Here is a 700,276-nt window from a genome sequence, read left to right as displayed (position 1 = left end):
TCGGAAGTCAGCGGCTGGATCCGTGATCCTGATTGGGTGACCAAAACCTCAGTCAAAACAATCACCTGCTTACCTTCCCCGCTGCCTCGTCGCCGTGTGCTCCGTGGCAGCGGATGCGTACTTTATAGATCAGACCCCGAGCGCGCAACCCCTTGTTTCAAAAAAGAGGCTACTTTCTTTCATCGGGTTTTTCGGATGTTGCTGAAGGCCCTGACACCTCTGACTCATCAGCCGGTGCTGATGTTTCAGGAGCTTCGGCATTGGCCGCTTCCATCTCTTCTTCAGTGGTGGCGATGCCGCTGCTGATGGGTTTGGCGTGACCGGTACGACGCATGATGGCCAGTATCGGACCCGATGCCGCATAGCTGCCAAACAGCAGTAGCAGCATGACAGCAGGCTCCAGCGAGATCAGAACAAAGGCCAGAACGATGGCCAGCAGTGCCACAAAGGGAACGGGGCTTTTGAAGTCCACTTCCTTGAAGCTGTAGTAGCGGATGTTACTGACCATCAAAATACCGACCGCCGCCACAATAATGGCCATAAGTACCTTGAAGCCAAAAGCGGTGGCTTCGAAGCTGTGAAAGGTCCAGACAAACCCTGCCACTACTGCTGCCGCCGAAGGACTGGGCAGACCTATAAACCACTTCTTGTCGGTGCTGCCGATCTGTACGTTAAAACGTGCCAGACGCAGCGCAGCGCCGGCCACATAGACAAAGGCCGCTATCCAGCCAAGGTTGCCCACGTCCTGAAGTATCCAGGCAAAGGCCACGATCGCCGGGGCCACGCCAAAAGAAAGCATGTCGGCGAGACTATCGTATTCTTCCCCGAAAGCGCTTTGCGTATTGGTCATGCGAGCCACCCGACCATCGAAGCCGTCGAGCACCATGGAGACAAAGATGGCGATGGCCGCCGAGCCGAAGTTGCCATTAAGCGCAGCCACAACGGAAAAGAAGCCCGAAAAGAGCGCGGCAGTAGTAAAGAGGTTGGGCAACAGGTAAATACCGCGCCGGCGTATGCGCTCACCGTTTTGCACGATGTCTTCAACCACTTCCGTGTCATCCTTGAACTCTGAGAAAGGATCGCGGGGCGGTCGATTGTTTGGTGGGGGCGTCTGCGTCATGACAATGAGGTCCTTTGAAAAGATACGACCATCAAAGCATAGAAGATGACCAGGTGTTAACACGGAGAGGAAATGGAAAGTTTAAGAAGCCTCATGACGCACTTCCCCTACCCCGGCCGCCTGGAATGGTTGAGCCGCCGTCCCGAGCGTCACGGTGATATCGATGTAAAAGACACGCTTACCCTGATCGAGGGTCGAGGCATTGGGGGGGATCATTACAGCGCTCGCGGCGGCAAGCGCGAAGTCACGCTCTTTCAGGCCGAGCATTTACCGGTCGTTGCTGCCTTTTGTGGCATGGCGACACTGGCTCCCGAGCAGCTCAGGCGCAACCTTGTGGTGTCGGGACTTAACCTGCTGGCCTGCCGACAGCAGCAGCTGGTTATTGGTGACGACGTGATCCTTGAGATTACCGGGCTATGCGCGCCCTGCAGTCGCATGGAAAGGACTCTGGGGCCGGGCGGCTATAATGCCCTGCGCGGCCATGGCGGCATGACCGCCCGTATCGTGCAGGGCGGCATCATTTATCGCGGCGACAGCGTCACGGTGATACCCGCCACTACCGAGGCCGCACAGGGTCAGCTTTTCCAGCATTCCTGAGTAACGCCTCTCAAATGACAGGCATAAAAAAACGGATGCGCTATCGCATCCGTTTTCTCGAGGTTTCAACTCTCTCGAGGGTTCTTCAAATCAGTTTTTCGACTTGTCGACCATCTTGTTGGCAGCAATCCAGGGCATCATGCCACGCAGTTTGGTGCCGACCTCTTCGATCTGGTGCTCGGCACCGCGACGGCGCTTGGCCTTGAGGGTCGGGAAGCCGGCCTGGTGATCCAGAATGAAGTCCTTGGCAAAGGTCCCTTCCTGAATGTCCTTGAGCACCTGACGCATGGCATTTTTGGTGTCTTCGGTCACGATTTTCGGACCAGTGACGTAGTCGCCATACTCGGCCGTGTTGGAGATCGAGTAACGCATGTCGGCCATGCCGCCTTCATACATCAGATCAACAATCAGCTTGAGCTCGTGCAGACACTCGAAGTAGGCCATTTCCGGTGCGTAACCTGCTTCCACCAGCGTTTCAAAGCCGGCCTGTACCAGCGCAGTGGCGCCACCGCAGAGAACAGCCTGCTCACCGAACAGGTCGGTTTCGGTCTCTTCCTGGAAAGTGGTGTGGATAATCCCGGCACGACCGCCGCCGTTGGCGCTGGCGTAGGACAGGGCCAGTTCACGCGCCTTGCCGGACTTGTCCTGATAGACCGCAATCAGGCTTGGCACACCGCCACCCTGGGTATAGGTCTGGCGAACTGTATGACCCGGCGCCTTGGGCGCGATCATGATGACGTCCAGATCTTCGCGCGGCTCGATCTGCTGATAATGCACGTTGAAACCGTGTGCAAAGGCCAACGCAGCGCCTTCTTTCAGGTTGGGCTCGACGTCACGATAGTAGATCTGCTTCTGATGCTCATCGGGCGCCAGGAACATGACGATATCAGCGCCGGAGACTGCATCCGCCACTTCAGCGACTTTCAGACCCGACCCTTCTGCCTTCTGCCAGGAACCGGAGCCCTTGCGCAGCGCGACGGTGACATCAACGCCGGACTCCTTGAGGTTATTGGCGTGGGCATGGCCCTGCGAGCCGTATCCCAGGATGGTGACCTTCTTGCCCTGGATGAGAGAGAGATCGCAATCCTTGTCGTAATAAACCTGCATTACCTTCACCTCTTAATGGACGGCAGCGCCATCGGTTGACATAAACGATATCGATTAACGTAAACGTTGTGCAAAAACTTCGGCGTCAGATGCTCAGCACCTTGTCACCACGTGCAATTCCGGACACGCCGGTACGCGCCACTTCCAACACTCCCAGAGGCGTCACGGCCTGCAGGAAGGCATCCATCTTGTTGGCATCGCCGGTAATCTGCACGGTATAGATGCTTGGCGTCACATCCACGATCTGAGCCCGGAAGATGTCCGCCGTGCGTTTGACCTCGTCGCGCGCACTCCCCTGCGCCTTGACCTTGACCAGCATCAGTTCGCGCTCGATATGCGCGCCTTCGGTCAGATCCACCAGCTTGATCACATCGATCAGACGATTGAGGTGCTTGGTGATCTGCTCGATGATGCGTTCATCGCCATTGGTGGTCACCGTCAGACGCGACATCGTCGGGTCCTCGGTGGGTGCCACGTTGAGCGTTTCGATATTGAAGTTACGCTGGGAAAAGAGCCCGATCACGCGTGACAGCGCCCCTGGCTCGTTTTCAAGCAGCATCGATATGATATGGCGCATCAGGTTCGCTCCGTCTTCGATAGCAGCATGTCACACATGGCCCCCTGCGGAACCTGCATCGGATAGACGTGCTCGCGCGGGTCGACATGGATATCGAGAAACACCAGTTCATCCTTTGAGCGAAACGCTTCTTCAAGCGCCGGCTCAAGCTCCTCGGGCGTTCTTACCGTGATGGCCTTGAAGCCATAGGCCTCGATCAGCTTTTCAAAATCAGGCAGTGACTCCATATAGGAATGGGCATGGCGAGATTTGTAGTTCAAATCCTGCCACTGGCGCACCATCCCCAGCGAGGCATTGTTGAGATTGACAATCTTGACCGGAATGCCGAACTGCTTACAGGTCGACAGTTCCTGCATCATCATCTGAAAGCTGCCCTCCCCCGTGAACAATACGACATGCTCATCGGGATAGTTGAGCTTGATGCCCATGGCCGCCGGCAGCCCAAAGCCCATTGTTCCCAGACCGCTTGACGAGATCCAGCGATTGGGCTGATTGAACTTGTAGTACTGAGCGGCAAACATCTGATGCTGACCGACATCGGTCACGACATAGGCATCACCGTGCGTGACGCGATGCACGGCTTCTACCACCTGCTGGGGCTTGAGTGGCTCACCGGCAGCGGCAGGCTCATAGAGCTTCCCGCGACGCTCTTCACGCCAGGCGTTGATTGTCTCCCACCACTCGTCCAGCGGCTCCTGCGCCTCTGTACGCTGACCGATCTGGTTGAGCATCTCGTTGAGCACGTTATCGGCAGCCCCGACAATGGGCACATCGGCATGCACGGTCTTGGAAATGGAGCTGGGATCAACATCAATGTGCACGATGCGGGCATCGGGACAGAAGCGAGTGACGTTATTGGTCACGCGATCATCAAAGCGCACGCCGACACCCAGTACCAGATCACTGTTGTGCATGGCCATGTTGGACTCATAGGAGCCATGCATGCCCGGCCAGCCCAGCGACTGAGGATCGTTTTGCGGGAAGGCACCAAGCCCCATCAATGAGGTGATCACGGGAATATTGAGCCGATGCGCCAGCGCCGTCAGGGCCTCGGAGGCACGGCCGGTAATCACCCCGCCACCGGCGAAGATCACGGGACGCCGGGCGCTCATGATCAACTCGACCGCCTTGCGAATCTGCCCCGTATGGCCGCGTGACACAGGATTGTAGGAACGCAGCTTGACCTTGCGAGGATAGACATACTCGTAACGTTCGGTCGGCGCGGTCATATCCTTGGGGATATCAACCACGACCGGGCCCGGACGACCCGAAGAGGCAATATAAAAGGCCTTTTTGAGTACAGTCGGTATATCGGAAGGATGACGAATCGAAAAACTGTGCTTCACTATGGGACGCGTGACCCCGACAATGTCGGTTTCCTGAAAGGCATCCTCGCCAATCAGGTGGCTGGCCACCTGACCACACAGCACGACCATCGGTATGGAGTCCATGTAGGCCGTGGCAATCCCCGTGACCGCGTTGGTCGCTCCGGGGCCCGAGGTGACCAGCACCACACCGGGTTTACCCGAGGCTCGGGCATAGCCGTCAGCCATATGGGTTGCCGCCTGTTCATGGCGAACAAGAATATGTTTGACATCATCCTGGCGAAACAGCGCATCATAGATATGTAGCGCCGCACCGCCGGGGTAGCCGTAGATATATTCAACGCCCTCATCCTTGAGGAAGCGGGCGAGCATATCGGCTCCGGAAAGCAATTCCACGTTTGAGTTCCCCTATAAGGTCTCGAGTGCGTTCACGATGCGATGCGCATCGGCGTTCGAGGACGGCTTGGCCGCCTGCCGCGGCCCGGGGCCAGCGACACCTGATGCTGCAGCCTGGTGATCGGTTGCAACGAGGACCTGCTCAATCTTATGTCGGGTCGACATATAGGGGCGTTGATCAGGCAGGGGGTTGGCCCGCCTGTTCAGGTCCTTGGGCAGGCAGGCAGTCGCCACGCGGCTGTCCTCCATGATCCAGGGGTTGCCCGGAGAATTCATGCCTGCAATCAGGAACCTTCAAGACTCTATCAGTGATGCTCCGGTGTCAACTGATGGATGCGCATTTATAGCGCTCAGCCCCCGAATAGGGGCTACATATTGCACGATATCATTGCATGGAAGCACAACAGTTTTGATTAGTGTCTGCCGTTATGATGTGTACCCGGGAAATGGCCTCATGATGAACTATCCTGTGTTAACACCGGTCATCATAAAGGGGCGCATTGTGTACCGAAGGCGTCCCGAAACTGTCAGGACAGTGCCACTTTCAACCTGCCAGCCACGATCGGGCAGAAACGTCATTTATTGTTTCAGGAATTTGCCATGACCATGACCGCTGCCGCATTGACACCCTCAATGCCGGATACGCCGGAAGTTGCCGAACTTCCGCCATTGCCAGAGCACCTCTGGGGCAGACTGTTCCACGATGTACAGAGTCGTGGTCTGTTCGATGACAGCAAGACCTTTGTGGACATGATCCCGACCAAACCGGCCGAGGAGATCACGGCTGACTACACCCGGCTTCGAGAGCGCTACTCGGACTGCGGTGATGCCCCCTGCGTCAGCAACAAGACCCTGCGCGAATTTGTGGAAGCGCGTTTTGAGCGCATCGAAACCCAGGCCAACGTCGAACCGCCTCAGCGTCAGGACAACATACGCGATCATATCGATGCGCTCTGGAATGTACTGACCCGGCAGCCACGGCCTCGCTATAACCCCAGCTCGTCGCGACTGCCCCTGCCCCACGCCTACGTGGTGCCCGGCGGGCGCTTCAACGAGATCTATTACTGGGACACCTATTTCACCATGCTGGGCCTGCGCCAGAGCGGTCGTATCGATCTCATGCGAGACATGGTCAATAACGCTGCCTTTTTGATCAACGCCTACGGTCATGTGCCCAACGGCAATCGTACCTATTATCTATCCCGCTCCCAGCCGCCTTTTTTCTGCGGCATGGTCGGCCAGCTTGCCCAGCATGATGGCGAAGGCGTGTATGAGCACTATCTGCCCCAGATGGAGCGTGAATATATCTACTGGATGGATGGCGTCGAGGCACTACACCACGGCGAAGCCTACCGTCGCTGTGTCAAGCTCCCCGAAGGCACGCTGCTCAATCGCCACTGGGACGACCTGAACACGCCGCGCGAAGAGTCCTTTCGTGAGGACATGGATACGGCCGACCGCACCAGCCGCGACCATATCGAGGTATGGCGAAATCTCCGTGCCGGTGCCGAAAGCGGCTGGGACTTCAGCTCCCGCTGGCTGAGTGATCCCCATGACCTGGGCACCATTCGCACCGTGGATATCCTGCCGCTGGATCTTAACTGCCTGCTTCACAACATGGAGTCCGTGCTGGCGTCGACACACCGAAGGCTCGGCCACTACCAGCGCGCCGACCTGTTCCAGAGTGCGGCCAATTCACGTCTCGATGCACTGCGCCGGCTGTTCTGGTCCGAGGAAGAAAAGCGTTTCGGAGACTATCTCTGGCATGCCAACGCACTGACCGACAGCATCAACGCATCCATCGTCTTTACGCTTTATTTTGGCATCGCGACCGAGGAACAGGCCGCCCATGTCGCCAATACGCTGGAATATCAGCTGCTGCAGCCAGGCGGTTTGATGACCTCGACCATTGATACCGTTCAACAGTGGGATGCCCCCAACGGCTGGGCACCGCTTCAGTGGATGGCCATCAAGGGGCTCAAGCGCTACGGTCACGATCGACTGGCGGACACGATTGCCAAACGCTGGATGCACAACAACTTCTACCGCTTCGAAAAGGACCACAAGCTGTTGGAGAAGTACAACGTCATGGACATCGACGGTGCCCCGGATGGCGGTGAATACCCCTCGCAGGATGGTTTCGGATGGACCAATGGCGTGCTGCGCGCCCTGTTGGCCATTTACCCGGAAGCCACGCTGCAAAACACGGCGCCCTGATCAGGTTAAACCGACGGGGTCTTCCAACTGGCCATAAAAAAGGGCGGCTACCTCGGGTAGCCGCCCTTTTGTCATTGCGTGTCGATAGCGCTTATTCAGCACCCTGCTGGTCAAGTATCAGTTCCCCGTCATGCGCTTCCACAAGCACGGTGTCGCCCGGGGCATAGCGCCCGGACAGCAGTGCCTGCGCCAGCGGGTTTTCGATCCGATTCTGGATGGCACGACGCAGCGGACGCGCGCCATACACCGGATCGAAGCCCGCCTCGGCCAGCTGAACCATGGCCTCTTCGCTGATTGAAAGCGAGACATCACGATCCGCCAGCCGCCGACGCAACTGATCAAGCTGAATATTGGCAATCGACTTGATCTGGGTTTGGCCCAGCGCATGGAACACGACCACCTCATCGATACGGTTGATCAGCTCGGGGCGGAAGTGCGAAGCCACTTCATCCATGACCGCGGCACGCATGCGCTCATAGCCGGCATCATCCTGTTCGCTCGCATAGCTCTGAATGATGCTGGAACCCAGATTCGAGGTCATGACGATCACGGTATTGCGGAAATCCACCGTCCGCCCCTGACCATCGGTCAGGCGGCCATCCTCAAGCACCTGCAAAAGGATATTGAAGACATCCGGGTGGGCCTTCTCCACCTCATCAAGCAACAGCACCGAATAGGGCTTGCGCCGCACGGCCTCGGTCAGATAACCGCCCTGTTCATAACCCACATAGCCCGGAGGTGCCCCAATCAGGCGCGCCACGGAGTGCTTCTCCATGAACTCCGACATATCGATGCGCACCATGGCTTCTTGGGTATCGAACAAAAAGCCGGCCAGCGACTTGCACAGTTCTGTCTTGCCCACCCCGGTCGGCCCCAGAAACAAAAAGGAGCCGTTGGGGCGATTGGGATCACTGATGCCGGCGCGTGAGCGACGCACCGCGTTGGACACGGCCGTGACCGCCTCATCCTGCCCGATGACGCGCTCATGCAGCGCTTCTTCCATACGCAGGAGCTTGTCGCGTTCACCCTCGAGCATTTTCGATACCGGAATGCCGGTCCAGCGCGACACGACTTCGGCAATTTCTTCTTCGGTCACGATCGAGCGAAGCAGTCTCAAGGGCGTACTTTCGGCTTCGCCGGCCTCACTGATTTTGCGCTCCAGATCCGGAATCAGGCCGTACTGGATTTCCGACATGCGTCCCAGATCGCCCTGACGACGCGCGGCTTCCAGATCGGTTCGGGCCTGCTCAAGCTCGGCCTTGTACTGCGCCGCACCCTGAAGGCTGGCCTTCTCGGCCTTCCAGACTTCTTCGAGATCGGCATATTCCCGCGACATGGTCTCGATCTGACCTTCCAGCAGTTCAAGGCGCTTGCGGGTGGCCTCGTCGGTTTCCTTTTTCAGCGCCTCACGCTCGATCTTGAGCTGAATCAGACGGCGCTCGAGACGGTCCATTTCCTCGGGCTTGGAATCCATCTCCATGCGGATGCGAGAGGCCGCCTCGTCGATCAGGTCGATCGCCTTGTCCGGCAACTGACGGTCGGTGATATAGCGCGTTGACAGGCGTGCCGCAGCGATGATGGCCGGATCGGTAATGTCTACCCCGTGATGGACCTCGTAGCGCTCCTTGAGCCCACGCAGGATGGCAATGGTGTCTTCCTCTGAAGGCTCATCGACCAGTACCTTCTGGAAACGACGCTCAAGGGCAGCGTCCTTTTCGATGTCCTGGCGATATTCATTCAGCGTGGTGGCGCCCACGCAGTGCAGCTCGCCGCGGGCCAGGGCAGGCTTCAGCATGTTGCCCGCATCCATCGAGCCCTCGGTCTTGCCGGCACCCACCATGGTGTGGAGCTCATCAATGAAGAGAATAACCCGCCCTTCTTCCTTGGCCAGCTCATTGAGCACGGCCTTGAGACGCTCTTCAAAGTCACCGCGATACTTGGCGCCCGCCAGCAGCGCACCAAGATCCAGTGACAATACCCGCTTGTTCTTGAGACTCTCCGGCACCTCGCCGTTGACGATGCGCTGGGCCAGACCTTCGACAATGGCGGTCTTGCCCACGCCGGGCTCGCCAATCAGTACCGGATTGTTCTTGGTCCGGCGCTGCAGCACCTGAATGGTGCGACGGATTTCATCATCACGGCCAATTACCGGGTCCAGCTTGCCGCTGGCAGCCCGCTCGGTGAGGTCAGTGGTGTACTTGTCCAGCGCCTCCCGCTTTTCTTCGGCTTCAGCATCGTTGATGTTGTCGCCGCCGCGCAGCTCGTCTATGGCGCGACGCACACCCTGCTCGTTGAGACCGGCGCCGCTCAGGGCACGGCTGACCGCCGACCTTGTCTGCAGTGCTGCCAAAAGCACCAGCTCGGTGGCGATGAACTGATCACCGCGCTTTTGCGCTTCACGGTCGGCAAGGTTAAAAAGCTGGCCCAGCTCCTGGCCCATGGTGACATTGCCATCGAACTGGCTGACCGCTGGCAGATCTTCCACATGTCTGACCAGAGCGTCGCGGACGCGCCCCGGGTCACCGCCTGCCTTCTGAATCAGGCCCTTGAAACCCGAGTCGCGACTATCCAGCAGTGCCAGCAATACATGCCCCGGCTGAAGCTGATTGTGTCCTTTCCCTGCTGCCAGAGACTGGGCGTCGGCCAGCGCGGCCTGCAATTTACTGGTGAGTTTGTCGATTCGCATCCTGTGTCCTCTCATCCGGCGCTCTGGCCGATCAGGGCTGCACAGTCGCAGCACCGGCACCTCAAAGCGCGTGTATCAGTATATTGCCAACAAAGATGGGGGCGCCGAAAACCGTTTCAAGCAGGGTCAGTAAAAATATTATGTTAAATCCACGACAGGCCTGCCGGAGCGCCATCAGCGCCCTAGCGAAGCCAGATAATGCTGCTCATGCGGCCGGTCAGACCGTTGTCGCGACGATGGGAATAAAAGCGCGGGTCGGAAGCCGTACAGAAATGGCCGCCGCTGATATCGGTGACGCCCAATGCTTCCAGACGCAGGCGCGCCAGACGATAGAGGTCACACATGAAGTGACCCAGCCGATAGGGGCTTGCCTCGAAAGCGCTGGAAGCCTCGGGATGCACATTAACGAAGGCGTCATGCACTTCGCGCCCGACTTCATACTGCATGTTGGAAATGGCAGGGCCGAGCCAGACCATAACCTCCTCGGGAGCGCAGCCAAGGGCGGCCATGGTGGCCTCCAGCACACCACCGGCCAGACCGCGCCAGCCGGCATGAGCGGCCGCCACTCGAGTACCGCGGCGATCACAGAACAGCACCGGCAGACAGTCGGCGGTCTGAATCACACAGGCATACTGCTGATCACGTGCGATCGCGGCATCGGCCTGTGGCGGAGGCGTTTGAAAGGACTGCTGAACCCGCGCGCCGTGGACCTGATCCAGCCACAACAAGGGACGATGATCTCCGATTCTTGCGCCCAGCAGCTGACGCAACCAGGCCACTGTCTCAGGGTCATCTCCCACATGAGAAGCTGCATTGAAGGCGGCATAGGGGCCCTGACTGGGGCCCGTTTCACGGGTGGTGACAAACGCGCCGACCGAGCCCGGTGCTACCCAGTCCGGCACGATAAGCGTGGGCTGATCGCGACTGTCCTGATTCATGTTTGTGCCTGATCCTCGCGCAGAATATCGAGCAGCATGAACATGTCATCCGGCAATTCCACACCGAACTCGACAGTTTCATGGCCTGTCGGATGCGTAAAGGCAAGCCGACGCGCGTGCAGGGCCTGTCGCGAGAAGTGACGCAGCGTCTCCTTGAGCGCCTCACCGGCCCCGGCCGGCAGCTTGAGGCGCCCGCCATAGACCGGGTCACCCACCAGCGGAAAGCGTTGATGGGCCATGTGAACACGAATCTGGTGGGTACGCCCGGTTTCCAGGCGGCAGCGAACATGGGTATGACCGCGAAATCGTTCGACAACCCGGTAGTGGGTCACTGCCGGCTTGCCGCCGTTGGCCACCACGGCCTGACGCTTGCGATCCGCCGGGTGCCGACCGATGGGGGCATCCACCTTGCCCCCGGCGATCATGGCGCCGATCACGATGGCGTCGTATTCCCGCTTGACCCGACGCGCCTGCAGCTGCTCGACCAGAGAGGTCTGCGCGGCCAGCGTTTTGGCCACTACCATTAATCCGCTGGTGTCCTTGTCCAGACGATGAACGATGCCGGCACGCGGCAGGGTCGCAAGCTCTGGGGCATGATGAAGCAGCGCATTGAGCAGCGTGCCGCTGTAGTTGCCCGCTGCCGGATGCACCACCAGTCCGACCGGCTTGTTGAGCACCAGCACGTCGTCATCTTCATGCACGATGTCCAGCGCGATCGCTTCGGCCTCCCAGACCGGGTTTTCTTCCAGGACGGCATTGAGCACCAGCGTGGCACCTGCCATGACCGGTGCACGCGGACGCATCTGCTGTCCATCCACGGTCAGGGCGCCCCCCTTGATCCAGGTCTTGAGGCGCTCTCGGGAAAACTCGTCAAAGAGCTCTGCGGCCGCCTGATCCAGTCGCAGACCGGTCATGGTGTCGGGGACAATGTGTGTTTGTTCGATGGTCTGTGACATGCAATTCTCTGCAGGAGCATGGGCCGGGCATTTCGCCGCGGCTTTACAATGCTTTATAGTGCGGGGTCATTGGTACCGGGAACAGGCAGCGCGTCATTCGCGTAATGCGCTGCCGGTCCGTATAGTAGGCCACACACACTTCATTCAGTAGCTGTTGGGCGGATTCTACCATGCCGCCACGGTTTGTTTGAGACGAGGACGACAATGCGCGCCATTTCCCTGAGCGCCCTTGCGCTGGCTGCCGTCATGCTGGCCGGTTGCGCCAGCAGCCAGAGCCAGGAGCAGGATAAAGAGCTTACCGAGCAGCAGCTCTACCAAAACATTCAGAGCTCGCTCGACAATGGCCGCTACTCCGCTGCCGTCACTCAGCTTGAAACGCTGGATAACCGCTACCCGTTTGGCGAATATGCGCAGCAGGCACAGCTGGAGCTGATCTACGGCTACTATCAGGTCGGCAACTGGGAAGCCTCACGTGCGGCGGCCAGCCGCTTCATTCGGCTGCATCCCGACCACCCTCAGGTGGACTATGCCTATTACATGCGTGGCATGGCAGCATGGGAATCAGGACGTTTCAGTCTGGAAAGTCTGGATCTGATCGACATTTCCAAGCGAGACCTGGGCGCCACGCGTGATGCCTATGTCGATTTCGGTGAGGTGGTCCGCCGCTTTCCGGACAGTGCCTACGCTCCGGATGCCCGTCAGCGCATCATATTTTTGCGCAACGTTCTGGCACGTCACGAGCTTCAAATCGGTGATTTCTACCTGCGCAAGCAGGCCTACCTGGCTGCCGTCAATCGCGGGCGCTGGGTACTGGAACACTATCCGCAGACCCCTGCCACACGTGACGCGCTGGCCGTCATGGTAGAGGGCTACATGGGTCTGGACATGAAAAAGGAAGCTCGTCAGGCACTGGCAGAGCTGATTCATAACGACCCTGATAATGCACGCCTCAATGGCAATACCTTCAAGCCGCGCTACCTGAACGGTTCGCTGAGCCTTGAAGAGCACTGATCGGTCACCTGCCCCTTGATCGTCAGAGCGCCCCGCCCTTCAGCGGGGCGCTCTGGTATTCGGCCGGGCCCAACGTTGGCGCCCACACGATACTCTTTTACACTACACAACCATGATGGTGTCATGGCGTGAAGATGGCGGCCTCACCCGATCAGGTATTCCTTGATCAGACCCAGGCCTGCCGTCTGCCTTCACCTCTTTCAGGAGTCCGAACCCTTTCATGGCCCGACTGATCATTGTGGCTGCCCTGCTCTGGCTGGGATGGCTTTTCTATCGACGTCTGAAGCGTCAGCGCAAACCGCATCCGCCGACACCGGCCTCGGGAGAGGCGATGGTACGTTGCGCCTATTGCCATGTTCATGTGGCGCGCCATGATGCGCTGGAAGATCCTCACACCAACGAACTATCGCGCCATCTGCCGGGCGAGAAGCACTGGTTTTGCTGTCAGGACCATCAGGCACGGTTTATCAGCAACGGCCCCCTGCCGCGTCGACGCTCATCCTGAGCAAGGCAGGGTATAAGGCTCAGGATCCACAGGTAATGGCGACCCCACAATGTGCGCGCAGACAAGATCCGCCGTGGCCGGGGAAAGCACCACGCCGTTGCCGCCATGTCCGGCGTTGACATAAAGCCCTTCAATGCCATCCGCGGCGCCAACAAAAGGAATGCTGTCCGGCGAGCCCGGTCGCAGTCCGGCCCAATGGTGAGTCACCTCAACCTCCTTTAGCGCCGGTAACATCTCAAGCGCCATGGCATGGATACGCGTATAGCCTTCAACGGTCGTGGCGCGATCAAAGCCTGCGTCTTCAAAGGTACTGCCGGCCAGGATCTGATGATCGCGTCGGGGGATCAGATAAAAGCCGTTCATCAGCATGACGGCCTGAAGCAGCGGCCGTGCGGCATTGAACAACAGCATCTGCCCTCGCACCGGCGCAATGGGCAGACGGACATGACGCGCCATCAGCTGTCGAGTCCAGGGACCGCCGGCCATGACGACCCTTGGCGCCAGATGTCGTCCCTGTGGCCCTTCCACGCCCTCGACACGCTCCCCGGCCGTCAGCAGAGAAGTGACTTCAAAGTGCTCGACCAGCGTGGCGCGCGGATGATTCAGCAGCCACTGTCGCAGCGCCTGACCCAGCCGCGGCGTGCGAATACTGCCGCGTCCGGCCATCCAGAAAGCGGGCTCAAGGGATGGGGTGACCTGACGACCCAAAAGGCTGTACGCCGCGGGCGATGAGAGGGAGGCAAGCAGATCATGATGACGGCCCGACCACATCCGGGCCCTTTCGGCATCCTCGACCCGAACATGCATGACGCCATGGGCCGTATATTGCGGGTCAATGCCGGTCGCATCCGCCAGCAGGCCGGCAAGCTCACGCCACTGTGATGCTGCCAGCACATCAAGACGCGCGATGGGGTCGCGGTAGCGCCAGGGATACAGCGGTATCAATATGCCGCCGCCCGCCCAGGACGCTTCCCGCGCACACTGTCCACGCTCCACGAGCGTGACACGAAAGCCTTGCTGTATCAGCTTGAGGGCACTCATCATCCCATTGATGCCGCCGCCGACCACGATCACATCGCTTGCGTTCACATGTCCCTCATCCCTGTGTGTGTCATGAGCGGGTTACCCTGCACAAACCATTAATTATAAAAATCTAAATAACCTATCCCATCTGCCGTTAAACCATACTGGTCCATCAAAAGGGATAATGTTTTGCGTGCTCAGCGAGGAGTCACCTTATTGGACGCTGTTGTCACCATGGCCTTGATGGCGCTGATGATTGGTTGGGGCATTCCTTCCATGCAACAGTGGCATGCCGGAAACCTGCTGGATGCCCAAATGCGCGATGTACAGGGACTGATGCAACAGGCGCAAATGGCCAGTCTGGATCATGGTAGACCATGGACACTGTGTGGCAGCCACGATGGCCAGCGCTGTGATGGACAATGGACATATCTGCTGGTGCTGGATGCCGAGGGCATTGTTCATTATCGCACCAGAAAACACGACCCTGTCACGCTGCGCTGGAAGGGACTGTCCAGAGCGCTCGTTTTTCATCCAAGGCTTTCAAGCAGTATTCTCAACGGCACGTTTTATCTTTGCCATGCCCACAAGGCGCGGCGGCTGATCGTTAATCGACTGGGCCGCACGCGCTTTGAGAGCACGGACTCCGAAGATGATTGTCAAACCAGGCGCTAAAGCCCCAGTCGCCAGGGCCCCGGTCGCTATTGGAGCCAAAGCCTATCGAGTGGCATCGGGCGGTGCAAATAATAGCCCTGACCATAATCGATGCCCATTTTGACGAGTCTCTCTGCACTGGCGCCATCCTCGATAAACTCGGCCACGGTCAGTGCCCCCAGGCGCTGGGCAATCTGATTGATGGCATCAACGATCACCTGATCAAGAGCATTGTCATTGACGTGACGAATGAAGCCGCCATCGATCTTGATGATATCGACCACGAAGTTGCGCAGGTAGCCAAAGGAGCTCAGTCCGCTGCCAAAATCATCGAGCGCCACACGACACCCCGCCTTGCGTAACGCATCAATGACATCACGCGCCAGGTCAAGATGGTTCATGAGCGCCGTTTCCGTGATCTCAAATATCAGCGCTTGAGGCGAGAGCGGAGAAATGGACAAAATGCCCTGTAGCCAGGGCAGAAACGCCGGATCATTCAAGGAGTTGGCCGATAGATTGATGCTCAGCGAGCGGCCATTGAGCACCTGCTTTAATCGCTCACCATCATGTACCAGTGCACGCTCAATGACCCAGCGATCCACGGCCGCCATGATGCCATATCGTTCGGCCACCGGAATAAAGGCACCCGGAGCCACCACTTCACCTTCCCGACCCAGCATTCTGACCAGTATTTCCAGATAGTCGCTGCCTTCGGCCTGCAAGGGCACGATTCGCTGACAAAACAGCACGAAGCGATCGTTTTCGATCGCCTCGCGCAGTCCCGCGGCCATGAAGATATCGCGATGATACTGTTCAATATCCTGCTGACCCGGATGATAGACGGTGGCCCGATTGCGACCATATTGTCTTGAGGTGTAACAGGCCACATTAACCCGACCAAGCAGGACACCAAAGCTTTCGGCATGACTGTCTACCGGGATCAGCCCGGCACTGACACTCACTTCATGAGTCCGGCCATCCCATGAAAACCGCAGAGCGCTGATGGCCTCGATGACGGTGTCTACCCATGACGACGAGGCCTCGAGATCGCGCCCATGAAGCAGCAGCGCGAACTCATCGCCACCCAGGCGCGCCAGCACATCCTGCTCACCGAGATGCTGCTCGATCAGACGCGCGATTTCGATCAGCAGCGCATCACCTGCCAGATGACCTGCCGAATCATTGATCACCCTGAAATGGTCCAGATTCAGCACCACCAGAATGGCCGGCGTCGACGCTTCCTGACGAATGGCGTCCTCAACGGCCTGCTCGAAACGCCGGCGATTGTAGAGTCCGGTCAGCGCATCATGGCTGTCAGTAAAGGTCAGGCGACGCTGGAGTTCGCGGGCGCGGGACAGATCCTGAAACACCACGATGACGCCCATGGCGCTGCCGCCGGCCGCCCGCACCGGCGCGACCGTCGCCTTTACTTCGAGAACCCTGTGCTCCTTGTTGATCAGGATCGCATCTTCATCGGTCATGCAGACTTCATTGCGCGACAGGCAGGTATTGATCAATTCCAGCGACTGAGGCGTCATGTCCGCCCCGTGCAGATGAAACACTTCCTGAAGCGGGCACTGCCTGGCCTGCGAGAAGTGCCAGCCGGTAATCTCTTCGGCAACGGGGTTCATGAAGACGACACTGCCGGCCATGTCGGTGGCAATGACACCATCACCGATGGAATCAAGCGTGACCTGCAAGCGCTCCTTCTCTTCCTGCAGATCACGGGCCAGCTGTTCACGCTCGAGTTCCGCCTGACGGACAGCATGGATATCAATCAGCGTCCCGATCATCTTCAGAGGGTGGTCGTACTCATCAAACTGCATGACCTTGCCGCGAGACTGGTACCAGCGATAGCTGCCGTCTTTCTGGCGTACGCGATATTCCGCCACATACAGAGGTGTATGTCCCGCCACATGCGCTGCAAACGCCTGTTCCACACGCACCACATCATCCGGATGGGTTTTCTCACGCCAGCGCTCCATAGAACAGTCAGCACAATCTCCCTGTCCGAGCAGTCGATTCGCCTCCAGAGAAGCACTGATCTGGCGGCGCACCAGATCGACCTCCCAGACGCCCTGACCGCTCCCCTCCAGCGCAGACTTCCAGCGCTGCTCGCTTTGTAATAACTGTGCTCGTTCCCGACGAGAATCCTGCAGCGCCATGGCCAGCAAAAGAGCCGGCAGTACCGTCAAGACAATGGTGATGTAGTGAAGCATACCAATGTGGGAGACCCCGTTTTGCTGATAGAAAAAAACCAGCAAAACCAGCGAAATGACGCTGACCACGTTCAGCAGAGTGCTTCGAAAAAAATCAAACAGCAGCGCTCCGAGCAATAGCGCCACGATACTCCAGACCATTTCATCCGGAAAAAACAGGACGATACCGGCATTGAGCAGCACGGTTAAGAGCAGCACCGCGTTAAACGCGGTCAGAACACCTGAAGAAAGCAAGCCATGCCAGCGGCTAATAGAGCTTTTAAGGACCACCGGCAGCATGACAAGCATGCCCAGACAGCCGGAGAGATAGTGGATCCACCACATCTGAAAAAAACCCAGATCATGATGGGAAGCTGTCAATGCCAACATCAAGGAGCTGACCAGCGGAATTAAAAATGCACCGATCAGCAAAACACTCAAAAACGAGGAAGCAGTGGCTATAAGAAGTGGCCCTCTAAAGTGCCAGCGTAGCCAGAAAGCACCCACCAGTATTTCAATACAGTTTATAACGGTATAAAAAAGGACGTCGCCGGGTACGTGGCAAAAATATTGGGCCAGCAGGTCAGCCAGAGCAATACCGAACAGTGGGACGAACCAGTCCCGCGGATGCAGGCGTACCAGGGCTCCGATGGCCAGAGGGCCGGCCAGCCATGGCGCCACTACGGCCGCTTCAATATTGGAAAGTTCCGTGGCCCCCAGCGCGAGCATGAAATAGGCCAGCATGAACAGCATGAGTCGTAGCCAGCGCGCAAGGCGCCGGTGATCGCTATTCCCAAAGACCTGCTCGTAGATTCCCAGCATCTGTTCCCTGCACCCTGCCCTTCGGGGCCATTGTTATGCGACTGCCTGATGCATTTTTTTCGTATACACGGTATGCGCCACGGTTACTGCTGGTACCACCACAGTGGTGACGTGACCAGACATTCACGAAAGGCGCCGTCCTCGGCATCATACTGACCGCAGCCATTCTCGTCGCCGTTGGCCGATGTGCCTTTGTCGTCTTTCAACACCTCTGCGACCAAACGGGCTCTCTCGCTGTCCAGAACGCGAGTTCGCAGCCCCTCTATCAAAAAGGCGGGCGTTTCCTGCAGGTAGCTCCCCATATCGGCACTTTTGACCGTGGCCGCCTGCTGTTCATGTCGATGCCCATCGTCATGCCAGACCGGCAGGGAAAAACCGTAGAGTTGTGAAGTACCGCGCGCAGCCATGCACATGTCGGCAGACACTTCGGGCTGGTAGGTCGTAAAAAGCGTATTACCGGCGATCGTGGAAGCATCTGATAACACCTTTTCCTCGACAGGCAGCATCAGCCGCCAGCCTCGAAAGGCTTTCATGTTCAGATACCCCTGCTGGTCCACCGGTGCACGAAGCGTATAGGTGGAGGCCTCGGCCAACGCTTCAATTAGATCATTATTGTTGAGTATGCCGGGTGTGCTGGTCTCAAGGGAACCATCAAGCCATCGACTGACGTCAATAATATAAAAGGCGTCTCGACTACCACGGCGAAGCGGGTTGGCACGGTCGCCACTGCCCAGCATCAAAAGATCCACGGGCTTTTGATCCAGATAGGTGCGCACGAGATTGGCCCGATTAAAAAAACTCCGATCGACACCGTCTTGATCATGACGCCCAAGAGCAGCCAACTGGTGAAGCTGCCAGTCTGCTATTGTTCTTTTTCTGCCCCTGCCGTTATCGCCCAATTGCAGGTCAGCGAACCAGATACTGCCTCCGGTATCGCCAAAAAAAGCGCCATCTAACGCCCCATCAAAGTCTCGATCCACTGGAGTAATGGTGGCCGGCACACTATCTGCCGGCCCCTTGAGCGAGGCGATAATGGTTCCTTTTTGGGCATCAATGACCGCCATGCCTGTGCCAAAGCGGGCTGTAGCGGGGCTGGCCTGATGACCTGCCATGATGTCGTAGCCCATGCCCACCAGAAATACAGCGCGACCATCTGCCAGCGTGGCCGCCACCGGCGTGGACCAGCTCTGCCCCCAGTCGGGCGCCACGGTGTGCCAGGCCATTTTCGGCGCATCCGGGTCGATCACATCCAGGCCGTAATAACCGCGACCGCCGCGGCCAAATCCAAACGCCAGTACCGCATTTTCAAGCGTCACATGACGCTTGCCCGCCGAATTAGGCGCCACATCGTAGTCAAGCCAGGCCCCCGGGGAGCCATCCACGCCGTAATGGGTCGACTGGGAAAAATATTGTTGACCGCCACCGCTCTCCGGCCACGGATATTCGGGTCGGGTGTTGAGCATTCGATACACGGCCATACTCGCCGATTCGCGCGGCCAGAAGGCCCAGCGCTCACTCCCGTTGGCGTCGTCTATCGCGTGGAGCAGCCCCTCGTTGGTGCCGGCAAAGATACGGATACGCTGTTTATCGATCGGGCAATCAGAGGCCGTATCGGCGCAGCCATAGTTGATGGCCAGCGGCTGCGAGTGAACGATATCGCCCATTACCCACGGCCTGATATTCGTCTCGCTGTCATTGGTGACATCCAGCCCATACACCCAGTCCGCCAGCTGCCGAGGGGTATAGCCGGCCTGCCCCAGCACCGCCAGGGCACGGTTATCAACTCCGTCGGCATCAAGACTTTTTTGCGTATTGGGCCTTGCCAGGGAGCCGAAAACGGCATTTTTGCCGACATCGGTATAGAGCGTTCTACCGGTCACAACCTGCTCTCGAATGCGCGCGCCGGCGCCTCCCTGCTCAACGCTATCCGGCGCGGCAATTTCGGTAATCCCACGACTCCAGAGATCCCTTTTAACCGGATTGGCCGGCTGACGGGTGTCCACGGCAAACTTTTTCAGGTTACCGGTCCAGGGAACGTAGCCACGCGGCAGAAAGCCGGGGGAATAGACAAGTTCCAGATTTTCGTTCCCATCAATGTTGGCGGCCGTACTAAAACGCTGGGTCTGAATCTCGTTTTCGATGATGCTGCCCAGAATTCGGCTGAAGGCCAGATCCAGACCATCGCGATCGTTGGCTTCATAATATCCCTGCGAGATGCCAGGCGGCGGTTGAGCCGCATCTTCAAGGAGCCGCTGCTGTGTGGTAAAGCCGATGGTAAAGGTATAGGCGTGCTGCGTGCCGGATAAATTGGAAGCCAGATCCTTCTCGGCCATGAAGCGTGTCAATTGGGGCAGGCAGTTTTCCTGTCGCGATACCCGCGTCGAGTCCAGCGGATCCACGGCGTCATAAACGCCACAGGTCTTGCCGGTCAGTGTGTGTATGGCGGCATTGGCACTGGTATCCCATTGCGGAATGCCGTCAGTCATATAAATGACATAGACATTTTCACAGGCCCTCAGCGGACGGCGGTAATTACCGTTGTTATCTTCGGCATTGCGATCGCGCAGGGGTTCTACACTGTTACTGTCCTTGCCATACGTGACTGACTGGCCCTGAATATAACGGTATACCTCGGCCATGGTCTCGCACAATGGAGTGGATGTATTGGCCTGCAAGGCATTGATGGTGTTTAAAAGCGACAGGCGCTCGCTGCCACTCTGGCGGGGCGTATTGGTAAAGGCCTGAACAACACGACCACCGTTATAAAGCTCCTGAACCTGGCAGTTGGTGCCAAACCAGTTGCACTGGATTTGCGCACGATTATCGTTGAAGACACTCAGGGAGAAGTTAATACCCGGATGCTTGCTGACCAGCCCACTGACGATGTCCTTTGTCACTTGCAGACGGGACTGTCGGCTGTTACCTACCGTTTCCTTCATGCTCGCCGAGGTATCAATAATCAGCATGACTTGCGGCTGTCCGCCGCCGCCACTCGCCTGATAGGCCGGCAGATAGATGTCCACGTCATCGCCACGCGCCACCTGCGAGACGGCCAGACAGGTCATCAGCACGACGAACATCAGCCACTGCTGCCAGCACTTGTACGAACAGATTCCCATCATGGCGCACCTCCCGTACTCAAGGTCACCACACCCTGATAGATCCCACGATCCTGGTCCCGGGAAGCATCAAAATCTTCCGGCACAACGCGCAGGTTGAAATAGCCGTAGTGTTTCAGCGCCTGGTTGCCGGGGGCGGCAAGGCTTGTGGCATAGCGCCGTTCGAGCTGTTCACGAACGGCGCTTGAAAGCCCCACCTGGTCATCATCAAGACACAGGCGCTGAACGCTCCACTGTGCATCGGCTTCCGGCGCCGCCACACGGTTGCTACAGGGCGTTGCCAGATAGGCCGGCATGAGCGTTTCAAGACGCGCCAGCTGCGCTTCGATCTCTCCGTCCTGCTGTTGAAAACGCTGCACGCCGGTCTCGGCGTAGTGCGCCAGCCGGGTATCCAGCAGCCCGCGCTGGGCCAGCGAGACGGCCAGTACCGTCATGGCCGCCAGTAGAATCAAACCGATAACCAGTGTAAAGCCGCCCTGGCGTTGATCAGAGACCATATGCCCCCCTGAGACGGCCATTGCGCAGCGTCGCTGTGGTCACAAAAAGGCGCCGCTGATAGTGGTCGGCCCCAAAGGTAATAGCGCGCCCGGCCACCAGAAACTCACGCGCCGGCATCGGCTGCGCCATTTTTTCGCTGCGCATCACCATGTAAATCCGCGCTGCGACCACGCGGTCCCAGTCCCCGGGCTTCCACTGAGACACGGCTTCGCTGTTATAAAAACGATTGGCGCTGCCATCGCCGCTATCATCACGGCCCCACTCCACCTCAAGGGCTTCAACATGGCGCACAATTTCGCTGCTGGCGTAATTTCCCGACGCGCTGCGTCGGTAGACGTAGAGTGCCGGCACGCTTTCTCCGCTATACGCATCATCGACCATACGCAGGTAATAGATACCGGCGTGATAGTGCCAGTTGCCCTGACAGGGCTGATCAAGGGTGAGGTGTCGCAGGGGATCGAGCGTCAGGCAACTGCCGTTGCCATGATCGGCGTATCGGATCGCCACAACGGCGGAAGGACGTGAAGCGCTGCTATCCAGGGTTACAGCGCTTTGCGGCACAAGACCCAGCGTTTTGGCCTGAGTGACTTCACCGCCCCAGACCGGCAGGGCACAGGCAATCTCGGTGAAGTGACTTATATCGCTGCACTTGTCATCACGCTGCGGCGACATGATCTCACCCCAGAACCCGGTGCGGCGCAGTTCCTCGCCCAGCAGCTGCGTGGCCATGCGTCCTCTGACCTGCAGGTCGGCCATGGCATGCTGCTGTTGAAAGGTGCGCGCGGTCTGCATGTAGAGCACGATCACGGCTGAGAGCACCATCAGGCCCAGCGCCATGGCGATCATCATTTCAAGCAGGGTGACGCCTCGCTGAGCATGCGCAGATGGAGAGGCAAATGTCATCAGCCGCGGCCCGGGGAATAACGGCTGCTGGCGGTGACACTTTGACGGGCGCTGGTAATGTCGGCACTGCCACAGATCCCATCGCCATGATGACCCATTCCGGTACCGTGCCAGGCCAGTGTGACGGTGGCATCAAATCGCTGCGCCTGCGTCGTGACACTGATGCAGGCATGAGCCTGCGGTAGACCGTCAAGGCGGCGGTGCTCACCCTGCGCCTGCATGAGCTGATGCTCCCAGTCGGCGAGATCAAAACGTGCCAGTGCCTGACTGTCGCAGTTCATCTGCCGGCAATCACTACCACCCTGCTGCTGTTGATCACCGATGGGAGCATTGGCGCGCTCCCCGACGTTGTAGACGACCATCGCCTCACGGGTAGCATTGGCGCGCAGCCGCTCCAGCATGTCGTTGACCAGCAGCGTGGCGCGGCCACGCTGCAGGGCCTGTTCGTTGGCCTGCTGGGCGTGCAACACAAGGCCCATAACGCCCATGGCGCCAAGACTCAGCACCACCATGGCGACCAGGACTTCCAGCAGGGAAAAGCCGCGCTGGGCGGGCATACACGTGTGAGACATCATGTCGAATCCGGGCGCTGAACAGCGCTCCTATCGGCATGATCGTGTCAGAACTTGAGAAGAGAGGAGCCTGCTTCAATGAGAATTGAAGCAGGCGGAAGCGACTATCTCAGGACCGGCGCCGGTTGGCCAGTTCGCGTTTGAGACGCTCAACGGGTCTGGTGATCAAAAACCCGAAGGAGACGGCACCTTCTTTTGTCTCCACAGCGTGATGCATGCGGTGAGCCTGAATACGCTTTTTCCAGAAGTGCTGACGGCGACTGAACGGCACCGGGAAGCGCCGATGCACCAGCCCATCATGAAACATGAAATAGACCAGCCCGTAAGCGGCAATGCCCAGCCCAAGCGCCAGCTGGAAGGCATGGCCATTGAGCCCGTTGTAGATCAGTACTACCGAGGGCAGTGCAAAAAAGACCGCAAACAGATCGTTAAGCTCAAAAAGCCCATGGCGTTCGCTGTGGTGTGAGCGATGCAAGCACCACAGAAAGCCGTGCATGATATAGCGATGCGTAAACCAGGCCACGAACTCCATGCCGGCAAACGCCAGCACAAACAGCATCACCCAGAGCAGCAGATCTCCCATACAGGCCTCCCAGTGGATGTCAGGCGCTGACGATCACCTTCTCGCGCAGCTCCTTCGGCATGGAGAAGGTAATGGTCTCCTCACGCCCGGCAAGCTCTTCGGGCTCCTGACCGCCCAGTTCCTTGAGACGATCGATCACGCCTCTGACCAGCACCTCGGGCGCACTGGCCCCGGCGGTCACCCCTACCACCTGACAGTTTGCAAACCACTCGCCCTGCATCGACCCGGCATCATCGATCAACCATGCCGGCGTCCCCATGCGCTCGGCCAGTTCGGCCAGGCGATTGGAATTCGAGCTGTTGGCACTGCCGACCACCAGCAGAACGTCACACTGCTCGGCCAGCTCGCGCACGGCGTCCTGACGATTCTGGGTGGCGTAACAGATGTCATCCTTGCGCGGGCCCTGGATGGCCGGGAAGGTTTCCTTCAGAGCATCGATGACCTTTGAAGTGTCATCCATCGACAGCGTCGTCTGGGTCACAAAGGACAGATTTTCGGGGTTTTTGACCTTCAGCGCCCGAGCATCAGCCTCATCTTCGACCAGATAGATGGCGCCGCCGTAGCTTTCGTCATAACGCCCCATGGTGCCTTCGACTTCCGGATGCCCGGCGTGGCCGATCAAAATGCACTCATGGCCGCGTCTGGCGTACCGCAGCACTTCCATATGGACCTTGGTCACCAGCGGGCAGGTAGCATCAAAGATCCGCAGACCGCGGCGCTCGGCCTCCTGCTGCACGGCACGTGACACGCCATGCGCCGAGAAGATGACGATATTGTCGTCGGGGATGGCATCAAGTTCCTCGACAAAGATGGCGCCGCGCTCGCGCAGCGTCTCCACCACGTAGCGGTTATGAACCACTTCATGGCGAACATAAATCGGTGCGCCGAACACATCAAGCGCCCGATTGACGATATCGATGGCGCGATCGACGCCTGCACAAAAACCACGTGGATTGGCCAGCCTGATCTGCATGGGCCACCTCGCTATTGAATAATGGTGTCAGTGTCGCACATCAGGACGCTGATGGGCGAACGGCGATGGGGTCGACTGACCCCATCATGAAATGCTGTCAGTGGGTCGTGGCGGGCGTGATATCGAGCACTTCGACGTCAAAGGTCAACGTACGTCCGGCCAGCGGATGGTTGAAATCCACCTCGACCTGGCGCTCATCCACTGACTTGATGACCCCGGGCAGCTCGCCCCCACCGGTCGGGTCAGCAAAGGACATGACCACCCCCTCCTCCAACGCCTCCTGATCCTCGAAGTCTGCACGCTTGAGCATCTGCACGTTTTGAGGGTTCCAGGGGCCAAAGGCGTGTTCCGGCGCCACATCGCTTGTGCGGGTTTCCCCCACTCGCATGCCCCGGATCGGCTTTTCAAATCCGGGGGGCAGATTGCCGTCGCCGAAGACAAACTCGGCCTGGCGCTTGCCACGAGTGGTATCCACCTCGGTGCCATCTTCCAGCCGCAGGGTAAAATGGATGGCGATCGTCATGTTGTCATCGGCGACCAGCGCTGCGTCGCTGTCGCCCTGCCCTGCAGACTTATCCTTCATGATGACGCTCCGCTGATGAAGTGTCTTTTTTGTCACGCTTGAACGAGCCGATGATAATGCCCAAGGCTCCCAGCGTGATGGCCGTATCCGCCAGATTAAAGGCCGGGTAGTACCAGCCCTGCCAGTGAAAGGATAGAAAATCCACCACGTAGCCGTGCACCACCCGATCAAAAAGATTGCCGATGGCGCCGCCGATAATCAGCGAGATCGACACCTGATTGAGCCGGTCATGGCGCTCAAGCCGAGCCAGCCAGATACTCAACGCAATCACGGCGCCGACAGCGATCAGCGCAAACAGCCAGCGCTGCCAGCCCGCATGCTCCGACAGAAAGCTGAAGGCCGCGCCGGTATTGTGCAAAAGCGTCAAATTGAAAAACGGCAGCACTTCCACCGGGCGCGCGTAGGCAAGCGACATGCTGGCCCACGCCTTGGCCCCCAGATCCAGCACGATGACGGCCAGCGATAGCCACCACCAGCGCAGCGTATAGCGCGCATGCGCATATTGCCCCTTAGGCATAACGACGCACCTCACCGGGGCCATCCGGCAGATTGGAAATCGAGCGCGCCGACAGCGTCGGATAGTCCGGATTGGCACCCACGTCGGCACGGCGCTCCCAGCTGCGTTCATCCTTGTCGAACTCGCTCAGGCGAATGGCAACCTTCAGGCCGTCAAGCTCGGTCGTACGTGCATCGCCGCCTGCCGACAGGGGCGCCAGCGTGGCCTCGGAGGTGATCAGAACAAAGCGCAGTTCCTCCTCGAAGCGTGACAGCAGCGCATGAAGTTCATCATCCACATACAGGGTAACTTCACTGTCCAGCGCCCCCTTGATGATGCCCTCGTTACGCGCGTCCTCGAGCTGCTTGTTGACCGCCTGCTTGACCTCGATCACACGATCCCAGAAGGCGCGCCCCATGGTCGCGTCTTCCGGCAGCGTGGCAAGGCCTTCGTAATAAGTTTCCAGCAGCACGCTGTCACCACGCTCGCCGGGAATATGCTCAAAGATCTCTTCGGCCGTGAAGGAAAGAATCGGCGCAATCCAGCGCGATAGCGCCTCGATCACATGATAGAGCGCACTCTGACAGCTGCGGCGAGCCAGCGAATCAGGCTGAGTGGTGTACTGACGATCCTTGATGATGTCGAGATAGAAACCGCCCAGGTCGCGGGCGCAGAAATCATGTACCTGCTGGTAGACGTCGCGGAAACGATACTCCTCGAAGGCCTTTTCGATGCGCGCCTGCAAAAGCACTGCACGATCAATGACCCAGCGGTCCAGCGCAATCATGTCGTCAAACGCCACCATGTCGCGCTTCGGGTCAAAGCCGTTGAGGTTGCTCAGCAAAAAGCGCGAGGTATTGCGAATGCGACGGTACACATCGGCGGTACGCTTGAGAATCTCGTCAGACACCGCCATCTCGCCCGAGTAGTCGGTCGAGGCCACCCACAGGCGCAGAATGTCGGCGCCGAGCTTGTCCATGACCGTCTGCGGGGCGACCACGTTGCCCAGCGATTTCGACTGCTTGCGTCCCTGAGCGTCCACCGTGAAGCCGTGGGTCAAAAGCTGACGATAAGGCGCATGGCCGTCAATCGCCGCGCCGGTCAGAAGCGAGGAGTGGAACCAGCCGCGATGCTGATCCGACCCTTCAAGGTACAGATCGGCCAGCGGGCCGCTGTCATGCCCCTGGGGATGCGAGCCGCGCAGCACATGACGATGAGTGGTGCCCGAGTCAAACCAGACATCCAGCGTATCCATCACCTTCTCAAACTCATTGGCCTCGTCGCCAAGAAGCTCGGTCGGGTCGAGACGAAACCAGGCATCAATGCCCTCTTTCTCGACGCGCTGGGCCACTTCTTCCATGAGCTCGACAGTGCGCGGATGCAGCTCACCGGTTTGCTTGTGCAAAAAGAACGGAATCGGCACGCCCCAGTTACGCTGACGCGAAATACACCAGTCCGGACGATTGGCGATCATGCTGTGTAGACGCGCCTTGCCCCAGGCCGGTGTAAACCGGGTCGCCTCGATGCTTTCAAGGGCAAGCTCGCGAAGCGTTTTGCCCTCCCGACCCTGGATATCCATGCCCACGAACCACTGCGCCGTGGCGCGGTAGATCACCGGGGACTTGTGGCGCCAGCAGTGCATGTAGCTGTGCGTGATGGGCTTGTGCGCCATCAACGCGCCGACTTCGCCGAGCTTTTCGATGATGTTCGGGTTGGCTTTCCAGATCATCTGGCCGCCAAAAAACGGCAGGTCGTCGACATAGACACCGTTGCCCTGCACCGGGTTGAGCATGTCGTCAAAGCTCATGCCATGGGCACGGCAGGTGTTGAAGTCATCCACGCCGTAGGACGGGGCCGAGTGAACGATACCCGTGCTGCCAATTTCGGACTCGACGTAGTCGGCCAGATAAACCGGTGACAGACGATCATAAAAGGGGTGACGGAAGTTGATCAGCTCAAGCGACTTGCCCGCGGTCGTGGCGATCACGTCACCGCTCAGGCCAAAGCGCTCCAGAGAGCTCTCGACCAGCTCTTCAGCCATCACCAGTAGACGCTCACCGGTATCGACCAGCGCATAGGTGAAGTCCGGATGCACGTTGAGCGCCTGGTTGGCGGGAATGGTCCAGGGCGTGGTGGTCCAGATGACCGCGGCAGCCGGCCTTGCCAGCGCTTCAAGGCCAAAGGCCTCTGCCAGCTTATCGACATCTTCCACCGGAAAGGCCACATCAATGGCATCGGACTTCTTGTCCTGATATTCCACTTCGGCCTCGGCCAGTGCCGAGCCACAGTCAAAACACCAGTTGACCGGCTTGAGCCCCTTGAAGACAAACCCTGTCTCGACCATGTCAGCCAGCGCCCGGATCTCGCCGGCTTCGTTGACATAATCCATGGTGCGATAGGGATGATCCCAGTCACCAATCACGCCCAGACGAACAAAATCGGCCAGCTGGGTTTCGACCTGGGCGCTCGCATATTCGCGACACAGCGCCCGCGCCTTCTCGGGCTCCAGATGCTTGCCATGGGTGGTCTCTACCTTGTGCTCGATCGGTAGACCGTGACAGTCCCAGCCCGGCACATAAGGCGCATCAAAGCCTGCCAGGTTCTTCGACTTGACGATGATGTCCTTCAGGATCTTGTTGAGCGCATGCCCGATATGGATGCTGCCGTTGGCATAGGGAGGGCCATCATGCAGCACGAACAAAGGGGCACCGGCGCGCGCTTCACGCAGGCGCTGGTACAGATTCATGTCCTGCCACTGCGAAACCCGGCCCGGCTCCTGCTTGGGCAGCATGCCACGCATGGGGAAATCGGTATGGGGCAGATTCAACGTATGCTTGTAGTCGCTCATAACCTGATGGTCAGCCGTCACTGTTCATGTTTGCTGCGTTCCGCCGCCAGTGGCGCCGAGGCCATGGGATAGCGGCAGGAAGGCAATGATGCATCCACCCCTTCTGCGTCGGGCGAGGTACCCACGGCGTCAGAAGCGTGCTGCCGGAAATCGTACTGCTTGAAATAGTTGCGCGCCTGATCGATATCAAGATGAATGCGGCGCTTGAGTTCATCGATGGAAGCGAAGGTCTCTTCGCCCCGCAGTCTGGCGCAGGGCATGACGATCAGACGCTGTCCATAAAGGGACTCATCAAGATCGAAAAGATGCACTTCAAGAACCGGGCGATCCGCCCCGACCGTGGGTCGCCAGCCGATATTGAGCACACCGGGCACCTCACGCCCATCCTCGAGCCGGGTCATGGCCGCCATGACCCCGCGCAGGATCAGCGGGCCCGGCAGCATGGGCAGATTGGCCGTGGGGACGCCAATGGTACGCCCCAGCTGACGGTCCTTGACCACCCGGCCTTCCAGACTGAAGGGACGCCCCAGAAGCTGCTCGGCCTGCTCGAAATTGCCCGAGGCCAAGAGGGTGCGCACACGAGTGCTCGACACCCGCTCTCCTCCAATCTGAAAGGTGCGCGTGTGCTCAACCGAAAAACCGGCCTGCTCGCCAAGTGTTTTGAGCAGGTCAAAATCCCCGGCACGATCACAGCCAAAGCGAAAATCATCGCCCACCACCAGATGGCGAACACCCAGCCCCTGTATCAACACACGATCCACGAACTCGCGAGCCGACAGTTCACGCAGGCGGCAATTAAAGGGCAGGCACAGCACCCGATCGGCCCCGTACTGACCCAGCAGGCGCACCTTGTCGCTTAACCGGGTCAGCCGGGGCGGCGCTTGATCACCGGAAAAATACTCGCGCGGCTGAGGCTCGAACACTACGACCACGGCCGGCAGGTCATGCGCCCGGGCATGTGCCTTCAACTGATCCAGAATGGCCTGATGACCACGATGGACCCCATCGAAGTTGCCGATGGTGACAACACTGCCCCGGTGCCGGGGGCGTAGATTATGTAAACCTCTGATCAGTTCCATGCCCACTGCTGCCCGCCGTGATAAACCTTCGATTATAGCGCTGTACACGCCCAACGGACAGGCATCAGCCGCGCAGTTTGAAATGGCGCACGCGGACTCCGGCAACACCCAGCCAGGCAAAGTAGACCGCCAAAGCCCCAACGATCAGGCCCAGCAGTACCGCAAGACGCTGCTCGATTCCCCACGACAGCCATTGTTGCCAGTCGGGCGTCAACCACCAGAGCCCGCCGGTGAGCAGCACACAGCCGACCAGCAGCTGCAGGGACAGTCGCCCCCAGCCGGGCTGAAACTTCAGCACATCGCGCTGCAGAAGACCACGCCCCAGCAGGACAGCATTGAGCCAGGCCGACATTGCCGTGGCCAGCGCAAGCCCTGCATGCGCCAGCGGCCACATCAACATCAGATTGAAAGCCATGTTGGCCACCATGGCAATGATCCCGATCTTGACCGGCGTTTTAGTGTCCTGACGCGCGTAGTAGCCGGGCGCCAGCACCTTGATCAGCATGAAGGCGACCAGGCCCAGCGCATAGGCACGCAGACTGCGCGAGGCCATGACGATATCGTGATCGGTCATCGCGCCATAGTGAAAGAGCGTGATCAACAGCGGCTCGGCCAGCACGATCAGCGCCAGCGCCGCCGGCAGTCCGATCAGCAGCACGGCGCGAATGCCCCAGTCGATCATGCGGGCAAAATGCGTGGGATCATCACTGGCATGCTGACGTGACAGGGCCGGCAGAATCACGGTGCCTATCGCAATGCCAAAGACGCCAAGCGGCAGCTCCACCAGTCGGTCGGAGTAGTAGAGCCAGGAGACGCTGCCGCCCACCAGTATTGATGCCAGCACGGTATCGAGCAGCAGATTGATCTGCGATACCGACACCCCGAACATGGCCGGGCCCATCAGGCGCAGGATGCGACGAACGCCGGTATGGCGGAAGTTGGGCCGCAGGCGCGGCAGCAGCCCCAGCCGCAGCAAAAAGGGAATCTGAAACAGCAGCTGCGCAATGCCTGCAATCAACACGCCCCACGCCAGCGCCATGACCGGGACATCCAGCAGTGGGGCCAGCCACAGCCCTGCCCCGATCATCGACAGGTTCAAAAGCACGGGGGTAAAGGCCGGCACGGCAAAGCGGCCGTAGCTGTTGAGGACACTGCCCGAAAAGGCGGTGAGCGAAATCAGCAGCAGATAGGGAAAGGTCAGGCGCAGCATCTCGGCCGTCAGTGCCAGCTTGCCATGGCCATCATCATGGAATCCGGGCGCAAAGACCCAGACCAGCCAGGGAGAACACAGCACTGCCAGTACCGTAATACCCAGCAGGACCACGGCAAGCGTCCCGGCCGTGGCGTCCAGAAGCTCTCTGACCTCCTGACGCTCGCGCTGGGAGGCATACTCCGACAATACCGGCACGAAGGCCTGATTGAAGGCGCCCTCTGCAAACAGGCGACGCAGGAAGTTGGGAATCCTGAAAGCGATAAAGAAGGCGTCAGCACCACTGCCGGCACCAAACAACGTGGCCACGACCACATCACGCGCCAGACCCAGCACCCGTGACAGCATTGTCATGACGCCTACTACCATGCCCGAACGCAACAGCCCAGCGCCCTTTGCTCCGCTCACTTCAGCACTCACGAGATATGATCTCCCCATCTGAAAAGGGCCACATGATGATCCCAGGCTTTCATCGCGGCATTGCCCGGATACGCAAAAAACCGGCCGAAGCCGGTTTTTTGCAGGTACTGCTGTCTACAACAGGGCGTTTCCCTGTTATCAGGCAGCCAGCGCCTTGATACGCGCGTTCAGACGGCTCTTGGTACGAGCGGCGCGGTTCTTGTCATAGGCATGCTTGTCAGCGATACGGTCGATCACGCGCTGTGCAACGCGGAACTCGGCCATGGCGACACTGTGATCACCGCTGTTGATTGCCTTGATAACACGCTTGATGTGCGTGCGAACCATGGAACGCTGGCTGGCATTTTTCTGGCGGCGGCGCTCGGACTGGACGGCGCGCTTACGAGCCTGACGGGTATTGGCCATCGTCTACTCCCTGGAGTGTTGACGTTGATAAATTTTGATAAAAGTGCCTCTTGGGCGGGCACCTTCACAAGAGAGGCGGCATTCTAGCAGCGCCCTCGAAGCAATACCAGCCCCAGGTCAGGGGTCGCAAAGGATCACCATGTTGTCACGATGAATAAGCTCGGGAGCCTCGATATAGCCCAGATGCGCCACGATGTCGTGGGTCGGCACACCCAGTATTCGCCCGGTATCCTGAGCATCGTAATTGGCCAGCCCCTTGGCAATCGGCTCGCCGTCACCATCCACACACAGCACCATGTCGCCGCGACGAAAATTTCCATCCACGGCCGTGACGCCTACCGGCAAAAGACTTGAGCCCCGCTGACGGACGCGGGTCACAGCCCCCTGGTCCAGCGTCAGCGTGCCCCGAACCTGCAGCTGCCCGGCCAGCCAGCGCTTGCGAGCCGTCATTGGCGCATGCTCCGGCACCAGCAGCGTGCCAATGCCCTCGCCTTCAAGCAGACGCGACAGCACCCGAGGCTGGCGACCGCTGGCAATCAGCGTCAATGCTCCGGAACGCGCAGCCAGTCTGGCAGCACGAATCTTGGTGGCCATGCCGCCTCGACCCAGCTTGCCACCATCACCGGCCACGGCTACCCAGCGCGGGTCATCTGCCTTGCCCTCGCTGATCAGTTGCGCATCGGCATCCTTTCGAGGGTCGGCATTATAGAGACCCTCCTGATCGGTCAGGATGATCAGGGCATCGGCTTCCAGCAGATTGACCACCAGCGCGCCCAGCGTGTCATTGTCGCCAAAGCGAATCTCGTCGGTCACAACCGTGTCGTTTTCGTTGACGATGGCCACCACGCCCAGATCAATCAGGGTACGCAGGGCCGAGCGCGCATTGAGATAGCGCTTGCGGTTGGACAGATCATCATGGGTCAACAGAATCTGCGCAGTGCGAATGTCAAAGCGGGCAAAGTGGTCTTCATAGCTGCGCACCAGTCCGGTCTGCCCGACGGCGGCAGCGGCCTGCAGATCATGAAGCGCACTGGGTCGGACCTGCCAGCCCAGCCGGACCATGCCTTCGGCCACGGCACCGGAAGACACCAGTACCACTTCAACGCCGCGTCGATGCAGCTCGGCAAGCTGATCCACCCAGCCACCGATGGCCGCTTCATCCAGCCCGCGACCATCGTTGGTCAACAGCGCACTGCCGATCTTGACCACCACACGACGCAGCCGCGTGACCTGACTGCGACTACCTTCCAGGGCCTGTTCTGTCATCGCACTCTCCAGCTCCGGCGTCATGCCCGGCGGACCTCAGGGCTGATATTCCACTTCGACGTCAAAATCATCATCGTCGAAATCATCGTCATCACCATCACCGCTGTCGACATCACGACGCTGACGGCCGGCCATGAAGGCCATGCGCGCTTCGGTACGGGCCACGGCCTCGGCTTCCATGCGCTCGCGAATGGCGCGCATGCGTCCGGCATAACCTTCATCTTCCTGCTCGAGCTGGCGCTGCTCGACCAGCCAGCGATGCACGGCCTGTACCAGAGCATCGGTGCCCTGCCCGGCAATGGCAGAAATACGAAAGATCGGGCCGTCCCAGTTCAGACGCTCGACAATCCGCTCAAGCATCGCTTCGCGGGTATCCTCATCGACCAGATCACACTTGTTGAGCACCAGCCAGCGCGGGCTTTCGGCCAGCGTCGGAGAGTACTGCTCAAGCTCGTGAATGATTTTTTCAGCCGACTCGACCGGATCACTTTCATCAAAGGGCGCCACATCGATGACATGCAGCAGAAGGCGCGTGCGGGTCAGGTGCTTGAGAAAGCGAAGCCCCAGGCCCGCGCCGTCGGCGGCACCCTCGATCAGCCCCGGCACATCGGCCATGACAAAGTGTTCTTGGAGCCCCAGCTTGACGACGCCCAGATTGGGCACCAGCGTCGTAAACGGATAGTCCGCCACCTTGGGACGCGCCGCCGATACGGAGCGGATCAGAGTCGACTTGCCGGCATTGGGCATGCCCAGCAGGCCAACATCGGCCATCAGCTTGAGCTCGAGACGCAGCTCACGACGCTCGCCTTCACCTGACGGCACGCTCTGACGCGGGGTACGGTTGGTCGAGGACTTGAAGTGCACATTGCCCAGCCCTCGGCGGCCACCCTGCGCCACCTTGAGTTCCTGACCCACGGCCGTGATATCACCGATCACCTCAAGGGTTTCAACATCGATGATGGTGGTACCCACCGGCACCTGCACGATCAGATCTTCCCCCTTGCGGCCGTTCATCTGGCTGCCACGGCCAGGCTGTCCGTTGGGGGCCTTGTGAAAACGCTGAAACTTGAAGTCGATCAGCGTATTGAGCGACTCATCACCGACCAGGATGACACTGCCGCCGTGACCACCATCACCACCGTCCGGCCCACCGCGCGGCACGTACTTTTCGCGGCGAAAGCTGACGCAGCCACTGCCACCATTACCGGCTTCCACCGTGATCGAGGCTTCATCGACGAACTGCATGCCACTACTCCCGGCGACTCGTCGCCCTGTATACAAAAACCATGATCGAAAAATAAAGGACTGTCGTATGCACTCATACCGTGGCGGTTATATTACGCCGGGTACGGGTCGAGAGCCCATGGGCCCGTCGTGTTGACGAACCCACATGATAAAAAAAAGCCCCGCCTGAGCGGGGCTTTTGAGCAATCAGCAGTCTCAGGCGGAGACGATGCTGACGTGCTTGCGCTTTTTCGGACCCTTGGTCTCGAACTTCACATGACCGTCGCGCAGTGCGAACAGAGTGAAGTCACGACCGACGCCGACACCTTCACCGGCGTGGAAACGAGTGCCACGCTGGCGAACGATGATGCTGCCGGCAGAGGCTTCCTGACCACCGAAGAGCTTGACGCCGAGACGTTTGGACTCGGAATCGCGACCGTTACGTGTACTACCTGCGGCCTTCTTGTGAGCCATGAGTATGACCTCCTGAAAATGCGGAAAATGCTTACGCAGTAATCCCGGTGATTTTGACTTCAGTGTACCACTGACGGTGGCCCTGACGCTTCATGCTGTGCTTGCGGCGACGGAACTTGAGGATATGAACCTTCTCGCCGCGGCCGTGAGAGACGATCTCTGCCTTGACAACAGCGCCCGACACCAGCGGTGCACCGATCTTGACATCGTCACCGCCGACCATCAGCACCTGATCGAAATCGATGCTGTCACCAGTGGCCGCATCCAGCTTTTCCAGCTTGATACGCTGGCCTTCCTGGACGCGATACTGCTTGCCGCCGCTCTTGATTACTGCGTACATGGAATTCTCCAATTGACTCATCCGGTTGGCTGCTTCATCGACCTGTGGCAAGTGGCCCCGAACCCGTCTTCAACAAGGACGACCGAGCCATCTTACAGGGAGCACGATGAGATAAGGGCGCGAATTATAACCGCCCGCGCGAGGCAACTCAAGGCCCGCCATGATGCATCTTGACGCCCATGAAGGGGTTACCTAGCATACCGGGCATTCATGTCGCTTCGACGCCCAAAGGGCCTTCGAGAAGACTGCCCGGCAAACCCAAGCCCCCCTGTTGTCCTGCCGGCCCGGGCCCATGCCTGCAGGGAATAGAAGCCCGAGGTTCACTGTGAACAGCCAAGTCGTTTCACCCAGCGCTTCCAGGACCCATGAACCCGTCATGGAAGACTTCGCAGCTGTTGACCGCACCATTCGCGCGCAGCTTGCCTCCCATGTTCCCCTGATCGAAACGATCGGCAACTACATTATTGAAAGTGGCGGGAAACGCGTTCGCCCACTGCTGGCCCTTCTATCGGCCAGAGCACTGGGATATGAAGGCCAGCAGCACATCACGCTGGCAGCCCTGATCGAATTCATGCATACCTCAACGCTTTTGCATGATGACGTCGTGGATGAATCCCACCTGCGCCGCGGTCGCGCCACGGCCAACGACACCTGGGGCAATGCCCCCTCGGTACTGGTCGGCGATTTTCTCTATTCGCGCTCGTTTGAAATGATGGTCGAGGTCGGCTCGATGCCAATCATGGCCGTGCTCTCCAACGCCACCTCCATCATCGCCGAAGGCGAAGTGCTGCAGCTGACCAATATCGGCAATGCCGACATTGACGAAGCCGCCTACTTCGACACCATCCAGGGCAAGACCGCGATGCTGTTCGAAGCGGCGTCCCATACCGGCGCCATGGTGGCTGATGGCACCGAGGCACAGGTCGAGGCACTCAAGCTCTATGGCCGCTATCTGGGGCTGGCCTTTCAGCTCATCGATGATCTGCTGGACTATCAGGGCAATGCCAGCGAGATGGGCAAGAACGTGGGCGATGATCTTGCCGAGGGCAAACCGACCCTGCCCCTGATTCGCGCCATGGTGGTGGGCAGCCCGGCGCAGGCCAACGTGGTACGTCGCGCCATCAGCGAAGGTGGACTGTCCTATCTCGATGAAGTACTGGCCATCGTGCGGGACACCGGCGCACTGGAGTACACCCGTCAGCGCGCCAATGAGATGGTGGATCTCGCACTCGAGCAGCTCACGCTGCTGCCGCCATCGCCGTATCGCGAAAGCCTGGAACTGCTGGTTCGACAGGCCGTGGATCGTCATGCCTGATGAGGGCTTGCATTACCTGAAACACGCAGTATAATGCGCACCGTCATGACGAGCTCATGACACTCGGAATATAGCTCAGCTTGGTAGAGCGCTGCCTTCGGGAGGCAGAGGTCGTAGGTTCGAATCCTGCTATTCCGACCATATATTTAAAGCGCCTGTCGTTACCAACGATAGGCGCTTTTTCATGTCCGGAAACAAAACCACGTCTGGCGGTGTCCATACGACACACCTGTATACTCGGGCCAAAGCTCGACAGACTGTGACGCATACGTCATGACTGACCATGTTTTGTCTGGCCCCATTGATTTCGTTTTGGAGACCCCATGAGCGATAGTCTGTTTCCCGATCAGCAGCCTGCCAATGTCCATCACCTGCGCGTCGGCGAGATCGTCGTCACCACGCTGATGGATGCCTATATGCAGGGCTCGCTGGAGCTGATCCAGCATGTTGATGCCTCGCGCGCCGAAACGCTTCAGGCCCAAAGCCAGCGCCCCAACCCGCCGCGCATTACGCTCAACGCCTATCTGTTGCACATTGGTGATCAGCGCGTGCTGGTGGACACCGGCTTTGGTGCACTGGCCGATGGCGAAGGTGCCCGCCTGTCCCAGGGGCTGGCTGACATCGGCGTACTGCCTGATGCCATTGATGCCGTGTTGGTGACGCACCTGCATCCTGACCACATCGGCGGGCTGATCACGTCAGACGATCAACCAGCCTTTGCCAATGCACGCATTCTGGTACCGGGCGAAGAGCTGGATTTCTGGCAGCAACAGGCACCCGCAGATGCCTCCGACATGTTTGCCCAGCAGTTTGACGTAGCCCACCGCGTGCTTGAGATCAATCGTGACCGGATCGAGCGTATCGACAGTGATCAGGTGATGGGCGGCGTCACCCGCGTGGCCCTGCCGGGCCATACGCCGGGACACAGCGGCTATCTGATCGAATCCGGCAGCGACCGGCTGCTGCTGTGGGGTGATATCGTGCACCTGCCGCACATTCAGCTCCCTGAACCCAATGCCGGCGTTTTATTTGATGTCGACGGGGAACGGGCCGTGGCGACACGCAAGGACATCCTTGCCCGAGTCGCGAAGGAAAAACTCATGGTGGCCGGCCACCATCTGGACTTCCCCGGTATCGGTCACATTGTGGAAGACACGCAGGGCTATCGCTTTTTGCCCCATGTCTGGTCGCCCACCCCCTGATATCAGCAAAATGCCCCGACCATGGCCGGGGCATTCTCATATCGTTTCAATTATCGCTATCGTGAAATCGCCCGTGTTTGAGCGTTATCTGCGCGCTCACATGGCTGGCAAAGTCGATCAGCTGTCGCCGGTCGCGATAGGTCATCTGGCGCGGCTTGTGATCAATGATACATACCGCGCCCAGCGGCTCTCGGTGTGATGAGCGAATTACCGCGCCAGCATAGAACCGCAGCGCCATTTCACCGGTGACCAGTGGGTTATCAAAAAAGCGTTGATCCGCCATGGCGTCTTCGACCACCAGAATATGGCCTGCCTCGATCGCGTGGCTGCAGAAGGTAATCTCTCGGGAAACCTCCTCAAGACCCTCCAGACCGACTTCCGACTTGAACCAGACCCGCTTTTCGTCCACCAGCGAGATCATGGAAATCGGCACGTCAAAATCACGTGCCAGAAGCCGGGTAATGACGTCAAAACGCTCCTCACGGGGCGTTTCAAGTATCCCGAGTCCTTTCAACGCAGCCAGACGCCGCCTTTCCTGTTCCTGCTTCCAATGCCTGTATCGATTCGGCACGTTGACGCTCCTCAAGAGCAGCGCCTGCGACTTTTAACTTCACGGCGCGCTCACTTCCGTTACACGACACTCCATGGCGTTTTGTATCGACCGGGCAGCGCGTAACTGAATCGCGACACAAGCATTTTAAGCCATGCCTATGTCTGCTCCTGGGCATCCAGTGCCTGAAGGCTTGTCTCGATATAGAGACGGCGCAGGGCTCTGGCAATCTCTCCTGGCTGGCCCTCGCCTATCGGGCGCTGATCAATCGACACCACCGGATACACCAGCGACGTGGCCGATGTCATAAAGGCTTCCCGAGCGTTTTGCGCTTCCTTGATGGTAAAGCCGCGCTCTTCGACCTTCATGTCATGCTGTTGCGCCAGCTGCATGATGGTCCGGCGCGTAATGCCGTGCAAAAGCGACCGCGACAGCTCGCGGGTGATCAGCGTGTTGTCATGATCGACAATCCAGGCATTGCTGGAAGAACCTTCTGTCACCAGCCCCGAGTCCACCAGCCAGGCATCATCGGCCCCGCGCTTTTTGGCTTCCATCTTGGCCATGGAGGGGTACAAAAGCTGCACGGTCTTGATATCGCGCCGCCCCCAGCGCATGTCCGGCAGGGAGATGACCTTGAGGCCTCTCTCGGCAAGCGGACTGTCGATGATCGCCTTTTGCTGGGTAAAGGCTACCAGGGTGGCCGGCGTCTGGGCATCGGGGTAGGCAAAGTCCCGGTCGGCAACGCCACGGGTGACCTGCAGATACACCAGCCCTTCCTGCAGACCATTTTTATCGATGAGCTGACGATGAATGTCACGCAGGGCATTGTCGTTGAGCGACAGATGCATGTTCAGCTCATTGAGCGAGCGATGCAGACGCGCCACGTGCCCCTCGAAATCCACCAGCCTGCCATTGAGGACAGCCGTCACTTCATAAATACCATCGGCAAACAGAAAGCCGCGATCAAACACTGACACGCTGGCTTCGTTTTCCGGTACGTACCGGCCATTGACGTAGACTGTTCGAGACATAAGCCCTTCCACTGTACGTTGTCCTGCGCCATAAGCGCGCAGGGATTGCGTTGTTGTCAGATCATTGCATGACCCGGTGCCCTGATCATATCAGTGCTGCTGGGGGGCTGCGCGATGTGAGCGGCGCGCGGCGTTTCCGCCGGCAACACCTGACACCCGGGCCGGGAGGTGCAACCGGCCGGTCGGATGCGTAAAATACGCGCCGCAGTCCATTCGGGGCTGTAACACCCCCTGGTCCGCCCCTTGCGAGGGCGACTGCCTGGAGAATTGCATGACACCCTCTGATCTACCCGATGAGGGCCCCATCGTGGTGGCTGCCCTCTACAAGTTTGTCTCCCTGCCCGATTATGAAGCGCTTCGCGAGCCGCTGCTCGAGGCCATGCGCGCCAATGACGTCAAGGGCACACTGTTGCTGGCCGAAGAAGGCATCAACGGCACCGTGTCCGGCACACGAGACAATATCGATGCGCTGCTGACGTGGCTCAGAAGCGATCCACGGCTTGAGGATCTCGAGCACAAGGAATCCCGGGCGCAGGAGCAGCCGTTTTACCGTACCAAGGTCAAGCTCAAGCGTGAGATCGTGACGCTGGGCGTGGACGGCGTGGACCCCAATCGCCGCGCGGGCACCTATGTCGAGCCTGAGCAGTGGAACGATCTGATCAGCGACCCGGAAGTGCTGCTGATCGATACGCGCAATGACTATGAAGTCGAGATTGGCACGTTTGAAGGCGCCGTGGATCCGAAAACCCGCTCATTTCGCGAGTTTCCCGACTACGTGAAGGCGCATTACGACCCCGAAAAGCACAAGAAGGTCGCCATGTTCTGCACCGGTGGCATTCGCTGTGAGAAGGCGTCCAGCTACATGCTGGAGCAGGGATTTGAAGAGGTGTATCACCTCAAGGGTGGCATTCTGAAATATCTGGAAACGGTGCCCGAGCAGGATTCCCGCTGGCGCGGCGACTGCTTTGTTTTCGATAACCGGGTAACCGTGCGCCATGACCTCAGCGAAGGCGAGTTTGACCAGTGTCATGCCTGCCGAAGGCCCATCTCCGCCGAGGATCAGCAGTCCGAGTACTACGAACCGGGCATCAGCTGCCCGCACTGCTGGGACAACCTCCCCGAAAAGACTCGTGCAGGTGCCCGCGAACGCCAGCGCCAGATCGAACTGGCGAAGGCACGCGGAGAGGCCCATCCCATCGGACGCAACCCGCGCATCGACCAGACCTCCTGATTAACGCGCCGGCGTCATGTTCTGATCGCCCACCCGGGCCATCCGGGTGGGCGGCTCCTGCCCCTTTCAAGGCTCGGACGGCGCCTCGGTGCTTTCGGGTTCCCTGCTCTCGGGTTCCAGATAACGCTGCCAGAGGGTTTGCACGGCGTCACGGTGCTCGACGAACCCGGCCTCCGGGACCAGCGAGCCGGAGCGGGTCAATGCCGCGCGATGGCTGGCATCGCGATAGGCAAGCCAGGCGCGCCTGAGCTTTTCGGCCCCTTCAAACGGTAAATGGCCGGACGATTCCAGCGTTTCCAGAATGCGCATGTTATCGGTATAGGTCAGCAGCGCCTTTTCACGGTGCCCCATGGCCAGCACCGCAAACTGGTTCATGAACTCGATGTCGACCATGCCGCCCGGGTCCTGCTTGAGATGAAACCAGCCGGCACTGCGCGATTGCGGGCTGCTGCCCAGGTGCTGACGCATCTTCTCGCGCATGGCGACCACTTCCCGCTTGAGGGTGTCCACATCGGTCTCGCTGGAAAGCGTCTCAAGACGAATCTCTTCAAAACGACGCGCCAGCGCCGGGCTGCCGGCCACGCCGCGGGCGCGCACCAGCGCCTGATGCTCCCAGACCCAGGCCTCGCGACGCTGGTAGTCGGCAAAGGCTTCCAGCGAAGACACCAGAAGGCCCGAATTGCCTGAAGGTCGAAGGCGCATGTCCACGTCATAGAGCACGCCGGCCGGCGTCGTGGTGGTCAGCATGTGAATGATGCGCTGGCCCATGCGGGCATAGAAAACCGGATTGTCGAGGCTGCGCGCGCCATTGGTACTGCCGCGCGGGTCGGCGTCGTGTAAAAAAACCAGGTCCAGATCGGAACCGTAGCCCAGCTCTATCCCCCCGAGCTTGCCATAGCCCACCACCAGAAAATCGACGTCGTCGGCACCGGCATGACTGCCGTCGCGGCGACGAGGGTAGCCATAGCGTGCCGTCAGCCCCTGCCAGGCCAGCTTCACGATGGCTTCCAGCACGACTTCGGCAATCATCGTCAGATGATCGCTGACCACCATTAGTGGGCGCGCACCCGCCACATCGGCTGCCGCCACGTTAAGCACGCGAGCATGACGAAACAGACGCAGCGCCTCGAGCTGGCTCTCTTCGTCATTGGGAGGCAGCCGTGACAGGGTCTGACGCAGTTCGTCTTCGAGCTCGCTGCGCTCGGGGGGCGTATAGAGATTGCGCGGGTCGAGCAACTCATCGAGCAGTACCGGATAGCGGGCCAGCTGCTCGCCGATCCAGGCGCTGGCACTGCACAGGCGGACAAACTGTGTCAGTGCGTCAGGGTTTTCCTTTAAAAGTGACAGATAGGCCGTGCGGCGCAGGACCGACTCCACCAGCGCCAGCACCCGTTCCAGCGTAATGTCAGGGGTTTCGGTGGCCGCCACGTTGGACAGCAGCACCGGCATCAGTGCTTCAAGGCGTTCAAAACCGATACGCTGCATGCCGGTCACGGCACGTCCATGGCGCAGCTTGAGAAGCCGTTCACGGGCCCGGGGCGGGTCGCGAAAACCGGACTCGGACAACAGTGCAATCGCCGCTTCATCGTCAAAGGCTTCCTGCCAGAGCGCTCGCCACTCCTCCAGTGCGCCGGCCTCGATCAATTCGTGATCTTCCTCTTCAGGCGGGGCGATCACTTCATTGAAGCGTTCACGCACCCGGCGACGCACCTCATCAAGATCCGCTACCAGGCCTTCCCAGTGCTCATGGCCCATGGCAAAGGCGATGCGGGCGCGAGGAAGATCTTCATCGGGCAGCGACTGGGTCTGACGGTCTTCCAGCCCCTGCAGGGCATGTTCGAGATCGCGCAAAAAGACATAGTCGGCCTGCAGGGCACGCACGTCATGACGCGACATGATTTCAAGACGCTCAAGCTCTGCCAGTGCCCGCTTGAGAGAAGGGGTTTGCAGCTCGGTCACCCGGCCACCGCGAATCAGCTGAAAGGCCTGAACGACAAACTCGACCTCACGAATGCCGCCGGCCCCCAGTTTGATGTCATCCTCGCGGCCACGTCGTCTGACCTCGCGATTGATCAACGCCTTCATCTCGCGCAGTGATTCGATCGCCCCGAAGTCGATGTACTTGCGGTAGACGAAGGGGCGAAGCTCGACCAGAAGTCGCTGACCAGCGTCGAGATCGCCGGCCACCGGACGCGCCTTGAGCATGGCGTAGCGCTCCCACTCACGCCCCTGGCTCTGGTAGTAGGACAGAAGGCTTGCAAAGCTACCGGTTAACGGTCCGCCATCCCCCAAAGGGCGCAGTCGCATGTCGACGCGAAAGACAAAACCATCGGCCGTGATGGCATCGAGAGAGGCAATGACCTTCTGTCCCAGTCGGGTGAAATACTCCTGGTGCTCCAGCGGACGCTCCCCGCCCTGCGTTTGACCCTTTTCGGGGTAGGCGAAGATCAGATCAATGTCAGAGGAGAGGTTGAGTTCACCGGCGCCCAGTTTGCCCATGCCCAGCACGACCATGCGCTGCGCGCGACCCTCACTGTCCGGTGACGGTTCGCCATAGCGCCCGGCCATTGCCTTTTCGTGCCAGCGTAGTGCCGCCTCCATGCAGACCTCAGCCAGTCGCGACACGGCGGCCGCGATCCCCCAGGCATCGGCGTAATCGTTACGATCGCGCCAGATGATCGCCACCATGCGTTCGCGTCGAAACCGTCGCAGTATCCGCTGCAGATCCGCCTCGGTAGCGGCACCTTCCAGCGCGCTGTCAAGCCAGTACTCGAGCGTCTCCCGCCCCGGCGCGGCGACAAGCTCTTCATGCGAGAGCAGGCGGTCGAGCATGACGCCATCATGTGAGAGGGCCCGGGCCACAAAATCGCTGGCCGTGATGGTCGTGACCAGTTCACGCAGGCGCTCTTCGCCCAAACGTGCCAGCAAGGCCTCATCAAATGTCTCGAGGGTACGACGTGCCTGAGACTGCAGTGCTTCAGGCAGGCCTGTCAGGGCAGCTTGCAGGGACATGGAAGGGCCTCTCTTTGATCCGTTACCTGTCAGCATAACGAAGATTGCAGTCGGAGCCATCACCCCGCATGCTTGTCGTGTCTGTTCGAGACACGAAACGCGCTGTCTCGCGATCGCTGGATGCTCAAGGAGTTGCCATGGCTGAGGTTATCCCCTTCACCGGACACTACCGTCACGACCATCGTGAGCCGCATGGCTGCTTCGATGGGCACCTGCATATCATCGACCCTCGCTTTCCCCTGATCGATAACCAGGGATACCGACCTGCCCCCTTCACCGTCGAAAATTATCAAAAGGCCACCCGCGGGCTGGATATTCGCGGCGGCGCCATCGTCTCCGGCTCCTTTCAGGGCACGGATCAGAGCTATCTGCTGGCGGCCCTGGAAGCGCTGGGCGGTGATTTTGTGGGCGTGACACAGCTGCCCGACGACATCAGCGATGCACGGCTGCTCGAACTCGACGAAGCCGGCGTGCGCGCGATTCGATTCAATCTCAGGCGGGGGGGCCGCCAGGATATCGGCGCCATGATCCGCCAGGCCAGACGCGTTTTCGACGTGGTCGGCTGGCACTGCGAGATCTACGCCGATGCCCGGCATCTTGCTCCCCATTTGACCCTGCTGCGCGCATTGCCGGCGATGGTCATCGATCATCTGGGGCTGTCGCAGGAGGGCCTGCCGACCCTTCTGGCACTCGTCGAGGCCGGCGCACGCGTCAAGGCCACAGGCTTTGGGCGTGTCTCACTGGATGTCCCGGCAACGCTTGCCGCCATTGCCGATATCAACCCGCATGCCCTGATCTTTGGCACCGACCTGCCGGGCACGCGTGCCCCACGCCCTTTCAGGGAGGGCGATATCGAGCTTTTGCACAACACGCTGGGCGATACCAACGCCATGCTGGCCCTGCATGACAACGCCGTGGCCCTTTACCGGCCGCGCGGCAGTGACAGCGTGGCCTGATACCGTATTATTCTTTCTCGCCTTTTGTCTGTTGCCGGAGCCTGACTACCTTGCTTGCCGATCGCCTGCCTGCCTCTTCCCCCTTTCGCTGGATGCTGCTGTTGAGTGCCTGTGCCCTGGCGAGCTTTTTGCTCCAGTGGTTGCACATGCCGGCCGGCGCACTGATTGGCCCCATGGTGGTCTCCGTTGTTTTCGGGGTCATGATTGGCGGACTGAAACTGCCGCGGGTACTGTTCAAGTCAGGCCAGGGCGTCATCGGGCTGCTGATCGCCCAGGCCATGACGCTGACGGTGCTTTCCACCATCGCCGAGAGCTGGCCGGCCATGATGCTGGCCACCGCCGTGACGCTGGTGCTCAGCACCGTGGTCGGCATTTTGCTGGTGCGCTACGGCGGGCTGCCCGGCACCACGGCCGCCTGGGGCACCACGCCCGGGGCGGCAGCGGCGATGGTCGCCATGTCGGAGCAGGCCAACGCCGACCCACGCATTGTCGCCACCATGCAGTATGTGCGCGTGATCTGCGTGATCATGGCCGGCGCGCTGGTCAGCCATTTTCTGGGCGTCTCGGAAACCGACCACGCCCCTTCTCATGGCATGACATGGGATCTTCATGGCCTGCTGGCGCTGTCGGTTTCAATGGCACTGATTGCCGTGGGCATCCTCGTCTGTGATCGCCTGCTGCCAGCCGGCGCCCTGCTGGGTCCGATGCTGTTGGGCACCGTGGTACAGGTCTCCGGCGTCATCGACATCCAGTTACCGCTGCCGCTGCTGGAGGCCGCCTACGCCTGTATCGGCATCTATGTGGGTCTGCGCTTTGATCGCCAGACCATCCGCAACGTCATGCACGCCTTCAAGTGGATGCTGCTGGCCTCAATCATGCTGATCGCCTTTTGCGCCCTTTCTGCGCTGATGCTGGTGCCCATGATGCACAGCGATTTTCTGACGCTGTATCTGGCCACCAGTCCGGGTGGACTGGACTCGATGACCATCATTGCACTCGACACCCACGCCGATGTGGCGATCGTGGCCGCCCTGCAGGCACTCAGGCTGTTTACCGTGGTGCTTGTTGGTCCTTCCATGGCGCGATTTATTGCCCGCTTTGCGCGTGAACCCTCGCCACATCCGCACTAGGCTTTAATCGCTACATCGGGGCGCTGTTTCGCTATTTCTACAGAAGACCTCACTACAGAAGACCTCACCCGGAGTCACCTGCGATGCCCATCCTTCACGTTGTTGCCGGCTGTCTGCTTGATCAAAAGCAACGCCTGCTGGTCGTCAGAAAGCACGGCACCCAACACTTCATGCTGCCCGGCGGCAAGCCCGAGCCTGGCGAGACGCCTCTGATCACCCTGGCCAGAGAGTGTCAGGAGGAACTGGGTACCTCGATCGGAGAAGGTGAGCTGGTCATGCTGGGGCGCTTTCGCACTCAGGCTGTCAACGAGCCCGATACCCATGTCGATGCAGATGTCTTCATGATCGAAGAGATGGCCGGCACACCCAAGGCCTGCGGCGAACTCGAGGAGATCCGCTGGATGGCCCTCGATGACAAGACGCTGCCGCTTGCTCCCCTGCTCACTAACGAGGTGCTGCCGGCACTGCGCCAACGGTTTGACTGACATGACAGATAACGACGCCTCTGGAATCGCCGAGCTGCACTCGCCAAAGCGCCATGTGGCCCTGGCCCTTCTCAGCGCCCGTGACGAGGTCCTGCTGGTACGTCATACGCCCGAGACACGCTATGGCCTGCCCATGGCCTGCGTGGCCCGGGAAGCCGACGACAGCGCATTAACAAACGCCGTGACAGGGCTTCAGACGACGCTGTTTGCAGAGGGCTCGCCGGTCGCCGACAGCGCCTGGCTGGGCCGCTTTGCCGCACCTGACGACGAAGGCCGCCTCAATATGCTGGAAGTCTACGTAGCTCGCCTGGGTCAGGCCCGGCTGAAACGCGACACCGATCAGGCCATGGCCTGGGCACCGCTATTGTCACCGCCCCCCGAGAACATGATCGACCCGGCCATCAAGCTGCAGGTCATGCCGGCGCTGGCGCTGCTGATAGAGTCTTGAGAAAACGCCTCACGCTGAGCTGCCACTGGTTCTGATGGGCATGCAGTGGTATAGCTGGCAGGTGACCCACCAACATCCAACAAGAGTGTCATGGCATGGACAAGATTGAGATGCACCACACCCTGATGGCCGCCCGGGCACGTCAGAAGATGAACTGGGACGATCTGGGCGAGGCCGTGGGCCGGTCTCCGGTCTGGGTCGCGTCTGTCTGTTATGGCATGAACAGCGCCCCGCCCGACATCGCGCAAGGTCTTGCGAACGCCCTTGGCCTTGAAGATGAGGCACTCATCGAAGCCCTGAAAGCCTATCCGACCAAGACCTGGGATGGCGCCGTTCCGCAGGACCCGCTGATCTATCGTCTTTATGAAGTGGTCGGCGTGTACGGGCCGACACTCAAGGATGTCATTCAGGAAAAGTTTGGAGATGGCATCATGAGTGCCATCGACTTCTCGATGGATGTTGAACGCGAGGAAGATCCAAGGGGTGATCGGGTCAAAATCACCATGAACGGCAAGTTTCTGCCCTACAAGAGCTGGTAGCCACTTGGCGATTCAGGCCGCGTCGATCACCTCGACGCGGTCAGCCTTTGACAGGCGAAGGCGCCTCGGCATCCGGTGACATCAGCCACTGTCTGAACGGCAAAGCCGCAGGTCAGACCAGGCGCGTGAACAGCAGGCTGCCCCAGACCAGAAATGCAAACAAAACACAGAGAAAGACAGCAGCCGACCCAAGGTCCTTGGCACGCCCGGAGAGTTCGTGATGCTCCACACCGATGCGATCCACCACGGTCTCCACGGCCGAATTAAGCAGCTCCACGGCCATCACCAGTACCGCACTGCCTATCAATAAAAGCCATTCCAGCAGCGACTGCCCCAACCAGAAGGTGGCCGGCAACAACAGTGCGGTCACGATCAACTCCTGACGAAAGGCCGCCTCGTTACACCAGGCCGCCGTCAGTCCTTTCCAGGAGTAGCGCGTGGAATGAAATAGCCGCTTGATACCGGTATGCGCGGGCTTCATGCAGAGGGTTCCTGTCCATGGATCACAGGCATTGCAGGCAACCTGCCATCTTTAAGGGGAAGGAAGCATCCTACCAAAGCAGTGCACCGGAGGGCCACGACCAGTGCCGGTCCCATGATCTGGCAAGACTGTCTAAAACCTGCCCAATGTTATGGCGCCCATACCGCTCGACCCACCAGGCTATTAACAGGCCCACCAAAGGAAGACGCGACCATGGTCGACAATCCATTGCATGACAGGCATCTGCCACTAACGTCCGTAAGCAGCGGCAAGGGACATGAAGTGCTGGCAGATGTGTACTGCTATCCGGTTCAGATCGTGAATGTGTATTTTGTGGCCGACCCCGCCCGGGACGACTGGGTGCTTGTCGATGCCGGCATGCCCCGCTGTGAAGATGACATTATTCGTGCCGCCGCCGAACGCTTTGGCAAGAATGTGCCCCCTCGCGCCATCATTTTGACCCATGGCCACTTTGATCATGTGGGCGCCGTGGTGGAACTGGCAGAGCATTGGGACGTGCCTGTCTATGCACACTCGCTCGAGCTGCCCTATCTCACCGGCCAGAAGCACTACGCCCCGCCCGACACCCACGCCGGTGGCGGGATCATTCCGTCACTGGCCGGCTTTTTCCCCCGCGAACCGATTGATCTGGGTGCGCGCATCCGGCCCCTGCCGGAAGATGGCAGCGTTCCCTGTCTTGCCGACTGGCGGTGGCTGCACACCCCGGGCCATACGCAGGGTCATATCTCGCTGTTTCGAGACAGCGACCGCGCCCTGCTGGCCGGCGATGCTTTCGTAACCGTCAGGCAGGAGTCGCTCTATCAGGTGTTCACCCAGCACCGCGAAATCAGCGGGCCACCACGCTATTTCACACCGGACTGGGAAGCGGCGCGCCGCTCGGTCAGGATACTGGCCGAGCTGAGCCCGAAAGTGGCCATGACAGGCCACGGTCACGTCATGTCAGGGGAGGCACTACGGGATGGACTGCGCTGTTTGCTCAATAATTTCGAGGAAAGGGCAATGCCCGACCGATAGGTCAGTCGGGCACGGTGTCAATGATTGGCGATCATGACATCGATATCGCTGGCGACCGCTTCCAGCGTGGTCGTCCAGTTGATATAGGGCGTGGGGGCCCGGCCATTGACCATGACCGTAAAGGCGCCCCATCGGCCGGACTGCGTCCGAAAATAGCCGGCCACTGCCCGCACCGGCACCGGCTCGTTGAGGGTACCGGTCTTGATCATGACGCTTTGCTGAAAGCGCTCGCTGCCACGACGAATGAAGTTCATGGGACCGTTAACGGGGGTCTGCATGCCGGCCACAAACACCGGAAAGAGTGCTGGCTGATGGTACATGTGGTCGAGCAGTGCCGTGACGCCGCGGGCGCTGGTATGGCTTTCAGGCGTCAGGCCGCTGCCGGAGCGCAGGCTGACAGGGCCGTGTCCGGGGATATCACGGGCAAAGGCGTCCAAAGTCGTTGCAGCACTTTGCATGGTGGGCGTGCCATTGACCAGATCCAGTGCCAGCACATCGGCCATGAAATTATTGGAATAATTGAGCATGCGCAGCAGCTGCTCCTGTAGCGGCTTGCCCTCCACGGCAGACAACACACGCGTATCACTGGAAGGTCGGCTGACCGTGGGCGAAAAACCGCCGGTCACGGCGATGCCGGCCCCCTGCATGATCGATTCAAGCGTGGCCAGCGTCTGCTCGACAGGATCGGCGCTGGAGCGATAGACACTGGCAGGGTCACTGTCCATGCGAATCTGGCCGGAGATTACCAGTGTGTCCTTGCCGCCGCTGGTCGTACGCTCGGCACTGATGCCGGTGTTGCCCTGTGACACGGTCGTGATGCGGTTGTCGACGCGCGTCAGCGGCGTTGCCCCAGCACAGCTGGTGACGCGTGCCGGTACGCCTTCGGCATCGCCTGGCATCACCCGCATGCACCAGGTGGCAAAGTTCACCGCCGTGGAAGTGAGCTGAGCATCAAAGGCATGCCGGGTCCGGGTGCGGGCATCGCACCGGTCCGTGGTCACGCAGGTCACCGGCCCAAAGCGCCATTGACTGGCCAGCACTCGACCATCGATGCGATGGATGCCGCGGCTTGCCAGCCCCTGCACTAAAAGCCAGTAATCCTCGCTGGTCATGCCCGGGTCGCCGCCGCCATCGAGTATCAGATCGCCCTTGAGCACGCCATCGACAATGGCGCCGCTACTGCGAAGCTCGGTCGTGAAACGCTTTTGCGGCCCCCACTGCGTCAATGCTGCAGCGGCTGTATAGAGTTTGGAGACAGACGCCGGCGTCATCTGCTGATCGGGCGCAATGCTGCCCAGCGTTTCGCCGCTGTCCAGCAAACGGGCCTGAGCCCCCACCACAAAACCCTTCTCGGCCAGTGCCTGCGTGGCGGGAAAGCCATCGGCCCGGGCTTCCATAGGTAGCGCCTGGCCAGCCATCAAAATCATTGGAGAAAGCAGCAGACAGGATAAAAGACGTAGGACAGCCGGACGATGAACGCCTACGGCAGTAGACCTTGCAGGCATGAAGAATTCCCTGTTTCACGAGCATCTTGTTTAATCCTCAGAGTACTGGGCATGCCTGTGTCGTGGCAATGTATCAGGAAAGGGTCTGCGGTATTTTTGAGCGCCTAGTGGGCATTCATGTTTGAAAAGCCCTGTAGCACGACCACTCCCGCGATGATAAGCGCTACCCCCAGCATGGCGGGCGCATCGGGGCGTTCGCCGAAGACAAACATGGCTACCAGCAGCGTCAACACCATGCCAAGCCCCGCCCAGACGGCGTAGGCCACACCCACGGGCATGGTTTTAAAGACCAGTGACAGAAGATAAAACGCCAGCCCATAGCCCACGACCGTCATCAGCGTAGGCACCGGTCGGCTAAATGTCTCGGAGGCCTTGAGCGCGTTGGTGGCAACCACTTCGGCGCAGATGGCAAGTATCAGATAAAGCCAGGGCATGATGTCTTCCTCTCAAATTGAATCAGGGCAGCGAAGCGCTGGCGGGGGCAAAGCCGTCATCGAACACTGGAGCTGCCAAAGGGTATGTCCGCTGTCAAAGTACTTGTGCTCAAAGGCGCTGATAAAGTCACTCTCCGGCGTCAGCAACAGACGCTCGACCCCGGGCTTTTGCCCCGTGACCAGCCCCACGGCACAGGCAAACTCCTCGACGTAGATTTGCCAGTTACTGCGTAGCTCAAGCACCCCGCCCAGTGCCAGCACCACAGGAAAGACCGGATGTGCGTGCCAGCGTTTTTTGAGCTGCGATCCCTTGGGGTAAGGATTGGGGTAGAAGATGCAATGGCGTATCGGCCGCCAGCCGGCTAGATGTGCCAGTCGCCAGAAATCGACCAGATCGGCGCGCACCAGCATGGCGTTGGCAGGGAAGGCGCCCAGCTCACGGGAGTAATCGCGCGACAGCCGATCGGCACTGCGATCAATGCCCAGCACGCAGGCGCTTGGATAATATCGAGCCAGCTGCCGGGTCGAGTGGCCCGTGCCACAGCCCGCGTCCAGAATCAACGGCCCGCCATGAGCCTGATAAAACCGGCGCGCGCCTTCAAAGGCCGCTCGGGTGTGCTCGGCGATCGGACGCTGCCATTCGTTGGCAAGCGCTCGCCGGACATGATGGCAAAGATCGGGATGCAGGTCTGCCTGCGTGGAGTGTACCGGTGTGGAGTTGGCGAACATGGCAACGTTTAACAATACTGATGGAACTTTATTGGCACCCTTTGGCGCCAACCCCTGATCTAAAGCATTTCGGACCAACATGCAGGCATGGCTTCAGCAGTTTCTGGACACGCACGGCTATATGGCCATTACGCTGCTGACTCTGATCATCAACGCCTTCCCGCCCCTGCCTGCCGAGTCGACACTGCCCATGCTGGCGCACATCATGTCATTTGATGACGTGACACTGATGCCGGCCATCGGGGCCGCCACTCTGGGACTGGTCATGGGGACAATGCCGCTCTATCTGCTGGGTCGATGGCTCGATGAGCGCCAGTGCATGCGCTTTTTGGCCCGCCATGGGCACTGGCTGGCGCTGGCACCACAGGACATCAGGCGCTCAAGCCGGCGATTCGGGCGTTATGGTCCGCTGGTCGTGCTGTTCGGGCGCCTGATTCCCGGGATGCGCTCTCTGGTATCGATACCGGCGGGCTTTCATCGCATGCCGCTTGTGCCCTACCTGATCTATACCACGCTGGGATCCTTTTTGTGGGCGTGCTGTCTGGCAGGCGGTAGCCACTGGCTTTTGCAGTATACGACCCTGTCGGGCAGCCTCTGGATCGTCATGGGTGTGCTACTGGTCGTGGGCGGGCTCTATGTGGTGCGTCTGTGGCGCCATTATCGGCACACCAAACCATAGTACAATGGTCAACGGGGCCAGCCTGGGCGTTTGAAGCAATACGTCCAGTAGCCTGCCACGCTGACATGACAACTCGTTGACCGGCCGACATGACGTCCTGCCCGGGGCGATGCTATCATGATTGCCCTGTTTTGGCGGACTCACCACACCGTGTGGTGGAGATATATCGCCATCCATTCAGCGACGCGGTCGCCATGGCTTTATCGCTTCCTTATAGGCATCAACACGAGGGTTTCGGCTTGTCACAGTTACCGGTGATCGTCGGCATGGGCGGTATAAATCCCGCTGGCAGAACGTCCGGTCATCAGTCCTTTTACCGGACCGTGATCGATGCACTGCCTGAAAAGACCCGACAGTACACCTTCTCGGGACTCTCCTGTCTGATGGGACAACGCCCGTCAAACGGACCGGAAGATCACGGTACACCCCTTAATGCTGCTGCCTTGACCGCACACCAGGAATCATATGTGCGTCGTCACACCTTGATTCGCCGTATCGAGGACGAGCGCTTTGCCGGCGCCGGCATCCCGGCCAATCGTCAGGCCAGCATGACCCTTGATGCACCGTTAACGGTCAGTCTCAGCCGTCGACAGCTGCCCGAAAATCCCCCGGCGCACTGGCAGATCGAAGCGCTCGACGACCGTCAGGTGCGCGTGACCGTGCCTGCCGGCGAGTTTGACGTGCTGCTGCCGGAGCGTCGCGACGCGCTGGTCAAAAGCGCAGGTCAACTGCCGACCGGCTTTGACCCGGCAAGTTTCTATCGCAGCGTGCACCATCCGCGCGCCCTGTCGATGACTATCTTTGCCGCCTCTGACTGTCTGGGTCAGAGCGGCTTTGAGTGGGACAGCCTGAGCCAGCAGCTCGACCCCGATCAGATCGCCGTCTATGCCGGCAATTCGATCGGACAGCTGGATGCCCAGGGCTGGGGCGGTCTGCTCAATAGCTTCGTCACCGGTCAGCGTGCCACTTCCAAGCAGATGCCGCTGGGCTATGGGCAGATGCCGGCGGATTTCCTTAATGCCTATGTGCTGGGCAGCGTCGGTGCCACCGGTGCCATGCAGGGCGCCTGTGCGACCTTTTTGTACAATCTGCGCCTTGGTGTGGATGACATTCGCATGGGCCGGCGCCGACTGGTCATGGTGGGTACGGCCGATGCGCCCATCACGCCGGAAGTTGTCGAAGGCTTTCGCGTCATGAGTGCGCTGGCCGATGATGCCAGCGTCAAGGCCCTTGATGCGCTCGAGCTTCTGACCGATGAGGACTATCAGCGCGTCTGCCGGCCGTTTGCCCGCAACTGTGGCTTTACCATTGCCGAGTCCGCCCAGTTTGTCATGCTCATGGACGACAGCCTGGCACTCGAACTGGGGGCCGATATTCTAGGCGCTGTCCCGGAAGTTTTCATCAATGCCGATGGCTACAAGCGCTCCATTTCGGCACCCGGCATTGGCAACTACATCACGCTTGGCAAGAGCGTGGCGCTGGCAAGCAACATTCTGGGCGAGAAGGCCGTGCGCGAGCGCAGCTATATTCACTCCCACGGCACCAGCACGCCCAAGAATCGAATTACCGAATCCCATGTGCTTGACAGCGTGGCGCGCGCCAACGGCATTGAGCACTGGCCGGTCACCGCCATCAAGGCGTATCTGGGGCACTCTCAGGGGAGCGCGGCCGGCGATCAGCTGACAAGCGCTCTGGGCAGCTTCAGGACCGGGCTGCTGCCGGGCATCTTCACTCTCGACGCCGTGGCCGACGATGTCCATGCCGAGCGTCTGGACATTTTCCGCGAGCACCGCGAGTTTCGCGCCGATGTCAGTTTCATCAACGCCAAGGGCTTTGGCGGCAACAATGCCACTGCGCCCCTGCTGTCGCCGGAGGTCACCGAAAAACTTCTGACCCAGCGCCACGGCGAAGCGGCCATGACCCAGTGGCGCCGACGGCGTGAAAAGGTGCAGGAACGCCAGGCGCTGTTCGAGGCTCAGTCACAAAAGGGTGAATTCTCACCGATCTATCGCTTCGGTGAAGGTGTCCTTGAAGGCCCAGAACTCGAAGTCGGCGCCCGGGACATCTATATTCCCGGCTACCACAAGCCGGTATCACTTGAGGTCGACAACCCGTTTGGCACGCTGGACCATTGAACCGGACCGGCGCCTGTGCCGGTCCGGCAGGCGCAGTTGTCGGCCATAACGCTTTAACGTAGTCTCCCGGCCCCAGCGGGTCAGAGCGACCAGACAACACGAGAGCGTCTCATCAAGGGATATCTCCGGCGCCATGTGGCAGGCAGGTCGGAGATACATGGAGTGCGTACATGAACATTGTGGTGTATCCCGGCACCTTTGACCCGATCACCAATGGTCACACTGACCTCATTGAACGCGCGGCATCAATGTTTGATCGGGTTATCGTGGCTGTGGCGCACAGCCCGCGAAAGCAGCCGACCCTGTCACTCGATGAACGGGTCACACTGGCCAGGGAAATACTGGGGCATCTCGATAATATCGAAGTTGTAGGGTTCAGCTGCCTGTTGACCCAGCTGGTGGACCGAGTCGGGGCTCGCATCATCCTGCGCGGGCTGCGCGCCGTTTCAGATTTCGAGTACGAGCTGCAGCTGGCCAATATGAATCGGGCACTGGCGCCTCATGTTGAAAGTCTTTTTTTGACGCCTGAAGTCGAGAATTCCTATATTTCATCCACCATCGTTCGTGAAATCGCCCGCCTTGGCGGCGACGTTTCCTCGATGGTGCATCCCCGCATCGCCCAGGCGCTTGCAGAACACTTTCGCAGCGCCTGAACCGGCAAACGGCCTCGGGCCGGCGGATGACAGCCGCGCAGCGTCCACAAACGGCGCGCGCGAACCAGGAGGTTACCATGTCCCTGATGATCACCGATGAGTGCATCAACTGCGACGTTTGCGAGCCGGAATGCCCCAATAATGCCATTTCGCCCGGCGAAGAGATCTACGTGATCGATCCGGGACTATGCACCGAGTGCGTCGGCCATTTCGACGAGCCGCAATGCCAGCAGGTCTGTCCGGTCGACTGCATTCCGCTGGATCCCGAACGTGAAGAGTCACGGGACCAGCTGATGGAAAAATACGAACGCATAACCGCCGTCGAAGGCTGAAAGGCAAAGAGCATCCGTGAATTGATTGGCAGTGAATATAAAAGAGGGCGGTCCATGGACCGCCCTCTTTTTGTTTGCAGCGCGACATGTTTAAAACGTGTAGGTCGCAAACAGCTCAAAAAGCTGTGACGTATTGTCGTTGCCGCCAAAGCGCGAGCGTGCACCTTCTTCAGGGAAGGCCACTGCATAGACGCCCGAGAGGGTCACCTGCTCACTGAGGTTCCAGTCAGCGTAAAGATTGATCTCCCTGGCAAAGTCGGCATCGCTGGCACCCACGGATTGCGGATCATCCAGTCGGAAGCGATAGCCGATGATGCCGGTTTCCAGATCATCACGCGGAGAAACCGACGCTCTCAGCATGTCGATTTTCATGTTGGTATTGAACAGCATGTATTCGCCGGTGATCTCGCCCATGAACCAGTTGCCCCACCCGCCGGCAAACTCATAAAACAGGGTGTCGTAGTTTTCGCTGAACCGGGCATGGCGATAAGCGATTTCAGGCGACCAGGGGGCATCCTGAAAGGTATAGGTGGCCTGAACATACCAGCCATCATCATCAATATCGGCATCCCGATTTTTCTGGCTGACATACTGTCCGCCAAGCGCAAGGCCCGGCACGCTGGCCAGCGGCTTACCCTTGAGGCGCACGTTCCAGACATCCATACCTTCACGTCCGGCAATGTCGCTGTCGTAGGTGCGAAGCCAGGCACCGCCGATTTTGGCGCGATCGGTAAAGGTATATTCCGCGTTGATACCGTTGGCCGAAGTCTCTTCATCGGGGCCGCCCTGCACGTACTGATCCTGCTCCAGATGGAACAGGTCGCCGTGCCATCCGTGGCTGTCGATCGAGGCAATGGCCGCATTCTTGAACCCCTGGCTTGGGCCACTCCAGTAGCCGCCGTACTTGCCGGTATCGGTATAGCCATCACCGACCAGAAAGCCTTCGCCGAACATGAACTGCTGTCGACCAAACGAGAAGGTCAGAGCATCCTCCCCCAGCGAACCCTTCAGCAGCGACCCGCTTCGCCAGCCGATATAGGCCTGATCAAGACGCGTATGTTCGGGGTGGTCGGGCGTGGCCCCCGAAGCATCACCGTAGGCATTGCCTCGCGTCATGCTGCCAACGCCGACCACACCGCCAAAGACCACACTTTGACCGGTATCGATCTCGCCGCGCAGTGTTGGAGTGGCCGACAGTTCCCACCAGCTCGGGTGCTTGCCGGTCGGCGTGGCACCATCGATTCCGCGGGAAGACCCGAAATTGACGTTGCGGGTGGTGGCACCGTAGCCATAAAAGCTCAGCCCGCCACTGAGACGAATGCCGTGGTCACGATCATTGAAAAGCTCATGTCTTGCCGTGGGCTGTTGAATGCCGGGATCAATGTAATCCAGGTCCGTAACCGCCTGCGCATGAGCATGGGCAGCCCCCATGGCCGTACCCGCCAGCATCATGGCAAGCGTGGTCGCACCGCGGCAAGGCGATGTATATCGTCGAAAATTCATGACATTTCCCGAATATCGATCCCTGAATGGCTCAGCCGCGATGCTGCGCCGTCCTGCCGGGTCGAGATTATTATGATGAAAGGCTCGCATGACCCTGTCCGGAAACCCATATCCTTGCCGGACAGACATGCCGTCACCGGGTTTTAAAACCCTGTTCTGAAACAGGGCTTACCTTAGGCAAATATCCTCATGCTTTAAAGGATGAGTGCCATTTTTCCCTGATTCTGTCGGTTTACTGACGCCACGACCGGCATGTGGCAAGCTCCCCGGGCACAAATCAGCCGGTATCCTTATGTCTCTTTCGCCTTCCCCGGGCTTTTCACAGCGCCTGCACGACGTCTGGCGTCTTTCATGGCCCATTATCATCTCCAATGCCAGCGTACCGCTGCTGGGACTGGTGGATACGGCCGTGATCGGTCACCTCCCTCACGCGCGATATCTGGCCGCTGTCACGCTTGGCAGCACGCTATTCAGCTTTTTATTCTGGGGATTTGGCTTTTTGCGCATGGGGACGACCGGTTTGACCTCTCAGGCGGTCGGGCGCGGAGAGGACCAGGTCGTTCGCAATCTGCTCGGACAGTCACTGCTGATTGCCGTGGTCATCGGCATGGCATTGATCGCCCTGTCAGCACCGCTGATCGATCTTGGCCTCTGGCTTTTACAGCCGGACAGCGACGCTACGGCACGGCTGTCTGCCGATTATGCCCATGTTCGTATTCTCTCGGCACCGGCGGTATTGATGAACTACGCCATCATCGGCTGGTTTCTGGGACGTCAGAATGCCCGCGTGACCCTGCTGCTGATGCTGATCACCAACAGTGTCAACATCGTGCTCGATATCGTGCTGGTGGTCGGGTTCGACATGAACGTCAAGGGCGTAGCCACCGCCTCACTGATCGGAGATTACACTGCCCTGGTTTTCGGGCTGTGGCTGGTTCGGCGCGCTCTGAAAACGCTGGCAGGACAGTTTGATGCCACCCCGCTCAAGCGCCTCAAGGCCTACGGCGAGCTCTTTCGCGTTAATCGCCATCTGTTTGTACGCACGCTGTGTCTCTTGTTTGCCATGGCCTTTTTTACCTCACAGGGCGCACAGCTGGGCGATCAGACGCTGGCCGCCAATGCCATCCTGATGCAGCTGGTCATGATGATCTCCTACGGGCTCGACGGGTTTGCCAATGCCGCGGAAGCCCTGACAGGCAAGGCTGCTGGCAAGGAAAACTGGCGCGAGTTTGCCCGCTCGGTGCGCGCCTGCGCGGTGTTCTCACTGCTGACGGCGGCGCTGGCAGCGCTGGCCTTTGCATTGTCCGGCCCCTGGCTGATTGCACGCCTGACCGACATCGAACCCATTCGCCAGCTGGCCGGCGAGTATCTGCCGTGGCTGGTGATCATGCCGCTGCTGGCCGTGTGGAGCTATCTGCTCGATGGGGTTTTCATCGGCACGACCGACACTCGCGCCATGCGCGATACGATCATTGTGGCCCTGGCGATCTATCTACCGGTGTGGTGGCTGACTCAGCCGCTCGGCAATCACGGACTCTGGCTGTCCTTTACCATCTTTACGCTGGTGCGTTCGCTGGGACTGGTCATGGTTTATCTTTCAAGACGCAAGGGCCAATGGGCAGATCAGGATCGTTTTAACGAATAGACCCCAGGAAAGTGCGATTCTCAAACGTTAACGCCCTGTGCTGATTGCCCTAACATGCAGGCCTGCGCATCTCAACGCTGGACGGTCGAATGGCAACGCTCAAGACAGCTCTTAAACACCTGCTGACCGGCCCGATGGGCAGCCTTTTCTGGGTCCTGCTGGGGCTCATGCTGCTGCTTGCCCTATTGCCGGGAACGCAGGCCTTTGGGCTGTCGCAGAACTATCTGGGGTTTCACTCTCTCGTTGAGCTGACCTGCGTGATCGTGGCCGTTCTGTCTGCACTGGCCATTTTTAACAGCTATAAAACCCTGTCGACCCAGTACCTGTGTGTCGGTAGCCTGCTGGCGCTTTCTGCCTTGATGGATGCCCTCCATCTACTCTCCATGCCCGGCATGCCCGCCATTTTCTCGCCCAACACCCTGGACAAGGCAATCTACTTCTGGCTTCTGGGCCGATTGAGTGCGATCAGCGCTCTGCTGCTGCTGTCCCTGTCTCATCTGTCCGACAAGCCTTCCCGCTTTCCACATCTGATCCTGACCCTTTTCACCGCGACCGGGGTTTTGACATTAGTCGCCATCTTTGGCTATGCGCAGCAAATACCCGTCCTTTATATGCCGGGAAAAGGGCTGACCCTTCTCAAGATCCTGCTGGAGTGGGGGCTGGCCGGCATGAGCGTGCTCGCCGGTATCATCCTGCTACGCTCCTCACGCCTGCGTCAGCGGCGTGATCGGGAAATGCTCACGCTGGCGGCGTGGGTCACGGCGCTGGCCGAAATATGTTTTACGCTCTACGCCTCGGCCAACGATGAATTCAACATTCTTGGGCATATCTATAAGGCCGTTTCCTACGTTCTGATCTTTCGCGCGCTTTTTTTGAGCCATCTGCGCTATCCATGGAAGGCTCTGAACGAGACCAGAACCCGTCTGGCCGAACAGGAGCAGCGCTGGAATCTGGCCCTGACCGGGTCCGATACGGGCGTTTGGGACATGAACCTCGTCACCGACGAGCTATTTGCCTCACCCCAGTTCCATCAGATTCTGGGCTATCGCAACGGTGCCCTGCCGCGTGATGTTCAGGCCTGGCGTGATCGTCTGTTTCACCCCGATGATCTGGATCATGTGATGGCAAGCCTTGACGACCACATATTCGGGCGCAGTGCGCACTGGCGCTGCGAATATCGCTTTCTGGATGCACATAATCGATGGCGCTGGCTGCTGGCCAACGGCCAGGTCATGGCCTTTGATGAAGATCAGCAGCCCACCCGAATCGTGGGAACGGTTATCGACATTCAGACGCGTCGCGAGCAGGAGCAGCGTCTTGCGAACACCCGCCAGCGTCTACAGACCCTCTTTGATACCACGCCCACCAGCATGCTGGTGGTCGATGCCCAGGGCACCATTCATCAACACAACCCTATGCTGGAGCAGCTGCTGGCGCCGCACGAGCTTGTTACCGGTCAGGAAAACATCTGGCAATGGGTCAGCGCTGAAGAACACGCAGACACCCTGCAGCACTGGCACGAATGGCAACAGCAGGACGCTACGCAGCGACGCGAGTCGACCTGGCATCGCGAGCTGAGGATGAGCATTTTTAGTCATGACCGGACAGGGCAGCCGCTATGGACCGAGTGGGTCATCGCACCCTTGCCGGAAGATAATCTTTATCTGCTGTTGATCGAGGACATCAGTGCCCGCAAGCAGGCCACCGAGCTGCTGGTCGAAAATGCGAGCCTTTATCGCAGTACCTTTGAAAGCGGCAACGCCATCAAGCTGCTGGTGGACCCTGAAAGCGGCGCCATTGTCGATGCCAACAGTGCCGCCAGCGATTATTATGGCTATTCGCCGGAAGTGCTCAAAACGCTGGTGATGAAGGACGTGTCTCTGACCCCTATGGAAACCCGCCAGCAGCGTGCCCGGCAGACACTAGTGCAACAGGAAGGGCATTTCGAGACCCGCCACCGCATGGCCGACGCCACCATACGCGACGTGGAAGTGTTTGTGGCCTCGGTGGTGATCGGCGGGAAAACGCTGATTTATGAAATGGTGCATGACATCACGGCGCGCAAGGAGGCCGAACAGGGCATGGTGCTGCTGAATCAGCGCCTGGCCCGCGACGGCCTGTATCGTCAGTATCTCAATGAACTGAGCACGCGACTTTTCGAGCTCAACGACATTGCCAGCGTCATCCCGCTGCTGGAAGAGTGCCTGCCCCGATGCTTCCCGGACACTCGTGGCGAACTGGCCCTTCGCATTGAAGAGCTGGATCAGGCGCACTGCCTTGCCTGGGGCGGCGCCCTTTGCGCGCAACCAACCTTTGAATACCGCCAGCGCCTGACCACGTCGACCGGTGCGCTCGGCCGCATGACCCTGCAGGCCGAGCCGCTGGATGACGAGGACCGGCATCGTCTCGAGCGCATGACCGATGAAACCGCCCGCATCCTGACGCTGACGCTGATCAATCTGCGTCTGCGCAATCAGCTGACCGACCACGCCTACCGCGATGCGCTGACCGGGCTTTACAACCGCCGCTACCTCAACGAGACGCTGCCCGGTCTGCTTGAAAGCGCCAGCGATGAGACCCCGGTGGCACTGGCCCTGCTGGACCTGGATCACTTCAAGCGTCTCAATGATACATGGGGACATGATGCCGGTGATCAGGTGCTGGTGGCGCTGGGCGAGATTCTGACCCAGCGGCTGCGCGCCACGGACATCTCCTGTCGCTACGGCGGTGAGGAGTTCATTGTGGTCCTGCCGGGAGCGTCTGCCAGCATCGCATTGATGCGCTTGAACGAAGTCCTTGAGCAGTTTGGCCAGTGGTCCATGCAGATCGGTGATGAGCGAATCAGTCACCTCACCTTTTCGGCAGGGCTGATCGACGCCCCGCGCCAGGGCCGTGACATGAGCACTCTGATCGAAATGGCCGACCAGGCACTGTACAGCGCCAAGCATGCCGGACGCGGGCGCGTGCATTCGGCTGAACATGAGACGCTGATGTCGTAGAACCTGCAGACAGCTGTCTGTTCAGAGGGCTGTCTTGCCTGCCAGTATGCCCGCTTTTCTGCCACGCACGAGAACCATCACCATCACGTGCACCAGCGCCTCATCATGCGCTTTGACGCCTGACCCATTATCATGGGCAGTGTTTGAACAATGCTGCTGACGCCTGACGGAATTTTATCGGTCTTGATTTCCGGCTACGCTGTCGGTAGTCACTACATTCACTGCACGCAGGATGATGATCGCTCATGACCACCCAGCAGCAGATTATTGACGCGCTCGATATCGGGCAGCACTTCGATGCTCAACAGGAAGTGGAACGACGCATCGACTTTCTGACGCGGTCTTTGGAAAAGGCCGGTGCCGTGGCCCTGGTCCTTGGGATCAGCGGCGGCGTGGACTCCACCACGACCGGCCGTCTTTGCCAGCTTGCCGTGGAGCGCATCCGCGAGCGCAGCGGCAAGGCCACCTTTTATGCCATGCGCCTGCCCTACGGCGAGCAGCATGATGAAGATGATGCTCAGGCTGCCATTCACTACATTCGAGCCGATGAGCAGCTGGACGTGAACATCAAGCCTTCGGCAGATGGCATGCTTGAAGGCCTCGAACAGGGCGGTCTTGGGTTCAAGGACGAGCATCAGCGTGATTTTGTCCATGGCAACATCAAGGCGCGGGCCCGCATGATCGCGCAGTATGCCGTGGCCGGTCGCCATAATGGTCTGGTGGTCGGCACCGATCACGGCGCCGAAGCGGTCATGGGCTTTTTTACCAAACACGGTGATGGCGCCTGCGATATCACACCGCTGTTTGGTCTCAACAAGCGTCGGGTACGAGCGATACTCAGCGTACTCGACGGGCCTGAATCGCTGGTCAACAAGGTCCCCACTGCAGATCTTGAAACCCTTTCTCCAGGTCGGACCGACGAAGATGCCCTGGGCGTCACCTATGATCAGATCGATGATTTTCTGGAAGGCAGGGAGATCGATGGACAAGCCGCACAGCGTATCATCAGCACCTATGATCGCACCGCACACAAGCGCGAGCTGCCAGGCGCACCGTAAATTCTTTCTAGTCTGAAATCCGGATGCTGCCGGAGGTTTGAGCGCCGGCGACTTGACGCGAGGCGCTCAAGCATCTGAGATAGCCCCTCACGCAAGGAGGCACACATGCATCAAGAGGATTCCCCATCAGAGGGTGGCACGCAGCGCGATCGCTATCCGCCGGCCAACAGCTGGGCCGATCAGCCGCGCAGCGATGCCCCTGAAGAGGACAAGCACGAGCCGCCTCGAGACATTCCTAGCTGGCTGGAGAAGTGCTATCTCATCTGGGATCTAATCATCATGGTGCTGGTGTCGACCAGCCTGCTGCTGATCCTTTTTGACACGCTGTATCTGACCAGCCCCTTTCGCGATCTGCTTTCGGCCATCTCGCCGACACTTGAGCAATGGGGTGGCTGGCTACATGCCAATTTTGAAACGATCGATCTGTGGTTCGTGGCCGTCTTCGTATTCGATGTTTTGGCAAGCTGGGCCCTTGCCATCTGGGACAGGCGTTATCACCGCTGGTTTTTTTATCCCTTCGTGCACTGGTACGACGTGCTTGGCTGCATCCCGGTCGGTGGTCTGCGCCTGCTGCGCGTACTGCGTATCATCGGGCTTCTGGTTCGGCTGCAGCGCACGCGTCTGATCGATATTCGCACCTGGGGTATCTATCGCTTTTTCTACAAGTATTACGAAATCGCACTTGAAGAGATCTCCGATCGCGTGATCGTCAGGATGCTGACCGACGTGCAGGAAGGCTTTCTCTCCAAGGGCAATATTTCCCGTCGCGTGACCGACGAAGTCCTGCTGCCCCGCAAACAGCAGCTGATCGATGACGTGGCCCATCGCGTGCAACGCGTACTGGGCGAAAGCTATGCCCAGCATCGCGAGGACATCAATACCTGGGTCAGCGGTCTGATTCATCGCGCAGTGACGGAAAACCCCACCATCCGCAGCCTGCAACGTCTACCAATGGGGGCACAGGTGGTCGAGGCCATGGATGAAGCGATGGCCGATGTCACCAGCCGGCTAATCAGGGAGGCGGTCATCGGCATTCGTTCACCGGACTTCCGCTCACTGATCGAGGAGCTGGCCAATCGCACCATCGATCGCAGCGTGCCCGCCAGCGCCAGTGACTATCAGGCGCTAGAACAGGTACTGGTCGAGGTGCTGGATGTGCTGAAAAGTGAAGTGAAGGTACAGCGCTGGAAGGAGCGCTATTACTAGCGTTAAAAAAGCGACGTGGCACCAGCGTGTGTTGGATGGCACGCTGGTCGCTGCTTCCAAAGGGCACTTCAGGCGTTGGGGCGGGTCACCATTTTCTTCAGGGTATTGTCGCGGCGAATGAGGCCATGCCAGACCACGGCCAGCAGCACATGCCCGGCAATCAGCACGCCCAGCGTCCAGGCCATCCAGACATGCCATTGCGCCGTCAGCTCTGCCAGCCCTTCCATCTCGCGTCCACCACTCATGAGCTGCGCTCCAAACACCAGCAACGGCTTGCCGGAGGCCCAGTTCATGGTCAATCCCAGCAGCGGGACAACAATCATCAGCAGATACATGAGAAGCTGACCAAAGGCGACCAGCATTTCAGCACCCCGGTCATGAGGTGGGCGATTGGAAAGGTTATAAAGGCCCCATGTCGAGCGCAGGACCACCAGCAGCATCAGCATAAATCCGATGCTTTTGTGCGTTCCGACCATGAAGGCAACCCAGGGCGCGCGGCCGACCAGGCTGGCGGCGATCATGCCGGCAAACTGCCACAGCAAAAGAGCGGCCATCAGCCAGTGAAAAAGACGGCTGATCCGCCCATAATATTCACGAGTATCTCGCCAGGCGATGGAAGACACAAAAGGCTCCTTGAAGCGTGGGCCACGCGACACGCGCGACAGTCCGGCCTACATTAGTGCAGCGGGCTTGTCTGGTGCTGAAAAATGCTGACGAAAGCATTCATCCTCCAGTGCCGTTAATGTGTGTATTACCATAACGCCTGCCCGCCATTGTACCGGTAACATGATGCCCCATTTTTCATATCTTCGACCGCACTTTTCTGGTGGAGCCCTGGCCTGCCTGATGCTGATGTGCGCCCTGTTGAGTGGCTGCGGCGCCCCGGCCATGGCGCCAGTCGAACTGACGCTGCGTGAACAGGCACCGCTGGCCGGACTGGCCGCCAATCAGGACACCTCTGGTCACTGGCCGGATGAAAGGTGGTGGCATGATTTCAACGACCCACAGCTCAACGCCCTGATCGAGCGTGCCATGCGCAAGGCCCCATCACTGGACAGCGCCCGGGCACGCTTTGAGACCGCCTCTCGCCAGCTGGAAGGCCGTCAGGCCGATACCCGCATACAGATTGAAGGCAGCGCCCGGGCCAACCAGAGCTACAGCCATACCGACCTTGAATATCCAGCCTTGGGGCTACCCGGCTTCGAGAGCGGAAGTACCGGCAACAGCCAGCGCAGCAATGTGGGTCTGGCCAGCCTGTCATTTGGCTGGGATTTCGACTGGTGGGGCAAAAAACGTGCCGCCATCGAGGCGGCGCTTGACCAGCGCCACGCCGCTCGGCTTGAACAGGCTGCCGCCGCCAGCGCCCTGCAGGCCGGCATCACGCGTGCCTACATGGACTGGCAGCTACGCCAGGCCCAGCTGTCGGCGCTGGATACCCTGCTGAACAGCGCCCGCGACAGCGTTCGAATTACCGCTTTGCGCGTCGGACGCGACATCGAAAACCCGGCACGACTGGATCAGGCAAACGAACAGCTTTCCACGCTGGAACAGCAGCGCGCAGGCCTCGATGGCGCTGCCCGTCTGGATCAGGTTCAACTGGCCGCGCTGATGGGCGTCTCTCCGGATCAGCTCAATGACCTGGCCCCGCGACCGCTTCCCCAGCTGGACACCGCCCTGCCCAATGAGGCCGGACTTGAGCTGATTGCGCGTCGCCCGGACATCATGGCAAGTCGCTGGCAGGTCGAGGCCGGCATGCGCGGCATTGATCAGGCGCGTGCGGACTATTATCCCAACGTCAGCCTGTCGGCTCTGGCAGGTTTTCTGCGCGTGCACCCGCTGGGCACCGGACGCAATGAAGATGTCTCGGTGGCCTCTTTTGGGCCGGCCGTGACGCTGCCCATCTTCGAAGCGGGCCGGCTTGATGCCCGCTATAACGCCAGCCGTGCCCAGCTTGAAAGTGCCATTGCCGATTACAACCAGCGTGTGGTGGATGCCGCGCAGGAAGTAGCCCGCCAGACCGTCACCCTGTCGCGCATCGAGGCTCAGCGCGACGCTCAGGCAACGGCGCTTGAAAGCTTTCAGCATCGCCTTGAGCTTGCTCGCGAGCGGGACGCCCGCGGCGTTGAAGACCCACGCGCACTGATCGAGGCACAGCAGGGGCTGGTTCGTGAACAGATGAACCGTCTGACGCTCGAAGGCGAGCTGCTGGATACCCGCATACAGCTGATCCACGCCCTGGGCGGGGGCTATCACGGACGCGTGCCCGAACGTGACGCACGCTATTTGACGACGGGAAGTGCCACTGATGAGCCATAACAACGACGCCACGACCGATCATGGCCCCTCCGAGCAGACACCTCACGAGGGTAATGGCCGCGACAGTGATGGCCATGACAGCACTGAAAACGAGGCACCGGTCTCACGCAAAAAACGCAACATCATCCTGCTGGTGATCGCACTGGTGTTCATACTCGCCGGCATCGGCTGGTATCTGCTGGATGCGCTGGTGCTCAGTACCCGGGTGATTACCGATGACGCCTATGTGCAGGGTGACCAGGTCAATATTTCCGCCCAGATCAACGCCACGGTCACCGCCATCAGCGTCGAGGACACCGAGCCGGTCAAACGCGGTCAGATACTGATTACCCTGGATGACAGCGATACCCGCAACGCGCTTGATCAGGCCGCCGGACAGCTGGCACAGGCCGTGCGCCAGTATCGCCAGCAGCGGGCACAGGCCGTTCAGTTTGATGCCGCTACGGTTACGGCGCGCGCGCAGTTTGAACGGGCCCGCGACGAATATCAGCGCCGCAAGCCGCTGCTGGCGCAGCGCGCCGCCTCAAAAGAAGAAGTCGACAGTGCCCGGCGCCATTACGACGCTGCCCGGGCGCAGCTTGAACAGGCCCAGGCCCAGGCACGCGCGGCCCACGCCCTGATTGATGGCAACGACCTCTGGCATGCCCCGGGCGTCCTGCAGGCACGCGCCGCCTATCGCAACGCATGGCTTGCCCAGAAAAGAACGCAGGTCATCTCACCGGTAGCGGGTCGCGTTGCCAGCCGACAGGTACAGCTGGGCCAGAGTGTGCAGGCCAGTCAGCCGCTTTTGACGGTCGTGCCGCTGCATGATCTGTGGGTGGATGCCAACTTCAAGGAGACCCAGCTCGGACGGGTGCGCATCGGTCAGCCAGCGAGCGTCACTACCGACTTCTACGGCGATGACGTCGTCTATCACGGCCATGTAGCGGGATTGTCGGCCGGCACCGGAGCAGCGTTTTCCCTGCTGCCGGCCCAGAATGCCACCGGCAACTGGATCAAGGTGGTCCAGCGCGTGCCGGTGCGTATCGCCCTTGATGGCGATACGCTCGAATCTCATCCGCTGCGAGTCGGGCTTTCGACCTACGCCCGGATTGATCTGAACGATGATGCTGATGGCCCCATGCTTGCCGATGCGCCCGAAGTTCGTTCACCACAACACACCGAGGTGTTTGACGCGCGCCAGCATCAGGCCGATGACGCCGCCATGGCCATTATTCGCGACAACGCCGGCGACCTGCTCACCGACACTGATAAAAGCACCACCCCATGAGCGAGGCGGCCACCGCACCCAGCCAGCAGGAAGCGATGGCGCCCCTGCGCGGCATCAAGCTGGTGCTGCTGACGCTGGCGATGGGCCTTGCCACCTTCATGGAAGTGCTCGACATCTCCATCGTCAACGTCTCGGTGCATACCATTGCCGGTGACATGGGCGTCAGTACCAGTGAAGGCACCTGGGCGATCAGTGCCTACGCACTGTCCAGTGCCATTGCCCAGCCGCTGACCGGTTGGCTGGCGCGCCGTTTTGGCGAGGTGCGCCTGTTTTGCACCTCCATCTCGTTGTTCATCGTGTTCTCCGCGCTCTGCGGATTTGCCAATAGCATGATCATGCTGGTGGTCTTTCGTTTGCTGCAGGGTGCCGTCTCCGGCCCGCTGGTCCCCCTGACCCAGACGCTGCTGTTGAAGAACTATCCGGCCGAGAAGCGCAGTATGGCCATTGGGCTCTGGGCCATGACGGTCGTGGTGGCCCCAATCTGCGGCCCGATTCTCGGCGGCTGGCTGACCGACAACTACTCATGGCCGTGGATTTTCTATATCAATATCCCGGTCGGCATCTTCTCGCTGGTGCTCAGCCTGTGGCTGTTACGCGGGCGAGAATCGAAAACCACCCGCGTACCGGTCGATGTCATCGGGCTGGGCCTTTTGATTGTGGGCGTGGGGGCATTGCAGTTCATGCTCGACAACGGCAACGACCACGACTGGTTCGCCTCGCCCATGATCCTGACTCTGGGGCTTGTGGCGCTGGTTGGCATCACCTTTCTGGTGGCCTGGGTGCTGATGCATCGCCGTCCAGTGGTCAACCTGCGCCTTTTTGGACAGCGCAATTTCGCCATTGGCACGCTGTGCCTGTCGCTGGGCATGTTTGCCTTTTTTGGCACCACCGTTGTTACGCCCAACTGGGTGCAGCAGGTCATGGGCTACAACGCCACCTGGGCAGGCCTTGCTGTCGCGCCCATCGGCATTCTTGCGCTGTTTGCCTCCCCGCTGGTGGGCCGCTTTCAAAGCCATTTTGACCTGCGCTTTCTGGTGACCTTCGGTTTTGCCGTCTTTGCTTTTTGCTCGTTCTGGGCGGCAGGCTTCAACAACCAGATCGCCTATGGTGAGCTGGCCATGCCGCGCTTTGTGATGGGCGCAGGCGTGGCGTTCTTTTTCGTACCCATCAATCAGATCATCTTTGCCGGACTTCGCGATGATCAGATTGCCGATGCTTCCGGCCTTTCCAACTTCTGCCGGACCCTGGCCACCAGTATCTCCACGGCGGTATCGGTCACGCTCTACGATCACCGCAGCATCTATCATCATGCGCGTCTGACAGAGTCAGTGGTTCCCGGAAGCCCGGCGACCGAGCATTACCTGAATCAGCTGGGCACGCTGGGCCTGCAGGATCAAGGCGCCTGGGCCATGATTAACGAAGTCGTCAATGCTCAGGCCGCCACCATGGCGTTCAACGATGTCATCTGGCTATTCGGCGTCATCTTTGTGGTGGCCATCGGCCTGATCTGGCTGGCACGCCCTCCCTTCCCCTCCGGCGGGCCGATGCACTGAGTTTATCGGCCTCCCGGTCATTTCCTATTAAGCATCGATTAAGTTCATGTACCAGGATAGTGGCAGCCGACTATCCTTGGTGCTGACGCTGTCCGACATTCCCGCCGCCAGTCAAAAGAAGGGCATCCAACAGGCTTTACCCCTCCTGCTGGCCGTCACGGTATCGTCAGCGCCGTCTGTCATCTTTCAACCGTATTGGCACGGAGGCCATCATGGTGAAAAAGCACACCGCGCATCAAAGTAACGCCCAGGTTTACGGCAGTCAGGACGCAGGCACCTCGCCTGGTGGCGGCTGGCTCGCCCTCAAGGCCGTTGAAGAGCACATGTTTCGCCAGCAGGTACCCTTTACCGGTAATCGTTTGATGCTGGCAATGAACAAGCACACCGGCTTCAAGTGCCCCAGCTGCGCCTGGCCCGACCCGGTCAGACCGGCGATGGCCGAATTCTGTGAAAACGGCGCCAAGGCCGTCGCCTGGGAGACCACCCGCAAACGCGTGCGCCCGGAATTTTTCGAGCGCCATACAGTGACCGAGCTGTCGAGCTGGAGCGATCACGAGCTCGAAAGTCAGGGCCGGCTGACACATCCGATGCGCTACAACGCCGACACGGACAAGTATGAGGCGGTCGACTGGGAGACCGCCTTCCGGGAAATCGGCGAGTCGCTCAAGTCACAGGAAGATCCCTGGCGGGTGCAGCTTTACACCTCGGGCCATGCGCCCAACGAATCGGCATTCATGTTTCAGCTGTTCGGGCGCATGTACGGCATCAACAACTTTCCGGACTGCTCCAACATGTGCCACGAGACCACTACGGTCTCACTGCCCGAAAGCCTTGGCGTCGGCAAGGCCACGACCACGTTGGACGATTTCGATCACACTGATGCCGTGTTCATCTTTGGTCAAAATACCGGCACCAACAGCCCACGCATGATGGGCAACCTGCATGAGCTGGTCGGCCGTGGCGGCGCCGTGGTGACCTTCAACCCGCTGCGCGAAAAGGCGCTGGTGCGCTTTGCCAACCCGCAAAGTCCGATGGACATGTTGAAACCCTCGGGCACAACCATCAGCTCGCAGTACCATCAGGTGCGCATCGGAGGCGACATTGCTGCCATCCAGGGCATGTGCAAGGTCATCATTGAAGCCGATGACCGGGCGCAGGCCAGAGGTGAGAAACGCGTGCTTGATCACGAATTCATCGAGGCGCACACCCACGGTCTCGAAGTCTTCGCCGATCACTGTCGCGCCCTTGACTGGGAGCGCATCAAGCGCCATTCAGGGCTGACACGTGAAGCCATTGAGGCCGCCGCCGAGGTCTACATGACCGCCGAGCGCGTCATCTGTTGCTGGGGCATGGGCATCACCCAGCAAACGCATGGCGGTGACGGTGTACAGCAAATCGTCAACCTGCTGCTGCTGCGGGGCAACATCGGCCGACGCGGTACGGGCGCCTGTCCGGTACGCGGGCACTCCAACGTACAGGGCGACCGCACCGTCGGCATCTACCAGAAGCCGACCGAGGCGTTTTTGAGCCAGCTCGACAAGGTCTTTGATATCGAGTCACCGCGCCGACACGGCGATGACGTGGCTGCCTGCTGCGAATCGATTCTGGCCGGCGGCGTTGATACCTTCATCGGACTGGGCGGGAACTTCTTTCGCGCCATTCCCGATATCGACCGGGTCGCTGAAAAGACACTCAATACCCTGAAGATGACCGTGCAGATCTCGACCAAGCTCAATCGCAGTCATCTGATCCACGGCAAAAAGGCCTTTATCCTGCCGTGTCTGGCCCGCACCGAAAAGGACATTCAGGCAGGCATTCTGCAGACCGTGACCCTTGAAGACGGCATGAGCAACGTCAACGGCTCAACCGGTCAGATCGATCCAGCCTCGCCCTATCTGAAATCCGAAGTGGCGATCATTGCCGGTATGGCCCGCGCCACCCTGCCCCCGCACACAAAGGTCGACTGGGAGTGGCTCAGCGAGGACTATGCCCGCATTCGCGATCGCATCGAGGCCGTTTTTCCGGACATGTTCAAAAATTACAACGACCGCGTGGGCGAGCCGGGCGGCTTTCACCTGTATAACGCTGCCCGAGAGCGCGTCTGGGAAACCGACAGCGGTCGTGCCAACTTCCTGTTCCCGGGAGATACCCTCGATACAGGCATGACCTCACCAAAGGCGGATTATTTTCAGCTGATCACCACCCGTGGCCACGATCAGTTCAACACCACGGTGTACTCGCTGGATGACCGCTACCGCGATGTTTATGGCACACGCATGGTGGTCATGATGAATCCGGCAGATATCGAGCGACTCGGCCTTGAGGAGGGCAACCTGATCGAGTTTCGCGCCGTGGCCGAAGACGGCATCGAACGCCACGTTTCGGGCTTTCGCATCATGCCCTATGACGTGCCCCAGGGCTGCGCGGCAGCCTACTATCCCGAGACCAACGGTCTGATTCCGATTGCCAACCGCGACGAGCGAAGCCATACCATTGCAGCCAAATCGGTGCCGGTCACCATCCACTTGATGGATACCGAACAGGTGCAGCAGCAGACCGGCATGCTGGCCACCGCCTGATCGCATCATCAAGGCGTGACCCTGGGGCTCTGTCACATTCGTGGCAGGGCCCTTTGTCATGGCATGTGTCATGGCATGATCAAAGGCTTAAGGATGGTGCTGAAAGCTTGTGCCACAATGGCTGCAACTTTCTCATGCACCATTGAATTACGGGGACGAGGCCATGATGACCGTCTACGGCGACTATCGCTCGGGCAATTGCTACAAGGTCAGGCTGACACTGGCACTACTGGACATCAGTCACCGCTGGTTTGATGTCGACTTTTTGACCGGCGAGACGCTTAGCGACAACTTTGCCGTTCGTAACCCCGCGCGTCGTGTTCCCATGCTGGAGCTGCACGACGGACGCACGCTCGTCGAATCCAACGCCATTCTCTATTACCTGGGCCATAACAGCGCGTTGGTGCCTGACGATGAGTTCGACCGGGCGCGCATGCTTCAGTGGATGTTTTTCGAGCAGCATCGCCATGAACCGTCACTCTCCGTGGCCCGACTGATTCACTGGTATCAGGGCGACCCAAGCGAGCGTCTCGAAGAGCTGATGGCACGTCAGGAAAACGCTCGTCAGGCGCTGGACATCATGGAGCAGACCCTCAGCACGCAGCCTTTTCTGGCCGGAGAGACGCTCACACTGGCCGATATTGCCCTGTTTGCCCACACCCATATCGCTGACCAGGCAGGCCTTTTGCTGCTGGACTGGCCTCATGTGGTGGACTGGTGCGGACGCATCGAAGAAATCTCCGGCTTTATCTCGATGCAGGATCTGCCCGATGACAACACGCCGGCATCCATCATGTAGCACCGGCAGGCACCCGCCTTTCAGCGCCTGATCAGGCTTTTCAGGGCCCTGGCACTCAAGCCAAGGCAATGGCTGACGATAAACAACGACATAAAGGCCACTGATGAATGCTGATGAATGACAATGGGATCATTGTTATGCGTGGCCACGACGCAGGCGTTATTTCAAAGATACCCAGGACATCATGAGCGACACTTCCAACGACAGTGCCGGGGTACTGTTTGCCCGTCAGCCTATCTATGACCATCAGCTGACGCTGGCAGGCTACGAACTCCTGTTTCGCCCCTATGGCGGCGGCCCGATCGTGGCGGCCGATTTTGATGGCAATCGCGCCACCAGCCAGGTGCTGATCAATGCCTTTACGGCGGCCGATATCAACGAGGTGTGTGATCATCAGCCTGCCTATGTCAACTTCTCGACCGACAGCCTGACCCGGGATATCCCCTTTGATTCCCGCGCACTGATCATCGAGATTCTGGAAGATGTCACCGACACCCCGGCAGTGATCGAGGCCCTGACGCGTCTGCGTGAAGAAGGCCATGTCATGGCGCTTGATGACTATAGCCTTTCTGATGCCAGCCACCCGCTGCTGCCCTTTGTCGACATCGTGAAACTCGACTATCCCGTCTACACCCCCGAGACGCTGACAGCCGTCATTCAGGCCCTTAAGGCACGCTATCCGGCGCATCAGCTGCTGGCCGAGAAAATCGAAACGAAGGAAGACTATCGCATCGCCATGGAGGCCGGGTGCACCCTCTTTCAGGGATATTTTCTGGCGCGTCCCGAGCCGGTATATGGTCGGGTCATGCCGGTCAATCGACTGAACATCCTGAAGCTTCTGGCCGAGCTCAACGCGCCTGACATCTCCATGAACAACATGGCCGAGACGGTACAGCGCGAGCCGTTTTTGAGCGTCCGCCTGTTGCGGATGGCCAACTCCGCCTTTGCCCAGCAAAGCCGCCCGGTCACGTCACTGCACGGTGCTGTCATGGCGCTGGGGCTTTCCCGCATTCGCAGTCTGGCGAGCCTGCTGGTCCTGTCACGCTTTGATGACAAGCCATATGCCCTGCAAAAGCTGGCGATGATGCGCGCGCACTTCTGTCATTATCTGGCGCAGCAGCTGCCCGGTCAGACCAGCGAGATGGGCTTTACCGCAGGGCTTTTTTCCTGTCTCGACAGCTTCATGGATCAGCCGCTGGAAGAGATCCTGGCGCAGATCCCCGTTCATCCTGATATCGAAGCGGCCCTGATACATCGCACTGGCTCACTGGGGTTGATCCTTCAAACGGCCATCGACTATCAAAAAGCGCAATGGGAGGTCATTGACTGGCCTCATCTGGCGCAGCTGGGTCTGTCTCCCGAGCGGGTCGCCGCGGCCTATCAGCAGGCATTAACGCTTGCCAATCGGCGCGAGTGACGCCCACGCAGAACCCATCAGGGCAAACGCCTGCAGCACTCAACGCGAGACGCGCCCTGTTTCCGCTTTTGAAGTGATGTGCTCACGCGCCACATGATCCGGTAGCAGCAGGTTCAAAACGATGGCGACCAGGCCACCGGCGCTGATGGATGATCCCAGCAGCAGACGCACAACATCCGGCAATTGATCAAACAGTTCAGGGTGGCTCGCCACGCCGAGCCCGACACCAAAGGCCACCGCCATGATGCTCAGGCTGCGCCGGTCCAGGGTGACGCGGGCCAGAATACGAATGCCGGCAGCTGCCACACTTCCAAACATCATCAGAAGCGCCCCACCCAGTACCGGCTGCGGAATCTGCGAAAGCACCGCCCCGAGCATCGGGAAGAGTCCCAGCACGACCAGAATCGCGCCCACATACTGCCCGACGTGGCGGCTGGCCACACCGCTAAGCTGAATCACTCCGTTATTCTGGGAAAAGGTCGTATTGGGAAAGGTATTGAAGACTGCTGCCAGCATCGAGTTGACCCCATCTCCCAGCACGCCACCGCTGATGCGCTCAAGATATCGCGGCCCTTCGATCGGCTGACGAGAGATCAGACAGTTGGCCGTTAAATCACCCACCGACTCGATGGCGGTAATCAGATAAATCATGGCGATCGGCAGAAATACTGACCATTCGAAATCGAAACCGTAGCGAAACGGGATGGGCAAACTGATCAACGGTTGCTGTTGAAGTGCCGTGAAACCGGCCAGGCCCGTCAACCAGGCCACAAGGGTGCCGATGGCCAGCGCAATGGCGATGGCCGAGAGCCTTAGCCAGGCACTGCGGGCATGCCCCAGCATCACGATGATTAAAAGGGTCAATGCACCGATTCCCAGGTAGCCGGGATCGCCGAAATTGTCGGCACCGCTCCCACCACCCAGACTCGTCATGCCTACCGGAATCAGACTCATGCCGATAATCGTAATGACGATACCGGTAATCAGCGGCGTAAAGATCCGGCGCAGCTGGTGCAGAAACCGGCTCAGAATGATCTCAACGAACGCGCCAAAAAAGCAGAGCCCAAAAATCATGGCAAGCATGTCATCCGGGCTGCCACCCCGTGACTTCACCAGCAGACCAGCCGCCGTGACCGCACCGAGAAAGGAAAAGCTGGTGCCCTGAACGCAGATCATGCCTGCCCCGACCCCCCAGGGCCGTCGAGCCTGCAAAAAGGTGCCCACGCCCGACACCATCAACCCCATGCTGAGCAGATAGGGCAACTGCTGATCAAGCCCGAGAATGCCGGCAATCACCAGCGTGGGGGTCACAATCGCGATAAAGCATGCCAGTACGTGCTGAACCGCCGCCAGCAGCGCGGGCCCAGGTGCGGGTCGGTCATCAAGGGCATAGATTAGATCATCCGGGGCAGCTGACTGCGGGGTGGATTGCGACATGGCAGGATCACCTTGAGGGCAAAGGACAGGCTCTGTCATGCAAGAGTCCGGCCAAACGCGTCGCAACCCGCGAACAATGGGTCAAATACCCGAGCGCCTGCCACAACCCCCCTTGACTCGCCGCGTCTCCTCTGATGCCCGGGCGCGCCATTGCGGTGCACCAGCGCACCATGACAATGCATTGCGGCGCTCACAAATCCGCTTTTCTGACATCTTCACCGAGGCCGTTTGCAAAGTGGACGACCCACGTTAGTCTAAAAGCATGACAAGGGGCGGATCGTTCCAATCACCTTTTAAAAACTTGCCTTCCAAAAACAACAGCAGGTAATGCCATGAACATCGTGATCATCGGCGCAGGCATGGGCGGTCTGACCGCCGCTCTGGCGCTGCAGCAACAGGGCCATCAGATCAGCGTATACGACCGGGTCCGGGAACTTCGCCCGGCGGGTGCCGCCCTGTCGATCTGGTCCAACGGTGCAAAAATTTTGCATCAGCTGGGGCTTGGGCACGGTATCGAGCAGGCCAGCGGCGACATGCAGGCGATGCGCTACTTCAGTCATGACGGCACCCTGCTGACCGGCTTCAGCCTTGCCCCTCTCTATGAGGCCGTCGGTCAGCCGGCCTGCCCGGTTGCCCGTAGCGAGCTGCAGCGTCAGCTGCTTGATGCCGTGGGACACGACAATGTCCATCTGGGCGAACACTGTATCGATTTCAGCACCGACGCAGAGGGAGTGACCATTCATTTCGATAACGAGCAGACGCGTCGCGCTGATCTGTTGATCGTGGCCGATGGCACTCACTCAAGGCTTCGCAATCGCGTGGCGGGCAAAACGATAGAGCGGCGCTACTGTGGCTATGTGAACTGGAACGTTCGCGTACCGGCACAATCCGATCTTGCGCCACTGGATCACTGGGACCAGTACATCGGCCATCATCAGCGCGTCTCCCTGATGCCGATGGGCAGCGGCGGCAATACTGATTGTCAGCCCGAGTTCTACTGCTTTTTTGATGTGCCGCTTGCGCTCGAGGATCTGGATGACCACAACGATTACAGGGCCGAACTGCGCCGTCACTTCTCTGGCTGGGCGCCGCAGGTCATCAACCTGATCGAGCGGTTTGACCCGGCACTGATGGCACGGGTACCCATCCACGATATTGACCCGCTTGAAACGCTGGTAGGTGAACGCGTGGCACTGCTGGGCGACGCCGCCCATGCCATGGCTCCGGATCTTGGTCAGGGCGGCTGCCAGGCCATGGAGGATGCCTGGGTGCTGGCCGATGCGCTTGGCCGGCATGCCGATCCAGCCGCCGCACTGGCCGCTTATGATCGTGCCCGCGTAGACCGCGTCGGCGACATCATCCTGCGCGCGCGCAAGCGTGCCGACATGACCCACGGTCACGACCCCATCGTCACCCATCAGTGGTATCAGGCGCTGGCCGCGGAGGATGGCCGCCATATCATGGCGGGCATGCAGAAAACCATCGAGGGCGGACCGCTGCCCTGATTCAAAGGCTTCCAGCAGGACGCTCGGGATCGCTCAGACCACAGCCGGCAAGCACCATGTGGCAGAGAAAGTCGCCGATGCGCTGCTCATCGCTGTTATCCAGCGCTTTACGACCGGTCAGCGCCAGCACCTGCGCCTCATAGTCGGCGTAGTGCTGAGTGGTCGACCAGATCAAAAAGATCAGTGCGTGCGGATCAACGCGCTGATCCATCTGTCCGCGTTCGATCCAGCGGGCAAGAATGGTGGCCCGCGCATCCACCCATGTCCGCAGCGGACCATCCAGATACGTCTGCAGCATTGGTGCGCCCTGCAAAACCTCGCTGGCAAACAGGCGCGAGGCCTGAGGATAACGCCGCACCAATGCCAGCTTGGCGCGGACAAAGGACGTCAGCACCTGCGCTGGATCATCATTAATATCGATCTCTTCAAGCAAACTGTTCCAGCGCGCCATGGTCCGCTCCAGCAGCGCCACATAGAGACCACGCTTGCTTTTGAAGTAATACAGCAGGTTGGCGCGCGCCAGCCCGGCCTCTTGTGCGATGGCACTCAGACTGCCGCCGCGGTAGCCATGCGTGGCAAATACGCCTTCGGCGGCATCCAGAATGCGCGCCTGATTACGCACCCGAACGGCTCCTGCGCCCAGCGTGTCCGGAGCCGTGCTCCCCTGCCTTTTGCCGGCCATTATCGTTCCTTGCATCAAGCCTGAAAGTGACGGCGATGTTGGGTATGCACTCGATGGTGCTCCATGCCCTGTCAGAGGATCACTCAATAAAAAGTCGTTTTCTGAACAATTGGTCAGTAAATTGCATGGTGATGGTCAGCAGATGCCATGGAGATGCCATAATGCTTACCCTGACGCTCAACGGCCAGCCCCGGCGGCTGGACAATATACCGGCTCAGGCCACCGCACTGTCCGTGCTGCGTGACCGACTCGCCACCTGCGGTACCAAGGAAGGCTGCGCCTCGGGCGACTGCGGCGCCTGCACCATCGCCATCGGCACGCGGGATGACAGGGGCGAGATGCACTATCACAGTGCCAATGCCTGTATCCTGCCGGCCCACCAACTGCACGGATGCCACGTGCTGACAGTGGAAGGGCTCTCCCGGAATGACGAGCTTCATCCGGTACAGCAGGCCATGGTCGACCATCATGCCAGCCAATGCGGCTTCTGTACGCCCGGCATTGTCATGTCGCTGTTCTGCCTGGAGCACCAGCGCCGCCAGCAGGGGCTCGACACTCCGCCAAACGATGACACCATCGATGCCGCCCTGGGTGGCAATCTCTGTCGCTGCACCGGCTATCGCGCCATTCGTGATGCTGCCCGGGCCATGCACACCCTGCCCGGCCCAGCCGCCGACGACGGCGGCCGGCTCATCGCCACTCGATCTGACGGGGAAGGTTTCTACCGTCCCGAGAACCGCCAGGAGCTGATCACGCTTTTATCGCAGCACCCGCAGGCGCGACTGATCGCCGGCGGCACTGACCTAATGCTCGAGCACACGCTGGCCCTCAAGCCCCTGCCCGAGCTGATCGATCTTTCCAGCGTCGCCGAGCTGGGACACATCAAAGAAGATGACCGCGGCTGGTGGATCGGCGCCGGCGTCACCTACCATCAGTTAACACCGCTGCTTGCCGAGCATTACCCGGCCTTTCACGCTCTGCTGGAGCGACTCGGCTCGCAGCAGATTCGCCATCGGGCGACCCTGGCCGGCAATCTCGCCAATGCATCCCCCATCGGTGACACGCCACCGATCCTGCTGGCGCTGGGCGCTCGACTGCGAATCAACGGCATTTCGGGCGCCCGTGAAGTCTCTATCGATGATTTTTTTACCGGCTATCGACGCACGGCGCTGACCGAGGGCGAGTATCTGGACGCTATCTATCTGCCGCGCCTGCAGGGCGGTGAGCAGCTGCTGGCCTGGAAGCTCAGCAAGCGTCGCGAGGATGATATCTCCGCTGTCATGCTTGCCCTTCGCGTTACGGTCGCAGACGACGGCCAGCTGCGCGACGTTCGACTCGCCTGTGGCGGCATGGCCGCGACCTCACAACGGGCCCCTCATGTCGAGGCTGCACTGGAGGGACAGGTCTTCGACGGCGACGTTCTGGCCAATGCCTGCAAGGCCATCGCCGAGGACTTTTCGCCAATCAATGATGTTCGCGCCAGTCGCGAATATCGTCTCGCCGCCGCCGCCGGTCTGCTGACTCGCGCCTATCATCGGCTCGCGCGCCGTCACGAGGCCATCCCCATGACGCTGGAGGAGATCTGATCATGCGCAAACTGATTCAGTTCGGCAGTCTGCCACCGGCAAAGGCCGATACAGCACCCGGCCACGACAGCGCCATCGGCCACGTCACAGGCCTGGCCGCCTATATCGATGACCTGCCGGGCCCGAAGGGCATGCATCACCTGGCCGTGGGGCTTTCACCGCATGCCAGCGCCCGTCTTTTGCACATGGACCTGAGTGCCGTGCGCTGCCAGCCCGGGGTGATCGATGTGATCACGGCCGCCGACATTCCGGGCCACAATGAGGTCGGTGCCGTCTACCCGGGTGACCCGCTGCTGGCTGAAAATGAAGTGCGCTATGCCGGTCAGATGGTCTTTGCCGTGGTGGCTGACACGCTTTACCACGCCCGCTGCGCTGTGGCCCATGCCCTGATCGACTATCAGCTTCAGCCCCCGGCGCTGGATCCGGTTGCCTCGATCCGGGACGGCCTGACCGTACTCCCCGAACATATTCATGAGCGCCCGCTACCGCCCCCGGCACTTGATCGTGGCGCCGCCATGAGCGATGACATCCAGACCAGCGGCAACGTGGACCACGCGCTGGAAAAAGCGGCGCACGTGCTGGAAGGCGAGCAGTTCATCGGCGGTCAGGAGCATTTTTATCTTGAAGGCCAGATCGCCCAGGCCGAGGCGCTGGATGACAACGGCCTGCGCGTGCTGACCTCCAGCCAGCATCCCAGTGAAGTCCAGAAGCTGGTCGCCGAGGTCCTGGCGATGCCGCTGCATGCCATCGTTGCCGAGGTGCGCCGCATGGGCGGCGGATTTGGCGGCAAGGAAAGCCAGGCCGCCGCTCTGGGCGCCATGGCAGCGCTGGCCGCCCATCGCAACGGCTGTGCGGTACGCTTTCGCCTGCCGCGCGCCGATGACATGCAGGCCACCGGCAAGCGCCACCCGTTTCACAACCGTTACCGGGTCGGCTTTGACGACACCGGACGCCTGACCGGGGCCGACATTACCCTGATCGGCAACTGCGGCCACTCACCGGATCTCTCCGAGGGAGTGGTGGACCGCGCCATGTTTCACGCCGACAACGCCTACTATCTGGGCGATGCGCGCGTGACCGGCCATCGGGCCATGACCCATACCGCCTCCAACACCGCCTTTCGCGGCTTTGGTGGCCCGCAGGGCATGATGCCGATCGAAGGCGCCATGGACGACATTGCCCGCTCTCTGGGAGTCGATCCGCTGGACGTGCGAAAGCGCAATCTCTATGACAACGAGCGCTGCGAAACGCACTACGGCCAACAAATCGATCAACCGCTGATCAAGGAGCTGATCGAGACACTCGAGGCCTCCAGCGACTACCGCACGCGACGCCGCGACATCACCGCCTTCAATGCCAAAAGCCCGATCATTCGCAAGGGGCTGGCCCTGACGCCGGTCAAGTTCGGCATCTCCTTTACCGCCCAACATCTGAATCAGGCCGGCGCGCTTTTAATGATCTATACCGACGGCAGCGTGCTGGTCAATCACGGCGGTACCGAGATGGGTCAGGGGCTGCACACCAAGGTGTGTCAGGTCGTGGCCAGGGAGCTTGGGATCGCTTATCACCGGGTGCGCATCAGCGCCACGCGTACCGACAAGGTGCCCAACACCTCGCCCACGGCCGCCTCATCCGGGGCCGATCTTAATGCCATGGCCGCACGTGATGCTGCCATTACCCTGCGCGAGCGCCTTGTTGATTTCGCAGCCGACTGGCAGGCCCTGAAGCGCGAGCAGCTCAGGCTCGAAGCAGACGGACTGCTCGCCGGGAAAGCGCGCATCGAATGGCCCGAACTCATCCAGCAGGCCTATCTGGCGCGGGTATCGCTCTCGGCCACCGGTTTTTACGCCACGCCCGAGATTCACTATGACCGAAAGACCGGACGCGGACGGCCCTTTTACTACTTTGCCTGGGGGGCCGCGGTCAGCGAAGTGCACGTCGATACCCTGACCGGCGAGTACCGGGTGGCCCGGGTCGATATTCTCCACGACGTGGGCGACTCGCTTAATCCGGCCATCGACCGAGGCCAGATCGAGGGCGGTTTTGTCCAGGGCATGGGGTGGCTGACCACCGAAGAACTCAAGTGGGACGCCGAAGGGCACCTGCTGACCACCGGGCCTGCCACCTACAAGATTCCTGCCTGCGGCGACGCCCCCCGCGACTTTCGCGTCGCTCTGCTCGAGGGGCATCCCAATTCGCAGGCAACCATTTATCGCTCCAAGGCCGTCGGTGAGCCACCGCTGATGCTGGCCATTTCAGTATGGTCTGCACTGCGCGATGCCATTGCCAGCCTCACCGATGATCGTTCAAGTCCGCGACTGGATACGCCGGCCACCCCGGAGCGAGTACTGATGGCGTGTCGGGCGATACGTGAGGCACGCGTGCGCAGTGCCCCGTCGCCCCGGGAGGAGGCATCTCATGTCATGGCCGAAAAGTGAGCGCGAACCCTGTGTGCATCACTGGTACGAGGCACTGGCCGACTGTCAGCGTCGCGGCCTGGCACACGCCTGCGCACAGATCGTAACCAGCGCCGGGTCCACGCCTCGTGAGCCGGGCAGCCAGCTGGTAGTGACCGAATCGCAAAGCTTTGACACTCTGGGCGGCGGGCGCTTCGAGCAGGAGGTGATCGAGACCGCACGCCTGGCACTGGCGCGGGGGGAGTCGGGCTGTCGACTGGAAAGTTTCTCGCTCGGCGCGCGTTCAGGACAGTGCTGCGGCGGTCATGTCGAGGTACTGATCACTCTCTACCCGGCGCCAGCCATGCAGGTGGCACTCTTTGGCGCCGGCCATGTGGCACAGGCGCTGGAGCCCCTGCTGGGAGAGCTGGGCTGGCACGTTGACTGGTTTGATAACCGCTCACCACAGGTGCTGGGAAACATGGCGCACGCCCCCACCACCTGCTGCCATTTTGGGCTGAGTGCCGACGAGCAGCTGGAGCGGCTGCGCCCCGGAAAGCACTGCCTGATCATGACCCATGATCACGCTCTGGATGAAACCCTGCTGGCCGCCATGATGGCGCGTAACGATCAGGTGTCACTGGGGCTGATCGGCTCTGACAGCAAACGGGCGCGCTTTGCCCGCCGGCTGCGCAACCGAGGACTGCCCAGCGCGTGTATTGAGGCCCTGCGATGCCCGCTGGGTAACAGTGGCGGCGACAAACGACCTCGGGCCATCGCCATCGCCATCGCCGCCGAGCTGCTCACGCTGAATCAGGCCTCGCCTGCGCCGATCCTGCGCGGCTTGCCGCGAGAGGCATTGGCTCGCCTTGAAACGGCAGTCGCCGTCAAAGGCACCGAATGATAACTGCCGGTCGACGTGTCTAGCTGCCCCGATAGGTGCTGTAACCCCACGGCGTGATCAGCAGTGGCACGTGGTAGCGCTGCGCATTGGCAAGCGTCACGGTGACCGGGACCTGATCCAGAAACGGCGAGTCCACGCCACGGGCAAGATAATAGTCACGTACGTGAAAATGCAGGCTGTACTGACCGCCCTCGCCGTCTTCAAGCAGCGGTGCGTCCAGTCGGCCATCCTGATTGGTAACGCCATGCGCACAGGGGGTCGTGGCACCATGGGCGTACAGGTCGATGTGCAGACCGGCGGCCGGTAAGCCGCCGTGCTGATCGAGGACATGCGTGCTCAGAGTCGTCATTGTCATTACCGGATCATGAAAAAAACACAACTGTCTGTCCCTCGAGCCTGCCGGGATTTGTCACCAAAGGGAAGCCTGATATGTCCATTACGCTGGAAACTCTCAATCATCTGCCCGAAGCGCAGTTTGTCTCGCATCTGGAAGGGCTTTATGAACATTCGTCCTGGATCGTGCGCGACATTGCCATCCAGCGCCCCTTTGCCAGCAGTGATGCCCTGATCGATGCCGCCCAGGCCCACATTCGTCAGGCCCCGACCCGGGCACAGCATGAATTGATCTGCGCCCACCCGGAGCTGGGCAGTCGCCAGCTGGCCCGTCTAAGTGCGGCGTCACAAAGCGAGCAGCGCAACGCCAGGCTGGCAGAAGATGAGACGCGCCTTGAGCAACTGCGCACCCTCAACGAGGCCTATCGCCAGCGTCACGGCTTCCCATTTGTCGTGGCCGTGGCCGGCATGACACCCGAGGCCATTGTTTCAACTCTGGAAACACGCCTGCCGCGCGACAGCGACAGCGAAATCAACGAGAGTCTTATCCAGATCGGGCATATCGCCCACCAGCGTCTGATCCGGCTACTCGAGACAGATTAACCGCAGCTAAAGGACTGGATAACGCCCTGGTCGTTGACATGAATGTTTAGACGATCCTGGCGGTAATCCATGGTCTTCATGGTATCCGGTGCCAGCACGCGAAACTGCTGGGCCTGACTCTGGTCAACGATGTGCTGGCGCACGTTCTGATCCAGTGTGGCACCGGTCAGTGCCTTGAGATGATCGGCCCCACACGCCTTCAGGGCCTCATCGGAGGGCTGGGACACCGTCTCGGCATCACTGCCGTTGCGGGCGGCAGGTGCATCCTCGCTGCCACCACCGAACCAGGCGCAGCCGTTCAGTCCCAGAAAGGTTGTGGTGACAAGCGCGGCAAGCAGAGCGTGTTTCATGGTGATCTCCGATCAAGAGTGGCCGATGCCCGCCCGGGGTCTGTCAGCGGGGCCATGGCAGGCAGCGAAAGCGTTTTATCATCGGCAACATCCTGCATGAAGGCCAGCCCCATCCGATAGAGCACAGCCTCCTGACGCTCGCCCCCCAGAAGGGAAAGGTTGACGGGCACACCGGCACTGGTCATGCCCATCGGCATCGTCAGTTCAGGGAAGCCGGTGGCAGAGGCAATATAGCCCAGCGCAAACGGCTCACGGGTCGTACATTCATAATCATTGTGTTTGCCGTCTGTCAGCGGCGGCGCCGGGCAGGCTTCGGTGGGAAAGACCAGGGCATCGAGGTGATTGTTGGCCATGAACTGTGCCAGGTGTTCGCGAAGCTCGGGAAGACGCCGCGAGACCACCTCCAGATACTCCGGAGAGCCCTCAAATCGCTCATCCAGGCGATACTGCATGCCGCGAATCCGGCGCGGCGTGACCGGCGGGTGATTCCCGGCGTGTTGATTAAGTGCCTCGCACCGCCTCATGATTTCCTTGAGCGTGTGAGGCTGGTCCTGGTCGAACTGACGCAGGTAGCGCTCCAGCTGGGGCTGGAACTCCGCCTGATGCACCGGGCCCACCGCCGTGGGCCAGAGATCGAGATAGTGCCTTTCAAGCGTGGCGCGCACAGGCGTTGCCCCCAGCGCCTTGAGGCGCTTGAGCGCGTGGGCAAAGTGCGCCTCGATCTCGGCATTGCCTGCCTGGCGATTCTCGATCACGCCGACGCGCAGCCCCTGAAGGGGTGTGGGATTCTCGGGCGCCGGAACAGGATCAAGGCCCTTGAGCGGCGCGCGCTCATTGAACCAGGTGGCATCATCGTGCTCATCACGGCCCGCCATGGCCGCCAGTACCCAGGCATTGCCCTGCACGGTGCGGGTCATGGGCGCCGGCGTATCAAAGGACATGGCCAGCGGAATAATGCCATCACGGCTCACCCGACCCAGCGTTGGGCGCATGGCCACAAGCCCTGCTGCATGTGCCGGGCCGCGCACGGAGCCTTCCGTATCGGTGCCAATGGAGAAAGGGGCAAACCCGGCCGCCACGGCAGCGGCCGAACCGCTGCTGGACCCCAGTACACTGCGATCCAGCCGCCAGGGGTTACGGGTAATGCCGCCCCTGGAGCTGTAGCCCGGCTCGCCATAGCTGGCAGCGAACTCGGTCATGTTGGTCTTGCCCAGCAAAATGGCCCCGGCCTGCTCCAGGCGCTGGACCATATGCGCACTGTCTTTCGGGTAGGCGTGCGAGAGCACCATGGAGCCGCCCGAGGTGGGCAGCCCCTTCACATCGACATTGTCCTTGACCACAAAGGGAATGCCGTAAAGCGGCCCATGGCCACTTTCGTAACGGTGGCGATCAAGCATGCGGGCCCGGGCGATGGCCCCGGGCGCCAGATCCAGCATGGCATTGATGGTGGGCCCCTGATCATCCAGCGCGCCGATACGGGCCAGATAAAACCGGGTCAGCTGCTCCGAGCTCACCTCGCCACGATCCAGCATGGCACGCAGCTCAGGCAGGGTTTTCTGTTCAAGATGCAGGGATCGATCACTGATCGCGGGATCAACGCCGTCGCCCGCGCTGGCCGATGACGCCATCAAAAGCCCCATCAACATGCCGGAAACCGTGCACCACCAGAGACGTCGGCCGAACCCGAGCCGAAACATCGCATGCTCCCCACGTGCCGGGCACGTCTTGTTCAGGAAGCCCGCATCGTGCCTGCCTGGTGCCGACAGAAGCAAGGCGCCATCGCCTGGCAACGCCGTCTGGACCGAGAGCTGCGCACATCGGCAAAGGCTCAGGGGCCGGCCACGGCGCACCCATCAATGAGCGAAAGCCAGAGCCCCGGGCCGGCCCCACGACGCGCAGTGATATCGATCAACCCGCGGTTTTCCAGCGAGGAAGCGCTGCGCCGCACCAGCGCATGGGCCACCTCAAGCTCCCGGGACAGTCGCCCGCTGTCCAGCGGCACTTGCCCGACATCTCCGGCGCTTTCCAGACGCGCCAGCAGCAGTGCCTCCAGCCCATCAAGGCCCGGGTAGCGCTGCAGCCAGCGCGTCAGGTGCCCGACCTGTTCGCAGGTGAGGGACTCGATATTCATCAGACCAGCCGCTGACTCTTCTCAAGCCGGATGGCCACCGACTTGGAGTTGGGGGTATTGCTCTTGATGCCGACGCTGTCGAGTGGGATCAGCGGATTGGTTTCGGGATAATAGGCCGCGGCACAGCCAGTGGGGGTGTCGTATTTCACCACGCGAAAGCCATCGGCACGGCGCTCGATACCATCCTCGCACTCTCCGATCAGATTGACCCAGTCGCCGTCGGCCACGCCCAGGCGCACCATGTCGGCAGGACTGATGAAAATCACCTGACGCGTGCCTTCCACGCCACGGTAGCGATCGTTGTAGCCATAGATCGTGGTGTTGTACTGATCGTGACTGCGCATGGTCTGCAGGGTAATCCAGCCTTCGCGTCGGGCCAGTTTCTGATGCAGCACCGCCTCGGGCAGGGGTTCACTACAGAACCGGGCAAGACCGGTCTCGGTCGGAAACTCACGCTGCGCACCCGGGTTACCCAGCCAGAAGCCACGCTCCTGACGCACGCGGGCGTTGAAGTCTTCAAAGCCCGGCAGCACGGCCGCCACGTGATCACGGATGCGGTCGTAGTCACCGGCCAGCGCGTCCCAGTCCACCACGTCACTGCCCAGCAGTCTTTTGGCAATGCCGGTGAGGATGGCAATCTCGGAGCGCAGCTCTTTGGATGCCGGCTTGTGAATCCCGGCCGAGCCGTGAACCATGCTCATCGAGTCTTCCACGGTAATCAGCTGCGATTTGCCGTCGGCGCGGCGGTCCACTTCAACACGACCGATGACCGGCAGAATCAGCGCGTCACGGCCGGTCACCAGATGGCTGCGGTTGAGCCTGGTGCTCATGTGGACTGTCAGGTCGCAGCGCTCAAGTGCTGCCTCGCAGACATGGGAGTCGGAGGTGGCGCGGGCAAAGTTGCCCCCCAGTCCAACAAAGACCCGGCACTGCCCGTCACGCATGGCGCGAATGGCAGATACCGTGTCATGGCCGTGCCGGCGCGGCATCGCCACGTTGTAAAACCCTTCAAGCGCATCCAGAAACGCATCATCGGGCTTTTCATAGATGCCCATGGTGCGATCACCCTGCACGTTGGAGTGTCCGCGAACCGGGCAGGTGCCGGCCCCGGGCTTGCCGATGTTGCCCTTGAGCAGCAGGAAATTGATGATCTCGCGCACCGTGGCGACCGAATGCTCGTGCTGGGTAATCCCCATTGCCCAGGCACAGATGGTGGCGTTCGACCGGATATAGACCTCGGCGGCCTCGGTAATCTCTTCGCGGCTCAGGCCCGACTGTGCTTCGATGGCCGCCCAGGGCGTGGCCTCGACCACGGCGCGCCAGCCCTCCAGCCCGTCGGTATGCTGCGCGATGAAGTCATGATCGAGCACGTTGCCATCACGGTCATCGCGTTCGAACACGATTTTGGCCATGCCGCGAATGGCGGCCATGTCGCCGCCCAGCGCCGGACACAGATAAAGCGAGCTGACCCGACCACTGCCGCCGGTCGCCATTTCCAGCTTGCGCTGCGGGTCGGCAAAGCGCTCCAGACCGCGCTCCTTGAGCGTATTGAAGGCCACGATCTGACAGCCGTTATCAGCTGCCTCACGCAGGGTGCCCAGCATGCGCGGATGATTGGTGCCCGGGTTCTGGCCAAAGGTAAAAATCGCCTCGGCACGCTCGAAATCTTCCAGCAACACGCTGCCTTTGCCCGTGCCCAGCGCCTCGGAAAGCCCCGTACCGCTGGCCTCGTGACACATGTTGGAGCAGTCCGGCAGGTTGTTGGTGCCATAAAGGCGCGCCAGCAGCTGAAAGACCCAGGCCGACTCGTTGCACGCCTTGCCCGAGGTGTAAAAAAGCGCCTGATCGGAATGGTCCAGTGCCTTGAGGCGATCGGCCACCAGCTGACAGGCATCCTCCCAGCGGATCGACTCGTAGTGGTCGGTCTCCGGGTTGTAGCGCATCGGGGAGGTCAACCGCCCCTGATCCTCCAGGCGATAGTCGTCCCACGTCTTCATCTCGGTCACCGACCAGCGCTTGAAAAAGCGCGGCGTGACCCGCTTGGCGGTGGTTTCCCAGGTGACGGCCTTGACGCCGTTTTCACAGAACTCGAACGACGAGGCGTGCTCGGGGTCGCCCCAGGCACAGCCCGGACAGTCAAAGCCATCGGGCTGGTTGAGCTTTAACAGCGCACGCACGTTGGAGAGCGGCGCACGACTGTGGCGAAGATGCCGACCAACGGAGATCAGCGCCCCCCAGCCTGCGGCCGGGTGGGTGTATTCGAAGATACGTTCCTTGGGGAGGCTCACGGACAACTCTTTATGGCAGACGGTGATGACAGACGGGTCACGGAAAAGGGACAGCTTGCAGGCCCGGGCGGGCCGAGGATCAGCCGCTGCTGAGCAGGGTCAGGCGGCGGCCTCGATGGCAGCAGATCAGATTCAGCGCACACAGGCGGGCGATATCAACGGCAAGCGGTGAAGGATGGGAGAGCGTGGCCAGCGTCGGGATGCCGGCACGCACCGCCTTTTGCACCAGCTCCAGACTGCAGCGACTCGAGAGCAGCACCATGGCGATCGGCCTGCCCTCGACCAGCGAGGCGCCAATCAGCTTGTCGAGCGCGTTGTGTCGACCGATATCGACACCGCTACCCAGCCACTGACCTTCGCGATCAAAACCCAGCGCCATGTGAAGCCCTGGCTTGCCCTCATCGGACAGCTGGGCCAGCGCTTTTTCAAGCTGCGCCGGCGGGGGCGGCGTGCTGGCAGGCAGACGCTGCAGTCCCTCCATCATCTGCGCCTCTTCGGCACTGCCGCACCGGCCGCAGCTCGAGGAGGCCGAGGTGATGCGCCGGCGCTCGCCGGCCAGTCGTTCGATGTGGGTCGCCACGCTCATGCGCACCCGCACGCCGTGGCGCAGTCGATCGATGGTGATATCGCCGACCTGCGAGGCCCGCGTAATCATCCCTTCACTGAAGGCAAACCCTACCGCCCAGTGTTCAAGCGCTTCGGGCGTGGCCAGCACGGAGGCGTAGGCGGTCTCGTTGAATGACAGCGTGACCGGCAGCTCCGAAGGCCCCTGAAGCTGCTCGCTGGGGGTCTGGGTAGCGTTCTCGTAATCAGAAAGCGACATGGCAGTACGGCTCCTCTGACGGGCGAGCGTTGCAAGGGATACGGCGGGCCCGGGCGGGGCATCGGCACACGAATGTCTCGATGACAGTGACGAAAGTATAACGCCGCGCGCGCGATGCGCTCCAATGGAGCAGCGACATGAATCGATCGAGGTCGTCTATCAATGGTGTAAAACGGCCCGTGTCTCAAAACGATTGATGTTTCAAAACGATCAATGCCTCAAAACGGTCAACGTTTCAAAAAAGATCATCGACTGAAGAGCTGTCCTGTCTGGCACGCTGTCAGGGGATAAAGCGCCGCTGTCCTCAGAAGTCGTCCGGAGACTCGCGCAGCCACTCCAGCAGTGCCCGCAAGCGTCGTGAGGGTGGCGCTCCCGCGCGCCAAAGAAGCCCCACCGGAGGATCTTCTTCGGTCGCCGGCAGCAGCCGGTGGATCAGTCCTGAATGACGTTGGGCATCGGGACCGTGCTGCTCGACCACCCCTACGCCGGCCCCCTGCGCCACCAGCCGCTCAAGCGCCGCCATGGATTCCGCTTCCAGCACGGGCGACAGCGTTATCCCCTCCCGGCGGGCGTGAATGTCGACCCGATGGCGATGCTGCATGTCCGGGGTCAAAAGACACAGCGGAAAGGCGCCAAGGTCCGCCCACGCCGGTTGTTCCGGCAGAGTGAAACAGTCCTTGCGCGCCAGTAGCGCGTAGCGCTCGGTATAGAGCCTTCGTGCCACAAAGGGTTCGGCGGCGGGCACATCCAGATAGCCCACTGCCACATCGATGTCCCCTTCCATGAGCGATTGCATCAGGGGCAGCGTGGCCCGCTCCATCAGGCGCAGCGATAGGGCCGGATACTGCTGCCGCAGCGGCACGATCCAGCGGCTGACGGCATCGAGCGCCGATGGGATCAGCCCCAGTCGCAGCAGACCGCTGGGCGGGCTTTTGGGATCAAGCTCGGCGTTGAGCTCGTCAAGCGAGGCAAGGATGCGGCGGGCGTGGCTAAGCACATGCTCCCCTTCCGGGGTCAGCCCCTCGAAGCGGTGGCCACGAATGATCAGGGCGCACCCAAGCTCCTCTTCCAGCTGCTTGAGCCGTGCCGAGAGCGTGGGCTGGGTCACGTTGCAGGCGGTGGCGGCACGCCCGAAATGGCGTTCGCGGGCCAGAGCAACCAGAAAGCCGAGCTGTCGATGATCCATGCCGGGCTAGCGCTTCGCGCGACGGACATCGATCCAGTCGCGCGCCTGCACCAGACTTTCCAGCACCACGGTGGCCCGGGAAAAATCCTGATCCTTTGAGTAGGCATTGGGAATGGCGATGACATCAATGCCGGCGGCGCGCGCGGACTCGACGCCGTGGCACGTATCCTCGATGGCCACTGCCGCACCCGCATCAATGCCCAGCCGTTCCAGCCCGGTCAGATAGCTCTCGGGATGGGGCTTGGAGTGGGTCACATCGGTACGCGTGACGATATGATCAAAGAGCTGGGCCAGCGTGTAATGCTCAAGCGTGGGCATGATTTCCACTCGACCACTGCCGGTGATCAGCGCCATCGACAGGCCCGCTTCGCGACACCATTCAAGCATCTCGGTGGCATGGCCCATCAGCGCCAGCGGCTTGCGGGTAAAGGTATCGACCGTACGGCTGACCTTGCGCTCCACCAGCGCGTCACGCTCGATATCAAGCCCGCGGGTGCGAATCAGCCGTTCGGCTTCCTGGGGTACCGGGACCCCCGAGCTCTCGCGCCGATACTCGACCTCATCAATATGGGCCTCAAATTCGGCAAGAATCTCGTTCCAGATGCCATGGTGGGCGCTTTCGGAATCGACCAGCGTGCCGTCGAAATCAAACAGTACCGCGCGATAGGACGTGGATGACGGCATGCCGTGCTCCCTGTAGTGGTGTTGGTGCATGGTCCAGCAACATGAGCGCCCGGGCAACTGCAGGGTTTCGGGTTCGTTGCTAGAATCATTCTCATTCACGCATCAGTGCCTGAGCTGGAAGGTTCGGCAACCCCGGAGGACCATCGTCATGTTTGATGCGCTGTTCAAGGAGCGACTGGCCCGCTTTGGCACCGCCCTGACCTGTCGACGCTCGGGCATGCAAGACGTCATGCCGGTGCGTCGGCTGCTGGAAAAAGACGTACTGGAAGGGATCCTGACGCGCTTTAGCGAGCATCACGGGCCCAGCGAGCGCCGTGCCGTGGCCACGCAGTGGTCAAAGCACTATCTGAGCCAGCTGATCATTCCCATCACGGTGGTGGAACTGTGCCGGGACATTCACCTGCCCACAAGCCTTGATGACATGGGAGTCGTGCTGGCAGAAGACGGCACGCCCGAGCAATTTGTACTGCCCCATGAGGGCACCATCAGTCTGGACAACGGCTGCGCGCGCTTTTGCCCGCTGATCGCCCGCCATCTCACGCCGTTGATCGAAACATTGGCACGCCAGGTACATTTCTCGCCTCGCGTGCTGTGGAGCAACGCCGCAGTCTATTTCGAATTTGGCGTCAATGAACTGGCGCGCCAGGGGCTGGCGAGTGACTTCGAGATCAATGGGGCACGCGCCATGATGGCGCAGCGCCAGCTGCCGGGCCGCCAGCGCAACCCTTTCTACCGCCCGGTGGAATACATCGATATGATCGACGACAGCGGCACCGTCGAGCCGTGGCGCTGCCGGCGCATGTGCTGCCTGCGCTATCTCGATGACACGCTCGGGCTGTGCGGCAACTGCCCGCGGCTGAAAGCCACCCGAGCGGAGAAAGACCCGACTCAGGCCTGAGCGCTGTCCTGCTCGGCGCCGTCATCGGCATGCTCGCGATGAGCCGTGCCGGCATCGCGACGCAGGCGCAGTTCGTCTTCATACATCTGTTCCATGACGTGCAGCAGGCCGCCCAGTATCCACCAGACGCCGAAGATGGCCAGCAGAAAGGCCACAGCGGCCACGACAGGATTCTGGAACAGCGCATAAAGCGCAGCGGCCGCCAGACAGAAGGCGTAGCCGCCTACCGCGCGACGCAGCGATTTATCAAGGCGCTGCCAGAACGTGTTCTGGCTATATCCCATGCCCCGACGCCAGAGAATGTCGGTCATCACGTGGAAGGTGATGGCAGCCGACACCAGCAAAAGCGCAAAGCTCACGATCTGGAAGATGCCAAAGGCCGGGCTGGTAATCACGGCAAAAAGCCACAGGATAGGCAGTGACACTACTGCCCACATCACGATCGCTCGCTTGCGCAACGCTTGATTGTTCATCGTCCTCATGTCCTGTCTGGTCGGTGGTGCAAGGTCCGGCACGGCCTGCCCGGTCGTCATGTCCTGCGTGTGACACCGGCGCCGGTGAGTTGGTTCATCGCCATTTGTTCTGGCCTGAACGCACGCCGCTAACGGGCGAACAGCGCCACAGTGTGCCCTGGATACCTGAACGACACCTTGCCGTTATGATGATTCGCGCCCCTGCGGCGTCCATGTCACCGGCCCCGCATCGTCTTCCAGATCGAAATGTACCTCACCGCTCAGGTGATTGAGAATCACCGCCGAGCGCCAGGCCATCAGCGACAGCTGCGGCTCGGCAATCCCGTAGCGGGTGCGTCCGGCGTTCACGGCGTAGATGCGACTGTCGCCGCCTCCCTGCCAGTCGAGCATGAAGTGTTGTCCCATGCTCGGCTCGCCGTGCGCATCGCGCTGGATCCGATCCAGCAGCGGCGCCATGCACTCGGGCAGACTGGATTCAAAACCGGTGGCAAAAATCACCACATCGGCATCAAAGCGCTCCAGCACGCCGGTCGTGCCATGTCGGGCCTGGAGCATGAAGACCCCATCATCACACGTCATGTCGATCGCCTCGCGATGGGGCAAAAGGTGCGCCCAGCGCGGCTCGTTCATGACATCAAAACGGTGATAAAGCGTCTGATAGATCTCGGTCAAGGCCGCCGGTGTGATGCCATCGCTGGCATATTTCTGCGCGTTGACCTCACGTCTGCGGACCTCATCCTCCAGCCCGGCGAACTGTGAGGTGTAGCCGGGCGTGAAGTATTCATTGGTGAAGGCAGTTTCATCGAGCGGCTGAAAGTTGCGCCGACGCGATAGCCAGTGCAGCGACCGCAGCGGCCCCCAGTGGCCACGCAGGGCGTTGATAAAGATATCCGCACCACTCTGCCCGCCGCCAACGATCACCATCCGCTGATTGGTGAAATCACGTGCCCGCCAGGCCATCGATTCCGCGTGCAGGCAGCGCTCACCCTGATGCGCGCGCGCAAACGCCGGCAGCCAGGGGGCCTTGCCATTGCCCAGACACAGGTGCCGTGCCCGGAAGGTGCGGGTGTCGGTTTTGAGCTGGAAATGCTCACCGTCATGGTCGATCTCGCGCACGCGGTGATCCAGCCAGACGTTGTCGAGCCCCTCGGCGGCCCAGCGCAGGTAATCGGAGAACTCCGCACGCGAAACCGTGGACAGCTCGGCATTCAAAAAGCGATAAAAGCGGCGATGCTGGACCAGATAGTTGAGAAATGACCAGCGGCTGGTCGGGTCGATCGCCGTGACCAGATCCTTGAGAAAGCCGGTCTGCAGATGCGTATCCGGCAGCATCATGCCTTCATGCCAGACGTAACGCCGCTGGCGGTCAAAAAAGCGCGTCGAAAGCATTGGCAGACCATCGGCCAGCGCAGCAATGCTTAAATTGAACGGGCCGGCGCCGATGCCGGCCAGATCCAGAAGCTCGGGGGTATCAGCCATGTTGGGCAATGTCTCGGGTAGTTACGCGCCCTGACGCGACAGTGCCGTCTCGCCGTGGCGGCGTAGCGGGTCGTCGTCACTCAGGCAGTGATAGAGCGGGTTATCGATCAAATGATCCATGTCCGGCAGCATGCGCGCCGCCGAATGATCATTGGCATGCAGAAACTTCGAACGATTAAGCCCCAGTCGCAAAATGCGCGGCTTGAACAGGCTGAACAGGTCAAAGCGCGGCTGCATTTCGTCGTGGCGCGCCATGTAGTCTCCCAGCGCTTTCGCACAGAGCTGGTAAAAGCGCGTCTCGCTGACGCCGGCCTGTATGGCCAAAGGCGCCACGAAACGCAACAGCGTCACGAAATGCCCGGTCTGAAGGTCGTGAATCAGCTTTTCCGGCCCCAGGCGCACAGTGACCTCCACCAGTTCCCGGGGCAGGTCGTGCGCTTCGGGAAAGTCCTCATCGACCAGGCGCAGGTCGCCCTGAAAATCCTTGAGCGCCAGCCGATGCGGCACGCCGTCGCGCAGGATCAGGGTCAGATTCTGACCGTGGGCGATGATAATGACCCCGAACCGGCAGATCAGATGATACATCGGGATCAGCGTGGCCTCGAACATACGGGAAAGCCACTGCTCGGCCTCAAGGTTTGAGGCCTCGATATAGGCGGCAAGCCAGGCGCGACCGCTGGCGTCGCACTGCATCAGCTCCGACATCAAAAGCGCGTGCTCGCCCTCATTAATTCGCGGGGCCAGACCTTCACGCCAGATCACCCCGCACAGTTCGCGAAAGCGATACGGCGCCTCATCGAGGCGGCCGTATTGATCGTGTTCGACCACTGCCGAGGCCGGCTCGGCCAGAATCTCGAGCCCGGCCCGCTGAAACTCCTCGTCATCCGCCGCGCGCGCCTGGAGCCAGCCTGATGCAGCAGGGCCTGCCAGCATGTATTGCCCTGGAATGCCGCGATAGCTTGAGGTGTTCATGATGGTAATTGGCAGCTTGAGATCATAGCGCCCGGGGCGGCTGGCATTGGTCAGCGTGCGCAGCGACTGCTGGGCCACAAAGTGATCGCCAAAGGCGCCCAGCCAGGCCATGTCCCCACGACCGATATCGCCGACGTGCAGCATGGAGAGCATGCGCGCCCACTGCCATGGGTGTACCGGCATCAGCGCATACGCGTCGGCCTTCTCCCCCAGCACCGCACACTTGCCATCGCGCGCGGCCAGAAGCAGGCGGCGCTGATCGTCATCCAGCACGCTTTCAAGCAGCTCGTCCGCATCGATGGCCATGCGGCTGCTTTTGAGACGCCTGCGGCGTACCATCAGCCAATCGACCTGAAAGGGATGGCCGTATTCCGGCGCGTAGCGCTCAAGCGATTGCACGCCCCAGCCGCGCCGCCCCTTGTTGAACAAGAACTTGGGGTGGCCATCGAGCACGGCCTGACGCTGCGGCTCAAAAAGCCGAATGGCGTCATCGGCGTTCAAGCGCTGATGCACCTCGATCAGATAGCAGTCACCGTGCAGGGTGTTGTAAAGATCTTCCAGATGCTCGGCCAGCTGGGCATCATTCATGCCCATGCCGGGGGCCAGCGCCAGCAGGAACTCGGCCGCCTCCGGTATCTCACTGATATCTTTCGGGCCGCAAAGGCTGTCGACCTCGATCAGCAGCTGCCCCCATAGATTGGTCTCGGCCTGAAAGTGCCAGCGCCCGCAGGCTCGGCTCTCGGCCGACGTGCTGCGCGCATCAGAAGACACCGTCTTGACCTCCAGCCACCAGCCCTCATGCCCTGTTTCGGGCACCAGCACCTGTTCATAGGCCAGCTCGCTGATCATTTTGGCGATCAGCGCGCGATTGGCACGCGACCAGTGACGGCGGATCGCCTCGTCAGGATCGATGGCGGCAAGCTGCGGGGGCAGGATCGATACCGGTGCCGATCGGGTCGAGTCAGACAACATCACATCACCTGTCCAAAAAAGTGAGCGCGCGTGCCCATGACCAGCATGGCGCGCTTGTCGGGCAGATCAAATTCACGCTGGCTGAAAAGCCCGAGACGCTCAAGATGGCGGAAGATGCGCTCGTTGCCGGCATCCGGCTCCAGCACAACGCGCTCGGTGCGGGGCTCGCTCAGATACGCGTAGTGCTGAAGCCCGGTCAGCCAGGTATCCACGAACTGCGCGCCCCGGAAGTCTTCTTCGCCCACCAGCACATGCAGGCCCCGGTCAAAGGCCTGCCAGTCGTAGTACTCGCCCAGCACGTCTTCAGGCGCCCAGTAGAGTTCGAAATAACCGAACGCGTCACCGTCCAGCTCACCGATCAACGACAGTCGATGCGGCTCGGCCAGCCGGTGCGACAGCCATTCGGCAAAGGCCTCACGCGGCTTGTCCTGCTGCCAGAAACGGGCCACCCGCTCACGGTGCATCCACTGATGCAGACGATCGAGATCACGCTCGCCGTCGCACACCCGCAGGGTCAGACGCTTTTCCAGCCGCGGGTCGAGGCGTTCATACACCTCACCGCGTGGCTTGACCGGTCGCCAGGGCCGACCCAGTTCGATGTCGAAGGGCTGCGCGGCGTAGTCGGACTGCAGCCACTGCCATGGGCGCTGATAGAAGCTTTCCCGCAGCACCCGTGGCGCGCCCAGCGCCTGACACAGGGGGTACCAGTACGGATCGGCACGCCAGGCGTCATCAAGGATCAGGAGCCGACACGCCGGGCGGGTCGCGAAATGATGATCGATGGCGTCCAGAAGCGAGCGCTCCTGCGAGGGCGCCAGCCTTTCGCTGGCAGACAGATCGTCACGGCTGGACATAATGGTTTCTCGCGGTATCAGGGTCATGGGTCAGGACGCACAGGCCTCAATCGACAGCGGACTTGATCGACAAGGGGTTGGGCATGTCCAGATAGATGGTTGCCGGGTCGTCCAGCGTGGACTCGTTGAGGCCGGACAGATAGCAGAAGAAGTTGCTTTTGACCTCCAGCATGTTCGAGTCCAGCAGATGATCAAGCAGCGTGGTATCCCCATTGCCGGCGCGCTCACGCAGCGCGGTCAGATGAGCGCGCAGGTGCGCGACCAGCACGGACTCCTCGACAAACCCCGCCTCGGCCAGCACCGCCGTGACCGAAAGTGTCGAATTGACGATGACATAATAGGGAAAATAGCGCGTAAGCATGTCCGCCGTGATGCGATGATCCTGACTGACGCTCTCCTCGGGGTGACAGGCCTCAAAGTGCGCCGTGACCCCACTGCCCTGGCAGTCACGATAGTCCACGCCCACCGGACGCTCACGATCAAGGCGCACCACGATGTTTTGCTGATGGGCCAGCAGCACGATGCCCTCCTCGACCACCAGCCGGATCAGCGGCGACAGTACCCGCTCACAGAAAGCGCCAAACCACTGGATCGCCGCCTCGCGCTCGCCGAGGTTGTCCAGTGCGGCCAGACGCCTGACGCCATTGGCCAGCAGCGTCTGCCCTGCCCTGCCCAGCGGCTGGGTCAGTGTGGCGAGCACCACACTCGGCGCGTCAGAACCCTGGATGCGATTTTCACGCAACAGCGCCAGGCTCGCCTCATCGATCTCGCCGTCGTCGTTTTTCCAGCCCAGCCAGGCCGGTTCCTGCATCAGATGAAAGTGCTCGCGAATATCAGGCTTCACCCCGGGCCACCAGCGATCCAGCCGCAGCCCACGCATCACCTCGTTGCCGTGCAGCACCCGCAGGGAGTTGGTCAACTTCGCCGACAGCGAGCCCTTGACCATCCAGTCGGTCTGCGGGCAGTAAAGCGAACGATGCGACGAGGTCGGATACCAGCGCCGCGTGGTGGCAGCGTCATCACGCTCCTCCCCCAGCACGATCAGCTCACCGGCATCGATCAGGGCTGCGATATCTTCACGGCCTTGCAGAAAACGTGACTGCCAGGGATGCACCGGCAGGGCACTGAACCCCACGGGCAGGCGCTCGGCCAGCGTTTCGGGCAAAAGATCGTGCATCATGGCTGCGGCCGCCATTTCACGGCTGCTGTTCCCTACCGCACGCGTTGGGGATACCCCCCACCAGACCAGCCCGAAACAGGCCCGATGTTCCGGGGTATAGTCACGCGCCTGCTCGGCATCAAAGGGGGCCTGAGACTTGGGCGCCGGGTGAAAGTCGTGACCGACCAGCAACCCCTGCTCGGCCTCGAGAAACCCGAGAGGCCCCTGGCCGAGATGTTCAAGATCATCGCGCCCGGCCAGAGCGGCGGCGATGGTATTGCGACTGCCCATCACGCTTTCGAAAAACGTATCGCGGCGCGCGTCATCAAGGCGTCCCACCAGCGGATGCTCACGCAGCCACGGGCTTTCGAGCAGATATGCCACGGCCTGCTCGAAAGTAATCGCCTCAAGCGCGTCACCGGTCGCGCGCATCACCGGTAGCTGGACGCGACAGCGCCCTGAAAGGCTTCGATGCTCAAGCGTCAGACGCAGACAGCGGTTGTGATCGTCGGTCAGGGGAATGACGGCGATCTCGTCGCTGCCATGGTCCACCAGCCACCAGTGCGAGGTTTCACGCAGCAGGGCATTGAAAAAGCTGGTCGCCGCCAGCCGATCGGCCCATTCGCTGTGGATATCGGACGTCGGGTGACGAGAAAAGTCCTGCATCGAGCACTCCTGTCAGGGGTCACGTTGACCGGCAAGTTCTGGCGTGGCAGCAAGCATAGTCGATCCCGCGAAAGCCTGCGCCAGGCCTGTGAATCGGCCATGGCACGCGCCTCACAGGGACAAATGATTTTGATAATGCTTCTCATTTGAGCTAAGGTATCGGTTTGTTACCGCACCGATACATGCCTTCCGGTGCCCGTCCACTGACAACGCGACTTGTCAGGAGTCCACGTGAATCAGCCATTACCTTCCCGGTTTCCTCTGGATCAGGCCCCCTGGGGGCTGCTTGAGGGGCTCAAACCCGGCGACGCCTTTTTTTCTTCACCGGCCACGACCCTGCTCGGGCGCGGCACTGCCCATGCGCGTCATACGCCTGATGCCAGACCGGAGACTCTGGACGCCGCCGCTCGCGAGCTGTTTGATACGGCGCGCGCTCAGGGGCATCCGGATCCCGTCATCATGGGCCTGATTCCGTTTAATCACGCTGACAGCGCGCGTCTTTTTGTCCCCCGGGAGCTTTTGCGTGCCGCCCCCGGCACGTTTGAGCAGTGCCCGGCCAGTGCGCCGCTTGAGACCCGGGCTCTGGCGATCACGCCGGAGCCTTCGCCCGAACATTACTGCCAGGCCGTGGACAGTGCGCTGACGCTTTTTGAGACCACCGCGCTCAACAAGGTCGTGCTGGCCCGGTCACTGCGCGCGGACACTCAGGCACCGGTGGATGCTCAGGCCCTGTTGAAGCGGCTTTTAAGCATCAATCCGCGAGGCTATAACTTTGCCCTGCCGGCCGGTGACACCGAGAGCCTGGTCGGCGCAAGCCCCGAGCTTTTGATTCGCCGTGTGGGCAACCGGATCATCGCCAATCCGCTGGCGGGGTCCGTTCCCCGTCACAGTGATCCGCAGGAAGATCAGCGCCGCGCCGAGGGGCTTTACGTCTCCGACAAGGACCTGCGTGAACACGCGCTGGTCGTGGAGGCCATCGTGACCGCCCTTCGCCCGCTGTGCCGCACGCTGGAGGTGCCTGAAGGCCCGGAAGTCATCGCCACCGATCGCATGTGGCATCTTTCCACCACGATTGAAGGAGAGCTGGCCGACCCGACCATGACCTCGCTGAGCGTGGCGGCCGCGCTGCATCCCACCCCGGCAGTCTGCGGCGCCCCCTGGCAGGATGCGCATCAGGCCATCGCGTCTTTTGAAGGCTTTGAGCGCGGCTATTTCACCGGCCTGGTCGGCTGGTGTGATGCCACCGGCGATGGCGAATGGGCCATTGCCATACGCTGCGCCGAACTGGCCCCCGACCATGTGCGCGTGTTTGCCGGCGCAGGCGTCGTGCCGGGCTCCAGTCCTCAGGGAGAGCTTGAGGAAACAGCGGCAAAAATGCGGACCATGCTTGATGCCATGGGCCTTGATTACGAAGACGATGCCACGAACGTGACGGCCTGATCATGACCAACCCGACATCTTCCTCGACAACAGCGCCGACCCGGCGCGCCACGCTTGACGACATCATCGAACGCTGCCCGGACTATCCGCTCGAGCGCCAGCGCCTTTACCGTGACCAGGGCTGCTGGATCGATGAAACCTTCGGCGCCATGCTGCGCCGCCTGAGCGCTGAACACGGCCCGCGAGAGGCACTCGTCGAAGGTAATCTGCGCCTGAGCTACACCGAACTCGATCAGCGTGTGGACGGCCTTGCGCGCGGTCTTCGCCGCCTAGGCATCGAGCGCGGTGACCGGGTCGTCATCCAGCTGCCCAATCGTCATGAGTTCGTGGTGGCCTGCTTTGCCCTTTTCCGTCTGGGCGCACTGCCGGTCTTTGCCCTGCCGGCGCATCGACGCTTTGAGGTCGAGCATTTCTGTCGCGCGGCCACGGCAAAAGCACTGTTGATCTGCGATAAGGACGCAGGCTTTGACTATCGCGCCATGGCGCGAGATGTGCGTTTGACGGTCCCCACGCTTAAGCAGGTGATCGTGTGCGGCGAGGCGCAGGAGTTCACAGCGTTTGATGATCTCCTCGAGCACGAGGGCGAGCCGGTCGAAGACGTGCCGAGCGCCCACGACCTGGCCTTTTTCCAGCTCTCTGGCGGCACCACCGGCGTACCCAAGCTGATTCCGCGGCGCCATGACGACTATCACTACAGCCTGCGCGAGAGCAATCGCGCCTGTGCGGTAACGCTTGATACGGTCTATCTGGTGGCGCTGCCGATTGCGCACAATTTCCCCATGAGTTCGCCGGGCTTTCTGGGTGTGCTGCTCGGCGGTGGCCGGCTGGTCATCGCCCCGCGCCCCAGCCCGGACGAGTGCTTTGCCCTGATCGAGCGCGAGCGGGTCACCATGACCTCGCTGGTGCCGCCGCTGGCCATGCTGTGGCTCGACAGCGCCCCTCACGCTCAGGCGGACCTGTCGAGTCTCGACATCCTGCAGGTGGGCGGGGCGAAGCTGGTCAGTGAGGCTGCGCGCCGCGTCGCACCGGCACTGGGCTGTCGGCTACAGCAGGTCTTTGGCATGGCCGAGGGGCTGGTCAACTACACCGGCCTTGATGATCCGATCGAGTTGATCAACACCACCCAGGGTCAGCCGATGTCCGAGCTTGATGAGGTGCTGGTGGTCGATGACGACGATCAGCCGATCCCGCCGGGCGGCGTGGGCCATCTGATCACGCGTGGCCCCTATACCATTCCGGGCTATTTCGTGGCGCCGGCCGAAGGCGATGAGCCTGAAGGCGCTCACAACCAGCGCGCCTTCACGCACGATGGCTTTTATCGCACCGGCGATCGCGTTCAGATGACGCCGGACGGCTATCTGATTGTCGAAGGTCGGGACAAGGATCAGATCAACCGCGGCGGCGAGAAGGTGGCCGCCGAGGAAGTCGAAAATCAGCTGCTGGCCCATGACAATGTCCACGATGTGGCCGTGGTGGCCATGCCGGACCCCTATCTGGGCGAGCGCGTCTGCGCCTTTGTCGTACCACGCGGGGAGACCCCGAAGCCGATGGTACTGGCACGCTTTCTGCGCGACCGTGGCCTTGCCCATTACAAGGTGCCCGAGCGCTTTGAATTTCTTGAGGCCTTCCCCCAGACCGGGGTGGGCAAGATCAGCAAAAAGGCGCTGCGCCAGACGCTCAAGGCGCACTGGTTTGCCAGTGAACCTGCCGCCGGCGAGTAACGACGAACCGCAGCGCTGAACGATTACAGGAGAGGTAACATGGCCATTCCCGCCATCGCGAGCTATTCACTGCCCACGACCAGCGAGCTGCCCGACAACCGGGTGAACTGGCAGGTCGACCCGGCACGCGCCGTACTGCTGATTCACGACATGCAGCGCTATTTTCTGGCCAAGTACGATGTGAGCGCCGCGCCTGTCCCCGAGGTGATCCACCATCTGGCGACGCTGATCAAGGCCGCCCGCGCGGCAGGCGTGCCGGTGGTCTATACCGCCCAGCCCACCGATCAGCCCGACAGCGACCGCGCCCTGCTCAACGACTTCTGGGGCCCGGGCCTGCCGGCCCACCCCGAGCAGTATCCGGTGGTGGATGAACTGGCCCCGCAGAACGGTGATGTGGTGCTGACCAAGTGGCGCTACAGTGCCTTTCAGCGCAGCGACCTGCGAGAACGCATGCGCACCTGGGGCCGTGATCAGCTGATCATCGGCGGGGTCTATGCCCACATCGGCTGCATGGCCACCGCGCTGGAAGGCTTCATGCAGGACGTGCAGTGCTTCATGCTCACCGACGGCGTAGCAGATTTCTCCCGCGAACGTCATGACATGGCGCTTGAGTACGTGGCCGGGCGCTGCGGCGTGGTCACCACCAGTGCCCGTGCCCTTGAGGCGCTCGAGTCCGGCCAGGGCAGTCAGCAGGCCGAAGTCGCCATGACGCAGGCCGCGCTGACCGAGCGGGTCGCGACACTGGCCGGCGTCAGCGCCGAAGAGATTCCGGCCGATGACAACCTGCTCTTTTACGGGCTGGACTCAATGCGCATGATGACGTTTGTCGAGGAACTGCGCCGGGAAGGCTTTGATGTCAGTTTCATGGATCTGGTCGAGGCGCCGACCATCGTCGACTGGGTCGCGCTGCTCAACCGTCAGGGGGTGAGTGCATGAGTGTTGCCGACATGACCGCCGCACAGGCGGCGAAGGCACCACCGGCAAGGGGCAAAAAGCGCCCGCCGATGCTGCTGGAAGTGATACGCCGTGAAGTGATCACCGAACACATGATCCGCATCGTGCTGGGCGGTGAGGCACTGGAAGGCTTTCCCGCCCATCGCGGCGGCGGCCACATCAAGGTTTTTCTGCCGCTTGAGCACCAGCGTGCACCGGTACTGCCGCAGCTGACCGAGGCCGGCGTGGTCTGGCCGGCGGCGGAAGAAAAACCGATTACCCGCACCTACAGCGTGCGCCATTTTGACGTCGAGCGTCGCGAGCTGAGCGTGGATTTCGTCGCCCATGGCGATGAAGGCCCGGCCTCGCGCTGGGCGCTGGCGGCACGTCCTGGAGACCTGATCGGTATCAGCGGCCCCGGTGGACCGGACCCGTTGCTGCCGCCGGCCGACTGGTCACTGATTGCCGGTGACATGACGGCCCTGCCGGCCATCGGCGCCCTGCTTGAAGCCATGGGCGAAGAAGCACGCGGCGTGGTATTCATCGAAGTGGAAAGCCCTACTGAGCGCCAGACACTGCACCACCCGCAGGGCGTCGAGGTGCACTGGCTGTATCGCGGCGATATTCCGTCCTGCCTTTCCACACTGCAGATCGATGCCGTGCGCGCCATGGATTTCCCCGAATCCGGCAGCGTTTCGGCCTGGGTCGGCGGTGAGAATTCGGCCGTGCTCTCCCTTCGCGAGCATCTGATGGGCGTACGCGGACTGAAAAAATCACAGCTTTATGCCGTGCCCTACTGGCGCCACTGCTGGAACGAGGAACGCTATCACCAGGAGCGTCATCGCATCATGGATGAACTCAAATGAGCGGCGAATTCCAGGACGATCATATCGTCATTACCGGTGCCGCCCGCGGCATCGGCGCCACGCTGGCACAGGATCTTCTTGAACAGGGGGCGAGCGTTGCCCTGCTGGACAGCCTTGAAGACACCCTCAACGACACGGCCACCCGGCTGGGTGAGGCATTCGGCAGCGAGCGGGTCAGCACGTACGTGGTGGACGTCAGCGACTCGACTGCGGTGGATAAAGCCATTGCCGAGATCGAAGCGCACGCGCCCATCACGCACCTGGCGCATGTGGCCGGCGTACTGCAGATGGGCCGCGTCACGGAACTGACCGATGCGCAGTGGCTGCATGCGCTGAACATCAATACCACTGGCGTATTCAATGTCACCCGCGCCGTGGCCCGGCGAATGTCCGAGCGACAAAAGGGGGCGATCGTGGTGGTCGGCTCCAACGCCGCCGATACGCCGCGCCAGGCCATGGGCGCCTACTGCGCCTCCAAGGCCGCCACCCATCAGCTGGTGCGCTGTCTGGGTCTGGAAATGGCCGAGCATAACGTGCGCTGCAACATCGTCTCGCCCGGCTCCACCGACACCGACATGCAGCGCGGCATGTGGATCGATGACAGCGGTCGCGATAACGTGATTCGCGGCTCTTTGGAAGGCTGGAAGCTGGGCATTCCGCTCCGACGGATTGCCGAACCTGGAGACGTCAGCGAAGCGATCCGCTTTTTGCTGTCCGACCGCGCCCGCCACATCACCCTGCATGACATGCGCATCGATGGGGGTGCCACGCTGGGCATTCGGTAAGACGCCTGAAGCTGACGCACATTAAAAAACCCGGCTCATGGCCGGGTTTTTTAATGCGGTACGTCCTGAGGAAGCGGCGCCGGCATAACCGACGCCGAATCGATCAGAAGTCGTAGCGCAGCGAAGCCACCACATTCGAGGGAGCGCCGTACATATTAAAGGTGCCTGTACTACCCACGCGCTCGTAATACTTCCTGTCGAGAATGTTGTTGAAGTTCAGCTGGCCCGACAGGCTCTGAGTGAAGTCGTAGCCGACCATGGCATCGACCACCGCATAACCCGGCGCTTCAACGCCTTGGCTTGAGTGGAAACCATCCATCGCCGTCACGCCACCACCGATGCGGAAACCGTCTAGCGCCCCGCCTTCAAAGCCGTACTGGGTCCAGAGATTGACCGTGTTGTGCGGCATCAGCAGGAAGGTCGCCTCTTCATCACCGTCTTTAACCTCGGTGTCCAGATAGGTATAACCGGCGATCACGTCCCACTGATCGGTGATGCTGCCAGTCAGCTCGAGCTCTGCCCCCTGGATACGACGCTTGCCGGTATCGGCATTATAAGTTTGCCCTGTAACACCGGCCGCATAGTTTTCATCGTAAAGGCGGAAAGCGCTCATGCGAGCGTTGAGGTCGCCGTTAAAGTAACTGCCCTTGATGCCCACTTCATATTGCGTACCCTCACGCGCCTTGAGCAGATCATTGTTGGCATCCGTTTGCGTCTGTGGCTTGAAGACCTCGGAGTAGCTGGCATAGAGCGAGTGGTGACGATCCAGATCGTAAACCAGACCGCCATAGGGTGTAAGCTTGCTATCATCGCTGCGGCTGCTTACCGAATCATTGTTGCCATGATTGGTGACACGAGCCTGATAGGAGCTCAACCGAGCACCACCGATCAAGGCCAGATCCTGAATCGGTCGGAAGGTCAGCTTCGAATAGAATCCGTACTCTTCAAGCGTTTCACGTTGGTCAGAAATGCGCGCACCGCGCCGATCAGGATCAAGAAAATCAAGCTCGGTAATGTTTCTGATGCCGTCAAACGAAGTAGGCCCATCACCCAATCCATCATTGAAATAAGTATTGTTGGGGCCCCCTCTTGCAGCCACGGCACTTCGAACCGTATCTGTTTCGTAGCGCTTGTAATCCGTGCCTACGACGAACTCGCTGACATTACCCAATGCATCAAAGGGCTGACTGTAGCTGGCGTCCATGGACAGTGACTGCTGGTCTATATCACCGCCCGTCCCTCTGGCGTCAAAGCCACCACTTTCGTCAACGCCGGTACCGCCAAATACATAGTTGTAATTGGCCTGCCTGGTGGAATAACGCGCAGCAAGTTGACCATAGCCGCCGTTATCGAACTGGTGGGTCAGCTCGGCAATGTAATCATTGCTTTGCATCTCAAAGCTGTTCCAGTCCGCCCCTGCGAAGGTTGAGCGCTTGATGTCCAGCAGATTCCCGTCTGCGTCGGTTGGAAGACCGTTATTGACGGTGATGTCCTTGTGCTGGCGAAGGTAAGCCAGCGACAGCATGGTGTCCTCGTCCAGATCGACATCCAGCGCACCATAAAAGGTCTGGTTGGTATTATCGTTGTGATCGACAAAGCCGTTGGTGTCGCTGTTATCAATCACCAGTCGGCCACGCACGCTGCCATCGGCATTGATCGGGCCGGACAGGTCTGTCTCTACGTAATTTTGATCCCAGCTGCCGTAGCGGCCGGTGACATGCCCCTGAAAGTCGTAGGTTGGGCGCTTGCGTACCAGATTGACGATGCCGCCCATCTCGCTGGTGCTGTTAAAGAGCCCGGACGGCCCGCGCATGATCTCGACCCGGTCAAAGGAAGACAGGTTCGGCACCGTACCGTTGATGCTGGCCATGGGGGCCGGCAAGCCATCGATGTTGTACTCGTCGTACTCATAGCCGCGGGCATAAATCGAGGAACGGCCATCATCGTTTGAAAGCACTCGCATGCCCGGCGTACGCTTGGCCATCTGGTCGAGCGTGTCGAAGTTTTGATCCTCGATTGCCTCGCGGGTCACCACACTGATCGACTGGGGAATGTCACGCAGGGCGGCCGGCGTTTTGGTGCCGACCGTTGCGGCATCCACGCCATAGCCACCGGTCTGTTCGGACGGGAGCATGTCATAGAGCCGGTTGCCTTCCACGGTAATGGTGTCAAGGCGCGAGCCGTCACCGCCGGACGCCGTGGCAGTGGTCGTGGTGACCGTCGTGGTCTCTGCTGCATCACTGCCCTGCTGCTCGGCCGCCCATACACCACCCGCCACCGGCAATAACACTGCACCGGCCAGCAGTGAGGTCAGATAACGTACTTCCCCTGTGCCGGGACAGAACTTCCCCGTTCGACTCATGACTGTTCCCCTGACTGTTATGGTCACTACCGTGCTTTTTTTGATGGGCACTGATGTTATAAGCACCAAAGCCCGCGCTCAGGCGTGCGACGGCGTAAATTCAAGCGAAGTCACAGTAGAGTTAATGATAAAGATTATCAAGTGTATGTTCATATCATTTGAACTTTAATAGAACAACGGGGTCGTCGTGAGTGCCAGACCCAGCGAACAGCGCTCAAATTCGCCTGGATCTCGTGACAGGCAAGGCAGTGTCAGAAGGCGAAAGCAGGATCAAAAAGGACCGGCCAGAAAGGGGCGTTTAAAAGGGGCTGGTCAGAAAGGAGAGACTTGAGACGTCTGAGCGGGAATACAAGGCAGCAACAGAGAGCGAAGACCCGATACGACGGGCAGGTGACGTTGCGTCCCTGCCCGGGAAGCCACTATCAGTTGGCGGCGTCCTGAATGGACTGTCCACCTTCCGAGATATCTTCACCTGCGCCGCCCACCGTGTTGCAGCCAGACAGCGCCGCTGCGGAAAAGAGGGCGATCAGCATCATGCTCATCCATTTTTTCATGTAACAGCTCCTTGTTCACCGGGTGATATGGGCGCCCGGGTCCATATTGGCTGGACTCGTCATCGCGTTCCCATGACATGAGCCTGGCAGTTTTCAAGCCGGTTTGCATTTCAGGCAACGATCGCCTCCAATGCCTCGACATCCCGTCCTTTTGCCCTCCACTCATGGAGCCCTGTCATGGCCTTTGTGTTGCACGAAAGACTTGCCGCTGACACCCTGTTTGTGGCCTCGCTTGAACTCTGCGAGCTGCGCCTGATGAACGATGCCCGCTTTGTCTGGGCACTTCTGATACCACAGCGAGACTCCATTCGTGAAAGCTTTGAACTGCCGGCATCAGAGCGGGCACTGCTGTGGCAGGAGGTCGACCGGCTGGGCGAGTTCATGATGCGCCACACCGGCGCCGACAAGATCAATATCGGCGCACTGGGCAATATGGTGTCGCAGCTTCACGTGCATGTGATCGCCCGATCACGCCATGACGACGCATGGCCCGGGCCGGTCTGGGGCGCAGGTCAGGCGCAGCCGCTGGAAGACGATACCCGTCAGACGCGCCTGACACTGCTGCAGCGCTTTGCTGCCGATTTGAAAGACGACCAGGGCCGCGAAGCTTAAGGCGTCAGGACGGCAGAACCTGACAGAGGCCCTTCCCCGAGACGTTCGGCAATGGCCGTTGCCAGCCGATCAAACTCTCCCACGCCCAGCGCAACCCTGCCCTGCCAACCCTTGAGCAGGAGCTCACTGCCACGCGGGTCCTTTACCACTTGCGCCTCGACACGCCACTCCGGACGCGCAGCGTAGCTGGCCCGAAGCTCGCCGAGCGCATGATCGGCGTAGACAATCACAAAGCCGCGCTCGGCCAGTGCCGCCATGGTGGACTGCATCACCTGTTCGGGCGGAGCCATGAAGTGTTCAGCACGCTCGGGTGGTGGTAGCGAGGTAGTCGTGGCACAGGCGCTGAGCAGGCTTAGCAGTGCCAGCATGATCAATCCGCGCATCGCTCGCTGAGCGCCACGGTCGTATTTGAAGATCATGGGGTATCTCCCGAGCTCGCCAGCGCCTGATCGATGGCTGCGTGCGTCTGCTGGCAAAAGGGTTCCGGAGAGGCCGGCCGGGCATCGATCACAAACCCGTCCGGTGACACGACTGTCACGCTGCGCACGGCCAGATAGCGCTGACCATCGGCACTGACTGACACGCGCTCGACGCTGGAAGGATCAGAGCGAAAGACGTCATAGGGGTCATTGAACCCGCTGCCCAGCATGAACCCGCCGCGACGCCCGCCAAACCATCCAAAGCTGCTCCCACGCCATAGGCGCGTGGCGCCAAGCCCTGGCTGACGACGAATGCGCTCGGCACTGACCAGCCCCAGCTCGACATCGCTGGCACGCACCTCGTACCCCTGCGCCTCAAGCGCACTGGCGATGGCACGAACCTGTGTCAGCCGCGTGCCCCCATAAGTGGCGTAGCAGGATTCCGGTACGGCTTGTTCTCGAACGTTGAGCGGCTGTGTCGAGGACAGCGAGGTGCAGCCCGCCAGCGCCAGGCTCAAAAGTGACAGCTTCACAAACGACTGAATGGATGACATGGCGTGCATCCCTGGTGAAAGGTCCCTGACACCCGAGCGGGGTCATATGGGAGAAAGGCACTGAATTTCAGCCCTTTGTTAGACAGTAGAGCGAATATGCAAGGCCCGCAATGTCGACCTGTAGCGGTTCAGCAATGTTGTCCGCAAGACACCATGTGCCATGCGGGCCCCTTGTATTTTATATACTCATCAGGAGGATGGCCCCGCGCGTGATGTCGCCACTTCTGTGGTGGCTGCCCTGCCTGACGGGCTATGCTCATGATTCAATCATCACTGCCGGAGAGTCTGCATGCATATCCTGATCGCCCCCGACAGCTTCAAGGATGCCCTGGGCGCTACGGACGCCGCCAATGCCATCGCTGAAGGCATTCGTCAGGCCGCTTCCGATGCCGACTGGACGCTGTGCCCGCTGGGCGATGGGGGCGAAGGCACGCTGGAAGCCCTGCTGACCGCCAGCGGTGCCGAAGCGCGCAGTGTTGACGTCCATGACGCCCTGAACCGTCCACGCACGGCGCAGTGGGGCTGGATCCATGATCGCCGCACGGCGATTATCGAACTGGCCGAGGCCAGCGGCCTGCAGCACCTGACCCTTGAGGAGCGCGACGCCCTGCACACCACGACCCGGGGCGTGGGCGAACTGATCACGGCAGCGCTGGAGGAAGGCGCCGAACACCTGATTCTGACGCTGGGCGGCAGCGCCACCAACGACGGCGGCGCCGGCATGATGAGCGCACTCGGCGTGCGCTTTCTGGACGACAACGACCAGCCTCTTGCGCCCGGGGGCGCAGCGCTGGCCAGGCTTGCCCGCATCGATCTTTCTGGCATCGATCCACGTCTGGCAAAGCTTACGGTGGAGGCCGCCGTGGATGTGAACAATCCACTATGCGGCGATCAGGGCGCCAGTGCGATTTTCGGACCGCAAAAGGGCGCTACCGAAGCGCAGGTCGACCAGCTTGATCACGCCCTGGCAAGGCTTGCCGAGGTGACGGCCGGCGCTATCGACCGTGACCACCGCGACAGTGCCGGCGCCGGCGCGGCCGGCGGTATGGGCTTTGCAGCACTTGCCTTTCTCAACGCCACCTTGCGCCCGGGGATCGAACTGGTCATGGAGCAGGTCGGCTTCGAGCAGGCGCTGGAACGCGCCGATCTGGTGATTACCGGTGAGGGTCGACTGGATGGCCAGAGCCTTTCGGGCAAGACGCCCATTGGTGTTTCCCGCGCTGCCCGGCGTCAGGGCGTGCCCTGCGTGGTGCTGGCCGGCAAGCTGGACAGCGGCTGGGAGAAGGCGCTTGAGGAAGGGGTGACGGCCGCATTTGCACTGGCCGATGGTCCAATGGCGCTGGACGAAGCGCTTAAGCGCACGCCCGAACTTCTAAGTGCGCGCACCGCCTCGATCATTCGGCTGTGGCAGCACAGACGCTGAACCCACAATAACGCAGGGCCGGCTCAATCCTCATCAAAGCGCAACGTTCCGGTATCATTCGAAGCGACCGCCTCATCTGACGCGGCAAACGGAGTGTGATGCCCGGCGTGCTGCGCTTCCTGCACCTCGCGCCCGCGCTGGGCACTCTCGCTGACGCTTTCCGGCCAAGGCTTGCGATTGCGCACGCCCAGCGCGTTGAGCCTGCCGGCCTGAGCGATCAGGCTGCCCTGCCCGTCACGCAGACGGTTCATCGCCTGACGATGGCTCCCGGCAGCGCGTTCAAGCTGGGTGCCCACCTCTTCCATGCTGGTCACGAAGCCATGACACTTTTCCAGCAGCTTCTCGGCGCGCGACACAATTTCGCGCGCGTTGTCGTTCTGGCGTTCCAGCCGCCACAACCCCGCCACCGTGCGCAGGCTGGCAAGCAGCGTCGAGGGAGTGACCAGCACGATATGGCGATCAAAGGCTTCATGAAAGAGTCGATCATCGTGCTCGAACACGGCGGCAAAGGCCGGCTCGATGGGCATGAACAAAAACACCATGTCCGGGGCATTCAACCCCGGCAGACGCGCATACCCCTTGTCGGACAGCGTCTCGATATGGCTTCGCACCGAGCGTAGATGGCGACGCATGGCCTGTTCGCGCACCGCATCACTGTCGGCCGCCACGACCTCCCCCCAGGCGGTGAGCGACACCTTCGCATCGATGATCAGATGACGCGATTCAGGCAGATAGATCACGGCATCCGGTCGTGAGCGGCCCTGATCGTGGGTCAGCACCACCTCGCGTTCGTACTCGATGCCCTGTCGCAGCCCGGAGCGCTCCAGCACTCGCTCCAGAATCAGCTCACCCCAGTTGCCCTGAGATTTGCTGTCGCCCTTGAGCGCCCGGGTCAGGTTGCTGGCGTCCTCACTCATCTGCCGATTCAGCCCGGCCAGTGATTCCAGCTGGGTGGAAAGCTGGGTGCGACCCTGCTGCTGCTCACCGTGCAGGGTTTCAAGGCGAGCCCGAAACTGTTCGATCTGTTCGCGCACCGGCGTCATCAGTGCACTGACGCTCTCCTGGCTGTGGCGGGAAAACTGCTGCTGGCGCTCATCAAAGATGCGCCCGGCCAAGCGTTCGAATTCATGGGTCAGCTCCTGACGCGCGCTGCCCAGAAGGCTCAGACGCTCCTCGAAATGGGCCGTGTCGCGCTGTTTTTCCACTTCCAGCCGCGTCGTACGCTCACGGTAATCCGATAGCGCATCGTTGACCTCCGCCAGCCGATGTTCACGCTGTGACAGCTGAGCCTGAAGCTCCTGAGTATGGGTCTGCTCCCGCTCCAGCAGCGCCTCACGCTCGGCCAGCATGCGTTCGGTATCGCCGACCTGCTCGCGTAGACGCTCAAGTTCCTCCTCAAGCGTTTCCACCAGCACGCGCTGGTGCTGGCCATGCCACCACAGGGCAATGAGTGCAGCACTAGCCAGCGCCGTCACCGCAAAAGAGATCAGCACAGCACTATTCATGGCAGGTCACTATTCATGACAAACAAACTTCCAGCGAGACAGGAAAACATCAACGAGACGTCAGCTTAACCGAGCACCGGGGGCCGTGCACCCGTAAGGCAGGGGCTTGATTAGCGTCAGCTGCATGCAGGATGGCGAGTCGGCGTCTACGCTTGGAGTCACGATTTTCATAGCGGCCTAATCATGATCCGGGCTGCTGTCAGAAATCCGACTTTCAAGGAGGTAGCCTTTCGATGGAAACGATTCAACTCCCCAACAGTGATCTCAAGCCTTCGCGCATTGCGCTCGGTACCTGGGCCATCGGTGGCTGGAAATGGGGCGGCACTGATGAAAAGCAGTCGATCGCGACCGTCCAGAGCGCCATTGACCGCGGTATCACCTGCATCGATACCGCCGCTGTCTATGGCTTTGGCGAGTCCGAACGTCTGGTCGGCAAGGCCCTCAAGGAAGGCGGCATTCGTGACAAGGCCGTACTGGCCACCAAGTGTGGTCTGAACTGGAACGATGACGGGCCCTATCGTGACGCCAGCCGGGCCCGCATCGAGCAGGAAATCAATGACAGCCTCAAGCGGCTGCAGACCGACTATATCGATCTGTATCAGCTGCACTGGCCGGACCCGACCGTGGATATCGAGGAAGCCGCCACGGTGCTGCGTGAACTGAAGGACAGCGGCAAGATCCGGGCCGTGGGCGTTTCCAACTTCTCGGTCGAGCAGATGCGTGCCTTCCAGGAGATCTGCCCGCTCTCCACCATGCAGCCGCCCTACAATCTGTTTGAGCGTGACATCGAAGGCGACATTTTGCCGGCCATACGCGAAGACGGCGTGGGCACCCTGACCTACGGCGCCCTGTGCCGCGGTCTGCTATCCGGCAAGATGAACCGCAAAACCACCTTCGGTGGCGACGACCTGCGCAATAGTGATCCCAAGTTTCAGTCGCCGCGCTTTGAGCAGTACATCAGTGCCGTTGAAAAGCTCGACGCCTACGCCCAGGAGCACTACAACAAGCGCGTCCTGCATCTGGCCCTGCGCTGGCTGCTCGACCAGCCCGGCGTCTCGGTGGCCCTCTGGGGCGCTCGCCGCCCGGACCAGCTCGACCCGGCCAATGAAGTGATGGGCTGGTCGCTCAACGATCAGGCCATGCACGACATCGATGCCATCCTCAAGGAATGCATCACCGACCCGGTCGGGCCGGAGTTCATGGCGCCGCCGACGAGGAACGAGGCGTAAAGGCGACATGAAGGTCTTGCTGGACAGGATGGCGCCGCCGACGAGGAACGAGGCGTAAAGGCGACATGAAGGTCTTGCCGGACAGGATGGCGCCGCCGACGAAAAACGAGGCGTAAGGCGACATGATGATTCACTGACGCATTGTGTCGAAAGTGAATCATCAGAATCTGCCAGACAGGTTCAATCAAGCAGTGCACGACCCTTGAAATGCTTTCCCAACGACCGCAGGTCATGGAAAGACACAGACAGACACCACCAAAGGATTGGGGGAGACACATGAGTCAGGATCTAATGGGCGTTCGCGTCGCCATCATGGCCACCGACGGATTTGAAGAGTCCGAACTTGCCGTACCCAAGGCGACCCTTGCCGCCGAAGGCATCGAGGTGCATATCGTCTCGCCCGAGCGCGGCACGATTCGTGCCTGGGCCGAAACGCAATGGGGCGAAGACTACCCCGTGGACAAGAGCCTTGATGAGGTCAGCTCGCACGACTATCACGCACTTGTGCTGCCGGGCGGCGTCCTCAACCCCGACAATCTGCGTACCAATGAGAAGGCACTGACCTTTGCCCGTGACTTCTTCAAGGAAGGCAAGCCGGTCGGCGCCATCTGTCATGCGGCCTGGACGCTGATCAACGCAGGCGTGGTTGACGGGCGTCGCATGACCTCGGTACCAGCGCTGCGCAAGGATCTGGAAAATGCCGGCGCCAAATGGGAAGACAGCGAAGTCGTCTGCGACAGCGCCTTTGTCACCAGCCGTCTGCCGAAGGACCTGGACGCGTTCTGCAGCAAGCTGATTGAAGAAATTCACGAAGGCCGTCATCGCAATCAGCACGCGTAAGACGAGCACGATATCTACTTTTCCTGTCCAGAATAAGGAGTGTTCTGACATGAGCGAATTGAAAGGCACAAAGGTGGCCATTCTGGCCACCAACGGCTTTGAAGAATCCGAACTGTCCTCGCCCAAAAAGGCGCTGGAAGCCCAGAGCATCGAAGTACATGTGATCGCGCCCGAAAGCGGCAACATCACGGCATGGGCCGAAACCGACTGGGGTCAAAAATATCCGGTCGACAAGACGCTCGACGAGGTCAATGCCGATGATTACGACGCCCTGATGCTGCCGGGCGGGCATTTCAATCCGGATACCCTGCGTACCGATGAAAAGGCGCTGAGCTTTGTGCGTGACTTCTTCAAGGCCGGCAAGCCCGTGGGCGCGATCTGCCATGCGCCGTGGATTTTGATCAACGCTGAAGTGGTCGATGGTCGTCGCCTGACCTCCGTGCCCACCATCGCGCAGGATCTGAAAAATGCCGGCGCCCATTGGGAAGACAGCGAAGTCGTCTGCGACAGCGCGCTGGTCACCAGCCGCACGCCGAAGGATCTTAACGCCTTCAACAACAAGTTGATTGAAGAGATCAAGGAAGGGCGTCACCGCAAGCAGCACGCCTGATGCCATGAGATGCCGTGCTGCGCGCACGGATCAAAAATCCATGGATCAAGATATCTGCCGGCATCTCCAACGAGATGCCGGCTTTTTGTTCGTGACCCATTACAGCCAACAGCGCCACCTCCCTCCTGTCGAGTCAGATCAGGACAATATCGGGCCACATGATGTCGCCTCATGCCAGCGTGAATGCAACCATTTGCGCCGGCATCCATCGAAAAACAGGAACACATGACAGGACGTCATCGATGCATATTGTGTTATTGGCCTTATCGCTGATTCTGGTCGCCGCCGGCAGCGGCATACTGGCGCGTTTCATGCCCCGCCTGCCCCTGCCCATTTTACAGATCGCGATAGGCGCCCTGCTGGCCTGGTTGAATACGCCGCTGAATATCAACCTGGAACCCGAAACCTTCATGCTGCTGTTTGTGCCGCCGCTCTTGTTTGCAGACGCCTGGCAGTTCCCTCAGCGTGAGCTGACCTCGCTGCGTCATCCCATCATTGCGCTGGCCGTGGGACTGGTGCTGTTTACCGTGGTGGGCGCAGGATTTCTGATGCACTGGCTATTGCCCAACCTGCCGCTGGCCGTGTGTTTTGCGCTGGCCGCCATTTTGTCGCCTACCGATGCCGTGGCCGTCTCTGCCATTTCCGGCAGGCTCGGCGTGCCGCCCCGCCTGATGCACATTCTTGAAGGCGAATCGCTGATGAACGACGCATCAGCTCTGGTCTCGCTCAAGTTTGCCGTAGCTGCCGCCATGACCGGTGCCTTCTCGTTTGGGCAGGTCAGCCTGCAGTTTGCCCTGATCACCCTTGTGGGCGTATCGGTCGGTGTCACGCTGGCCTTTCTCTTTTCGACCATCCGTCGCAAGCTGATCGACAGGCGCGGCACCGAATCGTCGACCGAAATTTTGCTGGTCATGCTGATGATCCCCTTTGCGGCCTACCTGATCGCCGAGCATCTGGAAGGCTCCGGCATTCTGGCCGCCGTGGCCGCTGGCATTACCATCAACCGCACCGAGCTCAAGCGTTACGCCCAGACCCGCACGCGTATGCAGATGAACCATTTCTGGGAGATCCTGACCTTTTTGCTCAATGCGATGGTGTTTTTGCTGCTGGGGCTTCAGCTGCCGGACATCATCGGCGGCGCGATCGAGGTCTCTCTCAACAACGCCCGCAGTTTCAGTCTGGCCGAACTGGTGTTCTATGTGGTCGTGATCTCGCTGGCGCTGATGCTGCTGCGCTTTTTCTGGATCATGGGCGCGGTCTATCTCTCGAGGCTGTCCTCACGACGGCGGCGCAGTGCGCACGTGCCTCTTTCCAGCGGCATCATGGCGGTCGGTACACTGGCCGGCATTCGCGGCACCATCACGCTTGCCGCAGCGCTGTCACTGCCGTTGGCGTTACCCAGCGGCGAGGTCTTTCCCGGTCGCGAACTGGTGATCTTTCTGGCCACCGGCGTCATCCTTTTTACCCTGCTGCTGGGCAGCGTCACCCTGCCACTATTGTTGCGGCGCATGGACAAGCCCGACGACAGCTGGCGCGACGAAGAGGCCCGATCGGCGCGCCATGCCGCCTCGCTGGCGGCCATCGAGGCCATCGAAAGCTGGCATGCCGGTGCGCAGGAGCGCCATGACACCGAGCTTGAACGCTCGGTGCTGACCGAGACCAGCGCGCGCATGATCAGCTACTACCGCAACCTGATGACCATCAACGACAAGCGCTCGAGCTCCGAGCGTCACGAATATGATCAGCGCTTTTCCCGCGAAATGCGCCTGACGGCCATCCGCGCCGAACGCCGCGAGTACTATCGGCTGCGCTCGATTCATCAGATCGATGACGACACCCTGCGCCGACTGGTGCGCGAACTGGACCTGGTCGAGATGGCGTTGACATCACGCGCCAAACGCTGAGCGAGCCGACAGGGCCGGGCTGGACGATACTGGTGATACCCGTCCGCCCCTTGTTATAAAGGGGCAGGGCTGTATGGTCTGTGATGCGATCTTCACAACAAAAACATGCTCTCTAAAACAAGGAAAAGACTCATGAGCCAGATCTCTTCCTCACGAAGCGGTGATCAACACTCAAGTGCGCTTTTGCGAGCACTGCTGCTATTTGATCGCGGGCTGGGCCTCATTGAACGCACCATCGTGGCCGGCAGCATTCTTGCCATGGCGTTTTTGATGAGTGCTCACGTCGTGGGCAACATTGTCCTTGGCCAAGGCATCGCCGGTACTTATGAAATCACCGAGATGCTGATTGTGGTGATTACCTTTGTCGGTGTGGGCTACGCTGCCCGTCACGCCCGCCATATCAGCATGTCAGCGTTTTATGAGCAGCTCGGCGGTCAGCGCCGCAAGGCCCTGCTGGTGCTGATCTGTCTGGGAACAGCGCTTTTGATGTTCTACTTCAGCTACAAATCCATCGAGTACGTCATCACCCTTCATGATCGCGGTCGTACCAGTGCCTCGCTGCAGATGCCGCTGTGGATCGTTTATCTCGCCTTGCCCATCGGGTTTGCACTTGCCGGTATTCAGTATGTGCTGACCGTCATTCGTAACCTGACAAGCCCCGGCATCTGGCGCTCTCTCACGGAACAGGAGGACTACAACGACGCGCCGCTGCCCGGCAGTGACGCCGAGGGTGCCAGCACGCCAGACGACCGGTAAGCGCACCCATACCGTAGATCACAATGGATTAACGATAACAACAAAAGGAAAGAGATCATGCTGACAGGGCTGGGTGTGCTCATGCTCGTGCTGCTGTTGTTGGGATTTCCCATGATGGTCCCCCTGGCCGCCGGCACGCTGTATATGATGTTTACCGGAATGACCTTTTTTGGCCCGGACCAGGCGGTCAGCTGGATGATCAATGGTGTCGGCAGCTGGGTGCTGGCCGCCGTACCGATGTTCATCTTTGCCGCCGACATTTTGACCAGGGGGCATACCGCCAACCGATTGCTGGATGTGGTGGACGCCTTTACCCGCCATCTGCGTGGCGGTCTGCCCATTACCACCGCCGCATCCTGTGCCCTGTTTGGCGCCGTTTCAGGCTCGACCCAGGCAACCGTGGTGGCCATGGGGGGGCCAATGCGCCCTCGTCTGCTCAAGAAGGGATATTCCGATTCCTTTACGCTGGCCCTGATCATTAACGCCAGCGATGTCGCCCTTCTGATTCCACCCAGCATCGGTTTCATTATCTATGGCGTGGCGATGCAGACCTCGATTGGCGATCTCTTTTTGGCGGGTATCCTGCCCGGATTTCTGATCATGGTGATGTTTTCGCTCTACTGCTGGATCGACTCTCGACTGAAGGGCATCACGCCGGACCCGAAGGCCTCATGGCGCGAGCGCAGGCGCGCGCTTCGTCGTGTCATCCTGCCGCTGGGCTTTCCGGTTCTGGTAGTGGGCGGTATCTACGGCGGCTTTTTCAGCGCCGTTGAAGCCTCGGCGGTGGCTGTCGCCTATGCCCTGTTGCTGGAAGTGGTGATCTACCGTCAGGTCAAAATTCGCGATCTTGGCAGTCTGGCACTCTCGACCGGCATGATTACCGCCGTGGTCTTTATCCTGGTGGCGATCGGCGCAGCCTTTTCACAGGCGCTGGCAACAGCCGGTGTCCCCGAGCAGATTCTCAAACCGATCATCGAGAGCATCGGCGACAGTCAGTTTCTGGCGCTGCTTCTGATTGCCGTCGCCTTTTTCATCGGCTGCATGTTTGTCGACCCGATCGTGGTCATCCTGATTCTGGTGCCCATCTTCAAGCCGCTGGTGCAGTCGACCGGGCTGGACCCGGTGCATGTTGGTGTCATCGTGACGCTTCAGGCGGCCATCGGCTCGGCCACACCACCCTTTGGCTGCGATATCTTTACAGCCATTGCCGTCTTTCGCCGCCCCTATCTGGAGGTCATTCGAGGCACGCCGCCCTTTATCCTCGTTTTGTTGCTGGCCACGCTGATTCTGATTGTCTTTCCGCAGATTTCGCTGCTGCTGCCCTCGCTGGGCAGCGACTGAGCGTCGGTTACACACGGTATGCCTTGAGTGGCATAAAAGGCATGCAAGGCAGCTGCTGAGCGCAGCGAACAAAAAACGCCCGCAGGCAGTGCCTGCGGGCGTTTTTTTATGCCATCAAAAGATCAGGTGAATCAGGTGGCCTGACCGTCGTCACTGTCACTGGAGCCGGATTTACTCTCCTCGACCTCTTTGAGCAGGATATCCAGGGCCTGCTTGCCGCGCTCACCGACCATGTCGACATATACCTTCCGCACCGGGCGGGCGAGTTCACGAAAGCGACTGCGCTCTTTTTCATCCAGATAAATGATGTTGATGTCGCTTTTGTCCTTGATCGTCTCAAGACGCTCGGCGTTGAACTGCGTCTGGATGTCATGGCCCTTTTGCACCATCTCTTTAAGCGTGGACTGCAGCATCTTTTGTTGATCATCAGACAGCGCTTCGTACCACTTTTCATTGGCGATCAGGTTGCCGATGAACTGTGCCTGCTCGGCAAAGATCATGTCGTCCTGCACTTCATAAAAACCCATGTTTTCGTGGGCAAAGACCGGCTGAATATTGCCTTCGGCCTGGCCCTGCTGAAGTGCACTGTAAAGCTCGCCGTAGGCAATGGTGATGGGTGCCGCGCCGTAGGCCTGATAGGTCGCGCGCAGCAGGCTGTTATCCATGACGCGAATCTGTAGCCCCTTCATGTCCTCGGGCGTGTGGATCGGCTTGTTGGCGGTCCATACCTGAAACCCTTCGGGCACGGCGGCCAGCGGCACCAGTCCGCGACTGCGAAACGATTGCTGCCACGCATCGCTTTGCATGAATGCATCGGAATTGAGAATCTCGGCGGTTTCCAGCTGATCGTTGGGCATGACGTAGTTGAGACTCATCAACTGACTTTCCGGGACGGTGCCGCCCAGAAAACCCGAGCCAAAGGAGATGGGAATGGCGCCGCCTTGCAGTGCGTCATAAAGGGCAGAATAGCTGGAGCCCCAGACGCCGTAGGGAAGGATCTGGACCGTAATGTCTCCGTCGCTTTTTTCCTCGATCAGATCCTTGAAGGCTTCTGCATAGGCGTACTGAACGCTACCTTCGGTTTCCTCAAGGCCAAAGCGCCAGGTGTCGGCGAGCGCAGAATTTGCCGCCCCCATCATGGAAAGGGCGAACACTCCGGTCATGACGTTACGAATCTGCATACGGATACCTTTAATAGTTGTTTATCCGATTTCAGAACACGACAGCGGTATCTCCCTGTCAAATCGAGTAACAGGTATTGATACCGACCTGTCGAAGGAAAACTTACTGTAACACAGCTTTGAATTCCCTTTTGTTGACCGCCTGAACACAGACCACAGGCCATTCACGGGCCGAGGCCGGACGTGAGGAAGCACATTCTTCCATCAAGGCGCCGGGGGTCTGATGTGTCGTGCTGCCGGCCCTCATTGTCGTTTCATGAAATGCGCTATGCTGGCCTGCCTCGTCACTCATGACGTCCTCTCAGGCCAACCGATAAGCTGACCCCATGGATGCCGTCTTTCTCGTACTGATACTGCTGCTGGTGGCCTCTGCCACCGGTGTGGCTGCCCGTTTCCTGCCCGCATTGCCCACGCCTTTAGTGCAGATTGCCTTTGGCGTTCTGCTCGCCCTGCCGGGCATCAATCTGAACGTGGAGCTCGAACCCGAGCTCTTTTTGCTGGTGTTCATCGCGCCACTGCTGTTTGCCGATGCCAGACGCTTTCCCCAGCGCGAATTCATGGTGCTGCGCGGGCCGATACTGGCACTCGCGCTGGGCCTGGTGCTGTTTACCGTGCTGGGGGTGGGCACTTTCATCCACTGGCTGTTGCCGGCCCTGCCCATGCCGGTCTGCTTTGCACTCGCCGCCATTCTCTCCCCCACTGATGCCGTGGCCGTGTCCGCCATCTCGGGGCGATTGCCGGTACCGCCTCGGTTGATGCGCATTCTGGAAGGCGAGTCGTTGATGAATGACGCCTCGGGTCTGGTGGCCTTCAAGTTTGCGGTCGCCGCGGCGTTGACCGGCACCTTCTCGGTGATGGATGCCACGCTGGGCTTTTTCGTGATTTCCGTTGGCGGACTTTTGGTCGGCGCTGCCATCGCGTACGTGTTCAACGTGATCCGTACGCGCCTGATCGAGCGCCATCTGGGCGAAGGCTCGACCATTCAGATTCTTTTGCTGCTGCTGTTATTGCCCTTTGCCGCCTATCTGCTGGCCGAGCATTTTGGCATGTCCGGCATTCTGGCAGCGGTGGCCGCCGGCATGGTCATCAACCGCACCGATCTAAAGCGTGAGCATCAGATCAACATGCGCATGCAGACCAAAAGTGTCTGGGAGATGCTGGAATTCACCCTCAATGCCCTGGTCTTTCTGCTGCTGGGCTTTCAGCTGCCGGACATCGTGGGCGGGGCGCTGGATCATTCGCTGCATGACGTGGGCGATTACGAGTTCCTGCGGCTGCTGGGCTACGTGGCGGTTATCTCGATCGCCTTGTTGCTGTCGCGCTTCGTCTGGATACTGAGCGCCACCTGGCTTCAGCGAATGTTTTCCAAAGAACATCGGGCGGCCATCTCGATGCGGGTGATGCTGGCAGCCACCCTTGCCGGCATCCGAGGCACCATCACGCTTGCCGCAGCGCTGTCGCTTCCCCAGCTGATGAATGACGGCACGCCCTTCCCCGCACGGGAGCTTTTGATCTTTCTGGCCACCGGCGTGATCATGTTCACCCTGATTACCGGCAGTATTGGCCTGCCGCTGGTACTGAAAAATCTGGATCTGCCCCGGGATACCCACGAGTTCGAAGAGGAGCGGCGCGCCCGGATCGCGGCGGCCGAGGCGGCCATTCGGCGCATCGAGGACTTTCACCATCAGCGGGCAGAAGCCATCACTCGCGAAGACCACAGCGAAGCGTTCATCATTGCGTTCAACGACATCAGCTCACAGCTGATGACCTGGTATCGACAGCGCCTTGAACTGGGAGACACCACCCTGCCGACGCCCAGGCTCGAGGCCATTCGTTCACTGGAGCGTGAAACCCGCGTGGAAGCCCTGCGCGCCGAGCGCCGCGAGTACTACCGGCTACGCGGCAGACACCACATCAACGATGACGTGCTGCGAAAACTGGTGCGGGAAGTGGATCTGGCCGAAACGGCACTGACCGGTGATACCGGCCATGCCCATCACTGAGGTCTGACCGCCCCATCGTCCGAGCGAGGTGGGGTGTCATGCACGAACGTGTCGATGTCATCGAGCACCGGTCCCAGCCAGCGCAGCGGCCAGGCCAGTGCCGCGATCAGCGTCACGTGGCTGGTATGGTCGGCATAGTCTTCGGTCACCGCCACCCCATGAGCCCGCAGGGCCCGCGCCATGCCGGCCGTGTTGCGAATCGGGTTGACCGTGGTATCGCGATGCGAGGCCATCAGCAGTGCCGGCGGTGACTGATCGCTGACATGCGCGATGGGCTGGGTCTCCTGTGCGGTGTTGGGCCAGTCAAAAACGGGACGAGCGTCCTCGTTGGTGATCGGCAAAAAGTCATAGGGTCCTGCCAGCCCGATCCAGCCCGAGAGGATCGAGGGAGACAGCGACTGCGCGGCCAGCCAGCGCGGATCCAGCGCGACCATGGCCGCGTTATAGGCCCCGGCGCTGTGGCCCATGATAAAGAGCCTTTTGGGATCTCCCCCGTAACGGGTAATGTGGCGATAGCTCCAGGCCAGTGCCTGTGCCGTATCCTCGACAAAGCCGGGATAGCGCACCTCGGGATAGAGGCGGTAGTCCGCCACGACCGCAACAATCCCGCGGGAGGCCAGTGCCCGCCCCACAAAGCGATAGTCTTCACGCGCGCCTTCACGCCAGGTGCCGCCGTAGAAAAACACCACCACCGGTGCCTGGCCATCGGCGTCCTTAGGCCGGTAGATGTCCAGGTGCTGGCGCGCCGCCTCACCGTAAGCGATCGATTCAAGTTGCTGCGTCTGCCCGGCAGGCGTCAGGGCATTGATGGCGTCTACTCCCGAACAGCCGGCCAGCGTCGGCAGCCACAGCAGCAAAAACCACCATCGCCATCCCTTTCGGGGTTGAGCATGTGTCATCAAAATTGGCGCGCCACCTCATAAAAGCGTTGCAGCGTCTGCTCGGAAGCCGAACGAGTACGCCGGGACACCGCGACAAACAGCGGCAGATTGAGCAAAAGCCCCCAGAAGCCGGCATGCACACCGAGCGGGTTGGGCCAGATCACGGTCAGGGCAAACGTGACCGCAAACCCGGCCAGAAGACCCGCCATGACGCCACTGCGGGTCGCGCCAAACCAGAAGAACATGCCGATAAACGCCGGCAGCACCTGGGCGGCAAACCCCAGCCCGACCAGCAGGATCATCACCAGGTTACCGGGTTCGCTGATCGCCAGTACCGCCACCAGCATCAGCACGGGAAAGAGCATCCAGCGCGCCAGACGGGCGGTGAAGGCGTCCTCAAGACGCAGCGCCGGCTGCAGGACATCGCGCGTGATCGACAGTGCCACTGAATGGATAAAGGGCTCACACGATGACATCGCCGCGGCCAGGGTGCCTGCGCCCAGAAGGCCTGTCAGCCAGGCCGGCATGGTCTGCATCGCCATCTCCAGTGCCACCGTATCGGCCCGGGACAGGGTCGGCAGAGTGAAAATGCCAATAAAGCCCACCACAACCATGGGCAAAATGACCACATAGTAGGTGGGCAGCCAGGTCGCGCTGCGACGGATGGTCTCGCGCGAGCGGGCACTCATCCACTGCGTCCAGACCGGCGGCAGAAAGGACAGCATCGAGACAATGATCGAGGTTGTCCAGAAGGCAAACCCCATGTTGCCACTGGCGCCCGGCAGGGTCATGAACTCGGGCCGCTCGGCGGCCAGCCGTTCAAAGAGTGCTCCGGTCGTCCAGCCGCCCGTGAAATCGTGTACCGCCCAGATGCCCACCAGCCAGGCCACAAACAGCATGAGCCCACCCTGAAAGGCATTGGTCATGCCGATCGCTCGCTGACCGCTGATATAGAGATAACTGCCCATCACCCCGAGCACCACCAGCACGCCGGCCCATATCGGAATCAGACCATTGCTCATGACCCCCAGAATATAGGCGGCCCCCATGGTCTGAAGCACCGCGTAGGCCAGTGTGCCGATGGCCATGACCAGGGAGGCCAGCGCCCCCAGCGCTGTACTTTCAAAACGATCACGAATGGCACTGGCCTGGGTCACATGACCAAAACGCGCGCCCAGCGTCCACACCTTGGGGCCGAAATACCAGGCCACTACCGCCAGATAGGAGAGATAGATCACCACATAAAAGACCGCCACGCCCCGCGAAAACGCCCAGCCCGGCGCCCCCATGAAGGTATAGGCACTGACACTGCCGGCTCCGATCAGCAGATAAAGCATCATGGCGTTCATGCTGCGCCCGGCCACGCCCCACTGCTCGAGCGCGGTCATTGCATGGCCGCGGCGGGCACGAATGCCAAGCCACAGGGCCAGTGCTATATATAAAAGAGTGAGCCCCAGCGGCATCATGCCTGTCATGGTTTGCGGGGCTCCTCTGATGACGGATAATGCCCGGCCTGCGCCGCCTCGCTGTCGCCTCTGGACAATCGATTGCCCAGCGCCATGAGTGCAACGCTTGAAAAGACAATGACATAGCTCCACAGCGCCATCAGCGGCAGACCGGCCGCAACGACGGGGCGGTTAAACAGCGTGATGATCGGCCAGCAGCCCACCGCCAGCAGCAGCAAAAACGCCACCAGCAGCCAGCGCGCGCAACGACTGCGGGGCATGATGACCCGGGAACGCAACTTTTTGGCGTCCGGGCCGATAGTATGATTCGTCATGTCCTGTCCTGATGTGACGACCCATGGGGCGGGCCATGTCAACCCAAAAAGAGACGAAGGATAACAGTGTGATGCCACAGCATGTAACAATCATCACTTTGATCACATCTTCCTCCTCACACCAGGGTATGCTTGCGCCCCATAACCATTATGTGCCGATGTTTTCATCGGGACCGACCGTCTACCCGGGACAGGTAGCATGATCAACGCAACAGGAGTTTCAATGCGACACGCATTCAGGCCAACGCTTACCACGCTGGCACTGGCCACCCTGATGGCAGGATGCGCCAGTTCCGGGTCTTCATCTTCAGGCTATTACGCCACGGCGCTGACCAACATCAGCGGCGCCAAGGTCAATCTGACGGGCAACCGTCTGGATGCCTGGGTCGGTTGCAACCATTTGAGCGCCAACGCCCGTCCTGACGATGCCCGGCTGGAAGTCGGCGAGATCGCCTCGACCAAGATGGCCTGTCAGCCCTCGGACGATCGTCGCGAGCAGGTCCTGGCCGAATTCCTCAAGCGCGGCCCGAAGCTCGACAAGACCGGTGACATGTGGCTTCTGCGTGACAACGTTCACGCCGTGGTCGTTCACACCAATACTGATCCGCAGCTGACACATGCCAGCTTTGGCCCTAACCCGGCCGGCCGCAGTGCGGATGCCAGTGCAACGGAAAGCGCTCTGGCCATGGATCGCGCCATCGAACGCGAAACCCGTGAACAGGCTGTCAGCCAGCCGGCCAGTGTGCAGCAGCCCGAAGTCGCTGCCGCCCGCGTCGCTGAGCCGTCCGTCGAGCCAACGACTACCGCAACCGAGCAGCAACAGGCACGTACTGTCGCCTCAATGCCTGCCGAACCGGTTAATTCCGCGCCCGAACGCGCGCCCATCGGCATGCACAATGAGCTGCGTACCGGTAACACCGTCGCCCAGGCACCGGTTCGCACGGTCGCTCAGGCGCCTGCCGTTGAACCCGTCGATGCCGCCCCAGAGCGTGCGCCCATTGGCGTGCATAACGAGCTGCATACCGGCAACACCGTCGCTCCGGTACGCACAGTCGCTCAGGCGCCCGCCGTCGAGCCGGTCAATACCGTACCCGAGCGCGCACCCATTGGCGTGAGCAACGAGATTCTTACTGGCGACACTGTTGCCCCTGCTCCGGTACGCACGGTCGCTCAGGCGCCTGCTGCCGAGCCGATCAATACGGCGTCCGAACGCGCCCCCATCGGCCTTGATGATCAGATTCGTACCGGTGATACGATGGCCCCTGCCCCGGTTAACACGGTGGCTCAGGCCCCCGCTGCCGAGCCGATCAATACGGCGTCCGAGCGTGCGCCCATCGCGTTGAATGACGAGATCCGCACCGGCAGCGTTGTGGCAGCAGCGCCGGCTCCGGCAGCAGCGCCGCAGGCACCCACGCCGAGCGCACCGGTTCAGGTGGCCCAGAACCGTCCGGCACCGCGCGCCGCGACCACCATGGCGCTGGCACCGCAGGAAGCCATTCAGGCCACTCACCTGGCGCAGGTAGAGACACCGACACTGGCGCAGCAGTCGCCTCGCCTGGACCTGTGGCAGCAGATGGGTGCCGACAGCTGGCTGCTGGCCCCCCAGCAAAGCCCGCAGGAGAATGCGCCATGGCAGCCGGCCGTTGAAACCTCGCGTCTTGCCTGGTTTGCCAGCCTGCTCAAGAGTGACACCACGGATAACCTGCCTGACATGACCGTGACTGCGCCGCGTGATATTCACTCCTACGCGGTCCGGGAAAGCAATCAGTGGGTACTGTATTCGGGTGAGCCGATCCAACAGGCACAGGAAAAGGTCCTGTCCGACGAGCAGCATCAGAAAAAGGCCGCCCCCGAACTGACCGACCGCGACGCCCTCAAGGACAAGAGCATCATCACAACCTCGCGTCTGGATGAAAGCGCTCTGGAACGCGGCGTACGCGCCACCACGTCCCGTGCCCTGAACTGGCTGAGCACTCGCTGGCAGGCCTGATCCTCCGGTGTGACCCGCGTCTCGACATCCGGCCGACAGTCTCTACACTGTCGGCCGGTCTTTTTTTAACGGCATCACGCCTTTTCAAACGATAGTGATCAGCGCATTACCACAGGGTTGCCTCATGTCCTCTGATTTCATCTGCCCCTGCTGCAGCGGGCATCAATACGAACACTGCTGCGGTCCGCTTCATCGTGACGGACAGATTGCCGCCACGCCCGAGGCCCTCATGCGCTCGCGCTACAGCGCCTTTGCACTCGGTGGGCTGGGAGAGTATCTGTTCAGTACCTGGGCCGACGACGCCCCGGGACGACCGCCACAGGACGCCGCCATGCTCAACGTGCGCACCGTGGACTGGCAGCGTCTGGAAATCATCCAGGCAAGCGCGCACGGCGCTCAGGGCATGGTCGAATTCAAGGCGTGGTATCTGGAAGACGGTCATGAGAACGTGCTGCACGAACGCTCACGCTTTCGCCGCAGCGCCGGGCGCTGGCGCTATGTCGATGGCGCCATCGACCCGCCCGCCATGGCCCGCGCCGGTCGCAATGATCCCTGCCCGTGTGGCAGCGGCAAAAAGTACAAGAAGTGCTGTGCGGGTCAATAAAGTTGGCAAAAGCGGGCGTTGTTTCCCAGAATTGAACCCCTCTCAAAAATTATTACTGACGATTCGGAGTTGGCTTGGACCATCCCAGCGGCAACACCCAGCGCCTTGTGACCATCGCAGCTCGATGTGGTTACACAGCCAAGGGCATGATTTATATCACCATTGGCTGGCTCTCGATGATGGCCGTGCTGGGCATGGGCGGTAGTAACGGGGGCTCCACGGAAGCCATCAACAAACTGGCCACCCAGCCCTTTGGCAGCGTGCTCATTGCCCTTCTGGCCGTCGGGCTTTTCGGCTATACCGCCTGGCGTCTGGTACAGGCGTTTTTTGATGCCGAAAACAAGGGACGCGACTGGAAAGGCATCCTAACCCGACTGGGCTATGTGCTCAGTGGGCTGATCTACGCCGGTGTCGCCATCAACTGCGTCGAATTACTGCTTGATAGCGGCGGCGGCTCAAGCTCCACCAGCAGTCAGACCCGCACCGTCATGGCCCATCCGGGCGGCATCGTGGCGATCTTTCTGGTCGGGCTCGGCTTTCTCGGGGTAGGACTTCGCCAGATCTGGCGCGGCTGGCATCACAGCTATGAAAAGAACTGGCACTTGAACGAGATGACCCGCACCCAGCGCCTGGTGGCAGCCAATGTGTCTCGGGTGGGACTGACGGCACGCGGCATCGTGTTCATGATCGTGGCCCTTTTTCTGTGCCTTTCGGCCATCAACACCGACCCCGACGATGCCCGCGGGCTGGGCGGTGCGCTGAGCGCCGTCGCCGAGCAGCCCTTTGGCCCCTGGCTTTTGTCACTGGTCGCTCTGGGCCTGATGGCCTATGGCGGCTATTGCCTGGTCAACGCCCGCTTTCGCGATGTCGATGCCTGACTCCCCGAGCGGCGTATCAGCACGCCGTTCGCGCCACGGCTGGCGCGTTTCAAGGCGCTAGAGGCCGTGAAAAACTTCCATGACCAGTCGGGCATTAAGCACCAGAATCAGTATCGTAATGGCCCAGGTCAGCGTTTTGATTTTCCAGCCGATCGTCAGTTCTCCCATCCAGTCACGGCGGGACACGAAACGAATCAGCGGAATGATCGCAAAGGGCAGTTGTAGCGACAGCACCACCTGACTCAGGATCAATAGCCGCCCCACGCTCTGATCACCGTATACCTGGGTGACATACAGCACCGGCAAAATCGCAAGCCCCCGGGTCACCAATCGCCGGATCCAGGGCTTCATGCGCACGCGCAAAAACCCTTCCATCACGATCTGTCCGGCAAGCGTTGCCGTCACGGTCGAATTGAGCCCCGAGGCCAGCAGCGCCACGCCAAAAAGCGTTGCGGCAATGCCGGCGCCCAGCAGTGGGCTCAGCAGTGCGTAGGCATCCTCGATTTCTACCACCGTTCGGCCGGCGCTGTGGAAAACCGCCGCGGCCAGAATCAAAATGCCGGCATTGACAAAAAGCGCCAGTGACAGCGACAGCGTGCTGTCGAGCGTGGCAAATCGCAGCGCTTCACGCTTTCCGCGTACGCTCTGTTCAAAATCCCGCGTCTTGACCAGCGCCGAGTGTAGATACAGGTTATGCGGCATGACCGTGGCACCTATGATGCCGATGGCAATATAGAGCATCTGCGGGTTGGTCACGATGCTGGCATCCGGCGTCAAAAAGCCGTCGACAATACCGGCCAGCGAGGGCTGCGCAAGCGCAAGCTCTACCACAAAGCAGGTAAATATCAGCGCCATCAGCGACATGACGAAGGCTTCCAGCCAGCGAAATCCACGACGCATCAGCATCAAAAGCACCACCGTATCCACGATGGTAATGGCAGCGCCCAGTCCCAGCGGAATACCGAACAACAGCTTGAGTGCCACGGCGGTGCCGATGACCTCGGCCAGATCCGTGGCGATAATGGCCAGCTCGCACATGACCCAGAGACACACGCTGACCGGCTTCGAGTAGTGCTCGCGACAGCTCTGGGCCAGATCGCGCCCGCTGGCAATCCCCAGTCGCGCGCACAGCGACTGCAGCAGCACCGCCATCAGATTGGACAGCAGGATGACGCACAACAGCGTATAGCCAAAGCGTGACCCGCCCTCCAGCGAGGTCGCCCAGTTCCCCGGATCGATATAGCCTACCGACACCATTGCCCCCGGCCCCAGAAAGGCCAGAAAGCGTCGAAAGGCACTGCCGCCACGGGGCACACTGACACTGCCGGGCACGATATCGGTACCCAGCAGTGACGCCGGCTGTTCGGGACTTGCGCTCATGAGGATTCCTTCGTTGAAGCAGGCCTTAAGAACACTAGGGTAATACAATTATACCGTGGTTAAAAAGAGCCGATTTGAGACACCTGCAAGGCGTGCTTCAGCGATGGCCAACTTTCGGTATCAGGCTGTTTCAGCCTCTCAACCCAGGCAGACATGCGCGCAAAATGACTGCCCTGCCAATAGACATGGTGACATCTGGCGCATTTATAAAAGTCATCATAATAATGCAGGGTGCGTGCTTCCAGCCGGTGAGCCACCGAGGACTTGTCCACCTTCATCAGAAGACCATTACAGCGCGCACAGCGTTTGAAGGCCGCGATCTCGTCATGCAGCTCAAAGCGTCGGCAGACCTCTTCAACCTGCTGCGAGGGATCCGTGGCCCGCACAAAATAGCCGTGCACGATCTGGCGGCGATACAACAGGCGCCGATCACGGGTCAGCAGAATGCGCTTTTGAGCGGCCGACGTGCCAGCCAGCTCCTCATCCTCGACATCGTTGCGCCAGCACACGTCAAATCCCAGCAGGCGCAGATAGCGCGCCAGCCGACCGAGATGAACATCGAGCACAAACCGCGCCGGCCGTGGACGTGGCGGCTGCAGGGCATGACCGCTCGGCAGCCCACATGATCCACTGGCCGGCCAGGCCCTGACCAAATAGTGATCGCTGCCTGAGGGCTCGATCAGTGTTTCGAACGCAGCCGGGGCATTATTGAGGGTCAGCGCGGCAACTTCGGTATGCGGGACACCGAACGATTCCACCAGATCCTTGAGAGACGTACGCCTTGAGGTGTGTTGCGTGGCAGGCTGCCCTCGCCCGGAAGGCGGCAGGAAGTCATCAAGACAGCCGTGGAACACTACCTGTACACCCATCACCCAGGACCTCGACGTTCAATAATTTGAGCGCCCAGGTGTGGTGGCCGGCGGCACGAATGTCACACCAGCAGACCGCCTTTATGGCGGTCTTGTTGTAACCCTTCGTGCCACAGGTAGTCGTCCTGCCGGAAAATGTGGCGTTTTAATACCGGGGTCACACGCAGGGATCAACCCTCGATATAACGCTCACGCAGATGGCGCTGATAATACTCGGGGTTGAGGGCCTCGCCGGTGGCACGCCGAATCAGCTCCGAGGTTTCAAGCAGGCTGCCCCGCTGCCAGATATTGGTTTTGAGCCACTCAAGCAGCAGGCTCGGGTCGCCCTCGGCAATGCGCGCATCGAGCTGTGGCTCGACGCGCCGCGCCGCCGCCATCAGCTGCGCGGCCAGCATGGCGCCCAGGCTATAGGTCGGAAAGTAGCCAAACGAGCCGTCGGTCCAGTGAATGTCCTGCAGGCAGCCGTCGCGGTAGTTGCCGCGGGTATCCAGCCCCAGCAGGCGCTGCATGGCGTCGTCCCAGCGGGCGGGAATGTCTTCCACCTCGATTTCGCCTTCGATCAGGGCGCGCTCGATGTCATAGCGCAGCAGGATGTGGGCCGGATAGCTGACCTCATCAGCATCGACCCGAATCAGGCCCGGTTCGACCTGCTGTGACAGACGCACCAGGTTGTCTGCCTCAAAGGCCGGCTGGTCGCCCAGCGCCTCGACCAGCCAGGGCCTGAGCTGTCGCACGAACGCCGCACTGCGCCCCAGCTGCATCTCGAAACTGAGACTCTGGGATTCATGAACGGCCATCGAGCGGGCACGTCCGGCCGGCTGACTGCGCCACGCCTTGGGCAGATTCTGCTCATAGCGGGCGTGGCCGGTCTCGTGGATGATGCCCATCAGAGCAGTAAGACACTCGTCTTCGCGGTAGCGAGTGGTCAGGCGCACGTCGTCCGGCACACCGCCACAGAAGGGATGAAGGCTAACATCGAGCCGACCATGATCGAAATCAAACCCGAGCCAGCGCATGACGCGCTCGCCCAAAAGGCGCTGCTCGGCCTCACCGAAGGGCCCGCCCGGCATGATGGGGGCACGTTCACTTTGACGTGCAACGGCCTCGCTCAAAAGCCCCGGCAGCCACTGGCGCAGGTCGTTGAAGATGCTGTCGAGGGCTTCAAGCGTCAGTCCCGGCTCAAACTTCTGCAACAGTGCCTCATAGCGGCTGCAGCCTGCGGCCTCGGCGCGAATGCGTGCTTCTTCGCGCGACAGCCGCACCACTTCCCGGAACGTGGGCAAAAAGCCCTGCCAGTCGTTGTTGGGCCGACAGGTGCGCCAGGCCTGTTCGCAGCGGGCACCGGCCAGTGACTGCGCCTCGACCAGTTCCGGCGGCATGACGGTGGCGTCTTGCACCTCACGCTGCATCTCGCGCAGGTTGGCCTGCTGTTCTGCCTCAAGCGATGAGGCGTCAATGCCCTCCAGCAGCTCGCGCGTCTGCGGTGCGGTCAGCGTCTCATGCATCAGCAGGCTCAGCTCGGCCATGGCCTCGGCGCGGGCATCGTTGCCCCCCGGCGGCATCATGGTCAGCTGATCCCAGCCCGCCATGGCGCCCAGATGGCCATAGCGGTGCAGCCGCGCAAAACGGGCTTCGAGCTGCTGATAGGCGGTAGGGGATGTCATGAAACGCTCCTTGAATCAAAAAATCAGGCGGGGCTCAGGGCAAAGCCATCGCGGGGAAAATGAAGGCGGACCGAACCGAGGGTGCGACCTTCAAACGTGGCATCACGCTCCAGGGTAAGCACCTCCTGGCTGACATGAACCAGTCGGCCCTGAACCTGATCAACACCGTAATCCACGGCCTGAAGAGTCACCGCCGCGCCTTCGGCGAGGCCGAGACTCTGATCAAATTCGCCCTCCAGTGGCTGCCAGTGATCGCATGACGCCGCGACGTCATGCGCCTGTGCCTCGCTCATCTCATGGCGTCTGCCATGGCCAAAGGCCTGAAGGCGTTTAAACCAGGCCATCAGGGCGGGGTAATCTTCCACGACGTCGCGCACGCCGGGATTGTTTCTGACATACCAGATCGGATGGTAAAGCGAGAAGTCGGCCAGCGTCGGGTGCTCGCCCAGCACAAACGGCTGATGGGCCAGTTGCGCTTCTAGTGCCTCAAGCGTCGGCGCCCATACCGCGCGGGAGAACTGATCATCGGGTCTGGAAAGGTTGCCGCCGCTGAAAAGCCCGGCGCGATCCGCCTGAAAGCGGGCCAGCCCTTCCTCGCCGATCTGATCCACAAGCGCCGCGCGCCCTTCCGGGCGAAAGATAATCGGAATGGCGGCCAGAAAAAGGCGATCGCCCATCTCCTCAAGCGCTCTGACACTGGCCGCCTGATAAGACGGCACCAGCGAGGGCGCCCCTGAAAGTTTTTCAATGACGCGTACGATCAGGGCTGTATCGCAGTAGATATCGCGCCCAATCTGCAGTGCCGGTGTCTTGCGATAGCCGCCGGTCAGCGCCGTGAAGTGGGGCTTGGGCATCATGCGGGGAATACACACGGACCCCCACGCCAGATCACGATAGCCCAGCAGCAGGCGTATCTTTTCAGAAAACGGCGAGGCATCAAAGTGGTGAAGCAGCACGGATGTCATGAGAACTCCTGGCAGCATTTCAGCGATTGATAGCGCGGATCGATGTCCAGATGCTGGCTGATAAAGCGAGCGACCATCGCCTGCTCGACACCAACCCGGACGTCAATGCCGGCACGACGCATCATGTCGATGCCGCGTCCCTGGTTGAGCGGATGCGGATCAATCATGGCGACATTGACACGTCGAATGCCATTGTCAATCAGCGCCTGCGCGCAGGAAGGTGTGCGGCCGTGAAAGGAACAGGGTTCCAGGGTGACAAAGGCCTCAAGGCCATGGGCCGTTGCAAGCTGCGACAGGGCGTGCGCTTCAGCATGAAAATGGCCCGGCGGCTGTGTATACCCCCGGGCCACGATGGTGTCGTGATCCACCAGCACGCAGCCCACGGGCGGGTTGGGCAGACAGTGCGGCAGGGCCAGACGTGAAGCGGCCAGCGCCTGACGCATGAAAAAGGCAGACAAATAAAGCGTATTCATGGACCGAATTCCCTGCATGCGGCCGACAGCACGCCCAGCGTGCTGTCGGTCAGAGGCGAAGGTTATCGCGGGATAATGTCTGGCTTGAGCGGCCTACATCGAGGCAAACGCGGCCACATCAAAGGAGGGCACCGAATCATGCTGCTCACGCCAGACCGCCAGCTCGGCAATCGAGACCATGGGGTAGTCACGCTCGCGGGCAAACGCTTCCAGCGCCTCACCACGCATCATGGAGCCGTCATCGTTCATCAGCTCACAGAGCACACCGGCAGACGTGTGGCCTGACAGACGCACCAGATCGATGGTGGCCTCGGTATGGCCACGACGCGTCAGTACCCCGCCATCGCGGGCGCGCAGGGGGAAGATATGGCCGGGTCGGACAAGATCATCGGCACGGGCATTATCTGCAACCGCGGCGCGCACGGTGACAGTACGGTCATAAGCACTTACTCCGGTCGTAACGCCTTCTCTGGCTTCGATGGTGACGGTAAAGCCGGTCGAATAGGGACTTTCGTTGTTGACCACCATCGGCGGCAGTTCCAGCCGGTCAGCGTGCTCGCCGGTCAGACACAGACAGACAATGCCGCTGCCAAAACGAATCATCTGCGCCATCTGATGATCCTCAAGCGTGGTGGCGGCAAAGATCAGGTCGCCTTCGTTTTCACGGTCGGGATCATCGGTGACGACCACGCCGTGGCCGCGGGCCAGACTGTCGAGGGCCAGACGAACTCGCGAGCGTGCGGATTCGGAAAGGGAACCATCATTTTCGATATTGCGGGACATAAAGGCTGCTCCAGGATCGCCGTTCAAGGGCGAGGGACAAGGAACAGGGCAAGACAGGAGTGCTTGTACGACACGTACAGCGACGCCTCGCCCGACACGGGCAATCAGGCGTCGATCCTCTCCCATCCGGACTATCACCGTCGGCATCGGGGTCTCACCGATTCCTGCGCGTCACGCGCTCGCGGGCTTGTTCACTGCCGGATCAATAACCGGTTTTGACATCACCGCCGGTGGGGACTTTCACCCCGCCCTGAGGATCTGACTCGAAAAACGAATCGGAGTCAGACTAGCTCGCAAATTCCGCTCGGGCAATCCCTGCACGTGAATGTCAATCGCAAAAGGTCATATTGGCGAAAGCTGTTCAAGTCGTCAGGCTGGTCGCATCCCATCACGACAAGGAACAACGCTTATGTCCCGCTTTCTTCACCATTTCTCGCGCTCGCTGTGCACCGGCCTGCTGATGGCCGGCATGGGTGCCGGCAGCGCGCTGGCCTCTGAAGGCGATGCTCCCGAAGTCGTTGCGGAAACGCCCGGCTTTACCGACCTGGTCGATCAAAATGCCGATATCGAACGGCTCTACGATGGCAGCATATGGAGTGAAGGTCCGCTGGCCCTGCCGGATGGTAGCGTGATCTGGAGTGACATCAAAAACAATCGCGTCATGATCTGGCGCGAGGGTGAAAAGGCCCGCGAATGGCTCAGACCGGCGCAGTTTCACAACGGCCATGCGCTTGACCATCAGGGCCGGATACTGGCCGCTTCACACGGCAAGCGCGCCGTGGAGCGCTTGAACAAGGATGGAAAGTGGGAGGTACTGGTCGATCTGGACGGCGAACAAAAGCTCAACAGTCCCAATGATCTGGTTGTGGATGCCGACGGGCGCATATGGTTTACCGACCCCACCTTTGGCATCGATCAGCCCGAAGAGGGCTATGGGGGCACTCCCATGACCGGTGGCGAATACGTTTACCGCTTCGATCCGGAAAGCGAAGAGCTGACCCGACTGTCCACACCGGCGGTCAAAACACCCAACGGGCTGGCCTTTGCACCGGGCGAGACAACGCTTTATATCGCCGATTCCGAACAGGGCCACGACCGCGAGGATGACAGCCTCAATCACCATATCGTCGCCTACGATGTGAGTGATGACGGCGCCCTCTCCAATGAGCGCGTGTTTACCGAGATCTCACCCGGCGTGCCCGATGGCCTCAAGGTCGATGAACAAGGCAATGTCTGGACAAGCAGCGACAGCGGCCTGCAGGTGTTCAACCCAAAAGGTGAGCGTCTGGGTCGGGTCGACCTGCCCGAGCGTACCGCCAACCTGGCCTTTGCCGAACACGACGGCCAGCACTATCTCTTCGTGACCGCCACCAAAAGCCTCTATCGTATTCCGGTCAAGGTGGGCGAGGCCCGCTCACAGCACGACTGACGCGTCTGTCCTTTCCAACACATCGGCCCGCACATCAGCTCGCATTGATGCCGGTGTGCGGTCTGTCGGCAGCCTGTCGCTCGCGACCGGCTCAACCGTACCGGCCGGGGCCTGCCCGACCATGGCCTGCTCAACCCGGGCTTCCAGCGCGTCCAGCCAAACATAGCGCTTGCGGTACATGCTGCGCTTTTTGGACGCGATGGTCTCGAGTGCCTTGCGGCGCTGGTCGGCGGGCAACACGACCCAGCCCGACGTGTTCGCCTCGCCGCCGTGCTCGAGAATCAAGGCGTCCAGATCAAATCCGCGCTGACGTCGGCCATTGGGTTTTGCGCGGTAAACGTGGTGAGCATTGTCCACGCAGTAAATGTCTGGCATGCCCAGCGCACGCGCCAGCATCTGCGTAAGCTCAACCATCAGCGACTGCGGCCGCAAGCCAAAATGATCCCGGGTGAACTGACGGTTCCAGTCCGACTGCTGACGTGAGCCCTGTATGGTGCCCAGACACAGCACCGGGCGACCCTGATCGTCACGCATGAAGGACAGCGCTGCGCTGTAGAGACGTTTTCTGGGCGGGCGGATGATCATCAGCATCATCTCGCCTTCCTTGTCATGCGCGCCGCGATAGCCCAGATGGATACTGGCCTTTTCCCCACCGACCACACACTCTCCCAGCCAGAGTCCGGGCCGCTGCGTGATGCGGGCACTGATGTCATCGTTCAGCAGATGTCGTTGCAGCTGATAATGGAGCAGCAAATGGCGCAGACGCTCAATATGGCCATAACGAATCGAGATATAGGGACGAAACGGCTTGTTGAGCAGATTGGCACGGTTGCTTACCGCCCGCTCAAGCAGCGGATTCAGTGATATGCCCATCAGCAGGGCGCGATGGACGCCCTGATGAAGGGTCGCGCGCACGAACATCTTGTAGCGCATTTTCCACTCGCGCCGCTTCGGATAGACGTGGCGAGCCGCATGCCAGGAAGAGAGGCGTTCCCAGTGTGGTGAAGCAGTAACGTGATTCATGGCCGTTCACTCATGGCAGTGGCCTGCCTAGGGGATAGAACACTGCGAAAATTAAGGAAACATTAAAACCATATTAATGGACCCTTAATGCTGATGGCAAACAGTGTTCTCTATCTTTTTTGCCCTTCCTGCCATGACGCCGTTTCCATACCCGCCAGCGCGCAACGGCGCAGGCAGGCGGCACGCCTTCAATGATTGGATGGGGTCTTTCAGGCGTGCATGCTAGAATCGCCGTCGTCCCATCAAAACGCCGACGCGCCATGACCCAGGAACGCGCTCCTCTTAAACGTGGCTGGACCACCGGATGCTGCGCGACTGCCGCTGCCCGGGCGGCCTATGCAGCGCTGCTGTGCGGGGAATTTCCCGACCCGGTCACCATCACGCTTCCGAAGGGACAGACGCCGGCCTTTGCGCTGGCCGTTCATGAGCGCGGCGATGACTGGGCCATGGCAGGTGTCATCAAGGATGCCGGAGATGATCCGGATGCCACGCACGGGGTACTGGTGCGCGCCACGGTTCGACCGCTGAAGGCGGGTTCCGGCCTGGTGTTCAGGGCAGGTCCGGGCGTGGGTACGGTTACCCGACCGGGCCTGCCCATTCCGCCCGGTGAGCCTGCGATCAATCCGGTGCCCCGGCACATGATTCGTCAGGCACTTGAGGCCGTGGTGCACGAGACACCCGGCCATCATCAGGTGGATCTGGAAGTGACCATCGCCATTGATGAAGGCGAGCGCATCGCGCTCGGCACGCTCAATGGACGGCTGGGCATCGTGGGCGGACTTTCCGTGCTGGGCACCACCGGCATAGTGATCCCGTTTTCCTGCTCGGCATGGATTCACTCCATCCATCGCGGCATCGATGTCGCGCGCGCCCGGGGGCTGCCACACATTGCCGGCTCCACCGGTTCAACGTCGGAAACCGCGGTTCAGGCGCATTACGCACTCGATGAGAGCGCGTTGATCGAAATGGGGGATTTTGTCGGCGGCATGCTCAAGTACCTGCGCCAGCATCCGGTGCCACAGGTGACCATTGCCGGCGGGATCGCCAAGATGGCCAAACTCGGTCAGGGCATGCTGGATGTGCACTCAAAACGCGGCGCCATCGATCTTGAGCGACTGGCAAGGCTGACACGCGAGGCGGGCGGTGATGAGGCGCTGTTTGATCGCATCATTGGCGCCAACTCGGGTCTTGAGGCCTTTGAGCTTGCCGACAGGGCAGGTATTGCGCTGGGAAATCTGCTGGCAGAAAGCGCCCATGTTCGTGCCGAGCAGGTCCTGCGTCACAGCGGCATCCAGCTCGACGTCATGGTGTTTGACCGAAACGGCCTTTGTGTCGGCCGCAGCGTTTCGCGCCTCTGCCAGTAGCGCATCCTCCGCCGTGCCGGCCTGACGCCCCGGTGACACTTCTGAACATTTCTCCCAAATTTCACTGACAGAAAACATTGAAAGTTATGAGTATTTTTGAGCAGCGTCTACCCTCCTGACCGATGCCACAAAAAACGCCCGGGACACCCCCGACCTGACACTCATTCAGCCCGTTTCGTCCTGCGACGTGACCAGGGAACAAAGATGGAGAACGACATTGGCGCAAGAACCGGAAAATGAAAAGAAGGAGAAGGCCAGCGACGCCGGAGAAGGCATCCCGGCGCCGACTGGCGACTCCAACCTGATCGATACCGACTATGTGATCGGACAGGACAACTTTCAGGGCCGCATGCTCTTCAACGTGGATCTGCACGGCAAGGTATTTGGCATCTCGTCGCTGCTGGTACTGGTGTTCGTGGTCCTCACGCTCACCATGCAGTCGCAGATGGAGCCGCTCTTTAACGGCATGCGGGACTGGCTGACCGCCAATCTTTCCTGGTTTTTCATGCTGTCGACCGCGATTTTCGTGATCCTCGCCGTTGGCCTGATCTTCAGCCCGCTGGGCAAGGTGCGACTGGGCGGTGCCGAAGCCAAGCCAGACCATACTTATATCAGCTGGTTCGCCATGCTGTTTGCCGCCGGCATGGGCATCGGGCTGATGTTCTATGGCGTGTCCGAGCCGATTTCGCACTATACGGCGGCCATGGGGGGCACCTCGATTGAAAACGGCGTGCGTGTCGACAGCGCTCCGCTGGACGGTGCCATGGGAGACGAAACGGCGGCACGCCAGCTCGGCATGGCCTCTACCATGCTGCACTGGGGGCTTCATCCATGGGCGATCTACGCCATGGTTGCCCTGTCGCTGGCACTGTTTTCCTTTAACAAGGGCCTGCCGCTGACCATGCGCTCGATCTTCTACCCGGTTCTGGGAGAGCGCATCTGGGGCTGGCCGGGCCACATCGTGGATATCCTGGCGGTCTTTTCGACCCTGTTCGGGCTTGCCACTTCGCTGGGTCTGGGGGCGCAGCAGGCAGCCGCCGGTCTGCACTTCCTGTTTGACGTGCCCGACACCAATACCACGCGGGTCATTTTGATCGTGGCGATTACGGCCGTGACGCTGTGTTCGGTGGCAGCTGGCGTCAATGCAGGTCTCAAGCATCTCTCCGAGCTCAACATGGGCCTGGCATTCGCGCTGCTGCTGTTCATTTTGTTCACCGGCCCGACGCTTGACCTGGTCATTGGATTTTTCAATAACATCTGGGCCTACATCACTTACCTGCCGGAGCTGTCGATGCCGTTCGGCCGTGAGGATGTCGACTACAGCCAGTCCTGGTCGGCGTTCTACTGGGCATGGTGGATCAGCTGGTCCCCGTTCGTGGGCATGTTCATTGCACGCGTCAGCCGCGGCCGCACCGTGCGTGAGTTCCTGATTGCCGTACTGCTGGTGCCTACCCTCGTCTGCATTCTTTGGATGACCGTCTTTGGCGGCGCGGCCATCTTCCAGGTGGATTCCGGCATGCAGGGCGTGGCCGATGCAGCCCTGGAGCTCAAGCTCTTTGTCATGCTGGGCAATCTGCCCTGGTCGACGGTCACCTCGCTGATCGGTCTGCTGCTGATCATGGTGTTCTTTATCACCTCGGCCGACTCCGGTTCGCTGGTGATCGACACCATCACCGCCGGTGGCAAGATCGATGCACCGACCTCTCAGCGTCTGTTCTGGGCACTGATCAGCGGTGTGATCGCGATTGCGCTGCTGTTGGGTGGGGGGCTTGGCGCCCTGCAGGCGATGGTCATCTGTACCGGCCTGCCGTTTGCCGTGGTGCTGCTGGTGGGTTGCTTTGGCGTCATCAAGGGGCTGATGTCAGAACCCCGGGCGAAGAAGCTGACGTAATGGCTGGTGCTCACTGCACTCTTGAGGCAGTGGGTGATCCAGAGAAGTGACGCGGGGCGGCCTTTTGGTCGCCCCGTTTTTGATAATTCACCCCTTGTCGCCTGCGACAGGAGAAGACCTCAGAAAAACCGGCATGACGCCCGAAACCCTTCGGCGATACAGGGATATCATGATACGGAATACGACCACCGAAGGGTTATCTCGCCTGGGGTTGCGACGTTTAATGTGATAAAACGTAACGCGCTGGTGTTTGATTGAAGGGCTACAGTGTTCAAGGGAGCGAATATGTGTCCTTTCGACCGGTGTCGACGTGCCTGCATGGGCAGCATGTCGCATTCGGGCATTCAAACCACTGGTTCATTCAGCTATCTTTCTTGCTGTATTGTGGTGGGCTACTGCTCAACCTGCCAGCGCCTTTGCAGCTGTAATGGAGAATAAAATTGAGTCAGACACCCGGAAATAACGACAACGAAAAAAATCAGGGGAGTGAGGGCATACCCGCTCCAAGCGGTAAAGCCAACCTGATTGACACAGACTACGTCATTGGCCAGGACAACATTCAAACCAACCGATTCGGTTTCAATGTCGACCTGCACGGCAAGGTCTTTACGATCTCCTCACTGGTCATTTTGCTGTTCGTGATTGTCACGCTTGCACTGCCAGGGCAGATGGAGCCGATATTCAATGGCGCAAAAAGTTTTCTGACCGACCACCTAAGCTGGCTCTTTCTGCTGGCCGCCAATATTTTTGTCATCCTTGCGATAGTGTTGATTTTTACCCCATTGAGTCGAGTGCGTATCGGCGGCATGCATGCCAAACCGGATTTCAGCTATACCGGCTGGTTCGCCATGCTGTTCGCTGCCGGCATGGGCATCGGACTGATGTTCTACGGGGTCGCAGAGCCGATCACTCATTACGGAACATCCATCACCGGTGATTCATGGGCCCCACTGGGTGGCGCCGCGGGCGATTCGGCCCAGTCGCAGTCCCTGGCGATGGCGGCAACGATTTTTCACTGGGGTCTGCACCCCTGGGGGATCTACGCCATCGTTGCGCTTTCGCTGGCGCTTTTTTCCTATAACAAGGGTCTGCCGCTGACCATGCGCTCGATCTTCTACCCGATTCTGGGAGAGCGGATCTGGGGCTGGCCGGGCCACATCATCGACATCCTGGCGGTGTTTGCGACGCTGTTCGGGCTTGCCACTTCGCTGGGGCTGGGAGCCTCTCAGGCGTCTGCCGGTCTGAACTACCTGTTCGGCACGCCCAACACCGACGTGACCATGGTCATTTTGATCATCGGGATCAGTCTGGTGGCGCTGGCATCGGTCATGCTGGGGGTCGACAAGGGCGTACAGCGCCTGTCACAGATCAACATGGTGCTGGCCTTTTTACTGCTGATGTTCGTGATTATTGTCGGGCCGACCATGCTCATTGCTACCGGCTTTATCGAGAACATGGGCTCATATCTCAAGAACCTGCCGGCACTGTCGATGCCCTTCGGTCGTGAAGATACCAACTTCGTACATGGCTGGACGGCCTTTTACTGGGCCTGGTGGATCTCCTGGTCCCCGTTCGTGGGCATGTTCATCGCCCGCGTCAGCCGCGGCCGTACCGTACGTGAGTTCCTGATCGCCGTACTGCTGGTCCCGACCGTGGTTTCCGTACTCTGGATGACCGCCTTTGGTGATACCGCCATCAGCCAGCTGACCAACGGATTTGAAGGTGTCAAGGACGCAGCACTCGAGCTTCAGCTTTTCACAATGCTGGGACAGCTGCCGCTGACGTCGATTACCTCCTTTATCGGCATCATTCTGGTCATGGTGTTCTTCATCACTTCCTCGGACTCCGGTTCGCTGGTCATTGACTCCATCACGGCCGGCGGCAAGGTCGATGCCCCCAAACCGCAGCGCATGTTCTGGGCACTGATTGAAGGCGCCATTGCCATTGCCCTGCTGCTTGGTGGTGGTCTGACCGCGCTGCAGGCGGCGGTCATTGCCACCGGCCTGCCCTTCACTATCGTGTTGCTGGCCGCGTGTTACGCCATCATCCAGGGGCTGCGCTCGGAGCCACGCTACTAGGGTGATGTCACGTCTCAGCGCCCATCATGGGCATATAAAAGGCGGCCTGCGGGCCGCCTTTTTCATGGGTAGAACATGTTTCATGCTTCGTGGATAGAACATGCTGTCCGGGCTGATGCGCTACTCCCAGAGCGCACCCACCGGTGTGTCCGGATCATAGTGGCGGGCAATCTGCGCCTGCAACAGCTCGGCCGTGGCCAGCGCATCGATCAACGCATGGTGGGCCTGATAAGGCGGCAGATTATAGCGTTCACGACTGGGATGCAGACGCAGCGATACCGGGCGTCGACCGATCAGGCGCTGAAACCATGACAGCCGACGGTGCTGATAGGCTTCAATCGCCATGGTATCGATCAGCGGAAACAGCAGCGGCTCCTTTAGATAGTGGCGGGATGCTGCGTTGAGAAACTCGCGCTCGATGCGGGTGTAGTGCACCACCACCAGCCGACCGGCAAGCTGTTCGAGCACCTCACCGATGACTTGGTCAAAGCGCGGCGCATTGGCCAGGTCGCTGTGTGTCAGACGATGATAGATCACCGAACGACTGCTGAGCGCCCGGCGCGGGGACACCACCCAGTAGCGGCTTTTGGCCACCGGAATGCGATTCAGCGTAAAGGGCTGCACGCCGATACTGACGATGCTGTCACGCGATGGATCAAGCCCGGTCGTCTCGATATCCAGCGCCACCAATGGCACTTCGCTTATGGGCGTGTGCGGGTCCAGCGTCCCGGCCCCGAAATAGCGGGCCAGCCGGTCATCGCGCGCTTTATCCTTTCGATCCGCCAGATAGGCCGGCCATTCAGACACCAGCCGCCCACGGCGATGCCATTGCCAGCGCCGATAGTGCTTTTGCAGTCGCTGCGGCCAGTCGCGCATCAGCGCCCCCTTCCCCGACTCGAGCCGGCGGGCACCGGGTAGCGGAACTTCAGAAATTTCTGAGCATGGCTGAGCACTTCAAAGGCATCCTTGAGATTGTGACGCTCATGACTTTCGACATTACTGGGCCTTAAACGGTTGTCCGGCGACTCATTGCTTTCAATCGCCACCGCCTGATGACGGATGCGCACCATCGAGATGAACTCGAAGGCGTAACGCAGCCGGTCGTTGACCCCTTCGGGCAGCAGACGCGTCTCGGAAATGTCCTTGAGCCGGTCAATGGTGTTTTGCGAGCCGGACCCGCAGGCCAGGGCATGAACACGCACCAGATCCACCAGCGGCGCCGTCCCGCGGCGTTTGAGGTCGATGGCGTCGTTATGCTGACCATCCTTTTCCAGAATGAAGGTACGAAAGAGCCCAAGTGGCGGTGTACGGCTGAGCGCGTTGCGCGCCATGGCGGCCAGAAAGAGGGCATTTTTGGGCGCCAGTTCACAGACCAGCCCCTGTAGCTCTTCAAGCATGTCGAGCTCCCCGTGCACAAAACCCAGATCGAAAAAGATGGAACTGTGCAGCAAAGCTTCCGGGTCGGGGTTTTCGATCCAGTCACGAAAGTAGCCCTTCCAGACCGACAGCGGCTGACGCCAGCGCTGGTTGGTGGACATGATGTCGCCCTTGCACAAGGGATAGCTGCAGGCGGCCAACCCTTCACTGACAAAGCCGGCCAGTGATTTGAAATACTCATCATGCTGCTCGGGCACAAAGCTTTTATCCAGGATCATGGCGTGGTCCTGGTCGGCAAAAATCGTCTGCTCATCGCGCGCGCACGACCCCAGCACCATGAAACAATAGGGCACCGGCGGCGGCCCCAGCTCGGCCTCCCCCAGTTCCAGCAGCTTGCGAATGAAGCTTCGACAGATGGTCGCCATGGTGCGACCGATCATCTGGGCATCAGCGCCTTCATCCACCAGACGCGCAAAGGCCAGCGGCAGGTCACCGCTCAGGCGCACCAGTCCGGCAAGGCCGGACTGGGTAAAGATCGAACTGACCAGATAAAGGCTGCTGCGGGTCTCGTAGCGCATGACATCGCTGAGCTGCAGGACGCCGATCGGGCGACGCCGATACAGGATGGGCAGATGCTGAATGTTGTGATTGAGCATCGTCATCATCGCCTCGTAGATCGAGGCATCCGACTGGGCCGTCATCAGGCTGGTCGACATCACCTCGCCCACCGGCGTATCCCCGCTGAGATTTTCCGCCAGGGCCCGCACACAGCAATCACGGTCGGTCAAAAGTCCGGCCAGACGGCGCACCTGGCCCTCCTGGGTCGTGAAGTAGCGCGGTCCGTTGATCCCCTCCTGCTCTTCACTGAGCACCAGCACACAGGTCACGTTGTCCTCGCGCATGCGCCGCGCCACTTCGCCGACCGGAGTGTGAATATCCACCATGGTCGGCTTGCGACGGATCAGACGCCGCACCCGGGTGCTACTCATCTGGTTGTCGTTGCGCTGCTGATCGACCGTCGCCTTGAGGCGGTCGCCGCCGGTTTCGACAAAGTCCGCGAAGTCATCGTTGTCGGCGCGCAGTGACTCAAAAAGCTCGGCGGGCACGAAGTAAATCAGCGTGTCTTCGATGGCGCGCACCGGAAAGCGCACGCGGCGATTACGCATGATGTCCGAGTAGCCAAAGATGTCGCCTTCCACCAGACGGTCGAACAGCTGGCCGCTGCGCTTTGAGACTTCAACGGCGCCGCTGCGCACATAGCACAGCTCGTTGATCTCCTGATCCAGCGCCAGAATGTCGGTACCGGCCTGGAAATAGCTGATCTCGACCTGGGTGGCCACCTGATCCAGCCATTCGTCTCCGAGATATTCAAAGGGCGCGTACTGCGCCATGTGCTGGCGAATTTCCAGCTGTTCGATATCCATTCGCTTGCGGCTCCCTGTCATGCCCTGTGCATGTCGTCATGGCGACATGATGCTTTTGAGTACCTGCCCATGGGGCTATTTGATGCGATTGCGATCAGCAGCGCTGCCGCGCCGACCGTCTCTTTGGTCGAATCACGACTAAAGTGCTCTGCTCTTTTACCCGCTTTCCGGGCAAGTATTAGTGGCCATGCACATAAAAACGGTGATCTGCCGGAATAACAAGGATGAGCCATGAGTGGACCGACGCACAACGATACCCAGTGGCGCGATATTCAGCGCAATGCCAGCTTCCAGGAACTGGTGCAAAAGCGCTCCCGCTTTGCCATCACACTTTCCATCATCATGCTGAGCCTTTACATGGCCTTCATCCTGTTGATTGCCTTCGCCCCCGGCGTGCTGGGCACGCCGCTGGCCCAGGGCATGACCACCACCTGGGGCATCCTGATTGGCCTGGGGCTGATTCTGGTCGCCATCGTGCTGACCGGCCTTTACGTGCGGCGCGCCAATGGCGAATTCGACCGTCTCAATGCCCGCGTGCTCAAGGAGATCGGCCAATGAACAGCCTGTTGTTAAAGCTGACACTGGTGGCCGCGGGCAGTCTGCTGACCGGTGCCACCGCCATGGCCGATGCCCTGACAGGTCCGGTGACCAAACAGGCGCTTAACGTGCCAGCCATCATCATGTTTCTGATCTTTGTCGGCATCACGCTCTACATCACCTGGTGGGCCTCAAAAAAGAGCCAGTCGGCGTCAGATTACTACGCCGCCGGCGGCAACATCACCGGTTTTCAAAACGGTCTGGCGATTTCGGGCGACTTCATGTCAGCGGCCTCCTTTCTGGGGATCTCGGCGCTGGTGTTCACTTCGGGCTATGACGGCCTGATCTACTCGATGGGCTTTCTGGTCGGCTGGCCGATGATCATGTTTCTGATCGCCGAGCGTCTGCGCAATCTGGGGCGCTACACCTTTGCCGACGTGGCCTCGTTTCGACTGAGCAAGCGCCCGGTGCGCATTCTCTCCGCCTTTGGCTCGCTGGCCGTGGTCGCGCTTTATCTGATCGCCCAGATGGTGGGCGCCGGCAAGCTGATTCAGCTGCTGTTTGGTCTCAACTATCACATTGCCGTGGTGGTGGTCGGCGCGCTGATGGTCTGTTACGTACTTTTTGGCGGCATGCTGGCCACCACCTGGGTGCAGATGATCAAGGCTGCCATCCTGCTTTTCGGGGCGAGCTTCATGGCGCTGATGGTGCTCATGCACGTGGACTTCAGTCTGGAAGGGCTTTTCAACGAGGCCGTGGCCGTACACGCCAATGGACTGGCCATCATGAGCCCGGGCGGACTGGTCAAGGATCCCGTCTCGGCGATCTCGCTGGGACTGGCGCTAATGTTTGGCACCGCAGGGCTGCCCCATATCCTGATGCGCTTTTTTACTGTCGGCAATGCCAAAGAGGCGCGCAAAAGCGTGTTCGTGGCCACCGGCTTTATCGGCTATTTCTACATTCTCACGTTCATCATCGGCTTTGGCGCCATCATACTGGTGAGCACCAACCCGGCCTTCAAGGACAGTGCCGGGGCGATCATTGGTGGCAACAACATGGTGGCCATACATCTGGCCAATGCCGTGGGCGGCAGTATTTTCCTGGGTTTCATCTCGGCGGTGGCCTTTGCCACCATCCTCGCCGTGGTGGCAGGCCTTGCGCTGGCGGGTGCCTCGGCGATCTCGCATGACCTGTATGCCGGCGTCATCATGAAAGACAACGCCGATGAGAAAAAGGAAGTACGCATCTCCAAGATCTCCGTACTGGTGCTGGGGGTGGTTGCCATCGTGCTGGGCATTGCCTTTGAAAGTCAGAATGTAGCCTTCATGGTGGGTCTGGCCTTCTCGATCGCAGCAAGCTGTAACTTCCCGGTGCTGCTGCTCTCCATGTACTGGCGCCGACTGACCACTCGTGGCGCAGTCATCGGTGGCGGTCTGGGACTGGCCACGGCCATCGTGCTGATGATTCTCGGTCCGACCATCTGGGTACAGGTACTGGGCCATGCCACCCCGGTCTATCCCTATGACTACCCGGCGCTGTTTTCGATGGCCGTGGCCTTTATCGGCATCTGGCTGTTCTCGGTTACCGACAACTCCGCCGCCGCCGGACGTGAACGCGATCTGTTCGACGCTCAGTTTGTACGCTCCCAGACCGGCATTGGTGCCTCTGGCAGCATCGCCCACTGACCCCTCCATTCACCATCTCTCTCCTTCGCCCTGCCAAAAGCAGGGCTTTTTTTGTCCGATCCGCACCGACACCTGCCCGGTTTGCTTGTTATTAACTCAAGTTTGGAAGCGATGGGCCGCTATCTTCATAACACAAAGTTACAATAAAGCGGAGCGGCCGGATCACCATGACCTCATACCACAGAAGGTTCTGTCAGCTGGCAGGGCGGGTCGTCGCTCTCGCTCTGGCACTGTCCATGCCGGCGGCTCTGGCGGCCGCCGCACCCAAGGGGCTCACCCAGGGGGACTGGCTTGTCAGAGCCGGCGTAGCGCGCATTATGCCTATTGGCATACGCTCAACCATTCCCACCATCGGAGGCGATGTCAAAACGCCGGACGCCACGTCGCCGACGCTGGATATCAGCTATTTCCTGACCGACCACTGGGCGATTCAATTGACCGGCGGCGTTTCCTCCACCCCGTATCGACTTGCGGACTCCGCGGTAGGCGACTTTGATATCGGCACCATCAAAACTGCCGCGCTGGCACTCATGGCGCAGTACCATTTTCGACCGGGCGCCGTTATCAACCCCTATATCGGCGCAGGGATGGTCCGTTCACATCCGCTTCGGGTTGATCCGGCCGACAACATTCCCGATTTTGAAGTTGAATCCATCAACAGCGTGCTGCTGGGCGCAGGCCTGGACTACGACCTTGGCGACCACTGGTTCGCCAACGCAGCAGTCCAGTATCTTAGGGTGCCGACCTATCATTTTGAAGGAGAGGGGTTCAGCGCCGAAGTCGACATGGACACACTCATCACGGGGCTCGCCCTGGGGTATCGCTTCTAGTTCACTTTTTAATGCCCCAGAACCCGCACGAGGTCGCCCAGGGTCATGTCCTTCATCAGCCCCGAGATCCTGTACCTGACCAGCGGCATCAGCCGGTGTGCCTTTCTGGTGGTCTTTCTGACCACGGTATTCAGCCAGCCTGACGAGCGCTGCCTGAGACACTGGTTGACGGCGTTGACCGCGTCAGCGGCAGGATCCCTTAGCATGTCGCTAAGCCCGAGCTACCCGATCGCGCCCTTTCCACTCTCGCTGATCACCACCACGCTATTTTTCTCGAGTTTGAGCCTGTCCTGGAGCGGGCTGAGAATCTTTTATCAGCGCAGCATCGATATTCGTATACTGGTGCTGATCACCATAACGCCGGGCATTTTGCTCATGGTGCTGCTGTGGCTGGACGCCTCGCAGATTCTTCAGCTTGCCATGACCTTTTTTGTCACCGCGGTCATGACGGCACTCGCCATGGTCGAAATTCTCAGGCCGCCCCGCAAGCGGATACTGTCGCAGTACGTGGTGGCGATGGCCTTTTTCATCTATTTCATTGCCCTGTTTGTGCCTTTTGTCATGCTGGTGACAGGGGTCATGACCATGGAGATGATGGTCAGCGGCCAGGCTGCCATCATGGCCGATCAGGTACTTTGCATTTTGATCTATTTCGGTTTTATCGCCATGACCAGCGAGCGCTCCAGCATTACCCTGAAGCGCCTTTCGGAAACCGATCAGCTGACGGGACTGGCCAATCGGCGCGCCGTGCAGGGTGTCTTGAAAAAACGGGCAGTGCATCGTCACACCGAGGAAGCATCAAGTGTGATCATCATCGATCTTGACCATTTCAAGTCGGTCAACGATCGATGGGGGCATGACGCCGGCGACGCTGTGCTCAAGCAGTTCGCACAGCATCTGGTCGCCATTACCCGCAAGCAGGACATGGCGGTGCGCTGGGGCGGCGAGGAGTTTTTGATCCTGCTGCCCGATACCACGCTCGAGGAAGCCGCCATCATGGCCGAGCGCCTGCGCCACCGGGTAGAGAGCACGCCCTTTCCGCTGGAGCCGCAGACGCTGAAAATCACCATCAGCCTTGGGGTAGCGGCAAGCCGAGCGGATGCCAGTCATTTCGAATCCGTGCTCCAAAACGCCGATGAGGCGCTTTATAGAGCCAAGCATGAAGGCCGTAACCGAGTCTGTCGCCACGACGTCTCTTCTATTCCGACACCACCTCCCACTCGAGCCTGACACCACTTCCAACTCGGGCCTGAAAAGTCTTGTTATCAAACGTCATGACGATACCTCACGTATCAGGCACGCCTCTTGCATGGAAAAGAGGCATGCCCATCTGTCACGAGGCTCGACATGAAAACAATGACCACTCACGAAAGCGCGGCGCCTCATGCGCCGGCATCACTGGGAATTGCCGAGCGGCTTCGCGCGCTGGGTCCGGGCGCCATGGTGGCCGCCTGCATTCTGGGCCCCGGCTCGATCACCACGCTCTCGGTGGCGGGCGCCGAATATGGCTTTACGCTGCTGTGGGCCGTGATCGCCGCCTCCGTGGTCGCCTTTTGTTTTCAGCGCCCCGTGATTCGCTTCACCCTGGCCACGCGGATGTCGGCGATGGAGGGCATTCGCCAGCGTATGGGCCGAAAATGGGCCATCACGCTCTACGTTGCACTACTTTTGGGCGCCGTGGCCTTTCAGGCCGGCAACTTCACCGGCGCCGCCCTGGCGCTCAACTATTTACTGCCATCGATTCCGATTCTGGCCTGGGTCGGCCTGCTGGCGCTGGCGGCGCTTTTGATGTGCTGGGTCGGGGTGTACCGGCTGCTGGAGAACATCAACCGCATGATCATCGGTCTGATCGTGCTGTCGTTTGTCCTGACCCTAGCGCTGGCCGGCCCAAACCTGGGCGAGGTCGCGGCCACCGGGTTCTCCTTTCAGATCCCCGAAGGCAACTACTGGCTGATTCTTGCGCTGATCGCCACGACCCTGCCGCCCAATACCGTGCTGGGGCTATCGGCCTTCATCAAGCGCAAGTACGCAGGCGACACCACCACACCGATGGACAAGCGTCTGGCCCTGTCACGCTTTGACCACACCACCAATGTGATCATTACCGGTGTGGTGATGGTCGCCATCCTGCTGTGCTCGGCTGCCGCCCTGCACCCACTGGGTACCGGCGTGTCAGGGGCCGCTGACATGGCCGGCCAGCTCACCCCCGTCCTGGGTCAATACGCCGGGGTCCTGTTCTCACTGGGATTGTGGGCGGCCGGCTTCTCCTCGGGGCTTTTCAATATCGCTGTGCAGCCGCCGCTACTGGGAGAAGCCACCGGCCGCAACGAGAGTGCCCGCAGCTCGCGCAATCGCGGGGTCATGCTGCTGGCAGCGCTGGCACCGGTCGTGATCGTGGCGCTTTATGGCAGCACGCCCATTGAGCTGATTTTGACGGCGCAGGCCATCAACGGTCTGCTCCTGCCAGCGATCGTGGGGTCGATCTGGGTACTGTGCAATCAAAGAACGCTTTTGGGCGCGCTGTCCAACACGTTCACCCAGAACCTGGCCTATGGGGCAGTCATGCTGATTGTCTGTCTGCTGGCGCTGCGGGTATTTCTGGGTATGCTGGGGGTGATCTGATCACCAACGCTCAAGGGGTGTCATGCGCTATCGTCTTCACATTGCCAACAAGAACTACTCGTCATGGTCGATGCGTCCGTGGGTATTGATGCACGCACTCGACATCCCCTTTGATGAAGTGCTGACGCCGTTTGAGTTCGGCGCGCGCCAGCCCGCTTTTGACGCCTTCTCACCGACCGGCAAGGTGCCGTGCCTGGTCGATGGACCGCTGACAGTGTGGGATTCACTGGCCATCTGTGAGTATCTGGCCGAGGCAACCCCCGCCGTGTGGCCCGTTGATCCCGTGGCGCGCGCCTTTGCCCGCTGCGCGGCCGCCGAGATGCACTCGGGCTTTCCCGCGCTGCGCGATGAGTGCTCGATGAACTGTCGACTGGTGATTGCACTGACCACGCCGAGCGAGGCGCTCAAACGTGATCTTGAACGTCTCGAGGCGCTCTGGTGTGCGGGGCTGGATCGCTTTGGCGGGCCGTGGCTGGCCGGCGACCGCTTTACCGCCGTCGATGCCTTTTTTGCTCCGGTGGCGGTGCGGCTCAACAACTATCAGCTCACGCTTGGTGAGCAGGCCATGGCCTATGTGGGTCGGCTACTGGCGCACCCGTCCGTGTCTGACTGGGTCAACGCCGGCATTCAGGAACCGTGGCGAGAGGCCTCTCACGAGCAGGACTGCATTCGCGATCGGAAGGTCATTAAAGATCGCCTCCCGCCCGTTGAGACCTGAGCATCGCTTTACGCCCTAACGCAGCATCTCGCCGTCCTGGCGCAGCATTCGGTTGCGCCAGGCGTTCACGTGGCCGACGAACTCATGACCGCGGTGCACATGGGCCAGCCGGATAGGGTCGGTGTCGGTAAAGCGGTTATCGACGTTGATCGGATAGGCCTTCGTGGCCCAGCGGACAAAGCCCGTGCCATAACTTGCCTGGCGCACATCGCGCCAGTTGGTCCCGATGATGCCGCGCTGCCACGGCAGGATGCCGCGATAGCACCAGACCCCATCCTGATCGGTATAAAGGCGCACCCGGCGAATATAGAAAAGTCGATAAACCAGCATCCCCAGCGCGCAGACCACAAAGGCAATGCCGGCGTAGAACAGCACCTGCGCTGTCATGGGCGTCATCATGATCCAGCGTGGTGAGAGCATTATCGCAATGCTGATGGCGATGGCCACTATGCCCTTGAGGATGGCATCGCCATAGGCCACCCACGACAGCCGGTGTTCCCGAAAGGCATAGGACGCCTCACTCTCGGCGCTCTGGTCGGGCAGATCATTTTGCATGTCGTCTCTCTTATCTCTTGTCCGGCAGTGTCAGTGCCTCGATGCCCTCACCGTGGCGAAAGCGCCGGCAATAGCCCGTCTCATAAAGCGCACTGTCGCGGAAATCGCTGTCACCCAGCGCCTGGCCAACCAGAATCAGCGCACTGCGCTCGATCGGGTCAGCCGCCAGGCGCTCAACGATATCGCCCAGCACACCCTGAACCATGCGTTCTTCCGGCCAGCTGGCACGATACACCACCGCCACCGGGCAGTCCGCGCCGTAAAAGGGCGTCAACCGCGTGACGATCTCTTCCAGTCGATGGATCGCCAGATGAATGGCCAGCGTCGCTCCGGTGTCGGCAAAGCGCTCAAGCTGCTCGCGCTCGGGCATTTTGGACGCCCGTCCGGACAGTCGGGTCAGCACGACGCTCTGGGCCACCTCCGGCACCGTCAGCTCACGCTCGATCAGGGCAGCGGCAGCCGCAAAGGCCGGCACGCCGGGCGTCAGGGTGTAGTCAATGCCGCGCTGCTTCAGTCGCCTGAGCTGTTCGGCCAGCGCACTGTAGACGGAAAGATCGCCCGAATGAAGTCGGGCCACCGCCTCACCGTTTTGATGCGCCCGCACGTACTCCAGCTCAATGGCCTCAAGGTCCAGCGCCGCGGTATTGATCAGACGTGCCCCGGGCGGACAGTACTCCAGCAGCTCGGTGGCCACCGTGGAACCGGCATAGAGACATACCGGACACTGCGACAGCAGACGCTGGCCGCGTACGGTGATCAGATCGGCAGCCCCCGGCCCGGCACCGATGAAATGAACCGTCATGATACCCCCTGAAAGTCCATCGGCTTGCTCCAGACCCACTGGGTAATGGTGCGCGCCGGCGTCCAGCCGATCATGCTGCCCAGCGGTGCGGTCTGCTCAAGGCTCAACCGCATCAGCTCACCGCCCAGCAGCCGGTGGCACTCGCCGAGCGCCAGCTCGCTTTCCAGCGTGACCGCATTGGCGACCAGCCGCCCGCCGGGGGCCAGCGCATCAAAACAGCGGGCCATCAACGCCATGTTGCTGACGCCGCCACCCACGAAAATGGCCTGCGGGGTAGTCAATTCGCTAAGGGCTTCGGGTGCCTGGCCCTGGACAATCTCCAGACGCGGCACGCCCAGCGTTTCGGCGTTGCGACGAATACGCTGACAACGCGTCTCGTCGCGCTCGATGGCCACGGCCTCCAGCGAGTCATCCAGCAGAAGCCACTCGATGCTCACCGAGCCGGAACCGGCACCGATGTCCCACAGCCGCTCACCCGGGCGTGGCGACAGCCGGGCCAGCGTCATGGCGCGAATGTCGCGCCGGGTAATCTGGCCATCGTGTTCAAAGAGCACATCACTGCGACCAGGGGCCAGACCGGCCACCGCCGTGTCACCCTGCTGCACGATCTCGAGTGCCACCACATTGAGCGCATCGAACTCGCGCGACTCGCGCGCCAGCGCCCGGGCCGTAAAGCTCTGTATGTTTTCGCGCGGCCCGCCCAGCGCCTCAAGCACGGTCATGCGGCTTTCACCCATATTGCGCTCGGTGAGCATGCTGGCCATCAGGGCAGGCGCCGCGCCATCGCTTGTAAGCGCCACAATGCGAACGCCATGATGCAGATGGCCATTGAGACGACTCATGGCACGACCGTGCAGCGACAGCAGCCGGCCTTTCTGCAGCGGCCAGCCCAGACGGGCACAGGCCAGCGAAAAGGCCGACGGCGCCGGGAATACTTCCATTTCGCTGGCCGGCACGTATTCCGACAGGGTCGAGCCGATGCCGTAGTGAAAGGGATCGCCTGAAGCCAGCACACACACCCGCTGTCCGCGCAGCGCCAGAAGCTGATCGATGCCCTCACTTAGCGGTGAAGGCCAGGCGATCGGCGTGCCGTGAATCAGCGTGGCGGTCAGCGCCAGATGCCGGGTGCCGCCAAAGACCACCGAGGCCCGACTGATCGCCTCGCGCGCCTTTTCACACAGCTCCTCGGGACCGGCTTCCTGAATGCCCACGATGGAAAGCCAGGCACCGTAAATGTCGCCATCGCCTGTCGCTGGCGCATCAAATGGGGCGTCATTGAGGCTCATGCATCACTCTCCTGTTATATTGCGTGCCCTGCCGGCATAACTGTTGGGTGTACGATGACCGGCGTTTTTTGCGTTTCCATCACCACTGAACGGATCACGGCGCTGACCGACCATGTCTGCACCCTCTTGCCATCATAAACGCCTCCTGCTGCTGGGCGGTACGCTGGAAGCCCGCCGGATTGCCGCGCGACTGGCCGGTGACCCCTCGGTCTCGGTCATCCTGTCACTGGCCGGACGCACCCGCGCGCCCATCGACAATGGCGTGACCACCCGCAGCGGCGGATTTGGCGGCGTGACAGGGCTGGTGCACTGGCTCGAGCATCATCGTATCGATGCCGTGATCGTGGCCACCCATCCTTTCGCTGCCCAAATGGCGCACCACGCTCATGAGGCAGCGCAGCATCTCGGCCTGCCCACTGTGCGCGTCGCCCGCCCCGGCTGGCAGCGCCAGAAGGACGACCGCTGGCTGGAATGCGACACCCCGCAGCAGGCGGTGGCCCTGCTGGGCGAGACGCCACGCAGGGTGCTGCTCACCTTCGGTCGACAGCAGGCCGCCCATTTTGAAGCCGCGCCCCATCATCATTACGTGATTCGCAGCATCGACCCCATCGATCCGCCGCTGGCGCTACCCCATGTGGATAACCTGATCACACGCGGCCCCTTTACGCTGGAACAGGAACGAAAGGTGCTGCGGGAATACGCCATCGATATGCTGGTGACCAAGCACAGCGGTGGCGAGGCCACCTGGCCCAAGCTGGTGGCCGCGCGGGAACAGGGCATTGACGTCATCATGATGCGCCGGCCCGCCATGCCGGACACCCCCACCCTGGAAGGGGTCGACGATGATGGTATGGCGCGGCTGCTCGACTGGCTCTCAGCGTTCTGAATCGGCAGGTTCGGGGTCGAAACCGGGGGCAAAGCGCGGCGTATAAATCAGCGACGCCTGTCCGGGCCTTGTGACCTCGCGGGTCTCCTCGCTGCCGATGATCACAAGCGTTGCCATGTCGGCCTGCTCGGCACGAGCCTGACCCAGGGTCGTGGTGGTGATCTGCTCTTCCGGACGACCGGCCGCACGGGCAAAAATCACCAGTGTCTCGGGCGCGAGCACCTCATGCAGCCGCTCGAGCGCCACGCCCAGCTGCCAGGGGCGCGCCTTCGAGATCGGGTTGTAAAATGCCATGACCAGACCGGCGCCGGCACAGGCCAGCAGCCGTCGCTCGATCAGCGACCAGGGCTTGAGGTTGTCGGACAGCGAGATGGCGGCGAAATCATGGCCCAGGGGGGCGCCACAGGCGGCAGCGGCTGCCAGCATGGCACTCACCCCGGGCACAATCTCGAGCGTCAGAGCGCGCCAGGCCTGGGGGCCGCGCTCGATCTGTTCACACACGGCAGCAGCCATGGCAAACACGCCCGGGTCACCGCCGGAGAGCATCGCCACACACTCACCGCTGGCCGCCAGCGCCAGTGCCTCGCGGGCACGCGCGCCCTCCTCGCGGTTGTCCGACACCACCCGACGCGGATCATCATGGGCCACGACCCGATCCACGTAGGGCCCATAGCCGTAAAACCAGTCGGCCCGCTCCAGCGCCTCGATCGCCTGCGCGGTCATGTAGGGAATCTCGCCCGGTCCCAGCCCGATCACGATCAGCCGGGCGCTCATGGGCGCACCGCCAGCGCATCCAGCGTCATCGGATGGGTGCACTCGGCCCAGCCGGGCACCAGCACGATCGAGAAATACGGCGCCGGGCGATCATCGCGCTCGATGAGCCTCATGATCTGCTCCCCTTGCATGGTGGCACGCTCGACATACAGCGCGCGCGCCAATAGCCCCACCCGCTCGAGTGCGTTCTTGATGCGCGGCAGATTGCGCCCGACCTTCATGATCACGGCCGCCTCGCAGCGTGACAGGCGATCCACCAGCGCGTCTTCTGCAAGCGTGCCCGGCAGGATGGTCAGCACATCATCGCCCTGACAGATCGGCACGCCGGCGCTCGACCAGCCGCCGGCCATACCGGTGACCCCCGGGATCACCTCGACCTCGAACCGGTCCCGCAAGCGCACATGCAGATGCATCCAGGAACCAAAAAAAAGTGGATCGCCTTCAGACAGCACGGCGACACTGCGCCCGGCGGAAAGCTCGGCCGCCAGCCGCTCGGCGCTCTCCCTGTAAAATTCGGCGATGGCGTCGCGATAGCCGCTGGAATGGCGATGCAACTCGGTCGTGACCGGATAATACAGTGCCAGCTCCGGCTGATCGGGACGCAGATGCTCACTGATGACGCGGCGGGCATTGCTTTGATTGCCGGCCTTGGCAAACCAGGCCACCACATCGGCCTCGGCCAGTACCCGCGCGGCCTTGAGGGTTAAAAGCTCGGGATCACCGGGGCCGGTGCCCACCCCATAAAGACGCCCGGAAACGATCAGCTGGCCGCCGGAAGACGCGGAGAATTCGGGAGTTGATCGCATCAGAGTCGGTCGCTTGCCAGCGCATTGATGGTGGCCGAGGCAATGGCGCTGCCGCCCATGCGTCCGCGCACCGTAATGAAGGGAATATCGAGCCCGGCATCGACCAGGGCCTGCTTGGATTCCACCGCGCCCACAAAGCCTACCGGCACCCCGATGATGGCGGCAGGGCGCGGCGCGCCCTGATCGAGCAGGTCCAGCAGATGAAAGAGTGCGGTCGGCGCGTTGCCGATGACGACCACCCCGCCGTCAAGCTGCTCGCCCCAGAGCTCGATGGCCGCCGCCGTGCGGGTATTGCCGATCCGTGCTGCCAGCGCCGGCGTGCGCGCATCGTGCAGGGTGCAGACCACGTCGTTGTCAGCCGGCAGCCGGGCACGCGTCACGCCACGCTCGACCATGCCGGCGTCGCACAGAATCGGGGCACCCTGAAAGATCGCCTCGCGTGCCCGGGCAAGGTCACCGCCAAAAACAATCTGTTCGGCCAGTGCCACCACGCCGCAGGCGTGAATCATGCGCACTGCCACCTCGGCTTCGAGAGGAGAAAAGCGCGCCAGATCGGCCTCCGAGCGGATGATGGCAAACGACTGACGGTAGATGGCCTGCCCATCATGTTCGTACTCATGCAGGGAACGTTTGGCAGGTGCGTCATGGGTGCCATGGCGATCGGTCATTGGTTCCCTCGTCTTCAGGATGGGTGTCAGGGCGGTCTGGCGCGCCATTCTACACCGGCGATGCCTCAGCGTCCGCCCTTACGCACCGCCATGATGCGCGCTGCCGGCACGCAGCAGAGCCACAATGCGCTCCTCGCCAACACATGAAAGAGTCGCATCATCCAGCGGCAGCGCATGCCCCTCCCGGGCCAGTACCCGGGCGAGGTATTCAAACGCTGCCACCAGCGATGTGGTGTCCTCGGCCATCAGCCGGGGCACACCGCGCGGATTGCCCTGAAAGACCAGGCCGATGCCCTGGGCCATCCCGACCAGCGTGAACGTGGCCCTGTTCAGGCTGGCGCAGCCCTTGGCACAGCCGGACAGGTGCAGTCGAACCGAATCATCAAAGAGCACCGACCAGCGCTCGCTCAGGGCGCGCGCCGTCTGATGGGTGGCCATGAAGGCGCTGGCGCAGCCCGGCGCGCCGGTACAGGCCACAATGGCAAGGCGGGCATCATCGTCTGCCACGATCAACCCTGCCTCGCGCGCCGCCCGGATGATCGCCCGGGTATCGGCATGTTCCCGACACAAAAGCCGCCAGTGCCGCCCGGGGGCAGCGGCAAAGCTCAACGTCCCCAGACTCATGGCCTGACGCGTAAAGCGCAGCAACGCCAGTGCCGGCATCTGACCGAACGGCCAGACCACATCCAGCACATCACGCTGACGCCGGGCGCCGGCATCCGGCCCCTGATACAGGCCGCTGCGCGGTGGCGGCGCGCCGGGACGACAGCCCAGAAGATCACAGAGCGCATAGATCGAGACCTCGGTCAGCAGGTGATGCGCGCGCGCCCGTGGGCCAAGCATATCGATGTGACTTAAAAGCCCCAGCACGGCACTGGCAAGCTTTGATGCCACCATCCAGCCCAGCCAGGTGGCGCCGCCGTGATCGCCGGCAAGGCCAACCCATCCACCGCGGGCACCGTCCAGGCGCACATGGACATCACCGGAGAGCCCGGCAAGCCCGGCCCAGCCACCAGCGTCGATCACCACGGCGCACTTGGGCGCAAGCGTTGCCGGCGCCCCGGTCAGAATCTGACCGCGCAGTCGACGCGCGAGCTGTCGGGTGGGCGCATCAATGGCTTCATCGACGTCCAGCAGCGGATCAATCGATACCGCCGGCGCTCCACTTTCCAGCCAATGGCGTGACAGCCGTCGGATGAGGTAATCCGCAAGCGCCCGGTGTTCGCCCTCGGCCAGACCGCGAAGCTGCAGATTGCCACGCCGCGTGACCTCGATCAGGCCATTGCCAAAGCGCTCGGCCGCCTCGCACAGCGTGATGATCTCCTCTCCTTCAAGCGGTGCCAACAGAGGCGGCAGGCGCGCCAGCCAGCCATCCCCGGTCTCCATGGGCGTGGCCAGCGACGGGCAGGCCCCTCGCGCGCCCTGCCAGCCGGGCAGGCGCCGTTCATTGAAGTCGTGCGGTTCGGGCAACATGAGCGTTCAACCACAGGGTCAGGAAAAAAATCGGACATCATGAGACGGCGAAACACGCCGGGCTCGTCCATTATTGGGGGCCATGCTACCGCATCCTCTGACCCCGAAGGCAACGAATGCCTTCGCGTCAGACGCATCGACAAGGAGGTTCAATGCCTGCTGTACCCGCGCCGGCTCCCCTGCCCAGAAGCTTTTATGACCGTCCGACCCTGGAGGTCGCCCGCGACCTTCTGGGGTGTCACCTCATTGTCGATGACGGCCAGCAGCGCCTGATCGGCCGGATCACCGAAACCGAAGCCTACCTTGGCTTCATGGATACCGCCTGCCACTCCTCGCATGGTCGTACCCAGCGCACCGAGGTCATGTTCGGCCCGCCGGGCCACGCCTATGTCTACCTGATCTACGGCATCTACGACATGCTCAATCTGGTCACCGAGGCGGTGGATGACCCCTGCGCCGTGCTGGTTCGTGCCATCGAGCCGGTCCAGGGCGAGGACACCATGATCGAGCGTCGCAACGGTAAACGCGGCCGGGACATGCTCAACGGCCCCGGCAAGCTGACCCGCGCCATGGGCATCACAAAGGCCGCCTTCAATCACTGCGATGTCTGCAGCGGCGAAGGGATCTGGATCGAGCCGGGCACGCCGGTGACCGATGACGACATCATCTCGGGGCCGCGCATCGGCATCGACTACGCCGAACCCGAGCATCGTGACGCCCCCTGGCGTTTACGCATTGCGACGCCACAACTGCGCCGCCAGCTTGAAAGGAAGGCGGCACAACAAAACGCAAAGTAATCCCGGCATGGCGCGACCGGTGCCCTGCCAGGCTAGAATGAAGGCTGCATCGAACGACTCCCGGGAGGGGCCGTCATGACATCGTTAAAGGCAGGGTTTATCGCAGGGTTGATCACGTCAGTGCTGAGCGGCGCCGTGCTGGCCGATGACCAGGGGCCAGTACGCTCGCACTTTTCTCAGGAACGCTCGCATTTTTCGCAGGACCACTCACGGTTTCAACAAAGCGACGCCTTTGGTGGGCGAGACTGGCAACACTCGGGTCGTCCCGGCTTCGACGGTCGCCCCGGTTTTGACAACCGTCTCGGCTATGGCGGTAGACCAGGGCATAACAACCCGCCGGTATACGACGGCCAGTGGGGCTATGACGGCCGGCCGGGATTTGGCTGGCACCGTCCGCAGCGCATCGACCCCGATGAGCGCCTGAGACGGCACTACGAGCGTCTGTATGACGCCCAGCGTCGCCAGTTCGATCGCGAGCAGCGCGATACCATCTACGGCACCGCGCCACGCGGCAATGAGTACTACGGGCCTGATCGATGGCAGCGTCCCGGCAATCGCCCGCCGAACGTCTACCGGCCACCGTCGGCCGGCTATCCGCTGCCCCCGCATGGCTACCCGCTGCCCGGTCAGTCGCGACCGCCCGCCTTCAGTGATCCGGGCCGGGGCGTCGATCTCTACGCCGACCCGCGCGGGCCGGTACCGGTCACGCCCTACAGCCGCTAACCGCGGACCTGTCTACCTAGATGTCGAACAGCCTTTCCAGCTGGCGGCGCAGCGATGCGCCCCAGCCCCGCTCGGTCGGCTCATGACCGGGGGCATCCACGTAGATGGTGGCGGTCTGGCCGGCGGAAAGCACCAGATCATCAGGCACCTCGTCGAGGCGGATGCGCACCGGAATCCGCTGAGACAGGCGCACCCAGTCAAAGGAAGGGTTCACCGCGGCCAGCCCGCCGGACTGTCCGGTCAGGCTGTTATCGACGATGCCGCGGGCAATAGAGTCCACATGGCCATGCAGGTCACGGTCGCGTCCCAGCAGGCGCACGCGCACCGGGTCGCCGGGATGAATGCCCCTCAGCTTGGTCTCCTCGAAATAGCCCAGCCCGTAGAAGCTGTGCTGATCCACCAGCGTCACGGCCTGCGTGCCGGAGCTGACATACTGTCCCGGGCGCAGCTGCTGGTTGGTCACATAGCCATCCACCGGCGCGCGGACCGTCGAGCGTTCCAGATCCAGTTTTGCAGCGCGCACGGCCACCTCGGCGTTTTGCACGCCGGCCTGGGCCGAACGATACTCAAATCGGGCGTTATCGCGCGCCTCCTGTGACACGTAGTTGTTAAGGCGATCCCGTCGGCTGCTGGTCGCCTTCGCCTCGTCGCGCTGCTCCTGAAGCTGTGCCAGATTGGCCTTCGCCTGATCAAGGGCCAGCTGATAGCGGGCCTGGTCGATGGTGAAAAGCACATCGCCCTTTTTGACCAGATCGTTGTCGTGAACCTGCAGCGTATCGACCAGCCCCGAAACATCCACGCCCACCTGCACGATATCGGCGCGAATACGGCCATCGCGCGTCCAGGGGTCATGCATGTAGTGATGCCAGATCCACCACGCGGCAAGCAGTGCTGCCACGACCAGCAAAAGCGTCAACACCATGCGCAGGATGCGCCCTGCCAGCGCAGACACGCCTTTCATACCCGACTCCTTGTCCGTCATGCCCTTCCTCCTGCCGGCAGTGCACCGCTCAGCATCAGTACCGCCCACAACAGCAGCGTGAAAATGGCGATATCTGCCAGCACCGGCTGCCAGAAAAATCGATACAGCGCGAAATGCGACATCACGCGGCGCACCCCCCAGAACAACAGCAGCGCCAGAAACACCGGCACAAACAGGGGGGGTGTCAGAAACCCCAAAAACGACCACTCATCGAGCATCCATGGCTCCTTGTTCGTCCTCACCGTGCGACAGCGCCTCGCGGGCCTGCGCCTCGGCGCCGGGCAAATCCCGCAGCAGATGCGCAAGCATCTCGAACTCCCCGATCAGGGCCGTGGGCAGGGGATCAATCTCGTAAAGAGAGGCCGCCCGGGCCTCGCTGTCCGCGGCCAGACGCTGCCAGGCCTGTTCGTCGTGCCCGGCGCGAGGCAGCTGCCGGCCAAGCCCAAGCACCCAGCGCTCGATATCGCGCTGCAAGGACCCGCTTTGGCGAGCCAGGCGCCGCAGCCGCCACAGACACATGGCCAGGGCGTGCAGATCCACGGCTTCGCGCAGCATCTGCTCGCCACTGCCCAGCGCCAGCAGACGACCCAGTCGGTCATAAAGACGGCTTTCAAGCCATGCCCGCGACGGCAACCGCCGTGCCCGGGTCACGCGCTCAAGGCCGCGCCAGTAGGCGGCCACCAGGGTCTCCAGCCGCTCGGCCGGGGTACGCTGTTGAAAGAGCGAATAGGTCACCATGGTCACAATCGTGCCCAGAATCGAGGCCAGCCCGCCGTTGATGAACTGGGTCGGATGAAACACATAGGTCCGGTGCAGATTCAAAAGTGTCATCAGGGTGACCGCGCCGGCAAGCCCGACCGCGGCGTAGCGCATATGCGGGGTCATCAGCGTGCCAATCGCTACCGGCACGGCAATGCTCAACGCCAGCAGCGGGAATCCGGTGATAGCCGGAAAGACCACATAGGAAAACACGCAACCGATGATGACCGCCCAGATTGTGCCGGTCAGAAACTGTCGTACCACCGCCGCCGGGTTGGGCGCCTTGGCAAACAGCACGATAAAGACCCCCAGCAGCATCATGGAGAGATACCCGGAGGTCCAGCCGCTGTGAATCCAGAAAAGCCCCAGAAGCTCAAAGGCAATGAAGACACGAAAGGCGTTGTAGCGCGCCACGCCATATTCGGGATGATTCGCCCTGCGCGGGCGGCGCCCGGTCAGCTGAACCAGATGCGCATGACGATGATGGCGCATGGCAAGGTTCAGCGACCGGCCATGATGTAAAAGCCGCGCAACCTCGGCCAGACGCTCACGTACCAGAGTGGCCCTGACCCGCGCAACGCGTGCCTGCGGGGAAACGAGCGAGGCGATATCGGGCAATTCCGGCAGCGCCGGCAGCGCTTCACTCGAGTGTTCGAGTGCTTCCAGAAAGGGCAGCGCCGGCGCGCGCAGGGCCGCCATGATGTCCTCGCAGCCCTCACAGTGTGACAGCCGGTCGATGGCCTCCTCGAGTTCCCGGAGGCCGGTCATCAGCGCCAGACTGTCACCGGCAAAGCGGTCCAGCGCCGGCAGCAGCCGTCGAAAGCGGCGAAACTCGAAGCGCGCCAGGGTGTGCTGGGATTCGAACTGCTGGTGCTTGCCCATCAGCGCGCGCAGCCGTTCGTTAAGGACCGCCCTTGAGCGGGTCTCCGTCAGCGCCACGCGCGCCTCACCGGCGGCCCCTTCGATCAGCGCCGCAAGGGTGCCTGGCAGCGCGTAGCTGCCAAACCGGGGCGCAATCAGCACATGCATCAAAAAACCGGCGCCGATGCCCAGCGCCGTTTCCGTGGTACGCGCCAGCGCCAGATCAAAGATGTTATCCACGCCCGTACCGATCGCCGTGAGCGAGACCAGCGTGGCGGTATAGCCGCTGAGCATCATGATGTAGCTGGCCGGCTCATCGTTTAACAGCATCACACAGAAGGTACAAAAGGCCAGCCAGGCACCGGCGGCCAGCAGATAGAGCATCGGCTGCTGAGCAAAAAGGGCGATCAGCACCACCCCCATCACCGCGCCCAGAAAAGTGCCGATCAGCCGGCCGAGACAGCGGTGAATAATAATGCCCAGCGGCGGCGTGCCGCCAGTAAACATGACCGGCTGCAGCGTCACGATCATGACGGCCAGAATTGCCCAGGCCGGCTGGGCCAGATCCAGACGCAGCGCCACATAAAGCGCCAGCCATACGGCCAGCACGGTGCGCAGCGCCAGCACCCAGTGGTCACCGGTAATACTCGAGACAATTCTCATCGACAATGATCGGCATCGTGAACGACGCATGCCGCCTGGCGGGCGTGAAAGCCCACAAGCGGACGGCGACAGGCGCAAGGGAAATATCGTAAGGACGCAAAGTATTTCATTAACGCCAACCTGACGTCTACCTTAGCCCGCCCTGGAAGACGCCATGACGGCCTTGTGCCAGGCCGTCACATCCTGCAGAAGGCGCACGCCCAGATGCGTGTGCGCGGCACTGATCAGCCCCGGTATCCATGCCAGCTCCGGTGCGGTCAGCAGGACGGTCCGTGGCATGCCGGCATGACGGAGTGCGCGCAGCGCCTCGGCCAGTGCCGGCGCGTTGCGGGCTTCCAGGTGGCTTATATGAAGCACCCACCAGGAGGAATCCGGGACACTTCCAGACAGCGGCGCGGACAGCATCAGCGGTCGAGGCTGCCAGACCGTGTCCGGCTCGGGGCATGGCAGCTGCCGGGCCAGCGTCTGCGTTGCGGTTTTTTCATGCCAGGTCATGACCACCAGCTCGACCGGCGAGGCCTGAACGTCCCCCGTTGAGGCATGCGCCTGCGACCACTGGCGCAGACCGCTGGCCTGATCACCCAGCATGGACGTCACCGTTTAAATGACACGACCTCACGCACGAGCCCCGCGCGCATCCATCAGCGCATCGCGGGCCGTGAAGGCCTGCAGCAAGGCCTCCAGCAATACCGTGCCGGTGCGCCGCCGCGTACCGCCGGACAGATTGAAAAGCTGCGCGCGCACATCCATCGCCCAGTCCTCGCTGCACAGCTCCAGTCGAGTGGCCAGGGCGGCAAGCCCCGAGGCCAGCTGCAGCCGGGTCTCGCGATCACTGCGGGCCACCCCGCTCTCTTCCAGTCGACGCATGGCCTGTCGGGTCAGCCCCTCAAGCCCTTCCAGCGCGACGGCACGGGCCAGCCTTGAGGCCACATCACGACCGGTCACGGCGTTGGAGAGCCAGTAGCGCCGCGCCAGCACCCGGTTGTCGTCAACGTCATGCAACCTTGCAAACCACACCAGCACCTCGACCGGTGCGCCGCTGCCCCGAGTTTCGTAAAGCGCCGGCAGACAGGAGAGCACCATGTTGACCGGGCGTGCCCGCCAGCGACACTGACGCTGATCGATCTCGGCGGCAAGCCCCGCCAGATCGACCAGACGCTGACGCTCACCCTGATGGCGAACCCGGCGGGCGGCCGTGGTCGCTGACATCCACAGCTGCCGGTCGGCCGCCAGCCGGTGCATTTCATCGATGGCCGGCGGGGCGGCCATCAGGTGCCAGGCACTCTGATGGGTCTCGCGCGCCCAGCGCATGCGTGCGGGTTCCGAGGCCGGCAGGCGATGGCGCAGCCAGGTCTGCGGCAGCGGCAGGCCATGATCGTCCAGCGAGACCAGCGGCATGCTCCAGTCCTGCCTGCGCGAGCCACCCTCCTTCGACCACCACAGGGCGTGCTCTTCTCCCGGCGCGACCGTCAGCGGCGACCGCGCGGCCATATGGGCGGCAAAACTCTCACCGGAGGCATCGCTCACGCCATGGGTCCAGAGCTGTTCCAGCAGCGCGGTTCCCGGCGCCCGGCGGGCCAGAGTGTCAAACATGGCGTGGAGGGAACGGCCGTGGCTGACCACATCACGCGACAGGGCATGTGCCTTCGACTGACGCGTGTGCCCGGCCATTTCGGCAAGCGTGGCGGCGTCATAACCAAACGGGGAGGCGCTGTCGACTGCGAGTGCCTCATTCACCAGCGCGGCGACATCCACTGCGGCCAGATCCTCCGGCACCCGCTGGCCGTTGGCCACAAACAACACCTGCAGCCGATGGCGGGCCAGAATATCCAGCACGGTGGCCGGACGGGCGGATTCATCCAGCTTGGTAATGATACAGCCCCTGATCGGCGTGCCGGCCTGAAGCGCGGCCTGCTGATAGGCGGCCACGACCTGTTCAAGGGTGTCGCCGTGGCTGGCCGCATCCAGCACCAGCAGGGTCTGGATCGGCACGCCCGCCTCCCCAAGGCGCGCCACTTCGGTGGCCAGCCGCGGGTCGCGCTGGCTCATCCCGAGGGTATCGATCAGGATGGTGCGTTTGGGCGTGGCACGCTGCATCTGTAAAAGCGCGCGACGCGGCGTCATGAGGCGCGCCAGCAGCGCGCCCAGATCGCCGTCGCCTTCCAGCGCATGCACTTCCACGCCCAGCAGACGGGCGTAGATGCGCAGCTGCTCCTGGGCACCGATACGATAGCTGTCGGTGGTGATCAGGGCAGCGTCGCGGTTGCCATGGTCCATCACATAGCGCGAGGCGAGCTTGGCGGTGGTGGTGGTCTTGCCCACGCCGGTCGGGCCGATCAGGGCCATCACGCCGCCCTCGGCGAGCAGGTCGCTGTCGGTGTCCAGGAGCTCAAGCCGAGTGGCCAGCTGACGGCTGATCCAGTCGTTGAGCGTCTCGTCGATGGTGTCTTCAGGCGTGTCGGCAAACTCGGGCGGCAGCAGCTCGATCAGCTCACGTACCAGCGTCTGGCTGAACCCTACCCCGATCATGCGCTGGCGCAGGCGAGTGGCCGGCGTGGCTCGTTCCTGCTCGACCGTCGGTGCAGCGCTCAGGCGGCTGTCGAGCAGATCGCGCATGGCTGCAAATTCATCCATCAGCCGGGCGCTGAAGGCCTGCATCTCCTGTGGTGCGCTTGCACCCGCCGGCGGTGCGGCCGGTGTTGGCGCGGGTTCAGGAATGACGGAGACCGGCGCGACAGGCTCGGGGGCCTCTGGGGCGGGCTCGGCCGGGTAACCGGTCAGGCTTTCCTGATCGGCGTCGAGCATCGCCACGATCTCGACGCCCCCCTCGACCTGGCGATTGGAGAGAATCAGCGCCTCGTCGCCCAGTGACTCGCGCACCTGACGCATGGCATCGCGTGCGCTGGTGCCGATAAAACGGTGTACCCCCATGCCCTGCTCTCCTGATCGACGGCAATGGTGCAGGCCGCAGGTGTTGTCCTGGCCTGTCGCCTTCATGTCATGGCGCCAAGGGTGCCATGCGCACGCCCGGGTCAATCAGGAGGAATGAACATGAATTCATGCCCTATTCGGTATTCGCCCTAAAGTTTTCGCCGGCGCTGCCGAGTGCCTGGCGTGTCGATATGCCCAACGGATGCCGTCGGGCGCATGCCCCCGATTGAAACATGCCTCAGCCTGTTGCACGTGAATCACCTACACTGGCGCCACTTCAACGCTTCCCATCGATTTCAAGGTGCCCCTCATGTCCTCTGCCACGCCCCCGATGGTGTCACGCCCGCGGGAACTGGTGTTTTATACGCTGGTGCTGATGGCCTTTCTGGCCGCCTCGGGCGTGCCCACGCCGCTGTATCAGCTCTACCAGCAAAGCTGGGGCTTCTCCACGTCGATGCTGACGCTGGTGTTTGCAAGCTATCTGTTTGCGCTGCTGGTGACGCTGTTGTTCACCGGCGCCCTGTCGGATTATCTCGGCCGCCGCCCGATCATCTTCGCAGGCCTTGTGATCGAGCTGGCCTCGATGGGCTGTTTCCTGCTGGCCCGCGACCTTGAGTGGCTCTTTGCTGCCCGCATCCTGCAGGGCATGGCCACCGGCATCGTGACCAGCGCCCTGAGTGCAGCGCTTATGGACAGCGACCACCAGCGCGGCCCGGTCATGGCCAGCGTCGCACCGATGATCGGTATGGGGCTGGGTGCACTGGGCGCCAGCCTGCTGGTGGCCGGCGCGCCCTGGCCCATGCGGCTGGTGTACGTCGTGATGATCGTGATTTTCGCCTGCCAGGCCTGTCGCCTTGGCCGGATGACAGAAAGCGTCACGCGCCGCCACGGCGCACTGGCCTCAATGAAACCCCGCGCCCGCGTACCGGGATCTGTATTGCCCACCTTTGTGCGCACCATGCCGGCCAATGTGGCGGCCTGGGCGCTGGGAGGGTTCAGCCTGTCGCTGGGCCCGGCACTGGCCGAGCAGGTCGCCGGATTTCACAGCGCCCTGATGGGTGGCCTGCTGGCCTGCATTTTATCGGTCATGGGCGGCATCAGCGTCTGGCGCTTTCGATGTTTCTCGACCCGCACCATTTTGCTGCTGTCGAGCACCCTGCTCCCTGCCGGGCTGGTTCTGGTGCTGATCAGCGTCTACCTGCACAGCCTGGCGCTGTTGATTACCGGCTATGGCGTGGCAGGCCTTGGGTTTGGTTCAGGCTTTATGGGCGCTCTGCGCGCGGTCATGCCGCTGGCGCCTGCCGGCGAGCGCTCCTCCCTGATGGCCGTGTTTTATGTGGTGAGCTATCTCTCCGCCAGCCTGCCGGCACTGGCCGCGGGCGTGGCTACCCAGCGATTCGGGCTGGAAGCCACGGTATATGTCTACGGGGCCTTTGTGATGCTGCTGTCTCTGAGCGTTCTGGTCAGCGTCCTGCGCCGCCCGGCGGCGGTAGCCCCGCTGCCGTGACACGCCTCTGCCCGCTCAGCGTGACGCAGCGCCGAACCACTGCGGCCATTGAGCAACGTCGTCTTCAAAGGCCGCCAGGTGCTGCTCGAGCTGCCACTGAAGCCGGGCGCGATCGCTTTGCTCGATCAGCCGCCCGCAGTCGCCCTCCGGGGCGGCATCGAGTGTGGCGTCCCGACAGGCTGCCACACGCGTCTCGCCGGTTTTCCCTTTCTCCCACAGACTCTCCCCGGCCAAAAAACTGTATTCGAGACTGTTACGTGCCATCTGCTTGAGGGCCGGATAGTCCAGGCCGTGCTCGGTCACGGCGCGCTCATATTCGCGGGTCAGATCAATACGTGACACGCCCTGATCATCGGTGGCCAGCACCAGTGGCACACCCGCATCGCGATAGAGATTGAGCGGATGTTCTGCGCCGCGCACGCCAAGAATCACGTCATTGCTGGTCAGGTTGATCTCTACCGCCACCTCCTTGTCCACCATGGCCTGCAAAAGCTGTGGTGCCTTCTGCTCATGGGCAATGTCCACGCCATGACCGATGCGTCGGGCGCCGGCGACCTCGACCGCCTTCTGAATGTGATCGCGCAATTCGAACGGCGGCACCAGCCCGAGCGTCAGCTCTCCGGCGTGCAGTGACAGCGGCACCTCGGGGTAGCGCTTCGAGAGAAAGGCCAGCATTTTCATGTGGCGGTCGTAGTCTGCCAGCGCCACCGGGTTATCTTCCGGCGCAACGATATTGACGCCGACATAGCGCGGGTCGGCGTCAGCCAGCGCAAAGGCCATCATCAGCTGGCCAAAGACCGCCATGGGTGGCTGGGTGCGTACGGCAAAGCCCTGCAGCCGCACCGTCACGTCACAGCCCGGAGCGGCGTTTTTGCCGTCACAGCCCAGTCTTGATTGTGCAGTGGCAAACATCTCATCGGTTTCGCGACGGGCATCGGCCAGCGAGGCATCGATCTCCGGCGACAGCGCCTGCCAGGCTGCGTCCAGGTCATCATCGTCCAGCCCGCTGGACTGCGCCATGGCACCAAAGCCATGCACGGCGCCCGGATTGGAGATGGACTCCAGATAGCCCAGATGGTCCTGGGCTGCCAGCTGCTTCGAGGCACTCAAAAGCGCGCCGGGCGAGGCGGCGGCGATCGGCGCGAAGCCATCAAAGGTGGCAAAGAAGTGATCATGCCCCTGGACCGGCGGTACGCCCGGCCCGGCAGGTGTATTGCGCATTGACAGGGCATTGAGCAGCTCGGCATACAGCGCACTGTCGCGACGGGCGAGCCCGTCCGCCCTGGCCTGCGTCTCGCCCTTGCAGGGCGGCGGCACAATGGCTGACCCATCGGAGCGCACGCAAATCCCGGCCCGGCCGGCGGCCTCCAGCAGGGTTTCCGGCCACGGCGCGCCCCACAGGTGATGATGAATATCCCCGCCCTTGGGCATGCGCTGCAAAAACATGCGAAGCCTGGGGGGTTGGTCGCGAATCGCGGCCATGAGGTCAGCGGTCTGCGCCGTGCGATGATCCTCGGCGTTCACCGGAGCCGCCATCAGCACCGCCCCGATGCTCAGCGTCAACAGGGCAGCCAGCCGGCGGTGGCAAGAGAAGGAAGGGGTCAACATGACGTGCCTTTTTTGATTGTGTCTTAATGATGCGACCGTCTCGGCGGTCGGTTCCCTCCCTCTATATTAGCGAGACCATCGAAGGCTGTCGTGCCCACGCGCTGTCTTCAGACCGTCGTCTCTTTCGTCAGTCATTGAGCCACTGCCGGCACAGTGCCTCGCGACGCCGGTGATCACTTGCTTCCTTGTCGATCACGGCCGGTAGCAGGGCCTGAGCGCGCCCCGGCGTCAGCGCAAAGAGGCCGTCGTCATCGCCAAGCATCATGTCGCCGGGATGTACGTCGGTCCCATTGATGGAAAGCCCTCGATTGAGCGCGCCCCGGCAGGCGCTGGCATGAATGGTCAGGGCGCTGACGCCGAGATAAAAGGTCGGCAGCGGCAGCGCCCTCAACGCCGCGACATCCGTCACATGACCCACGACCACCACGCCGGCCAGCTTTTTGACACAGCCGGCCAGCGCGCGCAGCTCGCCCCAGCAGGCCAGCCCCCGGGCACTGTCATGATCGTGGATCACCAGCACATCGCCGGCCCGGGCCATGATCAGAGCCTCACGCAGAACCCGACTGTCCCGAGCATCAATCTCTACCGTCAGCGCCGGGCCACACAGGTGTGTGTCGTTGTGCAGGGGCTGAAGCCCGGCCAGATAGCCCTCATGGGTGAGATGGCCCAGCGCCGAGGTCGAAAGCTTCTGCCAGGCGGTGAGCGTGTCGGCCTCCAGACCTGCCACGCGCGGGTGAACGTCATACATCAGCGCCTCCGGGGTTTTAACAGCGGGCAGCTCTGGCAGTACTCGGCCGGGCAGGTGGCCTTGAAATACAGACAGCAGGTGCGCCGAAAGCGCTGCGTCCCGCCGTTGTCCGTCAGTGTTTCGGGGTAATAAAAGCGGGCCAGCGGATTCCAGGGCACGCCAAAAAGGGACGCCGGCGCCGTCAGCAAAAAGTTGAAATCCTCATCGCGCCGGGCGCTGGCCTGCGGGTCATCAAGCTCGGCCATGCGCCGCTCGTACAGGGAGTAGACGCGCACGGCGACGTTTTCCCACAGCATGTTGAGCGGCACGCCGCTGACCTCGTGAAACGTCTGCCACAAGGGCTGCATCACACCGGCAAACAGCCGCGCCACCAGCCTCCTCCGCTGCGCCTCTCGTTCGGGGCCTGCCAGCGAGACGCTTTCAAGCGAGACACTTTCCAGAGAGATCAGCGGCAGCGAGGAGGTCCAGCGGCTGCCGTCGTGCGCCCACTCGAGCAGGCAGTTGTCGCTTGAGACGTCCAGCGCCCGATTACACGCCGACAGCGCATAAAGACTGGCCCCGGTCAGCAAAAACCCCAGCCGTTTGGAAAGCAGCGACGCCGTCACGCGGCGACCGGGCGAGCCAATGACCGGTGAAAGCTGATCCAGCACGCGGGCACAGTGGGCGGGCTCGCATAGTTCAGCGACGGTCGCTGCACGCACCTTTGCACGGGGCGCCTGAGCGAGCCCCAGCGTGTCGGTCAGAAAGGCCCACTCCTGCGGCGTAAATCCGGTTGCCGCGCTCATGACAGGGCCTGTCGGCGCAGCGGAATACACAGCGGCGTCTGCGAGCACGGGTCTTCAATGATCCGACAGGCCAGACCGAAAATGGCCTCGACCCGCTCGGCCGTCATCACCTGCGCAGGCGTGCCCTGGGCATACACCTGCCCGGCGCGGAGCGCCACCATGTGATCGGCGTAGCGACCGGCCAGATTCAGATCATGCAGCACCATCACGATGGTTCGCCCCTCCTCGCGATTGAGCTCATGCAACAGCTCCAGCACCTCCATCTGATGGTTCAGATCAAGAAAGGAGGTCGGCTCGTCGAGCAGCATCAGGGGCGTATTCTGCGCCACGGCCAGCGCAATCCAGGCGCGCTGGCGCTGACCGCCCGAGAGCGTGTCCACCACCTGATCGGCCAGCGCCGCAAGCCCTGTACGCTCCAGGGCGCGCGCCACCTGACGCTCGTCTTCCGGTGACCACTGCGACAGCCAGCGCTGATGCGGATGGCGCCCCAGCTGTACCAGCTGGCGCACCGTCATGCCCTCCGGGGCGACCGGCTGCTGCGGCAGCAGCGAGAGCTGATGCGCCACCTCCCGGGTGGGCAATTGATGAATGTCCCGGCCGTTGAGACACACCTGCCCGGACCAGGGCGACAGCAGCCTGGCCAGCGCCTTGAGCAGCGTGCTCTTGCCGCAGCCGTTGCTGCCCACCAGCACCGATATCTGTCCTTCGGGCAGGCTCAGCTCGAGCTGATCAAGAATGCGGCGACGCTGATAGCCCAGCGTCAGGTCGTGAGCCGATACCGTGGCCATGGCGGGTCAGCGTACCTCGCGAATCAAAAGGGCCAGAAAAAACGGCGCGCCCAGGGCGGCCACAAAAATACCGGCCGGCAGATCCAGTGGCAGAAACAGCGTACGCGCCACCAGATCGGCCAGCATCACCAGCAGCGCTCCGAACAGCAGGGCCAGCACCATCTGCGCCGTGCCGGGAAAGCGTGACAGTCGCCGGGCCAGATGCGGCGCGACCAGCCCTACGAACACAAAGGCACCGCCCCAGGCCACCGCCACGCCGGCCAGCGCCGCGGCCAGTGCCAGAAGCCCCGCCCGATGACGCTGCACGGCAAGGCCCAGACCGGTCGCCAGCGCATCGTCCAGCGGCGCCAGCACGACCGTGCGCATCAGCGCGGCCAGCGGCACCAGAAGGGCTGCACACCAGAGCGCCAGCCCCGTCACGTCCGACCAGCCAGCACCGTAGACGCTGCCGGTCAGCCACACATAGGCTGAAAGCGTGGTGGTCAACGGGCTGATCGCCAGCACCATGGTCGTGACGGCACCCAGCGCCGCGGCCATGCCGATGCCGGTCAGCACCAGACGCAGCGGCGTGACCCCGTGCGACCAGGCCAGAGCATAGACCGCCAGTGCCGCGCCCATCGCCCCCAGCATGGCCGCCACCGGCAGTCCCGCCATGCCCAGCGGCGCGGCCAGCCAGGCCAGATAGCTGACGGCAGCAGCGCTGGCACCGCTGGTGACTCCTATGATGTCCGGCGAGGCCAGCGGGTTGCGCATGACCTGCTGCAACAGCCAGCCGGCCACCCCGAGCGCGGCACCAATCAGCGCCGCCAGCAGGGCCCGCGGCAGGCGCAGCTCCTGCACGATCAGCCCTGTCGGCGAGTCCGGCTGTTGCAATGCTTCCAGCAGCGCCCCGGGGCCGAGCATCACTCTGCCCAGTGCCAGTGACAGCAGCAGTACCACAATGATCACCAGAACCAGCGCCGCCACTCGACGCCAGGCGGTCGGTGAAAAGCGACGTGAAAAGCGCCCAAGGCGCAGCGTGCACTCAGTCATGGCGACGCCCCTGTCGGCGCAGCATCACAATGAAAAGCGGTGCCCCGATCAGCGCCGTCATCACCCCCACCGGTATCTCCCGGGGCAACAGCACGCAGCGCCCGACCACATCCGCCAGCAGCAAAAGCGTCGCGCCAAGCAGCGCACAGCCCGGAAGCCACAGCCGATGATCAGAGGGCAGCAGCCGGCGCGCCATGTGCGGCACCACCAGCCCCACAAAGGCAATGTTGCCGGCCATCGCCACGCAGGCGCCGGCCAGCGCCACGACCAGCACCACCATGGCCGTCTGCACACGATGCACCGGCACGCCCAGACTGCGGGCCATGGCCTCGCCGGTGCCCAGCGCGTTCATGCTGCGCATCAGCGGCCAGCAGGCGACCAGCGCCAGCAGCGTGACGGCCATCAGTGGCCATAACTGTGAGAGTGGCCGCCCCGACACCGCACCGGCCAGCCAGAACAGCACCGTGTCCAGGCCCTGCTGGTCGATCACCAGAAGCGCCTGACTGAAGGCGTTGAAAAGCGCCGTCAGCGCTGCCCCCGCCAGTACCAGCCGAAGCGGCCCGCCGGGCGACTGCCCGCGCATCGCCAGCGCCCAGACCAGCAGGGCCGCCAGCGCCGCCCCCAGCAGTGCGCCACCATACCAGGCCCAGAGCGCCGCCTGAGGAAACATCGACACCAGCACCACGACGGCAAACATGGCGCCGGCGTTGATGCCAACGATGCCCGGTGAGGCCAGTGGATTGCGGGTCAGGGTCTGCATCAGGGCGCCCGCCACGGCCAGCCCCGCGCCGACCACCACCGCCAGCAGCGTGCGAGGCAGCCGGGTCGTGCGAATCAGCAGATCCTCCACTGACAGCTCGGAGGGGTGAAAAAGCGCCTGCCACACGGCGGCAGGCGTCGACCACTGCGCACCGGCCATCAGACTCACCAGCATGGCCGCCAGCAGCAAAAGTCCCAGCGCCGGCAACGCAGACCGACCCTTGAGCGCAGCACCAGATGCTGCTGCGACGCTCATGAATCGCCCTCGCGCTGTAGCCAGGCCTCGATCTCATCAAGCTGGTTGAAAACCCCCAGAATGCCCCCGGAGAGACTCCAGGCCACGGCATCAACCTCGACCACCTGACCGGCGCGCGGGGCCTGCATGCGCTGCCAGAGCGGATGGGTCATGAGCCGGTGCGCGTAATCCGCCACCGCCGGACTTCGGGAGTGACGCATGACAAAAAACACGTTGGCATCCAGCGCGGGCAGGCTTTCGACACCGCCAAGCTTGAGCATGACGCCGCCGGCCTTGCGGGCGGCGTCGTTCCAGCGAAAGCCCAGGTCGGTCAGCACCCGCCCGGCGAAGCTCCCGGGCAGGTAGCTGCGCACCTGATCGGCACGAATATCGATCAGTGACACCGTGGCCGGCCAGCGCGCGCCGAAGTGCGCCGCCAGCCGGGCGCGAAGGGCCACCACGCGGGCGCGGTACTGCATCATCAGGGTGGCGGCCTGATATTCGCGTCCCAGCCGTTGTCCCATGACCTCCAGCGTGGTCTGAAAGCGATAGATCTGAGACAGCATGACCACCGGCGCCAGCTTCTCCAGCAGCGGTGCGATCCGTTCATGGCGAAAGCGCGAAGCCACGATCAGGGTGGGGGCCAGCAGGGCAACGTCTTCCAGACTGGGCTGGGTTTCGAGGCCGACCAGCGTCGACGTTGACAGCGCCGGGCGCAGATAGGGATAGATCGGCGGGTCCTGCCAGGAGCGCACGATCCCGACCGGGGTGACCCCAAGGGCGACGGCGCTGTCGGTGGCGCCCTGAAACAGGGTCACCACCCGGGCCGGGCGTTCCCGGGCCAGCAGTGAGCCGGGCATCATGCCAAGGGCCAGCATTGCCCCCAGCACGCGTCGGCGTGACAGCCCCGGCACGTGCGCGGTCATCATGGGCTCGGCATGGGCCGGGTCCGGCATGGCTACTCCTGTCAGACATTACTGATTTGACGCAGTGGATTGACGCTCTCACCGGTCCCGAAAGGCATGCTGCCGGGGCCACCTGCGCGGGCAATGATCGGCCTGATCAGCTGCTTGAACGGCCACGACGGCGCCTCAAACAGCTGCTCGATCAATAGCGCATGCAGCTCGGGCGAAGTCACCACCTCATCAATCCGGCCACGAAGGCTGGTCGCCACCGTCTGCCACAGCAGCGACACCTCGACGTCGAAATGAGACGCGGTCGCATCCACAATGGCCCGCACATTGACCTGAATGGCCAGCGTTTGCAACCAGAACAGCAGCGCTGCCGGGTCATCGTGATAAAGGGTGTTGGCGTGGCCGGGCTTGATGCGGTATTCGGGGTCTTCAAGCCCGCACCGCGACAGCTGCGACAGCGCAATGCGCAGCGAGTCGTGATCACGCAGCACCAGTCCGGTGATCTGCCCTTCGCGCCAGACCAGCACCGCGTTCTGGCCGTGCACCTCCGGCAGCATGCCCAGACAGAAAAGACGCAGCGTCAGCTCGAAAAAGCGGTCGCAGACCGCCGCCAGCAGCTCGCAAACGCTCTCCCGGGTGGCAGGCGTGCTACACCAGTCCAGCCAGTGATCAAAAAAGTGCTCGCCCTCGGGCAGCCGCGTGCCCAGGACCGCCATCGGCACCAGACGACAGGCCGGGTCGGCCATCACCTCGGCCGGATAGCTTCGCACCATCGCCGACAGGTGTCGCGGCGCTTCATCAAAAAGACTCGCTCCTTCCGGCATCCAGCCCCACCAGCGCCCTTCTTCACACAGGTGCAGCGCCTCGCCAAGGCGTGGGTCGAGCCCGCGGGCCTGCTCGAGCAGCGCCGCACTCAGATCCCCATTGATCATCTTCACCGCCGGCAAATAGCGCGAGGCGCCCAGGGAATGAATCGCCATCGGCAGTTTGACGCTGTGCCGCGAGTCATGTCCCGGCAGCAGCGAGCGCAGCGAAGAGCTCGCCTTCCAGCGCTCCGATACTGCCGAGAGCACCACACATTCACCACTTTCAAGCGCTTCTCCCAGCCACTGCGGCAGGGCGTGGCGCTGCTGCCAGGGGTGGACCGGCAGCGCGATATGACTTTCCGCCAGGCCGCGACCGTGCAGCTCGGTGATCAGTCGGTCCCGCTCGGCAGGCGTCATCAGAAAATCGGCCGGCTGCTCCCCTTCCCCAACCTGTGCCCCCGTGATCATCGCATCACGCCGGATCGCCACCCAGCCCAGCGTGACCGGCTGATCGAACTCGGCCATGAAGGCAACGTACTCGGCCTCATCCAGCCCCTCCTTGGCCTTGGCCGTCGGGTGATAGGGGCGATCGATCAGCGAGGCCCACTGCTCCATCAGGGTGAAAAACGCCATCGGTGGCTGCGCCATCAGCCCCCGGGTGCGAATGGCGTGCGTGCAGGAGCGGGTCAGCTGCCAGCGGGTGGTGGCCAGCGCCTTTAAAAACACCTGCTCGCCGGCATCGGGCTCGGGCGACTGCGGATGAAATGCTCTGGCCAGCGTGCGCATCAGGGCCTCGGCATCCAGCACCTGACAGCGGGCACCGACCGGGGCATCGCCCTGCCAGGTCACGATTTGGGTGCCGGGCACCAGTACCTGCGCCTGGCAAACGTCCGGACGCACCAGCATGACCAGCCAGGTGTGGCCATCCAGCGGCATTGACCAGAGCTGTGAGCCCGCCTCCCTGACCGCTGCCCGCTCGATCGTGGGGACCTCTTCACCCAGTGCTGCAAGCGTCGGCGTCTGCCCGGCGGCGCCCTCCAGCGGGGTCGAGTGCGCCAAGGCCTCGTGGTCCAGAAAGCGCTCGGCCAGCAGCGCATTGACAAGGGTTTCCAGCAGCGACTGCTCAACCGTGCGGGATTCGATCATCGTCATGAGTTCTCCTGATCAGGATGGCCTGCGGCCGGGTCGGCCCCGGCCAGTGAGGTCTGTGCCTGGCGACGGGCCTGCATCAACGCGCGAAAGGCGATGCCGCGCTCGTCGCCGAGCATGAAGGTGGTCACGCCCCGGGCGCGCCAGCGCGGGCCGTCGCCGTCATGACGCAAAAAGGTGCACCAGGCCACACCGTGCGCCAGCGACACGCTGGCCGCATGCGCCAGGGCGGCCTGCACGTGCGGATGGTTGGTCTGCCAGCTCACCCCGAGCGACTGGGACAGATCGGCGGCGCCCTCCAGCACCAGATCAAGCCCCGGCTCGGCCGCAATGGCCTCGATATTGGTCACGCCGCGCTCGGTCTCGATCATGGCCACCACCATGACGGTGTCATTGGCATGACCGACATAGTCGGCAAGCGAGGTGCGACCGAAGCTGCCCGGGCGCCCCGCATTCAGGCTGCGTCGCCCTTCGGGGGCGTATTTGCAGGCCGAAACGGCGTCACGCACGGTGGCGGCGTCCTCGACCTGAGGCAGCACAATGCCCTGAGCGCCGGCATCCAGCAGACGCAGCATCCGCTTGGGATCGCCATCCGGCACCCGCACCAGCGGCGTCAGGCGATAGCGCTCGGCCGTGCGGATCATGTGCTCCACGGTTTCGGGGTTGATCATCACGTGCTCGGTGTCGATCACCACGAAATCGAAACCGGCCTCGCCGATCAGCTCGATCGAGGCCGCCGCCGGAATGGAGGCCAGCACGCCGAACACCTCGCGCCCTTCCCCGATGGCCTGCTTCAGCCGGTTGTCATACAGCATCAGGTGCTCCCTTCGGCAGCGACAAACGGCGCCAGCGGACTGGGCACCCGAATGATCTGCGGCGTCTCATCACCGAAAAGCCGGCGACGGGTCAGCGCCTCGACCTCATAGTCGGCGTTAAAGACATCAAAACGTGCAAAGCGCTCGGCGTGCTGAGGATGGGCCTGCTGATAGTCATGGATGATCTGTGCCGTCAACGCCCAGAAGCGTGACTCCTCAAGCCCGTAATGACGGCGCAGGAAAATCGCCATATCCGCCAGCGCAATGAAGTAAAAGGCGTCGCAGGTGTAGTCGCGCACCGCTGCCGGGTCGTCGGTCACCAGAAAGGAATTGCGGTTGAGCGCAGCGTGGCTGGCCGGCACCGGCTCAAGCACAGGCGCCTGCTGCGGATGGGTGAGATGCTCTGGGCTGAAGCGTACGCCGTCGTGAAAGTCCTTGAGCGCGGCCCGCGTGGGCCAGCCGTTGTCATGAAATATCACGATGTTCTGACCGTGCGCCTCCAGACCGATGCCTTCGGCAAACAGCAGATGCAGGATGGGCGTGCTGGCGGCACGGATCAGCGCCGTCGTCCACGGCTCCAGACCGTACTCGCGCACCCAGGAGTCAATGAATGGCCGCTCGGGTACCCCGTTAACATCGCGGGCACACTGGCTCAGGCCATTGAAGGCCACCGCCTGCTCGCCGGGGTGCAGATACTGGCTGACATGCTCGCGCCAGATCGCCCCGAGGGCGCCATACACCCGGTCATGGCGCAGCACATCAAAGGTGCGCTCATCCAGACTGGCCCCGGCGATCTCGCCCAGCAGCACCATGCCGCTGGCCCGGGCATCGGGGTCGGCGGCCACCAGTCCCTGAAGCCAGGCGCTGATGCGCGGCGCGTTGATGACCGTATGACGCGCCAGCAGCCGGGTGCTTGAGGTATTGGTTAGATGCATGGCGAGCTTCAAATAGGGCTGCGAGCCGTCCTGCGGGGCCAGCGTTCGAATCGACTGCTGCGGCACATAGGCGCTGTCACCGGCACCCAACAGCGCGATCTCGCCGCGTGCAATCTCCGGGTAGAGCGCCCGACACAGCTGCTCGCGCCACTGCCAGGGATGTACCGGTACCAGCACGACGTCCAGAAGCGAAAGCCCCTGACGTTCACAAAAGGCGTCACGGGCGGCCAGTACCTTCAAACCTGCACTGCGCTGGATCAGCGCCTCGGCATCCACGCCGGCGATCCGGTCGCTCACGGCATGACGAGACGGCAGCGCCAGCCACAGCACCTGCAGGGGCTGGCCGAACTCGGGGCCGAACCGGGCGTTGTCCTCAAGGCTGAACCCAAGGCGCGACTTGTAGCAGGGGTGATAGCTGTGGGCGTCGACAAAGTACTGCTCCAGCGCATCGGCGCCGAGCTTTTCAGGTGGCACGTCGGGACGTTCAAAGGCTGCCGCCGACTGCAGGTCATGCAGCAGGGTCTGTTCCAGCTCGCGCACGAACCCGGCCTGCCCCGCCAATGCCCCGGTCCGGGCATCAAGGGCGGCCAGAAGCGCATTGAGGGTCAGCGCCCCCTGACTTGCATCAAGGCGGCAATGGTAGACCCGGTCATGATCGAGGCGGATCAGCGCAAAGCTCTCGCAAAGCCAGCCTTCGGCCATGATCATTTCGCCGTTTTCAAGCGGAATGACAAAGCGGTGGCTGGTGGCCTCGGACTCGCTGCACGGCTGAACCTCGAAGGGCATCACCTGCTCAAACAGCAGGGTTTGCAGCAGCTGCCCCACCACCCGCCGCTCGATGCGGGGGAAGTGGCACCAGGCCGCGCGGTCGTTCGGAAAGGACGTCAGGTCACCGGGCGTTAGAGCCTCTTCGGTGGGGCCGACGGCCATATGAGCATCAAGGGTATTAAAGCGGGACATGGCAAGGGGACTCGTGTGGGAAGACGACATGGCACGGATGTCCTGTCAGCAGGGGCAAAGAAGGAAAATCACACATCGCTCAGGCCCTTGAGGGTGCGCTGTCGCGCAGCGGTCGAGGGCTCAGGCAGGCCGCACTGGGCAGCGCCAGCACCAGCACCAGACCGGTGGCGGTAAAAAGCCCGGTCAGGGTGGTCTCGAGGGCGACGCCATGGGCCGGTAACGCATCCACTGCCAGCGACACGGCGACCACGGCAAGTGACGCCATGACCCGGCGCGCTACGTTGTTGACCGCCGCGCCCTGGGTGGTCAGCGTCTCCGGCAGCGTATTGAGCGCTACGGTGGTGGACGGCATGTAGGAAAACCCGATCCCGACCCCGCGCAGCGCCATCAGCGCACACAAAAGCGCCATCGACGTGTCGGCCGCAAGCTGCCCCAGCGCCAGCGAGGCCATGATCGTGATCAAAAGACCGGCCGCGATGATGTGGCGTGGGCCGTGCCGGTCTATCCAGCGTCCGGCCAGCCGGCCGCCAAGGCTTGCGCACGCAGCCGTGGCCATCAGCGCCCAGCCGGTCCAGAGCGCGCTTTTGCCCATCACTACCTGAACCCACAGCGGCACCAGCACCAGGGTTGAAAACATGCTGACCGACTGCATGACGGTGATGATCACGCCGTGGCGAAAGTCACGCCGGGCGAACATGCCCAGATTCAGAATCGGCGCGGTCTGGCCCCGCTCAAGACGCCGCTCCAGGCGCACAAAGGCGGCAAGCGTTACCGCGGCCGCAAAAAGCATCACAACGCCCTGAAAGGTCGCCCCCTGCGCCAGGCGCTGGCCGGCGGCCATGACCAGCGCCAGCGACAGCGCAATCAGGGCAAACCCGGTGCCATCAAACGCCGGCCGCTCGCTCAAGCGTGGAGACGGCGCCAGACAGCGCCGAGCCATGAGCCACGCCAAAGCTGCCACGGGCACCGGCAGGGCAAACAGCGCCCGCCAGTGAAGATGCTCGAACAGCACCGCCCCGCACAGTGGCCCAACGGCAGGAATGAGCATGACGATGCTGGCCCAGGCGCCGGTGACCCGGCCACGCTGCTCGACGGGAAAGACCGCAAACAAAAGCGGCAGCGACAGCGGAATCACCAGCCCACTGGCAAACCCCTGAACAACGCGAGCGATCAGCACCTGGGGAAAGTCCAGAGCCAACGTGCCCAGCAGCGAGCCGAGGGCAAACAGTGCCATGCCGCTCAGATAGACCCGGCGACGGCCGTGGCGCGCGCCCAGGTAGCCGGTCAGCGGCATGGCCAGCACCATGGCCACCATGAAGGAAGAGAGCACCTGACCGGCCCGACCGGCGCTCAGGTCAAAGGCGTGCATGAACGCCGGCAGAGCCGGATTGAGCATGCTGTTGGCAAGGCTGACCGTGCCGGTGCCCAGCAGCACGACCGTGAGAACCTGACGGGGCGACGCCGCGCCTGACGCCACATCTACCCTCCTCATGGGCCCGCCTCGCTCACCGCCGCGAGTGACCGTTCATTCACCGGCCCGGTCGATTCAACCGGCAGAAAATGCAGCCGGGGCCGCGGATGACAGAGAAAATCGGCATGCGAGATGTTGTAGCCGTAGGCCCCGGCCAGCGGCAGCACCAGCAGGTCGCCCACGCTGACCCCACCGAGCTCCCGCCCACGGCTGAGCACATCCTTGGGCGTACAAAGCTGGCCCACCACGCTCCAGCGGCGCCCGGCCTCATCGGTTGGCGGCACCTGACGCGGCAGGTGAAGTACCGGATGATCATGGCCCTGGGCAGGCGGCAGACGGAACTGATGGGTGCCGCCGCGACAGATCAGAAAATGCTCGCCGTGGCTGGTCTTGCGATCGAGTACTTCCATGACGTAGTAGCCGCAAAAGGCGCTCAAAAACCGCCCTACCTCGAAGCGCACCACGGGGGGCGCGGTCATCGCATTGCGAAGCGTTGCCACCTCGGTACACAGTGCCGGCCAGTCAAAATGCCGACCGTGAACATAATCCACCCCCAGCCCGCCCCCGACGTTGAGATGGGTCAGCCGTTCGGGGTAACGAGCCAGCGCACGCCAGACGGGCCAGCGCTCGAGATAGTGGGCGATGAGCGCCGCGTGCCGGGTGCTGTCCGCCTGATGCGACATGGCGTGGATGTGAAAGCCTTTCAGCACCAGATGATCACAGGCCTCGATACGCATGATGGCCTCTGGAAGCTCGGACTCATCAATGCCAAAGGGGGTGGCGCGCCCGGCCATGTTGAGCCGGGTGGCATAGGCCTCGGGCAGGGCCGGATTGATGCGCACAAACACCGGCTGCACCTGATCAAGCCGACGCGCCAGCACTGCCAGCCGGTCAATTTCGTTGAGACTTTCCAGATGGATGGCCGACACGCCGCGCTTTATCGCCTCTTCAAGCTCACTGTCGAGCTTGCCGGGGCCGGACAGCAGCCAGGGCCGTGGGGTGGCACAGCTGGCCGCGCGCGAAAGCTCTCCCCCGGAGGAGAGTTCGAACCCGTCCACCCGCGATGCCAGCGTCTCCAGCACCGGCGTTTCGCTGTTGGCCTTGATGGCGTAGTAAAGCTCAACACCTTCCGGCAGGGCCGCGTACATCTCATCGGCGTGGTGGGCCAGCGCGTCCAGATCATAAAAAAACGCTGCCATCGGGGCCTCACTGGACTTCCGGGCCTGCAGGATCGCCTGTCGCAGGCGAGGCGGCAGCTCACAACCGGTCGTGGATAAGCTGGCTTCAGACACAGGCCACCTCCTGGCGCCAAAAGCCGGGCAGCGATACGTAGCCGGCCTCGCGGTCGGCGGCGGCCCGCAGACGCACCAGCAGATTGGTCTTGCACGGCAGGTCTCCACCCGCCAGCAGCGCCGCCAGTTCCGGCGCATCGACCCCGAGCCGGTCGTACACGTTTTGAAGCGACCGATGCAGCTGTGCCCACAGCGCCTCGCCAAGCGCCGGGTCATCCCAGCTCAGCGCCAGCACGGCCTCGCCCAGATGGTTGATCAGCAGGCAGTACACGATGCGCTGCCAGCCCTGCGCGCGGGAATAGGTCAGCGACCGGCGCACGGCATCAGACAGGTCGTCTTCCAGCCAGCGACTGCCCTCGATCAGTTTGACGCCTTCAAAATCGCGCAGCAGCACCTCGGCTGGCCAGCCGTCGTCATGGATCAGCACGCAGTTTTGCAGGTGCGGCTCAAGCACCACACCGTGGCGGAAATAAAGCGCCAGCACCGGCATCAGCAGGGCCTCCAGATAGGCCGTAAACCAGGCCTTTCGATCAGCCTCCCCGATCAGATCAGAGATCATCGGCTGCAATACGGTAGAGCGACCAAAGAGACTGGCCGCCAGCACACAGCGCGACGGTGACGCGGTCTGACAGAAGTTCTCGCGCAGCACGATGCCGGTCTGCTCGGTCAACCAGCGCTGCTGTTCAATGTCGGTATCAGGCGGCGCCCAGCTCACTGATGCAGGCTCACGCGCCAGCCGGAGCCTGGCCAGCTGCGGCTCATTGAGCGCCAGAATGCGCCCCATGACGGCATCGATCACCCCGGTGCTGTCCAGCTCATACCAGGCGTTCTTGCGCACGCAGTTGGTCACCCGCACGTTCAGCGAGCCCTTGATGAAAAAGGGGTGATTCTCGACATACCAGGTGCGCAGCGACGCCGTCGGCCAGGCCTCGAAGCCGCTCTCGCCCAGATCACGAATGACACCCTGCGCCAGCAGCGCCTGTACCGCCGGGTGCTCGGCAAAAAGACGGGCCTGAATCGGATGCATGCTGAGCACGGCCTCGCCGTCACCGGCCAGGCGCTGGTCACCCACGCTGTCGAGCACCTGCTGCTCGGCCAGGGTGGCACTTTGCACGCAAAGCCCCTGACGGGGCACGGCCCACTGATGCAGGCGCGTGCGACAGCGGCGTTCGGGCACGTAGTCATCGGCCCGACACCCGTCCGGCCATTGACGGGCCTTTGGAGCGGGATGCGCCGAGTGGCCAAACCACAGCGACTGTTCGCTTTCGATGTAGCCCTGCAGGGGGGCGGCGCCCTCGCCGTGACGCGCGCTGACCAGCTCGGTCATCACGCCCAGGCTCTGTTCCATCTGGGCCAGCAGGGCCTCCAGTGAGGTCCCCTGCTCACGCGCCAGCGGCATCACCATCGCTCTGGCAAGTGCCAGATAGCCCGGCACCTGCCAGGGCTGATCCGGTGACACACGCAGCCACGGCCGCAATAGATAGCGGTGAACCCCCTGGGCACTGATGCGATCCACCAGCACCAGACAGGAGAGCCCCTCCGGCCAGCGCAGCCATAGCGGAATGGCCGATGTCGGGGCATCAAGTGCCGGTACCTCACTGCCGGCGGGCCATTCATGTGTCAGCCATCCCCTGGGGATGGCGATCTCTCTGATGAGGCAGTTCAGCAAAGCCTGCAGCGAGGCCTGCTCGCTGATAATGCCTGCCGGGTCATACGGCCGTACGTTCATACACTCTCCGCTGTCAAAAGCTTCCAGTTGTATTCCCTGTGCGGCTAGTCACCATGTTGTTGTAGTGATTGATCTTGTAGAGGTTGCTGAAAAAACTGTCATGACAACGGCCCGGCCGGTCGAGCACCGGGCTGCCCGCCTAGAACTTCAGGCTGTAGCCCACGGTCAACGTACGTCCGCGGCCGGCAAAATAGCGCTCGTTCATGTAATTGGCATCCGGGCTGTTCAGGGCGCTCTGGGAGTAGTAGGTGATGTAACGCTCATCAAAGAGGTTGGCGATGCCGACGTTGACCTGACCGACCGGCAGCACATGGCCAATGCCGACATCCACCAGGGTGTAGCCATCAAAATCGCGATCCCAGCCGTTGGCACTTTCATCAAAATTGCGATCAAAGGCGTGATTGACCTGCACCATGCTCGACCACTCCGGCGACCACTGCGCCGACCAGCGCGCGATCAGGCGATCCGGCGAGACGTTGAGGCCATCGAGCTTGCCATCCAGCGAGCCGTCATCGTTGCTGTCATAGCGCCCGCGCATGTGCGAGTAGCTCAGCGAACCGTGATGCTTCGGCGTGAACTGATAGCCAATGGTGGCATCGATACCGTCGATCTCGGTTTTTTCACGCTGCATCACGAACTGGCCGCCCGGGCCGGACGTGACACGGCTGCCGAAATCCGATGAGGACACGTAGTAGCTCAGCTCGGCATCGAGACGACCATCGTCATAGCGCACGCCGGTTTCAATGTTGTCGGTGACAATCGGGCGCAGATTCTCAAAATCATCTGCCGACTGACCGGGCTGTGAGATACCGCGCAACGCACGTCCCACATCCGGAATCTCGAAGCCCTGCGAATAATTGGCAAACAGGCTCCAGTGATCGACCGGGCGCCAGACCACACCGGCGTTATAGAGCGCCTCGTTAAAGCTTGGCGAACCGCTGGCCACGTCCACACCGCCGCTGGACGCCAGCGTCTGATAGTTATCGACGTCCAGTTTGGCGTACTCATAGCGCGCCCCGGCGGTCAGCGTCACCGCATCAATGGGCGTGACTTCCATCTGCACGAAGGGAGACAGGTCGGTGTAGTTGACCTCAGGCACCCAGGTGCGATCGGTGCGATGCAGGGACTGCTCGGAGCTGTCAAACAGCGTATCGAAACCGGCGGTCAGCTTGATGCGCCCGTCCCACAGGTCATCTTTGGTCAGTGACGCCTTGGTGCCATATTTGGTGGTGGTGGCGTAGGACTGATCATACAGCGTGCCGACCGGGGCAATGTCCGGATCCTGGAAAGTGGACGAGTCATCCGCCCCAAACAAGGCCCTGTAGTCCTGATAAAACGCCAGCAGGTTAAGGTGCATGCCGGCCAGGTCATAGTCGTCGTAGGTCAGACCGGTGGTCGAGACCTTGTTGTAGGGCGCCTCTCCTTCCGGATGGCCCCGCTCGGAGGTCGTGGCGATATCGCGCGTGCGATCGCCCGGCACATCGACATACTCGTCCTGGCCACGCACCGTGTAATGATTGAAGCTCAGCTGCAGCCGCTGATCATCGTTGAACCACCAGGCACCCTTGGCCAGCAGGTCATAGCTGCGCGAGTCCATCAGATCGCCCTGGGTGTTATCCACCCCGACGGCCTTGTTGTCACCATCCAGATAGAGCCCCTGCTGCTCGTATCCAAGCGAGAAGACATAATCGAGCTTGCCCTTGTTGCCGCTGACCCCGTAGGTGGTCTTGTAGCCGGTGGTGTCCGACTTGAGCTGCGAGGTCGGCGTCGAGACCTCGGCATCAATCTGCTGGGTGAACGACCCCGATTCCGGTCGGCGGGTAATGATGTTGATCACGCCGCCACTGGCGCCCAGCCCGTTGGTGGCGTTGGCCCCCTGGAGCACCTCGATGTGATCGACCATCGCAAAATCGATGGTATGCAGTTCACGCCCGGTCGGACGCAGCGGATTGGATTGAGGAATCCCGTCAATCATCACCAGCGGCGTGCGCCCGCGCAGGGTCTCACCGCTGCCGGACATTTTCTGACGCGGCGGTGAATAGGAGGGCAGCAGATTGCTGAGAATTTCCGAAGAATCCGAGGTCAGCTTGCGCTGCTGCTGGATCTGTTCGTGGGTCAACACGCGCACGACCTGCGGGGAATCTTCCCGGTCGGCCCCGACACGGCTGGCCGTAATGACCATGGATTCGGGATCATCCTGATCGGCACCATGGGCGGTCACGGGCAGCAGAAAACACAGTGATAGCACCCCCCATGCCGTTCTGGATCGTCGGGGGACTTCGGTGAGGCGCGCGGCTCCAAGAATCATGATGGTTCCCTGCTGATCATCGGTTATGGGGGTTAACAGTTTGTTTGTGATCAGTTTTAAGTTCGGGAATGATAATCAATATCATATGTTAAAAACAATCACTCAATTTTGACATTGCGTGTGCTTTGCAGGGTTTGCGTGACGAAATGACATCAAAGCGTCACCACGCCCTGAAAGGCAGACAGGGCGGCGGTGTTTCAGAGACAACGGAGAGAGACGTCAGACGTGACATACCCGGACACAAAAATATCCGGATGTAAAAACGCCCGGACACATGAGGTCCGGGCGCCAGCACGCCCGAGAGGGGCGGGGTCTATATGAGGACGTTCAGGCCATGAGGCATCAGGCGCGCGCCAGATCCTCGACCATGGCTCGCAGCACGCCGTAGAAGTTTTCTACTGCGCCGAGTTCCACGCGCTCATCCGGCGTATGGGCACCGCGAATGGTGGGTCCGAAGGAGATCATCTGCATGCCCGGATTTTTCGAGCCAATCAGACCGCACTCGAGCCCGGCATGAATGACCCGCACCTCGGGGGCGTCACCGGTGACGCGCTCGTGGACACGCTCAAAGCGCCCCAACAGCTCGGACTCCGGCTCGGGCGTCCAGCCCGGATAGCCTTCATTGATCGCCGGTTCGAAACCGGTCAGGCGCATCAGGGTCGCAATGCGGGCCACCAGCTCATCGCGGGTCGAATCACGCAGCGAACGCACCATCAGCTGGATCGAGAAGGTGCTGTCCCTGAGCCGCACGATGCCCTGATTGTTGGAAGTTTCGACCACGCCCGGCGCCGAACGGCTCATGCCGGCCACGCCGTAGGGCAGACCGTGCATCAGCCCCATCAGGCGATAGGTGTCTTCACTGGACAGCGCGCGCTCGGCCGAGGCGGATTCCGTGCTGATGGCGACGCCATCATCGAGCCCTGCCAACTCCTCGCGATAGATGGCCTGATAGCGCTCGATGTCGGCCATGACCTGATCGTGCTGCCGGGCCGGAAACGCTACCGTGGCGCGCGCTTCGCGCGTGATGGCATTGCCCATGGTGCCGCCGTCGTAATCAACCAGCCGCAGACCGTGCTCGCAGAGCCGGTGCAGCAGACGCGACAGCAGCCGGTTGGCGTTGCCCAGACCCAGATGAATATCAAGCCCGGAATGGCCGCCCTTCAGGCCGTGCACGCCAATAACAAGCGTCTCCATGGACGCCTCAATGGGTGCCTCCGGCAGGGTCGCCTTCGTGCGCACCGAGGCGCCGCCGGCGCAGCCGATGTAGACCTGGCCCTCGTCTTCAGAGTCCAGATTCAGCAGATACTTGCCCTTGAGCCAGCCCGGCTTCAGGTTGATGGCACCCACCAGCGAGGCCTCTTCCTCGACGGTCATCAGCGCCTCGAGCGGGCCGTGGGTGAGTCCCTCTTCTTCGAGAATGGCGAGTGCTGCGCAGGCGCCCACGCCGTTATCCGCCCCCAGTGTGGTGCCACGGGCATAAAGCCAGCCATCGCGGATTTCGGTGGCGATCGAATCACGATCAAAGTCATGGGTCACGCCGGGGGCCGCCTGAGACACCATGTCCAGATGGCCCTGCAGCACAACGCCCGGGCGGTTTTCATGACCGGGCGTGGCAGCCTTGCGAATCAACAGATTGCCGGCGTCGTCACGCTCGTGTTCAAACCCCTTCTCGCTTGCCCAGGCTTCCAGCCGTTTGGCCAGCGCTTCTTCCCTGCCCGACGGGCGCGGCACTTCACAGAAGGTACGAAAGTGGCGCCACAGATAAGTGGGTTCCAGTGTATCCAGATGTTCGTTCACGCAGACTCTCCCAATGGGGTATGACTCGATGGCTGTCCTCAAGAATACGCCATTCGCCGTATCCCTTCAGCCCTGCCCGCGTCGGGTGCGCTCAGGGCCGCGCCTCAAGCAGCACGCGCGCCTGCCAACGCACCCAGTCCATCGCCTGCGCACTGCCGGTCAACCCTTCGCGATGGGCCAGCCAGGCCATCGAGCGCCCCTGCCACAGCATGCCACACAGGGTGATCAGCTCAGGGGGGAAGTCTGACTCGGGGCGTTCCCGAAGGGCCTGATGTACCCGCCAGGCCAGCGCGCGCCGGCTCGGCACCCAGGGCGCCTGCCCCAGCGCCAGCCGTTCCAGCTGTGCCTGGGCACTCTGCGGCGAGCCGGGGGCAATCACCGCCTGATCCAGCAGCGTTTGCGCCACTACCGCAGGCGACAGGTGTGACAGCTCAAAGGCCAGCAGCCCCGGCAGCTGCTCACGCAGGGCCTCGCTCAAAAGATCCTGTAGCGCCGTACCGCGCTCATCAAGGGGTCGGCTCATCATCACCGGGTACTCGCCGGTCGAGGTCTCCGGATGCAGCCCAAGGCGCACGCAGGCCAGTCCGCAGCGCTGCCAGAAGGCCATGAGTCCGGGCTCGGCGCCGAAACTCGCGCCCAGAAGCGACACATCATCATTGCGCGCCCCGTCGATTACCCTCTCGACCAGCTGTCGGCCCAGCCCTTGATGCTGGCATCCGGGAAGCACCGCCAGACGCATGATACGTCGCAGCCGGTGGATGGCGGTTTCAACCACGCCGCCATGCAGCGCCAGCGACTGCGCCATCAGGTGGCCACGCGGACGACGCTCGCCGCGGGCAATCCGCTCGGAAAGTTGCTCGTCAAACCCGCCTTCATCAACCGTCACCGCCACTGCCAGCAGCCGGCCCTCGCCGGCGATCGGCGCGCTCTCAAGCGTTTCGATACCGATATTCGGGCCATCCAGCAGGGTGCGAAGATCCGCCGGAGAGGTGCGGTAGTGCGCCTGCACCAGCAGCGCGAACAGCGCCTCAAGGCGTGGCTCATCATGGGCCAGCATGTCTCGATCGAGGCGATGGTGATAAGGGCTTCCCTGCGCGTCGTCATCAACCGGCGCATCGACGGCCAGCGCCAGCAGTCGGGTCACGCTCTGCTCCAGTGGATCTTCAGCCGCCCAGCGCACGGGCGCCTCAAGTCTCATTGCCTTCCACTGCGGCGTGTGCCGGTCCAGCCGGGCGCGAAAGCGCAGGGCAAAGCCGCGGCCGCTGCCCTCGTAGCCATGTACGGTGGTGGCAAAGACCACGCGCGGGAAATGCTCGAGCGCCTCGTGAAGCAGTGCTGCCGGCAGCGCCGCGGCCTCATCCACCAGCAGCACGCTACCATCACCGCCCCAGTGATCAAGATGGGCCGCCAGCTGATCAGGGGCGACAAAACACACCTCGCGGCCCTGCCAGACAAACCGCTGATTCTTTAGAACGCCGTCCGGCAACAGCTCGGCAAGACGTTCAAACACCGGCGCCACGCTGGCCAGGCGCGGGGCGGTGATCAGAATGCGCGTATCCCCCTGAACAAGGCGCCGCGCCGCGCCGATGCCCAGGGCGGCACTCTTGCCACGACCGCGATCGGCCGTCAGCACCAGCGGGCGGCGCCGACGCAGCCGCGTGATGGCCGCCACCGCCCGGGCCTGATCCGGGCTCAGGCAGTCGGCATCCTCAACCGCCACCGGCGCTGCCAGCGCAGTCCTCCCGGCCGCCGGCAACATCAGCGGCTTGTCATCGGCCCAACGGGCCACCCCGGCATCCCTGCCCAGCAACCGCGCCAGCCGGGCCAGATAGCGCGAGGTGAGCGACGGCCACTCAACGGGGTGATCGGCCAGGCGCGCGTAGTCGGGGTCCGGCACCGCGCCCCAGTGTTCAGGGGTCAGCAGGATCAACAGCCCGCCGGCGCGCACGGTGCCGGCCAGCGCACCAAAGGCATCCGGGTCGAAGCCGTTGACAGCGTCAAACACCACCGCGCCCTGCTCGGTGCCGAGCCGAGTTCGGGCCTTTTTCATCATCAGATGCTCGACCGGTGTTTGAATCGCACCGGAGACGGGGGACCCCACCCACAGGATCTCCGTCAGGGCCAGCGCCTCAAGCAGGGCCTCGGCGCGCGCGCGCACGACCTCTGTCGGACCGGACAGCCACAAAAGCCCGCGATGGCGGGCGGTCGTCAGGGTCTGGCGCCACTGGCACAGGGCATTCACATCGTCGTCGAACAAGACAACCTCACAGACAGGACATCGACAGCATCACGACCAGGCGTGTCGCGAAGGCCTTTAGTGTGACCTGGACGCACGCCACAGGCGATCATTGCCTTTTGCCACGGGCCGGGCGCAGTATTGGCCGCCATTCATCCTCAGGGGCAGCGGCCTTGCTCGATTTTGTTCTGCATCTGGATCAGCATCTCACGACCCTGGTCGAGCATCACGGCGTGTGGGTTTACGGCCTGGTGTTTGCGGTCATCTTCTGTGAGACCGGGCTGATCATCATGCCGTTTCTGCCCGGCGACTCGCTGCTGTTCATCACCGGCGCCATTGCCGGCAGCGGCCATCTGGACCCCTGGATGGCAGGCGCGGTCATTGCCACCGCAGCGCTGGCCGGCGACAACCTCAACTACTGGATCGGGCGGCTCTACGGCACCAGGCTTTTCAACGAGCAGTCGCGCTGGCTGCGCCGGGAGCATCTGGCCAAAACGGAGGCCTTTTACGCCCATCACGGCGGCAAGATGGTCATGCTGGCGCGATTTGTACCGCTGGTGCGCACCTTTGCCCCGTTCGTGGCCGGCATTGGTCACATGCCCTGGGCCGTCTTTACCGGCTTTAGCCTGCTGGGCGCGCTGCTCTGGACCGGTATTCTGGTCTCGCTGGGCTATTTCCTGGGCAATGTGCCGTTGCTGCGCGACCATCTGGAAGTGATCATTCTGGGCGTGGCGGTGATCACGGCGCTGCCGATTGCCATTCGTCTGCTGCGCCGGCGCGCCTGAAACACGCTATATTCCAGCAAGGCTTCAGAACGCGCCCGTCGCGCCGATAGAGCCATTCAGGCCCGCTCCCTTGCGGGTCAGGTACATGGAGAGACGCCATGCAGCGCCGATCAATGAAGCCCGCCGTACCGGGCTGTTTTCTGGCATGTCTTGTCACCCTCGTGACGCTTGCAGGCACCTCTCTCACGGCGATGGCCGCAGAGTCGGTGATTCTTGATCGCCGCGGGCCCAATCTCGATTATCGCCCTCCGCTTCCCCCCCGCCACCCGCCCTTTGGCATTCGCGACCCGCAGCGTTTCAACCCCGTTCGCGATGTGGACGTGGGCGTCATCCTGCCGCCCGAACAGCTTGAACACTGGCGCAGCAACTACGTGCCCGACAGCTACCGGCTCAACGGCTATGATGGCGTCAGCGAAGGCGATGCCAATGTCTGCCGCCATAATGACGGCTCGCGCAGCTACTCAAGCTCCGGCATGACCTGTGAGGACGGCGACGCCAACCCGCCGGGCGGGCGCACCTGGTCAACGAAAAAATAGCGCTGTCCGGGCGACAGCAAACAGTGGCGTCATACGACGCCCGCCCCATGTCGACCCGTTGAGCGCGCCGAGCGTTTGATGGCCATACCACTAAAGCCGCTGACAGAAGCGATGGCGTATGGCCGGCATGGCGGTGCTAGAATGCGCCGTTTCGCGGACGCTCCGAGATTTCCCTGGCGCCCGCGGTCACGCTTGTGCCTCCCACGTCTCGGCCTACAAGAGAGCTCCATGTCCGCCCGTTCCGATCGTCGTTCATCCCTGCCCCGCCTGGGGCTGATTCCGCAGATCCTGATAGGCATCGTCGCCGGCACGCTGCTGGCCTTCTGGGCGCCAGGCATCGCGAAGTCCCTTGCCATACTCGGTGATCTTTTTATCAACGCCCTGAAGGCGATCGCGCCGATTCTGGTCTTCGTGCTGGTCATGGCGGCGATCGCCGCGCATCAGCGCGGACGGCCGACGCAGGTCCACGGCGTGCTCGGGCTCTATCTGGTCGGCACCCTGGTCGCCGCGCTTGTAGCGGTCGTGGCGAGCTTCGCCTTTCCGACAACGCTGGCGATCGATGCCCCGCCGGCCGACGGCGCGCCGCCTTCCGATATCATCGAGGTATTGCGCAACCTTGCGCTTAGCGCCGTCGACAATCCTATCAATGCGCTGGTCCAGGCCAACTTCATCGGCATTCTCGCCTGGGCAGTGGGTCTGGGGCTGCTGCTGCGCCAGGCAAGCGACACCACCCGCACCGCGCTGGGGGATCTGTCCAATGCAGTCTCGGGACTGGTGCGTTTTATCATCCGCTTCGCCCCGCTGGGCATCTTCGGGCTTGTGGCCAACACGCTCGCCGACACCGGCCTGGGAGAACTTGCCAACTACGCGCACCTGCTGGCCGTGCTGCTGGGCTGCATGGCGTTCGTGGCGCTGGTGACCAATCCGCTGATCGTGTTCGCCCATACACGCAAGAACCCTTATCCGCTGGTCTTTACCTGCCTGCGGGGCAGCGCCATCACTGCCTTTTTCACCCGCAGCAGTGCAGCCAACATTCCGGTCAACATGGCGCTGTGCGAACGTCTCGACCTGCATCGCGATACCTACTCGGTGTCGATCCCGCTGGGCGCGACGATCAACATGTCCGGGGCGGCGATCACGATTACCGTGATGACGCTGGCCGCAACCAACACGCTCGGTCTCGGCGTCGATTTTCTGACGGCATTTCTGCTCTGCGTGGTCTCGGCACTGGCGGCCTGTGGCGTTTCCGGCGTGGCCGGCGGCTCGCTACTGCTGATTCCGATGGCGGCGAGCCTGTTTGGCATTTCCGCTGACGTCGCGATGCAGATTGTCGCCGTTGGCTTTGTTATCAGCGTGCTGCAGGACTCCACGGAGACCGCGCTCAACTCCTCGACCGACGTGCTCTTCACCGCCGCGGCCTGTCGCTCCCCCGGCGCCCAACGGCGTCTGGACACAGAGACTCCAAACGAGACGGCCTGACATCAAGGTTCGTGGTCGCACGTGCATCTCTTTTCGAGCCGCCCATTCGGGCGGCTCTTTCATTGCCTTTTTGAGCTGACTTTGCGGCAGCAAACGGGCAGTGGGCGGCCCACGCAGCGACTACAACGATGTATGCGAGGTTAATGTCATCCCTTCGGGCAGACATATCCGGCAGGCACTGAGTCTCGAAAGATTAGCCGTGGCCGCCCGACATGCCAGAAAGACCCGCGTCATTTTTCCAGAGTGTAATCGATCGTGGTTACCACCCGTATTCGTTTGATGTCCGGGGTGTAGCTGTCGAGATCCTCGATCGAAAAATAACCCTGGCTTGCGTTTTTGATGGTGCCTACACGGCTGTCGGCATCCCGGGCAAACTGCTGCGCTGCACTGCGGGCATCTGCCGTGGCTTCTCCAATCATTTCGGGCTTCAGGGCATCAAGCCCGGTAAAGAGAAACTCGGTGCGATAATCATAATTGGGCGAAAGCACCACGCCCTCACTGACCAGCTCTCCCGTTCGGGGCATTGCCTGCTTGACGCCATCGACCTTCGGAGTGCGTAAAAGCACCGTTGCTTCTCCCTGATAGCGCTCATCGGGACGATCGGCACCATAAAGGTTGGCGAAGCGGTCGGTGACCTGCGGAGAGGTCACGGTGATACTGCTCGCATCGAATCCGCTGCGCGTGAGGAAGTCCCTGATACGCGTTGACTGTGCCGTCAGCTCATGCTGTAGCGCATCCAGATCGTTGGCCGTCACGGTATAATGAAGCGGCCAGAGCGCCATATCAGCCGGCACTTCGCGCTCTGAAAGCCCTTTGACGGTCACACTACGTCCAGCATCGCGCCAGGTCTCGGCGGCCTTGCCCACATAGCTGCCGCCCCAGATCATGCCCACGGCCAGAAAACTGCCCAGAACAAGAGCACTGCGTATCTGCATGGTGTTTTCTCCTGACTCGGGCATCGCCCCGGGTAATTTTTTAACCATCTGAACCACTGACGGCGCCTGCGAAAAACGCAGCGCCTTTATTATTGCCGTTTTTAAGCGGTCTGTATGGCAGCATAAAAAACACCCGGCGCCATGGCGCCGGGTGTCGTTTGACCTCATCTCGCCTGAACGGCGCGATTAGACGTCGAAGCGGTCGTGCATCATCACCTTGTGCCAGGCCGCCACGAAGTCGCGAACGAGTTTCTCGTGACCGCCCTTCTGGGCGTAGAACTCACTGAGCTGACGCAGCTGGGAGTTGGCGCCGAAGATCAGATCGCAACGTGTCGCCTTGAACTTCGTCTCGCCTGATTTGCGATCGTTGAGCGTGAACTCCAGCCCTTCGGAATCGACCTTTTTCCACTCAAACTCGGGTGCCGTCAGGTTGATAAAGAAGTCGTTGGTCAACACACCCGGACGATCCGTGAAGACACCGTGCTTTTGATAGGCGCCCTTCGCATTGACGTCGAGCACACGCAGGCCACCCACCAGCGCGGTCCATTCCGGCGCTGACAGACCCAGCAGGGCCGCACGATCCAGAAAGATCTGCTCCGGCGAGACGTTGTACTTGATGTCATCGCGGTGGAAGTTGCGGAAACCGTCAGAGACCGGCTCAAGCCAGCGGAAGGTCTGCTCGTCGGTCTGCTCGGCAGTGGCGTCATTGCGTCCCGGCGTAAAGGGCACCTCGATAGTGACACCGGCATCGCTGGCGGCCTTTTCAACCGCGGCGCAGCCGCCCAGCACGATCAGATCGGCCAGCGAGACCTTCTTGCTGCCGGTCTGGGCGCTGTCAAAATCACGCTTGAGGCCTTCCAGTACGCCAAGCACTTTTGCCAGATCGTCCGGATTGTTGACCGGCCAGCTCTTCATGGGCGCCAGACGGATGCGGGCGCCATCGGCACCGCCGCGCTTGTCGGAGGTACGGAAGGTCGAGGCTGAGCCCCAGGCCGCAGCGGTCAGCTGAGAGACGCTCAGGCCGCTTGCGAGAATGCGACGCTTCAGTTCGGCGATGTCGCCGGCATCAACCAGTTCAAAGTCGACGGCGGGGATCGGGTCCTGCCAGAGCAGTTCTTCCTGCGGGACTTCCGGGCCGAGATAGCGCGCTTTCGGACCCATGTCGCGATGGGTCAGCTTGTACCAGGCACGCGAGAAGGCGTCGGTGAAGTAGTCAAAGTCGTTGAGGAATTTCTCGCAGATTTCGCGATAGGACGGATCAACCTTCAGCGCGATGTCGGAGGTCATCATCATCAGCGGATGATCGACGCCTTCAAGGTGGGCATCCGGCGTACGCGGCGCGCTTTTGTCGACTGGCGTCCACTGCAGCGCACCGGCGGGGCTTCGGGTCTGCTCCCACTCGAAGTTGAACAGGTTTTCGAGGTAGCTGTTATCCCACTGGATCGGATTCTGCGTCCAGGAGCCCTCGATGCCGTTGGTCATGGTGTCTTCGGCATTGCCCTTGCCGCGCGGGTTATGCCAGCCCAGGCCCTGGGCTTCCATCGGCGCGCCTTCGGGTGCGAAACCGATCTGATCCGGCGGCGTCATGCCGTGGGACTTGCCGAAGGCGTGACCGCCGGCGATCAGCGCCACGGTCTCTTCGTCATTCATGGCCATGCGGCCGAAGGTAATGCGAATATCGGCTGCAGAATCTTCCGGTATCCCCTTTTTGGCCGAGCCTTCCGGGTCAACGTAGATCAGATTGGAATTCGATGCTGCCAGCGGCGCTTCGAGGTCATAGTTATCGTCGCCGGCTTCCCCGGTCCAGCGCAGGTCGCGATTGACCATCTGATCCGGATGACCTTCGAACGGACCGTGCGGGGCGTCCTCGATTTTCTTGCCATACCAGGATTCCGGACCCCAGTAGGTCAGGTTATCCGGCTCCCAGGCATCGATACGACCACCGGCGAAGCCAAAGGTCGGAAAGTTCATGATCTCGAGCGAGCAGTTGCCGGTGAGCACGATCAGGTCTGCCCAGGAAATGGCGTTGCCGTATTTCTGCTTGATCGGCCACAGCAGACGCCTCGACTTGTCGACGTTGCCGTTGTCCCACCAGCTGTTGATCGGGGCGAAGCGCTGCATGGCTTCCCCGGCGCCCCCGCGACCATCGGCGATGCGATAGGTACCGGCTGAGTGCCACGCCATGCGAATCATCTGCGGACCGTAGTTGCCGTAATCCGACGGCCACCAGTCCTGTGATGAGGTCAAAAGCGCCTTGATGTCCTTTTTGACCTCGGCCAGATCCAGTTGACTGAAGGCTTCGGCGTAGTCGAAGTCCTCGTCATGGGGATTGGCCTCACGGGGATCCTGATGCAGCAGCTCTACCTTGAGGCGATTGGGCCACCAGTGGTCGGTGGTCGGCTCGGAGCCGGCCGCACCGCCCACCGAGTCGCCAGCGAAAGGGCATTTGCCAGTGATCTTTATCTCTTCGCTCATGCTGTCCGTCCTTTCCTTGTTGATTCGACTTCCGCTGGCCCTTCGCCCCGACAATGCCTGACGGCACAACCATCGAATCAGGGCGATATCAGCAATGTCGCACGCGGCCTGACAGGGCCGTCAGCATACAAACATAGGTTAATTTATGACGAGGCATAAGCGCTTGACGATGATTTCTCCCTAACACCCTGTTTGGCACCGGCTATGCCTGCCGCCGCGATCAAAGCCCCATCAATATGGAAAGTACTGATCTTTCAGGGAAAGGGCTGTGACGCCAATAAAAACGTCGATCCGCCAGGAAGCGCCACATTAAATAATGCTTATTAAAATCCTTAACTTAATGGAGGTTTTGCCGATAGCACTGCCTGAATTGTGACACGCCCTCGCGTGCCCACATCCGCTGAGCAGGCGCCATTGATGGAAACAATCGAGACAGAAGAGCTGCCACAGATCGCCATTCGCGATATCGATCATATTGCCGGGGTCGTCGACACTCTGAGCTATCACACCCATGCGCTGTCCATCAGCGTGGGCGAGTCATCGGTGTTCTGGCCGGTCACGCTGCGCGGGCTGGATCACGAGCGTCGGGTGTTGTCGCTCTCCCTGCTGGATGCCCAGAGCCTTGAAGCCAGAGAAGTACTCGATCAATCGCTGACGCTCAAGGCCGAAGGCGATAGCGAGACACTGCATTTCGAGGCCATGGTGGCACTTGAGGTGGCGCGCAAAAGCGATCGGATCGAGGTTCAGTGTTCACTGCCAAAAGCGCTTCATACCACCTCCAAGCGCAATAGCCGGCGTGTGTTTCTTTTGAAGGGCATGCAGGTCAAGGCCGGTATTACGCTGTATGAAAACCAGCCGCCCATCACCGGCCGACTGCGCAATATTTCCATTGGCGGGGCACTGCTGGAAGTGCCGCTGGCAGACAGCGCGCCGCTCAAGGAAGAGGAATTTATCGCCGGGCTGGCGCTGTCCTTCCCTGATGGCGAACAGTTCACCGCGATGGCGCAGATTCTTCACGTCAATCCGGCCGGACGGTCACACTTCGCTGCCATCGGCGTAAGCTTTGTCCATACAGACCGCGCCCAGGAGCAGCGCCTGACATACCTGGTCAATGAAACCGAGCGGGAAGCGGCCTACCGCACCGGCGAGGGCGGTCGCATGAGCTTTGCATCGCCGCTGTATGCCTCAAACGATCCGGGCTACAAACGCAGTGCAAGGCGCCATCGGAAAACGCCTCAGGAAGGCCCCATGGTGGCTGCCCTGCTGGAAGTGACCCGGCAGCTGCACATCTTTTTGCTGGCGCTGCAGAATCAGCGCCCGCTGCCGGCACACTGCCTGCTCGACAGCGCGGACACCCTGTTGTCCCTGTTGAAAAAACAGCGCCAGAATCTTTTCTACGCCCTGCACTGCCTGCACAGGGAACCGGCCTGGGTGCAGCACTCGCTGAATGTGGCCGTACGACTGGGCGACCTGCTCGAGGCCGAACCCGAGCATGCCTCATATGCCCGCAATGCGGTCGTGGCCGCTCTGGTACATGACATGGGCAAGATGATGCTGGTGGACGATGCGCTGCCCTCGATCGAGGGCCAGCTCGATACCCGTCAGCGCGACCACCTGCGTCGCCACGTGCCCGTACTGCTGGAGGCACTTGCGGGCGCCGAATGGCTGACGCCGGTCATGCAGCATGACGTGATCCAGTCCATCAACGAACGTCTGGATGGCAGCGGCTATCCGCAGGCGCTCAAGGGCGAGGCGCTGTCTCCGATCGCGCGCATGGCGGCCGTTGTGGATACCGTGGATGCCATGACGCGCAAGCGTGGCGACCGGCGAAGCAAAACCGCCATCGAGGCCTATCGCCATCTCTATCACCGTCCCGAGCAGTTCGATAAGCACTGGATAACACGCTATATCCAGCGCCACGGCTTTTATCCGATCGGCAGTCTGGTGAAGTTTTCAGGCGGCTTTCTGGCCTGGGTGATGGAGCTTGATGACAGCGGCCAGCCGCAACGCGTGCGCGTGGTGCGCAACCTGCACCGCGAAGAACGGACCATGAATGACATTTTGAGCCGGGTGGATTTTGCCCAGCTCGGCACCCTGGAGGGATTGATGCCTCCGGAAAGATTTCGCCTGACACCCTACTGACGCGTTCAGTCACGCTTGAGCGGCACCGGCGGCGTCAGGGGCTGAGCCAGAAAACGATCGCGCAGCCAGCTGCCAGCGACCCCAAGCCCCCGGCTGGCATGCCACCCCAGCTCCAGGGCGATCCAGCGCTCAAGCGCCGGGGCGGTCAATGTCACCAGTGACGGACGCGCCGGCGAGGCTGCAATCACGTGATCCGACATCAGCGTCCAGCCTACCCCGTGCTTGACCAGCTCCAGCATCACGAAGTGGCTCTCGACCCACCAGACGTCCGCGCCCACGCGCTCGGCTAGCCGCGATCCGGGCTGACCGCGCGTCGCCACGATCAGTTGACGGTGCTGTCTCAACGCCTCGGGCGTCACGCTGGTCGCCTCGGCCAGCGGGTGATTCTGAGCGCACACCAATCGCAGCGGCACACGCCCCAGCGGGCGGGTCTCGAGCGCCGGGAACAGGGGCTGTGGACGGCAGATGACGCCCAGATCCGCCTGCCCCGACTCCAGCATGCGCCCGACATCCTCCAGCAGCGGGAAATGCATTTCGATCTCGACGCTGGGGTATTGATGGGCGAAATCCTGCATCAGTGCACCAATCAGATGCTCCGGGTAGAACTCGTCGATGGCCAGGCTCAGACGTGGCTCGATGTGGGCTTCAAGACGCCGCGCCACGCCCAGAAAGCGCTCGCGCTGGGCCAGGACGCCTCGGGCCTCGGCCACCATGCGCACGCCACTGGCGGTCAGCACCGGAAGGCGGGCGCGGCGATCAAACAGCGTCAGCCCCAGATCCAGCTCCAGATTGGCCACATGGGTACTGACCAGCGACTGCGCCTTGCCAAGACGCCGCGCGGCCGCGGAAAAGGACCCTGTGTCGGCGGTCGCGACAAGGGCATTGAGCTGTTCAAGGGTCGGGGTCATGACGGGCTCGGCATCCGGGCATCGATCGGGAGTCCATCTGCCAGACAGATGGATTCCAACTTGGGTTTGGCACTTTCATGAATGATAGTGCGTGGTAACACTGACCGGAAGCTCAACACCATGCGTACCACCCTTGACCGTATTCGCCACACCCTGATGTTCGAAATCATCGGCCTTTTGATCGTCATCCCTTTGGGCCACCTGCTCTTCTCGCTGGACACGACCCACATGGGCATGGTCGGCGTCATCAGTGCCGTGGTCGCCACGATCTGGAACTACCTCTACAACCTGGGGGTGGATCATGCCCTCAAGCGCCTGCGCGGCCATGTGCACAAGACCGTCGTCATGCGCGTGTTTCATGCCATCTGCTTTGAGCTGGGGCTGATCTGCGTGTTGCTGCCGCTGATCGCCCTGTATCTGGGGCAAACCCTTGCCGAGGCGGCACCACTGGTCACCTCGCTGGCGCTGTTTTATGTGGTCTATGCCTTTGTCTTCAACTGGGTCTACGACGTGGTCTTTCCCGTTCCGGCCGCGCAGGCACCGCAGACGTCAGCCAGCATCTGACGCGGGCGGGCAGCAGGCAGTTGACCGTATTGTTATAAAGTAACATTATAGACGCATGGCAAGAACCGCCCACCGCTTTTCAGGCAATGACATGTCTTATTTTGACACTTCTCCACCGCAGGCACGGCGTATCCCGGTCACCCTGTTGACCGGCTTTCTGGGCAGCGGCAAGACCACGCTGCTTAATCAGCTGGTGCAGCAGCCGAGCATGTCGCGCGCGCTGGTCATCATCAACGAGTTCGGGGAGATCGGGCTGGATCATCAGCTGTTCACCGCCAGCACCGACGGCGAACAGATCGAGCTCAGCAACGGCTGCATCTGCTGTTCGATTCGCACCGATCTGGCACAGACCCTGAAAGATGCGGTGTGGCGCTTTGCGCGCGAAGGGCAGCGTCAGTTTGATCGCCTGATCATCGAGACCACTGGTCTTGCCGATCCCGCCCCCATCGTGCATACCCTGATGAGTGAGGCGAAGGTCGCGCGACACTACGCGCTCGACGGCATCGTCACCGTCATGGATGCCGCCAGCGGTAGCACGACCCTGGATCGTCATGACGAGGCGCTGCGTCAGGCAGCGATGGCGGATCTCTTGTTGATTACCAAGCAGGATGTGGCCTCAAAAGAGCAGCTGGATGCCCTGCGCCAGCGACTGGCGGCAATCAACCCAAGCGCACCGCAAAGACTGCTAGATCATGGTCACATCGAGGCCAACGACCTGTTGGGCCTGGGGCCGGAAGATATGGACGTGCGCAGCGCCGATATTCAGCGCTGGCTGGGCGAAGCCGCCTCGAACGCCGCCACCGCGCATTCGCCCACGCTCTCCGCCGGCGCGCTGTTTGCCCGCGTTGACAGCGCCGAGGTGCAGACCGGCATGTCGCCGGCAGCGCCGCTGCCTGATGCCAACCGCCACGACGACCATATCCGCGCTTACTGCTTCGTGTTTGAACGCCCGATCAAGGCCGCACGGCTTGAGGCGTGGCTGTCGCTGATCACCAGCCTTATGGGCCACGATATGCTGCGCATCAAGGGTATGCTGGACATCGAGGGCCGCGACCGGCCGCTGGTCATTCATGGCGTACAGCATCTTTTTCACCCGCCGGTTGAGCTTGAGGCGTGGCCGGGCGACGAGCGCTTTTCGCGGCTGGTGTTTATTACCCGCGACATCCCCAGGCAGACGCTTGAAATGACCCTGGGCGACTTTCTCGACGGCTGATCCGGAACGTTCACAGCTCTATAACATTCACGACCCTATAACGTTCACACCCCTGTGACGCCCCGGTTCGAGCGGCGCAACGCCCTTTATTAACGTTACGATATATCATTGCGAGAAAATAATGACGATACCTACTTCCAGCAACCGGCTTCCGGTCACCATCCTTTCGGGCTTTCTGGGGGCCGGCAAAACCACCCTGCTCAACCGGATTCTGGCCAATCGCGACGGCCGGCGGGTGGCCGTGATTGTCAACGACATGTCGGAAGTCAATATCGACGCCGATCTGGTGCGCGGCGGCGAAGCGCACCTGTCGCGTACCGAAGAGACCATGGTGGAGATGACCAATGGCTGCATCTGCTGCACCCTGCGCGGTGACCTGATCGAGGCTGTCAGACGCCTGGCGCAGGAAGGCCGTTATGACGCACTGGTGATCGAATCCACCGGCATCTCGGAGCCACTGCCGGTGGCGGCCACGTTTGAGTTTCGCGACGAGACCGGATTTTCACTGTCCGATGTGGCCCGCATCGACGCCATGATCACGGTAGTCGACGCCGCCAGCCTACTCAAGGATTACGCCTCGACCGAATTTTTGCAGGATCGCGGCGAGATCAATGGCGAGACGGATACGCGCACCCTGGTGGATCTGATGGTGGACCAGATCGAGTTTGCCGATCGCATCATTATCAACAAGATCAGCGACGCCGAGCCTGCCACCCAGGTCGCGGTGCGCGACATCATCAAAAGCCTCAACGGAGGCGCCAACGTGATTGAAACCGACTACGCCGACGTGGCCATCGACCGGCTGCTCGATACCGGCCTTTTTGATCCCGAGCGTTCGCATCAGCACCCGCTCTGGTATCGCGAGCTCAACGATTTCAATGCCCATGTGCCGGAAACCGAAGAGTACGGCATCAAAAGCTTCGTGTTTCGCGCGCGCCGCCCCTTTGATCCGCAGCGCCTGGATGCTTTCATCAAGGATGGCGAATGCTGGAAAGGCGTGGTGCGCGCCAAGGGACTTTTCTGGCTTGCGACCCGCCCCGAGCATGTCGGCATGATGAGTCAGGCCGGTGCCTTTATTCGCACCAAGCGCTACGGCTATTGGTGGGCCGGCATGCCCGAAGAGCGCTGGCCGAATGACCCGCAGTGGCGCGACGTCATGAAGCAATACTGGAACGAGCAGTACGGCGACCGCCGCAACGAGCTGGTCTTTATCGGTCAGCACATGGATGAACATGCCATTCGCTCGGCACTGGAAAGCTGCCTGATCGAATTACCGCACGAGGTGCCCCTGAAAGAGGCCACAGCCGGGCTTCGTGACCCCTTTCCCGCCTGGGACTGAATTCGTGGGACTGGTTTGCGCACGTCGCCCGGCGTGTGCAGCGATGAGGTCAGCCATGTCCGGGGGAAAGTGTGCCGAACCAGCCCACCAACGCGACCACACCAATCAGAATCATGATTTCCGCGATGGAGACCCGCCGCAGCCTGTCAAGTGCCCCCGCTTCCCGGGAAAGCCGGGGGACCAGCCGGTAGCGATTAAAGAGCGCCATGACCATCAAAAGCCCCACCAGCGCCACCTTGAGCCATAGCGCCCGCTGATAGAGCATGTCCGGCGCCAGTGGCCACCCCCCGACCACCAGCCAGGTGTTAATGACACCGGTCAGCACCCCGAGGGCCACCGCCAGATGACCGACACTGGAAAACCGGATCAGCGCCCGGGTGGCGCCGGCGCGCATCGAAGGCTGTCTCAAATACCCCAGCAGCAGTAGCACCGGCACCAGCGCGCCCAGCCAGAACCCCCCGGCCAGCAGGTGCCCCCAGTCATTGAGCCGATGCAGTGTGCCTGTCATGCCCTCATGCATCGCCGTATGGCCTGAAACGGTCAGCGTGGCGAGCATCAGTGCCGAGGCAATACCGACCCCCGAAGGATGGCGTAGCGCCCTCACGACAAGCACCAGGGTCAGCACGAGCAGGCTCCCCAGCTGCCAGCACCAGGCGTGGCCTACCAGGGTCTTCGTGACCACCAGCGTCAGCATTTTCAGGGAGAAGCCCGCTTCCCAGCTGCTGCCGATCGAGGCGGTCAGTATTGGCAGGGTGATGAGCGTGGCAAGCCCGGAGAGTCCGGCCGCGATCAGCCCCCAGGGGCGCAGGCGCTGCCACAGCGCGACGCGCAGCGATCGGTCCGCGACCAGCAACAGACAGACGCTGCCGCCCCAGAGCAACAGCGCGCTCAGATTAAAGACAAGGCGCGCGAGCAGCAGCGCCATGGCCGGCTCGATCACGGCGTGACGTCAAAGCGATACTGCCCCTGCGTCTTGTGGCCGTCGACCGAGAGCACATGCCAGCGCACGTCATAGCTGCCGCTTTCCAGCGACTCATTAATCGGCGTCACCAGGGTCTTGCCGCCATCCTGCAGTCGGGCCTCGTCGAGAGTGACGGCGTTACCGTCAGTGCCCACGACATCCACACCGCTGAACGGCAGTTCAAGGCCTTCACTGAAGGTCAGGCTGATCTCGTGCGGCGCAGAGACGCTCGCCTTTTCACCAGGCGTGGCCTCCTTTAAATGCGCATGCGCCAGGGCCTGCGTGCTGACGCTCAGAGCGATTAAAAAAAGCGGCGCCATCCAGCGTTTCAGGGCATTCATGTTGTTCTCCACGGGTGGGTCGTCTCGGTAAGACGGGGCCATCGCGCGGCCCCGACGCGCCATTGTCACCGCGATGACACAAGCTGAAAAGACACCGCGGCCGGATGCCTCAGTGGCCGAGAGGCTCAGTAATAGTCATCCAGAGAAGCATTGACGTTGAGTTCGGCAAGGCTTGCCGTATTGGGCATGTTGAGCGCCATCGACACCAGTCGGGCCAGATCCTCGGGCTGGGTCATTTGCTCAGGGGCGATGTTGCCGACCGACTCGCCCATATCGGTGGCCACCAGTCCCGGGCACAGCGCCGTGGCCCGAACGCCGTCTTCCCAGCCCTCCTTTCGAAGCGCGTGAGACAGCGCCAGTGCTGCAAACTTGCTCATGGCGTAAAGCCCCGATTGAGGGCTTTTGACCCGGTGTCCGGACAGCGATACCACTGACACCACGCGCCCCGCGCCGCTCGCTTTCAAATGCGGCCAGGCGGCGCGCGCCAGCCGCAGCGGCGCCTTGACGTTAATGTCGAATATCTCGTCGATGTCGGCATCTTCTGCCTCGATCACCGTTTTGGGGATCATGATGCCGGCGTTGTTGACCAGGGCATCAAGGCGGTCAAAGCGTGCCACCGTGGCCTCCACCCAGGCCTGATCAAAGGCATTGGTGGCGGCGTCATAGGGATGCACCAGCACGTGCTCCCCGGTCAGTGACGGATCGATCTCTTCCGGGCGGCGTACGCCCAGGCTCAGCTGCCAGCCCTCCTCTTTCAGGCGACGGGCAATGGCGGCGCCGATGCCGCGACTGGCGCCCGATATCATCGCAACGCGCGGTGAAGTGGCCTTTTTACTCATGGATGAACTCCCTGGTATTAAACGCCTTGTTGAACCGCGTGACGGGCGATTTGTCCGGGCGTGGTCCACCACACGCCGTCGGCCTCGCGATATCCGGCCAGGTCGCTGAGCACCTTGCGCAACAGGCGCAGTCGAAAGGGCTGCCCGGTCAGCCACGGATGCAGGGCAATGCCCATGACCAGCGGCTGATGGCGGGACTGCTCAAGCAGCTCAAGAAACTGATCGCGCATCATGGTGGCAAACTCGTTCATGCTGACCCGATGGGTCGAGATGGTCGGAATGTCGTTCAATTCCTGCGGATAGGGGATCGACAACAGCCTGCCATGACGGGTGCGCATGGTAACGGGGCGGTCGTCGTGCGCCCAGTTGAGCGTGTAGGTAAAGCCGGCTTCCTGCAAAAGATCCGGGGTGCGATCGCTTTCCGAAATCCACGGCGAGAGCCAGCCCTCGGGGGGCGTGCCAAAGTGGGCCGCCAGACGCTCGCGACTGCGCGCGATCAGCGCGGCCTCATCAGCCGGCGACATCTGCCCCTGGCGCTCGGCGTTGGTATGGCCGTGGCCAATCAGCTCGTGGCCACGGGCGACGAAGGCCTCCAGCAGCTCGGGACAGTGATCGAGAATCGAGGTGTTGGCGATCACACCGGCCGGCAGGGCGAGCGCCTCCAGCATCTCGAGAAATCGCCAGGCACCTACGCGGTTGCCGTACTCCCGCCAGGCGTAGTTGAGCACGTCCGGCTCACCCTCCGGCGCAGGCGGGGCAATGCCGGGCCCACGACCTTCGCCGAAGGCAAAGTGTTCCAGATTGACGCCCACATAGACGGCCAGGCTCGCCCCGCCGGGCCAGCGAAAATCATCCCGGTCGGTGATCGGGCGGTAGTCAAAACGTTCGTGGTGACGCAGATGATTAAGGGGCATGACAGGCTTCCGTGCGGGTAATCGAGTCCATCGGGGTCGTAACAGGCAAAACGCCGGCGCCTCGGAAGGAGACGCCGGCGTCAAGGTCGCCCGAACAGGGCTTACGCTGACGGCACGTCGGGAACGTTTTCCATCAGCTTCTCCTTGAAGATTGGCAGATCCCGGATGCGCTTGCCGGTGGCGTGATGCACCGCGTTGGCCACCGCCGCCGCCATGCCGGTAATCCCGATCTCGCCGATACCGCGAGCGCCGAATTCGTTGAACGCCAGATCAGGATAGTCGAGCAAAATCACCTCGACCTCCGGCGGCTGGTCAGCATGCACCGGCACCACGTACTCGGCGTAGTTGTTGTTCACCGGTCGGCCATTGCGCGCGTCATACTCGGTGGCCTCGAAATGGGCCATGCCCAGCCCCATCACGATCGCCCCTTCTACCTGGTTGCGCGCGGTCATCGAATTGATCACGCGCCCGACATCAATGGCGCTGACCACTCTGGCAACACGCAGGTTCGAGATGCCCGGGTCCCAGCGCACCTCGACAAAGTGCGCACCGAAGGAGCGATAGGAGTATTTATCATCAGCGCCTTTGGTGTGCGCATGCCCGTCAGCGCTGGCAAGCCGCTGGCCCTTGAGCACGTCAACGTAGTCCACGCGCTGCCCGTCATGTGTCAGCTGGCCGTTTTCAAACGTGAGGCTGTCGCTGTCGACGTCCTTGAAATCGCCCTTCTCGCTGGTAGCGTAGCCCTTGAGTTCCTTGATGGCCTCGCGCGTGGCCGCCGCGATGGCCGGCAGCGTAGTGGCCGTAGCCCAGGAGCCCCCCGAGACCGGGCCAGCAGGGTAGCTGGTATCACCCAGTCGCACGGTAACCTTCTCAAGCGGCAGGCCGGTCAGCTCGCTCACGGTCTGGGCAATGATGGTGTAGGTGCCGGTGCCGATGTCCTGAGTGGCGCAGGTGACAAACGCCGTACCGTCGGCGCGCAGCGACACCCGCGCCTCGCACTCGCGCTTGAGCGCCTCCCAGTTACAGGCCGCCATGCCATAGCCGATAATTTCATGACCCTCGCGCATTGACCCGACTTCCGGGTTGCGATCCTGCCAGCCGAACTTCTCGGCGGCCTTTTCGGTGGCCTCGCGGATGTGGTTGCTGGAGAAGTCGAGATCCAGACTCTCGTCGCGGTCGGCATAGTTGTTCATGCGAAATTCGAGCGGATCGACGCCGATCTCATGCGCCATTTCGTCAATGGCGGATTCCAGTGCAAACAGCCCGGGCGCCGCACCGGGTGCCCGCATCGAGGTCGGCGTGCCGCGATTGACCTGCGTGGTCTCATGACTGACCAGCAGATTCGGGCATGAATAGAGGCTTTTGGTCACGCTACCGCAGGTTTCGACGTACTGGTCGGTAAACGACGTCGTGTTGATCGACTCGTGACGCAGCGATACCAGCCGACCGCTTTCGTCGGTGGCCAGCCTCAGACGCTGGCGTGTCTCGGGGCGATGACCGGTGGTAGTGAACATCTGCGGGCGCGGCACCACCAGCTGCACCGGGCGGCCAATCTCGCGGGCAGCAGCAGACGCCGCCACCGCATGGGGCCACATCCAGAGCTTTGAGCCAAAGCCAGAGCCGATAAACGGTGACTCTACCCGCACGTGCGACGGGGGAAGGCCAAAGATTTTGGCGAGCGCGTTGCGCTGTACCACCACGCCCTGGGAGGATTCGAAAATGGTCAGGCGATCGCCCTCCCAGCTCGCCACGGAGGCGTGCATCTCCATCGGGTTGTGGGTCTCCACCGGCGTGGTGTAGGTCACATCGATGCTGTGGGCAGCGCCGTCGAAATTCCCCGCCGCATCACCACGCTCGTGATTGCCGCTGCCGGAGGTTGTGCCGTGGGCCTTCACGCCCTGATCGAGATTGGCGATGGCATCAGAGCTTTTGTAGCTCACGCTCACTTTGCGCGCGGCGGCGCGAGCGTTTTCAAACGTATCCGCGACCACCAGCGCCACAAACTGGCCCTCGTAGTAGATGTGATTGTCCTCGAACGGCAGGCGGGTCTCTTCGACCTTATTGCCCTGGGCAAAGGAGGCCGGCGAGCGGTGAAGCTCGGGGAAGTGATCGTGATGAAAGATATCGATCACGCCCGGAGACTGGCGCGCGGCGTCCAGATCCAGCCCGGTCACGGTGCCACGAGCGATGGTGCTGAAGACCCCATAACCATAGGCCATGTTGTCGGGATGATGATCGGCGGCGTAGGGTGCCGCGCCTGTCACCTTGCGCTGGCCGTCGATGCGCCTGGGCCCGGAACCAATAGGGCCTGCGCCAATGATGCTGTCACTCATGACGTTCTCCTGTCTTCCTGCGCGGTCAGGGTAGTGAGATTGCGCACGATGGCCTGCTGGCCCAGCGGAATCTTGAAGGCGTTATGCGCATAGGGCGTGGCGCCCTGCATCGCGATTTCGGCAGCCTTCTGGAAAGTCGCCTCGGTAGCCTTTTGCCCCTTGAGGGCGGCCTCTGCCTCATGGGCGCGCCAGGGTTTGGTGCCTACCCCGCCGAGCGCCACTCGAGCCTCCGTGATGGTGTCGCCATCGAGGGTGACGATCACGGCGCTTGAGGCCAGCGCAAACTGATAGGAGGCGCGGTCGCGCAGCTTTAGATAGCGTGATCGGCTGTTCTCAAGCGGGGCATCCAGCGTCACGTGGGTGATCAGCTCGCCCGGTTTCAAAGCATGCTCGCGTTCGGGGGCATCACCGGGCAGCAGGTGAAAGTCGAGAAAATCGATCTCGCGCTGGCCGTCCGGCCCTTCCACGGCCACGGTGGCGCCGATGGCGGCCATCGCCACGCACATGTCGGAGGGGTGGGTGGCGATGCAGTGCTCGCTGGTGCCCAGTACCGCATGCACGCTGCGATTATGACCTTCGATCGCCGCACAGCCCGAGCCCGGCTCGCGCTTGTTGCAGCTTGAGACGCCATCGCGAAAGTATGGGCAACGCACGCGTTGCATGACGTTGCCGGCAGTGGTGGCCTTGTTGCGCAGCTGCGTGGTGGCGCCTGACAACAGCGCCTCGCTGAGCACGGCGTACTCATTCTTGATCCGGTCATGACGTGCCAGCGCCGTGTTGGTCACCAGCGCACCAATGCGGGTACGACCGTCATCGAGCGTTTCAATCTCGTTGAGATCGAGCCGGTTGATGTCGACCACCTGATCCGGGCGCATGATGTCGATCTTGACCAGATCCAGCAGCGTGGTGCCCCCGGCCAGATAGGCGGCCTGCTCGCTCTCGCCATGGGTCGATACCGCCTGACGGGGACTGTCGGCCCGCGCATAGTCGAATTCGCGCATCAGCTCACTCCCTGCATCTTGCCGCGGGCATCCTGAACGGCGGCCAGAATGTTCTTGTAGGCGCCACAGCGACAGATGTTGCCGCTCATCGCCTCACGCACCGAGGCGTCATCGCTGCCGATGCTGTCATCGTTGAGAATGGCGACGGCACTCATGATCTGCCCCGATGTGCAGTAGCCGCACTGGTAGGCATCATGGGCCCAGAAGGCCGCCTGTACCGGATGCAGATCGTCCCCGTTGGAAAGCCCTTCGATGGTGGTGATCTTGTCACCGTCGTGAGAGACCGCCAGCGACAGGCAGGAGTTGATCGCCGTATCGTTCACCAGCAGCGTACAGGCGCCGCACTGGCCCTGATCACAGCCCTTTTTGGTCCCGGTCAGCTCAAGGCGGTCGCGCAGCACATCGAGCAGCACGGCGTTGGGCTTGACGTTCAAGGTATGCGCCACGCCGTTGACAGTGAGCTGGATCTGCTGCTCACCCTTGCCGGGCGCGCCATCATCGCGCGGCTCGGTGGGTGCCTTGTGTTGTTGACCGGCCTGGGCAATCTGCGCCCAGGCCGGCGCCGTGGCGGCCGCCAGACTGGAGGCGCCCATGGTCTTGAGAAAACGTCGCCTTGAGGGGAAACGGGCATCGAAGGTTTCAACGCCCGATCCGTCACCCTTATGGTGATCACTCATGTATCACTCCTCATTACATCAGGACGCAAGGAGTCAGCTGCGCCCTGCATCATCACGGTCGATAGGGGTATTGGCGGTGCCAGCCGCCAATGGTGGCGCCTTGAGGCGCTCTGAAATCGTGGGGTCTGTCAGAAGTGCCGGGCAACTCGTTTGCCGGCAAACGAGTTTAGCCTGGACCCGGGTCATCGAGATTGCCAGCGCTGTCGTGACACCTTTCAGCCCCCGTTCAGACGGACTGTTCGGTCGGAATGGCTGAACGACCTGCTCGATAAAAGGGCCGGCTCTTTTGCAAGAGCCGGCCCGGTCATACAGAAGATGCAGGCTGAAAGTCAGGGGGCCAGCATTTTCTCGATCGAGATGGGCAGATCACGAAGACGTTTGCCGGTGGCGTTATAGACAGCGTTGGAAATCGCTGCCGCAATACCGGTCAGGCCGATTTCACCAACCCCGCGCGCGCCAAACTCGTTGTGCAGATAGTCGGGATAATCCAGCAGCTCGACATCGATGTGAGGCATGTCGGCATTCACCGGCACGATGTAGTCCGCCAGATTGTTGTTGTAGGGATAGCCGCTGTGATCAAACTCGGACTGCTCAAACAGCCCCATGCCCATGCCCATGACAATGCCGCCCTCGACCTGGTTGCGCGCGGTCATCGGATTAATGGCACGACCGATATCAACCGTGGAGACCACGCGTGACACGCGCAGGCGCGAAATGCCCGCATCCCACCGAACTTCCACAAACACGGCGCCAAAGGAGCGAAAGCTGTATTGCTCCTGCTCGTCGCCGGGTCTGGCAGAGGCCTCGCCGTCGATCAGACCCAGCTGGTTATCCTTGAGCAGCTGCGTGATCTCAACGCTTTTATCGCCACTCACCAGTCTGGCGTTTTCAAGCTCGATGCTGTCGGCATCGACGTTTTCAAACACGCCGCCTTCGGCCGTGGCCAGCGTTTTAAGCTGCGACAGCGCCTCTCGGGTGGCCGCCGAGACGGCAGGCAGCACCGTAGATGTCGCAAAGGAGCCGCCGGAAAGCGGGCCGGACGGCAGTGAGGAATCGCCCAGGCGCACGTCGATCATTTCGATCGGGATACCGGTCAGCTCGCTGGCCGTTTGCGCCACGATGGTGTAGGTGCCGGTACCAATATCCTGCGTGCCACAGGCCACCATCAGGGAGCCATCAGCGCGAAAGCCCACGCGCGCCGAGCAGTGCTGGCGCATGGCTTCCCAGCTCTGGGTGGCCATGCCATAGCCAATGATCTCGTCACCGTCCTTCATCGCACCCGGCGTGGCGTTGCGCTTGTCCCAGCCAAAACGGCTGGCCGCATTATCCCAGCACTCCTGTAGATGATTGCTCGACCAGGGCAGACCGGAGGCCGGATCGGCATCGGCGAAGTTTTTCTTTCTAAGCGCCAGGGGGTCCATGTCGAGCTTGACTGCCAGCTCATCCAGCGCCGTTTCCAGTGCAAAGTTGCCGGAGGACTCACCGGGCGCACGCATCGGACATGGCGGGCACTTGTTGACATCGACCAGCCGGTTGGTGACAGCCACATTGCCGCCGCAGTCATACATCTTGGGCGTGGCGCCGCTGACGGTGTCATCATGCTTGCCGGCCGGCGAGCTTTCGTTGCAGCCATCATGGTGGATGGACAGCAGCTTGCCACTCTCGTCAGCACCCAGACGCACGCGCTGCAGCGAGGTCGGGCGATAGCCGGTGGCCAGGTACTCCTGCTGGCGCGACAGCACCGTCTTGACCGGACGACCCAGTCGACGCGCGGCCACGGCCGTCATGATGGCGTGTGGCCACATGAAGAGCTTGCCGCCGAACCCGGAGCCGATGAAGTGTGAGATGACCGTCACTTTTTCCGGCGGAATGCCGAAGATCTTTGACAGCGCGTTGCGCTGAAAGACCACACCCTGAGAGGACTCATAGATGGTCAGCATGTCGTTTTCCCACTGCGCCACCGAGGTGTGCATCTCCATGACGCTGTGGCTTTCCTGAGCGATCGAGTAGCGCTGATCAACCGTGACGGCTGCACCTTTCAGGGCGCTGTCGGCATCCCCCAGCGAGGAGGCATCACCGGGCTGCTCTTCACCGGGCAGGTCGCCCTCGCCGCTATCCAGGCTCTTGATATCGGTCAGGAAATCATCGTCGCGCTCGTAGTTGGCCTTGACCTTCAACGCCGCAGCTCGGGCGTGATTGAAGGTGTCGGCCACGACCAGCGCAATATATTGACCCTGATAGTGAATCTCGTTGTCTTCAAACGGCAGACGCGGCTCGCTGGTCAGGTTTTCTTCCGCGAAGCTGTTCGGCGAGCGGCTGAGCTGGTCGAAATTGTCGTGATGAAAAATATCCAGCACGCCCGGCATGGCCAGTGCGTCATCGAGTTCCAGCGAGACCAGCCGGCCCTTGGTAATGGTGCTGGTGACCGGGTAGCCGTAGGTCTGATTGGGCAGGTTACGGTCGGCGGCGTAGTCGGCGCCGCCGGTCAGCTTGAGCGTGCCGTCAATACGCGGCTTTTCGGCGCTCAGATTGTATTCGCGGGTCTTTCCGGTATCGGTAGTCATGTGATCTCTTCCTGATCAGGCGCGAGCAGCGGCGGTGGCATCTCTGAGCGCACGCACAACAGCCTGCTTGCCCAGCGTGATCTTGTAGCCGTTGTGGCTGTAGGCCACGGCATCTGCAAAGGCGGCCTCGGCGGCACGCTCGAAATTCTCCTGCGTGGCCGGCTGCCCTTTCAGGGCCTCTTCGGCGGCCGTGGCGCGCCAGGGCTTGGTAGCCACACCACCGAGCGCCACACGTACGTCGCTGACACTGTCACCGTCGAGGGTGACGATGGCGGCGCAGGAGGCCAGCGCAAACTCGTAGGAGGCGCGATCGCGCAGCTTGAGATAGTGCTGACCGCCACCGCGCGGGGCATCAAGAATCACATGCGTGATCAGCTCGCCCGGCTTCAGGTCGTGCTCACGTTCGGGGGTCTCGCCCGGCAGCAGGTGGTAGTCTTCAAAGGCCACTTCACGCTGGCCGTCGGGGCCTTCCAGCACCACCGTGGCGCCGGCGGCGACCATGCCAACACACATATCGGAGGGGTGCGTGGCGATGCACTGCTCGCTGGTGCCCAGCACCGAATGATTGCGATTGATGCCCTCAATGGCCGAGCAGCCCGACCCCGGTTCACGCTTGTTGCACGGCATGTCCGGATCCCGGAAGTAGGGGCAGCGGGTGCGCTGCATGACGTTGCCACCGGTCGTGGCCATGTTACGCAGGCCGGTCGAGGCCCCGGAGAGCAGCGCCTCGCTGAGCACCGGATAGCCACGCATTACGATCTCGTGTTTGGCAAGATCGGTGTTGGAGACCAGCGCGCCGACCTTGAGCCGACCATCTTCCAGCGTTTCGATGCGCTTGAGCGGCAGTCGGCTTACGTCGACGACCTTCTCGGGCTGCATGACATCCAGCTTGACCAGATCCAGCAGCGTGGTGCCACCGGCAATAAAGGCCTCGCCGTCATGGACACGGCGATGGCTGACGGCCTGATCGACGGCCTCGACACTTTCAAGTTCAAACGCTCGCATGTTACTGCCCTCCCCGCATCTTGCCGCGGGCACTCTGCACCGCATCAAGGATGTTCTTGTAGGCCCCGCAGCGGCAGATGTTGCCGCTCATGGCCTCACGCAGTGAAGCCTCATCACCATCGATGCTGTCGTCGCTGATAACGGCCGAGGCGGTCATCATCTGTCCGGCCGTGCAGTAGCCACACTGGTAGGCATCGTGCGCCAGAAAGGCTTCCTGAACCGGGTGATGGCCCTGCTCGAAGCCGGCGCTTTCGGCAAGACCTTCGATGGTGACGATCTCGGCGCCTTCCTGCAGACAGGCCAGCATCAGGCAGCTGTTGACGCTGCGACCGTTGACATGAACGGTGCACGCGCCGCACTGGCCGTGGTCACAGCCCTTTTTGGTGCCGAAAAGACCGAGCTGTTCGCGCAGAACATCCAGCAGCACCGCGTTGGACGCGACCTGCAGATCATGCTGCTGACCGTTGATGGTCAGGGTGATGTGGCGGACATCGGAAGGCTTGCCGGCAGAAGCACCGGGGCGTTCGGCGATCTCTGCCTGGGCGCCGGGGGTACAAAATCCCACGCCTGTAGAAGGACGGATAACAGGTGCCATGAGTCAGATCCTCATCAGTCGTCTTGTAAGGTCGTTATTTCGTCGTGATCGTCCGAACGCCTCAAATGGCGTAGGCCGGGCCACGTTTTATAAGAGTTGAAGTCATTGGCCAGAGTCGATGCCGACATCCATGGATGTCGGCCGAGAGCGCCATGGTGCATTGCCACGGGGCTTATAGGTGCTGTCAGGAGATTATAAGGTAGGTAACGAATGTCATGTCATCAACCCGGTCATGCCGTCAGCCGGAGTAACCCGTATCTCATCCACCATGCTCAAACGCTGAAATGAGGGAAGAAGACCAATGATCTATTCAGGATCGCTGGCATCAAATATACAATCGCGTATGTATGCATTATTGTGCACCCGCTTGCGTGAAACGCCCTGTCCGCGCAGCAAGGCCATTTTATGACAGGTTTAACGTCAAGAAGACGTCCATGAGAAAGACCAAGGAAGAAGCGGAGCTGACGCGTCAATCGCTTATGAATGCCGCCGAGCACCTTTTTATCGAAAAGGGGCTTAGCCGTACCACACACAACGACATTGCAACGCGTGCTGGCGTTACACGAGGTGCGCTGAACTGGCACTTCCCGGAAGGCAAGACCAGCATTCTGGCCGCGCTTTTAGAGCGAAAGCGTCAGATGACCGAGCGTCTGGCCGCCCATCTGGCGCAGTGCGAGCAGCTTGCCCACGCCCCGGTTTCCATCATGCGCCTGACGCTGGTGCAGGACCTGGAGTCACTGTCACGTGACAGCCGGCTTCAGCGCATTTTGCTGCTGACCTCGTCGCGCAACGAGTTCATCGGCGAATTTGCCTGGGTCAACGACCAGCTCGACCTGCATACGCAGGAATGCCGCGACATGATGAGCCATACATTTCGTCGCGGTGTTGACTGCGGTGAGATTGCCCTTCGCCACGATCTGACGCCTGCCATGGCAGCCTCGATGCTATTGTCATGTATCAAGGGTGTGGTCACGGACTGGCTATTGAAACAAACGCTTTTCGAGCTGTCCCATGACAGCGAAAAGGTTGTCAGCACCCTGCTTGATAGCGTAGTCATCTGGCAGTATGGCCCTGTTTCCTGACAGGGCTTTCCATCTCCTTTCTGGTCTTCGCCCTCCTTTTCACCACATCGATTCCACTTCATCTTTAGTTAGTAAATATCGACTTCCTTTTTCTTTACCAGCCCAGCACTGGTGCGGGTGCAACCCTTCCTAAATCTCTAATAATCCTTTTCTTAACATGAATCAACATTAAACCATTTATAACAAAAACCCCTTTCCCTACTGAACTTATATCCTCGCCAATTCCTTGACGTTTGGCCCTTTCAATCTATTGTTTATAAGTAGATGCCGGACAGGATGGAATAACGTTCTGTGCATAAAGGCATCATTGATCCAGATTAATTTATTGGCTTTAAGGTGCACATCATGAACGACACGGACGACCGTTTCATGCATGGCGATAACCGCCAGCAGGGCAATACAGATAATGGCGAATCACAGGGCAGTGACAAGGCTCGCCAGAACAGGGAACAGGCTCAACAAAAGGCACGGGAAACAGCTGATCAGGCACGCGAAGAAGCGCTGCGTCGCGCCGACAGCCAGAAAGGCTTTGTGGCTGACTATATCTCGAACTTCTCGGAAGCCGTGCGCAGCATGGCCATGCAGTTCAAGGATCAGGATCAGGTCTCGCTTGCCGATTACACCTATCGCCTGGCCGATAGAACCGACACTCTGGCCGATCGTCTGCGCGACGAAAACAGCGAATCCCTGCTGAAGCAGGCGCAGGACTTTTCTCGCCGTGAACCGGCACTGTTCATCGGTGGCATGGTCGCAGGCGGATTCTTGCTGTCACGTTTTCTGAAAAGTTCCAATCGCTGAGCGCGTCCCTGATCGGCACGATCGACAGCAACACCATTTTGTATTGTTCGGATCAACAGGGAGAGTTTGATCATGACACAACCTTCAGGTCATAAAGACCCCAGCATCGAAGAGCGCCGACACGCCGAAGACGGCGGAAACGAGTCGCGCGGCATGGTCGGCATGCTCTCTTCGCTGCTCAATGACGTCACCACACTGGTACGTCAGGAAATTGCCCTCGGCAAGGCCGAGATGCAGCAGAACATCAAGCGTGCCGGTGCGGCCATTGCCTCCATCGTGGTGGCGGGTGCCGTGCTCAACGCAGGCCTGCTTGTTCTTCTGGCCGCCGCCGTACTGGGTTTGAGCCACGTACTGGCGCCCTGGCTTTCAGCCCTGATTGTGGGTGCTGTCGTTGTCATCATCGGCATGAGCATGATGAAAAAGGCACGTAACACCCTGAGCACTCAGGCCATGACGCCGGATCGTACCGTGGAAAGCCTGGAGCGTGATCAGTCCATGCTCAAGGAACATGCCCAAAGCCAGAAAAATGAGGAGACCAAGCGATGAGCGATCACGACCAGAATCAGGATCAGCAGGACACTCGCAGCCCTGAAGAGATCGAGGCGGACATCAACAAGACCCGCTCTCATCTTGATGACACGCTCAGCGATTTTCAGGAACGCTTCTCCTCCGATCACATGATGCATAGCGCCATGGAATACGTGAAAAGCGATTCTGCCCGGGATTATTTTTCCAATCTGGGGCGCTCGGTACGAGACAATCCGATGCCTGCTGCGCTAATCGGTGTGGGCATTGGCTGGCTGATTTATTCCAGCAATTCAGACTCAAACCGTGGCAGTGTGCCGAACCATTTTAACGACAAGCGCCAGAAGCGTGCTCGTCATGCGGCGGCAGAAACCACGCCGCAGACGCATGAATATGATGAGCTCTATGACGAGCCGCTCTTTGATGAGCCGCTTTACAGCGAAGGCGCCTCTATTGATCAGCACCGTCAGGGCCAGTCCTCGAGCGACAGCGGTGGTCTGGGCCAACGCGCCAAGGGTGCCCTGCATGGGGCCGGTGATCGCGCACGCAACATGAAAAGTGGCGCCGGCGAGCGGGCACACAACATGAAAAGCGGTGCCAGTGATCGCATGCAGCGCATGAGACAGGGTTCCAGCGACCGTTTTAACGACGCCTCTTCAAAGGCGCGTGATGCCGGCTCCTGGCTGAGCGACATGGCGCATGAAAACCCGGTGGCCGCCGGCGCGCTGGGTCTGGCCGCAGGCGCCCTGCTCGGCTCGCTGCTTCCCACCTCGCGTGCCGAACAGCGCGCCATGGGCGATACTCGTGACCATCTGGTCGACCGGGCCAGCGAAATGGGCTCCGAGCAGCTCGATCGAGCCAGTGAGAAGGCGCAGGAAGCCGCAGACAAGCACACCTCCGATGACAATGACTCGAGCCGTGATCAGAAGCCTTCAAACGGTCAGTCGTCTTCTGACAGCAGCGACAGCGAGCCGCGCTTTGGCAGCACGTCAACGGATCATGTGCCGGGCAACACGCCCCGCTAAAACTCCCCGCGAGTTGACCCCTTGAAGTAATGCCATCAAAAACGACGCCCTCGGGCGTCGTTTTTTTCGGTCTGTACCGGACGTCTCAAAATATCGTAAAGACAATCCAGGCCATCACAAAGCCCAGCACGGATTCCAGCGTAATGGCCACCACCTGCATAATGGAGAAATCGCCGGCCTCTACAGCGGGCGCCATCAGCCCTGCCGCCGTCACCAGCGCCACGGTGGCCAAGCCCTGCGCCACGCGCATCAATACCGCCACCACATAGGCGGCCATGATGACCGACAGCCCCAGATTCTAGAGCGAGCCCGACAGCGCATCATCGATGCCCGAGGCGCGCAGGACACCACCGAACATGTCGTCGGCACCGGTCATCAGCACCACCGAACAGATCGGCCCCAGCGAGGAATCCACTACTGCCAAAGCCTTTCGCTTACTCCCTTGATTCTTGATATCTTTCACGCAAAAGCCCCGGCATTTGCCGGGGCTTTTCGGTCAACACAAGGGATTGTCGAAGGCGTGTACTACATGAAACCGACCACCTCATGGGGCACATAGGGCGCCTCGAGCTGTTCGACTTCGCCCTCGCTGAGCGTGATCTCGAGCGCTTTGAGCGCCTGATCCATGTGATGGGACTTGCTGGCCCCCACGATCGGCGCCGTAATCCCGGGCTTTTGCAACAGCCAGGCCAGCGCGACCTGCGCCGGTGACACACCACGTGCTTCGGCCACCTCGTGCAGCGCCTCGATAACAGGCGTATCCCGCTCAAGGCCCAGGTTCCAGGCCCGTATCTGCTCATCGCTTTTGGCGCGGGTGGTCTGGCCCTGACCGCCCACGGGCTTGCTGCCGGCCAGAATGCCCCGTGCCAGCGGGCTCCAAGGGATGACGCCGACACCCTGGTCAATGCACTGCGGGATCATCTCGCGCTCTTCCTCGCGATAGATCAGATTGACCATCGGCTGCATGGTCGAAAATTTTGTCCAGCCGTTTTTCTCGGCAATGTGCTGCGCCTTGGCAAACTGCCAGGCGTGCATGCTGGAAGCGCCGATATAGCGTGCCTTGCCAGCTTTCACGACCTCGTGAAGCGCCTCCATTGTCTCCTCGATGGGCGTGTCGTAATCCCAGCGATGGGTCTGATAGAGATCGACATACTCCATCCCCAGCCGTGTCAGCGACGCATCTATGGCGTGATGGATGTGCTTGCGCGACAGGCCCTGCTCGTTGGGCGTTTTATTGCCGGTGGGGTTATAGACCTTGGTGGCCAGCACCACTTCCTCGCGGCGGGCAAAGTCTTTCAGCGCCCGCCCTACCACTTCCTCGGAGGCGCCATCGGAGTACATGTCGGCGGTATCAAAAAAGTTGATGCCGGCATTGAGCGCCTGCTCGATAAACGGCCGGCTTTGCCGGTCATCCAGCACCCAGTCGCGCCACTGCGGCGTGCCATAGGTCATGGTGCCCAGGCACAGCGGTGACACCTTGAGCCCGGTGCGACCCAGATTGCGATAGTCCATGAGAGCCCTCCTTGAGGAACAACGGCCAACAGATTCGACCGCCATTTAAATTAGCCGGCTAACAGCATGGCAAAGATTCAGGCGATGACAAGGCATCGACCCCCGCAATGACGTGGATCGCCGACACAAAAAAGCGGAGAAACGCCAGGCGCTTCTCCGCTGTCAGGGTGTCGCAGATCACCGATGCTCTTGATCCAGTACTTCAGAATCGAGTCAGCACCTCAGGATTGAGCCAGTACTTCCGGATTGAGAATGTTGCGCGGCCGCCGACCGGCAATGACGTCAATGGCATTTTGTGCCGTGCGCGCCTTGAGTTCGGCGTAGGACTCTTCGGTATAAAACCCGGCGTGCGGCGTAAGAATCACGCGCTCGAATCGGGTAAGCGGATGCCCTGCAGCCAGCGGCTCTTCTTCGAGCACATCAAGCCCGGCACCAAAGATTCGCCCGGCCTCCAGCGCCTCGACCAGCGCACCGGTATCCACTACGCCCCCGCGGGCGGTATTGACCAGAGTGGCGTCCTCACGCATGGCGGCCAACGCTGCGGCATCGATAAGATGATGCGTCTGCTCGATCAGCGGCAGGTGCAGTGACACCACCTGTGCCGAGGCCAGAAGATCCTCGAACGACATCACCGACCAGCCCTCACTCGTGGTCTCGCCAGGCGTCAGTCGCGGATCAGTGAGTACGACCTCAAATCCCAGCCCGGCCGCCTTGCGCGCCGTGGCCATGCCGATGGCACCGGCCCCGATCACGCCAAAACGACGGCCGCGCAGCTGAAAGATCGGCTGCGCCGGCGCCAGTGACGGCTCCCCCTGACGCAGGCGCCGGTCCAGACCGGTGACATCACGCAGTACCGACAGTGCCAGCGTAATGGCATGATCGGACACGGCTTCGGTGCCGTAATCCGGCACGTTGCACACTGCCACACCGTGTCGGGTCGCCGCCTCGACATCGACGGTATCCACCCCGACCCCATAGCGTGACACCACGCGCAGATCCGGCAGCGCCGCCAGCACCTCGGCGCTGATCTGTCCGTACTGGACGATCAGCCCCTGGGCATCAATGGCGTTTTTGATAATGCCCTCGGGCGTCGCGTCCTGACACAGCGTCAGGCGCCCGCCTGCAGCCTCAATACCCGCACGCTCGATATCAACGCTTTCGTGGTCACAATCGGTAATGACAATGTGCATTTCTCACCTCCTGCGCGACCTGACGTGATCGATTGCCCTTAGCCCTGCGGCCAGAGACGCACCAGTACCTTGCCGGAGACCTGAGCATCCTTTGCCGTGGCAAAGGCGTCCACGGCCTGGTCGGCCGGCATTTCATGGGTGATGACCTGATCAAAGCGATCATCACGGGCCAGCAGCTCGATGGCCTCGTCTACTTCCTGGTTAAAACGGAAGCAGCCGCGCAGCTGGATCTCCTTGGAAATCAGCATGGCCAGTTCCAGTGGCTGGGCACCGGCGCCCATCATGCCGATCTGGGCAATAACGCCTGCCCGGCGCACGGCGCGAATGGCCGTGTCGATCGAGGCCGGAACGCCCGAGCACTCCAGCGCCACGTCATAAGCTTCCGGCTCGGGCGTCTGCTCGCCGATACGAATGGTGTGATGCACGCCAAGTGCGCGAGCACGCTCCAGCGGCCCTTCAAAGACATCGGTGGCGGTCACTTCACGCGCGCCCTTTGCCAGCGCTGCTGCTGCCGTCAACAGTCCGATCGGCCCGGAACCACATACCAGCACCCGCTTGCCTTCCACACCGCCTGCCACGTTGATGCCGTGCAGGGCCACGGCCAGCGGCTCGGTCAACGCGGCACGCTTGAGAGAAAGCCCTTCGGGCAGAACGCGAACCATGCCCCGCGTGACCACCAGGTATTCACTCATGCCGCCCTGGGTATGCGGCGTCGTGGACGCCGAGCCCAGATAGGCCCCCTTCGGCCACAAATGCGGCAGCTCTTCAAGACCCGGCTGACACTCGCCGAAGGTCGCCGGGTGAAAAGTCACCGGCGTGCCCGGCGCCAGCTCACCGGAAGGGTCCAGATCAACGGTGCCCGACAGCTCGTGACCCGGAATCAAGGGCTCGCGAACGACAAAGGCGCCGTTGGCGCCGTCGTGATAGTAGTGCAGATCGGAGCCACAGATCCCCCCCCAGGCAATGCGTACCCGCACCTGTCCGTCCTGCGGCTCGGGCGTGCTCCACTCCTGCTCGCGCAGATCCTGTTTGCCATGAATGACCAGTGCTTTCATCGTCATGCTCCGTTGCAGGCACAAAAATAGAGGAACGCAAATAACACAGGGGCCTTGCGGCCCCTGTTGAAAAGGCTCAGACCACCGAGGTCATGCCGCCATCCACGAAGATGTTCTGCCCCGAGACAAAGCTCGAGGCATCCGAGCAAAGATACAAGAGCGTGCCGACCAGTTCCTGAACGTTGCCCCAGCGCTGCGCCGGTGTGCGATTCTCGACCCAGCTGTTGAAGGCTTCGTCCTGCCACAACGCCGTATTCATGTCGGTCTTGAAATAGCCCGGCGAGATACAGTTGACCTGGATATTAAAGCGCGCCAGATCCGCCGCCATGCCCTTGGTCAGCATCACGACCCCGCCCTTGGAGGCTGAATAGGGCGCAATCGTCTGACGCGCCAGCATCGACTGAACCGACCCGATATTGACGATCTTGCCGTGGCCGCGCTCGGACATGTGACGCGCCAGGGCATTGGCCACGTAGAACGAGCTGGACAGGTTGGTGGCAATGACCGCATCCCAGTCATCGGGCTCGAACTCGGTAAACGGCGCGCGCCGCTGAAGACCGGCGTTGTTGACCAGAATCTCCGGCACGCCGTGCGTTTCGACCAGTTGGGTCAGCGCCGTTTTGACCTCATCACTGCGAGTGACATCAAAGGTCACCCCGAACGCTTCGCTGCCGGTCGCCTCACGGATGGCCTGTACTGCCTGATTGACCGTGTCTTCACTGCGCCCGTGAATGATGACGCGGGCACCCTGCTCGGCAAGCCCCTGGGCCAGAGCAAAGCCCAGACCGCGTGAGGAGCCGGTGATCAGTGCCAGCTTTCCCTGAATATCAAACGGGTTAACCGCCATGAAAACTTCCTTTAAAAAATAATGAACATGATATAGGCGAGGACGAAGCCGACCAGCGACTCGATGGTCTGCTGAACCGTCCAGGTCTTGAGCGTGGTGCGCACATCCATGCCCAGCAGACGGCCGACCAGCCAGAAGCCCGAGTCGTTGACGTGTCCGGCAAAGACCGAGCCTGCAGCCGTGGCCAGCGTCACCGCGATGACCTGCATGGTGCTGTAGTCGCCCATCGCCACGGCAGGTGCCATGAGACCGGCCGCCGTCACCAGCGCCACGGTCGCCGAGCCCTGGGCCAGGCGCATGGCGACTGCCACCACATAGGCGGCCACGATGACCGGCAGCCCGAGATCGCCCAGTGAATCTGCCAGCGCATCGCCAATGCCGGAGGCGCGCAGGACACCGCCGAACATGCCGCCGGCGCCAGTGATCAGGACCACCGAGCAGATCGGGCCCAGCGAGCTTTCAAGAATCTTTTCGATCGCACTGCCATTTTCACCGCGACGCGTGCCCAGCACGACGGCCGCTACCAGCACCGAAATCAGCAGCGCAATGGGCGTGCTGCCCAGCGTCGAAAGGATCTGAAACCAGGTCTGATCGGGATCGGCCTTACCAGCCGCACGCAGGAAATCCAGCCCGGTGTTCATGAAGATCAGCACCAGCGGCAGCAACAGCATGGCGATGACCGTGCCTACCGTCGGCGGGTTTTTGATCTCGTCATCATCGATCTTGCCAAAGAAGCTCTCGGCCAGTTGAAAGCTGTAGTGTTTGGCGCAGAACTTGCCCCACAGATAGCCGGAGAGATACCACATGGGCAGGATGATCACGAGGCCGGCCAGCATCAAAAGCCCCAGGTTGGCACCATAAAGCTCTGATGCCGTCACCGGGCCGGGATGCGGCGGCACGAACACGTGCATGACCGAGAAGGCCGCAGCGGTGGGAATGGCGTACAACAGGATCGGGCCACCCAGGCGACGTGCCACGGCGAAGACGATCGGCAGCATCACGATCAGGCCGGCGTCAAAAAAGATCGGAAAGCCCATCAGAAGCGACGCAAGCCCGAGCGCCAGCGGCGCGCGCTTTTCACCAAAAAGCTCGATCATGCGATCAGCCAGTACCCGAGCGCCGCCGGAGTTTTCCACCAGTCGCCCCAGCATGGCACCCAGGCCCACCAGCAGCGCGACCGCCCCCAGGGTCTTGCCGAAATTGTTGACCAGCGTCGGTACAATCTGATTGACCGGAATGCCGGTGGCAAAGGCCGTGATCAGACTCACCAGAATCAGCGCCAGAAAGGCATGCAGCTTGAACCGAATCACCAGTATCAGCAGCGCTGCGATGGCTGCCGCTGCAATCCCCAGCAGGGGGCCGGCCGTCATTGTCTGTGTCCAACCATCCATTTTTATGTCCCCTTGAACGAACCCCTGCCAATAACGAACGTTATGGCCCGAGGCATCTTACAGGAGGGGACACCCCCCGGAATCAGACTTAAGTCTATAGCACAAAGGATAATGTCAGGATGGCACAGCGCCCGGCGACAACTAGCGACGCCCAGGGTAGAAAAGCTCCTCGCCCAAAGACGGGCACCAGCGCGCTACCGCGGCGGCCAGCGCCACGCCCAGCAGGGTCTGAAGCGGCGGCCCCCAAGAAAGAACAACGGCTGTGGACACATAGAGATAGGCAAAAAAGAGCAGCATGACGCCCCCCCCGATCAGGACGCCCGAGCGACGACCGGCAATGAACACCGAGGCCAGCACGCCCAGCCCCGGAATCATTACCGACAGGAGGGTAATCATCGTGCCCTGCTGCAGCGAACCTGCATACTCGCTGATCAGCCCCCGCCCAACCTGCCACAGCACCATATAAAGCACCACCGGTGCGACCATGGCGCCGCTGAGTCGTCCCATGAACCCCAGTGCTGCACCGGGGTCCTGATTATTGCCGTGATGACCGGCCATGGCTGCCTCGCTTGAAGGGTAAGGAAAAAAGTAAAGTCATTAGACCATCGTCATCGGAGCGCGTTAAGCCTGCCCGGTCAAACGCCGATGTCATGAAGAGTCCCGATACGACAGCGCCGCCCCTTCCCGGGGCGGCGCAGCATGGCCGATCACACGACATCAGAACTCAACGCCGCGCGATGATGTCCTGCCATTTGGCCGGGCCCAGCGTGTGCACGCTGTCACCACGGGTATCGACCGCCACCGTTACTGGCATGTCCCTGACGTCAAACTCGTAGATCGCCTCCATGCCGAGATCTTCAAAGGCCAGCACCTTCGAACCCTTGATCGCCTGTGCGACCAGGTAGGCCGCCCCGCCCACGGCCATCAGATAGGCCGCGCCGTTGTCGCGGATCGCCTCGATGGCGCTCGGCCCGCGCTCGGACTTGCCCACCATGCCCAGAAGGCCGGTTTCCTCCAGGATGGTGCGGGTGAACTTGTCCATGCGGGTGGCAGTGGTCGGGCCGGCCGGCCCCACAACCTCACCGGCCATCGGATCCACCGGGCCCACGTAGTAGATAAAGCGGCCCTTGAGATCGACCGGCAGCGGCTCGCCCTTCGAGATCATGTCGACCATGCGCTTGTGCGCCGCATCGCGCCCGGTCAGAAGTTTGCCGGAGAGCAGCAGCGTGTCGCCGGGAGACCAGGTCGCAACCTCTTCAGGCGTAATGCCGTCCAGATTGACGCGCTTGACGCCCTCGCCCGCCTCCCAGGCAATCTCCGGCCAGTCGTCGATCTCGGGCACCGGCAGACTCGCCGGACCGCTGCCGTCAAGATGAAAGTGCACGTGCCGGGTGGCTGCACAGTTGGGAATGATCGCCACCGGCTTGTTGGCCGCGTGGGTCGGGCAGTCCTTGACCTTGATGTCGAGCACCGTGGTCAACCCGCCCAGCCCCTGGGCGCCGATGCCAAGCCGATTGACCTTATCGAACAGCTCCAGACGCAGCTCTTCCGCCCGGTTTGAAGCACCGCGTGCCTGCAGGTCCTGAATGTCGATCGGGTCGAGCAGCGACTCCTTGGCCATCTTCATGGCCTGCTCGGCAGTGCCGCCGATACCGATGCCCAGCATGCCAGGCGGGCACCAGCCGGCGCCCATCCTGGGTACCTGCTCGAGCACCCAGTCCACCACACTGTCGGACGGGTTGAGCATGGCGAACTTCGATTTTGCTTCGCTGCCGCCGCCCTTGGCCGCCACGTGAATCTCGACCTGATTCCCCGGGACCAGCCGGTGGTGAATGATCGCCGGCGTATTGTCCTTCGTATTGCGACGCGCGCCGTCCGGGTCTTCCAGAATCGAGGCGCGCAGGATGTTGTCAGGGTGGTTATAGGCCCGACGCACCCCTTCGTTGATCATGTCATCCAGACTCATGTCAGCGTCCCACTGCACGCTCATGCCCACATTGACGAACACGGTGACAATCCCGGTGTCCTGACAGATGGGACGATGGCCGGTGGCACACATGCGCGAGTTGATCAGGATCTGGGCGATAGCATCACGCGCCGCGGGATTTTCCTCGCGCTGATACGCCTGATGCATGGCGTCAATGAAGTCTTTGGGATGGTAATAGGAGATGTACTGCAGCGCATCGGTGACGCTGTCGATCAGGTCATTCTGGCGAATCACGGTCATGACTTGTTTTTCCTGTTCCTTTCGATTCTCAAGCGACGCACGGCTGGGCACGTCATCCGGTCGAAGTGAGCCCCTCGGCGCTGTGCATCATACGCCTGCCATTTACCCGGCACCATCGGGGGCGCTGCTCGCCCCGGTGTTACGCCACCTCAGTCGCTGCCGCCAGATACAAAAACAAACAATTAATAAAAGCTTAAAAATTGAAATAAATTTAAGCCTGGATTAAGTGTACTAATGACCTTTCGCAGTTGGTGTTTAGAAAGGCGATGCAGCGAGGACCAGGGCGTCACGCGCGTCCGGTCAATATTTCTCTGGTTCAAAGGACGGGATTTCGCGATGAAAAATCTGACGCGACGCAGTTTTGTGGCTGCCAGCATGTTCAGCACCGTGGCGGTTGCCTCCGGCGCCTACGCCCAGACGCTCCCCAAACCACAGCGACAGAACGGCGTGGGCGGTGATGACCCCGGTCCACGCAATGCAACCATTGACCGCGACAACCCCACCCTGATGAATCCACCACAGACCGACAGCGGCACCCTGCCCAATCTGCGTCTCCCCTTCGGTGATGCCCATGTGCGCCAGGAAAGTGGCGGCTGGACCCGTCAGATCACCGAGCGCGAACTGCCGATATCGACCACCATTGCCGGGGTCGACATGCGCCTCAATGAAGGCGGCATTCGCGAGCTGCACTGGCACAAGGAGGCCGAATGGGCCTACATGACCTATGGCAAGGCGCGCATCACCGCAGTAACCGCTGAGGGCAAATACTTCGTCGATGACGTGGAAACCGGCGATCTATGGTACTTCCCGCCAGGTATTCCGCACTCGATTCAGGGGCTGGGCCCGGATGGCTGTGAGTTTTTGCTCGCCTTTGATGACGGTGGTTTCGATGAAAACTCCACCTTCCTGCTCAGCGACTGGTTCAAGCACATTCCAAAGAAAGTGCTGGCCAAAAACTTCGGTATCGACCCTTCGCATCTCGGCAACACGCCCGACCCCAGCGAGGAGTACATCTTCGCCGGCAAGGCACCGGGTTCACTGGACAGCGTCAAGCCAAAAGGCGCCGATGAGGTGGCAGAGCCCTTCAGCCACCGAATGCTCAAGCAGGAACCGATCAAAACGCCAGGTGGGACGGTGCGCATCACCGACTCATCGATTTTCAAGGTTTCGAAAACCATCGCCGCGGCGCTGGTCGAACTGGAACCGGGCGGCCTTCGCGAGTTGCACTGGCATCCCAACAACGACGAGTGGCAGTACTACCTCAGTGGCACCGGACGCATGGGCGTGTTTGCCGGCGCCGGTGAGGCGCGCACCTATGATGTTCATGAAGGCGATGTCGGCTATATCCCCTTTGCCATGGGCCACTACATCGAAAATACCGGCACCACCACGATGCGCTTTCTGGAACTGTTCAAAAGCGATCACTATGCCGATATCTCGCTGAATCAGTGGCTTGCCCTGACCCCGCCCGAGCTGGTCAAGGCGCATCTGGGGCTGGACGACACCTTCATGAACGCACTGAAACAGCAGAAATCTCCGGTAGTGTCGAAAGATGGCGGTAGAAAGTCCTGACCCATGCCCTTAAAGCACACCGGGGCGCATGACCCCGGTGTGTGATGTTGTAGAACCTCGCCTGAGCTACATGCCCAGCAACTCGGGCAGCCCCAGCGAGATAAACGGCACGTAGGTAATCAACAAAAGGAAACTGATCAACAGCAAGAGCCATGGACTTGAGGCGCGGATGACAGCCGTCAATGGTTGGCCGGTCACGGCCGAGGCCACGAACAGATTTAGCCCCGTGGGCGGCGTGAGCATGCCGATCTCCATGTTGACCACCATGATGATACCCAGATGGACCGGATCGATGCCCAGCTGCATGGCAATCGGAAACAGAATCGGCGCCAGAATCAGAATGATCGCCGAAGGCTCCATGAAACTGCCCGCCACTAGCAAAATGACGTTGACCACCAGCAAAAACGCGATCGGCGAGAACTGCTGATCGACAACCCAGGCGGTGATCGCCTGCGGGATCTGCTCGGTCGTGAGTACGTGGGCAAAAAGCATGGCGTTGGCGATGATGAACATCAGCACGATGCTCAGTTTCGCCGCTTCCAGCACCACCCCTGGGCACTCGCGCCAGCTGATGTCGCGATAGACCACCAGCGCCACGAACGCGGCATACACCGCGGCCACGGCAGCGGCTTCCGTCGGCGTGAACATGCCGGTGTAGATGCCGCCCAGAATGATCACGATCAGCATCAGTCCCCAGAAGGACTTGCGCGCCAGTACCAGTGTCTCTCTCAGGGGTACCCGCGGCAGCGCCGGCATCTTCTTGATGCGCGCGATGATGTAGATTGCGATCATCAACAGAAGGCCCAGCATCAGCCCCGGCACCACACCTGCCATGAAGAGCTTGCCTACCGAAGTCTCGGTCGCCGCGCCATAGACCACCATCACGATCGACGGCGGAATCAGGATGCCCAGCGTACCGGCGTTGCAGACAATGCCGGTGGCAAACGACTGCGTATAGCCCGAGCGCACCATGCCGGCAATGACCACCGAGCCGACCGCCGCCACCGTGGCCGGCGAGGAACCCGACAGTGCAGCAAACAGCACGCAGGCCATGACCGAGGCAATCGGCAGCCCGCCGCGAAAATGGCCCACGCAGGCGTTGGCAAAGTCGATCAATCGACGGGCCACGCCGCCGCTGGTCATGAAGGCCCCGGAGAGCAGGAAAAACGGGATCGCCAGCAGCGTGTAATGCTCGGAGGTCTCAAAGAGCTTGATCGCCAGCGATCGGACCGAGTCATGACTGAACAGCAAAATCGTCAGGGCGCCTGACAGCCCCAGCGATACCGCAATGGGCACGCTTAAAAACAGCAGCACAAACAGGGCGATAAACAAAAAGGCGATGGTCATGAACGTGACTCCTTCGACGTGTCAGGATGAACATCGCTCGCCAGCTTGAGTGCATCGGCCGCTTCATCGGCCATCTGCAGCCCGTTTTGTTCACCGCGCAGGGTCAGCACGAATGCCTCGACAAGACGGGCGATCACCAGCGCAAACCCAAGCGGCACGATCATTGCGATATGCCACTGCATGACGTGAAACTCGTCGAGGTCCTCGGCCCCGAGACTTGCACCATGAAGTGCCGCGACCCAGTCATAACTCGATACCATCATCAGGACGGCATAACCCAGCACGATCAGCAGCACGAGTATCGAACACGCACGCCTCAGCGGCGCGCTGAAGGTTCGCACCAGCAGATCGACCCCGATATGCGCACCGGTACGAATGCCGTAGGAGATCCCTAAAAAGATCAGCCAGCCAAAGCAGGCGCGCGTCAGCGCCGAGCTCCAGGTCATGGCCTGGGCGGTGTCGAGCAACACATCACCGATGGCAAACAGCGGATCTTCCAGCGCCGGAAACGCATCGGCACCAGCGTAAAACACCACATAGAGGTTGTTGAACATCACGTAGACAAACGTGACCAGCGTCATGGCCGTTAAAAAGAGGGCCACCAGGCCCTCTTCAAGATGGTTCCAGAGATTCAGCAGTGTCTTCATTGCCATGACTCCCGAGGCGTCGAGGGATCAGCTCGCACCGTTGGCAGCTTCGGCCGCCTTGATCAGATCGGCACCAATCTGGCCTTCGAACTGCTTCCATACCGGACGCAGCGCCTCGCGCCAGTCTTCACGCTGCTCGGGGGTAAGCTCGATAATCTCGCTGGTCCCGGCATCAATGATCGCCTGCCGGTCATGATCGTTGATGTCACGGGCCTGATCGTTCACCTCGGTAGTGACCTCATCCAGAATGTCGGTCAGCTCGCCGCGAACGTCTTCCGGCAGGCCGTTCCAGAATTTGGCGTTGGTAATCAGCATGTAATCCAGCACGCCGTGGTTGGACTCGGTGATGTAGTCCTGTACCTCATAGAACTTCTGGCTGTAGATGTTGGACCAGGGGTTTTCAGCACCGTTGACCACGCCGGTCTGCAGGCCCTGATACACCTCGGCAAAGCTCATCTTGCGCGGCACGGCGCGCAGCGCCTTGAACTGCTCTTCCAGCACGTTGGAGGCCTGAACGCGGAACTTGAGACCACGAGCATCCTTCGGCTCATGCAATGCCTTGTTGGCCGAGAGCTGTTTCATGCCGTTGTGCCAGTAACCCAGCCCAATGATGCCCTTGTCTTCCATCGAGTTGAGCAGCCCCTTGCCTTCATCACTGGCCTGAAAGCGATCCACCGCCTTCAAATCATCAAAGAGAAACGGCAGGTCAAAGATCTGGATGGATTCATTGTACTTGTCGAACTTGGCAAGCGACGGCGCCAGCATTTGCACGTCCCCCAGCAGCAGGGCTTCCATCTCCTTGCCATCACCATAAAGTGACGAGTTCGGATACACCTCGACCTTTACCTTGTCGCCCAGACGCTCCTTGACCAGCTTCTGAAACATTAGCGCGCCCTGCCCCTTGGGCGTGCTGTCCGCCACCACGTGAGAAAACTTGATCACGATGGGCGCGTTGTCACCGGCCATGGCGGGAGTGGCAAGAGAGAGCATGCAGGTGGCGCCGACCAGACCCAGCGCACGAGCGAGAGAGACAGGAAACATGAGCATTCTCCACAACGGGCTATTGGAGCGCCCTCCCGCGAGACGAGAAAGCGCCATCATGAGAGCATATACGGCCGTTTGGAGTGAAAAGCGTATTAGACCTTAGTTATTTTGCGTTCGATAACGCGTCCGGAAGTCATCGCCATCCAGAGCAGCGGGCGAATCAGCCAGCGCCAGAGCTGCCGGCCAAGCCACAAAAGCGGCAGTGCAATCACAAACCACAAAACAAACTGACCCAGCTTCACCGGCCAGCCCAGCCAGTGGGCCAGATTGGCGCCAAGCCCATTGATCAGGTCAGGGTGGCGCACCACCACCCAGGCCGTGGCGCCCATGGCGGCCAGTTTTGCCGGGCGCGACAGACGAGTAAAACGAAGTCCGGCAGGCACCAGTGCGCGTGAGCTTCGAAGCTCACCGCTGGCGCCTGCCGCGGTGCGGCCTTCAAGCGTACCGGCACGTGCCGCGCGCCCCACATGCAGTGCCTTTACCGCACTGGCCATGAGCAGCACATCAACCCCGGCCCAAGCAATATCGGCCGGACCAACCGACGCAGGCCCCTGCACGGTGCGCTCCAGATCGCGCAGGCCGCCGGTGAAGAAATCGCCAATGCCCGACATCAGGCGCTCCCCCTGCAGCCAGTGCACGCCACCGTGCTCATCCACCACGAACTGATCGAGAAAGCCGTAGCGGCCTTCCTGCAAAAAGGCGACGGCGTAGAGCCCGCGCTGATGCGCCGTCAGGCCGGGCTGATCGTCTATCCCGGAGGCGTCTTCCTGACTCACCGGAGTGTCATTCCACCAGCCGGCAATCGCGCCACTAGCCTCACGGTAGCGCTGCGTGGCCCAGTGGCGCGCGCTCAGACTGGGCACCTCGTTGTCATGAAACCAGGCCACGGGTAGAACGGCGTCCGGGCCAAAACGGGATAATGCCTGTTGAAAGCCGGGCTCAAAGCCGTATTCGGTCAGCATGCGACGTGCGATACCCCCATGACGCGCCAGCGCCAGTGCGCCGTTGAACACCAGCGCCTGATCATCGGACCAGGAAAGGAACAGGGTATTGAGCGCTTCCGACTCATGATTCAACGAACGAGCCACTGTCTCGGGCAGGGCATCAGCGGCCGAGACGCGCAAAAAACGTGATTCAAACGGCGTTGCCGTCGCGGCGGCTGACAGCGCACCGGCGGCCAGAACAGCCGTTAACACAAGCAGGAAAAACCGGGTCATTCAATCGCCCACCGGGTGTGGATAACATGAACCCCCAGTATGACAGTTTCACATCCGAGAGGCGCCGGTCTTCAGCGTGTGCCGGCAAGCCGGCGACCCTTGCAGGCGTAGTGTGATGCCATGAGACGCCACCGCCCTGTCCGGCGGTGGGATGTCTTCGCGTGAGTCGTTGAAAGGTCAGAAGCGAGCGGCTGACAGCCAGCGCTGGCGCATGGGTTTGAGCAGCAACAGGGCCACCAGCCCGGTAGTAATGTCAAAACCAATGGCCACCGAGAAAACCGGCATCCAGCTGCCGCTGGTTTCATACAGCAGCGCCGCGGCCGGACCGCCAATAATCGACCCGATGCCCTGGGCCATATAGAGAAAACCGTAGTTGGTCGTGGCGTAGCGGGTGCCGAAGGTATCGGTCAGCGTGGCCGGGAACAGCGAAAAGATTTCGCCCCAGCCCAGAAAGACAATGCCCGAAAGCAGCACGAACAGCACGGGGTTACTGCTGGTGGCCAGCCAGACCATCATGGCAAGGCCTTCCAGAATGAACGCCAGCCCCATGGTGTTCTCGCGCCCCCATCGATCTGAGATCCAGCCAAACAGTGGGCGGGTCACACCATTGCAGACGCGATCAAGCGTCAGCGCCAGCGGGACAGCCGCCATGCCCATGACGGTCACACCAGCGACGCCGAAATCAGCGGCGAAGCTCGACATCTGGGAAATCACCATGAGCCCCGAGGTCGACATCATCGTGAACATCACAAACATCAGCCAGAAAACCGGATTTTTAAGCATCTGCGCCGGGCGGGTTTCCGGGGCCGTGGTGGTCTGCACTGTTGCGGACGAACGCCGTTCTGCCAGCTCGTGCGGTGGCATCTTCAGACACATCGCTGCGGCCATGCCGACAAGCGCAATGCCGACACCAAACAGCGTCAGCGTGGCTTCCAGCCCGGCACCGTCAAGACGCGTGCTGATCGGCAGTGTGGTCAGCATGGCGCCGAAGCCGTAGCCGGCGGCTACCGCACCGACAGCCAGCCCGCGCCGGTCCGGAAACCAGCGCACCATCAGTCCTACCGTGCCGATATAGACGATGCCGGTGCCCAGTCCGCCCAGTACACCATAGGTGAGATACAGCCCGGCAAGCGTTGTGGTCTGGGCTGCCAGCACCCAGCTGGCCCCGGTCGCCAGAGCGCCGGCGGCCACCAGCCGACGCACGCCGAAGCGGTCTACCAGAAAGCCCTGCAGCGGAGAGAAAAAGGTCTGCAACACGATCAGCAGCGAAAAGGTGATCTGAAGCTGAGACAGCGGCACGCCCAGGCGCTCGGTCAGCGGCCCGGTAAAAAGCGTCCAGACATACTGCGGGCTCGAAATGGCCATCATGCAGACCACGGCCGCCAGCAACTGATACCAGCGTACGGAAAGCGCACGTGATGCCACGGTGGTGGTCGCAACGGTAGAACTGCTCATGGCATGGCTCCTGAAGATGGATCGTCATCTTCAGTGAGCAATAAGCATGCCAGTTCCCATCACAAGGCCAGCACCTGCCCCGGCGGCAAGCTCTCGGAGCCGGACACAAAAAACCCCGCGGCGGGCGCGGGGTTTTGGTGCATCAAAAGGCAGTGAGGCTTACTTTTCGAGCCATTCAGTGTGGAAGACACCGTCGCGATCAAGGCGCTTGTAGGTGTGGGCACCGAAGAAGTCACGCTGGGCCTGAACCAGGTTGGCAGGCAGTTTCTCGGCGCGGTAGCTGTCGTAGTAGGCCACGGCGGACGAGAAGGTCGGGACCGGAATGCCATTTTGCACCGCATGGCTGATCACGTCACGCAGCGACTGCTGGTAACGATCGGCAATGTCGGAGAAGTACGGCGCCATCAGAAGGTTCGACAGTGCTGGTGTCTCCTGATAGGCATCGGTGATCTTCTGCAAAAAGCGGGCACGGATGATGCAGCCGGCGCGGAAGAGCTTGGCCACCTGACCGTAATCGAGATTCCAGTCGTAGTTGTCGCTTGCCGAGCGCATCTGGGCAAAACCCTGAGCGTAGGAGGCGATCTTGCTGAAATAAAGCGCCTGACGCACCTTCTCGATGAACTCGGCACGGTCGCCTTCAAAGGGCTTTTGGGCCGGGCCCTTGAGCACTTTCGACGCTGCCACGCGCTCTTCCTTGAGAGAAGAGATAAAGCGGGCAAACACGGACTCGGTGATCAGCGGCAGCGGCACGCCCAGATCCAGCGCACTCTTGCTGGTCCACTTGCCGGTGCCCTTCTGGCCTGCAGAGTCGAGGATCGTGTCGACCACGTACTCGCCGTTTTCATCGCGCTTTCTGAAGATGCGCGCGGTGATATCGATCAGGTAGCTGTCGAGCTCGCCTTCATTCCACTCGGTAAAGACATCGGCCAGCTCGTCATTGGAAAGCCCCAGCCCTTCCTTGAGGATGGCGTAGGCTTCGCTGATGAGCTGCATGTCACCGTATTCGATGCCGTTGTGCACCATCTTGACGTAGTGACCGGCGCCGTCTGGGCCGACATAGTTGACACACGGCTCGCCGTCTTCGGCGCGCGCCGCGATCTTTTCAAGGATCGGCGCCACCATGTCATAGGCTTCACGCTGACCGCTGGGCATGATCGAGGGGCCCTTGAGGGCACCTTCTTCGCCACCGGAAACGCCGGTGCCGATGAAGTTCAGACCGGCCTCGGAGAGCTCGCGGTTGCGGCGAATGGTATCCGGATAGTAGGTATTGCCCCCATCGATCAGGATATCGCCCTTGTCCAGATACGGCTTCAGGGACTCGATGGTCTTGTCGGTCGCTTCACCGGCGGCAACCATCAACAGAATACGACGCGGCTTTTCCAGAGATGCCACGAACGTTTCAATCTCATAGAACGGGACCAGCTTGCTGTTGGGGTTTTCAGCCAGTACTTCGTCGGTTTTCTCAGAGGAACGGTTATAGATCGACACCGTATAGCCGCGGCTTTCGATGTTGAGCGCCAGGTTGCGCCCCATTACTGCCATTCCCATGACACCAATCTGTTGTCTGGTCATTGCCTTTCACTACTCCAGCAGTCATTGAACTACAACGTGTTGCCGGCGCTGTGGCCGGCAACACGTCCTGATGTCCCAAAAGGGATGGACAGCATGCTGTCGCTTGAAGAATGTGCCACGTCAACGCGGTGACAGGCCAGTCTGGCAGAGCGCACAGCGATTGTCCCTGCCCTGCAAGGTACAAACTACGCACGGATGATCATTTCGCCGGCATTGCCGTGTCAGAGGTGGTGAACACAGACCACATGAGCCATGCTCATTGTGCGCTTCATCATAAAAAAAGCTAATAAATACACGCTAATGGTGAAAGAGGCTCATGACAATTGCCGGGATAGCCCTGCCTGGCCATTCGCCTCATGCACCGAAGCGCTACTGGCACAAGGGACCGACACAGCAGGAGATGACGATGAGTCATGGCTGTATCGTTGAAAACTTCAGCAATCTGATTTCACTCAGCGAGCACGAAAAGGCAATACTGGCGCATTTTGAAAAGGATGCCAGACCGGTCAAGCGCCACGAGAGCCTGTGGCATTTTCGCGAGCCCACGCAGACGCTCTATACGCTGCAAAGCGGCTGGGCCTATGCCTACAAGATCTCCCTGATGGGAGAGATGAAGGTGGTCGAGATCTTTACGCCCGGCGACATCATCGGGCTGCGCGATTTCACCTTTGGCCGCCATCTGACCGATGTCCGCATGATGACCGATGGCACCGTCTGCGCCTTCCCCTATCGCTATATTCTGGAAGCCTGTCAGCAATCGCGTGCGCTGTCTGCCGCCTTTTTCGCCACCGCATCAAGAGACCAGGCGCTGATGACCGAGCGCGTCACCAACCTCATGCACTGCAGCGCCCGCATGAAGATTGCCCATTTCATCATCGAGATGTATCTGCGCCTGAAGCACACCCATCCCGACATGGACCAGCGCTTTGAATTTCCAATGAACCAGAAGCTGATGGCCAGCCTTCTGGGGCTGACCAGTGTGCATGTCAGCCGCATGCTCGGCGAACTGGCCCGCGAAGGCATGGTGAGAAAGCAGCGACGTACGCTGGAAATTCTCGACTACGCGCGTCTCTATCGTGAAGCGCAGTTTGATGAGACCTATATCCAGCTGGATCTGAGCCACATGCTCGAGGTCGACCCCAACGATAGTGAGGCGCCCATGGGCTAGCCGCCCCGGGTGCCCGCCCTACTGCATCGGTACTCGCTCGATGGCCATTTGTTGCGACTTGCCCTCAAGGCGCCATTCATCGTTATCCCCCTGAATCAGGCGAGGGCGACTTTCGAGAAAGTCGATCAACGCCTGATCGCCTGTCTCGCGTTCCGGACAGGCCATGCGGGTCGAGGCCAGCGTTCCAACGACCAGCCGTCCCTGCTCGACACGTGCCGGACCAAAGATCCGATTGCAGCCACCGGTGCCGCTGACGCGATGGCCATCAAAGCTCAAAGAGGCCTGATGCAGCACCCCGTCGTTCCGAGACGCGGCATTCTCAGGCATCGAGCTGCCCGCACAGCCGGCAAGACCTGCCGCCAGCAATACCACAGCCATTGACCACCCTCTGGCGATACCCATGCGGTTCTCCATCAGTGTGCCTCTTCCCAGTTGTCGCCGTGACCGGCCTCGACAATCAGCGCCACATCAAGCTGACCGGCGCCCTGCATACGATTGACCACATCAATCTTGAACGCCTCGACCTGCTCGCGACGCACTTCAAAGATCAGTTCATCGTGCACCTGCATGACCATTTTGGCGTCGAACTCGCCCTCGCGTAGCCAGGCGTCCACGTCGATCATGGCGCGCTTGATGATATCGGCAGCGGTGCCCTGCATCGGCGCATTGATGGCGGTGCGTTCGGCCCCCTGGCGGCGGGCATGATTGCGCGAGTTGATCTCGGGCACATACAGCCGCCGGCCGAAAACGGTTTCCACAAAACCGTTTTCTGCTGCCTCGGCGCGAATGCGCTCCATGTAGCGCGCCACGCCTGGATAGCGGTCGAAGTAGCGCTCGATCCAGGTTTTGGCATCACGCTGCTCGACCTTGAGCTGACGCGCCAGCCCCCAGGCACTCATGCCATAGATCAGTCCGAAGTTGATCGCCTTGGCGCTGCGGCGCTGATCAGTGGTGACCTTGTCGATCGTGGTGCCAAAGACTTCGGCAGCCGTGGCAGTGTGGATATCGCGATCTTCGGCAAAGGCCGTCAGCAGGCTTTCGTCACCGGACAGATGCGCCATGATGCGCAGTTCGATCTGCGAATAGTCCGCCGCCACCAGCTGATAGCCGGGCGTGGCGACAAAGGCGGTGCGGATGCGCCGGCCGATATCGCTTCGAATCGGAATGTTTTGCAGGTTGGGATCACTGGAGGAGAGGCGCCCGGTGGCGGTCACCGCCTGGTGATAGCTGGTATGAATGCGCCCGGTCGAGGCGTTGATCAGCTGGGGCAGCTTGTCGGTGTAGGTCGACTTGAGCTTGGACAGCCCGCGGTGCTCCATGATGACTTTCGGCAGCGGGTAATCCAGCGCCAGCTCTTCGAGCACGGCCTCCGCGGTGGATGGCGCGCCCTTGGGCGTTTTCTTGATGACCGGGATTTTCTGCTCCTCGAACAGAATTTCGCCGAGCTGCTTGGGCGAGCCAAGATTGAACTCGCGACCGGCCAGCTCGAACGCATCGCGCTCAAGCTCGGTAATGCGCTCGCCCAGCGATCGGCTCTGCTCGCCCAACAGTTTCGTGTCGACCGCGACGCCGGTGCGCTCCATGCGCGTGAGCACCGAAATCAACGGCAGCTCAAGCGTATCGATGACCTCGGCCAGTCGGCCCTCCTGCTCAAGACGCGGACGCAGATGGGCATGCAGGCGCAGGGTGACGTCGATGTCTTCGCAGGCATATTCAACGGCCTGCTCAAGCGCCACCTGGTTGAAGGTCAGCTGTTTGGCCCCCTTGCCGGCGATCTCTTCAAACGAAATGGTTTTGTGCCCGAGATAGGCCTGCGCCAGCGAATCCATGTCATGGCGCGTGGCGGTGGAGTTGAGCACGTAGGATTCGAGCATGGTGTCGAGCAGCGCACCAGAGACGCCGATGTCATAGCGTGCCAGTACCTCGATATCGTATTTGAGGTTCTGACCGATCTTGGCAATCGCGGGGTCTTCCAGCAGCGGCTTGAGTGCCGCCAGCACGGCGCCTCGATCGAGCTGGTCCGGAGCATCGAGATAATCATGCGCCACCGGAACGTAGACCGCCTCGCCCGGTGTGATGCCAAGCCCGATCCCGACGATCTCGGCTTCCATATAGTTGAGACTGGTGGTTTCCAGGTCGAAGCAGAAGGTCTTGCTCTGCTTTAAACGCTCGATCCATTGATCAAAATCGGCCTGCTCGAACACGGCGCGATAGTCGCGCTGCTCACCGGCCATGGCGGACGCCTCATCGCCGCCCTCGCCGCCACCCAGACCACCCTCGCCGACAGGCACATCGGGAGAAGGCTCGCCGGTACTGCCCCCTTCAAGCAGCTCGTTGAGCCAGCCCTTGAACTCAAATCGCTGATACAGCGACAGCAGCGCCTCGCGATCCGGGTGGGCAATGTCCAGCCCATCCAGACCGACCGGCAGCTCGCAGTCGGTGCGAATGGTGGCAAGCTCATAGGATAAAAACGCCTGTTCGCGGTTGTCCTCGAGCTTTTTGGCCATGGTTTTGGCGCCGCGAAAGGACAGCGTTTTGATCCGCTCAAGATCGCCATAGATGGTCTCAAGCCCGCCGCCCATACCGGTCAGAAGTGCCAGCGCCGTTTTCTGGCCCACCCCCGGCACGCCGGGAATGTTGTCAACGCTATCGCCCATCAGTGCCAGATAGTCGATGATCAAATGCGGCGGAATGCCGAATTTCTCTTCGACGCCGGCCACATCGAGCGTCTCGTTTTTCATGGTATTGACCATGGTGATGTGCTCGTTGACCAGCTGCGCCATGTCCTTGTCGCCGGTCGAGATAACCGCATCGCGTCCGGCCTCGGTGGCCATGCGCGCCAGCGTACCGATCACGTCATCGGCCTCGACGCCCTCGATGCATAAAAGCGGCAGGCCGAGTGCACGCACGCATTCGTGCAGTGGCGCGACCTGAGCGCGCAGCTCATCGGGCATGGGCGGACGATGGGCCTTGTACTGCTCATAAAGCTCATCGCGAAAGGTCTTGCCCTTGGCATCAAACACCACCGCCATGGGACTTTCGGGATACTGGCGAATCAGACCTTTGAGCATGGAGACGACGCCGCGCACGGCGCCGGTCGGCTCACCGGTCGAGGTCGACAGGGGCGGCAGGGCATGAAAGGCGCGGTACAGGTAGGCAGAACCGTCCACAAGGACGATCGGGGCAGCGGCCATGGAAGCTCCAGCTAACGACTCGAATATGGCGTCATGATACGCAAGGCCGGCGTCGACGTCAGTGGCGAAAGCATCCCACCCCGATCCTGCGACCCATGACGGCTGCTATTTACCGCCACGGCCTTTACACTGTGCAACATTCAAGCTGTAGCTCTGGAGATCATCATGACCATTGCACGAAGTCTGCCGGTTCTGACGGCGGCAGCGCTGCTGGCGCTTGCGTCCATCAGCCCTGCAGCACTGGCCGAGCCTCGGGGACAGGTCACCACCCAGCAGCAGGGCGACCGCCTCGTGCATGAATATCGTCTCGACGGCAGGCTCTACGCCATCGAGATCATTGAAGGCCAGCAGCGCACGGTCCTGCTGGACACCGATGGTGACGGCAACTTCCGACGCCAGCCGGCAGATGCCGAGATCACACCGCCGGCATGGACCCAAAAGTCGTCTCAATAACCCGATGACCGGCAGCGTGACACGTCGCAGGCAGAATATGGCGTTTCGGTGATAGACTCCGCGCTGCTCGATGTCTGCCCACGCCCGGGGTGCTTCATGACCCGACATCAAGCGCCTGAACATGTCATTGCCGCTAACCGGAACCGGTTACGGTGTTTGTTACCCAGCACGATGAGCGCCTCCGCAGCGCGTCAGGAGCCACATGGCGGTTTTTACCCCCTTAAGCGATGAACAGGTCGCTCAATTTCTGGAAGGTTACGACGTCGGCACCCTGCTCGCGCTCGAGGGCGTGGCAGGCGGCACGGAAAACAGCACCTTCTTTGTCACCACCGACCGGGAAGTGCTGGTGTTGACCCTGTTCGAGCAGGGCGAGCAGGAGGAGCTGCCCTTTTTCGTCGACCTGCTGGCCTGGCTCGATCAGCATCAGCTGCCGGTCCCGGGGCCGTTGTTTGATCGCAACGGCGTGGCCCTTCAGCGCCTGGCAGACCGCCCTGCTCTGCTGTTTCCGCGGCTGCCCGGACGCCACCCCGAGCAGCCGGGGCCCATCCAGTGTGCCGCCATCGGCCAGGTGCTGGGCCAGATGCATCGCATCTCGCAGGGGTTTCAGGGCAGCCGCCCCAACCCGCGCGACCTGCGCTGGGTACATGCCGTGCACTCCCGGGTCATGGGCTATCTGAGCCCGGATGACCAGACCCTGATCCGTGACCGCATCGATGCGCTGGACAGTCGCCTGCGACAGGTCGTACTGCCTCAGGGCGCCCTGCACGGTGATCTTTTTCGCGACAACACGCTCTATGAAGGCGACCGCCTGTGCGGCGTGATCGACTTCTATAACGGCTGTACCGGTGATTTGCTCTTTGATCTGGCCATCGTCATCAATGACTGGTGCAGTGACGACAGCGGTGCGCTTATCCCTGCGCGCTACAAGGCCATCATTGACGCCTACGCCCAGGAACGTGCCTTCACCGATGAAGAACGCCGGGTCTGGCCCACCATGCTGGAGCTGACGGCACTGCGCTACTGGCTTTCCCGCCTTTTGGTGGTCTATGTCGACCCACCGGCGCATGCGCTGACACCCAAGGACCCGGCCCAGTATCGCCGGATCCTGAAGGCGCGGATTGATCATCCTCCCGCCCCTTTGCCCTGATTTCTACGGCGCTGCCCTCATGGCAGCGCCTTTTTTTGTGGCGCCGTCTCGACAGACCTTTTGACCTTTTACGCATTGCCTTTTCAAGCCCACCTGCCACTGTCTTCCTTGATTGTAACGACGCTCAGTGCCTTTCAGCCTTTTGTCAGCGCCGGGATCCATTCCTCTCCAATGCTGTCTGTGCCTTTGTGCCCGAACATTTCAATCGTTGGCAGAACTAACATTTGCTTAATTTAACTTGAAAACTACTGTCGTATAATTTCTTGACTTTCCTTGACCGAGGCTGGAACAGCATTCACATGACCGATCTTCCCCTGTCTGTCCTGATTCCGGCACGCAATGAAGCCGACAACCTGCCTTACCTGCTGGATGAGGTATGCCGTGCGCTTGACGGCGCCGATATCCAATTTGAAATGCTGGTGGTCAGTGATGGCTCCAGCGATAACAGCCTGCAGGTGCTGACCGATTATGCGGCGCGCGAACCCCGTCTTCGTGTCTACCACCATCAGCACAGCGCCGGGCAAAGCACGTCCATCTGGCAGGCCGGCTGGCAGGCTCGCGGAACGTGGCTGGCCACGCTGGACGGCGATGGCCAGAATGATCCGGCCGATCTTCCGGCCATGTTCGAACGCGTTCAAAAAGGGGATATCACGCTGCTGGCCGGCTATCGTCACAAGCGCAACGACAGTGAGATCAAGCGCGTCTCCTCACGGATTGCCAATGCCGTGCGCTCGCGTCTTTTAAAGGATGACACCCCTGATACCGGCTGTGGCATCAAGGTCTTTGAGCGTGAGGCCTTTCTGCGCCTGCCCTACTTCAATCATATGCATCGCTTTTTGCCGGCGCTGATTCGCGCCCAGGGCGGCACGACGCTGTCCTGGCCGGTCAACCATCGCGCCCGCCAGGCCGGCAGCTCCAACTACGGCACGCTCGACCGGCTGATGGCCGGACTGCTGGACCTGGGCGGCGTCATGTGGCTGGCGCATCGTTCCAGACTGCCGGCGCCCCTCAAGCCCCTTTCCGGCGCAGATACCGACAGGGATGCCCACTCTCATCAGGAGCCCTGAGCCCCATGGATTCTGCAGCCCTCTGGATTGTGGTCGGCCTGTTGGGTCAGGCCCTTTTTTCGGCGCGTTTTATCGTGCAGTGGCTGGCCAGCGAACGGGCCAGACGCAGCATCGTGCCTCATCTGTTCTGGTATCTCAGCATCGGTGGCGGCCTGATCCTGCTGCTGTATGCCATTTATCGACGTGACCCGGTCTTTATCATCGGCCAGGGGTCGGGCCTTTTCATCTATGTCCGCAATCTGGTGCTGATTCGACGGGAGAAGCGTCAGGCCATTGAGGCAGGCGCTTCTGACACCGCGGCGGAGAGGGCTGAAAGCTCATGATGAACACACGCCTTGCACCAGGCCTTCAGCGGCGGCTGATCGGAGCACCGGTGCTGTCGCTGCTGACCATCGCGCTGGTATTTCTGGGGCTGGGGATTGGCTGGCGCTGGCCATGGCCAGCCGATGAGCCGCGCTTTGCCCTGATCGCCCATGAAATGATCACGACCCATCAGTGGCTGATTCCTCACCGCGCCGGTGAGCTCTACCCGGACAAGCCGCCCATCTTCATGTGGCTGATCGCACTGGGCACTCTGGTCACGGGCAGTCTCAAGGTGGCCTTCCTGCTGCCTTCCCTGCTGGGCGCTTTAGCAACACTCGGGCTGACCACTGATCTGACCCGGCGCCTTTATGGCCCCCGCATTGCATGGCTGGCCGGTCTGACGCTTATGCTGACCGCGCAGTTCACCCTGCAGGCCCGCACGGCTCAGATCGACATGCTGGTGACAGGCTTCATCACGCTGGGGCTTTACGGTGCACTGCGCCATGCCCTGCTGGGGCCAGCGCCGCGCTGGTGGTACCTGGGCTGCGTGTCGATGGGGCTTGGCGTGATCACCAAGGGCGTCGGCTTTTTGCCGCTGCTGCTGCTGCCGGCCTGGTTCGGGATGGTGTGGTATCAGTGTCATCATACAAAGCGGCATCATGCAGACAGCGACCATCGGGTCGTGCCGCTGACACTGCGTCAGCTGCTGATCGGGCTGGGCCTTCTGGTGGCCGCCATTGCCTGCTGGGTGATCCCCATGGCGCTCTACACCAGCTTCAGCGGTGATCAGGCCCTGATGGCCTATCGAGACAACATTCTCTTTCGCCAGACCGGTCAGCGCTATGCCGACTCCTGGCACCATCTAAAGCCCTTTTATTATTACCTGCTCGAAGTACTGCCCTGGGCCTGGCTGCCTGGCGTGCTGGCCCTGCCCTGGGTCGTGCCTCACTGGTGGCGGCGCCTTCGTCTGGGCGATGCAAGGCTCTGGCTGCCGCTCTCCTGGCTGGTGCTGATGGTGCTGTTTTTCTCGCTGAGCCCGGGCAAACGGGGGGTCTACATGACACCGGGCACGGCGATGTTCGTGCTGGCGCTGGCGCCGGCGCTTCCGAACCTGATTCGCCGCCTCTGGCTGAATCGCCTGGCCTGGGGGCTGGCCACCCTGCTGGGCGGGGTCATCGGCATCGTCGGTCTGCTGCTGGCCGTGGGACTGCTCGACAGTGCGACCCTTGGCGAGGATTTCACCCTCAACCCGTGGGGATGGTGGCTGAGCATTGGGGTACTGACGGCCCTGATCGCCTGGCGCGTGCCACCGCGGCGCGGCCTGGTGAGCCTGGGCCTGTGGCTTGCCATGTTCTGGATCCTCTGGGCCAGCTGGGGCTACGGGGTCATGGATGCCCATCGTTCGCGCAGTGCCCTGATGGCCGAAGTGGCGCTTGCAACCGGGCATCAGCCGCTGGCGCTGACCGATTTCGATGAGGAAAACGTACTGCAGGCGCAGCAGCCGATCGTACAGTTCGGGGATGGCACGCCGATTGATGACCAGTTCGCACGCATGACGGCCTGGCTCAAGGAAGCGCCCGACATTCGCTGGGCTCTGGTGCAGGACGATGAGCTCAAGGGCCAGCCCTGCGTTGATCGCAACACCCTGATCTCACTGGATGCGCGCAGCGACAAGGGATGGTGGCTATTGCGGGCCGACAGCGTGGCGCAGTGTCACGGTGATGAACACGCCGCCCCGCTGTATCAGGCCCCCACCACCTGGCATAGAAGCAGTACGCTGCATCACAGGGATGGCTTAACGCCATGAGCGTGCTCCGTCAGCGACTGGAGCGCCTGACCGATCATGCAGGCCTGCAGTGGGGGGCTGTTGCGCTGGCATGGCTGGTCAGCGCACTGACCTTTCAGCTGCGCCCGATCATGCCCATCGATGAGACGCGCTATCTCTCGATCGCCTGGGAGATGTGGCACAGCGGGCAGTGGTGGGTGGCGCACATGAACGGGGTGCCCTACGCCGACAAGCCACCCCTGCTGTTCTGGCTGATCAACCTGGGCTGGGGCGTGTTTGGCGTCAATGACTGGTGGCCCCGGCTGATCATGCCACTGGCCTCCCTGCTGGGGCTTTTTCAGCTGCGACGAATCGCTCTGAATCTTGGCTACGAGGCTCGTACGGCGCGAATGGCGCTGCTGGTCCTGATGTCGATGCTGATGTGGTGGCTCTATAGCGCCACCCTGATGTTCGATATTCTCCTGACCACCTGCCTGCTGGGCGCCGTGGCCGCCCTGACCGGCCATGGCGCCCCAAGAAGGCGGGCGATCGGTGTAACGCCATGGCTGGCACTGGCGCTGCTGGCCAAGGGGCCGGCGATACTGCTGAGCTGGCTGCCGATACTCATCAGCCTGCCGTTATGGCGCGAGCGCCCGGGTCGCAGCACGCCCCTCTTCTGGCTGGCCACCGGCGCGGCGATAATAGTGCTGCTGGCCTGGGCGCTGAGCTCGGCCTGGGTCGGCGGTGAGGCCTATGCCGGTAACCTGCTCTGGCATCAGAGCGTTGATCGGCTGGAGCAGGTAGCCGACCACGCCCGTCCCTTCTGGTGGTACCTGCCGGTACTGCCGGTACTGCTGCTGCCCTGGTCACTATGGCTGCCGGCGCTGAAGCTCTGGCGTCGGCACAGCCCTGCCACGCCACGTAGGGCAAGCCGGCTGCTCTGGTGCTGGACGCTGGTACCGCTGGTGCTGTTTTCCCTGGTCAGTGGCAAACAGGCGCACTACCTGATGCCGATTTTGCCGCCGCTGGCGCTGCTCATTGCCGACATCCTGACACGCTCTGCCCCGGCGCAACGCCGCACACTGAAAGTGCCAGCGATTGCCCTGTTTGCCACCGGCGCCCTCACTTTAGTCGTGAAAATGGTCGGCAATGCCCAACTGGCGGCGATGTTTTCTCTCAAGGGTGTCTGGCTTTTATGGGGGCTTGCGACCGTGGCCGCCGTGGTACAGCTCAAAACGACGGCGGCAGCGACCGTGCTGGCCCTGCTCACCACGACAGCCATGGCCACCATGCTGACGATCATGCTGGCGCCCCTGTGGCCACGCATGGATACCCGACAACCGGCACAACTGCTGTCGCGTATCGAACAACAGGGGCAACCCGTGGTCTGGTATGGCAGGGACTATCAGGCCAGCTTTCAGTTTGCCGGCCGCCTGACCACTGCGCTTCAGACCCTCGACGCTCACCCGACCGATCTGTGCCGCTGGCGTCAGCAGCATCCTGCGGGCTGGGTGATCGGCGACAGCCGCCAGCTCCCTGCACTTTACATGCCGGCCCTTGCCCATCGATTCCCGTGGCGTGCCCGTACGCTGTTGGTCATGCCGGTATCGGCCCTGCAAATCGCGACGCCCCTTTTTCTTTGCCTGGATCCCTTATGAACATGAAAGTACTGGTCACCGGTGCCGCCGGTTTCATTGGCGCCTGGCTGACGAAACGACTCACGGAAGACGGCGTGGCGACGGTCGGCATCGACAGTTTCTCGGACTATTACAGCGTGAGCTACAAGCGGGCGCGCCTGGACGCGCTGGGCGTGAGTCACTGTCGTTTGCTGGACGTCAGTGACCGCGAAGCGCTGGAAGTCCTTTTTAGGCGTGAACGGTTCACCCATGTCATTCATCTGGCCGCCCAGGCCGGCGTGCGCTACAGCGTCACGCACCCCCACGTTTATGGTCAAAGCAACCTGACCGGGTTTCTCAACGTGCTGGAAGCGTGTCGTCAGCACAGCGTTCGCCATCTTTATTACGCCTCCTCGAGTTCGGTCTATGGACACTCGCAGCGTGAGGTGTTCAGCGAAGAGGACCCGGTAAATCACCCCGCGTCACTGTACGCCGCCACCAAGCGGGCCAACGAGCTCATGGCCGACAGCTACGCCAGCCTCTATGGGATGTCCCTGACCGGCATGCGCTTTTTTACGGTGTATGGCCCCTGGGGCCGGCCCGACATGGCGCCCATGCTGTTTGCCGGCAGCATCATGAACCATCAGCCGCTGCAGATTTTCAACCACGGGCAGATGGCGCGGGATTTCACCTGGGTCGGTGATGTCATCGAGGCCATCATGCGCCTGCTCAATACATGCTGCGCCAGCGGCGAGACCGGCCGCCATCAGATCTTCAATATCGGACGCGGTGAACCCACGGCACTGATGGACTTTATTACCTGGCTTGAAGAGGCACTGGGGCAGCAGGCACCGCGCGAGTGGCTGCCCATGCAGGATGGCGATGTGACCCGCACCTGGGCGGACACCTCGCGACTGGAAGCCGTGATCAACTACCGCCCGACCATGCCGCTAACCACCGGCGTGCAGCATCTGGCGCAGTGGTGTCTGGATCATCAACAGTGGCTGCCTACCCACCAGGTTGTCCCCGTGGCCAAAACCGCCTGACGAGATCCCGGAGCCTGACTGCCCCCCATGGCACAAAAGCGCTAAAATGATCCAAAGGCAGCCGTTTGCTGCCTTTCTCTTATGTCACTACCTTCAGAATGTCGTTTGCGGCCAATTCTGACCGGAGTCCGTCCATGTCCAATGCTTCATCCGTACCCGATAAGGCCCATGCCCAGTCGGAGGCCCGCCGCACCTACAATATCGATCAGTGGGGCAGCGGCTATTTTGACGTCAACGACCAGGGGCTGGCCGTGGTACGCCCCTTCGGCGATGCCGACGTCCAGGACGGGCCGGCCCTGCCGCTAAAGGGGCTGGTCGAAAAGCTGCAGGACGCCGGGTTGCGCCTGCCCATGCTGGTGCGTTTTACCGATATTCTGCATGACCGCGTCGAACAGCTGTGTCAGGCCTTTGACCGCGCCATCGACGAGCTGGAGTACAAGGGCCGCTACACCGCGGTCTATCCGATCAAGGTCAATCAGCAGCGTCGCGTGGTCGAAGAGCTTCTGGCCACCCCCGAGCGCGGCCGCGGGCGTGTCGGGCTGGAAGCCGGCAGCAAGCCGGAACTGCTGGCCGTACTGGCACTTTCCTCTGAAACCACCTCGACCATCGTCTGCAACGGTTACAAGGACCGCGAGTATGTGCGTCTGGCACTGATGGGCGAAAAGCTGGGTCACCGCGTCTTTCTGGTGGTCGAAAAGCAGGCCGAGCTCGAGCTGATCCTCGAAGAGGCCGATAACCTGGGCGTCATGCCGCGCATTGGCGTGCGCGCGCGGCTCTCCTCGGTCGGCAAGGGCAACTGGGAAAGCACCGGTGGCGACAAGTCCAAGTTCGGCCTGACCGCGCGCCAGATCCAGCACGTGGTCGATCACCTGCGCGCACACGACCGGCTGGAATCGCTACAGCTGGTGCACTTTCATCTGGGCTCGCAGATCGCCAACATTCGCGACATTCAGCGCGGGCTGCGTGAATGCACCCAGTTCTACAAGAGCCTGCGCGATGTCGGTGCGCCGGTGTCCGTGGTGGACGTCGGCGGCGGCCTGGGCGTGGACTACGAAGGCACCCGTTCGCGCAGCTACTGCTCGACCAACTACTCGATGGCCGAGTACGCCAACAACGTGGTCGGTGCGTTTTCCCAGCTGTGTCAGAGCATGGACATTCCGCATCCGGACATCATCTCCGAGTCCGGTCGCGCCCTGACAGCTCATCACGCGGTGCTGATCACCAACGTGATCGACGAGGAGCGCCACGAAGTGGCCCTGCCCGAGCGCGGACAGCACGAGGGTGACACGCATCTCGACGTGCTGTGGCAGACCTATGACTGGCTGGCCGAACCTGCCGAGCCGCGCCTGCTGGTGGAGTATTACCACGACCTCTATCAGGCCATGATCGATATTCAGGACCGTTTCGTGCTGGGCAGTGCCACGCTGGGCGTACGCGCCGAGGGCGAGGCGCTCTATACCGCGGCCTGCAAGCGCCTGCGCGCCAAGCTTGATCGACGCAACCGTGCCCATCGCGAGATTCTCGATGAGCTGGACGAGAAGCTCGCCGACAAGCTGTTCGTCAACTTCTCATTGTTTCAGTCCCTGCCGGACGTCTGGGGGATCGATCAGATCTTCCCGGTGCTGCCGCTGTCCAACCTCGACAAGCCGTCGACGCGCCGCGGCGTGATTCAGGACATCACCTGCGACAGCGATGGTCGCATCGAGCGCTACGTCGATGGCCAGGGCGTCGAGAGCACGCTGCCGCTGCCGGAGTGGAAAGCCGGTGACGACAAGCTGATGGGGCTTTTTCTGGTCGGCGCCTATCAGGAAATTCTGGGCGATCTGCACAACCTTTTCGGTGATACCGATTCCATCGATGTCAGCCTTGATGAGCACGGCGACTGGAAGCTGGGCGACCCGATCGTGGGCGATAGCGTGGCCAACGTGCTGCGCTACGTGAACTTTGATCCGGACCGCCTCAAGGGCCGCTTTCAGCGCCAGCTGCTGCGCAGCGACGTCTCCGGCCGGGAGCGCGAGATGTTTCTCGAAGAGCTTGAAGCCGGCCTTGAAGGCTACACCTACCTGGAATAAACAGACGCTATCCTCTCCACTCTGCCCGGGCCATTGGCCCGGGCAGAACGTCTCTTCCTGCCGCCCCCCGATCTTCCCTCCTTTCAAAAAAAGCCTTTCGCCCTCCATAAAACAGCTCTTTCTCCTTCTCGACCGATGAATCAGGTGCCCTGCGCCCGTCTTACTCAGGGGAGAACGACATTGATCGTCCGATCCACGACACACCCTTGGTCTATTAATCAAAGGTCGAACGGCTTTTTGACAAACGCCGTGCGAGCCTAGCTGGTTTGAGCAGGCGTGCAGCTGTCATGGCGCACGCCTGTGCAAGGGGCTGCGCGTTCAACAAGAGCCGATCATCAAGGCAAATGGCCCGCTTTTCACACCAAAGGGGAACACGAGTGAAGATAGGCGCACCAAAAGAGAGTGCTCGAGGAGAAGCGCGCGTCGCGCTGACCCCGGAGAGCGCGACACAGATCCAGAAGCTGGGCCATGCGTGTCTGGTTGAAACCGGTGCCGGTGTGGCCGCAGGCTTTGACGACCAGGCCTATCGCGACGCAGGTGTCACCATCGTCGAGAGCGCTCAGGCGCTGTTCGATGACGCCGACATCGTGATCAAGGTTCGCGAGCCTTCCGAGCAGGAGGCCGAGCGTCTGCGCAAGGGCCAGACGCTGATCGCGTTTTTCTGGCCGGCCCAGAACGAGGCCATGCTGGAGAAGTGCCGCGCCAGGGGCGCCACCGTCATCGCCATGGACATGGTGCCGCGAATTTCCCGGGCACAGAAAATGGATGCGCTGTCATCCATGGCCAACATCGCCGGCTATCGCGCGGTGATCGAAGCCGGCAACAATTTCGGCCGTTTCTTCACCGGCCAGGTGACCGCTGCAGGCAAGGTACCACCGGCCAAGGTACTGGTGATCGGTGCCGGTGTGGCCGGGCTTGCCGCCATCGGCACCGCCACGAGCCTCGGCGCCGTGGTGCGCGCCTTTGACGTGCGCCCGGAAGTCTCCGAGCAGATCGAATCGATGGGTGCCGAATTCCTGTTTCTGGATTTCGACAACGCCCAGGACGGTTCGGAAAGCGGCGGTTACGCCTCGCCCTCAAGCCCCGAGTTTCGTGAAAAGCAGCTTGAGTGTTTTCGTGCGCAGGCAAGTGATGTGGACATCGTCATCACCACCGCGCTGATTCCAGGCCGGCCTGCGCCCAAGCTCTGGCTGGAGGACATGGTCGCGGCCATGAAGCCCGGTTCGGTGGTGATCGATCTTGCCGCCGAGAAAGGCGGCAACTGCGACCTGACCCGTGCCGATGAGCGTGTGGTTTCCGACAACGGCGTCGTGGTGGTCGGCTATACCGACTACCCCTCGCGCATGGCGACCCAGTCATCGCTTCTGTACGCCACCAATATTCGCCACATGCTCACCGACCTGACGCCCGACAAGGACGGCGTCATCCAGCACAACATGGAAGACGACGTGATCCGTGGCGCCACGGTCACCCATCAGGGCGAAGTCACCTTCCCGCCACCGCCGCCCAAAACAAAGGCCATCGGAGCCGCCAAACCCAAGGCGAAGGAGAAAGAACCTACCGCCGAGGAAAAGCGTGCTCTTGAGTCCGCCCAGTTCAAGTCGCAGACCAAACGTCAGGTCGGCATGCTCGCCATTGGCGGTGCGCTGATGCTGTTGCTGGGTGAGGTGGCACCTGCCTCGTTCATGCAGCACTTCATCGTCTTTGTGCTGTCGTGTTTTATCGGCTTTCAGGTGATCTGGAAGGTCAGCCATTCGCTGCATACGCCGCTGATGGCCGTCACCAATGCCATCTCGGGGATCATCATTCTGGGAGCGGTGCTACAGATCGGCTCGGGCAGTGTGATTGTGGGCATTCTGGCATCGATTTCGGTGCTGATTGCGACCATCAATATCGTGGGTGGCTTCCTGGTGACACGCCGGATGCTCGCCATGTTCCAAAAATCCTGAGCGGCCGAGAAACGCTATGTTGAGTCAAGGGTTCGTATCTGCCGCGGCGATCGCGGCAAGTGTTCTGTTTATTCTGTCGCTGGGTGGTCTGAGCAACCAGGAAAAAGCCAAGCGCGCCGTCTGGTACGGCATTACCGGCATGGCCGTGGCGGTGTTTTTCACGGCTTTCGGACCGGGCATTGGCGGCTACTGGTGGATGATCCCCATGATCATCATCGGCGCCGGCATCGGCACTTGGATGGCCGGCAAGGTCGAAATGACCGAAATGCCCCAGCTGGTTGCCGCACTGCACAGCTTTGTCGGTCTGGCCGCGGTCTTTGTGGCCCTGAGCGCTGATCTCGAACGCCGCCGGGTGCTTGCCGCCCGCGCCGTTGATGGCGTCATGCATGACTTCTCCGCCTTTGCAGCTCTGGTGGCGACCAAGGCGCCGGAGGAACTGGCCTTTTTGCAGGTTGAAGTGGTGCTGGGGATCTTTATCGGGGCAGTCACCTTTACCGGCTCGGTCGTGGCCTTTGGCAAGCTGGCCGGCAAGGTCGACGGCAAGCCGCGCCAGCTGCCCGGCGGGCATCTGCTCAATGCCGGTGCCGCGGCACTGTCCGTGCTGCTGGCGGTGCTTTATCTCAACGGCGCCGGCTTCTGGACACTGCTGGCACTGGCACTTCTGGCCTTTTTTATCGGCTATCACCTGATCATGGGTATTGGCGGTGCCGACATGCCGGTGGTGGTCTCGATGCTCAACAGCTACTCGGGCTGGGCGGCGGCGGCCATCGGTTTTACGCTTTCCAACGACCTGCTGATCGTCACCGGCGCACTGGTGGGCTCCTCGGGGGCGATTCTCTCCTACATCATGTGCAAGGCGATGAACCGCAACTTCGTCAACGTTATCCTGGGGGGCTTTGGCGGCAGTCAGGGGCCGGCGGCAGAGATCGAGGGCGAGCAGGTGGCCATTGATGCTGCCGGTGTGGCCAGTGCGCTCAATGATGCCGACAGCATCATCATCGTGCCGGGCTACGGCATGGCGGTGGCCCAGGCACAGACCGCAGTGAGCGACCTGGTGCGTAAGCTGCGCGCGGCGGGTAAAGAGGTGCGCTTTGGCATCCACCCGGTCGCCGGGCGCCTGCCGGGCCACATGAACGTGCTGCTGGCAGAGGCCCGCGTGCCCTACGATATCGTGCTGGAAATGGATGAGATCAACGACGACTTCGCCTCCACCGACGTGGTCATCGTCATCGGTTCCAACGACATCGTGAACCCGTCGGCTCAGGAAGATCCCAATAGCCCCATCGCCGGCATGCCGGTGTTGAAGGTTTGGGAAGCCAAGCAGGTCTTTATCAGCAAGCGCGGTCAGGGCACCGGCTACTCGGGCATCGAAAACCCGCTGTTTTTCAAGGACAACAGCCGCATGTTCTATGGCGATGCCCGCGACAGTCTCAATGCCCTGCTGCCGATGATCGATTGATCCCCCCGGCGCATTGCACCGCAGCCATCAGAAGGGCAGCGTAATCTCCTGGGGGGTCCGGCCGTATCGGGCTCAAGGCGCAAGATTTGAAGCGTTTTGGGTCCGGTGCGGCGCTTGAACCCTGTAGAAAAGAGAAAACGCCACCTGCCGATTGTGCATGATCGCGGACAGATGCTCGCGATTCTGGAATAATCCGCGCCCATTACGACAACAGCACCCCGTCGAGCCATCGATGGGGTGCTGTCCTTTCTGATTGCAGCAACGAGAGAAACAATGGCTTTCCTTCCCCGTCATGAGGCCGGTACCCCCTCGCCCCGTGCACCCGGCATGCTGGATGCGCTTTTCCCCATTGTGGCCGTCATCGTCATGCTGGCACTCAGCGTGACGCTATTCGGCGCCGACTCGTCCAGCGGCCCGACCCAGATCGCACTGATCATGGGCGCCATGCTGGCCGCCGTGGTGGGCCTGAAAAACGGCCACCAGTGGCAGGCCATCGAAGAAGGCATCAATCGCGGGATTCACCTCTCATTAGGCGCGATTTTGATCCTGCTCTCGGTGGGCGCAATGATCGGCACCTGGACGATGGGCGGCGTGGTGCCCACGATGATCTATTACGGGCTCGAGATCCTCTCGCCTCACTACTTCTATGCCACGGCCTGTCTGCTGTGTGCGTTGGTCTCGGTGTCGGTCGGCAGCTCCTGGACGGTGGCCGGCACCATCGGCATCGGCCTGATCGGTATCGCCAACGGACTGGGGCTTTCAAGTGCCATCACGGCAGGCGCCATCATTTCCGGCGGGTATTTTGGCGACAAGATGTCACCGCTGTCTGACACCACCAATCTGGCCCCTGCCTCTGCCGAGGCCGAGCTGTTCGCCCATATTCGTCACATGCTCTGGACTACCACGCCGAGTCTCATTCTGGCGCTGATCGCCTTTCTGGTGCTGGGTCTGGGCGGCCCCGACCAAGTAGCTACCCCCGAGCGCATTACCGACATCCAGCAGACCCTGAGCGATCATTTCACCATCAGCGCCTGGCTGTTGCTGCCGCTACTGGCGCTTTTGATCATGGCATGGAAGCAGATGCCGGCCTTTCCGACCATCTTCATCGGTGCCCTGCTGGGCGTGGTCTTTGCGCTGATCTTTCAGCGCGATGCGGTGATCGGTCTGGCCGACACGCCTTCGCTGAGCCATGCCATGGCGCTTTTGAAGGGCAGCTGGATTGCACTCTATGACGGCTATAGCGCCCGGACCGGCAATGAGGCGATCGATGCGCTACTCACCAACGGCGGCATGGACAGCATGCTGACCACGGTCTGGCTGATTCTCTCGGCGATGACCTTTGGGGGCGTCATCGAGCGTCTGGGGCTTCTGGAGCGCGCCGTCAGCGGACTGTTGCGCGTGGCACGCAGCACCTCCTCCCTGATCATCTCGACACTGGCGACGGGACTGGCCACCAACATCGTGACCGGCGATCAGTATCTTTCCGTGGTACTGCCCGGGCGCATCTACAAGGCCGAGTTTCAGCGTCGGCGACTCAAGCCGGTGAACCTGTCGCGGGCGCTGGAGGATTCCGGCACGATCACCTCGCCGCTGATCCCGTGGAACAGCTGCGGGGCCTACATGGCCGCAACGCTGGGCGTGGCCACCCTGAGCTATGCGCCCTTTGCCTTTTTCAATCTGATCAATTTGGGGATTGCCGTGCTCTATGCCCTGCTCGGCTTTCGTGTGACGCGCATGAGCGATGACGATCAGCCCAGTCATGACGCCGAACTGCCGACCCTGTCCGACGGGCAGATCATCGATGATCAGTATGAGGCCAGCACCGGACGTGCCTGACAGCGCCAGCATGCTGCTGAGACACGACAACGCCGGCCCATGGGCCGGCGTTTTTCGATCCTCATAAAACAGGATCATGACACGATCAAATTACTCGTCGCGGTCGACGGCCATGCCGGCCCAGACCTGACGCACGGGCTGGATTTCAAGGAAGTTGATGTTGAGATGCGCCGGCAGTGTGGCGACATAAAACATCTGCTCGGCGATGTCTTCGGCCGACATCGGCGTGGTGTTGCCATAAAGCTGGTCGGAAGCCGCCTGGTCGCCTTTCGTACGTACCAGGGTGAACTCGGTTTCGGCCATGCCGGGAGCAATGTCGGTCACGCGCACGCCGGTGCCCTGAAGGTCACAGCGCAGGTTGTAGCTGAACTGCTCGACAAACGCCTTGGTGGCGCCATACACATGGCTGCCCTTGTAGGGCCACTTGCCGGCCGTGGAGCCGATATTGACGATGCTGGTACCGGCACCGAGCCTGATCAGGGTCGGCAGCAACGCATGAGTGACGTTGACCAGCCCCTTCACGTTGGTATCGATCATGGTGTGCCAGTCTTGTAGCGCCACATCCTGAGCAGGCTCCGGCGCCAGCGCCAGACCGGCGTTGTTGAGCAGGACATGGACAGAGGAAAACTTCTGCGGCAGCTCATCGACGGCCTTTTTTACCGCGGCTTCATCGCGCACGTCCAGTTCGATGACATGCACGGCCACCTTCCCTGAAAGCTCCTGTTCAAGTGCTTCCAGGCGTTCGCGGCGCCGGCCGGTCAGCACCAATGCGTAGCCGGCCTCGGCAAAACGGCGCGCCGCCGCACGGCCAAATCCTGATGTCGCACCGGTAATGAAAACGCTTTTATTCACGGGCTCTCTCCCTGCTCGATGGTCAGTCATTACATATCATCACATACCAACGCCCGATCAGGCGTTCGATGACGCGGGCTGTGCCTCCGCGGTGGCCGCTGCGCGACGAGTGGCATAGCGACGCGCCAGCATGGCACACACAAACAGCTGAATCTGGTGAAACAGCATCAAGGGTAGCAGTGCACTGCCGACCTGAGCGGCCGGGAACAGTACATTGGCCATCGGGACGCCCGAGGCCAGCGTCTTTTTGGAACCGCAAAAGACAATGGCGACTTCGTCCTCGCGGGAAAAGCCCATTAGACGGCTGACGGTGCGTGTGACCATTAACACCAGCGCCAGCAATACGCAGTCCACCACGATCATGGTGGCGATGCTGACCCCATCGACATGCTGCCAGAGCCCGCCCACGATGGCCTCGCTGAAGGCCAGATAGACCACCATCAGAATCGAGCCGCGATCCACGATTGCCAGGGGCGCCTTGTGCTCGCGAACCCACTGGCCGATCCAGGGTTGCAGGAGCTGCCCCAGCAGAAAGGGCGCCAGAAGCTGCATGAGGATATTGCCGATGGCCCCCAGCGACGGCCCAGCGCCGGCGTCAGCGTTGACACTGAGCACCAGACCCAGAAGGACCGGTGTGATGAACATACCTAAAATATTGGACGCCGTGGCCGAGCAGATCGCCGCGGCCACGTTGCCCCCACCGATCGAGGTAAACGCGATCGAGGACTGCACGGTTGAAGGCAACACGCACAAAAACAGGATGCCGGTATAAAGCGCCGGTGACAGCAATGCCGGTGACAGCAGCCCGATGATCAACCCCAGTACCGGAAAGAGCCCAAAGGTGGTGAGAAAGATCACCAGATGCAGGCGCCAGTGGGTCATGCCCTTCACAACGGTTTTGGGCGACAGCCTGGCGCCATGCAGGAAAAACAGCATGCCAATGGCAATGGTGGTGGCAATGGAAAACCACTCGGCGTAGCGGCCTGAAATGGGTAACAGCGAGGCCAGCACGACAGTGCAGACAAGATAGAGGAGAAACTTGTCGATATTGAGACGGGCAAGTAGGGACACGGCAGACTCGAAGCTCAAGCATTCTGGATTGTTGGCTCAGCCGGGCCTTCGCCCCGGCCGCTCATCGATCATACGCCAGCCCTTCGAGTTTGGCACGGTCGGGCATCGAGCGTTCAAACGGACATGAAAAAAGCGCCCGCAGGCGCTTTGACGTTTCAAACGCTACCGAGTCTGTAGAAAACGGGTCAGTGATTCTCGCCCCGACCGGTCTTGTGCTGGAGCTCATCAATCATTTTGGACGCATCCGCCTTGGTGAGCGAGTCATCAAAATCGACACCGGCTTCTTCACACAGCGTGCGCAGGTAGGACGCCTGAGCACCGGTCATGCTTTCATCACCCGTGGCCCAGTCGTTGGGGTCCTTCTCGAGATTGCTGGCCTGGTCATTATGGCTGGGGTCTTCCGTGCGATTGGTCATCAGGTTCTCTCCGTGAACGGCCATGTGGATACTGGATAAAAATATAGACGATGATGCAGTTGATGCACGCCTGTCTCACCACATTGGTCAGTAAAAGGATTTGACTAATGAAGGGTTGTATCAATATAAACTTATGTTATGGCGCGCGCTCGCGCCGGATGATTGGATGGCATATAACCGTAATTGCCAATGAAGGCGATCCGGTCTGCAAAACCCGAGTCATGTTTCAAGGAGTAGTACCATGGAAGGTATTGTCAGCAACTATCGCGACGTCGTACGCAAGGGCGGTTACACCCTGATGTCAGAGCAGGCACCGCCGCGGGATACGCCACTGGAGTGTATCTACATCGACAATGACAGCCAGTCCATCCGCACGACCAGTGCTCGTCTGGGCATGGCCGACAGCCAGACGTGGTGTACCGAAAGCGGTGTCACCGAGGCCCTGATCAGCGGCTCATCTTCCTTTATTTCTTCCATGGCCTGGCGCGCCGGTACTCCCAGCCAGTCCGGTAATCCCGGCCGGTAATTTTTTACGTCGCGCCCACTTCGGTGGGCGCTACCTTTTTTGACTAACGCACTGACCAATTCTTCAACCAACGCGCTGGCCAGTATGCCCCTTCGAGTCTAGAGCCGTCTTGCTTCTCGGCACTTCCCTGCCCCTTTACAACGCGGTTTCTGACCAGCGTCTTCTACACCCTCATACATACCCTGTTCTGTTGTTGGGGTTGCCGTAGGTTGAGGTTGCCGCAGACAGGATGACTGGCAGAAAACGTCAATGCAGGCCCATACTCCACTACCTACCCTGTTCTGCGGGATATTGGCATGCCCGGACGCTCTTCCAATCAAAACATCACGCGACGCCTGCGCCATCGCCTGCCGGTACGTGTCTGGCACTGGATCAATCTCTGGTGTCTGATCGTGCTGCTGCTCAGCGGCCTGCAGATTTTCAATGCCCACCCTGCGCTGTACTGGGGCAGTGCCTCCAACTTTGACGCCCCCTGGCTTGAGATGTACGCCATGCGGGCCGCCGATGGCAGTATCGACGGCATGACCGCGCTGGGCCCCTGGCAGTTCACGACCACCGGCATTCTGGGATACTCGGGCGATAGCGTGCGGGGCTTTCCCGGCTGGGCAACCCTGCCGAGCTATCAGTTTCTGAGCATGGGTCGGCTGTGGCATTTCTTCTTTGCCTGGCTGTTTGCCATCAGCGGGGCGCTCTTTGCCCTTTACGCACTATTGAGTGGCCATTTCCGACGCAATTTCTGGCTGGATGGCCATGACTGGCGCGGGCTCGGTCGAAACATCATCAACCATGCGAAGCTGCGTTTTCATGATCATGCGGGCAAGTACAACAGTCTGCAGAAGCTCAGCTACCTGAGCGTGGTGTTTATGGCACTGCCGCTGATGATCGTGACCGGGCTTTGCATGTCGCCGACCATCAATGCCGCCGCACCCTGGCTGCTGGACCTGTTCGGCGGGCGACAGAGTGCCCGTTCGATTCATTTCATCACGGCCTTTTCACTGGTGCTGTTTGCGGTGGTTCACGTGGCGATGGTGTTGCTCTCCAACCCCCTGCGCCAGCTTCGCGGCATGATCACCGGTCGCGTGCCGCGTTCGTCCTCGTCTTCTGATTCGGAGTCACCGTCATGAGCCGTCGCCCGCCATCAGAATTTTCCTTTAGTCGCCGCGCCCTGCTGCAGCGTACGCTGCTGGGGGCGGCAGCTCTGGGACTGGTCGGCTGCGACCGGCTGTCGGAAAATGATGCCGTGATCAGCCTTCTGGACAGCGCCGAGACGCTCAATCTCAAGACGCAGCGGCTGTTGGCCGGGCGCGAATCGCTGGCCGTGGAATATCCGGCCTCGATGATATCTCCGGTCTTTCGACCGAACGGCACGGTGGACCCACAGACCGAGCTGTATCGACAGCTGGCCGCCAACGATTTCGCTGACTGGCGCCTCACGGTCGGCGGGCTGGTGCGCACGCCGCTGGAACTCTCGCTTTCAACGCTTCGCGGGATGCCCTCGCGCACCCAGATCACCCGCCATGACTGCGTGGAAGGCTGGAGCGCCATCGGACAATGGTCAGGACCGGTGCTGGGCGACATTCTGGAGCAGGCCGGTGTACACGACTCTGCCCGCTATGTGGTCTTCCACTGCATGGATCAGCTCGACGGCCAGCACGATTATTACGAAAGCATCGACATGGTTGAGGCTTTCCACCCCCAGACCCTGCTGGCCCACTCCCTCAACGATGAACCGCTGCCCGTGGGCAACGGCGCGCCGCTGCGCCTGCGCGTGGAGCGACAGCTCGGCTACAAGATGGCCAAGTATCTCAAGGGCATCACGCTGGTCGAACACTTTGATGATATTCAGGGCGGCAAGGGCGGCTACTGGGAGGATCGCGGCTATACCTGGTATGCGGGCATCTAACCCCTATGGCCATGTCTACCGCTTTGGTCGTGTATGACCGGTCTGCGTTTGACAAAAGCTTACGCCAGGCTGAACTAAAGAACATCCGGGGAGAGGTTTCATGACCCTGGACCCGCTTTTTATCCGATTCTGGAGATGTTGATGACTCTGTATAAAACGGCTCGCCCCACCTTACTGGCCTCGGCCATCGCACTGGCCTGCGCTTTTTCGGCCGGCACCGCACTGGCCGCCGATAGCCCTGCCAAAACCCCCGAGCACCTGCGCGGTACCATCAGCGCGGTCAGCGATCACGGTTTTACCGTAACGTCCACCAGCGGTGGCGATACGCATGAAGTCACCCTCAATGACCAGACGCGCGTGGCCGGTGTCACACCGTCAAGTCTTGACGAGATCAAGGAAGGCACCTTTATCGGCACTGCCAATGCCCCGGGCGAGAACGGCCAGCCCTCAAAAGCACTGGAAGTGGTGGTCTTTCCTGAATCGATGAAGGGCACCGGGGAAGGCGACTACCCCTGGGACATGCCGCGTGGCCATGACAGCGCCGGCGGCGAGCAGATGGGTGGTGGAAAAATGGGCGGCGCCGGTGATGGCTCGACCATGACCAATGGCACCGTCAGCAAGGCCGGTGAGGGCAAGATGGGTGGCACCGGCGGTGGCTCAAGCATGACCAACGGCACCGTCAGCAAGACCGGTGACGGCAAGATGGGCGGCGGCGGCTCAAGCATGACCAATGGCACCGTCAGCGAATCAAAAAGTGCTGATCAGAACATGATGACCCTGACCGTGGATTACGGTAACGGCAAAAAGCAGATCATGGTCCCGCGTGATGTGCCGGTCGTGGCCGTCCAGAAAGCCACCATGGACGACATCAAAAAGGGTGAAGCGGTCTTTGTGGCCGGTGACCTGTCCGCCTCGCCCGTACAGGCGAAGGTCGTGATTGTCGGCCTGGACGGCACCGTCCCGCCGATGTAACGCGATCCGTGCCTACAACCAATCGCTGAAACCGACCCATGATGCCCGGCAAGTGCCGGGCATCAGCTCTCCAGTACGAAATGCATCACGCCACTGCACAGCCTGTCCTTTCGGGCATCAAGCCTGCCGGCCGTGATGGGTAGTTTAAAGCGACGCTTGCCGGCGCTTCCCGGATTAAAGTAAAGCTGACGTTTTTCGGAGCTCTTCTCGACCCACTGCTGACGCGGCTTGTGCGAGTGGCCGAACAACACGGCGTCACAGGTCATTGCAGCATTGGCATCGGCAATGTCATGCACCAGGTGCAGCTGCCAGCCGTTCACCACGATATCGCGATGCACCGGCAGCGCCTCACACCACGTTTCCCGGTCGATGTTGCCGCGCACGGCGATCAGCGGGGCCAGACCCGCCAGCTGTTCAAGAATCCCTCGGTTACCGACATCCCCCAGATGCAGAATCAATGCGCAGCCCTCAAGCGCCTTCAAGGCGTCATCGCGCAACAGCCCGTGCGTGTCACTGATCACGCCGATGGGCGTGTCGATGGAAAAAAGCGTCTGCTCACACAGCGAGAGCGCCATGTCCCCTCCTGTGGCAAAAGGTCCTGACAGCAGAAAGGCCCCGAATGGGGCCTTTCACATGGATATTCGAAACGTTGATCAGCGTGTGGAACCTGCCGGTGTGCCCGCCTTTTGAAAATCTTCGTAGGTCACGTTGCCCTGCTCATCCACGTTGCAGCTGACGTTGTAGATGGTGGTACCGTGGCCCAGCATATTGATGTGAAGAAGGAGCTCTTCGCCCTTTTCATAATCACCGGCGTTTTGCTGTTCCATCAGAAGCTGGGAACTTTCGAAGGTATCCTTGTCCTTGCTGTTCATGGCCGCTTCATGACACTTGTTGACCAGTTCGCGGTCGGCCTGGGGCACATCGGCAGACTCTTCCACAGACCCTGCCTGCGCCACCTGACCAAAGCCGCTCATCGCCAGCGCCAGAGCGCCGGCACACCACATACCCTTGTGTACTTTCATGATTCATCCCTGAAGGTTGGCTTCCTGTTGAGTGTAGGAACACTCTTGCCAACTTACCCGACAATTCTTTCAGAGCTTTCGAACATGGCAAATGATTCGCTGGCGTCAGGCGCTCACACCAATGATGGTTTGCACCCGGCGATGGCGGCTCGTATGGTGCACGACGTTTATCACAGGCCTCACCGGCCGCTTCGATTCCGGGTCTTACCTGCTGGATACTGTCATGGCAACTTCCTCTGAACGCGGCTTTTTTGGCCACCCTCGCCCGCTGGGGCCGCTCTTTTTCACTGAAATGTGGGAGCGTTTCTCGTTTTATGGCATTCGTCCGCTGCTGGTGCTCTATATGGCGGCAGCGCTTGCCGACGGTGGGCTGGGCATTCCCCGCGATACCGCCGCTGCCATCGTGGGCATCTTTGGCGGCATGATTTATCTGAGCACGCTGCCGGGCGGCTGGCTGGCCGACAACTGGCTGGGCCAGCGTCGCGCGGTCTGGTATGGCTCGATTCTGATTGCGCTGGGTCATCTGTCCATCGCGCTGTCGGCACTCTGGGGCACACCGATGTTCTATATCGGGTTGATTCTGCTCGTGCTGGGCTCAGGGATCTTCAAGACCTGTATCTCGGTCATGGTCGGCACCCTCTATAAAGAGGGCGATGCGCGCCGTGACGGCGGTTTCTCGATTTTCTACATGGGCATCAATCTGGGCGGGCTGATCGCCCCGCTGGTGACGGGGTTTGCCATGGAAAACATTGGCTGGCACTGGGGCTTTGGCGCCGGCGGTCTCGGCATGTTGCTCGCGCTGATCATCTTCCGGCTCACCGCAGTTCCGGCCATGCAGCGTTTTGACCGGGAGCACGGGCGCGAATCGAGCTGGGATGCGCCGGTCAATCAACGCCGCCATGTCGGCATCGGCGTGACGATCTGTCTGCTGCTGGTGGCGCTGGTGACCGCGCTCGGCCTGTCCGGCGTCATTACCTTCAACCCGGTCGCCATCGCCACCGCCATGAGCTATGTAGTGGGGCTGTGCGTGCTGGGCTGGTTCATCTATCTGATGTTTTTCAACGGCCTCAACCGGCACGAGCAGGCCCGTGTCATTGTCTGTCTGATTCTGTTCATGGCCGCGGCCCTGTTCTGGGCTTCCTTCGAACAGCAGCCTACCTCCTATAACCTGTTTGCCTCGGATTACACCAACCGTCAGGTCATGGGCTTTGACATTCCGGTGCTCTGGTTCCAGTCACTCAATCCGCTGTTCATCATTGTGCTGGCACCGCTGTTTGGCTGGCTGTGGCCGGCCATGGCACGACGCGGTTTTGAGCCGTCAAGCGTTGCCAAGTTCGGCGCCGGTCTCGTGTTCGCTGCCGCAGGCTTTGGCCTGATGGTGATGGCCGCCTGGCAGGTCGTTGACGGTGCCGGTCTGGTCTCACCGCTGTGGATCGTGGCCAGTCTTTTGCTGCTCACCCTGGGCGAGCTCTGCCTGAGCCCGGTGGGACTATCGACCATGACGGAGCTGGCACCGATGTCCATGCGTGGCCAGATCATGGGGATCTGGTTTGCCGCCTCGGCGCTGGGGAACCTGGTCGCCGGGTTGATTGGCGGCCATGTCAGCCCCGAACATGTCACCCAATTGCCTGAACTTTTTGGGCGCTGCGCGCTGGCGCTGTTGATCGGGGCGGTCATACTCATGATATTGATCAAACCCATCCGCCGCCTGCTGACCCACAGCCGCACCGCTGAATCAGGCACCTCGGAGACACCGCAATGACCGCTCTAGTCGACACTCCTTCACAACGCATCGACGCCCTGCGCCAGGCCATGACGACGCACGGCATTGATGCCTGGCTGGTGCCCTCCTCTGATCCACACCTGTCGGAGTATCTGCCCGGCCACTGGCAGGGTCGCGAATGGCTGACCGGCTTTACCGGCTCGGTCGGTACGCTGCTGGTCACGCATGGCTTTGCCGGGCTCTGGGTCGACAGTCGCTACTGGGTACAGGCCGACAAGGAACTTTCCGGCAGCGGCATCAAGATGATGAAGGTGGCTCAGGGCCAGCAGATTCTGGCGCCGATTGACTGGCTCGACGCCAACCATACGGGCGCCATTACCCTGGGGCTTGATGGGGCCGTGCTGCCGCTGGCCGCCCATCGCGCCTTCACCGCGCGGCTGGGCGAGGGCGTCACGATCAAAAGTGACCGGGACCTGCTCGAGGAGATCTGGCTCGATCGCCCGGCCCTGCCCCAGGCACCAGTCACGCCCCATGACGACACCTTTGCCGGCCAGACCCGCATTGATCGCCTGAAGCAGCTGCGCCAGGCCATGGATGAGGCCGGCGCCGATGCCCATCTGATCTCGACGCTTGACGACATCGCCTGGCTTTTCAATCTGCGCGGCAGCGACGTGGACTACAACCCGGTGTTTCTGGCCCATGCGCTGGTCGATGCGCATCATGTTCGGTTGTTCATCGATCAGGACAAGGTCTCTGCGGTACTTCGCGAGGCGCTGGCCGACGATGGCGTATTCCTGCATGACTATGCCGAGGCCCTCGATGCCCTGACCCGCCTGCCCGAAAGCACGCGGCTTCTGCTCGACCCGGCACGGGTGACGCTGTCACTGGTTCAGGCCCTGTCCGGTCAGGTCACGCTTGTGGAGGCCTTTCAGCCGACCACGCTGGCCAAGGCCTGCAAAAGCGAGGCGGAGATCGACCACATCCGCGCGGCCATGACGCGTGATGGCGCCGCCCTGTGCCGGTTTCTCTGCTGGCTCGAGGCGACGCTGGAACGTGGGGAGGCGATCACCGAGCTGACCATCGATGCACGCCTCACGGCCGAGCGCACGCGGGAGAAGCACTTCATCTCGCGCAGCTTTCCCACCATTGCCGGCTTCAACGCCAATGGCGCGCTGCCGCACTACCGCGCCACCGAGGCGGCGCATTCCAGCATCAAGGGTCAGGGGCTTTTGCTGATCGACTCCGGGGCCCAGTATCTTGACGGCACCACCGACATCACCCGGGTCATCCCGGTGGGCGAGCCAACATCGGCTCAAAGGGCCGACTATACCCGCGTGCTCAAGGGCATGATGGCGCTGTCACGGTCCCGCTTCCCCGAAGGCATCGAAGCGCCGCGGCTGGACGCCATCGCCCGGACACCGCTATGGGAGGCAGGCCTTGATTACGGTCATGGCACCGGCCACGGGGTGGGCTATTTCCTCAACGTCCATGAAGGCCCGCAGGTGATCTCGCGCGGCGCGCAGCCCACACCGCAGACCGCCATGCGTGAAGGCATGATCACCTCGATCGAGCCAGGGCTTTATCGCCCCGGCCAATGGGGCATTCGCATCGAAAATCTGGTCGCCAACCGTCTCGTAACGCAGGTTGACCCTCTCACTGATGACGCCTTTCTCGATTTCGAGACGCTCACGCTGTGCCCCATCGATACTCGCCTGATCGAACCCACGCTGCTGCGTGAAGACGAAATGACCTGGCTGGATGACTACCATCGCACGGTGTTTGAGCGCCTGTCGCCCACGCTCGATGATGAGACCCGCGCCTGGCTTGCCGACAAGACGCAGCCGCTGACGCTCTAAGTACGCAGAAAAAGATACAAGCAGGCAAAAAAACGCCCCGGCCGTGGCCGGGGCGTTTTGATGTCAGAATTGCCGCGTTTTAGAGGTTCAGCTCGTGGCCTGAAGTCTGAACGAAGCCATCAGGCGGCGCAGGATTTCGGTCTGCTCCTCCAGAGATGTGGCAGCGGCCGACGTCTGCTCAACCATGGCGGCATTGCGCTGCGTGACGTCGTCCATCTGGCTGATGGCCTGGTGAATCTGGTCGATACCCGTGCTCTGCTCGTCCGAGCCGACCCTTATTTCATCGGTGATGGCAGCAACGCGCTCTATGCCATCCTGCAGCGTCTGCATGGCGCTGCCCGCTTGATCTACCTGAGTTACTCCGTCGCGCACTCGTTCGCCGGAGGTTTCGATCAGAGAGCGAATATCGTCTGCAGCTGAGGCGCTGCGCTGCGCCAGACCGCGGACCTCGCTGGCCACCACGGCGAAACCGCGACCATGCTCACCCGCACGGGCCGCTTCGATCGAGGCGTTCAGAGCCAGCAAATTGGTGCGAAAGGCGATGCTGTCGATCATGGAGATGATCTCCGACATGCGATCGGAGTCCTGGTGAATGGCCTGCATGGTGGCCACCACGCCGTGAATGAGGTCGCCGCTTTCCTTCGCCGTACGCGAGGCACTCAGCGCCATGTCGCCGGCTTCGCGCGTGTGCTCGGCGTTGCGGCCGGCCGTGGTGTGAATCTGCTGGGTGCTGGCCGAGGTCTGCTCAAGCGACGCGGCCTGTTCCTCGGTACGCTGTGACATGTCCATGTTGGCCGAGGCGATCTGACCGGCGGCCGTGGCAATGGTTTCCGAGCCGTTGCGCACCTCGCTCACTATCCGGGTCAGCCCCTCTCCCATCTCATTGAGGGCACGCGCGAGATGGGCGCACTCATCACGGCCCCGCACCGTTAATCGACCTGTGAGATCGCCATCCGCTACCCGGCGGGCCATATCGACAGCATCGTGAATCGGCCGCACGATCGCCCGGGCCACTATCGTGCCCAGCCCCAGGGCCAGCAACAGACCGGCACCAAGCACGCCCAGCAGTCCCCATTTCTGCTGTTGCAGGTCGCTGATCTGATGCTGCAGTTGATCCTGCAGCTGGCTGACCGCTACATCACTCAGGGCCAGCTGGGCCTCAATGGTAGACGTCAGCGTATTGAAATAATCCTGTGGTGCCGCTTCCAGTGACTGCGCCTGAAGGATTACATCCTTGACCAGAGACAGTCCCTGCATCAGCTGTGTGGTCGCCGTTTTCAGGGGCTCCTGGAGTGCAGCCTCCATTTCTGGGTGGTACAGCATCACACTTTCCAGGCCATGCTCAAGCACCCGGTGATTGCCCAGTGCCTGAATCCGCAACGCCTCCATGATGCTGCGCTCAGCCACACTTGCCTCCCCGCGGGCAAGCTGCCCGGCACCGCGACCCCGCAGCTGTCCCAACGCTTCAGTCAGTGCCGGCATTTCCACAAAAAGACTCTGCACCAGCTGATAGACATCAGGCTGTGACGTCAGGCTCAGCCGGAAATCATCCAGCAGATAACGGGCGGCTTCCAGCATGTTTCTGATAAGCGCCGTATGCACCTCGAAACTTCGCGATGCCTCGGGCAGGTCACTGCCAAACAATGCCTTGACGTCTTGCCACTCCTGGGTGATCGATTGCCAGGTCTCGGTAGCATTGTCATTGTCTGACTGAGTGGCGATCAGCTCGGCCGTGCGGGCGTAGGCCTGATCGGCCTGATCCCTCAACGCCTGGCAGGGCGCCCGGGCCGAAGCATCGCCATTGAGCAGACGGGCACACATGCCCCGATGCTTTTGGGTCAGACCAATCGCGGTCACGATGGCACGCTCCGGCGCCAGTCCCTGCAGGCGGGCTACCCGATTATCCAGTGAATCATTAATGGATTGTGTGAACAGCACCGTGGGAATGATGGTTATCAACAGGGCCAAAAAGCCCAATATCATGAACTTGTAGCGTAACGCCAGGTTTGAAAGTAGAGAGTACATCGTTCCGATCCTGTCTAAAGGCTGACCGGCCAGGCCACCACGTTAGGTTGTTTTGGTTTCTATCGTCCGTCGTGGATGCCACTTGAGGCCAAATCGACATTACATCTACTTATGCTCATAAAACAGTAAAAGGGACAAAAAAACGCCCCGACCATGGCCGGGGCGTTGTCATGCAGGGACAGGCGGGCGATCAGTTCAGATCGTCAGTCGCTTCCGGCAGATCGGTCAGGGCGCCGAGAGAGGCCGAGCTGACGGTACGGGCATACTTGGCCATCGCACCGCGGGTATAGCGCGGCTTCGGCCGCTGCCAGGCGTCACGCCGACGCGTCATCTCGGCGTCATCGATGTGCAGGGTCATGACGTCGTTTTCGGCATCAATGGTGATCTCGTCACCATCCTCGACCAGCGCGATCGGCCCGCCGTTAAAGGCTTCCGGCGTGATGTGACCCACCACGAAGCCGTGGCTGCCGCCGGAGAAGCGCCCGTCGGTAATCAGCGCCACGGCATCCCCCAGACCGCGACCCATGATGGCCGACGTCGGCGTGAGCATTTCACGCATGCCCGGGCCGCCGCGCGGGCCTTCATAGCGAATCACCAGCACGTCGCCAGCGACCACGGTCAGGTCGTTGATGCGCGCCTGCGCTTCCTCTTCGGAATTGAACACGCGCGCCGTACCGGTAAAGCGGGTGCCTTCCTTGCCGGTGATCTTGGCGACCGAGCCTTCCGGCGCCAGGTTACCGTAAAGCACGCGCAGGTGGCTGGACGCCTTGATGGGGTTGTCCAGCGGCTTGATGATGTTCTGACCTTCCGGATAGGGCGCCACATCGGCCAGGTTCTCGGCCAGCGTCTGACCGGTCACGGTCAGGCAATCGCCGTGCAAAAGCCCGGCATCAAGCAGGATCTTCATCAGCGGCTGAATACCGCCGATGGCGACCAGCTCGCTCATCATGTAATGACCGCTGGGGCGCAGATCCGCCACCACCGGCACGCGCTTGCCGATTTCGGTAAAGTCATCCAGCGTCAATTCCACGCCGATGGTGTTGGCAATCGCGATCAGGTGAAGCACCGCATTGGTCGACCCCCCGAGACTGATGACCACGGTCACGGCGTTTTCAAACGCCTTGCGCGTCATGATGTCGGACGGTTTGATGTCGAGCTCGAGCAGCTTGAGAACGGCAGCGCCGGCTTCGCGACTGTCGTCCTGCTTGGTCTGCGATACGGCGTTTTGCGCCGAGGAGTTCGGCAGACTCATGCCGAGCGCTTCGATGGCCGAGGCCATGGTGTTGGCGGTATACATGCCGCCGCACGAGCCGGGGCCGGGGATGGCGGTCTCTTCGATGCGCTTGACGTCAATGAGATCCATGTTGCCCTGGGAGTGGGCGCCCATCGCTTCAAACACCGACACGATATCGGTATGGCCTTCACCCGGCAAAATGGTGCCGCCGTAAACGAAAATACCGGGACGGTCCAGGCGCGCCAGACCCATCATGCAACCAGGCATGTTCTTGTCGCAGCCGCCAATAGCGATCACGCCGTCAAAGCCTTCACAGCCAGCCACGGTCTCGATGGAGTCGGCAATGACCTCGCGCGAGATCATCGAATACTTCATGCCCTCGGTGCCGTTGGCGATGCCGTCACTGATGGTAATGGTGTTGAACACCACGCCCTTGCCGCCGGCTTCATCGGCACCGTCACTGGCCGCATCGGCCAGCACGTTGATGTGGCTATTGCAGGGGGTGACGCGACTCCAGGTCGAGGCAATCCCGACCTGAGGCTTTTTGAAATCCTCATCACTAAAACCCACGGCGCGCAGCATGGCGCGGCTGGCAGCCTTGCCGGGGCCGTCAACCACCAGCGATGAATGGCGACGGGTATGGGCCCGCTCGTTGGCAAGCGGGGCGGTGGAGGGGCTATCCGGCCGGTCTTCCTGGCTCATGATCTGATCACTTTTGATGGTAATGAATACGAACAGGTCCCGGACCATCCCGCGGGTGCGCAATACCCGGAACCAACGAAAGCGCTGTCGATATCAGACCCGCAGGGCAGCAATACCGCCCGTGACGAGCATGTCTGAACCTCGACAGAAGCGTGTCGCCGCAGGGCTTTCGGATCTTCGAAAGCGGGCCACACGCACTGCGCGGATAGCGCGGCCGGGTGTCAGGCCCGGCACAGGATATCGAGTATACGCTCAGCCTGCTTCAGCATGAAATCAGCTGCGGGCCGTGATCTCGAAATGCCCGTCCAGCGACAGCGCCAGCCGTGCGCCCTCGGGCAGCGCGCCCACCCCTTCCGGGGTGCCGGTCAGGATCACATCGCCGGGGTCGAGCGTAAATGAGCGCGACATCTCAACAATCAGCTCGACGGCCTTGAACAGCATCAGGGCCGTATGCCCGGTCTGGCGACGCTCACCGTCAATGGTCAGGGTAAATCGCAGATCATCCAGCGCCATCTGCTCGGGGTCAAAGGGCACGAACTCGCTGATCGGACAGGCGCCATCAAAGCCCTTGGCCCGCTCCCACGGGTGGCCCTTGTCCTTGAGCCGTGACTGCACATCCCGCAGGGTCAGATCCAGTGCCAACCCCACGCCGGCAATCGCCTCGAGCACCTCTTCGGGACGGGCACGACACAGCCGGCGGCCCACCAGAAGAGCCACTTCGGTTTCAAAATGTACCTCGCCGAGATGTCTCGGCACGCGAATGCGCTCACGCATGGGCGTGGCGCTGGAGGCAGGTTTGATAAACAGGAGCGGCGATGTCGGCACTTCGTTGTTGAGCTCTCTGGCATGGGCGGCGTAGTTGCGACCCACGCAGACAATCTTGCCCAGGGGCTCGGCAAGCGTGCGTCCATCGGTGAAACCGGGCTGGAAGGCCATGGCCTGTTCCTTTTGAAGATCCATGCATGATTATTGATGCAAATTACGCTTTATTACAGGCATAACAAAACCAGAGCCATGAAAAAGCGGCAAGGCACGATGGCGCTCTGCCGCTTGCCTCTTGCGCTTGTCTTCTGGGTATATACCCCACGCCCGCCGACAGGCGCCCCCGTTTCCTGCTTTTCAGCGAATACCCGTGGCTGTCTTCCGGCGTCTCGCCAGTGCGGGGCACGAACTTTTCATGTGAACCTGGAATCAGCATCAGCAGGCCGTTGAACTCATGATGGTCGGTTAAAACGATCGAGGCACTGATGGCATTCATGCCCGCCATGTCGTCTATCTCTCACCGGCCGCTTCAGAAAATGCTCGAAACGGCCGTATTGATCGTCTAACACGGCGCTTTCAAGTGCAGCCACGTGAACATTGGCCTCTACTTGCCTCTATAACCCGGGTCGCGATGTGGTGCGCTCAACGTTAGAATGCGCGCATTGATCATGTCCAGGCACCCCCTCGGGATGTTATCAATGCCCCTGCCGTGATTTGTCAGATTGCCGCGCGCTGTGGCGTCGGCCCATGCCCTGACACGATACCGACCCGATGAGCACCCACATGCCACATCCAGACTTCTCACGCCGAGCGGCCCGCCAGGGGGCGCTGGGTCTGCTGTTGATCCTGCTGCTGAGCCCCTGTTTGCCTGGCGCCGTTGAGCCGGCGCAGGCTCGACAGTTGCTGCAACCCGAGCACGGCACCGCCAGCGAACTGCGGGCCAAGCGCAAGCGCGAGCAGGCGCGTGCCCGCCAGCTGGGCCTGTCCGAAACCCAGCTCAAAAAGGCCGCCGCCCAGGGCCGCTCGATTGCACCCAACCGATCGACACAGGCCATCGCTGCGGGGGTGGATAACTTCAACTACAAGAAGTACGCCTTCAACGAAGAGATCGACCGCCCCGGCGAAATGGCCATGGCCCGCGCCATGGCCCGCGCCATGGACACCGTCATGGATCAGGTCGGGCGACCCTACCTCTGGGGCGGCACGACCCCCCAGGCAGGCTTCGACTGTAGCGGTCTGATCTATTACGCCTTTCGTGACCTCCTCTCCGGGGATCTGCCACGCACCGCCAATGGCATGTATCACTGGTCAAAATCGACGCCGGTCACCATGGACTCGCTCAAGCGCGGTGATCTGGTCTTTTTCCGCATAAAAGCCGCCAGCGCTGCTGATCATGTCGGCGTTTATCTGGGCGATGGCCAGTTCGTTCAGGCCCCGCGCACCGGGGAAAACATTCGCGTCAGCTCGCTTTCCGGCGACTACTGGCAGCGCCACTTCCTGGGTGCAAGACGCCTTCTGACCGGTGACACCGTACGCCAGCTCGCCTCTCGCTGACCCTGGCCACGGGTTCCTGATCGCCTTCCCGCGACACGGCGCGGGACATGCCCTGCGGTAGAGACCACCCACACCGACTACGCTTGATGACACATCCATTGAACCGGGAGTGATCATGGAAATGCGTCAGCTGGGCCGCAGCGATCTGACAACGGCCCCGATCATCTTTGGCGGTAATGTCTTTGGCTGGACGCTCGATGAGAAGCAGTCCTTCGAGATACTGGATGCCTGGCTCGATGCCGGCTTCAACACCATCGATACGGCCGATGTGTACTCCCGCTGGGCCGAGGGCCATCAGGGTGGAGAATCCGAATCGGTACTGGGGCGCTACTTCAAGGCGCGCGGCAACCGTGACCGCTTGACGCTTGCCAGCAAGGTCGGCATGGAGATGTCCGGCAGCGGCAAGGGACTCTCGCGGGACTGGATCATGCAGGCCATTGAAGGCTCACTCAAACGGCTGCAGACCGATTATCTGGACCTCTATTTTTCGCATCGCGATGACGCCGAGACACCGCTTGAAGAAACGCTGGAGGCCTATCAACGTCTGATCGAGCAGGGCAAGGTGCGCCACATTGCAGCCTCGAACTACTCGGGCGCGCGTCTGAATGAGGCCATGCAGGTTGCCGGCGACAACGGCCTGCCGCGCTATGAGGCACTACAGCCCTTCTACAATCTTTATGATCGCCATGACTTTGAAAACGACCTCGCCGATATCTGCCAGAAGCATGACCTGGGCGTGACGCCCTACTTCTCGCTGGCCAGCGGCTTTCTGACCGGCAAGTACCGTACGCGTGAGGATGCCAGCGGCAAGGCGCGCGAGCAGTTCGTCGAGCAGTATTTCAATGAGCGCGGCATGCGCGTACTGGAGGCGCTCGACCAGGTCGCGGAACGCCTTGAAGCCACCCCGGCTGCCGTCTCGCTGGCCTGGTTGATTGCGCAGCCTGCGGTGACGGCCCCGATTGCAAGCGCCACCTCGCAGCGCCAGTTTGATCAGCTTGTGCAGGCCACGCGGCTCAAACTGGATGACGAGGCGCTCAGGACCCTCGACGAGGCCAGTCGGTGACCGCGCAAGACGGCCAGAGCGCTGATCATTAAAAAGGGGCTGCCTGGCGGCAGCCCCTTTTTAATGGCCGGCCGAAAATTGTATCCAACTGCAAAAGCTTAACCCCAGACAATATGGCACGGTGGCTTCCCGGCTATGCTCAGGCTCTGGTCTTACCCCCTACCGGCACGGATCGCCCAGGGCAGGCCGAACAAGGAGTTTGCATGGCAGCCTCTTTCCTTCAGCGTCTGAGCGATGTTCTGGCGTGCCACGACGCCCCCGCCGAGACCATCTTCGAATTGGCCACCCTGCTGGATCAGCTGATTGCACTGGGGCCGCTGCCCTGTCCCGGATCAGGCGAGACGTTGTCGCGCTGGCGCGCCCTGTATCAGGTTGCAGGTCATGATCTGGCACTCACCAAGCTTTATGAAGGCCACACGGACGCGCTGGCCATCATGGCCGAGCTGGGCGTCACGCCTGACACTCCTGATGACGCCCGCTGGGCCATGTGGGCCGCCGAGCCGCCCCAGGCCAGAGTGCAGATCAGTGCACAGGCCAGCCACTATCATGATGATCAGGCCCGGCTCAACGGCACCAAGGCCTGGTGTTCGGGGGCACCGATGGTCACTCACGCGCTGATGACCGTCTGGCACGAAGACCGGCAGCGGCTGGCCGCCGTGGCCCTTGATCAGGAGGGCGTCACGGTCACTGATCGGGGCTGGCAGGCCATTGGCATGCAGGCCACCGCGAGCGTCGAGGTAGGCTTTTCTGACGCCCATGCCACCCTGATTGGCGGGTTTGATGCCTATATCGCGCGCCCCGGCTTCTGGCAGGGCGGCGCCGGCATCGCAGCCTGCTGGCTGGGCGGTGCGCATGCGCTGGCCCGGACACTGCAGGCCGGAGCAGCCTCACGCCAGGACGACCCTCTCATGATGGCGCATCTGGGCCACGTCGATGTGGCGCTGCAGACCGGCCTGATCGCCCTTCGAGACGCCGCCGCCGTCATTGATGCTCACCCCGACAGGGAGGCTCGGACGCTGGCGTTGCGCACTCGCGCCATCATCGAGCACAGCGTTGAACAGATCATTGCCCACTGCGGACGAGCGCTGGGGGCGGGTCCCTTCTGCCGCGATCGCCATTTCGCCCACATGATGGCGGATCTGCCGGTTTACCTGCGCCAGAGCCACGCCGAGCGCGACCTGAGTGCTCTGGGCAAACTCTGCGACGACGCCAGCAGCGGGTGGTCGTTATGAGCGCTGATGATCGTCGAATCGAAGGCGAAGGCACCCCGGAAGTCGACTGGCAGCGTCTGGGGAAACTCGAGTCCCTGCCCCTGATCTCCCATGAGGCACTGGTGGCGCCCCATCAGCAGGCCGTCATTGTGGCCCCCCACCCGGATGATGAAACGCTGGGCCTTGCCGGGTTGATGCTCCAGCTCGCTGCGGCTGGCCATCACCTGCACCTGATCGCCGTGACCGATGGCACGGCAAGCCATACGGGCTCCACGCACTGGAGTGCCGAGCGCCTCGCCCGTCAGCGCCCCATCGAGAGTGAACGGGCGCTGTCGACACTGGGCTGTGAAGGACAAACGACTCTTGAGCGGCTGGGCCTGCCGGACACTTGCGTTGCGCACCATGAAGCTTCGCTGTTTGAGCATCTGGCAGCGCAGCTCACCGCTGATCACGTGGTGCTGACCACCTGGCGTGGCGATGGCCATCCCGATCACGAAGCCACCGGGCGCGCCTGCGCGAGGGCCTGTGAAGCGACCGGCGCCCGTCTGATCGAAATCCCGATCTGGACCTGGCACTGGGCCGCCCCCAGGGATTCTCGCGTCCCCTGGACCAGGGCCCGGCGCCTGCTCCTTGATGCGGACATGCTGGCCAGAAAAAAAGCCGCCATCCAGGCCCACGAGAGTCAGCTCTCGGTTGATCCAGCCACCGGACAAGCACCGATTTTGCCCGGCCATGTGTTGGCACGCCTGATGCGTCCTTATGAAGTCTTTTTTATCGACGAGCTCCTGGGCGGTGCCCATGACTGACAGGAGGCGATGCCCATGACCCGTCTGGACGCTCAGGCCTTCGAGCAGCTCCATGCCGAACACGCTGACCCGTGGCAGTACCACACCCGCTGGTATGAAAAACGAAAACGCGCCCTGACCCTTGCGATGCTGACACGCGAGCGCTATCGCCGGGCCTTTGAACCCGGCTGCTCCATCGGGGTGCTCAGCGCCGAACTGGCCCTGCGCTGTGACGCCCTGTGCCTGCAGGATGTCAGCGACAGCGCCGTGACCCGCGCACGCAAGGCCCTTGAGGGCCAGACTCATGTGAGCATCACCTGCGGCGCGGTACCGGATCAGTGGCCCGCCGGCCAGTTTGATCTGATTGTTGTCAGCGAGATGGGGTATTACCTGAACCCCGAGGCACTTGAGACCCTGTGTGAACGTATCGATGCCGCGCTGAGCCGTGATGGCGAGCTTCTGGCCTGTCACTGGCGTCACCCGATCGATGGTAGCCGCCTGAATGCTCAAAGCGTTCATCAGACGCTGGGCAGCCGCCTGAACTACGCCCACCACGGCCATTACGAGGACAGCGACACCCTGATCGATCTCTGGCAGCGCACGGCCTCGCCGGTGGTCTCTCGTCGAAAGGACGCTCATGACGACATCCCGTAATGACCTGGCGCGCATCGGCGTGGTAGTCCCTGCTCATGATGAAGAGCAGCATCTGGGAGAATGTCTGGACTCGCTGGCCCGCGCCGCCCGCCATGCGCGCAGTCTGGGGCATGAGGTCACGCTGGTGGTGGTGCTCGACGACTGCCGGGACCGCTCGGCGGCCATCGCCAGGGTCCATGACGTGCTCCGGGTGAGCGTGAACGCGCGCAATGTGGGCATGGCCCGGCATGCCGGGGTACAGGCGCTGCCGGAGGGCATCGACTGGCTGGCCTTTACCGATGCCGATACCTGCGTGCCCGAAACATGGCTGAGCGCTCAATGTGCCTTCGGCACCGATGCGGTCTGTGGCGGGATTCATCTGAATCAATGGCACGGGCTATCGCCGGCGCTGCGCGCACGCTATCTGGCGCATCAGCACCAGAACGTCGGCCGACAGCATGTGCATGGTGCCAACCTGGGCATCCGCATGGCAGCCTATCAGGCGCTGGGCGGCTTTCGGCCGCTGCACTGTCATGAGGATGTGGATCTGGTCGAACGACTCATGGCAGCGGGCGGCAGCATGACCTGGGCCCACTCGCTTCGCGTCATGACCAGTGCCCGGTTCAAGGCCCGCGCCCCCGAAGGGCTGGGCGCGCTGCTGCATGGCCTGGAGTGTGCCTGCGCCGAGTCACAGCGGCTGCCGGCACAGGACGCCGGCTAGGGCGCAGGCACCGATTTCAGGGCCGGCTGCCCTGTTCGTTGCGCGCCTCGCTGTCCTGCTCGACCGGCGCGCCGCCGGCCGTGGGCCCCATCCGCGCCCTGGCCGCCGCCATCGCCTGACGCAGCGCGGTCTGACTGCCCTCATCATCGCTGCCGGCAATCGCGATACGCCAGTGATCCATGGCGCCCTGATAGTCACCATCCGTGAAATCGGCAAAGCCCAGCAGCCCATGCACCGTGGGCTGACGCGGGTCATCTGCCAGCACCTCGTCGGCCAGCGACCGAATGTCATCATTAATCTGTCGATCGTTTTCAACAAAGCGAATCTGGGCCAGCTCCGACACCAGTGACGGCGCCCGGCCCTTTAAATCGATCAGCCGGGTCAGGGCGTGATCGGCTTTTGTATACTGCTGACTGTCGCGATACAGCGGATAGAGCGATGCCCAGACATTGGGATTTTCGGGCTGGCGACCGGCCTCCTGCTCAAAACGGGCGATGAACTGCTGCGGCTCGCCGCCGTCCTGCTCGACCTGCTGGCGGGCCTGATAAAGCTCAAGATCCCCTGCGCTGCCTTCGCGGTAATAGGCATACAGCGAGCCAAAGCCTACGGCCACCACCACGATGGCCGTCAACCACCAGCCACTGTAGGTCGACTTCAGCTCCTGGGGCGTCTGCCCCTCGGTATCGGCAAGCAGGTCACGCTCAAGCTCAAGTCGCCGCGTATCAAACCGCGCCTGGTCGATCTCGCCCCGCGACAGCTCTGTTTCAAGGTCTGCCAGTCGGTCGCGAAACACGGTGACGTTGTCCTGAACCTCATCCCCTCGTGTTTCCAGCGCCGATTGCGCTGCCCGCAGGCCACGGCTGCGCCATAGCGGCAGCAGCAAAAACATGATGGCCACACCCAATAGCAGGGCCAGGCCTACCCATAACGCCGTCATTGCTGACTCCTGTCCTGATGGTTCGAGCGCTCATGGCGCGACAGCAGCGTCTCAAGGCGCTGTCGCTCGTCACTGTTCAGTGCCTGGGCACGCTCAAGGCGGCGCGAGCGAATCAGTGCTGCAATGGCCGCAACGCCCAGCAATACGACCACGCCGGGACCCGCCCAGAGCGCGATGGTGCGCCACTCAAGGCGCGGTCGATACAGCACGTAATCGCCGAAACGATCCACCATGGCCTGACGAATGTCTTCATCACTGTCGCCACGACGCAGCGCGCGCGCGACATACGTGCGCATATCGCCGGCAATGGGCGAGCCGGAGTCACCAATCGCCTGATTCTGGCACTTGGGACAGCGCAGCGAGGCGGTCAGACCGTCATAACGCGCCTGCAGGGCAGGGTCATCAAAGTGATGCAGATCGTCGGCGCCTGCCGTGCCTGTCAGCATCAGCAGGGCTGCCACCAGCAGCGCCATCAGTGCCCTCGGGATCACTGCCATCGCTGAATCTCCGGCAGGATCACGCCCTCGACGTCCTCGGGCGTGATATAGCCCGTGTGGTGATAGCGAATGTTGCCCTGAGCGTCGACGATAAAGGACTCGGGCGCCCCATAAACGCCGAGGTCAAAACCGAGCGACCCTTCCGGGTCAAAGACGGTGAGTGCAAAGGGATTGCCGAACTCGTTCAAAAAGGCGCGCCCCCTGTCGCGAGTGTCCTTGTAATCCACCCCGACCAGATGCACGCCGCGCGCCTTTAACGCCAGCAGCTGAGGCATTTCACGCTTGCAGGTCGGGCACCACTCGCCCCAGACGTTGATCAGCGTCACCTGCCCTTCCAGCAGTGAGGCATCCACCTTTTTATCGGGGTCTTCCAGCGTGGTCAGCGAAAAGGCCGGAAAGGGCTTTTCCAGCAGTGCCGACTCGCGGCTTGACGGGTCGCGCCCAAGGCCCTGCCAGAGCAGCACCGCCAGTACCACAAAGATCAACAGCGGCACGAACAGCCAGTAGCGTTTTTTCATGGACGGGCCTCCATCGCCTGTCGGGTTCGACTGCGGTGACGGTAGCGCTTGTCACAGACCGCCAGAATGCCGCCGGCGGCCATCAAAAGGGCGCCCAGCCACAGCCACCGCACGAAGGGTTTGACCTGAATGCGCATCGCCCACGACTCGCCATCATCGAGCGGCTCGCCCATGGCCACGTACAGGTCACGGGTCAGCCCGTGGTCCAGCGCGGTTTCGGTCATGGCCTGACGCCGGGCATCAAAAAAGCGCTTTTCCGGATGCAGCATCGCAATCAGCCGATCGCCCTGCGTCACTCGGACGGTGGCGCGATCAGCGAGATAGTTGGGGCCATGCACCTCGTTGAGCTGGGTCATGGTAAAGCGATAGCCGCCGACCTCGACCGAATGCCCCTGGCGCATGCGCACGTTATCGGCGTGATCGTAGTTCGACACCATGGTCACGCCGACAATGGTCATCGCCATGCCGATATGGCCCAGCACCATGCCGTAGTGGCTGCGCGAAAGCTTCGCCGGCCCGCGCAGGCCAAAGCGACGGATCAGCGTTAACGGCTCGCGCACCAGCGGTACCACGATCCACGCCGCCACCAGAAGCCCCAGACTGACCGGCAGCGACCAGGCGCCGTCATAAAGCCAGGGAATCGTCAGCGCGACAATCAGCGAGACGATCGCACTCAGCCACAGCCGCTTGATCAGCTCGCGCGGCGCCATCTGCTTCCAGCGCGTCACCGGGCCTGTGCCCATGAAAAGCCCGAGTGCTACCGTCAGCGGCACGATCAGGGTGTTGAAATAGGGTGGGCCTACCGAAATCCTGCCCAGACCCAGACTGTCGAGAATGAGCGGATAGAGCGTGCCCAGCAGCACGGTCACCATCATCACCAGCAGCAGGATGTTATTGAACAACAGCATCGCATCGCGGGAGAACCAGCCAAAACCGAGCGGGCTTTTGACCCGGGGCGCCCGAAAGGCATACAGCGTCAGCGAGGCGCCCACGGTCAGCCCCAGCAGAATCAGGATAAACGTGCCGCGGGAAGGGTCGTTGGCAAAGGCATGAACCGAGGTCAGCACCCCCGAGCGCACCAGAAAGGTGCCCAGCAGCGACAGCGAGAAGGTGACAATCGCCAGCAGCACCGTCCAGCTCTTGAAGCCGCCACGCTTTTCGGTCACGGCCAGCGAGTGCATCAGCGCCGTACCGGCAAGCCAGGGCATTAATGAGGCGTTCTCGACCGGGTCCCAGAACCACCATCCACCCCAGCCCAGCTCGTAATAGGCCCACCAGCTGCCCAGCGCAATGCCCACGCTCAAAAACGCCCAGGCCAGATTGGTCCAGGGGCGCGCCCAGCGCGTCCAGGCCGCATCCAGGCGACCGCCCATGAGTGCGGCCAGCGCAAAGGCAAAGGCCACCGAAAAGCCGACATAGCCCATATAAAGCATCGGCGGATGTACGATCAGCCCCGGGTCCTGCAACAGCGGATTAAGGTCGGCACCGTCCGACGGAGGCACCGGCAGGATGCGATCGAACGGACTCGACGTGGCCAGAATAAAAATCAGAAAGCCTGCGTTGATCATGCCCAGTACCGAGAGCACCCGGGCCAGCATGTCACGCGGCAGATTGCGCGAAAAGACACTGACCGCCAGCCCCCAGAAGGCCATCATCATCGACCACAGCAGTACCGACCCTTCATGCCCGCCCCAGACCGCACTGAGTCGGTAATACCAGGGCAGGTTGGAATTGGCATTGTCAGCGATGTAGGTCACGCTGAAGTCATTGAACAAAAAACCCAGCGCCAGGCAGACAAAGGCCGTCAGCAAAAAAAGCGCCTGTCCCCAGGCCATTGGTACTGCGTAGCTCATCCACAGCGGGCGACGGGTCAAACTGCCGGCCAGCGGCACGATGGCCTGCACCAGCGCCATGGCAAGCGCCAGCATCATGGCGTAGAGCCCGAGTTCGGGAAGAATCTGAATCAGCATGACGATCTCGTTTCAGGGCGTTCCGGAGGCGCGGCTGTCGGCCACCGCGGGCGCATCCGAGGGAATCGCCCTGCTCGCTTCGGCGGCCTTGAGCGCCCCGTCGACTTCCGGCGGCATATAGTTTTCATCGTGTTTGGCCAGCACCTCGCTGGCCTCGATCCAGCCGCGCTCGTCGAGCGTGCCGACAATGACCACGCCCTGCCCTTCCCGGAAGAGATCCGGCAGGATGCCGCGATAGTGCACTGGTACATCATGTTCGAAATCGGTCACGGTAAAGGTCACATCCAGCGTCTGTTGATCACGCTGAACACTGTTACCACGCACCACGCCGCCGGCGCGCAGCGAACGTCCACCGGGTGCCTGCCCGGCACTGATCTGGGTCGGAGAATAGAAAAGGTTCATGTTGGCCCGCAGCGCATAGAGCGCAAGCCCGATGGCCACGCCTGCCAGGGCCACCAGCACCACAATGAGGGTCAGCCGCTGTCGACGATGCGCCTTCATGTCGTCTCTCCGTCATCGGTGGCGGGGCGAGCCGTGGGACACTGTCTTTCACGTCGTTCGAGCGCGGCCACGTGGCGCAGCAGCCGACGCTGTTCCAGCAGGCTATAGAGGGCAAACGCCACCAGACTGCCCAGCACGACCCCAAAGGCCGGCCAGACATAGACGGCGTAGCCATTCATGGCCCAGAAATCGGCCAGCGATTCAAAGGCCATTGCGCCCTCCCTGCACCAGCGCGCGCACCCAGCGGGCGGTGGGCTGGCGTCTGATGATCTCGTTGCGCGTGCGGGCCACCGTGACGGCGGCAAACAGCAGATAGAACCCGACGACCATGAGCAGAAGCGGCAGCCACATGCTCGCCGGCATGGCCGGCTTTTCGGTCAGGCTGAAGGTGGCGCCCTGATGCAGCGTGTTCCACCACACCACCGAATACTTGATGATTGGCAGGTTGATGACCCCGACCAGCGACAGGATGGCCGCCGCCCGGGCACCGCCATCGCGGGAGGCAAAGGCACCCCGCAGGGCCATGATGCCCAGATAGAGAAACAGCAGCAGCAGCATCGAGGTCAGTCGCGCATCCCACACCCACCAGGTGCCCCAGGTCGGCACACCCCAGATGGCACCGGAAAACAGCGCGCTGAAGGTCATCGCCGCACCAAAGGGCGCCGCGGCGCCGGCCACCATATCCGCCAGCTTGATGCGCCAGACCAGAAAGATCAGGCTGCAACTCGCCATCAGCGCAAAGCAGGACTGCGCCAGAATGGCGGCCGGCACATGCACGTAGAGAATGCGAAAGCTGTCGCCCTGCTGGTAGTCGGGCGGTGCAAAGGCCAGTCCCCAGACACTGCCCGTAACGACCAGGATCGTACCGATCCCCCAGAGAAACGGCAGCCAGCGCCCGCTCATGGTGTAGAACCATTTGGGGGAGCCGAGTTTATGAATAATGGGCCACATGATTATCGATCAACGTTGTTCAAGTCGGTGCCGGGGCAGGGTCAGCCATCAAGCGAGAGTTTCAGGGCAGCGGCCGCCGCCCAGGGCGCGGCCAGCAGGGACAGGGCGAGCATGGCGCCCATCAGCGCAAGCCAGGGCGCAATCACGGCGCCGTCCACGGCAAGGCGTACCGTACCGGCGCCAAAGATCAGCACTGGCGTATACAGCGGTAAAATCAGCAGCGACAGCAGCACGCCACCGCGCCGAAGCCCCACGGTCAGCGCCGCGCCAATGGCGCCCACCAGGCTCAGCGTGGCCGAGCCCAAAAGCAGCGTCAGCATCAAAACGCCCATGCTGTGACCGGGCAGGGACAGCATGACCGCCAGCAGCGGCGAGATCAGCGCCAGCGGCAGGCCGGTGGTCAGCCAGTGCGCCACGATCTTGGCCAGCACCAGCACGCTGGCCGGCTGCGGGGCGAGCAGAAGCTGCTCGAGCGTGCCGTCATCGAAGTCATCGCGAAAAAGACCATCGAGAGACAGCAGCACCGACAGCAGCGCGGCGACCCATAAAAGTCCGGGCGCGATGCCTGACAGCAGCGTGCTGTCAGGCGCCAGACCCAGCGGAAAGAGGGTAACGATCAGCGCAAAGAAGATCAGCGGATTGGCCAGCTCGCTGCGGCGACGAAAACGCAGCCGACAGTCGCGACCCAGCGTGGCCGCAAATCCCTGCCAGAGGCCCGGCAGAGGCTCGACAGCCCTGCGGGGGCCGGCGCGCTCAGCAGTCAACGTGTACGCCTCCCTGCCCGTCAAAGCGAAGGTTTCTAAGAACCCTGGACGCGGGTAAAAGTTCCCCGCTGTCATGATGCGAAGTCACCACCACACTGCCACCGGCCTCACAGTGCGCCATCATCCAGCGCTCCAGCTGACGCACGCCGTCGCGGTCGATGGCGGTAAAGGGTTCATCCAGAATCCAGAGCCGTTGATGCCCAAGGGCCAGCCTGGCCAGCGCCACGCGGCGCTGCTGACCGGCGGAAAGTGCCTCCACCGGCGTCTCCTCAAAGCCTGCCAGCCCCACCGCCTCGAGCGCCTGAAAGCAGGCGTCGCGACGTGCCCGGGCGCCGCCCTCCTCCACCGTACTCATGGCCTGATACCAGTCGAGGTTTTCAAGCGCCGTGAGCGCCTTTTTGACGCCCGGACGATGACCGATATAAAGCATCGAGGCCATAAAGGCCTCGCGACAGCGGGAAAGCTTCTCGCCGTGCCAGGAGAGCGTGCCGGTATAGTCCGCCATTTGGCCGGAAAGAATGCGCAACAGCGTGGTCTTGCCAGAGCCGTTGGGGCCTTCAATGCGCCACAGCTCGCCCGGATTGATCTGCCAGTCAAGGTCGCTGAAAAGCCAGCGCTCATCGCGCTCGCAGCCAAGCTTTTGGATGTCGAGTTGCAAGACGGGGTCCGCACAATACGTCACGTGTACACCGCATCAGGTCGGGCACACGTCATGGAGGGGGCAAGCAATTTGCGGCGCAGTCTACGCCATTTTGCCAGGATCATCGACCCGCAATGACGCGTCCGAGCCGGTACGAGTGTCCGCCGGGGGCCCATCAGGGTGCAGCGCACGACGGCGACGGCGCAGCCAGGCCAGCATCAATGCTGCCACCAGCACCGCTTCGGCCAGATCCCCCCAGTAGTACATCCACATCGCCGCCTGATGAAGTTCCTCGAGCCCGGCGCCGGTGCCGTGCGGGAAACCAAAGGCATACAAGAGCTTGCCCAGCGTAGCGTGTGCCACCATGGCAACGAACAGCACGCCCATGCGCATGCGCCAGCCCGGGCGATGCGGCGCAGGGTCAGGCCCGGCAATCGCCCAGGTAAAAAGCGTGCCAGAAATAATGAAGTGCAGATGCAGAAAATGACCCAGCCACGGCGTGGAGAGGCTCATGGCATACAGTGGCGTCATGTAGAGCAGATACATGCCGCCGATATCCAGAAGTGCCGCGATAACAGGATGGGTCAGCACGCGCACCGGTACTGTGCCCAGAAAGCGCACCAGCCGTCGAGCGCCACCGGGCGGCAGATTGCGCAACAAAAGCGTCATGGGGGTGGCAAACACCAGACCGAGCGGGGCGAACATGCCCAGCAATAGATGCTGCACCATGTGCCAGCGCACGTCCTGATGGGCGGCGTGCATGAGCGCGGGCACAAACGCCACGGCAAGCGTGAGACAGCCTGCCGTGAACAAAAGCGTTCGCCACCAGGGCCAGGGCTTTTGTCGATGCGTGCGCCAGACGCCCGCGATATAGACAAGCCAGAGACAAGCGATCAGCAGCCATGCAATGGCAGAAGTCGCGCCCATGGCCATGGGCGCGTGCAGGGTCGAGTGGGCGGTCACGGCGGTGCCTGTCTGATCAGTGCTGACTTGTCGCCTGCCCCTGCCGCGCACGCTGCAAAAGCTTCCAGCCGATGGCCAGCACTACAAGCCCCGCGCCGACCCAGGCGATATCGTAGAGCCAGACATGCTCGACATAGCGCACCTGATGAAGACCGAGAATCTTGTGATCGACGATCCCGTCAAAGGTCTGAAAACCGCCCATGCCGAGCAGGAACCCGGGGCCACGATAGCCGGGGGCCTGAGCGGCACGCCCATGCAGTTCGATCATCATGAAGGCCCCAACAATGAAGAGCACCAGCTCCATGGTGTGCAACAGGCCATCAGAGGCCAGCGCCAGTGCCGAGGAACCGGTATCGATGAAGTGGTGCCAGGCCAGCACCTGGTGAAAGATGATTTCATCAATGGCGGCCATGAAGCCGATGCCGAGCAATATGGCAGCGATCATGGTGCGGCGGATATCCGGTGCAACGGGGGACGGTATGGCCATGGTGCTCTCCTGGCAGGCTCTCGCTCGGGCAATGCGTTATCTTTGGCTCAAGCCTGGCGCATGACAGCGGATCCGACATCATGCCCGATTTAAAAATTTCCCTGATCGCAATGACCGGAGCCCCTTCATGCCCTCCCCTTTAACACGCGGCTTGCGCTCCACCCTGCGCTGGACTTGGCGTCTTGTCGCCGCGCTGCTGATCGTGCCGGCCACCCTGTGGGGCGCACTGGCGCTTTTTTATCAGCTGCCGGGGCCTTCTGCCGTGACCGTAATGGTCATGGCAGGCTGGGGCGTTATCGGACTGGGGGCAGTGCTGGCGACCCTGCATGTGCCCATTCTGCGACGCCGAATCGTTCTGACGGCATGGCTTCTGGCACTGACGGTTCTGATGATCTGGTGGCAAAGCATTGCGCCCCGAAATGATCGGGACTGGGCCGATGACGTGTCGCGTCTGCCCCATGCTGTCATCGACAGGGACCTTGTCACGATCGAGAACGTGCGCAACTTCGACTGGCTGACGCCGGAGCGCTATACCGAGCGCTGGGAGACACGCACCTATGATCTTTCCGAACTGGCCTCCACGGATCTGATCGTCTCCTACTGGATGGGGCCGGCCATCGCCCACACACTGGTCAGCTTCGGCTTTGATGACGGCCGCCAGCTGGTGTTTTCCGTCGAGATTCGCCGACAGCGCGACGAGGCCTTTTCTGCCATCGGCGGCTTTTTCAAACAGTTCGAGATGGCGCTGGTCGCCGCCGATGAGCACGATATCGTGCGCACCCGCTCCAACGTGCGCGCAGAAGAGGTCTATCTCTATCGTGTGGCCCTGCCGGAAGGCGCGGCACGCACGCTCTTTCTGGCCTACCTCGACAAGGCCGACGAGCTGCGCGACACGCCGGCCTTTTACAACACGCTGACCAGCAACTGCACCACGCTGGTCTTTGACATGGTGAAAAACATTATTCCGGGGCTGCCCGTTGATTACCGCCTGCTGCTGTCGGGCTACCTGCCCGGCTATCTATATGATCTGAAAGCCCTGGACACCTCCCGCCCGCTTGTTGAACTAAAGTCGCGCGGTCATATCAACTCCAGGGCACTGGCGGCCGATAACGGGGGCCATGCCTTTCCCGGCTTTTCAGCATGGATTCGCAAGGGGATACCGGCACCCGATGGACACCTTTTGGGGGTGACCATCCCTGACGATCAGCGCCACGACTGACTCAATCATTAAAGACATGAAATAGACGGTCCAGTGGCCTGAGCTTGAAGTATGAAAAGGCAATTTCATGCTAGGGCGTGTGGGGTTTATCACATAACATGGATAAATAAATTACAGAGGTGTTTCATGAGGCCCACAGAGCTCAATGTCCGCTGTTTTCACTGTGGCAGCCGACGCATTATTGTGAGATCGGGGCACCTGCGCCCGGTCGAGGATCCCGTGCATTGCCGGGACTGCGATACCTATCTGGGTCGGCGCAGCGATCTGGCCTTTGAACGTCGCCGCCTGATCGTGGGCGCTGCCAATGAGCCGTTCGACGTACAGCCTGACGCCGTGGCCCTTCATGTGCCCGTAGCGCTCAAGGCAGTCAATGACAATGATGTCTCGGCCACCAGCGTTTCTGCGGCCGACTAGACTGTCGCGTGTTGCTGCTCCGCCACTGCCGGGGCATGGCCTCCCGGGGCCAACTGTATTCTCCTGTCTGCCATGAATATACTGCCGGGCCTGCGTCACAGCATTGCGATGTCATCAGGCGCCGGTTTGCGGTAAGGTCACGGACTCTGATCCTTCTACTTCCGGACGCTGTCCTTACCCGCTCATGACCCGTCTGCGCTGCTCACTTCCGGCATGGCTGGCCCTGGCCGCCATGCTGGTCATATTTCTGGCCCCGGTGCTGTCACAGACACTGGCGCTGGCCCATGAGCGTGAGCGCGCCCATTCCTCTGCATGGCACACTCAGAGCGTCGACATGCCGGCCGGCCACGCCATGGCCATGCAGCCGACGCAGAACATGCATCAGGTCGGCGCCGTCCAGGATGACAGGACACATCCCGCCGGTCATATGGACCTTACCCAGTGTGGCTACTGCTCGCTGCTGGCCCATACGCCGCTGATGGCAGAGACGGCCCTGGCAATGCCCCCCAGCCGTGCCGGGCCTGACCCTACGCCCGTGTTTGCTCGCCTGCAGGGCCATGCCCGGCACCCACACTTTCCCAACGCCCTGTCGCGCGCCCCACCCCTGTCTGCCTGAACCGTCACCACACTACGTTCTTGCCGTCGTCGGCCGCTCCCGCTCCATCAGAGAAGGCCGATCGAGACTACGCCATGGCATGCGTGACCATGGCCATGACAGGTGCCTTCATGACAGATCATACCGTCAAAAATCCCGTCGGTCGCAGACCGTGGGGCTGGGCCTTCATCGCCCGACTGCATTTTTATATCGGCCTGCTGGTCGGTCCGTTTCTTTTGCTCGTCGCCCTCAGCGGCATCGTCTATGCCCTGACACCACAGATCGAGAGAGCGCTCTATCACGAGCAGTTTTATACCGACAATACCGGCGGCACCCCGCTACCACTTGCCGACCAGGTCCGCGCTGCACAGCAGGCGCTGGGACGCGATGAGGCCCCCATGGCAGTTCGTCCGGCGCCTTCACCGGGCGAGACCACTCGAGTCATGTTTTCGGACCCGAGCGTTGGACAATGGGAGCATCTGGCGATGTTTGTCGATCCGGTCACTAACGAGATTCGCGGTGCCCTGCCGGTGTATGGCACCAGCGGCATCTCGGCTTTTCGCATCACCATCGACAAGTTTCATCGCAGCCTGCTGCTGGGCGAGCCGGGCCGCATTTACAGCGAGCTGGCCGCTTCATGGCTCTGGATCGTTGCCCTCGGCGGGCTGGCGCTCTGGTTCAAGCGCCGGCGCAGCGACGCGCGCGCTGGCCATGATGGCAACGCTAACGCAGGTCAACGCGCCAGTCGCTGGCACCAGAAGCTGGGCCCCTGGGCGCTGATCGGTTTCGTATTTTTCTCCGCCACGGGGCTGACCTGGTCAAAATACGCCGGGGGCAATATCGGCGAGCTGCGTCACATGTACGGTTGGCAGACCCCGACAGTCTCTACCCATCTGGACGGCTTGACGCCGGCCGAGCATGGCCCGCACGCCGAACATGCCGATCACTCAGACCACAACATGGCCATGATGAAAAGTGACCCTGATCCGGCGCTGCATGACCGCGTGCTGGCCGCAGCCCGCACCGAAGGGCTGACGGCAGATAAAATCGAGGTCATCCCCGCTGCAAGGCCGGGCAATGCCTGGAAGGTACGCGAAATCGGCCGCGAATGGCCCACCGAAGTGGATGAAGCCGCCATCGACCCGACCACCATGGCCGTGATTGATCGCACCCGATTCGAAACGTTCCCGCTGGCGGCCAAACTGACCCGCTGGGGAGTGGATCTGCACATGGGCGTGCTGTTCGGCGTGATCAATCAGCTGGTGCTGGTCGTGTTTGCCAGTGCGCTGGTGGTCATGCTGGTGCTGGGGTATGCCATGTGGTGGCGCCGTCGTCCGACTCGTGGCAGCGCCGCGGTGACGCCCGTGACATTGATGCAGGCGCTTTGGCAGGCACCGCGACCGGCAGCGCTGGCCGTGGTGGTCGCTGCCATTCTGCTCGGGCTGGCCCTGCCGGTTCTGGGCGGCAGCCTGGTGCTGCTGATCCTGATTGATGGCGCTGTCGCGCTGACCCAGCGGCGAAAAATCGCCTGGGCCATGAGCTGATGAGATGAACGGGGCGGGGCTTAGGCCAGGTCACCCGTGACGGTCGCCAGCAGAGCATCGGCGCGCTGCGCCAGACCCTCACGGGCATGCCTTGCCTGGTCCCGGGCCGCATCACTGCCAAGCTGTCCGGCATTGGCATCCACATTGAGCAGTACGCCATGCAGCGCGGCATGAATCAGGCGGGCACCGGCAATGGCATCGCTTGTGAACTGCTGTTCGATGTGCGCCCTGGCCTGATACGACAGTGCCAGCGCCGCATCGCACAGTCGGGCCGTTTCCAGCGGCACCTCAACGGCGTTATGGGCCGCGACATGGATGGCCTGCGTGCGCTCGTCATCCTCCCTGTCGCGCCCCACCGCGGCCATGAAGGCCTCAAACGCCGCCACATCCTTCTCGGCCAGCGGGCTCAGGCGCTGCTTGAGCGAGTTGCCTTCATCGATCAAGGCCTGACGCGGAGCGCTGGCGTCATGCTGCTGGCTCAGATTCAATCCCTTGAGCACCAGTGCCAGGCCCAGATCGGCGCTGACCACGGCCGTGGCACCGCATCCGGGCATCGGCTCCCCGGCAACGGCGTCACGAAAGTCATGGAGTCGCTGCTGCCAGAGACTGTCGGCCTTTTGGGTCATGATCATGGCACTCCTTGAGATGGCACACCCGCCCGGACGGGCGAGGCATTTCAAGCATAGCGGGCCTATCGACGAATCGCGTGCTGTTCACTATCGCCACACCATTGCATCATAAGGTTTTTCATCGCCCGAGAGCCGCCGTGTCCGACCAGCTTGCCATTACCGACATCCCCTGCCCTGATGATCTCTTCTCCTCGCCACTGTCCCAGCTGATCGAAGAGATGAGAGAAGGCGTCATGCTGCTCGACCCGGACGGTTCACTGCGCTGGGCCAACCGGGCGGCACTGGCCATGCACGAAGTCTCTCGGGTCGATGCTCTGGGCACCACCATCGTGGAGTACCGCGAACGCTTTCAGCTGCGTTTTAAAACGCCGCACGACCAGCCGCACCCACCGGTGGTCCAGCTGCTCGAGGGCACGCCCTTCGATGATGTCGTTGTCGAGGTGCTGCTGCCCGACCAGGCCGACCATCTTCGCGTGCACCGCACCCGCGGCCGGGTGCTGAGCATTGATGACACCACCCATGTGGCGGCCCTGATCATCGAGGACATCACGGCCCTTGCCAGCGCCGAAGAACGCTTTGAAAGATCGTTCAATATCAATCCGGCCCCGGCCCTGATCTGCCGGCTGCATGATCAGCGCTTCATTCGCGTCAACCAGGGGTTTCTGGACATGACCGAATTGAGCGAACAGGACGTACTCGACCGCTCCATCCACGAGCTGGATGTGTTTGCCGGCGCCGACCAGCGTGAACAGGCCCTTCGCCGCCTTGAGGAAGGTCTGATGATTGCCCAGATGGAAGCCGTGTTGCATCCGCGGTCCACGGGTGAGAGCAAATGTGTGGTGGTGGCCGGTCAGCCCATCGAGGTTGGCGAGGAAGACTGCATGCTGCTGACCTTCACTGACCTTGAACCGACCCGACGGGCCCAGAGCGCGCTGCGACGCAGCGAAGCGCAGTTTTCAACGCTGTTTCACCTGTCGCCAGTGCCTACGGCGCTGGCCGATCATCACACGCTCTCGCTGCTGGAGGTCAACGACGCCTTTAACAGCGCGCTGGGCCATGATGCCAGCGTCTCGCAGACCGGGCCGCTGACACAGTATGCGCCCCTGCCTGCTGCCGTTCGACGCCGCATCCTATCGGCACTGGATGCCGGCGAAACCATCAGCGGTCTTGAGAGCAACGTGACCATTCCCGGCGGTGACTGCCTGACGTGGCTGATCTCGGCCACCATGGTGAGCATCGATGATCATGACCGGGTCCTGCTGACGCTGGTCGATATCACCCAGCGCAAGCGCACGGAAGCAGAACTCTTTGCCGCCATCGACACCGTCATGCAGGACGCTTCGTGGTTTACGCGCACCCTGGTCGAAAAACTTGCCAGCGTTCGCCATACCCGGCATTCCGTGCCCGTCACGTCGCCGTCGGTCATCAATCTCAGCGTCCGGGAACGCGAAGTGCTGATCCTGCTGTGTCAGGGACTTTCCGACAAGCGCGTAGCCACCGAGCTGTCGCTGGCCCACAGCACGGTGCGCAATTACATCGCCTCGCTGTATCGCAAACTGGACGTCCATAGCCGCAGCGAAGCCATCATTGTCGCGCGCCAGCAGGGTTTGGACGTTGCGCCAGACTCGAAGAAGACCTCATGACAGCCGACCATCATGACAACCTGGCAGCCAGTCGGAGAATAGACCCCGCAAATGCATCGGGAGTACCGATACATCTGCATCTATTGAGCCGGTAGCGAAACCGATATATTGCCTGTGGCTTGAGGTGGTGCCAGGAAGGCACCCGGACAGAAGGACCTGGCTGATGAAGGGAAGCATGTTCCTCACGCCCGGCACCTGCCCGGGGAACCGAAAGGTGTCCGCCAAAGGGAGACAGGACGTGGCAGGGATGCAGACCACGTCGACCCGATAGAACTCAGGGAAGAGCGCCATGGCAGGACGTCATGGTTGTCAGTGATGATACTGTCGGGTCACCCTGTACGCCCCACCCTTGCCTACCCCGGTATTCCCGCCCTCTCGCATGACCCTTGCCCTGCAGAATTACAGAATACGCTCAAGCGCGGCTTCCAGCGCCTGGCGGGTCTCGGGACGCACGCAGCGTGCCAGCTCCTGACCATCCTTTAGAAAGATCAGCGTTGGCCAGAGCTTGACCTGCCATGACCGCCCCAGTCGATTACCCTTGCTGTCCTCGACACGAACATGCCATACCCCGGCGGCCTGACCGATGACGTCGCTGATCAGGGGTTGCGCTGCCTTGCAGTAGCCACACCAGGGCGTACCGAATTCCACCACTACCGGCCCCTGACTGGCATCCAGCTCGCTGCGCTCCGGCACAACGCTGTCGGGCATGGTCATGTGCTGCCTCTCCCGGGTCATGGCCCCGTGGCACGGGGCATTGAATATCGTTACACGCGATGTCAGGGGGCGCCGCGCATCCTTTTGATCAGTGACACCACGCCCAGAACCACACTACCCAGCACCAGGCCCACCAGCATGTTGATCAGCGTGGGCGTGATCGGCTGCAAAATGACACCCACCCCTGGAATCTCACCCTCGGCCAGCGTCAGTGCCTCAATGGCGTGATGCAGCACCGGTATGCCGTGGGTCAGGATGCCGCCGCCCACCATGAACATGGCCGCCGTTCCCGCCACCGAGAGAAACTTCATCAGCCACGGTGCAGCGGTCAGAATGCCCCGCCCCAGCCCCTGGACGAGGGAGGTGCTGCGACGACTCAGATAAAGCCCCAAGTCGTCCAGCTTGACGATCGCCGCCACCAGGCCGTACACCCCCAGTGTCATGGCCAGAGCGATAATCGACAGCACCACCGCCTGCTGCATGAGGGGCTGATCGGCCACGGTGCCCAGCGTAATGGCGATAATCTCGGCCGACAGGATGAAATCGGTTCGCACTGCACCCTTGATGCGTTTTTGCTCAAAGGCCTTCTGCTCCTCCGGGGAACGCTCGGCGGTTGTGGTGTCCTTTTTGGTGGCCTCCGGGTGCCGCCACTTGTGCCAGGCGTGCGCCAGTTTCTCCACCCCTTCATAGCTCAGATAGGCGCCGCCCAGCATCAATAGCGGCGTCACCAGCCAGGGGGCAAAGGCGCTGATCAGAAGCGCCGCCGGCACCAGCATCAGTTTGTTAAGCAGTGAGCCCTTGCAGACGGCCCAGACTACCGGCAGCTCACGATCGGCGCGCACGCCGGTGACCTGCTGAGCATTGAGGGCCAGATCATCCCCCAGCACCCCCGTGGTTTTTTTGGCAGCCACCTTGGTCATGACGGAAACGTCATCCATCAGCGCGGCAATATCATCAAGCAGGGTCAACAGGCTACCGGCGGCCACAGTACTTCCTTATTGGATCGATTATCCCGATCTTAAAGCATGCGCGTGGCCCCAACCTGATCGCAGAATTATGGCATGCCTCATGACACCATCCATTCACGCCCTTTCAGCATCATCTGCCAATAGATGATCGGCATGAGATGCGCCTTGAGCTGCCAGGCAAGGCCCGTGGCCCGCTGGCCGTCGTTGAGCCAGACCGGCAGGGTCGGCATGAGTTCGCCGCCATAGCCGAATTCGGCCAGCACCACCCGCCCGCGCGAGACCGTCAGCGGGCAGGCGCCATACCCCTGATAGCGCGCTGACAGGGGCTCTCCCTCGAGATAGGCCACGACATTATCTGCCACGATCGGGGCCTGAACCCTCACGGCCGCGGCGGTCTTGGCATTGGCCGTGGCACTGACATCGCCGGCCCCAAAAATGGCGGGATAGTGCTGATGTTGCAGGGTGTGGGGATGCAGGTCCAGCCAGCCGGCATCGTTGGCCAGCCGGCTGTCACGAATCAGCGCCGGTGCGCGCTGTGGCGGCACCACATGGAGCAAGTCAAAGGATTCGACGTGCTCACGCTGGCGACCATCGGCATCGTGAATCAAAAAGTGCGCCTGTCGATTGGGCCCATCCACGCCCACCAGCTGTCGATGAAACTCAAGCTCTATGCCGTAGCGCTCGACCTGCTCCATCAGGGCAGGAATATAGGCCGGCACGCCAAACAGCGCACCGCCAGCGTTGTGAAAGGAAACGTTGATGTTGTCCAGCACGCCGCAGCGGCGCCAGTGATCACAGGCCAGATACATCGCCTTTTGCGGCGCACCAGCGCATTTGATGGGCATGGCCGGCTGGGTGAAAAGCGCTCGCCCCTGACGCAGTTTCTGTACCAGCGACCAGGTATAGGGTGCCAGATCAAAGCGGTAGTTGGAGGTGACACCGCTCTCGCCAAGCGTTGCGGCAAGCCCATCGATGGCGTCCCAGTGAAGCTCAAGCCCCGGCACCACCACCAGAGCGCGAAAGGACACGGTGCGGCCATCCTCCAGCCGCACAGCGCCCCGATCAGGGTCGATGGCGGCGGCCAGGCAGGCATAATGCGTTACGTCCCTGGGCAGAACCTTCTGCATCTTCCGCCGGGTCCGGTCGGCGTCAAACACCCCCCCGCCAACCAGCGTCCAGCCCGGCTGATAATAGTGCTCGGAGGCCGGATCGATAAGCGCGATATCAAGGCGTGCATCCCGCTTGCGAAGACCCTGAGCGATAGCGATGCCGGCAGCGCCGGCACCAATCACGACCACGTCATGCGGCACGTCTCGAATCCCCGGGGTCTGGCCTGTCATGATCACTCCTTGCACAGTTGAATACAGGAAATTAACGCATCGGGCTCACCAACCCAGCGGATGGCGGGCAAGGCATTTCCCCTTGTTGTCTCAACATTCTTGCATGAGTGATTGTTTATTCAACAATTTTTGATGCACGACCAAGCCAGCGGCTCTCATTATCAAGCTGTGCGATCAGCTCATTGGCCGGCAGCGCACGTGACAGCGCGGCCCCCTGTCCCGCCCAGCACACCGCAAAATCCTGTTCACCCGCACTCGAGGCCGCACTAGCCAGCGCCTTGCCGACAAGGTAGGCCCGCGGATAGTCGGGAACATCCATCGAGGTGATCTCGCGGGTATGGCCGTTGACCAGCGCACGCGCCGGACGCCCGGAAATGGACGAGGTCACCACCGTCTCAAAGGCGTGTGCTCCGCTCAGCCAGGCACGGCGGGTCTCGGTAGCAGAAGACTCCGGACAGGCAATAAAGGCCGTGCCCAGCTGTACGCCGCAGGCGCCTGCCGCCAGCGCCGCATCAATGCCGGCCCCGTCCATGATCCCGCCGGCAGCAATGACGGGGATTGATAATGCCTGCACCAGCATTCTCACCAGTGGAAAAAGCCCCAGCATCGCATCGCCCTTTTCTGGCTCGAACACGCCACGGTGTCCGCCGGCTTCACTGCCCTGCGCAATGACGCCATCGATCCCGGCCGCCTCGATGGCGCGCCCCTCGGCCAGCGTGGTTGCTGTGGCAAGCAGCGTAATGCCCCGATCCTTGAGTGCCTCAATGACCGATAGCGGGGGCAGACCAAAATGAAAGCCCACCACTGCCGGGCGCAACTCACACAGCAGCGCTTGCATCGCCGTATCGTCATTGAAGCTTGTGTAGATCGTCTCAAGCTGCTCGGGCGGGGCGGCCCTGAAACGGGCAAACAGGGGCGCCAGATGCTCGCATCAACGTGCTTCTCGATCGATATCGATGGCCGGAGTGCGGTGGCATAACACGTTGACGTTAAAGGGCTTGTCCGTCAGCGACCGGGTGTGCTCGATCATGGTTCGGGCAGTCTCGACCGAGGCGGCGCCAATGGCGATCGAACCCAGCGCACCGGCGTTACTGACAGCAGCCGCCAGTTCGGGGGTAGAAACGCCGGCCATGGGGGCCTGAATCAGTGGAATACGAACAGGTAGCGTTGTCATCATGCGGGCCTCCCGGCGCCCGGTTGATAATGTCGGGCCTCCGTCAGCTCTGGACGGGCGCTGCCGAACGCGAGGTCAGCGTCGTGCCCATCGAGGCCGTGATGATGGTGCCAATCGCCAGCCATTGCAGGGCCGTGAGCTGCTGCCCCAGAAAGATCAGCCCCGACAGCGCGCCGATGGCCGGCTCCAGGCTCATCAGTGTCCCGAACATGTGAGTGGGCATCCGCGACAGGGAGAACATCTCGAGCGTATAGGGCAGCGCTGTGGAGAGCACCGCGATGGCAAGCCCGATGGGCAGCACGGCCGGCGACAGGATGGCGGTGCCGGCTTCGACAAGCCCGATCGGCACCATGACAATCGCGGCAATGGTGATGCCCAGCGCCGCACTCTGGGTGCCGTTGCCGCTGCCGGCCCGGCGCCCGAAAAGAATATAGAGTGCCCAGCACACCCCCGCGCCCAGTGCACAGAGCGCGCCCCGAAGATCAATGCCGTGCTCGACGCTCTTGTCCGGCCACAGCAGGATCGCCAGTCCCACGATGGCCAGCGCGATCCAGGTCAGATCGCGACGCCTTCGTGAGGTAAACACCGCCACCGCCAGTGGCCCGGTGAACTCGAGCGCCACCGCAATCCCCAATGGCACGGTGACCAGCGCCTGATAGAGCAGAAAGTTCATCAGCCCCATCGCCACACCGTAAACGGTGATGGCCTTCCAGGCGCTGCGCGTCAATGGCTGACGCCACGGCCGGAAGATGGCCAGCATCAAAATGGCGGCCAGCAGCAGGCGAATGGAGGTGGCTCCGGAGGCGCCCACCAGCGGAAAGAGCTGCTGGGCAATGGAGGCGCCGCTCTGGATCGAGCTCATGGCCACTACCAGCAGGGCTACTGGCAGCAGGCGTTGCACAACAGGCGCGCGCACAAACGACATCGACATTTATCCCGAAACGATCATGGAAAGGCAGAGGGCGGCAGGCGTTAACAACGACGGCCATACCGCTCATGATAACTGCCTTATCAAGGCGATGAGGGAGAGAAACCACCGGACGTTCGATGCTGTCGTCAAGGACCATGACCATGACCATGTCGTAACGGCAACGATCGTCAACAAGGCGCGATCTCCTCATCGTAGATCGTAAAGCCGCGCTTTTGATAGTTTTCCAGCGCCGCCGGGTGATCCAGCGAGCAGGTATGCAGCCAGACTCGCTCGGTGCCAGCCCAGCGCCAGGCCTGATCGATGGCGTGACTCAAAAGCCCTGCGCCCAGGCCCCTGCCGATAAACTCCGCCACCAGCCCGAAATAAAGAATCTCGACGTTGATGCCATCGGGGCGGTACAGCTCGAAGTAGCCGGCAATCGCGCCGCGGTCATACGCCACGAAAGTGCGATGGGCATCACTTTCAATCATCGCCCGCCACGCGTCCTGGTCACCCTTGAGCTTCTCGTCCCACTGCCATGAGGCCCCGATCAGCCGATAGAGAAAGCGGTTCAATTCAAATTGAGGGATCTCGCACTCAACCACATTGAGCGTCTTTGGCAGCGCGCGGGCGCGATGAGCGTCTGGATCCCGCATTTCCAGATACCAGATGACCTGCTCACCCATGGCAGGCGTCCTGAACAAACGCGGGCTGACACTCGATGTCGAAATTGACCGAGGCGGCGATAAAGCATTTCTCATGGGCCCTGTCATGCAGCTCGCGGGCGCGCGCTTCAAGGCCGGCATCCTTCAGGGTGATGCGGGGGCGCAGGGTTACGCGGGTGAATCGCCCCAGCGCCGCGTCCATCTCGCCTTCGGCGTGATCGTCGTAGGCCAGCACGACCACCCCTGCCTCGGCGCACAAGTGTAGATACCAGAGCTTGTGACAGGCCGACAGTGAGCCGACCAGCAGCTCCTCCGGATTCCAGCGATCGGCATCGCCCAGAAAGGCGGGATCGGCAGAACCCTCAATGGGGGCCTTGCCGGGCGCGCTCAGCTGATGCTCACGCCCATAGTCGCGATAGCCGGTCGTGCCGGTATCCCGACAGCCCTGCCACTGCACCCTGACCTGATAGTGATGTTGCTGCCCTGCCATGTCGTCGGCTCCGCGCTCATGAGTAAGGGCTTATCATCGCCATTTTGAGCACTGACGTCGATCAGGAGACTGCAGGCGCTGCCTTTCGGGCTTCCCGGCGCACCGCGAAGGTTAAATCGATGACGGCACGGGGCCGTGTGAAAGCACTACACTCACGGCCGTCATGATCGTTTTCAGGTGCCCCCATGCTGGATAGAAAGATTCCATTCCCGGCCTTTGCGCTGCTGTTCATGGTGGCAGGCGCCACGGACGCGCTGATTTATCTGCACAGTCGCGATCTGCTGGCGGTCTACATGACCGGCAACAGCTCGCACATCGGGCGCCATATCGGAGAAGGTAACTGGGCCGGCATTACGCCGCTGGCCGCGGTCATCGCGGCCTTTTTCACTGCCACGGCGCTGGGGGCGTGGATCGGGATGCGCGCCAGACGCTGGCGCCCCACGGTCATTTTGCTGCTCACATCCCTTTTGATGAGCGCGTCGATGCCCTTTGCCCACAGCGATGACTACCCGTTTATCACCGTGCTTTTCATTGCCGCGGCCATGGGCACACTCAACCAGGTCAGCGGCAACGAATCAGGGGTGACCTTTTTGACCGGCATGCTGGTCAGAACCGGGCGCGCCTTTGCCGAAGGCAACTTCAAGGCCGGGCTGGACGGGCTGGTGCGCTGGAGCGCGCTGGTCGCCGGCGCCGCGCTCGCCATTCCTCTCAATAATCATCTGGGTCGACACGCCCTGCTGGCGATTGCCGCCATGCTGGCACTGGGTGCGGTGTTTACGGCGTGGAATGCACTGGTGGGTCGTCATCGGGCAAGGCATTCATCCTGATGAAAAGGCACCGTCGCCCTGATGACTCAATGCCTCGTTCGCAGGTGGATACCGGCAAACGAGACCATTGCGTGCCAGCAAGGTGAACGCTACAGGACTAGAGTGAGAAGGTTCCCCCATGGAGGGCGCTGACATGACCCATGTCTACAAGCCTGCCCTGCCGACTGCCACCCTGGCGGCCAGCAATGACCCCGAATTTATCGTTTTTGATGACGACACTCTTGAGCAGGAAAGCCTTTATGACCCTGAAGAAGAGGCCAAACGCCGCTGCGACACGCTCAACCGCTCGGCGACCGATAACCCTGGCCCGGGCGATGTGCATCCTGATCAGAAAATGTAACGACCAGCGCTTATCGGCGTCTTGACGATTGGAACCTCCCCGGACATTGACGATCGCCAGCGGTAAATCCCTGCGCCCATGGGAGATGGCAAACGTTCTCGTTACACGCTCCGGTGCAACTCATCCCCACCGGCATGGGAACAGCCATTGATCAGGTACTGGCGCAGAGCGGTAAGCTTTTCCAGGGATTAATACTCCTTTCGAGCGATGTTAATTGCCCAATGTTTATGCGACATTCCTTATTCAAGGACGAGCCTCGCCACCATGTGGGCTCTGCACATGGATGTGCTTTTAAATTTCCTTTCTCGTGACATGCAATCACCGCACCGGTTTCTGCCACGCACGATACCCCCTCTCCCCCAACGTTCGTTCCCTCTCAAAACTCCACGGTGACCACTACCTGATCGGTATAAGTGCCTGGTGATGGCGTGGCCTGATCGGGGTCGATCACGGCGCGGTAGTTAAACTCCTGAGACTGGCTGCCATTGATACCGGGGCCGCCGCCAAGACCGAGCCCAGGATTGCGATCGGCATCAAGATGGCTGCGCGCCTGGCCGCTGTTGATGTCTCGCCAGGGGGTGCGGTCGGGTTTCAGAATCCGATAGCGCAACAGCTCTCCGCTGCTGCTGGCCATGAAACGCTCGCCGCTGCGGGCGTGACTACCTGCGCTCAGACCCACCTGAAAGGTGCTACCTTTGGTACAAAATAGCGACAGCGACTGGTTCACTTCGCCAAATCCAGATACCAGAGGGGCACTGCCAAAACTGATGTCCGGCGCATTGATCAGACAGTCCGGGGTGATGGTCATGGTCAGATCAAGCGAGGCTGTCTTGTTTCCGCGGGAGCGGCCAAGACATATGCCGAACGCACCGGCACCGGTACAGACACTGTAATCCCAGCGTACAACAATGGTGTCTTTATAGACGCCGGCCGAGATCTGCCGGGTCGGCCGGGTTCGAATATAAAGAGGAATATTGTTTTCGGGACCGCCGAACAATCCGCCAATATTGACCAGATTGAAGTCCATAAAGCTGGTCTGCGCACCAATTGAAAGCAGGTCCTCGAAGCTGGAATCACCATATATCTGATAAGGGATGCGATCACCGGCCGCATTGACCAGCGCCAGGTTATTGCTGGTGCCCGTGATTGTCGCATCCGCCCTGTCATTACCGGCGAACTGAAGAGCAGCGCCTGAACAACCAAGCCCACCGGCAACCTGGGTTTGATAGCTCTGACCAGTCTGGGTCGAGGGGACACTACCCAGGCTGCCACTAACGCTATCCACCTCACAGTCTGCTTGCGCAGGCAAGGCGTAAATTATCCCGAAGCAGAGCATGATGGCACTCAGCCACTCACGATGGATCATGGCATTTCCTCGGGCTGCGCCAATCTTCGATCAGCCATTTCCAGACGACAGGAATATGGTCCCAGTGTATGCAGCATGTCATCATCCTCGGGCAACGTAAGCTCGATGTCACAGCTCTGCCCATCAGGTGTCGTGACAAAAAGTCGTTCACGGCCTGACAGCTGCTGGAAGTAGACGAGACCGTCGTAGCCAACGATTGCCTGATCTCCGCCTCGTGCAAGCGTTGCAAGACTGCCCAGCGGCACAGGTTCGCCATCGGCCATTTCAAGACGAATGCTGGCCGCTCTGACCTGATGAATCGGAAAGCGCATCAGGTAGCCGCTTCCCGCACGCACGCTGACGGGCTGGCGCACGCGCTCGGCCTGCATGTCAGGCGGCAGCCCCATGGTGTCGATACCCACCACGGCCTGATACCAGGGCGTCACCCAGGGGATGAGCTGATGGCCACTGTCATCGGTGCGACCGATCGTGCGGTGTTCATAGCTGACGGGAACATCGCCCTGGCCTTCGGTGCTGACCAGAATGAAGGCGTCGTTGATCTGACGGGATAGCAACACGTCTCCATCCATGGCCACGAGCGCACCGGTGGCTTCTGCCCACCAGGCGGTATCATCGCGATCACCAAAGGCACCCACACGGGCTTCGCCTCGGTTGCCGCGCCACGACAGCTCTGCCTGACGATAGTCATCGCCTCGACTGGACCGGTCATAGCCCAGACGCCATCCAAGGCCGCCATCAATGGGGGCGGGACGATCATAGTCAAGACGTTGGCGTGAGCCATTATCTCCGGGTAGCCGCTCAACGCTGGAGGCCAGCGTGCCGTGCTGACCAAGTGAGACCGACAGCTGTGCGGTCACGCTCCAGCCCTCTCCATCCAAAGCCCGATTCCCGGAAACAAATAAATTGCTGCGCTGGCCAAGTGATCGATTCCAGGAAAGGTTGAGTAACCGAGTGCGGGTATCATCGACACTGCGGGTATCAAAATAGCCGGCACTGATCGAGCCCAGCTCCCCCAGCGCCACGCTGGTGTTCACCTGGGTGCTGCTACGGCCATAAACGGCCGCCTCGAGCCCGAGGCCGGAAAGATCACTAAAATCTTCATCGCGTCGATTGTGCTGCACCCCGATATTGAAACCGGACCGGGTGTACTGATAGCCAACACTTTGCTGCCAACCACTGCCTTCCTCGTGCTTACTGCCGCTGGCCGCCAGATTCAGCACCCCCAATCGCCCAAGCCGCATGACGCTGCCAACACCGGCAAGACTCAACCCCTCGGCTACCTCACCATGGGTTTCCAGCGTCAGGGTATCGTTGAGTCCATAACGATAAACACCACTGGCAGCAGGGGCCCCGTAATCCATGCTGCGCAGGGCGTAGTTGCGCCGTAGCGCGCCAACTGAAAGATCGTAATCAGCAAGACCGGCATCCAGCAGGTCACTAGTGACATAAAAGGGCACCGAGGTCGCGACACGCCGGCCCTGAGCATCCTCGGTCACCACCACGGCTTCACCTGCACCATTGATGTAGGGCACATCGGTCAGGGTAAAGGGGCCGGGCGCGACATTCTGCGAGCGTGAGCGAGTGCCATTGACAAATAGATCCACCGTACCCGGCACGGCACTGGTGCCATTGAAGGTGGGCAACGGATACGTGATCAAATCCGGACGCAGTGAAAAGTTTCGCGAAAATTTCACTCCGCCCATGCGTACCGAGCGGCTCCAGGCCAGCGAGCCGCTGATCATGTCGCCCACCTGCCAGGTATTCATGGTGTTCGTATCATGAAAACGCCACCAGCTGTCGTAACGCAGATACCCTGACTCTCCAGTATCAACACCAGAGAGCGTTTGCCGCCAGCGACCGGTAGTGGAGAACACACCGTAGTCACCAAAGCCTCGCGCCTCGTGCCACAGACTAGCGTAGCGATAGTCGCTTTGATGGCTTGAGTAAAAATCATAATTGAATAACGCCCCTTGGCCTGCCTGTGCCTGATGGCGCTGACGCGATGGCGCACCGAGATACTGATTCGCCAGTTGTTCGGGGGGAACGGTGATCAGAAGACGCTGGCCAGGCGCATCATATTCGAAATCAATATCTGGCAGGTCATCCTGCTCCAGCCATACTTCATTACCTGGCGGCACCGGCACGCCCATGTTCGCGAGATCTTCACGACGTACCGTGGCGCGACTCTGGTAATAGCGAACAGGAATGGTCTCCCCCTGGGCGGCGCCGTTGATGACCGGTGCCAGTTCCAGCGTCATGAGCATGTCGGGCACGGCCTTTGGCGGCGGCGGCAGTTCATCGGCTCTGACAGGGTGGGCAGTCAGTACTGCCAGAGACAACATCAGCTTCAGCCACATGATGTCTCGCATGGTCGCCGAATACATTACGACCCTGCGTAGTGCAGCTTGACAGGGTCGGCACCATTGACGGTAGCAGTCAAACTCCGCCCGGCATTCATGTTGTTCGGGAGCGGCCATTGTTTAGTCGTCCCGGCCAATACATAGCCCAGCAGCCCTTCAGCAACCGTAGTGCCATCCATCTGCACACGGGCCAATCGAGCATGAGCGCTACCCGGGTTATGCACGCGCAGATAGCGCTGACCGTTTTCCGTAATGACGCTCCAGCGCAGCGCTTCGGCAATGTGTGCACTCTGCTCTGGCACCTCGCTTGACGTCACAAAGAGCGGCACCGAGTAGCGCATGCGAAACTGTACGCGCGAGTCTGACGCCTCCCGGGCCTGCTGCCGGGCATCGGGAATCTCGTCGACCAGAATGCGATAGGCCTGCTCCCCCGACGTCGGCGCAGCGCCGGTCAGAGTCAGGCGCACCAGCTGGCGCTTGCCGGGTGCGATGGTCACTACCGGCGGGCTGGGCAGGATGTCATCCTGAGGCTGATAGTCGTTGCGCTGCTGTACCTGCTGCCAGCGCAAAATGCGAATCTGAAGGGTAGCGGGCACATTGGCCTGATTTTCAAGCCACAGCGGGCGGGCACGCTCCTGAGAACTCAGGGTCGGATTGATGGGCCAGATCAGAATCGAACTGGCCGCCAGAACGGCTGGCACTGGCAGCAAAAGCGTCGACAGCACTATCGTGGTCAAAAAACGGAGTAGAATCTTGCGCATGGGATCTCTCCTCGTTGACTACCAGGACAGGGTCACGATCAGCTGATCGGTATAGCTGCCTGGTGGGTCCTCGGGGCTCAACTGCAGCCGCCCGTAGATGGGTAGCTGTACATCGACACCATCATCTGGTGCCGTTAATGAAACGGCCTGCCCCGGCAGCAGCTCGTTATCCATGGCGCTGGTGCTATAAAGGCGGTAAGGCACTGCTGCCCCGCCGGTACTTTGTAGCTGTCGCGCCCCACCGCCGTAGTGCTGGCCCTGATTGACCGACATTGATAAAGAAAGCCCTCGGGTGCACTGCAATCGGATGGTCTCTGAAGGCGTCAGTGCCGTGGTTACCACAGCACTGCTCAAGGCACTATGGGTGCCAAAATCCAGCACACCCCATCTACTACCCTGAGCGCTACCGCCCTGCACCAGACAGCCTGGCGTGACGGTAGCGCTGACTTCGAAGCTCTCCTGCGCCGCATAACATTTCGGTACAGACCAACCCATTAAATACAGCCCCACCAGACACGTTCCCATGAGCCTAGATGCTCGATACATGTGCCTGCCCCCCATCATCTGCCCTGCATGGGAGCGCAAGTCTCCCGGGCAAGCCGGATAATGCCTAGAAATTGAAGGTCAGGGTCAGCGTATCGGTATAGGTGCCTGCTGCGACCGGTGTATCCGGATTGGGGGCTACCAGACCATAGACCGGCACTTCAATGGACTCACCGCCAGTGGCCACATCAAAGGACTCAGGCTGATTAATCTCGTAAGGGATACTCTGACCGCTATCGCGGAATATCTCATAGGCTACGGTAGTGCCGTCAGAAGCAAGGTTGCGTGTGGCGGCATCACTATTGGTGCCACCGTCAATGGCTACCGTGAAGGTATCCACACCGGGGCTACAAGTGACGGAAAGCTGACCGGCGTCACCTGATGCGCTCAATGTCGCCTGCAAGGGGTTGGTCCAGATGGTGGAAACGGTGCCGAAATCCAGCGTTCCGAAGTCGTAACCCGAGCCGCCGTCAGGCACATTACCGTTATCAATGAGACATCCCGGTTCTACAGTGAGCGTGGCATCGATCTGCCCGGAGACTTCCGCCCGGGCGGACAGGGTAGTAAAGAGAAGGAGAGCACCCATGACGGTACTGAGCCGATAAGATTTTTGCATGACAAGACCCACCTTAGGCTAAACAAGAACATGCAAAAATATTAATCAAATAACATATGTTACTCAATGGAGAAATTAGTTACTTGATTGGTAATAATCGACTGCAGCATTCGAAAAAATAGAAAATTCGAATTTGCATTCGGAAAATTAATACTCAAACGTTGCCAGCACCGTATCACGGTATGACAGATCTCTCTCAAGCGGTGATGCCGGCAGACTCAAGGCCTGGAGGATCAGCTGGGGGGCATTTTCCGGCAGATGAATGGAAAGCGCATGGTTCGCTGTGAGCCATTTCCCGTTGTCAAGAGCCACCTGCAGTTGATAGGGGACACGTGATTGCCCATCGGATAAATGGCGCTGAATGCCATCAGCGTGACGCCCGTTATCCAGACTCAGCCGGAAATCTCCAGCATTGGGACTACATAGATACCCAAGGTCTGGAGCCTGATTGGATGGCGTCTGGATCAGGCAGCCGGCCCTTACGCTCATCGAAACCTGCACCTGTCCACTGCCGGCCAGCACCACGGTTGGCAACATCAGCAGCGAGGTGAAGACAAGACCACGATATGAAAGGTTAAAGCGTGAAAGTGATGGCATATGCATCTCACGAGCAGGATCGCGCCATGACAGGCCATGACGCCGGTGGTGTGATATCGGCGGCGCTGTCAGAGGCTTTATATGCTCGAAAATTTGTCTTTCACGCTTTGATCACGGCAGTACCGCTGTCAGAGCTGAAAAATCGACACAAACCGTCCCCGATCGTCAAAGATCACGCGATAGGTGCCGTGTACACCGTCACGACCGATGATGTGATGGAGCACCCTTGAGGGCAGTTCGACGCTACGACCATCCAGCGTACGCGTGCGAATGCTGTTGGCGGCGCCGGCGTAGTGGGCACGGCACTGTTCGGCGCTGAGATTGAGGGCAATATCAATGCTGGGCACGTCGGTCTCCAGAAAACAGGGGGGCATCACAACGCTTTAATCGGCGCCACCATGGCGTAGTCCCGGCATGATTTGCTTTTCGTGGATCGTTATTTCCAGAGGCTCTGGTCGTCGCGACACAATGAGGTATTCCCCAAGGGCAAGGAGCGATCATGAACGTAGTGACTCTGGCAGGCAGCACCAACGTAGAATCCCGATCCACGGCGCTGCTGGCCTTCATGGAGAGCCAGCTGCATCGGCGCGGCATCGAAACCCGGCGATTTTCCCCGGATAACTTTCCGCTTCAGGCACTGGTCAATGCCGACCACGCCCACCCGATCATCCGGGCCTTTCAGGCCACACTGGCCCGGGCCAATGCCGTGATTGTCGCCACGCCGGTGTATCAGGCGTCCTTTTCCGGGGCGCTGAAACTGTTGCTGGATCTCATTCCCCAGCGCGGACTCGAGCACTGCACGGTGCAGACCCTGGCCACCGGCGGTGGGGATCAGCACCTCCTAATGCTCGACTATGCCTTGAAACCCGTACTCTCTGCCATGGGCACCACCCATCAACTGCCGGGCATCTATGCAGGTCCGGGCCATCTCGGCAGGTGCCCGAGCGGCCATCACGTGCCGGGGCCGGAGATTCGCCAGCGCATGGCGCAGGCCGTGGAGACGATAACGCATCTGCTGGAAGCGCGCCGACTCGAGCCCCTGCCGCACCGCGAGAAGCCGGTCTTCTCGCTGGCGCAGGCAGGCTGAGGTCTTTTTTCGACCGGCACGTTGTCCTCTTTAGAGGGCACTTTCAAACATTGGAGCACCTTCAAAAAAACCGGGCAAAAGGCCCGGTTTTGATGTCATCCATGGGACTTTTTTACTACCCCGTGTTACGGCCCCGGCGCCGTGATGCGGTCAAAGACGCCGCCATTGGCAAAGTGCGTCTTCTGCGCCTTGCTCCAGCCGCCAAAGACATCGTTGATGTTGTAGAGATCCATGGTCGGAAACTGCTCAAGCAGTTTCGGGTCCACACCATCATCGTTGATTGGCCGGTAGTAGTGACGCGCCACCAGCTGCTGGCCTTCTGGTGAATAGAGGTGTTCCAGATAGGCGTGAGCGGCCTTCTCGGCGGCCGAGCCCTTTTTCTTCACGTTGTCTTCCACCACCGCGACCGGCGGCTGGGTCAGAATACTCACCGATGGCGCGATGATCTCGTAGTCCCCCTGCCCCAGTTCGTTGACGGCCAGCAGCGCCTCGTTTTCCCAGGCCAGCAGCACATCGCCCAGCCCGCGCTGGATGAAGGTGTTGGTGGCACCGCGCGCCCCGGTATCCAGCACCGGCACGTGCTGATAAAGCGTTTTGACGTACTGCTCAGCCGCCTGCTGCGCCTTCGCCACCTCTTGCGCGTAGGCCGGATCATGCAGTCGCTTCAGATCGCCCAGTTCATGCTTGAGTGCCCAGGTCCAGGCGGCCAGATAGTTCCAGCGTGCCCCGCCCGAGGTCTTGGGATTGGGCGAGATCACCTCGACCCCGTCACGAACCAGATCATCCCAGTCATGAATGTTCTTTGGATTGCCCTTGCGCACCAGAAAGACGATCGAGGAGGTGTAGGGCGTGCTGTCATCGGCAAACGCCTTCTGCCAGTCGGTGGGCAGAAGGTTGCTCCTGTCGGCAATGGCATCGATGTCTGCCGCCAGCGCCAGGGTCACGATATCGGCCGGATTGCCCTCGATCACCGAGCGGGCCTGACGCCCCGAGCCGCCGTGGCTTTGCTGAACGCTGACCTGATCCCCGGTCTGCTTTTCATACCACTGGCTGAAGGCCTGGTTGTAGTCGCTGTAAAGCTCGCGGGTAGGGTCATAGGAGACGTTGAGCAGGCGGATGCTCTCGGCGTGCGCCGCCATCGAGCCCGACAGAAGCGTCGAGGCCAGCGCGAGCGTCAACCCGCGACGCCGTGAAATGGAGAATAAATGGGGCATGTCAGGTTCCCTTCATAACGCGTGAGGATGTTGTTGGCTCAAGCGTACCGAGGGTTTTAATTACCTGAAAATATATAATAACGGATTGCTTATCGCTTTTTGAGCTATTAAATCCTGGCGGCTCAACGCTGCTGAAGCGCCTGTCACCGGCCCCGAGCGCCCTTTTCCGGATGATGCGAAAAGGTTATTCACCCTAGCTTCATAAGCATTGCGGTTTAAACCATTTCAAGGTCTGGTTCCGGCTCGATAGCGTCTCTTCCGACACGACCATTTTCGGGGAGGCGACATGACACACTGGCGGACCCAGGCCCTGCAGCGATTTCTGCCGTGGCTTTTGCCATTGCTGATCGTGGCGGGCTGGCAGCTTTCATCCAGCACCGGCTGGCTTTCAAACCGGGTCATGCCGGCCCCGGGCGCCGTTGTTGAGGCCGCCTGGCAGCTGAGCCGCAGCGGTGAGCTTCTACATCATCTGGGGATCAGCTTTCGTCGTGCCATCACGGGACTGATCATTGGTGGCGGCATCGGGCTGGTGCTCGGGATGATCAGCGGGCTGTCGCGCTGGGGCGAAACCCTGCTGGATTCAACGATTCAAATGGCGCGCAACATCCCGCATCTGGCGCTGATTCCGCTGGTCATCCTCTGGTTCGGCATCGACGAGACCGCCCGGATCTTTCTGGTGGTGCTGGGCACCGCCTTTCCCATCTATCTCAACACCTTTCACGGTATCCGCGGTATCGATCGCAACCTCATGGAGATGGCGCGCAGCTACGGCCTGACCGGCTGGCCGCTATTCGCCCATGTGATTCTGCCCGGCGCCATGCCCTCGATTCTGGTGGGCCTGCGCTACTCGCTGGGACTGATGTGGCTGACCCTGATCGTCTCGGAAACCATCTCGGCCAGCGACGGTATCGGCTATCTCGCCATGAATGCCCGTGAATTCATGCAGACCGATGTGGTGGTGCTTTCGATTCTGCTTTACGCCGCCCTTGGCAAGCTGGCCGATGAAACCGCCCGTCTTCTGGAGCGCCGCTGGCTGCGCTGGCACCCCGCCTACTCAAAAGGAGCTGTCACATGAGCACGCCAACCAACGTTGCATCACTGTATGACGTGGCCTCACCGCGCACGGCCACAACGAACGCCCGCCGTGCTCACCCGACGGGCGGCCTGGGCCTCTCGCTTGAAGGAATTACCAAAACCTTCGGTGCGCATCAGGTGTTGAACCATATCGACCTGGACATCTCCGCCGGTCAGATCGTCTCGATTGTCGGGCGCAGCGGCTGCGGCAAGAGCACGCTGCTGCGCCTTATCGCAGGCCTTGAGACGCACAACGCGGGAAGGATCGACACCAACGGACACCCTCTGGCCGAGCAGACCCGCCTGATGTTTCAGGATGACCGCCTGCTGCCCTGGAAAAGCGTGATCAACAACATCGGGCTGGGGCTTGTCGGCGACTGGAAGGCCCGGGCCCGCGATGCACTGGCCGAGGTGGGCCTGCTGGAACACGCCGACAAGTGGCCGGCGCAGCTTTCCGGCGGACAAAAACAGCGCGTTGCGCTGGCTCGCGCCCTGATCCATCAGCCCAGACTTCTGCTGCTCGATGAACCACTGGGCGCGCTGGACGCCCTGACCCGTATCGAGATGCAACAGCTGATCGAGCGTCTATGGCGAGAACACGGGTTCACCATGGTGCTGGTAACCCACGACGTCGCCGAAGCCGTGCAGCTGGGCGACCGGGTCATCGTGCTGTCCTCGGGGCGCATCGAGCTCGATCAACGTATCGACCTTCCTCGCCCGCGCCGACACGCCAGTCCTGATGTGGGGGCCATCGAGACCACCGTCCTGCAGCACGTGCTCGGTCGAAACGAGCACGACGCCACTGTATTTCCTGCTTCTACCCCCGCCGCCACATCCATTGAAGGGAGAGCGTGACATGACGCAAACCACGGTTGATGCCCCGGTTCGCTTTACCACCGATCACGGCGCCCGCCACGCGAAGGTGCTCTGGTTTCTGCCCACCCATGGCGATGGCCACTATCTGGGCACCTCAAAGGGCGGGCGCCGGGTCGATATCGACTACCTCAAACAGATCGCCCAGAGCGCCGATCAATTGGGCTACTACGGCGTGCTGCTGCCGACCGGGCGCAGCTGCGAGGATTCCTGGGTCATCGCCTCGGCACTGGCCCCGCTGACGCAGCGCCTGCGTTTTCTGGTCGCGGTGCGCCCCGGACTTCAGTCACCGGCGGTGGCCGCGCGCATGACGGCGACGCTGGACCGCATCTCTCACGGGCGGCTTTTAATCAACGTGGTCACCGGCGGCGACCCGGTCGAAAACCACGGCGACGGGGTCTTTCTCGATCACGCCGAGCGCTATGAGGTCACCCACGAATTCCTGAAGGTCTATCAGGACCTGTTGCGCGGTGAAACCGTCCGCCACGAGGGCAAACACCTGCGTATCGAGGACGGGAAACTGCTCTTTCATCCGGTGCAGTCACCACATCCGCCGCTCTATTTTGGCGGGTCCTCGTCTTCTGCCATCGAGGTGGCGGCGCACACCATCGACAAGTATCTGACCTGGGGCGAGCCGCCGGCGCAGGTGGCCGAAAAGGTCGCCACCGTGCGCGAGGCAGCGCACAGGGCCGGCCGCGAGGTCACCTTTGGCATTCGATTGCACGTGATTGTGCGGGAAACCGATGACGAGGCCTGGGCGGCGGCCGACATGCTGATCGAACATCTCGACGACGACACGATTGCCGCCGCGCAGAAGGTCTTTGCCCGCATGGATTCGGTCGGACAATCCCGCATGCGTGCGCTGCACGGTGGCAAGCGTGATCGCCTCGAAATCAGCCCCAACCTGTGGGCCGGCGTCGGGCTGGTGCGTGGCGGGGCCGGGACAGCGCTGGTGGGCAGCGCCGAGACCGTCATCGAGCGCATCAAGGAATACATGGCCATCGGCATCGACACCTTCATTTTCTCGGGCTATCCGCATCTGGAGGAAGCCTGGCGCTTCGGGGAGCTGGTGCTGCCGCACCTGCCGCTCGATCACGAGGTGCCCGTCACAAGCACTCGCGTCAACACCGGCCCCGTCGGGGAAACCATTGCCAATCAGGAGCGGCCTTCATGAGACAGGCGACACCACCATTGAGAACACGACTGGCCCGTACGGCGCTGGCGCTGGCCGTCGCCACCGTGCCCCTGAGCGCCGGCGCTGCCGGACAACAGGAAGACACGCTGAGCATTGGCTATCAGAAGGGCTCGGGGCTTTTGACCGTGCTCAAGGCGCAAAAGACGCTGGAAAAGCGGCTCGCACCGGAAGGCATCACGGTGCGCTGGCACGAGTTTGCCGCCGGACCGCAGCTGCTCGAAGCACTCAACGCCGGCAGCATTGATGTCGGCCAGACCGGGGCACCCCCGGCCGTGTTTGCCCAGGCCGCCGGGGCCGATCTGGTCTATGTCGGGGCCGAGCCCAACGCCGAGGAAACCGAGGCCGTCATTACCCCGGCCGATTCAGACCTGCACGACGTGGCCGCGCTCAAGGGGCGCAAGGTGGCCCTTCAAAAGGGATCGAGTGCCCACTATCTGCTGGTGAAGACCCTTGAGCGCGCCGGGCTGAGCCTGAGCGACATTCAGCCGGTGTGGCTGCCGCCGGCCGATGCGCGGGCGGCCTTCGCGACCGGCAGCGTGGATGCCTGGGCCATCTGGGACCCATATCTTGCCGCCATCGAATCTCAGGATGATGTACGACGGCTGGCGGACTATCACGGCCTTGAACCTACCAATTCCTTTTACGAGGCCTCACGCCCATTTGCCGAGCAGCACCCGCAGACCCTTGCCCTGCTGCGGGATACGGTGGCTGAAACCGGGGCGTGGGCCAACACGCACAAAAGCGATATGGCGCAGCTGCTGTCGGGCCAGCTGGGCCTTCCCGAAGCCGTGGTGTCACGCTGGCTCGAGCGCAACCACTATGGCATCAGTCCCATGAGCGACGATGTCGTGCGCCGCCAGCAGCAGGTGGCGGATACCTTCCGAGCGCAGGGGCTGATTCCCCGTGATGTCGATGTTGCCAGTGCCGTATGGCAGGCCCCCGAGCAACAGACATCAACCGCCGCCTCAGCAGCGCAGCCGTGACATGCTTTTTTCCATAACGTGCCTTTCATCATGACGTGCCGTTCAACATGACGTGCCTTTCACCATGAACCTGTCGCAGCTCAGACGCCCCGGGGAGGTGTTTGAGCTACGACTTTAGTGCCTTGCGGGCAGCACTAAAGTCAGTACTAAAGACAGGCGAAGTTCGGCGGTTTTAATCGCCCGTTCTAACCGCCCGGTGCCTGCCCTGGCAGTGCGGTGGCGGTCAGCGTCTCTTCCGGTGGGGCCTCCAGCAGGGCATCGGCACGGGTTATCAGCCCCTCTCGCCCTTCAGGAGCGCGCCGCAGCAGCACCTTCAGGCCATGGCGGTGTGCCTCGCTGATCCATTGATCATGATGCACCCACCGGGCCGGTTCACGGGTCCGCCACGCGTTGACCTCCGGCGAGACCCAGTGCACGCCCAGGGCATTCATCAGCGCCCAGCATGGTGCCTCAATGCTCAGGTGATCCACCAGCAGGGTGTAGCCCCGGGCGGCGAAGCTTCGAGCCGCCGCGTGGGCATGAGCATCATCGATCAACGTCGAGGCCTGCAGGCGCAGCACGACCTGACCGGTTGAAAGCCCCAGGCGCTGCAGCAGCGCCTCAAAGACCTCGCCGTGCGCCTCATGAACAGCGCGCAGATGACGCCAGTGCACATCGAGCATCAGCTGCCAGCGAGCCTGGTCGGGCACGACATCAAGCGGCGGCGTGGCCAGACAGTGCAGATAATGCAGGGCATGCAGCACGCGCAGGAAACGGTCGATGAACACGATGTCCTCGTCGTCCCGAACGTGACGATAGAGCGCCTCTCGGCGCACCGGACGCGCGTGCCTGTCATGAATGCTCAGCGCGCCCTCCCAGCCGATAATATTGCCGGCAAGCGTTGTGATCGCGCGCAGGTCAGGGACCAGAACCAGATGATCGAGATGCGCGGACAGGGCCCGCTCGCCCTGCTGCGGGTCATAGTGAATGCCGGCCTCATGGCGCAGGCGAGAGGCCGGACTGAACGACTCAAGATGCCGGTTGAAGTACGCCACCACGCTGGTCAGCGGCATGCTCATCTCCCTTTTAAAATCGGGGCCGTGTCGTGTCGTGAGAGTGGACGCGCGCCTTGAGTCTGCCCCGAGACGCGCGCGCTGAAATCACGATTGTTGAAAAGCTTTTCAGCCCCGATCAGGGGCGGCTCAGGGCAGCCTGTACGGTTTCACCGTTTAATTCGGGCGAGCAGCACTCCAGAAAGCGGTAGGCAAAATTGCGCAGCACGTGCCCGCGGCGTAGCGCAATCAGAGTGGTATTGCGTGGAAAGAGATGGTCCTGCTCAAGCATCGCAAGACCGACATCGCGCCCGGCATCAAAGGCCACGGAGGCGATGATGCCGATGCCCAGCCCCAGCTCGACGTAGGTCTTGATCACGTCAGCATCAAGTGCCGACATCACCACATCCGGGGTCACGCCTGCGCTTGCAAAGGCCTGATCGATGCGCGAACGACCGGTAAACCCTTCGTGGTAGGTCACGATCGGGTAGCGGGCGATCTCTTGCAAAGTCAGGGTATCGACATCTCGCAGCGGGTGATCCTCGGGCACCACGAGCCCGTGCTGCCATTGATGAAAGGGAAAGGTCACCAGCTCGCCGTGTGCCTCGCCAAGGGCTTCCGTGGCCATGCCGATGTCGACCTTGCCGGCCCGTAAAAGCGAGACGATTTCGCCAGGCCCGCACTGCTGAAGCTCCAGATGTACCCGCGGAAAGTCGCGTCGAAAGCGCGCAATGATGCGCGGCAGCACATAGCGGGCCTGGGTATGGGTGGTGGCAATGCGCAGACGGCCCTGATCCTCATGCACCCACTGCTGGGCCAGACGTTTCAGGTTTTCGCTGTCGAGCAGGATGCGCTCGACGGTTTCGAAAAGCGTGGTCCCGGCCGGCGTCAGCCCCAGCAGACGCTTGCCGCGACGCTCGAAAAGCACCACGCCCAGCTCGTCTTCCAGATCACGAATGTGCTTGCTGGCGCCGGACTGGGACGTGAACAGCGCATTGGAGGCTTCGGTCAGATTGAACTGACGGCGCACCACTTCCCGCACGATTCGCAGTTGCTGAAAATTCACGTCGGCCTCATGTCAGATCGCTATCAAAACGGTTTTCAATATAACCCTTCAATCTTTACGGGCTAAATCAGCATTGCTGATAACGTTATGACAGGGACCGATTCAGGCCGTCACGGCCGACGTACAGGGCTTCTGCTCCGGCGCACAGGGGTCTTCGCTCAGATCCGTGGATGAGGCCATGTTGCGCACGGCCGTGACCATGTCGTTGGTGCAGGCGCTGATGCGAATGATCGCCTCACCGGCATTGCCGGCCATGCCAACGCCCTTTTCAACGCTTTCCCGACAGGTGTGCATGCTGGCACTGGCGCTATGGGAGAGTTTTTGCAGATGATCGATCGTGCCGGAAATGTCACTGGTGGCCTCGGCCGTTCGGCGGGCCAGCGCTCGCACCTCATGGGCGACCACCGAGAATCCCCGGCCGTGTTCACCGGCGCGCGCGGCTTCAATAGCAGCGTTCAGGGACAACAGGTTGGTCTGGGAGGCAATCGACTGGATGGTCTCGACGATGGCCGTAATCCCGGCGGCCTGCGTGGTCAACTCCCCCAGCAGTCTGGAGGTGGCTTCTACCCGGTCGGCAATGCTTCGAATCTCGCGCACGGTCTCATCGATGATGCGGCTGCCATCATCAGCGGTATTTTCTGTATCGGCCGAGATGCGACAGGCCATGCGCAGGCTCTCGGTTTCACGCTCGACCCGGTCGGTGATGTTGCTGGCAAACTTGATGACCTTGTAGAGACGACCCTCGTCATCAAAAATCGGGTTGTAGGTGGCCTCAAGCCATAAAGTGCGGCCCTGCTTGTCAAAGCGCTTGAACTGACCGGACATGAACTCTCCGGCGTTGAGCTGGGCCCAGAACGCGCGATACTCGGGGCTGGCCGACATCGTTTTGCAGCAGAAGATACGATGATGCCTGCCCTCGATCTCCTCGAGCCGATACCCGACCGTGTGCAGGAAATTCTGGTTGGCGGTGAGAATATGGCCGTCCGGCGTGAATTCGATGACCGCCATCGAGCGATCAATGGCCTTGAGGCGGCTGCCCATCTCCTGTTCTTCGCGAACCTGCGGGGTAATGTCGGTGGCGATCTTGATCACGCGCACCACCTGCCCGCGCCGGTCACGGATCGGGTTGTAGGTGGCTTCCAGCCACAGAGGCTCGCCATCCCGGCGCAGCCTCTTGCAGCGACCGCTGATGAACTCGCCCTGACGCAGGCGCGACCAGAAGGTGGCGTACTCGTCGCTTTCAACATGCTCGCGGGGACACAGCACGCTGTGATGCTGCCCCGCAAGCGTCTCGGCGCTGTAGCCGGTCGCCTCGAAAAAGGCCGGGTTGGCACACAGCACCGTGCCCTGTGGATCGAACTCGATCACGGCCATGGCGCGATGAATGGCTTCAACCAGCGGCACCTGCCGGGAAGAAGGGGTATATCGGAACATGAGGGGCTCCTGCCGCAGGCAGTCAGGCGGGCGCATGTGGCGTCTGCTGCCCGAATCATTATTAAAGGCAGCATCGGCAGACAGCGCCGTCTTCTTGAGCTCTGTCTGATATGCCCCTTAAGGCTGGTCCCTCATCTCCCGCTCAACGCGCTCCTGTGCTATCCACTCATCCGAATGGCCAGCGGTCCCCAGAACGCCAGGGCGATCAGCGTGGCCAGCAGCACTGGCGGCGTGATCACAAGCCCTACCTTCATGTACTGCCCCCAGCCAATCCGGTGTCCCTTGCCGGCCAGCACATGCAGCCACAATAGCGTTGCCAGACTGCCAATCGGGGTGAACTTGGGGCCCAGATCGTTGCCGATGACGCTGGCATAGGCCATCAGCTGTCGGGTGAGCTCGGGCACATGGGCCTGATCGATCGCCAGCGCCCCGATCAGGGTGGACGGCAGGTTATTGACGATCGAGGCCAGTACCGCAAGTCCCAGCCCGGTGCCCAGCGTGGCGGCAAGGGTGCCCTGCCCGACCAGCCGGGTCAGCATGTCGGCCGCGTGATCGGTCAGCCCGGCATTGCCCAGCCCATAGACCACCAGATACATGCCGACCGAGAACAGCACGATTTGCCAGGGCGCATGTTTGATCACCCGGGTCAGCGAGATCACCGGTTTTTCACGCCGCCCCCAGCGCCCGGCAATCGCCAGCAGCACCAGCGCCGCCGTTCCCATGATGAAGGTAAAGGGCACCTGCCAGTGTGCGGTGATAAAAAGCGCAGCCAGCAGCACAGCCAGCAACGGGAAAGCGGCGCGAAAGACCCGAACATCCACAATCGCACTGACCGGCGCTTCCAGCCGGCTGCGATCGTAATGGCGCGGAATTTCCCGGCGACAGTAGCACCACAGCACGGCCAGCGTGGCCGCCAGCGACACCAGATTGACCGGCACCATGACCATGGCGTATTCACCAAAACCGATATCGAAGTAGTTGGCGGTGACGATATTGACCAGATTCGAGATCACCAGCGGCAGGCTTGTGGTATCGGCCACAAAGCCGGTGGCGATGATAAAGGCCAGCGCCGCGCGGGCGCTGAACTCAAGGCGCATTAGAATCGCCAGCACGATGGGCGTGAGCAGAAGGGCCGCGCCATCGTTGGCAAAAAGGGCCGCAATCACCGCGCCCAGCATCACGATCAGCATGAACAGCCACGGCCCGCGCCCATTGCCCCAGCGGGCGATATGCAGCGCCGCCCAGCTGAAAAAGCCCGCTTCATCGAGAATCAGCGAGATGATGATCAGCGCTACAAAGGTGAAGGTCGCGTCCCACACGATGTCCCAGACAATGGCGACATCGCCAAACCCCACCACGCCGGTAGCGAGCGCGACCGACGCACCGCCCAGTGCGCTCCAGCCGATGCCCAGCCCGCGCGGCTGCCAGATGACCAGCGTCAGGGTCACCACAAAGATGATGAGTGCCAGCATGCGATCGTTACCCGGTCAGTCGGCTTGATGAGTGCGCTGATTGACGCGTTTCGACACTGCTTCGGCGCTTTCGACGCGCTCGGAGTAGCGGTCCACCAGATACCCGACGCGGCCGCGCGTCAGCCAGGTGAACTTCACCAGCTCCTCGCAGACATCGACAATACGCTGATAAAGCGGGGAAGCGTGCATACGCCCGTCTTCGTCGAACTCGTTAAAGGCCTTCGGCACCGAGGACTGATTGGGAAGGGTTAGCATGCGCATCCAGCGCCCCAGAATCCGCATCTGGTTGACTGCATTAAAGCTCTGGCTGCCACCGGAGACCTCCATCACCGCCAGCGTCTTGCCCTGGGTCGGGCGCACGCCACCCAGCGAGAGTGGAATCCAGTCGATCTGGGTTTTCATGATGCCGGTCATCGCCCCATGGCGCTCGGGACTGACCCACACCATGCCCTCCGACCACTGCGCCAGTTCGCGCAGCTCGGCGACCTTCGGGTGATCGGCCTCGGCGTCATCGGGCAGCGGCAGCCCGGAAGGGTTGAAGGTTCTGACCTCACAGCCAAGCCAGCGCAACAGCCTGCCGGCTTCTTCTGCCACCAGCCGGGAATAGGAACGCTCACGCAGCGAGCCATACAGCACCAGAATACGCGGCGCATGGCGCGGATCATTCGGGCCGATCAACGCCTCGACATCAATGGGATGAAGCTGTTCTGCGTCGATATGGGGCAGCGTGTCACTCATGCGTCGGACGCTCCCGGTCTGATGACCTCACCATCTTCCTTGGTGAATTCGGTCACCGGGTTGTCCAGCAGCGCCAGCACCAGCTCGGAGGGCCGACACAGGCGTGTGCCGCGATCGGTCACCACGATCGGACGGTTAATCAGGATCGGATGGGCCACCATGGCGTCAATCAGCACCTCATCATCGATCGTGTCGTCTTCAAGCCCCAGCTCGGCGCACATCGGCTCCTTGCCGCGCAGCAATGCGCGCGGCGTGATGGCCATCGCGGCCAGCAGTTCGACCAGTCGTGCCCGTGTCGGCGGGATATCCAGATATTCGATGATCTCCGGCGTCTCGCCGGACTGGCGCAGCATTTCAAGCACGTTACGCGAGGTGCCGCAGGCGGGGTTGTGATAAATCACGCACGTCATGATGTGCCCTCTTCACGAAAGTGGCATTCGGGTTGAAGCGCCTCAAGCAGCGGCGCACAGAGTTCAGGTCGCCCGGCGCAGCAGTCGTGCACCAGAAAGCCCAGCGTCGCCTGCATCCGCTCAAGGCTTGCGCGGTAGATGATCGAGCGGCTCTGACGCTGTGAGACGACAAGGCCTGCGCGTGACAGCACGGCCAGATGCGCCGACAGCGTGTTGTGCGGCACATCAAGACGGCGGGCCAGCTCACCGGCCGCCAGCCCCTCGGGCGCGTGCTGTACCAGCAAACGAAAGGCGTCCAGTCGGGTGCCCTGGGCCAGCGCAGAAAAGATCTCGATTACCGTTATGTTGTCCATATGTCCAAAATTATGGACATATCAAAAACAAGTCAAGCGCGGCTCGTGCCCGGCGTCATCATCACGGGTATGATGCTGTCCTTTATCCGAGGGCCAGGGCGATGACGGACACGCGTGAACGGAGTACAGGACTTCTGGCCGCGCTCGGCTGTTTTTCGATGTGGGGCGTAATGCCGATCTATTTTCATCTGATCGGCCCGGCAGTGACGCCCTGGGAGATCCTGACCCAGCGCATGGTTTGGGCCGCCGTGCTGCTCACGCTATTTGTACTGATCAGCCGTCGCCAAGAAAAGGTGATGGCTGTCCTGCGCCAGCGCCATCTGCTGCTGGCGCTCATGGCCTCGGCGCTTCTGATCAGCTGCAACTGGGGCGTGTTCATCTGGGCGGTATCGAGCCATCACGTGCTGCAGGCAAGCCTTGGCTACTACATCAACCCGCTGCTCAACGTGGTGCTGGGGCTGATTTTTTTTCGCGAGCGCCTGCGCCCGCTGCAGGTGGCCGCCATCCTGCTGGCCGCCGGCGGTGTGCTGATAATGGTGGTGGGTTTTGGTCGGGTGCCCTGGGTATCGCTGATTCTGGCCGGCAGCTTCGGTTTTTATGGCGCGATACGAAAGCACATCAGCGTGGACAGCATCACCGGGCTTTATATCGAGACCATGCTGCTGTTGCCGTTTGCCCTGCTCTGGCTCGGCGGGCTGTACTGGCAGCAGGAGGCCGTCTTTTTACAGGACAACCTGCGCACCGACGCACTATTAATGGGCTGTGGACTGATCACCGTGCTGCCGCTGGTGCTCTTTACCATGAGCGCACGACGGCTCAAGCTCGGCACGCTGGGGCTGCTCCAGTACTTCACCCCCACCCTGCACCTGCTCACCGGTGTATTTCTCTTCGGCGAACCCTTCAATCAGGCCAGCCTGGTAACGTTTGCCTGCATCTGGGCCGGCCTTGCCCTTTACACCGTGGATATCCTTCGGGCGCAGCGGCAGGTGAGCACCACGCAATAAAGTCTACGATGTCGGTCCGTGTACGATGCCCTGCATGAAGTCATCCAGTCGCTCACCGTACCAGTCAAGATCGAAGTCGCGCTGAACGCGTACTCGTGCCTGCTGGCCGAGCTGTCTTCTCAAGGCCGGGGTTTCTGCCCATTGGACAAGGCAGGCCGCAACCTCTGCTGGCTCCAGAATGCCGGCTTCAACGATATTGTCTTCCAGTGGTGAATAGACTTCTCTGGGGCCCTGCGTGCAGATCTCGCCATATTGGGCCAGTGCATGACGGTTTCGTGAAGGCGTCAAAAGCGTACCGTTTTCACCGGTGACGATCTGCTCTGCAATGCCATCAACCGCGCCACCAACCACGGGGACACCATGAGCCAGTGCCTCCTGCACGACATTACCGAAAGGCTCGCGCCATGAAGGGCAGATAAAAGCTCCAGGGACGCATAGAAATCCGACATGTCATCGAGCAGCCCACAAAAGGTGACACTCTCCTGAAGCCCCCAACGCGCTACCAGCGACTCCAGAACCGGGCGCATTGGCCCCTGCCCCGCGATCCAGAACTCTGCCTGCGGACAGCTCCTTTTCAACTCGGCAAAACTTTCAAGCGCCACAATGGGCGCCTTGAGAGCCGTTAGCCGCTCTGCAAAACCGAGCCGGAAACGTCCCTCTGGATGCTGAGCGCGCACCTCTGGCAGAGTGATTGTGTTAGGCAGCACGCGATAAGGAATATCCTTGCTGACCCCCCCATTTAATCTGTAGCAGCCGCAGCGCAGCAAACGAGTTGCAGACAACGCCATCAATACGGCCAAGATAGGCGCGAGCAGAAGGGGAATCCTTGGCAAGCCAGGCGGTACCATGCTCGTAATGGACCACTCGCATATCATTCGGAAAAACCATGGGATGGTTTGAAATCTTGTTCCAGACGAGAATGGCATCAATGGATTGCTGCTCAAGTACACGTCTTTGCCATGCATGACGCAGCGGTCTGGCAAGGCGTGGAATTTTTAAACTCGCAGGCCCCTTGATGCCATGTATACGTGACTTAAAGGCAGCAAGGTCTGGTTTCAAAAGGGGATGGATGCCGTCAGTCTGCAGCAACACATGGTGATCCAGGGATGGAACATGGTGCGTATAAAAACGTGCAAAGGAACGCTCTACACCTCCCAGATTCTTGAGACTGACAAGATGTGCCACACGGGGTTTTGAAAACACGGGAGTAGTCAGGGGGGTCGTCACGCTTGGCTCCATTCATAATTCCCGAAAGCATACCAACCGGAGCGCTTGTCAGCTGCATTTTCCTTTCGGCGATGCCAACACGTCTTTTTCAGATCAGCTAATACCATATCTGATTCGATCATTTGTAAAAACCGCTGTTCATGCCATCTTCATGTGACGCCCCCAACACCTTCAACCGTTCTCAACAGGCATCCTTGCCCCTACCCCAGGGCTTGCCCGATCGGCTCGCCTGCACTAAACCCTTGTGTCCAGACCATTTCAAATGGAAGGCTACAGGGAGAGTGCCAATGATGACCTTCTGGTCGTGGATGTTTTTAATGCTGGGAATGGCCACCTGCGCGTTGATCGCAGTCGACGTGCGTCGTCGCCCTCAGCACATGGCGGTCATGAATGTGACCTGGCCGATCACGGGGCTTTATATGCCGGTGCTGGGCTGGTGGGTCTATCATAAAATGGGGCGAGCGGCGCCTGCCTATGTGGGCCATGAAAGCCCCACGGGCCATGAGACATCAGAGTCTCATGACAGCCATGATGGCAGCCACCACCATCACGATGACAAGCCCAAATGGCAGGGCGTATTTGTGTCGGCCACCCACTGTGGCGGCGGGTGCACGCTGGGCGATATCGTTGCGGCACCGCTGGCCACGGTGCTTGGCTTTACTTTTTTCGGCTCACACATGGCGGGGCACTTTTTGCTCGCCTTTCTGGCGGCGTACGCCTTCGGCATCCTGTTTCAGTATCTGCCCATACGCGAAATGGGCGAGCGCTCGCCACGGCGCGCATTGATGGATGCCATCAAGGCCGATACGCTGTCGCTGATCGCCTTTCAAATTGGCATGTATCTGTGGATGCTGATCGCCACGCCGCTGCTTCTGGACGGTCGAATGGATGCTGCCACGCCCGAATTCTGGTTCATGATGCAAATCGCCATGCTGGTCGGATTTTTAACCTCGTATCCGGCCAACTGGCTGCTGGTCAACAAGGGCATCAAGCACGCCATGTAGGCACACCGCCAGAAAACGCAACGAGGCCCGCAGCCAAATGGCTGCGAGCCTCGTCATGCCGGGAATTCAGAACACCTCAATCAGCGGCGTTCTGGATGGCCTGTCCACCGTCAGAGATGTCTTCGCCTGCCCCGTGCATGGTATTACAGCCGCCGAGTACCGCGGCAGACAACAGCATTGCCACCATTAAAAGCATCATGCGTTTCATGTTTACCTTCCCGTGTGATCGGCCGCCCGGCGGCGCGTCTTCATGACTTTAGCACCATCCCGTCACGAGCGCCTATCCCCCTGGTGCCGGTGAAGATCCGCTCATGAGGCTAGCCGCAGGCGCTGTTCGATCAGCTGACAAAGTGTCAGGGTCTGCCAGGATTGCTCGGCACTGGCCAGCCCGTGCGACTGCCCGTCCATGACACTGCACACCATCGCCTGTGCCTGACGGGTCAGGGCGTCACTGTCGTTACTGTCGTTACTGTCTTCAGGGGCCGCGGGAAGATCCGGCGTCGCAAACTGAAGGTCATGACCGCCATTAAGCAAATCTACATACAGACTGCCCTTTGCGCTTCGGGCATGGATGGCACGCTGACGGCTATCCGGCAATCGTCCGGTGCTCAGCGTCACCGGATAGCCTGCATCGGTTTGCAGGCGCACCGCCACATGATCGGCGCCCTCTCCTGCTGAAAGGTCCAGACCGTCGGCGCCGCTCTCGACATCCAGCAGGGCATCAAATGTCAGGCCCATGACATGCTGCACGATATCCAGATCGTGAATCATCAGATCCGTCACGATGGAATCTCCGGAAAGTCGCGCGCTGTCGGGATTGTGCCGGGTGATGTTCACCTCTTCCCAGGGGTGATTGCGCAACAGCCCCGCCGTGGCCTGCAGTGCTGAGTTAAAGCGCTCGATATGGGCACAATAAAGCCCGGTACCGTGTGCCCGGGCCAGGTCGCCCAGCATAAGACATTCCCGGGGTCGCACGGTCATGGGCTTTTCCACCAGACACGACAGACCACAGCCAATGAGGTCCCGGGTGACGCCAAAGTGCGTGGCCGTGGGGCCGGCTATCACGGCCATGTCCGCCCGACGCGCCTGCTCGAGAAAGGCTTGATAACTCTGGGTACAGCGTCCCTGCATGACATCTGACAGGTCACATTCGCTGGCCGGACGAGGATCATAGATGACGCTGACCTCTACCCCTGCCAGCGCGTTGAAGGTACGTATGTGCCTGGCCCCCATGCGCCCGGCACCGGCCACGGCCACGCGAAGCACCTCCGGAGCACTAGCGTTCATGACAGGCATCCCTGACGACCTGACAGACCTGCTCGACATGATGGTCTTTCAGATAGGGATGCATGGGCAGACTGAAGGCTGCAGCGGCCACCCGGTCGGTTCGAATCAGCCCGTCATGCATCATCGACCGATAGGGCGGATGGCGATGCAGCGCCGGGGAGTAATAGCAGCGCACCGGAACGCCCTGCTCGCGAATTGCGGCCACGAGCGCATTGCGACGCGTCTCAAGTGCCACGTTGTCCTCCTCCGGAATGTCCGGCAGGCGCACCGTGTACTGCGCCCAGGCCGAGCGACAGCCCGCGGGCACGTCAGGGGTGACCAGCAGTGTCCCAAGCCCTTCCCGGTAGGCCCGGGCGATCTCATCACGTCGGGTGAGCTCCTCATCAAAAACGGTCAGCCGAGCCAGCAGCACACCGGCCTGCAGGGCATCCAGCCGCGAGCACATGCCGATCTCTTCATGACAGGCGTGATCGGGGCTGATGCCGTGATTGCGCAACGAGCGAAGTCGCTCACCAACGCCGGCATCCCGCACAAACAGGGCGCCGCCATCGCCGTAGCAGCCCAGCGGTTTGGACGGATAAAAGGAAGTGATCGTGATGTCAGCCAGTGACCCGACCGGACGACCGTGATAGTCACCGCCAAAGCTCTGGGCGGCATCGGCCACCAGATGCAGACCAAAACGCTCGGTGATGCGACCAAGCGCGGCGTAATCCGCCGGGCGTCCGAACAGATCGACAGCAATCACTGCCCTGACGCTGCCTGTGCCCGGGGACGAGGCATGCGTCACAAGCCAGGCCTCAAGCGCGCGCGGATCGATGTTGAAGGAGGTAGGATCGATATCAATCAACACTGGCTGTGCGCCGACCCGCACGATGGCCTCGACCGTGGCTGCAAAGGTGTAGGCCGGACACAGCACCCGATCGCCGGCGCCAATCCCCAACACCTGCAGGGCCAGTACCAGCGCATCGCTGCCGCTGGCACAGCTCACACACTGTGCCACGCCGGCCCGCTCGGCCAGCTGCTGCTCGAGCGCTTCTACCTTCGGCCCGTTGATGAAGGTTCCCGAGGACAGCACCTCCTCCATTTCGGATCTGAGCCGGTGTTCGATGCGGCGATATTGTGCTGCTGGATCCATGAAGGATGCGCTGGACATGAAAGGCGGTCGCTCTGGTGATGGCGTAGTTGTATGACCGCCTTTTGTACCCCATCACGACTTCATCGGGTTAAGACTATTGTCCTGCTTTTGTAGCGCGCCGATAACCTTGCTGATTCATTACGTTGCTGGCACCGGCATTAATCCATAGCCCTGTAGTAAAGGGTTATTTTTTATTGATCGCTGTTAAACCATTGTGATGATGCTCGCTTCAAGGCATGCCGCCATATCCCGTATTGCCTGATTCAATCAGGCGCGCTGCCACTGAATGAGATCGAGCGATGGCGTGTCACCAGCGTCAATACCGACTCCCCCGCCGGCGAAAAATGGCGCGCCTCTCCAAACCGACACGTCATGAATCAGTGAACCAGCAAACCGAATAAAAAAGGCGCCATCACGATGGCGCCTTTTGTCCTGTTTCGCGCTGCCCGGGCGACAGTGCCGTCATCTGCAGCGATGGTGTTTCCACCGGTGGCGGCGGTGCATGATACTCACGCACCGGGCCCGACTCCTGAATGTCGATATCGACATCATGAAAGGCCGTGGTCATCAGCAGCAAAAAAAGCCCCAGCAGATAAATCAGAGGGGACACCACCACGGACGCCACCGCGGCCAGAAGCCCGGCCACCGTGCGGCCGCGCACCATGATCACGATGGCCAGACAAAAGGCGACCAGGTTCAGCGGCCAGCCAATCAAAAGCCCGGAGCCTGCCTGTGGTATCAAAAAGGCGCCCCAGGCGATGGCCAGCACGACCCATACCAGCGTCACCGGCGCCGGCCGCGACCCTTTCGATGGGTGTACGGTATTGATCTCACTCATGGGCTTGCTCCCTGTCAGGTCCTTGCGGGCCAGGCGGACGGTCAAGGCGGCCCGACGCTGCCCTGCGACAGCGCGCATTCACGATGAATGGGCATGAATGGCGTCGTGTTCGATGCCTGTCTTTTCAAGACAGTGTGACTGCCGCTCGATCTGTACCGTAATGTGATCGGCATCAAAGCGCTTTTTGAGATACGCCCTGATCGCCAGAATGGCGTGATCCTGATCCACGCTGTCATGGATCACGGCATGCAGGGTGATCATCACCCGTTCCGGTGTCAGTGACCAGATATGCACGTGGTGAACGCTTTCGATATCGGAAAGCGCCTGTGGAATATCTCGAATCAGCTGCTCGCTGTCGATATGGGCCGGTGCCCCTTCCAGCAGAATGTGTGCCGATTGCGTGGTGATTTCCCAGGCACTGCGGGCGATCAGCGCTGCTGCCAGCAGCGAGAGCAGCGGATCGATTGGCATCCAGCCGGTCACCATGATGACTACTGCCGCGACAATGGCCGCCACCGAGCCCAGCAGATCGCCCAGCACGTGCAGCAACGCGCCGCGAATGTTGATGTTGCCGCGATCCCCGCTGTGCAGCAGCCAGAACACACCGAGATTGACCACAAGTCCCAAAACGGCGATGGCCAGCATGCCGGCACTGGCCACCTCGGTCGGCGCCCACAGCCGTCGTACGGCTTCAAACAGGATCCAGGCCACGATCACCAGCAGCGCCACGCCGTTAACGAAGGCAGCCAGCACCTGCACCCGATGATAGCCGTAGGTCTTGCGGGCATTGGCCGGGCGATGCGTCAGCCGGGCGGCCACCCATGCCAGCGCCAGTGAGGCGCTGTCGGTCAGCATGTGGCCGGCATCTGCCAGCAGCGCCAAAGACCCCGTCACCAGCCCGCCGGCCACCTCGGCCACCATGAAACCGCCGGTCAGGATCATGGCCCAGAGCAGACGACGCTCGTTGTCCGTACCGTGATGGTGATGGCCGTGGCCGTGATGATGGCCATGGCCATGGCTGTGGTGGTCGTGGTCGTGGTCGTGGTCGTGGTGATCGTGAGGCGCCCGATCCTGCGTCATGAAATTTCTCCGTTACTTGCACCGTGCGTCAGGACATGATGAACACATCATGATGATGTCAGGATGGCACATTCAGGCACCATTGAGCATTGAAGCACCGCCGGACGCCTGTCTGCTCAGCCGTCACGGCAATGGCGCGCGCTGTTTATCACATTATTTTTCAGGATATGACCATGCCGACAAGGACAAAAGAGCCCCTGGGCTCGCGATTGCACCAACAGGCCGACCGCCTGGGTAACCTGCTGGTGAGCACCTTCCACTTCGTGGCGCTGTTTGCCATCGGCGGCGTGATTGCGTGGGCAGCCCTGGCGGCCTTTCTCGAGATGATTGCCGATGGTCAGGCGGATATCGATGATGTGCTGCTGTTGTTTATCTATCTGGAACTGGGGGCGATGGTCGGCATCTACTTCAGAACCAATCATATGCCGGTGCGCTTTCTGATCTATGTGGCCATCACCGCACTGACGCGCATGATGATCGGGGACATTCAGCATCACCACCGCCCGGATATGGGCATCATCTATGTCGCCGGCTCGATTCTGCTGTTGGCCCTGTCGATTCTGGTGGTTCGCTACGGCTCTCACCGTTTTCCCTCGGGGCCTCACCGCAACGTGGCGCCTGCTAGAGCCGGTGAGCAGGATGACACCACTGATGAACACTAGGGCGATACCCCGGCCGTTGCCGGGGCACCTTTTCCTCAAGCGCCCGCCTGTTTTTCGTCATCAGCCGCCCGGCTACTTTTCGTAAAACTGGCGAAACTGCTGCAGGGCCTCAAACACCGCCGGGGAGAACCCGGGGTTGTCGAGCGGCGTCAGTTGGCGGTCGAGTATCTTCCACTGACCGGTGCCATTGACCACGGTAATCCGGTCGGACTCGATAATGCCGTAATCCAGATAGCTGCTGGCAATCACCCAGGGATGATTCAGTTGCTCATCGAGCAGATCGCCCCCCTGAGCATAGTCCGAAAGAGGATTGGTGCAGCCCAGCGCGTGACGCATCAGCATCGGTGCCACATCCAGATGGCTGGTCATGCCATCTTCCACCCCCGGGGCAACGCCCGGCCCGTGCACGATCATCGGCACATGGGTCTGAGGTGCGGCGAAGTTGCTGTTGTGCCCCCAGTAGTTTTTGTGGAAATCATTGAAGGACTGGCCGTGATCGGCGGTCACGATCAGCACGGTATTGTCCCACTCCCCGCGTGCTTTCAGATCATTCAATGACCCGCTTGATCAGCTGATCATCATAATGAACTGCATTACGGTGCAGGTTGAACAGCAGCGCAGGATCGGTATCCGGACCGAGCTCGAGATAGTTCATTTCGCTGGCCGAGGGCTGAAATGGCATGTCCGCACCCTCGGGAACACTGTAGCCGTGCGGCGCATCGTAAAACAGCATGCCAAACCAAGGCCTGTCGTGCTCGGTGCGCTCGTGTTGATCAAGCCACGCCAGCCAGTCGCTGGTCATGCGGGCATCGCGTTCGTGAGGCGTGTCACCGGGGGTTCCCATGCGCAGCGGCGACACCGAGGAAAAGACGGTGCGATCAAAGCCCACGCTATCCAGACTCGCTGCGGCAAAGATCCCCAGCGCATAGTTTTGACGCTGCATCTCGGTGACCAGCAGCAGCGGCGTCTGGGTGTTATTGATGTAGGCGTTGTAGTTGCCGGTCAGCCCATAAAACAGGCTCATGACCCCGGTGCGGGTGCTGTTACCGCCGCTGTAATGCTCGGTATAGCGCCGTCCGCTCTGCGACAGCGCGGCATGGATATTGGGGGTGGTCCGGGCGTCGTATTCATCGCTGCGCCAGGAGTCGATCATGACCAGCATGATGTTGGGAGAGGACTGCGGATGGCACTGCAGCGGATGACGCGGCCACTCGAGTTCACTGGCTTCATGGGCACTCACATCATCCCGCGCACTGCGCGCGGATCCAGCCAGCCGTGCCCGGCCATGAAATCCTTGGCCGTGGCCGGAAACAGCAGCGGATAAACGCTGGTCTGCTGGGTGACGCTGCGGATGTAGCGGGCATCCGCCACGATGTGCAAAAGGTGGCTGGCCACCAATGCCAGCAGCAGCACACCGGACATCTTCCCGACCGGCCAACGCTCGGGATTACCGGCCATGATCAGTCGACGCGCCAGCCACCCCTGCGCCAGCAGCAACGCCGCGGCCACACCGACCACCACACACCATGTCTCGGAGGAAAGGCTGAAGATTTCGCCGTTTTTATCGTTTAAAAACAGCGACACCATGAAGTAGTTCACATGAAAGCGATACTGAGCGTAGACCACCGTATCCACCAGCAACGCGCTGGCACCCAGTGATGCCAGCAGTGCCGCCAGCGGCCAGAGAAAGCGCGATGGCAGCACCAGTGCCGGCAACAGCAGTAACCCCAGCCCAGCGGGACCAGCAGGCCGAAATGGCCGACCCATGTCAGCACCAGATAGAGGATGCCCCAGCCATCGTGGGACATTTCCATGAAAGGGAGATAGCGAAGTGCGATCAGCCAGACGAGCGACAGCTGACAAAGTGCCAGCGCCAAGGTCGTGCGCAGTCAGGAAGAGACAACATCCACGTCGATGACCACCTGAAGCCGTTGATTGCGTGGCGACGCAGTTTACAGGGGTATGACAGACGGTGGTGTATCGGATCGCGGTCTCATGTCTGTCACGACAGGCGGATGAAAGACCGTATCAGTCGTGGGCGGCCTTCACGGGGGCGTGAGCAATACGCTCGCCCAGCCACTCCACCAGCATGTGCGGCACGGTCAGACAGGCAAGCCCGATAAAGACCGTCTTGATCAGCGCCCCGGTAACATGATCATGGCTCATCCAGAGATAGCCGGCGCCGGCGCCCACCCAGGTCATCAGCACCACCGGCGCCGCCACGGCAAGCATCTGGCGGCGCCCGGTCAGGCCATGTTCATGGCGAATGGCCCCGAGATGCAGCGGGCTGTGAAAACAACAGAAGTAGCAGACAAAATAGATCAGGGGATTGAGTGTGATGGCGCCCAGCAGCAACAGACCGATCGCCAGCAGAAACATGGTGCCCTCACGACGAACGCCGACCAGCACGATACTCAGTGCCAGCGCCACCAGCGGGCGCGCGGCTTCGATAAAGGGAGAGGGATCAGGGACAGCCAGTGCTCGAACAATGTCGGTAACGTCATCGGAACGCCAGACAAACGGCAACCCGATCACCAGCACGCCCCAGCACAGTCGATGGATCAAACACTGCCTGCCGCGCCAGTCAGTGCCGAAATGGGCCGCCGAAAGCACCAGAAACAGGATCAGGGCCAGCGCCGACCAGTGATACCAGCACTCGAGCAGCATGATGGACAGCAGCAGATAGCCCAGCATGAAAAGCCCCAGCAGGGCCCTGGGATAGGGCGTATCGGGCAGGTAGTAACGAATAAGCCGCGCACCGGTCAGGTGATCGAAGGCGCCGTGAGGCAGTCCCAGAAGCGCTACCCCCACCGTTAATACCGTAAGCGATATCACATTGGCCGAGGCGCCCTGCTGTGACAGCAGGGCCATCACGATGGCACCGGCCATCAGCCAGAGCAGCCGACCTCGAATGGTCCCGGTGCCCTTGCGTAGCGCGTTGATCGATGTCATGACCCTGTGCCTTTAGGAAGTGCCGTCGAGATGGCCGACCGGGCCGCATGACAGCGGCCCGGTCATGACATCAGTGTGCTCGTGACTGTCCCTGGCGGGCAGCGTTGAGGGCAACCGCGCCAAAGCCGACCTTGGCCGTCACGTCCAGCACCAGATAGAGCCAGCTTTCAATATCAACGGAGATCATCCCGGCGCCGGAACTCCCCACCAGCCAGACGATGGGATAGCACACCCAGAGTGCGGTCAGCATGCCGGCCAGCTTCGAATAGGGTGCTATCTGGCCATCCTCGCTGGCACGGCGACGCAGCGGCCCCCAGATCAGTCCCAGCACGACGAAAAAGGCCACCATGCTGATCACCCACCAGTAGTAGTTGTAGGGTGCTACAGAAAGATTACCCACCAGACCGGTCACGATCATGTAAACGTCGGCCGCGATCAGCGCCGCCAGCAGCGTGGCAATGCGCCCGAGCGTGTTCCCGGCGAACATGGCAAGGCTTGTCAGCAGGATGGGGGTCGTGATGACCCAGTCGGTGTAACGGGCAAAGTAGACCGTGCGCCCGTTAAAGAAGAGATCGCCCTGACCCAGCGCCATGGCAAGATAGTTGGCAAAGGCCACGAACACGATGGTCATGGCTGCCACACCATGACGCTTTTCAACCTGCGGCAGTCGGCGACTGGCCAGCCAGAACAGCACCCCGCCCAGCAGCATCGCGATCCAGCCGATCGTAAAGGAAAGTTGTACGCCAGATGACATGTCGAGCACTCCATTGCGTTTGGAAAGATGTCATCACTGGTGCCGGGAGATGGCCTGTCGATGCGCCATGACGCTTGCAGAGCCCATAACTGAAACCAGACTGAAGACATAACAAAGGTTAGTCGACGTTAAATTTCTTATCAAAATTGATTCCATAAGTTATTTCTATCGAATTCGATCTCACCCATTACCTTTCTTCCCGCAAAGACGACCCATAAAGCGACAGCAGATCAAGCCGTCGTTTCGATGAAGGGCCGGCGCCTGCGCTCTGCTACCATGATGTTTCAGATATCTTCCATGCCTATAGAGAGGGCGGCATGCTCAGCCAGCTACACCCCCTGTGGGCCTGGATTACCGACAATGCGATCGTGGTCGGCGGTCTGGCCAGTATTGGCCACGTACTCATATGGGGCATTGCCATGCAGGTGGCCGTCAGCGACGCTCGTGCGCTGCGGCGGCCTTCCATCCTGATCAAGCACGGCAAGGCCCGACGGCTCGACAGCCCCTGCATGATCAGCAACATGGGGCATGGCGTCGTGTTTGTAGAGTCCATCATTGCCCGTCTTGAAACCGATCAGCAGACGCTGACCTGTGACATCACCGAACTCGCGGATGAAGATACCCGCCAGCAGCCGTCCTCCTCCGAAGAGGACAGGACCGACAAAGGCGACACCGACAAGGGCGGGGGTGAAGAGGAAGGCGAGCTGGTCACCCGGATGGGCCCGCTCAACTCGATGCAATACATGAAGGCGAGCAACTTTGATCGCATTATTTCTCATGCCGCGCAGCAGCATGGCCTGACGCTCGATAGTGACTACACCGTCAGGGGTAGCGACGAGACGCTCAAGGCCATCGAGATCAACCTGATTATCATTCAGGCGACGGAAAAGCGCCCGATCGGGGCTCGCCGTCGATTCAATCTTGCGCGCGACGACCGCCGCCAATGGCTGATTGTTCCGGAAAGCAATAACACCCATCAGCTCTATTCCTGGCGCCAGCGCCGAGCGCTTGATCAATGGCGACAGGAGATCAACATTAACAGTCTGTAGCCCATGCCAGGGCTTCGAGACGGCAGATCATTCTGTCGCCTTTCACCAGATGCTGATCCTCCTGCCGATTTTTTCAAAAGCCTGATTTAACCCTCTCCTGCGTGCAAGCTTCAGCTCGCCATCAAGGCAGTCGGTAGCAGCAATGGCTACTATCCTGAGCATATCCAATCCGCACATGGCCGAAAGACCGCGGTTTGACGACACCTTGAAAAGAGATGCCTCGTAATGACACTGATGACCTTCGTGTATCTGGCCGCAGGCCTGGTGCTTTTGATGGGTGGCGCCGAAGTGCTGGTGCGTGGCGCCTCAAAACTGGCCGCCCTGTTCGGCATCCCCTCGCTGGTCATCGGTCTGACGGTAGTGGCCTTTGGCACCAGCGCGCCGGAAACAGCGGTCAGTGTGCAGTCTGCCTTCAGCGGGAGCGGGGATCTGGCGCTGGGTAACGTGGTCGGCAGCAACATTGCCAACGTGCTGCTGATTCTCGGACTTACGGCGCTGGTGGCCCCGCTTATTGTCTCGCGCCAACTGATTCGACTTGATGTCCCGCTGTTGATTGCCGCCGGGCTGCTGGTCTGGGCACTGGGTGCCAACGGGGTATTGAGCCGGCTTGATGGCGCGCTGCTTTTTGCCTGTATCGTGGCCTATACGCTGTTCATGGTGATCAGCTCACTGCGCGAAAGCAAAAAAGAGGCACAGGCCGCAGTCCTGGACAATCCCGACGGAGAACCTGAAGCATCGAAGGCGCCGATGGCCTGGATGATTCATGTCGCCATGATTGCCGTCGGGCTGGCGCTGCTGGTAGGCGGCTCTCACTTTCTGGTGGAAGGCGCCACAACCCTGGCCCGCGCGCTGGGGCTATCGGATCTGGTCATCGGGCTGACCGTGGTGGCCATTGGCACCTCCCTACCGGAGCTTGCCACCTCGATCATGGCGGCCGTAAGGGGCGAGCGCGATATCGCTGTCGGCAATATCGTCGGCAGTTGTCTGTTCAATCTGCTGTGCGTGCTGGGCCTGGCCGCGCTGGTCGCCCCTCAGGGCATCCCGGTACCCGACAACGCGCTGGTCTTTGACTTCCCGGTGATGATTGCCGTGTCGATTGCCTGCCTGCCCATTTTCTTTACTGGCTACCGGATCGATCGCTGGGAAGGGCTTTTGTTTTTTGCCTACTACATCGCCTACACAACCTATCTGGTGCTTTACTCGACCGAACAGGACAGCGCCACCCTGCTGGGCGACGCTTTGTTGTTCTATGCGCTGCCTCTGACCACGGTCACGCTGGCAGTATTGGGCATTAGAAGCTGGAAGGCCCAGCGCGCCTGATCATGACCAGCATGAAAGATATCTGTCACGAAAAACGGCGCCTGAAAGGCGCCGTTTTCATGTTCCATCGGTACGTTTAGCCATGGCTAAACGCAATTAATGCTTTGAAATTCATGATATCCAACCTTCTCATGAACCCTAATGCATTCAACACAATCTCATTGGGGCAATTTGATTCAAGTTATGTTAATCAGTTTGGTAAATCATCACACTGGTGAGCTCTATCAGGAAAGATAGAACTATTTGAGTAAAGGGAATTACTCCGGTCAGGGAAGACACTATTGATTCATGGCGAAAGGATTCGCTTTTATTTTTTATTGATCAATTCGCCCTTATGGTTTACCAGCCTTTTATCCAGATGCAGATAAACGGCGTCAAATTCGGCTACCTCCTTTAGACCTTCAGGGTCAACGACAGTCAGCTCCTTGCGTGCAAGGATAATAAGCCCCTTTTGACGCAATCGCTGTAACACCCGATTGATATGGACCGGCGTCAGACTCAGTGCCTCGCCAAGATTGGCCTGAGTCATTGGCATCTCCAGCGTGTTTCCCTTTATGAGACCGGCCACCTGAAAGCGCACAAGCAGCTCACAAAAAAGATGAGCAACACGCGCTTCAGCGCTGCGCAGGCCAACGTTGAGGATCCAGTGCCTAGCAATGGCCTCATCCACCATTAAAGACCAGAACAGGGCTCGGGCAAGACGGGGGAAATCCTCGATAATTCGATTAATACTTTCTTCAGGCACCATGCCAACGGTCGTGGTCGTCATGGCGCGTATCGAGTGATCCATTCGGGACAGCAGGGTGACATGAAGATCGCAGAGATCTCCCTTGATCAAATACCCCATGACCTGTTCACGTCCATCAGAAAGCATCTTGCAGCGACATGCCCAGCCATCAATGATCAGATGGACAGCGGGAGGATTTTCGCCCTCCTTGATGATGTAGTCGCCCTTTTCAAGGCGTTTTTCCTGCGTGGGCGCTGCGCGCAGCATCCTGATTTCGTGTTTTTCCAGATCCGTATAGTGCTTAAGCTTTTCAAGCAGAGGATCGATCATGGCAGCACTCCAGAGAGGGTCATCATCTCAACATGTTCTCGAAGCGAACAGAAGCCTTTCGTCAGTTCACTATTACTTGTCCATCCTGATGATCTACCTGAAGCAATCATGGCAGTCCTGCAGGCCAGAACGGCCATAAAAACGCCCTGTTAATGGGCAGTAATTCGGATGAGTAGCGAATAAAAGTCAAAACCTTCAAAAGCAAACAGCGTCCATTAATTAAATGTTACAACAAAGACCCTTAATGCTACATGAGAGCCTTTTTTATAGACCTCTATTAATCTGGGTTATTTATTTTAACCTGCTCTCACGGGATATATTAAGCAGGATAATGAGAGGCGCTCGAAGCAGGCGCCATTAAAAGAGGTCGACCCACTCTCCCTCCAAGATATTTCAGGCCCATTCAGTCGGAGGATGCGACGAGGGAACGTGCATGTATTCATTTATCAACAAAATGAATTTCTACTCCTGTTTGACCCCTGAAGAAAAGACCGCCATTCAGGACTGTGTTGACAGTAAACACCGTTTTGCAAGAGGCCAGAGGTTGACAGGCGCCGATGAAAAACCGGACAAGATCAGCATTGTTACCGATGGCTGGGCCTGTCGTTTCAAGACCGCCCATGACGGCACCGATCAGATCATTTCCCTGATTTTACCCGGCGACCAGTGTGAAGATCTTTCTTCCGTTCACTACCGCCCGGGCTACAGTGTCAGAGCGCTGTCGGATATCCGCCTGACCCGACTGGACCGCCAGAAGTTTCTTTCACGCCTGACGCCTGATTCAGGTCTTGCCAATGGGCTTGCCTGGTCCTCGGTCGTGGATACTTCCATGATGGGAGAGTGGCTTTTGAACGTCACTCGCCGACCGGCCGCCATGCGCCTGGCCCATCTGCTTTGTGAGCTGTTTACCCGCTATGCCATCATTGGCAGGACAGATGACAGCAGCATGTATTTTCCGCTGACCCAGGTCGCTCTGAGTGAAGCCCTGGGACTTTCCCCGGTCCACCTTAACCGCTCCCTGCAGCTTTTGAGACACAAGCAAATGGTCTCGCTTTATCGCAAGACACTGACCATCCTTGACTGGCGACAACTCGCAGGATTTGCCGATTTCGACAATCGTTATCTTCATATCAGCGGCAAACTGCCGGTCAGTCTGCGACTCGCCTCATGACCTGCCAACTCTGAATCACGTACCCCATAACCCAAAGAGTGTTTTAAATGTTTTCCTCGCTGGATAGCCTGTGGCAGTGGATTACCGAAAATGCGTCCACGTTCAGCGGGATTACCAGCGTAGGAATGCTGATCATCTGGGCGGCCTATCTACAGATGTTGCTGCACAACTTTCGGATGCAGCGCCGTCCCCAGATCATCATCAATCGAGGCAAGGGGCGGGATATCAACTCGGTGTGTTTGTTCAGCAACATGAGCAAGCAAAGCGTCTTTATCGATCTTGTCATGGCGCGCATCACCACTTCAAAAACACAGTGGCTCTGCAATGTCACTGATATCGTCGATGACTCGGGCCAGCCGGTCAGCCTCGACGGCCATGACAAGGGTAGAGACATCAGCCTTCGTGAATTCACCCGTCAGGGACCCATGGTCTCGGGGGATTACATGGAGGCGGGCACCTTCGGCAACATGATTCGACAGGCCGGGTTTGCCAGGGGTATCGAGTTTGATGAAAATCACGACATTGCCGGTGACGATGAACTGGTGTCGATCGAGATCAGCCTGATTGCCAATTTTGGCGCAGAACGCCATCAGATTGGTGCCCGTCGAACATTCCACATTCAAAAAGCCGACGATGGCCGCGTCCTGCTGATACCGGACGATGCCCGTACCGAGCAGTTCAAGACACGCCGGCAACGCCGCACCCTGCAGCGCTGGCGACGTGAACTGGAAGACGTGCCCGACAAGTGACCCGATTGCCCTGCCATTGCCCATCGTCATGGGCCTGGATGCCGAACCTGCGAAACCTTTTGCCGTGACTCCGGGGCATGAGCCAACTCATCGTTTGGTCGTAGAACGGCATAAGCGACGTAGCCAAGCTTGCCAATCGTCACGCCAAAAAGCACCCGGCCACCGGAGGCGTTTTCACACTGAATGCTGCCGACAGCCCTGATACGCATGCGCTGCTGGCACGTACGCCAATCGCCGATGTCTGGGGCGTTGGCGGGCGCGTGGCAGCGCGGCTGCATTCGAGCGGGATTGATACGGCACTGGCACTGGCCCGGGCCAATCCTCAATGGATTCGACAGCAGTTCTCAGTGGTACTCGAGCGCACCGTTCGCGAGCTCTGCGGTGTCAGCTGCATCGACATGAACGAGTCGCCTGACAGCCGAAAAATGATCATGACCAGCCGCTCGTTTGGCAAGGTGACGGCCAGTCGTTACGACCTCGAAGAGGCCTTGCGTGCGCACGCCTCATGCGGTGCACAGCGACTGAGAGCACAGCGAAGCCTGGCGGGTGCCGTAATGGTGATGCTTCGCACCAATCCTCACATGCGACATCTCACGCAGGATCATGATCGGGTTGTGCTGCCATTGCCGCGTCCTACCGACAACACCTTCGAATCGTGGCCACGGCCCAAAGTGCGCTGGCGCGGCTGTGGAAACCGCGACGCATTTTTTATCAGAAGTGCGGGGGTCAGCTCAATACACGGTTTGGACGCAATACGGTGACGGTCGGGGTGCAGCGTCAGCAGGCCGATTGGCAGCTGCGCTGTAGCTATCGCTCGAATCGATGGACCACGCGCTGGGAAGAGCTGCCCGTGGCCAGACTGACGTGACAAGCGTCGAAAGTGGCGGCCATGCCCTGCCCCGCCAGCGCATCCTCAGATATCCATGCCCGCTGCTTTCCAGGCTGGATATCAGGAAGAGAGCTCCCGGCGGATGATGTCGGCACCGGCACTCAGGGCATTCAGTTTTCCTCTTGCCACATCACGTGACAGGGGCGTCATGCCGCAGTTGGTGCAGGGATAGAGTTTGTCAGCATCCAAGAACTGAAGTGCCTTTCTCAAAGTATTGGCCACCTCTTCTGGCGTCTCAACGGTGTGGGTCGCTACATCGATGGCGCCCACCATTACCTTTTTGCCCCGAATGAGCTCGATCAGATCCATGGGGACATGAGAGTTGTGACACTCCAGCGAGACGAGATCGATGCTGGACTTCTGCAGTCTGGGGAAAATCTCCTCGTATTGGCGCCACTCGCTGCCCAGCGTCTTTTTCCAGTCCGTATTGGCCTTGATGCCATAGCCATAGCAAATGTGTACGGCCGTTTCACACTTGAGCCCCTCAATGGCCCTTTCCAGGGTGGCAATTCCCCAATCGTTCACTTCATCGAAGAAAACGTTAAAGGCAGGCTCATCAAACTGGATGATATCAACGCCGGCCGCCTCCAGCTCCCGGGCCTCCTGGTTGAGAATGGCAGCAAATTCCCAGGCCAGTTTTTCGCGGCTTTTATAGTGATTGTCGTACAGCGTATCGATCATGGTCATGGGCCCCGGCAGAGCCCACTTGATGGGTTGATCGGTCTGCTGACGCAGAAATCTGGCATCATCGACAAATACCGGCTTCTGACGAGCCACCGCACCCACGACCGTGGGTACGCTTGCCTCATAGCGATCACGAATTTTAACCGTCTCGCGCTTTTCAAAATCGACGCCGTCAAGGTGCTCGATGAATGTCGTGACAAAGTGCTGACGTGATTGCTCACCATCGCTGACGATATCGATACCGGCGCGCTGCTGTTCGTGCAGCGACAAACGCAGCGCATCCTGCTTGCCATCGATCAACGCCTGCCCCTGCAATTTCCAAGGAGACCAGAGCACTTCCGGCTGCGCAAGCCAGGAAGGTTTGGGCAAACTGCCGGCCGTTGACGTGGGTAACAACCTTTTCATGATGGATGACCTTATTGTCGAAATGATCAATGAGCGCTGGGGGCGAACCACTGCTCAAGTTGCGCCTGGTAGGGTTTAATAAAATGCTCTTCAACAAACCTGCCCTGCTCAATGCCTAGGCGACTGCGCTCTTCTCGGTCGTAAACAATTCGCGTCAATGAATAATCCTGATGTTCCAGGCTGGGCCGCCAGGATTTTCCTGCTGCAAAATTGGCATTATAAATTTCGGGGCGATAAATCCTTTGAAAGGTATCCATCGTGCTGATGGTGCCGATAAGCTCAAGATTGGTGTAATCATTGAGCAGGTCACCAAAGAAATAAAACGCCAGCGGCGCGACGCTCCCCGTTGGCATGAAGTAGCGAACCTTTAAACCCATCTTCTTGAAATACTCATCGGTCAGGGAGTACTCGTCCTGCCGGTATTCAATGCCCAGCACGGGATGGTAATTGTCAGTGCGATGATAGGTTTTGCTGCTCGACACGCTAATGCAGATCACGGGCGGTTTATTGAAATGTGCCCTGTAGACGCTTGAGTTGACGAAGCGTTTGAACAGGTTGCCGTGTAACGCCCCGAAATCCTCCGGAACGCTGAAACCCGGCTGGCCCCTGTTATGTTCCAGCAGTCGGACGCTGAAATCGTAATCGCGCACGTAGGAAGAGAAATTATTACCCGCGATCCCCTCAATAGAGGTATCGGTATTCAAATCAATAATCCGGGTCTTCAGGATCTCGATCAGCGGCAGCGCATTGTCGGGGCGGGCAGCATCCATCGCCATTTCAACGGAAATAATGTCGAGCTCAACGCGATAACGGTCGCCCTCGGGATTGTCCCAATGCGCCAGTGTGTTAAAACGACCATTGATCATTTTCAGGGTATTGCGCAGGTTCTCCTGACGCTTTTCGCCCCTGGCCAGATTGGCAAAATTGGTGGTAATGCGAGTGTTGTCCGACGGTCGATAATCTTCATCGAGCCCCGTGCTTTTGATGGTAAATGCAAACGTTTCGCTCATTGCGTCCTGCCACCCTGATGTCCGCTGCCCCTTGCCTGCCAACCAGATACCGCCTCAAAACCGCTCTTTTGACTCAGCAGCGCGTGGACTCAACTGCCGAGCCGTCAGGACTGCTCTGATATGGTGGACAGCGCCTGGTTAACTGTTTGATAAAGACATTGTCGACGGCCCTTGATCATGAAACAAACTGAATGTGCTCATGATGGTTACAAATTTTTCTCATGATCAAGTGGCGTCATGTCCTGACGCGAGCAGCTCTGGCGCTGAAAAGGGATAAACCTGTCGAGTGAAGCTGCGCAGACCGGGAGAGGCCAGGCATGTTGAGAGAAGCACTGTGTCAGCAACGCTTTATCTGCGTTGTCGAATTCGTTCCCGGGCTTTCCGGTGAGCGCTGCGCTGTCTTCGAGTCAATGATGCAGCGTGCGCAGCTGTGCGGCTGGCCAATGGTCGCCGCAGTCGCGGATCGAGTCAGCAGCAGCCAGGATCTCTCGCCACTGGCGGCATACTCAAGGCTGGCGCATTCCCTGCCGACACTGCTTCACTTCTCGGGCAAGGCTCGGGAGCGCCATGACCTGCTGAAACAGCTGGAACAGATGGATGCCGCCGGCCTGGACCAGCTTCTGCTGCTCAGTGGCGATCGCCTTCCCGGTCATGAGCCCGGTCAGCCGGTACGCTATCTGGAATCGGTGCCCGCCCTGCAGATTGTCCGGCAGGCCAGGCCGAACTGGCTGCTCGGTGCTGCGCTCAACCCCTTCAAGTACCACGAGGAAGAAAGCGGCGCGCAATACTTCAAGGCCGAGAAAAAGCTCGCAGCCGGGGCCGACTTTCTCACCCTGCAGCTGGGTTTTGACATGCAAAAGCATCGGGAGGCATTTCAGTGGATGCAGCAGCGAGCCACGCCTGTTTTGCTGCTGGCCTGCGTCATGCCGTTAACCTTCAAAACAGCTACCTTTCTTGAGCAGGTGCCCGGTGTGGTCATCTCGCCTTCAATGCGCGATCTGCTGGCCGCAGAAGAGGCCATCTCACGTTCCCATGCCCGGGAACGCAGTCTTTTCCGACTCGGATTGCAGGTCATCGGTCTTCGCCTGATGGGATATGCCGGCATTCACCTGTCAGGTATCCACACGCCGGCGCAGCTGCAGGCGCTGGAAAAGGTGATCCATGCTCAGCAGGAAGGGATACAGACACTCGCACAGTGGTCTGCTGCCTGGGAGGCCAGCTGGCAGATGCCCGGCCTGCCGACCGTCATTTTTCATCCGGAGCACGCTGACTGGCGCATGGGCCAATCAAGTGTGCACGCCACCAGCAGGGAACAGTATCGCTATCACGTGCTATCGGCCGTCCACACCCTGCTGTTCAGTCGCAAAAATCCGATAAGCCGAGGATTTGGCTGGCTTTGCAGACGCCCTGTCTGGCGCACTCCACGCGGCGCTCGCTGGCTGCATCAACTGGAGCGCCGCCTGAAAGGGCCCGTAGTTGGATGTGATACCTGCGGCAATTGCCGTCTTGAAGACACCTTGTACGTTTGCCCGGAGACCTGCCCCAAGGGGCTTGCCAATGGCCCCTGCGGAGGCACCCGACTCAACCGATGTGAGTTTGGTGATCGTGAATGCATTCACAGCGTCAAGTACAGAACAGCCAGAACCACACAACAGACCCATGTACTTACGGACCGCCTGATTCCGTGCGTGGATGCCGACGCTCGCCATCAAAGTTCCTGGCCTCGCTGGTTCACACCACCCCAGAAGGAAGAGCGCCACGGCAAGCCCCGCTCAAGCGATGCTGATGCCATGGAGAAGATTGAATAGCGATTGGCCTCCCGAAAACCTCTGATAACGGTTTATGGCTGATGGTATCTCTCATGCCTGCCAAACGTGCTGGCCATCGACAAGACTCGAAAAGGTTCACGACGCAGAAGGAATCAACTGTCGGAACGAATGCCGGCGCGCCCGGCCTGCTTGGCCTGATAAAGCTGCCTGTCTGCTGTTTCCAGCAATATCTGCGGTCTGTCCATCGCGGTGGCCATCATCGTCGAGACCCCTATCGACACGGTCACCCGCTGCCCGATCTCGGAGGCTGCGTGTTCGAGTTGAAGTGCCTGAATGCCAGCCTGCATGCGCTCGGCCACCACCACGGCACCCCTCAGGTGAGTATTGGGTAACAGGCAGACAAACTCCTCGCCGCCATAGCGTGCCAGTAAATCATAGGGGCGGTTGACCACGACTTGCAGCGCACCGGCGACGGCCTGTAGGCACGTATCGCCCTGCAGATGTCCGTAGTGATCGTTATAGCGCTTGAAATAATCGATATCGATCATGATGATCGATAGTTCGGTCTTCTCGCGCAGGCTCCGCCTCCAGGTCCGCTCCAGCTCTTCATCAAATCTGCGACGGTTGGCAACATTTGTCAGACCATCAAACAGTGCGATTGAGCGCAGCATATCGCTCTGATATTTGAGCGTCAGATGGGTATGGACCCGAGCCCTGACAATGACCGGATTGATCGGCTTGGCGATGAAATCTACCGCGCCGAGTTCCAGACCGAGCACCTCATCTTCTTCAGCGCCTTGAGCCGTCACGAAAATGATGGGGATATCACGGGTTTTCTGATCCTTTTTGAGACGACGACACACTTCATGACCATCCATCCCCTCCATGTGCACATCGAGCAGGATCAAATCAGGCAAGGACTTCTGACATGCCTCCAGAGCCTGCTCGCCGGTCATGGCCATGAAGATGTCGCACTCTTCTCGAAACAGCTCATGTAGCGTCAGGATATTGATGCGCTGGTCATCCACCAGCAACAGCTTTGGTTTTCCCTGAAAGCCTTTCAGATCATGTGGCATTCATCATTCCTCATGCCGAATCCAGCAACTTCTGACCAGCCGGTATGGAGGCCGCAAAGTCCAGCGACCTGACCAGATCCACAAAGGCATCAAATCCGGGCTTCAGCGCTTGTGGGGTTCTCGTCTGCAATGCTTCGCTTTGCTCAATGGCCTGCATGTTACCGTCTTTCAACAGCTGCAGAATCATTTTCATTGCCTCTTTCCATTGCGCACTGGGCAGCGAGTCAGCACCGGCAGGCGAGGGTTGACCGGGCGGTAGATCAAACGCTTCTTTCAACCTTTCGACACTGGTGCGCAAAACGCTGGTTAGCTCTTCAATCAACGAAGTATCGGCCAATAGCGCTTTCACACTGGCGTCATCATCATGGCGCAGGCGATGCTCCAGCTCCCCGGCCATTTGCGAAAGTGACCGCGCGCCCATATTCGCACTGCCGCCCTTGATGGCATGCAACACGAAGGCGGCACCGGTGGCGTCATATTGCGCCATGTGATCCTGCAGGAGCACGAGCTGCTTTTTCTGGTCCTGAGCAAAACTGCTCAACACGTTGCGAATCAGTTCACGGTTACCGCCGAAACGTCGATCGATCGCGTCGATGGGCTCCAATACCGAATCCTGCGACGCTGCCGGCGTCTGCACCACCACGGGGTCAACACTGGCCCGGCCGGTATGGCGCAACAATGTGGCCACCATTTTTTCCAGATCAATGGGCTTGCCCAGATGGTCATTCATGCCCGCCGCCAGACAGGCCTTTTCATCCGAACTGGAAGCATTGGCCGTCATGGCGATGATTTTTACCGACCCTCTTGCGGCATCCAGACGGATCCGGCGGGTAGCTTCCAGACCATCGATATCGGGCATCTGAATATCCATCAGCACCGCATCAAACGCCTCCGCGTTACTGGTGGCCTGCTGTACGCCTTCAATTCCCCCTTCGGCAAGAGTGACCTGAGCGCCCTCCCCCTGTAACAGCTCGAAGGCGACCTGACGATTGAGCATATTGTCCTCCACCACCAGCAAACGCAGCCCGGCCAGACGCCGGGGCTGCGCCGCGCGCCGACTGGCGACTGACGGTTCAGGCGCCTGATTTTCATCCAATAGTCCGTGGATGGTACTCGCCAGCTGTAAAGGCGTTATCGGCTTGCTCAAAAAGCCCGCAAAAGGGACCTCGCCCTCCTGACGGGCATCGCTCAACACCTCGCGCCCATAGGCCGTAATCATGATGATCATGGGCGAATGTTGTGCCGGGCTTTGCTGGCGAATCAGGCTCGCGGCGCTCAGGCCATCCATGGTTGGCATTTTCCAATCCATCAAAATGACATCGTAGCTCTTGCCCGCCTGCTGCATCTGTTGTGCCCGCTCCACCGCCTGCAGGCCGTTGTGCACCAGATCGGCCTGCCACCCCAAAGCCTGTACCATGTGTACCTGAAGAAGGCCGGCGACCTCATTGTCGTCTGCGACCAGAAGACGCATTGGGCGATCAGCGCCTGGGCATGAAACACGCAGGGGCGTTATTTCAGTCATAGCCAGCTCGAGGTCAAACCAGAATCGACTACCGACCCCTATCTCGCTGCTGACCTGCAACTCGCTGCCCATCAGGTTGATCAACCGTCTGGAAATCACCAATCCCAATCCAGTACCACCAAAACGCCGGGTAGTGGAAGCCTCTGCCTGGGTAAAACTATCGAAAATGCGTGTCAGCTGGTCGGGGCTGATCCCGATACCGGTATCGGTCACTTCAATGCGAACCTGCAGCGCTTCGCCTCGGCGCTGCAGCTTTTTCACTCGGACAATCACCTGACCCGTGTGGGTGAATTTGAGCGCATTGCCGGCCAGGTTGATCAGCACCTGCTGCAAACGCTGGCTGTCGCCGATCAATGTACAGGGCAGTTGTGGGTCCAGGTCGAACAGGACTTCGACCGATTTGTCACCCTGATTGCCTGACAGCACCACCGCCAGATCACGCATCAGGGGTTCCAGCTCAAAGGCATGTTCATCCAGCAGTAACTTGCCGGCTTCAATCTTGGAATAGTCGAGGATATCGTTGAGCAAGCTCAGCAGCGATTTCGCCGCGATCTCTGCCTTGCTGACATAATCCAGCTGGCGAGTGCTCAACTCCGTGTTCTGTACCAGGTGCAGCATACCCAGCACGGCGTTCATCGGCGTACGAATTTCGTGGCTCATGTTGGCAAGGAAATTGGACTTGGCGGCGCTGGAGGCATCCGCCTGCTCCTTGGCATACAGCAAACGTGACTCCAGCTCGCGCTGAGCGGTGATATCGCGGTTGATGCCGGTGACCCTGAGCGTGACGCCCATGGCATCGCGCTCAATATGAGCGCCGGCCTGTACGAAGCACTCACTTCCATCGGGGCGCACGACGCGGAAGACGGGATCAAACCTGGCCCCTTGCGTTATCGTTCGTTCCAGCATGTTCTCGACTCTCTCGATATCGTCCGGGTGCACTCGAGAACGCCAGTGCTCATAGGTCACTCCGGCTCTGCGCAGTTCGAGGGGCCAGGCGAAGATGTCGAACATGCGGTCATTCCAGGTCAAGGCGTTATCGGCGGGCGTCCATGACCAGATACCAAGCTCGGCCGCTTCGGCCGCCATCAACAGTTGATCCCGGGCCAGTACGAGGGCGGCTTCGGAGGCCTTGCGCGAGGTCAGATCAATGGCGATGCCCAGATAACCGGTACATATCCCCTGCTCATCCCGCATGGCCGTGATCACCACGGAAACCGGCAGAGTCGAGCCATCCTTGCGGACATAGGTCCACTCTCTGGTTTCAGCATCGTTGAGCTCAGCCTTGTACACCAGGACCTGCAAGCCCTCCATGACCCGGCCTGTCTCGGACATCAATTCACGCGAGTGAATAGCAATCTCTTCACGCAGATGAAAGTCGATCAGGTTGCCCCGATCGACCAGGTCCGCCGCGTTATATCCCAGCATTCGCTCGGCGCCAGTATTGAAAATGCGAATGAGGCCATCGCGGTCCGTGGCGATGATGGCAACCTCGGAGGCCGAGTGCAGGACATTGCCCAGCAGTTGATTGAGGCCGTGGAGCCTTTCGGTACGATCCGCCACCTGAGCTTCCAGGTTGCTGTTGAGCTCGTGAATTCTTTTCTCTGCCTCAACCTGTTGAGAAATATCTCGCACTGTTTTTGAGACACCCACAATCTTCCCGCTGGAGTCCAGAATAGGCGATGCCGTAATCGAAACGGGAATCAGCTGCCGATTTTTGTGCTGACGCAGCGTATTTAAGCCGGAAACAGGGCGGCCATCGCAGATAGTGGCCAGTATCTCTGCTTCCTCGGTCTGCTGGTCTTCGGGAACCATAAGATCAACGAGGCGTCGTCCGATCGCCTCTTCGGTACTAAAACCAAACAGAACCTCAGCGCCCTTGTTCCAGCTGGTTACCGTCCCATCAAGGTCCTTGCCGATGATCCCGTCGACCGAACTCTCGACAATGGCGGCCAGTTTTTTTTGCTCCGAGATAACCTGCACCTGCCGTGTTCGGCTGATATTCAGCAAGCCGAGCAGACACGACAGTAGCCCCGTCAGCATGAGACCGATACTCAACACCAGCCAGGGCGAGAGCTGGCGCAACTGGTCAACAAACAAGGGATGCACATCAAACTGCAGCTGCCAGTGACGGCCAAAGACATCGCGCTCCGTCGTGTGTGAAAACACGACTTCCCGGGACGCTTCATCGATCGAGTGATAAAACTCGACGCGGTCCGTGGGGTCGGTGGTGTCACTCAGCGTCAGGCTGATGGCCCTTTCCCGCGTGTTCAGGCTATCGAGCACTTCATCGGTAATCAGGGGGGCGTAGCTCCAGCCAAACGCCTGCGCTTCGCGCGCTGCGACCGTCTCTGGCGTGACGCCGCCACGGTAGATCGGCATGAGAATCAAAAAGGACTGCTGGGGCAAACCCGTCGCCTGCACAAGCGTAATGGGCCCACTTAGCCGTACCTCTCCGCTGCGCATGGCAGACAATGCGGCCTGCCTGCGATTGGCTTCAGACGCGATATCCAGACCAACAGCTGCCCGATTGCGTTCGACCTCACTGATGTACTCAATGACATAACGCTCTGCATCATGCGGGGCGAGCTCGCGGATCGTAAAATCAGGCCAGCCATCGGCCCGTGCACGAGCGAGAAAACTTGCTTCATCCTGACGCGCAACGCGGCGAATAAAGCCGAACCCTCGCGCGCCAGGGAATTCCTTGTCGACATCACGGGTGCGGCTGTAACTATCGAAGTGCTCACGGCTAATGCCTCCTTCCCCCATGCTCTGAATCGCGCCACGAGCCCCTCGCAACCCATATTCGTAAAGCTTTAGACGGCTGAGCACGGCATCAGCGGTTTTTTCTGCAGCCGCGATGGCTGCTTGCTCAGCCTGCTGATGGTTGAAGTTGGCCGTGGCGATGCTGGCCGCCACACTGAGCATTACGCCAGCGATCAGACTAAGAATCGCCCAGCGATTGGTATAGAGAGAGGAGGCTTTTTTATTGATCTGCATGGCAGCCCTGCTACAAGGATGATCAGTCGCCGAAGAAGACGTTTGACAGCAACATCGTCGCCTTTAGAACAATATGTTCTGAACGCTCTTCAGGTTTTAACGGCAATGGCAGGCAAATGCTGAGCGCTTATATCGCTCTTGCCATCCTGAAGTTGAATCATGCACAAAATAGGTGGGAAGGCATGGAAAGAAAAGCGAGCGAAATTGCGCGGGTGGCCCTGCCAGGCTGACACGGAATGACTCAAAAGGGATAGTCGGTAGCGGGGCCTGCGTCTGGAAAAATCCTGCAAAGCAGCCCCACAGCCTCATCAAGACGCGGTCCTGACCCAGGACCGCATATTCGTCAGTGGCCGAGTACGACCGTACGTCCCGAATAGAGAAACACGCGACGTTCGAGGTGATAGCCAATCGCGCGTGACAGGGTCAGACACTCGATGTCACGCCCCTTGGCGACCAGATCTTCCGGATAGTGGGCATGGTCGACTGTCTCGACACCCTGAGCAATGATAGGTCCTTCATCCAGGTCATTGTTGATGTAGTGCGCTGTGGCGCCCACCAGCTTGACGCCCTTCTCGTAGGCCTGATGGTAGGGTTTGGCCCCCTTGAAACCGGGCAGCAGGGAATGGTGGATATTGATGGCCCTTCCGGCCAGCACGTCACACATGTGCGCTGACAGGACCTGCATGTAGCGCGCCAGAATGACCAGCTCGGCATCGGTGCGCTCGATGATGTCGAGAATCTGCTGTTCCTGCTGTTCGCGGGTCTCCGGGGTGACCGGCAGGTGATACCAGGGCAGGCCGTGCCACTGGGCCAGCGGCTCGAGGTCGGGATGGTTGGAGACGACCGCACAGATCTCCATCGGCAGCTGATGGGTACGGTAGCGATACAGCAGATCGTTTAAACAGTGATCGGCCTTTGAGACCATGATCACGACTTTGGTGCGCTTGTTGGGCGGCGTCAGTTCAAATGACATGTCGAACTCGACCGCACGCTCACCGAAATCTCTTTCAAAGGCCTCAGCGCTGAAGTCATCTTCCAGCGGGCGAAACTCGGCGCGGATGAAAAAGCCTTCGGTCAATCGATCATCAAAAGAGCTGAGCTCCGTGATGTAGCAGCGCTGCTCCTTGAGAAAGCGCGTGACGACATCCACGGTGCCCAAAATGCTGGGGCACTGCGCCGCAAGGATCCAGGTATCAGCGGTTCGGGTCATGGCATTTCTCTTGTTGTGGGTAATAGAGCAGATGACGGTTGGAGCAGACGATGGTTAGAGCGGCCAGGCGATAGCACGGATGAAAAAAGGCCGGGAGCATGTGCCCCCGGCCCTCTCATCAGGACTTATCGTGTGACGCTGACGCCATACTCTTTTGCGGCGTCGAGCAGCCAGCGATAGCAGTAATCGGCGAAGCTTCGACGAATCACCAGCTCCCAGCCATCTTCTTCCGGCCTGCGCAGGATGACGGTGGCCTTGGCAAAGACCGTGGACACGCCCTTGCCGACCGGAAACACCTCTTCGTGCACATCATAGGAAATGGACTTCATGAGCACGTCGCGCGATGCCTTTCCCTTCAGAGACAGGACGGTCTGACCGCCACCGACATTGACGATGCTGAAATGCGACTGTCCCAGCGACTGGCGCAGTTTCTGCTCCAGCGCGAACTCCTCACCGCCGGGCACAATGACCAGCCACTCGTCGGGCGACAGCCACTGGATCGAGCGCTCACCGCTGTCGTCACTCACCAGCGCCAGCGGGCGTGCCGGCAGAGCCATGCCCATGACCTCACGCACTGCCTCATCCATGACGATGGCACCGCCACGCAGGATCAGATGGCCCAGAAAGGGCTTCTCGCTCAGGATGACCCCCGGGTTAGAAGCATGCGGCAGCGATTTCTGCTCGTGCAGCGACCATGCCAGCGGTGACTCCGCCTTCGAATCGTCGGCCGGGCGGGTCTCGAATTCCTTGACGTCAGACATTCTGGCGCTCTCCCTTGGGATCGATAAAGATGGTGCTGACGACTTCAGCCTCATGCGTCTTGCCATCGGACATGGGCAGATAGACAGTCTCGCCCATGCGCTCGCGCCCGTTTTTCAGTACAGCCAGCGCAAAGCTGCCTTTAAGTGACGGACTGTAATAGCTTGAGGTGACGTGTCCCATCATGGTCATGGGGATCGACTCGTTGGGATCAAGCACGATCTGGGCACCCTCTTCCAGCACGATGCTCGCATCCTTCGGCTTGAGACCGACGAGCTGCTTGCGGTCACCACGCATGGTGTCCGGGCGGCTCAGGGCACGCTTGCCGATCCAGTGGAACGGCTTGTCGTAACCAATCGCCCAGTGCATGCCCAGATCTTCAGGCGTCACCGAGCCATCGGTGTCCTGACCGACGATGATCAGACCCTTCTCGGCGCGCAGTACGTGCATCGTTTCCGTGCCGTAAGGCGTCAGGTTGTACTTCTCGCCGTGCTCGAACAGGGTTTTCCAGACGTGCATGGCGTAGTTGGCCTGGACGTTGATCTCATAGGCCAGTTCACCGGTGAACGAGATACGGAACACACGCGCCGGGATCCCGGCCACGTTGCCTTCCTTCCAGTCCATGAACTTGAACTTTTCGCGATCAAGGTCGATGTCGGTAACTTCCGACATCAGCTTGCGCGCGTCGGGTCCGGTCACGGTCATGGTGGCCCAGTGATCGGTGACCGAGTTGAAGTAGACCTGCAGCTCCGGCCATTCGGTCTGGTGCCACAGCTCCAGCCACTCCAGCACGGCTGCCGCACCACCGGTGGTGGTGGTCATCAGAAAATGGTTGTCCCCCAGACAGCTGGTGGTGCCATCGTCCATCAGCATGCCGTCGTCCTTGCACATCAGGCCGTAACGAACGCGACCCGGCTCCAGCTTGGCCCACTTGTTGGTATAGACGCGACCCAGGAACTCACGGGCATCCGGACCCTGGATGTCGATCTTACCCAGCGTTGACGCATCCAGGATACCGACCCCTTCGCGCACGGCGAGGCACTCGCGCGCCACGGCGTCATGCATGTTTTCCTTTTTACCATTGGCATTGCGCGGGAAGTACCAGGGGCGCTTCCAGAGGCCCACGTCCTCGAATTCGGCACCGTTTTCAACGTGCCACTGATGCAGCGCGGTGTAACGCTTGGGATCAAAAAACTCGTCGCAGTGACGACCCACGATGGCACCAAAGGTGATCGGCGTGTAGTTGGGACGAAACACCGTAGTGCCAACCTCGGGAATCGAGCGACCCAGGCAGCGAGCGGCAATGGCCATGCCATTGATGTTGCCCAGCTTGCCCTGATCGGTACCAAAGCCCAACGCGGTGTAGCGCTTGACGTGCTCGATGGACTCGAAGCCTTCACGCGTGGCCAGTTCGATGGCTGACGCTGTGACATCGTTTTGCATGTCCACGAATTGCTTGGGAGCCCGCAGCCCCTGTTTTTCGTGCGGCGCCTGATAGAGGGCGCAGGACGGGCCGTCGCGACGTTCCTTGATGTCCGGCAGCTTGAGCTCTTCGGCATTCTCGAACCCGCTGTCGATGGCGGCCTGACGTCCGGCGCGAGCGCCATCGGCCAGCGTCTCACCCAGCGCGTAATGGCCGGCCACGCCACCGGTTGAAATCATGTCTTTCACGTCACCGGGCAGAAAGCCCAGCATGTCTTCGTGCCACTTCGGACGCGTGCCGGTATGTGACGACAGGTGAACGACCGGGCTGTAGCCGCCGGAGCTTGCGATGGTGTCGCACTCCAGATCCTCGATACGGCCGGTGACCACGAAATGATCCAGGTCGACCGCCGATACGCGGGCGCCGCTGACACGCTGAGTGCCCTTCGCTTCGATCACCGCACTGCCGGTGATCACGCGGATGCCACTGTCGCGGGCCTGGCGTACCAGGTCACCGTCAGGATTGGCACGCGCATCCACGATGGCTACGACCTTGCGGCCCGCTTCCTGCCAGTCCAGCGCGGCACGATAGGCGTGATCGTTGCTGGTGGTCAGCACCAGACTGTTGCCGGGTACAACCGCGTAGCGACGGATGTAGGTCGACACGGCACCGGCGACCATGTTGCCGGGCAGGTCGTTGTTGGCATAGACCACCGGGCGCTCATGAGTGCCGCTGGCCAGCACCACACGCGTGGCACGCACGCGGTGCAAACGGGCACGTGCCTGCCCCGGGAAACCGGCATCACTGGCGGTATCGGCCAGATGCTCGGTGCGGCGCTCGTGCAGCGTGACAAAATTGTGATCGTGATAGCCGTTGGCGGTGGTACGCGGCAGCAGCGTGACGGTCGCCATGGAGGCCAGTTCGCTGATCGTCTTTTCGATCCAGGCAACGGGAGAAGTACCGTCAAGCGTTTCGCGACTGTCCAGCAGCGAACCGCCCATTTCTTCCTGCTCATCACACAGGATGACGCGTGCGCCACCACGGGCAGCGCTCAGCGCCGCCGCCAGACCGGCAGGGCCTGCACCAATGACCAGCACATCGCAGTGATGATGCATATGGTCATAGATGTCCGGGTCGGATTCGGTCGGGGCACGGCCAAGCCCTGCCCCCATGCGGATGTACTTCTCATAGGTCATCCACATCGAGGCCGGCGACATGAAGGTCTTGTAGTAGAACCCCGGCGGCATGAAGTTGCCGCCCAGCTTGCCGACCCAGCTCATCACGTCACGCTGAACGTTCGGCCAGCCGTTGGTGCTGCGCGCGACCAGACCATCGTAAAGCGCCTGCTGCGTGGAGCGTACGTTGGGGACCTGAGTATCCTTGCGCGCACCCAGCTGTACCAGAGCATTGGGCTCTTCGGCGCCGGCGGCCACGATGCCGCGGGCACGGGAATACTTGAAGCTGCGGTTGACGATGTCGACGCCATTGGCCAGCAGGGCAGAGGCCAGCGTGTCCCCGGCGTAGCCCTGATAGCTCTGGCCGTTGAAGTTGAACTCGAGGCCGTGCGAGCGATCAATGCGCCCGCCTGTCGAAATGCGATTGCTCTGGGTCATGACGAGGCCTCCTCGTTAAGCGCCTTGTTCTCGGGCCGCGCACCGACGGTCTGCCAGCCGCCATCGGCCACCTGGGCCCCCTGTTCGAGACGCACTCCTTCGCTTTCAGCCGTAATGGTTGGCTGCTCGCCCATCGGATAGGTCTCAAGGATTTCGTAGGTCACCGTGTTGCGGGTGATGTTGAAAAACTTGCGACAGCCGACCGAGTGCACCCACATTTCGTGGTGGATGCCGCGCGGGTTATCGCGGAAGAACAGGTAGTCGCCCCACTCCTCATCGCTGGTGTTTTCCGGGTCTTCGGGGCGCATGAGATGGGCCTGGCCGCGGGGATGAAACTCCTCTTCCTCGCGGTGCTCCTTGCAGTAAGGGCAAAAGATATAAAACATGTTGGGCTCTCCTCAGTGCGCCACGCCAGCGGCGCCGTGTTCATCGATCAGCGCGCCGGTATGGAAACGGTCAATGGAAAAGGGTGCCGCGATCGGATGCATTTCACCCTTTGCCAGACTGGCAGCAAAAACGTGTCCCGAACCGGGGGTGGCCTTGAAACCACCGGTACCCCAGCCGCAGTTGAAATACAGTCCCTTGACGGTCGTCTTGGACAGAATCGGACAGGCGTCAGGACAGGTATCCACAATGCCGCCCCACTGACGGTTCATGCGAACCCGCGAGAACATCGGGAACATCTCGACGATGGCCTGCAGAGTGTGTTCGATGGTGGGGTAGCTGCCGCGCTGACCGTAGCCGAGGTAGCCGTCGATGCCGGCACCGATGACCAGATCGCCCTTGTCCGACTGGCTCACGTAGCCGTGAACGTGGTTGGACATGGTGACCGTGTTGAGAATCGGCTTGAGCGGCTCGGACACCAGTGCCTGCAACGGATGCGACTCCAGCGGCAGCTTGATGCCGGCCATCTTCGCCAGCACACCCGAGTTGCCGGCCGCCACACAGCCCACCGTATGGGCTTCGATGTCACCACGGTTGGTGTGGACACCCAGCACCTTGCCATCGCGAATCTTGAAGCCGGTCACTTCGGTGTTCTGCAAAAGATCCACACCGTGTGAGTCGGCACCGCGGGCAAAGCCCCAGGCGACCGCATCGTGGCGTGCCACGCCGGCACTTTTCTGCCAGGAGGCACCCATGATCGGATAGCGTGCCCGGTTGGTGATGTCGATCTCGGGCTCGATTTCCTTGACCTGCTGGGGTGTGACCACTTCGCTGTCGATGCCGTTGAGACGGTTGGCATTGACGCGACGCTGGATGTCACGCATGTCCTGCAGGGTGTGGCCCAGGTTGAGCACGCCACGCTGGGAGAACATCACGTTGTAGTTCAGATCCTGTGACAGACCCTTCCACAGATCCAGCGAGTGGTTGTACAGCCGCCCCGCTTCGTCCCACAGATAGTTGGAACGCACGATGGTGGTGTTACGCGCGGTGTTACCACCGCCCAGCCAGCCCTTTTCAATTACGGCGACATTCTTGACGCCGAATTCCTTGGCCAGGTAATAAGCCGTGGCCAGCCCGTGGCCGCCGCCGCCCACGATGATGACATCGTAGCGCTTCTTGGGCTCTGGGTTGCGCCACTGGCGTTCCCAGTTTTCATGATGACCGAACGCATGTTTAACCAGTCCGAAGCCGGAATAACGTTGCATGAGCTTTCTCCTTGATCGGCCCCATTGGAGCCCGCTGTCGGCCGTATTCAGACTACGGAGGTTTCACTTTCGAGTCGCTGATTCGCCCGGCCTGTACTCTGACCATAGACGGGATAACGTGTGCACAGTGACGCTACCCTGCCACGAACCTCGTTTTCTACTGCCTCGAGATCCTGCTGACGGGCAAGCGCATCCAGAATATCGCAGATCCAGGACGCCAGTTCCTGACAGTCCTTCTCAACGAATCCGCGAGTGGTCACGGCCGGGGTGCCGATACGCAGTCCCGAGGTCACAAACGGGCTTTGCGGATCGTTGGGTACGGCATTTTTGTTAACGGTGATGCAGGCGCGCTCAAGGGCGGCATCGGCATCCTTTCCGGTGACACCCTGCTTGATCAGGGAGACCAGAAACAGATGGTCATCGGTGCCACCGGAGACCACGTCAAAACCGCGGCTGATGAAGACATCGGCCATGGCGCGCGCATTGGCAATCACCTGACGCTGGTAGTCGGCAAAGTCCGACGTCATGGCTTCCTTGAACGCCACGGCCTTGGCCGCGATCACGTGCATGAGCGGGCCGCCCTGCTGGCCCGGGAACACCGCGCCGTTGAGCTTTTTGTAGAGCGTCTCATCGCTGTCGGCTGACAGGATCAGACCGCCACGCGGACCGCGAAGGGTCTTGTGTGTGGTCGTGGTCACGACATGGGCATGGGGCAGCGGGCTCGGATAAAGGCCCGCGGCGACCAGACCGGCGATATGAGCCATGTCGACCATCAGATAGGCGCCGACTTCATCGGCGATCTCGCGAAAGCGCTGCCAGTCGATCACACGTGAATAGGCCGAGAAGCCTGCGATGATCATTTTGGGCTGATGCTCGCGTGCCAGTGAGGCCACTTCGTCGTAATCGATCTGCCCGGTTTCGGGATTCAGGCCGTACTGAACGGCGTTGTAGTACTTGCCGGAGAAATTCGGTGCGGCGCCGTGGGTCAGGTGGCCGCCATGGGCCAGACTCATGCCGAGAATGGTGTCGCCCGGCTTGACCAGCGCCATGAATACGGCGGCATTGGCCTGAGCGCCGGAGTGCGGCTGAACGTTGGCGTAGTGGGCGCCAAACAGTTCGCAGGCGCGCTCGATGGCCATGGCCTCGACCTTGTCGACGAACTCGCAGCCACCATAATAGCGGCGTGTCGGATAGCCTTCGGCATACTTGTTGGTCAGCTGCGAGCCCTGCGCCTGCATGACATAGCGGCTGGTATAGTTTTCGGAAGCGATCAGTTCGATATGCGCTTCCTGTCGCTGTGTTTCTTCAGCGATCGCCTCGGCCAGGGCTGCGTCGTAATCAGACAGCTGTGCACTGGGGGAGAAACCATGATGAAGCATCACGCCTCCTTATCATCAAATCATTTATTATCTGGAATTGGCTGCGTGCGCTGCCAGGGGTTCCTATCGCACGCTATCCTGTTGCGATGGTATCGCTGCTCCCCTGCCCTTAAATGCTTGCCGACGTCACCACCTGGTGTATTTGCGACATGCCTGTCATTACATGACAGGCATACGACCATGGGATAACGACGTCGCGCAGCCACCTTGCGACGTCGCGCACGGACAACTCTCCCCTTCGTGGCTGTTCCACTCTAGAGCTCCAGGCATCCGTCCCGGCCGTTTTTTGCACCTTTATGGTGCACCAGCGCGCCCTGCTGGCCTGGTATCTTTAAACGCAAGTGATGGCACCAGGAGGTTCCAGCATGTCAGACAATCGCGGCGTAGTTTACATGGGTGCGGGCAAGGTCGAAGTACAGGACATTGCCTACCCGAAAATGGAAACGCCCAACGGCAAGCCCATCGACCACGGAGTCATCCTGAAGGTGGTGTCCACCAACATCTGTGGTTCGGATCAGCACATGGTGCGCGGTCGTACCACTGCGCCCCAGGGCATGGTGCTGGGTCACGAGATCACCGGTGAAGTCATCGAGAAGGGCAGTGACGTCGAATTTCTCAATATCGGCGACATTGTATCCGTGCCCTTTAACGTGGCCTGCGGCCGTTGCCGTACCTGCAAGGAAGGCCACACCGGCCTGTGCCTGCACGTCAATGATGATCGTGCCGGCGGTGCCTATGGCTACGTCGACATGGGTGGCTGGGTTGGCGGTCAGGCGCGCTACGTCATGGTGCCGTATGCCGATTTCAACCTGCTCAAGTTCCCGGATCGTGATCAGGCGATGAATCAGATTCGCGACCTGACCATGCTCAGCGACATTCTGCCGACCGGCTTCCACGGCGCACTGAAAGCAGGCGTTGGCGCAGGATCAACGGTTTACGTGGCTGGCGCAGGCCCGGTTGGTCTGGCTGCTGCCGCTTCCGCACGTCTTCTGGGTGCCGCCGTGGTCATGATCGGTGACTTCAACCAGCAGCGTCTGGAACACGCCCGCAAGATGGGCTTTGAGCCGATCGACCTGAACAAGCACGACCGTCTCGGCGAAATGATTGCTGCCGTCGTCGGCGAGCCCAGCGTTGACAGCGCCATCGATGCCGTTGGTTTCGAGGCTGTCGGCCATGGTGGCAAGGAGCAGCCTGCCGTCGTGCTCAACCAGATGATGGAAGTGACTCGTGAAGGCGGCTCCATCGGCATTCCGGGGCTATACGTGACCGAAGATCCGGGTGCGACCGAGAAAGCCGCACAGACCGGCAGCCTGAGCCTGCGCTTTGGCCTGGGCTGGGCGAAGGGTCACTCCTTCCATACCGGCCAGACACCGGTGGTTCAGTACAACCGCCAGCTGATGCAGGCCATCCTGCACGGTCGTCTCAACATTGCCGAGATCGTCAACGCACAGGTCATCTCGCTGGAAGACGCCCCGCAGGGCTACGAGCAGTTTGATGCAGGCATGGCCAGCAAGTTTGTCCTCGACCCGCACGGCATGCTCGGCGCTGCCTGATCGAGCCTGATGCCATGCACTGCTTTTAAAGGCAGTGAAGGCATGACAAAAAACGCTCATGACCACAGGGTCATGAGCGTTTTTTTAATGGCCGTTTTCAGAAGCAGGAACCAGGATGGTTTCAGAGACAGGCATCAGGATGATGACTCGACACGGGCGACCATGTTTCATCGCCACCCGTGCCCTCCCCGTTCGTGATGGCCACCTGTAACCGCCGGACATCTGAAGCACCGGGGGTTAGAAGTCCACCACCAAGTCGCCCTTGACGCGGCTGCAGCACGACAGGATATAACCCTCTTCGACGTCCTCGTCGGTGATCCCGCCATTGTGGTCCATATCGACTTCGCCTGACTTGAGCTCGACCCGACAGGTGCCGCAGATGCCCATACCGCAGGCCTTGGGAATATGCAGACCCAGCTGGGCTGCCGCACTGTGGACTGTCTCGCCCACCTGAACCTGAACGCTCTTGCCGGAGCCTGCAAACTCGACGGTGACCAGATCGGCCTCGACGATATTTTCGGCCGCCTCTTCGGCCATCTCGGCCATCTCGAGCGCCTCTTCCTTGACATCGGCAGGCGTCGCACCGAACAGCTCTTCATGGTAGTGATCCATGTCGAAGTTGTTCGCGCGCAGAATATTCTTGATCGCGTTCATGTAGGGCACGGGTCCACAGCAGAATATCTCGCGCTCAAGAAAGTCAGGGGCCATGAGCTCCAGCATGGGCTGGGTCAAAAAGCCACGATAGCCGGCCCATGCCTCGCCGATGTCCTCTTTCTTTTCACAGACGATGTGCAGCTTGAACTCGGGGATGCGCGAGAACATGTGCACGAGTTCGCGGTGATAGATCACATCGCGCGGTGCGCGGGCACTATGGATGAACTCGACGTCCACATTGGCATTGGTGTCAAAAAACCAGCGCGTCATCGACATCAGCGGCGTCACACCGACACCACCGGACAACAGCAGGACCTTGTCGGCCGGAAAATCGATCGAGTTGAAGTTACCGACCGGACCGTGGACGGCAATCTTGTCGCCGACGCTCATGTTGGCGTGCAGCCAGTTGGAGACCTTGCCGCCCGGCACCTGCTTGACGGTAATCGAGAAACTGTAGGGGATGGAAGGCGAACTGGAGATCGTATACGAGCGCATGACCTGCTCGCCGTCGATGTCCAGTTCAAGCGTGACGAACTGGCCAGGCTTGAAAAAGAACAACACGGGCTGTTCTGCCATAAAGCAGAAGGTGCGCACATCAGGAGTTTCCTGAATGATCTTGACGCAGCGAACCTCATGGCGGCCGTTGGTCCAGGTCTGAGTTGTAACCGGATTGAAGTAGTTCATTGTCATGATATTCTCTGCCTGGCAGTGCCACAGCTATTCGCTCGCCGATCCGTATTGACGATACGGTCCGACACCCTTTCAGTCTGGCATTCTGGTGACGCCTCTCGCACCAGGCTTGTCTCTCTGCGACACGCGCATGCCTTTCACCCCCATTTTCTGTCTTTCTTCGACCAATCAGGTCGTCGTGACACTCTTTCATGTCGCGGGTAGACAACCGAAATCCATGGCCTTATACCACAATCGCCATCAATCAAGATGGATCAGTTTTCCGTGCGTGAATGCCAGGTCTCACACAATAAATAACATCCGCTCAACCGTATTGTCGCCTTCTTCCCAAAAGCGGCAATGAAAAGGATATTTGGTATGGACATGACAGCTTCATATGGACCGGATGACGCTCTGAATCAGGCCCGTCAGGCCGCGGCCGACCTGCTTCAGAACCGTAACCCTACCTACTCCCTGCCTCAGCCGTTTTACAACGATGCCCGGTTTTTCGCGCTCGACATGCAGGAAGTGTTTGAGAAGGAATGGCTCTTTGCCGGCATGACCTGTGAAATTCCCGCCAAGGGCAATTTCATGACGCTGGAGATCGGCGACAACCCGGTTGTCATCGTTCGCGGCGCCGAAGGCGTGATCCATGCCTTTCACAACGTCTGTCGCCACCGCGGCTCAAGGCTTTGTACCAAGGAAAAGGGCAAGGTCGCCAAACTGGTCTGCCCCTACCACCAGTGGACCTATGAGCTCGATGGCCGTCTGCTGTTTGCCGGCAGCGACATGGGCACCAACTTCGACCTCAACGAGTTCGGCCTCAAGCCGATCAACGTTCGCAACGCCGGTGGCTTTATCTTCATCAATCTGAGTGAAGAAGCACCCGCCATTGATGACTTTCTGGTCACGCTCGAGCACTACCTCGAGCCATATGACATGGACAACGTCAAGGTGGCCACGCAAACCTCCATCGTTGAACAGGCAAACTGGAAGCTGGTCATCGAAAACAACCGCGAGTGTTATCACTGCAACGGCGCGCACCCGGAACTGCTCAACTCGCTGATCGAGTTCGACGACACCGAAGACCCGCGTGCGACGGACAAGTACAAGGACCTGGTCACTCGCAAGCAGGCCGACTGGAACAACGAGCAGGTGCCCTGGCAGCTCAAGCGTTTCGGCAAACGCAATCGTCTGACCCGCACCCCGCTGCTGGACAACGTGGTCTCCATGACCATGGACGGCAAGCCGGGCTGCAACAAGCTCATGGGCCGTCTGACCAGCCCTGACATGGGTTCACTGCGCATCCTGCACCTGCCCAACTCGTGGAACCATTTCATGGGCGATCACGCCGTGGTCTTCCGTGTATTGCCGCTCGGTCCGCAGCTGACCATGGTCACCACCAAGTGGCTGGTGCACAAGGACGCCGTGGAAGGCGTGGATTACGATCCCGAGCGCCTGCGTCACGTCTGGGATGCCACCAACGACCAGGACCGTCAACTGGCCGAAGAGAACCAGCGCGGCATCAACTCAAGGGCGTACCAGCCCGGCCCGTACTCCGAAACCTACGAGTTCGGCGTCATCGACTTCGTCAACTGGTACGGCGAGCGCATGCTCACCCATCTGGGTCATGACACGCCGGCCCTGCATCTGGCCAAGGGCTGAGCCGAAAGCTGATCAATTCAGACGTTTAAAAGAGCAGTAAAACATTAAAGGGACTGGCTACGATTCGTGGGCCAGTCCCTTTTTTATTTCGTTTAATTTAGTTTCTATCAATTCAGCGCCGGAAGCAGATAGTGATCAATGGCCTGTCGCACCGATGGCAGCAGAATATCCGAGCGTCTTACCAGCTCGTCCACCAGCTCCTTCAGCCCCTCAACGCCCTCTCCCCGATGCTTGCAAAGCGCCATGCGCGCGCAGGTATCAGGCCCTGCACCTTCAGGAATGTGGACGCCAAGTGCCACCAGCCGCATTCGAAAATCATCGCCATCAATCAGATCGACAATCATCATCTTCACGCCCTCTTGTTGTTGCCCTTTGGTCTACTGCTGACCATCGATATTAAAGGCAATAGACGAATGGCGCGCTCGGCCGAGCGGCAATGGGCATGTTGGCGTCGCTTTTAAATAAATGGATTCCTGGGCGGAGACCAAGAATGCATGACAGCCTGAAAGGGGGCTGGTTGTACAACAAATTTTTGTATAACAACAAAGAGGACCGCGTATGGATGACCATGATTCATTACTGACGTCGGGCCAGGACAACAAGCAGATGATGGGGATGGATTTTCACCTTCCTGTCTTTCCGCTTTCTGCCGCCGCCATTCTCGCCTTTCTGATCTATGCCCTGATTTATCCTGACATGGCCAACGCGCAGCTGGGCCTGGCCAAGAGCTGGTCGATCGAACATTTCGACTGGTTGTTCATGATTTCCGGCAACGTTTTCGTCATTTTCTGTCTGGTATTGATCGCGCTGCCGGTGGGTCGCATTCGACTGGGCGGCCCCACTGCGAAACCTGAATATTCCCGCATGTCCTGGTTTGCCATGCTCTTTGCTGCGGGTATGGGGATCGGGCTCATGTTCTGGAGTGTGGCCGAGCCTGTGGCCTACTACACGGACTGGTATGGAACACCGCTTAACGCGCCGGCACGCACTCCGGAAGGCGCCAGCGCCGCCATGGGCGCGACCATGTTTCACTGGGGACTGCACCCCTGGGCCATTTACGCCGTCGTGGGATTATCGCTGGCCTTTTTTGCCTATAACCGCGGATTGCCGCTGACGCTTCGTTCAGCCTTTTATCCCATCCTCGGTAAATATACCCGCGGCTGGGCCGGTCATATCATCGATATTCTGGCCGTTCTGGCCACGGTCTTTGGTCTTGCCACCTCACTGGGCTTTGGTGCCTCACAGGCGGCAGGCGGTCTGGCCTATCTCTTTAATGTGCCCAACACACTGGGGACGCAGCTGGCCATTATCATCGTCGTCAGTGTGCTGACATTGATTTCTGTATGGCGCGGCATTGATGGTGGGGTGAAGCTCTTTTCCAACATCAACATGTTCATTGCGGCCCTGCTGCTGGTGTTTGTCATTGCCGTTGCCCCCACCATGACCGTGCTGGCCGGTATCGGCACCACGGCCATGGCTTACGTGACCAATATTCTGCCGCTATCAAACTGGATTGGCCGCGACGACGCGACCTGGTATCACGGCTGGACGATCTTTTACTGGGCGTGGTGGATTTCCTGGTCGCCGTTTGTCGGCATGTTTATCGCACGCGTCTCAAAGGGCCGTACGGTCCGTGAATTTTTGATCGCCGTGCTGGTCATTCCGACCCTGGTGACCCTGGTATGGATGAGCACGTTTGGCGGTCTGGCGCTTTATCAGGTCACCAACAATATTGGCAAGCTGGCCGGGGGTATCGATGACGTGTCGCTGGCCATGTTCCACATGCTCGAGCAGCTGCCCCTGTCCGGTGTGACCTCATTTCTGGCCATTGTGCTGGTGCTGGTCTTTTTCATCACCTCCTCGGACTCGGGCTCGCTGGTCATCGACAACATCACCGCCGGGGGCAAGACCGATACGCCGCGCGGCCAGCGTGTTTTCTGGGCCACCATGCAGGGCTCCATTGCCGGCGTGCTGCTCTATGGCGGTGGTACTACAGCCATGAGCGCGCTCCAGGCAGGGGCCGTTGCAACCGGCCTGCCCTTCACCGTGGTACTTCTGTTGATGTGCGCCAGCCTCTATATGGGCCTGCATCGTGAGCTGTATGGACCAAAGACATCAACCCGAGCGGCCCAGCCGCTTTAAGACAGCGCATCCAAAACATTCGACAGTGCGCAGGGCCGTCCTTCGGGGCGGCCTTTTTTTGATCTCTCATGTCGCAAATGTCATGGCCCGTGACGCTGGCGAGCATGAGCCCCGGGGCCGCTCGCGACATGCTCTCGGGACAAGTAATAAAAGACTCATAAAGCGGAGCCCTTTCATGGTCTACACCATCGCCATTTTGTGCAGCCTTGTCGGCTATTTTCTGATCGGCCATCTGGCCGGGCGGCGCGTCAAACATCTCGATGACTATCTGGTGGCCGGGCGCAACGCCCCGACCTTTTTCATTCTGGGCACGCTGGTGGCCAGCTACCTGAGTACCAGCGCCTTTCTCGGCGAGACCGGCTTTGCCTACGACGGCTATCCCTTCGTGATGCTGATCTTTGCTGCCATCAGCACCTCGGGATGTCTGCTGGGCGCACTGGCCTTTGGCCGTTATCTGCGACGCAGCGAGGCCAGAACGGTGCCGGAGTTTTTCGGCAAGCGCTTTGACTCCAGACGCGTGCAGATGATCGCCGGGCTGACCACCGTGATCGGACTGGGGGCCTATCTGGTCGGGGTCATGCAGGGCGCCGGCATCATGTTTTCCGAACTGACCGGCATGCCCTACTGGACCGGGCTGGTGCTGGTCTGGCTGACCTATACCGGTTTCATTCTCTATTCCGGCTCCCCGGGCGTGATGGTGACCGACACCATCATGTTCGTGATCTTCTCGCTGGCAGCACTCGGCGGCTCGATCTATATCCTGCAGGATCTGGGCGGCTGGCACGGGGTGATCGAAGGGCTTTTAAGCCAGACCGACAAGCCTGATATCGCCCTGTGGCATGGGGTACTAAAAGGCAGTGACGCCACCTTCTCGACGCCGGGCGAGGCGCTGACCTGGGGCATTACCCTGGGTCTGGTCTGGGCGGCCGTACTGGCGGCAAGCCCATGGCAGTCAAGCCGCTACCTGATGGCGCGCAACGAGCATGTCGTCATGCGCTCGGCAATGCTGACCGCCGTGGCGCTGGCCGTGTTCTATGCCCTGATGATGATGACCGGTGCCGCCATTAACCTGTATGACAGCCAGCTCGATGGCGAGCGGGCCATGGTCTGGGCCTCGCTCAATATTTTGCCGACCTGGCTGGGCGTGGTGATCCTCACCGGCGTCTTTGCCGCCGGGCTGTCGTCGTGCTCCACGTTTCTGTCAATCATCGGCTTCAGCATTTCCAACGATATCCTGCCGCCCAACCGCAGCGAAAAGGCTGCCATGCGGGCCAGCCGCCTGTCGATTCTGGGCGCCGGGCTGGTCTCGCTGATCATTGCGCTGTTTCAGTCACCGGCCATCATGGCCGTGGTCTGGTTTGCCGCCACGCTCTTTGCCTCGTCCTGGGGACCGGTCGCCCTGATGAGCATCTGGAGTCGCAGAATTACCGCGGCAGGGGCCGGCTGGGGTCTGACGGTCGGCTTTGTCAGCAATATCGCCCTGTCACTGATGGATCAGGCGCAGTGGATCTCGCTGCCGGTGTATCTGCACCCGGTCGTGCTCAGCACGGTGGCCGCTCTGGTTGCCATCGTGGTGGCCTCGAAGCTGACCCGAGTGACGGCGCCTCAAAAAGCCTATCGCGCCTTTTTGCATGAACATGACCGTGATGTCAGTGCCGCCTGGATTTCAGGCACGCGCGTGGTGGCGCTATGCACCATGCTGGCCGGCGCGGCCATCGGCATTTTCCTGTGGTTTCAGTACGCCACAACACTGGATGCGCTGGCCGAGCAGTTCGACGTGCCTGGACAGGCCATCACGGGGGGCTATCTACTGGCAGCCGGCTGCGGCGCGATGTTGCTGGCCGCCGGCAGCGCAGGCTATTGGGTGGTGCGCAAAAGAGGCCACAAGGCCCCGGACATGCAGCCGGCTCGTTCCTGAGCGCCCATAAAATTCCACCGGCCTGCTGTTAACCAGCGCCCCTTTGATCGGTCTTTCGGGGCCGACCAAAGGGGGCGGCTTTCAACACTGGCCTTCAGACCCCAGGCGGCTTTTGACAGTGCTTTCAAACAAAACACCGGCATACCTCACAACGTAAAACGCCCCGCCATAATGACGGGGCACAAGCCTGCGTTTTAATCCCTTTCTTTTTCACTCATGCTCGCGACCCTACTGTCTGACGGCCAGAAGCAGACAGACACCGATGATCAGCGCAGCACGCCCTCTTCCCTGAGTAGTTTGAAAATCGCCTCGGCCCCCTGCTCCGGGGTGACATCGGTCAGGGTCTGACCACCTCCCCCATCGGACTTGGCGGCGGCGGCCTTGAAGCGGTCACGCGCCGAGGACGACTTGACGATCTTGAGACGCTTGGGACGCTTGCGTGCCGGCTGAATCTGCCACTGACTCAGGGACGGATCAGCTTCGCTGGCATGCGGTTGGACATCGAGTTCACCGCGACGGGCCGGACCGAAGGCGCTCTGACGCGCGGCCGGTGCACTGGCGTCCACCGTGGCGATGGCCGGCAGGCGAACGCGCAGGCGGCGACGCTTGCCGCGAGGCAGGGCCTGAAGCACCGTGGCCACCCCCTTTTCCACCTTTTCAACCGCGGCCAGACCATTGATGACCGGCCAGCCCAGCGCTTCGGCCAGCAGATAGGGCAAAATGCCGGAGCCTTCGCCGGTCTCGGCGCGCGTGCCGGTCAGCACCAGCTGTGGCGCGCTGGCACGCAGGGCATCGGTCAGCACGGGCACCACATCGGCCTGCGGCATCTGTTCGAGCAGGCGAATCTCTTCGACCCCCATGCCAAGATAGCCACGAATGGCCTCTTCGTTGTCACTGTCGTGCTGGCCGGCGTGCATTAGATTGACCGAGGCGCCCTTCAGGCTGAGCGCCATTTCCACGGCGCGGGCATCCTGATCGGCACGACGTGTGCGCGCGGTCAGCGGGTGACGACCGATCGAGACCAGCACGGCCACGTTGAGTCCGGAAGCACCTGGGGATTCGGCGTTAAGCGGCATCGCGGTTCTCCTCCTGCTCGGCGCGATATTGCTCCACGCGCTTGACCAGCGCCGCCAGTATGGCGTTGGCATCTCCAATCACGGCCAGATCGGCGCGTTTGACCATGTCACAGCCTTCATCAAGGTTGATGGCCACAACCTTCTCGCAGGTCTGAATGCCCTGCAGGTGCTGAATGGCCCCGGAAATCCCTACGGCCACATAGACGCGCGCCGACACCCAGGTGCCTGTCGCGCCCACCTGACGGTCGCGTGGCATGTGACCATCATCGACCGCCACGCGTGAGGCACCCTTGGTCGCCCCCAGCACTTCAGCGGCGTGATGGTAGTTGTCCCAGTCCTTGACGCCGTTGCCGGCCGAGAGGATGAACTCGGCCTCGGCCAGCGACACGCTGGCAGGATCGACGGCGACTTCGCCAATATCCTCGATACGACCGAGTACATTGGGCAGTTCCTGGGAAAGCTCGATGATTTCGGCTGCATGACGTGTCTCGCTGACCGGATCAGCGCACTCGGCCAGGGCAATGACCACGCGAGGCAGAGCACGGACGACATCGGTCGAGCCGGCAGCACCGCGGGTCGTACAGCGCCAGCCGGTAGCGCTGTCGCTATCGGCTTCAACCTGCCAGACCTGTGTGGCGGCACGCTCACCCAGCCGAACGCTCAGGCGTCGACCCAGCTCGCCGCCGCCCTGATTGGAGTCGGGCAGCAGCCAGTGGCGCGGTGAGACATCGCGATCCACACCCTGCAGCGCGGCAATGCGGTTTTCCGGGGTGTAGCCATCAAACTGCTCGCCTTCCAGAGACAGCAAACGATCGACACCAGCCTCATCGAATGCAGATTCCTTGTGCTCACCAAACACGATGGCCAGCACGGCACCGGGCTGATCCGGGTTGGCGTCAGCGAGCTGACGCGCCATGCCCAGCAGATCGCGATCATGCGGCGACAGGCGGCCACCGGCCATATCGGGCACCACGGCGATCATGAAGGCCGGATCACTGATGCTGACGCTGCGACGTGCATCCTGACTCTGGGAACTGCGCGCATTGGTATGCGCGGCGTGTGACGCACCGCTGCGGTCGATACGGCGAATGCCGTTGGGCCCCATAAAGCCCACCGCATGCAGATTGCGCCGCATCAGGCCGTTGGGTCCCATCCATTCGGTCGAGACGGCGTTGCCGCCGATCTCGGCCAGGATTTCAAGGTGCTGCGGGTGCAGGCGGTTACGGGCGATCCATTCCTTGCGCGGGTCGCGGCGAACAAGCTCGCTCATGGCGTTACCTCCTCGACATTACGCTGTGTCTGCGACGCTTCCCTGTTGGAGGCGCCCTTCCCGGCGGAGGCATCGATCACCAGCGCATCGGCCACCAGCTCAGCGATATCCTTGATGTCAGCGCGCGGTTCCACCACGCCTTCCAGCATGGCCGTACACTGCGGACAGCCTACCGCGACAGTATCGGCACCGGTTTCACGCACGTCGCCCATGCGCATATCGGGAATACGCTGCTTGCCGGGAATATCGGTGATCGGCGCACCACCGCCACCGCCGCAGCAACGCGAGCGATAACCGGAACGCGCCATTTCCTTGACCTCGATGCCCAGCGCCCTGAGCACATCACGCGGCGCTTCGTACTCACCGTTGTAGCGACCGAGATAGCACGGATCGTGATAGGTCACGCTGCCGCCCTTCCAGGCCTTGAAGGTGAGACTGCCGCCCTTGACCAGCTCATTAATAAATGTGCTGTGGTGATACACCTCATAGTCGGACGGCATGTCAGCCGTGCCCAGTTCACCGTACTCGTTTTTGAGCACGTGGAAGCTGTGCGGGTCACAGGTGACGATGCGCGAGAAACGATACTGACTCATGGCCCTGATATTGCGACGGGCCAGGGTCTGGAAGGTCGCTTCATCACCCAGACGACGGGCCACATCACCGCTGTCGCGCTCCTCGTTGCCGAGCACGGCAAAATCGACCTCGGCAGCGCGCAGCACCTTGATCAGCGAACGCAGCGTACGCTGGTTGCGCATGTCAAAGACGCCATCGCCCAGCCACAGCAGTACGTCGGCCTCGCCCTTGTCCGCCATCAGCGGCAGGTTGAGATCGGCCGCCCAGTGCAGACGAGAGTCGGGATCAAAGCCGCCGGGGTTGTCGGTCGCGATCAGGTTATCCAGCACCTCGGCGCCCTTGTTGGGCGTATTGCCGTGTTCAAGCGTCAGGAAACGGCGCATGTCGACGATGGCATCGACGTGCTCGATCATCATCGGGCACTCTTCGACGCAGGCGCGACAGGTGGTGCACGACCATAGCGTCTCGGCATCCACCAGTGCGCGACCTTCACGGGGCACGATCGGCCCGTTCGGGCTGCCGCCATGCTCGCCAACCGGCTTGCCCGGATACGGTGAGCCGTAGTAGTTGGCATCGGTGCCACCGCGCATGCCGATGACCATGTCCTGAATCAGCTTTTTGGGGTTGAGCGGCTGACCGGCGGCAAAGGCCGGGCACATGGCTTCACAGCGACCGCACTGCACGCAGGCATCAAAGCCCAGCAGCTGGTTCCAGGTAAAGTCGGCGGGCTTTTCAACGCCCAGCGTTGATTTGGGATTTTCCAGATCCAGCGCCTTGAGACCACTGGAGCGCGCAGCGCTGGCGTTGTGCGGCGTAGTGAAACGCTCGGGCCGACGATGCCAGGCCAGATGCAACGCACCGGCAAAGGCGTGCTTGACGGGCCCACCCCAGGTCATGCCCAGAAACATCTCGGACACGCCCCAGGCCACGCCTACCGCCAGAATCGCGGCCAGAATCCAGCCGCCGAAGTCCGCCGGAAGAATGCCGGCCACCGGCAGGGTGACAATAAAGAAGCTGGCAGCAAAGGCCAGCAGACTCTTGGGCAGACGCATCCACGGCCCTTTGGAGAGCCTCGACGGTGGGTCAACACGGCGCTTGGCGACGAACAGGGCACCGGTAAACATGCAGGCCGTGGCGGCCAGCAGTGCCCAGCCGAGAATACGGCTGTGCAGACCGAAGCCATGCACGATGATGGCCAAAAGTGCCGCCAGCACGAAACCGCCGGCCGTGGCCACGTGCGTCTTTGAAATGTACTTGTCGCGGTCGACGATGTGGTGAAGATCCACCAGATAGCGACGCGGCATCTTGAGCAGGCCACCGACCCAGTCAACGGGCGCTGAACGACCCTGACGCCAGAGGCGAAAGCGCCGTACGGCCCCAATGACGGTCAGCAGGAGTGCAGAGAAAATCAGTATCGGCAAAAGGATATCGAGCATGGCGTCTCTCCTCTCGGAGACGCCGTAAGGACGAAACGTCACGGGCCTCTGGGCCCATGACGCTGCGCTTACAGCGTTATTGTGATCAGAAGTCCTTGCACAACCGCAGCGCATCATAGATGGCAGCATGCGTGTTGCGTGGCGCGGTGCAATCCCCCAGGCGGAACAGCACGAAGCCGTCACCACTTTCACTCAGGCAGGGCTGCGGCTTGATCGCATAGAGTGCTTCGATATCGGTCTGACCCTTGTTGCGCGAACGCTCCTTGAGGGTGTAGTAGAGCGCCTCATCCGGGCGTACGCCGTTCTCGACCACGACCTGATCCACCACGCGCTCTTCCATGGCACCGGTGTACTCGTTTTCAAGCACCGCCACCAGAGACTCGCCTTCGCGATAGACCTTATGCAGCGCGAGATCCGAGGTCATGATGACCTCCTTCTCGTAGAGGCTGCGGTAGTACGTCGGGAACGTGGTACCGCCCACGGCAGCACCGGGCTTGATATCGTCGGTGACGATCTCGACACGCGAGCCCTTGTCAGCCAGATAGTCGGCCGCCGACACCCCTGAAAACTCACAGATGGTGTCAAAGACCAGCACGTTCTTGCCGGGCTCCACGGAGCCATCAAGGATGTCCCAGGTGCTGACGACCAGACTCTTGCTCTTGTCCTCGTCAAAGCCCCAGTCCGGCACCTGCGAGAGGAACGGCTGCCCGCCGGTCGCCAGAATCACGACGTCCGGGCGCAGGTCGGCAATGGCCGCCTCATCGGCTTTCGTGCCCAGGCGCTGATCCACTTCCAGACGCGTCAGCTCCAGCTGATACCAGCGCGTGATACCAGCGATCTGGTCACGCTGCGGGGCCTTGGAGGCGATGGTGATCTGACCACCGATCTGATCCTTGGCTTCAAACAGGGTCACATCATGACCGCGCTCGGCGCAGACACGCGCAGCTTCCATCCCGGCCGGGCCACCGCCCACGATGACAACCTTGCGCCTGGGCCCTTCGGTTTTCTCGATGATGTGCGGCAGACCCATGTATTCACGCGACGTTGCCGCGTTCTGGATACACAGCACGTCAAGGCCCTGATACTGACGGTCGATGCAATAGTTGGCGCCCACGCACTGCTTGATCTGATCAACCTGGTTGTTCTTGATCTTGGCAATGATGTGCGGGTCGGCAATGTGGGCACGCGTCATGCCGACCAGATCCACGTAACCACCTTCCAGAATACGCTGGGCCTGGTTGGGGTCCTTGATGTTCTGGGCGTGAATGACCGGAACGCTGACCACTTCCTTGATGCCCGAGGCCAGGTGCAAAAACGGCTCCGGCGGATAGGACATGTTGGGAATAACGTTGGCCAGGGTGTTGTGGGTATCACAACCCGAACCCACCACGCCGAAATAATCGACCATGCCGGTGGCGTCGTAATAGGCCGCGATCCGCTTCATTTCCTCGTGATCAAGACCGTCCGGATGGAACTCGTCCCCGGTGATACGCATGCCGACCACGAAGTCGTCACCGACCTCGGCGCGCACGGCCTTGAGCACTTCCATGCCAAAGCGCATGCGGTTTTCAAAGCTGCCGCCCCATTCATCGGTACGCTTGTTGACGCGCGGACTCCAGAACTGGTCGATCAGGTGCTGGTGCACGGCCGACAGCTCAACACCATCAAGGCCGCCTTCCTTCGCCCGGCGTGCCGCCTGGGTGAAGTCATAAATGATGCGGTGGATTTCTTCGACTTCGATCGTCTTGCAGGTCGAACGGTGTACCGGCTCGCGGATACCCGACGGCGACACCAGCGTTGACCAGTCGTAACCATCCCAGCGTGAGCGACGGCCCATGTGGGTGATCTGGATCATGATCTTGCCGCCATGCTTGTGCACGGCGTCCGCCAGGTTCTGGAAGTGCGGAATGATGCGATCGGTCGACAGGTTGACCGAGCTCCACCAGCCTTGGGGGCTGTCGATGGACACGATCGACGAGCCGCCACAGATGCACAGGCCGCAGCCGCCCTTGGCCTTCTCTTCGTAGTATTTGACGTAGCGGTCGGTGGTCATGCCGCCGTCGGTGGCGTACACCTCGGCATGCGCCGTGCTGACCACGCGGTTACGGATAGTATGCTTGCCGATCTGGATCGGCTTGAACAGTGCCTCGAATGCCATGTCATTGATCCTCGGTTACGCGGGCGTGACAACAAACAGACCGTGGTCGTGGCCCTGCTGGGCGCCACTCTGGGTCTGTACGGCAACGGTGCGCAGATCACTGCCACGGGCGCTCAGAATCTGGTCCATGGCGCCGGCAAACCACCCGGTGAACATGTATTCGAGTTTCCTGTCCACCTTGCCCATCTGATAGACGAAGGCGCTGTGCTCAAGACGCACGCGAGCCGTACCGGCTTCCAGATCGATCTCTTCAGTGATGAAAAGCCCCCAGCCGCGCTGGGACAGACGCTTCATGTAGTGCTCGAAAACGTCGACGCCTTCCAGACCATGAAGCTCGGCTTCCTTCTCGCACCAGTGCCAGGCGCTCTTGTAGCCGGCGTGATAGAGGATCTCCGCATATTTCTCGGCACCCAGGGCCTCTTCAATGGCCATGTGGTTGTTGATAAAGAAATGGCGCGGTACGTACAGCATCGGCAGGGCATCGGTTGTCCAGATACCGGTTTCGCTGTCGACTTCAATCGGGAGTTCGGGCGCTTGTTTCGTCACGGTCGTCTTCCTCAAACTTGTCGTTATTCAAGGGCCGGTTCGGCCCTGAAGGGGCGGCAGGAAAAAGGCCGGAGGCGGCGGTTCAGGCACCGCCCCGGCCCCGGTCGGGGGTTATTCGCCCCAGACGTCCTTCAGGGTTCTGACCCAGTTCTCGCCCATGATCTTTCTGACCTGAGATTCACTCAGGCCGCGCTTCAAAAGCGCTTCTGTCAGGTTGGGGAATTCGCCGACGGTACGAATGCCCTCGGGGTTGATGATCTTGCCAAAGCTGGTCAGACGGCGGGCATAGCCCTTGTCGTGGGTCAGCCATTCGAAGAAGTTCTGATCATGCCCCTGAGTGAAGTCGGTGCCGATACCAATGGCGTCCTCACCCACGATATTCATGATGTACTCGATCGCTTCGCAGTAGTCGTCGATGGTCGAATCGACGCCCTTTTTGAGAAACGGGGTGAACATGGTGACGCCGACAAAGCCGCCGTGATCGGCGATGAACTTGAGCTCTTCATCGGACTTGTTGCGCGGATGCTCCTTGAGCCCGGAGGGCAGGCAATGGGAGTAGCACACCGGCTTTTTGGATTCGAGGATGACTTCCTCGGAAGTTTTGGCACCCACGTGGGAAAGGTCACAAAGCATCCCGACGCGGTTCATTTCGGCAACGATTTCACGCCCGAAGCCCGACAGGCCACCGTCACGCTCGTAGCAGCCGGTACCGACCAGGTTCTGGGTGTTGTAGCACATCTGCACAATGCCCACGCCCAGCTCCTTGAAGATCTCGACGTAGCCGATCTGGTCTTCAAAGGCGTGCGCGTTCTGGAAACCGAAGATGATGCCGGTCTTGCCTTCTTCCTTGGCGCGGGTGATGTCGGCCGTGGTACGCACCGGGCGTACCAGGTCGCTGCACTCGTCCATCAGCTTCTTGGAGGCCACGATGTTGTCGACCGTTGCCTTGAACCCTTCCCAGACCGAGACGGTGCAGTTGGCGGCGGTCAAACCACCGCGGCGCATGTCTTCAAGCAGTTCCCGGTTCCATTTGGCGATGATCAGGCCATCAATCACGATGGCGTCGTCATGCAGTTCGGCAGGGGTCATGGTCAGGCTCCAGATGTTGACTAATGCATGGAGCATATCCCTGCCCCGGCTTCATCCGACGCCTGGAAACGACGGGGAAAATTCCAAAAGCGTCATGGACCGAAACGGTTGCTTCCGATGTGGCGAGATCGAGCCGGCCAGCACTCGTGAAAACACCGGTAGAAACAAGGGTAGCGACCAGAGTTACTGCCGGCGGCATTACCAGAACAGACTGAAGCGACAGGAACCGAAAAGATTGAAATGAGGGGATGAAAGACGAATGAATAGCGCTGCTGGATCAGCTCGGCGTGCCGAAAAGGGTGCGAGCAACGACACGACGCCGGCCTATTTGTTGAATTCGCCAGAGCGCCGCGGTGAAAGGGGAACGGGAAGCCCCGTTCGACTACTTTCGTAGATCGCTTCAATGAGCGCGACGGTGTTTCGGCCCGCCTCTCCATCAATATCGACCGCGGTTCCATGGGCAACGGACTCAAGGAACCTACCGATCTGAAGCGCGTGGAAGTGATCCACCGGATCAACGTTGAAAAACGTTTCCTCGTCTTGCTGGCGCACGCGGGTGGTGATCTCTTCCTCACCCGGCACGGTCCAGAGATCATTGTAAGGGGCCTGCGTAATCGAGGACATGCCGGCGATAAACATGCCGCCGCCATCCGTCTGCACACCGACCGATGCACCATTGCTCCCGTGGATGTGCACTTTTCCATACAGCGCCGGGTTCTGGCTGTTCGACACCAGGATGGAAGCGATGCCACCGCTTGAAAACTTGACGGTGGCAACCGCCGTATCGTCGACTTCGATATAGTCGTGATTGAAATTGCGCCACACGCCGTAGACCTCGGTGGCTTCGCCCATGTACCAGAGAAGCAGGTCAAGCTGATGAGGCGCCTGGTTCACGAGCACACCGCCGCCCTCGCCTTCCCATGTCCCACGCCAGGCATCCGAGTCATAGTATTTTTGGTCGCGCCAGCCCAGCAGCGTGGCGGAACCCAGCACCGGAATGCCGATCTTGCCCGACTTGATCGCCTCGGCGATCCGCTGACACGGCGCGTAGTAGCGTCGCTGGACGATGGTGCCTACCTGCCGATTCGCCGCCGTGGCCGCATCGAGAATGTCATCGCACTCGGCAACACTCATCGCCAATGGTTTTTCGATAATCACATGTGCGCCGGCGGCGATCGCTTGAAGCGCCACGTCCCGGTGGGTTGGATGAGGCGTGCAGATGCAGACAACGTCGACACGCTGCTCCAGGATCATCGTGGCAATATCGGTATAGGCCGCGATCGCGTAGTTTTCAGCAAATGTCTGCGCACTCCCCAAACGCCGTCCACATGCCGCCACAAAATCGGATAGGCCAAGCGTCTGTAACGCCCTGGCGTGAAGATGCCCCACCTTGCCAGTGCCGATGATGGCTGTTCTAAGCGTCATGTGTGGTTATCCATTGTTGAGCCATCGTTGATCTTGTGGCCTGACGGCATGAAACCAGAAAAATTGTCCACTACCTGCATGGCAACACCCATTATTCCCGGCCAAACAGACGTCGTATCGCGAGTGCCATAATCTTCTGCCAGACCCGCTTTCAAACAAACCAAAAGGGAGCTCCGGTCGAGGCAGCTCCCTTGAGGGCGTTAATTGCGCGTCATGCCGGCGGCCGTCAGCGCGTTAAAGGTACGCTGGCAAACGTCGGCTCGCCCTGGGCGTAGACCAGCGACATCATTGCACTCGACATGGGCTCGGTGGAGGCCGGCTCGACCGCCACGATCTTGCCCTGCTGCAGGGCCGTGGCCGCGCTGGCATTGCGGCCATACCAGACATTGCTGCCCGAGCGCTCGCCTCTGGGCGGCACGCCGAAGTATTCGCGGTAGCACTTCGAGAAGTGCGGCGTCGACACGAAGCCACACACTGAGGCCACCTCGATGATCGACAGCGATGTCTGCTTGAGCAGCTGACGCGCCCGCACCAGACGCAGCTTGAGGTAGTAACGCGACGGCGAGCAGTGCAGATAGCGCTGGAACAATCGCTCCAGCTGACGTCGAGACACGTTGACGTAGCGTGCCAGCGTGTCCAGCTCGATCGGCTCTTCGAGGTTGGACTCCATCAGCGCCACGATTTCAAGAAGCTTCGGCTGCGTGGTGCCCAGCACATGCTTGAGCGGCACACGCTGGTGATCCTGCTCGTTGCGCACCCGCTCGCAGATGAACATCTCGGAGATACCGGCGGACAGCTCATGGCCGTGATCATGCGCGATCAGGTTGAGCATCATGTCCATCGGCGCCGTTCCGCCGGAAGCCGTGAACCGGTCGCGGTCGATCGAGAACAGACGCGTGGTCAGTGTCACGTTGGGGAAGGCTTCCTGCATCGAGGCCAGACACTCCCAGTGAATACTGGCCTCGTAGTGATCCAGAAGCCCCGCCTTGGCCAGTGCCCAGCTGCCCGTACAGATGGCGCCCAGCCGACGCAGCTGACGCGACTGGGCCTGCAGCCAGTGGGCATGTTCACGGGTGACACTATGCTGTGGCGCCACGCCACCGCACACCACGACCCAGTCGAGCGACAAGGGCACGGTGATCGAGACATCGGGCGTTACCTGTAAACCGTCACTGGCCCGTACCGGCGCCCCGTCATGGGTCAGCGTGTACCAGCGATACAGCTCGCGGCCAGCCAGCTGATTGGCCATGCGCAGCGGTTCAATCACCGAGGCCAGCGAAATCAGCGTAAAGTTATCAAGTAGTAAAAAACCGATGGTTTGCGGCGTGGAGATGCCGCTGGCGCCCGGAACGGGGCCGGCCTTGTGGTCAGGTAACATGTCGTCATGCCTCCTCAACTATATCCTGCTTTTATCATTGTTTTGGCAGACTCGTTTGCGATCTGTTGAAAGCCCGGTTGCCATGACACATAGCATGCATCATTCCGGCTATAACAGTCGCCTCTTAATTTGTCGCTTATAGATACGTATACACGGTTTTACGGACACTGTATCGCCCTCCAATAGTTGAAAGCGTCGTTATCAAAACAACAAATGTCGCAACCCGATGTCCGTATGACGCACAAACACCAGACGCGACACGGGGTTACAGACAAGGGGTGATTTCTGACAAATATCGTAGGGAAAGTGGGCAACGCTTTATCTTTTAGAGTGGGCCTATATTTTGTATAGATCAGGGCATGCATCATCAGGATGCAGGGAAGGTGCCAAAGTCGTCATGATGTCGATACAGTGTTCAACAAGGATAAAAATCACTCCATGAAAGTCATTCTAGCCCCCTCCAATCTTGGCCTGAGCCCGCTGCGCTCTGAGCATGAACCCGGGACATGGCGTGCTCCATCAGCGCTTATGAAAGCAGGCCTGCTCGAAGCGCTCGGCTCACCCAATGTCATTGAACTTCTCCGACCTGAATATTCTGCAGTGCCCCAGCCAGGCACCCGATTGCTGAATGGTCACGCAATGCGGAACTTCAATATTGCGCTGGCCGATCTGGTTTATCAGTGCCGTCAGCATGGCGAGTTTGCTCTGGTGATAGGCGGAGACTGCTCTGTTCTACTCGGCGCACTTGCAGGTGTTCGTCGCATGGGTCGACTGTCATTGCTACATATTGATGGGCATAGCGATTTTCGACACCCCGGCAACTACGATTCCGAACAGACTCTCGGCGCAACGGCAGGCATGGATCTTGCTCTGGCAACGGGTCGTGGGGAGCCTCTGGGCACTGAATGGCCTGACGTTTCCGGCCCTCTGATCGAAGACCGCAACGTTATCCAGCTTGGTGAGCGTGAAAACCGCGATATCGACTTTGCCTGGCCCGATGTCAACGACACTGATATCACACGAATCGATGTGTTTGAGGCCAATCGACTGGGCGCTGCGGGTGTTATTGACCGCATTAATCAGACGCTCATACAGCTACCTGATAAAGGCTTCTGGATACACCTTGATGTAGATGTTCTTGATCAGACCGTTATGCCTGCCGTGGATTCTCCAGGCTCACCGGGCATCCCCTCGGAAGCGCTCACCTGTATCCTGAACCAGTTCGCTCCTGATCCACGCTGTTTCGGAATGACAGTGACCGTATTCGATCCTGACCTTGATCCCGAAGGGCGTTACGCCTTAAAGATCGTCGATATACTGTCTCAAGTGTCTTTTAGGTAGGCACCGTCGTTTTCAGGCATCTCGAAAAGCGTCCAATATCGCCGCACCTGCGCCTGCGGCACGTCAACTTTATTATTCGATCCAGCGATTTATTGCCTGAACAAAGCTTTCGATTTCACCGGGATTGCACAGACGCACAAATCGAATGTGCTGGTACTGCGGATCGGTCATGGCCGCCACATAGCGCCTGCGATTGCGCGGCCAGGCCTTTAGTGTCCAGAGCAGAATGGAGTCACGGCTGAAAAAGGTTTTTTTGAAGCTCTCCCGGTTACCTGTCCCGGGCCAGAGCTCCTGCTGCGTCCAGGCGCGACGGACAGCGCGAGCGACAGCCTGACAAATGGTGCGCCAGAACCCCATATCGACCCAGACCACCATTTCTACATCACGCCACTTAACGCCGCGCGTGCGATCAAAGTTGCCATCCAGAACCCAGCCGGGTGAGGCAGTCAGTGCGTTTTCAAGCTCGGCCAGAAACTGCGCATCGGATTTCTCCTGCCAGTCCGGCAACCAGAGAAGCGCATCCATCTCGATATGAGGCAGCGACAGTACTTTACTCAGCTTTCGCGCCAGCGTGCTTTTGCCAGCACCGCTGGTGCCGACCACATTGATGTTCATTGCGCCTGCCCGCCGTTGTTTAGCACACCCTTCATGAGGGGCAAAAAATATCAGATCGCGACCGGGTCAGCCCTTTGACTTCATCCACGGCCTTAAACCCGAGCCGAGGAACGCAGAGTACGCTTGGAGCCATCAAGGGCAGTGCGCTTGCTTCTGTCACCACTCTCGGCTCAAGGGGCATACCATGCGAAAGCGGCCTGTCTGGTTCACCACCGTGGTTCACTTCGCCATTGCCGTGCTTGTCGGCACGTTGCTGGGCAGTATTGTCCAGACTCAGTTGAATCTGGCCGCGCTGCAGCAAATGGGTGTGGATATCTCGATGGGCCAACGCCTTGCGACCACGCTGGGTGATCTGGCTACCTTCTCGCCCGTCTATGCCGCCCTGTTCTCGGTCGGCTTCGTGGCGTCACAGATCATCGCGCTGTGGATCTCGCGACGCTATTGTGACGGCCGGCACCGTCTTGCCCTCTGCACGCTTTCGGCCATGGCAGCCCTGTGGATGAGCTTTCATCTGGTCGATTATTTTGCCCCCATGCCGACCCTGATTGCAGCCACACGCAGCGCCGCCGGCATGGCCGCGATGGTTCTGACGGCCGGGGTCGCCGGTGCGGTGCTGGCATGGCTGAACCGCACCGGCCGTCATTCGGCCCGGACAGCCTCGAGCGCCACAATGGCCCTTTTCATGATTGGCGCCGCCGGCATAACGTCTGCCCCGGACGCGCTGGCGCAGCAGGAAGTCGCCCGTGAATATCAAATCGAGACCGTCGCCGAAGGGCTGGAACATCCCTGGTCGCTGGCCTTTCTACCTGACGGACGCATGCTGGTCACTGAGCGTCCCGGTCGGCTGCGGCTGTTGAGCGCCGAGGGCGAGACGCTGACCGCCTCGCTTGCGGGCGTGCCGGCGGTGTTTGCCTCCGGTCAGTCAGGGCTTTTTGACGTGCTGCTGTCACCGGATTTTGAGCAGGACCGCACGCTGTTTCTCGCCTATGCCTGCGGCACGCAGGCTGCCAATCACGCCTGCCTGTCCAGAGCACGCATTGGTGAGACAGGGCTTGAGCAGGTCGAGGAGATTTTTCGGGCACAGCCGGCCAAGCAGGGCAACGCCCACTTTGGCGGGCGCCTGGCGTGGCTGGCAGATGGCACGCTGATTCTCACGCTGGGCGATGGTTTTGATTACCGCGAACAGGCCCAGAATACCGCCAGCCATATCGGCTCGATCGTGCGCCTGAACCCGGATGGCAGCGCCCCGGCGGATAACCCCCTTGTGGATAATGACAACGCCCGGCCCGAAATTCTGAGCTACGGCCACCGCAACGTGCAGGGGCTGGTGGTGGATGGTGAGGGCCGCATCATCACCCACGAACACGGTCCGAAGGGCGGCGACGAGATCAACCTCATTGTCCAGGGCGGCAACTATGGCTGGCCGATCGCCACCGCCGGGCTGGATTACACCGGCGCCCGCGTCACGCCTTTTGAAGAATACCCCGGTACGCAGCCGCCGCTGCTGGAATGGACGCCTTCCATCGCCCCTTCCGGCATGACCCGCTATGACGGCACGCTGTTTCCGCAGTGGCAGGGCGATCTGCTGATCGGATCACTGGTGGATCACGAAGTGCGCCGCGTCACCCTCTCGGAAGACACGACTCAGGCCGAAGACGTGGAAGGACTCTTCGCCGAACTCGACGAGCGCATTCGGGATGTACGCACCGGCCCGGAAGGCGCCATTTATCTGCTCACCGATAACCCCGAAGGGCGGGTGCTGCGGGTGATGCCTGCGCAGTAATCAGCGTTTTGGCGCTGTTATCAGACTGGCCGCGAGCGCAAGTGAGCGGCCATGAGTGCTGGACCAATGCCTCCAGCGCTCAAACCATGGACCGCACCTGATGCGACACCACCCCTACCATCTCCACGTTGGTCAGATCCCCCGTCCACAGCTGCCCATTAAGGCCTTCCAGCACGGGCACATTGATAAGATGGGCATAGCGATAGACGTACAGTGCCTCATCGACATTCACCACCACCAGCACGCCGTCACGCAGCGACAGCGACTGATCGACGACCAACCAGTCCCCCTCCCGCCATGGATCAATCGCGTCATCATCCTGAACGACCTCTGCCAGAAAGGTCGTGTGCGAATGCGGGGCAAAAAACTGCTGCCAGCGCTCAGCCCCCGGGTTATACGCCAGGTCCTGCTCACCTCTGGGCAGCATGGTGGGCATGGGGATTCGATACGCCACGCGCATGATGGCTCCTCACTGACATGGAAAGGAAAGTATGGCGGGAGGTGGCATTCATCAGGCCGCCTCGCAGGACGTATCCGCCCATACATGCAGTGTAGCCGTGACGGGCATCCATACGTTGCCGCCTGCCAGCGGGACTACTCCGACTCATCGTTTGGTCGAATAACGCCACTTTCGCGATAGAACCGCCCGCTCGTTATGCTGTATACATATACAGCACTTCAACTTTCACCAATGCAGGCAACCGGCATGCTTCATGTCACCCGTATACAGCCGCTGGCGATCGACCCGCCGCGGCGCAGCATCCCCTGGGCCCTCTACCACGCTCGCGGTGGGATCACCGGTTTTCCCTCTCCGGCGCAGGATTATGACGGCCGGCGTATCGATCTCAACGAACAGCTGATCCCGCGGCCGACCTCGACGTTCATGTTCACGGCCGATGGCGATTCGATGCAGTGCCCGGATGGCTCGGGGATTTATGCCGGTGACCGGCTGCTGGTGGACCGCTCGATCGATGCCGACCACGGCGATATCGTCATCGCGCTGGTGGATGGCGAGATGATCATCAAGGAGCTGCGCTGCCGGGGCTGCCCGCCGGCGCTGCACTCCGCCAACCCGCACTACACGCCCATTCCCCTCCGCGACGCGCAGTATCAGATCTGGGGTGTGGTCACCGATATTCTGCGGCGGATGCGGCGATGAAAGGCCTGATCGCGCTGGTCGATTGCAACAACTTCTATGCCAGCTGTGAGCGGGTGTTTCGGCCCTGGCTGCACGGCCTGCCTCTGGCGGTACTGTCCAACAATGATGGCTGCGTGATCGCCCGCTCCCAGGAAGTGAAGGATCTCGGCATTGCCATGGGTACGCCGATGCATCACCTTCCGCGCGAAGCGTTTGAACGCGGGCTGGTACTCTGCTCCAGCAACTATGAGCTGTATGGCGACATGAGCGCGCGGGTAATGGCCACTCTGCGCGAGTTCACGCCCCACCTTGAACCCTACTCGATCGACGAGAGCTGGCTAAGTTTTGAAGGCTTTGACCGCGCTGCCCTGCCCGACCACTGCCAGAAGCTGTGTGGGGTCGTCTACAAGTGGACTGGCATTCCGGTTTCGGTGGGCGCAGCACCTACCCGCACATTGGCCAAACTGGCCAATCGCCACGCTAAAAAACATACGGCCACACAGGGTGTGTTTGTTATCGAGTCAGCCAACAGCCCGGATACCCTCGCCCTGCTTGAGCGCACGCCGGTCAGCGAGGTCTGGGGGATTGGCGGGCGAGTCACCACCCGACTGTATGAGATGGGCATTCACACCGCGCTGGATCTCGCTCGTGCCAACCCAAAATGGATACGCCGGCGCTTTTCCGTGGTCGTCGAGCGCACCGCGCGGGAGCTGGCCGGCACCCGCTGCATCGACATGAACGACGCGCACGACAGCAAGCAGATGATCATGACCAGCCGCTCGTTCGGGCAGATGACCGCTGACCGCCATGAGGTCGCAGAAGCCGTACGCGCCCACGCCGCCCGCGGGGCCGAGAAGCTGCGACGTCAGCGCAGCCTGGCCTGCGCGCTGCGGGTCACGGTCAGGACCAACAGGCACATGCTGCATCTGCCGCAGGACCACGACAGCATCACGCTGGCGCTGCCGCGACCCACCGACAACACCTTCGAGATCGTGCGCGCCGCCCAGCGCGCCCTGCAGCGTCTCTGGAAGGACCGCGGCATTCGCTATCAAAAGTGCGGCGTTCAGCTGATGGATCTGATCGAAGCAACCGGTCAGCAGCTCGACGTGTTCCAGCCCCCACAGCCCACCGCTGACAGAGAGAAAAGCGAGCGTCTGATGTCGGCGCTGGATCAGCTCAACGGCCAGTACGGGCGGGGCACGGTCACCGTCGGCGTACAGCGCCAAAACGCCGCGTGGCAGCTTCGCAGCAACCACCGCTCGAAGCGCTGGTCGACCCGCTGGGACGAGCTGCCCACCGTGAGGCTGCAATGACCACCGCCTACCGCCCCTTCGAGACGCACAAGCAGGCACTGACCTATGGCGCCGCCACGGCTGCAATCCTACTGGTGCGCCGGCCGGACAACCGCGGCTGGCACGGCGCGATTGAATGGAACGATGAGCGTATCTGGATGGAGCCCATGCCGCAGAGTGACAGGACCGAGCGGGCATGGCTCGAGGTCGAAAGCTGGGCCATGCGCAACATTACGGTCATGGCGCAGCATCAGCCCGTGTTCAGGCAGGGTTGATCGGCTCGACCAGCTCGGCATGATCGTTACCGACCCGGTTGGCATCCTTCGACACCGCCCAATGCGTGATCATTCTGGCCGGCACCGGCTTGATCAGCTGGCGAATCGTCTCCCGCTCGGTCATGTGCGGGTCCAGCCAGTCTTCCAGCCAGTCCCCCTCCTGCCACGGATCAATCGCGTCATCATCCTGAACGACCTCTGCCAGAAAGGTGAGATGCGAATGCGGGGCAAAAAACTGCTGCCAGCACTCAGCGCCCGGATTATAGGCCAGATCCTGCTCGCCTCTGGGCACCATGGTGGGCATGGGCATTCGATACGCCACGCGCATGAGCGATCCTCGCAGACGTTGAAGGGAAGGATGGCTGGAAGCGGCCACAGGTCGGAGACAGGCCAAAGAGAGAAGCGTGGCGACCTTCCAGCGTCAGGTGAACAACACGCCTCGCTGCCACATGACAGGAGTGTAGCCATCACCTATCCGTAGCAAGGCCGAGGACGATGTCATGTGACATATCATCAGGCATGGCCCGCGCCAGCATTGATCGGTAAAATGCTGATTTTGCTGGGCATTATCCGATGACGTTTTTGCATTATCAGCTGGTGATTTTTGTCTCGGTGCTCTGCCTGACCCGAATCCATCGCAAGCTGGGGATTGTCGCCGCACTCGTCTGGACGCTGTGGTCTCTCGCAACACTCCAATGGCCCGGCTATATCGCCATACAAATCTTCACCGCCTGGGCGAGCTGGTATGGCACCTGGTGTTTTCTGAAGCAGAAAGGACATGCTGGCAACGCCTCTAAAACAGGCAAAGAGGCGCCCTACCGCACCAGAAGAACCACAACCAAAAACCACCTGGTACAGGAGCGTGATCATGACGCCGAGCGGACCCACGCGCTCAAGACTGCCAAAAAGGAGCTGATGATTGTCTCCGGCTGGCTGTCCGACAGGGTCATCAACGATCAGTTTTGTGGGCTGCTGGAGAGTGCGCTCGAGCGCGGCGTCAACGTTCATATTGCCTACGGCGCGAGTGACCGGGACGGGCAGCACCGGCTGTCGGATACGGCCATCAAGGCGCTGAAGCGTCTGAAGGAGACCGGGGATCACAGCCGCAAGGGCCGGCTGACCATTGTGCAGCGCCCCACGCATGAGAAGTGTCTGGTTGTGGATAATAGATATGCCATCGTCGGCAGCTTCAACTGGCTGGCCAACGCGCACTACCGGGACAGGGAAACCAGTCTCAAGGTGCATCAGAGGCGTGTGGTGGGGGAATTAATGGCGTCGTGTAAGGGTGGGTACACGAGAAGTATGGAGATGTATGGCAGGGGCTGAAGCAGAGCCTATTGTCGGAGTGGATTAGCGGCCTTTTGCCTGCATATGTTGCTTTTCGATTTACGATCGCGAGCACATGTGAGTCGATTACACGTTAAAGCGAGGCCGCTAAACGTCATCGCGTAGATCGCATGTGCGAAACTGCAGCTACATAGCAGCTGTCTGCATAGTAGCTGGGTGAAGAATACATATGGATGTAGGTTAATTAGGTGGCAACGCCATGCCTTTAATCATGCCCATCGAGCCAATATTGTTTGACATAGGTTCCTGCTTATCTCTCAGGCATCAGCATTCAACTGACAGAACTATTCAATCAATTACTATACTTTCGCGGTCAAGGTTTCACTCTAGAGCGGCGAGTACGCGATCGTGAAAGCCGTAAGTCGCGAGCCAGATCAGAGGAAATATTCGCGTTTTTTACTTCAGCGATTTTCGATGCGGGACTTTTAACAACTGAAGATTCTTTACTTAAAGATTGATAACCACAAAAAGCCACCATTACAGTAAAGAACGTAAAAAACAAAGAAAGTCCTAAATAAAAAATGAAAAACTTATTGGCAAAACCTTCGCTAGGAACGTCTACAGACTTTAAAACCATCAACGAGATAGCTATCCCATATGCTGGCCATAAAGCGCCTAACATGTAAAAATAACTATCCCATCTTTGCCTTCTTGAGAAACCGATAACAGCGCCAGTTAATAGCAGCAACCCATCAATCTCCATTTTTTGCACTGAAAGAACAAATTCAACTGGGTCTTGAGCTACAGCGAAAGCAAAAAACAAAACCAAAACATAAATAACCCACAGTCCCGGCTCTTTTATCAACCTCATCATAATTTTTTCACTTTTAATTTAAATTTTGTCAATACGCCATAGTTTAAAATAAACACAAATTTATTGACAGTTTCTTAACACTCCAAGTGAAGCTACGCTGTAACTGGCTCACATAGATATTTAACCCTATAACTCTTAAAAACATTCAATAGCGATTCAGAAAAATGTACCTGATTCACTCCTTATCATCTACTCTCTCACCCAAGACCTCATGAAACAACTTTTTAAACCTTTCTATTATTTTTTCGGAGAAAAAACCTGTTACTGACGATACTCCTGCAACCCCCCAGACATTAAAGGTATCTACTCGCGTTTGATTAATTATTCCAGCCCTCAACAAAAAGAATAAAACTATGGAAACAAAAAAAGCTATAAGCACAGAGCGTGCCACCTTCCACATGTCGGGGCCATCTTCATTAACGATAGATTCTTCTAGAAATGCTTTCATAAGACCACCTAACATACCTGCTGAACCCACTGTCATAAAAATATGCAAATTATTTAGCTTATCTTTGTTTTCTATCGGCAAGGCATCATAGAAAAACAGTGAAAAAACAATCAGCATCACTATCAATATTGCGAAACCAAAAAAAACACTTTTAACCCCTATCGAGCGTGTCTTATTGGGTGAAACGAGTATTGCGCACGTGATTAAAACAAATGGAATGACTGAAATTACAAGCAGTATAGAAACCGCCACTACTTCTTTTATAAAGTAATAACCGGCCAAACCAATTAAAAGCAAGAAAGCCGAAGCCATCAAACATATGCTTAAAAAAATCCTATATTCCTTATGCCCTTTCCATTCTTCATTCATAGCTTTATCCAATCGAAAATAATTACAAAACACCTATAATCAAAGAAGATCAAAATCTCTACTCAGAAATCTCTCCTGTTTCCAGCAATCTAACCAAATCAGCCTCATCCAGAACAGCTACTCCTTGTGCTTGCGCCGCACTCATCTTGGTGGGTCCGGCATTAGGCCCGGCACAGATAAAAGAGAGATTTTTAGAAACTGTTTTACGAAGCTTCATACCAGCTTTTGAGCATATTTCCTCAAGAGATGCACGCTGTGTTTTGGGAAACCCGGTAAACATGATTTCAAGGGCAAGCTCGGACTTAAGGGAGATACTGGAAATCTCTGGAAGTTTTGGAGGAATTGCAGTCTGCAGAAGCTCTGAGGTTTCAATCACTTCAAGAATTCGATCACGCCGGAAGGTTCTAAAACTGTTACTTGCAGAACAGATACCTTTCAAAAACCGCTGATCGTACTTGAAATCACTCACATGACGAGTAGATGTATTACCGCGAGCATCGCAGTAAAGAAAGGTTATTTTTTTCATGCCGTGCATCCGATCGCTTTCATTAGCAGATCATGATACCAGAAATTACAAAAAGTTACGACAACCTCAGGGTTGCTTCGCCAAACGTCGAATTAAATTGCTTTGGTACTTTTGAGGTGCTCATTTCTTACCCATAAAAAAAGCCCGGCGCATCTGCGCCGGGCCTTTGAAATTCTGCGGGTGCCGGTAAGTGGACTCGAACCACCGACCTACGCATTACGAATGCGTTGCTCTGCCAGCTGAGCTATACCGGCGAACCCGGGAATCATTCTAGCCAGCACTTTTTGCCTTGCCCAGTCCCTGTGGCAGAGTAGCGACTCCTTCACTGCTTGAGCGCCTCATGCCCCCTGTGATCGCCACTTTGCTCTTTGTCCTTACGGCGCTGGCCGAGATCGTCGGCTGCTATCTGGTCTATCGCTGGTGGGTGCTGGCGAAAAGCGTCTGGTGGCTGGTGCCGGCGGCGGCGTCACTGGCGCTGTTTGCCTGGCTTTTGACATTGCATCCGGCCGCCAGCGGGCGGATCTACGCGGCTTACGCCGGTGTGTATCTCATCACCGCGATGGGCTGGCTGCGCCTGGTGGATGGTCAGCCGCTGCAGATGAGCGACTATCTCGGTGGCGGGCTGGCGCTGGCAGGGGCACTGGTCATCATGGTGGGGTATTCCTCTCAATCCTGATCGCGCACGAACAGATGCACCAGCAGCCATACCGCGACGACGGCAAGTGCAAACACGATGACCGTCAGCCGTACCGGCAGCGGCCAGTGCATAAAGGCCCAGTCATGCTGCAGCAGGGCGCCGAAAAGATAGCCGCCCAGTAGCACCAGCGCGCCCAAGGCGCAGCTTCTTGTCAGTAGGGTCATGTCGGTCTCCTGCTACCATGAATCGTTATCGTGTGAGGCGCTCCGCGGCCCTGTCAGCATTCGGGACGCGTCATGCCCTTATTTTACGCCACCGATCACGCAGTCTCGACCATGACCACACCGCCTCCAGACCCTCGCCGCCCACGCGCCTTCCGACCACGCTGGCAGCGCCTCGGCCATCATCCGGACTATCGCTTCTCGCTGGCCAATGAACGTACCTTCCTGGCCTGGATTCGCACCGCACTGGCGTTCATGGCCGGTGCCGTGGGCATCTATCAGTTTGCGCCGGATGTCGCCACGCCCTGGGCGCGCGAAGCGGTGGCGGTCATGCTCTCACTGGGCGGCGCATTGCTCTCGTTGGCGGCCTATCGCCGCTGGGCCGGCAACGAGCGCGCCATGCGAAGCGATGCCGCCCTGCCCTATACGCGGCTTTTGTTGATTCTGGCGCTGTTTGTCACGGCGGTGGCCGTGGTACTGGGCCTGCTGCTGGTGTGGGGCTAGCACGTGAGCGAGCCTGACCCGGCCACACAGCGTGACCCCGGCCTGCAGCCCGAGCGCACGGCGCTGGCCTGGTCGCGCACCGCCTTTGTGGCGCTGCTTTTGTCAGCGGTGCTGCTGCGCGGCGGGATAGTCCATCACGAGCCGATGCTTGCCTGGGCCGGCGTTGTACTGTTGGCAACGACCGGCGCCCTGTATGCCTGGGCGGGGTGGCGCCTGCGCATGACGGTCACACGTGCCATGACCAGCGATACCCCGGTCACGCTGACGGCCACCTGGGCCATGCGGGCCACGGCGCTGATCATTGCGCTGGTGGGGCTCGGCCTGGCCGCCAGCGTGCTCCATCACGGCCAGCTGATCGCGCATCTTGGGTCGCTTGTGCACTGACGTTGGTGCCCGCGGTGCACCAAAGGATGGTCAACGCGCCATCACGACGCTTGAACCCCGGCCATCGACAGGCGTTAAATCAAGCACACGTTCATTGCCGTCACGGAGCACCCTCATGGCCCGGCACGTCAGTTTTGATGATATTCGCACCCGTTTTTCCAGCGCCATGTCCGACATGTACCGCACCGAGGTGCCTCAGTACGGCACGCTGTTGAAGCTGGTCGCCGACATCAACGCCCAGACGCTTTATCAGGACGCCCGCGGTGACGCGGCGCTGGCTGACCGGGGCGGCAGCGAAATGGCCCGCATCGAGATCGAGCGCCACGGTGCAATTCGCCTGGGCACGCCGGCAGAGCTTCACACCATGCGCCGGGTGTTTGCGGTGATGGGCATGTCGCCGGTGGGCTATTACGATCTGGCGCCGGCTGGCATGCCGGTGCACGCCACCGCCTTTCGCCCGGTGGATGACGAGGCGCTGGCCCGCAATCCGTTTCGGGTGTTTACCTCGCTGCTGCGTCTGGAACTGATCGAGGATGAGGCCCTGCGCGAGCGCGCCGCCAACATTCTCGAGCGTCGGCAGATCTTTACCGATCGCCTGATGACCCTGCTGGACCGGGTCGACAGTGAAGGCGGCCTGAACGATGAGGACGCCACGGCCTTTGTCATCGAGGCACTGGAGACCTTTCGCTGGCACAGCCATGCCACGGTCGATGCCGAGACCTACCACGCCTTTCATCAGGCCCACCGACTGATCGCCGATGTGGTGTGTTTTCGCGGCCCGCACATCAACCACCTCACCCCGCGCACGCTGGACATCGACGCCACCCAGCAGGCCATGCCCGACTGGGGCATCACGCCCAAGGCCACCATTGAAGGCCCGCCGCGTCGCCGTTGCCCGATCCTGCTGCGCCAGACCAGCTTCAAGGCACTGGAAGAGCCGATTCTGTTTCCCTCCGAGAATGGCGGCGAGCGTGGCGGAGAACGTGGCACCCACACGGCGCGCTTTGGTGAAATCGAACAGCGCGGCGCCGCGCTGACCCGGCGTGGGCGAAAGCGGTATGACGAGCTGCTGGCCGCTTCCCGCGAGGTGACCCACGGTCTGGAAGGAGAAGCTCAGCAGCGGGCGCTGCGTGAGGCCTTTCATGACTTTCCCGATGACGAGACGACGCTGCGCCGTGAAGGGCTGGCCTGGTTTGAGTATCAGGTCACGGACGGGGCAAGCGTGACCAACGCAGAAGCGCTGCCTCGCGAGCGTGACGCGCGGCTCGAGGCGCTGATCGAGCAGGGGGTAGTTCGGGCACGGCCCATCACCTATGAGGATTTTCTACCGGTCAGCGCCGCCGGCATCTTTCGCTCCAACCTGGGTGATAATGGTCCGCAGCACTACGCCGCCACTGACAGCCGCGCTGATTTTGAAGCCGCGCTTGGCGCCACCGTGGAAGACGAGTTCGCCCTGTATGAGCAGCGCAGCGAGCGGTCGCTGTCAGCCTGTCTGGCGCAGCTGGGGCTTGCGTCAGACGCCTGAACCCTGATCGTCTGCGCTTTGATCAGCCGCCTGAGACCTGACCAGCCATCCACGTTCTGATCAACCGTCTACGACTACAGCCCCTGATAGGGGTTGCTGTCGTCGGGTTCGGCGAGTGCGGGCGGGTCATCATGCACGCTGATGACCATACAGGTGGCGATATGGCTGACCTTGTGGGACACGCTGCCGGTGATCATGCCGCTCCAGTCGCTCAGCCCGCGGCTGCCGATGACAATCACCTCGACCTCGAGTGCCTCGGCCTCGTAGGCAATGACGCGCGCCGGGTCGCCGTGGCGCCCGTGGGTTTCGATGCGCCCGTCAAAGCGTTCGCGCAGATGGGCCTGCGCGCGCTCGAGGATCTCGCTGATCTCTGTCTCTGCGGTTTCCGGAGACGAGGCCTCAATGGCCTCCTGAAGGCTGAGCAGACTGCCGTAGTGCAGGTGCGGCAGCAGCTCACGCACATGTAAAAGATGCAGGGTGGCGTCCGGTGAGGCCAGCTGTGCTGCGATGCTCAGCGCCTTGAGGGCGTGAACCGAACCATCCACGGGTACGAGCAGTGAGGTAAACATGGCGCATCCTCCAGTGGCATTGACAGCGCCGGGAGGCACCATCGGAGACGACCAGCATGGATCAGCACCGACCGCCCTGCCTTGATCGTGATCAATTACTCGTGCGTTGGCGCCTGGTCTTTGGTCGCGCGTCCTCCCTGTGCCAGCACGACAGGCCGCCGCGTCTGCCTGTCGCCTGCGCTAGCTCCCCTCGCGCAGGGCTACCAGCCGGGGTCGGCCGACCATGAGGCCGGCCACGGTCTGAACGCCGAGCAGCACCAGCAACAATCCCATCGACACCTCCCATCCGCCGGTCGCGCCCTTGAGTGCCCCGAACAGGAGCGGCCCGCTGGCGGCAAGCAGATAGCCCACGCTCTGCGACATGCCGGAGAGCATCGCGGCGTGCTGCGCCTTGTGCGTGCGCAAAACGATCATCGTCAGCGCGAAGCTGAAACAGCCCCCCTGCCCGGCACCGAGCAATATGGCCCACAGCGCCGGGGAGAGCGTTGGCGCCAGTAAAATTCCCGAAAGCCCCGTGGCGATCAAAAGACACATGCCCAGCACCAGCAGGCTGTGGTGGTGCATGCGTGCGGCAATGCGGGCGATCACGTAGCTGGCCGGGATGCTCACCAGATTGAGCAGCGACACCATGTTGCCGGCCATCGTGCTGGAGACGCCGGCGCTGATGGCCACGGACGGCATCCAGGTTTGCAGGGTGTAAAAGCCAAGCGACTGCATGCCCATAAAAATGGTCAACATCCAGGCCACCGGACTTTTGAACAGCGCCGTCATGCGCACCGGCCCGCCCGCCTGCGGCGTCACTGGCCGTCGAAAGGCCAGCCAAAGCCAGCAAAGCGCCGCCACTATCGCAAACCCGGCCCACAGCCGAATCGGTGTCGACCAGTGGCCGCTGGCCTGTAACAGTGGTACCGCCGTGCCCGCCGCCAGCGTGGCGCCAATGCCCATCACCACCGTATAAAGCCCCATGGTCTGCCCCAGCCGGTCGGCGCGATCACGCTTGACCAGACTCGGCATGAAGACGTTGCCAAAGGCGATGCCAAGCCCGGCAATGAGGGTCCCGACCAGCATGACCGGGAAAAGCTCGACGCCGCGCAGCACGCTGCCCAGCGCGACCGCCACCAGCGCCACCGCAATGGCGCGATCAAGCCCCAGCCGGGCCGAAAGCCTGGGTGCAAACGGCGAGAGCAGCCCAAAGCAGAGGATCATGCCAGTGGTAAGCAGACTGGCCGCCCCGGCACCGATGTTCAAAGCGCCCATGATCGGCTCCAGCACCGGGCCGATGACCACGATCGGCGCACGCAGATTGAGGGCGGCCAGACCAAAGGCCAGCAGCCACACAAGGGAAACGGACAGACGTGGGGTGTAGGACATGAGCGCTCAAATACCGGCAGGACAGCGGGAGAAAGGCGCAGTCTAGCACCGCGAGACGCGCACCGGACGTCGCACCGCCTTACCCACCGTGACAAATTTTCCCTCAGGGAGTCGGGCACCCGGGGAAGGCATTGCTACGCTAAGAAGACGTGCGGCCAAGTACTCGATGTCAGTACCCGGCCGCCCCCTGTTCAAGGTTTGATGCGTCAATGCTTGATGCGTCAATGTTTGATGCGATCCCATCGTGAGGACACGTCATGACCCAGACGACCCGCGCGCCGCTTGAAAACGCCGACGGCGCTCACATCCGCGAATGGCTGCGCCGCTTCCAGCACGTGCGTCGTGCCAGTGAAAAGCTGTGCGCCCCGCTCGAAACCGAGGACTACATGGTCCAGAGCATGGCGGATGTCAGCCCGCCCAAATGGCATCTGGCCCATGTCAGCTGGTTCTTTGAAGCCTTTATCCTCGCGCCTTGGCTCAAGGACTATCAAACGCCGGACCCGGCGTATGACTTTCTGTTCAACTCCTATTACGAAACCCACGGCAAGCCGTTTCCGCGCCACCTGCGCGGCACCATTTCGCGACCGACGGTGGCTCAGGTCTATCAGTTTCGGGCCCATATCGACCGCGAGATGGAAAGGCTTCTGAGCGCGCCACCACCCGAGCATCTCGACGAGATCATCGACCGCCTCGAGATTGGCCTGCATCACGAGCAGCAGCATCAGGAGCTGCTGGTGATGGACATCAAGCACATCCTCTCCTGCAATCCGCTGCATCCGATTTATCGCAACGACATTCGACAGCAACTGCTGGCCCATGCCGACCAGGCCGCATTGCCCGATGCGCCGCGCTGGCACCGCTATGCGGCCGGGGTGCGCCAGATCGGGGTGGACTATCCCACCGAACCCGCCTTTGATCACGACGGCGAAGGCTTTGTCTTTGACAGCGAAACGCCGCGCCACCGTCAGTACGTGGCCGAGTTCGAACTGGCCGACCGTCCGGTCACCAATGCCGAGTTCCTCAAATTTATCGAGGATGGCGGCTATACGCGCACCGAGCTGTGGCTGTCGGATGGCTGGCACCTGATGCATCAGACCGGCTGGCAGGCCCCCGAATACTGGGAGAAGGTCGACGGGCGCTGGCACACCATGAGCCTGGGCGGGCTGGTGCCGGTCGATCTCAATGCACCGGTCTGTCATGTCAGCTTCTATGAGGCCGATGCCTATGCACGCTGGGCTGGCGCTCGCCTGCCCACCGAGGCCGAATGGGAAACCGCCGCGGTGGACCAGCCGCTGGCCGGTCACTTTGTCGAAGACGAACTGCTGCAGCCGCAGGCGCCCTCACGCCGGCAGGGCCAGGACAAAAACCAGGCCCCACAGCAGCTGTACGGCGATGTCTGGGAGTGGACCGGCAGCGCCTTTCTGCCCTACCCGGGCTTTACGCCGCTGGAAGGCAGCCTTGGCGAATACAACGGCAAGTTCATGTCCGGCCAGATGGTGCTGCGTGGCGGCTGTTGTGCCACGCCGGGAAACCATATTCGGGCCAGCTATCGCAACTTCTTCCCGCCTCAGGCGCGCTGGGCCTTTTCCGGCATCCGCCTGGCGCGCGATGTCTGACCCTGTACGGGCCGCCCCCCAGGGCGCGGCCCGATCCGGAACCCCTGAGCTCTGGCGCTTTTGAAAAAAGGAACGGCCGTCATGTCACAGGCACTCTCTTCTGCGTTTTCGTCTCCGAGTAACCGTCACCGGGTATGGTTTCACGATCAACTGGCAGAGCCCATGGAGGAGCAGAGCCTGCTGGAAGCGCTCACCCTCGGGCTGACCGATTCACCGCGCTGGATCTCGCCCAAGCATTTTTATGATCACCGTGGCTCCGAGCTGTTCGACCGGATCTGCCAGCAGCCGGAGTACTACCCGACCCGCACCGAAGAAGCCATTCTTGAGCGCTCGGTGGCGGCCATCGCAGACTGTGTCGGCCGGGACATTGACCTGATCGAGCTGGGCAGCGGCGCATCCCACAAGATCCGCCTGCTGCTGGATGCCCTGCGCCCGCACCACTATGTGGGTGTGGATATCTCACGTGATTTCCTGCTCGAAAGCACCCAGCGCCTGGCCAATGACTATCCGTGGCTGTCTGTTCATGCCCTGTGCGCCGATTTCACTGCGCCGTTCAGCCTGCCAACGCTTGAAGGCGATGCTCACCCGGTGGTGTTCTTTCCCGGCTCCTCGATCGGCAATTTCACGCCTCGGGAGGCCATGGAACTGCTGGTGCGGGTGCATGATCAGCTGCCGCCCGGCGGCGGGCTTTTGATCGGCGTGGACCGCATCAAGGATCGCGACCGGCTGGAAGCCGCCTATAACGACGCCGCGGGCGTGACGCGCGCGTTCAACCTCAACCTGATCCATCGCCTGCGCGATGAGCTGGGCGCCGAGGTATCGCCCGATGACTTCGAGCATCTGGCCTTTTACAACGAAGCCGCCTCGCGCATCGAGATGCACCTGGTCAGTCAGCGCGACCAGACCTTCAGCCTCGACGGTCAAACCATCGCCCTGACGGCAGGCGAGCACATTCACACCGAAAACTCCTGGAAATACAGTCGCGAAGGCTTTGAAAAACTCGCCGGCCACGCGGGCTTTCAGGCGCGCGCGCACTGGTGTGATGATGAAGGACTCTTTGACGTGCACTACTTCGAACGCCCGGTTTAAAAGGAGGGTAAAATGTCTTTGATGTTGTCAGACCAGAAAGCGCTGCTGCCCTTTGGCACCAGCCCGGCACGCTATCAGGCGCTGTGCCAGCAGGTGGAAGCGCTGTTGGAGCAGATGACGCTGGCAGAGAAGGTCGGCCAGATGAACCAGGTCGCCGGCAGTCGTGACACCACCGGCGCCCCGGCCAATACCGACATCGAGGAGGATGTGCGCACCGGGCGCGTCGGTTCGGTCTTCAACGCCTTCGGGGTCGAATTCACCCGCGAGCTGCAACGCCATGCTGTCGAGCACTCCCGGCTCGGCATCCCGCTGCTCTTTGGTTACGACATCATCCATGGCTTTCGCACCATCTTCCCGATTCCGCTGGGTCAGGCCGCCAGCTGGCACCTGGCCGGCATCGAGCAGGCCGCGCGCGTCATGGCGGTGGAAGGCGCCGCCTCCGGCGTACACTGGACGTTTGCACCGATGGTGGACATCGCCCGCGACCCGCGCTGGGGCCGGGTCATGGAGGGGGCCGGTGAGGACACGCATTTGACCTCGCTGATCGCGCGTGCCCAGGTGCGCGGCATTCAGGGTCGTGACCCGGGTGCCACGGATACGCTGGCCGCCTGCGTCAAGCACTATGCGGCCTACGGCGCGGTGGAAGCCGGGCGTGAGTACAACACCGTCGACATGTCCGAGTGGCGTCTGCGCTCGATCTATCTGCCGCCCTTTCAGGCCGCACTGGACGAGGGCTGCGCCAGCGTCATGACGGCGTTCAACACGCTCAACGCCATTCCGGCAACCTGCCATCCGCTGCTGCTCGATCAGATCCTGCGCCGTGAATGGCACTTCGAGGGCATGGTGGTCACCGACTACACCGCGATCATGGAGCTGGAACAGCACGGCGTGGCCGCCGATGCCAGCGAGGCGTCACGCAAGGCGGTCAACGCAGGCGTCGACATGGACATGCAGTCCAGCGACTTCATCAACACCCTGGAAGCGCTGGTCCACGACGGCCAGATCGAGGAAGCGCGCATTGATGAAGCGGTGCGGCGGATCCTGTGGCTCAAGGCCGCGCTGGGCCTGTTCGAGGACCCGTATCGCTACGCCGATGACGAGCGCGAGGCGCAGTGCCTGCTTACCGATGAACACCGCCGCGCCGCGCGGCAGCAGGCAAGCGAGTCGATGGTGCTGCTGAAAAACGAAGGGGGCGTGCTGCCGCTGAGTGACCGGCACCGCAAGGTGGCCATCGTCGGGCCGCTGGGCAATACCCCGCGCCTGCTCGGCTCCTGGCGCGGTAACGGCGATCACGATGACACCATCACGCTGCGGGAAGGCATTGCCCGCCGGCTGGGGGAAGAGGCCACCCTGCTCTACGCGCAGGGCGCCTCCAACCAGATCGGAGAAGACGACACTTCGGGCATTGAGGATGCGCTGGACCTGGTGCGTCAGGCCGACGCCGTGGTGCTGGCCCTGGGCGAGGACGAGGATTACGCCGACGAAGCCGCCAGCCGCGCCGACATCGGCCTGCCCGGTGCGCAGCTCGAACTGGCCCGCCGGGTACTGGAAACCGCCGGTGACACGCCTGTGGCCACGGTGCTGTTCAACGGCCGGCCGCTGGCGCTGACTGAACTCGATGACATGGCACCGGCCATTCTGGAGGCCTGGTGGCCGGGCACTGAAGCCGGCAATGCCGTGGCCGATGTGCTGTTTGGCGACGTGAATCCCGCCGGAAAACTGCCGATGAGCTTCCCGGCAAGCGTTGGCCAGATCCCGATCTACTACAACGCCTTCAACACCGGCCGCCCCAAGGGCGTCGACCCGAAATACGCCTCGCAGTATCTGGATATTCCCAACGCCCCGCTCTACCCCTTCGGCTTCGGGCTGTCCTACACCACGTTCGAATACGGTGCGCTCAAGACCTCGTGCTCGGAGATTGCGCTCGATGACACCCTCAAGGTGAGCCTCACGCTAACCAACACCGGCGGTGTTGAAGGCACCGAGGTCATTCAGCTCTATCTGCAGGACGTACACGCCAGCGTCGTGCGCCCGCTGCGTGAGCTCAAGGACTTCCAGCGCCTCCAGCTTTCTCCGGGCGAATGCCGGGAAGTGGTTTTCCACGTCACCCCCGAAATGCGCGGCTTTTTGAACGCCGAGTTGGAAGGCGTCCAGGAGCCCGGGCTTTTCCGGGTACAGATCGGCAGCTGCTCGGAAAACGGTGAAGAGGTCGAGTTCCGGGTGAGGCAAGAGCATCCCTGAATCGAAAAGGCCGCCCTGCAACAGCGAAGGGCGGCCTTTTCGTTTGAACGTCCCGGAAGGACTCAACGATTGAGATAGCGCATCAGGGCAGCCTCTTCATAGTCCTTCGGCAAACACTGTGAGATATCAAATTCCTGTATGGCGCCTCTCCTGTTGTAGATGGATGCCTGTGGATACACGGACAGGTCACCGACCGAGGAATCCGGGTAAAACCGTCGCGACATAACGCTCGCCCGCGCCCGTCACCGACCTTGAACACGGCAATACATCGCTTGAACACGGTAATCAGTGAGGCATTCGCCTTTGGCCCAGGCAGGGTCGCCATCAGGGCACAATCAGCGTACCCTCCCGCGGCGACATACGTTCTGGTGTCTCATAACACACTGCCTGTCCGGTATTTGTGGCCGGATATCCTCTGCAATGGAACATTTCATGGTTCGACTGCTGCGTACCCATGCCCGCACCCTGCCGGAGCGTCGTCTCTCTTCAGCGCTGGTGGCCACCATTTTATGGGTTGCGGCGCTGGCCCTGATGCTGGGTGTCTGCCTGGCCCCGCATGCCGAAGCCGCCAACGCGCCCGAGTCCTCCGCACTGGATCAGATCATCGAGCGCGGTACGCTCAAGGTCGGTACCACCGGCGACTACAAGCCCTTCAGCTATCGCACTGGTGACAACCGCTTTATCGGCCTTGATCCGGACCTGGCCGCCGACCTGGCCCGAGCGCTGGGTGTGAAGCTCGAGCTGGTACCGACCAGCTGGCCCACCCTGATGCAGGACTATCAAAACCATCGCTTTGACATCGCCATGAGCGGTATTTCGGTCAATCTTGATCGCCAAAAGACAGCCTGGTTCTCGGCGCCCTACCAGCGCGATGGCAAAACGCCCATTGCCCTGTGTGATCACCAAAACGACTATCAAACGCTTGAGCAGATCGACCAGCCCGGCGTGCGGGTCATCGTCAATCCTGGTGGCACCAACGAGCGGTTTGCGCGTGAGCACCTGAACAAGGCCACGATTGTCGACCATCCGGACAACGTCACCATCTTCGACCAGATTGTGCAGGGCAAAGCAGACCTGATGATGACCGATGCCATCGAGACGCGCCTGCAGGCCAATCTCCATCCCGAGCTGTGCGCCATTCACCCCGACCAGCCGTTCAATTTCTCCGAAAAGGCCGTTCTGCTGCCAAGGGACATGGATCTCAAGCTCTTTGTCGATCAATGGCTGCACCAGCTCAGGGAAAGCGGCGCATTTGATGAGCAGCTCAAGCACTGGCTTGAGTACGACTGGTCATAAGAACGCTCCTGTCAAAAGAGCGCTCTGTTCAGTCCAGTAACGTTCAACGCGTTTGATCAGGCCTGCACGGTGCGCTGAAACTGCTCGCCAAGCCCCTCGATGCCCAGGCGCATGGTCTGGCCGGGACGCAGATAGACCTTTGGGTTTTGTCCCATGCCCACTCCCGGCGGGGTGCCGGTCGAGATGACGTCACCGGCCTGCAGGCTCATGAAACGACTGAGATACGCCACCAGATGAGCGACGCCGAAGACCATGGTGCTGGTCGAGCCGTTCTGATAGCGGTGCCCATCCACTTCCAGCCACATGGCAAGATTGCCCGGGTCTTTAATCTCATCGGCCGTCACCAGCCAGGGGCCCAGCGGGCCGAAGGTATCGCAGCCCTTGCCCTTGTCCCACGTCCCGCTGCGCTCGAGCTGAAATTCACGCTCGGAGATGTCGTTGATGACGCAGTAGCCGGCCACGTGACTCATGGCATCGGCCTGATCAATGTAGCGCCCCGGTGTGCCAATCACGACGCCAAGCTCGACCTCCCAGTCGGTGCTGCGAGAATCACGGGGAATCTCGATGTCATCATTGGGCCCGCAGATCGCACTGGTCCACTTGTTGAACACTACAGGCTCCGCCGGCAGCTCGGACCCGGTTTCGGCGGCGTGATCGGCGTAGTTCAGGCCGATACAGATGAACTTGCCGACCCTGCCCACGCAGGGGCCAATGCGCGCGTTTGATGCCACGATCGGCAGGGCATCGACGTCCAGCCGTGAGAGGCTGGCGAGCTGGTCGGGCAAGAGTGCGTCACCGGCGATGTCGTCCACGTGACCGGACAGATCCCGCAGGCTACCATCCGCGGCGACCAGACCCGGTTTTTCGAGGCCCTTCGGCCCGAAGCGCAATAGTTTCATGCAGCTCTCCTTCATGAAGTGATATAGCAATGACCTGACATGCCGCCATGTTTCCGCCATCTCTCTGGTTCGCAACGCTTTATTGTTTTTAAAGACTGCACAGGTTGATAACCTGGGTTAAGGAACAGCAGGGATATTGAAGGTAGCCTCTCGTTTCAAAGCGTGATATCAATGCCTGAACGTCTCCTTGCGCCATGGCGCCCTACGCCATGAAAGGGGCTATCAGTACCCTTTCCATACGTCTTGACTCGTTTGACCCCGGCATCTCCCCTCACTTCCTGATCAGACATCCGAACCGCCTGCGCGGTGCACTGAAGGCAGAGGAACATGAAAGACCTGAACCGTGTATTCAAACACTATCAGCAGCAGGTCAGCAGCCAGAATTCCCTGCGTCCTCAATCCGTCCAGGAACAGGCCAATGATGCTGACCCTGAAGAGCCGGCAGGCTTTGACGAGATTGCCCAGAGCATTCTGATCCCTGCCATGGAGTGGGCGCGCGATATCGCTGCCGGCAATCACTACGCCAGCGAGATTCACGTGCACTGTGAGAACGAGTCGAACTTCCGCGAGATCGAGGCCGTCGAGTTTCATCTGCTGCCGGTGCAGCACGTCACGATGAAACGAGGCTTTACCAACTTCAATCATCTACGCATCAGCCATGACGCCGATCATGACGGCCTGCGCATTGACCGAAGTTTCATGCGACATCACCGCCATGAAGAGCAGGGCGAATCCTGGATTTCGTGTGGCGATCTCACTCAGGACAAGGTGCAGGACATCATCGCGGATTTCATCGAGATGGTGCTGGCCAACCAGCTCGACAACGAAGCCGACCCCAGCCTGGCCTCGTTTTAAGGCGCAAGCGTTCCTTTACCGCTACCGGCCCTGTCCGGACGCTGCCGCCCGAGCGCGGCAGACGCCTGCACCATAGTTAAAAACCCCTTCGCATATAAAAACTTTTTCTTATTCCTTTAAGGAAGGTTGCGGTACGCTACGCGTATTCGGCGCCCGAAGGCGCATTCGCTTTTAAAGGAGCATCACATGACAGCGTTTAAAACACTGGCCAGAACGCTTGCCATTACCTCACTGGGGCTGACGACCCTGCTGGGCGCCGCGACAGCTGCTCAGGCCGACACCCTGCGTGTGGGCATGTCCGGCGGCTACTATCCCTTTACCTTCGTGGATCATGACAAGCTTCAGGGCTTTGAAGTGGACGTGCTCAACGCCATCGGCCAGCAGACCGGTGATGACATCAAGTTCGTCACCGCCAGCTTCTCGGGCCTGGCCGGCATGCTGGACTCCGGCCGTATCGATACCATCGCCAATCAGATCACCATCACACCGGAGCGTCAGGCCAAATACGCCTTCTCCGAGCCCTACGTCTATGACGGTGCGCAGGTGGTGGTCAAAAAGGGCAATAACGACATTCACGGCGTCGAGGATCTCAAGGGCAAGACAGTGATCATGAACCTGGGCTCGAACTACGAGACCCTGCTCAAGGAGCTGCCCTACGCCGATGAGATCAACCTCAAGACCTATGAGTCCAACATCGAGCAGGACGTGGCGCTGGGCCGCGCCGATGCCTTCGTCATGGATCGCACCAGCGCCGCCCAGGTGATCAAGGACAAGCCGCTGCCCCTGCAGCTTGCCGGCCAGCCCTTCTCGAAGATTGAAAACGCCCTGCCGTTTCGCAACGATGACAAGGGCATTGCCCAGCGCGACCGCGTGAACAAGGCGCTCGAGACCCTGCGTGACAACGGCGAGCTCAAGGCAATTTCCGAGAAATGGTTCAACAGCGACATCACCGAAGCCCCGCAGACTGAAGGGTCGGAAAAGACCGGCAGCACCACCTGATCGGCGCTATGCTCAACCCAATGGCCCCGGCATGTCCGGGGCATTTTGTTTTTCACCCCAGGGTGGCGCGCACACTGTTGACGCGGGCCGCTCGTTTTAAAGCGCATCGCCATGCAAGCACTCAACCTTGATTACATGGTCGGGCTGGTGCCCGTCCTGCTGGGCTATCTTCCGCTGACGCTGGGCATGGCCGCCGCGGGCATGGTCTGTGCCCTGATACTGTCCTGTGGACTGGCCGTCATTCGCGTCTCGCGCCTGCCGGTGCTCAATCAGGCCGCACAGCTTTTTATCTCGTTTTTCCGCGGCACCCCGCTGCTGGTACAGCTCTTTTTGTTCTATTACGGGTTACCGCAGTTTCTCTCCTTCCTGGTCTCCATCAACGGCGTCACGGCGACCATCATGGGGCTGACACTGCATTTTTCGGCCTACATGGCCGAGTCAATTCGCGCCGCCATCACCGGCATTGATCGCAGCCAGACCGAGGCGGCCCAGTCGATCGGCATGACCAATGCCCAGACCATGCGCCGCATCATTCTGCCTCAGGCCACGCGCGTGGCCACACCCACGCTGATGAACTACTTCATCGACATGATCAAGTCGACGTCGCTGGCATTTACGCTGGGCGTGACCGAGCTGATGGGCGCCACGCAGAAGGAAGCCGCCAGCAGCTTTCTCTACTTCGAGGCCTTCCTGGTCGTGGCGTTGATCTACTGGATCATTGTCGAGGCGCTGTCCTGGTGTCAGAAGCGGCTGGAAAAACGTCTTAACCGGGCCTACCAGCGATGATTGCACTCAAGGGCATCACCAAACGCTTTGGCGAGCATACCGTGCTCGACGGGATCGACCTGTCGCTTGCGCGTGGCGAAATCATCGTGGTCATCGGCCCGTCCGGCACCGGCAAGTCGACCCTGCTGCGCTGCGTTAACTTCCTCGAGCGCCCCGATGCCGGGCAGCTGACCGTCGGCGATCTGAGCGTGGACGCCGCCCGCGCCACCAGCGACGACATCCTCGGTCTGCGCCGGCGCACGGCCTTCGTGTTTCAAAACTATGCGCTGTTTGCGCACAAGACGGCGCTGGAAAATATTGCCGAGCGCATGATCGTGGTCGAAGGGCTTTCAAAGCGTGAGGCGCATGCCCGCGCCCGCGAGATCCTCGAGCGCATTGGACTGGCCGACAAGGCCGACGCTTACCCGGCGGCGCTCTCCGGCGGACAGCAGCAGCGCATCGGCATCGGCCGCGCCATGGCGGCGAAGGCCGAGGTCATTTTATTTGACGAGCCGACCTCGGCGCTGGACCCGGAGTGGGTCGAGGAAGTACTGGCCCTGATGAAACAGCTCGCCGCCGAGCAGCAGACCATGATCGTGGTCACCCACGAAATGCAGTTTGCCCGTGAAGTGGCCGATCAGGTCGTGTTCATGGAGGGCGGTCGCATCGTCGAACAGGCGCCGCCGTCTGAGCTTTTCACCAACCCGCGTGATGAGCGCACCCGCAGTTTTCTGCGCAAGGTGCTGGCCGGCAACGCGCCGTCAGACGCCTGACGGCGCGCCGATGCCCTTGTCAGCATTTTGATCAGCGCGTATTCATGAGCTCGCGATAGCGCAGCTGATCGGCGTGCATCTGGCGATAGACCCGGTATTTGGCGTCGAAAAAATTCTGCCGGGTCATGTCCGGCAGGATGGTACGGGCCGTCGCGCTCATCGCCGCGGCCGCCTGGCGAAGCCCCGGGTGATCACCACAGGCGGTAGCGGCCAGCATCGCACTACCCAACAGCACCGTCTCGCGCTCCTCGGGCAGCTCGATGGCAAGCCCGGTGGTATCGCTTAACTCCTTCAGCCAGCGCGCGTTCTTGAGCGCCCCGCCGCACAGGCGCAGCCGCTTGATGGCATGGCCGTTGGCGTTGAGCGTCTCGACAATATGACGCGTGCCCAGGCAGACGGCCTGCAGCGTGGCGAGATAGCGCACCGCCAGACCGTCGATATCACGATCAAGCGTCAGTCCGCTGATCATCCCGGTCAGCGAGGCATCCGCCAGCGGCGATCGATTGCCGTGGTGGTAGTCCAGCACGTGCAGATGCCGGGTCAGCTCGTCACGGCTCTCCTCCTCCAGTGCGTCCAGCCGGCGATTGAGCAGCTCGAAATGGCTGATCTCGGCCGCGTCTGCCGCAGTCATCAGCGCCTCACTCGCCCTACTGTCGGCAATCACGTGATCGATCAGCGCCCCGACAGCACTCTGCCCGCCCTCGTTGATCCAGCCATCCGGCAGCACCGCGCCCCAGTACGGCCCCCATACCCCAGGCACGAAACAGGAATCATGCGAGAAGGCAATATGACAGGCCGACGTTCCGGCGATCACGGCCAGACTACCCTCCGGATCATCGCCCAGCATGCCCAGCGCTCCGGCGTGGGCATCGATCAGCCCGGTAGCAACCACGGTTTCAGGCGACAGTCCCATCGCCTCGGCCGCCTCCGGTGAGAGCGTGCCGGCCCGAGAGCCCGGGGCGCGAATCTCGCCCTGCATGGCCGGGCGCGACATCAGCTCATCGAGCCCGAGCCGTTCGAGCAGGTCCTCGGGCCAGCGACCTTCGTGGGCAAGATAAAGCCACTTGCACACCTGCGTGCACACACTGCGCTCCGGCTCATGGGCACCGTCCAGATCACCGATGGCGCGCGCCACCATGAAATCGGCCAGATCAAGAAAGAGCGCGGCACGCTCGAACTGATCCGGGCGCTGGCGACACAGCCATAAAAGCTTCGGCAGCTCCAGCTCCGGGCTGACCTGCCCGCCGATGTACTTGAGCGAAGGGTGGCCGGTAGCCGCAATCTCGCGCGCTTCCTCAATGGCGCGATGGTCCATCCACATGACGATGTTGTGGTCATCATCGTTATCAGGGGAGACCGACACCGGCGCGCCCTGCTCACCCAGCGCCACCAGCGAACAGGTGGCATCGAATCCGATCGCCCGCACCGCCTCACCATCAATGCCGGCCTTGCTCACGGCCTCGCGCACGGCAGTCACGCACTGCGACCAGATATTGTCGCTGGACTGCTCGACAAATCCGGGACGTGGCCGGTACTGCGCAATCTCGCAGGCGGCCTGTGCCAGACAGCATCCGCGCGCATCGAACACGCCGGCCCTGACGCTGGCCGACCCCACATCGATTCCCAGGTAATAGGCGCTCATGACGGCTCCTGATAATGGCGTGGCGCTACCCTGACACATTGCCACAGCACCTGCCCTGCAGACCTTGGTCCAATCACCCAAAGGCGAATTGCCTGTACGCGCAAAACGACGCTAAATACCAAATGACAACGTTAACATTGATGCGTCCAGCCGGTGGACCGGTGACATGAAGGGACGCTGCCAGCGTTGTTGATCGCCCATGGCGCGTGCCATGCCTTCATGATCAGCCGGGAAAACACCATGCCCATCACGATTCCAAGCGCTAAAGGCCTTCTGGGCGCCGCCCTTGTCACGACGCTGCTGGCCGCCACCACAATTCCGCTGGCCAGTGCCGCCGACAAGGCCCATGACAAGCCCGACGACGAGCTCGTCATCGGCATGTCCTTTCAGGAGCTCAACAACGTCTATTTCGTGACCATGCAGCGCGCGCTGCAGGAAGCCGCCGACGACATGGGCGCGAAGCTCGTGTTCACTGATGCCCGCCACGACATCTCCAAGCAGATCAACGATGTCGAGGACATGCTCCAACGCGGCGTCGATATCCTGCTGCTCAACCCCACCGACTCGGTCGGCATTCAGTCGGCGGTGCTGTCTGCCCATGATGCCGGCGTGCCGGTCGTGGCCGTTGATGCCCAGGCCGAAGGCCCGATCGATGGCTTCGTCGGTTCAAAGAACTTCGATGCCGGCTACAAGGCCTGTCACTACATGGGCGAACAGCTCGGCGGCAAGGGCAAGATCGCCATTCTTGACGGTATCCCGGTTGTGCCGATCCTCCAGCGCGTTGAGGGGTGTGAAAAGGCGCTCGGCGAGTTTGACGGCATCAAGGTGGTCGACAAGCAAAACGGCCATCAGGAGCGCTCCACCGCCATGAACGTGACCGAGAACCTGCTGCAGGCCCATCCGGATCTCGCCGGCATCTTCAGCGTCAACGACGTGGGCTCACTCGGCGCACTGGTCGCCATTCAGTCCTCCGGCAATGACGTGAAACTGGCAAGCGTTGACGGCAACCCGGAAGCGGTCAAGGCCATGCAACAGCCCAACTCGCCGCTGATCGCGATCGCCGCCCAGCACCCGGCCACCATGGTCACCCAGGCGCTGGAACTGGCCGTGAAGAAGTACCGCGGTGAAGAATCCCCCAGCGAGGTGCCGATCGACGTCACGCTGGTGACTGCCGACAACGCGGCCGACTTTCATTGGTAATACGGCCATTGGTAAACCGGCACGGGTAACCCTGATATCACTGACCGGTCGCGCTTCGGCGCGACCTGGAGGTTCACATGGCCCTGCTTGCCCTGGAAAAGGTCAGCAAAGCGTTTCCCGGTGTGCGTGCGCTGCATGACGTCAGCCTCAAGGTCGAGGCCGGCGAGATCCACGCCCTTTTGGGAGAAAACGGCGCCGGCAAGTCAACGCTGATGAAGATCCTGTGCGGCATTCACCAGCCTGACAGCGGCGAGATTCTGATCGATGGCAAGGCTCAGCACTTCTCGAGCTATCGACGGGCCTGCGCCGCCGGCGTGGGGATCGTCTTCCAGGAATTCAGCCTGATCCCCGGCCTTTCTGTAGTGGACAACATCTTTCTGGGCCGTGAGCCCCGCAATCGATTCGGGTTGATCCGTCATGGCGAGATGGTGGCCCAGGCCCAGACCCTGTTCGAGCGGCTGGGCATCGACATCGATCCGCTGATTCGCGTCCATCACCTGAGCGTGGCCGACCAGCAATTCGTCGAGATCGCCAAGGCGCTGTCGCTCAATGCCCGCGTGCTGGTGCTGGATGAACCCACCGCCCCGCTGACGCCCAATGAGGTCGAGCGGCTGTTTGCCATCATGCGCCAGCTGCGCGAACAGGGCGTGGCGATGGTGTTCATCTCTCACCACATGGAAGAGATCTTCGAAATCTGTGACCGGGTCACCGTGCTACGCGACGGCGAATACGTCACCACGCTCAACGTGATCGATACCGATGCCGGTGCGCTGGTCGAGCAGATGGTCGGCAGGCGCGTCGACAACATCTTTCCCGAGCGCCAGACGCCGCCGCCCACCGATGATGTCGTGCTCGATGCCCGCATCCGCATGGCCGGGCGCAAGCACACTGACCACATCCGGCTGGCCCGCGGTGAGATTCTGGGCTTCGCCGGCCTGGTCGGCTCCGGGCGCAGCGAGATGGCACTCGCCATGATCGGCGCCCACCCGGTGGCCGAGCGCCACATGCGCCTGGAAGGAGATTCGGTAGCGCTTAACTCCCCCGCCGATGCGCTTAAACGCGGCATCGGGCTTTTGCCGGAAAACCGCAAGCAGCAGGGGCTGATCCTGCCCTTTACCTGCGCCGACAACATCTCGATCAACCACCTGGAGCGCTTTCAGTCCCCCGCGCCCTTTATCAGCCGGCGCCGCGAGCAGGAAGCCGTCGAGGCACTGATGGACCGGGTGCGGGTCAAGGCGCCGGGCAGTGACACGGTGGTCGGCACGCTATCGGGCGGCAACCAGCAAAAGGTGGTTATTGCCCGCTGGCTGGAGCGCGGCTGCCGGGTACTGATCTTTGACGAGCCGACCCGCGGCATTGATGTCGGCGCCAAGTCCGAGATCTACGCCCTGATGAAAACGCTCACCGCCCAGGGCATCTCGATTGTCATGATCTCCTCGGAGCTGCCCGAAATTACCGGCCTGTGCGACCGCGTGCTGGTGTTCAATCACGGCCACGTGGTGGCCGAACTTGCTGGCGATGACATCAAGGCCAGCACCATCATGACCCACGCCACCCGCCAGATTTCCCTTGACAACCCCACGGGTGCCTCCGACAAGCCGGCGGCCACTCTGGAGCACGCCTCATGACCACCCCAACCTCTACCCCTGCGGCCAATCCAAAACCCGGCCGCCAGCGCCGTTCACGCTGGTCCCGGCTGGTGCATTCGCCGGTGTTTTTCCCGCTGCTCGGCTTTATCGCCGTGTTCATTGTCATGGCGCTGGTCAATGACAACTTCCTGCTGGCCAACAACCTCTCAAACGTCGCGCGTCAGGGCGCGCTGATCGGCATCATCGCCGTGGGGATGAGCTTTGCGATCTTCACCGGCGGCATCGATCTCTCGGTCGGGCCGGTGATGGCGCTGTCCGGCACCATCATGGCGGGGCTGATGGCCGCCGGCTGGCCGCCCACAGTGGCGGTGATCGCGGGGCTTTTGCTGGGGATGGTGTTTGGCGCCTTCAACGGCGCGTGCGTGGCCTTTGCCCGCATGCCGCCGATCATCGTGACGCTGGCCACCATGGGCATCGCCCGCGGGCTGGGGCTGATCTACACCGGCGGCTACCCGATCTCCGGACTGCCGGCCGGCTTTGCCTTTTTCGGCCGCGGTGAGGTGCTGGGCATTCAGGCGCCGATTCTGATCATGCTGCTGGTCTATCTGGTGGCCTACGTGGTGCTGCACCACACCTCCTTTGGCCGCTACGTCTATGCCATCGGCGGCAATGAGGAGGCCACCCGCCTGACCGGCATTCGCGTGCCGCGCTACAAGCTGATGGTCTACACCATCAGCGGCCTGACCGCGGCGATTGCGGGGCTGGTCATCACCTCACGACTGATGAGCGGCCAGCCCAACGCCGGTACCGGTTTCGAGCTGGATGCCATTGCCGCTGTGGTACTGGGCGGCGCGGCGATTGCAGGCGGGCGCGGCGCGATTCTCGGCACCCTGGTCGGCGCCATGCTGCTGGCGATTTTGAACAACGGCCTCAACCTGATGGGTGTGTCGCCCTACCTTCAGGATGTGGTCAAGGGCGCCATCATTTTGCTGGCGATCTATATCGGGCGCGGCCGCAACGCCTGAGCCCCGTCCTTGTTAATAACGTCTTTATCGACAACGTCCTTATCAGCCACCGGAGTCTGACCATGACCGAGACAACTGCGACCCCCAACACCACTATGCAGGCGGTGGTCTGCCACGCCCCCAACGACTACCGGCTGGAGTCGGTGGCCCGCCCGACCGCAGGGCCGGGCGAGGTGATCCTGAAAATCGGCGCCTGCGGCATCTGCGCCAGCGACGTGAAGTGCCGCGGCGGCGCCGAGATGTTCTGGGGCGGCAACGGCCAGCCCGCCTGGGTGAAGGCGCCGGTGGTGGCCGGTCACGAGTTTTTTGGTGAGGTCATCGAGATGGGGGCCGGCGCCGAGGAGCACTTTGACGTGCGCGTCGGCGATCAGGCGATTGCCGAGCAGATCGTGCCGTGCGGCAAGTGCCGCTACTGCGACAGCGGCCACTACTGGATGTGCGAGGTGCACAACATCCTCGGCTTTCAGCACGAGGTCGCCGAAGGCGGCATGGCCGAGTACATGCGCATTCCCGCGAAGGCGCGCCTGCACCGCATTCCGGAGAGCCTGAACCTGGCGCAGTCCGCCTTTATCGAACCGCTCGCCTGCGGTATTCACGCCGTCAACCGTGGCGACATCCAGCTGGATGACACCGTGGTGATCGCCGGTGCCGGGCCGATCGGCCTTGCCATGGTGCAGGTGGCGCTGCTCAAGACGCCGAAGCAGCTGATCGTCATCGACATGATCGACGAGCGCCTAGCACTGGCCAAACGCTATGGCGCCGATGTGGTGCTCAACCCCTCAAAGGATGACGTTAACGCCCGGGTGAAAGAGTTGACCGGCGGCTACGGCTGCGACGTCTACATCGAGGCCACCGGCGCGCCCAGCGGCGTGCGTCAGGGGCTTGAGATCATCCGTAAGCTTGGGCGCTTTGTGGAGTTCAGCGTGTTCGGCAAGGAGACCACGGTAGACTGGTCGATCATCGGCGATCGCAAGGAGCTCGACGTGCGCGGTGCGCACCTTTCCCCGCACACTTTCCCGGTCGCGATCGACCTGATGGCGCGCGGACTGGTAACCACCGACGGCATCGTCACCCACGAGCTGCCGCTGTCAGAGTTCGAAGAAGGCTTTCGCATGGCGACCGCCGCTGAATCCATCAAGGTGCTGCTGGTACCGTGAGCGAGGACGACATGAGCAATACACCAACGACAACCCAATACGCCGGCCTGCGGGGCCGGCGCTATCTGGTCACCGGCGCCACCAGCGGCATCGGCCAGGCCGTGGCGCTGGCACTACGCGAACAGCACGCCGAAGTGGTGGCACTGGGGCGCAACCCGGAGGCGCTGGCGGCACTTGAGGCCGCCGGCTGCACCACCTGCGCGCTGGAGCTGACCGACACCGAGGCGCTCGAACGAACCATTACCGAGCACGGCCCCTTTGACGGGCTGGTCAACAGCGCCGGCATCACCCACGTCGAGCCTGCCCTGACTCTGCCGGCCGAAGCCATCGACCAGGTCTTTCACACCAACGCCCGCGCCGCCGCCATGGCCGCACGCTGCGTGGCCCGCGGCATGATCGAGGCTAACAAGGGCGGCAGCATCGTCAACGTCTCGAGTCAGGCCTCCCTTGTGGGGCTGGATGATCACCTGGCCTACAGCGCCTCCAAGGCGGCGATGGATGCCATCACCCGGTCGCTGTGTCTGGAATGGGGCGCGCACAAAATTCGGGTCAACAGTGTCAACCCGACCGTCACGCTCACGCCCATGGCGCAGAAGGTGTGGTCGGCGCCGGAAAAGCGCGACCCGATGCTGGCCGCCATTCCGCTACACCGCTTTGCAGAGCTTGCTGATGTGGTCGAACCGATCCTCTTTCTGCTCAGCGACGGGGCGGCCATGATCAGTGGGGTATGTTTGCCGATCGATGGGGGGTATACGACGAGGTAGGGGTTGTTCTGTCGCCTTAGTAAAGGCTTTCGGAGCTAGGTGTATGGTCCCGGAGTGTAATGGTCTATTCTACGAGCCACTGTCGGAGGAGGATCCATGGCTCGGATACTTCACCAACGCGCCACGACCACGCACGCTGTCAGAGCAGAAATACAGCGATCGACGGCTTCGGTCGCAGAGCTGAGCCGACGCTACAACATCAACCCCAAAACCGTGTGCAAATGGCGACAGCGGGCATCGGTCGAAGACGACAGGATGGGGCCAAGGGCGCCGCACTCATCGTCCCTGACAGAAGCGGAAGAAGCTGCTGCCGTCACCTTCCGGCGAACCACGCATCTGCCGCTTGATGACTGTCTGTTTGCACTGCATCGCCTCTATCAGCGCCATGACATCAGCCGGTTGCCACGTGAACCCCAGCCACAAACAAACGCTCAGGCGTTCCGCGAATATCCGATCGGCTATCTGCACCTTGATATCTGCGAAGTTCGCACCGGCGAAGGACGGGCCTATCTGTTCGTGGCGGTCGATCGCACCTCGAAATTTGTCCATGCCCGGCTTTACCGGAAGGCCAATCGCGATCAGGCTGCCGCGTTTCTGGAAGACGTCGTGCAGCAGTTGCCTTACCGGGTGCATACGGTGCTGACCGATAACGGCGTGCAGTTCGCCAAAAGGCGTGGCACTGAGGCTTATAAACCCCATCGATTCGATATGGTCTGCCGTGAACACGGCATCGAGCACCGTCTGACCCGCCCCTTCCACCCGTGGACCAATGGGCAGGTCGAATGAATGAACCTAACCCTCAAGGACGCGACGGCCCGCAGCTTTCATTACGCCACACTGGAAAAGCTGGCTTCCCATCTCAAGGACTATCTTTGGGCTTATAACAGTGCCCGTCCGTTACGCTCTTTAAAGGGCAAAACCCCCATCGGATTTATTCTGGAAAGATGGCAGGATGAACCGGACAGGTTCCATCAAACCCCGAACCACTACTTCCCGGGACCAAACACCTACCGTCAAAAGCGCGGATCGCTCAGTACCGGTATGCGTATAGAGCGAGGGTCGGCGCTGCTGGCCGCGCTCTATGTCAACGCGCACAAGAAGAAGGATGCGGAGCCCGTGAAGCTGTACGACTTCATGCCGCATGAAGATGAGCCGGCAATATCGCTGGATCAGGCCATAGAATCATGGCGTTGACCATTTGAAGGGTCAGTAACTGCAATAAAATATGCCTTTTTCAAAACCTTGCCCCTTGCAAAAAATCTTATATTAAAACGGAATACAAATTCTGTTTTGGTGTGGCTATGAAATCTCTGAAAATTCTGGTTGTTGCAACAATGTCGGCCTGGCTACTAGCAGCCTGTGGCGAAAAGAAAATAGATGGAAGTAGCCAAGAGGCTGCCAAGGCTTCGATCCAAGATATTAGAGAGAGCCTTCCGGGTGATGAAAAAGAAAAATTCAGCAATGCCATCAAAGTGATATATCTGTCTAAATTTGATGGTTTGAACTTAATGGAAATCGCGAACGTCAACTCTGATGAGCTTTTGAATAAAACCAGTAACGAATTAGATGGTTTAACTGCTGACGAGGTGATCACTAAAGCTGACTCATATGTGGTCAAAAGAAGAGAAAAAGAAAAAGAACAAGCGTTGACGGATATCAAAAATCTCGAAGAGAAGAAAAAAAGAGCACAAGAAGCTGATAATGAAATAAAAAGATTTGAAGTGGTGAGCTCAAGCTTTCGTAAAATCGAAGAAAAATACAGCTATCGTGAAAGGCCGATCATTGACCTCAAGGTGAGTAATGGCACCGAATCGGCAATATCAAGGGTCTATTTTCGAGGCACGCTTGCAAGTCCGGGACGTTCTATTCCATGGGTAAGGGATACCTTTAATTATCAAATAGCCGGTGGTCTGGAGCCTGGCGAGTCAGCTTCATGGTCATTAGCCCCCAATCAATTTAGCAATTGGGGTGAAACCGAAGTTCCAAGTGACGCAGTTTTAACTGTTGAAGTATTAAAACTCGATGGCCCAGATGGCAAGGCTCTATGGGACGCTAGCGGCCTTAATGAAAGCGAAGAAGAGAAGCTGGAAGCCTTGAAAGCTAAATATGATTCATAAATAGGTTCGTGTTAAAAAATCTTAACCCGCCGCCGGATACACACACCTTGTTGGTGGATGCCCGCTCGTGAAGGCGGGCATTTCACGTCAGGCGCTGGCAACGCGAGCTTCCGGGGCCAGCACCTGGGTGTGCAGGGTGGTGCCGTCACTGTCCTTGAGCCGCACCGTCAGCGCTTCGCTTTCGCCGTCGAGATCTACCTGGCCAAAAAACTGATAGCCCGCCGAGGGTGGCAGGTTTTTCTGGCCCTCGGGCGGCGCCTTGTAGAAAACGACCTCGGGCCCAAAGGTGGCATCCATCTCGCTGGGACCGAAGGTGCCGGCGTGGAGTGGGCCGCTGACGAACTCCCAGAACGGTTTGAACTGCTTGAACGCGGCGCGCTCCGGTGCGTAGTGGTGCGCGGCGGTGTAGTGCACATCGGCAGTGAACCAGACCACGTTGCGGATATCGTCATCGCGGATCGCCTGCAGCAGCCGGGCGATCTCCAGCTCGCGGCCCAGCGGCTGGCCGTTGTCACCGTTGGCGATTGCCTCGAAAAGCTCACCGTCCGGCACCACCATGCCGATGGGCATGTCGGCGGCGATGATCTTCCATGTTGCGGTGGAGTCATTAAGCGCCTGACGCAGCCAGCGAAACTGGTTCTCGCCGAGAAACGCCGTCGCGTTTGATGCTTTTGATTGCAGGTTGGTGCTGTTGGGGCCGCGATAGCTGCGCATGTCGAGCATGAAGACCTCCATGCCCGGGCCGTAGGAGAAGCGCCGGTAAATGCGCTGCGGGGCCTCGGTGGTCATGCGAATCGGCATGTACTCGACGAACGCCTGACGGGCGCGGGCCGAGAGCAGGGCCACGTTTTTCTCGCTGTAGCGCTCATCATCAAGAATTTCCTGCGGATACCAGTTGTTGACCGTTTCGTGGTCATCCCACTGGGCCAGCATCGGCACCTCGGCGGCAAAGCGGCAGAAATTGGCATCGAGATGATTGTAGGCGTGCTGACCGCGATACTCGGCAAGCGTTTCGGCCACCTTCTGCTTGGCCGGCGTGACGAGATTGCGCCAGGTACTGCCGTCATCCAGCGCTACCTCTGCCTCCAGAGGCCCATCGGCATAGACGCTGTCGCCGGAGTGGATGAAAAAGTCCGGCTGAACCCGGCGCATCGCCTCCCAGGTGCGCATACCGCCGCGGGCTTCATCGATCCCCCAGCCCTGACCGACCACATCGCCGGACCAGACAAAGCGCAGGTTGCGGGGTGTGGTCGGCGGCAGACGTAACTGCCCTACCACCGGCTCGCCCATCGCGCGTTTATCACCGAGCGCGGCGAAGCGCACCCGGTAGTGAACCTGATCCATGCCGCCCAGACCGGTGGCGTCGATCTTGCCGATCAGATCGCTGCCGGGCAGGACATCGACCGGCGCCAGCTGACGCGCGCCGCGAAACTCGGGGTTGTCAGCAATATCGATCCACATGCGCGACGGCATACTGGCTCGCCCCCACAGCATGGCGCGGTCAGCCAGCACATCGCCGCTCATGACGCTGCCTTCCACCGTCGGACGCCGGCCCTCGGCGAGTACGATCGCCGGCGCGCCGAGCAGCTCTATCCCCGCCAGCCCCACGCCCACCTGTCCGCTGGTGAGCAGGAAATCGCGTCGGGTCAAAATCCGGGAAGGCTTCGTCATGGGTGGTGTCCTCTCGCGTTCAGGGGGATCGGCATCGAGAAGAGCAGCCTAAGGTCCTTAAATGACAGCCCGATGAAGGCTCGAGAGAGACACAGACATTAAGTTCCGGCAGACGCTCCAAACAAAAACGCCCACTCGAAAGTGGGCACTATGCACAACATGATGACTTGCTAATCAGCGTTTGGCATTTGCCACCCGCCAGGCATGAAGCTTCTGGTAGCTGGTGATCAGGCGCTGATGCCGGTCGATGCCTTCCAGCTGCATGCCGGTCTCGGTGAGGCCATAAAAGCGCACGTCGCCATTGACCGAACCCACCGCGGCAAGAATCTTCTCCTCGCCGAACATGCGTGAAAGGTTCTTGTAGTAGTCCTCGAACTCAAGCTCGTCATCGATGGCGATCTCGAGCACCGCGGTGAGCGCCTGATAGAACAGGCCGCGGTCGCGGGTGTTGTCGTTGAACTGCAAGAACATCTGCGTGCGGTCGAGCGCTTCCTCGTACTGCCCCAGCGCAAGGCTGATCAGAAAGTTTAGGTCGACGCTTTAATTGTGCCTCCTACTGTCCCTAAGCCAAAAGCGCTTGCTCAAATGAAAAATTGACGCGATATGTGAGTAGAGTCAGACCCTGGATCATCGTTGCCGCGTAGCGAACGCCTTCTGGAAATTCACTTGCAACGATAATACTGCGCGGCGGTTGTCCGTCTTCGCGCGCAAACCATCCAACGTATCGAGCTATTTGGCCAATAACGGAGTCTTTTGCGCCACCAACCTTCAGCTCAATGATGACCCGTGTGCCGTTTTTATCTTCGGCCAAGATGTCGATTCTTCCAACTTCCGTATTGTACTGACGCGCTACCAGCGTTAAACCAGGCTCCAAGATATGAAGATTATTGATAAGGTGTTCCTCAATATCCCTTTCCAAGCTGATGGAGGCCTCAACCAGCTCGATTGCTCCGCCTTCATCCTCTTCACCCTCAGTCGGCGCCCATTCATTCGGCCCGTGCTTCTTCTCAGAGTAAAACTCAAAAGTGCCGTCACTGTTCTTGTATAAGAACTTGGTGGCGTACGGATGGTGAATGTAGCCTTTTGGATTGTTGACCGAGCAAGCATATAGGTGTGCTTGAAGAGTAGTGGGCCTCCACTTGCCGGGGTAAGCTGCCTCCACTTTCTTCTTTATATCCTCGGAGCTAAGACTGTAGCCCGCTCTCTCGACTATACTTTGAATCGCTTGCGCCATCGTAGTCACCTAATTTCCTCCTTAGTTGCTCTGACATCCAAAGGACGCTGGCCTTCACTCTCGTTTTTTGGCTTAAGTGATTTTTTATATTAAAGGATGCTGTTCATCATACTATCTCGTATCCAAGCCATTAATTAAAATAGCTCGACAATCCATTCAGGATAAAAGCACGCAACCAAAATCTGACCAAAACAAAAACGCCCACTCGAAAGTGGGCGCTATGCAGTACATGATGACGCAGTAATCAGCCTTTAGCGTTCGCCGCACGCCATGCATGAAGCTTCTGATAGCTGGTGATCAGGCGCTGATGCCGGTCGATGCCTTCCAGGGTCATATTGGTCTCGGTGAGGCCATAAAAGCGCACGTCGCCGTTGACCGAGCCCACCGCAGCAAGAATCTTCTCCTCGCCGAACATGCGCGAGAGGTTTTTGTGGTAGTCCTCGAACTCCAGCTCGTCATCGATGGCGATCTCGAGCACCGCGGTAAGCGCCTGATAGAACAGGCCGCGGTCGCGGGTGTTGTCGTTGAACTGCAAAAACATCTGCGTGCGGTCGAGCGCGTCCTCGTACTGTCCCAGCGCCAGGCTGATCAGGAGCTTCAGCTCGGCGATCGTCAGCTCCGACCAGACGGTGTTGTCGTCGAACTCGACGCCGATGAGCGTGACGATCTTCATCTGCTCGTCGAGCTCGCTCTCTTCCAGCCGCTCGAGCAGATCGCTAAGTTGCTCATCTTCCAGCGCGTGCAGATTCAGGATGTCTTCGCGGTAGGTGAGCGCCATGTTGGTGTTGTCCCACACCAGATCATCCACCGGGTACACCTCGGAGTAGCCCGGCACCAGAATGCGGCACACCGGTGCACCCAGGTCCTCATGGTGGGTCACGTACGCTTCATGACCGTCCTCGGCCAGAATCGCGAACAGTTGCTCGGCTTCCTCACTCGTGTCGCCCGAGAAGTCCCAGTCGCAGAACTCGACGTCCGCGCGGGCGCTGAAGAAGCGCCACGAGACCACACCGGAGGAGTCGATGAAGTGCTCAACGAAGTTGTTCGGCTCCGCCACCGCCTGAGAGTTGAAGGTCGGCTGAGGCAGGTCATCCATGCCCTCGAAACTGCGGCCCTGCAGCAGCTCGGTGAGGCTGCGCTCGATCGCCACCTGCAGGCTCGGGTGGGCGCCGAAGGAGGCGAACACGCCGCCGGTGCGTGGGTTCATCAGCGTCACACAGGCGACCGGATAGCGCCCGCCGAGGGAAGCATCCTTCACCAGCACCGGAAAGCCCTGGGCTTCCAGCGCGTCGATACCGGCCTTGATGCCGGGATAGCGCGCCAGCACCTCCTCGGGCACGTCCGGCAGGGCGATTTCCTGCTCGATGATCTGGCGCTTCACCGCCCGCTCGAAGATTTCTGAGAGGCACTGCACCTGCGCTTCCGCCAGCGTATTGCCCGCACTCATGCCGTTGCTGAGAAAGAGATTCTCGATCAGGTTCGACGGGAACCACACCGTCTCACCGTCCGAGTGGCGGGTGAACGGCAGCGCGACGATGCCGCGATCCGCCCGGCCGGAGTTGGTATCGATCAGGTGCGAGGCGCGCAGCTCGCCGTCGGGATTAAAGATCGCCCGGCAGTGGTCATCCAGCACGCCGTCCGGCAGGGCATCGTCTGCGCCCGGCGGGAACCAGCGCTCGCTGGGGTAATGAACAAACTCGCTATTGGCGATCTCGGTGCCGAAAAACTGATCGTTGTAGAAGAAGTTGCAGGACAGGCGCTCGATGAACTCGCCCAGCGCCGAGCACAGCGCGGCTTCCTTGGTCGACCCCTTGCCGTTGGTGAAACACATGGGGGAGGCCGCATCGCGGATGTGCAGCGACCAGACGTTGGGCACGATATTGCGCCACGAGGCGATCTCGATCTTCATCCCCAGGCGCTCAAGAATGCCGGTCATGTTGGCAATGGTCTGCTCCAGCGGCAGGTCCTTGCCCTCGATCCAGGTGCTCTGCCCTTCGGCGCCCTCCTTTCCGGCCGTGCCACCCATCAGCAGCGCCTGGGCATCCTCATCGATGTTATCGACCACCTCGATCTGGAACTCGGGGTTATTCTGGATCACCCGCTTGACCGAGCAGCGCTCGATCGAGCGCAGAATGCCAGTGCGGTCCTTGTCGGAGATGTCATCCGGCAGCTCGACCTGAATGCGGAAAATCTGGTTATAGCGGTTGTCCGGGTCAACGATGTTGTTCTGGGAGAGCCGGATATTCTCGGTCGGGATCTCGCGGGCGTTGCAGTACACGCGCACGAAATAGGCCGCGCACAGCACCGTGGAGGCCAGAAAGTAATCGAACGGGCCGGGCGCAGAGCCATCGCCCTTGTAGCGAATCGGCTGGTCGGTGATGACGGTGAAGTCATCGAACTTCGCCTCCTGACGGAGGTTGTCGAGATAGTTGACCTTGATTTCCATGAGGCAGAACCGGATTGGTGACGGGTGACGCGCAGGGCGAATTACCCGCCATTATCCGGATTTGGGGAGGGTGTGTCTTGGGAGAGGGTCAGCGCTTCTGGATCATTGGCGATTAGCGTTTTCTTCCGCCACCTGACGCAGCGCATCGACCAGCACATCGGCGGGCTGGGCGCCGGAAATCAGGTAGCGGCCATCGAGGATGAAGCCCGGCACGGCGCTCACGCCTGCCTCCATGAATTGCTGCTGCGCCGCTCGAACCTCGTCCGCGTACTGATCAGAGCGTGCGATGGCTTCAGCGGTGTCACCGTCAAGTCCAACCGAAATCGCCTTTTCGCGTAGCACTTCCGGATCTGAAGGGTTTTTCGCCTCACCAAAGTAGGCCTCAAACAGGGCCAGCTGCAGAGGTGTCTCCCGGTTTTGGGTGGCGGCCCACGCCAGCACGCGATGGGCATCGAACGTATTGTTCGCTCGACGTTCAACGGCGCCACGGAAGTTCAATCCAAGTTCTTCCGCCACCGCCATAATCTCACGCTGGGACTGTTCCATGGTGGCCGCGTCCTTGCCGTACTTGCGACACAGGTGTTCCAGAATCGGCTCGCCCTCGGGCGGCATATCCCGGTTGAGCTCAAAGGGCTGCCAGACGAGCTCAACGTCGATCTCGCCCTCAAGTGTTTCCAGTGCCTGTGCCAGGCGGCGATAGCCGATTGCGCACCACGGGCAGGCAACATCGGATACCAGGTCAATTCTCAACTTTTCCATGATGGGTCTCTTCGTCAGTGTCCGGGAAATGTTCAGCGTTGCCAGAGCGTATAGCAGTAAACACAGCTCAGATGGTGAGCGGCGATGACGCTCGCATGGCTGGAACGGCTTCCCGATCAGCACCTGTGCCGTTATGGGATAGAGTACCGGGGCGATGCCGAACGCCTTTTTCGAGCACACTAACCGGAGTGAGCCTGGCCTACTCGGATCAAAACAAGCGTAGACAGTACCGCTCCCCTCATCCTGTCAGGGTTTGTCCGAAGACAACGCCACCAAAAACCGCGCCGGAGCGCGGTTCTGGTTTCAATCCTTCATGGGAAGCCGTGTTTACAGCCCTTCTTCCAGCAGCTGCGGGGCGAAGTAGGTCATGATCAGATCGGCGCCGGCGCGACGCATGGACCCCAGCGTTTCGCGTACCACGGCGGATTCATCGATCACACCCTGCGCCGCGGCGAACTTGACCTCCTGACGAAGGTTACACCGTTGAGGGCACTTCAAGGGGCGCGACAGGTTATCAACGAGACTCAGGCACTGGCGTACTGATCGGAAAAAGGCCCGCCCGATGCAATATCGGGGCGAGCCTTTCATTGATCCTGTGTTCCCGGATCAACCGCGCGTCGTCATCCAGCGCGCATCATCAGGGCAACGACTACGACATATCGATGATCGCACAGCCATAACCCTCCAGCGTCAGGGAGCCATCCACCCGGTTATCGGTCAGCAAATCCACTCCAGCGGCCACGGAATCGAGACGCTGCTCGAAGCATTCGGTATTCATGACAAACAACAGCTTCTGGCCGTCCTTCTCTCGCAGGGTCACGTCGATGCCCTGCGGAAGATCAGGAATCAGTGGTTCGACTTTCCCGTTCGCCATGACCCAGTCAGTGAGACGCTCTGCCAGCTCGTCGGTCAGATAAGTTCCCACATAGAGCACCTGGCCCGCACCGACCTGACGGCGCGTTATGGCCGCGCGCCCTTCCAGGAAGCGATTGGACCAGCGGGCCAGCACGTCGACATCGCTTGAGGGATCGAGGATTTCATAGCAGTGACCGGCGGTGAGCTCCTGGCCCTTGAACTCGAAACGATAGCGACGCTGTGAGGCCTCCGTGGGACGCGCCGTCGTGGTGAACTCCCCATGAGGCGTCGGCGCGCGGCCCATGAGAGCCTCCTGATCCGGCGCTGCGAGAGGGCCAAACTCCTCGACCTGCACACCGGTCAGGGCAGTGAGTGTCTCGCCGGGCGCCGGCACCCGTATGACATGGTTGTCGGTATTCCGGGAGCCGGTACGCGCCCCGATGATCACGGTGCCGCCGGCTCTGGCGAACTGCTCAAGACGTTCACTCCATTCATCCTTCCACATGAGCCAGTGCGGCACATAGAAGACCTTCAGACGCTCGAGCGCGTCCTCGGGATGGACAAAGCCTGCCGCAATGCCGCGCTGGAAGCAGGCGCGGTGCAGCAGGATGGCGTCATCATGAGGAGATGGAAAACCGATGGGGTAGCTTTTATGGGCAATGTCATTGTCGAACTCGGCGCTGGCGATGCCGATATCGATACGCACGGTGGTGCCAAGGGTGTGCTCGGCCACCTGGTGGATTTCAGCGCCAACCTGTTTGGCCTCCTCGAATCGGCGCCGGGGGATATTGTCGTGATCGATAATCCCCATCCAGTATATTTCGGCACCGAAATGGGCCGGACGCCAGCGGAAGAACATCAGTCCGTCGGCCCCATGCGCGATGGAGGAAAACGCCATGCGGCGCATTTCACCGGGCTCAGGCGTTAAAGTGGAAAAATCCACCTGGCTGCCGAAACCGGACTGCTGCTCGGGCACAATGAAGTTGCCGGCATAGCCACGGCACAGATCGAGCTGACTTGCCTGCATATAGGCATGCCCTCCGATGCGGGCTTTTTCCTCATGCAGGAACGGGTAGACATCGTAGCCGACAAAATCGAGATCACTGGCAAAGCCGTTGCGGAAATCGACGTTCTCAAGCTTGCCCATATTGTGAAAAACGAACCAGTCGGCGTTGGTCTGGCGCAGGATTTCAACCTGATCGCGCTGAAACTGCATGGTCGTATGCGCCAGAAAACGGTGATAGTCCTGAACGTGACCCGGGCTGCAGTGTACGGGCGCGTTGGGAAGCGGCAAAACGACCTGATCAAAACCACGGTAGGCCGTTGCCCAGAAATCGCCGCCCCATGCCGCGTTGAGTGATTCGATGCTTCGATACTTGCGCTCGCAGAAGCTCTGAAACTCGGCCCGAGCCGCATCGGAATAAGACTCGGACATACTGGTGTTCAACTCGTTGTCCGTCTGCCAGCCAATCACGTTGGGATTATCGCGATAGTGTTCTGCCATCGCCCGTGTAATCCGGCGTGAAAACTCGCGAAACAACGGATGGATGGTGTCAGCATGTTGTCGAGAGCCATGACTCATCTGTCGGCCATTTTTATCCACACGCAGCACTTCAGGATATTTCGCTGTAAGCCATCGAGGCGGAGTGGCCGTCGGGGTGCACAAAATCGTCTTGATGCCGGCGTTTGCGAGAACATCGATGGCCCGGTCAAAAAGGCTGAAATCGTAAACGCCTTCACATGGCTCAAACAGGTGCCATGCGAACTCACCCATCCGAACAGTATTGAAACCGCACGCTACCATTCTTTCAGCGTCCTGCTGCCACCAGCTTTCCTCGATGTGTTCGGGATAGTGCGGCACCCCGAAGAGAAAAGTATTCGTATCGATCGGCCGCCAAGCCGATAGCTTCCTTTCCGAATTATCATTCATGCTTCACTGACCTCATGGACGGGGCTTTTTTCAGTATCCCGATTCGGCGTCATCGTCATGCCATCGGCGTTGAACAGATAAATGTCTTCGGCATCAAAGCCAATGTGGATATCGTCATCTCGCGACATCGCCGATTTACGATCGACCTGGATGGTCAAATGCCCCAGTCCATTTTCGGATTCGATGGCCCTGATGCTGCCCGTATCGACGTAGGCAATCACTTCCCTGCCCAACTGCTCTACCAGCTCGACTCTGGCAGGTAATTGATGGCGGCGCTGACGCCCGACCGAGATTTCTTCTGGACGAATTCCCAGCGTTACCGTGTCCCCCCTGCTGACGCCAACCCCATGTCTTCTGGCAACTCGAATGTCATCAAGACCTTCAAGAGCGACCACAATTTGCTCGTCGTTCACATCGGTGACACTGGCCTCAATGAAGTTCATCCGTGGTGATCCCAGAAACCCGGCCACAAAACGGTTGACGGGATTGGCATAAAGCTCGATCGGTGACCCCACCTGCTCAATGACGCCGCTGTTCATCAGCACGATGCGCGTGGCCATCGTCATCGCCTCCACCTGATCGTGCGTCACGTAGACCATCGTTGCATCGAGGCGGCGGTAAAGCTGACCAATTTCGACGCGCATTTGCGTACGCAGCGCGGCATCAAGGTTGGACAGTGGCTCATCGAACAGAAAAACGGCGGGGGAACGAGTGATCGCCCGCCCGATGGCGACACGCTGGCGCTGGCCGCCGGAAAGCTGTTTGGGACGCATATCGAGATAGTCGGTGATTCTGAGGATGCTGGCGGCATGCTCGACGGCTTCCCTGATCTGCTGTTTTGGATGACCCGCCATACGCAGCCCGAACCCCATGTTTTCAGCCACGGTCATGTGGGGATAAAGCGCATAGGATTGAAACACCATGGCGATATCGCGATCACCAGGCTCGGCGCGGGTAACGTCGTGTTCACCAATAAGGATTCGACCGGCATCTACCGAGGTCAGGCCCGCGATCGTCTTGAGCAGAGTGGACTTGCCACATCCTGAAGGCCCCACAACAACGATGAATTCCTTTTCCGATGACTTGAAACCGACATTTTTCAACACCTCTCGTCCTTCATAGAACTTTGAAATGTTGCTGATTTCCAGGTTGCTCATACCTTTTCGCTCCCGTCGATATACCGTGATGGCCGCTTTAGTCCTGGGATCATCCCTTCACAGCGCCCATCGTTAATCCACGAATAAAATGACGCTGCATCAAAAAGAACATGACCACCGGTGGAATCGCGATAGCGATCGTGGCAGCGGAAATCAGGCTCCAGTTCGCCACATACTGTCCCTTGAGATTATCGAGTCCGGCCGTTACCGGTTTGACGGCATCACTTGGCGTAAGCACCACCGCCCAGAAGTAGTCGTTCCAGATAAAGGTAAATGCCAGGATGGCAAGCGCTGCCAACGCCGGGCGCACCAGGGGGATGACCACATGAATCAGGGTTTGCAGGGGTGAGGCGCCCTCGGAGCGCGCCGCCTCGAAAAGCTCATCAGGCAATGAGGCAATGAAATTGCGCATGAAAAGGGTCGCGAAGCCGGTCTGAAACGCCACGTGAAATATGATAAGCGCGAGGTAGCTGTTGTAGATCCCCAGCGAAATCGTCAGGTCGCGAACCGGAATCATCATGATTTGAAACGGCAGGAAGTTGCCACCGATGAAAATAGCAAACAAAAGCGTATTGCCACGAAAGCGATAGCGTGACAGCACGTAGCCCGTCAGCGTGCTCAGTACCAGAACCCCGATGACCGAAGGTATCGTGATCACAAGACTGTTAAAAAAGTACCGCCCCATCGGCGTCTGCGTGAACACTTCCGTGTAGTTTTTGACGAGGTCAAATCCGGAGGGCCATCCCCAGTAGTTGCCCACGGCGGCGTCGGAGGCAGGTCTAACAGACGTTAGAATGACCGCCCCCAGCGGCAAGAGCCACAGCATGAGAACAAGAGTGACCGCCGCAAGATAGAGATACTTTTTCAGGACATCGTCTTTTGAAATCTGTCGGGGATACATTACGCGCCCTCCTTTTCCATACGCAGCATTCTCCAGAGATACCAGCTGATAAAGACCACCATAATGGCGAAAAGGACGCTGGCGATGGCCGCACCGTATCCAAATCGATAGGCCTGTATGGACTGGCTGTACATCTGATAGGCAAGCACGTTCGAGGAACCGAAGGGGCCGCCGGAAGTCATCACCGAGATCATGTCAAACGACCTCAGAGCACCAATGACGGTGACGGCAATCGCAATGAAATTGACCTGACGAAGCTGGGGCAGGATGACGTACCACAGCATTTTCCAGCCTTTGGCATTATCCACGCGGGCCGCCTCGATCTGGCTTTCATCCAGATTATTCAGACCTGCCATGAACAAAATTACGCAAAAGGAGACCTGCGGCCACAGCGCCGCGAAGACGACAGCCAGCGTGACCCACCTGGGATCGGACAGGAGGGCCGGCGCGGTGGCGCCCATTGCCTCGAAAAAAAGCGCCAGCAATCCGCTTGAGGGATCATAAAACCAGGTAAAGACCACGCCGACGGCCACCTGCGACATCACCAGAGGCATAAAAAACAGGGATTTGACGATTCGCATGCCGCGAATCTGTTGATTGATGAGCAGCGCAAAGAACAGGCCCAGCGGGGGCGCCAGCATGAAGACAGCCAGCCAGATGATGTTGTTGCGCAATGAGATATAAAACTGGGGATCGTCGAGCATCTCGATATAGTTACCGAGCCCGATCCACTGCATCTCGTCAAAGCCGTCCCACTGAAAAAAGCTGATCCAGAGACTCTGTACGGAAGATCCGACAATGACTATCCCGAACAGAATGATGCCGGGGGCTATAAAAAGAGCAGGCCAGAGCCAGGACCGATTACGTCGCCATATGGTCATCACGATAGATACCCATGTCGTTAGCCGATATTAAAAAGAGTTCCCGAGAGACTCAGGTTGAAGTCGTCACGCGAGTACGAATGCGATCCAGCTCCTGTCGAATCTCCTTCCCCTGTGATGGATAGACGCTGAATTTCTGAAATCCCTTGAGCCCTGCCCATGCCATGGCCGGATGAGTATCACGATCAAAATATTGAGCGCTGCCGGCGGACGCTCGCAGAAGTCCCGTAGCCGTTTTTGTCAGCGGATCGTCGGGCACGGGCATGTCATTGCGAGGCGGTACGGTACCGATAGGCGCCAAAAATCTTGCCAGAACGTCCGGCTGGTAGAAGTAGGCCAGAAATTCCCTGGCGAGCGCCTTTTGCTGAGCACGCTGCGGGATATGGATGGAGTTGGAGGAGAAGTCTTCGTAGGGCCCGACCGAGGCGTCGTAAGTGGGAAAGCGAATCAATTTGAGCTCCCCCTCCTGACCCGGTGGCATCACACTTTGCAGGAAGGTGCTCAGATCCATCATGGCGGCCTTTTTTCGAGCCAGAAACGCCGCGGCCTGTTGCCAGGCGTAAGACGTGCCGTGATCCAGGAAAAAGTCCTGCTGAATCATGTCTCGCCACTGCTCGAAAACCGGGTCAAATATCGTATCGGAATAGGCGACCCGGCCCTCCATTAGCGCCATGTGCGTTTCGAGACCGTTGATACGCAGATTTAGATGGTCAAACCAGCCCGCCGCAGGCCATTGGTCTTTCGTTCCCATGGCAACAGGCACAAGCCCCTGCGCCTTGGCTCTGTAGCAAGTGCGATAGAAGTCCTCGAACGTTTCGGGAGGCGTCAGGCCATGTTCACGAAAGACGTCTTCGCGATAAAAAAGCCCCCAGAACAGGCCGCCGACCGGCAGCCCATACTGGCGCCCATCAATGGAGACTGTATCGAGCAGAGGGCCCAGTGCCCGGTCAATGCCTTCGTGCTCGACAAGGTCGGATATATCTGAAAAAAGCCCCATCCCGACAAACTGACGCATCCGCTGACCGGAGAACCAGAAACAGATGTCGGGCGGATCGGCCACCAAATAGTTGCGAATGGCCGTCTTGTTGGCTTCATGGGCGATATTATTGACAATGACTTCCGTGCCGGACTGACGTCCGAACTCTGCCGCTATGGCTTGAAACGCGGGGGCCTGCGCGGCATTCAGGTCGCTGATGATGATCAGCCTGCGAGGCTTCGCAATTGCCGGTGCGCGGAGACCGCAAAGAAGCAGACCTGCTCCCGCCCCAAGCGTCTGGATGACGCGTCGCCTTGTAACAGGGGTGTTGGCTTTGCTCATGACGGGAGTCTCCTCTTCGCCAGCGAATCGGGGTGACAACTCACCAGGCATACCGTAGGTCTGGAGGTCACCTGAAACTTACTTTTTTCATTGGATAAAATAAGTGCAACGAGAGCAATCAATCATTGGTCGAAGCAGCGATCGAGCGGCCAAGAGAAAGTTCATCATCAATGAGATCCGAAGGCTGGGGCAGCTAAGCAGAAGCGCTCTGGCTGAATCGACAGGGCTTAGCCCGGCAACCGTGTCTTCCATCGTTTCAGAGCTTCTGGAAGAAGACCTGGTCGTTGAAGACACCGCCTCGGTCAGCGCCGGGGGCCGAAGGCCCACCCCCATGCGAATTAACTACACCACACGCCTGGCCATTGGTATCAAGCTGAAATCCGACAGCATTGAATGCCTGCTCACGGACATGTCGACCGCTCCGATCGACAAGCTGACGAAGGCGCTGCCATCGCTGGACCCCGAAGCCGTGTGCCAGATCTGTGAAGAAGCAATTGCACAGCTCATGGAGACCCAGGCAAGAGACACCAAGAATCTGATCGGGGTGGGTGTCTCTATTCCGGCCTTTGTCGACGCTGAAACAGGGGTTTGTAAAACAAGCCATCGCTTTGGCTGGAAGGACATTCACTTCGCCGGCATGCTGCAAAATAAATTGGGTATCCCGGTAAAAATCGAAGACGACAGTCACGCCTTCGCGCTGGCGCATGCACTTTTTGGCGTGGGGATTAATCACGCCTCTTTTGCCACTGTCGCCGTTGGTGAAGGGATCAGTTATGAAATGATCCTCGATGGCAAACTGCATCGCGGTAATACCGGGGCGGCCGGAAAACTCGGCCACATGTGTCACGATCCACATGGCGCACGCTGCGAATGCGGTCGATACGGCTGCCTTCAGGTCAAAAATTCCATTTCCGGGATGCTGAGTACGCTGGACCTGAATGATCCGCAATGGTCCTTTCGCACTCGCCTGGACAGGCTTCTGGCCTGTCTTGCGTCAGGCGATGAAAAAGCACTTTCAACCGTCAGAGACGCAGGCTATACGGTCGGAAAATATCTTGCCGACATGACGGCCGTAACGGATGTCGATCCCGTTGTGATCGGCGGCGAAGTAGTCGAGCTTGGTGAGTATTTCTTTGACGCTTTCAACAAGGCACTGAACAAGTATTCACTCCATGGCCCCATACGCACTTACATCGACAATGAAGATAATTTCTGGAGCCGTGGCGCCGCTGCCCTGGTGACCCAGGAAGTCTTTGGTTTTTAACGAAATCGGCACGGCACCACTGGCCACGATGTGGCGTCGCACGGTCTGAAAGCCTCCGGACACAAAAAACCACGCCGAGGCGCGGTTTTAGTTTCAATCCCTTGCGGCGAATGGAGCTTACAGCCCTTCCTCCAGCAGCTGCGGGGCGAAGTAGGTCATGATCAGATCCGCGCCGGCGCGGCGCATGGCACCCAGCGTTTCGCGCACCACGGCGGATTCGTCAATCACGCCCTGCGCCGCGGCGAACTTGATCATCGCGTACTCGCCGCTGACCTGATACGCCACCAACGGCAGCAGACTGTTGCGGCGGATGTCGGCCATGATATCCAGATACGCCAGAGCCGGTTTGACCATCAAAAAATCCGCGCCTTCGGCTTCATCAGCCAGCGATTCACGCAGCGCTTCGCGGCGGTTCATCGGGTCCATCTGGTAGGTCTTGCGATCACCTTTGAGCTCGGTGCCGGCAGCTTCACGAAACGGGCCGTAGAGCGCGGAGGCAAGCTTGGTGGAATACGCCATGATGGGGATGTCTTCAAAGCCCGCCTCATCCAGCGCTTTGCGGATTGCGGCGACCTGGCCGTCCTGCGCCGATGATGGCGCGATGATGTCGGCACCGGCCTTCGCGGCCTGCACCGCCTGAATGCCGAGGTTTTGGATGGTGAGGTCGTTGTCGACAGTGTTGCCCTTCAAAATGCCACAGTGACCGTGACTGGTGTACTCGCAGAAACAGATGTCCGGGATGACCACCAGCTCCGGGGCGGCTTGTTTGATGATGCGCACCATGCGCGCCACCATGCCGTCTTCCTTCAGAGCGTCGCTGCCGGTCTCGTCCTTGTGATGGGAAATCCCGAACGGCATGATGCTTTTCAGCCCCAGCGCGCTCAGGCGTCTGGCTTCCTCACCGAGTCTGCTTTCCGGGATGCGGGACTGCCCCGGCATGCCTTCGATGGGTGTGTATTCATCGGTCTCTTCCTCAACGAAAATCGGATAGACCAGATGTTCTGCCCGCAGCGAGGTTTCCCGCACGATATCGCGAAGGGCGCTGCTCGAGCGCAGGCGGCGAAGCCGGGCCTGCGGAAACTGGGCTGGCATGAGCTCTCCTTGAGATGATGAAAAGACGATTCAGGCCTGAAGTATAGCGCTGCGAGCAGGTGAGGTCAGGGTAACGGCGGCATAGGGCCGCACTATCAGCCGTCTGTGCCCTGCTCGCGCCTTCCAAGCCCTGAACCCGCAAAAGTGACGATTAAAACGCCGATCGGCGTGTGCATGTTGACTCAGGTGATATTGCCGGCCATCACGATTGTCTACGATGGGCTCCGATGCCAGCCGCTTGCCTGCCGACGTCAAATCCGTCCGTTCTGCTTCGCCGCTGCTCTCTTGCACGACGTGCCTGTCGATGATGGGCCAGGCATCGCACGAGTCCAACAAGCTTCAGGCGAGCGCGTTCATGACGCGCGCCTCAACACGTTCGGGCTCAGGCGGCTACACTCTTTTGTCCAGCGACTTCCATCCTCTTGCCATCATCAGCGAATGCCACTTTACCCATGACCTCCAGCCATAAGCCCACCCCACAGCACGAGCGTTCCTGCTGGGTGCTGGGCATTTTACCCGCCCCGGAACTGCCCACACTTATCGTCGACAAGATCCGGGAGCGCCTGACCGAGCAGCTTTCACGTCAGGTCGCCAGCGATAGCGATTGGCGTATCGAGACCATCACCGACCCCATGGTCGGCACCGATGAAGATGCCGATGACATCATCAATGAAGCCGAACGCTTCAAGCGTGAGCAGAGCTGGACCTACGTGGTGTGTCTTACGGACCTGCCGCTGTTCCATGAGGGCAAGCCACTGGCGGCCAGTGCCAGCGGCAACCGGGGCGTGGCGATCCTGTCCCAGCCGGCACTGGGCGCCTCCCCGATCGCCCGACGCGTGGAAGAGGCGATTATCCAGCTGGTCAGCGAGCTGCACTTCGGTAGCTCTCGGGAAGGCCGGGATGCCTGCTGTCAGTATCACAACAGAACGCGCCGGGGGCAGCGCAGGGAAGCTCAGCGCCTGGTCAGGCGGCGGCTGTCCGAATGGGTGGCGCCCTTTGTTCGGCATGACATCTGTCAGGAAGACAGCGATCTTGATGTGCGTTTCATGGCGCGCTTCAAGGTGCCCGGCTATGTGAAGCTGATCGGCGGCATGGTGCGAGCCAATCGCCCCTGGTCGATTTTTCCTGCCTTCCGTCGCATTGGTGCTGCCGCGTTCGCAACCGGCGCCTATGGGATGATTTTCAACTCGATGTGGCGGCTGGCCGACAGCTATGAGCCGTGGCGCTTTGTGACCCTGATGCTGCTTTCCATGCTGGCGATGGTGGTGTGGATCATGATTGATCACGGCCTGTGGGAGCCGGTGCGTCATAAAAACGCGTTTTCCAATGCCAATCTTTACAACATCGCCACGGTCAGCACGCTGGGGATCGGGGTGCTGTTTTACTATCTCATGCTGACGCTGCTGTTTTTTGCCACGGCCTTTCTCTTTGTGCCGGCGGCGGTCATGGGGCAAACGCTGGGCCATGAGGTGGGCGCACTCGAGTTTGCCGCACTAGGGTGGCTGGCCGCGTCGCTGGCCACCGTCGGCGGTGCGCTGGGGTCCGGGCTTGAAAGTGACGACACCGTGCGTAATGCCACCTACGGCTATCGCCAGCAGCTTCGCCAGAAACGCCTCCAGGAACAGCGCGACAGCAATAAAGACAATGACGACTCGGAAGATTCAGAAGACCCCGAGGACCCCGAAAAGGCCGAGGGTGATCCGGACGACGATACAAAGAGCCAGGATCAAACAAACGACGGTGAGCGTGAGGCGCAAGACCAGCAGAGAAAGCCGCATCAGCCGAAACGTTCGAACAGCCAAAGAGATTAGCCACCCACCGGCCCCAACGCGACCGGCATGGCAAGGGATCAACGCATGGAAGCAAGCCGCACGGTGCTCAAACGTATCGCCACGTTCCGACGCCGTCTCCCTTGCTCGCCGGAGACTTCCTACGTCACCAGTTCCCCGCGCACAGTGAGCGTGCACGGCGCGGCCTGCGGGTCGCGCATCTGTACCAGCAGCTGTTCGAGTGCCTGCGCCCCGGCGCGGTAGCCGTCATGCACCACACACGGCACGGTGATGTCGAAAATATCCAGGTAGGGCAGCCGGTCGATGCCGATCACGCTCAACTGATCGCGATCGATGCCGGCTTCGCGCAGTGCCTTGAGCGCGCCCAGTGTAATCAGCTGATTAAGACCGAAAATCGCCCGCGGCACGCCGTGCGTCTTTAAGTAGCCACGCACCTGCGCCACGGCCGGCGCCAGGGTGTAATCCCCCCACAGCACATCAATGCCAACGTCGCCGGCCTGCTCGCCGAGCGCTGTCTGGACACCGTGCAACCGCTCCCGCGAGATCCGCGAGTGCTCGGGGCCGGCCACCACCAGCAGACGATCCTCGCGGGTACGACGATCAGGCGTGAAGACATGGGCCAGCAGGTAACGCGCCACGCGCTCGCCGGCGCCGGGGTTGTCCAGCACCACGGCGCTGAAGCCGCAGTCATGCAGGGTACGGTCCAGCTGGACCACGGCAATATCGCTGGCCTGCAACCGGGTCAGATAGTTCGGACGGTAGTCCGGCTCATCGGACACCGGCGAAAGGATCAGCCCGGCGGCCTGATAGCTTAGAAGCGTTTCAATGGCCATGGCTTCAAGGCGTGGATCACCATCGGTATCAAACAGCATGATGGCGTAATCATGCTGCTTGGCGTGGCGCGAGATGGCCTTGATCATCTCGGCGTAAAAGGGGTTATCCAGACTTGCCGTCACCACACCGATCAGGCGACTGTCGCTGCGCTTGAGGCCGCGGGCAAAGGCATTGGGCACATACCCGAGCTCGAGGGCAGCCTGCTCGATACGCTCGCGCGTGGCCGGTCTGACCATCTCGGGCTTGTTGAGCGCGCGCGAGACCGTGATGTTGGTCATCCCCACATGGCGGGCGATATCGGCAATGGTAACTTTCCTGCTGGCGGGCATGAGGCGTGTGATCTCACTGGAAGGCATTTCACCGGGAGGCTGCCCCTTTCTCGAAAGGGACCCGGGCGTGACAGTATCCAGCGAATGTCGCACGCTGACGACCCTGCGCTGATGAACCTGCCGCGTCGCAGGCCCGGGTGCTGCCTGCTCTTTTCACCTGACTGCCGGAGACCATCATGGCACAGCTGACCTGCCGCTTCGCCTCGCAGATTCTCGAGGTGACCCTTTCGCTCAATGCGATCGTTCCCGAACACGCCACTACCCCATCACCGGTGCTGTATCTACTGCATGGGCTGTCCGACGATGATAGCGCCTGGCAGCGCTTTAGTGCCATTGAGCGCTATGCGGAAAATTACGGCATTGCCGTGGTCATGCCACAGGTGGGGCGAAGCTATTACACCGACATGGCCTATGGGCCGGACTGGTATCGTTTTTTGAGTGAGGAGTTGCCGGTCATCAGCGAACGGCTTTTTCCGATCTCTACACGGCAGGAGGATACGTTTGTGGCGGGGCTTTCCATGGGCGGTTACGGCGCGTTCAAGTGGGCACTGCGTCAGCCTGAGCGCTTTGCGGCGGCGGCCAGCCTTTCGGGCTCACTGGATATCGTGGAGGTGGGCGAACGCGAGGCACCGCCTCCGGAATATCCGTTGATCTTTGATCAGTCGCCTGCCGGCAGTGACGATGATCTTTTTGCCTTGCTCAAGCGTTATCGCACCCCCCAAGCCTGTCAGCCGGCGCTGTTTCAATGGTGCGGACGAGACGATGCGCTCTATCCGGCCAATGTACGCTTTCAGGAAGCCGCGCGAGAAACGGCGCTTGAGCTGGACTGGCATGAAGGGCCAGGAGATCATCAGTGGCGCTATTGGGATCGCCAGATTCAACGTGTGCTTAAATGGCTGCCAATCACATCACCCGACACCTGAAGATGCTGCCAATAACGCAACACCCGGCTCGTGGCCGGGTGTTATCGTCTTCAGGGCAGCATGACCGTGAGCGTTTATTGGTAACCATGGTAGGGCGTTTCGACCTTACCTGTATGAGCCTCTTCCACAGCTTCCATGAAGTGACCGCTTTTTGCCGAAACCCCCATGGAGGCGAAGATCGCAAGGACAGCCAGCGCAGTCACAACAAAATAAACAATCAGAATTCCCATTGTATTACTCCCTGGTAGCGATAATCACGATTCCTGATGATGATCAATCCATTTTTCATTTGTTAGTTATTATTACTTATGGACCGAGTAATAACTTATTGTCTTTATATTCAAGATTCACGATAAAACGCACTAAGTCAGTCACCGATGCTTATTGAAATCAATAAAACGCTGCCCGAAATTCAGTGTTCGTCACACAATCGACACAATCATCATGCCTTACATTATCCGTCGTTGGGATTATCCTATGGTCTACTTGGCGTAATGAAATGTAATTATGCAAAAAAGCTCAAAAAATCAGCCATGACGCCCATTGTACGGGGCTCCAGCATGCCTTGAACAAGCAGAAAGTGGATGAAACATGCGCCCATAAGTTAGAAAAATCTGATAAACAATCGACAGAATCAAGGTTTTCAGACGCCAAATCCGATAGGCGAAAACAACTTTATGGGCTCGGTAAACCGATATTTCATCCTTTTAATCGATGCACAATATTGCATAGATAATCCTGCCAAATAAAACGATATTACTTTTCACATCCGAATAAGATACTGCGACCTGCGCCGGCACACCTGACGGCATGCAGCCGCCTGATGTTTTTTTAAAAAACTATTAATTAACAAAAGACACATCTTCAGGGACAGGTCATGGAAATGTCGACGCGACCGGTACGTGGCAATCATCGCCACTCACTGTGGTATGAACGGATCCTCTTGAGCTTTCGGGTTCATTATCTTCTCGGACTGACGCTAACCTCCCTGCTGCCAGCACTGTGGGGCCGAGCATGGTCAACGTCCACGCTTGCAGCCATCAGTACCAATACCACGGTACTGGCCAGTGCCATCGCCTGGATGGTGGCATTTCGCATTGTGCAGCAACTCTCCCGCCATCCGGGTGCCGACCCCTGCACTTATGTCGCTCCAGTAGTCACGGCCGTTTATCTGTTGATACTGGTCGTTCTGGAGTTGATGGCCATTCCCTTCCATCTGACACAGCTTTTGATGTCGGGCGGGCTCGCCCTGCTGTTTGGCTGGACAGGCTACCGGGTCACGCGACGCTATCGTCGGCTCAAGATGGCGCTGGTGCCGCTGGGCAACATCAGGGAGTGGTTTGGTCATCAGGATGTCGATCAACGCTGGCTGTCAGGGCCCGACCTGGAGAGCCTGAGAGTGGATGGCGTGATCATCGACCTGTCCTGCGACCTGAACGATGAGTGGCAGCGTTTTCTGGCCGACTGCACCATCAAACGGATCCCGGTCCATGACGCACGCCGCTTCGGCGAGGCCAGTACCGGCCGTATCGGGCTCGATCAGATCCATGCCAATCGCTACGGCTCGCTGATGCCCAGAACCAGCTATGAGCTTTTCAAGCGACTGGCGGACATCCTTGCAGCACTTTTGATGCTACCGGCCGCCCTGCCGATCATGGCCGTGGCCGCGATGATGATCAAACGCGATGATCCGGGCCCGATCCTGTTTCGCCAGCGACGTTCCGGCTTTCAGGGAGAAGAGTTCGACGTCTACAAAATGCGCAGCATGTATGTCAATCCTGACGATGTTCGCCCTACTCAGGAAGGTGATGACCCGCGCATCACGAAGGTCGGCCGGTACCTGCGCAAATATCGTATCGATGAACTGCCGCAGCTTTTCAACGTGCTCAAGGGCGAGATGAGCCTGATCGGCCCGCGCCCCGAGACCCCGGCGCTGACCGAGGCCTATGAGCGCGATATCCCGTTCTTTCGCTATCGCCATGCGGTTCGCCCCGGCATTTCGGGGTGGGCCCAGGTTGAGCAGGGTTATGCCTCGGAAGTCGAGGGCTCACGAATCAAGCTAGAGTACGACTTCTATTACATCCGCAACTTCTCGTTCTGGATGGACCTGCTGGTCGTGATCCGTACCATTCGCACCATTTTTACCGGCTCCGGCGCGCGCTGATCTAAGCCGCCGGCTCATATCGCAACAGACAACAACCCGGCATCAAAAAAGGCCCGCCAATGGCGGGCCTTTTCATTGTCACAGACAATACTCAGGGATTGGCAGGCACCCGAGCACGGCGCTGACGCCAGCCGCGATACATCGGCAGTACCAGCATCAGTACCACCAGCGCCCAGCCGCCCCAGGTGATCGGGCTCGACCACAGAATCGACAGCTCGCCGTTGGAGATCGACAGCGCCCGACGCAGGTTCTGCTCCATGATGCCGCCCAGAATAAAGCCCAGCAGCACCGCCGAGAGCGGAAAATCGAACTTGCGCAGAATGTAGCCCACCACACCAATCACGATCATCAGGAAAAGATCGAAGGTCGTGGCATGAACCCCGTACACCCCGATGGCCGTGACAATCGCAATGCCCGGTACCAGCGCCCAGTAGGGCACGGCCAGAATCTTGGTAAACACGCGAATCAACGGTATGTTCATCACCACCAGCATCACGTTGGCAATAAACAAAGAGGCGATCAGGCCCCAGACCAGCTGCGGGTCGGTCTGAAACAGCATCGGCCCGGGGGTGATGTTGTAAAGGGTCAGCGCGCCCAGCATGACCGCCGTGGTGCCCGAGCCCGGCACGCCCAGGGTCAGCATCGGCACCATCGAGCCGCAGGCCGCAGCGCTGTTGGCGGTTTCAGGGGCTGCCAGACCACGCAGATCCCCATCGCCGAAGCGGTTGTCCTTCGTGGCCATGCGCTTTTCGCTCATGTAGGCCACCGCACTGGCCATGGTCGCCCCGGCGCCCGGCAGAATGCCCATGAAAAAGCCCACCACGCCGCTGCGCAGTACCGTCCACTTGACCAGCATGGCTTCTTTGGCGTTGAACATCATGCGACCGCTGGTCTTGAGCGCAGTCTGTCCATAGTAGGTGCGCTCCAGCAGCACCAGAATCTCGCTGATACTGAAAAGGCCCAGCACCAGCACCACAAACTGAATGCCGTCGGCCAGCCCCAGAGCATCGAAGGTGAAACGGTAGACGCCGCTGTTGGCATCAATGCCGACGCAGGCCAGCAATAGTCCGATCAGCGAGGCTACGGCCGTTTTCATCGGCTTGTTGCCGGCCATACCCGCCAGACAGGTAATGGCAAACACCATCATCACGAAGTATTCGGCCGGACCAAAGGCCACCGCCCACTTCGCCAGCAGCGGAGCAAAGATGGTCACGCCGATGGTGGCAATCAGACCGCCCGTAAAGGAACCGGCCGCCGAGATGGACAGCGCAATGCCGCCCTTGCCCTGGCGTGCCAGTGGATGACCATCCAGCGCGGTCATGACCGCCGAGGCCTCACCCGGAATGTTTAAAAGAATCGATGAGATACGCCCGCCGTACTCACAGCCCAGATAGACCGCCGCCAGCAGAATCAGCGAGGTCTCCGGCGGCAGCCCGAGCGCGAAGGCGATCGGAATCAGAAGCGCCACGCCGTTGATCGGCCCAAGTCCTGGCAGCAGGCCCACCACGGTGCCAATCAGCGTGCCGCACAGGGCCGTAAACAGGTTCAGCGGCGTGGTCGCCACGCCAAAGCCCTGGCCCAGATATCCCAGTGTTTCCATGGTTCAGACTCCCAGTCCTGACAGCACGCCCAGCGGCAGGGGTACATCGAGCAGCCTGTCAAACAGACCGTAAAAACCAAGCGCCATGACAGCGGCGGTAATGACACTGGAGACCCAGCGCCCGTTGTAGAGCCGGCACATGGCAATGGCGAAGAAAAAGGCCGAGACCACAAAGCCGAGCGTTTCAAAGAAAAAGGCGAACAGCGACAGCGCCAGCACACACAGCACCAGTCGGCCCAGCACGTGACCGGTCAGTGGGGTGTCAGCGTTTTCTTCAGCCATCTGACCGGGTCGGATGATCAGATAGACCGTGCCGGCCGCCAGCAAAATCAACAGCAGCAGCGGGAAGGCGCGCGGCCCGACCGGCTCATAGGAAAAGGCCGCTTCATAGGTAGTGGCGGCATAGGCCAGCACCGCATAGACCACCAGCAGTGCCGTCAAAAAAATGCGTTGATAGATCATGGAAGGCTCCGGACCCACGACAAACGCAGATGCCCCAACGGGGCACCTGCGTTGCTGTCGAATTTACTTGACCAGACCGAACTGATCGGCCAGCTCACGGTACTCGCCAACCCGCTTTTCAACGTAGGCGTTGAGCTCATCACCGGTCATCGCGAAGGGATAAAGTTCACGGCTTTCACGCAGTTTGGCGAAGTCATCGGAGGCCAGCAGCTTGTCGAAGGCATCCTTCCACCAGTTGTAGGCTTCATCGCTGACCTTCGGACCCACATAGAAACCGCGGATGACCGGCCACTGCACGTCATAGCCCTGCTCGACCGCCGTGGGAATATCACCGGTCACATCACCCGGCAGACGCTCTTCGGAGAACACGGCCAGAATGCGCATGTCACCGCTTTGCACGTGCGGCACGGAGTCGGCGATATCAGTACTGGCGACCTGGATGTGACCGCCCAGCAGAGAAGTCGCCAGCTCACCGCCGCCTTCCATGGCCACATAGCGCATCTTTTTCGGGTCAATACCAGCGGCCCTGGCCAGCAGAGCGGTCTGCATCCAGTCCTGACCTCCGACCGAACCACCGGCCCCGATCACGACCTTGCTGGGGTCCTTTTTCAGCGCCTTCACCAGATCATCAAGGTTTTTGTAGGGAGAGTCGGCACGTACGGCGACCGCGCCATAGCTGGTGCCGACACCGGCCAGCCAGCGCACGGCGCTTTCATCAAAGCGGCCAAACTTGCCCTGGGCCAGATTCAAAAGCGAGCCGCTGGACCAGGCAACGATGGTGTTTTCATCTGAGGGGCGCTGGGCCACTACCGTGTTATAGGCCACCGCACCGACGCCGCCGGGCATATAGGTCACGCGCATCGGTGAGGATAGAATGCCCTCCTGGACCAGCGCGCTCTGGGCCAGTTTGCAGGTCAGGTCAAAGCCGCCGCCGGGGGCAGCAGGAGCGATACATTCGGGCCGTTTGGGTTCTTCTGCAGCCATGGCCTGAAGACTTGCGCCCAGGCTCAATGCGCCCATAAGGGCCAGCGCCGCCATGCGCCCCTTGCCGAAACTGCGTCGTGTCATTGTCATGTTGCCTGTTCCTCACGTCTGTCCGGAAACGCGCCCGGCGCGGTTGTTATGTCTGTTATGTCGCATGCGAAGTCATCAGACGCTGACGAACCGGACGGCGCGGGATTGCCGCTGCACTGGTCGCCGGGGGCGTGCATACTGTCCGCACCGGCAGACACCACATGGCGCCAATGCACCACGTTCTGCACGACGTCAATGAGCCCGGACTTCGCTTGCTGGCACGATAGCCCGGCAGGCTTTCAACAACCTTTCACGGGAGCAGCAATGCGTACGCTATTGGTCGAAGATCACCCTTCGCTGGCAGACAGTATTCGCTGCTCGCTGGAAGAGGCCGGCTGGCGAGTGGACGTCATGCATGATGGGGTGTCGGCACGTACGGCCCTTGAAACCGAAAGCTACGCCCTGCTGCTTTTGGATATCGGCCTGCCGGAGATGGACGGCTTTGCCCTGCTGAGCTGGCTTCGAAAACGCGACACGCGTCTGCCGGTGATGCTTCTGACCGCCCGGGGCAGCATCAACGACCGCGTCAAGGGGCTTAACCTCGGCGCCGACGACTACCTGATCAAGCCCTTCTCGCTGTTCGAACTGCAGGCACGCATCAACGCCCTGATTCGCCGCACCCGCCATGACGGCCAGCAGATTCACCGCTGCGGCGCGCTGGCCTTTGATATCAGTGCCCGCAGTTTCACCCTGATGGAACAGCCGCTGACGCTGCCGCCGCGTGAACTGGCCCTGCTGGAAGCGCTGATGGCCCGCGTCGGGCGTACGGTCAGCAAGGAACATCTGGCCGCCCAGATGTTCTCGATGGAAGAAGACAGCTCGTTTGAAGCCATTGAGGTCTATATCTCGCGGCTGCGGCGAAAGCTGGAAGGCAGCGACGTGCGCATCGTGACCTTTCGCGGGCTGGGCTATCAGCTTGAAGCTTTACCGGGGGATGCCCCCACTGCCCTGTCATGAGGGCCAGTCTATCGCCACGCAGCCTGCGCGGGCGCCTGACCCGGCGCATCGGCGCCGCACTTCTGTTGTTGATTGGCATCGGGGTGCTGGGGGCCTGGCTGGATGCCTGGCGGGTGGCCAGCAGCGCCTATGACCGCCCGCTTTTGATTGCCGCCCGCGTGCTGGGCGACTCGCTCACCGTTCAGGACGGGCAGGTGCAGGTGCGCATCTCGCGCGCCGTGCTCGACCCGTTTTCCCTCGACAGCGGCGGCAGCGCCTTTTACCAGGTCATCACGGCCGAACAGGGGTCAATTGCAGGTTTTGAAGACCTGCCTTCCCCGCCCGCTTCCAGCACCATGACCACCCGTTACCCCTCGCTGGCGCGTTTTTATGACGCTACCTACGGCGGGCGCGACGTGCGGGTGGTGTCGCTGCTGGTACCGGTCAGCCAGCCGGGCTATCAGGGCATGGTCGAGATTCGGGTCGCCGAGCATCGCGACATTCACCTTCAGCTGATGCACGACCTGCTGGGGGATTCGCTGATGCGGCTGACGCTGTTTGCCATCGGTGCCTTCATTCTCTTTTTGCTGGCCATCGATGCCGCCCTGCGACCGCTGGGGCGCATCACCGACATGGTCGCCAGCCGCTCGCCGGACAATCTCGAGCCGCTGCCGACCGAGAACGTGCAGCGCGAGGTGCGCGGCCTGATCGAGGCCATCAACCACATGACCGCGCGCCTGGATGACACCCTGCATGCCCAGCGCGCCTTTGTGGCCGACGCTGCCCACGAGCTTCGCACCCCGCTGTTTGCCCTGCGGGCTCGGCTGGAGCTGGGTATGCAGGCCCATGACACCGACGCGCTGAGAACCACGCTGGAAAGCGCCCAGCGCGACCTTGAAGCGCTGACGCTGTTGGCCAATCGTCTGCTGTCGCTGGCCCGGGTAGAAAACGATATTCGAAGGCGCGACCTGGGCCTGCTGGATCTCAGCGAGACGGCACGGGAGTTCTGCATGAGCATGGTGTCGCTGGCCTGGCAGCGCGGGCTGACCCTGGCCCTCGAGGCAGACGCGCCGGTCCGGGTGCCCGCGGACAGCGCCTTGATCAATGAGCTGCTGGCGATCGTGATCGGCAACGCCCAGGCCTATACCCCCGCCGGGGGCCATATCACCGTGCGCGTACTACCTGAAGCCGTCATCGAGGTTGAGGACGACGGCCCGGGCATCCCGGAAAGCGAACGCGAGCGGGTATTCGAGCGTTTTTATCGCGCCCGGCAAACTGCGCAGCCGGCCGAGGACGCCGATCGCGCCATTAGTGGCACCGGACTGGGTCTGGCGATCGCTCGCCAGATCTGTACGGCACTGGGGGCCGATATTTCCCTGCATGAAGGAGCCTGCGGTGGCACGCTGGCCCGCGTGGCGTTTACCGCCGGCGCCGCGCCGTCAGGTCCTGGACGTTCGACGTAGCACTAAAGCGCAATAGGCGCAGCCCCTGATGCAGCGCTAGCCTGTCAGTCGCATTTGGATCGATCCAAAACGCTTCAATGACAGGTTATCGGCATGCCTCAGTCAGGAAAACACGTCACCCTCAAGGATCTGGCCGCGCATGCCGGCGTCTCGCGCTCGACCGTCTCGCTGGTCCTGCAGGAGAGTCCGCTGGTCGCCAGACACACCCGCGAGCGGGTCATGGCCGCCGCCAGGGCTCTTGGCTACGTCTACAACCGCGGCGCGGCCACCTTGCGCAGCGCCCGCACCGCCACCATCGGCGTGGTGGTGCACGACATTGCCAACCCCTTTTTCGGCGCCATGGTGGCCGGGATCGACGAGACCCTGCAAAACGCCGACTACGTCTCCTTTCTGGCCGGCACCGGAGACAGCCCGGCACGCCAGCAGCGGTTGGTCCAGCGTCTGCGCGAGCAGCGCATCGATGCCCTGCTGCTCTGCCCTGCAGAAAACACGCCGGACGCCCTGATCAACACCATCAACACCTGGGGGCTGCCCTGCATCGAAGTGATGCGCCACGTGGGTGAAATGCCCCGCGGCCACTACGTGGGCGCCGATATTCGCACCGGCCTTGGCCGCGCCGTGGCCCACCTGGTCGATCAGGGCCATCACCGCATCGCCCTGCTGACCGGCGCCGGGCACAGCTCGTCAGATCGTGAGCGCATCGCAGGCTATCAACACGCCATGCATGAGGCCGGTCTTGCCCCCGACATTCGTACCGGACGCAATGAACTCACCCGTTGCGCGGGGCTTGAGCGCACGCTTGAGATCATGCGCGAGACCTCCCCGCCCACGGCCCTGATCTGCCACAACGACCTGATGGCTCTGGGCGCCCTGCTGGCGCTGGCGCGGTTAAACCTGACGCCGGGCGTTGACTGCGCGGTCATCGGCATTGATGACAGCGATGAAGCGGCGCTGAGCGAGCCGGCACTGTGCAGCCTGGCCACACACCCCCACGCCATCGGGCAGGCCGCCGCCGAGCTGGCCCTGGCCTGTATTGCTGCCCCCGACAGCGCGCCACGGCGCATCGTGCTGGACACGTCCCTGAGGATTCGCGCCAGCGCCGACCCCTCCCTTTACCGCCTACAGGAGTCGTCATGACGTCTCATCTATCTGCCCTGCGCCGCAGCCTTCCCTTGCTGCTGGCGCTCGCGTTTCTGGGACTGTCAGTGCTGTCCCCTTCCCGGGTCAGCGCCCGTGAGCTGATCTTTGGTCACGGCGCAACCGAAGAAACGGCCTATCACGCCAGTGCCGAACGCTTTGGCGAGCTTTTAAAACAAAAGAGCCACGGCGCGCTGAGCGTCAGCATCTATAGCAATTCGGTGCTGGGCCATGAAACCGAGATGTTCGAACAGCAGACCGCCGGCGCGCTGGATTTCTCGATCGTCAATCCGGGGCTGATCTCGGAGTTTTCCCATACCGCCAGCATCTTTTCGATCCCGTTTCTCTATCGCGACATCAATCACTGGGAGCACGTGCTGGATGGCAGGCCCGGCCAGGAGATCGCCCAGCGTATCGAAGATGAAACCGGCGTGAAGGTGCTGGCCTACTACGGCGGCAGTACCCGCCAGATCGTCAGCACGCGGCCGCTGAAAAGCCTGGATGATCTCAAGGGCATGAAGCTTCGGACCAATCCGACCAAACCAGTCATCACGGCTTGGTCGGCACTGGGCACACGACCCACGGTCATGGCCTATCGAGAGATCTATACCGGCCTGCAGCTGGGGGCCATTGATGGGCTGCTCAACGAGGCAGAGTGGATCTACCGCATGCGCTTTCACGAAGTGGCGCCCCATATCGGCCTTTCCGAGCATGACATTACCGTGCGGCTTTTAACCGTCTCATCCCAGACCTGGCAGTCACTGTCACCCGAGGAGCAGCGCGAAGTGCAGGCCGCCGCCGATGAGAGTGAGCAGTTCGCCCGCGACCTGCAGATTCGTCTGGACCGGGAATCACGGGAAAAGCTCAAGGAGGAAGGCGCGACCTTCTACCCGATGGATCGCAAGCGCATGCAGGCCATGGTCGCCGAACCGCTGGGCCGGGTAATCGACGAGATGGGCCTGCGCGATCTTTATGAACTGATCGTCAACACCGACTGAGGAGCCGCGCCATGGGAATCATTACGGCCCTGGGCCGATTCAACCGCGCTCTGGAACGAGTGCTTAATGCCGTGCTGCTGATGCTGCTGGCCGCCTTTATCCTGCTGATCATCTATCAGATCGCCAGCCGCAACCTCCCCATGCTGCCGGCGGCCTATGCCACCGAGGAGCTCAGCCGCTTCGCCTTTCAGTGGATGATCATGCTGGGGACGGCGCTGGGCGTGCTGCACGCCGATCACTTCGTGCTTGAGGCCTTTGCCCGCAAGAGCGCCATGGGCCGATTCACCCGGGTACTGCGCGACCTGGCCTGCCTGAGCGTCGGCGTCATCTTCATCGTTTTCGGCCAGACGTTCGCCGCCTCTGGTTTCAATCGCATCGCCAGCGCCTCGCAGCTGCCCATGGTGGTGACCTACTCGGCGTTTCTGGTCTGCGGCATTTTGATCGTGCTGTTCAGTCTGCAGCGCCTGCTGCTGGGCGCCACCCAGGGGTTTGATGCCATGGAACGTGAACTCGACACCCCCTCCGATATCGAGGAGACGGCACCCCCCACCAATAAAATCGATACCCCTTCAACGAATCAGTCCCAACAGGAGACACGCTCATGATGACGGCCGACTGGCTTTTTGTGCTGCCATGGCTTCTGTTCGTCCTGCTGGGCGTGCTGATCATACTGGGCGTGCCCATTGCGATGGCGCTGGTGCTGACCTCGTTTGGCATCATCGTGCTCGACCCGCGACTGGCACCCTGGGTCATGTTTCAGCGCATGTATTACGGCATGGACTCGTTCGTGCTGCTGGCGGTGCCGCTGTTTCTGCTGGCCGGCAATCTGATGAACGCTGCGCGCATTACCGACCGCCTGATCACACTGTGTCTCAACCTGGTCGGCCATGTGAAAGGGGCGCTTGCCCACGTCAACGTGCTGGTCAGCATGCTGTTTGCCGGCGTATCGGGCTCCTCGACCGCCGACAGCGCCGGCATCGGTACGGTGCTGATTCCGGCCATGAAAAAGGAAGGCTACCCCGCGCATTTCAGCGTGGCGGTGACGGCGGCCTCTTCGGTCATGGGCATCATCATTCCGCCGTCGATCAACATGATCGTCTGGGGCGCGCTGACCAGCACCTCGATTGCCGGGCTCTTTCTGGGCGGCATCATCCCGGGAATCATGATCGCCGCCACCCAGCTTCTGATGAACATGGGCTATGTGCGCCGCTATGATGTGCCCACCCGCAAGCGCGCCACGCTCAGAGAGATCCTGCACTCCGGCAAGGATGGCCTGCTGGCAGCCGGCATTCCGGTACTGATCATCGGCGGGATCACGCTCGGGATTGTCACGCCCACCGAGGCGGCGGTCATGGCCGTGCTCTATGCGCTGGTACTGGGCTTTCTGGTCTATCGCGAGCTGACCTTCAAAAGCGTGCTGGATGCCTCAACCGATACCGTCAGGCTCTGCTCGCTGTCGCTGTTCAGTCTGGTGGGCGCGGCCATCTTTGGTTATCTGATCAGTTTTTACCGCATCCCCCCGCATCTGATGGCCGGTGTAGAGATCACCGACCCGACCGTCCTGCTGGTCGTGATCACGCTGGTAATGCTGCTGGTGGGCACCTTCATGGACTCGCTGCCGGCGATGGCCATTCTGGCGCCCATCTTTCAGCCGCTGGCCGCCCAGGCAGGGATCGATCCGCTGCAGTTCGGCGTCATCAGCGTCATGGCGCTGGGCCTTGGCCTGATCACGCCGCCCTACGGCCTGTGTCTGATGATCTCGGCGCGCATCGGCGGTATCCCGCTGCTGCAGGCACTCGGCACGACCATGCTTTATCTGCTGGTGATGCTGGGCGTCATTGTGCTGCTGATTTTCTTCCCCGACCTGATCCTCTATCTGCCGCAGACCTTCGGGCCTGACAGTGGCTAAGGCCATTAGCAGCCAGGGCGGCGATCGGCACCATCACATCGCCCACCCTTGAGCTCGGTGTATAAAAAAGGGGCCCTGAGTGTTGCAGAACACTCAGGGCCCTTAATCAATCAGGTCAGGCTCAGGGGCGTGACGTCACCGGCTTGCCGGCTGCGCCACGACGCCAGAGGCCGGACTGCCAGCCATGGGCGAGTGCGGCCACGCCACCGCCGAAGAAGACGGCAAAGCTGCTGATATCGCCCAGCGGCGCCAGACTGACCGGCACACTCACCAGACCACCCATGATCAAAGAGCGCAGGGCCACCGGATTGACGCCGCGCTGATAGTGGTAGGTACTGCCATTGTCGGACGAGAACAGTGCATCAAGATCGATCTTCTGACGGCGCACCTTGTAAAAATCCATCAGGATGATGCCGTAGAGCGGCCCGATCAGACCGGCCAGTACGCCCACCGTGTAGTGAATCAGCTCGGGGTTATTGAACAGATTCCACGGCGTGAGAAAGATCGAGCCAACCGCAGCGATCATGCCGCCCATGCGCCAGCTGATTTTCTCGGGCGCGACGTGGGAGAAATCAAACGCCGGCGCCACGAAGTTGGCCACGATATTGATGCCGATGGTCGCGGCGACAAACGCAAACACGCCCAGTACGGCGGCGGTGACGCTGTCGATTCTGGCCACGGTCTCGATCGGATCGGTCAGCATCTCACCAAAGATCTGCGGCGTGCCCGAAACCACCACCACGGTGATGATGGAAAACACCAGGAAGTTGACCGGCAAGCCCCAGAAGTTGCCACGACGCACAGCCTTTTCAGTGGCGCAGTAGCGCGAGAAGTCACCAAAATTCAGTGTGGGGCCGGCGAAGTAACTGGCGACCAGTACGGCGGCGATCACCATCTGCCACAGCGCCTCGCCCCCGGTCAGGGTCTGACTCGACAGCGACAGGCTGATGTTCTCGGGACCGGCCTGCCAGACGATCCAGCCGGCGAGCGCAAACATGACGGCGTAGACCAGCGGCCCGGCCCAGTCGTTGAAGCGGCGGATGGTGTCCATGCCACGCCAGAAGACCAGCGCCTGGAGCACCCACATCAGCGCAAAGCACAGCCAGCCCAGCGCCGAAAGACCCACAAAGCTCACCTTGGTCCAGGATTCGAGCCCCGGGAACCAGCGCAGCAGTACCAGCAGCAGCGCGTTGGAGGCAAGCCAGGTCTGGATGCCGTACCACACCACGGCGATCAAACCGCGAATCACCGCCGGCACGTTGGCCCCTTTTGTGCCAAACGCCATGCGACAGATCACCGGAAAGGGCACGCCCGTGCGCTGGCTGGGCCGCGCCACGGCGTTGGCAAATATCTGCACCACCAAGATGCCGACCAGCAGCGAAATCAGTACCTGCCACCCCATCAGCCCGAGACCGAACAGGCTGGCTGCCAGTACATAGCCCCCGACACTGTGAATATCGGCCATCCAGAAGGCGAAAATGTTATAGGCGTTCCAGTCCTGTCTGGCCGGCGCCAGATCCTCGTTATAAAGATGCGGATCGGGCGCAGCGGGCTGTTGCCCTTCGGTCTTGATACGGTTCATGAGCGACTCCATGAAGGATCGTTACGCTGCCGCTGGCAGCCCTGCGATGGCCGGATGGCTGACATCGCCTGTCACTTCTTTCGTATACAATCCTCATGCCAGATTGAGATCGGCAGCGATAAAAAATCGCATTCTGGTCGCAAGCAACTGTTGTAGCGTCGGTTTTTAATCATTAATGCCAACCTGTCTGAAGTGAGCACCGTGACACCTCGCCATCAGGCCCGGCCATCAGTCACTTTCATGCACCACCAGAGTGCCAAAACGCATTTATTTGCACCAAAAAAGGGCTTTTTTGTATACATCAGGTTTTTTATGCTTGCCCCTGATGACGCCTTACCGTGCAAAAGCCGTCTTGCCAAAGGCCTTTATAGGCCGTGGCATGGAAAATGCTTGTATACAATCTTCAAGGCCGTCGTTTTACAGCAACAGCATGACAGGAGCCCCATGAACGATACTCGTCAGTTCCATCTGCTGGCCGGCATCATGACCGAGCGCGACACCCGCAGTGATGACGCCATCTACCAGTCGCTGTGGGAAGCCATCGTGGAGCACCGACTCTCCCCCGGCGCTCGACTGCCGGAAGATGCGCTGGCCGGGGCCTTCGGGGTGAGTCGCACCATGATCCGTCGCGTGCTGCAGCGTCTGGCGCTGGAGCAGCTGGTGACGCTTCGTACCCATCGCGGCGCCCAGATCACCAGCCCCACGCCCGGTGAAGCGCGCGACGTCTTCAGAGCGCGGCGGCTGCTCGAAGGCGCCCTGCTGACAGAGGTCGTGGAGCGCATCACGCCGGAAGATCTGCAGGCCCTGACGCAGATCGCCGAGCAGGAGCGTCATGCGCGGCGTGAACAGGCCATTCGTCTGTCGGCGCGCTTCCACGCGCGGCTGATGGCGATTGCCGGCAACGCCTCGCTGTCGGAGGCGCTCTCGCAGCTGATCTCGCGCACCTCGCTGATCATTGCCGTTTACGGCCGCCATCGGGCCGGCTGCCCCTGTGAACACCCGGACCTGATTGCCCTGCTGGAGGCGGGAGAACTGGCGCCCATTCAGACCTGGATGCATCAGCATTTGACGGGGATCGAGGCGAGCCTTGATTTCACCGCCAGCGGCGACGCCCTGCCCGATTTCGAACATCTTTTTGGCCACCACCGCGAGCAAAACGCGTCATGACCTCTCATACCCCGACCATCTGTGTCATCAATCCCAACACCAGCACCGTCATGAGCGAAGGCATTGCCACCAGCGCGCGCCGCGTGTCGCGCGGCGAGATCCTCATGCACACCTCGCGTCACGGGCCGGCAAGCCTGGAAGGCCATTTTGATGAAGCCATGGCCGTGCCCGGCCTGCTGGAACGCATTATCGAGACCGAAAACGCTAACACCCGCGTCGATGGCTATCTGATCGCCTGTTTTGGCGACCCGGGGCTGGCCGCGGCGCGCGAAGTGGCCTCGGTGCCGGTAATGGGCGTGGCCGAAGCCGGCATGCAGATGGCCGCCATGGTGGCGCGTCGTTTCTCGGTGGTGACAACGCTGGGGCGCACGCTGCCGATCGCTGAACGACTGCTGCACGAATACGGCAAGCGCGAACAGTGCGCCGGTCTGCACGCCTGCGAACTGCCGGTGTCGGCGTTTGAATCCGAAGATGACAGCGTCTATGACACGCTGCTGGCGGCCTGTCGCGACGCGCTTCAAGCCGATGACAGCGACGCCATCCTGCTGGGCTGCGCCGGCATGAGCGAGCTGGCCGAGCGGCTGGGTGACACCCTCGGCGTACCGGTCATCGACGGCGTCACCGCTGGAGTCGCTCTGCTGGAGGCGGTCAGCGCGACCGGCTACCCGGTCTCAAAGCACAACGACCGCGCCTTCCCGATCGCCAAGCCCATTCGCGGCGCCTTTGAGCACCTGAGCCGGAGCCCTTCATGAATCACGATCTTCGCCTGAACAACTACCCTCGCGATCTGCGCGGTTACGGCGCCAACCCGCCGGACCCGAAATGGCCGGGGCGTGCCCGGGTCGCGGTGCAGTTCGTGCTCAATTACGAAGAGGGCGGCGAAAACAGCGTGCTGCACGGCGATGCCCACAGCGAGACGTTTCTCTCCGACATCATTGGCGCGGCCCCCTATCCCGATCGCCACATGAGTCTGGAGTCGCTGTATGAGTACGGCTCGCGCGCCGGCGTCTGGCGCATCCTGCGCGAATTTGAACGTCGCGGCCTGCCGCTGACCATCTTTGGCGTCACCATGGCGATGGCACGTCACCCGGAAGTGGTCAGCGCCTTCAAGGAAGCCGGCCACGAGATCGCCTGTCACGGCCTGCGCTGGATTCACTATCAGGACATGAGTCTCGAGCAGGAGCGCACCATGATGGTGCAGGCGCTTGAGCTGCACCGTGAACTGACCGGCGAGCTGCCGCTGGGCTGGTATACCGGGCGCGACAGCCCCAATACCCGCGCACTGGTGGGCGAGCAGGAGCACTTCCTGTATGACTCGGATTATTACGGTGATGACCTGCCCTTCTGGACGCCGGTCGACAATGCCGAGGGCGAAACGCGTGACCATCTGATCGTGCCCTACACGCTGGACAACAACGACATGCGCTTCGCCTCACCGGGCGGCTTCAATTACGGCGACCCGTTTTTCAACTACCTGCGCGACGCCTTTGACGTGCTCTACGAGGAAGGCGCCGAGGCCCCCAAAATGCTGTCGATCGGGCTGCACTGCCGCCTGATCGGCCGGCCCGGACGCTTCCGGGCGCTTCAGCGCTTTCTCGATCACATCGAAGCCCATGACCGGGTGTGGGTCACCCGGCGCGTGGATATCGCCCGTCACTGGCACGAACATCACGCCCCGACCGGGCGCTAGGTGTTTGGTCCCGGGAAGTAATGGTTCGGGTTGTGATGGAACCTGTGCGGGTCATCCTGCCATCTTTCAGAATAAAGCCGATCGGGGTTTTGCCCTTCAGGGAACGTAGCGGCCGGGCACTGTTATAGGCCCACAGATAGTTCTTCAGATGGTCGGCCAGCTCCTCAAGCGTGGCGTAATGACAACTGCGGGTCATAGTGTCCTTGAGGATTCGGTTCATCCGTTCCACCTGACCATTGGTCCACGGATGGAAGGGGCGGGTCAGGCGATGCTCGATGTCGTGTTCACGGTAGACCACATCGAACCGATGGGGTTTATACGATTCGGTGCCGCGGCGTTTGGCGAACTGCGCACCGTTATCGGTCAGCACCATATGCACCCGGTAAGGCAGCTGCTGTACGACGTCTTCCAGAAACGCGGCGGCCTGATCGCGATTGGCCTTCTTATAAAGCCGGGCATGAACAAATTTCGAGGTGCGATCGACCGCCACGAACAGGTATGCCCGGCCTTACCCCGTGCGAACTTGGCAGATATCGAGATGCAGATAGCCGATCGGATACGCCCTGAGGGTCAGTCCCTTTGTGTTGGGTCCGGTTTCACGTGGCAACCGGCTGATGTCATGGCGCTGATAGAGACGATGCAGGCTGGAGCGGGTCAGATGTGGGATAAAGCACTGCAGTGCAAACAGGCAGTCATCCAGCGGCAGATGTGTTGTTCGACGGAAGGTGACGACGGCGGCTTCTTCCGCTTCTGTCAGAGACGATGAGCGAGGCGCCTTTGGTCCGATCCGTTCATCCTCGACCGATGCCGCTGCCGCTGCCGCCATTTGCGCACGGTTTTGGGGTTGATGTTGTAGCGTCGACTCAGCGCCGCGACCGAAGCCGTCGATCGCTGTGTGTCCTCGGAGAAGCGTGCGTGGTCGTGGCGCATTGGTGAAGACTCTGAGCCATGGATCCTCCTGCGATAGTAGCTCGTAGGGTAGACCATTACACTCTGGGACCAAGCACCTAATAAGGCTCTAAGAGTTATAAGTAAAGGCATTCGGCCTTTCATCTGCCCACAGAAGGTATCATACATTAGTATTAATTTTTATAAAGAGGTTGACGGCTAAGATGCAAGCTGTAGAAAATAAGACTCCCCTTATAAGAGGGGGGTTAAACAAACGTAAGGAGTTATAACCATGGATCATACAAACGATTCGAAAACTGTAAGTGATTTTGTAGTCGAAGAAGCAGAAGTTACTCTTGAAGATAGCTCTGTAAATCGCTCCTAAGCATTAAGGGAGGGCAGGGGGGGATCCCCCGCCCTCCCTTAATAAAATTACAATAAGGAGAAATGCTTATGCATTACAAGTTGGCTCCAGATTGGAATATAACCCTTGAAAACAACGATCTAGTTTTTTTTAACGAGCTCGACAAAAAAAAAATAAAAAACTATCACAATGCGAGCAACACTTTAGCCGTAATAAAAAAAAATGTTTTCAACCCAAATTGCTTAGAGAGGGAACTTTCAAGCTATCTCATTCAACATGATATTATAAAACCACACTACCCTAATAATGCCCCTCCTGAGAAGGAGACAAAGCAAGCTGCTTTTTGGGATGTATTTTGCAACAACCCTAATAAATGCGTCCAAATGTTAAAAAACAAAGAAGTGGCTATTTTTGGTGTAGGAGGTATAGGCTCTATAGTTCTAGAAATATTAGCAAGTGTGGGCATAAAAAAATTCAAGCTTATTGATCCAGATGTCGTTGAGGCATCAAATTTTAATAGGCAATATGTCTACAATCATAAAGATATTGGAAAACCTAAAGTTATCGCAGCGTCAGAGAACATGTTATTACGCCACAATGATTTAAAATTTAAGACATATATCTCTAAATACCCATGTGAAGAATTCGGTTCAATTGTATGCAGCTCTGATTTTGTAGTATCAGCGATTGATAACCCATCTTTGCGCAGCGCGATTTTTTTATCTCAAGATAGTTGGGAGCTTGGCATTCCGTCTGCTTTTGCAGCTACTGGTATACGAAAAGGGTTCATTTCACCTATCTTCGATCCGAAAAAATCCTCTTACTCTCCATTCGAGTCTAGTAATATTGATCTTAATTCTCAGCATAAATCGACTCCAACGACAGCATCTTCAGGCTCAAACAACTCAATAATATCATCAATGTTTGCTGAACAAATAATGTTTCACTTGGCAGAAATAAAAGAAGAAATCAATAGTGATCATTATTTATATCTAACAAGGAAAGCAGGCAAACTTAGTGTTCATTACAGGAAAAATATTGTACTCTAATTATGTATAGCATGCTAAATATAGAATCAGAAATGCCGTATTACTTTGATGCAAAAAAATTGCCTAAAGAATATCATCAAAGGTATTTGGCCACACAAACAATGGAAACTCTCGTACATGATGAAAAAAATTCAATCTCTCGCAATGGAATATTAAAACAGGGAGTCAAAAAAGATATTTACCAATGGTCTTATCAACCCATTGAATACTTATCTGAATTAATAAACCCTGAGCTAATCATAAAAGCAGCAGCAGAACATTTATATAGCTTGGTCAAAAAACCAGAATACCGATGGTTAACAGCAATAATATCCAGAATAAACTACTCTAGGAATTTTCTAAATATAACCACCCGCTTTGATTTATACGACCTAGATAACATACTAAGGGATCCTTCTCTTTCGATTCACAGTATACATCAAAAAAAATTAGGAGACTTCTCTTTAAAAAAAGAGAAAAAATCCATCCTGCTTTTAAAGAATAAAAAAGAAATAAAATACAACTTTCGTTTACTTGAAACCAACTCTTGCAAAGAAGGCAAAAATTTATTTGAGAAAGGATTACTAGATATTTGTTGGGGAATAGGAACACCTTCATCTTTTTTTAATGAGTCAGATACGTTATTCCCTCACTCAGGGCATCTTCCATTAAATTATTTTATAAAAGCAGGATCCAAGTTAGAAAATAATACATGGAATTCTTTGGTAGATTTTTTTTCAAATCTTGAAATAAGCTGCGTCGCTATTAATCAAACTAGCCATAGATTGTCTAGAGAAAAAATCTCGGCCGCTCCATTTACGACTTCTTTTCTATTTTTTGCCGATAAAGCGTTGCCTCTTTATTATTCCGACTACCCCCCAAACGATGAAGTAGCAGTTGAAATATGCTCAAAATCTAATGGGAAATTATTTCCTAAAAAAATACCTTACGAAAACATAGTGATGTCCAACTCAAAAATACAAGATGGTGTTATTCTTAGTATTCAAGCTCCAAGGCATGGGGGCATCGTCGGCAATTATCCTGAACTATATTTTTTATCTAAAAACAATCTAACTTCAAACAAGGAATACCAAAAACTGCTAGAAACACTTTTTAAGCAAGGAGCTACTTGGTATGATGACAGTGCAATATTCAAGATCGAAAAAAAAATAAACAAGGAAATGCGCCAGCATTTTATAGGTCAATTAAAACCTAGATTCAGATCTAAATATACTGTTCCTATTGATCAGCTAGGATTAATCAAGCTGAGCAACATCGAATAAACGATATAAACATAGCGGCTGATGGATGATGAAAAAATGTTGCAAAGATCTACTATCCAACTAATTTCAACTGAGGGCTTATCTACTTTCTCTTCTCAGTTGTTTCTGTTTTCTCTCCCTATTATAGCAGTTAGCTTCTTAAAACTTTCAGATTCACAAGTGGGTCTTATCAATACATCGATTGGGATAGGGACACTAATTTTCCTTTTATTTTTTGGTCCATTATGTGACATCAGGAAAACTCACCTATTATTATCTTCACTATCCTTGGCAAGATGCTTATTGATAGCCGCTGCCAGTTATATGATTGCAACTGGCATATTGAACTTCTATACTTTAGCAATAATTTCTTTTTTCATCGCAGGGCTTAGCGCTATATACGAAAGCGCTATCTCAGCCTATATCCCTAAAGTAATTCCTGGAAATGACTTACATCGTATTAATAGCTGGATAGCAGGCCTTAGAACTATTGCTGACATTGCTACAGGGTCAGTAGCTGGCATCTTGTTATCTTATGCAGGTGCATCATGGTCTTTGTTGTTTATTTCTATCGCTTTTTTACTATCTTGCCTAGGGCCTTTATCCTTTAATAAAAAGATAAATAAAAACGACGGCGAAAGCAACAATGGTAAAGAGATCAAAAAAGAGTTTAAATCCATATTCTCAGGTTTCAAGTTAATCTTTGAAGCTCCGGCACACAGAAAAATAAATATTGGAATTGCTCAGTTCAATTTTTTTACCTCAATTATATATTCTTTTTATGTGATATATTGTATACGTTATGCAGACATGAGTGCTATCGATATAGGCATATCTGGTAGCATAGGGGGTGTTATTGGACTTATAGGGATTCTATTGTCTGACAGACTGTCATCTTTTTTTAGCTTCAAAAAAATCATGTTTTTTAGCTTGTTTGTACCAGGCGTTTCTGGAATGTTAATAGTTTATCTTCCTATAGCTTTCCCTCAAATCAAAATAGCAGTTTTGAGTATCGTACTTGGCGTATCATCAATTTGCGTACTAGTAAACATTTCGATATTTGAAACATACAAACAAAAAACAATCGAAATTAAAAACATAGGTAAGTACAGTGCAGCAAGCAGATGCATAACTTGGGGGATAGAGCCTTTAGGTTCATTCATAGGAACTTTGATGGTATACTTTTTGCCACTAAACATTGTTTTAATACTGGCTTGTCTAGGAGTCACAGCATCTCCATTCTGGTTATTTACAAATATTATTCCTGATAAAAAAATAAAAGAAATTTGAGCTGTAATAAAGCGGGTCAACTAAAAGACCCGCTAAACATCATCTAACTTTTATTTTTATAATGGGTAGCAACTGAATATCTGATCCATTCATCTGATTGAGACATGGCTACCTGATGTTGAAATCCAGGCTGGATATTCAATATTACTGCATCTCCAGGTTTTGGAGGTACAACATAGGCATCTCCAGATTTGCCCTCTACGATAAACTCATTCCCATTACCTTCTTTCCATTCATCATTAAAAAAAAAGATTATTCCAAAACGTCTATTTTCAAACAAGTCTGAATGCCTCCTTAAATATTGACCCTTCGAATATTTAGCTATATCAGATGCACAAGCTTCAACTTCCTCGTCATACAGATTGGAAAGATATTCAGCTATTTTTTTATCATGTAAGGTCGATAGGAAAGCACTCAGCGCTTGTTGTTCTTTTGTCACAGTTCTCAATGTTTGATTATTTGAGAATCTTTTACTGGGGGAAGTTTGATAAAAAACTTTTTTATCAACCAAGCTGACTGACTCGTCATCATCTAAAACCCAATATTCTTTACGCCATTTATCAGAAGATTTAAGCTCGTTTTTAACGTATTCGACAATGGGTAGAGGCAATGCATTAGGTAAAGCGACTGCTGCTGCCTTTTCACTCTTTATTTTTTCAACAGCATTAGATAGCTTCTCGCTAAACATAAAATTTGCAGTTGCATCTATAACTTCTTGTCTTAATTTTTGCATAGCACACTTAACCTATATCGATGGCTAAAAACTTTTATCAATTTTGCACATGATTCTTATATTGTAAAGCGCTGGCGCCATTAAAAATATTCACTACAGCATCTTGTCTTATTAAATTTTTCTAATTATAAGCTTTCTTATATGACATCTTTTAGCTTTAAAAATCCCCTTTTTATTTTCCACTATAACTTCGGGGAAATAGTTTCAAACTATTAACTTTAAAACTATCAATGTTGGATACTTCCAAAGCGGTAAGCAACTTTTTCAATTCCGCCTACCTTTCGCCCTGCTACGCGCACGCTAGTACTACATTTGTCATATATAGATATGTTACCAATACGGCTTGTGTCATCTGTATAGCGATTTCACACTATGGTAAACGATGCCCTTCACGATCGCTTCGAGACGTATATGGATGAGCTGGCGCCTCGCCTAGATGTTTGGTCCCGCGAAGTAGTGGTTCGGATTCTGATAGAACCTGTGCGGGTCATCCTGCCATCTTTCAGAATAAAGCCGATCGGGGTTTTGCCCTTCAGGGAACGTAGCGGCCGGGCACTGTTATAGGCCCACAGATAGTTCTTCAGATGGTCGGCCAGCTCCTCAAGCGTGGCGTAATGACAACTGCGGGTCATAGTGTCCTTGAGGATTCGGTTCATCCGTTCCACCTGACCATTGGTCCACGGATGGAAGGGGCGGGTCAGGCGATGCTCGATGTCGTGTTCACGGTAGACCACATCGAACCGATGGGGTTTATACGATTCGGTGCCGCGGCGTTTGGCGAACTGCGCACCGTTATCGGTCAGCACCATATGCACCCGGTAAGGCAGCTGCTGTACGACGTCTTCCAGAAACGCGGCGGCCTGATCGCGATTGGCCTTCTTATAAAGCCGGGCATGAACAAATTTCGAGGTGCGATCGACCGCCACGAACAGGTATGCCCGGCCTTACCCCGTGCGAACTTGGCAGATATCGAGATGCAGATAGCCGATCGGATACGCCCTGAGGGTCAGTCCCTTTGTGTTGGGTCCGGTTTCACGTGGCAACCGGCTGATGTCATGGCGCTGATAGAGACGATGCAGGCTGGAGCGGGTCAGATGTGGGATAAAGCACTGCAGTGCAAACAGGCAGTCATCCAGCGGCAGATGTGTTGTTCGACGGAAGGTGACGACGGCGGCTTCTTCCGCTTCTGTCAGAGACGATGAGCGAGGCGCCTTTGGTCCGATCCGTTCATCCTCGACCGATGCCGCTGCCGCTGCCGCCATTTGCGCACGGTTTTGGGGTTGATGTTGTAGCGTCGACTCAGCGCCGCGACCGAAGCCGTCGATCGCTGTGTGTCCTCGGAGAAGCGTGCGTGGTCGTGGCGCATTGGTGAAGACTCTGAGCCATGGATCCTCCTGCGATAGTAGCTCGTAGGGTAGACTATTAACTCCGGGACCAAACACCTAGCGCCTCTCAAGAGGGTACCGATGTCAAAGACGATAGTGCTCGGCGACAGAGTCAGGCGTTCGTAACGCTCGAAGTACAGACGTCTCCTTCAAGCACTACCCCATCGCCAGCATCCAGATCGGCAGCGTCGCGGCCGCCAACAGGGTCGAGAGGAAAATGCTCGCGCCGACGGTGTGCTGTTCCTCACCGGGTTTGGCAAAGGCCAGCACGTTCACCCCGATCGGCCCGGCGGCCGCCAGCACCAGCACATGCAATGCCAGCGGTGACAGTCCCGGCGTGAGACTGCCGAGCGCCAGTACCATCAGCGGAAAGATCAAAAGCTTGCCGACACAGACCGACCAGATGGTGGGCGAAGTGCGAAGCTGATAGCGGGTCAGTCCCACTCCGACCACGATCAGCGCACACGGCAGCGCCGCGCGTGCCAGCCAGTCCAGCACCTGCCATAGCGGCTGCGGCAGCTCAATGCCCGTGACGTTGCTCACTACCCCCATCAAAAGCCCGACCACCAGTGGATTGGCCAGCGTTTTCAAAAGGCTCAGTACACCCGGGCGCTGCTCACGTCCCTGCCCCAGCGCGGCATACAGTGACTGGGTCGAAAAGAGGATCAGGCTGTGTACGGCCAGCAGGGCAAAGAGATAGACCAGCCCGTCGTGACCGAACAGCGCCGTCACCAGTGGAATACCGATCAACACGTTGTTGGAGTAACTCGCCGACAGCCCGATGGCCGAGGCCTTGCCGGTACGTCGGTGAAGCACAAGATTAAAGCCGGCAAACAGCAGCAGCGCCGGGATAAAATAAACCACCAGCAACAGCGGCGAGAGCGCATCCGCCAGCGGCGCACGCGCGATGCCGGTCAACAGCAGGCAGGGCAGGAAAAGTCGGAAGGTGACCCACGAAAGCCCACCGGCACTGGCCGGCGTCAGCCACTGTCGCCAGCCCAGCACGTAGCCGAGCACGATCAGCGTAAAGATGGGCAAAATCGCGAGTATGGCAGCCATGGGCGCTCCTGGTGGTCATGTTCCCATGGCAGCCTTGTCATTTCGATGCGCCCGGGCAGGACCGCATCATAACGGCCGGGCGACATCGTGCCTATGCGCGAGTCATTCGGGCTCGCGTCACCAGGTGCTGGTCCTGACCGGGCGCGCCCAAAAGCGACAGCCCCCAGGGCGCGTGACCGCCACCTTCCCGATCATCGCTTAACAGCGGCATGGAGAGCTGCGGTGCCCCCCAGAGACCGGCCAGCGCCGTCATGCCCATCAGGTGCTCGCGGTAGGTTTCAAGACGCCGACCGGTCAGACTCAGAAGCGGCGAGGCACCCGGTGCCGTAGGCAGCGCCAGCAGCTGCGCACCGTCATCACTGAAGGTGCGCAGCGCATCGATAATTTCCTCACGCGCCCTGTGCGCGGCCTGTTCATCAGCGGCAGTCAACGTGGCGCACCACTGAAAACGCGCCTCGATATCGGGGGCCAGACGCGGCTGTTCGCGCGTCAGCCATTGCCCATGAACCCGCCAGATATCGCGCCCCTGCAGTACTCGAAAGGTGCGGCCCAGATGCGCTAGCCATTGATCCGAGAGCGACTGAACCAGCAGGTCCTGGCGTGCACCGAGCGCCCGGCGAAAGCGGGATACCTCACCTGCCAGCGCCTCTGGCACCAGCAGCGTCATGACGCTGTCAGGCGCAGCGGCTCCAGGTGTGGGCAGCATCACCTCGGCGACTTCGGCAAGCGTGTCATGATCCCGACACAGCCAGCCTACCGTATCAAAGCACGGCGCCAGCGGGAGGAGCCCGTCGCTGCTGATGGCTCCATGCGTGGGGCGCAGACCCCACAGACCGTTGTAGCTGGCCGGAATGCGAATCGAGCCGCCGGTGTCGGTGCCCAGCCCAATGTCGGCCTCACCGCGTGCCACGGCGATCGCCGAGCCCGAGCTGGACCCCCCCGGCAGCCGGTCGGGCGCCTTCGGATTGACCGGCGTGCCGTAGTGCACGTTGGCGCCGTTGAGGCTGTAGGCGAACTCGTCGGTCTGGGTCTTGCCGACCAGTGCCGCCCCGGCGTTTAAAAGGGTCTGCACGCTCGGTGCGGTATGGTGAGCCGGACACTGAGTGGTGGCCCAGTCAGGATTGCCGGCCCCGGTGATCTCGCCTTCAATATCAAAAAGGTCCTTCACCGCCAGCCGCTGCCCGGCAAGCACGCCACGCCCCATGACCGTGGCGCTTTGCTCGGGGCGTCCCTTGACCCAGACACTGCGATCCACACGTTCGATGACGTCACTCATGTGCACTCCTTCGCCCGGCCGGCGCGGTTGAGATATCCATGAGGTCATTGCAACCTTCATGCCAGACCAGCACAGCCCCTGAGGGCAGCGAACGTCAGCGCCTCATGACGACCCGCGGATCAGGCCGTGCACGCTGACAAGCTGCACGCTCCGGGTGCATCCGGCGCCGTGGGCGCACCGGTTGAACGCAAAAAAGGCGGCCCGGTGGCCGCCTTTTGTTGAAAGGCCTGATTGCGTCAGGCCAGCTCATCCAGTCCTGAGTAGGCATCGCTGATGGCATCAATGCGCGCCCGCCCCTCGCCCAGACGCTTGTGTAGCAGTGCGTTGGACAACAAATTGATCAAACTCATCACCGAGGTGTAGCTGTCAAAGGCAGAGACGCTGTCCAGCGGGCACTCCAGCTGCCAGGTGGGGGAAACGCCGGCCGCCGCCAGCGTCGGGTCACCGATCAAAAGCGTCTCCAGTCCGTTGCCCTTGAGCTGCTCGATCAGGTTTGAAAAGCCGTGCGCCCGGCGTCGAAAGCCCATGACAATGGCCAGCGTTCCCGGTGACACGCCGGTCAGTTCCTCACCCAGGGACTGCCCGGGCAGCGGCGCCAGCCGAACACCGGGGCGCACCTGCATTAACTGCTGGCGCAGGTGCAGGGCAGGCGGATAGCCGTTGCGATAGCCGATCACCAGTACTTCCGGGGCACGGTCAAGCGCCTCGATCAGAGCATCGAAGGTCTCGGCATCGATGGCGGCCAGCATCTGGTGCAGGTTGTTACGCTCGCGCTCGAAGTGACGCTGGAAACGCTCCAGCCCGCTGCCAAGCGCTTTCGAGTCGGTGACCAGCGGCACACCGTGATAGCGCAGCTCGCGAGCATGCTGGCGAACCTCACTGAAGCTTGCAAACCCCAGCCGCCGAAAGAGCCGGCTAACCGTGGCCTTGGAGACTCCGGAGAGCCTGGCCAGGTCGGCACCGCTGTAGACGGCGATGTCATCGAAGTGATCGAGGATAAATCCCGCCACCTTCTGCTCGTTGGGCGTGAGCTGATCAAACTGCTGTCGCAGTCGCTGCCCCAGATGCTGATCCATGGCGTTCTCGAAAAAGGTATTCCCGAAGGGGGTATTTCAGTGCCACGATCCGGGCAGTGCGCCGCCCGGATCGCTGTCGATGAGGAACCTGTCAGTGATGAGTCAATGCTCAGACTACCAGTGCCGAGACGGCCCGGCTCATGGCATTGAGCGCGTCATCCACATCACGTGATTGCACCGACTCATCCGGATGATGGCTGATGCCACGGTCACAGCGCACAAACAGCATGCCGATGTCGCAGATGCCGGCCATCGCCATGCCGTCGTGTCCGGCGCCGCTGGCCAGGCGCATGACCGCACCCCTGTCGGTGCCAATGGTCGTATCGATGGCTTGGGTCAGCGCCTCGACAAGTCGCGGCGAGCAGGCCACGGCCGGCGCCGAATGGGTCTCCTGCCAGTGCCAGGCAAGTCCGCGGGATTCTCCCACGCGATCGCAGCTCTCGCGGATGGCCTCAAGAACGCGGTCACGATCTTCATCGCGCTCGGCACGAATGTCGAGCGTCATGCGCACCTCACCGGGAATCACGTTGACCGCGCCGGGAAAGGTCTCCAGCGAGCCGACCGTGGCGACGATGCCTGCCGCGCGTGCCAGCGTTTCGATGGCCACGATCGCTTCGGCCGCGCCGCACAGCGCATCGCGCCGCAACACCAGCGGCGTGGTTCCGGCATGGCCGGCATCGCCCTTGATCGTGATGACAAAACGGCGGGCACCGGCAATGGCCGTGACCACGCCCAACGAACGGCGCTCGGCTTCCAGCACCGGGCCCTGCTCGATATGGGCTTCCAGATAGCCCGCCACAGACTCGGGGGCACGTGCGGCCTCTCCGACGCGCTCGGGGTCAAGCCCGAAATCGACAAACGCCTGACGCAGGGTCACGCCATCACGCCCAGTGATGTCCCACCAGGCCGAATCCCATGTCCCGGCCACCGCGCGACTGCCCAGAAGTGCGGTGCCAAAGCGCGTGCCCTCTTCATCGGCAAAGGCCACGACCTCGACCGTTCGAGCCGGGCGATGATGGGCGGCGTTAAGCCGGGCGACCACGCCAATCGCCAGCAAAACCCCCAACGGACCATCAAAGCGTCCGGCGTTGATCACGCTATCCGAGTGAGAGCCCAGCACCAGCGCCGGCAGGGACGGGTCACTGCCCTCAAGCCGACCCCACTGATTACCGGCGCCATCCTGCCAGGTCTGCATGCCGGCACCCTGCATCCACTGTGCCAGCTGCGCGTTGGCGCGCGCGTGTTCCGGCGTCAGGTAGCAGCGCGTGAGCTGCCCTTCATCGGCCGAAATGGCCGCCAGCTGATCGCAGGCGGCAACGATGGCGTCACCATTATGCATGGGCGCGCTCCGCGTTCTGCTGCGGATGTTGCTGTGGGGTCTGTTGATAATACTCGCGCGCCGCACCGGCACCGCTCCCGGCCGTAATGCGAACACCAGCCTGGCGCAGCACTTCCTCAAGCGCGGCCAGGGTGGTCATGACGGTATCGCGGCGAGCGTTGTAGCCCATGGTGCCGATACGCCAGATGCGCCCGTGCAGCGGCCCGAAGGACGTGCCGATCTCGATGGCATAGTCTTCCAGCAGCGTACGACGCAGGACTTCGCCTTCGACGCCGTCAGGAATGTAGATGCCGACCACGTTGTTCATGCGGTGGCTCTGATCACCAAAGAGCTCAAGGCCCATCGCCGACAGCCCGCTGGTTAACGCACTGCCGTGCAGGGCGTGACGGGCCACGGCCTGGTCCATGCCTTCATTGACCAGAAGCCTTGCACATTCACGCGCGCCGTACAGCATGCTGGTAGCTTCGGTATGGTGGTTGAGGCGAGATTCCCCCCAGTAATCGAGAATCATCGCCAGATCGAAGTAGTTCGAGCGGATACGCACGCCGCGTCCGGCGTCATGCCCATCACCAACCAGACCGGCCTCGATATGAGAACGCCCGCGAATGCACTCGACGGCGCGCGGTGACAGTGTGGTCGGCGCGCTGCCGGAGGGGCCGGCCAGGCACTTCTGCAGCCCGGCCGTGACAGCGTCGAGCTGCCAGGCGTCAGTGTCCAGCACGTTGCCGGCCAGTGAGGCGGTCGCATCGGTATAAAAGAGCACGTCGTGTGCCCGGCAAATGCTGCCGATCTCTTCAAGCGGCTGGCACATGGTGGTGGAGGTATCGCCCTGCACCATGGCAAGCACCTTCGGACGCACGTCCCGAATGGCCGTTTCGACCTGCTCGGGCGTGAAGACCTCGCCCCACTCGACCTCGATGGTGTGCACCTCGGCGCAGGCGCGCTCGGCAATTTCGCGCAGCAGATGACCAAAGCGGCCAAAGACCGGCACCAGCACGCGATCACCCGGCTCGATCAGCGAGACCAGCACTGCCTCGATGCCGGCGCGCGAGGTGCCATCGATCAAGAGCGTGGCATCGTTTGCGGTGCGAAAGACATCGCGATAGAGCGCCTGAGTCTCATTCATGCAGGCGGTCATGGCCGGGTCATACTGGCCGATCAGCTGGGCGGACATGGCGCGCAGCACGCGCGGGTCGGCATTGATTGGACCCGGCCCCATCAAAAGGCGCGCGGGAGGATTGAAGGGCTCGAAGGACATGGCAGGCAACCTCGTTACGATCGTTTCACCATGATGCTATAGGAAACCATGGTTGCAAAGCGACCCCCTGGCGCGATTGATTTTTATCATCACGACAGGAAGCGCTCCCCCATAAAAGCTGCCACCCAGACTTTAACGAAACTTAAGCTAGTAAGATGGTCGTTTTGCAGTCCAGCCGATGCCGCAGTAACTTGGTGTCACCTGACCGGCGACACCGGTCACAAGGAATAACAAGTCATAAAAAAGGAATCTTTCCATGATCAAACGCCAGACCCTTACTGCGATGCTGTCGGCGACCGTCATGACGCTTGGGGCACTCGCCATGTCCGCAACCAGCGCTCAGGCCGGTGAACAGAAATTCATGACCATCGGCACTGGTGGTCAGACCGGTGTCTATTACGTGGTCGGCCAGTCGATCTGTCGCTTCGTCAATCAGGGCGACAGCGGTTATCGCTGCAACGCCCCGTCGACCGGCGCATCGGTGGCCAACGTCAATGGCATCGAAAACGGCGATCTGGACATGGGCGTGGCCCAGTCCGACGTGCAGTACAACGCCTATCACGGTGAAGGCCAGTTTGAAGGCAAGGCCCATGAAGATCTGCGCTCTGTCTTTGCCATGCACGGCGAGCCGCTGACTCTGGTGGCACGTGCTGATTCCGGCATCAAGACGCTCGATGATCTCAAGGGCAAGCGGGTCAACATTGGCAATCCGGGCTCGGGCAACCGCGCGACAATGGAAGTCGTCATGGCCGCCAAGGGCTGGACCACGAAGGATTTCGCCCTGACCTCCGAGCTTGATAGCGCCGAACAGGCCTCGGCGCTGGCTGATAACAACATCGATGCCATGGTGTTTGTTGCCGGTCACCCCAACGGTTCAATCCAGGAAGCCACCACCACGGTCGATGCCCGCATCATTCCGCTGGATGATGACGTGATCAAAAAGCTGGTCGAGGAACACCCCTACTACAGCTTCTATGAAATTCCCGGTGGCATGTACAAGGGCAACCCGGACAACATAAAGACCTTTGGCGTGGGGGCCACTCTGGTCAGCGCCGAAAAGGTTGACGCAGATCTGGTCTATACCGCGGTCAAATCCGTATTCGACAACTTCGATCGCTTCAAGAAACTCCATCCTGCCTTTGCCACGCTTGAACCGAAAGCCATGGTCAATCAGGGCCTGTCAGCGCCGCTGCATGAAGGTGCAAAGCGCTACTATCAGGAAAAGGGCTGGCTCAGCGAGTAAGTCTGGCTGACCCGGGCCGCATCGATGGCGACACGGGGCACTCTTGACGACGCAACGCCTCCAGCCGGGGGCGTTGCGTCATTTCCGATCCGGGCACTCGACCCGGAAAGGTCCTGCCGCCAGAGGATGCGGACATGAACACAACTCCCCCTTCGACCGAGCGCCCGGATGTGGATGCCAGGGAACTGGCCGCCGTGGCAGACACCGGTGGACGCAAGTTACAGGGCGTCACCGGACGCCTGCTGCTGATCGTGGCCGTGACCTGGTCCCTGTTTCAGCTCTGGATCACCTCGCCGCTGCCCTACACGCTGGGCTTCGGAGTTTTCAGTGCCACTGAGGCACGCTCGATTCACCTGGCCTTTGCCCTTTTTCTGGCCTTTCTTTCCTGGCCGGCACTCAAGCGCTCGCCGACGGATCGCGTACCGGTCACGGACTGGATCATGGCGGCGGTAGCTGCCTTCTGCGCGCTCTATATCTATCTTTTTTATGCCCAGCTTTCCAACCGCCCGGGCAACCCGATCACACAGGATGTCATCGTGGGCGTCATGGGACTGGTACTGCTGCTGGAGGGCGCTCGGCGAGCGCTCGGGCCACCGCTGATGATCGTGGCGCTGGTCTTTCTGGGCTATTCACTGGCCGGGCCGTACATGCCAGGTATGCTGGCCCATCGCGGCGTCAGCTTTGAGGCCCTGATCAACCATCAATGGCTGACCACTCAGGGCGTTTTCGGCATCGCACTGGGCGTGTCCACCAGCTTCGTCTTTTTGTTCGTGCTGTTTGGCGCCCTGCTCGACAAGGCCGGCGCCGGCAATTATTTCATCAAGGTGGCCTTTTCGATGCTGGGCCATTATCGGGGCGGTCCCGCCAAGGCAGCCGTCGTGGCCTCCGGGCTGACCGGTCTGATCTCGGGCTCCTCGATTGCCAATACAGTCACCACCGGCACGTTCACCATTCCGATGATGAAGCGGGTCGGGTTTTCCTCGACCAAGGCCGGCGCCGTGGAAGTCGCCTCCTCGGTCAACGGTCAGATCATGCCACCAGTTATGGGGGCAGCCGCCTTTTTGATGGTCGAATACGTCGGCATTCCCTATGTTGATGTGATCAAGCACGCCTTTTTGCCAGCGATGATTTCCTACATCGCACTTTTCTACATTGTCCATCTCGAGGCCATGAAGGCCGGCATGCAGGGGCTAAAGAGCTCCAATCCGCCGAAGCCGTGGCTTTACAAGCTGCTGGGGTTTGCGACCGGCCTGGTGGGCCTGATGGCGCTCAGCGCCGCGGTCTATTACGGGCTGGGCTGGATCAAGCCAATGCTGGGCGAGTCCACCCCATGGGCGGTCTCGATCGCTCTGGTGCTCATCTACGTCGGACTTTTGAAGCTGGGCGCGCGCTATCCGGAACTTGAAGTCGACACGCCCGATTCCAACATCACGACCCTGCCGCAGACCCGGCCCACGGTCATGGTGGGGCTGCACTATCTGCTGCCGGTCGTGGTACTGGTCTGGTGTCTGATGGTCGAGCGGCTCTCCCCGGGGCTCTCTGCCTTCTGGGCGACCGTTTTGATGATGGTCATCATGGTGACGCAGCGCCCGCTGAGCGCGCTGTTTCGCGGCCGACTGGCGCTTGGCGAAAACCTGCGCGAAGGCGTTTTTGATCTCTGGAGCGGCCTGGTCGATGGTGCCCGCAACATGATCGGCATCGGCATTGCCACCGCCACGGCCGGCATCATTGTCGGGGCAGTCTCGCAGACCGGTGTCGGCCTGGTGCTGGCCGACCTGGTCGAGCATCTCTCCATGGGCAGCCTCTTTTTAATGCTACTGCTCACCGCGGTATTGAGCCTGATTCTGGGCATGGGGTTGCCGACCACGGCCAACTACATCGTGGTCTCGGCGCTGCTGGCGCCGGTCATCGTGCAGCTCGGTCAGCAGCAGGGGCTGATCGTGCCGCTGATCGCAGTGCATCTGTTCGTGTTCTATTTCGGCATCATGGCCGATGTCACCCCGCCGGTGGGACTGGCTTCCTTTGCCGCCGCCGCCATTTCAGGTGCCGACCCGATACGTACCGGCTTTCAGGCCTTCTGGTACAGCCTGCGCACCGCAGCGCTGCCGTTTCTGTTCATCTTCAATACCGATCTTTTGCTCATCAACGTCGATCTCTGGCACGGCATCGTGATCTTCGTGGTCGCGACCCTGGCGATGCTGGTCTTTGCTGCAGCGACACAGGGCTGGTTTATCGTGCGCAACCGCTGGCACGAAACCATTTTGCTGCTGCTGGTCGCCTTTACCCTTTTCCGCCCCGGCTTCTGGCAGGACATGATCGTGCCGCCCTTTGAAAAGATGCCGCCGGCACAGATTGCCCAGGCCTATGGCGAGCTCGAGGATGGACAGTCGATGCGGGTGACGGTCGAAGGGCTCGACGACTATGGCGCGCCCATGCGTCTTGTCATCGAGGTGCCGGCCGTGGAAGGTGACAATGGCCAGGCCCGACTGGAGAATCTGGGGCTGTCACTTCGCGAGGACGGTGATACCACTCTGGTAGACACGGTCGGCTGGGGCAGCCAGGCCAGTGAGCTGGGGCTGGACATGGATCAGACCATCGTCAGCGTCGAGCTGCCTCGTGAACGTTTTGCCAAGGAGTGGCTGTGGATACCGGCGCTGTTGGTATTGGCGCTGATCGTCTATTGGCAACGCAGGCGCCAAACAAATCACACTGAATCAGCCACGCCACAGGCGGCGTCCTGACCCATTGCGCCGCCCGGAATCGACCCGGGCGGCGCAAAAGGCCCGGAACAGCAACGGTTTGTCGATATAAAAAGATTTTAAACCATGCTCAACTTTGTAAAGGCAGGCTGTGGATTAAATTTTGCCAAGCGCGTTAAATAGGACCAGATTCATACCCTTTTGATTGAGGTGCCCTCATGACCAGTGAACGACCCAAGCGGATCGATGCGACCGATATCTACCACACGACCCGTGCGGTACGACATTGCAGTCTCGACCCTTCCATTCGCTGTCTGGCAGAGCTTCGTACCTCGCAGATCAACGGCGGCTGCGACAACTGCGAAAATCTGCGGGTCAGCGAAGCCGAAGCGCTGGGCATTGATGCCGACAAGCTGCGTGAGCTGGCACGCTGGGCTGACTCCGACCGCTTTACCGCCCGCGAACGTGCAGCACTTGCATGGTGTGAATCCTTTACCCATTTTCGTCCGGTCGATGCCAGCACTCGCATGATGGCCATCAACACCTTTTCCCCGCGTGAACTCGCCGACCTGACGCTGGCCATCGAGCTGACCAGCACCATGTCACGCGTGGCGCGCCACATGGACAACGACGTCCGCTTCGGTTGATTGATGTGCCCGGCATGAGACGCCGGCGTGATTTGATCCAGGTCAGACCTCAAAAACAGGATGCTCGTAGCATGGCATGATCACTGCCTGCCACGAGCATCTTCCATGTTGTCACCTGCTCCCCGACCCGCCTTTTCCGATGCGCTTTTCTCGCCGGACCTTGAGCTTCTAAAGCGTCATGACGGCAACGGCCCGCGCTATACGTCCTATCCTCCTGCCACAGCCTTCACCGATCATTTCGGTCAGGAGCAACTGACGCAGGCGCTGGCGCGCAGCAACGCGACCGCGCGGGCGCTGTCGCTTTATGTGCATATCCCCTTTTGCCGACGCATCTGCTTTTACTGCGGCTGCAATCGCATCGCGACCCGCCAGACCAGCATGGCCGAGCCCTATCTGGCCAGACTGACCCGGGAGATGACGCTGATGCGTCGCGATCTCGATGGCGAGCGTGTGGTCGAACAGCTTCACTGGGGCGGCGGCACTCCGACCTTTCTTGATCTGGATCAGATGAGCCGGCTGATGGACCAGCTGGGCGCGCATTTCAATCTTTCCGCCCATCCCGACCGCGACTTTGCCATCGAGATCGATCCTCGCGAGGCCGACGTTTATACCCTGCGACATCTGCAGTCGCTGGGCTTTAACCGACTGAGCCTTGGCGTACAGGATCTGAACGTACGCGTGCAAAAGGCCATCAACCGGGTCCAGCCACGTGAGCTGAGTGAAAATCTGATCGATGAGGCCCACCGGCTGGGGTTTCGCTCCCTGAACCTGGACCTGATCTACGGCCTGCCGCATCAGAGTGTGGCAAGCTTTGCCGACACGCTGGATCAGGTGATCGACATGGCGCCGGCACGGCTTTCCATTTTCAACTATGCCCACCTGCCCGAGCGCTTTCCGCCCCAGCGGCGCATCAACAGCGCCGATCTTCCGGACACGGCCACTCGCCTGGCCATCCAGTGCATGACGGTGGAGAAGCTGACGCAGGCGGGTTATGTCCATATCGGCATGGATCACTTCGCCCGACCGGATGACAGCCTGAGCGTGGCACAGCGTGAAGGACAGCTACAGCGCAACTTCCAGGGCTATACCACTCATGCCCGGTGTGACCTGGTGGGCCTGGGCGTGTCGGCCATCAGCCAGGTCGATGATGTCTACGCGCAGAACGCCGCACATCTGGAGACCTGGCAGGCGGCCATTGATGGCGGGCAGCTGGCGACCTTCCGCGGCGTACGCCTGAGCGGGGATGACCGGCTGCGCCGCCATGTGATTCATCGTTTGATGTGTGACATGCGTCTGGATTTTGAGGCCATCGAAGCCGACTTTGGCATCAACGCGTCATACTATTTCGCCAACGTGTTTGAAAGGCTTGCCACCTTTCGGCGAGACGGCCTCATCGAATATGATAAGCACTCGCTTATGGTGACCCCCATGGGACGACTGTTGATTCGCCAGCTGGCCATGACCTTTGATTCGCATCTTTCGGCCGAACATCGTCAGCAGTTCTCTCGACTTCTTTAGAAGACCGGGAGGGATTGACGAGGGCATCACCGCCCTCGTTGAGCCCAGGGACACGGGCATGGTTCATCACGACAGCGCCCGGCACACCACTCACATGTACAGGAACATGCCAGGCCAATGAACACCTCTCATCTTCACCAGACGCGCTGTCAGACCTGCTCATTGAGCTCCCTGTGCCTGCCGCTTTCCCTGTCTCTTGACGATGTTGAGCAGTTCGACACGATCGTGCGACGGCGCGCGCCATTGACCCGCGGCGAGACGCTCTACATGCAGGGCGAGGCGTTTGAAAATGTCTACGCCGTGCGCAGTGGCAGCCTCAAGCAGACCATCATCGAGGCCGACGGCGAGGAACAGATCACCAGTTTCTATCTGCCCGGCGAGCTGGTCGGTCTGGACAGCATCGATAGCGCCATCCACCCGGGCTTTTTGACCGCACTGGAGCGCACCACGGTCTGCGAAATTCCCTTCAAGCGTCTGGAAAGCCTCTCGGAGCATCTGCCGGAGCTTCGACATCAGCTCTATCGCTGCATGAGCCGCGAAATCGTCGATGATCGCCGCCTGATGCGTCTTCTATCCAGCAAGACCGCCGACGAGCGTCTGGCCAGCTTCTTTCGCAATCTCTCGGTGCGCTTTGATCGCTGTGGCCACAGCGCCGAGCGCTTTCGCCTGCCGATGTCACGCAGCGATATCGGCACCTACCTGGGGCTTGCGATCGAAACCATCAGTCGCGTACTGGGCCGATTCCAGCAGCAGGGGCTGCTCAATATTCAGGGTCGCCACGTGGAGATTCTGGACATGGCAGCACTGAGCGAGCGCGCCGGCATCGTCGCCCCCTGCTGCAGCCAGCAGCAGCGGGCCTGACGCCTTTTGCTCCCTGCCCGCCCTGCAGACAATAAAAAAACGCCCCGATCATGTCGGGGCGTTTTGCTGTTCCTGTGGCCCTTGACTCAATGCGTCCCGGCCACCGATTGAGGTTCAGTGACAGCCGATTCAGGCTCGGTGACCATCGGCTCGGGCTCAACCCCAACCGATTCTGTCTCACCGATCACACCCTCGCCACGCAGTGCCTCTAGAATGACCTCGCGCAGAATGGGCAGATGTGAGCTTTCCAGATCACGTACGGCACTAACCAGCGTCAGCCGGCGCTGACGCGCCTGATCCAGCAGTGGCTCAAGGTCGCCCGGATTGAGCTCCAGACGATAGCGACGCTCGAAGGTCGTGCGATCGATTCGCCCGCTTTCCCAGGCATGCCGAAGGCGACGGGAAGGCGCCACGGCGCGATACCACTGCTCGACTGAAAGCTCCTCTTCGCGCTTGCCACGCGGCCAGACCTGATCCACCAGCCAACGCGCCCCATCCTGCTGGGTCGAGTGCTGATAGACGCGCTTGAGGCGGACATCGCCAATAAGCATATTACCCCCTGAAATCATGTTCCCAGAGCTGAAAGCTCTTCTTCTTTTGAGGTGTCAGCCTGCCAAGAATACACCGGGTGCCAGGTCGTTTCACTCGCCAGGGACGGCTCGGCACAGTCGGCACTGACCATGATTTCTCATGCCCCATCGGCGCACGGGTGATCCCCTGCCCCGACCGCCTGCCAAAATCAGTCGTACTGTTGTGGGGTATCCAGCCAGGCAAGAATGGCCTGGGCCACCTCATCAGGGAACTCTTCATGCACCGACAGTCGCCCATGGGGCAGGAAAACGGTATCGACCCCAGACAGCGCGCCCATGGCCTGCATTTCGGCGCGTGAGCGCGGTGGCATCTTCTCACTCATGATCAAAAGCGTGCGAGCACTGGCGCCCCCGAGCGCCGCCACACAGGCCTCACGGCTATTGAAGGGATCCACGGCCCCGGTCACAAAGCGAATCGAGCCATGCCGTGCCCCGGGCGTACGGGCCACGCGACGCTTGGCCGCCAGACGCTCACCCGAGAGCCAGTTCGATGCTTCATACACGTGCTCGCCGGCCATGCGCCGTATAAACCAGTTGCTGACGTTGAGACGATAGATGCCTGCACCGATGAACGGGCGATCAAACCAGGCGCGCAGATGGCCAAACCAGGGCTTGTGCTCACCGGCCATGGTCGGCAGCGGCCCACGCCAGGTAGGCGCTATCAATACCAGCCGGTCGGCGGCGTCGGGATGCTCCTCAAGATGTCGGATGACCATGCCCGCACCGTGGCCGGCGGCAACGATCATCTCGGGCAGAAAGACGACCTCATCGAGCAGGTGATCGATAAAGGCCGTCAGCATGCCCGGTTCGGCCTCCATGAAGGGACGCGGGCGGTCGCCAAACCCCGGCCAGTCCACCGACACGGTGGTAAAGCGCTCGGCAAGCACCGCCTGCAGGGCGTCCATTTCATGACGCGTCGAGATGCTCGACAGCGCCGGCAGCATCAGCACCTCCGGACCCTGTCCGCGACGGGTTACGCCGACCTCGATGGGCATGCCACCCCACGTCCAGTGGAGCGTCTGCTCTGTCACATCACTATCCATGTCATTGCCTCTGATTACCTGGATGCCTTTACCCACCATACGCCTATCATGACATGGATCATCGGCATCCATGACGACAGGCCCATCTCATGGCTGTCATCAAAATGTCATCACACCGACACAAGCTTGATCGCCAGAATTTGTCACCCACCAACAGGAACGCTGATATGCAGATGCTGGCGCTTTACAGTATCAAGGGAGGAGTGGGAAAGACGGCATCGGCCATCAATCTGGCCGCGCAGGCAAGCCTTGCAGGACAGCGCGTACTGATCTGGGATCTGGACCCTCAGGCGGCCACCACCTTTTACCTGCGCAACAAGCCCAGAATTCGCGGCGGCGGCGTTGAAAAACTGGTCAAGGGCAAGGCCCTGCTCGAGAAAACCATTCGTGAAACCGACATGGCAGGGCTTGACCTGTTACCGGCCAGCCTCGAATCACGCGAGATGGACATGCTGCTGGAAGGGCGCAAGGCGAGCCGTCTGCGCAAGGTGCTAAAGCCCGTCAGCGATGACTATGACCTGATCGTTCTGGACTGCCCGCCAGGCCTTACCACCCTGTCAAAGCAGGTCTTTTCAAGTGTGGATGCTCTGCTGGTCCCGGTGGTGCCGACCACCCTGTCGATGAGAACCCTGAATCAGCTGCAGCAGTATCTTGATGGAGAAAACATCGCCACCCCGCTGTGGCCCTTTTTGACGCTGGTGGATCGTCGCCGCAAGCTCCATCAGGAAAGCATGGCCGACTTTCGCAAGGCATGGCCCACTCATTTATCGGCCAACATTCCCTATGCCAGCGTGGTCGAGCAGATGGGCAGCCATCAGGCACCGCTGACGCAGTTTGCCCCGCGTACGGCCGCCGCCGTGGCCTATCGCAATCTATGGGAAGAGATTTCAAAACGCCTTTAGATGGGCATTTCTGGAAGGAAAACAGACAGGGTTGAAAGGACCACAGGACCGGCTTGAGTTACCGGCCCTGAAGGGACGAAGCGTGCGAGGCTAGCGACCGGCACCCCAGATGCTGCCCAGCGAGCTCAGAAGACTGTTTGAGACGCCCTGACCACCGAGATAGCTCAGCATGACCGGCGCAAACTGACTGACCATGCCGGCATCCATGCCCAGCATGCTGAAAGCACTCGAGGTCAGCGACGACGTATTGCCGCTATTGCCATTGCCACCCATGCCCGAGAGTTTAGACAGCATCGACTGGCCGCCGGACAGCGCCTGAGCACTGGAAAGCAGGCCATCCACGCCCGGGGCCTGATTGGAAAGCTGGTTGAACTGACCGCTGCCCAGCTGACTTTTGGCCGCCGCCAGCAGCGCTGCCGACCCGCCAATGGCCTGGGTCTTGCTGACCCCCAGCTGTCCGGTCAGCTGCTCGATGAGCTGTGAGGCCTGACCTAGGTTACTGTCGGTGGTGCCCACGGCCGCGGCCTGCTGCTGGCGAGGCGCCTTGTCCAGATTCAGGAAGTTGCCTACCTGTGACGAGAGCCCTTGCTGATTCTGCGACGCTGCAGGCTGACTCTGCGTGTTCTGGCTGTTCATCGCCTCCATGGCTTTATTGACGTCGCCCAGATTGAACGCCAGCGCCGAGGTCGACATGCCAATCATGCCTACGCTTGCCAGTACCGCCATTGTCTTTTTCAACGATGCTCTCCTGCAGTGGTCACGCCAGAAACTGGCGCGTCCGAAAATGATCATCTCGATGTGATTGGACAAGGCCACGGCACCGAGGTTCGGCCAACCCTGGCACAGCCGCCACACTTTTGCCGCAGATAACGTACGCTCATCGCCTCCCACTTTTGCTGGAGTTGTCCCATGCGCATGTCTCCCCTGCCACCGCTGAATGCTTTGGTGGCCTTTGAGGCTGCAGTTCGACACATGAGTTTCACCCGCGCCGCCAGTGAACTGAACCTCTCACAGAGCGCCGTGAGCCGACAGATTGTTCATCTTGAGCAGTTTCTGGGCCGCGCCCTGTTTGTTCGAAAGCCACGACAACTGGTACTGACACAGGCCGGAGAAAGCTATGCCCGTCATGTACATGCCATGCTTGAAGAGTGTGTTCACGCCACCTCCGAGATCATGAAAAGTGCCGCGGAGAACGAGCTGACGATCGCCTGCACAGCGGGTACTGCCATGTACTGGCTGACGCCACGATTGAGCCAGTTTCGACGTGAGCACTCTCACATCAAGCTGCGTCTGATTGTACGAGACGACATCTCCACGCTCTCACCGTTCGAATTCGACCTCGGACTCTATTATCTAAAATCGGGGGTCATGGAGGGTTTTGACACGATGCCTCTGATGTCGGAAGAGGTGTTTCCGGTCTGCTCACCGGACTACCTCATGGCGTGCCGTGCCCGGCACGGTCTGGCAGCTGATGAAGACCTGACACCCGCCATGCTGGCCTGCGAAACCCTGCTGGTGCTTGAGGATGCCCAGAGCCTCTGGATTGCCTGGCCGGACTGGTTTCGCCATCACGGAGTAACCGCTCGGCTCTCTCGCAACATCGTCTTCAACCACTATCCGGCGCTGGTCGAGATGGCCATTCTGGGTCAGGGCGTACTGCTGGGATGGCGCCACGTTATCGACAGTCTGATCGATCAGGGGCGACTACTCCAGGCATCCCCGCACTCGGCCAGTCAGGGCGGCGGACATGTGCTTCTGACCCCGCAGTCACGTCGCGAAAACCACGCCACCAGGCTTTTCAAGCGGTGGCTCACGGAGAGGACGTCTCTCACAATGAATGCGCACCATGCATGACCCCATGCATTTTTGTCGCTTTTCACCCGGCACTCGCGCTGATTAGCCTCAAGGCACATCTCAATTGCCAAGATTCAATAATCACAAGAGAGCCACCATGTCAGATGTCACCTCGTTTCTGCTATGCAACGCCCGCCTGGTCGATGGCACTTCCCCAGCGCCACGGGAAAATGTCAGCGTTCTGATCGAAAACGATCGCATCACCCAGGTTTCCGAGTCCGCCATCGAGGCGCCCAATGCCACTCGACTGGATCTGGCAGGGCGTACGCTGATGCCTGGATTGATCGACTGTCACGTGCATGTGGTTGCCACCACGGCGGATCTGGGCGCCAACGCCCAGCTCCCTGACTCACTGATCACCGCACGCTCAACCCGCATCATGCGCGACATGCTGATGCGTGGCTTTACAACCGTGCGCGATGTGGGCGGCGCGGATCGTGGTCTACAGCAAGCCGTCGCCGAGGGCTATTTTGAGGGCCCTGAGGTTGTCATTTGCGGCAAGGCCCTGTCACAGACCGGCGGGCATACCGACTATCGTGGCTTCTACGATGAGCGCGATGACCAATATCAGACTCGCCGGCTGGGCTCTCTGGGGCGCATCTGTGACGGGGTGGACACCGTGCGCCGAGCCACCCGTGAAGAAATCAAGTCGGGAGCCCAGTTCATCAAGGTCATGGCCAATGGCGGCGTCTCCTCTCCCAGCGATCCGATCGACTTTTTGAGCTATTCGGTAGGCGAACTGGAGGCAATCGTGGAGGAAGCCAGCAACGCGCAAACCTACGTCAGCGCTCACCTCTATACCGACGAGGCTATCCGTCGTGCAGTGCTGGCCGGTATCCGGTCGCTGGAGCACTGCAACCTGATCACCCTGGAGACGGCACGTCTGGCAGCCGAGAAAGGCGCCATGGCCTGCCCGACACTGGTCACCTACGAAATGCTCAAACAGGAAGGTGCACAGTACGGACTCAAGCCCGACTCTGTCGCCAAGGTCGATGACGTTCGTCTCGCGGGCCTTGAAAGCCTGAAAATCATGCGTGAGGCCGGCCTGACCATGGCCTATGGCAGCGACCTGCTCGGCGAAATGCACCGCCATCAGTCCGAAGAGTTCGTCATCCGTACCCGAGTGCTCCCGGCACATGACGTCATCCGCAGTGCCACCCTGGACGCTGCCCGCCTGCTGCGCCGTGAGGGCGACATCGGCTGCATCGCGCCCGGCGCACGCGCCGACCTGATCGTGGTCGACGGCAACCCGCTGGAAGACATGAGCCTTCTGACCGGTCAGGGCGCACACATGCCACTGATCATGCAGTCCGGACGTCTGATCAAGCACCAGCTCCAATAAGCCTGAAGCCTCCGGTGCCAGACCGGAGGCTCTGGCACCCCTTGCCAATAAACGACATGACCGCCTGATAACAACCACAAAGGGAGGACAGGCCATGCACGCACTGTACGTCATGGGCTATATCGCGCTGATGCTGGTGATCGGCTTCTATTTTTCGCGACGCAAGGTACACGATGACAGCGATTTCATTGTCGCTGGTCGCTCACTGTCTACCATGGTGCTCACGGCAACGCTGCTGGCCACTTTTGTGGGCTCCGGGTCGATCGTGGGCGGTGCCAGCTTTGTCTTTCAATATGGACCGGGCGCTGCCATCTTCTTTTTCGCCGGCATTCCGGTCGCAGCGCTGTTGATCTACTTTCTGCTGGCCTCGAAAATGCGGCGTAGCGAGGCCACCACAATCCCCGGGCTGATCGAGGCACGATTTGGGCCAACGGCGCGCACACTGGCCTCACTGATCATCCTGCTCGCCTACGTGGGCATCGTGTCCTATCAGTTTACTGGTGCGGGACAGGCGCTCAATCTCGCCTTCGGGCTGCCGGTCTGGCAGGGCGTGCTTATTTCGGCGGCCGTCATGATCGGTCTTGCCACCATGGGCGGTCTGATCTCGGTGGCCTACACCGACTACATGAGCGCCGTGATCATTTTCATCAGCATGCTGATGGCCGTGCCGCTTGTGCTCGCACCGCTTGGCGGTCTCGACGGGCTTTATAAGGCTCTGCCGCAGGTGCAACAGTCGCTGCTTGGTGGTCTCTCCCCCTGGCAAGCAATGGGTTATTTTCTGCCACTGTTCCTGCTGATTCTGGGCGATCAGAATCTTTTTCAGCGCTTTGCTGCCGCACGTGATCCAGCCACCGCACGCAAGGCCGCCATGGGGCTGGTGATCGCCTCCATTGCCTGCACCTCCCTGATCGTACTGCTGGTATGCGCCACACGCGTGCTCTACCCCGAGATCACGCCGTCCACAGCCATGATGACACTGGCCCAGCAGGGTCTGCCCACCGTGATTGGCGGCTTTTTGCTGGCCTCGATCGTGGCACTGCTTCTGACCACAGGTAACTCTTATCTGTTATCGGCCTCGGCGAGTCTCACTCAGGACATCCTGGGCGGGCTTTTCAAGATACGTATCGCGCCGCACCGGGCATTGCTGGCCAATCGCCTGACCGTGGTTGGCCTGGGCGTACTGGCCTGGGTGCTGGGGGCTTTCTTTCCCAGCGTGCTGGCCATGCAGATGTACTCCTACGGCATGTACGGCGCCGCCATCACACCGGTCTTTCTGGCCGCACTGCTCTGGCCTCGCGCCACACCAGCAGGTGCCGTCGCAGCCATGGTCGTTGGCGGCCTTGTCACGCTTGTCTGGGAAATTGTTCTGGGTAAGCCAATGGGCTGGAACAGCGTGCTGGTGGCCATGCCACTCGCAACGCTGACAATGATTGCCATCAGCCTCATGAAGCGCCCGGCACATCTGTCAGGCGCTACAACGACCGGAAATAACGGGTAATGCTCAAACTGTTCATGCGTTTGAAACCCATGACGTCAGGTCATCATGTCAGCCGTCATCGGTCAGGAAAATATCGACATGCCTTCTCTGTTTCGTACGCTTTGCACGGCGCTTTTGATGGTCACTCTGGCGGCCTGCAGCTATCAGCCGGCACGCATCAACCCGGAGCCGGCCGTGATCATCGGTGATGGTCATCATGGCCACGGCAATGGCAACTTCTGCCCGCCCGGTCAGGCCAAAAAGGGCAACTGCTGACACACGACGCCTTCGGGCGTCGTTTTTTATCCTGACCTGAAGGCGATCTTCTTCTCGATCTGTACCAGGCTTCCAGCACAACAGGGAGTCCCTTCATGTCCAGATCTGCCACATCGACACAGCGCTCACCGGGGCGCGTTTCATTTCTGCTGGTCACCTTCGCCTTTTTGATGGCCATGCTGGGCACCACATTGCCGACCCCGCTCTATCCGATCTATCAGCAACGAATGGATTATTCCCAGATCATCATCACGGTCATCTTTGCCGCCTACGCCGTAGGGGTGATTACCGCCCTGATCGGTTTTGGCAGCTGGTCGGATCAGCTGGGACGACGACGACTGTTGATCGCAGGCCTGGCGCTGGCAGTGGTCAGTGACGTGGTCTTTCTTTCAAGCCCCGAGCTGGTGCCGCTGTTGATCGGGCGACTTCTGTCGGGCATGTCCGCAGGGATCTTTACCGGCACGGCGACGGTCGCCGTGATCGAACAGGCGCCGCCCGAGTGGCAAAAGGGTGCAACGCTGACCGCCACAGCCACCAATGTCATGGGGCTGGGCCTTGGGCCACTGGTCGCGGGCGTACTGGCACAGTACGTGGCCTGGCCTTTGCATCTGCCCTACGCACTGCACATCGTGCTCTGTGCGCTGGCCATGATGGGCGTATGGTGGGCGCCGGAGACGGTCGAGCGCCCAGAACGCGTACGCCTTCGAATTCAGCGGCTGGGCATCCCGGATGAAGTGCGCGGCGTTTTCGTCCCTGCCGGCATTGCAGGCTTTGCCGGCACTGCCGTGTTGGGGCTTTTCACCGCGGCGGCGCCCTCCTTTGTGCAAAAAACACTCGGCATCGACAACCTGGCCATGATTGGCGTGGTGGTCATCACCCTTTTCATCGCCTCTGCACTGGGGCAGGCGGGTATGCGCTTTATTCCGGAGCGCAAGCGTCTGATCGTCGGCTGTCTGATCCTGGCGGTGGGTGTACTGGTGGTGGGCGGGGCAATTGGCGTGGCCTCACTGTGGCTGATGCTCGCCGGAGCGGCGATATCAGGGGCCGGTCAGGGCATCACTCTGCGCTCGGGGCTGGGTGAGGTGGTCGGTGCCTCGCCAAAGGATCGCAAGAGCGAGGTGACCTCGACCTACTTCGTGGTGATCTACGTGGCGATCTCGCTGCCCGTCGTCGGGCTGGGCGTCACGGCAGCATTGACCAGCCTGGTGGCTGCCGGCATTGCCTTTTCCGTGATTGTCGCGGCACTGGCGCTGATTGCCATGGGGCTTTTGATCCGGCGTCAGCGCCGCGAGGACTGAGTAAGCAATGCTACACCAGCAGGGAGAGCCCGAAGGTCCAGAGGCAGGCATAGACCAGCAGCGCCAGGCTAAAGCGCAGTGTCGCGCGCATGATGGCAGACTCCTGACCGACCAGCCCCACCGCCCCCGCTGCGATGGCAATCGACTGAGGTGACACTACCTTGGCCATGACGCCGCCAATGGTATTGGCCGCGACCAGAAGGGCCTGACTGGTGCCGATCTGACCGGCCGTGACGGCCTGCAGATGGGCAAACAGGACATTGTTGTTGACGACCGAGCCGGTGATGAACACGCCTAGCCAGCCGATGACCGGGGAGATCAGCGGAAAGGCCCGACCAGTCTCGGCCAGCGCCAGCCCAAGCGTTGAAGATGTGCCCGAGAAGTTGGCCACATAGGCCACCGCCATCACCAGACATATCGTGGCCAGCGGCCGCCACAGGTCACGCACCGCGACCATCAGCTGACCGGCGCTCTGTCGCAGTGACAGGGTTTTAGAGGTGAGCGTGGTCACGATGACAGACAGTAAAATGGCCGTGCCTGCTGCCCCCACCAGCTCTATCTTCCATAGCGCCGGCAAGGCATGAGGGGCCATGGCAATGGGCGGCAGTTCCTGCACCTGCAGGTGAAGTCCCGGAATCGGCAGTTGCAGTACAGTGGCCGCAAGCGCCCCACCGGTCGCCAACACGGCCCGAATGGCCGGCAGACTCCAGACCATGATGATCACGGTAAGAATGTAAAACGGTGACCAGGCCAGCAGTACAGCCTTCAGTGGCCAGCGTTTGGCGCTGACCGCCGGCGCATCGGGTTCCCGATACACACGCTCTGGCCGCCACACGCGCATGAACAGTGCCAGTGCACCCATGGAAAGCAGCGGCGGCACGACATCAACCAGCTCAGGGCCCAGCAGCCACAGCACCAGTGCCTGACTGCCCGAAAACAGCACGCCGATCAGCACGACCACAGGCCAGGTCTGTCTCAAACCGCGCCAGCCATCCAGGATCATCACCAGAAGGGCCGGAATAAACAGCGTGGAAAGCTGCAAAATGGCCATCAGCATTGGCGCCAGCGCGCTTGTGGTCACGCCGCCCTGCTGCGCGCCAACAATGATGGGAATCCCGATGGCGCCATAGGCGCCGGCCGCAGCATTGGCGACCAGACACAGCATGGCCGCCCGAATCGGCTTGAACCCCAGCTCTACCAGCAGCGCGGCACAAATGGCGATCGGCACGCCAAAGCCCGCCACCCCTTCAAGAAAGGCCCCAAAGCAGAAGGCGATCAGCAGAACCTGAATGCGCTGATCCTCCGAGACAGTCGCGATGCTGCCGCGGATGATCTCGAACTTGCCGCTTTTGACGGCCACCCGGTACAGCCACACGGCCATCAACACGATATAACCGATCGGCCAGAGCCCGTTGGCCACGCCATAAAGGGCCGCCATCACCGCCTTTGACAGGGGCATGTGAAATAGCCATAGCGCCATGACCAGCGACAGGCCCAGGGTGATGGCCGCCGCCGTCAGGGCCTTGAGCCGGAGCACGGTCAGCGCCAGCAAAAAGAATACCATGGGAATGGCCGCGGCCAGCGCCGACCATATCGGCTGGTTGAGCGGATCGTAGAGCTGTTGCCACATGAGCAGACCCTCCCTGGGATCAGTGATCAGTACGAGGCCTGCATCAGGGCATTGTCACAGTGGCCGCCACGCGTCAGACAGAGCAGGTTCTGAAAGGTGACCTGAGCGATCTCGCGCAGGGCCTCGACCGTAAAAAAGCCCTGGTGGCCGGTCACCAGCACGTTGGGAAAGGTCATGAGCCGCGAGAACACATCGTCGTCGATGATTTCGGAAGATCGGTCCTGAAAGAACAGCCCGCTTTCCTGCTCGTAGACATCGATGGCCAGCGCCCCGAGCTGGCGCAACTTGAGCGCCTCGATCACGGCGCAGGTATCAATCAGTGCCCCGCGGGAGGTGTTGATCAGCATGGCGCCGGGTTTCATGCGCGCAAGGGACGCCTCATTGATCAGGTGATGGGTGGCGTCCGTCAGCGGGCAGTGCAGTGACACGATGTCGGCGCGGGCCAGCAGCGTGTCCACATCCACGACCTCTCCGATGTCGGCGAAGGCCGGCGCGGGAAACGGATCACTGCCCAGTACCCGACACCCCAGCCCTTTAAAGATGCGCGCCGTGGCCAGGCCAATCCGACCGGTACCTACAATGCCGACTGTCTTGCCGTTCATCGTCATGCCCAGCAGGCCATCGAGGGCAAAGTTGCCCTCCCGCACGCGGTTGAAGGCGCGATGGGTATGGCGATTGAGCGTCATGGCCAGTGCCAGCGCATGCTCGGCGACGGCCTCGGGCGAATAGGCCGGCACCCTGGCGACGAAAAACCCGAGCCGCTCGGCGGCGTCCAGATCGATGTTGTTGAACCCGGCACAGCGCAGCACGATCGCCCTGACGCCCATGTTGGCCAGCGCCTCGAGCACGGTCTTGTCCAGCACGTCATTGACGAACACGCACACGGCGTCACTGCCCTCGGCCAGCGCCGTGGTTTGATGGGTCAGCGTGGTTTTTTGATACACCAGCTCGAACGAGTCATTGGCAAAGCCCTCGAGCCGGGCCTCTTCAAAGAAACGTTCATCATAGGGCTGGGCACTATAGAGGGTGACTTTCATGAAACTCTCCGCAGGAGGGTGGCGCTCACGGGCAGCCGCCGTTGGCGATCTATTGCCTACGACTTTAGCAGGGGGTGCACTGGCGGTTTTGATGCAGGGCAAATTGCCGAAAAAAGCCATGACCCGGCCTGCCGGAGGCCATGAAACGGCGTAACATGGTGCCCTGCACGGCCCGCTTTTAGACGTTATCGATTTGATCGGATGCTACTGACCTGAAGAGTGCCTCATGCTGCAACCCGTATCCCGCCAGAGTGATCTGACGCTCGAGAAAACCGCCGTTCCGCCGCGCCCGGAAAATGTCAGCACCTGGGCGCCGCTGTCGATTCCTGCCTTTCGCATCATCTGGATGGCCAATCTCTTTGCCAATCTTGGGGTCTGGGCGCAGTCAGTGGCCGCCGCCTGGGTGGTGACCTCGGCGCAGGCCAGCCCCGTCATGGTGGCCATGATTCAGGTGGCCGCCGCGGCACCGCTGGTATTGATGTCGATCGTGACCGGCGTGATTGCCGACAACTATGATCGGCGCAGGGTGATGCTGTTCGGGCTTTTTATCGAGGTGCTGGGCGGGGTCTTCATCACCGTCATCGCCTTTATGGGGATGCTGACGCCGACGCTTCTGATAGCCTCGATTTTGTGTGTGTCCGTGGGTGGTGCCATTACCACCCCGGCCTGGCAGGCGGCCGTCAACGAACAGGTGCCGCGCAATCTGGTCAGTAGCGCCGTGCTGCTCAACAGCGTCAACTACAACGCTGCCCGCGCCATCGGGCCTGCCATCGGCGGCATGCTGCTGGCAGCGCTGGGGCCTGCATGGATATTTCTGCTCAATGTCCTGTGCTTTTGCACCCTGATCTGGGCGCTGTGGCGCTGGCGGCGCGCGGTGCCCGAAAAGCATCTGCCGCCCGAGCGGCTATGGGAAGGCATCAAGGCCGCCATTCACTTCACCCAGTATTCCAGCGTGACGCGGCTGATCATGTTGCGCTCGTTCATCTTTGGCATCTCGGCCAGTGCCATCTGGGCCCTGCTGCCCCTGCTGGCCCATGACCATCCCGGCGGCAACGCCTCGCTCTACGGCTACATGCTGGGCGGACTGGGCGTCGGGGCAATTGCCGCCAGCACACTGGTCAATCGAGCCCGCCGACGACTGGGCAGCAGCCGGTTGATCAGCGTCGCGGCCATGACCCTGGGCGGCGTGATGCTGGTACTGGGGGCTGCCAATACCCTCTGGGCCATGTTTCCGGCCCTGATCATCGGCGGCAGCTGCTGGATTGCGGCGGTGGCCTCCTATAACTCATCCGTGCAGATTCTGGTACCGGACTGGGTCAAGGCCCGAGCGCTAGCGCTCTATCAAACGGCGCTCTACGCCGGATTGACGATGGGCTCATTTCTCTGGGGCCACATGGCCGAAAGTCTGGGCACGCAGACGGCGCTTTTGATGGCCGGGGCCCTGCTCATGGTCTCGGCACTGATGTTCTGGCCCTCGCGCCTGCCGGCGCTGGACAGCGACAGCCTCATGGGCGCGCCGGAGGCCCGAATCGAGGCGCCGGATTTCGACTTTGACCCGGCCCGCGGCTCGGTGATGGTCACTATCGAGTATCGCATCGAGGCCGATCAGGTTCGCGACTTTGCCCGCGCGGTACGCCCGCTGCGCCGGCTCAGACTGCGCAACGGGGCCAAGCGCTGGTCGCTGTATCGCGACATCGAAACGCGTGACCTGTGGCAGGAAGTCTTTCTGGTACCCAACTGGCTGCAGCACCTGCGCATGCAGGACCGCCAGACGCTGGCCGACCGAGCGATCATCGAACGGGTGGCCGCCATGCACATCGGCACCGAGCCGCCGCGCACTCGCCACGGTGTCAGCTACCGTACGGCCCGATATGAAGGGGAAGGCGCGACCCTGAGACCCGTGCAGACCACGGCCCGTGATGATCAGGCCCCCTGGGCCGGAGAGGATCCTCACGCAAACCCTGACAGTCCGCGCCCCGGGCGTTAGTCTGTCGCTCTTTTCCTGTGATGACCGGAGCCCTGCATGCCCACTGATGTGACCGACGCTGCGCGCCATACCCTTGAAACGGTTTTCGGCCTTCAAGATTTTCGCGCCGGTCAGGGCCCGGTCATCAAGCGGGTGCTGGCGGGTCAGTCCACAGCGGCCATTTTCGCCACCGGCGCTGGCAAGTCGCTGTGCTATCAACTTCCGGCACTGCATCTGCCTCATCTGACCCTGGTCATTTCGCCGTTGCTGGCCCTGATGCAGGATCAGCTGGCCTTTTTGAAATCGCGCGGCATTGCCGCTGAAAGCATCGACTCGACCATGGACCGCGACGCCGTGCGCGAGGTGATGACGCGCGCGCGCCAGGGAGAGCTGAAGATTTTGATGGTGTCGGTCGAGCGGCTGCGCAACGAGCGCTTTCGCCACTTTCTCCACCAGGTGCCGATTTCACTGATGGTGATCGACGAGGCCCACTGCATCTCCGAATGGGGTCATAACTTTCGCCCGGACTATCTGCGCCTGCCCGAGTACCAGCGCGAGTTCAACATCCCTCAGGTACTGCTGTTGACCGCCACGGCCACACCCGGCGTCATTGAGGACATGCAGCGAAGCTTTGCCATCGCCCCTGACGATGTGATCACCACCGGCTTTTATCGCCCCAATCTGAACCTGCAGGTACGCCCGGTGGCCCAGTCCCGGCGCGTTGAGACGCTGATCACATGGCTGGCCCCGCAGCAGGTGGCAGGTCAGGAAGCGCCGACCATCATCTACGTCACCCTGCAGCAGGGCGCCGAGACGCTGGCCAAAGCGCTGTCGGCACAAGGCATTCGCGCGCGCGCCTATCACGCGGGGTTGGCGGCCGAAATGCGAGACGAGATCCAGCAGCAGTTCATGCACGGTGAGGTGCCGGTGATCGTGGCCACCATTGCCTTTGGCATGGGCATCGACAAGCGCGACATTCGCAACGTGGTGCATTTTGACCTGCCCAAGTCGATCGAGAACTACAGCCAGGAGATCGGCCGCGCCGGGCGTGACGGGGCGCCCTCGACCTGCCTGATGCTGGCCGGACGAGACGGGCTGGGGGTGCTTGAAAACTTCACCCACGGCGACACGCCGGAGCGCGAAGGCATTCAGCGGGTACTGGAAGAGATTCAGGCCGCCGGTCAAACCCCGGAGCGCCAGTGGCCGGTGGTGATGAACACGCTGTCACGCGACAGCAATATCCGCGCACTGCCGCTGAAAACACTTTTGGTGCGCCTGGAAATGCAGGGCGTGATCGCACCGCGCTTTACTTACCTGGCCGAATATCGCCTGCGCTATGAGATGCCGCCGGCGGAACTGGCCGCAAGGTTTGAGGGCGAGCGCGCCGATTTCATCCGGCTGGTGATCGACAATATCCCCATTGCTCGCACCTGGGGCACGGTGGATTTCGAGCGCCTGCACCAGGCCGGGCTGGCCGCCGGCATCGATGCCACGCGCTCGCGGGTGATCACCGCGCTTGAGTACTTCCAGGACAAGGGCTGGGTGGTGCTGGAGGGCAAGCGCATGACGGATGTTTTCGAGGTCTGCCAGCCCGACATCGACCCACCGGCCATGGCGCGCGAGCTGCATGAGGGGTTTTGCCATCGGGAGCAGGCCGATATCGAGCGATTATCCAGCATGCTCTCCCTGTTTGAGACCGATACCTGCCTGTCACGGCGTCTGGCGCTGCACTTTGGTGACCCGCGCGCCCCCGAGCGGTGTGGTCACTGCTCGGTCTGCGACGGCCATGTCGCCCGACTGCCGGCCTCGCCGATGGCCACAAGGCTTGAGGACATCGATGTCGATGAGCTGGCAGAGCCCTTTATCGAACGTCATCAGGCACACTTTCAACGTCTGCCCACACCGGAGCGGCTGGCGCATTTTCTCTGCGCGCTGGCCATGCCGGTGTTTACGCCACTCAAGGTGCGAGGGCTGAACGCGTTCGGGGCACTGGAGGGCTATCCCTATCCGCAGGTACGCGCCCGGGCCGAACAGATTCTGAAGGCGCGAGGCTAGAATGCGCCTGCCGCTGATTCATCATCCGGGGTACACGTTTGACTGGCCGGAACGACACCCCTTCCCGATGGCCAAGTTTCGCGCCCTGCGAGAGCAGTTATCAACGCTTGGATTTGACGATGATCCGCTGATTGACTGGATCACGCCAACTCCACCTACCAGCACCCAACTGCTGCGGGCCCACACGCCGGAGTATCTGCAGACCTTTTATCTGGGTGACAGCGACCCGGCAGCACGCAAGCGCAGCGGCTTTCCCTGGTCACCGGCACTGGTCGAGCGTACGCTGCTGGAGGTGGGTGGGACGCTTTCGACCCTAAAAGCCGCGCTGAACACGGGGCTGGCCTGCAATACGGCCGGTGGCACGCACCACGCCTATCCCGATGCGGCCAGTGGCTACTGCCTGCTCAATGACCTGGCCGTGGCCGCCCATGAGGCCATGGAGGTGTATGGGATTCGAAGGATTCTGATCATCGACTGCGACGTGCATCAGGGCGATGGTACCGCCCATGCCTTCCGTCACGACCCCAGGGTATTCACCTTTTCGATCCATGGGGCACAGAACTTTCCGTTTACCAAGCGCTCGAGCGATCTGGACATTGCCCTGCCCCGCGGCACCAATGACGAGGCCTATCAGAATGTGCTGGCAAGGGAAGTCCCGGCGCTTCTGGAGCAGTTGCGCCCGGAACTGGTGTTCTATGACGCCGGCGCCGACGTGCACGCCGGGGATCGCCTGGGGCATTTCGAGCTGAGTCTTGAAGGACTCTACCGTCGCGATCTGTTTGTGCTCGAGCAGTGTCGCCATCGTGACATTCCGATCGCTGCGGTGATCGGTGGCGGCTATGACCGAAACCTTGCCGCACTGGCCGAGCGCCACGCACAGCTCTTTCTGGCCGCAAGAGCCATCGTGGCGGACGATAGCGGCACATGAAGGCCGGCTCGAGAGTGCGCCAGGTCTGACAGATCAGCCTGCCAGCATACGAATCGGCATCCAGAGCCCCATCAACAGCATCATCAGGTTCTCGGTCAGCGACAGAAAGCCCAACGGCACGTTGCTGCCGCCGCCGACACAGGCACACTTGAGCTCACGCTTGTCGATATACACGGCCTTGAAGACCGATACGGCCCCCACAGCGCCGATGAAGATCGCCACCGGGGCGGCAATCCAGATCAGGGAACCTGCGATCATCAACACCCCTGCCAGGGTTTCACCAAAGGGGTAGAGATAGGCATAGCGCACGTCACGCTGGGCGAGCAGGTCGTAGTTGAGAAACATGGTCGAGAAGGTTTCGACATCCTGCAGTTTCTGTACGCCCAATAGCGTCATGGCCACCGCAATGAACCACTCCAGCGCGCGAAGGGTAAAAATGGTGTCGTAGACCGCCCAGCTGATCGAAAGCCCCATCAGGAAGGCGACCGCAAAGATGGCGATCACCGGCTGATAGGTGGTTTCCCCTTCCTTTTTGACACGCTTGCCAAAATATTCGCGCACCTCGCTATAGCCCCCGATGCGCTCGTTTTTGATGAAGGTCTGCGGCGTGGTGTCCACATCATGCTCGGACTTGAAGCGATCCACCTCCTCACGCGAGGTGAGCCAGTGGTCCTCGACATCAAATCCCTGGCGTTCCAGCAGCGATTTCGTCTTGAGTCCGAAGGGGCAGCGGTGGTCGGTCATGACCATGCGATAGAGGACAGCCTTTTGACGATGGCCATCCCTGCTGTCAGTGGCGGCATTGCTCATTGAAGATCTCCCTGTTGTCCGTGACGTCCTGTCATCGCTTGAAGCTGCCGGCGTGCAAAACGTCCACCCCGGAAGCCTTTAAAGAATAGTCAATGTTGACCGGTGTCACTGGCGCTGGCTGGAACGCCCGATCATGCGCCGAAGGGTGCCATCTCGCTGGATCACGCCATGCCAGATCAGCGCCATGCCGACATGACCGGCAATCACTATCAACAGCGACCAGCCCAGCCAGGTATGCCATTGACGCGCCAGCAGCATGGCATCGACCCGGGCCGGGCCGCCGTCAAACAGCGCCATCCCCAGCGGGGCGAAGGGCTGGCCACTGGCCCAGGTCATGTAAAGTCCCAGAGCCGGTATGGCCAGCATCAGAACATAAAGCAGCAGATGCGAGGCGCCGGCCAGTCGTGCCAGACCCTGTTGATGAGGCGGCCGCCTCGACAGGTTGAGCAGTGCCCAGAGGACTCGCAAAACGATCAACACCATGAGCAGTGTGCCCAGCCAGCGATGGGTGGAAAGCCAGGTCTGCACCCAGGGAGGATGTCCCCAGAGCCCTTTTGCCGTCATGCCACCCAGTTGCCAGAGCAGCAGCGCCCCGATGCCCCAGTGCAGCCAGCGGCTGATACGACCATAACGCTCGGGGGTGTCACGCCATTGAACATGAAGCATTGCTCGCCTCCCATGCCCTGAAGATCAGTACCAGGCGCGCAGCCCGACCACCAGCGCCGTGGTCGATTCGTCGTGATCGTGGTCACGTTCATGACTTACGCCGATATAAGGGCTGATCTCGCGCATCAGTTCATAACGCAACCGCAGGCCAACCTCACTGCTGTTAAGCCCCTGCCGAAGGCCGTATTCCGGAACATCCTGCAGTGATGCCGAGACCTCCATACGCGGCTGCAACACCCACCGCTGGGTGAGGAGCATTTCATATTCGAATTCAGCGCCCATGCTGACGTCACCGTCATCACTGACGTAGAGCGCTGTATCGGTCTCCAGCATCAGAGGGGCCAGCCCCTGCAGACCAATCACCGCAAAGCGTCGATCCGGGTCGGGATTGAAGTCCTGACGTACCCCCGCCTGCAGGTTCCAGAAGGGCGAGATGATGCGGCTATAAAGCAGCTCCAGGTTGCTGCTCTCCGGACTGCCACCATTGATCGGCCCTTCCCCTTCGCTTTTCCACCAGAAGCGATGCGTATCGTTACCAATCCAGCCCTGGGCATCCCACAGCCAGGCGTTGGGCGCGCCGGCACTGTCGCGATATTCAAGTCGGTCGACCATCACCTGACTGAAGATCGCATCGTCATAAAGAGGTTCGGGCCAGTCAGCCGGTGAGCCGCTATGCGTACTGAGCGGCCCTTCGGGGATCACGCTATCCACACTGGCACGGCCATGCTGATCGGCCGTTGCAAGCGACGGCAGCGAAAGCGCCAGCGTCAGGAGACCCCACTGGAAAACCCTTGAATCAGACATTGGACAGGACCTCCGCCGGTGCGACGCGTACGACCCGGAACATGCCGGCGTCCATGTGATACAGCAGATGACAGTGGAAGGCCCAGCGTCCCGGCTCGTCTGCCGTCAACAGCAGCGAGGCACGCGATGCCGGCAGGACGCTCAGGGTATGCTTGAAGGGGAGCCGATCTCCCTGACCGTTCTCCAGCTCCATGAACATGCCGTGCAGGTGAATGGGATGCTCCATCATGGTGTCGTTGATCAACACCAGTCGGATCCGGTCTCCCAGCACGATATCGATGGGTTCGGACTCGGAATACTTCACGCCGTCGAACGACCACATGTAGCGCTCCATGTTGCCGGTCAGATGCAGCTCGATGGTGCGTGACGGCGGACGCTGATCGCGCATGGGCCTGATGTTACGCAACTGGCTGTAGGTGAGGACTCGATGATCGACGTCTTCGAGTCCTGTCCCCGGCTCGCCCAGTCGATAGCGTAGCGTCTCAGCTACGTTGATGTTGCCCGGGCCATGATCGCCGGGGCCATGTTGACCCACGACCGGGCCCATGCCACCGCCTGCTTCCATCGCGCCGTGGTTCATGCCGGCCATGCCACCGTGGTCCATCCCCTTCGAGGCCGAGGCGCCGTGGTTCATACCGGCCATGCCGCCATGATCCATGCCCTTCGAGGCCGAGGCGCCGTGGTTCATACCGGCCATGCCGCCATGATCCATGCCCTTCGAGGCTGAGGCGCCGTGGTGCATGCCGTTCGAGGCCGAGGCGCCGTGGTTCATGCCAGCCATGCCACCGTGGTCCATGCCCTTCGATGACGAGGCGCCGTGATTCATGCCGGCCATGCCGCCATGATCCATGCCCTTCGAGGCCGAGGCGCCGTGGTTCATGCCGGCCATGCCACCGTGGTCCATGCCCATGTCCATCATGGTCCGCTGGGGCGGCTTTCGAAGGTCTGGCACCGCCGCGCGCATACCGGGGCGGGGCGTCAGCGTGCCCAGTGCATGCCCGCTTCGATCCATCGACTCCGCCACCAGCGTATACGCCCGATCCGCCTGTGGCTCGACGATGACATCATAGGTTTCTGCCACACCGATCTGGAACTCATCGGTGTCGACCGGTTCGACCTGCTCGCCATCGGCGCCGACCACCGTCATGGCCAGCCCCGGAATGCGAAAATTGAAATAGGTCATCGCCGAGGCGTTGATCACCCGCAGCCGGATACGCTCGCCGGGGCGGAACACGCCCTCCCAGCCCACCGCAGGATGAAGCCCGTTCATGAGATAGCTGTAGGTGGCGCCCGTGACGTCGGCGATATCGCGAGGGCTCATGCGCATGTTGTTCCAGGCCAGACGATCTCTGACGGTAGCCGCCCATCCCTCCTTCTCCACCGCGTCGAAGAAATCCCCCACCGTGCGCTGGTTGAAGTTGTAGTACTCCCCCGAGCTTTTCAGCCGGGCCATGATTCGGTGCGGGTCGTCGAAGGTCCAGTCATTGAGCATGATCACGAATTCCCGATCCGCCGTGACACGATGCGGTGACGCAGGGTGGACCACCAGCGGGCCGGTCAGCCCTTTCTGCTCCTGCATGCCGGAGTGGCTGTGATACCAGTAGGTACCACTCTGGCGAACGGGAAAGCGCACCTCGAAGGTCTCGCCTGCAGCGATGCCGGGAAAGGAAACCCCGGGCACACCATCCATCTGGAAGGGCAACAGCAGGCCATGCCAGTGGATCGAGGTGTCTTCATCAAGATGATTGTGAATACGCAGATGGGCCTGCTGCCCTTCCCACAACTCGACCAGCGGGGCCGGAATCGAACGATTGATGGTAATACCGCTGCCATGGCCGCCAGCGATGGCGACGCGTTCGCGACGCACGTCGAAATCCAGCAGGACAGGTCCCGGTACACCGCCATTCACCTGTGCCGCATTACCCGCCCGCGGGGTCAGCGGCGTTCCGCGGGCGTAGCCCGGCAGCAGCGCACTCACACCGGCCAGCGCCCCGGTTCCGGCCAGCGCCAGAAGCAGGCGGCGGCGGTCGTTATCCATCAAGTGTCGCGTCATGGGAGACAATTCCAGAAAAGTGATTGAAGCAGGCGTGCCCTAGGGAGAGGCGGTCAACATGACCGTCCCTTTCATGCCGGCTTCGTAATGGCCGGGAATGAAACAGGCATATTCGATGCGATCCCCATGAGTCGGCGCCGTCCATATCAGGGTTTGCGTGGCACCGGGCTCGATGGTGACGGATGACGACATCATGTTGTCGTGGCCGTCACCTTGATTTCCCTCACCATGATGCCCTCCCTGCTGCTGCATCATTTCGCGGTGATGTTGCTGCATGCTGGCGCTGCCAATCGAGAATTCATGAGGAATCATGGCCACGTTTTCGATCCGAAAACGCACGGTGGTACCCGGCGCCACCTGCAACTGGTCGGGATCGAACCACATGCTGCCTGCCTTGATATCGATGGTGCGCGCCACGGCGGGCGCCTCACTCGCAGCAGAGGAAGAAGAGGCGTGATCGTGTCCGGTATCGGCCAGTACCGGGGAGGTGATGATGAGAAGGCCAGTCACCAGCAAGGCTTTCATGAGCAGACTCCGTAGAAGAATATTCCTGTACCCTACCCCTGTTTTCTGAGAAGAACCTGAACAACATCCCGGCCGGCATCGTGAACGAGACTTTTTGACCTGGTGCCCCGTCAGACCCGCGTGAACTCGATGTCGACGCGAAGCCCCCCCAGTGACGCTCGCGTGTAACGCACACGCCCCTCATAGCGTTCCATCAGCTGGGCAAGAATGGACAGCCCTAGACCGTGGCCATGGCGCTGTTCATCCAGTCGCCAGCCGCGCTGGCCCAGGTGATTTAGCAGCTCATCGGGCACACCGGGGCCATCATCTTCAAGCCTGAGACCTGGCGGATGGTTACACAGTGTCAGTTCGACCCGCTGCCTGGCCCATTTCCCGGCGTTGTCCAGCACGATACCCAGCATCTCCATGCCGTCCTGGCGCTCCATGGGCAGCCGGTAGTCTGTATGACCGGTACCTGTGAGCGAAAACACGATATCGGGATAGAGCGTGGCGAACATCTCCATCAGCGAGTTGATATCCGCCATGTCGGTACGCTGCTGGCCGGTACGCGAACCGGCAATGCGGGAACGCCGCAGCTCGGCGCCCAGTTTCTCATCGATGTCGTGGAGGCGCTCCAGAAGGCGCGTTCGCCGCTCGGCGTCCAGCTCGCGGCGCGAGCGCAGCGATTGGATGACGGCCGTCAGTGGCGCCCTGATGGCGTGCGAGAGATTGGCAAGCGACTCCCGCGAGCGCTGCTGGCGGCGCTCCTGATCATCCAGGAAGGTATTGAGCTGCTCGATCGGAGCATCCAGTTCGGACACGGTTTCAATCTCAAGGCGTGACCTTTTCCCCTGTTGCAGCTCTACCAGCTGACGGGCAAGCCTTGAAAAGGGGAGCAGCGCCCGGTTGACGGCCACCAGGTTCAGCAGCAAAAGCCCTGCCAGAATGGCCGCCGAGATGACTGCAATCCACTTGTGCAGCCGCGCAAGCCCACGTTCGATACTGGCAAAGTCCTCTCCGATGACCAGGGTCGCAGGCTGGCCCTCGAGCATGAATCGAGTCCGCCAGATCAGAAGACGATGGTCACGCCACTGCCTTTCTTCGGCCTTCTCCAGAGGGCCCTTGAGCAGCGGAGTCAGCGCCGGCAGGCGGTCAGGATGAGAGCTCTTGAGCTGTCCATTGACGTCCAGCAGGTAGAAGTGATGAAAGATATCAACACTGCCGGTCATTACCCGGGGGTCCGGTGACTCGGGACCGTGGCTGGACTGCAGGTGCTGCACACTGTACAGCGCCTCCTGCTGGAGTCGATCTGCCAGAAATTCACGGGCGAGACGATCCAGCAGCATCCCATGCAGCCACCAGGTAACGATCACGACCGTCATGGCCATGATTGTCAGCGTGCCCAGCAACCGCAGGCGTAGACTTCGTCGGTCAGGTAGAAACAAGCATGTACCCCTCACCCCGCCGGGTCACGATGCGCTCTCGCCCCAATCGGTGCCGAAGTCGTGCAATGTAGACCTCGATCAGGTTCGGGGCGGCGGCATCCTGCTCAAGGGCATAGAGCTGATCCAGCAGATGATGCTTGGAGTGGACGCGATCCGGATAATGCATGAGATAGCGAAGCAGGCGAAATTCGGTCGATGTCAGCGTCTGCCATTCGCCCTGCCCCAGGCGGCACTGCTGGCGGTCCTCGTCCAGAAGGATATCGTTGACTTCCAGAACACTGGCGAGTGTGCCGGAACGACGACGCAGCAGCGCCTGCAGGCGTGCCAGCAGCTCCTCCTCATGAAAAGGCTTGGTCAGGTAATCATCGGCACCGGCACGCAACCCTTCCACCTTGTCGGTCCAGCCGTCGCGGGCGGTCAGAATCAATATCGGGACTGACCAGCGCTGCGACCGCCACTGTCTCAAAAGCTCGAGTCCCGATCCATCCGGCAGCCCGAGATCCAGTATCGCCAGTGAATAGGGCTCCGTATTCACCAGCGCCCGCGATGTCTGGACAGTGGCCGCAATGTCCGTGCTGTAACCGGCCTCTTCCAGACATTCGGCGAGGCTCTCCGACAGGAGAGCATCATCTTCTACCAGCAAGAGCTTCATCCTGGCTCCTTGTACCCTGGCTGAATTCGGGCCGCGCGGCAGATCAGGGCGTATCAGGCCCCCGAGCGCCAGTGACAAATCCGTCCGGACGAATATACGCCCTGAAGGCCTTTTGCACCTCATCGGGTGTAAGTTTCACAAACTTCTGTGCGGCCTTCGTGGAGGCATCCAGCGGCTTGTCGGAGAGCGCCAGACTCAGAAGCGATCCACTGATGGCGCCGTAGCTTGCGGCCTGCATCGGCATCGCCCGCAGTAGAATACTCTTGGCCCGATGCAGGTCGCTGTCGCTGACCGGCTCGTTTTGCATCCGCTCAAGGTTATGGATGATCAGCTCGCGCGCCTTTTGCACGTTGTCAGGGTCGCTGCCGAAACTGACGTTGAAGCGCCCGCGATGGGCCTCAAGGCTCAGGTTCGAGCTCACGCCGTAGACCAGCCCGCGCTGTTCGCGCAGCGCCTGATGCAGTCGCGAGGCAAAATCACCGCTGAGCACCTGATTGCCGAGAAACAGCGCAAAGCGATCATCACTGTCACGGTCGATATCAATCATCTGTGACATGGACACCTGCGACTGACTCGCCGCGCTGTCAGGTGTGTGATAGGCACCGGCCTTGTTCAGCGCCACCGCCGGATAGTCCACGTCCGGCTTCGGGCCCTGTGCCTGCCAGCCGCCGAAGTAGCGCTCGACCTGATCGCGCACCTGCTCGGGGTCGACGTCACCCACCACCACCATGGTGGTCATGTCCGGGCGTGATACGCGCGCAAAGTACTGCTTCACGTCCTCAAGCGTGAGGCTCTTGAGCGACTCGAGCGTCATGTGGCGCTGCATGGGGTCATCCTCCGGCAGCAGCGCCCCCAGCATGGCGTAGGCGTTCTGAAAGCCCGGGCTTTTCAAACGACCGGGCAGCGCCTGGGCACTCTGCTGTTTGAGGGTATCGAAGGCGTCTTCCGAGAAGTTCGGATTGAGCTGATGCTCGGCCAGCAGCGCCAGCCCTTCATCAAACTTCGCCTTTTGCACGACCAGTCCAAAGCTCGTACCTGCACTCTCTTCGGCGCCCAGCTCGTCTACCCTGGCACGCAGCTTCTGGCGATCCAGCGATTGACTGCCGTAGCCGTACATGCCTTCCAGAATGTCACCGACGCCCTCCTTGCCCGCGGGCGTTTGCAGATCGTCATTGGTCTGGATGGCACCGCTCACCATGACGCGGTCGCTGGCGGTTTCCTGCTGCACGATCAGGCGCAGGCCGTTGGCCAGTTGATAGTCCTTTGGCGCAAGCGTCGAGACCGGGATATCGAGGTTATCAAAGGCATGCTCGGCCCAGGACGGCAGCGCTACCGGGCCGCTGGGCGTGGTGGTCAGCTCTTCCGGCTTGCCATAGCCTTCGCTGCTGGTCGGCGCACCGGACGCCTCCGGCGTCAGCACGGCGGTAATGGCGTGTTCGGGCTTCAGAAGCCTTTTGGCGAGTGCGTTGACCTGGTCCACGGTGACCGCCTCGTACTGCGCCTTCATGTCCTGAGGGGAGTCGAGACCGCGCTTGATCAGGGCATCGGACCAGGCGCTGGCCAGTCCCGAAACCGACTCGCGAGAGGCATCCACATCGGCAATGATCCGACGTTTGGCCGCCGCGACCAGCGACGGATCTACACCGTTTTGAACCACACCATCGATGATATCGGTCATGCGCGCCTTGATCGGCGCCGGATCACCGCCCTGAGGGAAGACCCCGACCGCCATGGCCAGCCCCGCATGAGGCTGTAGCTGGCCGCCCATGCCGCCGGCCAGTGCCGTGCCGTCATAGCCCATGGCGGCCAGCTCGCCGCGCTCGGAGCCCAGCACGTCCAGCAGCACCTGGGTGGTGGCGAAGTCATCGTCCTGCAGGCCGGGCGTGCGCCAGCCCATATAGATCGAGCCATAGGGGCTGTTGGTGGGCAGCTCAATGGTGCGCGCCGTGACCGGTTTGAAATCAAAGTCAGGCCGCTCGGGCAGCGTCTTTTCGGGAATGTCTCCGAACAGGGTCTTTACCTGGCTGAGCGCCTGCTGTGGGACCACATCGCCGGCAATCACGAGCGTTGCGTTGTTGGGGACATACCACTGGTCGTGAAAGGCCTTGAGATGCGCCGCGGTGGTGTTATCAAAGGAGCCGCGCGTGCCCAGCGGGGTCCAGGCATAGGGCGTGCCGTGATAGAGCTCTTCAACCAGCTGGGTATAAAAGCGAAAGGCCGGATTGGAAAGGTTGCCCGACACTTCCTGTTCGATGGCGCCCCGCTCCTGCGCCCAGTCGGACTTGCTCATGTCGATGGCCTTCATCCGCGAAGCCTCGATATGCAGAGCCACGTCCAGATCCTCGGCCGGGACGGTGAAGTGATACTGGGTGCGGTCATTTTCGGTAAAGGCGTTCATGTTACCGCCCATGTTGGCCGAAATGACCGAGAGCTGATCCTTTGAAAGCCCCGGGCCGCCACGAAACATCATGTGCTCCACGGCGTGCGCCGTGCCGGGGAATTCGCTGGAGGCTTCGCTGGAGCCCACATGATAGTTGACCTGGGTGGTCACCACCGGCGCCAGGTCACTGTGCACGATCACGACCTCAAGACCGTTGTCGAGCGTCGTGCGCAGCACGTCGTCCTGCTGATCCTGCGCCTGAACGGAGGTGATGCTCGCCGCGACCAGCCACAGTCCTGCAAGAAAGCGCCCTGACCGTGACAGTCTGGCCCGCCACAAGGGGCTGACATTACCCATGATGCCTGTTGACTGCATACCCTTTGATTCCCGAAAAATGGATTTGCTGCACGGCCACCTGCGAAGCCACACGCCCTGACTCAAAAAGTCATGATGGTGCCATGAAAAAGAGCGCCCGCAGGCGCTCTTTCAGTGAGGTATCGAGACTAGCTGGTGTGTTCGCTGGGCTGCGGCAGTGCCGGCAGCGAGCGGTCCAGCAGCTCCACGCTCTTGCGATAGTAGTGCTGACTCTTGCTGTGCTGGCCAAGGCTTGCATAGAGCCTGGCAAGCTCGGCACAGGCCACACCGCTGGGGCGCTGGCGATGGCTGGCCTCGAAGTACTCCTGCGCCTTGCCCCAGTAGGCGTTGCGCAGCGAGAGGCGGCCCAGCGTCATCAATAGCTCGGGGTCATTGGGACGCTCCTGCAGCCATTTCTCGGCCGTGACCAGCTGACGCTCGGGCTCGACCGACAGCAGGCCATAGTGCGCCACCAGCCGACTGTCCCAGCGGTTGCGCAGCGACTGGCGAATCATGCTTTCGGCTTCACCGGCGTCATTGCCCCGCTCCAGAATGGCAGCCTGCAGCAACACCAGGTCCACGTCGTTATTCAGCGTTTCCGGCATTCCGGCCCAGAGCGTACGGGCGCGCTCATAATCCTTTTGCTGATCGGCCTGGGTCAGAAGCGCCTGATACGTGCGCCGCTCAAGCGTTTTGCGCTCTTCCTCACTGATCAGGTCGTGGCGCTCGAGTTTCGGCAACAACTGGCGCATGCCTTCCCAGTCTTCCACGTTCAGATAGGCCTGCTTGAGCAGCTTGAGCACCTGCGGATGCTCCGGCATCTGCGTCTGAAGCCGAGTCAAGATCGCCAGTGCCTGTTCGGACTGCTGACGGTCCAGCATCAGCTGCGCCTGAACAAGCCCGACGGCACTGTCAGCGCCCTCGGTGCTGTGATGTGCCTTTTTCAGAAGCTCGTCGGCCTGCTCATGGCGCCCCTGGTAGTGGGCCGCCAGCGCCGCGGACAGGTAGTTGACCAACGGCGTGGAGGAGTCCTCGGCGGAGCGGGTCAGCGACTGCTCGGCACGCTTCCAGCGCCCTTCCGCCAGCGCCACCAGCCCCTTGACGGTGCGATGCATGGCCTGACGGTTGCGGGTACGGGCGTTCCAAAGTTTCATCCGGCTGACCGGACGACGCAGACGCCAGAGCAGGCGCAGGACAAAGTGCAGCACCAGAAAGAGCGCAAACAGCAGCAGCATGCCGAACCAGAACGAGGTCTGCAGCGAGATGTCACCGACCCGGATCAGGATGTAGCCCGGCGTGGACATCATCAGCTGGCCGATCAGCGCCCCGGCGGCCAGCCCGACGACAATGAACAGGATCAGCTTTCTCATGAGGACGCCCCCTCACCGTTACGACGGGCGTTTTGCAGCTTGTTGATGGCATCAACCGAACCGCTGATGTCAGGCAGTTCAGGGCTGATGTTGCGCTGTGAAAGCGACTCAAGCTGTTTTTGCAGGCGCTGGACGTTGCTGTCCTCGGTGCGGAAATAGGTCGTGATCAGCGTGCCGGCGCGCTCAAGGCTTTCACGATAGATCTCTTCGTTGCTGCGCATGACACCCAGCTGGGCCTGTTCGAGCAGCAGACGCACGTTCTGGCGCAGATAGCCTTCCTGTGTGGGCGTGATCAGCGCCTCCAGCGGCTCATCGTGACGACGGACCGTGACCAGATCCTTGAGCTGAGTGCCCATGCGCGAGAGCTGCTCGCGCCAGCCACCGGTAAAGAGCGAACCGTCATCCTTTTGCGCCGACAGGGCTTCGCTTTCCTGAGACAGCGGCAGGTCATCCACCTGGCCGGCCATGGCGGACAGCGTCAGAAACAGACCGTTTTGATCGACGTCGGGCAGGCTTTTCAGCTGTGACAGCTCGGAGGCAATCGCGCGGCGCACCGGCAGCTGGGCCGGATTATCGATCTGGCGCAGGCGCTGGTCAGCGGTCTCAAGCAGCGACTGGGCACCGCTGATGTCGCGCTCGAGCTGCAGGCGCTGGTTGGCCATGCGCAGCAGGTACTCGATCTCGGCATTTTGCCACTGGCGCTCGTCGGTCTGCTGGCTGCGCGTAAGCTCTTCCATCACACGCGACAGCGCCTGGTCGTTTTCTTCCAGTTTTGACTGCAGCTGTCCAAGGCGCTGATCACTTGATTCAAGCGCACCCGAGACCTCGCCAGTGGACTGACGGGTGCTCTGCTGAACCTGGGTGACGTCCTGGCGCAGCTGATCCATCTCGTTGCGCTGCTGCTCGAACAACCAGGCACCAAAGCCAATGGCCGCCAGCGACAGCAACAACAGGACAAGCAGAATGGGCAGCAAAACCGAACGACGTCCGCTCTTCTGACGCGGCCGATGTTCCGGGCGCATGTCACCGGGCTCGAATGCCCGACCACTGCCGCTGACGCCAGATTGTGAAGCATCAGGTCCGCTCATGTGGCCGGTGCGCGTACTTTCGCCGGTCACCGCGGCATTTTCAGCGGCACCGTTCGTGCCGGTGCTGCTCCCTGCCGAGACGCTGGTGGATGCATTGTCGGAGGACGCGCTGCCGGAAGAAGCGTTGCTGCGATCGTCGTTATCGTTTTCCTGCTTGCTCATTTATCGCTGCCCTTTTTTTAATCGGGTATGCCCGGCGCCTGGTGCCAGGCCATTGCCGAGGTCTCTGCCAATGTCTGCGGCGTGGCATCGCCGGCAATGAAAACACATTCGAAGTGATCCCTGCCTGCCATTGTAGCCAATCGCTGACTGGAAACGACCAGTGGACGCTTCCGAGTGGCCGGCGTGCACCACTGATCAAGGTATTCGAGCTGTTCCTGACTGGTCACGATCAATATCGCAAAGTCGCCCTGCGCCAGAAGTTCGCGCATTGTCGCGCTGGGTGGCTGCAGCCGTCGCTCATAGAGTGACAGCCGTGACACCTCGGCGCCACGCGCCAAAAGTGTCTGCTCGATCAGTTCACGCCCGCCTTCCCCGGAGACCAGTGCCACGCGCGCGCCACTGACGGCCTGTAGCCCCGGCATGTCGAGCAGCGCCTCGCTGGCACTGCCGCTGCCGGGGCCCGGCGCGCTGACCTTAACCCCAAGTCCTGTGCTCAATACATCGGCCGTGCTGACGCCGGTAGCATGAAAGTCGATGCCGATGGGCAACTGTGGCCAGCGTGCCTCAATGGCGTCGATCAGACAGGTTGCGGCAAACGGACTGGTACAGATCACATGGCGAAAGTTATCCAGATCATACAGCAGCGTACGCTCGTGTGGGGTCGGCTCGCGTGCGACCAAAGTCATGATATCCAGCGAGCGCGGTATTAGTCCGACCTCCTCAAGCGCCTGTTCAAGCGCCCGTGCCCGGGCGCCCGGGCGGGCCATCAGGGCGGTCGCTATATGACTCGGACCATGGCTCGAACACGAAGAAGACATCCCCAACCCTCAGCGCGGCGGGCGCTCATCGGCATAAACGGCATCAAGAATGGCGCCGGCACCACGCGCGAGCAGCTCTTCTGCCACCTGAATTCCCAGCGCTTCCGGATCGTTGGCCGGCCCGCGCGCCTCGGCATGAATGACCTGAGAGCCATCGGGGGCACCGACCAGGGCGCGCAGCCACAGCGTCTGATCATTGTCTTCCAGCACCGCATAGCCGCCGATCGGCACCTGACAGCCGCCTTCAAGACGGGTGTTCATGGCACGCTCGGCCAGTACCCGCAGACTGGAGGCGTGATCGATCAGAGGCGCAATCAGCGCGCGCAGGGTGTCGTCATCGCTGCGACACTCGATGCCGAGCGCCCCCTGACCGCAGGCCGGCAGCATGGCTTCCGGCGCCAGCTGATCGGCAATACGCGCTGCCAGCCCGAGACGTTCAAGCCCCGAGGTGGCCAGCACAATGGCGTCGAACTCGCCGGCATCGAGCTTGCCCAAACGGGTCTGCACGTTGCCGCGCAGGCTGAGCACCACCAGATCCGGGCGGGCCGCGCGAATCTGCAGGGCACGACGCAGACTCGAGGTGCCCACTTTCGCGCCCTGCGGCAGGGCATCAAAATTCGGATAGTCGTTGGACACGAAGGCGTCCGTGGGCGCGCCCCGGTCCAGGATGGCATGAAGGCCGAGACCGTCAGGGAAGCTCATCGGCACATCCTTCATGGAGTGCACGGCAATATCGGCAAGACCCGCCAGCATGGCCTCCTCGAGCTCCTTGACGAACAGCCCCTTGCCGCCAATCTTGGCCAGCGGCGTATCCAGGATGCGATCACCGCGCGTGGACATGCCCACAAGCTCCACTTCGAGCCCCGGATGCAGGGCCTCGAGACGAGACTTGACGTGTTCCGCCTGCCACAGGGCGAGCTGACTCTTGCGGGTGGCGATTCTGATCGTGGCTCTGTCGGACACGAGCGCTCCTGTAGAGGTCAAAACGAGACGTCCATGATAAAGCAGTGGCGCCCGGCAAAAAACAGTCATTGCAGGCGTCAGGGCGCGTGTGGCGTGCCGACAGGGCATCGACTTCTTGTTACACTGACCCGCCCATGGAGGCGGCAACCGGCCGGCCTCCCGGTCCCGACCCTTTCGATGCAGGATCGCCAGCAGATGACGCAAACCACCAATCAATCCTGGGGCGGTCGCTTCAGCGAGCCCACCGACGCTTTCGTGGCGGCCTTCACCGCCTCCATCGGTTTCGACCAGCGCCTTTATCATCATGACATTCGCGGCTCGATTGCCCATGCCACCATGCTGGCGCACGTGGGCGTTCTGACCGACGCCGAGCGCGACGCCATCGTCAATGGTCTCAAGGAGATCGAGGCCGAGATCGAGCGCGGCGAGATCGAATGGTCCGTGGCCCTTGAAGACATTCACATGAACATCGAGGCGCGTCTGACCGACCGCATCGGGATTGTCGGCAAGAAGCTGCACACCGGACGTTCACGCAACGACCAGATCGCCACCGACATTCGCCTTTATCTGCGCGATGGCATCGATGCCGTCGCCAGCGAGCTCTCGCGCCTGCGTCAGGGTCTGATCGAGCTGGCGGAAGCCGAGGCCGACACCATCATGCCGGGCTTTACCCATCTGCAAAGCGCCCAGCCGGTCACCTTCGGCCACCATCTGCTGGCCTGGCAGGAGATGATCGCCCGCGATCAGGAGCGCCTTTTGGATGCGCGCAAGCGCGTCAACATCATGCCGCTGGGCGCTGCGGCGCTGGCCGGGACGACCTATCCGATCGATCGGCACGTCACCGCCGGGCTGCTGGGCTTTGACCGCCCAGCGGAAAACTCGCTGGATGCGGTCAGCGATCGCGACTTCGCCATCGAGTTCACGGCGTTTGCCAGTGTGATGATGATGCACCTGTCGCGCATGAGTGAAGAGCTGGTGCTCTGGACCAGCGCCCAGTTTGACTTTATCGATCTGCCGGATCGTTTCTGCACCGGTTCCTCGATCATGCCGCAGAAGAAAAATCCGGATGTGCCCGAGCTGGTACGCGGCAAGACCGGGCGTGTCTATGGTCACATGATGAGCCTTCTGACCCTGATGAAGTCCCAGCCGCTGGCCTACAACAAGGACAATCAGGAAGACAAGGAGCCGCTGTTTGACACCCTTGACACCGTGCTCGGCTCCCTGCGCGCCTTCGGCGACATGATCCCGGCAGTGCGCGCCAAAAGCGACAACATGTATGCCGCTGCCAAACGAGGTTTTGCCACCGCCACGGATCTCGCCGACTACCTGGTACGTCAGGGTGTGGCCTTCCGCGACGCGCATGAAATCGTCGGCAAGGCGGTCGCCTTCGGCATCGAAGAAGGGCGTGACCTTTCCGAGATGACACTTGAAGAGCTCAAGCGCTTTTCCAGCCACATCGACGATGACATCTTCGACTACCTGACCCTGGAAGGCTCGGTCGCCGCGCGCAACCATATTGGCGGTACGGCCCCCGACCAGGTTCGCGCCGCCGCACAGCGCGCTCGTGAAGCGCTGAACAAACTTCCGGCTCACGCCATTGATCAGAAGGATGCCGCCCAATGAACCGTCTGATACTGGCCATGATGACCACCCTGGTGCTGGCCGGCTGCGGCCAGACCGGCCCACTTTATATGCCCGATGACCAGCAGTCCCGCGACCGTTATGACCCGCAGGGCGACTATCAGCAGGATGACTCGCAGCAAGGCGACACCTCACAGGACGACGCCTCACAGCGTTCAGCGCCGCAAAGCGATGACGCCAGGGGCGAGCGCTCGGTCAGCGTGCCCGAGGGTGACAGCAGCCCGGCCACCACCACGGCCGGAACCATCGGCGGCGCCGCCTCGACCGGCGCGCCTGCTGCACCGGCCGCCGTCGGTCAGGGGGGCACATGAGCACCCATTTTGTCTGGCACGATGACCAGCTCCACGTCGAGCAGCTGACGCTTTCAAGCGTTGCCGAGCGCTTCGGCACGCCCTGCTATGTCTATTCAAGTGCGGCCTTTCGCCAGCACTTTCTGGATTACGTCCTGCCGCTCGAGGGAACGCGTCATCTGATCTGCTATGCCCTCAAGACCAACTCGAACCTGGCCATTCTCAACCTGCTGGCCCGCCTGGGCGCAGGCTTTGACATCGTCTCGATCGGTGAGCTGGAGCGCGTGCTGGCCGCCGGCGGCGACCCGGGCCGGGTGGTCTTTTCCGGTGTCGGCAAGCGCGAGGACGAAATGGCCCGGGCGCTGGCAGTGGGCATCAAGTGTTTCAACGTGGAATCCGAGGCCGAGCTTGAGCGCCTCAATGAGGTCGCCGGCCGGCTCGGGCAGGTGGCGGCCATCTCCATCCGGGTCAACCCGGATGTCGATGCCCGAACGCACCCCTACATTTCTACCGGGCTCAAGGACAACAAGTTCGGCATCGCCATTGCCGATGCCGAGCGCGTCTATCAGCGCGCGTTTGCGCTTGAGCACGTCAATCCGGTCGGCATCGACTGCCATATCGGCTCGCAGCTCACCGAACTCTCGCCCTTTCTGGATGCGCTGGATCGCCTGCTCACCCTGTATGACCTGCTGGCAGAGCATGGCATCCACATCGAGCATCTGGATCTGGGCGGCGGTCTGGGCGTGAACTACACCGGCGAGACGCCGCCGGCGGTGGCGGACTATATCGCCGCCCTGCGCCAGCGGATCGGGGATCGCGACGTCGAGCTCATCTTCGAGCCCGGCCGCTCGATTGCCGCCAACGCCGGCGTTTTGCTCACCCGAATCGAATATCTCAAACCGGGCGATGCGAAAAATTTTGCCATCGTCGATGCCGCCATGAATGACCTGATCCGGCCCACGCTTTATCAGGCCTGGCAGAACATCACCCGGGTGGACCAGCACAAGACGCATGACACGAAGCACTGGGACATCGTCGGGCCGGTCTGCGAGTCCGGCGACTATCTGGGCAAGGACCGCGAACTGGCCATTGCCCAGGGCGACCTGCTGGCCGTGCACTCCGCCGGTGCCTACGGTTTCGTGATGGCGTCGAACTACAACACCCGATCGCGGCCACCGGAGGTCATGGTGGTCGGCGATCAAATGCATCTGGTGCGCGAGCGTGAACCACTGGCAAGCCTCTGGGCCGGCGAGGCGCTGCTGCCGGAGGCGGCCCTTACGCCGCAGGGAAATCACGCGTCATGATGCTGCACTTCACCAAGATGCATGGGCTGGGCAATGACTTCATGGTGGTCGATCTGGTCACCCAGCGCGCGCGGCTGGACAGTGAACGTATCCGTGCCCTGGCCGACCGTCGCTTTGGTATCGGCTTTGACCAGCTGTTGCTGGTCGAGCCGCCATCGCGCCCGGACATGGACTTTCGCTATCGCATCTTCAATGCCGATGGCAGCGAAGTGGAAAACTGCGGCAACGGGGCGCGCTGCTTTGCCCGCTTTGTGCTGGATCAGAAGCTCACCGCCCGCCGCGAGATTGCGGTCCAGACCGCCGGTGGCAATCTGCTGTTGAAGGTGGCCGATGACGGCCGGGTACGCGTCGACATGGGCGCCCCCCGTTTCGCGCCCGACGATATCCCGCTGAACGCCGAGACCGAAAGCCACGATTACGCGCTGGACATCGATGGCGAGACCATCTCGATGGATGCCCTGTCGATGGGCAACCCGCATGCGGTGATTGACGTTGAAAGCGTCGATCATGCGCCCGTGACCACGCTGGGGGCGCGCATCGAGACACATTCGCGCTTTCCCAGGCGAGTCAACGTGGGCTTTCTGGAGATCGTGTCACGTCAGCGCGTGCGGCTGCGCGTGTTCGAGCGCGGCGTGGGCGAAACCCTGGCCTGCGGTACCGGGGCCTGTGCGGCCGTGGTCAGCGGCATTCGTCGCGGCCTGCTGGATCAGCACGTGGAAGTGACCCTGCCCGGCGGCGACCTGAGCATCGAATGGGCAGGACCCGGGCACTCGGTCATCATGACCGGCCCGGCCGAGCGCGTCTTTGATGGCCGTATCATTGTATAGAACTGCTCCCCGGGGGATGACATGAACGATGATGACAGTAGTGCGCCCGATCGCCAGTGCCCTGAGGCGCTCAAGGCCGATCAGGTCAGCGACTGGCTTTCACGCCACCCCGACTTCTTTGAGGGGCGCGAGGCGCTGCTGGCCTCGATGCAGATCTCTCACCCCCAGACCGGCGGGGCCGTATCGCTGGTCGAACGTCTGATTGCAACCCTGCGCGCACGTACCGAGCTGGCCGAAGGGCAGCACCAGGCGTTGCTGAACGCGGCGCGACACCATGATCAGCAGGCCAGTGCCATGCGGGCGCTGGTCCTGTCACTGCTGCAGGCTGAAAGCCCCGATGCGCTGGCCCAGACATTGACGGCAGAGCTTGGTGAACGCTTTGGCGTGCAGCATCTGGCCGTGTGGCGACAGCTCTCAAGCGGCGAATGGCCACAGCCGCCGACCCACGAACTTGATGATGACACCGATCAGTGGCTCACCTCGACACTCTGCTGTGCCAATGACACGCTGACGCTGGACAGCGCGACGTCTGAGCGTCTGTTGCCGGGCGCGTCCCTGAGCGACGGCCGCTGCGCCGTGATCCGACTGGCACTGGGGGACCGTCACGGCTATCTGGTACTGGCTCATCCTGACAGGACGTCGCTGCCATGGGTGATGGCACCGGAAAACATGACCTGGCTGGGCGAGGTCATGTCGCGTCTTTTGCTGCGAACCTCGTCATGAGCACCCTGCAGCCGCTGGTCGACACCTTTGTTGAACGCCTGCGCCACCGGCACAGTCCGGCCACGGTCGATGCTTATCGGCGCGACCTGACAGCGCTGATGGCGTTTATGGACCGCGAGGCGCTCACCTCGTGGGACGCCCTTGATATTCACCATCTGCGCCGCTTTCTGGGCCGTGAACGCACCCGTGGGCTGGCGGCGCGCAGTCTGGCGCGACGGCAGGCGGCCATCCGGCGCTTTTGCGACCTGCTGATTGAACAGGGGCTTTTGGGCCACAACCCGGCTCGCCTGCTGGATACGCCCAAAATGCCGCGCCACCTACCGCGACCGGTGGATGTCGATGTGCTGGGACAGTTTCTGGATACGCCGCATGATGGCTCACCGCTGTCACTGCGCGATCAGGCCATGCTCGAGCTTTGCTACTCCAGCGGTCTGCGTCTGGCAGAGCTTGCCGGCATTGATCTGAGCGATATCGATACCCAGCGCGCCCGGGTGCGTGGCAAGGGAGACAAGCCGCGCCAGGTGCCGATCGGGCGTCGGGCCGCCGCCGCCCTGGCCGAGTGGTTCAAGGTGCGTGGCCTGCTGGCAGGCCCGCAGGAGCCGGCGCTGTTTGTCAGTACGCGAGGGCAGCGTCTGGGCCACCGCGCCATTCAGCTGCGTATGGCGCAGTTGGGGCGTGAGCGCGGGCTGCCCGAACATCTGCATCCGCACCGCCTGCGTCACAGCTTTGCCAGCCATCTGCTGGAATCGAGCCAGGATCTGCGCGCGGTGCAGGAACTGCTGGGCCATGCCCATCTCTCTACCACTCAGGTCTATACTCGACTGGACTGGCAGCATCTGGCTGACACCTTTGATCGCGCCCATCCGCGCGCGCATCGAAAGCCTGACGCCGACCGTTACTCATCTTCCCGCGAAGCCTCTTCCTTCAGGACTTCAGACCATCAGGACACGCCCCATGATTAAGGCCATCACTTTCGATCTCGACGACACCTTCTGGGACAACGGCCCGGTAATGGCCGCGGTTGAGCCCGGCCACTATCAATGGCTTGATGAGCAGATCGGCCATGCGGCGCATTTCCCGCTGGAGGAGTATCAGCGACGACGCATGGCACTGGCGCAGCAGCATCCGCTGCGTCGGGGGGATTTCACCTGGCTGCGTCACCAGACCCTGACCGGGATGCTGGTCGAGTTCGGCCTGGCCGAGGATGAGGCGCGACGCTGGGCCGATGACACCATCGAACACATGCTGACGCTGCGCCACGATGTCGCCATCTTTGAAGAGGTGCCGGCCATGCTGGAAAGCCTGCGCGCGCGGGGCATTCGTCTGGGCGCCATCACCAATGGCAACGTGGACCTGGAGCGTCTGGTCATTGCCGAGCACTTTGATGTCATCATCAAGGCCGGTGTGGCGCTGGCCCCCAAGCCCGATGCCCGCTGTTTTCTGTCGGCCATGGCGCGTCTGGGTGCACAGTCCCCGCGCGAGGCGGTCCATGTGGGAGATTCCTGGGCCGAGGACGCTCTGCCGGCACAACGTCTTGGCATGCACGTGGCGTGGATCGATGCCAAAAATACGGGGCTGCCGGATCATGCGCCGGGCGGTATTCATCGTCTGACTCACATTCGCGAGCTTGAAGCGATGCTGGCAGGGCTTGATTGATGGGAAGGAAGCATGACCGCAAAAGGACTGAAAAATTCAGTTACCTTTTAAAACACTCGCCTATTATTAGGACATGAAATAATAAGCACACTTTTTTCAGCGCTTCACGGGGCATCATGGTATGCCCTACTTGATAATAATGACTGCCTGACGTGGGTGTTCATCCTTTTTCATCGACCCTGATAGGCTCTTCGGATCATGCGTCCTCTCGATATACTCAGCATTACGCTGGTGCTTTGTGCCATGGCACTGGTGATTGCCCTGCCCATGTCAGACAACGAGGCAACGTTGTCGAGCGAGGCAAGCCTGACGCAGGGCACCACCCTGCACTATCCGGGCCAGCAGAGAGAGGCCGCGGCCCTGTTGCAGTTCGATGGCCAGCAGGGTCAGTCACAGCCGATGCTGTTTGACCCGGACCGCGCGACACGCGGTGCGCAGAACATGCCGACTACCGGCACACTGTTCGGCCCGCAAACGCCTGCCCCTTCCATGAGCATGCGCTACCCGTCCGGCCGCCAGATCTACAGCTTCTAACCCGAGCCAGAATGTCTCGCGCCAGAAAACCTCATGCCAGAAAATCTCATCGAACCGACGATCTTCAGAGCCTGGGGGGCTCTGCCGGATGTTGATCTTCCGGCAGAGTATCCGGCGTCAGCCACTGGCAGAGTCGCTCGTTGAGCGCCTCGACGCCCTGACGATCATGCGAGGAAAAGAGCTGCACGCTGACCAGATCCTCCCACTCCTTGAGTTGATGGCGCACCTTTGACAGCACCCCCATGGCCGCGCCGCGCTTGAGCTTGTCGGCCTTGGTCAACAGGATGTGCAGGGGCATGTCATTTTCGTCTGCCCAGCCCAGCATCATCTGATCAAACTCGGTCAACGGATGGCGGACATCCATGACCAGCACCGTACCCCGCAGCGAGCGACGCTCGCGCAGATACTGTGCCAGATGCTTTTGCCATTCACGACGCACGGCTTCGGGCACCTTGGCAAAACCATAGCCGGGCAGGTCCACCAGCCGGTACTGTGGCTCACCCACGGTAAAGAAATTGATCAACTGGGTACGCCCGGGCGTTCTTGAGGTCCGGGCCAGCGCCTTTTGCCGGGTCAGTGTATTGATGGCACTGGATTTGCCGGCATTGGAGCGCCCGGCAAAGGCGACTTCAAGCCCGGTATCTGCCGGACAGTCAGCCAGTTTGGGGGCACTGGTCAAAAACGTGGCCGACGGAAAATGATGACGCATGACATCCGACATGGGGTATTTCCAAAGACGAGACAATGAGCAACGATGAGACAATGGCGCGAGTGTAACACCCCCGGTTGACGACTCGCTCGTCAGTCGTGTTCGCGTCTGCCAGGATGGCAGGGAACCCTTCGTGCGTCGGGTGTTCAAAGTAACGATGTATAACAGGCTGATAACAACAGCGTTCAGGCATCATTGACACCATATTTGCTGTTCAGGGAGTAACATTGTGAAGCCAAAACATTTTCCAGGCGCCCGCTGGCTGATGGCCGCTGTCGCCATTTGTGGCCTATCCAGCATGGCCATGGCAGCCGAACCGGTCGCGGGACAGGATTACGAAGTTCTCGACAAACCGGTCTCAAGTGAGGTGCCGGACGGCAAGATCGGCGTCACCGAGGTGTTCTGGTACGGCTGCCCGCACTGCTACGCACTGGAAGAGCCGCTGGAGTCCTGGGTCGACACCCTGCCCGACGATGTGGTTTTCGAGCGCCTGCCGGCGACCATGGGCAAGGTCTGGCTGCGCCATGCCACCGCCTACTACGCCGCGCGGGAACTTGGCATCTTCAACACGCAGTTTCATCGGGATTTCTTTGACGCCATCCAGAAGGATGGGCATCGCATGACCGAGGATGACGAGATCGCCGAGTTCTTTACCCACTATGGTGTCAGCAAGGACGAGGCTCTGAAGGCCCTCAACTCCTTTGGCGTCAAGAGCCAGCTCAACCAGGCCAATGCCCGCATGAAGGCCTACAAGCTGATGGGCGTGCCGGCACTGGTCGTCAACGGCCAGTATGTCATCACGCCGCGCTCGGCCAACGGTCTGGACAACATGCCGAAAATCGCTGAAGCCCTGATCGAGAAGACCCGTCAGGAAAAAGAGGCACAGGGCACCAATTGATTCATGATTGATGCATCATGCCGGCGGCCCGATACCACGCGTATCGGGCCTTCCTGCCTTGCCAACCGGGATATTGAATGCAGGACGACAGTCAAAGCGAACGCATCACGTCTCTGAAGCTGCTCACCTTCAACATGCAGGTCGGCATTCACACACATGCCTACCATCACTATGTGACACGAAGCTGGCAGCATTTCCTGCCCCATCGCGGCCGCGCCAGCCGCCTCGATGTGATGTGTGACACCTTTCGGCAGTTCGACCTCGTCGGGCTGCAGGAAGTGGATGGCGGCAGCTTTCGCTCAAGCAATATCAATCACGTTGAATATCTGGCCGCGCAGGCCGGCTTTCCCTACGCCTCGCAGCAGCTCAACCGGGATTTCGGCCGCTTTGCCAAACACAGCAACGGCCTGCTCAGCCGTCTGGCGATCAGCCACACCCACAACCATCGCCTGCCCGGCCCCAAGGGGCGCGGCGCCATGCACACCCGTTTCGGGGAAGGCCCCGAAGCCCTGCATCTTTTTGTGCTGCACCTGGCGCTGGGCACGCGCACCCAGAATCTTCAGCTGGACTACATCAGCGAGCTGGTGGCCCCGCTCAAGAACGTGATCATCATGGGCGATCTGAACTGCACCCATGACAAACTGAAATCACACTCGCGCTTTGCCCGCGTGCTGTCCCTTGAGCAGGGCCACGGTATCCCCAGCCATCCGGCCTGGCAGCCTACCCGCGCGCTGGACCACATCGTGGTGTCGCCATCGCTTAAAATGAACCACCTGCGTGCCCTGCCACCGCTCTATTCCGATCACCTGCCGCTGGCCGTGGAGGTCACCCTGCCGCTGGCGTGTGCGCGCAGCATTTCCATTGCAGGGCTTGGGGGCACGACGCCGCAGAGCGTGCGCTGACGATCGCAGACCCTCTTTTCAGACACAGCCAGGCACAGCACAACAAAGCGCCCCATCCTCTCGGATGGGGCGCTTTCGCATGGCCACCAAAACCCTGAACGCCTAGCCCAGCGTAGCGCCACTGACCAGCATGATCATCGGCTGCGGATAAACCCCCAGGATCAGTACCGCCAGCGCCAGCAGGATCACCATGATACCGCCGGCGCGCTGCCCCCAGTCGCTCGAAGCATCGTACTCCTCCTCCTCGGTGGGATGGAGATAGAGCATGACCATGACGCGCAGATAGTAATAGAGGCTGATGGCGCTGCCGAGAATCACACCGGCCACCAGCCACCAGAGCTGTGCTTCAACACCGGTGGCCAGCACGTAGAACTTGCCGATGAAACCCGCCGTCATCGGAATGCCGGCCAGCGACAGCATCATCACCGTCATGACAGCCGCCAGATAGGGGCGTCGCCAGAACAGGCCACGGTAGAACTTCAATGAGGCGACATCGCTGCCCTGCCAGGGGCTCGATACCAGCGCAATCACCCCGAAGGTCGCCAGCGTCGTGGCCACATAGGTGATCAGATAAATGCCGGTGGTCAACAGCGCCATGTCGTCACTGGCCACCACCACGGTCAACAGATAGCCCATGTGGCCGATGGAGGAATAGCCCATCAGACGCTTGATGTTGTCCTGACGCAGCGCCATGAGATTGCCGACCACCATCGACAAAAACGCGATGAACGCCACCGTCGTGTGCAGACTGGCCATGTCAGTGACCGGCGCGCTCATGAATAGACGCATCAAAAGCGCAAAGACGGCAATCTTGCTGACCGTGGCCAGAAAGGCGGTCACCGGGGCCGGGGCGCCTTCATAGACATCGGCCGTCCAGAGATGAAACGGCACCAGCGACAGCTTGAAGGCCATCGCGATCACCATCATGCCAATGCCCATCAACAGCCAGCTGGCATGGCCGCCGCCCTCGGTCAGACGCGCGCCCAGATCGGCGAAGGCCAGCGAACCGGACTCGGCATATAACAGCGCCATGCCAAAGAGCAGAAAGGCCGAGGCCGCTGCAGACAGCACCATGTACTTGATGCCTGACTCCAGCGACAGCCGAGTGCGAAAGGCATAGGCCGCCATGCCGTAGAGCGGCACACTCAAAAGCTCGAGTCCGAAAAACAGCGACAGCAGATGGTCGCTGGCCACCATGGTCAGACCGCCCAGTACAGAGCAGCCCAACAGCATGTAGAACTCTTCCTTCTGATCGTTGAAACCCTCTAGATAGGCATGCGCCAGCGTCGTGGAGGCCAGTCCCGCAATCAGGATCAGTGCCATGTAGAGCACGGCATAGTTGTCGATCAGGAGCAGCGGCGACACGCGAATCGGCGTGACCGTCAGCACCGCCAGCAGCGAGAACAGCGCCGCGTTGAGACCGATCGTGGTCAGGGTAGCGGTCGCCACATGATGGCGACGCCAGGCGATGCCCAGCATCACCACGATGACCGTGGCGCAGACGATCAGAAGCGGTAACAGGGCGATCAGATGTGACAGGGTCAGATTCATGTCGGCTCAGCCCGCAAACGAAGGTGAAACAGCAAACCAGTGACGCACTTCATGCATCGCGCCCTGCGAAATATCGAGCACCACCTGAGGGTACAGGCCAAGCGCAATGGTCAGCACCAGCGTGCTCAACAGCATGGCGTACTCGCGGCCATCCAGACGGGCAATGGTGCTTTTCTCCCGCGGCGGCCCCCAGTAGACTCGATGCATCAGAATCAGCGAGTAGACCGCGGACAGCACAAGGCCACCACTGGCGATCACCACGACCCAGGGCACCACATCAAAGGCCCCGAACAGGATCAGAAACTCGCCGATAAAGTTACCGGTGCCCGGCATGCCAAGAGACGCCATGACAAAGACAAGGGCAAATCCCGGCAGCGCCCCCAGACGTCCGAACAACCCGCCCATCTGCCGCATGTCACGCGTATGCAGACGCTCATAGAGCTGACCGCTGATCATGAAAAGCCCTGCCGCCGAGAAGGCGTGCGCCACCATCTGCAAAATGACGCCCTGCAACGCCAGCAGCGTGCCGGAGTAGATACCGATCAGAACAAAGCCCATGTGGGAAATACTGGAACAGGCAATCAGCCGCTTGATGTCGGTCTGGGAAAACGCCAGCACGCCGCCATAGAAAATACCGACCAGCCCCAGCGTCATCGCGATGGGCGCAAAGGCCTGTGACGTTTCAGGGAACAGCGGCAGCGCAAAGCGCAATAGGCCATAGGCCGCCGTCTTGAGCAGAATACCGGCCAGATCCACACTGCCCGCCGTCGGCGCCTGAGCATGCGCATCAGGCAACCAGCCATGCAGCGGGACTACCGGCAGTTTGACGGCAAAGGCAATAAAGAAACCGAGCATTAATACCCACGACATGACGCCGGTGATGGGGGTCTCGCGCAGGATGCCGTAGTCAAAGGAGAACACGCCGGTCTGGGTATAGTGCATGAACACCAGACCCAGAATGGAGACCAGCATCAAAAGGCCGGATGCCTGGGTATAGATAAAGAACTTGATGGCGGCCGACACCGGCGACCTGCCTTCCGACTCATGTCCCCAAAGGGCGATCAGGAAGTACATCGGCACCAGCATCATTTCCCAGAAGAAAAAGAACAGGAAAAGATCGATGGCCAGAAAGACCCCGACCACGCCGCCGATGACCCACATCAGGTTGAGGTGGAAAAAGCCGACCCGCCGATTGATCTCCTTCCAGGAACAGACCACGGCCATGATCCCCAGAATGCCGGTCAGGGTGATCATGATCAGCGACAGGCCATCGAGTGCCAGATGGAAGGTAATGCCGAAGGCATCGATCCAGGGCAGCCGGAACTCGCTTTGCCATTCGGGCGTATTGCCGACCACCTGTGACAGGCTGTAATCGCCGCTCACCCACATGACCAGCGCCATCACCAGCAGCGCCACCATGGAAAGCAGCGCAATCCAGCGCGGCATGGCCGTGTTGGGTCTGATCAGCTCGAACTGCCAGCACAGCAGCCCCCCGATAAAGGGTATGAGTAATAGCCAGGGCAACATCATGGCGTGATCGCATCCTTGATCGTTATTGTGGGCACAAGCGGCTGGTCAGACCGGTGATCTGTCACAGATCGCATCAGGTCGACTGTCCTGCATTGAAACGGCTCGGTCATGTCACCTCCCTTCATAGCAGTAGCAGAAGCACCAGCACGGCGATCACGCCGCCGGTCATGACCGCGGCATACCAGCGAAGCCGACCGTTCTGGGTATCGGACAGGATCCCGTTGAACATCATGGCCAGCCCCGGCCAGAGGTTCATCAGGCTATTGACCCAGTCACGTCGATGCAGACGCGCGATGAACAGAAACGGCCTGACCACCACCTTGTCGTAGAACCAGTCAAAGGCAAAGGCGCTGTTGAAAAAGCGCCACAGACGATCGCCCTCTTTCGTTTTTGTCAGCGAGCTCACCAGACGGCGACGGCCAAGGAAAAGCCCGGCAGCGATGCCAACGCCCACGACGGCGACAATCGCGGCCAGCACTTCGAGCATCAGCTGCACGTTATGACCGTACTGCCCATCCGGGCCTGCCGGCAGCACATTTTCCAGCGGCGGATGAATCATCGCCCCGACAAAGGTGGACAGCACCGCCAGCACGATCAGCGGCACATGGTGCGCCAGCCCACGACCGGCATGCGGATGGATCTGCTCGCGTCCGTGGAACACGATAAAGATCATGCGGAAGGTATAGACCGAGGTCAGGAAGGCCCCAAACAGCGCCCCGAGCCACAGCCAGGTATGGCCATGATCAAAGGCCAGCCACAGGATCTCGTCCTTGGAGTAGAAGCCGGCCGAAATCAGCGGCAGGGCCGACAGCGCCGCACCGCCGATCAAAAAGCAGGCGTAGGGCAGCTTGAGCGTCTTGCGCAGGCCACCCATTTTGAAGATGTTCTGCTCGTGGTGGCACGCGATGATGACGGAGCCCGAGGTGAGAAAGAGCAGCGCCTTGAAAAAGGCATGTGTCATCAGATGGAAGATCGCCACATCCCAGGCCTGCACGCCAAGCGCCAGAAACATGTAGCCGATCTGACTCATGGTGGAATAGGCCAGTACGCGCTTGATATCGGTTTGTGCCAGCGCCGCAAACCCGGCAATCAACAGCGTTACCATGCCGATCAGACCGACAAGCTCAAGCGTCATGGGCGCCAGTTCGAAGATGACATGAGTACGGGCGATCAGATACACCCCCGCGGTCACCATGGTGGCCGCGTGAATCAACGCCGATACCGGCGTGGGGCCGGCCATCGCATCGGCAAGCCATGTCTGCAGCGGCAGCTGCGCCGACTTGCCGACGGCCCCGCCCAGCAGCATCAGCGCCGCCACTTCTGCCATCAGATCGCCTTTCCCCCACGCCTCGGGCGCCAGACGCAAAAGCTCCTGAATGTTGAGCGTGCCGAACTGGGCAAACAGCAAAAACATGCCGATGGCCAGAAACACGTCCCCGATACGGGTGACGATAAAAGCCTTGAAGGCACACCAGGCGTTATGCTCGCTCTCGAAGTAGTAGCCGATCAGCAGATAGCTGCAGAGCCCGACACCTTCCCAGCCCATGTAGAGCAAAAAGAGGTTATCGCCCAGCACCAGCAGCAGCATGCTGAACACAAAAAGGTTCATGTAGGCAAAAAAGCGCGCAAACCCCGGCCCGCCTTCGAGATCCTCGCGCATGTACCAGGCCGCGAACAAATGGATCAGGAAACCGACGCCGGTGATGATGCTGATCATGGTCAGAGACAGACCGTCCAGATACAGCGAAAAGCCCATCCGGAAGTCTTCCACGGCGACCCACTGCCAGAGCGTCTGGGTGACGCCTTCATCGGCGCCGCTGTAAAAGGCCACGTTGAGCCAGACCATGACCAGCGCCGACAGGCCGACCGAGCCCACACCGACCAGACCGGCCAGCCGGGTGGGCAAACGCGGATTGAAGGCCAGGACAATGGCGCCCAGCAGCGGAAACAAGGGTGTCAGGAAAAGTATATTCATCCTTTCATCTCGCTGGCGGCATCAATATCAAGCGTTTTGAACCGGCGCTGCAGCTGGATCAAAAAGCCCAGTCCGATGCTGGCCTCGGCCGCTGCCAGCGTAATGATTGCAATGAACATGACCTGCCCATCCGGCTGGCCCCAGTGCATGCCGGCGACAACAAAGGCAAGCCCTGCCGAGTTCATCATGATCTCAAGGCTCATCAGAATGAACAGCAGATTGCGCCGGACCAGAAGGCCCGCCAGTCCCAGTACAAACAGGATGGCGGCCAGCGCCATGCCATGCTCCAGTGGTATGCCACTCATGCCTGCCCCCCTTCATCGTTGCCTGCCGGTGCGCGCTGCACGGCTTCGTTCATGTCACGCTCAAGCTGCGGCTCGTCGTTGCGCCCGATGTGCGACGCCGCAATCAGCGCCGCCAGAAGCAGCATCGCGGCAAGTTCCACTGCCAGAAGATAAGGGCCAAACATCTGCGTGCCGACCTCTTTGGCGCTGAGCTCTTCGCCCGAGATCGTGCCGAGTCCGCCGCCATGCCAGAAGGAGAACACCAGCACCGCCAGAAGTATTGCCGCCATGATCGACGGGCCGATCCAGATGCGCGGCACCAGCCAGCTGCGCTCCTGATGGGCCGTCTGGCTACCCAGGTTGAGCATCATGACCACAAAGACGAACAGCACCATGATGGCCCCGGCATAGACGATCACCTCCAGCGCGGCGGCAAAGGGCGCCCCGAGGCTGTAAAACACCACTGCCACTGCCATCAGCGAGATGATTAGATACAGCAGCGCATGCACGGCGTTGGTGTGCGTGATGACGCGAAAGGTGGCAACGATGGCGACCAGTGCGGCCAGATAAAAAGCAATTTCCACGGCAAACTCCCCGATGCTGCCTGCGCCCTAGGGCAGAAGCGTTTTGACGTCGACCGGCTCGGCCTCGTTTTGCGCCGCGCCCTTGGGCTTGCCGGCCACCGACAGTCCCGCGACACGATAGAAATTGTAGTTGTGGTCCTTGCCCGGGCCCGAAATCAACAGGTCCCGCTTTTCAAAGACCAGCTCCTGACGATTGTATTCGCCGAGCTCGAAATCGGGCGTCAGCTGAATGGCGGAAGTCGGACAGGCCTCTTCGCACAGACCGCAGAAGATGCAGCGGGAAAAATTGATACGAAAGAATTCGGGGTACCAGCGTCCATCCTCCTTCTCTCCTTTCTGCAGTGAGATACAGCCGACCGGGCAGGCCACCGCACACAGGTTGCAGGCCACGCAGCGCTCTTCCCCGTCAGGGTCACGCGTCAGCACAATGCGCCCACGATAGCGCGGTGGCAGATAGGGTTGTTCTTCCGGATAGTTGAGCGTCTCGCGCTTGTGGAAGGCATGCTTGAATACCATCCAGCCGGTACGCAGCTGCGTCCCGGTACCGGTCACTACCTTGATGATCGAATGCAGCATGCTTTCTGCCTCGTTCGTTGTTCGGTGACAGGGATCAGGCCGTCAACAGGACGACCACCCCGGTCACCAGAAGATTGATAAGCGTCAGCGGCAGACAGAACTTCCAGCCGAACTGCATCACACGGTCATAGCGCGGACGGGGCAATGCAGCGCGGGTCAGGATGAAAAGCATGACGAAAAAGGACGTCTTGAGCAGGAACCAGACAATCGGTGGCAACAGCGGCCCATGCCAGCCCCCCAGAAACAGGGTGGTCAAAAGGGCCGACACCAGAACAATCCCCACATACTCGCCGATAAAGAACATGCCGAACTTCATGCTCGAATATTCGACGTGATAACCGTCGGCAATTTCCTGTTCCGCCTCGGGCTGGTCAAAGGGCGCACGGTGCGTGACGGCAACGCCTGCAATCAAAAAGGTCAGAAAACCGAAAAACTGCGGCACGATATACCAGAGCCCTTCCTGACCGTTGACGATATCGCGCATATTGAACGAGCCCGTCATGACCACGATGCCCATCAATGAGAGCCCCATGAAGACTTCATAGGACAGCGTCTGGGCAGAGGCGCGCATGGCACCAATCAACGCGTACTTGTTGGCACTGGCATAGCCGCCAAAGAGCACCGCATAAACGTTGATCCCCGCCATGGCAAAGAAGAACAAGATACCGATATTGAGATCCGCCACTCCCCATGTCGGGGTGATGGGGATGATCAGAAACGACAGCAAAAGCGAGGCAAAGGCGATCGCCGGCGCCAGTACAAACAGCTTTCGATCGGCAAAGGGCGGGATCCAGTCTTCCTTGAAAAAGATCTTGATCATGTCCGCAATCAGCTGCGCCGACCCGAAAATACCGACCCGGTTGGGACCGTAGCGATCCTGCCATAGCCCCAGCAGCCGGCGCTCGATGACGGTCAGGAAGGCACCGGACAGTACGGCAGCCAGCAGGATCACGATCGCTTTCAAAACGCCCGCCACGATGGCAAGCAGCACATCGGTACTCATCCAGTTCATGCGCTGACCTCCAGAGTGACGGTGGCACATTCACCGGCAAGCCCTCGGGGAATGCCGGGCAGATGCGGCAGACCGATCAGGCCCGAACGCATCTCGCGGCTGATGCGTACCGGCAGATGCAGCTGATGCCCGGAGGTCTGTAGATAAACCGTCTCACCCGGCATGACGCCCAGACGGTCGGCATCCTCCTGACCCAGCACCAGGAAGGTTTCACTCATGCGCTCCTGGATCGGCTCGGCGCGCGCCGACATCTCCTCGCCCCCGAAAAGCTGCGGCAGACTCACGACGTACCAGCAGTCGTCACGTGGCTCAAACTCCTGAGGAATGTCGGCAAACCAGTCGCTTGAGCGCGTGTCGCTGCGCTGCTGATCAAAAAGTCGAACGCCCGGATCACCGGCGCTCAGGTGGCCCCCAACCTCATCCTGGAACTTGTTCCAGGCCTGCGGCGAGTTCCAGCCCGGCGCCCAGGCAAAGGCCACCTGCGACCGGGGCTCGCTATAGCCACTGTAGCCTTCCATCGAGAAGGCAAAGGCAGAGTCGGCATCCTGCGGCGCACGCGGTTCGTGTACGCTCAGGTTGGCGCGCATGGCCGTGCGCCCGCTTGAGCGGTGCGGCGAGCGCGCCAGCTTCTGGCCGCGAATACGAAATGAGGCGCTGGGTGCGGCGTCACGAATGCCGGAAAGCTCCGGATGCACGCGCGTACAGTCGGCGGTGACCTCGTCAATCTGGGTCCAGTCAACGCCGCGGCCTTCCATGGTGGTGTGCAGCGCATGCAGCCAGCGCCAGCTTTCATGGGTAAGGTCGTTGGGCCGGTAGTAGCTCGGGTCGTAGACCTGGAAAAAGCGCTGGGCGCGCCCTTCATGGCTGACCAGCGTGCCGTCACCTTCGGCAAAGGTCGCCGCCGGCAGGGCCAGATGAGCCCGCTCAAGCGTGGGCGTACGCTGATGATCAAGCACAACCAGCGTCTCAAGCGAGGTCAATGCCTGATCGACCATGCTGCTGGCCAGTCGCTGATAAAGATCGTTTTCCAGAATGACGGCGGCATCGGCAGGCGAGTCACCGTCCTGCATGGCCTCAAGCGCCCATTCAAGCGAGTGACCGCCCAGCATGGTCAAACCGGTACTGTTGGCCTCACCGCTGATCAGCGATACGGACGGCGTTTTGCCGGTCGCGCTCAGCGCACGGGCCAGATTGGCCGCGGCCTTGAGAACGCCTGTACTGCCAAGGCTGGTGCCGGAAATGATCAGCGGCCGCTCGGCACCCTTGAGCGCCTCGGCCATGGTATCGACCAGCGCCCGCGTGGTGTCATTCAGCCCTTCCATGGCCGGTGCCGAAGCATCAAGTGCATGCGCCAGCGCCAGGCCCAGTTGGGCAATCTCTTCCGGGGCGCCGTGCCAAGTATCGCGAGCGATGTCGTCCAGCCGCGTCTCGGTCAGGGAGGCAATGAAAACCGGACGGGTACGCTCCTGACGCAGCGTATTCACTGCGTTGGCATTCCAGGCCGGAATGCCGTTGGCCTCGGCCATGTCCTCACCGCGGGCATTGGCGGCCTGGCGTACGGCCAGCGCCACGCGTGCTGCGCTCTGAATCAGATCCTCGCCCAGCACAATCACGGCGTCGTGCTCTTCGATTTCACGCATGGACGGAATGTGCCAGTGCCCTTCACGCTGAAGAATCTGGATCAGTTCAAGACACTCAAGCTCATGGCCGGCAATACCGGTCGAGAAGTTGTCAGCGCCCACCAGTTCACGCAGCAGATGGTTGCTTTCAAGACTGGCCCGCGGCGAGCCGATACCGATCACACGCTGGCTGCCCTTAAGACGCTCGGCGGTGCGGTCCAGCGCACTGTCGACGGTCAAAAGCTCGGGCTCGTGGTCGTCGACGCGCATGCTCGGCTGTTGCGGACGATCGGTGCGGTTGACGTAGCCGTAGCCGAAGCGGCCACGGTCACACAGGAAATAGTGGTTCACATCGCCGTTGTAGCGATTCTCGATCCGGCGCACCTCGCCGTAGCGCTCACCCGGGCTGGTATTACAGCCGCTGGAGCACTGATGGCAGATGCTGGGCGCAAACTGCATGTCCCACTTGCGTGTGTAGTGCTCGGAGTGGGTGCGGTCGGTGAAGACACCGGTCGGGCAGACTTCGGTCAGGTTGCCGGAAAACTCGTTTTCCAGCGTGCCGTCGACCGTGCGACCAAAATAGATGTTCTCGTGGGCTCCGAAGGCGCCGAGGTCCTCGCCGCCAGCGTAATCCTTGTAAAAACGCACGCAGCGATAGCAGGTAATGCAGCGGTTCATCTCGTGACCGATGAAGGGGCCGAGATACTGATTCTTGTGCGTGCGCTTTTTGAAGCGATAGCGGCGACGGTCGTGGCCGGTCATGACCGTCATGTCCTGCAGATGGCAGTGGCCGCCCTCTTCACAGACTGGACAATCGTGCGGGTGGTTGGTCATCAGCCATTCGACAACGCTGGCACGAAAGGCCTTTGCCTCCTCGTCATCGATCGAGATGTACGAGTCATCCTTGATCGGCGCCATGCAGGACATGACCAGCATGCCGCGTTCGTCGTCGGCGTCCTTGTACTGCTTGACCGCACACTGACGGCAGGCACCAACGCTGCCCAGCGCCGGGTGCCAGCAGAAATAGGGAATATCGAGGCCCAGCGACAGGCAGGCGTGCAGCAGATTGTCACTGCCGTCGACCTCGTAGTCCTTGCCGTCTACATGAATGGTTGCCATGAACCCTGCCTTTTGCCTGTCACGGCCCGGCGATCACCGGGCACCTTGATCGTTATCTCACTCGTATGCCGCATCCAGCCGCTATACCGAGCCCACCGGGATCGGCTCGGCGTGTGCTTCGCGCTTTTGATGGCGAATGCCGGCTTCGAATTCGTGCCTGAAATGCTCAATGGCGGTTTCCAGCGGCATCGCCGCACCCGGTGCGTGAGCACAAAATGTCTTGCCGGGGCCGATGTCATGGGCCAGCGAAACCAGCATGTCGATGTCGCCCTCTTCCCCTTCGCCGCGCTCGATGGCGCGCAACAGCTTGACGCTCCAGGGCAACCCGTCGCGACACGGCGTGCACCAGCCACACGACTCACGCGCAAAGAACTCCTCGAGATTGCGGGTCAGCGACACCACGCTCTGATTGGGGGCCACCACGGTCATCAGCCCAGTCCCCAGACGGCTGCCGGCCTTGCCAATGGCATCGAACTCCAGCGGCAGCTCGAGATGCTCCGGCAGCAGAAAGCCGGTGCTGCCGCCGCCCGGCAGCCAGGTTTTCAGCTCGAGTCCGTCACGCATGCCGCCGGCCATGTCCAGCAGCTCGGCACCGGTCACGCCCATTGGCAGCTCGACCAACCCGGGGCGTTTCACACGACCGGACACACCAAAGATCTTTGTGCCGCCATCATCGCTGCGACCGCCGGACAGATTCTGATACCACTCGCCGCCGTGCAGGGCGATGGCCGGCACGTTGCACAGCGTCTCGACGTTGTTGACCACGGTAGGCTTGCCCCAGGCGCCACTCTGCCCCGGAAAGGGCGGCTTGGAGCGCGGGTTGGCACGTCGGCCTTCAAGCGAATTGATCAGCGCGGTTTCTTCACCGCAGATGTAACGCCCGGCCCCGGTGTGCAGGAAGATATCGAAGTCAAAATCGCTGTCGCACACCTTCGGCCCCAGGATACCGGCCTCGCGAGCCTCGCTCAGCGCCTGCTCAATGCGCTCGGCGGCCAGCACGTACTCGCCGCGCAGGAAGATGTAGCCCATGCGCGCGTTGTTGGCATAGCCGGCCAGAATCATCCCCTCGATCAACAGATGGGGGATCTCCTCCATTAGCATGCGGTCCTTGAAGGTGCCCGGCTCCATTTCGTCGGCGTTGCAGACGATATAGCCGCGGGGATGGTCATCCCCACGCGCCGTCAGGCTCCACTTGACCCCGGCCGAGAAACCGCCGCCTCCACGACCGCGCAGATTGGCGGTCTTCATGTTTTCGATCAGATCATCCGGCGACAGATCACGCAGCGTGGTACGCAGCGCCTCATAACCGTCCTTTTGCTGAAATTCGGTCAGATCCACATAGCCGCGATCCTCGCGCAGACGATAGGTCAGCGGATGAGTTTCGCCGTTGGTGCTGGTAGAAAAGAGATGACTGGTCATGAATAGCGCTCCAGAAGTGCCGACACGTCGCCTGGGTCCACCGGGCCATGCAGGTCCTCATTGATCATCAGCGCCGGACCACGGTCACAGGCCCCCAGACAGCACACCGGCAGCATCGTGAAGCGATCATCACCGGTGGTCTGGCCCAGCCCGATGCCCAGTTCGCTGGAAATGGCATCGCGAAGTTCATCATGACCGGTCAAAAAGCAGGAGCTGCTGTCACAGACCAGGATGACGTGTCGTCCGACCGGCTGACGAAAGATCAGGCTATAAAAGGTGGCCACCCCCTCGATGTCACTGGAGGGAATGCCCAGCACGTCACTGATGGCGATCACGGCGCCGTCCGAGACCCAGCCACGACGTTTCTGCACGATCTTGAGCGCGCCAATGGAGGCGGCACGCGGGTTTTCGTAGTGCCCCATCTCGTGCTCGATCTCATGACGCTCTTCATCGGTGAGCTCGAAGTCGTCGGTGCGCCCGACACTGGCAATCAGGTTGCCCTGACTGGCCTTGCTGGCGCGGGTATTGCCGGTTGCGGGAGTATCCATGGTCATGGTTATCGATCCACGTCGGCCATTACAAAGTCGATGCTGCCCAGATGCGCGATCAGATCCGGCACGAACCCGCCGTTGATGACGGCCGGAATGTGCTGGAGATGGGCAAAGCTGGGCGTACGAATTCGGGTGCGATAGCTCATGGTGTTGCCATCGCTGGTCAGGTAGTAGCTGTTAAGCCCCTTGGTCGCCTCGATCATCTGGAACGACTCGTTAGCCTTGAGCACTGGCCCCCAGGAAACCTGCAAAAAGTGCGTGATCAGCGTTTCGATATGCTGAAGCATCTTGTCGCGCGGCGGCGGTGTGGTCAGCGGATGATCGGCCTTGTAGTCGCCCTCGGGCATGTTTTTCAGACACTGCTCGATGATGCGAAGGCTCTGGCGCATCTCTTCGATGCGCATCATGCCGCGATCAAAGACGTCGCCGTTGGTGCCTACCGGAATATCGAAATCAAAACGCTCATAGCCTGAATAGGGCTTGGCCTTTCTCAGATCATATTTAAGGCCGGTGGCACGCAGATTGGGGCCGGTTACCCCCCAGGTCAGCGCCTCTGCGGTGGTATGCGTAGCAATGCCGACCGTACGCTCGCGCACGATCGAGTTGTCCATCATCGCGCGCTCGTACTCGTCCAGCCGTGGCGGCATCCAGTCCAGAAACTCGCGCACCAGCCGGTCCCAGCCGCGCGGCAGGTCATGCGCCACGCCGCCGATGCGAAACCATGCCGGGTGCATGCGAAATCCGGTAATGGCCTCGATCACATGATAGGCCCGCTGACGGTCGCTGAAGGTATAAAAGACTGGCGACATTGCCCCCAGATCCTGCAGGAAGGTGCCCAGAAACAGCAGGTGGGAGTTGATGCGAAACATCTCGGCCATCATCACGCGGATGGTTTCAGCGCGTGAGGTGACGCTAATCCCGGCCAGTTTTTCGACCGCCAGAATATAGGGCAGGTTGTTCATGACCCCGCCGGTATAGTCGATCCGGTCGGTGTAGGGGATATAGCTGTGCCAGGACTGACGCTCGGCCATTTTCTCGGCGCCGCGATGGTGATAGCCGATGTCCGGGACGCAGTCGACCACCTCTTCGCCGTCCAGCTGCAGAGCGATACGAAACACGCCGTGCACCGAGGGGTGGTTGGGCCCCAGGTTCAGGAACATGTAGTCGGTATCACCACTCTGGCGCTTCATGCCCCAGTCTTCAGGATCAAAGCGCAGGGCTTCCTGTTCGCGGTCCTGGCCTTCCATCGTCAACGTATAGGGATCAAATTCTGTCGCACGCGCCGGATAGTCCTTGCGCAGCGGATGCCCGTGCCAGGTTGGTGGCATCAGCATTCGGCTCAGGTGCGGATGCCCCGCGAAATCAATGCCGAACATGTCAAAGACTTCACGCTCATACCAGTTGGCATTGAGATAGACGTTACACAGGGTCGGGACGCGCAGATCATCCTCATGCAGCGCCACCTTGATCATCAGCTCGCTGTTACGCTCAAGCGACATCAGCTGATAAAACACCGTGAAGTCCGCCGGTGGCAGGCCCCGACGGTGCATGCGCAGACGCTCATCCACACCGTGCAGGTCATAGAGCATGACAAAGGGCTTGTTGACCTGCTGCACGAAGCGCATGACCTCAATGAGCTGCTCACGCGCTACCCAGACTACCGGCATGCCGGTCAGCGTGGGCTGCACCACCAGATTCGCCTCGCCAAAGCGGGCCTTCAGCTCATCAACAATGGCGAAGGTTGTAGCGTCTGCCTGTGAAATCTCGGTCGTCATCCGTTGTTTTCCATCGCCAGTGAACCGGACCCGCTCGCCCCGCGGTGACCCACGTGCCGGTAATTACACTTCATCGGGTGAACGCAGCTCGGTGACCGCAATACGCTCATCGCGTCTTTTTTCACGCTGGGAGGGCATTTCTGCCTTGTACACGCCCTGATCCCCGACCACCCAGGTCAACGGACGACGCTCCTGCTGGATGGAGTCCTGCAATAGCTGCAGCCCCTGAAGGAAGGCTTCAGGTCTTGGCGGGCAACCCGGGATATAAACGTCGATGGGCAGGAACTTGTCGACACCCTGGACCACCGAATAGATGTCATACATGCCGCCGGAGTTGGCACACGAGCCCATCGAGATGACCCACTTGGGTTCCAGCATCTGGTCGTAGAGCTGCTGGATGATGGGCGCCATTTTGACGAAGCAGGTGCCCGAAATCACCATCACGTCGGCCTGACGGGGCGAGGCACGCAGCACCTCGGAGCCAAAGCGTGCAATGTCGTGTGGCGCGGTAAAGGCCGTGGTCATTTCGACGTAGCAGCAGGACAGCCCGAAGTTATAAGGCCACAGGGAGTTCTTGCGTCCCCAGTTGACGACGTTGTGCATGATGTTTTCGAGCTTGCCCATGAAAACATTGCGATGCACCTGGTCATCCATGGGGTCATCAACAACGCGGCGCTCCCCGACCGGATACTGGCTGTTCTGGGGAGCATCGGGGTCGATGCGCGTAAGCTTGTAGGACATCCAGAGTCCTCCCGGAAAACATCATTGATCGGTACTGAGGTTCTGTCAGGCAGATACGGCTGCCTGTCGACACTCAGTCGTCGGCATGATCACGCTGGGCAGGCTGATGGACCTGATCCGGCTGCACGCGGCGTTTGGGCACCCAGTCCAGTGCCCCGACACGGCTGTCATAGATCAGGCCGGCCAGCAGGATAAAGATGAAGACACTGGCGCCAACAAGCCCGGTCCAGCCGGTTTCACGCACGGAGATGGCCCAGCCGAAGAGATAAAGGGCTTCCACATCGAAGATGACAAAAAGCATGGCCACCATGTAGAACTTGACCGAGAAACGCTGGTGGGCACTGCCGGTCGGCACAATACCGGACTCGTAGGGCGTTTCCTTGGTGTGTCCCCATGCCCGGCCACCCAACAGGGCGGACGCGGTGATCATGAAGGTACACAGGGCCAGTACGGCGACAATGAAAACACCGACTGACCAGTTTTGGGCCAGTTGCGCTGCCAGATCCATGGACGCTCACTCATCTTGGTCTGCCCCGGCGACGTTGCATCCACCAGAGCTTTCGTTATTCAACCACCCGGAGCGTGGTGTCCGAATGACAGGAAATTCTCGACTGCGGAAGGTCAGGTCAGCCTCGAGATCACCCTCGTTACATTAGAAGCCTGCAAGGGATTTTACCAATGCCATCATCAGCTTTTTTGATGTCGATTTTGGAATGTTCCCCCTGTAGCCTTCGTGTATCCAATCAAAATATTGCCATGCCACATTAGACTTTAGTTCTATGTTCAGCAATATCGTGGGCGTCGATACCTTCTGCGCTCACCTTCCGAGTCGTTGACAACCTCTGGACATCTCATGCGCCCGACCCATTTTCTCTCCATTGCCGGCACCGATCCCAGCGGGGGGGCAGGACAATCCGCCGATATCAAGACCGCCAGCGCCCTGGGCGCCTACACCACCAGTGTCCTGACAGCCGTGTTGGCCCAGAACACCTGTGGCGTCCGCGAGGTAATGGCACTGCCACAGGCCATGATTCGTGCCCAGATGAACGCCGTGTTCGAGGATATCGACATCGATTGCGTCAAAATCGGTATGGTCAGCGACCTCGCCACGGCGCAGCTGATTCGGGAGTTCATCGAACGCTACCGACCGGCCCATATCGTGCTGGATCCGGTCATGGTGGCCAAAAGTGGCGACATGCTGGTGGATCGTGACGGATTTCACGCCGTACGCGATGTCCTGATTCCGATGGCCGACGTTATCACGCCCAATCTGCCGGAAGCGGCCGTGCTGCTGGACACCGACATCCCCGCCAGCCATGACGATATGGAGGCGATGTTGCCCGGGCTCGGCGCACTGGGCAGCGACATTGTGGTGCTCAAGGGAGGCTATCTGGCCGGCGAGGTCAGTAATGATCTGGTGCTGACCCCTGACGGCACGCACTGGCTGGAAGCAGAGCGCGTCAAGACACGCTCGCTGCATGGCTCAGGATGCACGCTGGCGTCTGCCATTGCCGCACTGCTGCCGCGCCATGACACGCCGATCGAAGCGATCAGGGCGGCCAAGACCTACATGACCCGGGCTCTGGAGGCTGCCGATCGACTGGAAGTCGGCCAGGGCCAGGGGCCGGCTCATCACTTTCACGCCTGGTGGTAGCTGTGGGGACAGGCAACCACTATCATTTCAGCGGTGCTCCCGCCATTACCGACACCTGCAAGCGCCCCCCTTATCAACGGGCAAGGATTCAGCCATGAATACGACGCTGCTACTGGCCACCGATCTCTCTCATGAATGTGAAGCAGCCCTTGTACGGGCGCTGCATCTGTCGCAGCGCAGTCAATCGCGCCTGGACATCCTGCATGTCGTGGACCCCTATCTGCCCGAGAACACGCTTCCGGCGCTGGTGCATGCCATCGAGGAAGACATCGACCGCACGCTCAGCAGGCTGTGTGAGCATCACGAGTTAAAGCGCCCGGCGGCCACCGAGATTCATATCGTCAGCGGCGTACCCTATGCCGAAATTATCCGCGAAGCCTACGAGCGCAGCGCCTCGATGATTATCATGGGCACCCACCGCAAGCAGGGTCAGCCGGACCTGATCGGCGGCACCACCCTGTCCCGCGTCATGCGCCGGGCGCCCTGTCCGGTGGTCAGTATCCCGCATGACGGCGAGCCGGACTGGCAGGACATTCTGGTGCCGGTCGACTTTTCACTCGCCTCGCGTCACACCCTCAAGGAAGTGCTGATGCGCTTTCCCAACGTGCGCCTGACGCTGTTACACGCCTGGGACATGCCGGTCGCGATGGAGCTTTGCAAAGGCACCAACTACCAGCACTGGCGCGATCTTGAGCGTCAGCGCCTGCGACAGCAGCTCGAACTTGAAACCGAGCGATTGATGAGTGACCTGCATGCCAGGCCCGATCTGGAGCTGGTTCTGCAGCAGGGTGACCCCTCTCAGGTCCTGCTGGATCGGCTGCGCCAGCAGCCACCCGACCTGCTGGCGCTGGGCAGCCATATTCGCGTTGGCATCGGACGTTCTACCGATAGTCTGCTGGAGCGACTGCTGACCGAGACCCGCGGCGATCTGATGCTCTGTCGTACCTGGTAGCCAGGGCGGCGGCGCTCCGATGACAATCTTGACGATGGAGAAACCATGCGAGCCCTGATCCAGCGGGTAAGCCAGGCAAGCGTTCAGGTGGAAGGCGAACGCATTGGCGCCATTGATCAGGGGCTGCTGGCCCTGATCGGTGTCGAGCGCGATGACACCCCGGATCGCGCCGAGAAGCTTTTGCACAAGATGCTCAACTATCGCATTTTCAGCGATGATCAGGGCCGCATGAATCTGGGGCTTTCAACGGTCGAAGGGGGCCTGCTGCTGGTGTCTCAGTTCACGCTGGTGGCCGATACCCGCAAGGGACTGCGCCCGGGGTTTTCCAACGGCGCCACGCCCGAAGACGGCAAGCGACTGTTTGACCACCTGGTCGAATGCGCGCGAAAGGCCCATGACACCGTCGAGACCGGACGCTTTGGCGCTGACATGCAGGTCTCGCTGATCAATGATGGGCCTGTCACCTTCATGCTGGAAAGCTGATTGCTGGAAAGCCGACCCCTTCGAACTCTCGCAAAGGCAGGCCTCATGCACACCACTTCTTCTCATGGGACTCGTGTGGCGTTGATCACCGGCGGCGCACAGGGGATTGGTCGCGGCATTACCGACTATCTCATCGCTCACAACTGGTGTGTCGCCATCATCGATATCGATGAGGAAGCCGTTCAGGAAATGCGCGAGCGACACGACGCTGAGACACTGCTGGCCATTACCGCCAGCGTCAGCGATGAAACCGCGGTGAATGAGGCCTTCGAGCGCATCACACAATGGCAGGGCCGGCTGGACCTGCTGGTCAATAACGCAGGCCCGGCCAACCCGTATTGCGGACCGCTGGAGTCGCTGTCGCTCGAGCGCTGGCATCACTGGCTGGACAATCATCTCACCGGCGCCTTTCTCTGCTCGCGTGCCGCGATTCCCCTGCTGCGTGAACATCAGGGCGGCATCATTCACATGGCCTCGACCCGAGCACTGCAGTCCGAACCTGAAAGTGAAGGCTATGCGGCCAGCAAGGGCGGCCTTCTCGCGCTCACTCATGCGATGGCAACAAGCCTTGGTCCGGACATTCGCGTCAATGCCATCTGCCCCGGCTGGATCGAAACCGGCGAGCATCAAAAGGCCGCCAATCGTGAGGCCCCGTCCCACAGTGACACCGACCGTCGGCAGCATCCGGTCGGGCGTGTAGGCCATCCCGATGACATCGCAGCCCTCGTGGCCTTTCTGGCAGGTCCGGAGGCCGGCTTCATCACCGGCCAGCACTTCCCCGTCGATGGCGGCATGACCCGCAAAATGATTTACACCGAATAATCAAAACCGGATAGCCGAACGCAAAACGGGCCGCCACAAGAGTGGCGGCCCATTCAGAATCTGCAAGGCGACATTTTCAGCGGCCCGGATCAGTGCTTCGGATGCCACTTGCCCTCATCGCCCTTGTGATACTTCGACGCGACGGCCTTCCAGGCCACGGCGTGAGCCGTCTCTTCACGGGACGAATTTCCGCGGCGATCGGAGGGACTGTTGTACTCCTCCCAGGCACTGTTGAAGGCTTCCTTGTAGATGGTCCGGGCATGCGGCGGCAGCACCTTGCGGGCGCTATCGGGAATGTCATCACGATGGTCGTAGGGCATCTCTCCTCCCTGAAATCTGCCGATTACAATCAATACCCGTTCAGTGTAGACCGATGACCGCCGTTGCCAACCGACACCTCAGGAGGCAGTGAGTTGCGCCTGCATCTCCTCGAGCGCCTCTTCGGCCTCCATCCAGGCCTGTTCATCGCTTTCCAGCTGTGTCTTCCACTCGCCCTGCTCGCGTAGAAGTTCTGTCAGCCGGGCCTTCTGATCGGCCTCGTAAATCACCGGGTCCGATAGCTTTGCCTCGACCGCTTCGAGCGCTTTCTGGGCCTTTTCCATCGACTTCTCGGCGGCGTCACGCTGTTTCTTCAAGGGCTTGAGCTGTTCGCGAAGTTCAGCCGCCGCGCGGCGCGTGGCCCGGCGATCCTCTTTGGGGGCTGCACCCTCTTCGACCTCATCCGTCGACGCACGCGCAGCGTCAGTGAGGCGGTTTTTAAGCCACAGTCGGTAGTCGTCCAGCGTGCCGTCAAAGGCCGCAACCCGACCATCGGCCACGCACCAGAACTCATCGACGCTGGCGCGCAGCAGGTGGCGATCGTGCGAGACGATCAGGACCGCACCGTCAAAGGCAGCCAACGCCTCCGTCAGCGCATCACGCATGTCCAGATCCAGGTGGTTGGTCGGCTCATCGAGCAGCAGCAGGTTGGGCTTTTGCCAGGCAATCAGGGCCAGCGCCAGACGCGCCTTCTCTCCGCCCGAGAAACGAGTGATCACCTCAAAGGCATCATCCCCACGGAAACCAAAACCACCCAGAAAATCACGGATGACCTGCTCGGAAGCCTGCGGTGACAGGCGCTGAACATGCGTGAAGGCACTGGCATTGAGATCCAGCGCATCCAGCTGATGCTGGGCAAAGTAGCCGACGGCGAGATGCTCCCCCTCGGTACGCTCGCCCTTAAGCAGGGCCAGCTCTCCGGTCAGCGCCTTGATCAGCGTTGATTTACCCGCCCCATTGGGGCCTAAAAGGCCAATACGACTGCCGGGAGCCAGTGACAGGCGCACATTTTCAACGATCGGCGCCTCGCCATAGCCGATGGCAGCGTGATCGATCGACAGCAGCGGGTGAGAAACCTTGTCGGAACAGGGCAGTCGGAAACGAAACGGCGATTCGGCCCGCAGCGGCGCAATGTCTTCCATGCGCTCAAGCATCTTGAGCCGGCTCTGGGCCTGCTTGGCCTTGGTCGCCTTGGCGCGAAAGCGGCGCACGAAGTCCTCTATCTCGGCGCGACGGGCCTGCTGTTTCTCGCGCTCGGCCTCACGCTGGGCCAGTCGCTCGGCGCGGGTGCGCTCAAAGGTCGTGAAGTTACCGCGATAGAGCTGCACGTGGCGCTGATCAAAGTGCACGATGTGATCGCACACGGCATCAAGAAAGTCCCGGTCGTGCGAGATCAAAAGCAGCGTGCCGGGATAGCGCACCAGCCACTGCTCAAGCCACAGCAGCGCGTCCAGATCCAGGTGGTTGGTCGGCTCATCGAGCAGCATCAGATCGGACGGCTTGAACAGCGTCTGTGCCAGATTGGCGCGCATGCGCCAGCCCCCCGAGAAATCCGACAGCGGCCGCTCAAGATCGCGCTGGGCAAAGCCAAGGCCAACCAGCAGCTGCTCGGCTCGGGCTTTGGCCGTATAGCCATCAAGCGACTCGATGGCGCCGTGCAATTCGGCCTCACGGTGGTGCTCGCCGGCCTCGCGGGCGGCTTCCAGCGCCGCCTGTGTTTCGCGCAGGGCATGATCGCCATCGAGCACGAAGTCGGTCAGGCTGCGGGAAAGCGTCACGATCTCCTGACTCATGTGGGCAATGCGCACCCCGCCATTGAGCGCTATCTCGCCGCGTTCAGGCGTCAGTTGCCCCAGAATCAACTGGAAAAGGCTCGATTTGCCCGTGCCGTTGGCGCCCACGATACCGGCGTGGTGCCCCATCGAGAGCATGAAGTCTGCGGACTCGATCAGCGGGACCCCGCCGCGTTGGAGCTCGAGCTGGCGAAATGCGATCATGCAGTATCCTGTCCGGCCGGTTGCCGATAAGTGGTCGAATGAACAAGTCAATGGGTTCCCATTCTAACCGAAATCTCCCGGCGCTTTGGCCCTGGGCGCTGGCGCTTTATGCGCGCCCCGGGGTCAGCGACGCCCTGCTCGAGCTTCAGAATGAGGCGGGCCTTGATGTCTGCGAACTGCTCTGGGGTCTGTGGCTGCTGGTACATGGCCGGGCACCGGTGGCAGCCCCTGCCTCGGTGCTGGCGCCCGTACGCCAGTGGCAACAGCACTACACGCAGCCGCTGCGCCAGCTCAGACGCGACCTCAAGGCGCAGGCCGCAGGCCGGCCGGAACTTGAACAGATGCGCACACACATTAAAAAGGCCGAACTTCAGAGCGAGCGTGAGATGCTGCGCCAGCTTGAGGCACTGGCCGTTTCAGCCGCCCTGCCCCGCCCTGCACACCTGTCATTTGAAGCCCTTTTAAGGCCGCTGACTGGCGAGCTCAACGCTCGTCATCACCAGCTGATTTCCCATCTACGGCTTGAAAGTGAGAATATGGCGCCCACATCGTGCTGATAGTTCGTTAAAGATCGTTTGTGGAAAGACAACCAACATTCCTTCAGGGATTGGCGTGATTTTTTTCATTGGATGTTGTCCAACATCCCTTGATAACCATGTGTACAAGGAGATTTCATGAATAAACTGTTGAGCGCGGTCACTCTAAGCACGCTGATCATACTGACCGGCTGTTCCGATGCTGACGACGGCAAGGACAAGAACGCCGACAAGCAGGCAACGCAGGAACAGGCCCAGCAAAAGGGCGGCGACGATAGCGCCCAGAAAAAGGATGACTTCAAGTCCGATCAGGCACGGCTGGCCTATGCCGTTGGCGTGACGCTTGCGCGCAATCTTCATGAAGACATGAAGGATCTGGATGTTGATAACTTTACCAGTGGCATCAAGGACGTCTACGACGGCAGCGATATCCGTCTCAGCGATCAGCAGATTGGCGATGCCCTGCAGCAGTATCAGCAGCAGATGGTGGCCGACCAGCAAAAGCAGATGAAGCAGGAGGCTGATAAAAACGCCCAGACCGGCAAGCAGTTCCTGGAAGAAAACGCTGGCAAGGAAGGCGTCAAGACCACTGACTCCGGCCTTCAGTATCGCGTCATGGAAGAAGGTGACGACAGCGCCACACAGCCCGGCGATGAAGACCAGGTTCGCGTCAACTACGAAGGCCGCACCATTGATGGCAACGTCTTTGACAGCTCCTATGAGCGTGGCGAGCCGGTGACCTTCCAGGTCGATCAGGTCATTCCCGGCTGGCAGGAAGCGCTGAAGATGATGCACCCGGGCGACAAGTGGGAAATCTACGTGCCGTCCGATCTGGCCTATGGCGAAGCGGGCACCGGCCCGATCGGTCCGAACCAGACTCTGATCTTCAAGGTAGAGCTGCTTGGCGTGGGCGATGATGCCACCAGCGCAGACAGCGATAACGCCAGTGCCGATCAGGCAGACGATGCCAGTGCTGATCAGGCAGAAGGCGCCGGAGCCCAATAGGCCAGCCAGGCCGGCAATACGGGGCACTTCTGAAACCACCGGGCCTGATCGCCCGGTGGTTTTTTAATGCCTGACAACCTGTTACAGGCAGTGGATAAACCCTGCTCGAACACCCTGTGGATAAGGCTGTGAGGTTCTCTATAATGACTACCCCAGCACCTGTGCATAAATGTCGCACTTCCCTATCCGTCTTATGGCACTTCCTGCAAAGAAAAATGACATAAAACTCATAACACTTTGTTTCTCATCATTATTTAGAAAAACATGAGTCAACGGAGTGAAATTATCCACTTTGAGTGGCTTTGCTTTCTGTCAAGCAAAAATTCCCAACGCCGTGTGGATAATTAATAGGAAAATTCATGTTTCAGATCGCGTGACATTGTGCATCAGTGACACGGTAGTGACAGATCGTACCAGCTGCCCAAAAGCCCCCTGGGGGTAGTCACCACAAGACTTCCTCTTGCACGGTGGGTGTCGGTTCCACACAGCGGAATATCGAACGTACCGCGGTAGTGACCCGCCGATACGGCATCCAGGGTCATGGCTGTCTGACGCCAGCGACTGCCGGTTTCTTCAAGCTGCATCCTCACCTCTTCCGCCTTCAGCCCGGTGAGCACCATCTCCACGCTCAGCTGCCCTTTCTGATAGTGCCACTGCGTCTGCATGTCACCGAATCGCCCCAGCGCCGTAAAACAGCGCTCCTCCAGCGGTTGACAGTCAAGTTCGGGCGCAAACCAGGTCACCTGCGATCGATTGCCGGCCCCGACGTAGTAATAACCCAGATAGGCGATGGCCACGGTAACCGTCATCAATGTGACCACCACCAGCGTGTTAAGCCAGCAAAGCGAGGGGATTCGAGCAGGAGAATCGGGTATCGACATGGAGCGTCCGGTGATCGAGCAGGCGTTGGACAACGCCCGGCAGCAGTCATGAAGCCGGGCGCCAATAACAGCAGGCATTCATTTAAAAAATATTCTCATTTGTCTTGACCAGCCAAATGAGAATGGTTATCTTTGAGATGTGGTGATCGCCAGTCACCGCATGAACAACCCGATATGTCAGGTATCGAGTGGTTCATCTCCTCATCAAGCTAGTCACGGTCCTTGAGCCGCCCAATTGGGCGGCTTTTTTACGTCGGTCATGAAGACCTTCCGAGATCCAACTCCTGAACACCGCACGTGATGCTGGCTGGATCAGTCACTGCGCTGATAGATCAGATCCCACACGCCATGACCCAGCCGCTCACCGCGGGTTTCAAACTTGGTCAGGGGACGAAAGTCCGGGCGCGGAACGTAATCTCCTTCAGGTGCCAGCGTCACGAACCCGGGCGCCTCGTTCATGGTCTCGACCATGTATTCAGCGTAGGGCTGCCAGTCGGTCGCCATGTGGAAGCGGCCTTGCGGCTCGAGCACGCGACGCACCCGCTCAATGAAGGCCGGCTGCAGGATTCGACGCTTGTGATGGCGCTTTTTGGGCCAGGGATCGGGAAAGAAGAGCTGCAGCGTGTTGACCGATTCGGCCGGCAGGCAGTCATCAAGCACCTTGAGCGCGTCCTCGCGATACACCCGAACGTTGGACAATCCTGCCTTGTCGACATCATCAAGCAGCTTGCCCACCCCCGGTGGATGAACCTCGATGCCGATAAAGTCGGTGTCCGGGTTGGCCATGGCCTGCTCAAGCAGCGAGCTCCCCATGCCAAAGCCGATCTCGACCACACACGGTGCCCGGCGCCCGAACAGCGCTTCCAGATCCAGCCGCCCGTGGGCGAGGGTCAGTCCCAGGCGCGGAAAGACCTTTTCCAGACCGCGACGCTGGGCCAGGGTCATGCGCCCGCTGCGAACCACATAACTCTTGATGCCGCGATGCGGCGTGTCTTCGCCGGACTCGGGAGCCGGCGCTGTGTCTTCTGTCATCACAAATATCGTCAAAAACGGTGGAACGGGTCATGCCCCGGATCAGCCGGTGATCAGGCCTTCCGTGGGCGATGAAGGGCTGGCGGCATAGGTCTTTCTGCCCATGCGTTCGGCCAGGCGGGCTTCACGCCCGGCTTCAACGGCCTTTTTCATGGCACTGGCCATCAGGATCGGCTGACGGGCGTGGGCGATGGCCGAGTTGACCAGCACCCCGTCGCAGCCAAGTTCCATGGCCATGGCCGCATCGGACGGCGTGCCAATACCGGCATCGACCAGCACCGGTACACGGGCGTTGTCGATGATCAGTGACAGGGCGTGCGGATTGAGCAGGCCGTGGCCGGAACCGATCAGCGAGCCCAGCGGCATGACCGCACAGCAGCCGATCGACTCAAGCTCGGCGGCCACGATCGGATCATCACTGGTATACACCATGACATCAAAGCCATCCTCGACGAGCGTACGCGCCGCGCTGAGGGTCTCCATCACATTGGGATAGAGCGTATGGTCGTTGCCCAGCACCTCCAGCTTGACGAGGTTGTGCCCATCAAGCAGCTCGCGGGCGAGCTGACAGGTGCGTACTGCGTCACGCGCGTTATAGCAGCCGGCCGTGTTGGGCAGGATGGTATAGCGTTCGGGAGAGATGACGTCGAGCAGGTTGGGCTCATCCGGATTCTGCCCGATGTTGGAGCGGCGCACGGCCACCGTCACGATTTCAGCGCCGCTGGCCGCAACGGCCGCGCCCGTTTCTTCAAGGTCACGATACTTGCCGGTACCGACCAGCAAGCGCGAGGTAAAGGTTCGCCCGGCAATGTGCAGGGGGGTATCCCACCGGGAATCAATGCTCATGATGTTCTCCTCGGACCCGACTGGCGGGGTTCTGATGCGATCGCCACTGGCACCGGGGTATCAGCCGCCGCCAATGGCATGAACAATCTCGACGCGATCGCCCTCATTGAGGGTCGTTGTCGCATGGCGGGTGCGCGGCACAATGGATTCGTTGACTTCCACGGCAATACGCCGACCGGTCAGCGAAAGCATGGCGATCAGGTCAGCCACATTGCTGACCTGATCGACCCGGCGCGTTTCTCCGTTGATGTATAGCTGCATGTCACATCCTGCACTGGTCTCGGGATGTGCATTATAACGCTGGAGTCCGGAGGGCTCCTACCGCGTCACGGTTTCGCTGGAAGACGTCCATACACCGCTGGAAAGCTGCTCGGGATTCTTGAGGACAGTGGGATCGAAGACCGGCTCCCGCACACCATCACGACGCTGACGCTCATAGTCCTTCAGTACACGCAGGGCCACGGGCGCCAACAGCAGAATGGCAATCAGGTTGGTGGTCGCCATCAACCCCATCGCAAAGTCGGCAAAGGCCCAGACGAAATCAAGCTCCGCCACGGCACCCAGCATGACCATGACCAGCACAGCGATACGCAGTGCCTGAATGGCACCCTTGCTGCGCCGACCGAACAGATACCCCATGTTGATCTCGCCGTAGGCGTAATTACCAACGATCGAGGTAAAGGCGAACAGCAAAATGGCCAGCGCAATGAACCAGGTGCCAAACACGCCCAGATGATCGCTCATGGCATCCTGAGTGAGCTGAATGCCCTGGATATCGACGCCCGGCGAGCTGGCCAGCAGAGTGTCATAGACCCCGGAAAGCAGAATCACCACGGCGGTGCAGGTGCAAATGATCAGGGTATCGCATACCACGCCAAAGGACTGGACCAGCCCCTGGGCCGCCGGATGCTTGACCGTTGCCGTGGCGGCAGCGTTGGGCGCCGAGCCCATGCCGGCCTCGTTGGAGAACAGTCCGCGCTTGATGCCGTTTTCCATTGCCGTCTTGATGGCATAGCCCGCCGCGCCACCGACTGCAGGTCCGAAACCAAAGGCGCTCTTGACGATCAGCGCCAGCATTGACGGCACCTCACCGATGTTGACGATCAGGATGTAGAGCGCGACCAGCAGATAGGCCACGGCCATGACCGGTACAATCTTCTCGGCAGTGCGTGCCACCGACTTGATGCCGCCATAGATGATCAGGGCCGTCATGGCCACCAGTACGATCCCGGTAATCCAGGTCGGGACAGCAAAGGCACTATCGATGGCCTGGGCGATGGTATTGGACTGGGCACCATTGAAGGCCAGGCCGTAGGCAATGATCAAAAAGACCGCAAACAGGCAGCCCATCCAGCGCTGCCCCAGACCACGTTCCATGTAATAGGCCGGTCCACCTCGGAAGGCACCGTCCTCATGCTTGACCTTGTAGACCTGGGCGAGCGTGGATTCGATAAAGGCGGTGGCCAGCCCGACCAGTGCCGTCATCCACATCCAGAAGATGGCGCCCGGCCCCCCGACCCAGAGGGCGATGGCCACACCGGCGAGGTTACCCGTTCCCACCCTGGACGCCAGCGAGGTCGCAAAGGCCTGAAAGGCACTGATGCCATCACCCGAACCGCGACCGCCAAAGGTCACACGCGCCATGTGACCCATCAGACGAAACTGCATGAACTTCGTCAGCAGCGTAAAGGCCACACCGGCGCCCAAAAGCAGATAGACCAGAATATAAGTCCAGATAAAACTGCTGATGGGGTCGGTAATGGCAAGAATGCCGTTTTCGATGGTATTGATGAATTCCATGGGTTATCCCCCGCCATGCCCTGCTCTCAAGAAGGCATTACGCTTGTGGTGTATTGTTGGTCGAAGCCACCGGCCCGCCCACGGCACCTGGTGGCTCGGGCGCGTGCGTGCGACCATACACGCATTCAAGGGCGAATGCCCGATTCTATAGGAGTATACCGGATGCCATCGCGCCTTCTCTGGCTGGTTGCGGCCCTGTCGGGACTGGGCGTCGTGGTGCTGGGCGCCTGGGGCGCCCATGGTCTGGCCGACCAGCTGGACGCCCGCGCGCTCAACGCCTGGCACACCGGTGTACGCTACCAGGCATGGCATACGCTGGCCTTCATGATGATCCTGATCTGGCGTGAGGTCGTGGCCCTCAAGGGGCAGCGTCTCGTGCTGATGCTCTGGGGGACAGGTGTTGTGCTGTTTAGCGGCTCGCTGTATCTGCTGGCACTGGGCGGCCCTGCCCTGCTGGGGCCAATCACGCCGTTGGGAGGCCTTGCAATGATGGCCGGCTGGGTCATGCTGGCCGTCACTGCCTTGCGCCGACGCCCCGAGCCCTCATAATCATCATGGGCTGCGCGACCGGCGTGGCGTGAACACGAGCGTTCATGACAATGTCCTTACCCGATTTTTCCGAGCTACTGGAGGCCGGCCCGCTGGCCCCTCTGTCCCTGCCGCCCATCGGTGTGATGGACCAGTATTTTCGCCATTACGGACTGGACACGCTGATCACAACGGTCAGTGACATCGAGTCAGGACATGTGCAGGTCGGAGAGTTTCGTCTCTGGACCCAGGTCTGGACGCCGCGCATCGCACTACGCGGCACGATCATGGTCGTACACGGCTATTTCGATCATCTGGGCCTTTATGGCCATCTGCTGCAACTCTTGCTGGACAGCGGATTTCGTGTCGTGCTCTGGGATCTACCGGGACACGGCCTTTCCAGCGGCGAGCGTGCCGCCATTGATGACTTCGCCACCTACACCCGGTGTCTGCGGACGCTGCTGGCTCAGCTGGGTGACAAGGGCCTTTTGCACATGCCGCTGATCGGCATCGGTCAGAGCACCGGTGCCGCCATCCTGGCCACCGATGCACTGGAACGCCCTGACCGTCATCCCTGGCAGGCGCTGGCGCTGCTGGCGCCGCTGGTGCGCCCCTGCAAATGGCAGCGTTCGCGTGTGATGCACCGCCTGGCCACGCCCTTTATCCGCAGCATTCCGCGCCATTACCGTCCCAATACGACCAATCTCGACTTTACGGCGTTTTTGCATCAAAGAGATCCACTGCAGGCCGACACCCTGCCGCTGGTCTGGGTCGCGGCCATGCGCGACTGGATGGTCCATGTCCGAGGGCTGCCCCCCTGTACGCTGCCGGTGCTGATATTGCAGGGGCAACAGGATGGCACCGTGGACTGGCAGTGGAACCTCAAGGTGCTGCGTCGGCTGCTGCCGGCGGCCCGAATCGTTTATCATCCAGACGCCCGACATCATCTGGTCAACGAATCACCGGATATTCGCCAGGCCCTTTTCAGGGATCTGCACCATTTTCTGATCACACAGACCGAAGGCCCATGCACTGCCACTGCCGATATGCCCGGACCGCCGTCATGATGCGATGGATTTCCGTGGCGCTTTTGACCCTGCTGATGGCAGGCTGCGCCGGAATGGACAGCGATGCTGCCCGTCATCGTACGCCCCTTGAAAATCTGGGCCAGACGGCGGCGGTCGACGTACTAAAGGCCCCGCCCTGGCCGGATGGCACGGACAGTCGCGTCCTTCTTGTCACACCGGTCAGGGCCGATGCCGACTTTGGGGCCCGGGCGGATGCCCGCTTCAATGACGCCCTGACGCGTCGACTGCTCAGCGCCCGGCAGGCGCCGCAGGTACTGTCCGTGAGCGAGGCTCCGGCGCAGTCCGATGCACCTGCCAATCAATGGCGACTTTCCTCACGCCTGCAGGCACCGCTGGGAGCCATCACTCTGTCGGATCGAAAGCTCTATCCCTATACACTGACGTTGACGCTCAGGCGCGGCGATAGTGATGATATCTGGTGGCAAAAGGAGATCGACGGTGCCCTTGATGCGCTGGGCCTGCCCCTGTCGGAAGCTGCCATGACGCCGACGCCCTGATCGTCTTTCACCGGCCTGATTTCCTACATTCATGACGTGGAGTGTGTTTTCGTGCGTGCATCTCATCTTGATCGCGAAGGGCCGACCAATCCCTTCCCGGGACGTCAGGCACTGGAGCGACGTCTGGGGCATGCGCTGCCTCATCAGCTGGGCTCCAACGAAGGTCTGGACATGCCGCATCGCGCGCTGACCGAGGCGCTGGGCGCACCGGTGGCAGAGCTGGCACGCGCCTACGGTGATGCCCAGGCCTTTGAACTGCGCCAGCAACTGGCCCAACATTTGGGCACCTCACGTGACACCCTGCTGGTGGATGCCGGCGCTGACAGCCTGATCGCCCTGGCCCTGCGCGCCCTGTGCGATACCGGCTCGACCGTGATCACCAGTGCCGGCACCTACCCCACCTTTCGCTACTTTGCCGAGGGCCACGGCTGTCGTCTGGTCGAGGTGGCCTATCAGCAGGCCCCCGGTCGACTGGCGCCCGATGTTGACGCCCTGGTTCAGGCCGCCTGGCTGCATCACGCAAGGCTTGTCTATCTGGCCAACCCGGACAACCCCGGCGGTCACTGTCTGAACGCCACTGATATCGCCTGTCTCGTCGACAATCTGCCGCCGACCTGCCATCTCCTGCTGGATGAGGCCTATCACGAATTTCGCCCCGATCAGGGCGACAACACGCCTTTAACGGGTGTCGTGCGCCTTCGCACCTTCTCCAAGGCTCACGGGCTGGCCGGTCTTCGCATCGGTTACGCCATCGCTGCCCCCGAGCTGCTGGAAGTGATGTACAAGGTGCGCATCCATTACGCCGTCTCCTCGGTGGCGCAGGCGGCCGCAGCCCTGGTGCTGACCCACATTGAGGAGGTTGAGCGCCACGTCCGAAGCGTGATTGAACGACGCGAGCAACTGGCCGCGCAGCTTCAGGCATGGGGCGCCGAGGTGTTGCCCTCGGCCACCAACTTCGTGGCCATCCGCATGTGCAATGCCGAAAGCGCCCTTGAAGCACAGCAGGCACTGCTGGCAGACGGCGTCATTATTCACCGCCCGCCGCACCCGGCGCTGGGCGACATTTTGCGCATTTCGGCCGTCGAAGATGCTCTGGTGCCTGGTCGCCTGAGTGCCCTGCAAAACGCCCTTCAGCGCTGACGCTTCTTCCCTGCATGCCCGGCCCTGTCCAAGGTGGCAGGGCTGTCTTTTTTACGCGCCTCCCCTTCATTGCCGTGCCGATCATGGCACTATCATTGAATTGTTAAGATCATGTTAAATGGTTCTGGACATAAGCGAACAGCGTTCTTATATTGCAGTAAAGGTTTAGCCTGTTAACGAAATCGTGATCTCAATGCCGTGACACAGTGCTTGATCCCATCGCCTGCCTAGGATCTGTACCGGTACTTCATCATGACTATTTCCGAGCGCCAGCGCCGCCTGGGACGTCCCGACGTCCTTCAACGCCACTTTCATGGCCCCATCCGCTTTCCCGGTTCCGACTGGCAGTGGTGGCTGGCCAATGACAATGCCGCCTGTGACGCTGCCGAGCGCATGGACCGGCATCTGCGCGCGGCAGACACGAAGACCGTGACCACCCTGCGCGAGCGCAAGGGACGCAGCATCTTTCGCATCCATTCCGACCGGGGGGACTTCTTTGCCAAGGAAATTTCCCTGAGGCCGTCGCGAAAGTATTTTGGCGCCTTTTTTGGCGTCCAGAACCGGCTTTTCGGCTACGACCACGGCAGTGCCGAAGTCGACAATACGCTGACGCTCAATGACCGGACTCACCAGGGTCACGACATCCTGTGTCTGGGTGAGCGTTTGCGGGCCGGCCTGCCAACGCGTCAGCTTTTGATTCAGCCCTGGCTCGACGGCTGGATCAACCTTGGGGAGGCCTTCCAGGTGGCCGACGAGCACGGGCGCCGTTCGCTTTTGTATCGCATGGAAGCCCTGCTCAAGGCCATGCATGACGCCCGGATCTGCCATCTGGACATTAATAATGGCAACCTGATGGTATCGACGCAGGATGCCAAAGCGCCTCTGCGCGCCATCGACTGCGCCAAAATGGAGACGAAGGTCACCCAGCCGGCCGTGTCCACGGCGCTTCAGATCGGCAAGATGCTGCGTGAACTCTACGGTCGTGATGAAGCAGACCTCGCCACACGCTATGCCCAGGCACGCGCCATGCAGCGCCGTATTGCCGGTGAGGACGGTGTAAACGAGGCCACTGATACCCTGCTGGCCCTGTCCCTGCGCTACCGACTGAGCAAGAGCCTGTCCCGTCGAAAGCTGGTCACCGCCCCTTTCGTCAATATTGATGGCCCGGCGCTGGAAAAGTGCGTGCGCGCCTCAAAAAAGAATGCGGACGTACCCGCCATTGTCTGGGCGCAGGACCACCCGGTCATGGCAGATGAAGTGCCGGCCTATTCCGGCCACTGATGCTTATGGCCGGCCTGACCTGGCGCTAAAAGCCGCTACGCTCTAGAGAGTTGCCATCACTGGTCTGTCTGGAGCGCCCTGTCATGAGTCACCACCCCGGTATTTTCAAGCCACTGCCTGCCAGGTATTTCTGCCATCCCGAAGAAGGGGGGGCCACCAACGTCGAGACACGCCTGTCCCGACTGCCGGGCTATCTCACCCCCAACCGTCAGTTCTTTGTGCGCAGCCATTTCGATATCCCGGAGCTTGAGGCCGCTGACTGGCGGCTGACGCTGACCGGAGATGCCCTGTCACGCGAACACTCTCTGCGTCTTGCCGATCTCGAACGACTCCCGCGCGTCAGTGTCATCCGCGCCATCGAATGTGCCGGCAATGCGCGCGCCTGCTTTGCCCGCGACTTTGGCACGGCCGCCGAAGGCGCCCAGTGGGGCCAGGGCGCGGTCGGGGTGGCGGAATGGAGCGGCGTGCGTCTGCGCGACGTGCTGGCCCTGGCAGGCCTTGAAGACGGCGCCTTTCATGTCCTGCCGGAAGGGCTCGACAGCGGCCGCTTTGCCCGTCCGCTGCCAATCGACAAGGCGCTCGCCGATGACACGATCGTGGCGCTGGCCATGAACGGCGAACCGCTACCGATCGACCACGGATTTCCGGCGCGACTGGTCGTCTCCGGCTGGCTGGGCGCGGCCAGTGTCAAATGGCTGGGTCGCCTTGAGGTGTCGCGTGACGCGCTCAACACGTACTGGAACACGCAGGACTACACCCTGGCAGGCCCGGACTACCCGGCCGAAGGCGAGGCCGACGGTATACCCATCACCACCATGCCGGTCATGAGCCTGGTGGACCTTGAAGACGATGCCCGACTCGGCGCCGGAGACACGATTCTGCGTGGGCGCGCCCTGTCGGGCGAAGGGCAGATCACCGCGGTGGAATGCCGTCTTGATGACGGCGCGTGGCAGAACGCCACCCTGCACACCCCCAACATCGCCGGCGCCTGGGTCTGCTGGTCGCTGACCTGCCAGCTCGACGCCGGCCATCATGTTCTGCAGGTACGCGCCCGTGACGACCGCGGCCATGAACAGCCGGACAGCATGATCTGGAACGATCATGGCTGTCTCTATAACGCCGTCACGCGGGTCACGTTTTATGCCGATGATCGTGAAGCCGACTGCCAGCCACAGGAACGGCTCACTTCTCTATGACATACATCCGCGCGGGGTCGAACTGCTCCGGCCAGTCGCGGCGCAGCAGCACCTGGCCGTCGTCGCGCAGGGCGGCGATGGCAGAAAGGTCCAGCTCCACATGTAGCCAAGAGCTGCGATCGATCGTGATGTGCTCGCTTTGCGCCACTACACCACTGGACGGCATGCCGATATCGGCCGGTACATAGAGCCCGGCACGCCCGTAGTTGTAATCCAGTGCCTGCGACCAGGCCGCCTCGCCTACCGTGGGCGATACGGCCACGGCAATCTGGTTTTCCAGCGCCCTGGCCCGCGCGCCGGTACGTACCCGGTAATAACCGGATTCGGTATCGGTGCAGCTCGGTGAGACGATCAGGTCCACGCCCTGCTCGGCCAGTAAGCGCGCGGCCATGGGAAACTCGTTGTCGTAGCAGATCAGAATGCCAAGCTTGCCAAGCGCCGTATCAAACACCTGCAGGCCGCTGCCGCCTTCAATGCCCCAGTGCTCGCGCTCAAAGCGCGTCATGATCAGCTTGTCCTGGGTGCCGACCAGACCACTGGGACCAAACATCCAGGCACGGTTGCGATAGACGCCGTCATCATCCAGCACTGGTGCGCTGCCCGGCACCAGATAGACCCCGAAACGCTTCGCCAGCGCTTCACACTGTTCCAGCCAGGCCGGCAGCATCGACTGCAGGGCCGCAATGGAGGCGTGCAGATCACCGCGCACGTCCGTCGGCATCTGGCCGGTCATGACCAGGCTTGAATATTCCGGCATGACCAGAAGCTCTGCACCGCGGCGGGCCGCCTGCTCAATGAGTGACTCAAGATGCTCTCGGTAGTCGTGTGGCTGTTCAAACAGCTCGATGGCGTACTGACACAGGGCCAGATGCATGGGCACTCCTTGATAAAAAGGGAAATCGGGGCGGACGCCCCGGAGGTCGCGGTGGCGTCAGTCGAGCGTCTTGAGCCAGAAACGAAGCGTCTTGTGGTCCGGCGTCGCAGCGTCAATGTCCTGCCACTCATAGCGGGCGTAGAGTTCGGGACGGTGTGTATAACCGCGCCGCTGCCAGAAAGCGTCCAGCGGCTGGTAATCCGTCGGGCGCAGCGGATGGTCGTCGGGGCGTTCTACCGCGCAAAAGGCCGTATAACGAACGCCGACAAGCGCTCTGGCATGCGCCTCGCGGGCCTCGAAAAAGCGTACGCCCAGCCCCTGGCCGCGATACTCGGGCAGCAAAATGGATTCGCCGAAATAGCAGACGGTCTCGACCTCAATGCCCTGTTCGATAAAGGGACGCCTGAACGCCTCATCCTCATGGGCCAGCGGCAGGGCCGTGCTCATCCCCACGACCTGCTCACCGTCGAGCACCAACACACAGAGACTGTCATCGCTTTGGACGTAGGTTTCCAGATAGTCACGCTCGTAGTCGAGCGAGCCATCATAGAGATAGGGGAACTCACGAAAGACCCGGATGCGCAGCGTCGCCAGCGCGTCAAGCCACTGCCGAATCTGCGCGCCCTGAAGAGAAATCAGCTGCATCAAAGCACTCCCGCACCATATCAACGAACCGCTCAGGATAGCCTAACCATGATGGCGATGCTGCCCTGAACCGGCGCCTGTCTGTTCACAGGCGCCGGGGGCTGAAGGAGGCAGGAGGGTGTGGATAACCCAGGGCGCGACTCAGGGCGTGCGCGCCTGCTCGGGGTAGCGCGCCATCAGATCCAGCAGCACGCCGTTGGTCCAGCCAAAGCCGTCGACGACCTCATACTCGCCGCCACCGCCCACGCCGGGATTTTCCACGTTGTATTTTTCCACCAGCTTGCCGGTCTGGTCATAAACGCGCTGATTGGTGTCGATCCAGCGCCGGGCGATGGTGCCGGCCAGGCGCGTCTGGCCATAGCGGGACAGCCCTTCCACCGCCAGCCACTGTAGCGGCGCCCATCCGTTGGGCGCGTCCCACTGCTCCCCGGTATGGCGATTGGTGGTGACCAGGCCGCCGGGCCTCAAAAGCTCGCGTTCAATGGCACCGGCCGTGGCATCGGCACGGCCCTGATCGGCCACCCCGAAGGTCAGCGGGTAGACCGTGGCGGCGGAGACCACCTGGCTCAGGTGCTGATCACGCCAGTTGTAGTCGGTATAAAGGCCGCGCTCGGCATCCCAGAAGACCCGATTGATCGCCTCGCGACGCGTTTCGGCCAGCTTATCGAACTGCTCGGCGCGCGCCTGGTTGCCTTCAAGCTGCCAGGCGTGGGCCAGCGTTTTTTCCAGATGGAACAGGAGGGCATTGAGATCCACCGGCAGAAAGTCCCGAGTGGCAATGGTGGTCTGTTGGCTACCGTCACGCATCCAGCGTGAGCTGAAATCCCAGCCGCTTTCGGCAGCGGCGCGCAGATCGCCATACACTTCCGCGGCCGGTCGATTGGAGGCCTTTTCCGCCAGCGCAATTTCCCCGGCATACGATTCCGGACGCGGCGTGTTTTCACTGCCGTGGTAGCGGTTGAGCAGCGTGCCGTCTTCCAGTCTGACCACGTGTTCGCTGGCCTGGCCCGGGGCCAGAGACTCGGCGCCACGCATCCAGTAGTCATGTTCCCGCGAAAGTTCGGGCAAATAGCGCTGATAGACCTTGTCACCGTCATGCTCGGCCAGCAGTCCGACCATCGAGGCAAAAAACGGCGGCTGACTGCGGGTCAGAAAATAGGTGCGGGTGCCGTTGGGGATAAAGCCGTACTGATCGATCAGCCAGGCGAAGTTGTCCACCATGTCACGCACCAGATCATAGCGGTCACTGTGGGCCAGCCCCAGCATGGTAAAAAAGCTGTCCCAGTAGAACATCTCGTTGAAGCGACCGCCCGGCACCACATAGTGGTGTGGCAACACCACCAGACTGCTCCACTGCCCCTCATCGGTGGCGGCAGGGTCTCGCGTCAGATAGGGCCAGAGGTGCTTGATGTGCTCATCGATGGGCGTGTCAGCATCCTCGGACAGGCGCGAGGCATTTTCAGGCGGCTCGTTGAAGTTGTCGTTGACGAAGGTTTCAAGCGCTGCCCGGGAGAGCGGCCCGCTGGCAGTGCGCGTCTGATAGTCCGCCACTATCAGGCTCGGATCACGACGGGGAATCAGATCCACTACCGTTTTTTCATCCTCGTACAAGTCCGCTCTGGAGATGGCCTCCATGACCGGCCCCCAGGCGCGGTCAGGGGATTGCGCCGAGGTTTTGGGATCACTGCCCGCACCGCCACTGCTGGCACAGCCTGCCAGCGCCCATGCCAGCATCAGTCCTGTCAGAAGACGGCCTGTTGCCCTTCTTGATGCGCTTCCCTGCATGATCATTCTCCCATCCCTGTTCTATGGCCGCCTGTGAACGTCCCGGTAACATCGACTTCCATATTAGCGTGCGCCTATCAAAGTGCGATGCGCCATTGGGTGTAGCTCCAGGGGCATCCCAAAGGACTCAACAGGAAAACCGATGAACGAATTGCACCCACTATTGTTATGTTATAACGTTTTATTTAAGAGACGGTACATGACTACACCGTATTGTCTCATCACAAGCCCCAAGGGTAGCGATTGCCCTGCCATCCTTTCTGGAGAGTTCATGAAAACGCGCGCTGCCATTGCCTGGGAACCGAACCGCCCACTGGAAATCGAGGAGATTGATCTGGAAGGCCCGAAGGCCGGTGAGGTGCTGGTCCGCATCGTCACTACCAGCCTGTGCCATACCGACATGTTTACCCTCTCCGGACGCGACCCCGAAGGGATATTCCCCTGTGTGCTCGGTCATGAAGGCGTAGGGATCGTCGAGGAGATCGGCAAGGGGGTCACTTCGGTCAAACCGGGCGATCACATCATTCCGCTCTATACCCCGGAAGACCCCAACTGCCCCTACATCCAGTCAGGCAGAACCAACCTGTGCCAGACCATTCGCAAGACCCAGGGGCAGGGCCTGATGCCGGATGGCACCAGTCGTTTCTCCTACAAGGGCAAGACCATTCGTCACTACATGGGCACCAGTACCTTCAGCGAGTACACCGTGCTGCCGGAGATTGCAGTGGCGAAAATCAATCCGGAAGCGCCGCTGGCGAAGGCCTGCGTCATGGGCTGTGCTGTGCCCACCGGTATTGGTGCCGTGCGCAATACTGCGAAGGTACAGCCCGGGGACACCGTCGCCGTATTCGGTCTTGGCGCGGTGGGCATGGCAGTGATTCAAGGGGCAAGACTGCAGGGCGCCGGACGAATTATCGGCATTGACGTCAACCCGGCCAAGTTTGCGCTCGCCGAGTCATTGGGGGCCACCGAGTGCCTCAACCCGAACGATCATCCCGAGCCACTGCATGAAGTGATTATCGACATGACCAGCGGCGGCGTGGAGTTCTCTTTTGAGTGCGTCGGTAATGTCACGCTGATGCGCGCCGCGCTCGAATGCTGCCACAAGGGCTGGGGTGAGAGCATCATCATCGGCGTGGCCGGGGCCGGTGAGGAAATTTCGACCCGTCCATTCCAGCTGGTCACCGGGCGTGTCTGGCGCGGCAGCGCCTTTGGCGGCGTGCTGGGCCGCTCGGAGCTTCCGGGCATGGTCGATGAGTGGCTGTCCGGCCGCTTCGATGTCGATCCCTACATCACACACAACATGACGCATGATCAGCTCAACACGGCATTTGACCTGCTCCATCGCGGCGAGGCCATTCGCTCGGTGATCCACTACCAGCCACAGGAGACGATGAGAGGCGATCTTCCCGGTATCACGCTTGGCGAGTCAATCAAGACGCCAGAGCCTGCCTGACCTGCAAGAATCTCAGACCGGAACCGCCCCAAAAACACAGTGGGGCGGTTTTTTTATGCCCGACATGGTCGCTCATGAAGCCCTGACCTACTGCCCGCCGGGCACCTGAGGCACCGCTGAACCGTCCTGATCCGTCACCCCTTTAATGTAAAGTTACGTGTACATAATGCCGATAACAGTAAGCAGACCAGCGCCACCGGTCTTGAAATGATCACGCTTTTTCCCACGGGCCAACATTATGAAACCGAGCATGACAACCCTATGGGCCGGCGCCCTTCTGCTAATGACATCACTCAATGTCGTGGCACAGGGCTATATCAGCGACGAATTCAACACCCCCGGCAGCCAGGCAGTCGCCATCTATACCTGTGCGGTGACCGGCGCCGAAAAGGGGTTTGAACCCGAGGCGTTCAACATTCTGCAATCGGCCTTCAAACAGAGAGGCGCCCACATGAAGGGACGCCAGGCAGCGAATCTGAAGGCGGATGCCTACCGCTGGTATGAAAGTGAGCAGGGTCGCTTTGACTTTGACAGCTACTGGCACGGCCAGTGTGCACCGGTTTTTGCCCGCATGGAACGCGCCATCAACGCCTGATACCGCCCGGTATCAGGCAGTATCGTCTCTGCCCTATACGCCTCGCCCCATCATCCGATCCAGCTGGCGATAGCCGATTGCCTCCATCAGCGCGCCCTTCTCGACTTTTGCCTCACCGTTTAAATCCGCAATGGTGCGCGCGACCTTGAGCACGCGGTGATAGGCCCGCGCCGAGAGATTCAGCCGTGCCAGCACCCCGGAGAGCCAGGCCCGTTCGTCATCGCCCAGTGCGCAGGCGGTTTCCAGTTCGCTGGTGGAGAGATGGGCGTTGAGGCCACCGCGGGCATATTGGATCTTTCGCGCGGCCATTACACGTGCGCGCACGGTCTCGGAATTCTCGCCCTGCGTTTTGGCAGTGAGCTGTTCGGCGGGCAGCGCCGGTACTTCGATCTGTAGATCAATGCGGTCCAAAAGCGGACCGGACAGACGCGCCTGATAGCGTTGAATCTGATTGGGGGTACAGCTGCACTGCTGGCGCGGGTCACCCAGATGGCCGCAGGGGCACGGGTTCATGGCGGCCACGAGCTGAAAGCATGTCAAGCAATGATGAACCACAAAATTTCTACTGAATTTCTAAAGGTTCATCAGACCTTGCCGATATGACAATGGATAGGATGGTGAGGGCGAGCCTATCAGCGCGGTTCCTTGGTTACCTCCCTCACCGATGCCCGGTCACGTTCACTCGTGCCGGGTTTTTTATTGCCCTTCCAGTCCAATTTTCATAGCATCAAATACTGTTCATTTATACAGTAATCGACCTATGGCAACTCCCCACACTAACCCCATGTATCAAGAAAAAATCAGGGCATGGAAACAGAAGCTGATCCAGAAAGGCTGGATAGATGGCTATGAGACTCCACCACCTGATAATCTCCTAATTGAGTACCATTGCGTATGGCTCAAGAATCGAATATTCAGCGGTCGCTGTAGGCTCTCAGATTGGCCTGTAGCAGACGAACAGAGACAAGGTAGCCATAGGTATCTGATGACTGGCTGGAAGCGCTCAGAAGTCATTGAGAGGCTATGGAGAAGGGCAGAAAGACATGAAGGCTAAAACGGCCAAGAAGAGAATAGAAAGAGCTTTAAAGAAGTCTTGCCCTGATCGTATCAAAATTACAGGGAAAGAAGATTGCTATAGCGTTTATATAAATAATGATGACGGCTCAGAAAATCTTCTTGTTAAAAGAGTCAAGGGTGATAACTTACTTTGCAAAGAATGGTTCGAAGAAGAAAGGGTATTCACGAGAGAAAGCCATATAGCGATCAGTAAAACTACATATAGAAACTATGAGGTAGTGCATCACTACAAAGGCGCTGTCTTATTTCATAACGGCTTAGAAAACTTCAGCTACTCAAATAGCTTAAAGAAAAGAGTGCTTGTAAATAAGAGCATCTTAGCCCGTGCCTTTAGGCAGTACCTATTCAACAAGCGTGACATATTAGTTGAAGACAGAGTCAATATACTTAGAACCCTTGTTGACATGTATCTGGAGAACACTAAAGATGTATTTTCCTATACGTATAGAAGCACATCATTCGATGCTGGGACTTATTTAACACGTAAGAATGGTCAACTCTGGTACAGACACCCTAACTCTAGATATGAGCATATCAGGGTAAAACTTATACTTGACTCTTTAAGTGAAACAGGGGACTTGAACAAAACAAAAGACGGTTACAGCATAACTCCAAAAGCGTTGAAAACACTTTCGGACTACGATGAAGAGGAAAGAAAGCACAGAAGCCTATTGACACCGCAGGTAATAACAGCAGCATTAACATTCGTGGTGGCTTGCGGTACGGTCGCTCAGGCATACATAGCTTATTGGAAATAGCATGAACTGGTCAGTCTTTGCAATACTCACAAGCCCTATCATCACTATTGTTGCAGGCTTTTTCATTTTTGAAAGGCAACAAAGGTGGACAAAAAAAATTGAGATTTATGAAGAAACAACAGAACTTCTAGGCAAAATAGCTAAGAAAAATCAAGACAACGAAGCGGACATTCGAGAATTAGTCTCAAAGGAAGACTATTCGTTCATGTCTAATGAACTGAGATTGATACAAGATGAAATAGACAGATTTAAGACAAGAGCCCCTATCTATAAGATATTCATAAGCAAAGATAGTTACTTGCTTATCGAAGAAATTTTTTCGAAATCGAAGACGTACTCAGAAGAAATTCAAAAAGTATTAAAAAACGATGAAGACAAATACCTCAGTGCAAAAGAAAAATTAAAAGCTGCCAACTCAAAAATGAACGACTTCAATCAATATTTATCATCGTCGGAGAACCTTTTGAGAGCACGTATAGAACTTGATACGAACATTATGGCTCGGATATCTTTAATTCCTTCCAAGGTTATAATCAAAAAGAATACTTTACTGGGCAAAAAAACTGTCTTGAAGTAGCTACAGTATTTGTCGGGCACTACCCCTAATAAAACATTCTAAAAACGCTCACAATCATAACTATTGGTTATCAACAGCTGACGATAACCATTCACATTTACTCTCAAGCATATATAGAGAATCATCAATATCTTATTGTGTTAGTATCCACTCACATTATTGTATTCCTATGCTCTCGAAAGTGTGACATTACTTGCTGATTAGATACCTAATGCTGACTACAGATAATGCTTCTTATGTTAAATGCATAATTTCTTATGGTACTTTGCACCAAATTGGGTCGTTTCAACACCCTAAATCAGCCTTGCCAGCACCCTGAATCGACCATTTCAGCACCTCATTCTGACTATCTCAGCATGTAATTCAGTAGTCATACACTATCAATTCACCTTCCATCCTCTCCCCTACCGATACATCACTATCAAATATCTGTTAGTAACTCTGTGAATATCTGGTAGTTCAAAGTTATCAGGATGGCGTGGATAATTGATTCTGATTACTATGGGGGCTTGTTGTTTGATTAACCCATGTAAAGATTCATAGATTCATAAAAAAGGCCGCCCGGAGGCAGCCTTGAAGTAGCTTATCGATGGATCACTTCCACCACACTTGATCTACATGAGTTCTCAATGTGAATAGAGTTACCAACGTGCTTATCAGCGATAGGTGCTTGGAACAACAGTGTGACCATGAGAACGAAAGCACCATAGGTCACCGTTCCGTCTCCGGCTCATTCAAGGATGCACTGGCAAACACTCCTTGAAGCCTGTTTTCAATCTCCCAGCCAACCTCTTTGGCATTCATACCTTCACCAGAGATATTGAAAGTGACACCATCAATGGTGTGTCTCACTGAATGGTCATAGTGGTGTGTGCTGTTGTCCGTGTTCGATGTTCTGTTGTCATCCTGCTGGTTCATGTAGGAGTTGGTAATAGACTCTCTTCCCATCCTATCCAGTGTGTCCAGTGCAGGTAGTTGAACACCAGCATCAATCCCCATGTACTTCTGTGCTGTCAGTTGAACGTTGGTGTCATTGGCATCAAAGCCCAGCCAGCTCTTTGTGTCCTGATAGATGCTTTTGATCTTGGTAGCAGGATTGAACCCTGTGACCTTCTCGATCAGTGCTGACAGGTTGTCATAAAGCTGCTGAACACTTGTCACGACAGGATGAATGGCATTGGTCAGTGTCCCGAAAATCTTGTCGCCAAGGGAAGCATTGGACTTCCATAGGGCAAAGATATTCTTGGTGGCTGTCAGCCAGCTATCCCATACCTCCATCATGTCCTGTACGGGTGTGTACAGTTGATTAATGGTGCCAAGGACAGACTTGATAGCCTCTTTGTTAGCCAGATAGAAGGTGCCAATTGTGTTGGCAAGCTTACCCATACGATCAATGGCAGGGATGATTGCACCATCAGCAATGCTCCCAAAGGCATCTCCCAAAGCCTTGAGTGCTGGCCCTGCTTCCGCTGTCGTCTCCCTGAGTTCGGTCAAGATGCGGGAATAGCCTTTATCAAGACCTGATTCATTGAGAACGATATTGGAAAGGGTCCGCTGTGTTGTCAGTCGGTTTTCTTTGGCTCTGGTGCTTTGTGTGGCCTGTTGCAGTGCTCCACCTTCACGAGACTGCTGGGACCAGAGTGCAGCCAGACGAGGAAGCAAGCGGGTAGCCTGAACATTACCCTTTTGAAGCTCATCCTGTAGCTTTTGGACGTTGGCCGTGCCGTCCTTGTTCACATATCCAAGTGCTCTGGCAGCATCACCAACAGCACCGGGAATGGCTTCAGCAAGCTGGCCTTTGAGTTCTTCACTCATGACCTGCCCTTTACTCGCCATCTGTCCCAAGGCCCGTACAGCGTTGGACATGGTGGCAGAATCGACACCTAGAACAGTCCCTCTCTCCTGAATCGCCGTGAATAGCTGTTTGGTGTAATCAGCGTTCTGGGTACTGGCTGCCAGCTTGGTGTAGTTCTCAAGAGCACTCGACAGGTCCGTGCCAATTCTTACGGATTCCCCAACTACAAATTGTCTGTCCCGTTCTCCTGTCTCGCGGCTACCTGTAACGGCTGTGAGAGCATTGCCGCTACTTTGCCAATTTTGATATCCCTTTGAAGAGCGCTGAACACGATCCTTTGCCATACCCACACCAAGAGCGGCACCGATACCAGCCAGCCCACCAACAGAGAACCTGCCAAGCATTGCCATACCACCAGCACTACCAGAAGCGGCTTTAGGAGTTCGTGTGAGGCTTGATCCAGTGAACCTGTCCTGAGCTACTGCTGCTCCATTTATACGGCCCTGTAAGCTCCTGTAATCGCTTTGCAGCTTGTTCAGGAGTCTGCTTGAGCGCTCCATGCCGAGATGCCCTTCTCTACGGGCAGAATTGACACGGTAGTAAGCGCCCCTCAGTTCATTCAGTCTGGCGCTATTACGATCAAAGCGTTTGGATAGCTGCTCAAAGTCCCTTACAGCTTTGTTGGCACCAGAGTGTGTGCGCTCATACTGTAGCTGCCTGTACTTCTGGGCCAGTTCACCAAGGAGCCTTTTGGACCTTTCAACGGACATGTCACCAGAGTGCCGGGCATCATTGACCCGCTGGTAATCCTTTCTGACTTGTTGTAGTGCACCAGAATTTTTATCAAGTCTCTTTTCAATGGCAGTGAGGCCAGTGACAGTCTTTTTCTGCTGGTCGTTGCTCTTTCGTTGTGTCTTTATCTGTCGTGCTAGTTTGCTTTCACTTTGACTGATGGAGCGAGAGACACCATTAAGGCGCTTTTCCACATCACCAAGCACATTTTCAAACTTTCTGAGACCTTTCAGGTCTACCCTAAAGCTGAAGTCAGCAAATAGTTCTGTTATGCCTTTACCGGCCATAGTTATTATCCTTTATTGTTATATGAGTGTTGTTCCCGTCATCCTTCTTGCATTCGAAAGATTGTCTGTAGGTATTCTGATAGTCGGGACAAGTGATTTAGATGAGAGTGTGGTGTAGGCATCAGCGATAGCATCAATGATGTCATCGTGGTAACCATTACTTTTGGCACCATCGAAGTTTTCAATCTCGGCATAGTCCTGTTCCGAAAATGTGCCTTTGACTACATGCACCTTTCCCTCTTGGAGAGCTAACAGGAAGGGTTCAGCACGTTTCATCTTGGATTGTCTGGCGCTGCTCAATACCACCTTGTGACCAAGCTTCATGAGTCTGGCTTTCTTCTGGTCTGCTACGGTCTTCCCGGCACTGCCAGAGTCAACGGGAATGGAGACATAGACCTCACGGCCATCCTGCTTGGCAGCCTTTTCTATGGCGTCCTGCACCAGTGCTGATCGATCCCTGATGCTATCCATGCCCATGATGTAGAAAGAGCCATCAGCCTTGTCATAAGTGGCTTTAACGCCTCTCGTCCAGTCAGGGTCTGGGTTCACTTCAGAAGGTTTGGTAGCAGCCAAGTCCCAAGCACGTACAGTGGGAAGGCCCAGCGGGACATCTGAGAGTGGACATTCCTTGAACATCTCCCGTTTGGCATATCCGCTGTTTTCTTCTGCTACGTACCAGTTACCTAAAAGGTTCTTTTCTCGGTCTATACGCTTTTGGTTCTCAAGGTTATGCACGTACTTAGGCTGATTCTTCAGTAGCCAAGGGTTATCGTAAATGTTTGCCGAATAGAAAACGAAACGTAGAGCAAAACCAGCAACCTCAGAGCCAAACTGTTCTGTTATTTCATTCCTGTCCTTGAAGAATTGAAACTCACCGCCAATCTGAATCATCCAAACCTTTTGACCATCCATATCAGGATTGGGAAGACCAGACTCCAATAGATAGCCACCACGAGTGAGCCAGTCACACAAGAAGGAATTACGATCAGGGTTACAGGTCAGCATGAGTTGGTGCTTTCTTTTACTCTTGCTTCGCATCCTTGTGATCAGGTGCCAGACATCATCGACCTTAGTGAATTGAGCCTCATCAACAAAACCGTGTGTTATTTGGAAACCATAAAAGTCTTGTTGATTATCCAAAAGATGGTGACATTTAATTTCAGCACCGGAAGGGAAAGACCAGTTCATTTCCAGTCCATTACTTCTGACACCATACCGGGTGAACAGTTTGTTCCCTGTAGACCAGAGTGAACCAGCACCTTTGATCATTTTCTGGGAATACATTGTGATTACTGCTGAATAGTCTTTATCAAACATCCCAGCATTGAACATTTTCAGGAGGGTCATTTGGGATTTACCACTACCCTTGGCACCACCAAAAACAATGATGTCTGACTCATTATCCTGCATGAATGCTTCTTGCTTTTGGGATAAAGGGGAGTGAATTACAACGTCTTCAAGTTCTTCCTGTGTCAGGTGAAACTGATAATTTCTTTTTGCTTGCCGTGCCATATTTTTTTATCCTTATATATCTAACTGTGCGCCTTCCTCAGCGCTCTTCCCGGTTAATTCGACCACTTGGCAGGGGTAATCTGGAAAAGCTCTCAGGGAGGCTGTGTGAGCGATTTACGAGGGGTAATAAAAAACCCTGCCTGCGAGGAACAGACAGGGCGAAACGAAACAGAGTCCGGCCAAGTGACTCGTGTTAGGCGGAAGCGCCCAAGGTGACATCTACAACAGCGCCGTACTGTTCAGCGATGGGGAGAATGTTCATTTCAGATTCAACCTGAACATAACGGTCATGCTCATCACGGAATGAGCGGGCAAACCGACGAGCACCACCAGCGCCAAGACCTGTCAGGGTGCTTTCAGGACCAAAGAAGCAGCGGCCCAGAGTGGTACGTGGGAACAGGACACCAGCATCTGATGCCAGTAGCTCTACCGGCTCACCATCGTTCGGGCTGAAGGTGTCTTCATACATGATGATGTTGAGATTGCCCCAAGAGAGCATCTGGTAGTGCTGCCCTACTGTACCCAGCTCATTACGCAGCGGGTTACTTGCGCTGTTGCTGTATTGGTAGGCCGCCAGAAGGTCCGGCTCTTTCAGAATCTGTTCAAAGAGTTCAGGACCAGCCAGCATGATGTAGCCTGAAGTCATCCCGCCATTGCGTAGGCCATTCTTTGCCTTGCGCTGTGCTGATCGAATACCAGTGAGCATGTCACCAGTTGCCAGCGCTTCTGTCTCACGCTGTACGCCAAATTCATCAGCCATATCGACAGTGCCAAAATTGGTAGTGGCATAGCGGCCCTGAATGGTCATGGCGGCTTTCAGGTATTCTTCTGTCACGTCATGATTCTGGGACTGCTGTTCGAGTTCTTCAGCCACTGCCTGAGCGATGGTCATTTCAGTATCACTGCCAAACTGACGGACACCTGCCAGACGTTCACGGCCAATGGTGCGCTCAATTGGATAGTGTGGGACTTCCATCAGGTGACGCCCATAAGGACGTTCTTCAGTGCTGTTTTTCTGTGCCACGTTGCGGCGCTTGTCTTCCAGAATGTGGAAGCTGTTATCACGAACATCGAACACCACAACATCGTTCCCCACCATGGAATCACGGTAAAGACCGAGAGCGCCCATTAGACCGGGCTGATTTGGGATACGTTGAATTGATTGTGTCTGATCGACAATCTGATTGTTATTGAATAGTGCCATTATAATTATGTTCCCTGTAGTTATTATTGGATTACTTGTTTACGACTACGATATTGAGTTCAGCCAATTCAGCATTAGCGATATCAGTATCTAGGCCGTTGTAGTTAAGAGCCTTGGCATTAACAGTTGTGGGATTACCACGAACCATGATCCGGGCAACTTGTGTGTCTGTGCCCACGTCTTCAGCTAGGATTCCACGGGCAGCACCATCAGCGTCAGTGACGATGGTTCCCGATGGCAGGGCTTCCGTGAAGGTACGTTGAACCTGATCAAAAGGCAGGTGGTAAACACCGCCAATATTAACGATGAACCCTTCTCTTGGGACGATGTTATCTGCAAACTTTGGCATTAATTGTATTCCTTAATTGTCGTTATAACGTTGCTGTAGAATTTGATCTACATAGTTGATTGCATCTTCTTCTGACTCTTCAGAATCTTCATGCTCTTGCTTATCTTCCGGGCTGGACTCTTGTTTGAAGTAGTCGCCTGAAGAGAGTTCTTTGATTTGGGATTCTTTCGATTCAAGGAGGGAGTAGATTTGTTCGACTTGTTCAGAATCTTTCAGCTTGAAGAATACGGGTGCAAACTCATCAATCATTTCATCGTTGTAGAGAATTGGCCTTAGCCGTTCTCGAATGTCTTCTAAAGCCTGCTCGTTATCTTCGGGTGTGGATTCTGGCGGGGTCTCTGGCTCTTCCTGCTCATTCATGAATGCACGGTAGGCACGGGCAAAGGCCGCACCATCAAACTTGCCCATAAGGTCTCCTGTGATTGTTTTGAAAGATTGAATCGAAGTCGTCCCAGCTTTCCCTGTCTGAATGAACGATCATGGGGACTACCCGGTTACGCTTTCGCTTGAGACTGGTCAGGCGTCTTTCCAGCGTGTCGATATCGTGACGCTCTACCTCATACCCGCCGGCTTTTTCACGCTTGGGAGACAAGGAAAGTTCATTGATCAGGCTTTCCAGTGCTTCCGCTGCTGCCACCTGTACTGATCCGTACTGATCGAACAGATATAGGTAGGTGTCATCTGGGATAAGCGGGGATTCTGTATCGGTATCGCCCACAAGGAAGCGCATCTGTTTGATTAGCTTTTGTTCTTGGTCTGTCATGCTTGTTTGTCCGTCTCTAGGCGCTCGTCAGGGTCCGCTGTGGTGATTGCCTGAGCACGCTGGGAGCGTTGATAACCACTGCTACGGGGAGCGCCCAAGGTGTCTCTGATATGGTTTTCAAGGTCACGATCAGGTGTGATGGCACCGGACTGCGTGAGGCGCTGGAAGGCTTTAGAAAACACGTCCCAATCAACCTCTGTGGTGTCCTCAAAGACGATCCGGGGCAGCCTGTCCTCTGACATCCCATTCGCCTTGAAGGCCATTTTCAGAGCCTTGGCAAACTCATCTGCAATCATTCGCTGTAGAGAGCTAACGAATATTTCCAGTAGGTAAGTCTTGCTCTCACTCAGCGCATTGGAGCCATTGGAATCTGCGCCTAGCTGAAGGATCAGAGACTGAAGACTGATCAGGATGGCCGTATCAAGTCGCTGGATGTGCTCGATGGCCTGAGCGTTGTCTGCTGTGTTGGTGCCAATGGTGGTGACGTTGAACATGCGTTGTCCGCCGTCATAAACATCACTGGGAGTCATCACAAAGGAACTCTTGCCAGCGTGCATAAGCTGGGCTTGGTCCATCACCTGCTGCACATACATGGCTTCATCTGACATCGGGTCAGTGTGAAACTTGGAGATATACTCGGACGGGAGTTCGATGTTCAGGACACCGGACATGTTCTTGGCAACAGCAATGAGGCTGTATTCCTCGATGACGCTTTTTTGCTTCCATGCACTCCACACGCTGTGAAGCATCGACGTGCCAAGGGGATTGTCCTGTGACGGGTTCAGGCGAAACAGAAGCACCTTGTCACCGTTAATTGTCCTGTCACGCTGGATCGAGATATCAACGACCTTCCCGTCATTCTGTACTGGTCCCAGCTCAAGCTGTTTCAGCCTGCCGTTATCAAACTGGAAGCGGTTAATGGTGCTGGGATGGATGGGAGAGATGTTCCCAAAGACCATACGGCCATTGCTATTACGTGTTAGCACCACCTCATGTACTGAATAGCCATACTCACAAGCTCCAAGGATGTTGCTCATAAGCTGATATGGCGTATATGAGTTGAGTGAGCCCAGAGAGGTATTCAAGTCGTCAATTAACGCTTTCTCTGCCTGTGTGCTCTTTTCGTGGTACTCAATACGGAAAGGCTTGTTCAGGATCGACTTGATGAAAGCCATAGCACCACTAATGGTACTGTCCTGCATCATGTCACGAGCAGTCTGGGGGAAGAGTTCAGGTGAAAGTTCCCTGCGACCACTATGAATAATGCTGTTTTCAATATGCAGCGGTGAGCTTTGTTGTCTTTGTAGGTTAGCCATTTAAATCCTTGTGAAGTTTTGTTTTCCACTGCCTGAAAGTCATCTTGTATGTGGCACCTTCAATATCACACCATTGCTGCGTGTAATCGAAGATATATGCCAAGTCATCCGGGTAATGTTCCAGCATATACAAGAGATAACCTTTCAGGTCTGGGCTATCTGTTTGTGTACACATGCGATTAGTAAACACATGAAGCGGTATATCTTCGATAGTCGCATAGGGGATAATGTCATCAGGAGTTTTTGCCTTACTCCCTTTTGGTCGCCCCACTTTATTTGAATTTATTGTTGTCATTATTTTGAACCTTTGAAGATTTATGGATGAACACTCCAAAGAATGACCATTCATAAATTTAAGACACGAAAAAGCCCCCACGAATGAGGGCCATCCAAAACCAATCAAGGTAACCAGCCCATAGGTAACCAGCCCATAGGACTTGGAAACTCCCGACGATAAATCAGGAGCTATACAAGGGACATGTCAGTATCCCTTATATTCTAGAAGTCACCGTCATGGTGACTAAGGAGATAGGGAGCAGCCATGATGCAACGACAGTAAGGACACCATGACTGCTGGATGCCTGTGAGGAGTGGCACAGGACTTTATGGGTGCATCAGAAATGCCGGTAACCGATACACCCTACACGCTGCTGACGTGTGTTCTCAGGCCAGTACAGGCCATCTGTCTTGCTTGATCAGGTAACGCAACACGACATCACGTTGTGCCAGTTCATCTAGGTCAGCGTTACCCTTGAACAGTGCGTACCACATGGATGAACGAAACTCGATTTCTTCCTGATCAACATATGGGAAGCGATAAGCGTAAGCCGGGTTAATCAGAATCCTTACCTCACCAGCCTTTGTGTTTGGTAGAACGTGAATCCAAGTCGAAACGCTGTCTAGAGTTCTTTTCAGATTCTTTGGATTGACGCCTAATTGCTGGGCCAAGTCTTGACGACCAACGATGATAAGATTGCGATAGTTCAGATTCTGGGACAGCGTTTCAAGAATATTAATATGACTCTTACTGAATCCGACTCTACTGTCTGCCTTATACTCTGTGTGATCCGCTAGGGTATCGAGATAACCCAGATTGGAATGAAGGATCAGGGGAGTAGCAATGACACGCTTACAAATGAATGCGTCCAGTTGTTCACGGTTTTCAATATCGTCCCAAAACTCTGGATTTTCTAAAAGCCGTTGCACATCTTCTTCAAGCTTTTGAACTTCGATTAGCTCTTCGTGACGCTGGATCAGTTGTTTTTGTTCTACTGCATTCATTGTACGTACCCCTTGCTGATTATTGTTTTTTGGGTGACTTCCTTTGCTCACCTTGTAACTAATATTATATAATTAATATCCACACTCGTCAAATAATAATTGAAGTTTTCTTCAAATCAGTGTATGTAATCATGCCTCGCTTATTTAAATAGATAGATCCGCGGTGATAATTCTTTTATATGATCCGTGGCGGTATCGAAGACGGCAGGATTGGTACTTGGATTTCACCCAATCTGCAAAACTTCATCCTGAGAAACGTCAATGCCGGTCGAGAATGGATCGCCGCTATCGAAGATACCTCAGCACGGATCAGGGGTTCTGTCGGACAGCCTGTTGATTGGAGCACCGAAGGTCCGGAAGTAGCTGACAATGGATCGGTCTACGCAAAGCTGGTAAAAGGCGAGTCCCAGATGGGCGTTATGTCACATGTTGGAGCTGGTGTGGGTGTTGGTCGTCACTCTACAGAAGTTGAAGACCCCAATGGATGGAAGCCGTGTACGCTTGGGGAAACTCAGCCAGCGGTTCAGCAGGATGATGGTAAGATGAAGATGAGTAGTCGTGAGATTGCTGAATTAACTGGCAAGCGCCATGACAATGTTATGAGAGATATTCGTTCCATGCTAGATCAGATGGACCCCACCTCAGATTTGAGTTATCAACAAAATCAGGGAGTTACCTCAATTGACTGCCCCCAGACCAAGCGTACCCAAGGGTTCCTCTTGGATCGGTACCACACAGAAGTCCTGATCACCGGCTATGATGTAAAGCGTCGAGCGGCAGTCATCAAGCGTTGGTACGATCTGGAATCTGGTGCTGCTACGCCACAGCATCAGCAGGTCCAGCAACCAGCACTACCAGACTTCACCAATCCTGCCGAAGCAGCACGAGCATGGGCACAGGAGTTCGAAGGTCGTGAACAGGCTCAATTGGAAGCACAGCGTGCTGAACAACAAGCACTGGAATACAAGGGCCAGTCCGAGCAGTATCAGAAGCAGATCGAGACACAGACCCCATGGGTAGAATTTGCCCGGACTGTTTCCGAGACTGGTGACAACATGATGGTGCGTGAAGCTGCCAAGGCATTGAACGTGAAGCCAAGCAAGCTGTTCCAGCATCTCAAGGATTGGGGATGGATCAATAGCAAGCGCGTCCCGTATCAGCGCCACATTGATGCCGGGTATCTTGAGTATCGTGTCCACAACTACACCAAGCCTTCTGGTGATGTTGCTACCACTTACGTGCCACTGATTACTGGCAAGGGTCTTGGAAGGCTGCACAAGACACGCAAAGCACGAACAAAAAACCCTCTTGCAAGGCCATTGGTATCTCTGCCGTTAGGCACGAACTACCAGTGATTTTGCAAGAGGGTTCTAATATGTTCCCGCGATAGCAGGATGAAGGAGCAGAGCGACAATAAGAGATTGATCGTGCCAAGAAGGTTACTGATTAAGCTATCAGTAGATATTGCCGTAAGGCAGCTATTACTGAATACCCTTGAATGATACTGGAAGCTTTAACCTCTTTGTTTCGCTTCCGCTCACTTCCCTTGGATCAGTAGTGATCAGTAGTCATAACTGAGCTATCAATATCGGCTAACGATTGAGTTCTCAGTATCTCCCCGTTAGGTAATACTATCGCATGATAACGATTCTCATTCAATGATTATATTTTTCAACTAAACTATTGACACGCTAGAAGCCCCGCCATTGCTGGGCCTCCCAGTTTGTTTATTTTTGTAACTATACAGCAAAAGGTATTGACAAAAATTCTAAAAATCTAGCAAGCACGCCAAAATTTGGTCAATTGAAAGGGACAGCCAGCAGGCCATCCCCCGTGATCCAACCTTTAAAACTCTGATATCTCGAACTCGATGTTCGATCTTTCGTGCTGCCTGATCATTTCAAGCCGCTCCACCAGGTCATCTTCACTATCAGCACTGGTCAAGCAGCCATTCCTGTTCAAAGCATAGTAACGAACGCTTTCAGGGACTGTATGCCATTCGTCGTCTGATTCATCAAGTAGCTGATGCTCTGGCACGGTGTGCTTGAGGATGTAGCACTTGTGGCGAGTGGTACGCCTCACTATCTCATAGCGCTCACTGCCAGCAGGACCGACATTCACAGTTACGACCTTACCAGCCATCCTGATTCTGTAATCGGTCTTTAAAAGTTGCTCCCTCATGGCGACTGGATCAGTCAGATACTCTTCCAAGTCAAGATTGGCGTTATCCACGATGGTATCGAGATTGAAGTGATCGTTATAACTGGCACCAACGAGAAACATTTCAGTCTCAGTGATCTGTGCTGACAGTTTGTCCTTCTTCTCATTTAACCCTGTCAGCTTTGCCTTGACGTTGGAGCTATCGGGCATGGATATAAGCAGGTCCAACAGCTTATCAATCTGAGCATCAATCTCTTTCCGCTGGCCCTTGAGGTCTTCCAGTCTTTCACTTTCCTGATTGGCCTGTTCATCCCAGATACTGCTACTCAGTTGCTCCGGTATGTAGCTCTCGAAGATGTAAAGCAACAGCTCATACTGCCATGTGGTCCGATTGGAACAGGCATCAGGGCCATTCTTGAGGAAGTTGCCGCAGTTCGAATAGACGATTGTGTATCCGTCAAAGCGCTGCGTTCTGAAATGACATGTGTTGCCACAACAGCCACAAACAACAAGCCCTGCCAGTGTGTACTTCTTTTCAGGTGACATGCTTTTGGCACGTCTAGCTAACTCAGCTTGAAGCTTGTAGAACACCTTTGTCTCGATGACAGGTTCAAAGGCATTTTCAATGGGGTCACCCTTATTGGACCACTCCCCTATCAATGCTCTGTCTCTGAACCAACGCCACACTGTGCGCTCATGAGTACCGACCAACTCAGGGTACTGCTTAGACAGGTCGCTGATAGTCCGCTTGGCACTCCTGCCTGATAGATACCTGTTAATACAGGCACGCACTATCAAAGCCTCACGGGGCTTCACCTTGCCTTCTGTGGTGAGCCAGAAAGCGTTAGTCTTCTTAAAGGTGTCACCCTTGCGGGCCTTGTTTCTACGGGCCTCCCACGAGCCTTTCAGACGCCTTGAAAGGTTCTTGCTGTACTCATGGGCCTGTTGAATTTTCCCCACGAGGATGAACAGACTTCCCACATTGTTGTTCAGCGACTCTTTCGAATAGGTCTGATTGTCCTCAAGCGTCACGATAGCCACACCTGTAGCGACAATGCGCTGTAGCAGGTTCAGCATGTCCAAGGGTTCCAAGCGCCCTATCCGGTCTACTGCTTCAACAAGGATGAAGTCACCAGCTTTGATCTTGCCAGCCTCGATAGCAGCAATAATCTTGCCTAGACCGTGGTTCAGATGCTCTCCTGAAAACCCCGAACGGCCCTCATCCACGCCTGAGAGTGGCGACAGTTGAACATCAGGATGGGACTCCATCCATTTTGATATCAGCGTGTGCTGGCGCTCTGTGGTGCTTCCCTTGCCTTGGTGCGCAGACGAGAAGCGTATGTAGGAGATTGCTTGCGGCATGGTGCATGAACCCTGTTAGTTACTGACATAGTAACCACGACAAGTGGTTCATACCAACGTGACACACTACTGAAAACGAGCAGGATATTCGCGCTGATGACTGGCACGGGCGATATGCACGCGACCGGACTCCAGCGGCTCGCGCATGGCCTCCAGCACCTTGCGATCAAACTCCGGCAGCTCATCCAGAAAGAGCACGCCCTGATGCGCGAGCGAAATCTCCCCCGGGCGAGGACGAGAGCCGCTGTCATTATCAGCAATTGATGCGACTCTCAGGGCGTAATACCGGGCTATTATGGTAATCTATACAAAATTGAATGCGACAGAATTGATAGCAATTGCTGCGACAAATCATATTTTATTCAACATTTGGTGCGACTTCTCATGCCACTGCCCACATCCGTCCGTAACATCGGCCCTACCCGGCGAAGTGTGTCTGGCTACTATGCCTTTCGCGGGGAGGAATCTATTGCGTTTGAGTCAACGCTCGAACGTGACTTCCTCATCAAGGCTGACTTTGATGTGAGCGTGCTAGGCGTGATTTCACAGCCGTGTGAGATCCCGTTTCACCATCCAGTGACCGGTAGGCGTTACACCTACACGCCGGATTATTTGGTTTATTACCGTCTCGGTAACCGCCATTACAACGACTACCCGAAACCTCTCCTGGTGGAGGTAAAGCCACGGGGAAAGTGGCAAGAACATTGGCGTGAATGGTCGCCTAAATGGAAGGCCGCCATGCGGCATGCCAACAACGAGGGTTGGGCGTTTCGCATTCATGATGAAAGCCGCATTCGTGATAAGACCCTGGACAATATTACCTTCCTGACGCGCTACAAGCGGATGGTGTTTCCCTCTGTTGAAAGCCAGGCAGTGCTCATCACGGTGAGGACGATGGGGGTGGCGACCCTGGATTACCTACTGTCTCGACACTTCATGGGCGATATTTACCGGGCCGAGGGGATTGCGCATTTATGGCATCTGCTGGCGACACGGCAGCTGGATTGCGATATGGCTCAATCCTTCAGCCCTCTATCGGAGGTATGGGTACCCGATCATGAATAATCATCGTGGCAACACCACTGAACCCAATAGCGGCATTGCCCATACACGCCAACAGTTGCAAATCATGGTGGGTGAGCAGGTTCAGAAAGATGGCACCGTTTACCGAATTTCCCAGGTGCTCGATTTTGAGACGGTCATTGGTATTGCCGTTGAGACCGGGCGTAGTTGTCCGCTTCGCATCGGTGAATTGAGGCCTTTCCATAGCGGGCCTGCTCCCCTTGAGCAGGATATGTCCGAGATTGGGGATGCCGATTGGCGGGAGGCCGAGCATCGCCTTTCCATCATTAAGCCCCTGGTGGATCGCCATACCGTAGGACGAGATGCAGCGGAAGAACGTGCTAAACAAACAGGCGTGGATACGGCCACGATCTACCGTTGGCTGAAGCGGTACAAGGCGACGGGATCGGTGCTCGCATTGATTCCTCAAAAGCCGGGGTGGAAGAAGGGTAAGTCACGTATCCCCGCACATGCCGAAGAGGTGATTCAGGAAGTCATTAAAGACGTGTATCTGACGCTGCAGCGCCCCTCCGCGCAAAAAGCGGTACAGGAAGTGATGCGGCGTTGCCATGAAAGGCGCATCGACCCGCCGAGCCCTGGTACCGTTCGTGCTCGTCTGCGTGATATCCCAGAGCGTGATCGGTTGCGTGGCCATGGCTTTAGAGAGAAAGCGATCAACAAGTTTCAGCCGGCTGCCGGAAAATTTCCCAATGCGGACTATCCATTAGCCGTTATGCAGATTGACCACACGCCTGCCGATATTATTTTGGTCGATGATGTGCATCGCAAACCGATTGGTCGACCATGGATCACGTTGGCCATGGACGTGTGTACTCGCATGGTTACGGGGTATTACTTATCGTTTGACCCGCCCTCTGAAACATCCGTCGGCATGTGTGTGGCGCACTCCATGCTGCCTAAAGATGAGTGGTTGCTGCTGCATAGCGTGGAGGCCGAGTGGCCGGTATGGGGCACACCCGCCACGATTCATGTCGATAACGGCCCAGATTTTCGCTCAGAGACGTTTCGGCGCTCATGCCTGGCCTATGGGATCAACCTTGAGTTTCGGCCTGTTAAGCAGCCACGTTACGGGGGCCATATTGAGCGGGTGCTGGGGTCTCTTCTCAAGGAAATCCATAACCTGCCCGGGACGACCTTCTCCTCCATTAAAGACAAAGAGGGATACGATCCAGAAAAACACGCGGCCATGACGAAAAGCGAATTTGAAGAGTGGCTTGTGACGTTGATTTGCAAGGTTTACCACCAACGCCTTCATTCTGGAATTGGTATGTCACCGATGAGGAAATGGGAAATCGGTGTGTTTGGCAATGTTGACATGCAGGGCGTGGGCTTAGCGCCGAGGCCTGCTGACAGACTTTCTGTATTACTCGATTTTTTGCCCAGCTTTCAGCGCACGATCCAGACCTTCGGTGTAACCATCGATGGCATAAATTATTACGATGAGGCGCTAAGGCCATGGATCAATGCCAAAGATACAGACACGCCAAGCAAGAAACGCACTTTTGTATTCCGGCGCGACCCTCGCGACATTAGCGTTATTTGGTTCAAAGACCCGGAACTCGGGCAATATTTTCGTATTCCCTTTGCCAATCTTGCCCTCCCCTCGATGAGTGTGTGGGAGTACGCTCAGGCCAAAGCGCGCCTTCGCCAGGAAGGCAGGAGTTCGATCAATGAGTCTGAAATCCTACGCGCTATTAGTGAACTGCGAACTCATGTGGAGGAGTCGCAAGCACGCACCAAGCGAAGTCGCCGTCAGGCACAACGACGTAAAGAGCATGAGAAGAAGGTGACGCCTGCAGATCCCCTCTTACATGCGCCTTCAACCGCGGCCCCCAAAGAGTCACCCGCTCAGGGAGACGGTCTCTTATCGGGTGATATCGATGTGAACTGGGACATAGCATGAGCACACACCTTCATCCTGATCTTCGTCATGTCCTGGGGCTGTCCGCTAAAGAGCGAATGGAGTTTATGGATCAACCTCGATGGCTGGGGTATCCATTGGCCAATCGTGTCATTGAGGTCATGCGTGGGCTGATGGAGAAGCCTAGTCGTCCTCGTATGCCTAACCTTTTGCTAGTGGGTGACTCCAACAACGGAAAGACAACCATCGTTCAACGGTTTCGTAAACAGTACGGTGAGGGCTACGTGAATGAAGACGTAGAACCGGTGAAACCAGTGATCGTCACCCAAGCCCCACCGAGTGCCGATGAGAAAAGTCTGTATATCGCAGTGCTAGAGAGCTTCTGGGCTCCCTACCGGCCTTCAGACCCGGTACCCAAGCTGCGCTACCAGGTGATTCATCAACTTCGGGCTTGCCATACCCGCTTGTTGATCATTGATGAGTTCCATTCACTGCTAACCGGTGGCGCCGTCAAGCAGCGCGAAACGATGAATGCCATTAAGCTCCTATGCAATGAGTTAATGATTCCCATCGTTGGTGTGGGTACGCAGGATGCTGTGCGTGTGCTGCATTCAGACCCGCAGCATGCGAGTCGCTTTGATGTGGTTGCATTACCGAAGTGGGAGCTTAATCAGGAGTTTCAGAAGCTGCTTGCCGGCTTTGAGAAGATCCTGCCGCTCAAACATCCTTCCCAACTGCATGAGCCACAATTGGCTACTCAGCTCCACGCAATTTCTGGCGGTAATTTGGGTGACCTGCACCGGCTGCTGATTGAGTGTGCGAATGCCGCTATTTTGTCTGGAGCTGAGCGCATTGATGAAAAAATCATTCAGAGTAAATCATGGGTGCGCCCCACCCGTGGCATTAGGGAAGTATTGCTGTAATGCCCTGGGCGCTGAGTGTGCCCCTGCTGCCTGAGGAGTCCCTTTCATCATGGCTCGTTCGGGCGGCGATGCGACAGGGGTGTGATCCTTTGTCGCTCACCGGGGCTATCTGGCCATCATGGCGTGTATGGACGAGGGACATCGATAGGGAAATACCCCTCACCAAAATACGTCCATTAGTGAATGCCTCGGGGAATGCTCCCGACAGGTTTAAAAAGGCGGGGGTGCGGGACGACTGTGAGAAAGTGGCCGGTTACTCATTACCGGAAGCGCAGGCTTGGCCCTGGTTGTTGGCCCTCGGTAGCCGAAATCGACTACGCCATGGAGGACAGCAGGTATGCACGCTATGCCTGGCAGAGGACTCCACCCCTTACTTGCGCCGACACTGGCGATTCGCCTGGCATACTGGATGCGGCTTTCATGGAGTGCAACTGATAGATGAGTGTCCAGTATGCAAGGCCCCTATAGAGCCTCATCGTCTTTCAGCGGAAGATCAACATTTAGCTCAATGCAGCCGGTGTCATGAGGATTTTAGAAAGGAGGTATGCACGTCGCCTTTACCTGAAGCGTTCAATTTCCAAGTGTTGGCTGATCGTGTTTTAAAAACGGGTAACGTAACGTTTAGGCAGGCCTCTATCGCACCCGACGATTGGTTTTCTATGGTGACCTTCTTTCTTGGCGTTGTACGGCGTGCAAGTCGGCGGCCTGTGTCAGACCTCGGCATTGCGCTTCTGTCATTGGACATTCCAGTAACTGATAGCCGGATGCCTATATCTGGATTAGCGTTTGAACTGTTGCCTGTCAGCGAGCGTAGTGCCTTATTGGCGGCGGTGGAGCGTTTGCTAAGTATAGGTTTTGAAGAAACGTTCAGCGCTCTGGTCGAGTGCCATGTCAAGAGGAGCGCGCTTCATGATCCCCGAAAGTCGCCTCCCGTAGTGCTGTTGCCGCTGTTATCACGGTTATCTCATCACCCTCATGGGCCGCATCGCCGCCGTGTTTCATCGGCTTATCGCCCCATGTCGGAACGCGCGGTCAGAGCCTCATGGGCGCGTTTAAAACGGAGAATGAAAGCGGAGCCAACCTTTTGAATCAACACAAAACGGTAGGCTGTGATGAGTGTGGCCGAGAAGTCTCCAAATTGTGGCGACGCCATAAAGGGCATGGTTACTGCGCAACCTGCTATGCTCGGGTGTTTAAGCGACGGATGTGCCCACGATGTGGTGAGTTGGCCCGTCTGCCCAGGAATGACCCAGAAGCCGTCTGTCGGAAGTGCGATGTCGACAAAGCGTGTGCACGATGTGGGAAAGCCAGTTCAGACTACAACATCGGCAAGGTCACTCCCTACGGCCCTGTCTGTAACGCCTGCGCTCCCTATTTTAGAGAGCCAGAGCCCTGCGAGGCGTGTGACAAGGTGTCTCAACGTCTTACCCGAGTGACGCGTATGGGTCATGATCATCGCTTATGTCCACGCTGTGCGACGGCAGACCACGGTACCTGCTCTGCATGTCGTCGGTACCGCTTATTGGTCATGACATTCAGCGGTGACGCATTGTGCAACGCCTGTTATGAGCAAGGTGAGATGGCTTGCCCATCTTGTGGCCATCTCATGCCAGCGGGTCGCGGCGATATCTGTGAGCCTTGCTACTGGACGCGTACATGCCGCAAGAGGATCACCATTGGTCAGGCAGGTATCACCACCAAAGCGTTAAGTGAGGCATTCGGGGAGTTTGGTGAATGGATGATTCGCACCACGGGCCCGCATAAAGCTGCTCTCAGGATCAACCATTTCTTCCCGTTCTTCCTTGAAATCGACCAGGCATGGTCACGGATACCGACCTACTCGGAGCTACTCCACCACTTCGGGGCAGAGGGCTTGCGGCGAGTGAGGCTTCCCATGCGATGGTTGCATGAAGAGCAAGGGGTTGAGCCGGATCACCAGGCAAAGCGGATCGATTCAGAGAAACGGCGTATTCAGGCGTGCCTCAGTTCCATGCCGTCCGCTTCGCTATCAGACCAGGTGCTGAAAGCCTATTGGCTGCAATTGGACACCCGTATAGAGGCGGGTAAAACGTCCCACACCTCCGCACGACTTGCACTAAAAGCGGCAGCCGCATTGTTACTCGCTACTGACCGGGAAGGGCAACGGCTGCCTCAACAGGGCGATGTGGATAATTATTTGCATGCGGTGCCCGGGCAAGCTGCCTCGGTGACGGGGTTTACCAATTTCTTGAATCGCCAACATGTCACCACGTTGACTCCTCGGGTGGATGTAAAACGGGCAAGAAAGCGGCGAAAAGAAACACTAGCCCGCACCCTGATGACGATGGCACGGTGCACTGATCAAGGAGAGGCCTGGAGGGAGCGATGGATCGTTGCTGCCATGGAGTATTTTCATGACACAAAAGTAACGCAGAAAATGCTTCGCCAACAGACTGTAGAGCGAACGACAGATGGGATACAGGTGGTGATGGGCGGCGTTACCTACTGGCTGCCTATGGCTGACGCGGATCGCGTACAAGTACCTTGAGAGCTCCCCAGCTCTTCATGGGGCTAATATCACCCCGCCGTTTGCCCGGGGCTATTGCTCTTCACCTGTATGTCGGTGTTCAACGGGTTCCCGGAATAAGTGTCACGACCGTTGCGATGACGTCAAAACCAGTTCTTCATAAACGCCCTCGATAGCCTTCACTTCTTTGCTCTTCTCCAAGTAGCGGAAATGCTTGAACCAGCGGCTGACCGTTTTCTCAACTGATTTTAATAGGCTAATTGATGATATTGCCTTCCTCGGGTAGCGGGTAATGCTCCCGTGGGCCATTACGTCTTTTGGGTAATGGGCGGTTGTGCCGCCATGGTGACAGGAAACCATGCCAGAGACGTCACCATGACACTCATGATGACGCCCATCTGCATTGGCCATGGGAGCAGCCTCGCAAGTATCGCTGCGTTATTTGCCAAGAGCATCTTCAGGTTCCTTTTTCATCTAATGCGTCGCTTTTTGACCGAGACAAGTTCAGTGGTAATCCGAGCAGCGTCAGCATGGCAGCGAGTATCCAGGCGGGCCCACTACCGGTGCGACTGAAAGGGGTCAGGCCCTGCATAGGAGTCACTTCGCCAGTTAAGCTGGTCTGTTCAAACTGTGGGGCACGGGCAGTGATCTGGCCCTGGGGATCGATCATGGCCGTCACGCCATTACTGGTGGCACGAAGTAGGTAGCGGCCATTTTCCAAAGCACGTAAACGCGCCATTTGAAGATGTTGGTGTGGGCCAATGGAACGCCCGAACCACGTATCGTTGGAAACCGTCAATAGCAGCTCGGCATTACGCGCCTGTTGGGCCACATGGTCAGCAAAAATGATCTCGTAACAGATAGCATTACCAATAGTGATTCCAGCTACGTGTAACGGAGCCTGGTCTTCTGCTCCTGGGGTCAGGCCTGGTGCTGGCAAGTTAAAAAAAGCGAGAGTGCCAGCGAGGAGGTTTTCGAGTGGCAAATACTCGCCAAACGGTACCAGGTGCGCTTTCTGGTATTGACCTTGTACGTCATTTAACCCTATGACGCTGTTGTAAGAACGCCCCTCACGGTCACGTTGCAGGATGCCGGTCAACAAGGCGGTGCCAGGCCCAAGATCAGACGCTACTTGCTCAAGTATTCTTTGTACTTCCTGCTCAAACATGGGAAGAGCTGCCTCGGGCCAAATGATGAGATCGATATCCCGTGTTTGTTCCTGTGACATCGTTGTGTAGATGTTGACCGCCTCGCGCTGCCCTTTGGCAGTCCACTTAATGCGCTGATCAAGGTCCCCTTGCAACAACGCCACTCGGATGGGTTTGCCAGCCGGGGTTGTCCATTGGGTGGGCAACAGGAATGGAACGAACCACAGGGCGGCAATCGGGACAAGGCAACCCCAGCGTCCACGCAGTACCTCTACCCCTAACGTTCCTGTCAGCGCGGTCATGAGTGACAGCAAGTACACACCACCAACGGGTGCCCATGGGGCTAGTGGAGAATCTATCTGAGAGGTGCCTAACAATAACCAGGGAAAGCCGGTGAACAACCAGGTGCGTAGCCATTCGCTCATCACCCACATACCGGCAAAGCCAAGAAAGGCGAACCGTGATCCCGTGACGCGTCGATAGAGACCAAAGGGAATTGCAAAGAAGAGCGCCAGGGCGCTGACAAAAAGAGTGGTAAGGAGCATCGCTCCCAAGGCCCCGGTGCCACCGAAATCGTGAATAGCAACGAAGACCCACGATGTGCCAGAACCGAACAGGCCTACCCCATAGCACCACCCACGTAGAGTGGCCCTGGTGGTCGTTAGCGACTGTATCTTCCAATAGACCAGTGCTACGGCCACAGGGCCAAGCCACCACAGGAAGAACGGGGCGGCACTCAAGGTGGTCAACGCTCCAGCGGCTAACGCTACAAGGCAATCGACTATTGATGAGATTCGTCCAGCCAAAAGCGTATATTTTTTTTCTTGCCTGACTGAATCCATAGCCTTACTCAAGGCGCTTATAAAGCAGGACGCTCACGCCATAACGCCAACGAGCGTGAACCATGGCCAACGACGTGAAGAGCTATCGTTTTGCGCTGTTCTCATGACGTTGTTTTTCCTTGGGACAGGCCTGGCAACGCAGTATCGGGTGAAAAGCGGTAACCCAGCAGTCGCATCGCGTTCAACGTCACCAGAACAGTAGCACCGGTATCGGCCATCACCGCAATCCACATGCCGGTAATACCCAGAGCCGTCGTGACCAGAAAAATGGCTTTTAGGCCAAGCGCAAGAGCAACATTGGTTTTCACATTGCGCAGAGTGGCGCGCGAGAGGTCTATCAGCTCAGCGATGCCGGTAACGCGGTTTTTGAGCAAGGCTGCATCGGCAGTTTCCAACGCCACATCCGTGCCACTACCCATGGCGATACCGACATCAGCTGCCGCAAGTGCCGGTGCGTCATTGATGCCATCGCCTACTTTACCGATAGGGCCACGGTCTGCCGCTTGCCAGTCTCGAACATATGCTGCCTTGTCTTCAGGCATCAGTTCGCCGTACGCTTCAATGCCCAGGCTGTCCCCAGTGGCAGCAACAGTGCGAGCATTATCACCGCTGAGCATGACAGCCTGTACCCCTAAACGGGATAGCGCCGCCAGGCCTTCAAGGGCATCTTCGCGTGGCTCATCGCGAACAGCGATCAAACCCAGTAAACGCTCGCCTTCGACGAGAAGAGCGAGGCTCTTGCCGGCTTCTTCCAACTCTACAATCCGAGCGCTCATGCTTTCATCCAGCATGATCTGCTCGTTGAGGTGACGAGGCGTCATTAAACTCAGTTCGCGACCCTCCACCTGGCCTGAGACACCGCGCCCTGCCAGAGCGCGGCTGTCGGTGACCATGGGGAAGGTCATGCCCGACTGTCGGGCATGATCAACAATAGCCGTGGCGATAGGATGACTGGAATCTCGCTCTATCGCGGCGGCAAGCCGTAATACGTCTTTATCGCCTTCCTCGATAGCCCAGGACTCCACATCCGTGACTCTTGGGGTACCTGCAGTGAGGGTGCCTGTCTTGTCCAATGCCACCAGGCGAAGCTTGCCTAACTTTTCAAGAACGGCTCCCCCTTTGATCAGCAGGCCGTGCCGAGCACCCACCGAGAGGCCTGCGGCGATGGCGGCCGGGGTGGAAATTACCAGTGCGCAGGGGCATGCGATTAATAGCAATGCTAGCGCCCGGTAAATCGACTCCGACCATGCCATGGTCGATACCAGCGGTGGCACTATGGCCATCAGCAGGGCGAGCAATACGACAGCGGGCATATAGTAGTAAGCAAAGCGATCGATGAAGCGTGCTATCGGTGCCTTGGCAGCCTGAGCTTCTTCAACCAGGCGTATGACGCGTGCGATCGTATTGTCATCAGCGCCTCGTGTTACTTCCACCTCCAGGGTGGCATCAAGATTCACTGTGCCAGCAAAAATATCATCACCAGGCGCACGCGAACGGGGTATGGACTCACCGTTTACCGGCGATTCGTCCAGGTCTGACGTTCCCACCAGAATACGTCCATCACAGGGGACGCGATCACCGGGCCGCACCAGAACGCGCTGACCGGGTTCGAGTGACTCCGCCGAAACGTCACGCAGATTGCCATTATCCATCAGTCTTGCGGTTGACGGCGTCAAGTTTGCCAAGGCCGAGATGCTGTGTCGTGCCCGTGAAGCGGCTACTCCTTCAAGTAGCTCCCCCACGGCGAACAAGAACACGACCATCGCTGCTTCAGCGGCAGCGTTGATAGCCAATGCACCAAGTGCCGCGATGCACATCAGCATCTCGATGGTGAAGGGGTTGCGCATCTTGAGTGCGCCCCAGGCACTTTTCGCGATGGGTATCAATCCGACCAGCGTAGCCAGAATGAAAGGGACATTACCCAACGAAGGCCATGCCAAACGAAGTGCGAAGGCCACTATCAGCAGCCCCCCTGTGATAATGACCAAACGCCCTTTAGCGGTTTGCCACCAGGGAGTTGAAGAGCCAGATGCCTGTTTATGGCCATCATGGGAAGTTATTCGGTAGCCTAATTCACTCAGAATACTTTCAATGGCTTTTTGCGAGTGGGCTGCGTGATCGTGATGGTGAATCTTCACCGAACCCGTGACCGAGCTTGCCGTTACCTCCTCAATGCCGTCCAGCCGCTCTAGCGCCGACACGACCTTGCGCTCACAACCGCCGCAGTCCATGCCTTCGACACGCAGCGTCAAGACGGTAGGCTCTGCTGTCTGCGTTGATGTTTTCATGGAATCTTCCCTCCCATATGAACTATGGTTTCGAAGTATAAACCTTGTAGCAACTACAGCTTCAAGCTCTTCGGAAGGAGTTTTACCATGTCGATAAGGGGGCAAAGTATCAGTATTGGTGAGTTGGCAAGGCGGGCTGGTTGCAAACCTGAAACGGTTCGCTACTACGAGCGTATCGGGCTGTTGCGCGATGCGTCACGAACCGACGGAGGGCAGCGCCGCTATGGAGATGACACAGTTCGGCGTTTGAGTTTCATCCGCCATGCCCGAGACTTTGGCTTTTCGGTGGGCTCAGTGCGAGAGCTTTTGGCCATGTCAGATCAGCCTGACATGTCTTGTCAGGAAGTCGATGCCATTGCCACACATCATTTGAAAAAAGTAGAGTCTCGTCTTCAACGACTGTCTGCACTGCGTGAGGAGCTGCAACGCATGGTCTCGCAGTGTGCCGGAGGCAAAGTGGAAAGCTGCCGAATCATTGAAGTCATCAGTGATCATCAGCTCTGTATCACTGAAAACCCACATGAAGGGGCTCAAGACCTGGGTTAGAGCCCACACTATTTTCTCCTTCCAACGCGTCAGACCAGCGAGACATCCAAAAACAGCATGAGCACCAATCCGATGGAAAGGCCCAGCGTGGCCTTCTTTCGCAAGTGGCATGCCTCCTTCGCTACCCTCTGCGCCGAAAGACACGCCAACGGCGAGTCCTTCTGGCAGGTTGTGTATCGTAATCGCAATGATAAACAACCATATACGGCGTAGTGAGGCAGCCTACGGTCCTTCTCGACCCTGATCGAAGTGCTCATGAGGCAAGAATTCGTTCAGTAGTGCTACCGTTCCCATCCCCAGCAAGATGGCCGCACAGACAATGGCGGCAGGCACAAAGCTATCTCCATAACGCAGCTCCGAGGCTTCCAGGGAAGGTATGATCAGCGAGAAAAAAGAGGCCGCTAGCATGACACCAGCGGCGAACCCCAGCGCTAAATCCTGGACACCGCGATTGGGTGTTTTGGTGAACAAGACAGGAAGCGCACCAATGGCCGTCATCAGGCCCGCGCAAGGCTTGCCAATACTCCCATGGTGACGGGAGAAACATCATCCATAAATGTTACCTGTACAATGATGGATAGCTGATCAAAAAGCTCAGGCTCGATAAAGACAAAACTATATCCTCACATTACCAACACTTCATGCAAAGCCGTTGAGTACGGGTGGTTATTGCTGGTTGAGCGAGATCAAGTCATAAATGGATGCAGTGCCTATAGCCTGTTCCAGGCGAACTCTTGCCTCATAAAGTGAAGCCTGATACTCCTTTTGGGTCGGCTGTTCGCCCAGCATGATACGTTGGCCTTGATCAAGAGGGTCAAAAGGCTGGTTATTGACCCTCACTTCGTAATGCAGGTTGGGGCCCGTGGTGAGCCCCGATGAACCTACCTTTCCTAGCGACTCCCCCGCGTTGACTAAATCCCCAACCACTAGCTGTGGGGAAAATCGGCTAAGGTGTGTATAGCGACTGATCGCCCCCGTGTCGTGCTCCACCTCGATCACCTGCCCATACCCTCCCTGGCGACCCAGGAAGGATACGCGCCCGGGTGCGGTGGCGATGACCGGTGTTCCCGTCGGCGCAGCCAGGTCAATTCCATTATGAGGACGAACCCTTCCATACACAGGATGTCGCCGATTCCCAAAGCGAGACGTTAAGCGGGCACCAGGAACCGGTAATCGCAATGTGTCTAGCAGGATGTCATCCTGAAAGAATGCTACGCCTCCCTTTCTGGCGACCGGCCATATGATCTCTACAGGCTCTGCCTGATCAGGCAGAGCCACATAATTGAGGCGCGGTGGCCCAATGCGAGTGCCATCCTGGCGTCGGTCTTCCTCCCACACTAACTGGATACGCTCACTGGCGGAAAACTCCACCGGAGCCTCCATAAATTCGCTTAGCAATGTTTCCAGTTTGATGGCGAAACGCGTGGGGACTTCTTCTGCTGAAAAGGCTTCATAAAGGGTGGTCTCAATGACGACATCGCGCCCAAAGGTCAGGGTATCAACGCCCGTTTGCGTTGTGATGTTTCCTTGCTCTCTAGCCGTCTGTAATCCGGGAGATACTGATTCAGCCGGCGGTAATGAAAGATGCGTTTGCCAATTGGCTTCGGCCAGCACGGGGTACAAGCTCACCAGACCTATCAACCACCAGCGCTGTATCACTGGCCATCCTCTTCTTCTGATATCTCTTCTATTTCACTCTCGACGGCGTCAATCAGCTCTTGCATACCAAAGGGGTCTAGAGATTCGCCATTGACGAAAAAGGTTGGTGTTTGTCGAATCTGATTGGTACTAACATCCGTCATGTTTTGGTCGATCACTGTTTGTACCTCAGCAGAAGTCAGTTATTTGTCGGCGGACATTCGATCAAACTCCGCCTGGTAAGCAATATCGAGGATAGCGGATTCATCAAAATCGCCTTGTGAGGCCTATCGATTTTGGCGAGCTTTTTCAGCCATAGATGGAAAATCCGAGTTGAAAAATAGGCCAATCGCTATGGGATGAAACCAATCTCTAAAAATCTGATCTGGAGAACAAGCCTCAGTCTGTCACTCATGTCCATATAAGCTGGCATTTTGATGAGCGTGGTCACTATGCTCAAACTCCAGACTGGAATGAGCAATATTGAAGCGCATTCTTAGCTGTTCCTTGATCTCTGCCTTGACTGATTCAATCTGATGCCAGCCTATTTCCGTCAGGACCACGTGGCAGTCAAGGGCTGCCGTGTTTTCCTGCATCTGCCATAGATGCACATGGTGAATATTCTGGACGCCCTCGACATTTTTTACGGTCTCAATGACTGACTGACCGTCAATATCCGGGGGAGACCCCAGCATTAACGTACGGATAGGGCCACCAATTTCAGAGAAAGCAAGGTAAAGGATATATAGTGCAATCCCTATCGTAATCGCGGGGTCTACCCAGCGCATGTCGTACAGTAAAATAAGTGATCCACCGATAATCACGGCAATGGAGGCAAACGCATCCGATAAGTTATGCAGAAAAAGGGCGCGGATATTGACACTCTCTTTTTGCATTGACCAGGTAAGCACCGCAGTGAGGGCGTCGATGACAAGCGCGACGCCACCAATAATAACGATCGTCCAACCTTCTATCTCAGGAGGATTGATCATCCGCATAGCGCCTTCGTAAATCAGGTAGGCGCCAACAATAATCAGGGTGGTGTAGTTGATGAGTGCTGCCACTATCTCGATGCGGCCATAGCCAAAGGTCATGTGCGCATCGGCAGGCCGTCTGGCGATTTTACGAGCGGCAAAGGCAATGACCAACGCTGCCATGTCAGAAAAGTTATGTAACGCATCAGCGATCAGCGAAAGGCTTCCCGCCATAATACCACCGACAATTTGAGCGATGGTTAAGAGTCCATTGGCCCAAATTGAGATGCTGACGCGCCGGTCGCCAGAGGCAGGATCAATGTGGGGATGATCATGATGATGTCCCATCTATTACCCTCTCTAGAATTATCTGTTCTTGTTACTATAAAACCTCTAGCAACTAAAGCTTCAACCCTTGAGCATTGTCTATTTGAACTGCTTGATCAGGAGGAGCGGCCCCAGCTCCCAAACAAGTCATGGCATGCTGGGCAGATAGTAATCATTGAGGCTTCTGCTAGAGCCTGGTTAAGCGACGGCTATGCAGCGCCCTGGGCTTGCGGTGCAGAAAGTGACCTTGTTTTGGGAGCACCATTCACTTCAACCGGTAACGTCAAAGCCACCATGAGCAGATTCATTTATTTTGTCGCGGCACACCTTGTCTGGTTTGTGATGGCTGTCTCTGCTGATCCTGCTCGTCGTGGTTGGGCCGAATGCCTCCACGATCATTGGCTATGGCTGGTATGCGTTTGTGATTGCGGGCGCGGCTCTGTGCCTCAATTTGATTGGGTACCTGGTAGGCATGTCCTCGCGGTTACTCACTTCCGATCGCGAAGAGGTGATTACCTATCTTTTCACGGTCAGTAAAAAGGAATTCAGCATCGCCGCAGCGTTTGTCGCTGCTTCCGGTTTGCCATCAGAGATCGCGATTCCAGCCGCCTTTTTGCCGTGATTCAAATGAACACTTCGCCCACCGCAGCAAAGATCCTCGCCTGCCAGTGAAGGGGTAGCAGTTTGGCTCTTCGTCAGAAGAACACCTTTCGCCTGGTTTGCATGAAGGATGATCTTACCGACAATACGGCCATCGCCAGCCAGGGTGGCACATAGCATCTACGCCAAGTCACCGCGCCCAATACCGATCTTGCTAAAAGCATTCATCACTGAGGCCTCGCAGGGTATCTGTTCATTTTTGGATTTAGGGTGCTTAAAAGTATCTGCGAACCCTGGACAGTGCCCCGCCAATTTTTGGACGACCCCTTGAACGTGCCGCACGCTAGACAGCACTTGGCGCAGCCAATGCTCAAAGTTGCCTTGATGGTTTAGAGTGAAGACTAATCCTTTATAGGAAGAAGGTTTGGATGCTTGGTCACTACCGTCAGCTCTGGGCTTGGGAAGGCGACGTTGGAGTTCCATGAGATAGAGCGTTTGATCCAACACATGCACTTTAATGACAAGTATCCCGCGAGGCACTTTGGTCTGAGTATCCATGTAGACCCAGTTGGCCACTGCTGTTTCCACATTATCATCTATTCCGAAAGGTTCAAGACTGATCAATCGAGGGTCTGGGGCAGTGCTGAAACCATCTTCAAAGGTAAACCAGCTAACGTCACGAATTGTTGCGGGACAGGCCGATTGTAAATAGAGAAGCGCATTCCATATATCACGTAGAAAGCCCTGCGACTCCAGTGTAACAGGAGCATGAATAGACGCTTGTCCTACTCTTTTTCCTGATCCATGGGGCTCCCCGGTGGAAAAAATGGTTTCGTCACCAGGAACGGGTATGCCTCGTATATCGGGCACATTTTTTCGAGCATATCGTTTATCCAGAACGGCGCGAGGCTTGCCTAAAATAACGAATTCGTCCTCGGCAAGGTCCAGCCAAGAAGAACCATGGTCGGGTTCGTCATCATCTGTAAGGTCAATGACATCGGGGGTATCTTGAAGCTGATGATAGGGGAACCGAGAGGGGGCGTTGTCGCCATCGGTGGCTGGTATCGGCGTTGATTTCTCTCTTTCGCGGTGGATTATGGCACCGTCGGGCTGTGAACAGCCCAATATCTGTAAACCCAGAAATGTGTTGCCATCATCAACTGGAATGCCAGATACGGAAATTTCGCCGCTCCCCTGAAACCATGGAGTGACCTCTAATAGCATCTTGTCCGGAGAAAAACTGGCTTCAATTTGCGCATAAATATTTTTTGCAGCACGCTCCGCATACGGATCGTACAGCATGTGAGCGAGCAAAATAGCATCGTGCTTATGAACACGATGAGTAAATTTGACGGGCCATGTGCCTGGGGGCACGGGCGCATTGAGCGGTCGATAAAGCCGCTCTTTTATTTCATTCCAAGGGTAAGTGGCAAGTACACGCTTGATTTCAGAAGATCGGCCGTAACAGCGTGCAAAAAACTCTATGCAAGGGATGAGCAGATGTTTGCCATCCGGGAGGTCAAATTCAATCAGGTACGATCTGTGCTTTCTGTCCAGAGGCAAGTAGTTTGAATTATGAAAGGAGGTATAGAGGCTGCGCCCTTCTTTGAGCAGGTCGTCCAGGGAGACAATTCGCCAGCCGCCCAGGGAGAACGAAACGGAAAATGTTTTCTCATCAAACACGATGCGGGAGTTGGATACCCCCTTTTCCCAGACAGACCCAATTCTCAACAGTCCTAGATGCGTTAAGACCGTCTCACGTCTCACCACGTTTCCTAAGTTATTCTTATGGTCAATGGTTCTTAAGAAGACATGGATTTTAGGGACGCTGCGTGAGCGATTATTCTTGAAGATAGGCCCATACCACCAAACGACCAAGCACTCTGCCTCGTCTTTAAGAGTGCCATCCGGGAAGCTAAAAGTTCTGCATTGTTTGAGAGAAACGGTCACCAAGGCGCACTCTATGTAAACTCAACATAGAGATTGTCGCAGCAATTATTGTTTAGTCGCAATAATTATTGAAAATGACAGCCGCCACCCACCAGAGCGGCAGGGCTGGCCCCGTGATGCGGGGCGCGAAACGGGCGCTGACCCCAGCGCTCGAGGATATCAAGCCCGCACACCGAGCGAATGGCCGCCACTTCCAGACTCTCGCTCTCGGTCAACGGCGGCAAAATGCTGGCCAGCCGACTGGCCAGCATGGTCTTGCCGGTGCCTGGCGGACCTGCGAAAAGCAGATTGTGGCCTCCGGCCGCGGCGACTTCCAGCGCGCGGCGCGCCTGATGCTGGCCGCGTACGTCACACAGATCTGCCGCGGCGACGGTGGCGGCGGGCGGCTCAGCCAGCTGATGTGGCGTGATGCGCCGCTCGCCGGTCAGATGCGCCACCACTTCCAGCAGGCTGGACACCGGCAGCACTTCCAGATCGCCGGCCAGTGCGGCCTCATCGGCATTGGCCGTTGGCAATAACAGCTGACGCCCGGCATCGGCTACTGCCAGTGCCGCCGGCAACACGCCGGTCACGGCGCGCAACTGACCATCGAGGGCCAGCTCGCCCACGCACTCCAGGTTGCCCACCGCCTCCTGCGGGATCTGTCCGGAGGCGACCAGAATGCCCAGCGCAATCGGCAGGTCAAAACGCCCGCCCTCCTTGGGCAGATCGGCCGGGGCCAGGTTGAGGGTGATGCGTTTGGCGGGGAACTCAAAGCCGGCGTTGATCAGCGCACTGCGCACCCGTTCACGACTTTCCTTTACGGCCGCCTCGGGCAGCCCAACGATGGCAAGCCCCGGCAGTCCGTTGGAGAGATGCACCTCGACCACGACTTCAGGCGCTGCCAGCCCGACGCTGGCACGGGTGGGAATGATCGCAAGCATGCAGGGCTCCAGAATGGGATCAGCACGCCGCCTCCCGCGGCATGCATTAGACATCCCTTTAGCATCGGCTGTGCCCTGCCGAGACTTTAACCGAAACGGCCATCAGGACGTCGAGGTGGTCTCTGTCCCCTTATGCTCGCCCCAGTGGCGCTGCTTGCTGGTCTGGCCGATGCCTAGGTTGAAGCAGTTGCACGGATCAAGCTGCTTGTAGAACGCCCGCAGAGCCGGTTTGGCGTGATAGAGATGGCCCACATTGTGTTCGGCCGGGTATTCGGCGCCGCGCGCATCCAGCAGTGCCCACATGCGGTGCTCAAGCGCCAGACAGTCGGTGCCCTTTTTGACGATGTAGTCCTGGTGCATCACGTGACAGAAGAAGTGGCCGTAATAGAGCTTGTGGATCATCCGGGCATTGACGTCATCAGGCAGGACCTCCAGCCAGTCGCGCTCGTTGCGCTTTAACGCCACATCAAGCGCTACGATGTCCTCGACTTCATCCCCATGAATGATGCGATAGCGCCCGGCGGCGCCGGCAGCAGCAAATCGATGCAGGAAGGCCTTTTTGCCTTCGTCATCACTGCACTCGAAATATTCGCCCTCGCGCATGGCGAAGTGCGCATCGAGCAAAGCGCGGGTACGCGCGACGTTCTCCTCGCCGACCTTGAGCAGCAGGTGATGCTCGAAGCGGTCGCGATAGTCGTTCATGCGCTTTGGCAGATGATCGGGGAAAAGCCGGCCAAGCGTTTGCAATACGCGGTCGGTGACATAGTCCGGCAGAAAGCGCAGCCGATTGCAGACGTCATCGATACGGTTCTTGCGATCCCACAGCGCCGGTAGTCGATGGGTACCCAGCTTTTCAATGGTGAGGAAGGTGTCCTTGCCATACTGTTTGGCGATGTCATAGGCGTCGCGATGCATGTACTCCCCGGCAATCGGCAGCGTCTCGAAATCAGACAATATCTGCCGACGCAGTTCGGTCAGCTCTGCGGGCGTGTTGGTACCGATGTAGAACACCTTCGGGTTTTTCTCCTGCTCGAAGGTGTCCAGGCGCAAGGCAAACACCATCAGCCGACCGGCCGAACCGGCCGCCTCATGCAGCCGACGCGGATCGGCATTGAAGCGTGCCGGGGTATCGGCCTCGATGTCACGAACGTGGTGGTGATAGTCCGGATCAGATGCCGCGGCATCGCTCTTGTCGATGTCGGATTCGCGGTAATCCCCACGCTGCAGACGCTCAAGGATGGTGTCCGGATCGTCGCCGAGCCGCACGCCCAGATGGTTGACCAGTTCGAGCTCGCCCGCCTCGCTCATGCGCGCATAGAGCGCCATTTCGGTATAGGCAGGTCCCCGCTTGATCAGCGAGCCGCCGGAGTTGTTGCACACGCCGCCAAACACCGAGGCACCGATACATGAAGAGCCGATCACCGAGTGTGGCTCGCGCCCCATGGGGGCCAGCGTCTTTTCGAGCTGATCCAGCGTGGCGCCGGGCAGGCAGATCACCTGACGGCCGTCATCGATGGGCTGGATGATGTTCATCCGCAGCGTGCTGACAATCACGATCTCGCGGTCGTAGTCGTCGCCATCCGGTGTGGAGCCGCCGGTCAGGCCGGTATTGGCGGCCTGAGTGATCACGATGCGATCGGTTGCCATACAGGCCTTCAGCACCTGCCACTGTTCCATAAGGCTGCCCGGTCGCACGACGGCCAGCGCGCGACCGGTGCCAAAGCGAAAACCGGTGCGATAGCGCCGGGTAATGACCTCATCGCTGAGCACAAAGGCCCGACCCGCAATCGCCTCGAGCCGGGCAATGAACTGTTCGCGCTCGGCGGTATCGGCAGGCTGTCTCTCAAGGATGGGGTGATCAAGGGTCTGGCGATAGGTCGTCATTGAAGTCTCCACAACATCGCCGCATTGAGGCGGCTATCAATCGCCTCGCGGGCCTGGTCCATCAGCAGGGTTCCGGCAGGTCGGCATCCGCATGTGGCGGGTCAGTCATCGACCCATCGGGCAACGGCGGGAACCTCAGGGAGCATGGCAGGCGTGCCTGTCATGCGGGTTTCGGCGCTACATCAGAACATCATTGTGAAACCGATGCGGCCCTATTACCAGTGGCTGAACCGCACCGATCACCCAGGCGTGCCCGCCACCGCCCCTGACGAGGAAGAGCGAGCCCTCACTCACGGCGCAGGGTGATGCGGGTCAGCTCCGAAGGCTTGCCCAGACGCAGGGCAAAGCCCATCCACAGTGCCGTGCCATTGCTGACGTAAAGCGTCATGCCGTCCACGTTATAGCGTCCCGATACGAACCCGTTGTTGGCACGTGCCACGATCCGGTCCATGCCGATGATCATGCCGCCATGGGTGTGTCCCGAAAGCTGCAGGGCCACGCCTTCACGCGCCGCGCCCCGGGCATTTTTGGGCTGATGATCGAGCAGGATGATCGGCACCTCGGCGGGAATGCCCTCAACGGCTGCCGCCACATCCGGGCCCGGCAGGCCGCGGCTCGGGCCAGCCGGGTCCGTAACGCCGGCGATGGCCAGGCGCGCACCGTCACGCTCGATAAAGGCATGCGAATTGGACAGCCGTTGCATACCCAGTGAGACGTAGTGCTGCATCCACGGCTCGTAGCCGAAATAGTATTCGTGGTTACCGGGGATCACGAACACGCCATCGACAGCATGAAGCCCGGCCAGCGGTGCGACATCGTCACGGCGATTTTCAAGCGTGCCGTCCATCAGATCTCCCGTGATCAGGATGGCATCGACGTTCAGCGCATTGGTGCGTTCGACCACGGCGCGGGCCCAGGTCTCTGGAAAAAGTCCACTGATGTGAAGATCGGTGAGCTGCACGATTTGATAGCCCTCAAACGCCGGGGCAAGGCCCGGGATCGCCACCTCGATATCCTTGACCGGCGGCACGCGGGCAGCCTGTTGAACGCCCCAGATCCCCAGACCCAGCGCCAGCAGGCCGATCAGATAACGTGCCATGGGGGGCGCGGCCATACGCTGCTGCTTAACCAGCATGGTGATGAGCATGACCAAATCCATCAGCAGCTGAAAGACCGCCAGCAGAATCAGCGCGCCAAACAGGGCATTCAGGGTCATCGACAGCGGGCGTGGTGTTTCAGGGGAAAAGATTGACCCGGTAATCCAGCGGCTGATCAGATGCTGTTCGGCCACGATCAGCAGCACCAGCGCCAGGGCAAGCTTGATCCAGAGCGGCGCCGTCAGCGGCAATAAATAACGAAGCACGACAATGCCCCAGGGCAGGGCAGCAACCAGATGGAACATGGCTCGGAACTCTTTTGGTCGATGACGTTTTGGGTCGAATACGTTGGATCAGGGGCGTTTGATCAAACAGGGTTCACAAAGGATAGCGGACGAACGACCCGGGCATGATCCGGAAGTCTCATGGCCCTGTCCTGAATCGATAAGGCTGCGATAAGCCGCCGTGTCTGACACAGTGCTCAAAACGACCGCGCCCCGCTCAATGGCGGGGCACGGTCCTCAACGGCACAGCCTTTATGCGCGCGCTGCCGTAATGCGCTGATAAAAGGCCAGACACACGGCGACAAACACCCCGAGGCCCAGCCAATGGGCGGTCGGGGCAAAATCGCTGCCCACCAGCGCCAGCGGCGCGTTACTGCCGGTAAAGCCGATCACACCGGCCATCAATACGCCCATCAGACTTTCACCCACGATCAGCCCCGAGGCGAGCAGTACACCGCGCTGCTGCGAGTGTTCGCGCCGGGAATCATCGGTCCGTGCCAGACGACGGGCCACGCACCAGGACAAAAGCGCGCCGATCACCAGCGGCATGTTCACACTCGGTGGCAGGTAGATGCCCAGCCCCACTGCCAGTACCGGCAGCCTTGCCACGCCATCGCGGCGGCGCAGCAACTCATCAATGCCGATCAGTACCGCGCCCAGCGCCACGCCGATCAGCAGCATGTGGGTATTAAGATCATGGTTGAAGATGCCGCTGGCAATCTGCGACATCAGCGTGGCCTGCGGGGCGGCCAGCGCCTGGGCGGGGTCCATGCCCTCGCGCGGCAGGGCCCCGGTAAAGCCATAGGCGTTGTATAACAGCGTCAGTACCGGCGGGATGATCAGTGCCCCCACCACACAGCCGATGATCAGCACCAGCTGCTGACGCCAGGGCGTGGCGCCGACCAGGTAGCCGGTCTTGAGATCCTGCAGGTTATCGTTGGAGATCGCAGCGATGGCCAGAATCACCGAAGTGGTAAAGAGCGCCAGCCCCACCGCCAGCTGACCGCCGGCGGCACCGGCGATGTCGGTGCTGATGCCGGACAGCGCGAGAATCAGAAGCGAGACCAGGATGACCGCAATGATGCCGATACCGGAGATGGGACTGCTGGAAGAGCCGACCAGCCCCGCCATGTAGCCGCAGGCTGCGGCGATCAGAAAACCGAAGACAAAGGCAAAAAGCACGCAGCCGATCACCAGCGACCAGAAGGCCAGCGATGACAGCTCCGGCGCATTGGACTGAATGAAGACGGCAAAGACGGCCACCAGCGCAATCAGCAATACGCCGGCAAGCCCCAGAATCCACGCCCCCGGCAGATCACGGTCGGTACGCTCGATGACACTGTTGTCCGCTCTGGCAGAGCCGGCCAGTGCGTGGCGCATCCCCTGAACCAGCGATTTCGACAGCGTGCCCAGCGTCCAGAGCGCGGCAATCGCGATCGTGCCGGCACCCATGAAGCGCACGTCGCTGGACCACAGTGACATGCCCAGTTCACTCAGCGACTGCCCGGGGCCCTGAGCGTGGGTCAGCGTCAGCCAGGGCACCGCCACCCCCCAGGCGATCAGCAGCCCGATCAAAAGCGCCATGCCGCCGACGATTCCGACCAGATAGCCCGCCCCGACCAATGCCAGCGAAAAACCGGTTGAGAGCTGAAAGGCGGCGCGTCCAGCGCTGAACCACAGGCTGATGCCGTCGGCGAGCACCCGAAAGCCGCTGGCCAGCAGCGTAAAGAGCGCGGCCACCACGCCCCCCAGGGCAATGTCTCCGGCGCCGGTGCTCTGGCGCTGGGTACCGTCGCCTCCGGTTGTCCTCTTGCCCACCTTGAGAATCTCGGCAGCGGCCACCCCTTCCGGATAGGGCAGCGAGCTCTGCACCACCATGACCCGACGCAGCGGAATGGTATAGAGCACGCCCAGAATGCCGCCGATGGCGCAGATCGAAAAGGCCTGCCAGAACGGAAAGCCCGCCCAGAAACCGATCATTAAAAGCCCGGGCAGTACAAAAATGATCGCCGACAGCGTCCCGGCGGCCGAGGCCTGGGTCTGTACCATGTTGTTTTCAAGAATATTGGCGTTGCGACAGTAGCGCAGCACCGCCATGGAGATCACCGCTGCCGGAATCGAAGAGGCAAAGGTCAGCCCGACCTTGAGACCGAGATAGACGTTGGAGGCGGTAAACACCACGGTAATCAGGGCACCCAGCACGATGCCGCGCAGGGTCAGTTCGGGCAGCGTCTGCCCGTTGGCATGAGACATGTAAACCACTCCTGATGCGTACGCGCCCTGCTGGTCGGGCAGCCTCGGGGCAACCATAGCAACCGCTGGCACGCACCATGACAATGCCCGACACGCTGTCTCGGGCCTTAAGGTAAATCGCAGGGGGAGGGTTTTACTTCATTTGCAGGCGAAACGTCGAGCTTTCGTGTCAATACGGCGCAGCCGTCTGCTCATGCGCGATTCGACAAAAAAGCATTATCAAAACAACAGCATTGCCAGAACAACAGCATTACCCAAAACAACAGCACCGCCAAAAGGCGGTGCTGTCAGTGCGAGAAGGGTCAGGCGGGGTCAGTCCGCGGTGCCCTGCCCGCTTTGGTCATCAGAACCGGAGGCCCGCTTGCCGCTGCCGCGAGTCGTCTTGCCGGCCGCCTTTGAGGCCGCGGCGCTGGCGGGTTTGGCGGCGTCCGAGGCACTGCCTGCGCGATCGGTGGCATGGCTGCCGGTGCCGACGGCGGCGGCCGGGGCATCATGCTCACCGGCCAGACGCTCGGCCTCGGCGGTCGTGCTGGCACCACCCGGAGTGGCAGCGGCACTCATGGCAGAAGGTGCGACGTCGGTGGCCGACTTGCCGTCACGCTCATCGAGGGCGGCTTCCAGACGGGTGACCTGCTTTTCCAGCGCTTCCACGCGCGAACGGGTGCGCTGAAGCACCTCCATCATGACGTCGAAATCTTCGCGCGAGACCAGCTCCATGCGATCAAAGGCGCTGCGCATGGCGCTTTGTACCGTACGCTGGATTTCCTCGGGCCCGCGGGAGACGTCCTGCAGACGCTCGCCGACCTGCTGCGCCAGTCGTCCAAAAATATCGTGCTTTGCCATGTCTGCCCTTCCTCTGATGTTGTCTGTATTCCCTGAAAGAGAGGGTCGGCCGCATCACACCCAGGATGCCTGCCAACAATACCTGCCTACAGGATACGCAACATGACGCCGGAACGCCTAAAAACCGCAACGCACCAAAAGCGCGCATTACCGCGTACTCATCAGGTCATTTTAGTGCATATGAAGGCCATTGATGCGCAGTTATGGTGCTTACATGATTTTACGAGCTGTTCATTCTTCAATAAACGATTGTTTTTAAAGCACTCGCGCCGTGATGGCACATTGCCTGCCATGTAATGGCAGGGCGTCGGTCAGCCTGATCAGGGGAGATAACACATGACACTCATCACGACCATGACCCAGTCCCTGGTGCCCTGCAACGCATCTTTTGTGCCTTGCAACGTGCGCGCCCTCCCGGCCGTTCACAGCGCCTCGGGCAACGGCCATCGGAGGATGAGTGAGAAGCCTTTCGTGACATCGACAGATGTCATCTGCATTCGTACCGGCGAACGTGGCACTGACGCCGTCCAGACTCCGGCTGCAAGGATATAATCACATGAACGAACTTGTAGAAGTGCAGTACGCACTTGATACCTTTTATTTTCTGATCTGCGGGGCGCTGGTGCTCTGGATGGCCGCCGGCTTCTCGATGCTGGAAGCGGGCCTGGTACGGGCCAAGAACACCACCGAGATCCTGACCAAGAACATGGCGCTGTTTGCCATTGCCTGCACCATGTACATGCTGGTCGGCTATCACATTGTTTATCTGGGCGATGGCGGCAGCGTTCTGCCCGACTTCGGCTTTCTGATCGGCGCCGAGCACAGCATGGATGACGTGCTTTCAAGCGGTGGCGATACCTATTACGCCGCCCGCTCGGACTTCTTCTTTCAGGTCGTGTTCGTGGCCACGGCCATGTCGATCGTTTCCGGCGCCGTGGCCGAGCGCATGAAGCTCTGGTCCTTTCTTTTGTTTGCCGTGTTCATGACCGGTCTGATCTATCCGATTCAGGCCTACTGGTCCTGGGGCGGTGGTTTTCTGGATGCGGCAGGCTTCAGCGATTACGCCGGTTCCGGCATCGTGCACCTGTGCGGTGCGGCCGCGGCACTGGCTGGCGTGCTGGTACTGGGCCCGCGTCAGGGCAAGTACGGCAAGAATGGCGCCATCAATGCCATCCCCGGCGCCAATATGCCGATGGCCACGCTGGGCACCTTTATCCTGTGGCTGGGCTGGCTGGGCTTTAACGGTGGCTCGGAGCTCAAGCTCTCCGACATCAGCAGTGCCAATGCCGTGGCTCAGGTGTTTGCCAACACCAATGCCGCCGCCTGCGGTGGCGTGATCGCTGCCCTGATTCTGGCGCGACTGTGGTTTCGCAAGGCCGATCTCACCATGGGCCTCAACGGCGCGCTGGCAGGTCTTGTCGCCATCACGGCCGGCCCTTCGGCACCGAGCATTCTGGCCGCCACCCTCGTGGGTGCCGTGGGCGGTGTGCTGGTCGTGTTTGCCATCGTGGCGCTGGACAAGCTGCGCATCGACGATCCGGTCGGCGCCATTTCAGTGCATGGCGTTGTCGGCATCTGGGGCCTTCTGGCCGTCCCGCTGACCGATGGGGATGCAGGCTTTGGCGCTCAGCTTCTGGGCATGGCGACCATCTTCATCTGGACGTTCGTGGCAAGCCTTGTCGTATGGCTGGCGATCAAGGCCATCATGGGGGTACGCGTCAGTGCAGAAGAAGAGTATGAAGGCGTGGATGTCGCTGAATGCGGACTGGAAGCCTATCCTGAGTTCACCGGCGGCAAGCGCTAGGCAATTGCCTGTCCGATCCGCACTGTTTCGGGCACCCGGCAAGGGTGCCCTTTTCATGCACCAGGCCATGATGTATGACCGCAGCATTCATGCCGGCATGACACGACGCCCGACCTTTGGCGGCAATCATGTTTTTTCAACCGGTAAGCGGCACTGTATGCTTGAATCACAGGGCAGCGGCCCTACCCACTCCATGACGATCAGGTGAGGACACGAAAGATGAAACTGGTATCTGCCATCATCAAACCCTTCAAGCTCGATGACGTACGCGAGTCACTCTCCGAGGTTGGCGTTCAGGGGATAACCGTGACAGAGGTCAAGGGCTTCGGTCGTCAGAAAGGCCACACCGAGCTTTATCGCGGCGCCGAGTACGTGGTCGACTTCCTGCCCAAGGTCAAGATCGAGGTGGCCGTGGACGATGCCATGGTCGATCAGATCATCGAAGCCATTACCTCGGTGGCCAACACCGGCAAGATCGGTGACGGCAAGATCTTTGTGGCCCCGCTCGAGCAGGTCATCCGTATCCGTACCGGCGAAACCGGCCAGGACGCGGTCTGAACCAGCGCCCCGGAACACTACGGATATCAAAGTGCTATGGATATCAAAAAACCCGCCGATCGGCGGGTTTTTTTGTGTCCGGGAGCGCGTTTACAGCGACAGCGCGTCGATCTCGGCGCGGGCAGACGCCTGAGCGGTGCTGACCGCTTCTTCGCCCATTCCCAGCCCCTCGGCATAGACGAACTCGATATCGGTCATGCCCAGAAAGCCCAGGAAGGTACGCAGGTAGGGCGTGACCAGATCATGATCGGTATCGCGGTGCAGGCCGCCACGCGTGGTCAGCACGATCACGCGCTTGCCGGTGATGAACCCTTCAGGCCCCTGCTCGGTATAGCGGAACGTGACACCGGCACGTGCCACGAAATCACACCAGGTCTTGAGCTGAGTCGGGATGTTGAAGTTATACATCGGGGCCGTCACGACGATGGTGTCGTGGCTTTTGAGCTCATCGACCAGCGTGTCCGAAAGCGCCAGAGCTTCCTGCTGGGCCGGTGTCGGTTCGGCCACGCTGCCGCGCAGGGCGGCCATCAGTTCGGCGTCCAGCACCTCGACAGGCGTGTTGGCCAGATCGCGGACCGTGATGCTGCCGGCCCCGTGACGACTTTCAAACCGATCGCCCAGATAGTCAGCCAGCTGGCTGGACTGGGAGTGCTCGCCAAGAATGCTGGATTTTAGAATCAGTGCTTTCGACATGCTTTTATCCTTGAAAGTGGGGCAGGAGGACGGAATAGCGCCACTTTACACGCCCATTTAATTGAAGGTGAAGCGCAATAATTGCCGCTTTTCATTCGTTTTTATCGAATACACCAAAAGACGCGTCCTGTCGGTTTTCAGGACACAAAAAAACGCCGGACCCGAAGCCCGACGCCTTGTGGTTCATGAACCGATACGACTTATTAATGCCGGCACGCTTTCTCGGCCTTGGTTCTAATGCTTGCCCACGGTTCTGATTATCGACCCAGGCTCTATTTCTCGACCCCGGTTTCATTTCTCGACGAAAGCGCGTTCGATCACGTAGTCGCCCGGCTCGCCCATGCGCGGTGAGATGGTAAAGCCCAGCTCATTGAGCACCTGACTGCTCTCCTCGAGCATGGCCGGGCTGCCACAGATCATGGCGCGGTCATGTTCGGGGGTCATTTGCGGCAGACCGATATCGGCGGCCAGCCTGCCGGAGCGGATGTGATCGGTCAGACGCCCCATGGTATGGAACTCCTCACGCGTCACGGTCGGGTAGTAGATCAGTTTCTCGCTGATCTCCTCGCCCAGCAGCTCGTGGTTGGGCAGATCACGGGTGATGAACTCCTGATAGGCCAGTTCACTGACGGTGCGCACGCCATGGATCAAAATGACCTTGTCAAAGCGCTCGTAGACTTCCGGGTCCTGAATCAGGCTCAAAAACGGCGCAAGGCCCGTGCCGGTGGAGAGCATGTAGAGATGACGCCCTTCCTTGAGATCATCAAGCACCAGCGTACCGGTCGGCTTGCGGCTGACCAGCAGCGAATCGCCAACCTTGAGGTGCTGAAGTCTTGAGGTCAGCGGGCCGTCCTGCACCTTGATCGAGAAAAACTCCAGATGCTCTTCCCAGTTGGGGCTGGCGATCGAATAGGCACGCGTCAGCGGCTTGCCGTCGGCCTCAAGCCCGATCATCACGAACTGGCCGTTTTTAAAGCGCAGGCTGTCCTCTCGAGTGGTACGAAAGCTGAACAGCGAATCGTTCCAGTGATGAACGCTCAGGACTTCGGTGGTAGCAAACTTGCTGGACACGTTGGAAAACTCCCTGACAATGGGTCGCATTTGCAATGGGTAAGTGGGCCTATTCTAGACATTGCGCCCGCGGGCGTCACTGCACGTACGCGCCTTCCTCAAGCCCAGTGCCTCGCCCTCAACAAAAAGTGCCTCGCCCTCAACAAAAAGTGCCTCGCCCTCAATAAAAAAGGCCACACACAAGTGTGGCCTTCTGATCGAATGACATCCCAGGGTCAATGACTCAGCCGGAAGGCACCGACCGTGGTGGCCAGGCGCTGGGCCTGCTGGCTGAGCGATTCGGCCGCCGCGGCTGACTCCTCGACCAGCGCAGCGTTTTGCTGGGTCATGTCATCAAGCTGGGTAATCGCCTGATTGACCTGACCGATGCCGGTGGACTGCTCGTTGGTGGCACGGCTGAGCTCCTCGATGACCGTGCTGACCCGACCGACCCGCTCGACAATCTCACCCATCGCATGGCTGGTGGTGCTGACAAGCTCGGCGCCGCTGGTGGTTTCGCTGCTGGAGGTGGTGATCAGCGACTTGATGTCCGTGGCGGCCTGAGCACTGCGGTTGGCCAGATTTCTGACCTCCTGTGCCACCACCGCAAAACCACGGCCCTGTTCACCAGCCCTCGCGGCCTCAACCGAAGCATTCAGCGCCAGCAGGTTGGTCTGAAACGCGATCCCGTCGATCACATCGACAATCGATTCGATTTTTCCGGACGTCTCCCGGATGCGGGCCATGGTCGCGACCACACGCTGCATCTGATCACCACCGCTGCGGGCCATGGTGGCCGCTTCATGGGCCAGACCGTTGGCTTCTTTCGTTGACGTGGCCGAGTACTCCACGGTACTGGTCAGCTCTTCCATCGCGGCTGCGGACTCTTCCAGGTTGGCGGCCGTGGTTTCGGTACGTCGGGACAGGTCATGGCCGCCGGCGGAGATTTCGGCCGCCGCGAGCTGTACCGAGTGGCTCGAGTCACGAATGTCGATCAAAACGGTTTCCATGCGATCGACAAAGCTGTTGAAGGCTTCGGCCAGCTGCGCCGGCTCATCGCGTCCCATCACCGGCAGACGCTGGGTCAGATCCCCGTCCCCGTTGGCAATCTGGCGCATGCGCTCGGCCATGGTCTTCAACGGACGGGCAATGCGACGGCCGACCATCCAGATCGCTGCCAGCCCCAGCGCACTGACCAGAAGACCGACCAGCGACATGGTCACCAGTGCGCTGCGCTGTTGAGCAGCCAGCTCGTTTTGCAAGGCATTGAAGTCGGCATACACGGCGCTTTTGGGTACTCGCAGCATCAATTGCCACCGGGTGTTATCGCCAATATTGACCGGCAGTTGCAGGGTCAGGTCATCCCCGACAGTGGTCATGATCGAGCGGTCACCGCCACTGACCAGCTGCTGGGCAGTGTCTGCATTAAAGAACTGGCCGGCCGGCTTGCCGGGGCTTGCGGCATCGCCTGAATATCCAACGATCGTGCCGGCATCCGACACGAGGGCAATACTGCCCGTGCCCTGATAAAGGCCCTTGTTGGCATCAACAAGGATGCTCTGAATGAAATCCAGCGACAGATCCACACCGGCACTGCCACGAAAAGCGCCATTCACCATGATCGGCACGTTAAACGAGGTGACCAGAATGGTCTTGCCGTTGTAATCATAAGGATGCGGGTCGGTGACACAGGCACGTCCGGTCTCGCGGGTGCACAGATAGTATTCACCCTCGCGGATACCGCTATCCATTACCCTGTCGCTTTCCATGCCCTTGCCCAGCCCCAGGACCTCGATGCTGCCGCTTTCGGTGCGATACCACCAGGGCATGAAGCGGCCATCCTCGCCGTAGCCCAGTGCGGTCTGGCCCTGATAATCGGCGTCACGATCAAAGGCGTTGGGCTCCCAGCCCACGAAGGCATCCAGCAGGTCAGGATTGTTGATCACGCGCTGGCGCACGATATTGGACATCACCTGACGGTCGATCGGCAGCAGCGCCTCGCCCGTATTTGAGCGCGCCATCATGGCGTTGGTATTGGCAAGTTCCGTGGCCGTTTTCAGGGCATTGCCAAGGCGGGCACTGATATCGCTGGCCTGAGCTTCTCCAAGCGCCTGTAGACGCGCCTGAATGGACTCGCTGAGCTGCGCCTCGGTGCGGCTGGCCGTTTGTTGCTGGGTTCGAGTCATGGTCATCAACGAATACAGCACCAGCACGACCACCACCGCCAGCAGACAGGCGCCTGCAGTCACGGTGACAAAATTACGAATGGATCTGAACTGCATCATGATGCGTCACCATGGCTCTCAGTGGCTGATAAAAACCCCTTTGGGTATGTCGGTCCGACAGATGATGACAACCGCGTCACCGTTCGTGTCTGAAAGCTATAACGGCCCGAAAAAATTGATCTTGATCAAACTCGACCAGGGTGGCAGATAATTTAAGCGCTGCGACAGACGGCTACTGCCATGAAAAGCCCCGACAATGAAAAGCCCCCGCCACGGTCGCATCGTGACGGGGGCTGAAAGGACAGTGCAGCTCGGATCAGGACACGCTGTGCCCGCTCAGCCTGAAGGCACCCACCGTGGTGGACAGCCGCTGCGCCTGCTGGCTGAGCGACTCGGCAGCGGCAGCTGACTGCTCGACCAGCGCGGCATTTTGCTGGGTCATGTCATCAAGCTGGGTGATCGCCTGATTGACCTGGCCGATGCCGGTGGACTGCTCGCTGGTGGCACGACTGAGCTCCTCGATCACCGTGCTGACCCGCCCCACCCGCTCTACGATCTCGCCCATCGCCTGGCTGGCAGCATTGACCAGCTCCGCACCGCTGACCGTCTCATGGCTTGAGGTGGTGATCAGCGTTTTGATGTCGGTCGCAGCCTGGGCACTGCGGTTGGCAAGGTTGCGCACTTCCTGCGCCACCACTGCAAAGCCGCGGCCGTGCTCGCCGGCACGCGCCGCCTCGACCGAGGCATTCAGCGCCAGCAGGTTGGTCTGGAAGGCGATGCCCTCAATGACATCGACAATCGATTCGATCTTGCCGGACGTCTCGCGAATGCGCGACATGGTGGCGACCACGCTGCTCATCTGCTTACCGCCGCCGCGGGCCATCGAGGCCGCTTCATGGGCCAGACCGTTGGCCTCCTTCGTGGAGGTGGCCGAATGTTCGACCGTGCTGGTCAGCTGCTCCATGGCCGCGGCCGACTCTTCCAGGTTGGCGGCCGTATTCTCGGTGCGCCGGGAGAGATCATGGCTGCCCGAGGAGATTTCGGCCGCCGCCAGCTGTACCGAATGGCTTGAGTCACGAATATCGATCAGCACCGTTTCCATCCGATCGACAAAACTGTTGAAGGCCTCTGCCAGCTGTGCCGGCTCGTCACGCCCCATCACCGGCAGGCGCTGGGTCAGATCCCCGTCCCCGTTGGCAATCTGGCGCATGCGCTCGGCCAGAAACTTCAGCGGACGGGCAATGCGACGACCGACCATCCAGATCGCCCCAAGGCCCAGCGCGCTGATCAAAATGCCCACCAGCGTCATGGCCAGCAACGCCTGGCGTTGCTGGTCGGCAAGTTCCTGCTGCAGCGCCTTAAAATCGGCATAGACCGCGCTTTTGGGCACCCGCAGCATCAGCTGCCAGCGCGCCTGATCGCCGATGGTGACCGGCAGTTGCAGGCTTAGATCATCACCAGCGGTGGTCATGATCGAGCGGTCGCTGCCACTGATCAGCTGTTGGGCAGTGTCTGCATTAAAGAACTGGCCTGCCGGCTTGCCGGGGCTTTGCGCGTTGCCCGAATAGCCCACGATGGTGCCATTGGTCGAGACCAGTGCGATGCTGCCCGCGCCGTTATAGAGGCCCTGATTGGCCTCAACGAGCATGCCCTGAATGAAGGCCAGCGACAGATCCACCCCGGCACTGCCGCGGAAGGTGCCATTGACCAGAATGGGTGCGTTGAACGAGGTCACCAGAATAGTGTTGCCGTTGTAATCATAGGGGGCCGGGTCGATCACGCAGGCGCGCTTCGTTTCGCGCGGACACAGGTAGTATTCGCCCTCACGGACGCCGTTGGCCTGGGCCTTCGTGCTCTCCATGGTGTCTCCAAGCCCCAGTACTTCAACACTGCCGGTCTCGGTGCGATACCACCAGGGCATGAAGCGACCATTCTCGCCGTAGCCCAGCGCGGTCTGGCCCTGATGATCGGCGTCGTTATCGAAGGCGCTGGGCTCCCAGCCGATAAAGGCATCGAGCAGCTCGGGGTTGTCGATCACGCGCTGGCGCACAATGCGCGACATATCGCGGCGATCAATGGAAATCTCGGCCGCCCCATCGCTGCCCCGAGCCATCATGGCATTGGTCTGCGCCAGCTCCTCGGCGGTCTGCAACGCCTTGTCAAGGCGGACGCTGATCTCACTGGCCTGCGCTCGACCCAGCGCCTGCAGGCGCGCTTCAATCGACTCGTTGAGCTGCACTTCGGTGCGACTGGCCGTCTGCTGCTGAGCTCGGGTCATGGCGACCAGCGAGTACAGCACCAGCACGACGACCACCGCCAGCAGACAGGCGCCCGCCGTAATGGTCACAAAGGTACGAATGGACTTGAACTGCATCATGATGCGTTACCATGGGTTGCAAACGCGGGCTGGCGCCACGCAGGAAGTTAAGGGCAATAACGGCAACGACAGCGCTGGACTTGATCAACAGGCGTACGAATCAACAGGCATACTTCGACGGACAAAAAAACGGCCCCTCAGGGCCGTTTCAGGAGATGGCATCAGGCGGGCGTACGCTTGCTGAGCCGGAACACACCGATGATCTGTGACAGTCGCTGTGCTTCCTGGGAGAGAGAATCCGAGGCCGCCGCGGACTCTTCCACCAGGGCGGCGTTTTCCTGGGTCATTTGATCCAGCTGGGTGACCGCCTGATTGACCTGAGAGATCCCGGTATTTTGTTCATTGGCAGCGGTGGTGACCTCGGTGATCAGGCCATTGACCCGCTTGATCTGGCTGACGATATCTTCCATGCGCTCACCGGCCTTTTGCACCAGCGCCTGGCCGTTGACGGTTTTAGTCACTGAGGCATCAATGAGCTGCTTGATGTCACGGGCCGCCTGGGTGCTGCGGTTGGCCAGGGTTCGGACCTCGGCAGCCACGACCGCAAAACCTCGACCCTGCTCTCCGGCACGCGCCGCTTCTACAGAGGCGTTGAGCGCCAGCAGGTTGGTCTGAAAGGCAATCGAATCGATCACCCCGATGATATTGGCAATCTCGCTGGACGAGGCGCTGATATCGCTCATGGTACCGACCACCTCGGTCATCACCTGCCCGCCTTCCTCGGCCGCCTTTGTGGCCTGTGCGGTCAGCTGGGCGGCGTGGCGCGAGGATTCGGTAGAGTTGGCCACCGTACTGGTCAGCTGCTCCATGGCGGCAGCCGACTGCTCAAGGCTTGCCGCCGTCGTCTCGGTACGTCGTGACAGATCCATGCTGCCGGTCGAGATCTCGGAAGATGCCATGCGCACGTTCTCGCTGCTGTCGCGCACGTCGCTCATGACGTGATCAATGCGATCAACGAAACGGTTAAACGAGGCTGCAATCTGGTTGACCTCATCATTGCGTGCTGACAGCGGCAGACGCTGGCTTAGATCGCCCTCGCCTTCGCTCACATCCTGCATCGCATCGCGCACTTCATGCATGCGGCGGAAAATCGGCGTCAGCAGTGCCCAGATCACCAGGGCGGCAAGAATACCCACCACGATCAGGGCCACCACCGTGGTCTTGACCAGACTCACCATGCCGGCCATGGCCTCATTACGATCCAGCGCCATCACCAGCGTCCAGCTGGTGCCTTCAATCGGCACTGCCGACAACAGCACATCCTGCCCGCGCAGGGTCATCTCACGCAGCCGGTCCGAACCGGTCATCTGTGACAGTGTCTGCGAGGTCAGCCCCGCATCCAGCTCGGTGGCCGGCTTCAGGATCAATGACTTGTCGGAATGGGCGATCATGATGCCATCAGAATTGACCATGAAGGCATAGCTGTGCGGCGTGGGGTCAACGGCGTTGACGGTATCGATGACGCTGTCCATATCCACATCCGAGCTGATCACGCCGACAGCCTGACCCTCACGCACGATGGGCGAGGCAAAGGAGACCACCATCTTGCCGGAAGAGGCATCCAGGTAGGGCAGTGTGGCGATGGTATGTCCGGCCGCAAAGGCCTGTTGATACCAGGGACGCTGGGTCGGCTTGTAGGTCGGCGGAACCTCCCAGCCGACGTCGCTGGTAATGTAGCGATCGTCGTTAAAACCGGCATAGACCGTGATCATGTCGCCAGCATCCGCGGCCAGGATAAACCGTGACAGGGCATCATCGGTCAGCGCCTGACGACCGGTGGCTTCGACCACGTTCTTTTTGGCATGGCTCCAGTCACGGATTGCCGTGGCATAGCCTTCGGCCACCGCTGCCTGGGAATGGGTGATGGATTGGGTATTGTACTGGCTGGTGACGTAATAAGTGGCGATGCCGGTCAGCACCAGGGCCAGCATCACGATCGCCAGGCAAAACACCAGAATTCGGGTACGAATGGAAGTCAGCACGGCCGGCTCTCTTGTCGTTAATGTGTACAGAACACCTGTCAGGTCATAACGGCGCCCGCATCGCTTGACTTGACACTGACCGATCAATACTGCGGCTATCGCATCGATAGCGACCGACATGATCCGGAGCCACGAAAGGGCCCCGACACGTCTCACCGTGACGGGGCCCTGATGTGATAGCCCGGGAACGGACCGGGATTCGAACGTCAGTAGACGCTGCGCTCGCGCAGCCTGAAGGCACCCACCGTGGTGGACAGCCGCTGCGCCTGCTGGCTGAGCGACTCGGCGGCGGCGGCCGACTGCTCGACCAGCGCAGCGTTTTGCTGGGTCATATCATCGAGCTGGGTGATCGCCTGATTGACCTGACCGATGCCGGTGGACTGCTCGCTGGTGGCGCGACTGAGCTCGTCGATCACCGTACTGACCCGCCCGACCTTGCCCACGATCTCGCCCATCGCCTGGCTGGCGGCATTGACTAGTTCCGCACCGCGGACCGTCTCATGGCTCGAGGTGGTGATCAGCGTCTTGATGTCCGTGGCCGCCTGAGCACTGCGGTTGGCGAGGTTGCGCACCTCCTGCGCCACCACCGCGAAGCCGCGGCCCTGTTCGCCGGCCCGTGCCGCCTCAACCGAGGCGTTCAGTGCCAGCAGGTTGGTCTGAAAGGCAATGCCGTCGATAACATCGACAATCGATTCGATCTTGCCGGACGTCTCGCGAATACGCGACATGGTGGCCACCACGACCTGCATCTGTTCGCCGCCACCGCGCGCCATGGAGGCGGCATCAAAGGCCAGACCGTTGGCTTCCTTCGTGGAGGTGGCCGAATGTTCGACCGTGCTGGTCAGCTCCTCCATGGCCGCCGCCGATTGTTCCAGACTGGCTGCCGTATTCTCGGTGCGTCGGGAGAGATCGTGCCCGCCGGAGGAGATTTCGCCGGCCGCATTCTGGACCTGGCTTGAAGCATCGCGGATCTCGATCAGCGTATCGTTCATGCGATCGGCAAAGGCATTGAAGGCCGTCGCAATGGCGGAAATTTCATCGCTACCCTCAACCGGCAGGCGTCGGGTCAGGTCGCCCTCGCCGTTGGCCACATTCTCCATGGCCTCGTGTGCCCGGCGAAGACGGGCCAGCACCGGCCTGAGCGCCAGCCACAGCACAACGCCCGCCACCAGCGTACTGATCAACAGCGCTGCCAGCGTGGTATTGCGAATCGAGGCCAGCCCCGCCAGCGCCTCGCTGCGATCAAGGGCGATATTGAGCTGCCAGTCCACGCCCGGGATGGGGGTGGCCGAAATCAGGTAGTCGCGATCATTGATGCTGACATCGGTCAGCGCGTCGCGTCGCCCCATGTCGGCCAGCGCCGTAGCGCTCAGTGCCGGTGACAGGTCGGTGGACGGCTTAAGAATGCGTTTGGCATCGGCATGCACCAGGATTCGGCCATTGCCATCGGTGATAAAGACAAAGCTTGAAGGCGTCGGGCGGATCTTCAGCGTCTGGGCGCTGACCTGGGTAATGACGGCGTCAGCGGCCACTACCCCGGAGGGACGACCACCGTCCATGACCGGCGTGGCAAAGGAGAGCACCAGGCCACCGGAGGTGGCATCAATGTAGGGCTCGGTAATGATGGTATGGCCGGCGGCCACTGCCTTTTGATACCACTCGCGCTCGCTGGCCACGTAATCGGAAGGTGCCTCCCACTGATCGGAAAACAGGGTCCGGCCGTCCTGCCAGGCGACATAGGTGGCCAGCAGCTTGCCGGCGTCGTTGCCCTTCACAAGGCCCGCCATGACATCGCCGTCATCAAGATGATGCGCGATCGACTCAACGATTCCCCGCCGGGTCTCAAACCACTGGCCGATGGCGCCGGCGCCGCTGTTGCCAAGCGTCGCGGCATTTTGCTGCGCACTGGCAAGCTGCGCCTCACGGCTGGCGATATAGATTGTGGCACCGGTGACGACCAGTGCCGTGACCACCAGGGCAATACAGATCAGCTGAATACGGGTACCGATGGAGCGCCGCATGGACAAGGCCCTTGGTTATGATGAATCAGAAACGTTTCTGATTAACGACGCGCCGGGGCCCTGGCTTGAGCAGATCGAAGCCTCAAAGAGTAAAGGAATTAAAAAAACCGACAAACCTTAAAAAACCGGTCAGGCCTCGACCGGCCAGGCAATTTATCAGTCAGACAATCCGCCAGTCAGACAGGCCACCGCTCCATGACCATCAGGGCTAGTGCCCCAGGATCTGGCCAAGAAATTCGCGGGTGCGTGATGAGCGCGGCTCGTTGAAAAAGGTTTCGGGCGGGGCAGATTCCACGATCTGGCCTTCATCCATGAAGATCACCCGATCCGCCACCGTGCGGGCAAAGCCCATTTCATGGGTGACGCACAGCATGGTCATGCCTTCATGGGCCAGCTCGATCATGACGTCGAGCACCTCCTTGATCATCTCCGGGTCCAGTGCCGAGGTCGGCTCGTCAAAGAGCATCACCTCCGGATGCATGCACAGCGCCCGCGCAATCGCCACGCGCTGCTGCTGACCGCCGGAGAGCTGGCCCGGGTACTTGTGGGCCTGATTGGCGATGCGCACCCGTTCCAGATATTCCATCGCGCTTTTTTCAGCCTCGCGGCGCGGCTTTTTCTGTACCCAGATGGGTGAGAGACAGCAGTTTTCCAGCACCGTCAGATGCGGGAAGAGATTGAAGTGCTGAAAGACCATCCCGACATTGCGCCGGATCTGCTCGATGCGTTTGACGTCGTTGGTCATGGGAATGCCGTTGACCACAATCTCGCCCTGCTGGTGCGCCTCCAGATGGTTGATGCAGCGAATCAGGGTCGACTTGCCCGACCCCGACGGCCCACAGATAACGATGCGCTCGCCGCGGGCCACGCTCAGATCGATGTCGCGCAGAACGTGAAAGTCGCCATACCATTTATTCAGCCGCGATATTGTCACCATGGGGGTGGCTTCCCCCGTAGCGGCCGGCCTGTGCTGGGTATCGCTCATGAAGAACACTCCGGTACACGGCGCTTATGGGCCGTGCTGATGGTGGTTGGCACTAGTGTTGATGGCCGGTATCGAGACGACGCTCCAGGTGCTGGCTATAGCGCGACATACCAAAGCAGAACACCCAGAACACCAGCGCGGCAAAGACATAGCCCTCGATGGCAAAACCCAGCCAGTCGCTGTTGGTCAGCCCCGCCTGAATGATCGACAGCACGTCAAAGAGCCCAATAATCAGCACCAGCGAGGTGTCCTTGAACAGCGCAATGAACGTATTGACGATGCCCGGGATCACCAGCTTGAGCGCCTGGGGCAGAATGATCAGGCGCATGCGCAGCCAGTACCCCAGCCCAAGCGCCGCGCCCGCCTCGCCCTGCCCCTTATCGATGGCCTGCAATCCGCTGCGCACCACCTCCGCCATATAGGCGCTCCAGAACAGCATGATGCCGATCAGCGCCCGCAGCAGCTTGTCGAACTCCACGTTGGCCGGTACGAACAGCGGCAACATCACCGACGACATGAACAGCACCGTAATCAGCGGCACGCCGCGCCAGAACTCGATAAAGATCACGCAGATGGCACGCACCAGCGGCATCTTCGAGCGTCTCCCCAGCGCCAGCACAACCCCCAGCGGCAGGGAACCCACAATGCCTACCGCGGCAATGGTCAGCGTCAGCATCAGCCCACCCCATGCCCGGGTCGGCACATGAGGCAGGCCGAACATGCCGCCGAGCAGCAACACCCAGGCGATGATCGGCAGGCCCACCAGCGCCATCAGCGCCGCCGCTCTCTTGCCGGGCAGGCGCGGCATCACAAGCCAGACGATCAGCGTAAAAAAAAGCCCCAGCACGATATCCACCCGCCAGCGCTCGGTCAGCGGGTAGAAGCCGTAGACGATCTGACTCCAGCGGGTGGAAATGAACACCCAGCAGGCACCGTCACTGGTGCAGTCGGCACGCGAGCTGCCCACCCAGTCGGCCTGAATCAGCGCCCAGTCAATCACCGGCCAGACCAGCCGGACAATCAGCAGCAGCGTTACGATCGACACCACGCTGTTGACCGGCCCTGAAAAGAGCCGCGTGCGCAGCCAGTACATTACCCCGCCCTGCGGCGTGGGCGGTGGGCGTGACGCGATGAGCATCTCGTCGGTATCACGAGCAATGGCAGACATCTCAACGCTCCTTGAGCGACATGCGCGCGTTGTAGAGATTCATCAGCGCCGACACGATCAGCGAGATGCTCAGATAGACCAGCATCGTCATGGTCATGACCTCGATGGCCTGCCCGGTCTGATTAAGCGTGGTGCCGGCAAAGACCGCGACCAGATCGGGATAACCAATGGCCGTGGCCAATGATGAGTTCTTGATCAAATTGAGATACTGGCTGGTCACCTGCGGCACCATCACCCGCATGGCCTGGGGAATGACGATCCGGCGCATGGTCAGTCTACCGGGCAGCGACAACGAGCGCGCCGCCTCGGTCTGACCGTGCGGCACCGACTGAATGCCCGAGCGAACGATCTCGGCAATAAAGGCCGCGGTATAGATGGAAAGCGCCAGCCACAGCGCCACCAGCTCCGGCAACACCTGCATGCCGCCGCGAAAATTGAAGCCGGAAAGCTCAGGGGTCGACCACTCAAGCGGCGCACCGGTCATCCAGAACGTTGCCAGCGGCAAACCGATCAACAGCAAAAGACTCAGGGGCAATACCGGCCACTGCTGTCCGGTCGCTGCCTGGCGCCGACGCGCGATGATCGCCAGCGCGATCACACCCACCACCGCTGCGGCCAGAGCCAGCGGTGTTGCCATGAAGCCGGCCTGCGCCTCGGGGGCCGGCATGATCAGTCCGCGCACGTTGAGGTAAAAACTGTCCAGCAGCGAGAGGCTCTGACGCGGCGAGGGCAGGGTGCGCAGCACCGCGAAGTACCAGAACAGGATCTGTAACAGCAGCGGAATATTGCGAAAGATCTCGACGTAGACCCCGGCCAGCCGCGCCAGCAGCCAGTTGGGCGAGAGCCTTGCCAGGCCGACCAGAAATCCGATGATCGTGGCGGCGACAATCCCAAGTGCGGAGACCAGCAGCGTATTGGCCAGTCCGACCAGAAAGGTGCGCCCATAGGTACTGGTGTTGCTGGAATAGTCGATCAGGGTCTGGGAAACAGGAAAGCCGGCCCGATGATCAAGAAATTCAAACCCGGTGCGAATGCCCCGGGCGTCCAGGTTCGTCATGGTGTTGTGGATTAAAAAACCGATGGCACCCAGCACCATCGCCAGCAACATCACCTGAAAGAAAAGGGCCCGCACCGCCGGGTCACGCCAAAGCGGCCCGCGACCGCGGCGCGGGATGGAAACGGAGGGACGCAACATGAGCAGTATTCTCCAGTGGCATGATGGCCGGCCCCTGCGACCGACCCCGCATCAGGGACAGCGCGCGCCGAATGGCGCGCGTCACTGGTGCTCTATCGCACCGGCATCCCGTATTGCAGTCCGCCATCGTTCCACAGCGCGTTTTCGCCCCGCTCAAGGGTCAGCGGCGAATCCATGCCGACATTGCGCTCAAAGATTTCGCCGTAGTTGCCCACGCCCTTGATGATGTTATAAGCCCAATCATTGGAAAGTCCCATCTGCTCGCCAAAGTTGCCGTCGCGGCCCAGCAGGCGCGCATCATCCGGCGTTTTGGGGCTGTCGCGCATCTCGTCGATGTTGTCGCTGTTGATACCGGATTCTTCAGCATTGAGCATGGCGTAGAGCGTCCAGCGCACCACCTTCATCCACTGCTCGTCACCCTGGCGCACCGCAGGCCCCAGCGGCTCCTTGGAAATGCGCTCGGGCAGAATCACAGCACTTTCCGGGTCGGCAAGCTGGAGCCTCAGCGCGGCCAGCTGGGAAGAATCCGAGGTCAGGACATCGCAGCGCCCGCTGTCAAAACCGGCCGCCGACTGATCGGTCTCATCAAAGCTGACGCCGTTGTAATCCATGTCATTGGCGCGAAAATAGTCCGCCAGATTAAGTTCAGTGGTGGTCCCGGAGATGACACAGACCGAAGCACCATCGAGCTCCTTCGCACTCGAGACCCCCAGGTCCTTGCGCACCATCATGCCCTGACCGTCATAGAAAGTGACGCCGGCAAAGGTCAGACCCATCGCGTTATCCCGCGAGGCCGTCCAGGTCGAGTTACGCGAGAGCAGATCGACCTCACCGGACTGTAGCGCGGTAAAGCGCTCCTTGGCCGTCAGCGCGGCAAAGCTCACCTTGTCGGGATCACCGAACACGGCCGCGGCTACGGCGCGACAGAAATCGACATCAATACCCTGCCACTGCCCCTGAGCATTGGGAGAGGAGAATCCGGCCAGGCCATCGCTGACCCCGCAGCGCAGCTGGCCGCGGCTTTTCACATCATCAAGCGTGGCTGCAAAAGAGGTCGACGGCCCCAGTGTGGCCAGCAGCGCCAATCCTGCCGCACTCGCCCAGGTCCATGGCTTTTTTGTTGTCATGTTCATTGCAACACTCCGGGTTGTTGAATGATGCGACGCGATGGCATAGGCCCGCGACGTCCATGACGGTATTGCAAGGAGTGTTCCAGAATGTAAAAAAACAGCGCCACGGCGCTGTTTTTCAAGGAGAAAGGAGAGGCCTTCAGGACACTTGATATCCGTACTACGCCCTGACCGCTGCCCGAATGGCCCCAATATGGCGCCGGTGCCCACAGCGGCGCACCATAATGAGGCCGGATGGCAATATCAGGTGTCGGCCAGCGCGTCTGGCAGTGAAAGGCGCTCACACTGCCCGCGGGTCAGTGAGGTGAGCAGTCGTGATTGCACGTCCCCCTTCATGCCCGGGTCGGTGGCCAGCTGTTTACGATAGCGTCCGACCAGCTGGTAGGCGCCGTCACGCAGGGATACGGGCAACCAGCGCAGGCCGGCGGCGGCCGACCAGGGTGCCTTCAGCGACTGCGCCGTGCGCCAGAGCCCGTCACTGTCACGATAAAGCTCGCCGTCACGGACCAGCCACATGCTGTCCAGATCATTGGCATCCTCACCGAAATGCGCGCCCAGCCGATGGCCCAGGGCGGACTGAAGGGTCACCAGGCCCGTGATGGGCTGCGCTTCGTGGGCCACGATGGCATGCACCGAACGGCGGCACAGCGGACAATCGCCGTCAAAGACCACCAGCTGACCCGGCCAGTCCGGGTCAGTGGGGCGCGCGTCGTGGTTACTCGCGGTGGTGCTATCCGAGATGGTACTGGGGGCTGAGTTCATGGAGTGCCTCGATAAAGACCTGCACATTCTCGATCGGCGTGAACTGGGAAATACCGTGCCCCAGATTGAACACGTGGCCATTGCCGGGGCCATAGCTTTCCAGAATGCGCGCCACCTCATCACGAATGACCTTCGGTGACCCGAACAGCGCCGAGGGGTCAAGATTGCCCTGCAGGGCGACCCTGTCGCCCACGCGGGCGCGGGCATCGCTCATTTCGGTGGTCCAGTCCAGTCCGACGCCGTCGGCACCGATGTCGGCGATGCTTTCAAGCCACTGACCGCCGTTTTTGGTAAAGACAATCACCGGCACGCGGCGGCCGTCATGCTCACGAATCAGACCTCGCACGATCTTTTCCATGTAGGCCAGCGAGAAGGCCTTGTAGGCCGGTGTTGAGAGCGCCCCACCCCAGGTATCAAAGATCTGCACGGCCTGAGCACCGGCACGAATCTGGGCGTTGAGATAGTCGGTCACGGCCGTGGCCAGCGTGTCCAGCAGCTGGTGCAGCGCGGCGGGGTCGCCGTAGAGCAGACCCTTGACGTGTCTAAAGTCCTTGCTGGGGCCACCCTCCACCATGTAGGTGGCCAGCGTCCAGGGGCTGCCCGAAAAGCCGATCAGCGGCACGCGGCCATTAAGTTCGCGACGAATCGTCGAGACGGCGTTCATGACATAGTCAAGATCACGATCGGCATCGGGGGCCTTGAGCGCGTTGATGGCGGCCGCATCGCGCACCGGGCGCTTGAACATCGGCCCTTCGCCCTGCACAAAGTAAAGCCCCAGATCCATCGCATCGGGAATGGTGAGGATGTCGGAAAACAGGATGGCCGCGTCCAGATCAAAACGCTCCAGCGGCTGCAGGGTGACCTCACAGGCCATGTCGCGGTTGCGACACAGGTCCATGAAGCTGCCCGCCTGCTTTCGAACCCTGAGATATTCGGGCAGGTAGCGGCCGGCCTGGCGCATCATCCAGACCGGTGTACGGTCAACGTCCTGGCGCGCCAGCGCGCGCAAAAAGCGATCATTTTTGAGAGTCATGCAGACAAGATCATCCGACAGCAAAATGTCGCTTCATTGTAGCGCAGACAACCGTGTGACAGGGCATGTCCCATCGATGGACATCACTTTGTGCCCCCGCCCCTGCTGATTGAGCACCGAAGACCATCGCGTCCGGCACAGGACGTGCCGGACAAGGCAGACCCGGAAGGGTCTCCGACGACATTCGAGTGAAGGTCGTACCCTGTCAGATACGTCACTCATCATCAGCCTGACTGGTCAGCGTTAAAGGATCCTTGAAAGTGAGTGTCCGATAAGGGAAGGGAATTTCGATCCCGGCTTCGTCCAGAGCACGCTTGATGGCCGTCACGACCCGGTCTCTGCTCTTGTACTTGTAAATGGGTGGCGACTGCGCCCACCACCGAACGGTAAAATCAAGTGATGAGGAATTAAACTCACACGCATAAACCTCGATGCCGCGTTGTTGATCAATGTCTTCGACGCCTTCAAGCGCCGTGGTAATGACCTGGCGCGCCTTGTCGACATCTTCGCTGTACGCCACGCCCACCACGAGATCGTAGCGACGCGTCTCCAGATCCGTTAGCACGGAAACAGGATTTTTAAACAGAAAGCTGTTGGGCACCAATACGAGCTGACCATCGGTCTTGCGAAGATAGGTTTCTCGGACCGTAATCTGTTCTACTCGACCGCTGACCCCTTCACATTCTACAAAATCGTTAATACGCATTGGCTTGCGCAGCATGATGAGAACGCCAGCAAAAAAATTTTCAAAAATATCCTTGAAGGCAAGACCTACGGCGACCGACCCCAGTCCCAGTACTGTCAGCAGCTTTGCTGGCGTAAGGCTGGGAAATATGATCGTGGTCGCTATCAAAAAACCTATTCCCCACACGGCCACTCGGGTCAGACTGATAAATAAATCGTGCAGCGAACGGCGAATCTTCGATGTTCTGAAAGACTTCCTTATCAAAAAGGTCAGAAGTACCGATATACATCCCGTAATGACAAGGCCAACAGCGGCGATGACCAGCAAGGGAAGTAGATCAATAAAGCCCAGCCAGAGACTCTGAGACTTTTCATATAGCGGTTCAATAAACGTCATTCGCATACTCCATGCGTTATGCCAGCCATTCAAGAAATAAACGAATTAGCATTAAACGATACGAAACACACTCGATGTCCTTGTCTGCATTGATTAAAACCGGCACCTCTTATCGGGCATTGCCACTAGAGATTGGCATCAATCCTTCAATACCACACATATAACCGCTTTCAGATAGCCTGCAAAAAGCGATGCCATCCAAACCGGAAAGACTGTAGAGACTTCGATATGACGTCCTGCATGGAAAAGGCAGATGAGCACTGACCACTGATGGCAAGAACACGCTCCCTGCCCCCTCTTGTTTCCATCCGTATCGAAAAGGGAATCTGGTCATTCACTTGTCTACCCTTGAACAATGTCGATAAATGCCAACCCCTGATAGGATGTTGCCAGGAGCCATCGGAATGGCTCACTGGTTATTACCGAGGTTATTGTGACGATCAGATTTATTGCCAGCTCCCGTCTGCCCACGCCCTGGGCCACGTTCACCATGCATGGTTTTGAAGATGACGAGACCGGCAAGGATCATGTTGTCCTCACGCTGGGCGATGTCGCCGATGGTGAGCCCGTACTCGGCCGCGTGCACTCCGAGTGCCTGACCGGTGATGCGCTCTTTTCAATGCGATGTGACTGTGGCTATCAGCTGCAGGCTGCGCTCAAGCGCATTGCCGAAGAGGGCCGCGGCGCCCTTTTGTACCTGCGTCAGGAAGGTCGTGGCATTGGCCTGATGAACAAGATTCGGGCCTACCACCTGCAGGATGGCGGTGCCGACACGGTCGAGGCCAACGAAGCGCTGGGCTTTGAAGCCGATATGCGCCGCTACGACATCTGCATTCCGATGCTTGAACAGCTCGGCATCTCCCGACTGCGGCTGATGACCAACAATCCACGCAAGGTGATCGCCCTGCAAAAGGCCGGCATCGAAATCAGCGAGCGCGTACCGCTCACCACCGGGCTCAATGCCCATAACGAGCAGTACCTGTCGACCAAGGTCGGCAAGCTGGGCCACATGATGGCACTCGATGAGTTTGAAGCGGCCAGTGACGTCGACCGCGAGCACCCCTGAATCAGGCGCGACACTCCCCGGGCGCCCTGTCGAGGCGCCCGGAGGATGCATCAGTCGATATGGCGCGGATAATAGTGCGGATCAAAGCGCCAGCTCATCACCAGCATGGCGGCAAACAGCACGGCCAGCGCCATCCAGGCGGTCGCAAAGCTTGAGAGCATGTCACGCGCCATGCCGGAGAGCAGCGTGGCGGCCCCCGCGACCAGATAGCCATGCCCCTGCACGAAGGCGGCAAGATCGCCCACCCGAGCGGGGTCACGATGATGGTCCATCGGCACCAGCACGGAGAGCGAAAAGAGCGCGCCAATGCCCAGTCCCAGCAGCGTGCCCCACAGCACGGCAAAGGCCACGCCGTCGGGTTTGAAACACAGCCCGATAAAGCCGATCAGGGACATTCCCACCGTCAGATACAGCGCCCGACGCCGGTCCAGACTGTAGCGCACCAGAAAGGGCGCACCGACGCTGGCGATCACCTGCAAAAGGGTCACATAGCCCAGCAGCAGCCCGGCATCCCCGGCACTCCAGCCCAGCGCCAGATAGTACGGTGGAAGCCATGCCATGACGCAGGCATAGCCGGCCGTGCCGAAGCCAAAAAAGAGCGCCAGCGTCCAGGCCCGCGGAATACGCGACAGGGGTGTGGCCTCGGCAGAGCGCTCACGCGGTACCGGCGTGAGCATCTGGCTGCCCAGGCGATGCCACAGCAAAAGCGCCACGGGCACCAGAATGGCCCAGCCGGCCAGCCCCAGACGCCACCCACCCATCGATGCAAACCAGGGCGCCAGGCCCGAGGCCAGTGCCCCGCCGCCAATAATGGCGCCGATATAAAGCCCGGTGGCGGTTTCGACCGTGTTGGGCAGCGTGACCTTGATCAGGGCCGGCATCAGCGCCTGGATCAGGGCGATGCCCGCACCGATCGCGATCGCCGAAAGGGCCAGCAGCATGAAGCTATCGCCGCCAAGGCGTACCAGCGAGGCCAGCCCGATCAGGGTCAGAGATCCCATGACGATGCGGTGTCGATCCCAGCGCCGAATCAGCTGCATGCCCTGAAAACAGGCCAGCCCCATGGCCAGAAACGGCAGCGTGGTCAGAAGGGAAGCCGTGGTGTAGCTCACCGACAGCTCGTTTTGAATCCGATCCAGCAGGGGGCCCACGGCGGCAATCGAGGGGCGAAGATTGAGTCCGACCCACACGATCAGCACATACAGCCATAGATAGCGCGCGGTGGGTTGCTCAAATCCTGCCTCGGTGACCTTCATGACACTCCCCGGTGAATGAATGGCGAACGCCGCAGCCGATATCGACAGCGGCGAGGCCATGCTAGTCATCCCCGGGCGAATTTGCCATGACGATAGCACCCGCAGGTCCGGGTCGATGGGTTATGCTCGACGTCGAAGGTCTGACCATAACAACACGATGAGAAGCGAGAGAGGGAATGGACACACCGCGCCACCAGATCACCATGACCGTTTTGATGACCCCGGACATGGCCAACTTTTCCGGCAAGGTCCACGGCGGCACACTGCTGAAATATCTTGATGAGGTCGCCTACGCCTGTGCCAGCCGCTGGGCCGGGCACTACGTGGTCACGCTGTCAGTGGATCAGGTCATGTTTCGCCAGCCCATCCATGTCGGCGAACTGGTCACCTTTCTGGGCTCGGTCAACTATACCGGACGCTCCTCGATGGAAATCGGCATCAAGGTGATTGCCGAAGACATCCGCGCCGGCGTGGTCCGCCATACCAACAGCTGCTATTTCACCATGGTGGCCGTCGGCGATGATGGGAAATCGGTGGAGGTGCCGCAGATCGAGCCCGCCACTGACGTTGAGCGCCAGCGCTTTGAATCCGGCCTGAGACGCCGCGAACTGCGGCACGAGATGGAGCAGCGCTTTAGCGAGATCCGAGAGACCAAAAGCGCTCAATAAACTCCCGGCGGCGGGCGCCGCCGGGGCCAGACTCAGCCCTGTCCGCGCGCCTGCGTGATCCGCTCGTAGGCGTTGCTGATCTCGCTGGTACGCTGTTCGGCCATGCGCCGCATGCTGTCGGGCATGCCCTTGCCGGCGAGCTTGTCGGGATGGTTCTGACTCATCAGCTTGCGATAGGCGCGCTTGATCTCGGCGTCGGTGGCTTCAGCTGACACTCCCAGCACTCGATAGGCTTCTTCCAGCGGCTGGGCACTTTCCTGAGTGCCACCGGCATTGGCAGCACCGTTGAGCATCGCCTCAAGACGTGAAAGCTCCTCCTGCGAGCAGCCCAGCCCCCTGGCCACCCGCATCAGCATGTCACGCTCGGATTGTTCGACCTTGCCATCGGCGGCCAGCGCTACAAGTTGTACTTGGAAAAAGACCTGCAACAGCCCGCGCTGCGCCCCGACAATCTGGCGCAGCCCGGCGAGCTCCCCTTCAAGATCAAAGTGGTCCTGCTGGCCACGCTCGAAATCGGCGCGCGCCTTCTCACGCTGCTCACCGTTGAGGTTCAGCCGGTCAAACACGGCCTCGGCGCTTTGACGCTCACGCTCGGACACCTCGCCATCGGCACGGCTCATGGCGCCCATCACAGAGAAGGTGGCCGAGAGAAAGCGGGTCTGGCGCTCGGCCAGCTTGCCGATCAGCTTGACGCGCAGCCAGCGCACCAGCGCGTAGCCCACAAGGGCCCCGAACAGGAGCCCGGGCAGCCGGCCGATGGCATAGCCAATCATGGCGGCAATAAAGGTAACAATCAGCATGAGATGATTCTGTTTCCGGTTGATGAAGGGCGTCAGTGACCCAGACGACGGCGAATCGAGGCCTCGATGCCCTCGGCATCCAGCCCGCACTCAGACAGCAGTTCACCGGGTGTGCCGTGCTCGATGAAGTGATCGGGGATGCCCAGATGCAAAAGAGAAGTGCGCACGTTTTCAGCCGCTAGCAGTTCGCCGACGCCACTGCCGGCCCCGCCGGCAATCACGTTCTCTTCAAGGGTCACGACCAGACCGTGCTCTGCCGCCGCTGCCAGGATGGCCTCACGGTCCAGCGGTTTCACAAAACGCATGTCATACACCGTGGCATCGAGCCGCTCGGCGACCTTGAGCGCCTGCGTCAGCAGGCTGCCAAAGACCAGCAGCGCCACACCCTGCTCGCCCTTTTGACCTTCCCGTCGCAGATCGGCGCGGCCAATCTCCAGCGGTTCAAGACCCGGCTCAAAGGCCGTACCCGGTCCGGTGCCACGCGGATATCGCACCGCCGCCGGCCCTTCGTATTGATAGGCCGTGGTCAGCATGCGATAGCACTCGCGCTCGTCACTGGGCGCCATGACCACCATGCCCGGCACGCAGCGCAGATAGGAAAGATCCAGCGTGCCGTGATGGGTCGCGCCGTCTTCACCGACCAGACCGGCGCGGTCGATGGCAAAGGTCACATCGAGGCCCTGCACGGCGACATCGTGGACCAGCTGATCGTAGCCGCGCTGCAGGAAGGTGGAGTAGATCGCCACCACCGGCTTGACATCTTCGCAGGCCATGCCGGCGGCCAGCGTGACCGCATGCTGCTCGGCAATCGCCACGTCGTAGTAACGCTCCGGATACTCCTTTGAGAAGCGAATCATGTCGGAACCTTCACGCATGGCCGGCGTAATGCCGACCAGACGCGCATCGCGTTCGGCGGTATCGCACAGCCACTGGCCGAAGACGTTGCAGAACTTGAACTTTTTGGGGGCGGGCACCGGTGGCACCTCGCTTTTGTCCTTTTCGAGCTTGGTGATCGCGTGATAGCCGATCGGGTCGCCTTCGGCAGGCTCGAAACCCTTGCCCTTGCGGGTAACGATGTGCAGAAACTGCGGTCCCTTGCGGTTTTTCAGCTCACGCAGGGTGCGAATCAACAGCGGCAGATCGTGACCGTCGATGGGGCCGACGTAGTTAAAGCCCATTTCTTCAAAGAGCGTGGCCGGCGTGAGCATGCCCTTGACGTGCTCTTCGGTACGTCGGGCAATGTCCAGCGCGCCGGGCAGATGCGACAGCACCCGCTTGCTGCCCTCGCGGGCCGCCACATAGGGGCCGCTGTTGAGAATGCGGGCCAGATAGGTGGCCATGCCGCCCACGTTTTCCGAGATCGACATCTCGTTGTCATTGAGCACCACCAGCATGTTGGCATCGACGTGGCCGGCATGCGCCAGCGCCTCGAAGGCCATGCCGGCCGTCAGCGCACCGTCACCAATCACGGCACACACGCGACGATTGTCACCGCGGGTACGCGCCGCCAGCGCCATGCCCAGTGCCGCCGAGATGGAAGTACTGGAATGCCCCACGCCAAAGGTGTCATAGGTCGACTCCTCACGACGCGGGAAGGCACCCAGACCCCGATAGCGGCGCATGCTTTCCATCGCCTCGCGTCGCCCGGTCAGGATCTTGTGTGGATAGGTCTGATGACCCACGTCCCAGACCAGTCGGTCGTGCGGCGTGTTGTACTGCTGATGCAGCGCGATGGTCAGCTCGATGACCCCAAGGCCGGCGCCAAAGTGGCCCCCTGTACAGCCGACGCTATAGAGCAGGAAAGCCCTGAGTTCGTCGGCCAGGCGCAGAAGCTGCTGCTCATCGAGGCTGCGCAGGTCCGAAGGCGCCTCGATGCGGTCCAGCAGCGGCGTGGCCGGTCTTGTGGTGGGTATATTGTCAAACAGCTTCATAGCGCCTCAATGGCCTGTCAGGATCCTGTCCCTGGTCCTGTATAACCCCGGGACATCAATAAGTGTCTTGTCCAACGCACGGTCGTGTCAGTGATCGCGCTCGATCATGTAACGGGCGATGGCGGCCAGCGTCTCGCCACGCTCGCCCAGCGGGGTCAGGGCTGCCAGCGCCTGATCCAGCAGGGCGCGGGCCCGGCGCTGTGCTTCTTCCAGCCCGAGCAGCGCCGGATAGGTCGGCTTGTCACGCAGCGCATCGGCGCCCTGGGTCTTGCCCAGCACCTCGGTCGAGCCGGTCACATCCAGAATGTCGTCCTGAATCTGGAAGGCGAGCCCGATGGCCCGGGCATATTCGCTCAGCGCCTGTAGATGCACCGGCTGAACGCTGGGTGCGGCCAGCGCGCCCAGCGACAGTGCCGCCTCGATCAGAGCACCGGTCTTGTGATGATGAATGGCCATCAGGGCCTCAACATCCAGCTGGCGACCCACGGCGTCCAGATCCAACGCCTGGCCCCCGGCCATGCCGGCACGGCCGGCACAGCGGGCAAGCGTTGCCACCATCTCGGCGGCCCGCGGCTGCCCGGTTCCGGCCAGCACTTCAAAGGCCAGCGTCTGCAGGGCATCGCCTGCCAGCAGGGCCGTGGCCTCGTCAAAGGCGCGGTGGCAGGTGGGCCGCCCACGGCGTAGATCATCGTCATCCATGCACGGCAGATCGTCATGGACGAGCGAGTAGGCATGAATCAGCTCAAGCGCCACAGCCGGGGCATCCAGTGCCGCGTCGTCTGCCGCCAGTGCCTGACCGGCGGCGTAGACCAGAATGGCGCGCAGTCGCTTGCCACCGCCCAGCACGCTGTAGCGCATGGCCTCTTCAAGCCGGGAAGCCTGCGCAGGCGCTGCGTTTTCCAGCACCGCGCCCAGCTGCGTCTCGATCCTGTCACGCAGCGTTGTCATCAGGGCGCCAACATTCACCCCCGCCGTGTCCACCGTCATGTCTCACCCATCATGCGTCGTTGTCTCGCGATTGTTCATCCAGCGGTGGTGACATCAGTGAGCCGTCACTCTGCTCCAGCAGCTGCTGTACCCGCAGCTCGGCCTGTTCAAGGCGCGTGCGCGCGTCACGAACCAGCGCGATGCCGTGCTCGAAATCCTCAAGCGAGGCTTCAAGGCTTAAATCCCCCGATTCCAGGCGTCTGACCAGAGCTTCAAGCGCGGTCAGGGCCCCGGCGAAATCGGACGGGGTCTGCACCGCCGGCGTCGATGACGCTGCAGCGGTCTGATCATTCAAGTGCGCGGACTCGGGCCTTGTTGTCATGCGTAATCCTGTGAACGCCGGTACATGGCTTGAGATCAAGACGTCGGCAACGCTCAGGCACCGACAGCCTCCAAGTATACACATCCGCTACGCGTTTGACGCCGCCCGGCCCACGGATCAGGGCATCACACAACCCACTTTGAAAAGCCCCTGCCTGCACCGGATTCATCTGAAAAATGCGGAAGTTTCAACGAGGCGCGCAGGGGCAGGCCATGCACCATGACCGCCACCATGCTAGGATAACCGCCCCGCCGAGCCGGGCCATCCGGGCAGCCTCTCCCGCTGCCACATCGATGCCCGATTGATTTCGGCCGATATCGGGCCACGCCCGCTATCCGTATTCCGACTTTCCCTCAGGCCAGCCGATTAAAGGGTTGATGCGCACATGGCTAAAACGTCTCTGGACAAGAGCAAGATCAAGGTTCTGCTGCTCGAGGGCGTCCACCAGTCCGCCGTGGACAACTTTCAAAATGCCGGTTACAGCAATATCGAGCGTCTGACGACGTCGCTGAGCGAAGAGGATCTGATCGAGAAGATCCGCGACGCCCATTTCATCGGTATTCGTTCGCGCACGCAATTGAACGAACGTGTGTTGAGCGCCGCCGAGCGCCTGGTCGCCATCGGCTGTTTTTGCATCGGCACCAATCAGGTGGATCTGCCGGCGGCCCTCAAGCTCGGCATTCCGGTGTTCAATGCGCCCTACTCCAATACCCGCTCGGTTGCAGAGCTGGTTCTGGCCGAGACCATCATGATGCTGCGCGGCATCCCCGAGAAAAATGCTCGCGCCCATGGGGGTGGCTGGCTGAAGTCCGCCAGCAACTCGTTTGAGGCCCGTGGCAAGACGCTGGGCATCGTCGGCTACGGCAGCATCGGTGCCCAGCTGTCGGTAATGGCCGAGTCGGTAGGCCTGAACGTCATCTATTACGACACCATCACCAAGCTGGGCATGGGCAACGCCCGCCAGGTCGGCAGCCTACAGGAGCTGATGGCGCGCGCCGACATCGTCACCCTGCACGTGCCGGAAACCCGTTCAACCACCTGGATGATCGGTCGTGACGAACTGGCGCTGATGAAACAGGGCAGTTACCTGATCAATGCCTCGCGCGGCAAGGTCGTCGACATTGAGGCACTGGCTGAGGTGCTGGAATCCGGCAAACTGCTGGGCGCTGCCATCGACGTTTTCCCGGTCGAGCCCAAGGGCAATGACGAGGAATTTGTCTCGCCGCTGCGCAAATTCGATAACGTGATCCTGACCCCCCACATTGGCGGCTCCACCGTCGAGGCGCAGGAAAACATCGGTGTTGAAGTCTCCGAAAAGCTGATTACCTTTTCCGACAACGGCACGACCATCACCTCGGTCAACTTTCCCGAAGTCGCCCTGCCGTCGCACCCGGACAAGCACCGCCTTTTACATATTCACGCCAACGTGCCGGGAGTGCTTTCCGAGATCAACCGCGTACTGGGTAATGAAGGCATCAACATCTCTGCGCAGTTTCTTCAGACCAATGAAGAAGTCGGCTACGTGGTCATTGATGTCGACAAGGCTTATGGTGAACAGGCGCTCAATGCCCTGCGCGAGGTCAACCATACCCTGCGCACGCGCGTGCTCTACTCTCAGGCCGACAGTGAGTAATCCACGGCCGCCCGGCCCAAAGAGGATGATGCCATGAAGGACCCGCGGCTTTTGATTGTGATCGTGGCCGGCATCGTTCTGGTGCTGTTTTTTGTCTTTGCCGCACTGGCCTAGCGACTGACAGGCAAGCCACCACGGGCCATCAACGGGCGCCTTCTTCAGGAGGCGCCCGTTGTCATGTCAGCGCTGTCATCGCCCCTTTCCTTTGCCTTCTCATGACGGGCAACCATCACTGTCCGTCTGATAGATAGACAGACCCACCCGTTTACATCACGTATCGATAAATCGTTAGCAGACTATCGCCTTGCTTTCTATCCTTCTTCCCGTGTCGGCAGGACGTCGACCATCGCCCATATTGTCGGTCACCACGCTGACCGGAAATTTCACGGAGGAAACATCATGAAGGCACTGGTTTATCAGGGCAGCAACGACGTTCGCGTTGAAAACGTTCCCGAACCCACACTCCAGCAGGACGATGATATTGTTCTGCGCGTGACCTCGACGGCCATCTGCGGCTCTGATCTTCACCTTTACCGCGGCTCGATGCCGGCCACCGAGCCCGGCGACATTTTTGGTCACGAGTTCATGGGCATCGTTGAAGAGGCCGGTCCTGCCGTCACCAGCGTCAAGAAGGGAGATCGCGTGGTCGTGCCGTTCGTGATTGCCTGCGGCAGCTGCTTTTTCTGTCAGCATTCGCTGTATGCGGCGTGTGAGACCACCAACCCCAACGAGGGCGCGGCGCTGAACAAGAAGTCGATCCCGGCGCCGGCAGCGCTGTTTGGCTTTTCACACATGTACGGCGGCATTCCCGGCGGTCAGGCCGAGTACGTGCGCGTGCCAAACGCCAATGCCGGCCCCTATGCCATCCCGAACGGCCTGGACGACGAGCAGGTGCTGTTCATGTCGGACATCCTGCCGACCGGCTACCAGGCCGTGCTTAACGCCGGCGTCACAAGGGGCTCGAGCTTAGCCATTTTCGGGGCCGGCCCGGTGGGCCTGATGTCAGCGGCGTGTGCACGCATGGAAGGTGCCGAGCAGATCATCATGGTCGACAATCAGCAGTATCGCCTTGATTTCGCGCAGAAGACCTATGGCGTCGAGACCCTCAACTTTGATCAGGTCGAGGATGTGGCCGAAGCCATCATTCAAATGAGCGAAGGCCGTCGTGGCGTGGACGCCGTGATCGATGCGGTAGGTTACGAGGCCAAGGGGCACGGCGGCAAAATGCCCGCCATGAACAACTTCGAGGTCGAAAGCAGCGATATCGCCCTGCATCAGTGCATGGCCGCCGTTCGTCGCGGGGGCAGCATCAGCATTCCGGGGGTCTACGCCGGTGCCGTGAATGGCTTTTTGATCGGCGACTTCTTCGACAAGGGGCTGACCATGAAGGGCGGCCAGACGCACGTTCATGATTATCTGCCGACCCTGATGGAAGCTATTGACCAGGGCAGACTCCAGCCCGAAGCGATCATCAGCCATCGCATGAAACTCGACCAGGCCGCCGAGGCCTATCGCCTGTTTGATGCCAAGGAAGATGACTGCCGAAAGATCGTGCTGACGCCGTAAGATCTTCTGCGCCATCACCCTAACGCCCCGCCCTGTCGGGGCGTTATTGCGTTTTCCTTTGGAGCTCGTCGCGCTACGCTGATGCGACCTGTTTGCCATCCTCAATGGAGCACTGCCTCATGTCACATGACACGACCGTTGTTGTCCTTGGCCTGGGCGCCATGGGCCACGCCTTTGCCGCCAACCTGTTGAAAAATGATCTGCCGGTACGGGTCTGGAACCGCACCCGTTCACGCGGAGACGATCTGGCCGAACGCGGGGCGCTCAATGCCGACAGTGCCATTGACGCCGTCAGCGGTGCCCGATTTGTCATCACCATGCTGCCGGATTTTGAGACGACGTGTGACGTTTTGCTGGGTGACGGCGGCGCGCTGAGTCATCTGCCCGAAAAGGGCGTGGTGATCCAGATGGGCACCATTGGCGTTGAGCAGACCGAAACGCTGATTCGCGAGATCAAAACGGCGCGTCCGGATGTGGTCTTTATCGATGCGCCGGTCTCCGGCACCAAGGCGCCGGCCGAGCAGGCCACCATCTCGGTGCTGGCCAGCGGTGATCAAAAGGCTGCCGACGGCATCGATACAGTCTTCAACGCCATCTCCAAACGCGTGGTCTGGCTGGGCGATGCCGGACGTGGCTCGCGCATGAAGCTTGTCGTCAACGCCTGGCTGATCCACATGATGCAGGGCATTGCCGAAAGCGCCCGCCTGGCGCAGACGCTTGGCTTTTCTACCGAAGAATTCTGGTCGGTGCTCGACGGTGGCCCGCTGGCCGCGCCCTACGTGAAGGCCAAGCTCGACAAGATTGGCAGTGAGGAGTACAGCGCTCAGATGGCGCTGGAGTGGGGTCTCAAGGATGCCCTGCTCGCACTCGATGCCGCTGGTGATACTGACTTGCCGGGACTGATGCGCATCAGCGAGATCTGGCGCGATGCGGTAAATGCAGGCCTGGGCGAACAGGACATCGCCGTGGTGCATGACTACCTGCGCCGACAGGACAGCTGATCAACATTGGCACCGTATAAAACCACGCCCGGATGTATGCATTCGGGCTTTTTTGTATCGACAGGCAAAACAATATGCACGAAGTGACACAATTTATGGAGTTTTGAATCGTCATACTACGGTCACATTAATTTAAATTTAATCTGGTAGCTCATGACGACCTCATCCGCTCGGTATGACGGCAGGACTTCTCGATCCCCCATGATTCGCGAAAGTCTTGTGGCCCTGACAGCACTGGCACTGCTGGTGCTCACCACGCTGATCACCTTTGTCATGCCACTGGGCATGGAAGACCGGATCATGCTGGGCATCAATCAAATGGCCCGTGAAAGCGCGCTGTTTGATTTCGTCATGAACGTGCTCTCCTATCAGAACCTGATTTCGGGGGTGGTGCTCGTCGCCGGCTTCTGGGCGTTGTGGTTCATGCCATCACTGATGCCTCGTCGCGCGGAACTGTTGGCCTGCACCGTTGCGGCCTTCGGATCGGCGGCGCTCAGCCGCATCATGCAGCAGCTGACCCCGGCGCATCCCCGCCCTCTGCAGGACCAGACGCTGAACATGACCCCGCCCACCGGGATCGATGCCCAGACCCTGCACGATTTCAGCTCGTTTCCCAGTGATCATGCCGCAGTATATATCGGGCTGGCCTATGTCATCTGGCGCCTGCATCGCAAACTGGGACTGGTCGCCATCGCTTTTGCCACCCTGCTCTGCTTTACCCGCATCTATCTCGGCTTTCACTTCATTACCGATATCATCGGCGGAGGCGCGCTGGCGATTCTGACCGTTCAGGTCGCACTGTTACCCCCCTTTCAGCGCATTGGCGCCTGGTTTGCCGGCTTCAGCCAGACGGCGCCGCATTGGTTCTACCCGCTGGCGTTTATCGCCTGTTACGGCATTGCCACGCTGGTAGAAGAACTGCGCGAGCTGGTCGGCGGCCTGCTACGCGTGATGTTCTGAGCTGACCCGCTTTAGATATCCGCGTATGGAAGCTCATGGAAAAGGGGCGCTCCTATCAATGGGGGCGCCCCTTTTCTATAGGCCACTTTTCTCAAGTTTTGACGGCAGGGGTTTCCATACGCGCGCGCTCCTCATTCAGAGTCATGAGGGCCTGCTCACGGGTGATGCTTGAGCGTGGCGTGGCAAGGGTGACCACAACACCCACCAGCATCGCCACCACGACCGCCGGAATACTGGGGTTGCCCCAGAACGCCTTGAGCCCGCCACTGGCCGAGACGATCAGTGAGGTGGTAGAGGCGGCGACCAGCGTGGCCATTGCACCCTGCCAGTTGTAGCGCGTCCAGAAACGCCCCAGCAGACCGCAGACAAAAAGTCCCGACATGACGGTGGCAATCATGGTGGTGATATAGGTAATAACGTTGTCGGTGATCAGCGCAAAGGCCAGCGCCAGACCGATGGTCACCACCAGTGCGATACGCGAGAAAAAGACCACCTTCTCCGGCGCCGGTGTCCGTCCGGTTGTCATGACCCACAGATCACGCATCATGATCGCCACGCCTGCCAGCGCATCGGAGCTGGCGCTCGACATGGTGGCGGAAAGCCCGGCAATCAGTACCAGCATGCCCATACCCATCGGCAGCACCTGAGTGGCCAGATAGGGAAAGGCGTAGTTGCTGTTATCCAGATCCGGCGCCAGCGTATGCGCCGCCATGCCGACAATCGCCGGGATGATGGAAAAGGCCAGATACAGCACGCCAGTAAACACAAAAGAGCGGCGCACGCTGCTCACCGACTGCGCCGAATAGATACGCTGACGGTACGACGGTGTGGCCAGCACGCCCACACCGACCACGACCGCCAGCGACAGCGCCGGCACCAGCCCCAGCTGCGCCACGCCAAACCAGCTCTCGGCCGCGCCCGGGCTCATGTTATCCCCCAGATGCGAGAACCCGCCGATATCGATCAGCGCAAACACCGCCATGGCGATAAACCCCAAAAAGAGCAGCACGGCCTGCACGGTATCGGTCCAGACCACCGCCATGTAGCCGCCGATCACGCAGTAAAGCCCGAAGCCGATCGCCACGATGATCTTGGCCAGATTCAGATCGATACCGGCAATCCAGGACAGATACATGCCCCCTCCCAGGATATGAGCGCCCAGCCAGCCGATGCTGGCCACATAGATCAGCACCGCCACCACGTTGCGCACCAGCCGACTGCCGCCCACGTAATAGGCAAGCTCCTCGCTCATGGTCATGAAACGAAGCCGACGCATGGGGGCAAACCACCAGGCCAGCAGCAGGATGCCGATCGCCCCACCGATACCGTAAAGCGCTCCGCCCCAGCCATTGTTATAGCCAAAGCCGACCGCGCCCATGCTGGAGCCGGTGCCCACCATGGTCGCCACGGTCGTGCCGATGGTCAAAAAGACGGGCACGCCGCGCCCGCCGAGCAGGAAGTTGTCACCATCGCCGCGGTAGCGCCGTGACATCACGCTGCCAAAAACGATCATCGCCAGTAAAAAGGCAAAAAATCCGATCAGAAAGAAGGTGGTATGCATGGGAGGACCTCTTGTGGTTATTGGGCAGGTCTTTTAACGCCATGATGCTTTCAGTGTCTGGAACCGCCGGGACAGGGAAGTACTCACCGGCCCGGCTTGTGCTTGTAAAAGGAAGGGTCAGCCCTTGCGGTCGGCCCGGAAGCACTTCATGTCGACCTCGACCTTACAATCCACCACCAGGTCCTGAACGCTGCAGATCCGCGCTGGCGGGTGGTCGCCGAAAATCTCGGCAAACACCTTGTTGAACGAGCTGAAATAGCGCGCATCGGTCAGCACCGCCGTGACATGCACCACATCTTCCACGCCGTAGCCGGCGTCTTTCATGATCGCCAGACAGTTTGCAAACGCGAGTCGCGACTGCTCGATGATGCCGCCCTCGACCACTTCGCCATCGGTCATCGGGGTCTGACCCGAGACAAACAGCCAGCCATCGGCTTCGGTGGCCTTTGCAAACGGCAGTTTCTGCCCGCCGGTGCCGATACCGCCGCCGGTGCCATAACGCTTGATGCTCATGGGTTACTCCTGTGGATTAAATAAAATGCTGTCGGTCATGCCATGAAAAAGGGATCAGGCTTCATCGCGGCGCAGCATGCGCCCGGCACGCTGCACGAGCGCGCCGTTTTGGTAGGCAATACAGCCGTTGACCATCACCAGCTCGATCCCGCGCGCCGGGGCGATCGGGTCACTGAAGGTGGCCACGTCGTCAAGCGTTGCCAGATCAAATAGCGTGAGATCGGCAAAGGCGCCTTCGCGAATCTCGCCGCGATCGGTCAGGCCGAAGTTGCGCGCCGAAAGACCGGTCATCTTGCGGATGGCTTCCGGAAGCTCAAACAGCTTCTCGTCGCGGCAGTAGTGAGCGATCACGCGCGGAAAGGCGCCCCACAGGCGTGGATGCGGGTGCGGATCGTTGGGCAGACCGTCGGAGCCCACCATGGCCAGCGGATGGGCCAGGATTTGTCTCATGTCGGCTTCCGACATGTTGTGATAAACCGCGCCGGCCGGCTGCAGCCGTGTGGCGGCCTCCATTAGCGACACGGCCCAGACACGTGCGATTTCCTCAAGCGGCTGGCGTGCCATCTCGGGGTGCGGCTCGGACCAGGTAATGAAGATGTCGATCTCGTTGGTCACCTGCCCCAGATCCAGCGTCGAGGAGCCGGCCGTGTAGGGGTAACAGTCGCAGTGACAGGTCTGGCTCCGTGCTGCGTTTTCAAGGCGCTTGAGTGCCAGCGGGGCGTTGCCCCAGTTCCCCACACCGGCGCACTTCAGATGCGAGATGACAAGCTCTGCGCCACCGTGACGGGCAGTGGTAAAGGCTTCCTCCATGGCCTCCGGGAGACCTGCAAACTCATCACGCAGATGGGTGGTATAGAGCGCACCATGACGGCCCACCTCATCGACCAGCGCGTGCATCTCTTCAAGCGGCGCGTGGCGAGCGTTTTTGTAGGCCAGTCCCGAGCTCATGCCGATGGCACCCTCATCCAACGCCTGTTTAAGCGCGGCGCGCATCGATTCGATCTCATCCCCGGTGGCCGGGCGGTCAAAGGCGTCCATCAGATTGGCGCGCAGCGCCGTATGGCCGACCAGCGCCGCCACGTTAACGGCAGGCCTGGCCGCATTCACCGCCTCGGCATAGTCGGCAAAGCCCGGGTAGACGAAATCCTCGTGCCGCCCCAGCAGGTTCATCGGGTCAGGAACGGTGTTGCCGCGAAGGCGTACCGGCGAGGCGCTGATGCCGCAGTTGCCCACCACCACGGTGGTCACCCCCTGGGTAAGCTTGGGCAGCATCTCGGGGGTGCGAATCACGTTGGTGTCATCGTGGGTATGGACATCGATAAAGCCGGGCGCGAGATAGCACCCGTGTGCGTCGATCACCTGCCCGGCGCTGGCGCCTTCGAGATCACCCAACGCCGCGATACGTTCACCGCTGATGGCGACATCGGCCTGCAAAGCCGGCGCACCGGTGCCATCCAGCACTCGTGCGCCGCGAATCAGGACATCGAAATGACGTGATGAAGGCATGCGTGACTCCGGACAATCGTCGTTATTATTGGCTTGTCCGATATATCGGACGCTTGTCTGTTTTACTGGACAAGCTTATCCTGCTCCCACATTGAGACCGAATGCAAGTCGTCAAATGGCGTCATCCGGTGCACGATGACCGGACTACCGTTGAATCAAGAGCGAGCCTTCATGTCGGATATGCCCAATGCTTCAGAGCCCCCTGCCGTTGCGTCCGGCAAGCGCGCCCGGGGCGTTGATCGCGTGATTGATCTTTGTACCCAGCTGCATCGCCACAAGGCACCCATGACGCCGCGCGAACTGGTCGAGGCTACCGGCGCACCGCGCTCGAGCGTCTATGAACTGGTCAGCATCCTGAGCGAGGCCGGCTGGCTGGAGGTGGACCGTGACGGACGCATCTTTTTTGGTCGTGCCATGCACCTGTTTGGTCTGGATTACGCCCACCACAATGACCTGATCAGCCGGGCACGCAGCGTGCTGCGCCAACTGGCCGCCGAGTTCAACGAAACCAGCCAGTTCTGCATGCTGGAGGGCAACAAATACACCGTGGTGCTCGATGACAACGGCACTCGCCCCTTTCGCATCAGCGCGGACACGGGCGTGCGCATTCCAATTCCCTGGACGGCGTCGGGACGGGTACTGCTGGGCGACATGACGCCTGAGGCGATTACCGATTTCATCCCGGCAAAGGATTTCATCCTGCCGGACGGGCGCGAGATCGTTCGCGAGGCCTTTTTTGCCGAGATCGACCGGGCCCGCGAGCAGGGCCACGCCATGACCGAGGGGCTGGCCGACAGCTTTGCCTGCTGTCTGGCCGTACCGGTGCTGGACCAGGGCGGCCACGCGCACGCCACGCTGTGCTTCACCATCGGCCGCGATGCAACCACCGCACGCCGCGACGAACTGCTAAAGGCGCTGAAACAGGCGGCCAGAACGCTTTACGGACACTAAAGGCGCCGCTACCAGTGCCTGGTGACAACAACATCAACATTTCGTCAGGAGCGCTATATCATGCCAACCTCTTCGATCTCGCCTACCGATGGCCAGACCCTTCAAAAGGGCAGTCCGGTGCTGGGAAACAGTCTGCTGACAGGCGTGAGCCTGCCGGCGATGGTGCTGCATCAGAAGGTGCTGGAGCACAACATTGCCTGGATGCAGCGCTTTGCCGATCACCACCATGCGCGCCTGGCGCCGCACGGCAAGACCACCATGATGCCGGCGCTGTTTCGGCGCCAGATGGAGGCGGGCGCCTGGGGCATCACACTGGCGACAGCGACTCAGTGCGCGGCAGCGTTTGAACACGGCGTGCGTCGGCTCATCATGGCCAATCAGTTGGTGGGTCAGGCCAACATGGCACTGGTCTGCGACATGATCGAAGGCGGGCTGGACTATTACTGCACGGTAGACCACACCGATAACGTGCGTACGCTCAACGACTTCTTTGAAGGTCGCGGCCAGCGCCTGCAGGTACTGATCGAGCTGGGCGTCCCCGGCGGTCGGTGTGGCGTGCGTAACGCCGAGGAACTGGCCGCGCTGGTGGAGGCCATCCGGCAGGCGCCGGCCCTGAAGCTGGCCGGCATCGAAGGGTATGAAGGCATGATCGGCGGCGACAGTGCGCTGGAGGATGTGCGAGCCTATGGTGCCCGGCTGGTCGACACCGTCAGACACCTTCATGGCAGTGGCGTGCTGGCAACGCCGGCGCCCATTGTCACGGCGTCGGGGTCAAAATGGTTTGACCTGATCGCCGAGGCCTTCGATCAGGCCGAACTGCGCGAGCACTACACGCCGGTACTGCGTCCGGGCTGTTATGTGGCCCACGATCACCGCCTTTATCGCGAGGCCATGGAAGCCGTCAGTGAACGCCGCCCCGAGCTTGAAGGCGCGCTTGAGCCGGCACTGGAAGTGTTCGCCCAGGTGCAGTCACTGCCCGAGCCCGGGCTTGCGATCGTTTCGATGGGCAAACGCGATATCTCCTGCGACCCGGATCTGCCGATGGCCCTGCGGCTGTATCGGGACGGCCAGTACCGGTGCGATGTCACCGACTGGCAGGTGGTTCACATCATGGATCAACACACCTTTTTGCGCGTGCCCGAAGACGCCGACATTGGCATCGAGGACATCATTGCCTTTGGCGCCTCCCATCCGTGTCTGACCTTCGACAAATGGCGTCAGGGACTTTGGGTGGATGAAAATCTGTCGGTAACTGCCGTTGAGCCGACGTTTTTCTAGGTGCCTGGTCCCGGGAAGTCGTGATTTGGATCATGATGAACCGGCCCGGGTTCTACCATAAATCATGGCACTCCGGGACCAAACAATTGAGGATGACGCAATGGAATCCTGACAGGGGGGGGGGGGCAAGAAGTCCTTGCCGGCCACGGCATTGGCGCCATTACCTGTGCTCTATAGCCACTTTATAAACTGATCATTCCCCGGTTGATTCTGCCATCGGTTATGTTGCTCTCATTGATTTCGAATGACTCAACCCTCGATCTCGATGAAAAACAAGAACTGAAGCAACAATTGATGACGATGGCCCAGAAAGATATCCACCTCGTTTCTCAAATGGATCTTGCGGCTCACGTCGCAACGACAGCACCTGTTGGTGCCGAGATGAAAGTTCTTCAGCTCACCGAGCCTGGTCATCTCGAACCATTCACAAGAAGCATTCAAGTCTGCAGCATTTGATGTCGGGTGCTACCCGATGCGCAATACGGCTCAGGTCATGCGTACCGCGCTTAATCTGGTGACAAGCGCGATTATCACCCCCGAGTAGATCATGACCAGAAAGCTGGACTTCGAGGACACTGATCTGGTCGCCGATACCTTCGCCGAGTACAGGAGAAACCCTGATCTGAAAACGGTCATTCGGTTTGGTGCCAGTCCCGCGGCGTCCAGTGAGGTGGTGACGGAACATGAGGCCGAAAGCATTGTATGACATTGCGTCATTGACTTGACCATAAATCCGACCGCACAAGCATCATTGCAGGGGAGATGGCATGCCTGCTCATTCTGATAGCATTCGTAGTAAAGAAGCACCAACAACGGTCTTCTTCACTCTAGGAACCCTGTTGCTGATTGCGGCCGGCCTGTCATTTCTTGCATGGGGTATGGTGGGGGTCATTACGGGCCCCCTCTTGCCTGAAACCATTGCGGACTTTGCCCTGACCGGAACCCAGGCGGGTCTTGTTTTCTTCGCCTGGTCAGGAGCGTTCAGCATCGGATCGTTCGCCTCGAAGCCCCTGCTCGAGCGCATGTCCCCGACCACCCTGTTGGGTTTCACAACCGCGATGGCAGCCATCATATCGATCGGGCTTTTTGCGACCGATCGATTCGTTATCTACGCGGCCGCGTTCGCCATGCTCGGCATCGTAGGCGGCGCAACGTTCACCATCACGCATACCCTGATCGGACAGACCTTCTCCCATCGACGGGTATCAGCGCTTGGCATGCTTGATGTCGTGTTCAGTGTGGGCAACCTGCTTGCGCCTGTCATGGTGGTGGCGCTCCTGGCACAGGGGTTTGACTGGCAGCTACCGTTTGCGCTGTTTGCTGCACTGTTCATTGTGCTGGCAGCATTCTTCGGAGCGCTGAGCTGGATGCAAAGGAACGATCCAGGTATATCAAGCCAGAAGAGCAGCGAAACCGACGTCGGCAGGACAGGCCGGGCAGAGGGACTCATCGCCCTGTCCCTGGCAAGTTTCTCGCTAGGTTGGTTGGAATGGGGGCATAACGTCTGGCTTGTGACCTATGCCATTGAAACCGGGCGTATCAACGATCTTGCCCGCTTTGGTCATGTCACGTTTCTGGCGGGCATGATTACAGCGCGTCTCTCCGCAATCGCCTTGAATGATCGCATGCAGACCATATGGGCTCTGCGGATGCTGTTTGTACTCGTGATCGGAGGGAGCCTGTCACTGAGTTATGTGCACACGGACATGGCCTATCTCGTCGGCACGTTCGCCATGGGGGCCGGGATGGGTGCGTTATTTCCGATCTTTCTTGGGCGTGCGATGAACATTGATCCTTCACGTAGCTCGACGTTCTCGATCATCATGATCGTAAGCCTGTCGATAGGGGGGCAGTTTGCCTCACTCTCCATTGGCGCGCTGGCGGATGCGCTCGGGATAACGACCGCTTTTCTGGTCAACGGGGTGTTCGTGATGGTGCTCGTTGCTTCTTTTGAAGCCTTTCGGCGCGGCAATATACCCTGCCCAACATGAGCCACATGGGTACATGCCAGCCATGGATGGATCAAAAGAGCCGACCTTTAATCGTCGCAAGCGTATTGACCCGAGACCAACCAATGTTCTTGTCATGGAAGAAGTGGCTTGCACCAGAACGCTCTCTGTTTACGGGTGGATGGTTATATTAGGATAACCATCAAAATAGAGATGGAAGCCGGGAATGGCATTCAAGGACGATCACCGTATCTTCGAGACCCTGCGCATGTGGATCATTAGCGGAAGACTCGAGAGTGGGCAAAACCTCTTGCCCGGCGAACTCGCAGAAGATCTGGCATCCAGCACAGTACCGGTGCGTGAAGCGCTTATTCGTCTCGCAGAACGGGGCATGGTGGATTATTCCAGAGGCAAGGGGTTCGCCGTTGCCCAGACTTCAATCAACGATCAGATCGAAATGATCCGGCTATCGTCGCATATCTTTGATCTTGGCATCCGATCAGCTGCGAACCTCCCTTTTTTGGAGGATCGCATCGCCAGATATTCCGCTTTCGTAGACGCCCGACTCAAGGAGACCCATGCCGAATATGACCTCGCTGAAGTTTGCCTGGCAGAGTTCAAGCGTCTGTTCTTTTCAGAAGCTTCGCGCTTTGTTCTGGACAAGGTGCTGGATGTCGGTTTTATGGCCAAGCGTATCTGGGCAGATGAGAACAGGGATCGCGTCGTCCACGCGGTCACCCACGGATTAGAGCTGATCAAGGAGCGGCGATTCGATAAGCTGGCTGATCTGATCACCACTGATTTTGACCACATGGTTGTCGTGCTAAAGAAGAAACATCAGCTGTGACAGGCAAACGGCATGACGCAGCGGCTTTCCAACTTTTTGCTACAGCCAATGGATGCTGAATGGCGATTATTTCATCAGGCGCGTGCTAAACAGGGTCGAATGCGCCCCTTGCCGGGCATCCGGGAATCATTCCCTGTCACCACTCTTCACGGGCTGCCGCTCATCTCGCAGCGCAGCCATGTGATAAAGGCCTCAATCATCGGTTGTTTGCCAGACCATGGATTTCTCACAGCGTGATAGGCGTATCCCTTTACGCTGATCTCCGGCTGCCAGGGCACCAGCCAGTTATACTCAACCATGGATCTCACCAGTAACTCGCTGACCAGAATCACTCCCTTTCCGGCAAGGCCGGCCTGTACCACTTCCTGCTCATGAGCAAAGCTCAGCGCGCGCTGAGCAGCTTCGATCGACTCTCCCGCAGACTCCAGCCAGGAGGCCCACTCAATGGGAGCCAACGAATCGGATTCCCATCGAGTAGCAATGAGCTCGGCCTCCTGAAGCGAGGCAAGGCGTGTTGCCAGGGAAGGACTGGCGAAGGCACCCATCGATTCCTGTGATAGCTGCTCGGCATCGGGACCCATCATTTCAGCAGGTCCATACCGCAGGGCAATATCGATCCGACGATCCCGGTTCAGGTCGGTGCGCTGGGATGAGGAAAGAATTCGGATATCTGTTCCAGGGAAGTCCTGTCTGAAATCGTCAAGCCTTGGCGCCAGCCAGAGAGAAGCAAAAGCAGGCGTGGTTGAGACGGTAAGCTGGCGTGCTCCTTGCTGCAGTTCATCCAGTGTCGCATGAAGCCCGGCGAAAGCCTGGGTCGCACTAACGGATAGCCTGTGACCGGACTCGGTAAGCTGTACCTGCCGGGAAGCCCGCACGAATAAAGCAGTATCAAGCTGCTCTTCCAGCTTTCGAACGTGGTGAGAAATGGCTGTGGACGAGAGATTTAGCTCTGCGGCGGCGGTCTTGAAGCTGCCGAGTCGAGCAGCTGCCTCAAAGGCGCGCAATGCGGACAGGGAAGGAAAAGGCATGAATCCGATCCGGAACAGATGAATATTACTCATCTATACGCGCATTCTTTCCTTTTGTCATTCTGACTTGAGAGGCTGAATATTGCTGCTCGTTTTCTTTTCCTGACGACTTGATGGAGCCGATTCATGACCTCTATTTTACGTATCTCTGCCAGTGCTCGCCGGACCCGCTCCCTAACACGAATGCAGGGAGATCTGTTCATGGAATGCTGGAATGAAATCGGCCCGGAAACCTCTCTGGTCGTGCGCGATGTGGGGTTGAACCCGCCTGCCATCATTTCTGAAGACTGGATCGCAGCAGCCTTCAGGCCGCCATCTGAACGCTCGAAAAAGGATATCGAGCTGCTGGCAGAATCGAATCATTTGATCGAGGAGCTTGAGCAGGCAGATCTGATCCTGGTCACGACGCCCATGTATAACTACGGTATGCCAGCCGCGCTGAAAGCCTGGGTTGATCAGGTGGTACGGGTAGGGCGAACCTTCACCTTTGATCTCGCTCGTGGTGATCGACCTCTGGCTCCCACCCTGAGTGGCAAGACACTGGTTCTATTAACCGCCAGCGGTGAATTTGGCTTTGCTGCTGGAGAGCTTAATGAGGGAGCCGGACATCTGCTCCCGCATCTGCAAAGTGTCGCGAAATATCTGGGCGCAACCGACATTCACCATATTGGTATCGAGTATCAGGAGTTCTGTGATACTCGTTTTGAGAATTCCAGGGCCAATGCCATCAAGGCGATCAGGCAACTGGCATTGCAGTTGAGCAGCACCATTAAATGACGACTGCTACTGGAGTCGCGTTGCGCGGATCATGAAAACGCACGACATGGTCAACATCTGAATCACTATCAGGTGACGGTCGAGCAGATCCGTCAATTGACAGGACCTGTTCATTGGGACAGGCGGCCTACTGAGAAACGGTGGATGGCTCAAAATCTCATAAATAATCGAACCACAAAAAAACGGCCATAAGTGCCTGGTCTCGGGAAGTAGTGTTTCGGATCAAACACCAGAGGGCTCGATCGCCTCCCCCAAGTGACAGGCCGCTGCCGCCCTGTCAGCGGCCCCGCGGCTTTTCGGTTGCGTGCACTGACGCCGGCTCACACAAGCTCATGATTGCTGTCACTCGCTGGCAAAAGCTGACGTTTTGACACAGCACGGCACACCGAATACGACTAAGGTAGTCCGCTTGTTGACTGTTCCGCGCCCCAAAATCGCATTGATCCGGGCCCGGTATCCCGATCCTCCGGAGACACCTTACGCATGCGCCAACGCTTTCTTTTGCCCGTGATCACGCTGTCTGCTGTTTTCAGCGCTCAGGTGCTGGCCACGCAGATGCCTCCGGTGCCGGATCAACGCCCTGGCCGGCTGGCGCAGGCTGAACAAAGCCTGAGTGATCGACTGGCACAGGCGCCCTGGATGGATCAGAGCCGTTCGGCTGACGAGCGCGCGAGCGCGGCATTAAACGAGATGACCACGACCGAGAAAATGCAGCTGCTGGTCGGCGATTTTGCCGCGCCCATGGATTCGTCACAGCGCGTGCGCGGCGCCATCGGCTCGGCCGGATTTGTGCCCGGCATCAGCCGGCTGGGCATTCCCGCCCAGCAACAGACCGATGCCGATCTTGGCGTGACCAACCCGGGCTGGATCGACCCGAATCGACAGGCGACGGCGCTGCCTTCGGTACTGGCTGCCGCCGCCACATGGCAGCCGGAGCTTTCCCGCCAGGGCGGGGAGATGATCGCCCGCGAGGCCCGTCACTATGGTTTCAACGTACTGCTGGGGGGCACGGCCGGGCTGGTGCGCGACCCGCGCGCCGGGCGCAACTACGAGATGCCGGGAGAAGATCCGCTGCTATCGGGGCTGACGACGGCGGCCAAGATCAACGGCATCGAAAGCCAGCACGTGATGTCGACCATCAAGCACTTTGCGATGAACGCTCAGGAGACCGGACGCCACAAGCTCAGTGCCGATATCAGCGATCAGGCGCTGCAGGAATCCGATCTGCTGTCGTTTCGTTACGCGCTTGAACACAGCCACCCGGGCGCGGCAATGTGTGCCTATAACCGGGTCAACGGTGACTACGCCTGTCAAAACGGCTACCTGCTCAATCAGGTACTCAAGAAGGAATGGGGCTATCCGGGCTTTGTGATGTCCGACTGGGGGGCGGTCTATTCCAGCGCCCCATCGGCCAACGCGGGGCTGGATCAGCAGTCCGCCGCCGAGGACTTTGACGGCGTGGTCTATTTTGGCGCGCCGCTGGAAAAGGCGGTCGAACGTGGCGAGGTGCCCCGCGAGCGCATCGACGACATGGCCCATCGTATCCTGCGCAGCTATTTTGCTTCCGGCATTGTCGATCATCCGCCCACCCGCGAGCCGATCAACAAAAAGGCCAACGCCGACGTTGCCCAGCGCATCGCCGAAAATGCCATGGTGCTGTTGAAAAATGATCAAGGCGTGCTGCCACTGGATGGCGCGCAGGACAAGCGCATCAGCGTGACCGGGGCCCATGCCGACCGGGCCGTGATCGCCGGAGGCGGCTCGGCCGCGGTGGTGCCGATGGATGGCGACGCCCTGCCCGACCTGAATCCGCCCAAAGGCGTTAACACCCAGCGTCTGTACCCCAAATCCTCACCGCTGGGCGCGATCGGCCTGCACGCACCGGATTCAAGCGTCACCTTCAGCTCGGGCGACGACATTGATGAAGCGGTACGCCAGGCACGTGACAGCGATGTGGCCGTGGTCTTTGCCCAGCAATGGACTTCGGAAACCATGGACATGCAGAGTCTGGCGCTGGAGGACAGGCAAAATGACCTGATCGAGGCGGTGGCGAAAGCCAACCCGCGCACGGTGGTGGTGCTCGAAACCGGCGGGCCGGTGGCCATGCCCTGGCGCGACGATGTTGCCGCCATCATGGAGGCCTGGTATCCGGGCCAGCGCGGCGGTGAGGCAATTGCCAATGTGCTCTTCGGAGAGAAAAACCCCTCGGGCCGGCTGCCGGTGACCTTTGCACAAAATGATCAGCAGCTGCCGCGACCCAAGGTGCCGGGGCTGACCATTGGCAACAGCGCCTTCTTCGATGTTGATTACAACCGCGAAGGCGCCGATGTCGGCTATCGCTGGTTCGAACGCCAGAAAGAGACACCGCTGTATCCCTTTGGCCACGGACTGTCCTACACCACCTTCAAGCGCCAAGGTCTGGCGCTTGAGAAGGACGGGCAAAAAGTCACCGCGCACTTCACGGTGACCAACACTGGTGATCGCAAGGGCCGCACCACGCCTCAGCTTTACGTTCACGCCCCCGACGGCTCACCGGCCCGTCTGGGCGGCTGGCAGAGCCTTGAGCTGTCTCCCGGCGAATCAAGAGAAGTTCGCCTTGAGATCGACCCGCGCCAGTTTGCCCGCTATGACAGCAAGCAGCGCCAGTGGCATCTTGAGGGCGGTGACTATCAGGTGTCGCTGGCCGATTCGGCCACCGACATCGATGAAACACGACACGTCACACTGCCAGCCGGTGTGGTGACGATGCCGCCGCTGGCGCCCGAACCGGCCTCAGGGTCGACACCGGATGAGCAGCGTGTGGCCGCCAATGACGCAGCCCCCAACTCCCCCTGACAGGGCCATCATGGCGGCAAAAAAACCCGCCGCCGGCAATGCCGGCGGCGGGTTTTTGTTTCACGGCGCACCATCACACGCTAGTTGATGATCGCCCCCCCGTTAATATGCAGCGAGTGACCGCTGATATAGGAGGCATCCTTTGAGGCCAGAAAGACGTAGGCGGGCCCAAGCTCGCTGGGCTGACCAGCACGCCCCATCGGCATTTTCTCACCCAGCGTTTCCATGAGGGTCGGATCAAAACGGCCCATGGTAGAGGGCTGGATCGGTGTCCAAATCGGTCCTGGCGCCACTTCGTTGACCCGGATGCCCTCCTTGATAAGCGACTCTGACAACGAGCGGGTGAACCCGGTGATCGCGCCCTTGGTCGAGGTATACGCCATCAGCATGGCGTTACCGATGAAGGGATTGATCGAGGTCGTATTGATAATGCTGTCCCCGGTTTTGAGATGCGGGCGCACGGCCTTTGCCATATAGAAATAGCCGTGAATGTTAACGTCAAACGTTTCGCGCCACTCCTCGTCCGGGATATCGGTAATATCCTGACGCAACACCTGTACTGCGGCGTTGTTGACCAGAATATTGATCTCGCCGAAGGCCTTTAACACCTGCTCGACGGCCTGCTGGCAAAAGCCGCTGTCGCGCACGTCGCCGCTGATCAACAACGCCTGGCGACCTTCGGCTTCGATCAGGCGTTTTGTCTCTTTGGCGTCGTCATGCTCATCAAGATACATCACGGCCACATCGGCGCCTTCGCGGGCAAAATGCACCGCGGCGCTGCGCCCGATACCGCTGTCGCCGCCGGTAATAATCGCCTTTTTACCTTCAAGCTTGCCGCTGCCGCGGTAGTCGGAACGAATGATCTCGGGTGCCGGGGTCATTTCATACTCAAGGCCGGGCTGACGATCCTGTGACTGTGCCGGAAACTGATTGGCCATGTTCGAAATCTCCTGTTTCAGATAACACGCTGCCGACAGGCATGGTGTTTACCTGTCGGCAGCCGGGGGCCGTTCATGACGGCCCATATGATGGGCGCCGCGCGATCAACCGTTGACGATCATGCCGCCGTTGACGTGGATGGTCTGGCCGGTCACATAGCTGCTGTCGCGGCAGGCCAGATAGACATAGGCCGGGCCCAGCTCGGCCGGCTGTCCGGCGCGCCCCATGGGCGACTGGCTGCCAAAGTCCTCGACCAGACTTTCGTCAAACTGGCCCATGGTAGAGGGAATCAGCGGCGTCCAGATCGGGCCGGGCGCGACCTGATTGACGCGAATGCCGTCACCGACACACATTTTTGACAGTGCGCGGGTAAAGCCTGCATTGGCGCCCTTGGTGGTGGTGTAGGCAAGCAGATTGGCATTACCGGCAAAGGCGTTGACGGAGGTGGTATTGATGACCGCCCCCTTCGTTTCACGCAGATGCGGGATAGCGGCCTTGGCCATGTAGAAGTAGCCGTGAATATTGACGTCAAAGGTGCGCCGCCACTCCTCATCCGAGGTCTCCTCGGGGCGGTCATGCAGCACCTGCTGGGCGGCATTGTTGACCAGCACATCCAGCTTGCCGAAGGTATCAACGGTCTGCTGCACCGCGCTGCGGCAAAAATCGGCATCGGCCACGTCACCGGCGATCAGCAGCGCGCGGCGGCCTTCAGCTTCAATCATCTTCTTCGTGGCTTCGGCGTCCTCGTGTTCATCAAGGTACATGATGGCCACATCGGCACCTTCGCGGGCGAAGTGCACGGCTGCGGCGCGACCGATACCGCTGTCACCGCCGGTAATGATGGCCACCAGGTCCTGCATCTTGGCGCTACCGCGATAATCGGGATGCATGAACTCGGCCGGCGGCGTCATCTCGCCTTCAACGCCGGGCTGGCGGTTCTGCTTCTGCGGGGGAATCTGTTTTGCCATGACGATGGTGCTCCCTGTCATTGCGTGGTCAAGACCACACGTCCATTGATGAACACGGCCACTGGCATCCTGCCGCGGCCGTGCTGCGACGAATGTCTAAAGCGTAGACGTCTCTGCGCACCGTGCAATTCACCCTTCTCTATAGGGCGCTACATCCCGGCGTGACTAAAATGCGGACAGGTTATTCAGTCAGCGTCTGATCTCGTGCGTACTGCACGCCTTAACGTGGACCTGTTCCGGTGTGACAAGCTGACCACGACGTCAACGACAGCAAAGGAGTACCGGCATGACCTCGCCATTTGTGGATACCCACTGCCACTTCGATTTCCCACCGTTTCACGGTGACGAAACACGAAGCCTGCAACTGGCCAGGGAAGCCGGTATCGAAAAGATCATTGCGGTGGGCGTCGCAGCGGATCGCTTTGCCGGGGTGATGGCGCTGGCCGAGCGTTTTGATCCGGTGTATGCCGCGCTTGGCATTCATCCCATGGCAATAAATGATTTTCGCAACGAGCATCTGGCGCAGCTGGAAGCGTGGCTTCAACAGCGCTCCGACAAGCTGGTCGCCATCGGTGAAATCGGGCTGGATCTTTTTATCGACAATCCACAATTTGACCGGCAGGAAGCCCTGCTGGACGCCCAGCTGCGTCTGGCCCGCCAATATGAGTTACCGGTGATCCTGCATTCGCGCCGCACGCACGACAAGCTTGCCATGCATTTGAGGCGCCTCGACCTGCCCAGGCGTGGCGTGGTCCATGGTTTTGCCGGCAGCGAGCAACAGGCGCTGGCCTTTATCAAGGCGGGGTACTTCATTGGCGTGGGCGGGACAATGACCTACGAGCGTGCCACCAAGACCCGGCGCACCCTGGCGCGCCTGCCGCTCTCTTCGCTGCTGCTGGAAACGGATTCACCGGACATGCCCGTACAGGGTTTTCAGGGCGAGCCCAATCGCCCCGAACGGATCAAAAACATCTGGCAGTGCTTGTGCGAGATTCGTGAAGAGCCGCCACAGGAGATTGCCGACACTCTTCGAGACAACACCCATAGGCTGTTTCACCTCTGACTCACCGGGTCACCAGAGGAGGGCCAAGACCGCCATATCGTGACGATCACCGGGAAGATAGCGATGGCAGCGCGTCAGACCGGCCTGCTCTGAAGCCATTATCAAATAAATTACGTAATAATATATCTATTTGATAAAGCAATAATTGATCAAAATTTGACCCGAACAAAAAACAAGCAGTTCTTTTAATTTATGGCATGCCAAAAAAGACTCGTTGGGAAAAATAGCGTCTGGATAAACGGCTGTCACAGCATTTTTGAACTGGAAGTGTCCATGGCAAGTAAAAAACGCCATCGTCTGCGAAGTGAACGGCAATATTGTCGTTCAGTTCGACCGAAACATTCTGGTGGACACATCATTCAATGAGCAGGAACGTATCCGCAATACAGATAAGGGAGCGCCAGCATACGGCATAAAAAAGCCCACGCCATGGGAGATGGCGCGGGCTTGAGGCGATTTAACGTAATTTATGTAATATCGTTACGTATTAAGGATAACGCCGCCATTGAGATGGATGGTCTGGCCATTCATGTAGGAAGATTCCTCACAGGCCAGATAGACATACGCCGGTGCCATCTCGCTGGGCTGGCCCACACGGTTCATGGGGACCTGCCCGCCAAAACCTTTCACCTTTTCTTCATCCATGGTGGCTGGAATCAGCGGTGTCCAGACCGGGCCCGGAGCGACTGCATTGACGCGAATACCACGCTCGACCAGCGACATGGCCATCGAGCGCATGAAGCCCTGAATGGCCCCCTTGGTGGCGGTGTAGTCGATCAGCGTGTCGTTGCCCTTGAAGGCATTGATCGATGACGTCTCGATGATGCTATCGCCTGCCTTCATGTGCGTCAGTGCCTGCTTGACCGTATAGAAATGGCTGAAGATGTTGGTGCGAAAGGTGCGCTCGATCTGCTCATCGGGAATCCGGGTGATATCGTCCCAGTCGTGCTGTTCGGCGGCGTTGTTGACCAGAATGTTGAGCCCGCCCAGCTCACTGACCGTCTTTTCCACGATCTCGCGGCAGAACTCGGGGCTGCCGACATCCCCTCTCATGACCACGCAGCGCTGCCCTTCTGCCTCGACCAGCGCGCGGGTATCCTCGGCGTCGCGGTCTTCTTCAAGGTAGGCAATCGCCACATCAGCGCCTTCCCGGGCGTAATGAACGGCCACTGCGCGACCGATGCCGCTGTCGCCGCCGGTAATCAGTGCGACCTTGCCCTTGAGTTTGCCGGTACCCTGATAGCTGGCCCGAATGTATTCGGGCCTCGGGTTCATGCTGTATTCATCACCCGGCTGTGACTGGGGTGCCTCGGTTGAATTGGCCACTGTTCAAACTCCTTTTGAAACATGGATCAATCTTTACGCCGGGCACGGCCCGGCGCGCGTCTCTCCAAGCGTAGAGCGCCCTGTGAAGCGTTCAAGAAGGGTTTGAAAAAAGACTCGCAGCCATCCATGGGCCTCGGGTCTTTCAGAAGTGACTCAACAGGAAAGCGGTGAAAACACCGACCAGCCGATACGTTCACTGAGCTTTTCCAGCACCGCCATGCCCACCAGCGAATTGCCGCTGGCATTGAGTGCCGGGGACCACACGCAGATGCTGTAGCGCCCCGGCACCACGGCCACAATCCCGCCCCCCACGCCGCTTTTGCCGGGCAGGCCCACACGATAGGCAAAGTTGCCCGCCTCGTCATAAAGCCCGCTGGTGGCCATGATGGCATTGACCTGCTGGGCCTGACGTGGCGTCAGGATGGATTCGCCACTGTGCAGGCAGCGCCCGCTATTGGCCAGAAAGGAAAAGCCGCGCACCAGATCCACGCAACTGGCACTCAGCGCGCAGTGGTGGAAATAGCTTTTGAGCACCTCGTCCACGTCATTGTGAAAGTTGCCAAAGGACTGCATGAGATAGGCCATGGCCGCATTGCGCGCCCGATACTGGTATTCGGAGTCGGCCACGGCCCGGTCAGAGATGATCTGAACATTGTCGGTCAGCCGACGCACCAGATCGCGCATGGACAGAATCGGGGCGGCGTAGCGCGACTGATTGATGTCGGCGATCACCAGCGCGCCGGCATTGATAAAGGGATTGCGTGGGCGCCCCTTCTCGAACTCGAGCTGCACCATCGAGTTGAACGCCTGTCCCGAGGGTTCGTGCCCCAATCGCTCCCAGAGGCTTTCTCCGGCATGCGAGATGGCCTGCACCAGACTGAACACCTTGGAAATGCTCTGAATCGAGAAGGGCGTTTCGGCGTCACCCGCCTGATAGAGCGCGCCATCGGTGCCCAGCATGGCGATGCCGAGCTGATGGGGATCAACGCCTGACAGCGCCGGGATATAACTTGCCACGTGCCCCTGACCGAGCAGCGGGCGTACCTCATCGAGAATGGATTCCAGCAGTGCCTGCATGAGTCATGACCGTCCTGACGCCGGGCTGTCGCCCTGGTGGAAAAAGCGAGCGCAGTGTATCGCGCCGGCCGGTTCGCGCCCATCCTGTCATGTCATCTCCGGCCAGCGAGCTCAAAAAGCGCCATTGCCCTGCCTGCCCCGGTGAAGGGCAAGGGCCTGTCGCGCTACACTAGCGCGCGTTGACGCCCCACAGCGGCTGCTGTGGCGGCTTTGTCCCTCCCAGCCAGAGGCGAGTGCCATGAGTGCCCATCTGTTGTCCGTTGATAATTTGTCCCGCGACTACGTCGATCATCTCTTTCACGTGACGCGACGCATGGAGCCGATCGCCCAGCGCCAGAAGATTACCCGGGTACTGGAGGGGGCCGTGCTGGGCAATCTCTTTTTCGAGGCCAGTACCCGCACGCGCATGAGTTTTCACTCGGCCTTCAGTCGCCTGGGCGGCAGCGTCTGTGACACCACCGGCTTCACCTTCTCCTCGATGGCCAAGGGCGAGTCTCTCTATGACACCAGCCGCGTGATCAGCGGCTATGTCGATGCCATTGTCATGCGCCACCCTGATCTCGGCTCGGTGGCAGAATTTGCCGCGGCTACCCATGTGCCGGTCATCAACGGCGGCGATGGCCCTGGCGAACACCCAAGCCAGGCGCTGCTGGATCTCTACACCATCAACAAGGAGTTCGAGCGGATTGGCAAGGCACTGCCCGGCGCGCACCTGCTGCTGACCGGCGATCTGAAGTACGGACGTACCGTGCATTCGCTGCTGAAGCTTTTGGCCCTTTATCCGCCGATGCAGATCACGCTGGTGTCACCGCCGGGCCTCGAAATGCCGTTCGAGCTGATCGACCGGGCCGAGAATGCCGGCCACCGGGTGCAACAGCGCGATACCCTGCAGGCCGATTACAGCGACGTCGACGTGGTCTATGCCACGCGGATTCAAAAGGAGCGTTTTACCCAGGAGATGGTGGAAGGCTTCAGCCTGTCGAGCGATTTCAGCGTCGACCGCGCCTTTCTGGATCAACGCTGCAGCACCCATACCATCGCGATGCATCCGCTGCCGCGCGACAGCCGCCCCGGCGCCAATGACCTCAACGTGGATTTAAACGGCGACCCGCGACTGGCCATCTTTCGCCAGACCGACAACGGCATTCCGGTGCGCATGGCGATCTTTGCCACGCTCATGGGCGTGGAGGACACCTTTGACCGGAATCTCAGGGACGTGGGCTGGAAGCCGCCGCACCAGGTGGGGGTCGATGATGCGCTGCTGACAAGCGGCCGGAAGGGATAAAGCTGTCCTGCCCGGGTGGCAGGAGACTTACTGGCGGGGCCCGGGCATCTCGAGGCGGGCAACGCCGGCCTGCTGCTCAAACCAGCCGGTGAGGATCAGTTCGGCGGCAATGCCATCGACACCGTGCTCGCGATAGTTGCCGCGATGGCCCTCTTCACGGGCAATGGTCTTGGCCGCACGGGTCGTGCCACGCTCGTCGAACATCTCCAGCGGTTTGCCAAAACGCCCGTGCAGCCGCTTGCCAAACTTGCGCGCCCGCAGGCTCATCTCGGACTCGGTATCGTCCATATTGAGTGGCAGCCCGACCACGAAAACGTCGGGCTGCCACTCCTTGATCAGCCGCCCGATCACGTTCCAGTCAGGCATGCCGTCACGCGCCATCAACGGGTCAAGCGCCGTGGCCGAGCCCAGCAGCTCGTTGCCGACGGCCACGCCAATGCGCCGCACGCCAAAATCAAACGCCAGCACTAGTCGCTGGCCGGGCGTTTCAGCCATGCCCGGCCTCACGCGAGAGCAGATTCAGATCAACCCCCAGATGCCCTGCCGCGGTTTCAAGACGCGCCGGCGCAGGCGTGCGAAAGAGCACTTCATCGCTGGCTTCCACGGTCAGCCAGGTATTGTCCTTGATCTCCTGGGCCAGCTGTTCGGGCTCCCAGCCCACGCACCCCAGACAGACCAGAAACTGCTCAGGGCCCTTGCCGGCCGCAATGGCATGCAGGATGTCCATTGAGGTGGTCAGCGCCCGATTTTCACCGGTGCGAATGCTGGAATCCCAGTGTTCGGGGCTGCCCGAGTGCAGAATAAAACCGCGTTCGCGATGTACCGGACCGCCATCGAGTACTGGCGTATCCAGCGACGTGCACTCGCTGGCATCGATTTCGAGCTGCTCGAAAAGCGCTTCCAGCGTCAGCTCCATGGGCTGATTGAGTTTAAGCCCCAGCGTGCCGTTATCGTCGTGGTCGCAGATGTAAGTCAGCGAGCCCGCAAAGTTTTCATCTTCGAGATGGGGCATCGCCATGAGAAAGTGATCGCGTAAGCCTTGCATGGGCCTCCAGAAAAGTAACGCAGCCACGCGCCCCTGCTGGAAGGCAGAGGCGCGCATCAGTGAGTCATGAGATGACGGCCGCCGTCATCTGTCCGCCGGCGGCGGTGAATGGATGCATGGTAACACTGGCAGGCCGGCGTGACGTCAACACCTCACGAGGGGAAGCGGCGCTCGATGGCATCCATCAGCAGGCCGGCGATATCGGTGCCCTTCTGGGCATCAATTTCACGCACGCAGGTGGGGCTGGTGACGTTGATTTCGGTGATGTAATCCCCGATCACATCCAGGCCGACAAAGATCAGTCCCAGCGACTTGATGGAGTCCTTGACCTGATCAACCAGCCAGTAGTCGCGAGCGGTCAGTTCACGTGCTTCTCCACGGCCGCCGGCGGCCAGATTGCCGCGCACTTCACCGGCAGAGGGAATGCGGGCCAGACCATAGGGCACCGGTTCGCCGTCGATCAGCAGGATGCGGGTATCGCCCTGTTTGATCTCGGGAATATAGCGCTGCGCCATGATCTGCTCGGTGCCGCGCTGGGTCAGCTGCTCGATCACCGCACCGATGTTGCGACCATCAGGGGCGATGTGAAAGATGCCGGTGCCGCCCATGCCATCCAGCGGCTTGAAGATGGTGTCGCCCTGCTCGGCATGAAACTCGCGCAGGACACGGTCGTTGCAGGAGACGACGCTGGGTACCAGACACTGTGGGAACTGCTGGGCATAGAGCTTTTCGTTACAGGTCAAAAGCGCCTGTGTCGGGTTGACCACCAGCACGCCTTCACGCTCGGCAAAGCCCAGAAGGTGGACGGCATTGGTGAAATTGACATCTACCGGCGGGTCCTGACGCATCAGGATCACGTCCATCTCCGACAGCGCTCCGGCCTCGACCTCACCCAGGGTGTAGTAATGCTCCGGGTCGTTTTCGAACACCTCAAGGGTGCGCAGACGCCCCATTGCGCGGCCATCCTTGAGGTAAAGATCACCCGGCTCAAGATAGTAAAGCGTGTGGTCACGCCGGCTGGCCGCCCACAGCATGGCCAGCGTCGAATCCTTTTTCCAGGCAATATTGGCGATGGGGTCCATGACCACCGCAATCTTCAATGCACGTTCACTCATTTAAAACTCCAGAACACGGCCGGGTGATGTTATGGCGGCCATCCATCGCGTCAGTATGACGCAAGCCTCATCCTTCGACCATGGCCGAACCGGCCGGGTGCCTGCAGGCCGGGTTATTCTTTCCAATCGCAGGCATGGTTGAAAACTATCAGGACCGCGTGATTGATCGACTAGACTTTCGTGGAACAGGACAGCGCTGAAACACGGTTTTGCTAAAAACCCGGGTTACTGAACACGTTTTTACTAAACCCGGTTTTATCAAGCACAGTGTCCAGCCGTTTCGCAGAGAGGATTTTATGTCATCACTTTTTGAACGCTTTGACCTCGCCGGTATTCAGCTTGATAACCGGATTGTCATGGCACCCATGACCCGCTCGCGCGCACCGGGAGATATCCCGACCGAGCTGGGGGCGACCTATTACCGCCAGCGCGCCAGCGCCGGGCTGATCATCTCCGAAGGCACGCCGGTATCACGCCAGGGCACGGGCTATCTGTATAACCCGGGCATCTATGGCCCGGACCAGATCGAGGGCTGGAAAAAGGCCACGCGCGCCGTTCACGAGTGCGGCGGGGTCTTCTTCGCCCAGATCTGGCACGTGGGGCGCGTTTCGCACACCTCGGTACAGATCGCAGGCGCCGCTCCGGTCGGCCCGAGCGACAAGCCCGGCGGCATGGCCTTTGGCTATAACGAGCAGGGCACGCCCGACATGCTCAAGGCCAGCACCCCGCGCCGGCTTGAAACTGCTGAGGTGCGCGAGATCGTGCGCGATTTCGCCCAGGCCGCCGTCAATTCGCGCGAGGCAGGCTTTGATGGCGTCGAGATTCACGGGGCCAACGGCTATCTCTTCGAGCAGTTTCTCAATCCCGGCGTCAATGACCGTGATGACCAGTACGGCGGCTCGCGTGAAAACCGCTGTCGCCTGCTGATGGAAGTGGTCGATGAGGTCAGCGCGCTGATCGGTGCCCATCGCGTCGGTGTGCGCCTGTCACCGCATGGCACGCTGTTTGACATGCCGGAGTACGACGACAACGGCGAGACCTATCTGTATCTGGCACGCGAGTTCAACAAGCGCGGACTTTCCTACGTTCACCTGCATGATCAGGGTGGCCAGGGCATGTCGCCGATGCCGCGTGACTATCTCAAGCAGTTTCGTGACACCTACAAGGGCAATCTACTGCTGGCCGGCAACCTGGACCAGGCCGAGGCCGAGACGCTGGTCAATGACGGCACCATCGATCTGCCGGTATTTGGCCGCATCTATACCTCGAACCCGGATCTGGTCGAGCGCATGAAAAACGGCTGGCCGCTGGCCGAGTTTGATCCGTCCACCTTCTACGGTGGCGATGCGCGCGGCTATGTCGACTTCCCGACATATGAGGAAGAACAGCAGCGCAAGGCGCGTCAGGAACTGATCGACAAGAAAGGCTGATCAACAAAAAAGGCTGATCGCCCGAGGGCGATCACGCAAAAAGCCCCGGCAATGCCGGGGCTTTTTTTGTCACGTACAAACAAGTGGGCAAGCACTCACTTTCAATGCATGCCTATTTCTTCCTGCGGCCAAACCGGCTGAGCCAGTTGGTGTCGGCCAGGTCCATCACCTCATCACCGCGCCCGCTCATGACCGCGCGCAGCATATAAAGGCTAAAACCCTTCGCCTGCGCGGCCTCAATGGTCGGCGGCATGGAAAGCTCCTGTTTGGCCACTTTCACATCGACAATGACCGGGCCATCATGGGCAAAGGCTTCCTCGAGCGCGCCATCGAGCTGCTCCGAGCTTGAGACCGTCAGCCCCTTGATCCCGAGCGCCTCGGCCAGACGGGCATAATCGGTGCCGGGCAGATCAGTCACCTCATCCACGTAGCCGGCGGCCTTCATCTCCATGGCCACAAACCCCAGCGTCGAGTTGTTGTAGATAATGACCTTGACCGGCAGTTTCTGCTCGGCAAGCGTGATCAGATCGCCCATCAGCATGTTGATGCCGCCATCACCGGACAGCGAAATCACCTGACGCTCCAGCTGGGCGACCTGGGCCCCCATCGCCTGAGGCATGGCCGTGGCCATGGAGCCATGCATGAACGAGCCGGTCAGATGCCGCTTGCCGTTCATCTTCAGATAGCGCGCCGCCCAGACGGTGGGCGTGCCCACCTCGGCGGTAAACCAGGCATCATCATCAGCCAGCGCGCTGACGCGAGCGGTCAGATACTGCGGATGCAGCGGCTTGCCTTCGGCAGCCGGCACGGCCAGTTCGTCCAGGCCTTCACGCGCTTTTTGATAGTGCTTTTGCGCCTTGTCGAGGAAGGTGCGATCGGTTTTCTCCTCAAGCCGGGGCAGCAGCGCTTCAAGACTGGCCTTCACGTCACCGACCAGCCCCTTGAGCAGCGTGCTGCGCCGGCCCAGATGGCCGGGACGCAGATCAATCTGCACGATGCGCCCGTGCTCCGGGAAGAAATCCCGGTAGGGGAAGCTGGTGCCCAGCATGATCAGGAAATCGCACTCCTTGAGTGCGTGATAGCCCGAGCTGAAGCCGATCAGACCGGTCATGCCCACGTCATAGGGGTTGTCGTATTCAAGATGAGGCTTGCCGCGCAGCGCATGCACGATGGGCGCCTTGAGCCGCTCGGCCAGCGCGATCACTTCATTGTGGGCGCCGGCACAGCCTGCACCGCAAAGCATGGCCACGTTTTTGCTGTCATTGAGAAGCGCTGCAAGCTCATCCAGTTCAGGCGCTGCAGGCACCGTCACGGGCGCAACCGGCGTGCTCCACTGCATCTTTTGTTCGACGGCAGAGGACAGCGCCACGTCTCCAGAGATCACGATCACCGCCACACTCTTTTCCAGAATCGCGGTGCGCATGGCAGTTTCAATCACGCGCTGCGCCTGGGCCGGGTTGGAGATCAGCTCGCAGTAGTCGCTGCACTCCTTGAACAGCTGCTCCGGGTGGGTCTCCTGAAAGTACCCCAGCCCCACTTCGCTTGAGGGGATCTGGGCGGCAATGGCCAGCATCGGCGTGTGCGCTCGTTTGGCTTCGAAAAGCCCGTTGATCAGGTGCGTGTTGCCGGGTCCGCAGGAGCCGGCGCATACGGTCAGGCCACTGCGCGCCTCGGCTTCACCACTGGCGGCAAGGGCCGCCACCTCTTCATGGCGCACACCGCGCCAGGTGATGGTCTCCTGCCGGCGCAGGCTTTCGGTCAAACCGTTGAGCGAATCTCCCGGTAGCCCCCAGATATTTTCCACCCCGGCACGCGAAAGCGTGCGTACCAGCATGTCGGCAACACTATAGTCGGCCATGAAACACTCCCTGTGGTGGCTGACAGAACCGGCAGGCATCCCGCGCCACACGTCATGGCGTGGCGATCGCCGGCCGGCCGATCGTTAAACTTTGGTTCAATAAACCTGGCCGTCATTACAGACGCTCACGGCGATTTCTGCCAATACACAGGCGCTATGGAGGACAGATCAGCTCAGCGGCAGGCCGGAAAACAGAATCGGGTACGCACCGTTGCGGTACGTACCCGAAAACATGAAGACACCATCAGGGGAAGGAACAGCGCTCAGGCAAAATCGCCAAAGCGCGCCTGCAGCAGTGACAGGGCCACAATCGGGGCCGTTTCCATGCGCAGGATGCGTGGCCCGATGATCCAGGAGGTGAATTGATGCGCGTGAGCGGCAGCAACCTCCTGATCGCTCAGGCCCCCTTCAGGGCCGATCAACAGGGCCGCGCCTTCAAAAACGCCATCACTCATGGCCTCGGTGGCGCCGTAGGGATGCAGCACCAGCCTGAGCGGCTCCTGGCGGTCTGCCAGCCAGTCATTGAGTGCCACGGGCGGATGGATGACTGGCACGGTAGCACGGCCACACTGCTCACAGGCATTGACGGCCACGGCCTGCCAGTGATCACGCTTTTTCTGCGCACGCTCAACCTTGAGTCGCACATCACCAAACTCGGTGTAAAGCGGTGTGATGGCGGCAACCCCCAGCTCGACCGACTTCTGGATGGCAAAATCCATCCGATCGCCCTTGCCTACCGCCAGCCCCAGATGCACGGCCAGTGGCGACTCGGGCAGTACCGGCCTGGGCTGCCCAAGTGTGACCTGCACATCGCCGCGCTTTGAGATCGCCGCGATGTGAGCATTCACTTCGCCTCCCTTGCCATCAAACAGCACCAAAGCGTCGCCTTCACGGCGGCGCATAACGCGGGCCACATGGTGGGCTGCGGCGTCAGGCAGTCTTAGCGTGTTGCCGGGCCTGAGCTTCTGAGGTACGTAAATGCGCATAAGGTTACTCGCGACCCTGACGCATCAGGCGTCAGCCTGGGGCGTGCCCTGCTGCTTCTGGGCGTAGATCGCATCAAAGTTGACCGGGGACAGCATCAGTGCCGGGAAGGTGCCGCGTCCGACCAGATTGTCGATGCACTCCCGCGCATAGGGGAACAGCACGTTGGGGCAAAAGGCGCCGAGCGTATGATCAAGCTGGGCATCGCTGAGGCCCGAGATGGCAAAAAGACCGGCCTGCTGAACCTCGGCCAGAAAGGCCGTGGACTCTTCGTCACCGTTGTAGACGTGAGCCGTCACGCGCACGCTGACTTCATAAAGGCCTTCGCTGATCAGCTTGTGGCCGTTGTCGACATCGAGCTTGACCCGCGGCTTGAACTGCTGCTGAAAGATCGCCGGCGAATTGGGCGCCTCAAAGGAGATGTCCTTGACGTAAATGCGCTGCAGCGCGAACTGGATATTGGCCTGCTCACTGGTGGCGTTATTGTCTGACATGCTTGTTTCCCGGTCTGTGAGTAAGTAATCACTACTGCTTTAAACAAGTAACAACTATCGCTTGAAGAGATGATATCAGCGTGTCACAACGGGGAGGCTGTCGGCCACCCACTGTGAATGACCGCCCTTGAGTCGACGGGCGCCACTGTAGCCGGCCTTTTGCAGCTTCGTAACCACGGCGCCGCTGTGCTGGCCCATCTTGTCCACCACGATAATCGGCTTTTCCTTGTGCTTTTCAAGGCGCTGCATGTTGTTGTCGAGCTTGTCAGCGGGCACGTTGATGGCACCGGCGATATGGCCTGCCTTGAATTCCTTGATCTCGCGAATATCAAGGACCATGGCGTCCTCGCGGTTGATCAGGCTGGTCGCCTCACCGCTGCTGACACCGCCGGTCGCACTGCGGCGGGATTCAAAGGCCAGCCAGGCCAGCAATACCACCACAAAGGCGCCTACCAGCAAGGGGTGATTCTGGGCAAACTCCAGCAGCTGATCGATCATGGAAATATCTTGACCCTGGTTGTTTAAAATGGCTCGGCGCGCGGTCATGCCTGGTCTACCCTGCGAGTTCGGGGAAGCCGCTCGGTAGCTGGAATCCGGCGCGCGCCCAGTATACACAAGCACCCGGCCGTCGTCCGTCCCCGATGATCAATGCTGGCATGCACCGGCTGGGTTATGATGACAACCATTTCGACGCCCTGATAGCGCCATCGCTGCGTGACGACACGCCAGCAGCGCAACCCGGTATCGGGGCTTACATGTACGTGTTCTCGAGGCGAAATCATGTCCACATCGCAACCACGTCCCGTCGCCCTGCTGATTCTCGATGGCTATGGCCATAATCCGGAATCGGCCAACAACGCCGTGGCCGCCGCCAATACTCCGGTCATGGATCGGCTACAGGTGGATTACGCTCATACCCTGATCAATACCGACGGTGAAAACGTCGGCCTGCCCGAAGGTCAGATGGGCAATTCCGAGGTCGGCCACATGAACCTCGGCGCCGGGCGTGTCGTCTACCAGAGCCTGACCCGGATCTCGAAGGCCATTCGTGACAACGAGCTGGGCGACAACACCGCCCTGACCGATGCCATCGACCAGGCCATCAGCGATGACCGTGCTGTCCACGTGCTGGGCCTGCTATCACCGGGCGGCGTTCACAGTCATGAAGACCACATTCTGGCGCTGGCCGAACTGGCCCAGGCGCGTGGCGCGAAGCGGGTCTATATCCACGCGTTTCTCGACGGTCGTGACACCGCGCCCCAGAGTGCGCTTGAAAGCCTCCAGCGCGCCGATGGCCTGCTGCGCAAGATGGGCGTGGGCCGTGTCGCCTCGATGATCGGGCGCTTTTATGCCATGGACCGTGACAATCGCTGGGATCGTGTTCAGGCCGCCTGGCAGCTGATGGTCAACGGTGAAGGCGAGCATGTTGAAAGCGATGTCGAAAGCGCCCTGCAGGCCGCCTACGATCGTGATGAAACCGACGAATTCGTCACCGCCACCAGCCTGCGTGACGGTGATAATGACCGGGTCACCATCGAGGATGGCGATGCGGTGCTGTTTGCCAACTTCCGCGCCGACCGCGCCCGTGAAATCGCCCACGCACTGGTCGACCAGGGCTTTGACGGGTTCAAGCGTGATCGCACCCCGAAAACGCATTTCGTCGCCATGACGCAGTACTCTGATGACCTGGGCGTGCCGGTGGCCTTTGCCCCACGCGATCTGCCCAACACTCTGGGCGAATATGTCTCGTCAAAGGGGCTGACCCAGCTGCGCATCGCCGAAACCGAGAAATACGCCCATGTGACGTTTTTCTTCTCCGGCGGGCGCGAAGAGACCTACGAGGGCGAAGAACGCATTCTGGTCGACTCGCCGCGTGACGTGAAAACCTACGATGAAAAGCCCGAAATGAGCGCGGTCGAAGTGACCGACAAGCTGGTCGAGGCCATCGATTCCGGACGCTTTGATCTGGTGGTGTGCAACTACGCCAACGGCGACATGGTCGGCCACAGTGGCGATCTGGCCGCAGCCACAAAGGCCATCGAAGCCGTCGATGAGTGCCTGGGTCGCGTGGTCGAGGCGATCGAGCGCGCCGGCGGTGAATGTCTGGTCACCGCCGATCACGGCAACGCCGAGCAGATGGTGGATCCCGATACCGGCAAGCCGCAGACGGCCCATACCACCTTCCAGGTGCCGCTGGTCTACGTCAGTCAGCGCAAGGCCACGCTGTCGGAAGGCGGGCGCCTTTGCGATATCGCGCCGACGCTGCTGGCCATGATGGGACAGACCCCGCCGGAAGAAATGACCGGTCGCGTGCTGATCGACCACAGCTGATCGGAGCCTTTCGGTGTCATTCACATCACACCGGCCTGCGGGCCGGTTTTGGCTGCTGGCATTGAGCCTGGGACTGGCGGTGCCTGCCGGCGCCGCCAGCCTGGATGCCTCAAAGGCCGAGCTGGACAGTATTCGCCAGAACATCGAGCAGACCCAGCGCCAGCTGGAAAAGACCGATGCCCAGCGCGGCGATGCCCGAGAGGAGCTCGAGCAGGCCGAAAAGGCACTGGCCGAGACCCATCGACGGCTGGAAACGCTACAGCAGGCCCGCAAACAGACCACCGAAGCGCTGAGCACTCTTGATCAGCGCCAGAAAAGCCTGACAGAGCAGCGCGATGCCCAGCAACAGGCGCTGGCCGAGCAGGTCAGAGCGCTTTACAAGCTGGGCGACCAGCCGCGTCTGAAGCTGTTGCTCGATAATCAGGACCCCGGCGAAATCGATCGCTTTCAGCACTATCTCAACAGGCTCAACGACGCCCGGGCCGAAAAGCTTGCCCGCCTTGCGTCGCTCAATCAGGAACTTCAGGACAACCGCACCCAGACCCTTGAGCAGCAGCAGACGCTGGATCAACTCCAGGACGAGCTCAAGAGTCGCCAGCAGACCCTCGATGAACAGCGTCAGGAGCGCGAAAAATCGCTGGCACATGTGGAAGCGCGTTACAAAAGCGGAAAAAGCAACCTGCAGGGGCTTGAGTCCGACCGTGCCGAGGCCGAAAGGATGGTCAGCCGGATCGAACAACAGCTGGCCCGCGCCCGTGAACAGCGTCAGGCGCGCGAACGAGCCGAGCGCGAACAAAAGGCCCGACAGGCAGAGCAGCGCTCGCAGGCACGCCAGGACACGGCTGCAGAGGATGAAGGCCTGTCCAGCGACGAGATGAACGCCAAACCGAAAAATGCCCACAGCGTACCGACCCGGAGTGCAGACCCGGCCCCCGAGCGACGCGCCGAATCACGTCCGACGGTCACCCATCAGGCCGACAGGAGTGCACGCCGCTCAAAATGGCCGGTCAATGGCTCGGTGGTCTCGGGTTACGGCAGCGGCGATGGTCTGAACAAGAATGGCGTATTGATCAGCGCCCCCGCCGGCACCCCGATTTATGCCGCTGCGAAGGGGCAGGTCGTGTTTGCCGACTGGATGCGCGGCTTTGGCTATCTGGTGATCATCGATCATGGTGGCATACTGTCGTTGTATGCTCACCAGCAGCGCCTTGCCGTGAGCCCCGGTGATCGGGTCGAGCGCGGTGCAACACTTGGCTATGTCGGGGATACCGGCGGTCTGTCGCGTCCGGCCCTTTATTTCGAGGTGCGTCGTGGTGGCAAGACCATCAATCCGCAGAGCTGGCTGGCCTCGCGCTAGCACGGCCAACGCATCACCCATTGAAGGTATCGGGCGTCGTGGCGTCCGGCCCACCCTGCTGAAGGAGTTTGCATGTTGATGCGCCATGTCACCTTATCGCTTGCCCTGTCATCTGCCCTGCTGCTGACCCTGCCGGCCACGGCTGCCGAACCGGCCCCGGACAGGGCCTCGGACAAAACGCCGGCCGAAAGCACGCCGGACAGCGCCCCTGTCGCACCAGCCGATACCAGCGGCCGTGACAGCAACGCCAGCGATGACGCCGCCAATGATGGCGAAGGCGAGGCCGCCGCCCAGAGCGGCCTGCCGCTGGAAGACATTCAGGCGCTGGCCCAGGTGTTTGAGCGCATCAAGCAGGCCTATGTGGACGATGTCGATGACAAGACGCTGTTGCGCAACGCCATGCGCGGCATGCTGGAAGGGCTGGACCCGCATTCGAACTATCTCGACGAGGACGCCTTTCGCACCCTGCACGAGATGACCGAAGGCGAGTTCGGTGGCATCGGTATCGAGGTGGGTCAGGAAGACAACCAGCTGATGGTGATCTCGCCGATCGACGATACCCCGGCCTCAAGGGCCGGCCTGCAGCCGAGGGATCTGATTATCGAGATCGACGGCAAGAGCACGGATGGCATGTCGCTTGAGGAAGCGGTCGACATGATGCGTGGTGACCCGGGCAGCAAGATCGACCTGACCCTGCTGCGTGAAGGAGCAGATGCGCCCATCAATGTCAGCCTTGAGCGCGCCAATATCCAGGCCGCCAGCGTCAACTCGCGCATGCTCTCCCCCGGCTACGGCTATCTGCGCATCAGCCAGTTCCAGGAAAACACCGCCGAAGAGACCAGCAAGGCGATCGCGGCACTGAAAAAGCAGGCAGGCGATGACGGTTTGTCCGGTGTGGTGCTGGACCTGCGCAACAACCCCGGCGGGCTGTTGGAAGGCGCCGTCAACGTGTCCGATTTGTTCCTCGACAGCGGTCTGGTGGTCTACACCAAGGGGCGTCTCAAGGACTCTGACATGCAGTTTGAGGCCAACGCCGAGACGGCGCTGCCCAAAACGCCCATGGTGGTGTTGATCAATGGAGGGAGTGCCTCGGCGGCCGAGATCGTGGCCGGCGCCCTGCAGGATCATCATCGCGCCGTGCTGCTGGGTACCGAAAGCTTCGGCAAGGGCTCGGTACAGTCGGTCATGCCGCTGGATGACAATACCGGCATCAAGCTCACCACGGCGCTGTACTACACCCCGGGCGGGCGCTCCATTCAGGCCGAGGGGATCGCACCGGATGTGACCGTGCAGCGCGGCCAGCTGACCCTTGAAAAGGCCGGGTTCGAGATTCGCGAGGCCAATCTGCGCGGCCACCTGCAAAATGCAGGCGGGGAGCGCGAGCAGGACAAAAAGGCACTGCCCGACTCGCCCATCGCTGCCGACGACTATCAGCTGGGCGAGGCGCTCAACCTGCTGCGCGGTATCAACGTGCTTCAGCAGTCCGGCATGCGACGCCACGATGATCAGACACCTGATGATGACCGGACACCAAATGATGACAGGCCTTCAAACAGTGATCGTGCCCCTGCCAATGACACACCGAATGGCACAAACCCGTAAAAAGCGTCTACGATGGGAGGGCATATGAATCACGCCATCCGCCTTGAAAAGGAGAAACACCACATGAAGAAAGGATTGACGATGGGCGCGCTGGCCGCTGCCGTTCTGCTGGCAGCAGGCTGTTCTTCCTCCGGCGGTGCTCCGGAAAACAGCGGCGCCTCGCAAAGTGGCCAGAGCGGCATGTCACAGTCCGGCTCAATGTCCGGCGCCAGCGAAACCCCGACCGGGACAAGCCATGGCAGCCCAATGGGCACCTCGCCGAGCGGCGGCATCGACAGCAACAACGACACCATGCCCAGCAATACCCAGTCCGGCATGTAAGTGATCGCTGCAGGATATACAAAAGGCCCGCCGTTTCGGCGGGCCTTTTGTATATCCTGCAGCGCTGTTTCACGTGAAACACACTGCAGCGCATCAGGACGTTCGTCAGAGCGGTGACGCACGCATGCCCTGCGGCAGATTTTGGCGCTGCCCCATCGCCTGCTCGATCAGCAGTCGCCGCGCCCATGGCCAGCGTCCGGTGGTGGTCAGCCCCTGATTGCGCAGCACCCGCACCAGCGGCCAGCCGACGCCAAAACCGATACGAAAGGCGTCCATGGCCATCAGCATGACCGTGTTGTCACCACGGCGGCGACGCGCGTAGCGCGACAGAATGCGAACATCCCCCAGCGGCGCACCACGCCGTCCGGCACGCCCCAGCTCCTCGGCCAGTACGGCCACATCCATCAGCCCCAGATTGACCCCCTGCCCGGCCAGCGGATGAATGTTGTGCGCAGCATCCCCCACCAGTGCCACGCTGTCATCGACATAGCGTTTGGCATGGCGTTGAATCAATGGAAAGTCGTGGCGCAGACTGACGCGCTCGACACGCCCCAGCCGATGTTCGAAGTCCCGTTCAAGCGCGCGCATGAACGCCTCATCCGTCATGGCCATCAATTCATCGGCAAAGTCGGTATCCGCCGACCAGACAATCGATGACGTTTTCTGATGGCCATCGATACTCAGGGGCAAAAAGGCCAGCGGCCCGGTACTCATGAAGCGCTGGCGTGCCGTGGCCTTGTGATCATGTGCATGCCACACCGTGGCGACCACGGCGCGCTGGCCGGTGGCATATTCACGGTGACCCAGCTCTGCCAGCGCACGAATGCGGGAATTGGCGCCATCGGCACCGACCACAAGGCTGGCCTCAAGCGTGCGACCGTCCTCCAGAGTGAGGCAGCGCCGCTGTTGTTCCACCCCGGAAAGACTTGTGACCCGGGCGCTGGACATGAGGGTGACGTGATCACACTCGCCCAGTGCGTCCAGCAGGGCATCGCGAATCACGCCGTTTTCGATGATATGGCCCAGTACCTCGCAGCCGACTTCTGCAGCGCTGAAATCGATGTGGCCGGTGCCTTCGCCGTCCCATACCGACATATGGCCATAGGGGCTGAGGCGACGACGCACAATGCCGGGCCAGACGCCCAGGGTGGTCAGAAACTGCTGCGAGACCGGCGTGATGGCACTGACGCGGGCATCGATGTCCGAGGCCTGCCATGTGCCCTGAAGGTCGCCACCGTCCAGCAGGGCCACACGATGTCCCTGCCGGCCCAGTGCCAGCGCCAGGGTGGCGCCCACCAGCCCTGCCCCGACAATGGCCATGTCAAACGATGCGGTGTCGAGCTTCATGAAATACTCCATTGGACAATCATGGGTGCCACAAGGCTTGCCTAATGCCGGGCCATGCCCATGGCACGACGAATCAGGGCGCGCTTGAGCGGCGTGGCAAGATTGAAAAGCCCCAGCGCCGCCCCCCGTGCCCTGCCGATGCCGGGCAGTTCGAGGCCGAACAGACGAACCAGCGTATCGCTGGCCTGCATGATCAGGTCTCGATCACTCTGGCGGCGCTGTTCGAAATTCGCCATGGTCAGGGCCTCGCCCGGCGTTCGCCCGGCCTCGAGCGCCGCCTCAATGGCGGCCTCGAGATCCATGACGCCGCGAAGTGCAAGGTTGAACCCCTGACCGGCCACCGGATGGATGGCATGTGCCGCGTTGCCCAGCACCGCCAGATGCGGACGGCTCTGCTCGCGGGCACGCGACATCGACAGGGGATAGACATGGCGTGTGCCCACGCGCTGAAAACGCCCCAGGCGTGTGCCGAGCCGTGACTGCAGCGCCTGCAGGAAGGCGGCATCATCCAGTGCCAGCGTGGCCTCGATCACCTCCGGCGGGCGCGTCCAGATCAGCGCCATGCGACGGTCCTGCAAGGGCAGTAGCGCCATGGCGCCTTCAGAGGTAAACCGTTCAAAGGCCCAGCCATGATGTTCTTTCGCTGTTTCAATGTTGGCGATCAGCGCGTGCTGTTCGTAGTCGTGACGATCGGTGTCGATACCCAGCGAGGCCTTGAGACCGGAGCGGCCGCCATCGGCCAGCACGGTCAGCCCGGCATGGAGCACGCAACCGTTGTCCAGCGTCAGCCGATGACCGTCTACCGCCGGAACAATAGCCTCCACTCGCGCCGGGCAGTGCCAGTCGATCGCCATGCTGGCCAGACGCTCATGAAGCACCTGTCCCAGAAAGGCGTTGGGCAGGACATACCCCAGTGACGGCGTGCCCACTTCCCGACACGACAGATGGGTGCGTCCCATGGCGCCACGCTGACTGACCTCAATGTCATGAATGGGCGCAGTGCGGGTGGCCAGTCGGGACCAGATGCCCATGGCCTCGAAGTGCGCTCTGGAACCATAGGCGATGGCGCTGGAGCGCTCATCAAAGCTCGGCTGGGCACCGCTGGCGCTCAACTCGCTCGCCTCGATGACCGCGACACGAAGTCCATGGCGCTCGATCAACGGCGCCAGCGCCACGGCCAGGCTGGCACCGACCAGCCCGCCGCCGATAATGGCAATGTCTACCGGGGTGTCGCTCATGTCTGTCCTTGTGCCATCAGTGCCTCGATCTCCCGAACCCGTTTGGGGACGCCCTCGGTCAGCATCTCACAACCCTGTGTCGTGACGACCACGTTATCTTCGATGCGAATACCGATGCCGCGCCACTGCTCGGCAATATCAAGGTCATCGGGAATATAGAGCCCGGGCTCGACGGTCAGCACCATGCCGGGCGCCAGCGCCCGTGATGCCCCCTGCACCTGATAGGCACCGACATCGTGCACGTCCAGCCCCAGCCAGTGAGACGTGCCGTGCAGATAAAAGCGCTTGTAGTACCCCTGCTCGACGGCGGTTTCAGCCGGCCCTTCCACGAGCCCCAGCGCCACAAGGCCGGCCGTCAGATCACGCACCACGCCGTCATGAATGCCCTTGAGTGTAGCCCCGGGGCGCACGGCGCGAAGCGCGCGCTGCTGGGCGCCCAGCACGATTTCATAGAGCTGGCGCTGCGGCTCGCTAAAGCGACCGCTGACCGGAAAGGTACGGGTGATATCACCGGCATAGAGATGATATTCGGCGCCGGCATCCACCAGTACCAGATCACCGGCGGCCATCGCCGCATCGTTTTCGGTGTAGTGCAAAATGCAGCCATTGGCGCCGCTGCCCACAATGGTGGAATAGGCAGGCGCGCGTGCGCCTGCCATGACAAAGGCGTGTTCCAGAGTGGCCTGCAGCTGATATTCGAACATGCCGGGCCTGACCGTCTGCATGGCGTGAACGTGAGCGCGGGCAGTAATCTTTCCGGCCTTGCGCATCAGGGCCAGCTCGTCTTCGGATTTGATCAGACGCTGCTCGTGAAGCAGCACGTCGATGTCGGCATAGGCCGATGGTGCCGGCGGCCCACGCCGTTCGCGCGCCTTGAGCCCCTCGCGCATTTTTCCAGCCAGTGACAGCGCCCTGTCATTGCCCAGCGACAGGTAAATGGTCCGGCGCCCTTCCAGCAGATCCAGCAGCTGCTCATCGCGAGCCTCCAGCGGCCAGGCCTCATCGACACCATACCGGGTGACGGCGCGGCGCGGGCCGACCCGTCGGCCCGTCCAGGCTTCGGCGGCCGGGTCGCGCGGCAGGCAAAACAGTACGCTTTCACCGGCCTTTCGGCCGGGCAACAGCAAAAGCCAGGCCTGCGGCTCGGGAAAGCCACAGAGATAGTGAAAGTCGCTGTCCTGGCGAAACGGATACTCACTGTCCTGATTGCGAACCGAAAGCGTGGCCGCCGGAACGAGAATGGCACTGTCCGGTGGCACCTCGGCCATCAGCCGTTGCCGGCGCTTTCGGTACGCCTCACTGGTGATGGAGGCCGGCATACTCTCCTGCTCTGCCTGTGCTACCAAATCCTGTCTCCCGTAACCGCTGTTTCCATGGTGTTTGTGTCCGGCGTCTGTCCACCGCTGACACCTTATGGTCAGTGACGTGTCTCACCGTCGCCGCTCAGGCCCTCTTCCTTCATGCCCTCTTCGAACGACTGCGCCGGCTTTTCGACGTCAGGACGCCCGGGGTGCTGTTCGACATACAGCATCAGCGCTGTCATTCGAGCATGCTCGGTCAGGGCAAACAGGTCGTTTTCGTTTTCACTGTTGTCCTCGATATCGGCATCGATATTCATGAGCTGCTCGATATCGGCCACACCTTCCTGAAGCGGCGTTGACCATGCCTTGCGCTGTTCATGGTCCACTTCGCCGGCCACTTCATGAAAGCCCTGAGACCACAGGGCCAGTGACTGCGCACGCTCGGCCAGCGAGAACAGCTCATCGGGCAGCAGCGGCTCGAAACTCATTTCCTGGGCGTCCAGACGCTCCCTGGCAAGCGTTCGCCATGCCAGTAGGGTTTCACCGTCTTCACGGGTGGCAGGCTCTTCTACACCCAGTGCCGCGCAGATCAGACCCAGCCAGTCTTCGGCACTGATGTCTTCAAGTGCCAGACGCGCGCATAGATAGCCGTCAAAAAAGGCCGGCGACTGCAGGCTGCCATGGGCAAGGAAAATATCGCTGATGGTGGCGAAGTCGAGGGCGTTATCACCGGACGGCATACTGCATCCCTTTACTGGTCGTTCCCGTGGCGGGAATCATGAACTATCGCCCGTGGGCAGCGCGTTGACCGCCCCCGGTCGTCTCTCTATAGTGGTGCTGCGAGTGCAGCGCCATGGCCCGATCGTGAGTTGAACCCTCACTGACAGGCCATGAATGGCTGCCCACCATCTTAGCGTAACGGCCAGAGCTTGGCCCATATCGGAAGTGATGTCATGCCGCAAGGTCCTCGTCAGACCGCCGAAATCACCCTGATGGGTCAGAATTTTGTTGTCAGCTGCGCACCCGGCGAAGAGCAGGCGCTGCATGAAGCGGCCCGCTATTTCGACAAGGCCATGGCCGGCATACAGACCCGCGGTCGCACCATCAGCATCGACAAGGTGGCGATGATGGCGGGACTGAACATTACCCATGAGTTGCGCGATGAGACCAAACGTCGCCAGGAGCTTGAAGAAAGGCTTGCCGGACTCGACGCGCGTCTGCAAAAGGCACTGGAACGCAACAACAGGTCCTGATCAGGATCTGCCGAACGCCTGAAGGACAGGGTAGCGCAGCCCCCGGGGATATCTGTTAGAATTGACCTGTTCTCTGGGGTGTTTGCCAGTTGTTATAGTCCCTCGAGCCTATGCGCAGTACCCAGGGGGCCACTATAAGTGGGCCTGTGTGCATGTCCGCGCGACGGAAAGCCTGATGGCCCACTTGCGGTCACCCACCTTGAACCAGTAGGTTCAGGGCCAGAACAACAGCGGCATTCTGGAGAACCCTCATGTCAGTGCGCTGCGCACTTCCCGCGGATCAACCGCGCACTCGCAGACCCCGCGCATTGTCCCTGCGCACCCCTCGCCCCGGGCGACGTTTTTTCTCCCCCCTGCTATCGCGTCATGAGTCCTCGACCCCGGCGCCACTGCCCGCATCCGATGATCGGCAAGCGCTGCGCCGCGAACTGCGCAGGCGACGCCGTGTGCTCGATGATCGAGTCCAGCGTCTGGCCTCGATGGCACTGGTGCGTCAGCTGATGCAGCTGACCTCACTGCGCCGAGCGCGACATGTGGCCCTGTATCTGCCCGAAAACGGCGAGATTGACCCAACGCCACTGGTCGACTGGCTGCATCGACGCGGCACGCAGGTCTATTTGCCGGTATTGCGCCCGCTGGTCGAAAATCGTCTGTGGTTCGTCCACTGGCGTTTTGATACCCGCATGGTGCTCAATCGCTTCAACATTACAGAGCCCGACCTGCGCCAGAGTGGTCATCGCATTCGCCGCCTTGCGCCCTGGGCAATGGATGTCGTGCTGATGCCGCTGGTAGGGTTTGATGATCAGGGCCATCGCCTTGGCATGGGTGGCGGCTTTTACGACCGAACCCTTGCCTTTGCCGGGCGCAAGCATGGTCCGCGCCCAACGCTGATCGGGGTCGCCCACCACTGCCAGCAGGTGGAACGCCTGCCGCATCAGCCGTGGGATGTGAACCTCAACATGATCGTCAGTGACCGACAGGTGCTTCGACCGAGCACAGTGGGTCACTGATTCCCGGAATATCTCGCCTGCCCCGACATAAAAAAACGCATCCCTGTGGATGCGTTTTTTTGATGTTCTTTTTTCCGTGCAGCTCTGCACGGCCTCGTTTTGCTTAACCTCGCGCCGCGCCCTGCAACCGCACTGCCGGCGATCACGTCACGACTAATATCCCATGACGGTCTGGGCATAACCCGTGGCGACAACACCAAAGCCGAGAATAAGTACCAGGGTAAAGACCAGATCGGGTTTACGTCTCATTACTGCTCCGTCACAACAGAAAAACGCACGAGGGAGCGACACGGGAAGGTCGCAGCGGCGCCATCATAGTGGCACCGCTGAATCAGCACAATAACGCACGCCATGACATTACATACTGTTTCATTTTTATGTCGTTGACGCGTGACACTCCGTGTCAGGCGACCTGTTTTTCAGGACACCTGCTATTCAGGACATAAAGAGTCGATAGGCCGGATTGTCGGTTTCATGCCAGTAGCGATAGCCAATCTCGTCAAGGCGCTGCTCGAGCGTGGCGCAGTCTGCTTCCGGGACCTGCATGCCGATCAGCACTCGACCATAGGCGGCGCCGTGGTTGCGATAATGAAACAGTGAAATGTTCCAGCCACCGGGCAAATGGTTCAGAAAGTTCATCAGGGCACCGGGGCGCTCCGGGAACTCGAAGCGATAAAGTCGCTCACTGAAGGGCTCCTGCGGTCGCCCTCCCCCCAGATGGCGGATGTGCAGCTTGGCCAGCTCGTTGTCAGTAAGGTCTTCCACGCTATAGCCGGTTGCCTCGAGCTTTCGAACCACCTCCAGCCGATCCTCGCCACCGGGCTGTACCTGCACGCCGACAAAGATGTGGGCCTGGCCGGCATCGGCGTAACGGTAATTGAACTCGGTGACCATGCGCCGGCCCAGCGCCTTGCAAAACGCCTTGAAGCTGCCGGGTCGCTCGGGGATGGTAACCGCGAGAATCGCCTCGCGCTGTTCGCCCAGCTCGGTACGCTCGGCAATGTGCTGCAACCGATCAAAGTTGAGATTGGCGCCCGAGTTGATCGCAATCAGGGTCTTGTCCCGCACGCCCTCGCGTTGGGCATATTTCTTGAGTCCGGCCAGCGACAACGCCCCGGAAGTCTCCGAGACGGCGCGAGTGTCCTCGAAGATATCCTTGACCGCGGCACACATCTCATCGGTATTGACGGTGATCACTTCATCGACATGATGGCGCAGGATTTCAAACGGCGCCTCGCCAATCTGGGAGACGGCCACACCCTCGGCAAACAGCCCCACCTGATCCAGCGTTACCCGCTCTCCGGCCTCAAGCGCGGCCTTGAGACAGGCAGCGTCTTCGGGTTCCACGCCGATCACCCGGATGTCCGGTCGCAGATACTTGATCCAGGCCGCCATCCCTGCCAGCAGGCCACCGCCGCCGACCGGTGCAAAAACCGCATCAATCGGCCCTTGGTGCTGGCGCAGGATCTCCATGGCCACCGTGCCCTGACCGGCAATCACATCCGGATGATCAAAGGGCGGAATCCAGGTATAACCGTGCTCTTTCATCAGAATCTGTGCGTGCGTGAGGGCATCGTTGAAGGAGTCTCCCTTGAGTACCACCTTTGCCCCCCGGGCACGCACGGCCGACACCTTGATCTCGGGCGTGATACGCGGCATGACAATCGTTGCATGCACGCCCATGCGTTTGGCTGCCAGCGATACCCCCTGAGCATGATTGCCGGCCGAGGCGGTAATCACGCCCTTCGCGCGCTGCTCATCATCAAGCTGCGCCATGCAGTTGTAGGCGCCCCGAATCTTGAAGGAGTAGACCGGCTGTAGATCCTCACGCTTGAGGAGAACGTGGTTGTCCAGACGCCTGGACATCTGCGGCATGTCGGAAAGGGGCGTTTCAACAGCCGCTTCATACACGCGGGCCTGAAGGATTCTCTTGGCGTAGGCTTCCAGCATTCTCATATCCTGGGCAGTGACTTGAGGGCGGTGCTGCAGGGCACCGGGTCACATGACAAGCGCGCCCGATGTTTCACGTGAAACAAAAAACCGGCGGCGGAAAAAGCGCATGTGACAATCGACAGTGCCTGCCGTACTGTCCATGATACGCTTGATGGGCCGCTGTAGAACATCATCAGATTCGGAGACACCATGACATCCCAGGACCAGTCAGAGCTCAAGAAGGCGGTGGCACAGGCAGCCGTACAGGAAATCCGTTCGACCCTGCGCCGCGATACCGTACTGGGTGTGGGGTCGGGCTCGACCGTCAACCTCTTTGTCGAAGCCCTGGCACCGCTTCGCGACGAGTTCGCCGGCGCCGTGGCAAGTTCCACGGAAACCGAACGCCGCCTGAAGGCTGCCGGTATCGAGGTGTTTGATCTTAATCAGGCTGGCACGCTGAGTGTCTATGTCGATGGTGCCGACGAAATCGATAACGATTTCGCCATGATCAAGGGCGGCGGCGCGGCCCTGACCCGGGAAAAGATCGTGGCGGCCTGCGCCAGACAGTTTATCTGCATTGCCGATGGTTCCAAGCTGGTCCGCCAGCTGGGCGGTTTTCCGCTCCCGATCGAGGTCATTCCCATGGCGCGCTCGTATGTGGCGCGTGAAATGGTCAAGCTGGGATTCAGCCCCGTCTATCGTCAGGGCGTCGTGACCGATAATGGCCATCAGATCATTGACCTCTATGATCAGCTTATTGATGACGCGCAGGACCTTGAAACCCGGATCAATCAGATTGCGGGGGTCGTGACCAATGGCCTGTTTGCCCACCGTGGTGCTGACCTGCTCCTGCTGGGCACCGCTGACGGCGTTCAACGGCTGACGCCCTCACCTTAGCAGCCTCAAACCTGCCGCTTCTCACATGCTGCACTGCCTGGCCGTAAGTTACCGAAAACTTACGGCCTATTGCCGTTTAACAACACTTGATCACACTTTAGCCGCAGAATATTACCCTCGTTTATCACTATTATTTGTACGCCATGGCTACGCTGCATTCAACATGGGCTATCCGGCCGGGACATTGAGCGAACCTGTCGTGAATGTGTCATGACATGGCGGACCCTCGGGGCCATCAAGGCGTCTCACCTCAAGCGTGTAACGATAAAAAGAGGGTTTTGCATGCGACAGAGCAATGATCTTTCCTTCAGGTCGAATCCGCCGGCCTCCCTGCATCAGCTGCGCCGCGCGCTGCTGGACGCCCATGACGCGCTGGGCATCGAAGGCGTACGGGTCAGGGGTGCGGACCACTCCCTTTATTTCGAACTGGCCCACAGCGAAACGGTAAGGCCACTGATGAGCGTCTGGTTCAACGTCGAGCGTTATCAGTACACGCTGATGTGTCGCACGTCCATCCTCGACCCCGGCCGCCCCATGAGCGGCAACCGTGCCCGGCTGGCCGAATATCTCAGTCACCACGCCTGGCAGCACGGCTGGCGGCAGGCATCACGCCACTAGCGTCCGCTGCCCGGCGGGCGGTCATCCGCCAGCGGCCATGCCTCGTGTAGCTCGCGAGCCCGGATCAGACGTCCCAGATAGTCCCGGGTATGCCCCAGCGCCCCGCGATTGGCCTCCACCACTGCCAGGGCATTGCGCCCCAGCGTGTCACGGCGCGTCTCGTCGAGCATCAGCGACACCAGCGTCTCCCCCAGCATGCCGGCACTGCTCACTTCGACCCGGGCATTGGCCTCATCCAGCGTGGCCACCACATCGCCTAGGCTCGACAATGAAGGGCCGCTGACCACCGGCAGCCCCATCGCAGCCGGTTCCAGCAGGTTGTGCCCGCCAATGTCGACCAGAGAGCCACCCACAAAGGCAATATCCCCCGCCGCGTAGAGCATCATCAGCTCGCCCATGGTGTCGCCCAGATACACCCGGGCGTCCCGTTCGACGGGCGCGTTTTCACTGCGCCGGACCACTGACATGCCCTGGTCAAGACACAGCTCGGCGACCTCATCAAAGCGCTGCGGATGACGGGGCACCAGTATCAGCAGGGCATCGGGTAAACGCGCCAGCACGCGCTCATGGGCGGCCAGAAGCTGTGACTCCTCCCCCTCATGAGTCGAGCCCGCCACCCAGACCGGGCGATCCCCGATGCGCTCACGCAGCGCGTCAGCCTTGTCGAAAACATTCTCGTCGACGTGCAGGTCGTACTTGAGCGCGCCGGTCACATTGAGCCGCCGGGCCGATACGCCGAGCGCGCGAAAGCGCTTGGCATCCTCGGCGGACTTGGCGCCCACCCAGGCCAGACGGCGGATGGCTTCCCCCATCAGTTTTGAAAAGCGCTGATAGCGGGCAAACCCGCGTTCGGTAATGCGGGCATTAACGATGGTGACCGGGACGCCCGCCATCGCGCAGGCGTAGATCAGATTGGGCCAGATTTCGGTTTCGACAATGATGGCGATTTCAGGCGCCAGTCGCTGCACGAAACGTCGGGTCGCACCGGGGAAATCCAGCGCCACGAAATGGTGCGTCACCAGATCGCCAAACAGCGTCTGCACCTGACGTGCGCCGGTGGCCGTCATGGTGGTCACGACCACCCGGTGTTCGGGATAGTCATCGATCAGCGAGCGAATCAGCGGCCGGGCGGTTATCACCTCCCCCACTGAGGCGGCATGTACCCACAGCACACGCTCTGCCTGATAGGACGGGATGCGCCCCAGCCGCTCGCCGCGAGGATGATCCTGCAGACGTTCACGGCGCAGGCGACGCCAGATCAGTGGAGACAGCGCATATAAAAGGGCCGAGTAGAGACGTCTTCCCACGAGGGCGCTACTCCTGTTCGCCGCGACGCGCACTGCGCGAGACGATCGCGCTGATGGTGCCGGTCGTGGACAACCCTTCTTCAAAGCCCAGCACCCGCACCTCGCCACCGTTGGCCATGACGGCCTCACCGCCGGCGATCTCCTCGATGCGATAGTCACCGCCCTTGACCAGCACATCCGGCAGCACGGTACCAATCAGCTCGGCCGGCGTGTCCTCGCCAAAGGCCACCACCCAGTCCACGGCGCGCAGGCCGGCCAGCACTGCCATGCGGTGTGCCAGCGGCGTGATCGGGCGGCCCTCACCCTTGAGCCGGGTGACCGAGGCATCATCGTTGACGGCCACAATCAGACGATCGCCCTGGGCACGGGCCTGCTCCAGATAGCTGACATGACCGGCATGCAGCAGATCAAAGCAGCCGTTGGTCATGACGATACGCTCTCCACCGACCTGCGCGGCGCGCACGGCAGCCGTCAGCGTATCGACATCGATCACGCCGTGTCCGGCCGCCACGCCGTGATCGGCACTCAGTGCCGCCTCGATCTCGGCCACCGACACCGTGGCGGTACCGGGCTTGGCCACCACCAGCCCGGCGGCCAGATTGGCCATCGCCATGGCATCCGGCAGGCTCTGCCCCGCGGCCAGCGCCAGCCCCAGCACACCAATCACCGTATCGCCGGCGCCGGTCACGTCAAAGACCTCCTGCGCGCGGGTCGGCAGATGCAGCGGCGGATGGCCTGCACGAATCAGCGTCATGCCCCGCTCGCTGCGGGTAATCAAAAGCGCCTCGAGCTCGAGTTCAGCGCGCAACGCTTCCCCGCGCGAGGTCAGCGCTTCCTCGCTGTGGCAGCGCCCGACCACGGTCTCGAACTCGCTTAAATTGGGGGTAATGATGCTTGCGCCCCGATAGCGGTGAAAATCGCTGCCCTTGGGATCGATCAACACCCGCTTGCCGGCGCGGCGGCCGGCCTCGATCAACGCCTGCACCTGCGCCAGCGTCCCCTTGCCGTAATCGGACAGGATCATCAGGTCGGTATCACCGAGCGCCTCGCCGACCTGCGCCATCATGGCGTCGGTATTGACGGCCTCCAGCGAGGACTCGAAATCCAGCCGGATCAGCTGCTGATTGCGACTCATCACCCGCAACTTGGTAATGGTCGGAATCTCGGGACTGCGCTGAAAGCGCGAGACGATTCCGGCGCGGGCCAGCAGCTCATCCAGAATGGCGGCGTTGTCATCACACCCTATCAGCCCGGAGAGCGTGACCTGTGCCTTCAATGCGGCAATGTTGAGCGCCACGTTGGCCGCGCCACCCGGTCGGTCCTCGCTGTCATCGACACGGACCACCGGCACCGGCGCTTCGGGCGAGATGCGCGAGGTCGGACCGTGCCAGTAGCGGTCCAGCATGACGTCACCCACGACCATCACGCGGGCATCGGCCAGCAGGGCAGGATCAAACATCGTGAGAGACTCCCCGGGTCGACTTTTCATGGTCAGCAGTCAATGCCAGCAGCGCATCGAGCCGGTGGATGACATCCTCAAAGGTAATCAGTGACATCGCATCCTCATGGCGTACGCGGGTGCCCCAGACGATCTCGTCCAGAGGCTTGTGCAGATAGGTGGCCACGGCATCGGGATAGCGATTGACGACGTGTTCGCGCCAGCACCAGGGGGCGGCGCGCTCGGGGTTGGTGGTGGCAAAAAGCCCCAGCACCGGGGTGTTCATGGCATTGGCCATGTGGACCGGTCCGGAATCGGGCGCAATCACCATGCGCGCCTCGTCAATAATGGCCAAAAGCCCCTTGAGCGAGGTGCGCCCCAGCAGGTTGACCGGCACGGCCTCGCTGAGCCCGGCGGCGATGCGCTCGCACATTTCGACTTCCTGGGCGCTGGTGCCACCGGTCAGGAAGGTGGTCAGGCCGTGGTGGCGCCAGGCGTGCTCGATCACGGCGGCGTAGCCTTCGGCCGACCAGTTGCGAAAGTTGCGAAGGCGCGGGCTGGCACACGGGCTGATCACCAGCGCCGGTCGACCGGCCAGAAACTGGCGGGCTTCCTCGCGGGCGGCGTCCGGCAACGGGATTCCCCACTCGAGCCGGTCATCGTCAACGCCCAGCTCACGGGCAAAATCCATGAAGGACTCGAGCACGTGCGCTTTCGGATGTGGCGTGAGCTGACGGTTGGTAAACCAGGTCTGCCAGTCCTTGGCACGGGCACGATCGTAGCCCAGACGCACACGGGCCTTGAGCCCCAGCGACAGCACGCTGGCGCGAATGGACTGCTGCATGTGCAACAGCACGTCAAAGGGCGTCTCGCGCAACTCGCGCCAGATGGCGCGCATGCCGGCAAGTCCGGTGGACTTGTCATACACCACGAACTCGACCCCGGGGAGGCCGGCCAGTAAACTGTGCTCCCCCCGACCGATGATCCAGGTGATCCGGGCGTCGGGCCACTGGCGTTGCAACGCCCGAACGGTCGGCACGAGATTGCAGACATCGCCGAGTGCGGATAACCGCAATACACAGATATGCGCGGGTTGCGCGGGCAAAGGATGCTTCATGCGGATGATTACGTCCCGAAAAGCGAATGCGCACATTCTATATGATGCTCAAACGGCCCCACAAACCGGCCAGCCGGCACTGATGCCCGAACAGTTCACCGGCGACTGGTGGCGCTTGCGTCATGCCGTCACCGGTCAGGCGCCCGGACGCGGCGAAAGCCTGTTCGTGCAGGCCGGTGATCAGGCATGGGTGCTGCGGCATTATCGCCGCGGCGGCCTTGTTGCACGTCTAAGCGCCGAGCATTATGTCTGGACAGGGCCTGAGCGCAACCGCGCCTTTCGCGAATGTCGGCTGCTGGCCACGCTTTTTGAGCGCGGACTGCCGGTACCGCAACCGATTGGCGCCTGTGCCTGGCGCAGCGGAGCGCTCTATCAGGCCGCCCTCATCACCCGGCGCATCGAGGGCGCGCAACCGCTGGCCTCGCTGATCCAGGCCCCTGGGGCGGCCACTCGCCATGACGCACTGCTGACGGCGTGTGGTCGCATGATCCGTCGCTTTCATGACGAAGGGCTTGACCATGTTGATCTCAATGCCCGCAATATTCTGATCGATGATCGAGACACGCCCTGGCTGATCGATCTGGACCGTTGCCGACTGCGCAGTGCAGGCCACTGGCAGGCAGGCAATCTTGCACGCCTTGAGCGTTCTCTGGAAAAGTTTGCGCCCGGACAGGCCAAAATCCTCATGGCCCCCATCAACCACGGATACCAATCGAGTTAGATCATGCCTCCTCGTTCAAGTGAAGATTCCCTGCGGTTTCGACTGCGCGCCACGGCCTTTTTTGCCCTCTTTAACCTGATTTTCGTATGGCTGCTGTCGCTACGCTATCTGCCGATCGCCCAGATGCCCCAGGAAGGTCTGGGGATCCTCTGGCTGGTCTGCGCCTGGCTGGGCGGCTTTGGCACTCTGGCCGTGGCGGTCTGGCTGCTGCCGGCACTGCTGTCGCTGTTTTTGAAGCGTCGCATGCTGATCTGGCCATGCGCCGTGCTGGGCACACTGGGGCTTGGCGCGCTGTGGATGGACACCCAGATCTTTAGCGCCGTCGGCGAGCATCTGGTGGATATGTCGGGTGACGACAAGCCAGTGCTGTCCATCATCCAGTGGGCGATCACCGGCGGTGGGGTGGTACTGATCGCACTGGTCGAACTGTGGCTTTCCTGGCGCATCATGGCCCGCGCACGGCGCATCACGTTCCCGGTCTGGAGTCTGGTGCTGCTGATGCCGGCGCTGCTGATCGCAAGCGTGGGTATCGATATTGCTACCGACACCGACCAGACCGCACTCCTTCATTCCAGCGACGCCGACAGCCAGGCCCTGATGGGCGAACCCGCCACGCCGGTGCCCGAAGCCCGTGAAGCCGCCACCCAGCGCGACCGCAATGACGGGCCGGCCATCGATGACAGCGTTGACCCGACCGAACGCGATACCTCCACGCTCCCCGGTGATGGCGAGGAGAGCCCATGACCTCCCAGGCCACCTCACGCACGCCGATCACTGGTGTGGTGATCACGCTCAACGAAGCGGCGAACATCGAGGCCTGTCTGGCCTCGCTGTCGCGCGTGTGCGATGAGCTGATCGTGGTGGATTCCGGTTCCACGGATGAGACCTGCGCGCTCGCCCGGGCCGCGGGCGCGCACGTGATCGAGCAGCCCTATCTGGGCGACGGGCCGCAGAAAAACGTCGGGCCGGGCGCTGCCACGCACCGCTGGGTGCTGTCGCTGGACGCCGATGAGCGTCTGACCGAGCAGGCCGTGAGCGTGGTGCAGGCGCTGTCGCTTTCGACCACCGAGCATGACGGCTTTGCCCTGCGCCGGCGCAATTTTATCGGCTCCCGCTGGGTGAAGCGCTGCGGCTGGTACCCCGATTACTGCATCAGACTCTTTGACCGCGAGCGTACGGGCTTTTCCGACTCGCGCCAGCACTCAAGCGTTCAGGCCAGCGCCCCGTGTGAGCTGGACGCTGATCTGGAGCACTACTCGTTTGCAAATCTTGCCGAGCTTTTCACCAAGGCCGGCGGTCGCTTTTCCACTCGAGCGGCCAAGATCATGTATCTCAAGGGCAAAAAGGTGAACGCCTGCTCACCGTTTATCCACGGTGCCAACGCCTTCATGCGCAAATACCTGTTTCAGCGCGGCTGTCTGGCGGGGCTGGACGGCCTGTCGGTCTCGCTCTCGGCCGCCGTCAACGCCTACCTGAAATACGCCAAGCTTCTGGAGTTTCAGCGTGACCCGCAGGTGCGCGAGCGTGAGGACTTCAACCGGGTCTGGTAATCCCGTGACGGCGTCGATGGCTCCCCCCGCACCGACGTCGACTTTGGCATCATCACTGGCCCTGCTGCCACTTCATGCGCCACCCTTGGCCCATCGATTTCCTTACAGGTGAGTGATCCCTTGCATATCTGTCACGTCAATCTGGCGCGCAACTTTCGCGGCGGCGAGCGCCAGACTCAGCTGCTGATCGAGCAACTGGCCGCCCATGACATTGTCCAGACGCTGGTATGCCGCCAGGATTCCCCCCTGCGTCAGGCCCTGTCCGGCGTTGAAAACCTCGACCTGGTGGCCGCTGATCAGATGTGGGTCGGCCACCGGTGCATGCCCCCGGTGGATCTGATTCACGCCCACGAGGCACGCGCCGTCCACTGGGCCTGGCTGCACGCAAGGCTCAACGGCACGCCCTATATTCTGACCCGTCGCGTGCCGCAGCCCGTCAAGGACAAGTGGTTCAACCGCCAGACCTATCGAGGCGCGGCGACGGCGGTGGCGATCTCCTCACCCATCGAGGCGCATCTCAAGGCGCGCCACTGGTGCCCGGTCACGCGGATTCCCAGCGCCCTGTCGCACTTCACCCGCAATACGACCGTGGTCGAGACGTTGCGTCAGCGCTTTGAAGGCCGCTACGTGGTCGGTCACGTGGGTGCGCTGGTAGATCGTCACAAGGGCCAGAGCCTGATCATCGACACCGCCCGCCGGCTGGCCGATACCCATCCTGACATCGTGTTTCTGCTGCTGGGCAGCGGTGAGGATGAGCAGCGCCTCAAGCGTGAAAGCGAGGGGCTCGACAACGTCATCTGGGAAGGCTTTCAGTCCAACGTGGGCGATTATCTCGCGGCCATGGACCTGTTTGTCTTTCCCTCGCGCAATGAAGGGCTGGGCTCGACGCTGCTGGACGTCATGGACGCCGAGGTGCCGATCATTGCAAGCGATGTTGACGGCATTCCCGATATTGTCATCGACAATGAGAGCGGCGTGCTGATTGCGCCCAGCGACGCCGAGGCGCTGCATGACGCGGTACTGGCCATGAAGGACGACCCCGGTCGTGGCGCGCGTCTGACCCGCGGTGCCTGTCAGCGCCTGGAAGCCTTTACCCCCGAGGCCATGGCCAGCCAGTACCGCACCCTCTATGCGCGGCTGCTCGACACCAGCACGAACTGAGGCGGCGTGCACGCGCCGAACACGCACACCGATGCCTGAACGTGGCATCATGCGCGCACTAAAGACGAAGGCTTATCGGGAGGGGTCATGGAAAACATCAGGGTTGGGGTCATCTTTGGCGGCAAATCGGCCGAGCATGAAGTGTCGCTGCAGTCTGCCCGCAATATCGTCGACGCCCTGGATCGCAAGTGCTTTGACGTCACGCTGATTGGCATCGACAAGCAGGGGCAGTGGCACGTCAACGACGCCGACCGCTACCTGGACCATGCCGATGACCCGGCCAGCATCGCGCTGCATCACTCGCAGCGTGATCTGGCCGTCATGCCCGGTCGCGATCGTGATCAGCTGATCGAGCCCGACCGTCAGGCGGCATTGGAACAGCTCGACGTCATCTTCCCGATTGTCCACGGTACGCTCGGTGAAGATGGCTCGCTACAGGGTCTTTTGCGCATGGCCAATCTGCCCTTTGTCGGCAGCGGCGTGCTGGGCTCGGCGGTGAGCATGGACAAGGACGTCACCAAGCGATTGCTGCGTGACGCCGGCCTTGCCGTAGCCCCCTTTGTTACCCTCACCCGCAAAAGTGCCGCCAGCGCCGATTTTAACGCCCTGTGCGAGCAGCTGGGGACGCCGCTGTTCGTCAAGCCGGCCAATCAGGGCTCCTCGGTCGGGGTCAGCCGCGTGGACAGCGCCGAGTCGCTGCAAAAGGCACTGGCACTGGCGCTCTCCTTTGACCACAAGGTGCTGGTAGAGTCAGCCATCCAGGGCCGCGAGATCGAGTGCGCCATTCTCGGCAACGACACGCCCGAGGCCAGCGTGTGCGGTGAGATCGTGCTCAACGATGACGGCTTCTACTCCTACGACACCAAATACATCAGCGAGTCCGGGGCGGCCGTTGCCGTACCGGCCGATATTGACGCTACCGCCAGCGACGAGATTCGCCGCATCGCGCTGGAGGCCTTCAAAACGCTGGAGTGTCAGGGTCTGGCCCGCGTGGATGTGTTTTTGACCCCGGACAACCGCGTGATCATCAACGAGGTCAATACGCTCCCCGGGTTTACCCGCATCAGCATGTACCCCAAGCTCTGGCAGGCCAGCGGCATGGCCTATCCGGAGCTGGTCACGCGTCTGATCGAACTGGCCCTGGAGCGTCACGCCCGCGATCAGGCGCTGGACAGCAACCGCCACGACTGAGACACGAACAGGCAATGGCCTGCTTGAGGGGCCATCACCGGGGACGGCCATGGACATGACCTACTGGGGGCTTTTTCTGGGTGCGGCGCTGATGATCAATCTGACGCCGGGACCGGACATGCTCTATCTCATGGCGCGAAGTGCCAGCGGCGGCCGACGCGAGGGACTGGCCGCCGGCGCGGGTCTCTGGTGCGGGGCGATGGTGCATGTGCTGGCCGCCGCCCTGGGGCTTTCCGCCATTGTCATGGCCTCCGCCACGGCGTTTACCGCCGTCAAGCTGGCAGGCGCACTGTATCTGTTCTATCTCGGTGTCCAGGCAATCCGCAGCGCCGGCAGCCAGTTTCAGGCGCCCGCCACGAACGGACGAATCAACGGGGCATGGGGCGCCTTTCGCCAGGGTGTGCTGGTAGACCTGTTCAACCCCAAAACGGCACTTTTTTTCATGGCCTTTCTGCCCCAGTTCGTGCGCCCTGATGGCGGCCCGGTGGCAGCACAGCTGCTGGCACTGGGCACATTGACGGTGGCCGTGGCGATTCCGATCGAGCTTGGCATCATCCTGGGCGCGGCGCGGCTGTCCGACTGGCTGCGCCGGCGACAGCGCCTCACAAAATGGATGGATCATCTGCTGGGCACGGTCTTTATTGGCCTGGGCCTGCGCCTGTTGACCGTAACCCGCTGACGCCTGACCTGATCAGTCGACGGCCAGCGTCTCAATGACCCGTGCCGGTTCGAGATCATTGAGACAGCGCGTATGCCCCAGCGGGCAGGTGCGTTCAAAGCACGGTGAACAGGACAGGTTGAGCCAGTGGATATCCCGGGCCTGCGTCAACGGTGGCGTGTAGTTGGGCGTGGAGGAGCCGTAGATGGCCTGGATATGGGTGCCCACGGCCGCCGCCACGTGCATCAGTCCGGAGTCATTGCTCACCGCCTGTTCACAGGCGCCCAGCAGGTCGACGGCATCTGTCAGCGTGGTCTGACCACACAGATTGAAAACGCCCTCGAGCCCCTGACTGATCTCCTCTCCGGCCTCCGTATCCTTTGGCCCACCCAGCACGATGACCTGATAGCCGTGGCGGGTTACCGCCTCGGCCACCTGACGAAAATACGCCAGCGGCCACTGCTTGGCCGGACCGTATTCGGCGCCGGGCATCATCGCAATCAGTGTCTGATGGAGGCCATGTGCCTCCCGAAGCGTCTGCTGCCGCGCAGCGTCTACTTGCAGGTGCGGCGCAGGGATCGCATCAGAAGTCCCCTCCACCGGCAGCCCCAGCGCCACGAAACGCTTGACGGTCTGGTCCAGCACGGCCTTGTCGAGCCGGCGCCGCTCGGTCAATACCACATAGCGCTGCTCGCCGGTAAAACCGACCCGCCGGGGGATACCGGCAAAAAACGGCACCAGCGCTGATTTGAGCGAACGTGGCAGCACGATTGCCCGGTCATATTCACCTTTCAGTGAACGCCCCAGCCGCCAGCGCGTGCGCAGGCCGGTCTGGCCATGGCCGGTTTCCAGCACGATGGCCCGGCGCACCTGCGGCATGCGCTCAAGCATTGGCGCTGACCACTTTGGCCCCATGACATCAATCACACAGTCAGGATCATGCGCTTTCAGCGTGATAAAAAGACTCTGCGCCATGACCATATCGCCGACCCACGAGGGGCCGACGACCAGAATGCGCTCACCGCGAGGACTGTGTTGCAACGAATCACTCACGAATCGCGGTTCCCCGTCACACCAAGCGCGTGCATGTAGTCCTGAACGCCCTGGGCCAGGCCGCGGAACTCACGGTCATAGCCGGCCTTGCGCAGACGCGAAATGTCGGCGCAGGTGTAGCTCTGATAGCGCCCCTTGAGGTGCTCGGGAAAGTCGATGAATTCGATCTCGCCGCGTCCGGTCATCTCGATCACCGTCTCGGCAATCGTCTTGAAGGACTCGGCGCGCCCGGTGCCCAGGTTGAAGATGCCGGATTGATCCGGGTGGTCGAGAAACCACAGGTTCACATCCACCACGTCATCGACATGAATGAAATCCCGGCTCTGCATGCCGGCCTCATAGCCGTCATACGCCCCGAAAAGCTTCGGGTTTTCGCCGTTCATGACCTGGATGTAGTGATGCCAGGCAACGCTTGCCATCGACCCCTTGTGCTGCTCGCGCGGCCCGTAGACGTTGAAGTAGCGAAAGCCCACCACCTGAGTGGTCAGCTGGTCCCAGCGGGCGCGCACGTACTGATCAAAGAGCAGCTTGGAATAGCCGTACACGTTGAGCGGCTTTTCGTGCTCGCGGGCCTCGACAAAGACCTCGCTGCCGCCGTAGGTCGCGGCAGAAGAGGCATAGAGGAAGGGAATCTGATGCGTCTGACAGTAATCGAGCAGCACCTTCGAGTACTCGAAGTTGTTCTCCAGCATGTATTTGCCGTTCCACTCGGTGGTGGCCGAACAGGCCCCTTCGTGGAAGATCGCGTCGATGCGCGGCAGTCGGGCGTCGCGTCGGACCCGCTCAAGGAAGTCATCCTTGTCGAGATAGTCCTGAATCTGGCAGTCGGCCAGATTGCGAAATTTTGTGCCCTCGGTCATGTCGTCAACGACAACAATATCCTCGCGACCGCGTGCATTGAGTGCCTTGACCAGATTGGCGCCAATAAAGCCGGCACCGCCGGTAACGACGATCATGAAACGTACTCCTGCATTGAATTCAAAAGGCAGCGACGCCGAAGGCGCCTGTCGACTCGTGACAAGCGTAGCCCTCCAGAGACAGGATATCCGGCGCATCTGCCATGGCATGGACACCGTCGAATCGACGCAGCCCTATAACCCGCATGGCGCTGATTGTATACTTGTGGGCTATTGAATTCATGGGCCAACGGTGGTTCCCCGATGACGGTTTCATCCACGAATGCGTCGACGCCAGACGTAAAAACCTTTCAGGGCCTGATTCTGGCCCTGCAACAGTACTGGGCGCAGCAGGGTTGCGTCATCATGCAGCCGCTGGATATGGAGGTCGGCGCGGGTACCTTTCACCCGGCGACCTTCCTGCGCGCCATCGGCCCGGAGTCCTGGAACTCGGCCTATGTGCAGCCTTCGCGCCGTCCGACCGACGGTCGCTACGGGGAAAATCCCAACCGTCTGCAGCATTACTACCAGTTTCAGGTCGTGATGAAGCCGTCGCCGGAGAACTTCCAGGACCTCTATCTGGGCTCACTGGCCCATCTCGGACTCGACCCGCTCATCCACGACATCCGCTTTGTCGAGGACAACTGGGAATCGCCGACGCTGGGCGCCTGGGGACTGGGCTGGGAAATCTGGCTCAACGGCATGGAAGTGACCCAGTTCACCTACTTCCAGCAGGCCGGCGGCATCGAGTGTTACCCGGTCATGGGCGAGCTGACCTACGGGCTCGAGCGCATTGCCATGTACCTGCAGGACGTCGACAGCGTCTACGACCTGATCTGGACCCGCGCCCCCGACGGCTCGACGATCACCTATGGCGACGTCTATCTGCAAAACGAGCGCGAGCAGTCGATCTTCAACTTCGAGCACGCTGACGTGCCGACGCTGTTTGCCGACTTCGACCATTTTGAACGCGACTGCAAGGCGCTGCTGGAGGCCAACCTGCCGCTGCCGGCATATGAAAAGACGCTCAAGGCCTCGCACACCTTCAACCTGCTCGATGCCCGTCACGCCATCTCGGTGACCGAGCGTCAGCGCTATATCCTGCGCGTGCGCACTCTGGCCCGCGACGTGGCCCATGCCTATTACGCCTCACGCGAGGCGGCCGGCTTCCCGCTGGCCTCACCTGACGTGCGCGCTGAAATTCTCGGTCAGAAGGAAGTGATCTGATGGCTTTTGACAACACGATGGCCTCCAACAACGCTGCGGCACCCACGCGCACGCTTCTGATCGAACTGGGCTGCGAAGAGCTGCCGCCAGGCGCACTGGCCGAGCTGGTCGACGCGCTGGCCCTCGGCGTCAAAAACGCCCTGTCTGATGCCGGCGTCCAGTACGGCGAAGTGCTGCCGCTGGCCACCCCGCGCCGTCTGGCCGTCAGCATCACCCGCCTGGCCGAATATCAGCCCGACCAGCAGATCGAGCGTCTCGGTCCGGCCGTGGCGGCGGCGTTTGACAAGGAAGGCAACCCGACGAAGGCCGCCCAGGGGTTTGCAGGCTCGCTGGGTCTCGACGTCAGCCAGCTTTCGCGACTTGATACCGACAAGGGCGAGCGCCTTGGCCATCGCTATACCCAGCCGGGCGAGGCTACCACGGCGCTGCTGCCCGAGATCGTGCGTCGTGCCGTGGATGCCCTGCCGGTGCCCAAGCGCATGCGCTGGGGTGCTTCGCGAGTGGAATTCTCGCGCCCGGTCCACTGGCTGGTCATGCTCTATGGTGATGAGGTCGTTCCCTGTGAACTGCTGGGGCTCAAGTCGGGTCGCACGACCCGCGGCCACCGCTTTCATTACAACCAGCCCATCGAGCTTTCCCATGCCGACGAGTATGTCGAAAAGCTTGAAACGCCCGGGTACGTCATCGTCGACATGGTCAGGCGTCGCAGCCTGATCGTCGAACAGGTGCGCGAACAGGCGCGAACGCTTGGCGCGACCGCCGTGATCGAGGGCACCCTGCTTGATGAGGTGACCGGGCTTGTTGAGTGGCCGGTGGCACTGACCGGACGCTTTGACGAGCGCTTTCTCGAAGTGCCGGCCGAATGTCTGATCTCGTCGATGAAGGCCAACCAGAAGTACTTCCACCTGCTCGATGAGCAGGACAACCTGATCCCGGCATTTATCACCGTCAGCAACATCGAAAGCCGCGACCCGCGTCAGGTGATTGAGGGTAACGAGCGCGTCATTCGCCCGCGCCTGGCCGATGCCGCGTTTTTCTTCGAAACCGATCGCAAAAGCCCGCTGGCCGCGCGCATCAAATCGCTTGAAAGCGTGGTCTTTCAGCAAAAGCTGGGAACGCTGGCCGACAAGAGTGCGCGCGTGGAAGTACTGTCACGCACCATCGCCGACAGCCTGGGCGGCAGCGGCGATCAGGCCGCCCGGGCGGCCCGGCTTGCCAAGTGCGATCTGGTCACCGAGATGGTCCTCGAGTTCCCGGAGCTTCAGGGCATCATGGGCGCCTACTACGCGCGCTTTGATGGCGAAAACGAGGCCGTCGCCAGCGCCATCTATCAGCAGTACCTTCCCCGCTTTGCCGGTGACGAGATTCCTTCGGCACCGACCGGGCAGGCACTGGCTATTGCCGACCGTCTGGATACCCTGACCGGGATCTTCGCCATCGGTCAGCGCCCGACCGGTACGCGCGACCCCTTTGCCCTGCGTCGCGCCGCCATCGGCGTGCTCAGCATCATGGTGGGGGCCGAGCTGGATCTCGACCTGCGCGAGCTTCTCACCGTGGCCGCCGGCCAGCACGACAGCATCACTGACGTGACGGCACTGGTCGATGAGGTGCAGGACTACATGCTCGACCGCTTCCGTGCCTGGGCGCTGGAAGCCGGCATGAGCGCCGAAACCTATCTGGCGGTGCGTGCCCGCCCCGTCACCCATCCGTTCGATTTCGAGCGTCGTCTGCGCGCGGTACACGCCTTCACCCATCGTGAGGAGGCTCAGGCGCTGGCCGCGGCCAACAAGCGTGTCGCCAATATCCTGGCCAAGCAGTCAGGCGATGTGCCGGCCGAAGCCGATGCAGCGCATCTTGCCGAACCGGCCGAGAAGGCACTGTTTGAAGCCATATCGAGAAAGCGTGAGGAGACCGCACCGCTGATCGCCCAGCGCGACTATGCCAGTGCGCTGGATGCACTGGCCGAGCTCAAGGCGCCGGTGGATGCGTTTTTTGATCAGGTCATGGTGATGAGTGATGACGAGGCGCTCAGGCGCAATCGTCTGGCCCTGCTGGCCGGTCTTCAGGGACTTTTCCTGGCGGTTGCCGATATTGCCCTGCTGGGCCAGTCATGAGCAGCACCATCCGGTTTCGCCGGGCCACCTCTGACGATGTGGCGGCGCTGACAAGTCTTGTGACGTCAGCCTATCGGGGCGAGTCCAGCCGCAGCGGCTGGACCACCGAAGCCGACCTGCTCGATGGCGAACGGATCGCACCGGCAGTGCTGCGCGCCGACATCGAGCGTCCTGACAGCCATGTCATCATCGCCGAGCGCCCGGGGGACAGTACCCACGAAATGGTCGCCTGTGCTCACGTGGCGCGCGATGGCAATGCCGGCTATTTCGGCATGTTTGCCGTACGTCCCTGGCTGCAGGGCCATGGCATCGGTCAGGCCATGCTGGCTGAGGCCGAACGAATGACCCATGAAGAACTGGGCCTTGAACGACTGCGCATGACGGTGATCGATGTGCGTCTGGAATTGATCGCCTGGTATGAGCGCCGCGGCTATCACCGCACCGGCGAGTATCAGCCCTTCCCCTACGGTGACGCGCGCTTTGGCACGCCAAAGCGTGATGATCTGCGCTTTGCGGTACTGGAAAAAACGCTGAACTGAGCCTGAGTCATCAGGCAGGGATGTTTCACATGAAACATCAAACGGGCAGACCGGTGATTACCGGCCTGCCCGTTTTTTTAATGCCGTCGGTCTCTTTTAACCGTATCGAAAGCCGATCACCTCGCGAGCATGCTCGCGCTCTGCTGTGCCGGCACCCGCTAAAAGCGTGCCGACCACACAGATACCGGTATTGAGCACAAGGCCCCAGAGCCCGCTGTAGATGCCCAGCGGTCGATAGCCCATGAAAGTGAACACACCGGCCATGACGGCACCGGCCAGCATGCCGATAAACACGGCGCGGGCGTTCAGGCGGGTCCAGTAAAGGCCCAGAATCAGCGCCGGTGCGACCTGGATGAGCACCTCGAACTTGAGCACGAAAATCTGGTAGAGCGTGGCCGGCGGATACCAGGCAATCACGATCAGAATGGCCACCGCCGCCAGCCCCACCAGCTTGCCGGCCAGCACCTTTTGATACTCACTGGCATCGGGCTTGATATAGCGCCCGTACAGATCGTTGGAAATGATCGAGGAAAACGTCAAAAGCACCGAGTCGGCCGTCGACACGATGGCAGCGATCACGCCGCCAAACAGCAGCACCATCGCCCAGTAAAAGAACGTGTTCTGGTTAGCCAGCGCATTGGCCATGATGCCGACCAGCTGCTCGGAGTTCGCCGTGGAGAGCCCCGGGAAGGCCGCGATGCCAATGATGCCGACCATGAATACCACGCCTGCCGTCAGAAACGGCATGTAGGCCATGCGAATAAACGAGCGCTTGAGCGTGGCCTCGCTTTTGGCCGAGAAGATGCGCTGCACGGCGTGTGGATAGATCGCGGCACCGATGCCCACCAGCACCAGCAGGCTGAACCAGCGGGTCAGGCCTGCCGCGTCAGGCGGGTTGAGCTTCTCGGGTGCATTGGCCTGCATGTACGCCGCCGCCGACGGCAGACCGCCAAAGTAGTACAGCGAGCCGATCAGCAGCGTGAACACCCCAAACAGCAGCGCGATGCCCTGAATGGTGTCGGTATAGGCCACCGAGCGCATGCCGCCCAGCCAGCTGTAGGCCACCATGATGACAATGAAAAAGATCACGCCGACCTGATAGGGAATGGTGCCGCCGGTCAGGCCCGACACGCCCTGCCCGATCGCCACGAACTGCTCGAGCAGATAGTTGGCCAAGCCATAGAGCATCAAAATGGCCGCCAGAATCGAGACACTTTTGGAGCGAAAGCGCAGCTCGATCCAGTCCACCGGCGTGAGCAGTGAAAAGCGCCGTCCCAGCGCATAAAGGCGTGGCGCGAAGAAGAGATACACCATGATGATCATGATGAAAAACGGCACCGAGACCAGATACTGATAGCCCATGCGATACGCCGTCGGCGGATAACCGATGACGGTATTGCCGCTGTACTGGGTAGCAAAGAAGGTGAAAAAGAGCACCATCACCCCAAGGCCGCGCCCGCCCAGGTAATACTCATCCAGGCTTTCACGCATGCCCCGATTGCGCAGATAGGCAAACACGCCCACCCCCAGCATCAGGGCGCCGTAAAGGGCGAGCACGAAGATACCCGACCAGCCGCTGAACGCCAGTTCAACTTCCATGATTACGCCTCCTCGTCACGGCGGGCGCCGCTGCTGTGTTGATTGCCGCTCTCTTTTCCCTTGCCGCCCTCTGTTCCACAGCCGCCTTCCTTTCAACCGCCGTAGAGCTCGTCACTGTCGGTCTGCCACTGGGTTTTGATCGTCCAGGTGATGAAGATTGACAGCAGAAGTGATGCCCCCAGAACGGTCAGCGCCCACACCGGAATGCCCAGCACCAGCGTCGAGCCGGCGTCACTGGCAAAGTACCAGGGGTTGATGAGCACAAAGAGCACGACAAAGCCGATCCAGACACGGCGCTTTCGAACGGGCTCGGACATTCTGGGTTTCATGAAACGATCTCCCGGGCAGTAATACCGTCGCGAGCGCGACGGACAGGGTCCAGGAGGGACTCTATCGAGCGCTCACCAGGGCTGAATATTGATCATTGAACAAGCGCGGCTTCGCCAGTGACGAAGCACCAGGACGTTGGTCGCAGGCTCGGCTACGCCTGAGCCGATAACTCGGCATGGCGGTCACGCTCGCCACAGCGCAGCAGATGATCCACCAGCTGGCGGGCAGGCACCGCCAGGCCGTGGTAGTCGCGCATGACCAGGTGCAGCTCGCGCAGGGCCCAGCCATCGATCAAGGGCACCGTGGCCAGACGAAGCCCGAGGCGCTCGGCCTCGACCGCCCGACAGGGCAATACGCCGATGCCCATGCCACGATCGATCATGCGACAGATGCCTTCAAAGCTTCGTACCTGAATGCGCATGCGCAACGGTCGATCAAAGCGGCGTGCCCCGTCCTGCAACAGCGCCTGCAACGAAGCGTCCTGCTCAAGGCCGATAAAGTCGTTATCGAGCGCCTGTTCAAGCGCCACTGCCGGCATTTCCGCCAGCGGATGCTGCTGCGGCACGACCAGCACCAGCCGGTCGCAGCGCCAAAGCCGGGCATCCAGTCCCTCGGCCGGCACGTGACCGGCATAGAGGCCGATGTCGGCCAGACCGTCACGCACGGCAGTCACGATTTCATGGCTCAGCCGTTCCTTCATGTCGATGCGGATCTGCGGGAAGCGGTTCATGAAATCGCCCAGATCATCCGGCAGGAACTCGATCACCGACGAGGTGTTGGCATGCAGGCGGATATGGCCCTTGATGCCGACGCTGTATTCGCTCATGTCGGCGTCAAGACGCGCAAGCCCTTCAAGCATCAGGCGGGCGTGATGCAAAAAGGCATGACCTGCCGGCGTCAGCTCGATCCCTCGCGGACGGCGATAGAGCAGCGAAATGCCGATCTGGTTTTCCAGATCACTGATGCGTTTGCTGACCGCGGCCAGTGCCAGATGCTCGCGGCGCGCCGCACGGGTCAGACTGCGCTCGTCGGCAATCGCCACGAAAAGGCGCAGGGTGACAAAATCAAGACGCTTCATGGGGGCTCCGCTCGGTCGGCCTGACAGTCTGACCATATTTACCAGACTAACATTGTCTTCGTCGGTTGCGAACGCTGCCTTGGTCAAACCCCAATTGTGACGCCGAGGGCCGCTCGGCCATCCTCACGGTCATCACCATGCCCGGGAGCGGACACCCCATGACAGCCCATGATGCCACCTCTACTACCGAACAGCCCCAGGCCCTGACTGGTCTGAAGGTACTGGAGCTGGGCCAGCTGATTGCCGGCCCGTTTGCCACCAAGCTGCTCGGCGAATTCGGCGCCGATGTGATCAAGGTTGAGCCACCCGGCACCGGTGACCCGCTGCGGCGCTGGCGTATTGTCGAGGAAGGCACCTCGCTGTGGTGGCACATTCAGACCCGCAACAAGCGCTCGCTCTCTCTTGATCTGAGAAGCGAGGAGGGCCAGGAAATTGTGCGCCGGCTGGCGCTTGAAGCCGATATCGTGGTGGAAAACTTCCGCCCCGGCACGCTCGAGAAGTGGGGACTGGGCTGGGAGGCACTGAGTGCTGCCAATCCGGGCCTGATCATGGTGCGCATCTCCGGCTACGGCCAGACGGGGCCCTACCGCGACCGCCCCGGTTTTGGCGTGATCGGGGAAGCCATGGGCGGCCTGCGCTATCTCTCCGGGCATCCCGGTGAGCGCTCGGTGCGTGTGGGGGTGAGCCTCGGCGATTCGCTGTCGGCACTCTACGGCGTGATCGGAGCGCTTTTGGCCCTGCAGGAGCGCCACAAAAGCGGCCAGGGACAGTACATTGATGTTGCGCTGTATGAATCGGTATTTGCCATGATGGAAAGCCTGATTCCCGAATACGATAGCGCCGATGTGATCCGTGAACCCAGCGGCAGCGCCTTGCCCGGCATCACGCCATCCAATGCCTACCCGTGCCTGGGGGGCGAGCATGTCCTGATTGCCGGTAACGGTGACAGCATCTATCGACGGCTGATGCAGGCCATTGAGCGTTTTGATCTGGCTGACGACCCCGAGCTTGCGCATAACGATGGTCGCTCGCGCCACGCCGAGCGCATTGATGGCGCCATTGCCGACTGGACATCACGCCATGATCGCGAGCACGTGCTGAGCACGCTGGACGCTGTCGGCGTGCCGGTGGGCTTTCCCTATACCGCACGCGATATCGTCAATGACCCGCACTATCAGGCCCGTGAGATGATCCAGACCATCATTACCGCCGAAGGTCGTCAGCTGAAGGTGCCGGGCGTGATGCCCAAACTCAGCCGCACGCCGGGGCGCATCGAGGGCGGCGGCCCGCGGCTGGGCCAGCATACGCGTGATGTGCTAAACGAGCTGGGCATCGATGCCGACACCCAGCAGGCGCTGTTCGAGCGTGGCGTGCTGTATGACACCGAGCAGTCAGTGCCACAGCACAAGCAAGGAGAGTGACATGAGTCAGCGCGTTTATATTCAGGAAGTCGCCCCGCGAGATGGCCTGCAGATCGAGGCACGCTTCGTGCCCACGCTTGAAAAAATTGCGCTGATCGATGCCCTCTCCCACACGGGTGTGACGAAAATCGAGGCCACCTCGTTTACCTCGCCCAGGGCGATTCCCAGTCTGGCCGATGCCGGTGAGGTGATGGCCGGGATTACCCGCCACGAAGACGTGGATTACGTCGCGCTGGTGCCCAACGAGCGCGGCGCCGAGCGGGCCCTGGCGGCCGGTGCCGATGAACTCAATCTGGTCATGTCGGCCAGTGACGGGCATGGTCTGGCGAATCTGCGCATGACGCCCTGGCAGTCGCTTGAGCGCTTTCCCGCCATCATCGAGCAGGCGCGTGGCCATGAGGTGTTCATCAATGCCTCGATCTCGACCGCCTTTGGCTGTCCGTTTGACGGCGAGGTGCCCGCCTCACGGGTGATCGACATTGTAGAGCGGCTGACGGCACTGGGCATTGGCGGCGTGTCTCTTTGCGATACCACTGGCATGGCCAACCCGATGCAGGTCAGGGCACTGTGTGAGCAGGTCCTTACCCGCTGGCCCGAGCTGGCGCTGACCCTGCATGTCCACAACACTCGCGGCATGGGCCTTGCCAATGCCCTCTCGGCCTGGCAGGCCGGGGTCATCCGCTTTGACGCGGCACTGGGCGGACTGGGCGGCTGCCCGTTCGCGCCCGGGGCCAGCGGCAACGTCTGCACCGAGGACCTGGTTCACATGTTCGAGGAGATGGGCGTCGATACCGGAGTGGATCTTGATGCCCTGTTGGACGTATCGGCAACCCTGTCTGGTCTGGTGGGCCATGAGGTGCCGGGCCAGGTGGTGAAGGCCGGCCGCTCAAGCCGGCGCTATTCGCTGCCCGAGCATGCCCGGCCGTCATAGCCCCACGGCCGCCTATTGTTCTTTTGCGCCCGGCTTCAAACCGGCTCACACTGCGCCACTCCTGTTCAGCCTTGACCCAGAGAGGCGCTTGCCGTGACATCCCGGGATAACACCGCAAAGGGTTTGCCCACCCCCTTGCTGCTCTTGATGGCAGTGGCCACCGGCATCTCGGTGGCCAGCAACTACTATGCCCAACCCCTTTTGCACACCATTGCCCGACAGCTCGATCTGAGCTGGTCGGGGGCCGGCATTATTGTGACCACCGCGCAGCTGGGCTACGCCGCCGGTCTTTTACTGTTGGTACCGCTGGGCGACATGATCGAACGGCGCCGGCTGGTGGTCACCATGATGCTGCTGGCCACTGCGGGTCTGATGGTCAGCGCACTGTCCACCAATCTCGCCGTACTGCTGCTGGGCACAGCCATTACCGGCGTTTTTTCGGTGGTCGCTCAGGTGCTGGTGCCCTTTGCGGCAACGCTTGCCGCTCCAGAGCAGCGCGGTCGCGCCGTGGGCACCGTCATGAGTGGTCTTCTGATCGGCATCCTGCTGGCGCGCACCTTCGCAGGAGCGCTTTCGACACTGGGCAACTGGCGGCTGGTCTACATGGTGGCCGCCGTTCTGATGCTGGTGACCACCCTGCTGCTCTGGCGTGCCCTGCCCCGGCTCAGCACCCATGCAGGGCTTGGCTATACGGCATTGATTCGCTCGGTGGGCACACTTCTGGCCACGCATCCGGCACTGCGCCTGCGCGCCGCGCTGGGCGCGTTGACCTTTATGCTGTTTGCCGCCTTCTGGACACCGGTCGCCTTTCTGCTGTCAAACCCACCCTGGCAGTTCAGTGATGCCACCATCGGCCTTCTGGGGCTTCTGGGCGCGGCCGGTGCCCTGGTCGCCCCCTGGGCCGGGCGCCAGGTCGATCGAGGCCGGGCACGACTGACCACTACCGCAGGGCTTGTCCTGCTGCTGCTGGGCTGGCTGCCGCTGTTTCGGGCCGAGCACTCCCTGGCGGCCATCATCATTGGCGTGCTGGTGCTGGATATCGCCGTGCAGCTGGTGCACATCACCAATCTCAACATGGTCTATCGCATCGACCCGGACGCCCGTAACCGCCTCAATGCCGCCTACATGGTGAGCTACTTTCTGGGCGGGGCCACCGGCTCGCTGGTGTCGGCCTGGCTTTACGGCCATACCGGCTGGACCGGGGTCACAGCCTTCGGAGTGCTCACAAGTCTGGTAGGGCTTGCGATCTGGTGGCGCGGCCATCGACATGAGACCAGCACGGCGGTGTGATCTCGTCATGATCTGATTCAGGCTTGAAAAAAGCCGGGGCCAGGCTCAAAAAAAGCCGGCCCGCCAAATGGCGGGCCGGCTTTTTATTTTCCAATGCAACCAAGGCGGTATTGGCCGCCTCGGCGCCCGGCATTACTTTGCCGGCTGCTGCTGTGCCTGCGACTGCATGGACTGAAGCTGCTTGTAGAGCTCGGGGTCCATATTGATCAGACGCTTTTCCAGCGCTTTATCGCGTGAGGCGTCGGTGCCGATCTGCTGATACTGCTGAACGGACAGGTCATGCTGCTTGAGGGAGTCTTCCGTCTTGCTCTGGAACTCCTGCATCATCGACTGCGCCTGCTGCTGGTCTTTCACGTCCTTGCTGGAAAGGCCCTTGATGACCGGAATCATGTCGCGATTGACGTCCAGAAACGAGCGCAGCTCGTCATCCTTGTACTGCTTGGAAAGGGTACCAGGCTCAACAGGCTGGGGCTGTTGCATCTGCGCCGGTGCCTGCTGCTGGCCCTGCGAGGCGCTCTGGCTTCCTGCCATGGCCATCGGTGCAGCCACCAGGCTCGCCGTAATGAGCGCCGCGCCGAGCATTGATACAGGCTTTTTCATGGTGAACTCCGAAAAAAGAATTTGATTCAATGTAATGTAGTCATGGCAGGGCGTCCAGAAACCGACTGTGAACGCAGCATCGGGACCTGGCGTCATTTCACCTCAAAACCCGATTTCGGGGACCACTGCAGAGAGCGCCGACATGAGTGCAGGACTGATTATTCTCGACCGGGATGGCGTGATTAACGAGGATTCCATCGAGTTCATCAAAAGCCCCGAGCAATGGCTGTCCTTCCCCCAGGCACTGGAAGCCATTGCCCGCCTGCATCAGGCGGGCTGGACGCTGGCGGTGGCCACCAATCAGTCCGGCATCGCCCGGGGCTACTTCACGGAAGACACGCTTAAGGCCATGCATGACAAGATGCATGATGAAGTCGAGGCCGCCGGCGGGCACATTACGCATGTGGTGCACTCCCCTCACGGCCCGGACGATGACAGCGATACCCGCAAGCCCAAACCCGGGCTCTTGTACCAGATTCGTGACCTGTGCCGGCTTGAGTGTCTTGATGACGCCTGGATGGTGGGTGACAGCCTGCGCGATTTGCAGGCCGGCCAGGCCGCGGGGTGCAAAACGGCGCTGGTGCTGACCGGCAAGGGAGAAATCACCCGGGGGGATCTGGATCAGCTCGACCGCCCCGACGATGTCGTGATTACCGAGTCACTGCTCGACTTTGCCAACCGTCTGCTCTCCGATGACCTGACCCTGACCGCGCCTCGTCGGTAATGGCCGTCAATAATGGCCATCGGTAACGGCCTGCGGCACCGACGCGCACGGTCCACGCGAGGTCGGCAGGCGTCGTTTATACTGATCTCTTCCTTTTACACGGCATTGTTCACACGGGTGGCGTAACCATGACAGACACCAGCACGATCACATCCGACATCGTCATTGTCGGCGGCGGCATTGCAGGACTGGCCATGGCCGCCCGACTGGCGAAGCGCACCGCCTTTACCATCACGGTACTCGACGGTGACCGCACCCCCGAAATGCCTGATGAGACGTTGCAGCTTCGTACCACCTCGCTCAACAGTGCCGCATTGACCCTGCTGGAAGATGCCGGCGTCATGGCGCATCTGCCGGCGCGCTTTCTGACCGATTTCAATCGGCTGGAAGCCGGCAGCCGCAACGCGCCGGATGCGTTGAGTTTCAGCGCCGAGGACATCGATCTGGCACGCTTTGGGGTCTTTGTCGAAAACGATCGCCTGCGTGCAGCGCTGTGGCAGACCCTGGCTTCGCTGACGCAGGTCACCCTGATCAGTGACGCGCGCCTGTCGTCATTTCATCATAATGACGACCATGTGGATGGCCTGCTCGATGACGGGCGGGCGCTTCACACCCATCTGATCATCGGCGCCGACGGCGCACGCTCTCAGGTCCGCCATCTGGCCGGCATCAGTAGCCAGCAGCGCGATTACGCCCAGGAGGCCATGATCATCAATGTGCGTTTGACCGGCTCACCCGGTCATACCACCTGGCAGATCTTTACGCCCAGCGGCCCGGTCGCCCTGCTGCCCTTGCATGACCGACAGGCGTCGCTCATCTGGTATGACCGCCCGGGACAGATTCACAAGCGCATGAGCATGAGTGATGACACGCTGCGCGCGGCCATCATCGAGGCGTTCCCGACGCGTCTTGGGCAGATCGACACCATCATCGAGCGCGGGCGTTTCCCGATCCGCCGGCTGCATGCTCAGAGATACGCGGGCAAACGCGTTGTGCTGATTGGCGATGCAGCACATGTGATCCATCCGATGGCCGGTCAGGGCATCAATCTGGGACTGGCCGATGTGGTCTCGCTGGCCGAAGCCCTTGAGCATGAAAGTGATCCGGGCAACGACCAGGCGCTGAGCCGCTACCAGCGTCGCCAATGGCCGCGTAATGCTGCCATGCTGACCGGCGTCGAGCAGCTGCATCACCTTTTCACCCTGCCGTTTGCCCCCTTGCGCACGCTGGCAGAAAGAGGGCTAAGAGGGGCCGACCGCATGGGGCCGGTCAAGCGCTTCATGATGTCACTGGCCACGGGTCAGCCACTGACCACCGGCAGGGGGCATTCGGACCATGACACATCGTCATGACAGCGATGAGGTTCTCGCATTCTGGTTTGAGGAACTGACGCCCGGGCAATGGTTTCGACGCGATGAGGCTCTGGACAGCACCATTGCCACACGCTTTGGTGCGCTGCTGGCGGCAGCGCGTCAGGGCGAACTGTCTCACTGGCGTCACAGCGATCGCGGTCGCCTGGCCGAGATCATCGTGATCGACCAGTTTTCTCGCAATGTCTATCGCCATGACCCGCGCGCCTTCTCCCATGATTCGCAGGCGCTGGTGCTGGCCCAGGGAGCGGTTCGCAAGGGCTGCGACCAGCGCCTGTCCCTGACACAACGTCCCTTCCTCTACATGCCCTGGATGCACAGTGAATCCCTGCACATCCACCGGGAGGCCGCGCAACTTTTCGGCCAGCCCGGACTTGAACGCCACCTCGAAGTAGAACACCGCCATCTGATGATTCTTGAGCGCTTTGGCCGCTACCCGCATCGCAACGATATTCTCGGCCGGACCAGTACCCCCGAAGAAATTGCCTTTCTGACCACACCCGGTTCATCGTTTTAAGCGCGCCTTCATGGTTTCACGTGAAACACTGAAACCTGATGCAACGTGTCTCAGGGCAAAATGATGAGCCCGGAATGCTGATTGGGCAGCCTGGGGCGCTGCTCAGGGTCAGGATGGGTCAGCGTATGGCGTCGATGGCTCTGGAACCGATAGGCGTCCGGATCAGAACCGTCCAGCGGCCCGGTACTGCCGTCGACCAGCGTCGTGATCGTGCACTGATCGATATGCTCGATCTCTCCCACCCCTGCCGCGGCAAGCTTGTGACAGGCGATGGCCCCCAGCGCCAGATGGCGTGGCAGAGGAGACATGATCTCTGCCGGTATCGGTAGAGACGCCCTGAACTGCTCGATCAATGTCTCACTGACTTCGTAGGCATGCGCGCCGGCCGCCGGCCCCACGACGGCCAACCACTCGGACAGGTTGCCTCGGGGCTGCGCCTGAATGCGCGCCAGCATCGCCTCGATAATACCGTCCAGCAAACCGCGCCAGCCGGCATGCAGGGCACCGATACAGGTCCCGCTGCGGTGGGCGAATAAAATCGGCAGGCAGTCTGCCGTCACAATCGAGACGGGAATACCGGGCCGGTCGGTTAAAAACCCGTCAGCATGGCCACACGCCTGCGCCGGCTGATCAACGGTGACAATGCGCGTGCCATGCACCTGCTGCTTTTGCGGCCGCGCCGATTCAAAATCACACAGCACCTCGGGCGTCAGGCTCTGGCGGTGACCGAAGGCGTGCGCAATGGGCGAGATATCGGCCAGCAGCGCGGATTGAATCATGAAGGAAGCTCCCGTAGTACGACGATCACAGAGTACAACGATCACACAGTACGACGATCGGATAGCACGACGATTAGATGGTGCAACGGTCAGGGATTGGACCACAACAGAGTGTACGCCCACGCGCTCATGACAGAGCGGGCTCATGGCACCAGGCAGAAAACAGACAAAAAAAAGCCTGCCAGGGGATGGCAGGCGACAAGAATATTTCTTGCAAGGGATCATTCAAGGGAACACTGACTTTGAGTCACCCCATGCAAAAGAGTTCCTGACAGAGGCAAAAAATTTTCGATGCCCCTTATCTTTTTTGATAGCGTGCTAATAAAATTGGCCTGTGTCAGACTTCCGGCCCTCTGCTGAACCTTTCTCCCAAGGAGTATTTCAATGCCCTCCCCCCGTCTTTTTGAACCCCTGAAGTTCGGCCAGCTTGAGCTTTCCAATCGCATCGTGATTGCACCGATGTGTCAGTACTCGGCGCGCGATGGCAATGCCACGGACTGGCACACCATCCACCTGGGGCATCTGGCGCTGTCTGGAGCCGGCCTTCTGATTCTGGAAGCCACGGCCGTCTCGCCGGAAGGACGCATCACACCGGATGATCTTGGACTCTGGAACGATGACAACGAACAGGCTCTGAAAAAAACGCTCGACGCCGTACGGGCGCATTCAGACATGCCGCTGGGCATCCAGCTTGGCCATGCCGGGCGCAAGGCCTCCACCCATGTTCCTTGGGAAGGCGGTGCGCAACTGGCGCCCGATGCGTCGCAAGGCTGGCAGACCGTTGCCCCTTCACAGATGGCCTACAGCGAAGAGGAGAACGCCCCACACGCACTTTCCATCGAAGAGATTCGTGATCTCCGCGAACAGTTCAAGCGCGCCGCCGAGCGCTCGGCGCGGCTGGGCATTGAAGCCATCGAGATTCACGCCGCTCACGGCTATTTGCTGCATCAGTTTCTGTCACCGCTGTCCAACCAGCGCAGCGATGAATACGGCGGCAGCCTAGAAAATCGCATGCGTCTGACGCTTGAGGTCTTTGATGCCGTTCGCGAGGTCTTCCCGCAGGAACGACCGGTCGGCGTTCGTATATCTGCCACGGACTGGGCAGACGGCGGCTGGAGTGTCGAGGAGAGCCAGGCACTGGCACGCGAGCTTGATGCCAGAGGCTGCAGCTTTATCCATGTATCAAGCGGCGGGCTGACCTCAAAACAGCAGATTCCGGTAGGCCCGAGCTATCAGGTGCCGCTGGCGCGCGCCATCGGTGAAGTCGTGGATATGCCAACGATCGCGGTAGGAATGATTACCGAACCGGAACAGGCAGAAGCCATTGTGGCGACAGGAGATGCCGACGCCATCGCGCTGGCCCGTACCATGCTGTACAACCCGCGCTGGCCGTGGCATGCCGCTGCGGCACTGGGTGCCCAGGTGGCAGCGCCCAATCAGTATCTGCGCTCGCAGCCACATCAGTACAAGGATCTTTTTCTGACGCGCTAGGGTTTCATCGATCGCCGGCTGGCAGGCTCAGGCATTTTACCATTCGGCGATCTCTGCAATATCCCGGGTATGATTGGCAATATTGAGGCTAAAGCACTCAACAATATACTCGTACAATTCATACATTTCAGGATGCAGTTTTCCCACTGCTTCTTGCCAGTCGCTATAATAAATAGCTCTTTTACCGTTAAAGTCCAGATATTGACTGACTCTCGAAAACTTGAAGCCCGAGTATGATAGAAGTCTTGCCAAAGACGGTTCCATCATCGCAAAACCATATCGACGTCGGGATATTTTGCCCAACGCCAGAACAGATAAAAACAGACCTGCTTTTAAAAGCGACGCCGTTTTAATGGCCTCGGCAACATCACTTGCATGGGACCTTGCACTACTGATTCGCCTGATATCACTTAGTATGGCTACTCTGGATATTTCACAAACTTCCTGTCTTTTTAAAAGATTCGGATGTTGTTCGTTATCTTCAAGCAGGGCTGCAAACTTTTTCTCAAGCGGCATTTGATAAAAGACCGAATTTTTATCTCCAGAAGGCAGGACAAGCCTGACACAGCCAACGGCCTGTTGAGTATCCTTTCTTTCGATCAGGCAATGCAGCGATCTTTCGTCGAAGTCGTCCTTTTCAATGCCTTCTCTTATATTGACGGGCTCAAAACCCAGTTCTTCGCAATAAACAGCATGTCTTAACGAATAAACTCTTTTTTTCTCTTCTTCACTTACGGCAAAAATGACATTGTAATCACTCGAAAAACTTTCTCTGTTCATGCGTCTCTCGATTCTTTTAACATACTAAATGCTTCTTCGGGTCTGACAGGTAGTCCAATATAATATCCTTGTGCATAATCAACATTTAGCCCTTTTAATGATTCAAGGATCAAAGGATCACTAACAAACTCGGCAATCACTTTCTTCCCAAATCCTTTTGCCACATCAGCAATGGCCTTCACGACTAACCGATTTTCCTGTGATTCGAGCATGGTGCTGACAAACGAGCCATCTATCTTGATGTAGTCGCTCGGCATTTGCCCAAGATAATGAAAACTGCTGAATCCAACACCAAAATCATCCAGCGCAATTTTACAACCCAGCGCCTGAACCCCTTTCAAAAGATTATTGGCAGTCGAAAAGTCGGTAACAGCAGCAGTTTCAGTTACTTCCAGAATAAGACGAGCCGGATCAAGACTTCTGGAACTCAATGCCTGTTCCACGAAAGCTCTAAAGCTCTCATCCTGAAGCGTTGTTCCGGAGATATTGACAGCAAGATTGACAGACTGATCCTGTAGTTTTTTCAGTAAATCGAGACTTTCATTCAAGACCCATCTATCGATTTCGACAATAAGGCCACTTCTTTCAGCAGCAGGTATAAAAAGGCCGGGCATGGCAAGTTTTCCATGTTCATCTCGCATACGAAGCAATACTTCATAGTGCTGTATGGTGTTCATTTCGACACTTGCGATAGGCTGTACCGCAAGCTCAAATCGCTTTTCGCTCAACGCCCGACGTATTTCGTCCTGCCAATAAACACGCTCCTGTAGTTCACTGGTATCGTATTCATCGGGAATCAGATACCACTTATTGCCGCTCGCCTCCTTGGCCTTGTACATTGCGAAATCAGCATTGGCCATAAGCTTCACATGATCGGTGCCATGCGCCGGATAAAGCGCCACGCCAATGCTTGCCATGGCACGATGGCGACGACCGTTTTCATAAAAAACAATATTTTCGAGCTTGCGGGACACTCGGGAGGCCATATGACATGCGTCATCTACACTGGCGTTTTCAAGCAATATCGAGAACTCGTCCCCCCCCTGACGTGCCACAACATCCTTGTCACCGACTTCTTCAATCAATGCCTGAGCGACAAGCTTTAACAGTTGATCACCGGAATGATGACCTCCCAGTTCGTTAACATCCTTGAACTGGTCAAGATCGAGATAAAGTACGCCCCCTTTATTTTTCTTGTCCTCCATAACGCTTTTTAACTTGTTTTCAAAAAAGCGGCGATTATAGAGCTCTGTAAGAGGATCACGATTGGCAAGCCAGGCCAGTCTCTTTTCGGCCTGCTTGCGAGCCGTAATATCAAGCCCGACCGAAATAAAAGTGGCTTCATTGGCATCGGGCTCCAACGGAGCATGAACCCAAGCAACGCTAATATCTGCACCGCCGTGGGTCCTTATTGTGCTTTCCTGCTGTCGGGTCCCGCCCGATAGCCGTATTGCAGAACGCATTCTCAGATTGAAAATCTGCTCAAAGGATGCCCCTTTTAGCGTACGTTGCTTACCCATTACTTCCTGAGCGTGACGGTTGACCAACGTAATATTTCCATGCCTGTCATGGGTCAGTATCAACACGTGAGCATTATCAAGAAGTCCGCCGATAAAGTCCTTTTCACGGGCAAGTTCTCTTAAGCGTTCCGATAACTCCTGGTCACGTACGGACACCTTGTCTTCGAGATGTTCCAGCTGACCGGCAAGGTCAAAAGCGGCCTTGTCCAAAACATCTATTTCGTCTTTCCATTTTTTATCCTTTACTTTCGTCTTGCGTCTGACGCGATCAAATTCGCCAAGCGCGAGAGAAGGTAAAACACCTGACAAGTGTCTGAGTCTAGCCATGGGTTTCCAGAGGATCATAAAAATAAATATTTCAGCCACCAGCCAGCCCAACACTGCAATAACAAAAGTGTTTCTCGTATTCCTCACAATGCCTTTTACCTGAGGGGTAATGTCGGATATCAACAAAAGATGACTAACATCACCACTGCTCTGAAAACTTTCAAGCGGCATGGCGAATATTTCGTAGTTCCCATGATCGAGATCCAGACGAACAGATCGTGATGTCATTGATTCAAGAGAGTTTGAACGAGCCGCCTTTCTAATAAGCGGCAACTCCTTTTTTTCGTTCGTAAGAGCGATAATAGAGCTTTTCCAGGCAGGCAAATAATGTGAACGACTTCCAGCTTCTCCGCCATTAATTAAAAGAGCGACATCTCCCCCCGAACTCTTGTTGGTATACAAGATGACATCAATCATTGAACTTGTAACCACCACAATACCGACGCTTTCGCCGTCTTCAAGGACCGGCACAGCAATATACTGACGGCAGACATCTGTACAAATCAGGGTTTTGGCAGGCATTTCATCAAGGATGACATTTTGCTCCCACTCCCTCATTGAATCACCTGGGATGCCTTCCTGCGGATTGCCAAAGGTAGAAACGCTTTTGCCTTCCATATTCAGAACGGAAAGGCTTTCAATTCCCACTTCGATTTGAAGCGTTGGCCACTGAGAATGCAGTGTTTGATCAACGAAGGAATAGTTTTTGCTTTTCAGGGCCTGTCCAAGGTTATTGGATGAGGCAACAATGCTGGCAATCTTTTGAAGATCGTTGAAAGAACGATCGAGAGCCATATTGATGTCTTCGATGCGTTTGCTATAGCTGGCTCTTTGTGCAGATGTAAACTGTTCCGAAAGATTTTGGTAGCTAAATAACGTAAAGGTACCTGCCAGGCCGACCATTACCAGGCTGGTCAATATAATGGCGCGCCACTTTAGACTGAAATTCATATGACTCTCTCAGAATGTCCGTGGCAGTTAAATACGCCTTCATGAATAACGACTTTTAAAAGCGCCATGAAGCCTGAAAAAGAAGCATATCCCAATACCTGTCTGATTCGTCCTGATTTCTGGGTAGCCAGCCTGTGCCATCGACATGATGATATTCGGTCGAAAGTAACAAATCGGACGTGGCATTCCATTGCAGCCCCAGAGTCCAGTCCTTGGCAAACTGTGAGTGGTCGACTCCTCTGCCATCAGATTCAAACTTCTTTCCCTTTGGATCGGCTCGATCATTAACGAGGGAGTCATATCTCAATAGCCACTGCCAGTCTTCAAGAAAACGCTGGGAATATTGAAGGTACCAGCTTTCTCCAGTAATACTCTGGTCAGAAGCACCGCCTTCAAAAGACTGACGCCTTAGCGCATATTCACCAGTGATACTCCAATAACCATGGTTGTATTGAAGCGACATGATAATTGGCTGAAAGGAATACCGGTCAGGAGCACCAGGCGGCCCATCAATATCTATATTGGCCTCTGCCACGGTCAGGGCGGCCACGATGCCGCCTGAACCATGCTCATAGGCAACCTGACCAATCGAAGACAAGGCACCATCGATCGAGGCCGGAACTCGCGATCCCCAGATGGTTTCCTTGACGTTACGATCGGTATTGGCCTTGCCGACGCCTGCCTGAAAATGAAGAATGCCGGAATGCAAATGCTCTTCCTCGTAAACGGAAATTCCCTCTGACGACAGGGCCGGCGCGCGGGTACGATCAAAATATATTGATTGAGGTAGAAGTATGCTGGGCCTTGTGAAGGCAACATCGCGCGTCTGGTTGTAAATGCCAAAGGGCTGTTTCAACTTCCCGATCTGCACACCGGCTACACGCTTATTACCCGTAATGAACTGATAATCCAGTAACCCGTAATCCAGTTTGGGCTCATAATGGCTATTATCATCACCTGCTCGCCGACTTAGAACCTGAGCAGACACAAGCAGATTGTTGGTCGGACGCATCGACGCATTCACGCCAACTTCCGTGTATTGAAGGCTGCCGCCATCCTGGCTGCTGGGGCCAAAGAAATCGTTATGCCGGCTGACAATCAGCGCCTGACTCAGAAAGCCGTGCACCTGAACGGTATCAAGAACATCGGCATGCGCCGGTGCCGTTCCAGCGATCAGCGCTCCGATGCCCAGCGCGGCACCATGTACATAGCGGCAGACGTGATTACTCCACCGATAAAACGCTGACGCTATCATCCACGGCTCCTTTATCCAGATAGCCCAGCCCGCCTGGTGTACTGGCCACACGTTGTCTCATCTCTTCAACCGAACCGACTTCATTGGGCGCCTGTCCCGTGCCGGAAAAGACCATTCGGTCCCAGGAAAGGCGTAGTTGATGGGGGTAAACGCCAAGAATTTCCTTGGTAAAGCGCTCGTGCAAGGGATGCTTGTCGGGCAGCACAAAGACATGTGCCGCCTCGCCATTGGGCAGGGTGCGCTGGCGCATGGCAAAAATGGCACGCACGGTTTCCCGGGTCATGCTGCCAGGCGGCGTTGACGGATTGGCGATCAATACCACCGATTCCTGGGCATACGCCGACTGGCCGCTCAGAAGCAGCAACATGGCCAGCGATACTAGTACCATCATGCCTTTCGGCATTTTTCAGGCTCCCTGCCCTTGCCAGAATAAAGGCCACTTCCAGCTACCTCGGGCAGCATGAGTCGGCGCGTCTCGTCAACGGGGGTCCGATATGAGACGGCCATCATGCCTGCACGGCGTCAGCATCAAAGGCTCAAGAAGCAGCGTTTCATCCGTGCATATCGTCATTAACCAGGCTTTTGCAGACCTACCTGCATTAAAAATACAGACTAAAGACTGTCATGATGGCCCTGTACCGATGCCTTTGCATTGTTCTTTTACAGGATGATAACGCTTACATTAGAAATGTATATGTGCAGATCGGGTGATACGACGCGTACTTTTCACTTAATGGCTCAAAACCTCATTATCATTAACTTTCTGGTATTGCTACGCCTCGTTTTTCAGCTTTTAGAATGGTCTGGCCATGTTTTGAGAAGGGGCAGCGCCCAGGGAAAACAGAGAAGGGATATAAAAAAATCGCCCCGGGATGGGGCGATTTTTAAACAGGGTCGGCAGGAACACCCGACATTGAAGACATCTTTCAGCGGCGGCGGGCGTAATGGTTTTCCTGCTGCTCCTGACGCTGCTTGGCCTCGATGGAAAGCGTGGCAGTCGGGCGCAGCAGCAGGCGCTTGAGCCCGATAGGCTCGCCGGTTTCTTCACAGAAGCCGTACTCTCCTTCATCAATGAGATCGAGGGTTGCGTTGATCTTGCGCCACAGACGCGTTTCGCGATCGGCCTGACGCAGGGTATAACGCAGTTCCTCTTCACTGGCGGCGCGGTCGCTGTCATCTCCGCTGCTTTCAGCCATGCCGATACTGCCGCGCATTTCTTCAAGCGTGGTTTCGACTTCCTTGCGTTCGTTGAGCAGCAGCTGGCGAAAATACGCCAGCTGCGCTTCGTTCATATAGTCCTCAGCCGGCATGGCGAGAAGCTCTTGTTCGTTGGCAGGGATATTGACTGTCATGATGCTTCGCCTCACTGAGTCCATTCAAAAAAGCGTTCTAACATAGCAGAAAACCGACGTGACAGGGCAAGTATGGCTGGTAGTTCAAATTCAGCCCAGACGACTGTGGTCGGATACCCGGTCCGTGACCGCGATAAACAGGAGAAAACATGACCACCATGGATGATCTGAGCACTATGCCGGATGACGCTCGACAGTACAGTCCGGCCGCACAGCGCAACAAGGCGCCACTGCTGGACGTTCTCCGGCCGCGTCTTGGCAAGGGAGCGCGCATACTGGAAATTGCCAGCGGCAGCGGCGAACACATTGTGCACTTTGCCCGCGAGATGCCAGAGCACGAATTCATTCCCAGCGACGCACATCCTGCAGCGCTGGCCTCGATTGCCGCCTGGCGTGAAGTTCTGCGTCGTGAAATGCCCAGGGTTCGGCTGCATTCCCCCCTGGCCCTGGAGGTGGCGCAACAGCCATGGCCGCTAAAAGCGGGCAGTATCGATGCCATGCTCTGTTTCAACATGATCCATATCGCGCCGTGGCAGGCCACGCTGGACCTGATGGCAGGAGCGGCACGGTATCTGACATCAGAGGGATGGCTGCTGCTGTATGGCCCCTTCAGCCGTCACGGGGTCCACCAGGCCGAGAGTAACGCCGCCTTTCATCAGAGTCTTCAGGCTCGCGATCATCGCTGGGGCGTTCGGGATCTGGAGGATGAGGTATTGCCGGCAGCACAGGACGCCGGCCTGACACTGGCCGAGATCATCGAGATGCCGGCCAATAACCTTTGTCTTCGACTGTCGCGCAGGCACTGACGCCGAGCATTACTGGGATTCGCGCACGCGTTCAAGCGCATCACTGGAAATGTAGCCCTGCTCGTGGGCATGTTCGGCCATGGTCAGGCTGTCAGAGGCCAGTACCAGCGAACATTCGTTGTTCTGCTCCTTGTTGATCTGGGCAGAGAGCGCCTCAATGGCCTGCTGACGATCAGCATCGTTGCTGACATCGCGAATATAGACCGTTCGGATGCGTCCGGGATAGGCCCGTACGATGTCGGTGTAAACTTCAGGATCATGCTGGCCGCTGTCGCCGATCAACACAAACGGCAGGGGGTCATAAAGTTCGAGCATGGTCTCGATGAGCTCGCGCTTGTGGTCCTCTGCCTTGCGCGGCAGCGGGTGTTGAATGGTCAGCCCCCACTCGCGCAGGAACAAAATTGGCCCGACCGGAATGCGATTGAGGCGAAAAAACGCCTCCAGCATCTCATAGATACTCCAGGGCGCTCGGGAGACATACAACAGCGGGCGCTGACAGTGCTGATCACCATCGCCCACGTGAAAGCCCCGGTAAAGGGCCGCCACGCCGGGAAAGGCCATGCGCTGCTCGGCGCGGGCAATGAAGAGGTGATACATCATCTTCAGTTTGTTAGCCACGCCGGTGTACATCACCGTGTCGTCAATATCGCTGATGACGGCAAAATCGATATCGGCCGGTGGAATGTAGATATCGGCGACGGCCTCGCCCCCGGCACCAACATTGGCACGAGAACTCTTGTGGTCCTTGCTCGGCGACAGGATTCGCAGCTGCGCCTCATGCCAGATTCGATCGCCCGGAAGGGGCGTGTTGAGCTGAATATGAGCGTTGAAATAGCCGTCCCGGTCGGTGGTCACCGTGACCGTTTCTCCCCCCAGCTGGATCTGTACATCAATGTACTTGATGCCCCAGCGCACGGTCCGCCGCACGATATCGGCCAGGTCACGCCGCCATGAGCCTTCGGGCAGATTCAGATTGAAGCCGGGCTGGCGAAAGACCCGGCCCATCATGAACACTTCACGATGCGTGCCGTAACCCCGGTAGGTATGAATCAGCCTGCCGCCATGGACCTTTTCTGACTTGGCCGGACGCGCCACTACGTGAAGCAGTTTTTTAAGGCCCTTGATCAGGGTGGTAGTGGAGCGACGTGGCATTGAGCTTAACCCGGTAAAAGATATCGGTTGCCAGAAATGGCGACATGAAAGGGCCATCTTGTGGCATCACACTCAAGCGTAGTCGCACCACGCGGCCCTGTCGCCCGTCATGCCGGGCGGGCCGTCAATCAGCACGGTGGCGCTGAATGCTCATCACGCCCAGGGCTGAAAGCGCGCAGCCCACGGCCAGATAGAATGCTACCGGCAGCCAGCTGCCGCCGGCCATGCTCACAAGTGCTGCGGCAATGAACGGCGTAAACCCGCCGCCCACCACACTCGCCACCTGATAGCCCACCCCCGCACCGCTATAGCGATAGGCCGTTCCGAACAGCTCGGCAAACATCGGCTGCTGCACGCTGACCACCATGTCGTGGGCCAGATTGGCCAGCATGACGGCAAAAAAGACGATCCAGACCACCGAACGAGCTTCCAGCGCCATGAAAAAGGGAAAGGCACACAGCACGCCGACCACGGCCCCGACCACATAGATGCGTCGCCGACCAAAACGGTCGGCCAGCAGCGCAAACAGTGGAATGGTCACGCAGCTGATGGCACCCACCAGCAGCCCGATGTTGAGAAAGAGCTCGCGTGAGAGCCCCAGATAACTGGTGGAATAGCTCAGCGCGAAGGTGGTCACGATGTACATCGTGAAAAGCTCGGCCAGTCGCAGCGCAATGATCTGCAAAAACGCTTTTGGATGACGGCTCAACGCCTCAAGCACCGGCGGGCGGGAAGGCGTCTGCCCCCTTCCCTCAACGTTTTCCCTGAACTCGGGAGACTCCTCAAGCCCTGCGCGCACCCAAAAGGCAATCGCGACCAGCACAATCGAGAAGACAAACGGCAGTCGCCAGCCCCAGCTCTGAAAGGCCGCATCATCGAGAAAGTGACTCAACAGTGACACGCTGCCGGTGGCCAGAATCAGCCCCACACCATAGCCGACCTGTACACCGCTGCTGTAAAACGCACGCCGATGACGCGGCGCGCTCTCGACCGCCATCAGCGCCGCACCGCCCCACTCACCGCCTACGGCAAAGCCCTGTAACGCCCGCAGCACCACCAGCAGTATCGGCGCCCAGACACCGATGCTGGCATAGGTCGGCAGCAGTCCGATCAGTGCAGTGGAAACGCCCATCAACATGACCGTCAGCACCAGCATGCGCTTGCGACCGAGTCGGTCGCCGAAGTGACCGAACACGATGCCCCCCAGCGGGCGGAACAGAAAGCCCACGCCAAAGGTGGCCAACGCCGCCAGCGTGCCGGCCGCCGGACTCACGTTGGGAAAGAACTGGCCATTGAACACCAGCGCCGCCACGATGCCGTAAAGCAAAAAGTCATACCAGTCGACCACAGCACCGACAAAACTGCCCAGCGCTGCGCGACGCGCCTGCTGTTCATGGGTCAGCACGCCCGAATGACCTTCTGCACGCATGTTTGTAAGCCTCTGTGATGAATCGCTTAATGAAGGCCTGCGACAATGCCAGTGCCCGCTCTGGGCGTCCACCGCCAGACAGGCATAAAAAAACCGCCTGCCTGAGCAGACGGTTGTGATCACACCCTACTGATGTCTATAACGCGTGATCAGCGGTTACCGCTGTTGTCTGCCGAGCGCGGCGCACTGCGACGACGGCGCGCAGGGCGAGCCTGTTCATTACTGTTGCCGCCATTACCACCGTTACCACCGCTGCGCGAGCGATTGCCCGAGCTACTGCGACCGGCACCGCCACCGTTGCGGGCGCCACCGCCATTGTTGCGCGACGGGCCACTGCCCTGACGACGCTGGCCGCCGCCCGGACGCTGCTCCCGTTCATCCGGCGTTTCCGGCACGGCACGCGTAAAGTCAAAGCCCTCGGCAGTGGCCACCGGAATGGCACGACCGATCAGCTTCTCGATCTGCTTGAGCTGGCTGCGCTCATCGGGCATCACCAGCGAGACCGCCTGGCCGCTGGCACCGGCACGACCGGTACGACCGATGCGGTGCACGTAGTCGGAGGGCGTCTTGGGCAGCTCGAAGTTCACCACGTTGGGCAGCTCGGAAATATCGATACCGCGCGCGGCCACATCGGTCGCCACCATCACCTGCACTTCGCCGTTTTTGAAGCCGGAAAGCGCGGCAGTTCGGGCATTCTGGCTCTTGTTGCCATGAATGGCCGCCGCCGTAATGCCGGCCTTTTGCAAATGCTGCGTCACTCGGTTGGCCATGTGCTTGGTGGCCGTAAAGACCAGCGCCTGAGACCACTGATGATGGGTGATTAGATGGGTCAAAAGTGCCATGCGCTGGGGCTTTTCAACCATATAGATCGATTGATCGACGCTTTCGGCCGCGGTGTTGCGCGGGGCCACATCGATGCTGACCGGGTTGTCCAGCAGCGTGCCGGCCAGCTCGCGGATCTCTTTTGAGAAGGTCGCGGAGAACAGCAGGTTCTGACGCTTTCTGGGCACCAGACGCAGGATTTTCTTGATGTCGTGGATAAAGCCCATGTCCAGCATGCGGTCGGCTTCATCAAGCACCAGGGTTTCGACCTGATCCAGACGCACGGCCTTTTGATTGACCAGGTCCAGCAGTCGACCCGGGCAGGCCACCAGGATATCCACGCCATCACGCAGACGCGCGATCTGCGGGTTGACCTTGACGCCGCCGTAGACCACATCGCTTTTCAGACGCGGACGCAGGTGCACGCCGTATTTCTCGACCGACTCCCCGATCTGGGCGGCCAGCTCGCGGGTCGGGGTCAGAATCAGTGCCCGAACCGGACGCCTGGATTCAAAACGCTGACGCGACAGACGCTCCAGAATCGGCAGGGTGAAGCCTGCAGTCTTGCCGGTACCGGTCTGAGCCGCCGCCAGAACATCGCGACCTTCAAGGCAGGCCGGAATGGCTTTTGATTGAATGGGGGAAGGTGTCTGGTAACCAGCATCTTCGAGAGCGCGCAAAAGCTCGGGCGACAGCCCAAGTTGGGAAAATGACATCGACAGGTTGTCTCATGGCGCTATCGGATACTGGCGTCTTCTTCGCGAGAGCGACAGCGCCGTGACAGCGCAGGGGGAATTTCAATGACGGAGGCAGACCGACGGCCTGCCCGTGCGAAGAGGAGCGCCAACATAGGGGATTTGCGCCCCGATTGCCAGCGTTATCGTACCATGGCCTTGATCGTTACTGCGCCGTAACGCCCGCTGCGGCTTCCTCAGGATCCTCGAAATGCAGGCCCCAGCCGGTGGCCGCGGCAAACAGCATGATCAAAAGCAAAAACCAGCCGTGGAAGACAAACGGGAAGACATCGGTGGGCGCAACAATCGGCAGCCAGTCATACTGGCCTTGCATCGAGGTAATCGTGGCCCAGCCCAGCAGGACCGGCGCGCCCCAAGGGAAGATATAGCCCAGCGCAGAGGTCACGGCATCGAGCATGTTGGCACGACGATAGCGGTGAATACGGTACTTTTTGCCCAGCTCGCGCACGAACGGTGCGGCGGCAATCTCGGCGGCGGTATTGATGGTGATCGCCGAGTTCAACAGCGCCACGATCCCCCAGATGGCCAGCTCCGCTCGGCGTACGGAATCGCCAATCCAGCGCATCAGCCCTTTTGTGACGGCGCTCATGGTGCCGCCGAGTTTGAGCAGATGGGCAGTCGCGACAATCAACAGGATCAAAATCGCCATGTTGACATAGCCGCTGACGCCATCGACCAGAGCCCCGGTCACCACGGTGTCGCTGTCCGGATCAAAGGCCATGATCTCGCCCGGGGCGGCCAGACCTGACGCCACGATCATGATCGCGGCCAGAACGATCCCCCAGGTCAAAGAGGTGATCAGGTGATGGCCGCGCAGAGCCAGTAAAAGCACCAGCGCAAAGGGAATCAGCATCAAAAGCCCGGTTGGATCGGTCTGCGCCATCATTGCATTCAATGCGTCCTGATTGCCGCCGACATCACTGCTGGCATTGCCCAGCAAAACGAACAGCACCAGTGACGGCACCGCCGCCATGATCGAGTACTTGAAGCGGCTTTTCACCACCCCGGGAACGTCCGCCTCCTGGGTGGTGGCCGAGACAATGGTGGTGTCCGACACCGGCGCCAGGTTATCCCCGAAGATAGCGCCGGCCAGGATGGCCCCGAACAACACCACCGGGTCACACCCCAGCGCCACGCCGGCCGGGTACATCAGGGTAGAAAACGCCACCGTGGTACCGTAACCGGTGCCGACCGCGGTGGAGAAGACCGCCGCCAGCACAAAGGTCAGGCCCACAAAGGCGCCGCCGGTGGCCCCCGAGACGCCGCCCAGCCAGACCAGCCCTTCCACCAGCCCGCCGGTCTGCAGCACCTGCGCCAGCATCCCGGCATAAAACCAGGCCACCACGGCGATAACGCCGATGGGCTGTGCCATACCGTCGAAAAGCCCCTGCGCGTAGTGTTCCCAGCGGCTTTTGCAGAATAAAAGCCCCAGCGTCAGACCAAACAGAGCGCCCATGACCAGGCCGATCTCGGAGGAGAGCCCCAGCACGCTGGTAATGATTGCCCAGCCGACAAAAAAGATCAGCGGCACGGCAGCGCCCAACGCGCCAAGGCGAAACGTCAGGATCGGCTCGTGTTGAGCAGGGCGTGTTGTGCGGTTATCCGATGTCTCGGTCATGGCGTCTCTTCTTGTCGTGGTCTGAAATCTTGTGGCCCCGTGAGCCGGCGCCTTCGGTGCCGACGACAGGAAGGGCCACCATGATGTCTGCTGTCGGCTCATTGCGCGATGAATACGCCCAACTGGACACGATTCATGAACCAAGCTCTTACGGATGAGCCATTGATGCCCCATCAGACAACTTTAATATCATCACGGTGCGCCAGCCATACCCATAAACGAGAGTCTTGCAACGACATCTCAAACATGGCGCCGTTTTTATCCTGATGAGCGAGTAACCATGACAACCGGCAAAACGTTATATGACAAACACATCGACTCTCATACCGTGTGTCAGCTTGATGACGATGGTCACGTACTGCTCTATATCGATCGTCAGGTACTCAACGAATACACCAGCCCTCAGGCCTTCAGTGGCCTGAGAGAAAAACAGCGCAAGGTCTGGCGCCCGTCAACGTCACTGGCCGTTGTGGATCACGTCAACCCGACGGCGCCCAACCGGATTGCCCTGATCAATGATCCCGGTGGCGCGCGTCAGGTCAGCTACTTCGGGGAAAACTGCCATGACTTTGGCATCGAGCTGTTTGATGTTCTCGACAAGCGCCAGGGCATTGAGCATGTGGTTGCTCCCGAACAGGGCTTCATTCTTCCAGGCATGGTCATTGCGGCAGGTGACAGCCATACCACAACCTACGGGGCACTGGGCGCTTTCGGATTTGGCATCGGTACCTCCGAGATAGAACACCTGCTGGCCACCCAGACACTGGTCTACAAGCGGTTGAACACCATGCGGGTCACGGTGGAAGGTACGCTGGCCAGGGGCATGTCTTCCAAGGACATCATCATGGCACTGATTCGCCGTATCGGCGCCTCCGGCGCCACGGGCTACGCCATCGAATTTGCAGGGCCGGGCATTGGCGCGCTGAGCGTGGAAGCCCGTATGACGATCTGCAACATGGCCGTCGAGGCCGGCGCACGCGGCGCCTTCATGGCCCCCGATGACAAGGTGTATGACTATCTGAAGGGCCGTGAAAGAGCGCCGTCCGGCGAGCTGCGCGAGCAGGCGCTGGCACGCTGGCAGGATCTCAAAAGCGACGAGGACGCGGTCTTTGACATGGATCTGGTCCTCGACAGCAGCGACCTGGCACCGATGGTCACCTGGGGCACCAGCCCCGATCAGGCCGCCTCTATCAGCGATACGGTGCCTGGCCCCGAAAGCTACGACACCCCCTCACAGCGCCGGGATGTCGAGCGCGCCCTGTACTACATGGGACTGACACCCGGGACGCCGCTGACCGATATTCGCATCAGTCACGCCTTTATTGGTTCCTGCACCAATGCGCGAATCGAGGATCTTCGGGCGGCCGCCGACATGGTCGGAGACCGAAAGGTCGCGGAACACGTCCGAGCCATCATCGTTCCCGGCTCGACTGCAGTGCGTGACCAGGCTGAGGCTGAGGGTTTGGCTGACATCTTCATTCGCGCCGGCTTTGAATGGCGACAGTCAGGCTGCTCGATGTGTCTGGCCATGAATGATGACGTGCTTGAGCCGGGCGATCGCTGCGCCTCCAGTACCAACCGAAACTTTGAAGGGCGTCAGGGCGCCGGCGCGCGCACCCATCTAATGAGCCCGGTCATGGTCGCTGCAGCAGCCATCAAGGGACACCTTACCGATATCCGCGAAATGACCGAGGAGGCTTGAATGGAACCCTTTATTTCCGTGACCGGTACAGCAGCGCCCATGCTGGCCGCCAATATCGATACTGACGTGATCATGCCCAAGCAGTTTCTCAAGGGCATCGACCGCCAGGGGCTCGACCGCGGTCTTTTCCATGGATTGAGATTTCAGGAGGATGGCACGCCAGACCCGAGCTTCATTCTCAACCAGCCGGCCTGGCAGGGAAGCCGGTTTCTGGTTGTTGGCCCCAATTTTGGCTGTGGCTCAAGTCGTGAGCACGCTGTATGGGGGCTTCAGCAACTGGGGATACGGGCGCTGATCGGCACAACCTTTGCCGGCATCTTCTATGACAACTGCCAGCGCAATGGCGTGCTCACCATCAAGCTGGACCCTGAAAGGCATCAACAGCTGGCAGATGTCATCAGCAACCCCGAGCGCAACCAGATCACCGTTGATCTCGAGCAGCAAATCATCGCGCTTGAAAACGCTGATGCGGTGCCCTTCCAAGTCGATACGCTAAAGCGTGATGCGCTGATGCGCGGTCTGGATGCCATCGGCACAACGCTTGAACGACAGGCGCAGATCATGGCGTTTGAACAGCGCCATCTGGCACAAAATCCCTGGCTGAAATAGCCTCCTCGCCCTGATCGACCTGCATTGAAAGCGCAAAACCCGGGGAAGTGGCCACGAGCCTCTTTCCCGGGTTTTTTGTGGTCATATCACAGTGGATCAATGACTGACGTCACCGCCTCGGTCAGGCCAGCAGGGCCACCATCACACCCGAGAGCAGCAGAATGAATGCCCCGCCCAGCCGCGAACTGATCTGAGCAAACGGCATCAGCTGCATGCGTCTGGCGGCAGAAAGAACGGCAACATCACCGGTCCCGCCCATGTTGGCCATGCAAAGACCGGCCGTGATCGAGGACTCAACCGGATAAAAGCCCACCAGCTTGCCGACCAGTCCTGCCCCCAGGGCCGCCCCACTGACCACTGCCAGAGTGATCAAAACGTAATTGATGCTCAGGGCCTGGATAACCGTATCAAGATCGGTGTAGGCAATCCCGATACCAAAAAGCTGCGCCAGGGTCAGGTTGGCGGCAATAAAGCCAAACCACTGCGCACAGGCGTCGTTGATGATCTCGGGGACCCAGCCGAAAATCTTGCACAGCGCCACCAGGATAATCATGATCGCGTAAGGGTGAAGCGGGATAAAGCTGCCCAGCACTTCGCCGGCCACGTAAAAGCTGATCGAGGTCAAAAGGCCAATCCCCAGCATGCGCACGCTGAGTTCCTGCACCCTCTCCTTGATCGTGACGCCCTGCATGATCTGCCCGTTGCCGCTGATCCCCGGAATGCGATCGGAAATGGCAGCAAGAATGCTGGCCAGAATAATCGAAAACACATTGCCCAGCGCCAGTGCCGGCACCAGAAGCGAAATGTAGTAACTGGCAGGCTGGCCCAGCAGCTGCTCGTAGACCTGGCTCATCGGGATCGCCCCGGCCCCCATTCCGCCCCCCAGGATCGGCAGGGCAATGACCAGTACGGCGTCCTGCAGAGTATAACCAAGCAACAGGCCAACCAGCGCTGCCAGACCAATGGCGCCGGCCGTCGCGCCCAGAATCGGAATGAAATAGCGAATGCCGATCTTTTTCAGCGCCGAGGAGTCCATACCCAGAATGCTGCCTGCAATCAGGGCCACGATATAGAAATTGAGAAACCCTCCCGATTTCATGAAGGTATCAATATCGGTAACCACAGGCTCGGGCAGAACACCAAAGTACACCAGCGCCGCGGCCCCGAAGATGGCCACCAGAACACCGCCGCCCAGATAACTGCGCACGATGGGCAGACGGTCGCCGATAAATCCCAGTATGCCACCCAGCACGATCATCGCCATGAGACTACCGATCAGCCCGCCCGGCAGGACCCCCAACCCGATGGCGGCACAAAGAATAACGGTAATGGCCAGAAAGATCGGCCAGGGAACGCCATTGATACGTTGCCATCTGGCAGCAACAAGCGTGTTTTTTCCCGGGAGATCCTGATCTGGTGTACTCGACATGATTGAACCCTCATACGATAAGGCTGGCGGCAGTGTGATATGGCATTAAAAGTTCAGCACCAAATAACGGCACTTCTTCTGACAATGCTGTCGCCAACCCCGAAAATCATCAACGCATGAAGTGTGATTCAACCCTTTACGAAAAATTTAAATTCATATCAATAATCAAAAAAACAATTCGACCTTGAGCGTAATGTTTTCGCCCATCGCGGAGTAAAGAAGCCCACTTGATCAACTATCGACCTTGCAAGGCTGGTGTAGAAACCAGCGCCTGAAAATGCTTTTCCAGAAACTCGACGCAGACCTTGACCTTCGCCGAATGGCTTAAACGGGTCTGGTAAACGGCCCAGATATCAGCAGGCTGCTGATACTGCGGCAAAAGATGAACCAGCCTGCCCTCCTTGACCCATTGGCCAACTTCCCACTGGGAGCGAAGAATAATGCCATGACCGTCGAGTGCCCACTGCAGAACCACGGAGCCACTATTGGAAGAAAGTGCCCCTCTAACGTTGACACTTTCAGGTGTTTCTTCACGATAAAGCGTCCATTGTCCGAAGGAGTTATTACGCTCTTTCAGGATAATACACTCATGATGCAGGAGTTCATTGAGGGCCTTCGGAGAACCGTGGCGTTTTAAGTATTCCGGAGAAGCGCACAATATACGGTGGTTTTTTGCCAGATGACGAGCAATAAGATTCTCGGAAAGATCATTGCCGATTCGAATTTCCATATCGAAACCTTCGCCGATGATGTCAACGACACGATCAACAAGATCAAGGCGTATCTTTAGATCGGGGTAAAGGTCATGCAACGCGGAAAGAGCAGGGCCGACATGGTCGCGCCCGAAGCCGAAGGTACTGCAAATATGCAGACTGCCATGCGGATGCTCGTGGGAGGCAGACAGCTCGTCATACATGGTGTCGAAATCCGACAGGATACGGATGGCCCATTGATAGGCCAGCTGACCGTCTTCGGTTAGCGTGATCCGGCGGGTAGTTCGATGCAGAAGGCGTGTCCTGAGCGCTTCTTCCAGCATCCGGATTCGTTTACTGACATAGGCCGAGGAAACGCCAAGTTCTGCCGCCGCCGCTGCAAAACTGGATTTGCGCACGACCGTGAGCAACACATTGAGGTCCACGGGAGAGACCTGTCTGATTCGGGACCTTTCCATGCCTGCTCCAGTTGGTCAGTCTCATTGAAATTCGACACTCGATAACGTCGTGACAGACTTTACTTCGGCCCGGGAATGATGGCCTCAATGCCATATTGACTGCTTCACGATAGACACTGGACGGTCTTCAAAACGGTCTACCAGTGACCATTTTATAGCTTCAAGGTCTTTCATGTCGGAGGATCAGCGCAGAAACCGGTAGAGATAGCAGGCAGGTATCATGGTGTTTTGACCTGACTGACTTATATTGACAGCGACGCTGGTACCGTAATGCCCCCTTATCAAGACAAGAGAGAGACCGATTGCCCCCGCCACTCCATAACCGCCGCCGCATTGCTACGCTGTGTCTGCTGGGCGCGCTGATATTGTATGTCATCAGCACCTGGTTTCAGGGCCGTTTCCCGGCACTGGAATACGTCTCCGCCTTTGCCGAGGCGGCCATGATCGGCGGCATCGCCGACTGGTTTGCGGTCACGGCGCTGTTTCGTCATCCGCTGGGGCTCAAAATTCCGCACACGGCGATCATCCCGCGTAACCGGGCGCGACTGGGGAAGAGTCTTTCGGAGTTTATTCGCGAGAACTTTCTGTCCGAAGCCTACGTGCGCGACAGCGTTCGCCGCTTTGACGTGGCCAATGCGCTGGTGAGCTGGCTGTCACGCCCCGAGCGGCGCGCCATGGCCGCCGAGCGATTGACCCAGGCCATGAGCACATCGCTGTCGGCAGTGCGCCAGAGTGCCGCGCGGGAGTTTCTTACCCGTACCCTGCGTCACCATCTGGGCCGCATCAATACGGCCCGGCTGATGGGCAGCGCGCTGAACGTGCTGGCCGCGGAGGGGCGCCATCAGGCGCTGCTGGATGATTCACTGACCAGGCTTTCACGCTGGCTCGAGGTCGAGGACAATCAGGAACGGGTCAAGCACTTCATTACCGACACCGTCTTCAAGCTGTTCAACCCGCGGGTGATGGGGCGCGAGGTCAGCATGCACCGGCTGGCAGGCTGGCTGATCAACGAGCGCATCGTCGAGCAAAGCGCCAGGTTGATCAGTGAGGTCAGCGACGACCCCGATCACCCGCTGCGTCACCATCTGGATCGCCAGTTTGCCGAGTTCATCAAGCGCATGCGCCACGATCCTTCTTTTGCACAACGTCTGGACCGGCTGCGCGACGACATTCTCGACAACAATCGTCTCAGCGACTATATCGCCGGCGTCTGGGAAGAGCTGATGGACTGGCTGGCCCGCGACCTGGACGCTGTCGACTCGCAGTCACGTGCCTGGCTTGAGCATTTCATCGAGTATTACGCACGCACCCTCGAGCACGACGCCCCGGCCCGCGCATGGCTCAACGAGCAGGCCGTGACGCTGTTACCGGCGCTGGTCGAGCGTAACGGACCGCGCATCGACGCCTACATCCAGCGCTACCTGGATAGCCTCGATAGCGACGAGATCGTCGATCAGATCGAGAAGAATGTCGGTAACGACCTGCAGTTCATCCGCATCAACGGCACACTGGTCGGGGGGCTGATCGGGTTGACCATTCACGCTGTGACGCAGCTGGTGCTGACGCTGTAACGGTTGAGACTGACCAGCACCGTGGGCCGTCAACGGATCACTCCAGGGTGACAAAGACCGAACGACGCGGCTTCCCTTCTACCGCCCGGCTGACATGGCCTCGCCCGGTGGTGTCCTCACACAACAGGATATCGCCGGTGTTCAAACGCCTTGTTTCCCCGCTGCCCACGGTGATGTCCACGCTGCCATCCAGCATCAGGATGTACTGACGCTGCGGCGCGTTGTGCCAGCCATAATTGTAATCGGCGGCGGTTTCACGAAAGACGAGGCCGGTGGTCGGAATACGCACCGACAGCTTGCCGATCTCGGCGTCCCCACCCACCTCGATCTGCAGATCTTCGAAGTGCGACTCGCCATCCTCCCCGGAATACAGTCTCGTCACATGCATCAGGCGTACTCTTGTTTTGTTGTGAGAGCCGCCATAGTGCCCTTTTGTGCCGAATCGACCTGTGCCGTTCATGCTCGATGCGGGCACGTGATGCCACCTCTTAAGCATCAACGATGTTTCACGTGAAACATGCCTCTGGCATGCGACCTTCTCTTTGGGCGTCATAGCCCTGGCCTCTACGGGACGATAGGACTAATCCATGAAGTTACCGTGATATCTTTCGCGTTCGGGGCCGCTCGTGACCGGCGCCTGACACCCCCATTCGGACAGGATGTCCAAAGAGGAGAATGGCATGGCAGATAAACACAACGAGCTGACCAACCGGCAGGGTCATCCCGTCAGCAATAATCAGTCGCAGCGCACGGTCGGCAGCCGTGGCCCGGCAACGCTTGAGAACTATCAGTTCCTGGAAAAGATCAGTCATTTCGACCGCGAGCGCATTCCCGAGCGCGTGGTCCATGCCCGCGGCTTTCTGGCCTACGGCGAGTTTGAAGCCACCGGCATGATCGGTGACGAGCCGGCCTCGAAGTACACACGTGCAAAACTCTTTCAGGACGCCGGCAAGAAGACCGACCTGGCGCTGCGCTTTTCAACTGTCATCGGCGGTCGTGACTCTTCAGAAGCTGCCCGTGACCCGCGCGGTTTTGCGGTCAAGTTCTACACCGAAGACGGCAACTGGGACCTGGTCGGTAATAACCTGCCCGTGTTCTTTATCCGTGATGCGATCAAGTTCCCGGACGTGATCCACTCGCTCAAGCCCGACCCGGTCACTTTCCGTCAGGAACCCAACCGCATCTTCGATTTCATGAGCCAGACGCCCGAGGCGATGAACATGCTGACGCATCTGTTCAGCCCGCGCGGCATTCCGGCCAGCTATCGTCACCAGGAAGGCTTCGGGGTCAACACCTACAAGATGGTCAACGCCCGGGGCGAGACGGTACTGGTCAAGTACCACTTCCATCCGCAGTGCGGGGTGGCAAGCCTCACCGCGGCTGAAGCCGCCAAAGTGCAGGGCCAGGATCTGGGGTCGGCCTCGAAGGATCTGTTCGAAGCCATCGAGCGCGGTGACTACCCGAAGTGGGACGTTTTCGTGCAGCTGATGGAAGATCACGATCACCCCGAGCTCGACTGGGACCCGCTGGATGACACCAAGGTCTGGCCGGAAGATCAGTTCCCGCTGCGCAGGATTGGCGTCATGACGCTTAACCGCAACGTGCAGAACTTCTTTGCCGAAAACGATCAGATCGCCATGGGTACCGGCGTACTGGTCGACGGTCTGGACTTCTCCGACGACAAGATGCTGGTCGGTCGTACGTTTTCCTATTCTGACACCCAGCGCTATCGCATCGGGCCAAACTACCTGCAGCTGCCGGTCAATCAGCCCAAAAATGCGAAGGTGGCCACCAATCAGCGTGATGGTCAGATGGCCTATCACGTCGATCATGCCTCGGAGCAGAATCCGCATATCAACTTCGAGCCGTCGATTCACAACGGTCTGCACGAAGCCGAGCGCGAAGAGCCCTACAATGCGCCCGAAGTGCGCGGCCCGCTGACCCGCAGTGTGCTGGAGCGTCGCAACGATTACGTCCAGGCGCGCGGTCGCTATAACACCATGATGGACTGGGAGCGTGACGATCTGACCGGCAATATGGTGGAACTGCTGGGTCAGTGCGAGCGTGACGTGCAGGAGCGCATGCTGTGGCACTTCTGGATGGTGCATGACGACTACGGCCACCGCGTGGCCGACGGGCTTGGCATGAACGTGGGCGATGTCACCCATCTCCCGCCGCTGGCCAAACAGGTCCTCACCGATGAGGACAAAAAGCGGCTCGAGAATCTGGGCAATAACGGCGATACCGTCAGCGCCGACGGCTGGGGCCAGTGGACCAGCTCGGTCAACAACCGTCAGACCACGGCAGAAGAAGTGCTCGGCGGCACCCTCTAAACGCCGGGATCATTGCGTCCCTGCTGGATAACGAACCGGCGCCCTCGGGCGCCGGTTTTTTTATTCCTGTCTTTTTGCCGGGCGGCTAGCCGCCGTGACACTTCTTGAACTTTTTGTTGCTGCCACAGGGACACGGGTCATTGCGCCCCA

General features: G+C 60.1%; 622 protein-coding genes, 2 tRNA genes, 1 other RNA gene, 11 pseudogenes and 1 riboswitch (1 of these 637 only partly in view). Of the genes and pseudogenes, 270 read left to right on the top strand and 366 right to left on the bottom strand.

Annotated elements, in window-relative coordinates; translation table 11 throughout:
• Window positions 1–169 precede the first annotated feature (169 nt).
• Window positions 170–1,120, bottom strand: a complete 951-nt coding sequence (gene pssA / locus KSP9073_RS05875) for a CDP-diacylglycerol--serine O-phosphatidyltransferase (protein WP_108841952.1) — start codon at window positions 1,118–1,120, stop codon at window positions 170–172.
• Between the two features lie 72 nt (window positions 1,121–1,192).
• Here pssA and KSP9073_RS05870 point away from each other — a divergent pair, with 72 nt between their 5' ends.
• Window positions 1,193–1,717 carry an MOSC domain-containing protein gene (locus tag KSP9073_RS05870; protein WP_108841951.1) on the top strand — a complete coding sequence of 175 codons (525 nt, stop codon included), beginning with the start codon at window positions 1,193–1,195 and terminating at the stop codon, window positions 1,715–1,717.
• 90 nt (window positions 1,718–1,807) lie between these two features.
• Here the strand turns inward: KSP9073_RS05870 and ilvC are convergent, their stop codons facing one another.
• The 3 genes from ilvC to KSP9073_RS05855 form a co-directional block, all read right to left on the bottom strand.
• Window positions 1,808–2,824 (bottom strand): ketol-acid reductoisomerase, encoded by a 1,017-nt coding sequence (ilvC, locus tag KSP9073_RS05865; RefSeq protein WP_108841950.1) that lies wholly within the window; start codon window positions 2,822–2,824, stop codon window positions 1,808–1,810.
• A gap of 85 nt (window positions 2,825–2,909) precedes the next feature.
• Window positions 2,910–3,401: an acetolactate synthase small subunit gene (ilvN, locus tag KSP9073_RS05860; RefSeq protein WP_108841949.1), complete on the bottom strand. Its 492-nt coding sequence runs from the start codon at window positions 3,399–3,401 to the stop codon at window positions 2,910–2,912.
• On the bottom strand, window positions 3,401–5,122 hold the full coding sequence (locus KSP9073_RS05855; RefSeq protein ID WP_108841948.1) for an acetolactate synthase 3 large subunit: 1,722 nt from the start codon (window positions 5,120–5,122) through the stop codon (window positions 3,401–3,403). Before KSP9073_RS05855 ends, ilvN begins: the two co-directional genes overlap by 1 nt.
• A gap of 600 nt (window positions 5,123–5,722) precedes the next feature.
• Here KSP9073_RS05855 and treF point away from each other — a divergent pair.
• Window positions 5,723–7,339, top strand: coding sequence for an alpha,alpha-trehalase TreF (treF, locus tag KSP9073_RS05845; RefSeq protein ID WP_243409123.1), 1,617 nt, complete (start codon window positions 5,723–5,725; stop codon window positions 7,337–7,339).
• A 91-nt stretch (window positions 7,340–7,430) separates the two neighbouring features.
• Here the strand turns inward: treF and clpB are convergent, their stop codons facing one another.
• The 3 genes from clpB to rluD all read right to left on the bottom strand — a co-directional run bounded on the left by clpB (window position 7,431) and on the right by rluD (window position 11,919).
• A complete protein-coding gene (clpB, locus tag KSP9073_RS05840; protein ID WP_108841946.1) occupies window positions 7,431–10,025 on the bottom strand; it encodes an ATP-dependent chaperone ClpB in 2,595 nt (864 codons plus the stop codon).
• 182 nt (window positions 10,026–10,207) lie between these two features.
• Window positions 10,208–10,963 (bottom strand): peptidoglycan editing factor PgeF, encoded by a 756-nt coding sequence (pgeF, locus tag KSP9073_RS05835; protein WP_108841945.1) that lies wholly within the window; start codon window positions 10,961–10,963, stop codon window positions 10,208–10,210.
• Window positions 10,960–11,919, bottom strand: a complete 960-nt coding sequence (gene rluD / locus KSP9073_RS05830; RefSeq protein WP_108841944.1) for a 23S rRNA pseudouridine(1911/1915/1917) synthase RluD — start codon at window positions 11,917–11,919, stop codon at window positions 10,960–10,962. The genes pgeF and rluD overlap by 4 nt, the downstream gene beginning before the upstream one ends.
• Window positions 11,920–12,123: 204 nt before the next feature.
• Between rluD and KSP9073_RS05825 the strand changes: the two genes are divergently transcribed.
• Together KSP9073_RS05825 and KSP9073_RS05820 are read left to right on the top strand one after the other, a co-directional pair.
• Window positions 12,124–12,930 carry an outer membrane protein assembly factor BamD gene (locus KSP9073_RS05825; protein WP_108841943.1) on the top strand — a complete coding sequence of 269 codons (807 nt, stop codon included), beginning with the start codon at window positions 12,124–12,126 and terminating at the stop codon, window positions 12,928–12,930.
• Window positions 12,931–13,150: 220 nt separating this feature from the next.
• Window positions 13,151–13,435, top strand: coding sequence for a PP0621 family protein (locus tag KSP9073_RS05820; RefSeq protein WP_108841942.1), 285 nt, complete (start codon window positions 13,151–13,153; stop codon window positions 13,433–13,435).
• Here KSP9073_RS05820 and KSP9073_RS05815 read toward each other — a convergent pair.
• On the bottom strand, window positions 13,427–14,524 hold the full coding sequence (locus KSP9073_RS05815; protein ID WP_108841941.1) for an NAD(P)/FAD-dependent oxidoreductase: 1,098 nt from the start codon (window positions 14,522–14,524) through the stop codon (window positions 13,427–13,429). The two genes, KSP9073_RS05820 and KSP9073_RS05815, sit on opposite strands and share 9 nt — an antisense overlap.
• A gap of 150 nt (window positions 14,525–14,674) precedes the next feature.
• On the opposite strand from KSP9073_RS05815, the gene KSP9073_RS05810 reads away from it, so the two are divergent.
• Entirely contained in the window at window positions 14,675–15,133 is a 459-nt protein-coding gene (locus KSP9073_RS05810) for a GspH/FimT family pseudopilin (RefSeq protein ID WP_133240993.1), read from the top strand.
• A 26-nt stretch (window positions 15,134–15,159) separates the two neighbouring features.
• Here the strand turns inward: KSP9073_RS05810 and KSP9073_RS05805 are convergent, their stop codons facing one another.
• From KSP9073_RS05805 to rplU, 17 genes are all read right to left on the bottom strand, one after another.
• A complete protein-coding gene (locus KSP9073_RS05805) occupies window positions 15,160–18,132 on the bottom strand; it encodes an EAL domain-containing protein (protein WP_108841939.1) in 2,973 nt (990 codons plus the stop codon).
• 83 nt (window positions 18,133–18,215) lie between these two features.
• Window positions 18,216–21,254, bottom strand: coding sequence for a PilC/PilY family type IV pilus protein (locus KSP9073_RS05800; protein ID WP_108841938.1), 3,039 nt, complete (start codon window positions 21,252–21,254; stop codon window positions 18,216–18,218).
• On the bottom strand, window positions 21,251–21,748 hold the full coding sequence (locus KSP9073_RS05795) for a pilus assembly PilX N-terminal domain-containing protein (RefSeq protein WP_108841937.1): 498 nt from the start codon (window positions 21,746–21,748) through the stop codon (window positions 21,251–21,253). The genes KSP9073_RS05800 and KSP9073_RS05795 overlap by 4 nt, the downstream gene beginning before the upstream one ends.
• A complete protein-coding gene (locus tag KSP9073_RS05790; protein ID WP_108842067.1) occupies window positions 21,738–22,652 on the bottom strand; it encodes a PilW family protein in 915 nt (304 codons plus the stop codon). Before KSP9073_RS05790 ends, KSP9073_RS05795 begins: the two co-directional genes overlap by 11 nt.
• Entirely contained in the window at window positions 22,652–23,227 is a 576-nt protein-coding gene (gene pilV, locus KSP9073_RS05785; protein WP_108841936.1) for a type IV pilus modification protein PilV, read from the bottom strand. Before pilV ends, KSP9073_RS05790 begins: the two co-directional genes overlap by 1 nt.
• Before the next feature lie 106 nt (window positions 23,228–23,333).
• Window positions 23,334–23,807, bottom strand: a complete 474-nt coding sequence (locus tag KSP9073_RS05780) for a sterol desaturase family protein (protein ID WP_108841935.1) — start codon at window positions 23,805–23,807, stop codon at window positions 23,334–23,336.
• Between the two features lie 19 nt (window positions 23,808–23,826).
• Window positions 23,827–24,780 (bottom strand): 4-hydroxy-3-methylbut-2-enyl diphosphate reductase, encoded by a 954-nt coding sequence (gene ispH, locus KSP9073_RS05775; RefSeq protein ID WP_108841934.1) that lies wholly within the window; start codon window positions 24,778–24,780, stop codon window positions 23,827–23,829.
• Between the two features lie 97 nt (window positions 24,781–24,877).
• Window positions 24,878–25,363 carry an FKBP-type peptidyl-prolyl cis-trans isomerase gene (gene fkpB, locus KSP9073_RS05770; protein WP_108841933.1) on the bottom strand — a complete coding sequence of 162 codons (486 nt, stop codon included), beginning with the start codon at window positions 25,361–25,363 and terminating at the stop codon, window positions 24,878–24,880.
• On the bottom strand, window positions 25,353–25,880 hold the full coding sequence (gene lspA, locus KSP9073_RS05765; RefSeq protein WP_108841932.1) for a signal peptidase II: 528 nt from the start codon (window positions 25,878–25,880) through the stop codon (window positions 25,353–25,355). The genes fkpB and lspA overlap by 11 nt, the downstream gene beginning before the upstream one ends.
• The gene (gene ileS / locus KSP9073_RS05760; protein WP_108841931.1) at window positions 25,873–28,707 is read right to left on the bottom strand and encodes an isoleucine--tRNA ligase; all 2,835 of its coding nucleotides are present in this window, start codon (window positions 28,705–28,707) and stop codon (window positions 25,873–25,875) included. The genes lspA and ileS overlap by 8 nt, the downstream gene beginning before the upstream one ends.
• Before the next feature lie 17 nt (window positions 28,708–28,724).
• A complete protein-coding gene (gene ribF / locus KSP9073_RS05755; protein WP_108841930.1) occupies window positions 28,725–29,786 on the bottom strand; it encodes a bifunctional riboflavin kinase/FAD synthetase in 1,062 nt (353 codons plus the stop codon).
• A 64-nt stretch (window positions 29,787–29,850) separates the two neighbouring features.
• Complete coding sequence (gene murJ, locus KSP9073_RS05750) at window positions 29,851–31,416, bottom strand: murein biosynthesis integral membrane protein MurJ (RefSeq protein ID WP_439330936.1); 1,566 nt, start codon at window positions 31,414–31,416, stop codon at window positions 29,851–29,853.
• A 138-nt stretch (window positions 31,417–31,554) separates the two neighbouring features.
• Window positions 31,555–31,821, bottom strand: coding sequence for a 30S ribosomal protein S20 (rpsT, locus tag KSP9073_RS05745; protein WP_108841928.1), 267 nt, complete (start codon window positions 31,819–31,821; stop codon window positions 31,555–31,557).
• A gap of 117 nt (window positions 31,822–31,938) precedes the next feature.
• Window positions 31,939–33,087 (bottom strand): glutamate 5-kinase, encoded by a 1,149-nt coding sequence (gene proB / locus KSP9073_RS05740; RefSeq protein WP_108842066.1) that lies wholly within the window; start codon window positions 33,085–33,087, stop codon window positions 31,939–31,941.
• 36 nt (window positions 33,088–33,123) lie between these two features.
• Complete coding sequence (cgtA, locus tag KSP9073_RS05735; protein ID WP_108841927.1) at window positions 33,124–34,332, bottom strand: Obg family GTPase CgtA; 1,209 nt, start codon at window positions 34,330–34,332, stop codon at window positions 33,124–33,126.
• Between the two features lie 195 nt (window positions 34,333–34,527).
• The gene (gene rpmA / locus KSP9073_RS05730) at window positions 34,528–34,785 is read right to left on the bottom strand and encodes a 50S ribosomal protein L27 (protein ID WP_108841926.1); all 258 of its coding nucleotides are present in this window, start codon (window positions 34,783–34,785) and stop codon (window positions 34,528–34,530) included.
• A 31-nt stretch (window positions 34,786–34,816) separates the two neighbouring features.
• Window positions 34,817–35,125, bottom strand: coding sequence for a 50S ribosomal protein L21 (rplU, locus tag KSP9073_RS05725; RefSeq protein WP_108841925.1), 309 nt, complete (start codon window positions 35,123–35,125; stop codon window positions 34,817–34,819).
• 376 nt (window positions 35,126–35,501) lie between these two features.
• Here rplU and KSP9073_RS05720 point away from each other — a divergent pair, with 376 nt between their 5' ends.
• The 3 genes from KSP9073_RS05720 to KSP9073_RS05710 all read left to right on the top strand — a co-directional run bounded on the left by KSP9073_RS05720 (window position 35,502) and on the right by KSP9073_RS05710 (window position 37,642).
• A complete protein-coding gene (locus KSP9073_RS05720; RefSeq protein WP_243409122.1) occupies window positions 35,502–36,440 on the top strand; it encodes a polyprenyl synthetase family protein in 939 nt (312 codons plus the stop codon).
• Between the two features lie 64 nt (window positions 36,441–36,504).
• Window positions 36,505–36,581, top strand: a tRNA-Pro gene (locus KSP9073_RS05715).
• A gap of 182 nt (window positions 36,582–36,763) precedes the next feature.
• Window positions 36,764–37,642, top strand: coding sequence for an MBL fold metallo-hydrolase (locus tag KSP9073_RS05710; protein ID WP_108841923.1), 879 nt, complete (start codon window positions 36,764–36,766; stop codon window positions 37,640–37,642).
• A gap of 46 nt (window positions 37,643–37,688) precedes the next feature.
• Here the strand turns inward: KSP9073_RS05710 and KSP9073_RS05705 are convergent, their stop codons facing one another.
• Both KSP9073_RS05705 and KSP9073_RS05700 read right to left on the bottom strand, forming a co-directional pair.
• Complete coding sequence (locus KSP9073_RS05705) at window positions 37,689–38,213, bottom strand: GAF domain-containing protein (RefSeq protein WP_165814166.1); 525 nt, start codon at window positions 38,211–38,213, stop codon at window positions 37,689–37,691.
• A gap of 137 nt (window positions 38,214–38,350) precedes the next feature.
• Entirely contained in the window at window positions 38,351–39,223 is an 873-nt protein-coding gene (locus KSP9073_RS05700; protein ID WP_108841921.1) for a D-amino-acid transaminase, read from the bottom strand.
• A 271-nt stretch (window positions 39,224–39,494) separates the two neighbouring features.
• Here KSP9073_RS05700 and trhO point away from each other — a divergent pair, with 271 nt between their 5' ends.
• Window positions 39,495–40,454: an oxygen-dependent tRNA uridine(34) hydroxylase TrhO gene (gene trhO, locus KSP9073_RS05695; protein WP_108841920.1), complete on the top strand. Its 960-nt coding sequence runs from the start codon at window positions 39,495–39,497 to the stop codon at window positions 40,452–40,454.
• Between the two features lie 66 nt (window positions 40,455–40,520).
• Here the strand turns inward: trhO and glnE are convergent, their stop codons facing one another.
• Window positions 40,521–43,466, bottom strand: a complete 2,946-nt coding sequence (gene glnE / locus KSP9073_RS05690) for a bifunctional [glutamate--ammonia ligase]-adenylyl-L-tyrosine phosphorylase/[glutamate--ammonia-ligase] adenylyltransferase (RefSeq protein ID WP_108841919.1) — start codon at window positions 43,464–43,466, stop codon at window positions 40,521–40,523.
• A gap of 137 nt (window positions 43,467–43,603) precedes the next feature.
• Here glnE and KSP9073_RS05685 point away from each other — a divergent pair, with 137 nt between their 5' ends.
• The 5 genes from KSP9073_RS05685 (at window position 43,604) to cynS (ending at window position 47,024) form a co-directional block, all read left to right on the top strand.
• A complete protein-coding gene (locus KSP9073_RS05685; protein ID WP_108841918.1) occupies window positions 43,604–44,422 on the top strand; it encodes an amidohydrolase family protein in 819 nt (272 codons plus the stop codon).
• Between the two features lie 50 nt (window positions 44,423–44,472).
• Window positions 44,473–45,552 (top strand): AbrB family transcriptional regulator, encoded by a 1,080-nt coding sequence (locus KSP9073_RS05680; protein WP_243409121.1) that lies wholly within the window; start codon window positions 44,473–44,475, stop codon window positions 45,550–45,552.
• A gap of 83 nt (window positions 45,553–45,635) precedes the next feature.
• On the top strand, window positions 45,636–46,037 hold the full coding sequence (locus KSP9073_RS05675; RefSeq protein ID WP_108841917.1) for an NUDIX hydrolase: 402 nt from the start codon (window positions 45,636–45,638) through the stop codon (window positions 46,035–46,037).
• A gap of 1 nt (window position 46,038) precedes the next feature.
• Complete coding sequence (locus KSP9073_RS05670) at window positions 46,039–46,485, top strand: hypothetical protein (RefSeq protein ID WP_108841916.1); 447 nt, start codon at window positions 46,039–46,041, stop codon at window positions 46,483–46,485.
• A 95-nt stretch (window positions 46,486–46,580) separates the two neighbouring features.
• Complete coding sequence (gene cynS, locus KSP9073_RS05665; protein ID WP_108841915.1) at window positions 46,581–47,024, top strand: cyanase; 444 nt, start codon at window positions 46,581–46,583, stop codon at window positions 47,022–47,024.
• Between the two features lie 112 nt (window positions 47,025–47,136).
• On the opposite strand, the gene KSP9073_RS05660 is transcribed toward cynS, so the two are convergent.
• Complete coding sequence (locus KSP9073_RS05660; RefSeq protein ID WP_108841914.1) at window positions 47,137–47,505, bottom strand: diacylglycerol kinase; 369 nt, start codon at window positions 47,503–47,505, stop codon at window positions 47,137–47,139.
• A gap of 213 nt (window positions 47,506–47,718) precedes the next feature.
• Between KSP9073_RS05660 and KSP9073_RS05655 the strand changes: the two genes are divergently transcribed.
• Window positions 47,719–48,540 carry an MBL fold metallo-hydrolase gene (locus KSP9073_RS05655; RefSeq protein ID WP_108841913.1) on the top strand — a complete coding sequence of 274 codons (822 nt, stop codon included), beginning with the start codon at window positions 47,719–47,721 and terminating at the stop codon, window positions 48,538–48,540.
• Between the two features lie 17 nt (window positions 48,541–48,557).
• Here the strand turns inward: KSP9073_RS05655 and dacB are convergent, their stop codons facing one another.
• From dacB to trmB (KSP9073_RS05640), 3 genes are all read right to left on the bottom strand, one after another.
• Window positions 48,558–49,937: a D-alanyl-D-alanine carboxypeptidase/D-alanyl-D-alanine endopeptidase gene (gene dacB / locus KSP9073_RS05650; protein WP_243409120.1), complete on the bottom strand. Its 1,380-nt coding sequence runs from the start codon at window positions 49,935–49,937 to the stop codon at window positions 48,558–48,560.
• A 212-nt stretch (window positions 49,938–50,149) separates the two neighbouring features.
• On the bottom strand, window positions 50,150–50,479 hold the full coding sequence (locus KSP9073_RS05645) for a DMT family transporter (RefSeq protein ID WP_108841911.1): 330 nt from the start codon (window positions 50,477–50,479) through the stop codon (window positions 50,150–50,152).
• Window positions 50,480–50,491: 12 nt separating this feature from the next.
• Window positions 50,492–51,208, bottom strand: a complete 717-nt coding sequence (trmB, locus tag KSP9073_RS05640) for a tRNA (guanine(46)-N(7))-methyltransferase TrmB (protein ID WP_108841910.1) — start codon at window positions 51,206–51,208, stop codon at window positions 50,492–50,494.
• Between the two features lie 79 nt (window positions 51,209–51,287).
• On the opposite strand from trmB (KSP9073_RS05640), the gene KSP9073_RS05635 reads away from it, so the two are divergent.
• The 4 genes from KSP9073_RS05635 to KSP9073_RS05620 all read left to right on the top strand — a co-directional run bounded on the left by KSP9073_RS05635 (window position 51,288) and on the right by KSP9073_RS05620 (window position 55,007).
• Window positions 51,288–51,887, top strand: coding sequence for a DedA family protein (locus tag KSP9073_RS05635; protein ID WP_108841909.1), 600 nt, complete (start codon window positions 51,288–51,290; stop codon window positions 51,885–51,887).
• Window positions 51,888–52,153: 266 nt separating this feature from the next.
• Window positions 52,154–54,022 (top strand): beta-ketoacyl synthase, encoded by a 1,869-nt coding sequence (locus tag KSP9073_RS05630; RefSeq protein WP_108842064.1) that lies wholly within the window; start codon window positions 52,154–52,156, stop codon window positions 54,020–54,022.
• Between the two features lie 170 nt (window positions 54,023–54,192).
• Window positions 54,193–54,675: a pantetheine-phosphate adenylyltransferase gene (gene coaD / locus KSP9073_RS05625; protein ID WP_108841908.1), complete on the top strand. Its 483-nt coding sequence runs from the start codon at window positions 54,193–54,195 to the stop codon at window positions 54,673–54,675.
• 77 nt (window positions 54,676–54,752) lie between these two features.
• Window positions 54,753–55,007, top strand: coding sequence for a YfhL family 4Fe-4S dicluster ferredoxin (locus tag KSP9073_RS05620; RefSeq protein ID WP_108841907.1), 255 nt, complete (start codon window positions 54,753–54,755; stop codon window positions 55,005–55,007).
• Between the two features lie 90 nt (window positions 55,008–55,097).
• On the opposite strand, the gene KSP9073_RS05615 is transcribed toward KSP9073_RS05620, so the two are convergent.
• A complete protein-coding gene (locus tag KSP9073_RS05615; protein WP_108841906.1) occupies window positions 55,098–56,510 on the bottom strand; it encodes an alginate export family protein in 1,413 nt (470 codons plus the stop codon).
• A gap of 292 nt (window positions 56,511–56,802) precedes the next feature.
• On the opposite strand from KSP9073_RS05615, the gene KSP9073_RS05610 reads away from it, so the two are divergent.
• The 4 genes from KSP9073_RS05610 to KSP9073_RS05595 all read left to right on the top strand — a co-directional run bounded on the left by KSP9073_RS05610 (window position 56,803) and on the right by KSP9073_RS05595 (window position 63,418).
• On the top strand, window positions 56,803–58,155 hold the full coding sequence (locus KSP9073_RS05610; protein ID WP_108841905.1) for an MATE family efflux transporter: 1,353 nt from the start codon (window positions 56,803–56,805) through the stop codon (window positions 58,153–58,155).
• Between the two features lie 89 nt (window positions 58,156–58,244).
• Entirely contained in the window at window positions 58,245–61,154 is a 2,910-nt protein-coding gene (locus KSP9073_RS05605; protein ID WP_108841904.1) for an MASE3 domain-containing protein, read from the top strand.
• Window positions 61,155–61,399: 245 nt separating this feature from the next.
• Window positions 61,400–62,212, top strand: a complete 813-nt coding sequence (gene nadE, locus KSP9073_RS05600; protein ID WP_108841903.1) for an NAD(+) synthase — start codon at window positions 61,400–61,402, stop codon at window positions 62,210–62,212.
• Window positions 62,213–62,317: 105 nt separating this feature from the next.
• Window positions 62,318–63,418, top strand: coding sequence for an ion transporter (locus KSP9073_RS05595; RefSeq protein ID WP_108841902.1), 1,101 nt, complete (start codon window positions 62,318–62,320; stop codon window positions 63,416–63,418).
• 68 nt (window positions 63,419–63,486) lie between these two features.
• Here the strand turns inward: KSP9073_RS05595 and KSP9073_RS05590 are convergent, their stop codons facing one another.
• Window positions 63,487–64,041, bottom strand: coding sequence for a cytochrome b (locus KSP9073_RS05590; protein WP_108842063.1), 555 nt, complete (start codon window positions 64,039–64,041; stop codon window positions 63,487–63,489).
• Window positions 64,042–64,264: 223 nt separating this feature from the next.
• Between KSP9073_RS05590 and KSP9073_RS05585 the strand changes: the two genes are divergently transcribed.
• From KSP9073_RS05585 to KSP9073_RS05560, 6 genes are all read left to right on the top strand, one after another.
• Window positions 64,265–65,734, top strand: a complete 1,470-nt coding sequence (locus KSP9073_RS05585; RefSeq protein WP_165814165.1) for an efflux transporter outer membrane subunit — start codon at window positions 64,265–64,267, stop codon at window positions 65,732–65,734.
• Entirely contained in the window at window positions 65,724–67,004 is a 1,281-nt protein-coding gene (locus KSP9073_RS05580) for an HlyD family secretion protein (protein ID WP_108841900.1), read from the top strand. Before KSP9073_RS05585 ends, KSP9073_RS05580 begins: the two co-directional genes overlap by 11 nt.
• On the top strand, window positions 67,001–68,557 hold the full coding sequence (locus KSP9073_RS05575) for a DHA2 family efflux MFS transporter permease subunit (protein ID WP_108841899.1): 1,557 nt from the start codon (window positions 67,001–67,003) through the stop codon (window positions 68,555–68,557). Before KSP9073_RS05580 ends, KSP9073_RS05575 begins: the two co-directional genes overlap by 4 nt.
• Window positions 68,558–68,769: 212 nt before the next feature.
• A complete protein-coding gene (locus KSP9073_RS05570) occupies window positions 68,770–71,136 on the top strand; it encodes an FdhF/YdeP family oxidoreductase (protein WP_108841898.1) in 2,367 nt (788 codons plus the stop codon).
• Between the two features lie 163 nt (window positions 71,137–71,299).
• The gene (locus tag KSP9073_RS05565; RefSeq protein ID WP_108841897.1) at window positions 71,300–71,935 is read left to right on the top strand and encodes a glutathione S-transferase family protein; all 636 of its coding nucleotides are present in this window, start codon (window positions 71,300–71,302) and stop codon (window positions 71,933–71,935) included.
• A 184-nt stretch (window positions 71,936–72,119) separates the two neighbouring features.
• Window positions 72,120–73,352, top strand: a complete 1,233-nt coding sequence (locus KSP9073_RS05560; protein ID WP_108841896.1) for an EAL and HDOD domain-containing protein — start codon at window positions 72,120–72,122, stop codon at window positions 73,350–73,352.
• Window positions 73,353–73,391: 39 nt separating this feature from the next.
• On the opposite strand, the gene KSP9073_RS05555 is transcribed toward KSP9073_RS05560, so the two are convergent.
• Complete coding sequence (locus KSP9073_RS05555) at window positions 73,392–74,789, bottom strand: uracil-xanthine permease family protein (RefSeq protein WP_108841895.1); 1,398 nt, start codon at window positions 74,787–74,789, stop codon at window positions 73,392–73,394.
• Window positions 74,790–75,121: 332 nt separating this feature from the next.
• Between KSP9073_RS05555 and hpxO the strand changes: the two genes are divergently transcribed.
• On the top strand, window positions 75,122–76,294 hold the full coding sequence (gene hpxO, locus KSP9073_RS05550) for an FAD-dependent urate hydroxylase HpxO (RefSeq protein WP_108841894.1): 1,173 nt from the start codon (window positions 75,122–75,124) through the stop codon (window positions 76,292–76,294).
• Window position 76,295: 1 nt separating this feature from the next.
• Here the strand turns inward: hpxO and KSP9073_RS05545 are convergent, their stop codons facing one another.
• The gene (locus KSP9073_RS05545) at window positions 76,296–76,976 is read right to left on the bottom strand and encodes a TetR/AcrR family transcriptional regulator (protein ID WP_108841893.1); all 681 of its coding nucleotides are present in this window, start codon (window positions 76,974–76,976) and stop codon (window positions 76,296–76,298) included.
• 161 nt (window positions 76,977–77,137) lie between these two features.
• On the opposite strand from KSP9073_RS05545, the gene xdhA reads away from it, so the two are divergent.
• From xdhA to xdhC, 3 genes are read left to right on the top strand one after another with little or no spacing between them, the layout of a single operon-like run.
• Window positions 77,138–78,562: a xanthine dehydrogenase small subunit gene (xdhA, locus tag KSP9073_RS05540; RefSeq protein WP_108841892.1), complete on the top strand. Its 1,425-nt coding sequence runs from the start codon at window positions 77,138–77,140 to the stop codon at window positions 78,560–78,562.
• Window positions 78,563–78,564: 2 nt separating this feature from the next.
• On the top strand, window positions 78,565–81,000 hold the full coding sequence (xdhB, locus tag KSP9073_RS05535; protein ID WP_108841891.1) for a xanthine dehydrogenase molybdopterin binding subunit: 2,436 nt from the start codon (window positions 78,565–78,567) through the stop codon (window positions 80,998–81,000).
• Entirely contained in the window at window positions 80,981–81,862 is an 882-nt protein-coding gene (gene xdhC / locus KSP9073_RS05530) for a xanthine dehydrogenase accessory protein XdhC (RefSeq protein ID WP_108841890.1), read from the top strand. The genes xdhB and xdhC overlap by 20 nt, the downstream gene beginning before the upstream one ends.
• Window positions 81,863–81,881: 19 nt before the next feature.
• On the opposite strand, the gene uraH is transcribed toward xdhC, so the two are convergent.
• Window positions 81,882–82,217 (bottom strand): hydroxyisourate hydrolase, encoded by a 336-nt coding sequence (gene uraH, locus KSP9073_RS05525; protein ID WP_243409119.1) that lies wholly within the window; start codon window positions 82,215–82,217, stop codon window positions 81,882–81,884.
• Between the two features lie 74 nt (window positions 82,218–82,291).
• On the opposite strand from uraH, the gene uraD reads away from it, so the two are divergent.
• The gene (gene uraD, locus KSP9073_RS05520) at window positions 82,292–82,798 is read left to right on the top strand and encodes a 2-oxo-4-hydroxy-4-carboxy-5-ureidoimidazoline decarboxylase (protein ID WP_108841889.1); all 507 of its coding nucleotides are present in this window, start codon (window positions 82,292–82,294) and stop codon (window positions 82,796–82,798) included.
• Here uraD and KSP9073_RS05515 read toward each other — a convergent pair.
• The 7 genes from KSP9073_RS05515 to KSP9073_RS05485 all read right to left on the bottom strand — a co-directional run bounded on the left by KSP9073_RS05515 (window position 82,795) and on the right by KSP9073_RS05485 (window position 90,260).
• Window positions 82,795–83,148: an I78 family peptidase inhibitor gene (locus KSP9073_RS05515; protein WP_108841888.1), complete on the bottom strand. Its 354-nt coding sequence runs from the start codon at window positions 83,146–83,148 to the stop codon at window positions 82,795–82,797. The two genes, uraD and KSP9073_RS05515, sit on opposite strands and share 4 nt — an antisense overlap.
• A complete protein-coding gene (locus tag KSP9073_RS05510; RefSeq protein ID WP_108841887.1) occupies window positions 83,145–84,845 on the bottom strand; it encodes an amidase in 1,701 nt (566 codons plus the stop codon). Before KSP9073_RS05510 ends, KSP9073_RS05515 begins: the two co-directional genes overlap by 4 nt.
• 131 nt (window positions 84,846–84,976) lie before the next feature.
• Entirely contained in the window at window positions 84,977–85,279 is a 303-nt protein-coding gene (locus tag KSP9073_RS05505; RefSeq protein ID WP_108841886.1) for a hypothetical protein, read from the bottom strand.
• The gene (locus KSP9073_RS05500) at window positions 85,279–87,567 is read right to left on the bottom strand and encodes an FdhF/YdeP family oxidoreductase (protein ID WP_243409118.1); all 2,289 of its coding nucleotides are present in this window, start codon (window positions 87,565–87,567) and stop codon (window positions 85,279–85,281) included. The genes KSP9073_RS05505 and KSP9073_RS05500 overlap by 1 nt, the downstream gene beginning before the upstream one ends.
• 79 nt (window positions 87,568–87,646) lie before the next feature.
• Complete coding sequence (locus KSP9073_RS05495; protein ID WP_108841885.1) at window positions 87,647–88,390, bottom strand: formate dehydrogenase accessory sulfurtransferase FdhD; 744 nt, start codon at window positions 88,388–88,390, stop codon at window positions 87,647–87,649.
• A 304-nt stretch (window positions 88,391–88,694) separates the two neighbouring features.
• Window positions 88,695–89,576 (bottom strand): LysR family transcriptional regulator, encoded by an 882-nt coding sequence (locus KSP9073_RS05490; RefSeq protein WP_108841884.1) that lies wholly within the window; start codon window positions 89,574–89,576, stop codon window positions 88,695–88,697.
• 6 nt (window positions 89,577–89,582) lie between these two features.
• Complete coding sequence (locus tag KSP9073_RS05485) at window positions 89,583–90,260, bottom strand: HAD family hydrolase (RefSeq protein ID WP_165814164.1); 678 nt, start codon at window positions 90,258–90,260, stop codon at window positions 89,583–89,585.
• A 148-nt stretch (window positions 90,261–90,408) separates the two neighbouring features.
• Between KSP9073_RS05485 and fhuF the strand changes: the two genes are divergently transcribed.
• Window positions 90,409–91,158 carry a siderophore-iron reductase FhuF gene (fhuF, locus tag KSP9073_RS05480; RefSeq protein ID WP_165814163.1) on the top strand — a complete coding sequence of 250 codons (750 nt, stop codon included), beginning with the start codon at window positions 90,409–90,411 and terminating at the stop codon, window positions 91,156–91,158.
• On the opposite strand, the gene KSP9073_RS05475 is transcribed toward fhuF, so the two are convergent.
• The 5 genes from KSP9073_RS05475 to KSP9073_RS05455 all read right to left on the bottom strand — a co-directional run bounded on the left by KSP9073_RS05475 (window position 91,149) and on the right by KSP9073_RS05455 (window position 97,733).
• Entirely contained in the window at window positions 91,149–91,631 is a 483-nt protein-coding gene (locus KSP9073_RS05475) for a hypothetical protein (RefSeq protein WP_108841881.1), read from the bottom strand. The two genes, fhuF and KSP9073_RS05475, sit on opposite strands and share 10 nt — an antisense overlap.
• Window positions 91,632–91,814: 183 nt before the next feature.
• Window positions 91,815–93,110, bottom strand: coding sequence for a lysine N(6)-hydroxylase/L-ornithine N(5)-oxygenase family protein (locus tag KSP9073_RS05470; RefSeq protein WP_108841880.1), 1,296 nt, complete (start codon window positions 93,108–93,110; stop codon window positions 91,815–91,817).
• Window positions 93,111–93,131: 21 nt separating this feature from the next.
• On the bottom strand, window positions 93,132–95,054 hold the full coding sequence (locus KSP9073_RS05465; RefSeq protein ID WP_108841879.1) for an IucA/IucC family protein: 1,923 nt from the start codon (window positions 95,052–95,054) through the stop codon (window positions 93,132–93,134).
• Complete coding sequence (locus KSP9073_RS05460; protein ID WP_165814162.1) at window positions 95,054–95,908, bottom strand: GNAT family N-acetyltransferase; 855 nt, start codon at window positions 95,906–95,908, stop codon at window positions 95,054–95,056. Before KSP9073_RS05460 ends, KSP9073_RS05465 begins: the two co-directional genes overlap by 1 nt.
• A gap of 46 nt (window positions 95,909–95,954) precedes the next feature.
• Window positions 95,955–97,733: an IucA/IucC family protein gene (locus KSP9073_RS05455; RefSeq protein ID WP_108841877.1), complete on the bottom strand. Its 1,779-nt coding sequence runs from the start codon at window positions 97,731–97,733 to the stop codon at window positions 95,955–95,957.
• A gap of 231 nt (window positions 97,734–97,964) precedes the next feature.
• Between KSP9073_RS05455 and KSP9073_RS05450 the strand changes: the two genes are divergently transcribed.
• From KSP9073_RS05450 to KSP9073_RS05430, 5 genes are read left to right on the top strand one after another with little or no spacing between them, the layout of a single operon-like run.
• Window positions 97,965–99,173 carry an isochorismate synthase gene (locus tag KSP9073_RS05450; protein WP_207771414.1) on the top strand — a complete coding sequence of 403 codons (1,209 nt, stop codon included), beginning with the start codon at window positions 97,965–97,967 and terminating at the stop codon, window positions 99,171–99,173.
• A gap of 2 nt (window positions 99,174–99,175) precedes the next feature.
• On the top strand, window positions 99,176–100,894 hold the full coding sequence (locus KSP9073_RS05445; RefSeq protein WP_108841876.1) for a (2,3-dihydroxybenzoyl)adenylate synthase: 1,719 nt from the start codon (window positions 99,176–99,178) through the stop codon (window positions 100,892–100,894).
• A 39-nt stretch (window positions 100,895–100,933) separates the two neighbouring features.
• Window positions 100,934–101,830: an isochorismatase gene (locus KSP9073_RS05440; protein WP_108841875.1), complete on the top strand. Its 897-nt coding sequence runs from the start codon at window positions 100,934–100,936 to the stop codon at window positions 101,828–101,830.
• Window positions 101,827–102,693 carry a siderophore-interacting protein gene (locus tag KSP9073_RS05435; protein WP_108841874.1) on the top strand — a complete coding sequence of 289 codons (867 nt, stop codon included), beginning with the start codon at window positions 101,827–101,829 and terminating at the stop codon, window positions 102,691–102,693. Before KSP9073_RS05440 ends, KSP9073_RS05435 begins: the two co-directional genes overlap by 4 nt.
• Window positions 102,690–103,478 (top strand): 2,3-dihydro-2,3-dihydroxybenzoate dehydrogenase, encoded by a 789-nt coding sequence (locus KSP9073_RS05430; RefSeq protein ID WP_108841873.1) that lies wholly within the window; start codon window positions 102,690–102,692, stop codon window positions 103,476–103,478. Before KSP9073_RS05435 ends, KSP9073_RS05430 begins: the two co-directional genes overlap by 4 nt.
• Window positions 103,479–103,581: 103 nt before the next feature.
• Here KSP9073_RS05430 and KSP9073_RS05425 read toward each other — a convergent pair whose 3' ends face one another.
• Window positions 103,582–105,840 carry a TonB-dependent siderophore receptor gene (locus KSP9073_RS05425; RefSeq protein WP_108841872.1) on the bottom strand — a complete coding sequence of 753 codons (2,259 nt, stop codon included), beginning with the start codon at window positions 105,838–105,840 and terminating at the stop codon, window positions 103,582–103,584.
• Window positions 105,841–106,262: 422 nt separating this feature from the next.
• The gene (locus tag KSP9073_RS05420) at window positions 106,263–106,394 is read right to left on the bottom strand and encodes an entericidin A/B family lipoprotein (protein ID WP_108841871.1); all 132 of its coding nucleotides are present in this window, start codon (window positions 106,392–106,394) and stop codon (window positions 106,263–106,265) included.
• 177 nt (window positions 106,395–106,571) lie between these two features.
• Here KSP9073_RS05420 and KSP9073_RS05415 point away from each other — a divergent pair, with 177 nt between their 5' ends.
• Window positions 106,572–107,006 (top strand): HIT domain-containing protein, encoded by a 435-nt coding sequence (locus KSP9073_RS05415; RefSeq protein ID WP_108841870.1) that lies wholly within the window; start codon window positions 106,572–106,574, stop codon window positions 107,004–107,006.
• On the opposite strand, the gene KSP9073_RS05410 is transcribed toward KSP9073_RS05415, so the two are convergent.
• Entirely contained in the window at window positions 107,003–107,425 is a 423-nt protein-coding gene (locus KSP9073_RS05410) for a hypothetical protein (RefSeq protein WP_108841869.1), read from the bottom strand. The two genes, KSP9073_RS05415 and KSP9073_RS05410, sit on opposite strands and share 4 nt — an antisense overlap.
• Window positions 107,422–107,979, bottom strand: coding sequence for a hypothetical protein (locus KSP9073_RS05405; RefSeq protein ID WP_108841868.1), 558 nt, complete (start codon window positions 107,977–107,979; stop codon window positions 107,422–107,424). Before KSP9073_RS05405 ends, KSP9073_RS05410 begins: the two co-directional genes overlap by 4 nt.
• Window positions 107,980–108,268: 289 nt before the next feature.
• Between KSP9073_RS05405 and KSP9073_RS05400 the strand changes: the two genes are divergently transcribed.
• Complete coding sequence (locus KSP9073_RS05400) at window positions 108,269–109,402, top strand: glycerate kinase (RefSeq protein ID WP_108841867.1); 1,134 nt, start codon at window positions 108,269–108,271, stop codon at window positions 109,400–109,402.
• 23 nt (window positions 109,403–109,425) lie between these two features.
• Here KSP9073_RS05400 and KSP9073_RS05395 read toward each other — a convergent pair whose 3' ends face one another.
• Complete coding sequence (locus KSP9073_RS05395) at window positions 109,426–110,907, bottom strand: DNA recombination protein RmuC (RefSeq protein ID WP_108841866.1); 1,482 nt, start codon at window positions 110,905–110,907, stop codon at window positions 109,426–109,428.
• Between the two features lie 233 nt (window positions 110,908–111,140).
• Between KSP9073_RS05395 and KSP9073_RS05390 the strand changes: the two genes are divergently transcribed.
• The 6 genes from KSP9073_RS05390 to KSP9073_RS05365 all read left to right on the top strand — a co-directional run bounded on the left by KSP9073_RS05390 (window position 111,141) and on the right by KSP9073_RS05365 (window position 117,587).
• A complete protein-coding gene (locus tag KSP9073_RS05390; protein WP_108841865.1) occupies window positions 111,141–112,136 on the top strand; it encodes an aldo/keto reductase in 996 nt (331 codons plus the stop codon).
• A gap of 276 nt (window positions 112,137–112,412) precedes the next feature.
• The gene (locus KSP9073_RS05385; RefSeq protein ID WP_108841864.1) at window positions 112,413–112,976 is read left to right on the top strand and encodes a type 1 glutamine amidotransferase domain-containing protein; all 564 of its coding nucleotides are present in this window, start codon (window positions 112,413–112,415) and stop codon (window positions 112,974–112,976) included.
• Window positions 112,977–113,025: 49 nt separating this feature from the next.
• A complete protein-coding gene (locus KSP9073_RS05380) occupies window positions 113,026–113,586 on the top strand; it encodes a type 1 glutamine amidotransferase domain-containing protein (protein WP_108841863.1) in 561 nt (186 codons plus the stop codon).
• A gap of 242 nt (window positions 113,587–113,828) precedes the next feature.
• On the top strand, window positions 113,829–115,490 hold the full coding sequence (locus tag KSP9073_RS05375; RefSeq protein ID WP_108841862.1) for a Na+/H+ antiporter: 1,662 nt from the start codon (window positions 113,829–113,831) through the stop codon (window positions 115,488–115,490).
• A gap of 132 nt (window positions 115,491–115,622) precedes the next feature.
• Window positions 115,623–116,246 carry a TRAP transporter small permease gene (locus KSP9073_RS05370; RefSeq protein WP_108841861.1) on the top strand — a complete coding sequence of 208 codons (624 nt, stop codon included), beginning with the start codon at window positions 115,623–115,625 and terminating at the stop codon, window positions 116,244–116,246.
• Between the two features lie 57 nt (window positions 116,247–116,303).
• Complete coding sequence (locus KSP9073_RS05365) at window positions 116,304–117,587, top strand: TRAP transporter large permease (protein ID WP_108841860.1); 1,284 nt, start codon at window positions 116,304–116,306, stop codon at window positions 117,585–117,587.
• Between the two features lie 131 nt (window positions 117,588–117,718).
• Here KSP9073_RS05365 and dctP read toward each other — a convergent pair whose 3' ends face one another.
• A complete protein-coding gene (gene dctP, locus KSP9073_RS05360; RefSeq protein WP_108841859.1) occupies window positions 117,719–118,768 on the bottom strand; it encodes a TRAP transporter substrate-binding protein DctP in 1,050 nt (349 codons plus the stop codon).
• Between the two features lie 326 nt (window positions 118,769–119,094).
• Here dctP and KSP9073_RS05355 point away from each other — a divergent pair, with 326 nt between their 5' ends.
• Entirely contained in the window at window positions 119,095–120,771 is a 1,677-nt protein-coding gene (locus KSP9073_RS05355) for a Na+/H+ antiporter (protein WP_108841858.1), read from the top strand.
• On the opposite strand, the gene KSP9073_RS05350 is transcribed toward KSP9073_RS05355, so the two are convergent.
• Genes KSP9073_RS05350 through KSP9073_RS05340 form a run of 3 tightly spaced genes read right to left on the bottom strand, consistent with a single transcriptional unit; the run spans window position 120,765 to window position 123,432 of the window.
• Window positions 120,765–121,670: an alpha/beta hydrolase gene (locus tag KSP9073_RS05350; protein WP_108841857.1), complete on the bottom strand. Its 906-nt coding sequence runs from the start codon at window positions 121,668–121,670 to the stop codon at window positions 120,765–120,767. The two genes, KSP9073_RS05355 and KSP9073_RS05350, sit on opposite strands and share 7 nt — an antisense overlap.
• Window positions 121,670–123,127, bottom strand: a complete 1,458-nt coding sequence (locus KSP9073_RS05345) for a sodium:solute symporter family protein (protein ID WP_108841856.1) — start codon at window positions 123,125–123,127, stop codon at window positions 121,670–121,672. The genes KSP9073_RS05350 and KSP9073_RS05345 overlap by 1 nt, the downstream gene beginning before the upstream one ends.
• On the bottom strand, window positions 123,124–123,432 hold the full coding sequence (locus KSP9073_RS05340; protein ID WP_108841855.1) for a hypothetical protein: 309 nt from the start codon (window positions 123,430–123,432) through the stop codon (window positions 123,124–123,126). The genes KSP9073_RS05345 and KSP9073_RS05340 overlap by 4 nt, the downstream gene beginning before the upstream one ends.
• A 223-nt stretch (window positions 123,433–123,655) precedes the next feature.
• Here KSP9073_RS05340 and KSP9073_RS05335 point away from each other — a divergent pair, with 223 nt between their 5' ends.
• The 3 genes from KSP9073_RS05335 (at window position 123,656) to KSP9073_RS05325 (ending at window position 126,904) form a co-directional block, all read left to right on the top strand.
• Window positions 123,656–125,422 carry an META domain-containing protein gene (locus tag KSP9073_RS05335; protein ID WP_165814161.1) on the top strand — a complete coding sequence of 589 codons (1,767 nt, stop codon included), beginning with the start codon at window positions 123,656–123,658 and terminating at the stop codon, window positions 125,420–125,422.
• A 124-nt stretch (window positions 125,423–125,546) separates the two neighbouring features.
• Complete coding sequence (locus KSP9073_RS05330; RefSeq protein WP_108841853.1) at window positions 125,547–126,026, top strand: YchJ family protein; 480 nt, start codon at window positions 125,547–125,549, stop codon at window positions 126,024–126,026.
• A 74-nt stretch (window positions 126,027–126,100) separates the two neighbouring features.
• A complete protein-coding gene (locus KSP9073_RS05325; RefSeq protein ID WP_243409117.1) occupies window positions 126,101–126,904 on the top strand; it encodes a DUF1206 domain-containing protein in 804 nt (267 codons plus the stop codon).
• A gap of 57 nt (window positions 126,905–126,961) precedes the next feature.
• On the opposite strand, the gene KSP9073_RS05320 is transcribed toward KSP9073_RS05325, so the two are convergent.
• The 6 genes from KSP9073_RS05320 to ribB form a co-directional block, all read right to left on the bottom strand.
• Entirely contained in the window at window positions 126,962–128,284 is a 1,323-nt protein-coding gene (locus KSP9073_RS05320; RefSeq protein WP_108841852.1) for an Nramp family divalent metal transporter, read from the bottom strand.
• Window positions 128,285–128,343: 59 nt separating this feature from the next.
• The gene (locus KSP9073_RS05315; protein ID WP_108841851.1) at window positions 128,344–129,153 is read right to left on the bottom strand and encodes a Mut7-C RNAse domain-containing protein; all 810 of its coding nucleotides are present in this window, start codon (window positions 129,151–129,153) and stop codon (window positions 128,344–128,346) included.
• Window positions 129,154–129,323: 170 nt separating this feature from the next.
• On the bottom strand, window positions 129,324–130,817 hold the full coding sequence (locus KSP9073_RS05310; protein WP_108841850.1) for a carboxypeptidase M32: 1,494 nt from the start codon (window positions 130,815–130,817) through the stop codon (window positions 129,324–129,326).
• A 23-nt stretch (window positions 130,818–130,840) separates the two neighbouring features.
• The gene (locus KSP9073_RS05305) at window positions 130,841–131,782 is read right to left on the bottom strand and encodes a glutathione S-transferase family protein (protein WP_108841849.1); all 942 of its coding nucleotides are present in this window, start codon (window positions 131,780–131,782) and stop codon (window positions 130,841–130,843) included.
• On the bottom strand, window positions 131,779–132,255 hold the full coding sequence (locus tag KSP9073_RS05300; RefSeq protein ID WP_108841848.1) for a bifunctional diaminohydroxyphosphoribosylaminopyrimidine deaminase/5-amino-6-(5-phosphoribosylamino)uracil reductase RibD: 477 nt from the start codon (window positions 132,253–132,255) through the stop codon (window positions 131,779–131,781). Before KSP9073_RS05300 ends, KSP9073_RS05305 begins: the two co-directional genes overlap by 4 nt.
• Before the next feature lie 93 nt (window positions 132,256–132,348).
• Window positions 132,349–133,038, bottom strand: a complete 690-nt coding sequence (ribB, locus tag KSP9073_RS05295; RefSeq protein ID WP_108841847.1) for a 3,4-dihydroxy-2-butanone-4-phosphate synthase — start codon at window positions 133,036–133,038, stop codon at window positions 132,349–132,351.
• A 110-nt stretch (window positions 133,039–133,148) separates the two neighbouring features.
• A riboswitch (FMN riboswitch) is annotated at window positions 133,149–133,300 on the bottom strand.
• A 147-nt stretch (window positions 133,301–133,447) separates the two neighbouring features.
• On the opposite strand from ribB, the gene KSP9073_RS05290 reads away from it, so the two are divergent.
• A complete protein-coding gene (locus KSP9073_RS05290; protein WP_108841846.1) occupies window positions 133,448–134,467 on the top strand; it encodes an SMP-30/gluconolactonase/LRE family protein in 1,020 nt (339 codons plus the stop codon).
• Here KSP9073_RS05290 and KSP9073_RS05285 read toward each other — a convergent pair.
• Window positions 134,453–135,490 (bottom strand): DUF535 family protein, encoded by a 1,038-nt coding sequence (locus KSP9073_RS05285; protein WP_108841845.1) that lies wholly within the window; start codon window positions 135,488–135,490, stop codon window positions 134,453–134,455. The genes KSP9073_RS05290 and KSP9073_RS05285 overlap by 15 nt on opposite strands.
• Window positions 135,491–135,750: 260 nt before the next feature.
• Between KSP9073_RS05285 and KSP9073_RS05280 the strand changes: the two genes are divergently transcribed.
• From KSP9073_RS05280 to KSP9073_RS05270, 3 genes are all read left to right on the top strand, one after another.
• Complete coding sequence (locus KSP9073_RS05280; RefSeq protein WP_108841844.1) at window positions 135,751–136,854, top strand: cobalt-precorrin-5B (C(1))-methyltransferase; 1,104 nt, start codon at window positions 135,751–135,753, stop codon at window positions 136,852–136,854.
• 217 nt (window positions 136,855–137,071) lie between these two features.
• Window positions 137,072–138,745: a BCCT family transporter gene (locus KSP9073_RS05275; RefSeq protein ID WP_108841843.1), complete on the top strand. Its 1,674-nt coding sequence runs from the start codon at window positions 137,072–137,074 to the stop codon at window positions 138,743–138,745.
• A 440-nt stretch (window positions 138,746–139,185) separates the two neighbouring features.
• A complete protein-coding gene (locus KSP9073_RS05270; RefSeq protein ID WP_108841842.1) occupies window positions 139,186–140,823 on the top strand; it encodes a BCCT family transporter in 1,638 nt (545 codons plus the stop codon).
• Window positions 140,824–140,943: 120 nt separating this feature from the next.
• Here the strand turns inward: KSP9073_RS05270 and KSP9073_RS05265 are convergent, their stop codons facing one another.
• Entirely contained in the window at window positions 140,944–141,699 is a 756-nt protein-coding gene (locus KSP9073_RS05265; protein WP_108841841.1) for a 3'-5' exonuclease, read from the bottom strand.
• Complete coding sequence (locus KSP9073_RS05260) at window positions 141,699–143,624, bottom strand: putative nucleotidyltransferase substrate binding domain-containing protein (RefSeq protein ID WP_108841840.1); 1,926 nt, start codon at window positions 143,622–143,624, stop codon at window positions 141,699–141,701. Before KSP9073_RS05260 ends, KSP9073_RS05265 begins: the two co-directional genes overlap by 1 nt.
• Window positions 143,625–143,855: 231 nt before the next feature.
• Here KSP9073_RS05260 and KSP9073_RS05255 point away from each other — a divergent pair, with 231 nt between their 5' ends.
• The 6 genes from KSP9073_RS05255 (at window position 143,856) to KSP9073_RS05230 (ending at window position 150,016) form a co-directional block, all read left to right on the top strand.
• The gene (locus KSP9073_RS05255) at window positions 143,856–144,182 is read left to right on the top strand and encodes a DUF485 domain-containing protein (RefSeq protein ID WP_108841839.1); all 327 of its coding nucleotides are present in this window, start codon (window positions 143,856–143,858) and stop codon (window positions 144,180–144,182) included.
• Window positions 144,179–145,846 (top strand): cation acetate symporter, encoded by a 1,668-nt coding sequence (locus KSP9073_RS05250; RefSeq protein ID WP_108841838.1) that lies wholly within the window; start codon window positions 144,179–144,181, stop codon window positions 145,844–145,846. Before KSP9073_RS05255 ends, KSP9073_RS05250 begins: the two co-directional genes overlap by 4 nt.
• Before the next feature lie 167 nt (window positions 145,847–146,013).
• Window positions 146,014–146,676, top strand: coding sequence for an OmpW/AlkL family protein (locus KSP9073_RS05245; RefSeq protein ID WP_108841837.1), 663 nt, complete (start codon window positions 146,014–146,016; stop codon window positions 146,674–146,676).
• 45 nt (window positions 146,677–146,721) lie between these two features.
• Complete coding sequence (locus KSP9073_RS05240) at window positions 146,722–147,906, top strand: GGDEF domain-containing protein (RefSeq protein ID WP_108841836.1); 1,185 nt, start codon at window positions 146,722–146,724, stop codon at window positions 147,904–147,906.
• A 117-nt stretch (window positions 147,907–148,023) separates the two neighbouring features.
• The gene (locus KSP9073_RS05235; RefSeq protein ID WP_108841835.1) at window positions 148,024–149,298 is read left to right on the top strand and encodes an Nramp family divalent metal transporter; all 1,275 of its coding nucleotides are present in this window, start codon (window positions 148,024–148,026) and stop codon (window positions 149,296–149,298) included.
• Between the two features lie 22 nt (window positions 149,299–149,320).
• Window positions 149,321–150,016: a glutathione S-transferase N-terminal domain-containing protein gene (locus KSP9073_RS05230; RefSeq protein ID WP_108841834.1), complete on the top strand. Its 696-nt coding sequence runs from the start codon at window positions 149,321–149,323 to the stop codon at window positions 150,014–150,016.
• Between the two features lie 15 nt (window positions 150,017–150,031).
• Here KSP9073_RS05230 and KSP9073_RS05225 read toward each other — a convergent pair whose 3' ends face one another.
• From KSP9073_RS05225 to cbiE, 3 genes are read right to left on the bottom strand one after another with little or no spacing between them, the layout of a single operon-like run.
• A complete protein-coding gene (locus tag KSP9073_RS05225; protein WP_108841833.1) occupies window positions 150,032–150,571 on the bottom strand; it encodes a hypothetical protein in 540 nt (179 codons plus the stop codon).
• A 10-nt stretch (window positions 150,572–150,581) separates the two neighbouring features.
• Complete coding sequence (gene cobM / locus KSP9073_RS05220) at window positions 150,582–151,373, bottom strand: precorrin-4 C(11)-methyltransferase (protein ID WP_108841832.1); 792 nt, start codon at window positions 151,371–151,373, stop codon at window positions 150,582–150,584.
• On the bottom strand, window positions 151,370–152,659 hold the full coding sequence (cbiE, locus tag KSP9073_RS05215; protein WP_108841831.1) for a precorrin-6y C5,15-methyltransferase (decarboxylating) subunit CbiE: 1,290 nt from the start codon (window positions 152,657–152,659) through the stop codon (window positions 151,370–151,372). Before cbiE ends, cobM begins: the two co-directional genes overlap by 4 nt.
• Before the next feature lie 112 nt (window positions 152,660–152,771).
• Here cbiE and KSP9073_RS05210 point away from each other — a divergent pair, with 112 nt between their 5' ends.
• On the top strand, window positions 152,772–153,545 hold the full coding sequence (locus KSP9073_RS05210) for a cobalt-precorrin-6A reductase (RefSeq protein ID WP_108841830.1): 774 nt from the start codon (window positions 152,772–152,774) through the stop codon (window positions 153,543–153,545).
• Here KSP9073_RS05210 and cobJ read toward each other — a convergent pair.
• From cobJ to KSP9073_RS05190, 4 genes are all read right to left on the bottom strand, one after another.
• Window positions 153,534–154,319: a precorrin-3B C(17)-methyltransferase gene (gene cobJ, locus KSP9073_RS05205; protein ID WP_108841829.1), complete on the bottom strand. Its 786-nt coding sequence runs from the start codon at window positions 154,317–154,319 to the stop codon at window positions 153,534–153,536. The genes KSP9073_RS05210 and cobJ overlap by 12 nt on opposite strands.
• Window positions 154,316–155,125, bottom strand: coding sequence for a precorrin-2 C(20)-methyltransferase (locus KSP9073_RS05200; protein ID WP_108841828.1), 810 nt, complete (start codon window positions 155,123–155,125; stop codon window positions 154,316–154,318). Before KSP9073_RS05200 ends, cobJ begins: the two co-directional genes overlap by 4 nt.
• Complete coding sequence (locus KSP9073_RS05195; protein WP_108841827.1) at window positions 155,125–155,793, bottom strand: precorrin-8X methylmutase; 669 nt, start codon at window positions 155,791–155,793, stop codon at window positions 155,125–155,127. Before KSP9073_RS05195 ends, KSP9073_RS05200 begins: the two co-directional genes overlap by 1 nt.
• A 78-nt stretch (window positions 155,794–155,871) precedes the next feature.
• Window positions 155,872–157,266 (bottom strand): ferredoxin-like domain-containing protein, encoded by a 1,395-nt coding sequence (locus KSP9073_RS05190; RefSeq protein WP_108841826.1) that lies wholly within the window; start codon window positions 157,264–157,266, stop codon window positions 155,872–155,874.
• A 152-nt stretch (window positions 157,267–157,418) separates the two neighbouring features.
• Between KSP9073_RS05190 and KSP9073_RS05185 the strand changes: the two genes are divergently transcribed.
• Window positions 157,419–158,063, top strand: a complete 645-nt coding sequence (locus tag KSP9073_RS05185) for a DNA-3-methyladenine glycosylase (RefSeq protein ID WP_108841825.1) — start codon at window positions 157,419–157,421, stop codon at window positions 158,061–158,063.
• A gap of 75 nt (window positions 158,064–158,138) precedes the next feature.
• Entirely contained in the window at window positions 158,139–158,786 is a 648-nt protein-coding gene (locus KSP9073_RS05180) for a hypothetical protein (RefSeq protein WP_133240992.1), read from the top strand.
• 16 nt (window positions 158,787–158,802) lie between these two features.
• Here the strand turns inward: KSP9073_RS05180 and KSP9073_RS05175 are convergent, their stop codons facing one another.
• From KSP9073_RS05175 to flhF, 5 genes are all read right to left on the bottom strand, one after another.
• Window positions 158,803–159,768 carry an efflux RND transporter periplasmic adaptor subunit gene (locus tag KSP9073_RS05175; protein ID WP_243409116.1) on the bottom strand — a complete coding sequence of 322 codons (966 nt, stop codon included), beginning with the start codon at window positions 159,766–159,768 and terminating at the stop codon, window positions 158,803–158,805.
• A complete protein-coding gene (locus tag KSP9073_RS05170; protein ID WP_108841823.1) occupies window positions 159,765–159,986 on the bottom strand; it encodes a DUF1656 domain-containing protein in 222 nt (73 codons plus the stop codon). The genes KSP9073_RS05175 and KSP9073_RS05170 overlap by 4 nt, the downstream gene beginning before the upstream one ends.
• Window positions 159,976–162,051, bottom strand: a complete 2,076-nt coding sequence (locus KSP9073_RS05165) for an FUSC family protein (RefSeq protein ID WP_243409137.1) — start codon at window positions 162,049–162,051, stop codon at window positions 159,976–159,978. Before KSP9073_RS05165 ends, KSP9073_RS05170 begins: the two co-directional genes overlap by 11 nt.
• 132 nt (window positions 162,052–162,183) lie before the next feature.
• Window positions 162,184–162,639, bottom strand: a complete 456-nt coding sequence (locus tag KSP9073_RS05160; RefSeq protein WP_108841821.1) for a hypothetical protein — start codon at window positions 162,637–162,639, stop codon at window positions 162,184–162,186.
• A gap of 27 nt (window positions 162,640–162,666) precedes the next feature.
• Entirely contained in the window at window positions 162,667–164,982 is a 2,316-nt protein-coding gene (gene flhF / locus KSP9073_RS05155) for a flagellar biosynthesis GTPase FlhF (RefSeq protein WP_165814159.1), read from the bottom strand.
• Between the two features lie 310 nt (window positions 164,983–165,292).
• Here flhF and KSP9073_RS05150 point away from each other — a divergent pair, with 310 nt between their 5' ends.
• Window positions 165,293–166,489, top strand: coding sequence for an MFS transporter (locus KSP9073_RS05150; protein WP_108841819.1), 1,197 nt, complete (start codon window positions 165,293–165,295; stop codon window positions 166,487–166,489).
• A gap of 15 nt (window positions 166,490–166,504) precedes the next feature.
• Here the strand turns inward: KSP9073_RS05150 and KSP9073_RS05145 are convergent, their stop codons facing one another.
• The 16 genes from KSP9073_RS05145 to KSP9073_RS05070 all read right to left on the bottom strand — a co-directional run bounded on the left by KSP9073_RS05145 (window position 166,505) and on the right by KSP9073_RS05070 (window position 188,877).
• Complete coding sequence (locus tag KSP9073_RS05145) at window positions 166,505–168,097, bottom strand: adenosine deaminase family protein (protein ID WP_108841818.1); 1,593 nt, start codon at window positions 168,095–168,097, stop codon at window positions 166,505–166,507.
• Between the two features lie 127 nt (window positions 168,098–168,224).
• Window positions 168,225–168,845: an RraA family protein gene (locus KSP9073_RS05140; RefSeq protein ID WP_207771413.1), complete on the bottom strand. Its 621-nt coding sequence runs from the start codon at window positions 168,843–168,845 to the stop codon at window positions 168,225–168,227.
• Window positions 168,845–169,630 carry an IucA/IucC family C-terminal-domain containing protein gene (locus tag KSP9073_RS05135; protein ID WP_108841816.1) on the bottom strand — a complete coding sequence of 262 codons (786 nt, stop codon included), beginning with the start codon at window positions 169,628–169,630 and terminating at the stop codon, window positions 168,845–168,847. The genes KSP9073_RS05140 and KSP9073_RS05135 overlap by 1 nt, the downstream gene beginning before the upstream one ends.
• The gene (locus KSP9073_RS05130; RefSeq protein ID WP_108841815.1) at window positions 169,627–170,418 is read right to left on the bottom strand and encodes an ABC transporter ATP-binding protein; all 792 of its coding nucleotides are present in this window, start codon (window positions 170,416–170,418) and stop codon (window positions 169,627–169,629) included. Before KSP9073_RS05130 ends, KSP9073_RS05135 begins: the two co-directional genes overlap by 4 nt.
• A 6-nt stretch (window positions 170,419–170,424) precedes the next feature.
• Window positions 170,425–171,450 (bottom strand): FecCD family ABC transporter permease, encoded by a 1,026-nt coding sequence (locus KSP9073_RS05125; RefSeq protein ID WP_108841814.1) that lies wholly within the window; start codon window positions 171,448–171,450, stop codon window positions 170,425–170,427.
• Complete coding sequence (locus KSP9073_RS05120; RefSeq protein WP_108841813.1) at window positions 171,443–172,465, bottom strand: FecCD family ABC transporter permease; 1,023 nt, start codon at window positions 172,463–172,465, stop codon at window positions 171,443–171,445. The genes KSP9073_RS05125 and KSP9073_RS05120 overlap by 8 nt, the downstream gene beginning before the upstream one ends.
• Complete coding sequence (locus KSP9073_RS05115) at window positions 172,462–173,400, bottom strand: ABC transporter substrate-binding protein (protein WP_207771412.1); 939 nt, start codon at window positions 173,398–173,400, stop codon at window positions 172,462–172,464. The genes KSP9073_RS05120 and KSP9073_RS05115 overlap by 4 nt, the downstream gene beginning before the upstream one ends.
• A gap of 11 nt (window positions 173,401–173,411) precedes the next feature.
• Window positions 173,412–175,316, bottom strand: a complete 1,905-nt coding sequence (locus KSP9073_RS05110; protein WP_207771411.1) for an IucA/IucC family protein — start codon at window positions 175,314–175,316, stop codon at window positions 173,412–173,414.
• Window positions 175,313–176,128, bottom strand: a complete 816-nt coding sequence (locus KSP9073_RS05105; RefSeq protein ID WP_108841812.1) for an HpcH/HpaI aldolase family protein — start codon at window positions 176,126–176,128, stop codon at window positions 175,313–175,315. Before KSP9073_RS05105 ends, KSP9073_RS05110 begins: the two co-directional genes overlap by 4 nt.
• Window positions 176,128–178,023 carry an IucA/IucC family protein gene (locus KSP9073_RS05100; protein WP_165814158.1) on the bottom strand — a complete coding sequence of 632 codons (1,896 nt, stop codon included), beginning with the start codon at window positions 178,021–178,023 and terminating at the stop codon, window positions 176,128–176,130. The genes KSP9073_RS05105 and KSP9073_RS05100 overlap by 1 nt, the downstream gene beginning before the upstream one ends.
• 79 nt (window positions 178,024–178,102) lie before the next feature.
• A complete protein-coding gene (locus KSP9073_RS05095) occupies window positions 178,103–179,515 on the bottom strand; it encodes an MFS transporter (RefSeq protein ID WP_108841810.1) in 1,413 nt (470 codons plus the stop codon).
• Window positions 179,512–180,786, bottom strand: coding sequence for a type III PLP-dependent enzyme (locus tag KSP9073_RS05090; protein ID WP_243409115.1), 1,275 nt, complete (start codon window positions 180,784–180,786; stop codon window positions 179,512–179,514). The genes KSP9073_RS05095 and KSP9073_RS05090 overlap by 4 nt, the downstream gene beginning before the upstream one ends.
• Complete coding sequence (locus KSP9073_RS05085; protein WP_108841809.1) at window positions 180,779–182,515, bottom strand: IucA/IucC family protein; 1,737 nt, start codon at window positions 182,513–182,515, stop codon at window positions 180,779–180,781. Before KSP9073_RS05085 ends, KSP9073_RS05090 begins: the two co-directional genes overlap by 8 nt.
• Window positions 182,516–182,654: 139 nt before the next feature.
• On the bottom strand, window positions 182,655–184,823 hold the full coding sequence (locus KSP9073_RS05080; protein ID WP_108841808.1) for a TonB-dependent receptor: 2,169 nt from the start codon (window positions 184,821–184,823) through the stop codon (window positions 182,655–182,657).
• 342 nt (window positions 184,824–185,165) lie between these two features.
• On the bottom strand, window positions 185,166–186,620 hold the full coding sequence (gene pepD / locus KSP9073_RS05075; RefSeq protein WP_108841807.1) for a beta-Ala-His dipeptidase: 1,455 nt from the start codon (window positions 186,618–186,620) through the stop codon (window positions 185,166–185,168).
• A gap of 91 nt (window positions 186,621–186,711) precedes the next feature.
• Entirely contained in the window at window positions 186,712–188,877 is a 2,166-nt protein-coding gene (locus tag KSP9073_RS05070) for a tRNA(Met) cytidine acetyltransferase TmcA (RefSeq protein WP_108841806.1), read from the bottom strand.
• 152 nt (window positions 188,878–189,029) lie between these two features.
• On the opposite strand from KSP9073_RS05070, the gene KSP9073_RS05065 reads away from it, so the two are divergent.
• The 3 genes from KSP9073_RS05065 (at window position 189,030) to sstT (ending at window position 191,656) form a co-directional block, all read left to right on the top strand.
• Window positions 189,030–189,641, top strand: a complete 612-nt coding sequence (locus tag KSP9073_RS05065; RefSeq protein WP_108841805.1) for a VTT domain-containing protein — start codon at window positions 189,030–189,032, stop codon at window positions 189,639–189,641.
• A gap of 98 nt (window positions 189,642–189,739) precedes the next feature.
• Complete coding sequence (locus KSP9073_RS05060; RefSeq protein WP_108841804.1) at window positions 189,740–190,177, top strand: hypothetical protein; 438 nt, start codon at window positions 189,740–189,742, stop codon at window positions 190,175–190,177.
• Window positions 190,178–190,405: 228 nt separating this feature from the next.
• The gene (gene sstT / locus KSP9073_RS05055; RefSeq protein WP_108841803.1) at window positions 190,406–191,656 is read left to right on the top strand and encodes a serine/threonine transporter SstT; all 1,251 of its coding nucleotides are present in this window, start codon (window positions 190,406–190,408) and stop codon (window positions 191,654–191,656) included.
• 230 nt (window positions 191,657–191,886) lie between these two features.
• Here sstT and KSP9073_RS05050 read toward each other — a convergent pair whose 3' ends face one another.
• A complete protein-coding gene (locus tag KSP9073_RS05050) occupies window positions 191,887–192,591 on the bottom strand; it encodes an SIMPL domain-containing protein (protein WP_243409114.1) in 705 nt (234 codons plus the stop codon).
• Window positions 192,592–192,777: 186 nt separating this feature from the next.
• Window positions 192,778–195,066, bottom strand: coding sequence for a catalase/peroxidase HPI (katG, locus tag KSP9073_RS05045; protein ID WP_108841801.1), 2,289 nt, complete (start codon window positions 195,064–195,066; stop codon window positions 192,778–192,780).
• A gap of 417 nt (window positions 195,067–195,483) precedes the next feature.
• Here katG and KSP9073_RS05040 point away from each other — a divergent pair, with 417 nt between their 5' ends.
• Entirely contained in the window at window positions 195,484–197,208 is a 1,725-nt protein-coding gene (locus tag KSP9073_RS05040; RefSeq protein ID WP_108841800.1) for an HD domain-containing phosphohydrolase, read from the top strand.
• 5 nt (window positions 197,209–197,213) lie between these two features.
• On the opposite strand, the gene KSP9073_RS05035 is transcribed toward KSP9073_RS05040, so the two are convergent.
• Window positions 197,214–198,116, bottom strand: a complete 903-nt coding sequence (locus KSP9073_RS05035; protein WP_108841799.1) for a LysR family transcriptional regulator — start codon at window positions 198,114–198,116, stop codon at window positions 197,214–197,216.
• 120 nt (window positions 198,117–198,236) lie between these two features.
• On the opposite strand from KSP9073_RS05035, the gene KSP9073_RS05030 reads away from it, so the two are divergent.
• The 3 genes from KSP9073_RS05030 (at window position 198,237) to KSP9073_RS05020 (ending at window position 201,232) form a co-directional block, all read left to right on the top strand.
• Window positions 198,237–198,680, top strand: coding sequence for a PACE efflux transporter (locus tag KSP9073_RS05030; RefSeq protein ID WP_108841798.1), 444 nt, complete (start codon window positions 198,237–198,239; stop codon window positions 198,678–198,680).
• Between the two features lie 91 nt (window positions 198,681–198,771).
• Complete coding sequence (locus KSP9073_RS05025) at window positions 198,772–199,893, top strand: CobW family GTP-binding protein (RefSeq protein WP_108841797.1); 1,122 nt, start codon at window positions 198,772–198,774, stop codon at window positions 199,891–199,893.
• A gap of 121 nt (window positions 199,894–200,014) precedes the next feature.
• Window positions 200,015–201,232, top strand: a complete 1,218-nt coding sequence (locus tag KSP9073_RS05020; RefSeq protein WP_108841796.1) for a GTP-binding protein — start codon at window positions 200,015–200,017, stop codon at window positions 201,230–201,232.
• Between the two features lie 49 nt (window positions 201,233–201,281).
• Here the strand turns inward: KSP9073_RS05020 and copD are convergent, their stop codons facing one another.
• The 10 genes from copD to KSP9073_RS04970 form a co-directional block, all read right to left on the bottom strand.
• Window positions 201,282–202,157, bottom strand: coding sequence for a copper homeostasis membrane protein CopD (copD, locus tag KSP9073_RS05015; protein WP_133240991.1), 876 nt, complete (start codon window positions 202,155–202,157; stop codon window positions 201,282–201,284).
• A gap of 11 nt (window positions 202,158–202,168) precedes the next feature.
• On the bottom strand, window positions 202,169–202,534 hold the full coding sequence (copC, locus tag KSP9073_RS05010) for a copper homeostasis periplasmic binding protein CopC (protein WP_108841794.1): 366 nt from the start codon (window positions 202,532–202,534) through the stop codon (window positions 202,169–202,171).
• Between the two features lie 125 nt (window positions 202,535–202,659).
• Window positions 202,660–203,373 (bottom strand): SDR family NAD(P)-dependent oxidoreductase, encoded by a 714-nt coding sequence (locus KSP9073_RS05005; protein WP_108841793.1) that lies wholly within the window; start codon window positions 203,371–203,373, stop codon window positions 202,660–202,662.
• Window positions 203,374–203,390: 17 nt separating this feature from the next.
• Window positions 203,391–204,287 carry a polysaccharide deacetylase family protein gene (locus tag KSP9073_RS05000; protein ID WP_108841792.1) on the bottom strand — a complete coding sequence of 299 codons (897 nt, stop codon included), beginning with the start codon at window positions 204,285–204,287 and terminating at the stop codon, window positions 203,391–203,393.
• A 101-nt stretch (window positions 204,288–204,388) separates the two neighbouring features.
• A complete protein-coding gene (locus tag KSP9073_RS04995) occupies window positions 204,389–206,620 on the bottom strand; it encodes a xanthine dehydrogenase family protein molybdopterin-binding subunit (protein ID WP_108841791.1) in 2,232 nt (743 codons plus the stop codon).
• A complete protein-coding gene (locus KSP9073_RS04990) occupies window positions 206,617–207,621 on the bottom strand; it encodes an FAD binding domain-containing protein (protein WP_108841790.1) in 1,005 nt (334 codons plus the stop codon). Before KSP9073_RS04990 ends, KSP9073_RS04995 begins: the two co-directional genes overlap by 4 nt.
• A complete protein-coding gene (locus KSP9073_RS04985) occupies window positions 207,621–208,298 on the bottom strand; it encodes a (2Fe-2S)-binding protein (RefSeq protein WP_108841789.1) in 678 nt (225 codons plus the stop codon). Before KSP9073_RS04985 ends, KSP9073_RS04990 begins: the two co-directional genes overlap by 1 nt.
• A gap of 329 nt (window positions 208,299–208,627) precedes the next feature.
• Window positions 208,628–210,862, bottom strand: coding sequence for a xanthine dehydrogenase family protein molybdopterin-binding subunit (locus KSP9073_RS04980; protein WP_108841788.1), 2,235 nt, complete (start codon window positions 210,860–210,862; stop codon window positions 208,628–208,630).
• Window positions 210,863–210,877: 15 nt separating this feature from the next.
• On the bottom strand, window positions 210,878–211,867 hold the full coding sequence (locus KSP9073_RS04975) for an FAD binding domain-containing protein (protein ID WP_108841787.1): 990 nt from the start codon (window positions 211,865–211,867) through the stop codon (window positions 210,878–210,880).
• A gap of 1 nt (window position 211,868) precedes the next feature.
• Window positions 211,869–212,462 (bottom strand): (2Fe-2S)-binding protein, encoded by a 594-nt coding sequence (locus tag KSP9073_RS04970; RefSeq protein ID WP_108841786.1) that lies wholly within the window; start codon window positions 212,460–212,462, stop codon window positions 211,869–211,871.
• 434 nt (window positions 212,463–212,896) lie between these two features.
• Here KSP9073_RS04970 and KSP9073_RS04965 point away from each other — a divergent pair, with 434 nt between their 5' ends.
• The 4 genes from KSP9073_RS04965 (at window position 212,897) to KSP9073_RS04950 (ending at window position 215,892) form a co-directional block, all read left to right on the top strand.
• A complete protein-coding gene (locus tag KSP9073_RS04965; protein WP_207771410.1) occupies window positions 212,897–213,544 on the top strand; it encodes a TetR family transcriptional regulator in 648 nt (215 codons plus the stop codon).
• A gap of 345 nt (window positions 213,545–213,889) precedes the next feature.
• Complete coding sequence (locus tag KSP9073_RS04960; RefSeq protein WP_108841784.1) at window positions 213,890–214,342, top strand: hypothetical protein; 453 nt, start codon at window positions 213,890–213,892, stop codon at window positions 214,340–214,342.
• A gap of 72 nt (window positions 214,343–214,414) precedes the next feature.
• The gene (locus tag KSP9073_RS04955; RefSeq protein WP_243409113.1) at window positions 214,415–214,888 is read left to right on the top strand and encodes a phage holin family protein; all 474 of its coding nucleotides are present in this window, start codon (window positions 214,415–214,417) and stop codon (window positions 214,886–214,888) included.
• On the top strand, window positions 214,885–215,892 hold the full coding sequence (locus KSP9073_RS04950) for a DUF3618 domain-containing protein (protein ID WP_108841783.1): 1,008 nt from the start codon (window positions 214,885–214,887) through the stop codon (window positions 215,890–215,892). The genes KSP9073_RS04955 and KSP9073_RS04950 overlap by 4 nt, the downstream gene beginning before the upstream one ends.
• An 85-nt stretch (window positions 215,893–215,977) precedes the next feature.
• Here the strand turns inward: KSP9073_RS04950 and KSP9073_RS04945 are convergent, their stop codons facing one another.
• The 9 genes from KSP9073_RS04945 to KSP9073_RS04910 form a co-directional block, all read right to left on the bottom strand.
• The gene (locus KSP9073_RS04945) at window positions 215,978–216,181 is read right to left on the bottom strand and encodes a GntT/GntP/DsdX family permease (RefSeq protein WP_341476546.1); all 204 of its coding nucleotides are present in this window, start codon (window positions 216,179–216,181) and stop codon (window positions 215,978–215,980) included.
• 9 nt (window positions 216,182–216,190) lie between these two features.
• Window positions 216,191–216,316 carry a hypothetical protein gene (locus KSP9073_RS17875; RefSeq protein ID WP_279310045.1) on the bottom strand — a complete coding sequence of 42 codons (126 nt, stop codon included), beginning with the start codon at window positions 216,314–216,316 and terminating at the stop codon, window positions 216,191–216,193.
• A 101-nt stretch (window positions 216,317–216,417) separates the two neighbouring features.
• Window positions 216,418–217,404 (bottom strand): aldo/keto reductase, encoded by a 987-nt coding sequence (locus tag KSP9073_RS04940; RefSeq protein WP_108841782.1) that lies wholly within the window; start codon window positions 217,402–217,404, stop codon window positions 216,418–216,420.
• Between the two features lie 221 nt (window positions 217,405–217,625).
• Window positions 217,626–218,594 carry a C-terminal binding protein gene (locus KSP9073_RS04935; RefSeq protein WP_108841781.1) on the bottom strand — a complete coding sequence of 323 codons (969 nt, stop codon included), beginning with the start codon at window positions 218,592–218,594 and terminating at the stop codon, window positions 217,626–217,628.
• A gap of 38 nt (window positions 218,595–218,632) precedes the next feature.
• Complete coding sequence (locus tag KSP9073_RS04930; RefSeq protein WP_108841780.1) at window positions 218,633–219,649, bottom strand: L-idonate 5-dehydrogenase; 1,017 nt, start codon at window positions 219,647–219,649, stop codon at window positions 218,633–218,635.
• 76 nt (window positions 219,650–219,725) lie between these two features.
• Window positions 219,726–220,496, bottom strand: coding sequence for a glucose 1-dehydrogenase (locus tag KSP9073_RS04925; protein ID WP_108841779.1), 771 nt, complete (start codon window positions 220,494–220,496; stop codon window positions 219,726–219,728).
• Window positions 220,497–220,507: 11 nt separating this feature from the next.
• Window positions 220,508–221,866 (bottom strand): GntP family permease, encoded by a 1,359-nt coding sequence (locus tag KSP9073_RS04920; protein ID WP_207771409.1) that lies wholly within the window; start codon window positions 221,864–221,866, stop codon window positions 220,508–220,510.
• Between the two features lie 162 nt (window positions 221,867–222,028).
• Window positions 222,029–222,445, bottom strand: coding sequence for a hypothetical protein (locus KSP9073_RS04915; RefSeq protein ID WP_108841777.1), 417 nt, complete (start codon window positions 222,443–222,445; stop codon window positions 222,029–222,031).
• A gap of 166 nt (window positions 222,446–222,611) precedes the next feature.
• The gene (locus KSP9073_RS04910; RefSeq protein WP_108841776.1) at window positions 222,612–224,114 is read right to left on the bottom strand and encodes a fumarate hydratase; all 1,503 of its coding nucleotides are present in this window, start codon (window positions 224,112–224,114) and stop codon (window positions 222,612–222,614) included.
• A 336-nt stretch (window positions 224,115–224,450) separates the two neighbouring features.
• On the opposite strand from KSP9073_RS04910, the gene KSP9073_RS04905 reads away from it, so the two are divergent.
• On the top strand, window positions 224,451–225,686 hold the full coding sequence (locus tag KSP9073_RS04905) for an oxalate decarboxylase family bicupin (protein WP_108841775.1): 1,236 nt from the start codon (window positions 224,451–224,453) through the stop codon (window positions 225,684–225,686).
• 66 nt (window positions 225,687–225,752) lie between these two features.
• Here the strand turns inward: KSP9073_RS04905 and KSP9073_RS04900 are convergent, their stop codons facing one another.
• The 6 genes from KSP9073_RS04900 to gnd form a co-directional block, all read right to left on the bottom strand.
• A complete protein-coding gene (locus tag KSP9073_RS04900; RefSeq protein ID WP_108841774.1) occupies window positions 225,753–227,033 on the bottom strand; it encodes a TRAP transporter large permease in 1,281 nt (426 codons plus the stop codon).
• A complete protein-coding gene (locus KSP9073_RS04895) occupies window positions 227,030–227,680 on the bottom strand; it encodes a TRAP transporter small permease (RefSeq protein ID WP_108841773.1) in 651 nt (216 codons plus the stop codon). The genes KSP9073_RS04900 and KSP9073_RS04895 overlap by 4 nt, the downstream gene beginning before the upstream one ends.
• 27 nt (window positions 227,681–227,707) lie before the next feature.
• Window positions 227,708–228,721: a TRAP transporter substrate-binding protein gene (locus KSP9073_RS04890; protein WP_108841772.1), complete on the bottom strand. Its 1,014-nt coding sequence runs from the start codon at window positions 228,719–228,721 to the stop codon at window positions 227,708–227,710.
• Window positions 228,722–228,816: 95 nt separating this feature from the next.
• Window positions 228,817–229,941 carry a hypothetical protein gene (locus KSP9073_RS04885; protein ID WP_108841771.1) on the bottom strand — a complete coding sequence of 375 codons (1,125 nt, stop codon included), beginning with the start codon at window positions 229,939–229,941 and terminating at the stop codon, window positions 228,817–228,819.
• 177 nt (window positions 229,942–230,118) lie between these two features.
• Window positions 230,119–231,396 (bottom strand): oxalate/formate MFS antiporter, encoded by a 1,278-nt coding sequence (gene oxlT / locus KSP9073_RS04880; RefSeq protein WP_108841770.1) that lies wholly within the window; start codon window positions 231,394–231,396, stop codon window positions 230,119–230,121.
• 159 nt (window positions 231,397–231,555) lie between these two features.
• Window positions 231,556–232,968 (bottom strand): NADP-dependent phosphogluconate dehydrogenase, encoded by a 1,413-nt coding sequence (gene gnd, locus KSP9073_RS04875; protein ID WP_108841769.1) that lies wholly within the window; start codon window positions 232,966–232,968, stop codon window positions 231,556–231,558.
• 406 nt (window positions 232,969–233,374) lie between these two features.
• Between gnd and KSP9073_RS04870 the strand changes: the two genes are divergently transcribed.
• Window positions 233,375–234,136, top strand: a complete 762-nt coding sequence (locus tag KSP9073_RS04870) for a Crp/Fnr family transcriptional regulator (RefSeq protein ID WP_165814157.1) — start codon at window positions 233,375–233,377, stop codon at window positions 234,134–234,136.
• Between the two features lie 18 nt (window positions 234,137–234,154).
• On the opposite strand, the gene KSP9073_RS04865 is transcribed toward KSP9073_RS04870, so the two are convergent.
• Window positions 234,155–234,538: an META domain-containing protein gene (locus KSP9073_RS04865; RefSeq protein ID WP_165814156.1), complete on the bottom strand. Its 384-nt coding sequence runs from the start codon at window positions 234,536–234,538 to the stop codon at window positions 234,155–234,157.
• A gap of 11 nt (window positions 234,539–234,549) precedes the next feature.
• On the bottom strand, window positions 234,550–237,330 hold the full coding sequence (gene polA / locus KSP9073_RS04860) for a DNA polymerase I (protein WP_108841766.1): 2,781 nt from the start codon (window positions 237,328–237,330) through the stop codon (window positions 234,550–234,552).
• 165 nt (window positions 237,331–237,495) lie between these two features.
• Between polA and KSP9073_RS04855 the strand changes: the two genes are divergently transcribed.
• From KSP9073_RS04855 to nhaC, 11 genes are all read left to right on the top strand, one after another.
• On the top strand, window positions 237,496–237,783 hold the full coding sequence (locus tag KSP9073_RS04855) for a DUF2782 domain-containing protein (protein ID WP_108841765.1): 288 nt from the start codon (window positions 237,496–237,498) through the stop codon (window positions 237,781–237,783).
• A gap of 202 nt (window positions 237,784–237,985) precedes the next feature.
• Complete coding sequence (locus KSP9073_RS04850; RefSeq protein WP_108841764.1) at window positions 237,986–238,930, top strand: homoserine kinase; 945 nt, start codon at window positions 237,986–237,988, stop codon at window positions 238,928–238,930.
• Between the two features lie 299 nt (window positions 238,931–239,229).
• Window positions 239,230–239,997 (top strand): glycosyltransferase family 2 protein, encoded by a 768-nt coding sequence (locus tag KSP9073_RS04845; protein ID WP_108841763.1) that lies wholly within the window; start codon window positions 239,230–239,232, stop codon window positions 239,995–239,997.
• A 5-nt stretch (window positions 239,998–240,002) separates the two neighbouring features.
• Window positions 240,003–240,320 carry a lipid-A-disaccharide synthase N-terminal domain-containing protein gene (locus KSP9073_RS04840; protein ID WP_108841762.1) on the top strand — a complete coding sequence of 106 codons (318 nt, stop codon included), beginning with the start codon at window positions 240,003–240,005 and terminating at the stop codon, window positions 240,318–240,320.
• Complete coding sequence (locus KSP9073_RS04835; RefSeq protein ID WP_243409111.1) at window positions 240,317–242,107, top strand: ArnT family glycosyltransferase; 1,791 nt, start codon at window positions 240,317–240,319, stop codon at window positions 242,105–242,107. Before KSP9073_RS04840 ends, KSP9073_RS04835 begins: the two co-directional genes overlap by 4 nt.
• A complete protein-coding gene (locus KSP9073_RS04830) occupies window positions 242,104–243,723 on the top strand; it encodes an ArnT family glycosyltransferase (protein ID WP_108841761.1) in 1,620 nt (539 codons plus the stop codon). The genes KSP9073_RS04835 and KSP9073_RS04830 overlap by 4 nt, the downstream gene beginning before the upstream one ends.
• Before the next feature lie 2 nt (window positions 243,724–243,725).
• Entirely contained in the window at window positions 243,726–244,727 is a 1,002-nt protein-coding gene (locus KSP9073_RS04825) for an NAD-dependent epimerase/dehydratase family protein (RefSeq protein ID WP_108842052.1), read from the top strand.
• 134 nt (window positions 244,728–244,861) lie between these two features.
• The gene (speA, locus tag KSP9073_RS04820; protein ID WP_108841760.1) at window positions 244,862–246,799 is read left to right on the top strand and encodes a biosynthetic arginine decarboxylase; all 1,938 of its coding nucleotides are present in this window, start codon (window positions 244,862–244,864) and stop codon (window positions 246,797–246,799) included.
• Window positions 246,800–247,176: 377 nt separating this feature from the next.
• A complete protein-coding gene (locus KSP9073_RS04815) occupies window positions 247,177–248,748 on the top strand; it encodes a Re/Si-specific NAD(P)(+) transhydrogenase subunit alpha (protein WP_108841759.1) in 1,572 nt (523 codons plus the stop codon).
• 16 nt (window positions 248,749–248,764) lie between these two features.
• Window positions 248,765–250,207, top strand: a complete 1,443-nt coding sequence (locus KSP9073_RS04810; protein WP_108841758.1) for an NAD(P)(+) transhydrogenase (Re/Si-specific) subunit beta — start codon at window positions 248,765–248,767, stop codon at window positions 250,205–250,207.
• A gap of 273 nt (window positions 250,208–250,480) precedes the next feature.
• Entirely contained in the window at window positions 250,481–252,043 is a 1,563-nt protein-coding gene (nhaC, locus tag KSP9073_RS04805; protein ID WP_108841757.1) for a Na+/H+ antiporter NhaC, read from the top strand.
• Between the two features lie 90 nt (window positions 252,044–252,133).
• On the opposite strand, the gene KSP9073_RS04800 is transcribed toward nhaC, so the two are convergent.
• The 3 genes from KSP9073_RS04800 to KSP9073_RS04790 all read right to left on the bottom strand — a co-directional run bounded on the left by KSP9073_RS04800 (window position 252,134) and on the right by KSP9073_RS04790 (window position 254,382).
• Entirely contained in the window at window positions 252,134–252,895 is a 762-nt protein-coding gene (locus tag KSP9073_RS04800) for an SDR family NAD(P)-dependent oxidoreductase (protein WP_108841756.1), read from the bottom strand.
• A 57-nt stretch (window positions 252,896–252,952) separates the two neighbouring features.
• On the bottom strand, window positions 252,953–253,966 hold the full coding sequence (locus KSP9073_RS04795; protein ID WP_207771408.1) for a bile acid:sodium symporter family protein: 1,014 nt from the start codon (window positions 253,964–253,966) through the stop codon (window positions 252,953–252,955).
• 185 nt (window positions 253,967–254,151) lie between these two features.
• Window positions 254,152–254,382 carry a DUF3072 domain-containing protein gene (locus tag KSP9073_RS04790; protein ID WP_108841754.1) on the bottom strand — a complete coding sequence of 77 codons (231 nt, stop codon included), beginning with the start codon at window positions 254,380–254,382 and terminating at the stop codon, window positions 254,152–254,154.
• 241 nt (window positions 254,383–254,623) lie between these two features.
• Here KSP9073_RS04790 and KSP9073_RS04785 point away from each other — a divergent pair, with 241 nt between their 5' ends.
• The 4 genes from KSP9073_RS04785 (at window position 254,624) to KSP9073_RS04770 (ending at window position 257,783) form a co-directional block, all read left to right on the top strand.
• A complete protein-coding gene (locus KSP9073_RS04785; RefSeq protein ID WP_108841753.1) occupies window positions 254,624–254,908 on the top strand; it encodes a hypothetical protein in 285 nt (94 codons plus the stop codon).
• 296 nt (window positions 254,909–255,204) lie between these two features.
• Window positions 255,205–256,032 (top strand): cytochrome b/b6 domain-containing protein, encoded by an 828-nt coding sequence (locus KSP9073_RS04780; protein WP_108841752.1) that lies wholly within the window; start codon window positions 255,205–255,207, stop codon window positions 256,030–256,032.
• The gene (locus tag KSP9073_RS04775) at window positions 256,029–256,811 is read left to right on the top strand and encodes a molybdopterin-binding protein (protein ID WP_108841751.1); all 783 of its coding nucleotides are present in this window, start codon (window positions 256,029–256,031) and stop codon (window positions 256,809–256,811) included. The genes KSP9073_RS04780 and KSP9073_RS04775 overlap by 4 nt, the downstream gene beginning before the upstream one ends.
• Window positions 256,812–256,952: 141 nt before the next feature.
• Window positions 256,953–257,783 carry a metal ABC transporter permease gene (locus KSP9073_RS04770; protein WP_133240990.1) on the top strand — a complete coding sequence of 277 codons (831 nt, stop codon included), beginning with the start codon at window positions 256,953–256,955 and terminating at the stop codon, window positions 257,781–257,783.
• A gap of 62 nt (window positions 257,784–257,845) precedes the next feature.
• On the opposite strand, the gene KSP9073_RS04765 is transcribed toward KSP9073_RS04770, so the two are convergent.
• A complete protein-coding gene (locus KSP9073_RS04765; protein ID WP_108841749.1) occupies window positions 257,846–258,358 on the bottom strand; it encodes a metallophosphoesterase family protein in 513 nt (170 codons plus the stop codon).
• 78 nt (window positions 258,359–258,436) lie between these two features.
• Window positions 258,437–258,805 (bottom strand): hypothetical protein, encoded by a 369-nt coding sequence (locus KSP9073_RS04760; RefSeq protein WP_133240989.1) that lies wholly within the window; start codon window positions 258,803–258,805, stop codon window positions 258,437–258,439.
• 223 nt (window positions 258,806–259,028) lie between these two features.
• Here KSP9073_RS04760 and KSP9073_RS04755 point away from each other — a divergent pair, with 223 nt between their 5' ends.
• Together KSP9073_RS04755 and KSP9073_RS04750 are read left to right on the top strand one after the other, a co-directional pair.
• Complete coding sequence (locus KSP9073_RS04755; RefSeq protein ID WP_108841747.1) at window positions 259,029–260,567, top strand: peptide MFS transporter; 1,539 nt, start codon at window positions 259,029–259,031, stop codon at window positions 260,565–260,567.
• Complete coding sequence (locus tag KSP9073_RS04750) at window positions 260,564–262,384, top strand: aminopeptidase P family protein (protein ID WP_108841746.1); 1,821 nt, start codon at window positions 260,564–260,566, stop codon at window positions 262,382–262,384. Before KSP9073_RS04755 ends, KSP9073_RS04750 begins: the two co-directional genes overlap by 4 nt.
• 87 nt (window positions 262,385–262,471) lie before the next feature.
• Here the strand turns inward: KSP9073_RS04750 and KSP9073_RS04745 are convergent, their stop codons facing one another.
• The 4 genes from KSP9073_RS04745 to KSP9073_RS17955 all read right to left on the bottom strand — a co-directional run bounded on the left by KSP9073_RS04745 (window position 262,472) and on the right by KSP9073_RS17955 (window position 267,612).
• On the bottom strand, window positions 262,472–264,409 hold the full coding sequence (locus KSP9073_RS04745) for a methyl-accepting chemotaxis protein (RefSeq protein WP_108841745.1): 1,938 nt from the start codon (window positions 264,407–264,409) through the stop codon (window positions 262,472–262,474).
• 190 nt (window positions 264,410–264,599) lie between these two features.
• Window positions 264,600–266,345: a dihydroxy-acid dehydratase gene (gene ilvD / locus KSP9073_RS04740; RefSeq protein WP_243409110.1), complete on the bottom strand. Its 1,746-nt coding sequence runs from the start codon at window positions 266,343–266,345 to the stop codon at window positions 264,600–264,602.
• A 273-nt stretch (window positions 266,346–266,618) separates the two neighbouring features.
• Window positions 266,619–267,281: a fumarylacetoacetate hydrolase family protein gene (locus tag KSP9073_RS04735; RefSeq protein WP_108842050.1), complete on the bottom strand. Its 663-nt coding sequence runs from the start codon at window positions 267,279–267,281 to the stop codon at window positions 266,619–266,621.
• Window positions 267,282–267,324: 43 nt separating this feature from the next.
• The gene (locus KSP9073_RS17955; RefSeq protein WP_207771407.1) at window positions 267,325–267,612 is read right to left on the bottom strand and encodes a hypothetical protein; all 288 of its coding nucleotides are present in this window, start codon (window positions 267,610–267,612) and stop codon (window positions 267,325–267,327) included.
• A 278-nt stretch (window positions 267,613–267,890) separates the two neighbouring features.
• On the opposite strand from KSP9073_RS17955, the gene KSP9073_RS04725 reads away from it, so the two are divergent.
• From KSP9073_RS04725 to KSP9073_RS04700, 6 genes are all read left to right on the top strand, one after another.
• Window positions 267,891–268,661, top strand: a complete 771-nt coding sequence (locus KSP9073_RS04725; RefSeq protein WP_207771406.1) for a C40 family peptidase — start codon at window positions 267,891–267,893, stop codon at window positions 268,659–268,661.
• Between the two features lie 115 nt (window positions 268,662–268,776).
• Window positions 268,777–269,724 carry an aldo/keto reductase gene (locus KSP9073_RS04720; RefSeq protein WP_108841743.1) on the top strand — a complete coding sequence of 316 codons (948 nt, stop codon included), beginning with the start codon at window positions 268,777–268,779 and terminating at the stop codon, window positions 269,722–269,724.
• 203 nt (window positions 269,725–269,927) lie between these two features.
• Window positions 269,928–270,956, top strand: coding sequence for an acyl-CoA dehydrogenase family protein (locus KSP9073_RS04715; protein ID WP_108841742.1), 1,029 nt, complete (start codon window positions 269,928–269,930; stop codon window positions 270,954–270,956).
• Complete coding sequence (locus KSP9073_RS04710) at window positions 270,953–271,741, top strand: PIG-L deacetylase family protein (protein WP_108841741.1); 789 nt, start codon at window positions 270,953–270,955, stop codon at window positions 271,739–271,741. The genes KSP9073_RS04715 and KSP9073_RS04710 overlap by 4 nt, the downstream gene beginning before the upstream one ends.
• Window positions 271,742–271,756: 15 nt before the next feature.
• The gene (locus KSP9073_RS04705) at window positions 271,757–272,374 is read left to right on the top strand and encodes an SAM-dependent methyltransferase (protein ID WP_207771404.1); all 618 of its coding nucleotides are present in this window, start codon (window positions 271,757–271,759) and stop codon (window positions 272,372–272,374) included.
• Entirely contained in the window at window positions 272,358–273,074 is a 717-nt protein-coding gene (locus KSP9073_RS04700) for a glycosyltransferase family 2 protein (RefSeq protein ID WP_108841739.1), read from the top strand. Before KSP9073_RS04705 ends, KSP9073_RS04700 begins: the two co-directional genes overlap by 17 nt.
• A gap of 16 nt (window positions 273,075–273,090) precedes the next feature.
• On the opposite strand, the gene ccmI is transcribed toward KSP9073_RS04700, so the two are convergent.
• The 11 genes from ccmI to KSP9073_RS04645 form a co-directional block, all read right to left on the bottom strand.
• Window positions 273,091–274,011: a c-type cytochrome biogenesis protein CcmI gene (gene ccmI, locus KSP9073_RS04695; RefSeq protein WP_108841738.1), complete on the bottom strand. Its 921-nt coding sequence runs from the start codon at window positions 274,009–274,011 to the stop codon at window positions 273,091–273,093.
• Window positions 274,008–274,508 carry a cytochrome c-type biogenesis protein gene (locus tag KSP9073_RS04690; RefSeq protein WP_108841737.1) on the bottom strand — a complete coding sequence of 167 codons (501 nt, stop codon included), beginning with the start codon at window positions 274,506–274,508 and terminating at the stop codon, window positions 274,008–274,010. The genes ccmI and KSP9073_RS04690 overlap by 4 nt, the downstream gene beginning before the upstream one ends.
• Window positions 274,499–275,026, bottom strand: a complete 528-nt coding sequence (locus tag KSP9073_RS04685; protein WP_108841736.1) for a DsbE family thiol:disulfide interchange protein — start codon at window positions 275,024–275,026, stop codon at window positions 274,499–274,501. Before KSP9073_RS04685 ends, KSP9073_RS04690 begins: the two co-directional genes overlap by 10 nt.
• Complete coding sequence (locus KSP9073_RS04680; RefSeq protein ID WP_108841735.1) at window positions 275,023–276,996, bottom strand: heme lyase CcmF/NrfE family subunit; 1,974 nt, start codon at window positions 276,994–276,996, stop codon at window positions 275,023–275,025. Before KSP9073_RS04680 ends, KSP9073_RS04685 begins: the two co-directional genes overlap by 4 nt.
• 12 nt (window positions 276,997–277,008) lie before the next feature.
• Window positions 277,009–277,497, bottom strand: coding sequence for a cytochrome c maturation protein CcmE (ccmE, locus tag KSP9073_RS04675; RefSeq protein ID WP_108841734.1), 489 nt, complete (start codon window positions 277,495–277,497; stop codon window positions 277,009–277,011).
• Complete coding sequence (gene ccmD / locus KSP9073_RS04670; protein ID WP_108841733.1) at window positions 277,494–277,709, bottom strand: heme exporter protein CcmD; 216 nt, start codon at window positions 277,707–277,709, stop codon at window positions 277,494–277,496. The genes ccmE and ccmD overlap by 4 nt, the downstream gene beginning before the upstream one ends.
• Complete coding sequence (locus KSP9073_RS04665) at window positions 277,699–278,448, bottom strand: heme ABC transporter permease (RefSeq protein WP_108841732.1); 750 nt, start codon at window positions 278,446–278,448, stop codon at window positions 277,699–277,701. The genes ccmD and KSP9073_RS04665 overlap by 11 nt, the downstream gene beginning before the upstream one ends.
• 41 nt (window positions 278,449–278,489) lie before the next feature.
• Window positions 278,490–279,212 (bottom strand): heme exporter protein CcmB, encoded by a 723-nt coding sequence (gene ccmB, locus KSP9073_RS04660; RefSeq protein ID WP_439330931.1) that lies wholly within the window; start codon window positions 279,210–279,212, stop codon window positions 278,490–278,492.
• A complete protein-coding gene (gene ccmA, locus KSP9073_RS04655) occupies window positions 279,202–279,870 on the bottom strand; it encodes a cytochrome c biogenesis heme-transporting ATPase CcmA (RefSeq protein ID WP_108841730.1) in 669 nt (222 codons plus the stop codon). The genes ccmB and ccmA overlap by 11 nt, the downstream gene beginning before the upstream one ends.
• Before the next feature lie 84 nt (window positions 279,871–279,954).
• Complete coding sequence (locus tag KSP9073_RS04650; protein ID WP_243409109.1) at window positions 279,955–280,815, bottom strand: cytochrome c oxidase assembly protein; 861 nt, start codon at window positions 280,813–280,815, stop codon at window positions 279,955–279,957.
• Between the two features lie 16 nt (window positions 280,816–280,831).
• Complete coding sequence (locus KSP9073_RS04645) at window positions 280,832–281,302, bottom strand: DUF2243 domain-containing protein (RefSeq protein WP_207771403.1); 471 nt, start codon at window positions 281,300–281,302, stop codon at window positions 280,832–280,834.
• Window positions 281,303–281,429: 127 nt separating this feature from the next.
• On the opposite strand from KSP9073_RS04645, the gene KSP9073_RS04640 reads away from it, so the two are divergent.
• The 4 genes from KSP9073_RS04640 to KSP9073_RS04625 all read left to right on the top strand — a co-directional run bounded on the left by KSP9073_RS04640 (window position 281,430) and on the right by KSP9073_RS04625 (window position 285,074).
• Window positions 281,430–282,521, top strand: a complete 1,092-nt coding sequence (locus KSP9073_RS04640; RefSeq protein ID WP_108841729.1) for an Lnb N-terminal periplasmic domain-containing protein — start codon at window positions 281,430–281,432, stop codon at window positions 282,519–282,521.
• 126 nt (window positions 282,522–282,647) lie between these two features.
• Entirely contained in the window at window positions 282,648–282,935 is a 288-nt protein-coding gene (locus KSP9073_RS04635) for a hypothetical protein (RefSeq protein WP_108841728.1), read from the top strand.
• A gap of 184 nt (window positions 282,936–283,119) precedes the next feature.
• The gene (locus KSP9073_RS04630) at window positions 283,120–283,551 is read left to right on the top strand and encodes a DUF2946 domain-containing protein (RefSeq protein ID WP_108841727.1); all 432 of its coding nucleotides are present in this window, start codon (window positions 283,120–283,122) and stop codon (window positions 283,549–283,551) included.
• 110 nt (window positions 283,552–283,661) lie between these two features.
• Window positions 283,662–285,074, top strand: a complete 1,413-nt coding sequence (locus KSP9073_RS04625; RefSeq protein ID WP_207771402.1) for a PepSY-associated TM helix domain-containing protein — start codon at window positions 283,662–283,664, stop codon at window positions 285,072–285,074.
• A 20-nt stretch (window positions 285,075–285,094) separates the two neighbouring features.
• Here KSP9073_RS04625 and KSP9073_RS04620 read toward each other — a convergent pair whose 3' ends face one another.
• On the bottom strand, window positions 285,095–285,700 hold the full coding sequence (locus KSP9073_RS04620) for a cyclodeaminase/cyclohydrolase family protein (RefSeq protein ID WP_108842046.1): 606 nt from the start codon (window positions 285,698–285,700) through the stop codon (window positions 285,095–285,097).
• A 140-nt stretch (window positions 285,701–285,840) separates the two neighbouring features.
• Here KSP9073_RS04620 and KSP9073_RS04615 point away from each other — a divergent pair, with 140 nt between their 5' ends.
• Window positions 285,841–287,346 carry a helix-turn-helix transcriptional regulator gene (locus tag KSP9073_RS04615; RefSeq protein ID WP_108841726.1) on the top strand — a complete coding sequence of 502 codons (1,506 nt, stop codon included), beginning with the start codon at window positions 285,841–285,843 and terminating at the stop codon, window positions 287,344–287,346.
• A gap of 399 nt (window positions 287,347–287,745) precedes the next feature.
• On the opposite strand, the gene KSP9073_RS04605 is transcribed toward KSP9073_RS04615, so the two are convergent.
• The 7 genes and pseudogenes from KSP9073_RS04605 to KSP9073_RS04575 all read right to left on the bottom strand — a co-directional run bounded on the left by KSP9073_RS04605 (window position 287,746) and on the right by KSP9073_RS04575 (window position 293,607).
• Window positions 287,746–288,060 (bottom strand): thioredoxin family protein, encoded by a 315-nt coding sequence (locus KSP9073_RS04605; RefSeq protein ID WP_108841724.1) that lies wholly within the window; start codon window positions 288,058–288,060, stop codon window positions 287,746–287,748.
• 62 nt (window positions 288,061–288,122) lie between these two features.
• Window positions 288,123–289,046: a DUF808 domain-containing protein gene (locus tag KSP9073_RS04600; RefSeq protein ID WP_108841723.1), complete on the bottom strand. Its 924-nt coding sequence runs from the start codon at window positions 289,044–289,046 to the stop codon at window positions 288,123–288,125.
• A gap of 80 nt (window positions 289,047–289,126) precedes the next feature.
• Window positions 289,127–290,368: an NAD(P)/FAD-dependent oxidoreductase gene (locus KSP9073_RS04595; RefSeq protein ID WP_108841722.1), complete on the bottom strand. Its 1,242-nt coding sequence runs from the start codon at window positions 290,366–290,368 to the stop codon at window positions 289,127–289,129.
• A 115-nt stretch (window positions 290,369–290,483) separates the two neighbouring features.
• Window positions 290,484–291,542: pseudogene (locus tag KSP9073_RS04590) on the bottom strand (NAD(P)H-dependent flavin oxidoreductase).
• 43 nt (window positions 291,543–291,585) lie between these two features.
• Window positions 291,586–292,467, bottom strand: coding sequence for a threonine/homoserine exporter RhtA (gene rhtA / locus KSP9073_RS04585; RefSeq protein ID WP_108842045.1), 882 nt, complete (start codon window positions 292,465–292,467; stop codon window positions 291,586–291,588).
• A 173-nt stretch (window positions 292,468–292,640) separates the two neighbouring features.
• Entirely contained in the window at window positions 292,641–293,138 is a 498-nt protein-coding gene (locus KSP9073_RS04580) for a GNAT family N-acetyltransferase (RefSeq protein ID WP_108841721.1), read from the bottom strand.
• Window positions 293,131–293,607: an OsmC family protein gene (locus tag KSP9073_RS04575; protein ID WP_108841720.1), complete on the bottom strand. Its 477-nt coding sequence runs from the start codon at window positions 293,605–293,607 to the stop codon at window positions 293,131–293,133. The genes KSP9073_RS04580 and KSP9073_RS04575 overlap by 8 nt, the downstream gene beginning before the upstream one ends.
• A 185-nt stretch (window positions 293,608–293,792) precedes the next feature.
• Here KSP9073_RS04575 and KSP9073_RS04570 point away from each other — a divergent pair, with 185 nt between their 5' ends.
• Window positions 293,793–294,434 carry a YoaK family protein gene (locus KSP9073_RS04570; RefSeq protein WP_108841719.1) on the top strand — a complete coding sequence of 214 codons (642 nt, stop codon included), beginning with the start codon at window positions 293,793–293,795 and terminating at the stop codon, window positions 294,432–294,434.
• A gap of 133 nt (window positions 294,435–294,567) precedes the next feature.
• Window positions 294,568–294,774, top strand: coding sequence for a hypothetical protein (locus tag KSP9073_RS04565; protein WP_133240988.1), 207 nt, complete (start codon window positions 294,568–294,570; stop codon window positions 294,772–294,774).
• Window positions 294,775–295,150: 376 nt separating this feature from the next.
• Here the strand turns inward: KSP9073_RS04565 and KSP9073_RS04560 are convergent, their stop codons facing one another.
• From KSP9073_RS04560 to KSP9073_RS04530, 7 genes are all read right to left on the bottom strand, one after another.
• The gene (locus KSP9073_RS04560) at window positions 295,151–296,140 is read right to left on the bottom strand and encodes a Csu type fimbrial protein (protein WP_108841717.1); all 990 of its coding nucleotides are present in this window, start codon (window positions 296,138–296,140) and stop codon (window positions 295,151–295,153) included.
• Window positions 296,137–298,497, bottom strand: coding sequence for a fimbria/pilus outer membrane usher protein (locus tag KSP9073_RS04555; RefSeq protein WP_165814155.1), 2,361 nt, complete (start codon window positions 298,495–298,497; stop codon window positions 296,137–296,139). Before KSP9073_RS04555 ends, KSP9073_RS04560 begins: the two co-directional genes overlap by 4 nt.
• Before the next feature lie 26 nt (window positions 298,498–298,523).
• On the bottom strand, window positions 298,524–299,261 hold the full coding sequence (locus KSP9073_RS04550) for a fimbrial biogenesis chaperone (protein WP_108842044.1): 738 nt from the start codon (window positions 299,259–299,261) through the stop codon (window positions 298,524–298,526).
• A gap of 18 nt (window positions 299,262–299,279) precedes the next feature.
• Window positions 299,280–299,756 (bottom strand): Csu type fimbrial protein, encoded by a 477-nt coding sequence (locus KSP9073_RS04545; protein WP_165814154.1) that lies wholly within the window; start codon window positions 299,754–299,756, stop codon window positions 299,280–299,282.
• Window positions 299,757–299,871: 115 nt separating this feature from the next.
• On the bottom strand, window positions 299,872–300,420 hold the full coding sequence (locus KSP9073_RS04540; RefSeq protein ID WP_108841714.1) for a Csu type fimbrial protein: 549 nt from the start codon (window positions 300,418–300,420) through the stop codon (window positions 299,872–299,874).
• 147 nt (window positions 300,421–300,567) lie between these two features.
• Window positions 300,568–301,017, bottom strand: coding sequence for a hypothetical protein (locus tag KSP9073_RS04535; RefSeq protein WP_133240986.1), 450 nt, complete (start codon window positions 301,015–301,017; stop codon window positions 300,568–300,570).
• A gap of 128 nt (window positions 301,018–301,145) precedes the next feature.
• Window positions 301,146–301,364: a DUF2835 family protein gene (locus tag KSP9073_RS04530; protein WP_108842043.1), complete on the bottom strand. Its 219-nt coding sequence runs from the start codon at window positions 301,362–301,364 to the stop codon at window positions 301,146–301,148.
• 152 nt (window positions 301,365–301,516) lie between these two features.
• Here KSP9073_RS04530 and ssuE point away from each other — a divergent pair, with 152 nt between their 5' ends.
• Window positions 301,517–302,104 carry an NADPH-dependent FMN reductase gene (gene ssuE, locus KSP9073_RS04525; RefSeq protein ID WP_108841712.1) on the top strand — a complete coding sequence of 196 codons (588 nt, stop codon included), beginning with the start codon at window positions 301,517–301,519 and terminating at the stop codon, window positions 302,102–302,104.
• Window positions 302,105–302,229: 125 nt separating this feature from the next.
• Here ssuE and KSP9073_RS04520 read toward each other — a convergent pair whose 3' ends face one another.
• Complete coding sequence (locus tag KSP9073_RS04520; protein WP_108841711.1) at window positions 302,230–303,318, bottom strand: sulfate ABC transporter substrate-binding protein; 1,089 nt, start codon at window positions 303,316–303,318, stop codon at window positions 302,230–302,232.
• A gap of 286 nt (window positions 303,319–303,604) precedes the next feature.
• Between KSP9073_RS04520 and ssuC the strand changes: the two genes are divergently transcribed.
• Genes ssuC through KSP9073_RS04500 form a run of 4 tightly spaced genes read left to right on the top strand, consistent with a single transcriptional unit; the run spans window position 303,605 to window position 307,443 of the window.
• Window positions 303,605–304,393: an aliphatic sulfonate ABC transporter permease SsuC gene (gene ssuC, locus KSP9073_RS04515; RefSeq protein WP_108841710.1), complete on the top strand. Its 789-nt coding sequence runs from the start codon at window positions 303,605–303,607 to the stop codon at window positions 304,391–304,393.
• Window positions 304,390–305,247 (top strand): ATP-binding cassette domain-containing protein, encoded by an 858-nt coding sequence (locus KSP9073_RS04510; protein ID WP_108841709.1) that lies wholly within the window; start codon window positions 304,390–304,392, stop codon window positions 305,245–305,247. The genes ssuC and KSP9073_RS04510 overlap by 4 nt, the downstream gene beginning before the upstream one ends.
• 1 nt (window position 305,248) lies before the next feature.
• The gene (gene ssuD / locus KSP9073_RS04505; protein ID WP_108841708.1) at window positions 305,249–306,439 is read left to right on the top strand and encodes an FMNH2-dependent alkanesulfonate monooxygenase; all 1,191 of its coding nucleotides are present in this window, start codon (window positions 305,249–305,251) and stop codon (window positions 306,437–306,439) included.
• Window positions 306,436–307,443 (top strand): aliphatic sulfonate ABC transporter substrate-binding protein, encoded by a 1,008-nt coding sequence (locus KSP9073_RS04500; RefSeq protein WP_108841707.1) that lies wholly within the window; start codon window positions 306,436–306,438, stop codon window positions 307,441–307,443. Before ssuD ends, KSP9073_RS04500 begins: the two co-directional genes overlap by 4 nt.
• A 185-nt stretch (window positions 307,444–307,628) precedes the next feature.
• Here the strand turns inward: KSP9073_RS04500 and KSP9073_RS04495 are convergent, their stop codons facing one another.
• The 7 genes from KSP9073_RS04495 to KSP9073_RS04465 all read right to left on the bottom strand — a co-directional run bounded on the left by KSP9073_RS04495 (window position 307,629) and on the right by KSP9073_RS04465 (window position 313,947).
• On the bottom strand, window positions 307,629–308,495 hold the full coding sequence (locus tag KSP9073_RS04495; RefSeq protein ID WP_108841706.1) for a hypothetical protein: 867 nt from the start codon (window positions 308,493–308,495) through the stop codon (window positions 307,629–307,631).
• 118 nt (window positions 308,496–308,613) lie between these two features.
• A complete protein-coding gene (locus tag KSP9073_RS04490; protein WP_108841705.1) occupies window positions 308,614–309,540 on the bottom strand; it encodes a CysB family HTH-type transcriptional regulator in 927 nt (308 codons plus the stop codon).
• Window positions 309,541–309,642: 102 nt separating this feature from the next.
• On the bottom strand, window positions 309,643–310,974 hold the full coding sequence (locus KSP9073_RS17870) for a methyl-accepting chemotaxis protein (RefSeq protein WP_108841704.1): 1,332 nt from the start codon (window positions 310,972–310,974) through the stop codon (window positions 309,643–309,645).
• A gap of 158 nt (window positions 310,975–311,132) precedes the next feature.
• On the bottom strand, window positions 311,133–312,446 hold the full coding sequence (locus tag KSP9073_RS04480) for an arsenic transporter (RefSeq protein ID WP_108841703.1): 1,314 nt from the start codon (window positions 312,444–312,446) through the stop codon (window positions 311,133–311,135).
• 15 nt (window positions 312,447–312,461) lie between these two features.
• Complete coding sequence (arsH, locus tag KSP9073_RS04475) at window positions 312,462–313,184, bottom strand: arsenical resistance protein ArsH (protein WP_108841702.1); 723 nt, start codon at window positions 313,182–313,184, stop codon at window positions 312,462–312,464.
• Window positions 313,181–313,594, bottom strand: a complete 414-nt coding sequence (gene arsC, locus KSP9073_RS04470) for an arsenate reductase (glutaredoxin) (RefSeq protein WP_108841701.1) — start codon at window positions 313,592–313,594, stop codon at window positions 313,181–313,183. Before arsC ends, arsH begins: the two co-directional genes overlap by 4 nt.
• Entirely contained in the window at window positions 313,591–313,947 is a 357-nt protein-coding gene (locus KSP9073_RS04465; protein WP_108841700.1) for an ArsR/SmtB family transcription factor, read from the bottom strand. Before KSP9073_RS04465 ends, arsC begins: the two co-directional genes overlap by 4 nt.
• 101 nt (window positions 313,948–314,048) lie before the next feature.
• Here KSP9073_RS04465 and rarD point away from each other — a divergent pair, with 101 nt between their 5' ends.
• On the top strand, window positions 314,049–314,951 hold the full coding sequence (gene rarD, locus KSP9073_RS04460) for an EamA family transporter RarD (protein WP_108841699.1): 903 nt from the start codon (window positions 314,049–314,051) through the stop codon (window positions 314,949–314,951).
• A gap of 122 nt (window positions 314,952–315,073) precedes the next feature.
• Here rarD and KSP9073_RS17775 read toward each other — a convergent pair.
• A pseudogene (locus tag KSP9073_RS17775) lies at window positions 315,074–315,739 on the bottom strand (glycosyltransferase family 4 protein); the annotation flags it as partial.
• Window positions 315,740–316,465: 726 nt separating this feature from the next.
• On the opposite strand from KSP9073_RS17775, the gene KSP9073_RS04445 reads away from it, so the two are divergent.
• Entirely contained in the window at window positions 316,466–317,182 is a 717-nt protein-coding gene (locus tag KSP9073_RS04445) for a DUF4396 domain-containing protein (RefSeq protein WP_108841696.1), read from the top strand.
• Between the two features lie 76 nt (window positions 317,183–317,258).
• On the opposite strand, the gene KSP9073_RS04440 is transcribed toward KSP9073_RS04445, so the two are convergent.
• The 5 genes from KSP9073_RS04440 to KSP9073_RS04420 all read right to left on the bottom strand — a co-directional run bounded on the left by KSP9073_RS04440 (window position 317,259) and on the right by KSP9073_RS04420 (window position 321,522).
• Window positions 317,259–317,369 (bottom strand): entericidin A/B family lipoprotein, encoded by a 111-nt coding sequence (locus KSP9073_RS04440; protein WP_407656580.1) that lies wholly within the window; start codon window positions 317,367–317,369, stop codon window positions 317,259–317,261.
• Window positions 317,370–317,491: 122 nt separating this feature from the next.
• Window positions 317,492–318,469, bottom strand: a complete 978-nt coding sequence (locus tag KSP9073_RS04435; protein WP_165814150.1) for a Gfo/Idh/MocA family protein — start codon at window positions 318,467–318,469, stop codon at window positions 317,492–317,494.
• Window positions 318,459–319,622 carry a DegT/DnrJ/EryC1/StrS family aminotransferase gene (locus KSP9073_RS04430; RefSeq protein ID WP_108841694.1) on the bottom strand — a complete coding sequence of 388 codons (1,164 nt, stop codon included), beginning with the start codon at window positions 319,620–319,622 and terminating at the stop codon, window positions 318,459–318,461. The genes KSP9073_RS04435 and KSP9073_RS04430 overlap by 11 nt, the downstream gene beginning before the upstream one ends.
• Before the next feature lie 394 nt (window positions 319,623–320,016).
• Window positions 320,017–320,442 carry a hypothetical protein gene (locus KSP9073_RS04425; protein ID WP_133240985.1) on the bottom strand — a complete coding sequence of 142 codons (426 nt, stop codon included), beginning with the start codon at window positions 320,440–320,442 and terminating at the stop codon, window positions 320,017–320,019.
• Window positions 320,443–320,520: 78 nt separating this feature from the next.
• Window positions 320,521–321,522 (bottom strand): cation diffusion facilitator family transporter, encoded by a 1,002-nt coding sequence (locus KSP9073_RS04420; protein ID WP_108841692.1) that lies wholly within the window; start codon window positions 321,520–321,522, stop codon window positions 320,521–320,523.
• 173 nt (window positions 321,523–321,695) lie between these two features.
• On the opposite strand from KSP9073_RS04420, the gene KSP9073_RS04415 reads away from it, so the two are divergent.
• Window positions 321,696–322,184, top strand: coding sequence for a phosphate-starvation-inducible protein PsiE (locus KSP9073_RS04415; RefSeq protein WP_108842042.1), 489 nt, complete (start codon window positions 321,696–321,698; stop codon window positions 322,182–322,184).
• Window positions 322,185–322,256: 72 nt separating this feature from the next.
• Here KSP9073_RS04415 and KSP9073_RS17865 read toward each other — a convergent pair whose 3' ends face one another.
• The 5 genes from KSP9073_RS17865 to KSP9073_RS04400 form a co-directional block, all read right to left on the bottom strand.
• The gene (locus KSP9073_RS17865; RefSeq protein WP_279310044.1) at window positions 322,257–322,739 is read right to left on the bottom strand and encodes a sulfatase-like hydrolase/transferase; all 483 of its coding nucleotides are present in this window, start codon (window positions 322,737–322,739) and stop codon (window positions 322,257–322,259) included.
• On the bottom strand, window positions 322,732–323,424 hold the full coding sequence (locus tag KSP9073_RS17860; protein ID WP_279310043.1) for a sulfatase-like hydrolase/transferase: 693 nt from the start codon (window positions 323,422–323,424) through the stop codon (window positions 322,732–322,734). The genes KSP9073_RS17865 and KSP9073_RS17860 overlap by 8 nt, the downstream gene beginning before the upstream one ends.
• The gene (locus KSP9073_RS17765) at window positions 323,421–323,951 is read right to left on the bottom strand and encodes a DUF3413 domain-containing protein (RefSeq protein ID WP_279310042.1); all 531 of its coding nucleotides are present in this window, start codon (window positions 323,949–323,951) and stop codon (window positions 323,421–323,423) included. The genes KSP9073_RS17860 and KSP9073_RS17765 overlap by 4 nt, the downstream gene beginning before the upstream one ends.
• Window positions 323,952–324,212: 261 nt before the next feature.
• Window positions 324,213–325,136: a Brp/Blh family beta-carotene 15,15'-dioxygenase gene (locus tag KSP9073_RS04405; protein WP_108841691.1), complete on the bottom strand. Its 924-nt coding sequence runs from the start codon at window positions 325,134–325,136 to the stop codon at window positions 324,213–324,215.
• Window positions 325,137–325,206: 70 nt separating this feature from the next.
• On the bottom strand, window positions 325,207–325,890 hold the full coding sequence (locus KSP9073_RS04400) for a bacteriorhodopsin (protein ID WP_108841690.1): 684 nt from the start codon (window positions 325,888–325,890) through the stop codon (window positions 325,207–325,209).
• 317 nt (window positions 325,891–326,207) lie between these two features.
• Here KSP9073_RS04400 and KSP9073_RS04395 point away from each other — a divergent pair, with 317 nt between their 5' ends.
• Both KSP9073_RS04395 and KSP9073_RS04390 read left to right on the top strand, forming a co-directional pair.
• Window positions 326,208–326,939 (top strand): hypothetical protein, encoded by a 732-nt coding sequence (locus tag KSP9073_RS04395; protein WP_108841689.1) that lies wholly within the window; start codon window positions 326,208–326,210, stop codon window positions 326,937–326,939.
• A gap of 225 nt (window positions 326,940–327,164) precedes the next feature.
• Window positions 327,165–328,259, top strand: coding sequence for a calcium/sodium antiporter (locus KSP9073_RS04390; protein WP_108841688.1), 1,095 nt, complete (start codon window positions 327,165–327,167; stop codon window positions 328,257–328,259).
• Window positions 328,260–328,566: 307 nt separating this feature from the next.
• Here KSP9073_RS04390 and KSP9073_RS04385 read toward each other — a convergent pair whose 3' ends face one another.
• The gene (locus tag KSP9073_RS04385) at window positions 328,567–329,316 is read right to left on the bottom strand and encodes a Crp/Fnr family transcriptional regulator (protein ID WP_243409108.1); all 750 of its coding nucleotides are present in this window, start codon (window positions 329,314–329,316) and stop codon (window positions 328,567–328,569) included.
• A gap of 433 nt (window positions 329,317–329,749) precedes the next feature.
• Between KSP9073_RS04385 and KSP9073_RS04380 the strand changes: the two genes are divergently transcribed.
• The 4 genes and pseudogenes from KSP9073_RS04380 (at window position 329,750) to KSP9073_RS17760 (ending at window position 332,104) form a co-directional block, all read left to right on the top strand.
• Window positions 329,750–330,487: a Crp/Fnr family transcriptional regulator gene (locus tag KSP9073_RS04380; RefSeq protein ID WP_108841687.1), complete on the top strand. Its 738-nt coding sequence runs from the start codon at window positions 329,750–329,752 to the stop codon at window positions 330,485–330,487.
• A 47-nt stretch (window positions 330,488–330,534) separates the two neighbouring features.
• The gene (locus tag KSP9073_RS04375; RefSeq protein WP_108841686.1) at window positions 330,535–331,236 is read left to right on the top strand and encodes a hypothetical protein; all 702 of its coding nucleotides are present in this window, start codon (window positions 330,535–330,537) and stop codon (window positions 331,234–331,236) included.
• Window positions 331,237–331,346: 110 nt separating this feature from the next.
• Window positions 331,347–331,877 (top strand): annotated as a pseudogene (locus tag KSP9073_RS17925) (DinB/UmuC family translesion DNA polymerase); the annotation flags it as partial.
• Window positions 331,878–331,891: 14 nt separating this feature from the next.
• Window positions 331,892–332,104, top strand: coding sequence for a DUF4113 domain-containing protein (locus tag KSP9073_RS17760; RefSeq protein ID WP_243409107.1), 213 nt, complete (start codon window positions 331,892–331,894; stop codon window positions 332,102–332,104).
• 81 nt (window positions 332,105–332,185) lie between these two features.
• Here KSP9073_RS17760 and KSP9073_RS04360 read toward each other — a convergent pair whose 3' ends face one another.
• On the bottom strand, window positions 332,186–333,214 hold the full coding sequence (locus KSP9073_RS04360) for a methionine synthase (protein WP_108841683.1): 1,029 nt from the start codon (window positions 333,212–333,214) through the stop codon (window positions 332,186–332,188).
• Between the two features lie 26 nt (window positions 333,215–333,240).
• Window positions 333,241–334,224 carry a DUF1852 domain-containing protein gene (locus KSP9073_RS04355; RefSeq protein WP_108841682.1) on the bottom strand — a complete coding sequence of 328 codons (984 nt, stop codon included), beginning with the start codon at window positions 334,222–334,224 and terminating at the stop codon, window positions 333,241–333,243.
• Window positions 334,225–334,541: 317 nt separating this feature from the next.
• Here KSP9073_RS04355 and KSP9073_RS04350 point away from each other — a divergent pair, with 317 nt between their 5' ends.
• Window positions 334,542–336,032, top strand: a complete 1,491-nt coding sequence (locus KSP9073_RS04350) for a methylenetetrahydrofolate reductase C-terminal domain-containing protein (RefSeq protein WP_108841681.1) — start codon at window positions 334,542–334,544, stop codon at window positions 336,030–336,032.
• 113 nt (window positions 336,033–336,145) lie between these two features.
• On the opposite strand, the gene KSP9073_RS04345 is transcribed toward KSP9073_RS04350, so the two are convergent.
• The 8 genes from KSP9073_RS04345 to glyA all read right to left on the bottom strand — a co-directional run bounded on the left by KSP9073_RS04345 (window position 336,146) and on the right by glyA (window position 349,621).
• Window positions 336,146–337,069 (bottom strand): diguanylate cyclase domain-containing protein, encoded by a 924-nt coding sequence (locus KSP9073_RS04345; RefSeq protein ID WP_108841680.1) that lies wholly within the window; start codon window positions 337,067–337,069, stop codon window positions 336,146–336,148.
• Between the two features lie 10 nt (window positions 337,070–337,079).
• Window positions 337,080–341,588, bottom strand: a complete 4,509-nt coding sequence (locus tag KSP9073_RS04340) for a PAS domain-containing hybrid sensor histidine kinase/response regulator (protein ID WP_108841679.1) — start codon at window positions 341,586–341,588, stop codon at window positions 337,080–337,082.
• 343 nt (window positions 341,589–341,931) lie between these two features.
• Window positions 341,932–342,798: a formyltetrahydrofolate deformylase gene (gene purU / locus KSP9073_RS04335; RefSeq protein ID WP_108841678.1), complete on the bottom strand. Its 867-nt coding sequence runs from the start codon at window positions 342,796–342,798 to the stop codon at window positions 341,932–341,934.
• 125 nt (window positions 342,799–342,923) lie between these two features.
• Window positions 342,924–343,559 carry a sarcosine oxidase subunit gamma gene (locus KSP9073_RS04330; protein WP_108841677.1) on the bottom strand — a complete coding sequence of 212 codons (636 nt, stop codon included), beginning with the start codon at window positions 343,557–343,559 and terminating at the stop codon, window positions 342,924–342,926.
• Window positions 343,552–346,593 (bottom strand): sarcosine oxidase subunit alpha family protein, encoded by a 3,042-nt coding sequence (locus KSP9073_RS04325; protein ID WP_108841676.1) that lies wholly within the window; start codon window positions 346,591–346,593, stop codon window positions 343,552–343,554. The genes KSP9073_RS04330 and KSP9073_RS04325 overlap by 8 nt, the downstream gene beginning before the upstream one ends.
• Window positions 346,590–346,979 carry a sarcosine oxidase subunit delta gene (locus KSP9073_RS04320; protein ID WP_108841675.1) on the bottom strand — a complete coding sequence of 130 codons (390 nt, stop codon included), beginning with the start codon at window positions 346,977–346,979 and terminating at the stop codon, window positions 346,590–346,592. The genes KSP9073_RS04325 and KSP9073_RS04320 overlap by 4 nt, the downstream gene beginning before the upstream one ends.
• Before the next feature lie 12 nt (window positions 346,980–346,991).
• Window positions 346,992–348,242, bottom strand: coding sequence for a sarcosine oxidase subunit beta family protein (locus tag KSP9073_RS04315; RefSeq protein WP_108841674.1), 1,251 nt, complete (start codon window positions 348,240–348,242; stop codon window positions 346,992–346,994).
• Between the two features lie 47 nt (window positions 348,243–348,289).
• Window positions 348,290–349,621 carry a serine hydroxymethyltransferase gene (glyA, locus tag KSP9073_RS04310; protein ID WP_108841673.1) on the bottom strand — a complete coding sequence of 444 codons (1,332 nt, stop codon included), beginning with the start codon at window positions 349,619–349,621 and terminating at the stop codon, window positions 348,290–348,292.
• Window positions 349,622–349,986: 365 nt separating this feature from the next.
• Here glyA and fdhA point away from each other — a divergent pair, with 365 nt between their 5' ends.
• Window positions 349,987–351,174: a formaldehyde dehydrogenase, glutathione-independent gene (gene fdhA / locus KSP9073_RS04305; protein ID WP_108841672.1), complete on the top strand. Its 1,188-nt coding sequence runs from the start codon at window positions 349,987–349,989 to the stop codon at window positions 351,172–351,174.
• A 237-nt stretch (window positions 351,175–351,411) separates the two neighbouring features.
• Here the strand turns inward: fdhA and gbcB are convergent, their stop codons facing one another.
• Window positions 351,412–352,518, bottom strand: a complete 1,107-nt coding sequence (gbcB, locus tag KSP9073_RS04300) for a glycine betaine monooxygenase reductase subunit (RefSeq protein WP_108841671.1) — start codon at window positions 352,516–352,518, stop codon at window positions 351,412–351,414.
• A 357-nt stretch (window positions 352,519–352,875) separates the two neighbouring features.
• Here gbcB and gbca point away from each other — a divergent pair, with 357 nt between their 5' ends.
• Complete coding sequence (gene gbca, locus KSP9073_RS04295; RefSeq protein ID WP_108841670.1) at window positions 352,876–354,162, top strand: glycine betaine monooxygenase oxygenase subunit; 1,287 nt, start codon at window positions 352,876–352,878, stop codon at window positions 354,160–354,162.
• Window positions 354,163–354,269: 107 nt separating this feature from the next.
• Here the strand turns inward: gbca and KSP9073_RS04290 are convergent, their stop codons facing one another.
• Complete coding sequence (locus KSP9073_RS04290; protein WP_108841669.1) at window positions 354,270–354,509, bottom strand: hypothetical protein; 240 nt, start codon at window positions 354,507–354,509, stop codon at window positions 354,270–354,272.
• A 211-nt stretch (window positions 354,510–354,720) separates the two neighbouring features.
• Here KSP9073_RS04290 and KSP9073_RS04285 point away from each other — a divergent pair, with 211 nt between their 5' ends.
• Together KSP9073_RS04285 and KSP9073_RS04280 are read left to right on the top strand one after the other, a co-directional pair.
• The gene (locus KSP9073_RS04285; RefSeq protein WP_108841668.1) at window positions 354,721–356,304 is read left to right on the top strand and encodes a BCCT family transporter; all 1,584 of its coding nucleotides are present in this window, start codon (window positions 354,721–354,723) and stop codon (window positions 356,302–356,304) included.
• A gap of 175 nt (window positions 356,305–356,479) precedes the next feature.
• Entirely contained in the window at window positions 356,480–358,222 is a 1,743-nt protein-coding gene (locus tag KSP9073_RS04280; RefSeq protein ID WP_108841667.1) for a sodium:solute symporter family protein, read from the top strand.
• A gap of 266 nt (window positions 358,223–358,488) precedes the next feature.
• Here the strand turns inward: KSP9073_RS04280 and etfB are convergent, their stop codons facing one another.
• The 8 genes from etfB to gbdR form a co-directional block, all read right to left on the bottom strand.
• A complete protein-coding gene (gene etfB / locus KSP9073_RS04275) occupies window positions 358,489–359,298 on the bottom strand; it encodes an electron transfer flavoprotein subunit beta (protein WP_108841666.1) in 810 nt (269 codons plus the stop codon).
• Complete coding sequence (etfA, locus tag KSP9073_RS04270) at window positions 359,288–360,568, bottom strand: electron transfer flavoprotein subunit alpha (RefSeq protein ID WP_108841665.1); 1,281 nt, start codon at window positions 360,566–360,568, stop codon at window positions 359,288–359,290. Before etfA ends, etfB begins: the two co-directional genes overlap by 11 nt.
• Complete coding sequence (locus KSP9073_RS04265; protein WP_108841664.1) at window positions 360,565–362,577, bottom strand: (Fe-S)-binding protein; 2,013 nt, start codon at window positions 362,575–362,577, stop codon at window positions 360,565–360,567. The genes etfA and KSP9073_RS04265 overlap by 4 nt, the downstream gene beginning before the upstream one ends.
• An 85-nt stretch (window positions 362,578–362,662) precedes the next feature.
• Entirely contained in the window at window positions 362,663–364,735 is a 2,073-nt protein-coding gene (gene dgcA / locus KSP9073_RS04260) for a dimethylglycine demethylation protein DgcA (protein ID WP_108841663.1), read from the bottom strand.
• A gap of 15 nt (window positions 364,736–364,750) precedes the next feature.
• Complete coding sequence (locus KSP9073_RS04255) at window positions 364,751–365,281, bottom strand: 4-vinyl reductase (protein ID WP_108841662.1); 531 nt, start codon at window positions 365,279–365,281, stop codon at window positions 364,751–364,753.
• Window positions 365,282–365,392: 111 nt separating this feature from the next.
• Complete coding sequence (locus tag KSP9073_RS04250; protein WP_108842040.1) at window positions 365,393–366,370, bottom strand: dipeptidase; 978 nt, start codon at window positions 366,368–366,370, stop codon at window positions 365,393–365,395.
• Window positions 366,371–366,694: 324 nt separating this feature from the next.
• Window positions 366,695–367,795, bottom strand: a complete 1,101-nt coding sequence (locus KSP9073_RS04245; protein ID WP_108841661.1) for a Gfo/Idh/MocA family protein — start codon at window positions 367,793–367,795, stop codon at window positions 366,695–366,697.
• Window positions 367,796–368,021: 226 nt separating this feature from the next.
• Window positions 368,022–369,173 (bottom strand): choline metabolism transcriptional regulator GbdR, encoded by a 1,152-nt coding sequence (gene gbdR / locus KSP9073_RS04240; RefSeq protein WP_108841660.1) that lies wholly within the window; start codon window positions 369,171–369,173, stop codon window positions 368,022–368,024.
• Between the two features lie 438 nt (window positions 369,174–369,611).
• Here gbdR and KSP9073_RS04235 point away from each other — a divergent pair, with 438 nt between their 5' ends.
• Window positions 369,612–370,514 carry an arginase family protein gene (locus tag KSP9073_RS04235; RefSeq protein WP_108842039.1) on the top strand — a complete coding sequence of 301 codons (903 nt, stop codon included), beginning with the start codon at window positions 369,612–369,614 and terminating at the stop codon, window positions 370,512–370,514.
• Between the two features lie 72 nt (window positions 370,515–370,586).
• Here the strand turns inward: KSP9073_RS04235 and KSP9073_RS04230 are convergent, their stop codons facing one another.
• Window positions 370,587–371,129, bottom strand: coding sequence for a P-loop NTPase family protein (locus tag KSP9073_RS04230; RefSeq protein WP_108841659.1), 543 nt, complete (start codon window positions 371,127–371,129; stop codon window positions 370,587–370,589).
• 184 nt (window positions 371,130–371,313) lie between these two features.
• On the opposite strand from KSP9073_RS04230, the gene KSP9073_RS04225 reads away from it, so the two are divergent.
• The gene (locus KSP9073_RS04225) at window positions 371,314–372,912 is read left to right on the top strand and encodes a PQQ-dependent sugar dehydrogenase (protein WP_108841658.1); all 1,599 of its coding nucleotides are present in this window, start codon (window positions 371,314–371,316) and stop codon (window positions 372,910–372,912) included.
• Window positions 372,913–372,991: 79 nt separating this feature from the next.
• Here KSP9073_RS04225 and KSP9073_RS04220 read toward each other — a convergent pair whose 3' ends face one another.
• Window positions 372,992–373,372 (bottom strand): LexA family protein, encoded by a 381-nt coding sequence (locus tag KSP9073_RS04220; protein ID WP_108841657.1) that lies wholly within the window; start codon window positions 373,370–373,372, stop codon window positions 372,992–372,994.
• A 246-nt stretch (window positions 373,373–373,618) separates the two neighbouring features.
• On the opposite strand from KSP9073_RS04220, the gene KSP9073_RS04215 reads away from it, so the two are divergent.
• From KSP9073_RS04215 to KSP9073_RS04205, 3 genes are read left to right on the top strand one after another with little or no spacing between them, the layout of a single operon-like run.
• On the top strand, window positions 373,619–374,071 hold the full coding sequence (locus tag KSP9073_RS04215) for a LexA family protein (RefSeq protein ID WP_108842038.1): 453 nt from the start codon (window positions 373,619–373,621) through the stop codon (window positions 374,069–374,071).
• A complete protein-coding gene (locus KSP9073_RS04210) occupies window positions 374,068–375,363 on the top strand; it encodes a Y-family DNA polymerase (RefSeq protein WP_341476543.1) in 1,296 nt (431 codons plus the stop codon). Before KSP9073_RS04215 ends, KSP9073_RS04210 begins: the two co-directional genes overlap by 4 nt.
• Window positions 375,360–375,617, top strand: a complete 258-nt coding sequence (locus tag KSP9073_RS04205) for a hypothetical protein (RefSeq protein WP_108841656.1) — start codon at window positions 375,360–375,362, stop codon at window positions 375,615–375,617. The genes KSP9073_RS04210 and KSP9073_RS04205 overlap by 4 nt, the downstream gene beginning before the upstream one ends.
• Here the strand turns inward: KSP9073_RS04205 and KSP9073_RS04200 are convergent.
• On the bottom strand, window positions 375,604–375,945 hold the full coding sequence (locus tag KSP9073_RS04200) for an SOS response-associated peptidase family protein (RefSeq protein WP_108841655.1): 342 nt from the start codon (window positions 375,943–375,945) through the stop codon (window positions 375,604–375,606). The genes KSP9073_RS04205 and KSP9073_RS04200 overlap by 14 nt on opposite strands.
• Before the next feature lie 245 nt (window positions 375,946–376,190).
• Here KSP9073_RS04200 and KSP9073_RS04195 point away from each other — a divergent pair, with 245 nt between their 5' ends.
• Window positions 376,191–376,943, top strand: a complete 753-nt coding sequence (locus KSP9073_RS04195; RefSeq protein WP_108841654.1) for a phospholipase D-like domain-containing protein — start codon at window positions 376,191–376,193, stop codon at window positions 376,941–376,943.
• Window positions 376,944–377,277: 334 nt separating this feature from the next.
• Here KSP9073_RS04195 and KSP9073_RS17480 read toward each other — a convergent pair whose 3' ends face one another.
• The 4 genes from KSP9073_RS17480 to KSP9073_RS04180 form a co-directional block, all read right to left on the bottom strand.
• Window positions 377,278–377,778, bottom strand: a complete 501-nt coding sequence (locus tag KSP9073_RS17480; protein ID WP_133240984.1) for a hypothetical protein — start codon at window positions 377,776–377,778, stop codon at window positions 377,278–377,280.
• A 175-nt stretch (window positions 377,779–377,953) separates the two neighbouring features.
• Window positions 377,954–378,595 carry a YEATS-associated helix-containing protein gene (locus KSP9073_RS04190; protein ID WP_133240983.1) on the bottom strand — a complete coding sequence of 214 codons (642 nt, stop codon included), beginning with the start codon at window positions 378,593–378,595 and terminating at the stop codon, window positions 377,954–377,956.
• A gap of 58 nt (window positions 378,596–378,653) precedes the next feature.
• A complete protein-coding gene (locus tag KSP9073_RS04185; RefSeq protein ID WP_165814147.1) occupies window positions 378,654–379,121 on the bottom strand; it encodes a BRCT domain-containing protein in 468 nt (155 codons plus the stop codon).
• A 181-nt stretch (window positions 379,122–379,302) separates the two neighbouring features.
• A tRNA-Thr gene (locus KSP9073_RS04180) sits at window positions 379,303–379,375 on the bottom strand.
• Between the two features lie 86 nt (window positions 379,376–379,461).
• Here KSP9073_RS04180 and KSP9073_RS04175 point away from each other — a divergent pair.
• Window positions 379,462–379,797: a YnfA family protein gene (locus KSP9073_RS04175; protein WP_108841651.1), complete on the top strand. Its 336-nt coding sequence runs from the start codon at window positions 379,462–379,464 to the stop codon at window positions 379,795–379,797.
• Here KSP9073_RS04175 and KSP9073_RS04170 read toward each other — a convergent pair.
• Window positions 379,788–379,982: a hypothetical protein gene (locus tag KSP9073_RS04170; RefSeq protein WP_108841650.1), complete on the bottom strand. Its 195-nt coding sequence runs from the start codon at window positions 379,980–379,982 to the stop codon at window positions 379,788–379,790. The two genes, KSP9073_RS04175 and KSP9073_RS04170, sit on opposite strands and share 10 nt — an antisense overlap.
• Window positions 379,983–380,054: 72 nt before the next feature.
• On the opposite strand from KSP9073_RS04170, the gene KSP9073_RS04165 reads away from it, so the two are divergent.
• The 3 genes from KSP9073_RS04165 to hglS all read left to right on the top strand — a co-directional run bounded on the left by KSP9073_RS04165 (window position 380,055) and on the right by hglS (window position 382,392).
• Complete coding sequence (locus tag KSP9073_RS04165; RefSeq protein WP_369333029.1) at window positions 380,055–380,483, top strand: YidH family protein; 429 nt, start codon at window positions 380,055–380,057, stop codon at window positions 380,481–380,483.
• A gap of 3 nt (window positions 380,484–380,486) precedes the next feature.
• Complete coding sequence (locus KSP9073_RS04160) at window positions 380,487–380,867, top strand: DUF202 domain-containing protein (RefSeq protein ID WP_108841649.1); 381 nt, start codon at window positions 380,487–380,489, stop codon at window positions 380,865–380,867.
• Between the two features lie 115 nt (window positions 380,868–380,982).
• A complete protein-coding gene (gene hglS, locus KSP9073_RS04155) occupies window positions 380,983–382,392 on the top strand; it encodes a 2-oxoadipate dioxygenase/decarboxylase HglS (protein ID WP_108841648.1) in 1,410 nt (469 codons plus the stop codon).
• A 74-nt stretch (window positions 382,393–382,466) separates the two neighbouring features.
• On the opposite strand, the gene KSP9073_RS04150 is transcribed toward hglS, so the two are convergent.
• The gene (locus tag KSP9073_RS04150; RefSeq protein WP_108841647.1) at window positions 382,467–382,961 is read right to left on the bottom strand and encodes a universal stress protein; all 495 of its coding nucleotides are present in this window, start codon (window positions 382,959–382,961) and stop codon (window positions 382,467–382,469) included.
• Window positions 382,962–383,141: 180 nt separating this feature from the next.
• A complete protein-coding gene (locus tag KSP9073_RS04145; RefSeq protein WP_108841646.1) occupies window positions 383,142–384,332 on the bottom strand; it encodes a CynX/NimT family MFS transporter in 1,191 nt (396 codons plus the stop codon).
• A 257-nt stretch (window positions 384,333–384,589) separates the two neighbouring features.
• Here KSP9073_RS04145 and egtB point away from each other — a divergent pair, with 257 nt between their 5' ends.
• The 3 genes from egtB (at window position 384,590) to bglX (ending at window position 389,278) form a co-directional block, all read left to right on the top strand.
• Window positions 384,590–385,948 carry an ergothioneine biosynthesis protein EgtB gene (gene egtB, locus KSP9073_RS04140; protein WP_108841645.1) on the top strand — a complete coding sequence of 453 codons (1,359 nt, stop codon included), beginning with the start codon at window positions 384,590–384,592 and terminating at the stop codon, window positions 385,946–385,948.
• 81 nt (window positions 385,949–386,029) lie between these two features.
• On the top strand, window positions 386,030–387,037 hold the full coding sequence (gene egtD / locus KSP9073_RS04135; protein ID WP_108841644.1) for an L-histidine N(alpha)-methyltransferase: 1,008 nt from the start codon (window positions 386,030–386,032) through the stop codon (window positions 387,035–387,037).
• A 12-nt stretch (window positions 387,038–387,049) separates the two neighbouring features.
• Window positions 387,050–389,278: a beta-glucosidase BglX gene (gene bglX, locus KSP9073_RS04130; protein ID WP_108841643.1), complete on the top strand. Its 2,229-nt coding sequence runs from the start codon at window positions 387,050–387,052 to the stop codon at window positions 389,276–389,278.
• A 62-nt stretch (window positions 389,279–389,340) separates the two neighbouring features.
• On the opposite strand, the gene KSP9073_RS17590 is transcribed toward bglX, so the two are convergent.
• The gene (locus KSP9073_RS17590; RefSeq protein WP_165814146.1) at window positions 389,341–389,502 is read right to left on the bottom strand and encodes a hypothetical protein; all 162 of its coding nucleotides are present in this window, start codon (window positions 389,500–389,502) and stop codon (window positions 389,341–389,343) included.
• 208 nt (window positions 389,503–389,710) lie between these two features.
• On the opposite strand from KSP9073_RS17590, the gene KSP9073_RS04125 reads away from it, so the two are divergent.
• Window positions 389,711–390,574, top strand: coding sequence for a transporter substrate-binding domain-containing protein (locus KSP9073_RS04125; protein WP_108842035.1), 864 nt, complete (start codon window positions 389,711–389,713; stop codon window positions 390,572–390,574).
• A 56-nt stretch (window positions 390,575–390,630) separates the two neighbouring features.
• On the opposite strand, the gene KSP9073_RS04120 is transcribed toward KSP9073_RS04125, so the two are convergent.
• Complete coding sequence (locus tag KSP9073_RS04120) at window positions 390,631–391,473, bottom strand: fumarylacetoacetate hydrolase family protein (protein ID WP_108841642.1); 843 nt, start codon at window positions 391,471–391,473, stop codon at window positions 390,631–390,633.
• A 327-nt stretch (window positions 391,474–391,800) separates the two neighbouring features.
• On the opposite strand from KSP9073_RS04120, the gene KSP9073_RS04115 reads away from it, so the two are divergent.
• The 4 genes from KSP9073_RS04115 to KSP9073_RS04100 all read left to right on the top strand — a co-directional run bounded on the left by KSP9073_RS04115 (window position 391,801) and on the right by KSP9073_RS04100 (window position 394,865).
• Window positions 391,801–392,328, top strand: a complete 528-nt coding sequence (locus KSP9073_RS04115; RefSeq protein WP_108841641.1) for a hypothetical protein — start codon at window positions 391,801–391,803, stop codon at window positions 392,326–392,328.
• A gap of 186 nt (window positions 392,329–392,514) precedes the next feature.
• Entirely contained in the window at window positions 392,515–393,327 is an 813-nt protein-coding gene (locus tag KSP9073_RS04110) for an amino acid ABC transporter substrate-binding protein (RefSeq protein ID WP_108841640.1), read from the top strand.
• A 111-nt stretch (window positions 393,328–393,438) separates the two neighbouring features.
• Window positions 393,439–394,113 carry an amino acid ABC transporter permease gene (locus tag KSP9073_RS04105; protein WP_108841639.1) on the top strand — a complete coding sequence of 225 codons (675 nt, stop codon included), beginning with the start codon at window positions 393,439–393,441 and terminating at the stop codon, window positions 394,111–394,113.
• Window positions 394,110–394,865: an amino acid ABC transporter ATP-binding protein gene (locus KSP9073_RS04100; protein ID WP_108841638.1), complete on the top strand. Its 756-nt coding sequence runs from the start codon at window positions 394,110–394,112 to the stop codon at window positions 394,863–394,865. The genes KSP9073_RS04105 and KSP9073_RS04100 overlap by 4 nt, the downstream gene beginning before the upstream one ends.
• Window positions 394,866–394,896: 31 nt before the next feature.
• Here the strand turns inward: KSP9073_RS04100 and KSP9073_RS04095 are convergent, their stop codons facing one another.
• Window positions 394,897–396,507 (bottom strand): FGGY-family carbohydrate kinase, encoded by a 1,611-nt coding sequence (locus KSP9073_RS04095; RefSeq protein ID WP_207771400.1) that lies wholly within the window; start codon window positions 396,505–396,507, stop codon window positions 394,897–394,899.
• Window positions 396,508–396,747: 240 nt separating this feature from the next.
• Between KSP9073_RS04095 and KSP9073_RS04090 the strand changes: the two genes are divergently transcribed.
• The 8 genes and pseudogenes from KSP9073_RS04090 (at window position 396,748) to KSP9073_RS04060 (ending at window position 404,359) form a co-directional block, all read left to right on the top strand.
• On the top strand, window positions 396,748–397,707 hold the full coding sequence (locus tag KSP9073_RS04090) for an ABC transporter substrate-binding protein (RefSeq protein ID WP_108842034.1): 960 nt from the start codon (window positions 396,748–396,750) through the stop codon (window positions 397,705–397,707).
• A 77-nt stretch (window positions 397,708–397,784) separates the two neighbouring features.
• Complete coding sequence (locus KSP9073_RS04085) at window positions 397,785–399,335, top strand: sugar ABC transporter ATP-binding protein (RefSeq protein WP_108841636.1); 1,551 nt, start codon at window positions 397,785–397,787, stop codon at window positions 399,333–399,335.
• Complete coding sequence (locus tag KSP9073_RS04080; protein WP_108841635.1) at window positions 399,332–400,321, top strand: ABC transporter permease; 990 nt, start codon at window positions 399,332–399,334, stop codon at window positions 400,319–400,321. Before KSP9073_RS04085 ends, KSP9073_RS04080 begins: the two co-directional genes overlap by 4 nt.
• 62 nt (window positions 400,322–400,383) lie before the next feature.
• Entirely contained in the window at window positions 400,384–401,478 is a 1,095-nt protein-coding gene (locus KSP9073_RS04075; RefSeq protein ID WP_108841634.1) for a zinc-binding dehydrogenase, read from the top strand.
• Window positions 401,479–401,489: 11 nt separating this feature from the next.
• Complete coding sequence (locus KSP9073_RS04070) at window positions 401,490–402,242, top strand: SDR family oxidoreductase (protein WP_108841633.1); 753 nt, start codon at window positions 401,490–401,492, stop codon at window positions 402,240–402,242.
• A gap of 96 nt (window positions 402,243–402,338) precedes the next feature.
• Window positions 402,339–403,250, top strand: a pseudogene (locus tag KSP9073_RS04065) (IS481 family transposase); the annotation flags it as partial.
• A gap of 33 nt (window positions 403,251–403,283) precedes the next feature.
• Complete coding sequence (locus KSP9073_RS17950; protein ID WP_439330940.1) at window positions 403,284–403,436, top strand: phage tail assembly protein T; 153 nt, start codon at window positions 403,284–403,286, stop codon at window positions 403,434–403,436.
• Between the two features lie 107 nt (window positions 403,437–403,543).
• The gene (locus tag KSP9073_RS04060; RefSeq protein WP_108841632.1) at window positions 403,544–404,359 is read left to right on the top strand and encodes a DUF6694 family lipoprotein; all 816 of its coding nucleotides are present in this window, start codon (window positions 403,544–403,546) and stop codon (window positions 404,357–404,359) included.
• An 87-nt stretch (window positions 404,360–404,446) separates the two neighbouring features.
• On the opposite strand, the gene KSP9073_RS04055 is transcribed toward KSP9073_RS04060, so the two are convergent.
• From KSP9073_RS04055 to KSP9073_RS04005, 11 genes and pseudogenes are all read right to left on the bottom strand, one after another.
• Window positions 404,447–406,030 carry an alkaline phosphatase D family protein gene (locus KSP9073_RS04055; RefSeq protein WP_108841631.1) on the bottom strand — a complete coding sequence of 528 codons (1,584 nt, stop codon included), beginning with the start codon at window positions 406,028–406,030 and terminating at the stop codon, window positions 404,447–404,449.
• Between the two features lie 174 nt (window positions 406,031–406,204).
• Window positions 406,205–406,552, bottom strand: a pseudogene (locus tag KSP9073_RS04050) (OsmC domain/YcaO domain-containing protein); the annotation flags it as partial.
• A gap of 40 nt (window positions 406,553–406,592) precedes the next feature.
• The gene (locus KSP9073_RS04045; protein WP_207771399.1) at window positions 406,593–407,264 is read right to left on the bottom strand and encodes an endonuclease NucS domain-containing protein; all 672 of its coding nucleotides are present in this window, start codon (window positions 407,262–407,264) and stop codon (window positions 406,593–406,595) included.
• A gap of 244 nt (window positions 407,265–407,508) precedes the next feature.
• Window positions 407,509–409,710 (bottom strand): OsmC domain/YcaO domain-containing protein, encoded by a 2,202-nt coding sequence (locus KSP9073_RS04040; protein WP_108841628.1) that lies wholly within the window; start codon window positions 409,708–409,710, stop codon window positions 407,509–407,511.
• Between the two features lie 102 nt (window positions 409,711–409,812).
• Window positions 409,813–410,469, bottom strand: a complete 657-nt coding sequence (locus KSP9073_RS04035; RefSeq protein ID WP_108841627.1) for a DsbA family oxidoreductase — start codon at window positions 410,467–410,469, stop codon at window positions 409,813–409,815.
• A 327-nt stretch (window positions 410,470–410,796) separates the two neighbouring features.
• Window positions 410,797–411,057, bottom strand: coding sequence for a porphobilinogen synthase (locus KSP9073_RS17755; protein ID WP_243409106.1), 261 nt, complete (start codon window positions 411,055–411,057; stop codon window positions 410,797–410,799).
• 61 nt (window positions 411,058–411,118) lie between these two features.
• The gene (locus KSP9073_RS04025) at window positions 411,119–413,254 is read right to left on the bottom strand and encodes a beta-galactosidase (RefSeq protein ID WP_108841626.1); all 2,136 of its coding nucleotides are present in this window, start codon (window positions 413,252–413,254) and stop codon (window positions 411,119–411,121) included.
• On the bottom strand, window positions 413,251–414,411 hold the full coding sequence (locus KSP9073_RS04020) for an ABC transporter ATP-binding protein (RefSeq protein WP_108841625.1): 1,161 nt from the start codon (window positions 414,409–414,411) through the stop codon (window positions 413,251–413,253). Before KSP9073_RS04020 ends, KSP9073_RS04025 begins: the two co-directional genes overlap by 4 nt.
• Before the next feature lie 49 nt (window positions 414,412–414,460).
• Window positions 414,461–415,312 (bottom strand): carbohydrate ABC transporter permease, encoded by an 852-nt coding sequence (locus KSP9073_RS04015; protein WP_108841624.1) that lies wholly within the window; start codon window positions 415,310–415,312, stop codon window positions 414,461–414,463.
• Window positions 415,312–416,193 (bottom strand): carbohydrate ABC transporter permease, encoded by an 882-nt coding sequence (locus KSP9073_RS04010; protein WP_207771426.1) that lies wholly within the window; start codon window positions 416,191–416,193, stop codon window positions 415,312–415,314. The genes KSP9073_RS04015 and KSP9073_RS04010 overlap by 1 nt, the downstream gene beginning before the upstream one ends.
• Window positions 416,194–416,245: 52 nt before the next feature.
• Window positions 416,246–417,511 carry an ABC transporter substrate-binding protein gene (locus KSP9073_RS04005; protein WP_108841622.1) on the bottom strand — a complete coding sequence of 422 codons (1,266 nt, stop codon included), beginning with the start codon at window positions 417,509–417,511 and terminating at the stop codon, window positions 416,246–416,248.
• A 103-nt stretch (window positions 417,512–417,614) separates the two neighbouring features.
• Between KSP9073_RS04005 and KSP9073_RS17920 the strand changes: the two are divergent.
• Window positions 417,615–417,782 (top strand): annotated as a pseudogene (locus tag KSP9073_RS17920) (winged helix-turn-helix transcriptional regulator); the annotation flags it as partial.
• 60 nt (window positions 417,783–417,842) lie between these two features.
• Window positions 417,843–418,775: an ROK family protein gene (locus KSP9073_RS04000; RefSeq protein ID WP_243409105.1), complete on the top strand. Its 933-nt coding sequence runs from the start codon at window positions 417,843–417,845 to the stop codon at window positions 418,773–418,775.
• Between the two features lie 117 nt (window positions 418,776–418,892).
• Here the strand turns inward: KSP9073_RS04000 and hemB are convergent, their stop codons facing one another.
• On the bottom strand, window positions 418,893–419,867 hold the full coding sequence (hemB, locus tag KSP9073_RS03995) for a porphobilinogen synthase (RefSeq protein ID WP_108841620.1): 975 nt from the start codon (window positions 419,865–419,867) through the stop codon (window positions 418,893–418,895).
• A gap of 217 nt (window positions 419,868–420,084) precedes the next feature.
• Here hemB and KSP9073_RS17475 point away from each other — a divergent pair, with 217 nt between their 5' ends.
• Both KSP9073_RS17475 and KSP9073_RS03990 read left to right on the top strand, forming a co-directional pair.
• Window positions 420,085–420,336 (top strand): hypothetical protein, encoded by a 252-nt coding sequence (locus KSP9073_RS17475; protein WP_133240981.1) that lies wholly within the window; start codon window positions 420,085–420,087, stop codon window positions 420,334–420,336.
• Window positions 420,320–421,678: an MFS transporter gene (locus KSP9073_RS03990; protein WP_108841619.1), complete on the top strand. Its 1,359-nt coding sequence runs from the start codon at window positions 420,320–420,322 to the stop codon at window positions 421,676–421,678. Before KSP9073_RS17475 ends, KSP9073_RS03990 begins: the two co-directional genes overlap by 17 nt.
• A gap of 119 nt (window positions 421,679–421,797) precedes the next feature.
• On the opposite strand, the gene KSP9073_RS03985 is transcribed toward KSP9073_RS03990, so the two are convergent.
• Window positions 421,798–422,820, bottom strand: coding sequence for a LacI family DNA-binding transcriptional regulator (locus KSP9073_RS03985; RefSeq protein WP_108842033.1), 1,023 nt, complete (start codon window positions 422,818–422,820; stop codon window positions 421,798–421,800).
• A gap of 176 nt (window positions 422,821–422,996) precedes the next feature.
• Between KSP9073_RS03985 and KSP9073_RS03980 the strand changes: the two genes are divergently transcribed.
• Window positions 422,997–423,743, top strand: a complete 747-nt coding sequence (locus tag KSP9073_RS03980) for an alpha/beta hydrolase (protein WP_108841618.1) — start codon at window positions 422,997–422,999, stop codon at window positions 423,741–423,743.
• Between the two features lie 74 nt (window positions 423,744–423,817).
• On the opposite strand, the gene KSP9073_RS17585 is transcribed toward KSP9073_RS03980, so the two are convergent.
• Complete coding sequence (locus tag KSP9073_RS17585; protein ID WP_165814145.1) at window positions 423,818–423,973, bottom strand: hypothetical protein; 156 nt, start codon at window positions 423,971–423,973, stop codon at window positions 423,818–423,820.
• A 647-nt stretch (window positions 423,974–424,620) separates the two neighbouring features.
• Between KSP9073_RS17585 and KSP9073_RS03975 the strand changes: the two genes are divergently transcribed.
• Complete coding sequence (locus tag KSP9073_RS03975; RefSeq protein WP_108841617.1) at window positions 424,621–425,907, top strand: exopolysaccharide biosynthesis polyprenyl glycosylphosphotransferase; 1,287 nt, start codon at window positions 424,621–424,623, stop codon at window positions 425,905–425,907.
• A gap of 91 nt (window positions 425,908–425,998) precedes the next feature.
• On the opposite strand, the gene KSP9073_RS03970 is transcribed toward KSP9073_RS03975, so the two are convergent.
• The 3 genes from KSP9073_RS03970 to KSP9073_RS03960 form a co-directional block, all read right to left on the bottom strand.
• Entirely contained in the window at window positions 425,999–427,507 is a 1,509-nt protein-coding gene (locus KSP9073_RS03970) for a tripartite tricarboxylate transporter permease (RefSeq protein ID WP_108841616.1), read from the bottom strand.
• A 3-nt stretch (window positions 427,508–427,510) separates the two neighbouring features.
• Entirely contained in the window at window positions 427,511–427,969 is a 459-nt protein-coding gene (locus KSP9073_RS03965; RefSeq protein ID WP_108841615.1) for a tripartite tricarboxylate transporter TctB family protein, read from the bottom strand.
• Window positions 427,970–428,032: 63 nt separating this feature from the next.
• Entirely contained in the window at window positions 428,033–429,043 is a 1,011-nt protein-coding gene (locus tag KSP9073_RS03960) for a Bug family tripartite tricarboxylate transporter substrate binding protein (protein WP_243409104.1), read from the bottom strand.
• 264 nt (window positions 429,044–429,307) lie between these two features.
• Here KSP9073_RS03960 and KSP9073_RS03955 point away from each other — a divergent pair, with 264 nt between their 5' ends.
• From KSP9073_RS03955 to KSP9073_RS03930, 6 genes are all read left to right on the top strand, one after another.
• Entirely contained in the window at window positions 429,308–430,000 is a 693-nt protein-coding gene (locus KSP9073_RS03955) for a response regulator (protein WP_108841614.1), read from the top strand.
• Window positions 429,997–431,442: a sensor histidine kinase gene (locus tag KSP9073_RS03950; RefSeq protein ID WP_108841613.1), complete on the top strand. Its 1,446-nt coding sequence runs from the start codon at window positions 429,997–429,999 to the stop codon at window positions 431,440–431,442. Before KSP9073_RS03955 ends, KSP9073_RS03950 begins: the two co-directional genes overlap by 4 nt.
• A gap of 93 nt (window positions 431,443–431,535) precedes the next feature.
• Entirely contained in the window at window positions 431,536–432,579 is a 1,044-nt protein-coding gene (locus tag KSP9073_RS03945; protein ID WP_108841612.1) for a LacI family DNA-binding transcriptional regulator, read from the top strand.
• The gene (locus KSP9073_RS03940; protein WP_108841611.1) at window positions 432,576–433,577 is read left to right on the top strand and encodes a TRAP transporter substrate-binding protein; all 1,002 of its coding nucleotides are present in this window, start codon (window positions 432,576–432,578) and stop codon (window positions 433,575–433,577) included. The genes KSP9073_RS03945 and KSP9073_RS03940 overlap by 4 nt, the downstream gene beginning before the upstream one ends.
• Window positions 433,578–433,588: 11 nt before the next feature.
• Window positions 433,589–434,182 (top strand): TRAP transporter small permease, encoded by a 594-nt coding sequence (locus KSP9073_RS03935; RefSeq protein ID WP_108841610.1) that lies wholly within the window; start codon window positions 433,589–433,591, stop codon window positions 434,180–434,182.
• Window positions 434,179–435,486: a TRAP transporter large permease gene (locus tag KSP9073_RS03930; RefSeq protein WP_108841609.1), complete on the top strand. Its 1,308-nt coding sequence runs from the start codon at window positions 434,179–434,181 to the stop codon at window positions 435,484–435,486. Before KSP9073_RS03935 ends, KSP9073_RS03930 begins: the two co-directional genes overlap by 4 nt.
• A 121-nt stretch (window positions 435,487–435,607) precedes the next feature.
• Here KSP9073_RS03930 and KSP9073_RS03925 read toward each other — a convergent pair whose 3' ends face one another.
• On the bottom strand, window positions 435,608–437,068 hold the full coding sequence (locus KSP9073_RS03925) for an NCS1 family nucleobase:cation symporter-1 (RefSeq protein WP_108841608.1): 1,461 nt from the start codon (window positions 437,066–437,068) through the stop codon (window positions 435,608–435,610).
• A 444-nt stretch (window positions 437,069–437,512) separates the two neighbouring features.
• On the opposite strand from KSP9073_RS03925, the gene KSP9073_RS03920 reads away from it, so the two are divergent.
• From KSP9073_RS03920 to puuE, 3 genes are read left to right on the top strand one after another with little or no spacing between them, the layout of a single operon-like run.
• On the top strand, window positions 437,513–438,235 hold the full coding sequence (locus KSP9073_RS03920; RefSeq protein ID WP_207771398.1) for a GntR family transcriptional regulator: 723 nt from the start codon (window positions 437,513–437,515) through the stop codon (window positions 438,233–438,235).
• Window positions 438,232–438,987, top strand: coding sequence for an aspartate/glutamate racemase family protein (locus KSP9073_RS03915; RefSeq protein ID WP_108841607.1), 756 nt, complete (start codon window positions 438,232–438,234; stop codon window positions 438,985–438,987). The genes KSP9073_RS03920 and KSP9073_RS03915 overlap by 4 nt, the downstream gene beginning before the upstream one ends.
• The gene (gene puuE / locus KSP9073_RS03910; protein ID WP_108841606.1) at window positions 438,984–439,925 is read left to right on the top strand and encodes an allantoinase PuuE; all 942 of its coding nucleotides are present in this window, start codon (window positions 438,984–438,986) and stop codon (window positions 439,923–439,925) included. The genes KSP9073_RS03915 and puuE overlap by 4 nt, the downstream gene beginning before the upstream one ends.
• Here the strand turns inward: puuE and KSP9073_RS03905 are convergent.
• Window positions 439,922–440,875, bottom strand: a pseudogene (locus tag KSP9073_RS03905) (IS481 family transposase). The gene puuE and the pseudogene KSP9073_RS03905 sit on opposite strands and share 4 nt — an antisense overlap.
• Before the next feature lie 391 nt (window positions 440,876–441,266).
• Here KSP9073_RS03905 and KSP9073_RS03900 point away from each other — a divergent pair.
• The 3 genes from KSP9073_RS03900 to KSP9073_RS03895 are packed head-to-tail and all read left to right on the top strand — an operon-like array spanning window position 441,267 to window position 444,757.
• Window positions 441,267–442,226: a ThiF family adenylyltransferase gene (locus KSP9073_RS03900; protein WP_165814144.1), complete on the top strand. Its 960-nt coding sequence runs from the start codon at window positions 441,267–441,269 to the stop codon at window positions 442,224–442,226.
• Between the two features lie 32 nt (window positions 442,227–442,258).
• Window positions 442,259–443,488 (top strand): hypothetical protein, encoded by a 1,230-nt coding sequence (locus KSP9073_RS17470; protein WP_133240980.1) that lies wholly within the window; start codon window positions 442,259–442,261, stop codon window positions 443,486–443,488.
• A gap of 21 nt (window positions 443,489–443,509) precedes the next feature.
• A complete protein-coding gene (locus tag KSP9073_RS03895) occupies window positions 443,510–444,757 on the top strand; it encodes an MFS transporter (protein WP_108841604.1) in 1,248 nt (415 codons plus the stop codon).
• A gap of 43 nt (window positions 444,758–444,800) precedes the next feature.
• On the opposite strand, the gene KSP9073_RS03890 is transcribed toward KSP9073_RS03895, so the two are convergent.
• The 7 genes and pseudogenes from KSP9073_RS03890 to KSP9073_RS03860 form a co-directional block, all read right to left on the bottom strand.
• Window positions 444,801–445,490, bottom strand: coding sequence for a 2OG-Fe(II) oxygenase (locus KSP9073_RS03890; RefSeq protein WP_108841603.1), 690 nt, complete (start codon window positions 445,488–445,490; stop codon window positions 444,801–444,803).
• 432 nt (window positions 445,491–445,922) lie between these two features.
• Window positions 445,923–446,876 (bottom strand): annotated as a pseudogene (locus KSP9073_RS03885) (IS481 family transposase).
• Between the two features lie 155 nt (window positions 446,877–447,031).
• A complete protein-coding gene (locus KSP9073_RS03880; protein WP_108841602.1) occupies window positions 447,032–447,934 on the bottom strand; it encodes an AEC family transporter in 903 nt (300 codons plus the stop codon).
• Between the two features lie 91 nt (window positions 447,935–448,025).
• Window positions 448,026–449,210 (bottom strand): amidase, encoded by a 1,185-nt coding sequence (locus tag KSP9073_RS03875; RefSeq protein ID WP_165814143.1) that lies wholly within the window; start codon window positions 449,208–449,210, stop codon window positions 448,026–448,028.
• 236 nt (window positions 449,211–449,446) lie between these two features.
• Window positions 449,447–450,286 (bottom strand): MurR/RpiR family transcriptional regulator, encoded by an 840-nt coding sequence (locus KSP9073_RS03870; protein WP_108841600.1) that lies wholly within the window; start codon window positions 450,284–450,286, stop codon window positions 449,447–449,449.
• A gap of 109 nt (window positions 450,287–450,395) precedes the next feature.
• Complete coding sequence (locus KSP9073_RS03865; RefSeq protein ID WP_108841599.1) at window positions 450,396–451,625, bottom strand: allantoate amidohydrolase; 1,230 nt, start codon at window positions 451,623–451,625, stop codon at window positions 450,396–450,398.
• Window positions 451,618–452,883 (bottom strand): pyridoxal-phosphate-dependent aminotransferase family protein, encoded by a 1,266-nt coding sequence (locus tag KSP9073_RS03860; RefSeq protein ID WP_108841598.1) that lies wholly within the window; start codon window positions 452,881–452,883, stop codon window positions 451,618–451,620. The genes KSP9073_RS03865 and KSP9073_RS03860 overlap by 8 nt, the downstream gene beginning before the upstream one ends.
• Window positions 452,884–453,139: 256 nt before the next feature.
• Here KSP9073_RS03860 and KSP9073_RS03855 point away from each other — a divergent pair, with 256 nt between their 5' ends.
• The 5 genes from KSP9073_RS03855 to fnr all read left to right on the top strand — a co-directional run bounded on the left by KSP9073_RS03855 (window position 453,140) and on the right by fnr (window position 459,851).
• Window positions 453,140–454,126 carry a TAXI family TRAP transporter solute-binding subunit gene (locus KSP9073_RS03855; protein ID WP_207771397.1) on the top strand — a complete coding sequence of 329 codons (987 nt, stop codon included), beginning with the start codon at window positions 453,140–453,142 and terminating at the stop codon, window positions 454,124–454,126.
• 134 nt (window positions 454,127–454,260) lie between these two features.
• Window positions 454,261–456,867: a TRAP transporter permease gene (locus tag KSP9073_RS03850; protein WP_108841597.1), complete on the top strand. Its 2,607-nt coding sequence runs from the start codon at window positions 454,261–454,263 to the stop codon at window positions 456,865–456,867.
• Between the two features lie 176 nt (window positions 456,868–457,043).
• A complete protein-coding gene (locus tag KSP9073_RS03845; RefSeq protein ID WP_108841596.1) occupies window positions 457,044–457,472 on the top strand; it encodes a carboxymuconolactone decarboxylase family protein in 429 nt (142 codons plus the stop codon).
• 105 nt (window positions 457,473–457,577) lie between these two features.
• A complete protein-coding gene (hemN, locus tag KSP9073_RS03840; RefSeq protein ID WP_108841595.1) occupies window positions 457,578–458,990 on the top strand; it encodes an oxygen-independent coproporphyrinogen III oxidase in 1,413 nt (470 codons plus the stop codon).
• Window positions 458,991–459,107: 117 nt separating this feature from the next.
• Complete coding sequence (fnr, locus tag KSP9073_RS03835; RefSeq protein ID WP_108841594.1) at window positions 459,108–459,851, top strand: fumarate/nitrate reduction transcriptional regulator Fnr; 744 nt, start codon at window positions 459,108–459,110, stop codon at window positions 459,849–459,851.
• Between the two features lie 86 nt (window positions 459,852–459,937).
• On the opposite strand, the gene KSP9073_RS03830 is transcribed toward fnr, so the two are convergent.
• Together KSP9073_RS03830 and KSP9073_RS03825 are read right to left on the bottom strand one after the other, a co-directional pair.
• Window positions 459,938–460,402 (bottom strand): DUF488 domain-containing protein, encoded by a 465-nt coding sequence (locus KSP9073_RS03830; protein ID WP_243409103.1) that lies wholly within the window; start codon window positions 460,400–460,402, stop codon window positions 459,938–459,940.
• A gap of 188 nt (window positions 460,403–460,590) precedes the next feature.
• A complete protein-coding gene (locus tag KSP9073_RS03825; RefSeq protein ID WP_165814142.1) occupies window positions 460,591–461,484 on the bottom strand; it encodes an alpha/beta fold hydrolase in 894 nt (297 codons plus the stop codon).
• 167 nt (window positions 461,485–461,651) lie between these two features.
• Here KSP9073_RS03825 and KSP9073_RS03820 point away from each other — a divergent pair, with 167 nt between their 5' ends.
• Window positions 461,652–462,386 (top strand): ParA family protein, encoded by a 735-nt coding sequence (locus KSP9073_RS03820; RefSeq protein ID WP_108841591.1) that lies wholly within the window; start codon window positions 461,652–461,654, stop codon window positions 462,384–462,386.
• A 90-nt stretch (window positions 462,387–462,476) separates the two neighbouring features.
• Here the strand turns inward: KSP9073_RS03820 and KSP9073_RS03815 are convergent, their stop codons facing one another.
• Window positions 462,477–463,124 (bottom strand): DUF2780 domain-containing protein, encoded by a 648-nt coding sequence (locus KSP9073_RS03815; RefSeq protein ID WP_165814141.1) that lies wholly within the window; start codon window positions 463,122–463,124, stop codon window positions 462,477–462,479.
• Window positions 463,125–463,295: 171 nt separating this feature from the next.
• Here KSP9073_RS03815 and KSP9073_RS03810 point away from each other — a divergent pair, with 171 nt between their 5' ends.
• From KSP9073_RS03810 to KSP9073_RS03790, 5 genes are all read left to right on the top strand, one after another.
• The gene (locus tag KSP9073_RS03810) at window positions 463,296–464,240 is read left to right on the top strand and encodes a LysR substrate-binding domain-containing protein (RefSeq protein WP_108841589.1); all 945 of its coding nucleotides are present in this window, start codon (window positions 463,296–463,298) and stop codon (window positions 464,238–464,240) included.
• 97 nt (window positions 464,241–464,337) lie between these two features.
• A complete protein-coding gene (locus KSP9073_RS03805; protein WP_108841588.1) occupies window positions 464,338–465,582 on the top strand; it encodes a metal-dependent hydrolase family protein in 1,245 nt (414 codons plus the stop codon).
• A 94-nt stretch (window positions 465,583–465,676) separates the two neighbouring features.
• Window positions 465,677–467,080 carry a sodium:solute symporter family protein gene (locus KSP9073_RS03800; protein WP_207771396.1) on the top strand — a complete coding sequence of 468 codons (1,404 nt, stop codon included), beginning with the start codon at window positions 465,677–465,679 and terminating at the stop codon, window positions 467,078–467,080.
• Window positions 467,081–467,158: 78 nt separating this feature from the next.
• Complete coding sequence (locus KSP9073_RS17580; RefSeq protein ID WP_165814140.1) at window positions 467,159–467,335, top strand: hypothetical protein; 177 nt, start codon at window positions 467,159–467,161, stop codon at window positions 467,333–467,335.
• Window positions 467,336–467,430: 95 nt separating this feature from the next.
• Complete coding sequence (locus KSP9073_RS03790; RefSeq protein ID WP_108841586.1) at window positions 467,431–468,633, top strand: MFS transporter; 1,203 nt, start codon at window positions 467,431–467,433, stop codon at window positions 468,631–468,633.
• A gap of 10 nt (window positions 468,634–468,643) precedes the next feature.
• Here KSP9073_RS03790 and KSP9073_RS03785 read toward each other — a convergent pair whose 3' ends face one another.
• Entirely contained in the window at window positions 468,644–470,263 is a 1,620-nt protein-coding gene (locus tag KSP9073_RS03785) for an L-lactate permease (RefSeq protein WP_108841585.1), read from the bottom strand.
• 26 nt (window positions 470,264–470,289) lie between these two features.
• The gene (locus tag KSP9073_RS03780; protein WP_108841584.1) at window positions 470,290–471,300 is read right to left on the bottom strand and encodes a 2-hydroxyacid dehydrogenase; all 1,011 of its coding nucleotides are present in this window, start codon (window positions 471,298–471,300) and stop codon (window positions 470,290–470,292) included.
• A gap of 226 nt (window positions 471,301–471,526) precedes the next feature.
• Between KSP9073_RS03780 and KSP9073_RS03775 the strand changes: the two genes are divergently transcribed.
• Genes KSP9073_RS03775 through KSP9073_RS03765 form a run of 3 tightly spaced genes read left to right on the top strand, consistent with a single transcriptional unit; the run spans window position 471,527 to window position 476,249 of the window.
• Entirely contained in the window at window positions 471,527–473,287 is a 1,761-nt protein-coding gene (locus tag KSP9073_RS03775; RefSeq protein ID WP_108841583.1) for an MFS transporter, read from the top strand.
• A gap of 36 nt (window positions 473,288–473,323) precedes the next feature.
• Window positions 473,324–475,321: a RecQ family ATP-dependent DNA helicase gene (locus KSP9073_RS03770; RefSeq protein WP_108841582.1), complete on the top strand. Its 1,998-nt coding sequence runs from the start codon at window positions 473,324–473,326 to the stop codon at window positions 475,319–475,321.
• 1 nt (window position 475,322) lies between these two features.
• Complete coding sequence (locus KSP9073_RS03765) at window positions 475,323–476,249, top strand: histone deacetylase family protein (protein WP_108841581.1); 927 nt, start codon at window positions 475,323–475,325, stop codon at window positions 476,247–476,249.
• A gap of 33 nt (window positions 476,250–476,282) precedes the next feature.
• Here KSP9073_RS03765 and KSP9073_RS03760 read toward each other — a convergent pair whose 3' ends face one another.
• From KSP9073_RS03760 to hemC, 12 genes are all read right to left on the bottom strand, one after another.
• Entirely contained in the window at window positions 476,283–477,059 is a 777-nt protein-coding gene (locus KSP9073_RS03760; RefSeq protein ID WP_165814139.1) for a glutaredoxin family protein, read from the bottom strand.
• Window positions 477,060–477,164: 105 nt separating this feature from the next.
• On the bottom strand, window positions 477,165–477,725 hold the full coding sequence (locus KSP9073_RS03755; protein WP_108841580.1) for a cytochrome b: 561 nt from the start codon (window positions 477,723–477,725) through the stop codon (window positions 477,165–477,167).
• A gap of 24 nt (window positions 477,726–477,749) precedes the next feature.
• A complete protein-coding gene (locus tag KSP9073_RS03750) occupies window positions 477,750–478,529 on the bottom strand; it encodes a copper resistance protein B (RefSeq protein ID WP_108841579.1) in 780 nt (259 codons plus the stop codon).
• Window positions 478,522–480,582 carry a copper resistance system multicopper oxidase gene (locus KSP9073_RS03745; RefSeq protein WP_108841578.1) on the bottom strand — a complete coding sequence of 687 codons (2,061 nt, stop codon included), beginning with the start codon at window positions 480,580–480,582 and terminating at the stop codon, window positions 478,522–478,524. The genes KSP9073_RS03750 and KSP9073_RS03745 overlap by 8 nt, the downstream gene beginning before the upstream one ends.
• A gap of 39 nt (window positions 480,583–480,621) precedes the next feature.
• The gene (locus tag KSP9073_RS03740) at window positions 480,622–481,107 is read right to left on the bottom strand and encodes a cupredoxin domain-containing protein (protein WP_108841577.1); all 486 of its coding nucleotides are present in this window, start codon (window positions 481,105–481,107) and stop codon (window positions 480,622–480,624) included.
• A 110-nt stretch (window positions 481,108–481,217) separates the two neighbouring features.
• The gene (locus KSP9073_RS03735; RefSeq protein ID WP_243409102.1) at window positions 481,218–482,531 is read right to left on the bottom strand and encodes a sensor histidine kinase; all 1,314 of its coding nucleotides are present in this window, start codon (window positions 482,529–482,531) and stop codon (window positions 481,218–481,220) included.
• Window positions 482,518–483,183 (bottom strand): response regulator, encoded by a 666-nt coding sequence (locus KSP9073_RS03730; protein WP_108841576.1) that lies wholly within the window; start codon window positions 483,181–483,183, stop codon window positions 482,518–482,520. The genes KSP9073_RS03735 and KSP9073_RS03730 overlap by 14 nt, the downstream gene beginning before the upstream one ends.
• Before the next feature lie 43 nt (window positions 483,184–483,226).
• Window positions 483,227–485,938, bottom strand: a complete 2,712-nt coding sequence (locus KSP9073_RS03725; RefSeq protein ID WP_243409101.1) for a M16 family metallopeptidase — start codon at window positions 485,936–485,938, stop codon at window positions 483,227–483,229.
• A 128-nt stretch (window positions 485,939–486,066) separates the two neighbouring features.
• On the bottom strand, window positions 486,067–487,287 hold the full coding sequence (locus tag KSP9073_RS03720; protein ID WP_108841575.1) for a heme biosynthesis protein HemY: 1,221 nt from the start codon (window positions 487,285–487,287) through the stop codon (window positions 486,067–486,069).
• Window positions 487,284–488,537 carry a uroporphyrinogen-III C-methyltransferase gene (locus KSP9073_RS03715; RefSeq protein WP_108841574.1) on the bottom strand — a complete coding sequence of 418 codons (1,254 nt, stop codon included), beginning with the start codon at window positions 488,535–488,537 and terminating at the stop codon, window positions 487,284–487,286. The genes KSP9073_RS03720 and KSP9073_RS03715 overlap by 4 nt, the downstream gene beginning before the upstream one ends.
• A 17-nt stretch (window positions 488,538–488,554) precedes the next feature.
• Entirely contained in the window at window positions 488,555–489,304 is a 750-nt protein-coding gene (locus tag KSP9073_RS03710; protein ID WP_165814138.1) for a uroporphyrinogen-III synthase, read from the bottom strand.
• A 60-nt stretch (window positions 489,305–489,364) separates the two neighbouring features.
• On the bottom strand, window positions 489,365–490,318 hold the full coding sequence (gene hemC / locus KSP9073_RS03705; RefSeq protein WP_243409100.1) for a hydroxymethylbilane synthase: 954 nt from the start codon (window positions 490,316–490,318) through the stop codon (window positions 489,365–489,367).
• Window positions 490,319–490,513: 195 nt separating this feature from the next.
• Here hemC and argH point away from each other — a divergent pair, with 195 nt between their 5' ends.
• From argH to KSP9073_RS03665, 8 genes are all read left to right on the top strand, one after another.
• Window positions 490,514–491,941: an argininosuccinate lyase gene (gene argH / locus KSP9073_RS03700; protein ID WP_108841571.1), complete on the top strand. Its 1,428-nt coding sequence runs from the start codon at window positions 490,514–490,516 to the stop codon at window positions 491,939–491,941.
• A complete protein-coding gene (gene lptM / locus KSP9073_RS17945) occupies window positions 491,938–492,270 on the top strand; it encodes an LPS translocon maturation chaperone LptM (protein ID WP_108841570.1) in 333 nt (110 codons plus the stop codon). Before argH ends, lptM begins: the two co-directional genes overlap by 4 nt.
• The gene (gene lysA, locus KSP9073_RS03690) at window positions 492,267–493,553 is read left to right on the top strand and encodes a diaminopimelate decarboxylase (RefSeq protein WP_108841569.1); all 1,287 of its coding nucleotides are present in this window, start codon (window positions 492,267–492,269) and stop codon (window positions 493,551–493,553) included. Before lptM ends, lysA begins: the two co-directional genes overlap by 4 nt.
• Window positions 493,550–494,380, top strand: coding sequence for a diaminopimelate epimerase (dapF, locus tag KSP9073_RS03685; protein ID WP_108841568.1), 831 nt, complete (start codon window positions 493,550–493,552; stop codon window positions 494,378–494,380). Before lysA ends, dapF begins: the two co-directional genes overlap by 4 nt.
• 21 nt (window positions 494,381–494,401) lie before the next feature.
• Window positions 494,402–495,103 (top strand): DUF484 family protein, encoded by a 702-nt coding sequence (locus tag KSP9073_RS03680; protein WP_108841567.1) that lies wholly within the window; start codon window positions 494,402–494,404, stop codon window positions 495,101–495,103.
• Complete coding sequence (locus KSP9073_RS03675) at window positions 495,100–496,065, top strand: tyrosine recombinase XerC (RefSeq protein WP_108841566.1); 966 nt, start codon at window positions 495,100–495,102, stop codon at window positions 496,063–496,065. Before KSP9073_RS03680 ends, KSP9073_RS03675 begins: the two co-directional genes overlap by 4 nt.
• Window positions 496,058–496,759 (top strand): HAD family hydrolase, encoded by a 702-nt coding sequence (locus KSP9073_RS03670; RefSeq protein ID WP_108841565.1) that lies wholly within the window; start codon window positions 496,058–496,060, stop codon window positions 496,757–496,759. The genes KSP9073_RS03675 and KSP9073_RS03670 overlap by 8 nt, the downstream gene beginning before the upstream one ends.
• A 198-nt stretch (window positions 496,760–496,957) precedes the next feature.
• The gene (locus KSP9073_RS03665) at window positions 496,958–497,293 is read left to right on the top strand and encodes a hypothetical protein (RefSeq protein ID WP_108841564.1); all 336 of its coding nucleotides are present in this window, start codon (window positions 496,958–496,960) and stop codon (window positions 497,291–497,293) included.
• A 64-nt stretch (window positions 497,294–497,357) separates the two neighbouring features.
• On the opposite strand, the gene yihA is transcribed toward KSP9073_RS03665, so the two are convergent.
• Entirely contained in the window at window positions 497,358–498,014 is a 657-nt protein-coding gene (gene yihA / locus KSP9073_RS03660) for a ribosome biogenesis GTP-binding protein YihA/YsxC (RefSeq protein WP_108841563.1), read from the bottom strand.
• 253 nt (window positions 498,015–498,267) lie between these two features.
• Here yihA and KSP9073_RS03655 point away from each other — a divergent pair, with 253 nt between their 5' ends.
• Together KSP9073_RS03655 and KSP9073_RS03650 are read left to right on the top strand one after the other, a co-directional pair.
• A complete protein-coding gene (locus tag KSP9073_RS03655) occupies window positions 498,268–498,900 on the top strand; it encodes a thiol:disulfide interchange protein DsbA/DsbL (RefSeq protein ID WP_108842026.1) in 633 nt (210 codons plus the stop codon).
• Between the two features lie 77 nt (window positions 498,901–498,977).
• Window positions 498,978–499,802, top strand: coding sequence for an endonuclease/exonuclease/phosphatase family protein (locus KSP9073_RS03650; RefSeq protein ID WP_108841562.1), 825 nt, complete (start codon window positions 498,978–498,980; stop codon window positions 499,800–499,802).
• Window positions 499,803–499,904: 102 nt separating this feature from the next.
• On the opposite strand, the gene nuoN is transcribed toward KSP9073_RS03650, so the two are convergent.
• The 13 genes from nuoN to KSP9073_RS03585 form a co-directional block, all read right to left on the bottom strand.
• On the bottom strand, window positions 499,905–501,353 hold the full coding sequence (gene nuoN, locus KSP9073_RS03645; RefSeq protein ID WP_108841561.1) for an NADH-quinone oxidoreductase subunit NuoN: 1,449 nt from the start codon (window positions 501,351–501,353) through the stop codon (window positions 499,905–499,907).
• A 6-nt stretch (window positions 501,354–501,359) separates the two neighbouring features.
• Window positions 501,360–502,883: an NADH-quinone oxidoreductase subunit M gene (gene nuoM, locus KSP9073_RS03640; RefSeq protein WP_108841560.1), complete on the bottom strand. Its 1,524-nt coding sequence runs from the start codon at window positions 502,881–502,883 to the stop codon at window positions 501,360–501,362.
• Between the two features lie 121 nt (window positions 502,884–503,004).
• A complete protein-coding gene (nuoL, locus tag KSP9073_RS03635; protein ID WP_108841559.1) occupies window positions 503,005–504,858 on the bottom strand; it encodes an NADH-quinone oxidoreductase subunit L in 1,854 nt (617 codons plus the stop codon).
• On the bottom strand, window positions 504,855–505,163 hold the full coding sequence (gene nuoK / locus KSP9073_RS03630; RefSeq protein WP_108841558.1) for an NADH-quinone oxidoreductase subunit NuoK: 309 nt from the start codon (window positions 505,161–505,163) through the stop codon (window positions 504,855–504,857). The genes nuoL and nuoK overlap by 4 nt, the downstream gene beginning before the upstream one ends.
• Window positions 505,160–505,726 (bottom strand): NADH-quinone oxidoreductase subunit J, encoded by a 567-nt coding sequence (gene nuoJ, locus KSP9073_RS03625; RefSeq protein ID WP_108841557.1) that lies wholly within the window; start codon window positions 505,724–505,726, stop codon window positions 505,160–505,162. The genes nuoK and nuoJ overlap by 4 nt, the downstream gene beginning before the upstream one ends.
• Before the next feature lie 27 nt (window positions 505,727–505,753).
• Window positions 505,754–506,302, bottom strand: coding sequence for an NADH-quinone oxidoreductase subunit NuoI (gene nuoI / locus KSP9073_RS03620; protein ID WP_086621482.1), 549 nt, complete (start codon window positions 506,300–506,302; stop codon window positions 505,754–505,756).
• Window positions 506,303–506,336: 34 nt separating this feature from the next.
• The gene (gene nuoH / locus KSP9073_RS03615; protein WP_108841556.1) at window positions 506,337–507,314 is read right to left on the bottom strand and encodes an NADH-quinone oxidoreductase subunit NuoH; all 978 of its coding nucleotides are present in this window, start codon (window positions 507,312–507,314) and stop codon (window positions 506,337–506,339) included.
• Window positions 507,311–510,052: an NADH-quinone oxidoreductase subunit NuoG gene (gene nuoG / locus KSP9073_RS03610; protein ID WP_108841555.1), complete on the bottom strand. Its 2,742-nt coding sequence runs from the start codon at window positions 510,050–510,052 to the stop codon at window positions 507,311–507,313. The genes nuoH and nuoG overlap by 4 nt, the downstream gene beginning before the upstream one ends.
• 81 nt (window positions 510,053–510,133) lie before the next feature.
• Window positions 510,134–511,471 carry an NADH-quinone oxidoreductase subunit NuoF gene (gene nuoF / locus KSP9073_RS03605; RefSeq protein WP_108841554.1) on the bottom strand — a complete coding sequence of 446 codons (1,338 nt, stop codon included), beginning with the start codon at window positions 511,469–511,471 and terminating at the stop codon, window positions 510,134–510,136.
• Window positions 511,468–512,025: an NADH-quinone oxidoreductase subunit NuoE gene (gene nuoE / locus KSP9073_RS03600; protein ID WP_108841553.1), complete on the bottom strand. Its 558-nt coding sequence runs from the start codon at window positions 512,023–512,025 to the stop codon at window positions 511,468–511,470. The genes nuoF and nuoE overlap by 4 nt, the downstream gene beginning before the upstream one ends.
• A gap of 2 nt (window positions 512,026–512,027) precedes the next feature.
• Complete coding sequence (gene nuoC / locus KSP9073_RS03595) at window positions 512,028–513,797, bottom strand: NADH-quinone oxidoreductase subunit C/D (protein WP_108841552.1); 1,770 nt, start codon at window positions 513,795–513,797, stop codon at window positions 512,028–512,030.
• Between the two features lie 63 nt (window positions 513,798–513,860).
• Complete coding sequence (locus KSP9073_RS03590; protein WP_108841551.1) at window positions 513,861–514,538, bottom strand: NuoB/complex I 20 kDa subunit family protein; 678 nt, start codon at window positions 514,536–514,538, stop codon at window positions 513,861–513,863.
• Between the two features lie 73 nt (window positions 514,539–514,611).
• On the bottom strand, window positions 514,612–515,046 hold the full coding sequence (locus KSP9073_RS03585) for an NADH-quinone oxidoreductase subunit A (protein WP_108841550.1): 435 nt from the start codon (window positions 515,044–515,046) through the stop codon (window positions 514,612–514,614).
• A gap of 345 nt (window positions 515,047–515,391) precedes the next feature.
• Between KSP9073_RS03585 and thiD the strand changes: the two genes are divergently transcribed.
• From thiD to KSP9073_RS03565, 4 genes are all read left to right on the top strand, one after another.
• Window positions 515,392–516,192: a bifunctional hydroxymethylpyrimidine kinase/phosphomethylpyrimidine kinase gene (gene thiD / locus KSP9073_RS03580; protein ID WP_108841549.1), complete on the top strand. Its 801-nt coding sequence runs from the start codon at window positions 515,392–515,394 to the stop codon at window positions 516,190–516,192.
• 94 nt (window positions 516,193–516,286) lie between these two features.
• Window positions 516,287–517,144 (top strand): universal stress protein, encoded by an 858-nt coding sequence (locus tag KSP9073_RS03575; RefSeq protein ID WP_108841548.1) that lies wholly within the window; start codon window positions 516,287–516,289, stop codon window positions 517,142–517,144.
• Window positions 517,145–517,189: 45 nt separating this feature from the next.
• A complete protein-coding gene (gene dtd, locus KSP9073_RS03570) occupies window positions 517,190–517,627 on the top strand; it encodes a D-aminoacyl-tRNA deacylase (RefSeq protein ID WP_108841547.1) in 438 nt (145 codons plus the stop codon).
• Window positions 517,628–517,672: 45 nt separating this feature from the next.
• Window positions 517,673–518,449 (top strand): SDR family oxidoreductase, encoded by a 777-nt coding sequence (locus KSP9073_RS03565; protein WP_108841546.1) that lies wholly within the window; start codon window positions 517,673–517,675, stop codon window positions 518,447–518,449.
• Between the two features lie 89 nt (window positions 518,450–518,538).
• On the opposite strand, the gene KSP9073_RS03560 is transcribed toward KSP9073_RS03565, so the two are convergent.
• Together KSP9073_RS03560 and KSP9073_RS03555 are read right to left on the bottom strand one after the other, a co-directional pair.
• A complete protein-coding gene (locus tag KSP9073_RS03560) occupies window positions 518,539–518,769 on the bottom strand; it encodes a ChaB family protein (protein WP_108841545.1) in 231 nt (76 codons plus the stop codon).
• Window positions 518,770–518,847: 78 nt separating this feature from the next.
• Window positions 518,848–520,764, bottom strand: a complete 1,917-nt coding sequence (locus KSP9073_RS03555) for an ABC-F family ATP-binding cassette domain-containing protein (protein WP_108842025.1) — start codon at window positions 520,762–520,764, stop codon at window positions 518,848–518,850.
• A 50-nt stretch (window positions 520,765–520,814) separates the two neighbouring features.
• Between KSP9073_RS03555 and KSP9073_RS03550 the strand changes: the two genes are divergently transcribed.
• The gene (locus KSP9073_RS03550) at window positions 520,815–521,321 is read left to right on the top strand and encodes a TIGR02444 family protein (protein ID WP_165814137.1); all 507 of its coding nucleotides are present in this window, start codon (window positions 520,815–520,817) and stop codon (window positions 521,319–521,321) included.
• A gap of 117 nt (window positions 521,322–521,438) precedes the next feature.
• Window positions 521,439–522,305: a BamJ family beta-barrel-assembly machinery protein gene (gene bamJ / locus KSP9073_RS03545; protein ID WP_108841543.1), complete on the top strand. Its 867-nt coding sequence runs from the start codon at window positions 521,439–521,441 to the stop codon at window positions 522,303–522,305.
• A gap of 386 nt (window positions 522,306–522,691) precedes the next feature.
• Here bamJ and KSP9073_RS03540 read toward each other — a convergent pair whose 3' ends face one another.
• The 5 genes from KSP9073_RS03540 to KSP9073_RS03520 form a co-directional block, all read right to left on the bottom strand.
• Entirely contained in the window at window positions 522,692–523,186 is a 495-nt protein-coding gene (locus KSP9073_RS03540) for a hypothetical protein (protein ID WP_133240978.1), read from the bottom strand.
• A gap of 312 nt (window positions 523,187–523,498) precedes the next feature.
• Entirely contained in the window at window positions 523,499–524,218 is a 720-nt protein-coding gene (gene trmB / locus KSP9073_RS03535) for a tRNA (guanosine(46)-N7)-methyltransferase TrmB (protein WP_108841541.1), read from the bottom strand.
• A 42-nt stretch (window positions 524,219–524,260) separates the two neighbouring features.
• Window positions 524,261–525,064 (bottom strand): thiazole synthase, encoded by an 804-nt coding sequence (locus KSP9073_RS03530; protein ID WP_108841540.1) that lies wholly within the window; start codon window positions 525,062–525,064, stop codon window positions 524,261–524,263.
• 60 nt (window positions 525,065–525,124) lie between these two features.
• Entirely contained in the window at window positions 525,125–525,325 is a 201-nt protein-coding gene (gene thiS / locus KSP9073_RS03525) for a sulfur carrier protein ThiS (RefSeq protein ID WP_108841539.1), read from the bottom strand.
• A 57-nt stretch (window positions 525,326–525,382) separates the two neighbouring features.
• Window positions 525,383–526,864, bottom strand: a complete 1,482-nt coding sequence (locus tag KSP9073_RS03520; protein ID WP_108841538.1) for an alanine/glycine:cation symporter family protein — start codon at window positions 526,862–526,864, stop codon at window positions 525,383–525,385.
• 162 nt (window positions 526,865–527,026) lie between these two features.
• On the opposite strand from KSP9073_RS03520, the gene KSP9073_RS03515 reads away from it, so the two are divergent.
• From KSP9073_RS03515 to KSP9073_RS03490, 6 genes are all read left to right on the top strand, one after another.
• Window positions 527,027–527,413, top strand: a complete 387-nt coding sequence (locus tag KSP9073_RS03515) for a DUF423 domain-containing protein (RefSeq protein ID WP_108841537.1) — start codon at window positions 527,027–527,029, stop codon at window positions 527,411–527,413.
• A 44-nt stretch (window positions 527,414–527,457) separates the two neighbouring features.
• Window positions 527,458–528,459: an alpha/beta hydrolase gene (locus KSP9073_RS03510; RefSeq protein ID WP_108841536.1), complete on the top strand. Its 1,002-nt coding sequence runs from the start codon at window positions 527,458–527,460 to the stop codon at window positions 528,457–528,459.
• Window positions 528,456–528,977, top strand: coding sequence for a hypothetical protein (locus tag KSP9073_RS03505; protein WP_108841535.1), 522 nt, complete (start codon window positions 528,456–528,458; stop codon window positions 528,975–528,977). The genes KSP9073_RS03510 and KSP9073_RS03505 overlap by 4 nt, the downstream gene beginning before the upstream one ends.
• Window positions 528,978–529,028: 51 nt before the next feature.
• Window positions 529,029–530,117, top strand: a complete 1,089-nt coding sequence (locus KSP9073_RS03500) for an aminotransferase class I/II-fold pyridoxal phosphate-dependent enzyme (RefSeq protein ID WP_108841534.1) — start codon at window positions 529,029–529,031, stop codon at window positions 530,115–530,117.
• 252 nt (window positions 530,118–530,369) lie between these two features.
• Window positions 530,370–531,398 (top strand): lipopolysaccharide kinase InaA family protein, encoded by a 1,029-nt coding sequence (locus KSP9073_RS03495; RefSeq protein ID WP_108841533.1) that lies wholly within the window; start codon window positions 530,370–530,372, stop codon window positions 531,396–531,398.
• 83 nt (window positions 531,399–531,481) lie between these two features.
• A complete protein-coding gene (locus KSP9073_RS03490) occupies window positions 531,482–532,594 on the top strand; it encodes a sulfite oxidase (RefSeq protein ID WP_108841532.1) in 1,113 nt (370 codons plus the stop codon).
• On the opposite strand, the gene KSP9073_RS03485 is transcribed toward KSP9073_RS03490, so the two are convergent.
• From KSP9073_RS03485 to treA, 3 genes are all read right to left on the bottom strand, one after another.
• A complete protein-coding gene (locus KSP9073_RS03485; protein WP_108841531.1) occupies window positions 532,581–533,468 on the bottom strand; it encodes a carbon-nitrogen hydrolase family protein in 888 nt (295 codons plus the stop codon). The genes KSP9073_RS03490 and KSP9073_RS03485 overlap by 14 nt on opposite strands.
• Before the next feature lie 57 nt (window positions 533,469–533,525).
• Window positions 533,526–534,113, bottom strand: a complete 588-nt coding sequence (locus KSP9073_RS03480) for a GNAT family N-acetyltransferase (RefSeq protein ID WP_108841530.1) — start codon at window positions 534,111–534,113, stop codon at window positions 533,526–533,528.
• A gap of 141 nt (window positions 534,114–534,254) precedes the next feature.
• A complete protein-coding gene (treA, locus tag KSP9073_RS03475) occupies window positions 534,255–535,898 on the bottom strand; it encodes an alpha,alpha-trehalase TreA (protein ID WP_108842024.1) in 1,644 nt (547 codons plus the stop codon).
• A 271-nt stretch (window positions 535,899–536,169) separates the two neighbouring features.
• On the opposite strand from treA, the gene KSP9073_RS03470 reads away from it, so the two are divergent.
• Window positions 536,170–537,354 (top strand): S-(hydroxymethyl)glutathione dehydrogenase/class III alcohol dehydrogenase, encoded by a 1,185-nt coding sequence (locus KSP9073_RS03470; protein ID WP_108841529.1) that lies wholly within the window; start codon window positions 536,170–536,172, stop codon window positions 537,352–537,354.
• 250 nt (window positions 537,355–537,604) lie between these two features.
• Entirely contained in the window at window positions 537,605–537,949 is a 345-nt protein-coding gene (locus tag KSP9073_RS03465) for a hypothetical protein (protein ID WP_133240977.1), read from the top strand.
• 33 nt (window positions 537,950–537,982) lie between these two features.
• Here KSP9073_RS03465 and KSP9073_RS03460 read toward each other — a convergent pair.
• Window positions 537,983–538,480, bottom strand: a pseudogene (locus tag KSP9073_RS03460) (magnesium chelatase subunit ChlI family protein); the annotation flags it as partial.
• A 512-nt stretch (window positions 538,481–538,992) separates the two neighbouring features.
• On the opposite strand from KSP9073_RS03460, the gene KSP9073_RS03455 reads away from it, so the two are divergent.
• Both KSP9073_RS03455 and KSP9073_RS03450 read left to right on the top strand, forming a co-directional pair.
• Entirely contained in the window at window positions 538,993–539,784 is a 792-nt protein-coding gene (locus KSP9073_RS03455) for a hypothetical protein (RefSeq protein WP_108841527.1), read from the top strand.
• Window position 539,785: 1 nt separating this feature from the next.
• Window positions 539,786–540,361, top strand: coding sequence for a hypothetical protein (locus tag KSP9073_RS03450; protein ID WP_108841526.1), 576 nt, complete (start codon window positions 539,786–539,788; stop codon window positions 540,359–540,361).
• Between the two features lie 711 nt (window positions 540,362–541,072).
• Here the strand turns inward: KSP9073_RS03450 and KSP9073_RS03445 are convergent.
• The 9 genes from KSP9073_RS03445 to KSP9073_RS03410 all read right to left on the bottom strand — a co-directional run bounded on the left by KSP9073_RS03445 (window position 541,073) and on the right by KSP9073_RS03410 (window position 549,660).
• On the bottom strand, window positions 541,073–543,235 hold the full coding sequence (locus tag KSP9073_RS03445; RefSeq protein ID WP_108841525.1) for a tape measure protein: 2,163 nt from the start codon (window positions 543,233–543,235) through the stop codon (window positions 541,073–541,075).
• A gap of 18 nt (window positions 543,236–543,253) precedes the next feature.
• Window positions 543,254–544,747: a phage terminase large subunit family protein gene (locus KSP9073_RS03440; RefSeq protein ID WP_108841524.1), complete on the bottom strand. Its 1,494-nt coding sequence runs from the start codon at window positions 544,745–544,747 to the stop codon at window positions 543,254–543,256.
• 193 nt (window positions 544,748–544,940) lie between these two features.
• On the bottom strand, window positions 544,941–545,951 hold the full coding sequence (locus KSP9073_RS03435) for a major capsid protein (RefSeq protein WP_108841523.1): 1,011 nt from the start codon (window positions 545,949–545,951) through the stop codon (window positions 544,941–544,943).
• Window positions 545,952–545,982: 31 nt separating this feature from the next.
• Complete coding sequence (locus KSP9073_RS03430; protein WP_108841522.1) at window positions 545,983–546,300, bottom strand: CBS domain-containing protein; 318 nt, start codon at window positions 546,298–546,300, stop codon at window positions 545,983–545,985.
• A 12-nt stretch (window positions 546,301–546,312) separates the two neighbouring features.
• Complete coding sequence (locus KSP9073_RS03425) at window positions 546,313–546,708, bottom strand: hypothetical protein (RefSeq protein WP_108841521.1); 396 nt, start codon at window positions 546,706–546,708, stop codon at window positions 546,313–546,315.
• Window positions 546,695–547,063, bottom strand: coding sequence for a hypothetical protein (locus KSP9073_RS03420; protein WP_108841520.1), 369 nt, complete (start codon window positions 547,061–547,063; stop codon window positions 546,695–546,697). The genes KSP9073_RS03425 and KSP9073_RS03420 overlap by 14 nt, the downstream gene beginning before the upstream one ends.
• Window positions 547,060–548,379, bottom strand: coding sequence for a phage portal protein family protein (locus KSP9073_RS03415; RefSeq protein WP_108841519.1), 1,320 nt, complete (start codon window positions 548,377–548,379; stop codon window positions 547,060–547,062). Before KSP9073_RS03415 ends, KSP9073_RS03420 begins: the two co-directional genes overlap by 4 nt.
• On the bottom strand, window positions 548,372–548,674 hold the full coding sequence (locus KSP9073_RS17465; protein WP_133240976.1) for a hypothetical protein: 303 nt from the start codon (window positions 548,672–548,674) through the stop codon (window positions 548,372–548,374). Before KSP9073_RS17465 ends, KSP9073_RS03415 begins: the two co-directional genes overlap by 8 nt.
• Before the next feature lie 368 nt (window positions 548,675–549,042).
• Window positions 549,043–549,660, bottom strand: coding sequence for a hypothetical protein (locus KSP9073_RS03410; RefSeq protein WP_108841518.1), 618 nt, complete (start codon window positions 549,658–549,660; stop codon window positions 549,043–549,045).
• A gap of 179 nt (window positions 549,661–549,839) precedes the next feature.
• Between KSP9073_RS03410 and KSP9073_RS03405 the strand changes: the two genes are divergently transcribed.
• Window positions 549,840–551,015, top strand: coding sequence for a phage antirepressor KilAC domain-containing protein (locus KSP9073_RS03405; protein ID WP_133240975.1), 1,176 nt, complete (start codon window positions 549,840–549,842; stop codon window positions 551,013–551,015).
• Between the two features lie 490 nt (window positions 551,016–551,505).
• Here KSP9073_RS03405 and KSP9073_RS03400 read toward each other — a convergent pair whose 3' ends face one another.
• Together KSP9073_RS03400 and KSP9073_RS03395 are read right to left on the bottom strand one after the other, a co-directional pair.
• Entirely contained in the window at window positions 551,506–553,182 is a 1,677-nt protein-coding gene (locus KSP9073_RS03400; protein WP_108841516.1) for a recombinase family protein, read from the bottom strand.
• Between the two features lie 69 nt (window positions 553,183–553,251).
• Window positions 553,252–553,425, bottom strand: a pseudogene (locus tag KSP9073_RS03395) (ATP-binding protein); the annotation flags it as partial.
• Window positions 553,426–553,614: 189 nt separating this feature from the next.
• On the opposite strand from KSP9073_RS03395, the gene KSP9073_RS03390 reads away from it, so the two are divergent.
• From KSP9073_RS03390 to KSP9073_RS03370, 5 genes are all read left to right on the top strand, one after another.
• The gene (locus tag KSP9073_RS03390; RefSeq protein ID WP_243409099.1) at window positions 553,615–554,247 is read left to right on the top strand and encodes a TnsA endonuclease N-terminal domain-containing protein; all 633 of its coding nucleotides are present in this window, start codon (window positions 553,615–553,617) and stop codon (window positions 554,245–554,247) included.
• Window positions 554,240–556,168, top strand: a complete 1,929-nt coding sequence (locus KSP9073_RS03385; RefSeq protein ID WP_108841514.1) for a TnsB C-terminal domain-containing protein — start codon at window positions 554,240–554,242, stop codon at window positions 556,166–556,168. The genes KSP9073_RS03390 and KSP9073_RS03385 overlap by 8 nt, the downstream gene beginning before the upstream one ends.
• Window positions 556,165–557,049 carry a TniB family NTP-binding protein gene (locus tag KSP9073_RS03380; RefSeq protein ID WP_108841513.1) on the top strand — a complete coding sequence of 295 codons (885 nt, stop codon included), beginning with the start codon at window positions 556,165–556,167 and terminating at the stop codon, window positions 557,047–557,049. The genes KSP9073_RS03385 and KSP9073_RS03380 overlap by 4 nt, the downstream gene beginning before the upstream one ends.
• Window positions 557,049–558,137 carry a TniQ family protein gene (locus KSP9073_RS17915; RefSeq protein ID WP_108841512.1) on the top strand — a complete coding sequence of 363 codons (1,089 nt, stop codon included), beginning with the start codon at window positions 557,049–557,051 and terminating at the stop codon, window positions 558,135–558,137. The genes KSP9073_RS03380 and KSP9073_RS17915 overlap by 1 nt, the downstream gene beginning before the upstream one ends.
• Window positions 558,138–558,655: 518 nt before the next feature.
• The gene (locus tag KSP9073_RS03370; RefSeq protein ID WP_108841511.1) at window positions 558,656–559,576 is read left to right on the top strand and encodes a hypothetical protein; all 921 of its coding nucleotides are present in this window, start codon (window positions 558,656–558,658) and stop codon (window positions 559,574–559,576) included.
• A gap of 102 nt (window positions 559,577–559,678) precedes the next feature.
• Here KSP9073_RS03370 and KSP9073_RS17575 read toward each other — a convergent pair whose 3' ends face one another.
• From KSP9073_RS17575 to KSP9073_RS03350, 3 genes are all read right to left on the bottom strand, one after another.
• Window positions 559,679–559,966 carry a hypothetical protein gene (locus tag KSP9073_RS17575; protein WP_165814136.1) on the bottom strand — a complete coding sequence of 96 codons (288 nt, stop codon included), beginning with the start codon at window positions 559,964–559,966 and terminating at the stop codon, window positions 559,679–559,681.
• A gap of 46 nt (window positions 559,967–560,012) precedes the next feature.
• Window positions 560,013–561,545 carry an apolipoprotein N-acyltransferase gene (gene lnt / locus KSP9073_RS03360; protein ID WP_108841509.1) on the bottom strand — a complete coding sequence of 511 codons (1,533 nt, stop codon included), beginning with the start codon at window positions 561,543–561,545 and terminating at the stop codon, window positions 560,013–560,015.
• A 101-nt stretch (window positions 561,546–561,646) separates the two neighbouring features.
• Window positions 561,647–563,833 carry a heavy metal translocating P-type ATPase gene (locus tag KSP9073_RS03350; RefSeq protein ID WP_108841508.1) on the bottom strand — a complete coding sequence of 729 codons (2,187 nt, stop codon included), beginning with the start codon at window positions 563,831–563,833 and terminating at the stop codon, window positions 561,647–561,649.
• Between the two features lie 87 nt (window positions 563,834–563,920).
• On the opposite strand from KSP9073_RS03350, the gene KSP9073_RS03345 reads away from it, so the two are divergent.
• Window positions 563,921–564,379, top strand: coding sequence for a MerR family transcriptional regulator (locus tag KSP9073_RS03345; RefSeq protein WP_108841507.1), 459 nt, complete (start codon window positions 563,921–563,923; stop codon window positions 564,377–564,379).
• A 222-nt stretch (window positions 564,380–564,601) separates the two neighbouring features.
• On the opposite strand, the gene KSP9073_RS17745 is transcribed toward KSP9073_RS03345, so the two are convergent.
• The 4 genes from KSP9073_RS17745 to KSP9073_RS03325 all read right to left on the bottom strand — a co-directional run bounded on the left by KSP9073_RS17745 (window position 564,602) and on the right by KSP9073_RS03325 (window position 567,339).
• On the bottom strand, window positions 564,602–564,877 hold the full coding sequence (locus KSP9073_RS17745; protein ID WP_243409098.1) for a ZIP family metal transporter: 276 nt from the start codon (window positions 564,875–564,877) through the stop codon (window positions 564,602–564,604).
• A 168-nt stretch (window positions 564,878–565,045) separates the two neighbouring features.
• Window positions 565,046–566,038, bottom strand: coding sequence for a M23 family metallopeptidase (locus KSP9073_RS03335; protein ID WP_108841506.1), 993 nt, complete (start codon window positions 566,036–566,038; stop codon window positions 565,046–565,048).
• Entirely contained in the window at window positions 566,035–566,220 is a 186-nt protein-coding gene (locus tag KSP9073_RS03330) for a DsbA family protein (RefSeq protein WP_279310048.1), read from the bottom strand. The genes KSP9073_RS03335 and KSP9073_RS03330 overlap by 4 nt, the downstream gene beginning before the upstream one ends.
• A gap of 204 nt (window positions 566,221–566,424) precedes the next feature.
• Window positions 566,425–567,339 carry a cation diffusion facilitator family transporter gene (locus tag KSP9073_RS03325; protein WP_108841504.1) on the bottom strand — a complete coding sequence of 305 codons (915 nt, stop codon included), beginning with the start codon at window positions 567,337–567,339 and terminating at the stop codon, window positions 566,425–566,427.
• 349 nt (window positions 567,340–567,688) lie between these two features.
• Here KSP9073_RS03325 and KSP9073_RS03320 point away from each other — a divergent pair, with 349 nt between their 5' ends.
• Complete coding sequence (locus KSP9073_RS03320) at window positions 567,689–567,940, top strand: hypothetical protein (protein WP_243409097.1); 252 nt, start codon at window positions 567,689–567,691, stop codon at window positions 567,938–567,940.
• Window positions 567,941–568,098: 158 nt separating this feature from the next.
• Here KSP9073_RS03320 and KSP9073_RS03315 read toward each other — a convergent pair whose 3' ends face one another.
• From KSP9073_RS03315 to KSP9073_RS17940, 6 genes and pseudogenes are all read right to left on the bottom strand, one after another.
• Window positions 568,099–569,871 carry a hypothetical protein gene (locus KSP9073_RS03315; protein WP_108841503.1) on the bottom strand — a complete coding sequence of 591 codons (1,773 nt, stop codon included), beginning with the start codon at window positions 569,869–569,871 and terminating at the stop codon, window positions 568,099–568,101.
• 77 nt (window positions 569,872–569,948) lie between these two features.
• Window positions 569,949–570,791: pseudogene (locus KSP9073_RS03310) on the bottom strand (YifB family Mg chelatase-like AAA ATPase); the annotation flags it as partial.
• A 102-nt stretch (window positions 570,792–570,893) separates the two neighbouring features.
• Window positions 570,894–572,675 (bottom strand): D-lactate dehydrogenase, encoded by a 1,782-nt coding sequence (gene dld / locus KSP9073_RS03305; RefSeq protein WP_108841502.1) that lies wholly within the window; start codon window positions 572,673–572,675, stop codon window positions 570,894–570,896.
• Between the two features lie 286 nt (window positions 572,676–572,961).
• The gene (locus KSP9073_RS03300) at window positions 572,962–574,077 is read right to left on the bottom strand and encodes a metallophosphoesterase (RefSeq protein ID WP_108841501.1); all 1,116 of its coding nucleotides are present in this window, start codon (window positions 574,075–574,077) and stop codon (window positions 572,962–572,964) included.
• Window positions 574,078–574,308: 231 nt separating this feature from the next.
• On the bottom strand, window positions 574,309–576,309 hold the full coding sequence (locus KSP9073_RS03295; protein ID WP_108841500.1) for an OPT family oligopeptide transporter: 2,001 nt from the start codon (window positions 576,307–576,309) through the stop codon (window positions 574,309–574,311).
• Between the two features lie 312 nt (window positions 576,310–576,621).
• Complete coding sequence (locus tag KSP9073_RS17940) at window positions 576,622–577,152, bottom strand: accessory factor UbiK family protein (RefSeq protein WP_439330928.1); 531 nt, start codon at window positions 577,150–577,152, stop codon at window positions 576,622–576,624.
• Between the two features lie 102 nt (window positions 577,153–577,254).
• Between KSP9073_RS17940 and KSP9073_RS17460 the strand changes: the two genes are divergently transcribed.
• From KSP9073_RS17460 to glnK, 3 genes are all read left to right on the top strand, one after another.
• Window positions 577,255–577,449 (top strand): hypothetical protein, encoded by a 195-nt coding sequence (locus KSP9073_RS17460; protein ID WP_133240973.1) that lies wholly within the window; start codon window positions 577,255–577,257, stop codon window positions 577,447–577,449.
• 259 nt (window positions 577,450–577,708) lie between these two features.
• Window positions 577,709–578,956 carry an ammonium transporter gene (locus KSP9073_RS03285; RefSeq protein ID WP_108841499.1) on the top strand — a complete coding sequence of 416 codons (1,248 nt, stop codon included), beginning with the start codon at window positions 577,709–577,711 and terminating at the stop codon, window positions 578,954–578,956.
• Between the two features lie 219 nt (window positions 578,957–579,175).
• Window positions 579,176–579,514, top strand: a complete 339-nt coding sequence (gene glnK / locus KSP9073_RS03280; protein ID WP_086621444.1) for a P-II family nitrogen regulator — start codon at window positions 579,176–579,178, stop codon at window positions 579,512–579,514.
• 90 nt (window positions 579,515–579,604) lie between these two features.
• Here the strand turns inward: glnK and KSP9073_RS03275 are convergent, their stop codons facing one another.
• From KSP9073_RS03275 to KSP9073_RS03250, 6 genes are all read right to left on the bottom strand, one after another.
• Complete coding sequence (locus tag KSP9073_RS03275) at window positions 579,605–580,207, bottom strand: FMN-dependent NADH-azoreductase (RefSeq protein ID WP_108841498.1); 603 nt, start codon at window positions 580,205–580,207, stop codon at window positions 579,605–579,607.
• A 291-nt stretch (window positions 580,208–580,498) separates the two neighbouring features.
• Window positions 580,499–581,308, bottom strand: coding sequence for a ferredoxin--NADP reductase (locus tag KSP9073_RS03270; protein WP_108841497.1), 810 nt, complete (start codon window positions 581,306–581,308; stop codon window positions 580,499–580,501).
• A 185-nt stretch (window positions 581,309–581,493) separates the two neighbouring features.
• The gene (locus tag KSP9073_RS03265; RefSeq protein WP_243409096.1) at window positions 581,494–583,542 is read right to left on the bottom strand and encodes a methyl-accepting chemotaxis protein; all 2,049 of its coding nucleotides are present in this window, start codon (window positions 583,540–583,542) and stop codon (window positions 581,494–581,496) included.
• Between the two features lie 256 nt (window positions 583,543–583,798).
• Window positions 583,799–585,859 carry a methyl-accepting chemotaxis protein gene (locus KSP9073_RS03260; protein ID WP_243409095.1) on the bottom strand — a complete coding sequence of 687 codons (2,061 nt, stop codon included), beginning with the start codon at window positions 585,857–585,859 and terminating at the stop codon, window positions 583,799–583,801.
• Between the two features lie 161 nt (window positions 585,860–586,020).
• Complete coding sequence (locus KSP9073_RS03255) at window positions 586,021–587,841, bottom strand: methyl-accepting chemotaxis protein (protein ID WP_207771395.1); 1,821 nt, start codon at window positions 587,839–587,841, stop codon at window positions 586,021–586,023.
• A 206-nt stretch (window positions 587,842–588,047) separates the two neighbouring features.
• Window positions 588,048–589,862, bottom strand: coding sequence for a methyl-accepting chemotaxis protein (locus KSP9073_RS03250; protein WP_108841495.1), 1,815 nt, complete (start codon window positions 589,860–589,862; stop codon window positions 588,048–588,050).
• On the opposite strand from KSP9073_RS03250, the gene KSP9073_RS17855 reads away from it, so the two are divergent.
• On the top strand, window positions 589,861–589,983 hold the full coding sequence (locus KSP9073_RS17855) for a hypothetical protein (protein WP_279310037.1): 123 nt from the start codon (window positions 589,861–589,863) through the stop codon (window positions 589,981–589,983). The two genes, KSP9073_RS03250 and KSP9073_RS17855, sit on opposite strands and share 2 nt — an antisense overlap.
• Window positions 589,984–590,070: 87 nt before the next feature.
• Here the strand turns inward: KSP9073_RS17855 and KSP9073_RS03245 are convergent, their stop codons facing one another.
• From KSP9073_RS03245 to KSP9073_RS03215, 7 genes are all read right to left on the bottom strand, one after another.
• Entirely contained in the window at window positions 590,071–590,799 is a 729-nt protein-coding gene (locus KSP9073_RS03245) for an amino acid ABC transporter ATP-binding protein (protein WP_108842021.1), read from the bottom strand.
• 100 nt (window positions 590,800–590,899) lie between these two features.
• On the bottom strand, window positions 590,900–592,015 hold the full coding sequence (locus KSP9073_RS03240; protein ID WP_108841494.1) for an amino acid ABC transporter permease: 1,116 nt from the start codon (window positions 592,013–592,015) through the stop codon (window positions 590,900–590,902).
• A gap of 1 nt (window position 592,016) precedes the next feature.
• Window positions 592,017–593,210: an amino acid ABC transporter permease gene (locus KSP9073_RS03235; RefSeq protein ID WP_108841493.1), complete on the bottom strand. Its 1,194-nt coding sequence runs from the start codon at window positions 593,208–593,210 to the stop codon at window positions 592,017–592,019.
• Between the two features lie 92 nt (window positions 593,211–593,302).
• The gene (locus KSP9073_RS03230) at window positions 593,303–594,337 is read right to left on the bottom strand and encodes an amino acid ABC transporter substrate-binding protein (RefSeq protein ID WP_108842020.1); all 1,035 of its coding nucleotides are present in this window, start codon (window positions 594,335–594,337) and stop codon (window positions 593,303–593,305) included.
• 246 nt (window positions 594,338–594,583) lie between these two features.
• Window positions 594,584–595,102, bottom strand: coding sequence for a thiol-disulfide oxidoreductase DCC family protein (locus tag KSP9073_RS03225; protein WP_165814135.1), 519 nt, complete (start codon window positions 595,100–595,102; stop codon window positions 594,584–594,586).
• Complete coding sequence (hemE, locus tag KSP9073_RS03220; RefSeq protein ID WP_108842019.1) at window positions 595,071–596,135, bottom strand: uroporphyrinogen decarboxylase; 1,065 nt, start codon at window positions 596,133–596,135, stop codon at window positions 595,071–595,073. The genes KSP9073_RS03225 and hemE overlap by 32 nt, the downstream gene beginning before the upstream one ends.
• A 214-nt stretch (window positions 596,136–596,349) precedes the next feature.
• Complete coding sequence (locus KSP9073_RS03215) at window positions 596,350–597,216, bottom strand: mechanosensitive ion channel family protein (protein ID WP_108841491.1); 867 nt, start codon at window positions 597,214–597,216, stop codon at window positions 596,350–596,352.
• 433 nt (window positions 597,217–597,649) lie between these two features.
• On the opposite strand from KSP9073_RS03215, the gene ribA reads away from it, so the two are divergent.
• Entirely contained in the window at window positions 597,650–598,282 is a 633-nt protein-coding gene (gene ribA / locus KSP9073_RS03210) for a GTP cyclohydrolase II (protein WP_108841490.1), read from the top strand.
• Window positions 598,283–598,332: 50 nt separating this feature from the next.
• Here the strand turns inward: ribA and KSP9073_RS03205 are convergent, their stop codons facing one another.
• Window positions 598,333–599,598, bottom strand: coding sequence for an MFS transporter (locus tag KSP9073_RS03205; RefSeq protein WP_165814134.1), 1,266 nt, complete (start codon window positions 599,596–599,598; stop codon window positions 598,333–598,335).
• Between the two features lie 116 nt (window positions 599,599–599,714).
• Between KSP9073_RS03205 and KSP9073_RS03200 the strand changes: the two genes are divergently transcribed.
• Window positions 599,715–600,206 carry an acyl-CoA thioesterase gene (locus tag KSP9073_RS03200; RefSeq protein WP_108841488.1) on the top strand — a complete coding sequence of 164 codons (492 nt, stop codon included), beginning with the start codon at window positions 599,715–599,717 and terminating at the stop codon, window positions 600,204–600,206.
• Between the two features lie 32 nt (window positions 600,207–600,238).
• Here the strand turns inward: KSP9073_RS03200 and djlA are convergent, their stop codons facing one another.
• The 4 genes from djlA to xseB all read right to left on the bottom strand — a co-directional run bounded on the left by djlA (window position 600,239) and on the right by xseB (window position 604,246).
• Window positions 600,239–601,006 (bottom strand): co-chaperone DjlA, encoded by a 768-nt coding sequence (djlA, locus tag KSP9073_RS03195; RefSeq protein WP_108841487.1) that lies wholly within the window; start codon window positions 601,004–601,006, stop codon window positions 600,239–600,241.
• 32 nt (window positions 601,007–601,038) lie between these two features.
• Window positions 601,039–602,937: a 1-deoxy-D-xylulose-5-phosphate synthase gene (gene dxs / locus KSP9073_RS03190; protein ID WP_108841486.1), complete on the bottom strand. Its 1,899-nt coding sequence runs from the start codon at window positions 602,935–602,937 to the stop codon at window positions 601,039–601,041.
• Between the two features lie 87 nt (window positions 602,938–603,024).
• Window positions 603,025–603,924 (bottom strand): farnesyl diphosphate synthase, encoded by a 900-nt coding sequence (locus KSP9073_RS03185; RefSeq protein WP_243409094.1) that lies wholly within the window; start codon window positions 603,922–603,924, stop codon window positions 603,025–603,027.
• A gap of 10 nt (window positions 603,925–603,934) precedes the next feature.
• Complete coding sequence (gene xseB, locus KSP9073_RS03180) at window positions 603,935–604,246, bottom strand: exodeoxyribonuclease VII small subunit (RefSeq protein WP_108841485.1); 312 nt, start codon at window positions 604,244–604,246, stop codon at window positions 603,935–603,937.
• A gap of 385 nt (window positions 604,247–604,631) precedes the next feature.
• Between xseB and serA the strand changes: the two genes are divergently transcribed.
• The 4 genes from serA (at window position 604,632) to KSP9073_RS03160 (ending at window position 609,406) form a co-directional block, all read left to right on the top strand.
• The gene (serA, locus tag KSP9073_RS03175; protein WP_108841484.1) at window positions 604,632–605,879 is read left to right on the top strand and encodes a phosphoglycerate dehydrogenase; all 1,248 of its coding nucleotides are present in this window, start codon (window positions 604,632–604,634) and stop codon (window positions 605,877–605,879) included.
• 399 nt (window positions 605,880–606,278) lie between these two features.
• Complete coding sequence (locus KSP9073_RS03170; protein WP_108841483.1) at window positions 606,279–607,445, top strand: zinc-dependent alcohol dehydrogenase; 1,167 nt, start codon at window positions 606,279–606,281, stop codon at window positions 607,443–607,445.
• 119 nt (window positions 607,446–607,564) lie between these two features.
• Window positions 607,565–608,446, top strand: coding sequence for an NAD(P)-dependent oxidoreductase (locus KSP9073_RS03165; RefSeq protein WP_108841482.1), 882 nt, complete (start codon window positions 607,565–607,567; stop codon window positions 608,444–608,446).
• A 201-nt stretch (window positions 608,447–608,647) separates the two neighbouring features.
• The gene (locus KSP9073_RS03160; RefSeq protein WP_165814133.1) at window positions 608,648–609,406 is read left to right on the top strand and encodes a phosphatase PAP2 family protein; all 759 of its coding nucleotides are present in this window, start codon (window positions 608,648–608,650) and stop codon (window positions 609,404–609,406) included.
• Between the two features lie 91 nt (window positions 609,407–609,497).
• On the opposite strand, the gene KSP9073_RS03155 is transcribed toward KSP9073_RS03160, so the two are convergent.
• The 3 genes from KSP9073_RS03155 to KSP9073_RS03145 all read right to left on the bottom strand — a co-directional run bounded on the left by KSP9073_RS03155 (window position 609,498) and on the right by KSP9073_RS03145 (window position 612,986).
• Window positions 609,498–610,967, bottom strand: a complete 1,470-nt coding sequence (locus KSP9073_RS03155) for a sodium:solute symporter family protein (RefSeq protein WP_108841480.1) — start codon at window positions 610,965–610,967, stop codon at window positions 609,498–609,500.
• Window positions 610,968–611,084: 117 nt separating this feature from the next.
• Window positions 611,085–611,480, bottom strand: coding sequence for a RidA family protein (locus KSP9073_RS03150; protein ID WP_108841479.1), 396 nt, complete (start codon window positions 611,478–611,480; stop codon window positions 611,085–611,087).
• A 54-nt stretch (window positions 611,481–611,534) separates the two neighbouring features.
• On the bottom strand, window positions 611,535–612,986 hold the full coding sequence (locus KSP9073_RS03145; protein WP_108841478.1) for an N-acyl-D-amino-acid deacylase family protein: 1,452 nt from the start codon (window positions 612,984–612,986) through the stop codon (window positions 611,535–611,537).
• A 171-nt stretch (window positions 612,987–613,157) separates the two neighbouring features.
• Between KSP9073_RS03145 and KSP9073_RS03140 the strand changes: the two genes are divergently transcribed.
• From KSP9073_RS03140 to KSP9073_RS03125, 5 genes are all read left to right on the top strand, one after another.
• A complete protein-coding gene (locus tag KSP9073_RS03140; RefSeq protein ID WP_207771394.1) occupies window positions 613,158–613,937 on the top strand; it encodes an IclR family transcriptional regulator in 780 nt (259 codons plus the stop codon).
• Between the two features lie 60 nt (window positions 613,938–613,997).
• Entirely contained in the window at window positions 613,998–615,215 is a 1,218-nt protein-coding gene (locus tag KSP9073_RS03135) for an amino acid deaminase (protein ID WP_108841477.1), read from the top strand.
• A 547-nt stretch (window positions 615,216–615,762) separates the two neighbouring features.
• Window positions 615,763–615,921, top strand: coding sequence for a hypothetical protein (locus KSP9073_RS17570; RefSeq protein WP_165814132.1), 159 nt, complete (start codon window positions 615,763–615,765; stop codon window positions 615,919–615,921).
• A gap of 61 nt (window positions 615,922–615,982) precedes the next feature.
• Window positions 615,983–617,206, top strand: coding sequence for an MFS transporter (locus KSP9073_RS03130; RefSeq protein ID WP_108841476.1), 1,224 nt, complete (start codon window positions 615,983–615,985; stop codon window positions 617,204–617,206).
• Window positions 617,207–617,390: 184 nt separating this feature from the next.
• Complete coding sequence (locus KSP9073_RS03125) at window positions 617,391–618,011, top strand: GntR family transcriptional regulator (protein ID WP_108841475.1); 621 nt, start codon at window positions 617,391–617,393, stop codon at window positions 618,009–618,011.
• Window positions 618,012–618,157: 146 nt separating this feature from the next.
• Here KSP9073_RS03125 and KSP9073_RS03120 read toward each other — a convergent pair whose 3' ends face one another.
• The gene (locus KSP9073_RS03120; RefSeq protein WP_108841474.1) at window positions 618,158–619,072 is read right to left on the bottom strand and encodes a LysR substrate-binding domain-containing protein; all 915 of its coding nucleotides are present in this window, start codon (window positions 619,070–619,072) and stop codon (window positions 618,158–618,160) included.
• 93 nt (window positions 619,073–619,165) lie between these two features.
• Between KSP9073_RS03120 and KSP9073_RS03115 the strand changes: the two genes are divergently transcribed.
• Complete coding sequence (locus tag KSP9073_RS03115; RefSeq protein WP_108841473.1) at window positions 619,166–619,816, top strand: FMN-dependent NADH-azoreductase; 651 nt, start codon at window positions 619,166–619,168, stop codon at window positions 619,814–619,816.
• 483 nt (window positions 619,817–620,299) lie between these two features.
• Window positions 620,300–622,651 carry a beta-glucosidase family protein gene (locus tag KSP9073_RS03110; RefSeq protein ID WP_108841472.1) on the top strand — a complete coding sequence of 784 codons (2,352 nt, stop codon included), beginning with the start codon at window positions 620,300–620,302 and terminating at the stop codon, window positions 622,649–622,651.
• 80 nt (window positions 622,652–622,731) lie between these two features.
• Here the strand turns inward: KSP9073_RS03110 and KSP9073_RS03105 are convergent, their stop codons facing one another.
• Both KSP9073_RS03105 and KSP9073_RS03100 read right to left on the bottom strand, forming a co-directional pair.
• Window positions 622,732–623,589 (bottom strand): SDR family oxidoreductase, encoded by an 858-nt coding sequence (locus tag KSP9073_RS03105; protein WP_108841471.1) that lies wholly within the window; start codon window positions 623,587–623,589, stop codon window positions 622,732–622,734.
• 105 nt (window positions 623,590–623,694) lie between these two features.
• Window positions 623,695–624,558, bottom strand: coding sequence for an SDR family oxidoreductase (locus KSP9073_RS03100; RefSeq protein ID WP_108842016.1), 864 nt, complete (start codon window positions 624,556–624,558; stop codon window positions 623,695–623,697).
• A gap of 286 nt (window positions 624,559–624,844) precedes the next feature.
• On the opposite strand from KSP9073_RS03100, the gene KSP9073_RS03095 reads away from it, so the two are divergent.
• Window positions 624,845–625,621, top strand: a complete 777-nt coding sequence (locus tag KSP9073_RS03095; protein WP_108841470.1) for a TatD family hydrolase — start codon at window positions 624,845–624,847, stop codon at window positions 625,619–625,621.
• Between the two features lie 480 nt (window positions 625,622–626,101).
• Here KSP9073_RS03095 and KSP9073_RS03090 read toward each other — a convergent pair whose 3' ends face one another.
• Both KSP9073_RS03090 and glsB read right to left on the bottom strand, forming a co-directional pair.
• On the bottom strand, window positions 626,102–626,947 hold the full coding sequence (locus KSP9073_RS03090) for an SDR family oxidoreductase (RefSeq protein ID WP_207771393.1): 846 nt from the start codon (window positions 626,945–626,947) through the stop codon (window positions 626,102–626,104).
• A gap of 153 nt (window positions 626,948–627,100) precedes the next feature.
• A complete protein-coding gene (gene glsB / locus KSP9073_RS03085; RefSeq protein WP_108841469.1) occupies window positions 627,101–628,024 on the bottom strand; it encodes a glutaminase B in 924 nt (307 codons plus the stop codon).
• 238 nt (window positions 628,025–628,262) lie between these two features.
• Between glsB and pyrB the strand changes: the two genes are divergently transcribed.
• Window positions 628,263–629,309 carry an aspartate carbamoyltransferase gene (gene pyrB / locus KSP9073_RS03080; protein ID WP_108841468.1) on the top strand — a complete coding sequence of 349 codons (1,047 nt, stop codon included), beginning with the start codon at window positions 628,263–628,265 and terminating at the stop codon, window positions 629,307–629,309.
• 27 nt (window positions 629,310–629,336) lie between these two features.
• Here the strand turns inward: pyrB and ruvX are convergent, their stop codons facing one another.
• From ruvX to gshB, 3 genes are all read right to left on the bottom strand, one after another.
• Window positions 629,337–629,804: a Holliday junction resolvase RuvX gene (ruvX, locus tag KSP9073_RS03075; protein ID WP_108841467.1), complete on the bottom strand. Its 468-nt coding sequence runs from the start codon at window positions 629,802–629,804 to the stop codon at window positions 629,337–629,339.
• Window positions 629,797–630,354, bottom strand: a complete 558-nt coding sequence (locus tag KSP9073_RS03070) for a YqgE/AlgH family protein (protein WP_108842014.1) — start codon at window positions 630,352–630,354, stop codon at window positions 629,797–629,799. Before KSP9073_RS03070 ends, ruvX begins: the two co-directional genes overlap by 8 nt.
• A gap of 152 nt (window positions 630,355–630,506) precedes the next feature.
• The gene (gene gshB, locus KSP9073_RS03065; RefSeq protein ID WP_108841466.1) at window positions 630,507–631,469 is read right to left on the bottom strand and encodes a glutathione synthase; all 963 of its coding nucleotides are present in this window, start codon (window positions 631,467–631,469) and stop codon (window positions 630,507–630,509) included.
• Window positions 631,470–631,765: 296 nt separating this feature from the next.
• On the opposite strand from gshB, the gene KSP9073_RS03060 reads away from it, so the two are divergent.
• Window positions 631,766–632,899, top strand: a complete 1,134-nt coding sequence (locus KSP9073_RS03060; protein ID WP_108841465.1) for an alkene reductase — start codon at window positions 631,766–631,768, stop codon at window positions 632,897–632,899.
• A 112-nt stretch (window positions 632,900–633,011) separates the two neighbouring features.
• Here the strand turns inward: KSP9073_RS03060 and poxB are convergent, their stop codons facing one another.
• The 4 genes from poxB to KSP9073_RS03040 form a co-directional block, all read right to left on the bottom strand.
• On the bottom strand, window positions 633,012–634,757 hold the full coding sequence (poxB, locus tag KSP9073_RS03055; protein ID WP_108841464.1) for a ubiquinone-dependent pyruvate dehydrogenase: 1,746 nt from the start codon (window positions 634,755–634,757) through the stop codon (window positions 633,012–633,014).
• 263 nt (window positions 634,758–635,020) lie between these two features.
• A complete protein-coding gene (locus KSP9073_RS03050) occupies window positions 635,021–635,743 on the bottom strand; it encodes a 16S rRNA (uracil(1498)-N(3))-methyltransferase (protein ID WP_108841463.1) in 723 nt (240 codons plus the stop codon).
• A 24-nt stretch (window positions 635,744–635,767) separates the two neighbouring features.
• On the bottom strand, window positions 635,768–636,235 hold the full coding sequence (gene secB, locus KSP9073_RS03045) for a protein-export chaperone SecB (protein WP_108841462.1): 468 nt from the start codon (window positions 636,233–636,235) through the stop codon (window positions 635,768–635,770).
• Window positions 636,236–636,310: 75 nt separating this feature from the next.
• Entirely contained in the window at window positions 636,311–636,733 is a 423-nt protein-coding gene (locus KSP9073_RS03040; RefSeq protein ID WP_108842013.1) for a rhodanese-like domain-containing protein, read from the bottom strand.
• A gap of 282 nt (window positions 636,734–637,015) precedes the next feature.
• Here KSP9073_RS03040 and gpmI point away from each other — a divergent pair, with 282 nt between their 5' ends.
• From gpmI to KSP9073_RS03020, 4 genes are all read left to right on the top strand, one after another.
• Window positions 637,016–638,566 (top strand): 2,3-bisphosphoglycerate-independent phosphoglycerate mutase, encoded by a 1,551-nt coding sequence (gene gpmI / locus KSP9073_RS03035; RefSeq protein WP_108841461.1) that lies wholly within the window; start codon window positions 637,016–637,018, stop codon window positions 638,564–638,566.
• Window positions 638,567–638,579: 13 nt separating this feature from the next.
• Entirely contained in the window at window positions 638,580–639,923 is a 1,344-nt protein-coding gene (locus KSP9073_RS03030) for a murein hydrolase activator EnvC family protein (RefSeq protein ID WP_133240972.1), read from the top strand.
• 72 nt (window positions 639,924–639,995) lie between these two features.
• A complete protein-coding gene (locus KSP9073_RS03025) occupies window positions 639,996–641,525 on the top strand; it encodes a S41 family peptidase (RefSeq protein WP_243409093.1) in 1,530 nt (509 codons plus the stop codon).
• 63 nt (window positions 641,526–641,588) lie between these two features.
• Window positions 641,589–641,846 carry a hypothetical protein gene (locus KSP9073_RS03020; protein ID WP_133240971.1) on the top strand — a complete coding sequence of 86 codons (258 nt, stop codon included), beginning with the start codon at window positions 641,589–641,591 and terminating at the stop codon, window positions 641,844–641,846.
• A gap of 105 nt (window positions 641,847–641,951) precedes the next feature.
• On the opposite strand, the gene KSP9073_RS03015 is transcribed toward KSP9073_RS03020, so the two are convergent.
• The 4 genes from KSP9073_RS03015 to KSP9073_RS03000 form a co-directional block, all read right to left on the bottom strand.
• Entirely contained in the window at window positions 641,952–643,193 is a 1,242-nt protein-coding gene (locus KSP9073_RS03015; protein WP_108842011.1) for a UbiH/UbiF/VisC/COQ6 family ubiquinone biosynthesis hydroxylase, read from the bottom strand.
• A gap of 41 nt (window positions 643,194–643,234) precedes the next feature.
• Window positions 643,235–644,431, bottom strand: coding sequence for a 2-octaprenyl-6-methoxyphenyl hydroxylase (gene ubiH, locus KSP9073_RS03010; RefSeq protein WP_108841458.1), 1,197 nt, complete (start codon window positions 644,429–644,431; stop codon window positions 643,235–643,237).
• A complete protein-coding gene (gene pepP / locus KSP9073_RS03005) occupies window positions 644,428–645,750 on the bottom strand; it encodes a Xaa-Pro aminopeptidase (protein WP_108841457.1) in 1,323 nt (440 codons plus the stop codon). The genes ubiH and pepP overlap by 4 nt, the downstream gene beginning before the upstream one ends.
• 98 nt (window positions 645,751–645,848) lie before the next feature.
• On the bottom strand, window positions 645,849–646,472 hold the full coding sequence (locus KSP9073_RS03000; RefSeq protein ID WP_108841456.1) for a UPF0149 family protein: 624 nt from the start codon (window positions 646,470–646,472) through the stop codon (window positions 645,849–645,851).
• 213 nt (window positions 646,473–646,685) lie between these two features.
• Between KSP9073_RS03000 and KSP9073_RS02995 the strand changes: the two genes are divergently transcribed.
• From KSP9073_RS02995 to KSP9073_RS02985, 3 genes are all read left to right on the top strand, one after another.
• A complete protein-coding gene (locus tag KSP9073_RS02995; RefSeq protein WP_108842010.1) occupies window positions 646,686–646,985 on the top strand; it encodes a cell division protein ZapA in 300 nt (99 codons plus the stop codon).
• 67 nt (window positions 646,986–647,052) lie between these two features.
• Window positions 647,053–647,234, top strand: a non-coding RNA gene (gene ssrS / locus KSP9073_RS02990) — 6S RNA.
• A gap of 2 nt (window positions 647,235–647,236) precedes the next feature.
• Window positions 647,237–647,995: a 5-formyltetrahydrofolate cyclo-ligase gene (locus KSP9073_RS02985; protein WP_108841455.1), complete on the top strand. Its 759-nt coding sequence runs from the start codon at window positions 647,237–647,239 to the stop codon at window positions 647,993–647,995.
• Window positions 647,996–648,430: 435 nt separating this feature from the next.
• Here the strand turns inward: KSP9073_RS02985 and ilvA are convergent, their stop codons facing one another.
• Entirely contained in the window at window positions 648,431–649,984 is a 1,554-nt protein-coding gene (gene ilvA / locus KSP9073_RS02980; protein ID WP_279310047.1) for a threonine ammonia-lyase, biosynthetic, read from the bottom strand.
• A 153-nt stretch (window positions 649,985–650,137) separates the two neighbouring features.
• On the opposite strand from ilvA, the gene rpiA reads away from it, so the two are divergent.
• Both rpiA and KSP9073_RS02970 read left to right on the top strand, forming a co-directional pair.
• Window positions 650,138–650,824, top strand: coding sequence for a ribose-5-phosphate isomerase RpiA (gene rpiA / locus KSP9073_RS02975; protein WP_108841453.1), 687 nt, complete (start codon window positions 650,138–650,140; stop codon window positions 650,822–650,824).
• Window positions 650,825–651,106: 282 nt separating this feature from the next.
• Window positions 651,107–651,442 carry a hypothetical protein gene (locus tag KSP9073_RS02970; protein WP_108841452.1) on the top strand — a complete coding sequence of 112 codons (336 nt, stop codon included), beginning with the start codon at window positions 651,107–651,109 and terminating at the stop codon, window positions 651,440–651,442.
• On the opposite strand, the gene waaA is transcribed toward KSP9073_RS02970, so the two are convergent.
• From waaA to KSP9073_RS02955, 3 genes are read right to left on the bottom strand one after another with little or no spacing between them, the layout of a single operon-like run.
• A complete protein-coding gene (gene waaA / locus KSP9073_RS02965) occupies window positions 651,439–652,749 on the bottom strand; it encodes a lipid IV(A) 3-deoxy-D-manno-octulosonic acid transferase (RefSeq protein WP_108841451.1) in 1,311 nt (436 codons plus the stop codon). The genes KSP9073_RS02970 and waaA overlap by 4 nt on opposite strands.
• Before the next feature lie 7 nt (window positions 652,750–652,756).
• Window positions 652,757–654,208 (bottom strand): bifunctional D-glycero-beta-D-manno-heptose-7-phosphate kinase/D-glycero-beta-D-manno-heptose 1-phosphate adenylyltransferase HldE, encoded by a 1,452-nt coding sequence (hldE, locus tag KSP9073_RS02960; protein ID WP_108841450.1) that lies wholly within the window; start codon window positions 654,206–654,208, stop codon window positions 652,757–652,759.
• Window positions 654,201–655,304, bottom strand: coding sequence for a glycosyltransferase family 9 protein (locus KSP9073_RS02955; protein WP_108841449.1), 1,104 nt, complete (start codon window positions 655,302–655,304; stop codon window positions 654,201–654,203). The genes hldE and KSP9073_RS02955 overlap by 8 nt, the downstream gene beginning before the upstream one ends.
• On the opposite strand from KSP9073_RS02955, the gene KSP9073_RS02950 reads away from it, so the two are divergent.
• From KSP9073_RS02950 to KSP9073_RS02925, 6 genes are all read left to right on the top strand, one after another.
• Window positions 655,303–656,025 (top strand): 3-deoxy-D-manno-octulosonic acid kinase, encoded by a 723-nt coding sequence (locus tag KSP9073_RS02950; RefSeq protein ID WP_108841448.1) that lies wholly within the window; start codon window positions 655,303–655,305, stop codon window positions 656,023–656,025. The genes KSP9073_RS02955 and KSP9073_RS02950 overlap by 2 nt on opposite strands.
• Before the next feature lie 3 nt (window positions 656,026–656,028).
• Window positions 656,029–656,769 (top strand): DUF3413 domain-containing protein, encoded by a 741-nt coding sequence (locus tag KSP9073_RS02945; RefSeq protein ID WP_108841447.1) that lies wholly within the window; start codon window positions 656,029–656,031, stop codon window positions 656,767–656,769.
• Window positions 656,766–657,575: a glycosyltransferase family 2 protein gene (locus tag KSP9073_RS02940; protein ID WP_108841446.1), complete on the top strand. Its 810-nt coding sequence runs from the start codon at window positions 656,766–656,768 to the stop codon at window positions 657,573–657,575. Before KSP9073_RS02945 ends, KSP9073_RS02940 begins: the two co-directional genes overlap by 4 nt.
• 108 nt (window positions 657,576–657,683) lie before the next feature.
• Window positions 657,684–658,736 carry a glycosyltransferase family 4 protein gene (locus KSP9073_RS02935; RefSeq protein WP_243409091.1) on the top strand — a complete coding sequence of 351 codons (1,053 nt, stop codon included), beginning with the start codon at window positions 657,684–657,686 and terminating at the stop codon, window positions 658,734–658,736.
• A gap of 87 nt (window positions 658,737–658,823) precedes the next feature.
• Window positions 658,824–659,927: a D-alanine--D-alanine ligase gene (ddlA, locus tag KSP9073_RS02930; RefSeq protein ID WP_108841444.1), complete on the top strand. Its 1,104-nt coding sequence runs from the start codon at window positions 658,824–658,826 to the stop codon at window positions 659,925–659,927.
• Window positions 659,928–659,976: 49 nt separating this feature from the next.
• On the top strand, window positions 659,977–660,606 hold the full coding sequence (locus KSP9073_RS02925; RefSeq protein WP_108841443.1) for a LysE family translocator: 630 nt from the start codon (window positions 659,977–659,979) through the stop codon (window positions 660,604–660,606).
• Window positions 660,607–660,618: 12 nt separating this feature from the next.
• On the opposite strand, the gene waaF is transcribed toward KSP9073_RS02925, so the two are convergent.
• Both waaF and rfaD read right to left on the bottom strand, forming a co-directional pair.
• Window positions 660,619–661,638: a lipopolysaccharide heptosyltransferase II gene (gene waaF, locus KSP9073_RS02920; RefSeq protein WP_108841442.1), complete on the bottom strand. Its 1,020-nt coding sequence runs from the start codon at window positions 661,636–661,638 to the stop codon at window positions 660,619–660,621.
• Window positions 661,635–662,594: an ADP-glyceromanno-heptose 6-epimerase gene (rfaD, locus tag KSP9073_RS02915; protein ID WP_108841441.1), complete on the bottom strand. Its 960-nt coding sequence runs from the start codon at window positions 662,592–662,594 to the stop codon at window positions 661,635–661,637. Before rfaD ends, waaF begins: the two co-directional genes overlap by 4 nt.
• Before the next feature lie 204 nt (window positions 662,595–662,798).
• Here rfaD and glyQ point away from each other — a divergent pair, with 204 nt between their 5' ends.
• The 3 genes from glyQ to KSP9073_RS02900 are packed head-to-tail and all read left to right on the top strand — an operon-like array spanning window position 662,799 to window position 666,414.
• Entirely contained in the window at window positions 662,799–663,761 is a 963-nt protein-coding gene (gene glyQ, locus KSP9073_RS02910) for a glycine--tRNA ligase subunit alpha (protein ID WP_108841440.1), read from the top strand.
• Complete coding sequence (gene glyS, locus KSP9073_RS02905; protein WP_243409090.1) at window positions 663,761–665,875, top strand: glycine--tRNA ligase subunit beta; 2,115 nt, start codon at window positions 663,761–663,763, stop codon at window positions 665,873–665,875. The genes glyQ and glyS overlap by 1 nt, the downstream gene beginning before the upstream one ends.
• On the top strand, window positions 665,872–666,414 hold the full coding sequence (locus KSP9073_RS02900) for a GNAT family N-acetyltransferase (RefSeq protein ID WP_108841439.1): 543 nt from the start codon (window positions 665,872–665,874) through the stop codon (window positions 666,412–666,414). The genes glyS and KSP9073_RS02900 overlap by 4 nt, the downstream gene beginning before the upstream one ends.
• A gap of 96 nt (window positions 666,415–666,510) precedes the next feature.
• On the opposite strand, the gene KSP9073_RS02895 is transcribed toward KSP9073_RS02900, so the two are convergent.
• The 3 genes from KSP9073_RS02895 to KSP9073_RS02885 all read right to left on the bottom strand — a co-directional run bounded on the left by KSP9073_RS02895 (window position 666,511) and on the right by KSP9073_RS02885 (window position 669,421).
• Window positions 666,511–668,013, bottom strand: a complete 1,503-nt coding sequence (locus KSP9073_RS02895) for a sodium:solute symporter family protein (RefSeq protein WP_108841438.1) — start codon at window positions 668,011–668,013, stop codon at window positions 666,511–666,513.
• A 92-nt stretch (window positions 668,014–668,105) separates the two neighbouring features.
• Window positions 668,106–668,342, bottom strand: a complete 237-nt coding sequence (locus tag KSP9073_RS02890) for a hypothetical protein (protein WP_243409089.1) — start codon at window positions 668,340–668,342, stop codon at window positions 668,106–668,108.
• A gap of 152 nt (window positions 668,343–668,494) precedes the next feature.
• Window positions 668,495–669,421 (bottom strand): LysR family transcriptional regulator, encoded by a 927-nt coding sequence (locus tag KSP9073_RS02885; RefSeq protein ID WP_108841436.1) that lies wholly within the window; start codon window positions 669,419–669,421, stop codon window positions 668,495–668,497.
• Between the two features lie 158 nt (window positions 669,422–669,579).
• Here KSP9073_RS02885 and KSP9073_RS02880 point away from each other — a divergent pair, with 158 nt between their 5' ends.
• The 3 genes from KSP9073_RS02880 to KSP9073_RS02870 all read left to right on the top strand — a co-directional run bounded on the left by KSP9073_RS02880 (window position 669,580) and on the right by KSP9073_RS02870 (window position 673,063).
• Window positions 669,580–670,842 (top strand): CaiB/BaiF CoA transferase family protein, encoded by a 1,263-nt coding sequence (locus KSP9073_RS02880; RefSeq protein ID WP_108841435.1) that lies wholly within the window; start codon window positions 669,580–669,582, stop codon window positions 670,840–670,842.
• 1 nt (window position 670,843) lies between these two features.
• Entirely contained in the window at window positions 670,844–671,773 is a 930-nt protein-coding gene (locus KSP9073_RS02875; RefSeq protein WP_108841434.1) for a hydroxymethylglutaryl-CoA lyase, read from the top strand.
• Between the two features lie 93 nt (window positions 671,774–671,866).
• Complete coding sequence (locus KSP9073_RS02870; protein WP_243409088.1) at window positions 671,867–673,063, top strand: MFS transporter; 1,197 nt, start codon at window positions 671,867–671,869, stop codon at window positions 673,061–673,063.
• A gap of 132 nt (window positions 673,064–673,195) precedes the next feature.
• On the opposite strand, the gene KSP9073_RS02865 is transcribed toward KSP9073_RS02870, so the two are convergent.
• Window positions 673,196–673,663, bottom strand: a complete 468-nt coding sequence (locus tag KSP9073_RS02865; RefSeq protein WP_165814131.1) for a DUF4168 domain-containing protein — start codon at window positions 673,661–673,663, stop codon at window positions 673,196–673,198.
• Window positions 673,664–673,805: 142 nt separating this feature from the next.
• Here KSP9073_RS02865 and gmhB point away from each other — a divergent pair, with 142 nt between their 5' ends.
• The 3 genes from gmhB (at window position 673,806) to KSP9073_RS02850 (ending at window position 676,274) form a co-directional block, all read left to right on the top strand.
• Entirely contained in the window at window positions 673,806–674,387 is a 582-nt protein-coding gene (gmhB, locus tag KSP9073_RS02860; protein WP_108841431.1) for a D-glycero-beta-D-manno-heptose 1,7-bisphosphate 7-phosphatase, read from the top strand.
• A gap of 128 nt (window positions 674,388–674,515) precedes the next feature.
• Complete coding sequence (locus tag KSP9073_RS02855; RefSeq protein ID WP_108841430.1) at window positions 674,516–675,739, top strand: FAD-dependent monooxygenase; 1,224 nt, start codon at window positions 674,516–674,518, stop codon at window positions 675,737–675,739.
• Entirely contained in the window at window positions 675,723–676,274 is a 552-nt protein-coding gene (locus KSP9073_RS02850; RefSeq protein ID WP_108841429.1) for a DUF924 family protein, read from the top strand. The genes KSP9073_RS02855 and KSP9073_RS02850 overlap by 17 nt, the downstream gene beginning before the upstream one ends.
• Before the next feature lie 50 nt (window positions 676,275–676,324).
• On the opposite strand, the gene KSP9073_RS02845 is transcribed toward KSP9073_RS02850, so the two are convergent.
• Window positions 676,325–677,053, bottom strand: coding sequence for a purine nucleoside phosphorylase YfiH/LACC1 family protein (locus KSP9073_RS02845; RefSeq protein ID WP_165814130.1), 729 nt, complete (start codon window positions 677,051–677,053; stop codon window positions 676,325–676,327).
• A gap of 384 nt (window positions 677,054–677,437) precedes the next feature.
• Between KSP9073_RS02845 and KSP9073_RS02840 the strand changes: the two genes are divergently transcribed.
• Window positions 677,438–678,544: an NADH:flavin oxidoreductase/NADH oxidase gene (locus KSP9073_RS02840; RefSeq protein WP_108841427.1), complete on the top strand. Its 1,107-nt coding sequence runs from the start codon at window positions 677,438–677,440 to the stop codon at window positions 678,542–678,544.
• A 36-nt stretch (window positions 678,545–678,580) separates the two neighbouring features.
• Here KSP9073_RS02840 and KSP9073_RS02835 read toward each other — a convergent pair whose 3' ends face one another.
• The 5 genes from KSP9073_RS02835 to dksA all read right to left on the bottom strand — a co-directional run bounded on the left by KSP9073_RS02835 (window position 678,581) and on the right by dksA (window position 684,729).
• Window positions 678,581–679,324 (bottom strand): PEP-CTERM/exosortase system-associated acyltransferase, encoded by a 744-nt coding sequence (locus KSP9073_RS02835; RefSeq protein ID WP_108841426.1) that lies wholly within the window; start codon window positions 679,322–679,324, stop codon window positions 678,581–678,583.
• Entirely contained in the window at window positions 679,321–682,122 is a 2,802-nt protein-coding gene (locus KSP9073_RS02830; protein ID WP_108841425.1) for a bifunctional diguanylate cyclase/phosphodiesterase, read from the bottom strand. Before KSP9073_RS02830 ends, KSP9073_RS02835 begins: the two co-directional genes overlap by 4 nt.
• A gap of 55 nt (window positions 682,123–682,177) precedes the next feature.
• On the bottom strand, window positions 682,178–683,377 hold the full coding sequence (locus KSP9073_RS02825; RefSeq protein ID WP_243409087.1) for a putative porin: 1,200 nt from the start codon (window positions 683,375–683,377) through the stop codon (window positions 682,178–682,180).
• A complete protein-coding gene (locus tag KSP9073_RS02820) occupies window positions 683,346–683,780 on the bottom strand; it encodes a type 2 periplasmic-binding domain-containing protein (protein ID WP_243409086.1) in 435 nt (144 codons plus the stop codon). The genes KSP9073_RS02825 and KSP9073_RS02820 overlap by 32 nt, the downstream gene beginning before the upstream one ends.
• Before the next feature lie 523 nt (window positions 683,781–684,303).
• A complete protein-coding gene (gene dksA / locus KSP9073_RS02815) occupies window positions 684,304–684,729 on the bottom strand; it encodes an RNA polymerase-binding protein DksA (RefSeq protein WP_108841424.1) in 426 nt (141 codons plus the stop codon).
• A 149-nt stretch (window positions 684,730–684,878) separates the two neighbouring features.
• Between dksA and KSP9073_RS02810 the strand changes: the two genes are divergently transcribed.
• Window positions 684,879–685,535, top strand: coding sequence for a DUF938 domain-containing protein (locus tag KSP9073_RS02810; RefSeq protein WP_243409085.1), 657 nt, complete (start codon window positions 684,879–684,881; stop codon window positions 685,533–685,535).
• A gap of 9 nt (window positions 685,536–685,544) precedes the next feature.
• Here KSP9073_RS02810 and KSP9073_RS02805 read toward each other — a convergent pair whose 3' ends face one another.
• The 4 genes from KSP9073_RS02805 to KSP9073_RS02790 all read right to left on the bottom strand — a co-directional run bounded on the left by KSP9073_RS02805 (window position 685,545) and on the right by KSP9073_RS02790 (window position 691,311).
• Window positions 685,545–686,687, bottom strand: coding sequence for an App1 family protein phosphatidate phosphatase (locus tag KSP9073_RS02805; RefSeq protein ID WP_108841423.1), 1,143 nt, complete (start codon window positions 686,685–686,687; stop codon window positions 685,545–685,547).
• 124 nt (window positions 686,688–686,811) lie between these two features.
• Window positions 686,812–688,116 carry a shikimate transporter gene (gene shiA / locus KSP9073_RS02800; RefSeq protein ID WP_108841422.1) on the bottom strand — a complete coding sequence of 435 codons (1,305 nt, stop codon included), beginning with the start codon at window positions 688,114–688,116 and terminating at the stop codon, window positions 686,812–686,814.
• 149 nt (window positions 688,117–688,265) lie between these two features.
• The gene (locus KSP9073_RS02795) at window positions 688,266–689,654 is read right to left on the bottom strand and encodes a DEAD/DEAH box helicase (protein ID WP_108841421.1); all 1,389 of its coding nucleotides are present in this window, start codon (window positions 689,652–689,654) and stop codon (window positions 688,266–688,268) included.
• A gap of 184 nt (window positions 689,655–689,838) precedes the next feature.
• Window positions 689,839–691,311 (bottom strand): Na+/H+ antiporter NhaC family protein, encoded by a 1,473-nt coding sequence (locus KSP9073_RS02790; protein WP_108841420.1) that lies wholly within the window; start codon window positions 691,309–691,311, stop codon window positions 689,839–689,841.
• 280 nt (window positions 691,312–691,591) lie between these two features.
• On the opposite strand from KSP9073_RS02790, the gene leuC reads away from it, so the two are divergent.
• Both leuC and leuD read left to right on the top strand, forming a co-directional pair.
• Window positions 691,592–693,013 (top strand): 3-isopropylmalate dehydratase large subunit, encoded by a 1,422-nt coding sequence (leuC, locus tag KSP9073_RS02785; protein ID WP_108841419.1) that lies wholly within the window; start codon window positions 691,592–691,594, stop codon window positions 693,011–693,013.
• Window positions 693,014–693,622, top strand: a complete 609-nt coding sequence (gene leuD / locus KSP9073_RS02780) for a 3-isopropylmalate dehydratase small subunit (RefSeq protein ID WP_108841418.1) — start codon at window positions 693,014–693,016, stop codon at window positions 693,620–693,622.
• A 121-nt stretch (window positions 693,623–693,743) separates the two neighbouring features.
• Here the strand turns inward: leuD and KSP9073_RS02775 are convergent, their stop codons facing one another.
• Together KSP9073_RS02775 and KSP9073_RS02770 are read right to left on the bottom strand one after the other, a co-directional pair.
• Window positions 693,744–695,051 carry a 2-hydroxycarboxylate transporter family protein gene (locus KSP9073_RS02775; protein WP_108841417.1) on the bottom strand — a complete coding sequence of 436 codons (1,308 nt, stop codon included), beginning with the start codon at window positions 695,049–695,051 and terminating at the stop codon, window positions 693,744–693,746.
• A 235-nt stretch (window positions 695,052–695,286) separates the two neighbouring features.
• Window positions 695,287–696,189 (bottom strand): LysR substrate-binding domain-containing protein, encoded by a 903-nt coding sequence (locus KSP9073_RS02770; RefSeq protein ID WP_243409084.1) that lies wholly within the window; start codon window positions 696,187–696,189, stop codon window positions 695,287–695,289.
• 335 nt (window positions 696,190–696,524) lie between these two features.
• On the opposite strand from KSP9073_RS02770, the gene KSP9073_RS02765 reads away from it, so the two are divergent.
• Complete coding sequence (locus KSP9073_RS02765) at window positions 696,525–697,793, top strand: DUF445 domain-containing protein (RefSeq protein WP_108841415.1); 1,269 nt, start codon at window positions 696,525–696,527, stop codon at window positions 697,791–697,793.
• Between the two features lie 37 nt (window positions 697,794–697,830).
• Here the strand turns inward: KSP9073_RS02765 and KSP9073_RS02760 are convergent, their stop codons facing one another.
• Window positions 697,831–698,181: a cupin domain-containing protein gene (locus KSP9073_RS02760; protein WP_108841414.1), complete on the bottom strand. Its 351-nt coding sequence runs from the start codon at window positions 698,179–698,181 to the stop codon at window positions 697,831–697,833.
• A gap of 292 nt (window positions 698,182–698,473) precedes the next feature.
• On the opposite strand from KSP9073_RS02760, the gene KSP9073_RS02755 reads away from it, so the two are divergent.
• Window positions 698,474–700,126, top strand: a complete 1,653-nt coding sequence (locus KSP9073_RS02755) for a catalase (RefSeq protein ID WP_243409083.1) — start codon at window positions 698,474–698,476, stop codon at window positions 700,124–700,126.
• Between the two features lie 85 nt (window positions 700,127–700,211).
• On the opposite strand, the gene KSP9073_RS02750 is transcribed toward KSP9073_RS02755, so the two are convergent.
• Window positions 700,212–700,276 carry the 3' portion of an SEC-C metal-binding domain-containing protein gene (locus KSP9073_RS02750; RefSeq protein ID WP_108841412.1) on the bottom strand. It continues 121 nt past the right edge of the window, so only the last 65 of its 186 coding nucleotides appear in the window; the start codon falls outside the window, past its right edge; the stop codon is at window positions 700,212–700,214.

Source organism: Kushneria phyllosphaerae, assembly GCF_900312995.1.
In the GTDB taxonomy this organism is placed as follows: domain Bacteria; phylum Pseudomonadota; class Gammaproteobacteria; order Pseudomonadales; family Halomonadaceae; genus Kushneria; species Kushneria phyllosphaerae.
Note: the sequence above shows the minus strand (reverse complement) of the source record. Positions and strands in the feature narration are given on the sequence as shown.

What these genes read in the sequence shown, in the direction of transcription:
- KSP9073_RS03975 (WP_108841617.1), top strand. Translation starts at nt 424,621, where the DNA reads ATGGAAATGTCGACGCGACCGGTACGTGGCAATCATCGCCACTCACTG.
- shiA (WP_108841422.1), bottom strand. Translation starts at nt 688,116, where the DNA reads ATGCGTGCAGAAGGTCATTCGGGCGTGCTGACCCATGAACAGCAGGCG.
- rluD (WP_108841944.1), bottom strand. Translation starts at nt 11,919, where the DNA reads ATGTCACAGACCATCGAACAAACACACATTGTCCCCGACACCATGACC.
- dctP (WP_108841859.1), bottom strand. Translation starts at nt 118,768, where the DNA reads ATGCAGATTCGTAACGTCATGACCGGAGTGTTCGCCCTTTCCATGATG.
- KSP9073_RS05345 (WP_108841856.1), bottom strand. Translation starts at nt 123,127, where the DNA reads ATGACAGGCATGATGCCGCTGGGGCTCACTCTTTTATATATAGCACTG.
- gbca (WP_108841670.1), top strand. Translation starts at nt 352,876, where the DNA reads ATGGACATGACAGCTTCATATGGACCGGATGACGCTCTGAATCAGGCC.
- KSP9073_RS05285 (WP_108841845.1), bottom strand. Translation starts at nt 135,490, where the DNA reads ATGAATCACGTTACTGCTTCACCACACTGGGAACGCCTCTCTTCCTGG.
- KSP9073_RS04245 (WP_108841661.1), bottom strand. Translation starts at nt 367,795, where the DNA reads ATGACGCTTAGAACAGCCATCATCGGCACTGGCAAGGTGGGGCATCTT.
- KSP9073_RS03560 (WP_108841545.1), bottom strand. Translation starts at nt 518,769, where the DNA reads ATGCCCTACGACCATCGTGATGACATTCCCGATAGCGCCCGCAAGGTG.
- KSP9073_RS03755 (WP_108841580.1), bottom strand. Translation starts at nt 477,725, where the DNA reads ATGCTTCATGTTCAATGGCGTGACACCCCCGAGCGTTATGGTCGTATC.
- gshB (WP_108841466.1), bottom strand. Translation starts at nt 631,469, where the DNA reads ATGAGTGAACGTGCATTGAAGATTGCGGTGGTCATGGACCCCATCGCC.
- KSP9073_RS04745 (WP_108841745.1), bottom strand. Translation starts at nt 264,409, where the DNA reads ATGTACTCTCTACTTTCAAACCTGGCGTTACGCTACAAGTTCATGATA.
- KSP9073_RS04025 (WP_108841626.1), bottom strand. Translation starts at nt 413,254, where the DNA reads ATGAATGATAATTCGGAAAGGAAGCTATCGGCTTGGCGGCCGATCGAT.
- KSP9073_RS05645 (WP_108841911.1), bottom strand. Translation starts at nt 50,479, where the DNA reads ATGCCCTGGCTTTATCTGATACTTGCCATCTGCGCCGAAGTGGTTGCC.
- KSP9073_RS04925 (WP_108841779.1), bottom strand. Translation starts at nt 220,496, where the DNA reads ATGGCGGTTAACCCGTTTGATATTCAGGGAAAGCTGGCACTGATCACC.
- KSP9073_RS03820 (WP_108841591.1), top strand. Translation starts at nt 461,652, where the DNA reads ATGCAGATGCTGGCGCTTTACAGTATCAAGGGAGGAGTGGGAAAGACG.
- KSP9073_RS17580 (WP_165814140.1), top strand. Translation starts at nt 467,159, where the DNA reads ATGCCTTCTCTGTTTCGTACGCTTTGCACGGCGCTTTTGATGGTCACT.
- KSP9073_RS04465 (WP_108841700.1), bottom strand. Translation starts at nt 313,947, where the DNA reads ATGGACAACATAACGGTAATCGAGATCTTTTCTGCGCTGGCCCAGGGC.
- KSP9073_RS04285 (WP_108841668.1), top strand. Translation starts at nt 354,721, where the DNA reads ATGGATGACCATGATTCATTACTGACGTCGGGCCAGGACAACAAGCAG.
- KSP9073_RS04755 (WP_108841747.1), top strand. Translation starts at nt 259,029, where the DNA reads ATGGCAACTTCCTCTGAACGCGGCTTTTTTGGCCACCCTCGCCCGCTG.
- KSP9073_RS05470 (WP_108841880.1), bottom strand. Translation starts at nt 93,110, where the DNA reads ATGGCTGATACCCCCGAGCTTCTGGATCTGGCCGGCATCGGCGCCGGC.
- KSP9073_RS05515 (WP_108841888.1), bottom strand. Translation starts at nt 83,148, where the DNA reads ATGAAACACGCTCTGCTTGCCGCGCTTGTCACCACAACCTTTCTGGGA.
- dksA (WP_108841424.1), bottom strand. Translation starts at nt 684,729, where the DNA reads ATGACAGTCAATATCCCTGCCAACGAACAAGAGCTTCTCGCCATGCCG.
- hglS (WP_108841648.1), top strand. Translation starts at nt 380,983, where the DNA reads ATGGCCCGGCACGTCAGTTTTGATGATATTCGCACCCGTTTTTCCAGC.
- nuoL (WP_108841559.1), bottom strand. Translation starts at nt 504,858, where the DNA reads ATGAATATACTTTTCCTGACACCCTTGTTTCCGCTGCTGGGCGCCATT.
- KSP9073_RS03990 (WP_108841619.1), top strand. Translation starts at nt 420,320, where the DNA reads ATGACCTCCAGCCATAAGCCCACCCCACAGCACGAGCGTTCCTGCTGG.
- nuoH (WP_108841556.1), bottom strand. Translation starts at nt 507,314, where the DNA reads ATGAACTGGATGAGTACCGATGTGCTGCTTGCCATCGTGGCGGGCGTT.
- KSP9073_RS04350 (WP_108841681.1), top strand. Translation starts at nt 334,542, where the DNA reads ATGTTGAGAGAAGCACTGTGTCAGCAACGCTTTATCTGCGTTGTCGAA.
- KSP9073_RS04845 (WP_108841763.1), top strand. Translation starts at nt 239,230, where the DNA reads ATGACCGATCTTCCCCTGTCTGTCCTGATTCCGGCACGCAATGAAGCC.
- KSP9073_RS03750 (WP_108841579.1), bottom strand. Translation starts at nt 478,529, where the DNA reads ATGTCTGATTCAAGGGTTTTCCAGTGGGGTCTCCTGACGCTGGCGCTT.
- KSP9073_RS04685 (WP_108841736.1), bottom strand. Translation starts at nt 275,026, where the DNA reads ATGAAAAAACGCTACTGGCTGTTCGTGCCGCTGTTGATCTTTGTGGTA.
- KSP9073_RS05655 (WP_108841913.1), top strand. Translation starts at nt 47,719, where the DNA reads ATGGTCGACAATCCATTGCATGACAGGCATCTGCCACTAACGTCCGTA.
- ruvX (WP_108841467.1), bottom strand. Translation starts at nt 629,804, where the DNA reads ATGGCTGAAACGCCCGGCCAGCGACTAGTGCTGGCGTTTGATTTTGGC.
- KSP9073_RS04020 (WP_108841625.1), bottom strand. Translation starts at nt 414,411, where the DNA reads ATGAGCAACCTGGAAATCAGCAACATTTCAAAGTTCTATGAAGGACGA.
- fdhA (WP_108841672.1), top strand. Translation starts at nt 349,987, where the DNA reads ATGTCAGACAATCGCGGCGTAGTTTACATGGGTGCGGGCAAGGTCGAA.
- lnt (WP_108841509.1), bottom strand. Translation starts at nt 561,545, where the DNA reads ATGGATTCAGTCAGGCAAGAAAAAAAATATACGCTTTTGGCTGGACGA.
- ubiH (WP_108841458.1), bottom strand. Translation starts at nt 644,431, where the DNA reads ATGAGCGACACCCCGGTAGACATTGCCATTATCGGCGGCGGGCTGGTC.
- KSP9073_RS03675 (WP_108841566.1), top strand. Translation starts at nt 495,100, where the DNA reads ATGAGCACCCTGCAGCCGCTGGTCGACACCTTTGTTGAACGCCTGCGC.
- KSP9073_RS05820 (WP_108841942.1), top strand. Translation starts at nt 13,151, where the DNA reads ATGGCCCGACTGATCATTGTGGCTGCCCTGCTCTGGCTGGGATGGCTT.
- KSP9073_RS03345 (WP_108841507.1), top strand. Translation starts at nt 563,921, where the DNA reads ATGTCGATAAGGGGGCAAAGTATCAGTATTGGTGAGTTGGCAAGGCGG.
- flhF (WP_165814159.1), bottom strand. Translation starts at nt 164,982, where the DNA reads ATGGGGGTACACCGTTTTATCGGCACCAGCGCACGCGATGCCATGCGT.
- KSP9073_RS02810 (WP_243409085.1), top strand. Translation starts at nt 684,879, where the DNA reads ATGACCACCATGGATGATCTGAGCACTATGCCGGATGACGCTCGACAG.
- KSP9073_RS04720 (WP_108841743.1), top strand. Translation starts at nt 268,777, where the DNA reads ATGGAAATGCGTCAGCTGGGCCGCAGCGATCTGACAACGGCCCCGATC.
- KSP9073_RS03585 (WP_108841550.1), bottom strand. Translation starts at nt 515,046, where the DNA reads ATGGATCTGGCAGCGCAACTGGCCCAAAACTGGTCAGTCGGTGTTTTC.
- KSP9073_RS03865 (WP_108841599.1), bottom strand. Translation starts at nt 451,625, where the DNA reads ATGCATAATGGTGACGCCATCGTTGCCGCCTGCGATCAGCTGGCGGCC.
- cgtA (WP_108841927.1), bottom strand. Translation starts at nt 34,332, where the DNA reads ATGCAGTTCGTCGATGAAGCCTCGATCACGGTGGAAGCCGGTAATGGT.
- KSP9073_RS05225 (WP_108841833.1), bottom strand. Translation starts at nt 150,571, where the DNA reads ATGCAAAATGATCTGCCCGACCAGAGCGCCGAGAGTGAGGCGTCCTAT.
- KSP9073_RS05290 (WP_108841846.1), top strand. Translation starts at nt 133,448, where the DNA reads ATGTCCCGCTTTCTTCACCATTTCTCGCGCTCGCTGTGCACCGGCCTG.
- xdhA (WP_108841892.1), top strand. Translation starts at nt 77,138, where the DNA reads ATGCTTACCCTGACGCTCAACGGCCAGCCCCGGCGGCTGGACAATATA.
- KSP9073_RS04430 (WP_108841694.1), bottom strand. Translation starts at nt 319,622, where the DNA reads ATGTCCAGCGCATCCTTCATGGATCCAGCAGCACAATATCGCCGCATC.
- rarD (WP_108841699.1), top strand. Translation starts at nt 314,049, where the DNA reads ATGACGGACACGCGTGAACGGAGTACAGGACTTCTGGCCGCGCTCGGC.
- KSP9073_RS03805 (WP_108841588.1), top strand. Translation starts at nt 464,338, where the DNA reads ATGTCAGATGTCACCTCGTTTCTGCTATGCAACGCCCGCCTGGTCGAT.
- KSP9073_RS17955 (WP_207771407.1), bottom strand. Translation starts at nt 267,612, where the DNA reads ATGGCGGGCATGAATGCCATCAGTGCCTCGATCGTTTTAACCGACCAT.
- KSP9073_RS05795 (WP_108841937.1), bottom strand. Translation starts at nt 21,748, where the DNA reads ATGGTCTCTGATCAACGCCAGGGCGGCTTTACACTGGTTATCGGTTTG.
- KSP9073_RS05685 (WP_108841918.1), top strand. Translation starts at nt 43,604, where the DNA reads ATGGCTGAGGTTATCCCCTTCACCGGACACTACCGTCACGACCATCGT.
- gbdR (WP_108841660.1), bottom strand. Translation starts at nt 369,173, where the DNA reads ATGTTACCTGACCACAAGGCCGGCCCCGTTCCGGGCGCCAGCGGCATC.
- purU (WP_108841678.1), bottom strand. Translation starts at nt 342,798, where the DNA reads ATGACCCGAACCGCTGATACCTGGATCCTTGCGGCGCAGTGCCCCAGC.
- KSP9073_RS03105 (WP_108841471.1), bottom strand. Translation starts at nt 623,589, where the DNA reads ATGGCCAATCAGTTTCCGGCACAGTCACAGGATCGTCAGCCCGGCCTT.
- KSP9073_RS04575 (WP_108841720.1), bottom strand. Translation starts at nt 293,607, where the DNA reads ATGGCAGGGCAGCAACATCACTATCAGGTCAGGGTGCAGTGGCAGGGC.
- KSP9073_RS05185 (WP_108841825.1), top strand. Translation starts at nt 157,419, where the DNA reads ATGCCTGCTGTACCCGCGCCGGCTCCCCTGCCCAGAAGCTTTTATGAC.
- KSP9073_RS05780 (WP_108841935.1), bottom strand. Translation starts at nt 23,807, where the DNA reads ATGGGAGATCTGCTGCTCTGGGTGATGCTGTTTGTGCTGGCGTTTGCC.
- KSP9073_RS03845 (WP_108841596.1), top strand. Translation starts at nt 457,044, where the DNA reads ATGACCAGTGAACGACCCAAGCGGATCGATGCGACCGATATCTACCAC.
- KSP9073_RS04920 (WP_207771409.1), bottom strand. Translation starts at nt 221,866, where the DNA reads ATGACGGCCGGCCCCCTGCTGGGGATTGCAGCGGCAGCCATCGCAGCG.
- KSP9073_RS03480 (WP_108841530.1), bottom strand. Translation starts at nt 534,113, where the DNA reads ATGCAGCTGATTTCTCTTCAGGGCGCGCAGATTCGGCAGTGGCTTGAC.
- KSP9073_RS02995 (WP_108842010.1), top strand. Translation starts at nt 646,686, where the DNA reads ATGCCGCAAGGTCCTCGTCAGACCGCCGAAATCACCCTGATGGGTCAG.
- KSP9073_RS03665 (WP_108841564.1), top strand. Translation starts at nt 496,958, where the DNA reads ATGCGTCCTCTCGATATACTCAGCATTACGCTGGTGCTTTGTGCCATG.
- KSP9073_RS05400 (WP_108841867.1), top strand. Translation starts at nt 108,269, where the DNA reads ATGCATATCCTGATCGCCCCCGACAGCTTCAAGGATGCCCTGGGCGCT.
- glyA (WP_108841673.1), bottom strand. Translation starts at nt 349,621, where the DNA reads ATGCTTCATCATGGTTTCTCCCCCAGTGCACAGCTGTCTGATTACGAC.
- KSP9073_RS04620 (WP_108842046.1), bottom strand. Translation starts at nt 285,700, where the DNA reads ATGACCCAAAAGGCCGACAGTCTCTGGCAGCAGCGACTCCATGACTTT.
- KSP9073_RS04015 (WP_108841624.1), bottom strand. Translation starts at nt 415,312, where the DNA reads ATGTATCCCCGACAGATTTCAAAAGACGATGTCCTGAAAAAGTATCTC.
- KSP9073_RS04930 (WP_108841780.1), bottom strand. Translation starts at nt 219,649, where the DNA reads ATGAAAGCACTGGTCATTCATGGCAAACAGGATCTGCGCGAGCAGGAG.
- KSP9073_RS03770 (WP_108841582.1), top strand. Translation starts at nt 473,324, where the DNA reads ATGCCCACTGATGTGACCGACGCTGCGCGCCATACCCTTGAAACGGTT.
- KSP9073_RS03455 (WP_108841527.1), top strand. Translation starts at nt 538,993, where the DNA reads ATGAAGGCTAAAACGGCCAAGAAGAGAATAGAAAGAGCTTTAAAGAAG.
- KSP9073_RS05280 (WP_108841844.1), top strand. Translation starts at nt 135,751, where the DNA reads ATGACCCAGGAACGCGCTCCTCTTAAACGTGGCTGGACCACCGGATGC.
- KSP9073_RS04060 (WP_108841632.1), top strand. Translation starts at nt 403,544, where the DNA reads ATGAAATCTCTGAAAATTCTGGTTGTTGCAACAATGTCGGCCTGGCTA.
- KSP9073_RS03270 (WP_108841497.1), bottom strand. Translation starts at nt 581,308, where the DNA reads ATGCGACCCATTGTCAGGGAGTTTTCCAACGTGTCCAGCAAGTTTGCT.
- KSP9073_RS04205 (WP_108841656.1), top strand. Translation starts at nt 375,360, where the DNA reads ATGACCACCGCCTACCGCCCCTTCGAGACGCACAAGCAGGCACTGACC.
- KSP9073_RS03680 (WP_108841567.1), top strand. Translation starts at nt 494,402, where the DNA reads ATGAACGATGATGACAGTAGTGCGCCCGATCGCCAGTGCCCTGAGGCG.
- KSP9073_RS05670 (WP_108841916.1), top strand. Translation starts at nt 46,039, where the DNA reads ATGACAGATAACGACGCCTCTGGAATCGCCGAGCTGCACTCGCCAAAG.
- ileS (WP_108841931.1), bottom strand. Translation starts at nt 28,707, where the DNA reads ATGAGCGACTACAAGCATACGTTGAATCTGCCCCATACCGATTTCCCC.
- KSP9073_RS05040 (WP_108841800.1), top strand. Translation starts at nt 195,484, where the DNA reads ATGGAAACAATCGAGACAGAAGAGCTGCCACAGATCGCCATTCGCGAT.
- KSP9073_RS03825 (WP_165814142.1), bottom strand. Translation starts at nt 461,484, where the DNA reads ATGGATAGTGATGTGACAGAGCAGACGCTCCACTGGACGTGGGGTGGC.
- KSP9073_RS03875 (WP_165814143.1), bottom strand. Translation starts at nt 449,210, where the DNA reads ATGAGTGACGTCATCGAACGTGTGGATCGCAGTGTCTGGGTCAAGGGA.
- KSP9073_RS03325 (WP_108841504.1), bottom strand. Translation starts at nt 567,339, where the DNA reads ATGGGACATCATCATGATCATCCCCACATTGATCCTGCCTCTGGCGAC.
- KSP9073_RS05425 (WP_108841872.1), bottom strand. Translation starts at nt 105,840, where the DNA reads ATGAGTCGAACGGGGAAGTTCTGTCCCGGCACAGGGGAAGTACGTTAT.
- ccmI (WP_108841738.1), bottom strand. Translation starts at nt 274,011, where the DNA reads ATGACGGCGTTATGGGTAGGCCTGGCCCTGCTATTGGGTGTGGCCATC.
- KSP9073_RS05195 (WP_108841827.1), bottom strand. Translation starts at nt 155,793, where the DNA reads ATGACCGATCGCCATGGCACCCATGACGCACCTGCCAAACGTTCCCTG.
- KSP9073_RS17590 (WP_165814146.1), bottom strand. Translation starts at nt 389,502, where the DNA reads ATGTCGCGACGGTTTTACCCGGATTCCTCGGTCGGTGACCTGTCCGTG.
- KSP9073_RS04080 (WP_108841635.1), top strand. Translation starts at nt 399,332, where the DNA reads ATGACCACCCCAACCTCTACCCCTGCGGCCAATCCAAAACCCGGCCGC.
- KSP9073_RS03265 (WP_243409096.1), bottom strand. Translation starts at nt 583,542, where the DNA reads ATGATGCAGTTCAGATCCATTCGTAATTTTGTCACCGTGACTGCAGGC.
- KSP9073_RS05000 (WP_108841792.1), bottom strand. Translation starts at nt 204,287, where the DNA reads ATGCCCCTTAATCATCTGCGTCACCACGAACGTTTTGACTACCGCCCG.
- KSP9073_RS03060 (WP_108841465.1), top strand. Translation starts at nt 631,766, where the DNA reads ATGTCATCACTTTTTGAACGCTTTGACCTCGCCGGTATTCAGCTTGAT.
- KSP9073_RS17765 (WP_279310042.1), bottom strand. Translation starts at nt 323,951, where the DNA reads ATGGGTCGGCCATTTCGGCCTGCTGGTCCCGCTGGGCTGGGGTTACTG.
- KSP9073_RS04440 (WP_407656580.1), bottom strand. Translation starts at nt 317,369, where the DNA reads ATGGTGGCAATGCTGTTGTCTGCCGCGGTACTCGGCGGCTGTAATACC.
- KSP9073_RS04665 (WP_108841732.1), bottom strand. Translation starts at nt 278,448, where the DNA reads ATGTGGCCCATTATTCATAAACTCGGCTCCCCCAAATGGTTCTACACC.
- KSP9073_RS03720 (WP_108841575.1), bottom strand. Translation starts at nt 487,287, where the DNA reads ATGAGAAAGCTGATCCTGTTCATTGTCGTCGGGCTGGCCGCCGGGGCG.
- KSP9073_RS04905 (WP_108841775.1), top strand. Translation starts at nt 224,451, where the DNA reads ATGAAAAATCTGACGCGACGCAGTTTTGTGGCTGCCAGCATGTTCAGC.
- KSP9073_RS04250 (WP_108842040.1), bottom strand. Translation starts at nt 366,370, where the DNA reads ATGACCCCTGCCGAACTGCATGACGACGCCATCGTGATTGATGGCCTG.
- KSP9073_RS04340 (WP_108841679.1), bottom strand. Translation starts at nt 341,588, where the DNA reads ATGCAGATCAATAAAAAAGCCTCCTCTCTCTATACCAATCGCTGGGCG.
- lysA (WP_108841569.1), top strand. Translation starts at nt 492,267, where the DNA reads ATGAGCACCCATTTTGTCTGGCACGATGACCAGCTCCACGTCGAGCAG.
- fkpB (WP_108841933.1), bottom strand. Translation starts at nt 25,363, where the DNA reads ATGAAGGATAAGTCTGCAGGGCAGGGCGACAGCGACGCAGCGCTGGTC.
- copD (WP_133240991.1), bottom strand. Translation starts at nt 202,157, where the DNA reads ATGGCGCTGCTGCTCGCGCGCCTTGTCTTTAATCTGAGCGCGCTGTTG.
- KSP9073_RS04605 (WP_108841724.1), bottom strand. Translation starts at nt 288,060, where the DNA reads ATGACCATGCCCGACAGCGTTGTGCCGGAGCGCAGCGAGCTGGATGCC.
- KSP9073_RS04700 (WP_108841739.1), top strand. Translation starts at nt 272,358, where the DNA reads ATGACGACATCCCGTAATGACCTGGCGCGCATCGGCGTGGTAGTCCCT.
- clpB (WP_108841946.1), bottom strand. Translation starts at nt 10,025, where the DNA reads ATGCGAATCGACAAACTCACCAGTAAATTGCAGGCCGCGCTGGCCGAC.
- KSP9073_RS03915 (WP_108841607.1), top strand. Translation starts at nt 438,232, where the DNA reads ATGACCTCTCATACCCCGACCATCTGTGTCATCAATCCCAACACCAGC.
- KSP9073_RS04960 (WP_108841784.1), top strand. Translation starts at nt 213,890, where the DNA reads ATGAACGACACGGACGACCGTTTCATGCATGGCGATAACCGCCAGCAG.
- KSP9073_RS05160 (WP_108841821.1), bottom strand. Translation starts at nt 162,639, where the DNA reads ATGCTGGGTGATCAGGCCAGCGGTCTGCGCCAGTGGTCGCAGGCGCAT.
- KSP9073_RS03295 (WP_108841500.1), bottom strand. Translation starts at nt 576,309, where the DNA reads ATGTCTCATGCCAACGGGCAGACGCTGCCCGAACTGACCCTGCGCGGC.
- KSP9073_RS03135 (WP_108841477.1), top strand. Translation starts at nt 613,998, where the DNA reads ATGCCAACCTCTTCGATCTCGCCTACCGATGGCCAGACCCTTCAAAAG.
- rpsT (WP_108841928.1), bottom strand. Translation starts at nt 31,821, where the DNA reads ATGGCCAATACCCGTCAGGCTCGTAAGCGCGCCGTCCAGTCCGAGCGC.
- KSP9073_RS05135 (WP_108841816.1), bottom strand. Translation starts at nt 169,630, where the DNA reads ATGAGCGCGGCAACCGGATTTACGCCGCAGGAGTGGGCCTTTCTGACC.
- KSP9073_RS03670 (WP_108841565.1), top strand. Translation starts at nt 496,058, where the DNA reads ATGATTAAGGCCATCACTTTCGATCTCGACGACACCTTCTGGGACAAC.
- KSP9073_RS03385 (WP_108841514.1), top strand. Translation starts at nt 554,240, where the DNA reads ATGAATAATCATCGTGGCAACACCACTGAACCCAATAGCGGCATTGCC.
- ddlA (WP_108841444.1), top strand. Translation starts at nt 658,824, where the DNA reads ATGGAAAACATCAGGGTTGGGGTCATCTTTGGCGGCAAATCGGCCGAG.
- KSP9073_RS04770 (WP_133240990.1), top strand. Translation starts at nt 256,953, where the DNA reads ATGACTCTGTATAAAACGGCTCGCCCCACCTTACTGGCCTCGGCCATC.
- KSP9073_RS04690 (WP_108841737.1), bottom strand. Translation starts at nt 274,508, where the DNA reads ATGGCAGTGATCCCGAGGGCACTGATGGCGCTGCTGGTGGCAGCCCTG.
- KSP9073_RS04115 (WP_108841641.1), top strand. Translation starts at nt 391,801, where the DNA reads ATGAAAGACCTGAACCGTGTATTCAAACACTATCAGCAGCAGGTCAGC.
- KSP9073_RS04480 (WP_108841703.1), bottom strand. Translation starts at nt 312,446, where the DNA reads ATGCTGGCACTCATCATCTTTGTGGTGACCCTGACGCTGGTCATCTGG.
- KSP9073_RS05870 (WP_108841951.1), top strand. Translation starts at nt 1,193, where the DNA reads ATGGAAAGTTTAAGAAGCCTCATGACGCACTTCCCCTACCCCGGCCGC.
- KSP9073_RS03505 (WP_108841535.1), top strand. Translation starts at nt 528,456, where the DNA reads ATGATGCGATGGATTTCCGTGGCGCTTTTGACCCTGCTGATGGCAGGC.
- KSP9073_RS05405 (WP_108841868.1), bottom strand. Translation starts at nt 107,979, where the DNA reads ATGTCATCCATTCAGTCGTTTGTGAAGCTGTCACTTTTGAGCCTGGCG.
- KSP9073_RS05825 (WP_108841943.1), top strand. Translation starts at nt 12,124, where the DNA reads ATGCGCGCCATTTCCCTGAGCGCCCTTGCGCTGGCTGCCGTCATGCTG.
- treF (WP_243409123.1), top strand. Translation starts at nt 5,723, where the DNA reads ATGACCATGACCGCTGCCGCATTGACACCCTCAATGCCGGATACGCCG.
- KSP9073_RS04915 (WP_108841777.1), bottom strand. Translation starts at nt 222,445, where the DNA reads ATGGCCGGTCATCACGGCAATAATCAGGACCCCGGTGCAGCACTGGGG.
- KSP9073_RS03530 (WP_108841540.1), bottom strand. Translation starts at nt 525,064, where the DNA reads ATGAGCATTGATTCCCGGTGGGATACCCCCCTGCACATTGCCGGGCGA.
- KSP9073_RS05035 (WP_108841799.1), bottom strand. Translation starts at nt 198,116, where the DNA reads ATGACCCCGACCCTTGAACAGCTCAATGCCCTTGTCGCGACCGCCGAC.
- arsC (WP_108841701.1), bottom strand. Translation starts at nt 313,594, where the DNA reads ATGACGTGCGTGATTTATCACAACCCCGCCTGCGGCACCTCGCGTAAC.
- KSP9073_RS03025 (WP_243409093.1), top strand. Translation starts at nt 639,996, where the DNA reads ATGTTGATGCGCCATGTCACCTTATCGCTTGCCCTGTCATCTGCCCTG.
- KSP9073_RS05320 (WP_108841852.1), bottom strand. Translation starts at nt 128,284, where the DNA reads ATGAGCGCAAGTCCCGAACAGCCGGCGTCACTGCTGGGTACCGATATC.
- KSP9073_RS03225 (WP_165814135.1), bottom strand. Translation starts at nt 595,102, where the DNA reads ATGAACTCAGCCCCCAGTACCATCTCGGATAGCACCACCGCGAGTAAC.
- KSP9073_RS03275 (WP_108841498.1), bottom strand. Translation starts at nt 580,207, where the DNA reads ATGTCGAAAGCACTGATTCTAAAATCCAGCATTCTTGGCGAGCACTCC.
- KSP9073_RS04950 (WP_108841783.1), top strand. Translation starts at nt 214,885, where the DNA reads ATGAGCGATCACGACCAGAATCAGGATCAGCAGGACACTCGCAGCCCT.
- KSP9073_RS04170 (WP_108841650.1), bottom strand. Translation starts at nt 379,982, where the DNA reads ATGACCCTACTGACAAGAAGCTGCGCCTTGGGCGCGCTGGTGCTACTG.
- KSP9073_RS03730 (WP_108841576.1), bottom strand. Translation starts at nt 483,183, where the DNA reads ATGAAGCTCTTGCTGGTAGAAGATGATGCTCTCCTGTCGGAGAGCCTC.
- KSP9073_RS04235 (WP_108842039.1), top strand. Translation starts at nt 369,612, where the DNA reads ATGAAAGTCATTCTAGCCCCCTCCAATCTTGGCCTGAGCCCGCTGCGC.
- KSP9073_RS05610 (WP_108841905.1), top strand. Translation starts at nt 56,803, where the DNA reads ATGTCTCTTTCGCCTTCCCCGGGCTTTTCACAGCGCCTGCACGACGTC.
- cbiE (WP_108841831.1), bottom strand. Translation starts at nt 152,659, where the DNA reads ATGAGCCTCAATGACGCCCCATTTGATGCGCCAGCGACAGGCGATGGC.
- lspA (WP_108841932.1), bottom strand. Translation starts at nt 25,880, where the DNA reads ATGCCTAAGGGGCAATATGCGCATGCGCGCTATACGCTGCGCTGGTGG.
- cobJ (WP_108841829.1), bottom strand. Translation starts at nt 154,319, where the DNA reads ATGAGCGCCCGGCTGATCGTGATCGGGCTGGGACCGGGCGAGATTCCC.
- KSP9073_RS05790 (WP_108842067.1), bottom strand. Translation starts at nt 22,652, where the DNA reads ATGACATTTGCCTCTCCATCTGCGCATGCTCAGCGAGGCGTCACCCTG.
- KSP9073_RS03130 (WP_108841476.1), top strand. Translation starts at nt 615,983, where the DNA reads ATGCCTGCTCATTCTGATAGCATTCGTAGTAAAGAAGCACCAACAACG.
- KSP9073_RS03415 (WP_108841519.1), bottom strand. Translation starts at nt 548,379, where the DNA reads ATGGCTAACCTACAAAGACAACAAAGCTCACCGCTGCATATTGAAAAC.
- KSP9073_RS02845 (WP_165814130.1), bottom strand. Translation starts at nt 677,053, where the DNA reads ATGATTCAATCCGCGCTGCTGGCCGATATCTCGCCCATTGCGCACGCC.
- KSP9073_RS04855 (WP_108841765.1), top strand. Translation starts at nt 237,496, where the DNA reads ATGACCATTGCACGAAGTCTGCCGGTTCTGACGGCGGCAGCGCTGCTG.
- KSP9073_RS04835 (WP_243409111.1), top strand. Translation starts at nt 240,317, where the DNA reads ATGATGAACACACGCCTTGCACCAGGCCTTCAGCGGCGGCTGATCGGA.
- nuoK (WP_108841558.1), bottom strand. Translation starts at nt 505,163, where the DNA reads ATGAGTGGCATACCACTGGAGCATGGCATGGCGCTGGCCGCCATCCTG.
- KSP9073_RS04830 (WP_108841761.1), top strand. Translation starts at nt 242,104, where the DNA reads ATGAGCGTGCTCCGTCAGCGACTGGAGCGCCTGACCGATCATGCAGGC.
- KSP9073_RS05675 (WP_108841917.1), top strand. Translation starts at nt 45,636, where the DNA reads ATGCCCATCCTTCACGTTGTTGCCGGCTGTCTGCTTGATCAAAAGCAA.
- KSP9073_RS04095 (WP_207771400.1), bottom strand. Translation starts at nt 396,507, where the DNA reads ATGAGCGCCTATTACCTGGGAATCGATGTGGGGTCGGCCAGCGTCAGG.
- KSP9073_RS03150 (WP_108841479.1), bottom strand. Translation starts at nt 611,480, where the DNA reads ATGAGCATCAAGCGTTATGGCACCGGCGGCGGTATCGGCACCGGCGGG.
- pgeF (WP_108841945.1), bottom strand. Translation starts at nt 10,963, where the DNA reads ATGAATCAGGACAGTCGCGATCAGCCCACGCTTATCGTGCCGGACTGG.
- KSP9073_RS03425 (WP_108841521.1), bottom strand. Translation starts at nt 546,708, where the DNA reads ATGGGCAAGTTTGATGGTGCGGCCTTTGCCCGTGCCTACCGTGCATTC.
- KSP9073_RS05565 (WP_108841897.1), top strand. Translation starts at nt 71,300, where the DNA reads ATGATGACCGTCTACGGCGACTATCGCTCGGGCAATTGCTACAAGGTC.
- KSP9073_RS05315 (WP_108841851.1), bottom strand. Translation starts at nt 129,153, where the DNA reads ATGGGTGTACAGGTAGTGTTCCACGGCTGTCTTGATGACTTCCTGCCG.
- trmB (WP_108841910.1), bottom strand. Translation starts at nt 51,208, where the DNA reads ATGTTCGCCAACTCCACACCGGTACACTCCACGCAGGCAGACCTGCAT.
- ilvC (WP_108841950.1), bottom strand. Translation starts at nt 2,824, where the DNA reads ATGCAGGTTTATTACGACAAGGATTGCGATCTCTCTCTCATCCAGGGC.
- KSP9073_RS04910 (WP_108841776.1), bottom strand. Translation starts at nt 224,114, where the DNA reads ATGACCGTGATTCGCCAGAATGACCTGATCGACAGCGTCACCGATGCG.
- KSP9073_RS17480 (WP_133240984.1), bottom strand. Translation starts at nt 377,778, where the DNA reads ATGATGAGGTTGATAAAAGAGCCGGGACTGTGGGTTATTTATGTTTTG.
- xseB (WP_108841485.1), bottom strand. Translation starts at nt 604,246, where the DNA reads ATGACAACAAGGCCCGAGTCCGCGCACTTGAATGATCAGACCGCTGCA.
- KSP9073_RS05440 (WP_108841875.1), top strand. Translation starts at nt 100,934, where the DNA reads ATGGCCATTCCCGCCATCGCGAGCTATTCACTGCCCACGACCAGCGAG.
- KSP9073_RS17475 (WP_133240981.1), top strand. Translation starts at nt 420,085, where the DNA reads ATGGGCTCCGATGCCAGCCGCTTGCCTGCCGACGTCAAATCCGTCCGT.
- KSP9073_RS04780 (WP_108841752.1), top strand. Translation starts at nt 255,205, where the DNA reads ATGCCCGGACGCTCTTCCAATCAAAACATCACGCGACGCCTGCGCCAT.
- KSP9073_RS05150 (WP_108841819.1), top strand. Translation starts at nt 165,293, where the DNA reads ATGTCCTCTGCCACGCCCCCGATGGTGTCACGCCCGCGGGAACTGGTG.
- KSP9073_RS05455 (WP_108841877.1), bottom strand. Translation starts at nt 97,733, where the DNA reads ATGCAGGACTTTTCTCGTCACCCGACGTCCGATATCCACAGCGAATGG.
- KSP9073_RS04120 (WP_108841642.1), bottom strand. Translation starts at nt 391,473, where the DNA reads ATGAAACTATTGCGCTTCGGGCCGAAGGGCCTCGAAAAACCGGGTCTG.
- KSP9073_RS02835 (WP_108841426.1), bottom strand. Translation starts at nt 679,324, where the DNA reads ATGAACAGAGAAAGTTTTTCGAGTGATTACAATGTCATTTTTGCCGTA.
- KSP9073_RS03830 (WP_243409103.1), bottom strand. Translation starts at nt 460,402, where the DNA reads ATGCTTATTGGCGATGTCCGCCTCAAGCGCGTCTATCAGCACTCGACC.
- cynS (WP_108841915.1), top strand. Translation starts at nt 46,581, where the DNA reads ATGGACAAGATTGAGATGCACCACACCCTGATGGCCGCCCGGGCACGT.
- dxs (WP_108841486.1), bottom strand. Translation starts at nt 602,937, where the DNA reads ATGAAGCTGTTTGACAATATACCCACCACAAGACCGGCCACGCCGCTG.
- KSP9073_RS03250 (WP_108841495.1), bottom strand. Translation starts at nt 589,862, where the DNA reads ATGCGGCGCTCCATCGGTACCCGTATTCAGCTGATCTGTATTGCCCTG.
- treA (WP_108842024.1), bottom strand. Translation starts at nt 535,898, where the DNA reads ATGCAGGGAAGCGCATCAAGAAGGGCAACAGGCCGTCTTCTGACAGGA.
- nuoF (WP_108841554.1), bottom strand. Translation starts at nt 511,471, where the DNA reads ATGACCAGTCATCTCTTTTCTACCAGCACCAACGGCGAAACTCATCCG.
- gnd (WP_108841769.1), bottom strand. Translation starts at nt 232,968, where the DNA reads ATGACCAGACAACAGATTGGTGTCATGGGAATGGCAGTAATGGGGCGC.
- KSP9073_RS05265 (WP_108841841.1), bottom strand. Translation starts at nt 141,699, where the DNA reads ATGCGCGACTGGCCGCAGCGACTGCAAAAGCACTATCGGCGCTGGCAA.
- KSP9073_RS03050 (WP_108841463.1), bottom strand. Translation starts at nt 635,743, where the DNA reads ATGCGCATTTACGTACCTCAGAAGCTCAGGCCCGGCAACACGCTAAGA.
- KSP9073_RS03960 (WP_243409104.1), bottom strand. Translation starts at nt 429,043, where the DNA reads ATGACAATGACACGACGCAGTTTCGGCAAGGGGCGCATGGCGGCGCTG.
- KSP9073_RS03370 (WP_108841511.1), top strand. Translation starts at nt 558,656, where the DNA reads ATGCCAGCGGGTCGCGGCGATATCTGTGAGCCTTGCTACTGGACGCGT.
- KSP9073_RS03070 (WP_108842014.1), bottom strand. Translation starts at nt 630,354, where the DNA reads ATGCAAGGCTTACGCGATCACTTTCTCATGGCGATGCCCCATCTCGAA.
- KSP9073_RS04165 (WP_369333029.1), top strand. Translation starts at nt 380,055, where the DNA reads ATGCCCTTATTTTACGCCACCGATCACGCAGTCTCGACCATGACCACA.
- nuoN (WP_108841561.1), bottom strand. Translation starts at nt 501,353, where the DNA reads ATGAATCTGACCCTGTCACATCTGATCGCCCTGTTACCGCTTCTGATC.
- KSP9073_RS03775 (WP_108841583.1), top strand. Translation starts at nt 471,527, where the DNA reads ATGCTGCAACCCGTATCCCGCCAGAGTGATCTGACGCTCGAGAAAACC.
- KSP9073_RS03110 (WP_108841472.1), top strand. Translation starts at nt 620,300, where the DNA reads ATGCGCCAACGCTTTCTTTTGCCCGTGATCACGCTGTCTGCTGTTTTC.
- xdhB (WP_108841891.1), top strand. Translation starts at nt 78,565, where the DNA reads ATGCGCAAACTGATTCAGTTCGGCAGTCTGCCACCGGCAAAGGCCGAT.
- trhO (WP_108841920.1), top strand. Translation starts at nt 39,495, where the DNA reads ATGACACCCTCTGATCTACCCGATGAGGGCCCCATCGTGGTGGCTGCC.
- KSP9073_RS03870 (WP_108841600.1), bottom strand. Translation starts at nt 450,286, where the DNA reads ATGGATCAGCATCTGGGGCAGCGACTGCGACAGCAGTTTGATCAGCTC.
- KSP9073_RS03985 (WP_108842033.1), bottom strand. Translation starts at nt 422,820, where the DNA reads ATGCCCGCCAGCAGGAAAGTTACCATTGCCGATATCGCCCGCCATGTG.
- KSP9073_RS05245 (WP_108841837.1), top strand. Translation starts at nt 146,014, where the DNA reads ATGACCTCATACCACAGAAGGTTCTGTCAGCTGGCAGGGCGGGTCGTC.
- KSP9073_RS04265 (WP_108841664.1), bottom strand. Translation starts at nt 362,577, where the DNA reads ATGCTCGATATCCTTTTGCCGATACTGATTTTCTCTGCACTCCTGCTG.
- KSP9073_RS04790 (WP_108841754.1), bottom strand. Translation starts at nt 254,382, where the DNA reads ATGACCAATCGCACGGAAGACCCCAGCCATAATGACCAGGCCAGCAAT.
- KSP9073_RS05145 (WP_108841818.1), bottom strand. Translation starts at nt 168,097, where the DNA reads ATGTTGACCCCTTCCTTCTCTTGCCACCGCCGGCTGGCTGCCCTGTTG.
- KSP9073_RS05710 (WP_108841923.1), top strand. Translation starts at nt 36,764, where the DNA reads ATGAGCGATAGTCTGTTTCCCGATCAGCAGCCTGCCAATGTCCATCAC.
- KSP9073_RS02865 (WP_165814131.1), bottom strand. Translation starts at nt 673,663, where the DNA reads ATGAAAAAGCCTGTATCAATGCTCGGCGCGGCGCTCATTACGGCGAGC.
- KSP9073_RS05555 (WP_108841895.1), bottom strand. Translation starts at nt 74,789, where the DNA reads ATGTCGCAATCCACCCCGCAGTCAGCTGCCCCGGATGATCTAATCTAT.
- KSP9073_RS04885 (WP_108841771.1), bottom strand. Translation starts at nt 229,941, where the DNA reads ATGACCCGGTTTTTCCTGCTTGTGTTAACGGCTGTTCTGGCCGCCGGT.
- secB (WP_108841462.1), bottom strand. Translation starts at nt 636,235, where the DNA reads ATGTCAGACAATAACGCCACCAGTGAGCAGGCCAATATCCAGTTCGCG.
- KSP9073_RS05430 (WP_108841873.1), top strand. Translation starts at nt 102,690, where the DNA reads ATGAGCGGCGAATTCCAGGACGATCATATCGTCATTACCGGTGCCGCC.
- KSP9073_RS04895 (WP_108841773.1), bottom strand. Translation starts at nt 227,680, where the DNA reads ATGAAGACACTGCTGAATCTCTGGAACCATCTTGAAGAGGGCCTGGTG.
- KSP9073_RS05140 (WP_207771413.1), bottom strand. Translation starts at nt 168,845, where the DNA reads ATGTATGACGTTCACCCGCGCGTGGCAGGTCTGGAGGCCGACACGCTC.
- KSP9073_RS02940 (WP_108841446.1), top strand. Translation starts at nt 656,766, where the DNA reads ATGACCTCCCAGGCCACCTCACGCACGCCGATCACTGGTGTGGTGATC.
- glsB (WP_108841469.1), bottom strand. Translation starts at nt 628,024, where the DNA reads ATGCAGGCACTGCTGGAATCCATTCTCGATGAGGTACGCCCGCTGCTC.
- KSP9073_RS05120 (WP_108841813.1), bottom strand. Translation starts at nt 172,465, where the DNA reads ATGAGCGTCGCAGCAGCATCTGGTGCTGCGCTCAAGGGTCGGTCTGCG.
- KSP9073_RS04970 (WP_108841786.1), bottom strand. Translation starts at nt 212,462, where the DNA reads ATGGCACCTGTTATCCGTCCTTCTACAGGCGTGGGATTTTGTACCCCC.
- KSP9073_RS04940 (WP_108841782.1), bottom strand. Translation starts at nt 217,404, where the DNA reads ATGGACTATCGCAATCTGGGTCGCACCGGGCTCAAGGTGTCACCGCTG.
- KSP9073_RS03970 (WP_108841616.1), bottom strand. Translation starts at nt 427,507, where the DNA reads ATGGAAACACTGGGATATCTGGGCCAGGGCTTTGGCGTGGCGACCACG.
- ssuD (WP_108841708.1), top strand. Translation starts at nt 305,249, where the DNA reads ATGACGCAAACCACGGTTGATGCCCCGGTTCGCTTTACCACCGATCAC.
- KSP9073_RS04055 (WP_108841631.1), bottom strand. Translation starts at nt 406,030, where the DNA reads ATGACGAAGCCTTCCCGGATTTTGACCCGACGCGATTTCCTGCTCACC.
- KSP9073_RS03655 (WP_108842026.1), top strand. Translation starts at nt 498,268, where the DNA reads ATGGCCGCTGTCGCCATTTGTGGCCTATCCAGCATGGCCATGGCAGCC.
- KSP9073_RS04765 (WP_108841749.1), bottom strand. Translation starts at nt 258,358, where the DNA reads ATGGCGCTCTCGCTGTGTGAGCAGACGCTTTTTTCCATCGACACGCCC.
- KSP9073_RS03100 (WP_108842016.1), bottom strand. Translation starts at nt 624,558, where the DNA reads ATGGCAAAACAGATTCCCCCGCAGAAGCAGAACCGCCAGCCCGGCGTT.
- KSP9073_RS03445 (WP_108841525.1), bottom strand. Translation starts at nt 543,235, where the DNA reads ATGGCCGGTAAAGGCATAACAGAACTATTTGCTGACTTCAGCTTTAGG.
- KSP9073_RS04890 (WP_108841772.1), bottom strand. Translation starts at nt 228,721, where the DNA reads ATGTTTCCTGTCTCTCTCGCTCGTGCGCTGGGTCTGGTCGGCGCCACC.
- gbcB (WP_108841671.1), bottom strand. Translation starts at nt 352,518, where the DNA reads ATGACAATGAACTACTTCAATCCGGTTACAACTCAGACCTGGACCAAC.
- KSP9073_RS05175 (WP_243409116.1), bottom strand. Translation starts at nt 159,768, where the DNA reads ATGACGGACAAGGAGTCGGGTATGAAAGGCGTGTCTGCGCTGGCAGGG.
- KSP9073_RS04070 (WP_108841633.1), top strand. Translation starts at nt 401,490, where the DNA reads ATGAGCAATACACCAACGACAACCCAATACGCCGGCCTGCGGGGCCGG.
- KSP9073_RS04840 (WP_108841762.1), top strand. Translation starts at nt 240,003, where the DNA reads ATGGATTCTGCAGCCCTCTGGATTGTGGTCGGCCTGTTGGGTCAGGCC.
- KSP9073_RS04510 (WP_108841709.1), top strand. Translation starts at nt 304,390, where the DNA reads ATGAGCACGCCAACCAACGTTGCATCACTGTATGACGTGGCCTCACCG.
- KSP9073_RS04110 (WP_108841640.1), top strand. Translation starts at nt 392,515, where the DNA reads ATGACAGCGTTTAAAACACTGGCCAGAACGCTTGCCATTACCTCACTG.
- KSP9073_RS05080 (WP_108841808.1), bottom strand. Translation starts at nt 184,823, where the DNA reads ATGATTCTTGGAGCCGCGCGCCTCACCGAAGTCCCCCGACGATCCAGA.
- KSP9073_RS03940 (WP_108841611.1), top strand. Translation starts at nt 432,576, where the DNA reads ATGACGTCTCATCTATCTGCCCTGCGCCGCAGCCTTCCCTTGCTGCTG.
- KSP9073_RS05435 (WP_108841874.1), top strand. Translation starts at nt 101,827, where the DNA reads ATGAGTGTTGCCGACATGACCGCCGCACAGGCGGCGAAGGCACCACCG.
- KSP9073_RS04215 (WP_108842038.1), top strand. Translation starts at nt 373,619, where the DNA reads ATGCTTCATGTCACCCGTATACAGCCGCTGGCGATCGACCCGCCGCGG.
- KSP9073_RS04635 (WP_108841728.1), top strand. Translation starts at nt 282,648, where the DNA reads ATGAGGCCCACAGAGCTCAATGTCCGCTGTTTTCACTGTGGCAGCCGA.
- KSP9073_RS03850 (WP_108841597.1), top strand. Translation starts at nt 454,261, where the DNA reads ATGAACACAACTCCCCCTTCGACCGAGCGCCCGGATGTGGATGCCAGG.
- rhtA (WP_108842045.1), bottom strand. Translation starts at nt 292,467, where the DNA reads ATGTCGTTTGTGCGCGCGCCTGTTGTGCAACGCCTGCTGCCAGTAGCC.
- KSP9073_RS02885 (WP_108841436.1), bottom strand. Translation starts at nt 669,421, where the DNA reads ATGAAGCGTCTTGATTTTGTCACCCTGCGCCTTTTCGTGGCGATTGCC.
- KSP9073_RS03170 (WP_108841483.1), top strand. Translation starts at nt 606,279, where the DNA reads ATGAAGGCACTGGTTTATCAGGGCAGCAACGACGTTCGCGTTGAAAAC.
- KSP9073_RS05410 (WP_108841869.1), bottom strand. Translation starts at nt 107,425, where the DNA reads ATGATCTTCAAATACGACCGTGGCGCTCAGCGAGCGATGCGCGGATTG.
- KSP9073_RS04625 (WP_207771402.1), top strand. Translation starts at nt 283,662, where the DNA reads ATGACAGATCATACCGTCAAAAATCCCGTCGGTCGCAGACCGTGGGGC.
- KSP9073_RS03490 (WP_108841532.1), top strand. Translation starts at nt 531,482, where the DNA reads ATGAGTCACCACCCCGGTATTTTCAAGCCACTGCCTGCCAGGTATTTC.
- KSP9073_RS17755 (WP_243409106.1), bottom strand. Translation starts at nt 411,057, where the DNA reads ATGAAAGGCTCGCCCCGATATTGCATCGGGCGGGCCTTTTTCCGATCA.
- KSP9073_RS03965 (WP_108841615.1), bottom strand. Translation starts at nt 427,969, where the DNA reads ATGATCTATCAACGCATTTTTTTGACGGCACTGCTGGTGGTCTATGCG.
- djlA (WP_108841487.1), bottom strand. Translation starts at nt 601,006, where the DNA reads ATGCTGATTGTTACCTTTATTGCCGCCATGATTGGCTATGCCATCGGC.
- KSP9073_RS05395 (WP_108841866.1), bottom strand. Translation starts at nt 110,907, where the DNA reads ATGAATAGTGCTGTGCTGATCTCTTTTGCGGTGACGGCGCTGGCTAGT.
- KSP9073_RS05575 (WP_108841899.1), top strand. Translation starts at nt 67,001, where the DNA reads ATGAGCGAGGCGGCCACCGCACCCAGCCAGCAGGAAGCGATGGCGCCC.
- KSP9073_RS05085 (WP_108841809.1), bottom strand. Translation starts at nt 182,515, where the DNA reads ATGAACGTACGGCCGTATGACCCGGCAGGCATTATCAGCGAGCAGGCC.
- KSP9073_RS03285 (WP_108841499.1), top strand. Translation starts at nt 577,709, where the DNA reads ATGAACGAACTTGTAGAAGTGCAGTACGCACTTGATACCTTTTATTTT.
- KSP9073_RS04380 (WP_108841687.1), top strand. Translation starts at nt 329,750, where the DNA reads ATGTATTCATTTATCAACAAAATGAATTTCTACTCCTGTTTGACCCCT.
- KSP9073_RS04865 (WP_165814156.1), bottom strand. Translation starts at nt 234,538, where the DNA reads ATGGGTATCGCCAGAGGGTGGTCAATGGCTGTGGTATTGCTGGCGGCA.
- KSP9073_RS03240 (WP_108841494.1), bottom strand. Translation starts at nt 592,015, where the DNA reads ATGTCTGCCATTGCTCGTGATACCGACGAGATGCTCATCGCGTCACGC.
- KSP9073_RS05380 (WP_108841863.1), top strand. Translation starts at nt 113,026, where the DNA reads ATGAGCGAATTGAAAGGCACAAAGGTGGCCATTCTGGCCACCAACGGC.
- hemE (WP_108842019.1), bottom strand. Translation starts at nt 596,135, where the DNA reads ATGACTCTCAAAAATGATCGCTTTTTGCGCGCGCTGGCGCGCCAGGAC.
- KSP9073_RS03145 (WP_108841478.1), bottom strand. Translation starts at nt 612,986, where the DNA reads ATGCCTTCATCACGTCATTTCGATGTCCTGATTCGCGGCGCACGAGTG.
- ssuE (WP_108841712.1), top strand. Translation starts at nt 301,517, where the DNA reads ATGAACGTAGTGACTCTGGCAGGCAGCACCAACGTAGAATCCCGATCC.
- KSP9073_RS04735 (WP_108842050.1), bottom strand. Translation starts at nt 267,281, where the DNA reads ATGGCCTTCCAGCCCGGTTTCACCGATGGACGCACGCTTGCCGAGCCC.
- KSP9073_RS04750 (WP_108841746.1), top strand. Translation starts at nt 260,564, where the DNA reads ATGACCGCTCTAGTCGACACTCCTTCACAACGCATCGACGCCCTGCGC.
- cobM (WP_108841832.1), bottom strand. Translation starts at nt 151,373, where the DNA reads ATGACGGTTCATTTCATCGGTGCCGGGCCGGGGGCTGCCGATCTGATC.
- KSP9073_RS17570 (WP_165814132.1), top strand. Translation starts at nt 615,763, where the DNA reads ATGACCAGAAAGCTGGACTTCGAGGACACTGATCTGGTCGCCGATACC.
- KSP9073_RS05060 (WP_108841804.1), top strand. Translation starts at nt 189,740, where the DNA reads ATGCAGCGCCGATCAATGAAGCCCGCCGTACCGGGCTGTTTTCTGGCA.
- KSP9073_RS04445 (WP_108841696.1), top strand. Translation starts at nt 316,466, where the DNA reads ATGATGACCTTCTGGTCGTGGATGTTTTTAATGCTGGGAATGGCCACC.
- leuD (WP_108841418.1), top strand. Translation starts at nt 693,014, where the DNA reads ATGGAACCCTTTATTTCCGTGACCGGTACAGCAGCGCCCATGCTGGCC.
- KSP9073_RS04500 (WP_108841707.1), top strand. Translation starts at nt 306,436, where the DNA reads ATGAGACAGGCGACACCACCATTGAGAACACGACTGGCCCGTACGGCG.
- KSP9073_RS03450 (WP_108841526.1), top strand. Translation starts at nt 539,786, where the DNA reads ATGAACTGGTCAGTCTTTGCAATACTCACAAGCCCTATCATCACTATT.
- KSP9073_RS04630 (WP_108841727.1), top strand. Translation starts at nt 283,120, where the DNA reads ATGACCCGTCTGCGCTGCTCACTTCCGGCATGGCTGGCCCTGGCCGCC.
- KSP9073_RS05585 (WP_165814165.1), top strand. Translation starts at nt 64,265, where the DNA reads ATGCTGATGTGCGCCCTGTTGAGTGGCTGCGGCGCCCCGGCCATGGCG.
- KSP9073_RS02890 (WP_243409089.1), bottom strand. Translation starts at nt 668,342, where the DNA reads ATGAAACCCAGAATGTCCGAGCCCGTTCGAAAGCGCCGTGTCTGGATC.
- KSP9073_RS03590 (WP_108841551.1), bottom strand. Translation starts at nt 514,538, where the DNA reads ATGTCCTACAAGCTTACGCGCATCGACCCCGATGCTCCCCAGAACAGC.
- KSP9073_RS04565 (WP_133240988.1), top strand. Translation starts at nt 294,568, where the DNA reads ATGACCCATGTCTACAAGCCTGCCCTGCCGACTGCCACCCTGGCGGCC.
- KSP9073_RS05615 (WP_108841906.1), bottom strand. Translation starts at nt 56,510, where the DNA reads ATGAATTTTCGACGATATACATCGCCTTGCCGCGGTGCGACCACGCTT.
- ispH (WP_108841934.1), bottom strand. Translation starts at nt 24,780, where the DNA reads ATGCAGATCAGGCTGGCCAATCCACGTGGTTTTTGTGCAGGCGTCGAT.
- KSP9073_RS04000 (WP_243409105.1), top strand. Translation starts at nt 417,843, where the DNA reads ATGCGAATTAACTACACCACACGCCTGGCCATTGGTATCAAGCTGAAA.
- KSP9073_RS05165 (WP_243409137.1), bottom strand. Translation starts at nt 162,051, where the DNA reads ATGAGAATTGTCTCGAGTATTACCGGTGACCACTGGGTGCTGGCGCTG.
- KSP9073_RS03300 (WP_108841501.1), bottom strand. Translation starts at nt 574,077, where the DNA reads ATGTTCCATCTGGTTGCTGCCCTGCCCTGGGGCATTGTCGTGCTTCGT.
- thiS (WP_108841539.1), bottom strand. Translation starts at nt 525,325, where the DNA reads ATGCAGCTATACATCAACGGAGAAACGCGCCGGGTCGATCAGGTCAGC.
- KSP9073_RS05385 (WP_108841864.1), top strand. Translation starts at nt 112,413, where the DNA reads ATGAGTCAGGATCTAATGGGCGTTCGCGTCGCCATCATGGCCACCGAC.
- KSP9073_RS03260 (WP_243409095.1), bottom strand. Translation starts at nt 585,859, where the DNA reads ATGATGCAGTTCAAGTCCATTCGTACCTTTGTGACCATTACGGCGGGC.
- KSP9073_RS04955 (WP_243409113.1), top strand. Translation starts at nt 214,415, where the DNA reads ATGACACAACCTTCAGGTCATAAAGACCCCAGCATCGAAGAGCGCCGA.
- KSP9073_RS03230 (WP_108842020.1), bottom strand. Translation starts at nt 594,337, where the DNA reads ATGACAACAAAAAAGCCATGGACCTGGGCGAGTGCGGCAGGATTGGCG.
- KSP9073_RS04225 (WP_108841658.1), top strand. Translation starts at nt 371,314, where the DNA reads ATGCGAAAGCGGCCTGTCTGGTTCACCACCGTGGTTCACTTCGCCATT.
- KSP9073_RS03235 (WP_108841493.1), bottom strand. Translation starts at nt 593,210, where the DNA reads ATGTTGCGTCCCTCCGTTTCCATCCCGCGCCGCGGTCGCGGGCCGCTT.
- hemN (WP_108841595.1), top strand. Translation starts at nt 457,578, where the DNA reads ATGTTGTCACCTGCTCCCCGACCCGCCTTTTCCGATGCGCTTTTCTCG.
- KSP9073_RS05720 (WP_243409122.1), top strand. Translation starts at nt 35,502, where the DNA reads ATGGAAGACTTCGCAGCTGTTGACCGCACCATTCGCGCGCAGCTTGCC.
- KSP9073_RS03925 (WP_108841608.1), bottom strand. Translation starts at nt 437,068, where the DNA reads ATGAACCGTATCAAGACCGAAGGGCAACAGCCCGCTGCGCCCGATCCG.
- KSP9073_RS04760 (WP_133240989.1), bottom strand. Translation starts at nt 258,805, where the DNA reads ATGAAAGTACACAAGGGTATGTGGTGTGCCGGCGCTCTGGCGCTGGCG.
- ribF (WP_108841930.1), bottom strand. Translation starts at nt 29,786, where the DNA reads ATGGAACTGATCAGAGGTTTACATAATCTACGCCCCCGGCACCGGGGC.
- trmB (WP_108841541.1), bottom strand. Translation starts at nt 524,218, where the DNA reads ATGACAGAAGACACAGCGCCGGCTCCCGAGTCCGGCGAAGACACGCCG.
- fnr (WP_108841594.1), top strand. Translation starts at nt 459,108, where the DNA reads ATGAACACCTCTCATCTTCACCAGACGCGCTGTCAGACCTGCTCATTG.
- KSP9073_RS05335 (WP_165814161.1), top strand. Translation starts at nt 123,656, where the DNA reads ATGCGACACGCATTCAGGCCAACGCTTACCACGCTGGCACTGGCCACC.
- KSP9073_RS03895 (WP_108841604.1), top strand. Translation starts at nt 443,510, where the DNA reads ATGGATGATGAAAAAATGTTGCAAAGATCTACTATCCAACTAATTTCA.
- KSP9073_RS05300 (WP_108841848.1), bottom strand. Translation starts at nt 132,255, where the DNA reads ATGAATACGCTTTATTTGTCTGCCTTTTTCATGCGTCAGGCGCTGGCC.
- KSP9073_RS04150 (WP_108841647.1), bottom strand. Translation starts at nt 382,961, where the DNA reads ATGTTTACCTCACTGCTCGTACCCGTGGATGGTTCGGTTCACGCCCTC.
- lptM (WP_108841570.1), top strand. Translation starts at nt 491,938, where the DNA reads ATGAACCGTCTGATACTGGCCATGATGACCACCCTGGTGCTGGCCGGC.
- KSP9073_RS05230 (WP_108841834.1), top strand. Translation starts at nt 149,321, where the DNA reads ATGCGCTATCGTCTTCACATTGCCAACAAGAACTACTCGTCATGGTCG.
- dgcA (WP_108841663.1), bottom strand. Translation starts at nt 364,735, where the DNA reads ATGGCATTCGAGGCACTGTTCAAGCCGATCCAGATCGGCAAGCATACT.
- KSP9073_RS04435 (WP_165814150.1), bottom strand. Translation starts at nt 318,469, where the DNA reads ATGAACGCTAGTGCTCCGGAGGTGCTTCGCGTGGCCGTGGCCGGTGCC.
- KSP9073_RS04345 (WP_108841680.1), bottom strand. Translation starts at nt 337,069, where the DNA reads ATGCCACATGATCTGAAAGGCTTTCAGGGAAAACCAAAGCTGTTGCTG.
- KSP9073_RS05340 (WP_108841855.1), bottom strand. Translation starts at nt 123,432, where the DNA reads ATGACGAATCATACTATCGGCCCGGACGCCAAAAAGTTGCGTTCCCGG.
- KSP9073_RS05100 (WP_165814158.1), bottom strand. Translation starts at nt 178,023, where the DNA reads ATGTCCCGCTTTAATACCCTTGATGCTCATATGGCCGTCGGCCCCACC.
- KSP9073_RS04980 (WP_108841788.1), bottom strand. Translation starts at nt 210,862, where the DNA reads ATGACTACCGATACCGGAAAGACCCGCGAATACAATCTGAGCGCCGAA.
- KSP9073_RS03015 (WP_108842011.1), bottom strand. Translation starts at nt 643,193, where the DNA reads ATGAAGCTCGACACCGCATCGTTTGACATGGCCATTGTCGGGGCAGGG.
- KSP9073_RS05005 (WP_108841793.1), bottom strand. Translation starts at nt 203,373, where the DNA reads ATGAGTAAAAAGGCCACTTCACCGCGCGTTGCGATGATATCGGGCGCC.
- KSP9073_RS04995 (WP_108841791.1), bottom strand. Translation starts at nt 206,620, where the DNA reads ATGAGTGACAGCATCATTGGCGCAGGCCCTATTGGTTCCGGGCCCAGG.
- KSP9073_RS04190 (WP_133240983.1), bottom strand. Translation starts at nt 378,595, where the DNA reads ATGAATGAAGAATGGAAAGGGCATAAGGAATATAGGATTTTTTTAAGC.
- ilvD (WP_243409110.1), bottom strand. Translation starts at nt 266,345, where the DNA reads ATGAGCCAGGAAGACCGGCCGGATAGCCCCTCCACCGCCCCGCTTGCC.
- KSP9073_RS05210 (WP_108841830.1), top strand. Translation starts at nt 152,772, where the DNA reads ATGTCTGCACCCTCTTGCCATCATAAACGCCTCCTGCTGCTGGGCGGT.
- KSP9073_RS05305 (WP_108841849.1), bottom strand. Translation starts at nt 131,782, where the DNA reads ATGACATCCGTGCTGCTTCACCACTTTGATGCCTCGCCGTTTTCTGAA.
- KSP9073_RS03400 (WP_108841516.1), bottom strand. Translation starts at nt 553,182, where the DNA reads ATGCCGCAAGCAATCTCCTACATACGCTTCTCGTCTGCGCACCAAGGC.
- KSP9073_RS03780 (WP_108841584.1), bottom strand. Translation starts at nt 471,300, where the DNA reads ATGAAAGTCACCCTCTATAGTGCCCAGCCCTATGATGAACGTTTCTTT.
- katG (WP_108841801.1), bottom strand. Translation starts at nt 195,066, where the DNA reads ATGAGCGAAGAGATAAAGATCACTGGCAAATGCCCTTTCGCTGGCGAC.
- KSP9073_RS17585 (WP_165814145.1), bottom strand. Translation starts at nt 423,973, where the DNA reads ATGGGAATTCTGATTGTTTATTTTGTTGTGACTGCGCTGGCTGTCCTT.
- rfaD (WP_108841441.1), bottom strand. Translation starts at nt 662,594, where the DNA reads ATGATCGTCGTTACCGGCGGTGCCGGCTTTATTGGCGCCAATCTGGTC.
- dacB (WP_243409120.1), bottom strand. Translation starts at nt 49,937, where the DNA reads ATGGAAGCCCGGGCCGATGGCTTTCCCGCCACGCAGGCACTGGCCGAG.
- KSP9073_RS03880 (WP_108841602.1), bottom strand. Translation starts at nt 447,934, where the DNA reads ATGGCTGCCATACTCGCGATTTTGCCCATCTTTACGCTGATCGTGCTC.
- KSP9073_RS03945 (WP_108841612.1), top strand. Translation starts at nt 431,536, where the DNA reads ATGCCTCAGTCAGGAAAACACGTCACCCTCAAGGATCTGGCCGCGCAT.
- KSP9073_RS05105 (WP_108841812.1), bottom strand. Translation starts at nt 176,128, where the DNA reads ATGCTGTATGACAACCGGCTGAAGCAGGCCATCGGGGAAGGGCGCGAG.
- copC (WP_108841794.1), bottom strand. Translation starts at nt 202,534, where the DNA reads ATGAATGCCCTGAAACGCTGGATGGCGCCGCTTTTTTTAATCGCTCTG.
- KSP9073_RS05235 (WP_108841835.1), top strand. Translation starts at nt 148,024, where the DNA reads ATGAAAACAATGACCACTCACGAAAGCGCGGCGCCTCATGCGCCGGCA.
- KSP9073_RS02795 (WP_108841421.1), bottom strand. Translation starts at nt 689,654, where the DNA reads ATGTCATTTTCCCAACTTGGGCTGTCGCCCGAGCTTTTGCGCGCTCTC.
- KSP9073_RS17465 (WP_133240976.1), bottom strand. Translation starts at nt 548,674, where the DNA reads ATGACAACAATAAATTCAAATAAAGTGGGGCGACCAAAAGGGAGTAAG.
- KSP9073_RS02830 (WP_108841425.1), bottom strand. Translation starts at nt 682,122, where the DNA reads ATGAATTTCAGTCTAAAGTGGCGCGCCATTATATTGACCAGCCTGGTA.
- KSP9073_RS03855 (WP_207771397.1), top strand. Translation starts at nt 453,140, where the DNA reads ATGATCAAACGCCAGACCCTTACTGCGATGCTGTCGGCGACCGTCATG.
- rplU (WP_108841925.1), bottom strand. Translation starts at nt 35,125, where the DNA reads ATGTACGCAGTAATCAAGAGCGGCGGCAAGCAGTATCGCGTCCAGGAA.
- KSP9073_RS03165 (WP_108841482.1), top strand. Translation starts at nt 607,565, where the DNA reads ATGTCACATGACACGACCGTTGTTGTCCTTGGCCTGGGCGCCATGGGC.
- KSP9073_RS04360 (WP_108841683.1), bottom strand. Translation starts at nt 333,214, where the DNA reads ATGAAAAGGTTGTTACCCACGTCAACGGCCGGCAGTTTGCCCAAACCT.
- KSP9073_RS17460 (WP_133240973.1), top strand. Translation starts at nt 577,255, where the DNA reads ATGACGCCGGAACGCCTAAAAACCGCAACGCACCAAAAGCGCGCATTA.
- KSP9073_RS05635 (WP_108841909.1), top strand. Translation starts at nt 51,288, where the DNA reads ATGCAGGCATGGCTTCAGCAGTTTCTGGACACGCACGGCTATATGGCC.
- KSP9073_RS05595 (WP_108841902.1), top strand. Translation starts at nt 62,318, where the DNA reads ATGCATCAAGAGGATTCCCCATCAGAGGGTGGCACGCAGCGCGATCGC.
- KSP9073_RS17950 (WP_439330940.1), top strand. Translation starts at nt 403,284, where the DNA reads ATGCGTATAGAGCGAGGGTCGGCGCTGCTGGCCGCGCTCTATGTCAAC.
- nadE (WP_108841903.1), top strand. Translation starts at nt 61,400, where the DNA reads ATGACCACCCAGCAGCAGATTATTGACGCGCTCGATATCGGGCAGCAC.
- KSP9073_RS04680 (WP_108841735.1), bottom strand. Translation starts at nt 276,996, where the DNA reads ATGCTGATTCAGATTCTTCCCGAACTCGGGCTCTACGCCATGATGCTG.
- KSP9073_RS05030 (WP_108841798.1), top strand. Translation starts at nt 198,237, where the DNA reads ATGCGTACCACCCTTGACCGTATTCGCCACACCCTGATGTTCGAAATC.
- KSP9073_RS04315 (WP_108841674.1), bottom strand. Translation starts at nt 348,242, where the DNA reads ATGCAACGTTATTCCGGCTTCGGACTGGTTAAACATGCGTTCGGTCAT.
- gmhB (WP_108841431.1), top strand. Translation starts at nt 673,806, where the DNA reads ATGAGTGCAGGACTGATTATTCTCGACCGGGATGGCGTGATTAACGAG.
- KSP9073_RS04100 (WP_108841638.1), top strand. Translation starts at nt 394,110, where the DNA reads ATGATTGCACTCAAGGGCATCACCAAACGCTTTGGCGAGCATACCGTG.
- KSP9073_RS05125 (WP_108841814.1), bottom strand. Translation starts at nt 171,450, where the DNA reads ATGACTGAGTGCACGCTGCGCCTTGGGCGCTTTTCACGTCGCTTTTCA.
- KSP9073_RS03555 (WP_108842025.1), bottom strand. Translation starts at nt 520,764, where the DNA reads ATGATCGCATTTCGCCAGCTCGAGCTCCAACGCGGCGGGGTCCCGCTG.
- KSP9073_RS02825 (WP_243409087.1), bottom strand. Translation starts at nt 683,377, where the DNA reads ATGATAGCGTCAGCGTTTTATCGGTGGAGTAATCACGTCTGCCGCTAT.
- KSP9073_RS05570 (WP_108841898.1), top strand. Translation starts at nt 68,770, where the DNA reads ATGGTGAAAAAGCACACCGCGCATCAAAGTAACGCCCAGGTTTACGGC.
- KSP9073_RS04990 (WP_108841790.1), bottom strand. Translation starts at nt 207,621, where the DNA reads ATGCGCGAATTCGACTATGCGCGGGCCGACAGTCCCCGTCAGGCGGTA.
- KSP9073_RS03405 (WP_133240975.1), top strand. Translation starts at nt 549,840, where the DNA reads ATGATCCGTGGCGGTATCGAAGACGGCAGGATTGGTACTTGGATTTCA.
- KSP9073_RS05260 (WP_108841840.1), bottom strand. Translation starts at nt 143,624, where the DNA reads ATGGATATCGAACAGCTGGAAATTCGCCAGCACATGGCGCAGTACGCG.
- etfB (WP_108841666.1), bottom strand. Translation starts at nt 359,298, where the DNA reads ATGCCGCTTAACGCCGAATCCCCAGGTGCTTCCGGACTCAACGTGGCC.
- nuoM (WP_108841560.1), bottom strand. Translation starts at nt 502,883, where the DNA reads ATGATGTTGCCCTGGCTATTACTCATACCCTTTATCGGGGGGCTGCTG.
- glnE (WP_108841919.1), bottom strand. Translation starts at nt 43,466, where the DNA reads ATGTCCCTGCAAGCTGCCCTGACAGGCCTGCCTGAAGCACTGCAGTCT.
- KSP9073_RS03485 (WP_108841531.1), bottom strand. Translation starts at nt 533,468, where the DNA reads ATGCATCTGGCCCTGTGTCAGTACGCCATCGAGCTGTTTGAACAGCCA.
- fhuF (WP_165814163.1), top strand. Translation starts at nt 90,409, where the DNA reads ATGTTTGATGCGCTGTTCAAGGAGCGACTGGCCCGCTTTGGCACCGCC.
- KSP9073_RS02985 (WP_108841455.1), top strand. Translation starts at nt 647,237, where the DNA reads ATGTCAGTGCGCTGCGCACTTCCCGCGGATCAACCGCGCACTCGCAGA.
- KSP9073_RS05545 (WP_108841893.1), bottom strand. Translation starts at nt 76,976, where the DNA reads ATGGCCGGCAAAAGGCAGGGGAGCACGGCTCCGGACACGCTGGGCGCA.
- nhaC (WP_108841757.1), top strand. Translation starts at nt 250,481, where the DNA reads ATGGCTTTCCTTCCCCGTCATGAGGCCGGTACCCCCTCGCCCCGTGCA.
- dld (WP_108841502.1), bottom strand. Translation starts at nt 572,675, where the DNA reads ATGACGACCTATCGCCAGACCCTTGATCACCCCATCCTTGAGAGACAG.
- KSP9073_RS05630 (WP_108842064.1), top strand. Translation starts at nt 52,154, where the DNA reads ATGGGCGGTATAAATCCCGCTGGCAGAACGTCCGGTCATCAGTCCTTT.
- KSP9073_RS04085 (WP_108841636.1), top strand. Translation starts at nt 397,785, where the DNA reads ATGGCCCTGCTTGCCCTGGAAAAGGTCAGCAAAGCGTTTCCCGGTGTG.
- KSP9073_RS03920 (WP_207771398.1), top strand. Translation starts at nt 437,513, where the DNA reads ATGAACGATACTCGTCAGTTCCATCTGCTGGCCGGCATCATGACCGAG.
- KSP9073_RS04330 (WP_108841677.1), bottom strand. Translation starts at nt 343,559, where the DNA reads ATGTCTGACGTCAAGGAATTCGAGACCCGCCCGGCCGACGATTCGAAG.
- KSP9073_RS03435 (WP_108841523.1), bottom strand. Translation starts at nt 545,951, where the DNA reads ATGGCACTATTCAATAACAATCAGATTGTCGATCAGACACAATCAATT.
- bglX (WP_108841643.1), top strand. Translation starts at nt 387,050, where the DNA reads ATGTCTTTGATGTTGTCAGACCAGAAAGCGCTGCTGCCCTTTGGCACC.
- arsH (WP_108841702.1), bottom strand. Translation starts at nt 313,184, where the DNA reads ATGAGTGACACGCTGCCCCATATCGACGCAGAACAGCTTCATCCCATT.
- KSP9073_RS02955 (WP_108841449.1), bottom strand. Translation starts at nt 655,304, where the DNA reads ATGAAGCATCCTTTGCCCGCGCAACCCGCGCATATCTGTGTATTGCGG.
- KSP9073_RS04775 (WP_108841751.1), top strand. Translation starts at nt 256,029, where the DNA reads ATGAGCCGTCGCCCGCCATCAGAATTTTCCTTTAGTCGCCGCGCCCTG.
- egtD (WP_108841644.1), top strand. Translation starts at nt 386,030, where the DNA reads ATGTCACAGGCACTCTCTTCTGCGTTTTCGTCTCCGAGTAACCGTCAC.
- pilV (WP_108841936.1), bottom strand. Translation starts at nt 23,227, where the DNA reads ATGATGTCTCACACGTGTATGCCCGCCCAGCGCGGCTTTTCCCTGCTG.
- KSP9073_RS03790 (WP_108841586.1), top strand. Translation starts at nt 467,431, where the DNA reads ATGTCCAGATCTGCCACATCGACACAGCGCTCACCGGGGCGCGTTTCA.
- KSP9073_RS17915 (WP_108841512.1), top strand. Translation starts at nt 557,049, where the DNA reads ATGCCCTGGGCGCTGAGTGTGCCCCTGCTGCCTGAGGAGTCCCTTTCA.
- dtd (WP_108841547.1), top strand. Translation starts at nt 517,190, where the DNA reads ATGCGAGCCCTGATCCAGCGGGTAAGCCAGGCAAGCGTTCAGGTGGAA.
- rpiA (WP_108841453.1), top strand. Translation starts at nt 650,138, where the DNA reads ATGACATCCCAGGACCAGTCAGAGCTCAAGAAGGCGGTGGCACAGGCA.
- bamJ (WP_108841543.1), top strand. Translation starts at nt 521,439, where the DNA reads ATGAATAAACTGTTGAGCGCGGTCACTCTAAGCACGCTGATCATACTG.
- KSP9073_RS04200 (WP_108841655.1), bottom strand. Translation starts at nt 375,945, where the DNA reads ATGCGCGTGGCGTATCGAATGCCCATGCCCACCATGGTGCCCAGAGGC.
- KSP9073_RS04705 (WP_207771404.1), top strand. Translation starts at nt 271,757, where the DNA reads ATGACCCGTCTGGACGCTCAGGCCTTCGAGCAGCTCCATGCCGAACAC.
- oxlT (WP_108841770.1), bottom strand. Translation starts at nt 231,396, where the DNA reads ATGAGCAGTTCTACCGTTGCGACCACCACCGTGGCATCACGTGCGCTT.
- sstT (WP_108841803.1), top strand. Translation starts at nt 190,406, where the DNA reads ATGTCCGCCCGTTCCGATCGTCGTTCATCCCTGCCCCGCCTGGGGCTG.
- KSP9073_RS03800 (WP_207771396.1), top strand. Translation starts at nt 465,677, where the DNA reads ATGCACGCACTGTACGTCATGGGCTATATCGCGCTGATGCTGGTGATC.
- KSP9073_RS04395 (WP_108841689.1), top strand. Translation starts at nt 326,208, where the DNA reads ATGCTCAGCCAGCTACACCCCCTGTGGGCCTGGATTACCGACAATGCG.
- KSP9073_RS02925 (WP_108841443.1), top strand. Translation starts at nt 659,977, where the DNA reads ATGGACATGACCTACTGGGGGCTTTTTCTGGGTGCGGCGCTGATGATC.
- KSP9073_RS03980 (WP_108841618.1), top strand. Translation starts at nt 422,997, where the DNA reads ATGGCACAGCTGACCTGCCGCTTCGCCTCGCAGATTCTCGAGGTGACC.
- KSP9073_RS04545 (WP_165814154.1), bottom strand. Translation starts at nt 299,756, where the DNA reads ATGGGTTGGTCTGTACCGAAATGTTATGCGGCGCAGGAGAGCTTCGAA.
- ilvN (WP_108841949.1), bottom strand. Translation starts at nt 3,401, where the DNA reads ATGCGCCATATCATATCGATGCTGCTTGAAAACGAGCCAGGGGCGCTG.
- KSP9073_RS05310 (WP_108841850.1), bottom strand. Translation starts at nt 130,817, where the DNA reads ATGACATCCCCTACCGCCTATCAGCAGCTCGAAGCCCGTTTTGCGCGG.
- KSP9073_RS04040 (WP_108841628.1), bottom strand. Translation starts at nt 409,710, where the DNA reads ATGGAAATCAAGGTCAACTATCTCGACAACCTCCGTCAGGAGGCGAAG.
- KSP9073_RS03430 (WP_108841522.1), bottom strand. Translation starts at nt 546,300, where the DNA reads ATGCCAAAGTTTGCAGATAACATCGTCCCAAGAGAAGGGTTCATCGTT.
- KSP9073_RS03575 (WP_108841548.1), top strand. Translation starts at nt 516,287, where the DNA reads ATGAATACGACGCTGCTACTGGCCACCGATCTCTCTCATGAATGTGAA.
- KSP9073_RS04405 (WP_108841691.1), bottom strand. Translation starts at nt 325,136, where the DNA reads ATGACATCGATCAACGCGCTACGCAAGGGCACCGGGACCATTCGAGGT.
- KSP9073_RS17855 (WP_279310037.1), top strand. Translation starts at nt 589,861, where the DNA reads ATGGACAAGGCCCTTGGTTATGATGAATCAGAAACGTTTCTGATTAAC.
- KSP9073_RS05505 (WP_108841886.1), bottom strand. Translation starts at nt 85,279, where the DNA reads ATGAATATCGAGTCCCTCACCTGCGAACAGGTCGGGCACCTGACGCGC.
- KSP9073_RS17745 (WP_243409098.1), bottom strand. Translation starts at nt 564,877, where the DNA reads ATGACGGCCATTGGTGCGCTTCCTGTCTTGTTCACCAAAACACCCAAT.
- KSP9073_RS03205 (WP_165814134.1), bottom strand. Translation starts at nt 599,598, where the DNA reads ATGGCCTCGCCGCTGTCGATATCGGCTGCGGCGTTCGCCATTCATTCA.
- ccmE (WP_108841734.1), bottom strand. Translation starts at nt 277,497, where the DNA reads ATGAAGGCGCATCGTCGACAGCGGCTGACCCTCATTGTGGTGCTGGTG.
- KSP9073_RS04825 (WP_108842052.1), top strand. Translation starts at nt 243,726, where the DNA reads ATGAAAGTACTGGTCACCGGTGCCGCCGGTTTCATTGGCGCCTGGCTG.
- KSP9073_RS02790 (WP_108841420.1), bottom strand. Translation starts at nt 691,311, where the DNA reads ATGACCGAGACATCGGATAACCGCACAACACGCCCTGCTCAACACGAG.
- nuoE (WP_108841553.1), bottom strand. Translation starts at nt 512,025, where the DNA reads ATGACCATGGATACTCCCGCAACCGGCAATACCCGCGCCAGCAAGGCC.
- KSP9073_RS05390 (WP_108841865.1), top strand. Translation starts at nt 111,141, where the DNA reads ATGGAAACGATTCAACTCCCCAACAGTGATCTCAAGCCTTCGCGCATT.
- KSP9073_RS05190 (WP_108841826.1), bottom strand. Translation starts at nt 157,266, where the DNA reads ATGTTGCCCGAACCGCACGACTTCAATGAACGGCGCCTGCCCGGCTGG.
- thiD (WP_108841549.1), top strand. Translation starts at nt 515,392, where the DNA reads ATGCGCCCGACCCATTTTCTCTCCATTGCCGGCACCGATCCCAGCGGG.
- KSP9073_RS05445 (WP_108841876.1), top strand. Translation starts at nt 99,176, where the DNA reads ATGACCAACCCGACATCTTCCTCGACAACAGCGCCGACCCGGCGCGCC.
- KSP9073_RS03495 (WP_108841533.1), top strand. Translation starts at nt 530,370, where the DNA reads ATGACTATTTCCGAGCGCCAGCGCCGCCTGGGACGTCCCGACGTCCTT.
- KSP9073_RS02755 (WP_243409083.1), top strand. Translation starts at nt 698,474, where the DNA reads ATGGCAGATAAACACAACGAGCTGACCAACCGGCAGGGTCATCCCGTC.
- KSP9073_RS03155 (WP_108841480.1), bottom strand. Translation starts at nt 610,967, where the DNA reads ATGCATACCACCTTCTTTCTGATCGGATTTTTTGCCTTTTTACTGGCG.
- KSP9073_RS04420 (WP_108841692.1), bottom strand. Translation starts at nt 321,522, where the DNA reads ATGACGCAGGATCGGGCGCCTCACGATCACCACGACCACGACCACGAC.
- KSP9073_RS05420 (WP_108841871.1), bottom strand. Translation starts at nt 106,394, where the DNA reads ATGAAAAAATGGATGAGCATGATGCTGATCGCCCTCTTTTCCGCAGCG.
- KSP9073_RS03765 (WP_108841581.1), top strand. Translation starts at nt 475,323, where the DNA reads ATGCGCCTGCCGCTGATTCATCATCCGGGGTACACGTTTGACTGGCCG.
- KSP9073_RS05115 (WP_207771412.1), bottom strand. Translation starts at nt 173,400, where the DNA reads ATGCCGGACCCGGCCCATGCCGAGCCCATGATGACCGCGCACGTGCCG.
- KSP9073_RS05620 (WP_108841907.1), top strand. Translation starts at nt 54,753, where the DNA reads ATGTCCCTGATGATCACCGATGAGTGCATCAACTGCGACGTTTGCGAG.
- KSP9073_RS04220 (WP_108841657.1), bottom strand. Translation starts at nt 373,372, where the DNA reads ATGCGCGTGGCGTATCGAATCCCCATGCCCACCATGCTGCCCAGAGGT.
- serA (WP_108841484.1), top strand. Translation starts at nt 604,632, where the DNA reads ATGGCTAAAACGTCTCTGGACAAGAGCAAGATCAAGGTTCTGCTGCTC.
- KSP9073_RS03515 (WP_108841537.1), top strand. Translation starts at nt 527,027, where the DNA reads ATGCCATCGCGCCTTCTCTGGCTGGTTGCGGCCCTGTCGGGACTGGGC.
- KSP9073_RS04555 (WP_165814155.1), bottom strand. Translation starts at nt 298,497, where the DNA reads ATGTGGCTGAAGCTGATGTTGTCTCTGGCAGTACTGACTGCCCACCCT.
- KSP9073_RS04375 (WP_108841686.1), top strand. Translation starts at nt 330,535, where the DNA reads ATGTTTTCCTCGCTGGATAGCCTGTGGCAGTGGATTACCGAAAATGCG.
- KSP9073_RS04725 (WP_207771406.1), top strand. Translation starts at nt 267,891, where the DNA reads ATGCCACATCCAGACTTCTCACGCCGAGCGGCCCGCCAGGGGGCGCTG.
- KSP9073_RS04230 (WP_108841659.1), bottom strand. Translation starts at nt 371,129, where the DNA reads ATGAACATCAATGTGGTCGGCACCAGCGGTGCTGGCAAAAGCACGCTG.
- KSP9073_RS03470 (WP_108841529.1), top strand. Translation starts at nt 536,170, where the DNA reads ATGAAAACGCGCGCTGCCATTGCCTGGGAACCGAACCGCCCACTGGAA.
- KSP9073_RS05800 (WP_108841938.1), bottom strand. Translation starts at nt 21,254, where the DNA reads ATGATGGGAATCTGTTCGTACAAGTGCTGGCAGCAGTGGCTGATGTTC.
- xdhC (WP_108841890.1), top strand. Translation starts at nt 80,981, where the DNA reads ATGTCATGGCCGAAAAGTGAGCGCGAACCCTGTGTGCATCACTGGTAC.
- KSP9073_RS03140 (WP_207771394.1), top strand. Translation starts at nt 613,158, where the DNA reads ATGTCGGATATGCCCAATGCTTCAGAGCCCCCTGCCGTTGCGTCCGGC.
- KSP9073_RS02805 (WP_108841423.1), bottom strand. Translation starts at nt 686,687, where the DNA reads ATGCCACGTCGCTCCACTACCACCCTGATCAAGGGCCTTAAAAAACTG.
- KSP9073_RS05485 (WP_165814164.1), bottom strand. Translation starts at nt 90,260, where the DNA reads ATGCCGTCATCCACGTCCTATCGCGCGGTACTGTTTGATTTCGACGGC.
- KSP9073_RS04125 (WP_108842035.1), top strand. Translation starts at nt 389,711, where the DNA reads ATGGTTCGACTGCTGCGTACCCATGCCCGCACCCTGCCGGAGCGTCGT.
- KSP9073_RS05465 (WP_108841879.1), bottom strand. Translation starts at nt 95,054, where the DNA reads ATGTTGTCTGACTCGACCCGATCGGCACCGGTATCGATCCTGCCCCCG.
- KSP9073_RS03935 (WP_108841610.1), top strand. Translation starts at nt 433,589, where the DNA reads ATGGGAATCATTACGGCCCTGGGCCGATTCAACCGCGCTCTGGAACGA.
- KSP9073_RS04900 (WP_108841774.1), bottom strand. Translation starts at nt 227,033, where the DNA reads ATGACCATCGCCTTTTTGTTTATCGCCCTGTTTGTGCTGCTGTTTTTA.
- KSP9073_RS04595 (WP_108841722.1), bottom strand. Translation starts at nt 290,368, where the DNA reads ATGACAGGCCAGACCCCGGGGATTCGAGACGTGCCGCATGACGTGGTC.
- KSP9073_RS05490 (WP_108841884.1), bottom strand. Translation starts at nt 89,576, where the DNA reads ATGGATCATCGACAGCTCGGCTTTCTGGTTGCTCTGGCCCGCGAACGC.
- KSP9073_RS03810 (WP_108841589.1), top strand. Translation starts at nt 463,296, where the DNA reads ATGCGCATGTCTCCCCTGCCACCGCTGAATGCTTTGGTGGCCTTTGAG.
- KSP9073_RS03380 (WP_108841513.1), top strand. Translation starts at nt 556,165, where the DNA reads ATGAGCACACACCTTCATCCTGATCTTCGTCATGTCCTGGGGCTGTCC.
- KSP9073_RS02950 (WP_108841448.1), top strand. Translation starts at nt 655,303, where the DNA reads ATGCGGATGATTACGTCCCGAAAAGCGAATGCGCACATTCTATATGAT.
- puuE (WP_108841606.1), top strand. Translation starts at nt 438,984, where the DNA reads ATGAATCACGATCTTCGCCTGAACAACTACCCTCGCGATCTGCGCGGT.
- KSP9073_RS04975 (WP_108841787.1), bottom strand. Translation starts at nt 211,867, where the DNA reads ATGCGAGCGTTTGAACTTGAAAGTGTCGAGGCCGTCGATCAGGCCGTC.
- KSP9073_RS04540 (WP_108841714.1), bottom strand. Translation starts at nt 300,420, where the DNA reads ATGCAAAAATCTTATCGGCTCAGTACCGTCATGGGTGCTCTCCTTCTC.
- KSP9073_RS02880 (WP_108841435.1), top strand. Translation starts at nt 669,580, where the DNA reads ATGACAGCCCATGATGCCACCTCTACTACCGAACAGCCCCAGGCCCTG.
- KSP9073_RS04715 (WP_108841742.1), top strand. Translation starts at nt 269,928, where the DNA reads ATGGCAGCCTCTTTCCTTCAGCGTCTGAGCGATGTTCTGGCGTGCCAC.
- KSP9073_RS03185 (WP_243409094.1), bottom strand. Translation starts at nt 603,924, where the DNA reads ATGACGGTGGACACGGCGGGGGTGAATGTTGGCGCCCTGATGACAACG.
- argH (WP_108841571.1), top strand. Translation starts at nt 490,514, where the DNA reads ATGACGCAAACCACCAATCAATCCTGGGGCGGTCGCTTCAGCGAGCCC.
- KSP9073_RS05560 (WP_108841896.1), top strand. Translation starts at nt 72,120, where the DNA reads ATGAGCGACACTTCCAACGACAGTGCCGGGGTACTGTTTGCCCGTCAG.
- KSP9073_RS05370 (WP_108841861.1), top strand. Translation starts at nt 115,623, where the DNA reads ATGAGCCAGATCTCTTCCTCACGAAGCGGTGATCAACACTCAAGTGCG.
- glyS (WP_243409090.1), top strand. Translation starts at nt 663,761, where the DNA reads ATGGCTTTTGACAACACGATGGCCTCCAACAACGCTGCGGCACCCACG.
- poxB (WP_108841464.1), bottom strand. Translation starts at nt 634,757, where the DNA reads ATGGCCGACTATAGTGTTGCCGACATGCTGGTACGCACGCTTTCGCGT.
- rpmA (WP_108841926.1), bottom strand. Translation starts at nt 34,785, where the DNA reads ATGGCTCACAAGAAGGCCGCAGGTAGTACACGTAACGGTCGCGATTCC.
- KSP9073_RS03890 (WP_108841603.1), bottom strand. Translation starts at nt 445,490, where the DNA reads ATGCAAAAATTAAGACAAGAAGTTATAGATGCAACTGCAAATTTTATG.
- KSP9073_RS03900 (WP_165814144.1), top strand. Translation starts at nt 441,267, where the DNA reads ATGCATTACAAGTTGGCTCCAGATTGGAATATAACCCTTGAAAACAAC.
- KSP9073_RS03860 (WP_108841598.1), bottom strand. Translation starts at nt 452,883, where the DNA reads ATGTCCTTCGAGCCCTTCAATCCTCCCGCGCGCCTTTTGATGGGGCCG.
- KSP9073_RS03950 (WP_108841613.1), top strand. Translation starts at nt 429,997, where the DNA reads ATGAGGGCCAGTCTATCGCCACGCAGCCTGCGCGGGCGCCTGACCCGG.
- KSP9073_RS04580 (WP_108841721.1), bottom strand. Translation starts at nt 293,138, where the DNA reads ATGGGTGAGCAGGTCATCTGGTATCTGGAAATGCGGGATCCAGACGCT.
- KSP9073_RS05660 (WP_108841914.1), bottom strand. Translation starts at nt 47,505, where the DNA reads ATGAAGCCCGCGCATACCGGTATCAAGCGGCTATTTCATTCCACGCGC.
- KSP9073_RS04195 (WP_108841654.1), top strand. Translation starts at nt 376,191, where the DNA reads ATGACGTTTTTGCATTATCAGCTGGTGATTTTTGTCTCGGTGCTCTGC.
- KSP9073_RS05330 (WP_108841853.1), top strand. Translation starts at nt 125,547, where the DNA reads ATGTCCTCTGATTTCATCTGCCCCTGCTGCAGCGGGCATCAATACGAA.
- KSP9073_RS03115 (WP_108841473.1), top strand. Translation starts at nt 619,166, where the DNA reads ATGACCTCTATTTTACGTATCTCTGCCAGTGCTCGCCGGACCCGCTCC.
- KSP9073_RS04400 (WP_108841690.1), bottom strand. Translation starts at nt 325,890, where the DNA reads ATGTCATCTGGCGTACAACTTTCCTTTACGATCGGCTGGATCGCGATG.
- KSP9073_RS03715 (WP_108841574.1), bottom strand. Translation starts at nt 488,537, where the DNA reads ATGAGCAAGCAGGAAAACGATAACGACGATCGCAGCAACGCTTCTTCC.
- KSP9073_RS05375 (WP_108841862.1), top strand. Translation starts at nt 113,829, where the DNA reads ATGCATATTGTGTTATTGGCCTTATCGCTGATTCTGGTCGCCGCCGGC.
- KSP9073_RS05250 (WP_108841838.1), top strand. Translation starts at nt 144,179, where the DNA reads ATGAACAGCCTGTTGTTAAAGCTGACACTGGTGGCCGCGGGCAGTCTG.
- KSP9073_RS05050 (WP_243409114.1), bottom strand. Translation starts at nt 192,591, where the DNA reads ATGCAGATACGCAGTGCTCTTGTTCTGGGCAGTTTTCTGGCCGTGGGC.
- KSP9073_RS05605 (WP_108841904.1), top strand. Translation starts at nt 58,245, where the DNA reads ATGGCAACGCTCAAGACAGCTCTTAAACACCTGCTGACCGGCCCGATG.
- KSP9073_RS04520 (WP_108841711.1), bottom strand. Translation starts at nt 303,318, where the DNA reads ATGCCCCATTTATTCTCCATTTCACGGCGTCGCGGGTTGACGCTCGCG.
- KSP9073_RS04075 (WP_108841634.1), top strand. Translation starts at nt 400,384, where the DNA reads ATGACCGAGACAACTGCGACCCCCAACACCACTATGCAGGCGGTGGTC.
- KSP9073_RS03200 (WP_108841488.1), top strand. Translation starts at nt 599,715, where the DNA reads ATGGACACACCGCGCCACCAGATCACCATGACCGTTTTGATGACCCCG.
- KSP9073_RS02875 (WP_108841434.1), top strand. Translation starts at nt 670,844, where the DNA reads ATGAGTCAGCGCGTTTATATTCAGGAAGTCGCCCCGCGAGATGGCCTG.
- KSP9073_RS05200 (WP_108841828.1), bottom strand. Translation starts at nt 155,125, where the DNA reads ATGCGATCAACTCCCGAATTCTCCGCGTCTTCCGGCGGCCAGCTGATC.
- KSP9073_RS02820 (WP_243409086.1), bottom strand. Translation starts at nt 683,780, where the DNA reads ATGCCGAAAGGCATGATGGTACTAGTATCGCTGGCCATGTTGCTGCTT.
- KSP9073_RS04810 (WP_108841758.1), top strand. Translation starts at nt 248,765, where the DNA reads ATGTTGAGTCAAGGGTTCGTATCTGCCGCGGCGATCGCGGCAAGTGTT.
- KSP9073_RS05170 (WP_108841823.1), bottom strand. Translation starts at nt 159,986, where the DNA reads ATGCTCGATGAGTGGTCGTTTTTGGGGTTTCTGACACCCCCCCTGTTT.
- KSP9073_RS04105 (WP_108841639.1), top strand. Translation starts at nt 393,439, where the DNA reads ATGCAAGCACTCAACCTTGATTACATGGTCGGGCTGGTGCCCGTCCTG.
- KSP9073_RS03740 (WP_108841577.1), bottom strand. Translation starts at nt 481,107, where the DNA reads ATGAAAGCCTTGCTGGTGACTGGCCTTCTCATCATCACCTCCCCGGTA.
- yihA (WP_108841563.1), bottom strand. Translation starts at nt 498,014, where the DNA reads ATGTCGGATGTCATGCGTCATCATTTTCCGTCGGCCACGTTTTTGACC.
- KSP9073_RS04550 (WP_108842044.1), bottom strand. Translation starts at nt 299,261, where the DNA reads ATGCGCAAGATTCTACTCCGTTTTTTGACCACGATAGTGCTGTCGACG.
- proB (WP_108842066.1), bottom strand. Translation starts at nt 33,087, where the DNA reads ATGACAGAACAGGCCCTGGAAGGTAGTCGCAGTCAGGTCACGCGGCTG.
- KSP9073_RS05460 (WP_165814162.1), bottom strand. Translation starts at nt 95,908, where the DNA reads ATGTCCAGCCGTGACGATCTGTCTGCCAGCGAAAGGCTGGCGCCCTCG.
- KSP9073_RS05475 (WP_108841881.1), bottom strand. Translation starts at nt 91,631, where the DNA reads ATGAACAATCAAGCGTTGCGCAAGCGAGCGATCGTGATGTGGGCAGTA.
- KSP9073_RS05095 (WP_108841810.1), bottom strand. Translation starts at nt 179,515, where the DNA reads ATGAGGAGGGTAGATGTGGCGTCAGGCGCGGCGTCGCCCCGTCAGGTT.
- KSP9073_RS04035 (WP_108841627.1), bottom strand. Translation starts at nt 410,469, where the DNA reads ATGGAAAAGTTGAGAATTGACCTGGTATCCGATGTTGCCTGCCCGTGG.
- KSP9073_RS05350 (WP_108841857.1), bottom strand. Translation starts at nt 121,670, where the DNA reads ATGACACATGCTCAACCCCGAAAGGGATGGCGATGGTGGTTTTTGCTG.
- KSP9073_RS03650 (WP_108841562.1), top strand. Translation starts at nt 498,978, where the DNA reads ATGCAGGACGACAGTCAAAGCGAACGCATCACGTCTCTGAAGCTGCTC.
- dapF (WP_108841568.1), top strand. Translation starts at nt 493,550, where the DNA reads ATGATGCTGCACTTCACCAAGATGCATGGGCTGGGCAATGACTTCATG.
- KSP9073_RS03440 (WP_108841524.1), bottom strand. Translation starts at nt 544,747, where the DNA reads ATGGCACGGCAAGCAAAAAGAAATTATCAGTTTCACCTGACACAGGAA.
- KSP9073_RS03215 (WP_108841491.1), bottom strand. Translation starts at nt 597,216, where the DNA reads ATGACGTTTATTGAACCGCTATATGAAAAGTCTCAGAGTCTCTGGCTG.
- KSP9073_RS04390 (WP_108841688.1), top strand. Translation starts at nt 327,165, where the DNA reads ATGACACTGATGACCTTCGTGTATCTGGCCGCAGGCCTGGTGCTTTTG.
- KSP9073_RS05495 (WP_108841885.1), bottom strand. Translation starts at nt 88,390, where the DNA reads ATGTCGCTTTCTGATTACGAGAACGCTACCCAGACCCCCAGCGAGCAG.
- KSP9073_RS04325 (WP_108841676.1), bottom strand. Translation starts at nt 346,593, where the DNA reads ATGACCCAGAGCAATCGCATTTCGACAGGCGGGCGCATTGATCGCTCG.
- KSP9073_RS04870 (WP_165814157.1), top strand. Translation starts at nt 233,375, where the DNA reads ATGAGTCATGGCTGTATCGTTGAAAACTTCAGCAATCTGATTTCACTC.
- nuoC (WP_108841552.1), bottom strand. Translation starts at nt 513,797, where the DNA reads ATGACGACCGAGATTTCACAGGCAGACGCTACAACCTTCGCCATTGTT.
- KSP9073_RS02970 (WP_108841452.1), top strand. Translation starts at nt 651,107, where the DNA reads ATGCGACAGAGCAATGATCTTTCCTTCAGGTCGAATCCGCCGGCCTCC.
- hpxO (WP_108841894.1), top strand. Translation starts at nt 75,122, where the DNA reads ATGAACATCGTGATCATCGGCGCAGGCATGGGCGGTCTGACCGCCGCT.
- KSP9073_RS05025 (WP_108841797.1), top strand. Translation starts at nt 198,772, where the DNA reads ATGTCTTATTTTGACACTTCTCCACCGCAGGCACGGCGTATCCCGGTC.
- uraH (WP_243409119.1), bottom strand. Translation starts at nt 82,217, where the DNA reads ATGACAATGACGACTCTGAGCACGCATGTCCTCGATCAGCACGGCGGC.
- KSP9073_RS04850 (WP_108841764.1), top strand. Translation starts at nt 237,986, where the DNA reads ATGGCGGTTTTTACCCCCTTAAGCGATGAACAGGTCGCTCAATTTCTG.
- KSP9073_RS04385 (WP_243409108.1), bottom strand. Translation starts at nt 329,316, where the DNA reads ATGATCGATCCTCTGCTTGAAAAGCTTAAGCACTATACGGATCTGGAA.
- hemB (WP_108841620.1), bottom strand. Translation starts at nt 419,867, where the DNA reads ATGCCAGCCCAGTTTCCGCAGGCCCGGCTTCGCCGCCTGCGCTCGAGC.
- KSP9073_RS17470 (WP_133240980.1), top strand. Translation starts at nt 442,259, where the DNA reads ATGCCGTATTACTTTGATGCAAAAAAATTGCCTAAAGAATATCATCAA.
- KSP9073_RS03785 (WP_108841585.1), bottom strand. Translation starts at nt 470,263, where the DNA reads ATGTGGCAACAGCTCTACGATCCGCTCAACCAGCCGATATGGTCGGCG.
- KSP9073_RS04320 (WP_108841675.1), bottom strand. Translation starts at nt 346,979, where the DNA reads ATGTTTTATATCTTTTGCCCTTACTGCAAGGAGCACCGCGAGGAAGAG.
- KSP9073_RS05130 (WP_108841815.1), bottom strand. Translation starts at nt 170,418, where the DNA reads ATGGCCACGGTATCGGCTCACGACCTGACGCTGGGCTATCAGCGTCGC.
- KSP9073_RS04145 (WP_108841646.1), bottom strand. Translation starts at nt 384,332, where the DNA reads ATGTCCTACACCCCACGTCTGTCCGTTTCCCTTGTGTGGCTGCTGGCC.
- KSP9073_RS04280 (WP_108841667.1), top strand. Translation starts at nt 356,480, where the DNA reads ATGGTCTACACCATCGCCATTTTGTGCAGCCTTGTCGGCTATTTTCTG.
- KSP9073_RS04495 (WP_108841706.1), bottom strand. Translation starts at nt 308,495, where the DNA reads ATGCCGCTGACCAGCGTGGTGGCGTACTTCAACCGGCATCTTGAGTCG.
- KSP9073_RS03565 (WP_108841546.1), top strand. Translation starts at nt 517,673, where the DNA reads ATGCACACCACTTCTTCTCATGGGACTCGTGTGGCGTTGATCACCGGC.
- pyrB (WP_108841468.1), top strand. Translation starts at nt 628,263, where the DNA reads ATGAGTGCCCATCTGTTGTCCGTTGATAATTTGTCCCGCGACTACGTC.
- KSP9073_RS05415 (WP_108841870.1), top strand. Translation starts at nt 106,572, where the DNA reads ATGGCCTTTGTGTTGCACGAAAGACTTGCCGCTGACACCCTGTTTGTG.
- KSP9073_RS17940 (WP_439330928.1), bottom strand. Translation starts at nt 577,152, where the DNA reads ATGGCAAAGCACGATATTTTTGGACGACTGGCGCAGCAGGTCGGCGAG.
- KSP9073_RS04175 (WP_108841651.1), top strand. Translation starts at nt 379,462, where the DNA reads ATGCCCCCTGTGATCGCCACTTTGCTCTTTGTCCTTACGGCGCTGGCC.
- KSP9073_RS02895 (WP_108841438.1), bottom strand. Translation starts at nt 668,013, where the DNA reads ATGGAAGTTGAACTGGCGTTCAGCGGCTGGTCGGGTATCTTCGTGCTC.
- KSP9073_RS04645 (WP_207771403.1), bottom strand. Translation starts at nt 281,302, where the DNA reads ATGGCCATACCGTCCCCCGTTGCACCGGATATCCGCCGCACCATGATC.
- KSP9073_RS03420 (WP_108841520.1), bottom strand. Translation starts at nt 547,063, where the DNA reads ATGACAGACCAAGAACAAAAGCTAATCAAACAGATGCGCTTCCTTGTG.
- KSP9073_RS03540 (WP_133240978.1), bottom strand. Translation starts at nt 523,186, where the DNA reads ATGTCGATACCCGATTCTCCTGCTCGAATCCCCTCGCTTTGCTGGCTT.
- KSP9073_RS04010 (WP_207771426.1), bottom strand. Translation starts at nt 416,193, where the DNA reads ATGACCATATGGCGACGTAATCGGTCCTGGCTCTGGCCTGCTCTTTTT.
- KSP9073_RS02900 (WP_108841439.1), top strand. Translation starts at nt 665,872, where the DNA reads ATGAGCAGCACCATCCGGTTTCGCCGGGCCACCTCTGACGATGTGGCG.
- nuoG (WP_108841555.1), bottom strand. Translation starts at nt 510,052, where the DNA reads ATGGCAACCATTCATGTAGACGGCAAGGACTACGAGGTCGACGGCAGT.
- KSP9073_RS04640 (WP_108841729.1), top strand. Translation starts at nt 281,430, where the DNA reads ATGCCCTCCCCTTTAACACGCGGCTTGCGCTCCACCCTGCGCTGGACT.
- pepP (WP_108841457.1), bottom strand. Translation starts at nt 645,750, where the DNA reads ATGCCGGCCTCCATCACCAGTGAGGCGTACCGAAAGCGCCGGCAACGG.
- nuoI (WP_086621482.1), bottom strand. Translation starts at nt 506,302, where the DNA reads ATGCTGCATTCGATCATCAAGGTAGTGACCGGTACCGGGACGCAGCTG.
- KSP9073_RS04560 (WP_108841717.1), bottom strand. Translation starts at nt 296,140, where the DNA reads ATGATCCATCGTGAGTGGCTGAGTGCCATCATGCTCTGCTTCGGGATA.
- KSP9073_RS04005 (WP_108841622.1), bottom strand. Translation starts at nt 417,511, where the DNA reads ATGAGCAAAGCCAACACCCCTGTTACAAGGCGACGCGTCATCCAGACG.
- pssA (WP_108841952.1), bottom strand. Translation starts at nt 1,120, where the DNA reads ATGACGCAGACGCCCCCACCAAACAATCGACCGCCCCGCGATCCTTTC.
- speA (WP_108841760.1), top strand. Translation starts at nt 244,862, where the DNA reads ATGTCCAATGCTTCATCCGTACCCGATAAGGCCCATGCCCAGTCGGAG.
- uraD (WP_108841889.1), top strand. Translation starts at nt 82,292, where the DNA reads ATGTCCATTACGCTGGAAACTCTCAATCATCTGCCCGAAGCGCAGTTT.
- KSP9073_RS04185 (WP_165814147.1), bottom strand. Translation starts at nt 379,121, where the DNA reads ATGAAAAAAATAACCTTTCTTTACTGCGATGCTCGCGGTAATACATCT.
- KSP9073_RS02775 (WP_108841417.1), bottom strand. Translation starts at nt 695,051, where the DNA reads ATGTCGAGTACACCAGATCAGGATCTCCCGGGAAAAAACACGCTTGTT.
- KSP9073_RS03930 (WP_108841609.1), top strand. Translation starts at nt 434,179, where the DNA reads ATGATGACGGCCGACTGGCTTTTTGTGCTGCCATGGCTTCTGTTCGTC.
- KSP9073_RS02850 (WP_108841429.1), top strand. Translation starts at nt 675,723, where the DNA reads ATGACACATCGTCATGACAGCGATGAGGTTCTCGCATTCTGGTTTGAG.
- KSP9073_RS05805 (WP_108841939.1), bottom strand. Translation starts at nt 18,132, where the DNA reads ATGCTGGGAATCTACGAGCAGGTCTTTGGGAATAGCGATCACCGGCGC.
- KSP9073_RS02945 (WP_108841447.1), top strand. Translation starts at nt 656,029, where the DNA reads ATGCCTCCTCGTTCAAGTGAAGATTCCCTGCGGTTTCGACTGCGCGCC.
- KSP9073_RS04415 (WP_108842042.1), top strand. Translation starts at nt 321,696, where the DNA reads ATGCCGACAAGGACAAAAGAGCCCCTGGGCTCGCGATTGCACCAACAG.
- hldE (WP_108841450.1), bottom strand. Translation starts at nt 654,208, where the DNA reads ATGTTTGATCCTGCCCTGCTGGCCGATGCCCGCGTGATGGTCGTGGGT.
- KSP9073_RS03350 (WP_108841508.1), bottom strand. Translation starts at nt 563,833, where the DNA reads ATGAAAACATCAACGCAGACAGCAGAGCCTACCGTCTTGACGCTGCGT.
- KSP9073_RS05700 (WP_108841921.1), bottom strand. Translation starts at nt 39,223, where the DNA reads ATGTCTCGAACAGTCTACGTCAATGGCCGGTACGTACCGGAAAACGAA.
- ccmD (WP_108841733.1), bottom strand. Translation starts at nt 277,709, where the DNA reads ATGGCCTTTGAATCGCTGGCCGATTTCTGGGCCATGAATGGCTACGCC.
- KSP9073_RS04785 (WP_108841753.1), top strand. Translation starts at nt 254,624, where the DNA reads ATGGAAGGTATTGTCAGCAACTATCGCGACGTCGTACGCAAGGGCGGT.
- KSP9073_RS05180 (WP_133240992.1), top strand. Translation starts at nt 158,139, where the DNA reads ATGACATCGTTAAAGGCAGGGTTTATCGCAGGGTTGATCACGTCAGTG.
- KSP9073_RS03725 (WP_243409101.1), bottom strand. Translation starts at nt 485,938, where the DNA reads ATGCAGTCAACAGGCATCATGGGTAATGTCAGCCCCTTGTGGCGGGCC.
- KSP9073_RS03410 (WP_108841518.1), bottom strand. Translation starts at nt 549,660, where the DNA reads ATGAATGCAGTAGAACAAAAACAACTGATCCAGCGTCACGAAGAGCTA.
- KSP9073_RS04710 (WP_108841741.1), top strand. Translation starts at nt 270,953, where the DNA reads ATGAGCGCTGATGATCGTCGAATCGAAGGCGAAGGCACCCCGGAAGTC.
- gpmI (WP_108841461.1), top strand. Translation starts at nt 637,016, where the DNA reads ATGTCCACATCGCAACCACGTCCCGTCGCCCTGCTGATTCTCGATGGC.
- KSP9073_RS04985 (WP_108841789.1), bottom strand. Translation starts at nt 208,298, where the DNA reads ATGAGTGATCACCATAAGGGTGACGGATCGGGCGTTGAAACCTTCGAT.
- polA (WP_108841766.1), bottom strand. Translation starts at nt 237,330, where the DNA reads ATGGCCGCTGCCCCGATCGTCCTTGTGGACGGTTCTGCCTACCTGTAC.
- KSP9073_RS02760 (WP_108841414.1), bottom strand. Translation starts at nt 698,181, where the DNA reads ATGCATGTGACGAGACTGTATTCCGGGGAGGATGGCGAGTCGCACTTC.
- KSP9073_RS03550 (WP_165814137.1), top strand. Translation starts at nt 520,815, where the DNA reads ATGGGTTCCCATTCTAACCGAAATCTCCCGGCGCTTTGGCCCTGGGCG.
- ssuC (WP_108841710.1), top strand. Translation starts at nt 303,605, where the DNA reads ATGACACACTGGCGGACCCAGGCCCTGCAGCGATTTCTGCCGTGGCTT.
- KSP9073_RS04290 (WP_108841669.1), bottom strand. Translation starts at nt 354,509, where the DNA reads ATGATGATTGTCGATCTGATTGATGGCGATGATTTTCGAATGCGGCTG.
- ribB (WP_108841847.1), bottom strand. Translation starts at nt 133,038, where the DNA reads ATGTCCCGCAATATCGAAAATGATGGTTCCCTTTCCGAATCCGCACGC.
- egtB (WP_108841645.1), top strand. Translation starts at nt 384,590, where the DNA reads ATGACCCAGACGACCCGCGCGCCGCTTGAAAACGCCGACGGCGCTCAC.
- KSP9073_RS04425 (WP_133240985.1), bottom strand. Translation starts at nt 320,442, where the DNA reads ATGAGTGAGATCAATACCGTACACCCATCGAAAGGGTCGCGGCCGGCG.
- etfA (WP_108841665.1), bottom strand. Translation starts at nt 360,568, where the DNA reads ATGAGCGAGCTTGTTCGCCGCGACCCGCGCAAGGAATGGATCGCCCGT.
- KSP9073_RS03160 (WP_165814133.1), top strand. Translation starts at nt 608,648, where the DNA reads ATGATTCGCGAAAGTCTTGTGGCCCTGACAGCACTGGCACTGCTGGTG.
- glyQ (WP_108841440.1), top strand. Translation starts at nt 662,799, where the DNA reads ATGACGGTTTCATCCACGAATGCGTCGACGCCAGACGTAAAAACCTTT.
- KSP9073_RS05365 (WP_108841860.1), top strand. Translation starts at nt 116,304, where the DNA reads ATGCTGACAGGGCTGGGTGTGCTCATGCTCGTGCTGCTGTTGTTGGGA.
- KSP9073_RS05510 (WP_108841887.1), bottom strand. Translation starts at nt 84,845, where the DNA reads ATGTTTCGGCTCGGGTTCGGCCGACGTCTCTGGTGGTGCACGGTTTCC.
- leuC (WP_108841419.1), top strand. Translation starts at nt 691,592, where the DNA reads ATGACAACCGGCAAAACGTTATATGACAAACACATCGACTCTCATACC.
- KSP9073_RS03520 (WP_108841538.1), bottom strand. Translation starts at nt 526,864, where the DNA reads ATGGAATTCATCAATACCATCGAAAACGGCATTCTTGCCATTACCGAC.
- KSP9073_RS03710 (WP_165814138.1), bottom strand. Translation starts at nt 489,304, where the DNA reads ATGGCCCGCCCGGGCGCCCGGGCACGGGCGCTTGAACAGGCGCTTGAG.
- KSP9073_RS04045 (WP_207771399.1), bottom strand. Translation starts at nt 407,264, where the DNA reads ATGGCGCAAGCGATTCAAAGTATAGTCGAGAGAGCGGGCTACAGTCTT.
- KSP9073_RS03020 (WP_133240971.1), top strand. Translation starts at nt 641,589, where the DNA reads ATGAAGAAAGGATTGACGATGGGCGCGCTGGCCGCTGCCGTTCTGCTG.
- KSP9073_RS05020 (WP_108841796.1), top strand. Translation starts at nt 200,015, where the DNA reads ATGACGATACCTACTTCCAGCAACCGGCTTCCGGTCACCATCCTTTCG.
- KSP9073_RS04965 (WP_207771410.1), top strand. Translation starts at nt 212,897, where the DNA reads ATGAGAAAGACCAAGGAAGAAGCGGAGCTGACGCGTCAATCGCTTATG.
- KSP9073_RS04355 (WP_108841682.1), bottom strand. Translation starts at nt 334,224, where the DNA reads ATGAGCGAAACGTTTGCATTTACCATCAAAAGCACGGGGCTCGATGAA.
- KSP9073_RS05255 (WP_108841839.1), top strand. Translation starts at nt 143,856, where the DNA reads ATGAGTGGACCGACGCACAACGATACCCAGTGGCGCGATATTCAGCGC.
- KSP9073_RS02840 (WP_108841427.1), top strand. Translation starts at nt 677,438, where the DNA reads ATGCCCTCCCCCCGTCTTTTTGAACCCCTGAAGTTCGGCCAGCTTGAG.
- KSP9073_RS03040 (WP_108842013.1), bottom strand. Translation starts at nt 636,733, where the DNA reads ATGATCGATCAGCTGCTGGAGTTTGCCCAGAATCACCCCTTGCTGGTA.
- KSP9073_RS04090 (WP_108842034.1), top strand. Translation starts at nt 396,748, where the DNA reads ATGCCCATCACGATTCCAAGCGCTAAAGGCCTTCTGGGCGCCGCCCTT.
- KSP9073_RS05355 (WP_108841858.1), top strand. Translation starts at nt 119,095, where the DNA reads ATGGATGCCGTCTTTCTCGTACTGATACTGCTGCTGGTGGCCTCTGCC.
- KSP9073_RS03510 (WP_108841536.1), top strand. Translation starts at nt 527,458, where the DNA reads ATGACAATGTCCTTACCCGATTTTTCCGAGCTACTGGAGGCCGGCCCG.
- KSP9073_RS03095 (WP_108841470.1), top strand. Translation starts at nt 624,845, where the DNA reads ATGACCTCGCCATTTGTGGATACCCACTGCCACTTCGATTTCCCACCG.
- KSP9073_RS03745 (WP_108841578.1), bottom strand. Translation starts at nt 480,582, where the DNA reads ATGACGCGACACTTGATGGATAACGACCGCCGCCGCCTGCTTCTGGCG.
- KSP9073_RS04210 (WP_341476543.1), top strand. Translation starts at nt 374,068, where the DNA reads ATGAAAGGCCTGATCGCGCTGGTCGATTGCAACAACTTCTATGCCAGC.
- glnK (WP_086621444.1), top strand. Translation starts at nt 579,176, where the DNA reads ATGAAACTGGTATCTGCCATCATCAAACCCTTCAAGCTCGATGACGTA.
- KSP9073_RS05580 (WP_108841900.1), top strand. Translation starts at nt 65,724, where the DNA reads ATGAGCCATAACAACGACGCCACGACCGATCATGGCCCCTCCGAGCAG.
- KSP9073_RS03465 (WP_133240977.1), top strand. Translation starts at nt 537,605, where the DNA reads ATGACAACCCTATGGGCCGGCGCCCTTCTGCTAATGACATCACTCAAT.
- KSP9073_RS04535 (WP_133240986.1), bottom strand. Translation starts at nt 301,017, where the DNA reads ATGCCATCACTTTCACGCTTTAACCTTTCATATCGTGGTCTTGTCTTC.
- KSP9073_RS17870 (WP_108841704.1), bottom strand. Translation starts at nt 310,974, where the DNA reads ATGTTCCGATATACCCCTTCTTCCCGGCAGGTGCCGCTGGTTGAAGCC.
- KSP9073_RS03955 (WP_108841614.1), top strand. Translation starts at nt 429,308, where the DNA reads ATGCGTACGCTATTGGTCGAAGATCACCCTTCGCTGGCAGACAGTATT.
- KSP9073_RS03120 (WP_108841474.1), bottom strand. Translation starts at nt 619,072, where the DNA reads ATGAGTAATATTCATCTGTTCCGGATCGGATTCATGCCTTTTCCTTCC.
- KSP9073_RS04935 (WP_108841781.1), bottom strand. Translation starts at nt 218,594, where the DNA reads ATGCACATTGTCATTACCGATTGTGACCACGAAAGCGTTGATATCGAG.
- coaD (WP_108841908.1), top strand. Translation starts at nt 54,193, where the DNA reads ATGAACATTGTGGTGTATCCCGGCACCTTTGACCCGATCACCAATGGT.
- KSP9073_RS03760 (WP_165814139.1), bottom strand. Translation starts at nt 477,059, where the DNA reads ATGAGCAATGCCGCCACTGACAGCAGGGATGGCCATCGTCAAAAGGCT.
- KSP9073_RS03125 (WP_108841475.1), top strand. Translation starts at nt 617,391, where the DNA reads ATGGCATTCAAGGACGATCACCGTATCTTCGAGACCCTGCGCATGTGG.
- KSP9073_RS03000 (WP_108841456.1), bottom strand. Translation starts at nt 646,472, where the DNA reads ATGCCGTCCGGTGATAACGCCCTCGACTTCGCCACCATCAGCGATATT.
- KSP9073_RS17575 (WP_165814136.1), bottom strand. Translation starts at nt 559,966, where the DNA reads ATGGCCAATGCAGATGGGCGTCATCATGAGTGTCATGGTGACGTCTCT.
- KSP9073_RS02855 (WP_108841430.1), top strand. Translation starts at nt 674,516, where the DNA reads ATGACAGACACCAGCACGATCACATCCGACATCGTCATTGTCGGCGGC.
- KSP9073_RS05110 (WP_207771411.1), bottom strand. Translation starts at nt 175,316, where the DNA reads ATGACGATGATCGAATCCCGCACGGTTGAGCAGTCGCTGCTGGAAACC.
- KSP9073_RS03245 (WP_108842021.1), bottom strand. Translation starts at nt 590,799, where the DNA reads ATGGTGACAATATCGCGGCTGAATAAATGGTATGGCGACTTTCACGTT.
- KSP9073_RS05240 (WP_108841836.1), top strand. Translation starts at nt 146,722, where the DNA reads ATGTCCTTCATCAGCCCCGAGATCCTGTACCTGACCAGCGGCATCAGC.
- KSP9073_RS04570 (WP_108841719.1), top strand. Translation starts at nt 293,793, where the DNA reads ATGCTGGATAGAAAGATTCCATTCCCGGCCTTTGCGCTGCTGTTCATG.